Genomic DNA, 892,468 nt, shown 5'->3' with positions numbered 1-892,468 from the left:
GTTGTCGCCCGGCATCACCATCTCCACGCCTTCCGGCAGGGTCACGGCGCCCGTGATGTCGGTGGTGCGGAAGTAGAACTGCGGACGGTAACCCTTGAAGAACGGGGTGTGGCGGCCGCCTTCGTCCTTGCTCAGCACGTAGACTTCGGCTTCGAACTCGGTGTGCGGGGTGATCGAACCCGGCTTGGCCAGCACCTGGCCACGCTCCACGTCGTCACGCTTGGTGCCGCGCAGCAGCAGACCGGCGTTGTCGCCCGCCTGGCCCTGGTCCAGCAGCTTGCGGAACATTTCCACGCCCGTGACCGTGGTCTTCTGGGTCGGRCGGATACCGACGATCTCGATTTCCTCGCCCACCTTGATCACGCCGCGCTCGATACGGCCGGTCACCACGGTGCCGCGRCCCGAGATCGAGAACACGTCTTCCACCGGCATCAGGAACGGCTTGTCGACGTCGCGCTCCGGGGTCGGGATCCAACTGTCCAGCGCATCAACCAGCTTCAGGATCGCCGGCACGCCGATCTCGCTCTGGTCGCCTTCCAGCGCCAGGCGGGCCGAACCCGAAATGATAGGGGTGTCGTCGCCCGGGAACTCGTACTTGCTCAGCAGCTCACGGACTTCCATCTCGACCAGCTCGAGCAGCTCGGCGTCGTCGACCATGTCGGCCTTGTTCAGGAACACCACGATGTACGGCACGCCGACCTGGCGCGAGAGCAGGATGTGCTCGCGGGTCTGCGGCATCGGGCCGTCGGCGGCCGAGCACACCAGGATCGCGCCGTCCATCTGGGCCGCACCGGTGATCATGTTCTTCACGTAGTCGGCGTGGCCCGGGCAATCCACGTGCGCGTAGTGGCGCGAGGCGGATTCGTATTCCACGTGCGCCGTCGAGATCGTGATGCCGCGCGCCTTCTCTTCCGGCGCCGCGTCGATCGCGTCATAGGCCTTGAACTCGCCACCGAAACGCTCCGCGCCGATCTTCGTCAGCGCCGCCGTCAGCGTCGTCTTGCCGTGGTCAACGTGACCAATCGTGCCCACGTTCACGTGGGGCTTGGTGCGTTCGAACTTACCCTTTGCCATGGCTGCTGGTTCTCGAGTGGATCAATGGATGGAAGTGGTGCTCACGAAAGGAATCGAACCTTCGACCTCCTCCTTACCAAGGAGGTGCTCTACCGACTGAGCTACGTGAGCGTGAAACCGGTGTGTTGCCTGGATTGCCGCAGATCGTCCTGCGCGGGTGTTCAGTGGAGCGGGAGACGGGAATCGAACCCGCACTAGTAGCTTGGAAGGCTACAGTTCTACCATTGAACTACTCCCGCACCGGGAGACCACTACAACGCGAAACAACAACGAAAACTGGTGGAGGGAGGTGGATTCGAACCACCGAAGGCGTAAGCCAGCAGATTTACAGTCTGCCCCCGTTGGCCGCTTGGGTATCCCTCCGGGATCACCGGAGTGATTGGGCCGGAGGGCCAAATCAAACCAGGGTGAAACAGCCCGAGATTTTGGCGTGTGCCGGCACGTCTGTCAACGCGTCCGGGACACTTTTTTCTCAGACGTTGAACCTGAAATGCAGGACGTCGCCTTCCTGCACGCGATATTCCTTGCCTTCCAGGCGCAGGCGCCCGGCATCGCGGGCCCCGGCCTCGCCCTTGTACTTGAGGTAGTCGTCGAAGGCGATGGTCTCGGCGCGGATGAAGCCCTTCTCGAAGTCGGTATGGATCACGGCCGCCGCCTGCGGGGCGGTGGAGCCGGCCTTCACCGTCCAGGCCCGCACTTCCTTCACGCCAGCGGTGAAGTAGGTCTGCAGGCCGAGCAGCGTGTAGGCCGCCCGGATCACCCGGTTCAGGCCCGGCTCGTCCAGGCCCAGATCGGTCAGGAACGCATCGCGGTCGGCGTCGTCCAGCTGGGACAGCTCTTCCTCGATGGCGGCCGACACCGGCACGACCTGCGCGCCCTCGGTGGCGGCGCGGGCACGGACGGCCTCCAGGTGCGGGTTGTTCTCGAACCCGTCCTCCAGCACGTTGGCCACGTACATCACCGGCTTCAGCGTGAGCAGGAACAGGTCGCGGACCAGCGCCTTCTCCTCGTCGTCCAGACCCAGCGCGCGGCCCGGCTTGCCGTCGTTGAGGCCGGCCTGCAGCTTCTGCAGCACGGGCTTGCGCGCGATGGCGTCCTTCTCGCCCGCCTTGGCGGAGCGCTCGGCGCGGTTGAGCGCCTTCTCGACGCTCTCCAGGTCGGCCAGCGCCAGCTCGGTATCGATGGTGTCGATGTCAGAGAGCGGATCGATGCGGTTGTTGACGTGGATGACGTCGTCGTTCTCGAAGCAGCGCACCACGTGGGTGATCGCATCCACTTCGCGGATGTGCGCCAGGAACTTGTTGCCGAGGCCTTCGCCGCTGGCGGCGCCCGCCACCAGGCCGGCGATGTCGACGAACTCGACGGCCGTCGGAATGACCTTCTGCGGCTTGACGATCTCGGCCAGCTGGTTGAGGCGCAGGTCCGGCACGGGCACCACGCCCACGTTCGGCTCGATGGTGCAGAACGGGAAGTTGGCCGCGGCGATGCCCGCCTTGGTCAGCGCATTGAACAGGGTGGACTTGCCGACGTTCGGCAGACCCACGATGCCGCATTTGATGCCCATGTGTACGTCCCGGATTCGTGATTCTTCACTCGTGATTGGCGATTCGCAGCACCCGTGGCCGCAAATCGCCAATCACCAGTGAGCCATCACGCCTTCTGCGTATGCAGTCGCGTCATCGCATCCATGAAGTTGCCCGCTACCGCCAGCGGCAACACATCCATCGCATCATCGATCGCCCGGGCGATCAGGACTTCGTCGTCCTTGCCCGGCTTGCCCAGCACCCAACCCGTCACCCGGTCCTTGTGGCCAGGATGGCCGATACCGATGCGCAGCCGGTGGAACTTGCCATGCCCGAGATGCTGCATGGTGTCGCGCAGGCCGTTCTGTCCGCCGTGCCCGCCATCGAACTTCAGGCGCGCGGCACCCGGCGGGAGATCGAGCTCGTCGTGCGCCAGCAAGGCCTCTTCCGGCGCGATCTTCCAGAAGCGCAGCGCGGCCGCGACCGACTTGCCGCTGAGGTTCATGTAGGTGGCCGGCTTCAACAGCCAGACCGGCTGGCCGGCGATCACGACCTTGGCGGTTTCGCCGAACAGCTTGCTGTCCAGTCCGAACCGCTCACCCTGCCGTTCCGCCAGGGCGTCGACAAAATGGAACCCGGCGTTGTGCCGGGTTCGGGCATGTTCGGCACCGGGATTGCCCAGTCCGACGATGAGGCGCAGGCCTGCCATGGGAACGCATCGCACACCTTCGCCCGCCGGAGCGGACGAAGGCTCATGCGATTACTTGTCGTCCTTCTTGGCGACCTTCGAAGCCGGCACCTCGGCCGACTCGGCCGGGGCTTCTTCGGCCTCTTCCTTGCCGTGCTTGGCGATCACGACGGCGACGTCGTGTTCCTTGCCCAGCTTCAGCTCGGGGATGACGACGCCGGCCGGCAGCTTGACGTCGGACAGGTGGATCACCGCGCCGATGGCCAGGTCGGCCAGGTCGATCTCGATGAATTCCGGCAGGTCCTTCGGCAGGCACTCGACGACGACTTCGTTCAGCTCGTGGGTGACCACGACTTCGGCGGACTTGCCGGCCGGCGACTTGTCTTCGTTGAGGAAGTGCAGCGGCACGGCGGTGCGCAGGGACTCGTTCTCGTTCACGCGCTGGAAGTCCAGGTGCATGATCTGCTGCTTGAACGGATGACGCTGCATGTCACGCAGCAGCACCTTCTGGATGTCGCCGTTGAGGCTCAGGTCCAGGATCGACGAGTAGAACCAGTCGTGCTGGGAGGCCAGCCAGACCTCGTTGTGGTTCAGCTGGATGCTGACCGGCTTCAGTTCGCCACCGTAAACGATGGCAGGCACGGTGCCCGCGTGACGGAGGCGGCGGCTCGCACCCTTACCCTCGTCTTCGCGGCGCTCGACCTTGATTTCATGCGTCTTAGCCATTTTCTTCACTACCTAATTGTTGGACCGCCCTGCGGCGATCTGATGAAAGGTTCACCCGCGACCAGATGAACCCGGAAAGCCGCCCGCCGATGTCCTGGCGAGCAGCGGAGACTCAATCCACGTACAGCGAACTGACCGACTCGCCGAAGGCGATGCGGCGGATCGTTTCCGCCAGCAGTTCCGCCACCGACAGCTGGCGGATCTTGCTGCAGCCCTGCGCCTGCGGCGAGAGCGGGATGGTGTCGGTGACGACGAGTTCGTCGAGCACCGAATTGTTCAGGTTGTCCACCGCCGGGCCCGAGAGCACGGGATGCGTGCAGTACGCCGCCACCTTGTTGGCACCGTGCTGCTTCAGCGCCGCGGCCGCGGCGCAGAGCGTACCGGCGGTGTCGACGATGTCGTCCACCAGCACGCAGTCCTTGCCCTCCACGTCGCCGATGATGTTCATCACCGTGGCGACGTTGGCGCGCGGACGGCGCTTGTCGATGATCGCCAGGTCGGCGTCGTCGAGGCGCTTGGCGACCGCACGGGCGCGGACCACGCCACCCACGTCAGGCGACACCACCAGCAGGTTCTCCGTGCCATAGGCGCGCCAGATGTCGGCGAGCAGCAGCGGCGACGCATACACGTTGTCCACCGGGATATCGAAGAAACCCTGGATCTGGTCGGCGTGCAGATCCACGGTCAACACACGATCCGCACTGACGGCACCGAACATCTTTGCCGCCACCTTCGCCGTGATCGGCACGCGCGAGGAGCGCATGCGGCGATCCTGGCGGGCGTAGCCGAAGTACGGCACCACCGCGGTGACGCTGCTGGCCGATGCGCGCTTCAGCGCGTCGATCAGCACCAGCAGCTCCACCAGGTTCTCGGCGCTCGGCGCGCAGGTCGGCTGCACGACGAACACTTCCTGCCGGCGCACGTTTTCCTGGATCTCGACCTGGACTTCGCCGTCGGAGAACCGGGACACCAGCGCCTTGCCCGGGCGCACGCCCAGCTCGCGGCAGATGCTGTTCGCCAACGGCTTGTTGGCGTTGCCGGAGAACACGAGCAGGTTACGTTCGTCTTGCATGGTGTCGTCTCGGCGGATGCGGCTGGACTGGATTGGCAGGGGCGGAAGGATTCGAACCTACGAATGCCGGGATCAAAACCCGGTGCCTTAACCACTTGGCGACGCCCCTAGGCGTTTTTCTCCGTCCCGCGAACCTGCGCCAGCGCATCCAGCAGCGGCGAGCGCGCCGCGCCCTCCACCACCCAGGCATGAAGCCCGGCAGGCAGTGACGCCAGCGCGACCTCGGCAGAGGTCCGATCGGCGAACTGCACGAAGCAGCCGCCGCCGGAACCCGTCAAACGTGGCGTACCGATCTGCGACAGGGCCTGGAAGACCGCCTCGATGGCAGGCTCCCGGCGACGCACGACCGGCTCGAACGCGTTGCCGAGCAGTGATCCCGAAACGAAGTCCGATATTTTCGCGGGTGCAGCATCACGCGTCAAATCCGGGGATGCGAACAGCGCCGCCGTGGGCACATGAACACCGGGATCGACCAGCACGTACCAGGCGGCCGGCAGGTCCAGCGGCGTCAGGACCTCGCCCACTCCTTCCGCCCAGGCATTCTCACCACGGACGAAGACGGGCACATCCGCGCCCACCTGCAGCCCCAGCGATGCCAGCCGGTCCGCTGCCAGGCCGCAGCCCCAGAGGTGGTCCAGGGCGACCAGCACAGTCGCGGCGTCCGACGAGCCGCCACCGAAACCGCCGCCGGCCGGAACGCGCTTTTCGACGCCAATATCGACACCTTGGACGATATTGGCCTCTTTTTTCAGGAGTTTGGCGGCACGGATGACCAGGTCATCGGTCTCAGAGACTCCCGGCACGGACTCACCCGCCCGTCGGATCTCGCCATCCGCCCGAGGCCGGAGGTGGATCGTGTCTCCCCATTCCAGCAGCCGGAACACGGTCTGCAGGAGGTGGTAGCCATCCGCCCGACGACCGACGATCTGCAGGGTCAGGTTGAGCTTGGCCGGCGCCGGCCAGGCCGACCAGCCGTCCGCAACCGGAAACAGGCTCATCGGGGCGCGAGCTGCCACTGGTCGACGGCGACCTTCACCGTCGCGCCCTGGCGGCGCGCCTCCATGCGGCGCGGCATGACCGGATGCTCACCCTCGGCAGGAAACCAGTCCAGGTAGTCCACGCGCCATCCCTGCTGGGTCAGGCTCCGCAGCCGGCCATCGGCGGCATAGTCCACGCCGTCCGCTGCGACCGAAGGATCGGCCACGCCACGCGCCCAGTGCGCCATCGAGGCCACCGGAATGTCCCAGCCGGTCGCCTCACGCAGCAGGCGATCCGCATCGTCGCCCTGCCGTGGCCCACCCTCCAGTCCATCGAGTCGCGCGGCGCGGGTCTGCAGGTCGCCGCCGAGGCGCCAGCTCTGCCGGGTGACCGGCGCGCTCAGCGCGACCTGATAGCCGGTGCCCGTCTGCTGCCAGTCGATGCGGCCACTGCCGCCCTTCCCGTTCGCGTTGACCGCCACCCGGCCGGCGAACGACCAGTCCGGCTGCGAGGCCAGCCACGCGGTGCGTGTCGCCTGCGCGGCCTGCGCCGCCGCCAGCGCCTCGGGGTCGCGCAGCGTCGGCGAATCCAGGGCAGGGCCGCGCGTGGCGCAGCCCGCCATCGACAGGGCCGCGAGCCCCGCCAGCAGCCATCCTGAAACCTTCATGCGCCTGTCTTCTCCAGCGCCCGCAGCAGCGAGCGGTTGTCGGGATCGAGCTTGCGCGCCTCATCGAAGTAGCGGCGCGCCTCGTCCTTCTGCCCCATCACCCACAGCACTTCGGCCACATGGGCCGCGATCTCGGGGTCCTTCTGCAGCGTGAAGGCGCGCCGCAGTTCGACCAGCGCCTCCGCATTGCGGCCGAGCCGGTACAGCACCCAGCCATAGCTGTCGATGATGGCCGCATCGTCCGGCACCGCGGTACGCGCGCGATCGATCAGCTCCAGCGCCTCCTGGTAGCGCGTGGTGCGGTCGGCAAGCGTGTAACCCAGCGCATTGAGCGCCGCCACATTGTCGGGCTCAATGACCAGGATGCGGCGGAAATCGGCCTCCGCATGGTCGATGCGGTCGCGCCGCTCCCAGGCCAGACCGCGCGAGTACAGCAGTGCCAGATCGTCCGGATAAGCAGCCAGCCCGCGCGCGAACACTTCGAGTTCGCCCGCGTCCTGTTCGTCCTGCTGGCGCAGCTCGGCCTCCATCAGATAGGCGTCGCGGCGCGTGCCGTCCTCGACGCTGGCGTCGCCCTGCAGCGTGCGCGCCTCGGCGAAGGCCTCGTCCTTGCGCCCCAGGTCGAACAGCGTCTTGAGCGCGCGCAGGCGAGCGTCGGCGCGCTGGTCGCCGGCGGGCACGCTGCGGTACCAGGTCAGGGCTTCGTCCCGACGCTCCAGGAACTCGGCCATCTGGCCGAGCAACAGGCGGCGGTCCGGGCTGTACTGGGTGGGCTGGTCCGCACCGGCCTGCTTCAGCTCCTCGTACAGCGCATTCAGCGCGGTCTTGTCGTCGGCCTTGGCCAGCAACTGCGCGCGAAGTCCGTAGGTCAGCGTGTCCTGCGGCCCCTGCCCCATCGCCCGCGACGCCGCCGCCGGGTCGCCAAGGCGGTCGTACTCCTCGGCCAGCTTGAGCCGCAGGGCGCCATCGGTCGCTGCCCTTGGCAGCAAGCCATCCAACACGGCGCGCGCCTCCTGCTTGCGGTCCGCCTGCAACAGCTGGCTCGCCTGCAGCAGCTCCACCAGCGGCTCGCCGGCAAAGCGTTTCACAACATCGCCGACCATGCGCTCGGCCAGCGCCGGCTGCTCGAGCTGCTGAGCCAACCCGGTGAAGGCCAGCCACGGCGGCAGCTTGTTCGGAATGGCGCCATCGTCCACCAGTTCGCGCAGCAGCCGCGGCGCCAGCGCCGGATCCTTGCCGCCGCTGCCCAGTGCCGTCAGTGCATACCGCCATCCGAGGTTGTCCGGGTCCTTCAGTAGCGCGGCGAGCTCCCGGCGCGCCACACGCGCCTGCCCCTGGCGCAGCGCCAACGTGGCTTCCGCACCGCGCAGCGCCAATGTCCTCGGGGACCGCGCCCGCCACAGCTTGATCGCCTCGGCGGCACGGGCATCGTCCTTGGCCAGCAGGGCGATGCGGGTAGCGCGCTCGGCCAGCCCGGCATCGTCGCCCCGCTTCGCCGCGTCCAGGTACCAGCGCGCGGCGTCCGGCAACTGGCCGGCCTGCAGGGCGAATTCGCCCGCCATGACTGTGGTCAGCGCGTCGTCCCGTGCAGTGGCCGGCGATGCGGCAGGTGCCGCGACCGCGGAAGGCATGGCGACCGCGAGAACCAGCGCCGCGGCCCAAGTACGAATCATTTCGGGCATGAACGTCACGTCGGCCGTAAAATGGCGGCCCTGATATGAGCCAGCAGCTTACTGCAAGCGCCTGAACGATGACGTTGTGGGTCCTCGGATTGAACCACCAGACCGCGCCGGTCGACCTGCGCGAACGGGTGGCATTCGACGCCGGCACGGTGCCGCACGCGTTGTCGTCGCTGCGGGCGCTGCCCGACGTGGTCGAGGCCGCCCTGTTGTCGACCTGCAACCGCACCGAGCTGTACGCAGTGGCCGAGGACGGCGACGTGCTGGCGAGCTGGCTGGCCACGCATGCCGATGGCCTCGAGGGCTATCTCTACCGCCATCGCGACGCCGACGCCGTGCGCCACCTGTTCCGGGTCGCGACCGGACTGGACTCGATGGTGCTGGGCGAACCGCAGATCCTCGGCCAGGTGAAGGACGCCTGGGCGACGGCGCGCGAACATGGCGCGCTGGGCAACCGCCTGGACCGCCTGTTCCAACAGACCTTCGCCGTCGCCAAGCGTGCGCGTACCGACACCCGCGTCGGCGCGAACCCGGTCTCGGTCGCCTCCACCGCGGTGCGCCTGGCGCAGAACTCCTTCGCCCGCCTCAGCGAGTCCACCGTGCTGCTGGTCGGCGCCGGCGAGACCATCGAGCTCGCGGCCAAGCACCTGAGCGAGGGCAAGGTGCGCCGGCTGCTGATCGCCAACCGCACGCTGTCGCACGCGCAGGAGCTGGCCAGCCGCCATGGCGGCTACGCGCTGCCGCTGGCCGAACTGGAACGCCACCTGGCCGAAGCCGACGTGGTGTTCTCCGCCACCGCCGCGCGCGAGCCGGTGGTGCTGCAGGCACAAGTGGCCGCCGCACTGGCCAAGCGCAAGCACAAGCCGATGCTGCTGTTCGACCTGGCCGTGCCCCGCGACATAGAAGCCTCCGTAGCCGAGCTGCGCGACGCCTACCTCTACACCGTCGACGACCTGGAGCGCGCGGTCGAAGACAACCGCCGCGGCCGGCGCGAAGCCGCCGATGCCGCGGAAGCCATCATCGACGTGCAGGTCGGCCGCTTCATGGAGAACCTGCACGCCGGATCCCGCCAGGAACCGCTCAAGCGCCTGCGCGCCCTGGGCGAATCCACCCGCGAGGACGTGCTGGCGAAGGCCCGCCAGCAACTCGCCAACGGCCGCGAACCGGAGCAGGTGCTGGAGTTCCTCGCCCACACGCTGACCAACCGCCTGCTGCATCCGCCGACCGCGGCGCTGCGCGAGGCTGCGGTAAGCGGCGACGCGGAACTGGCGCGCGCCGCCGACCGCCTGTTCCCCGCGCAGCCGCCCTATTCCCACCTGAAGAAAGACGATGACGCCGACGCTGCGCCGTAAGCTCGAAGCGTTGGCCGAACGCCGGGAAGAACTGGAACGCCTGCTCGCCGATCCCGGCGTGATCGGCGACAGCGACCGCTTCCGCAATTTCTCGCGCGAGTTCTCCCAGCTGGAGCCCGTCGCCACCGCGATGGCGGAGGAAAAGCGCGCGCAGGCCGACCTGGCCGCCGCGCAGGCGATGCGCGACGATCCGGAACTGGCCGAACTGGCCGACGAAGAGATCGCCGCTGCCCAGCTGCGCCTGGCGCAGCTCGACGACGAGCTGATGCTGTTGCTGCTGCCGAAGGACAACCGCGACGAAGGCAACCTGTTCCTCGAGGTCCGCGCCGGTACCGGCGGCGACGAGGCGGCGATCTTCGCGGGCGACCTGTTCCGCATGTATGCACGCTACGCCGAGCGCCAGGGCTGGAAGGTCGAGATCGAATCCGACAGCCCCGGCGAGCACGGCGGCTACAAGGAAGTGGTGGCGCGCGTGGTTGGTCGCGGCGCCTATTCGAAGCTCAAGTTCGAATCCGGCACCCATCGCGTGCAGCGCGTGCCCGAGACCGAATCGCAGGGCCGCATCCACACCTCGGCAGCGACGGTGGCGATCATTCCCGACGTGGACGAAGTCGATGACATCGTCATCAATCCGGCCGACCTGAAGGTCGACACGTTCCGTTCCTCCGGCGCGGGCGGGCAGCACGTCAACAAGACTGAGTCGGCGATCCGCATCACCCACGTGCCGAGCGGCGTGGTGGTGGAATGCCAGACCGAGCGCAGCCAGCACGCCAACCGCGACAAGGCGATGAAGCGGCTGAAGGCGCAACTGCTCGATGCCGAGCGCAGCAAGCAGCAGGCCGCGCAGGCGGAGACGCGCAAGCTGCAGGTCGGCAGCGGCGACCGCAGCCAGCGCATCCGCACCTACAACTTTCCGCAGGGCCGCATCACCGACCACCGCGTGGAAGGCCTCACGCTGTACGACCTGCCCAACATCATCCAGGGCGACCTGGACGAACTGATCGACCGCCTCGGCCGCGAACACCTGGCCGACGAACTCGCCCGGCTGACGGAGGCCGCATGACCGCCACGATCAGGCAGGCGACGCCGGACGATCTCGACACGGTCGCGCGCCTGTTCGACCTGTACCGCGTGTTCTACGGCAAGCCCTCGGATCCCGCGTTGGCGCGCGACTTCATCCAGGCCCGCATGACCCGCGGCGAATCGGTGATCCTGCTGGCGGAGATCGACGGTGATGCCGCCGGCTTCACCCAGCTCTATCCGGCCTTTTCCTCGGTCAGCGCCACCCGTACCTGGATCCTCAACGACCTGCTGGTACTGCCGGAGGCTCGCCGCCAGGGCGTCGCCCGTGCACTGCTGGCCGCGGCCGCAGATTTCGCCCGCGCCGACGGCGCATTGCGGCTGGAACTGGAAACCGACCACGACAACGCCACCGCACAGGCGCTGTACCGCGCGATGGGCTGGACGCCGTACGACGGCACCCTGCGCTTCCGCCTGCCGCTCTAGCCGCCGCGAGGACGCTGGCGTCCTCGCTTTGGGAGCGACGTCAGTCGCGAACCAGGCATCACCGTCGCGACTGACGCCGCTCCCACACCTGCTTCGTGTGGATCGTGCTTGTCTCGCACAGCCGGCAGTCGCTAGGCTCCCCCTATGATCATCACTCACGCCTCCGCCACCACGCGCACCTTCAAGCCAGGCGGTCGCGGTGACCATTGACGATCCACGCAGCGAGCGCACGCGACTGCGGTTGCACGTGCAGCAGCAGCCACAGGACTTCATCGCCTGGGTAATGCTGTCGGATGCCGAACTCGACCACGGCGATGCCGACGCCGGACGGCGTGCCGCCGAGCGCGCATTGAATCTCCGCCCGCGTCATCCCGAAGCCCTCGCCCGCCTCGGTCGCAGCCACTGGCTGTCGGGCCGCCATGTGCAGGCCGCACAGGCGCTGAGCGAGGCCGCGGCGCAAGCGCCGCAGCATCCCGGCATCGCGCTGTGGCTGGGCCATGCGCTGGAAGACGCCGGCGAAGCCGAGGCGGCGGCGCAGGCCTACGAACACGCGTACCGGCTGGTGCCGGGCGAACCGATGTTCGCCGCCCATCTGTTGAACTGGCGCCGCAGACTCTGCGACTGGCGCGACCTCGACGCGCTGTCGGCCCAGGTGCGCCGCGCGGTGCGCGACGGCACTGGCGTGGTCGAGCCGTTCGCCTTCCTCAGCGAGGACGCCACCGCCGACGAACAACTGGCCTGCGCACGCCAGCGCGCGCAAGCGCTCGCCGCCGTGATCCGGCCACTGCCGCCCGCACCACCGGCGCAGGACGATGCGCCGCTGCGGCTGGGCTTCCTGTCCAACGGCTTCGGCGCACATCCGACCGGCCTGCTCACGGTGGCGTTCTTCGAAGCGTTGCAGGCGAGCGGAACGGCGAACGCACACCTATTCGCGCTCACGCCCGGCGACGGCAGTCCGATCCGGCAACGGCTGGCGGCCGCGACACAGTTGCATGACGTGTCCGGGCAGTCGCATGCACGCATCGCCCAGGCCATCCGCGACCAGCGCATCGACGTGCTGTACGACCTGCGCGGCTGGGGCGGCGGCGGCACGCCGGAAGTGCTGGCGATGCGACCGGCACCGGTGCAGGTGAACTGGCTGGCCTATCCCGGCACCTCCGGCGCGCCGTGGATCGACTACGTGCTGGCCGATCGCTTCGCCCTCCCAGAAGCGATCGCGCCGTCCTACAGCGAAGCCGTCGCCTGGCTGCCGGGCGCGTTCCAGCCGTCGGACACGCGTCGCGCGGTCGACACGCCGCCGTCGCGCGCCGCATGCGGGCTTCCCGACACCGGCATGGTCTACGCCTGCTTCAACAACAGCTACAAATTGAATCCGCGCAGCATGGCGCGGATGTTCGGCGTGCTCCTCCAGGTCGACGGCAGCGTGCTGTGGCTGCTGTCGGGACCGGGTCGCGCCGACGATCGCCTGCGCGCCGCGGCGCAGGCGCGTGGCGTGGATCCCGCGCGCCTGGTGTTCATGCGCAAGCTGCCGCATGCGGAGTACCTGGCGCGCTACCGGCATGTCGACCTGTTCCTCGACACGCATCCCTACAACGCGCATACCACCGCCTCCGACGCGCTGTGGGCGGGCACGCCCGTGCTGACCTGCCCGGGCATGACGTTCGCCGCGCGGGTCGCCGGCAGCCTCAACCACCATCTCGGCCTGGACGACATGAACTTGGCCGACGACGCGGCGTTCGTCGCGACGGCGATCCGCCTGGGACGCGACACCGCAACGCGCGCGGAGCTGCGCGCGCGCCTGCAGGTGGCGATCGCGCAGGCGCCGCTGTTCGACATGCCGCGGTTCGCGGACGGGTTTGTCGACGTGGCCCGGCGCATGGCTGACCGGCACCGCAAGGGCCTGCCGCCTGCGCCGCTCGACTGACCCGCGAGTGCGCTACCCTTCGGGCATGAGCCATGCCGACGCCTTGATTCCCCTTCACCTGTGCGTGCTGACCGTCTCCGACAGCCGCACGCTCGCCGAGGACCGTTCCGGCGACTACCTCGCCGAGGCGCTCGCACAGGAAGGCCACCAGCTGCACGATCGCGCGCTGTTGCCCGACGACCGTTACCGCCTGCGCGCGCAGGTCTCGCAGTGGATCGCCGATCCTGCCGTCGACGGCATCCTGGTGACGGGCGGCACCGGCTTCACCGGTCGCGATTCCACGCCGGAAGCGTTGCTGCCGTTGCTGGACAAGGAAATGCCCGGCTTCGGCGAACTGTTCCGCCACATCAGCGTGGACGAGATCGGCACCTCGTCGCTGCAGTCGCGCGCGTTCGCCGGCCTGGCCAACCAGACCTTCATCTTCTGCCTGCCGGGCTCCACCTCGGCCTGCCGCACGGCATGGGAGAAGATCATCCGCGCCCAACTCGATGCCCGCACGCGCCCCTGCAACCTGGCGACGTTGCGTCCCCGCCTGAAGGAATGAGCAAGGAGAGCCTGCGATGTCGCTCGATGCCACCCTGCGTCTGCTGACCAAGGCCAGCGGCCTGACCGCCGCCGACCTCGCCGCCGCCATCCCGCGCGCCGGCGTCGCCACGGTGAAATCCTGGCTGGCCGGCGAGAAGATGCCCGGCGGCGACCAGCTCGCCGCACTCGCGCGCGCCTTCGGCGTACCGGCCGGCGCGCTGCTGTCGGAACTGGCGACGACGCTGGACCCGGCCCGCACGCAGGGCGAACACGACCTGCTCGCCGCCTACCGCGCACTCACCACGCGCCAGCAGGGCGCGCTGCTGGAAGTCGCCCGCGGCATGGCCGGGCACAAGGCACGCCGCAAACGCTGATTCCCCCGCCACACAGGAGGTCGTGATGAAACCGCTCAAGCGCAAGGATTACGAAGCACGCCTCAAGCCACTGCAGCTGGAACTGGCCGCGATGGCGCGCTGGGCCTCCCACTGCGGCGCCCGCATCGTGGTGGTGATGGAAGGCCGCGATACCGCCGGCAAGGGCGGCGCGATCGGCGCGATCACCGAACACCTCAATCCTCGCCAGTGCCGCGTGGTGGCGCTGCCCAAGCCCAGCGAGCGCGAAGCCTCGCAGTGGTACTTCCAGCGCTACATCTCGCACCTGCCGGCGGCCGGCGAGATCGTCCTGTTCGACCGCAGCTGGTACAACCGCGCCGGCGTCGAGAAGGTCATGGGCTATTGCAGCGACGAGCAGCACGCGCGCTTCCTGCAGCAGGCGCCGGTGTTCGAGCGCGGCATCACCGACGACGGCATCCTGCTGTTCAAGTACTGGCTGTGCGTGGACCAGGCGCAGCAGGAAGAACGCTTCGCCGAGCGCGCGGAAGAGCCATTGAAGAGCTGGAAGCTGTCGCCGATCGACCTGAAGGCGCGCGAGAAGTACGCCGACTACACCGCCGCCCGCGAGACCATGCTCAAGGCCACGCACACCAAGCATGCGCCGTGGACGCTGGTCGACTTCAACGACCAGCGCACCGGGCGGCTGACCTTGATCCGCGACCTGCTCGATCGCCTGCCCGACACGCAGGTGCCACTGGAACCGCTGGGCCTGCCGCCGCTGAAGGGCAAGCTGCACAAGGAACGCTACGGCATCCTCAAGCCGATCAAGCCGCAGCGCGGCGACTGATCGATGCGCATGACCTGGATGGCCACGCTGTGGCTGGCCGCTGCGCCTGCGTTGGCGCAGGACGCCACGGCGCCCGAGGATCCGTCCGCGACGACGCTGGAGACGCTGACCGTCCGTCCGGACCCGGGGGAAGTGGTGGACCTCTACCGCTTCCGCAATCCCATCGACGTCGACTCCGGCGCGCTCGGTGGCAGTTGGAAGGAACCCACCAGCCTGGAGCAGCTCGGCAAGAACGGCGGCATCGTGCCCGTACTCGTCGGACTGGCGGCGCAGCAGGTGCAAAAGGGTGCGCGAAAGATTCCCGGCTGGAAGGAACCCGTACAGGCCGCCGTCGCGCGGCCGCCGCCGCTGGACGACGAGCAGCAAGCCCGCGCCCTGCGCCTGTACGACGCCGGCGAGCCTTCACGGTGAAACCCGAGCAAGCAGAGCGACAGGTATCGCCTCTGTGTAACGTGCGCCATGCGCACGGAGTCAGCACATGATCGTGCGGTCGCGTGGTCGTGCGCGTGGCGCACGCTACGTAGACAGGCCCGTCAGCCGGTGACGAAGCCTTCGTTCACCGGCGCGGTCCACACCTCGCGTACCACCGCATCGACACGGGCCGCGGGCGGCCCCTCGTGGAGCCACGCTTCCAGCGCGTCCAGTGCGGCGGCATCGCCTTCGGCGACCACGTCCACGCGACCGTCCGGCAGGTTGGTCGCGCGACCGGACAGGCCGAGATCGAGCGCGCGCTCGCGCGTCGACGCGCGGAAGAACACGCCCTGCACCTTGCCACTGACCAAAAAGCGCGCGGCCATCATGCCTTCGCGGCGGGACCGCCGGCCGCGGCGATGGCGGCCTCGATGTCCTTGCCGGTCACCGGGCCGAGGAACTGCTTGGCGACCTTGCCGTCCGGCGCGATCACGTAGGTCAGCGGCAGGCCGCGCGGCGTGGCGAAATCGGCCGGCGGGTTGTAGACGTCGAGGATGGCGATCGGGTACACCACCGGCCGTTCGGCCAGGAACGCCTTCAGCTCGTCCGCTTCGATCTCCTCGTACGCCAGCCCGATCACCTCGATGTGCTCGTTGTCCTTGTCCAGCGCGGACAGGTCGGGCATTTCCTTCAGGCACGGCGCACACCAGGTGGCCCAGAAATTCACCACCACCCACTTGCCGCGGTGCGCGGCCAGCATGTAATCGGCGCCGTCCAGCGTCTTCACCTGCAGCGTCGGCACCTCGGCCGTGCGATCGGCAGCCTTCTGGCTCGCAGGTTCCACCGCCTGCACGTGCGCTTCGATCGCGGGCGAGGCCGCTTCCGACGGCGACGAACCGGCACTGCACGCCGCCAGCAACAGCACCGTGGCCAGCGACAGGGAGGAAAGGGACTTCATGCAGGCTCCTGGTTGGATTCGACGTACAGGTCGCTGACGCGCTTCTTCAGCAGTTCGCGCAAGGGCATGCGCAGGTCGTCCAGCGCGACGCGCGCGGCGCGGCCCAGCGCATCGTCGTGGAACGGCAGGTGGGCCTCGGCGACGGGAATGCGCAGCTGGCAGGCTTCGTACAGGTCGCACAGCGTCAGGTCGTCCAGGTCGCGCGACAGCAGCCACTCGCCCTCTTCGTCCCTGCGCAGCAGGTTGATGCCGGCCAGCTGGCCCAGCATCTGCTGGATCAGCGAATCGGTCAGCATCGGCTCCATCGCCAGGATCTGGTCGCTGTGCAGGCCGCGTCCCTGCGCGCGCGCCTGCGAGAAGCGACCGAGCATGCGCAGCAGGCCGTACAGTTCGTAGCCCAGCGGGAGCCGCAGCGCGACCGGCTGGTAACGGAACGCCGCCATGCCGGAGGCGAGCGACGCACCGAGCAGCACGGCGACCCAGCACAGGAAGATCCACAGCAGCAGGATGGGCGCGGCCGCCACCGCGCCGTAGATCTTCTGGTAGGAGTTGAAGCTGCCCAGGTACAGGCCCAGCCCCCACTTCGCCAGTTCCAGCAGCACGGTCGCCAGCAGTGCGCCCGCCACCGCATAGCGCCACTTGATGGTCCGGTGCGGCACCACGCGGTAGATCACCACGATGGCCGCCAGTTCGATCAGCACCGGCGCGACGCTCAACGACAGCGCCTGCAGCCACTTGCCGCCGCTGGTCGCGAACACCGGCAGCGCATAGAAGCGCGCGGACAGTGCCAACGATGCCGCCGCCATCAGCGCGCCCAGCGTCAGCACCGTCCAGTAGACCAGGAAGCGCGACAGCTTCGGCCTTGCACTGTGCACGCGCCAGATATTGTTGAAGGTGGTCTCGATGCTGTTGAGCGTGATCAGCAGCGACGCCACCAGCGCGATCACGCCGACCGCGGTCAGCTTGCCGGTGTTGGAGAGGAAGCCGTCCAGCTTCTCCTTCAGGCTGACCGCCGCGCCGGGCAGGAAGTTGGCGAAGATGTAGTCGCGCAGCTGCGCGCTCCATTCCTGGAACACCGGGAACGCCGACAGCACGCCGAACACCACCATCGCCAGCGGCACCAGCGCGAACAGGGTGGTATAGGCCAGCGAGCCGGCGGCCTGGAACAGGCGGTCGTCGAGGAAGCGCTTGGCCAGAAAACGGAAGAAGGTCCCCATGCGTGCGCGGTCGCGCAGGCGATCGGTCCAACGGTTCAACGAGTCCAGTGGCTCCATGGGCGGAAGGGTAACCGATGCGTCACGGGACCGACATCGCCGATACTAGGCGCCTTCCATGCAACGAAGATGGCCCGATGCCCGAGATCCTGGTGCTCTACTACAGCCGCGGTGGGTCCGTGGCGCGGCTGGCGCGGCAGATCGCACGCGGCGTGGGCGAAGTGGACGGCATGTCGGCGCGCCTGCGCACCGTGCCGCCGGTCGCCGCCGTAACCCAGCAGGCCGCGCCGCCGGTGCCCGAGGACGGCGCGCCCTACGTGGACCGGCAGGACCTGGCCGAGTGCAGTGGCCTGATCCTCGGCAGCCCCACCCGCTTCGGCAACATGGCCGCGCCGGTCAAGCACTTCATCGATGGCCTGGGCGCGGAATGGGCCAGCGGCACGCTGGTCGGCAAGCCGGCGGCGGTGTTCACCTCCACGGCCACCCAGCACGGCGGGCAGGAATCCACCCTGCTGTCGATGCAGGTGCCGCTGCTGCACCACGGCTGCGTGATCGTCGGCATTCCCTTCACCGAGCCGCAGCTCAGCAGCACGCGCACCGGCGGCACGCCTTACGGCGCCAGCCATGTGGCCGGCGGCGAGGACGACCCGCACCCCAGCGACGAGGAAGCCGCGCTCGCGCGCGCACTCGGCCGCCGCGTGGCCGATATCGCCCGCCGGCTGGAGACGCGCTGATGGACCGTTCGCGCCTGGTCCTCGCCGCGTTGCTGCAACTGCTGGCCATCCTGTACGCGTTGTGGTTCTACGGCGACCGCCAGTACACGCTGGCGCTGCTGGTCTTCAGCCTGCCGCCCATCGTGCTGATGATCGGCGTGATGGCGCGGCGGCGCACCGCGGCCTTCTGGGCCGGCGTGCTGGCGCTGTTCTGGTTCTCGCACGCGGTGATGGTGGCGTGGGCCGATCCGGTGAAGGCGAAGTTCGCCTGGGTCGGCATCGTGCTGTCCATCGGCATCGTGCTGGCGACCAGCTGGCCGGCGTTTGCCAAGCGGTTCGGCAGGAAGGGATGAGGCGTTTCGTCGCGGCACTGTTCCTGGGTCTGATCGCGCCATCCGCATGGGCACAGGATGCGGTGTGCGAACCGGTGGAGCCGGCGCGCGTGGAAAACCGCGACGGCAGCGTGCTGACCGTACGGACCGAATGCCCTTCGCCCGCACTGCGTCGCCACATCGTCGAGCTCGCGTGCGATGCCGCGCGTACCTGCGACCGCCTGGAGATCGACCAGGAGACGGCCTACACCCCCATGGGCAATGCCAGCCCGGTAGATCTGGACGGGGACGGCCTGCACGAGATCGAGATCCTTGGCGCGTGCGGCGCCGGGCCGAACTGCGAGGGCGATGTCTACCGGATCGACCCGGCCACGCGGACGCTGCAGCACTTCTTCAGCGGTGGCTATTACGAACTGCAATTCATCGACGGGTGGCTGGTGCAGGCCGGGCGCAGCAGCTGCTGCAGCTGGAACTACCTGATGTGGAAGCTGGATGCGGTGCGTTCGCTGCCGCTCGGTGACGGCAACCAGGACCTGCGGGCGCAGGTGGACGGCAGCGGCGCCACGTACGACGAAGACGGTCGCGGGGATGCGCAGTGCACGTTCCTGCGGGAAAGCGGCGATAATCGCCTGGTGGTCGCACCGCCTTCGCCGGGGCTGGAAGACATGATCTGCCGGCACTATGGCGAGGCGTACCGCCTGACACCCCCGGATACAACGCCAGGCGCGCCGTGAGCGCCGGCAGGAGCCTTGAGATGGATGAGCTGCTGATCGTCACCACCGGTGGCACGATCGACAAGATCTACTTCGACGACAAGTCCGATTACCAGATCGGCGATCCGCAGATCGGCATGATCCTGCGGGAGCTGGGGGTGACGTTCCGCTTCACGGTCATTCCGATCCTGCGCAAGGATTCGCTGCACATCACCGACGAGGACCGCGAGCTGGTCCGCGCGACCATCGCCGCGCAGTCGACGAAACATGTGCTGGTGACGCACGGCACGGACAGCATGGTGCAGACGGGCCATGTGCTGGCGTCCATCGCGGACAAGACCATCGTGATGACGGGCGCGCTCAGCCCGGCCCGCTTCCGCGGTTCGGACGCGGAGTTCAACATCGGCTGCGCCATCGGCGCGGTGCAGTCGCTGCCGACAGGCGTGTATATCGCCATGAACGGGCGGATCTGGGATCCGGCGAAGGTCAGGAAGAACGTGGCGGCGAACCGGTTCGAGGCGGTGTGACGCGCACGCTTTCTCGCTGCAATAACGACAAGGCCCGCTGATGCGGGCCTCTTCGTTACGGGCGAGGAAAATCTACTCTGGCCACATTCCTGTCTGTCTGCTCCAGCCAGGAGGGGCTCGCGGGTTCGTGCCCCACCTCGTGATCTGGCATACCTAGAATGCAGATCACATCGCGCAATCTGCACCCACACCTGACAACTGATTGGAGTCAGTTGTACGGCTTTGTCGGATTCGGATTGCCCGTCCTCGGCACCCAAACCCACGCGCATCCAGAGGACACGCACACCCACGTGAAGCATCCAGTCTCAGTGCAGACCGCACCCTCACCGGCCTTTGCCGGCGCCGGAGCGGTTGCACCGATGCTGCCAACCATCAACGTCACCGCCAACGTAAGAGCAAACTTTGCTTTCATAAGATCGTCCTTGTCTCGTGTTCGCACTCGTAGATAAGTGCGAAGGCAGTAGATATCTCAAAGTTCTACCTGTCAACACAGCTTCGCTGGTACATCAATGTACAAGCGAAGACCATAGGCTGGAGTGGCGCAGCGATACCCGACAACCCAAGCCCTCGCATTCACGGGAGGAATTGGCGTCAGCCCCTCATTCTTTTGCGGGATCGTGGTGACGTTCCGTTTCGCTGTCATCCATATCCTGCGCAAGGATTCGCTGCACATCAGCGACGAGAACCGCGAGCTGGTCGGCGCGATCATCGCGGCGCAGCACGCCTCCTCGCTGTAATAACGACAAGGCCCGCTGATGCGGGCCTTGTGCTTTACGGAAGCCTACGGCGGCGAGATGACATAGGCGCAGAGGTGTTCCGACGTCGGGACGGCCTTCGCACCCATGGCCTCGTAGAGCGAGATGGCCCGGTGATTGCTGGAACGCACATTGTTGACCACCAGCTCCAGGCACCCCTTGTCACGTGCCTTCTTCCGCAACCGCTCGATCACCATGCTGCCGTAGCCACGTGAGCGCTGCCTGGAATCGATCTCGATCTTCTCCAGCACAAAGCTCGCGCCGGGTTCGAACCAGCCATGGGCACGGCCTACCCGGCGACCATCCAGCCATGGCTCGACGACATAGTGCCGCCGCTGCTCGCTTTCTTCGAAGCGCCAGTCTGCTTTCAATTGGAGAGGGTTCGGTTTCAAAGATGGCCTACTTGGCTACTGTGGCCGCACGCCTGAGTCAGGCCGGACCGCTTGGCGGGCACGGCACAGGGAAACAGGGGTTGTAAAACGGGCGGGCAGAGTACCTTGTCCAAGCTGATCCGCGCGTGTATCGCCGCGCAGCCGAGGCATGCACTGGTCACGCAGGGTATGGACAGCATGGTGCAGACGGGCCACGTGCTGGCGTCCGTCGCGGACAACACCATCGTGATGGCCGGCGCCCTCAGCCCGGCCCGCTTCTGCGGCTCGGACGCGGCGTTCACCATCGGCTGCGCCATCGGCGCGGTTCATTCGCTGCCGTCGGGCGCGTACACCGGCATGAACGGACGGATCCGGGATCCGGCGAAGGCCAGGAAGATCGTGGCGGCGAATCGGCTCAAGGCGGCGTGAGGCCAAGCCGCTACCATCATCAGTAATGACAAGGGCCGCAGATGCGGGGCATTTTTTTGGAATTGTTCCCCACTCCTGGTGGAGAGCCATTTCGCTGGAGCTAGTGAGAACCCTCCCGCATCTTTCACCCGCATTCTCCAACACGCGCGACTATTCCGGAGCGCGCAACGAATGTGACTCAAGCATTTTTCGTTGACCCTTAACTGTGACACGAAAGAAAACGGGCGATCCGCACCGTGTCATTCCTCCCGCCTGGCTCGCGCAGGTTGTGGTCGGGATTCATGTCCGGGCCGGGTATCACAAAGGCCACCTTTGTCACCGACTCGCTGAGCAGGTGACAGCGGCACTCAAGCGGAGGATGATCCGGAGCCGCGCCAGTCTGGCGCCATGTGCGACGAAATCGTGACCACATGAAGCGGCCCATTACGCGGTCGGCGCACGAGCCTTGCGTGCCGATGCCCGTATCGAGACGTCCGCATCGATGCGGTTATGCAGCGAGAAGGCGGAACGAGTTTGGATGGACGGGTTGCCCGGCATGCGATGCCCTGCGGGTTTCATCTGTCGGTCCTTTCCAGGAACCGTTGAGATGACCACACGACGTGCCGTGCATCTTGCATTTGCGGTCGGACTGCTCGGCTACTGGACGGGCCTGACGGTGGGCGTCGACACGCGCTGGTTTACGCACGGAATCTACGTGGCGCTGATGGTGGCTGCCGTCGCGATGCTCCACCTGCGCGCGATCCTCAGACGGGAGGAGCGCGCGGCGTGGGCGCTGCTCGCATTGGGTTTCACGCCTTGGACGCTGGGCTGGGCACTGCATCTGGGCGGCGAAGTACTGGGAAATCCGTGGACCTCGCCGGGTCCCATCGACCTGTTCTGGATGTCACTGTACCCATTCGCGATGGCGGCACTGTTCCAGCTCGGTCGCCGGCTGAGCGGACTGGGGACCGCGCTGCTCACCGACATTCTGACGATCACGCTGGTGACCGCCGGCCTGGTCACCGCAGTGGCGCTTCCGCCCTTGCTGGCGACCGGAAGCCTGGGTGAACTGGGCCGTATCATCGTGGTGGCCTATCAGGTTGGCGACAGCATCCTGGCCGCGATCGCCGTCGTCGCCTTCGCGCTTGCCGGCAGGCAGGTTGGCGCCGCCTGGATGCTGCTGGCTGCCGCCATCCTTACGCTCGGCGTTGCCGATACCGCCTGGACGCTGGAAGCCGCCGCCACCGGGCCCGTGTCGGGCATGATCGGTTCCAACGCTCTCTATCCGCTGGCGCCGGCGTTGGCCGCAGCGGCGGCATGGCAACCATCCCACGATCGCGGCGCCAGTTTCATGGGCGCCGAGATGCGCATCCATGCGGCAGTCTTGATCGGGGTGCTGCTGGGCCTTGCGCTGCTTGCTGCGAATGGGTTCCGATTCCGGCGGTGTCGGTCGTGCTGGTGGCACTGGGCCTGGCGGCGGCGATGCACCGGATCTGGCATGCGCTGTTGAGGATCCTGCGCACCACGCGTTCGGCCGCACGCGAGCGTGAACTCGTCAGCGATGTGCGCCGCGCGCTCGCCGAAGGCGACCTCGACCTGCACTATCAGCCCTTGGTCGACCTGCGGACCGGCGCGGTACATGGCGTCGAAGCACTGCTTCGGTGGGGTGCGCGACGTCCGGATGAGTTCCTGCCGGCGGTGGAGCGCACCGATCTGATTCGCGCGATCACGGATTTCGTGCTGGATTGCGCACTCGACGACCTGGCGCGCTGGCGTGCCGCAGGCCACGAGATCGGCGTCTCCATCAACCTGGCCGCAGCGAATCTGGAGGAGATGGACCTGCCGGAACGCGTCGCTCACGCGTTGCTCCGCCACAGACTGCCAGGCCACCTGCTGACCCTGGAGATCACCGAAGGGGCCGCTCTGAGCACAGGCGCCACTCCCGACCGCGTGGTCGCCGCTCTGGATGCCGCGGGCGTGGCCTTCTCGATCGACGACTTCGGCACGGGACATTCCTCGCTGGTGCGCATCGCCCGCTTTCCGATCAAGGAGATCAAGATCGACCGCTCGTTCGTTGGCGACATGCAGCACGCCAAGCTGCCGATCGTCGCCACCAGCATCACGCTGGCCCGCAGCCTCGGGCTGCGCGTGGTCGCGGAGGGCGTCGAGGATGCCGGGACCATGGATCAGCTACGCAGCCTGGGATGTGACATCGGGCAAGGCTATTACTTCTCCAGACCCCTCACGCGGGACCAGTTGGAACGCTGGATGGAGGAGCCTGCAGGAGTTCGCGCCGGTACGGACAGAGTCTCGGATACGCGCCAGGCGCGTTAGCCCGGAGTACCTTTTACGATTGGCTCGGGCCGCCTGAAACTCCGGCCGGGCTACCTGCCAGCAAAAGCAAGGCCCGCTGATGCGGGCCTTGTGCTTCATGAAGCAGGTAATTGGTCTCTGACCCCTATTCTCTCGCGTTCAACATCGGCTGCGCCATCCGCGCGGTGCAGTCGCTGCTATCGGGCGCGTACATCGCCATGAACGGACAGATCTGGGATCCGAAGGTCAGGAATAACGTGGGGGCGAACCGGTTCGAGGCGGTTTGGCGCGCACGCTTTCTCGTGCCAGTAACGACAAGGCCCGCTGATGCGGGCCCTGTGCTTTACGAAGAAGGGAATTGGTCTCTGACCCCTATTCTGTCGACCCCTATTCTTGGGCATCAAGTTGCAGGTTCCGCTTCAGATAGAGATCCGTCCCCGTGGCGTGCTCGAGCGTCCACCCCAACAGCTCGCGGCCTGGGCCCAGGTAGAACGCGAATCGCCCATGCTTCTGCACCGAGTCGATCACGGAAACACGGACGGGCCCATGCGGGGAGGACATCGAACACGAGCGCGCCAGCGCGTAGTCGATACCTTGTCCGGACCAGTGCTCGGGCAGCGCTTCGTCCAGCCAAAGCACGAAGTAATCGGAGCTGATGCAATCTTTCGAGGGAGCGTCTCCGTGGCACTCGCGCAGCCTGAAGCCATCGCCTGCCACGCGCATGACGCGAGCGGCCAGATCGATCGATGCACTCATGCCGTCCTGACGGTCGATTCCGTCGAGAAAGTACAACCCGCCGGCGTCGCCCTCGGCCGCTACCGAATGGCCAGCTCCCAGCGCCGCAAGAAACACCAGCAACCGCGCCAGTCGTTGCGTTCGCATGCCATTCCCCTAGGTCATCGAGCGCACCATACCAAAAGTCCGGCATCCCGCCCGCCTGTGCCTCCTTGCCTCGCATGAAGGGAATCGCGAGCTCATCCCAATTCGCTCGCTATGCATCATCGTCGGCGTAGATCAGCGTCAGGTAGGTGCCGCACGACAGATGCCGCGCGCCATCCCAGGACATGCGCGAGCGCGTGTCGAATGAGCGCCTGCAATGGGGGCAGCGCGCCATTCCAGTCGACCGCAGCGCGGCTTCGAGTGTCCCGCGCTGCCGGGCCTCTGTTTCTCTTTTTTTCGCGCGCGACGTCTTCTCGTAGCTGCCGCTCGGCCAACCGGGTCGCGGCTTCCGCAAGCCTCCATTCGGAGCTGCAATGGTTGCAGTGCCAGGCCGGCGAAGACGCTTCGACCATGCGACCCGCCAGCCTGGTCCGGCCCGAGGCCAGTTCCTCACTGATCTTGCTTGGATCGATCAGCCCGTAGACCAGGCGGGCAACGTCCGCCGACCCGCAGGCCGGACAAACGGGTCGCTCCGCGGTGGCCGGTGCGGGAAGCTGGATTGCGCCAGGCGCGTTAGCCCGGAGTACCTTTTACGATTGACTCGCGCCGCCTGAAACTCCGGCCGGGCTACCCGTCAGCAAAGGCAAGGCCCGCTGATGCGGGCCTTGTGCTTCATGAAGCAGGTAATTGGTCTCTGACCCCTATTCTCAGATTCAGGACCATAGGCTGGGGTGAGCGAAGCGATGCCCAACAGCCTCACCCCTCCCCTGCACGGGACATCTCCTCCGGCGACACCGCCTAATCCCCCGATATGTCACCACGCCTAATGCACCGGTGGATCGAACTGTACGGCCAATCCGAGGCCCGCACCGTGTAGCCGTGCTTCACCGGATTTATATGCACATAGTCGATATGCCCACGAAGATCATCTTCGTCGGTGACGAGGTGTTCCCAGAAACGACGCTGCCAGATGCCGCGCTCGCCCTTCCTGAGCCGCGTAGTACGCACCCGCTTGGCCTTGGGAACTGCACGCGAAAAGCCAGCCTTGATCAGCATCCAGCGAGTGGCGCAATCGCCATCTCCGCAGGGAAGTGTCCAGACGGCATGTAGATGATCAGGCAAAACGACCCACGCGACGATATCGAACGGGTGCCGCTGCTTGACGATACGCACCGCACGACGAAGATCATCAATACGATCCACCAACACGGTACTCGAGCGATCGGCCAGATTGACCGTGAAGAAGTAGGTGCCGCCTTCCTGGCGGGTACGCCGATAGTCCATGGCCGCCTCGATTGTCGCGTGTGTTGGGCTTCGCTTCGCTCACCCCAACCTATGCATGTACAAGCACCCGCCACGTGCAGTCACACTTGCAGGGGACGTCGGCGTACACGCTGATCGATACCCAAGCAGCAGCAACCCTGACATTCCGAGCATGAGCTTCTCCGATCGAATCTTGAAGTAGTGCCACCATCTTGAGGGGCAAGCCAATAGCGGAATCTAGTTCTTATCGCTCCTACCTCTTTCGTGCCGCGCGATACTGCCCCTTGTCGCCGGCACGCGCCCCCCGCGGGTCCGCATTCGTGCAGATGAGGCCTCCACAGACAATGGCGTCGGAGGCGTAGAACGCCTGCACGACCGGCACGGCGTCCTCGTAGCGCTGGAGTTCTTCTTTCGTGGCGGCCAGCTCGCGGCCGTAGTAACCCACAACCATCCAACCGGCAACGAGCACCAGTACGAGGATTCCAGCGGCGGCGCCCAGCCACATCCACACCACTTTACCCGCAGTTCGCAACTGGGTGGACGCACCGGATACAGCGCGACCGTACTCCATCGCCACCGGCGATACAGCCTCCCGGGCGTCCTCCGCAATCCGGGTACCGGCCCCGTCGATGATGGCCGCAACGTCGCGACGGAACTGACCCACTTCCTGGCGCAACGCCTGCACCTGTTCACCTATGGCCATACTCATGCGCGCTTCGCGCTGGACCATCTCCGCGCGCAGCAGCATAAGCGCCTTGATGGCGTCCGCTGACGTTGCGGAGGGTGCCGTGTTGATGTCCTCCATGACAACTCCCTGCTCTGCATCCATGTGAGTGAGATCACCAAGCGCTTGCTAGCGTGCCATCTGCCGTTCCTGCGACTGGGTCTGCTCGGTGGCCTGCTGCTGTGAAAGCCACTGCTCGCCCTGCGCATTCGTGCGTCGACCCTCTTCCGATCGCGAAAACTCTAGCGCCGCTCGGTCGGCCGATCCGCTATCACCCGACATCACGGCAGCAAGATAACGATCTAACGAGGAATCACCGGAAGCCGCATCCAGCGGTTGCCGTTCGTATTGATCTTCAACCGGCACATTGCGCCCGTGATCGGGTACAGCCTGTCGAGGCACCATCCCCTGCTGATCGCCACGATTGACATCGTGAAACAGGCCACCTTCTGTCGACGTGAGAACGTACTGCCAGCGATCCTGATGGGGATTGGCTCGCGCAGCATTGTTGAAAGCGAGATAGTCCTCGGGATGAATCGTCTGGCAACCTGCGGAATCAGTGTTGCCGCGCGAGCCACTGTGAATCTTGAAGCTTGGATTCAGATCCTGTACTCCATTGACATCATTCTCGGTGAACCAGCCGTCGCCATTGCTGTCTCGCTGAACTCGGCGCGCGTCTCGCGGGGCTCTGCTTTGCTCTTCCGAAGGCCTGAATGCGTCTGTTGTGCGGGCTAACCGGGGATTGGCATGGTCAGCCGTCATCATCTCAATGGTGCCCTCGGCCAATCTACCCAAGTCATCTATGCCATCTCGATTGACGTCCTCGCCCTCCCCCCGACGCCACGCAACATCGGCGTACCGCGTGGCCTCACGCCCCGGGCGAGGCTGTGCATGCTCGTCATACTGAGCAGTCGGCTCAGTACTTGCGCGATCCGCTATGAATAGATGGCGCTCGCCACTCGCCTGCTTCCTTAGCACCAGGATCTGGTCGTCATAGATTCCAGTACCACGAGCTCCACTTTCACCCATCGAGGCTACTGTGGATGTCTCCTTACGCAACCCCAGCAGTACGCTCTCCTCGTTCTGCAAGGCGTCGATTGCCGCTTGACTTCCTCGCGTCTCCACCATGCTGGCGTAGACGTCAAATTTCTGCACACTGGTCAGGCCAACCAGTTCGTTGGGTTCGTCAATATCCCGCCCGTTGTAGTCCGGGATTCTGGGTGGTTGGCCAGCCTGCCCAAGGCGCTCTAGTACGGGAGCAAGGTCCGGCGCTTGCAACGCGCCGGAATGGCGGGCTTCGTCGATATCGCGTCGCGCACCTGCATACACGTAGCGATCCAGTGCTTCTTGTACAACCGGCCGCTCGCCCTCTCTCTCGCTCTCGAGTAGGCGCAATGCTTGAACATGCTGCCCTTGCCGCACCTGCTCGATCACTCGATCTGCGATAGCGCGGATATCAATATCCGTAGTATCAGTACGATGGGGGTTGGTCATCACTTACTCCTTTGATATGGCCGGACGCCTTCCTCATCGACGAACGGATCCTCATCGCCACCTCGCATTCGGCCACCTTCGCCACAGCCGCTGTCGGGCCGAAGCAGATTGCATCGCGGCAATGGCCACAGCGTTCTGGGTACACGCTGTCGAACCTCAAAGTTCTCACCGGTCCAGACAACGAACCCTAGATGCAGCGCACTTCCCAGCCGCCGCGTATCGGGCACCCAATCGGGCATGTCCACAGGATCATAATCGTGATCGTCTACCCCCCCGGGAAACGAAACATCCCTGAGAGATATGGTCCATCGCATGACCGGAACATAGTCCAGCTCACGGATATCCAGATAGGGTTTGAACGGCGCGGTCAGTGCCTGCTCGGCCGGCGTCATCGCAGGTGCCACGAGATACTCATTGGTGACCTCGTGCAGAGTGTCGAGGGTCGACCACTTGTAGAGACGCGTCTCGGCATGTGCTGCCTGACACGCCTTTGCTTCGACCAGATACTCGCCCTCCCTAGCCACAAGTGGATCGTCATCGATGCACTTGAAGGGACCTACCACCAGATAAACGGTATCCGCCGGAGTGGTCCCTTCGAACGAGCGCAGCAGGATGCCTTCCAGAATATCCACGCTCGCCATGAAATCCGGCCGTTGTCCACGCCCAGGCAGTGCAAGGTAAGGCTGGGGTCGACGAACCTGATCACTTCGAACCTCTGCAGGAAGAAAAATGTCCTCTTCTGGAATGGCGACCATCACTTCAGCAAGGTGCTTGGGAAGCAAGCCTAGGCATGCCCTGTTCAGTCCGCCGTATCGCGTCTCGCCGCTGTCATCATCCGGGTCTTCCGGACACCATTCCGCTCCCATTCCCTTCTCGATCGCATAGGGAATCCACGGGTGCGGAACCGTGCGCGGCGCGCCGGGAAGCATCGCGAGGTTCGACTCGATTCCTGAAGAATATGCGCCCCTTTCACTGGCTACTGTTTGGACGCCAGCCGCACAAGCGCTAAGAACGCCGATCATGGCGATACCGGCAAGAAGCTTTCCGTGCATGCCCAACCTCCTGTCGATCAATGCCTTCGCCCATCATGCAGGTCTTAGAACCCATGGGAGCAGGCGAGAAGCCAAACTTGCCACCCTGTCTACATGAGTCGCAGCGGGAATGCATTTACCTCAGCCGAGTCGGCACCACACATCGGCGCGATATCGCGGAATCCATGGAAATACTGATCACTGCTCGAATTGAGGTGCGTCAGACAAAAGTGACAAACAAGAAACCCCGGTCAAGGCCGGGGTTTCTTGTCACACATCCTGTGCGTTACCTCAGAGGGCAATCCTCAGAACGTGAGACCCCAGCTATTGATATAGCCGGTATCCGCCGCCGCACGGTCACGCACGCGCAGGCCCCACGAACCGTTGAGCGCTTCGCTCGACAGGTTCACCGTGAAAGTCTGGTTGATGTTGTCCGCGCTGCCGCCACTGCGGTTGTGCAGGTTGTAGACCGACCCGTCCGGTGCCACCAGGTCCACGATCAGGTCGCCCTTGTACGTGTGCACGATGTTCACCGCCACCTGCGCATTGCTCGGCGCATTACCCGTGCGGCCCGACACCGCGATCGTGCTGGTCACACCCGTCGTGTTGTTGTCCGGGATGTTGACGTCCGTCCCGTTGGTGTACGTCTGCGTACCGCCACCCGGCGGCGTACCGCCCTGCGCCGCCACGACCGCACCGTCGGCATTGGCGATGCCCGCACCGCAGCCACCCGAACACGTCCCCGGCAACGGCCGCGCCGTGTTCTTGATGATGGTCTCCACCTGCGCCGGCGTCAGCGGCGACGGCGCCGCCGCCTGCATCAGCGCGACCACGCCCGCCACGTGCGGCGCCGCCATGGACGTACCGTTGTATGACGCATAGCTGGCGCTGCCCGGCGTGGTGGTGCCGGTGTTGAGCGTGGACAGGATGCTCGCACCCGGCGCCGAGATGTCGATGCCCGTGCCGTAGTTGGAGAAGCTGGCACGCGAACCCGCCGACGTCGTCGCCGCCACCGCGATCACGTTGGGGCAGTTCGCCGGCACCGCCGTCGACACGTTGGCGTTGCTGTTGCCCGCCGCCACCACCACCGTGGTGCCGCGGCCGACCGCGCCGTTGATCGCGTTCTGGTACGTGGCCGAGCACGAACCGCCACCGCCCAGCGACATGTTGATCACTTCGGCCGGATTGGCATTGGCGGGAACGCCGCTGACCGTGCCGCCCGAGGCCCAGGTGATCGCATCGGCGATGTCGGAGGTCAGGCCGCCGCAACGGCCCAGCACGCGCACCGGCACCACCTTGGCGCCGAACGCGGTACCGGCCACGCCGGTGCTGTTGTTGGTGACCGCCGCGACCGTACCGGCCACGTGCGTGCCGTGCCAGCTGGAATTGCTCACCGGCGAACCGGCGTAGCACTCGCCCGCGACCGGGTTCCAGTCACCTTCGTCGTTCGGGTTGGAATCGCGGCCGTTGCCGTCGCGCGACACGAAGGTGTCGCTGATGAAGTCGTAGCCGGGCAGGATGTTCGCGTTGAGGTCGGCATGGTTGGTGATGCCGGTGTCGATCACCGCGACCACCACGCCTGCGCCGGTGGACTTGTCCCACGCCGGACGCACGTTGATGCCGGACGCGGTGGTGCCGAAGCCCCACTGCTCGGACAGGCGCGGGTCGTTCGGGGTCAGCACGGGATACATGCGCTGGTCGACTTCGACGTACTCCACGTTGGGATCGGCGGCGAGCTGGCGCATCAGCGACTCGGCTTCCACCCGGTCCAGCTTGCGGTCGGCGCGCACCACCTCCGCGCCACCGGCGGCGAGGCGACGCAGCTTCTGCAGGCCCAGCGCGCGCCCGCCGCGCTTGGCGACGCCGGTGCTGGCGGCGGTGCTCAGCGAGCGCTGCAGCTGCGTCGCATCGGAACTCTCCGTACTGCCGTCGCGGTACTTCACGATGAAGCGGTCGTAGCCACCGGGTTCTTCCACCTGCAAGCCGCTCATGTCGACGCGACCGGCCATCGCCGGCAGCGCATACAGCGATGCCAGCACGGCGGAGGACAGGCACAGCAGGCGTACACGCGAACCACGCTTTGCAATTCCAGACATCAGACTCTCCCTCAAGATGAAAAGAAAAGCCGCCAAAGCGGCAATAGCCCGGTCGGGGCGCATGGCAGATACGGGAGGGGGTAGGACGGGCTGTTGCGTTCGACCGGGTGCACGGCGTGCGATGCACGTCGCGTCTACGAAGCTAGCGGAGTGCGCGATGATGAATCAGCGATGAAGGACACACTTCATCGCATCATGTTTCAAACGTAATCATCGGAATACACGCATGAAGCGCTGGTCACCGGTAGACATCGCCGCGTAGATTCATTTACGTGGTGCGTGCGTGATGAGCGCGAATTTTTTATTCGCGCACGAGTGCATCGACGACGCAACCACGTGCGCGCTCCGTAGAAGGTGTGGCGACCAACAACCTCATCTGCCATGCGGCTCTTGCTATACGTCTCTGTGACTCGCCATGACGTTACTGAGCATGTATTGATGGCGCGACGGTGACGACATCGATAGATGAGGAGGCGAGATGAAGGGATTCAAGCTGGCGTGTGTGTTGGCCGCGACCCTCGCATGCATGGGATGTCGCGCGTCGACGCCGTCCAAGACGCCAGGGGGCGCCAAAGCAGGAAAGCACGTGGAGGCCGTTCCTCTGAACCAGTTACCGGGCGTTGTTACCGGCGTCTGGTATCCAGACGACGCGGATGGCGTCGCGAAGTGCGAAAGATATCGCGTGTTGTCGCCAGTCAGAAGCGGGCATGACCACGTCGATGTCGTGCCGGTAGGTAGCCTGGTGATAACCCCAAACCTGATCCACGCGGTCACCGAGTACGGCGAAGGGAACTTTTATGCGGTCGACCGTATCGACGCGGAGGATGCAGGGGTTTGGCGGGTCACCACACGACTGGGCATCGATTCGATGCCGGATGAGCCGTCAAGCGAAGATTCCGCCGTATCCCGACTCTCGCTGCGCGGGGGCAAGCTCCGGTGGCATCCGGCGGGGCAGCTCGAGACTTATTCACCGACGTACGCCAGATGCAATACGGCGAGCGATACCGGCGGGCAGTCCCCTTGACGTCCCGCAACATCAAGAGGGCTATTGCCGTTCGCCAACGCATGCGACCGCCAGGCGCGATACGGGCCGCCTTCGGCCCGTATCCACTGAAACCGCATCAGTCGCGCAGTTTCACCAGCCAGCCATGACGGTCCGGCAGGCGGCCGTACTGGATGTCGGTGAGTTCCTTGCGGATGCCCATCGTCACCTCACCGGCCGGCGCGCTCAGATCTCCCACTTCGAAGCCCTTGCCCTTGAGCTGGCCGATCGGCGTGATGACGGCGGCGGTACCGCAGGCGAACACTTCGACGATGTCGCCCGAAGCGACGCCCTGCTTCCATTCGTCGATGGCGATCCTGCGCTCCTCGACCGTGTGGCCGCGGTCGCGCGCGATCTGAAGGATGCTGTCGCGGGTGATGCCTTCCAGGATGCTGCCCGACAGTTCCGGGGTGACGATGCGGCCGTCCTTGTAGACCAGGAACACGTTCATGCCGCCCAGCTCTTCCAGGTACTTGCCTTCCACCGGATCGAGGAACAGCACCTGCGAGCAGCCCTGCGCCTGCGCTTCCTGCTGCGGCAGCAGCGAAGCCGCGTAGTTGCCGCCGCACTTGGCCGCGCCGGTGCCACCCTTGGCCGCGCGCGCATAGTCTTCGGACAGCCAGATCGCCACCGGCGACACACCCTTGGCGAAGTACGCCCCGGCCGGGCTGGCGATGACGTAGTAGCCGGCCTGCTGCGCGGCGCGCACGCCGAGGAAGGCCTCGGTGGCGATCATGAAGGGACGGAAGTACAGGCTGGTCTCCGGCGCCGACGGCACCCAGTCGCCATCGATGGCGACCAGCTGGCGCAGCGACTCGACGAACTCGTTGACCGGCAGCTGCGGCAGCGCCAGGCGCGCGGCGGAGCGCTGCAGGCGCGCGCCGTTGGACTCGGGACGGAAGGTCCAGATGGAGCCGTCGGCGTGGCGGTAGGCCTTGATGCCTTCGAAGATCTCCTGGCCGTAGTGCAGCACCGACGCGGCCGGGTCGAGCGAGAGCGGACCGTAGGCACGCACTTCGGCGTCGTGCCAGCCCTGCGCCTTGTCCCAGGTGATGGCGACCATGTGGTCGGTGAAGTGCAGGCCGAACCCGGGGCTGGCGAGGATGGCGTCGCGCTCGGCCGTGGTGCGGGCCTTGTCGGAGCGGTTCACGCGGTAGGTCAACGGGGCGGCGTTCATCACGTTCATCTCTTCCTTCCTGACGGGTTCTGCAAGGGGCGAGCCGGGGGCTCAGAGCATGCCGGTTTCCAGCTTGGCGGCTTCGGACATCATGTGGCGGCCCCACGGCGGGTCGAACACCAGGTCGACGTCGGCCTCGGCGATGGTGGGGATCATCTCCAGCTTGCTGCGCACGTCGTCGACCAGGATCTCGCCCATGCCGCAGCCGGGCGCGGTCAGCGTCATCTTGACCTCGACGCCGCGCTGGCCGTCGTCGCGCGTGCTGAGGTTGGCTTCGTACACCAGGCCCAGGTCGACGATGTTGAAGGGGATCTCGGGATCGAAGCAGGTGCGCAGCTGGTTCCACACCATCGCCTCGACTTCTTCGTCGCTGGCGTTGTCGGGCAGCGACAGCGGCTCGGTCGGCTCCTTGCCGATGGCATCGGCGTCCTTGCCGGCGATGCGCATCAGGTTGCCTTCCACGAAGACGGTGTAGCTGCCGCCCAGCGCCTGGGTGATGTAGCCGTAACTGCCGGCCGGCAAGGTGACGAGTTCGCCCTGCGGCACCAGCACGGCGGCGCAATCGCGGGAGAATTGGACGGGTTCGCTGCTGCGGGAGTACATGCCGGATCAGATGGGGACGCGCGTGGGGCGCTGCAAGACGGCCTATTGTAGCCCTCGCACCCCGGCGACCGCGTTCAGGCCGTATCCTTGACGGCCCTGCCGGAGTCTCCATGCCCCCCGCCCCGCGTCGCATCCCCCGTTGGCTGCTCCCCGTAATGCTCGTGCTGGCCAGCGCCTGCGTGCTGGTGATCTGGGTGGCGCTGTCGGTCTACCTGCAACGCCAGGCCGGCTGGATGGCGCTGCTGGCGGCGGCGGACGTGGTACTGGTGCTGCGGCTGGCTGGCATGCCGGCCGGCCCCCGCCGGGCGTGGCTCGGCGCAGGCACGACGCTGCTCATCTGCCTGCTGGCGCTGTGGGGCATCGCCGCGACCCAGGTCGGCTTCTCGATGGGCCTGGCGCCGTGGGACTCGATGACGAAGCTGGGCGCGGACTACGCGTGGACGCTGGTGACGCTGACCACCACGCCGCTGGACTGGGCCGCGCTGGCCATCGCACCGGTGCTGGCCGGCTGGGCGACGCGCTGACGCGGATCAGGCGAGGCCCTGCCCGCGCATGCACGCGGCGAACACCTGCACCGCCTGCTCGATCTCCGCCACCGACATGCTCGCGAAGCCCATCAGCAGGCCGGCCTGCGCGGGCACGCGCTGGTAGTACGGCGCGATCGGATAGAGATCCAGTCCCTTTTCGCGCGCCGCCAGGATCAGCGCACGGCCCTGCGCCTGGTCGGCCTTCCGCAGCCACGCGACCAAGTGCATGCCGGCGCGCGAGTCGGCGATGTGCAGCGCGTCGCCGAGTTCGCGCGCGAGCCCGTCCATCAGTGCGCTGCGCCGCTCGGCCAGTGCGCGCGCGGTGCGGCGCAGGTGGCGCTCGAAGCCGCCATCGCCCATGAAGTTGGCCAGCGCGGCCTGTTCGATCGCGGAACTGCCGAAATCGTCCTGCCACTTGGCGTTGAGGTAGTCGCGCTGCAGCCCCGGCGGCATCACCAGATAGCCCAGCCGCAGCGAGGGGAACAGCACCTTGGAAAAGGTGCCCACGTAGACGACGCGACCGTCGCGGTCGAGCGAGCGCAGCGCGGCCAGTGGTTGCGCGTCGTAGCGGAATTCGCCGTCGTAATCGTCCTCGAAGATCCAGCAGTCGTGGCGGCGCGCGTAGTCGAGCAGGGCAAGCCGCCGTTCCAGCGACATCACCACGCCCGACGGGAACTGGTGCGACGGCGTCACGCAGACCAGCTTGGGGGCCGGTAACGGCAGATGGTCCAGCCGCAGGCCTTGCGCATCCACGTCCACCGCGTCGACCTGCGCCCCGTGCATCTGCAGCACCTCGCGCATGGCGGTGTAGTGCGGCTCTTCCACCACCGCGCTCTCGCCGACGTCGAGCAGCACGCGCGCGCTCAGCGCCATCGCCTGCTGCGTGCCGGCGACGATCAGCACGTCCTCCGGTGCCGCCTGCACGCCGCGCCGCCGCGCGAGGTAATCGCAGACGGCGTCGCGCAGCGCGGGCAGTCCCTGCGTCATCGGATAGTTGGGCGCGGTGTAGGCGGCCGCGCGGGCCAGCTCGCGTGCCCAGGCGCTGGTCAGCGCCGGGTTGGTGTACGGCACGCCGTACGAGAATGCGTAGCGCATGCCCGGCGTGGGCCGGCCGGCCATGGTGGCGTGGTCGTGGTAGCGGCGGCCGCGGCGGGCGAACGCGGACTGCGGCGGACGCTCCGCCTGCGGGGAGGTGGCGGGGACTTCCGGGCGGACCGGCGGGGTGATGAAGCTGCCCGAGCCGACCCGGCCACGGACGAAGCCTTCCGCCCGCAGCTGTTCGTAAGCCGCCAGCACGGTGTTGCGCGACAGGCCCAGATCGCGCGCCAGTTGCCGGGTGGCCGGCAGGCGGCCGGCCCCGCCCAGGCGGCCGGCGAACAGGGCGACCTTCAGCGCCCGCGTCAGCTGGGCATGCAGCGGCCCCTGGCCGTCCATGTTCACGTGCACCCGGAGCTCCTCGCGTGGATTGGCCCTATTCCAGCCGACGGAATTGGACCTTGATAGTGCCACTTTTCCACGCCCTGATAGGGCCAATTCCGTCACCATGCGAGCCCTCTCCCATGACCGCTCCGTCGCTGGCCGCTGCCCGGGCATCCGGTGCCCCGACGCTCCCGTGGTGCCTGCTGGCCGGCGTCGTCGCCGGTCTGGCCGATCTCGGCGCCGCGATCCTGTACTGGTGGCTGGTCGATGGCGTGCCGGCGCTGCGCATTCCGCAGTCGATCGCGGCATGGGTGCTCGGCCGCGAGGCGTTCGCAGGCGGGATGACGACCGCCGTCGCCGGCACCGTGCTGTTCGTCGTGCTGACCTGGGGGCTGGTGCACCTGTACGCATCGCTGGCGACGGCATGGACACCGCTGCGACGCCATCCCGTCCGCGGTGGCCTGATGTATGGCGCGCTGGCGTACGTGGTGGTCTTCCATATCGCGGTGCCGCTGTTCGCCGTGGACGGCGTGGCGCCGACACGCCCGGACGGCATCGCCTTCGGCGTGTTCGCCTGCGCGGTGCTGGTCGGCCTGCCTTGTGCGTGGGCCGCGCGTCGCCTGCGCACGTGAGGCGATCGCGCGCGATGGCTCCCGATCGCACGACGCAGAATGGACCTGTGCAGGCACTCGACCACCGGTTCCAATGACGCCGCTTCCTCCGCCGACGATCGCACCGCCATGAACGCACGCGCGCCCTCCCCCATGTTTCTCCGCGCCGTGCTGCTGGGCGGTGCGGTCGCCGGCACGCTGGATATCCTGTACGCCTTCGCTTTCTGGGGCGTGCAGGGCATCGCGCCGGTGAAGATCCTGCAGTCGGTGGCCGCAGGGTGGCTGGGGCGCGAGGCCTTCACCGGCGGCGCGGCCTCGGCGCTGCTCGGCGCGGTCTCGCACTACGGCATCGCGCTGGTCATGGCGTGGACGTTCTACCAGGCCGCGCGCCGCGTGCCGGTGCTCGCACGCCATCCGTTCCGTTACGGCGCGCTCTATGGCGTGCTGCTGTACGCGGTGATGACCTACGTGGTGGTGCCGCTGTCGGCCGCCGGCAAGGGTGGATGGCCGGCGTGGCAGTGGCAGCAGCTCGCGCACGTCGTCGCGCATGCGGTCCTGGTCGGCATCCCCTGCGCGCTTGCCGCGCGTCGGGCGCTCGCGCGCCACGACTGAGTCGTCCGGTGCCGCGCACGCCTGCACGGCGTGCGTCGACATCACGGATCCACCTCGACCATCGCGCTGCCGCATCGCACTGCTCCGCGTCGTCCCCGACCTCACGCTAGGCGCGCGCCGACGGCGCCTGCGTGCCGGGATTGCGTATCCGATGGCCGCGTTGCGCGCATTGCCCGACGCACGTCGCACGCGGCGAGGAAGGCGAATTCCTGCACACGACAAGCGCGATGGCCGCGCACGGCGTGGGGTTAAGGATTCGTGATTCTTGCGCTCACCCTGCCCGCCCGCGGCAGGCACCAAGAACCGGAGACCGCATGAAACCTGCCATCCATCCCCTGAGCCTGGCGATCGTCGGCGCGATCGCGACCGGCGCGCTGGTCCGGCCTGCGTCCGCGCAGGAATCGGCCCCCGCCACCACCACGCTCGACCGCATCGAGGTGACCGGCTCGCGCATCAAGCGCAGCGACCTGGAAACCGCCAGCCCGGTGTTCGTCATCGACCGTCAGGCGATCAGCAACTCCGGCGCCGCCACCGTCGGCGAATTCCTGCAGCGCACGCCGTCGATCTCGGGCGCCGGCATGAACCCGCAGGTGAACAACGGCGGCGGCGCGGGCGCGGCCACGGTCGACCTGCGCGGCCTCGGCCAGACCCGTTCGCTGGTGCTGGTGAACGGCCGCCGCTGGATCGCCTCCGTGGCGAATGCGGCGGGCGCCGTCGACGTCAACACCATCCCGATGGGCATGATCGAACGCGTCGAGGTGCTGAAGGACGGCGCCTCGGCGATCTACGGTTCCGACGCCATCGGCGGCGTGGTGAACTTCATCATGCGCCGCGATTTCGAGGGACTGGAAGCCAGCGCCTTCTATGGCGTGTCGTCGCGCGGCGACGCGGATACGCAACGCTACGACGCGATGTTCGGCGCCAGCAGCGAACGCAGCCACCTCATCGTCGGCGCCGGCTACGACAAGGAAGATCCGGTGTTCGCCAAGGACCGCGCGTACTCCAGCCAGCCCTACCAGCTGTATGCCGGCGAGCACGGCATCGGCGGCACCAGCCGCATCCTCACCGGCCGCTATGTGGTGCCGCGCTCGGCCGCGTCCGCCGCGGGCGTCAACCTCGCCGATCCCAACTGCGGCGCGCAGGCCAACGTGGTGCTGACGCGCATCGACGGCACGCCGGGCAGCAGCGGCGCCAACTTCCGCTGCTTCGACAACGCCAACGACGTCTACAACTTCCAGGCCGACGGCAATCTCAACCTGACCCCGCAGGAACGCACCAACCTGTTCCTCAGCGGCAGCTACCAGCTGACCGACAGCACCGAGGCTTTCCTGCTGGGTGCCTGGAACCGCACCGAATCCTCGTTCAAGATCGCGCCGCTGCCGTTCGACGGACGCCCAGCGGTGGACGATGTGCCGATCAGCGCGGACAGCCTGTACAACCCATTCGGCGTCGACATCAGCGATGCGCGCCTGCGCCTGCGCGACTTCATCCCCACGCGCAGCACCGCGTTCGAAACGCAGACCTACCAGATCGTCGCCGGCCTGCGCGGCATGTTCGGCGACAGCAGCTGGAGCTGGGACGCGGCGTACTCGTACGGCCGCACGCCGCAGACCCAAGTGGTGCGCGGCTACCTGTACAGCCCGGCGCTGCGCGATTCGCTGGGTCCGTCGATGATCGACCCGGCCAGCGGCAACGCGATCTGCGTGCGCAACCCGGGCGATCCGTCCAGCGTCATCGCCGGTTGCCTGCCGGTGAATTTCTTCGGTCCGCCGCCGGATCCGTCGACGCCGGCCGGCCAGGCGCAGCTGGCGGCGCTGGCGACGATCAACCCCACCATCGTCAACACCAACCAGAACGATCTGAAGGTGTTCACCGCCAACGCGACGGGCGACCTGTTCGAGCTGCCGGCCGGCAAGGCGTCGCTGGCGGTGGGCGTTGAATACCGCGAGGAAACGGCCAGTTCCGACGTGGATTTCCTCACCATCATCCCGGCCGGCGAAACGGTGTGCCTGATCACCCAGGAAGCCTGCACCTACGGCAACATCGCCGGCGGCTTCGACGTGAAGGAGCTGTATGCCGAGGCGCTGCTGCCGCTGCTGGCCGACGTGCCGTTCGCCGAACGGCTGAGCATCTCGCTGGGCACGCGCTATTCGGACTACTCCAACTTCGGCAATACCACCAACTCGAAGGTGGGCATCGAGTGGAAGCCGATCAGCGACCTGCTGGTGCGCGCCACCTATGCGCAGGTGTTCCGCGCACCGACGATCGCCAACCTGTTCGGCCCGACCACGCCCAGCGCCAACACCTACATCGATCCCTGCAACGGCTACAGCGGCGGCACGGTCGGCGATCCGCTCGCCTGCGCCAACGTGCCCGTCGACGGCTCGTTCCAGCAGAGCAACAACCAGGTGACCTCGTTCCAGGTGTCCAACCCGGACCTGCAACCCGAGGAGGGCGACGTGCTGACCGTCGGCTTCGTCTACAGCCCGTCGTGGGCGGACGGGTTCAGCACCACCGTGGATTTCTGGCGGGTGGAGCTGGACGACTTCATCACCACGCTGCCGGAGACGGTGATCCTCAACCAGTGCTACCAGTTCGGCCGCTACTGCGACAGCTTCATCCGCGACGCCGCCGGCGACGTGGCGCAGATGACGAATGTGGTGGGCAACTTCGGCGCGCTGAAGACCAGCGGTGTGGACATCGGCTTCCGTTACCTGTTCGGCGAGACGCCGTGGGGCCGGTTCTCCTGGAACCTGGATACCAGCTACCTGGCCGAGTACGAAGTGCGGCTGCTGGCCGGCGATCCGAGCAGCGACGTGGGTGCGTTCCCGGGCATCCCGGGCAGCAGCGGGCTGGCGGGCACCTTCGTGGACAGTGCGAGTTCCGGTTTCGGCAACCTGGCGCGCTGGCGCGCCCTGAACGACCTGCGCTGGAACCTGGGCAACTGGAGCGCCAGCCTCAGCACGCGCTACATCCACCACGTGTACGAAGCGCCGGACGTGGCCGACGTAAGCGAACCGGGCTACGTGGCGAAGCGGCGCATCCCGTCGTTCACCCAGACCGACCTGCAGGTGGGCTACCGCGTGCCGGAACTGGCGAACAGCGAGATCCAGCTGGGCGTGCGCAACCTGACCGACCGGCAGGCCCCGCTGGTCTACTCCGGCTTCAACGCTTCCACCGACCTGCGGACCTACGATGGCATCGGACGTTTCTACTGGATGCGCTGGACCGTCAAGTTCTGACGCGGGCACGGACGGCGCGGTCGCACCTCCGGGTGCGGCCGCGTGGCCCTTCTGCGATCTGCGCCACTTCGTGCGCGTCTACGACGACGACCTGCCGCCGGCGTTTTGCGCACGCATGATCGACTCGTTCCACGCGTTGGCGGGCCGCCAGCGACGCAATGGGCGCGGCATACGCGCGGGGCTGGACGACAGTGCGTGGAGCGAACTCGACGTCGGCCGCCACGCGGACGACGGCTTCCTGCACTTCTTCAGGGCGCGCATCGACACCGCGCTGGCGCGCTACAACCGGGACACCGGATTGCCCATCGCAGTACCCGACAGTCCATTGCTTGCGCCGCTGGTGATGAAGCGCTACGCCGCCGGCGACAGTGAGAAATTCCAGCTTCATTTCGATGCGGTCAACGAGGTCTGCGACCGCTACCTGGTGTTCCTGTGGTACCTCAACGACATCGACGACGGTGGTGAAACGCGCTTTCCGTCGCTGGACCTGCATGTCATCCCGCGTGTTGGCCGGCTGCTGGTGTTTCCGCCCTACTGGATGTTCCCGCACCAGGGATGCCCGTCGCCGACGCGCGACAAGTACATCGTCTCGACCTACCTGCGCTTTCCGCGGACTCAGTCCTGATAGCCGTAGCGTTCGATCCACGGTGCGAGCCGCGCCATCGGTTCGCCGGCGAAGTGGCGCCGGTAGCGTCGCCACCGGCACAAGGCATCCGTGTTGAGCGGTCGCGCCACCTGCGCGTAGCTGGGCGTGCGGATGCGCGTTTCGCGTCCGTGCGCCTGCCGGTGGAAGTCTTCGATCCCGTCCTCGTGCCAGGGAATCCCGAGGAACGCGTGGATCTCGCGCAGCGTGGGCCCAGGTGCGGTCACCAGGTCTTCGTAGCGCAGCACGTGGACGGCGCAGCCGGCCAGCACGCGCTGCTCTTCCCAGTACGCCATCACCCGCGCGTAGGCCTCCACCGTGGAGGCCAGCGACGAGAACGCCAGCGCACCGCCGTTCAATCCGAAGGCCTGCAAGTGGCAGCTGAGCACCACGTCGCAGGGATGGCGCAGCAGGCACAGCGTGTGGGCGCGCGGGAACAGGCGGGCGATATGGCCGATGCGCGTGAGCGACAGCGGGTACTTGTCCACCAGCCTGCGGCCGGGATCCGGCGCATGCGCCGCCATCGCCTGCCAGTAGCGGCCACGCAAGACGGAACGCTGCGCCTGCACGAGCGCCTCCAGCGTCGCGCCGAGATCGCCATCGCTTGCGTCTCCGGGCAGGGCGGCGATGACGTCCTCCAGCACCGGCACTTCTTCCGCCACCTGCAGTGACGGATGCATCCGCAGCAGTTGCTGCAGCAGGGTGGTGCCGGAGCGCGGGAAGCCGACGAGGAAGACGGGATCCGGCGGATGGCCGTCCTCGATCGGCGCGTGCCAGTGCGCAGGAACGGGGACGGCCAGGCGCTGCGCCAGCCAGGCCAGCGGATCGGCTCGCTCCGCTTCGGGATGCCGGGTGAGGAAGGCCTGTTTCGCCGCGGCATGCGCCTGCTGCAGCGCCGACATCGCGGCGCCCTCGTCGTGGTCGAGATCGTGCAGCCGCGCAGCTTCGAAGTGCAGCTGGGCCGCCATCTCGTCGCCGCCCGCCTGCTCCAGTGCCGGCAGCACCTGGGCAAGCGCGCCGCGCGTATCGCCGCGCCGCCGCAGCCAGCGTCCGAGGCACAACGCATACAGCGCGGGTTGCGCCCGCGGATGGCGCACTGCGGCGAGCTGTTCGCCCGCTTCGTCCACCCGGTTCAGCCGCTCCAGCAACAGCGCGTACTGGAGGCGCGCGGTGTCATCGCCGGGATCGTCGGCGAGACAGGCAGCGAACAGCTGCAGGGCAAGATGCTCGTCGCCCGCCTGCGCGTGCAGCCACGCGAGACCGCGACGCTGCATCGGCGACATCGCGGCGATGTCCATGCGGGCGAGGCAGCGGCGCGCGTCGTCGAAACGCTCCATCTCCACCAGGTAGTGAGCCCACGCCAACGCGACATCGGATGTCCCAGGCTCCGCGCGGTAGGCGCGACCCAGGCAACGCCCCGCTTCCTGGAATCGCCGCGCCGCCAGCCACGCCAGTCCCTGTCCCAGCCACAGCGCAACGCCGTCGCCGCCGAGGCGTTCCGCGGCATCGAACGCCTGAAGCGCCCCACCGACCTCCGCGCACGCGAGCCGCGCATTGCCCAGGTTCAGCGCATGCGCGGGCTCGTGGGGCTGCTGCCTGTGCAGGCGTTCGAACAACGCCGCGGCGTCGGCATGGCGCTCCGCCATCGCATGGTCCAGCGCCTGTCGGGCGAGCGCATTGAGGTGCGGCGCTTCGGCCTGGTGTTCGGCGGCGGCAAGGAAGGCACGCTGCATGGCGGAGGTCACCCGGAAAGACAACGCACGATGGCATGCCGCACCGGCGCGTGCGCGCGGATTGGTACCCGCCGGCGATGGCGGATTGGTTCCTGCTGGTGCCGCGTCCGCGATTCCGCATTCCCTGCGCATCGACGCCGCGACAGCGGGCTACGCGGATCGCACCGACGGCACGCCGTCGCCCGCGCGCGGACGCGACGCTGGGCAGGTCAACGCCGCCGCGCTCTCTCCGGCACGGACCCGGTGCCCGAGTTCCCTCCAGAGGAACACCATGCACCCTCGGCTACGGACATGCCCGGCATCGCCGGGCACATTTTTCTGCGCGACAGCACCGTCTCGCGCGCATGCGTATGAACGAGTGGCTCCCCGCCAACGCCGTGAATTGGCACTCAAAGCGCAGCATCGTGGTGGCTAGAGTGGCCTCAACGCAACGCAGGACGCCGCCGCGTCCAGAGGGCCACTTCGATGCGCATCCTCCACCACAGCCTGCGGTTCGGCGAGACGCTGGAACTGTGCCGCCTCAGCCACGAAGGATTCCATTTGCTGCACGCACGCGGACGCGGCACCCAAGCCGAGGTACCCGCGGGGTGGCTGTCGATCTGGTGGCCGCTGCACGGCCAGCTGGCGCTGTCGGCCGGCGGCGGCGACTGGACCCTGCCCTCGCGCCAGATGCAGGTGTGGCGCGACGGCACGCTGCGCTGCCGCGCGCTCGGGCCGCAGGCCTGGCTGGCGCTGTGCGGCCCGGTCGGCCTCTGGGACGCACTGGCACGCCACGGCGGCGACGCATGGCCGCCGCTGCTGCCGTGGCGCGGACGCGTGCAACGCGAAGTGGTCGGCCTGTTCGCACGGCTCGCGCGCGACAGCCACCCGACGAGCGCGCGCCCGAGCGGCGATCCGCCGGCCTTGCTGGATGCGTTGTGCGCGGCACTGGTCGAACACCAGCACGAGGTGCAGGCGCATCTCGGCCGCTGCAACGGCCGCACGCTGGTGCGGCGGCAGCAGACGCTGCTGCGCCTGCTGCGCGTGCGCCACGCCATCGAATGCAACCCCGACACGCGCCTGGACCTCGACGCGCTGGCGGGCATGGCGAACTACTCGCCCTGCCACCTCATCCGCATCTACCGCAGCGTGTTCGGCGAAACGCCCAACGAATACGCGGTGCGGCTGCGCGAGCGCCAGGCCTGGGAGATGGTCAGCCGCACCGGGCTGCCGATCTGCGAGATCACCGAGATGCTGGGCTTCGAAAGCCAGAGCGCGTTCTGCCGCGCCTTCAAGAACGCCTTCGGCCGGACCACGTCGGAAGTGCGCCGCCTGCAGTCGCCGTGCGATGAAGCGCACCGCGAGGCATGCGCGGCCTGAGCCGCGCGACGCGTTCGTATCGACCGGTATGCAGCGACGACGGGCTCAGTGCCCGCCGTCGAGCGCCTTCAGTTCGCTGACCAGTGCATTCGCCATCTCGGACCCGTCGCCGTACAGCATGCGGGTGTTGTCCGCGTAGAACAGCGCGTTCTCGATGCCGGCGAAGCCGGTGCCCTTGCCGCGCTTGATGACGATGGTGTTCTTCGAATTCACCACATCGAGGATCGGCATGCCGTAGATCGGCGAGGCCGGATCGGTCTTCGCCACCGGGTTGACCACGTCGTTGGCGCCGATCACCAGCGACACGTCGGTGTTGGCGAACTCGGGGTTGATGTCGTCCATGTCGGCGATCAGGTCGTACGGCACGCCGGCTTCGGCGAGCAGCACGTTCATGTGGCCGGGCATCCGGCCCGCCACCGGGTGGATGGCGAACTTCACCTTGACCCCGCGATCCATCAGCTTCTGCGACAGCTCCCAGATCTTGTGCTGCGCCTGCGCCACCGCCAGGCCATAGCCCGGCACGATGACCACGCGTTCGGCGTAGGCCATCATCGCGGCCACGTCGGCGGCTTCGATGGGCTTCATCGAACCACCGATCTCCTGCATCGCGGCGCTGCCGCCGCCGAAGTTGGAGAACAGCACGTTGCTGATCTTGCGGTTCATCGCCTTGGCCATCAGCCGCGTCAGCAGCATGCCGGCCGCGCCGACCATGGTGCCGGCGATGATCAGCGCTTCGTTGCCCAGCACATAGCCTTCGAACGCGACGGCGAGACCGGTGAACGCGTTGTACAGCGAGATCACCACCGGCATGTCGGCACCACCGATGGGCAGCGTCATCAGCACGCCGAGCGCCAGCGACAACACGAAGAAGGCGATGATCCACGGCATCGCCAGCGTGGTCAGCGCCATCACCCCGCAGACCACCGACGCCAGCGCGACCAGCGCGTTGAACCACTGCTGGCCGGGGAAGGTGTAGCGCTTGTCCATGCGCCCGTCGAGCTTGGCCCAGGCGATGACCGAACCGGTCAACGACACCGCGCCGATCAGCGCACCGATCACCGCGAGCGACAGCGTGAAGGTCGACGGAGCGGGTTCGCCCGAGGAATAGCGCACCAGTTCCACCGCACCGATGGCGGCCGCCGACCCGCCGCCCATGCCGTTGAACAGCGCCACCATCTGCGGCATGTCGGTGATCGCCACCTTCTTGCCCCAGATCCAGTTCAGGCCCACGCCGATCACGATGGCCGCGATCATCAGGCCGATGTTGTGCAGGCCGGGCAGGAAGAAGGTGGCGACGGTGGCGATCAGCATGCCGACGCCGGCCCACTGGATGCCGCTGCGCGCGGTCTTCGGGCTGGCCATGCGCTGCAGTCCGAGGAGGAACAGCGTCGCCGCGACGAAATAGCTCAACTTCACCAGCGTCAACGCACTCATGCCCGGCTCCCTTCCGACGACGACGCGGATTGCTTGTCCAACCGATGGTGTTCGCGCATTTCGATGGCGGTCTTGAGCAGGCCGACCATGCCCAGGCCAAAGGCCACCAGGCCGAGCGACAGCTGATTCACGACGGTGGAGTCGGCCAGGTACGCGCCGGCCAGGCCGCCGACCATCGCGCCCAGCGCATAGAACGCGAGCAGCGCCAGCATCCAGCGCCCCTTGCGCGGGTCCTGCCAGACGCGCCGCGACACCTCGTTCTGCGTCCGCGCCGGATCCTGCAGCGAGGACAGGCCGATGCCGACGCCGGCATACAGCAATACGTAGTTGGCGTCATCGAAGACCGGCGACCAGCCGTCGGCCGCAGCCGTGGAGATCGACCATGCCGCTTTCATCGCATACCCCACCGCGACCAGCAGTGCGGGGTATTGCAGGTAGCTGACCCACTGGAAGACCTCACGGATCGACAGTGGCTGGCGTGCAGGCATCACCGGCACGCTGCTCACTTGCCACCCGCGGGCTTGCTGCTCTTGAACATCTCCAGCATGCGCTCGGTGACCACGTAGCCGCCGGCGGCGTTGCCCGCGCCCAGCAGCACGGCGATGAAGCCGATGGCCTTCTCCAGCGTCGTGTCGGCGTGGCCCAGCACGACCATGGCGCCGATCAGCACGATGCCGTGGATGAAGTTGGAACCGGACATCAGCGGCGTATGCAGGATTACCGGCACCCGCGAAATGATCACGTGGCCGGCGATACCCGCCAGCATGAAGATGTACAGCGCCACGAACCCGTCGCTCATCCGCTCCCCCATACCGTCCACGTTGTATTGGTTGCCGTGCGGCGCTGCCGCGGCGGCCCTGCATCATAACCATACCTGAACCCACCCGGGACCCGATGACATGGCGTCAACCGATGCCGGTGCGGGGCGTTTCCATGCCTGCATCCCACCCCCCGAGGACCCGATCATGAAGCGCCTGTCTCTGCTGGGTTTGTCCGTCCTGCTGCTGTCCGCCACCGGTGGCGCCTTCGCCGGCGACCTGGGCGACCGCATCGACCACCGCCTCGACCGTCGCGGCGACCGCGTCGAACATCGCCTGGACGTGCGTGGCGACCGCATCGAACGCCAGTTCGACCGCCGTGCGGACCTGGCCGCACAGCACGGTCGTCCGCACAAGGCGAACCAGTTGGCACGGCGCGGCGATCGCAGCGATGCACGCTTTGATCGCAAGGGCGAACACGCGGAAGCGCGCTGGGACCGCCGGGGCGATCGCATCGATCGTCGCCTGGATCGTCGCGGCTGATTCACGGCACCGGCGGCTAAGCTATGTTGGTGAGTACTGCATCAGGCCCGCTGTCCGACGCGTCGTCGCCCAGTCCGCTGGCGGCGACGCTGGACCTGTTCCTGGCCGACATCGGGCCGCGCGCGTTCCGCTTCGCCGAAGCCGGCCTGCGCCACCGCGACGATGCGCTGGACGCCGTGCAGGACGCGATGATGAAGATGCTGGCCTACCGCGAGCATCCGGCCGCGGAATGGTCGCCGCTGTTCTGGAGCATCCTGCGCCGGCGCATCATCGACATGCAGCGCCGCGCCGGTTTCCGCCTGCGCTGGCTGCTGCCGAGCGGCGATCGTGGCGAGGAAGGCCCGGTGGACTGGGCGCCCGACCACGGCGCCGGCCCCGCGCAGACGCATGACCAGCGCGAAGCCTATGCCAGGCTGGTGCAGGCCCTGCGCGCCCTGCCCAACCGGCAACGCGAGGCCTTTACCCTGCGCGTACTCGAAGAACTGGACGTGGCCGACACCGCGCGCGCGATGGGCTGCTCCGAAGGCTCGGTGAAGACCCACCTGTCCCGCGCGCGCGACGCACTGCAGAAGCACCTGGAGGAATTCCGATGAACCCCGCCCACGACGACGGCCATGGCATGGACCCGCAGGCGCGTCGCCTGCACCAGGCCGCGCTGGCCCAGGTGTCGCCACAGACGCTGATGCGACTGCGCACTGCCCGCCACGAGGCGCAGCGGCAGGCGCCGTCGGCCAGCGGCCGGCACACCTGGCGCTGGCTGACGGCGACGACGTTCTCGGCGGTACTCGCCGTGGGCATCGGCCTGCAATGGCTGCCCCGCACGCCGGACGCCGGTATCCCGTCGACGACGGTGGCCGTTGCCGCGACCGACAACGACCTGTCGACGGATGCACTGGGCGTGCCCAACGCGTTCGATGAAGATCCCGATCTCTACCTCTGGCTGGCGTCCGCCGATGCCCAGCCGCTCGCCATGGAGTCGACCCCATGAAGGTTCACGTCCTTCGCATTCTCGGCCTCGGTCTGTTGATCGCCAGCGGACACGTGCTGGCGCAGGCCGCGCCCACGCCATTGCCGACCTGGGACAAGCTGACGCCGCAGCAGCGCGAGGCGCTGATCGCGCCTGTGCGCGACCGCTGGAATCGCGAACCGGAAGAGCGCGACCGCATGCTGGCGCGCGCGCAGCGCTGGCAGGCGATGACGCCGGAGCAACGCGCGCAGGCGCGTCATGGCATGAAGCGCTTCGAGGACATGAGCCCCGGCCAGCGCCGCGAGGCACGCGCCCTGTACGGCCACATGAAGACGCTCACGCCGGAACAGCGCGAAGCTCTGCGCGAACAGTGGAAGAAGATGTCGCCCGAGCAGCGCGACGCCTGGATGCGCGAAAACGCACGGCCGCCGCGCGATCGCGACCGTCGACCCGAGCGTTGAAGCCAGTCTTCAGGCCGCGGCAGGCGTCGCGGCCGGCCGATCCGGCCACACGGTCTTCGCCAGCAGTTCGTCGTCCCAGTCGAACTGCAACGCGCCATCCTTGACGAACAGCGCGACGAAATTCAGCACGTTGCGGGCGTACATCTCGCTGGCGTGCACGGCGCCGAGGCTGGCGAGGTTCAGGGGACCGGCGACGGTCACGCCGTTATGCGCGTAGGTCTCGCCGGGGCGAGTGAGTTCGCAGTTGCCGCCGGTCTCCGCGGCGAGATCGACGATCACGCTGCCCGGCTTCATGCCGTCGACCATCGCCGTGGTGATGATCTTCGGCGCCGGTCGGCCCGGCACCGCGGCGGTGCAGACCACCACGTCGATGCCTTTCAGGTGATCGGCCAGGCGCTGCTGCTGCAGCGCGCGTTCTTCCTCGGTCAGCTGGCGGGCGTAGCCGCCCTCTCCCGCCGCACTGACGCCGAGGTCGAGGAACTTGCCGCCGAGCGATTCGATCTGCTCGCGCGTCTCCGGACGCACGTCGAAACCTTCGACCTGCGCACCCAACCGCTTGGCGGTGGCCACGCCCTGCAGGCCGGCGACACCGGCACCGACGATCAGCACCTTCGACGGACGGATCGTGCCGGCCGCCGTGGTCAGCATCGGGAAGAAACGCGGCGCCAGCTGCGCCGCGATCAGCACCGCCTTGTAACCGGCCATGCCGGCCTGCGAGCTGAGGACGTCCATCGCCTGTGCGCGCGTGGTGCGCGGCAGCCGTTCGAGCGGGAACGCCTGGATGCCGTTCGCCTGCAGCGCATCCGCGCGGGCCGCGTCCGCCGAGGGCTGCAGCACGCCGACCAGCGTGGCGCCGGTCTTGAAACCACCAATGGCCTCGGGCGACGGCGGCTGCACGCACAGCAGCAGGTCGGCGCTGGCGCGATCCCGGTCGTCGCCGAGTTCGGCGCCCGCGGCGGTGTAGGCGTCGTCGACGAAGCCCGCGCCGTCGCCGGCGCCGCGCTCCACGATGACGCGCGCACCGGCGGCGATCAGCTTCTTGACGGTTTCCGGTGTCGCGGCCACGCGGCGCTCGCCGGCCGCGGCCTCCTTCAGTACCCGAACTTCGACCGCCATTGCGCCCCTCGTCGTTAGGTCACCCGAGCGGCGATGCTAACAGAGCGCGGCAGGGCCGCGCGGCGCGGCGGGGTCAGGCGGGCGCGGCAGCCGAAGGCGCGGGCTCGAGGCGCTCGATCACGCCCTGCATCGCGCTGTCGAAGGCGTCCTCGCTCTGGTGCGTGCGCAAGCGCCCCATACGCACCATCACCGCCAACTCTTCCGGCGATGCGACGCAGAAGCGCACGCCGCGGCGGTTGACGAACAGCAGGCGCGAGGAGATCGGGCTGACCCACGACAGCTTGCCCGCCTGCACCTTGTTGTCCTTGTCGATGAAGTCCAGCCAGGTGCCGATCGGCAGGCCGCGGAAATGGTCCGCGTCGCTGTGGTCGAAATCGAGCGTATCGGCCCCCGCCACCAGGTGGATCGGCGCGGCTTCCTCGTCGACGACGGGCTTGGGCAACACCACCTGCGGCAGTTCGGGCAGCGCCTTCTCCAGGTCCGGACGCGCGGCGGCCACCGCCTGCAGCGTGTCGTGCAATGCGTCGACCGCACCGGCCGCCGCGTCCTGGTTCATGCCGACGCTGGCGAACACTTTCAGCATGTCGCTCCGCCACGCCTGCAGCCACGGCTTGCCGACCACATGGCGCTGCGCTTCGGTCAGCTCTTCGAGCAGGCCGTCGGCGAGCGCGAGCGATTCGCGCAGGCCGGCGCCCTCCTCGCCCTCGCGCAACACCGTCATGGTGACGTGATGTGCCCAGGGCTGGCGCAGAAAATCCTCGATCGCCTGCGGCACGCGCCGGTCCGCCAGACGCTCGTCCAGCTCCGACGTCATGCGCGCACGCGCGGCTTCCAGGCGTTCCTGGCCGCGCTGGATCTCGGCGGCGCGGCGCTCGGCGATCTCCACGCGGCGGCGGTGCTGTTCGAGGTAGGCGCGGAATTCTTCCTCCAGGGTGAGGAAGATCGCGAGGTTCTCGTTGAACTCGGCGACCAGCCGGTCGACCACTTCCTCGACCTTGGTCAGCAGCGTGCGCTCGGCCGCGCTTTCGCCATTGTTGCCCTCGCAGGCCTCCGCCAGCACGTTGAGCAGGCGGCGCGCGGGATGGGTCTTCTGCACGAACATGCGGCGGTCGAGCAGCGCCACCTTCACGAACGGCACCACCAGCCGGCCGATCAGTTCGCGCGGCCGGCCTTCCAGGTCGCGCTCGTCGAGCATGACGTCGAACAGCATGCCGACCAGGTCGATGGCATCCTCATCGACCGGCGCCAACCGCGCCTGCGACGGATCCACGCCCAGTTGGGTGGCGCTGCTGAGCACTTCGTTCTTCAGCCGCTGCGACAGCGACTCGCCGGTGTCGCCGATCGCCGCGCGCAGCGTGGCGCTGGGCGATGCCTGCAGCAGCGACAGGACCGACAGCATCTCGCGCTGCGACAGGTCGCGCCGGCTGGGATCGGCGGGGCGCGCTTCCGGCGCCTCGCCCGCATCGCGGCCACGGCGGGACTCTTGCAACAGATGGTGCAGGGCCTCCAGCAACACGCCCTGCGCGCCAGGACCGGCGGCGTAACCGGGCGGCATCTCACCGAAACCGGGGGCGACCGCAGCCGCCTGGCTCGCCTGCAATCCCCGGCTGACGCCGGCCATGCGATTCAGGAAGCGCGCCGCCCAGGCGGGCGCGCCCGGGTCTTCGTCACCGCCTGCCGCCAGGTCCTGTGCCGCCTCCGCGGCATGCACGGCCGTGGCCGCCGCGGGTGCACGACGGGCCACCGGCAGCTCAGGCATCACGCCGACCTGCATCAGGCGCTGGTCCAGCGCGGCATAGATCCTGGCAATGGCGGGCACGAAGTCGCGCTCGCACAGCTTGATCACCACCAGGCGGACATCCGGCGCCAGGTCGCAGCCGGAAAACGCCTGGTGCACGGCCACGCCGATATGTTCGGGACCGATCGGATTGAGGTCGGCATCCAGCGCGACGTCGCCGGCGATCCATCCCAGCCGGCGATCCAGCCGCGCCAGCACGGGCTTGCAGTCGCGCAGGATGACGCTGGCGAAGTTGCGGACGGCCAGGCGCGACTCGAGCTCCTGCTCCGACACCAGGCTGAGGGTTTCTTCCGCCGACTCCAGGAATACCTGTTCGATCGGCAGCGGCTGCCCGGCTTCCAGCGCTTTCCACGAGCGCTGCAACTGGCCGCGGAAGCGGCCGATGATGTCCTCGCGGCGACGGCGCAGTTCGCGCATCGCGTCCAGGAAGGCCATCTGGGAAGGGCCTGCGCGCTCGGCGCGGTCGAACAGGGCATCGTCGAAGCGCCCCAGCGCCACCGCGAAGGCATCGACCAGCGGCGGGATCGCGGCGTCGCGCGCCTGCTCCAGCAGGCGCATGTCGCGCCCCGGGCGGTCGGCGATGTTGAGGACGTTCGACATGCGCAGGGTTCCCCGCCCGGCTGGGCGAAAGAAAGGTGGGGGATGCGGACGGGGATCCGCAGCGACATCGTAGGAAATCCGCCCGACGGACGACCGTGATGGCTTCGGCAGTTTGGTGCCGCGCAATACGATACCGCACCGAAAACCGTTACGGCACGCGGCTTGCATGCCGGCGCGAACGCACGCTTCAGGGCTGCGAGGGCACCACCAACCGGTCCACCACGCCCTGCATGGCGCTGTAGAACGCGTCCTCGTCGCGGTGCATGCGCACGCGACCGAGCTGCGCCATCACCACCAATTCCTGCACCGACGCCACGCAGATGCGTCCACCGGCACGGTTGACGAACATCAGCCGCCGCGACACCGGACTGATCCAGCTCAACCGCCCGGCCTGCACGCGGTTGTCCTTGTCGACGAAGTCGAGCCAGCTGCCCACGCGCAGCTGCTGGAAGTAGTCGGTCATCACCGGATCGAGATGCTCAAGGCCCTCCACCCACTCATCCGCTTCCAGCAGGCCCGGCAACACGGGCGCGGTGGCGGCGGGTGCCGCAGGCGCGGCGGCGGGCGCCGGGGTTGCCATCGCCGCTGCCGGCGCGGTCGGCAGGACCAGCGAGGCGAACAACTGCTCCCGGCGCGCGGCGATCGCCGTCCGCGACTGGCCGGACGCCATCCACATCGGCTGCAACCAGTCCATCGCGGCATGCCAGGCGCGTACGTCGCCCCGGATATGGGCGTCGTCGACCGCCTGCAGCAGGCCGTCCAGCATCATCGACGCCGCCTGCGGCTTGTTGAGCGCCTGCATGCGGGCCGCGTACGCAGACCACCCCTCGCGCAACGTGTGCTGCATCGCGGATGGAACATCGTGCCCCTGCAGTCGTGTCTCGAGTTCGGAAAGGAAACCCGCGACGATCGCCGCTTCCGCATCCCTCGCCTGCTGCTCGGCCGCGAGCGCCTGCTCGACTTTCTCCGCCTCGCCGCGGTAACGCCCGTAGAAATCGTTGAAATCCGTCCGTGCCGCGCGGAACACCGATTGGCTTTCGTCGAAGTCGGCGACCAGGCGCTGCACGGTATCCCTGACCTTCTCCAGCAGCAGGCGCTGGGCTTCGTTCTCGCCGGGATTGCCGTCGCAGGCTTCGACCAGCAGGTTGAGCAGGCGGCGGGCGGAATGGGTGGCCTGCAGGAACAGCCTGCGGTCCTGCAGGGCGACCTTGGTCATCGGCGCCATCAGCCGGCCAAGTACATGGACCTGCTCGTCTCCGAGATGGCTTTCGCGGAAGATCACCTCGAACAGCATGCCGACGAGATCGACCACGTTTTCGTCGGCCTCCGAGATCGCCACCGCCTCCGGCGCAACCCCGAGCTGGGCCGCATGCAGGAATATCTGCTGCTTGAAGGCCGCCTGCAGCTTCTTGGGATCGGCAAGGACTTCGGCATGTACCTCGGGCGATGCGATCTGCAGCAAGGTCAGTGCCACCACCAGTTCGCGCTGCGACAGCGATGTCCTTGCACCGGACGCAGGCGCAGCGCCCTGGGCGCGCGCGCGCTGCAGCCGGGAGTCCTCGAGCAGTTGATGCAGCGCCGGCGGCAGCGTCCCGGCCTCGGACGACGCAGTACCGGCGCCTCCCTCGTCCTGGTCCCACGACACGAAGAAGCGTGTCATCCAGTCGGGTTCGCTGGCCGTTTCGTCGCCAGCGCTGGGAATCGTCTGCGCACGCCGCATGCGCGGCCCCGTGCTGTCCTGGGGACCGAGCCGGCGCACCAGCCGGGCATGCATCGATTCGTAGATCGGCCCGAGCAGTTCCACGAATTCGCGTCCGCAGCACTGGACCGCCAGGGCGCGCACATTGCCCGGCAGCGCAGCGCCTGCGAAACCGCGATACACGGCCATCGCAATGCGCGCGGGCGAGTACGGCGCACTGTCCGGCTCCAGGCGTACGCCCATGTCCAGCCAGGTCAGGTAGCCGTTGAGGCGCAGCAATTCGGACTGCCACTCGCGTGAAATGACATCCGCCAGCTGTTCGGTCGCCAGGCGTACATCCAGCTCGTCTTCCTCCACGAGGCCAAGGTCCGGACCGGCGTGCTCCTGGCCGAAGCGGGCCGTCGGAGCTTCGCCTTCTGCGGCCGCCCGCCAGGCAGCCGCCATGTCCTCGCGGAATCCTCGCAGGATGATCTCCCTGCGGTCCTTCAACGCCAGCAGGCCGTCGAGATACGGTGCGCGATCCAGCTCCATGCGCTCAAGCCGGTCCAGCATCGGCTGGCGCAGCCCATCCACCACGTCGCTGAACGCAGCTTCGAGCGCCGGTTGCATCGCGTCGCGCAACAGCTCGACGAGCTGGTTGCCGGAGGTCGGAGGGGGCGGCGGCGTGGCGGGCATTACGTCGATCGGTCGGCCAGGTTGTCCGCTGCGACCCGTCCTGCATTCCGGATCCGCGCGTGGCGCGGACCGTGAGGCATCCGCAACGATTAAACTCATGCACACATACGTGCACTGCATCCCACTATAAGGCGACTCGATGCTCACTGAAAGTCTGTTGCAGGCCCTGGATGCGCGACGCTCCGTGCCGTCGAAGCAATTGGGCGAACCGGGACCGGACCCGGCGACGCTCAAGCGCATGCTGGCGTCGGCGGTGCGCGTGCCCGACCACGGCAAGCTGGTGCCGTTCCGCTTCATCCACATCCGCGGCGACGCACGCCACGCGCTGGGCGACCGGCTGGCCGCCCGCACCCGTTCGCTCGACCCCGATGCCGCCGACGCCGCGGTGGCGAAGGATCGCGGCCGTTTTTCCAGCGCGCCGGACATCATCACCGTGGTCGCGCGCCTGACGCCAGGCCACAAGGTACCTGAGCAGGAACAGCTGCTCACCGCCGGCAGTGTGTGCTTCGCCCTGTTGCAGGCCGCGCAGGCGTTCGGCTTCGGTGCGCAATGGCTGACCGGCTGGATGGCGTACGACGAACACGTCTCACAATTGTTGGGCCTCACCGATGACGAGAAGGTCGTGGGCTTCATCCACATCGGCACGGCGCGGCTGGAGGCGCCCGAACGCGAACGTCCCGACCCCGCTGCGCTGCTGACCGAATGGACGCCCGATGCCTGAACCGCTGCACCCGCGCCCGCTTTACCTGGTCGATGCCAGCCTGTACGTGTTCCGTGCGTGGCATTCGATGCCGGACGAGTTCCAGGACGCCGACGGCTGGCCCACCAACGCGGTGCACGGCTTCGCGCGCTTCCTGCTGGAATTACTGGAGAAGGAACGTCCGGCAAACATCGCCATCGCCTTCGACGAGGCGCTGGACAGCTGTTTCCGCAACCGGTTGTACCCGGCCTACAAGGCCAACCGTGACCCGGCGCCGGACGAACTCCGCCGCCAGTTCACCCACTGCCAGGCGCTGTGCGCCGCGCTCGGCCTGAGCGTGCTGGCGCATGGCGAGTACGAGGCGGACGACCTGATCGGCAGCGCCCTGCACGCGGCGCGGCCGCAGGGCTTCCGTGGCGTGATCGTGTCGGCCGACAAGGACCTGTCGCAGTTGCTGCAGGAACACGACGAGCAGTGGGACTTCGCGCGCGGCCAGCGCTGGGGCATGGCCGGCGTGAAGGCCCGCCATGGCGTGGAGGCACGACAGATCGCCGACTACCTGGCACTGACCGGCGACGCGGTGGACAACATCCCGGGCGTGACCGGTATCGGCGCGAAATCGGCGGCGATACTGCTGGCGCATTTCGGCGACCTCGACACGCTGCTCGCGCGCATGGACGAAGTCGCCTTCCTGCGCCTGCGCGGCGCCGCCACGATGGCCGTCCGCCTGCGCGAACAGCGCGAGCACGCGCTGCTGTGGCGTCAACTCACGACCATCGCACTCGACGCACCGCTCGGCGACATCGCCTCGGGCCATGTCCGCGGCCAGGCCGACCCCGGCATGCTGGCGGGACTCTCGGACGCCCTGCGGTTCGGCCCGATGACGCGGCGCCGGCTGCGCACTGCGGCCGGATTGGAAGACCCCGCCTACTGATCGTCTGTAAAACGTCACCCGCACCCGCTAGCATCCCGGCATGGACGAACGCGACGACGACAAGCGCAAAGTACCCGCCGAGGTGGTCTGGCAGGGCAAGTACCAGCGGATGATGGTGCGCGGTACCTGGGAGTACGTGGAGCGCGCACACGCCGGCGGACTGGCGGCGATCATCATCGCGGTGACGCCGGACGACGACGTGCTGTTCGTCGAGCAGTTCCGCGTGCCGCTGCAGGCCCGCACGATCGAGATGCCGGCAGGCCTGGTGGGCGATATCCATGCCGGCGAGTCGATCGAGGTCTCTGCGATCCGCGAACTGGAGGAAGAGACCGGCTGGACCGCCGACCACGCCGACGTCCTGATGATCGGCCCGACCTCATCCGGCAGCAGCAGCGAACGGATCGCCTTCGTGCGCGCCACCAGCTTGCGCAAGGTCGGCGAAGGCGGCGGCGACGGGGACGAGGACATCACCGTCCATGCCATCCCCCGCCCGCGTGCCGCCGCCTGGCTGGCGCAGAAGATGGACGAAGGCTATGAGCTGGATGCCAAACTCTGGGCAGGACTGTGGATGATCGACCACACCCTCGACGGCACACCGCGCAACTGACGCGTCAGGCTGCCTTGACGCCGTAGCCGGCCAGGCGCCAGACGTCCTGTTCTTCCTGTCGCAGCGTCACCACCTCACGGTGCGGCGCCTCCGCCGCGCCGAATGCGACCGAAAACTCCAACCGCGCATAGGTCCCCGGCAACCACGAGGCCTGCCCGGCGGGCCGGTCGACCCGGATCGCCGTCCAGCGCCGACCGGTGCCGCACCCGAGCACGCCGTGGCGATGGGTCAGCGAACCGATGAAGGCCTCGCGCGGCATGGACTGCCGGATCGCCTTCGACGCGGCACTCCACAGCACGTCATGCTGCCCCTGCTCGATGGCCTTGATGAAGCGCATCGCCGCCATGCCCAACCGCGTGATGTCGACGTCTTCCAATCCGATCCTGCCCGCACCCGCCTGCCCTGCATCCACCGTCATCGCCACGCACATCCCGTCGTCTGATCGTCGCCACGCACCGATGCGTGGCATTCACCCGACTCGTTCGTACGCGTGCATAGCGACCGGACAACGGATTGCCCACGCGTGCGCCACGCCGTGACGCGCCGCTAGTTTTCGTTCAGATGCTCACGGAAAAACGCCAGTGTGCGTTGCCACGACAGCTCGGCCGCCGCCTGGTCGTAACGCGGCGTGGTGTCGTTGTGGAAGCCGTGGTTCACGCCCGGATAGACGTGTGCGATGTACGCGACGCCGGCCGTCTTCAACTGCTGCTCGTACGCCGGCCAGCCGGCGTTGACGCGGGTATCCAGTTCGGCGAACTGCAGCAGCAGCGGCGCCTTGATGCGCACCGCTTCCTCGGCGGATGGCTGGCCACCGTAGTACGGCACGCCGGCATCGACGAGATCCGGCAACCGTGAGGCGAGGAGACTGGTGACCAGTCCGCCGAAGCAGAAACCGACCACGCCCAGCTTGCCGTTGTTGCGCGGCAGTGCGTGGGCGAAGCGCGTGGCAGCTTCGAGATCCGCAAGGACTTTGGCGCGATCCAGCTTGGCCTGCATCTCGCGACCGCTGTCGTCGTTGCCCGGATATCCACCGAGCGGGTACAGCGCATCCGGCGCGAACGCGATGAACCCCGCAACCGCCAGCCTGCGCGCGACGTCCTCGATGTAGGGATTCAGACCACGGTTCTCGTGCACCACCAGCACGACGGGGTATCGTCCCTCCGGGCGCGGCATCGCCAGCAGGCCGCGCCCCTCCCCATGTCCTTGCGGCGCTGGAAACGTTCGGTAGACCGTACTGATGCGCGGATCGTCCGCCGCCACCTGCGCGGCGAACGCATACTGCGGCACCAGCGCTGCGAGCATCGCCGCCGCCGTGGTACCGCCTACCGCGAACTGCGCCGCACCCGCGAGGAAACCGCGCCGGTCGACGCGACCGTGCACATAGTCGTCGTACAGATCCAGTACGCGCTGGTCGAATGCGGAAGCCTGCTCGCGGTGTGCGTCCATCGTCTGCTCCGGAACGTGGTCGTGGAAGTGGCGGCTCGCGTCAGGCGAAACTGTCGGTCGCGCGTACCAGCGCATCGACGTTCTCGGCCTCGAACGCGGAATGGCCCGATGCCGGCGTGATCTCGAGTTTCGCCTTCGGCCATGCCTTGTGCAGCTCCCATGCGTTGGCGATCGGGCAGACCACGTCGTAGCGGCCGTGCACGATGACGCCGGGGATGTCGGCGATACGCGAGGCGTCGCGCAGCAGCTGGTCTTCGACCTCGAAGAAGCCGCCGTTGACGAAGTAGTGGTTCTCGATGCGCGCGAACGCGAGCGCGAACTCCGGTTCCTCGTGGCCGCTGACGAAATCGGCGTCCACATGCAGGAAGCTGGTCGCGCCTTCCCACACGCTCCACGCCTTCGCCGCGGCCAGGCGCGTGGCCTTGTCGTCGGAGGTGAGGCGGCGATGGAAGGCCGAGATGAGGTCGTGGCGTTCGACCGACGGGATTGCGGTGACGTAGTGCTCCCACGCATCCGGGAACAGGCGGCTGGCGCCCTCCTGGTAGAACCATTCCAGTTCCCAGCGGCGCAGCATGAAGATGCCGCGCAGTACCAGCTCGGTGACGCGCTGCGGGTGCGTTTCGGCGTAGGCCAGCGCCAGCGTCGAGCCCCAGCTGCCGCCGAACACCTGCCAGCGGTCGATGTCGAGCGTCTCGCGCAGCGTCTCGATGTCGGCGACCAGATCCCAGGTGGTGTTGTCCACCAGGTCCGCGTGCGGCGTGGAGCGGCCGGAACCGCGCTGGTCGAACAGCACGATGCGGTACTTGGCGGGGTCGTGGAAGCGGCGCATCTTCGGGCTGCAGCCGGCACCGGGGCCGCCATGCAGCAGCACGACCGGCTTGCCCTGCGGATTGCCGCACTGTTCGTAGTACAGCGTGTGGCGGTCGTCGACCTTCAGCGTGCCGGTGTCGAAGGGCTCGAGATCGGGGTACAGCGTGCGCATGGGCGGCAGTCCTGGACGAAAGCGGACAGTCTAGCGGCTGCGGTCTTGCCCTTCCGTTACGCGCCCGAGCGTCACCCGGTCGCGCTGCTCGAGATCCGTCTCCGTCGCAACGTCGACGAAGCCCGCTGCGATCAACAGCGCGCGGATCGCCTCGCCCTGGTCCCAGCCATGCTCCAGCAGCAACCAGCCGCCAGGCAGCAGGTGCGCAGGCGCGGTCGCCACGATCTCGCGGATGGCGTCCAGGCCATCGGCACCGGACGACAGCGCAGCGGGTGGCTCGAAACGCAGGTCGCCCTGACCCAGGTGCGGATCGCCGTCGGCGATATAGGGGGGATTGCTGGCGATCAGGTCGAAGCGCTCGGCCGCCAGCGGTGCCAGCCAGCTTCCACGACGGAACGCGACATTGGCGACACGGTTCACCTCCGCGTTCGCCTGCGCGACGTGCAATGCCTCGTCGCTGACATCGGTCGCGACCACCTGCGCACGTGGACGCTCGCTTGCCAGCGCCAGCGCGATGGCACCGCTGCCGGTGCCGAGGTCGGCGATGCGCAGCGGGCGATCGTCGGGCAGCCGCTCCAGCGCGAGTTCGACGAGCCGCTCGGTCTCCGGACGCGGGATCAGGGTGGCCGGCGAGACCTGCAGGTCCAGGGTCCAGAAGCCGCGCCGGCCCAGCAGGTAGGCCAGCGGCTCACCGGCAGCGCGTCGGGTCAGCAGTGCATCGAAGGCTGCCGCCTCGGGCTCCGGCAGCGGATCGTCGCCATGCGCGAACAGCCAGGCCCGGTCGCGCCCCAGCACATGCAGCAGCAGCTGCTCGGCCTCATGGCGGGCATCCGGCCCTGGAAGGCGGGCGGCGGCGGCGCGCAGGGCCAGGTCGAGGCGGGCGGTGGGCAGGTCGGCAGGCATCGCCGCGCATGGTACCGGGCCGCGCCGGCCCGGACGCAGCCGCCTCGCCGCGACGCACCATCATGGTGCCCTATGGCGTATGGACATCGCGCCCGCTGCCATGTGCTGCCCAAAGGCGGCGTGGAACCGCGTCGTTCACGGCAGTGGCACGGACTCCCAGAGCGGGCCAATCGTCAGCGTCCGCATCGAGAAATCCACAAGTCATTGAAAAATAATGATTTCACCACCAAGTAGCCGCTAATCCGCTTGTACGCGTTCAACGTGGGACGCCTTATCGATAGTCAAAAGCTATCTATTCAATTCCATTAATCGATTTGAGATATCAATAGTCCCTGCCTACCATGGCGCCATCGCTTCACCACACCCACTCCACTCACGAGGATCTTCCATGTCCCTGATCAACACCGCGGTCCAGCCGTTCAAGACCACCGCCTTCCACAACGGCGAATTCGTCGAAGTCACCGACGGCACCCTGAAGGGCAAGTGGTCGGTCCTGATCTTCATGCCGGCCGCCTTCACCTTCAATTGCCCGACCGAAGTGGAAGACGCCGCCGCCAACTACGCCGAGTTCCAGAAGGCCGGCGCCGAGGTCTACATCGTCACCACCGACACCCACTTCTCGCACAAGGTGTGGCACGAAACCTCCCCGGCGGTGGGCAAGGCCCAGTTCCCGCTGGTCGGCGACCCGACCCATCAGCTGACCCGTGCCTTCGGCGTGCACATCGAAGAAGAAGGCCTGGCCTTGCGCGGCACCTTCGTCATCAACCCGGAAGGCGTCATCAAGACCGCCGAGATCCACAGCAACGAGATCGCCCGTGACGTGTCGGAGACCCTGCGCAAGCTGAAGGCCGCCCAGTTCACCGCCGCCAACCCCGGCCAGGTCTGCCCGGCCAAGTGGAAGGAAGGCGCGCAGACGATCGCCCCCTCGCTGGACCTGGTCGGCAAGATCTAAACCGCCTCGCGGCACCGGCGCATCCGCCACCCGGATGCGCCCGCTCCACACGCGCCACCCGCATCACGTCACCTCCGGGCCGCTGGCCCGGAGGCTGATCCGGACGTTTGCAGCAGCGGCATGCGCCGCTCGCCGGCTCCCCCTCCCTGGCCGGCGTCTCTCTCCCCCCGGCGCATGCCGCTCCTGCAAACGCCTGACCTCCCCTTCCCACGATTTCCTCCACGGAGACGTTCGCCATGCTGGACGCCAATCTGAAGACGCAGCTCACGGCCTACATGGAAAAGGCCCTGCGCCCGATCCACATCACCGCCCATCTGGACGACAGCGCCGGTTCCGTCGAACTGCAGGCATTGCTGCGCGACCTGCAGGATGTGTCGGACAAGATCAGCGTCACCGAACAGCGCGGCGGCGAGCGCACGCCGTCGTTCGCGCTGACCTCGCCGGGCCACGACATCCACCTGAGCTTCGCCGGTCTGCCGATGGGCCATGAGTTCACCTCGCTGGTGCTGGCCCTGCTGCAGGTCGGCGGTCATCCGTCGAAGTTGGCGCAGGACGTGATCGAGCAGATCCGCACGCTGGACGGCGAGTACCGCTTCGAAACCTATTTCTCGCTGTCGTGCCAGAACTGCCCGGACGTGGTGCAGGCGCTGAACCTGATGGCGGTGCTGAATCCGAACATCCAGCACGTCGCCATCGACGGCGCGCTGTTCCAGGACGAAGTCGAGCAGCGCCAGGTGATGTCGGTGCCGACGATCTTCCTCAACGGCGAGATCTTCGGCGCCGGCCGCATGGGCGTGGAGGAGATTGTCGCCAAGCTGGACACCAATGCCGGCAAGCGCGACGCCGAGAAGATCAAGGCCAGGGCGCCGTACGACGTGCTCGTCGTCGGTGGTGGCCCGGCCGGCGCGGCCGCGGCGATCTACGCCGCCCGCAAGGGCATCCGCACCGGCGTGGCGGCCGAGCGCTTCGGTGGCCAGGTGCTGGACACGATGGCGATCGAGAATTTCATCTCCGTGCCGTACACCGAAGGCCCGAAGCTGGCTTCGGCGCTGGAACAGCACGTCAAGGACTACCAGGTCGACGTGATGAACCTGCAGCGCGCGGAAAAGCTGGTGCCGGCCGATAACGACGGGCTGGTCGAAGTGCAACTCGCCAACGGCGCCTCGCTGCGCTCCAAGACGGTGATCCTGTCCACCGGCGCACGCTGGCGGCAGATGAATGTGCCCGGCGAGAACGAGTACCGCAACAAGGGCGTGGCCTACTGCCCGCATTGCGACGGCCCGCTGTTCAAGGGCAAGCGCGTGGCGGTGATCGGCGGCGGCAATTCCGGCGTGGAAGCGGCGATCGATCTGGCCGGCATCGTGGCGCAGGTGACGCTGATCGAGTTCGACAGCCAGCTGCGCGCAGACGACGTGCTGCAGCGCAAGCTGCGCAGCCTGCCCAACGTGCGCATCGTCACCAGTGCGCAGACCACGGAAGTGCTGGGTGACGGCAACAAGGTCAACGGGCTGGTCTACAAGGACCGCACGGGCGGCGACACGCACCGCGTGGAACTGGAAGGCATCTTCGTGCAGATCGGCCTGCTGCCGAACACCGAATGGCTCAAGGGCGTGGTCGACCTGAGTCCGCGCGGCGAGATCATCGTTGACGACCGCGGCCAGACCAGCGTGCCGGGCGTGTTCGCGGCCGGCGACGCCACCACGGTGCCGTACAAGCAGATCGTCATCGCCATGGGCGAAGGTTCGAAGGCGGCGCTGAGCGCGTTCGACCACCTGATCCGCACGTCGGCACCGGTGGAAACCCCGGACGCGGTCGCGGCATGATGCACCGGCGTGGGCCGCGACTCGGTCCGCGCCGCTCGCACGCAAGGCGGTTCCCTGAGGGAGGAGTCCGATGAACCTGCGCGACCTGAAGTACCTGGTGGCCCTGGCCGACCACAAGCATTTCGGGCGAGCCGCCGCCGCGTGCTACGTCAGTCAGCCGACGCTGTCGACGCAGATCAAGAAGCTGGAAGACGAACTCGGCGTGCCGCTGGTCGAGCGCGCGCCGCGCAAGGTCATGCTGACGCCCGCCGGCCGCGATGCCGCCGACCGCGCGCGCCGCATCGTCGCCGAAGTCGAACAGATGAAGGAGGCCGCGCGTCGCAGCCAGGATCCCGAAGCCGGCACGGTACGCCTCGGCATCTTCCCCACGCTCGGGCCCTATCTGCTGCCGCACGTGGTGCCGCGCCTCCGCGCGCGCTTCCCGCAGCTGGAACTGTTGCTGGTCGAGGAAAAGAGCGACGTGCTGCTGTCGCGCCTTCGCGAGGGCAAGCTGGATGCGGGTCTGCTGGCGCTGCCGGTGACGGACGACCAGCTGCATACCGAATTCCTGTTCGAAGAGCCGTTCGTGCTCGCCGTACCCGAGTCGCATCCGCTGGCGAAGCGCGAATCGCTGACCCTGGCCGAACTGTCGCAGCAGCAACTGCTGTTGCTGGAGGACGGGCACTGCCTGCGCGAGCAGGCGCTGGATGTGTGCCGCCTCGCCGGTGCCAACGAGAAGTCGGAGTTCCGCGCCACCAGCCTGGAAACGCTGCGGCAGATGGTGGCGGCCGACGTCGGCATCACCCTGCTGCCGACGCTCGCGGTGAAGCCGCCGGTCGCGCGCTCGGAGAACATCCACCTGCTCGGCTTCAGCGATTCGCACCCGAGCCGGCAGATCGCCATGGTGTGGCGCAAGAGTTCGGCGATGAGCGAGTTCCTGCAGCAACTGGCGCAGGTGTTCCGCGAGCTGCCGCCAAGCCTGTTCGAACCGGACGCACCCGCGCACGGCGCGCATGCGGTCAAGGCACGCGCACCTGAACCGTCGCGCACCCACCCGGCTTGAAGCCACCGCGCTTCCGGGCTACGGTAAGCACGCAAACAGGAATTCCATGGGCGACGCCGCAATGCGTCGCCCGTTTCTTTTTGCGCATCCCGAAACCAAGGAGCATTCCGATGAACCACACCCGCACCAGCGGCCTGCCGCCGTCCCTGCCCGCCCTGGTCGTGTCCAGCCGCGACCTGTCGCGCCTCGACGCCCTGCTCGACACGCCCGTGCTGCGCCGGCACCCGGCCGCGCTCGCGCTGATGGAAGAACTCAACCGCGCCGACGTGCGCGCGCCGGACGACATGCCGGACAACGTGGTGACCATGCACTCGCGCGTCGCGTGCGAGGACGAACTCACCGGCGAGCATCACCGCCTCACCCTGGTGTACCCGCACGAAGCCAACGTCGAGGCCGGTCGCGTCTCCGTGCTGGCCCCGGTCGGGAGCGCGCTGCTTGGCCTGGCGGTCGGCCAGGTCATCGACTGGCATGCGCCCGGCAACCGGCCGCTGCGCCTGCGCGTCACCGCGATCGACTACCAGCCGGAAGCCGACGGCGACCTGCATCGCTGAGCGCCACCGGCGCTATCGCCACAATCCACGAAAACCATCGTCCCGTACCGGGTCCGGCCGCGCGGGACAGGGCATACTTGTCGCCCGATTCCCCCGCATCGATCCCCATGACCGACACCTCCAAGCTGCAGCAGCTCCGCGAACTCTCCGTGGTCGTCGCCGACACCGGCGACTACGAGGCCATCAAGCGCCTCAAGCCGGTGGACTGCACCACCAACCCGACGCTGGTGAAGAAGGCGCTGGACCTGCCGGTGTATGCCGACCTGATCGAAGAACAGCTGGCGTGGGCGCGCGCGCAGGGCGGCGGCGAAGGGCTCGTCGATGAGGTCGTGGACCGCCTGACCGTCGGCGTCGGCGCCAAGCTGGCCGGCCTGATTCCCGGCCGCGTCTCGACCGAGGTCGATGCCGACCAGGCCTACGACACCGCCGCCACCGTCGCCAAGGCGCGCAAGTTCGTGCAGATGTACGCCGACCAGGGCATCGGCCGCGACCGCATCCTGATCAAGGTCGCCTCCACCTGGGAAGGCGTGGAGGCGGCACGCCAGCTGCAGGCCGAAGGCATCGACTGCAACCTGACGCTGATCTTCAATCCGACCCAGGCCATCGCCTGCGCCGAAGCCGGCGCCTTCCTGATCTCGCCGTTCGTGGGCCGCATCCTCGACTGGTACGTCGCCAACGGACAGGCGCCGGCGACCATCGACGAAGACCCAGGCGTGGTGTTCGTGCGCGGCGTCTACGCCGAGTTCAAGCGCCGCGGCTCGCCGACCGTGGTGATGGGCGCGTCGTTCCGCTCCACTGCTCAGATCGAAGCACTGGCCGGCTGCGACCGCCTGACCATTTCGCCCGACCTGCTGGAAAAGCTGGACCAGGAAACCGGCGACCTGCCGCGCAAGCTGTCGCCCGGCGCCGCCGAGGCGGTGACCGCCGCGCCGGTGACCGCGGAGAGCTTCGCTGCCGCGATCGAGGCCGATCCGATGGCGAAGGAAAAGCTGTCGGCCGGCATCGATGCGTTCGCCAAGGATCTGGTGGCGCTGCGCACGACCATCCGCGAGAAGCTGACCGCCTGATGCCGCGCTCGCGCATTCAAGGATGAGCCTGCGCACGGTATTGGTGATCGCGCTGCTGGCCGGCATCGTCGGCTGGTGGTTTTCCGATCACCGTCGCGGCCCGCGTGCCCCTGATGCAGCGTCAGACGCACCCCCTGCCTGCCCGTTGCCGCCACGCGTGACGGCGGGCGAGCCGCCGCTGCAGACCGACGTCCCCGACAACGTGGCGCCGTTCGCGCTGCAGGCCGCGACGCTGACGCCGCTGGCCGGCTTCAGCCTCGAGGCACGGGTACTATCGCGGGAGGACTACCGCAGGGGGCGCGAAGCGGCGCTGTCACCGGTCGATTTCGCGCTCGGCTGGCAACGCATGGAAGAGGACGCCGTGATCGACGCCCTGGAGATCCGCCAGTCCTCGCGCTGGTACCACTACCGCTGGCGCGACCGGCCGCCGCTGCCGCAGGACGAGATGGCCCGCAGCAGCGCGAACATGCACATGATCCCCGGCAACGACGCCATCGCGCAGGCGCTCGCCGGCGTGCGCAAGGACGAGCGCAAGGACGAGCGCGTACGGATCGAGGGATGGCTGGTGGAGGCGCAGGCCGAAGATGGCTGGCGCTGGCGCAGCTCCACCCGCCGCACCGATACCGGCGGTGGCGCCTGCGAAGTCGTCTACGTCTGCGGCGTCACCCGTCTGTAGGAGGGGCTTCAGCCCCGACCGGAACCGGCGGTCTGCGCATGGCGCCTGATTGACCGTCATACACCCGAACCTGTGCTGTCGGGGCTGAAGCCCCTCCTACAGGAGTACGGGTATCAGGCGTCCAGCCCGATCGGGCAGCTCACGCCCGTGCCGCCGAGACCGCAGTAACCGTTCGGATTCTTCGCCAGGTACTGCTGGTGGTAGTCCTCGGCGTAGTAGAACGGCGGCGCCGGGTACACGATCTCGGTGGTGATGTCGCCGTAGCCGGCCGCCTTCAGCCGCTGCTGGTAAGCCTGCAGGCTCACTTCCGCGGCCGCCTGCTGTTCCGGCGTATGGCTGTGGATGCCGGAGCGGTACTGCGTGCCGACATCGTTGCCCTGGCGCATGCCCTGGGTGGGGTCGTGGCTTTCCCAGAACACCTGCAGCAGGCGTTCGAACGAGACCTGCGCCGGGTCGTACACCACGCGCACGACCTCGTTGTGGCCGGTCTGGCCGGAGCAGACTTCCTCGTAGGTCGCATTCGGCGTGCCGCCGCCGGCATAGCCGACCGAGGTGCTGTACACGCCCGGCACGTTCCAGAACTTGCGCTCCGCGCCCCAGAAACAGCCCAGGCCGAATTCGACCTGCTGCAGGCCGTCGAACGCGTCCCGCAGCGGATGGCCGTTGACGAAATGCGTGTTGTGCAGCGGCAGCGGCGTGCTGCGACCGGGCAGCATGTCTTCTTCGCGCGGCATGCGCTGCTTGTAGGCTCCGATACCCAGCATGGTGAACCTCGTGGTCGTGGGGCGACGGATCAGGCGGGCAGGATGCCGAGTCCTTCGTCGTCGCCTTCCGAGATGGGGCCGTCATCACGCGATTCCAGCCCCAGCGCCTTCACGACACCCTCAGCCTCGGGGAACGCAGTGTCCGGCACGCAGACGCGCAGCACACCGAACAGCGGCAGTTCGCCCATGCCGCCCAGCAGCGACTCGCCGAACACAAACGCCGGGATCGCGGCCTCCTCCAGCGCGTGCTTGACCAGGTGGGCGTCGAACAGGTTGTCGGCCAGGTAGACCACGCGCATGGATATGTCCTCCGCCGCCAGCCTACACCGGCCGATCGGGATACGGCATGCGCAGCGCCTCGGTGACCGCGACCGATTCAGTCTCCGCAGCAGCGGCCTGCCGCCATTCCTGCAGCGCCGGCAGCGCGAACAGCGCCTGCATGTAGCGGTGCGCGGTGTCGTCGACCGCCACGCCATAGCCGTCGAAGCGGACCGCCACAGGTGCATACATCGCGTCGACGATGCCGAATTCGCCGCACAGGAATTCCCCGTGCTCGCCATGTGCCGCGCGCAACTGGCGCCACAGGGCCTGCACGCGGTCGATGTCGGCCTGCGCGGCCGCATCCCACCGGTAGGCATCCGGCGTGCGCCGGCTGTTCATCGGCAACTGCGTGCGCAGCGCGACGAAGCCCGCATGCATTTCCGCAGCGGCGGCGCGAGCCAGCGCGCGTGCTGCGCGGTCCGCCGGCCAGCCGCGTCCGTCGAGCCAGCGCTCGTTGGCGTACTCGCAGATCGCCAGCGAATCCCAGACGTGTACGTCGCCATCGCGCAGCGCGGGCACCTTGCCGGTCGGGGAATGGCGCGCGACATTCTCCGCGAACCGCGGACTGTCCAGCGGCAGCCGGACCTCGTCGAACGCCACGCCGTAATGCCGGAGCAGCAACCATGGCCGCAGCGACCAGGACGAGTAGTTCTTGTTGCCGATGACCAGCGTCGGGAGGCTCATGCGGGAGAACCGGTGCGCGGGGGCTGTTCAGGATAGACCAGCCAAGGCACCGGACCGGCTAAACTTGCGGTTTCCCACGTACCCGCGCCCTTCCGATGTCCGACGCTCCCACCGCCCCCGCCCCCCTCGCCGACGATGCCGCCCCGGAAAAACGGGACTTCATCCGCCAGATCGTGCGCGAGGACCTGGCCAGCGGTCGCCATACGGCGGTGAAGACGCGCTTCCCGCCCGAGCCCAACGGTTACCTGCACATCGGCCATGCCAAGGCGATCTGCCTGGATTTCGGCATCGCGGGCGAGTTCGGCGGCGTCTGCAACCTGCGCCTGGACGACACCAACCCGGCCAAGGAAGACCCCGAGTACGTCCGCGCCATCCAGGACGACGTGCGCTGGCTGGGCTTCGACTGGCACGACCTGCGCCATGCCTCGGACTACTTCGAGGTGCTGTACCTGGCCGGCGAGAAGCTGATCCGCCAGGGCGACGCCTTCGTCTGCGACCTGAGCGCCGAGGAAGTGCGCGAGTACCGTGGCACGCTGACCGAACCCGGCCGCCCGTCGCCCTACCGCGACCGCGGCGTCGAGGAGAACCTGGACCTGTTCCGCCGCATGCGCGCGGGCGAGTTCCCGGACGGCGCGCGCACGCTGCGCGCGAAGATCGACATGGCCAGCGGCAACATCAACCTGCGCGATCCGGCGCTGTACCGCATCAAGCACGTCGAGCACCAGAACACCGGCAACGACTGGCCGATCTACCCGATGTACGACTACGCGCACTCGCTGAGCGATGCGGTGGAAGGCATCACCCACTCGCTGTGCACGCTGGAGTTCGAGGACCACCGCCCGCTGTACGACTGGTGCGTCGACAAAGTGGACCTGGCCGGTTCGCCCGACCTGATCGCGCCGCTGCTGGCCAAGGGCCTGCCGAAGGAAGCCAGCAAGCCGCGCCAGATCGAATTCTCGCGCCTGAACTTCAACTACCTGGTGATGAGCAAGCGCAAGCTGCTGGCGATGGTCAACGACCAGCTCGTCGACGGCTGGGACGACCCGCGCATGCCGACGCTGCAGGGCATCCGCCGCCGCGGTTACACGCCGTCCGCGCTGCGCCTGATGGTGGACCGCGTGGGCATCAGCAAGCAGAACTCGCTGCTGGACATCTCGATCCTGGAAGGCGCGCTGCGCGAGGACCTGGACACCGCCGCGCCGCGCCGCATGGGCGTCATCGATCCGGTGAAGCTGGTGCTGGCCAACCTGCCGGAAGGCCACGAGGAATCGCTGACGTTCTCCAACCACCCCAAGGACGAAACCTTCGGCCAGCGCAGCGTGCCGTTCTCGCGCGAGCTGTGGATCGAGCGTGAGGACTTCGAGGAAGTGCCGCCCAAGGGCTTCAAGCGCCTGACCACCGGCGGCGAAGTGCGCCTGCGCGGCGCCGGCATCGTGCGTTGCGACGAGGTGATCAAGAACGACGCCGGCGAGATCGTCGAGCTGCGCGGCTGGCTGGATCCCGAATCGCGCCCCGGCATGGCCGGTGCCGAGCGCAAGATCAAGGGCACCATCCACTGGGTCAGCGCGCAGCACGCGGTGGCCGCGGAGATCCGCCTGTACGACCGCCTGTTCACCGTGCCGAACCCGGACGATGAGTCGGAAGGCAAGACCTACCGCGACTACATGAACCCGGAATCGCGCCGTACGGTCACCGGCTATGTCGAGCCGGCGGCGGCCAGCGCGGCGCCCGAGCAGTCGTTCCAGTTCGAACGTACCGGCTATTTCGTCGCCGACCGCTACGACCATGCGCCGGAGCGCCCCGTGTTCAACCGCAGCGTGACCCTGCGCGACACGTGGGCGACGAAGGCCTGATGCCGGCCGCTTTCACCGCCTGTTGAGGCGGTGGCCGGCAGGCTGGCGCGCATCATCACCGAGGAAGGAGTCCGCCATGTCCCGCATCGCGCTGCGCCTGCTGCCTGCCCTGCTGTCCTGCCTGTGCCTGTTCGCGCTGGCGGGGTGTGCCGCACCCGCTTCCTCCGAGGGCGCGACCGCCGAGCCGCCGCCCACCACGGCACCAGCACCCAAGCCGACCGGCGGGAACCAGCCCGCGCGCGAGGCCGGCGCCGTCACCGTCGACTACGGCTGCAAGACCAGCGCCGACTGCGCGGTGAAGAACGTGGGCAACTGCTGCGGCGCGATGCCGGCCTGCGTCAACAAGAACAGCCCCACCGATCCGCAGGGTGTGCAGGCGCAATGCGCCGCCAGCGGCCGCATGGGCGTCTGTGGCTTTACCGACGTGACCGCCTGCCAGTGCGTCAGCGGCCGCTGCGAATCCGATTCCTCCGTTGCCGAATTGCCTGCCAAGTAATGCTCTATCAGCAAATCCACCTGACCCTGCCCGCCTGGACCCACGACCTGGTCGATCCCGCCGCGACGTACGCGAGCGACGAAGACAAGGTCGCGCTGGCCATCGACCTGTCGCGCCGCAACGTGGACGCCAACAGCGGCGGACCGTTCGGCGCGGTCGTGTTCGGCCCCGACCACCGCGTGATCGCGCTCGGCGTGAACCGCGTGATGCCGCACACCTGCTCGCTGGCGCATGCGGAAACCATGGCCTACATGCTGGCGCAGCAGCGCCTGCAGACGCCGCGCCTCAACGACGTGCTGGCGCCGGTCGTGCTGGCGACGTCGTCGCAGCCTTGCTGCCAGTGCTACGGCGCCACCATCTGGGCCGGCATCGACCGCCTGCTGATCGGCGCGCGCGCCGAGGACGTGATGGAACTGACCGAGTTCGATGAGGGCCCGCTGCCAGCGGACTGGATCGGCGAACTGGGCAAGCGCGGCATCGAGGTCGTGCGCGATCTTCGTCGCGACGAGGCGCGCGCGGTGCTCAAGCAGTACGGCGAGTCGGGCGGCGACCGATACTGAGCGACGCACCGGGAAGCCATCGCCCCCGGCTTCTCCTGTACCCTGTCTGTGCGGCAGGAGCCGCAGCCATCCGCTTCACGCGACCGCGCCATGTCATCGACGACCGGCCTGCTGGCTTATTGCCGCCAGGGATTCGAACCCGAACTTGCCGCCGAACTGACCGAGCGCGCTGCGCTGGCCGGATTCGCCGGTTATGCCCGCGCGCAGCGCAACGATGGCCATGTCGTGTTCGTATGCGAGCAGGCCGAGGCGCTGGACCGTGCGCTGCCGTGGCGCGACCTGATCTTCGCCCGGCAGAAGCTGCGCCTGCTCGCCGAACTGCGCGGCATCGATCCGAAGGACCGCATCACGCCGATCCTCGCCGCACTGTCCGGTGCCGGGCGCTACGGCGACCTGTGGGTCGAGCATCCGGATTCGGACAGCGCCAAGCCGCTGGCCGGGCTGGCACGCAGTTTCGGCAACGCGCTGCGTCCGGCGCTGCGCAAGGCGGGCTTCCTCAGCGAGAAGGACGACGCGCGCCTGCCGCGCCTGCACGTGGTCTTCGTGCAGGGCGATCACCTGTTCCTCTGCGTCGCCGATGCGCGCGACAGCGCGCCGTGGCCGCTCGGCATCCCGCGCCTGAAGCTGCTGCCCGACGCGCCGTCGCGCTCGGCGCTGAAGCTGGAAGAAGCCTTCCTCTCGCTGCTGGACGAACGCCAGCGCGAGGCCCTGTTGAAGCCGGGCATGACCGCCGCCGATCTCGGCGCGGCCCCGGGCGGCTGGACGTGGGTGCTGACGCGCCATCACCTGCGCGTGACCAGTGTCGACAACGGTCCGCTGCGCGAGCACGTGCTGGCGACCGGACTGGTCGAGCACCTGCGTGCCGACGGGTTCCACTGGAAGCCCACGCAATCGCTGGACTGGATGGTCTGCGACATGGTCGAACAGCCGCGTCGCGTGGCCGAGCGCATGGCGCAGTGGTTCCGCGAAGGCTGGTGCCGGCACGCGGTGTTCAACCTCAAGCTGCCGATGAAGAAGCGCTGGGACGAGACCAAGCTGTGCCTCGAACTGTTCGAGGAGCAGGCAGGCCGACCGCTCGAGGTGCGTGCGCGCCAGCTCTACCATGACCGCGAAGAGATCACGGTGTTCGCCACGCCCGGCTGACACGTTCCCGGCAACACCCGCGCCACCCGAGGGGAAACGGATGACGTTCCAAGGCATCAAGACGATGACGACCGCCCTGCTGCTGGCCGGGCTTGCCGGCTGCGCGCATACCGGCGACAGCGCACGCACGCATACGGATGCGCTGTACGTCGCCCGCGACGTCATCGGCGACGGGGTGTTCAGCGCAGGCATCGAAGGTCCGGCCTTCGGGCCTGACGGCGCCCTGTATGCGGTCAGTTTCGGGCGCGATGGCACCATCGGCCGCGTGACGTTCGAGGCGGACGGCAAGGCGACGGCGACCCTGTTCACCACGTTGCCGGCAGGCAGCACCGGCAACGGCATTCGTTTCGACGTGGACGGCAGCATGTACATCGCCGACTACAGCGGCCACCACGTGCTGCGCATCGCGCCCGGCGAACGCGACGCGAAGGTGTTCGCGCGCATGCCGCAGGCCAACCAGCCCAACGACATCGCGATCTCCCCCGACGGCACGCTGTACGCCAGCGACCCCAAGTGGGCAGACGGCACCGGCCAGCTGTGGCGTATCGACCGCAGCGGCACGCCGCACTTGCTCGAAAGCGGCATGGGCACGACCAACGGGGTGGACGTCAGCCCCGACTGGAAGCGGCTCTACGTCAACGAGAGCGTGCAGCGGAAGGTCTGGGTGTACGACATCCGCGCCGATGGCAGCGTCAGGAACAAGCGCCTGCTGATCGCCTTCGACGACCACGGCCTGGACGGCATGCGGACCGACGTGAAGGGCAACCTGTACATCGCGCGCTACGCCGCCGGCGTGGTCGCCGTGGTATCGCCCGACGGTACCCTGCTGCGCGAAGTGAAGCTCAAGGGACAGAAGCCCACGAACGTCGCGTTCGGTGGGACGGATGGCCGCACGGTCTTCGTCACCCTGCAGGACCGGGGTGCGATCGAGGCCTTCCGCGCTGAACACCCGGGCCGCGAAACCGGCCTGTGACGCGGTGCCGCCGACGTCTCAGGTGCTGACACCCCGTCGTGGCAAGATGCCTCCCTGATACGGAGACCGACGATGCTGCCCATCGAACTCAAGGACCCCGCCGGCTTCGGCACCGAGTTCCTGCGCCTGACCCTGCTGCAGGGCTTCCAGTCGCTGACCAAACGCGACCTGGAACTGCTGATCTTCGTGCTGCTGGAACGCGACGGCGCCATCGGCCGCGACGAATCCAACTTCACCGTCGCCGGCAAGCTGCGGGTGACGCCGGCCAAGATCAAGGCGCTGCGCCGTGACGGCTACGCGCGCTGGCGTGCCCTGGTGCCGGAAGAGCGCGACGCCGCCCTGCAGCGCATCGTCGCCAGCGCGCTGACCGAGGCGAACCTGAAGTCCGGCGCCAAGCACGTCAGCGAGCGCAGCAGGAAGGACGGCTTCCTCGCCATCCGCGTCGAGCATCCGGACGACCACCAGCAGTTCGAGCAGGCCATCCTCGATGTCGGCGCGCTCCCGGTCTACGAGCGCAACCGCGAGGTCGTGGCGGTGCGCTTCGACACGCTGCTGGCGATCGCCGAACGCTGGGCCTACCTGCAGCCCGATCCGGCCGCGGTCACCGCAGCGCTGAAGCAGCTGACGCCTACCTCCGAAGAGGTCGCCGACCTGCTGAAAAAGGACGTCACCAAGCTGCGCTGGCAGGACGCGCGCAACGCGCTCAACAGCCTCGGCGCCAAGGCGGTGGCCAGCACCGCCGAGGGCGGCCTGAAGGGGCTGCTGAAGATCGTGTTCCCCTTCATCCCTGGCTGAGCGACTCAGCCGGCGGCGATCTCCACGCGTTTCCCGTCCGCACGCGCGGACGCGAAGATGGCGTCCACGGCCCGCATGTCGCGCCACCCTTCCTCGCCGGGCACGCGCGGTGCACGCCGTTCCACGATCGCCAGCGCATCGGCATCCATCTGCCGGGCCTGCTGGGCCGGCGTGGCACCGATCACCGCATCGAAACGGCGTCCATCGCTGGCCTCGCCACGCACGCCTTCATAGGCCTGGAACGGCGACAGTTCGTACCACCCCGTCTCGCAATCGGCGCGCAGCAGGTTCATGTTGCGGCCGAAGCTGGTCTCGCCGTCAGCGATGACGCCGTCGGGAAACTCGAGGCGAAAGCGCATCGTCTCGTCGACGCCACGGAAGATGTCGGGCCGCTGGACGGTCTGGGTTGCGGTCACCGCGATGGGCTCGGCACCGGCGGTGTAGCGCGCCGCGTTCAAGGCGTACACGCCCATGTCGTACATGGCGCCGCCGCCGCGGGCGGGGTCCAGCCGCCAGTTGTCGCCGCCGGCGCCGTCGAACCCGTGGAAGCCGGCTTCGGCACGGATGCGCTGCAGGCGCCCGAACGGCCGCGATCCGGCCAGCGCCATCATCGCCTGGGTATTGGGCTCGTGCTGCATGCGGTAGCCGATCGCGAGCTGCACGCGGTGCTTGTGGCAGGCATCGATCATCGTGCGCGCTTCCGCCGCATCCATCGCCATCGGCTTCTCGCACCACACGTGCTTGCCGGCGGCCGCCGCGCGCAGGGTGAACAGCTTGTGCAGGTGATTGGGCAGCACGACATAGACCACGTCGATGTCGAGGTTGTCGGCGATGCGGTCGAAACCGTCGTAGTCGTAGACATTGCGGTCGGGAATCCCGTGGAGGCGCTGCCACGCCTCCGCCTTGGCCGGGGTGCCGGTGACGATGCCGGCCAGGCGGCAATGTCGCGTCATCCGCAGGGCAGGCGCCAGCAGGTCGCGGCTGTAGTAGCCCAGTCCCACCAGCGCGACGCCGAGCGGGCGCGATGCCCTGGCGCGCGCGGTGGGCAGCATGCCGGCGATACCGACGGCACCGAGCGCACCGAGCAGCCGCCGGCGCGAAGGATCAGCAGAGGAATGCTCGGCGCTCATCGCGGACAGCCTCGGGTGGGGAACCGCGAGACTACCGCATGCACCGCATCGGCACGTCAGCGCGCGCGCTGCCCGGCCGCGTGCCGCCAGAAGAAATCCACCAGCGGCGGCAGCTTGCCGGCCAGACCCAGCAGCGGGCCACGCAGCAGGGTCAGGTGCATCTCGTCGGTGGAGAACAGCCGGTTGATGCCGTCGAAGGCGTAGGCGGCGGTCGCATTCTCGCTGCGCCGCTGGCGTGCCCAGCGTTCGAGGCGATGCGGGGCCGCCCAGTCGACGCGCTTGCCCTGCGCGGTGCGGATGCCGTCGCGCAAAGCGGCGACATCGCGCAGGCCGAGATTGACGCCCTGACCCGCCAGCGGATGCACGACATGCGCCGCATCGCCGGCGACGACGACGCGGCCGGCGACGTAGTCCTTGGCCAGTTGCCGCTTCAGCGGGAACGCCGCACGCGGCGACACCGGCTCGACCGTGCCGAGTTGCCCGCCCATCGCCAGCGTCAGCTCGCGACCGAATGCGGCATCGTCCAATGCCAGCACGCGCTGCGCGTCGTCGTCGGGCAGGGTCCAGACGATGGAGCTGAGCCCGTCCGCGAACGGCAGGAAGGCCAGCGGGCCGGTCGGCAGGAAACGCTGCCAGGCCGTGTCGTCGTGGGGCATGCCGGTCCGCACGAAAGCCACCACGCCGCGCTGCGCATAGCCATGCGACGCGACATCGAGACCGGCCAGGCCACGCAGGGTGGACTCGGCGCCATCGGCGGCCACCGCCAGCCGCGCATCGACGCGCGTACCGTCGTCCAGCCGCAGCGTCACGCCGGTGTCGTCCTGCTCCATCGCGTCGACACGCGCCGGGCAGCGCACCTGCACGCCCGCTGCCGGCAGCGCGGCCCAGAGCCGGTCGACCAGCAACGCGTTCTCGACGATCCAGCCCAGTTGCGTGCGGCCCAGCGTGTCGGCATCGAAGCGCAGCTCGTCGCCGCCTGCGGCATCCCAGACGCGCATGCCGCGATAGGGCTGCGCGCGTGCATCGCGAACCGCGCTCCAAACGCCAGCTTCCTGGAGCAGCGCCGCGTTGTCCGGCGCGAACGCGTAGACGCGCAGGTCCGGCTGCGCCAGCGACCAGCGCGGTGGCTCGCGACCTTCCACGAGTGCCACCTCCAGCCCTTCGCCCGCCAGCACCAGCGCGCAGGCCGCACCCACCACGCCGCCGCCGACGACGGCGACATCGATCTGTCCGCGCCGCTTCATGCGGCTTCTCCGCGGCACAGCGCCGGCACGTCGCCACGGAAGCCCATCGCGCCGCCCACCAGGAACGATTGCAACGAGGGCTGTGCATCCACCGCCACCAGGCCCAGGCTGCGCAGCGGCTTCAGCAACGGCGACGGATTGCTGGTCAGCCGTGCCAGGCCATCGGAAAACGCCAGCGTGCGCTCGCGGTCTTCCTGCCGGCGCGCGGCGTAGGCCGCCAGACTGTGGGGATCGCCGGGATCGGCGCGGCGCGCGATCTCCTCGGCCAGCGTCAGCGCATCACGCAAACCCAGGTTGAACCCTTGTGCGCCGATCGGATGGATGGTCTGCGCGGCATTGCCCAGCACGACCGCGCGGTCGGCGACCAGCCGCTGCGCGACGACACGGATGATCGGATACGCGCTGCGCTCGCCGCTGCCGGTCAGCCGGCCGACGCGCCAGCCGATGGCGTGCTGCAGGCGTGCCAGCCAGGCCGCCTCGTCCAGGGCCGCGACGTCATCGGCCTCGTCTCGGGCCACGCCGTGCACGACGCCCCAGTGGCGATCGCCGCGCGGCAGCAGCGCGGTCGGGCCGGCATCGCCGAGGCGCTCGTAGGCCGTGCCATCCGGCGCCTGCGTAGTGCGCACGCGGGCCACGAACAGGGTCTGGCCGTAGTCGTGCTCGTCGACGCCGATGCCCAGCGCCTCGCGGACAGTGCTGCGGGTGCCGTCGGCAGCCACTACCAGTTGGGCACGCACGGCACGCTCACCATCGGCATCCGCGATCCGGAGAGCGCGGTGTCCCTCGTCGTCCGGCGCGAAACCGACGAAGCGTGCCGGCCGATACCGGGTCAGCCGAGGCAGTTGGTCCAGCCGCGCTTCCAGCGCCTCGCCGAAGTCCCGCGCCACCACGACCTGGCCGAACGCCTCGCGGCCGTAGTCGCCGGCATCGAGCCTCACCCGTCCGAAGTCGCCCTGGCGACTGATGTGGATGCGCCGGATTGGCCCGGTGGGCGCCCGCAACTGCTGCATCACGCCCAGCGCCGTCAGCGCGTTGACCGTCGCGGCGGCGAAGCTGAGGTTGCGCTGGTCGAACACCGCGGGCATCTGTCCCGGCGGGGTGGCTTCCACCAGCCCCACGTCCAGTCCCTGGCGGTCCAGGGCGATGGCCAGGCTGGCACCGACCAGTCCCCCACCCACGATCACCACGTCATGCCGTTCTTTCATGCGCCCATGATAGCGCCCCGCCTCCGGCGTCCCGTCCGTCGGCATGCCGCGCGCAAGCTCCGGTAGAATGCGGGGCTGAGTCTCCGGAACCGTGCCGATGAACACCACTTTCCAACGCGCCCTCGTGCTGACGCTGGTCGCCGCCCTGCTGGTCCTCACCCGCCTGCACCTGCCCACCGCGTTCGGCCACATCGGTCCGTTGCCCGACGCCAGCTGGGCCGCGTTCTTCATCGGCGGCTACTACCTGCGCAGCTGGTCGCGCTGGGCGTTCCCGCTGTTCATGGCCGCCGCCGTCGTGGTGGACTATCTCGTCATCAGCGGCCAGGGCATCAACTTCTGGACGCACTACTGCGTGTCGCCGGCGTACTGGTTCCTGCTGCCGGCCTACGGCGCAATGTGGGCCGGCGGCGCGCTGCTGCGCCGCTACCAGACCGCGAACCACGGCCGCACGCTGGCGTTGCTGGTCGGCAGCCTGCTGGCCTCGGTCACCGTCTGCCACCTGCTGAGCCAGGGCAGCTTCTACTGGCTGAGCCCGGTGGTCAGCGAGCCGACGTTCGCCGGCTGGTGGAAGAACTTCAGCGACTGGTATGTACCGTACCTGCGCGTGGCCGCGATCTACGTGGGCCTGACGGTGATCGTGCATGTGCTGGTCGAGCAGGTCGTGCGCCTGGCCAAGCCGCACGGCCGTACCGCCGACTGACCGCGACGTCCGCACGATGGGCAACCGCCTCTCGAAGATCTACACCCGCACCGGCGACGACGGCAGCACCGGGCTGGGCGACGGCACACGCGTGGGCAAGGACTCGGCGCGGGTCACCGCCTACGGCACGGTGGACGAAGCCAACTCGTCCATCGGCGTACTGCTTGCCGTGGCGAGCGTGCCGGACGACATCCGCGCGCTGCTGACCACCGTGCAGCACCAGTTGTTCGACCTGGGCGGCGAGCTGTGCATCCCGGGCCATGCGGCCATCACCGGCGACGATGTCGACGCGCTGGAACGGCAGCTGGACCATTACAACGACGACCTGCCGCCGCTGAAGGACTTCATCCTGCCGGCCGGCGGCGAAGCGGCTTCGCGCTGCCACCTGGCCCGCACCATCGTGCGCCGCGCCGAACGCGAGACCGTCACCCTGGCCCGCCACGATGCCGTGCGCCCGGAGGCGATCCGCTACCTCAACCGCCTCTCCGATCTGCTGTTCGTGCTCGCCCGCGTGCTGGCCCGCGCCGACGGCCAGGGCGAGGTGCTGTGGAAGCACGAGCGGCGGCATTCGTAGGACCGGGCACTTCATCCAAGGTCGAGTGACGGCCTGACCGGGGTCGCGCATAGAATGGACCCGGACATCCACCGGGAGAGGCGGTTCCCGCCCCGCCGAGGGCAACGCCGGCACCTTGATCATCTATACCCACCCCGCCTGTCTGCTGCACGACCCCGGACCCGAGCACCCGGAGCGCCCGGCGCGGCTGGAAGTCGTGCTCGAGGCCCTGCGCCACCACCACGCCGACGCCGACTGGCGTGAAGCGCCGATCGTGAAGCTGGGCGACCTGCGCCGTGTGCACGACGAGGCCCTGGTGCGTGAGGTCCTGGACACCGAGGTATCCGGCTACCGCATGCTCGACCCCGACACGGTAATGAGCCCGGCCTCGCGCGCGGCGGTGCTGCGGGCGGCCGGCGCCGGCGTGGCCGCGGTGGACGCGGTGATGAACGGCGAGGACCGCACCGTGTTCTGCGCCGTTCGCCCGCCCGGCCACCACGCGACCAGTGCGGCGGCGATGGGCTTCTGCCTGTTCAACAACATCGCCGTCGCCGCGGCGCACGCCTGCGACAAGCACGGGCTGGAGCGGGTGGCGGTGATCGACTTCGACGTCCACCACGGCAATGGCACCCAGGCCATCTTCTACGACGACCCGCGCGTGGCCTATTTCAGCACGCACGAATCCGGCATCTACCCGCACAGCGGTGCGCCCTACGAGCGCGGCGTCGGCAACGTGTTCAACGCCCTGCTGCCGCCGGGCAGCGGCGGCTTCCGCTTCCAGAACACCTGGGCCGACGAACTGCTGCCGGCGCTGGAGGACTTCAAACCGCAGCTGGTGCTGGTCTCGGCGGGGTTCGATGCGCACATGCGCGACCCCCTGGCCGACCTGATGCTGGAGACCGAGGACTTCGGCTGGATCACCCGCCAGTTGCGCGATGTCGCCAACCGGCATGCCGGCGGGCGCCTGGTCTCGATGCTCGAGGGCGGCTACGACCTCGAGGCCCTGCGCGACTGCGCCAAGGTGCACGTGGACGCGCTTCGCTGAGGCCATCGGACCAGCGGCACCGCCGCTGCTGAACCCTGCCCGACATCGGCCGGAAGCCTTCATTGCCCGCATGCATGGGATGCGGCAAGCTAACGACCGTTTTTCGTCCGACAGCGAGCCCAGCACCGCGTGCGCCCTGCCCTTCGCCTGCTCCCGTTGCCCTTCAGCATCGCCCTGTGCCTGCCGGCACTGGCCGACGATGAGAAGCCCGACAGCTGGGCGCTCTGCCCGATCCAGGACGTGATTCCGGCCTTCGGCGGCGCTCCGCAACCGTCGCCGGCCGGCACGCCCCAGGCCACGCGCGAGCAGCGCGCCGACCAGCCGACCTCGATCGAAGGCGACGCATTGGGCGGCACCGAAACGAACCTCGAGTACCAGGGCAATGTGGCGCTGAGCCGGGGCGACCAGTTCCTCGGTGCCGACAACCTGAAGTACGACCAGGAAAAGGACACCTACGTCGCCGACGGCCATGTCCGCTACCAGGACACCGGCATCCGCCTGGTGGCCGACACCGCCCGCGGCGACCAGGGCGCCGACACCCACCAGATCGACAACGTGCGCTACCAGTTGGTATCGCGACGCGGCAACGGCGGCGCCGACCGCATCGACATGAAGGGACCCGAGGGCAGCCTGCTGCACTCGACCTATTCCACCTGCGATCCCGAAGACCGCCGCTGGGACCTGCGCGCCCGCCGCATCGACATCAATACCGACGATGGCTGGGGCGTGGCGCGCGGCGCCACGATCCGCCTCGGCAAGGTGCCGGTGCTGTACGTGCCCTACCTGAAATTCCCGATCGACGACCAGCGCCACACCGGCCTGCTGTATCCGTCGATCGGCCTGTCGGGTCGCAACGGCTTCGACTGGAAGCAGCCGATCTACCTCAACCTGGCGCCGAACTACGATGCGACGCTGGAACCGCGCTACATGAGCGAGCGCGGTTTCCAGATGGGGGCGGAGTTCCGCTACTTGTACGAAAACGGGTCCGGCGAAATCCAGGGGGCCTGGATGACCAAGGACGACCTGGTCAGCGACCGCATGAACGAGTCGGACTACGATCCGCTCAACCCGAACAACCCGGATCCTGACGATGGCCGTGGCTTCCTTTCGTACGAAGGCTCTCACCGCTTCAGCCGGAACTGGCAGGCGCGCGCGAACCTGATCTGGCTGAGCGATGCGCGCTACCAGGAGGATTTCGGCAACTCGCTCTACGGCCAGGCGTACTCGTCCGTTACCAGTACGGCCGGCGTCTATGGCGCAGGCGAGTACTGGAGCGCCGGGGCGATGGCGGACCACTGGCAGCTCTCCGACTACCTGAGCCGCGAGGAAACGCTGCCGTACAACCGGCTGCCGCGCACCTATCTCAACTGGAGCCAGCCGCTCAGCCGTTGGATCAACATCGGTGGCCATGCGGAGGCAGTACGCTTCGCCCACGATGTACATCCGGGCGGCAGCCGCCTCGACCTCAAGCCGACGATCTCTTTCCCGATCCAGGGTGCCGCGTGGTACGTCACGCCGACGCTGGCCTACCGGCACACCGAGTATCGGCTGGACGGCGATCTGGCACAGCAGGTGGCCGATACGCGAGCGCGTGAGGCCCATGGCCTGGGTCCGCTCGATCCAGTCCCTGCAGAACTCTCCGCTCCGTTCTACGATCGTGCGCCGAGCCGCAGCATGCCGATCGCATCGCTCGACGCGGGCGTGTATTTCGACCGTGAGACCGAGATCAAGGGCGACCGCTTCCTGCAGACGCTGGAGCCGCGCCTGTTCTACTTGAAGGCACCGTACCGCGAGCAGGATGGCATTCCGATTTTCGACACGCGTCCGTTCAACTTCAGCTACGGCCAGCTGTTCCGCGACAACCGGTACACCGGCGCGGACCGCCAGACCGACGCCAACCAGCTGACGCTGGCCCTGAGCACACGCCTGTTGCGGCAGAAGGACGGTTTCGAACGGCTGTCCGCCAGCATCGGCCAGATCCGCTACTTCGACGACATCCGGGTCACGGCACCCAATGAAGTGCCGCTGGAGAAGGGCAAGTCCGCCTGGGTGGTGGATGCGAACTACGCGCCGACCGACCGCTGGACCATCGGCGCGTCGTACCAGTGGGATCCGAAATTCCGCCGCGAAGACCTCGCCAGCGTGCGCGCGCGCTACCTGCTGCCGGACGACGGCGTGGTCAACATCACCTACCGCCGCCGTCGCGACCTGTTGGAACAGGCCGACTTCTCGTTCCTGTACCCGGTGACCCCGGCCTGGAGTGTGGTCGGCCGGTATTACCACTCGTTCTACCGCGATGCGGCCACCAACCAGGAGCCCGGTCTGCTGGAAGGCGTCGCCGGCGTGCAGTGGGACAGCTGCTGCCTGGCGGTCCGCGCGCTGGTGCGCCGTTATGTGCGCAATCGCGAGGGCGACATGAACACGGGCTTCCAGCTCGAGTTCGTGCTGAAGGGTCTCGGCTCGGCCGGCCAGGACACGGACCGCACCCTCCGCCGTGCTATTCTCGGTTACTACCGAGACGACCTCTATCTCGTCCCGCCGAGCAATATCGCGCAGCGACCGGACGATACCTCTTACGCTCCGGATCCGATGCCATGACCAAGCCGTTTTCCCGCCTCCTGATCGCCGGCCTGCTAGCCCTGTCGACGTCCGCCGCGCCCGTGTTGGCGCAGACGCTGCAGCCGCTGGACCGCATCGCCGCCGTGGTCAACGAGGACGTCGTGCTGCAGAGCGAGCTCGATCGCGCGGTGCAGAACGTGCTCGCCCAGTACGCCAACCAGCCCGGCCAGCTGCCGCCGCGCGCCGTGCTCGAGCGGCAGGTGCTCGAGCGCCTGGTCCTGGTCAAGCTGCAGGTCGCGCGTGCCGCCGAAACCGGCGTCCGCGTCAGCGATGCCGACCTCAACAATGCGGTCAACGCGGTGGCCCAGCAGAACGGCACCACCCCGGACGGCCTGCGCCAGCGGCTGGAGGCCGACGGCATGTCGTACCCCGAGTTCCGCAACTCGCTGCGCGACGAAATCACCATCCAGCGCCTGAAGCAGGGTTTCGCCCAGACCCGCATCAATGTCAGCGAGGGCGAAGTCGACGCGGCCCTGGCCGCCCAGGCCGCCAGCGGCACGCAGTACCGCCTGGCGCACATCCTGGTCGGCCTGCCCGACGGCGCCAGCGCCGAGCAGATCAGCACCGGCCAGGGCAAGATCGATGGCGTCAAGGCATTGGTCGACAAGGGCGAACTGGATTTCGCCGCGGCGGCCGTGCGCTATTCCGACAGTCCCAACGCGCTCGAAGGCGGCGACCTCGGCTGGCGCAGTGTCGACGAAATCCCGACCGCCTTCGTGCAGATGCTCAAGGACATGAAGCCCGGCCAGGTGGTCGGCCCGCTGCGTGGCCCGAGCGGCTTCCAGTTGCTGAAGCTGGTCGAGGTGCGCGATGCGGCGCAGGCCGACAAGCGGACCGTCGAGGAATACAACGCGCGCCACATCTTGGTGCGCATCACCGAGACCCAGGACGCGGCGGCCGCCAAGGCCAAGATAGATACCCTGCGTGCCCGCATCGCCGGTGGCGCCGATTTCGTCGCCGTGGCGAAGGAATCGACGGAAGACGCCAACAGCCGCGCCGACGGCGGCGACCTGGGCTGGTTCCCGGCCGATGCATTCGGCCCCGCGTTCGGCAAGGAAGTCACCGGCCTGCAGGATGGCCAGGTCAGCGCACCGTTCCGCACCGATGCCGGCTGGCACATCGTCCAGCGCGTCGGCGCCCGCCAGACCGACGTGACCGACCAGAACCGACGCGCGCAGGCCCGCGACACCATCGGCCGCCGCAAGGCGGAAGAAGAGTACAACCGCTACCTGCAGGAGCTGCGTGGCGAAGCCTACGTGAGCTTCCGCACCGGCGACCGCGCCGAGACCACGCCGGGCGGCTGACATGACGCCCCGGCTGGCGCTGGTCCCGGGCGAGCCTGGCGGCATCGGACCGGAACTGTGCGTGCGGCTGGCGCAGCAGTGCCGCCGGGACTGCACTCTGCTCGCCTTCGGTGACGCGGACACCCTCGGTGCCGCCGCCTCCGCGCTCGGCCTGCCCCTGCGATTGCTCGACGAGCACGAGGTCGCCACCCAGCCTGGCGACCTCCGTCTGCGGCCTGTGCCCAATGCGGCACCCAACGCCTTCGGCACGACCGAGCCACGCAACGCGCGCGCGGTCATCGATGCACTGACGCTGGCGGCCGATGCCTGTCTGCGCGGCGAGCTCGATGGCCTGGTCACGGGCCCCGTGCACAAGGCCGCGATCAACGCCGGCGGCATCGCCTACAGCGGCACCACCGAACTGCTGGCCGAGCAGGCACGCCGGCCGGTGGTGATGATGCTCGCCAACGAGATCGTGCGGGTCGCGCTGGCGACCACCCACCTGCCGCTGCGCGACGTGCCTGACGCGATCACCTCCGAGGCGCTGGCCCAAGTCCTGCGCATCACGCATGCCGCGCTGCGCAGCGACTTCGGCATCGCCGAGCCGGTCATCGCAGTGCTCGGACTCAATCCGCATGCGGGCGAAGCCGGGCATCTCGGGCGCGAGGAGATCGACGTGATCGAACCGCTGCTGCGCGCAATGCGCGCGGACGGCATGCGCCTGGAAGGCCCGCTACCCGCCGATACCGCCTTCCTGCCGCAGAAGCTGCGCGGCTTCGATGCGGTGGTCGCGATGTACCACGACCAGGGCCTGCCGGTGCTCAAGTACAGCGGCTTCGAGCAGGCGGTGAACCTGACACTGGGGCTGCCGTATCCGCGCGTCGCGGTCGACCACGGCACCGCGCTCGACCTCGCCGGGCGCGGCATCGCCGATCCGTCCAGCCTGTTCGCCGCCGTCGCCACCTGCGCGCGCATGGCGGCCCAGCGCAAGGCGTGACACCCCACTGCCGACGGGAGACGCGGCATTCCCGCATAATTCCCGCATGTCGCATTTCAAGGCTCCCCCCAAGAAGTCCCTCGGCCAGCACTTCCTGACCGACCGCAGCTATATCGACAAGATCGTGATGGCGGTGAATCCACAGCCCGGCGACCGGCTCGTGGAAATCGGTCCGGGCCAGGGCGCGATCACCTTTCCGTTGCTGCGGAAGCATGGCGAGCTGACCGCGATCGAGTTCGACCGCGACCTGATCACGCCGCTGATGGAAGCCTCGGACGGCGTCGGCCGGTTGACCATCATCCACAAGAACGTGCTGGACGTGGACTTCGGCAAGCTCGCTGGCGACGACAAGCTGCGCCTGGTCGGCAACCTGCCCTACAACCTGTCCTCGCCCATCCTCTTCCATGCGATCGAACACGCGGCCTCGATCCGCGACATGGTCTTCATGCTGCAGAAGGAAGTCGTCGACCGCATGGCCGCCGAGCCGGGTAGCAAGGTCTACGGGCGGCTCAGCGTGATGCTGCAGGCCTACTGCCGCGTGGACTCGCTGTTCGTCGTGCCGCCGGGCGCATTCCGGCCGCCGCCGAAGGTGGACTCGGCGGTCGCGCGACTGGTGCCGCACGATGTGGCCGCCATCGGCATCGCCGACCATCGACGCTTCGCGGAGGTCGTGCGCGCCGCCTTCGGCCAGCGTCGCAAGACCCTGCGCAACGCGCTGGGCGGCACCTGTTCGACCGACCAGATCGAGGCCGCCGGCCTGCGCCCCGATGCGCGTGCCGAGCAGGTCGAGGTGGAAGGCTTCGTCCGCCTCGCCAACCTGCCCGCGGAAGACTGACACGCGCACCATCGCGGCGTTGTTTCCGCTTTTACACGCCTTTGCATACACTTCCCGCATGGATTCCCCCGACTACGCCATCGACGTCGATGTCGCCACGCGCTTCCTGGACGACCAGTCCACGCCCGAGGACGGGCGCTACGTGTTCGCGTACACCATCCGCATCCGCAATCGCGGCCGCGTACCCGCGCAGCTGCTGCGCCGCCACTGGGTCATCACGGATGCGAACGGCAAGGTGGAAACGGTCGAGGGCGAAGGCGTGGTCGGCGAACAGCCCTGGCTGAGGCCGGGCGAGGATTTCCGCTACACGTCCGGGGCCATCCTCGAGACCTCGCTGGGCACCATGCAGGGAAGCTACGACATGCTCGCCGACGACGGCACCCGTTTCGACGCTCCCATCGCGCAGTTCACCCTGTCCGTCCCGCGGACGCTGCACTGAGTCCGCCGCGATGACGGTCTGGGCCATCGGCGACCTGCAGGGCTGCTACGACGCCACGCAGCGGCTGCTCGAGAAGATCCGCTTCGATCCCGCGCAGGACCGCCTGTGGTTCTGCGGCGACCTGGTCAACCGCGGCGGGCAGTCGCTGGAGACGTTGCGGCTGGTGTACTCGCTGCGCGACCACAGCGCGACGGTGCTGGGCAACCACGACCTGTCGCTGCTGGCGATCGGCGAGCGCTCGCCGGACGAACAGCGCAAGGTCAATCCCGACCTGCAGCGCGTGGTGCTGGCCGACGACGCCCGCGTGCTGCTGGACTGGCTGCGCATGCAGAAGCTGGTGCACGTGGACCGCGACCTCGGCTGGATGATGGTGCATGCCGGCCTCGCGCCGAAGTGGACCACCGCATTGGCCGAGAAGCATGCGCGCGAGGTCGAACAGCAGCTGCACGGCAACGCCTACCGCAAGCTGTTCCGCAACATGTACGGCGACAAGCCGAACTGGGCACCGCACCTGTCGGGCCACGACCGGTCGCGCGCCATCATCAACGTGCTCACGCGCATGCGCTACTGCACGCCGCGCGGTCGCATGGCGATCGAGGAGAAAGGCGCGCCGGGCCGCCAGGCGCAGGGGCTGTACCCGTGGTACGAAGTCCCGGGCCGTGCCGAACGCGACCTCAAGATCGTCTGCGGCCACTGGTCCACGCTCGGCCTGATGATCGGCCACGGCGTGCACGCGATCGATACCGGCGCGGTATGGGGCGGCAAGCTCACCGCGCTGCAGCTGGATACCGACGAGGTCCGGCTGGTGCAGGTGCCCGGCCGCGACGTGCCGCCACCGCCCAAGGGCGAACTGCCGAAGGACTGAGCATGCGGCAGGTGCGGCTATCGACGCTGTGCCTGATGCTGTTGATGCTCGCGGCCTGCCGCGACGAAACGCCGGTCGCCGCCGAATCCAGGCCTTCAGCAGACGCGCGTCCGGATGCGCCTGCCGCCGTCTCTCCCCCGCTGGTCGCTGCGGCGCGTGCGCAGGTCGGCGTGGTGCGCCGGTACGATCCAGCCTACTTCAGCCTGGCGTATCCCGGTGGCGACGTGCCCGCCGATCGCGGCGTCTGCACGGACGTGGTGATCCGCGCGCTGCGCACGCAGGGGCTGGACCTGCAGCAGGCGATCCACGAGGACATGCGTGCGCACTTCGACCAGTATCCGCGGCAATGGGGCCTGAGCCGGCCCGACCGCAACATCGACCACCGCCGCGTGCCCAACCAGATGCGCTGGTTCGAGCGGCAGGGATGGCAGCAGGCCGCCGGTGCGGCGTCGGACGATTTCTCGCCGGGCGACATCGTGGCGTGGAAGCTCAGCGGCAGCGGCCTGCTGCATATCGGCATCGTGTCCGACCGCCGCAGCCACGACGGCACGCCGCTGATCCTGCACAACATCAACGCCGGCACCCAGGAAGACGACCTGCTGTTCCGGCACGCGATCATCGGCCACTACCGGATGCCGGCAGCGCCATAGTCGGGCGTAGTGTGCGCCACGCGCACGATCGCATGGACCGATACCGCACTCGTGCGCACGGCGCACGCTACGCTTGATCAGGCACGCCGATATTCGACGAAATCGAACCCGAAGGCGTGTCGGGCATCGGCGGGATGCGACTCGCGCGCGACCTGCCGCCAGCGGCTGCCGTCGAAAGCCGGAAAGAACGCGTGAGCGCCATCCACCACGGTGTCGACCTCGGTGAGATGCAGCACGTCGGCACGGTCCAGCGTCAACGCGTAGACCTCGCCGCCGCCGATCACGCAGAGTTCGTCGGCACCCTGTTCCACCGCGATCCGGATCGCCTCGTCGACCGACGTCACCGGCTGCATGCCGTCGAACGGCACGCGACCGCTGCGCGTCAGCACCAGGTTCAACCGGCCGGGCAATGCACGGCCAAGCGATTCGGCGGTCTTACGCCCCATCAGCACCGACTTGCCCAGCGTCAGCGCCTTGAAGCGCTTCAGGTCATCGGGCAGACGCCACGGCAGATCGTTGTCGCGGCCGATGGCGTGGTGGCGGTCCAGCGCGGCAATAAGCACCAGTCGCATGCGCGGGTTCACGACGAAGCGCTCCCTTTGCATCGCTCCACAATGGGTGCCACCCGCCGCGCGCCGGCGATGATCCGCTCGCGTGCCTGGGTATTCGTATTCATGTTGAGCGGCGAATTCTTGATCGCTTCGCCCATCCCGGCCAGGAACTCCGGCTCGGCGACCAACATCAGCCTAACGGTTTCCGTCTTTCCTGACGGCACTTGTCGAAGGTAGCCCTGCAGCCGTTCGGCTGGCACGGAATCCCGGACCGCTGCGACGAATGCGGTGCGAGTGCGCGCGTCCGTGTAAGCGTCTTCGAGCGCGGCCCCCATGTCTTCGGCCACGAGCCGTGCGATCGCCGGCTTCAACCCACTGCACGCATCGACCTGCGCCTGGCTTCCCAGTGCCGTCACGGCCTGCTTTTCCATGTCCTGCCGGAGGCTGCGCAGGACGTCGACGACGAACTCATCGTGCACGAAACCAGCGAGCGCCTGATCGTAGAACTGTTCGGCCGCCGTCTGCGATGGTGTACCGATGGGGGCCGACATCGACAAGCAGGGCCAGCCCAGCATGGCCAACAGCACCCACCTGCGCATCACACCGCCACCGGCGCTTTGATCGCCGGATGCGGGTCGTAGCCATGGATTTCGATGTCGTCGAAGGTGAAGCCGAACAGGTCGGTGACATCGGGATTGAGGTGCAGCTTCGGCAACGCGCGCGGTTCGCGCGCCAGTTGTTCGCGGGCCTGGTCATAATGGTTCGAATACAGGTGCGCGTCGCCCAGCGTGTGCACGAAATCGCCGACGCCGAGACCCGTCGCCTGCGCCACCATGTGCGTCAGCAGCGCGTAGCTGGCGATGTTGAACGGCACGCCGAGGAAGATGTCGCCGCTGCGCTGGTAGAGCTGGCAGCTGAGCTTGCCGTCGACCACGTAGAACTGGAACAGCGAATGGCACGGCATCAGCGCCATCTTCGGCAGCTCGGCCACGTTCCAGGCGCTGATCACCAGCCGGCGCGAGTCCGGGTTGCGCTTGATCTCGTCCACCAGCCACTGCATCTGGTCGATGGTCTGGCCGTTGGCACCTTCCCAGCTGCGCCACTGCTTGCCGTAGACGGGACCCAGCTCGCCGTTCTCGTCGGCCCACTCGTCCCAGATGCTGACCTTGTTGTCCTTGAGGTAGGCGATGTTCGTCTCGCCTTTCAGGAACCACAGCAGCTCATGGATGATCGAGCGCAGGTGCAGCTTCTTGGTGGTGACCAGCGGAAAGCCTTCGTTGAGGTCGAAGCGCATCTGCCAGCCGAATACGCTGCGCGTGCCGGTGCCGGTGCGATCGGATTTCTCGGCGCCCTGTTCCAGCACATGGCGCAACAGCTCGAGGTATTGCTTCATGCTTCGCCTCCGGCAAACGGCCTCATGCGGTCTTCTCCTTCCCGTCGTTGGCTACAGGCACGACGGGCTGCAGCGTCGGCGCGCGACGCGACAGCCACAGCAGGTACAGGCCCAGCAGCACCAGCGGTACGCTCAGGATCTGGCCCTTGGTGAGCCAGCCGAACGCAACGTAGACGCCCTCGTCCGGCACGCGCACGAACTCGACGATAAAACGGAACACGCCGTACATCAGCGCGAACAGGCCGGAGACCAGGTAGCGCGGACGCGGCTTGCGCGACACCAGCCACAGCACCACGAACATCACCAGCCCCTCGAGGAAGGCCTGGTAAAGCTGCGAAGGGTGACGAGCGAACGGGTCCAGCGCACCGGCGGCGTACTGCGCCTGCAGCTGCGCGGCATCCAGGCTGCGCAAGGCGGGATCGGTCGGGAAGATCACGCCCCATCCCGCCTCCGTCGGCTTGCCCCACAACTCGGCGCCGATGAAGTTGCCGAGCCGGCCGAAGCCGAGGCCTGGCGGCACAAGCGGCGCCACGAAATCCATCGTGTCGAAGAAGTGCAGCCGGTGCTTGCGCGACCACCACAGCGCCGCGGCCATCACGCCGAGCAGGCCGCCGTGGAAGCTCATGCCGCCTTCCCACACCTTGAAGATCGACAGCGGATTGGCGAGGAAGGTGTCGAAGCCGTAGAACAGCACGTAGCCGAAGCGTCCGCCCAGCACCACGCCGAGCATGGCGTAGAACATCAGGTCGGAGAACGCGTCGGCGTTGACGCCCGGCAGGCGCCCCTGCGTGGCGCGCATCCGCCCCAGCCACCAGGCGACGACGAACGCGAGCAGGTACATCAGGCCGTACCAGTGCAGCTTGACCGGACCCAGCGAAAAGATGATCGGATCGATCTGGTGGAGGTAGATCATGCGCCTCGGCGTGGCCGGTGGGGATGGGCTATTTTGCCCCAGCCGGTCGACGCGTGGATGACCACGGGCCGCACCGGTGACGGCTCAGTCCAGCAGGTGCGGACGATTCGGCAGTTCGTCTTCGTCCGGATGACCGTCGGCCTGCGGGAAATGCAGCGCCAGGTGATCGGACACCGCACGGATGCCATCCAGGATGGCCTGTTCCGGGTGGCCGGCGCGCATCGCCGTCTCGATCAGGCGGCAGACCTGCGCCCAGGCCTCGTCGCTCACCCGCCCGGCCAGGCCACGGTCGGCGACGATCTCGATGCGGTGGTCGGCCAGCAGCAGATAGATCAGCACGCCGTTGTTGGCGTCCGTATCCCAGGTGCGTAGCCGGACGAACACCTCGTGCGCGCGCTCCCGCGCCTGCACGCCGGCCAGCAGCGCGCCCAGCGGAAGGTTCGACTCCACCGCGAACATGACCTCGCCGCGATGCCGGCGCTCGCCGTCCGCGATCGCCTCGGTGATGCGTTGCAGGCTGTCCTCGGGAAACAGCCGGCGTGAGGAACGGGCGAACAGATGCCGCAGCAGACGCATCACCAGCTCCCCGAGGCGCCACCGCCTCCCGACATGCCGCCACCGCCGCTCCAGCCGCCGCCTCCGCCGCCGCCAAAGCCACCTCCGCCACCCCCAAATCCACCTCCGCCCCAGCCGCCACCGAATCCACCCCAGCCTCCGTGCCGCGCATATCGCCCGGACGAGATGGAGATCAGGCCGTAGAACAGCCCCAGGATGCCCGCGAAGGCCGCCAGCGGAAGGATCGACGACAGCAGCAGCGCCACGCCGCCGGCCGCGCCGCCGGTGAACACGCTGCGCAACAGGCGGGGCGCCTTGCCGAACACGCCACGGACCAGCGAGGCCACGACGAACGCCGCGAACAGGGCGAACAAGCCATCGCTGCTCACCGGTTCCTCGTGATCGCGGTTTCCGCTCACCGGCGCGGGCAAGGCTTCGCCTTCGATCAGCCGTGCCAGTTGTGCCGTGCCATCGACGATGCCACCCCCGAAATCGCCGGTACGGAACTTGGGCGCGAGGTATTCCTGGATGATGCGGTTGGCGATCGCGTCGGGGATCGCGCCTTCCAGTCCGTAGCCGGGCTGGATGCGCACGCGGCGATCGTCCTTGGCGACCAGCAGCAGCACACCGTCGTCGACGCCCTGCCGGCCCAGCTTCCACTGGTCGAACACGCGCTGCGCATATTGCTCGATCGTTTCGGGCTGCGTGGTCGACACCATCAGCACCTGCAGCTGGCTGCCCTTGCGCTGTTGAAGCGCCAGTGCCTGCTGTTCCAGTTGCTGCTTCTGCGCGGCATCCAGCGTGCCGGTGGTATCGACCACCGGCGAATCGAGTGCCGGAATGGCCGCCAGCGATTGCGCCCAGGCCGGCGCAACCGTCAGCAGCAGGCAGAACGCCAAGGCACGCAGCATGGGGGCGACGCGACCCTGCTCAGTTGCCGGGCGACGGCGGCGGAGGCGGCGTCGGGGCCTGCGGTGCCGCCGGTGGCGGCGTACCGAAGTCGACCGCCGGCGCTTCCGAGATCGCGGCCTCGTTCTCGACGGTGAAGTTCGGCTTTTCCTTCGCGCCGGTGATCTTCGCGGTGATCAGCTGCGGGAACTGGCGAATGTAGGTGTTGTAGTCCTGCACGGTCTGGATGTAACGACCGCGCGCGACGGTGATGCGGTTCTCGGTGCCTTCCAGCTGCGCCTGCAGGTCGCGGAACGACTGGTCGGATTTCAGATTTGGATAGTTCTCGGTGACCACCAGCAGGCGCGACAGCGCGCTGGACAGTTCGCCCTGCGCCTGCTGGAACTGCTGCAGCGAGGCGGCGTCGTCGGCGTTGACCTGGATCTGGCCCACGCGGGCGCGCGCGTTGGTCACGTCGGTCAGCACCTGGCGCTCCTGCTGGGCGTAGCCCTGCACGGTCTTCACCAGGTTGGGGATCAGGTCGGCGCGCCGCTTGTACTGGTTCAGCACCTCGGACCAGCCGGCCTTCACCGCTTCGTCCTTCTGCTGGATGGCGTTGTAGCCACAGCCGGACAGCAGCGCGACGAACACGACGAGCAACCACAGACGCGACACCTGGCGCATGGCACGGCACTCCGTTGAAGGACGCGCCGATTGCAGCACCTTGCCCAGGACCACGCAAGCGCGGTGCGCATGGTGGTCGTTGGCGAGCGGACTTGTTATCGGGTCGTGAACGAAGAAGGGCTCCCGCCGGGAGCCCTTCGTGGATCGACCCGCGATGCGTGCTTACTCGCGCAGCATGCGCTGGGTGGCGCGCTTCTTCGCCCACAGGTTGAGGCACTCGACCAGCGCGGAGAAGCCCATCGCGCCGTACAGGTAGCCCTTCGGGATATGCATCTCGAAACCATCCAGCAGCAGGTACGCGCCGACGGCCACGATGAAGGCCAGCGCCAGCATCTTGATGGTGGGGTTGTTGTCGATGAACTGCCCCAGCGGCTTGGCCGCCAGCAGCATCACGGCGACGGCGAGCAGGATGGCCGCCACCATCACCGGCGTGTGGTTGGCCATGCCGACCGCGGCGATCACCGAGTCCAGCGAGAACACGATGTCGATCACCGCGATCTGCGCGATCACGCCGGCGAACGACACGGCCGGGCGCGTGTGCACGTCTTCCGCGTCCGGCTCGCCCTTCACCAGCTCCAGGATTTCCTTGGTGCCCTTCACCAGCAGGAACACGCCACCCAGGATCAGCACCAGGTCGCGCACCGAGATGCCCTGGCCGAACAGCGTGAACAGGTCGGCGGTCAGGCCGGCCAGCCAGGCCAGCGTCAGCAGCAGCAGGATGCGGGTGATGCACGCCACCGCGATGCCGAACTTGCGCGCGACTTCGCGCTGGTGCGCCGGCAGCTTGCTGACCGCGATGGAGATGAAGACCAGGTTGTCGATGCCCAGCACGATCTCGATCGCGCTCAGCGTGACCAGCGTGATCCACACCTGCGGATCGGTAAGCAGTTCCATCATCGGGGAGTACCTTGGTTCAGATCAGGAGTTCAGAGATAGCGGGGCACGAGGATCAGGCCCCAGCACAGCAATACGTTCATCATCAGCACGAAGACGGCGGCGGAGCCCATGTCCTTCGCGCGGCCGGCGAGTTCGTGGTGTTCGGGGCCGTAGCGCTCGATCACCGCCTCCACCGCGGAGTTGAGCAGCTCGGCCGCCAGCACCAGCAGACAGCTGCCGATCATCAATGCGCGCTCCAGCCCGCTGTCGCCCAGCCACAGCGCCAGCGGCGCCAGCACGACCAGCAGGTAGACCTCCAGCCGGAACGAGGATTCGTGCACCCACGCCGCACGCAGACCCTGCAGGGACCAGACCGCGGCCTTGAGGATGCGGCCCGGGCCGCGGGGAAGATGTCCGATTTCGTCAGCCATGGGCAGGTCGATGCGAAGAAGGCCCGCATCGTCCCCGGCCCGTCAGGCAGGGCCTGGACCAGCGGTGGGGTCGGATCGGGTGGAACCGGCGCAGTGGACGCGCCAAGGGGGCGATTTTGCCACAAGGCGGCCCCGCACCGGTTTGCATCGTCCGTCCCCGGCTGGTCCACTAGGGCCTGCCTTCCCCCAAGGAGCCCTGCCCCCGTGATCCTGCCGACCCCGCTTCGCCTGCCCCTGTCCGCCCTCGCCCTGGTCGCCGTGCTGGCCGCCTGCGCAGGCAGCCCGCCCGCGAGCGCCGACGCGCCCGCCGCCGCCACGTCGAAGACCGCCCCCCGCATCCCGGACCAAGTCTCCAACGCGGCCTGGGAGACCGACATGCAGCGTTTCGCGGCCGAGGACGCGCAGTCGCCGCCGCCGCGCGGTGGCGTGGTGTTCACCGGCAGTTCGTCGATCCGCCTGTGGGACACGCTGGCGCAGGACTTTCCCGGCGTACCGGTGATCAACCGCGGCTTCGGCGGTTCCGAACTGCGCGACAGCACCTGGTACGCGGACCGCACCATCGTGCCGTACGCCCCGCGGCAGATCCTGATCTACGCCGGCGACAACGACCTGAACTCGGGCCGCTCGCCGCAGCAGCTGCAGGCCGACTTCATCGCGTTCGTCGAACGCGTGCGCCGCGACCTGCCGAAGGCGAAGATCGCCTACATCAGCACCAAGCCCAGCCCGTCGCGCGCGCAGCTCCTGCCCGCCCAGCGCGAGGCGAACGCGCTGGTGCAAGCGGAAGCCAAGCGGCTGGGCGTGGACTACATTGACATCTTCACGCCCATGCTGGATGCCGGCGGCCAGCCGGACGAAACCCTGTTCGTCGAAGACCGCCTGCACATGAACGCCGCCGGCTACGACATCTGGCAGCGCGTCATCGCGCCGTACGTGAAGTGATCCCGTCGCCGCGCCGGTGCCTCAGCGCCGGCGCGGCGCACCCTCGTTCTGGTGCAGGCTCAGCACGTTGCCGTCCGGGTCGAGGAAGTCCAGCGACAGCCCGCCATCGGGCGATTCGCTGACCGGCACCACGATCTCCACGCCCTTCGCGGCCAGCGCCTCGGCCCGGTCGTCGATGCCGCCGTCGAGGCTGAAGACGACGACCGGCGATTCGCCCGCGCGCGCCGGGCGCGGGATGAACACCAGTGCGAGTTCGCCGACCTCGCCCATGGCGAACGGACCGTCGTGCCCGTCCATCGTGTCGATCGGCAAGCCGAGGGTGTCGCGGTAGAACGCCACCGACCGGCCGAGGTCGGAGACGAAGAACACAATGGCGCCTACCTTGCAGTGCGTGAGCATGGGATGTCCTCCTGTGTGATTCCCGTCTGTCGGTTGCCGCGGGAAGGCGATGTGTGAGCACCGGCGTCGATCAGGATCAGGTGCCCGTCCGGATCGTGCGTCCCCAGTCCCTCGCCCGCCTGCATCGCGGCCTTCAGCGCGCGCCGGGCCAGTCCGAACGCGAGGTCGGTACTGCGTGCGGGATCGCGCAGGTACGCCAGCGCGATGCTGTCCGCGCGCATGGCCGGCGACTGTGCGGCGAGCGTCCTGCGGATGCGGGTCAGGCGCTGGCGGAACGCGGTCGGTTCGATGCGCAGGATCCAGCGGATCTCGTCCGCCGACAGTCCGTGCAGCGCCAGCACGGCCAGCCGGCGGGCAGAAGGCGGCAGCGTCGCGAGCCAGGGCAGCTGCGTCGCGCGACATCCGGACTCCCGCAGCGCTGCGGGATCGGCGGCATCCTCCGCATCGAGGTGCGCCTGGGCTTCGCGCCGGCGCCGTCTGACCGCCGTGCGTGCGGCCATCGCCGCCTGCCGACGGAGTACGCCGGACAGCCAGGGCAGATCGTGGCGTCCGGCGACCACGCCGGCGAGCAATGTGTCCTGCACCAGGTCTTCCACCTCGTCCGCACGCCGGCACAGCCGCAACGCCTGCGCACGAAGGGCGCGATAGACCGCGAGCGTCAGTGCGTCTCCGCCGCCTTCCGCCGCTGCAGGCATCAGGCGTCCTGGTAGATGGCGGTGCCGCGCGTACCGTCCGGCCGCACCCAGCCGCGGTACATGCCACGCGTATTGAGGACCAGCGCGAGGTTGCCGTCGCGGTCCACCGCGATCGCGCCGCCGTCGCCACCATGTTGCGGCACTTCGCCGAGGATGACGTCTTCCACCGCATCGCGCAGGCGGTCGCCGCGATACGCGACGCGCGCGGCGATGTCGTGGGCCGCCGCGTTGCGGATATAGAACTCGCCCCAGCCGCTGCATGACACCGCGCAGCGCGCATCGGCCCAGGTGCCGGCACCGATCACCGGCGAGTCGCCGACGCGTCCCCAGCGCTTGTTGGTCATGCCACCCGTGGAGGTCGCGGCCGCCAGGTGGCCGCGGCTGTCCAGCGCCACCGCGCCGACGGTGCCGAAGTACTTGCCGCGCAGATCGTCGTTGCTGTCCCAGGCCTGCTGCTCGCGCTGCTGCGCATCGCGCAACTGCGCGCGCCGCGCCTCGGTCGAGAACCAGCCGTTCGGCACGCGCTCGATGCCCGGCTGCGTGTCGGCGAACTGCTCGGCGCCGTCGCCGATGAGAAAGACATGCGGCGAATCCTCCAGCACCCGCCGCGCCAGCCGCACGGGGTGGCGCACCGTCATGAGGCCCGCGACCGAACCGGCACGGCGATGGCGTCCGTCCATGATCGAGGCGTCGAGTTCGTGCCGGCCTTCGGCGGTGAACACCGAGCCGCGCCCGGCGTTGAAATGCGGGGAATCCTCCAGCACGGTCACCGCCGCTTCCACCGCATCCAATGCGGTGCCGCCGGTGGCGAGGATGGCGTGGCCGACGTCGAGCGCGCGTGCGAGTTCGGCATGGATCGCGGTTTCCAGCTCGGCGCCCAGGCTGCCCGGCTCGATCACGCCGGCACCTCCATGGATGGCGAGTGCAAGCGGCCGGCGGGACGAATGCGGACTCATGGCGCAGGCACCAGCGGAAGGCGCGACGGGCCTCCAGCATACTCCCGCCGACGCACCGCACCAGCCCCGCCGGAGGGCCTATTGCGAGCGCAGTGCTTCGATGGGATCGAGCTGCGACGCTTTGCGTGCCGGGTAGTAGCCGAAGAACAGGCCGGTGGCGATCGAGAAGCCCGCGGCCAGCCCGATCACCTGCCCGTTCAACGCGACCGGCAGTTCGCTGAACTTGCCCACCAGCAGCGCACCGACCACCCCGATCACGATGCCTAGCACGCCGCCGCCGAGCGACAGCAGCATCGCCTCGGCAAGGAACTGCCGGCGCACGTCGCCGGGTCCCGCGCCCACCGCCATGCGCAGGCCGATCTCGCGGATGCGCTCGGTCACCGACACCAGCATGATGTTCATGATGCCGATGCCGCCGACGATCAGCGAGATCGTGGCCACCGCGCCCAGCAGCAGCGACATCAGCTTGGTGGTGGCGGTGCGGGTGGCGACGATCTCCGAGATGTTGCGGACGTTGAAGTCGTCCTCCTCGCCGGGACCGATCTTGTGCCGCTGACGGAGCAGCGCCTCGACCTCGCCCTGCACATAGCTCAGATCCTTGGCGTCGGCCACGGTCAGCGCCACCTGCTGCACGGCACCCGGCGGCAGACCCATCGAACCCATCAGGCGGCGCCGCGCGGTTTCCAGCGGCACCATCATCACGTCGTCCTGGTCCTGGCCGAAGCCGCCCTGGCCCTTCGGCGCCAGCGTGCCGACCACGGTGAACGGCACGCGTCCCAGGCGCACGGTCTGGCCGACGCCGCTGTCCTCGCCGAACAGCGTGCGCCGCACGGTCTCGCCGAGGATCACCACCTTGTCGGCGCTGGAATAGTCCTGCGCATCGAAGCCCTCGCCGTTGGCGATGACCCAGCTGTTGATGTCGAAGAAATCGGCCTGCACGCCCTGCCAGCTGGTCGATGCATTGTTCTCGGCGAACACGATCTGCGTGTTTCCGCGCAACGCGCCGGCCACGTACTGCACCTCCGGGATCTCGTTACGGATCGCGTCGACGTCGCCTTCCTTGAGCGTGTAGAAGCTGCTGGAACTCATGCGCACGCCACCACCGCCGGGACCGCGGCCGGCACCCGGGCTGATGTCCAGGCGCTGCGAACCCAGGCCGGACACCAGCTTGTCGATCTCGGCCTGGGTGCCCTGGCCCACCGACACCATGACGATGACCGCGGCGATGCCGATGATCACGCCCAGCGACGTCAGCGCGCTGCGCATCCAGTTGCCGCGCAGTGCGTGCAGCGCGGTGCGCAGGATGTCGGAGAACTTCATGGCCGGCCTCCCGCGTGGTCGGTGTCTTCATGCAACTCGCCGTCGCGCATCACCAGGATGCGGTCGGCATGCGCGGCGACTTCGGCGTCATGGGTGATCAGGATGACGGTGTGGCCGTCGTCGCGCAGGCGCTTGAACAACGCCAGGATCTCCTCGCCGGTCTTGCTGTCCAGCGCACCGGTGGGTTCGTCGGCCAGCAGGATCGGGGGCTGGTTGATCAGCGCGCGCGCGATCGCCACGCGCTGCTGCTGGCCGCCGGACAGTTCGTTGGGACGGTGGCCGGCGCGCTCGGCCAGGCCGACCGCGGCCAGCGCCTCGCGTGCACGGTCGGCGCGCTCGCCCGGCGGCACCTGCGCATAGCCCAGCGGCATCGCCACGTTCTCCAGCGCGGTCATGCGCGGCAACAGGTGGAAGCCCTGGAACACGAAGCCGATCTTCTCGCGGCGCAGGATCGCCAGCTGCTCGGCGTCCAGCGTGGCCACATCGATGCCGTCGCACAGGTAGCTGCCATCGGTGGGCGTGTCCAGGCAGCCGATCAGGTTCATCAGCGTCGACTTGCCCGAGCCGGACGGCCCCATGATGGCGACGAAATCGCCGCGGTCCACGCGCATGTCCACGCCGCGCAGCGCGACCACTTCCGCCTCGGTCCCGGCGGAGTAGACCTTGCCCAGCGAATGCGTCTGGATGACCGGTACGCGCTCGCCGGCGTTCGCGGACGGCGTGCTCATTCCTTCGCGCGCTCGCCCACGACCACCACGTCGCCTTCCTTCACCGCGCCGGACACCTCGGTGCTGGTGCCGTCGCTGGCACCCACGCGCACCTGCACCATCTCCGGCTTGCCGTCGGTGAGCTTGTATATCGGCGCGCGCTTGGCGCCGAGCAGCGTGCGCAGTTCGCCATCCCAGCGCTGCTTCTGCTGGTCGTCCAGGGTGGCGCGGAACGGCGCGAAATCCTGCTGCATGCGTTCGGCCATGCGCTGGCGGATCTGCGCCTGCATCGCGCCGCCGCCCGCGGCGTTGCCGCCCGAACGCGGACCGCCGCCCGGACCACCGAACATGCTGGCACCGCCGCTGCGCTGTTGCGCCTGCGCCGCGCGGGCGGCCTGGCGTTCGCGCAACGCCGCCAGCGCGGCGTCGAACGCGGCCTGCTGTTCCGGCTTCAGCTGCAGCGTCCCGGCCACGCGCACCAGGTCGTCGCTGACGCCGCTGCCACGGTTCTGCCCGCCGCCCTGCGGTGCCTGCGCGCCGGTCGCGGTATTGGCATTCGCCTCCTCGCCGGTCGGCTTGTAGCGCAGCGCGGCGTTGGAGATCTTCAGGATGTTGTCGCGCTTGCTGACCTCGATCTCGGCATTGACGGTCAATCCGGGCAGCAGCGTGCCGTCGCTGTTGTCCACGCTGACCACCACCGGGTAGGTCACCACGTTACTGGTGGTGGTGGCCGACAGGCGCACCTGCTGCACTTCACCACGGAACTGGCGGTCGGCGAACGCATCGACGGTGAAGGATACCGACTGGCCGACCTTGACCTGGCCGATGTCGGCTTCGTCGACGGCCAGTTCGATCTTCATCTTCGACAGGTCTTCGGCGATGGTGAACAGCTCCGGCGCCTGCAGGCTGGCCGCCACGGTCTGGCCGGGCTCGATGGTGCGGGTCAGCACCACGCCGTCCACCGGCGAGCGGATGACGGTGCGGTCCAGGTTGACGCGGGTGGTCTGGGTGGACGCGGTCTGCTGGCGGATCGACGCCTGTGCGGCGTTGACCTGCGCGCGCGCCTGGTCGCGCGCGGCGCGGGCCAGGTCGACGTCGCTCTGCGCGACCAGCTTCTGCGTGCCCAGATCGGCCTTGCGGGTGTAGTCCAGTTCGGCATTGGCCAGCGTGGCCTGCGCCTGCTTCAGGCTGGCCTGCGCGTTGGCGATCTGCGCATTGCCCTGTTCGATCTGGGCCTCGTAGGTGCTCGGGTCGATGCGCGCCAGCACCTCGCCCTTCTTCACTTCGCTGTTGTAGTCGACCAGCACATCGGTGACCTGGCCGGAGATCTGGCTGCCGACGGTGACCGTGGAAATGGCGCTGAGCGTGCCGGTGGCCGAAATGGCTACGCGGATGTCGCCGCGCTCGACCGTGGCGGTGCGGTAGGCGCTCTCGGCGCCGTCGGCCTTGCGCGAGGTCCAGTACAAAGCACCCGCGCCGAGGAGGGCGACGATGGCCACCCCGAACACGATCTTGGGCAGAGGGGATTTCTTGCGGGGGGCGGTGCGTGCTGGCTGGCTCATGCAGTGAGTCGGCTCGGAGAATGGGGGTCGGGAACGGGAACGCGCCGGAGGCCGCGGCGTTGACAGCCCGCGGCGCCGGTCAGTTCCCGTTATAGATTACGGAACGAAGCGGATCGTCGCCGTGGTGCCGCGTCCCAGCTCGCTGTCGAGCTCGATCTTCCAGCCGAATCGGTCGCACAGGCGGCTGACGATGGACAAGCCCAGGCCGCTGCCGTGCGGCCGGGTGGGATCGGCGCGGTAGAACGGTTCGAACACCCGGGTCATCGACTCCGCCGACATGCCGATGCCGGTGTCGCGCACGATCACGCGGTCGGGCTCCAGCAGCACGTCGATGCGGCCGCGGTCGGTGTAGGCGCAGGCGTTGCGCAGCAGGTTGCTGACCACTACCTGGAACACGCGCGGCGGCGCATGCAGGCGCGGGCGCGCATGCAGCGTGACCTCCAGGTCGACCGGCTTGTTGAGCAGCAGCGTGCGCGCGTTCTCGGCCTCGTCCATGACGATGTCGGCGACGTCGAAGTCCTCGCTCTGCGGTTCCACCTCGGCCTCGCGGGCGAGGATCAGGAAGGCGTCGATCACCGCCTCCATGTCGCGGCCGGCCCGCTGGATGCGCTGCAGCGCGCGCGCCACCCGCGGCGGTGCGTCCTCGGCCATGCCCATGTCGGTGGCCACGCGGATCACGGTCAGCGGCGTGCGCAGCTCATGGCTGGCGTCGCGGGTGAAGTCGCGTTCGCGCGCCACGTGCGCACTGACGCGCTGGGCCAGCCCATGCAGCGCGGAGGCCAGCTGCCGCGCTTCGCCCTGCACGTCGTTCGGCAGCTTGTCGGCGGCCAGCGCACTGACGTCGGGCCGGCGCGGATCCCATTCCGAGACCTGCCGCGCCAGCCAGCTGACCGGCGATACCAGCCGCTTGGACGCACGATAGGTCAGCCACGACACCAGGTAGATCGCGACCAGCGTCATGATGATCGGCACGGTGCCGAAGTAGAACGCCAGGCGTTCGGCCTGCGAACGCAGGAACACCAGGTACAGGCGCCCTTGCGGCTGCTCGTCGACCAGCACCAGCAGGTCGTCGCTCCGCAGTTCGTGGAAGCCGGGGGCGAGGTCGCGCAGGTTCTCCGGCAGCACCAGGTTCGAGTGCCCCTTCACCACCAGGTAGCCGCGCAGGTTGAAGGTGTTCGGCGGCGGCTGCGCGGTGCTGGCGCTGTAGAGCTCCCAGAAATGCGCGGCTTCTTCCTGCAGCGCGGTGTTCATCAGGCTGTGCTTGATGACGGCGGAGATCAGGTAGACGCCCAGCACGATGGCCAGGCTGACCATCACGGCCTGCAGGATGAAGGCGATCCTGAGTTTGCGGGGCAGGCCTTGGCGCATGGGAGGTCGTCGGGCGAAGGCCGGAGTATGCCGCGCGCCGACGGGCGGGTCAGCCGATGTCGGCGATGCGGTAGCCCGCGCTCTGCACGGTGTGCAGCAGCGGCTTGTCGAACGGCTTGTCGATCACCTTGCGCAGGTTGTACAGGTGGCTGCGCAGCGTGTCCGAATCCGGCAGCCCGTTGCCCCAGATCTCGCGTTCGATTTCCTGGCGGGTCACCACGCGCGGCGATTCGCGCATCAGGATGGTCAGCAGGCGCAGGCCGATGGGCGACAGCATCAGTTCGGTGCCGCCGCGGGTGGCGCGCATGCTGACCGGGTCGAGGACCAGGTCGGCGACCTTCAGCACCTCGGCACCGACCTGGCGGCGCTCGCGGCGGATCAGGGCGCGCAGGCGGGCTTCCAGTTCCTGGATCGCGAACGGCTTGGTGAGGTAATCGTCGGCACCGGAGCTCAGGCCGGTCAGCTTGTCGTCGAGGGTATCGCGCGCGGTCAGCATCAGCACCGGGGTGGACTTGCGCGCTTCGGTGCGCAGCCGCTTGCAGACTTCCATGCCGTCCAGGCGCGGCAGCATCAGGTCGAGCACCAGCACGTCGTAACTGTTCTCCACGGCCAGCCGGTAACCGTCCAGGCCGTCGGTGGCGTAGTCGACTTCAAAACCGCGACCTTCGAGGTATTCCCCGATCATCTCGGAGATATTGCGGTTGTCTTCCACCACCAGCACCAGACCCGCAGTTTCCTGACTGTGTCGCATGACGACTCCTTGAGAGGCTTCAGGTTTGTGAAACTACCGGTCGACCGGTAGACACCGCGTGAAGACGATCTTTCCATTCAGTCGGCAGTTGGGATTACGCTTCGCCCTCTTTCCCCACTGGCCCCGCCATGATCGACCGCGTCCTGCCCCTCTTCCTGCTGCTGGCCTCCAACGTCTTCATGACCTTCGCCTGGTACGGGCACCTGAAGTACAAGTCCGCGCCGCTGTTCATGGTGATCCTGGCCAGCTGGGGCATCGCCTTCTTCGAGTACATGCTGATGGTGCCGGCCAATCGCATGGGCAGCGCGGTGTACTCGGTGGTGCAGCTGAAGACCATCCAGGAAATCCTGACCCTGCTGGTTTTCGCCGGCTTCAGCACCTGGTACCTGGGCCAGCCGCTGAAGTGGAACCACTACGCGGCCTTCGCGCTCATCGTCGGCGCGGCGTTCCTGATGTTCTACGAGCCGTAGCGTGCGCCGTGCGCACGGAGATCTCGGGGTCGTGCGCACGGCGCACGCTACCTAGAACCGGATCTTGCCGGTCAGGATGTCCTTGAACATCACCCAGTCGCCGGCGAAGGAATAGAACGGGTGCTTGAAGGTGGCAGGGCGGTTCTTCTCGAAGAAGAAGTGGCCTACCCAGGCGAAGCCGTAGCCGCAGAACAGCGCGGCGAGCAGCCACCAGGCGTTGCGTTCGACGATGGCCAGCACCAGCAGCGCGAGCACGCCGCAGCTGCCGATGAAGTGCAGGCGGCGTGAGGTGCGGTTGCTGTGCTCGTCGAGGTAGAACGGGTAGAACTCGCGGAAGCTGGCGAAGCGGCTCATGTCCCCTCCCACAGGGTCAGGCGGCGCGTGGCGCGAACATGATCACCGCCATGCCGGCCAGGCACAAGCCGGCGCCCAGCAGGTCCCAGCGCGTCGGCTTCACCGCATCCACCGCCCACAACCAGCCGATCGCCATGGTGACGTAGACGCCGCCATACGCGGCATAGACACGGCCCGACGCTGTGGGGTGCAGGGTCAGCAGCCAGGCGAACAACGCCAGGCTGGCGGCCGCCGGCACCAGCAGCCAGGCGCTACCTCCCTTGCGCAACCACAGGTAGGGCAGGTAGCAGCCGACGATTTCGGCCAGCGCGGTGGCGAGGAACAGCAGCAAGGTTTTCATGGGACCCCTGTAGGAGGGGCTTCAGCCCCGATGCTTTGTGCGGTCGGGGCTGAAGCCCCTCCTACAAGCCCTGTCGCTTCACCTTCGCCCACAGCGCTTCCTGTTCTTCCAGGCTGAGCGCGGACATGGTGGTGCCGTCTTCGGCGGCGAACGCCTCCATCGCACGGAAGCGGCGTTCGAACTTGAGGTTGGCGCGACGCAGCGCGCCGCCCACGTCCACCTTGGCGTGGCGCGCGAGGTTGGCGGCGACGAACAGCAGGTCACCGATCTCGTCTTCGAGTCGCTCATCGCGTTCGGGCGACGGTGCGGCGGCGAGTTCGACGCGCACTTCGTCGATCTCCTCGTGCAGCTTGTCGATCACCGGCGCGGTATCGGGCCAGTCGAAACCCACGCGCGCCGCGCGCGACTGCAGCTTGATCGCGCGCTGCCATTCGGGCAGGCCGCGCGAGACGCCGGCCAGCGCGGACGTGTCTTCTTCGCCTGCGGCCTTGCGTTCGGCCGCCTTGATCGCTTCCCAGTTGACGGTCTGCGCTTCCGCATCGGCGAACGAGGCGTCGCCGAAGACATGCGGATGGCGCCGCACCATCTTGTCGCAGATTGCGTCGACGACATCGCCGAAGGCGAAGGCGCCCTGCTCCTGCGCCATCTGCGCGTGGAAGACGACCTGCAGCAGCAGGTCGCCCAGTTCGTCCTTCAGCGCCGGCAGGTCGTGGCGGTCGATCGCGTCGGCGACTTCGTAGGCCTCTTCCACCGTGTACGGGGCGATGGTCGAGAAATCCTGCTCCAGGTCCCAGGGGCACCCGCCGTCGGGATCGCGCAGGCGGGCCATGATGGCCAGCAGTCGCGCGATGTCGCCGTCAGGCGCTGCGGGCATGTCCATTCGCGTCGTCCTGCGCGCGCGCCAGCCAGGTACGCCACGGCAGCGTCATGTCGCCGAGCGCCACGAAATCGCCGTTGAGCAGCGTTTCGCGACGGTTGTAGCGGAACGCGCGCCCATCCGGCGCCAGCAGCGCGCCGCCGGCGGCTTCCAGCACGCATTGCGCGGCGGCGGTGTCCCACTCGCTGGTGGGGCCGAAGCGCGGGTAGACGTCCAGCGTGCCCTCGGCGATGCGGCAGAACTTCAGCGACGAGCCGAGCGATATCTCCTCGATTCCGCCCATGCCGTCGAGGAAGGCCTGCGTGCGCGCGTCGCGGTGCGAGCGGCTGGCCGCGACCGTCAGCGTGCCGGTGGCCGGGGCGCGCGTGCGGATCTGCGCATCCACGTCGCCGACGCGGCGGTAGGCGTTGCGGCCCTGCCGTGCATGCCAGGTCTCGCCGGTCACCGGCGCGTGGACCACGCCGAAGATGGGTTCGTTCTGCTCGATCAGGGCGATGTTGACGGTGAACTCGCCGTTGCGCTTGATGAACTCGCGCGTGCCATCCAGCGGGTCCACCAGCCAGTAGGTCGGCCACTGGCTGCGTTCGGACCACGGGATGTCAGCAGCTTCTTCCGACAGCACCGGCCACTGCGGGGTCAGCCGGCGCAGGCCGTCGGTGATCACCTGGTGGGCCGCCATGTCGGCGGCGGTCAGCGGGCTGTCGTCACTCTTGCGCTGCACGTCGAAGGCGTTCTCGTACACCGCCATGATGGCGAGGCCCGCTTCGCGGGCGATGACGATGACGGCTTCGTGCAGGTCTGCGGTCATTCGACTCATGTCCGCGCGTTCAACCATTCGCGGGCGATGAACAGCGCCGCCAGCGAACGGCCTTCCGAAAAATCCTCGCGCAGCATCAACTGGTCGAGGTCTTGCAACTTCCAGGGCACTACTTCCAACTCCTCGGGTTCATCCCCCGGCAGGCGCTCGGGGTACAGGTCTCTTGCCACCACCAGCCAGGACTGGTGGCTCATGTAGGTGGGCGCCAGGGTCAGGGCGCGCAGCACGTCGAGGCGGCGCGCGCCGAAGCCGGCTTCTTCCTTCAGTTCGCGGTCGGCCGCCTGTTCGGGCGTTTCGCCGGCATCGATGCGGCCCTTCACCAGGCCCAGCTCGTAGCGGTGCATGCCGGCGGCGTACTCGCGCACCAGCAGCACCGTTTCGTCGTCCTGCATCGGCACCACGACCACCGCGCCATGGCCCTGAGAGCGCAGGCGGTGGTAACGGCGGCGTTCGCCGTTGCTGAATTCCAGGTCCAGCTCTTCGACATGCCGGTCCGGCCCGTCGGCGCGCTGGGTGATCCCGTGGATGGTGGGCAGGCGGCTCATGCGACGGGGCGGAATCCGCCCGCGCCACGCGATGCGCGGCGACGGCAGGGGGCGGTGCCCGATATCATGGGGGGATGCGACAACAGGATCATCAGACGGGAATGCTAGCAGAGGCGGACGACTGGCGTGCCCGTGATCTGTCGGTGCTGTGGCATCCCTGCACGCAGATGCGTGAACACCCGCACACCTTGCCACTGGTGCCGATCGCCCGCGGCGAAGGCGCATGGCTGGTCGGCCACGACGGCACGCGTTACCTGGATGCGGTGAGCAGCTGGTGGACCAACCTGTTCGGCCATGCGGAACCGCGCATCGGCGCCGCCATCGCCGCACAGGCGCAGTCGCTGGAGCAGGTGATGCTGGCCGGCTTCACCCATGCGCCGGCGGTGGAACTGGCCGAACGCTTGCTGGCGGTGGCGCCGCGGCAGCCGGGTCGGGCGCCGCTGGCGAAGGTGTTCTACGCCGACAACGGCTCGGCCGGCGTGGAAGTGGCGCTGAAGATGGCGTTCCACTGGTTCCACAACCGTGGCGAGCACCGGCGCACGAAGTTCATTGCGCTGGAGAACGGCTACCACGGCGAAACGCTGGGTGCGCTCGCGGTGGGCGACATCCCGCTGTACCGGCGGGTCTATGCGCCGCTGCTGACCGAGGCCTTGTTCGCGCCCTCGCCCGATGCCTACCTGGCGCAGCCCGGCGAATCGCCGGCCGACTGCGCGCAGCGCGCCGCCGATGCGCTGGCGGCACTGCTGGACGATCATGCAGGCGAAGTCTGCGCGGTCATCGTCGAGCCGCGCGTGCAGTGCGCCGGCGGCATGCGCATGCACCATCCCGACTACCTGGCCCGCGTGCGTCGGCTCTGCGATGCGAGCGGCGCGTTCCTGATCGCCGACGAGATCGCGGTCGGCTTCGGCCGCACCGGCACGTTGTTCGCCAGCGAGCAGAGCGGCGTGATGCCGGACCTGCTGTGCCTGTCGAAGGGCCTGACCGGCGGCTTCCTGCCACTGGCCGCGGTGCTGGCCACGCAGGCGATCTACAATGGCTTCCTCGACGATTCGCGCGAACGCGCCTTCCTGCATTCGCACAGCTACACCGGCAATCCGCTCGCATGCGCGGCCGCGCTGGCGTCGCTGGACATCTTCCGCGCCGACGACGTGCTGGCACGCAATCGCGCCACCGCGCGCACGATGGCGGCGCTCGCCGAACCGCTGGCGGCGCACCGGCACGTCGCCGACGTGCGCCAGGCCGGCATGATGCTGGCCTTCGAACTGACCCAGGACGGCGACAAGGCCACGCCCTTCCCCGCCGCGGCGCGCATCGGCCTGAAGGCGTACCGCGCGGCGCTCGCGCGCGGCGTGGTGCTGCGGCCGCTGGGCGACGTGCTGTACTGGATGCCCCCTTATTGCGTGGACGGGGACGCGCTGCAACTGCTGGCCGACGTCACCCGGACGGCGATCGACGAGGCGACGGCGTGACGCCCCGTTCCGTCCCGCTCGCTGCCGCAAGTCCTTGCGGCCCGGTCCATTCCATCCGATCCGCGGTCGGGGCTGAAGCCCCTCCTACAGGAATGTCCGATGCGCCTGACCCGTTGCTTCGTTGAACTGCCATTGCAGGCTGGCGCGCAGTTCGCCCTGCCCGATACCGCCGCCAACCACCTCGCCCGCGTGCTGCGGCTGCGCGAAGGCGACGGCTGCGTGCTGTTCAACGGCGACGGCCATGACTACGACGCGCGCATCACCGCGATCAGCAAGCGCGGCGTGCTGGCGGACATCGTCGGCGCACGCGCCGTCGACAACGAGTCGCCGCTGCACGTCACCCTGCTGCAGGGCATCGCGCGCGGCGAGAAGATGGACCTGATCCTGCAGAAGGCGACCGAACTCGGCGTGGCCGCGATCGTGCCGGTGATGGCGGAGCGCACCGAGGTGAAGCTGGACGCCGAACGCACCGAGAAACGCGTGGCGCATTGGCGCAGCGTCATCGCCTCGGCCTGCGAGCAGAGCGGGCGCGCACGCCTGCCGACGCTCGCGTCGCCAGCCGCGCTGGCCGACGCGGCACGCTCGGTCGATGCCGGGGCGACGAAACTGACGCTGGATCCGGTCGGCGAGGTATCGCTGGCCACAGTGAACGTCGCCGCGGCCAAGGTGGTGGTGGCGATCGGACCCGAAGGCGGCTGGTCGCCGCGCGACCGCGACACCCTGGCGGCGGCGGGATTCATCGGCCTGCGCCTCGGCCCGCGCATCCTGCGCACCGAAACTGCAGGCCTCGCGGCCATCGCCGCGCTGCAGTCGAGATTCGGCGACCTGTAAGACGGGCTCACGTCTGTCATCGCAAGGCATCAGACGTACCCCGACCGCATGTCGAACAACGTCGGTCGCAGATCGCGAATAGGTGGGCCAAGGCCCACTCTACGAAAGGTCATGCCGCGCCGGCCATCCTCGTCTCGTCGCGTGCCAGACCGTAGGGCGGGCTCAAGCCCGCCATCGCACGGCACCGGTCTGCGGCGCCGCAGACCGAAGCATCTGCATGATGTACGGAGGTGGGCCCGGCCCACCCCATGAAGCGTCAGGCCGCGCTGGCCAGCGCGTCGTCGATCATCGTCTCGACGAGTTCCAGGTCCGGCAGCACGGCGGCTTCGTCGCCGAGCAGCACGCGCACCTTCACGCCGACCGGCAGGTCTTCCTCGGTCGCGTCGGCGAGCAGGCCGTCGCGCGGCACCGACACCAGGCGCGGGAACGACGGCGTCAGCAGCGCGAAGTACGGGCGGTCCTTGTCGCCGCTCAAGGCCTTCAGCACGACGATCTTGCTGTTCAACGCCACCGGGTCGTTGGCGTTGCCGGTCAGGCGGCCGAACGCGACCAGCGGCACCGGCCAGCCATGCCAGTCGATGCGACCCGGCAGCCAGTCGGGCATGTCGGCCACCGGCTCGACCGGTGCGCGCGTCAGCACTTCGGCGACGGTGGCGTTGGGCAGCAGCAGGCGGTACTCGCCCGCCTGGATCAGGACGCCGCGGATTTCGTCGTTGGAATGGGCCATCGTGTGTTCCTCAGAACCAGCGGTCGGTCAGGCGTTGCGCGATCAGCGCGGGCGAACCCAGGTCGGCGCCGCGCGCAGCGAGCGCCTTGGGCGCGGCGGGGTCGTAGCAGCCGTCCTGCGACTGGCCCATGACCAGCGCGCCTGCCTTACCCAGCGCTGCGGTCGCGTCGACCAGCGCTGTATCGCTGCCGCTCAACAGCAGCACCGCGCTGTCGGCCGGCGGCAGCTGCGGGATCATCGTGTGGATCACCTCGCCGGGGCGGAAACTCACCGCGCCATCGTCGACGAACGGCACCACGTCGCCGGGCAGCACATAGATGTGTCCGGCTTCGGCGGCCTTGCCAGCCTCGGCCAGCAGCACCGGCATATGCGCCACGCGCTCCATCTGCCGGACCAGGTTGTCGTAGCGGCCGCCGTCGAGGCGCAGGTGCACCATCACCGGCTTCGGGAATCCGGTCGGCAGGTCGGCGAGCAGCTTGCGCACGGCATCGGGACCGCCGATGCCGGCGAACACCAGCACCGCGCCCTGCGCACGCGCCGACGGCGCGACGCCACCGCCATCCAGCGGTTCCAGTTCCAGCGTCGACAGGTCGAAGCCGGAGGAGGCCTTCGCGGCCGGCGCGTCGGGCAACGGCGGCGGTCCGGCCGACGGAAGTTCGGGCAGCGGCGGGGGTGAGGACGGCGCCTCCGCCGGGGTGGAGGCCGAACGCAACCAGGCATCCGCGTCGATGACCTGCTCGTCCGTCTGGCGTGCGTGGAAGCTGCCGGTATAGGCGTAATCGTCGCTGGGCAGTTCCAGCGCCATCCCGGCGACCGACGCCAGGTAATCGGACACGTTGTCGCCTTCGTGCAATTGCGCAGGCGTGACGGGCAGCCCGGGTTCCAGCTGCAGGCCTACGTCCTCCTCGCGGCCGGGCGGCAGCACGTCGCGATGGCCGTGCAGCTTGGCGGCGAGGTGGCGTGCCCAGCGCTGGGCGTCCCAGCCCTGGCGGCGCGCGGCCAGCTCGGCCTCGTCGAAGATCACCGCGACCGCGGGATCGTGCAGCACGCTGTCGAAGCGCTCCAGGCTGTCCTCGATGGCCGGCTCCAGCGCCACCAGCACCACCTGCGGCGCACTGTTGCCCAGCGCCTCGGCATCGAGTGCGTTGGGGTCGTCTTCCAGCACGATTTCGGCGCCGGCCTCGTGCAGCGCCACGCGCAGGCGCTCGCGCGCCTCGCCCGGGCGCGCCAGCAGGGCGACGCGTTTGGCTTCACTCACGGACACGGGCGATTCCCAGCAGGTCGTACACGTTGCGCATCAGGTCGAGCTCCTGGTACGGCTTGCCCAGGTAGCGCTGCACGCCGATGTCGAAGGCGCGCTGGCGGTGCTTGTCGCCGGTACGCGAGGTGATCATCACGATCGGCACGTCCTTGAAGCGCGGATCGGCCTTCATCGCCGTGGCCAGCTCGTAACCGTCCATGCGCGGCATCTCGATGTCGAGCAGCATCAGGTCGGGCACGCGCTCTTCCAGCTTCTCCAGCGCTTCGACGCCGTCGCGCGCGGCGCCGACCTCGAAGTTGTGGCGTTCCAGCACGCGGCTGGTCACCTTGCGCATGGTCAGCGAGTCGTCGACCACCATCACCAGCGGCACACGGCGCTGTTCGACCGTCGGCGCCTGCGCCGCGGGCTCCTGCGGCTGCGCGAGGTGGCGACGCACCAGCGGCGCGGCGTCCAGGATCACCACCACGCTGCCGTCGCCGGTGATCGTGGCACCGTAGATGCCGGGGATCGAGGCGATCTGCGGACCGACCGGCTTGACCACGATTTCGCGGTTGCCGAGCACTTGGTCCACCGCCACGGCGGCGCGCAGGTCGCCCGAACGCACCAACAGCAGCGGCACCTGCGGCTGGCCTTCGGCCTTGGCCGCGCCCTGCCCGACCAGGTGGCCGAGGTTGTACAGCGGATAGTCTTCGCCGGCGTAGTGGTAGCTGCCCGCACCGGCGCTGAAGCGGGCGTGGCTGATGCGGCCGATACCGCTGACCGCCGCCACCGGCACCGCGAACTGCGTCTCGCCGATCTGCACGAACACCGCCTGGCTGACCGCCAGCGTCTGCGGCAGGCGCAGGGTAAACGTCGCGCCCTTGCCCGGCACCGAGCTGATTTCCAGCGAACCCCCGAGCTGGCGCACCTCGTTGTAGACCACGTCCATGCCCACGCCGCGCCCAGCCAGCTGGCTGACCTTGTCGGCGGTGCTGAAGCCGGGCTCCAGGATCAGGCGGTCCAGCGCGCTGTCGGGCAACACCGCGCCCGGCTGCAGCAGGCCGCGCTGTTCGGCGCGCTTGCGGATCGCGTCGCGGTTCAGGCCGGCGCCGTCGTCGGTCACCTCCAGCACCATTTCCGAGCCTTCGCGACGCAGCGCGACGTGCACGGTGCCCTCTTCCGCCTTGCCGGCCTTGCGGCGTTCCTTCGGCGTTTCCAGACCGTGCGCGACGGAGTTGCGCAGCAGGTGCTCCAGCGGCGCGGTCATGCGGTCCAGCACGTTGCGGTCCATTTCGCCATGCGTACCGGAGAACTGCAGGCTGACCTGCTTGTGCGTTTCCGTCGCGGCCTGGCGCAGCACGCGGCGCAGGCGCGGCACGATGCCTTCGAACGGCAGCATGCGCGCACGCATCAGGCCGTCCTGCAGCTCGGAGCTGACGCGCGACTGCTGCTGCAGCAGGCTGTCGTACTGGCGCGCGAGGTCGTCCAGCACGCCCTGCAGGCCGCTGATGTCGGCGGCCGATTCGGCGAGCGCGCGGCTGAGCTGCTGCAGCGTGGAGAAGCGGTCCAGTTCCAGCGGATCGAAGGTCGGATCCTGCTTGTCGTGCTCGCGCTGGTAACGGGCGACGATCTGCGCCTCCGTTTCCAGGTCGAGGCGGCGCAGCTGGTCGTGCATACGGATGTTGGTGCGGTCCAGTTCCGCCATCGCACCGCGGAACGCGCCCAGCTGCTGCTCCAGGCGCGCGCGGTAGATCGCGACTTCGCCCGCATTGTTGACCAGGCGGTCGAGCAGGTCGGCGCGGACGCGTACCTGCTCCTGCTGGCCGACGGGGAAGAATTCTTCCTCGGCGGGCGCGGTCGCCGCATCGGTGTCGATCGGCGCCGACAGCGGCGCCAGTTCGACCGGCGCGGCGGGCGCATCGGCGGCAGCCGGTGCGTCGGGCAGCTCGATGCCGCGGGCACGCGCATTGAACTCCGCGATCATGCCGTCCGGGATCGAGACGGCGCGGCGCGCGGTGACGCGGGCGAGCTGCGCGTGCAGCGTGTCGAACCCGCGTTCCAGCAGCTGGATGGCGCGGCGGTCGAGCTCGGTCCGCTGGCCGGCGATCGATTCCAGCATCGATTCGATCGCGTGGCCCAGGTCGCCGACGGCGTGGATGCCGGCCATGCGCGCGCCGCCCTTCAGCGTGTGCAGGTCGCGCTGCAGGCTGGTGATCAGCGCGCGGTCTTCCGGCGTTTCGCGCAGCTTGGCGATCAGGTCGTCGGAGTGGTCGAGCAGGTCGTTGCCTTCCTCGATGAAGATCTCGACCAGGTCCAGGTCGAGCCCGGTCAGGTCGAGGGCCTCTTCCGGCTCCGGCATGTCGGCGGGTGCGGTCACGGCAGGCTCCTCGACTTCGACGGAGGCAACGGCTTCGACGTCCATCGGTGCGGTTTCTTCCGCAGAAGCCTCCACCGCCTCCACGATGTCCGTGGTTTCGACGACGTCGTCGACCGTGGACACGTCCGGAGAGGCGTCTTCGGCAGCGGTATCGTCGAGGGCCAGCGCAACGTCGGCCTCATCGGCGGCGACCACGTCGACGTCGGACGCGTCGTCCGCGGCGACGGCGGACAGTGCTTCCGTCGTGACAACGTCTTCTTCGACCGTGGCCACAGGCGCATCAAGGGTCTCGACGGCGTCGGCCTCGACGGTGATCGCTTCGATCCCTTCGGCTTCGGCGACGTCCGCGGTCTCGGCCGCATCCACCTCCGCGACTGCTTCGGCGGCGGACAGCTCAACGGGCGCCACTTCGTCTTGTCCGGCGACGTCGTCGGCCGCGACGGACAGCGCTTCTTCGGCCACGGCCTCGCCATCGCCGGCATCCGCCGACGCTGCAGTCTCTTCCTCGGCGAGGAATGCGGGCAGGTCGCCATCGACCGCCAGCGTGTCGTCCTCGGCAGCAGGCGCCGCTTCATCGGACGCCAGGACCGGCTCTTCGACCAACGGCGCGGCGTCCTCGGCCGCCTCGACGAGGTCCGCATCCATCTCGGCGACGACGATCTCTTCGACCTCGGCCGTTGCCTCGGCTTCCTGCGCTTCTTCGCCAACAGGTGCCGCGGGTTCGGGTTCCGGTGCATGCGCGCGCGGCAGGATGCGGTAATCGAGGTCGTAGAAGGTGACGCTCTGGTCCACCGGTGCCGGCGTTTCCGGCACGGCGGGCGCGTCGACCGACGACACCGTTTCCGCGCTGTCGCTGGCGATCTCCTCGACCGGCAGTGTCGCGACCTCGTCGGGCGTGGCGCCATCGGCCGGTACGGCGATGTCGAATCCACCGGCACCGTTGGCCGCCTCGGCATCGAGGTAGGCCGACAGGTCCATCGCCAGCAGCTCGACATCGGACGGACCGACCGGCGGGGCGATCGGCGTCTGGCCGACATACGTGCCCTGGTGGGTGTCGTCGACGATCTGCGCGCCGTGGCGCACATCGGGCAAGCCGTCGCTGAGGGCACGCAGCTGGCCCGCCAGCGCGGCGAACACCGGGATGCGCGGCGACGGCGCCTGCAGCGCCGCGACGCTGCGGCGGATCGCCTGCGCAGTGTCGGCGAACGCGGCGACGCCTTCCGGCGACGGCGTTTCGCCGGCCGCCAGCAAGCGCTTGGTGTACTGCTCGGCCGCGGAGGTGACCTGGGTGATCTCGGGCACATCGGCCATCGCCAGCGCACCGTTCATCGTATGGATCGCGCGCAGCAGCTCTTCGCTGACCGGCGTGGCGTCCACCTGCGCCTTCTGCAGCCAGTGGTCGACCGTATCGAGATGGTTGTCGACTTCGGCTTCCAGGATTTCGCGCAGCACCGCATCGACCGACGCTGGCGTGCCTTCGGCTTCCGGTTCGAACGCGACCGGCGCGTCCTCGACGATCGGGGTGGGCGCGACGTGCGTCGGTTCGACGGCGTCGGCCGTCTCGTCCTGCGCCACCCCCGGTTCCACGCTGTAGTACGCGTCCTCACCGGCCGCCAGGCGGTCGGCGACGGCCTGCAGGCCCGTCAGGTCGGCGGTGACGCTGCCCTGGCCACGCAGTGCGGCGTTGAGTTGGGGCAACGTGTCGCAGGCCTGCTCCAGCAGGACTTCGACCGCATGGCTCGGTGCGCGCGTGCGGTCGAGCACGCGGTTGAGCATGTTCTCGACCTTCCAGCTGAACTCGCCGAGGGTCTTGGCGCCGACCAGGCGGCCGCTGCCCTTCAGCGTATGGAACACGCGGCGGATCGGCCGCAGGCGCTCCAGGTCTTCGGTGTTGCTGCGCCAGGCCGGCAGCAGCTGCCGCAGGTTGACGATCTCCTCGTCGAACTCCTCGAGGAACACCTCGCGGATGTCGTCGTCGATGTCGGTGCTGTCGCCATCGAAGCCGCCCACGACCGCGGACGGCACGGCCGCCGCAGCGGCGGCGATCTCGTGGCGCAGGTCGGGCAGTTCGTCGGAGTCGACCACCGGCGCGGACGCGTCCGCCGCGTCGGAGGCTTCGACCGGCATGTCGATCGCGGTGCTGTCGTCCGCATCGGCGGCCACATCGATCGGCGGCGTTTCGGCCTCGATCGTCAGCGGCGGCGCGATGGCGTCTTCTTCGAAGCCGACCGGATCGAATGGATTCGCGCCGGCATTTGCAGACGGTGCAGGCGCGGCATCCAGCGGCTCGAGCGAGAGCGCGCCGAACGAAACGGGTGCAGGCGCGTCGGCCACGGCAGCGGCTTGCGCGGCGGCAGGCGCCTCGACGACCGGCGTCGGCGCTTCGGCCACGGACGCTTCGACGGGTGCCACGGCGTCCGCCGGCAGCGGCCAGTAACGCAGCGCTTCCAGGCTGCCGCGAGTGATCTCGAGGATGTCCTCGCGGTTGGGGCGCCGCTCGCGCAGCGCTTCCAGGTAGTACTCCAGGCTGGCCATCGCATCGGCCAGCGTGTCCAGTTGCTGGCCGCCGGGCACGCGCTTCTTGCCGATCAGCTCGCCGCTGACGTAGCGCTTGACGCCGACCACGTAGTCGCCGGCCTGGCCGAGTTCGAGCATGCGCAAGGCGCCGGCCACCTCGTCCAGCAGGCGCGGCACCTCCGCCAGTTCGGCGTGGTCCCAGTTGGTTTCGATGAAGGCGACGAAGCGCTCGCGCGCACCGGCGAAATTGATGATCGCCTCCTGCGCCAGCACTTCGACCGTGCGCTGCGACTCGGCCGCGCTCGGGTCCTGCTCGGCATCGCCGCTGCCCAGGCGGGCGACCTGGTCGTCCAGCGAGGCGTCGACGTACAGCAGCGCGCCGGCGACGTCGAGCAGCGTGCCCTCGTCGGCCGGACGCGACCCGGAGGCCACGTCGCGCAACGTGTCGCGCTGCTGCAGCACGACGTCGCGGGCCACGCCCAGGCCCATCATGCCGAGCGTATCGGCGACGTTGCCCAGTTCGGTGACCTGCGCGTCGAGCTCGTTCGCGTCGCTGCCCGTGCGCAGGTGCAGGTCCAGCGCGTCCTTCACGCGCAGCAGTTCTTCCTTGACCGCGTTGCCGACGGTGTCCAGCAGCTCGCGGTTGCGGCCGCTGAGGCTGCTGCGCGCATGGTCGATCTCGGCTTCGCTCGGGGCCGCTTCGTCGCGGGCACCGGCCGGGAACAGCATGCTTTCGTTGAGTCCCGGCGCACCGCGCGAGGCGCGGATCTCGTTGAGCAGCGGCAGCAGCACGATCGGGATGTCGCGATGGCCGTCCTGCAGGCGTTCCAGGTAGTCCGGCAGCAGCACCGCGCCGCGCATCAGCGTGGCACAGGCCTCGTCGCGATCGGCCACGGCACCGTCCTGCAGTGTCTTGGCGAGCAGTTCGAGTTCTTCGGCGACCATCGCCGGCGCATACAGCTCGACCATGCGCAGGGTGCCCTGCACCTGGTGCAGGTAGCCGGCGCAGAAGCGCATCCGGCTGCTGTCGGCAGGCGTCTCGACGAACGCCTCGATCTCCTGGCGGACCAGCCGCAGGGTTTCGTCCAGCTCGGGCTTCACCCAGCCGAGGACGGCGTGGCTCATGGCTTCGCGCAGCGCACTCATCGGCGTGCTCCCGCGGCGACGGCGGAGCCATCAGCCTCGCGCTGCTGGCAGGCGGGAAGGCGTAGGAAGTTCATGCAGTGCGTCCCGTCCTCAGCCCGGCAGCTTGAAGTCGGCGACCGAACGGCGCAGGTCCGCGGCCAACTGCGCCAGGTGTCCGATGGACTCGGCCGTCTGCCCGGCGCCCAGCGAGGTCTGCGAGGTGATCTGGCGGATCACGCCCATCGTCTGGGTGATGTCCAGTGCGGCGGAAGACTGTTGCTGCGCGGCGCTGGAGATGCCCTTGATGAGGTTGTTCAGGTCGTTCGACACGCGCTCGATCTCGCCCAGCGCGGTACCCGCGTCCTCGGCCAGTCGTGCACCGGACACCACTTCGGCGGTGGTCTGCTCCATCGAGCTGACCGCTTCGTTGGTATCGGCCTGGATCGTCTGCACCAGCGATTCGATGCGGCGCGTGGCGCCCGAGGTGCGTTCGGCGAGGCGCTGCACTTCGTCGGCCACGACCGCGAAACCGCGGCCTGCTTCACCGGCCGAAGCCGCCTGCACGGCCGCGTTGAGCGCCAGGATGTTGGTCTGCTCGGAAATGTCGTTGATCAGTTCCACCACCGAGCCGATTTCCTGCGAGGACTCGCCCAGGCGCTTGATGCGCTTGGAGGTTTCCTGGATCTGGTCGCGGATCTGGTCCATGCCGCGGATCGTCTCGCGCACCACGCCGGCGCCCTCGGTCGCGATCTGCACCGAGCGCTGCGCCACTTCGGCGGACTCGGTGGAGTTCTTCGACACCTGGTCGATGCTGGTCGCGATCTCGCTGATGCGGTCGGAGGCGGTGGTGATCTGGTCGGCCTGGTGGCCGGCGGCTTCCGCCAGCTGCAGCGCGGTGGCCTGGGTCTCCTGGGTCGATGCCGCCACCTGCACCGAGGTGTCGTTGATCGTGGTCACCAGGTTGCGCAGTTCGTCCACGGCGTAGTTGATGGCGTCCGCGATGGCGCCGGTCATGTCCTCGGTCACGGAGGCCTTCACCGTCAGGTCGCCTTCACCCAGCGACGAGATTTCGTCCAGCAGCCGCATGATCGCCTGCTGGTTGCGGCTGTTGTATTCCACCTGCGTCTGGTAGCGCATTTCCTGCTCGCGCTGGCGGGTGCGGTACAGCGAGTACAGCAGGCCGATGATGGAGATCAGCGCCGCGATACCGGAGGCGATGCCGAGCCAGAAGTTGGGGAACAGGCGCGTGTCGCGCACCGATCCGAAGGCCGAGAACGCCTGGAACAGGTTCGTGCTGTCCTGGAGCATCTGGCCGGAGCCGTTGGTCAGCGCGGCGGCGGCCGACTGCGCGGCGAACAGGTTGCGCGAGCTGGCCAGGATCGCGTCCAGGTCCTTCTTCATCGCGGTCCACAGGGTCTGCGAGTTCTGCAGCGCGGCCAGGGCGGCGGCGTTGCGGACCGGCGCGATGCCCAGGTCCGGGTTACCGTCGCGCAGGCCGTCCAGCACCTGGCCGAACAGCACGGCGTCGCGGCCCAGCGCGTCGCCGGCGGTGGCGGCACCGGCGCCACCGGCCCGGATTTCGGTCACGCGGCGGGCCATGGTGCCGGCCAGCACGACCTGCTGCAGCGCGCTGTAGATCTGCGAGGACGGTGCACCGCCGGCGGACATGGCGCGCACCACTTCGTTGAGCTGCGCCTGCAGGCTGGGCACCTGGTTGGCGAAGCGGTCGGCGTTGCCGGCCAGTGCCAGCACGGCGGCTTCGGAGGCGACGATCTGATCGGCGTTCTTGCCCAGCGGCGCCCAGGTGGCGCTCAGCTTGGCCAGCGGCCCGGAGATGGCGCCTTCGTTGCCGAAGCGGGTCTGCAGGTCGGACACCGTGGACTCGACCGACTGCTTGGTCTCCTTGAACGCCTTGAACGCCTCGGCGTTGCCGGCCACGGCTTCCCGGCCCTGGTTGGTCAGCTGCTGCGACAGCACGCGCATGTCCGATGCGCCGGTGCTGGCGCCGGACAGGCGGCTGCCCTGGTACGTGGCCACACCGGTGTTGGCACCGAAGACCAGCACCGACAGCGCCAGCAGCAACAGCCAGAAATTGTTGCCGAAACTGCCGACCTTGCCGGCGCTAGGAGAATCCGTCGCAGTGCTCATCGTTCAACCCCTGATTGTTCTTGTCGTCCGCGCTCAGAGCGCGGTCTGGCGGAATTCGGGCGTGCGCGCAAGCAACCCCAGCGCAAAGACGCCCCACCGCTGATCGTCGCTGGCGAAAGCGCGATCGATGAAATGCCCGTAGCGGCCGTCCGCCAGATCCCCCGGCTCGACCTGCTGCGATTCGTGGAAGCTGCGCTGGCCGTACAGCTCGTCGATGGTCAGCGCGACGTCGCCGCCGGCCTGGCGCATGACCAGCACGCGCTGGCCCTCGTGCAGGACGGTGCGTTCGCCTTCGAGGAACTGCTTCAGGTCCACGACCGGAAACAGGTTGCCGCGCAGGTTGCCGATCCCCAGCAACCACGGGTGCGCGCCCGGGACCGGCGTGACCGGCGGCATCGGCACGATTTCCACCACTTCCCCGAAGTTGGAAATCAGCCGGCGCTTGCCCACGCGGTAACCGACGCCGCGGTACTGGTCCTGCGCGATCTCGCGCGCCGGCTGCACCACGGCGTGCGCCAGGCTGCGGCGCTCGTATTCGGCCAGCGTATCGAATGGTGTGCGGATCATCGCCCGCCCCCTGTGCACTCAGTGCGAATGATGACCACGGCGCCAGCCCCTCAGGTGCTGACGTGGGCGCGGATGGCGTCGAGGAGTTCCTCGCGCGTGAACGGCTTGGTCAGGTACTGCTCCGAGCCGACGATGCGCCCGCGCGCCTTGTCGAACAGGCTGTCCTTGGACGACAGCATGATGACCGGCGTGGACTTGAACACCTGGTTGTTCTTGATCAGCGCGCAGGTCTGGTACCCATCCAGGCGCGGCATCATGATGTCCACGAAGATGATCTGCGGCTGCTGGTCGGCGATCTTGGCCAGGGCCTCGAAGCCGTCCGTCGCGGTCACGACTTCGCACCCCTCGCGTTTCAGCAGGGTCTCTGCGGTGCGGCGGATGGTTTTCGAGTCATCGATCACCATGACCCTTAGGCCGTGGAGTCCACCGGCCTGGCCTTCGTTCTGCGTCATTACCTGATTTCCCCATGCGCGCGTGGCTTCATTGACGAACCGGCCACGCTGCGTTGCTGCCTATATCCCCTATCCCGGCGCGCACTGTCAAGCCGCAGCGCCGACCGCCGTTCCGATGAACGGGATCATGCGAACTCCGTCGCAGTTTGCGACGACGGCGGCGACAGGGCGTTCCACCGGCGCCGGGGCGGCGACCGCATGCGCCCTGATACCATCGCGTCGTCTCCCGCAGAACCCCCGCCATGCCGCTGGACGTCATCGTCGTCATGGACCCCATCGGGTCCATCAAGATCGCCAAGGACACCACCTTCGCCATGCTGCTGGAAGCCCAGCGGCGCGGCCACCGCCTGCACTACGTCACCCCCGGCCGGCTGTCGCTGCGCGACGGCGTGGCGCACGCCCAGGTGGCGCCGTTGACGGTCCGCGACGACAAGGCCGGCTGGTTCACACTGGGCGAGGCGCGCGAACTCGCCTTCGGCCCCGGCCAGGTCGTACTGATGCGCAAGGACCCGCCGGTCGACGACCAGTACCTGTACGACACCCAGGTGCTGAGCATCGCGCAGCAGGCCGGTGCGCTGATCGTCAACGACCCGCAGGGCCTGCGCGACTTCAACGAGAAGCTGGCGGCGCTGCTGTTCCCGCAGTGCTGCCCGCCGACCCTGGTCAGTCGCGACCCGGCCGCGCTGAAGGCCTTCGTGGCCGAGCACGGCGAGGCGGTGCTGAAGCCGCTGGACGGCATGGGCGGCCGCTCGATCTTCCGCGTGAAGGCCGGCGACCCCAACACCAACGTCATCCTGGAAACCCTGGTCGGCCCCGGCCATCTCACCCTGGCCCAGCGCTTCATCCCCGGCATCAAGGACGGCGACAAACGCGTGCTGCTGGTCGACGGCGAGCCGGTCGACTACGCGCTGGCGCGCATCCCGCAGGGCGACGAGTTCCGCGGCAACCTGGCCGCCGGCGGGCGCGGCGAAGGCCGCCCGCTGAGCGAGCGCGACCACTGGATCGCCGCCCAGGTCGGTCCGGAGATGAAGCGCCGCGGCATGCTGTTCGTCGGCCTGGACGTGATCGGCGACTACCTGACCGAGGTCAACGTCACCAGCCCCACCTGCGTGCGCGAGCTGGACGCGCAGTTCGGCCTGAACATCGCCGGCCAGCTGTTCGACGTCATCGAGAAGAAGCTGGCGGTCTGATGATGTCGGCGGTTCCGATCCACCCGCCGAAGATCGGCGCGAACGAGCGCCTCGGCGCCACGCTGGCGCTGTCGCTGATCGTGCACGGCCTGCTGGTGCTCGGCGTGGGCTTCGCCCTGGACGACGCGGCGCCGGTGATGCCGACGCTGGACGTGATCCTCAGCCAGACCAGCACGCCGCTGACACCGAAGGAAGCCGACTTCCTGGCCGCGGCCAACCAGGAAGGCGGCGGCGAGAGCGAGCAGGCGAAGCGGCCGCGCGACAGCCAGGCCGGCTGGATCCCCCAACCCGATACCGGCCTGGCACCGCAGCCGTTGCGCGCGCAGACCACCGCGCCGGTGCCGCCGCCGGAACGCCGCGTGGTGACCACGCGCGACAGCGACACCCGCGCGCCGGCGCCCGAAGCGCGCCCGCAACCGGACCAGCCCGAGCTGCCGCAGGGCGAACAGAAGGTGCAGCGCGATGCCGAGATGGCGCGGCTGGCGGCCGAGTACCACCTGCGCTCGGAGCTGTACGCCAAGCGGCCGAAGCGCAAGTTCGTCTCGGCCAGCACCAAGGAATACGTCTACGCCAACTACCTGCGCGCATGGGTGGACCGCGCCGAGCGCGTCGGCAACCTCAACTATCCCGACGAAGCGCGCCGCCGGCGCCTGGCCGGCACGCTGGTGATCAGCGTGGCGGTGCGCCGCGACGGCAGCGTCGAGCAGACGCGCATCATCCAGTCCAGCGGCGTGCCGCTGCTGGATTCCACCGCGCAGCGCATCGTGCAGCTGTCCTCGCCGTTCCCGCCGCTGCCGGAAACGGCCGAGAACGTCGACATCCTTCACGTCACCCGCACCTGGCGCTTCCTGCCGGGCGGCGAAGTGCGCGACGAGTAGCGCGCGACACTGTCAGGCGCGGGAGGCGCGCAGGGCTTTCTGTTCTTCAAGGGTCAGGGCGACGTTGTTGCGCAGGTAGGCCGGCTCGACGTGCTCGGGTGCGACCGTTTCGCCGCGCGCGAAAGCAACCGCCGCCAGCCGCGCGAGATCCGCGGCATGCGGCAGCGCCTGTGCATCGATGCGGGCGAAACGGGGCTGCAGGCGCGTCGCGAGCACGCTCTCGCCGGCGGCGAAGCCGGTCCCCACGCCGATCCAGCCGCTGTCGTCGCCGACGAGGGCATAGTCGGCGGGCGCGATGACGGCTTCGCCCGACGTCGCCTCGAGGCGGTCGCCGCGATGCACGAACGTGCCGGTGTAGATCTCGCCCATGCGCGCATCGATCGCCGCGAGGATGGGGTGCGCGATGCCGACATCGCAGCCGCCCTCGCCCGCGGTCACCCGCGGCGGCGGCACCTGCGCGGCCAGCACGGCGAGCGTGGACACCGGCACCAGCGGGCGGTCCAGCGCCAGTGCGATGCCCTGCGCCAGCGCGATCGCCAGGCGCACGCCGGTGAAGGCGCCGGGGCCGCGGCTCAGCGCGATCGCATCGAGCTGGCTGCGCGCGAGGCCTGCGTCGGCGAGCAACTGCTCCGCCCACGGCAGCGCGAGTTCGGCATGACGCCGCGGCGCGACCTCGAAGCGCTCGCGCACCTCGCCATCGACGTAGACGGCGATGGAACAGGCTTCGGTGGCGGTTTCGAAGGCGAGCAGCTTCATGGGCAGCGGGAAGGTCGTGAGGCGCCTAGCTTAAACGGTGGGCACCAAGGCGGCGGTCAGAAGCGCGCATCGGCGAACCAGTCGTCGCCGCCCTGCCCGGCCACCACGACCGGGTCCGGCGTGGGCTCCACGCCGAAGAAATGCTGCACGTCCTGCACGCGCTGGGTGCGGCGGAACGGCGGCAGCGAATCGAGGAACACGCGCCCGTACGGCTTGCCGGTCAGGCGCGGATCGCACAGCACCAGCACGCCGCGGTCGGTCTCGCTGCGTATCAGGCGGCCGACCGCCTGCTTCAGCGCGATCACTGCCTGCGGCAGCTGCTCGTCGCGGAACGGATTGCCGCCGGAGCGGCGCACCGCTTCCAGCCGCGCTTCGAACACCGGGTCGTCCGGCGCGGCGAACGGCAGCTTGTCCACCACCACCACGCTCAAGGCGTCGCCGACCACGTCGACGCCCTCGCGGAAACTGGCCGCGCCGAGCAGCACGCCGTTGCCGGATTCGCGGAACCGCTGCAGCAGCGTGCCGCGCGGCGCTTCGCCCTGCACGAACAGCGGCCACGGTCCGCCACGCAATGCGTCCGCTGCTTCGCGCAAGGCGCGGTGCGAGGCGAACAGCAGGAAGGCCCTGCCCTGCGAGGCCTCCAGCACCGGGCGCAGCGTCGCGATCAGCGACTTGCCATAGCCGGGCGCATTCGGATCGGGCAGGCCGGCAGGCAGGTAGCAGAGCGCCTGCTGCGGCCAGTCGAACGGGCTCGGCTGCAGCAGCGTCGGCGGATCGTCCAGGCCCAGGCGCACGGCGAGATGGTCGAAGCGTCCGCCCACCGCCAGCGTCGCCGAGGTGAACACCCAGGCTGCGCGCGATTGCTCACGGTGCTGGCGCAACGGTCCGGACACATCGAGCGGCGTGCGCTGGCAGCGGAACGCGCGCGGCGTGAGTTCGTACCAGAGCACGTCGCTGGCATCATCGGCCGGCGCGGCGTCATTGTCGAAAGCACCCGCGGCCGGCGTCGCATACCAGCGCGTCAGCCGGGTGGCGAACTCCTTCGCGCGCGCCGTGCACGCCTCCAGCCCCAGCGAAGCCTCCGCCAGCGGCGCGAGCGCAGCGGCCAGATCCTCCAGCGCGGCGGCCAACGCATCGAAACCGGCGCCGACGCCGGGCTTGGCGAGCAGGCGCTCGCGCGTGCCACGCGTCGGCACGCCTTCCATCGCCGCGCGCAGTTCACGCAGTGCCTGCTCCAGCGCGCGCACCGGCGGCTGCAATGCCGACAGCGCACCGGCCGCGTCCTTCGACTCGGCCAGGCAGTCGCGCGCCAGTTCCTGCAACGGACGCATGCCGAAGCCTTCGCCAAAGAAGTTGGCGGCCAGTTCGGGCAGCTGGTGCGCTTCGTCGATCACGAACGCCTGCGCGCCCGGCAGGATCTCGCCGAAGCCTTCCTGCTTCAGCGCCAGGTCGGCGAGCAGCAGGTGGTGGTTGACCACCACGATGTCCGCCGACTGCGCGCGCTGGCGTGCCTGCACCACGAAGCAGTCTTCCCAGAACGGGCATTCGCTGCCCAGGCAGTTGTCGATCGTCGAGGTGACCAGCGGCAGCAGCGGCGAGTCGTCCGGCAACGCGGCCAGCTCCGCCATGTCGCCGAACTTGGTGCGTCCGCCCCAGGCGACGATGCGCTGGAACTGGTCCACCTGCTCGCGGCTGGTGAAGGTGGTGCGCAGCGCCTGCGGATCGCCCTTGGCCTGGTTCAGGCGGTAGCGGCACAGGTAATTGCTGCGTCCCTTCAGCAGCGCGGACTTCAGCCCGGCCACGCCCAGCGCATCGCGCACGCGCGGCAGGTCGCGGTGGTAGAGCTGGTCCTGCAGCGCGCGCGTGCCGGTGGACACGATCGTCTTCAATCCCGACAGCAGCGCGGGCACCAGGTAGGCGAAGGTCTTGCCGGTGCCCGTGCCGGCCTCGGCCAGCAGCACGTCGCGCGCATCGAAGGCGTCGGCGATCGCCGCCGTCAGGCGCTGCTGGGCATCGCGGGGAGCGAAGGCATCGAGTCGTTCCGCCAGCGCGCCCCCTTCGCTGAGGGCGTCGCGGCTGGCCTGGGCTAGCTGGGACATCGGGGAAACGGTAAGCGGCGTGCAGCGACAAGGGTACCGCGTCATGCCGGACGCGGTGTGTCCCTCACATGCGCTGGATCACCGGCACGGTGCAGGCATCGCGCTTGGCTTCGGTCTCGGCGATGGCGGCCTGCAGGGTCGCGGCGCGCGCGGCGTGCTGCGCGGCGTCCTCCGGCGTGTGCCGCGCCGGCAGCGGCTGATGTACGGCGAGTTCGTGCTGGCGCACCTGGCGCACGGTCTCCCAGTGCTGGCGGCACAGCGGCCCCACCTGCGAGCCCAGCTGGAACGCGCGCTGCGCCAGCGTGTCCGCGCGTGCGTAGTCGCCCTGCAGCAGCGCGACTTCGGCCCGCTCCTGCAGCACGGCGGGATCTTCCGGCACCAGCAGCAAGGCCTGGTTCAGCGCGTCCGCCGCCTTGGCGAAATCGCGCGACGAGCGCGCCTGCTGCGCCGTCTCGCGCAGGTCGTCGACCTGCGGATCGCGCAATGGCTGCACGGCAAGCTCGCGGTCGTCGTCGCCGGCGGCGGCATCGATCGCCGCGACACGCTGGTCCGGCGTCACCGGATCGCGCGCGACCGGTGCCTCGGGCACCGGCGCGGAGACGCAACCGGCGAGCAGGATCAGCGAAAGGGGGAATGCGTATTTCATCGTCATGGCTGTTGCGGGGGCGTGTCCTGCGGCGGCGCTGCGGGTTCTTCCTTGCGGTCCAGGCCGAACCAGCTGCGCCAGCCACCGCCTTCGGATGCTTCGCCTTCGGCCGGCACTTCCTCGATCACGCAGGGCGCGTAGGCCGGCGCGAAGCCGGACACGAACGGCAACTGGCGCGCTTCGGGACAGCTGGCGTCGGTGGTGTTGCCGCCGACCACCCATTGCCAGTCGAGGCCCTTGCTTGACACCTTCAGCGGCGCGCTCGGTAGCCGCGCGAACAGGCCCGACCACACGCGCATCGCACCGGTACCACCGTACAGGCCGGTCTGCTCGTTCTGGTCGTTGCCCATCCACACCACCGCCAGGTGATCGCCGGTGTAGCCGGCGTACCAGCTGTCGCGGCTGTCGTTGCTGGTGCCGGTCTTGCCCGCGGACTGCAGGCGGCCCAGGCCATCGCCGATCAGCTGGCGGCCGGTGCCGTTCGACACCACCTGCTGCAACGCCACGGTAATGAGGTTGGCGGCGATGGAATCGCCTTCCTGCGCCGGCGCCGGCGTCTTGTCGTAGCGCTTGAGCAGCTTGCCCTCGGGATCGAGCACGCCGCGCACTGCATGCAGCGGCTGGATCTCGCCGCCAGAGGCGAGGAACTGGTACAGCTGCGCCATCGCGTACGGACTCTGGTCCGTGGAGCCCAGGATCAGGGCCGGGTTGGGTTCGGCCTGGATGCCGGCCAGCACGCGGATCAGCTGCGCCAGGCGGTCCGGTTCGACCTTCATGCCCACGCGTACGGTGGCCTGGTTGTACGACCGCGCCAGCGCGTCGACCAGCCGCACGGTGCCGTGGCTGCGGCGGTCGGCGTTGGCCGGCGTCCAGCGGCGGTTCTTGCCCAGCTGCACGGTGACCGGCGAATCGTCGACCCAAGTGGCGAGCGAATACTGGTCCGGCTGCGCCAGTGCGAGCAGGTAGACGAAGGGCTTGAGCAGCGAACCGACCGGCCGCTGCGCTTCCACCGCGCGGTTGAAGCCGACCTCGGACACGTTGCGGCTGCCGACCACGGCCAGCACGTCGCCGTCGTGCACGTCGGTCACCACCATGCCAGCCTGCAGCGGCGGACGGCGCTTGTTCTCCAGCGCCTTGATCGTGCGCGTCACCGACGCTTCCGCATAGGCCTGCGCCGAGGGCGACATGCCGGTCAGCACGCTCAGGCCCGCGCCCTGCAGCGCGCTCTCGGGATAGTCGCGCGCCAGCTGGCGGCGGACCAGGTCCACGTAGGCAGGGAAGCGGTTGGCGGCCGCCATGCCCGGCGTCTTGGTCACGCCCAGCGGCGCGGCGCGCGCGCGCTTGTATTCGGCATCGTCGATCAGGCCGGTTTCGTGCAGCTTGGAGAGCACGTAGTCGCGCCGCTCGGTGGCGCGCTCCGGATTCCGACGCGGGTTGTACCAGGACGGACCCTTGACCAGTCCGATCAGCAGCGCGACCTGCTCGGTGGTCAGGCTGTCGAGATCGCGGCCGAACCAGAATTCCGCACCCGCGGCGACGCCATGGATCGCCTGGCTGCCACGCTGGCCCAGGTCGACCTGGTTGAAATACGCTTCCAGGATGGTGCGCTTGTCGTAGCGCGCCTCCAGGATCAGCGCATAGAGGATCTCGTTGAACTTGCGCGTCGGCGTCTGTTCCTTGCCGATGCCGAGCAGGCCGCTGCGCGCGAGCTGCTGGGTCAGCGTGCTCGCGCCCTGCTTCGTATCGCCACCCGAGCGCACCAGCAGCCATGCCGCGCGCACCATGCCCGACAGATCGATGCCGTGGTGGTCCTTGAAGTCGCGGTCCTCGACCGCCTGCAGGCCGGTCACCAGCAGTTCCGGCACTTCCTCCAGCCGTACCAGCCGGCGCTCTTCCTGCTTCTGCCCGTACAGCGTGGCGATGCGCGCCGGATCCAGCCGCGCCGCCTTGAGGTTCTGCTTGCGGGCGAGATCACGCACCACCGCGATGCGGCCGTCGGACAGGCTGACCTGCAACCTGCGCGGCGCCACGCGGCCATCGACGTCGATGAAGCCGCGGCTGGAAATGGTGAAGCGGCCACCCTGGCGTGCGTACGTGCCGGGGCTCTCGCCGGCGCCATCGTCGCGGTACGACGCCGCATCGAGTTCGGTCTTCAGCGTCTGCGCATCCATCGCCAGTCCGGGCGCGACCTGCAGCGGCCGTGCATAGACGCGGGTGGGGATCTGCCAGCGCAACTCTCCAAAACGCTCGGTGACCTGGTGGTTCAGGTACAGCGTGTACGGGATCAGGAATCCCAGGCCCAGGCCCACCGCGGCCAGGCCCCAGGTCAGCAGGCGTTGCCGCCAGCCCGGACCGTCGTCGATGTCGTCTTCGTCCAGTGCTTCGTCGTCGTAGTCGTTGCGGGCCACAGGGGATGCGACAATGGGAATTCGGGCGAGTCTAGCGCAGCCGCCAAGGGTGCGCCCGGCCCGTTTCCCCCTTGCTCAGCTGGAGTTGCAACGGAATGTCGATGTCGTGGGCCGACGTGCGCTTCATGCTGGAACGCGCGCGCGGCCTGGTCCGGCGCGGGGTGGCCAGCCTGCGCACGCGCGGTGTCGGCCCCACCTGGGCGCGCGTGCAACGCCAGTTCGCACGCCGCGCACCGCCGTTGTCGGTACCGCTGTATTTCCCTGTGCAAGGCCCGTTCGCGCCGTTCGCGGTGCCTTCCACCGCTGCGCCGCGCGCCAGCATCGTGATTCCGGTCTACAACCAGGCCGCCCATACGCTCGCCTGCCTGCGCGCGCTGGCGGAGCATCCGCCGACCGCGACCTGCGAAATCCTCGTGATCGACGACGGCTCCCGCGACGAGACCGGCGACTGGATGCCGCAGATCGCCGGACTGCGCTACCACCGCCGTCCCGCCAACGGCGGCTTCATCGCCGCCTGCAACGACGGCGCGGCACTGGCGACGGGTGACTGCCTCGTCTTCCTCAACAACGACACCGTGCCGCAACCCGGCTGGCTCGATGCGCTGCTCGCCACGTTCGATGCGCATCCAAACACCGGCCTGGTCGGCGCGCAGCTGATCTATCCGGATGGACGCCTGCAAGAGGCCGGCGGCGTGGTCTTCGACGACGGATCGGCCTGGAACTACGGCCGCTTCGATTCGCCCGACGATCCGCGTTACGCCAGCCTGCGCGATGCGGACTACTGCTCCGGCGCGGCGATCGCGATTCCCGCGCCGCTGTTCCGCGCGCTGGGCGGCTTCGACACGCGCTACGCGCCGGCCTACTACGAGGACACCGACCTGGCCTTCGCCGTGCGCGCGCACGGCTTGCGCACGCGCTACCAGCCCGCCTCGCGCGTCGTGCACCTGGAAGGCATCACCTCCGGCACCGATACCGGCAGCGGCACTAAGGCCTACCAGGTCCGCAACCGCGGCGTGTTCGCGGCGAAGTGGCAGGACGCGCTTGCGCAGCAACCGCGCGCGGGCAGCGTGCCGACCGCCGGCTCGGTCGTGCAGCCGCGCCGGCAGATCCTGGTCATCGACGCGGAAACACCGCGCCCCGATCACGATTCCGCCTCGCTGCGCCTGCTCAACCTGATGCGCTTGCTGGTCGACGACGGCGCGCACGTGGTGTTCCTGCCCGCCGACCTGCGCCACGTGGAGGGCGGCACTGAGCGCCTGCAGCGCCTCGGCATCGAAACCTGGCATGCGCCGTTCGCGACGCGCCCGGCGACGTGGCTGCGCGAACACGGCGCCCGCTTCGACGTGGTGATGCTGTCGCGCCATTACGTCGCCGCCGAATTCCTGCCGCTGGTGCGCCGTTTCGCGCCGCAGGCGCGGGTGGTGTTCGATACGGTCGACCTGCATTTCCTGCGCGAACTGCGCGGCGCCGACCTGGCCGGCGACGCCGGCCTGCAGCGCGCCGCCGAGCGCACGCGTGACCGCGAGCTCGCACTGATGCGGCAGGCGGACGCGACGCTGGTGGTCAGCCCGGTGGAACGCGAGCTGCTGTCGACGCTGCTGCCCTATGCGCGCGTGGACGTGGTGGCGAACCTGCACGAACTGGCGACCACGGGACTACCTTTCGAACGGCGGCACGACCTGGTGTTCGTCGGCGGCTTCCGGCATCCACCGAATGTCGATGCGGTGCGCTGGTTCGGCAGCGAGGTCTTCCCGTTGATCCACGCGCGGCACCCGGAGATCCGCTTCCATTGCATCGGCATGGCGCCGCCGCCGGAGGTGCTGGCCCTGCAGGCGCAGCCGGGCATCGTCGTGCACGGGCACGTGGCGGAGCTGGGGCCGTACATGGATGGCGCCCGTATCGCGCTGGCGCCGCTGCGCTTCGGCGCGGGCGTCAAGGGCAAGGTCAACCTCAGCATGGCGCATGGCCAGCCGGTGGTGGCCACGTCGTGCGCGATCGAAGGCATGCACCTGAGCGACGGACACGACGTGCTGGTCGCCGACGATGCGGCCGGCTTCGCCGAGGCGGTGCTGCGCCTGTACGGCGATGCGGCGCTGTGGCAGCGGCTTTCCGAGCACGGCCGCGACAACATCGCGCGGCACTTCTCGCTGGACGCCGCACGCGACACGGTCCGCCGCGTCTTCCTGCGCTAGGGCGCGGTGGCCGCCTGGGCCACGCGGACGCGCGAGGCGAAATCGTCCAGCCCGGTGACGGCCGCGTCCAGCCGCTGCGCTTCCTGCAGGGCCTGCGCAGCGAACGCCAGATCGCCTGCGCCCAGCCGTTCCGTGCCCACCGCGATCCATTTTTCCGCCAGCCGTCGCCGTGCGTCCTGCATCGCGGGATCGCGCGGCTGCAGGGTCTGCCAGGCCTGCTGGCAGGCCTGCGCACGACGGATGCGATTGGCGCGCAGTTCGTCTTCGTAGCAGCTGCGGACGGCGGGCAGCAGGCGGGTCGCGGCCTGCTTCACCGCCGGGCTATCGGGCGAGAGCGCCTGCGCCGCGCGCAAGGTGTCGTAGGCGCTCTCGCCGGGCGGGGTCAGCCACTGGCCCTGCGCCTCGGCCTGCGCCATCCGCGCGAGCAGCGCGGCGACGCGGCGTTCGCGCTCGCGCGTACCGAGGGACGCGGTCGCGCCCTGGCGTTGCTGCACCTCGCGTGCCCGCGCGACGGCCTGCTCCGCCTGCACCAACCGGCCCGACTGCGGCGCCAGTTCGCGGGCGAGGTCCAGTTCGTGTTGTGCCTGCACGAAATCGAAATCGCCCGCCTCGCGTTCCGCCTGCCGCGCATGGGCGATGCCGATCTGCTCGAGGCCCTGCCGCGCGGCGCCGTCGTCGGGCACGGCGGCTACCACCGCGTCGTAGGCCGCACGCGCCGATGCCAGCCGGCCACGGGCCAGATCGCGCGCACCTGTACGGCGTCGCGCGTCGACGGCCGCGGCCAGCGCCGCTTCCGCCTGCGGAAGATCCACATGGCCGGCATCGAACGTGCGCGCCGCGGCGATCCTCGCGGCGGCCTCGCCCAACTCGCCGCGAGCGAGCTGCGATCCGGCCTCCTGCAGCAGGTCGGACAGCGCGTCTTCCCTGCCCTCCAGCGCCTCGATGCGCGTCGGCTGCAGCGCCAGCACGCGCTGGTACAGCGGCAGGGCAGTGTCGTCGCCGCCCCACAGGCGCTCGTCGGCCTGTGCGCGCGCCGCCGCCGCGAGCAGGCCGTCGACACCGGCATGTTCGGCTTCGCGCGTGCGCAAGCGCAGGGCCAGCGCGTCCGCCTGCGGCCGCGGCACCTGCAGGTCGCGGGCGAGCGCGAGCCGCGTGCGCGCCTCGTCGAAGCGGCCCTGTCCTAGCGCGACGTCCGCCGCGCGCAACGCGGCCTGCGCGACACGACCGAGACCGTCGGCGGCCTCGGTGCGGTCGTTGTCCAGCGCCTGCGCGGCTTCGTAGAGCTGGCGCGCGCCGCTGCCATCGGTCGCATCCAGATGGCCGGCGCGCAGCGCTTGGTCCGCCTGGTCAAGCAGCGACTGGATGCGGGTCTGCGGCCACAGCACGTCCGCCAGCGGCTGGCGGAATGCGATGACGAGCACGATGAAGAGGAGGGCGAGACCGGCGACCCAGCGCCAATGCCGGCGATCGCGCCAGGCAGGGACCGCCGCCACGCGGGGTGCCGCGGGATCGCTCGCCGCGCCGCGCGTCCAGTCGATGCGCGGTTCGATGCGTCGGCCCCGTCCGGCGCCATGGTGGTCTTGGCGGGTCACGCCCGCAGCATAACCACTCAGCCTGAACGTCGCGCGTCTTCGACCCCGGGCAATGCATCGAGCTTGCCCAGCAGCGTGGAGAGCTGGCCGAAGTCGGCCACCTTCAGCCGCAGGCGCAGGTGCACGCGGCCGCTGGTGCGGTTGCTCTGGCTGTTGATGTCCAGCACGTTGGCCTCTTCCTGCGCGATCAGGGTGGTGATGTCCTTGAGCAGCCATTTGCGGTCGAGCGCGGTGACCTGCACGTCCACCTCGTACCCGCCGCCGGCCTGGCCCCATTCCACCGGCAGCACGCGCTGCGGGCTGGTCGCGGCCAGGCGCGCGAACGCCACGCAGTCCGCGCGATGCACGGTCACGCCGCGCACCCGCGTCAGGTAGCCGGCGATGGGTTCGCCGGGCACCGGCTGGCAGCACTTGGCCAGCTGCACCAGCAGGTTTCCCACACCCTGCACGGTGAACTTGGACGTGCCCGGCTTGGCGAGCCTGCGCGGCGGCCGCAGCACCGGCAGCGACACCGCATCCGGCTCGGCCGCGGCGCGCTGCTCTTCGTGCAGCGCACGCCCGACCTGGTGCGGGCCGACGTCGCCCAGCGCGACCTGGATGTAGAGCTCCTCGACGCTGTCGGCATGGAACTTCTTCGCCGCACCCGTCAGGTCGACGTGGTGCAGCCCGAGCCGCTTCAGTTCCTTGTCCAGCAGCTCGCGCCCGGCCTGCAGGTTGCGCGCGCGGTCGAGCTTGTGGAACCACGCCCGCACCTTGTCGCGCGAGCGTCCGCTGGCGAGGAAGCCGTTGGCCTGCAGCAACCAGTCGCGGCGCGGCTCGGGCTCCTTCGAGGTCATGATCTCGACGCGGTCGCCGCTGCGCAGCACATGGTTGAGCGGCACGATGCGGCCGTTGACCTTGGCGCCGCGCGTGCGGTGCCCGACCATCGTGTGCACGTGGTAGGCGAAGTCGAGCACCGTGCCGCCCTGCGGCAGGTCGACCACTTCGCCCTTCGGCGTCAGCGCGTAGACGCGATCCTCGACCAGCTCGGCATCCAGCTCGCCGGCAAGCGCCCCGTCGCCGCCCGCGCCCTCGGCCGCGCCGTCCAGCAGGCGGCGCATCCATGCGATCTTGCGGTCGAAGGCATCGCCGCCGCTCTTGCCTTCCTTGTACTTCCAGTGCGCGGCCACGCCCAGCTCGGCCTGCGCGTGCATCTCGTGCGTGCGGATCTGCACTTCCAGCGTGCGGCCTTCCGGCCCGACCACGGCGGTGTGCAGCGAGCGGTAGTCGTTGGCCTTGGGCCGCGCGATGTAGTCGTCGAACTCGCTGGGGATCGGCACCCACAGCGCGTGCACGATGCCCAGCGCGGCGTAGCAGGCGGCGACGTCGTCCACCGCGATGCGCACCGCGCGCAGGTCGTACAGCTCGTCGAAGCCGACCTGCTTGCGCTGCATCTTCCGCCAGATGCTGTAGATGTGCTTCGGGCGTCCGCTGACCTCCGCCCCGATGCCGTGCTCGGCCAGCGCCGCGCGCAGCGCATCGGTGACCGCGCCGATGTAGCGCTCGCGGCCGAGCCGCTTCTCGTCCAGCTGGGTGGCGATCTGCTTGTAGACCTGCGGCTGCAGGTAGCGGAACGCCAGGTCCTCCAGCTCCCACTTCAGCTGCCAGATGCCCAGCCGGTTCGCCAGCGGCGCATGGATGTCGCGGGTGAGCCGCGCCAGCGCCTGCCGCTCGGACTCCGGCAAGGCGCCGGCGGCGCGCATGCGCGCGAGCTGGCGCGCGAGCAGGATGGTGACCACGCGCAGGTCGCGCACGATCGCCAGCAGCAAGCGGCGGAGGCCCTCGGTGTTGACGCCGCGCGTCTGCTCCGCGTGCAGCGCCCAGACCTGGGCGGCGGCCCCCTGCCCTTCCAGCAGGTCGGCCAGGCCAGGCACTTGTTTGCCGGCCACCGCTGCGACGGCGGGTTGCAGCGCGGGCAGTCCGTGCAGCACGGCGGCGAGCACGACGTCGCCGTCCGCGCCGAGCGTCGCCAGCGTATCCAGCGTGTCGGCCAGCACGTCGACGGGATCGGGCATGCCGTCCTGCGCACCGGCGGCCGAGGTGGCATCGGTCAGTACCTGGCGCAGCGGTGCCGGCAGCGCCTGCAGGGCGGGCCGTTGCAGCAGCGTGGCGATGTCGTGGACGGGGGGAACCATGGCCGCGGGGATGGGCGACCAAGCGTCGCCGGAATGACTACACTACCGGCCAGTCGACCGCAGGAACAACCATGAAGATGAGCCGCTTGTTTCTATCCATCGCCTTGTCGGCCGCATCCGCGTGCGCCTTCGCCCAGGAAACCGCGATCGAGCCGCTGCGCGATGCGATGAGCGACAGCGAGTTCAAGGCCGCCGGCCTGGACAAGCTGAGCCCGTCCGAACTCGCCGCGCTGGATGCGTGGCTGCAGCAGCGCGTCGGCCAGAAGACCGCGCAGGCGGTGGAACAGGCCAAGCAGGAAGGCCGCAAGGAAGTCGAGCAGGAAACCCGCGGGTTCTTCGACTTCGGCACGTCCGAACCCATCGCCAGCACCATCGTCGGTGCATTCAACGGCTTCGCCGACGGACGCCAGTACACGCTGGCCAACGGCCAGGTGTGGGAACAGGTGGAGCCCGCCTCGCTCGCCGGCGTGCGCCGCACGGATCCGGCGGTGAAGATCACGCCGTCCCGCTTCGGCAACACCTGGTTCATGAAGATCGACGGTTACAACACCGCCGCGCCCGTCCGCCGCATCAAGTAATGCCATCCCCGAGGATCACCATGCGCCTGTACCGCCTCCTGCCGCTCGCCCTGCTCTGCGTCGCCGCGCTGCCCCTGCACGCGCGCGAGTATGTCGACATCCAGAAACGCCTCACCCCCGAGCAGATGCAGGCGACCGGCCTGGACAAGCTGAGCGGCGAACAGCTGCAACTGCTCAACAGCCTGCTCGACGAGGACCGCAAGGCCGTCGTCGAGGAAGTGCGCAAGGAAGAGCGCGCCGAGGGCGCGCGCGTGACCGGCACCCTGTTCGGCGGCAACGGCCTGGACCCGGTCACCAGCACGCTGACCGGCGACCTGCGCGGCTGGTCGCGCGGCACCGTGTTCACGCTGGACAACGGCCAGCGCTGGCGCGTCATCGACGGCGAGTACTACGCCGGCAAGCCGCTGGGCAACGCCAAGGTGGTGGTGTCGCCGGGCAAGATCAGCGGCTGGTACCTGCAGGTCGAAGGCCACAATCCGCGGCCGAAGGTGCAGCGCGTCGACTGACGCGCGCACGATGCAGCATTACCCGCGCAGCGCCTGCAGGCGCTGCGCGAGCTTCTTCGGCGAGACGCCGCTCTTCGCGCCCAGTTCCTGCGCGAACACCGATACCCGCAGCTCCTCCAGGTCCCAGCGCAGCGCCTGCCAGTCCGCCGCCTGCGCGACACCGTCCTCGTTCGCCTGCGCCAGCGCATCCGCGAACGGCTTGAGTTCCAGCATGCGCGCCTGGTCCTTCGCCGGATCGCGCTTGGCGCGTTCGGCGCGCAGCGTCATCGCCTTCAGGTAGCGCGGCAGCTGCGCCAGCGCGTCGGCGGGCGTGTCGCGCAGGAAGCCGGGATGCACCAGCGCCGCCAGTTGCGCGCGCAGGTCGTCGAGGTTGCCGCGCGCCCAGCCCATCAGCGGTGCCTCGAGTTGCGGCTTCAGCTCCGCCACCGCGGACAGGATCGCCTCGGCGAGTTTCAGCCGCTCCATCGCTTCGCCGAACAGGCGCCTGCCGGCGTCGTCGCGCCGCTGCTCGAATGCGGCGCGGTCGCGGATCGCATCGAGCCCGCCCGCGAGCACGGCATTCATCGCCGCATCGACGATGTCGCCGCGCAGGCGCTCCTGCGATTCGATCGCCGCGTACAGCAAGCCCGTCTTCGGCGACACCGGCAGCTGCTTGCGCGCCTGTTTCACCTTGTCGGCCAGCGCGATCTCCAGCAGGCGACGCACGCCGCGCGGGTGCGCGGCATCGGCTTCGGCACGGTCGGCGAACACCTGCAGCGCCACCGTCTCGCCCTCGTCGCGCAGGGCCGGATAGGCCGGCACGCCGGCCTCGCCGGGCACCTCGCGCGGGATCGGCTGCGCGGGGAACTCGCGCAGGCCGCTGGCCGCCATCTCGCGACCGGCGCGCGCCGCGAACGCCTGCCCCGCCTTCGCGCCGAAGCGCGCACGCAGTGCTTCGAGATCGCGCGACTCGGCCAGCACGCGACCTTCGCCACCGCGCGGATCCTCGCGCAGCCTCAGGTTCATGCGCAGGTGCGGCTCCAGCGCCGCGTCGTCGAAGTCGAGCGCGCTGACCGCTACGCCGGTCGCGCGCGAGAGGAACCGCGCCAGTTCGCCGCGGATATCGTCGGCGGTAGGCTTGGCAAACGCTTCGAAGAATGCGCGGGCGAAGTCCGGCGCCGGCACGTAGTTGCGCCGCATCGCCTTGGGCAGGCTGCGGATCAGCCCGGCCGCCTTGTCGGCGACGAAGCCCGGTGCCAGCCACGACAGCCGCGTGGGATCGAGCGCGTTGAGCAGGTGCAGCGGCACCTCCAGCGTCACGCCGTCGTCGACCGCGCCCGGTTCGAACCGGTAATGCAGCGGCAGCCGCGCGTCGCCCAGCGCGAAGTACTTCGGATAGCGGTCTTCCTCGCTGCCTTCTCCCGGCAACAGATCGACCAGCGACCAGTGCAGCGCGCGGCGCTTGTCGGGCGGCAGCGCCTTCCACCACGCGTCCAGGCCGGCGGCGGAATGGATCTCGGACGGAATGCGGTCCAGGTACCAGCGCGCCTGCCAGTCCTCGTCGGCGACCAGGCCGGCGCGGCGCAGCTTGGCTTCTTCTTCGCGCGCCTGCTCCAGCGTCTTCAGGTTGTCGGCGACGAAGGACGCACGCGTGGTGATCTCGCCGGTCACCAGGCCCTGGCGCACGAACAGGTCGTGCGCTTCCGCCGGGGCGATTCGGCCGTAGTGCACCGGCTTCTTCGGCGCCAGCACCAGGCCAAACAGGCTGATCTGCTCCGACGCCAGCACCTGGCCCTGCGCGCGCGACCAGTGCGGATCGAAATGCTTGCGCAGCAGCAGGTGCGGCAGTTCGGCGATCACCCAGTCGGGTTCGATCGATGCCAGGGTCATGCCCCACACCTTCTGCGTGTCCAGCAGGTTGGCCGCCAGCAGCCACGGCGGCGGCCGCTTGGACAGCGGCGAGCCCGGGAACGGCAGGAAACGGCGCTGGCGCGGCGCCTGGTAGTCGCCCTTGTCGGTGCGATGGCCGATCTGCGTGGGCAGGCCGGCCACCAGCGCGCGATGCAGCGTCTGGTAGGCGCTGGCGCGCACGCGCTCGCTGAAGCCGCCACCGGCCGGCGCCTGGTCCTGTTGTGCGCGCACCGCCACCGGTGCGGGCGCGGGCTCGGCCTTGGCCTCGCGCGCCAGGCGTGCGGCGCGATGCAACTGGCCACGCGTGGCCTTCACCGCCGCGGCGCTGTCGTCGCGCGCGGCGGGCGGCGCGCTGCTGCCGGCGAGCAGCGGCGCCAGCGACGCCTCGGTGTCTTCTTCCTTCCAGCCCAGTTCCTCGCACAGCAGGCGCAGCTGGCGATGCAGCTCGCGCCATTCGCGCATGCGCAGGAAGCCGAGGAAATGGCGGCCGCACCAGTCGCGCAGCTTCGACTGGGTCAGGTCCTCGTGCGCCTGGCGGTAGGCATCCCACAGCCGCAGCACGCCGACGAACTCGGAGCGGCCGTCGGCGAACTGCGCATGCGCGGTGTCCGCCGCGCCGCGCGCGTCGGCCGGGCGTTCGCGCGGATCCTGGATGCCGAGGAACGAGGCGATCACCAGCATCGGCCGCAGGCAGCCCGCGGCCTGCGCCGCCACCAGCATGCGCGCCAGCTTCACGTCCACCGGCAGGCGTGCCATCTGCCGGCCGATCGCGGTCATGCGGCGCTCGCCGTCGATCGCGCCAAGTTCGGTCAGCTGCTGCCATCCGTCGGCGACGGCACGCTCCTCCGGCGCTTCCAGGAACGGGAAGTCCTCGATCCGGCCCAGGCCCAGCTGCAGCATGCGCAGGATCACGCCGGCCAGGCTGGAACGGCGGATCTCGGGATCGGTGAATTCCGCACGTGCCTGGAAATCCGCTTCCGAGTACAGCCGGTAGCAGATGCCCTCGGCGATGCGCCCGCAGCGGCCCTTGCGCTGGTTGGCGCTGGCCTGCGACACCGGTTCGATATGCAGGCGGTCGAGCTTGCTGCGCGGGCTGTAGCGCTTGACGCGCGCGAACCCGGGATCGACCACGTAGCGGATGCGCGGCACCGTCAGCGAGGTCTCGGCCACGTTGGTGGCCAGCACGATGCGCCGGTTCGGGCCGGGGTTGAACACCCGGTCCTGGTCCTGGTTGGACAGCCGCGCATACAGCGGCAACACCTCGGTGTTGCGGTACTTGCGGCGCTCCAGCGACTGGTGCGCGTCGCGGATCTCGCGCTCGCCGGGCAGGAAGACCAGCACGTCGCCGCGCGCGTCCAGCCGGGTGATCTCGTCCACCGCCGCCACGATGGCATCGTTGACGGTGCGGTCGCCTTCCTGCTCGCCCTCGCCGTCTCTCTCGCTTTCGGGCGCGCGGTAGCGCACCTCGACCGGATAGGTGCGGCCTTCCACGCTGATCACCGGCGCGTCGTCGAAGTGTTTGGCGAAGCGCGCGGTGTCGATGGTGGCCGAGGTGACGATGACCTTCAGGTCGCGGCGCTTGCGCAGCAGCTGCTTCAGGTAGCCGAGCAGGAAGTCGATGTTGAGGCTGCGTTCGTGCGCCTCGTCGACGATGATGGTGTCGTAGGCCGACAGCCAGCGGTCGCTGGCGATCTCCGCCAGCAGGATGCCGTCGGTCATGAACTTGATGTGGGTGTCTTCGCCGACCTGGTCGTTGAAGCGCACCTGGAAGCCGACGCCGCGGCCGAGTTCGGTCTTCAGTTCGTCGGCCACGCGGCGCGCGACGGCGCGCGCGGCGATGCGCCGCGGCTGCGTGCAGCCGATCATGCCGGCCACGCCGCGGCCGGCGGCCAGGCACAGCTTGGGCAGCTGGGTGGTCTTGCCGGAGCCGGTCTCGCCGGCGATGACGACCACCTGGTGGTTCCGGATCAGCTCGACGATGCGCTCGCCCTCGCGGGCGATCGGCAGCGCGTCGTCCAGCGTCACCGCGGGCACGGTCGCCAGGCGCCGTTCGCGGGTGGCGATCGACGCGGTCACGGCCTGTTCGAAGGCCTGGCGCGCACCGGCATCGGCCGGCTTGCCCTGCCAGCGCGACCACAGCCCGTGCAAGCGGCCGCGGTCGCGGCTCAGCGCACGGTCGAGCGACTGCCGGCCCTGGTCGAGGGCGGCGCGGTCGGGACGGGAGGGGGACGGGTTGCGGGGAGTACTCATCTTCAGCACGTGCTTGAAACTTTTTGCTCACGCCACATGTTCTAGTCTGTCCATTGTGCCGCCTCAACCCACCTACAGGAGCATCCGCATGGCCAAGCCGAAGACCAAGCCCGCCAAGACCAAGGCCCCCTCCGTGGCCGCGCCGCTCGCGGCGGCCCCGTCGGCACCCAACATCGATATCGGGATCAGCGGCGGCGAACGCAAGAAGATCGCCGATGGCCTGTCGCGCTTCCTGGCCGACAGCTACACGCTCTATCTGAAGACCCACAACTTCCATTGGAACATCACCGGCGCGATGTTCAATTCGCTGCACACGATGTTCGAGACGCAGTACACGGAGCAGTGGACGGCGCTGGACGAGATCGCCGAGCGCATCCGCGCGCTGGGCTTCAATGCGCCGGGTTCGTACCGGGAGTTCGTCAGCCTGACCTCGATCCCGGAGGAGCCGGGCCTGAGCGACAGTGCTGACTGGCGGGAGATGGTGCGCCAGTTGGTGATCGGCAACGAGGCGGTCTGCCGGACGGCGCGCAAGGTGCTGGACATCGCGGACGATGCGGACGATGCGCCGACGGAGGATCTGCTGACGCAGCGTCTGCAGACGCACGAGAAGTACGCGTGGATGCTGCGCTCGCTGTTGCAGTAATCGCGGCGATTGCGGTTACTTCGAAACGCCCGGCTGGTCCGGGCGTTTTCGTTTTTGGACGTGCGGATGGATCGCCTGCATGGAGGCATGGTGCCGCTCACCGCGGCACCCTACTTTTCTTTGCTTGTGCAGAAAGAGTGGGCGTTCTTCTTTGCAAAAGTGTGGATGGATCGCATGTACGCAGGCATGGTGCCGCTCGCCGCGGGGGCCTTACTTTCTTTGCTTGCGCAAAGAAAGTAAGCAAAGAAACACACCCCAGGCGGCACGCCCTGCGCTGCGCGCAGGGTCCGCGAGCGTTCCGGGAATTTCCGTAAGGCACATCCATGTGCCATACGGAAACGCCGTTATCCATGACGGCGCCCTTCGGGTTGTACCCGGCCCACTCGCCGTGCCTCATGGGGACCCGAAGCGCGAGCAACAGCAAAAGCTGCGGAGATCTGGCAGATGCCGCTCCCGGGGCCCCTGAGGTCCGGCAGTCACGGCGGGTAAAACCCGCAGGGCGGCGCACAGGACGTGCGCCGTTTTCGGCCAGGGCAGGATGCCCTGTCCGAAAATTCCCGCCGGGACTGCGCACCCGCCGCGCAGCGGCGGGCGGACCGCCGGGGTGTGTTTCTTTTGCCTACTTTTCTTTGCACGAGCAAAGAAAAGTAGGGCCCCCGCGGCCAGCGGCGCCATGCACGACAACCGCGCAAACCCACCGCCAGCCCACGAACCCGTATCACCAACGCCCCCAACCCAACCTCCCGCGCAAAATCGCGATCCCCCGCCCCCTCATCGCGACGCACGACGCAACCACCGTCACTCACCGGGCTCCCCACCGCACCTGCCGCATACAACACCCGGCGAGCCGCCCAACAAACCCCGCCCTCCACGTTCCCGACCCCGCACGCCAGGTAACCACACCCCGCGTCCCGCGTTCCGGACCCTGCCTTCCGCGTCCAGAACGCGGCACACCGGGCGTTCTGCCCCGCGCACCGAGCACAACACGCCGCGCACCGCGTTCCCCCACCCCGTCGACCGCGCACCAGACCCGGACCTCCGCGTCCCGAGCCCCGCGCACCGCGCGAACAACCCCGCGTTCCGCGTTCTGAACCCCGCACGCCGAGTTCCGAACCCGGTACACCGCGTACAGAACCCGGACCGTGGCCCGGCGGACCCGCACTGACGACCACGCTGTCCAGCCACTACCACGTGCGTCTGACCCTCCGGACCCCATGATCGACACACCCGACCCGCCGGCCGTCCCGCGCGGGCGCGGTATCCTGTGCGCATGTCGTCCCCCGCACTTGAAACACTGCAGCGCGTCTTCGGTTACAGCGCTTTCCGTGGCCACCAGCAGGCCATCGTCGAACACCTCGCCGCCGGCCACGATGCCCTGGTCCTCATGCCGACCGGCGCCGGCAAGTCCCTCTGCTACCAGGTGCCCGCCCTGCTCCGCGACGGCACCGGCATCGTCGTCTCCCCGCTGATCGCGCTGATGCAGGACCAGGTGGACGCCCTGCGCCAGCTCGGCGTGCGCGCCGCCTTCCTGAATTCCTCGCTGGCCGCCGACGAGGCCCAGCAGGTCGAACAGGCCCTGCTGCGCGGCGAGCTCGACCTGCTGTACGTCGCGCCGGAGCGGCTGCTGACCGGGCGCTTCCTGTCGCTGCTGGACCGCAGCCGCATCGCCCTGTTCGCCATCGACGAAGCGCACTGCGTGTCGGCGTGGGGCCACGACTTCCGCCGCGAATACCTGGAACTGACCCTGCTGCACGAGCGCTGGCCCGACGTGCCGCGCATCGCGCTGACCGCCACTGCCGACCCGCCGACCCAGCGCGAGATCGCCGAGCGGCTGAACCTGGTCGAAGCCGAGAAGTTCGTCAGTTCGTTCGACCGCCCCAACATCCGCTACACCGTGGTGCAGAAGGACAACGCGCGCCACCAGCTGCGCGACATGCTGCACAAGCACCAGGGCGAGGCCGGCATCGTCTACTGCCTGTCGCGCAAGCGGGTGGAACAGTTCGCCGACTACCTCGCCGAGCAGGGCTTCAACGCCCTGCCCTACCACGCCGGTCTCGACGCCAGCGTGCGCGCGCACAACCAGCGCCGCTTCCTGCGCGAGGACGGCATCGTCATGGTGGCGACCATCGCGTTCGGCATGGGCATCGACAAGCCCGATGTGCGCTTCGTGGCGCACGTGGACCTGCCCAAGTCGATGGAAGGCTATTACCAGGAGACCGGCCGCGCCGGCCGCGACGGCGAGGCCGCCGAGGCCTGGCTGTGCTACGGCCTGGGCGACGTGGTGCTGCTGAAGCAGATGATCGAACAGGGCGAGGCCGGCGAAGAGCGCAAGCGCCTTGAGCGCCGCAAGCTGGACCAGCTGCTCGGCTACTGCGAATCCACCCAGTGCCGGCGGCAGGTGCTGCTGGCCGGCTTCGGCGAGACCTACCCGCACGAGTGCGGCAACTGCGACAACTGCCTGAGCCCGGCCGCGACCTGGGATGCGACGGAGGCCGCGCAGAAGGCCTTGAGCTGCGTGTACCGCAGCGGCCAGCGCTTCGGCGTGAACCACGTGATCGACGTGCTGCGCGGCAGCGAGAGCGAACGCATCCGCCAGTGCGGCCACGACCACCTGACCACTTACGGCATCGGCAAGGACCTGGACGCCACCGCGTGGCGCAGCGTGTTCCGCCAGCTGGTCGCCTGCGGGCTGCTGGAAGTGGAGGCCGAGTTCGGCAGCCTGCGCCTGACCGAGGGCAGCCGCACGGTGCTGCGCGGCGAGCGCCGCCTGCAGCTGCGCAAGGAACAGCGCGAGAAGCGCGAACGCGACCGTGGCGCGCGCAGCGGGGTGCCGGTGCAGGCGGCCGATCTGCCGCGCTTCCAGGTGCTGCGCGACCTGCGCGCACAACTGGCGCGCGAACAGAACGTGCCCGCCTACGTCATCTTCCACGACAGCACGCTGCGCAACATCGCCGAGCAGCAGCCCGCCACGCTGGCCGAACTGGCGCGGGTCGGCGGCATCGGCGGCGCCAAGCTGGAGCGCTACGGCCAGCGGGTGCTCGACGTACTGGGCGCGGCGGGATGAGTTCCCCATCGCGGGCGCCGATCTCAGCCGACGTTCAATCCGGGACTGTTAGGTTGCCTTGCAGGCCCCTCACTCGAGGGGCCGCCGTTCCGGGATTCCCCATGAAGACCCTGCCTGTCGCCTTGCTGGCCCTGATGACCGCCGTGCCCGCGTTTGCGCAGTCGACCGCGGAATCGCTGGACCTCAGCCTGCCGCAGTCCGCGGCCTACGCCAAGGATCCGCCCGGTACCTGGTACGGCGACACGCAGCCGGCGCGCCCGAAGAAGAGCGCCGCGCCCGCGGCCCCGGTCGATCCCTGCGTCTACTACGGCGACGACGACGGCGATGGCGTGTCGGGCAGCGTCACCACCGGCATCGGCTACAGCAAGGGCCATGGCCGCAGCACCTACAACGCGGCCAACCTCAACCTCTGCAAGACCACGTACGACGACGAAGGCAAGCCGCGTACGTTCAACCTCAACATCAACGTCGACCGCTACGACGGCCCCGGCGGCTATTACGGCGGCCCGTACGGCGGCTACCCTGGCGGCCCGATGATGCGTGGCGCACCGCGCCCGTAAGTAGCTCAGTCGCGCGTGGCGACGCGCGCGACCGACGCCACCGCGACCAGCAGCACGACCAGCAGGCCCAGCGCCGCCGCCAGCGAGGTGAGCTTGGCGATGAAGCCCAATGCGGCCGGGCCCAGCAGCACGCCCGCATAGCCCATCGTGGTGACCGCGGCCACCGCCAGGTGCGTGGGCATGCTGCGCTGGCGTCCGGCGGCGGAGAACATCACCGGCACCACGTTCGCCGCACCCGCACCGACCAGCGCGAAGCCCGCCAGCCCGGCCAGCGGCGATGGCACCAGGATCGCCAGCGTGAAGCCCGCCGCCGCGACCAGCGCACCGCACAGCACCACACGGAACGCGCCCAGCGCCTGCACGATGCGATCGCCGGTCAGGCGACCGATCGTCATCATCACCGCGAAGGCAACGTAGCCGAAGCCGGCGGTCGCCGGATCGGCGTTGCGAACGGAGGTGAGGAAGACCGCGCTCCAGTCCAGCACCGCGCCTTCGGACAGGAACATCGCGAAGCACACCGCGCCAACCAGCAGCACGCGCCCGCGCGGCAGCACGAACGCGGGATGGTCGCCGTCGCCACCGTCGACGAGCAGGCCACGCCGCGCACCGGCCAGCAACACCGCGGCGATCACCGCCATGCCGCCGATCGCCATCAGCGGCGACGCGCCCAGTGCCAGCGCACCGGCCACGCCACCCGCGCCGGCGATGCCGCCGACGCTGTACATGCCATGGAAGCCAGACATCATCGCGCGCCCGCTGGCGCGTTCGACGATCACCGCCTGCACGTTCATCACCACGTCGAGCACGCCCATGCTGGCGCCGAACACGGCCAGCACCAGCGCGAGCACGGGAATGCTGGGCGCCAGCATCAGCGCCGGCATGCACAGGCAGATCATCGCGCCCGCGGCGAGGATCGAGCGGCGGCAGCCGAAGCGCGCGGCCAGCCCCCCGGCCAGCGGCATCATCAGCACCGAGCCCACGCCCAGGCACAGCAGCATCAGGCCGAGCTGGCCGTCGTCCAGCGCGAGCTTGTGCTTGGCGAACGGGATCAGCGGCGCCCACGCCGAGATGGCGAAGCCGCCGATGAAGAAGGCGATGCGGGTGGCGATGCGTTCGCGCGCACCGGGAATGGCGTCGTCGTTCACGGCACCGGCGGACGGTGCGGTGTCGTCATGCGCCGACATCGGCACTCAGGGCGCGAGCAGTTCGAACGGCACGGCGTCGCCGACCGCACTGGACGGCGACACCCACAGGTCGAACAGGCCCGGTTCGGCGACCGGTCGGTTGTCGACGCCGTGAAATTCGACGTCGGCGCGCGTGAGCGTGAACTCGACCTCCTGCGATTCGCCCGCGGCCAGCGCGATCTTGCGGAAGCGCTTCAGCTCGCGCACCGGGCGCACGCGGCTGGCGGTGCGGTCGCGCAGGTACAGCTGCACCACTTCTTCGCCATCGCGGTCGCCGCGATTGGTGATGCGCGTGCGGATGGTCAGCGTGTCGTCCCAGCCCAGCGTCTGCGTGTCGAGCTGCGGCACGCCGTACTCGAAACGGGTGTACGACAGGCCGTGGCCGAACGGATACAGCGCCGCGTGCGACACCTCGCGCCAGCGCGTCTGGAAGAAACGCGGCGTGCCCGGCACGTTGGGCCGGCCGGTGGCGGGATGGTTGTAGAAGTACGGCTGCTGGCCGGCGTCCTGCGGAAAGCTCACCGGCAGGCGCGCGGACGGGTTGTAGTCGCCGAACACCACGTCGGCGATGGCCGGACCGGTCTGCGTGCCGAGGAACCAGCCGACCAGGATCGCCTGCGCATCGCGCACCGCGCCGTCCAGCGCCAGTGCGCGGCCGTTGCGCAGCAGCACGACGACCGGCGTGCCGGTGGCGGCGACCGCCTCGGCCAGCGCCTGCTGTGCGGCGGGCAGCACGATCTGCGTGCGCGACTGCGCTTCGCCAGAGAACTCGTGCGGCTCGCCCACGGCCAGCAGCACGACGTCGGCATCGCGCGCGGCGGCGACCGCGGCGTCGATGCCACCGTCGAGCGCCTCTTCGATGCCGCTGCCCGGCACCACGACCAGCGCGGACGGATCGTCCAGCGCGGCGCGCAGGCCGGTTTCCACGTCCACCATGCGCGAGGCGTCGCCGAAGATGTTCCAGCAGCCGCCGAGGTTGGCGGTGTCCTGCGCGAACGGCCCGATCAGCGCGATGCGCTGGCCGGCCTTCTTCAGCGGCAGCAGGTCGCCGTCGTTCTTCAGCAGCACGATGGAGCGGCGCGCGCAGTCGCGCGCCAGCGCATCGTGTGCCGGGATATGCGACTGGTCGGCTTCGCGTTCGACGTCGAGGCAGCGGTAGGGATCGTCGAACAGGCCGATGGCGGCCTTCACGTGCAGCACGCGGCGCACGGCCTCGTCGACCTCGTCCATGCCCAGCCGGCCTTCGGCGACCAGGGTGGCGACGTGGCCGGCGTAGATGCCGCTCTGCAGGCTCATGTCCAGGCCGGCCGACAGCGCCTTCTGCGCCGCGTCGGCTTCATCGCTGGCGTAGCCGTGCGCGATCAGTTCCAGGTCGGAGGTGTAGTCGGAGACGACGAAGCCTTCGAACTTCCACTCGCCGCGCAGGATGTCGGTCAGCAGTTCGCGATTGGCCGAGGCCGGCACGCCGTTGATGTCGTTGAACGAACTCATCAGCGTCAGCGCACCGGCGTCGATCGCCGCCTTGAACGGCGGCAGGTGCACGTCGCGCAGCGTCTGCGGCGCCATGTCGACGAAGTTGTAGTCCAGGCCCGCGGAGATCGCGCCATAGGCGGCGAAGTGCTTGGGCGTGGTCAGCAGCGAATCGGCGGCGGTCAGGTCCTTGCCCTGGAAGCCGCGCACGCGGGCGGCGGCGAGTTCGCAGGAGAGGTAGACGTCCTCGCCGGAGGTTTCGGCCACGCGGCCCCAGCGCTGGTCGCGCGCGATGTCGACCATCGGCGCGAACGTCCAGTGGATGCCGGTGGCGGTGGCTTCCTTCGCGGTGGCGCGCGCGGTGCGCTCGGCGAGGTCGGGTTCGAAGCTGGCCGCTTCGCCCAGCGGGATCGGGAACACCGTGCGCATGCCGTGGATGACATCGGCGCCCAGCAGCAGCGGAATGCCGAGACGGCTGTCCTCCACCGCGATGCGCTGCGCCTCGCGGCCTTCCGCCACGCCCACGCCGTTGAACAGCGCACCGACACGCCCGCTGCGGATCTGCTCGCGAACCTGCTCAGCATCGCGCGCGAAGGTCTCCGGATTGAACTCGAAGGCGAACGGACGCAGCGCATCGGCGAAGGCGCCGAGCTGACCGATCTTCTCCTCCAGCGTCATCTCGGCGATCAGGCCTTCGATCCTTCGCTGATGCGGCATGTAAGCGGTCCTCCCGGGAACGCCGGTGTAACGGGGGAGCCATTATGAAAACGTTTACAAGCGGGGTCAAACCCGCTGGAAACGGGTTCCGCCCAGCCCTCCGGGATCCGCCGCGACGCTCAGCCGGCCATGCCGGAATGCCGCAGCAGCGCGTCGATCCTGGGCGCCCGGCCACGGAAGGCGCGGAAATTTTCGGCGGCGGACCGGCTGCCGCCACGCGCCAGCACCTCGCGGCGGAAGCGCGTGCCGGTGTCGGCGACCTGCGCGGGCGCTTCCTCGAAGGCGGCGTAGGCATCGGCGCTGAGCACTTCGGCCCACTTGTAGCTGTAGTACCCCGCCCCGTAGCCACCGGCGAAGATGTGGCTGAACTGGTGCGGGAAGCGGTTGAACGCAGGCGGCAGGTTCACCGCCACCTCGTCGCGCACCCGGTCCAGCAGCGCCAGCACGCTGTCTTCGGCCGCATCGAAACCGCTGTGCAGCTGCATGTCGAACAGGCCGAACTCGAGCTGGCGCACGGTGGCCATGCCGCTCTGGTAGTTCTTGGCCGCGACCATCTTGTCGAACAGCGCGCGCGGCAGCGGTTCGCCGGTGTCCACGTGCGCCGTCATCGCCTGCACGCGTTCCCATTCCCAGCAGAAGTTCTCCATGAACTGGCTGGGCAGCTCCACCGCGTCCCACTCGACGCCATTGATGCCGGCCACGCCGAGTTCGCCGACCTGGGTCAGCAGCTGGTGCAGGCCGTGGCCCATCTCATGGAACAGCGTGGTCACGTCGTTGTGGCTGAAGGTGGCCGGCGTGCCGTCCATGCCCTTGCCGAAGTTGCACACCAGATACACCAGGGGCGTCTGCGCGCCGCGCGCGGTGTCGCGGCGGTTGCGGCATTCGTCCATCCAGGCGCCGCCACGCTTGCCCTCGCGTGCATACAGGTCGAGGTAGAACTGGCCCACCAGTGCACCGTCGCCATCCACCAGGCGGTAGAAGCGCACATCGGGATGCCAGGTCGGCGCGGTGTCCTGCTCCACGCGCAGGCCGTAGAGATCGCCGATCACGCCGAACAGGCCAGCCAGCACCGCCGGCTCGGTGAAGTACTGCTTCACTTCCTGCGCGGAAAAGCTGTAGCGCGCCTGCTTGAGCTTCTCGCTGGCATAGGCCAGGTCCCAGGCTTCGAGCGTCTCCAGGCCGAGCTGCTCGCGGGCGAAGGTTTCCAGTTCCTCGCGGTCGCGCTGCGCATGCGGCCTGGCGCGCGCGGCGAGATCGCGCAGGAACGCCAGCACGTCGTCCGGCGTGTCGGCCATCTTGGTCGCCAGCGAATACTCGGCGTAGCTGGCGAAGCCGAGCAGCGCGGCGAGTTCGGTCCGCAGCGCGAGGATGCGGTCGATCAGCGCGGAGTTGTCCAGCGCCTCGTTGTCGGCGAGTTCGGACGCGCGCACCGCATTCGCGTGGTACAGCGTCTCGCGCAGCGCGCGATCGTCCGCATACGTCTGCACCGGCAGGTAGCACGGCATCTGCAGGGTGAATTTCCAGCCCGGCTCGTCGTCGGCCTTGGCCGCGGCGCGCGCCGCCGACACCACGTCGGCCGGCAGGCCACCGAGGTGCTGCTTGTCCTTGATCCAGAACTCGTACTCGTCGGTCGCATCGAGCACGTTCTGCGAGAACTTCGCCGAGAGCCCGGCAAGCTCCTCCTTCACCGCGGCGAAGCGCGCCTTCTGTTCGTCCGGCAATTCGGCACCGCCGAGGCGGAAATCGCGCAGCGCATTGTCCAGCACCTTGCGGCGCGCGTCGTCGTACTGCGCCGCGTCGGGCGCATCGGCCAGCGCGCGGTACTGGCGATACAACGCGAGGTTCTGCCCCAGCGCGCTCCAGAAGCGCGTCACCTTCGGCAGCTGCGCGTTATAGGCGGCGCGCAGCGCCGGCGTGTTCACCACGGCTTCCAAGTGGGTGACCTGGTTCCAGCCGCGCGCCAGGCGCTCCGTAGCGTCGTCCAGCGGTACGACGAACGCGTCCCAGGTCACCGGGGCGACGGCTTCCGCCGCTTTCACCGCCGCCTCGGCCTCGGCCAGCAACCGGTCGATGGCCGGTGCGATGTGCTCGGGACGGATCGCGTCGAAATGCGGCAGGCCGGAGAAATCGAGCAGCGGATTGGTCATGGGGATGCCTCGTTCAACAAAGGGGGGTCAGTCCGGCCAGTCGGCCTGCGCAAGCACAGGCAGCCCGCGTCCGGCCACGGCGGCGGCGATCGCGTCGTCGCTGTCCACGATGGGGATGCCGCGCTCGAGATACCAGTCCCGGTTGTAGTAGCTATGCGCGTAGCGCTCGCCGCTATCACACAGGATGCTGACGATGGCGCCCGCTTCGCCCGCCTCCCGCATGCGCGCCGCGGCCACCAGGATGCCGACGAAATTGGTGCCGGTCGACCCGCCGACACGCCGCCCCAGTACCGCGCTGACGTGACGCATGGCCGCCAGGCTGAAGGCATCCGGTACCTTCACCATGGCGTCGATGCAGGCCGGGATGAAACTGGGCTCGCAGTGCGGGCGTCCGATGCCTTCGATGCCGGAGCCGCGTGCGCAGGTCAGCGACGTATCCTCATGGCCGTCGCACGCACTCCGGTACTGGTCGAAGAACACCGAATGCTCCGGGTCCGCGCACAGTACGCGCGTCGGATGCCGCCGATAGCGCACGTAGCGCCCCAGCGTAGCGCTGGTGCCGCCGGTTCCCGGACTGCAGACGATCCACGCCGGTACCGGATGCGGCTCGGCCTCCATCTGCTTGAAGATGGACTCGGCGATGTTGTTGTTCGCCCGCCAGTCGGTAGCGCGCTCGGCGTAAGTGAACTGGTCCATGAAATGGCCCCCGCTCTCCTGCGCCAGTCGCCGGGAAACTTCGTTGATCTCCGCCGCCTGCTCGACCAAGTGGCAGCGCCCACCCTGGAACTGGATGGCCGCGATCTTGTCGGGCGAGGTGGACGACGGCATCACGGCGATGAAGGGCAGACCGAGCAGGCGCGCGAAGTACGCCTCGGACACCGCCGTCGAACCGCTGGACGCCTCGATGACCGGCGCGCCCTCGCGCAGCCAGCCGTTCGCCAGCGCATACAGGAAGAGCGAGCGCGCGAGCCGGTGCTTCAGGCTGCCGGTCGGGTGGCTGGATTCGTCCTTGAGATAGACGTCTATGCCGGGAAAGCCGGGCAGCGGCAGCGGGATCAGGTGGGTATCGGCTGACCGATTGTAGTCCGCTTCGATGCGCTGGATCGCCTGCGCCGTCCAGTCACGCGCTGCCGTGGTCACGGGGATTCCTGCCGGGCGCCGACGCGAACGCGGCGCAGTGATGGCGCGTTGGCGGGATGTGCGTGGTGGGCCGTGAAGGATTCGAACCTTCGACCAAAAGATTAAAAGTCTTCTGCTCTACCGACTGAGCTAACGGCCCGGAAACGCATCCCGGCCTTGCACCGGGACGCGCATTCTACCCCAAGGTCCACGATGGGGCGAAACCCGCGCGATCAGACGTAATGCGTCGGGTCCGCCACGCCGGCGTCGGCGAAGCCGGCGGCGCGCAGGCGGCAGGCATCGCAGTGCCCGCAGGCGCGGCCCTGCGCGTCGGCCTGGTAGCAGGACACGGTCTGCGCGAAATCGACGCCGAGCCGCACGCCTTCGCGCACGATGTCGGCCTTGCTCATGCGCAGCAGCGGCGCCTGGATGCGCAGGCCCGCGCCTTCCACGCCTGCCTTGGTCGCCACGTTGGCCAGCGTCTCGAACGCCTCGATGAATTCGGGCCGGCAATCCGGATAACCCGAATAGTCCACTGCGTTGACGCCGCAGAAGATGTCGTTGGCGCCCAGCACCTCGGCCCAACCCAGCGCCACCGACAGCATGATGGTGTTGCGCGCCGGCACGTAGGTCACCGGGATGCCCGGCCCGCCGGCTTCCGGCACGTCGATGTCGTCGGTCAGCGCGGAGCCGCCGATGCTGCGCAGGTCCACGTGCACGGTCTTGTGCGCGGCGGCACCCAGCGTGGCGGCGACGCGCGCGGCGGCATCGAGCTCGGAGGTGTGCCGCTGGCCGTAGCGCACGCTGAGCGCGTGCACCGCGAAGCCTTGCTCGCGGGCGATGGCGACGACGACGGCGGAGTCCATGCCTCCGGACAGGAGGACGACGGCATTTTTCATGGGATTCGTGATTCGTGATGAGTGGTAAGGCGTGGGGACGTCAGGCCCGTCATCCCAGCGCATGCTGGGATCCATGGTGCCGTTGCGTCTGATTTTTGTCCAAGCGGAAGGCAAGTGGATCCCAGCGTGCGCTGGGATGACGGCAACAACCGCCCCACTCAGTGCCGTCCGCTCACCTGCCCGGCTCGTCGTTCCACAACAGCTTGTGCAGCTGCATCTGGAAGCGCACCGGCAGGCGATCCTCGACGATCCAGTCCGCCAGGTCGCGCGGCGACAGCTCGGACTTACTGGGCGAGAACAGCACGTCGCAGCGCTCGGCCAGGCGGTGTTCGGCGAGCATGTCGCGGGCCCATTCGTAGTCGGCGCGACCGCACAGCACGAACTTCACCTGGTCGCGCGCGGTGAGCAGCGGCAGGTTCTGCAGCCGGTTACGCGCCATCTCGTGGGAGCCGGGCGTCTTCAGGTCGACCACGCGCGACACGCGCGGATCGACGTCGGCGATGTCGAGCGCGCCCGAGGTTTCCAGCGACACATCGAAACCGGCGTCGCAGAGCTTCCGCAGCAGCAGCAGGCAGCGCTTCTGCGACAGCGGCTCGCCGCCGGTCACGCAGACGTGGCGGACGCCATGGCCGGCGACCTCGGCGACGATGTCGTCGATCTCGCGCCACTCGCCGCCGTGGAAGGCGTAAGCGGTGTCGCAGTACTGGCAGCGCAGCGGGCAGCCGGTCAGGCGGACGAAGACCGTGGGCCAGCCGACCGCGTTCGCCTCGCCCTGCAGGGACAGGAAGATCTCGGTGATCTTGAGGCGTTCCAGCGGGGACTGGACGATCTCGCTGGGGCGGGCGGCATCATTCATGGGGTGCGCATGATACGCCCTGCGGCCCTTCATCCGGCCTGGCAGGCCGGACGCGGCAACTCAGCGCAGGCGGCCGAGCTGGATGGCGCGAAGGCGGTCGTCGGCGGTGCGGGCGACGTCGGTGCCGGGGTACTTGGCGATGACCTCGCCCAGGGTGCGTTCGGCTTCGGGCAGCTTGCCCAGCCCGTAATCGCACAGGCCGATCTTCAACAGGGCGCCAGGCGCCTTGTCGTGGGTCGGGTACTGCGCCAGCAGTGCGCGGAACTGCTCCGCGGCCAGCGCGTAATTCTGGGTGACGTAGTAACTCTCGCCCAGCCAGTACAGCGCGTTCGGCGCGTACACGCCGCCCGGGTAGAGCTGCAGGAAGCTGGTGAACAGCTGCGCCGCATCGGCGTAATCGCCAGCCTTGAGTTTGTCGAAGGCGACGTTGTAGGCGGTGCGCTCGTCGCCGGCGGCGGACAGGGCGCCCATGTCGCCATGGACGGCAGGCGGACGTTCTTCCGCTGCGGCCGCCACGACGGGCGCCGGCACGGTGGCCGGCGCGGCGACGGGGGCATTGCCCAGCGGCGGTGCAGCGGCCGGAGCCGGGGCCGTGCCGCCTTCCAGACGGTTGAGGCGACCATCCAGGTCGAGGTACTGGTCGCGGGCGCGCTGCTTGAGCTGCTCGTTCTCGTTCTGCAGCTGCTCCAGCTGGGCACGCAGCTCACGCAGTTCCGCTTCCTGCTGGGTGACCTTGTTGAGCAGGTCCAGGTTCTGCTGCGGATTGTTGGCCTTCGCCTCCAGCGCGGCCACGCGATCGGCCAGGCTGACGCGTTGCGCGTGCGCGGGAGCGGCGGCCACGAGGGCCGCCGCCATGACCAGCAGGTAGATCTTCTTTGCGATCATCGTGACGATGACGGCTTACTTCGCCGTGTAGACGATCTCGACGCGACGGTTCTGCGACCAGCAGGACTCGCTGGAATCGGTGCAGACCGGGCGCTCTTCGCCGTAGCTGACCACGGTCAGCTGGCTGGCCGAACCGCCGTTCGCCTGCAGGGCCGAATTCACGGCATTGCCGCGGCGCTCGCCCAGGCCCAGGTTGTACTCGCGGCTGCCGCGCTCGTCGGCGTGGCCTTCCAGCGAGATGCGCGAGGACGGACGGTCACGCAGGTACTTGGCGTGGCAACCCATGATGGCCTGGAACTCCGGCTTCAGGGCGTCCTGGTCCAGGTCGAAGTACACCACGCGCTGGCGCAGGCAGCTGTCGCGGTCCAGATCGTCCGGTCCGAACGCACCCGAGGTGGTCGGGGTCGTCGGCGTGGTGGGGGTGGTCGTGGTGGTGTCGGTCGGGGCTTCCGGCTTGACGGCCTTCTTGCAGCCGGCCAGCACGGCGACAGACATCATGGAGAGCAGCAGCACACGGGTGGTGGTGTTCATGGACATTCCTTGCGTCGTTGGAACGGGGGGTCAGGGATTCAATATTGTAGACAAAAATTTAACGGGCGGTCCGATAGGGCGACCAGGCAGGTTCGCGCACATCGGCGTTCGCCACGACCAGACGCTGGCGTACGCGCGCATCGGCCGAGACCGCGTAGAGCACGCCCCGCCCGCCTTCGCGCGCAGCGTAGAGCACCATGCTGGCGTTGGGCGCGAAGCTGGGGGATTCGTCCAGCGAGCCCGGCGACAGCGACGTCCAGCGGGCGCCGCCCAGACTGCTGTCCATCAGCGCGATGCGGTAGTTGTTGCCGCTGCCCTGCACCACCGCGATTTTCTTGCCGTCGAAGGCGATGCTGGCGGTGGCGTTGTAGTTGCCTTCGAACGTCACCCGGCTGGCGCTGCCGCCGCTGGCCGGCACGCGGTAGATCTGCGGGCGACCGCCGCGGTCGGACGTGAAGTAGAGGCTGCTGCCATCCGGGCTCCACACCGGCTCGGTGTCGATCGCCGAGGTGGTGGTGATCTGGCGCAGCGAGCGGCTGCCCAGGTCCATCACGTAGATCTCGGGATTGCCGCTGCGCGACAGCGTCAGCGCCAGCTGGCGGCCGTCCGGCGAGAACGAGGGCGCACCGTTGATGCCGCGGAAGCTGGCGACCTTCTCGCGCGCACCGGTGGAGATGTCCTGGATGTAGATCGCCGAGTTGCCGCTCTCGAAGCTGACGTAGGCCAGCTTGCGGCCATCCGGGCTCCACGACGGCGACAGCAGCGGCTCGGCCGAGCGCACCACGGTCTGCGGATTGAAGCCATCCGAGTCAGCCACCATCAGCGCGTAGCGCGTCGCCTTGCCGGTGCCGGCGGCGGTGATGTACGCGATGCGGGTCCAGAAGGCGCCACGCACGCCGAGGATCTTTTCGTAGATCGCGTCGGCCATCTGGTGGGCGACGTCGCGAAGGGCATTGGCGCGCGCGGTCTTGACCTCACCCAGCAGGCGCTCCTGCTTGGCGACGTCGAACAGTTCGTACTCGACGCGGTAGCTGCCGTCGCCGGCATCGGCGACGCGGCCGACCACGATGTAGTCCTGCCGCAGCGTGCGCCAGGTCGGGTACAGGATCTCGCTGCCGCGCGTCGGGCGCTCGGTGATGCGGGCTTCGGGGAGGGTACGGAAGGCACCCGAGCGCTCCAGATCGGCGCGCACCACGGCCGACACGTCGGTCGGCGGGGCGCCCGCGCTGCCCTGGTAGGGCATCGGCACCACCGTGATGGGCAGGGCCGACGCGTTGCCGCCGATGATGTCGATCTCCAGCCCTTGCTGCTGGGCGGAGGCCAGCGCCGGGACGAGAGAGAGCAGGAACAGGGCAAACCAGCGCAGCGGTTTCTTCATGGGCAACGGCTCTGGGGTTGAACGGGGGCGGCAAAGGGATACCAGCCCGCGCGTGAACGTTTTAACAATTGTGAACGGAGGGCAGCGAAACGCGGCGTGAAGTCAGCGGTCCCGGGCTTCGAAATTCAGGGTCAGGGTCCTGGCGAACACCGATTCGTAGCCCCGGTACGGCAGTGGCTGGGCCTTCAAGACGGCGCGCTCGACCGAATCCTGGCCGGCCGCGTCCATCGCGCAGCCCGGCTGGACTTCCGCGCTGACCACCTCGCCGCCCGGCAACTGCCGGATCACGACCTTGCAGCGCGTCCCCACGGGAATGGATTCGGGGCGGGTCCACTGTCGCAGGACCGCCTCCTGGATGGCGGCGGCGTAGCGCCCGCGCAGATCCTCGTCGGTACCGCCATTGCCGACCGGCCCGGCGGTCGGTGCCGCCGAGGACGCTGCGGCGCTGGCGGCCTGCCGTGCACGTGCATCGGCCATCTGCCGCAGCTTCTGCTCGGCCAGCTGCGCCTCGCGCGCCGCCTGGGCGCGCTGGCGGCGGATTTCCTCCAACCGCTTCTTGTCAGCCTCGGCCTTCTGCGCTGCCTCGGTGGCGACCCGTTTCTGCCGGTCCTCTTCCTGCTGGGCGGCCAACCGGCGTTGCTGCTCGGCCTGCTCCTGGCGCTTGCGCTCGGTCAGGTCGATCTGTTCCTGGCGGCGCTTGGCCTCCTGCTCCTGGCGTGCGGTCTCCTGCGAGATCGCATCGCGGCGCGCTTCATCCTGGTCCACGTCGTCGGGCACCGGGATGCGCTCCTGCGCATTGGCCTGGCGCTCGACCGGCGCGTCCTGCGGCGCCGGCTCGGGGATCGGCTGCGGCGGCGGGATGGTGTCTTCGGGAGCCGGCTCCTGCACGGGCTCGGGCATCGGCGCCGGCTGGAAGTCGAGCGCGCGCGCGACTGCCTGCTGGTCGGCGGCCGAGACATCGAGCGTGGCTTCCATCGACTGCGAGCCCGCCGCATTCAGGCGGTCGCGATCCCACTGGAAGTACGGCGACAGCAGCAACACGGCGAGCAGCAGCAGGTGCAGGCCGATGGCCCACGCCACCGCCCGACCCAGCCCCTCGTCCTCCGGGGGGCGCTGGCGCTGGATCACCTCAGCGTGCATTGCCACCCGCGTTGGTCATCAGGCTGACGTTGCCGACCTTCGCCCGCCGCAGCACGTCCATCGCGTCCAGCACCTTCTGGTACGGCGCCGATCCCTCGGCGGCCACCATGATGCGCAGCTCGTCGCCCTGCTCGGCGCGAATCGCCGCGACCCGAGACTCCAGCGTCGCCGCGTCCAGCACCTCGGGCTGCTTGGCCTCCGGCAGCTTCAGGCCGAAGCGGCCGTCCGGATACGCGACCACGATGACCGGTTCGTTGCGCGTCTCCACCGCTTTGGCGTTGGACGACGGCAGCTTCACGTCCACGCTCAGCGTGAGCAGCGGCGCGGTCACCATGAAGATGATCAGCAGCACCAGCATCACGTCGATGTAGGGCACGACGTTGATCTCGGATTTCAGCTTGCGCCGCTTGCGATGGAAGATGCTTCCGGCCATGGCGTGCCCCGCTTACTCGCCCGAACTCTGGCGCTGGAGGATCGAGCTGAATTCCTCGGCGAAGCTCTCGTAGCGCACGGCCAGCCGCTCCACGCGGGTGGTGAAGCGGTTGTAGGCCCACACAGCCGGGATCGCCACGAACAGGCCGATGGCGGTGGCGAACAGGGCTTCCGAAATCCCCGGCGCGACGGCGGCGATACCCGCCTGCTCACCGCTGTTGAGCATGTCGTGCATGGTCACCATGATGCCGAACACGGTACCGACCAAGCCCACATAAGGCGCAGTGGAGCCGATGTTGGCCAGCAGCTCCAGGTTGCGCTCCAGCTGGTCGACTTCGCGCGTATAGGTCACGCGCATGGCGCGCTGCGCGCCTTCGAGCTGGGCGCGACCGTCGAGGCCGCGCTTGTCGCGCAGGCGGGTGAATTCGCGGAAGCCTGCTTCGAAGATCGCCTCCAGACCGGTGACCACGCGGTTGCGGTCGGCGGCGCCGGCATACAGTTTGTGCAGTTCGGCGCCGGACCAGAAGCGGCCCTCGAACTCGTCGGCGTCGCGGTTCGCGGTCTTGAACACGCGTCCCTTGCGGAAAATGATCACCCAGCTGATCACCGACCCGACCAGCAGCAACAGCACGATCAGCTGCACCGGCAGGCTCGCCTTGAGCATCAGGTCGATGTAGTTGATCCCGCTGTGCGTGGTGGCAGCGGCGGCTTCGGCCGCGGCGGTCGTCGCCTCGGGCGGCAGCGCCTCCGTCACGACTTCCTGGAAGGCCAGCAGCGTTGCGATCATCCGTCGTTCCTCGTATATCGGTTCGTGGTGCGTATCGGGTTACAGCGGCTGGCCCGGGATCTCGAGCCGGCGGAATTCGTCATACAACGCCTCGGGCAGGGCAACGGGTCTGAAACCCGACGCACTCAGCGCGGCCACTTTCACCTCGGCGGTCAGCAGAACCTCGCCGTCCCGTTCGATGGACTGGGCGAAGACCACGCTGGCCCGCCTGCACTGGTGGATGCGCGCACTGACCTGAAGCAGATCGTCCAACCGGGCGGGGCGCAGGAAATCCAGACGCATCGCACGGACGGCGAACACCAGGCCGTGGGTCTGGCGCAGTCGTTCCTGAGCGTAGCCACGGGCCCGCAACCATTCGGTACGGGTCCGCTCCAGGAAAGCGACGTATTGCGCGTGGTACACCACGCCACCGGCGTCGGTATCTTCCCAATAGACGCGTGTCGGAAAGATGAACGGAGCCGTATCCACGGCGATCCTCGTCGAATCAGTCGTCAAAGCATGTGCTCCCGCACGGCGTGGTGCATACCAACCTGAAGCCAGTGGGGCTCAGAACAACTCGCCCGACACGTCGCCGGATTCCGGCACCCTGCCCTTCGGCGTCAGCCCCAGGTGGAGGTACGCCTTGCGGGTCGCCATGCGGCCGCGCGCGGTGCGTATCAGGAAGCCCTGCTGGATGAGGTAGGGCTCGATCACGTCCTCCAGCGTGCCGCGCTCTTCGCTGAGCGCTGCGGCCAGCGACTCCACGCCGACTGGGCCACCGTCGAAGCTGTCGATGATGGTGCGCAGCATGCGGCGGTCCAGTTCGTCGAAACCCTCCGGGTCCACCTTGAGCATCTGCATGGCAGCGCGCGCCACGTCGACGTCGATGTGGCCATTCGCCTTGACCTGGGCGTAGTCGCGCACGCGCCGCAGCAGGCGGTTGGCGATGCGCGGCGTGCCGCGCGCGCGGCGCGCGACCTCGGCGGCGCCTTCCGGCACGCAGTCCATGCCCAGGATGCGGGCCGAGCGCTGCACGATGCGGGTCAGTTCCTCCGGCGAGTAGAACTCCAGCCGCTGCACGATGCCGAAGCGGTCGCGCAGCGGCGCGGTCAGCAGGCCGGCGCGCGTGGTGGCGCCGATCAGGGTGAACGGCGGCAGGTCGAGCTTGATCGAGCGCGCGGCCGGGCCTTCGCCGATCATGATGTCGATCTGGAAATCTTCCATCGCCGGATACAGCACTTCCTCGACGACCGGCGACAGGCGATGGATCTCGTCGACGAACAGCACGTCGTGGGGCTGCAGGTTGGTCAGCAGCGCGGCGAGATCGCCGGCCTTCTCGATCACCGGGCCGGAGGTCACCCGCAGGTTCACGCCCAGCTCGTTGGCGATCACGTGGCTCAGCGTGGTCTTGCCGAGACCGGGCGGTCCGAAGATCAGCACATGGTCGAGCGCCTCGCCGCGCCCCTTCGCCGCCTGAATGTAGATGTCCAGTTGCTCGCGGACCGGCTTCTGGCCAAGGTATTCGTCCAGCCGCTTGGGACGGATGCTGGCCTCGATGGCGTCGTCTTCGCGGGTGGCGGAGGAGTCGATGATGCGGTCGGCGGTCATGACGGGATTATGGCCGAAATGCCGGCCCGTTCCCCGTCAGATCTCGACCTGCGCACCCAGTTCGACCAGCCGGTTGCCGGGAATGCGGAAGAAGCCGGTCGCCGGCGCGGCATTACGGTGCATCGCCGCGAACAGCTTGTCGCGCCAGATCGGCATGCCGCCATGGCGTGCGGCCACGATGGTTTCGCGGCTCGCGAAGTACGTGGTCTCCATCGGATCGAAGTACACGCCGCCCTGGTCGCACGAGCTCATCAGCGCCTGCGGCACGTCCGGCGTTTCGGCGAAGCCGTAGCTGATCACCACCCGGTAGAAATCATCGCCGATGGGTTCGATCTTTAGCCGCTTCTTCTTCGGCGCGTACGGCACCGTCAGGGTCTCGACGGTGAGGAACACGTTGCGCTCGTGCAGCACCTTGTTGTGCTTGAGGTTGTGCAGCATCGCGTGCGGCACCACACCCTTGTCGGCGGTCAGGAAGATCGCCGTGCCCGGCACGCGCACCGGCGGCGCCAGCATCAGCCCGGGCAGGAACGTATCCAGGCGGATGCCTTCCTTCTGCACTTCGCCATGCAGCAGTTCGCGGCCACGGCGCCAGGTGCGCATCATGGTGAAGGCGGAGATGCCGATGAACAGCGGCACCCAGGCGCCGATGCCGGTGACCAGCTTGGCGCCGTTGGCGAACAGGAAGGCCAGGTCGATGACCAGGAAGATGCCGCACAGCGGCAGCACCCACTTGCGCGAATCCGGCCAGCGCGTGTACGCGACGATCGCCAGCAGCAGCGTGTCGATCAGCATCGTGCCGGTCACCGACAGGCCGTATGCGGTGGCCAGTGCGCCGGAACTCTGGAAGCTCAGCACCAGCACGATCACTGCGAGGTACAGCATCCAGTTGATCGACGGCACATAGATCTGGCCGATGGTGTCCTTGGAGGTGTACTTGATGTGCAGGCGCGGCAGATAACCCAGCTGTATGGCCTGGCGCGTCACCGAGAACGCGCCGGTGATGACGGCCTGCGAGGCGACCGCGGCCGCGGTCGTCGCCAGCACCAGCATCGGGATCTGCGCCCAGCCCGGAATCGACATGTAGAACGGATTCGCTACCGCCTCGGGATGGCGCAGCAGCACGGCGCCCTGTCCGTAGTAGTTCAGCACCAGCGCCGGCAGCACGAAGCCGAACCAGCCCCAGCGGATCGGCCGCTTGCCGAAGTGGCCCATGTCGGCATACAGCGCCTCGCCACCGGTCACCGTCAGCACCACCGCGCCGAGGATCAGCACCGCATGCCAGTCGTGGGTCGTGAAGAAATGCCAGGCCCAGTACGGATTCAGCGCCGCCAGCACCGACGGGTTATGCGCGATGTTGTAGATGCCGAAGCCGGCCAGCACGATGAACCAGGTGATCATCACCGGACCGAACGCCTTGCCGACCTTCGCCGTGCCGAAGCGCTGCGCCGCGAACAGGCCGGTCAGGATGACCAGGCTGATCGGCACCACCCATTGCTTGAACACCGGCGAGACCACTTCCAGGCCTTCCACCGCGCCCAGCACCGTGATCGGCGGCGTGATCATGCCGTCGCCGAAGAACAGCGCTGCACCGAAGATGCCGAGGATGCCGACCGTGTAGCTCATCCGCGAGCCCTTGGCCAGGCTGCGTTGCGCCAGGGCGGTCAGCGCCATGATGCCGCCCTCGCCGTCGTTGTCGGCGCGCATGATGACGATCACGTACTTCAGCGTCACCACCAGCAGCAGCGACCAGAAGCCGAGAGAGAGCAGTCCGCGCACGGTGTTCGGGTCCGGGGTCAGCCCGAAGTGCGGGTGGAACATCTCCTTGATCGTGTACAGCGGGCTGGTGCCGATGTCGCCGAACACCACACCGACCGCGCCGGCGACCAGGGCGACCATGCCCGCCTGCGAATGACCGTGCGGCCCGCTGTTGCCGGCATCGGCGTGGGAAGAAGATGGGGAGGACATGGCGGCCGGAAGGGTAGCGCTGTGGAAGTGAAGGTGTGCTCTAGGACGGCGGTCAGCGCAGCGCGGCCTGCAGGGCCTTGCGAATGATCGTCGCGGCATCGTCGCCGGGCGCGGTGGCGTCGCGCGCCATCCGCGTGGCCTCGGCCGGCTTGTAGCCCAGCTGCTGCAGGGCGATGGTGGCCTCGGACTGCGGATCGGCCGGCAGCGCGGTGATGCCGCCCACGCCCGTCCCCATCAGGTCCGCGGCGCGGTCGCGCAGTTCTACCACCATGCGCTCTGCCGTCTTCTTGCCGATGCCGGGGATACGCGTCAGCGCGGTGATGTCGCCGGCCTGCACCATGCGCGCGAACTCGTCCACGCTGGCGCCGGACAGCACCGCCAGCGCGATCTTTGCGCCGATGCCCGTGACTTTCTGCACGTCGCGGAACAACCGGCGCTCGCCTTCGCGCAGGAAACCGTACAGCGACACGCTGTCTTCCTTCTGCGCGTAGTGGGTGAACAGCAGCACCTCGCGCCCCACGTCAGGCAGGTCGTAGAAGGTGCTCATTGGCGCTTCCAGCTCGTAGCCCACGCCACCGACGTCGATCACCAGCCAGGGCGGCGACTTGTACGCCAGGATGCCGCGAAGACGTCCGATCATGGAAAAGCTCCTGCATTTCCCTTCTCCCACCGGGAGAAGGTGGCGCAACGCGCCGGATGAGGGCCGAACCGAGTTCGCAGCGGCGAACCGCGGAATGCGGCCAACGACACGGATCGGGTGCCATCCAGACTCCGGCTGCCCTCTCCCCAACCCCTCTCCCGCCGGGAGAGGGGCTCGCTCAGCGGCCGCCGCCCTATCATTTCCTGCTCCAGGCCAGTTGCGACCCCACACCCAGTCGTTTGGCGGTGGCGCGTACATGCGCGTGGGTGATGGCCACGGCCAATGCGTCGGCGGCATCGGCCTGCAGTTTGCCCTGCAGGCTGAGCAGCAGGCCGACCATGTGCTGGATCTGCGACTTCTCGGCGCTGCCGCGGCCGACCACGGCCAACTTGACCTGGGTGGCCGCGTATTCGTGCACCGGCAGGTCGCGCAGCACCACCGCGCTGATGGCGGCGCCCCGCGCCTGCCCCAGCTTCAGTGCCGAATCCGGATTGCGGGCCATGAACACTTTCTCGATCGCCACTTCGTCCGGTGCCCACGTGGCGATGATCTCACCCAGCCCGTCCAGCAAACGACGCAACCGCAACGGAAAGTCGCCCTCGCCCAGCAGCACCAGCGGTGCGTGGTAGACATGCGTGGTCTTGCCCGCCGCATCGACATCGATGATGCCGATGCCGGTGCGCTGCGAACCGGGGTCGATGCCGAGGATGCGGGTCATGGGAGCCGGGATTGGGGATTCGAGATTCGGGATTCGAAACCGGCGGACGCAGGACTCGACACCAGGGCCAGGGGAGAACGCTGTTGCGAATCTCCAATCCCGAGTCCCCAATCCCATCCGTCAGGCATACGCATCCGCGCCCAGCTCGGCGTTGGAATAGACGTCCTGCACGTCGTCCAGGTCTTCCAGCATGTCGAGCAGCTTCTTCACCTGCACCGCCGTCTCGCCTTCCACGCGGATGTCGTTGTCGGCGCGGTAGGTGATCTCGGCATGGTCCGGCACCAGGCCGGCGGCGGTCATCGCGTCCTTCACCGCCTGGAAGGCGTCGGGCGCGGTGACCACGTCGATGGAGCCGTCGTCCGGGTAGACCACGATGTCGTCGGCACCGGCGTCGATGGCGGCTTCGGTGATGTTCTCTTCATCCGCGCCGGGCGCGTAGCTCAGCACGCCGAGGCGCTTGAACATGAAGGCCACCGAGCCTTCGGTGCCCATGTTGCCGCCGTGCTTGCCGAAGGCGTGGCGCACTTCGGCCACGGTGCGGACGCGGTTGTCGGTCAGGCAGTCGACGATCACCGCGACGCCGCCGGGCGCATAGCCTTCGTAGCGGATCTCTTCGAAGACCACGCCTTCCAACTCACCGGTCGCCTTCTTGATGGCGCGCTCGATGACGTCCTTGGACATGTTGGCCGACAGGCCCTTGTCCACCGCCGCGCGCAGGCGCGGGTTGTTGGCGGGATCGCCGCCGCCGGCGCGGGCCGCCACGCCGATCTCGCGGATGATCTTGGTGAAGATCTTGCCCCGCTTGGCATCGGTGGCATTCTTGCGGGCTTCGATCGACGGGCCTCTGCCCATGGGAACTTCCGGAGTGCACTGACAAGGGCGCGGATTATACGCGCCCCCGTGCAGCCGTCAGTCCTGGCCGTCGAACCGCCCTTCGCGCAGGAAACGGGCGGCCTGGCGCGCGGCAGCGGCGGAAAACACCAGCCCGGTGTGGCTGGCCGGCACGATGCAGTGCGCGGCCAATCCCGGCAGACGGGTTTCGGCCAGTCCCACGGTGCCGTCGGATTCGCCATCGAAGCGCGCAAACAGCCGGCCCAGCCCGCGCGCCACGTTGCCGGCCACCATGCCCACCGGCACCGCGCCCGTCCACGGCGGACAGCCCGCCTGCAGCAGCGCGCCGCTGCGGCCCAGCACCGGCGCCGTCCACCGTCGACCGCCCAGGCTGCGGGCGGCATGGCTGCCGCACAGCGGCGAGCCCAGGCAAACCATGCGCTGCACGGGCAGGCCGGGCGCGCGACGCAGCGCTTCGATGCCGATCAGTCCGCCCAGGCTGTGTCCGACCAGGTGGACTGGCGGGCCGTCCTTGAGCTTTTCGATGAGTGCGGCGATGGCCGGCTCCGGGCCGCCCAGGATGCTGGGGTAGCCGAACACGTCCACCTCGAATCCTTCCGCGCGCAACCGGCGTGCGAGCGGCGCGAGCCAGGATTTCGCGTTCCAAATGCCATGTACCAGCACGACACGCGTCGTGGACGCCGAAGAGTCTTCCATGCCGCCAGTGTCGGCCAAGTCGTACGGACTTGACCAGCGACCTCCCCGGAACGGAAACGGCGCCGGGTTTCCCCGGCGCCGCATGGGTGCGTCCCCCGTGCGCCGGGATCAGCGGAACGTGTACTCGAACTGCACCGCGACTTCACGCCCGATCGGATTGTAGACGTCGTAGAAGTACGGGAAGCTGCTGTTGGTCTCGTCCTGCGGGTGCAGGTTGTTGAACACGTTGTTGACGTAGAACTTCACCTGCGCCTTGTCGGTGATCCGCTTGCCGACGTTCGCGTTCCACAGGTAGTGAACGCCGGTACGCCCTTCGCCGCCGAACTTCGGCAACGTGCCATAGCGCGTGGTGAACAGGCTGGCCGTCCAGTCGCCGCCCTTCCAGTCCACGCCGGCGGTGGCGCGGCTGCGGAAGTCGAGGTTCTCCGCGTCGTCGCGCCAGTCGCTGTCGACCGGGTCGGTGGCGGTGATCTGCCGCTCGGACCTCAGCGTATGCGACCAGTTGAGGCGGACGTTGTAGCGGCCGAAGCGCTCGGTATTCCAGCGCCAGGTGAGCCCGGCATCGATGCCGGCCACGCGGCGGAACGCCTGGTTGATGGGCAGCGAACGCACCTCGGCCACCCGTCCGATGGTCTGCCCGTCCTCCGGGCGCCGCGTCACCAGGCCGGTCACCAGGCCGCAGTACGCCGAATCGGCCGCGAACCCGAACGGCTGGCCGTTGAGGCTGCGGCCGGTGCGGCAGCCCGCTTCGTCGGCCAGGATGTCGGCGGTCGCCAGGCGCTCCAGCGCGCCGTTCAACTCGATGTCCCAGTAGTCGGCATTGATCGACAGGCCATCGACGATGTCCCACACGACGCCCGCACTCCACGATTTGCCGGTTTCCTCTTCCAGATTCGGATCGCCGCGGGTGACCGAGAACATCGAATAGCTGTAGCCCGAGCAGCCCGGATTGGCGCCGGCGGCGATGCAGCGCCACGTATCGGTGACGGTGCCGAAGCTGCCGCTGCCCTCGCTGAATACCCAGTGCAGGTCGGGCGCCTTGAAACTGGTCGCATAACTGCCGCGGACCAGCAGCGACTCCAGCGGCCGCCACTCCAGACCGGCATTCCAGGTCTTGGCATCGTCGACGGCAGTGATGTCGTCGTACTTGTCGAAGCGGCCGGCCAGGCTGGCCTTCAGCGTGTCGGTGATCGGAACGCTGAACTCGATGCCTGCCGCGTAGCGATCGCGCTCGCCGCCGCCATTCGTGCCGGTGAGGTTGTACAGCTGCACCACGCCGGGCTGCACGCGCGGATCGCTGTCCAGCTGGTAGCCCTGCTGGCTGGCCTCCAGCACCACCGCCATGCCCACCGGACCGGCGGGCAGATCGAACAGGTCGCCGGTCACCACGAAGCTGCCCGTCGTCACCCACGACTCCGCCTCATAGCGGGCGACGGTCGAAATGGACGCGTACTCCGCCGGCGTCAGCGGGCGCAGCCAGCGATCCAGGTTCATGCGGTAGATCGGCACCCCATTGGGACGCGTGCCCTGCTGCGGACCGAAGAAGAACTCGTTGACCAGGTTGCCCACCATGCGGCGGCGCGTGCGCTGGAAGTCGTACTCCGCGCGGCTCAGTGTGGCGTCCCAGTCGAAGCGGTCGCCGAGTCTTCCGCGCAGGCCCACGGCGAGGTCGAACGAGCGCTCTTCGTAGTACTGGTTCATGTTCTCCACGCCGCCGAGATCCACCGGCGTGAGCAGCCGCGTCGGACCGATGACGGCGCCGAACTGCGGATCGTAGAAGTCGCCGCGACGACCCACGCCATCGGTGTGGGGACCGGTGATGCTTTCGAAGCCGCCCAGCGACTCGGCCTTGGAATCCCAGATCTGCGCGGAGGCCCAGCCTTCCAGCGTGTCGCTGAAGTTGTAGGTGCCGAAGAGGTAGGCCGCGGCTTCGTTCTTGCCCTTGCTCAAGTGTACGTAGCGCTCGTCGTTCCAGCTGCCGCACGCATTGCCCAGCGTCTGCACATTGCCGCCGCTGATGCGGCGGTAGGTCCAGTCGACCAGTTCGTCGCCCCAGCGCTGGCAGGTGCCGGCCGGCAACGCGATCAGCGGATTGCTGCTGCTGGTGCCGCCACGACGGATGCGTAGGGCCGCCGTCGGATCGATGCCGAGACGCGGATCGGCCGCCGGGTTCTGCCGCAGGTCCCAGTCGTCGCGCTGGAAGCCGTACAGCATCTCCTGGTAGTAGTACTGGAACGCGTAGGTGACGCTCCAGTCCTCACCCGCCCTGCCGCCCGTCCATTGCGCGTCGATGCGGTCTCGCCCACCCATCGTGCTGGTGCCGCCGCGCAACTTGAAGACGTCGCCCTCGTAACCGCGCTTCATCACCACGTTGACCACGCCGGACACGGCATCGGCGCCATAGATCGCCGACGCGCCACCGGCCAGAATCTCGATCCGTTCGACGGCGCCGGACGGAATGTTGCCGAAGTTCTGGAAATTGCTGCGCCCCTCGTAGGGGAACGGATAGTCCGCCGCGCGACGACCATCGATCAGCAGCAGCGAACGGCCGGGGCCCAGGCCACGCAGGTTCAGCGGATGCGCATTGGCCGAAAAACCGCCCGACAATTCGGTTTCCACGGCACCGCCGGCCATCACCAGCGTTTCGAGTGCCTCGAAGACGGTGGCGTGCCCCTCGTTTTCCATCTGCTGCGCGGTGATCACGGTCACCGGCGAGGGGCCTTCGATCTCCGCGCGCTTGATGCGCGAGCCGGTGACCTGCACAGCCGCGAGATCCTGCGTCGCGGACGGATTCTCTGAGGCAGCCGGAGCAGGCCTGGGTGCCGGCGGCGGCGCTTTTGCCGGCGCCTGGGTCTCCTGCGCGCGGGCCACGGTGATCACGCCACCGCGCGTGCTGCGATGGGTCAACCCGCTGCCGTCCAATACCTTGTCGAGCGCCTGGTTGACGGTGTACTGCCCCGTCAGCGTCGGCGCGGTGCGGCCGCGCACCAGGTCCGGCGGCACCATGATCTGCACGCCCGCCGTCTGCGCCACGCGGTTGAGCGCATCGCCAAGCGGCTGGCTGCCGACCGCGAACTGGTGCGTCGACGACGCCTGCGCGGCGGACACCGGCGCCATGGCGATCAGCGATGCGCCGAGGGCAGCGGCGAGCGCAAGTGAGATGACGGTGCGGCGATGCGGCGTGGCGCGGTGCGTGGTGGCTTTCATCAAGGCGTCCCCCTAGGACGTGCTGGGAAATGTGAGATATCGGATGGCGATCCCCTTCAAGGCAGACGCACCGCATCGGCGATCCCTCAGCGTGTTGTGAACGGTTGCGTCGGACGATGCCTCCGCTTAATTTCTCCGGGCACAGCTGCCTCCGGACACTCGCCGCGTGAACCCCATTCCAGAACGCCACGCCGGTGACGACGAGCCTGCGGAAACCAGCCAGGGCCCTGCAGCGTCCGACGCACAACGCTTCCGTCCGATGCTGCTGCGGTATTTCCGCCGCCACCTGCATCACGAAGCAGATGCCGAAGACCTGGCCCAGGAAGCATTGATGCGCCTGGTGCGTTCACCTACCCGGGTGGAGCACGCCGAGTCCTATGTCCTGCGGATCGCGGCCAACCTGCTGCGCGATCGTTTCCGCCGCGACCGCAGCCACCACGCGGGCCAGCACGGCCCGATCGACGACACGCTGCATGAGCTGCCGAGTGAGGAACCCGGCACGGACGACGTCTACGAAAGCAGGGAGCGGCTGGAACGGCTGCTGTCGGCGCTGGACGAACTGTCGCCGCGCTGCCGGCAGGTGTTCCTGCTGCAACGCTACGAAGGCATGACCTACACCGCGATCGCGCGGCAACTTCAGGTCAGCGTGAGTGCTGTGGAAAAACACATGATGCGCGCCCTGCTCCACCTGCAGACGCGCCTGGCGGAGCCATGAACAGACCGGACCTCACCCTCATCGATGGCGGCGACGGCATCGACCAGCAGGCGACACGCTGGTTCGTGCGACTGCGTGCCGACGATGTCAGCGAAGGCGAGCGCCAGGCGTGGCAGCGGTGGATGCAGGCCAGCCAGGCCCATCGCGACGCCTATGCGCGGATGGAAGTGCTCTGGTCCTCGTTCGGCGATTTCGCGGCATCGCCCGAGATCGGCCAGCGCATCGCCGACGCTGCCCGTCCGGCCACGGCGGCAGCGTCGTCACGCGCAGGCAGGACACGGCGACGCTGGCCCGCCGCGCTGGCCGCCACGGTCGCACTGCTGGCCATCGGCACGTTCACCGCGCTGCACCTGACTGCGCCGACCGAAGCCGCGTACCGGACGGCGGTCGGCGAGCGTCGCTCGGTACAGTTGGAGGATGGCACCCGCGTCGACCTGGACGCAGGCACGCAACTCAGCGTGCGCTACGACCGTGGCAGCCGCCATGTCGTGCTCGGACAGGGACGCGCCTTCTTCCACGTAGCCAAGGACACGGCGCGCCCGTTCGACGTCATGACCGACGCCGGCAGCGTCCGCGCCCTGGGCACGCAATTCGAAGTCTCGCAGGTAGCGGGTGCCGCCGACGTCGCGCTGTACGAAGGCAGCGTGGAACTGCGCGACAGCGCAGGCGCGCAGGCGCCGGCGCGCCGCCTGGGCGTGCTGGTGCCGGGCCAGCAGGCGCGTTTGTCCGCGGGGCGCATGCAGATGCGCGCCACGACGGTCACCGCCGGCACGCAGCCGGCGTGGCTCAGCGGGCGCCTGGTCTTCAGCGACACGCCGCTGGCCGAGGCCGTGGCCGAGTTCAACCGCTACAGCACGAACCGCGTGGAGCTGGCGGATCCGGCGCTGGGTGCGCAGCGCGTCAGCGGCGTGTTCCGCGGCGACGACGTCGACGGCTTCATCGGCGCACTCGGCGAGGTCTACGGCATTCCGGAACACCATACCGCCAACGGCACGCACGTCCTGGGGAAATCGCCTTGATCGGAAAGCACCTCGCGGCGTGGCTGGTCCTTGCCTGCGCATCGCCCGCCGTCGCGCAGGTGCCCGCCGGCACGGCCGCCACCCTCGATGATGGCCCGTATGTCGTCCAGCTCACTCCGCGCCGCTACGAAGCCCTGTGGGTCTGCGATGGCAAGGTCGAACGCGAGGCGCAACGGAAGCGGCGCCGGGACATCACCATCGCGCCGCGTTGCGGGTACGAACGTCCGGCGGTGATCCCCGCGCAGCTGGCCGACGCCGAATCGGTGCCCTACGACGGTGGCCGCATCGTCGCGCTGTCCGATATCCACGGGCAGTACGACTTGATGGTGAGGCTGCTGCGCGCGCACCACGTGGTCGACGGCAACGACGACTGGGCGCTGGGCCGCGACCATCTGGTCATCACCGGCGACGTGTTCGACCGCGGCGACAAGGTCAACGAGGTGTTCTGGCTGCTGTTCCAGTTGCAGCGGCAGGCGCATGCCGCCGGCGGCGCGGTGCACTTCCTGCTCGGCAACCACGAAACCATGGTGCTGTACGACGACCTGCGCTACGTCAATCCGAAGTACGGGGAGGTCGCGCGCCTGCTCGGCCGCCCCTACGCCGCGCTGTACGGCGCCGACACGGTGATCGGCGGCTGGCTGCGCACGCGGCCGGTGATGCTGAAGCTGGGCGACACGCTGTTCCTGCACGGCGGCGTCGCACCGGAGAACCTGGACCTGGTCGCCGGCATCGAGGCCACCAACACCGCGTATCGCGGTTCCTTGGGCATCGCCAAGGACACCGTGAAGGCAGACCCGGCGACGTCGCGTCTCTACGACGGCAAGCGCAGCCCGATCTGGTACCGCGGCTATTTCAATGGCGAGCTGGCGACACCGCAGGTGCAGGCGCTGGTCGACCAGCTGGGCCTGGCGCGCATCGTCGTCGGGCATACGACCATGGACGAAGTGGTGAGCTTCCACGGCGGCCGCGTGATCGCCATCGACAGCGGCATCAAACGCGGCGAATCCGGGCAGCTGCTCTTCATCGAGCACGGCCGGCTGACGCGCGGCCTGCTGGATGGTTCGCGCGAAGCGTTGCCCGAACGCCAGGTGGCGCCGGCCGACAAGGACTGACGGCTACGCGGCCACCTGCTGGCGTTTCCACTCGCGCGGCGACACGCCGCTGTGCGCCTTGAAGGCGCGCGACAACGCCGCCTCGCTGCCGTAGCCGACATCCGACGCCACGACCTTCAGCGGCTTGCCGCGGCGTAGCGCCTGCTGCGCCAGGCCCACGCGCCAGCCCTGCAGGTACTGCCCGGGCGTCAATCCGAGCGCGTCGCGGAAGGTATTGGCGAAGACCGTGCGCGACAGCCCGGCCACGCGCGCCAGGTCCTCCAGCGTCCAGTCCTTCGCCGGTGCTTCGTGCATGGCGACGATCGCGTTGCGCAGGCGCGGGTGCGACAGCCCGGCCAGCATGCCGCCCTTCACCTCGCCGGTCTCCATCAACTGGCGCAGCACCTGGATCATCACCACCTCGAACAGGCGGTTGACCAGCGCGGTGCGCCCGCAACGCTGGGTGAAGGCCTCTTCGAACAGCAGCGCCAGTACGTCCTCCGCACCGTGGAGGCTGGTCAGCGGCACGCAGACCACGTCCGGCAGCGCCGCGCTGATCGGGTTCTGCACACCACCCTCGAAGCGCAGGCTGGCGCAGGCCATGTCGGCCCCCCGTTCCGCATCGCTGACGAAGCGGTGCGTCATCGCACGCGGGTAGAGCAGCAGGCTGGGCGTATCGATGCGCAGCGACGTCGTGCCATGGAACACCTCCAGCGGTCCGCGCTGGATCAGGTGCAGTTGGCCGATGCCGGGCTCGGCCTCCAGCGTGTTGACGCCGCACAGGGCGCCGGCATGGAACACCTCTGCGCTCACGGAGAAGCGCTCCAGCAGGACGGCGAGTCGATCGACCATGACGGAACTCCTGATCAAGTTTTCAGGATTCTATATCACCTAACGTACGTCGTGGCGGCGCACAGTACGCCTCACCGGACGGCCACCCGCCGGACCACCCCGAACCCACCAAGGAAACCGCCATGTCCATCGAAAAGATCCTCTACACCGCCACCGCCACCGCCTCGGGCGGCCGCGAAGGCCAGGCCACCTCGTCCGACGGCGTGCTCGACGTCAAGCTGACCACCCCGCGCGAGCTGGGCGGCGCCGGCGGCGACGGCACCAACCCGGAACAGCTGTTCGCGGCCGGCTACTCGGCCTGCTTCCTGGGCGCGCTGAAGTTCGTCGCCGGCAAGCAGAAGGTCGCCCTGCCCACCTCCACCACCGTCACCGGCAAGGTCGGCATCGGCCAGATCCCCACCGGCTTCGGCATCCAGGCCGAACTGACCATCGCCGCCCCGGGCGTGGACCGCGAGCAGCTGCAGGCCCTCGTCGACGCCGCCCACATCGTCTGCCCGTACTCCAACGCCACGCGCGGCAACATCGACGTGACGCTGGTGCTCGCCGACTGAACTCCTTCCTGACCCACCACCTTTCGCAGGAACCGAACCCATGAACGCTTTCACCCGCACCCTCGCCGCCACGCTGCTGGCCGTCGCCACCCAGGCCAGCTTTGCCGCGCAGCCCACCACCGCACCGGTCGCCGTCGAGCGCAGTGCCAGCACCCTGACCACCGCCGACGGCGTGCAGCTCTATTACAAGGACTGGGGCCCGAAGAACGGCCCGGTCGTGACCTTCAGCCATGGCTGGCCGCTGTCGTCGGACAGCTGGGAATCGCAGATGATCTTCCTGGCTTCCAAGGGCTACCGCGTGGTCGCGCATGACCGCCGTGGCCACGGCCGCTCCAGCCAGCCCTGGGACGGCAACGACATGGACCACTACGCCGACGACCTGGTCACCGTGATCAATACGCTGGACCTGGAGGACGTGACCCTGGTCGGCTTCTCCACCGGCGGCGGCGAAGTGGCGCGATACATCGGCCGCCATGGCACCGGCCGCGTCAAGAAGGCCGTGCTGATCAGCGCCGTGCCGCCGCTGATGCTGAAGACCGCAGACAACCCGGGCGGCCTGCCGATCGACGTCTTCGACGGCCTCCGCAAGGGCTCGCTGGACAACCGCGCGCAGCTCTACAAGGACATCGCCTCGGGTCCGTTCTACGGCTTCAACCGTCCCGGTGCGAAGGTCTCGCAGGGCCTGATCGACAGCTGGTGGGCGCAGGGCATGCAGGCCGGCCACAAGAACACGTACGACTCGATCGCCGCGTTCTCGGCCACCGACTTCCGCGCCGACCTCAAGAAGTTCGACGTGCCCACCCTGGTGATCCATGGCGACGACGACCAGATCGTCCCCATCGACGCCTCCGGCAAGGCCTCCGCCGCACTGATCAAGAACGCCAAGCTGATCGTCTACGCCGGCGCCCCCCACGGCTTGACCGACACGCACAAGGACCGCGTCAACCAGGACCTGCTCGACTTCCTGCAGAAGTAATCGCAACACCGCAAACAGCAACGGCCGCGAACGCGGCCGTTGGCTTTTGATCTTCCCCTTCCCAATGCGCCAGCGAGCACATCAGACCCGGAGGGCGGCGGACAAGGATGTACGCCCTTTTCCGCCTCGCCAGGATGGCGAGTCGGAAAATCCCGGTAGCAACGGACTGATGGGATTGCTTCGTCGGGGAATGGCCTTTCTTTTGGTGACTTTTCTTTGGCCAGTCAAAGAAAAGTTACCCGCTGGCCCGCAGGGCAAGCGGAACGCTCTTATCGGTCAGGCAGCGGCGGAAGCCGCACGCCTCAGGATGAACTCATCATCCAGCGTCTTCCCCACCGCGAACTTGTACCCGCCGACCCGCGAGAACCCCTGCCGCTCGTAGAACCGCTGCGCGCCGAAATTCTCCGACCACACCCCGATCCACACCGTCCGCGGCCCGTCCTTCAACAACCACCGCTCGGCTTCCGCGAACAGCCTCCCGCCCCAGCCTCCGTTCTGGTGCGACGCCAGCACATACAGCCGCTTCAGCTCGCCGTCGCCCTTCGCCACGTCCGCATGCGGCAACCCGCAAGGGCCCGCCGCGGCATGACCGACCGCGACACCCTCGTCTTCCAGCAGCCACACCGCGTAATCCGGGTGGGCCAGGATGACGCGCTGCTTCTCGACCGCATAGGCGTCGGCAAGAAAGGCCGACAGATCCTCGGCCGGATACAGGTGCCCGAAGGTTTCGGTGAAGGTACGCGACGCCAGGTCCGACAGGACCATGGCGTCATCGACGGTGGCGCGACGGATCCGCACGCTTACGCGTCCTCTTCTTCCTCGTCGTCTTCTTCGTCCGCCTCGTCTTCCTCGTCGGCGTCCTCGTCTTCTTCCTCTTCGTACTCTTCTTCGTCTTCTTCGTAATCGTCTTCGCCGAAGTCCTCGCCGTCCCAGCGGCCCTGGCCGTCCGGCACGAAGGTCACCGCCATCGCTGCCGGCGACGTACCCACGCGTACCAGCCAGCCGCCGAACACGCGCGCGCGTTCCGTCACCAGGCCCGCATCGGCGCCTTCATTGCCCAGGCGTTCCCACTCCAGCGAAAAAGCGTATTCCGTCATCGCGTGTTTCTCTCTCAGTCTTTCTTCGGACGAACCTGGATATGCACTTCCGCCAGCTGCTCGTCCGGGATCGGCGACGGCGCGCCGGTCATCAGGCACTGGGCGCTGGTGGTCTTGGGGAACGGGATGACGTCACGGATCGACTCGGTGCCCGCCATCAGCGCGGCGATGCGGTCGATGCCGAACGCGATGCCGCCGTGCGGCGGCGCGCCGAAGCGCAGCGCGTCCAGCAGGAAGCCGAATTTGGCTTCCGCCTCTTCCGCGCCGATGCCGAGCAGCTCGAACACCGCGCTCTGCATGTCAGGGCGGTGGATGCGGATCGAGCCGCCGCCGATCTCGTTGCCGTTCAACACCATGTCGTAGCCGCGCGACACCGCCGTCTTCGCGTTGGCGCGCAGGTCGTCGATGTCGTCGACCGCCGGCGCGGTGAAGGGATGGTGGAGCGCGACGTAGCGCTGCGCTTCGTCGTCATACTCGAACATCGGGAAATCGGTGACCCACAGCGGCGTCCAGCCGTCCTGCACCAGGCCGAAGTCCTTGCCGGCCTTCAGGCGCAGCGCGCCCATGAAGTCGGAGACCTTGTTGTAGCCGCCGGCACCGAAGAACACGATGTCGCCGTTGCCAGCGCCGACGTGCTTCACCAGCGCGGCGAACGCGTCTTCGGCGAAGAACTTCTGGATCGGCGAGCTGATCGCGCCGGCTTCGTCGATCTTGATGTAGGCCAGGCCCTTGGCACCGTACTTCGCGGCGTGCGCGGCGTACTCGTCGATCTGCTTGCGGCTCAGCGACGCACCGCCCGGAATGCGCAGCGCGGCGACGCGGCCGTCCGGATCGTTGGCCGCCCCGGTGAACACGGCGAACTCGCTGGCCTTCACCAGCTCCGCCACGTCGACCAGTTCCAGCGCGATGCGCAGGTCCGGCTTGTCCGAGCCGTAGCGACGCATCGCCTCGGCCCAGGTCATGCGCGGGAACGGGTTGGCCAGCTCGATGTCCATCACGTCCTTGAAGATGTCGCGGATCATGCCTTCGACGGCGTCCTGCACGTCGCGCTCGCGCACGAAGGCGAACTCCATGTCGAGCTGGGTGAACTCCAGCTGGCGGTCGGCGCGCAGCGCTTCGTCGCGGAAGCAGCGCGCGATCTGGTAGTAGCGGTCGAAGCCGGCGACCATCAGGATCTGCTTGAACAGCTGCGGCGACTGCGGCAGCGCGTAGAACTCGCCCGGGTGCATGCGCGCCGGCACCAGGAAGTCGCGCGCGCCTTCCGGCGTGGCCTTGGTCAGGATCGGCGTCTCGATGTCCTGGAAGCCGCGCGCGTCCAGCCAGCGGCGCAGCGCCTGCACCAGCCGGATGCGGGTGCGCTGCTTGCGCTGCATGTCGGCACTGCGCAGGTCGAGGTAGCGGTACTTCAGGCGGATGTCTTCGCCCGGGTTCTCGTGGTGGTGGAACGGCAGCGGCTCGGCCTTGTTGAGCACGGTGATCTTCGTGGCGATCACTTCCACCTGGCCGGTGCGGATCTTGGCGTTGACGGCTTCGCGCGCGCGCACGACACCCTCGACCTGCAGCACGTCCTCGTAGCCCAGCGATGCGGCGACCTGGAACACCTCGGCGCTGGACGGGTCCACCGTCACCTGCACGATGCCCTCGTGGTCGCGCAGGTCGATGAAGCAGACGCCGCCGAGGTTGCGGGCGACGTCGGTCCAGCCGCAGAGGGTCACAGTCTGGCCGATCATGGCCTCGTCGACGAGGCCGCAGAAATGGGTACGCATGGGGAACTCCAGGGGGTCATCCGGCCACGGCCGGAAGGGGTGCGACGGCCGTCGGCCGTCCTAGCCGGCTAGTTTACCCGCTCCCCCGGCCGGCCTCTGCCCCGGATTAACATTCCCGGCGTATGCTGGCGCCTCCCCAGGAGGGTGCCGCCATGAACAAGCCGTTGTTGCAGTCCGTTTTCGTACTGTTGCTGGCCCTGGTGGCCGGCAGCGCCTTCGCCCAGATCGCGCCCAAGGCCTACGCCCCGGAGAATCTGCGCACGCTGTCCGTGCAGGACCAGACCCGGGTGATCAGCCTGGAGTACTCCGAGCAGTCCCGCGGCCGCCGCATCCCGGACGACCAGCTGCGGTTCTACCTGGACCAGGTCAACCGCTCGAACTGGACCTTCAGCCGGATCAAGCAGGACATCGCCCAGTCGCTGGCCGGCAACAACGGTGGCTGGAATCCCAACCCGCCGCCGTCGGGCGGCCAGGTCACCTGCGAGAGCAAGGACAACCGCCGCCGTGAGTGCCAGACCGGCTTCCGCCGCGGCGCCACGCTGGTGCAGAACCTGTCCGGCACGCGCTGCGTCGAGGGCCAGAACTGGGGCAGCGGCAACGGCATGGTCTGGGTGGACCGCGGCTGCCGCGGCCGGTTCGCCGAAGGCACCTCCGGCGGTGGCTGGGGCGGCGGTAGCGTGGTGACCTGCGAGAGCGCGAATGGCGCCTATCGCGAATGCCGCACCAACTTCCGCGGCCGTGCCACCGTGCAGCGCAACCTGTCGTCCACCCGCTGCACCGAGAACCAGAACTGGGGCCAGCGCCAGGGCATGATCTGGGTGCGCAGCGGCTGCCGCGCCGAGTTCCGCGACTCGGGCACCGGCTGGGGCGGCGGCAACAGCGACTACAGCGTCACCTGCAGCAGCGACGACAACCGCCGCAGGACCTGCGCGTACGACGCCCGCCAGGGCCGGCCGATCCTGTTGCAGCAACTGTCCAACACCAGCTGCCGCGAAGGCTACAGCTGGGGCTACGCCGGCAACCAGGTGTGGGTGGACCGCGGCTGCCGCGGTCGCTTCGGACCGCGCTGATCCGGTTACTCCGAGCTGGATTCCGGCCCCAGCCGGTCAGTGCAGGCCGGGATCCAGCGATCTGCCTCGACGGTTCCATGACGGAGCGTCTGCGCATGGCGCACGCTACGCAACTGATACGCGTCATCCCGGCGAAGGCCGGGATCCAGCGCCTTTGCTTCGATGCAATCCCGTGACCCGGCGTCGTGCGCGCGGCGCACGCTACGGCGTGGCGCCCCAGGGCGCCGGCGGCAACGCGACCGGCGCGGTGAGATCGAACTCCACCCGGAACAGCCGCCCGTTCGGCCGGCTCAGTTCGTAGACGAAGGTCTTCGCCGGCACCAGTTCCATCGCCCAGGTGTTGGTGACCGACGCGGCAAGCCCTTCGCGCTCGAACATCGCCACCGATTCCGCATCCACCGGAAACGCCTGGCGCTGCGTCGTGCCACGGTCGGCGGTATCGCCGCCGTACATGGTCACCGGATCGGAACTCCCATCCTCATGGCGATGATCGTGTTTGAGCCGGAGGCCGGTCGCCGTGCGCGTAAGCACCCACGTACGCGAATGGTCATCGCCGACATGGAACGGCACGCGGATCTCCTGCATGGGCGCATCGCATCCCCGCACGTGCATGACCAGGGGCTTGCCTTCGAACGGATCTGGCGTGGTCGACGCGGGCTGGTTGGCGGTGATGCGGCCGGCGTAGGCCTTGCCGCAATGCTGCGCCAACGATGCGAGGAACGTGTCGGCAGGTGCGGAGGACGTCGCGCCGGCGGGCAGCGCAGCGCCACTGGCGACGAACAGCGCAGCGAGCGCGATGAGGCTCTTCTTCATGGCATCCCTTCGTTGCAGGAAGGGATGCACCTTACACGGTCGCGGTCAGGACGAGGACGTCGACGACGGCGCCGCCGGCTTGGATTCGGTCTTAGCGGGCGCGCTGTCGGTCTTGGCCGACGACGATTCCGCCGGCTTGGACTCGCTGGATGGCTTGGCGCCTTCGCCACCGTCGGCGAGGTTGCGCCTCTTGTCGCCGTCCTTCTTGAAGTCGGTCTCGTACCAGCCACTGCCCGCCAGACGGAACGACGGCGCGGTGATCTGCCGCTTCACCGCATGCGCACTGCATGACGGGCAGGTATCGGGGTCCGGATCGGACAGTTTCTGCAGGCGGTCGAAACGGTGACCGCACTGGGTGCATTCGAAGGCGTAGATGGGCATGAGGTGGGGGATGCGGACAGGGACGGAGCGTATTGTGGGGCTGCGGCGCGCAGTTTCAACGTTGGGGTTGTGCGGCGGCAGGGTCTGGGCCAGCGGCGGCGTCGCTCCCGCGATGGGTGGCGCGCTGGCGGCATCCATGAAACGCGGTACGCACGCACCGCCTTTGCACGCCATGTATGCGGGACCGGATGTCAGCCGTTCCAGCGGTCCCGTCGTGGTTGTGGAACCGTCGTAGATGAACGGCGTGAAGTAGGTCTCGCTGATCCCGTAATAGCGCCCCTGAGCCCCCGCTGTCGCCAGGACCGGGCGGAAGTAGTTGAAATGGATCCCACACAATTGCGCGCCAGCCGCCATCGCTTCGGTGCAGCTGCGGAAGTACCGCGTGCTCCGGTCCGGCATGCGTGCGCTCGCCCGCCAGTCGAAGATGGCGTTGCCTGCCACATCCCAGTAGGTCGCACTGCTGTTGATGAGCGTATCGCCCTCCAGCACCTGGCTGAGACTGACGCCATCATCGGTATTCACGGTCTGATAGATCAGGGAGGTTCCCGTGTAGCGGGGCGACCAGTCGCCGGTCCACGGTTCCCATCCCCACGTACCGAGCGCATCGGACGGCGAGAGCGCTTCCACCGTTCTTACCGCCGTCATGTTGATGCCGACGCGCACCTGACCTGTCGTCACACCAGTGAGGCTGCGCGCGATGTAGGCAATGTTGCCAACAGAACGGAATGGTCCTTGCAGGCGCCAGAAATCGGTACTGGTCTGGCCCGAGGTGATGCGCATTACGCCACGGCCATCCAGTTCCCAGGAGAAACTCTGCTGGCCGGCAGAGGGCGCGATCTGGTGGCTGTACGGATCCACATGCCACCCATGATCCAGCGTCCATCCCTGGCCTTGTCCGCCGTAACCAGGATGGTGGAGCACGTACTCGCAGGCCTCCAGCTGCCGGTATGTGGTCTCTCGTCGGCCCTCGCAGAACCAGGGCAGCATGCGTGCCATCGATTGCGCACCGAACCATCCATCCTGGCGCGACCAGGCATCCAGTGAAGCCGCAGCGAATATCTCGTACTCCACGCTGGTCCCGGATACGCCAGGACCCCATTGCTGCCAGCGCTCCTCCCGGACCCACACGTCGACACCATGGCCGGCGGATAGCCTTCGCAATGCATGGACCTCCGCAGCACCATCGACGACGCCGGTCCCGTTGAACCATAACGACCTGCGGATTTCGCTGTTGGGGTACAGCTCGATGTATCCGTGGTCGTAAAGTCTCAGACGGTAGTTGGGTTGCTTGAGCGGATAGTCTTCGTAGAGATCGAAGCTGCCATCGGACTGTCGTGCCAGCAAGGCAACCGCATTGGCTTTCTGTCCGACATGGTTCGGATCGATGGCGGGAGACCCGCCATAGGGCAGTCCCGACACCATCAGCATCCGGTCCGGAAGCTCGCCGAGGCTGGCGACCGGCGCATTGTCCGGCGCCGCCCAGAGCGCACCCTTGGATTGGCTCGTCACCCAGTGCTGCTGTGACAGCTCTGTGTAGGCGGTACGATCCTCGACCAGCGCCAGCCCACTTTCAACGCCGACAGGAAGGATGTCGGGCTCGCGCGCGAATCGCGCGAGCACGTACGTCATCGACTCAAGCTCTGCGGTGACCGCCGCGCGCAAGGCTTCGGTGACTTCGGTATCGTTCGCCGGCAGACGTCCGCCCAGCACGAAACGCGTCCTGACATACAGCGCAGACCGGAAAGGCGACGGCGACAGCGCGGAAACGTCGCGATCGTCGGCGACCGCATCGGTACCGGCGTGTTGCCTGAGATAAGCCACGCTGCCGACCACCGTCTTGAAGTGCGCGGTGCCTGCACGCGCTTCCACCACGACCATCGCAGCGGGATCCGGCACGCCGATGTCGGCCACGTAGGCTTTGTCCTGCACCTGAGCCGTATGCGTGTGCTCACCGACACGCACGGTCACCTGCAACCCTGCCTGCGCATCCGGCAGGCCGAGCACGCGCCCCATGAGGACGAGATTGCGCGCGCGCACCAAGGGTTGGGATCCGTTCTCGAGGATCGAGCCCGGCGGAACCGTCGCCTGTGCTGCGCCCGCAGCGGCGACACTCCCGGATGGCGACGTACCCGACACCGCCCACCAGGTGGATGCAGCCGCGATGAACACCACGAACGCGACGGCCCACGCGGCCATCCCTGCCTGCTTACGCTCCATGTCGCCCCCATCGCACGGGTGTCGCGTGCCCGGCACCCCTGCCGTGCATCGCCCCGTCGTGAGCCTAGCCTAGCCCATTGCGGCGCCTGGCGGCGGCTGGCGAAGGATCAAGCCTCGTCGTACAGCGCCGACCAGGCCTCCTCGGCCTTGGCGAGCTGCTGCTGCAGCGCTTCGCGGTCGCGGCCCAGGCGCGCGGCGAGGTCGGCGTCGGCGTAGCTCTTCGGATCCGCCAGTTGGGCGTCCACGTCGGCCAGCTTGGCCTCGAACTCGGCGACCTTGGCTTCGGCGGCGGCCAGCTTGACCGGATTGACCTTGCGCGCGGGCGCCGGCGCGGTCTTCGGTGCGGGCGCGGGTTCGGCACGCAGCGGCTTGCTGCCCTGCGCGGAGGCGCGCGTGCGCAGCCACGCGGCGTATTCGTCGAGGTCGCCGGCGAACGGTTCGACCACGCCATCGGCGACGCGCCAGAACGTGTCGCAGACCAGGCCGATCAAATGGCGGTCGTGCGACACCATGACGATGGCACCGTCGAAATCGCTGAGCGCTTCGGCCAGCGCTTCGCGCATCTCGAGGTCGAGGTGGTTGGTCGGTTCGTCGAGCAGCAACACGTTCGGCTGCTGCCAGGCGATCAGCGCCAGCGCCAGGCGCGCGCGCTCGCCGCCGGAGAAGCCGTCGACGGGCTCGAACGCGCGGTCGCCCGGGAAGTTCCACTTGCCCAGGAAGTCGCGGAACGACTGGTTGCTGCCATCCGGCGACAGCTCGCGGAAATGGTCCATCGGCGACTGGCCTTCGTGCAGCGATTCCACCGTGTGCTGCGCGAAGTAGCCGATGCGCAGGTCCGGGTGCGCCATGCGATCGCCGGCCATCGGCGGCAGCTCGCCCACCAGGGTCTTCACCAGCGTGGTCTTGCCGGCGCCGTTCGGGCCCAGCAGGCCGATGCGCTGCCCGGCTTCCAGGCCGAAGCCGACGTCGTGCAGGATCACCGCGCCGGGACCGTAGCCGGCTTCGACGTGATTCAGGCGGATCAACGAGAACGGCAGCTTGGCCGGCTCGGCGAACTCGATGCGGAACTCGCGTTCGGCGCGTACCGCCTCGGTGCCGGCGAGCTTGGCCAGGCGCTTCATGCGGCTCTGCGCCTGCGCCGCCTTCGAGGCCTTGGCCTTGAAGCGGTCGATGAAGCTCTGCAGGTGCGCGCGTTCGGCCTGTTCCTTCTCGTGGGCGATCTGCTGCTGGCGCAGCTGTTCGGCGCGCTGGCGCTCGAAGTCGGTGTAGCCGCCGGTGTACAGCTTGGCGCCGCCGCCATGCAGGTGCAGGGTGTGGGTGGCGACGTTGTCGAGGAACTCGCGGTCGTGCGAGATCAGCAGCAGCGTGCCGGGATACTTCAGCAGCCACTGCTCCAGCCAGAGCACCGCGTCCATGTCGAGGTGGTTGGTGGGTTCGTCGAGCAGCAGCAGGTCGCTGGGCATCATCAGCGCGCGCGCCAGGTTCAGGCGCACGCGCCAGCCGCCGGAGAACGACGACACCGCGCGGTGGTGCGTGTCGGCCGGGAAGCCGAGGCCGTGCAGCAGCTTGCCCGCGCGCGCTTCGGCGTCGTAGGCGCCGAGCTCGGCCATCTTCTGGTGCGCATTGGCCACCGCTTCCCAGTCTTCGCGCGCGCTGGCGTCGGCTTCGGCCTGCAGCACCGCGGCGACTTCGGTATCGCCGCCGAGCACGAACATCAGCGCCGGATCGGGCAGCGACGGGGTTTCCTGCGCCACGCTGGCGATGCGCACCTTGCCGGGGAGGTCGAGGTCGCCCTTGTCGGCCTCCAGTTCGCCCTGCACGGCGGCGAACAGGCTGGATTTGCCGGCGCCGTTGCGGCCGACCACGCCCACGCGGTAGCCCGCGTGCAGGGTCAGGTCGACGTTGGACAGCAGCAGGCGCTCACCGCGGCGGAGCGCGAAATTACGAAGGGCGATCAAGAAACAACCTACGGGGATTTGGGGGAAGCGGCCGCGTAGTTTATCGATAGCGCACCCGCCCACACTTGTTAAGAAAGCATTGACACCCTCGCCACACCCCTGTAACCAGACTATGTAACGCCTAAGTCCATGGTTTCAAAGGAAACTTTGCAAGCCCTGATCCACTTGAAGCCGTACTTCGCCGTCTTTCCCGGAGCTCCCCCATGACCCGCACGCTGTCGCCCCTGACCCTCGCCATCAGCCTGGCCCTGGTCGCCCCCGCCGCCTTCGCGCAGGACCCGGCCCCCGCCGACGCCCGCACGCTGGACACCCTGATCGTCACCGGCACCCGCGTGTCCGATCGCACGGTCGCCGAATCGCAGTCCCCGATCGACATCATCACGCCCGAGGCCCTGCAGGCCACCGGCACCACCGAGCTGGCCACCGCGCTCGCGCGCGCCCTGCCCTCGCTGAACTTCCCGCGCCCGGCGGTCACCGACGGCACCAGCGGCGTGCGCCCGGCGCAGCTGCGCGGCCTGTCGCCCGACCAGGTGCTGATCCTCGTCAACGGCAAGCGCCGCCACATCTCGGCGCTGGTCAACGTCAACGGCAGCATCGGCCGGGGCTCGTCGGCGGTGGATCTCAACGCGATCCCGGTATCGGCGATCGAGCGCGTGGAGGTGCTGCGCGACGGCGCCTCCGCGCAATACGGCTCCGACGCCATTGCGGGCGTGGTCAACATCGTGCTGAAGGGCTCGGGCAAGGGCGGCAGCCTGGTCGTCGATGTCGGCGGCTATTCCGCCGGCGACGGCCGCAGTACCCAGCTGTCGGGCGACACCGGCGTGGGTTTCGGCGATGGCCGCGGCTTCGTGCATGTCGGCGGCCAGCTGACCCAGCAGGACGAGACCGACCGCGCCGGGCCGTACCAGGGCACCGCGCCGAACACCGGCAACAACCCGGCCATCGGCAGCGTAGCATTCGTCTACGGCGATCCGAAGGTGGATGCCGGCGCGGTGTCGGCGAATGCCGGCTTCGACTTCAGCGACAACGTCAGCGCCTACGCCACCGCCATCGCCAGCAACCGCGACATCGTGTCGTTCGCCTTCTACCGGTCGCCCAACCACAGCAGTCAGGGCGCGCTGTTGGCCCAGGTCTACCCTGATGGGTACGTGCCGGAGATCAACCAGCTGTCGCAGGACCGCTCGCTGGTCGCGGGCGTGAGGGGCGACACCGAGAGCGGCTGGAAGTGGGACGTCAGCTACAACTACGGTTACAACCACCTGAAGTTCCATACCCAGAACAGCATCAACTACAGCCTGGGCATCACCAGTCCGCGTCGCTTCTACGATGGCGCGCTGGAGTACACCCAGAACGTGCTGAACGCCGACGTCAGCAAGCCGCTGGAGATCGGCCTGGCCTATCCGGCCACGCTGTCGTTCGGCGCGGAATACCGGCGGGAGAAGTGGAACCAGTCGCCGGGCGAACCGAACTCGTACACCGGCAGCGGCGCGCAGGGCTTCGCCGGCTTCACCCCGGCCAACGCCGTGCACTCGGACCGCGACAGCTATGCGGCCTACCTCGGACTCGAAGCCGACGTCACCGAGAAGTTCTCCGCCGGCATCGCCGGCCGCTACGAGGACTATTCCGACTTCGGCAGCGAGGTGTCGGGCAAGCTGTCCGCGCGCTATGCCTTCACCGATGCGGTGGCGCTGCGCGCGACGGTGGCCAGCGGCTTCCGCGCACCGGCGCTCGCGCAGCAGTACTACCAGGTGGTGACCTCGCAGTACAACGCCACGCTGGACCGCTTCTTCGAATCCGGCACCTTCCCCGCCACCGGCCCGGTCGCGCAGGCGCTCGGTGCGGAAGCGCTGACCGCCGAGACCTCGCTGTCCTACGGCCTGGGCCTGGTGCTGCAGCCGGTGGACCGCCTGTACGTCACCGTCGATGCCTACCAGATCGACATCGACGACCGCATCGTGCTGTCTTCCAACCTGCTGCTGGGCGGCAACGCGGCCGCGCAGGCATTGCTGGCCAGCCTGGGCGTCAACGGCGTCACCAGCGCGCGCTATTTCACCAACGCCGCCGACACGCGCACGCGCGGCGTCGACGTGATCGCGCAGTACACCGTGCCGTTCGAGAACAGCAGCCTCGCCCTGACCGCCGGCTACAACTACAACAAGACCGAGATCCAGCGCATCGCGCCGAATCCGCCGGAGCTGACCGCGCTGGGCGCCAATCTCTTCCGCGTCGGCCGCGACGAGCAGGGCCGCATCGAGGAAGGCTATCCGCGCGACAAGACCACGCTCACGGCCGCCTGGAACCTGGCCCGCTGGGATTTCACCTTCGGCGCCACCCGCTATGGCGAATTCACCACGCGCGTCAGCGAGACCGGCAATCCGGCCAACGACCAGACCTATGGCGCGAAGTGGATCCTGGATGCGTCGACCAGCTATCGCCCGAGCGAGAACTGGACGCTGACGCTGGGCGCGGACAACCTGCTGGACGAGTATCCGGACCGCACCATCTTCGCGAATGCAAACAGCGGCCAGTTCCCCTACAGCAGCCAGTCGCCGGGCGGCTTCAACGGCGCGTACGTGTACGGTCGCGTCGCATACACGTGGTGAGCAGCATCCGCCACTGATGACACCGGAGCGCCCCGCCTTGTGCGGGGCGCTTCCGTTGTGGCGGTGCCTGAAAAACAGGGCCAAGGCGACGCCATCGCGTGCGCTGCGTTTGCCGCCGGCCATCCGCATGGGCGACACTCGACCCCCATGCAGAGAAAAAACACCCGTCGATGCATCATGACACCGACCTGATCAACATCATCGCGGTGGGCCTGGCCCTGGCCTTCGTGCTGGGTGCGATCGCCCACAAGCTGCGGTTCTCGCCGCTGGTCGGTTATCTGGTTGCAGGCATCTTCGTCGGCCCGTTCACGCCCGGATTCGTCGCCGACCAGGAACTCGCCACCCAGCTGTCCGAACTCGGCGTGATGCTGCTGATGTTCGGCGTGGGCCTGCACTTTTCGCTGGAAGACCTGCTGGAAGTGAAGGCGATCGCCATCCCCGGCGCGATCGCACAGATCGTCGTCGCCACCGGCCTGGGCTGGGCGCTGGCCTGGGGCATGGGCTGGACGCCGCTCAACGGGTTCGTGTTCGGTCTGGCGCTGTCGGTGGCGAGCACCGTGGTGCTGCTGCGGGCGATGGAAGAACGCCGCCTGCTGGAGACCACGCGCGGCCGCATCGCGGTGGGCTGGCTGATCGTCGAAGACCTGGTGATGGTACTGGCGCTGGTGATGCTGCCGGTGCTGGCATCCACCTTCGGGCCGGAGAACGGCGGCGAACCGGCGACCTTCGGCCGCTTCGCGGTGGAAATCGCCTGGACCTTCATCAAGCTGGGCGCGTTCGTCGCCTTCATGCTGCTGGTCGGCCGTCGCGCCATTCCGTGGACGCTGGAGAAGATCGCGGCCACCGGCTCGCGCGAGCTGTTCACCCTGTCGGTGCTGGCCATCGCGCTGGGCGTGGCGTTCGGCTCGGCGATGATGTTCGGCGTGTCGTTCGCGCTGGGCGCGTTCTTCGCCGGCATGCTGCTCAACGAATCCGAGCTGAGCCACAAGGCCGCCAACGATTCGCTGCCGCTGCGCGACGCCTTCGCGGTGCTGTTCTTCGTCTCGGTGGGCATGCTGTTCAACCCGGCGATCGTGGTGGCGCATCCTTGGCAGGTGCTGGCCACGTTCGGCATCATCGTGCTGGGCAAGTCGATCGCGGCGTATTACATCGTCAAGGCGTTCAAGCACCCCACCGGCACGGCGCTGACCATCTCGGTGAGCCTGGCGCAGATCGGCGAGTTCTCCTTCATCCTCGCCGCGCTGGGCGTGGCGCTGAAGATCCTGCCGCCGGAAGGCCGCGACCTGATCCTGGCCGGCTCGCTGCTGTCGATCATCGCCAATCCGTTCCTGTTCACCTGGCTGGACCGCTGGCAGAAGAAGCAGGAAGCGCTGGCGCCGGTGCCGGCCGAGCCCGAAGTGCCGCCCGGCCCGTCGCTGGACGTCACCGGCCACGCCATCATCATCGGCTACGGCCGCGTCGGCAGCGAACTGGCGCGCGTGCTGCGCGACCGCGGCGTGCCGCTGATCGTCATCGACGACAACGGCGACCATGTCGCCCGTGCGCACGATGCCGGCATTCCGGCGATCCGCGGCAGCGCCGCCGCCGACCTGGTGCTCGCGGAGGCGCATCCGGAGCGCGCGAAGATCGCGGTGCTGGCGATCCCGCAGCCGCTGGAAGCCGGCGAGGCGCTGGCCAAGCTGCGCGCGATCAATCCCGGCCTGACCCTGCTGGCGCGGGCGCACAGCGAGGGCGAAGTGAAGCATCTGCTGAGCCACGGCGCCGATGGCGCGGTACTGGCCGAACGCGAACTGGCGTTCTCGCTGGCCGAAATGGTGATGTCGACGCCGCCGTACCGCCCGCAGCGCACGACGGGCTGATTCCACGCGTCAGTCGCGCGCCGCCGGCGCTTCGACGGCCACTTCCGCCAGCACCTCGGCCAGCGGCCGCGGCGCGCCGTAGAGATAGCCCTGCACGCGGTGCACGCCCAGCCGGCGCAGGCAGAACTCGGTGTCCTCGTCCTCGACGAATTCGGCCACGGTGGTCGCGCCGAACGCCTTGGCCACCGCAACCGACGCCTGCACCACCGCGTAGTCCTTGCCGAGCTGCGCGACGTTGCGCACGAACGAACCGTCGATCTTGATGACATCGACCGGCAGTTCGCGCAGGCGCGCGAAGCTCTGCATGCCGGTGCCGAAATCGTCGATGGCGATGTGGCAGCCCAGCGCGCGCAGATCGGTGAGCAGGTGGCTGGCGGCGGCCGTGTTGGAGATGGCGGCGGTTTCGGTCACCTCGAAGCACAGTGCGCTCATCGGCAGCGGCGAGCCGGCCAGCAGCGTGCGCAGTTCCACCTGGAAACTCATCGACGCCAGGCTCTGGCCGGTGAGATTGATGGCGATCTCGCGGCAATACGGCAACGCGCCGGGCGACTTGCGAAGCAGGCGGAACAGCGCGCGCACGACCGCCAGGTCGAGCTCCGCGCCGCGGCCGGCGGCTTCGAGCGGCGCCATGAACCGCGCCGGCGACATGATGTCGCCCTTGTCGTCCAGCAGGCGGCACAGCACCTCGCCGGCCAGCGTGCGCGGCTCGGCCTGCATGTCGGGCACCAGGTCGCGGATCGGCTGGAAGTACAGTGCGACGCGTTCGCTGCGCAGGCTGGCCAGCGCTTCGGTGGCATCGTGCAGCTGGCGGCGGTGCGTGCGGCGCACCTGGGTGTCGCCGATGTCGCTGTAGCGCGGCCGCAGTTCGCCATGCTGGCGGGCTTCGAAAGCCAGGTGCGACGCCGCCAGCACCGCGCCGTCGATCACGCTCGCGTGCGCGCCGTTGAAGGCAGCGACGCCCAGGTAGGGCAGCAGGCGGATCGGCTCGCCGCCGACATCGATTTCCGCGTGTTCGATGCGCGCCATCACGCGCTCCCACAGATCGGCATCGCGGCCGGGGCGCGGCAGCAGCGCGAACTGGCCGGTGCCGACGTAGTACGCCTCCACCAGATCCTCCAGACGGCGCGCGGTGGCGTGCATCGCCTGCGCCTGCGTGTCCAGGCCGAAACCGGCGACCAGCGTGTCGGTCTGGTCGAGCAGCAGGTAACCCAGTTCGGTACGCGACAGCGGCCGTTCCATGCGCCCGCGCAACGCCTTGAGGTTGGGCAATCCCGTCACCTGGTCGCGCAGGGTCTCCTCGGACAGCTGTTCGGCCAGCGCTGACCGGTCGCGGTTGGTCAGCCACAGGTACAGCATCGCGAGCAGCAGGATGTTCATCTCCGCCGCGATGTGCAGCAGGTTGAAGAAGCCCACCGTGGTGTTGGCGTATTCGGCCGTGCCGGCCACCATGCCGACCAGCAGCAGCAGCGTGAGCGACAGCGACAGCATGGCCCAGCGGGGCCTGAGGCGCAGCATGCACCAGGCGAGCACGACCAGCAGGGCGAACCGGTAGTCCATCAGGACCGGCCCCGTCAGCAGCACCGACAGGCCGTTGAACGCCTGCCGCACCTGCACCGCCGCCCACAGGCTGACCGCCAGGCCCAGGCCCAATGCGACCGGCCACAGCCAGTGCCTGGCGGTATCGGTGCCCGGCGCGGGGGCCGCGCGCTCCTGCCACCCGATCACCAGCGGCAACGTCACCACGGCGACGCCGAACTGCTTGGCGAAGAACATCTGGAACGCCGCGCTCAGCGCCTCGCCGGGCGAGGACACCAGCAGGTTGCTGAGTCCGAGCACGGCGTTGACCAGCGGATACAGCAGCAGGCCGATCGCGGCGAACCGCATCAGGTCGCTGCGCTGCACCCGTGCGATGTTCCTGCGCGGCCAACCCATCCAGTGCACGCAGAGCACGGTCCAGGCGTACTGCAGCAGATAGCTCGCGGCGCCCCAGGCGAGTGTCCGGGTCGGCTTTCCGCCGTCGAACAGGTAGACCTGCCGGAGCGTCCAGCCGACGAACGCCACCAGGAAGCACCCGGCCACCACGCGACGGTCGCGCACCAGCATCGCGACGGCCAGCAACAGACCGGTGTGCAGGTGGATCAGCGAGGCATCGGCGATGTCGCCGAAGAAATCGATGCGGTAGCGGACCGCGACCTGCTGCAGCAGCAGGCACATGCCTCCCAGCAGGAGCACCTGCATGCTCCCGCCCAGGCCACGCACCGGCTGCCCTGCATCATCGGCCATCGGTCCGTCCTTGCCCCTTGCGACCTCCGCCCATGCGGAGACGATACGACGCGACCCGTCCTACGACAGACCGCCCCATAACGTACTACCACGCGATGGCGGGCGGAAGCAGGACAGGCCCGCCGCTACCGCCCGTCAACGTGTGACGTCGAACACCAGTTGCCCACCCTCCGCCCGCACGCGCACCGTATCGCCGGCACCGAAGGCGCCGGACAGGATCTTCTGCGCCAACGGATTCTCCAGTTGCGCCTGGATCGCCCGCTTCAGCGGACGCGCGCCGTACACCGGGTCGAAGCCGGTATTGCCCAACAACATCAGCGCCGAATCGTCGAGCTCCAGCGCGATCTGCCGCTCGGCCAGGCGCTTGGCCAGGTAACGCGTCTGGATGCGCGCGATCTCGCGGATCTGCGCCTTGTCCAGCGGATGGAACACGACGATGTCGTCCAGCCGGTTGATGAACTCCGGGCGGAAATGCGCCTGCACCACCGCCATCACGCCGGCCTTCATCTGCGTGTAGCGCTCCGGGCTGTCGGCCGAACCGTCGCTCTCGGACATCTCCTGGATCAGGCTGGAGCCGAGGTTGGAGGTCATCACGATGACGGTGTTGCGGAAGTCCACCGTGCGGCCCTGGCCGTCGGTCAGGCGACCGTCGTCCAGTACCTGCAGCAGGATGTTGAACACGTCCGGATGGGCCTTCTCCACTTCGTCCAGCAGGATCACGCTGTACGGACGACGGCGCACCGCCTCGGTCAGGTAGCCGCCTTCCTCGTAGCCGACATAGCCCGGAGGCGCGCCGACCAGCCGGCTGACCGCGTGCTTCTCCATGAACTCGCTCATGTCGATGCGGACCATGGCGTCGCTGCTGTCGAACAGGAATTCCGCCAGCGCCTTGCACAGCTCGGTCTTGCCGACACCGGTCGGACCGAGGAACAGGAACGAACCACTGGGGCGGTCGGGATCGGAAATGCCGGCGCGCGAACGGCGCACCGCATCGGACACGACCTTGATCGCCTCTTCCTGGCCGATCACGCGGCCGCGCAACGACTGCTCCATCTGCAGCAGCTTCTCGCGCTCACCCTCCAGCATCTTGCTGACCGGGATGCCGGTCCAGCGCGACACCACCTCGGCGATCTCCTCGTCGGTGACCTTGTCCTGCAGCAGCTTGAACCCCTTCTGTTCGGCTTCCTGCGCGGCGGACAGCTGCTTCTCCAGTTCCGGCAGCTGGCCGTACTGCAGCTCGCTCATGCGCGCGTAGTCCTGCTTGCGCTGCGCAGCTTCGAGCTCCAGCTTCGCCCGCTCGATCTGCTCCTTGATCTTGGTCGCGCCGGTCAGCGTGGCCTTCTCGGCCTTCCAGATCTCTTCCAGATCGTTGAACTCGCGCTGCAGCGCTTCGATCTCGGTCTCGAGATCGGCCAGGCGCTGCTTCGACTGCGCATCCTTCTCCTTCTTCAGCGCCTCGCGCTGGATCTTCAGCTGGATCAGCCGGCGCTCCATGCGGTCCATCTCTTCCGGCTTGGAGTCGATCTCCATGCGGATGCGGCTGGCGGCCTCGTCCATCAGGTCGATGGCCTTGTCCGGCAGCTGGCGGTCGGCGATGTAGCGGTGGCTAAGTTGGGCGGCGGCGACGATGGCGGGATCGGTGATCTCGACGCCATGGTGCACCGCGTACTTCTCCTTCAGCCCGCGCAGGATGGCGATGGTGTCCTCGACGCTGGGCTCGCCGACGAACACCTTCTGGAAGCGGCGCTCCAGCGCCGCGTCCTTCTCGACGTACTTGCGGTACTCGTCCAGCGTGGTCGCGCCGATGCAATGCAGCTCGCCGCGTGCCAGCGCCGGCTTCAGCATGTTGCCGGCGTCCATCGAGCCTTCGGCCTTGCCGGCGCCGACCATGGTGTGCAGTTCGTCGATGAACAGGATGATCTGGCCTTCGTTCTTGGCCAGGTCGTTGAGCACGCTCTTCAGGCGCTCCTCGAACTCGCCACGGAACTTGGCGCCGGCGATCAGCGCGCCCATGTCCAGCGACAGCACGCGCTTGCCGCGCAGGCCTTCCGGCACTTCGCCGTTGACGATGCGCTGCGCCAGCCCCTCGACGATGGCGGTCTTGCCGACGCCGGGCTCGCCGATCAGCACCGGGTTGTTCTTGGTGCGGCGTTGCAGGACCTGGATGGTGCGACGGATTTCCTCGTCGCGGCCGATCACCGGATCCAGCTTGCCGATCTCGGCGCGCTCGGTCAGGTCGATGGTGTACTTCTCCAGCGCCTGGCGCTGGTCCTCGGCGTTCTCGGACTGCACCTTCTCGCCGCCGCGCAGGCGCTCGATGGCCGTGCGCAGCTTCTGCTTGTCGGCGCCACTCGCCTTCAGTTCCTGGCCGGCGACGCCGCTGTCGTCCAGCGCGGCCAGCAGGAACCACTCGCTGGCGATGTAGGTGTCGCCCGCGTCCTGCGCCAGCTTGTCGGTGACGTTGAGCAGGCGCGACAGGTCGTTGCCGATCGACAGGCTGCCGGCCTGCCCGGTAACCTTCGGCAGCTTGTCCAGCGCTTCGGTCAGCCGCTCGCGCAGCACGGGCACGTTGGTGCCGGCCTGCGCCAGCAACGGCCGCGTGCTGCCGCCCTGCTGTTCCAGCAACGCGGTCAGCACGTGCACCGGTTCGATCATGGTGTGGTCGCGGCCCACGGCCAGCGACTGTGCGTCGGCCAGCGCCTGCTGGAAACGCGAGGTCAGTTTGTCCATCCGCATCGGAGGAGCCTCTCGGGAAGTCGGGGCCGGCGAACGCCAGCCGATGCTACCCAGATGCGGTTAAGCGCCGGTGTTTCAAGACCGGCTGAGACCCTGATTCACGTAGGGTGGGCCTTGGCCCACCGCCTGCGAACGAACCGGAAACGGCGGGCCTAGGCCCGCCCTACGGCTTCTTCTGCAGGGACAGCCCCGCCAGCAGTACCGCCAGCGCGGCATAGGCCCCGGCGAACTGCCACAGGATGGTCGCACGCAGCCCTTCCACATTCCACGGCAGGTAGACGCCGCCGCGCGGATCGACCGAGTGGATGATGCCGAACAGCGTCAGCACCGCACCGACCAGCAGCGCGATGACCGCGCGTCCGTTGCAGCCGTCGATCATCGCCACCAGCGCGGTGGTCCAGATCATCGCGGTGATGATGAAGCCGTTGCCCAGGGTGACGATGGTGGCCAGATCCGGCAGGCCGTGGCCGTCGACGCCTTCGTACAGGCCGGCGAAACGGTCGGGCGCGATCCACGCCGGATTGCCGAACTTGATCGTCAACAGGTACGCCACCGACGGCAGGAAGCCCAGCGCCACCGCGACCGCGTGCTTGCGCGGCGTTTCGGTGAACGCCTGCACGGTGATGTCCAGGCCGACGTAGACGATGATCGGCGCCAGCACCGCGACCGGCAGCCACTGCACCAGGCCCGACACGTAGCCGAGCACGCCGCCGAGCCCGATGAAGAGGCCGGTCAGCAGCGTGTAGCCCTTGCGCGCGCCCATGTGCTTGTAGGCGGGCTGGCCGATGTAGGGCGTGGTCTGCGCGACGCCACCGCAGAAGCCGGCGACCAGCGTGGACACCGCTTCGGCCAGCAGCACGTCGCGCGTGCGGTAGTCGTCGCCGGCCGCACGTGCGCTCTCGCTGACGTTGATGCCACCGACCACCATCAGCAGGCCGAACGGCAGCAGCAGCGGCAGGTAGGGCACGGTGTAGGCCAGGCCGTCCAGCCAGCCCAGCGTGGGCAGCGGCAGCGTCACCGCCAGCGGTACGGCATCCGGCACCTTGAAGCCGGGCGCGCCAAGGCCCGACAGGCCGAGCGCGTAGTACAGCGCGGTGCCGACGATGAAGGCCAGCAGCACGCCGGGCAGCTTCACCGGCAACTTGCCCTTCGCGACCAGCACGTACAGCAGCAGGCCGAAGGTCACGAAGCCGACGATGGGCTGGCGCAGCGTTTCGATCAGCGGCAGGAAGCCGAGCAGCGTCAGCGCCGCGCCGCCGATGGAACCGAGCAGGCCGGCGCGCGGCACCGCGCGCGTGACCGCATCGCCGAAGAACGACAGCACCAGCTTCAGCACGCCCATGACCACCAGCGAGGCCATGCCGAGCTGCCAGGTCGCGGTAGCCGCGGCCTGTTCGTCCATGCCCGCCTGCTTGAAGCCGACGAACGCCGGGCCCAACACCAGCAGCGCCATGCCGATGCTGGTCGGCGCATCCAAGCCCAGCGGCATCGCGGTGACGTCGTCGCGGCCGGTCTTCGCCGCCAGCCGGTGCGCCATCCAGGTGTAGATCAGGTTGCCGACCAGCACGCCCAGCGCGGTACCGGGGAACATGCGGGTGAACACGACCTCGGCCGGGAACTGGAAGATGCCGATCAGCGCGGCGGCGATGAAACCGAGGATGGACAGGTTGTCCACCACCAGGCCGAAGAAACCGTTGAGGTCGCCGGGAACGAACCAGCGGCGCACAGAAGGAACCGTTGCGGTCATGAGGGGCCGGGGAAGGATAAGGAAAAGAGAGGAACCGAAGAACGCAGGATAAGCCCCCTCCCCCGTTTACGGGGGAGGACTGGGGTGGGGGCGACGGAGCCGGTCACGCTGTCCGCAGCCGACACCCTCACGTGTTGCGCTTCATGCGTCAGGCACTGCGGATCTGCACCGCTCATCCACGCGCATGCGCTCTCCCCCATCCCAACCTTCCCCCGCAAGCGGGGGAAGGAGCGGATCGCGTCAGAACGATACGTCCACCGCATGCCGCGACCACAGCACGGACTGGTGGCCGGTGGCCTGCTTCCACGCGAGGCGGATGGCTTCGATGTCGGCACGGCGCTGCGGGGTGTCCTCGTGCAGCACCACCAGCACCTTGGTCTTCAGGCGGTTCGGCTCCTTCGCGCCGCGGAACAGCCATTGGCCGTAGGCGTCGAAGACGGTCAGGCCATCCGGGAAGCGCGAGGTCACTTCCTTGTCGAGGAAGGCGCGCCAGGTCGCTTCCGTGATGGTCTGCGCCTGCGAACGATCGGCCGGGCCCGTCTCTTCGCCCACGCCGAAGTAGAGCTCGCTGCGGACCCAGCCGCTGGCGCTGGCCGGGCGCAGTGCATCGCCTTCCAGCGCTGCGGTGGTCGCCGGAGGCGTGGCCTGCGGTGGGGTGGAGGCACACCCGGCAAGGGCGAGAAAGACGAGCAGCCAGACAGCACGATGGGACATGGAGACACCTCACGGGGGACAGGCAGGATGCGGCATCGCACCTGCCATTGCTTCATGACCTGAAGGCATAAGCAGATGGGAAGCGGCGATGACAGGCATCCTGTCGGGGCGATTAATATATCGCTTCATCGCTATAAAGCGATAGACTGAATCCGTTCTCCCTCCCCGCGAGCCTTCCATGTCCCACGCTGTCCTTGCCCCCCTGGCCGCCGCCATCACCCTGGCGCTTGCCGTTCCCACCTTCGCCCAGACCGCGCCCGCCGGCGCGACCGACCTGGATGCCGTGATCGTCACCGGCACCCGCGCCAGTGACCGCACCGCGCTGGAATCCACCTCCCCGATCGACGTCCTGACCGCCGAAGACATCCGCAAGGCGGGCGTGCTCAACGGCGAACTGGGCAGCGCGCTGCAGGCGCTGCTGCCCTCGCTGAACTTTCCGCGCCAGTCCAATTCCGGCGGCGCCGACCACATCCGCGCCGCCCAGCTGCGCGGTCTCAGCCCCAACCAGGTGCTGGTCCTGGTCAACGGCAAGCGCCGCCACAGCAGCGCGCTGGTCAATACCGACAGCAAGATCGGCAAGGGGAACACGCCGGTCGATTTCAACGCCATTCCGGTCAGCGCGATCAAGCGCATCGAAGTGCTGCGCGACGGCGCCGGCGCCCAGTACGGCTCCGATGCGGTGGCCGGCGTGATCAACGTGATCCTCAACGATGCCCCGGAAGGCGGCGCCTTCGAAGCCAGCTACGGCGCGCACCACACGAAGGTGGAGCCGATCGACCAGACCGTCACCGACGGCCAGAGCGGCTTCTTCAGCGCGCAGGTCGGCGACCGCATCGGCGACGGCGGCTTCTTCCGCGTTGGCCTGGAGTACAAGCAGCGCGAGGGCACCAATCGCGCCGGCTTCGACCAGATCCCGTTCTTCGAGGAACAGACCCCCGACAACCTGGCCCTGGCCGGCCGGCGCAACTACGTGCTGGGCGATGGCAGTTCGCGCGACCTCAACGCCTGGCTCAACGCCGCCGTGCCACTCGGCGAATCCGCAGAGTTCTACGCGTTCGGCACCTACCACCAGAGCGATACCGAAGGCGCCAACTACTTCCGCTACCCCGATGGCGTGGCGAACTGGAAGCAGGTCTACCCGAATGGTTACCGCCCGATTTCCGAGGGCGAGAACCTGGATGTGGCCGGCGTGGCCGGCGTGCGTGGCCAGTGGGGCGAATGGGACTACGACGCCAGCCTCAACCATGGCCGCAATGAATTCACCTACCGCCTGCGCAACTCGCTCAACGCCTCGCTCGGCCCGGCCAGTCCGACGCGCTTCAAGACCGGCGATTACCAGGGTGCGCAGACGCTGGCCAACCTGGACCTGAGCCGCGTGTTCGGCGCACACACGTTCGCCACGGGCGTGGAGTTCCGCCATGAAACCTTCGAGACCGGCGCCGGCGATCCGGCTTCCTACGCGGCCGGTCCGTTCACCGACCGCCCGACCGGCTCGCAGGCCGGCGGCGGGCTGACGCCGCAGGACACCGCCGACCTCGACCGCGACGTGTCCAGCGTCTACGCCAGCCTCAGCAGCCAGTGGGGCGAGAAGTTCACCACCGACCTCGCCGCACGCTACGAGCACTACGACGACTTCGGTGGCGAACTGACCGGCAAGGCCGCGGCGCGTTATGAATTCGCACCGGCCTTCGCGCTGCGCGGCTCGGTGTCGAACAACTTCCGCGCGCCGTCGCTGAGCCAGATCGGCTTCGAATCGACCTCCACCGGCTACGACGCCTCCGGCCAGCTCACTCAGGGCCGCCTGCTGTCGGTCAACAATCCCATCGCGCGCGCACTGGGCGCGCAGGATCTGGACCCGGAAAAGGCGCTGAACCTCAGCCTGGGCTTCACCAGCCGCATCGGCGAGCATTTCGACGTGTCGCTGGATGTGTTCCGCATCGACATCGACGACCGCGTGGCGATCACCGAGCGCATCACCGGCGACGCGCTGACCGATTTCGTGCTGGACAACTTCGGCGTGCCGGGCGTGCAGAGCGCCAACTTCTTCATCAACGCCGCCGACACCCGCACCGAGGGCGCCGAGCTGGTCGCCAATTGGCGCCAGCCGCTCGGCGACGGCAACCTGCTGCTGACCGGCGCCTACAGCTACGCGAAGACCGAACTGAAGAACATCGCCGCCACACCGGCCGAGCTGCTCGCCATCGATCCGGACTACGTGCTGTTCGGCGTCGAGGAAAGCAACACGCTGACCGATGCGGCGCCGCGCACGCGCGGCATCTTCACCGCCAGCTGGGACAGCACGGCGTGGTCGCTGCTGGGACGCGTCACCCGCCACGGCAGCGCCAAGCGCGTGTTCAACTTCGGCGGCGGCTTCGAGCCGGAGCAGACCTATGGCGCCGAGTGGCAGCTGGATGCCGAGGTGGAGTACCGCGTCTCGCCGAAGTGGAGCGTGGCGCTGGGCGGCCTGAACCTGACCGACGAGTACCCGGACCTGTCGAGCGCGGACATCTCGTACTTCGGCAACCTTCCCTACGACGTACTGTCGCCGATCGGCAGCAACGGCGCGTACTACTACACCCGCGTGCGCTATACGTTCTGACGGATCCAGCCGTCATCCCGGCCCGCGCCGGGATGACGGCGTAGCGTGCGCCGTGCGCACGACCGCTTACGCTTCTCGTTCGTGGGCACACGGGGCCATCGTGGAAACTCGCCGGGCCTGGACCGCGCCGGGATGACCATCACGTAGCGTGCGCCATGCGCACGATCACAGGATCCATACATCGCGCGTCGTGCGCACGCTACAGGAAGCGCGCGCGTTGCTCTTCCGTTGGCACATGGCAGGCCGTGGTGCCGAACAGGCGATAGCGGTTGCGCGCGATCCAGCGATAGAACGGATCGCGCAGGAAGCGTGGCACCCATGCGATCACGCCGGCAAGCCGCCACATGCCACCCAGCCCGGTCAGCACGCGACCGATCGCATCGCTATCGGTCCATGCGTCGTCGCCATCGACGAGCAGGAACGAGGCCGGATCGTCCGGATCCAGCCCGTGCCCCGCCAGCAGCGCGCGCCCTGCATCCGACTGCATCGCGGCGAAGCGATAGCGTCCGGCGCGATCGTGCTTCAGCAGGAAACGCACCCAGCCGTTGCACAGCACGCAGACGCCGTCGAAGACGATGACCGGTCCGCCGGCCTGCGTGGACTCAGCCGACATCCAATCCTCCCCGGTAGTGCACCAGCAGACCGGCGAGCGGCAACGACGCCCATACGTCGAAGCGGTAGCGATCGCCGTCGGCGGATTCCCGCGCACCGACGCCGGTGAACCAGCGTGCCGGCAGCGACAGGCCAAACACACCGACGCTGACGACACGCCACACGATGGCCTGGTCTTCGACCTGCAAACGAAAGCCGAACGTCGCCAGTCCCAGGCGTTCGCGCAACAGGTCGCCCTCGCACCACAGCCGCGACGGCATCGCGCGACCACCCATGAAACGCGTCCACTGCTCGGCGTCCGGCGCGGCATCGATCTCCACGCACAGCGGACCGACACCGGCAGGCGGCAGGTGCGTGGCTGCCGCGACGATCCGCGACAGCAGGCCGCCGCCGCGCCCCACCTCGACATGACCGTGATACCGATGCCGCCCCTGCGCCGTGTGCAGCGCGCGCAGCGGCGCCGGCAGCGTTTCGAACGCCGGCCCCAGCACCTGCGCGAACAACGACCTTACGGCTGCATCCATGCGAGCGTGGCGATGCGTCCGCTGCGGCCATCGCGGCGATGCGAGAAAAAGCGCGCGGGCTCGCCCATCGTGCACAGATCGCCACCGTGGATATCGGCCGGCGACATCCCGCGCACGACCAGGCGGCGGCGCGCGAGCGCGGGCAGGTCCGCCAGCCAATGGCCTTCGCGCGTGGGAACGAAACACGCGGCGGCGCCGGCGTCGTGGGCGACGAACACATCGAACACCTCTTTCCCGACTTCGTAGCGCGCGGGACCGGCCGCCGGGCCGATCCAGGCGACGACGTCCGCGGCCGGCGTCGCCATCGCCGCCAGCGTCGCTTCCAGCATGCCCTTCGACAGACCGGGCCAGCCGGCATGCGCCGCCGCGATCTCGCTGCCGTCCTTGGCGGCGAACACCACCGGCAGGCAGTCGGCAGTGAGGATGGCGAGCACCACGCCCGGCGTCGAGGTCACCAGCGCATCGGCGACGGGCTCGGCGGCATCGGGATGAGCCGGCGCGTCCACGCGCACCACATCGATGCCGTGCACCTGCTTCAGCCAGTGCGGCGTCGACGGCAGGCCGGCGAGGTCGACCAGCAGCGCGCGGTTGCGCGCCACCGTGGCCGGATCATCCCCGTCGGCGGCGTAACGGTTGCCCAGGTTGAGGGTGTCGAACGGCGCCGTGGAAAACCCTGCGCCGTGGCGCAGGGTGGTGAATGCATGCACACCGGCGGGCGCCGGCCAGTCGGCGGCCACCGCCGGCGCACGGTTCATCCGCGCTTGGCCTGGCTGTCGGCGCGCAGCGCGGCCAGCAGCGCCACCATGTCGGCGGGGACCGGCGCGGTGACGCGGACGGGCTCGCCGCTGACCGGATGGGCGAACTCCAGCGTTTCGGCATGCAGCGCCTGCCGACGGAAGCTGCGCAGCACCGCGATCAGCTCGTCGCTGGCGCCCTTCGGCAGCCGCAGCGGACCGCCGTACAGCGGGTCGCCGATGATCGGGTACTTGATATGCGCCATGTGCACGCGGATCTGATGCGTGCGCCCCGTTTCCAGCCGGCATTCCAGCGCGGTGTGCGCACGGAAGCGTTCGCGCAGGCGGTAATGGGTCACGGCGTCGCGGCCGTCCTCGCGCACCGCCATCTTCAGGCGGTCGCGCGGATGACGGTCGATCGGCGCGTTGGCGGTACCGCCGGACACCATCGCCCCGACCACCACCGCCAGGTACTGGCGATGCACGTCGCGCGAGGCCAACTGCTGCACCAGTGAGGTGTGCGCCGGCAACGTGCGCGCCACCACCATGACGCCGGAGGTGTCCTTGTCGAGGCGGTGCACGATGCCCGCGCGCGGCAGCGCCGACAGCGACGGGTCGCGGAACAGCAAGGCATTGACCAGCGTGCCGGTCGGATTGCCGGCACCGGGATGCACGACCAGGCCCGCCGGCTTGTCCAGCACGAAGACATACTCGTCCTCGTACAGGATGTCGAGCGGGATGTCTTCCGGCTCGGCGTGGGTCTGGGTATCCAGCACCACGTCCAGGCTGGCGGTCTCGCCACCGCGCACGGGATCGCGCGGGCGCACCACCTGGCCGTCCAGCAGGGCATTGCCGGACTTGATCCACTCGGTCAGGCGCGAGCGGGAGAATTCGGGGAAGAGTTCGGCCAGGGCGGCGTCGAAGCGGCGGCCACCGGCGCTGGCGGGCACGATCGCCGTGCGGAGGGTGTCGGGGGAATCGGGTTCGGTCATGCGGAAATGCGTCCAGGGAGGCCAGGATCCGGTCCGTATTGGCCGAATGTTCATGGCGAAGGCGGCGCCTAGGCTATCATCGACGGCCTGTTTCCCTGCCGCGGCCTGCCGCCAGCCCATGACCCAGCGTGCCTTCCCCCGCTTCTCCCGCGCCCCCGCAGCCTCCCGTTTCGTCCTGCTGGCCCTGGTCGTCGCCTTCGCCGGCACCGGTTGCGGCAATATCTTCAAGAAGAAGGACGTCGAGAACCAGCCCGTCGAGGTCATGTACGAGGAAGCCCACAAGGCGATGGCCAGCAACAACTGGGACCGCGGCCTGCAGAACTTCCGCCGCCTGATCGCCCAGTACCCGTACGGCCCGTACACCGAGCAGGCGCTGATGGAAACCGCCTACGCCGAGTACAAGTCCGGCAAGCTGGACGATGCGGTCACCACGATCGACCGCTTCATCCGTACCTATCCGACCCACCGCAACATCCCCTACATGTACTACCTGCGCGGGCTGGCCAACTCCAACCGCGACACGGTGTTCCTGCAGAAGGTATGGCGCCTGGACGCCAGCCGCCGCGACCTGGCCACGCCGATGCAGGGCTACAACGACTTCGCCCGCGTCGCCGAGAACTACCCGAACAGCCGCTATGCCGCCGACGCCCGCCAGCGCATGATCCTGCTGCGCGACCAGTTCGCGCTGCACGAGCTCGACACCGCGATCTATTACCTGCGCCGCGACGCTTGGGTGTCGGCCGCCAGCCGTGCCCGCTACCTGCTGGAAACCTACCCGCAGAGCAGCTACCAGTACGACGCCGTCGCCGTGCTGGCCGAGGCCTATACCAAGCTCGGCAACAAGACGCTGGCCGACGACGCCAAGCGCGTGCTGGAACTCAACGATCCGCAGCACCCGTGGCTGGCGGGCAAGTTCCCGAACTACCCGTGGATGGTCCGTCGCCTGAACCCGTTCGCCGGCGAGAAGTCCAGCAACACCGTGGACCAGCGCAAGGACGACTGATCGTCCAGGCGCTTCCAGCAACGGAAACGGAAAAGGGCCTCGCGGCCCTTTTTCTTTGCCTGCCGTTCGCCCCGGCCACGCTCAGTCGGCCGGCCTGCCCTGTTCCCAGTCGAAACGGGTCAGCACCGCCAGCTGCTGCGGCTCCATGACGCCGTTGTGCTCGATGCCGTCGATGACCCAGGTCGGGAATACCGTCACGCCGGCCGCCGCGCAGGCGGACACCATCGGCGTGTTGCGGCCACCCGGCGAGCACTCGACGTAGGGCAGCTGTTCTGCCGCATGGCCGAAGTGGCGCTTCTGCCGGCTGCATTCCACGCACCACGAGGCGCCGTAGAAGGTGGCGCCGTAGTCGGTCAGGTGCTGCGCCAGCGCGGCGGCGCGGCGGCTCTCCGGCCGCTGGTGCAGCAGCCCGCTCTGGTGCACGTGCAGCAGGGCCACGACCAGCAGCACCGGCACGGCCTGCCTGCCCCACCAGCGTCCCCACGGCTGGCCCGGCGCGGCGGCCGGACGACGCCACTGCAGCCACCCGAACATCGCCACCAGCACGGCCAGCGACGCCAGGCAGCCGATGCAGAACGCATCGAGCACCAGCTTGCCCACGGCCGTCAGGTACAGGCTGATCGCCAGGCCGAGCAGCACCAGCCGCCATTGCCGCTGCCAGCGCAGCAGCGGCGGGGCCTTGCGCGACAGCGACGCCAGCGCGACCACCGCATACAGGCCGAACCCCCACAGCGCCATCGGCAGGCCGAGCAGCGTGGACCAGCCGCTGCGCTGGATCGCGTCGCAGCCGCCATCGCCGGTGCAGAAGGCAGGCGCCGAGCCGCTGCCCGCCGTCCACGCCAGATAACCGGTGATCAGCAGGCCCAGCACCGATAACGCCAGCATCGCCCGGTCCGGCGGGGTCGCCGGGCGCGGCACGGCGGCGGCCGGACGGTCGCGGTGCGGCGTGCGCTTCTTCTTCCTTGTCATGCGGATCTCCGGATCGGTCGTGCGCCGCGCGGCGACGGGCTCACAGCGCGTACTTGTTGGTGATGGGGTAGCGGCGCTCGCGGCCGAAGGCGCGGCGCGAGACCTTGGGACCGGGCGCGGCCTGGTGGCGCTTCCATTCGTTGATGCGCACCAGCCGCAGCATGCGGTCGACGATGGCGGCATCGAAGCCGGCCGCAACGATCTCGTCGCGCGACTGTTCCAGGTCGACGTAGCGGAACAGGATGGCGTCCAGCACGTCGTATGGCGGCAGCGAATCCTGGTCCTTCTGGTTCTCGCGCAGTTCCGCCGACGGCGGACGGTCGATGACGGCCGGCGGGATCACCGGCGCGCCGCCCACGGTGTTGCGCCAGCGCGCGAGCGCGAACACTTCGGTCTTGTACAGGTCCTTGATCGGCGCATACCCGCCGCACATGTCGCCGTAGATCGTCGCGTAGCCGACCGCGTATTCGCTCTTGTTGCCGGTGGTCAGCAGCAGGCCGCCGAACTTGTTGCTCAGCGCCATCAGGATCACGCCACGGCTGCGCGACTGCAGGTTCTCTTCGGTGGTATCGGCGGGCGTGTCGCCGAACAGCGGACCCAGCGCTTCGAGGAAGCCCTTGAACGGCGCCTCGATCGACACCCCCTCCAGCTTCACCCCCATCGCCGCGCATTGTTCGGCGGCCAGGTCGTTGGACAGGCCGGCGGTGTAACGCGAGGGCAGCCGCACCGCGGTGACGTTCTCTGCGCCCAGCGCATCGACGGCGAGCGCCAGCACGATCGCCGAGTCGATGCCGCCCGACAGACCCAGCCACACCTTGGAAAAACCGTTCTTGCCGCAGTAATCGCGGATGCCGCGCACGATCGCACGCCAGGCCAGCGCATCGCGGCTCTCGTCGCCGTCGTCGATCCAGACCACCGGGCTGAACTTCCGCGTCGCCACGTCGAAGTCGACCACCAGCCACTGGTCGGTGAAGGCCGCCGCTGCCGGATGCACGGTGCCGTCGCCGTCGGCGACGACGGACGCGCCATCGAACACCACCGCGTCCTGCCCGCCCACCACGTTGAGGTAGGCCAGCGCCATGCCGGTCTCGCGCGTGCGCTCGGCGATCAGCGCATCGCGCTGCGCATGCTTGTCGCGGTCGAACGGCGAGGCGTTCGGCACCAGCGTCAGCACCGCCCCCGCCTCGGCGGTGTCCGCCAGCGGCTCAGGAAACCACAGGTCCTCGCAGATGACGAGGCCCAGCGGCACGCCCTTCACCTCGAACGTGCAGGCGCCGCCATCCGGATCCACGTCGAAGTAGCGGCGCTCGTCGAACACCGCGTAGTTGGGCAGCTCGCGCTTGCGGTAGGTCGCCTCGACCACGCCGTCGCGCAGCACGCTGGCCGCGTTGTAGACCACGCTGCCGGCGCTCTGCGGCCAGCCGACGACCGCGACGATGCCGTGCGTGGCGGCCGCGATCTCCGCCAGCGCCGCCTCGCAGTCGGCCAGGAAGCGCGGCCGCAGCAGCAGGTCTTCCGGCGGATACCCGCTGACCGCCAGTTCCGGGAACAGCACCACGTCCGCCCCGTACTCGTCGCGCGCCTCGGCGATCATGCGCCGGATGCTGGCGCTGTTCTGCGTCACGCCGCCGACCGGGAAGTCGAACTGCGCCATGGCGATGCGGAGGGTCTGGGTCATGTCGGCCTTCTGGATCTGCCCCTTCCCACGCGTGCGAGGGAAGGCTGGGAGGGGGGCGGGTGTCCGAGCCAGCGGAGCATCAGCGCGCGGACACCGTCGAGGTTCGCCATGACCTCATTATTCCAGAAGCGCAGTACGTGGAACCCTTCCCGATGCAGGAATGCATCGCGGACGCGATCGGACGCAGCATCCATGTGCTGGCCGCCGTCCACTTCGATGACCCGTCCTGCTTCCAGGCAGACGAAATCCACGATGTACGGCCCGATGGGGTGCTGACGCCGGAAACGGAAGCCGCCCAACTGGCGATCCTTGAGCACACGCCAGAGTGTCCGCTCCGCCAGCGTCATGCCGCGGCGCAACTCGCGTGCGCGGTCGCGTTTCTGTCCTTGTCGCATGGGCACGTGCTGTGCGGTGGCTGCGGATGCATTCTGCCCCCATCCCAGCCTTCCCCCGCAAGCGGGGGAAGGGGCTGATCGCGCCCGCATCAGCATCAGCATCAGCATCAGCATCAGCATCAGCATCAGCATCAGCATCAGCATCAGCATCAGCATCAGGATCAGGAGCAGGAGCAGGAGCAGGAGCAGGAGCAGGATCGGGTTCGGGAGCAGGAGCAGGAGCAGGAGCAGGATCGGGTTCGGGAGCAGGACTTGAATCCGGGGAACCTTGAGGCCCTCTGGACAAGCCCCCTCCTCCGCTTGCGGGGGAGGGTTGGGGTGGGGGCAGACGGAGCCGATCTTCCTGGCGGCCTCGGGACGGATCGAACGCCCTCCTGTCAGTCGCCTCCACCAGAAAGCAGAAAGCCGCCCGAAGGCGGCTTTCTGCGGCACATCAAGTACGGCGAAACTTACTTCTTCAAGCGCGCCGCGATGGCCGCACCCAGGTCGCCCGGCGAGCGCACCGTGGTGACGCCCGCGGCTTCCATCGCCGCGAACTTGCCTTCGGCCGTGCCCTTGCCGCCCGAGGCGATCGCGCCCGCGTGGCCCATGCGCTTGCCGGCCGGGGCCGACGCACCGGCGATGAAGCCGACGACCGGCTTCTTCACGTGGTGCTTGATGTACTCGGCGCCGGCTTCCTCGGCGTCGCCGCCGATCTCGCCGACCATGATGATGCCTTCGGTCTGCGGATCTTCGTTGAACAGCTTGAGGCAGTCGACGAAGTTCAGGCCGTTGATCGGGTCGCCGCCGATGCCGATGCAGGTCGACTGGCCCAGGCCCACTTCGGTGGTCTGCTTGACCGCTTCATAGGTCAGCGTACCCGAGCGCGACACGATGCCGATCTTGCCCGGCATGTGGATGTGGCCCGGCATGATGCCGATCTTGCACTCGCCCGGGGTGATGACGCCGGGGCAGTTCGGGCCGACCAGCACGGTGTCCGGATGGGCACGGGTCAGCACGTTCTTGACGCGCAGCATGTCCAGCACCGGGATGCCTTCGGTGATGCAGACGATGACCTTGATGCCGGCAGCGGCCGCTTCGAGGATCGCATCGGCCGCGAACGGCGGCGGCACGTAGATGACGGACGCATCGGCGCCGGTGCTCTTGACCGCATCGGCGACGGTGTCGAACACCGGCAGGTCGATGTGGGTGGTGCCGCCCTTGCCGGGCGTGACGCCGCCGACGACCTGGGTGCCGTACTCGATCATCTGGGTGGCGTGGAAGGTGCCCTGCTGGCCGGTGAAGCCCTGCACGATCACCTTGGTGTTCTTGTTGATCAAAACGCTCATGGGATGTCCTTCGGTGTCGTGGATTAGGCGGCGGCCTTGACCGCTTCAACGACCTTCTTGGCGCCGTCGTTGATATTGTCGGCCGGGATGATGGCCATGCCGCTGTCGCGCAGCAGCTGCTTGCCTTCTTCCACGTTGGTGCCTTCCAGGCGGACGACCACGGGCACCTTGACGCCCACTTCCTTCACCGCGGCGATGATGCCCTCGGCGATCATGTCGCAGCGGACGATGCCGCCGAAGATGTTGACGAAGATGCCTTCGACCTTGTCGGACGACAGGATCAGCTTGAAGGCCTCGATCACGCGCTGCTTGTTGGCGCCGCCGCCCACGTCGAGGAAGTTCGCCGGCTCGCCGCCGTTGAGCTTGATGACGTCCATGGTGGCCATGGCCAGGCCCGCGCCGTTGACCATGCAGCCGATGTTGCCGTCCATGGTCACGTAGTTGATGTCCATCTCCGAGGCCAGCACTTCGGTCTCGTCTTCCTGGCTCTTGTCGCGCATCGCGACCAGGTCCTTGTGGCGGAAGCTGGCGTTGTCGTCGCTGTTGAACTTGCCGTCCAGCGCGTACAGGTTGCCGTCGTCCAGGATGGCGAGCGGATTGATCTCGACCAGCGCCAGGTCCTTCTCGTTGAAGATGCGGTACAGGTTCACCATGATGCTGGCGAACTGGCCGGCCTGCTTGGCCGTCAGGCCCATCTTGAAGCCGAACTCGCGGCCCTGGTAGGCCTGCACGCCTTCGACGAAGTCGACGTTGAGCGTGTGGATCTTGTCCGGCGTTTCGGCCGCGACCTGCTCGATCTCCATGCCGCCTTCGGACGAGGCGATGTAGGTGATCGTGCGGGTGCCGCGGTCCACCAGGACCGACAGGTACAGTTCCTTGACGATCTCGCCGGCGGTGGTCACCAGCACCAGGTTGACCGGCAGCTCGACGCCGGCGGTCTGGTAGGTCGCCATCTTGGTGCCGAGCATCTTGCCGGCGGCCGCCTTCACGTCATCGACGGTCTTGCAGAACTTGACGCCGCCGGCCTTGCCGCGACCGCCCGCGTGGATCTGGGCCTTGACCATCCAGGGGCCGTTGCCGAGGGATTGCGCGACCGCGACCGCTTCGTCCGCCGTGGAGGCGACTTTGCCGGCCGGGACCGGGATGCCGTACTCGGCCAGCAACTGCTTGGCCTGATATTCGTGGAAATTCATGCGTCACCGTGGGTAGGGAACAGAAGACACTGCCTGGGGCCAAGGAAAGCGGCGGCCGGGCAAGCCCCCTATTGTCGCCGACGCGGCCGGGGGGCGCAAAACCCGGGACCTAAGCCTTTGGTGGCAAAGGGGTCGCCGAGCGCCCGGCGGGCCCGCATGCCTATACTGTCCCCCTCGCTACAGGGGAAGTACGCGTTTGCGCCAGGCCCAGTCGCTCCTGTCCCGCATCGAATCGGTACCGCGCCGCGAACTGTATTTCTTCGCGCTGTACCGTCTGCTCGAAGCCGGGATCCTGGCCGCGCTGATGTTCAGCCCGCTGGGCGAGGTGCTCGGCGTGCCACGCCACCCGGACCTCGGCATGGGCGTGGCCGTCGGCTACCTGGCCCTGTCGCTGGTGCTGTTCTTCGTCGGCCGCAGCGTGGCCTGGCTGGTCTGGATCGTCTTCCTCAGCGTCTGCCTGGACATCCTGGTCGCCGCGCTGATCACCCATGCCCTGCCCGGCGCCACCGCCGGCGTGGCGATGATGCTGCTGTTCAACGTCTCGGCCGCGGCGCTGCTGCTGCCGCGCACCCGGATGGCGCTGGCCGTGGCCGTGCTCGCCATCGGCGCACTGTTCGGGGAATACCTGTTCACCCAGTTCCATGACGGCGGCACGACGCGCTCGGCGGCCGAGGTCATCATGTTCGCGGCCAGCTACCTGGCGCTGGCCTACCTGGCCCACCAGGCCGGACAGAAGGCGCGGACCAGCCAGGCGCTGGCGGACAAGCGCGGCGAGGAAGTCGCCAACCTGTTCGAGGTCAACGAACTGATCATCCGCCGCATGCGTACCGGCGTGCTGGTGGTGGACGCGGACAACCACATCAAGCTGGCCAACGAGGCCGCCAGCCTGCTGCTCGGCGACGGCGGCGACGGCCAGGGCGCGGACGGCAAGGGCGTGTCCCTGCTGCACGCGGCGCCGGAACTGGCCCGCCGCCTGCAGCGCTGGCGCAACGGTTGGCAGACCGACGAGACGCCGATGCAGTTCTCGCCCGACCAGCCGGAAGTCCAGCCGCGCTTCGCCCGCCTGCTGGCCGACAGCGAGACCTCGCTGATCTTCCTGGACGACGCCACGGTGGTCTCGCGACGAGCCGAATCGCTGACCCTCGCGGCCCTGGGCCGCTTCTCGGCCAGCCTGGCGCACGAGATCCGCAACCCGCTGGCCGCGATCAACTACGCCGTGCAGCTGCTGGAGGAGTCCCAGCAGGTCAACGACGGCGACCGGCGCCTGCTGCAGATCATCCACCAGCAGTGCCAGCGCACCAACGGCATCGTCGAGAGCGTGCTCGGCCTGGCCCGGCGCGAGCGCGCCACGCCCGAACACGTGGACCTCAACACCTTCGTCCGCCGCTTCGTCGACGACTACCAGCAGACGCTGTCCATCGAGACCGACACGCTGGAGACCATCGTCGGCGCCAAGCCGGTACCGGCGCTGGTCGATCCGCGCCACCTGCAGCAGGTGGTGACGGTGCTGGTGCAGAACGCACTGAACTACGGTCGCCTGCCGGGCGAATCGGCCCGCATCCGCGTCCGCGTTTTCAACGCCGAAGGCCGCCCGACCGTCGACGTGATGGACCGTGGCCCGGGCATCCCCGAGGCGGTGGCGGCGCAGCTGTTCCGCCCGTTCTTCACCACCTCCGAGCATGGCACCGGGCTTGGCCTGTATATCGCCCGCGAGCTGTGCCGGGCCAACCAGGCCACGCTGGAATACGTCCCCGTCCCCGGCGGCGGCGCGTGCTTCCGCGTCACCCTGCCCGGTCCGCATGCGCTGTTGCCTGCCTAGCCGCAGGGAAACGGCTTTGTAGGAGCGGGCCATGCCCGCGATGCTTTTCAGGGACGGCACAAAGAGCATCGCGGGCATGGCCCGCTCCTACAGGTATCCCGGGAACATCATGGATGCCGGCCCTCGCCTACCATGTTTAACATTCACTCGGTACACTGCCGGCACAGGGGCATGAGGGGAGATGCATGAATCAAAGCCGTAGCGCCCTGATCGTCGACGACGAACGCGATATCCGTGAACTGCTGACGCTGACGCTGGGCCGCATGGGCCTGCGCATCGACACCGCCGCCAATCTCGGCGAGGCCCGCGAGCTGCTGGGCCGCAACACCTACGACCTGTGCTTCACCGACATGCGCCTGCCCGACGGCAACGGCATCGACCTGGTCGGCGAGATTTCTCGCAACTATCCCAGCACCCCCGTGGCGATGATCACCGCGTTCGGCAACATCGAACTGGCGGTGGAAGCGCTGAAGGCCGGCGCGTTCGACTTCGTCAGCAAGCCGGTGGACCTCACCGTCCTGCGCGGGCTGGTGAAGCACGCGCTGGAATTGAACAACAGCGAGCGCGCCCCGCCGCCCCCGCCGCCGCCGGAACAGGCCAGCCGCCTGCTCGGCGCGTCGGCCGCGATGGACGGGCTGCGCGAGACGATCGGCAAGGTCGCCCGCAGCCAGGCGCCGGTCTACATCATGGGCGAGTCCGGTACCGGCAAGGAGCTGGTCGCCCGCACCATCCATGAGCAGGGCGCCCGCGCGGCCGGCCCGTTCATTCCTGTCAACTGCGGCGCCATCCCCGCCGAGCTGATGGAAAGCGAGTTCTTCGGCCACAAGAAGGGCAGCTTCACCGGTGCGCACGCCGACAAGCAGGGCCTGTTCCAGGCGGCCAACGGCGGCACGCTGTTCCTCGACGAGGTGGCCGAGCTGCCGCTGCCGATGCAGGTCAAGCTGCTGCGCGCCATCCAGGAGAAGGCGGTGCGCCCGGTCGGCGCCTCCGGGGAGGTGCTGGTGGACGTGCGCATCCTGTCGGCCACCCACAAGGACCTGGGCGAACTGGCTGCGGATGGCCGCTTCCGCCACGACCTGTACTACCGCATCAACGTCATCGAGCTGCGCGTGCCGCCGCTGCGCGAGCGCACCGGCGACCTGGCCCAGCTGACCACCGCCATCCTGGATCGCCTGGCCGCCCAGCATGGGCGGATGGCGCCGTCGGTGTCGCCGGAGGCGATGGAGGCGCTGGGGCGCTATCCGTTCCCGGGCAACGTGCGCGAGCTGGAGAACATCCTGGAGCGCGCGCTGGCCATGTCCGAGGGCCACAGCATCGAGATCGATGATCTCTACCTGCCGCAGGCGCCGGCCGGCAAGAAGTTCGGCGGCGACTTCAGTCCGGGCGAGGTGGTCCGCGATGCGCCCGGCGCGGTGGACGTGGATCCGGCGGCCGGTGGTGCCCTGCCCGACTACATCGAGCAGCTGGAGCGGGCGGCCATCCAGAAGGCACTGGAAGAGAACCGCTGGAACAAGACCAAGGCGGCCGCCCAGTTGGGCATCACCTTCCGGGCGCTGCGTTACAAGCTGAAGAAGCTGGGGATGGAGTAGGCCGGTCAAGGCCTTACGCCACACCTATATAGAGGTCTCGGCGCAAGCGTGCGCGCCATCCCACAGTGACCCGGGTGACACGTCGCGTCACATTCTGACGCAGGCGGTCACCTCACCAATGGCGCGTCAGAAACCCGGCAAACAGGGCCTCGGAGCGCCCGACGCTCAATCTGTGACACGAGCCGGCATTGGCTGCACATCCCGATACACAATGCAAAAGAATGATGCGATAGTCCCGCCCGACTTCGGTGTCAGGGGTTTCCTCCGGGGAAGTGTGGGGGAATCGCTGGGGGTATCAGAAGTTGGCACGCATCCTGCTCTACATCCCTGCACGCGTCGTACGTTGTACGCGGCGCCCACGGTCCATGTAGGGACACGGGGCTTGTGTCCCTAACCATCAAGCCAATCCTGAAAGGGGAAATACCATGAAGAAGAACGCCCAGGGCTTCACCCTGATCGAACTGATGATCGTCGTCGCCATCATCGCCATCCTGGCCGCCATCGCGCTGCCGGCGTACAACCAGTACCGCGTCCGTTCGGCCGAAGGCGCCTGCCAGGCTGAAGCCAAGGCCTTTGTGAACTCGTACGTGTCCGCCGTGCACTCCAACATGACCCCGCTGCCGACGCACGCTGGCCCCGCTTGCACCGCGACTGCGGTGGATCCGGCCAACGTTACTGCCGGAACGGCGGTCACCTTCAACGCTGCTGATCCGGGCGTCCGTGACACCATCTGCAACATGGGTAGCGCCACCTGCACCCTGCAGGCTGCCGCCCCGTAATTGCAGTGCTGTTGGGAGCAACCGCTCCGGTAGAACAGGCCCCGCTTTTGCGGGGCTTGTTTTTTGGGCGCCATATGCCCCCCCACCAAAGATCAATTCGCCCATACAGGCCCTTGTCACCGATAACGGCGTCACAAATTGGCAGGGGAAGGGTTGCAACTAGAGGCCGTGATGGAAACTTGGCTCATTCTTTGCATTGAAATCAGCGGGGAATCAAATTAAGGACACTCCATGTATCGCGGGGCGCGTGGTTTTACATTGATCGAACTGATGATTGTTGTCGCGATCATCGCCATCCTTGCGGCAATTGCGCTGCCCGCCTACAACGCCTATCGGGTACGCGCCGCCGAGGGCGCATGTCAGGCCGAAATGAAGAGCTATGCAAATTTTTCTCTGGCAACGCTGCACAACCGAGACACACCCGATGCCGCACCTAGGAACGCATGCCGCCTAGCCGACGATGCCACCGCAATCGGGGTCAACATCACTGGCACTCCCATGGAACCTGGAGTCCGCCTGACGACATGCAACATGACTACGGGTAATTGCACTTTGTGAGCTGCCACGCGGCACGGATGTAGAGCCACAATGCTAACGGGGCGCACTGCAATCACCTCCACGTCCTCACACGAACGTATGGCGACTAGGGGCAGCCTTCGATAGAGTTAAGAGCTAAGAAGGAGGCTACAACATGAGCGCAGTTCCCAACGCCAACCTCGTAGGTATCACCGGGCTTGCTCGCAGGCTGGTGCAGGACGGAGCGCTGGAGGAGTCAGCTGCGCGCAATGCTATGGCGAGCGCCGCCGAAGCCAAGGTGCCGCTGCCGCAATGGATTGCTGAAAAGCGCTTGGTGACAGCGCCACAGCTGGCCGCTGCCAATGCCATGGAATTTGGCATGCCGTTGCTGGACACCCAGGCCTTCGATCCTTCTCACAGCGCCATCAAGCTGGTCAGCGAGGAGCTGCTGCAGAAACACCAGGTGCTGCCGCTATTCAAGCGCGGCAACAAGCTGTTTGTCGGCGTGGCCGACCCGACCCGCAGCCATGGCGCGCTGGACGAGATCAAGTTCCACACGAATCTGATCATCGAGCCCGTACTGGTCGACGAAGACCAACTGCGCCGCACGCTGGACCAATGGCAGAACGCTGCCAATGCGCTGTCCAGCAACTTCGGCGACGACGACGACGGGCTGGAAAGCCTGGACGTGGACGCCGGGGATGACGAAGGCGGCAGCGAAAGCGCGGTCGATGCCAAGGGCGACGACACCCCGGTGGTGAAGTTCGTCAACAAGGTGTTGGTGGATGCCATCAAACGCGGCGCCTCCGACATCCATTTCGAGCCTTACGAAACCGACTACCGCGTGCGCCTGCGCGTCGACGGTATCCTCAAGCAGGTCGCCAAGGCGCCGACCAAGCTGAAGGACCGCATCGCCGCCCGCATCAAGGTGATGGCGCAGCTCGACATCGCCGAAAAGCGCGTGCCGCAGGACGGCCGCATCAAGCTGAACCTGTCCAAGAGCAAGCAGATGGACTTTCGCGTCAGCACGCTGCCGACGCTGTTCGGCGAAAAGGTCGTGCTGCGCATCCTGGACGGCAGTGCCGCCAAGCTCGGCATCGACAAGCTGGGCTACGAGCCGGACCAGCAGAAGCTGTTCGAGGAGGCCATCCAGAAGCCGTACGGCATGGTGCTGGTCACTGGCCCCACCGGCTCGGGCAAGACGGTCAGCCTGTACACCGCGCTCGGCATCCTCAACGACGAGACCCGCAACATCTCCACCGCGGAAGACCCGGTGGAAATCCGCCTGCCGGGCGTCAACCAGGTGCAGCAGAACAACAAGCGCGGCATGACCTTCGCCGCTGCGCTGCGCAGCTTCCTGCGCCAGGATCCGGACATCATCATGGTCGGCGAAATCCGCGACCTGGAGACCGCCGAGATCGCCATCAAGGCCGCGCAGACCGGCCACATGGTGCTGTCCACGCTGCACACCAACGATGCCCCGCAGACCATCGCCCGCCTGATGAACATGGGCATCGCGCCGTACAACATCACCAGTTCGGTCACGCTGATCATCGCCCAGCGCCTGGCCCGCCGGCTGTGCTCCAAGTGCAAGCGTCCCGCCCAGTTGCCTCCGCAGGCCCTGCTGGCCGAAGGCTTCACCGAGGCGGAGATCGCGGCCGGATTCACCGTGTATGAGGCGGTGGGTTGCGACGAATGCACCAGCGGCTACAAGGGTCGCACCGGCATCTACCAGGTGATGCCGATGAACGAGGCCATCCAGGAAATCGTGCTGGAGGGCGGCAACGCCCTGCAGATCGCCGAGGCGGCGCAGAAGGTGGGCATCCGTGATCTGCGCCAGTCCGCGCTACTGAAAGCCCGGAACGGCATTACCAGCCTGGCCGAGATCAACCGCGTCACCAAGGACTGATAGCGCGCCCCCCTCCCGAAGCGACTGTAGGAGCGGGCCATGCCCGCGATGCCTTTGGATCAACGACGGTAGTGCATCGCGCCCATGGGGCGCTCCTACGACCGCCGCGGCGCTGGATTTACGGCGCGCTCTCCTCACGGGCCTGGCACAGATAGCGCCCACTCCCGGAACACGGCAAGGGCAAGGCCCTGCATCCCCATATCACCGAAACCCGGCGGCCGTCACAGGCGGGGCGCTTCCATTGGGTCGATTACCGGCTACCATGCGGCATTGACGTCCGGGTGGGGAAATCCGGACAGGGGACTACCGATGGCCGTGACCCGTTCCGCTGCGAAGAAGACCGTGACCGCGCCCGTGCGCGAGAACCCGCTGAACCTGTTCGTCTGGGAAGGCACCGACAAGCGCGGCGTCAAGATGAAGGGCGAGCAGCAGTCGAAGAACGCCAACTTCCTGCGTGCCGAATTGCGCAAGCAGGGCATCACGCCCAGCGTGGTCAAGGTGAAGCCCAAACCGCTGTTCGGCTCCGCTGGCAAGCCAGTAGGCGCGAAGGATATCGCCTTCTTCAGCCGCCAGATGGCGACGATGATGAAGTCCGGCGTGCCGATGGTGTCCAGCTTGGAGATCATCGAGAGCGGACAGAAGAACATCCGCATGAAGAAGATGGTCGAGCAGATCCGCTTCGACATCGAAGGTGGCTCTTCACTCTACGAGGCCATCAGCAAGCATCCGGTACAGTTCGACGAGCTATACCGCAACCTTGTGCGGGCCGGCGAAGGCGCGGGCGTATTGGAAACGGTGCTGGAGACCGTCGCCAACTACAAGGAGAATCTTGAGGCACTGAAAGGCAAGATCAAGAAGGCGCTGTTCTACCCGGCAGCAGTCGTCGCCGTCGCCATTCTGGTCACGGCCGTCATCCTGATGTTCGTGATCCCGGAGTTCGAGAAGACGTTCGCCAGTTTCAACACCGAACTGCCTGCCTTCACCCAGATGATCATGGGGGCATCGCGCTTCATGGTCAGCTACTGGTGGCTGCTGCTCATTGTTGTCATTGGTAGCGCACTGGGTTTCAGTTTCCTTTACAAGCGATCACCTGCCATGCAGCACTCCATGGATCGGTTGATCCTGAAGGTGCCAGTTATTGGCCAGATCATGCACAACTCCTCGGTCGCCCGCTTCGCGCGCACCACGGCGGTGACGTTCAAGGCCGGCGTGCCCTTGGTCGAGGCACTGGACACCGTGGCGGGCGCCACCGGCAACATGGTGTACGAGAAGGCCGTGTTCCGCATCCGCGACGATGTGGCGGTGGGTTATCCCCTGAACATGGCGATGAAACAGACCCAGCTGTTCCCGCACATGGTGGTGCAGATGACCGCCATCGGCGAAGAGGCCGGCGCGCTGGACACCATGCTGTTCAAAGTGGCCGAGTACTTCGAGCAGGAGGTCAACAACGCGGTCGACGCGCTGTCGAGCCTGCTGGAACCTTTCATCATGGTGATCATCGGCACCCTGGTCGGCGGCCTGGTCATCGGCATGTACCTGCCGATCTTCAAGATCGCATCTGCGGTGGTCGGCTGATACGTGGCGTTCCTCGATCAGCACCCCGAACTGGGATATCCGGTAGTCGCAGGTCTCGGCCTGCTGGTGGGCAGCTTCCTCAACGTGGTCATCCTGCGGCTGCCGCGGCGGCTGGAGTGGGAGTGGAAGCGCGACGCGCGTGAAGTGCTGGAGGAGCCGGAGCTGTACGATCCGCCGCCGCCCGGCATCGTGGTCGAACGCTCGCACTGCCCGCACTGCAAGACCGCGCTGTCCTGGTACGAGAACATCCCGCTGTTCAGCTGGCTGGTGCTGCGCGGCAAGTGCCGGCACTGCAAGGCCCCCATCTCGCCGCAGTACCCGCTGGTCGAACTGCTGACCGCCGTGCTGGCGGTGGCCTCGGTGTGGCGCTTCGGCTTCGGCTGGCAGGGCTTCGGCGCGGCCTTGCTGAGCTGCTACCTGGTGGCACTGAGCGGCATCGACCTGCGCACGCGACTGTTGCCGGACCAGTTGACCCTGCCCCTGATGTGGCTGGGGCTGATCGGCAGCCTGGACAATCTCTACATGTCGGCCAAGCCTGCCGTGCTGGGCGCGATCGCGGGCTTCACCAGCCTGTGGCTGGTCAATGCCACCTTCAAGCAGTACCAGGTGGTCATCAAGCGCGTGAAGGATCCCGAGGAAGGCATGGGTCGCGGCGACTTCAAGCTGCTGGCCGCGCTGGGCGCCTGGGTGGGATTGAACGGCGTGCTGCCCGTCATCATGATCTCGTCGGTGGTGGGCGCGGTCATCGGTTCCCTCTGGCTGCTGATCATGGGTCGCGATCGCGGCACGCGGATCCCGTTCGGGCCGTATCTCGCCATCGCCGGCTGGATCGTCTTCATGTGGGGACCGAACCAGATCATCGACACCTACATGCGACTCGTCGGCCTGGCGTAAGCGACCGGCCGACGCGGCGATCTCCTGCCCGGCAGGCCCATAATCCGCCCATGAGCGACTACTTCATCGGACTGACCGGCGGCATCGCCTCGGGCAAGAGCGCGCTGGAGAAGGCGTTCGCCGCGCACGGCATCGTCGTGGCGGATGCCGACCTGCTGGCGCGCGAGGTGGTGCGGCCGGGCGCGCCTGCGCTGGCCGCCGTGGTCGAGCATTTCGGACCCGGCGTGTTGCAGGCGGATGGCCAGCTCGATCGCGCGGCGCTGCGCGTGCGCGTGTTCGGCAACGATGCGGAGCGCCGCGCGCTGGAAGCGATCCTGCACCCGGCCATCCGCGTGCGGCTGGAAGAAATCTGCCGGGCGGCCGCCAGCCCGTACGCGATCGCGATGATCCCGCTGCTGGCCGAAGGCGGCGGCCGGGCGAACTATCCCTGGCTGCACCGCATCCTGGTAGTCGACACGCCACCCGCCGTGCAGAAGGCACGGCTGATGCAGCGTGACGGCATCGATGCCGCGCTGGCAGAGCAGATGATGGCCGCGCAGGCCTCGCGTGCGGACCGACTGGCGCTGGCCGACGACATCGTCGTCAACGACGGCGACATCGCGCATCTGCGAAACGCCGCCGACACACTGCATCGGCGCTATATCGCCTTGGCCACCGGCACTCGCCCAGACCCCGATCCCGCAGCCTTGTAGGAGCGTGCCGCGCCGCGCCGCCTTGTAGGAGCGGGCCATGCCCGCAATGCGCTTTCCCATACGGACCTGAAAGCATCGCGCCCGAGGGCGCTCCTACAGATCACGCCGCGCCGCTTTGTAGGAGCGGGCCATGCCCGCGATACTCTTCCAGCACGGACCGGAAAGCATCGCGCCCCAGGGCGCTCCTACAGATCACGCCGCGCCGCTTTGCAGGAGCGGGCCATGCCCGCGATGCCCCTCCAGCACGGACCTGAAAGCATCGCGCCCCAGGGCGCTCCTACAGATCACGCCGCGCCGCGCAGCCTTGTAGGAGCGGGCCATGCCCGCGATGCTCTTCCAGCACGGCCGAGGAAGCATCGCCTCTGAGGGTCCTCTTACAGCCCTATCGGCACGCGATCTCCAATCCACATCGCGTCCCAGAACGGGTAGTCGCCCACGCGCTGCACCAGCCCTGCCCTGACGGGATTGGCGACCAGATAACGCGCCGCACCCTTTACATCATCGTCCCCACGCAACAAACGTTCGTGATACGCGCGCGCCCAGACCGCACCGGTACGCAGAGCCTGCTGGTTGTAGGCACGCGCGGTGGCGGACTTGATCCGGTTCATGATCAACGCGAGGTGATCGCCGTTGCCGACCTGGATCAGCCAATGCCCGTGGTCGGGCATCAGCACCCACGCCAGCAGGCGCGACTCGCGGCTGACGTCCGTGTCGAGATGGCGACGCGCGGCCGCACAGGTCGGCAAGAAGTCACTGAACAAGGGTTGGCGCGCCGGCGTGGTCGCGGTCGCCAGGTACACATGACCTGGCAGATGCAGACGATGGCGCCGGAGCGCCGCATGACCGGCGTGCGGGAAGGCGGAAAGAGGCATGCGATCCACCTTCCCGGCTGGCGTTCGGCATGAACATCAGACATCACCGCGCTGAACCGTCAGATGAAAGAGCGAGCGATGCCCGTGACGCGCCTCGAACGCTGACCGGAGAGCATCGCGCCCGAGGGCGCTCCTACAGAGCCTACCGCGCCGCCTTGTAGGAGCGGGCCATGCCCGCGATGCTCTTGCCCACACGGACCTGAAAGCGTCGCCCGAGGGCGCTCCTACAGAGCGTGCCGCGCCGCCTTGTAGGAGCGGGCCATGGCCGCGATGCTCTTGCCCACACGGACCTGAAAGCATCGCGCCCGAGGGCGCTCCTGCAAAACCGGATCCCACACATCGCTTTGTAGGAGCGGGCCATGCCCGCGATGCTCTTCCAGCACGGACCTGAAAGCATCGCGCCCGAGGGCGCTCCTGCAGAGCATGTCGCATTGGGGGGCTGACCATGCATGCGATCGAGGAGGTTCCACGCCGCGTTATGTCGCCGACCACAACCCGCGGATCGCCGCGATCCCTTGCGCGCCATGCCGCCGCGCCTCATCGATGTCCGTGGGCGTCATGCCGCCGATGGCGTAGATCGGCAGCGACACGCCTTCGCGCAGGTGGACAAAGCCGGGCCACCCCAGCGCTTGACCGCCCGGATGGCTGGGGGTGGGGAGGACGCTGCCCACCACGGCGAAGTCGCACCCCAGTGCCTGTGCCTGCTGCAGCTCCGCCGGGGTGTGGCAGGACGCCGCCACCGGCAGGCCGTGTGGCAACGGCCGCGCGTCCAGGGACGCGAGTTGCGAGGCACGCAGCTGCACGCCGACCTGAAGCTCGCGCGCCAGCTCGATGTCGCCATTGAGCAGCACCTCGGCGCCCGCGTCGCGGCAGCGTGCGACGGCCTGCCGTGCCAGCGCCTGCCACGCGTCGCCGGACAGGTGACGCGCACGCAGCTGCACACGGCGGATGCCCTGCGACAATGCCCGCTCCAGGCCGGCCAGCCAGCGAGCCGGATCTTCCGGCTCCGGCGTGACCAGATAGCGGTCCGGCTGCAGCAGCGCCGCCACCACCGGCCGGTCGGCCGGCGGCATGTCGTAGCGCATCAGCTTGTCGGGCGCGACCCAGGCCAGCGCCTGGCCTTCGTGGCCGCGCGGCGTGCCGGTCCAACCGGTCAGGTGGCGCACTTCCAGGCACAGGCGCTTGTCGGGGTATTGCTGCGGCACGCTGATGACGTGGTCGCCCACGCGAGCCTCGATACCCAGTTCCTCGCGCAGTTCGCGCACCAGCGCGTCCTCGGCGCTTTCGCCCGGCTCCAGCTTGCCGCCGGGAAATTCCCACCGCCCGGCCAGGTCGCGCCCCTCCGTACGGCGGGCGAGCAGGATGCGGCCGCGCGCGTCGCTGATGACGGCGGCCATGACGTGGATCGAGCGCAACGGGGTCGGCATGGAGGAAGCTTGCCGGGAACCAGCCGGTAGACGCAAATCGTCCTTGCCCGGCGTGGCGCCAAAGAAAAGGCCGCGCAATGCGCGGCCTTTCCGTCGAACGTGCGGCGATGCCTCAGGCCAGCTGGCCGTGGCAGTGCTTGAACTTCTTGCCACTGCCGCAGGGGCACGGGTCGTTGCGGCCGACCTTGGGCGCATCGCGGTCTGCCGGCATCGGACCGGACTGCACATAGCCGCCCTGGGCCGCGGCCAGGCGCTGCGCTTCCTCGGCTTCCTCGTCGGCGCCGTAGCCACCCGCATCCTGGTGCTGGTACTGCATCTGCCGGGCCTGCGCCTCGGCCATGGCGCGCTCCTGTGCTTCCAGCGCCGCGACCTCCTCCTCGCTGCGGATGCGCACGCGCGACAGCAGCGTGACCACTTCGCTCTTCACCCGTTCCAGCATGCTGGAGAACAGCTCGAAGGCTTCCTTCTTGTACTCCTGCTTCGGCTGCTTCTGCGCGTAACCGCGCAGGTGGATGCCCTGGCGCAGGTAATCCATGCGCGCCAGGTGCTCCTTCCAGTTCTTGTCGAGCACGGTCAGCATGATGTGCTTTTCCAGCGCGCGCATGGTCTCGCCGCCGATCGCCGCTTCCTTGTCGGCGAAGTGCCGGTCCATCGCGTCCTGCACGCGGCGCTCGATCGTCTCGGCGTCGAGATCGTCGGTCTCTTCGCGCCAGCGGGTCACGGGGATCTCCGCACCCATTTCCTCGCCCAGTTCGCTTTCCAGGCCGCGCAGGTCCCACTGCTCGTCCACCGAGTTCAGCGGCACGAAGCGGGACACCGTTTCGGCGACCACGTCGCCGCGGATGCCGTCGATGTTGTCCTTCACCGACTCCGCGTCGAGCAGTTCGTCGCGCTGGGCGTAGATCACCTTGCGCTGGTCGTTGTTGACGTCGTCGAAGTCCAGCAGGTTCTTGCGGATGTCGAAGTTGTGCGCTTCCACCTTGCGCTGCGCCTTCTCGATCTGCCGGCTGACCAGCTTGTCCTCGATGACGTCGTCTTCCTTCATGCCGATCAGCTTCATCGCCTTCTGGACCCAGTCCGAGGCGAAGATGCGCATCAGGTTGTCTTCCAGCGACAGGTAGAAGCGGGACGAGCCCGGGTCGCCCTGGCGTCCCGAACGGCCGCGCAGCTGGTTGTCGATGCGGCGCGACTCGTGGCGTTCGGTGCCGACGATGTGCAGGCCGCCGGCGGCCTTCACCGCGTCGTGGCGCTGCTGCCAGTCGGCCTTCACCGCGGCGCGCGCGGCGTCATCGGCGTCTTCGCCCAGCGTTTCGTACTCGGCTTCCAGCGAACCGCCCAGCACGATGTCGGTACCGCGGCCCGCCATGTTGGTGGCGATGGTGATCGCGCCCGGACGACCCGCCTGCGCCACGATGTGCGCTTCGCGCTCGTGCTGCTTGGCGTTGAGCACTTCGTGCGGCACGCCCGCCTTGTTGAGGAAGTCGGACAGCATCTCCGACGTCTCGATCGACGTCGTGCCCACCAGCACCGGCTGCCCGCGCTGGTAGCAGTCCTGGATGTCGGCCAGCACCGCCTTGAACTTGCCCTGGCGGTTGAGGAACACCTGGTCCGGCGAATCCTTGCGCACGGTCGGGCGGTTGGTCGGGATGACGATCACTTCCAGGCCGTAGATGCTCTGGAACTCGAAGGCTTCGGTATCGGCCGTGCCGGTCATGCCGGACAGCTTGTTGTACATGCGGAACAGGTTCTGGAACGTCACGCTCGCCAGCGTCTGGTTCTCGCGCTGGACCGGCACGCCTTCCTTCGCCTCGACCGCCTGGTGCAGGCCGTCGGACCAGCGGCGGCCCGCCAGCGTACGGCCGGTGAACTCGTCGACGATGACCACTTCGCCATCGCGCACGATGTAGTCGACGTCGCGCTGGTAGATGGCGTGCGCGCGCAGCGCGGCATTGAGGTGGTGCACGACCGACAGGTTGTTGGCGCCGTACAGCGGTTCTTCCTCGCTGATGATGCCGGCCTGCAGCAGCAGTTCCTCGGCGTGCTCCATGCCCGCTTCGGACAGGTGCACCTGCTTGCCTTTCTCGTCGACCCAGTAGTCGCCCTCGCCTTCCTCTTCCGTCTGCTTGATCAGCTGGGGCACGATGCGGTTGACGCGGATGTACAGCTCCGGCGATTCGTCGGCCGGGCCGGAGATGATCAGCGGGGTGCGCGCTTCGTCGATCAGGATGGAGTCGACTTCGTCGACGATGGCGTAGTGCAGGCCGCGCTGGAAGCGGTCGGCGCGCGACATCGCCATGTTGTCGCGCAGGTAGTCGAAGCCGAATTCGTTGTTGGTACCGTAGGTGATGTCGGCGGCGTAGGCGCCCTGCTTGTCGCCGTGCGGCATGCCCGGATAGACCACGCCGACGCTCAGGCCCAGCCAGTTGTACAGGCGGCCCATCCAGGCCGAGTCGCGGCGGGCCAGGTAGTCGTTCACGGTGACGACGTGCACGCCCTTGCCTTCCAGCGCATTGAGGTAGGTCGGCAGCGTGGCGACCAGCGTCTTGCCTTCGCCGGTGCGCATTTCCGCGATCTTGCCCAGGTGCAGCACCATGCCGCCGATCAGCTGCACGTCGTAGTGGCGCATGCCCAGCACTCGGCGGCTGGCCTCGCGGCAGACCGCGAAGGCTTCGGGGAGGATCTTGTCGAGCGATTCCCCGCCCGCGATGCGCTGCTGGAACTCCGGCGTCTTGGCCTTCAGCTGCTCGTCGGTGAGCTTCTGCAGCTCCGCTTCCAGCGCGTTGATCTTGTCGACGGTGCGGTGCAGCTGCTTGAGCAGGCGCTCGTTGCGGCTGCCGAAGACACGGGTGAGCAGGTTGTTGATCATGTAGGGAACCGGAAAGGAAGGGAACGCCGGGGCGGCGCAGCGTGTGCGCCCCCAAAACGAAACAGGGCGCAAGGCGCCCTGTCTGGCAACACCGTATTGTAGCTTGGGGCGCCGCCCGGGGAATCAAGGCGGGCCGTCAGACCGCCCCATCCCCGATTGGTTCCGCGCGATTCAGCCGCGCGTGATCTGCCCTACCGGCGTCGGGCCTTCGCCCAGGAACTTGCGCGGATTGACCACGCGCCCGTTCTCCCACACCTCGAAATGCACGTGCGCACCGGTCGAACGGCCGGTCGAGCCCGCCTTGGCGACTTCCTGACCCACGCGGACCAGATCGCCCGCACGCACGCTGAGGCGCGAGTTGTGCGCATAGCGGGTGACGTAGCCGTTGCCGTGGTCGACGTCGATGACGTTGCCGTAACCGCCCTTCACGCCGGCGAAGCTGACCACGCCGTCGGCCACCGACAGCACGGGGTCGCCCACGCGCGCCTTGAAGTCGATGCCCTTGTGGTTCTGGCCACCGCCGCCGAACGGATCGGCGCGGCCGCCGAAGCCGGAGGTGATGTAGCTGTTGGCGATCGGCATGCGGCCCGGCGTCGCGTTCTTGTCCAGTTCGCGGTTGAACAGCAGCGCTTCCAGGACCGACAGCTGGCGGCCGGAGGCGGCGAACTGCTGCTCCAGCTTGTCCACGCCTTCCTTCAGGTCGGCCGGCTTCATGTCGTAGGAGACGTCGTTGCCGCCGACGCCGACCGGCTCGTTGAAGTCGAACTCGCCGTCCTGCAGCTGGCCCACGCGGGTCAGGCGTTCGCCGAGGGCATTCAGGCGGTTGGCCTGCGCCTGCAGCTCGCCGAGGCGTGCCGACATGGCGTTGATTTCCTGCTGCGCGCCACGGCGCACCTGGTCCAGCTCGGCGTCGCGCTGGTCGGCCTTGGCCTGCAGCATCGAGACCTGACCCATGCCGGCGGCGCTGCGCCCGGCCGCACCGAGCAGCAGGCCGGCGGCGACCAGCACCGCGGCACTGGCCAGCGGACGCGCATGGAACGCGAGGCGGAGGCGGTAGGCACCATGGGCGGACGCATGGGCCCACCAGGTACGCGAATTGTTTACGATGGTCTTAAAGCTCATAGATACCGATGTCTGATTCGAAGTCCAAGCCGCGCCGTACCGGCACCGCGCAACCTGCTCTGCAGGCTGCCTTGACGGATGCCGCCACCGACCCGGTACGTCGTGCCATGTGGCTCGACGCCTTGGAACAGCAGCTTCGCCCCTGCCTTCCGCCTGCCCTGGCGCCGCATTGCCGGTTGGCGAACGTGGCGGGCAAACGGCTCGTTTTTATCGTCGACTCCCCCGTGTGGAACGCCCGGCTTCGCCTGGCGGCACCCGAATTGATCAACGTGGCCCAATCCATCGGACTGGCGGTCACCGAAGTCACCGCCAAGACGAGCCTCGCGCCGCCGATGAAGCCTGCGCAGGACCCGGTCGTACCCGTATCGGAGGCGTCCCGCAAAGGGCTGCAAGCGGCCCTCGACCTCCTGTCGGCCCCGGACTCCGCCGGTGCCCCCACCCCGCAGGGCGGTCATCGTGGGCGGCGAAAAATTTGACCCGGCCATCACGAAGGACGGGGCATGGTACCGGCCACCGCCGGTCGGGGCGTTAGCCAGAAGTTAACGATCCGTTAGGATCCGGCCCGGAATCCGACACACATCACACTTTCGCACAAGCGTAACCAATCCCATGCCAGCACGTGACGGGATGGGGAAACCGGGCGACAGCGGGGTCACCGTTCCGACGGAACGGGGGTCTCAGATGGCCAGGGCAGGCGTCGCATACGTGAGCGGGGACGGCGTGGCGCGGTCCTCGAAGGTCACTTCTTCCCAGGCCGAGGTCTCCGCCAGCAACGCGCGGACCAGCTTGTTGTTGAGCGCATGGCCCGACTTGAAGCCCTCGTACGCGCCCAAGATCGGCCGGCCGGCGAGGTAGAGGTCGCCGATGGCGTCGAGGATCTTGTGGCGGACGAACTCGTCCGTGTAGCGCAGGCCGTCCTCGTTCAGCACGCGGAACTCGTCCAGCACGATGGCGTTGTCCATCGAACCACCGAGGCCGAGGTTGCGCTCGCGCATGTACTCCAGGTCGCGCATGAAGCCGAAGGTGCGCGCGCGCGCGACTTCCTTCACGTAGGCGCCGGTGGAGAAGTCCACCTCCGCCCGCGACTGCGAGGCCGGGATCATCGGGTGGTCGAACTTGACGGTGAAGCCCAGCTTGAAACCGTCGTACGGCTCGAAGCGCGCCACCTTGTCGCCCTCGTTGACTTCGACCGGGCGGACGATGCGGATGAAACGCTTGGGGGCGTCCTGCTCGGCGATGCCGGCGGACTGGATCAGGAACACGAACGGACCCGCGGAGCCGTCCATGATCGGCAGCTCGGCCGAGGACAGTTCCACATACGCGTTGTCGACGCCCAGGCCGGCCATCGCCGACATCAGGTGCTCGACGGTCTGCACCTTGGCGCCTTCGCAGGTCAGGCCGGTGCACAGCGTGGTCTCGGTGACCAGCTCCGCACTCGCGGGAATCTCCACCACCGGCGACAGATCGATGCGCCGGAACACGATGCCGGTATCCACGGGGGCCGGGCGCAGGGTCATGTAGACCTTTTCGCCACTGTGCAGCCCCACGCCCGTCGCGCGGATCACGTTCTTGAGGGTGCGTTGCTGGGCCATGAGGAGGAATCGCAGGTGGGGGGAACCTGAGCGGGCAGCGAGAATATCACGCAGACCACTGAATCTTAACGGAAGAACCGATCTGTCCCACCCCTGCAACAACGGTCTGCTAGGGCCGTCGGGAAAGGGCTGCCGGACCGGCGAAGGTCCGGCAGCGAAGGGACATGGCGATGGAACGGCACATCATCTGCGCCCCCCCCCGAGGAGAGGGTTGGGGTGGGCGCGCAGCGGAGACTGAGCCTCGACCTGTCGTTGCTTTGTCGAACCCGGGCAGCGTTGCGCGACACCGATCCCCTCCTTCCCTCGCCTGCGAGGGAAGGGGTACGTCACATCAGTCCGCCTGGCGGCGCAGGAACGCCGGGATATCCAGGTAGTCCGACGGCAGCTCGGCCGATACCGGCGTGGACGCCGGGGCAGACGGCGCGGGCGAAGCCGAGCCGCGACGCAGGCCCAGGCCGCTGGTGGCGGCGCCGATCGGGTCCATCGAGAAACCATCGTCGATCGGCATACCGGTGGTCGCGTCGCGAACCAGCTTGATCGGCGCGCGCATCGGCTCGCGCAGGTCGCCGCCACGGCCGACCGGCTGGCGGGCGGCGTTGCGGTTCAGGCCGGTGGCGACCACGGTCACGCGCACTTCGTCCTGCATGTCCGGGTCCAGCACGGTGCCGACGACCACGGTCGCGTCTTCCGAGGCGAAGCCTTCGATGGTGCGGCCCACTTCGTCGAACTCGGCCATGGTGAAGTCCGGACCGGCGGTGATGTTGACCAGGATGCCGTTGGCGCCGTTGAGGTTGACGTCGTCCAGCAGCGGGTTCTGGATCGCGGCCTCGGCGGCGGCCTGCGCGCGGTCGTCGCCGCGGGCGGAGCCGGTGCCCATCATGGCCAGGCCCATCTCGCTCATCACGGTGCGCACGTCAGCGAAGTCGACGTTGATCAGGCCCGGGCGCACGATCAGGTCGGCGATGCCCTGCACGGCGCCGAGCAGCACGTCGTTGGCGGCGCGGAAGGCCTGGATCATCGTGGCGTTGCGGCCCAGCACGGTGATCAGCTTCTCGTTCGGGATGGTGATCAGCGAGTCGCAGTGGTGGCTCAGTTCCTCGATGCCCTTCAGCGCGACCTGCATGCGGCGGCGGCCTTCGAACGGGAACGGCTTGGTGACCACGGCGACGGTCAGGATGCCCATCTCCTTGGCGAGCTGCGCCACGACCGGCGCGGCGCCGGTGCCGGTGCCGCCGCCCATGCCGGCGGTGATGAACACCATGTCGGCGCCGTCGAGGGCGTCGATGATGCGCTCGCGGTCTTCCAGGGCAGCCTGGCGGCCGACTTCCGGATTCGCGCCGGCACCCAGGCCCTTGGTGACGTTGCTGCCCAACTGCAGCTGCAGCTTGGCGCCGCAGTTCTTGATCGCCTGCGAATCGGTGTTGGCGGTGATGAATTCCACGCCATCCACGCTGCCGTTGACCATGTGCGCCACGGCGTTGCCGCCGCCGCCGCCCACGCCCACGACCTTGATCACCGCATTCGGGGCCATCTTCTCAACCAGTTCGAAATGTGCCATGTCCTTGTCCTCGTTTATTTAGTTATGTGGTGCTGGGTGGAACGAACGTCGTGATGCCTTCAACGTCGCGGTAGGTGTCGCCTCACTCAGAACTCGCCGCGATACCAGTTCTGCAGTTTCTTGAACCAGCTGCCCGCCTTGCCCGTGGGCAACGACGGACGCCGGGGATGTTCTATCTGGCTGCCCATCAGCAGCAGGCCGACGCCGGTGGCGTGCACCGGATTGCCGACCACTTCGCCCAGGCCGGTGACGTGCTGCGGGATGCCGACGCGCACGGGCATCTGCAGCATCTCTTCGGCCAGCTCGACCACGCCCTCCATCTTCGCGGCGCCGCCCGTCAACACCATGCCGGCGCGCACGCGCTCTTCGAACCCGGAGCGGCGCAATTCCGCCTGCACCATCTCGAAGATTTCCTCGTAGCGCTGCTGCACGGCCTGCGCCAGCGCATGGCGCGGCAGGCGGCGCGGCGGACGGTCGCCGACGCTCGGCACCTGGATGCTTTCTTCCGCCGTGGCCAGCTGCGCCAGCGCGCAGGCGTAGCGCACCTTGATCTGTTCGGCTTCCGGTGTCGGCGTGCGCAGCATGTGCGCGATGTCGTTGGTCACCTGGTCGCCAGCGATCGGCAGCGACGCCGTGTGGCAGATCGCGCCCTGCACGAACACCGCCAGGTCGGTGGTGCCCGCGCCCATGTCGACCAGCACCACGCCGAGCTCGCGCTCGTCGCTGGTCAGCACGGCGACGCTGGAGGCCAGCGACGAGAAGATCAGGTCGTCGATCTGCAGGCCGCAGCGCTGCACGCACTTGCTGATGTTGGCAGCGGCCGACTGCGCGCAGAACACCAGGTGCGCGTCGACCTCCAGGCGCACGCCGGTCATGCCGACCGGGTTGCGGATGCCTTCCTGCGAGTTGTCCAGCTTGTACTCGCGCGGGATGGCGTGGAGGATCTTCTGGTCGGCCGGGATCGCGACGGCCTTCGCCGCTTCCAGCACGCGATCCAGGTCGCCCCAGGTCACTTCGCCGTCGCGGATCGGCACGATGCCGGGCGAGTTGCGGCACTGCACGTGGTTGCCGGAGATCGAGGCGTATACCGAGCGGATCTCGCAGCCGGCCATCAGCTCGGCTTCCTCGATCGCGCGCTGGATCGACTGCACGGTGGACTCGATGTCCACCACGACGCCGCGCTTGAGCCCGCGCGATTCGTGCGAGCCGATGCCGATCACTTCGATCGGATTGCCCGGTGCGTATTCGCCGACCAGCGCCGTCACCTTGGAGGTGCCGATGTCCAGCCCGACGATCAGCGATTTGTCACCCTTGCGATTCATGTAGTGCCCTGCAGAAGACGACCTGCGACCGCGATCGGCGCAGGCAATGGAGTCGGTGTGGCGGCCGGCGGCGGCGCTTTCGGCGTATCGCCCCAGCTGAGCGCGAATCCGTTGGTGTAGCGCAGGTCCGCGCGCACCAGCGGCTGCGCCTGCGCGGCCAGCAGTTGCGGCAGCATCCGCGCGAAGCGACCCAGGCGCGGGCGCGCGTCGGTGCGGCCCACCACGACCTGCGTGCCGTTGCCCAGTAGCAGCGACCAGCTGCCGCGCGCATCCATCACCAGCGTGGTGACGTCCAGCCCCATCGGGGCGAACAGCTGGCGCGATTCGTTGTAGAGCGCGGTCACTTCCTGCACCTGCGAGTCCGGGCCGCCCAGCTGCGGCAGGTCCAGTCCGGTGAGCTCCTTCGGCATCGGGAACAGGCGACCGTGCTCGGACAGCAGCTTGTCGTTGCCCCAGCGCGCGAACGGCTTGTGTTCGGTGATGCGCACTTCCAGCACGTCGGGCCAGCGCTTGCGCACGTCGGCACGTTCCACCCACGGCAACTTCTCGACGGCGTGCTTGGCGTCGTCCAGCCGCACCGCGAAGAAGCCGCGGCGCGCATACGGCAGCACCGTCGCCTGCAGCTGGGCGGGATCCACGCGCGCCAGTTCGCCCTGCACGCGCAGGCGCGACAGCGGCCAGCGGTCCGCGCCGATCCAGCCGTTGACCACGGCCACGACCGGCAGCGCCACCAGCGCCAGCGCGATCAGCCAGGTCACGATGCGCAGGGCGGCGTTCATCAGCCCGCCACCTCCGGCAGGGTCTGTTCGAGGATGCGCCAGCACAGTTCTTCGAAGCCGATGCCGACCTGCGCCGCTTCCTTCGGCACCAGCGAATGGCTGGTCATGCCCGGCGCGGTATTCACTTCCATCAGCAGGAAACGGCCGTCGGCATGGCGCATCACATCGACGCGGCCCCAGCCGCTGCAGCCGGCGGCACGGAAGCCATCCAGCGCCAGTGCGCGCATCCGCGCTTCGTCGCCGGCATCGTCCAGGCCCGGGCACAGGTACTGCGTGTCCTCGGCGATGTACTTGGCGTGGTAGTCGTACCAGCCCTTCGCCGGCACGATGCGCACCGACGGCAGTGCCAGCTCGCCGAGGATGGCGACGGTGAATTCGCCACCAGTCAGCATCTGCTCGGCCAGCAGTTCGCCGGGATACGACGAGGCGAACGCGACGGCCGGCGCCAGGTCCTCTTCGCCCTGGATCTGGAACACGCCGACGCTGGAGCCTTCCGCCGACGGCTTCACGAACACGGGGAAGCCAAGCGAGCGCACCGCGGCCGCCAGATCATCTCCCGGCGCGATGCGCACGAAGCTCGCGGTGGGCAGGCCGGCGGCCTGCCACACCTGCTTGGTGCGGATCTTGTCCATCGTCAGCGCGGAGCCCAGCACGCCGGGGCCGGTGTACGGCACGCCGAGCGACTGCAGCAGGCCTTGCAGCACGCCGTTCTCGCCATCGCCGCCGTGCATAATGTTGAAGACGCGATCGACCTTGCCCGCACGGATCGCTTCGACCAGCGCCGGCACGCCGTCCACGGCAGAGGCCTGCACGCCACGCGCGAGCAGCGCGTCGAGCACGTTCTGCCCGGAGTTCAGCGACACCTCACGCTCGCTGGACACGCCGCCCAGCAGCACGGCGACGCGGCCGAAGCGCGAGGCGTCGGTCACGCGCAGCGGCGGCACGGTCATGGCGCTCATGCCGGATCCTTCGCGGCGAAGCCATGCGCGGCGATGTGCTGCGACATGTGGCCGATGTCGCCGGCGCCCATCAGCAGCAGCAGGTCGCCGTCCTGCAGGACGTCGCGCAGCACGTCGACCAGGTCGCTGACCTGGCTGACCACGACGGGTTCGTTGCGGCCACGCGCACGGATGGCGCGCGCCAGCGACTTGGAGTCGGCACCGGCGATCGGCTGTTCGCCGGCCGGATACACCTCGCTCAGTACCAGCGCATCGGCCTCGGACAGCACGGCGGCGAAGGCATCGAACTGGTCGCGCGTACGGCTGTAGCGGTGCGGCTGGAACGCGACCACGAGGCGCTTGTGCGGCCAGCCGCCGCGTGCGGCGGCGAACACCGCGGCCAGTTCCTTCGGATGGTGGCCATAGTCGTCGACCAGCTGCACGCGTGCGCCTTGCGGCGTCGCGATCTCGCCGAGGTCGTTGAAGCGGCGGCCGATGCCGGCGAACTTCTCCAGCGCGGCGGCGATGTTCTCCGGCGACACGCCGAGCTGCCAGCCCACGGCGGCCGCGGCCAGCGCGTTCAACACGTTGTGGCGACCCGGCAGCGCCAGGCTCACGCGGATGCTGGCGTCCTCCGGCAGGCGCAGGGTGAAGTGCATGCGCCCGCCTTCCTGCTCGACATCCTCGGCGCGCACGTCGGCGTTCTCGGCGAAGCCGTAGCTCATCACGTGGCGCGGCGTGTCCCCCGCGATCGCGGCGACTTCCGGATCGTCGATGCACAGCACCGCCAGTCCGTAGAACGGCAGGCGCTGCAGGAACTCGGCGAAGGCCGCCTTCACGCGCTCGAAGTCGTTGCCGTAGTTCTCCAGGTGATCGGCATCGATGTTGGTCACGATGGAGATCAGCGGATTCAGGCGCAGGAAGCTGCCGTCGCTCTCGTCGGCCTCGGCCACCAGCCACTGGCCGTCGCCGAGCTTGGCGTTGGCGCCGGCGGCGAGCAGCTGGCCGCCGATGACGAAGGTCGGATCCAGGCCGCCTTCGCTCAGCACGGCGGCGGCGAGGCTGGTGGTGGTGGTCTTGCCGTGCGTGCCGGCGACGGCGATGCCGCGGCGGAAGCGCATCAGCTCGGCCAGCATCGCGGCGCGCGGCACGATCGGAATGCGCTGGCTGCGCGCTTCCATCAGTTCCGGGTTGTCGTGCTTGATCGCGCTGGACACCACCACGCAGTCGGTGCCGAGCACGTTGGACGCGTTGTGGCCGCGCATCACGCGCGCGCCGAGCGAGGCGAGGCGGCGGGTCGAGGCGTTGTCGGCATTATCCGAGCCCGACACTTCGTAGCCCAGCGTGCACAGCACCTCGGCGATGCCGCTCATGCCGGAACCGCCGATGCCGACGAAGTGCACCCGGCGGAATGCTTGAGCCAGGTTGCCGGTGTGCTGCAGGCGGCGCTCGCGTGCGGCGGCCATCATCATGCCTGCGTCCTCATGTCGATTGCTTCCTCAAGAATGATGTCGGCGATGCGGTCGGCAGCATCGGGTTTCGCCAGCGCGCGCGCAGCCTGCGCCATCGCGAGGCGCCTGGCACCGTCGTCGATGAGCGGACGCAGCGTGGCGGCCAGCGTGTCGGCGAGTGCGTCGTCCTGCTCCAGCAGCACGGCGGCGTTGCGCTCGACCAGGTATTCGGCATTGCGGGTCTGGTGATCGTCGACGGCCTGCGCGAACGGCACCAGCACGCTGCCCACACCGACCGCGCACAGTTCGGCCAGCGTCGAGGCGCCGGAACGGCAGACCACGAGGTCCGCCCACGCGTAGGCGGCGGCCATGTCGGTGATGAAGGCCTCGACGCTGGCGGCCACGCCGGCATCGGCATAGGCCTTGGCGGCTTCTTCGCGCAGCTTCTCGCCGCACTGGTGGCGCAGGTCGATGCTGCCGGCGGGCAAGGTCGCGATGGCCTTCGGCACCGCCAGATTCAGTGCCCGCGCGCCCTGGCTGCCGCCGAGGACAAGCACGCGCAGCGGACCGCTGCGACCGGCGAACCGTTCGGTCGGCGGCGGCAGCGCGGCGATCTCGTCGCGCACCGGATTTCCGACGACCTCTTCCCGCGACGGGAAGGCCCCCGGGAATCCGGTCATCACGCGACGCGCCACCTTGACCAGCACGCGGTTGGTGAAGCCGGCCGCGCGGTTCTGTTCGTGAACCAGCAGCGGTAGGCCCATCAGCTTCGCCGCCACGCCACCCGGGCCCGACGCGAAGCCACCGAAGCTGACTACCGCACGCGGTGCGCGGCGACGCACCGCGAAGCCGGCGGCGCGGATCGCACGCAGCACGCGCACGGGGGCGCCCAGCAGCGCCAGCGTGCCCTTGCCGCGCAGGCCGGTGATGGCCAGCGTGTCCAGCGGGATGTCGTGCTGCGGCACCAGCCGCGTTTCCATCGCGCCGTCCGCGCCCAGCCACACCACCGGCACGCCGCGCGCGCGCAGCACCTTGGCCACGGCCAGTGCGGGGAAGATGTGGCCGCCGGTACCGCCGGCCATGATCATCACGGGCGCCGTCATCACCGCGCTCATGCCAACCTCTCGAACGTCGGCTCGACGCGCGGCTGCAGGCGGTTGGTGCCGCGCAGCGTCTGCGAGAGCGACATCGCGGGCGCCGCTGGCGCAGGTGCGGGCGACCCCGGACGCGGATCCGCCGACGCGCGCGGTGGCTCGTTGTTGCCCTGGATGGCCTCGCCGCGCAGCGCGACCTGGCGCTGCGTGCGCTCCAGTTCGTACGAAACGCGCAGCAGCAGACCCATGGCCACGCAGGTCATCAGGATGCTGGAGCCGCCCGACGAGATCAGCGGCAGCGTCAGGCCCTTGGTCGGCAGCAGGCCGAGGTTCACGCCCATCGACACGAAGCTCTGCATGCCGATCCACAGCGCCACGCCGAACGCGACGTAGCCGGCGAAGTGGCGGCGCATCTCGACGCAGCGTAGGCCAATGACGAAGGCGCGGCCGACCAGCAGCGCGTACAGCGCCACCACCAGGCAGACGCCGACGAAGCCGAGTTCCTCGCCAATCACCGAAAAGATGAAATCGGTATGCACTTCCGGCAGGTAGTTGAGTTTCAGCACCGAGCCACCGAGGCCGATGCCGCTCCACTCGCCGCGGCCGATCGCCATCAGCGCATTGGTCAGCTGATAACCGCTGCCGAACGGATCGGCCCACGGATCCGAGAACGAGGTGATGCGGCGCCAGCGGTACGGCTCGGCGATCGCGATCACCGCCATGATCGGCAGGCCGACCAGTACCGGGCCGAACATGCGCGGCATGTTCACGCCACCCAGCACCAGCATGCCGGCGGTGATCGCCAGCAACAGCGACGACGAACCGAAGTCCGGCTGCATCAGCAGCAGCACGACCAACAGCACCACCACGCCCAGCGGCTTCAGCATCGCCGCCCAGGTGGCGTTGACCTCGTCGCGGAAACGCACCAGGTAACTGGCCAGCCAGACGATGAAGAACACCTTCACCACTTCCACGACCTGGAAGTTGGACACGCCCAGGTTGATCCAGCGGTGCGCGCCCTTGACGCTCACGCCCAGGCCGGGCACGAACACCATCAGCAGCAGCACCACGCAGCCCAGCAGCAGCAGGTGGTTGCGCGCTTCGATGCTCTTCAGTTCGGTGCGCGTGACCCACCACGCCAGGCCGGCCCCGGCCACCAGGAACATGCCGTGGCGGACCAGGTAGTAGAACGGGTTGCCGTGCTGGTAGATCGATGCCGATGCCACCATCACCACGCCCAGCGATGCCAGCGCGAGCATGGCACCGAGCAACCAGGGATCGAAGCGGCCCCCGATGGCTTCCAGTCGTGTGGCCTGGCGCGGCGTGTCGTTCATCAGCGCACCTTCAACGTGGCCAGGCCGACCAGGACCAGCACGACGGAGATGATCCAGAAGCGCACGATCACGCGCGGCTCCGGCCAGCCCTTCAGTTCGAAGTGGTGATGGATCGGTGCCATCCGGAACACGCGCTTGCCGGTCAGCTTGAACGACGCCACCTGGATCATCACCGACAGTGTCTCGATGACGAAGATGCCGCCCATGATCACCAGCACCAGTTCCTGGCGCACGATCACCGCGATGGTGCCGAGCACGGCGCCCAGTGCCAGCGCGCCGATGTCGCCCATGAACACCATCGCCGGATAGGTGTTGAACCACAGGAAGCCCAGGCCCGCACCGGCGATCGCCGCGCAGATGATGGTCAGCTCGCCCGCCCCCGGCACCGGCGGAATCTGCAGGTAGTTGGAGAACACCGCATTGCCCGACGCGTAGGCGAACACGCCCAGCGCGCAGGCGACCAGCACGGTCGGCATGATCGCCAGGCCGTCCAGGCCATCGGTCAGGTTGACCGCGTTGGAGAAGCCGACGATCCAGAAATAGGCGATGGCGACGAAACCGAAGCCCGCCAGCGGCAGCGCGATCGACTTGAAGAACGGCACGTAGAAGGTCGTCGCCGCCGGCACGTCGGCGTACAGGTACAGGTAGAGGCCGGCCGCTAGGCCGAAGATCGACTGCAGCAGGTACTTCCAGCGCGACTTCAGGCCATTGGGATCGCGCTTCACGATCTTGATCCAGTCGTCGTACCAGCCGATGGCACCGAAGGTCAGCATCACCAGCAGCACCACCCACACGTACTTGTTGCGCAGGTCGCCCCACAGCAGCACCGACAGCAGCACCGTCATCAGGATCAGCGCACCGCCCATCGTCGGCGTGCCCGCTTTGGAGAAGTGCGACTGCGGACCGTCCTTGCGGATCGGCTGGCCGCCTTTCAGCTGGCCGAGCTTGCGGATCACCGCCGGGCCCAGCCACAGCGACAGCGCCAGCGACGTCAGCGCGGCCAGGATGCCGCGGAACGTCAGGTAGCCGAACAGGCCGAAGAAGTTTTCCAGGCTCTGCAGCCAGCGAGCCAGTTCAAGCAGCATGCGATGTGTCCTCCCCGGTGGACAGCAGGGCGGCGACGATCCGGTCCATCGCGCTACCGCGCGACCCCTTGACCAGACAGCGCACGCCGGCCCGCAGCTCGGCGCGCAGGGCGTCGGCCAGCGAGGCGTGGTCTTGGAACGGATGCGCACCTTCGCCGAAGGCAGCGGCGGCGGCGGCGCTGAGCGGGCCCAGCGTGTAAAGGCGGCGCAGGCCGGCGTTCTTCGCGCGCACGCCCATGTCGGCGTGCAGCGCTTCTTCGTCGGCGCCCAGCTCGCGCATGTCGCCCAGGACCAGCCAGCCCTCGCCGCCCGCCTGTTTGCTGGCGGCCGCGAGCGTCTCGATGGCCGCGACCAGCGAACCGGGATTGGCGTTGTAGCTGTCGTCGATCACCACCGCACCGTTCGGCAGCGTGTGCGCGACCTGGCGTCCGGCGACCGGCTGCGCGGCCGACAGGCCGTCGGCGATGATCGCCAGCGACACGCCGCAGGCCATCGCGACACCGGCCGCGGCCAGCGCGTTGAGTACGTTGTGGCGGCCCGGCAGGTGCAGTTCGACCGCGACCTCGCCATGCGGCGCGACCAGTACGAAGTCCGAGCCGTCCGCGGTCGCGCGGATGTCGCGCGCGGTCAGGTCGGCGGTCGCGTCCAGGCCGAAACGCAGGATGCGGCGGTCGGGCACGCGGCTGGCGAAGTATTCGGCGAAGGCATCGTCGGCGTTGATCACTGCCGTGCCGTCGGCCGGCAGCGCGTCGTAGATCGCGCCCTTGGTCTCGGCCACGCCCATCAGCGAGCCCATGCGCTCCAGGTGCGCGGCGGCGATGTTGTTCACCAGCGCGACTTCCGGGGTGACGATGTCGGTCAGGTAGGCGATGTCGCCCGGCTTGCCCGCACCCATCTCGTAGACCGAGAAGTCGGCGTCGTCCGGCCCGTCGATGACGGCCATCGGCAGGCCGATCTCGTTGTTGCGGTTGCCGGGATTGAAGTAGGTGACGCCGGCGCGCTGCAGGATGGACACCACCAGCGTCTTCACCGAGGTCTTGCCGTTGCTGCCGGTGATGGCGACCGCCTTCTCCACGCGGTCGCGCTGCAGGCCGGCGGCGATGCGCGCCAGCGCCAGCAACGTATCCGGCACCACCACCTGCGGCACGTCGACCTTCACTTCATGATCGACCAGCACCGCGGCGGCGCCGCGCATCGAGGCGTCATAGGCGAAGTCGTGGCCGTCGAAACGCTCGCCACGCAGCGCCACGTACAGGCTGCCCGGCACCAGCGCGCGGGTGTCGTGCGTCAGCGAGCCGATCACCAGGTCGTCGCCCCGCAGTTCGCCGCCCGCCCAGTGCGCCAGCAGGGAAAGGGGAAGCCGCTTCATCGACGCTCCTCCAATGCCTGGCGGGCGACCGCGGTGTCGTCGAACGGATGCTTCACGCCATGGATTTCCTGGTAGGGCTCGTGGCCCTTGCCCGCCACCAGCACGATGTCGTCGGGGCCGGCCTGCGCCACCGCCTGCGCGATCGCCTGCGCGCGGTCGCGCTGCACGAGCACCGCGTCGGGCTTTGTGAAGCCGGCCATGATGTCGGCGACGATGCGGTCGCCGTCCTCGGTGCGCGGGTTGTCGTCGGTGACCAGCACCACGTCCGCCAGGCGCTCGGCGATGGCGGCCATCTGCGGACGCTTGCCGGTGTCGCGGTCCCCGCCGCAGCCGAACACGCAGAACAGCCGTCCCTGCACGTGGTCGCGCAGGCTGGCCAGTGCCTGTTCCAGCGCATCCGGCGTATGCGCATAGTCGATGACGACCAGCGGACGGCGGTTGCCGGCGGCATCGCTGTCGCCGCCGAGCCGGTTCATGCGGCCATGGATCGGCGCCAGCCGCGACAGCGTGCGCGCGATGTCGGCCGTCGTGTCGCCCAGCGCATGCAGCACGCCGGCGACCGCCAGCAGGTTGTCCACGTTGAAACGGCCCAGCAGGCGCGACTGCACCGGCTGCGTGTCCTCGCCGATGACCAGGTCGAACGCGATGCCGCTGCCGTCCAGGCGCAACGCGTCCGCGCGCACGACGGCGTCGCCCTGCCCGCGCGAACTCACGCCGATGCGCTGCAGTCCGTGCGGCAGCCGCCCGAACAGGGCTTGCCCATAGGCATCGTCGAGATTGATGACGCCCGCCTTCAGGCCCTCGCGCGCGAACAGCAGCGACTTGGCGGCGCCATAGCGCTCCATGTCACCGTGGTAGTCCAGGTGGTCGCGGGTGAGGTTGGTGAATACGCCGACGTCGAAGTGCACCGCGTCCACGCGACCCTGGTCGAGCGCGTGCGAACTGACTTCCATGGCGACGGCCTTGGCCCCGGCGTCGCGGAACTGCGCCAGCAGCGCATGCATCTGCAGCACCAGCGGCGTGGTGAAGCCGGTCGGCACCACTTCGCCGTACATGCCGGCGCCGAGCGTGCCGACGGTCGCGCAGCGCACGCCGCGCAAGTGCCAAGCCTGCGCCAGCAACTGCACGGTCGAGGTCTTGCCGTTGGTGCCGGTGACGCCGACCATCTTCATGTCGTGCGACGGCGCCGCATGGAAACGGTCCGCCATCGCGCCCATGCGCGCGCGCAGGCCGGGCACGGCGATCGCATCGCGCGGCGCCTCCAGTCCGTCCGGCACCGGCGCTTCAAACAGGATCGCGCTGGCGCCGTTCTCCTTCGCCTGTGCGGCGAAGTTCAGGCCGTGCGCGCCGAAGCCGGCGATGGCCACGAAGGCATCGCCCGATTGCACGCTGCGGCTGTCCAGCGTCAGGCCACGCACGACGATGTCGCGCGGCACGTCCACGTCGGGCAGCAGTTCGGCGAGGGCCATCATCCGCCTCATCGCGTGGCCCCCGTCGCCGGCAACGCAGCATGCGGCGCGTCGAACGCGGACGGATCGGCCGTGTCGATCGCATCGTCGGCGACGGGCGCAGGCACAGGCGCGTGGGCGCCCGGCTTCTGCGAACCCTTCGCCTGCGCCGCCAGCCACGACTCGATGTCGTCAGGCGGCACATCCATCAGACGCAGCGCACCGTCCATCACATCATGGAACACGGGAGCCGCCACCAGCCCACCGTAATAACCGCCTTCCTGCGAATCGTTGATCATCACGACCGCGGCGAATCGCGGGTTGCTGGCCGGCACCAGGCCGGCAAAGAACGACGCATAGCGCCCCTTGGCATAGCCGCCGCCCGACGCGATGCGCGCCGTGCCGGTCTTGCCGGCCACGCGGTAACCAAGCACGCCGGCGCGCTTGGCGCCGCCCTGCGTCACCACGGTTTCCATCATGCCGACCACTTCGTGCGCGATCGCCGGATCCAGGATCTGGGGCGCCTCCCCACGCTGGCCCTTCACGAAGGTCGGCGTCACCAGCTTGCCGCCATTGCCCAACGCCGAATAGGCACGCGCGATCTGCAGCGGCGTCACCGCCAGGCCGTAGCCGTACGACATCGTCGCCTTCTGCAGGCCGTTCCAGCGGTCCGGCGGCGCGAGCGTGCCGGCGGATTCGCCCGGGAAACCGCTGCCCGGCTTCTGGCCGTAGCCGAAGCTGTGGATGCTTTCGTAGAAATAGGCGTTCGGCAGCTTCTCGGCGATCTTGATCGAACCGATGTTCGAACTCTTGGTGATGACGCCGGTGACGGTCAGCACGCCGTTGTTCCGCGGCACGTCGCGGATGGTGTAGCGGCTGTTCAACGCCAGGTAGCCCGGGTTGGTGTTGATCAGCGTCGACGGCGTGACCACGCCGGCCTTCAGCGCCGTCGACACGGTCAGCGGCTTCATCGTCGAACCCGGCTCGATCATGTCGGTCAGCGCGCGGTTGCGGCGCGCATCCGGCTTCACCCGATCGATCGCGTTGGGGTTGTAGGTCGGCAGGTTGACCATGGCCAGCACTTCGCCGGTGGTCACGTCCATGATCACGATGGAGCCGCTGCTGGCCTGGTGCTCGAGCAGCGCATTGCGCAGCTCGCGGTGCGCCAGGTACTGGATGCGACGATCGATGCTGAGCGTCAGGTCCTTGCCCGGCTGCGCGGAGCGGATCAGATCGACGTTCTCGACGATGCGGCCGCGGTTGTCGCGGATCACCTTCTGCGCACCCGGCGTACCGCTGAGCCACTCGTCGAAGGCCAGCTCCAGCCCTTCCTGGCCCCGGTCGTCGATGTTGGTGAAGCCCAGCACGTGGGCCATCGCCGGCCCCTGTGGATAGAAGCGACGGAACTCTCGCTGCGAGAACACGCCGGGAATCTTGTGCGCGAGGATCTTCTGCGCTTCGTCAGGATTGATCCGGCGCTTGAGATAAAGGAATTCCTTGTCGGCCTTCTGCGACAGGCGCTGGGCCAGGTGCTCGGCAGGCACGCCGAGCGCAGCGGCGAGTTCGGGCAGACGGTCCGGCGCCTTCAGCAGTTCCTGGGGGTTGCCCCACACCGATTCCACCGGCGACGACACCGCCACCGGCTCGCCGTTGCGGTCGGTGATCATGCCGCGCGAGGTGGGAATCGGGATTTCGCGCAGGAAGCGCGCATCGCCCTGGCGCTGGTAGAAATCGTGGTTGATCAGCTGCACGTAGGCCGCGCGGCCGACCAGGCTGACCGAGCACAGGCCCATCGCGCCGAGCACCAGCGCGAGGCGGCCGCGCAGGTTGAAGCGCGCGCGGTTGCGGTTCTTGGCGGGCGCGGCGGTCATGGGCGGATCACCACCACGTCGGTCGCTTCCGGAAACTTCATGCCCAGGCGCACGCGGGCGACCTGGTCGATGCGCGTGGCTTCGGCGACCGTGGCTTGCTCCAGCTGCAGGCGGCCGAACTCGACGTTCAGCTCGTCGCGGTCCCGCTCGAGCCGGGTCACTTCGTCGAACAGCACGCGATGGCGGTGGCGCGCATAGACCACGCCGATCGCCGAGGCGATGTTGGCCAGCACCAGCACGATGATCAGGAAGCGGTTCATGCGGCCACCTCCAGCTTTTCCGCCACGCGCAGCACCGCGCTGCGGGCGCGCGGATTGGAGGACACTTCGTCGGCCTCGCCCTTCTGCCCGCTGCCGATGGCGCGCAGGGTCGGAGTGAAGTCGATTGCCACCGGGAGGCGGCGGTTGGCCGACGGCGCCTTGGCGTGCCGGTTGATGAACTGCTTGACGATGCGGTCTTCCAGCGAATGGAAGCTGATCACCGCCAGCCGGCCGCCGACCTTGAGTCGCGCCAGCGCCGCCTCCAGACCGGCTTCCAGGTCCGACAGCTCGCGGTTGATGTGGATGCGGATGGCCTGGAAGCTGCGGGTGGCCGGATGGATTTTCTCGCCGCGCGGCATCACCGCCGCGATCGCCGCCGCCAGGTCGGCGGTGCGGGTGAACGGCTGGGTGGCGCGACGGGCCACGATGGCGCGCGCGATGCGGCGGCTCTGCTTTTCCTCACCGTAGGTCCACAGCACGTCGGCGATGTCGCGCTCGTCGGCGCGCGCGATCCAGTCGGCCGCGCTCTCGCCGGACTCCGGGTCCATGCGCATGTCGAGCGGGCCGTCCTTGCCGAAGCTGAAACCGCGCTCGGCCACGTCCAGCTGCGGCGACGACACGCCCAGGTCCAGCAGCACGCCGTCGAGGCCGGCGGCGGTTTCGTCCCACTGCGCCAGCGAGGCGAAGCTGCCGCGGAAGATCGACACGCGCGCATCGCCCGCGAACGTCTGTTCGGCATGCGCGATCGCGTCGGGATCCTTGTCCATCAACAGCAGCCGGCCTCCCGGGCCGAGTTGTTGCAGCACGCCGCGCGCGTGGCCACCGCGCCCGAAGGTGCCGTCCAGGTACGTTCCGTCCTCTTTCACCTGCAGCCCTTCCATGACCTGCGTGTACAACACCGGCAAGTGCAGCGCTGGGAGGTGACCGGCCGGCGCGGACTGCCGCTTGCCGTCACCCCGGCTCACAAGCGCAGCTCGAGCATGTGTGCGCTCAGATCGTCGTCAGTGAGGGTCTGACGGATCTGCGCGTGGTGCGCCTGTTCGCTCCAGAGTTCGAACTTCTCGCCCATGCCGAGCAGCACGGCCTTCTTCTCGATACCGACCGCGCTGCGATGGCTGGCCGGGATGCTGATGCGGCCGTTGCCGTCGAGTTCGACCGGCGAGGCGGCACCGATCAGCTTCAGCTGCAGGCTGCGGTGCGCCTTCTGGGTGCTCGGCAGCTTGCTGACGTCGTCGCGGACGCGCTGCCAGACCTTCTCGGGGTACAGGTACAGGCTGCCGCCTTCGAACGGGTTGTAGGTGATCACCAGACGGTTGCCGCACTCGCGCGCGACGAGGTCGCGGTACGCGGTGGGCACCGCGAGCCGCCCCTTGTCGTCCACTGTGATGGCGGTCTCACCTTGAAACACGACCCCTGCCTTCCCGACCCGCTAAAGAGCGATCAATTGAACCACGAAAAACCACGTAAAACCCGGTTTTACCTCTGTTGCCCACCTTAGCACCGCGCACAAGGTTGTCAACAGGAACAACGACCGGAAATCACTTGGCGGATCAATGGCTTGCAGCAAACTTCAGAGACTTGTTCAAGCCTTATCCACAAGTTGCTGTTTCGTCTCAAATTTTGAGATTGAGGAATGATTCAGTGAGGTGACCGTCGTTTCACATGAAGGCCACAGCGCGCATAGCGGCGGGAGTAGAACTGCGCAAACCGGGAGGCCAGAATCGACCCATGTGCCTCGTTGCCCTCGCCTGGAACGTCCATCCGCGCTGGCGCCTGCTGCTGGCCGGCAACCGCGACGAGTTCCACGCCCGCCCCACCGCACCCCTGGCCCGGTGGGCGGCGTCACCAACGCTGATGGCCGGCCAGGACCTTCAGTCGGGCGGCACCTGGGCCGGCGTGGACGCGACCGGACGAGTGGCAGTGGTCACCAACGTCCGAGACCCGGCCATCCAGGTGCCCGGCGCGCCCTCCCGCGGCCAGCTGGCGGCCGGCTTCCTGCAATCGCCGGACAGCGCCGAGCACCGTGCAACGGGCCTGCTGGTGGCGGCAGAAGTCTTCGCCCCCTTCAACCTGCTGCTGGCCGATGCGAACGACTGCGAGTACGTCAGCAACTACCCCATTCCCCGCCGGACCACGCTCGCCCCGGGCGTGCACGGCCTCTCGAATGGCGACCTCGACGAGCCGTGGCCGAAGACGATGGCACTGAAAGAGCGACTGGCCGCCTGGGCGGCGGCAGGCGACGACAACGTCGGCCCGCTGTGGGCCGCGCTGGCCGACCAGACCCCGGCTCCGGATGCCGATCTGCCCGATACCGGCGTAGGCATCGAACTCGAACGCCTGCTCTCCCCCGCCTTCCTGCGCGGCGACCGCTACGGCACCCGCGCCAGCACCCTGATCGCGGTCGACCACGCCGGCCATGGCTGGATCAGCGAGCGGAGGTTCGGGCCGGAGGGGGTGTTCGAGGGCGAGACGACGTTGAGGATCGGGCCTGGTGCGTAGCCGTCACCACGCCTGATAGCATGCGGTCGCGACTTACGTCGCTCCTGCAACAGCAAACAGAGAAAGCTGGCTTCACCAGCCCCCCACTGAGTCAGGGGGCGATCCGCATCGCAGGTGCGGATGGGGGTCTGGCAGCAAGGCTCGGGGCCCAAAGTTTGCGCCCGCAAACTTTGGGAGCTTTCCTGCGCTTGCGCAGGGAAAGCTAGCGGCGGAGCCGGCCGGTAAGCCGGGTTCTGTCGTGGACAGTCATTCCTCTAGGCGCAACGTCACCGTTACGCTCAAGCAACCTACCCGGAGACACTGCGGGCCGCAGCATAGCCTCCCTATTTGGTCTTGCTCCCGGTGGGGTTTGCCGTGCCGGTCCGTTACCGGACTCGCGGTGCGCTCTTACCGCACCATTTCACCCTTACCCGCATCCCGAAGGACCGCTGGCGGTATCTTTCTGTTGCACTTTCCGTCGGCTCGCGCCGCCCAGGCGTTACCTGGCACCGTGCCCTGTGGAGCCCGGACTTTCCTCGGCATTGTTTCCAATGACGCGACTGTCTGGCCGGCTCCGCCGCGCGCATTGTCGCACAGCCGCCGAGCACGGTCGGCCGCGTCGTCAGGCGAGTGCATGCAACGCCATGCCCGCGAGCGGCATCGCCACGATCATCACGCCCACCGGCACCCGCGCCCACGCCAAGGCGGCGACCCCCCCAGCACCACCATCACGTCGGCGACGCCCGTCCCCGCGCTGGACCATAGCGGGCCGCACAGGGCCGCCAGCAGCAGGCCGACCACGGCGGCATTGATGCCCGCCAGCGCACTCCGCATGCGCGGTACGGCGACGATCCGTTGCCAGAAGGGCAACGCGCCGATCACCAGCAGCCCTGCCGGCAGGAAGATCGCGATGATCGCCAGCGCGCCGCCGACCCAGCCGCCAGGACCCGCCGCCATCGCCGCGCCGAGATAACCGGCAAAGGTGAACATCGGGCCCGGCACGGCCTGCGCAGCGCCGTACCCGGCGAGGAAGGCGTCCTGCGATAGCCAACCCGGCGCCACCACGCCCGACTGCAGCAGCGGCATCACCACGTGCCCGCCGCCGAACACTAGCGCACCGGCGCGATAGAACGTCCCGAACACCGACGACGCCGGGCCCGACCCTGCCCACGAGGCCAGCAGCAATCCGGCGAACGCCATCAGCGCCAGCACGCCCACCCGCCGCGACGGCGTGCCCGGCATCCACGCCGACGTCGACGCGGCTCGGGCAGGCCGCAGTCCCAGCCCTATCAGCGCACCGGCGACGATCACGGCGACCTGCATGCCGGCTACCGGCCAGACCAGAAGCGCCGCCGCGCACGCCAGCATCAGCAGCCAGGTGATCGCATCGCGACAGAACGCCCGCGCCATGCCCCAGACCGCGTGCGCCACGACGACGACCGCGAGCAGTTTGAGACCGTGGATGAGCCCTTCCGGCACCACGTCGCGCCACTGCGACAGGCTGGCGCCCAGCGCCACCATCAGCAGCGCCGAAGGAAGCGTGAAGCCGCACCACGCGGCCAGCGCACCGGGCAGCCCTGGACGTCGTATACCCAGCACCATGCCGACCTGACTGCTGGCCGGTCCCGGCAGCAGTTGGCACAACGCCACGATATCGGCGTACTCGGCGTCGCCCAACCACCGGCGCCTGACGACGAACGCGTCGCGGAAGTACCCCAGGTGCACGATCGGACCGCCGAACGAAGTCAGCCCCAGCCGCAGGAACACCAGGAAGACACGCCAGGCCTCCATCACGTCAGCCGTGAGAGCTGCTGACCGTCATTACGCGTCCGCCTTCATGCCGTACAACGCCTTGCGCGGCGCGCCGGTAATCTCGGCCGCCAGCTTGGCGGCGGCCGACGGCGGCAGGTGGTCGTTGAGCAACGCGTAGACGCGGCGCCCTTCCACCAACCGTGCCTCCATGTCGTCGCCCGCGCCCTGCACCATGACCACGAACTCGCCCTTGCGCTGGTTGTCGTCGGCTTCGACCTGCGCGTGCAGGTCGGCCAACGTGCCATCGAGGACGGTCTCGAACAGCTTGGTCAGTTCGCGCGCCAGCACCGCCGGACGGTCGTCACCGAACGCCATGCGCATGTCGGCCAGCGACTCGGCGATACGGTGCGAGGATTCGTAGAACACCAGCGTGCGCGTCTCGCCGGCCAGGCGCTGCAGCTGATCGCGTCGCGCGGAGGCCTTGGCAGGCAGGAAACCTTCAAAGGTGAAGCGGTCGCTCGGCAGCCCGGCCACGCTCAGCGCGGCGATGGCCGCGCAGGCGCCCGGCAGCGGACTGACCTTGATGCCCGCCGCGCGCGCGGCGCGGACAAGGCGGAAGCCGGGATCGCTGACCAGCGGCGTACCGGCGTCACTGACCAGGGCCAGCGAATCGCCGGCCAGCAGACGGTCGACCACGCGCTGGGCCAGGGCGTCCTCGTTGTGTTCGTGCAGGGCCAGCAGCGGCGTGGACACCCCGAAGTGCGACATCAGCTGGCCACTGCGGCGCGTGTCTTCTGCGCAGATCGCCGCCACGCCACGCAGGGTCTCCAGCGCGCGTGGCGTCAGATCGCCCAGGTTGCCGATCGGGGTAGCGACGATGAACAGGGTTCCGGCAGACATTCCAGTGGGGCTCGGTGGCTGGGGGTAGAATCGTAGCCGGTTCCCCTGCCTGAACACCGACGATGCCCTTGGACCTGCCTGTCGCACGCACGCTTTCTGCCCGCATCCGTCCCGCGCGGACCCTGATGGCACTGCTGTTGGTCGCCTTGCTGGCCAGCTGCGCAACCACGCCGGGCGCAGGTCCCGTCACCTCCACGGCACGGTTCGCGCCGGCGTTCACCGATGCCGCTGCCCTGGCCCGCCAGGATGCGGTCCTCAGCGGCCAGGCACGCAGCGACAACGCGCGCGAGATCGACCGCCTGCTGGCCACGCTGGACGATGCCACCCTGGCCCGCGATGCCGCCACGCTGCCGTCCGGCGATCCGCTGTACAACTTCGCCGGCCGCGCCCTGCAACGCCGTGGCCTGCCGATGCCGCGCCCGTTCGACCGCGGCACGCAATGGCGCTTCGACACGGGTAACCGTCCGCCCGCCGAATCCGATGGCTACCGGCCGCCGATGAAGCTGGCCGTGCTGCTGCCGCTGTCGGGCAACCTCGCCACCGCCGCCGCCCCCGTGCGCGACGGCCTGCTGGCGGGCTACTACGGCGAGCGCCGCCGTCGTCCGGACATCCAGTTCTACGACACCACCGGCACCGCCGCCGGCGCGACGGCCGCCTATGCGCGCGCCACCGCCGAAGGCGCCGATTTCGTGGTCGGTCCGCTCGGTCGCGACGAAGTGAGCGCGCTGTTCCAGCAGCCGCAGCTCGGTACCCCGGTGCTGGTGCTCAACCGCGGCACGGTGCGGGTGCCGGAAGGCAACGCCGGCTTCTCGCTGGCACCGGAAGACGATGGCCTGGCGGCCGCCGAATACCTGTTCGCACGCGAGCGCCGCACCGCGCTGGTCATCGAAGGCAGTGACGACAACGGCCGCCGCGCTTCGCAGGCGTTCGCCGGACGCTTCGCCGAACGCGGCGGCAAGGTCACGCGGGTAATCAAGGTGTCGGATGCGCCCGGCGACCTGTCTGCGGCGCTCACCACGGCCGCGCAGGAAGGCCCCGATGCGGTGTTCCTGGCCGTGCGTGGCGGCACCGCGCGCGCGCTGACGCCGCAGCTGGCGCTGGCCGGTCTGGGCGGCAAGACCCGCGTGGGCACCTCGCAGCTGACCTCGGGCACCGGCAAGCCGGAAGAAGACATGGCGCTCGACGGCATCGCCTTCCCGACCGAGGCATGGACCTCGCGCGGCCTGCCCGCCCTGCCCGCCGCCAGCGTCACCGGCGAACGCGTGCCGACCGCGCGCGGCCCGGCGGCGCGCCTGTTCGCCTTCGGCTACGACGCATGGCTGCTGACCGCCTACCTGGAGAAGCTGGCGCTCGGCGCCAACACCGAGTTGCGCGGCGCCACCGGCCGGCTGCAGCTCGACGGTTTCGGCAACGTCGTGCGCACGCCGTCGTGGTCGACGTTCGCCGGTGGCCGTCCCGCACCGATCGCGGATGGCGGTTGACCGGCGCGCCCGCGGGCATGCCGTCGAAGTCGCCGCGCGCGAGCTGCTGCGGCGCGCAGGACTGACCGAGCTCGCCACCAACGCCCTCTACCGCGGCGGCGAGCTCGACCTGGTGATGCAGGACGCCGCCCGGCCCGGTGCGCCGACGGTGGTGTTCGTCGAAGTGCGTTACCGCCGCTCGCAGGTGTTCGGCGGCGGCACGGCCTCGATCGATGCCGGCAAGCGCCGCCGGCTGGTGCATGCGGCGCAGCGCTTCTTGCAGGACCATCCCGCACTCGCCGACGCGCCGTGCCGCTTCGACGTGGTCGACGCGCAGGGCGATCCCGATGCGCCACAGCTCGACTGGATCCGCGACGCCTTCCGCGCGGACGAGGTCTGACCGCTACAGCCCGGCCGACAGCAGCCGTTCGCGCGCCAGCCCGTGCCGGCGCACCGACGGCGACGTTTGCTTACGCAGCGTGGTCGCCAGCGCGGCGGCGGCTGTGCGCAGTTCGGGCACCGCCGTGATTTCCCACAGGTGCCCACGCAGCAGCGGCCCGAGGCAGTACAGCCCGCGCACCGGCGCGCCCTGGCGGTCGAGCACCTGCAGGTCGTCGCCGACCTCCGCGCCCAGGCCGTGCGGATCGGGCACCAGCAGTCCCGCGTCGACCAGGTGCGACACCAGCGGATGCGTGGTGCGCACGATGTCGGTATCCAGCCCGGTGGCACGGATCACGTAGTCGTACTGCGCCACGTCGGCCTGCTCCTCGCCACGTCCGCGCAGCAGCACTTCCGCGCCTTGCGCGCGCAGGCCGGCGCGCAGCAGGCGCGCGGCGCGCACCTGCAGCTGACCGCTCGCCTGCAGGCCTTCCAGTACCTCGGCGACGCGCGGCGCGATGCGATGCCGCGCGACTTCCCAGTGCGAGCGCAGGTGGCGCAGGAAACGCGCACGCTGCGGATCCGGCAAGCTGCGCCAGAACGCCTGCGTGTGCGGACGCAGGCCGTCCACAACGCTGCGCCAGTCCGGCGCCACGTGCACCAGCGAGCGCACCGCGGCGAGCAGCGCGCGCAGGTCGCGTCCGCCCAGCGCCTGGCGAACGCTCGGCGGCAGTTCGATCGCGGGCCCTGGCACCGCGGTGTGCGCACGTGGCAGCAGTCCGTGACGCGAGATCGCCGTCAGTGCGCCGCTATGCCCGCGGGCAGCCAAGGTCGCCGCTACATCCGCCATAGTCAGTCCGGTGCCAACGATCAGCACGCGCGCATCCGCCTCGATGCGCTCCAACGCGTCGTCCTGCCACGGCCAGCCGACATAGCGCGGACTCTGCGCGAGCCGCGGCCCGATGCCCGCCAGCCGCTGCGGCGGCAACGCACCCAACGCCAGCACCACGCGATCGCTTGCGAAGTAGCCGCCATCGTCCAGATGCACGCGATAACCCTCGCCGACGCGACTGATCGCGATCGCCTCCTGCCGCACCAGCGACAGGTTGCCGGCGGCTTCGTGCGCCTCGCGCAGGCGTTCGGCCAGGTAGTCGCCATACGCGACGCGCGGCAGGAACTCGTCGCGACCGCGCGGTCCCAGGCTCAGCCATGTCGCGAAATCGTCGGGCGCCTCGGGACGCGCGCCCAGCTGGCCGGCGCGCACGTTGAGCAGGTGCTCCGGTCGCGCCTGACCGTAGGCCACGCCGCGCGCGAACGTATCGCCCACGCCGACCAGCCAGATCTCCGGCGCGCCTTCTTCTGTCGAGGCCAGTTGCGTCGCCAGCACGCTGCCGCTGAAGCCCGCTCCCACGATGGTGATGCGCATGTGTGTCCTCCGGTCGGTTGGGCCGGGCGATCTCTAGCAGCCGCGTTTCATGCGGATGTAAGGAATCGGTTAGCGCGGTGCGCGCATTCGCGTTCGAACCATCGCGCTACGGGCGAAGACGTTGATTTGCGGGCGCTGACACGGCATCGCGAGCCGACATGGCGATCGGACATCAGCACATGCCGGCGCAGTATCAGGACAGGACAGCCGGCGGCCGATCCGTACAATGCCCGCATGGATGGAACACTGCCCCCTGCACTGCACGATGCGATGTCGACTCATCTCGGCGACGGCTGGCTGACCGGCGACGCCTGCCGTCCGTTCGGCGGCGACGATTCGCGGCGCTGGGCGATGCCGATGGCGGTCGCGTTGCCGCAGACGCAGGACGATGTCGTCGCACTCGTGCGCGCCTGCCGCGCGCATCGCGTGCCGATCGTCGCGCGCGGCGCGGGCACCGGCACGACCGGTGCCGCCGTGCCGACGCAGGGTGGCGTGGTGGTGTCGTTCGCGCGCATGAACCGCATCGTCGACATCCGCGCTGCGGACCGTTGCGTGGTGGTGCAGCCGGGCGTGCTGAACGGCGAGCTTCAGCATGCGCTCGCGCCGCACGGCCTGTTTTGGCCGCCGGATCCGTCGAGTGCGGATGCCTGCAGCGTCGGCGGCAATCTCGCCACCAACGCAGGCGGCCCGCGCGCGGTGAAGTACGGCACCGCGCGCGACAACGTGCTCGGCCTGGTCGCGGTGACCGGTGCGGGCGACCTGATCCGCTGCGGCGGCGCGTACACCAAGGATGCGACCGGCTACGACCTCACCCACCTGATCGTCGGCAGCGAAGGCACGCTGGCGCTGGTGGTCGAAGCGACACTGAAGCTCGCACCACGTCCGCGTGCGCAGGCCGGCCTGCGCGTGCTCTACCACGATGCCGCGAGCGCCGCGGCAGCGGTGTCGCGCATCATGGCGCGGCCGGCGACGCCGACGATGCTGGAGTTCATGGACCGCAGCGCGATCGCGCTGATCCGCCGCAACGGCAGTGACGTACCCGAGGCCGGCGCGATGCTGCTGGTCGACGCCGACGGCGATGACGACACCCTGCCGTACGCGCTGCAGGCACTGGCCGATGCGGCGGAAGGCGACGGCATGATCGCGCTGGACGTGGCCGCCGACGGCAGCGCGCGCGACCGGCTGTGGGCGGCGCGGCGCGCGCTGTCGCCGGCGTTGCGCACGATCAGGTCCGGCAAGATCAACGAAGACGTGGTGGTCCCGGTCTCGCGCATTCCGGACCTCGTGGCGGCAATGGAAGCGCTGTCCGTCGATGCCGCGCTGCCGATCGTCGTGTTCGGCCACGCCGGCAACGGCAACCTGCACGTCAACATCATGTACGACGACGCCGATGCCGCCGAAACGTCACGCGCGCACGCTGCGCTGCCGACGGTGTTCGCGCAGGCGCTCGCGCTCGGCGGCACGCTGTCGGGCGAGCACGGCATCGGCCTGAGCAAGCGCGACTACATGGCGGACGCATTCACCGCAGCAACGCTGGACGCGATGCGCGCGGTCAAGGCGGCCCTCGATCCGGACGGCATCCTCAATCCAGGCAAGGTACTGCCGCCCGCGTCATCCGCGTAGGAGCCACGTCAGTCGCGACCGCACACCCACCGGCCACGCGGAAAGCCGGTGATTCTCGTCCCGGGCGCGCTGCGGCGCGTTCCTGTTCTGCAGGGGGCGCTGCCATCGAGGCGCGGTCGCGACTGACGTGGCTCCTACAACGGCATCAGGACGTTGCAAAGTGGTCGTAGCCGCGTCGCGGTGGCGACCAGGGCTGGCCATCGGTATTCACGAGATGAACGCCCTCGCCAGTCATGATGCGGCCGATGCGCGTGATCCGGAGCCCGAGTTGCGATGACACGGCATCGATGCCGGCCTGCGCATCGGCAGGCGCCGTGAAACAGAGTTCGTAGTCGTCGCCGCCAGCGGCCTGCAGTGCGGCGCGTGTCGCGTCATCGAACGCCGACAGCAAGGCCTCCGACACCGGCAGTGCGCCAACGTCAACCTGTGCTGCCACGCCGCTGCGCGACGCGATGTGGCCCAGGTCGGCCAGCAGGCCATCGGACACGTCGACGCAGGCATTCGCCATGGCGACCAGCGCACGTCCCGCCGCCACTCGTGGCGTGGGCCGGTCCAGGCGCGCGCGCAATGCGTGGGCCGGATCGCGTTCCAGCAACGCCAGCGCGCCTGCCGCATCGCCCAGCGTGCCGGTCACCCAGACATCGTCGCCCACCTGCGCGCCATCACGACGCAGCGCGCTGCCGGCATCGACGAAGCCGATGGCGGTCACCGACAGCGACAAGGGACCGCGTGTCGTATCTCCGCCCACCAGTGCGATGCCATGCTCGCCGGCCAAGGCGAGGAAGCCATCGAGGAAGCCATCGATCCACGCGGCATCGGCGCGCGGCAACGACAGCGACAGCGTGCACCACGCGGGTTCGGCGCCCATCGCGGCGAGGTCGGACAGGTTCACCGCCAGCGCCTTCCAGCCGATGTCGGCAGGCGGTGTGCCGCGCGGGAAGTGGATGCCGTCGTTCAGCGTGTCGGCGGTGACGACGAGGTGCCGGCCGGGCGGTGGCGCCAGCAGCGCGGCGTCGTCGCCGATCCCGAGCACGATGTCGTCGCGCGTGCCCGCGCGTGCGCGGATGCGGGCGATCAGGTCGAATTCGCCGGCACCCATGGCGGCGTCAGGTGCGCGACCGCGCGAAGTCGACGGCGGACTGGATCGCCACGCGCGCCTGCGGGCTGTTCTTCCAGCAGGTGGACCCGGTGAGGCCGGCCGCGCTGGCGACGATCTCGGACGGTTCGGCCGCCGCCAGTTGCCGCAGCGAGGCGATGCCCATCTGCTCCAACCGCTGCACGACCGTGGGGCCGACGCCCTTCAGCGCGAGCAGCGCGTCGCGTTCGTCGCTGGAAAAGCGCGCGTCGGCGGCCGACACGTCAGCGGCGCGCCTGCGCCTCGGCGGGGCGCCATTCGACGGCGGCATGGTCGAGCACGCCGTTGATGTAGGTATGCCCGTGCTCGGAGCCGAACCGCTTGGCGGTCTCGATGGCCTCGTTCAGCACCACGCGGTACGGCACGTCGAGGCGATGGATCAGTTCGTAGGCGGCGATACGCAGCACGGCGCGCTCGATCGGATCGACTTCTTCCACCGTGCGGTCGAGGAACGGCAGCAGCGCCTCGTCCAGCGACGCGCGATGGCGGACCACGCCGCGCACCAGGTCTTCGAAGTATTCGAGGTCGGCGATCTCGTGCGCCTGCTCGTGCGCGAACTGCGCGATGACCTGGCCGACTTCGCCCCCCGACATCTGCCACGCGTACACGGCCTGCAGCGCACGGCGGCGCGCACGCGCACGCGTGACCGGATCGACGCCGTCCTTGCGGTGGGGATGTTGATGTCGGCTCACGTCGGCTCCTGTACTGCGGGGTATTCGGGTTGTCGGGTCGGGATCAGGAGAACTGCGCCACCAGGTGCGCCATCTCTATGGCGGCCAGCGCGGCCTCTTCGCCCTTGTTGCCATGGCTGCCGCCGGCGCGCGCCTCGGCGTCCTCAATGCGCTCCACCGCCAGCACGCCGTTGAGCACCGGCACGCCGGTGTCCAGCTGTGCGCGCATCAGGCCCTCGGCGCAGCGGTCGGCGACATGTTCGTAGTGGCGGGTGTCGCCACGGATGACGCAGCCCAGCGCGATGATGGCGGCATGGTCGCCACCGGCGGCCAGGCGCGCGGCCACCAGCGGGATTTCCCACGCACCCGGCACGCGCACCACGTCGACCGCGTCCTCGCCCACGCCGTTGCCGGCCAGGCTTTCGCGCGCGCCGGCCACCAGCACATCCGTGATGCGTGGGTTCCAGCGGCTGGCGATGATCGCGAAGCGGGCGCCTGCGGGCGCACTCAGGTCGCCTTCGAAATGGGACATGGCGGGTTCCTTGGGGGTGGGCAAGTCTACCAGCCGGGGCGGCGGCAGGGTCCGCGCCGACCCGGATCAGGGCTGGACGTACTCCACCACGTCCAGTCCGAAGCCGGCCAGGCCGACCTGCCGGCGTGGCGTGCCCAGCACCCGCAGCTTGCCCAGGCCGAGGTCGGCGAGGATCTGCGCGCCGGCGCCGTTGCGGCGCCACTGGCCGACGTCCTTGGCGTTGGCCTGTACCTCGGGCTGCTTGCGCAGGCGCGCCAGCAGCGCGTCGGCGCTGCGCGGCTCGGACAGCACCACCATCACGCCCTGCCCTTCGGCGGCGATCGCGCGCAACGCGTCGGTCGCATGCACGCCGAAATCGTCGCGGCGCCAATGCAGCAGGTCGCTCAGCGGGTTCTCCACCTGCACGCGTACCAGTGTCGGCGTGGCCCTGTCGGGCGTGCCGCGCACCAGCGCGAAGTGCAGGTCGTGGGCGATGCGGTCGCGGTAGGTGACCAGTCGGAAAGGACCGAATTCGGTCTCGATGTCGCGCGCATCGATGCGCTCGACGGTGTGCTCGGTCGCCAGCCGGTAGGCGATCAGGTCGGCGATGGAGCCCATCTTCAACCCGTGCTCGCGCGCGAAGACTTCCAGCTGCGGGCGACGCGCCATGCTGCCGTCGGGATTCAGCACTTCCACCAGCACGCCCGCCGGCTCCAACCCGGCCAGCAGCGGCAGGTCGCTGGCGGCTTCGGTATGCCCGGCGCGCGTCAGCACGCCGCCGGGCTGGGCGATCAGCGGGAAGATGTGGCCGGGCTGGCTGAGGTCGGTCGGCTTCGCATCCGGCTGCACTGCGGTGCGCACCGTGTGTGCGCGGTCGTAGGCGGAAATACCCGTGGTGACGCCCTCGGCCGCTTCGATGCTGACGGTGAAGTTGGTATGGAACTGTGCGGTATTGGTCTGCACCATCGGCGCCAGGCCCAGTTGCGCGCAGCGCTCGCGCGTCAGCGACAGGCAGACCAGGCCGCGTGCATGGGTGACCATGAAGTTGATGTCCGACGGCTTGACCAGCTCGGCGGCCATGATCAGGTCGCCTTCGTTCTCGCGGTCCTCGTCGTCGACGATGACGACCATGCGGCCGTTGCGGATCTCTTCCAGCAGTTCGGGGATCGGGGCGAAGTTCATGCGCCACTCCTCTCGCCCAGCAGGCGCTCGACATAGCGCGCCACCAGGTCGATCTCCAGGTTCACCGCGTCGCCGGCGACGGTCTCCGCGAATGCGGTGTGCGAGACGGTGTGCGGGATCAGCGCGACCTCGAAGCCTTCGCCGTCCACCTCGTTGACGGTCAGGCTGACGCCGTCCACGCAGATCGAGCCCTTCTTGGCGATGTACTTCAGCAGCGCTGCCGGCGCGGCGAAGCGCCAACGCTGGGCGCGCGCATCGTCGTGCACGGACAGCACGCGGCCGACGCCGTCGACGTGACCGCTGACCAGATGCCCGCCAAGGCGATCGGTCGGACGCATCGCGCGCTCCAGGTTCACGACCGCGCCTTCCTTCAGACCACCCAGCGTGGTCAGCGACAGCGTCTCGGTGGACGCGTCGGCCTGGAAGCTGGACGCATCGAACGCGATCACGGTCAGGCACACGCCGTTCACCGCAATGCTTTCGCCCAGCTGCACGGCGTCGAACGGCAGCGAGCCCACGGCCACGCTCAGGCGGACGTCACCGCCCACGGATTCCAGCGCAGCGATGCGGCCGACGCCCTCGATGATGCCGGTGAACATCAGCACGCCTCCGAAAGGAGGATGGGAACAACGCGGGAACTCGTGGAAGGCATGGAACGTCTCTCGCAGGAACGGGCGGAGACGCCTCCGGGCGCGAAGGCAGGCGCACGACGCCACGCTCGCGCGTGGTTCGGCGGTGCCGTCTTCTTTCATCCGGACTATGACCGTCGGCTCCGGCATCGGACCGGATCTGCTGACCCTTCGGCGACATTGGAAAGTCCGCACAAGCATGTGCGGGCTCTGCGAGGGACTCGCATGTCACCGAGGCGCTCGCGGGCTCGTCGCTGGGCGACCTACCGCCGGTGGGGAATCGCACCCCGCCCTGAAGACGTCGTTGGTGGTGTGCCGGCGGACCGGCCCGCGCAGTTTACACGCCGGGTCCGGCGATGGCTCTGAACGGAGCGTTCCGCGCCCCTGTAGGAGGGGCTTCAGCCCCGGCCATCAGTGCTTTGTCGGCGTCGCGCCAGAAGCGTCGGGGCTGAAGCCCCTCCTACAGGACCTTGCGGCGCAAATGCAGGATCAGCGGCCAGCGCATGGTGCGCACCCGCTGCGGATCGCCCCAGATCTCGGCCAGGGCCGGCGTATGCGCGTAGACCGGGTCCTCGCCGGTGGCGGCGCGGTAGCTGCCGGTGGCCGAGAGGCTGCCGAAATAGCCCAGCAGCGTGGGCAGGTTCCATTCGGCCGTCAGCCACAGGCGCGGCGTGGGGATCGTCTCGAACGGCCACACGTAGTCGCCGTAGCCCATGTCCACGTCGGCCCGCTCGGGCGGCCAGTACGGATCGATATCGTCGCGGACCTTCTCGGCCACCTCGGCCAGGTCGTCCTCGAAGATGATGTCCTGGTAGGTCCATGCCGCCAGCACGCCGCCCGGGCGCAGCACGCGCTCGCAGGTGGCGAAGAAGCGGTACCGGTCGAACCAGTGCAGCGCCTGCGCCACCGCGACCAGGTCCACGCTGCCGTCGGCGAGTGCAGTGGTTTCGGCCGCCTCGACCGCCAGGCTGACGTTGGCGTCCGGCTGCCCGTTCGCCCAGTGGCGCTCGATCTGCGCGGCACTGGGATCGGTGGCATGCACGTGGGCGAAGCGCGCGGCCAGTCCGCGCGTGGCCTGGCCGCTGCCGCAGCCGGGCTCCCAGACCTTCGCGCTGGCCGGCACCGCCGACGCGATCACGTCGTACAGCGCCTCCGGATAGGTCGGGCGCGAGGCGAGATAGACGTCGGCGACGCCGGAGAAATGATCCTTGAAGGCCACCATGGCGTGCGTTCTAGCGGGCAGGTTGCAGCAGGAGGCGGTGATCTTCGCCAATCGCGCGGCTGTCGACAATCTCCAGCTTCAGCCGGTCGGCCATCGCCTGGATGCCGAGGCCGCCGAACAGCGGTCGCGCCTGGTCGCCCAGCAGCATCGGCGCCATGTACAGCAGCACCTCGTCGGCCAGTCCCGCCGCCAGGAATGCACCCGCCAGCGTGGAGCCGGCCTCGGCGTGCACTTCGTTGATGCCGCGCGCCGCCAGCAGCTCCAGCATTGCCTTCAGGTCGACGTTGCTGCCGGTCGCCGGCGCCACCACCCGCTGCACCTCGACATCGCGCGGCGGTTTCGCCTCGGCGGTATGCACGTAGAGCGTGGGCGCATCGCCCTGGCGCACGTTGCCGCGGGCCACGGTGGCCAGGCCGGGATCGAGCACCACGCGGAGCGGCGGTTCGAAGGCGATGTCGTCGCCGAACCGCACCGTCAGCGACGGATCGTCGGCCAGCACGGTGCCGGCGCCGGTGAGGATGGCACCGGCACGCGCGCGCCAGCGCATCACGTCGCGGCGCGAGGCCTCGCCGCTGATCCATTTGGAGTCGCCGTTCGCCATCGCCGTGCGGCCGTCGAGGCTGGTGGCCAGCTTCACCCGCATCCACGGCCGACCGCGCTCGACACGCGACAGGAAGCCGCGGTTCAACCGCCGCGCCTGCGCTTCCATCAGTCCGGACTGCACGGCGATACCGGCCGCGCGCAGCCGGTCGAAGCCGGCACCGTCGACTTGAGGAAACGGATCGCGCATCGCCGCGACCACGCGACTGACGCCGGCGGCAACCAGCGCGTCCGCGCACGGCCCGGTGCGGCCGGTGTGCGCGCACGGCTCCAGCGTGACGTAGGCGGTCGCGCCCATCGCTTGCTCGCCCGCGGCCTGCAGCGCGAACACCTCCGCATGCGGACCACCGGCTTTCTGGTGCCAGCCTTCGCCGACGATCCGGTCGCCCTGCACGATCACGCAGCCGACCATCGGATTCGGCCGCGTCGTGTACGCGCCCCGCTCGGCCAGCCGCAGCGCGCGCGCCATGCACTGGTGATCGAACGCAGAAAACTCAGTCACGGGAATAACGCCCTTGTTCGCGGCCGTCTGGCCAGGTGGGAATAAGTTGGCCAGCATCTACGCGCAGCTGCATCCGCTCGAAGACGGGTCCGGTCAGCGCCTGTGTCTGCAGGTCGACCTGCAACACGGCACGCGCGTCCTTCGGGATCTCAAGACGCAGCATCGCCGTGCCGGCATCCATCCCGCGGGGATCGCCGAGCAGGATCGCGGTCGGCCGGGCGTCCGCGCGTGTGGCGAAGGCATAGCCGCCGGCTCGCGTAGCGACGGTCTCCTCGCGCCCGTCGGCGTAGACCAGCGTCACTGGAATGCCGTTGAAGTAGGCGTCCTGCTCGTCGTCATGCACGAACACGGCAGCGCGGGGTTGCCAGTCTGCAGGATCGGTGTCCCGCACCGGTTCCGCCGGCGCCGTGCACGCGGCGGGCAAAGCAAGCACCGCATAGGCCGGCTTCACGCCTGGCAGCTGCCAGTAGAGGTCCTTCAGCGCGTACTGCTCGCGCCAATAGTCGGCCATCGCACGCGTGGCCCGCTCCATCGCGGCCGGTCGCGTGGCTGCATTCGCGGCCATGGCCGCGGCTGCCGCGTCTTCCGCCTGCCGCACGAAGGTGGCCAGTCGTCCCTCCTGCGTGGCGATGGCGTGGCGCAGGGCTTGTTCATCGGGCACGTCGGCCATCGCTTCCGCGGCAGACGTCGCCGATGCCGGCGCCGCGTGCAGGAACGGACAGCGGGCCTCGATCCCGGCCAATGCGGTCTGGTGAACCTGACGCCGCCACGAATACTCCGCCGCTCCGTCCCAGTCGCGACTGTCCTTCAAACGGGCCCAGCCCTCGTCCTCGCCCGGTGGATCGGCCTGCAGGACGACCTGCTCTCCCTCCCGTGTCCACGCACCTTCCGCCTGCTGGTCCATCGCACCGTAGCTCAGATACCACTGGAAGCGTCCGTCCGGCATGAGCCGCAACTCCGAGCCCACTTCCCTCACGCCACCGAGGTAGTAGTGGCCGGCAAGGTCGTCTTCCGCCCGCGCAAGCCCGGCGGACGTTGCCAGCAACAGGGCGATCAACGCCGCCGTTCTCATCGCGGGGTCCGTGCGGTAGTCATGCGGCATCTTCTGGAACGGGTAAGGCAGTATGCGCCACCCGCTGCGCGGGCCGGATCGACATGATCACCACCGGCGTGCCGTGCAGCGTGGTGCGCTCCTCCACCTGCCACCCGAGCGATGCGTAGAAGTCCTCGTGCCACAGGGTGAACAGACGCAACAGCGCCACGCCCTCGCCCGCCGCGTGCGCGACCGCCGCCTCGACGAGAACGCGTCCGCCGCCCCGACCGCGCGCTTCCGGCAGCACGAACAGGCTGCCCAGCCACGGACTGCCGCGATCCTGCAGCGCCGGGGCGTCTTCGACCAGCAGGCTGACCGAGCCCAGCAGGTCCTCGCCATCCATCAACAGCAGCGTGGTCGGCAGCGAGGTGCGCGTGGCGTGGTCCACCAGCTCGGCGGTGGCGGCGTCCAGTGTCCAGTCGTCGTAGAGCGCACCCCATTCCTGGTGGTGCCAGCGCGCAAGCGGCTCGATGCACGCCGGGTGCCGTCCGATCGCCTCGATGCGCACGGCTCAGCGCTTCTTGTTCTTGTCCGCGTGCTTGTCGAACGGCACCACGTCGCCGCTCAGCAGCGACAGCTGACCGGCGGCGGGCAGGTCGCGCTCCAGCTTCTCGATCTCGTCGCGGAAGTCGGCCACGTCCTCGAAGCTGCGGTAGACCGACGCGAAGCGCACGTAGCCCACGTGGTCCAGCTTGCGCAGCTCGCTCATCACAAGCTCGCCGATCTTGCGCGATGCGATCTCGCGCTCGCCGCTCATGCGAATGGCATGGATGACCGCGCGCACCGCGGCCTCGATCTGCTCTTCCGACACCGGCCGCTTCTGCAGCGCGCGGTCGAACCCGGCGCGCAGCTTGCGCGCATCGAAGGTATCGCGGCGGCCATCGCCCTTGATGACCGCCGGCAGCTTGATCTCGATGTTCTCCAGGGTAGAGAACCGCTCCCCGCACGCCTCGCACTCGCGGCGGCGACGGATCGTCGCGCCGTCTTCGGACACGCGCGAGTCGATCACGCGGGTGTCGGTGTGCTGGCAGAAGGGGCAGTGCATCGGATCAGGTGTGAGCGGGGAGAAGTGAGGAGTGAGCAGAGGCGATGCCGTCCCGCCATCGATGTGCGATTGCTGTCACTCGTTCCTCACTCCTCATCACTCACTCCTCGCTTTTCAGCCGTAAACCGGATACTTCCGGCACTGCGCAGTCACCGCATCGCGCACCTTCGCCAGCACGGCCTCGTCGCCCGGGGCATCCAGCACGTCGCAGATCCAGTTGGCCAGGTCGATGCAGTCCTGCTCGCCATAGCCGCGCGTGGTGACGGCCGGCGTGCCGATGCGCAGGCCCGAGGTCACGAACGGCTTGCGCGGGTCGTTGGGCACCGAGTTCTTGTTGACGGTGATGTGCGCCTTGCCCAGCGCCTCTTCCGCGTCCTTGCCGCTGACGTCCTTGCCGATCATGTCGACCAGCATCAGGTGGTTCTGGGTGCCGCCGGACACGATCTTGTAGCCGCGCGCGATGATCGTCTTCGCCATCGCCTGCGCGTTCTTCACCACCTGCGTCTGGTAGGTCTTGAATTCCGGCTCCAGCGCTTCCTTGAAGGCCACGGCCTTGGCCGCGATGACGTGCATCAGCGGACCTCCCTGGATGCCCGGGAAGACGATGCTCTGCAGCTTCTTCTCGATCTCCTCGCCCGCGCCCTTGGCGACGATGATGCCGCCGCGCGGACCGCGCAGCGTCTTGTGGGTGGTCGAGGTGACCACGTGCGCATGCGGCAACGGGTTCGGGTAGACACCGGCGGCGACCAGGCCGGCCACGTGCGCCATGTCCACGAACAGGTAGGCGCCGACCTTGTCGGCGATGGCGCGGAAGCGCGCCCAGTCGACGACCTGCGAGTAGGCGGAGAAACCGGCCACGACCATCTTCGGCTTGTGCTCCAGCGCCAGCTTCTCGACTTCGTCGTAGTCGATCAGGCCCTGGTCGTTCACGCCGTACTGGATCGCATTGAAGATCTTGCCAGAGGCATTGACCTTGGCGCCGTGGGTCAGGTGGCCGCCGTGGGCCAGCGACATGCCGAGGATGGTGTCGCCCGGCTGCAGCAGGGCGAAATACACCGCCTGGTTGGCCTGCGAGCCGGAATGCGGCTGCACGTTGGCGTAGTCGGCACCGAAGAGCTGCTTCACCCGGTCGATGGCCAGCTGCTCCGCCACGTCGACGTATTCGCAACCGCCGTAATAGCGCTTGTGCGGGTAGCCCTCGGCGTACTTGTTGGTCAGCACGCTGCCCTGGGCTTCCAGGACGCGGGGGCTGGCGTAGTTCTCGCTGGCGATCAGCTCGACGTGATCCTCCTGCCGGCGCGCCTCGTTGGCGATGGCCTGGGCCAGTTCGGGATCGTAGGTTTCGATGCGGGCGTCGCGCGGGAACATCGGGTCTCCGGGGCAAGGGCGGGCAGGAGGTCCGATTGTAGCCCGGCCGGCCCCCGGCCACCCGGCCCGCGAAAAGGAAAAGCGCGCCGGAGCGCGCTTTTCGGGGCATCGGACCGCCTGGCTCAGTGATGCAGCAGCAGGTCGGCGATGATGCCGGTGGCGATGGCGACCATCAGCAGGTTGCCGCGGTCGTCGCGGATCCAGCGGTAGCCATGGGGCGGGCGACGCAGGTGGTAGTAGTTGTAGTCGTTCACCACGTAGACCGGACCACGGTAGTAGTCGTGGTAACGCTGGCCCCTCGCCCACCGGTGGTAGCTGGGGGCCGGGCGATAGACCACGCGCGGCGGGGGCGCGTAGTAGCGGCGGTCGTCGTAACGACGGTCATGGTGACGATCGTCCCGACGGCCATCGTGGTAGCCGTGGCGGTAGGCCTGGCGCTGGTCGCGGTGGTCGCGACGATCGTCCCGACGGTCCTCACGCCAGTCGCGGCGGTCGTCCCGTCGATCATCGCGACGGTCGTAGTGGTGCGAACGGCCGCGGTTGCCGCGGTCGTCGTCGCGCGCCAGCACGGGAGCGGTGACGGCGAAGGCGAGGACGGCGCAGGCCATACCCTGGAAAAGACGCTTGGTGTTCATGGAAAGCCCTCTGTGTGGCACGTGAGCCCATCATGCCGATCCCGTCTGAACCGATTCCGGCTGGAAAACGGTTACGGCCGCGTCAAATCCATGTCGATGGAATGTATTCAGCCGGCGGTCGGCCGCGCCCGAGCGGCTATAATCGCCGCCTTCCCTTCTGCCTCCCCGCCCGCCGCTGCCCGGCCGGGCGCCGGGGCCTGCGTACCGGAGCCTGCATGTCCTCGCAATACATCTACACCATGAACCGGGTCAGCAAGGTGGTCCCGCCCAAGCGGCAGATCATCAAGGACATCTCGCTGTCGTTTTTCCCGGGCGCGAAGATCGGCCTGCTGGGCCTGAACGGCGCCGGCAAGTCCACGGTGCTGAAGATCATGGCCGGCGTGGACACGGATTTCGAAGGCGAGGCCCGTCCGCAGCCCGGCATCAAGGTCGGCTACCTGGCGCAGGAGCCGGAACTCAACCCGGAGCACACCGTCCGCCAGGCCGTAGAGGAAGGCGTGGGCGATGTGTTGCAGGCCCAGGCTGCGCTGGAAGCGGTGTATGCCGCCTACGCCGAGGAAGGTGCCGACTTCGATGCGCTGGCCAAGGAGCAGGAACGCTTGGAAGCGATCCTCGCCGCCGGTGACGCGCACACGCTGGAAAACCAGCTGGACGTGGCCGCCGACGCGCTGCGCCTGCCGCCGTGGGACGCGATCGTCGGCAAGCTGTCCGGCGGCGAGAAGCGCCGCGTGGCGCTGTGCCGCCTGTTGCTGCAGAAGCCGGACATGCTGCTGCTCGACGAACCGACCAACCACTTGGACGCCGAGTCCGTCGAGTGGCTGGAACAGTTCCTCGCCCGCTATACCGGCACCGTGGTGGCCGTGACCCACGATCGCTACTTCCTCGACAACGCCGCCGAGTGGATCCTCGAGCTCGACCGCGGCCGCGGCATCCCGTGGAAGGGCAACTACACCGACTGGCTGGTGCAGAAGGACGAGCGCCTGAAGCAGGAAGACAACCAGGAAAAGGCCCGTCAGAAGGCCATCCAGAAGGAACTGGAGTGGTCGCGCCAGAACGCCAAGGGTGGCCGCTCGAAGGGCAAGGCGCGCCTGGCCCGCCTGGAAGAGCTGCAGTCGGTCGACTACCAGCGCCGCAACGAGACCAACGAGATCTTCATCCCGCCGGGCGAGCGCCTGGGCAATTCGGTGATCGAGTTCAAGAACGTCTCGAAGAAATTCGGCGACCGCCTGCTGATCGACAACCTGAGCTTCCTCGTCCCCGGCGGCGCCATCGTCGGCATCATCGGTCCGAACGGCGCCGGCAAGTCGACGCTGTTCAAGATGATCACCGGGCAGGAAAAGCCGGACGCCGGCGAGATCGTCAAGGGCCCGACCGTGCAGCTGGCCTACGTGGACCAGAGCCGCGACAAGCTGGAAGGCAACCACAACGTCTTCCAGGAAATCTCGGGCGGCCTGGACATCCTCAACATCAATGGCGTGGAGATCCAGTCGCGCGCGTACATCGGCCGCTTCAACTTCAAGGGCCAGGACCAGCAGAAGATGGTCGGCTCGCTGTCCGGCGGTGAACGTGGTCGCCTGCACATGGCCAAGACGCTGTTACAGGGTGGCAACGTGCTGCTGCTCGACGAACCGTCGAACGACCTGGACATCGAAACGCTGCGCGCGCTGGAAGACGCGCTGCTGGAGTTCCCCGGCAATACCTTCGTCATTTCGCATGATCGCTGGTTCCTGGACCGCATCGCCACACACATCCTCGCCTTCGAAGGCGATTCGCACGTGGAGTTCTTCCAGGGCAACTACCGCGAGTACGAGGAAGACAAGAAGCGTCGCCTGGGTGAAGAAGGCGCGCGCCCGCACCGCCTGCGGTTCAAGGCGCTGAAGTAAGGCAAACGCCTGCGGCGCGGGCGACCCGGATCGCTTCGATGGAAACGCCGGCCTCGTGCCGGCGTTTTCTTTGGACTACGCGGTGGGGATCCAGGCCCAGCCATTCCGGCGCGTCCGAACGCATGGGTCGTGCTATCCCCGCAACGAGGTCGCCACTACCGCGAGGGCAAGGAGCCCCATTGCAACCTGGGTGAACGCGAAAAAGATTCCGTATCCCAGGATGCCGCGCAGCAACGACTTCCAGCGCGGATACGGCTGGAACAATTGCATCAGGGAAAACACGCCATAGGCGGTGGACACCAGTACCGACCAAGCAGGCGCGCCCGGTATCCAGCGCTGCAGCAGCAACGCGATCGACCAGAACACGAATGTCTGTACGGTCAGGAACGCGGTGATCACCAACCATTCCGGATAGTTCAGCGAGCCGGTGCGACGGAACGCCAGCCGGAACGCCGCAGCCTCGAACGGCAGAAGCAGCAGGGTCGCGGCCGCGAAATAGGCATTCATCCACTCGCTGATCGACCTGGAAATCACTGCCAACGGCCCGGGCAGGTCGGCGGCCTGATTCGCCGCGGCTGCCATTCCGGCCATCACGTCACCCCCGGCCAAATACTTGCTCAGCAGCACCACGACGGCCGCACTCATCATGATTAGCAACAGCGGCTTGACCTGCTTCGCACGCTGACCGTCGAGGTAGGCCCGCATCAAGTGCCCTGGCCGCAGCATCAGTTCCTTCAGCGAGTAAAGGATGCCCCGGTCCATGTGCAGCACGCTGTGCTCCAGCTCATGGCCCAGGAAGTGCCAGTCGATGCGATGCATCGGCGTGGGCTGGCCGCATGCCGGACAGAATTTCTGCTCGGAACCATCGACTACCCGTGCGCAGTTGGCGCACGTCCCCGTATCCGACATCGCCATCCCCATGGCTGCAAAGCGTCGCATTCTAGAGCGTAGCCCGCGCGTTTGGGAAAGTGGCGTCCGCCTCACTCCGTCGGCAGTCCGAACACCTTGCGCAGGTAGGCCACGAAATCGGGATCGTCGCTCATGCCCTTGCCGGGCGTGTCGCTGACCTTGGCCACCGGCTGACCCTGGCAACGCACCATCTTCAGTACCAGCTGCAGCGGCTTGGGACCGACATCGTTGGTCAGGTTGGTACCGATGCCGAAGCCGACCTTGCAACGCCCGCGGAAATGCGCGTGGATGCGCAGCACCGCTTCGATGTCCAGGCCATCGCTGAAGACCAGCGTCTTGCCCTGCGGATCGATCCGCTGCGACTCCAGGTGCGCGATGACGCGGTCGCCCCATGTGAGCGGATCGCCGGAGTCGTGGCGCATGCCATCGAACAGCTTGCTGAAGTACAGGTCGAAGTCGCGCAGGAAGGCATCCAGTCCTACCACGTCCGACAGCGCGATGCCGAGGTCGCCCCGGTATTCCTGCGCCCACGCCTCGAACGCGGCGCGCTGAGAGTCGCGAAGACGCGGCCCCAGCTGCTGGAACGCCTGCAGCCACTCGTGCGCCATCGTGCCGTGCGGCGTCATCCCGTACCGGCGCGCGAAATGGATATTGCTGGTGCCGACGAATTGCCCGCCCAACACCTGCTGGCAGATCGGCAACAGCCGGGCGTGCCAATCGTGCGAATAGCGTCGCCGCGTACCGAAGTCGGTGATCGTGCAGTCCGGCGCTGCATCGCGCAGGCGCTCCAGCTTGGCATGCAGGCGATGCTCGCCCTCCTGCAGGTCGCCATCGGGCTGCGCGCGCATCCAGGTCTCGCTGATGATCGCCAGCACCGGTACTTCGAACAGGATCGTCTGCAGCCACGGGCCGTCGATGGTCAGGTCGAGTTCGCCCGGCACCTGCGTGGAAGGCGCGATGTGCACATGGCGCCGGCGCAGCTGGAACTGCTCCAGGAAATCGACGAAGTCCGGCTTGATGTAGCGCAGCGTGGACAGGAAGCGCAGTTCGTCGTCGCTGAAGCGCAGCGTGCAGAGCCGGTCGATCTCCGCCGAGATAGCGTCCAGGTGCTGCACCAGATCCACGCCCGGCGTGCGGCACTTGAAGCGGTACAGCACCTGCGCGCCGGGATGCTGGTGCAGCACCGCCTGCATCATCGTGAGCTTGTAGAGATCGGTGTCGAGCAGCGAGGGAATCATCATGCCGGTCACTCGGGGCGCCGTCGGGGGACGCGCCATGGTCGCACGGTGGGCGGACGCCATCGCACAGGGAGGCACGGCAGCGCCCCATCGCGGGGCAAACGCGCACCGCGACGGTGCCGATTAAAGCGCTCCACGGACGCGCCGATAGCGCCTCAACCAAGGGAACAGCGACGCCAGGCGGGATCGGGCGCCTCCCTTCCCGCCCTCGCAAGGAGATCCATGAACGTATGCACTGTCGCACCCGTGTCCGACGCCGGTATCGATGACCATATCCAGTCGGTGTCCGGCCTGTCGGATTCGCTACTGAAGCAGTTGCGCCAGTCGCTGCAGAAGATCGACGAGATCAACCGCGTCACCCGCATCATCTCGATGAACGCCCGCATCGAGGCGGTCCGCATCGGCGCCGCGGGGCGCAGCTTCGGGGTGATCGCCGAAGAGATGGATACGCTGTCGCGGCGGGTGAGCGATACGGCGCAGGAGATCGATCGCATGGCCGGCCATACGAGTACCGATCTGCGGGGACGATTGGACCAGTTACAGACGAATGTGCGCCGTACCCGGTTGACCGACCTGGCGCTGGCCAATATCGACCTGATCGACCGCAACCTCTACGAGCGCAGCTGCGACGTGCGCTGGTGGGCCACCGACGCCGCCATGGTGGCCGCCCTGCAGGACGCGCAGCCCGCCACCCTTGCTCATGCCAGCCAACGGCTCGGCCAGATCCTGGATTCGTACACCGTCTATTTCGATCTGGTGCTGGCCGACCTGCAGGGCAACATCATCGCCAACGGACGACCGCGCCAATACCGCTCCGCAGGGCAGTCGGTGGCCCAGCAGGCGTGGTTCCAGTCGACGATGACCACCGCCAGCGGCGAGGAATTCGGCTTCCAGTCGATGCACCGCAGCCCGCTGGCTGGCGGCGAACGCGTGCTGGTCTACGCGTGCACCGTGCGCGAAGGCGGCCGCGTGACCGGTCGCCCGCTCGGCGTCCTCGGCATCGTGTTCCGCTGGGACGCGCTGGCGCAGACGATCGTGGAGCACACGCCACTGTCGGCAGCCGAATGGCGCCGCAGCCGGGTGTGCATCGTCGACGGCCACGGGCAGGTGCTGGCCGATACCGTGCGCGGCGAGGCGACGGCGACGCGCCTGGACTTTCCGGGGCGCGGCGCGCTGTTCGCCCAGCCGCGTGCCGCGGTGGACCTCGTCATCGATGGCCGTGCCCAATGCATCGCGCACGCGGCCTCACCGGGCTACGAGACCTACCGCACCGGCTGGCATTGCGTGATCGTGCAAGGCGTCGACTGACGCCTGCCGGTCAGGCCAGCCATACCCCGTCGTCGCGCACCTGCACGGCGACGGCACGCAGCGAATCTCCGCGGCAGGGCCCGGCGACGCAGTCGCCATGCACCAGTTCGAACGAGGCGCCATGGGCGGCGCACACCAGATGGCCGTCCTTGCTCTTGAGGAACTGGCCCGGCGCCCAGTCGAGGCGGCGGCCCGCATGCGGACAGACATTCAGCCAGGCACGGACGTCGTTGCCTTCACGGAAGAGAATCAATGATTCGGCATCGTCGCCGATCTTGGCCTCAACCTCGGCAAAACCGCCGTCGACGATGTCATTCAGTGCACTCAGTCGCATGGCGTTTAACGAAGTCCTCACACGGTCACATAACGGTCATCCGATACTGCGGCACCGGCCCCCGCCGCATTCTGTCACGACGCAACGCCATGTACGCACGCCACTTCCAGTTCAACGCTTTCCGCAATGTGTTCGCTCCGCGCAAGCCGCGCCATCCGCTGCTGCGGGTCGGCCTGGGCCTGCTGGGCGTTGCGCTGCTGGGCGTGCTGGTGTTCTTCAGCGTATTCGTGGGCGCAGCGATGATCGCCGGCGGCCTGGTCTACAAGCTGGTCCGCCAGCGCGGCAAACCGCAGGCCCGCGATGTGCGCGTGGTCGACGCCGAGTACCACGTGGTGCGCAAGCCGGTGCTGCCGCTGCCGCGCTGACGACGCCCGCGGGAACCCGGTTCCCGCCTACACTCTGCGGCCGCTTCCTTTCCGCCTGGCCGCCATGACCGACCTCATTCCCGCCCCGCCCATCCCGCGCGTTCCCGTGCGAGGCGGCGCCACGTTCCCGGTCCGGCGGATCTTCTGCGTGGGACGCAATTTCGCCGACCACGCACGCGAGATGGGCGCCCCGGCGCCGGCCTCGAAGGCGGATCGCGGAACCCCCGTGTTCTTCCACAAGCCCGCCGACGCCCTCGTCACCAGCGGCGCGGATGTGCCCTACCCGCCCGGCACGCAGGACCTCCACCATGAAGTGGAACTGGTCGTCGCCCTCGGTACCAACGCACCCGCCGGTCCGCTCGCACGCGAAGCCGCGCAGGCCCTGGTGATCGCCTACGGCGTCGGCCTGGACCTCACGCGCCGCGATCTGCAGGGCGCTGCCAAGGCCAAGGGCCTGCCCTGGGATACCGGTAAGGGATTCGACCACTCGGCGCCGATCAGCGAGCTCGTGCCTGCCGCCGATGTTGGCGTGCTGGAAGACCGGACGCTGACCCTGCAGGTGAACGGCGACACCCGCCAGCATGGCGCGCTGCATGATCTGATCTGGGACGTGCCTGACATCCTGCACGAGCTGTCGCTGCTCTACGCGCTGAAGGCGGGCGACCTGGTGTTCATGGGCACGCCGGCGGGCGTGGCCGCGCTCGTGCCGGGCGACCGGTTCGTCGCCTCGCTGGACGACGTGGTGACGCTGCAGGGCCGCATCACCGCCTGAGCGGTGCAACGGCGGGCGTCATGCACGCTATAGTCCCCGCCGATGGCGCGACGACGCCGACAGACAGGACAGCAGCATGGGCATGGTCAGCGAGTTCAAGGAATTCATCGCGCGCGGCAACGTGGTCGACCTGGCGGTCGGCGTGGTCATCGGTGCCGCGTTCGGCAAGATCGTCACCACGCTCGTCGACAAGATCATCATGCCGCCGATCGGGCTGCTGGTCGGTGGTGTCGACTTCTCTAAGTGGGCGTGGACCTTGAAGGAAGCCACGGTGGACGCGGCCGGCAAGGAAGTCCCCGCCGTCGTGATCGGCATCGGCGAGTTCCTCAACACGGTGATCCAGTTCGTCATCGTAGCGTTCGCGATCTTCCTGCTGGTCAAGGCCGTCAACCGCCTGCACCGCAAGCCCGATGCCGCACCGGCCGCGACGCCGGAAGACATCCTGCTGCTGCGCGAGATCCGCGATTCGCTGAAGAAGTAAGCGGACGCTGCATTCCGAACCGGCAACACCGGCAAAGGAACCGCGAGGCCACGGGCTGCTAAGCTCGTGGCCTTCGTTTTTCCGGGATACGCCATGCGCCTTGCTCCGCTGCTGCTTGCCCTGACCTTCGCGGTACCTGCCCTCGCCGCCCAGCGCGAGACCCGCATCCCCGACGCCTCGCTCGCCACCGCGGCGCAATTGCGCGAGCAGGCGCTGGCCGACGACACCGGCTGGAAGGTCGTCGAATCGCTGACCACCGAGATCGGCCCGCGCCTGGCCGGCAGCGAGGCCGATGCGAAGGCCGTGGCGTGGGCACAGGCGAAGTTCAAGGCGCTGGGATTCGACAAGGTATGGCTCGAGCCGGTGACCTTCCCGAAGTGGGTTCGCCGCAGCGAACACGCCGCCATCCTGGGCGCACATGCGCAGCCGATCACCGTCACCGCGCTGGGCGGCAGCCCCGCCGGCAAGATCGAGGCGGAGATCGTCCGCTTCGCCGACCTCGCCGCGCTGGAAGCGGCGCCCGACGGCTCGCTGGCCGGCAAGATCGCCTTCGTCGACTACCAGATGAAGGCCGCACGCGACGGCAGCGACTACCGCAACGGCGGTGCGATCCGCTCGAAGGGTCCGTCGGCCGCGATCCGCAAGGGCGCGGTCGCGTTCCTGATGCGCTCGGCCGGCACCGACAACCACCGTGTCGCCCACACCGGCATCACCCGCTTCGACGACGGCCTGACGCCGGTGCCGTCCGCATCGCTGACCATTCCCGACGCCGACCAGTTGGCGCGTCTGCTGCAGCGCGGCCCGGTGCGCGTGTCGCTGGCGCTGGACTGCGGATGGAACGGCGAATACACCTCGCACAACGTCATCGGCGAGATCACCGGGCGCAGCCTGCCGAAGGAGGTGGTGGTGATCGGCGGACATCTGGATTCGTGGGACCTGGGCACGGGCGCGATCGACGATGGTGCCGGTATTGGCATCACCATGGCCGCCGGCCATCTGATCGGCCAGCTCAAGCAGGCGCCGAAGCGCACGATCCGCGTGATCGCCTTCGCCAACGAGGAACAGGGTCTCTACGGCGGCAAGGCGTATGCCGAGAAGCACCTGGCCGACATCACCCGCCACCAGCTCGCCGCCGAGAGCGATTTCGGCGCGGGCCGCATCTACGCGTTCAACACCGGCGCGCCGGCGCATGCGCGCAAGGCGACCGAGCAGATCGCGCAGGCGCTGGCACCGTTGGGCATCGAGTACACGCCCGGCAAGGGCAGCGCCGGCCCGGACATCAGCCCCTTCGCCGCCAGGGGCATGGCGTGGGCGTGGCTGGCGCAGGACGGCAGCGACTACTTCGACCTGCACCACAACGCCGACGACACGCTGGACAAGATCGACCCGGCCGCGCTGGCGCAGAACGTCGCGGCGTACACCGTGTTCGCGTATCTCGCGGCGGAAGCCGACGGCGACTTCGGCAGCCAGTTGAAGGAGTAGACATCGCCATCGTGCCGTGGCTGCTCCCTGCTTTGTAGGAGCGGGCCATGCCCGCGATGCTCTTCAGGTGATTGACCTAAAAGCATCGCGCCCAAGGGGCGCTCCTACAGGGACCGCAGGATTCCCTGAGCGGAAAGGGAAGCAGCGGAGCAAGCTCCGCTCTACAGGCGCTGCTTCCACTGCGCGAGGAACACGGCGGTCGCCGCGGCGACATTGAGGCTTTCGACGGCGCCGCTGCCGGGAATCGACAGGCGCGTATCGCAGGCCGCAGCGAGTTGCGCATCCATGCCCTCGCCTTCCGCGCCCATCACGTAGACCAGGCGCTGCGCCAGCTTCGTCGCGAACAGGTCGTCCCCGCCGCGCACGACGGTGGCGGCCAGCGAGAAGCCGGCGTTGCGCAACTGGGCCGCCGCATTTTCAGTCTGGCCCATGCGCACCAGCGGCACCTGTTCGGCGCCGCCCTCGGCCACGCGAGCGGCGGCGCCGGACAGCGCCAGCGTCGAATCACGAGGCAGCAGGATGCCTGACACGCCGAAGTGCGCGGCCGACCGCAGGATCGCGCCGAAGTTGTGCGGGTTGCCCACGCCATCCAGCCATAGCGCCGCCAAGGGCCTGTCTTCCGGCAGCGCACGCAGCCAGTCACCCATCGGCAGCGGCACCACTTTCAGTACGTCGGCGACCACACCTTCGTGGTGCGTACTGGCGGCGAGGCGATCGAGATCGCCCTCTTCCACCACGCGGTAGCCCACGCGCTGCTTCACGCACCACGCCAGCAACGGTTTCAGTGCCGGGATGCGCGACTCGATCAGGTAGATCTTGCGGATGGCCTCCGGCCGGCGCGCGAAGACCGCGTGCACGGCATTGAGGCCGTACAGCCGCAGCTCGCTGCGCGATGCGCCCGCACCGCGCTCGTCGCGCGGCGCCGTCGCGTGCGCAGGACGGTCTTCCTGCGCACGTGGCGGACGGCGTCGCTCCGGCGGGTTGCCGGGCGGACGCGGCGGACGGCTGTTCCAGGGATTGCTCACGTCAGGCCTTCGTCTTCCAGAAATCGGCGTTGCGGATGCCCAGCGCATCAGGGTCGAACACCGGATCCAGGCCCAGCTTCTTCTGCCGTTCGTAGTCGCGCAGCGCTGTCAGCGCCGGCTTCTGCAGGATCAGGATGGCGACGACGTTCAACCAGGCCATCAGACCCACACCGATATCGCCCAGCGTCCAGGCCATCGCCGCGTTGTGGTACGCACCGAACACCACCATGCCGACGATGCCTACGCGCAGCAGCAGCGTCGCCAGTGGGTGGGTCTTCTTGGTACCGGCCAGATAGGTCAGGTTGGTTTCGGCCATGTAGTAGTAGGCCATGATCGTGGTGAAGGCGAAGAAGAACAGCGCCAGCGCCACGAAGCCCGCGCCCCAGCCCGGCAGCACCGACTCCACCGCGGCCTGGGTGAACTGCGCGCCTTCCGACGGCTGCAGGCCAGGCACGCCGGAGAAGATCTCGACCAGCGTGTCCTTGCCGTTCTCGGTGACGGTCTTGAAGGTGTTGTACATGCCGGTGGACAGCAGCAGGAACGCCGTGGAAGTGCACACCAGCATGGTGTCGAAGTAGATGGCGAACGCCTGCACGTAACCCTGCTTGGCCGGGTGCGAGACCTCGGCGGCCGCGGCGGCGTGAGGGCCGGTGCCCTGGCCGGCCTCGTTGGCGTAGATGCCGCGCTTAACGCCCCAGGCGATGGCCTGGCCGATGATCGCGCCGAACGCGGCATGCGCGCCGAACGCGCTGGAGAAGATGTCGGCGAACATCGCCGGCACCTTGCCGGCGTTGGCGATCATCACGATCACCGCCATCAGGATGAAGGCCAGCGCCATGAACGGCACCACGACCTCGGCGAAGGTGGCGATGCGCTTGATGCCGCCGAAGATGATCAGCGCCAGCACCGCCGCCACGCCCAGGCCCAACCACAGCTTCAATGCGCCCGCACCGCCGACCGCCTCGCAGGCGCCCGCGCTGCACAGCACGTTGCTGGCGCTGTCGGCGATGGCGTTGGCCTGCACGCCCGGCAGCAACAGGCCGGTGGCGATGACCGTGGCCACGGCGAAGGTCACCGCGTACCACTTCAGGCCCATCGCCTTCTCGATGTAGTAGGCCGGACCACCGCGGTAACGGCCTTCGCCGTCCTTTTCCTTGTAGATCTGCGCCAGCGTGCACTCGATATACGACGTGGATGCGCCCAGGAAACCCATGACCCACATCCAGAACACCGCGCCGGGGCCACCGTAGGCGATCGCCGTGGCTACGCCGGCGATGTTGCCGATGCCCATGCGGCCGGCCATCGAGATCGCCAGCGCCTGGAACGAGGACACGCCGGCCTCGGACTTCTGCCCGGTCACGGTCAGGCGGCACATCTCGGCGAAGCCGCGCACCTGCATGACCCGGGTGCGGAGGGTGAACCACAGGCCGGCGCCCAGGCACAGCGCGATCAGCGCGTTGCTCCAGATGATGCCGTTCAACCAGTTGAAAAAGGCTTCCACGGGGATGCGTCTCCGTTCGTTCGTGCGTGCGCTGGGATACGGGAAGGCGGCGCACCGCGCCGCCAGGTCCCTGCAAGATACCCGCAACGCGCGCCGCTGCGCAGTCCCCGCGCGCGTTTCAGCCCGGCCAGACGCGCCCGAACAGCCTCAGGTCGTGCAGGCCGTCGGGCTTGCGGATCGCGCTGCGCCGGCAGCCTTCCTCGACGAAGCCGTTCTTTTCCAGCACCCGCGCGGAACCGGGATTGGTGTCCAGCACGTTCGCCTCGATCCGGCGCAGCGCCAGCGTGGGCACGACCCAGCCCAGGTAGGCGGCGACGACGCGGGTCATGTGGCCCCGGCCCCACTGCCCGCGTCCGAGCCAATAGCCCAGCTCGGCGCTGTGCGCCTTCTCGCCCGCATGGGGTCGCACTGCGATGCCGCCGCAGGCCTCGCCATCGATCTCGATGGCGAACACCGGGTGCGCGAAGTCCACCACGCGACCGGCGAGGAAGGCCTCCCCGTCGGCGCGCGTATAGGGGTGCGGGAAGCGGTCGCTCAGGCCGCGCGGCACCCGCGGATCGTCCGCATGGCGCAGCAAGGCCTCCAGATCGTCCTGCCGCCACGCACGCAGCAGGAACCCGTCGCCTTCGATGCGCACGCCCGCATGCGGACGCACGCGATCCTCAGCCATGGCCGCCGACGGAGGGCGTTTCCGCCTCCAGCTTGCTTAGCTCGTGCGCCACCGCTTCGGGCGAACGCGTGAACGGCGCGAGCAGTGCGTAGAACGCCGGCACCACGTACAGCGACAGCAGCGTGGAGAAGGTCACGCCGAAGATCACCACGATGCCGATCGTCGCGCGACTGGCCGAGCCGGGACCGCCGGCCACGACCAGCGGGATGGCGCCGACCACGGTGGCGACCGACGTCATCAGGATCGGGCGCAGGCGTACGCGCGCGGATTCGGCGATGGCCTGCGCGACGCTGGATCCGTCGTCGCGCAGCTGGTTGGCGAACTCGACGATCAGGATGCCGTTCTTCGCCGCCAGGCCAATCAGCATGACGATGCCGATCTGGCTGAAGAGGTTCAGCGTGCCGCCGGTGACCCACAGGCCGATCAGCGCGCCCAGCACCGCCAGCGGCACCGTCAGCATGATGATCAGCGGGTGGATGAAGCTTTCGAACTGCGCCGCCAGCACCAGGTAGACGATCAGCAGCGCCAGGGTGAAGGTCAGCAGGATCGCACCGCCCGCTTCCTGGTACTCGCGCGACTCGCCCTTCCAGTCGATCTGCGCGTAGTCCGGCAACTCGTCCGCGACGGTCTGACGCGTCCACTCCAGCGCTTCGCCCATCGTGTAGCCCGGCGCGAGGCCTGCGCTGATGGTGATGGCACGCAGGCGGTTGAAGCGGTTGAAGGTGCCGGGCTCGGCGATCTCGCTGAGCGTCACCAGGTTGGACAGCGGGATCAGCGCACCGTCGCTTCCGCGGACGTAGGTATTCGCCAGGTCCTCCGTGTTGGCGCGCTTGTCGCGGCCCGCCTGCAGCATGACGTCGTACTCCTCGCCGTTGTCCACGTAGGTGGTCACCTGGCGCGAGCCCATCATCGTTTCCAGCGTGCGCCCGATCTCCTGCACCGGCACGCCGAGATCGGCCGCGCGGTCGCGGTCGATGTTCACGCGCATCTGCGGGCGTGTCTCCTTGTAGTCGGAATCCGGATCCTGGATGCCGGGGTTGCCTTCCATCCGCTGCAGGATACGGTCGCGCCACTGTGCGAGTTCGGCGTAGTCGGGCCCGCCCAGCACCAGCTGGTAGCGCTGGCCGCGGCTGCCGACCAGGCCGCCGGCCACGTTGGCGCGCGCCTGTACGCCGGGCAGCTTGGACAGTTCCGCGCGCAGTCCGTTGACGACGTCGTCGGTGGTGGCCTCGCGCTCGTGCCAGTCCTGCAGGAACACGATCACCTGGCCGGTGTGCATGTCTTCGCTGCCGCCGAAGCCGCGCGGCACGCGCGAATTGGCGCGCTCGATCGGCTTGTCGCCGCCGACCTGGCCCATGACGATGCGCTCGACCTGCTGCATCTGGTTGACCATGTAATCGAAGCCGGCGCCTTCTGGCCCGTCGACCATGACGAAGAAGCGACCGCGGTCTTCGGCGGGCGCCAGTTCGCTGGGCACGCGCAGGCCGAGTACGACGATCGCAAGGCCGCACAGCGCCATCGCCGCCAGCACCAGGCCGAGGATGCGTTTGCCGGTCTGACCGACCAGGCGCTCGACGTGACGACCGTAACCGTCACTGACCCGCGTGAGCGTGCGATTGGTCCACGCGTTGAGCCCGCGCGGTTCGGTATGCGGTCGCACCAGCTTCGACGACATCATCGGCGTCAGCGTCAGCGCGACGAAGGCGGAAATCGCCACCGCCGCCGCCAGCGCCACCGACAGTTCGCGGAACAGACGACCGGTGTTGCCTTCCATGAAGCCGACCGGCAGGAATACCGCCACCAGCACCGCCGTGGTCGCGATCACCGCGAACGCCACCTGTGTGGTGCCTCGGCGCGCCGCGACCAGGGCGGGTTCGCCGAGGTCGGCGCGGCGCTGGACGTTCTCCAGCACCACGATGGCATCGTCCACCACCAGGCCGATGCAGAGCACCAGGGCGAGCAGGGTCAGCAGGTTGATCGAAAAGCCGAAGGCGTACAGCGCGATGAAGGCGGAAATCAGGCACACCGGCACCGTCACCGCCGGGATCAGCGCGGCGCGCAGGCTGCCGAGGAACAGCCAGATCACCAGGAACACCAGCACCATCGCCTCGGCCAGCGTCCAGTACACGCGCTCGATGGAGGCTTCGATGAAGGTGGTGCTGTCGAACGCGACGAAGATGTCGGTGCCTTCCGGCAGCGTCTGCTGGATGACCTCGGCCTCGGCACGCGCGGCGCGCGCCACGTCCAGCGCGTTGGCGGTCGAGGTACGCACGATGCCCAGGCCGACGTTCGGCACCGCGTTGCTGCGCAGGTAGGAGCGGCGCTCTTCCGCGCCCAGCTCGACCTGCGCCACATCGCCCAGCCGCACGACGTAGCCGTCGGTGCCCTTGCGCAGCGGCAACTGCGCGAACTGCTCGGGCCGCTGGTAGCCGCGCTCGACGCGCAGGGTGAAGTCGCGCGTCTGCGATTCGATGCGGCCGGCCGGCAGTTCGACGTTCTGCGCGCGCAGCGCGGTCTCGACATCGTTGGTGGTCACGCCGCGCGCGGCCATCGCCTCGCGGTCCAGCCAGATGCGCATCGCGTAGCGCTGGCCGCCGCCCAACTGCACGCGGGCCACGCCGTCCAGGGCGGACAGGCGGTCGAGCACGTAACGGTCGGCGTAGTCGGTCAGCTCCATCGTGTCCATCACGGTGGAGCGCATGTTCAACCAGATGATGACGTCGGCATCGGCCTCGACCTTGGAGATCTGCGGCGGGTCGGCTTCGTCCGGCAGGCGGTTCATCACACGGCTGACGCGGTCGCGCACGTCGTTGGCCGCGGCCTCGATGTCGCGGCTGAGGTTGAACTCGATGGTGACGTCGGCGCGGCCGTTGCGGCTGCTCGACTGGATGGTCTTGATGCCCTCGATGCCGGACAGGCCGTCCTCGAGGATCGGGGTGATGCGCGTCTCGACCACCGCCGCCGACGCGCCCGGGTAGTTCACTTCCACCGACACGATGGGCGGGTCGATGTTGGGCAGTTCGCGCAGGGTCAGGCGCAGGAACGACATCACGCCCAGCACGACCAACAGCAGGCTGACCACCACCGCGAAAACGGGGCGCTTGATCGACAGATCGGAGAGGATCATCGGATCAGCCCTGGCCGTCGGCGGCCGGTGCATCCTGCTTGGCGGGCGCCGCCTGCGGGGCCGCGTCGGCGACCTTCACGCCGGGGCGCAGCTTGCCGGTGCCGTCGATGACGATGCGTTCGCCCGCGGCCAGGCCCTTGAGGATCTCGACACGGCCATCGCGGCGCACGCCGGCGGTGATCGGCGCCTGCTCGACGCTGCCGTCGGCCTTGACGCGGTAGACGAAGGAATCGCGCCCCACCTGCACGACGGCGATCTCCGGGATCACCAGCGCCTGCCGTTCGGGGCGGAACAGGCGCACGTCCAGCAGCATGCCGGGGCGCAGCTTGCGGTCGGGGTTCGGGAACACCGCACGCACCGTCACCGCGCGCGTGGTGGGATCGATGCGCGCATCGACGGTCTCGACGGCGCCTTCGAAGGTCTCGCCCGGGTACGCCGTCGCGCCGGCGGTGACCGCGTTGCCGGCGGCGACCGACGCCAGCGCCGCTTCCGGCACCTGGAAGTCCACGTACATGCGCGACAGGTCGTCGAGCGTGGCGATGGTGCTGTTGGCGGTGATCAGCGAACCGGGGCTGACCTGGCGGATGCCCAGCACGCCGGCGAACGGCGCGCGCACGCTGCGGTCGCCGATGTCCGCGCGGGCCTGGCGCACGCGCGCGGCGGCGGCATCGCGCAGGGCCAGCTGGGTATCCAGCTGCGAGCGCGCGATCAGCTGCTGGTCCGCCAGTTCCTTCTGCCGGCGGTAGAGGCGTTCGGCTTCGGCGTAGGTGGCCTCGGCTTGGACCAGTGCGGCCTGCGCGGCGTCGCCCTTCAGCGTGACCAGCGTCTGCCCGGCCGCGACCTGCTGGCCGCTTTCGAAGTGCACGTCCTGCACGATCTCGCTGACCTTGGCGGTCAGGGTGACAGACTCGCGCGCCTTCGCCGTGCCCAGCGCCTGCAGCGTGTCGTTCCACGCGCCAGCCTGGACGACCCGGGTAGTGACGGGGATCGGACGCTCACCCGCATTGCCGTTGGCCTTCGCCTGGGCACCCTTGTCGCCGCCACAGGCAGCGAGCAGCAGCAGGGGCAGCGCGACCAGCAGGGCGCGGGGAGCGGATCGGTTGAGCATGGAGCGTCCCGTAATCTTCGTTATTCACGCAGTTTACCGGCGGTACGTGAAACACGCTGCAGCGGATGCGCCGGTTCGTGCGGGAAACGCGCCAAAGAGCATGTGGTGTACATGCCCGACCATGACCAATGACCCTTGCCGGCCGCGAAGGGCTGACCCGCCGACTATTCCAGTCCCAGCTTCGCGAGCACCTGCAGTGCAAGCGCTTCGGGCTCGTGCTCGCCCGCGCGCAAGTGCACGTCGGGATGTTCCGGGACCTCGTAGGGGGAGTCGATGCCGGTGAAGTTGGGGATCAGGCCCGCACGCGCCTTTCTGTAGAGGCCCTTCACGTCGCGCGCCTCGGCCAGCGCCAGCGGCACGTCGACGAAGACCTCGATGAACTCGCAGTCGGCGAAACGCTCCCGCGCCATCCGCCGCTCGGCGCGGAACGGCGAGATGAAGCTGACCAGCACGATCAGGCCGGCGTCGGCCATCAGCTTCGCCACCTCGGCGACGCGGCGGATGTTCTCCACGCGGTCCTCGTCGGTGAAGCCGAGATCGCGGTTGAGGCCGTGGCGCACGTTGTCGCCGTCGAGCAGGAAGCTGTGGTAGCCCAGTGCATGCAGGCGCTTGTCCACCAGGTTGGCGATGGTCGACTTGCCCGCGCCGGACAGGCCGGTGAACCACAGCACCTTCGGCGCCTGGCCCTTCTGGCGCGCGCGCGCGGCCCGGTCGACGTCGACATGCTGCCAGTGCACGTTGCCGGCGCGGCGCAGGGCGAAGTCCAGCGTGCCGGCACCCGCCGTGGTGTTGTCGTAGCGGTCGATCAGGATGAAGCCGCCCAGCGCGCGGTTGCGCGCATACGCCTCGAACGCGACCGGCTCGTCCAGGCTGAGGTTGCAGTAGCCGACCTCGTTGAGCTCCAGCCGCCGCGCGGCCAGGTGCTCCTGCGTGTTCACGTCGATGCGGTGCTTGATGTCGGTGACCGTGGCGGCGACCGTGCGCGCGCCGATCTTCAGCCAGTACGGGCGACCGGGCAGCAGCGGTGAATCCGACATCCACAGCACGTGCGCGGCGAACTGGTCGGCCACCTCCGGCGGATCGCCACCGGCGGCGATCACGTCGCCGCGGCTGATGTCGATCTCGTCGGCCAGGGTCAGCGTCACCGCCTGTCCCGCGGAGGCCGATGCCACCTCGCCATCGGCACCGAGCACCTGCGCCACGCGCGAGCGGCGCGCCGACGGCAGCACGATGACGTCGTCGCCGGGCTTCACCTCGCCCGCCGCGATGGTGCCGGCGTAACCGCGGAAATTCTGGTGCGGACGGTTCACCCATTGCACGGGCAGGCGCAGGCCACTGCCTTCATCCTGCGTTTCGACCTGCACCTGCTCCAGGTGTTCCAGCAGCGCGGGACCCGCGTACCACGGCGTGCGCGCCGAACGCGACGACAGGTTGTCGCCCTCCAGCGCCGACAGCGGGATGCAGGTGACCTCGGCGATGCCCAGCCGCTGCGCCAGCGCGCGGTAGTCGGCGGCGATGCGTTCGAACACAGCCTCGTCGAAATCGACCAGGTCCATCTTGTTCACCGCCAGCACCACGTGGCGGATGCCGAGCAGCGAGACGATGTAGCTGTGCCGGTGCGTCTGCGTCAGCAGGCCCTTGCGCGCGTCGACCAGCACCACGGCCAGGGCCGCCGTCGACGCGCCGGTCGCCATGTTGCGCGTGTACTGCTCGTGGCCCGGGCAGTCGGCGACGATGAACTTGCGCTGGTCGGTATCGAAGTAGCGGTAGGCCACATCGATGGTGATGCCCTGCTCGCGCTCGGCGGCCAGGCCATCCAGCAGCAGGGCGTAGTCGATGCGCTCGCCTTGGGTGCCGTGCTTGCGGCTGTCCTTCTCCAGCGCCGCCAGCTGGTCGTCGAACAGGCGCTTGCTGTCGTACAGCAGGCGGCCGATCAGGGTGCTCTTGCCGTCGTCCACGCTGCCGCAGGTGATGAAGCGCAGCAGCGGCTTGGCTTCGTGCTGCTTGAGGTAATCCGAGATGTCAGACATGGTGGAGCTCCTGCAGGAGCGCCCCATGGGCGCGATGCTCTTCTCCACGCCACGCAAACGCATCGCGGGCATGGCCCGCTCCTACAACGGCGATCACCGGGAACATCAGAAATAGCCCTCCAGCTTCTTCTTCTCCATCGACGCGCCGGGGTCGTGGTCGATCACGCGCCCCTGCCGCTCGGAACTGGTGGTGACCAGCATCTCGGCGATGATCTTCTCCAGCGAGTCGGCCTCCGACTCGATCGCACCGGTCAGCGGATAGCAGCCCAGCGTGCGGAAGCGCACGCGGCGCTGCTGCGGCACTTCGCCCTCGCGCAGCGGCAGGCGTTCGTCGTCGACCATCAGCAGCGCGCCATCGCGCTCGACCACGGGACGTTCCGCCGCGAAGTACAGCGGCACGACCGGGATGTTCTCCCGGTAGATGTAGAGCCAGATGTCCAGCTCGGTCCAGTTCGACAGCGGGAACACGCGCACGCTTTCGCCGGTGTTGATGCGCGCGTTGTAGAGGTTCCACAGCTCGGGGCGCTGGTTCTTGGGATCCCAACGGTGCTTGTCGTTGCGGAAGGAGAACACGCGCTCCTTGGCGCGCGACTTCTCCTCGTCGCGGCGCGCGCCGCCGATGGCGGCGTCGAAGCGGTAGTGGTCCAGCGCCTGCTTCAGGCCCTGGGTCTTCATCACGTCGGTGTGGACCGTGGCGCCGTGGCTGATCGGGCCGATGCCGCGGGCGATGCCGTCCGGGTTGATGTGCACGCGCAGGTCCACGCCGGTCTCGGCGGCACGCTGGTCGCGGAAGGCGATCATCTCGCGGAACTTCCAGCGGGTGTCCACGTGCAGCAGCGGGATCGGCGGGCGCGCCGGAGCGAAGGCCTTCAGCAGCAGGTGCAGCAGCACCGAGCTGTCCTTGCCCACCGAATACAGCAGCACGGGATTGCGGAACTCCGCGGCGACCTCCCGCAGGATGTGGATGCTTTCCGCTTCCAGGCGGTCGAGGTGGAACAGGCGGGGTACGGCGGTCATCGAGGCGGGCAACGGGGACGGTGGACCGGACGGGCTAGCCTAGCAGGCGTCGCGACGGGGTCCGGGAGGCAGGCCAGTATTCGGCCGGGCGCTCATGCGGACGAAATAAGCGGGCGACATAAGCCCATAACCATGCGTCCTTTCAGCCTGGCGCAACGCCTTCCTAACATCGGTCGTCCCAATCGCGCCCACGGGCCACGCCGATGTCCGTCACCCAGCCTGTCTTCGCCCCCATCCCCCTCGCGGAGGAACGGCGGGCGCTGCTGGCCCAGGCGGTGGCCGGCCTGGACGGCGCCAGCCTCTGGTGGGTCTCCGGCTACGCCGCCGGCCTGGCCCAGGCCCAGCTCGCGCCGCAGGCCGCATCGACGGCCGCGCCGCCCAAGGCGATCCCGCCGGCCGCCGGTGCCCAGGCCGCGCAGCGTCTGACCATCGTCTACGGCAGCCAGACCGGCAACGCCCGCCGGGCCGCCGAGGCCCTGGCCCAGCAGGCCGAAGCGGCCGGCCTGTCGGTCCGCCTGCTGCGCGCCGACGCCTACCCCCAGCGCGAGCTCGCCAGCGAGCGCCTCCTCTATATCGTCATCAGCACCCAGGGCGAAGGCGACCCGCCGGACGACAGCATCGGCCTGGTCGAGTTCATCGCCGGCAAGCGCGCGCCCAAGCTGCCGGAGCTCAAGTACGCCGTACTCGGACTGGGCGATTCGAGCTATGCGGATTTCTGCGGCATTTCCCAGCGCCTGGATGCCCGCCTGGCCGATCTGGGTGCGACCCGCCTGTTCCCTGCCGGCGCGGCGGACCTCGACATCGACACCGTCGCCACGCCGTGGCGCGAGCAGGCGCTGGCGCACGCCCGCGAACTGTTGAAAGCGCCGGCGGCAGCCACCGCCCTGGCGACCGTCACGCCGTTGCGTCCCGGCCAGGCCGCCGTGTGGTCGCACGAACACCCCTTCCCCGCCGAGCTGCTGCTCAACCAGCGCATCAGCGGCCGCGACTTCAAGGGTCCGCGTTTCGGCCAGCATGGCGTGGCCGACAAGGACGTGCGCCACATCGAGCTGTCGCTGGATGGCAGCGGCCTGCACTACGAACCGGGCGACGCGCTGGGGATCCGCCACCGCAACCCGGCCGCGCTGGTCGATGCCGTGCTTGAGGCAGTGCGCCTGGACGGCGACGCCACCATCAGCGAAGGCAGCGATACGCTGCCGCTGCGCGAGTGGCTGTCCGCGCGCCGCGAGCTGACCCGCCTGTCGCGCCCGTTCCTCGCCACGCATGCCGCCCACGCGCAGGCCGACGACCTCAATGCCCTGCTCGCCCCGGCGCAGAACGCCACCCTGGCGCAGCTGTTCAACACGTACCAGCTGGTCGACGTGCTGCGTCGCTGGCCGGCCGGCTGGAGCGCGCAGGAACTGGTCGCCGCGCTGCGGCCGCTGGCGCCTCGCCTGTATTCCATCGCCTCCAGCCGCAAGCGCGTCGGCGAAGAAGCGCACCTCACCGTCGACGTGCTCGGCTACGAGGCCTTCGGCCATGCGCACGGCGGCGCGGCCAGCGGTTTCCTCGCCGCGCGCGAGGAAGGCGACCAGGTCCCGGTCTACATCGAAACCAACGAGCGTTTCCGCGTACCCGCCGACGGCAACCGCGACATCCTGATGATCGGCCCGGGTACCGGCGTCGCGCCGTTCCGCGGCTTCGTGCAGGAGCGTGCGGAAACCGGTGCGCGCGGCCGCAACTGGCTGCTGTTCGGCGCCCAGCACTTCAACCACGGCTTCTTCTACCAGAGCGAATGGCAGGACGCGCTGCGCAGCGGCGAACTGCATCGGCTGGACCTGGCCTTCTCGCGGGACCAGGCCCGCAAGATCTACGTGCAGGACCGCCTGCGCGAGCGCGGCCGCGACGTCTACGACTGGCTGCAGAACGGCGCCCACCTGTACGTCTGCGGCGCCATCGCGATGGGCAAGGACGTGCATGCCGCGCTGCAGGCCATCGTGGTCGAGCACGGCGGGCTGGATGAAGACGCCGCCCGCGAGTACCTGGTGAACCTGCAGACGGAGGGGCGCTACGGCCGCGACGTGTACTGACGACCCCTCCTCATCCCTTCCCTCGCGTGCGGGGGAAGGTGCCCGAAGGGCGGATGGGGGCAACGCAGAAGCCGAACGAAGACACAGACCCTCGGCCTCGCCCCCACCCCAGCCCTCCCCCGCAAGCGGAGGAGGGAGCACACCCCGAAGCCATCACACCACCATGTCCAACCATTCCGTCGAAGACATCAAATCCGAGAGCAACCGTCTGCGCGGCAGCCTGCTCGACAGCCTGGCCGACCCGGTCACCGGTGCGCTGCGCGAGTCGGACCAGACGCTGATCAAGTACCACGGCAGCTACCAGCAGGACGACCGCGACCTGCGCGACGAGCGCCGCCGGCAGAAGCTGGAGCCGGCCTACCAGTTCATGATCCGCACGCGCACGCCGGGCGGCGTGGTCACGCCGGAGCAGTGGCTGAAGCTCGACGCCATCGCCACGCAATATGCCAACCACTCGCTGCGCATCACCACGCGGCAAGCCTTCCAGTTCCACGGCGTGATCAAGCGCGAACTGAAGCCCACGATGCAGGCCATCAACGCCGCGCTGATCGACACGCTGGCCGCCTGCGGCGACGTCAACCGCAACGTGCTGGTCGCGGCCAATCCGCTGGAATCGCGCGCGCATGCCGAGGTGCAGGCCTGGGCGGCGAAGCTGTCCGAGCACCTGCTGCCCAACACCCGCGCCTACTACGAGATCTGGCTGGACGAGGAGCGCGTGGCCGGCAGCGGCGAGGAAGAGGAGCCGATCTACGGTGCCACCTACCTGCCGCGCAAGTTCAAGGTCGGCTTCGCCGTGCCGCCGGTCAACGACGTGGACGTGTTCGCCAACGACCTCGGCTTCATCGCCGTGCTGGAGGACGGTGCGCTGGCCGGCTTCAACCTGGTCATCGGCGGCGGCATGGGCGCCACGCATGGTGATGCCGAAACCTATCCGCGCATCGGCAACGTGGTCGGCTTCCTCACGCCGGACCAGCTACTGGACGTCGGAACGGCCGTGGTCACCACCCAGCGCGACCTCGGCAACCGCGTGCTGCGCAAGCGTGCGCGCTTCAAGTACACCATCGACGACCACGGCCTGGACACCGTCGTCGCCGAGATCGAACGCCGCAGCGGCATCACCCTGCAGCCGGTGCGGCCGTTCCGCTTCGAGCACAACGGCGACCGCTATGGCTGGGTGGAAGGCGAGGATGGCCGCTGGCACCTGACCCTGCACCTGTACGCCGGCCGCATCGCCGACACCGCGCACGCGACCCACCTGACCGGCCTGCGCGAGATCGCCAACGTGCACCGCGGCGAGTTCCGCATGACGGCCAACCAGAACCTGGTGATCGCCGGCGTGCCCGCGGGCGAGCGCGAACGCATCGACGCGCTGGCGAAGACGCACGGCCTGGATGCCGGCCAGCGCCTGGGCACGGCCCTGCAGCGCGCGGCGGTGGCCTGCGTGTCGCTGCCCACCTGCGGGCTGGCGATGGCCGAGGCCGAACGCTACCTCCCCGATTTCACCGCCAAATTGCAGCCGCTGCTGGAGCAGCACGGCCTGCGCGATGCCCCGATCGTGCTGCGCATCTCCGGCTGCCCGAACGGCTGCTCGCGACCCTATCTCGCCGAGATCGCCCTGGTCGGCAAGGCCCCCGGCCGCTACAACCTGATGCTCGGCGGCGACGCGCGCGGCCAGCGCCTCAACACGCTGTACCGCGAGAACATCGACGAGGCTTCCATCCTCGAGACCCTCGACGGCCTGTTCGCGCGCTACGCCAGCGAGCGCAGCGACGACGAAGGCTTCGGCGACTTCCTGCACCGCAGCGGCGTGGTCGCCCTGCCCGCCTATCCCACCCACCGACAGATCGCACTGGACCTTTACGCATGAGCGCCCTCGCCCACTCCCTGGACACCGACCGGATCGCGGAGCACAACGCGTGGCTGGAAACCCAGACCGCCGAGCAACGCGTCGCCTGGGCGCTCAAGCACGGGCCGGCGGAAGCGGCGATGTCGTCCAGCTTCGGCGCGCAGGCCGCGGTGCTGCTGCACATGGTCACGCAGCAGAAGCCCGACGTGCCGGTGGTGCTGATCGACACGGGCTACCTGTTCCCCGAGACCTACCGCTTCGCCGACGAACTGGTCGAACGGCTGAGCCTCAACCTGCAGGTGTTCCGCCCGCTGGTCAGCCGGGCCTGGATGGAGGCGCGCCACGGTCGCCTGTGGGAGCAGGGCCTGGTCGGCATCGAACAGTACAACAGCCTGCGAAAGGTCGAACCGATGAAGCGCGCGCTCAAGGAACTGGGCGTGGGCACGTGGTTCACCGGCCTGCGCCGCGTGCAGGCCACCAGCCGCGCCAACGCGCCGGTGCTGCAGCAGCGCGAGGAGCGCTGGAAGATCAACCCGATCGTCGACTGGACCGACCGCGACGTGTGGCAGTACATGAAGCAGCACGACCTGCCCTACCACCCGCTGTGGGAACAGGGCTACGTGTCGATCGGCGACTTCCACACCACGCGCCGCTGGGAACCCGGCATGCGCGAAGAGGACACCCGCTTCAACGGCCTCAAGCGCGAGTGCGGCATCCACATCGACGTCTGAGCCGCGCCGGGCAGCCACCGGGCTGATCCGTTCGCACCCGGGCATCCCGGTTTCGTCGCCGCACCGCCGGCTCCGTCGCGCTCCCCCTTCCCTCGACGGAGCGGCGGGCTATCCTCCACGGCACTCCCAACGCCGTGGTGCCCGACGTGTTCCCCAGCCTGCTCCTGATCATCCGCATCCTCGCCGCCTGGTTCGGCGCGGTGCTCATCGCCGGGCTGGTGTGGAACGGCCTCTTCGAGCGGACGATCGTTGCCGGCGGCGCCAGCTGGCTGTTCAACCTGGCGATGACGCTGGTGATGGCCTCGGTGCTGATCGGCACGATCAGCCACCTGCGCCGCATCTGGCTGATCACCGGCCGCCTGGACAGCGCCGCGCTGTCGAGCCGCCAGCGCCGGCAGATCGAAGTCCCGCTGGACACGGCGGCCGCGTTCGCCCTGATCGAAGGCGCGTTGCGCGAACTGCCCCGCGCCGAGGACGCCGAAAGCGCGCCCGACAGCCTGCAGGTGCGGGTCAAGGTGCGTCGCATCGACAGTTTCGACGGACCCAGCCAGCCTTCGCGCTTCAACATCATGGCGCGCTTCGCGGTGAAGCGTGACCTGGTGCAGGCCACGGTTACGCCCGGCAACGGCACCAGCAGCATCACCCTGATGGTCGGCCCCGACGCGAGCGCGTGGCTGGACCTGTTCGTGCTCGACGACGGCGTCAACGTGGAAAATGCCGAAGCCGTCACCCGTGCGATCACCCGCCGCGTCGCCGACCAGCGCCGGCAGGAACAGGCCGACGTCGTGCAGACCGTCAACGAGAAGGAACTGACGGTGGCGCGCCTGAACCTGCTCAATGCGCAGGTGGAGCCGCACTTCCTCTACAACACGCTGGCCAGCGCGCAGGTGCTGACGCGCACCGATCCGCCGCGCGCCGACGTGATGCTCGGCCACCTGATCCAGTACCTGCGCAGCTCGCTGCCGCGTACCGACGACGCCCTGTCGACGCTGGGCGAGGAACTGGAACGCACGCTGGCCTACCTCGAGATCCTGAAAATCCGCATGGGTAGCCGCCTGTCGCTGCAGATCGAGGTGCCCGACGCGCTGAAGTCGGTGCCGATGCCATCGATGATGCTGCAGACGCTGGTCGAGAATGCGATCAAGCATGGCCTCGAACCCAAGACCGGCGGCGGCACCATCTGGATCCTGGCGCGCCAGCACGACGACCACGCCACGCTCACCGTGGCAGACGACGGCCAGGGCTTCGGCGGCCAGAGCACCGGCACCGGCATCGGCCTGAAGAACCTGCGCGAACGCCTGCGCCTGACCTTCGGCGGCGCGGCCTCGTTCGCGATCGTGTCCAACTTCCCTAGTGGCGTCGCCGCCACGCTGACGCTGCCGCTGGCCGGCAAGACGGGTGCCGCATGAACTTCCGGGGCGTGATCGCCGAAGACGAGGAGCTGCTGCGGACCGCGCTGTCCTCGCTGCTGAAAGAGACCTGGCCGCAGCTGGACATCGTGGCCGAGTGCGAGGACGGCGCCAGTGCGCTGGAATCGATCGCCGAGCTGCAGCCGGACGTCGCCTTCCTCGACATCCGCATGCCGGGTCTGACCGGCATCGAAGTCGCACGCGGCCTGGCCGAGGCCAGCCCGCGCACGCAGGTGGTGTTCGTCACCGCCTACGACCAGTACGCGATCGACGCCTTCGAACAGGGCGCCATCGACTACCTGCTCAAGCCGATCACGCGCGAACGGCTGCTGGCCACCGTACAGCGCATCCAGGCGCGCGCCGCGGCCGGGCATCCGGACGGCGCCACGCTCGACGCGCTGCTGCGGCACCTGTCGGCGCGGCAGAGCGCCTCCAGCAAACCGCCGCTGGTCTGGATCACCGCCAGCGCCGGCAAGGACACGAAGCTGATCATGGTGGACGACGTGGCCTACTTCCAGGCCGACAACAAGTACACCACCGTGATAACGGCCGACGGCGAATCGCTGCTGCGCACGCCGCTGCGCGAACTCATCGATTCGCTCGACACCACCACGTTCAAGCAGATCCACCGCTCCACCATCGTCAACATGAAGCAGGTCGCCTCGGTCAGCCGCGACGAGGCCGGCCGCGGACGGCTCAAGCTGAAGACGCGGCCGGAAGTGCTGACCGTCAGCCAGCCCTTCATGACGCTGTTCCGCACCATGTAGCGCCGCTTTAAACCCCGCCGCCGTACGCGGCATCCAACGTGGCATCGCCGGCACGACGCCCCCGCGTCGTGGAGGGCATGCCTTTGCCCAACGGAACTCCCAAGGAACACGCCATGCGCATCATCACGTCCCTGATGTCCTGCCTGCTGGCCCTGGCAGGATGCGACGACAAGCCCAGCGTCACCACCATCCACCACAGCACCGCGAACGGCGTCGATACGCTCTTCAGCAAGAGCACGCTGAAGGAAGGCGTGGCGACGTTCGAATGCTTCGCCAGCGAAAGCGGCCAGTGCCACTACCGCGTCTATACGGAGACGTGTCCGACGCCTGCGCCGGGCGAAAACCCCGACGCCTGCGAACGCACCACGCTGGAGGACTTCGTGCTGGCGCCGGGCAAGGTGCATGAGATCCACGGCCTGCCCCAGGATTTCAAGCAGTGCGTCTCGAAGAACGCCGATACCGATCAGGCATGCAGAGGCTGACGCCGCTCAGCGTCCCTTCGCAGGCTTGCGCGGCTGCAACATGCCAGGGCGCAGCAGGCGCTCGCTGCGCATGACGTGGAGGATCAGCACGCGCCCGGGCTCGTGGCGGTACAGCACGCGACAGGGCGGCTCGACCACCTGCCGGTAGCGTCCGCGCCTGAGTTCGGCGGGCCGGCTGCCGCTGTCCGGATGCGCGGCGAGATGCTCGACATGCGCGAACACACGGCGCACCAACTCGGCGGCTGCGTTCGGATTGTCCAGCGCAATGTAGTCGGCAATAGCATCCAGATCGGCCAGCGCCGGCTCGGACCAGACTATCTCAACCATCTGGCAAGCCGATCCTTGGCTTGATCGTGGGTGACCGTGCGGCCTTCGGCAACGGCCTGCTCGCCGCGCGCAATGCCTTCCAGCATCGCCATGCGCGACAGCAGCGTCTCATAGGTTTCCACATCGACGAGATACGCGCTGGGCAACCCATGCTGGGTGATAAGGATGGGCTGCCGATCGCGCTCGATATCGGCCAACAGATCCGTGGCCTGCCGCTTGAGGGTGGTGACGAGCTCGGTGCGCATGAAATGACACTACAGTATCACTCACGGGTTCTGCAAGCAGTGACACCGGATGCGGACCCGACGTCTTTCGTGATGCGGTTGACGAGCGGGACCGCCGCTGCATCCGCCCCATCAACGTGCGGGGTTGGCCATGGAACGACGTTCCATCACACAGGCCAGCCCGAAGCCGATCACGTAGGCGACCACGTCCAGCCAGTCCGGCGTGCTGCCGAGCACGATGCGCAACACCGGCGACGTCACCTGCCAGCCCGTCTGCTGGCTGATGTACTGCGCCGCTTCGACGGCCAGCCCTACGGACAGCGCGATCAGCGGCCGCGCCGGTGGACGCAGCCACACGACACTGGCCAGCAGGCAATAGACCCAGACGACAGCGATCACGTCGCCGGCGAAACTGCGCAGCCAGCCCAGTCCGGCGCCGGCCGTCGCCAGCAGCACGAGCAACACGAACAGACCGAGCGCGCACCCCGCCACGGCAGGGTCGAACCGCCACCTCAGGCGCTGCCGCAATGCGAACCCTCGAGGCTCTTGCTGCCGCAGGCCAGGCACTTGCGGTACTTCTGCCGCTGCCGGTTGTAGCGCACGCGCGACATCATGCCGCCGCAGGCGCAGCGCAATTCGCGCCCGCGCGCCCAGCGATAGAGCCGCCAGCTGGAATGCAGCGCCCACGCCATACCCAGCAGGATCGCCAGCAGGAACGACAGCGAGGCCAGGCGCTGCGGGGTGATCTCGCCGAACGCGCGCTCGGTGCGTGTCACCACTTCCGCCGTAGCGAAGCCGCCGACCGCGATCACCACGGCTGGGGCGTACATGCGGGCGACCATCCGGGAGATGCGATTCATCGGGAATGGGGTGGGGACAATGGCATGCAGACTCGCGCGCGCAGGCCTGCCGCGTCAATCACGCGATCGGGGAAGCCGTCAGCTGGTGATCGTCTGGGTCAGCGACTGCCAAGTCGGCGGCTCCGGCCAGTCCGGATCCTGGTTGCCGTCGATCACCCGGCGCAGGTCGCGGCGGTCGATCTGCGGCGCCAGCGCGCGCACCAGGTCCAGCGCGTAGTCGCGCAGCACGCGCTCGCGAGGCAGCACCGCCCAGGCGATGCACTCCTTCACTTCCGGCGGCGCCGGCCAGGCGCGCAGGTCGGTGTCCGTGGCATTCACCGCCATCTCGGCGAGCAGGCCCACGCCGAGGCCGGCGCGCACGTAGGTCTTGATCAGGTCGGCATCGAGCGCGGTCAATGCGATGTTCGGTTCCAGCCCCACCTTGGCGAAGGCGCGCTGCAGGGACGAACCCGGCCGCGTCGACGATTCGTAGCTGATCAGCGGCTGGTCGGCCAGGTCGGCCATGCCGGGCACGCGGCCCAGCTGTTCCAGCGCATGGCCGCGCGGCACCAGCACCAGACGACGCCAGCGGTACAGCGGCACGGCGATGCCGGCCTGCGGCTGGTCGCCGGCGGTGCTGACCACGGCCATGTCGGCGTCGCCCTGGGTCAGCAAGTCCAGCGCCTGGCTTTCCGGTGCCTGCTGCAGGTGCACGCTGACCTGCGGGAAGTCCCGCTTGATCTGCGCAATGGCCGGCGGCAGTACGAACCGCGCCTGCGTATGCGTGGTGACCAGGACCAGCTGGCCCTGGCTCTCGCGGCGCTGGTTGGCGGCATAGGTGCGGATGTTGTTGGCCTCGGCCAGCACCAGCCGCGCGCGGTCGATCACTTCCTGCCCGGCCGGGGTCACGCTCTCCAGGCTGCGGCCCTTGCGCACGAACAGCAGGAAGCCGAGTTCGTCTTCCAGCTGCTTGAGCTGCTTGGACAGGCCCGGCTGGGTGGCGTGCACGCGCGCCGCCGCCAGCGTGATGTTCAGGTCGGCATCGGCGATCGCCACCAGGTAGCGGAGTTGGGTCAGCGTCATCGGCGTGGGAAGGCCCGAGGGCCCACCGGGAGGGGCCTTGGACTGTAGAGGATTTGCCCGGACCGTAGCCGGCACCGCTTATAACTGCAAGGCATATGGTGTTGGTGGGATGTCATTTCCGACCGCCATGAGCCGGCAGTACGGTCAACAGCCCAGCCGACCTGTGCCAACGCCCGTGAGCGCTCCGTTGTTTCCCTTGTTCGCCGACCTGCGGGGCCGCCGGGTGCTGATCGTGGGTGGTGGCGCGGTCGCGGAGCGCAAGACCGAGGCTCTGCTGCGCACCGGCGCCTTGCCCCGCGTCGGCGCTCCGGATCTGACCCCGCGCCTGCAGGCCTGGCGGGACGAGGGCCGCATCGACTGGATTCCCGGCCGCTTCGACGCTCACTGGCTGGCGGGCGTGTGGCTGGTGGTCGCCGCCACCGACGACGCCGAGGTGAACCGTGCGGTCGCGGCCGCCGCAGAAGCACGGCACGTGCTGGCGAACGTCGTGGACGATGCCCACCTGTCCACCTTCCAGGTGCCCGCCATCGTCGAGCGCGGCCCGCTGCAGGTGGCCATCTCCAGCGGCGGCGGTGCGCCGATGCTGGCGCGCCATCTGCGCCGCCAGCTGGAGACCCTGCTGGACGATTCCTGGACCTCGCTGGCCGAGCTGTTCACCCGCCAGCGCCAGCGCATCCGCCAACGCTTTCCGCAGCCAGCCGAACGGCGCCGCTTTTTCGAGAAGTTGCTGGCCGGCCCGCTGCCGCGCCTGTTCCGGCAGCAGTTGCATGCGCAGGCCGAACAGCATTTCCAGGCGATGCTGGACGAACACGCGACCACGGCACGCGGCTCGGTCGCCGTGGTCGGCGCCGGCCCCGGCGATGCCGGCCTGCTCACGCTCAATGCATTGCGCGCGATGAACGAGGCCGACGTGGTGCTGCACGACCGCCTGGTCAGCGATGACGTCGTGCGCCTCGGTCGCCGCGACGCGACCTACATCGAAGTCGGCAAGTCGGCGACCGGCCACAGCACGCGGCAGGACGACATCCATACGTTGATGCTGGAGCACGCGCGCGCGGGCAAGCGCGTGGTGCGGCTGAAGGGCGGCGACCCCTTCGTGTTCGGACGCGGAGGCGAGGAACTCGAGTTCCTGCGCGCCCACGGCGTGCCCTACGAGGTCGTGCCCGGCATCACCGCGGCGGTCGCGTGCGCCGCCTACGCCGGCATCCCGCTGACCCATCGCGAGCATGCGCAGTCGGTGAAGCTGGTGACGGCGCACTGCAAGGACTCGTTCGACACCCTCGACTGGCAGGCGCTGGCGCAGGAGCGGCAGACGCTCGCCGTCTACATGGGCGTGGCTGGGCTCGAGGGCCTGCGCGACCGGCTCGTCGCGCACGGGCGCGCACCGTCCACGCCGTTCGCCTTGATCGAGAACGGCTCGCGCCGCGACCAACGGGTGCTGAACGGCACCCTGGCCGATCTGCCGGAAACCGCGCGTTTCCACCACGTGCGCTCACCGGCCCTGCTGATCCTCGGCGAGGTCGCCGCGCTCGCCGACACGCTGCACTGGTTCGGCGCGCCGCCGGTCGGCGTTCCCGCCCCCACACATTCCCGCAACCTTCCGGCGCCCACACTGCAGGCCGCCTGAGCCCACGCCCCCACGGAGATCCCATGGCCGTTTACGACAGCATCCTGGACACCATCGGCCGCACCCCGGTCGTCAAACTGCACCGCATCGCGCCCGAGCACGTCACCCTCTACGCCAAGGTCGAGTCGTTCAACCCGGGCGGCTCGGTGAAGGATCGCCTGGCGCTGGCGATCATCCTCGACGCCGAAGCCAAGGGCCTGCTGAAGCCGGGCGACACCATCGTCGAAGCGACCTCCGGCAACACCGGCGTGGCGCTGGCGATGGTCGCCGCCGCACGCGGCTACAAGTTCGTCGCCACGATGGTGGAAACCTTCTCGATCGAACGCCGCAAGCTGATGCGCGCGTATGGCGCGAAGGTGATCCTGACGCCGGCCGCCGAGCGCGGCAGCGGCATGGTGCGGCGCGCCGAGGAACTGGCGAAGCAGCACGGCTGGTTCCTCGCCCGCCAGTTCGCGAACCCCGCGAATCCCGCTTTCCACCGGCAGACCACGGCGGCGGAAATCCTGCGCGATTTCGCCGGCCAGCGCCTCGACCACTTCGTCACCGGCTGGGGCACCGGCGGCACGCTGACCGGCGTGGGCGAAGTACTGAAGGTCGCGCGCCCGGAAGTCCGCATCACCGCATCGGAACCCGCCGGCGCCTCGCTGCTGCAGGGCAAGGAATGGCAGCCGCACAAGATCCAGGGCTGGACCCCGGACTTCGTGCCGGACGTGCTCAATCGCGAAGTGGCCGACGAGATCCTGCCGGTCACCGACGTCGACGCCATCGCCACGTCGCGCCGCCTGGCGGCGGAGGAAGGCATCTTCGTCGGCATCTCCGCCGGTGCCACCGTCGCAGCGGCGCTGCAGGTCGCGCAGAAGGCCAAGCCCGGCGACGTGATCCTGGCGATGCTGCCGGACACCGGCGAGCGCTACTTCTCGACGCCGCTGTTCGAGGGCGTCAACGAAGGTTCGGACGACGAGTGGCTGGCCTCGCTGGGCGACGCCGCGCTGCCGTAACGAACCTCAGGGTGATGGCGGCGCGACGCAATCGCGCCGCCACGTCCACTCCATCGCCTGGCCGTCGTCGCGTCCGTCGTCGACGCGTGCTTTCAACGTGCCTGCTTCCGGCGCGGAATAGATTACGCGCTTCGGAAAGTCGTGCGCGGGGTTGGCGAACACGACACGATCCTTTTCCACTCGTTCCGCCGGAAATGCAGTGACGGCCTTCCCGCCGGGCTGCGCGAAGAACACCCATCGCCCGTCCTGCTGCGCGATGCGCATGAATTCGAAGCCCGTCGCCTTGCCGTCGCGCGTATCGCGATGCCTGCCGACCAGCAGCCCGCCGCGCGGCGCCATCCAGGTTTCTTCGCTGAAGGTCTTGCCGCTGACACCACACCAGTGGCCGGCGAGCCAGTCCAGTTCCTGTGCGCCGACTCGAATCGACGTCACGACGAGCAACACCGCCATCAGCATTGGTACAGACCGCATGGCGTCCTCCACTGAGTGAACGGGCCACACGTTAACAGTCCTCGCTGGCGCTGACGAGCTCCCACCTTCTGTAGGAGCGACGTCAGTCGCGACCGTAGATCGCGCGCGTCTTGGGGCACACAGCAAGCCGGCCATCTGTCCGTGCCAGAGGTGGACCATTGCCGCCGATGGCGTGCGGTCGCGACTGACGTCGCTCCTACAGAGAAGCGGAGGCCGCTAGGCTTCGTACAGCTCCAGCGGCAGATCGTCCGGATCGGCGAAGAAGGTAAAGCGACGCCCCGTGTACTCGTCGATGCGGACAGGTTCGGTGCTCACACCGTGCGTGCTCAGGTGCGCGACGGCGGCATCGAGGTCAGCGACACGCAGCGCGAGATGACGCAGGCCGCAGGCCTCAGGTCGCGACACGCGGGGCGGTGGCGAGGGGAACGAGAACAGCTCGACCTGTGTACCGTCGGGCAACGCCAGGTCGAGCTTCCACGAGTCGCGCTCGGCGCGATAGTGCTCGGCGATCACACGCAGACCGAGCACCTCGGTATAGAAGTGCTTCGACCATGCGTAGTCCGAGGCGATGATCGCGACGTGGTGCAGGCCATCGATGCGCATGTCAGTGCGCCGCGGCGGCGTCTGCACCCGCATTGCCGCCCGACGGCGCCTTGCCGCCGCGCATCAGCAGCACCAGCGGCATCGACACCAGCGTGAGCAGCATCATCAGCTTGAAGTCGTTGAGGTAACCGATCGCCGCTGCCTGCCGGTTCACTTCGGCATTGAGCAGCGCCAGGCCGGTCGCGGTGGACGGGTCCATCGCGGCGGGCAGCAGCGTCGTCTCCGCGCCGAAGGCCGGGATGCGCGCACCGATCTCGGCATGGTTCACCTGCATGGCGCGCGACAGCATCGTCATCACCACCGAGATGCCGACCGACGAACCGATGTTGCGCACCAGGCTGAAGAGGCCGGCGGCTTCGGTGCGCTGGTGCGGTTCCAGCGTGGCGTAGGCGACGGTGGAGATGGGTACGAACACCAGACCCAGGCCCATGCCCTGCACCACGCCCAGCCAGACGATGGCGTGCATCGACGCATTGGGACCGAACTGGGTCATGCCGTGCAGCGAGAAGACCATCAGCGCCATGCCCACCAGGATCGGCCAGCGTGCGTCGATGCGGCCCAGCAGGCGGCCGACGACCATCATGCTGAACATCGTGCCGACACCGCGCGGTGCGAGCACCAGACCGATGGTCAGCACCGGGTAGTTCATCAGCGTGCTGAGGTAGGGCGGCAGCAGCGCCAGCGTGGCGAACAGCACGATGCCGACGACGAAGATCAGCGCGCAGCCGACCGCGAAGTTGGCGTTCTTCAGCAGGCCCAGGTCGAGCAGCGCGTGGTCGCGCCGGCGCCACCACCACAGGCCGTACATGTACAGCGCGAGGAAGGCGAGCGCGGCTTCGATCTGGATCTCGACACTGCCGAACCAGTCCTCGCTCTGCCCGCGGTCGAGGAACAGCTGCAACGCGCCGATACCGAGCGCCAGCAACGCCAGGCCGACGCCGTCGAGCGGACGCTCGTGCGGCACGTCCTTCTTGACGCTGGCCATGATGCCCATCAGCGCCAGGATGCCGATCGGCAGGTTGATCAGGAACACCCAGTGCCAGCTGTAGTTCTGGGTCAGGAAGCCGCCCAGCGGCGGACCGAGGATCGGCCCGACCATGATGCCCATGCCCCACATCGCCATCGCGGCGCCATGCTTCTCCTTGGGGAAAGCATCGAGCAGCAGCGACTGCGAGATCGGCACCAGCGACGCGCCGAACACGCCCTGCAGGATGCGGAACGCCACCATCTCGCCGATGCCGGTGGCGATGCCGCACAGCAGCGAGGCGACGGTGAAGCCGCTGACCGCGATGATCAGCAGGCGGCGGCGCCCGAGGCGGCCGGCCAGCCAGCCGGTGACCGGCGTCAGAATCGCGGCGGCGACGATGTAGCTGGTCAGCACCCACGACACCTGGTCCTGGGTGGCCGACAGCGAGCCCTGCATGTCGGGCAGCGCGACGTTGGCGATGGTGGTGTCCAGCGCCTGCATCAGCGTGGCCAGCATCACCGAGCCGACCAGCAGCGTGCGCTTGCCGGTGTCTTCCTGCGCGGGGGCGGCAGTAGCGGTGGAAGTGCTCATGGAGAAATCCGGATGGGACCGGCGCACATGACGTGCGGCGATCCAGAGGTCACCCGGGGCGCGGCGTCAGCGGGGCCGGGCCCCACCACAGTGCCCTCGCCCGCGTCCGCGCACGCCCGGGATGACATGGAAAGAAACTCAGCGCGCGGCGGTGGCGCGGCTGGAGGCGGTGCCGCCATCGCGCAGCTCGACGTGCACGTCGGCGCTCATGCCGGCGCGCAGCTGCGGCGCATCGGCGTCGGCATGGTCGATCTCGAGGCGCACGGGAATGCGCTGCACGATCTTCACCCAGTTGCCGGTGGCGTTCTGCGGCGGCAGCACGCTGAACTCGGCGCCCGAGGCGGGTGCGATGGACGCGACGTGCGCCTTCCATTTCACGCCGGGATAGCTGTCCACTTCGACGGTGGCGGCCTGGCCGACCTGCATCTTGGTCAGCTCGGTCTCCTTGAAGTTGGCTTCCACCCAGATCGGCGACGTGGCGACCAGCGGCATCGCGGTCTGGCCGACGTTGATGTACTCGCCCACCTGCAGGTCGTGCAGGCCGACGATGCCGTCCACCGGCGCGCGCACCTCAGAATGCGCCAGGTCGAGCCTGGCCTTCGCGAGCATCGCCATCGCGGCGCGGTATTCCGGCAGATCCTGCGTCGGCGTGCCCGGGCTGCCGCTCAGCGAGGCGGTGGCTTCGGACTGCGTGGCGATGGCATCGGCCAGATCGGTGCGCGCCTCAGCGACAGCGTGGCGCGCGTCGTCCAGCATCTTGCGCGAGACCAGCTGCTGGCCGGCGAGCTGCTGCATGCGCTGGAAATCGCGCTGCGCCCACGCCAGCGTCTCGCGCGCGGCCTGGATGGAGGTACCGGTGCCGACGACCTTCGCGCGACTGGCGCTGGCGCTGTTCGCCATGCGCGCGACCAGGGCTTCGTTCTGTGCGACGGCGATCGTCAGCGGATCGGCGTCGATGCGGAACAGCAGGTCGCCCTTCTTCACCGGCTGGTTCTGCTGCACGGCGACCTCGACCACGCGCCCCCCGACCTGCGGCGCGATCAGGATGCGCTCGGCCTTGACGTAGGCGTTGTCGGTGCTGACTTCGCGCTGCGAGGCGACGTATTCCCAGCCGAAGAAGCCGGCGACGGCGAGCGGGCCGGCGATCCACAGCCACACGGGCACGCGGCGGCGCTTGGGAGCGGGAGTCTTGGCCGCGTTCTCGGCGGCCTCGTTGATCTTGCTGGTCATGGTGGGGATTCAGCTCTTGCGGAGGGAGGACTCGCCGCGGCTGGCGCGATCGAGCAGGGAGAGGTTTTCGCGGATCTGGCCGAGCACCTTCAGCGCGGTGACCAGTTCGGCCGCATCGATGCCGGCCAGGCAGTCCTCGCGGACCGAGGTGGCCACGGCCTCGATGTCGTGCATCACCGCGTCGGATTGCGGCAGCAGGTGCAGGCGCCACACGCGGCGGTCGTCCGGGTCGCTGCGACGCTCGACGAAGCCGGCCTTCTGCAGGCGGTCGATCACGCGGCCGACGGCGATCGGTTCCATGTCGAGCAGGTCGGCCAGTTCGGACTGAGTGATGCCCTCGCTGGTGTGAATGCGCTTGAGCGCGCGCCACTGCACGCGGGTCAGGCCCAGGTGGGCGGCGCGGCGGTCGAAGACCCGGCCGAACAGCCGGCTCAGGTCTGCGATCAGGTAACCGATGGTGCTTTGGCCGGCAGGTGTCTTCATGGGTGCCTATGATATAGATGCTTAGGCAATTATATTCACAGCGAAGAAAATGTGTTCAGCCGCGCTTTCGCTACGGGTCAGGGTCTTCAGGGATGGGAGCCCGTCCTGTAGGCAGTCGCCGAGCCCTTCTTCAGGCTCGCAGCAGCGGTGCCGCATCGGGCGAAGGAAGGAGGTCCGTCATCCCCGCGCAGGCGGGGACCCAGCGACTTTCCCGCTGTGAAGCCGAAGGCGCTGGGTTCCCGTCTTCGCGGGAACGACGGTGTAATGGGCCGGATTCCCCGCTGGCATGGAGTTTGGAGCCCCGCAGAGGACGGTCGCCGCGGCCCTATTCGAGGGAACGGGTTCCCGCACTGAGCGGACGGAAGGAGAGGTTCGTCATCCCCGCGCAGGCGGGGACCCAGCGACTTTCCCGCCGCGAAGCAGAAGGCGCTGGGTTCCCGCCTGCGCGGGAATGACGCATCGGCGACGCGGAGGACACGCCTGAGTTTCGGCTATCGACCCCGGAAACGACGACGCCGGCACAAGGCCGGCGTCGGAATCACGTCAGGTGGCGCAGGCGATCAGCCTTCCCACTTGCCCAGCGCGGCCAAGCCGTTTTCCTTGGCGCGCTCGTACACCACGGCCTGGGCCTTGGCGAAATTGCCGGTCAGGTCCTGCGACCACAGCTTCAGCGCAGCCGACTGCATGGCACGACCATAGGAGAAGCTCAGCGGCCACGGCAGGTTGCCCAGCTGGTTCATGGCGTTGAGGTGGGCGGTGGACTGCTCGTCGGTCTGGCCGCCGGACAGGAATACCACGCCCGGCAGGATCGCCGGCACGGTGCTCTTCAGGCACATCACGGTGGATTCGGCCACTTCGTCGACGTCGGCCTGCTCTTCGCAGTCCTTGCCGGCGATAACCATCGAGGCCTTCAGGATGGTGCCTTCCAGCAGCACGTTCTGCTCGTACAGCGCGCCGAACAGCGAGCGCAGCACGGCTTCAGTCACTTCGTAGCAGACCTCGATGTTGTGGTCGCCGTCCATCAGCACTTCCGGCTCCACCATCGGCACCAGGCCGCATTCCTGGCACAGCGCGGCGTAGCGCGCCAGCGCATGCGCATTGGCTTCGATGCAGGTGCCGGACGGGATGTCATCGCCGATGGTGATGACCGCACGCCACTTGGCGAAGCGCGCGCCCAGCTTGTAGTACTCCTTCAGGCGGTCGCGCAGGCCGTCGAGGCCTTCCGTGACCACTTCACCCGGACAGCCAGCCAGGGCGTGCGTGCCCTTGTCGACCTTGATGCCGGGGATGATGCCGTGTTCGGCCATGTACTTGGCGAACGGCACGCCGTCCTTGGTGGACTGGCGCAGGGTCTCGTCGAACAGGATGGCGCCGGAGATGTAGTCGGACAGCTTCGGCGTGGTGAGCAGCAGCTCGCGGTAGGCGCGACGGTTCTCTTCCGTGTTCTCGATGCCCACGCCCTGGAACCGCTTGGCGATGGTGGTGGTGGACTCGTCGATCGCGATGATGCCCTTGCCCGCGGCCACCATGGCCTGGGCGGTTTCGGCAAGCTGTTCGATGCTCATGGGGTTCCTGGGGAAGCGGCGGGAAAGATACCAATTGTAGCCCGCGCCGCGACCGGAACGGTCGCCTGCGGGTGAAGAGCGCGGTCAGCGCACGCGTGCAGCAGGAAGACTCGACATCTGGAACCGGTTCCAGACGCCGTCCGCCTCACGCGGGATCCAATGGCTCTGGCTTGAGGTCGCCATAGCGCCAGCGGTGGATCGCGTAGGACATGCCGCGGCCGCGCAGCAGGAACACGGTCGCGAGCACGGCCTCGAACACCGTGGCGATGGCATCCGGCAGCAGCTGGTGCAGGCCGTTGTCCAGAGACAGGGTGCCGGGCGTGGCGCGCGACAGGATCATCCACTGCAGCAGCAGGTATGCCGCGTCCTTCAGTGCGACGAACAGGAACCAGGCGCCGATGACGGAAATGGCGAGCCCGAGCCATTCGCGCGGCTCCAGGTCGCTCTCGAACACCTGGTCCTTCGGACTGGACAGCGCCAATCTCGCCAGCTTGTCGGCGAAGAGCCACGCCAGTACCAGCAGTCCGAGCCCGGTCGCCATGATCGCCAGCGACGTTCCCTCGGTGCCCAGCGGCATCTCGCCACGCCGGATCGCGATAAGCAGTGCGGGAACGCCGACGAAGGCATTCGCCGCGACCCACACGATGACGGCACGGATGGCGACGCACAGCAGCGTGTATGCATTCGTCCTTGTCACGCGACGACCTCCCGGTGTTTACAGCTCGCCGAGTCCCTCGGCCTTGCCGCGTTCGCCCATCTGCAGCAGGCGCAGCGTGTTGGTGGCGCCATGGCGCTCCATGTGGTCGCCGCTGGTGAAGATGACGCGGTCGCCCTCGGCCAGCAGCTCGCGGTCGTGCAGCACGCGCATCGCATCGCGCGCGGCCTCGCGCGGGGCCAGGCCGCGGCTGTCGAAGGCGATCGGGAACACGTCGCGGATCATCGCCATCTTGCGGCGCGCGCCGTCGTGGCGCGAGAACGCGTAGATCGGTGCGCTGGAGCGGAAGCGCGACAGGAAGCGCGCGGTGCCGCCGGACTCGGTCATCGCGACGATCGCGCGCACGCCGATGTGCTCGGACAGGAACATCGTCGCCATCGCGATGGCCTGGTCGGCGCGCTCCAGGTTGCGCGGCGCCTTCTCGAAGTCGGTATCCATCTCGAACTGCTTCTCGGCGCCCAGGCAGATGCGCGCCATCGCTTCGACCGCGCGCACCGGATAGCTGCCCGCCGCGGTTTCGGCCGACAGCATCACCGCATCGGTGCCGTCGATGACGGCATTGGCCACGTCCAGCACCTCGGCACGCGTGGGAATCGGGCTGTCCACCATCGACTGCAGCATCTGGGTGGCGGTGATCACCACCTTGTTGCGCGCCAGCGACTCCTTGATGATCTTCTTCTGCAGGCCAGGCAGTTCGGCATCGCCGATCTCCACGCCCAGGTCGCCGCGCGCCACCATCACCACGTCGCTGGCATCGACGATCTCGGCCAGATTCTCGATGGCTTCGGTGCGCTCGATCTTGGACACCAGCGCCGCGTCACAGCCGTGCTCGCGTGCGATGCGGCGCGCTTCGTTCATGTCGTCGGCATTGCGGCAGAACGACACGGCGATGAAATCCACGCCGATGTTCTCCGCCACATAGGCGATCAGCTCACGGTCGCGCTCGGTCAGCGCGCCCAGCGACAGGCCGCCGCCTTGCTTGTTCAGGCCCTTGCGGTCGGACAGCACGCCGTCGTTGAGCACGGCGCAGACGATGCGTTCGCCTTCCACCGACACCACCTTCAGCTGCATCAGGCCGTCGTCGAGCAGCAACACGTCGCCCGCTTGCACGTCGCCGGGCAGGCCGAGGTAGCTCACGCCCACCTGCGAGGCATCGCCGGGCGGCGCGCTGACGTTGGCCACCAGGTCGAAGCGGTCGCCGGTCTTCAGCACCACCTTGCCTTCGGCGAACCGCTCGACGCGGATTTTCGGGCCCGGCAGGTCGGCGAGGATGCCGACCTCGGCGCCGACGCGCTGCGCCGCGAGGCGCACGGCAGCGGCACGCTTGGCCTGTCCGGACGGATCGCCATGCGAGAAGTTCAGCCGCACCACGTTGACGCCGGCGCGGAACAGCTCTTCCAGCACGCCCGGCGGGTCCGTCGCCGGTCCGAGGGTGGCGAGGATCTTGGTGCGGCGCTGGCGTTCGGTCATGGTGCGGGTTCCGTGTGATCGCGCAAACGCTACCACAGCGAAACGGAGCCGTTGCGACCGGGATTCACCACGTCGGCATGCTGTCCCGGGACAGCATCGCGCATGCATCGGGCGATTCGATGAAAGCGCTGTTTTCAAGCCCTTTTTCGACGATTCCCGGCGTCGGGCGACTGGTATTTTTTTGGTCTCTGCATACGCGCCGGATGCTGCGCACGCACACCCGACTGCGCGAAAACGACGGCGATGAAACGCGCGTTTGATCGCGCGTGTCAGCGCTCAGGCGAACAGCGGCCGCAATTGGTCCGGTGCGCCCGCGAGCCGGGTCGCACCGGCGTCGCGCAGCTCTTCCTCGTCGCCGAATCCCCACAGCACGCCGACGCTGCGCATGCCATGGTGGCGCGCGCCATCGATGTCCATGTGGCGGTCGCCGATCATCCAGCAGGCATCCGGTGTGAGCGCCAGGCGACGCAGCGCTTCGCCGATCAGGTCCTTCTTGTGGCTCAGGCGACCGTCTGCGGTGGCGCCGATGATGTCCTCGAAGCAGTGCCCGAACGGCAGGTGCGCGAGGATCTTGCGCGCATGCGGCTCGTTCTTCGCGGTGACCACGGCGAGCCGGTGACCATCGGCGTGCAGCGCTTCGATGGCCTCGTCGATGCCGGCGTAGACCTGGTGCTCCAGCCAGCCATGCGACTCGAAGCGCTCCAGGTAGTGTTCCACCGCCGCCTCGACCTTCGCGGGATCGCCCAGCAGCGGCAGGAAGCTGGTCCGCAGCGACGGCCCGATCCAGCCGCGCAGCTCTTCATCCGTGGGTACCGGATGTTCCAGTTGCGTCAGCGCGTAGGTGATGCAACGGGTGATGCCGACGGCCGAATCGATCAGCGTGCCGTCGAGATCGAAGAACAGCGTGGCGCGACTCACGGCGCGCGCGCTTCCAGCGCGGCGACGGCCGGCAGCGTCTTGCCTTCAAGGAATTCCAGGAACGCACCGCCGCCGGTGGAGATGTAACTGACCTCGCCCGCGATGCCGTACTTGTCCACCGCCGCCAGCGTGTCGCCGCCGCCGGCGATCGAGAATGCCTTGGACTGCGCGATCGCGCGGGCCAGCGTTTCCGTGCCCTTGCCGAAGGCGTCGAATTCGAACACGCCCACCGGCCCGTTCCACACCACCGTACCGGCCGACTGGATCAGCTCGGCGTAGCGCTGCGCGGTCTGCGGACCGATATCGAGGATCAGGTCGTCGGCCGCGACCGCGTCGACGGCCTTCACCGTCGCCGGCGCATCGGCGGCGAACGCGGTGGCGACCACCACATCAGTCGGCAGCGGGATCTCGGCGCCGCGCGCCTTCGCGTCCGCGTCGATCTTCTTCGCGGTGTCGATCAGGTCGGCTTCGTACAGCGACTTGCCCACCGCATGGCCCTCCGCCGCGATGAAGGTGTTGGCGATGCCGCCACCGACGATCAGCTGGTCGACCTTGCCGACCAGGCTGGTCAGCAGTTCCAGCTTGGTGGAGACCTTGCTGCCGGCGACGATGGCGAGCAGCGGGCGGGCCGGGTTGGCCAGCGCCTTGTCGAGCGCATCCAGTTCGGCCATCAGCAGCGGACCGCCGGCCGCGATCGGCGCAAAGCGGATCACGCCGTGGGTCGAGGCCTGTGCGCGGTGCGCGGTACCGAAGGCGTCCATGACGAACACGTCGCACAGCGCGGCGTACTGCTTCGACAGCGCCTCGTCGTCCTTGCCCTCACCGACGTTCATGCGGCAGTTCTCGAGCAGGACGATCTGCCCCGGCGCCACGTCGACGCCGTCCACCCAGTCCTTCACCAGCGGCACGTCGACGCCGAGCAGTTCCGACAGGCGCGCGGCGACCGGCGCCAGCGAATCGGCCTCGCTCCACACGCCTTCCTTGGGTCGCCCGAGGTGCGAGGTGACCATGACCGCCGCGCCCTTCTGCAGCGCCAGCTTCAGCGTCGGCAGCGACGCGGTGATGCGCTGCTCGGAGGTGATGCGGCCAGCGTCGATCGGCACGTTCAGATCCTGGCGGATCAGCACGCGCTTGCCGGCGAGGTCGAGGTCGGTCATGCGGACGATGGGCATGTGGGGTCCTGGGCAGCGAGAAAGACCACCATTGTCCCGCCTGCCCCCGCAGGCCGCAAACGACGCGCGGACTACGCCGGCGGACGGCTGCGCAGCAGGCTGAAGGCGAACGCCGCCACCAGCACCGCGCCCAGCACCAGCAAACCCCACAGCAGCCAGGTCTTCCAGTCACGCGGCGTGGGCGGCGCCACCAGGGCAGCGTCGCCTGCCAGCGTGGCGGATGGGGACAGGTACGCGGGCGCAGGCTGCCAGTCTTCGCCACGATCGCGACGCAACGCGTCGACGAGGCTCGGCATCGGCACGCTGGCGCGCCGCGCCGACGCGCTGCCGGCCACCAGCGCATACGGTGGCGTGCCCTGTGCGAGGAACACCATCACTTCGGGACGATAGCCCAGCCTCAGCGTAGGCACCTGATCGGGCAAGGCGCTCTGGTTGCGCAGGCGCCAGTAGCGGTCGCGTGCCGGCTCGCTCGCCAGCGGCTGCGCAGGCGACGCACTCGGCCGCTCGCCGCCGACCCGGTAGGCCACCCACGGCCCGGCGCGCAGCCGCCAGGGCGCATCGGTCGCGTCGCGGCTTTCCAGCGTCCACTCGCCCACCGCGTAGTCGTCCATCGCCAGGTCGGCAAGCGCGATCGGATGGCGTCCGGTGTTCTCGTAGGTGAGCGCATCGACGCCTTGCTCGGACACGCGCGTCCCCTGCAGTTCCGACCATTGCACGGCCTGTTGCAGGTGTTCGGCATCGAGCCGCACGCGGACTTCGCGGATCGGCAGCGCGGGCGACGCATCCAGCGGCACGAAGCGCACGTAGCGCAGGCCGCTCTGGATCGGCACCTCGTCGCGCAACAGGCGTTGCGCACCCCGCTGCAGTTCCACCAGCGTCACCCGGTCCTGTACCACGTCCCAGGCCTGCAGGTCGTGGCTGCCGTCCACGCGATACCTCGCCTCGCGCGGCGTGCCGGTGTCCCAGGTGAATTCCAGCGCTTCGGCACGGTCGCGGATGCCACTGAGGTCGACCAGGAAGGCACGCGCCGGATCGGCCGCCGTCGCCGTGCCGGTGTCGGCCTCGATACGGACGATGCGCCCGTTCTCGCCGAACTGGGCCGACACGCGCGACGATGTGCCCGCGTCCTGCATCGACGCCGGCAGCGGGAACCACGGCACGACGATGCGGCGCGCCGGCAGCGCCGTGGGTTGCTCGGGACCGAACAGCGCTGCGGCGACCGGCTTGCCGTGCGCATCCAGCACATCCACGTCGCGCAGGTCGGGCCATGCGGTCGTGGCGTAGACCTCAGGATCCAGCACGACGCGGTAGGCGCCGGCCTGCTCGCCGGACAGCACCAGCGGCCAGCGCTTCACGTACGGCGCGGGCGCCTGGGCCGATGCGAGCACGGGCACCAGCAGCAGGGCCATCAGGAACGTCTTCATGCCGCAGCCTCCTCGTTCTCAACGCGGCGCGGCGGCGCCGGCGCCAGGTAACCCACCACCGTGCACAGCAGGCCGTACGCGATGAAAGAACCGATGCCGAGCAGGTTGCCCAGGTGCTGGCGGTCGACGACCATCAGCTTCGCCAGCACCACGCCCATCAGCACCGCACCGCCCAGCCACAGCATGCGCTGGCCGCGGCGCGAGCCGGTCACCCAGCCCAGCACGCCCAGTACGCTCCACGTCACCGTCAGGCTGGTCTGCGCCAGGCTGCCGGAGACCAGGCTGTCGTTCCATGGCACGCCGCCCCAGTGATGGACGGCATGCAGCACCACCGAGGTGATCCACACGAAGGCCAGCGACGACAGGAAGACGATCCGTCGCGGCGCCAGCGAGCCGGTCTGCGGCATCCACCAGCGCAGCAGCAGCACCAGCACGGCGAGCTGTGCCAGCTCCATCGGATTCAGCACCGGCATCCACGGCAGCGGATGCACGCTGCCCGCCATGAACAGCGAAACCAGCCACCACAGCCCGAGCACCGCGAACAGCACGCCCAGCAAGGGCATGCGCCAGCCGGCGAAACGCTCGCCGAGCGGCGCCGCCAGCCAGTCCCAGCGGAACAGTGCCAATGCCACGACGACCAGCCAGGGCAACGCGACGAGGCCCGCCTGCCAGCCGCCACCCATGCCCTGCACGTGGCCCGGCAACCAGGCCAGCAGCAGACTGGCCACCAGCGGCCACACCAGCCACCACACGAACTGCGCCGCACCAGCCAGGCGATGGTCGCTGTCGCGCAGGCACATCAGGCTGCGCACGCCCAGCACCGCATAGGCGAGCCACGCCCACACGCCGTTGCCGGCGAACGGCTGCTGGTGCACCTCCGATTGCCACAGCGCGAACGGAACCGCGGACGCCAGTGCCGCCAACGTCGTCCACGCCAACGCGGCGGACGGACGACGACGATGCACTTCGGCCGCCAGCCAGCCGGTCAGCGCGGCGAACGCCAGCAGTGCGTCGGGTTCGTCGCGATAGGTCATATGCGCATCGACCTCGACCATGCCATTGCCCAACCACCAGGCCAGCGCCCACAGGTAGTAGACCAGCGCCACGCCATGGCCACGCGCGCGGTACGCCCACGCACTGGCGAAACCGGCCACCGTGATCAACAGCGCACTCATGAACGACGCATTGGCGAACATCGTCGCGTTCACCGCGGTCTCGTGCCACGAGGCCACGTCGACCTGCGCGATGAAGAACGCCGCCGCGGCCGCCAGTTGCAGACCGGCGCCGGTCAACTGCGGCAGCAGGCGCGACTGGCGCAGACCCAGCCACGCCAGCGCCGCGCCTTCCAGCGCGAACACGCACGCGGTGGCCTGCGCCGACAGCGCCAGCGGGACCGACAGGGTGGCGAAGCCGACCGCCAGCAGCGCGTACGACTGCGCGAGCACGTCGTAGTTCGCGCGCCGGCGCAGCGTCCACGACAACCCCGCATACAGCACGCCGAGGCCCAGCGCGCAGAACGCCAGCGGCAGGCGGCTGTCCTCGAAACTGCCGCCCTGCATCAGGCCGGCCTGCAGCGAGAACGCCACCAGCGGCATGCCGAACACCAGGCATCCATCGATCAGGTCGCGGCGGCTGGCCGGCTGGCGGCGCGCGAACAGCAGCGGGATCAGCAGGTAGAAGACGAAGAACAGAGCGAGGAACGGCTGCGTACTGGCGTATTTCTGCGGCGCGTAGTCGAACAGGCCCCATGCCGTGCCGATGCCGAAGGTGAACACGAAGCCGAGCAGGTTGAGCACCCGCCAGGACTTGTACCAGGCGATGCCGACGATCGCCGCGTTCAACACGGCGTAGTACGAGAACAGCGCGACATGGTTGCCGCTGCCGGTGGACAGCCAGATCGGCGCAAGGAAGCCCGCGAGCAGCGCGAACACCGCCAGCGACTTCGCGTCCTGCAGCACGGCCAGCATGCCGGCGCCGGCGATCAGGACGATGCTCAGCGCGAAGGCCGCGCCGGCGGGTATCACGCCGAAGATCTTGAACGCGGCGAACACTACCAGCAGCAGGACACCAATGGCGCCGCCCTGCAGGCTGAGCGCGAACGTGCGGTTGCTGTCGCGCTTGCGCCAGGCGAATACCAGCGCGCCCAGTGCAGCGGCCGCGATACCCGCCAGGCGCAGCTCAGGCGGCAGCGAGAACCAGCCCTGGTCGGCGCCGTACTTCAACAGCGCAGCCACCCCGGCGAACAGCACCAGCACGCCGATCTTCACGGGCACGTTGCCTTCGGTGAACCAGCGGCGCACGGCGCGCAGCGCAACGGTGACCACGTCGGGCTTCGCCGGGACCGACGGCGCTTCCGCGCGCGGCGGACGCGGCGGCAGCGCGGGCGTGGGCTGCGCGGGGAGGTCCGGCGGCGGCACGGGCGACCGCGGCGGAATCGGTGGCGGTGCGGTCGCCTGCACAGGCGGCGGCGCTTCGGCACGCGACGGCGTCGTCCGTACCCGTTCCGCGAGCGTGGGTTCCGCGTCGACGGGCGAAAGCGTTGTTGCTTCTGTCAGGGCCGCGGCCGCCTGCGGTGCGCGCAGCTGGCCTACCTGCCGTTCCAGATCGGCGACGCGCCGCTTCAGTCCGCTGATCGAGACCAGCGCCACGATCAGCAATACCGGCACCGCCAGCACGGCCAGGCCCAGCAACACCAGGATTCCCGCCAGATCGTCCATCGCCTATCCCGCCTTTGCGTGTTCGGTACAGGAACGGGTACCCGCTCCCCGGCCGTCCATTCAGCCTCGCCGCAGCCTCGGGCAAGCCGGCGGGATTTGCAAGAATCCGATGCGCCGGTGGCATCATCCCGCCCGGCTCGTATCACATGGCGATACCCGGAAACGGCAAGGGCGCCCCGAGGGCGCCCTTGCGGGATACGGCGGCGGTGGCGCGACTTACTTGCCGGCGACCACGCGGACCATTTCCAGGCACTTGTTGGAGTAGCCCCACTCGTTGTCGTACCAGCTGACGATCTTCACGAACGTCGGGTCCAGCGCGATGCCGGCCTCGGCGTCGAAGATCGAGGTGCGGGTATCGCCGCGGAAGTCGGTGGCGACCACCTTGTCCTCGGTGTAGCCGAGGATGCCCTTCAGCGCGCCCTGGCTCTGCGCCTTCATCTCGGCCTTGATCTCGTCGTACGTGGCCGGGTTCTCGAGCTCGGCGGTCAGGTCGACCACCGACACGTCGCTGGTCGGCACGCGGAACGACATGCCGGTCAGCTTCTTGTTGAGCGACGGGATCACCACGCCCACGGCCTTGGCCGCGCCGGTCGACGACGGGATGATGTTCTCGAGGATGCCGCGGCCGCCGCGCCAGTCTTTGTTGCTGGGGCCGTCGACGGTCTTCTGCGTGGCGGTGGCCGCGTGCACGGTAGTCATCAGGCCGCGCTTGATGCCCCACTTGTCGTGCAGCACCTTGGCGATCGGCGCCAGGCAGTTGGTCGTGCACGAGGCGTTGGAGATGATCGCCTCGCCGTTGTAGGTCTCGTGGTTCACGCCGTAGACGAACATCGGCGTGTCGTCCTTCGACGGTGCCGACAGCACGACCTTCTTCGCGCCCGCATCGAGGTGCTTCTGCGCGGTGGCCTTGTCGAGGAACAGGCCGGTGGATTCGATGACGATGTCGGCGCCGACTTCATCCCACTTCAGGTTGGCGGGGTCGCGTTCCTGGGTCAGGCGGATCTTCCTGCCGTTGACGAACAGCGCACCGTCTTCGATCTTCACGTCGCCGTCGAAGCGGCCGTGCACGGAGTCGTACTGCAGCATGTAGGCCAGGTAGTCCGGCTCCAGCAGATCGTTGATGGCGACGATCTCGATGTCGTTGCCGAAGTTCTGCACGGCGGAACGCAGCACGTTGCGTCCGATGCGGCCGAAGCCGTTGATACCCACCTTGATCGACATTGCTCAGGACTCCTGCGGCCGCGCGCAGCGCGGCGGGGTTGACGGGGGCCGTCATTCTAACAGGCCGCCCCCGCCGCGAAGTCCCGCGGGCATTGATCAGGATCAAGGCAGCACCGCAAACCGGGGCAGAGACTGGCGCCACATTCCAACGAGCGCCAGCACCATGAAGAAGACCCTGATCCCGATGGCCATCGCCCTCGCCCTGGGCGCCGCCGCGCCCGCCTTCGCCCAGTCCAAGGGCGACTGGACGCTGGGCGTGGGCGTGCACCAGGTCAATCCCACGTCGGACAACGGCACCCTCGCGGCCGGCACGCTGCCGCTGGACATCGACAGCGACGTCAAGCCGACCGTGACCTTCGAATACTTCCTGCGCGACAACCTCGGCCTGGAAGTGCTGGCCGCGCTGCCGTTCAAGCACGACATCGCGGTGAAGGGCGTGGGCAAGGTGGGCGAAACCAAGCATCTGCCGCCGACCGTATCGCTGCAGTACCACTTCAACCGCGCGGGCAAGGTGTCACCGCTGCTCGGCGTGGGCCTGAACTACACCACCTTCTTCAGCGAAGACACCACCGGCGCGCTCGAAGGCACGAAGCTGACGCTGGACGATTCCTGGGGACTGGCCGCGCATGCCGGCCTGGACGTCAAGGTCAGCGAGCGCAGCGCGGTGCGCGTGGACGTGCGCTGGGCGGACATCGACACCAAGGTCGAGGTGGACGGCGCGAAGCTCGGCACGGCCAACATCGACCCACTGGTGTATGGCGTGGCTTATGTCCTGAAGTTCTGAGCCGCGGATAACGGCCGCAACGCGCAATGGGGACGGCCCGTGTCGGGTAAAGTACCGGCATGGTCCGTCCCTTCGTTTTCGCCTTCGCCCTCGTCGCCTCCCTCTCGCTCGCGCTGCTGCCCATGCCCGCACAGGCATGGGGCCTGCTCGGTCATCGCCTGGTCGCGTTACTGGCGTGGGACGACCTGACGCCGGATACACGCCGCCAGATAGACGCGCTGCTGCAGGACGAGCCGGATCCCACGCTGGCCGGGATCGCCGGCTGGGCCGACGACCTGCGCAAGAACGATGCCGGGCTCGGTCGCCAGACCGCAAACTGGCATTTCGTCAACATCGGCGAACACGATTGCGCCTACCAGCGGCGTCGCGACTGCCCCGGTGGCGACTGTGTCGTGGAGGCGATCCGGACACAGGCCGCGATCCTTGCCGATGCACGACGCCCGCGCGCCGAGCGCCTGCAGGCACTGAAGTTCGTGGTGCATTTCGTCGGTGATGCGCATCAACCGTTGCATGCGGGCTACGGACGCGACAAGGGCGGCAACGACGCGCAGATCAACTGGAACGGACGCGGCACCAACATGCATACGCTGTGGGACAGCCGCATGCTGGTATCCACCGGCCGCAGCGAGCAGGCCTATCTGGCGCATCTGCGTACGTTGCCACGCCCTGCCATCGCCCCCATGACCCTGCCGCCGCCTGCAGCGGCCTGGGCCGAACAGTCGTGCCGCGTGGTGACCCAGCCGGATTTCTATCCCCGCCGTGCGAAACTCGAGCAGGCCTACGTGGACAAGCACCTGCCCATCGCCGAGCGCCAGCTTCGCGCCGGGGGCGTGGCCTTAGCGGCCGTGTTGAACAAGGCACTGCATCGACGCTGACCGTGGCGCAGTGCGCTGCCGGCCGGCACGCTCATCCATCTTCACAGGAGTCGTTCGCATGAACCTGCCCGCGCTGCTCCGGTCCGTCGCCACCGCCGCCGTCTTGCTTGCCGCCACGCTCGCGCCCTCCGCCGTGCGTGCGCAGGACGATGCAGGCCTCACCGTATTCGCCGCCGCCAGCCTGAAGGAGTCGCTCGACGAGGCCGCCGCGGCCTACCAGAAGCAGACCGGGGTTCCGGTCCGCGTGTCCTACGCCGCCAGCTCCGCGCTCGCAAGGCAGATCGAGCAAGGCGCGCCGGCCGACGTGTTCTTCTCCGCCGACCTGGAGTGGATGGACTACCTGCAGGAACGCAACAAGCTGGACGTCGCCACGCGACGCAGCCTGCTGGGCAACCGGCTGGTGCTGGTCGCGCCGAAAGCGAGCAAGGCCCGCGTCGACCTGAAGCGGCCCGCCACGTTCCTCGCCGCGCTCGGGGACGGGCGTCTGGCGGTAGGCCAGACGCAGACGGTACCGGCCGGCAAGTACGCCAAGGCCTCGCTGGAATCGCTGTCGCTGTGGAACGGCGTCAAGGCGCGGCTGGCCGAATCCGAGAGCGTGCGCGCGGCGCTGATGCTGGTGGCGCGCGGCGAGACACCGCTGGGCATCGTGTACGCCTCCGATGCGAAAGCCGAGCCGAACGTGCGCGTGCTGGCCACCTTCCCCGAGGATTCGCATCCGCCGATCGTCTACCCGGTCGCCGCGCTGCGCGGTGCGCGCTCCGCGCAGGCGACGCAGTTCGTGCAGTGGCTGGCCTCGCCCGCCGCCGATGCGATCTTCCAGCGCCGCGGTTTTGCCGTGAAGGACTGATCGCCGCGTGTTCGACGCGTTCTCGCCGGAGGAACTCACCGCCATCCACCTCAGCCTGAAGGTGGCGCTGGTGGCGGCGCTGGCCAGCCTACCTTTCGGTGTGCTGGTGGGCTGGCTGCTGGCACGCACGCGGTTCCCGGGCAAGGCGCTGCTCGATGCGGTCGTGCACTTGCCGCTGGTGCTGCCGCCGGTGGTGATGGGCTATGCGCTGCTGGTGACGCTGGGCACGCAGGGCACCATCGGCGCGTTCCTGCAGGCGCACTTCGGCATTGTGTTCGCGTTCCGCTGGACCGGTGCCGCACTGGCCTGTGCGGTGATGGGGTTTCCTCTGATGGTGCGCTCCATCCGCCTGTCGCTGGAGGCCACGGACCGGCGGCTGGAACAGGCGGCGTCCACGCTCGGTGCAGGACCGTGGCGCGTGTTCTTCACCATTACCCTGCCGCTGGCATGGCCCGGGCTGATCGCCGGCAGCGTGCTGGCCTTCGCCAAGGCGCTGGGCGAGTTCGGCGCCACCATCACCTTCGTCTCCAACATACCGGGTGAAACGCAGACCCTGTCCTCCGCGATCTACGGACTGATGCAGGTGCCCGGTGGCGAAGCCGGCATCTGGCGGCTGGCCGCAGTGGCGATGGCGATCTCGCTGGCGGCGCTGCTGTTGTCGGAATGGCTGGTACGCCGCCACCATGCGCGCGAGGAGGACGCCTGATGCTGCGCGTGGATATCGAGCTCAGGCGCGGGCACTTCCATCGCCATGTGCGCATCGACGACGACGCGCGCGTGATCGCGCTGGTCGGCCCGTCTGGTGCGGGCAAGACCTCTGTGCTCAACGCCATCGCAGGGCTGGTGACGCCGGTGGCGGGCCGCATCGAGGTCGATGGGCACTGCCTGTTCGACAGCGCGCACCGCATCGACGAACCCGTGCATCGCCGGCGCGTCGGTTACGTGTTCCAGGACGCGCGCCTGTTCCCGCATCTCGATGTGCGCCGCAACCTGCAGTACGGACGCCATGGCGGCCGTGGCACGCCGCGCTTCGGGTTCGATGCGGTGGTCGACCTGCTCGGCATCGCGCCGCTGCTGGCGCGGCGTACGCGCAACCTGTCCGGCGGCGAAGCGCAGCGCGTGGCGATCGGCCGCGCCCTGCTGTCGCAACCGTCGCTGCTGCTGTTCGACGAACCGCTGTCGGCGCTGGACCAGGCCCGCCGCGAGGAACTGATCCCCTACCTGCAGCGCGTACGCGACGAGATCCGCCTGCCCATCGTCTACGTCAGCCACCATCCGGACGAAGTGCGGCGCGTCGCCGATTCCATACACGCTCTCGACTGAGCCGGGCGTAGGCTGCCGTGACTTCCCGGAGCCGCCCATGAGCACCAAGAAGCGTTGGAAAATCCTTCCCGTCGAGCAGTCGCGGCGTTACCTGGAGCCCGGCCCCGTCGTGCTGCTCAGCACAGCGCACAAGGGCGAGCGCGCGATCATGACGATGGGCTGGCACATGATGCTGGGCTACGACCTGCTCGGCACCTACCTCTGGCAGGCGAACCGCAGCCACGCCCTGGCCCGTGCCAGCCGCGCATGCGTGATCAACCTGCCGACCGAAGACCTGCTCGACACGGTAGTGCGGATCGGCAACTGCAGCAGTACCGAGCAGGACAAGTTCGACCGCTTCGGCCTGACCGCATTGCCGTCGCGCGAGGTAGACGCGCCCGGCATCGGCGAATGCCACGCGCGCTTCGAATGCCGCCTGCACGAGACCCGCATCAGCGCCGACTATCCGCTGTTCGTCTGGCGTATCGTCCACGCCCGCATCGCCGCCACACCAGCCCTTCCACGCACCATTCACTACCGCGGAGACGGCCGCTTCATGGTGTCCGGCGGCGAAGTCTCGCGGCGCCGGCTGTTCAGTCCGGACATGCTGGAGCAGTGAGCAGCCACCCCATGGCCGGTTAACACCCGGCTTAGTACGCTGGCGCCATGGCCAAGCACCTCACCGACCTCGACGACGCCGTCGACCTGATCCTGTCCCACATCGACGGACCGCTGCGCATGGGCGCGCCGCTCGGCATCGGCAAGCCGCATCGCCTGTTGAATGCGCTGTACACGCGCATCGCGACGGAGCCTTCACGCGCCTGGACGCTGTACACCGCGCTGTCGCTGGATCCACCGGCTGGTGGCAAAGGCCTGGAAGGCCGCTTCGTGAAGCCGTTCGCGCCGCGCCACTTCGGCGAGGACTTTCCACGGCTCGCCTACGTGGAGGCGGTCAAGCGCGATGCACTGCCGCCGAACATCGAAGTGGAGGAGTTCTACATGCAGGGCGGCGCGCTGCTGCGCTCGACCACGGCACAGCGGCACTACGCCAGCCTGAACTACACGCACGTTGCGCGTGCGCTGGCGGACCGCGAACTCAACGTCATCGTGCAGAAGGTCGCGCGCGAGGCGGGTGGCACGCGCCTGTCGTTCTCCTGCAACAACGACCTGACGCAGGATGCCGTGGACGCCATCGTCGCGCGCGGCCTGCCACGCCCGCTGCTGGTAGCCGAAGTGGATCCCGAGTTGCCTTGGATCGGCGGCACCGCAGCGGTGGACGAGGACTACTTCGACCTGGTCGTCTCGCCGCCCGGCCCCTACCCTGCGCTGTTCGGCCTGCCGCGCCAGCCCGTGTCGGACGTCGACTACGCCATCGGCTTGTACGCCAGCACGCTGGTGCGCGATGGCGGCACGCTGCAGATCGGCATCGGCGCGCTGGCCGATGCGTTGTGCCATGCGCTGGTACTGCGCCACACCGATAACACGACCTACCGGCGCGTGCTGGCCGCGCTGGATCCGGACCTGGAACGCCACCCCGCCGTGATCGCCAGCGGCGGCCTCGATCCGTTCGCCATCGGCCTGTACGGCTGCAGTGAAATGATCAACGAGGGTTTCAAGCGACTGGTCGAAACCGGCGTGATCCGCCGCAAAGTGGCGGACGACGAGGCACTGATGCAGCGGCTCGCCGACGGCACCGCCAACCTCGGCGACCAGGCACGACTGGAGCGCGATGGCGAATACCTGCACGGCGCCTTCTACCTCGGCTCGCCGGCGTTCTACGAGTGGCTAAGCACGTTGCCGGAGGACCAGCGTCGCGCCATCGGCATGCGCCGCATCAGCCTGATCAACGAGCTGGAACGCGGACGCGAATCGCTGGCCCGCCTGCAGCGGCCCGCCGCGCGCTTCTTCAACTCCTGCATGATGGCGAGCGCACTGGGCGCCGCCGTCTCCGACGGACTGGAGGACGGCCGCGTGGTGTCCGGCGTGGGTGGCCAGTACAACTTCGTCGACATGTCGAACGCGCTGGACGGCGCGCGCAGCGTACTGATGTTCCGCGCAGTACGCGAAGACGCCGGTGCCGCCGAATCGAACGTGCGCTGGAACTACGGACACACGACGATCCCGCGCCACCTGCGCGACGTTTACGTCAACGAGTACGGCATCGCCGATGTGCGCGGCAGGAACGACGAGGACTGCATCATCGCGATGGGCGGCATCACCGACGCCCGCTTCCAGGCCGCACTGATGGAACAGGCGCAGCAGGCCGGCAAGCTGCGTGCCGCCTTCCACCCGCCAAGCCACTGGATCGACAACACGCCGGTGCACCTGTCCGCGCGGTTGCGCGCGTTCCGCCACGACGGCACGCTGCCCGACTACCCGCTGGGCAGCGATTTCACCGAGATCGAACAACGCGTCGTCAAGGCGCTGGGCTGGTTGAAGACGAATACCGCGACGCCATGGAAGAAGATCGGCACCGTGTTGCGCGCGCTCGGTGCGAAATCCGATGACCGCGAGGCGATGGCGCGGATGGAACTCGTTGCGCCCGCCGGCCTCGGCGAACGTATCGAAGCGAAGCTGCTGGCGCTGGGATTGCGTGAGACAAGATAAAAGATGAAAAGCGTCGGGGCTGAAGCCCCTCCTACAGTCGATCACTGTGTAGGAGGGGCTTCAGCCCCGACAGCTCAGTGATGCATCACCTGAGCCAAACCGCGTCCCAGTAGGAGTAGTCGTGGACACGGCTCACCAAGCCAGCCCTGACGGGGTTGGTGATGATGTAGCGAGCTGCGATGAGCACGTCGTCCTCTAGTCGCAATGCGCGGTCGTGAAAGCCGTCCGCCCAGACCCGCTTTCCGTCCACAAGGTCGCGTATTGCATGCGCTGATCGTCCTTTTGCCGCGCCCACCACATCCGATAGCCGATCTGTACCGCTCAGTCTCACCAATCCATGCCAGTGATCCGGAATCAGCACCCAACACAAGAGTTCCGCATGTGGAGACCACGTACTACCGCGCGTGATGACGGCCGACATCCTGCTGGCCACTTCCCATCGGCTGAAATGAGGATCGCGTCGATGGGTGGCGGTGGTCACCAGATAGATGCGTCCAGGCTCAGACCAGCGACCTCGTCGCAACGCTGCGTGACCCGATCGCGGACATGAAAAAGCCATGGCGCAGATTCATGCGCCATGGCTTGGATCGCTATCGGTGGATTCCCTTCTGCGGACGAAGGGAAATCCGGGGCGGTCGGGGCTGAAGCCCCTCCTACAGGAGGACGGACCGCCTCAGAGCGACTTCGCCGCCTCGACCACCGCCTCGGCGGTGATGCCGAAGTGCTTGTATAGCGCGTCGGCCGGCGCGGACGCACCGAACGTGGTCATGCCGATCACCGCGCCGTCCAGGCCGACGTACTTGCCCCAGAAGTCGCTGATCGCGGCTTCGACGGCGACGCGTTTGCGCACGGCCTTCGGCAGTACGGCTTCGCGGTAGGCCGCGTCCTGGCGGTCGAACACGTCGGTCGACGGCATCGACACCACGCGCGTCTTGATGCCCTGCGCGTCCAGCGTCGCCTTGGCCTGCGTGGCCAGGCCGACTTCCGAACCGGTGGCGATCAGGATCACGTCCGGCGTGCCGTCGGCATCGGCCAGCACGTAGCCGCCGCGTGCGATCTCGCCGACCTGCGCGTCGGTACGCGGCTGGTGCGGCAGGTTCTGGCGCGAGAACACCAGGCAGCTCGGGCCGTCCTGGCGGACGATGGCCTGCTTCCACGCCACCGCCGACTCGACCGCGTCGCACGGACGCCACACGTCGTTGTTCGGGATGTAGCGCAGCGAGGCGAGGTGCTCGACCGGCTGGTGGGTGGGACCGTCTTCGCCCAGGCCGATGGAGTCGTGCGTGTACACGTGGATGGCGTGCGCCGGGATCAGCGCGCTCATGCGCACGCCGTTGCGGGCGTAGTCGCTGAACACCAGGAAGGTCGCATCGAACGGCACGAAGCCGCCATGCAGCGCCAGGCCGTTCGCGATCGCGGTCATGCCGAACTCGCGCACGCCGTAGTACACGTAGTTGGCGTTCGGGTCGGTGGTGGAGACCGACTTGCTGGCCTTCCACAGGGTCAGATTGGAGTGCGCCAGGTCGGCCGAACCGCCGACCAGTTCCGGCAGCAGCGGCGCGAAGGCTTCGATGGCGTTCTGCGAGGCCTTGCGCGAGGCGATGACCGGGCCTTCGGCCTGCACCTTGGCGATATAGGCATCGGCCTGCGCGACGAAGTCGGCCGGCAGCTCGCCGGACGCGCGACGCGTCAGTTCGGCGGCCTGCTCCGGGAACTGCGCAGTGTAGGCGTCGAGCAGCGCGTTCCAGTCGGCTTCCAGCGCCTTGCCGGCGTCGACCTTGTTCCAGCCGGCATAGATGTCGGCGGGTACCTCGAAAGGAGCGTACGGCCATTCCAGCGCCGCGCGCGTGGCGTCCAGTTCGTCCTTGCCCAGCGGCGCGCCGTGGCTGGACTCCTTGCCGGCCTTGTTCGGCGAACCGAAGCCGATCGTGGTGCGGCAGCAGATCAGCGTCGGCTTGTCGCTGGCCTTCAGCGCGGTGTCGATGGCGGTCTTGATCTCGACCGGATCGTGGCCGTTGACGTTGCGCACCACCTGCCAGCCGTAGGCCTCGAAGCGGGCCGGCGTGTCGTCGGTGAACCAGCCGTCGGTGTTGCCGTCGATGGAGATCTTGTTGTCGTCCCAGAAGCAGACCAGCTTGCCCAGGCCCCAGGTACCGGCGAGCGAGGCGGCCTCGTGCGAGATGCCTTCCATCAGGCAGCCATCGCCCATGAACACGAAGGTGCGGTGGTCGACGAGATCGTGGCCTTCGCGGTTGAAGCGCTGTGCCAGCAGCTTCTCTGCGAGCGCGAAGCCGACCGCGTTGGCGAAGCCCTGGCCGAGCGGACCGGTGGTCGTCTCGACGCCGGGCGTCTCGTGGCGCTCCGGATGGCCGGCGGTCTTGCTGTGCAGCTGGCGGAAGTTCTTGAGTTCCTGCAGCGGCAGGTCGTAGCCGGACAGGTGCAGCAGCGCGTAGTGCAGCATCGAACCATGGCCGTTGGACAGCACGAAACGATCGCGGTTGAACCAGTGCGGGTTCGACGGGCTGTGGCGGTAGTAATCGTTCCACAGCACTTCGGCGATGTCGGCCATGCCCATGGGCATGCCGGGATGGCCGGAATTGGCGGCCTGCACCGCGTCGGCGGCGAGGAAACGGATGGCGTTGGCGAGCTGGCGGCGGCCAGGCTGGTTGGAAGCGGGCGTCGTCATGGGGATCGGGACAAAGGGGCGGCGCCCGGCGGGCTGCGGGCCGCCCATTGTCCCACCCCCTGCCCCCGCTGTCGCGGTTGCGGGTCCCGGCCCGGGGTGTTACCCCGGCTGGCCGGGCAGCTTCACGTCGCCCCGTTCGCCTTTTGCCACCAGCGATGCCAGCGTCAGGTCGCCGGTGACGTTGAGCGTGGTGCGGCACATGTCGAGGAAGTGGTTCACGCCCAGGATCAGGCCGATGCCGATCGGGTTCACGCCCACCATCGCGCAGATCAGCGCCACCACCGGCAGCGAGCCCGACGGCACGCCGGCTGTGCCAATGCCGCCGAGGATGCACACCAGCATCACCATGAACTGCTGGCCCAGCGACAGGTCCACGCCGAAGAACTGGGCCAGGAAGATCACCGTGACGCCCTCGAACAGCGCGGTGCCGTTCTGGTTGGCCGTCGCGCCCACGGTCAGTACGAAGCGCGACACCGTGCGCGGCAGGCCAAGCCTCTCGTCGGCCACGCGCAGCGCGGTCGGCAGGGTGGCGTTGCTGGAGGCGGTGGAGAAGGCCATCACCATCGCTTCCTGCGCACCGCGGAAGAACTTCAGCGGCGAGTAGCCCGCCAGCTTCAGCGCGATCGAGTAACTGACGAACTGGTGCAGCGCCAGCGCCAGCACCACCACGAACACGTACTGGCCCAGCCGCACCAGCAGGTCGAAACCGAAGATCGCGGCCAGGTTGAACATGAAGCAAGCCACGGCGTACGGCGCCAGGCGGATGACCAGGCCGATCAGCGTCATCGAGATCTCGAACACGCCCTCGATGCCGCGCTTGAGGATGCCGGTGTTCTCGGACGGCGTCAGCACCAGGCCGATGCCGAACATCACCGCGAAGAACATCAGCGACAGGATGGCGGCGTTGCTCGATGCGGCGCCGATGACGTTGTCAGGCACGATCGACAGCAACATGTCCATGCCGGTCGGCTGCGTGCCGACGGTGGCGACGATTTCCTTGGTGCGCTCCGCATTCTCGGCGATGAGCTGTTGAGCGAGCGCCGGATCGACACCCACGCCGGGCTTGAACAGGTTGACCAGCACCAGGCCGAGCAGCACGGCGACGGCCGACAGCACGATGGTGTAGGCCAAGGTCTTCCAGCCGATCCGCCCGAGTGCGCGGATATCGCCCATCTCGGCGATGCCGCAGACCAGCGCCGAGAACAGCAGCGGCACGATCAGCATGAAGATCAGGTTGAGGAAGATCTTGCTGAAGGGCGTGGTGACGTACTTCGTCACCTGGTCCACCCACGCCGCATCGCCCTGGCCCGTGGCATGCACGATGAGACCCACCAGCAGGCCGATGCCGAAACCGATGGCCATCTTCCAGTGCAACGGCAGCTTGGTGCGGGTGGCGGGCGTGGCGTCGGTCATCGGCGGGTCCTGCGGAGACAAGTTCGGGAGCTTAGCAAACCCGGCATGACGGCCCGTCCCCGCAGCAGGGGCACGCCATCACCGGCCAACGTAAAGACGAACGCCGGCCCCGTTTCCCTTATCGCGGATACAGCGGCGGCAAGGGTTCGTCCACCTCGACCTTGCCAGACGCACGCCAGTGCGGCCCGCCGCGGAAGGCCTCGCGCAGGGCGAGACGCGCCTGCGCAGGATCGCCGCCGGCCCAGCGGGCACGCCTCAGCAAGTCGACGGCCGTGCGTTGCGCAGGTGCGGCGAGGCGACGCTGCAGATCGTCCAGGTCGATCGCCACCGGGCGTGCCAAGCCGCAGAGGACCGCCTCGATATCGTCGAGGTCGCCGCGGTCGAGCACGCGCTTCAGGTCGGACGCCGTGTGCGTCGCGACCGATGCCGGGATCGTGCCGGCATCCGGCGGGGCCGTCCGGTGACGGGCCATCGCCGCACTGGCCTGCCGCCGCGACAGTCCCCAGACCAGCGTCGCCAGCCAGAGCAGCGCGAAGCCAGCCGCCAGCCAGGGCCACAGCTGGGCAGGCAGGCGGCGCTCGCCCACCGACGTGATTGCACCGTCACCAGTCGCGTCCGGCCCTGTGGGCGCGGCCTGCTCGGGTGCGGTCGGACGCGAGGCCTGCCCGCTGCCCACCACGACCGGCAGGGTCAGATCCTGCAGGGTCGCGCGCTTCGGTGCACCAGCGCGCACATCCCACCATGTCATCGCCACGCCGGGCACCGTCATCGTGCCCGGCTGCGACGGCACGATGGAGTAGCGCCGCGTCAGCTTCACCTGCGGCGTGCCGCCGACGAAGGTCTCGTCGTATTGCGGGGGTTCGGCGAACACCTGCGCACCGGGCACGGCCGGCGCCGGCAGCTCGGGCAGCTGCGCCTGCGTCGCGCCGACGACCGTGGTTTCGATGACGAGGGTCGCCGCTTCGCCGGTGCGCATCTGCTCCGGCACGGTCGTGTAGCGCAGGCGCAGATCGCGCACGGGCAGCCAGGGCTGCGGGGCGTTCCCCGGTTGCGGGTGGACCTGCAGCGTCCTGGGCTCGCCGGTGATGTTGAACTCGCGAGCGCCGCCGCCACCGAACAGGTCGTCCATCCAGCCGCCCGCCGCCTGCCCGCGGAACCGCGCACCGGGCAAGGTCAACGGTCCGCTGCGCTCGGGCACCAGCAGGAACCGGCGCTCGGCGGTCGTGTAGTGCCTGCCGTCGATCTCGCGGCTGGATTGCACGATGTCGCCGACCCGCTGCAGCAGCGCGCCGTCCGGAGGATCCATGTCCAGTTCGCCGGTCAACGGCGTGGCATAGAACAGGCGCACGGTGACGCCGACCGACTGCTGCACATACGGGCTGGCGTCATCGACCTCGGTTTCGACGAACACCAGGCCGTTGGACGCGGCACTCGCCGTCGCGGTCGCGCCGACGTCCAGTACCAGCGGCAGCGTGCGTTCGCCGGCGACCTGCAGGGCCGGAATCGCGAGCGTGCCGGCGCGCCGTGGACGCAGCGTCAGCGAGATCGTCGTGCTGCTGCTCATGCGTCCGTTCACCAGCCGCACGCTGCGGCTCTCGGACTGCCCCTCCACCTCGAAGTCGCGCATCAGCGGCGTCAGGTCGGGCCGGGCGGACGCCGCATCGGTTTCCACGTTGAGCGTCACCGCCTGGCCGAGCGTCACCTGCGTCTGCTCCAGCCATGCGCGCGTCGCGGCCAGCGACGACAGCGGCCACGCCAGCAGCAGGCACACCAGCAGCCATACCCGATGTTTCATCGACCTTCCCTCTGCCGGCGTTCCTGTTCGAGCCGGAACTTCGCTTTCAGCAGCGAACCGGGCTCGTCCGGCACGCGTTTCAGCCATGCATCCACCGCTTGCCGGCGCTCGCGCTGCTCGGCGGATTCGGCCTGCACGGCGGGCTTGCCCTGCGCCGCCTGCCCGGCGCGCTGCTCGGCGCCCTGCGCCATCGCCTGGCGCATGCGTTCGCGTTGCGCGGCATCGGCAGCCGATTGCGCCGCGGCATCCGGAGGCAACGAGGGTGGCGTGGCGGCGGACGACGGCGGCGAGGCCGGGGGTGTCTCTCCGGCATTCCGCGATGCCGTGTCGTTCGATGGCGAAGGCGACGGGTTCTGCCGATCGCGTTCGCCAGGCTTCGCACTACCCTGCGATCCCTTGGCGTCCTGCCTGCCATCGCCCTGCTGCCCACCCTTGCCCTGTCCTTCCCCCGACGAAGGCGGTCGCTTGCGGGCGGCGTCGACCGCGGCGCGGTTCGCCACCGCATCGGGCATGCCAGGTTGCGCGCGCAGGGCGCGATCGTACGCAGCGATCGCATCGTCGTAGCGCTGCTGCTTTGCCAGCGCATTGCCCAGGTTGTACCAGCCCTCGGCGGTGTCGATGCCGGTGAAGGCCTGTTGCGCGGCGGCATAGTCGCCACGACGGTAGGCGTCGGCGCCTTGTACGACACGCGCATGCTCCGCCTGGTCGGCGCGCTGCCACCAGTCGATGCCGGCGGCCGATGCGGAAGGCGCCACCGGCAGCCACATCGCACCGACCAGCACGAACGCCGCACCGCGCCGGAACCCCAGCAACGCAAGCGCCATCAGCGGGATCAACAGCCAGTAGCCTTCGTCGCGCCATGCCTTGCCGCCGCCGTTAGACGCGGTAGCGGCCGCCATCTGCGCCGGCGACGTCACGCCCAGCGACACCAGGTCGCCATCGTCGGCGGTCAACGCGTGATAACGCCCACCGCCTGCGGTCGCAAGCGCACGCAGCGATGCGGCATCGAGCGCGGCGCGCCGGATCACCCCGTCGCCGCCGCGGTAGGCGGCACCGGTGCTGGTACCCAGTCCGAGTACGGAGACCGCATAACCCTGCGTACGCGCCGACGTCGCGGCCGCCCTCGCCGCCCCGTCCGCATGATCGGTAAGTACCAGGATGTCGCCGCCCGGCGCCTCCGCCTGCCCCAGCAACTGCACCGCCCAGGCGATGCCACGGTCCGCGCGCTGGCCGTCTATCGGCATGATGTCCGGCGACAGGTCATCGAGGAACAGACGGATGTTGGCGGTGTCGTCGGTGAGCGGCGTCACCGTGAAGGCGTCCTCGGCATAGGCCACCAGTGCGATCGGACTGCCCGCGCGCGACGCCAGCACCTGCGCCAGCTTCGCCCGCGACTGAAGCAATCGCGATGGCGGCAGGTCGGATGCGGTCATACGACTGGAAAGATCGAGCACGACGACGAGCGGGCGCTGCACCTGCCACAGCGGCTGGTCGGCCTGGCGCCAGCTGGGACCGGCCAGTGCCAGCACCGCGAGTCCGTACGCCAGCGCAGCCGCGACGACACCAGCGCGCGCGCCTGCACCACCATGCACGAGAAGATGCGGAAGCAAATGCGCATCGACATGCCCGCGCCACGCACTGCGGCGCTGCCGCTGCGCGCGCCACACCCACGCCAGCACCGGCAGGGCCGCCAGCGCCCACAGCCAATGCGGACGCAGGAAATGCAGGGCGGACCAGTCGACACTCATGCCCGCCTCCGTGGCAGCAGGAACGCGAGCAGCGCGACCGCCAGCGCGGCAGCGAGCGGCCATGCATAGCGTTCGATGCGCGGACGCACCGCCTTGCCCGGCTGCTCCACCGGCTCCAGCCGGTCCAGCTCGGCATAGATGCCGGCCAGCTCGCGGGTATCGCGCGCGCGGTAGAAACGTCCGCCGGTCTGCTTCGCCACCTCGCGCAGGGTGGCTTCGTCGATGGCTTCGGCCGCACTGGCCGGCATCGGCAACGGGATGCCGAACAGGCTTGGCCCGCCATCGCTGCCGAAGGCGATGGTGTGGATGCGGATGCGTTCCTCACGCGCCAGTTCGGCCGCCTTCTGCGGCGTCAGCACGCCCGCGGAGTTGACGCCATCGGTCAGCAGGATCAGTACGCGCTGGCCCTCCTGCTGCATACGCAGGCGGCGCACGGCAAGCGCGATGGCGTCGCCGATGGCGGTCTCGCGCCCGGCCAGGCCGGCCACGGCATCGCGCAGCTGTTCGCGCACGGTCTTCAGGTCGCGCGTCAGCGGCGTCATCGCGTAAGCGCGCTGGCCGAACACCAGCAGGCCGACGCGATCGCCATCGCGACGATCCAGGAAATCCGCCAGCACCGCCTTGGCAGCGGTCAGCCGGTCGACGACGGCGCCACCCAGCTCCATGTCGGGCTCGGTCATGCTGCCGGACAGGTCCACCGCCAGCATCAGGTCGCGTCCGCTCACCGGCGGCGTCACCGCGTCGCCGAACTGCTGCGGACGCGCGGCGGACGTGCACAACAGGAACCAGGCCAGCCAGGCCAGCGCCGCGGCGCGGCGCGGCAGCCCGCGTCCACCTTGCCGCGCGATCGCCTGCATCGACGTGCCATACGGCACCTTGAGCGCGTCGTCCTGCGTCTTCCGCGCCGGCAGCAGCCACTGGATCAGCCACGGCAGCGGAAACGCCAGCCAGCACCAGGGCCACGCGAACCCTGCGTAGCCGTCCTGCAACCAGTGCAGTGCGGGCAATGACACGCTCACCGCACACCCGCCATCAGCTCGAGGAAGCGTGCCCGTGCCACCGCAGTCGCCGCCGCCAGATCGGCAGGCGCTACATCGCGTCGATAGCCACCGTCGAGCAGCAAGCGTCCGGGTCCTTGCGAGAACGCGTGGCCGCCACGCTTGCCGTCAAGGAATTGCAGCCAGGCGTCACCCTGCAGTCGATCCGCCGACGGATCCAGGCGGCGCGCGGCGCGACGCAGTCGCTCCGACATCGCAGCGACCTGTCCGGCGGCGGAATGCGCCTCGCCCGCGGTGTCGAACCAGCGCTGCCACCTGCGCTGCCTGCGTCGTGCGGCGAGTCGCCACGCGACGATGCCGGCGACGATCAGGCAGACCACGGCCAGCACCAGCCACCAGCCCGGCGCCAGTGGCCACCACGAGGGCGACGCCGGCACGTGGACGTCGCGCAGCACCAAGGTGGCCGTATCCGTGCTCATGCCACCTGCGGTTGCGCACGTCCGAGCGAAACGAGCCACGCATCGCTGGAGGCATCGGTCGACAGTGTGCGTACCTGCACGCCCCGCGCAGGCAATCGATCCAATGCGCGTTCGAGCGGCTGCTGGAACTCGGCACGCCAGGCTTCGCGCTGCGCATCGCTGGCGAGGTCGAGTTCGACGCGCTGGCTGCCCACGACGAACGGCAATCGCTGCGATGGCGGCGCAGTCTCCAGGGGGTCGGTCAGCAGCAGGACGACCACGTCGTGGTGCGCCGCCAGCGCCGGCCAGCGCGACTCCGGGATGGAGGCCAGGCTGTGCGGATCGGCCAGTACCAGCAGGCGCGATCCGGGTCGCAGCAGGCGGGCGGCGTGGTCGAGCGCGAACGCCAGGCCGAGATCATCCGGCGGCGGTCGGTCGTACCAGCGGACCAACGCATCCAGGACACGCAGCGCACCGCGGGTGCCCGAGGCAGGAGGAACGGGGGCTTCGGTCATGCTGCCGCGCAGGATCGCCAGGCGATCACCTTCGCGCACGGCCTGCCACGCGGCGACGGCACCCGCGCGGGCGGCCTGGACCGACTTGAAACGCGTGCGGGTACCGAAATACAGCAGCGGCGACGTATCGGCCACGATCAGCGTCAACCGTTCGCGCTCGGCCTGGAACAGCTTGGTATGGGTGCGCCCGCTGCGCGCGGTCAGGCGCCAGTCGATATGGCGGACATCGTCGCCCGCGACGTATTCACGGGATTCCGCGTACTCCATGCCGCGGCCGCGCAAGGGCGATGCGGAGGGACCGGTGACCGAGTGCCGGCCGCGCCGCGCGGGCGGTCGTCGCTGCGCGCTGGCGCGCAATGCGATCAACTCGCTCAGCGTGGGCGTGACGCCTTCGTTCATGGGCCGGCGCGATCCGGATTCAGGGCAACGGGACCGCGTCGAGCAGCGCCTTCACCAGGCGGTCGCCATCCCACCCTTCCGCCGTGGACTCGTAGCTGGGCAGGACGCGATGGCGCAGTACGTCGGGCGCAATGGCACGGACGTCATCGGGCGTCACGTAGTCGCGGCCCGCCAGCCAGGCGCGCGCACGCGCGCAGCGCTCCAGCGCGATGGAGCCACGCGGACTCGCGCCCCACGCGATGCGCCGCGCCAGCGTGGCGTCGTAACGCGAGGCATCGCGCGAAGCGAGCACCAGTTCGATCAGGTAACGCTCCAGCGCCGGCGCCAGGTGCAGGTCCAGCACCTGCCTGCGCGCCTCGAAGACATCCTCCAGCGGCATCTGTCCGATCGCCGCGGGAACCGACTGCATCTGCTCGCGCGCGCGATCGCGCGCCAGGCGCAGGATGTCGGCCTCGGCGGCGGCTTCGGGATAGCCGATCTTCACGTGCATCAGGAACCGGTCGAGCTGCGCTTCCGGCAACGGGAACGTGCCTTCCTGCTCGATCGGATTTTGCGTGGCCATCACCAGAAACAGCGCCGGCAGCGGATACGTGTGCCGGCCCACCGTTACCTGCCGCTCGCCCATCGCCTCCAGCAGGGCCGATTGCACCTTGGCCGGCGCCCGGTTGATCTCGTCGGCCAGCAACAGCGGATGGAAGATCGGACCGGCCTGGAATTCGAAGCGACCGTCCTGCGGCCGCCATACCTCCGTGCCGGTTAGGTCGGCCGGCAACAGGTCGGGGGTGAACTGCACCCGCGCGAATTCAGCCTGCAGCCGCGACGCCAGCGCGCGGATCGCCGTGGTCTTCGCCAACCCGGGCGCGCCTTCGACGAGCAGGTGGCCATCGGCCAGCAATGCAATCAGCAGGCGCTCGACCAGCGCGGCCTGGCCGACGATGGTCTGCGACAGGTCCTCCCGCAGGGCAGCGAAGCGGTCGAACAGGCGGGCATCGGGCGGCGTGCTATCCATGGGGATCCGGACGGAACGGGGTGCGCTTGGGACCCCAGTGTGCCACGCAGGTTCCCGTGGTCCCCGTGAGAAAGGGCATGGGTTCAGCCGGAGTTCGCGTCGGCCGGCCCGCAAAAAAGAAACGGGCCGCAGGAGCGGCCCGTTCTTCGCGCACGAATCGAAGCGATCAGCGCTTGTTGACCGACAGCACCTTGGGGGTGATGAAGATCAGCAGTTCGGCCTTCTGCTTGCTGCGACCCTTCTTCTTGAACAGGTTGCCCAGGAACGGGATGTCGCCGAGGAACGGCACCTTGGACACGCTGCTGCGGTCGGTGAACTCGTACACACCACCGATGACCACCGTCTGGCCATCCTCCACCAGCACGGCCGTATTGATCTCGCGCTTGTCCAGCTCCGGCACGCTGCCATAGCCTTCCAGCGTGATGTAGCGGTTCACTTCGTCCTTCTTGACGTTGAGGTTCAGGAACACGCGGTTGTCGTTGGTGATGGTCGGCATGACCTTCATCTCCAGCAACGCTTCCTTGAACTGCACGTTCGGCGTGGCGACGCCGCCCTGGCCCGCGGTGATGGTGACGTAGCCGACTTCCTTGCCCTGGCGGATCACGCCCTCACGCTGGTTGGCGGTCACGAGGCGCGGGTTCGAGATGACTTCGCCACGGCCTTCTTCCTGCATGGCCGACAGTTCGATATCCAGGTCGAAGTTGCGACCCAGCAAGGTGTAGGCGATCGCACCCGCTGCGGACTGCGTGAAGCCGCCCGCCGGCAGGTTCACGTTCAGATCGCGCGGCAGGACGCGATCGTCGCCGTTGCCGGTATTGACATTGTCGGTGATGTTGCCGCCGATGATCTGCGTGCGATCGCCGGTGCGACGGGCATTGATGCCGAAACGGGCGCCCAGATCGCGAGCGAACGTATCGGTGGCGATGACGATGCGGCCTTCGATCAGCACCTGGTCGACCGGGCGATCGATCTTCGCGATCAGTTCGCGCATCTGCGCGACCTTCTTCGGGATGTCGCTGATCATCAGCATGTTGGTGCGCTCGTCGGCGACGATGCGGCCACGCTGCGAGAGGAACCCGTTCTCCTGGTCGCGTCCGCCACCACCGCCGCCACCGCCACTGCTGTTGCCCTGGTTGCCGATGCCCTTGGCCTCGGTCAGCGCTTTGAAGATCGCGGCGGCATTGTGGTAGTTGATCTGGACGTAATCGGTGACCATGTCCTCGCGATTCTCGATCGCGATGCGGGCGTCTTCCTTGTCCTGCTCGAACTTGGCCAGCTCGGGCTGCGGCGCGACCCAGATGACGGCGCCGTCACGGCGCTTGTCCAGGCCCTTGGCGCGCAGCACGATGTCCAGCGCCTGGTCCCACGGCACGTTGACGAGGCGCAGCGTGACATTGCCCTGCACGGTGTCGGAGGCGACGATGTTGAGGTTCGACTCTTCTGCGATCAGCTGCAGGACCGTGCGCACGGGCACGTCCTGGAAGTTGAACGTCACCGGGCGCCCGCTGTAGCGACGGGCTTCCGAGGCAACCCGCTGGGCCGCCGCGACCACCGCCGAAGCGCTGGTACCGGCCGTGGCCGCCGAGCCACCCATGGCTTTCTGGCCCGCGCGCGGCACGATCTCGACGACATATTCGTTGCCCGACTGGTAGGCGAGCGATTCGAAGTCACCGCGCGTGCTCAGTACCAGCTCGGTGCCGCCGCCCTTGCTCTGCGCGTCGACGCGCTGCACCGGGGTGGCGAAGTCGACGACATTGAGCGGACGCTGCAACGCGGCCGGCAACGTGGCATTGCCGACATTCACCACGACGCTGTCGCCCTGGTTGCGCAGGTCGGGCGCAGCGCCCTGGCCGTCGAACTTGATGACGAGGCGACCGGCGCCGTCTTCCCCACGGCGGAAGTCGATGTTCGATACCGACACGGCCGAAACGGACTGTGCGGTGGCGGAGGAGTTTGCGGACGCCGTCGGCGAGACGGCACCCGCGGCGCTGGCCGCAGCAAGCAGGCCGATGGCCAGCCCCAGGGAGCAGAGCCGGAAAGTGGCCAGGCGCCGGGACGGCCGCAGGCGGTAGGCATTCGTAGCGGTCATCGTGTATCCCCCAATCATTGATCTTCAAGCGAGAGCGACGCCGGCCGTTCCAGCCAGCCGCCCGCGCCATCCGGCACTAGTTCGACAAGTTCCACGCCATCTTCGCGGACCGAGGTGACCCGGCCATCGCTCTGGCCCAGGTAGTTCCCCGGACGTACCCGGTAGGTGACCTTGTCGGGCCCCATCACCAGTGCCACCAGACCTGCCCCCTTGCCGATCGTACCGACCATGTCCAGGCTGTCCAGCGGGTACTGCTCCAGTGTTTCCTTGCGCCGGTTCGGGTCAGGCCGCAACCCACCTGCATCGGCGTTGCTCCACGCATTGCTGAAAGGGTCCCTCAGGGTCTGCGCGGCGTACTCGAACGTCTCGAACTGCTGCATGACGGGCAGCGGCTCAAGCGGCGGCGCGGGACGCGCACGCACGTCTTCCACCCACTTCTCGAGGTTCGGTGCATCGCCCGGCGTGCTGGTGATACCGCGCGCGCAGCCCGACGTCACGACGACGACCAGGATCATCCAATGCCACTTGCTGCGCATCATGGGGCTCCTCCCGATGCGGGCGCTTTCTTCTTGCCGTCGGCCTTCGCCGCTTCGGCGGCGGCGGCTTCCTGTTCAGCCACCTCGGTTTCATCGAGATAGCGGTAGGTCTTGACCGTGCCGGACAACTCGAGTGCGCCACGGCTGACGCCGTCCTTGCCTTCCTTCGGCTGCAGGGAGATGTCGTGCATGGTCAGGATGACCACGCGCGGCAGCGATGCCACGCCACTGACGAAGGCACCGAACTGGTGGTAGTTGCCCACCATGCGCAGCTGGATCGGCTTCTCGGCGTAGAACTCCTTCAGCGTCTCCGGCTCGGGCTGGAACAGCTCGTTGGTCAGGCCGCTGGACAACGCCGTCTGCGAGATGTCGATGATCAGGTCCGGCATCTCGGTCTTGCTGGGCAACTGGCGCAGCATCTGCTGGAGCACCTGCTCCATCTGCGCGAGCTGCTGCTTCAGCGGTTCGAGATTGGCGGCCTTGGCCTGCTCCTTCTCGAAGTCCTGGCGCAGGCGCACTTCTTCCTGTTCCAGCGACTCGAGCGTCTGCGCCTTGCCCCTCACGAAGAGGAAGTAGGACATGGCCAGGATGAAGACCGCCAGCACCGCGCAAAAGCCGATCTTGGCGTTCTTCGGCCACGCACCGATGTTGTTGATGTCCAGGTTCTTGAGCGACGTCTTCTGGCTCATGAGTTGCTCCCGGAAGCCGGGGGAGTGGCGCCTGCCGGAGCGGCCGGTGCGGGGGCGGCGGGTGCCGGCGTGGCAGGTTGGCCTTCCAGCGGAGCCGGCGCGGGGGCGGGCGTCGCGGCGGGCGCATTCGGATCGGCCGGCGTCGCGCCGGCGGCGGCGGTTTCCGCCTCCTGCTCGGCAGTCGGGTTGGCCAGCCTGACCTGCAACGTGAACACGTAGGGCAGCGCGCTGCCGGCACCGGTGTTGGTCAGCGTTTTGACCTCCTCCGGCTTGGCTTCGATGATCGACAGCTCGGGCTTGGTCATCCAGCCGGAGGTCTCGAGATTGCGCATGTAGGCGCTGACGCGGGCGTTGGATTGCGCACGCCCCTGCAGCGTCAGAACTTCGCCTTCCTGCTTGATGTTCGCCAGCATCACGCCATCGGGGATGGTACGTACCAGCGAGTCGAAGAGGTGGACCATCTGCGAACGGTTGGCCTGCAGTTTCTCGATGACATCCTTGCGGGCCAGCAGGCGACGCTTCTGCTCGTCGAGCTTCTCGATTTCCTTGTTCTGCGCCTGGACCTTGGTGATCTCGTCCTTCAGGAAATCATTGCGCTCGGTCTGCCCGGCGACCTGGCGGTCGTAGTGGAACCACAGCAGGAACGACAGCAGCAGACCAGCTACCGCGGCGGCACCCAGCATGACGTAGAACTCGCGCTGGCGCTGCACACGGCGTTCCGCACGCCATGGGAGTAGGTTGATTCTTGCCATCAGTCGAAGCTCCTCAAAGCCAGGCCGGTGGCGATCATCAGCGCGGGCGCGTCCTGCGCCAGCGCATGCGCCTGCACGCGCGGGCCCAAGGTCATCTGCGCCAGCGGGTTGGCGACCACGGTCGGCACGCCGAGCTGCTCTTCCACCATTTCCGGCAGGCCGGGCAGCGCGGCGCAACCGCCGGCCAAGACGATCTGGTCGACGCGGTTGAACTCGCTGCCGGCGTAGAAGAACTGCAGCAGACGGCTGATCTGCTGGACGGTGGCTTCCTTGAACGGCTCCAGCACTTCGACTTCGTAGCTTTCCGGCAGGCCACCCTGACGCTTGGCAAGGCCGGCTTCTTCATAGGTCAGCCCGTAGCGGCGCATCACCTCGTCGGTGAGCTGTTTGCCGCCGAACACCTGCTCGCGGCTGTAGAGGCTGCGGCCACGACGCAGGACGTTCAGCGTGGTCATCGTGGCGCCGATGTCGACCAGCGCCACCACGCCGTCCTGTGGGATCGGCAGGTCGGTGGCCATCAGGGCGAAGGCGTTCTCGACCGCGAAGGCTTCGACGTCCATGACGCGGGCGGTCAGGCCGCCGAGCTCCAGCGCGGACTGGCGCAGTTCCACGTTCTCCGACCGAGAGGCGGCGAGGAGCACCTGCACCATCTCCGGGTTGTTGGGCATGGGGCCCAGCACCTCGAAGTCGATGTTCACTTCCTCGATGGGATACGGGATGTAGTTGACGGCCTCGAGTTCGACCTGGGCCTCCAGGTCGCTCTCGTCCAGGTCCGCGGGCATCGGGATGATCTTGGTGATCACCGCCGAGCCGGCGACGGCGGCAGCGGCGTACTTCGCCTTGCTGCCCGCGCGGTTGACCGCGCGCCGGATGGCTTCGCCGACGGCCTCGACCTCGACGATGTTCTTTTCCACCACGGCATTCGGCGGCAGCGGCTCGACGGCGTAGTGTTCAACCCGGTAACGGTTGCCCACGCGCGACAGCTGCAGCAGCTTTACCGCAGTCGAACTGATGTCGACGCCGATGAGCGGCGACTGGCTTTTTGGGATTAGCCCCACGGTCTTTCCCCTTCCGACGGGCACTGGGCGCACGACTCGCGCCGCCATTAATAACCAACTTTTTACGCTTGGCAACCGCCGATGACGTGGCTGTGCGGCTTGTCACGTTTCACGAGGGTTGTTCCCCAAGTCCCTGTTCCCCTTGGAATCGCCTGTGGCGATCCCGGCGGTCATCTATACTCTGCCGCTACGAATTCTGCAATCGGAAAGCACTGGATGTCCCGGTTCCGTCGTCTTCTCCGTTGGACCCTCATCACGTTCCTGATACTTGCCCTGGCCGGCGCCGTCGGCCTGGGGGTGCTGTACTACACGGTCTCGTCCAAGGTCCCGGACGTCCAGTCCCTGCGGAACGTCGAACTCCAGGAACCCCTCTACATCTATGCCAGCGACGGCCGGCTGATGGGCCTGTACGGCGAGATCCGCCGCTATCCGGTGCAGATCGACAAGGTCCCGGCCCGGGTCAAGCAGGCCTTCGTGGCGGCGGAGGACAGCAAGTTCTACGAGCACAACGGCATCGACCCGACGGGCATCGCACGCGCCGTCTGGCAGATCGTCAGCCGCAAGGAAGGACGCGTGGCCGGCGGCAGCACGATCACCCAGCAGGTCGCCCGGCAGTGGTTCCTCAGCTCGGAGTACAGCTACACCCGCAAGCTGGTGGAAATGATGCTGGCGATGCGCATCGAGAACATGCTGACCAAGGACGAGATCCTGGAGCTGTACCTCAACAAGAGCTTCTTCGGCAACCGCTCCTACGGTGTCGCCGCCGCGGCCGAGTACTACTACGGCAAGACGCTGGACCAGCTGACCCTGGCCGAGACGGCCACGCTCGTCAGCGCATTGAAGTTCCCCTCCAGTGGCAACCCGATCAGCAATCCCGGCCGTAACCAGCAGCGCAGCGCCTACGTCGTCGAGCGCATGCGCGAGGACGGCTACGTCACCGCCGCCGACGCCGCGCAGGCCAAGGCCGAACCCATGCACGCCAAGCCGCACGAGCGCCCGATCGAGGTCTACGCCCCGTACGTCGCCGAAATGGTGCGCCAGGAAATGATCGCGCGCTTCGGGCCGGAAGCGCTGACCAAGGGCTACCACGTCACCACCACGCTGGACGCCACCTTGCAGGGGGCCGCCAACGATGCGGTTCGCGATGGGCTGGGCCTGTACGACCACCGCCATGGCTGGAATGGCGTCGAGCGGCATATCGATGTGGCGGCCGATGCGGATGCGACGGCATTGGCGGTCCATCTGCGGGGGATCCCTGCACAGAACGGCCTGCTGCCTGTCATCGTCGCGCGTGTCGCCGACGACGGCAGCGCGACCGTGGTGATGGCCGATGGCAAGGAGGTCCTCCTGCCCGTGGCGGCCAGCAAGTGGACCGGGCGTTCGCCGGCCAAGCTGTTCAAACGCGGCGACCTGACCCGCATCAAGGCGGGCAAGGAAGAAGGTAGCTACATCGTCGACCAGGTCCCGCGCGCGCAAGCCGCACTGGTCTCGCTCGATGCCAACACGGGTGCGGTACGCGCGCTGGTCGGCGGCTACAGCTTCGCCGGCAACAAGTTCAACCGCGCTACGCAGGCGCGCCGCCAGCCCGGCTCCAGCTTCAAGCCGTTCCTCTACGCTGCCTCGTTCGAGAAGGGCTTCAACCCGGCTTCGATCGTGCTGGATGCGCCGGTCGTGTTCCGCGACCGCCGTGGCCACATGTGGCGTCCGCAGAACGACGGCGGCGGCTTCCGCGGCCCGATGCGGTTGCGCGAGGCGCTGGTGCAGTCGCGCAACCTGGTATCGGTGCGGCTGCTCGACGGCATCGGCGTCCCGTTCGCGCGCACCTACATCAGCCAGTTCGGTTTCGACGAGGCCGAACTGCCGCCCAACCTGTCGATGTCGCTGGGCACGGCCTCGCTGACCCCGCTGTCGGTGGCCCGTGGCTACGCCGTGTTCGCCAACGGCGGTTCGCGCGTGACGCCGTGGTTCATCGACCAGGTGAAGGACCGCGAGGGCAACGTGGTGTTCAAGGAGAACCCCGCCATCGCCTGTCGCGGCTGCGGCGCCGGCCAGCATGGCACCACCGCGCCGGCCTCGCAGGTCGTGGACGGCTTCAACTTCGGCCCTGCCGACGCGCCCACGCCGACGACGGCTTCTGCGCCGAAGCCCAAGGCCGAGGAAAAGCCCGCCGACCCGAACGCGGTGACGGCACCGCGCGCGATCGACGAGCGCACCGCCTACCAGATGGTGTCGATGATGCGCGACGTGGTCCAGCGCGGCACCGGCACCGCCGCCAAGGTGCTAGGCCGTGCGGACGTGGGTGGCAAGACCGGCTCGACCAACGATCACCGCGACGCCTGGTTCGGCGGCTTCGGCGGCACGTATGCCACCGTTGTCTGGGTGGGCCGCGACAACTTCCAGTCGCTGGGCTACCGCGAGTACGGCGGCAAGGCGGCCCTGCCGATCTGGATCGACTACATGCGCGCCGCACTGAAGGACACGCCGGTCGCGCAGAACGATCCGCCCGAGGGCATGGTGCAGGCCACGCTCAACGGCGTGACCGAATGGGTCAAGGTCGAGGACATGGAGCGGATCCAGGACTACGACCTGTACGGTCCGGAAGACGCCGTACCCGACGAAGAAGCCTTCGACATCTTCTGACCGCGACCTTCCCATGAAGCTCCCATGACGGCGCCAAGGCGCCGTCATGGACACGTCAATGACATGGTGTACATTCGCGGTCAGTTTCGACGCGGAGGCCTGCCATGCACCACGCCCGTCAGCACGCCGAAACCCGCACCCGCGAGCGCCGCCAGCGACTGGCCCACGAAGCCGCCCGGCTGATGGCCGAGGGCGGCATCCGCGACTTCCACCAGGCCAAGCTCAAGGCCGCCAGCCGGCTGGGCATCCACGACGATGCGTCCTTGCCCCGCAACCGCGAGATCGAGGACGCGCTGCGCGAATACCAGCGCCTGTTCGTCGGCGAGGCGCATGCCGCAGGCTTGAGGCAACGGCGCGAGGCCGCGCTGCGCGCGCTGGAGTTCCTGTCGGGCTTCTCGCCCCGCCTGGTCGGTCCGGTGCTCGAGGGCACGGCGGACGCCAACACGCCCGTCCACCTGCACGTCCACAGCGACGATCCGGATGCGGTCACCCGCTTCCTGGAAGAACATCGCATCCCCGCCGAATCGCGTGAGCGTCGGCTGCGCATGGACCGCGAACGAGTGGCCGACCTGCCGGTCTGGGTGTTCAGCGCCGAAGAGCTGAGTTTCGACCTGACCGTGCTGCCGCATGACGCCCTGCGCCAGGCACCGCTTTCCAGCGTCGACGAGAAGCCGATGAAGCGCGCATCCGCCACCCAGCTGCGGCAGTTGCTCACCGAAGAGGACATCGCCAGCTACGAACTGGATGCCGTGCGCCGCTGAGGCGGCTGTACGGCAACGCAAAGAAAAAGGCCCCGACAGGGGCCTTTTCTTCGTGTCGCCGAGCGCTGTCAGCGCTTGTCGGTCGGCACGTAGTCGCGCGGCGCGTAGCCGGTATAGATCTGGCGCGGACGGCCGATCTTGGCTTCCGGATCGACCTGCTGCTCCAGCCAGTGCGACACCCAGCCGGCGGTGCGGCCGATGGCGAACATGACGGTGAACATCTCGGTCGGGATTTTCAGCGCCTTGTAGATGATGCCGCTGTAGAAATCGACGTTCGGGTAGAGCTTGCGCTGGATGAAGTACTCGTCCTTCAGCGCGGCCTCTTCCAGCTTCATCGCGACTTCCAGCAGCGGATCGTCGACGCCCAGCTCGCCCAGCACCTTGTGGGTCATCTCGCGGATGATCTTGGCGCGCGGATCGAAGTTCTTGTAGACGCGGTGGCCGAAGCCCATCAGGCGGAAGCCCGACTCCTTGTCCTTCGCCTTGGCGATCGCGGTCTCGACCTTGTCCGGCGTGCCGATCTCTTCCAGCATCTTCAGCACGGCCTCGTTGGCACCGCCATGGGCGGGACCCCACAGGGCCGTGATGCCGGCAGCGACCGAGGCGTACGGATTGGCACCGGTCGAACCGACCAGACGTACGGTCGACGTCGACGCGTTCTGCTCGTGGTCGGCGTGCAGGATGAACAGCAGGTCCAGCGCCTTGGCGACGACCGGGTTCACTTCCAGCGGCTCGCTCGGCACTTCGAACATCATGTGCAGGAAGCGGTCGACGTACTCGAGGTTGTTGCGCGGATAGCGGATCGGCCAGCCGATCGAATAGCGGTAAGCCGCGGCGGCGAGGGTCGGCATCTTCGCCAGCAGGCGGATGGCGGCCAGGCGGCGCTGCTCGGGATCTTCCAGGTCCAGCGTGTCGTGGTAGAACGCCGACAGCGAGGCGACCGTGCCGGCCAGCATGGCCATCGGGTGCGCGTCGTAGTGGAAGCCGTGCAGGAAGTTCTTCAGCGACTCATGCATCATCGTGTGATGCGTGACCTCGTGCTCGAACTTGGCGAATTCGGCCGGGGTGGGCAGTTCGCCGTTCATCAGCAGGTACGACACTTCCAGGAAGCTGGAGTGCTTGGCCAACTGCTCGATGGGGTAGCCTCGATACAGCAGGACGCCGTTGTCGCCATCGATGTAGGTGATGGCCGACTTGCAGCTGGCCGTGGCGGTGAAACCGGAGTCGTAGGTGAAGAGACCCGTTTCCTTGGTCAGCTTGGAAATGTCGACGCAGTCGTTGCCCAGCGTGGGCTTCAGGACTGGCAGGACGACGGATTTGTCGCCGGCATTCAGCGTGACCTGGTCAAGTTCGGACACAGTGTGCGCTCCTTCGTGGGGTAACGCCGGCCAGAGGTCCGGTCGGCGCGTGACGGGAGTCCAGGGAGTGAACCTTGGATGACCCGAATTATCGCATAGCGGGTCTGGAGCCGTCGCTCGATACCGCACCAACGTAAGACCAAAGAACGAGGCCGCAGGCGCAACCGTCCGTTCCGGCGAAGCGCACTATCCGGCGCGCAGAAACGCGAACGGCCGCGCACGAGGCGCGGCCGGACGGGCACTGCGGACGACGTTCTATCAGCGCGCGTAGCGCTTCTGGAACTTGTCGATGCGGCCGCTGGTGTCGATGACCTTGTGCTTGCCCGTGTAGAACGGGTGCGAGGCCGAGGAGATTTCGACCTTGATCAGCGGGTACTCGTTGCCGTCTTCCCACTTCGTCGTTTCCTTGCTGCCCAGCGTGGAGCGCGTCAGGAACTTGAAATCGGAGGTCACGTCGTGGAAGACGACTTCGCGGTAATTCGGGTGGATGTCGGCCTTCATGGCGGTAACACCGTGTAGCGGGAATGGAAGAGCGGCATTGTAGACCGCCCTGCCCGCCCCGCGCAACCCGGCCGTCAGCCGGCGGCCAGCGCCGCCTCGATCAGCCCCTCGAACCGGGCCTGGTCGTAGCGCAGCAGGATGTTGGCGGCCGCAGGGCGGCCGCTTTCCTGCCGCCAGTCCACGATGGACGCTCCGCGCGCGTGGCCGCCCTGAAGCTCGACGGCCAGCGGCCGCTCGGCCAGTTCAAGCGCCCCCTCCGGCGCCAGCGCGAACGCCATTGCGACGGCGTCGGCGGCATACCAGTGGTCGCCACGCCGGTCGGCGGACCACAGCCGGGTCTTCTCCGAGATCCGGGCGTAGAACCGGGCACGCGGGGAATCGGCGGCCAACCAGGCATCCACGCGGTCGTGGTGCAGGCCATGGGCGATGGTGGCCTCCCAGTCGGCCAGGTCGTAACGCGCGAAGGCCTCGAGCACCAGGTGCGCCGCCTCCGGGTCGAAGTAGAAATTGAACTCCGCCGCCGGCGTGATGTTGCCGTGGCAGGTCACCGCGCCGCCCATCACCACCAGGCGCGCGATGCGCTGCGGCAGCGTCGGGTCCAGCTTGAGCGCCAGCGCGACATTGGTCAGCGGCCCCAGCGCGACGAGCACCAGCCGGCCCGCATGCTGGTGCGACAGCCGCAGGATCGCCAGCGCCGCATGTTCATCCTCTGCCTGCCCCGTGGCAGGCTCGAAACCGACATCACCGAAACCGTCCTGGCCGTGCACGTAGCCCGCGTCCGGCGACGGATGCAGCAACGGCGCGGGCGCGCCGGCGAACACCGGGATGTCGCCTCGGCCCGCGACTTCGCACAGCTTCAGCGCATTGCGCACGGTGTGCCGCAGGCCGACGTTGCCGGCCGCAATGGTCAGGCCAACGATGTCGTGGCGCGCATCGTTGAATGCCATCAGCAGCGCCAGCGCGTCGTCGACGCCGGGATCGGTATCGATCAGCAGGGGAATCCTGTCCGTCATCTTCTTCTCTTCGTCTTCTCGGTCGGCGAGTCTCGCACCGGTGGCGGCTGCATGGAAGCGCAAAGGACCTGTAGGAGGGGCGTCAGCCCCGATGCCTTTCGATCGGGTCGCAGATGGCTGACCGAAGAGCGTCGGGGCTGAGGCCCCTCCTACAAACGGGTCACGCCGACGCGTATCTCGCTGCGCCGCCTACCCAGCGATGGATCACGCGGTCCGCCACGGCGGGGTCGTCGGCAAGCAGCCGTTCTGCCAGCGCATGCACCTGCGGCAGCAGGCCCGCGTCGCGCGCAAGATCAGCGACGCGGAACGCGGCCAGGCCGGTCTGCCGCGTGCCCAGCAACTCGCCCGGACCGCGCAGTTCCAGATCCTTCTCCGCGATGACGAAGCCGTCGTTGGTTTCCCGCATCGTCGCCAGCCGGTGCTTGGCCATCATCGACAGCGGCGGCTGGTACATCAGCACGCAGGTCGAGGCGGTCGCGCCACGGCCGACGCGGCCGCGCAGCTGGTGCAGCTGGGCGAGGCCCAGTCGCTCCGCGTTCTCGATGATCATCAGCGACGCATTGGGAACATCCACGCCGACTTCGATCACCGTCGTCGCCACCAGCAGGTCCACGTGTCCTTCCTTGAAGCGCCGCATGGTGGCCTGCTTGTCGGCCGCCTTCATGCGCCCGTGCACCAGCGCGACGCGGGCATCGGGCAGCGACGCCGACAAGGCTTCGTACGTGGTCTGCGCGGCCTGCGCGACGACCTCGTCGCTGTCGTCGATCAGCGTGCAGACCCAGTACGCCTGCCGCCCTTCCGCGCAGGCGGTGCGGATGCGCTCCACCAGTTCGGGTCGACGCTCCGCACTCAGCGCGACGGTCTGCACGGGGGTGCGCCCCGGCGGCAGCTCGTCGATGGCGGAGACATCCAGGTCCGCATACGCCGCCATCGCCAGCGTGCGTGGGATCGGCGTCGCCGTCATCACCAGCTGGTGCGGGACGCGGTTCCTGCCGGCGCCCTTGTCGCGCAGCGCCAGGCGCTGGTGCACGCCGAACCGGTGCTGCTCGTCGACGATGGCCAGGCCGAGGTCGTGGAAGACCACCGTGTCCTGCATCAGCGCATGGGTACCCACCACCACCTGCGCCTCGCCCGAGGCCACCTGCGCAAGCACGGTGGCGCGCGCCTTGCCGGTGACCTTGCCGGCCAGCCAGGCCACGCGCACGCCCAGCGGTTCCAGCCAGGCGCGCAGGTTGGCCAGATGCTGCTCCGCGAGCAATTCGGTCGGCGCCGCCAGCGCCACCTGCTTGCCGGCTTCCACCGCCAGCATGCCCGCCAGTGCGGCGACGACGGTCTTGCCGCTGCCGACGTCGCCCTGCACCAGCCGCAGCATCGGCGACGGCTTGCCGATGTCCTCGCGGATCTGTGCGAACACGCGCTGCTGCGCGCCCGTCAACGTGAACGGCAGCGCCTTGACCAGCGCCTTCACCAGCACGCCCTTGCCCTTCAGCACCGGCGCGCCGTGTTGCTGCAGCGCCAACCGCTGGCGTCGCAGGCTCAGGTGATGGGCCAACAGCTCCTCGATCGCCAGCCTGCGCTGTGCGGGATGGGTGCCCAGCGAGAGCGCCGCGACGTCCGCATCGCGCGGCGGACGGTGCATCGTCAGCAGCGCCTGTCGCAGCGAGGGCAACTGCAGTCCGTGCAGCAGGGCCGCGGGTAGCAACTCCAGGCTGTCGTTGTCGGGAAGCCGTTCCAGCGACTGGCCGACCAATTTGCGGATGCTCGCCGGCCCCAACCCCTCGATGGCCGGGTAGACCGGATCCAGCGCCTCGCCCAGCGCCACGTCATCTTCGTCGCCCAGGATGCGATAGCTGGGATGGACGATCTCCAGCCCGTTCTGCCCGGGCTTGGGCGTGCCGTAGCAGCGGATGCGCGTGCCAACGGCGAACTGCGCGACCTGCGCGGCGCGGAAATGGAAGAACCGCAGCACCAGCGTGCCGCGGGATTCGTCGCCGACCGCGACCCGCAGCACCGGGCGGTAGCGGAAGCCGCGCTCGACCGCTTCCACGCGCCCTTCCACCTGTGCGGGCACGCCCGGCTGCAGCAGGCGGATCGGCGTGATCGCCGTGCGGTCTTCGTAACGCAGCGGCAGGTGCAACCACAGGTCCTGCATCGTCAGCAGGCCACGTGCCGCCAGCTTCTCTGCCACGCGCGGACCCACACCGGGCAGACGACTCAGGGGTTCGGCGGAAAGATCGATGGACGGCGTGTCGCGACGTGCTGGCATGCCACAAGGATGCCGGGAACGACGCGAAACAAAAACCCCGGCATCCTGCGATGCCGGGGTCCGTGTCCGACGCGTCGCGCGCGGCTCAGAACTTCACGGCGACTTCCATGCCGTACGTGCGCGGCTCGGTGATGGTGGCGCCCACGAGGCCAAGCGGGCCACGGCCATAGGTGTTCAGGCCTTTCACGTACTGATTGTCGAACACGTTGTTACCGTAGACGGCCCAGCTCCAGTGGCCCTGGGGCGCGGTCCAACCGATGCGGACATCGGTGCGGTCGCGCGCTTCGCCGATGTCGAGCAGCGCATTCACGCCGCAATCGCCCTGCAGGTCGGAACCCTCGTTGCAGCGGCTGCGGCCGCGGTAGGCATGCCGTGCCGAGAAGCGCAGCTCGCCATGGCCGGCCAGGTCGACCTGGTAGGCCGCGCCCATCGAGGCGGTGAAGCGCGGCTCGCCGGTGGGCTCGCCATCCAGGTCCACGCCCTCGGGCGTCACGTAGTCCTTGTACTTGGAATCGATCCACTCGGCCTGCGCATCCAGCGTCAGGCCGTCGATGACCTTCCAGCGCAGGTCGACGTCGATACCGGTGGCCTCCAGGTCGCCGGTGTCGAACACGAAGCGCGGGATGTCGACCGGGTTGTTCGGGTCGGGATCGATCAGCCGCACCGACTGGCGGTTGTCGTAACGGTAGTGGAACAGCGAGGCATTCCAGGCGAAGCGTCCCAGCGACTGCTTGATACCGGCTTCCAGGTTCCACACGTCCTCGTTCTCGAACGCCGGGCCGATCTGCAGGGCGTTGAAACCACCGGCCTTGTAGCCCTTGGCCAGCGAACCGAACACCATCGTCCTGTCGTCCAGGTGGTAGTCGACGACGAAACGCGGACTGACGTCGCTCCAGCTGCGCTTGTCGCGCACCAGCACGCCCTTGTTGACCATCGCCGGCGGATCGATGAAGGCCATGTCGAACGTCAGCGTCTCGCGGCTGATCGGAATGCCCATCTGTCCCAGCGCGGCGAAGAAGCCCAGCGATTCCAGCAACGCCAGCTTGGCTTCCAGCTCCGGCGCATTTCGTGGCGTGTTGAGCCAGGTGAAGTCCTTCTCGTCGCGGGTATAGCGCAGTCCGAAGGTCAGGTTGAGCCTGTCGGTCGCGCGCCAGATCACATCGCCGAACGCCGCGTAAGCGGTGGTCGACAGCGTATTGTTGAAGCGCTCGTTCCAGCGGTCACCCACCAGCGACACCGGGATGCCGTTCATCTGCGCCAGCAACGAGGTGAAACCGAACAGGCTGCCGTCCGGCGTCGGCGCGATGCCGAGGTTGCGCACGATGTTGTCCACCGCCTCGGTGTTCGTGTTCACCTCGCTGGTCTGGCGGGCGTCTTCCTTGAAGAAACTCGCGCCTGCCACCCAGTCCAGACGTGCGTTGCTGCCGGCGAACTTGAACTCCTGGTAGAAGGTCTCGTTGCTCTCGGTGTTGACCGAATCGATGTACAGGTCGGCGCGGTTGGTGCCGTCCTCCTCAGTCTGGTTCAGCGAATCGTATTCGCGCCAGGAGGACGTCGACGTCAGGTTGCCCCAGGTGAAGCCGTGGTCGACGATCAGGGTGACGCCGTCGAACGTGCGCCACTCGGCGTTCTCCGCGTCGCTGTAGGTCGGCACCTTGCGCGGATCCAGGTAGTCGTCGGTGTCCACCGGCACCGGCGGCCGCTGCGGATAGGGTGGCAACGGCACGATGCCGGTGGTGACGCGGCCGTTCTGGTCCAGGCTTTCATGGTCCCAGCTCAGCAGCGCGGTGGTGTTGTCGCCGATGCGCAGCTGCCAGGCGGCGCGCGCGGCCCACACGTTCTCGCCGCCCAGGTCCTTGCCGGTGGCGCCATCCTGGAACCAGCCATCGCTGTGGTTGAACAGCGCGTTGATCCGGAATGCCGAGACGTCGCTGACCGGGATGTTCCACATCGCGTCGACGTACTGCTTGCCGTAGTTGCCGAGCCGCAGGCGCAGGCGCGCCTCGGTCTCGTCCTGTGGCCGTCGCGTCACCAGCGAGATCGCGCCGGCGGTGGTGTTGCGGCCGAACAGCGTGCCCTGCGGCCCCTTCAGCACTTCGATGCGTTCCACGTCGAGGAACGGCAGCAGCACGCCGCCACCGCGACCGCCGTACACGCCGTCGACGAAGATGCCCACCGCCGGATCGGTGCCGATGCCGAAGTCGTTGGTCTCCACGCCGCGCAGGCGGAACGACGGCTGGGTCGGCTGGACGGCATCCACCACCAGGCCCGGCACGAAGGCGTCGATGTCGCCGAGGTTCTCCGCCGCGACGTCGTCGAGCAGCTGCTGGTCGACGACCTGCAGCGCGATCGGGACGTCCTGCAGCTCCTGCTGGCGGCTCTGCGCGGTGACGGTGATGGTATCCAGGTTGGTGGCCTGCTGTTCGCCTTCGGGCGTAGCCTGCGCCCAGGCCGTGCCGCTCGCGCCCAACACCACGCAACCGCCGAACAGCGCGCGCCGAAGCCCCACGACCAGATTCCGTTGCATCACTCTCATCACGCCCTCCCGGAAGCGTTGTGCGGAAACCGGCCTCAGGTGGCCGGCGGTGGTTCACTGCCTGTGCCTGCCGTGTCGCAACTGCCCGACTGCGCGTCGATCCACGCGCGGATCAGCGCCACCCCTTCGCGATGGACGACCGAGCGCCCCAGCTCCGGCATCATGATCGCGGGGTCGTCGCTGTCCAACCGGTAATCGAAGATGGAATCGGCCGCGTGTCCCGGCACGATGTCGTAGCGCCGGTTGCCCGTGCCCTTGCCCGCCGCGATCGGCTGCTTGCAGAAGCCCAGCTTCAGGCGGTCCTGCGTGTGCGCGTCCAGCCACAGGCCGGAGGTGATCGCTGGGCCGGTGGCGCTGTGGCAGTGCCCGCAGTTGACGTCCAAGTAGGCCCGCGCGCGCGCATCCAGGGGTGCTTTCGCATCCATCGCATCGGCCAGCCGCGGCGGCGATGCAGGCACGCCAGCCAGATAGCCGACCCGCACCAGGTGCGCCAGCTGGTTTTCCCTGCCGCCGGTGTAGTCGAAGTCGCGGTTCAGATGCCGCGCCTTCAGGCCGATCGGCAGCAGCTTGCGCGACCTGTTGTCGGTGATGTGGCAGCCGCCGCACTGGTTCTGGTCCGGCACCTGGTAGTCGGCCGTCTCGCGTCCACCCTGCGCATCCACCAGGTCGAGCGTGAGCAGTTCACCGGTGCGCTTCAGCGTGGCCGCCGTCTGCGCATCGTTCCACACGTACGGCAGCGCCACCCAGCCTTCGGCCCGATGCACGAGCAGGCGCGTCTCGATCAGGCGCACCTTGGCGAGGTCCAGCGTCTCGCCATCCAGCGACGACTGCGATGGCGGCGTGCGCGCGACCGAGGTTCCGTCCCGGACCTGCCCTGCCGGCAACGGGTAGTAGAACGTCTTGCTGAGGATGGTACCGACGGGAAAGTCGAAGCTCTGCTCGGCCTGGTACGTCGCCGGCGTGCCCGCCGGCATCCACACGGTGCGCAGCTTGTGCGCGTAGTCGCTGAACAGCGGCGTGTTGAGGTCGTAGGGCACCACGCCTTCGCTGAGGCGCAGGCGGCCGTCCTCGATCTTCAGCACGCCCCATTCGTCCAGCGTCGCCGGCTGGCCTTCGGCGAAGAAGTGCACCTGCGCCGCCGGCCGGCAGGCAGGCAGCGCCGCACACGCGGCAAGCGCGACCAGCCACAGCGCCAGGCGATACGGCATGCGCAACGGCCTCAACCGTGTTTCAGGTCGACCGCCGGCAGGCGCGGCAGTTCGCAGTCGTGGACCTTCGCGTCCTTGTTCGGATTCTTGTAGCCGCCGGGACCGTCCGCGTTGACCACACCGTTGACATCGCGCAGGCAGATCTGCGGCCCGACCTTCTTTCCGTCGACCATGCGCTCCTTGTTGAAGTAGCCGTCCCACAGCACGTCGGGGAAGTTGCCGCGCAGGCCGTAGGTGGCCACCTTCAGCGCCTTCAGGTCGAAACCGTCCGGCGAGTCGCCGCCGCCCGACAAGGTGTTGCCATGGATATGGATGCGCTCCGGATACGGGTCGAAGTTCGGCGACGCGCTGCTGTCCTTGTAGCCGGTGGAATAGACGCTGGAGACGATGATGTTGGCGGTCGCGTTGTCGCGGATCTCGTTGCCGAACACTTCGATGTCGTCGTTGGAATTGATCACGATCCCCGACCCCGCCGGCACGCTGGCCACGGGCGTGCCCTTGGCGCCGAAGTTCTCGTGGTTGTTGGCGATCACCTTGTTGGCGTAGACGCGGATGTTGCCGCCCTGCTGCGACAGCCCCGGCATGTTGAAGACGAGGATGCCGCCGGTGTTACCGGTCGCTACGTTCTCGTAGACGTCGGCGTTGATGGTGTTCTCGATCTCGATGCCGGCGACGTTCTGTTCAGCGCGACTGCGGCGCACGATGACGCCGTCGGACTGGCCGACGTAGATACCGGCATCGGACGCGCCGATGGATACGGTGTCCTCGATCAGCACGTTCTTGGTCAGCACCGGGTAGATGCCGTAGGCGCCGTTCTTCGTGCTCGGGCCACCGGTCCATTGCACTTTGACGCCGCGGATGGTGATGTTCGACGACTCGCTGATCTTCAGCCCGTCGCCCCTGGAATCCTCGATGGTGAGGTTCTCGATGGTGAAATCGTCGCCGTTGACCAGCAGGCCCTCGGCGCCGGCCTTCTGCCCCTTGAAGCTCAGCACGCTCTTGTCCATGCCGGCGCCACGGATCGTCACCCCGTTCGCGCGCAGGGTCAGGCTGCGGTCGAAGGCATGCCGGCCGGCCGGGATCTCGATGACATCGCCCGGCCTGGCATCCAGCAGGCGCTCCTGCAGGGCGGTGGCGAAGCCGGCGTCGGCCGCTGGGGCAGCGGTGTCAGGCGCCTTGGGCTGGCAGGCGGCCGCCATGAGCGCCAGGGCGCCGGCCACTGCCACGGAAATGGTGCGCTGCATGAGTCTCCCCTCCCATACGCTTGCGTAGTGCCCGCAGTCTGGTGCGGCCACCCATGTGACACGGAGGGCGGGAGCGGCATACTACGGGGGGCAAAGCGGACAAGCTGGAGGGGCTCCGATGCGCTGGAAAACCGGACTGGGCAATCGCCTGTCGATCGCCAACCTGCCCACCAACATGCTGTGCGGCCTGGTGCTGCTGGCCGGCGAGTTCGGCGTGAACGCCGAAAGCTGGTTCGCCGGCATGCGGATGAATGTGCAGGAGATCCACGACCCGCTCGCGCGCGTCTCCTACCGCCAGGCCAGCGAGATCATCCGTCGCGCCCTGCCGACCCTGCCGATCGACGGCGTCGGCCTGTCCATGGGCGAGAAGCAGAACGGCGGCAACTTCGGCCTGCTGGGCCTGGCGATGAAGACCGCGCCCACGTTCGGCGATGCCGTGCAGATCGGCCTGGAATACCAGCGCAATCTCGGGCCGCTGATGGACCTGGACATGCAGGACCGCGACGACGGCAGCCTGGCCGTGGTCGCAACCGCACCGGAGGAAGCTGCCGACCTGCTGCCGTTCCTCTGCGAGGAAATGTTCGCCAGCACGCTGATGCTGGCGCGCGAACTGGTCGGGCCGGAGTTCCGTCCGGTACGTCTGGAGCTGGGCTATCCGGCGCCGCGCTATGCGGCGCGCTACGGGGACCTGTTCGGTTGCGAGGTGCGCTTCGACCAGCCGCAGCACGCGATGGTGGTGGACCGGCGCTGGCTGGAGCTGCCGTTCGCCAGTTACAACCCGGTGACCTCGGGGCAGGCCCTGGCCCTGTGCCGCGCGCAGCTCACCGCGATGTCGCTGCGCGGCGAGACCACCGCGGCGGTCGAGCGGCAGCTGCGGCCGCGCCTGCGCGACAACCCGCAGATGACGGACGTCGCGATGGCGCTGCACCTGAGCGAACGCACGCTGCGTCGCCAGCTCGCCGAGGAAGGCACCAGCTTCAGCGCGGTGCACGACCGCGTGCGCACGGAACGTGCGCTGGAGCTGCTGCAGGATGCGGAAACGACCATCGCCAGCGTCGGCAGCCAGATCGGCTTCAACGACGTGCGCGAGTTTCGCCGCGCGTTCAAGCGCTGGACCGGGCATACGCCGAGTGAGACACGACGTAGCCCAGCCTGACGTTTACCGGATCAGTCGAGCACCATCACCGCATCGACTTCGAACGCAGCGCCCTTCGGCAGGCCGGAGACTTCGATGGTCGAGCGCGCGGGATACGGCGCGACGAAGTAGTCCTGCATCACCGCATTCACCGCCGCGAACTGCGACAGGTCGGTCAGGTACAGGCCGAGCCGCACGATGCGGTCGAGCGAGCCACCCGCCGCTTCCGCCACCGCCTTGAGGTTGTCGAACGCGCGGCGCGCCTGCGCGGCGATGTCGCCGTCGACCAGGTTGCCGGTGGACGGATCGAGCGGAATCTGCCCGGAGAAATACACCGTGTTGCCGGCACGGACGGCCTGCGAATAGGGACCGATGGCGGCGGGCGCCTGCTCGGTGTGGATGATCTGCCTGGTCATGCGCAACTCCTGTGTGGACAGCGGATTCTACGTAGGGCGGGCCCCGGCCCGCCATCACGGTCTATCCGATCGCGATGGCGTCGACTGGAAAAAGCGACGCACGCAAATCACCTCGTCGCAAGCACAGGTATCAAGACGGCGGGCCTGGACCCGCCCGACGTCACTGCCGGCGGACGCCGTGCACGACGTTCAAGCGTCGCAACCGGCGCATCACTTCCGCCAGATGGTTGCGGTCGCGGACCTGGATCGAGAAGCGCAGCACGGCGACGTTGATGTCGCGTTCGAGATATTCCACGCGCTCGATGTTCGACTGGCTCTTGGCGACCGCGGCGGCGACCTGCGCCAGCACGCCGGGGCGGTTCTCCACATCGATCAGCAGCGCGGCGTCGTAGTCGCCGGTGACCTTCGCGTCCCACGCGATCGGCACCCAGCGCTCCGGCGACTTGCGGAACTCGGTGACGTTGGGGCAATCCAGCCGATGCACCACGATGCCCTTGCCGGCCGTGTGGTACCCCATGATCTCGTCGCCGGGAATCGGCTGGCAACACTGCGCGAAGCTGACCACGCCGCGCTCGCCGCCGGTGATCAGGATCTTCTCCTGCGAATGCTTCGAGTGCCCGCCGGCGCGCAGTTCGGCGAACGCGGTCAACGCCTGCGCGGCCTGCGCCGGCATCCAGTTGCCCAGCGCCACGTCGGCCAGGAAGGCTTCCAGGCGCGGGTACTTGTGTTCGGTGAGGAAGGCCTCCAGACGCTGCTGCGGCAGGCGCTCCAGCGAGCTGTCCAAGTCCTCCAGCGCGCGGTCGAGCATGCGGTGGCCGAGCTGCACGGCGTCCTCATGTTCCAGCTGCTTCAGCTGGTGGCGGATGGCGGTGCGCGCCTTGCTGGTGACCACGAACTCCAGCCACTGCGGCTTGGGCGCCGCCGACTTGGCGGTGATGATCTCCACGCTCTGTCCGCTCACCAGCTTGGTGCGCAGCGGCACCAGCTTCTTGTCCACGCGCGAGGCCACCGCCTGGTTGCCGACGTCGGTATGCACGGCGTACGCGAAATCCAGTGCGGTGGCGTTGCGCGGCAACGACAGGATCTTGCCCTTCGGCGTGAACAGGTAGACCTCGTCCGGGAACAGGTCGACCTTGACGTTGTCCAGGAACTCCAGCGACGAACCGGCGGCGCGCTGGTTGTCGATCAGCTCGACGATCCAGGCATGCGCGCGGTTCTGCGCGCTGTTCGGCGAATCGGTGCCGAACTTGTAGGTCCAGTGCGCCGCGATGCCGCGCTCGGCGACCAGGTCCATCTCGGTGGTGCGGATCTGCACTTCGATCGGCGATCCGTAGGGACCGAACAGCACGGTGTGCAGCGACTGGTAACCGTTGGCCTTGGGGATGGCGATGAAATCGCGGAACCGTCCGTCGAGCGGCTTGTACTGCGCATGCACCGCACCGAGCGCGTGGTAGCAGTCCGGCACCGAGTCGACGACGACGCGGAAGCCGAACACGTCCATCACCCGGTCGAAGCTTTTGCCCTCGCCCTGCATCTTGTTGTAGATGCTCCAGGGCGTCTTCACCCGGCTGACCAGGCGATGTTCGATGCCTTCCTTCGCCAGCCGCTGCGACAGGTGCGCCTCGATCTGCGCCATCGATTCGCGGCGCATCACCGGCTGGCTGCGGATGTGCTTGTCGACCACCGCATGGCGCCACGGATGCAGCGCGCGGAAGCCGAGATCCTGCAGCTCCGACTTGACCAGGTTCATGCCCAGCCGCTGCGCGATGGGCGCGTAGATCTCCAGCGTCTCGCGGGCGATGCGCCCGCGCGCTTCCGCGCTCTGCGCGCCGAGCGTGCGCATGTTGTGCAGGCGGTCGGCCAGCTTGATCATGATCACGCGCAGGTCGCGCGACATGGCCAGCAGCATCTTGCGGAAGCTCTCGGCGGCCGCTTCCTGGCGGTCGCGAAACTTCAGCTTGTCCAGCTTGGTGACGCCTTCCACCAGCTCCGCGACCGATTCGCCGAACTCGGCGGCGATGTCGGCCCCGGTCAGCGGCGTGTCCTCGATGGTGTCGTGCAGGATCGCCGCGATCAGCGTCTCCGCGTCCATGCCCAGTTCGGCCAGCACGCCGGCCACCGCCACCGGATGGGTGATGTAGGGCTCGCCGGACTTGCGGGTCTGGCCCGCATGCGCGGCCGCACCGACTTCCCAGGCGCGCCGCAGCAGCGGCAGCTGCTCCTTGGGCAGGTACGTCACCAGCCGCTCGAACTGGACGACGTACTCCGGCACCCCCTCGTCACGGGACGAAGCGGGGCTGCGGAGCGCCTTGGCGGTACGGCCTGAATTCATGCCGCCAGACTATGCCAGTCACGTCGCCACGGCAACGCGGATCGCGGGCCCTGAAACGCGAAAAGCCCGCTTGCGCGGGCCTTCCGTCGATCGTCCGTTCCGCCGGGAACGTCAGATGAAAGCGATCAGTCGTCGCCCTTCGACAGGTCGTCGTCGGCGACCACTTCCGCGGCGGCCCACTCCAGCGCTTCGCGCTCGGCGCGCTCGCGCTCGGCCTTCTCGACGCGGTCGATCAGCTCGTTGTCGATCTTGCGCGCGGCGATCTCGCGCAGCGCCAGCACGGTGGGCTTGTCCTGCGCTTCGTTGTTGTCGATCTGCGGCTCCACGCCGTTCGCGAGCTGGCGGGCGCGCTTGGCGGCCATCGTGACCAGATCGAAACGGTTATCTACGACTTCCAGGCAATCTTCGACGGTGATGCGGGCCATGCGGGCTCCCGGCGACCGGCTGGTCGCCCAATGAATACGGAAAGGGGCCGGGATTGTAGGCAGCCGGGCAGGGTATTGCAAGCCTTTCCTTCAAAATCAAATGGTTAGCCGAGCACTCACCCCCTGCAGGGGGACTTCGGCCCCGACCACGGGGCCTCCTACACGTTCAGTCCGCCAGCAGGGCCGCGATCAGGCCGGCGTGGCGCACGTCCTGCGCTTCCCGGCGCAGGCGGCTGGCGGTGAAGATGGTGTGCATCTGCGCCACCGCCTCGTCGAACACGTCGTTGACGATGACGTAGTCGAACTCGTCGTAGTGGGACATCTCCTCGCGGGCGGCGGCCAGGCGGCGCTGGATCACCTCCTCGCTGTCCTGCCCGCGGTTGCGCATGCGTTGCTCGAGCGCGGCGCGCGAGGGCGGCAGGATGAACACGCTGACCGCATCCGGCACCTTCTCGCGCACCTGGCGCGCGCCCTGCCAGTCGATCTCCAGCAGCACGTCCTTGCCCGCGTCGAGCTGCGGCTCGACCGACTGGCGGGCCGTGCCCTTCCAGTCGCCGTGCACCTCGGCGTATTCGAAGAAGTCGCCGGCGCGGATCATCGCCTTGAACTCGTCGGCGCTGATGAAGTGGTAATGCTGCGCATGCCGTTCGCCCGGACGCGCCGCGCGCGAGGTGAACGAAATGGACAGCGCGATATCGGTATCCCGCGCCAGCACGGCGTTGACGATGCTGCTCTTGCCCGCGCCGGAGGGTGCCGCGACGATGTAGAGGGTTCCGCGCTTCATTCGATGTTCTGCGCCTGTTCGCGGATCTGGTCGATCAGCACTTTGAACTCCACCGCGATGTTGGTGGTGCGGATGTCGACGGACTTGGAGCCCAGCGTATTGGCCTCGCGGTTGAACTCCTGCAGCAGGAAGTCCAGCCGGCGGCCCTGCGGCTCCTTCTGGGTGAAGACGCGGCGGATCTCCTTGACGTGGCTGTCCAGGCGGTCGAGTTCCTCGTCCACGTCGAGCTTCTGCAGCCACAGCACCAGTTCCTGCTCCAGCCGGCCCTGTTCCATGTTCTGGGCCACGTCGGCCAGGCGCGCTTCCAGCTTCTGCCGCTGCCCGGCACGGATCTGCGGGATCAGCGTGCGCACCTCGGCCGCCAGCGCGGCGATGCCGTCCACGCGCTCCAGGATCGCCGCCACCAGCTTGCCGCCCTCGCGTTCGCGCGCGGCGACGAACTGGTCGAGTACGGTATCCAGCAGCGCCAGCGCCTCGGCATGCAGCGCCTCCATGTCCACACCCTTGGTCTGCAGCACGCCAGGGAACTGCAGCAGGTCGGTCAGTTCGGTGCGCAGGTTGGGGACGCGCAAGGCCAGGTCCGCCGCCAGCTCCGACAACTGCGCCACGACGCGCGGATTGAGTTGCAGTGCGCCGCCGCCTTCGGGCGCGCGCAGACGCAGCGTCAGGTCCAACTTGCCGCGCGACACGCGCGAGGCGACGCGCTCGCGCAGCGCCGGTTCCAGCACGCGCAGTTCGTCCGGCAGGCGGACCCCCAGTTCCAGGAAGCGGTGGTTGACCGCGCGCAGTTCGGCCCCCAGCGTGCCGCCGTCGGTGGCGCGTTCGGCGGCAGCGAACGCCGTCATGCTGCGGATCATGCAGGTGCCCATCGGACCAGTGAGCGGCGCATCTTAGCAGCCAACGCGGCGCCGGCCGGGCCCGGCGGGATGGACTGGTAGACTTCGCCCCCCCCTCATCGCGGATGCCCCCATGTCCTTCTCCCGCCCCAGCGGCCGCCAGCCCGACCAGATGCGCGACGTCAGCATCCTGCGCAACTACACCCGCCACGCGGAGGGCTCGGTGCTGGTCAGCTTCGGCCACACCCGCGTGCTGTGCACGGCGACGGTGGAGAACAAGGTGCCGGGCTTCCTGCGCGGCAAGGGCGAAGGCTGGGTGACCGCCGAGTACGGCATGCTGCCGCGCTCCACCCACACCCGCAGCGACCGCGAGGCGTCGCGCGGCAAGCAGGGCGGACGCACGCTGGAGATCCAGCGGCTGATCGGCCGCACGCTGCGCGCCTGCGTGGACCGCGGCGCGCTGGGCGAACGCACCATCACCCTGGACTGCGACGTGCTGCAGGCCGACGGCGGCACGCGTACCGCCGCCATCACCGGCGCCTACGTGGCGCTGGTGGACGCGGTGAACTGGCTGAAAGGCCGCAACGAGATCAAGCGCGACGTGGTGCATGGCGCCGTCGCGGCGGTGTCGGTCGGCATCTACCGCGGCGTGCCGGTGCTGGACCTGGATTACCCCGAGGACAGCGACTGCGACACCGACATGAATCTGGTGATGAACGACGGCGGCGGCTTCATCGAACTGCAGGGCACGGCCGAAGGGCACGCCTTCCGTCGCGATGAGCTGGACGCGCTGCTCGCGCTCGGCGAGAAGGGCATCGGCGAACTGTTCGCCGCGCAGCGCGCCGCGCTGGCCGGCTGATCCCGCACCCCTTGTAGGAGCGCCCCATGGGCGCGATGCTCTTCGATCGGATCATGCAGAAAAGCATCGCGCCCATGGGGCGCTCCTACAGAGATAAGGATTTCGTCATGCAGACCCTCAGCCTGGTCACCTTGCTCGTCGACGACTACGACCGCGCCATCGCGCACTACCGCGACGCGCTCGGCTTCGACCTGCGCGAGGACACCGACCTCGGCGGCGGCAAGCGCTGGGTGCGCGTGGCGCCGACGGGCGACGGCAGCACCGATCTGCTGCTGGCCGTCGCGACGACGGACGAACAGCGCGCGCGCATCGGCGACCAGGCCGGCGGGCGCGTGGGCTTCTTCCTGCAGACGGACGACTTCTGGCGCGACCATGCGCGCATGAGCGCCGCCGGCATCGAGTTCCTCGAAACACCACGGGAAGAAAGCTACGCCACCGTCGCCGTATTCCGCGATGCCTACGGCAACCGCTGGGACCTGCTGCAACCCAAGGGCTGATTGACCATGAAACTCGTGCTCGCCTCCTCCAACCAGGGCAAGCTGGAAGAACTCCGCGGACTGCTGGCCGACACCGGCATCGAACTGGTCGCGCAGTCCGACCTGGGCGTGGAGGACGCCGACGAGACCGGCACCACCTTCGTCGAGAACGCGCTGATCAAGGCGCGCCATGCCAGCCTGCAGACCGGCCTGCCCGCGCTGGCCGACGATTCCGGCATCTGCGTGGACGCGTTGAACGGCGCACCCGGCCTGTATTCGGCGCGCTACGCCGGCGAACACGGCAACGCGGACCGCAACATCGACAAGCTGCTGGATGCACTCAAGGACGTCGCCGGCGAACAACGCGGCGCGCACTTCTACTGCGTGCTGGTGCTGCTGCGCCACGCGCACGATCCGCAGCCGCTGATCGTCGAAGGCGAATGGCGTGGCCGCATCCTGCACGAGCGTCGCGGCAGCGGCGGGCACGGCTACGACCCGGTGTTCTTCGACCCGCAGCGCGGCCAAAGCGCGGCGGAGATGCCGCTGGCGGACAAGAACCGCATCAGCCATCGCGGCAAGGCGCTGGCAGGACTCAAGCAGCGGCTGCTCGACCTGCCCTGATCCGATGCTGATCCCGCCGCCCCTGTCGCTCTACGTGCACCTGCCGTGGTGCGTGCGCAAATGCCCGTACTGCGACTTCAACTCGCACCAGGGCAACGGCGCGCTGCCGTTCGACGATTACGTCGATGCGCTGCTGCGCGACCTCGACCACGACCTGCCGCTGGTGTGGGGCCGCACCGTGCACAGCGTGTTCTTCGGCGGTGGCACGCCCAGCCTGTTCCCGCCGGAGGCGATCGACCGCTTCCTGCAGGGCGCCAGCAGCCGCCTGCGCTTCGCGCCGGGCCTGGAGATCACGCTCGAGACCAACCCCGGCACCGCCGAACACGGCCGCTTCGACCGCTATCTCGCGGCCGGCGTGAACCGCATCAGCTTCGGCATCCAGAGCTTCGACGACGAGAGCCTGAAGAAGCTCGGCCGCATCCACGACAGCCACGAGGCCGAGCACGCGGTGAAGCTGGCGCAGGACGCCGGCTTCGACAACTTCAACCTCGACCTGATGTACGCCCTGCCCGGCCAGACGCTGGCCATGGCCGAACACGACCTGCAGCGCGCCTTCGCCCTGCAGCCGGCGCACATCTCCCACTACCAGCTGACGCTGGAGCCGAACACGGTGTTCTTCGCGCGCCCGCCGCAGGGCATCCCCGACGACGACCACGCCTGGGACATGCAGGAGCACTGCCAGGCCCTGCTCGCCGACGCCGGCTACGGGCACTACGAAGTCAGCGCCTACGCGCGCCCGGGACGACGCTGCGCCCACAATCTCAACTACTGGCGTTACGGCGATTACATCGGTATCGGCGCCGGCGCGCACGGCAAGATCACCGTGGGTGCAACGCAGCAGATCCTGCGGCGCTGGAAGGTCAAGCATCCGACGAGCTACCTGACCACCGCCGGCACGCAACAGGCGGTCGGCGGCGACGACGACATCACGCCGCAGCGCCGCCCCTTCGAGTTCATGCTCAATGCGTTGCGGTTGCAGGACGGCTTCGCGCTGGCCGACTTCACCGCCACCACCGGCCTGCCGCTGGACAGCATCGCGCCGGCGCTGGAACAGGCCTTGCAGGCCGGATGGCTGGAGGTCTCCGACACCCACGTGCGCCCGACCGCACTGGGCCGCCGGTTCACCAACGACGTGATCGAACTTTTCCTGGGCGACTGACGCCGGGCGCCCGCCGGCGCGGCGACGGATGGATGCGCAGGCAAGGCGGGGTGTGATAATGATGGCGCAAGAGGGGAGCCTGCCGTACCAATGACCGCGACACGACCGCCAACGTCCTCTGCCGCGCCGACCACGATCGCATCGTCGGCGCTGCCGCCGCGCGTGCGGCGCGTGCTGCAGAGCCTGCTCGACCACATCGCCACGGATTTCGTCTCCGCCCTGAACGGCATGCTGGTGGAGTTCGAACAGCAGCTGTTCAAGCAGGCCGAGCAGGCCCGCAGCAACCACGCGCAGACGCAGATCTTCGTCGACCTGCGGTCGCTGCAGAAGAACCGCGTCGAGCTGGTGCCGCACTACATGTTCGCGCTGGAGGCGGAACTGGCCGCGATCCGCAGCACTCAACCCAGAGGGGAACAGGCGCAGCTGCGCCTGGACTACCAGACACTGACCCTGGTCGAGGACGCCGCGATGGACCAGGAAATCGTGCTGCGCGAAGTCGCGCGCCGGCACGAGCAGCGCGGCAATGCGCAGATCCTGATGCTGGGCCAGCGGATGGGCGTGCTCGCCTGTCGTCCCGCTTACGAGGCCGAGACGCTGCCCTTGGGCCCGAACCGCCTGTGCCACTTGCTGAAGGACGCGGCCGCCTGCCTCGATCTGTCCATCGACGCACAGCTGGTGCTGTACCGCAGCTTCGACCACAAGGTGATGCTGAACTACACCGAGTGGGCGAACACGGTGAACCAGTTCCTCGCCCGCGAAGGCATCCTGCCGGGCCTGTCCTACATGCCCCGGCGCGCGCGCAGTTTCGAAGTCGTGCGGCCGCCGAGCGACGAAGCCCGCAGCGGCGCGCGCCCGATGACCGCCTGGCAGAGCCAGACCGGCGCATCGCACTGGGCGACGCTGACGCCCGAGCAGCTGCAGGCGGTCGCGGGCGCACTGACCGGCAGCGCTGCGGGCGGTGGTCCGGCGACGCCGTCATCGGCACCCGCAGCGACCGAAGCCGCATCCAGTGGCACGGCCGCGGACAGCCAGCCGCCGCAGGACATGGCGGGCTCGTTCGAAGTCCTGCAGAAACTGCTGTCGATCCGGCGAGGCGGCCTGCAGGCCGACGCACTCGCCCGTGCGGGCGAGCTCGACGCGATTGCCGAGGATGCCGGAGGCGGTCATGGCGGTGGCGGTGGCGGTGGTAGTGGTGGCGGCGCTGCGGGGGGTGCAGGTGCAAGTGTGAGCGCGGGTGGGGATACCTCCGGCCATCCGACCACTGGCGGCGGTACACCGGCACGCCCGGGTGGCAGCACCGCCCGTCGCCTGTTGCCCACCCCCGATGTGCTCCACACGCTGCAGGCACTGCAGACGGCACCCCTGCCCGCGCGCACGCCGGACCAGCCGCGCCGCACCGTGGCGGACCTGCAGCAGATGATGCTGGCCGAGGTGCGCGCCAAGCATGGCCCCGGCGCGGCGCTGGCCAGCGCGGATTCCGACACGTTCGAACTGCTCGACCTGCTGTACAACGAGATCGAACGCGAGGTGCAGCACGACGCGCCGGCCGCCGACATGCTGGTGCGGCTGCAGGTGCCCGTCGTGCAGGCCGCGCTGCGCGACCGCAATTTCTTCCTGCGCGCACAGCATCCCGCGCGCGACCTGCTCAACACGGTCGCCGAATCCGGCGCGACCTGGCTGGGCGACGACGACGTCGATCCGCACCTCGTGCAGCGGCTGCACAAGGCGGTCGAGACCGTCGTCGAGACCTACGAAGGCGACGAGACGGTCTTCGAGGATGCCAACCGCGACGTGCAGCAGCACCTGCAGGCGGCGGCCCGCAAGGCCGAACTGGCCGAGCGCCGGCAGATCGAAGCCGCGCGCGGCAAGGACCGGCTCGAGATCGCCAAGCAGAAGGCGGCCGATACCATCGAGTCGGCGATGGCCGAGGCCAAGCCGCAGAAATTCGTGCAGGCGCTGCTCAGCCAGGCCTGGGCGGACGTACTGACGCTGACCCAGTTGCGCAACGGCGAGTCGTCCAGCGAATGGGCCGACCAGCTGCAGACCACGCTGGAAATCATCGCCGCCACGACGTCCTCGCAAGCGGCCAACCCCGAGCTGGCCGGCAAGATCGAGAAGTCGCTGGTGCAGGTGGGCTACCACGAGGACGAAGCCGCGGCGATCTCGCGCCGGCTGTCCAGCGCCGAGGAAGACGAGACCACCTCGCGCACCGAACTGACCGCCCGCCTGAAGGCGCGTGCGCGCCTCGGCGGCCAGGGCGAGGCCAAGAAGAAGCCGACGCAGCCGCGCACGCCGCAGGAACAGGAGTGCTACGACTACCTGCGCTCGCTGCCGTTCGGTACGTGGTTCGAGTTCACCCGCAACCAGCAGGGCGACGTGCAGCGCCAGCGCCTGTCGTGGTTCAGCCCGGTCACCGGCAATGCGCTGTTCGTCAACCAGCGCGGCCAGCGCGTGGGCGAGCATTCGCTGGACACGCTGGCGCACCTGATGGCGAAGAGCCAGGCGCAGGTGGTCACCGAGGACCGCGGCCGCCTGATCGACCGCGCCTGGAACGCCACCCTCAACGCGCTGCGCAGCCTCACCGGACGCAGCGGCGAACCCGCAGGAGACGCCGCATGATGCGCGAGTTCCGCCGCGCCCGCCGGCGCGCCGTGCCGAAGCCGGTCCCGGTGTTCGACCTGATGACCGAGCAGGTCATCGGCCGGCTGGGCAACCTGTCCGAATCCGGCATGCTGCTGATCGCCACCGAACCGGTGGTCGACGACGCGCTGTACCAGCTGCGCTTCCACCTGCAGGACGAACGCGGCCAGGACCTGCCGATCGACGTTGGCGCGCATCTCATCTGGTCCGCGCCCGCGAACACGCCCGGCCAAGCCTTCGCCGGCCTCCGCTTCCTCACCATCGACCGTGAGCCGCTGGAGCGGCTGCGGCAATGGGTGAACGCCGGCCCCGAGGCGGAATAGCGCGCGAGGCGCCCCGCTGCGCAACGCCCGGCCGGGACGATTGCGGCAAAATGGCGGTTCATTCGCACGAGCCGCCGCCATGAACGCACCCGCCTCCTTCGACACCGACCTCGTTCCGCTGTACGCCGACCACCTGGCGACGATGAAGCAGCGCGCGGACGAAGCGCTGGCGCGTGGCGGCTTCGACCACCTGGTCGTGCCCAGCGGCACGCAGCACTGGCAGGTCTTCGACGACCGCGACTATCCTTACGCGGTGAACCCGCAGTTCAAGGCCTGGCTGCCGCTCACGCGCCTGCCGTACAGCTGGCTGGTGTACACGCCCGGCCAGCGGCCGAAAGTGATCTTCTACCAGCCGTTCGATTACTGGCATGTCGTGCCGGACGCACCGAGCGGCTGGTGGGTGGACCATGTGGATGTCCACATCATCCGCAAGCCCGACGAAGCCGCCGCGCTGCTGCCGCCCGCTGCGCGCAGTGCGATCCTCGGCGAGCCGCAGAGCGCGCTCGGCGACTACGTACCGAACAACCCCGAGCCGGTCATCCAGTACCTGGAATACCACCGCTCGTACAAAACGCCTTACGAGATCGCGCTGATGCGGCAGGCGCAGCGCCTGGCCGTGCGCGGCCACCGCGCAGCGGAAGCGGCGTTCCGCGCCGGCGAGAGCGAGTTCGGCATCCACATGGCCTACTGCACCAAGGTGGGCCAGGACGCCAACGAGCTGCCCTACGGCAACATCATCGGCCTCAACGAGCACGCGGCGATCCTGCACTACATGGAACTGCAGCGCGTCGCGCCGGATCCCCTGCGCAGCTTCCTGATCGACGCCGGCGCCAGCTTCCACGGCTACGCCAGCGACATCACCCGCACCTATGCGTACGACACCGGCAGCGAGTTCCAGGCATTGATCGATGCGGTCGACACCGCGCAACAGACGATGTGCGCCGGCGTGCGCGCGAACGTGGACTACAAGCAGCTGCACGTCGATGCGCACCACACCCTGATGGGCATCCTGAAGGACTTCGGCGTGATCACGGTGTCGCCGGAGGCGGCGGTCGCCACCGGCGTCAGCGCGGCGTTCTTCCCGCACGGCCTGGGCCATCCGATCGGCCTGCAGGTGCACGACGTGGCCGGCTTCGCCGCCAGCGACCGCGGCGGCCGCATCGAGCGCCCCGCCGGCCATCCCTACCTGCGCATGACGCGTGTGCTGGAGCCGGGCATGGTGGTGACCATCGAGCCCGGCCTGTACTTCATCGACCTGCTGCTGGACGAGGTGAAGAAGAACGGCCACGCCGCCAGCGTCGACTGGGCGCGCGTCGACGCATTCCGCCCGTACGGCGGCATCCGCATCGAGGACGAAGTGCTGTGCACCGACGGCGATGCCGACAACCTGACGCGGCCGGCGTTCGTGGAAATCAACTGACCGTCGGCGTAGCCCGGGTAAGGCCTTAGGCCGCACCCGGGGATCGGACTGTTTCCGTACTAAGCGCCCCGGGTGCGCTTCGCTTACCCGCGCTACGCTGGGCATGCGCTATCAGAGGGAGCCAAGGTGCACAGAATGACAGCTACGAAGGCGGCACTCGCATTCCTCGTTGCTCTCGGATCGCTGTCTGGATGCGACGCTGGGCGTGTGGAAGACAAAAGAGGCAGATTGGCAGCGCTTTGTGGGGGCAGGGGCAACTCATCAGGCGATCCATGCCCTATTTCCTTCCTTACGCTGGCCGCCAACCCGGATCTCTTCAATGAAAGGCACATCCGTGTCGCAGGCCACTACTCATCCGGACTGGAGCCGCTCCTATTTATTGATCGGGAATCCGCAGAGGGCGGGCTCACTGCTAACGCCGCGCTTCTATCAATGAGCAGCGAGAGCGAGTTAGAAAGTCTTAAGTCTGAGCATCTGGTCCTGATCGAAGGCAAGTTTCTCCATACGCCACCTCAACGAGGGGAATTCAACAGACCAACAGCGGCGGGGCTGGTAGGTGAACTGGCGGATGCGAAGCAAATTCGTGGAAGCGCTATCGGTATCCCTTACAGATGTTGGGCAGCGCCGCCAGATAGGCCGGAGAACGACGAGCGGAAGGATTCCAAATGTCCCGAACCAACTATCAGACCGTAGCCCGGGTAAGGCCAACGGCCGCACCCGGGGACTGGAACGGTGCCGCGCGACGCGCCCCGGGTGCGCTTCGCTTACCCGGGCTACGCTCGCTCGCGCGCAGGACCGCCATGGTTTGACGGCATTCCGGTGCAGCCACAGAATCCCATCCATCCATACGTCATCGACATGCACGCAAGGGGACGGCACGCATGATGTTCATGATCGGCCAGGGCGAACGCGTGGTGCCGGTGGGTGAGCCGGAGCCGCAGCACTGTCCGCGCTGCGATGAGGAGCGCGACTTCCAGCCGCAGCTCGCCTACAAGTACGGCGAGTTCGACCTGCTGTTCGGCTTCGTCTACGGCAGGCGCTACCAACTCGCCTGCCCGGAGTGCAATCACGGCTGGCAACTGGACCGGAGGCTGGCCGAGCAGCGTTACGGCAAGCCGGCGATCCCGTTCCGCCTGCGCTACGGCTTCTTCATCCTGCTCGGCCTGTTCGCCGCCCTCGGTGCGGCCTACGTGGCGAACCCGCCACTGCCATGACACCTGCCAGCGCAATGTTGGATACGGCCCTGCTGCTGCCGATGACGGCGCACGTCGCGCTTGCGGCAACACTCTACGTCCTGCTGACCATCGCGCGGGCGCCGGCGATCTGGGGCATCGGCCGGCGTGCGGACGGCAGCAATCCGTTGGCGAAGCTCGAACCGCGCCTCAGCGCCAACCTGTCCAACCAGTTCGAATGGCCCCTGTTCTTCCACATCGCCTGCATCATGCGGATGCTGCTCGGCACCCGCCCCGCGCCCTCGCACTGGCCTGGCTCTTCATTGCCGGCCGCGTGCTGCACAGCGCGGTGCAGGTGCTGACCGCGAACGTGCGCCTGCGTGGCCTGGTGTTCACCCTGAATTTCCTCGCCGTGCTCGGCCTGTGGGGCCTGCTGCTGTGGATGGCACTGGAGCGGGTCTCATGGTGACTATTCGGCAGCACGGAGATAACCAGCTGCTCTTCGACATGGCCAGTTTCCTTGTGGAGATCGATAGATTCGTTCGCCTCGACACGTGGGAGATAAAAGTCCTCTGGTGTGTTGGCGAAGGTGCGCTCGAGATCGAGGAGCGCTCAGCGTCCGGCATGGTGTTGCCCGACCACACCTTCCGCAATCTGAGTCGTGGCATCCATCAGACCATCGATGGCGACTTCGTAGGCATGTCTGACGGAAGAAGGGTGATTGAACTCCGCGCCTTCGATTCGACATTCTGGGAAGTGTCCGGTCCAGCCGATTTCGAGGCGCACATGCTGTCCACGTACGGCACCTGGCAGCCCGACCGACCGAGATGACCTGGGCGCTGTAGCGCCTCTGCCCCTCTATTCTGGAGACTTCTCACGATGACAACCTCCGACTACCTCCTCATCTCCCGCGGCCAGTGGGACGAAAGCGCGTCGAAGGAAGACGTGCAGGACGCCATCGACCGCTTCTATGTCTGGTACGAGCAGGGTCTGGCGGACGGCGTCCTGAAGCCCGGCAGCCGGCTGGAGAACCGTGGCAGGCTGGTGTCGCGCAGCGGCATCACCGACGGCCCGTTCGCCGAATCAAAGGAGCTGGTGGGCGGCTACTGGTTCATCGTGGCCGGGTCGCTGGACGATGCCGCACGGATCGCGGCGCAGAATCCCTGCCTCGCCTTCGGGCTGACGATGGAGATCCGTCCGCTGGACGCCGCACGGGCACGCGCGAAAGACACGACAAACGAAACGCCGGTGGCGTGGCGGCAGCCGGAAGGCTGAGTTGCCGGTGACGACACCGTTCTCCACGCTCGAAGGCGGATGTCATTGCGGGGCGATCACGCTCGCCCTCTCCACGGCGCTGGTGCCGGCCACCACCGCACCGCGCGCCTGCGATTGCAGCTTCTGCCGCGCGCATGGCGCGGCGTGGATCTCCGATCCGGATGCCGGTCTTGTCATCCACACCCATCGCCCGGACCGCCTGCGTCGCTACCGCCAGGGATCGCAGGCGGCGCAGTTCCTGCTGTGCGGTGACTGCGGCGTGCTGGTGGCCGTGCTACTGGACGACCCCGAACGCACGTACGCCGCGCTCAATGTCGGCAGCCTGAGGGCGCGCGATGCGTTCGCGCCCGCTGTTCCCGCCTCACCGCAGGCGCTGGCATCCGACGAAAAGCTCGCGCGCTGGCGACGCCTGTGGGTTCGCGACGTGCGGATGGAGGGCTGAGGCAAGCGGCGGTGCGGGACGGTCGGCGGCATCCTCACCTTCGTGACACCCCCTGCGAAGGTCTGACGCGGCCTTGTAGCCGTTTACTGTGAGAAATCGCCCCATCAAGGGGCGTATGCACTGCCTCGCGCTGCGATCACGGGGCTTTTTTCTTCGACCGCAAGGCAGATTGCCTCGTCGTCACGCCTATTGGCTTCGGCCGCGAAGCTCTATGGTTCGACGCCAAGGCAGAAAGTTTCGGCATCGCGATGATTCGAGTGAGATTGCGAGGCTTTTTGCCTTGCGGTCGACCCGTCGCGCTCCGGGCGCAAGGCGTTTTGCCTTGGCGTCGAACCACATTGGTGCGGCGTCGAGGCTCGGAGGCTCGATGGCGAAGAAAATACCCTTGCCTACCCGGTGCGCCTCACCCCGCCATCGCCGCTTCGATCTCGTCGGCGCTGCGTGCCAGTGCATCGGTGAGCACGCGCGGCTCGCCGTCGGTGACCAGCACGTCGTCCTCGGTGCGGATGCCGATGCCGCGCCACTTGGCGTCGACGGTCTCGTCGTCGTGGCCGACGTACAGGCCCGGCTCGATGGTGAACACCATGCCGGCTTCCAGCAGGCGCGATTCGCCGTCGATGCGGTAGTCGCCCACGTCGTGCACGTCCAGGCCCAGCCAGTGGCCGGTCTTGTGGCGGTAGAAGCGGCGGTAGGTCCCTTCGGCGAGGTGCTTTTCCAGCGTGCCCTTCAGCAGGCCCAGCCTGAGCAGGCCTTCGGTCAGCGTCTCGACGGCGGCCACGTGGCCGGCTTCATACGGCACGCCGACGCGGGCGCAGTCCAGCGCGGCACGCTGTGCCTCGCCGACCAGGTCGTGCAGCGCGCGCTGCGCCGGCGTGAAGCGGCCGTTGACCGGGAACGTGCGGGTGATGTCGGCGGCGTAGCCGCGGTATTCGGCGCCGGCATCGATCAGCACCAGCTCGCCGTCGCGCGCCTGCGCGGTGTTGGCGCGGTAATGCAGCACGCAGGCGTTGCGGCCGGCACCGACGATGCTGTTGTAGGCCGGCCAGGCGTCGTTGGCGCGGAACACGCGCTCCAGGTCGGCCTGCAGTTCGTACTCGCGGATACCGGGACGCGCCACGCGCATCGCCGCGCGGTGCGCCTCGACGCTGATGTCGGCGGCACGCTGCATCAGCCTGATCTCGTCCTTCGACTTGAACAGGCGCAGGTCGTGCAGCAGGTGACCGAGTTCGAGGAACTCGTGCGGCGGCTGCGCGCCCTGCTTCACGTGCGCGCGCACATGGCGCACCCAGCCGATCAGCTTGAGGTCGAAGTCGGCGTCGCGGCCGAAGTGGTAGTAGACGCGCGAACGGCCTTCCAGCAGGCCCGGCAGGATCTCGTCGAGGTCGTCGATCGGGTAGGCATCGTCCATGCCGTAGTCGCTGACCGCGCCGTCCTGGCCCGCGCGCGGACCATCCCAGCCCTCGCGCTCGGGATCGCGCTCGCGGCAGAACAGGATGGTCTCGCCATGCTTGCGGCCCGGCACCAGCACCAGCACCGCGTCCGGCTCGGGAAAGCCGCTGAGGTACCAGAAGTCCGAATCCTGCCGGTACGGATAGTGGGTGTCGTGGCTGCGCACGCGCTCGGCGGCGGCGGGCAGTACCAGGATCGCGTCGTTGCCGGCCAGCCGCATCAGCTGCTTGCGACGGCGGGCGAACTCCGCCGCGCCGATGCCGGCGACGGCCTTCATCAGTTCAGGCTCCGGCGATGCCGGGGCCCGAGCACACAATCGCCATGCAGCAGCAGGACCGCGACGCGGACGAACTCTTCCAGTTCGGCCAGGGCGTCCTCGTCCTCCTCGTCGTCGCTGCTCTCGGCCGAGGCCTGGGCCAGCCGCGCCAGGTCCTGCAGCGCCTCCTGCCCTTCCTCGGACAGCGGCGGCGAGGCGCCGGCGGCCAGCCCGAACGCGCCGAGGAAGCCTTGGCACCAGGAGAACAGCGCTTCGGCGCGCTCGTCCAGCGGACGGTCCGCGGCGGGCAGCAGCAGGTCGAAGGCGAAACTGCGGTCTTCCAGTTGCGCGACGGCCGTCTGCCGCAGCTGGTCCAGTGCGCTGCCGGCCGCAGGGGCGGGCAGCTGGTCGTCGGCCAGCGCGCGGGCGAGCCAGGTATCGTCGGTGGTGCCGCCGCCGGCCAGCCAGCCGCACAGCGCGCCGTGCAGTTCCGGGGCGTCCATGGCCAGGCCGAGCTGGCGGGACGCGGCCGCCACGTCGGCGATATCGGGAAGGTCGGGCATAGAAGAACGCAATCCGTCAGGGGTTTCGGACAACCCTGCCAGTGTACCAACGAAAACCCGCCGCCCTCCTTGTTGTAGTTGTGTACGCATGCCTACACTCGCGCATTGCCTAGGCTCCGGGCGCCCGTCCTTCCTCCATGCACGCCTCTTCTGTCGCTGCACTCTTGGCAACGGCGTCCCCGCTGTCGTCCCGGCTGGCCATGGGATTGGCGGGCGTGGTGCTGGTGGGCGTGATCCTGATCGGTACGCGCCGCTGGTGGCAGGCCTGGCTGGCGACCCGCCAGATGCCGCAGGAACCGATGCGCAGCGAATCGCTGCGCAACCGCGACGAGCGCCTGAAGCTGGCCCTGTGGGCCTCGGGCGAACAGTTCTGGGATTACGACCTCGTGCAGCGTCGCCTCTACCGGATGCGCGCGGACGAAACCGCCGTGCAGACCGCCGACATCACCGTGCTCACCCGCCAGGGCGAAGTGCCGACCATCCATGAGGAAGACCTGCCGCTGGTGCAGGAGCGCCTGCGCCTGCACCTGCAGGGCAAGGCGCCGCTCTTCATGTCGGAACACCGCATGGACATGGCCGGCAACGGCACCTGGGTATGGGTGCGCGCGCGCGGCCGCGTGGTCGAGCGCGATGCCGAGGGCCAGCCGATCCGCATCGCCGGCACCGCGCGCGACATCACCGCCAGCCGCAACGCGGAGTACGAACACCGCATCGCCGGCGAGGTGATGCGCAGCATGAACGAGGCCGTGGCCGTGCTGGACTGGGCGCACCAGTTCATCACCATCAACCCCGCCTTCACCCGCATCACCGGCTACGCGGAAGACGAGATCATCGGCCAGCCGATGACCATGCTGGACAGCGACCAGCACGAGGACGCCTTCTTCGAACGGATGAACCGCGAGCTGCGCCTGTCCGGACGCTGGTCCGGCGAGATCTGGAAGGTGCGCAAGGACGGCGAGGAAATCCTCTGCCGCATCGAGACCAACGTGGTGCCGGACGCCAGCGGCGAACGCCCGCTGTACGTGCAGGTGCTCACCGACATCACCGAGCAGAAGCGCGCCGAACAGGAACTGCGCTACCTGGCCAACTACGACACCCTGACCAGCCTGCCCAACCGCTCGCTGCTGTCCGAGCGGCTGTCGCGCGCGATCGTGCGGGCGCGCCGCGAGCACGGCCATGTCGCGGTGCTGTTCATCGACCTGGACCGCTTCAAGGACATCAACGATTCGCTCGGCCACGCCACCGGCGACCGCATCCTGCGCTCGGCCGCGGCACGCGTGCAGCAGACGGTGGGCACGCAACACACGGTGGCGCGCCTCAGCGGCGACGAGTTCACTGTGGTGCTGGAGGACATCAACGGCATGCCCGATGCCGAAGAGGTGGCCCAGCGCATCATCCAGGCCTTCCGCGCCCCGCTGAACTTCGGCGAGCGGCTGGAACTGGCGGTGTCGCCGTCGATCGGCATCAGCCTCTACCCCGAGCACGCGCAGGTGCCGACCGAGCTGCTGAAGCACGCCGACACCGCGATGTACCAGGCCAAGGCGATGGGCCGGCACACGTACCAGGTGTATTCGGAATCGATGGACGAGAAGAACCGCCATCGCGCCATCCTCGCCAGCGCGCTGCGCCGGGCGATCGACCGCAACGAGCTGTCGCTGGTGTTCCAGCCGCGCCTGTCGATCTCGCGCCAGCGGATCACCGGCGTCGAGGCACTGCTGCGCTGGGACAGCAAGGAATTCGGCGCGGTGTCGCCGGCGCAGTTCATCCCGCTGGCCGAAGAATCGGGGATGATCCTCGAACTCGGCGCGTGGGCGCTGCGCAATGCCTGCATGACGTTGCGCGAGTGGCACGACGCCGGCCTGGAAGAGCTGAGCGTGGCGGTGAACGTCTCGGCCACCCAGCTGCAGCGCGGCGACCTGCCTACCGTGGTGGCGCGCGCGCTGGAGGAGACCGGGGTACCTGCCAACCGGCTGGAGCTGGAACTGACCGAGAGCGTGGTCATGGCCAGTCCGGAGCAGAATGCCGACACCTTGCGCGCCTGCCGCCGCCTGGGCCTTTCGCTGGCGATCGACGACTTCGGCACCGGCTACTCGTCGCTGGCGTACCTGAAGCGGCTGCCGCTGACCACGCTGAAGATCGACCGCGAATTCATCAGCGACCTGACCCACGACACCGACGACGAGGCGATCACCAGCACCATCATCACGATGGGCCAGTCGCTGGCGCTGAAGGTGGTGGCCGAGGGCGTGGAGACCTGGGACCAGTACGAGTTCCTGCGCAACCACGGCTGCGACGAGGTACAGGGCCACTGGGTCTCGCAGGCGCTGGGCGCCGACCAGTGCCTGCGCTTCATCCGTGACTACTACCCCGGTTCGGGCATGCGCGTCGCTTCCTGACCGTTTTGTGGAAGCCACGCCGCTCGCCCGAGGGGCCCCCGATCGCGACTGACGTCGCTCCCACAGCCGGACTGCCCTTGACCCGCCCTCGGGCGCATGCCTATCGTGGCCGCCATGGACACCGCCGACCTCCTCGACCAGCTCCGCGCGCTCAGTACGCGCATCCAGGACCTGGCCGACCGCTGCCAGCGACTGACGGACGAGAACCGCAGCCTGCGCCAGCAGCAGGAGCATCTGATCGGCGAGCGCTCGCAGTTGCTGGCCAAGAACGAACAGGCGCGTTCGCGCGTGGAAGCGATGATCAGCCGCCTCAAGTCCCTGGAGCAACACACGTGAGCGCCACCGAACCGGTCAGCGTCCATATCCTGGACCGCGAATACACCGTCGGCGTCGCAGCGGACGAGCGTTCCAGCCTGATGGCGGCCGCCAAGCTGCTCGACAGCCGCATGCGCGAAGTGCGTGGCAGCAACCGCATGGCCGCCGTCGATCGCGTCGCCGTGCTGGCCGCGCTCAATCTGGCACACGAATTGCAGCAGCTGCGCGACGAACAGCACGCGCGCAACCGCGACGTCGAACGCACGCTGCAGGATCTGCACCGCAAGCTCGACAGCGCACTCGGCGCGCCATAACTTTCTGCGCACGTCGCCGACTGCGCACTGAATCCGCCGACGAACGGGCTAGGCAAAAAATCCTCACTCGCTATACTGGCCCTGCGTCCTCTGCTGTACTCGACAGTGAGCGCAAACATTCGCCTTGTCCCTTAATGACGACCACGGGATGGTGACGGTACCGGGAGTGCAGGTCTGCCTCGCAGCGGAAAGCCCGATGGTCCCCCAACCTTCCCACTTGAACCCCGGGTTCAAGGTCGTTTCGCGAACATCGTGCATGGCGGAGGACGTATTTTTCCCGCGGCAGCGGCATCAGCCGCGACCCGGCCGGTCCTGTTGCACCCGCCCTTGAGCGGGATGACTTCGAAACGAAGCCGACTGCACTAGGGACCCGATGCGCAGGGCCGTGACTGACGCCGCTCCCGCGGTCCCACCGGCAACGCCGGTGCGCATGCCGTAAAATTCGTGCATGCCTTGCCTTTCCCCTTCTTCGCCATGACCGCCGAGCGCGATGCGCTGCGGCGCGAACTGCGCGCGCGTCGTCGCGCCCTGCCCGCCGCCGAGCGGATCGCCGGTGCCGACGCACTGGCCGCGCGGCTGTTGGCCCTGCCGTTCTTCCCCGCCACCGGCTATGTCGCCGGCTACTGGGCGATGGATGGCGAGATCGGCCTGCACAGCTGGCAGCTGCGACTGCCGCCGGGCTTGATCTACTGCCTGCCGGTGCTGTCGGACGACGGTACGCTGCGCTTCGCGCCGTGGCGGCCGGGCGACGGGCTGGTCACCAACCGCTATGGCATCCCGGAGCCGGACGTGGATCCGCGCTCGGGCCTGCCTGCCTCCGACCTGACCCTGATCGCGGTGCCGCTGGTGGGCTTCGATGCCGCCGGGTACCGCCTTGGCATGGGTGGCGGCTGGTACGACCGCACGCTGGCACCGCGCCTGCAGCGCCCTGCCCCGCCGTGGCTGGTCGGCGTAGGCTTCGAGGCTCAGCGCATCGATGCCATCGCGGCGCAGCCCTGGGACGTTCCGCTGGACGCCGTCTGCACCGAGCGCGACACGCTGCTTCCGTCTTCCACCCCGCTGGACGCCCCACGATGACCGCCCGCAAGCACTACTGGCTGATGAAGTCCGAACCGGACGCCTTCTCGATCGACAACCTGAAGAAGGTCGGCACCGAGCCTTGGAACGGCGTGCGCAACTACCAGGCGCGCAACTTCATGCGCGCCATGCAGGTCGGCGACGGCGTGCTGTTCTACCACTCCAACTGCAAGGAACCGGGCATCGTCGGCACCGCCACGGTGTCCGCGACGGCGTACCCGGACGACACCCAGTTCAATCCCAAATCGGACTATTACGACCCCAAGAGCACGCGCGAGGAACCGCGCTGGTCGCTGGTGGACGTGAAGTTCGAGCGCAAGTTGAAGCGCACCATCACGCTGGACGAGATCAAGCAGCATGCCGACGAGCTCGGCGAAGGCTTCGCGCTGACCCAGCGCGGCAACCGCCTGTCCGTGCTGCCGGTCACCGCCGCGCAATGGAAGTTCCTGCTGGCGCTGGAATAGCCGCCGTTCCCGCAGGAGCGACGTCATTCGCGACCGCCTGCCGTCGGAGGCAGGAACGCGGCAGGAGACGGAATCCCCGTCCGTGCCGTTCCATGCCTCTGACGCTTCATCGTCCCGGTCGCGACTGACGTTGCGCCTGCAAGGTCCCTCCTCCTTTACACGAGTGTTCAACCCATGAGCGAAGCAAAGCGCCTGGCCGGCGAGAAGGCCATCGAGTTCGTCGAGGACGGCATGATCGTCGGCGTCGGCACCGGTTCCACCGTGGCCTACTTCATCGATGCGCTGGGCGGCATCAAGGACCGCATCAAGGGCGCGGTGTCCAGCTCCGAACAGAGCACGGCGCGCCTGAAGCAGCACGGCATCGAGGTGCTCGACCTCAACCACACCGGCACGCTGTCGCTGTACGTCGACGGCGCCGACGAATGCGACCCGCACAAGCGCCTGATCAAGGGCGGCGGCGCCGCGTTGACGCGCGAGAAGATCATCGCCGAAGCCAGCAAGCAGTTCGTCTGCATCGTCGACCCGAGCAAGCAGGTGCCGTTGCTCGGCAAGTTCCCGTTGCCCGTCGAAGTCATCCCGATGGCGCGCAGCCTGGTCGCGCGCGAGATCCTCGCGATGACCGGCGGCCAGCCGGTGTGGCGCGATGGCGTGACCACCGACAACGGCAACGTGGTGCTGGACATCCACAACCTGTCGATCACCGACCCGGTGGCGATGGAACGCGAGCTCAACCAGATCCCCGGCGTGGTCTCCGTGGGCCTGTTCGCGCGTCGGCCGGCCGATATCGTCATTATCGGCGGCGAACCACCGGTCGTGCTTCGCTGACCGGCTCTCGCCGATGATCGCCGTCCGCGCCCTGCTTGCCATCATCGTGCTGGTGACGGCCGGCACGGCGGCGGCCAGCGACGATCCGGTGCTCGCCCCGCCGGAGGGAGCGCTCCCGCCTCCGTTGCAGGCCGCGCGGGCCGACCTGCAGCGCATCGTGTCGGTGCGCGACCTCGCCGGGTTGCGTGCACACATCCGCGAGGACACTACCCTGAGCTTCGGTGGCGACACGGGACCGCAGGGCTTCGACACGCTGTGGGCGAACGATCCCGCCACGACGCAGGCCCTGTGGCGCGAACTCGATGCCATCCTCGCGCTCCCCGGCGTCGCCTCGCGCGAGGCGGGGCGCGATCTCTGGTGCGCGCCCTACGTGTTCTGCCTGCCGTCTCCGGCCGACATCGACGTGTTCGATGCCCAGGTGGTGCTGGGCCGCGATGTCGCGCTGCATGCGCAGCCTGACGAACGTTCCCGCGTCCTGGCGCGCCTCGACCATGCGGTGGTGACGCGGGTCGACGACGGAGCGGTGGAGGCCACGTCGTGGATACGCGTCAGGCTGGCATCGGGGAAGCTGGGCTTCATCGCGGCGCGCCTGCTGCGCAGCCCCATCGGCTATCGCTTCTCCATCGTCGACGAGGGGAAAGGGAGTTGGAGCTTCCAGTACTTCTTGGCCGGCGACTGATGGCGCCGCACGGTCAACTGTCCGACAAGGCCTTGACCAGCTCGCCGACCAGCTCGCGCTTCTTCGCCGGCAGTTGCAGGTAGCTATCGATCACCTGGCGCTCGCGGCTGCCGACGCCGGCAGGCCAAGGCTGGCGTGTTTCCGCGACCCGCGATCGCGCCGAGGCCCCGAACCGCAGTGCGTGCGGTTCCACACCCAGCACATCCGCGATGACCTGCAGCTTGTCCTGCGCCGGGATCGCGCCCGCCGCCAGCCAGCGCGACGTCGTCTGGAAGCTGACAGAGCGGCCGCGGTAGTGACTGTTGAACAGATTGAACAGGACCTTCGGGCGAGGCTCGTAGCCGGCCTGCTGCATGGCGTTCGCCAGCCGTTGCGAGAATTTTTCGCGCTCGTTGCCCATGCACGCCACGTTAGCGGCGTGAACTCACACATATTCACTACCTAAGTTAATTGACGCGCACTTTTTGAGTTCATAGAGTGCGCCGCATCGTGCGGGAGGACGGGCTGGAATTCACCTCGTGCGATGCCACCTCCGGATACAGGATGACTCCGATGACATCGAAGGATTGCGAGACTCACGACACACCCGGCACACAGGCTTCAGCGAGCACGCCGCGCAATCCGTTGCCGGCACCACTCGACGATGCGCTGCATCTCCTGCAGGCCGATCCCGGCCACAGCCTGGCGGATCCCGGCCTCGCGCGGTTGACACCCGCCGGCCTGGACCGCCTGTTCCTCGCCGCACGCCATCAAGCCGAGCACCACCACGACGGCATCCTGCTGCTGCTCGACCTGCTGCAACTCGCGCAGAACGCGGAAGGCGTCAGCCCTCGCCCCCTGATGTTCGGCGTCGTCCGCCAGTTGCGCCATCACGTGGAAGACCAGCATCGCTGGCAAGCGTTGGCGGACAACGCGGCGTACTACCGCGACAACCGCCAAGTTGCCGAGCGCGTGGCGGCGCGGTTGCGGCCTGATTGACCAGGGTCCGATGCCGAGAGCGGCGTTACACTGCTCGCTCTCTCTACGCGGATGCCGACATGCGCCTTTCCCAGTGGTCCGTCCTTGCTGTCACCGTCCTGCTCAGCGCCTGCGCCAACGGCGGCCCGTGGGTCGAAGTGGGCGGCGAGCGATTCACGGTCGAGATTGCGGACGACGATGCCGAACGCGCGCGCGGGCTGATGTTCCGCGACGAACTGGCGGCCGGCACGGGCATGCTCTTCATCCACGACGCGGAGGAACCGCAGGCATACTGGATGAAGAACACCCGCATCCCGCTGGACATCCTGTATTTCGACAACGCCCGCAAGCTGGTGACCCAGCAGCGCAACGTGCCGCCCTGTTCCGGCGGCAACAGTTGCCCGTCCTACCCCAGCGACCAACCCGCCCGCTACGTGCTGGAACTCAATGCCGGCGAGGCAGAGCGGCTCAAGCTGCAGGACGGTGCGGAGCTGGGCTTCGGCAAGGGCATTCCGCCCGTCCGCTGAGGCTTGATTGTGCGGCCGATTGGCCGCAGTCTGTGGCGATGGGGGATCGACTGACATTGCCGGAATGGAATGCGTTGGCCGGCCAGGCGGACGACACCGTGCCGCTGCTGGAAACCGCGCTGCTGATCGCGCGCGACGAATACCCCGATCTCGACGCCGACCTCTACGACACGCTGGTCCAGAGCCACGCCGAACACCTGCGCCACGAGATCGGCACGATCGAACCGTGGCCGCTGAAGATGGCGGCGATCAACCGCTACCTGTTCGACGAGCTGGGCTATACCGGAAACCACGATGAGTATTACGACCCGCGCAACAGCTACCTCAACCAGGTATTCGAGCGCCGGCTGGGCAATCCGGTGTCGTTGGCGATGGTGCAGATCGAGGTCGCGCGCCGGCTCGGGGTGCCGCTGGATGGCGTCTCGTTCCCTGGCCATTTCCTGGTGCGCCTGCCAGTGGACGATGGACTGCTGGTGATGGACCCGTTCAACGGCGGTCGGCCGCTCGGCGTGGACGAATTGCGCGAACGCGCCAAGCCCCATCTTGGCGGCGACGTGCCGGACGATGCGGCGCTGCTGCACATCCTCAATCCCGCCTCGCCGCGCGCGATCCTGGTACGCACGCTGCGCAACCTGCATGGCCTCTATGCCGAACGCGAGGAGTGGGACCGCGCCGCGCGCAGCGCCGACCGTGTGTTGAAGCTGACGCCCGACCAGCCCGACGCCCTGCGTGACCGCGGACTTGCGTACCTGAAAATGGACTACAAGGCCGGCGCGCAACGCGACCTGGCGCGCTACCTGCACTTGTCGCCGGAAGCCAAGGATGCGGCCGAACTCCGCGAGCAACTGGTAGAGCTCAGCGCAAATCGCACGTCACGGATGCATTGACCGGCACGTCGAGCGTCGACGCGGCATGGTCGACGCCGGCAGACAGGTAGTTGCGTTACCCCGTCACAGCCCCTAGCGTCGATCACATCGTCCGATACAGGAGGCTTGGATGCGCCCACTCGCTACGTTCGCCGGCGCACTCGCCTGCACCGCGGGCCTATGGCTTTTTGTCGCCACGGTCAGGGCCGAGCATCCCGACATGGTCTTCCAGAAGGGCCTGTATCGCATGGAAGGAAGCTGCGGCGACCTCCGGAAACACGGAAGCGGGACATCCGTGGCCTGCCAGTCGTACGTCGGCGTGCTGGTGAAGGAGTACGACAAGCCGGCTTTCATGTTCTTCGACGAGACCGGCGGCATGCTGGCGTTCCGCTCACCAGGAAGCCCCACCTACACCGACGACAACAATCGGGCGACCTACCCGATCGAGGATGTGCTCAACGGTGTCGACAACCTCGTCTACAACTGCAGCGGCGAGTGCACGGTCACCTCCGTGCCCGCCCAGGGCGTCCATGTCGCCTGTACCACGTGGACACCCAAGGACCGCGACAAGGTGTGTTTCAGTGCCCGCGTGGAGGGCAACGGTATCTGGGGTTATCAGCCCTGACGCCACTGCTGCGGGACCGCCGCATCAGTCCAGCTCCACCATTTCAAAATCGTCCTTGCCCACGCCGCAGTCGGGGCACGTCCAGTCGTCCGGGACGTCCGCCCAGCGCGTGCCGGGGGCGATGCCCTCTTCCGGCAGCCCGTCGGCCTCGTCGTAGATGAAGCCGCAGACCACGCACATCCAGGTGCGGAACATGGTGTCGGTGGCGTCGGTCATCGGATAATGCCGGCTGGAAGGAGCGGCCATTGTCCCATCGCCGCCCGCGCACCGGAAGTTCATCGATGACCTCGCTGCCGCCATCCGTCCGCCCTGTCCGCGGGCTGTACCTGATCACGCCGGAGGAACCGGACACCGCGCGCCTGCTGGCGCGCGTGGCGGCCGTGCTGCCGCACGCCACCTGGCTGCAGTACCGGCAGAAGGGTGCGGATGCCGGCCTTCGCCATGCGCAGGCCACGGCCTTGCAGGCGCTGTGCGCACAGGCAGGCGTGCCACTGATCATCAACGACGATGCCGCACTCGCCACCGACGTGGGCGCCGCCGGCGTCCACCTGGGTGAAGACGACGGCGATATCGCGGCCGCGCGCGCCCTGCTGGGACCGCAGGCCATCGTCGGCGCATCCTGCTACGACGGCATCGCGCTGGCCGAACGCGCGGTGGCGGCAGGCGCCAGCTACGTGGCGTTCGGCGCCTTCTTCCCCACCACCAGCAAGATCACTACGCGGCGCGCCACGCCGGCCTTGCTGGCCGCTGCTGCCGCGCTGGCTGTCCCGCGGGTGGCGATAGGCGGCATAACCCCGGACAATATGGGCCCGCTGGTGGCCGCCGGCGCCGACCTGGTCGCCGTGATCGGCGGCGTGTTCGAGGCGCCTGACCCGGTTGCCGCTGCGCAGGCCTACCGAACAGGGTTTGGCAGCGCCTGATGCCCACGTGGGAGCGACGTCAGTCCCGATGAACCACGTTCGGCCCATCTTCGCGACTGACGTCGCTCCCACAGCGAACATTCCTCCTGAATCCGGAATTCCGATGAACCACGACCAGTCCCACGCCCTCTTCGCTCGCGCCCAGCAACTGCTGCCCGGCGGCGTCAATTCGCCGGTGCGCGCGTTCAAGTCGGTGGGCGGCGAACCGTTCTTCGTGCAGCGCGCCGACGGCGCGTATCTGCACGACGTCGACGGCAACCGCTACATCGACTACGTGGGCTCGTGGGGCCCGATGATCGTCGGCCACAACCATCCGGCGGTACGCGACGCCTTGCAGGCCGCTATCCAGAACGGCCTGTCGTACGGCGCGCCCTGCCCGGCCGAAGTGACGATGGCGGAGACCATCACCCGGCTGGTGCCGTCCTGCGAGATGGTGCGCATGGTCAACTCCGGCACGGAAGCCACGCTGTCGGCGATCCGCCTGGCGCGCGGCGCGACCGGCCGCAACCGCATCGTGAAGTTCGAAGGCTGCTACCACGGCCACGGCGATTCGTTCCTGGTGAAGGCCGGCAGCGGCATGCTGACGCTGGGCGTACCGACCTCGCCCGGCGTGCCGGCAGGCCTCAGCGAACTGACGCTGACGCTGAGCTACAACGATGTCGATGGCGCCACCGCGCTGTTCGAGCAGTACGGCAGCGAGATCGCCTGCCTGATCATCGAACCGGTGGTCGGCAACGCCAACTGCTTGCCGCCGCGCGAGGGCTACCTGCAGCACCTGCGCGCACTGTGCACGCAGTATGGCGCGCTGCTGATCTTCGACGAAGTGATGACCGGCTTCCGCGTCGCGCTCGGCGGCGCACAGGCGTATTACGGCATCACCCCGGACCTCACCACCTTCGGCAAGATCATCGGCGGCGGCATGCCGGTGGGTGCCTATGGTGGTCGCCGCGAGTTGATGCAGCAGATCGCACCGGCCGGCCCGATCTACCAGGCCGGCACGCTGAGCGGCAATCCGGTGGCGATGGCCGCCGGCCTGGCGATGCTGGATCTCATCCAGGCGCCCGGCTTCCACGACGGCCTCGCCGCCGCCACCGCGACGCTGTGCGAAGGCATGGAAGCGGCCGCGCGCGAGGCCGGTGTGCCGCTGACCACCACGCGCGTCGGCGCGATGTTCGGCCTGTTCTTCACCGACCAGCAGGTGGATACCTATGCACAGGCCGTCGCCTGCGACACCGCGGCGTTCAACCGCTTCTTCCACGCCATGCTGGAGCGCGGCGTGTACTTGGCGCCGTCGGCATTCGAAGCCGGATTCATGTCCAGCGCGCACACGCCGGACGTGATCGACGCGACGTTGGCCGCTGCACGCGAGGCCTTCAAGGTGGTCGCGGCGGGATGAAGCCGCGGATCCACCAGGTGCTGTTCGATTTCGACGGCGTCCTGGCGCACTACCGCCACGAGGTGCGCATCGCGCATCTTGCCGTGCATGCACAGTGCGAACACGAGCACGTTCGCAGCGCGCTGTTTGCCTCTGGTCTGGAAGCCGAATACGACACCGGCGCCATCGATACGGCGACCTATCTGCGCCGATTGGGCGACGGCATCGGCGCGACGGTCGACGAAGACACCTGGATCGCGTCGCGGATGGCCGGCAGCACCGCCATCAATGACGTACTTGCCAGGATCGCCACGCTGCACGCGGACGTGGCGATGGGCGTACTGACCAACAACGGCGCGCTGATGACGCAGGCCATTCCGCGCATCGTCGCGCCGCTGGCATCGAAGATCGAAGGCCGCGTGCTGACCAGCGGCGGCCTGCGGCAGCGCAAGCCGGCGCCGACGACGTTCACGCATGCGCTCGACCTGCTCGGCTGGGACGCGGCGAGCACGCTGTTCCTCGACGACCTGTTCACCAACGTGCAGGGCGCGCGCGACGCGGGTCTGCACGCGGAGACGGTCACCGACGCCCGCAGCCTCGGCAAGGCGTTGAAGCGCTACGTGTTCGGGCCGCAGACCGGCTGGTAGCGACCGCCTTTGAAACTTGATTGATGCCGCGACGGGACACTGGTGGCCACCCACCGGAGACCTGTCGCCATGTACTTCTTCGCCCGCCTCCTGTTCGCTAGCCTGCTGCTCCTGGCCATCGCACCGCTTCACGCCGGCGATGCCGGCCGCATCCTCATCGTCGTCAGCGGCGAAGGCCGCGACCAGGGCAAGACCCGGCCCGGTTATGAATTCGACGAACTCTCGCAAGCCTGGCTGATCTTCAAGGCCAACGGCTTCGCTGTCGATGTCGCCAGCCCGCAGGGGGGCGCCGTCGAGGCCGACAAGTACAACGCGCAGGAACCTTTCAACGCTGCGTTGCTCGCCGATGCGGACGCCATGCGCGCGCTGGCCGATACGCGCGCGACCCGCGACGTGAAGGCGGCGGACTATGCCGCCGTCTACGTGGTCGGTGGCAAGGGCGCGATGTTCGACCTGCCGCGCGACGCGGTGCTGACCACGCTGCTGGCCGATGCCTATGAGCGCGGTGCGGTGATCGGCGCGGTCTGCCACGGCCCGGCCGCACTGGCCGACGTGCGCCTGCGCAACGGCACGCCGCTGGTGCAGGGCAAGGCGATGACCGGCTTCACCAACGAGGAAGAAGCCCTGTTCGGCAAGCGCTGGGCGAAAGAGTTTCCGTGGTTGCTTGAGGACCTGTTGCGCGAACGCGGCGCCCGGTGGCAGGAAGCACCGCTGATGATGGTCAAGGTGGTCGTCGACGGACGCCTGGTCACCGGCCAGAATCCCTACTCCACCGCCGGCGTGGCCGAGGCCATCGTGCGCGCCACCGGCCGCACGCCCGTCGCACGCACGCCATGGCGCGACGAACTGACGATGGCACTGGCCGCGCAGGCGCGCGGCGGCGACATCGCGGGCGCACGCGATGCCCTGGCGACCGACATCGCGCGCTACCACGTCGACCTGCTCGGCCTGCTGGGTTACTACCAGGCACAGGCGGCGACGCGTGACGACGACGTGCGTCCTGCGCTGCAGCTGATGCAACTGGCGATGCCCTACATGGCGCAACCCGAGTTGAAGCTGGGCGCGGCCGAGGCGCATCTCCGGCTCGGCGAACGCAATGCAGCGAAGGCGCTGGTGCAGCGCGTGCTGGCCGCGACGCCCGACATGAAGGAAGCTAAGGCCCTCCTGCAACGCATCGACGGCTGAACGATGAGGGCTTCCCCGCTGCGTCTCCTGGTGGTCGAGGACAATCCCCTGCTGCGCGCGCAGCTCGATGGCCTGTTGTCGGCCGAGGGCATCGACGTCGAGTTCGCCGGCGACGGTCTCAGCGGACTGCAGATGGCGCTGGCCTCACCACCCGATGTACTGGTGCTGGACCTGGGCCTGCCGGGCCTGGACGGCCTGCGCCTGTGCGAACGGCTGCGTGCGGAAGCCGACCGGCATGTGCCGGTGCTGATGCTGACCGCACGCGATGCGCTGGAGGACAAGTTGCAGGGCTTCCGCGCCGGTGCCGACGACTACCTGGTCAAACCGTTCGCCGGCGCGGAGCTGCTGGCGCGCTGTATCGCGCTGTCGCAGCGTCACCGTGCGGGTCAGACGCATGTGCTGCGGATCGGCACATTGCAGGTAGACAGGCGCAACGGACGTGCGCAGCGGGACGGTCGCGACCTGGACCTGCACGCCACCAGCTACCAGATCCTGCTGGCGCTGGCCGAAGCATGGCCGCGCACGCTGACACGCAGTGAGCTGATCCAGCGGCTGTGGGACGATGCGCCGCCCGAGTCCGACCCCCTGCGCACGCATCTCTACCTGCTGCGGCAGTCACTGGACAAACCCTTCACCGTGCCGATGCTGAAGACCGTGCACGGTGTCGGTTTCCGGCTGGAGGCCGATGCATGACCCCTTCCCCCATCGCGCCGCGCCGACGCCTGCGCAACCGCCTGATGCTGGCGTTCGCCGGCTTCACCGTGCTGGTCGCCGCGCTGTTCGCGCTGTACGTGGTGCTGTTCGTCTACACGGTGGAAGACCAGCTGTTCGAGACGATGCTGGACCGCGAGGTCGCGGCGCAGCAGGCCCACCACGACGCACACGGACGCTGGACGACGCCACGCGATGGCTTCATGTCCATCGTGCCGACGACATCCGCGCTACCGGACGGCATCGCCGACGTGCTGCGCGAGGAACCACGACGGCGCGAATTCGCCGGCAACGACGGTCGCCACTACCACCTGCGCCCGCTGCAACCTACCAAGGCGGATGACTCCTCTGCATGGCTGGTGGCCGAAGTCAGCACCCTGCTCGTCGTCCGTCCGATGCGGACGCAGATGTTCCAGCTGCTCGCATGGACCGGGATCGTCATGGTCGCGCTCGCGCTGCTGTTGGGCAGCTGGCTGGCACGCCGCACCACCGCACCGCTGTCGCGGCTGGCGGATGCGGTCGGGGACGCGACGCCGGAGCGCCTGCCGCCCGGTTTCGCCGCCGGCTTCGCGGACGATGAAGTGGGCGTGGTCGCGCGCCGGCTCGACGACCTGATCGCGCGCGTCGGGGCGTTCGTCGAACGCGAACGCGAGTTCACGCGCGACGCCAGTCACGAACTGCGCACACCGCTGACGGTGATCCGCGCCGCGACCGAGCGGCTGGGCATGGAGGCCGGCCTGTCGGACACCGCACGGCGCCATCTCGACCACATCGCGCAATCGGCGCGCCAGCTGGAACAGACGGTGGTCCTGCTGCTCTCGCTGGCGCGCGAGCAGACCTCGACCGAAGCAGCACTGTCGATCCCGATACTGCCGGTGCTGGAGCGCGTCGTCGTCGAGCAGTCGCCGCTGCTCGAGCGCAAGCTGGTCGAGGTGCAGGTCGATGTCGGCGGCGACGTCTTCGCCGCGCTGCCCGCGGCGGTGCTGAACATCCTGCTGTCGAACCTGGTCGGCAACGCCTTCGCGCATACCCGCGAGGGCCGCATCGTCATCGACATGGAGGACCGCACGCTGCGCGTCAGCAATCCAGGCGGCGCCGTGCAGGAGCGCGACTTCGCCCCGTTCGCGAAAGGCGGCGACAGCACCGGCTTCGGCCTGGGCCTGGCCATCGTGCGCCGGCTCTGCGAGCGCCATGGCATCGCGCTGCGCATCGACGCCGTGTCCGACCAGACGATCGCGCGGCTCAGCCTGCCGGCCGCATGACCCTGCCTGCGATCAGCCGGCGAATGCCCGCAGCGCTGGGTGCAGGCGCTTCAGGCCTTCGGCCACTTCCGCATCGGTGATGTTGAGCGACGGCACGAAGCGCAGCACGTCCGGACCGGCCTGCAGCATCAACAGGCCCTGGGCGGCGGCGAGATCGAGCACCTCGCCGGCGCGGCCGGCGTACTTCGTGTTGAGCACCGCACCCAGCATCAGGCCGCGGCCACGCACCTGCGAGAACAGGCGCAGCTCCGCATTGATCGCATCCAGCCCCTTGCGTAGCGCCGCCGACTGGCGCGCCACGTTGTTGGCGATCTGCGGCGACGCCAGCTTGCGCAGCGCCACGCGGGCGACGGCGGCCGCCAGCGGATTTCCGCCGAACGTCGTGCCGTGCGCACCGAACTGCATCACCTCGGCCACCTTGGGACCGGCCAGCATCGCGCCGATCGGGAAGCCACCGCCCAGCGCCTTGGCCAGCGTCACGATGTCCGGCACCACGCCGTCCTGCCAGTGCGCGAACAGCGTGCCGGTGCGGCCCATGCCCGCCTGGATCTCGTCCAGCACCAGCAGCGCGCCGTGGTGGTCGCACAGCTCGCGCACGCTGCGCAGGAAGCCGGACGCAGCCGGCATCACGCCACCCTCACCCTGCACAGGCTCCAGCATCACCGCGGCCACGTCGCCGCAGGACATCGCGATCTCGAGCTGGGTCAGGTCGTTGAAGTCGACATAGCGGAAGCCGCCGGGCAACGGCTCGTAACCTTCTTGGTACTTGGGCTGCGCGGTGGCGGTGACCGCCGCCAGCGTGCGGCCGTGGAAGCTGCCGCGGAAGGTCACGATGACGCGCTGGTCGGGCGCGCGGCCTTGCGAGCTGGCCCACTTGCGCACCAGCTTGATCGCCGCCTCGTTGGCTTCGGCGCCCGAGTTGCACAGGAAGACGCGCTCGGCAAAGCGCGATGCGGTGACCAGCTCCTCGGCCAGGCGCAACGGCGGCTCGCTGTAGAAGACATTGCTGGTGTGCCACAGCTTGCCCGCCTGCTCGGTGAGCGCGGCGACCAGGTCCGGATCGTTGTGGCCCAGGCCGCATACCGCGATGCCGGCCGACAGGTCCAGGTACTCGCGGCCCTCGCTGTCCCAGACGCGCGCGCCCTGGCCGCGTTCCAGGATCACCTCGCGCGGACGGTAGACCGGCAGGTAGTAGCGCTGTCCGTTCGACAGCAGGTCGGGGGTCGTGGCGCTCATGAGCAGGCGGGCAGCAGACGGGAGACGTATTGTGACGCATGCGGGCAGGCACCGCAGGTGGGGCCCGAGGCAGGCGGCGACGTGTTGGTGCATCATGGCGCCTCATGAAATTCCAGCCGCGCCTGTTCTCGGACCCCCAGCTCAATCCCGCTACCGAGGACGGCTGGCGACGGCGCTGGTTCGACATCATCTACCGGCACGACACGCCGCCATCGCGCAATTTCGATCTGGTGCTGGTGCTGGCCATCCTCGCCAGCGTCATCGTCATCATGCTGGACAGCGTGCAGTCCTTCCACGCGCGCCACGCCAGCGTGCTTTACGCGCTGGAATGGGCGTTCACGCTGCTGTTCACCGCCGAGTACGCGCTGCGCCTGGCGACCGTGCGGCGACCGCTGCGTTACGCGGTCAGCATCTGGGGCATCATCGACCTGCTCTCCATCCTGCCCACGTACCTGTCGGTGCTTGTGCCCGGGGCGCAGAGCCTGCTGGTGGTACGCATCCTGCGCATCCTGCGACTGTTCCGCATCCTGAAGCTGACGCAGTACGTCGAAGAGAGCGGGCAGCTGGTGGGCGCGCTGTGGCGCAGCCGGCGCAAGATCTTCGTCTTCGTCTGCGCGGTGCTGACGCTGGTCGTCATCTTCGGCGCCCTCATGTACGTGGTCGAAGGCCCCGAGCACGGCTTCACCAGCATTCCCACCAGTATGTACTGGGCCATCGTGACCATGGCGACGGTCGGCTTCGGCGACATCGCGCCACAGACCACCGCCGGCCGCGCGATCACGTCGGTGCTGATCCTGATCGGTTACAGCATCATCGCCGTGCCCACCGGCATCTACACGGCGGAACTGGCCAGCAGCCTGCGCGAAGCTTCGCACGAGCGCGGCCACCTGGACCGCCGCGGTTGCCCGGAATGCGGGCTTGAGGGCCACGACCCCGACGCCCTGCACTGCCGCAACTGCGGTTCGCGGCTGCACGCCCCGATGGGCTGACGCCGCCGCTCAGCCGGCGAAGGCGATCTCCGCCGCCGGCAGCGCGCGGATGCCCACGCCGAAGCTGCGGATCGCCGGCAGTGTGGCGTTGTGGTGCGCGCGGATCTGGGCGGCGTCGGCGTGCGCCTTGTCGTGTGTGGTGTGCGCGTCGGCCGCCAGCACCACGTGGTAACCGTGCGCGGCGGCGCTGCGCGTGGTGGTGTCCACGCAGAACTCGGTCGCGTAGCCGCACAGCACCACGCCTTCCACGCCGCAGAACGACAGCACTTCGTCCAGCCCGGTACGCAGGAACGAATCCGGCGTGGTCTTGCGGATGCGGTGATCGCCCTCGACCACCTGCAGGGCCGGATGCAGCGCCCAGGCGTCGGAGTGCGCCTCCAGGTCGCCGGCGCGCTCGTGCTGCACGAAGATCACCGGCGCCGCGGCCGCGCGCGCCTTCTCCGCCAGCGCATTGATGCGCGCGATCACGGATTCGGCCTCGGGCGGCGGCGGTTCGAACAGGCCACGCTGCACGTCGATCACGACCAGGGCGAGATTCATCTGCCGGACTCCTCGTTCGTCTGCGTTACCAGCTTCCCGTATTCGGCATCGAAAGCCAAGGCTCCTGCGGCGGCAGCGCCGCGCCCTTCTGCAGCAGCTCGATCGAGATCAGGTCCGGCGTACGCACGAACGCCATACGGCCATCGCGCGGGGGGCGATTGATGGTGATGCCCTGAGACTGCAGGTGCGCGCAGAGCGCGTAAATGTCGTCGACCTCGAAGGCGAGGTGGCCGAAGTTGCGCGCACTGCCGTAGTCCTCGGGCGGCGTGCCGTCTTCCGGCGGCCAATTGTAGGTCAGTTCGACCTCGGCTTCGGGATTGGCCGGCGCGCCGAAGTACACCAGCGTGAAGCGGCCCTGCGGGCTTTCCATGCGGCGCGTCTCGGTCAGGCCGAGGCCCTCGGTGAGGAAGAGGCCGGTGGCATCCAGGTCGTGGACGCGGATCATCGCGTGCAGGTATTTCATGGCGTTGGCTCGGTGGGGTCAGTCCAGGAACAGGTCAGGCAACAACGTCTGCGACGCATCGACCGCGTACCCGGAGAAATCGGTGACGCCGGCCTCGCGCAGTACGTCCTCGTCGATCAGGAACCGGCCGTGGAAACCGCGCGCCTCGCGCACCAGCACCGCGTGCGCGGCATCGGCGACGATCTCCGGCGTGCGGCAGCGCGGGATCTCCACGCCGGGGATCATGTTCAGCGCATCGGTGGCAACGATGGTGCGCGGCCACAGCGCATTGACGGCGATGCCCTGCGGCCCGAATTCTCCGGCCAGGCCCAGCGTCACGAAGCTCATGCCCATCTTCGCCAGCGTGTAGCCGGTGTGCGGCGCCCACCATTTCGGATCCAGCGACGGCGGCGGCGCCAGCGTCAGGATGTGCGGGTTTGCCGCCTGCTTGAGGTAAGGAAGCGCGGCCTGCGCGCACAGGAAACTACCGCGCGCGTTGACCTGCTGCATCAGGTCGAAGCGCTTCATCGGCGTGTCCAGCGCACCGGCCAGCCAGATGGCGCTGGCGTTGTTGACCAGGATGTCGATGCCGCCGAAGGCATCAGCAGTGGCCGCCGTCGCGGCTTTCACCTCGTCCTCTTCGCGGATGTCGCACTTCAACGCCAGGCCACGGCCGCCGGCATCGTTGACCGCCTGCGCGGCGGTGTGGATGGTGCCGGGCAGTTTCGGATTGGGCACCGAGGACTTGGCGGCGATCGCCACGTTGGCGCCGTCGCGCGCCGCGCGCAGGGCGATGGCCAAGCCGATGCCGCGCGAGGCGCCGGTGATGAACAGGGTCTTGCCGGCCAGCGAGGTCATGCGGTGCTCCGGAGGAAACGTGGAATGGAGATGGACATGTTCACGGCTTCGGCCCTTGGCCTTCGTTGTCTTCCCACTTCAGCAGGCGACGGGTGACGAAGCGGTACACCGGCTTGCCGGTGCGGAACCACAGGTCGCGCAGCCACGAGGTGCGCTTCAGCACGCGCCGCTCGACCGGCGTGATGGACGCGGCGCAGTACATGCGCTTGTGCTTGAGCAGGTGGCGCAGATCCTGGCGTGCCAGCAGGCGCATCCAGCGCGAGCGCGGATCGCCGCGGGTGGCGAGCTGGAAATCGATGATGGCCGGTCGCCCGTCCGACAAGACCAGCCAGTTCGCTTCCTTGGCAAGGTCGTTGTGCGCGATGCCGCGGCGATGCAGCTGCTTCAGCAGCCGGTGCGCGGCGCGGAAATAGGCGAGGTCGCCGCGCGGTGGGCGCTGGTACATCGCCGCGCCTTCCATGTAGCTGCGGTCTAGCCGGCGACCGGTCCAGTCCAGCAACTGCGGCACGTCGGCCATGCCGGCGACCTGGCGCAGCGCCAGCGCCTCGCGACGCGCCAGCCACCAGGCTGGCAGCCGCAGCCAGAGTGGAACGTGCGCGAGGTCACGCCGCACGAAGGGACCCTCCGCCCCCTGCATCAGCGAGATGCGGCCAAAGCTGTCGGCCTTGAGTGCGGCGATTTCGGAAGGCGAGCGCAAGTCCACGTCGTCATTCTACCGTCCATAGATCGCAGGCGCCGGTCATCTGCCGCCGCCTATAATCCGGCGATGGACTCTTCCTGGTTCGACAACCTGCTGGCCTGGATCAGCGCGCATCCCATCGCCGCAGGCCTGGTGATCTTCGCCATCGCGTTCTGCGACGCCGTGATCATCCTGGGGGCCATCGTGCCGGCGCTGCCGCTGCTGTTCGCGGTCGGCGTACTGATCGGACTGGGCGAAATCTCCGGTCCCTATGCGGTGATCTGCGCCACGCTGGGCGCGCTGGTCGGCGACGCCACCAGTTACTGGGTCGGCCACCGCTGGGGCCAGCAACTGCGCACGGTGTGGCCGTTCCGCAAGTATCCGCAGCTGCTGGATCGCGGCGAACTGCTGTTCCGCCGCAACGCGTGGAAGAGCATCTTCATCGCTCGCTTCGTCGGCCCCATCCGCCCGTTCGTGCCCGCGGTCGCCGGCATCTCGCGCATGCCCATGCGCCGTTACCTCATGGCGAGCGGTGCGGCCTGCATCGCCTGGTCGGCCGCTTTCCTGCTGCCCGGCTGGGTGCTGGGACATGCCTACGATGCGGTCGCGGCCGTCGCGGGCCGGCTGGCGCTGGTGCTCGGCCTGATGGTCGTGGTGCTGGCCCTGGCGTGGGCCCTGGTGCTGTACACCTACCGCTGGTTCGCTGCGCATGCCGACGCGCTGCTGGCACGCACGCTGGCGTGGTCGCATGCGCATCCGGTGCTGGGCCGCTATACGGCGGCGGTCTTCGATCCCGCGCGGCGCGAATCGGTACCGCTGGCCCTGCTCGCCATCCTCTTGCTTGCGATCGTCTGGGTCTGGTTCGCCTTCCTGGTCATCGTGATCGGCCACGGCGAACCGCTGGCGGTCGACCTGTGGGTCTACGAACTGATGCGCGCCCTGCGCAATCCACTGGCCGACTACCCGCTCGCGGCACTGGCCTCGCTCGGCGATGAGCAGGTGCTGGCGCCGGCCTCGCTGCTGGTGCTGGGCTACCTGTGCTGGCGCAAACGCTGGATGGCGGCCGGGCACTGGCTGGCGGCGCTGGCGTTCGGCCTGGCGCTGACGGCGTGGCTCGGCGCCTCGGTCGACATCCCCAAGCCACCGAGCGTCAGCAGCGGCTTTGGCTTCCCGTCGATCGCGGTGACGATGTCGACGATCACCTTCGGCTTCTTCGCGGTGCTGATCGCACGCGAGCTGCCGGGCCGCACGCGCGTCTGGCCTTACCTGGTGTCGGGCCTGGTAGTGGCGGTGATCGGCTTCGCGCGCATCTACCTGGGCGCGCACTGGCTCAGCGACATCATCGGCGGCATGTTGTTCGGCCTGGTGTGGCTGCTGGTGCTGGGCATCGCCTACCGCCGGCGCATGGTGCGTTCGTTCTGGATCAAGCCGATCGCGTGGCTGTTCTACGGCGCCTTCGCGCTGGCGGGCCTGTGGCATGCGCCGCGCAACGTCGAGCACATGCTGGCGCAATTCCAGGCCCCGGTGATCGAAGGCTCCGTCGCCCTGCAGGACTGGTGGAGCGCGGGTTGGCAGTCGCTGCCGGCGCGCCGCAACGAATTCGACGACGAACAGCGCTGGCCACTGGATGTGCAGGTCGCCGGCCCACTGGCGCCGCTGAAGGCGACACTGGCGGCGGCCGGCTGGCGCGAGCAACCGCAGGCGGGCTGGCAAGACGCGCTGAACATGCTGGACAGCGACATGGCCGACGACGAACAGCCGGTACTGCCGGCCACGCTGGATACGCGCGCCGAGAGCCTCCTGATGCTGCGCGATGGCGACCAGCCCGGCGAGATCTATGTGCTGCGCCTGTGGCCGGCCGACACCCGCCTGCAGCCCGGCAACGTGCCGCTGTGGATCGGCAGCGCGCAGGTGCTCGAGCAGCAGCGCGCGTTCAACCTGGTCCGCCTGTGGCGGCCGCTGCGCGAGGCGCGCACCGCGCTGGACGCGGTGACGAAGGCCACCTCCGGCCTCGACCACGCGATCGCGCCGCATCCGGATTCCGGATTGCCGGTGCTGCGCGTGCGTACCGGCGACGCATCGACGGGGCCACAAGCGCGTCGATGACGCGGTTGTAGGAGGGGCTTTAGCCCCGACGCATTTCGTGCAGACATCGCTTATCTGAGCGCCCCAAGGGTCGGGGCTAAAGCCCCTCCTACCAGGCCAACGTCAGTCGATCCACTCCAGCAGGCGCTGCAGGCGGGCGTGCACGTCGTCCTCCTGCAGGATCGACACGCGCTGCTCGGGCGTGATGGGCAGTATCTGCGCCAGACGCCAGCCAACCCAGCCAGCCTGCTCGAAGATGCGAGCCGGCAGCCCGTTCAGATCGGTGCCGGTCTTCTCCATCATGGTCTGCAGCAAGGTGCCAAGCAGCGCGTGCTCCGGACGCAGCGCGTCTTCCCCGTCCGTGCGCAGCCACTCCACGTCCGCCATGATCAGGCCGTTGTCGCGCACCCGGGTACGCACTGCATGGAAGCGGCGATGGCCGCGCACGCGCAGCGTCAACAGGCCATCGTTGCCCGTGTCGAAGTCCTCGATCCGCGCCTCGGTGCCGTAGGCTGCCGGCGTCGCGGGTGCGCCGGCCTCGTTGCCTTCCAGGATCAGGCAGATGCCGAACCCGCCGCCGGACCGTCCGCAATCGCGGACCAGGTCCAGATAGCGACGCTCGAACACGCGCAGATCCATCGCGGCACCCGGCAACAGGACCTGATGCAGCGGAAACAACGGCAGCGATTCGTGCGCCATGCCGGCCCTCAGCCCTGCAGCGCCGCCAGGAAGCGGCGCGGTGCGCCGTCGAAACCACCGTTCGACATGAACACCACGTGGTCGCCGGGGCGCGCCTGCGCCTTCAGCGCGGCGATCAGCGCGTCGGCATCGGGCACGGTGCGTGCGTCCCCACGGATCGCGCCGACGACCTTGCCGGCGTCCCATGCCAGTTCCGGACGATGCAGGAAGACGACGGCATCGGCGATGTCGAGCGACGGCGCCAGCGCCTCCGCATGCGCGCCGGAGCGCATCGAATTGCTGCGCGGCTCCATCGCCACCACGATGCGCGCCGCGCCGACGCGCGCACGCAGGCCTTCCAGCGTGGTGTGAATGGCGGTGGGATGGTGGGCGAAGTCGTCATAGATGGTGATGCCGTCGTGCTGGCCGATCACTTCCAGCCGCCGCTTCACGCTGCGGAAGGCGGCCAGCGAAGGCAGCACGGTGGCGACATCGACGCCGACCGCATGGCAGGCGGCCAGCGCGGCAAGGCCGTTCAGCACGTTGTGACGGCCGAGCATCGGCCAGTGCACCTCACCGATCTCGGTGCCGTGATGGCGCACGGCGAAGGCGCTGCCATCGTCGCGGATCAGCCGCGCGCTCCATTCCAGCGATGCGTCGAAGCCGAAGCGCTCGACCGGCGTCCAGCAGCCCATCGCCAACACTTCGGCGAGGCGCGCATCCTCGCCGTTGACGATCAGTCGGCCGCGGCGCGGCACGGTGCGGACCAGGTGGTGGAACTGACGCTGGATGGCGGCCACGTCCGGGAAGATGTCGGCGTGGTCGTATTCCAGGTTGTTGAGGATGGCGACCAGCGGGCGGTAGTGGACGAACTTGCTGCGCTTGTCGAAGAACGCGGTGTCGTACTCGTCCGCCTCGACGACGAACTCGCGTCCGCCGCCGATGCGCGCGGACGCGCCGAAATCCTCGGCCACGCCGCCGATGAGGAAACCGGGCGAGCGGCCTGCCGCGTCCAGCAGGTAGGTCAGGATGGTCGTGGTGGTGGTCTTTCCGTGGGTGCCGGCGACGGCCAGCGTGTCGCGGCCGGGCAGCACGCGTTCGGACAGCCACTGCGCACCGGAGATGTAGCGGCGGCCCTGGTCGAGCACCGCTTCCACCGCGGGGTTGCCGCGCGACAGTGCGTTGCCGATGACGATCTCGTCGCAGTCCGGCGCGATGTTCTGCGGCTGGTAGCCCTGCGCCAGCGCGATGCCGAGGGTCTCGAGCTGGGTCGACATGGGCGGATAGATGGCCTGGTCGCTGCCTTCGACCGTATGGCCGAGTTCGCGCGCCAGCGCGGCGACGCCGCCCATGAACGTACCGGCGATGCCGAGGATGTGGATCTTCAAGACGGGACTTCCGTGGAAACTGCGCAGACTTTAGCCGAGCGCGCCGGGTCAGCGCGAGAAGCGCAACGTCTGCAGATCGACGGTGCCGCCCTCGCCCTTCACCACCAGCGTGTTGCGGCCAGGCGCCAGCATCAGCCCACGGAACCCGCGTACCCGATCCACGGCCTTCACCGGTACGCCGTTGAGCACCAGCGAAACGCGTCCCTTGCCCTGCCCGTCCAGCGCCAGCCGGTAGGACCCGCCCGCACCCGCGTCGAAGGTGTACTTCAGCCATTCACCGCGCTGAAGGCCGGCAACCTGCAGGCGGCCATCCGCGTCCTTGCCCAGGTCGACGCCGTCGTTGCGGTAGGTCATCGCCGGGTTCCACACCACGCGTTCGCCGCCATCGGAGATGTGGTGGTTGGCCGGCGTCAGGTCGTGGTAGGCCACGCCGTTGCGGCCCATGTCGAAGTCCACCGCCGCGATCGTGCCCCCTTGCGCGTCGATCCTGTGCGCCTTGAACGGCACCGACTGGTCCGAATGCGGCGCGCGGAACAGTGCGTCGATCACGTCGGGATGCTGCACGTTGTTCGCGTAGCGCACGTCCTCGGTGGCGAAGCGCATCAGCGCGGCTTCGGCGGCCTCCGCGGACGGCTTCGGTCCTTCGCCCTTCCAGTACGCCAGCACCTGTCGATAGCCCTCGTTCGGCACCACCTGCAGCGGACTGTTGTAGCGGATCTTCTTCAAGGGCCACCACGCCCAGCCGATGCCCTCGCCTTCGACCAGCGCGACGGTGCGCGCAAACCAGTCGTTGGAATTCTCGCCGGTTTCGCCCAGCCACAAGGGCATGCGGTGCTTGTCGCGCAGCGCCAGCGCGTCGGCGATGCTCTCGCGGGTGGTGACGTTCCAGTACTTGTGGAAGCTGATCACCAGGTTGTCGTCCCACGGCCCGTCGTCGAGCACGCCGCGGTAGTTGTTGCCCCAGCAGTTGCCCTCGATGACGATGATGTGCCGTTTGTCGACCTCGCGGATCGCGCGCGTCGTGCGCACCAGCAGGTCCTTCAGCGGGGCGTTGCCGTCTTCCTTGCAGCCGTTGGTGTCCGTCTTGTCGGCGAAGCCCCAGTTCGGCTCGTTGATGATGTCGTACGCGGCGATGTAGGGCTCGTCCTTGTAGCGCTGCGCCAGCTTCTTCCACAGCGCGACCATCTTGTCCTGATGGCGCCGGTCGTCCCACAGCGAGGGCTGCGTGGGATCGCGGTCGGCGATGTTGTTGTCGTTGCCCTGTCCGCCCGGCGCCGCATGCAGGTCGAGGATCAGGTAGAGGTCGTTGGCCTTGGCCCAGGCCAGCAGCTCGTCGGTGCGGCGGAAGCCTTCCTCGACCCAGGTCTGCCGGCCAGCCACCGGCTCCTGTTCCACCGGCAGCGTGTACAGCGCGTAGTGCATCGGCAGGCGCACGGAGTTGAAACCCCAGCGCGCCATCGCATCGATGTCGGCCTTGGTGGTGTGGTTGTCGCGCCACGCCTGGTAGAAGGCATCGGCCTTCTCCTGGCCGATCAGCTCGGCGATGCGCGCATGGATGCTGCGCTGCGTGCCCACGCCGTCGATATCGAGCATGTAGCCTTCCTGCAGCATCCAGCCGCCCAGGCCCATGCCGCGCAGGATCACTGGCTTGCCGCTGGCATCGACGATCTGCGTGCCCTGCGTGCGCAGGAAATCCTTGGCCTGCACGACCGGTGCAACCAACAGGCAGGCAAGCAGCAGGCAGGCGATGCGCATCATCGACGACTCCGGACGGTCCCTCGGGACCCGGACCATAGCAGCCGCCTCCCCGCATCGCGACGCACGCGGTCACAGCCCCGCAAAAAGCAGAAGCCCCGCACAGGCGGGGCTTCCGGAGGCCAGGCCGTGGACGGCGCGGGCGTCAGCCCACTTCCTTCGCCGGCGCCAGCGCCTCGGTGATGCGGGTGAACACCTCGTCCAGCGAGCCGACGCCGTCGACGACGGTCAGTTCGCCCTGTTGGCGGTAGAAGTCGATGACCGGCGCGGTCTGGTCGGTGTAGACCTGCAGGCGCTTGCGCACGGATTCCGGATTGTCGTCGGCGCGGCCCTCGGCCTTGGCGCGGCCGGCGATGCGCTCGACCAGCAGCTCGGTCGCCACGTCCAGCTGCACGGCGAAGTCGAACTTCTGCCCCAGCTTGGCCAGCAGCTGGCCCAGCGCCGCGGCCTGCACCAGGTTGCGCGGGTAGCCGTCGAGGATGAAACCGGCCTTGGTGTCGTCACGGGAGAAGCGGTCTTCCAGCATGCCGAGCAGGATGTCGTCGCTGACCAGTTCGCCACGCGCCATCACTTCCTTGGCCTGCAGGCCCAGCGGGCTGCCGGCGGCGACTTCGGCGCGCAGCAGGTCGCCGGTGGAGATGTGCGGTACCTGCAGGTAGTCCTTCAGGCGCGCTGCCTGAGTGCCCTTGCCCGACCCGGGTGGGCCCAGTAGAACCAATCGCATGCTGTAACTCTCCCGAACTGGAATCCTGCGGGCGGTGGATCGCGCCTGGCGCCAGGCGCCGCGCTGCACCGCGTCATCTGTGTGAAGCTTACCGCATCCCGGCAACCCGGAACGAACCCCACATGGCCTCTGGCACCCTACTTTATGCGCAGTCCGGCGGCGTCACCGCCGTCATCAACGCCTCCGCGTCGGCCGTCATCACCGAAGCGCGGGCCCGGAAAATCAAGGTCTTGGCCGCGCGCAACGGCATCCTCGGCGCGCTGCGCGAGGAGCTGATCGACACCAGCAAGGAGTCGGCCGCGGCCATCCGCGCCCTCGCCCACACACCCGGAGGCGCCTTCGGCAGCTGCCGGGTCAAGCTGAAGTCGCTGGAGGCCGACCGCGCCAAGTACGAGCGGCTGCTGGCCGTGCTGAAGGCGCACGACGTGCGCTACTTCCTCTACAACGGCGGCAACGATTCGGCCGACACGGCGTGGAAGGTCTCGCAGCTGGCGCAGGCCTTCGACTACCCGCTGACCTGCATCGGCGTGCCGAAGACGGTCGACAACGACCTCGCCGTCACCGACACCTGCCCCGGCTTCGGTTCGGCCGCCAAGTACACGGCCGTGTCCGTGCGCGAGGCCGCGCTGGACGTGGCGGCGATGGCGGAGACCTCGACCAAGGTCTTCGTCTACGAGGCCATGGGCCGGCATGCCGGCTGGCTGGCCGCGGCCGCCGGCCTGGCCGGGCAGACCCGCGACGAGGCGCCGCACCTGATCCTGTTCCCGGAGCGTCCGTACGACGAGGCCGACTTCCTCACCCAGGTGAAGAAGACGGTCGACCGCGTCGGCTGGTGCGTGGTGGTGGCCAGCGAAGGCATCCAGTACGCCGACGGCCGCTTCGTCGCCGATGCCGGCGGCGGCAAGGATTCGTTCGGCCATACCCAGCTCGGCGGCGTCGCGTCGTACCTCGCCGGCCGGGTGAAGGATCAGCTGGGCATGAAGGTGCACTGGACCCTGCCCGACTACCTGCAGCGTTCGGCGCGCCACATCGCGTCGAAGACCGACTGGGAGCAGGCGCAGGCGGTCGGCAAGGCCGCGGTGCAGTACGCGCTGAAAGGCCAGAACGCGGTGATACCGGTGATCGTGCGCACGTCCGACGCGCCGTTCCGCTGGAAGATCGAGGCTGCCCCGCTGTCCAAGGTCGCCAACCACGAGAAAAAGTTTCCGCCCGCCTTCATCCGCAAGGATGGCTACGGCATCACCGACAAGGCGCGCGCCTACCTGCAACCACTGATCCGCGGCGAAGCCTATCCGCCCTACGGCACCGACGGCCTGCCCAAGTACGTGGCGCTGAAGAACGTGGCGGTGAAGAAGAAGCTGCCTGCGTGGGAAGGGTGATCGGCCGGTGAGTCTCCGTATCGTCCGGCTCGGCAGTCCACGCGCGAAGGAGGAAGGACTGCGCATCGGCACGGTGCGCAGGCCGCCGCGAGGCGTGCCGAAAACCGAGTTCGCTTCGCAGGACTGGTACGACGTCTGGTACCCCAACCTCGCACCGAGCGCGGTACTGGTGAAGGAAGCCCAGGATGTGGACACGCCCAGGGCTTGGGCCGCGTTCGCGAAGAAGTACCGGGCCGAGATGGCTACGCCGGACAACGCACGCACCCTGGACCTGCTGGCCGCGCTGTCGCACGGCGCCGACTTCTCGGTCGGCTGCTATTGCGAAGACGAAGCGCATTGCCATCGCTCGGTACTGCGCGAGCTGCTCGCCGAACGCGGCGCAGCCCTCACGGCAGGGTGACTTCAGGCACCGTCGCGTCGGTCGCGGCGGTGCTAGCGTGAATCTGTCGCCACGCCACCGGAGTCCACCATGTTCCGCAAGATTCTCGTCGGCATGCTCGCCGTCGTCATCGGTCTTGCCATCGCCGGCGCCGGCTACCGCTTCGGCCAATACCTGGCGCACAGGGACACGACGGACAAGCCGGCAGTCCGCGCCAACGCGTGAATCCGCCGCAGGGCGCACGAGCTAAGCTTGCGCGATGGATGCGCTGCTCGCCGAACTGACGGCCCTCGAAACCGAACTCCATCACCCCGGCGTGCCGTGCACGCGCGAACGCCTGGAGCGCCTGCTGCATCCTGACTTCCACGAGGTCGGCCGATCGGGTGCGCGCTATACGCGGCAGGTTGTCATCGATTTCCTCGTCACGCGCCGGCAGATGCCTCGCGTGGTCGCCGACGAACATCGTGTCGAGTCGCTCGCCTCCGACATCGCGCTGCTGCACTTCCGCTCGCACGAGGTGGCAGCGGACGGTACACCCTTCAACGCCGCGCTCCGTATGTCGGTGTGGCGCCGGACCGGATTCGGCTGGCAGCTCTCGTACCACCAGGGAACGCCCGCCGCGCCGTAAGCCTCAGCGGCAGGCCTTGCCCTCGACATCCAACTTCGCGGCGAACAGCGTCAGCGAAGGCGCCTGCGCTGCAGCACCCGCCTGCTGCTTCGCTTCCTGCAAATAGATGCGCGACTGCCCCTGCCCATCCAGCGGCGGCGGTGCGGCGGTGCCGGGCTTTCGCCAGACGCGCACCACCGCCTGCTGCGACGGACAGGCCGCGTCCGGTACGCGGATCACGTCGTTGAGCTTCCAGCCTGCCGCGACCGAGGGCTTCGCCTTGTCGAAGTCCATGAAGCGCGCGCGTGGCTGGCATTGCGGACTGGTGCGCACCGGTGCGTAGCGGTAGGGCTGCGCGGCATCGCCAGTGAACACGCCTTCCAGGCGGGCGCAGGCCTCGGGAATCTGCCGCAGGGTATGCACGGCGCCGACGGCCTGCGGCGTGCCCGCGGGACGCTGGATCTCCGGCGCGGGATCGGCCGCACGCACTGGCGACGACGCCAGCAGGCACGCGACAAGCAGGGGAAGTGCGACGGTTTGGCGCATGGCAACTCCTTGAAACGGATACGGAAACACGGGCAGGGTCGCAAGGCTGGCACGGAAAGCCTGAACCAGCCCGTCACCGCTGGCGGCACGCGGCGCATCCGGTCATACTCGGGCCAGCTCCAGGGATGTCTGAACAAGGGTTTCGTGCTGCAGTCCATCGCAGCGGTCGAGTGCGCTCAATCGTTCAACAGGCTCCACCGGGATTGGGTTGCGTGTTCATGCTTTCTGCTGGACGACATCCATCAACCTTGGGAGGGGTCATGCTGGAACAACACGGTTTGACGCTGGCGCTGATCTGCGCCGGCGTGGCGATCATCTACGGCGTGGTGGCTGCGCGCTGGATCCTGAAACAACCCGCGGGCAACGCCCGCATGCAGGAAATCGCGGCGGCCGTGCAGGAAGGCGCCAGCGCCTACCTCAACCGCCAGTACACCACCATCGGCGTCGCGGGCGCGGTCCTGCTCGTGCTGATCGGCTTTTTTGTCTCCTGGGCCAGCGCCATCGGCTTCCTGATCGGTGCGGTGCTGTCGGGCGCCGCCGGCTACATCGGCATGAACGTCTCGGTCCGCGCCAACGTACGCACCGCCGAGGCGGCCACCAAGGGCATGAGCGCGGCGATGGACGTGGCCTTCAAGGGCGGCGCCATCACCGGCATGCTGGTCGTCGGCTTGGGCCTGCTGGGCGTGGTCGGCTACTACGCCGTACTGCACCTCCACATGGGCTACACCGAAGCCGACGCGCTGCACGCGCTGGTCGGCCTGGCGTTCGGCTCATCGCTGATCTCGATCTTCGCGCGCCTCGGCGGCGGCATCTTCACCAAGGGCGCCGACGTCGGCGCGGACCTGGTGGGCAAGGTCGAAGCCGGCATTCCCGAAGACGACCCGCGCAACCCGGCGGTGATCGCCGACAACGTGGGCGACAACGTCGGCGACTGCGCCGGCATGGCGGCCGACCTGTTCGAGACCTACGCGGTCACCATCATCGCCACCATGCTGCTGGGCAGCCTGATGGCCGCGCAGGCCGGCCAGCACGCGGTGCTCTATCCGCTGGTGCTGGGCGGCGTGTCGATCATCGCCTCGATCATCGGCGCGATGTTCGTCAAGGTGAAGGCTGGCGGTTCGATCATGGGCGCGCTGTACAAGGGCGTCATCGTGTCAGGCGTGCTGGCCGCCATCGCGTTCTATCCGATCACCACGCAGCTGATGGCGGATTCGGCCTACGGCGCGATGAACCTGTACTTCTGCGCGCTGGTCGGCCTGGTGCTGACCGGCGTGATCGTGTGGATCACCGAGTACTACACGGGCACGCAGTACGCGCCGGTCAAGCACGTCGCCGCGGCATCGACCACCGGCCACGGCACCAACATCATCGCCGGCCTCGGCGTGTCGATGCGGTCGACGGCCTGGCCCGTCGTGGCGGTGTGCATCGCGATCCTTGGCGCCTACGCGCTGGGCGGCCTGTACGGCATCGCCATCGCCGCGACGGCGATGCTGTCGATGGCGGGCATGATCGTGGCGCTGGATGCGTACGGCCCGATCACCGACAACGCCGGCGGCATCGCGGAAATGGCGGAACTGCCGCCGGAAATCCGCAACATCACCGACCCGCTGGATGCGGTCGGAAACACCACCAAGGCGGTGACCAAGGGGTATGCGATCGGCTCGGCGGCGCTTGCCGCGCTGGTGCTGTTCGCCGACTACACGCACAACCTGCAGACCGCGCACCCCGGCAAGATCTTCACCTTCGACCTGTCGAACCATCTGGTGATCGTCGGCCTGCTGATCGGCGGCCTGATCCCGTACCTGTTCGGCGCGATGGCGATGGAAGCCGTCGGCCGTGCCGCCGGCAGCGTGGTGGAGGAAGTACGCCGCCAGTTCCGCGAGATCCCGGGGATCATGGCGGGCACCGCCAAGCCGGACTACAGCCGCGCGGTCGACATGCTGACCAGGTCGGCGATCAAGGAAATGATCGTGCCGTCGCTGCTGCCGGTGATCGTGCCGATCGTCGTCGGCCTGCTGCTGGGTCCGCAGGCGCTGGGCGGCCTGCTGATCGGCACCATCGTGACCGGCCTGTTCGTCGCCATCTCGATGACCACCGGCGGCGGCGCGTGGGACAACGCCAAGAAGTACATCGAGGACGGCCACCACGGCGGCAAGGGCAGCGAAGCGCACAAGGCCGCGGTCACCGGCGACACCGTCGGCGATCCCTACAAGGACACGGCCGGCCCGGCGATCAACCCGCTGATCAAGATCATCAACATCGTCGCGCTGCTGCTGGTGCCGGTGCTGCCGGTCAACGGCTGGCTAGGCAGCGCCACGTCGTCGGAGGTGGCCGCGCATGCGGCGCCCATGACGCCGGGCGAAGTGGTGGAAGGACGCAGCGCGCGCATCCTGTTCGACAGCGGCTCCGCCGTGGTGCCGGCGGATACGAGCGCGCGCCTGGCGGGTGTGCTGGGCACGCTGGGTGCGGATCCGGCCGCACGTGTGCGCGTCTCCGGCTTCCATGATGCCAGCGGCGATGCGGCCGCGAACGAAGCCCTGGCCAAGCAGCGCGCCGAGGCCATCCAGCAGTGGCTGGTGGTCAACGGGGTGTCCGCCGAGCGCATCACCCTGGACAAGCCGGCGCAGACCACCGGCAGCGGCGACGCCGACGAAGCGCGCCGCGTGGATGTGCTGGTGGAGTAGTCGCAGCGGCATGACGTACAAGAAAGGGCGGCCATTGGCCGCCCTTTTTTATTCGCTGCGGGAGCGGCGCAATCGTTCGCTGTGGGAGCGACGTAAGTCGCGAACGGATGCCATCCGTGCACGCGAGATGGATTTCCAGATATGCAAGGCGAAGGACATGATCCGATCTGTCCCCGCCGGCGCAACCCTTCGAGCGTGCCGGCCGTGCGTTCGCGACTTACGTCGCTCCCACAACAGCGGCCTCCAGCAACAGGAGCACCACCAGATCAGGACGTCGGCTGCAGCGCCACCACGCGCACGTCGACGTCCTTGCAGGCATCGTCCTTGCAGATGCCGTTCACCCAGGCCTCGCCGTTGCCGAACATCACGCCCTTGTAGTTGACCATCAGCTGCGAATACTTCTGCCGCTTGATCGCCTCGGCGATGGCCGGCGTCATGATCCGGTCGTACTCGCGCACGAAGGCATCGGCATCGGCCACCTTCAGCGGCTGGCCGTCGCGCACGGTGGAGAACGGGTAGTCGACCAGCGCGGCGACGGCGGCTTCGTCGTTCGCCGTCACCGCCTGCTGCAGTTCGCGGATGACCTTCTCGTAACGCTCGTGCTCACCCAGCACCTCGTCGATGGCCTGGTTGACCGCCGCCGGATCGTCGACGACGTCGGCCACGGGAAGTGCAGCGGCGGGCGTTGCCGGCGTGGCTTCCCTCGCCGGGGCCGCCGGTTTCGCGTCCGTGGCAGCCGTGGCGGGGTCATGGGTAGCGGGCGTGCAGGCTGCCAGCCACAGCGCCGCGAACGCGGCGATCGGTGTCTTCATCGTGCGGATTCCTGGTCAGGTGGAGATGCGGTACGACAGGCCATCCGTGGCGACTGCCCAACTCCGGGCGATGCGACCCCATCCTAGCCAGCCACGCACCGGATTGCGTTCGGGAATCGTTAGGGCGTAGCGTCATCCCGACACCGGCCTACGATGCTGTCCGCGCCGACCCCGTCGTTCCAGCGAACGCTGGGACCCATCTTGCACTACCGTGGCTGTTCGCCATTGAAGACCGAAAAGCCAATGGATCCCAGCGTTCGCTGGGATGACGACGGATAGTGCGCGCTTCCATCAACTCAACACGTCGGCCAGCACCTTGCGTCCGACCGCGGCCGCGGCCTCCACTTCCGGCACGGCTTCCGCCGCCGCCCGCGCGTTCGCCTGCTGCTGCAGGTACACCGGGCAGTGCTGCATCATGTAATCGACGTCGAACTTCATCCGTTCGACCAGGAAGTCGACGAACGCGCGCACCTTGGGCGACTGCACGTGGCCGCGCGGGAAGACGGCATTGAATTCGTACTCGGGCCCGGTCCAGCCGGCCAGCACGCGCTGCAGGTGGCCCTGCTCCAGGTAAGGCTTCACCATCACGTCGGCACCCAGCATCAGTCCCTCACCGCAGAGCAGCGCACCCTTCAGTGCCGCCGGATCGTTCGCCACAAGGATGGGATTGATCGGATAGTCCTGCTCGCCGTTGGCATCACGAAGCTCCATGACCCATGCGTTTCCGCGGCGGTTCTTCGGCATCGCCAGCACGCGGTGGTGCTGCAGATCGTCCGGGTGCAACGGCTCGCCGTAGCGCGCCAGGTACTTCGGGCTGGCGTACACCTGCGTGCGCAGCGTGCTCAGGCGACGCGCGACCAGGTTGGAATCCGGCAGGTTGCCGATGCGCAGCGCCACGTCGATCTCGCCGGAGATCAGGTCGAGCGTGTCGTTGGCGAGCAGCATCTCGACGCGGATCTCGGGGTATTGCGCGTGGAACTCGCCGAGCAGCGGCGCGATCTTGTCGATGCCGATCGAATACGGCGCGGTGAAGCGCAGCCAGCCGCGCGGGCCGGCGTGCAACTGGCTGACCGCGCTGGCCGCTTCGTTCAGTTCACGCGCGATGCGCTGGCAGTGTTCGTAGTAGACGTTGCCGGCTTCGGTCAGTCCCAGCTTGCGCGTGGTCCGGTGCAGCAGTTGCGCGCCCAGGCGCGTCTCCAGTTCCTGCACCTTGCGGCTGACGGTAGTTTTCGGCAGGCGCAGCACGTTGGCGGCGGCGATGAAGCTGCCCTGCTCCACCACCTTGACGAAGATCAGGGTGTCGTTGAGATCGTGGCTCATCGTGGGACTCCGGTAGGCGAAGGGCACATTGGCCCGCTGACGGGATGATTATTCCCCTAAATCAGGACTAATCAAGTCCTCATTGGGGGCGTACCTTGGCACCCATCGTCCTCCACCGGGTACCGCCCCCATGCTGTTCGCCCGTCTCTTCCAGTCGCTGGAACACCCCGAAGAAACCCGGGAAGCCCTGTACGAACAGGCTTTCCGTCGCAGCAAAAGCCTGCTGTTACATGATATTTCCGGTCATGTCGCCGCGCCGCGCTCGCAGCGGGGCGGTGTCTTGGGGGGCGGCCGTCGTATCGGCAAGCTGATGTCGTCCTCTGGGATTATCCCTGTCACGGGAGGATTCATCCCATGAGCGGGACACTCGCCCGTCGCGTTCCGACGAACGGCATCGCGCCCAGGACGGCATGTGGCCATGCCCGCCGACTGCGCCTTGGCCAGTGCCGGACCTTCGTCGCCCCGGCGATCGACAGCGCGCAGGATCAGGCAAGCGCGCAGCAGGATCCGGATATCGCGGTGACCGCCCCGGTCGCCAGACTGGCCGCCATGCCCGCTTCCCTTCCGACTGCCGCCTTGCGCTGGCTGCGTGCCGTTGCACGCACGCTGGTCGAACGCTTCCGCAGGCCGGCCGACCCGTCGTCATCCTCCCCCGCGACGGGTCGGTCCGCCATGCGCCTGCCGTTCGTACGCAAGGCCACCGGCTTCCGCGAATTCACCCTGCCGCGCCACCTGGCCGACGGCGGCGCGCTGCGCCTGCGGGTGAAATCGGCCGGCGTGAGCACGCGCATCGCGCCGGTCGCCCGGCGGAGGCTGCCGTGAACACGACGAAGGACGCACTGACGCCCGGCGCGCTGGTGCTGGGCGCGAGCGGCAACGTCGGTTTCGGCGTCGTCGGCGCGCTGCTGGAAGCCGGCTGCCCGGTACTCGCCGTCGGCCGCGAAGGGCCGCGCATGAGCGCGCTGGCCGAACACTTCGAGGACGAACCCGGCTTGGCGCTGCTGCACTCGCCCTGCATCCACGACGACCGCGGCGCCGCGCGCCTGGCCGACGAAGTGCGCGAGCGCGGCCGTCCGCTGCGCGCGGTGTTCGCCAGCATGGGCACGCCGCTGCAGGCAGGCCGCCTGCTGGACCGTCCCGCCTCGTTCCTGCTGGAAAAGCTCGAGGCGGACCTGGTCCCGCATCTCGCCGCCGCGCGCCATCTGTTGCCGTTGCTGTCGGAAAGCCAGACCGCCGCCAACTACGTGCTGATCGGTGGCCCGTATGCGGAACGCGGCTGGTCGGGCTATGGCCACGCGTCGGTGACCGGCGCGGCGATGCGCATGCTGACCCAGGTGCTGCACGAGGAAGCGCAGACGATGGGCGTCCGCGTGCAGCTGCTGTCGGTCGACAAGCCGGTGTGCACACCGGAGAACGCGGTCAATGCCTGCGCCGAGTGGCCGAACGCGCTCGCCGTCGGCCGCGGCGCGGTGTCGCTGCTGTCGCGCAATACCCGCGCGTCGCAGTCGATCGTCACCTGGTCGGCGCATGACGCGAAGCCGCCGGAGCAGACCCTCGCGCGCGATTTCGAAGACGCGCTGTGGGCAGTGGCCGGCGCAAAGCGCAATGGCCGCGCCTCGGCCTGACTGTCACGCCGCCGTATTCCCCATCGTCCTTGTCCCGATGCCGACCTGCTGCTTGACCTCAACCTGACTTCAGGTCGCACCCTTCCCACCCGTTTCCTCCTCTCCCCCAAAGAGACCACCACCCATGAACACGCACTCCACTTCTTCTCCGCGTACGCAGCGCCTGCTGGCGCTCGCCGCGTTCAGTGCCCTCGCCATCGCCGTACTGGCCGGCTGCAGCGGCCAGGCCGCCGAGAACGGCGCGCCCCCGCCGCCGGAGGTCAGCGTCGCCGCCGTGCCGGTCAAGTCGATCAGCCAGTGGGATGAATTCAGCGGCCGCGTCGAGGCCATCGAACACGTCGACCTGCGCCCGCGCGTGTCCGGCTACATCGACCGCGTCGTCTACACCGAAGGCCAGGAAGTGAAGAAGGGCGACGTGCTCTTCACCATCGACGCCCGCAGCTACCGTGCCGAACTGGCGCGTGCGCAGGCCGAACTGGCACGTGCCCGCACCCAGGCCGAACTCGGCCGCAGCGAGGCCTCGCGCGCCAAGCGCCTGGCCGACCTGCAGGCGCTGTCGACCGAAGAGTACGAACAGCGCCGCGCCAACGCCGACCAGGCGCAGGCGAACGTCGCCGCCGCACAGGCCGCGGTGGAAACCGCCCGCCTCAACCTGGAATGGACGCAGGTGCGCGCACCCATCGACGGCCGCGCCGGCCGCGCGCTGGTCACCGCCGGCAACTTGGTCAGCGCCGGCGATGCCGCCAGCGTGCTGACCACGGTGGTGTCGCTGGACAAGGTGCACGTGCACTTCGACGCCGACGAGCGCGCCTTCCTGCGCTACGCCGAGATGGCGCGCAAGGGCGAGCGCCCGAGCGAACGCGACGGCAAGGTCCCGGTGCAGGTGGCGCTGGCTGATGAAACCGACTTCCCGCACGCGGGCACGGTCGACTTCCTCGACAACCAGGTCGACCGCAGCACCGGCACCATCCGCGCGCGCGCCGTGCTCGACAACGCCGACCGCGCGTTCACGCCGGGCCTGTACGCCCGCGTGCGCCTGCTCGGCAGCGGCGAGTTCAAGGCCGCGCTGGTCGACGACAAGGCCGTGCTGACCGACCAGGACCGCAAGTACGTCTACGTGGTCGACAAGGAAGGCAAGGCGCAACGCCGCGACGTGAAGATCGGCCGCATGGCCGACGGCCTGCGCATCGTCGAACAGGGCCTCACCGCCGGCGACAAGGTCATCGTCACCGGCGTGCAGAAGGTGTTCTTCCCCGGCATGCCGGTGCAGGCCAAGGCGGTGGCGATGGGCGCGGCGGAAGCGCCGGCCGCCGCGGTCGCCATGAAGTAAGCACGGCACCGTCCCCGCGCAGGCGGGGACGGCATCCAACGCAATCCACGATCCAACCACGGCCCGCACGGGCCGTGGCGAGCCCTCTGCATCTCCACTCCAGGAAATCCACCCATGGACTTCTCCCGTTTCTTCATCGACCGGCCGATCTTCGCCGCGGTGCTGTCGATCGTGATCTTCGCCGCCGGCCTGATCTCGATCCCGCTGCTGCCGATCGGCGAATACCCCGAAGTGGTGCCACCCTCGGTGGTCGTGCGCACCGTGTACCCGGGCGCCAACCCCAAGGTCATCGCCGAAACCGTCGCCACGCCACTGGAAGAAGCCATCAACGGCGTCGAGGACATGATGTACATCAAGTCCGTCGCCGGCTCCGATGGCGTGCTCTCGCTGACCGTGACCTTCAAGCCGGGCACCGATCCGGACGAGGCCGCGGTGCGCGTGCAGAACCGCGTGGCGCAGGCGCAGGCGCGCCTGCCCGAGGACGTGCGCCGCCAGGGCGTGACCACGCAGAAGCAGTCGCCGGTCTTCCTGATGGTGGTCCACCTGACCTCCAGCGACGGCAAGTACGACTCGCTCTACCTGCGCAACTACATGCGCCTGCACGTGAAGGACGAACTGGCGCGCATCCCCGGCGTCGGCGACGCGCAGCAGTTCGGCGGCGGCGACTACGCCATGCGCCTGTGGCTGGACCCGGACAAGGTGGCCGCGCGCGGCATGACCGCCGGTGACGTGCTGCGCGCCGTGCGCGAGCAGAACGTGCAGGTCTCGGCCGGCCAGCTCGGCGCCGAACCGATGCCGAACGGCAGCGACTTCCTGCTGCCGATCAACGCCAAGGGTCGTCTTGAGAGCGTCGAGGAATTCAGCAACATCGTGCTGAAGAGCGGCAGCGACGGCGAGATCGTGCGCCTGGCCGACGTGGCACGCATCGAACTGGCCGCCGGCGACTACACTCTGCGCGCGCGACTGGATGGCAAGAACGCGTCCGCCATCGGCATCTTCCAGGCCCCCGGCGCCAACGCGCTGGAGATCCGCGATGCCGTCGTGGCCAAGATGGACGAGCTGCGCCCGACCCTGCCGCCGGGCGTCGAGATCCAGTCGATCTACGACACCACGGTGTTCGTGCGCGACTCGATCAAGTCGGTGATCACCACGCTGCTGGAAGCCACGCTGCTGGTGGTGCTGGTGGTGATCCTGTTCCTGCAGACCTGGCGCGCCTCGATCATCCCGCTGCTGGCGGTGCCGGTGTCGGTGGTCGGTACGTTCGCCGTGCTGCACCTGCTGGGCTACTCGATCAACACGCTGACGCTGTTCGGCCTGGTGCTGGCGATCGGCATCGTGGTGGACGACGCCATCGTGGTGGTGGAGAACGTCGAGCGCCACATCGAGCATGGCGCGACCCCGCTGGAAGCCGCGCACCTGGCGATGAAGGAAGTCTCCGGCCCGATCATCGCGATCGCGCTGGTGCTGTGCGCGGTGTTCGTGCCGATGGCGTTCCTGACTGGCGTCACCGGCCAGTTCTACAAGCAGTTCGCGGTCACCATCGCCATCTCCACGGTGATCTCGGCGATCAACTCGCTGACCCTGTCGCCGGCGCTGGCCGCCAAGCTGCTGAAGCCGCACGACGCGCCGAAGGATCGCCTTTCGCGCGTGATCGATGGCCTGTTCGGCTGGCTGTTCCGTCCGTTCAACCGCTTCTTCAAGCGCAACTCCGAGCGCTATGAAGGCGCGGTGGGCCGCACGCTGGGCCGTCGCGGCGCGGTGTTCCTGGTGTACGCGGTGCTGCTGGTCGGCGCGGGCCTGATGTTCCGCGCGGTGCCGGCCGGCTTCATCCCGGTGCAGGACAAGCAGTACCTGATCGCCGGCGTGAAGATGCCGGAAGGCGCCTCGATCGAACGCACCGACGCCACCCTGAAGAAGATGGCCGCCATCGCGATGAAGGTCGAAGGCGTGGAGCACGAGGTCGCCTTCCCCGGCCTGAACCCGCTGCAGTTCACCAACACGCCCAACAACGGCGTGGTGTTCTTCACCCTGAAGCCGTTCAACGAACGCTCGCGCAGCGCCGAAGAGATCACCGCCGAACTGAACCAGAAGTTCGGCAGCATCCAGGAAGGCTTCACCTTCGCCTTCATGCCGCCGCCGATCCAGGGCCTGGGCAACGGCTCAGGCTGGTCGCTGTTCGTCGAGGACCGCACGCGGCTGGGCTACGGTGAACTGCAGAATGCCGTGCAGGCGTTCCAGGGCGCCGCGTCGCAGACGCCGGGCCTGGGCTTCCCGATCAGCAGCTACCAGGCCAACGTGCCGCAGCTGGATGCCGAGGTCGACCGCGTGAAGGCCAAGGCCCAGGGCGTGCCGCTGACGGAACTGTTCGACACGCTGCAGACCTACCTGGGTTCGGCCTACGTCAACGACTTCAACATGTTCGGCCGCACCTGGCAGGTGATCGCCCAGGCCGACGGTCCGTTCCGCGACAACGTCGAGGACATCGCCAACCTGCGCACCCGCAACGCCAACGGCGAGATGGTGCCGGTCGGCAGCATGGTGAACATCAAGCAGACCTACGGCCCCGATCCGGTGATCCGCTTCAACGGCTATCCGGCCGCCGACCTGCTGGGCGACGCCGACCCGCGCGTGCTGTCCTCCGGCGAGGCGATGGCAAAGGTCACCGAGCTGGCACAGCAGGTGCTGCCGACCGGCATGGGCATCGGCTGGAGCGACCTGAGCTACCAGCAGGCCACCCAGGGCAAGGCCGCGCTGGTGGTGTTCCCGCTGGCCGTGCTGCTGGCCTTCCTGGTGCTGGCCGCGCTGTACGAAAGCTGGACCCTGCCGCTGGCGGTGATCCTGATCGTGCCGATGACGCTGCTGTCGGCGCTGGCCGGCGTGTGGCTGGTCGGTGGCGACAACAACGTGTTCGTGCAGGTCGGCCTGGTGGTGCTGATGGGCCTGGCGTGCAAGAACGCCATCCTGATCGTCGAGTTCGCCCGCGAACTGGAACTGCAGGGCAAGGGCATCATCGAATCAGCACTGGAATCCTGTCGCCTGCGCCTGCGTCCGATCATCATGACGTCGGTGGCGTTCATCGCCGGCACCGTGCCGCTGGTGCTGTCCAGCGGTGCCGGCGCCGAGGTCCGCTCAGTCACCGGCATCACGGTGTTCGCCGGCATGCTGGGCGTCACCCTGTTCGGCCTGTTCCTGACGCCGGTGTTCTACGTGGCCTTGCGCAAGCTGGCCAACAAGCCGCTGGTCTCCCACGCTCCCGCCGCCGACACGGCGACGACACACGCCTGATTCAATTCCTTTACTCCAACGAGGTCATGCCATGAACGTTTCTTCCAAGATCGCCCTCGTCACCGGTGCCACCCGCGGCATCGGCCGCGAGACCGTGCGCCAGCTGGCCGAGGCCGGCGTGCACACCCTGCTGGCCGGCCGCAACCGCGACAAGGCCGTCGAAGCCGTGCTGGACCTGCAGTCGCAGGGCCTGCCCGTCGAAGCCATCGCGCTCGACGTCACCGATCCGGCCAGCATCGCCGCCGCCGTCAGGGAGGTCGAGCAGCGCCACGGCCGTCTCGACATCCTGGTCAACAATGCCGGCATCCTGGTCGACGATGCGACCAAGGGCGTGTCCGGCCAGTCGCTCGACACGTGGCGCACCACGTTCGACACCAACCTGTTCGGCCTGATCGAAACCACCCAGGCCTTCCTGCCGCTGCTGCGCAAGTCGAACGCGGGCCGCATCGTCAACGTGTCCAGCCTGCTGGGCTCGCTGTCCGAGCACCAGAACCCGGAGTCCTTCATCTACGGATTCAAGGGCGTGCCGGCGTACAACGTGTCCAAGAGCGCGGTCAACGCGTGGACCATCCACCTGGCGCACGAGCTCAAGGACACCGGCATCAAGGTCAACACCATCCACCCGGGCTACGTGCAGACCGACATGAACAAGTCGGGCGACCAGCAGAACGGCGAGCTGTCCGTGCCGGAAGGCGCGCGCACCAGCGTGCAGCTGGCGCTGATCGACAACGACGGCCCGACCGGTGGCTACTACTACTTCGACCAGGTGCTGCCATGGTGATCCGTCCGCTCGTCCTCGGCGTCGCCGCCGTGCTGCTGGCGGGCTGCGTGACCGTGGGGCCGGATTACGCGGCCCCGCAGACGGCACCGGCCACGTTGCAGCAGGCCGGTGCCGTCGACTACGTGGCCGACCATCCGGTCGCCGCGTGGTGGAGCCAGTTCGACGATCCCGTGCTCGACCAGCTGGTGCGCGAAGCGCTGCTGGCCAACCTCGACGTGCGCATCGCGGTGTCGCGCGTCAACGAGGCCCGCGCGGTGTTCTCCGAACGCCGGCTGGACCTGGCGCCGCACGTCACGATGGGCGTCGAAGGCACCCGCACCAAGCAGCCGGTCGACGGCCAGGGCCGCGTGGAAACGGACAGCTATTCCGCCGGCTTCGACGCCGCCTGGGAGCTGGACCTGTTCGGCCGCGTGCGCCGCAGCGCCGAGGCCGCACATGCGGACCTGCAAGCGCAGCGCAACGACCTGCAGGCCATGCAGGTGACGGTGGCCGCGGAAGTGGCGCGCAACTACTTCGAGCTGCGCGGCACGCAGAAGCGGCTCGACGTGGCGCGGCGCATCCTGCAGACGCTGGGCGAGACCCAGCGCCTGACCGAATCGCGCTTCGACCTCGGCGCCGGCAGCCAGCTGGAAGTGCAGAGCAGCCTGGCCCGGGTGCGCGCGGTCGAGGCCGACGTGCCGATGCTGGAAGCGGCCGAAGGCCAGTCGCGCCACCGGTTGGCCGTGCTGGTCGGCCAGCGACCAGGCGAACTGGACACGCTGCTCGTCCCGCGCGAGGCACCGGCCTTCGCCAAGGCCCTGCCGATCGGCGACACCACCGAACTGCTGCGCCAGCGGCCGGACGTGCGTGCGGCCGAGCGTCGCCTGGCGGCCGCCACCGCCCGCGTCGGCGTGGCGACGGCGGACCTGTTCCCGCGGGTCAGCCTGCGCGGCTTCATCGGTTTCCTCTCCGGCGGCTGGGGCAACCTGGTCAACGGCGACAACCGCGCCTGGCAGGTGACGCCGTCGATCAGCTGGGCCGCGTTCGACATGGGCAGCGTCCGCGCGCGGCTGCGTGCGAGCGAGGCGCAGGCCGACGGCGTGGCCGCGCAGTACGAGAAGGCCGTGCTGGGCGCGCTGGAGGAAACGGAGAACGCACTGCTGTCCTATGCCAAGCAGCAGGCCCAGCTGAAACTCAGGCTGGAACAATCCGTTGCCGCCCGCCGCGCAGCAGAGCTGGCCGAAGTCCGGTATCGTGCCGGCTCGTCGGACTTCCTCACCCTGCTGGACGCACAACGCACGCAACTCGCGGCGGACGATGCGCTGGCGCAGGCCGAGGCTGGCGTCAACGTCGGTGTGGTGACGATCTACAAGTCGCTGGGCGGCTGGGGCGAACAGGACGTGGCCCCCGCGCTGGCGGCGCTGCCCTGATCCGACGCCGTCACGCCGTCTTTCCGTTGTTGCATTGCATGCTGCGCCCACGGGCGCAGCCCATCCCTGATCGAGTGTCGTCCGTGCCCGTTGTACATCTTCTTTCGCCCCTCGCTGTTTCCCACCCCCCCTCCCCACTCTCCCGCGTCGCGTCCCGGCTGGCGCTGGGCATGCTGCTGGCCGTGGCCGGCACGCAGGCGATGGCGACCGAACCGCGCACCGCCTGGTACGTGCAGGGCGGCGTGGCCGAGGACGCCCAGTCGCTGACCGTCGGCGCCAGCCGCGACTGGCGCTGGGAGAAGCAGTACCGCTACGGCCACGTCAGCGGCCAGTGGCAGGGCGAGGTCGCCCGCTGGCACAGCGAGAGCGAGAACAGCACCCAGGTCGGCTTTACCCCGGCGCTGCGCTGGCGCCCGAACGGCTGGCGCGAGGGCTGGTTCGTCGAAGGCGGTATCGGCGTGAACGTGATCTTCCCCAAGTACAACACGCGCTCGAAGGAATTCAGCACCACCTTCAACTTCGGCGACCACATCGCCATCGGCAAGCAGTTCGGCGCCGACCGGCAGCACGAATGGTCGCTGCGCTTCCAGCACTTCTCCAACGCGCGCATCGAGAACCCGAACCCGGGCGAGAACTTCCTGCAGTTCCGGTATACGCGCAGGCTGTAACCGGGGCATTGCCGCTTTCTGTAGGAGCGACGTAAGTCGCGACCGGAAGAACAAGCACACCGGCACCTGTCCGTATGCGACTTCCGACAACACGTCGGCACTCACGCCGTGCGGTCGCGACTCACGTCGCTCCTACAACAGCGGAACATGCTGCCTACCGCAATGGCGCCGCCATGATCAGCGGCTTCATGTCGTATCCCATCGCCTCGGCCTTCGCCTTCAGCCGGTCGAACTGCGCGCGGTCCATGGTCGGCTCGCGCGACAGGATCCACAGGTACTCGCGATCCGGCTCGCCGACCATCGCCCACTGGTAGTCCGGGTCCAGCGCGATCACCCAGTAATCGGCCCACACCATCGGCACCCACGACAGCCAGCCGGGTGCGAACCGCACTTCCAGCCGGCCAGGGTGGCCTTCCACCGGACGCGCGACACCTTGCGACTGGTCCATGCTGCCGTCTTTGGTCCTGCATGCATTGAGCACACCGATCTTGCCCGCCGCATCCAGCGAATACCGCGCGGTGATGTCGCCCACGCACTGCCGCTGGAAGAACATCGGCAGGTGCGCGATCTCATGCCATTGGCCGGCATCGCGGGAGATGTCCAGCTGCGGCACCGACGTGACGGGTTCGGCCGCGTGTGCGGACAGCGCCGCGCAGGCCAGCAGCGCGGCAGCGGACAAACGGGTCAGGTATCGGCGGCGCATCGACATACTCCTTGGCCATGGAATTCGCGAACCGCATACGCGCCAGACAGAGGAGCGGATGCACCCTGCGTTGGGATGCACCCGCTCCGTGCCACAACCTGCGTTTGCGAGTTACTTGGCGGCGAGGGTCAGGCCACTGGCCTCGACCGACTTCACGCCCTTGATCTGCTTGGCGACGGCGATCGCCTTGTCTTTCTGTGCCTTGTTGCCAACGGCACCGGACAGCGTCACCACGCCATCGACGGTCTCGACCTTGATGTCGAGGCCGGACACGTTCTCGGTGGCCAGCAGATCGGCTTTCACCTTGGTGGTGATCCAGGTGTCGGTCACCGGCTGGTTGGAATCGTTCTGCGCATTCTCTTCCGGCTCGTTCGGCGGATTGTCCGCCGCCATGGCGTGCGACGCAGAGAACAGCAGGGCCGCCGACAGCGAGGCGGCGAGCAACGAACGGGTATGCAGATGCTTCATGATCTTTCTCCTAGTCGTGTTGCGGAACGAGTGTCGGCGCCATTGCGTACAACACGCGTGAAAAATGCGACTCCGTTCATGCCCGTGTTGCACGCGATTCATGCACGTGCACACCGGATCAACGCGGCGCGTGCAGTACCATGGCGTCCTGCCCACGGACACGCTGCGCATGGATACTCCGCTCAAGGTCGCACTGGTCGGCTATGGCTTCGTCGGCAAGGTGTTCCACGCACCGCTGATCCAGGCCACCGCCGGCCTGGTATTGCATACGGTGGTGTCGCGCGATGCCGCCAAGGTGCGCGCCGACTGGCCCGATGTCGCGGTGACGCCGGATGCGGACGCCGTCTTCGCCGATCCCGCCGTGGACCTGGTGGTGATCGCCTCGCCGAACGGCACGCACGCGCCACTCGCGATCGCGGCCCTGGCCCAAGGCAAGCATGTTGTCGTCGACAAGCCGTTCACCGTCACCCTGCAGGAAGCGCATGAGGTCATCGCCGCGGCGGATGCGTCCAACCGCCTGGTCAGCGTGTTCCAGAACCGACGCTGGGACGCGGACTTCCTGACCGTACAGCGGCTGATCGCCGATGGCGAACTCGGTCGCGTGGCGGAATTCCATTCGCACTTCGACCGCTTCCGTCCGGTGGTGCAGGATCGCTGGCGCGAACGCGACGAACCGGGTGGCGGACTCTGGTACGACCTCGGCCCGCACCTGCTCGACCAGACCGTCCACCTGTTCGGGCTGCCGCTGGCGATCACCGCCGACATCGCGTGCCTGCGCGATGGCGCACAGGCCGCGGACTATGTCGACGTCACCCTGCGCTATCCCCACCACCGCGCGATCCTGCATGCCTCGACGCTCGTCGCCGGCAACGGCCTGCGCTTCGCGGTGCACGGCACGCGTGGCAGCTATCTCAAGCACGGGCTGGACGTGCAGGAAGACCAGCTGCGGGCCGGCGTAACGCCGGGGGCGCCCGGCTGGGGCATGGATACGCGCGCCGGCGAGCGGGTGCGGGAACGCGATGGCCGACTCGTCGCCGAGGTCGCCCATGCCGAGACCGGCGACTACCGTCGCTACTACGCAGGCATGCGCGACGCGATCCTGCTCGGGCATCCCGTCCCCGTGACGCCGCAGCAGGCGCTCGATGTCATGCGGCTCATCGAGCTGGGCGTACAGAGCAGTGAGGAGCGGCGTGAGATCCCGTGGGAATGAGCCACGCCAGCAGCAACCGGAAAGAAATGTGGGAGCGACGTCAGTCGCGATAGCGCGACGAATCCGAACCATCAGGGCAAAGCATCGCGACTGACGTCGCTCCCACCCCCTTTCCTACAACTACGTCACCGCCTGCCCGCGGTACGTCCGGTGATGCGCCATCGCCAGCATCGCCTCGTCCTCATGCGTATCGCCGTAGGCATGGATGGCGGTATAGGCCTGCGGATCGCACAGCGCCAGCACGCGACGCACCTTTTCCTCGCCGACGCATTGCGGCCCGGCGTAGCCTGTGATGCGTCCACCACGTTCGGCCAACACGGAGCAGGCGAGTTCGACGCCCTGCGTCGCGCACCACGGCGCCAGGTAGACATCCAGCCCGCCGGATACCACCACGATGCGGTCGCCCCGCTCACGGTGCCACTGCAACCGCGCCATCGCGTCGGGCCGCAGCACGCCGGGCAGCACATCGCGTGCGAAGGCCTCGCCCTGCGTGCGCAGGCGCGCTGCGTCCACGCCCCGCAAGCCCACCTGCACGATGCTGGCCCGCGTCGGATTGCCCGCCACCCAGCCGCGCCGGTAGCCGAATACCACTGGCGCCAGCAGCACGCCACCGGCCAGCAACCGGGGACGCGCCACGGCGTAGCGCATGAAATCGGGGAACGTCTCGCGGGTGGTCAGCGTGCCGTCGAAATCGAACAGGGCGAGATCCATGGGCGTCGAAGCTCAGTGCCGTTCGACGCGCGTCCTGCCGTGCGGGGCGGGTGTAGTTTCCTCGATGAGCTTGCGAATGGCGGGCTCGAGTGTCTTCATGCGTAACTGCATGGCTTCCATCGAATGCTGCATCACCATCGGCTGCTTCCTGATCAGCGAACGGCCGGTCGGCGTGCGATAGAACGCCAGCATGTCCCGTACTTCCTGCTCGGTGTAGACCTTCCGGTAGACCTCGATCAATGCGGGCGCCATGGCATCCCAGCCCATCTCGGACCTGAGAAAAGCCGACAGTCGGGCGTGGCGATGCCGCGCCTGCACGTCATCCGCTGTGGGCGCGCCACCTTCGGCGCCCGGCTCCTGGTCGTACAGCGACATCATCTGCGTGTACACCTGGTCCAGCAGCTTGTCCGCTTCGGTCGCCAGGAGCAGTTCGCGGATCGAGGCTTCGCTGGCGGGCTGCGGGTCCGATGCGACCGCCATCCCGGGAAAACTCACCAAAGCGAGCAGCATCCACTTCTTCATGTCGATCTCCTTGACGTGTCGTGGGAACAGCGACGGACCATTCAGATGCCGCGCAGGATCTCCGCGCGCTGCCGCTCATGCTCGACGGGCGTGATGACGCCCTTGGCGAACAGGTCGTCCAGGTGCCGCAAGCGCGCCTCCGGCGTGAGTGCCAGCGAAGGTGCAGCCCGCGCACGACGGATGAGGAACCAGGCCAGGCCGCCGATGGCGCACACCGGCAGGACGAAGAACAGGAACAGGATGATCCAATGCCAGATGCTGATGCCGCCCATGCACACGCTCCCTATGGTGCCGACCCCCTGCCGGTCGTTGCGATTCTAGCCACGATGGACCACGCCCGCGACCGCTCAGTCCACCGGTTCCAGCAGGCGCGCGCCCGGTCCCTCCTCGCCCAGTTCGTCCCACGGATTGCGCAGTGGGCAGACCTTCAGCGACAGGCAGCCACACCCGATGCAGCCATCCATCTGGTCGCGCAGCCGCGTGAGGCTGGCGATGCGCGCGTCCAGCGCCTCGCGCCAGCGCGCAGACAGCTTCTTCCAGTCGGCGGCGGTGGGCGTGCGGTTCTCGGGTAACGCGGACAATGCGGCCTGGATCTCCGCCAGCGGAATGCCGGTGCGTTGCGCCACCTTGATCACCGCCACGCGCCGCAGCACCTCGCGCGGATAGCGGCGCTGGTTGCCCGTGTTGCGCCAGCTGTGGATCAGGCCCTTGGCTTCGTAGAAGTGCAGCGTGGACACCGCGACGCCCGCGCGTGCGGCGACCTGGCCGACGGTGAGCTCCGTTTCGATGGGAGGATGCTGTTTTCCCGGCATGGCGCATTGACCTCAAGAATGGTTGAGGTTCTACCCTGCCCTCCCCGTTCCTGCAAGCCGCCTCCCCGATGTCCGATCCGCTGCACCTGGCCCTGCTGTACGGCAGCACGCGCGAAGGCCGATTCTGCGACACCGTGGCCGCGTGGCTGCGGGCACAGCTGGACCGGCGCAACGACTATGCGGTCGATGCCATCGACCCCGCCCTGCTCGACCTGCCCCATCGCCATGGTGGTGTTCCGAGCACGGACCTGGTGAATTTGCAACAACGCATCTGGCGCGCCGACGCGTTCGTGGTGGTGGTGCCGGAGTACAATCACGGTTACCCCGCCGCGCTCAAGCACATGATCGACCTGGTGGCCTCGCATTGGCAGGCTAAACCGGTCGGCTTCGTCGCGTATGGCGGGCTCAGCGGCGGTACGCGCGCCGTCGAGCAGTTGCGGCAGGTGTTCAGTGGCCTGCATGCCACGCCGGTGCGCGATGGCGTGTACTTCCCGCAGGCCTGGGACCGGTTCGCAGGCACGGGACTGTCCCGCGACGCCGATGCCAGTGAACGCGCCGCACGCCGCATGCTGGACCAGCTCGCCTGGTACGGCCATGCGCTACGCCAGGCCCGGGCGGCCTGGCCCTATCCCGCCGGCTGAGCCGGTACGTTTTCCCCGGCGCGCCCGCTGCGCGCCCACGATGGACCGACCGATGTTCCGATTCTTCGAAACCCGCATCAATCCGTATCCGAAGGGCGAGCCGACCACGCCGCCGCGGAAGCTGCTGCCATTCCTGCTGCACTACTCACGGCCGCTGCTGCCGTGGCTGCTGGCCATGTCGATCCTGACCGGCGTGATCTCCGCGCTGGAGATCACCTTCTTCGACTACATGGGCCAGCTGGTCGACTGGATGGGCAGCACCGGCCGCGACAGCTTCCTGCAGGTGCACGGGCAGAAGCTGCTGTGGATGGGTGTGCTGGTGGTCGTGGCCTATCCGCTGCTGATCCTGGTGCAGTCGCTGATCATCCACCAGACCATCTTCGGCAACTACCCGATGATCGCCCGCTGGCTGTCGCACCGCTACCTGCTGCGGCAGAGCGTGGGCTTCTTCCAGGACGAGTTCGCCGGCCGCATCTCGCAGAAGGTCATGCAGACCGCGCTGTCGATCCGCGAGACGGTGATGAAGCTGATGGACGTGTTCGTCTACGTCGTCGTCTACTTCGTCGGCACCGTGGTGCTGGTGGCGCAGGCCGACGTGTGGCTGGTGCTGCCGCTGGTCGTCTGGCTGGTCAGCTACCTGGTGCTGGTGTTCCACTTCGTGCCGCTCCTGCAGAAGGTGTCGATGGCGCAGTCCGACGCACGCGCGCAGATGACCGGCCGCATCGTCGACAGCTACACCAACATCCAGACCATCAAGCTGTTCGCCCACACCATGCGCGAGCAGGACTACGCGCGCGGCGCCATGGACGAGTTCATGGTCACCGTGCACGCGCAGATGCGCCTGGTCACCCAGCTGACCGTCGCGCTGCACACGCTCAACGCCTTCCTGCTGGCCAGCGTGGCCGGCGTGGCGATCTGGGCCTGGCTGCAGTCGTCGATCTCGATGGGCGCGATCGCGGTCGCCATCGCGCTGGTGATGCGCATCCGCTCGATGTCGGACTGGATCCTGTGGGAAGTGGCCGGCCTGTTCGAGAACATCGGCACGGTCGAGGACGGCATGGGCACGCTGGCGCAACCGCTGGCCATCGCCGATGCGAAGGACGCCAAGGACCTGGCCGTCACCCAGGGCGAGATCCGCTTCGACCACGTCAAGTTCCACTACGGCCGCGAGGCGAAGGTCATCGACGACCTGTCGCTGGTCATCAAGCCGGGCGAGAAGGTGGGCATCGTCGGCCGATCCGGTGCGGGCAAGTCGACGCTGGTCAACCTGTTGCTGCGCTTCTACGACGTGGAAGGCGGCCGCATCCTGATCGACGGCCAGGAGGTCTCGCACGTCACCCAGGAGTCGCTGCGCCGGAACATCGGCATGGTCACCCAGGACACCTCGCTGCTGCACCGCTCGATCCGCGACAACATCCGCTACGGCCGTCCCGACGCGACCGAGGAGGAACTGCTGGAAGCCTCGCAGCGCGCGCATGCGGATGAGTTCATCCAAGGCCTGACAGACGCCAAGGGCCGCAGCGGTTACGACACCCAGGTGGGCGAGCGCGGCGTGAAGCTGTCCGGCGGCCAGCGCCAGCGCGTGGCGATCGCCCGCGTGCTGCTGAAGGACGCGCCGATCCTGGTGCTGGACGAGGCGACGTCCGCGCTGGATTCGGAAGTCGAGGCCGCCATCCAGGAGCAGCTGTACGCCCTGATGGAAGGCAAGACCGTCATCGCCATCGCCCACCGCCTGTCCACCATTGCGGTGCTCGACCGGCTGATCGTGATGGACGGCGGCCGCGTGATCGAAAGCGGCAGCCACGAGGAACTGCTGCAACAGGACGGCCTGTACGCCGCGCTATGGCGCCGGCAGTCCGGTGGCTTCATCGGCGTGGATCTGGAAGACGCGGAAGCGTGAGCTCCCTTCTCCCCGCGCGGGGAGAGATCGCATTCCCTCTCCCCGTGCAACGGGGAGAGGGTGCCGAAGGCGGGTGAGGGGCGACGAAGCCGGCGTCATCGATACGGCATCGAACCCTCCGACGTCGCGACTTCACAGCACAGCCTCCTCAAGCCAGCATCGCGCTCGCCCCTCATCCGGCCTCCGGCCACGTTCTCCCCGCCGCGCGGGGAGAAGGGAACAAAAAAGCCGCCGGGGAAACCGGCGGCTTTTTCTCTACTGGACGAAGCTCACGACAACCAGCCGCGCGCCTTCGCCTTGTTGGCGTACCACAGCAGGAACAGCGCGATCGCGACCAGTACTGCCGGCATGACCAGACCCGTGGGGCCGTAGGCCGCCCAGGCAGGCGTCGCCACGAACGCGCCGATCATCTGAATCAACAGCGCGATCAGCGACAACAGGAACATTGTGCTTGCCCAGCGCTTCTTCAGCAGCAATCCCAATCCACCCAGCACGCCGGCGAATACCGCCACCGCGAAGGCCACGTTGAGCCAAGCCGGCGTGCCTTCATACACCTGCCGCTGCGGCTCGGCCATCATCGCCAGCTGCTCGCTGGACATGTTCACCTGCATGTACCACATCGCCACGCCGATCAGGTTCCAGACCAGCGCGAATACCGCGACGATCCAGTAACCCACCGAACGCTTCGTACCTGTCGTGGTCGTCATCTCTCCCCTCCCCAGGGTCATTGTGGGACCGGGACGGAGCATAGCGCCGCGGATCGCGATACCGCCGTTACGGTCCGCCCGCCGGCGCCACCCGCCACACCACGTTGCCCACGTCGTCCGCCAACAGGACCGCATTGCGGGCATCGACCGCCACGCCGACCGGACGGCCGCGGGCGTTACCGTCGCCGTCGAGGAAACCGGTCAGCACGTCCACCGGCGCGCCCTGCGGACGCCCGTCGGCGAAGCGCACGAACACCAGCCTGTAGCCGGACAGTTCGCGCCGGTTCCAGGAGCCGTGCTCACCGATGAAAGCGCCGCCTTGCAGCGCCGCCGGCCAGCCCGCGCCGTCATGGAAGGCCAGGCCCAGTGCGGCGACATGCGCGCCCAGCGCGTAATCAGGTGCGATGGCGCTCGCCACCAGGTCCGGCCGCGGCGGTTCGACGCGCGTGTCCACGTGCTGGCCGTAATAGCTGTACGGCCACCCGTAGAACGCGCCCTCGCGCACCGAGGTCAGGTAATCGGGCACCAGCGCATCGCCGAGCTCGTCGCGCTCGTTGACCACGGTCCACAACGCGCCGGTCTTCGGTTCCCATGCCAGCCCGACCGGATTGCGCAGGCCACCGGCGAAGACGCGGCGCTTGCCCGTGGCGATCTCGACCTGCAGCACCGCCGCGCGGTCGGCCTCGATGTCCATGCCGTTCTCGCCGACGTTGCTGTTGGAACCCACGCCGACGTAGAGGTACTTGCCGTCGGTGCTGGCGAGCAGGCTCTTGGTCCAGTGATGGTTGAGCGGACCACCCGGCAGCTCGACCAGGGTCTGTGGCCGGTCGTTGCTGTGCGTCTGGCCCTCGACGTAGGGCACGCTTACGATGGCGTCGGCGTTGGCGATATACAGCCGACCGTCCACCAGTGCCATGCCGAACGGCGACATCAGGCCAGCCAGGAACACCTCGCGCACCTCCGCCACGCCGTCCTTGTCGGCGTCCCGCAGCAGGGTGATGCGGTTCGCGCTTGGCGTGGCGGCGCCGGCCTTCTTCATCGTGCGCTTCATGAACCACGTACGCAGGCCGCCCTTCTCCGCCGGCTTCGGCGGTGCATTGGTTTCGGCGACGAGGACGTCGCCGTTTGGCAGCACGTGCAGCCAGCGTGGATGATCCAGCCCGTGGGCGAATGCCGTCACCGATAGCCCCGCCGCAGCGGTCGGCGCGGTGCCGTCGGGCCAGCCGACGGCAGGCGCGACATTGACGGTGGGAATCCAGCGTTTCTCCGGCGCCGGCAGCGTCGTCTGCGGTCCCGTTTCCGCCGGCGACTGCGCGTGGCCGGAACACGACAGGCATCCCAGCAGGAGCAACGGCATCAGGCAGCGGATCGGCGTCATTGCTCGCACTCCGGACGGGATGCGGCGAGCCTAGGCACGCCGATGCGAACGCTGCGTCAAGCAGCGGCGACGATCAGGCTTCGTCCTGGCCCCACGCTGCCACGTCGACCATGCCGTCTTCGTCGACACTGACCCTGACCTCGATCGGCTTGCAGCACACGTGGCAATCCTCCACATACTGCTGGTCTCCCGCGGAATCATCGACCACCAGGGTGATGGTCTCGCCGCAGTACGGGCAGTCGATGTCAACGGTCGGCAGGTGCGGCATCAGGCCGTGCCCAGCGCGGTCACCGCAGCGATGCGGTCCAGCCACAGGTAGTGGGTCACGTCCGGGCGCGTATGGTCGTCAATGCGCACGACCGCGTTGAATCCCTCGCGACCGTCCGCATCACGGAACACCTGCACGGTGGGGCGTGCAGGGACGATGCCGGTGATCGCACCGCCATCGGTCAACCGGATCTCCACCCTCGCTTCGTCGGGCAGTTGCCTGATCAGGGCTTCCATGCGGGCGATGTCGGCCTGCTGCGTGTAAAGGTGCTCCGGCCCGTCCGTCATGTCCTGCTCCCCTCTTTCGGTGACGCACCCTAGCCTGCCGGGGGTAAGGTGCCGTGAATGTGGTCAGCGCAGCAGACGAAGCACTTCCTCGGCGGCCGCTTCCGAGGACGCGGGATTCTGTCCCGTCACCAGCCGGCCATCGGTCACGACGTGCACCTGCCATGCCGCACCACGCTCGTAACGCGCGCCGTTCTGCTTCAGCACGTCTTCCAGCAAGAACGGCACGATGTCGGTCAGGCCTACGGCGGCCTCTTCTTCGTTGGAGAATGCAGTGACCCGCTTGCCCTTCACCAGCGGCTCGCCGAGCGCACCGTGCGTATGGCGGAACACCGCCGGACCGTGACAGACCGCCGCCACCGGCCTGCCGGCCGAGAACGTCTGTTCGATCAGCCGGATCGAATCGGCATCCTCGGCCAGATCCCACATCGGTCCATGCCCGCCGGGGTAGAAGACCGCATCGAACGGATCGTCCAGCACGTCCTTCAGCCGATGCGTCGCGGCCAGCGCGGCCGACGCCTCGGCATCCGCGTTGAAACGCACGGTGGCGGCCGTCTGCGCATCGGGCGCATCGCTTTTCGGGTCCAGCGGCGGCTGGCCACCTTTGGGCGAAGCGAGCACGACCTCGGCGCCCGCATCCTTGAAGACGTAGTAGGGCGCGGCGAATTCCTCCAGCCAGAAGCCGGTCTTGTGCCCGGTCTCGCCCAGGCGGTCGTGCGAGGTCAGCACCATCAGGATCTTCATCGGCGGCTCCTACGATCAGAGCCGCCACCCTAACGGTACGGGCGATAAGACCGGGTGATCAGTCCTGCATCTTGACCGCGTGCCCGCCGAACTCGTTGCGCATCGCCGCCAGCAGCTTGTCGGCATAGGAGTCATGCTCGCGCGAGCGCAGGCGCTCCAGCAGCGACATCGTGATGACGGGCGCCGACACGTCCAGGTCGATCGCCTCGGCCACGGTCCAGCGGCCCTCGCCCGAATCCGACACGAACGGCGCGATGCCGGCCATGTCCGGGTTCTTCTGCAGCGCATTCGCGGTCAGGTCCAGCAGCCACGAGCGCACCACGCTGCCGTGACGCCAGATTTCCGCCAGCGCGCCCAGGTCGAAGTCCATTGCCTCCTTCTTCTTCAGGATGGCGAAGCCTTCAGCGAAGGCCTGCATCATTCCGTACTCGATGCCGTTGTGGATCATCTTGGCGAAGTGGCCCGCGCCGCTCGGACCCACATGGCCCCAGCCGGTCGCCGGCGTCGGCGCCAGCGCGGCGAATAGCGGGTGCAGCGTGGCCACGGCATCGGCATCACCGCCGATCATCAGGCTGTAGCCCTCGGCCAGGCCCCACACGCCGCCGCTGGTGCCGCAATCGATATAGCGGATGCCCGCGTCTGCCAGCTCGCCCGCGCGCTGCTGGCTGTCCTTGTAATTGGAATTCCCACCGTCGATGACGATGTCGCCGGCCGACAGCAGCGGGCGCAGCTGCGAGCGTGTCGTCGACCACCTGCCCTGCCGGCACCATCAGCCACACCACGCGCGGCGACGGCAGCGCCGACACGGCGTTCTGCAGGTTCGCGTGCGGCACGATCCCGCGCGCTTCGGCCTGCTGGCGGGCCGCGTCGCCCGGATCGTAGCCGCGCACCGTGTGGCCGCCGCGCACCAACCGTTCGGCCATGTTGGCGCCCATGCGCCCCAGTCCGATCATCGCCAGTTCCATGTGTACTCCCGGGGTTTCAACTGAAAAGAAGGTCGCCATTGTCCGCGCTTGCGCGCGGGCCTGCATGCAGCCGCGTGCGCGGAGCGCGCCTCATGCCGCCGTCAGCCAGTCGCGCAGCACCGCCGCGGTCTCCTGCGGCACCTCCATCGGCGGCAGGTGGCCGCAGCGCGCGAACACGTGCAGCCGCGCGCCGGGGATGCGCGCATGCATGCGCTGCGTCTCCTCCGGCAGTGTCATGCGGTCGTCCTCGCCCACGCCCAGCAGCGTCGGCACGGCGATGGCCGGCAGCAGCGGCTCCGAATCGGGACGATCGATGATGGCGCGCTGCTGGCGCAGGAAGGCGTCGAGGCCGACACGCTGCGCCATCGCCATCACCTCCTCGCCCACGGCGCTGTCGACGCGGCTCTCGTGGACGAGTTGCGGCAGCAGTTTGCGGGTGACGCCGGCGAAGCGGCCGGCTTCCGCCAGCGCCAGGCCGGCCCGGCGCACCGCCAGCCGCTTGGGCGGATCGAGCCGCGCACTGGTGTCCAGCAGGGCCAGCTTCGCCACGCGTTGCGGCGCCTGGCGCAGGATCTCGAACGCGACGTAGCCGCCCATCGACAACGCCGCCAGCGCGAACACCGGCGGTGCCGCGGCCAGCGCGCGCGCCGCCATGCCGGCGACGCTGTCGTCGCGGGTGAGGTCCGCGTGGTGGATGTCCGTCACATCCGCCAATGCATCGGCGGGATCGCGCCACAGGCGCTCATCGCACAGCAGGCCGGGCAGCAGGAGCAGGGGAAGTGAGGCCATGCGGTTAGTGTAGTGGCCGCAACGGCGGCTGACCGGCGGTCGGCACCGACGGTCCGTTCCACATCCGCAACATGCGGCCCGACGTAAGCTCCCCTGTTCCCCCACACACAACCACCTGCTCATGCATGTTCTTCTCACTGGCGGCACCGGTTTCATCGGCCATGCGCTCTGCACGCATCTCTTGCAGGCTGGTCACGCCCTGAGCGTGCTGACGCGCGACCCCATCCGTGCGCGCGCGCGCGTGCCGGCGGCCGCGCGCGTGCTGGCGACCCTGGACGAGGCGCGCGACGTGGAAGCGGTGGTGAACCTGGCCGGCGAGCCGCTGATGGCCGGGCGCTGGAATGCGGAGCGCAAGGCCGAGTTCCGCCGCTCGCGCCTCGGCACCACCCAGGCACTGATCGCCTGGATGGCGCGGCAATCGGCGCGTCCGCGCGTGCTGGTGTCGGGGTCGGCCATCGGCTACTACGGCCCGCGCGACGACGAGGCGCTGGACGAATCCGCCACGCCCGGCGACGACTTCGCCGCGCAGCTGTGCCGCGACTGGGAAACCGAGGCGATGCAGGCCGAAGGCCTGGACGTGCGCACCTGCCGCGTGCGCACCGGCATCGTGCTGGCCGCCGATGGCGGCGCATTGGCGAAGATGCTGCCGCCATTCCGCCTGGGCGCGGGCGGCCCGATGGGCGACGGCCGGCAGTGGATGAGCTGGATCCACCGCGACGACCTGGTGCGGATGATCGCCTGGCTGCTGGACAGCGACCGGGCCGGCGGCGCCTACAACGGCACCGCGCCGGCACCCGTGACCAACCGCGACTTCACCCGCACGCTCGGCAAGGCCCTGCGTCGCCCCGCGGTGCTGCCGACCCCGGCCTTCGTGCTGAAAGCCGGCTTCGGCGAAATGGCGCAGCTGCTGCTGACCGGCCAGCGCGTGCTGCCGGCGCATGCGCTGGCGGAGGGTTTCGTTTTCCGGTTCCCCACACTGACAGACGCACTGGACGATCTGCTGCGCGACTGACGGCCGCCAACGCCTGGCGTATCCTCTGCGCCCGTTCCGCCCTCCGTTCGCCATGATTTCCCTGCGCCTCTATCGCCACGAAGACGCCGGAATACTGACCGAGCTGCACGCCCGCTCCGTGCGGCACTACGGACCGCGTGCCTACACCCCGGCACAGGTCGCCGTGTGGGCGGCGACGGCGGATGTCCCACGGACGGCGGCGCGCTGCAGCGATGGGCGCCAGGTGTGGGTGGCGCTGGATGATGCAGGCGGCGTGCTGGGCTTCAGCGACCTGGAAGCCGATGGCCATCTGGACATGTTGTACGTCGCACCTGAAGCCGAAGGCCTGCACGTCGGCTCGCTGCTGTACGTCGCGATCGAGATGCACGCCCGCAGACAGGGCATGGCAAGGATCTTCGTCGAAGCCAGCGAACTTGCCCGCCCCCTGTTCGAACGCCGCGGCTTCACCCTGCTCGGTCGCAACGACCTGGTGCTGGACGGCGTGGCGATCCACAACTACCGGATGGAAAAAGCGCTGTAGGCGTGTCTACGACCTCGCCTTCGCTTCTCGCGCGTTCCTCGCGTCCCTCGCCTGCCTCGCCATGCCCTCGTAGCGGGCGCGCAGCGCGTCGAGTTCCTCTTCTTCCAGTTCTTCCAGATCCAGCAACGCATCGTCTGCACGGCGCGAGACGCGAATCAGCTCGTCCAGCTTGATCTGCATGGCCTCGGTGTCGCGGTTCTGGGTGTTCTGGATCAGGAACACCATCAGGAAGGTCACGATGGTGGTGCCGGTATTGATCACCAGCTGCCAGGTATCGCTGAACCCGAACAGCGGACCGGTGATCGCCCATACCACAATGGTACCCAGTGCAAGCGCGAAGCAGGCGGGGCGGCCGGTGAAGGTGGAGGCTTTCTTGGCGAGGCGGGTGAAGGCGGACGGGTTGGCCATGACGCACTCCGTGATGGGTTCCGTGCAGTGTCTCCCATCCGCCCCGGACGGGGTGGCGACCCTCTTCCGCCGGCCCCGGTCGCGGCCGATCAGCGAGGCGAGAGCACGTCGAGCAGCAGCGGCAGGCTGAAGGGCTTGGTCATCAGCATGGTGCCTGTGGGCAGATCGCTCATATGCTCGCGTGCATGGCCCGACACGACGCAGACGGTGGCGGCGGGATGCAGCCGTCGAGCTTCCGCCGCCACCGCGGCTCCCGTGATGCCGGGCATGTCGTAGTCGGTTACCACGCAATCGTAGCGTTGCTGCTGCAACAACGCCTGCGCCGTGGTGCCGCTGGACGCTTGGGTGACGCGATGGCCGGCCAGTTCGAGGGCTTCGGCCACCATGGCGCGGTGCTTGTCGTCGTCGTCGACATAGAGGATGGTGAGCTCGGTCATGGAACGACTTTGCGGCATTACCGCGCGAACCCGGCGTGAAAGCGCCTCCGCACGACGACGGGGCGCGCGATGCGACCCGAGGGCAGTGGCTGTCCGCAACGACGCGCCGCTGACATCCGCGCAACACCGCGCGGCGCTAGCATGCACACATGGATGTCGCCGCCCTCAAACGCCATTGCCGTTCGCTGCCGGGCAGCGTTGAACAGGTGTATGCCGATCCCGCGAACATCCTGACGTATGCGGTCGGCGGCAAGCGCTTCGCCTACTTCAAGACCAGCGAGCCGGAGCGCTGGCGCTTCAGCTTCAAGGTGGCGCCGGAGCGCTTCCTGGAACTGACCGACCAGCCCGGCATCAAGCCGGCGCGCTGGCTGGGCATCCACCGCTGGATCACCGTGGTGGACGTCGCGTCGGTGCCTACGGCCGAGCTGAAAGCGCTGGTGGGCTGGTCCTACGGCTACGCCTGGGACCGGCTGACCCAGCGCCAGCGCGCCGCGATCCTGGACGCCGACGACCCGACCGGCTGAGGGTCGGTTCCGCGAATGAATTCCCGCCTGCCGACGTGTCGATTCCGGAGTCACCGGATCGTCGTGTGCAGGAAGGCCATCCCGGCGCCGCGTCCCGACGCCTTCTCATCCACACCCCAAGGAGCATGCGATGAACGTCAATCCCTACCTGATCCTCAACGGCGACTGCGAGGCCGCCTTCACCTTCTATGCCCAGGCCACCGGCGGCGAACTCGGGCCGCTGATGCGCTTCGACGGTGCCGAGGGCTGCGAGGATTTCCCGCCGGAGCACAAGCAGAAGATCATGCATACGCACGTGATGTTCGGGCAGACCGTGCTGATGGGCTCGGACAACCATCCGGCGCACCCCTACGAGGGCGTGAAGGGCTGCTCGGTGTCGTTGTCGGTCGACAGCATCGCCGATGCGGAACGCATCTTCGGCGCGCTGTCGGCCGGCGGCCAGGTGACGATGCCGCTGACGCAGACGTTCTGGGCGGTGCGCTTCGGCATGCTGGTCGACAAGTTCGGCGTGCCGTGGATGATCAACTGCGAAAAGGATGCGTGATGCCTGCGCGGGGATGTCGTGCACGCGCTGACGCCCCTGCCCGCTGCACTGCGGCTTTCACCGGCCGCAGTGCCGTGGTCTGATACCCGGCATGTCGACCTCTCCTACCCATCGCGCGATCGACGCCGTCTGGCGCATCGAATCGGCACGCGTCATCGCCGGCCTGGCGCGCATGCTGCGCGACCTGGACCTGGCCGAGGAACTTGCGCAGGACGCGTTGGTCGCCGCACTGGAGACCTGGCCCCGTGACGGCGTGCCCGACAACCCGGGGGCGTGGCTGATGACCACCGCCAAGCGCCGCGCGATCGACCGCCTGCGCCGGCTGCAGCTGCTGGACCGCAAGCACGGGGAACTGGCGCGCGAACTGGATGACGCGCACGAGGAACGGCGCGAGCGCGACGAGGATGCGCTGGACCACGACATCGACGACGACCTGCTGCGGCTGGTGTTCGTGTCGTGCCACCCGGTGCTGTCGATGGATGCGCGCGTGGCGCTGACGCTGCGCCTGCTGTGCGGCCTGACCACGGACGAGATCGCGCGCGCGTTCCTGACCTCCGAGCCGACGGTCGCGCAGCGCATCGTGCGCGCCAAGCGCACGCTGGCGGATGCCGACGTGGCCTTCGAGGTGCCGCGCGGCGACGAACTGGAGGAGCGGCTGGCGTCCGTGCTGGGCGTGGTCTACCTGGTATTCAACGAAGGCTATTCGGCCACCAGCGGCGACGGCTGGATGCGTCCCGCGCTGTGTGAGGAAGCGCTGCGGCTGGGTCGCACGCTGGCCGCGTTGGCGCCGCGCGAACCGGAGGTGCACGGGCTGATCGCGCTGATGGAGATCCAGGCCTCGCGGTTGCATGCGCGCCTCGGCAAGGACGGCGCACCGGTGCTGCTGCTGGACCAGGACCGGAGTCGCTGGGATCGCCTGCTGATCCAGCGCGGCCTGGAGGCGCTGGCGCGTGCCGAGCGCCTGGGCGGTGCCATCGGACCCTATGCGTTGCAGGCCGCCATCGCGGCCTGCCATGCCCGTGCGCACACCGCCGATGCGACGGACTGGACGCGCATCGCGACGCTGTACGCCGCGCTCGCGCAGGTGAATCCATCCCCGGTGGTGGAACTCAACCGCGCCGTCGCAGTGTCGATGGCGACTGGACCCGCCAATGCCCTGCCGCTGGTGGACCGGCTGCTCGACGAGCCGGCGATGAAGCAGTACCACCTGCTGCCCAGCGTACGCGGCGACCTGCTGTTCAAGCTGGATCGCCGCGACGAGGCGCGTGCCGAATTCGAACGCGCCGCAGGCATGACACGCAACGAACGCGAGCAGGCGCTGCTGCTGGCGCGCGCACGCGAATGCCTCGCCAACTAAGAACCCGCGCCATGGACGGTCAGGCAGGACCGAGGTAATCCAGCTTGCCCAGCGGCACGCCGTTGTGCCGCAGGATGGCGTAGGCGGTGGTGACGTGGAAGAACAGGTTCGGCAATGCGAAACCGAACAGGTAGCCGCGGCCATCGAAATGCAGGTCGCCGCGCGTGCGCGTGGACAGCGTGACCGCACGCGTCTCGCTGCCCTGCAGCGCCGCCTCGTCGAAGGTGCGCAGGTAGTCGGCGACCGCGTCCAGGCGCGCATACAATTCGTCGAACGTGGTTTCCACATCCTCGAAGCGAGGCGATTCCACGCCGGCCAGCCGCGCCGGGCAGAACTTCGCGGTGTCGGTCGCGATCTGCACCTGCCGTACCAGCGGCAGCATGTCCTCGTACAAGCGCGCCTGCAGCAGGATGGCCGGATCGTCTCCGCGTTCGCGCGCATGCGCTTCGCCCTTCTCCAGTATGTGGCGCAGGTTCTGTAGTGCGCGCAGGAAGACGGGGATGGAGGCCTGGTACATCGACAGGGTCGTGCTCATGAGAAAGTCCGTGAGTAGGTGGCGCGAGGATAGTCGCCGCCGATGACGATGATTAGAGGGTCATCCCGGGAGAGTGCATCCCATGGCCACATGGCACGTCGTCGGCGACGACGCGGGGGCAGGTCTGGGGTAGGATCGGCGCCCCTCATCGCCGAACCTGCCCATGCCCGCCTGGACCGATCTGCTGCGCGATATCGCCGACTTCCCCAAGCCCGGCATCCTGTTCAAGGACATCACGCCGGTACTGGCGGATGCGAGCGGCTTTGCGGACGCGGTTGCGGCGATTGCCGCGCCATGGCGCGACGTGGCGCTCGATGCGGTGGTGGGCGTCGAAGCGCGCGGATTCATTCTTGGCGCTGCCGTGGCACGTGAACTCGGCGTCGGCTTCGTGCCCGTGCGCAAGCCGGGCAAGTTGCCGGGGCATACGCTGTCGCTCGATTACGGCCTGGAGTACGGACGCGACCGCCTGGAGATCCACGCCGATGCGATGCCTGCCGGCGCACGCGTCATCGTGATCGACGACGTGCTGGCCACCGGCGGCACGCTGAAGGCGGCGGTGCAGCTGGTCGAACAGCAGGGCGCAGCCGTCGTCGGCACCGGCGTGCTGGTGGAACTCGGCTTCCTCGCCGCGCGCGCCACGTGGGACCACGCCGCCCCACTGCACGCCGCAGCGGTCTACTGACGCTGCGAACGACCGCCCGTCGACCGATCAGTCGGCGACGCGGGTAACGTAGGCACCGGTGCCGATGATCTGGAAGGTGTCGTTGTCGATACGGCGCACATGGCTGCCGTCTTCCAGTACATAAGCAGGCGCGTGAGCCGCGCCATCGCGTGCGGCATCGGCGTCATCGGTCCGGTTCACCTGGATGCGGCAGCGGCGGCCGGAGGCATCCTGCGCGGTGAAGACATGCGTGGTCATGGGTACTCCTGCATGCAATGACAGGGTCCAAGGATAGGTGGGCGGGCGTTAAGCGGATCGAAGCGGAATATCGCGCCTTCATCGCGTCCTGCCAACAAAAAACGAGGGGGAGGCGTTGCACCTCCCTCTCTGGCGCCTAGGCGCTATGCCGCCCATGTGTCGGGCATGGACGGCCATGGTTCGCTCCATGGGGACGGAGCGGCCCATCTAGCCGCCGACGGGGGAACGCCGGCGGTTAGTGGTCTGCGGGACGCGCGACGGCATCGTGGGCGCACCGTCGTGGTCCTCGCGTGTTCTATGGAAACATCCCATCCCTTTCGCACTGCGATACCTGCGACAGGACACGATCACGACGCACGCATCGCCCGACTGAGATGCTTGGTGTTGTTGCGATGCAGGTAGCGCTCGATCAGTGCATGGAGATCGAGCGCACGCTGGTCCTGCGCATCGAAGTGCGCGAGCACCTGGGACCAATTGCCGTCCTGCGCCCAGCGGATGAAGCGCACGTAGGTGCCATGCCATGAGCCGAAGTCGCGCGGCAGGTCGGACCAGTAGGCGCCGGTCTGGGCGATCCAAAGCACCGCCTCGATGAAGCGCCGCGCGTTGCCGCCGTGGCGCGCCCGCGCACCGACACGGCCCGGCAAGGCATGCATCAGAGACTTCCATTCATCGGCCGTCAGCCGTTGCATGATCGGCCACTGGCTGATCGCGCGCGGGCCGATGCCCTGTGGCATCGTTATCTTGGCGGGCGGCGCCAACATGCCGGCATGCTCGACCGGCGTGCCGTCCCGCTCCCCCTCGGTACCCGCGGCGGTGTCATGCACCATGTGCTGCCCCCCTCTTCGCGGCAACGGCGCTCCCGCCCGCATTCATCTTCCCCACCAGCGCACACCCGACCTTCTTCAAGCTCCGCATGACATCCTCTTGTGGATCCCGCTTCCCGATACACCCGCCGTCCATTCCCTGCGCCCGCCTGCCGCCCTGCGTTCAGGCGGCCCGCGAAGCCAGCGTTACGGCTTGCAAGGCGGACGCTGGACGGGTCATATATGTAAGGGACGAGATCGTGATGGCAGGCACATTCCGGACATGACCGGCAGGCGAGACATGGATGAACCACAGCCCGGGGCCACCGGCCTGCCGGGCTCGCTGGACGTGGATGCGATCGCACCGCCGGACCCGGATTCCGTCACCCAGTTGCTGGGGGAAGTCGAGAAAGGGCAGACCGGCGCCTGGAACCGGATCTACGCCCTGCTGTACCGCGATCTCCACCAGATCGCGCGGTCACAGATCCGCCAGCAGCGACGAGGCCATGTCCGTTCGCCGACGTCCCTGATCAGCGAGACCTGGCTGAAACTGGCCAGTGCCGATTTCAGCGTGGAGAACCGTGCGCACCTGGTCGCCCTGGTGGCCCGTGCGATGCGCTTCGTGCTGCTGGATGAAGTGCGGCGCGCGCTTGCGGAGAAGCGCGGCGAAGGCATGGACCTGCTGCCGCTGGACGAGACCACCGAGCCCGGGCAGAGCTCGCGCCTGGAGCAGTTGCTGATCCTCGACCAGGCCTTGAACGACCTGGCCAACCTCGACCCGCGACTGGCGCAGGTCGTGGAGATGCGCTACTTCGGCGGACTCAGCGAACTCGAGATCGCCGGGGTACTGAAGGTCACCGAGCGCACCGTGCGCCGCGACTGGCGGAAAGCGCGTGCCTTCCTCTTCAGTCACCTCGGCGACGGCGAACTGCCCGACCCCATGTAAGCCGGCTGGCGCGAGCCGGCGCCCAGGCCGTCCGGAAATGCCATCGGGATCCGAAGCCTCCTGATGTGCGCCGTTACCCGCTCTGTCTTCCGCTCCCTCGCTCGACCTGTGGCGCCTCGTGCCCGTGGGCAGGGTCGGACGCTCCGCCGGCCGGAGGACGGCGTGAATGAAGCAGGCCCGTGCGCTCGCGATGGCCTTGTTCGACACTTACTCCGAGATGGAAGACGAGGACCAGGCCGAGGCCCTGGCCAACCTGAAGATCGTCGACCCCGCTGTCCATGACGCACTCGTCCATATGCTGGTCACCGACGCCCTATCGCACGCCCTGGATATACCGCCCTGGCTGGGTTCGGCAACGCCGACGCTGTCGGCCGAAGGCGACATGCACGACGAAGCTGCGGCTCCCCCGGACACGGCGCGCCGTTGAGCCGCGACCAGACGTCGCAGGCCACTCCGACATACGGCTCATTGGAATGGGGACCCGCCGGATGACCCATGCCCTGGCCGCACTCCCCTGCCATCGCGCCCGTCGCGGCGCTGTGGCGGCAGTCGCATTCCCCGTCACATTCAGCAAGGCAATCCATCACTGTCCGGTCTCCGATGTGAGACCGGCGCTCGGAAGTGCGACGGCGTTAGCAGCCGGCCCACCCGGCGGTCTCGCTAGCATGGTGGCCTCTCTCCCACCCCGGTTCTCCCCGCACAAGGAGTGCAGATGACGATCCACGCCACCGCCGCGTTCGCCGGCACCTGGGACCTGTTGCCCGAGCAGTGCGATTACCAGCTGGGGCGCGCGCCCCGCAGCGGGCACTACCGGTTCGCCTGTGCGGATGACGGCGCACTGTCGATCGCATCCGAATGGTTCGGCCGGAACGGGAAGCGCCATCACGCCGCGTTCGATGGCCGTGCCGATGGCACGCCGTACCCCTATCACGGTACGCCGCACGCCGACGCGCTCAGTTTCGAATCGGTGTCGCCCACGCAGCTGCACTCGACCACCTGGCACGATGGCAGAGAAGTGCAATGGTCCGAGCGTGAACTGATCGATGCGGACACGCTGGTGATCCGCATGCGCGGCCACCTGAGCGATGGCCGCAGCTATACGAATGTCGGTGTGTTCCGTCGCCAGGACAGCTGACTGGCAGCGCGCGAAGTACGCGGAAAAAGGGCGCCCACCGGCGCCCTTTCCATTCCACTGTCGCGACGTCGCCCGTGAACGTCGTGTCAGCGCGTCTGCACGCAGTTCTGCAACCACAGCACCCGCTTGGAATCGTCGTAGCGCAGGAACTGTCCCTTGAACACCACCCGGTCGCCCTTGCGGAACGTCAGCACGTTGGCCAGCTGGTTCGGCTTGAACAGGCAGGCCACGCCCACGCGCGGCTCGTTGTCGCCGGGCACCTGCAGCAGGCCCGACCCCGGCTGCGGGATCTCGAACGAAACGTTGTAGTCCTCGCCGTCCTCCTGCACATAGTCCACGCGCCCGCGCAGCGCGTAGTTGCGGCCCTTGTGGCGGGCGGTCACCGCGACCGCATTGCCCTTGGCTTCGCGGGCGATCTCGCGGGAGAACACGTAGACATCCTTCACGGTGACGTCGGCGTTGTTCTGGGTCTTCGCGCCCTGCGCCGCCGCCGTGCGGCCTTCCTTGCCGCCCTTCAGCTTGGCCAGGATCTCGCACATGTAGGGCCGCATCGCATCCTGCTTGGCTATCTGGCCCTTCTCGGTCTTGACCGTCATCTGCACGAGCGCCGCGCCGCCCTCGTCGCTGACGTTGATCAGCGTGGGGATCGCGCGCGTGGTGCCGGTGGAGCGCTGCTCGACCAGCATCGCGCCCGTCTCCACGTCCTCGGTGATCACATCCATCTTCTCGCCGATCATGATGCCGCGCATCTGCGCCATCGCGTCCTTGACCGACTGGTCGGGCACGGTGACGCGGCTGGAGAAGTCGGTGCCCGAGAAAATGCTGCCGGACTTGCTGAAGTTGTCCTCGCATTCACCCGCGACGGCGGCGGGCGCCACGCTCGCCAGAGCGAGCGCGATGGCGGCAAGTAGCTTGTTGGTCATGTGGTCCTCACAGAGTGGAAGTAGCGGGCATCCCGGATGCCACGCGCCATGCTTCCGACCGCGAGGGATCCGTCCCCGGGACATTCTGGCAAGGTCGGGCGATGCACCACAAGCGTCTCGCACCCTAGAATCACGCGTCTCAATCAAACAGACGTCAAATCCACGATCATGCAAAGCATTCCCGCCCCGCATCGAGCATTGCTCCGTGTCGTCATCGCCGTGGCGATGCTGTCGTTCGCGGTCGTCGCGCACGCCGGTGATGCCGCACCGCCGCGAACCATGCCGGCGGACGTGCAGGCCAATATCGATGCGATCGCGGAGCACCTGACGCAGGTGAACGACGCCGGGCCGGTGCTCGCATGCGGCAAGGCAACGGACAATGCGCGCTACGGTGTGGAAACGATGCTGGAGGTCGGCGAGAAGAACCTTCGCGCCGGCTACATGACCCAGGCGGCCTACGATGCGATGGCGCCCGACCTGCGGTCGCTGCTCGGCGCACTCAGCATGCAGGACTGCGAATCCGCCAGCGGCACGCGACGCGATTTCTATCGATGCATGTCGAGCGACTACAACCACGTGCTCGCCTGCGGGAAGGCGCACCCGTTCGAACCCTGAGGTTGACCGTGGGCGTCCGCGACGTCACCCTTCCTGCATGATCCTGTATTCCCCTTCTGCCATGCGGGGTGCGTCTCCCGTTCACTGCGGGACCCGCTGATGTCGTGGCCCGAGTTCAACGGCTGGCTGCAGGAAGGCGCCCGCGTCGTCATTCCGATCGCCCAGGCGCTCGCGATCCTGTTGGGCGCATGGCTGCTGCTGCGATTGCTGCGCATCATCGTGCGCCGCGTCTGCGACAGCTACCATCTGCCGGCCCAGGTGGCGGTCAGTGCACGCCGGCTGCTGGGCGTGCTGGTCTACCTGTCCGCCGGCATGCTGGCGCTGGGTCGGCTCGGCGTCTCCGGCAGCGTGTTGTGGACGGCGCTGACGGGCTTCACCGCCGTGGCCGCCGTGGCGTTCTTCGCGGCATGGAGCGTGCTGTCGAACATCTTCTGCAGCGTACTGATCCTGACCACGCGGCCGTTCCGCGTACACGACCACATCGAAGTGCTGGAGAACGGCGACAAGCCGGGCCTGCGCGGCCGCGTCATCGACATCAACCTGCTCTACACCACGCTGCTGGAAGAAGACGCGCTGCGCGGCGACACCGTGCTGCAGATTCCCAACAGCCAGTTCTTCCAGCGGACGACGCGACGCTGGCGCTCCGGTTCGCCGCCGGCGGCCTCGGCCCCGGAGTAGTCCTGCAGCGAGCGTTTCATGTGCGATGCGACGAGTCCATGGCACCTGTCCCGTCCCCGCCTTAGCCGCGTAATTACGCGGTCGTCCTCGCCAGCGGCCACCTTCCATCGGTTCCAGCACACTTCATGCCGCTGATCCGCACATCGGATCAGCGGTGTCCTTCATGCGCGCAACGCGGCGTTGACGGGGGAACAGGGATCCGTTCAACCGAAGGAAGCGACGCATGGACATCACGAAGGAGCTGATCGACCGCAGCCTGCTCGAATCAGCACAGAAACTGGATTTTTTCCGGCTCGGCCTCTACATCGCCGGCATCGAAGTCACCCAGGCCATCCAGCACTACGATGCCGATGGCCATCTCACCGACAGCAACGACCGCGGCGCCGACAACTCCATCGCCCTGGTCGCCAACAAGCCGGCATGGGTGCGCGTCTATCTGGGCAGCCTGTTCGGTGCCAGCGGCATCAGCGGCACGCTCGAAGTCCAGCGGCGCCGCCACGGCTTCCTCTGGAGCACGATCGCCACGCTCAACCCCACACCGCCCGTGCCCGCGAGCGTGCCCGGCCTGACCCTCGGCCAGAACTACGACGACACGCGTGGCGTGTTGGCGACCACGCTGAACTTCATCATTCCCGCCGCCGAGATGATCGGCACGTTGCGGCTGATCGCACGCGCCAGCAGCGGCGCACGGACGGCGGAGCGGCGCCTGACCGTGCCGGTCACGCTGCGGCAGACACTGCGCCTCGCCGGCGTGATGATTTCCTACAACGGGCCGGCCAGCAATGCGCCGAACGCGCCGAACCTCACCCTGGCCGCACCGACGCTCGCCGACCTGCAGGCCATGTCCGGACGGGCACTGACGCTGTTCCCGGTGCAATCCACCGCGCAGTTCCGCACGGCCGGCTCGCTCGCGTTGACCAACCACTTGCAGGACACCAGCTTCCCCACCAGCGGATGCGGCGCCGGCTGGGATGCGCTGCACGCCCGCGTGGCCAACGCACGCACGGCCGACGGCAACCAGCCGGGCTGGATCTACTATGGCCTGCTGCCCGCCGGCACGCCGATGGGCCCCGTGGGCGGCTGCGGCGGTGGCGGCGTCGCGGTAGGCCCGATCAACCAGGCCGGCACGCTGGCGCACGAGGCGGGCCACGCCTGTGGACTGCCGCACGCGCCGGCGGGAGGCGCGCCGAACGCCGACCCCAACTATCCGGCGTACGAGCCGTACGACACGCCGGCCGCGCGGCGGGCCTCCATCGGCGAGTTCGGGCTGGACATCAACAACGGCAACCTCGCCTCGCCGCAGACGTTCCGCGACTTCATGGCGTACGGAGGTCCGTCGTGGATCTCCGTGCACCACTACCAGCGCCTGCTGCAGAACGATCGCCTCAATCCGGTGACGGTGGGCATGGATTTCCCCTGGTGGAAGGATTTCGTCTGGGAAGAGATGCGCCGCTGGCCGTGGTTTCCGATTCCGGACCCGCCGCCGTTCGACTTCGATCTGGAGCTGCCCGTGTTTCCGCCGCCATTCGAGCCACAGCACATGATCTCGCTGATCGTGCATATCGTCGACGGACGCGTGGCCGAGGTGATGCATGTCGCCCGCACGCGCATGCATGCCACCCTGGAGCGGACGACCGCCACGCCGTTCACGGCCCGCTTGCGGGATGGCGACAAGGTGCTGGCCGACGCCCCGTTGCGCCGGTTGCACACCGCTGCGTGCGGCTGCGGATGCGGTGATGGCGGCGCCGATGACGGCACGCCGCCGCGCGAATACCTTGCGCAGGCCTTGGTCGCCGACGTGGCGCCGGGCAGCGCGCTCGAGATCCTCGCCGATGGCGAGGTGCAATGGACACGTGCCTCCCCCGGCAAGCCACCGAAGGTCGAGGGCCTGGAGGCGAAGCTCGACCGCAAGGGCCAGCTGCACGTCGAATGGACTGCCACGCGCGGCGCGACCGAGTACTGGCTGCGCTGGTCGCGCGATGGCGAACAGTGGCAGTCGCTCGCGACCGGCATCGTGGAGCCCGCGGCGCGACTGGCAGGCGTGCAACTGCCGGCCGGCAAGGTCCTGCTGCAGGTGGTCGCCCACGACGGCTTCCATTCCACCGCATCCAAGCCGCTGTCGATCACGCTGCCTGCGCGCCCACCACAGGTCGCCATCCTGCATCCACAGGATGGCCATACCTACCAGGAGGGACAGCCCCTGCGGTTGTGGGGCAGCGCGACGAACGGCGAACAGGACCGCGGAGATGACGCGCGTGCGACCTGGCTGGTGGGCCGGAAGCCGATCGACGAGGGACTGGATGCCTGGACGTCGCTGCCCGCAGGCGAGCACGCCCTGACCTTGCGGGTGGAAGACGCGGGTGGCAGCACGGATACGACCGTCAAGATCACCGTGCGCGCCCTCGACCGCTGACAGCAAGGGAACGCGCAGGCGCAGGGACGCGCCGCGCGTCACCAGGTCATCGTGGCCTCGCTGCTCAGCGCGACGATTCGCAGGCAGCGCCGGCGATGCCGGCTTGCGCCTGCAACGTCTGTCGCGCCCACAGGTAGAGCAGCAGTCCCGCCACCGCCATCGCCGCACCGACATACCCTGTCGACGTCCAGCCATAGCCGGCGGTGATGGCCATGCCGCCGAGCCACGGCCCGAGCGCGTTGGCGGTATTGAAGGCGGCATGGTGGGAGGCGGCCGCGAGCGTCTGCGCATCGCCGGCCACGTCCATCAGGTGCGACTGCAGGATAGGGCCCAGCGCGCCCATCAGGCCGATGGTCACCGTGGCCAGCAGGATCGTCGGCAATCCCTTCGCCAACAACGGGAACAGCAACAAGGCCACCATCGCCCAGGCCAGCACCATCCACGCACCGCGCAGCTGGAACCGGTCCGACAGCCAGCCGCCGACGAAATTGCCGATCACGCCGCCCACGCCGAACCCGGCCAGGCCCAGCGGAATCCACGCCGGCGACACGTGCGTCACTTCCAGCATGGTCGGCGCCAGATAGCTGAAGACCGAGAACATGCCGGCGAAGCCGATCGCGCCGATGGCCAATGCCTGCCACACCGGAAGTCGATTGAAGGCACGCAGTTCATCCAGCGGATGTGCCTTCGCGCCGTCGATGCCGGCGGGCAGCCAGATCGCCAGCAGCACGGCGGTACTCAGCGCGACCAGCGCGACCACCGCGAATACCCAGCGCCAGTCGATGACCTGGCCCAGCCAGGTCGCCAGCGGATTGCCGATCAGGATGGCCAGCGTCAGGCCCAGCATGACCAGGCTGATCGCACGGCCGCGCTTGTTCGGTGGACTGATCGCCACCGCGGTCAGCGCGGCGACGCCGAAGTACGCACCATGCGGCAGGCCCGCGATGAAACGGAACACGAGCAGGCTTTCGTAGGTAGGTCCGAGTGCGCTGGCCAGGTTGCCGAGTGCGTAGAAACCCATCAGCGCCAGCAGCAGGGTCTTGCGCTTCCAGCCAGCACCGAGGATCGCCAGCAGCGGCGCACCGACCACCACGCCCAACGCGTAGGCGCTGATCAAGTGCCCGACCTGGGGCTCGGTCACGCCGAGCGAGGCCACCATGTTGGGCATCAGCCCCATGCTGGCGAACTCACTGGTGCCGATGGCGAAGCCACCGAGCGTCAACGCGAACAGGATCAGGCCGACCTGGCGCGGGGTCATGCCGGCGGCGGGAAGCGAGGGAGCGGGGGGAGGGGCGACGTCCATGGCGTATTGTGCTGCACCGCAGCAACATGGGTCGACCCCGCCGGCGGAACGCTGAGGACGCCCTGGCGTCCACCTGGCGGGCGCGGAGCCGGGGAGCACCGGATCCGCGCCGCGCACCGGCTTACTTGGCGACGAACTTCAGCGGCCCGTTGTAGGCCGGCCACGCGATCGACGTGCCGATGCGGGTGTTCAGCGCGACCTCCGGGGTCGCCTCCGCGTCGCCCTGAACGGTGGCCATCAGAGTCGGCATGTAAAACGCACTGCCGAAGATGGCGTCCTTGCGGATCACCGGATTGATCGACAGCGTGGTCGTCTTGCCGGGTTCGATCCGGAACACCACCGCATCCTGGTTCACGAACGCGCCGCGCTCCAGCGCCTTCTTGACGCTGAAGCTGGTGTGCATCTCCAGGCCGATCCCGGTCACCCTGTACTCGCCCGCCGGCAGCGACAGCGATTCCTGCTGGCCGTAGCGGGTCATGTGGTTGATCGGGAAATCGATGAACTGCTTGCTGACCATCGTGAACACGATCTGTCCATCGCGCACGCCCCATTCCAGCGCACCGCTCTTGAGCTGTTCGTTGACTTTCTTCGGCAACTCCTGCTCGCTGGTGAAGGGCTTGATGTCCACCACCAGTGTTCCCGTCTGCACCGCCGCAGCGGCCTGCCCCGGCGACGCCACCTCCTGCGCCGACGCACCCGCCATCACACCGGCCTGCAGCAGCAGGCCCGCTATCCAGTAACGCATGGTTTCTCCCTCGATGGATGCGCCCCCCGGCGCACGTCGCATTGTTGCCGGCCAGGGATCGTCGCGCAATGCGTGGAGGGCGTCAGCGCGCGGCGACCCGGAACGGCAGGTTGGCGTAGGCCGCATGGCCCTTGCCGTCGTGGACCTCCACGAACAACCGGTAGGCGCCCGGCGCGTCCGGCGCGGTGAAGGTCACGCCGCCTTTGCCATCCTCCTGCATCACCAACGCGACGTCAGGCGGCACGTCCTCGCGATCGCCGCCGATGCTGGTGGCGGTGCTTTCGTGCAGGACGGTCCAGCGGTAGCGGAGTGGATCGCCATCGGGATCCTTCGCTACCACGCTCGCCGTGTACGGCTCGCCTGCCGTCAGCGTGACGCTGTCGATCGCACCGCGGCCGTCCAGCCGCAGCGGCTGGATCGACGGCGCACGGTTCGCGGGCCAGGCGCCGGTCCAGACGTACTGCATCGCATCCACCGCCGGCGTGCTTTCGCCGCTGGGCAGGAACAGGCCATACCAGGTCGGCGTGCGCTCCTGCTTGTTGCCCCACAGGAATACGTACGACCCCAGCCCCTGTTTCGTGTCCGCCGCGATGACCTGCTCATAGCGTTGCTGCAGCAGCGTCGCCTTGCGCGAGGCATCGTCCTCGATCGGCGCCTTCCAGGTGGTCAGCGGACTTTCCCAGTGTCCGGTCGGGCCCCATTCGGTGACCACGTAAGGCCCGGTCCACCCGCTGCTCGCCAGCTTCTCCGGCAGCGCGCCGATGTCGCCATAGAGCTGGATGCCGATCAGGTCCAGCGAGGGCGCGCGTGCCTTGAGCAGGTCGATGAGCTTGCGGTCGAAGCCCGCCAGCGTGGTCATCACGGGATGGGCCGGATCTTCGGTGTGGATCATGTCGGTGATTCCGCCCACGGCATCCCACACCTTCGGGTTGCTGTAGTGCAGGTTCAGTTCGTTGCCCACCACCCACATCAGCACGGCGGGGTGATCCTTGTAGAGGCTCACCTCGCGGCGGATGCGCTCGAGCTGCCGCTTCACCGCCGCGCGATCGTCGTAATCGAAGCCGTGGCGCTCATTGCCCACCTCGATGCCCATCGCCACCTTCAACCCGTTGCGCTGCGCACGATCCAGCATCGCGCGGACCTTGGCCTGGTCCATCCCGGTGCTCCATGTGCGGAACGAGTTGCCCCCGCGAGACGCCAGCGCGTCCTGGCCCTCGCCGCCCATGCCGGCCCCCTTCACGCGGAAGGGCTGTCCGTCCACCCGCATCGTGTAGACACCGTCCTCCTGCACGATGCGAACCTGCGAGGGCGCCGCGATGGCAGCCATGGGGAGTGCCAGGGCGAGGATCGAGACGAACAGGCGCTGCAGCATGCGGACGTTCTCCGGCCAACGGGGACGGAGCATCATGCCATGCACGCCGCCCCGGACCGTGGCGGCGCTAGAATGCCCGCATGAACACCATCCTGATCCCCGTTTCCATCGGCGAGCTGGCCGACAAGCTGACCATCCTCGAGATCAAGGCCGAACGCATCGACGACGCCGGCAAGCGCGCGCACGTGCAGGTCGAGCTGGACGGACTGCGCGCCCTGTGGGAACCGCTGGCGGCCGCGCAGCAGGACCTGGTCGCGATGAAGCACGAGCTGCGTGCGATCAACGAGCGCATGTGGGACGTGCAGGATGCGCTTCGTGCCAGGGAGGCTGCGCAGACGTTCGACGACGAGTTCGTCACCCTCGCCCGCGCCGTCGCACAGCGCAACGGCGAGCGCATCACCGTCAAGAACGCGATCAACCGCCTGGCCGGCTCGCGTTTCATCGAAGAGAAGCAATACCAGGCTTGACCCGCGACTGGATGGACGCTCGGCCACCGACGGTCGCTCGTCCAGGTGTCGCCTGCGTAGCGGGCATCCAACGCATGCCCGGAGCAGCCGATGCGGCGTCCTGTCTTGCCGGGCGGCTGCGATGTAAAGCACTTCAATCGCAGCCTGCAGCAGGCCTTGATGGCCGCATTGCCGAGTCCCCATGAACCCCGCCGCCCTTCGTGCCCTTGACCTGTTCGACCAGATCGTCGTGCTGTCAGGCGCGGCGCGGCGACGAGCGCTCGCCGACCTCGCCGTACGCGATCCGGATGCCCACGAGGTCCTCGCACGCCTGCTCACGTCCGATTCCAGACTGACAGACGACGCAGCGATGTCCGACATCTTCCACGCGATTCCGGAAGGCACGCTGTTCCAGGAGGGCGACGACAACGAGGTGGCCGATGCCCGTCTGGGACAGCGGCTGGGACCCTGGCGCATCACCGGCATTCTGGGTACCGGCGGCATGGGGACGGTCTACGAGGCCGAGCGGGATGATGGCCAGTACCATCAACGCGTCGCCCTGAAGTGCATCCGGGGTGACCTGTCGGAGCCTCGCGTGATCGAGAGCTTCCGCCGTGAACGCGCCATCCTGGCGGAGCTGGACCACCCCGGCATCGTCCCCGTGATGGACGGCGGCATCGACGGGTCGGGACAGCCGTGGTTCGCCATGCGTTACGTGGAGGGCGCGCCGATCGACGTCTGGTGCGACCACCGCTTCGCCAGCGTGCGCGAACGCGTCGCCCTGCTGCTGCAGGTCTGCGAAGCGCTCGACTACGCGCACGCCAGCGGCGTCCTGCATCAGGACATCAAACCCTCCAATCTCCTGGTCACCGATGCCGGCCAGGTGCAATTGCTGGACTTTGGCCTGAGCGTCTCGCTCACCGGGTCACCCGGCGCGCAACGCTTGGCGCTGTCCCATGCCTATACCGCACCCGAGGCGTTGAGCGTGGCGGCACCCGCCATCAGCGGCGATATCTGGTCGCTGGGCATGGTCATGTACAGGCTGCTGACGGGCGAACTGCCACACGTCCGCTCGCACATGGCGAGTCTGGTGGGCGGCACGCCCGGCGCCGACGCGCCGGTCCTGATGTCCCGGCTCGCCGCCCACGCATCGGAGGACGACGCACGCCGGCGGGGATGCCGGAATACTGCGGTGCTGGCGCAGCGGTTGTCGCACGACCTCGATGCCATCGCCCTGCGCTGCATCGCCGCCCGGCCGGAGGAACGATACGACAGTGTGCGTCGCCTGCATGCCGACCTGCGCGCATGGCTGGAGGTCCGTCCGGTCGAAGCGCGGGCAGGTGGCGTTCGATACCGCACCGCGCGCTTCCTGGCCCGCCATCGCCTGTCGGCCGGTCTGGCCGCTCTGCTTGTCCTGTCGACGGCGATCGGTCTCGGCGCGATCGCCTGGAAGCAGCGCAACGACACGCGGTCGGCGCAGGCCATGCAAAGCGTCGCGGCGGTGCTGGAACAGACGCTGGGTGTCGCCACGCTGTCGGGCCTGGGCGAAACCCCTATGTCGTCCCACGCGCTGTTGCAGGAAAGCGAGCGCCGCATGCGCGCCCTGACGCTGGACCAGCAGCCTGAGGCGATGGCACAGGGCTTGGCGATGCTGGCGCGCAATTACGCCGTCCTTGGCGACTATCCCCGTGCAACGGCCCTCGCACGCGAAGCGACAGCCCTGCAGGGCAAGGGAGCGCACGCCACCCGCAGTCAAGCGACGCTGGCGGCCCTGCTCAATCTGCAGGGCAAGCCTGCCGAGGCGGCCTCGCTCGCGCTGACCGCGCTCGAGACGCTCGACAGCGACGACACCTCGTTGCGGCCTCTCCTGCTGACCGAACTCGCGCGGGCCCACTGGCATCTGGCCGATCACCGACAGGCACGTCAGCGGCTGGATGAAGCGCTGGACATCGCGCGCCGCGCCGGCGATGCGGCGGCAGAGGCCGAACTGCTCACCCAGCGGGCACAGTGGAACATCCGGCTGCTGCGCTTCGCCGAAGCGGCATCGGACACGCAGGCCGCCATCGCGCTTCCCAATCCGTCGTCTCCGCTGCTGGCGTACGAGGCCCAGCGAATCAGCGCGCACAATCTGGTGATGCAGGAGCGTCTGCCCGAGGCGCGACGCGTCGTGGAAACGCTGCTGAAGGACTACCGGGCGCTGTTGGGCGACGATCACCCGCTGGTAGGCCGCACCTGGCGTGTATACGGCGGCCAGTTGTGCAGCAGTGGCGAGTTGGAGGCCTGCGCGGACGCCCTTGACCGCGCGGAACGCATCATCCTCCGGTACTACGGCGCCGACCATCCCGAATACGCGGAACTGCTGCAGGTCCGCGCCCTGATGCTCGGGCTCGATGGCAAAAGGAAGGAGAGCGTCGCCCTGTTGCGACGCTCCGAGTCGCTGCTGGAGGCCGCGTATCCGCCCGACCACAACGCGGTGCAGCACGTACGCTTCATGGTGGCCCGTCGCCTCCTTTACTGGCCGGACGTGTCGGATGCACACCGTGCCGCCCAGCTCGACGAAGTGGTCCGGCGGCTCGACGCGGTGCAGGCCAGCTTCGCCCGCGGCGGACTGCCACTGCGGCCACTGGACCGGATCACGCTGGCCGATGCGCTGGAAGCGCGGAAGGGCCCCGGCGACCTCGCCCGCGCGCGTCGCGCCCTGGACGATAACGTGGCCACGCTGCGCGCGTATCCACCGACCTACAGCGTCTACTATCGCAACGACTACGACCGCGCGCGGCTGGCCTACCTGGCCGATGATCTTGCGATGGCAGGCCGTGTGCTGGCGCCGCTGACGCACGCGTTGGAACGCGATCTCGCACAGCCCGGGGCCACAGCGACCGGCAGCGCGCTGTCCAGCGACAACAACCGGCGCACGCTGTCGCTGGTGCGTGCCCTGCGGGCGGCGCTGCTCGCGCGTCAGGGCGCGAACGCCGAAGCGCGCACGCTCCTGCAACAGTCCATCGAGGACCTGCGCCCGATCCAGCGCCTGCGCGACAGCTATATCGCGGATGCCGAAGCCCGCCTGGCCACGTTCGATCGCACCGGTGCGGTGACTGTCGACTGACAGTGGTGGAAGCGAGCGTCCTGACTGCGCGTCCGGTCACGAAAAGACATCCGATCCCATTGCAGGAACATGATCCGATGTGTGGCCATTGCACCGAGCGCGCCGCGCTCGCCGAGCGCGCGCTCTCGCTGGAGACGCGCAACGTCCACGCCGGATCCACTACTGTCGACGGTCCACCTGCAGGAACTGCGAGACTGGAGGCAGCCTGCATGGCTGGAAAACGCACAGGACGACCCGACGGCCGTCATCGTGGTGATTTGCCGCGCATGGACGGACCGCGTCGCGGGCATCCCCGGCGCACCGCTACGCGACGTCCTTCCAGGCGCACTGCATGCGCGTCTCGACGCATGGCGCCGCACACTCGACCTGCCGTCCACCTGGGCATGGCTGGGCGACGATGCGGCGGCGACGCCGGACCCGCTGCCGCTGCAGGACGCACGCGACGAACTGGACGACTACCTTGCCGGTTGGCTACACCTGAGCGACGGCGTGTCGCCTCCGTGGAATGAGGCGACGCTGCACGAGCGCCTGCCGCGTGTCTCGGTATCCCTGGACATCATCGCGCGTGAGTCACCGGACGATGCGCGCATCTCCGCACTCGCGTTGTCGTCGCCCGGCGCGGCGTCGCCCTTCAGCGCCATTGACCTGTGGCTGCAACGGCGCGCACTGCAGGCGCTCGTCGCGCACCATGGCATCGGCTTTGTCACCCGGCTGCTGGGCCACCTGCGCAGCGGCACGGTCCTTGCCCTGGTCCTGCGCGGCGACCTGGACCACCGGGAACTCGTCGAGCTGCAGGGCGCCTTGCAGGATCGTCCCGACAACGGGACCGAGGGCACCAGTGATCTGCGCGGTGCGCTGACCATCCTGCTCGGCGAGAGCCCGGGAATCGCACGACGCCCCTACAGCGACAGGTAGCACACGTCTTCCTGCAGGTCCGCAGGCGCCACCCTGGCCTTCAGGTCCACGAACACGCCACCGGGCCGCAGCGACTGGTCGATCTGCTCGTGGATCCTCGTCAGGAACTCTCTGTGCGGTACCGCCAGCACCAGGACATCCAGGTCGCGCCAGTCTGTTTCGTCTTCCAGCTCCATGCCGTACTCGCTGCGGCTCTCGTACAGATCGGCACGGGGATCGGCGATGTGCGCCTTGATGCCATAGACCCCCAGTGCCTCGACCAGCTCCACCGTCTTCGAGTCGCGCAGGTCCGGCACGTCCTCCTTGAAGGTGATGCCGAGGATCCCGACCCGTGCGCCGCGTATGCGCTGTTCGCGCTCGGCCATCTTCAGCACGATCCGGCTGGCGACATAGGACGGCATGCTGTCGTTGATCCGGCGCGCAGCCAGAATCACTTCCGGGTGGTAACCGAGCCGCTGTGCCTTGTCGGCGAGATAGCGGGCATCGGTGCCGATGCAATGCCCACCCGCCAGCCCAGGCGCGAACGGTAGAAAATTCCACTTGCTGCCCGCCGCGCGCAATACGTCGTGCGTGCGGATGCCGAGCAGTCCGCAGATCTTCGCCATTTCGTTGACCAGGGCGATGTTGACGTCGCGCTGCGTGCTTTCCAGGACCTTTGCCGCCTCGGCCACCCTGATCGAGCTCGCGCGGTAGACACCAGCGTCGATCACCGTGGCGTATACCGCAGCGACCCGATCGAGCGTCTTCGCGTCCTGCGCCGAGACCAGTTTGACGACCGACGCGAAACCGTGATCCGTGTCCCCCGGATTGAGCCGCTCCGGACTGTAGGCGAGATGGAAGTCCACGCCGCACTGCAGGCCGCTGGCACGCTCGAGCGCCGTACCGCAGATCTCTTCCGTGGCACCGGGATACACCGTCGACTCGAATACCACCGTCGATCCGGGCGGCATCACGCCACCGACCATCGAGCACGCGCGCTCGAGCAGGCAGACATCGGGCTTGCCGCCGGGCGTCAACGGCGTGGGCACGGCCACGATGAAGAAGTTGCTGTCCGCCATCGCCGCCGGATCGCCATGCAGCTTCAGATGGCTGCGGGCGATTGCATCCGGCGCGATCTCGCCGCTGCAGTCGATGCCGTTGCGCAGTGTCGCAAGGCGGGTCTCGTCGACTTCGAAGCCGACGGTGGGGAATCTGGTCGACATCGCCATGGCGACCTGGAGGCCGACGTGCCCCAGGCCCACCACGGCGACCGCGATGTTCGCGAGCAGATCCCGCGACGCCTCGTCGACCACAGTCGGCCGGATGGCTTCAGGGTGCGGCGTGTCGACGCTGGTCTCCATCGCGACCAGCGCGCCTCCATCCATGCCCGCGTCCTCGCGCGAAACGGTGGCGCGATCGTGCTTCGAGCGGCAAGACGGGGAATCGTCGCGTTCCATGGTGTCCTCCTGGTCTGTGGCGTGGTGTGGAGTGGATCACGGTCAAATCTGCGACCGCGTTGGCGGAGAAACCCCATCCGGATGGACGGATCGCACGCACGCACACGCCCGTCCTGTCACATACATAGCATCGGATCACATAAGACGAGCGGTAGACGCACGAGGCGTACCATGCCTCAGTCGGCGAACGCGTCGCGTCGCCGTACAGGTCCCGACGGCCAGCGCATCGCCGCATCGCGGCAGCCGTGTGGAGGCGACGACAGGGACGCCGGCGACCGCGTGCAGGTCGCGAAGGGGAGACCATGCCATCCACCGCATCGCACATCCTGTCCACCAAATTCCGTCCGCCGACGCGACTCGCGGAGGCCATCGAGCGTCCGCGACTCATCGCGCGCCTGGTCGAGCGCCTTCCCAAGGTCGTGCTGGTGATCGCCGCCGCAGGGTTCGGCAAGACCACGCTCATCGCCCAGTGCCACGCGAGAACCGGCTCGCAGGGCGTCTGGCTGTCGCTCGACCGCAACGACCGGCAACCGGTCAGCTTCGTCCGTCACCTGATCGCAGGCCTGAACCAGGAGCAGCGCGTCGTTTCAGCGGCGACCGAGAGCTTCGTCGAAGGACGCATTACGGCCTTCGACGTGGACGAGGTGACCATCAGGATGGTCAACGACCTCGAAAGATCCGCCGAGCCACGTATTGTCTTCCTCGACGACTACTACCTTGCGGAAACACCCGGCATCAACGACCTGGTCCGCCAACTGATCGAGCGCTCGCCGGCGCACCTGCACATCGTCATCGCAAGTCGCGTGCCGCCCGATCTGCCCATCGCTCGATACAAGGCCGACAAGACGCTGGTTGAAGTTGGCGCGCGCGACCTGCAGTTCAATCAGCATGAAGCCGAGGCCTTCCTGAATCGCGCACACGGACTGACGCTGCGCCCTCGCGACCTGGAGCGCCTGGTACGGCACACCGAGGGCTGGGGTTCCGGCCTGCAATTGGCCAGCCTGCTCCTGAAGGACAGCCACGACCCTGCCGATGCCATCCATGCCCTGACCGGCGATACGCGCGACATTGCGGACTACATGGCGACGGAAGTGCTGCGGCGCCTGCCTCCCGAGATCCAGCATTTTCTGATGCATACATCGATCCTCGAACGGCTCAACGCGGACATCTGCAACGCCATGCTCGGTCGCCACGACACGCAGGTGGTGATCGAACGGGTCGAAGCTCTCGGCCTGTTCCTGTTTCCGCTCGATCTCCGCAGACGCTGGTATCGCTACCATCATCTGTTTCGCGACTTCCTGCGCGCGCAGCTCAGGTCCCGGCAACCCGAAGCGGTGGCGGACCTGTACCGTGCCGCGAGCACGTGGTTCGAACGGGCGGGGCTGTACGAAGAAGCCGTGAACATGGCCTTGGATGCGGATGACTTCGATCACGCGGCCAGACTCGTCGAGCAGTCCGCCATCACCATGATCAAGCAGGGCCACGTGCCCCAGGTCGCGCGATGGATACAGCGTTTTCCGATGCAGGTACTCGATCAGAATCCGCGCTTGCCGCTGTACCAGTGCTGGGCGCTGGCGCATATGGCGCAGGTGCACCAGGCGGAGTTCCTGTTGAAACGCGTGGAGTCCGCAACGGATACGCTGTGCGGGTCCTCGGATGCGGCGCGCGACCTGCTGCAGGCGGAAATCCATACGCTCCGCACGATCGTCGCCCTGATGGCGGACGACATCGACCGTTGCCATGCGATGCTGGCGGTCGTGTTTCCGGACCTCCCCGAATACCACTTCTTCTCCGGCTGCATGAACAACGTTGCGGGACTCGTCGCGCTGGCGCGCGGCGAATTCGCCGCAGCGATCGACGCCACCGTCTTGTCAGCGCGCTTCCACGCGACCAGCGGCTGCGCCTACGGTGTCTGCTACAGCCACTGCATCACTGGCCTCACCCACTGGGCACAGGGCAGGCTGTCCAATGCCCGTATCTGCCTTGGCAACGCGATCCAGGTGGCGGTACGCGCGAGCGGCGAGCGTTCGTTCAACGCGGCGATGCCACGCGTGCTCATGGCGTTGATCCACTACGAAATGAACGAACTGGACGAAGCGGACGCCATTCTGGAGGACCATCTGCCCTTCGTCGACGAATGCGCGTATGTCGATATCCGGACCGGCGGCTTCCTCGCCATGGCCGGCGTGCTTGGCGCGCGCGGCCAGATCCAGGCGGCGCTGGCCTATCTCGACCAGGCGATCACCATCAATGTCGAAGCGGCGTTCGAGCGGACCTGCGCGCTGGCCAACAGCGAAAGCATCCGGTTGCGCGTGATGGGCGGCGACGTGGTCGGGGCGCGCCGGTTCGCACGGCATTCCGGCATCGGCGACGACATCGCGCTGCCGACGGCGTGGTCGCGCGTGCCGGCACTGCGCACCCTCAGCCAGTGCCGTCTGCTCGTCGCGGAAGGCCGCGCGCATGCCGCCATCGAGCCACTGCAGACGCTGGCCCATCTCGCCAAGGTAGCCGAACGGCGTGCCCGCAAGATCCAGGTCCTCTCGCTGCTGATGGTGGCGCAGGCTCAGGACCATCAGCCGGACGCGGCGCTCGCCACGGCCGGCCGCATTCTGACGCTTGGCGCGGAAGAAGGCTTCATCCGCAGCATCCTCGACCAGGGCAGGAGCGCAGGGGAGACTTTCATGGTTTTCGCGAGGGATCGGGCGAGGGTCGCTCGGCTACCGCCGCCGGAAGCGGACTATCTCGCGCGGGTATGCTCGGCCGCCGCGTTGCAGTACCCGGTCGACGGCGGGCTCTCGATCGCGGGCCATGCCGCCACCCCCTTCGTCGTCAACGGTGTACAGGAATCGCTGACCGACCGCGAACTCAAGGTGCTGCGCCTGCTCGCAAAGGGCGCGCCGAACACGCAGATCGGCACGACGCTCTTCATCTCGGTCAACACCGTGCGCTGGCACGTGGCCAACATCCTCAGCAAGCTGCAGGTGGAGAACCGCACGCAGGCCGCCTCGATGGCGAGATCGCTGGGGCTCGCTCCCTAGTACGCGGACCGCATCATTGGCACCGTATCGGTGCCACCGCGCGCTCCAGGGGCGCCTCGTCGGCGCCACCCAGGTCGGGCAGGAAGTCGAAGCCGGTGGCGTCCTCGACGGCGTCGATGCTGGTGGCGAAATCATCGAGCTGGGAGTTCTCCGGCAGCACCTGATTGGGCATGACCGCCGCCCATGCGCGCAGCTCGTCGGCCGGCGTGCGGTAGACCAGGATCTTCCACGTGTGGGTGGGAATCACCACGCCGTCGCCGATCGTGTCCACGGTGACGAACTGCACGTCGCGCTCGCTGTAGACCATCGGACCGCTGATCACCCATTTCGTTCCGCGCACCGGTCCGGTGGTACGGGCGCAGGCTTCCAGCCGCGCCCATTGCCCGCGGTTCATCGCGCGGTGCTGCGGCACCGCGTTGGACAGGAAGAACGTGTCCGCCATGCGCTGCTCGCTGCTGGAATGCGCCTCCGCCGGCGCCATGTGGCCGATGTCGACGGGGAACAGGCCAGCACGCGTGTGGTGCTGCGAAGAGCCGTTGTAGTCGCGCGGCACGGCACGTGCGAGTCGCAGGACGGGATCGGTCTTGAAGGACTGCGAGCCGCGCTCGACGTTGTTGCGCAGCGACGACGTGGTATAGGCCTCGCATACCCAGTACGGCGTCTTCAGGTCGGCACTGTGCAGCAGCGCGTAGCCCGCACGCACCACGCGCTCGGTCGGCCCGAAGTCCAGTCCGCGACGAGGTACCGGTTCACCGAACGGGCAGTGCGGATTCGCCACCCTTGCGCTGGCCGAGACCACGGCTGAACGCGCCATCGGTGCATGCACCGGTGGAGGCGGCGGTGCGGCGCCAGTCGCCAGTGATTCCTCGCGTGCATCTCCCGCCATCGCCGGCATGCTTTCGTCGCTGAAGCGCGGACGCGTGGCACCGTCACCGGTCGCCCGACTCTGTACGCGCTTCACCTCCGCGCCGGCATGCACCGGTCCACGCGTCGTGCAGCCCGCCACCGCGATGCCGAGCACCAGCAGCGCGCACGCACGCACCAGCGGACCCGAGTGCTTCGTGAGGATCATCGGCGACATCCGGTTTCCTTCTGGCGGAAAGCGTTCCTGCAACGGACCTCGCCACGAAATTCGAGGACCGGCCTTCCTGACACGTGCACCTGCGTGGGTGCCGGCCATTTGCCGGCGCGCTTCAGCCCGTTGCAGACGCCTGCACGGGTATCCCGGCGCCCCACGGGCACCGGACTCGGCGCCAGCTCATTGCTTCGCGGGCGGCATCATGCCCGCCATGCGGCGTCATGCCGCGCCGTGGCGCTCCCGGATCACCTGCAGGCGTTCGCGGTAGTACAGCGCATCGGCGGCCTTTTCCGGCGGGTGGTCCGCCAGCCAGTCCAGCGCCTGCTGCAGGATGGAAGACTTGTCGGCGTCAGGTGCTTCCAGCGCGGTGTCCACACGATCGAGCTGCAGGATCACGTCGTCACGGGTCGACTGGGTCATGGTCATCTCCTTGAGGAATGACCCAGCCTAGATTGGCGGATGTATGCGGCGCGTCATCGCCGCAGCGGACCGCATCAACGATTGCCGGACATGTCTTCCAGCAGTTCGCAGACCAGACGCTGGCTGTGCTTGGTCAGGCGCCGCAGGCTGTCCAGGCAGTGCGCCTCGAACTCATCCATCGCATACGCGATGGCGACGGCCGGCACCTCCAGCGCGTGCGCGGGATTCGTCCCGCGGCCGGTCGCCAGCCATTCGAAGGCGACCTTGGTGGCGACGGCGATGTTGGCGAGGTTCGCCACGCTCGGCGTGGTGCCGCCTTCCATCCGTTCCCACTGCGCCACGGCGCTGCGGTTGACGCCCGCGTGGCGGGCGAGGTCCGACTGCGTCATCGAAGCACCCAACCGGGCGCGACGGATCCTGATGGCCATCGAAGCCCACATGTCGTGTCCTCTTGTTGCGACTACGCGGATCACCCTCGCGCGCCCGCGGTGAGCACGATGTGAGATGCCGTCCACATTGATCAACTCCGCAGAAAAATCCGTCCGTCTCGCCGATCAACGGTCTGCATCGACACGTGTCCGAAGACATTCCGGCACGCAGTCCGACGGCGGCGTCGCCTGTGTGAGCACGGCTTATCACGACAGCCGCGCTAACCAGGCGAGTTGCACCCGCAGTCTTGCTGACTAGAATCGACCGCCGGGAGCACACTTGGGAACCTGATGAGCGTAAGGACCATCATCGAGGACGGACACCAGATCACCGTCCAGGTCCTGCAGAAGACCGACGTGTTGGGGGCGACCTACTGGCAGGGTCGTGCCATGTTCCAGATCGCCGACGGCCGCGCCCGCGGGGACGTGGTCACCAGCCGGCGCCATGCGACGCCCGAGGCCGCGGAAGACGCCGCCATTGCCCGCGCCCGCGCCAGTGGCTGGGGGGCACCGTAGCCCCGGGAGGCCACGTACGCGGCCTCCCGGAACCCCGCCTGCGATTGCTTGGCAGGCGGGCGCACAGGCGTGCTAGTGTCCGCGCCTCCGCTGCAGCCCGCAGCGTCTCCGCGGCCTCAACCGCAAAGGCCGACACCTTGAGACTCCATCTTTATCGCGTGGACAGCGGGTATTTGGTGTGTCCTGCGGATGCGCTGGTTCCCGCCTCGCACGCCTTCGAACTGCGCGACCGCCGACCCAGCATGATCTTCCTGTCGCGCGACACCGCGGGCCGCACGTTCATCGAAGACCACATGCGCACGAACGGCGCCGTGCTGATGGACGAACGCGTGGCGGACATCATGCTCGCCGGATATCCGGACTGGGTGAACCGCTCGTTCTGACCCCGGACGGCGGGCGGCGACCAGCCGCTTGCGTACCGGCGTGACGCCGGGCTCGCGCCCTCCCTTCTTTCGAAACGCCCGAAAAGCACCAGCGACCGCCCGCCAGACGCAGGCCGCGTCCTGTCCGCCGGCAACGCCGCGATCCCCTCCCATGACGCCGCCTGTTCCCGGGACGGCCACGGGAGGCGCGCCATGAAGATTCCAGGTCCCTGCACCGCGCACGCGCCGGGCAATCTGCGGCCCGCGGGACCATGAGCACGCCCGCGGTCCGCGCGCTGGCGCTGTTCGACGACTACCTCACGCTGCCTCCTGCGCAGCGCGCGGACGCGCTGACCGCACTGGCGAAGGAAGATCCCGATACCCATCGTGTGCTGCACCGGCTGCTGCGGTCGGACGCGGCGCTGGACGCGGAGACGCAGTCGGACCTGTTGGACCGCATCCCGGAGGCCCTGCTGGCGGCCGATGCGACCCACGCGCCCCCGCATGATCCCTGGCTGGGACGGCGCGTCGGACCCTGGCGCGTCGAGCGCATCATCGGCATCGGTGGCATGGGCACCGTGTATGAGGCGCAACGCGCCGATGGCCACTACCGCCAGCGCGTGGCACTGAAATGCATCCGCCGCGAACTGTCGTCGCCAACGCTGGTGGCCAGCTTCCTGCGCGAGCGCGCGACACTGGCGCGACTTGACCACCCGGGCATCGCCACGCTGATCGATGGGGGCGTGGACGACGTCGGCAACCCATGGTTCGCCATGCGTTACGTGCAGGGCGAACAGATCGATCTCTGGTGCGACCGCCGCCGCGCCGACATCCGCCAGCGCGTGACCCTGCTGGTGCAGGCCTGCGATGCGCTGGCTTATGCGCACGGACAGCATGTGCTGCACCAGGACATCAAGCCGTCCAACCTCCTGGTCACCCATGACGGCCAGGTGCAATTGCTGGACTTCGGCCTGACGGCGTCGCTGACCGCGACCGGCAGCCTCCCGCGCGTAGCGATGTCGCAGGGCTACACCGCACCGGAAGCACTGTCATCCCCCGCTCCGCAGGTGACCGCCGATGTATGGTCGCTGGGGCGACTGATGTACGCGCTGCTCGGCGGGACGCTGCCGCGAACCAGATCGCCACTGCAACTGGTGCCCGACGCAAGCGGCGATCAGGACAACCCACCCGTCCCGATGTCAGCACTGGCCGCCGGCCTCTCCTTCGACGCTGCGCGCGCGCGCGGAGCCCGCTCGGCGACTGCGCTGTCGCGGCAGCTGGCTGGCGACCTGGATGCCATTGCCTTGCGCGCCGTCGCGACGCAGCCGGCAGCCCGCTATACGTCGGTCGCCGCACTGCGTGCCGACCTGCAGGCATGGCTGAAGATGAGGCCCGTACAGGCGCGTGCAGGCGGTCGCGGCTATCGCCTGGGCCGCGCGATGAAACGCCACCGCACAGCGATGATCATCGCGTTCGCGTGCATCGCGACGCTGGCCACCGGCGGCGGCATCGCAGTGTGGCGCAGCCAGCGCCTCGCGCACGAGGCCGCCGAGGCGCAGACGTTGTCGCACGTCTTCGAACAGACGTTGGGCACGGCCACGCTGTCCGGCCTGGGCGACACCCCGATGTCGTCGCAGCAACTGCTGGCGGATGCCGAACGGCGCATGCGCGCGCTCGACCTGCACGACCATCCGGACGTACGCGCGCGCGGCCTGGCCATGCTCGCCCGCAGCCACATGGCCATCGGCGACTACGCGCGCGCCACCGCACTGGCGCGCGAAGCGGCCGCATTGCGACGCGACGACCCCGCCAGTACGGCCGCCCTGCTGGCGGCCCTGCTCAACCTGCAGGGCAAGCCCGACGATGCCGGCCGCGTCGCCGCACAGGCGCTGGCCGCCGGCGACGACGACACCCCGGCAGCCGTCCGCCTGCAACTGCTGACCGAGCAGGCACGCAGCCAGTGGCACCGCGTGCAGCACGCCGCGGCCTACCGCACTCTCGGCGAGGCTCTCGCGCTGGCGGAACGGGGCGGCGATGCGCCAGCGCAGGCCGAACTGCGCACGCTGCGCGGCGAATGGGCGCTGCGCCAGGCGCGCTTCGCCGATGCCGATGCGGACCTGCAGGCCGCCATCGGCCTGGCGAGCGAGCGCGCCCCGCTGGTCGCGCAAGGCGCGCGCTATCTCGCCGCGCAGAACCTGATGACGCAGGGCCGCATGGAAGAGGGGCATTCCGCCATCGCGCAGGTGCTCGCCGAGGACCGCCGGATGCTCGGCGAGCAACATCCGCGGGTAGGCCGCAGCTGGCGCATGCTCGCGCACGCCGATTGCGCGCTGGGCCGCTTCGACGACTGCCGGCATGCGCTCGACCGCTCGGAGGCGATCGTTCGCCGCGACTACGGCGAACAGCATCCGGAGTACGCGGAAGTGCTGCGCGTGCGCGCACTCCCTGCCTTCTTCGATCCGGCCAGCCGCGAGGACGGCATCGCCCTGCTGCGGCGTGCGGACACGCTGCTGCGTGCATCGTATCCAGCGGATCATCCCGACGTGCAGCGGGTGCAGTCGATGCTGGCGATCCGTCTGCTGGACCTGCCCGCGTCCTCGCCGACGGCGCGCGCACAGCAGCTGGAAGAAGTCATCGGGCGCCTGCAGGCCTCGCTCGCGCAAAGCCGGCGCAATCGGCTACCCCTGCCGACGATGCACCGGACCAGCCTGGTGCGGGCATTGATGGAGCGCGACGCGCCCGGTGATCTCGACCATGCCCGCCGGCTGCTCGACGAGAACAGCGTGCTGCTGCGCGCCTACTCCCCCGCGTTCGTCTGGCGCTTCCTCAACCAGTCGCTCGACGCGAAGCTGGCGCTGCGCACCGGCGACGTGGATCGTGCCGAGGCGCAGCTGACCAAGGTCCTGGCGACACTGCCGCAGCATCTGACCAACAGCGCATCGCGCAGGCTGCTGGCGCAGGCCATGATGCTGCGTGCCGATGTCGCCCTGCGACGCGGCGACCGCGCGCAAGCACGTGCCTGGCTTGAACAGGCCCTGGCGCACACGCAGGCCACGTTCGGTCCCGACAGTGCAGACAGCACGCGCATGCGCGCGGCATTGGCGACGTTCGACAGGACGGGCAGGATCGACGCGGACAACTAGCGTCGTCGATACGGGACAGACGCCGGCATGTTCTGTGCAATGGCGCGCGTGTGTGCGCTAAGTCGGCCTCACATCGCGGCGCACCTCGACACGCGTGCGCCATCCCTCGTGCGAGAGCTGCTGGTGCACGGCCACGATGGACAAGTCGCCGTCGAAGGCGTCACCCGTGCCGTGCCGTGCAGCGCCAGCCTCAGACCCGGCTGCGCGGCTGTCGTGCCGATCAGCGTGACCCGAGCCTGCACCTGGATGCCACTTGCCGTCACGCTGCGTTCGCCCTCGAACGCCAGCAGCATGGCGCCGTACTGCACGCTCAATGCGATGGCGTCCTGAGCCTCCACCGGTGCCGAGGACGCAGCCGCCTCCAGCACCGTCTCCGGCGCTCCGCCGCTGGCCAGCTGCAGGCGATGCGCGTGCACCGTACCGGTGAACACCGTAGACAGGGGCTCGTGATCACCCAATGCGATCTCCAGTGCCGCGCCCAGCGGCGCGGCCAGGAAGGCGCTGTCCATGGCAGCGGCGGGCGACACGGCCAAACGCAGGACAGCGTTGGCGCCACCTGCCACGTCGCGCCGAACGTCGAGCGCGACGAGACTGGCCGCGATGGGCAATGGCATGCCGTTGCCCGTTATTCGGAACATCGGGGTCTGCCGCGACACATCGCGGGGGAAGGCAGGCATGGCGGCACCGTTGCGAATCAGTCGGCGAACGCTATCACGCGCTCGCCGGACGACCGCGCTTGGCGTAGCGCGCGGCTTCCGGTACAAGCATGACTGGCGTCCAGAAATGCTTCTCCACCGTGATCGACCACGATGCAGTTCACCGTGATGGCTACGTGCTGCTGCGCGGCGCCATCCCCGCGGATTGGCTGGACGGCCTGCGCACCGCCTTCGACGGCGGCGTGCAGCCATCGCATGCCTGGCCGGTGCCTCGCGGGGTGGGGTGGCGACATGCGATGGTCGACCTGGATCCGCGCATGCAGGCGGTCTGCCGTCTGCCAGCGGTGCTGGCTGCGGCCGGCACGCTGATCGGCGAGCGCTTCTTCCTGGCGCAGATCGAAGGCCGCGAGCCACTGCATGGCTATGGTCACCAGGGCCTGCACCGCGACCTCTCGGCGCAGCGTCCCGGCGATACGGTCAACGCGCTGGCATTCTTCGACGACTTCGGCCCGCACAATGGCGCTACCCGCCTGGTGCCCGGCAGCCACCGGCCCGCGCCCGGCGACACGCCGGCCGATGCGGCCGATGAAGCACGCGCACTGCAGCTCAGCGGCGACGCCGGCGACATCGTGGTGTTCGACGCCGACCTGCTGCATGGCGCCAGCCTCAATCCCTCCGGCGCGCGCCGTCGCTCGATCCTGTTCGGCTACTTCGCCGAATCCCGCTACGACGCACACCTGGCGACCGCGCACCTGCGCAACGTGCGCATGGACACCCGCGAACGCTTCGATCCCTGAGTCGCGCTCAGCGCACGGGTTCCGCCGGCACGGGTTCTTCCGGCGCGCGGGTGGCGTTCCAGTTGAACAGGAAGCGGCGGTGCTCGGCCCAGGTCTGGCCGCTGGCGGTGTTGCCGGTCACGCACACGGCGGTGTGGTACGGGCCCACGCCATCGCTCGTGCGGAAGCTGGCGCACAGTCGGCCGCGGCTTTCTTTCCAGCGGCCTGCCTCGATGGTGCTCCGGTAGAAGCTGCCGGTGACCGTGCCGTCGGCATTGAGCGTCAGCTGCATGGGCTGGGTGTACGGGGTGCCGGGATCGGTGGACAGGTCCACCATCCAGGCGCCGTCCAGTGGCGTGGCGTGCGCGTCGGCGGCGAATGCCAGCGCGGCGGCGAGCATCAGGGAGAAGCGCATCGGGCGTCCTTCCGGCAGGGAGTCGCCTGCATTACGCGCGACACGGGACGAACGGATGCGGTCACCGTTCGACCGGCTACTCGTCGAAACGCACCACGCTGTTGCCCACCGGCAGTTCCCGTGTGCGTGCCGCTTCGCCATCCTGCCGCAGCGTCCATGGCTGGCGACCGACGTCCTCGATCCGCGCCTGGCGACCGAGCGAGCGGAAACGGTCGATCGCGAACGGCAGGCCTTCGCTGCCGAGCGCGCTGGCGCCATCGGCGAGGTTGAAGTGCAGCTGCGGATCGGACGCACTGCCGGTGAAGCCGACTTCGGCGATCGTCTGCCCCTTGCGTACGCGCTGTCCGGGCGCGACGCGTGCACTGCCCGGCCGCAGGTGGCCGTAGAAGGCGAAGTGGCCATCGCCCAGGTCGAGCACCAGCGTATTGCCGCTACCGGTCTCGAGGGCATGATCCGACGGCTCGTCCAGACGGCGCCGTTCCGGCAGGTCCTCGCGCACGCTCACCACCGTGCCGTCGGCGACGGCGAGCACTGCTTCGCCGTGGCTGTACGCATCGGCCACCTGCCCGCTCGCACTCGCCGACTTGCGACCCTGCGCATCCAGCTTCACCCAGTCGACCGCGAAACGTCCGGGCGTGACCGCCTTGCCGTCGATGGCGTAGACGACGCGCCGATGCCCGCGTTCCCACGACGGATCGTGGACCGCGATCCACGGCCCGCCGCGCAGGGGCGGGCCGATCGTCATCGCCGGTGCAGGCGCGACCGGCACGGCGGCGCCCTCCACCTGCGACAGCGCATCTTTATCACCACCGCGGTACGCCACGCGATGTTTAAGCGCGACGGGTGTTTGTGTGCCTGCCGGCAACGCCAGTTCGAAGAACACGATCCCGCGGCGTCCCGGCTCGATCGGCGCTCCAGCCGTCGCCTTCCACTGCAGGCCCGAGCGATCCAGCTGGCGCTCGAGCATGTCGCCTTCGAACGTCGCCAGCACCGCGCCGGACCTGGCGTCGAGCACCTCGACACGCAGCGGATCGAGCGCGCGCCGCGAGAAGTTCGCCAGATGAAGTTCGTAGAAGAGCCGTGCCTGCCCTTCGATCACGACCGGTGTCGGCGGCATCGGCACGCTCAGGTCGAACGATTCCTGGATCGCCGAGCCCGCGTTCGCGGACACCAACGCCAGGCCGCTCATGCAGGCGCCCAGGATCCAACGGCGGAGACGTGGCTTCACGGGACTTCCTGATCGGGACGGGACGTCGCCATTCTGGACGCACCATGCCGGGACGCCGGATCTGTCCGGCGCGGGTTTGCAACGGCATGGCGCGTCGAGGTCTTCGGCCCACGTCGACGATGCCGGAACGAGCACGATGGCGGGCTTGAGCCCGCCCTACGGGTTCGGGCTGGCGTGCAGGGCCACGTTCAAGCGGTCCACCACCATCGCCCAGTCGGCGTCGTCGAGGCGTTCCTCGCGCAGCAGCTGCGCCTGCGCGGGCGACCAGAAGGGGGCTTCTTCCAGGCGCATGCCGTCGGGCAGCGGGGAATGGGTGGCGATGAACTGTTGGATGCTGGCGCTGTCGTCGGGCAGGCCAAGCTGGGCGAACAGTTCGGAGAAAGGGTGGACGGTCGGTTCCATGGCGTCGCCTCGTGTGGAAGGAGATCAGCCTATCCGGGAATGCGTGAAGCCGACGGTGCGGCCGTGGCCAAGGGCAGGCCGAAGGCCACAGCCGGGGATCTTGTCGATGCCGAAGGCGCGATCCATGATGCGCTGCGCGTGCCAGGGCTATTCTGCAAGCACCAGCGTGATGTTCGTATGCGCAGCGATGATCTCCATCACGATGTCGAAGTAGGTCTGCCCGGTGCCGGCGTCCAGCGCGTCGAGGGCGCGTTGGGCGTGCGACGGATTGAAGCGTTCGGGGTGGGCGAGTTTGGCGAGCAGGTACTGCCGCGTTGCGTCCACGCCCAGGGTGTCGCGGCTGGCGGCGACATGCGTCCAGACCAGGATCACCGGCGCATCGCCGTCCAGCGCGCCGTAGCCGCCATGGAGCAGGTCATCGAGGGCATCCAGGCTGGGCCCGAGCGTCCAGTCGACGCCGGTCATGAAGACGCGGTTGATCTCATCGTAGAACGACGGGATGTCGTGGATGCGGCTGCCGTCGATCGTGAGGGTTCGGGTCATCGGAGGAAACCGGGCCGTGATGCGACCGTCATCGTAGCGGTGCAGGCGTGAGGCCGATGGAAGGTCCCCGGCGGTGGCGTGAACGGGCCAGGGAAGTGGTAGCGTTGCGCCAGTATCGCAGGCGGCCATCCGGGGGGATGCCACGATGAAACTGGTCTTGCTGGGTCCGATGCCGCTGCTGCTCTCGCTGCTGATCGGCCTGCTGTTCCTGCGCTCGGACGCCACGTGGACGGCGCGCATGGCCGTGCCACTCGCAGTACGGGTGACCACGCCGCCGGTCGCGGATGCCACCACCCCTGCCCCGCCGCACGTGCCGACAGACGCTGCGATCACGCCGTCCGTGGCGTCGGCACTGCCGGCGCAGACCGATCCGTACGCGCCGGTCTACCTCGTCACCTCACAGGCCACCTACCAGGGCATCCGCGGGCAGGTGCGCGAGGCGGTGGTGCGGCAGGACAGCGTGGGCATGCCGCTGGTGATCGCCGAATCGCGCGCGGACAGGCTCGGCGAGATCAGCCACTACGTGCACGTCAACGAGAAGCGTTGCGGTGGCTACTTCGCGTTCCCCAGTCGTGCGGAGGCGGAAGCTTTCGTGCGGGCGGACCGTGCCAAGCAGGCGATGACCAAGACGCTGCTCGCCGCGTACACGCTCGACAACCAGGCCACCGTCGAGCGCTGGCTGCCGCAGGTGCAGGAACAGCGGCTCTACGACACCATCAACCACCTCTCCAGCTACCGCAACCGCTACTTCGCCAGCAGCCACGGCAAGACCTCGGCGGAATGGATCCGCACGCACTGGCAGTCGCTGGCCGCCGGCCGCAGCGACATCACCACCGAGCTGTTCACCGCCTGCGCCAACTGCAGCACGCAGCCCTCGGTGATCCTCACCATCCCGGGCTGGGACCTGCCCAACGAGGTCGTGGTGCTGGGCGCGCACCTGGATTCGATCAACGCCAGCACTTACAACGATCCCAACCAGCACGCGCCGGGCGCCGACGACGACGCCTCCGGCATCGCCACGCTCACCGAAACGCTGCGCATCGCGCTGGCCGACGGCTGGCAGCCGCGCCGCACGGTGAAGTTCATGGGCTATGCCGCGGAGGAAGTCGGCCTGCGCGGTTCGAATGCCATCGCGCAGTCGTTCCGCGCCAGCGGCGTCAACGTGGTCAGCGTGCTGCAGGTGGACATGACCAACTACAAGGCGGGCGCGACCACCGACATGAAGCTGATCAGCGACTACTCCAACACCGAGCTGAAGAATTTCTTCATGACCCTGTTCGACACCTACCTGGCGCCAATGGGCCTGACCCGCAGCAGCACGGCGTGCGGCTATGCGTGCTCGGATCATGCGTCGTGGACGAATGCAGGTTATCCGGCGGCGATGATGTTCGAGGCCGGCAGCCCGAGCGGCAGCTTCCCCTACATCCACACGCCCTACGACACGCTGGCGACGATGGGCGAATCCGCGCAGCACAGCGTCAAGTTCACCCAGTTCGCGCTGGCCTACCTCGGCGAGACCGCGAAGACCCGCGGCAAGGCCACCGGCGGGCCGGCGCAGGTGCGGGTGGTGCCGTAGCGGCGTCGATGCAGGGAAAGAACGGCGGTGGTGCCGTTGACCACCGCGTCGATGCGCTTCGTCACCCCCTGCTTGAGATGGCGCGACGCCGGCTCCGATGATGGCCACGCGCCTTGCTGACGTCGTGGCAGGGCGCACCGCACGCACCCACCCATCAAAGGAACCCGGATGACTCCCCAGCATTTACTCGTCAGCGCGCTGCTCGTCGCCTCGCTCGCCGGCTGCTCCGCCGTGGCCACCAAGACCAATACCCTGTCCGACGAACGCATCCTTTCCGAAACCGGCGGCGTCTTGGGCCTGTCGCCCTCGGAACTGACCCTGGTCGAGCGCCGTACGGAAGGCGTCAACACCTACGTGACCCTGAGGGCCAGCAACGGCAAGACCTACGCCTGCACCGTCAATGGCGGCAATCTGTTCTCGTTCGGCATGACCAACCCGCCGGTCTGCAACGCGCGCTGAGCCACGGCGCGGTGGGTTCAACGGCACCGTCATCGGCGCCGATGCGCGCACCGACCGCGTCCCGCACAATGTAGTCGGCCTGTTGGAAGGCCGGGGACCGATGCACGCCATGCACCAGCACGCAGACACTGCCCTGCCACGCGCACGCGCGACGCCACGCCGCCCGCGCGTGCGTTTCGCCGTGCTGGTGGCGGCGGTCACCGGCTGGTGGACGCTGTACGGCCTGATGCTGGCCCGGCAGCTGGTCGACATGCGCGCTGCCGATGGCCAGATGTACGGCTGGACGGGCGCGATGACCTACGCGGTGGGCAGCACGTGGGCCTGGGTGCCGATGACCGTGGCGGCCTATGTGGTGGTGTCGCGCTTTCCGCTGGGCGGCGGGCGCCTCGGAAAGCACCTCGCGATCAATGCCGGCCTGGTGATCGGTTTCATCGTGGCGAAAGCGGTGTACGCCTGGCTGTCCAATCCGCTGTTCGACTGGTATCCCACGCGACCGTCGTTGCTCGACGTGCTGGTCACCAGCGTGACCAACAACCTGATCCTCGGCATCATGGTGGTGGCGATGGTCCACGGCATCGTCTACTTCGAACACAGCGAAGACCGCGAGCACCGGGTGACGGCGCTGGAGAAAAGCCTGGCGCTGGCGAGGCTGGAGGCGGTACGCGCGCAGCTCAACCCGCACTTCCTCTTCAACGCGCTGAACTCGGTGGCCGAGCTGATGCAGACCGACGTGGACCAGGCCGACCGCATGCTGGTCGCCATCTGCGACATGCTGCGCGATGGCCTGCGTGCCGATCCGTTGCAGGAGCGGCCGCTGCGAGACGAGCTGAAGCACGTCACCAACTACCTGATGATCGAAGAGATCCGGCTGGGTCAACGCATGAACGCCCGGCTGCGCGTGGACGACACGTGCCTGGACATCCGCGTTCCAACGCTGTCCCTGCAGCCACTGGTGGAGAATGCGATCGTCCATGCCATCGCACGTTCACGCACGCCGGGCTGGGTGGAGGTGGCCGGCTGGCAGGAGGAATCGACGCTGCACCTGTCGGTGGAGAACTCGCGCGCCGTCGAGGGCGCCCGCACGGATGGCAACGGCATGGGGCAGCGCGCGGTGGAAGAACGGCTGCGCCTGCTGTACGGCGAGCGTGGCCGACTGCACCGGGACGACCGCGATCCGGCCGTCTACCGCATCGCGCTGCAGGTACCGGTGCCAGAGGCCCGTTCCATCACCCCCATGTGTGCCGACGGGGAGGCACCATGCTGACGGCGGTCATCGTCGACGACGAGTCCCTCGCGCGGCAGCGTTTGCGGCGATTGCTGGGCAAGGTCGCCGGCACGGTCATCCAGGTGGTAGCCGAATGCACCGACGTGGATGAGCTGATGCGCCTGGCCCAGCGCACGCAGGTGGACGTGCTTTTCCTCGATATCGAGCTGCCGGGCGGCAACGGCTTCACTGCCCTGCGGCGATGGAATGGACGGCCGCCCCGGGTGGTGTTCGTCAGTGCCTACGACCAGCACGGCGTCCGCGCTTTCGAGGACAGGGCGGTGGACTACCTGCTCAAGCCAGTCTCGGCGGAGCGGCTGCGCGACACCGTTTCGCGCCTGGTGGTGCTGTCCGACACCTCGCCGCGCACAGCGCAGGCCGGCGGTCGCCCGCTGTCGCTGCAGCTGGGCCGCCGCACCGTGCGCGTGGACGAGGCCGACATCCAGGTCGTGCGTGCCCAAGGCAACTACCTGGACATCGAAACCAAGCTGGGCACGTTCACCTACCGGCGCCCACTGGGCGAATTCGCCCAGGCGCTGGATGCGCGCGCGTTCCTGCGCGTGCACCGGTCCTCGGTGGTGCGCATCGCCGCGGTCGCGGAAATCCTGACCCTGGGCTCCGGCCGCTACCGCCTGACGCTGGACTGCGGGCGGGTGATCGTGACCGGACGCGGCTACCGCGACGAGGTGCAGCAGCGGCTGGCGTGTGCACCGCGCGACGGCGCCTCGGTCTGAGGCCGCCACGCTGTCGTCAGTCCTCCGGCGTGTTCAGCAGCGACCGGCACATGCCGCCCGCCGGCCCTTCGGAACGGATGCGGATGTCCGCCACGCGCCATGCCTCTGTCTTGTCGGGCGCGGTGACGAAGCTGACATCGCACGAGGTGTAGGCGCCGGCTTGCGACAGCACGCGGCCTGACGCCGCACTCACCACCGCCGAGCGGGTGTCGGCCTGGTCGCTGTAGCTGATGAAGCGCATGCCGGAGGCTTCCGTTACCTGCGGATTCGCGCCCAGCCGGGCGAGCGCCAGTGCCTCTGGCTTGCCCAGCCACACCATCAGCATCGCCCCTTCCAGTTCAGTGACCTTCCTGCCCGCCTGGACCTTCTTCGCAATCGCAAGGAATTCCTGCTCGGCCCGGTCGGCGTCGATGATCGGCTGCGCGAACGCCTGCGCCTGCGTATCCAGCGCGTCCATCTTCGCGGCCACCGCCGCCAGTTCGCGCCGGTTGCTGGCGATCTCCGCGTCGGACAAACGTCGGTCCCGCGCGCCGGCCGGCTTCTGCGCCTTCCAGATATCGCGCCAAACGAAGCTGCCCACATTGACGATGCTGCTGGCCTGCGCGACCGAGATCACTTCGCCGATCCCGAGCGGCGCCAGACCCGCATTGAGCCTGGTCGGGTCCATCGCCTGCCATCCACCGGCCGCCTGCAGCGCGGACTGCACCTGCAATTCATTGCAGGCCAGCATGCCGGCCTTGCGGTAGGCGGGATGGGAGAGCGGTTGCCACGCGGTGGCCGGCAGCGGCACGTTGTCCGCGTCGCGCGTGAACTGGTAGCTGCGCTCGGCCAAGCGCCAACGCAACGGCGCAGGCAGCGCTGGCACTGCAGTGCGTGAGCGCTTCGACGTAGACGGCACGGGATCGACCGGGCATTCGAACTGCAGCTTCAGCACGCTCCAGTCGGGCTTTGCCGCGTTCTCGTACAGACCGAAGACTTCGATCTCGCGGATCGAGGTCGGTCCCAGCATCGCCTCCATCGGCGTGCGGTCGGCCATCATGAGCTTGGTGAAGTAGAGCTCGCGGTTGCCGGGGTGACCCTGCGCATGCAGCATCAGCATGTTGGCCGATGCCATGTTCGGGAGCGAGACGCACGCCATCGCGACCAGCGCACGCAGCGTGCGGTGAATGCCTGCCTTCATCGTTGATCCTTCCACACCCTGTCTCCGTCCCGTATCGATCCGAATGCGTCATGGCGGGACGCGATGAACGCAGGCATCCCATACCTTCGCGCTCGCTCGCCACCACGTTGTGGGGTTCTTGCCCATCGCACACGTGATCAAGCGTTGCATGTCCCCGGATGGAAATGCCAGCCGGCCACCCCTTCCCGGATGTCGTTGATCCCAGGCGCTACGTGAGGGACGCATGGCATCGCGACTTGCGTCATGGGTGGGCCTTGGCCCGCCGCCCGATGCGTGCGGAAAGGCTGCTGTCGCGATCGATGTCGCCCGGGCAATGCTAACGACCGCACCTTGGATCGCAATCTGTCCGCAAAGCGCCGCAGGGCGGGCCCGGGCCCGCCGCTGCAGGCGTCCTGATGGCGTGCGATGGCGTGCCAAGGCCCGCCCTACGTGGCGGATGATGTGCGAAGGTGGGCGCGGGCCCATCCGGCCCGCCGCGCGGGGAGACCGCCATGCGACACGCGTTCGCGACCATCGCCTTCACCCCTGCGGTCCGCGAGGTGCAGGCGCGCGACGGCAGCCGCGCGCAGTACGCGCGCGCCTTCGAGTCCGGCGACGAGGTGCGCAATGCCGAACTCGGGGCCGACGAAGCCGCCTTCATCCACGCGCAGCGCAGTTTCTACATGGCCACCGTGTCGGAAACCGGCTGGCCCTACGTGCAGCACCGCGGCGGCGCGCCGGGCTTCCTGCGCGTGGTCGATGCGAAGACGCTGACGTTCACCGACCTGCCCGGCAACCGCCAGTTCATCAGCGTGGGCAACCTCGCGAACGACGACCGCGTGGCGATGATCCTGATGGACTATGCGCACCGTCAGCGGTTGAAGCTGCTGGGCCGGTTGAGCGTGCAGGAGTCCGAGGGCGCGACGCGGACCGAGCGCACGATGACGATCCACGTGGAGGCCTTCGACTGGAACTGCCCGAAGTACATCCCCGTGCGCTTCGAAGCCGACGACGTGCAGCGTGCCCTGGACGCGCGCGATGCGCGCATCGCGGAACTCGAGGCACAGCTGGCCGAGGTGCGCCACAGGCCGTAGGGCGGGCCTTGGCTCGCCATCCGGATGGGGAGCGTGTGATGGCGGGTTTGAGCGAGCCACGTAGCCCGGGTAAGGCCAAGGGCCGCACCCGGGGACTCGTACTCGCTCCACGCAAGGTGGCCCGGTGCGCTGCGCGTACCGGGGAAGCGCACATCGCTACCGTTCGCCCAACGGCCCCTCCACCTTATTCCCTGCCGCCCACTCACGCGACAGCCATCCTCGCGACACGTAACGATGGAAGCTGGAATGCGGCCAGGCCGCTACTGTCTCGACCAATCCATGCTTGAGAGGATTGATATGCACGTAGTCAACCAGCATCTGCAGTTCGTTCTCGTCGCGAACGGTCCGCTCCCAGTAGCGCGACTGCCAAGGGGACGGCGCCCCGACCGGAACGACCCGCCGCGTGAACCCCTTCTTGATGTCCTGCCACAGCCGCGGATAGTTGGCGGTCGCGTCCGTCATGCGGATCACGGCATGCAGGTGATCCGGCAGGACGACGGCAGCGATCACTGCGTGGGGTATGCGTTTCGCGGCAACACGCCACGCGGCGCGCAACGAATCGATCTCGCGAACGAGCAGATCACTCCTGCGGTCGCGCAACGTGACGGTGAAGAAGTACGTTGCGCCTGCAATCCGATTGCGGCGATACCTGACCATGCCCCGACCATAACGGAGCCACGTAGCCCGGGTAAGGCCGAGGGCCGCACCCGGGAAACGGAATGGTGACGTGTAGTGCACCCCGGGTGCGCTGCGCTTACCCGGGCTACGCAACTCGATGCAGGCGGATGGAGTGCGATGGCGGGCCCGAGTCCGCCCTATGGGATCTCGGCAGTGGCGCTGTTTTGCGCTTCGTCGCTGACGTCGTCTAACGTGAACTCGAAAGGCATCTCCATGCGGCAGGGCGTCGTCCGGGTGGGATAGCGGAATTGCGCGACGGTGGCGAGGGCGGCCTCGCGATAGCCGCTCACTTCTTCCCGCTGACGGCCGTTTGGCCGCAACGCGTCGGACACGACGATGGGCGCATGCACCCTGCCTGCCCGATCGATGACGAAGCGCAGCTGCACCTTGCCGGTGTAGTGCAGGCTTTCGCCGATGGGCAGTTTCGGCACGGGCAGCGGCGGGAGCGGCTGCAGGCCCGCGGGGCAGGCGGCGAGCAGCGGCGCCGTCCGCTCGGGACACGAGGAAAGCATAAGCAGCGACACCATGCCCCACAGGTACATTCCGACACCCAGGGTTGGGGTTCGCACGTTCACCCCGACCTATGGCCACGGCGGCAGCGAGACGCCGCGCGCCTTCATGACACCGCGCCGGACGATGCCGTAGGTCTCCTTCAGCGGGACGCCCTTGAGGCAATGCACCTGCCCGTCCTTGATGCGGTACAGATCGCGCCGCTCCTCCCACACCGGCAGCATGCGCTCCCAGGCCTCCTCCGGCACGGATGCCTGCACGGCGATCGGCTCGGCGAAGCCCAGCGATCTGGCGCGCAGGGGCGGCACGCGCCGATCGACCTCGCCACACGCCGCCCAGTGGTCGTCCGTGGTGCGGTACATGGGAATGCCCTGGTACTTGTGCAGCCAGTTGCCGTCATCGGTGATGGCGACGAACAGCAGCGCGTGCCGCGCAGTGGCGAACGGAGGGAAGCCATAGTGGTCGGCCACCTGGAACGTCACCTCGGTGTCCTGCGTCGTGCCGATCACCGGCTGCACGACGCGATAGCGTGCGCGGTAGAGCGCATCCAGGAAGATGCACCCCAGTTTTCCCGTCCGCTTCCGCGCTTCATCGCAGGGGTTGGGCAAGGACTCGATGGAGACCAGCTCACCCACGAAAACCAGGGTTTCATCGGCGCGTTCGCCGGCAGCTTCGGCGGCGGCGGGAAGACTCGTGCAGGAGACCGCCAGCACGCCCATGAGCAGGCCTGCACGGCGCGCGGTATGCGCGGCGAATGTCAGGGCCTGGTGCAGCGATCCCGCGATCCTGCGCTTCATGGCATCCCTCCCCTGTGCCGTTGTCATGATTGGCGGATGGTGGGCGTAAGCCCGCCCTACGGCGCGATGCCGTAGCCGGCGTAGCGCTCGGCGACGCCGGGCTCCAGGCCCTGGCCCGCGTCGATATCGGCCTGGGCGGTCGGGTCGCCGGTCAGCGCTTTCGCGCGACCGCGCATGTAGTACGACGAGGCGCCGGTCGAGTCGATCGACAGCGCGGTGGTGTACGCGGCGATCGCCCCGGGGTAGTCGCCGCTACGGAAGCGGACGAAGGCGAGGCTGTTGTGGCTGTTGCCGTCGTCGGGCTCCATGCGGACGGCGGCTTCGCAATCTTCGCGGGCGAGGTCCAGTTCCTGGCCCAGCACGGCACGCGCCCAGCAGCGGCCGTTGCGGGTGGCGGCTTCGTCGTTGCCCAGCTCGATGGCGCGGGTGAAGTCCTGGATGGCGCGTTGCTGCTTGCCGACATCCGAATGCGCCTTGCCGCGATTCTGGAAGGTCACCGCGTCCTTCGGGTCCAGTTCGAGGGCGCGGGAGAAGTCGGTGATCGCCGATTCCATGTCGCCCATCGTGCCGTGCACGATGCCGCGCGTCGCGAAACTGACCGCCTGCGAGCCGTCCAGGCGGATCGATTCGTCCAGATCAGCCAGGGCCGCGGGCAGATCCTTCTTTTCCATGGCGGCACGGCCACGCGAGTAGTAGACGTACACGCGCGCCTCTTGGCGCAGCGTCTGGTGGTCGAGCAAGCGGTTGCAGGCCGCGATGGCGGCATCGGGTTGCGTGAACTTGCCGCAGGTGTCCATCTGCACCTCCATGTCGGCGCTGTCCGCGTTGCACGCGGCGAGCAGCAGGAGGGAACCCATCAGAAGGTGTCGCATACGCTCCCCAGCGTGATGATGTGCGTGGCGCGCCTGACGGCATCGTGCCGATGGCGGCGCGCCGGTCCGTTCGCGCATCCTACGGGGTGACGGCGTGTTGCAACAGCGTGGGGCGGGCATGGGCCCGCCGTTCGAGGGGTGCGGATGGCGTGCGATGGCGGGCTTCAGCCCGCCCTGCGTGCGTGAGCCGCCCAAGCAAGGCCAAATAGCGCATCCAAGGATCGGAACCATTCCGTGGGGAGCGCCCGCGTGCGGGGCGCCTCCTCGGGCCACCTAGCCTTGGACACTGGTTGTAGCAGGCGCTTCGCCGACCCCATCCGCGGGCGCCGCCCCCTGCAGCGACTGCTGGATGTCGGGGATCATGACGTCCAGCGCCTCCCGCACGAGGTACATCTTTCCTTGCCACACGCTGGTGTTGAGCTTCTGCCAGCGAGTGAGGCGCGCGTGGGAGTTGAGGGTGTAGTCCTTCTTGATGGGCGAACCATGCGGATCCGTCCATGTCATCGTGACATCGAGTGTGTAGGTGTTGTCGGCGTGCCGGTACGTGCCCTTCCTGAAGACCAGCGTGATCGGCATGACTGCCTGATCGGTGGCATCCGTCGATGCGAAGATGCCGACCCGCTCCAGCTCCATCGCCAGGATCGTGGCCAACGCGTCCTGATCCGGGGGATTGAACAAAAACTCCGTCTTGGTCTTTCCGAAAACCGGGATGTACAGACCGCCCACCATCGTCATGTCCGACCACGTCTGCTCGTCCGGCGTGAACGTAGTCGCGTGGACGATAACGGATAAAGGCGAACTTGCCGTCACCGTGCCCGAATAACGGGCATCGGACAGCGGTATGCGCTTCGCCGCCATGGCCGGTGCGGCGACGGCCATGGCGCAGAGCAGCCACAGGATCATGCGAACACCGCGCTTCATGGTGTAACCCCTTGCGTGTCCGCGAACGCAACGTCGGTTCGCGCAGGGCGGGCCCGGGCCCGCCATTCGATGGGTGCAAACACCGTGCGAAGGGGCCTTGAGCGCACCCCACGCAGCGTGTCTCAGGTGCCCAGCAGTTCGACGTCGAACTTCAGGGTGGCGTTGGGCGGGATGACGCCGCCGGCGCCGCGTGCGCCGTAGCCGAGGGTAGCGGGGATGATGAGGGTGCGCTGGCCGCCCACCTTCATGCCCTGCACGCCTTCGTCCCAGCCCTTGATGACCATGCCGCCGCCGAGGGGAAAGATGAAGGGTTCGTCGCGGTCCTTGCTGGAATCGAACTTGGCGCCCTGCGCGCCGTTCTCGTACAGCCAGCCGGTGTAGTGCACGGTGACGTTGCTTCCAGGCTTGGCCTCGACGCCGCTGCCGACGACGGTGTCTTCGAACTGCAGGCCTGAGGCGGTGGTGGTGAATGCCATGGATATTCCTCTCGGGATCGGGGATCGGGCCGCACAGTTTATCGCGGGCCTCGCGCGGGTCCGTTCCGCGAGTGGGACAACGCGGAGGGGTTCGACAAGGCAGGCGCAACCCACGGCGGCGACCCCCAGGCGCGCTGGCGTAGTCCCGACGCAGACCGGGACGACGGGGAGCCGTCGTGTGTGCGGTTCCCCGGCGGCCGCCGGACACCGGGGCGTCGACATCAATCCAATATTCCGCAATATTGGATTCATGAAGACCGGCACCGCCCTTGCTGCCCTCAACGCCCTCAGCCACGAGACGCGTCTGGCCGCCTTCCGCGCCCTGGTCCAGGCGGGGTCCGAGGGCATGGCCGTCGGGGCCCTGCGTGAGCGACTGGCGTTGCCGGCCGCCACCTTGACCGCCCATCTCAACGTGCTGCGTGCGGCGGCGCTGGTGCATGACGAACGCGAAGGACGGGTGATCCGCGTCCGCGCCCACTATCCCCAGATGAATGCCCTGATCGCCTACCTGACCGAGAACTGCTGCGCCGGCGTGGCGGCATGCGGTCCGGCCGTGGCGTGCACCCCCAGGAAGACCGGAGCCCGCGCATGAACCGCTTCCACGCGCACCTCGACGTCCACGGCCTGGACACCAGCGTCCGCTTCCATCACGCGCTGTTCGCCGCGCAGCCCGCAGTACTCAAGCCGGACTACGCCAAGTGGAAGCTCGACGAACCGCGGGCGAACGTCGCCATTTCGGCCACCGGCCGCACCGCCGGCATCGATCACCCCGGATTCCAGGCGGGCGGCGGCAGCCTCGTGCCCGAGGACGCCACGATCTGCTGCTACGCGCAGTCCGACGAACTGTGGACCGAAGACCACCAGGGCGCGCGCCGGGAAATCGTCCACACCACCGGCGACGCCACCACCTGCTCCGCGGGCGCCACCGATGGCGCGGCGTGCAGCCCCGACTCGGCGTCGGTGGTACTGCGCCCGGCGGCGGTCGCTTCGTGCTGCGACCGCGCGTCCGGCGGCTGCTGAGGCATGGACCTGCGCGCCGCCACCCGCGACGACCGCCCGGCGATCAGGGGCCTGCTGCAGGACAGTGGCCTGCCCGTCGGAGATCTCGACACGGCGGTCATCGAGTTTCTGATGGTGGTCGACGCCGCGACGGTGGTGGGCGTGGTGGGCGTCGAGCGCTACGACGACACCGGCCTGCTGCGCTCGCTGGCGGTCCGCAGCGAGCGTCGCGCCCACGGTATCGGCGCGCGCCTGGTCGACGCCCTGGAGACGCATGCGGCGTCGAATGGCATGCGCCACCTCGTGCTGCTGACCGAGACCGCCGCGCCGTTCTTCGCACCGCGCGGCTATGTCGTGATCCAACGCCAACACGCGCCGGTGGCGGTACACGCCAGCGCCGAGTTCCGTTTGCTCTGCCCGGCGTCCGCCACCTGCATGATCAAAGCCCTGGCAACCGTCCCATGGAGCGCGTCCTGTTCGCCCGTGTCTGGAACGCCAACCGCAGCCGGATGACCGGGGCCTCCGCGCACCTCCACCGTGGCGACCGGTTCGAAGCGCCGAGGGCCGCTCGCGGCCCGCTGGACCGATCAATCCGACGGCGGTCCGCGCCATGGCCGAGCTGGGCTGAGAAACACCGACAGAGCGATGTCGACCACAGGTTGCGCCAATCGGTGGAATCCAAGGTCAGAAGCGGACGCTAAAGCGACCTCAGCCACAGAACCGATCGGTTCAAGGCAAGACGACCCGCCGCCGCATCAAGGTCGAACTGGTATTCGTGCCCCAATGGTGGCTGATGATCGGCGTCGAAGAAGAGCTCCGTGACCTCGACATCCCGTCTCGCCAACTCGCCCGCAAGCGCGACGGATTGGGGTCCGAGCGGATCCGCATTGCCCGCGCTGATGAACACGCTCGGAAATGCCGAGGTCAGATACGGCGAAATCGTCATCGATTCGAACCCGTCGGCATTCCGCCAATCGCGCTCGCCGCTGTAGGCCCACGTCGTCGACTTCACGAACCAGCCCAGTACGCCACCACCGTTGCCCATCCGGGTGACGTCATAGGCGCCACAGTACAACAAGGCGCCCGCGAGCCGATCCTCACGCACGCCGGGGGCGATGCCCAGCACGCGCGCATAGTCCGCGTTGGAGATCATTGCTGCGGTCTGCGCGGCGATCTGCGAGCCGGCGCTATCGCCAGCGAGCACGAGCTTGTCGGCATCGAGCCCCAGTGACTTCGCGTTGGCGGCGATATGGGCGAGCGCCTTGTTGGCCTGCCGTATCGGCGTCGGATACGTCGCTTCCGGTGCGATGGTGTAGTCCACATTGACCACCGTGAACCCTTCGCCGGCGAGGATCTTGAGGTAGTTGGCGACGTCCTGCCTGCGGCCCGACACGAAGCCTCCGCCGTGAAACCAAACGATCGTGGGCCCATCCGCCGCAGCGCCGGCGCCGCGGTAGATATCGAACACGGCATCCGGGTCTGTGGGATCGTAAGACAGCCCCGACCGCACTTCGACGTCCGTCGGCACCTTCGGCGCAAGCGCCGTTGACGCTTTCTCCGCCCCCTTGTCGAATACATGGCGAATGACAAGAACGCTCGGCCACGGCGTGACGTAGTTGACGACGATCAGGACCAAGACGACTAGCAGCGTACCCACGAGCAGCAGCTTCTTCAGCATGATGGCGCCCCGCCAAAGGCAACAGAACCTGACCACGGCGCACCGGTGGATGCACTGCCCACCGGGACGGCTCGACCCCTGACGTCTTGAGCTTGACGAACAAGGCGACGCTGGCCGAACCCGTCAGATGAACCGGAGAATGACCGCATCCGGCACTGGATTCAACCGATCGACGCGACAGGGTGTCGATACCGCTCTGCCGGCGTTTCGTCGCCCGGCCTCTTGCGTGGCCGCTCGTCGAGCGGATGCGCCACGGCGTCCAGCCTGGCCTGCGAGACCTCGGCCAGGGTGATCCCTTCGTTCTGGTCGCCACCCCGTTGCCAGGGATGATGCGCATCGCAGAAGCGGACCCGGAGAGCGGTGGCCAAGGTGAAGCGGCGGTGCGTCGCCATCGCCTTGCCCCGATCCCAGGTCGGAGATCCGTACCGCAGTTTCGTCGGACGGCCTGCGTTCCTGGACGGTGCAGAGATCCGGGGCACGGTGTCCTTGCCTGCCATCTTCACCCGCATCAGGGAGCGGGTCTGTCGCTCCACCCGCGTCGCGATCTGGCTGTCCCGGTCACCGAACGGCACATCGCCCTCCCGATGCCCTGACACGATCCGGTCTTCGGCACTGGCCGGCCGATCGAGACGGTGTGGGCAATCCGGCGGTGGCTCTCAGTCGTCAGGCTGTGGTGTGGTGAGCGACGCACCGCATGCGTGCGACGCAAGTTCGGACATCGCGCACGGCCCACCCGCGCTTCGCTGGTGCTCCCCTGCTGATCCGCCCCCACCGACCACCCGCATCTTCGCCGGGCAGGGGGATGCAGTAACGTTACAGTATTACATTTCGGGTATGATGGCCCGACGATGCGGCCGTGGACGAGTCACGGGCTGCGCGCGTACCCCCTATCGAGAATGTAATCCGTGAGAACTGCACCCGTGGTGTCGGTCGTCCTGGCCGGCCTCTGGACGTCTGTTGCCTGCGCTCAGACCTCCGCTTCCAGCGACTCGGCCATCACCCTGGGCAAGGTCGACGCACGACACGCCGCCAAAGGCCCTCTTGCCGCGAACAGCGTCCTGACCTCGGTCGATGTGATGGGACGCGATAAGGTCGAAGACAAGAATGTCCTCAATAGCTGGGAGCTGCTCGGGCAGATGCCCGGCGTGCAACTGACTGAAACCCGTCAGGGTGCCGAATCCGGCAAGGCAACCTTCCGTGCGTTCAATGGCGAGGGTTACATCAACGGCATCAAGACGCTCATCGACGGCATCCCCAGCAACGTCAACAGCGGCAACCAGCGCTTCATCGACATGGTCTTCCCGCTGGAGATCGACTACATCGAAGTGGTCCGTGGCACCAACGATCCACGCTATGGCCTGCACAACATCGGCGGCAACCTGAACTTCGCGACGCGCCAAGGCGGCGACTATCTGGATGCGCGCCTGACCTACGGCAGCTTCGATACCCGCGAGGCCCAGCTGGCGCTGGGCAAGGAAGCCGGCCGACTGGCACAGAACTACTTCCTGGGCGTACAGGCCTCCGATGGCCACCGCGACCACGACACATCGCACAAGTACACGCTGTCGGGAAAGTGGTTCTACACCCGTGACGATGAAACACTTCGGGCGGGCCTGACGGCACGTGCCTACCACCACGAAGCACAGGAGTCCGGCTTCCTCACCGCGGCGGAACTGGCGCAGGATCGCTTCCAGTCGCCCGACAAGAATGCGCACGACAAGAGCGATCGCTACCTGCGGCAGGTCGGCGCCCATCTGGACATCGAGCTGGCCGACGGTCTCAGCGTCAGCGGCAAACTCTATGCGAATGACTACCGGGACGACCGGCGGGTCACCTTCACCGACTACCCCGTCGGCAATGCGCCCCGGCAGCGCCGGCAGTGGGATGAACACCAGGTCGGCCTGCTCAGCTCGATCACCTGGATTGCGAACGACCGGATCACCGTCGAGGCAGGCGCCAATGTCGAGCAGCAGGACAACGCCTATCGGCGCCTGAGGTTCGCATTCGCCCTCCCGACCGATTTCGACAGCGCCCCCGCGCGGGTCCAGAACGATGATCGCTACACGCTCGACAACGTCGGCGTGTACGTCCAGGCCATCTTCAAGCCGTTCGCGTCGCTGAAGGTCATCCCGGCCTACCGCGTCGACCGCTTCACGGGGGATACCCACCTCCCCGGTGGCGTTGCAGCGCCATTGCAGCGCTACGGCGCGATCGAACAACCCAAGCTCAGTGTGGTGTACGCCATCACGCCCGGCGCCAACCTCTACGCGAACTGGGGACGGACGTTCCAGGTGCTGACCGGGTCGACGGCACCGGCTTACCTGACCGCCGGACAGCGGACCTTCCGACCGTCCATCAATACGGGCACCGAGCTGGGCATCAAGCTGCGTCCGTTCGCCGGAACGGAAGCGCGTCTCGCCGCATGGCGACAGGACGCCACCGATGAAGTGGCGAACATGCCCGCCACGGGCACCTCCGTCGGCTTGGGACAGACGCGACGGCAGGGGCTCGACCTTCAAGTCTCCTCGCAGATCAGCGACACGTGGTCGGTGTGGGCCTCCCACGCCATCCAGGAGGCGAAGGTCGTCAGCGCCTACACCGCAACCGGCGTTTCCCTTGCCGGCAACGAGGTCATGTCCACGCCGCGCTACATCAGCAACCTGGGGCTGGACTATCGGTGGAGCGATCGCCTGAGGCTGGGCCTGCAGGGCCGCATGCAGGGCGACTACTACATCGAGGAGATGAACGCGCAAGGGAAGTACGGCGGCTTCAGGGTGATGGACCTCAGCGCCGGCTACGCGGTATCCGAGCGACTGAGCGTGGACCTGCAGATCAGGAACCTGACGGACCGGCAGTACGAGTACGTCTGGTACGACAACTTCTTCTGGGGCGGCAACGACCAGGCCATGTTCTCGGCAGCGGCGGGACGCTCGGCCTACCTGTCGCTGAACTTCCGGCTGTGACCGCCCCCATGCCCACCCTCCGCACGCCCGCGCAGCGCTTGCCTGCCATCGATATCCTGCGTGGCGTGGTGATGTTGCTGATGCTGCTGGACCACGTGCGCGAGACCTTCTTCCTGCACCTGCAGGTCAGCGACCCCATGGTCGTCGATGACGTGAATCCGGCGTTGTTCGCTGCCCGGATGCTGGCGCACCTGTGCGCGCCGGTGTTCGTGTTCCTCACCGGCATGTCGGCCCACCTGTACGGACGAAGGCAACCGGACCCGCGCCGGGCCGCCAGCGCATTCCTGCTCAAGCGCGGCGCGTTCCTGATCGTGCTGGAACTGACCTTCGTCCACGTCGCATGGAACGCGCAGTTCCCGCCCACCGTCATGTACCTGCAGGTCATCTGGGCCATCGGCATCAGCATGGTGGCGTTGGCCGGCCTGCTGTGGCTGCCGCGCTGGCTGCTCGTTTCCATCGGCCTGGCCCTGGTGGCGGGTCACAACCTGCTTGATGGCGTCGAGGCGCAGGGATCGGGCATCGCACGCACGCTGTGGCTGATCCTGCACGAACGCGGCTGGTTCGAGGTGGCCGGCATCCGGGTCAGAACCTCGTATCCCGTCCTGCCGTGGGTGGGCGTCATTGCGCTGGGCTACGCCGCAGGCAGCTGGTACGCGGACGCCGGGGAGCGCACCAGGCGCACGGGACTGCTGCTCGCGGGGGCGGCGTTGCTTGCCGGCTTCATCGTCCTCAGGGCGGCGAACGGGTACGGCGATACGCCGTGGCAGAACAGTGGCCAGTTCCTCACCACGGCGATGGCGTTCCTCAACGTCACCAAGTACCCGCCGTCCCTGTTGTTCCTCTTGCTGACGCTGGGCGTGGGCGCGCTGTTGCTGGCGGCGTTCGAATCGACGCGCATCGCCGGCAAGCTGGCTCCGCTGGCGACGTTCGGGGCTGCGCCGATGTTCTTCTATCTGCTGCACCTGTACGTCCTGAAGCTGCTCTACCTGCTGGCACAAGGCCAGTGGGGCAACACGCAGGGGACCGTCTTCGGTTTCGGCAGCCTCGGCATGCTGTGGCTCATCACCGTGGTCATGGCGCTGGCGCTGTGGCGGCCTACCCAGGCGTTCGCGTGCCTGAAGGCGCGGAAACGCGACTGGACGTGGCTGCGCTATCTCTGACCGACGTCGCCCGCGGGGTGCCGACGGGCCGGTGGGCGGATGCCGTGCGGCGGCGGGTCAGAGCCCGCTCCACGACGCATGCGACGCGCGGGGCATGAACAAAGCGAGCCGGAGCTCGCCTTGTTCTCGATGCCACCGGCCTCCGGTTACCGCCCGTCGCTCCCCTTCAATTCGCGGGAGGCCGCCTCTTCGCTCGCCCACCTGTCCTCGATGGACGTGAGATGGGCAAGGCCGGCGGCGATGCGCGGCGCCACGCGCGGCTGCTGCATGGCGTCATGACTGACGCCGACCCGCGCCAGCTTGGCCTTCCACCCGTCCACCTTGCCGGACTCGGCCGCCAAGTTCATCGGCAAGAGCTTGATGTGCGCCTGGTTCCATCCCATGCCCACGTCGAATTCCACGGCGTATTCCTTGCCTGCTTCCACGGTGGCATTCAGCACGGACAGGCGCTCGGAAAACGCGACGAAGGTGTGCTTGCCCGGCGCCACGCGCAGCTGCATGTACTGGCCGCCACGCAGGCTGCCGGCGTAGCCGTCGCGGCTCCACAGCGAGAACGGCACCTCGGCGATCAGTTTCGCCGGGCGGTAGACATTGATGACCGCGCTCTGTGCGTCGGGCGCCATCGGCTCGGCGTCGGACGCGATCAGTCCCAGTCCCAACAGCTCCGGATTGACCAGCAGGTTGTCGTAGCCGTCGTTGGGACGCGTCTCGGCGAGCACCTGCTGCGGCTTGGTGTCCTTGACCAGCGCGAGGCCCTGCTCGGCGGACACCTCGATGATCTTGCCGCCCAGGTACTCCATCAGCAGGTAGACCGTCTCACCGGGCCGGTCGTCGACGGTCGTGTAGGCGAAGCCCGCCTTGGCCTGGACACCGTTCAACGTGTTGAGCCCGGGCGTGAGCTTCAACACGACGTGGCCACCGTTATCCATGGCGGCCACGACCTTGTCGTTCAGCGCCACCCAGACATCGCGACCGCCGCCGACGAACTTCTTTTCCCGGATCAGGTAGACCGTCGTTTCCTGGTCCTGAGCCGGCGCCGCGACGGGCGTCTCCGCGACGGACTCCGCCTGTGCCACCACCTGGAACGACACCAGGCTCACTGCCATCGCCAGCACCACACCCGCGTGTTTGAACGCACAACGCATACCGTCTCCCCCAAGGAAGTTTGCGAAAAATGAAATCCCCCGGCAGGTCCACGCTGCGAAGACGGGCGAGCAACGTCCACCCGTTTCCCCTTCGCGGAGGCGTACTGCCTTGGTGGGCATTGTCGTATAAACCGGTCGCCGTCGAACACCCGGGCACGCGCCCCGGCACGTCATCGACGCTCCACAAAAAAAAGGCGAGCCGAAGCTCGCCTTTCTTCTGCATGACGCTGGCGATCACACCGCCGGTTCGGGTTCCTGCCGGCGCTTGCGGTCGAAGCGGGCGCCGAGGGCGTCCTTCAGCGTATCCAGGCCGTCGCCGCGGCCGGCGACCTTGAGGTGGGCGTAGCCTTCCAGCGAGGCGACCATCAGGTCGCTGCCGAGCGCCATCTCGCTGTCGACCATGCGGTCGTACAGGCGCTGCAGGCGGTTGAGCAGCGGGCGCAGGGTGTCGAGGGCGACCAGGTCGGCCTCATAGCCGTCCAGGCTGAAGCCGCGCGGCAGTACGTCCGAATGGTTGCGCAAGGTGGTGACGGCGGCGCGGCAGAAGGCTTCGGACTTGTCGCCCATCTTGGTCAGCTCGCGGCGTTCTTCGGGCTGGAGGCCGATCAGTCCGGCGAGGTGCTGTTCCATGGTGGCGATGGCGGCCTCGATGTCGGACACGGCATTCGCGGCGAGGGTCAGGGAAATGCGGTTCTGGGGCATGGTCACTCCGTTGATCACGTTGATGGGACGTCGGCGTTCATCGCCGACGTCCGCAGGCTAGCGCCGTTGCACGCGCTTTACCTCTCACAAATGCAGACGCGCGAGACGGCAGATCGAGCACGGAATGCCAACGGTCGAGCACGGAACGCGATCGATGGCTTTCGGACGGTGAGACGCGAAGCGAAAAGTGCCATCGATGGCTCCCGGAAGGCGATGGCATGGCCTTCGGAATGCCATCGCTGGGTCGTTGAAAGCCATCGATGGCTTTCAATGTGAGAGCGATGGCTCGACACGTGCCATCGATGGGTTCCGGAAAGCGATCGATGGCGTTCGCAAAGCCATCGACGGAGCACATGTGCCCGGCGCTTGGGATTCCTTGCTCCATCCACGGAGCAGAACGCGCGATCGATGGCACGCGGAGCCCCATCGATGGGGCTCAATGTGAGACGGATCGAGCCCGGAATGCGATCTCACGCGGGACGGATCCGGTCCGCCAGCCATGCAGCGGATTCGCACCCTCCTTCCGCCGTTTCGTCGTCGCCCGTGGCGCTTCGTCCGTCCGCCCGGCCGTCGGTCCCCGCGCACGCCGATACTGGCGGCGCGCCCGGGGGTCGGGTGCGCCATCCGGGGACTCCATGTCGTCTGCCCAACTTGCGAATATCGCCCTCCATGTCGGCGCGGGCTCGCTCGCCTTGCTGATCGGGTTCGTCCTGCTGGCGCGCCGCAAGGGCGACGCGACGCATCGGCGGTGGGGCAAGGTGTTCTGCGCTCTCACCCTGGTGGTGGCGCTGTCGGCCGCCGTCGGCACGCTGTGCTTCCGCTTCATCCCGGTGTTCGCCGTGCTGACGGTGCTGGTGCCCTACCAGCTGGTCAGCGGCTGGCGGGCGATCTACACGCGGGCCCAGGGCCCGTCGGCGATCGATGCGCTGTGGACGCTGGTGGTGCTCGCGTTCGCGGTGGCGCTCACGCCGACGCTGATCTCGTCTTCGGGGCGGCCGGACGTGGTGGCGTATGCGTCGCTGGGTGCGCTGTTCACGCTGTTGGCGTACGACACGGTGCGCTGGCTGTTTCCGCGCCGCTGGTTCGCCACGCTGTGGCAGTACGAGCATGCGTACAAGCTGATCGCGTCGCTGTTCGGGATGCTGTCGGCGCTGGTCGGCAACGTGGTGCGAGCGGGCCAGCCGTGGTCGCAGATCGCGCCCTCGGTGATCGGCCTGCTGACGATCGCGTACTTCTTCGCGCAGTTGCGTCGGCGGGATGCGAGGGCGGCATCGGCCGAACCGGGGCAGGCGCGCGTCGCGTCATCGTAGGACGCGGATGGTGTGCGACGGCGGGCCTGGGCCCGCCCTACGTGTCGCTCCCGCCCGGAGCGATATCGGCACCCGATGCAGCGAGCAGGGCCCGATCCAGCGCGAACCGTACATGGGCCTGCAGCGCCGGTGCCTGCTCGCAATGCGACGCGATCCGGTCCAGCAGGTGCGCCATGGCGTCAGCACCGGGCGTGGCGTGAGCGCCCCAGACGCGGTGCTGGATCTCGTTGAGCCACTTCAGCGCGTTGAGCTGGGTTGCTGCATCCAGCGTGTCGTCGGACCAGATGCCGCGTCCGGCGATGGTCAGTTCGAACCAGAGGCGAATGCAGAATTCCCTGGCTTTCGGTTCGTCGAGTCCGATGACGTGTTGTCTCATGGTCACTCCTGTTGATGTCCGGTGTCGCGCGCGATTGGGACGATAGGATGAGCCCCACCACGGGGCGACCACGCGCCGCCTGGGCAAGGCCGAAGGTAATCGCCTCGGGCGTGCTGCGCTTACCCGTGCTACGGCCACACAGCCGTACCTTCATCGTAGTTGCATGTAGTCGGCGGACTGGCCAGATTCGTTTCGCCGAATCCTCGGCGCAATCGCGAGATGGATCTTATGAAGCTGATGCATGTGCTTGCGGGTGTCGTCATTGCGGTGGGTGGTGTGGCCGGGATCCAGCCGGTGCACGCGACGCCAGGTCAGACCGTCACGCCGATCAGTTGTACGGAGACCACCTGCATTGCGTATATCTGCACGACCGTCCCCGGCCAGCCGACGCACTGCACGATAGGAACGGTTCCTCGCCGGCCCGGCTGGGGTCCGGGCTATCCGTCGGAGCCCTGATGCGCAGAAGCCCTCGGACATCCCGGGGGCTTTTCTTTGTCGGAGTCTCTTGCCGTTATGGGTCGTACCGCAATCGCGCGACGGCGGGTTTACGCTCGGCGTCGGGGGACATGGGAGGGGCGCGCACATGCATTGGCATATCTACCTGGTACTCGCCGTGGGGATGGCGGTCGTGGTGATCGTCGATCTGGCGACAGGACGCTGGCCGCGGGCCGGTCTGTCGCTCTTGGGGCTGGTGTGCATCGGCCTGATCGCTTGGAACGGTCGCCAGGACGAGCGGAAGACGCGCGCCTCGGCTCCGGATGCACACGACGGGGACGCGCGACGCGAGTGATGGGGCGTGGCGCGGGCCTTGGCCCGCCGTTCCTATGCGGATGCAATGCGTTGGCGGGGTTGAGTCCGCCCTACGCAGTTGCTCTGCCCCGCGCTGGACGTCAGTGGAGCGTGTTCCAGATTGCCCAGGTAATGGTCGCGGCGATCACCACCAGCGAGGTGCACAGCCACCACACGATGAACAGGCGCGGGGAGCCGACGGCGAGGCCGAACGGGTTCTGCTTGATGGCTGCGGCGGCGGTGGCCGCATCACCATTGAATTGCTTGCGCAGCGCGCGCCAGCGCAGGGCGACGTAGCCCACGGCGGACGCGGACACGAACATCAGGACGGCGATCTGGGCGGGATCGCTTTCGCGGGCCAGCACGAAGACCACGAATCCCAGCGGCAGGAAGAAGAGCGCCATTGCGCTCGCGAACCGCCACCAGCTGAGGCTCGGCGTGCGCTTGAACAGCATGGTGGCCCCCTGTGTGTGGTGAAGCCGGATGGTAGCCCGGGGATGGTGCCCCGGTGCGCTGCGCTGACCCAGACTATGCGCCGTGCGGGTCGCCGGTGCGCTCGTAGTTGGCGATGTAGTCGGCCGTCGGGTAGGCGGTGCCGGTCGCCAGCACGCGGCCGGTCGCGCGTTCGACCAGGTAGGGGGCGTTGCCGGCCAGGGCGTGGATGATGTCACCGGTCTCGATGAATCGCTGCGTGTTGTAGAAGAACACCCAGCCCCAGGGTTTCTCGATGGTGGCGTCGTTGCGGACGAGCAGCGTGTGTTCGGTCATGCCGTCGTGGGACGCCGCGAGTTCCTGCTCCACGCGGGCCTTGGCTTCTTCTCTGGTGATCATGCGCTTTCCTTGGCGGTGCGGTGGCGCCGCTTGGTGGCCGTGGGTGAGGCAGCGCGACCTGGGGTGTCGGGGCCACCCCGTCGCATGGCCCTAGTTGCCCAGTGCCTTGAACAGCAGCAGCCAGACGAACCAGCCGATCATCATCAGGAACAGGGCTTCGCCGGCGGCTTTCTTGCGGTCGGCCATCAGGTAGCCGGCGGCCAGGAAGATGACGATACCGGGCAGCAGGACACACAGCACCTTGAGCACCAGCGGCAAGGTGTCGACGGGCTTGGCGCCGGGGATGGGCGGGGGTGAGCGTCCCGGCGGGGTGTCGAAGCGCGCGTCCAGGATGCCGCGCCCGATGAGTTCCTGTCGCGCCAGGCCGATCGCTGCTTCGCCGTATTCATCCGTCGTCGCCAGCGCGATGCGCATCAAACGGTCGGATTCGTACTCGCGGTATTGCTGCCTGGCGGCGTCGGCATCGAAGTAGGTGGACATGCTCGCTCCGTGATCGTTGTCCTGCGGTGGGATCGCTTCTACGGCATGGCATTGGGGTTCGCAAGCTCACCCCAACCTATGGCGCTGCGTCCAAACCAGTCGGGCCAGCAACATGAGTGACCCGCAGCTCAAAAGTAACGGTACGTGCCGGACCAGAACCTGGAAGCAACGGCTCCGGCAGATGAACTCGATAGACACTTGCTCTCGGGCCCAAATCGGCGACCAGCTTTTCAATCGACTGCGCACCATGCCCGTGCATGAATCCTACTATCACGCGGAACTTGCGATACCGCGCCAAGAACTGCGCGATAACGGATACACAACGTTCGCACGGAATGCGTTCGCTGAAAATATAGATGGCGCCGGCACGTCGAAATGTGTTCTTTCCGGCCCCAACCAAGCAGTACTTCAGGTACGCGTCCAAAGCATTGACGAGAAGATGCTCCGAGTCACTGAACATCTCTTTTCTATTCAATGATTCAGGCCAATACTTGGCGCGGAATTCCGCATCAGTAGTGTCGTAGTTCCACGATGCGGACGTGATCTCAAAACGCCCTGGTCGGTTCAAAGCCCTGACAAAATAGGGAGTCGTGCCGTCGTAGTTGAGGTTGGCCGACGCAGCGCTGACCCCTTTGTAACTTGCCGCGACGAAGTATGGCGTTGCAGGAATTATCTGTTTCAGCCTCGAAAACTCCAGCGTTGCGGCTGCAATCGCGATGTTCCCTGGAAGTACGCCAGGGTCAACTTTCTGGTTCTCCTTTGGTGCGGTCACCGCCGACGAGATTGCTTCGAAATATCCCCTGTAGTTCAGGGATTGCTCGAAGCACTGGCTAATCATCGACTCATCACTTCCGTTCCAACGGGGGGCTGGACGCTTACTTAGACGCACTATTTCTCTCCTTGATAGGCCCGGGTGCCCTCCGTCGCTGACCCGCATTCTGAGGACCAGCGACAAGAGAGGGTACGTCAAAGCTCGCGGTGGTGACGGGGTCGGATCAGGCGGTGACGGCAGCGACGATGTGGTCGGCGGTGTCGGCGAGGTAGGTGAAGCAGTGGGCCAGGCCGTTGCGGGTGAGGATGAGGTCGTCGGCGTTCTGGGCTTCGGAGGTGCTGTGAAAACGTACTCTGACCCCTGTTTTGTCTCAAGATGGTACAGCCGTAGCGCCTATCCCAATTACCTACTCACCGCTGCCTGTTCTGACTCCAGTTCCCTTCATCATCGTAGTTCAATGACTTTTGCATCCCACCGGCATTCCACACCAAATCGAACGCAGGCCTGAGAAACTTCGACGGATCTAAGGTTTCGTCTTGCACTTCGATCATTGGGAAAAGCATATGCTGACGATCGAACGGCCTCAGATCGCGATCGTTCGTGAAAGCAACCATCCGACCAACTCCGAGTCGGTAGCCTTTAGCATTAATCAGCGAGAATCCTATGTACATCGGCGCTCCGATATCGAACTCGCTAAGCCGCCGAACGGCGGAATTAACTGACTCGATACATAGCTCTTCGTAGTAGGTACTTGGTAGATAACCGCTTCCGTCACCTGCACGCTGCGCGAAAGCTTCAACAAACTCCGCACGACCTTCTCGGAAGAACAGGCTGTAAGCACTACTAGGCTCGTCGCGACTCACTTCATGTACAGTCACACCCTCCAGCCCAAGCTGCCAGCTCATTGAGCCAACACGATGCGGCGCCATGCTGTGAGGCCGGACCGAGAAGAGCTCTGCCGGGACCGTTCTCCCAGATGTAAAGCTAGCCAAAGGGAGAACATGAACAACAATCTTCAAGCCCTGCTTAAGCTCCACAGGCGTATCACCGGCAACAATCTTTGCAACACGATCCGCACGAAATCCTTCGATTTCCTTCTGCACGCCGTCTGAAAGTAGGAAAGCTTGTCGAAGCTGCGGTACATCAAGCTCGAAAGACCCAGCTGCACCACGCGCATAAAACATCCGATTGTTCTTGACCCGATGCGGGGCCACCCAGCTCTTCGCCACGCGAACGACGACTATCAGACGCCCGCTGCTTGTCGCTACCGCTCTGATCCGGACACTCCCAACTATCGGCTCGATACTCGATCGCAATGCTTGATCCAAGCGAAGCATTGCACCATCGATGCTGTCCGCATCAATATCTACACCAACAAGCTCTGCGGGGCGGCCTTGATCTGTTCGCATGCCAATAACTAGATCACCACCCTCACTGTTAGCAAATGAACAGACGGGCTTTAGCAGCCATGGAACCTTCTCGCTGTCAGCGTTACCCGGAAGGCGCTCCTTGTACTCGATGGTGTGATCTTCACTCCGCTGCTGATCAATCAAACTTTGCAATGCGGCATGATCAATTTGGTCGAACGATGCTGGAATCATTTAGCCACCTTTGCGCAAGGTATTCGCACAGAACGCGAGAACCGAGGGCAAGAGCAAATTTCACCGCAGCATTAGCCACTTGAAATTCACTCTGACCATCATTTCAAAATTAATGACTAAAGAGGTTGTGCGCGGACTGCCTCGCCTTGGTTGCCGAGGCTACAGCCTTCTCCATTAGTCCATCGACCTCAATGAGAAGCCCCCTCTCATCCTCTCGCTTCACCGCCCCCTTGGATCGGCCACTAGCGAGCTGCCTAGCAGCAGCCAGGTAGTAAAAGAACTTCTGCGCATCCGGAGCAACAGGCCCCATAAGATGCGTTTTCGGAGCTAACAACATCCCCTGCTCGCCCAGCCTCAATGCTTCCTGGATCGAACTCCAATCGATCCCTCCAGGAAAGTAGGCATCTAGATGGCTCCTGACCAAACGCCTATAGCTTGCAATGTTGTCTATCCATGTTGTCAGGTTTGGGATCAGCATGATCGCCAGAGACTTAGCCTCTAACATTTCTTGCTCCCTTCTTTCGTTTCGGTCGCGCAGATGCTGAAAGCCAGGAATGGCAATCGCCACTCCAATTGCCAGCACCGACAATATTGCTTGCGCCCAAGCTGCTTGCGCTTCTGCGGGAAGCGACCACCAATCCGCCATAAGCTCACCCACAAGACCCCCTCCCCCGACTCAAATTATCAACTTATTCCCACGAGGCCTCTGCGATTGCGCGCAAGTCTCCCAGGCCCTCTCCTTCCAGAATGTCGAGTTCGCCCCCCGTCGCGAACCTAAGAACATCTCTGGCTCGGCGCAGACGACTAACAGCAGGCGGGATCTGGCTGGAGCATAGATCGACATACCGCCTTAGATCTTCCAGCTTGTCAGGGATCTTGTACCCCTTCTGAGAGCTTGCAATGAGCAAGCCATAATCCCGTAGCGGCCCCACCACTTTGTTTCGAAGCGCTTGGGCGTCCATCTCTATTTCATACTCGTTATGTAGCTTTCTTAGAATCTCTTCTGCGTGCATGAACTCAGAGTTGGAGAAATTTGCATTCGATATCAGCCAATCGATGAACATACACCTCAGAGAGATATCGGCATCATTTTCTTGCGCATAAGCGTCTAAGTACGCGCTCGCTCGATTAAAAGATTCGCGCCTTACCACCTCATCAAATCGAGCCGACTCTACGTCCGGGAGCAGCCCTTCCGTGCGGAGTGTTGGCCACTCCATGACCGAAGTTTTACCCCTAAGGAGCTGATCGATACCAAGCGCCGATGATTCGGCTCGATGTGCGTGCCATTTCGCGATTGACCCGGCGACAAAGTCGGCAACTTGAACCGGCACATGATCATCACTTTTCAAGTGGTCGAACTTCATCACACGGAAGAGATCTTGACTTTGGAAGGCTCGTTCCAGGTATGCCATGAACTCTCGCTTGAATTTCACCCTTCCTTTCTCGTCGAAGCTCACGCAGACCTCGTCAGCTAAGGGAAGGTGGCTACAGAGTCTCTTGGCCACATGCTTCAGGAATGTTTGCGCGAAACGAAGGCCTGAATCTGGAGAGATCCTTTCCTTGGCAACCACAAATGAAAGTGACCAGAACTTAAGCGCACACAGCTTCTCCAAGATCAGCTTGCGCCGCGCAGCTTGCGCACCAACCTTGGAAGACTTAATTTCCCCAGTCTGAAAATAGAAACGGCGAACCTTGTTCGCCGTTTCTATGAACTCAGCCAGATCCTTGTCTTGAACTAGGATTGCAGTCAGAACGTATTTCGGAGACGCGCCCCTATCGACATGCAGGTGCTCATCCCCGGACTCGTCTACAAGTACGTGTATACGTTGCATGCAATCCCCGCACGCGTGAATTCACCAAACTACCAAGTTGCACTTGAGCACACGGAATTAGAAAGATCGCGTGACGACGACCTTCTAGTAGAACCCAGATTCCAAATCATCAAGTATCGAATCGATAGCTACGTCAACACCCATAGCTTTGCGGCGGGCCGCCTCATAAAGATCCTTCATGATTGAGAACGCCCATTCCACACCAAGAGTCTCATCACTGATCTCTTCAACTTCAGCGCCTAGAGAGTTCAGTATTGCCACGACGTATTCGACGTCGCCTCGATGCGCCCTGCTCTCTCTCGTAAAAATTCGTACAGTGGAGTTAGAGAATGGAAGCTGAAATACGCCACTTCTTTCGGATTCATCCCAGGCCAGTTCTCCTAGCCTAGTTTTTTCCGCTAGCGTCCTGACCAACTTCTCAAGTTTTGGATTGTTCATAGCTTTGCAGCCTCTTCATGAGCAACGGCAACCATCAGGGCCTGCATCTCATCCATCGACTTGGTTATAAGCGCGTTCAATCGAGGAACTTGAATCTTGAATTCGTCAAGGGTAACGCCCTGATCCAAGATTTTTTCTACGCCTGCCAGCTTCGATACTAGACTCTGCATCGTTTTCTGGATCTTTGGATCATCGAAGGCTTTGCGTTGCCTCAAGGCAGCGATGGAGTGGCGAAGCGCCTCATATCTAGGGGGGAGAACATCGATCGCAGCAGCCCGATGCAAGCTCTTTATCTCACCCAACGCCTTGATGGTGCTGCTTAGATCGATTACTGCTGCAGATCTCAGGCTGGCGTCCCGAGCAGCTTGCGCAGCCTCTTGAGCATTTAATGATGCCTTCCTTGCACGCCGCGCCTCATAGATAGCGAGCAATAGTCCTGCCAATGTAAGCACGGCGCTCACCAGACTGATGACATCCATTGTCGTCAATGAGGCGCCCTCCATGTTACGGCTGCCTCACCCGCACTTCGAATAACCACAGTTCAAGCACGTCGCGCACCCGTCCATGATGACGAGGGCCTTGGTGCTGCACTTGTGGCACAGGGTCGCGGAAGGCGGGAAGCTGGCGCCATCGCCGGTCACGGCGATGTCCTCGGCGGCGCCCTGCGCGGGCACGGCCGGTGCAACGGTCACACTTTCTACGACGTCAGAGTTTTTTTTTGCGCGGTCTTCGTACTGCTTGCGCTTCTCGGCCAGGATGGCGCGCTGGTGCGCACTCATTTCCGGATCGTGGATCAGGCCGATCGACTTCATGTGCTCTTCCACGATGGCACCCAACTCCGCCACCAGCGACGGCATGTACACGCCACCGGCCTTGAAGTAACCACCGCGCGGATCGAACACCGCCTTCATCTCGTCCACCAGGAACGTCACGTCGCCGCCCTTGCGGAACACCGCCGACATGATGCGCGTCAGCGCCACGATCCACTGGAAATGCTCCATGGACTTGCTGTTGACGAAGATCTCGAACGGACGGCGCAGCTCGTGCTCCGTGCCCGCGTTCAACACAATGTCGTTGATGGTCACGTACATGGCGTGCTCCACCAGCGGCGACTTGATCTTGTAGGTACTGCCGATCAGGACTTCCGGGCGCTCGATGCGCTCGTGCATCTGGATGATGTTGTCCTGCGGCGTTTCCTTTTCCACCGTCTCGCGCGGCACCGATGCCACCGGAACCGCGGCCGCGGCTTCGCGCGCCTTGTCTTCCGGGGTGAGCACGCTGTAGCCCTTGATTTTCTTGTCGATCTTGACGGCCATGACGGTGGAATCCTGTTCGTATTCTTGTTGTAGGTAACGGGACGGAAGCGCTACGGGCGGCCCCCTCCCCTAACCCCTCCCCCGCGAACGGGGGAGGGGGCGGAGCACTTACTTACGGGCCGCTTTTTTCGCGGCTTTCTTCGGGGCCTTGCGGACGGCTTTCTTGGCCGCCTTCTTGGGAGCGGCCTTCTTCGCCGCCTTCTTCACGGGCGCCTTGCGGGCGACCTTCTTCACTGCCTTCTTGGCCGCCTTCTTCACTGCCACCTTCTTGGTGGCGGCCTTCTTGGCGACCTTCTTCACCGCCTTCTTGGCGGCCGTCTTCTTGCTGGCTGCCTTCTTGGTGGTCTTCTTCGCTGCCTTCTTCGCCGTCTTCTTGGCGGGCTTCTTGCCGGCGACCTTCTTCTGCAGGCTGGCGGCTTCGGCCTTGGCGGCGCTGCTGGCGGCGGCCAGCTTCTTCTTGGCCTTGGCGACGGTCTTCTTCACCGCCTTGGTGGCCTTGTCGGTGCGCTTGGCCACGGCCTTCTTCGCCTTGGCGATGTCGGCGGTCACCGTCTTGCGCGCCTTCTTGGCGGCCTTCTTGGCCTTGGCGACCGTTTCGCTGGCGGTGGACGCCACCGCCTCGCCGATCCCCGCCACTGTTTCCTTCACGCTTTCGGCTGCGCCGGAAAGCGTCGCCGTGACACCATTACCGTTGCTCATGTTGCCCTCCTTGTGGGCGAGGTTGGTTGACGCTGCCGATGCTATACCCGATGGCGCGGGGTGGAACGGTGAAGCGGATGAATCGGTGGTTCAACTTCCTGGAGCAGCCCCTTCCCCCGCGTGCGGGGAAGGTTGGGATGGGGGCGCTGTTTGCTGGGAGTCAAAAGCAACTCGCTGCGCTCGCTCCCCCTCACCTGCCCTTCGGGCATCCTCTCCCCCGCTTTGCAGGGGAGAGGGGTACCGCTTTTTCTTTCCCTTCTCCCCGCATGCGGGGAGAAGGTGGCCGGAGGCCGGATGAGGGGCCGCTGTTCGCGAGGAGCAAAAGCAACTCGCTGCGCTCGCTCCCCTCACCTGCCCCCGTATCCAAGTACGGGGCAGGCTCTTCGGGCATCCTCCCCCGCAGGCGGGGGATGAGAACCATCAGAACTTGCCGTAGTAGCCTTCCTTCAACGCATCGAACAGGTTGGCGGCGGTGTGCATCTCGCCGTCGTACTCGATCTGCTCGTTGCCCTTCACCTCGATGACGTTGCCGTCTTCCAGCTCGAAGCGGTAGGTGGTGTTCTCCAGGTCGGCTTCCTTCACCAGCACGCCCTGGAAGGCGGCGGGGTTGAAGCGGAACGTGGTGCAGCCCTTCAGGCCCTGCTGGTGGGCGTAGCGGTAGATGTCCTTGAACTGCTCGTACGGGTAGTCCGTCGGCACGTTGGCGGTCTTGGAGATGGAGCTGTCCACCCACTTCTGCGCGGCGGCCTGCACGTCGACGTGCTCCTTGGGGGAAATGTCGTCGGCGGCGATGAAGTACTCCGGCAGCTTGGCGTCGGCGTCGTCCGAGAACGGCATGGCCTTGCCGTTGACCAGCTCGCGGTAGGCCAGCAGCTCGTAGGAATAGACGTCGACCTTTTCCTTGGTCTTCTTGCCTTCGCGGATCACGTTGCGGCTGTAGTGGTGCGCGAACGAGGGCTCGATGCCGTTGGAGGCGTTGTTGGCCAGCGACAGGCTGATGGTGCCGGTCGGGGCGATGGAGCTGTGGTGGGTGAAGCGGCTGCCGACTTCGGCCAGCTCGTCGACCAGCTCCGGCGCCACCGTGGCCACGCGCTGCATGTAGCGGCTGTACTTGGCGTGCAGCACCTTGCCGGGGATTTCCTGGCCGACCTTCCAGCCGTCCTTCGCCATTTCCGGGCGCTGGCGCAGCATGGCGGCGGTGACGGTGAAGCGCTCTTCCATGATCGGGGCAGCGCCCTTCTCCTTGGCCAGCGCCAGGCCCATTTCCCAGCCGGCCACGGCCATCTCGCGGGCGATCGCCTCGGTGAACTCGCAGGACTCGGCACTGCCGTACTTGTGCTTGAGCATGGTCAGCGTGCTGCCCAGGCCCAGGAAGCCCATGCCGTGGCGACGCTTGCGCAGGATCTCCTGGCGCTGCTGTTCCAGCGGCAGGCCGTTCACTTCGACCACGTTGTCGAGCATGCGGGTGAACACGCGCACGACTTCCTTGTATTCCTCCCAGTCGAACCGGGCCTGGTCAGTGAACGGGTCGCGCACGAAGGTGGTCAGGTTGACCGAGCCCAGCAGGCAGGCGCCGTACGGCGGCAGCGGCTGCTCGCCGCAGGGGTTGGTCGCGCGGATCGTCTCGCACCACCAGTTGTTGTTCATCTCGTTGACGCGATCGATCAGGATGAAGCCCGGCTCGGCGTAGTCGTACGTCGAGACCATGATCATGTCCCACAGGTGGCGGGCACGGATGTGGCCGTAGATCTTGCACGCCACCAGGCCGTCGTCACGGACGATGTAGTTCTTGTGGGTGGGCCACTCGCGCCAGACCACCTGGGCGGCGTCTTCCACGTTGATGTCGCCCTGCTCCTTGATGTTCACCGGGAACACCAGCGGCCAGTCGGCGTCGGTGTCCACGGCGTCCATGAAGCCGTCGGTGATCAGCAGCGACAGGTTGAACTGGCGCAGGCGGCCGTCTTCGCGCTTGGCGCGGATGAAGTCCTTGACGTCCGGGTGGGAGATTTCGAACGTGCCCATCTGCGCGCCGCGGCGGCCGCCGGCGGAGGACACGGTGAAGCACATCTTGTCGTAGATATCCATGAAGGACATCGGGCCGGAGGTGTACGCGCCGGCGCCGGCGACGAAGGCACCCTTCGGGCGCAGCGTGCTGAACTCGTAGCCGATGCCGCAGCCGGCCTTCAGGGTCAGGCCCGCTTCGTGGACCTTGTCCAGGATGCCGTCCATCGAGTCCTCGATGGTGCCGGAGACGGTGCAGTTGATGGTGCTGGTGGCCGGCTTGTGCTGCTGGGCGCCGGCGTTGGAGGTGATGCGGCCGGCCGGGATGGCGCCACGGCGCAGCGCCCACACGAAGCGCTCGTACCAGTAGGCGCGCTTCTCGGGGCTGGCTTCCGCGTCGGCCAGGGCGCGGGCCACGCGCTGGTAGGTGCCGTCGATGTCGGCGTCGAGGGCTTCGCCCTGCTTGGTCTTCAGGCGGTACTTCTTGTCCCAGATGTCCTGGGACGCCGGCTGCATGGGGACCAGGGTGGGCTGTTCCGTCTTGACCGCCTCGAGGCGCACCGTACTCATGGTTGTGTTGTTCTCCTGAAAACGACTGGAACTACTGAATGTCTGTGGTGGCGGGCGGGCCGTGGCCCACCCCGGTGATTCATCGCGGCCCCGGAGGACAGGGACGGCAGCGCGGGCGGCCGCACTTCATGCGCCGCGCCGGTTGCCGGATTGTGGAGGTGGGCCCTGCGAATACGGTGGTGCCCACTGCTTCCCTCGACCTCATGCGCCAATCCCCGAAGGCGCCCGAATTCCCAAGGCGTGTTGCCTGAAAAAACACCAGCACTTGGGTCCGCTTCGTGCTGGACCGCAACATCTTGTGTCAGCACGAAGTGGCAAAACTACGCCGGGGGGTCCCCCCTGTCAACCGGATTGACATGACAATTGCATGGCATCCACCCCACCGTCCGTCATCACGCGCGGGACTGCGGCGACCGGCCGCAGGCGCTGAACTTCATTGCAGGTTTAGGGGTCCGTCAGCAGACTCATTCAGGTTCGCGGGCGGCGTCGCCGGCCCGCTCTCTCCTTCGCAACGAGCTGCCGACCGACCATGAAGAAAGCGCTGCGTCCGTTCCCCACCCTGATCGCCCTGTCCGCCGCCGCCGCGTTCGGCGGCTTCGCCGCCACCGGCCTCAACGACCTGTTCCAGAACCCCGCCCTGGCCGCACCCAGCGCCGCGGCCGCAGTCCCGGCCGCCGCCGCGTTGCCGACCGCCGTCGACGGCCAGGTGCTGCCGTCGCTGGCGCCGATGCTCAAGCGGGTCACCCCGGCGGTGGTCAGCGTGTACAGCCGGCAGACCGTGCGCGTGGCGAGCCCGCTGGGGCCGTTCGGCGACGATCCGGTGTTCCGCCGCATCCTTGGCATCCCCGACATGCCGCGTGAACGTGTGGAGCGCGCGCTGGGCTCGGGCGTGATCGTCGATGCGACGCGCGGCTACGTGCTGACCAACCATCACGTGGTGGAAAACGCCGAAGGCGTGTCGGTCACGCTCAACGACGGCCGCCAGGTGGAGGCCGAGTTCATCGGCTCCGACCCCGACACCGACATCGCGCTGATCCGCATCCCCACCCAGGGCCTGACCGCGGTGCCGATGGCCAACAGCGACCAGCTGGAGGTCGGCGATTTCGTCGTCGCGATGGGCAACCCCTACGGCCTGGGCCAGACGGTGACCTCGGGCATCGTGTCCGCGGTGGGCCGCAGCGGCATCCCGGTGGCCGGCTACCAGAACTTCATCCAGACCGACGCCTCGATCAATCCCGGCAATTCCGGCGGTGCGCTGGTCGACCTGCAGGGCCGGCTGGTCGGCATCAACACCGCCAGCTTCAACCCGCGCGGCAGCATGGCCGGCAACATCGGCCTGGGCTTCGCGATCCCGGTCAACATGGCGCGCGGGATCATGGACCAGCTGATCGCCAACAACGGCGTGGTCCGCCGCGGCACGTTCGGGGTGGAATCGCAGGATGTGGACGAGCGCACCGCGCGCGGGCTGGGCCTGGACGTCGCGCGCGGCGCCTTGATCACCCGCGTGTACCCGGGCTCGGCCGCGGCCACCGCCGGCCTGCAGCCGGGCGACGTGGTGCTGTCGGCGAACGGCCAGCGCGTCGACAACCGCGCCGCCCTGCACAACTTCGAAGGCCTGCAGCCGGTGGGCACGCAGGTGACGCTGGACGTGCGCCGCGACGGCAAGCCGGTGCAGGTGGACGTGGCGCTGAAGGAAGGTGTGCGCAACGCCGACGGTGCGACGATCGATGCGCGCCTGACCGGCGCCACCCTGAAGGAGCTGGACGAGTCGGCCCGGCAGCAGCTGCGCAGCATGATCCGCGGCGCGCAGGGCGGCGTGCAGGTCGGCAACGTGGCGCGCGACAGCCGTGCCTGGAACAACGGCCTGCGCCCGGGCGACATCATCGTGGGCAGCAGCAGCGGCGAGTTCGGCGACCTGCCGGGCTTCCGCGCCAGCTTCGAGCGCAAGCCGGCGCAGCTGGTGCTCAACGTCATGCGCGGCCGGAGCATCGCCCGCGCGCTGATGCAGTGACGCGCCCGCGGTGGACGGCATAACGGCCCGTTCACCGCCGTGCATTAGAGTGACTCCATCCCCCCGCCTGCAGCAGGAGCCGACCATGACCATGCCCACCCACACCGATGCGCTGAAGTCCAACCTCGGCGAAGCCGGTTCGCACCTCGCCTCGGCGGCCGCCGCCGCCGGCGAAGCCATCAAGGGCGCCGCCAGCGCCGCCGGCGACGAACTGCGCCTGGGCAAGGCGAACATCAAGTCCGAGCTGGCCGACAGCGCGCTGTCCGGCCTGGCCGCGGCCGAAGCCGGCGGCGGTGCCGCCAGCGAGCAGGTCGACGCGCTGATGGACAAGGGCCGCGACCTGATCGACAGCGCCGCCGACCTGATCCGCGAGCGCCCGCTCGCCTCGTTCGGCGTGGCCTTCGCCGCCGGCTGGATCATCGCCAAGCTGGCGCGCAGCGGCGGCAACAAGTAAGCCGACCGCGTGAGCGACGCGCCCCGCGACACCGACACGCCCCCGCCGCCCGATCTCATCGACAGCCTGAAGGAGGTCGGTGAGGCCGGGCGCGCCGCGTTCGGCTCGGCCAAGGACACCGGCCGCGCGATGCGCGCGCTGGTGTCGGCCGACTTCGCACTGGCGCGCAGCGCCTTCGGCCGTGCGCTGGCCTGGGCCGGCGTGGCGATCGTGTTCGGCGCCTCGGCCTGGCTGCTGGTCACCGGCGCGCTGATCGCGCTGATGCAGCGCTTCGGTCTGTCCTGGTTCCAGTCCTTGTCGATCGCCGCGCTGCTCAGCCTCGGCGTCACCGCGCTGGCGATCTGGAAGGTGGGGCGCTACTTCGATTACACCGGCATGCACGCCACGCGTCGGCAGTTGTCGAAGCTGGGCCTGTTCGACGAGGACGGCGGCGCCAGCCACGACGAGGCGCCCGCCCCGGCCGACGGCAAGGAAGGCGCCTGATGCGCTTCGAACAACTGCAGCAGCACGTGGAGCGCGCGGAGAAGCGGGTGGAGCTGCGCGGCGCGCAGACCTCGCTGTACTGGAGCATCCTCAAGCAGACATGGAAGGACGGCTGGACGCCGGGCCGCATCGTCATCGCCGGCGTGGTCAGCGGCTTCCTGGCCGGACGCAGCGACCCGCTGCGCGCGATGACCGGTGCGCGCTGGATGCAGATGTTCACCGCGGTCTCCAGCTTCGTCGCCACGGCGCAGGCGGCCGCCGCCGCCGAGCAGGCCGAAGACGCCGCCGACACCGCGCAGGACGTAGCCGAACAGGCCGAGGGCATGGCCGACGAGGAACCGATGGTGGACGCGGCCTTCGACGAGGACGACATCGTCGTGACCGCTCCCCGCCCCGCCGAGGCGGCGACGGAGCTGTCGGAGCGCTGAGGTCCAGTGCTGGTGTAGGAGCGACGTCAGTCGCGACCGCACGCCGGCCAGTCGTGCGAAAGGCCGGCCGTTCTTTTTCGTAGGCGCGCTGCGGCGCGTTCACCCTACTGCATACTGCGCCGCTACCGGGGCGCGGTCGCGACTCACGTCGCTCCCACAGGATTGCCGCCACAATCGCGCCTCCAGTCCGGTCGCGACCCGCCCATGAGCACACCTGCTCCCTCCGACACACCGCCCGCCCCGGCCACCCCGCCACCCGCGCGCCCGCGCGGCTCCACTCCGCTGCTGGTGCTGGCGACACTGGCCGTCGGCTACACGCTGTGGGCGGCGCAGGAAGTGCTGCTGCCGGTGCTGCTGGCGATGTTCTTCGCGCTGGTCGGCAACCCGATCATCCGCGTGCTGCGGAAGCTCTACATCCCCCGCTTCCTCGGCGCGCTGATCGTGCTGCTCGGCGGCATGGCCGTCACCGGCCTGCTGGCGCAGAAGATGCTGCCGTCGGCGATGGAGTGGGCGCAGCAGGCGCCGCGCGAGATGCGCCAGCTGGCGCCCAAGCTGCGCGAGCTGACCAAGCCGGTGCAGGACGCCAACAAGGCCGCCGAGAACTTCGCCCGCGCCGCCGCCGGCAGCCAGACTTCCAGCCGGCAGCCGCAGATCGTGCAGGCTACGGCCGACGATCCCTACCGCAAGCTGCTGGCGACGCCGCGCGTGGTCGCCTCGCTGCTGGCGGTGGTGCTGCTGACGTTCTTCTTCATGGTCTACGGCGAGAACCTGCAGCGCAACGCGATCGCGCTGCTGCCCGGGCGGCAGCAGAAGAAGTTCACCGTGGAGATCCTGCATTCTATCGAGCGCGAGGTATCGCGCTACGTGCTGACGATCAGCATCATCAACACGGTGGTGGGTTTCGTGTTCGCCGGCGTGCTGTACCTGCTGGGCCTGCCGCTGGCCGAGGCGCTGTTGTGGGGCACGATGGCGGCGCTGTTGAACTTCGCGCCCTACGTGGGGCCGTTGATCGGGATGGTGGCGATGCTGCTGGTGGGCTTCGTCAGTTTCGAGCAGCCGTTCCAGTCGATGCTGCCGGCGATCGCCTACCTGGTGCTGCACACGATCGAGGGGCAGATCGTCACGCCGATCATCCTGGGCAGGCGGATGGCGTTGTCGCCGCTGATCCTGATCCTGGCGCTGATGTTGTTCGGGTGGTTGTGGGGGATCATCGGGTTGCTGCTGGCGGTGCCGTTGCTGGTGTGCGTGAAGCTGGTGCTGGCGCGCGTCGAGGGGATGGAAGGGTGGGCGCGGTTGTTGGAGTGAGTAGGCCCCTCTCCCGCCGCTGGAAGCCCCTCTCCCTGCGGGAGAGGGGTTGGGGTGAGGGACGACGGAGACTGCCTCTTCGATCTGCCCGGGTGGCACAACATCCACGAGGCCGCTTTGATTCCATGGCGCCTTGCGGGGCGCATCTTCTTTTTCCATACATGGTGCCGCTCGCCGCGGGGGCCCTACTTTTCTTTGCTTGTGCAAAGAAAAGTAGGCAAAAGAAACACCCCCCCGGGGGTCCGCCCGCCGCTGCGCGGCGGGTTCGCAGTCCCGGCGGGAATTTTCGGACAGGGCATCCTGCCCTGGCCGAAAACGGCGCACATCCATGTGCGCCGCCCCTGCGGGGTTTTACCCGCCGTGACTGCCGGACCTAAGGGGCCCCAAGAGCTGCCTTCGCCGTTGCTCACGCTTTACGGGCCCCATGAGGCACGGCGAGTGGGCCGGGTAAAACCCGAAGGGCGCCGTCATGGATGACGGCGTTTTCGTATGGCACATGGATGTGCCTTACGAAAATTCCCGGACCGCTCGCGGACCCGGAGCGAAGCGCAGGGCGTGCCGCCTGGGGCGTGTTTCTTTGGTTCCTTTCTTTGCACGAGCAAAGAAAGGGACGCCCCCGCGGCCAGCGGCGCCATGCTTGCAAGCAAGGAACCACCCCGTCAGGCCAAGAAGCGACAGCTTGCCTCTGGAGATGTCCAATGCACGCACGGGCAACGGACTTCGTTGGCCCTCTCCCCAACCCCTCTCCCGGAGGGAGAGGGGCTCGACCGCGGCCCGGTGAAAGGGCCCCTGCTCGGCCGGGTGTAAAATCGCCCCGATGAGCTTCCCTGTCCGCGCCATCACCCTCGACCTCGACGACACCCTCTGGCCGTTCGCCCCCATCGGTGCACGCATCGAGCGCGTCCTCGACGACTGGCTGCGCCAGCACAGCCCCGCCACCGCCGCCATGTTCCCCGTCGAACGCATGCGCGCCGTGCGCGAAGACATCTTCGCCGCCCATCCGCACTACCTCCACGACCTCAGCCGCCTGCGCCGCCTGACCCTGGAACACGCCCTGCGCGAGAGCGGCGCCGACATGGCCCTGCTGGAACCGGCCTACGAGACCTTCTACGCCGCCCGCAACCAGGTGGAGTACTACCCGGATGCGCTGGAGGCCCTGCAGCGCATCGCTGCGCGCCTGCCGGTGGCCGCGGTGACCAACGGCAATGCCGACCTGCAGCGGATCGGGCTGGGCCATCTGTTCGTACACCAGGTGCATTCGCGCGAGCACGGCGCGGCCAAGCCCGATGCCAGCATCTTCCATGCCGCCTGCGGCCTGCTCGGCGTGCCGCCGGGCGAGGTCCTGCACGTCGGCGACCACATCGAGATGGATGCCGTCGGCGCGTTGAAGGCCGGCCTGCGCAGCTGCTGGATCAATCGCCCGGAAGACCATGGCGGGCAGCCGCGCGCGTGGCCGCACGACGCGCTGCGCCCCGACCTCGAGTTCAACACCCTGACCGCGCTGGCCGACTGGCTGGACGCCCATCCCGACTTCGCCACGGAACACGCTGCCGCATGAGCGCTGCCCTCGCCTACACCGACGCTTCCACCACCGCGCGCCCGCTGCACGTGCTCGAGCGCACCCACCTGACCGCCTGGCGCGCGACGCAGTCGCCGGCGGTGAATGCGTGGATCGACGCGCAGGGCTTCAGCGCCGCGCCCGGCTCGCTGCTGCTGTTGCCGGGCGAGGCCGGCCTGGCCGGCGCGGTGATCGGCATCGGCGACGCGCTCGACCCGTACGCGTATGCGCATGCGCCGTTCGGATTGCCGACGGGCGACTGGCAGGTCGCCAGCGATCTGTCCGCCGAGGCGAGCGTCGCGCTGCAGCTCGGCTGGGGCCTGGGCAGCTACAAGTTCGACCGTTACAAGCAGCCCGCGCGCAAGCCCGCGCGGCTGGTGCTGCCGCAGGCCGATGCCGAAGCGCTCGACCTGCTCGATGCCAGCCTGCAGGTACGCGACCTGGTCAACACGCCGACCGAACACATGGGTCCGGATGACCTGGAAGCCGCCGTGCGCGCGCTCGCGGACACGCATGGCGCCGAGGTGGAGGTCATCGCCGGCGATGCGCTGCTGGCGCAGAACTTCCCCGCCATCCACGCCGTCGGCCGCGCCTCGCATCGCGCGCCGCGGCTGATCGCATTGCGCTGGGGCGATGCCTCGCGGCCGCACGTGGCGGTGGTCGGCAAAGGCGTGTGCTTCGATACCGGCGGCCTGGACATCAAGCCGGCCGACGGCATGCGCCACATGAAGAAGGACATGGGCGGCGCCGCGCACGCGATCGCGCTGGCGCGGCTGGTGATGGCGCGCGCGCTGCCGGTGCGGTTGACGCTGCTGGTGCCGGCGGTGGAGAACAGCATCGGCCCGAACGCGTTCCGTCCCGGCGAAGTGATCGCCACCCGCAAGGGCGTCAGCGTCGAGATCGACAACACCGACGCCGAAGGCCGCGTGATCCTGTGCGACGCGCTGACCTACGCCGGCGAACAGGCGCCCGAGCTGCTGCTGGATTTCGCCACGCTGACCGGCGCGGCGCGCATCGCGCTGGGCCCCGACCTGCCGGCGCTGTTCGCCAACGACGATGCGGTGGCCAACGACTGGATAGCCGCCGGCGAGCGCATGCGCGACCCAGTGTGGCGCATGCCGCTGTGGCGTCCGTACCTGCGCTACCTGACCAGCGGCATCGCCGACCTCGCCAACGCCGGCTCGCGCATGGCCGGTGCGGTCACCGCCGCGCTGTACCTGGAGCGCTTCGTGCCGGACGGGATGAAGTGGGCGCATCTGGACGTCTACGCGTGGAACGACAGCGATCGCGCCGGACGTCCTGCCGGTGGCGAAGCGCTGGCGCTGCGCAGCGCCTACGCGATGCTGAAGGCGCGCTACGGCGGGTGAGGCTGGCCCCCTGTAGGAGCGACGTCAGTCGCGACCGCACGCTGTCGTTACCCTTATCGCGGTTGATGGCGCAATCGGCACGCAACGCTTCGTGTCTAGGGGCCGGTCGCCGCGGTTTCGGGTCTGCGGTCACGACTGACGTCGCTCCTACAGAGAAGTCGGGTAGCGCTACAACCACCCCCGCTGCCGCGCCATCCGGTACGCCTCGATGCGGTTGGCCACGCCCAGCTTGCCGATCGCCTCGGACAGGTAGTTGCGCACCGTGCCCTGCGAGAGGTTCAGCTGCTTCGCGATGTCGCCGGCCGACTGGCCTTCGCCGGCCAGCCGCAGCACCTGTCGCTCGCGGTCGTTGAGCGGATCGGCATCGGACCACGCCTCCAGCGCGAGCTGGGGATCGATGGCGCGGCCGCCGCGTTGCACCTTGCGCAGCGCCTCGGCCAGGTCTTCGGCCGGCGCATCCTTCAGCAGGTAGCCGGACACGCCGGCATCGAGCGCGCGCCGCAGGAAGCCGCCGCGCGCGAAGGTAGTGACGATGACGACCTTGCACGGCAGTTCGTGCCGCTGGATGCGCTGCGCCAGCTCCAGCCCGCTGAGGCCGGGCATCTCGATGTCGGTGACCAGCAGGTCGGGCTTCAGCCGCTGCAGCTCGCGCCACGCGGCCTCGCCATCGGGCGCACTGCCCACCACCTCGATGTCGCTCTCCATGCCCAGCAATGCAGTGAGTGCGCCACGCACCATGGCCTGGTCTTCGGCGAGCAGTACACGGATCATCGGAGCGTCAGGGCGGCAAGGTTGGATGACACGCTAGCAAATTGCATCAGCAAAGTGGGCGCGGCGTTCTCCCTGTAGGAGCGACGTGAGTCGCGACCGCAAGGCATGAGCTCTCTGGTGTTCGGTCGGAAAGAGGGTGTGTTCGCGTGCATCCGGTGGCACCGCTTCGCTCGCCTTCGTCGGAACCGAAACCGTGCGGTCGCGACTTACGTCGCTCCTACAGTGCCTTCGTCGTGCGTCGCGGCGCGTGACGGCTCATTATCCCGCGACGGCAGCGGCAGCACGATCTCCACGCAGGTGCCCTGCCGCAGCGTGGAATCGATGCGCAGGCGGCCCCCACGCGACTCGACGCGCTCGCGCATGCCGGCCAGCCCGTTGCCGGGTACGGCGGCGCTGCCGACGCCGTTGTCGCGGATGCGCAGCCGCACGTGCTCCTCCGTCGACGTGAGCACCACCTCCGCGAGGGTGGCGCGCGCATGGCGCTGGATGTTGGTGACCGCTTCGCGCAGGGCCAGCGCCAGCACGGTTTCCAGATCGGGCGGCACGACCACTTCCTGCGCCTCGTAGCGCAGCGTGATGCCGTCGGACTCCAGCAGCAGCTTGGCCGATGCCAGTTCCGCGGCCAGCCCGGCGGCGCGGATACCGGTCACCGCGCGGCGCACCTGCGCCAGCGCATCGCGGGCGATACGGCTGACTTCGTTGATCTCATTGCGCGCCGCCTGCGGGTCGCGCTCGATCAGGCGACCGGCGAGATCGGACTTCAATGCCACCAGCGACAGCGTGTGGCCGAGCAGGTCGTGCAGGTCGCGGCCGATGCGTTCGCGTTCGGCCAGCGCGGCAAGGCGACGGACTTCATCGTGCGACAGCTTCAGTTCGGCACGCTTGCGTACCGTCTCGGCCTGGAAGTAGTTGCCGGTGAAGACCGCCACCGACACGATCGCGGTGACCGCCGGCACGAAGACCGGGAAGGCGAGCCATGCGGCCATGCCGCAGTAGGCAACCAGCAGCGACGCCAGGACACCGAGGCGCGTCCATACGGACCCCGGCAGCAGCGCGGCGAAGGCGGCCGCGTAGATGACGTAGGTGTTGGAGAACGCGTTGAACCGCATCAGTCCGTAGCCCAGCGCGGCGATCCCGATCGTGCACAGCACGCGCGCCATCGCGCTGCCGCGATACGCGACGAAATACATCGGCAGGAACACCGCGATCGACAGCAGCGTCGGCCACAGGTACCAGCGCACGTTCTGGCCCCAGTCCGCGTTGGACGGCACCAGCACCGGCACGAACAGGAACACCAGGTAGCCCAGCAGCAGGATCGGCATCCAGCCGAGGCCGAGCGCTTCGGGAACGAGGCGGTCACGCAGTTGCGTGAGCGAGCGCATCAGGGGAGAAGCAGGCAGGTTCATCGACGACTCCTTGCGCCGGCAGCGCCGGTCACTGCACCAGCCGGCGGCGCGCCAGCAGGAAGAACGCGGACGTGATCGCCACCAGCACGGCGACATGCAGCAGCAGCGGACGACCCGCATCCACGCCGACCACCTTCTGTGCGATCTGCGCCAGATGATACGCGGGCCATGCCGGTGCCACCGACTGCAGGAACGAGGGCAGCATGCCCAGCGGCACCCACAGGCCTGACAGGAACGCCATCGGGAGGTAGACCAGGTTGATCAGCGCCGGCGCGCCGCGCCCGCCCACCAGGGTCCCCAGCCACAGGCCGAACGCGCTGAAGGGCAGCACGCCGACCAGGCAGGTCGCCGACAGCGCCAGCCATTGCAGCGCCGACAGGCGCACGCCGGCCACGCCGACCGCCAGCACGGCGAGCAGCGCCAGGATGATCGCGGCGAACAGCGCCGCCATCGCCATCTTGGCGACGAGGTAGGCGCCCGGCGGCATCGGCTGCGCGCGCTTCAGGGTCAGCAGGCCCTGCTCGCGATCCATCGCGACGGTCACGCCGAAGCCGAACAGCGCCACGCCCATCACGCCGAACACGCTGTAGCCGGCGAGCATGTACGAAGCGGCGGCAGGCCCGCCCTTGCCGCCCAGCAGCACGCCGAACAGCAGGTAGAACACCGGCGGGAACAGCAGGCATGGCAGCGAGAACGAGGGCGTGCGCAGCAGGCGCAGGAATTCGTAGCGCGCTTCCAGCAGGTAGGCGCGACGGGAAGAGAACGGAACGGCAGCGATCGTGTCCATCAGGCGGCTTCCTGGTCGGCGGCGTCACGGGTGAGGGCGAGGAAGGCGTCGGCCAGGCCGGCGCGCTGCACCTCCAGGTCGGTCAGCGCGGCGTCCTCGGCCAGCAGGCGACGCACGATGGCTTCGGCGGCGTCGGCGACGATCTCCAGGCGCGCGCCATCGCGCTGCACCCACTGCACGCCCGGCCATCCCTGCACGCGCTCCACCGGCAGCGCGCTGATGCAGCGGATGCGCCGCTGCGCCACGTGCGCACGGATCTGCGCGACGGTCCCTTCCGCCACCACCCGTCCGTGGTTTACCACCACCACGCGGTCGGCCAGCGCCTCGGCCTCCTCCAGGTAGTGCGTGGTCAGCAGTACCGCGCAGCCCTGCCCGCGCAGTTCGCGGATCGCCTTCCACAGGGTCTGCCGTGCGTCGATGTCGAGGCCGGTGGTGGGCTCGTCGAGGAACAGCAGGTCGGGCCGGCCGCAGACCGCCAGTGCGAACTGCACGCGCCGCTGCTGGCCGCCGGACAGCTGGCCGTAACGGCGCGCCATCAGGCCATCGAGCCCGGCCAGCGCGACCAGGTCCGCCACGCTGCGCGGCTGCGGGTAGTAGGCGCGGGTCAGGTCGATCAGCTCGCCCACCTTCAGCGTGTCCGGCACCGCGGCCGCCTGCAGCATCACCCCGGCGCGGCGACGCGCCTCCAGCGACTGCGGCGGCAGGCCGAACAGCTCGGCCGTGCCGGCGTCGGCGCGCTGCAGGCCCAGCAGCAGGCTGATCGCGGTGCTCTTGCCGGCGCCGTTGGGACCCAGCAGGGCCAGCACCTGCCCGGCCGGCAACGCCAGGTCCAGGCCGTCCAGCGCCAGGGTCTTGCCGTAGTGGTGGCGCACGCCGCGCAGGCGGGCCAGCGGTGCGGAGGTGAGGCTTGCCACGTTCATGCGACGGTCTCGTCGGAGGGTGCGGCCATCCTGCGCGCCCGCGGAGCGTGTGATGAGTGCGGGCCCTCAGGCGAATCAGGTGACAGGTGTCACTGGGATGCGGACAGCCGCTGGCCCAGGATGCGCCCCGTGGAAGGCGTCGGCCGACCACGCCGGCAGGAAGTGACTTCCGGCAACTAGGCTTCCGTTACCCTTGCTGGTCACACTTTCCCGCATTCACCGTCTGGATACGCATGAATACGTCTGCCGACCTGCTGAAGGAACTCCGTATCGACCGCAAGGCGCCGCCGCCGGCTCCGCCGTCGCGCCGCGGCCTGTGGATCACGCTGGGCGTCGTGGTCGCGCTACTGGCGCTGGCCGTCGCCGGCTGGGCCGTGCTCGGTCGCGAGAAGCCGCTGGAAGTCCGCACCGCGCCGACGGTCGCGCTGGGCGGTGGCGGTGCCGCCGCCTCGGTGCTGGATGCGTCCGGCTATGTCGTCGCCCGCCGCATGGCGACGGTGTCGGCCAAGGTCACCGGCAAGGTGCAGGAAGTGCTGATCGAGGAAGGCATGCGGGTCGAGGCCGGTCAGGTGCTGGCACGGCTGGAGCCGATCGACGCCGACGCCGACCGCGCCCTGTCGCAGAGCCAACTGCAGGCCGCGCGCAGCCAGACGGCCGGTGTGCAGGCGCAGCTGGTGGAAGCCGAGGCGAACGCGCGCCGGCTGTCGTCGCTGGTCGCGCAGCAACTGGTGTCGAAGGCGCAGTACGACCAGGCGGTCGCCCAGCGCGACCTGCTGCGTGCGCAGCTGCAGACCTCCCAGCGTAACGAGCGCACCGCCGCCGATCGCCTGAAGATCGCCGACATCGGCCTGGACAACACCATCGTGCGCGCGCCGTTCGCCGGCGTGGTGATCGCCAAGGCCGCGCAGCCGGGCGAGATCGTCTCGCCGCTGTCGGCCGGCGGCGGCTTTACCCGCACCGGTATCGGCACCATCGTCGACATGGAGTCGCTGGAAGTGGAAGTGGAGGTCAATGAATCCTTCATCGGCCGCGTGCAGCCGAAGATGCCGATCCAGGCCACGCTCAACGCCTATCCCGACTGGCAGATCCCGGGCGAGGTCATCGCCATCATTCCCACCGCCGACCGCAGCAAGGCCACCGTCAAGGTGCGCGTGGCGCTGAGCGTGAAGGATCCGCGCATCGTGCCGGACATGGGCGTACGCGTAAGCTTCCTGGAAGCCGCCAAGCCGCAGCAGGCCGAACAGCCCAAGGGCGTGCGCGTGCCCGGCGCCGGCGTGGTCGAGCGCGACGGCGCGCAGATGGCCTTCGTGGTCGGCGACGACGACACCGTGCAGCAGCGCGGCCTGAAGGTCGCCGGCAAGCTAGGCGACGACGTCCACGTCACCGACGGGCTGCAAGCCGGCGAGACGGTGGTGCTCGATCCACCGGCCGAACTGAAGGACGGCGCCAAGGTCGTGCTGGCCGAAGACGCCGAGTAACCGATCCATCGCGTGAGGATCTTCCTCGCGCGGCGAATCACCGGAATATCCGCGCCGCCCCACCGGCGCGTGTCGATCCCGGACGACGCCATCCGTCGTCCTGACGGACGGACCGTGTCCATCGAGGACAGCTTCCGCCCTGTTCGAACCGCAGCATCGCCGTTCGCCTTTCCGCCTCCAACAAGGACCTTGCCGATGTCTTCCCTGGTTTCCATCCGCAACCTCACCAAGACCTACCAGCGCGGCCCCGAGAAGGTGCAGGTGCTGCACGGCATCGACCTGGACATCCCGCACGGCGACTTCGTCGCGCTGATGGGCCCGTCCGGCTCCGGCAAGACCACGCTGCTCAACCTGATCGGCGGCCTGGACACGCCCAGCGGCGGCGAGATCGAGATCGAGGGCCAGCGCATCGACCAGATGAACGACGGCCAGCTCGCGCACTGGCGCAGCTCGCATGTCGGCTTCGTATTCCAGTTCTACAACCTGATGCCCACGCTCACCGCGCAGCGCAATGTCGAACTGCCGCTGTTGCTGACCAAGCTCGGCAGCGCGCAACGCAAGCGCAACGCAGAAATCGCGCTGCAGCTGGTCGGCCTGGCCGACCGCAAGTCGCATCGTCCGAACGAACTCTCCGGTGGCCAGCAGCAGCGCGTGGCCATCGCGCGCGCCATCGTGTCCGATCCGACCTTCCTGATCTGCGACGAACCGACCGGCGACCTCGACCGCCAGTCCGCCGAGGACATCCTCAACCTGCTGCAGATGCTCAACAAGGAACACGGCAAGACCATCATCATGGTCACGCACGATCCGAAGGCGGCCGACTACGCCACCCACACCATCCACCTGGACAAGGGCGAACTGGCCGATGCTCCGGCCGGCGCGCACTGACCGGAGGCGGCCATGAAATATTTCTCGCTGATATGGTCGGCGCTGTTCCGCAGCAAGACGCGGACGCTGCTGACCCTGCTCTCGGTGGTGGCGGCCTTCCTGCTGTTCGGCCTGCTGGACTCGGTGCGCGTGGCGTTCAACTCCGGCGGCAGCGTGGCCGGCGCGGACCGCCTGGTCGTGGCCTCGCGGCTGTCGATCACGCAGATGCTGCCGTACAGCCTGTCGGCCCGCATCGACGCGACGCCGGGCGTGAAGAAGAGCGCCTACGCCGCGTGGTTCGGCGGCATCTACAAGGACCCGAAGAACTTCTTCCCCAACTTCTCGGTCGGCCCCGGCTACATGGAGATGTACCCGGAATACATCATCGATCCCGCGCAACTGAAGGCCTGGGAAGCCGACCGCACCGGCGCCATCGTCGGCGAGAACCTGGCCAAGCGTTTCGGCTGGAAGGTCGGCGACACCATCCCGTTGCAGGCGACGATCTTCCCGCAGAAGGACGGCAGCAACGCCTGGCCGCTGACGCTGCGCGGCACGTTCAAGCTCGCCGACAGCAAGCGCAAGGGCGAGGAGAACCAGCTGCTGTTCCACTGGAAGTACTTCGACGAGGCCAACCAGTACGTCAACGGCCAGATCGGCTGGTACATGGTGAAGCTGGACAACGTGAACCACGCCACCCGCGTGGCCAACGCCATCGACGCGATCTCGGCCAATTCTTCGCACGAGACCAAGACCCAGACCGAGCAGGCGTTCAACCAGTCCTTCGCCAAGCAGTTCGCCGACATCGGCCTGATCGTCACCGCGATCATGGCAGCGGTGTTCTTCACCCTGCTGCTGCTGACCGGCAACACCATGGCGCAGGCGGTGCGCGAGCGCGTCCCCGAGCTCGCCGTGCTGAAGACGCTGGGCTTCACCAACGGCACGGTGCTGGTGTTGGTGCTGGTGGAGTCGGTGCTGCTGATCGTGCTGGGCGGCGTGCTGGGCATGGCGATCGCCTCGGCGCTCATCCCCGTGGTCAGCGGCGCCAGCAACGGCATGATCGCGTTGCCGACCATCCCGGCGCAGACATGGGCCGTGGGCCTGGGACTGATGGTCGCGATCGGATTGATCGTCGGCGCATTGCCTGCCACGCGCGCGATGCGGTTGAAGATCGTCGATGCACTGGCCGGCCGCTGACAGGAGACATGACATGAAGAAGCAATGGTTGGGCAATCTCATCTCCATCGTGCTGCTGGTCGTCGGCCTGGGCGTGTGGATCGTGCTGCCGTGGTTCGCGGTGCTCGGCATCGCCGTGGCGCTGGTGCTGTGGCTGTTCCTCACCCGCAGCGGGCGGCTGTCGCTGGAAGCGGCGAAGATCGGCATCGCCAGCCTGCCGCAGCGCTGGGGCGCGTCGTCGGTGATCGTGGTCGGCATCGCCGGCGTGGTCGGCGTGCTGGTGGCGATGCTGGCGATGGGCGAAGGCTTTTCGGCCACGCTCAAGCAGACCGGCAGCGAGGACACCGCCATCGTGCTGCGCGGCGGTTCGCAGGCGGAAACCAACTCGGTCATCAGCCGCGACCAGGTGCCGCTGATCTCCACGCTGGCCGGCGTCGCCAAGGGCAAGGACGGCCGCGCGCTGCTGTCGCCGGAGCTGTCGCAGATCGTCAACCTGCCGACCGCCAGCACCGGCGAGGACGCCAACGCGCAGTTCCGCGGCGTGAGCGAAGCCGCGTGGGCGATCCGTCCGCAGGTGAAGCTGACCGAGGGCCGCAAGTTCAACGTCGGTGTGCGCGAGATCGTCGTCGGCCAGGGTGCGAAGGGCCAGTACCGTGGGCTCGACGTCGGCAAGACGCTGAAGCTGGGCAACCAGGAGTGGACGGTGGTCGGCGTGTTCGCCTCCGGCGATGCGCACGACTCGGAGCTGTGGACCGACATCGATACGCTGTCGTCCGCCTACGACCGCCGCGCCTACCAGTCGGTCACCGTGCGCACCGAAGGCAAGGCGGGCTTCGACCAGTTCAAACAGGCGATGGAGAACGATCCGCGCCTGAAGCTGGACGTGCTGACCACGCGCGACTACTACACCAAGCAGTCGACCGGCTTGAACACGCTCATCAAGGTGCTCGGCACGGTGATCGGCACCATCATGGCGATCGGCGCGGTGTTCGGCGCGCTCAACACCATGTATGCGGCCGTCGCCGGCCGTGCGCGCGAGATCGCCACCATGCGGGCGATCGGCTTCCGTGGCCTGCCGGTGGTGATGGCGGTTATGCTGGAGACGATGCTGCTGGCGCTGCTCGGCGGCGTGCTCGGCGGCCTGATCGCCTGGGCGGTGTTCAACGGTTACAGCGTGGCGACGCTGGGCAGCAATTTCAGCCAGGTGGTGTTCCAGTTCAAGGTCACGCCGGAACTGCTGTGGAGCGGGCTGAAGTGGGCGCTGGGCATCGGCTTGGTCGGCGGCCTGTTCCCGGCACTGCGTGCCGCGCGCTTGCCGATCACGCAGGCCTTGCGCGCGATCTGAGCGATGGCAAAGGGTGCCGGCGCATGCCGGCACCCTCGTCGCCTCAGGGTGTTGGCGGGTCCAGCCATCCCTTTGCGATGGCCGCACCGATGTCATCCGGCGTATCGATGTCGACACCGAGATCCGGCGCATCGCAGGCGATGACGCCGGCATCCGCGGCATTCAGCACATCACGCAATCCCCGATCTCCCTGCACGGCCAGTGCAGCACGCAACATCGTCGCTGCGACGACGGCGGGAATGCCGACGCGATTGCCAAAACGCGTCGCCGCGGAACCCGATGGCGCTCGGCGGGACGCATCCAGCAGCGCCAGGAGCTGGGCGACCTCCAGGGCGGGTTGATCACAGGTGAGGAACAGCGTCGCATCCGCATGCGTGGCGAGTGCCTCCGCGGCGACGCGCACGCTCCCTGCCAGACCCGTGCGCCATTGCGAATTGACCAGGCACGTCACGGGCAGGTCGCGCACGGCTGCCACGACGTCATCCGCATGCGCACCCACGATGACCAGCACGCGCGACGCACCGGAGGCCAGCGCGAGCCGCGCGGCGCGATGGACCAGCGTTTCACCATCACGCGTCAACAACTGTTTCGGCCTCCCCAACCGCGTACTGCCGCCGGCTGCCAGCACCACCGCCGCGTGCGTTGCGATCATGCCGCCTCGCCGTGATGCCAGGCCTGCAGTTGCGCGGCGATGCTCAGCGCAATCGCTTCCGCCCCCTGCCCACCCAGCTTCAAGCCGATGGGCGAGCGCAGACGCGACAGCAACGCTGCATGCAGCGAAGCCGGAATCACCCGCAGCAGATCCTCGCGCCGCCGTACCGGACCCAGCAGGCCGATGAAGGGGATCGTCGTTGCCGCCAGGACTTCCAGCGCTTCGCGGTCGTGTTCGAAATGGTGGTGCATCACCAGCGCGGCATCGGGCGAAGGATGCAACACCTGCAGCGCTTCCTCCGGGGACAGTATCTGCCAGTCATCCGCCAGTTCATCGTCCGGAATCCAGCGCGCGCGCCGCTCCACCACGGTGACGTGCCAGCCGAGCTGGCGCAGCCACACCACCACCATCCGGGTTTCGGGGCCCGCGCCGAAGATCGCCACGCGCGGCGGCGGCGACACCGTCGCTTCGCCAGCGATGTCTGCCGTCGCGGATGCCGACACGGGCAGCGACCATGCCCGCTCGATATCGCCAGCGCGCGCGGACACCGCACCGTCGGCGGTCAGCCGCAGCGACAGCGGACCCGCGCCCTGCCACCATGCCTTCACTACCTGCGACCAGCCGGGGAGGCGATCGAGTGGCAGCAACGCGAGGTGCAGCCGTCCGCGACACCCCACCGCGGAACCGGCAAGCAGATCCTCGTCGTCGCGCGTGTCGATCTCCATCGCGTCGAGATACCCGGCGGCCACTGCGTGTCGTGCGCGCCGCGCGATCTCGGGTTCCAGGCAACCGCCGCTCAGCCAGCCGGTCTGCGTATCGTCCGCCGCGAACACCGCCATCGCGCCCTGCCGCACGTAGGTCGATCCTTCCGTGGCGACGACCACGACCAGCGCGCTGCCGTCGCCGGCCTGGCTGGCGCGCGCGGACACTTCCAGCGGGTGGCGATGGACCGACATGCGCACCAAGATGGCGCAAGCGCAGGGCCGAAGGCAACGCCCCCGATGCCGCCCGGGGCATCGGGCAAGGTTTCCGCAGGATCGTGCAAGCAGCGGCGCGCGTTTTCACTGGCAGCCCACGCGGGCACGGAGTATCGTCGACCGGTCCCACGCCGCCGCCAGGGAGACACCATGAAGTTGAACGTCAATGGATCGGAGCGCGACGTCGACGCGACCGACGACATGCCGCTGCTCTGGGTCCTGCGTGACCTGATGGGCCTCACCGGAACCAAGTTCGGCTGCGGCATCGCGCAATGCGGCGCCTGCACCGTGCACGTCGATGGCTCGCCATTGCGTGCCTGCGTCACGCCGGCCTCCGCGGTCGCCGGCAAGAAGATCACCACCATCGAAGGCCTGTCCGCCGACGGTTCGCATCCCGTGCAGAAGGCATGGGCGGAACTGGACGTCGTGCAGTGCGGGTACTGCCAGTCCGGCCAGATCATGTCGGCGGCCGCGCTGCTGGCGGTGGTGCCGGCACCGACCGACAGCGACATCGACCATGCGCTGTCCGGCAACCTCTGCCGCTGCGGCACCTACCAGCGCATCCGCGCCGCCGTGCACCGCGCGGCCGAGCTGGGCAAAGCCTGAATCCCACACCGCCGCGGCATGCACTGCCGTGGCTCCGATCCGATGGTCGACGGAGGTCGTGTCCGTGAACCTTCAACTGAAATCCTCGCGCCGCGGTTTCCTGCGCTCCACCGCGCTGGTCGGTGGCGGCCTCGTCGTCGCCATCGCCGTGCCCGGTGCGCGCCGCTTCGCCTGGGCGCAGGAAGCGCAGGCCGCCGCGGCGCCCGCGTTCGTGCCCAACGCCTTCCTGCGTATCGCCGCCGACGACTCGATCACCGTGCTGCTCGCGCATGCCGAGATGGGCCAGGGCATCTGGACCACGCTGCCGATGCTGATCGCCGAAGAACTCGACGCCGACTGGTCGAAGATCCGCGTCGAGCACGGCCCGGCGGACAAGGCCTACACCAGTCCGGTATTCGGGATGCAGGGCACCGGCGGCTCGACGACCACGTGGTCCGAGTTCGACCGCTACCGGCAGGCTGGCGCGACCGCCCGCGCGATGCTGCTCCAGGCCGCCGCCGCGCGACTCGACGTGCCCGTCGACCAGCTGCGTACCGAGAACGGCGCCGTCGTATCGGGCAGCACACGACTGCGCTATGGCGAACTGGCCGACGACGCCGGCAAGCAGACGCCGCCCGCGCTGGAGTCGCTGACGCTGCGCGACCCCAAGGACTGGAAGCTGATCGGCAAGGCGACCAAGCGCCTGGACACGCCGGAGAAGATCACCGGCAAGGCCAAGTTCGGCATGGACGTCCAGTTCGATGGCCTGTTGACCGCGGTGGTGCTGCGCTCGCCGGTGTTCGGCGGCAAGGTGAAGTCGTTCGACGCCACGGCGGCACGCGCCGTCGCCGGCGTGCGCGATGTGGTGCAGGTCCCCAGCGGCGTCGCCGTGGTGGCGGATCACTTCTGGGCGGCGAAACTCGGTCGCGACGCGCTGCAGGTCGTGTGGGAAGCCGGCGACGGCGCCAAGCTCGACAGCGTGGCGTTGCGGCAGCAGTTCTCGCAGCTGGCGACGGAGGACGGTCCGACCGCCGCACGCGCGGGCGACGTCATCGCCGCCTTGAGCAAGGCCGCGAAGACCGTCGATGCCGAGTACGCCGTGCCCTATCTCGCCCATGCCGCGATGGAACCGCTGAACTGCACCGTCAAGATCGAGAATGGCGAGTGCGACATCTGGTGCGGCACGCAATTCCCGACGCTGGACCAGAACAGCGCCGCGAAGATCCTCGGCATCCCGCCGGAGAAGGTGCGCATCCACACGCCATTCCTCGGCGGCGGCTTCGGTCGTCGCGCCACGCCCACCTCGGACGTGGTGTCCGAGGCGGTGGAAGTGGCCAGGGCGGCGAAGGCGCCGGTCAAGACGGTGTGGACGCGCGAGGACGATACGCGCGGCGGTTACTACCGCTCGGCCTTCGTCGAGAGGGTCAAGGTCGGCCTGGGCGAGGACGGCCTGCCGGTCGCATGGCATCAGGTGATGGTGGGCCAGTCGATCATGGCCGGCACCTTCATGGAAGCGATGATGGTGAAGAACGGCATCGACGCCACTTCGACTGAAGGCGTCGCCGATTCGCCCTACGTGCTCGGCACGCCCGCGCATCGCGTCGACCTGCATTCGCCCAGGACCGGCATCCCGGTGCTGTGGTGGCGCTCGGTGGGCCACAGCGTCAACGGCTTCGTCATGGAAAGCCTGGTGGACGAACTGGCGCATGCCGCCGGCAAGGATCCGGTGGAGTACCGCCGCACCCTGCTGAAGGATCATCCGCGCCACCTAGCGGCATTGAACCTCGTCGCGGAAAAATCAGGCTGGACCACGCCCGCACCGCAGGGTCGCGCGCGCGGTGTCGCCGTGCACGAATCGTTCGGCAGCTATGTCGCACAGGTGGCCGAGGTCTCGGTAGAGGACGGCCAGATCCGCGTGCATCGCGTGGTCTGCGCGATCGACTGCGGCGTGGCGGTGAATCCGGGCGCCGTCGAGGCGCAGATGGAATCCGGCATCGTGTTCGGCCTCGGCGCGGCGCTGCACGGCGCGCTGACGCTGAAGGAAGGCCAGGTGCAGGAGTCGAACTACCACGACTACCGCGTCCTGCGCCTGCACGAGATGCCGAAGGTCGAGGTCCACATCGTGCCGAGCACCGAGAAGATGGGCGGCGTCGGTGAGCCCGGCACACCGCCGATCGCGCCAGCGGTGGCGAATGCGGTGTTCAAGCTGACCGGACAACGGTTGCGCGAACTGCCGCTGCGCCTGCCGACAGCCGCGTCCTCCACTCCTGCTTCCACCGAACCCGTCGCCTGAGGCCCGCCATGCGCATCCTGATGATGTCGTTGACCGTCCTCCTGCTGGTGGCCTGCAAGCCCCGCATCAGCGAGGAACAGAGGGCGCAGGCGCTGACCGCGTTCGCGACGGTGGAGCAGGTGTTCCAGCATCCACGCTGCAGCAACTGCCATATCCCAGGCGACGCGCCGCTGCAGTTCGATACGCAGACGCCGCATGCGATGAACGTCGCGCGCGGACCGGAGGGCAAGGGCGCGCCCGGCCTGCCCTGTTCCACCTGCCATGCGGAACAGAACGCGCCGGCGAGCTACGGCCCGCACGCGCCACCCGGCGCGCCGCACTGGCAGCTGCCACCACCGGACCACAAGATGGCGTGGATCGGGCTGCCCGCCGACCAGCTGTGCGAGATGATCCAGGACAAGCAGCGCAACGGCGGCCGCGATTTCGACGCACTGCTCAAGCACGTGGCCGAGGACAAGCTGGTGCTGTGGGGCTGGAACCCTGGTGGCGAACGCGCACCGGTGCCGGTGCCGCACGACCAGTTCGTCGCCGCCTTCAAGACGTGGAAGGACGCTGGCGGCCCCTGCCCCGCACCGGCGGCGAAAACGTCCGGCTGACTCAGCGTCCGGGCGCGGTCGCCGCGACCGCATCGCGGCGACGCGCGCGCCACATGCCATCGCTGGCGAAGATCAGCAGGCCGGTCCAGATGGCGGCGAAGCCGATCGCGCGCTCGATGCCGAACGCTTCCTTGAACACCAGCACGCCGATCAGCAGTTGGATGCTCGGCGCGATGTATTGCAGCAGGCCGACCACCGACAACGGAATGCGGCGCACGCCGTAGGCGAAGCCGATCAGCGGCACTGCTGTGACCACGCCGCCGAACACCAGCAGCAGGTCGTTCTTCCAGCCGAAGCCGCTGACGAAGCCGCCGCCGTGGCCGAACTCGCCCCAGACCACATAGGCCAGCGCGGGGAGGAACAGATACAGGCTTTCGACGCCGAGGCCGGCCACCGGATCCACCGCGACCAGCTTGCGCACCAGGCCGTACAGCGCGAACGAGAACGCCAGGCCCAGCGCGATCCACGGCGGCGAGCCCGCCTGCAACGTCAGCCACGCCACGCCGGCCAGCGCGAAGCCCACCGCGACCCACTGCGCGGGCGTCAGGCGCTCGCGCAGCACCAGCACGCCCAGCACCACGTTGATCAGCGGATTGATGAAATAGCCCAGGCTGGTTTCCACCACGTGCCCGGCGTTCACCGCCCAGATGTACAGGCCCCAGTTGAACGCGATCAGCAGGCTGCTGACGCCCAGCCACGGCAACGCGCGCGGTTGCGCACGCACCTGCCGCCACCAGTTGCCTCCGTTCTTGATCAACAGCCAGCCGATGACCAGCACCGCGCTCCAGACGATGCGGTGCGCGATGATGTGGAACGAGGGCACGGCCTTCAGCAGGTGCCAGTACAACGGCACCACGCCCCAGATCAGGAAGGTGCCGGCGGTGATCGCCAGCCCCTTGCGGTCGATCGGCGATGCGCTCATTTCGATTGCCGCGCACGCGCCAGCGTGATGACCACGACGCCAGCCAGGATCACCGCCATCGCACCGAGGTCATGCGGGGTGAAGGTTTCGCCGGCGATGAAGGCGCCCAGCGCCACCGCGATGACCGGATTGACGTAGGCGTAGCTGCCGACCAGCACCGGGCGCGCATGGTGCAGCAGCCACACGTAGGCGGTGAACGCGATGATCGAACCGAACACCGCCAGGTAGGCCACCGCCAGCGCGCCGTTGAGCGTCCAGTCCGCCGTGTTGAAGCGATCGCCATGCAGCAGGCCGGCGATCACCAGCATCACGCCCGCGGCCAGCATCTGCGCCGCCGCCGTCATGAACGGCGACGGCAGGTCGCGCCCGCGCGACCACACCGAGCCGTAGGCCCACGCGATCGGTGCGATCAGCAACAGCACCAGGCCGACCGGCGAACCGGTGAGCGAGCTGCCCGCGTTGAGCCATACCACGCCCGCGAAACCGACGATGATGCCGAGCCATTCGCCGCGCGTCGGATGCTGCCCGCGCATCGCGCCGAACAGGCCCATCCACAACGGCATCGACGCCACCGCCACCGCGGCCAGGCCGGACGACACCGTCTGTTCGGCCAGCACCACCATGCCGTTGCCCATCAGCAACAGCAGCGCGCCCATCACCAGCAGGTTCTTCCACTGCGCCCGCGTCGGCGGCGCCACGCCGCGCCACAGCAGGAACAGGAACATCACCAGCCCGGCCACCACGAAGCGGCTGCCCGATACCATCAGCAACGGCGGAAACCCGCCTTCGAGCGCGAAGCGGATCCCGAGGTAGGTCGAACCCCAGACCACGTAGACGATGGCGAGGGCGGCAGCGACGGCAAGGCCGCCACGCGCGGGCGCGGCGGCGGAAACGGGCGAAGTCATGGGGGCTCGCGGGGGAAGCAGACGGCGTGCGTGCATTCTAGGCCAGCGGCCCGCATGCGGGATGGCGGGGCAGCTGTGCGGCGCTTGAAACCTTTCCGGCCCGCCTTGAATCCCGTTCAAGTCGGACGCGGGCAGACTCAGGCCTGTTCGCGTGCCAGCAGTTGTTGCTTGCGCGGCAGTCCCCAGCGATAGCCGCCAAGCGAACCGTCGCCGCGGATCACGCGATGGCAGGGCACGACCACCGCGATGCGGTTGTGCGCGCAGGCGCTGGCCACGGCCCGTGCCGCGCGCGGAGCGCCCAGCGATTGCGCCAGACCGGCATAGCTGACCGTCTCACCGGCCGGGATCTTCATCAGCGCATCCCAGACGCGCTGCTGGAAGCCGGTGCCGAGCAGGTCCACCGGCACCTCGGCCTCGCCACCGGCCAAGCGCTCCGCCACCGCACGCAGGCGTGGCGCGAGGAAGTCGTCGCGTCCGGCTTCGACACGCTCGAGCTGTGCCAGCGGAAATTCTTCGCGCAGCCGCTGCTCCAGCACCGCGTCGTCGTCACCCAGTTCGACTGCGCAGATGCCGCGCTCGGTGGCGGCCACCAGCGTACGGCCGAGCACGGTGTCGACCAGCGTCCAGCGGATCGCCACGCCGCGGCCGCCGGCGCGATAGATGGCGGGCGTCATGCCGAGCTTGGCGGCGCCCTGCTCGTACAGGCGCGACGGCGAGCCATAGCCGGCGTCGTACAGCGCGGTGGTGACGTCGCGCCCTTCGCGCAGCGCACTCTTCAACGTGCCCAGCTTCTTGCGGGCCAGGTATTCGGCCGGACTCAGGCCGAAGCGGGCGCGGAAGCGGCGCTGCAGATGCGAGGCGCTGAGGCCGGTGCGCGAGGCCAGCTCCGACAGCGAGGGTTCGCCCTGGTCGAGCAGGCGGCGTGCCAGCTCCAGCGGATCGGTGGAGATGGCGGAAGACGTGGAGAGCGGTCGGCGCGGCATGGTGTCCATGCGCCCAGACTAGGGCGCGCGCAGCGGTCGGGCTATCCGGATCTTGCGCTCAATTTCTGTAGGAGGGGCTTCAGCCCCGACCGCACCTTCAAGACCATGAGACTCTGGTCGAAGAGCATCGGGGCTAAAGCCCCTCCTACAGGAGCAATCACTGGGCCCAGCGGCCCGGACCCGGCGAATCGGGCAGCACCTGCGCCGACAGCTTGCGGTCCTGGCCGAGGATGCCGATGGCGTCGGACAGGATGGCCGCGGACTCGCGCAGCAGCGGATCCGGACGCTTGTCGGCGAGCTTCTCGCGCTGCGCGTCCTTCACGATGTCGCGCTCGGACGCGCCCAGGCCGTCGTCGGCCAGATCTTCGGCCAGCGGGTCCAGAGCCAGTCCCAGCGCCTTGCGCTCGGCCTGACGCTGCTTGCGCTGCGTGTCCTGACGGTCACGCTCGGCGCGGCGCTCGACTTCGTTGAGCGAGACGTACTTCTTGGCGGCCTCGGCACGGAACTGCGCCACGTCTTCGGACCACCACTGGAATTCCTTGTCCTGGGACGAGCGCGCCGCATGCAGCGCTTCCAGCTTCGGCAGCAGCGGCGCGAAGTTGCCGTATTGCGTATGCGGCACGGCGGCGATGCGCGTCCACGGCAGCGCGTTGTCGTAGGTGCTCTCGCCGTACTCGGTGGCGTCGACGCTGACCGGGAACGCGATGTCCGGCACCACGCCCTTGTGCTGGGTGCTGCCGCCGGCCACGCGGAAGAACTGCGCGATGGTCAGCTTCACCGAGCCGAAGCGCGGGGCTTCGTTGGCCGGCCAGCGGTCGAGGTCCGCCATGTTCTGCACGGTGCCCTTGCCGAAGCTGGTCTCGCCGATCACAAGGCCGCGGCCGTAATCCTGGATGGCGCCTGCGAAGATTTCCGAGGCCGACGCCGAGGCGCGGTTGATCAGCACCGCCAGCGGACCGTCCCACGCCACGCCGGCGACGGTGTCGCTATACACCTGCACGCGGCCACCGGACTCGCGCTGCTGCACGACGGGGCCCTTGTCGATGAACAGGCCGGTCAGCTGCACGGCCTCGTCCAGCGAACCGCCGCCGTTGTTGCGCAGGTCCATCACCACGCCGTCCACGTTCTGCGTCTTGAACTGGGCGAGCAGCTTGGCGATGTCGCGGGTGGCGGAATTGAAGTCGTTCGGGTTGCGACGACGGCCTTCGAAGTCCTGGTAGAACGCGGGCAGCTTGATCACGCCGATGCGGCGCGCCGGTTCGCCGGCATTGGCGGGCAGCGAGATGATCTCGGACTTGGCGGCTTGCTCTTCCAGCTTGATCTTCTGGCGGACGATGGTGATCTGCGCATGCTTGCCGTCGATGCCGGCCTCGACCGGGATGTACTCGATGCGGACCTGGGTGTCCTTCTTGCCGCGTATCTGCGCGACCACGTCGTCGATGCGCCAGCCGATCACATCGGTCATCGGCCCGGACTTGCCCTGGCCGACCGCGACGATGCGGTCGCCGACCTTCAGCTTGCCGCTCAGGTCGGCCGGGCCGCCCGGCACGATCTCGCGGATCGCTACCAGGTCGTCCTGGCGCTGCAGCACGGCGCCGATGCCTTCCAGCGACAGCGACATCGACTGGTTGAAGTTCTCGGCGGTGCGCGGCGTGAAGTAATCGGTGTGCGGATCGATCGCGCTGGTGTAGGCATTGAGGAAGGTCTGGAAGACATCCTCGGTCTTCAGCTCGTTGATGCTGCGCTGCAGGTTGGCGTAGCGCTTGTCCAGCGTCTTGCGGATGTCGTCGGGCTTCTTGCCGGCCAGCTTCAGGCGCAGCCAGTCGTTCATCACCGACTTCTTCCAGATCGCGTCCAGCGCCTTGCCGTCGGCGGCCCACGGCGCGTCTTCGCGGTCGTATTCCCAGCGCTCATCGCCGGCGAAATCGAAGTCCTGCTTCAGCAGCGCGCGCGCATACGCCACGCGCTGGCCGACGCGCTGCTTGTAGACGGTGAAGATCTCGTACGCCGGGGCGAGGTCGCCCGAGCGGATCGCATCGTCCAGCTTGGTCTTGTACGGGGAAAAGCGTTCCACGTCCGCCGCGGTGAAGAACTGCTTGCCGCCGTCGAGCGCTTCGAAATAGCGCTTGAAGATCTGCTGCGAGAGCGCGTCGTCCAGCGGGCGCGGGCGGTACGCGTATCGGCTGTCCGACAGCAGACCGTAGACCAGCTTGGACGTGTTGGCCTGGTCGGCGGTAGGCGCCACCGCGATCGCCTCGCCGTCGCCGCGCGCGAGCAGCGCCAGCGGGGTCGACAGGGCCAGGGCCAACAGCAGGAGGGGGGCTTTCTTCAGTGTCATTGCGTACTCATGGCCCCGAGGGCCCGTCAGGCTGGAACGGATTGCGGATTCGACAGAAGGACAGTGCACAAAGTTGCGCGCCTTGTCATCTGTCTATCGGCAGCCTAAGGGCCACGGTGTAGGGAAAGGTGAACCGTGGCCGTGCCGCAGCCGGGAGACGGACACCGCGACCCCGCCGGCGTCGGCCGGCGCGAACGCTCGACGATGCGGTTCAGCCCGCGTGGCGGGCCGTGAATGCCGCCTGCGCGGCCTGCTGGTCGGCGTGGTACGAGGAACGCACCAGCGGGCCGGAGGCGACGTGGCTGAAGCCCAGCGCCATGCCGTATTCCTCCAGCGCCTTGAACTCGTCCGGCGTCCAGTAGCGCAGCACCGGGTGGTGGTGCGGGGTGGGCTGCAGGTACTGGCCGATGGTGACCATGTCGACGTCGTGCGCGCGCAGGTCGCGCAGCGTGCCCTGCACCTGCTCCATGGTCTCGCCCAGGCCCAGCATGATCCCGGACTTGGTGGGCAGGTGCGGATGCTGTTGCTTGAAGCGCTGCAGCAGGGTCAGTGACCACTGGTAATCGGCGCCGGGGCGGACGTTGGTGTACAGCTCCGGCACGGTCTCGATGTTGTGGTTGAACACGTCCGGCGGGTTGATCGCCAGGATCTCCAGCGCGCGGTCCATGCGGCCCTTGCCGCGGAAATCGGGCGTCAGGATCTCGATGCGCGTGGCCGGCGAATGCTCGCGGATGGCGGCGATGCAGTCGACGAAATGCTGCGCACCGCCGTCGCGCAGGTCGTCGCGGTCGACGCTGGTCACCACGACGTACTTCAGGCCCATGTCGGCCACGGTGTTCGCCAGGCTCAGCGGTTCGGAAGCATCCGGCGGCTTGGGCCGGCCGTGGGCGACGTCGCAGAACGAGCAGCGCCGCGTACAGACCTCGCCGAGGATCATGAAGGTGGCGGTGCCGTGGCCGAAACACTCGTGGATGTTCGGGCAGCTGGCCTCTTCGCACACCGTGACCAGGCGGTTCTCGCGCAGCTTGGCCTTGAGCTTGGCGACCGAGCCGTCGGAGGGGATGCGCACGCGGATCCACGACGGCTTGCGCAGCACCGGGGCATCGGCGAACTGCACGGGCGAGCGCCCGATCTTGTCGCCACCGAGCTGCTTGGCGCCCGTTTCGAGCGGGACGGGCCCGGAACTGACGACCTGAAGGGGAATCACGCGTGCGGGAGTATCGGCCATGCCGCAATTCTAGCCGCTTTCGCTTGGTTGCCCTCGGCTGCCCGGGCCCCGGCTGGTGCGCAGCCCCCTGAGTCAGGGGGAGCGGCGAAGCCGCGGGGTGTGGCGGCGCTGCTCGGGGCCCGAGGTTCGCGCAGCGGACCTTGGGTTTTTATTCCTGCGGCGCAGGAATAAAAAAGCCCGCAACAGCTAGGCTATTGCGGGCTTGCTCCCTCCCCCACGTCGGGATGCGGGGCCATCGTGAAGGGTGGGTTACAGGTGTTGCACGCTGCACTGCAAAACAGAACCGGACGGTTCAGCGGTCGTCGATGTGATGTCACGAATATGAATGCGAGCAAAACCCGCACCATTGCTGCTTGTTACCGATATCAGACCAATTTCCGTGCCGCTCGTCAGAATCGAAATTACGTTCTTCATTCTGTTTACCTGAACAGGGCCGCCGCACCGTTCTGGCGCAAATGTGCTCGCCATGCCGCTATTTGAGGTAGTGGGGCCGCCCGTCATACCAGGCCTTGGCGCGGACCAGGTGCAGTTTGCGCTGGCTTCCCTGGACCTCCATGCCGACGCTCAATGCGCGCCAGCGGGCGTAGAGATCGCCCTGCCGCTGGGCACCCTGCAGTCGCAGCCGCGCCATCATGTCGTAGCGGTCGTTGTGCGCCTGCATCCGGTCGAGCACGAGCACGTCGTCCCGCCACTGCACGCGGCCCCGCACCTGCGCCTGGCCGGCATCGACCAGCCGGTAGACCCAGGCGGGGTACTCCTTCTGGCGGGAGAACAGCGCCAGCAGGAAGCCGACGTCCTTCATCGTCACGTCCGCCCCGCCACCGGCGCTGATCGGACGATCGACGTCCAGCCGCGCCCGATCCAGCGTCACCCGCGCCCACCAGCCGCGACGCGACTCGCCGCCGGGTTCGCTGAAGCCGACATTGCGCACCTGCACCGTGCTGCCGTCGGCGACGAACAGGCGCCGCTTCAGGTCGGCGCGGCGCAGCTTCAAGTCGAGGTCGATATCCCCGCGCAGCTGCACGCCGGCCAGATGCATGCGGGTGCCACGGCCGGCGATGCGGACGGTCCCGCGTCCCACCTCGCCCGCCGCATCCAGCGACAGGTCGCCGCTGAGCACGCCGGCACCGCCGTCGAAGCGCATGTGCCGGCGCGGCAGGAATGGGTTGTAGACGCGCAGGTCGGGGACGCGGGCGTCCTTGAACACCACCCTCGCCTGCAGCGCATCGCGCAGCTGCACCAGCGGGCCATCGGCGTTGATCGACAGCGCCAGGTGACGTCCCTGCACATACGGCGTGCCGGGCGTCTTCAGCGACGCCACGTCGAAACGGTCCATCGTCGCCTGCAGCCGCGGCACCAGCGCCCCGTCCTTGCCCGCATCCAGCCGGATGTCGGCGCGCGCGCGGCCGCGGATGCGGTTGCCCATCATCTCGGCCACCGCATCGACTTCCGGCACCGCGATGCGACTGCCGGCCGCCAACTGGCCGTCCACCACCTGCACATCGGCATTGACCGAGCCGGCGCCATCGAGTTTCAGCCACGGCGCCTGCGGGAACAGATCCGACAGCCAGCGCAGCGAATCGAAGTGCCAGACGCCGACGACATGGCCGGACGCGCGCGGCAGCAGGCTGGCGACGTCGCGCAGCGGCAGCTGCCGGCCACGCAGGCGCAGGTCGGCGTCGACCGCCAGCCGGCCATCGGCCTGCGGCGGCACGGTCGCCTTCAGTGCGATGTCCTCGTCCACCGCCACATCGATGCCGAGGATGTCGTGGCGCACCGCACCGGCGATGTCGTTGCCGCCCACCGCCATTGTCCATTTCATGCGGCCGCCGGGCGTGAGCACGCCACGTTCGAACCCCAGGTCGATGTCGGCACGGCCCTCGCCGGGCATCAGCGTCACTGCCACATCGCCACGCGGACCCACAGCCACGTTCAGGCCGGCGGTGCGGCCGCCCAGCGCCAGATGCAGCGTGGTTTTCAGGAGTTTGTCGAGGCCGGCGGCGTCCTCGCGGCGATGCCGGTCGATCGCGAAGCGGGCGTCCAGCGTGGCGTCGCGCAGCACTTCCTGGCCGTCGCGAAGCAGCCGCGCGCCCGTGAACCCGGCGGTGGAGGGCATCAGTTCCATCGGCCCGCCGCGCAGTTGCTTGTAGAAGCCGACGTCGCCGCGGCCCGTGCCGACCAGTTCGAGCCCATCGAAGTAACCGCGCCGGATCGAGTCGCTGGCGATGCGGTCGAACTGCAGTTCCCAGCCGCCGTCCTGCGCTGGCGGCGCCGGCAGCTCCTTGTCCACGCGGCGGACGCCGCCGCGCACCTCGTGCGCCCGCACCTCGGGCACGTGCAGTCGCCGCGACAACAGCGGCCATAGCGCGAAGCGCCCTTCGACCTGTTGGGCCTGCGCCTCCCAGCCGATGCGCCGCGACTGCCCGCGCATCGTCACCTCGTGCAGGCTGACGCGTCCCGGCCACCAGGTATGGCCGGACGCCCAGTGCATCTGGAAGCGGTCCGGCTTGCGGTTCACCGCCTGCTCGCCGAGCGCCGTGTTGAGGAACACGTTGCCCGCGAGCAGGTACAGCGCATACATCGCCGCCAGGGCGATCAGGCCCCGCGTCAGCCAGCGCAGGGCATTCGTGCGAAAGGAGGTCCGTTCCATCCGCACAGGATGCCGCATCCGGCGCCGGCCGAGGGCATCAGCGCGCAGCAAAATGCCCGTGGAAGCCGAGCGGCACCGTATACGGCAGCCACGCCTGCGCCAGCGGACCCGCATCCACGCGCGGCGCATCCAGCACCGCGATGCCGCTGCGACCCTTCGCTGCATCCAGCAGCGTGCCGACCAGCCAGCCATCGTCGGGACGCGTGCTGCCCGGACGCGGCACGAACAGGTGTTCCTCGACCAGCACGTCGCGTCCGTAGTCGTGCACCTGGTGGCGGCCGCGCGCGAGGTCGAATGCACCGATGCGGCTGAAGTAAGGCGCGGTCGACCCATCGGCATGGATCGGCGCATACAGGCGCGCCGCGTCGCGTGACGGCGTGCGCGCGTCGAACACGGGGAACTCGATGCCGGCGACGCCGGTGTCTTCCCAATGCGCCCGACCCCTGCGCAGGTCCAGCACCAGCTCGCGCAACGGACCCTTGCCGCCGTGCGCGTCACCGTGGCCATCACCGCTCATGGCCGCCTTCATCGGCGAGCGCGCCTCTTCCAGGTCAAGATGCTGCACGGCACGCACGGTGATGCGCCCATCGCGCTCGGACGCATCGCCGAAGTGGTAGATCGCCGCGAAGTCCGTCTCGAACCACTGCGCCTTCGACGGTGAGGCCTTGTCGACCACGGCCACGCGCAGCGGCTGATCCTGCTGGAACCGCAGGCGTTCGAAGAACGCACCCTTGCCTTCGATGTAGCGGAACGGGATCAGCGCGAAGACCAGGTATCGGTCGGTCATCGCGAAACTGTGCAGGTAGCCCGGCACAGGCGTCTCCAGCACGTCCGCCGACGCCAGCGTGCCGTCGCGGCCGATATGCCACACCACCAGGCCGTTGCCGCCCATCATCGAGATGGAGCCGAAGTTCCACGACGAGCCGTCGCGATCCACCAGCGGATGCGCGGAGAACGGGATCGCCGCCAGATCGGGACGCCAGGTCGCCGGACCGAGCGTGGTCAACGCATCCGGATCCAGTTCGAACGCGGACCCTGCCTCGGACAGCGCGAACAGCCGGCCGTTGATCATCGTGACCGAGGTGTTGGCCGTGTTCGCATCGTCGTTGTTGCGGATCGGCTGCATGTCGGGAATGGACGTGCCCGCCGTCGGATACAGGAAGCGCCCGGCCTTCTGCTCACGGGTGAACTTGGGCGTGGCGACCATGCGCGCGTGGTGGCTCAGCGTGCCGTCGCCGTTGAAGCGCCAGCCGTGCACCATGCCGTCGCCGTCGAACCAGTGCTCGTAGCGGAAGCCGTCGCGCTCCGTCCATGCGGGACCATTGCGGTACAGCGTGCCGGCGAAGCCTGCCGGCAGCCGCCCTTCCAGTTGCACCGTGGCCGGCCCCAGCGTTTCCGACTGCACGGATTTCCAACCGGCAAGCCATGGCTGTTCGCGCAGGCCTGCGGCGAAGCGCGCGGGGTCGCCGGCGAACGCGTGTTCGCTACGCAGCAAGGCGGGCGCGACGGCCAGCGCGGTGGCGCCGGACAACAGGGTGCGCAGGAAGCGGCGGCGGTCCATGGCGACGCCCTCAGCGAAGGGTGATGTCGATGGCGGCATCCTGCGCACCGATGTCGAACCGGGCCTCGTCCCAGGTCGGCTTGCGCATGACGTTGGGATTGTTGCTGAAGCCGTAGGCCTCGATCGGCATGCCGATCATGTTGCTGTCGAGCGTGCCGTTGCCGTTCTCGTCGTGGGTGACCAGCACGGCGTAGGCGCCCGGCGCCAGGCCCTTGAACACGAACGTCGCGGCGTCGCCCCGCGGCGCGGCGCCATCGGCGCTCACCGGCTTCGCCTGTCCGTCCCAGCCAGCCTGCGAATCGACAATGGCCAGCTTCAGCAGGCCGGTCTGCGCGCGCACATCGTGCAGGGTGACGGTGAGATCGGCGGCCTGCGCATGGAAGGCGCCGAAACAGGCCAGCACAAGGGCGAGCGGCAACGCGTAGTGTTTGGGACGGGACATGGCGGACTCCGGTGGCGGGTGTGCGGCCAGTGTCGTCCGCCGTCCCGAGCCGGGTCAGTTGCCAGCCGTCATCTCTTCGACCTGCCGGAAGTCACTTCCTGCTCAGGCCGCCTGCACCACCACGTCGCCACGCTTCCGGCGCGCGCGTACGGCCGAGGCAAGACGCTCCAGCACCTGCACCGAGGCCTCCCAGCCCAGGCAGCCGTCGGTGATGCTCTGCCCGTAGGCGAGCGGCTGGCCGTCCACCAGCTCCTGTCGCCCGCCGACCAGATGGCTTTCCACCATCACGCCGACGATGCGTCGCTCGCCCGCTTCCAGCTGCGTGGCGATGTCGTCGATCACGGCAGGCTGGTTGTCCGGATTCTTGCCGCTGTTGGCGTGGCTGGCATCGACCATCAGGCGCGCCGGCAGTCCCGACTTCACCAGCACCTGGCTGGCGGCGTCGATGCTGGCGGCATCGTAGTTGGGCGTCTTGCCGCCGCGCAGGATCACGTGGCAATCGGGATTGCCGGCGGTCGCCGCGATGGCGGAACGGCCCTCCTTCGTCACCGCCAGGAAATGATGCGGGTGCGAGGCCGCGCCGACCGCATCCACCGCGATCTTGACGTTGCCGTCGGTGCCGTTCTTGAAGCCGACCGGGCACGACAGGCCGCTGGCCATTTCGCGGTGCACCTGGCTCTCGGTGGTACGCGCGCCGATCGCGCCCCACGCCACCAGGTCGCTGATGTACTGCGGCGAGATCGTATCGAGGTATTCGCAGCCTGCCGGCAGGCCGAGCGCATTGATGTCGCGCAGCAGTCCGCGCGCCAGCCGCAATCCGCGGTTGATGTCGAAACTGCCGTCCAGCGCCGGATCGTTGATCAGCCCCTTCCAGCCGACCGTCGTCCGCGGCTTCTCGAAGTACACGCGCATGACGATCTCCAGCTCGCCGGCCAGCGCATCGCGCAGCGGCTTCAGGCGGCGCGCGTACTCCATCGCCGACGCGGGATCGTGGATCGAGCACGGCCCGATCACCACGACCAGGCGGTCGTCGCGGCCGTGCAGGATGTCGTGCAGCGCACCGCGCGCCTCGGACACGGTCTGCGACACTACGTCGTCGCAAGGCAACTCGCCGATCACGGCAGCGGGCGTGACCAGCTCATCGAGTTTGCGGATGCGCAGGTCGTCGGTATGGGGGGCCATCGGGGTTCTCCGGGTCAACAAAAAAGCCGCCAGGTTCGCTGGCGGCTTCAAGGGGATTCTTCTGGGGTCTTACCTAGAATGAACGCGTCCTCGCTTCCGCCGTCGGCATCGGAAAGCCTTCGTACCAAAACCAATAGCGGGTGCGGAGCGGATTCATGCGAGGCATTGGGCCACGCCTGCCGGTGCTTGTCGAATGTTTCATCGGCAACGGAAACCCACGCATCAGGCGGCGGTGAAGAACATCAGGTAGACCAGCCGCCCGTCTTCCATCGTGCTGCCGAACGCGGGACCGGCGGTATGCCACAGCCAGGGGCGCAGCAGCACCAGCCGGTTGAAGCGCATCGGCACCTGCATGGTGGGTTCCCACATGCTGTCGTCGTTGCTGTGCTTCTCGATGATCTCCTGGTGCATCTGCGCGTGCGAGGAGAATCCCATCTCCGCGAGCTCCGCGTCGTTGAGCGGCGCGCGGTCGCGGTTCGACGGACGATGACGGAAGAACTCCGTGCCGCCGCGGCAATCCTCCGGCCGGCTGAGATAGAGGATGCCCGACCAGTAGGCCTGGTCGATGTGCACCTTCGCGCTGCCGACGTCCGACGCCAGCGTGATGCGGAACTTGCCATGCGACTGCAGCGGATTGATCGGCTTGAGGCGTTCGCCGGTGAGGTGCGAGGCGATCTCCGGCAGGCCTTCCATGTCGATGCGTTCCAGCGAGTTGCGGCCGGGGAACGCGCCCTTCAGGTCGGGATAGGTCAGCTTCAACGCGGCCTCGCGCAGCGACCACGCGTCCTGCTGGCCGAGGAAATCGTCGACGATGATGAGCGAGGTATGCATGGCGTGCAGGCTAGCGGCCCGCCGGTAGGCCTACAAGACGTTGCAGCCGTGGAAACCACTGCTACCGCTGCCCTCGGCCTGTCCCTGAACGCCTTGCGACAAGCGCTGACCCGTCCCCGGGCGTTTGCGCGTTGGTCTGCCATGCACCCCGCGCAAAACGGCGTGCCCTCCCCCACGACCGGTCCGTCCATGCCCACGCACGACGCCACGCCACGCCCCCTGGATCATCTGTTCGGCGAGGTCTACCAGGAGCTGCGTCGGCTGGCGCACAGGCAACGCCTGCCGCGCGATGGCGCCACGCTGGATACCACCGCGCTGGTGCATGAGCTGTACCTGCGGATGAGCCACCAGCAGCCCGAGTTCGGGCACGTGCGCCAGTTCTACGCCTACGCCGCGCGCGCCATGCGGCACATGCTGGTGGACCGCGCACGCGAACGCGTCCGCGTGAAGCACGGCGGCGACCTGCGGCGCACCGACCTGCGCGACACGCTGGCCGGGCAGGCCACCATCGATCCGTTGCATGCGCTGGAACTTGACCAGGCGCTGCAGCGACTGGCGCAGGACGATGCGCGTGCCGCGGAGGTGGTCGAGCTCCATTATTTCGCCGGCCTGCCGCTGGAACACATCGCCGAGCTGTGCGACCTCAGCGTCCGCACCGTCTATCGGGACTGGCAGTACGCCCGCGCCTTCCTCGGCGCGCAACTGGCGGCCTAGGCGCAACGGCATGTCAGGGTTCGCCGCCATAACGCGCTGGATGGGCTGATCCGCCTCCGCGAGCCTTGCCATGTCCTCTCTCCGCCACTGGTTCGACGCCGTCGTGGACCTTCCCGGGCCCGCGCAGCGCGAGTGGATCGACCGGCATTGTGTCGATCCGGCGCAGCGTCGGGACCTGGAAGCCCTGCTCGCCGCGCATGTGCGCACCGAACCGATGGTCTTCGACACCCCGGTCGCGGCCCTGATCGACGCCTGGCAGGGCGAAGATCCCGTGCCCGTGCAGGCATGGATCGGCCGACGCGTGGGCGCGTTCCGGCTGATCGAACCGCTGGGACAGGGCGGCATGGCCAACGTCTTCCTGGCCGAGCGGGAGGATGTCGATTTCCACCAGCGCGTCGCGGTCAAGCTGCTGCGCCGCGGCCTTTACTCCGACCTGCAGCAGCAACTGTTCCGGCGCGAGCGGCAGACCCTGGCGGCGCTCGCGCACCCGGCCATCGCCCGGCTGATCGACGGCGGCGTGACCGAGCAGGGCGTGCCCTACCTGGTCATGGATCATGTCGACGGCCTGCCGATCACGCGCTACGCGCTGGAGCACGCGCTCACGGTCGAAGCCAGGCTGCGGCTGCTGTGCGCCGTGTGCCGCGCGGTCGACGCGGCGCATCGCCAACTGATCGTGCACTGCGACCTCAAGCCTTCCAACATCCTGGTGACGGCGGACGGCACGCCGCGCCTGCTCGACTTCGGTATCGCGCGCCTGCTGGATGCCGCCGGCGCCGACGAGGGAGGCATCACGTCGCCGGGCCTCACGCCCGGCTACGCAGCGCCCGAGCAGTACACGGCCGGTGCCGTGACCACGGCAACCGACGTGCATGCCCTGGGCGTGCTGATGCAGGAGCTGCTGCTCGGGGAACGGCCGAATGAAGTCCCGCCGCGCATGTCCGACGCGCTGAAAGGCGACCTCGCCACCATCGCCGCCAAGGCGACGGCGATCGATCCTGCCGACCGCTACGCATCGGCGGGCGACCTGGCCGACGACCTCGAACGGTACCTACGCCATGCGCCGATCCAGGCGCGCGCGCAGACGCCGCTGTATCGCGCAAGCCGGTTCGCGCGGCGCCACCGGGGCGGCGTCGCGGTGGCGGCGGTCCTGGTCGTGGCGGTGCTGGCCAGCCTGTCTGCCGCGCTGTGGCAGGCCCACACCGCGCGGCGCGCCGCCGCCCAGGCCCTGACACAGGCGCAGCTTGCGCACAACGAGGCGCAGCGCGCGAATGCCGTCCGCGACCTGCTGGTGCAACTGTTCGAGAACGAAGTCCCGAGTGGACCGCGCGCGGCGCTACCCGACACCGCGACCCTGCTGCAACGGGGTGCGGAACGCGTGCAGACCGACCTCGCCACGACGCCGGCGCTGCAGGTGGAGATGCTGGTCGTGATCGCGCGCATCTACGACCAGATGTCGCGCTACGACGACGCCCGACTGTTGCTGGACCGTGCCGTCGCCATCGCCCGCGGCCTCCCGCCCGACGATGGCGCCGCGCTCGGCATGGCATTGAGCCAGCAGGGGCAGCTGGCGGCCAGCGAGCAGCACTATCCGGTAGCGCTGGCGCGACTCAACGAAGCGCTGGCGGTGCAACGACGCATCGATCCCGACGGACTGGGCACCGCACTGACGCTGTACCGCCGCGCGATCGTGCACAGCGAAACAGACCAGCACGAGGCGGCGATCGCGGACCATCACGCCGCCATCGCCCTGCAGCAGGCGCGATTGACCGTGCAGGATCCGCGCCTGATCAAGAGCTACGGCGCGCTGGGCACGGCGTACACCCGCGCCCACCAGCCGGAGCCGGCGATCCGCTGGCAACGCCATGCGCTGGCCCTGACCCGGAAGATCTACGGCAACGCGCATCCGGAGACCTCGCGCCGCCTGAGCAACCTCGGCATCGCGCTGATGGCGGGCGGCCACCTCGCCGAGGCCGAAGCGCCGCTCGCCGAGTCGCTCGCCATCGCCAGGACGATCTACGACAAGCCGAATGCCGACCTGGCGCCACGGGTGCACAACCTGGGCGGTGCCTACCTCGCCCTCGGCCAACTGGACAAGGCCGAATCGCTGCTGCGCGAGGCGCTCGCCGTCGAGCACGCGATCGGTCGCACGCGTGCACCGGGCATCGGTTTCTCGCTCGCCAAGCTCTCGCGTATCCAGGAACTGCGAGGGGACCTGCCCGGCGCGCTCGCGCTGGCCGAGGACGCGTTCGCGCAGTTGTCCGCCGTGCTGTCTCCGCGCCACGAGCAACGGCTCGACGCCGAACTGCGCCGGATGCGGCTGAGATTGGTGTCCGGTACCACGCACGACCTGCGCAGCGACGCAATCGACCTGCAGCGACGCGCGGACGCAGTGGGCGAGTCCCAGCTGAGCGCGAGCGCGCTGTATGTCCTTGGACTGGCGCGCGCGCAACAGGGCGAGGACGACGACGCCATCCGCCTGATCGACCGGGCCGTGCATGTCGAGACACGGTCGCGCTCGTTTCCGCACGACCGGCTGGCCTGGTATGCCAGCCTCATCCAGCTGCATGCGCGTCACGGCGACCTCGCTGCCGCCGCGCGCGCCCGGCGCGATGGACTGGCCTATGCGGCACGCATGCGCATCCCGTCCACCCATCCCGCGCGCGACGCATTGCGTTCGGCTGAAACCGTCACGACGTCCAACGCGCGCTGAATCGACGGGTCCTGCGTACGGCCTCCGTGTCAGTCGCCGACGCCGCAACACGCTCTTGTCCTTGCACCCACCCCGCAGAGACAGGATTCCCATGCTGCTTTCCCGCTCCGTCGTTTCCGCCGAACAAGAACACGCCCCCGCGAACCCGCGAGACCACGACCTGCATCCGGACGATGCCGTCCCGCAGCCGCCGCCCACCATCACCCCGCGCTGGCGTCGCGCCGTCGATCGTCTGGCCGGGCTGCTGGCACCGCAGCACGTGGCGCGCCGGGGTCTGGCGCGACTGGACGCGGAGACCGCCTTCGCCCGCTGCCCGGGCCCTGTCGACGGACTCACCGCCCGCAGGGAAACGCTGTCGCTGCGCGGACGACGCCTGCAGCTGGCGTTCTGGGGCGATCCGCAGCGCCAGCCCTATGTGCTGATCCCGCCTCAGGACGCGGTCGGACGCGAGGCGATGGCCGCCTGGATCCGTGCATTACGCGGCGCGGGCTACGCCGTCGTCGCGTTCGCACGCGAACAACGCGGCACACCACGCACATCGACGGTGCTGGAGCTCACCAACGACATGCTGGAAGTGGCGCGCCGCTGCGGCGAAGCGGACGCCGTGATCGGGCATTCGCTCGGTGCGATGTCGGTCGCCCTGGCGCTGCACCAGGGCCTGCGCGCGAAGCGCGCGATCCTGATCTCCGCGCAGGCGGACCCGCGCGCGGCGCTGCAGCGGTTCGTGGACCGCGCCGGCATCGGGTCGCGCGCCGGCGCGCGCATGCTGGACCTGATCGAAGCGCGGATCGGCCAGGGCCTGGATGCCTTGCAGGCGCACCGCATCGCACCGGCCATCGGCGTCCCGGTGCTGGTCGTGCACGACCTGCTGGATGACGAAGTGCCGTGGCACGAAGGCGAGCGCTTCGCCCGCCACCTGTCCGCCGCGCGCCTGCTGACCACGCTCGACCTGGGCCACCACGGCGTCCTGGCCGATGCCGCGGTGCTGCGCGACTGCCTGCGCTTCCTCGATGGCGCGACCGTCGGCGACAAGGTCGTGTCCTCGCAGAACCTTCCCTACGGCGTCGCCTGAAAAGAAAAGCCCCGCATCGCTGCGGGGCTTTCGTGGAACGGTGACGCGGGAAGCGGGACTTAGAAGTCCATGCCACCCATGCCGCCCATGCCACCGCCGGCCGGCATCGCCGGCTCGTCCTTCTTCGGCGCCTCGGCCACCATCGCTTCGGTGGTGATCATCAGGCCCGCGATCGAGGCGGCGTTCTGCAGCGCGGAGCGCGTGACCTTGGTCGGGTCCAGGATGCCGAACTCGATCATGTCGCCGAACTCGCCGTTGGCGGCGTTGTAACCGAAGTTGCCCGAACCGTCCTTGACGCGGTTGACGATCACCGACGGCTCTTCACCGGCGTTGGTGACGATCTCGCGCAGCGGGGCTTCCATCGCGCGCAGGGCGATCTGGATGCCGTGGTTCTGGTCTTCGTTGGCGCCCTTCAGGGTGCCGATGGTCTGCAGCGCACGGATCAGCGCCACGCCACCGCCCGGGACCACGCCTTCTTCCACCGCCGCACGCGTGGCGTGCAGGGCGTCTTCGACGCGGGCCTTCTTTTCCTTCATTTCGATTTCGGTCGAGGCACCGACCTTGATCACGGCCACGCCGCCGGCCAGCTTGGCCACGCGTTCCTGCAGCTTCTCGCGGTCGTAGTCGGAAGAGGTCTCTTCGATCTGCGCCTTGATCTGCTTGATGCGCGACTGGATGCGCTCGGCATCGCCGGCGCCGTCGATGATGGTGGTGTTCTCCTTGGAGATCACGACCTTCTTCGCACGACCCAGGTCGTTGATGGTGGCCTTCTCGAGCTGCAGCCCGACTTCCTCGGAGATCACCGTGCCGTTGGTCAGCGTGGCGATGTCTTCCAGGATGGCCTTGCGGCGGTCACCGAAGCCCGGCGCCTTGACGGCGGCGACCTTGACGATGCCGCGGATGGTGTTGACCACCAGCGTGGCGAGCGCTTCGCCTTCCACTTCCTCGGCCACGATCAGCAGCGGCTTGCCGGCCTTGGCGACGCCTTCCAGCACCGGCAGCAGTTCGCGGACGTTGGAGACCTTCTTGTCGTGGATCAGGATGAAGGGGTCGTCGAATTCGACCTGCTGCGACTGCTGGTTGTTGATGAAGTACGGCGACAGGTAGCCGCGGTCGAACTGCATGCCCTCGACGACGTCGAGTTCGTTCTCCAGGCCCGAGCCTTCTTCAACGGTGATCACGCCTTCCTTGCCGACCTTCTTCATGGCCTCGGCGATGATGTCGCCGATGTTGCTGTCGGAGTTGGCGGAGATCGTGCCGACCTGGGCGATCGCCTTGTCGTCGGCGGTCGGCTTGGAGAGCTTTTTGAGCTCTTCGACGGCGGCCTTCACGGCCTGGTCGATGCCGCGCTTCAGGTCCATCGGGTTCATGCCGGCGGCGACGGCCTTGGAGCCTTCGCGGATGAACGCCTGCGCCAGCACGGTGGCGGTGGTGGTGCCGTCACCGGCGTTGTCGGAGGTCTTGGACGCGACTTCCTTCACCATCTGCGCGCCCATGTTCTCGAACTTGTCGGCCAGTTCGATTTCCTTGGCGACGGAGACGCCGTCCTTGGTGATCGTCGGGGCGCCGAAGCTCTTCTCGAGCACGACGTTGCGGCCCTTCGGGCCGAGGGTGGCCTTGACGGCATTGGCGAGGATGTTCACGCCGCGCACCATGCGCGTACGGGCGTCTTCACCGAAACGGATATCTTTGGCTGCCATTGGAAAAACTCCGTGATTCGTAATTCGTGATGAGTGATTCGGGAAACGTCGGGCGGCGGGAAAACGGATGGAGCGGGATCGTCAACGCGGTTGCGCTACTGCGAATCCCCAATCCCCCATCACCAATCCCGCCTCGGCTCAGCCGAGGATCGCGAGAACGTCGTCTTCCTTGATGATCTTGTACTCGACGCCTTCGGACTTGTACGCCGAACCGGAGTACTGGCCGTAGATCACCTTGTCGCCGACCTTGACCTTCGGGGCGCGCACGGCACCGGTGGCCTCGATGAACTTGCCTTCGCCGACGGCGACGACTTCGCCCTTGGTGGGCTTTTCCTTCGCGGCGTCGGGAATGATGATGCCGCCGAGCGAGGTTTCTTCGGCTTCGATCGGCTTGACCACCAGGCGGTCGTACAGCGGCTTGATATTGCTCATGTCAATCCTCTTAAGTGATTGATTGGACTGGGAAAGGGGCAGCGATGTTAGCACTCGCCTCAGGGGACTGCCAACGCCGCAGGTACAAAAACCCGGCCAGGCCGGGATGCAGGGGATATTGGGTGCACTGGACGGCTTTCAAGGGCGGCCGCCTATCTTTGTCGCCGGGGCCGGCCGGGCGGGTCTGCAATAATCGCCGGCCATGCCCGTCTTCCTGATCCTGTCCACCTGCCCGGACGCCGACACCGCCCAGCGGCTGGCGCGGACGCTGGTGGAAGAACGGCTGGCGGCCTGCGTGAACCTGCTGCCCGGGGTGGTCTCGACCTACCGCTGGCAGGGCCAGGTGGAGCAGGCGACCGAGGTCCAGCTGCTGGCCAAGACGACCGGCGAACGCCGGGAGGCGCTGATCGCCCGGCTGGCCGGACTCCACCCGTACGAACTGCCGGAGATCCTGGCGGTCGAAACCGCCGCCGGCCTGCCCGCCTACCTGGACTGGGTGGCCGCCGACACCCGGGCCGACGCCCGCGCCCCCGAGTGACCCGATGACGCTGATCCGCCCCCTGCTCGCCTGCCTGCTGCTGTCCTTCGCCTCGCTGATGTCGCCGACCGCCTCGGCCTCGATCACCCAGGACGACCTGCTGCCGGTGGACGAGGCCTTCGTGCTGACCGCCACCGCGCCGGCGCGCGATCGCATCGAGATCCACTGGAAGATCACCGACGGCTACTACCTCTACCGCCATCGCACCGGCGTGGAGGCCGATGCCGGCTTCGCCGCCCAGCCGTTGCAACTGCCCAAGGGCAAGGCGTACCGCGACGAGTTTTTCGGCGACGTCGAGACCTACCGCGGCGAACTGCTCGCCACCCTGCCCGGCCAGCCCGGCGCGTCCACCGACAGCGTCACCCTGAAGATCAAGTACCAGGGCTGCGCCGATGCCGGCATCTGCTACCCGCCGCAGACGCGCACGCTGAAGGTGGCGTTGCCGCCGGCCGAGGACGGCGGCGCCTTCGTACCGCTGGGATCCGGCGCGCTCACCGGCAGCCTGCTGGGCCAGAAACCGCAGGCCGGCATGGACGCGCTGCCGTTGCCAGCGGAACAGGCGTTCGCGTTCGAGGCGATCGCCTTCAACGGCAACGAACTGCTGCTGCGCTTCACGCCGGCACGTGGCTATTACGTCTACCGCGACCGCACCTCGATGGCGCTGGAAGGCGCCAAGGGCGTCGCGCTGCAGGCGCCGCGCTGGCCGAAGGGCAAGGCGCACCGTGACGAGCATTTCGGCGAGGTCACGGTCTATTTCGATCAGGCCGAAGTGCCGGTGCCGCTGCGGCGCGACCGCGCGGATGCCACCCAGGCCACGCTGCGCGTCACCTTCCAGGGCTGCCAGACCGACGGCATCTGCTATCCGCCGATGACGCGGCGGGTGAAGCTGTCCATTCCCGCCGGCACGGTGACGCCGGCCAGCACGCCCGACGTACCCGCACCCGCTGCCGTCGCGCCGCCGCCGACAGACGCGAGGACACCCGCCGGCACGCCGGTCGCGGCGCCGGACGCGGACGCGCCGACGACACCTGCTGCTGCCGAGATCGAACGCACGCGTCCTCCGGAAGACGTGCTGGCGCGCAACCAGCGCGGCGCCACCTCGCTGCTCGTCGCACTCGCGCTGGCACTGGCCGGCGGCCTGATCCTCAACCTGATGCCGTGTGTGCTGCCCATCCTGTCGCTGAAGGCGCTGTCGCTGGCCGAGAGCGGGCAGCACGAAGGCGATGCGCGCCGGCGTGCGCTCTGGTACACCGCCGGCGTGCTGGTCAGCTTCGTCGCGGTCGGCGCGCTCGCCATCGCGCTGCGCGCCGCGGGCCAGGCGCTGGGTTGGGGCTTCCAGCTGCAGCAGCCGTGGATGGTCGGCCTGCTGGCCTATGTGATGTTCGCGGTGGGCCTGAGCCTGTCGGGCGTGTTCGCGGTCGGCCATCGACTGGCCGGCGCCGGGCATGGCCTGGCATCGCGACGCGGCCCCGTGGGCGACTTCTTCACCGGCGTGCTCGCGGTGGTCGTGGCCAGCCCGTGCACGGCGCCGTTCATGGGCGTAGCGCTGGCGTATGCGTTCACCGCGCCCACGCCGCTGGCGCTGCTGGTGTTCGCGGTGCTCGGCCTGGGCCTGGCGTTGCCGTTCCTGCTGATCGGCTTCGTCCCCGCGCTGGCGAACCGCCTGCCGCGCCCAGGCGCATGGATGGACACGCTGAAGCAGGTGCTCGCCTTCCCGATGTACCTGACCGCCGTGTGGCTGCTGTGGGTGCTGGGCAAGCAGCGCGGCATCGACGCGGTCGGCCTGGCGCTGGTCGGGCTGGTGCTACTGGCGCTGGGGCTGTGGTGGTTCCAGCGCGTGCGCTTCGCCGCGTCGCCGCTGCCGCGCGTGCTGGCGCTGGCGCTCGCCGCCACCGCGCTGGTGCCCTTGCTGATGGTGCACCGCTTGCCGGTGGCATCCGCTGCTGCACCGGCGGCGGAGGGCCACGTGGCGTATTCCGCGGAGCGCCTCGCTGCGTTGCGTGCCGAGGGCCGCATCGTCTTCGTCGACATGACCGCCGACTGGTGCGTCACCTGCAAGGCCAACGAAAAGGCCGTGCTGAACACCGCCGCGTTCCGCGACCTGCTCGCCACGCACGACGCGGTGATGATGACGGGCGACTGGACCAACGTGGATCCGGCCATCACCGCCTTCCTCGAACAGCACAAGGCCGTCGGTGTTCCGCTGTACGTGATGTATCCGCGCAACGGCGGCGAAGGCGAGGTGCTGCCCACCGTGCTGACCCACGACACCATGCGCCAGGCGTTCGAACGGGCAGCGCGATGACGATCACCACCCCGCGCATCGTCGCCGTCGCGATCCTCGCCGGCGGCCTTGGCCTGGCGGCGAGTGTCTGGTTCAACGGCAATCCGTTCTGGCGCACGCAGGTGGGCGAACGCGCCCTGCATGCGGCCACGAACGCGACCGCGCCCACGCCGCCCGCCGGCGTCACGCCCGCCGGCATCGGCGATCCGATGCCGCCGATCGCGCTGCCCGGACTGGACGGCGACATCGTCGACCTGCGCACGCGTTACGCCGGCAAACGGTTGCTGATCAATGTGTGGGCGAGCTGGTGCGGCCCCTGCATCGAGGAAATGCCCGAACTGGACCGTTTCGCCGCCTCGCAGGGCGCGGACGGCGTGCAGGTGGTCGGGCTCGCGCTGGATACGCCGGAAGGCGTGCGCGACTTCACCGCGAAGATCCCGGTGCGCTATCCGATCGTGCTGGATACGCCGGGTCCCGCCGACGCCAGCGTCTGGCTGGGCAACGCCAAGGGCGTATTGCCCTACACCGTGTTGGTGGATGCCGACGGCCGCATCGCGCGGCAGAAGATCGGTCCGTTCACGCACGGCGAGATCAGCGGCTGGGCTCGATAAGCCGCAACGTCGGCGAACTAAACGTCAACGCGAGAAAGGTGGCCGCTCTTGCTGTACCCGTCATCGCGCAACGCACCCACGGCGTCGCGATTCCGGCGACACACCCGCCGAAAATCAAACATTCGTTTAAATCATGGCGAACTTCGGCGAACTGGACAGCATCGCCCGCTTCGCGCAGACTGCCGCCCTTCCGCTGGAGAGCCGAATGGCGAAGCTGCTGGTCCTGCATGGCCCCAACCTCAATCTGCTCGGCACCCGCGAGCCGGAGGTCTATGGGCATGCGACGCTGGCGGACATCGACCTGGCGCTGGCTGCGCAGGCGCAGGCCGCCGGCCACCAGTTGGACGCCTTCCAGTCCAATGCCGAGCACGCGCTGGTCGACCGCATCCAGGCCGCCCGCACCGACGGCACCACCTTCATCCTGATCAACCCGGCCGCCTTCACCCACACCTCCGTCGCGATCCGCGACGCGCTGGCGGCGGTGGCCCTGCCCTTCATCGAAATCCACTTGTCCAACCCGCACAGCCGCGAGCCCTTCCGCCACACCAGCTACCTCAGCGACAAGGCGGTGGGCGTGGTCTGCGGCTTCGGCGCCGACAGCTACCGCTACGCGCTGGACGCCGCCCTGCAGCGGCTGCCGGCCTGACTTTCCTCTGTTCCCCCGGAACAACGTTCAACCACGAGGCTCCCATGGATCTCCGCAAAATCAAGAAACTGATCGACCTGCTGGAAGAGTCGAACCTGGCCGAAATCGAGATCAAGGAAGGCGAAGAATCCGTGCGCCTGGCGCGCACCCCGAAGGGCGGCTACGCCGTGCCCGCCGCGCCGGCACCGGTCGCGTATGCGGAGCCGCGCCCGGCCGCACCGATGCCGATGAGCTCGCCGACCGAGGCCTCGACCGGCGGCGCCGCCAAGGCCGGCAACGCCCTGCCCGACGGCCACGTGGTGCGCGCGCCGATGGTCGGCACGTTCTACGCCTCGCCGTCGCCGGACAAGCCGTCGTTCGTCAGCGTCGGCCAGTCGGTGAAGGCCGGCGAGACGCTGGCGATCATCGAAGCGATGAAGATGTTCAACCCCATCGAAGCCGACGTGTCCGGCACCGTGCTGTCGATCCTGGCCGAGAGCGGCCAGCCGATCGAATTCGACCAGCCGCTGTTCGTGATCGGCTGAGGTCCGCGCCATGCTGGACAAAGTCGTCATCGCCAACCGGGGTGAGATCGCGCTGCGCATCCTGCGCGCCTGCCACACCCTCGGCATCCGCACGGTCGCGGTGCATTCCACCGTCGACCGCAACCTCAAGCACGTGGCCATGGCGGACGAATCCGTCTGCATCGGCCCGGCCGCCTCGAAGGACAGCTACCTCAACATCCCGGCGATCATCGCCGCGGCCGAGGTGACCGACGCGCAGGCCATCCATCCCGGCTACGGCTTCCTGTCGGAGAACGCCGACTTCGCCGAGCGCGTGGAACAGTCCGGCTTCATCTTCATCGGCCCGAAGGCGGACACCATCCGCATGATGGGCGACAAGGTGGAAGCGATCCGCGCCATGCAGGCCGCCGGCGTGCCGTGCGTGCCCGGCAGCGGCGGTCCGCTGGGCGACGACATCGTCGCCAACACCAAGATCGCGCGCGAGATCGGCTACCCGGTGATCATCAAGGCCGCGGGCGGCGGCGGCGGCCGCGGCATGCGCGTGGTGCATGTCGAAGGCGCACTGAAGGCCGCCATCGAAATGACCAAGTCGGAAGCCAAGGCCGCGTTCGGCAATGGCGAGGTCTACATGGAGAAGTTCCTGGAGAATCCGCGCCACGTGGAGATCCAGGTACTCGCCGACGGCCAGGGTGGCGCGATCCACCTGGGCGAGCGCGACTGCTCGATGCAGCGCCGCCACCAGAAGGTGGTCGAGGAAGCGCCGGCCCCGGGCATCACCGAGGAACTGCGCAACGAAATCGGCAAGGTCTGCGTGGAAGCCTGCATCCGCATCGGCTACCGCGGCGCGGGCACGTTCGAATTCCTGTTCGAGGACGGCCGCTTCTATTTCATCGAGATGAACACCCGCATCCAGGTGGAGCACCCGGTGACCGAGCGCATCACCGGCATCGACCTGGTCTGCGAGCAGTTGCGCATCGCGGGCGGCCAGAAGCTCAGCATCAAGCAGAGCGACGTCGTACTGCGTGGGCATGCCATCGAGTGCCGCATCAATGCGGAAGACCCGGACACCTTCATGCCGCATCCCGGCCTGATCCAGCACTTCCATCCGCCGGGTGGACCCGGCGTGCGCGTCGACACGCATATCTACGAAGGCTACCGCGTGCCGCCGAACTACGACTCGATGATCGCCAAGCTCATCGTGCACGGTCCGGACCGCGACACCGCGATCGCCCGCATGCGCGTGGCGCTGAGCGAGATGGTCATCGACGGCATCAAGACCAACATCCCGCTGCAGCAGCGCATCATGCGCGACCAGGGCTTCCAGGCCGGCGGCCAGAACATCCACTACCTGGAAAAGCGCCTCGCCGAACGCAAGAACAAGGCGATCTCGCTGGTCTGAGCCAGGCGCGACATCCGGAAAGACGAAGGGCCGGGATGGCGACATCCCGGCCCTTCTGCTTTTTCATCGCGCGACGCGATCGCGAAGCGCGTTACCTGTCCGGCGCCTGCTGCGTGCCCAGGACCGGCGTGGCGCCCAGCGGCGAGGAGGGATCGGTGACCCGTACCACTTCCGACGACCCGTCGGACCACACGATCCTGATCGTGCTGCCGGGCGACAGCGTCGAGAACGGCGTGCCGCTGCGTGCGCGGTAGAGCGCCGCCACCTGTGCGGCACCCAGGCGGCGCGCATCGTCGGGGGCGTGGATGGTCATGTGCCCGACCCGCGAGAGGTCGCGGAAGCCCGGGGCGCGCGTTTCGATGATGATCGTGGCGGCCGCGGCGGCATATGCCACCACCACCAGTCCCCACACCAGGAGGTTCGCTCCCGGCCGTGCGTGCTTGTACTTCATCCGTCCACTCCCGTGTGGGACAGCAAGGTGCCCACCATCTCGTCCACGTTGTCCGCACCCTGGCGTGGGTAACCCGCATCCCGCGCAAAGGTGGTGAAATCCTGCGATTCGTCCTGCGTGCAGATGCCGCCGTTCACGCAGTAATTGGTCATCAGCGTGCCATCGGCACTGCAGTCCATGCCGAGCCGGCACGAGGCGATGCGCCACGCGATCTCACTCAGGTCGCTGCCCGATACCTCGCCCAGCGTCTCTCGCCGCCCGCTGCCCACCGTGCCCATCGCCGGCGCGATGGCGAGGTAGGCGAAGGGATCGCCCGAGTCCAGCACGCGCAGCACCAGGTCGCGACGGTAGTCGTCGCCTTCCTGCAGCGGCTGGTCCATCGCCAGCAGCGAGGCTTCCGCCGCCAGGCTGCCGGCGCGCGCGGCCAGGGTGCGCTGATTGATGAGGGTCGGCAGCGAGAAACCGTCCTGCGGCACGAAGCGCGCACAGCGCTGCTGGATGCGCTGGCGCGCGGACAGCATGGCGTTGCCGTTGGACAGGCCGAGGCCCGCGATGACGCGGGTATCCTGCGCATAGCCGATGGGATCGGCCGCGAACCCGGCGCACTGGTCCTGCACCAGGCTCAGCAGCCACATCGCGTCTGCATCGCCGGCTGCCGCCAGCGCCAGCAATTCGCGCGAGTAGGCGAACAGGTCGGTGCTGTCCTCGAAGCCGCGTCGCAGCGGCGAGAGCGCGGGTACCGTGCGCGCCACCATCGGGCGCAGCGCGGGCTGGGCCGGGGAGGCAGCGAACGATGCGGTTTCAGGCCCGGCAGGCTCGTCGGTGGCCGTCTGCGACGCATGCGGCAGCCAACCCGCCTGGCGCAGCGGTATCCACGCCAGCGCCCCCAGCAGGCCCACCAGCATCATCGGCATCAGCAGCTTCCGGGGCACGCGATCATTATCCCGGCGCCCTCCCCGCCTTTCAACGCAAGACGTGCGCGTTTACGCCCCCGGCCACGTCCTTTCGTCGCCGTCCCGCGGCGGCGGACCGCAGCGCGCGTGAGACAATCCCGGCCCGTTCATTTTCACAACCCCGGCCATGCCTTATCTGGAACTCTCCCTGCGCTGCACCGAAGCCGAGCAGCCGCGCTACGAGAACGCGCTGGAGGACGTGGGCGCACTGTCGGTCACCCTGCTGGACGCCGATGCCGACACCGGCAACGAGCGCGCCATCCTGGAGCCCGGCGTCGGCGAGACGCCGCTGTGGAAAGCACTGGTGCTGACCGCGCTGTTCGACGTGGACGCCGACGCGCTGACGTTGCTGGCGGCGCTGGAGGCCTTCGACCCCGGACTGGACTGGAGCCAGGTCGGCTTCCGCAAGGTCGAGGACGAGGACTGGGAACGCGCGTGGCTGGACCAGTTCAAGCCGATGCGCTTCGGCGCGCGCACCTTCATCGTGCCGTGGAACCACGCGGTACCCGACGAGGCCGGCGATAACGCCGCGATCGTGCGGCTCGATCCTGGTCTGGCCTTCGGCTCCGGCACGCACCCCACCACGGCCCTGTGCCTGCGCTGGCTCGATGCGCTCGCCGGCGAAGGCCAGCTGCAGGGCCAGCGCGTGCTCGATTTCGGTTGTGGTTCCGGCATCCTCGCGCTCGCCGCGCTGAAGCTCGGCGCCGCGCAGGCGGTCGGCGTCGACAACGATCCGCAGGCCTTGCTCGCCAGCGCCGACAATGCGCAGCGCAATGACGTGGGCGCGGACTTCAGCGTGTACCTGCCGGACGACGAGCCGGTGGCGACGTATCCGGTGGTGGTGGCGAACATCCTCGCCTCCGCGCTGGATGCCTTGGCCGAGATCCTCGCCGCACGCGTGGCGCAAGGTGGACGCATCGCGCTGTCCGGCATCCTCAAGGGTCAGGAAGACGATCTGCTCGCCCGCTACGCGACCTGGTTCGACGACCTGTCGGCCACGCAGGACGGCGACTGGATGCGCATCGACGGCATCCGCCGCTGACGGCGCGCGGCGAATTCCGGTCACAACACGCGCGCGGGCGAGCATGGTTGAATAGCCGCCATGGTCATCGCCTGCCCGCATTGCCAGCTCGTCGTCTCCCCTGATCCGCAGGCGGGCACATCGCCCGCCGACTGCCCGCGTTGCGGCAAGCCACTGGTGGTCTCGGACGAAGCGAAGACACCGGCCCCCAGCCTGGCCACCCTGCTGCATGCCGCACCGTCTCCGACGGAACCGGCGCATGTCGAAACGCGGGTCGCCGATGCGGAGACGACCTACATCCCGCCAACCGTGCCGGCGGAGACCGCGATCGCAGCGCAGGCCGACCTCGCAGACGAACCGGCCGCGCCACGCGATGACGCAACGCACGACGAGACCATCGCGGCGACCGACGCGCCATCGCTCGATGCCGCGCCAGCGGTCGCCATCGATGCCGCCCCACCTGCACCACCCCCTGGCCGCAAGGCGAACGGACCCCGCTTCCTCCATCGCACACGCACCACACCGGTGCAGACGCGCCGCGCGCGCCTGCAGTGGGCGACCGTCGTCGCGCTGTCGCTGCTGCTGTGCATCCAGGTCGTGATCGCCGATCGTGCGCGACTCGCGACACAGGCGGGCTGGCGCCCGGTCGTCGCGGGCCTGTGCGGCATCGCCGGCTGCGACGTGCCCACCTGGCGCGAGCCTGCGGCCTTCACCATGCTCAGCCGCGATGTGCGTCCCCTCATCGGACGGCCGGGCACGCTGCAGGCGCAGGCCACGTTCCGCAATGAAGCGCGCTGGGCGCAGGCGTGGCCGGTGATCCTGCTGACATTGAAGGATGCCGATGGCCGCACGCTCGGCGCACGTGCGCTGCAACCCGGCGACTACCTGCCGGAAGGCGAGGCCGCCGAGGCCATCGGGCCGGGCCAGAGCGCGCAGATGGCCGTGCGCATCCGCGAGCCGAGCGCCAGCGTCGTCGCATTTTCCTTCGACTTCCGTTAAGTGCGCCGGTTCATCAAAAAAGCGGATGCGCGCGCCGCGATCAGGCGCTAGACTCGTCCCCCCGCCGAATACCCACAAGCACAAGGCGGGCATCTGCATCCGTAGCGCCCAGGGGATACGATTGAACGCCGCCTCCACCCGCCAGGACACGCCACGCGCCACGTCGCGACCGCCGCTGCGCGAGCATGTCGCGCACTCCGTGCGCCGCTACCTGCGCGACCTGGATGGCTGCGATGCGGACGATGTGTACGAGATCGTCCTGCGTGAAATGGAAATCCCGCTGTTCGTGGAAGTGCTGAACCACTGCGAAGGCAACCAGAGCCGCGCGGCCGCCCTGCTCGGCATCCATCGCGCCACGCTGCGCAAGAAGCTCAAGGACTACGGACTGGCGTAAGCCGCCGGGGGCCGTTGTTGCGGCGCGTTATAATTCGCGCCCCGCTCCGTCCCGCCGTCCCCATGACCCTCGATCTCCAGCCCGTCCGTCGGGCGCTGCTGTCCGTTTCCGACAAGACCGGCCTGCTCGACCTGGCCCGCGCCCTCGCCGCCCGCGATGTCGAACTGCTGTCCACCGGCGGCACCGCGAAGACATTGCGTGACGCCGGCCTGGCCGTGCGCGACGTCGCCGACGTCACCGGCTTCCCGGAAATGATGGACGGTCGCGTCAAGACGCTGCACCCGACGGTGCACGGCGGCCTGCTGGGTCGCGCCGGCACCGACGACGCGGTGATGGCCGAGCACGGCATCGGCGCGATCGACCTGCTGGTGCTGAACCTGTATCCGTTCGAGGCCGTGACGGCCCAGGCCGACTGCACGCTGGCCGACGCGGTGGAGAACATCGACATCGGCGGCCCGGCGATGCTGCGTTCGGCGGCGAAGAACTTCGCCCGCGTCGCGGTCGCCACCGATCCGTCGCAGTACGCCGGCCTCGTCGCCGAGCTCGATGCGAACGACGGCGCGCTGTCGGCGAAGACGCGCTTCGCGCTGTCGGTCGCCGCCTTCAATCGCGTGGCGCAGTACGACGCCGCGATCAGCAACTACCTGTCCGCCGTCACCGACACCTCGTCCGACGTGCCGGTGCGCAGCGCGTTCTCGGCGCAGGCCAACGGCAGCTTCGTCAAGGTCATGGACCTGCGCTACGGCGAGAACCCACACCAGCAGGCCGCGTTCTACCGCGACCTGTATCCCGCGCCCGGCTCGCTGGCCACGTTCCGGCAACTGCAGGGCAAGGAGCTGAGCTACAACAACATCGCCGACAGCGACGCGGCCTGGGAATGCGTGCGCCAGTTCGACGCGCCGGCCTGCGTGATCGTCAAGCACGCCAATCCCTGCGGCGTGGCCGTCGGCGTGGCCTGCGGCGATGCCTACGAGCTCGCCTACGCCACCGACCCGACCAGTGCGTTCGGCGGCATCATCGCGTTCAACCGCACGCTGGATGCAGCGACGGCGAAGGTCATCCTGGACCGCCAGTTCGTCGAGGTGCTGATCGCACCCGACTACGAGCCCGCCGCGCTCGACTACGCGACGAAGAAGGCCAACGTGCGCATCCTGCAGATCCCGATGGCGCCCGCGTCGCCGGGCTTCATCGACACCAAGCGCATCGGCTCGGGCCTGCTGCTGCAGACCGCGGACGACCGCGTGGTCACGCGCGACGAGCTGAAGGTGGTGACGAAACTCGCCCCGACCGACGCGCAGTTCACCGACCTGCTGTTCGCGTGGAAGGTGGCGAAGTTCGTCAAGTCCAACGCCATCGTCTATGCGAAGGACCACCGCACCATCGGCGTCGGCGCCGGCCAGATGAGCCGCGTGTATTCGGCGCGCATCGCCGGCATCAAGGCCGCCGATGCGGACCTGGTCGTCGACGGTTCGGTGATGGCCAGCGACGCCTTCTTCCCGTTCCGCGACGGCATCGACGCCGCGGCGGCGGCCGGCATCAAGGCGGTGATCCAGCCGGGCGGCTCGATGCGCGACAGCGAAGTGATCGCGGCCGCGGACGAGCATGGCATCGCGATGGTGTTCACCGGCGTGCGGCACTTCCGCCACTGAGGCATCCGTCAACGGCTTTCACTACGGACATCGATGACCATGACGTACGTACGCCATTTTTCGTTGACCACGGTGATGCTCGCGGGCGCGCTGGTGCTCGCCGGCTGCCGCAATACCCCTGAGGGTCTGCAGCAGGCGCGCGACGCGATGGCCACCGGGCTTCCCGCGCCGTACTTCGAAGACCTGACCACCGAATCGGCGACGATCGATGGCGATCGCCTGGTGCTGCTGGTCCGCAGTCCGGAGGGCGACGCCGGTAAGACACGGACATCGCCCGACTTCGCTTCGCTGCAATCCAGCGAAGCGCGCGAGCTGCGCGAGCTGTGCACCCATGACGCGATCAAGCCCCTGGTCAAGACGGATGCCGTGCTGGTACGTCGTTTCGTCGACCGCAACGACACGCTTTTCTTCGAAGTCGAACTGCCGGCACGCGAGTGCCTGAACCTGCCGGACGATGCCCCGGCCACACCATGAGGAACGCCCCTTGAAAGTCCTGGTCATCGGTTCCGGCGGTCGCGAGCACGCGCTGGCGTGGAAGCTGGCGCAGTCGCCGCGCGTGGACGAAGTGATCGTGGCGCCCGGCAACGCCGGCACCGCGACGGAAGCCGGTTGCCGCAATGTCGCGGTCAAGGTCACCGACATCGAGGGCCTGCTCGCGCTGGTACAAGCCGAAGGCATCGGCCTGACCGTGGTCGGCCCCGAGGTTCCGCTGGTGGCGGGCGTGGTGGATCGTTTCCGCCTCGCCGGCCATCGCATCTTCGGACCTACCGCCGCCGCCGCCCAGCTCGAAGGCAGCAAGGCCTTCGCGAAGGATTTTCTCGCCCGCCACGGCATTCCGACCGCGTTCTACGCCGTGCACACCGACCTGGACGCCGCGCTGACGTACCTCCGCGAGAAGGGCGCGCCGATCGTCGTCAAGGCCGATGGCCTGGCAGCAGGCAAGGGCGTGATCGTGGCGATGACCTTGCAGGAAGCGGAAGACGCCGTGCGCGACATGCTGTCGGGCAATGCGTTCGGCGATGCCGGCGCGCGCGTGGTGATCGAGGAGTTCCTGGAAGGCGAGGAAGCCAGCTTCATCTCGATGGTGGATGGCACCACCGCGCTGCCGATGGCGACCAGCCAGGACCACAAGCGCGTCGGCGACGGCGACACCGGTCCCAACACCGGCGGCATGGGCGCGTATTCGCCGGCACCGGTGGTGACGCCCGACGTGCATGCCCGCGTGATGCGCGAGGTGGTGAACCCGACCGTGCAGGGCATGATCGCCGACGGCGTGCCGTTCACCGGCTTTCTCTATGCCGGCCTGATGATCGATGCCGACGGCGCGCCGAGGGTCATCGAATTCAACGTGCGCTTTGGCGATCCGGAGACGCAACCGGTGATGCTGCGCCTGCAGTCCGACCTGGTCGACCTGGTCGAAGCCGCCATCGACGGACGCCTCGCCACCACCGAGGCAGCCTGGGATCCGCGCCCCTCGCTGGGCGTGGTGATGGCCGCCGCACCGTACCCGGAAACGCCGGTCACAGGCGACGCCATCGTTGGGCTGGACGACGTGCCCGCGACGGCCAAGGTTTTCCATGCCGGTACGGCGCTGGACGCGAATGGCCAGGTGATCAGCGCGGGCGGCCGCGTGCTGTGCGTGGCCGCGCTCGGCGAGACCGTATCGGACGCGCAGCGCCACGCCTACGCCGGCGTGGACAAGGTGCGCTGGACCCACGAGTTCCACCGCACCGATATCGGCTGGCGCGCGATCGCGCGCGAGCGCGCGGACGCCTGATCGGCTACGACGCCTGCCTGAAGCTCGCCGCGTGTTCGCGCGGCGCGCTGCGCAGGTACTGCGGCGCGATGCCGACCTGCGCCCCGAGTGTGGTGGCGGCATGCCATGGCCAGCGCGGGTCGTAGAGAATTCCACGCGCCAGCGCGACCGCATCCGCCTGCCCGCCCTGCAGGATGTCCTCGGCCTGCTGCGGCTCGGTGATCAGGCCCACCGCGATCACCGGCATCGCCACCTCGCGCTTGATGGCGTCTGCGAACGGCACCTGGTATCCGGGCGCGAGCGCGATCGTCTGCGCCGGGTGCAGGCCGCCGCTCGACACATCGATGAAATGGCAGCCGCGCGCATCGAGCGCCTTCGCCAGCGCGATGCTCTGCCCAAGATCCCACCCGCCCTCGACCCAGTCGGTGGCGGAAATGCGGATGCCGACCGCCATCGAGTCCGGCACGACGGCCTTCACCGCATCGAACACCTGCAGCACCAGCCGCATGCGGTTCTCCAGCGTTCCACCATAGGCATCGTCGCGCTGGTTGCTCAGCGGCGACAGGAACTGGTGCAGCAGGTAACCGTGCGCGGCGTGGATCTCGATCAGGTCCAAGCCCAGTCGCACGGCACGGCGAGCACTGTCGGCGAACGCGGCGATCACCGCGTCGATGCCGGCCTGGTCCAGCGCCAGCGGCGCATGCTGGTCGTCGCTGTACGGCAATGACGACGCCGACACCGTCTGCCAGCCATGCACGGCGTCCGGCGCGATCTGCGCGCCGTGGCCGTCCCAGGGGCGGTGCGTGGACGCCTTGCGTCCGGCGTGCGCGAGCTGCACGCCGATCGGCATGGAAGAGTAGCGCCGGGTGGCCGCCAGCGCGCTCGCGAAGGCCGCCTCGGTCGTGTCGTCCCACAGGCCGAGATCGGCCCAGCTGATGCGACCGCGCGGTTCCACCGCGGTCGCTTCGATGATCGCCAGTCCGGCGCCGGACTGCGCGAGATTCGGCCAATGGAAGGCATGCCAGTCGGTCGCGCTGCCTTCTTCGGACGAGTACTGGCACATCGGTGCGATGACGATGCGGTTGGACAGCGACAACGGCCCCACTGCGAGGGGCGAGAACAGACGACTCATGGAGAAGGAAAGACCATACGACGTGGGGAGCGCCACTATCCCCCTGCCCCGGCCCTCCATCAACGCCGCCTGCGGAACACTGTCGGGCATGCCTGCTGGCATCGCCATCGCGATTTGCTAGGCTGCGCGCAACCCACGGAGGGCGCATGTCCAGCCACAGCCAGTTCTCGCTGCTGACACAACGGCGGTTCCTGCCGTACTTCACCGTCCAGGCGCTCGGCGCCTTCAACGACAACGTCTATCGGCAGGCCATCATCGGTCTGCTGATCTTCCTCGGCGCCAGCACCGACGAGCGGGCGCTGTACGCCATCATCGCGCCGGCCATCTTCATCCTGCCGTACTTCCTCTTCTCGGCCATCGCCGGACAGATCGCGGAGAAGCTGGAGAAGCAGCGGTTGATCGTGATCACCACGACGATGGAAATCGTGATCATGTCGCTGGCGGCGGTCGGCTTCCTGCTGCAGAACATGCCCGTGCTGCTGGTCGCGCTGTTCTGCACCGGCGTGCAGTCGACGCTGTTCGGACCGGTCAAGTATTCGGTGCTGCCGTCGATACTCAAGCCCGAGGAGCTGACCGGTGGCAACGGCCTGGTCGAGATGGGCACGTCGATCTCGATCCTGTGCGGCATGATCGCCGGCGGCATGATCTTCCAGGTGGCCGGCGCGCATGGCCCGCAGGCCGCCGCGATCGCCATCGTGCTGCTCGCCGTGCTGGGCAACGTGCTGTCGCGGCTGATCCCGCGCATGGATGCCGGCGCACCCGACCTGAAGATCAACTGGAATCCGATCCCCGAGTCGCTGGTGGTACTGCACATGGCCAAACAGCAACTGGCCGTGCGCAACGCCATTCTCGGCGTGTCCTGGTTCTGGTTCTTCGGCACGCTGCTGACCTCGCAGTTGCCCACGTATGCCGAGTTGCATCTCGGCGCACCAGGCGATTCGGCGACGCTGTACGTGGCGGCGCTCGCGTTGTTCTCCATCGGCACCGGCGTCGGCTCGCTGCTGTGCGAGAAGCTGTCCGGTCGCACCGTCGAGATCGGCCTGGTGCCGGTCGGCGCGTTCGGCATGACCGCGTTCCTGCTGGACCTCTACTTCGCCCGCCCCGGCCTCGCGCCGACGGTGGGGCTGGACCTGGTGCAGTTCGTGCAACAGCCAGGCAGCGTGCGCATCATCATCGACCTGGTCGGCATCGGCCTGTTCACCGGCATCTTCGTGGTGCCGCTGTTTGCGCTGATCCAGAGCCGCACGCGTACGTCCGAGATGGCGCGTGTGTTTGCCGCGCTGAACATCCAGAACTCCGGCTTCATCGTGCTGGCGGCGATCGCCGGCCTCGTCCTGCAGCGCTTCCTCGGATGGAGCAGCCCGCAGATGTTCCTGGCGCTGGCCATCGCCAATGCCGTGGTCGCGATCTGGATCTTCACGATCGTGCCCGAGTTCCTGATGCGCTTCCTGAGCTGGCTGCTGGTGCGCGGCCTGTACCGGCTGCGGCTGCACGGCATCGAGAAGCACGTGCCCGACGAAGGGCCGGCGCTGATCGTCTGCAACCATGTCAGCTACATGGATGCGCTGATCCTGTCGGCGACGATCCCGCGCCCGGTGCGCTTCGTCATGTACTACAAGATCTTCAACATCCCGGTGATGAGCTGGATCTTCCGCACCGCCAAGGCCATCCCGATCGCCGGCGCCAAGGAGGATCCCGCGTTGATGCAGCGTGCGTTCGAGGAAATCGACGCGGCGCTGGCGGCGGGCGAGATCGTCGGCATCTTCCCGGAAGGCGCGCTGACGAAGGACGGCGAGATCGCCGCCTTCAAGTCCGGTGTAGAGAAGATCCTGGAAACGCGACCTGTTCCCGTAGTACCGATGGCGTTGAAGGGCATGTGGGCCAGCATGTGGAGCCGGCGCGACACACGCCTGGGCCGCATGCGGGTCCCGCGTCGCTTCCGTGCGCACATCGACGTCGTTGCGGGCGAACCGATGGACGGCGCCGCGGTGGATGCGGAGCAATTGGAAGCACGCGTGAGGGCATTGCGTGGCGACAGCGCGTGAGGCCAGGCGACAGCGACCGGCTCGGCTGACGCGTGTTTTTTTTGCACGGGGCTCTGGCACTATGGGGCCCCTTGACCGGCGTGCGCGCCGATTCGAACGACCACCCCGAGGAGTAGAGACCGCATGAGCGCCGTACCCCCTGTGACACCGCCACCCGTCGCACCCGCGTCTCCGATCCCGAGCTACCTGCCCTGGTCGATCACGGCCACCGTGCTGAGCTTCCTGTCGTGCTGCATCGTCTGCTACACGTTCCCCGGCATCATCACCGGCGTCGTGGCCATCGTCTTCTCGACGAAGGTCAACACGCTGCTGCGGCAGGGCGATATCAACGGTGCGCTGCAGGCCTCCAGGAACGCCAAGATCTGGACCTGGGTGACCGCCGGCATCTTCGTCGCGGCCATCCTCGTGTTCTTCATCTCGCTGGCCATGATGGGCGGCATCGAGGGCTACATGGAGCGCATCCACGAGGTCCAGCGGCAGTTCGAAGCCGCGCAGTGACACTCGCCGGGCGCTCCTTGCTCTGGCTGGGTTCTGTCGCGGCCATCCTGGTGGTCGCGGCAGGCGTCTGGGCGCTCCGCACGTTCGATCCCAATGCGGCGGGAAATCCCTTCCCGCCCTGCATGTTCCACCTGTTGACCGGCTACTTCTGCGCGGGGTGCGGCATCACCCGCGCACTGCACGCATTGGTCCACGGCGACCTGATGGCCGCGCTTCGCTTCAACGTGCTCGCGGTGGGCTTGCTCGCGCTGTCGCCATTCGCCGTGCTGTGGCACACCGGCTGGCGCCCCCGCATCCTCGAGCCGGTCGCACGATCCATGGGGCATCCTGCGCCCTGGCTGGTACTGCTCTCCGCCTACTGGATCCTGCGCAACCTGCCGTGGCCGCCTTTCAGCTGGCTCGCGCCGGGCTGACGCTGCGCCGGCTCAGCTGACCCAGCCGCCGATCACGAACACGGCGAGCAATGCCAGCCACAGCAACAGGATGCGCCAGACCAGGCTCATCGCGTCGCGCAACTCGGGCAGGTCGCGCATGGCCTGCACCATTCCTTCCTCCGCGTACTCCTCGGCTTCTTCCGCCAGCTCGCCGCGCACGCTGGCACGCGCGGCATGCGCGAGGAAGCCGGTGTCGAGGCGGAAGCGCGCACCGCCGGCATCGCGCCACGCGGTGAAGACGGTATCGAAGTTGCCGACGAGCGCCATCGCCAGCGTCATCAGCTGGGCGACCGGCCACTCCAGCGCAGCCCTCAGCGCCCGCGCACCGGCGCGGTTCTGCTCGGGCAGGTCCGGCGTCGTGCTGCCCTGCATGGACAGCCGGTACAGGATCGCGCCGACGGGACCGAGCAGCAGGAACCAGAACAGCACACCGAACCAGCGACGCAAGGCGTTGGTGAACACGGCCTCGACCAGCGCAGGACCATCCAGCGCCGCCGTCTCGCCGGCGAGCCCGAGCCGCGCGATCGCCGCGCGACGGGACGGCGTGTCGTGCGCGTCGACGACGGCTTCGACATCCACGTCGAGGTCGCGGGGACCCCACGCGTACACGAGTACGGCGATATCGAACAGCAGGCCCACCAGCCCGTAGACCGGCCCGTCGAGCAGCCACTGCAGCAACGCAACGACCACCAGCACGGGCGCCAGCGCCAACGCGATGGCGAAGCGTCCGCGCCCGGCCTCGCCCGTGACCTCGCCCAGCCAGTGCAGCCACGCCGTGTACCAGCCGTACTGTCGGAACGACGCGACCAGCGCGGGCGCGACGTGGCCGAGCACCAGTGCAAGGACGACGGCAACGAGCGTGATCGACATGCGGCTCCTCCGGCCCGGATTCTAGCGCGGGGCCGTTAAAGCCCGGTCTCGGCGGGCATCGCCGCCGGACGCGCACGCATGCCGGCATGCCAGTGTTCGATCAGGGCGCGTGCGATGGAAATGGAAGGCGACAGCAGCAGACCCTCGCGGTCATCGTCGCCCTCGCGCGCAAGCGCCGCATCGATCTCGTCGAACGAGAACCAGCGCGCGTCCTCCAGTTCGCCGTCGACCTGCGGCACGTCGGGTTCGGCCTCGGCGCAGAATCCCAGCATCAAGGCGCCGGGGAACGGCCACGGCTGCGCACCGAGGTAGCGGCATCCACGCACGCGCACCTGCGTTTCCTCCAGCACTTCACGCGCGACGGTCTGCTCGAGCGTCTCGCCTGGCTCCACGAATCCGGCGACCACGGAGTAACGGCGCGGCGGCCATGAGGCCTGGCGGCCCAGCAGCAGCCGTTCGCCATCGCTGACGGCGACGATCACCGCGGGATCGACACGCGGATAGTGGTCCTTGCCGCACTGAGTGCAATGCGCGGTGTAGCCGGCGCGGCGGAACGTGATGTCGCCGCCACAGGCGCTGCAGAAGCGCGTGGACGATTGCCAGTGCAACAGCGCGCGCGCCATCGCGAACACGCCGGACTCGAACGCGGGCCAGGTCGCGGCGGCACGACGCAGGTCCCGCCATGCCGTCGCCTGCACGGCATGGTGGCGCGCATGTGCGGCAAACCAGGCCGCGCCCTCCCGCACGCCGAGGAACAGGCTGGCGCCGGGGCCGCCGCCCAGCGATGCGCCTTCAGTGGTCAGCAGTGCGCCATCGGCCTGCGCGAGCGCACGGCCTTCGTCATCGAGGATCAGCACGCGCGCGGACGGCCACAATCGCGCGAGCGCGTCGGCGTCGTCGCGCAGCGCATCGGCACGGTCCAGCGTGTCGCCCGCGAAGGCGAAGCCGGAAAGCGGCGCCGAAAGGGAAACGGGACCTGTCACGGAACGCGGCAGGCCGGAGGTCACATGCTGAAACTGCTGCCGCAGCCGCAGGTGGTCTTGGCGTTCGGGTTGCGGATGACGAACTGTGCGCCCTGTAGGCTCTCGCTGTAGTCGACTTCCGCGCCCATCAGGTACTGCAGGCTCAACGGATCGACCAGCAACGACACGCCATCGGTATCGACGGCCACGTCGTCTTCGGCCCGGTTCTCGTCGAACTCGAAGCCGTACTGGAACCCGGAGCATCCGCCGCCCTGGATGTAGACGCGCAGCGCCAGCGAGTCGCTGCCTTCTTCCTGGATCAGTTCACGCACCTTCGCGGCCGCGGCGACCGTAAAGTTCAGTGGCCGGTCGATGGACTGGTAGTCCGGCGCGGCGGGCGCGGTGGGCAGGGAAACGACGGTGGTCATGGCGAAAGGATGGGGGTTGGTGGAGGGCAGTTCAAGTTCAGCGCGTGCCGGCGCCCTCGCCGGCCCCTTCCTTCGCGGTGGCCTGCGTCCACGGGAACGACTGTTCCACGGCGGCTCCGTTCTGCGGCACGACGCGGGCGATGACGCGGACCGGCTTGAAGCCCGGGGGCAGCAGCAGATCGCCCTCGACCTGCTGGAAATACTTGAACGAGTACGGCACGCCCGGCGCATTGGGCTGCTGGCGCAGGTCGGCCCAGCCCAGCCGCCGCAGCTTGCCGGCCTCGGTGCCTTCCACCGACACCAGCAGGCGGCCGGCATTCACCGCGCCGCGATTGAGGTTCTGGGTAAGCGTGGCGGTGAAATGCCAGGCCTGTTCATCCTGCGGCTGCAGGGTCAGCTCGTGCACCGACAGGCCGCGGCGCTGCGCGGTGGCGCCGACGAAGCGCTCGTAGAAGGCGACATCGGCGCGCAGGCCGGCGATTTCCTCGTCGCGCTCGGACAGGGTCGCCTGCAGGTCGCGGTTGGCGTCGCGGCTGATCTGGTCGGAGCGGGACAGCGTGGCCACCTGCTGTTCCAGCGATTCGACGCGCTGCTGCTGGCCACGCAGCTGGGCGGGCGTGGGACCGTCGCCCGGGCTTGCCGCCGTCGCACGCCACAACGCCCAGCCCCCGGCAACCAGGAGGACGACCAGCGCGACGACGGCGATGACGGGCCCCTTGCGGAAACGGGGCGGCGGTACCGTCGGCGGGAGGGGTCTGGCGTTCATGGCCGCAGGATAGCGCGGTCGTTCCCAGCGGGCTCTGAATGGCGCCGTCAGGCGTCGGCGGTGGCCCAGGCGTCCGCGTGGGCTGCGGTCTCGTGCGCGTCAGCGCCTACCGGGACGGCGTCGGCGTGCACCAGCCGACCGGTCAGCTGCGCACCCGCGCTCATCTCGACAACCTTGTAGTGCAGGTTGCCCTGCACGCGGGCCTTGGCCGCCAGTTCGATGCGCTCGAGGGCATGCACGTCGCCGGTCATGCGACCGTTGATCACCACCACCGGCACCTGCACCTCGCCTTCGATGCTGCCCTGCTCCGCCAAGGTCAGCACGGCGCGCTCACCCGCCTCGGCGATCACCTTGCCCTGGATGTGGCCTTCCACGTACAGGCCGCCACTGAAGACGACATCGCCACGGATGGTGACCTGCGGGCCGATCAGGGTGTCGATGGCGCCCACGTCGGGACGGATGGGCTTGTTCTTGAACATGTCACTTGCCTCCTGCGGCTGTGGCGGTCTTCCAGTCGAGGGCCTGCTCCACCGCGGCGTCCTCGCCGTGCAGCGATACCTTGACCCGCTGTGGCGTGAAGCCGGGCGGCAGCATCACGTTGCCATCCAACTGTTGGAAATAACGGAAGGAATACGCCTGCGCCGGCGCGCTGCGCTGCTGGTGCAGTTCGTCCCACGGTATGGCGGCCAGCTTGCCCTCGCGCACGCCTTCCACCGTGAAGCGCATTTGGCCTTCGCTGATCGCGCCCCGGTTCATCGTCTGCGTCAGCATGATCTGGTAGCGCCAGGTGCCGCCGGCTTCGGGCGCGAACTCGGCCACGTGCACGGTCAGGCCCTTGCGCTGGCTGGTCGAGCCCACCAGGCGCTCGTAGAAGGCGATGTCGGCGCGCAGCGCGGCGATCTCTTCGTCGCGCTCGGCAAGCCCTTCCTGCACTTCGGCATTGGCGGCGCGGCTGATCTGGTCCGAGCGCGCCAGGGTCGACTCGCGCTGGCGCAGGGCGCTCAGCTCGGACTGCGCCGCCTTTGCTTCACGTTCGGCCTTCGCGCGCGCCGCATCGGCCTGCGCCAGGCGCGGCGCGGCGGTGTGGCTGGCTGCCCACCAAACGCCGCCAACACTGACGATCCAGGCCAGCGCCAGCAGCAATGAGGTGCTGCGGCGGCGTACGGCGGCATCGCGCGGCACGATCCGGAAGCGGGAAGTAACAGGCGCGGACATGACGGACAAGCGGCAGGCGGCGCTCAGCCGGCAGCCAGACGGGACCCCTATACTCGCCGCAGTGGCGCGAGCCCACGAGTCTAACGGGAGTGGCGGGGATGTCCGAAGCGCATCTTTTCGTAATTGGGATCCTGTTGGCATGGATGGCCGGGATCCGGGTCTACCTCACGGTCTTCGGCGTGGGCCTGGCCGGCGCGCTCGGCTGGCTCGACCTCCCCCCGGCCCTGCAGGCCACCGAGTCGTGGTGGGTGCTGGGCACCTCCGGTGCGCTGGCGCTGACCGAATTCTTCGCCGACAAGATTCCCGGCGTGGATTCCGGCTGGGACCTGCTGCAGACCTTGGCGCGCGTGCCGGCAGGCGCGTTCCTCGCGGCGGCCACGCTGTCGCCGGACGGGCAGCTCAGTGGCGGCGTGCTGGCGGCAGGTGCCGGCGTCGCGCTCACCAGCCATGTACTGAAGAGCGGTTCGCGCGCCCTGATGAACACGTCCCCGGAGCCCATCAGCAACTGGGCCGCGTCGATCACCGAGGACGCGGTGGTGGTCGGCGGCCTGGCGCTGGCCTTTGCACACCCCTGGATTGCGTTGTTCCTGGTGATCGGTGCATCGCTGCTGATCGCCGTCGCCGTGTGGTGGGTCTGGCGCAAGGTGTCGCGCGGCCTGAGGCGGCTGTTGCAGTCGACGGCGCCCGCGCCCATGCCACCCCCGACGTCCGGCCCGTGACAGGCGACGATGCATCGGGGATCATGGGTTCTGCCTCGGTCGTGAACTTCATCGCATAATGGGGCTCAGCTTGGGGAAGCCTGATGTCCACGCTCGATCCCACATCCCGCCCGCAGGATGAGCCCTCACGCTCACGCCTGCGTGCCGAAACACCGCCGGCGCACTTTTGGCGCCGCTGGGTGGACGATGCCGCTCCCGAGGATGCAGCGGACGCCCCCGGAGCCGGAGAGCCCGTTGAGATGACCCCACCGCCTCCCACGCCTTCCACGCCCTCGCCTGCCGCGTCGTCCGGTCCGATCCAGGCCGCCCCGGCACCGGCAGCGCCGCCGGAGCCGGTCGATCCGGAATCGCCCTATCGCGTGCTGATCGTCGAAGACGATCGCGGCCAGGCACTGTTCGCCCAGAGCGTGCTGCATGGCGCCGGCATGCAGGCCGAGGTGCAGATGCAGTCCGACGGGCTGCTCGACACGATGACGCGCTTCCGTCCCGACCTGGTCCTGATGGATCTGCACATGCCGGGCAAGGACGGCATGTCGCTGACCATGCTGCTGCGCCAGCAACCGGAGTACCTGCATCTGCCGATCGTGTTCCTGACCGGCGATCCGGACCCGGAACGGCAGTTCGAGGTGCTGGAGAGCGGCGCCGACGACTTCCTCAACAAGCCGATCCGGCCGCGCCACCTGATCGCCGCGGTTTCCAACCGCATCCAGCGCGCGCGCCAGCGCAACCAGGCGCTGCAGGCACCGCGACCGTCGGTGAATACGGACACCGGCTTGCCGACCCGCACGTTCGTGCTGCAGCAGCTGGCCGATTCGCTGCAGCGGCAATCCAGCGGCGGCGTGTTCTTCGTCGAGGTCAACAGCGCGCTGAGCCTGCGCGAACGCTATGGCTACGCCGTCTTCGAACACCTGATGAGCCAGGCCGGCCGCCAACTGGCCGCCGCCGCGTCGCCACACCCGGTCGCCCGCCTGAACGACAACAGCTTCCTGATGCTGGCCGACAGCGTCGACGAGACCACGCTGGCCGCGCTGGCGCAGCAACTGCGCGACGGACTGGCCGGCCACGATTTCCAGACCCGGCCCAACGAGATTCTCAAGCTGCGCGGCTCGGTCGGCTACACCGCGCTGTCGCTCGGCTTCGCCGACTCCGGCAGCGCGCTGGAGGCCATCGAACGCGCCGTGCTGCAGGCCCGCCTGAAGCCAGACAGCCTGGCCGAGTACGTGCCAGCCGAAGTCGACGATGACGCGCCGCGCATCTCGCTGGAAGACGGCCAGTTCGAACTCGCGTACCAGCCGATCGTGGCGGTCGCCGGCAGCGACCAGGCGCAGTACCAAGTGTTGCTGCGGATGCGCCAGCCCGACGGCTCGCTGCTGCCCGCATCGCAGGTCATTCCGGCAGCCGAACTGGCGGGCGGCATCGCCCAGATCGACCATTGGGTGCTGGAACATGCCTTGTACGTCCTGGCCGAACGCCAGGCCGCGGGGCCGTCGCTGCGCCTGTTCGTCTCGCAGTCGCCGCGCTCGCTGGCGCGCGAATCGCATGCACAGTGGCTGCTCGATGCACTGCGCGCGCGCGGTATCGAAGGCACGTCGCTGGTCATCGACCTGCGCCTGGCCGATGCGCTGATCCACACCGTCACGCTGCGGCAGTTCTGCCAGCAGCTGATGCCGGCCGGTGTGCAGTTCTGCTTGAGCCAGTTCGAACCGGGCGCCGAAGCCGATGCCCTGCTCACCCAGCTGCCGCTGGGCTTCGTGCGCGTCTCCAGCAAGTACGCCAGCGCCCACGCGGACCCGGTCCTGCGCGACCAGCTGCGCGGCATCATCGACAACGCGCATCGTCAGGGCCTGCAGGTGATCGGCCAGCAGATCGAAGATCCGCAGGCCGCGGCCGCGATGTGGATGGGCGGCGTCGACTTCATCCAGGGCAACCTGGTGCAGGCAGTCGGCAGCGAACTCGGCTTCGACTTCCATAACGCGGTGCTGTAACGATGCCCACGGCCGGTCGCACGCCGGTGATGCCCTGGGTGACGGTGGCATGTACGGCCGCATCGGTCGCATCGTTGGGCTTGCACTGGGTGGGCATCTCCGGCCCGTGGATCCCGCTGGCCGCAGGCAGCGGCGGCGCAGGCCTGCTGGCCGCACTTTCCTCTGCCTGGCATTCGCGCTCGGAAGCGCGCCACCACACCGGCGTACAGGCACGGGCCGCGATGGCCGAGTCCGAGCGCGACGGGCTGCAGCGCGACCTGCAGCGCCACGACCGTCTCGAACAGGAACTGCTGCGCGCAAAACAGGCCGCCGAATCCGCCGCGATGGCGAAGGGCGAGTTTCTGGCCACGATGAGCCACGAGATCCGCACGCCGCTCAACGGCATCGTGCCGATGCTGGAGATGCTGTCGCGCGCGCCGCTGGCGCCCGACCAGCGTGAGATGCTGACGACTGCGACGGCGTCGTCGCACCAGCTGCTGCGGATCGTCGACGACATCCTCGATTACTCCAAGCTCGAGGCCAACAAGCTCGATCTGGAGATCACCGGCTTCAACCTGCGCGAGCTGCTCGATGGTGTGCTGCAGCTGATGTACCGCCCTGCGGAGAACAAGGGCCTGCGCCTGAGCCTGCAGCTCGACCCGGCGGTCCGCCTGCCGGTGCGCGGCGACCCGGTCCGCCTGCGGCAGGTGCTTACCAACCTGGTCGGCAACGCGATCAAATTCACCGAGCGCGGCTCGATCACGCTGGTGGTGCGCAGGCTTGGCGAAACCGCCGCCCAACACCTGCTGCGGTTCGAAGTGCGCGATACCGGCATCGGCATCGAAGAGGACGCGCGCCACCGCCTGTTCCACTCCTTCAGCCAGGCCGATGCCTCCACGACCCGCCTGTACGGCGGCACCGGCCTGGGCCTGGCGATCTGCCGGCGCATCGTCGACCTGATGGGCGGTCGCATCGACGTGGTCTCCGAAGTCGGGCGCGGCTCCACGTTCTGGTTCGAAGTGCCGCTGATGAAGGTCATCGGCGACCTGCGCCAGCGCGACAGCGGCGCCCTGGATCATGGCCGCGTGCTGGTGGTATCGCCGGACGCTCGACTGCGCCAGCGCCTGACGCTGCTGGCGACCAACTGGGGCATGCAGCCGGTCGCCGTCGAAACGACGCAGGAAGCCTTGGACCGCCTGCGCCTGGTCGGCGAACAGGGACAGCAGGACTACCTGGCGGTGCTGGCCGATATCGGCGGCATCCGCAGCACGGCTCTCGCGCTGCACCGGGCGATCACCCGTCGCCCGCTGCCCGACGCATTGCGGCTGGTATGGCTGTACGGCGACGACACCGTGCCCGCCGACCTGCATCCGCGCAGCACCCTGCTGTCGCGGCAATCGCCGGATGCGGATCTGCGCGCAGCCCTGACCGGTGCTGCGCCGGAACAGGATCCCTCCGCCATCGCAGTGACGATGGAAGAGATTTTCCCGGCGTCGGCGAACATCGCGGCATCCATCGACGAAGACGTCTCGTCCGTCAGGCCCGACGTTGTGATTGCCGCCCCCGCGCCAGCCGAGGACATCATCGCGACGGAACCGGAATCGGCCGTGGTCAGCGCCATGCGGACCGAGCCCCGCCTGCTGCTGGTGGAAGACAATCCGGTCAATCTGCTGGTGGCACAGAAGCTGCTGTCTGCGCTCGGCTTCAACTGCGAGACGGCGGCCAACGGCGACATCGCGCTCAAGCGCATGCAGCTCGAGCATTTCGACCTGATCCTGATGGACTGCCAGATGCCGGTGCTGGACGGCTACGCGGCGACGCGGCGCTGGCGCGAGCTGGAAGCACAGCGCGCCGATGGCGGGCGCCTGCCCATTGTGGCGATGACCGCCAACGCCATGGCCGGCGATCGCCAGCGCTGCCTCGATGCCGGCATGGACGACTACTTGGCCAAGCCCGTATCGCGCGAACAACTGGAAAGCTGCCTGCACCGCTGGCTGCCGGACCGCATGAACTTCGTGCTGCGCAATGCGGCGCTCGTCGCGCCGGCGGAGCCCGCACCGCCCGCACCTGCCGTCGCTACCGCCCGCGCACCTGCGCCGAGCTTCCCGGTGCTGGACCAGACCATGCTGGAGGAACTGCGCGAGATCGCGGGCGACGAGACCACCCGCATCATCACCATCTTCCTGGAAGACGCACCGCGCCTGATCGGCACGCTGGAGAAAGCCGCAGCCGTACCGGATCTCGACGCCATGCGCGATGCAGCGCATACGCTCAAGTCGTCGAGCGCGAACGTGGGCGCCATGGCCCTGTCGGCCGCCGCCAAACGGGTGGAACTGGGCGCCCGTGCCCGCAAGCTGGAGCGTCCGGCCGTGGCCGTGGCGCTGGTGATCGCCGAATACGCGCGGGCGCGCATGGCACTGCAGGGCTATGCCGCACAGCAGCTGGGTCGGCCGCTGCTTCCGCCGCAGCCGACCGTGACGACTCAGTCTTCGAGCTTGGTCAGCAGGTAGTTCGGTTCGCCGATACGATCGATCACCGACAATTGCGTTTCGAGCCAGTCGATGTGTTCTTCCTCGGAATCGAGAATGGTGGCGAACAACTGGCGGCTGACGTAATCGGCCACCGATTCGCAGTACGCGATCGCGTCGCGCAGCACCGGCAGGGCTTCCTGCTCCAGGACGAGATCGCACTCGAGGATCTCACGCGGGGTTTCGCCGATGCGCAGTTTTCCCAGCGCCTGGAAGTTCGGCAGCCCATCGAGGAACAGGATGCGCTCCGACAGCTTGTCGGCGTGCTTCATCTCGTCGATGGATTCCTTGTACTCGTGCTCGGCGAGCTCCTTGAACCCCCAGTTCTTCAGCATCTTCGCGTGCAGGAAATACTGGTTGATCGCGGTCAGCTCGTTGTAGAGCGCCTTGTTGAGATATTCGATGACCTTGGCGTCGCCTTTCATGGCCATGCTCCGTGGGCGGAAGGACGGCAGAGGTTAGCCCGTGTCCGCGCCCGTTGCAGGAACGCGAATCGTGATCATTTTGCGGGACACATCACCGCCGCCAGGCAGCGATTGCGATCAGGCGGCGTGCGACAGCGTGAGGATCGGGAACAGCGGCTCGCGCGACGCAGGTTGGGCCGTCTGGAGTATGTCCAATGCCATGTCCAGGCAGCTGCCGCAGTTGGCACCGGCCCCCGTCCGCATGGTCAGCTCGGCCACCGTCGTACAGCCGGAAGCGGCCGCCTCGCGGATCTGGTGGTCGGTGATGCCGTTGCAGATGCAGACGTACACGGTGGCGTTGGAGACCCGGCAGGCACGGAACGGCCCGACGCCATTTCACCCAAAATGAGAATGATTGTCAATTCTTGGCGGGTTCGCCGGTACCGCCGCGTTTGCGTGTCGGCCGTTCGCGGCTGCGCCGACGTCCCACGTCGGCCACTCGCGGGGCCGGCAGCTGCGGGGGAATCGCCTGCGGGCCAGCCACCGTCCGCGCGAACGCGGCCAGATGCCCCAGGGCACTGGCATACACCCGCCGTTTGAAGATCACCACGTGTTCCAGCGGATACCAGAAGTCCACCCAGCGCCAGTGGTCGAACTCGGGGCTTTCGGTCAGATCGAGCCGCAGATGCGCTTCGTCGCCGACCAGGCGCAGCAGGAACCAGACCTGCTTCTGGCCTATGCACACCTGGCGTTCGTTTCGGCGGATCGCGCGCGGCGGCAGGCGATAGCGCAACCAGCCTGGGGTAACGCCCAGAACCTCGACATGTTCGGGCAATAGGCCGGTTTCTTCGCGCAATTCGCGGTACATGGCCTCGACCGGCGTCTCATCCGTGTTCATGCCGCCTTGCGGAAACTGCCAGCCATCCCGGCGCACCCGTCGCGCCCAGAACACCCGGCCATCCGGCCGCATCAACACGATGCCGACGTTGGGTCGGTAGCCGTCCGGATCGATCACGATGCGGACTCCTGAAAATCTACTGTCCCCGACTCTGCCACGGCCCGCCGCAGGCGACAAGCGCGTCGCGCCGGCTTGACAGGCAGGGGGTCGAAATGAAGAATACGCGGTTCACGCGGCTATGTAGCTCAGCCGGTTAGAGCACAGCACTCATAATGCTGGGGTCGGTGGTTCGAGTCCACCCATAGCCACCAGATTCCCGAGCGGAATCAACGCGTTGAAGGGAACCCGCCGCAAGGCGGGTTTTTTGTTGCCTGCGGCGCAAGCTCGCCCTGCCCGTCCAGCAGTGCGGCCTTTTCCGTCAGGCGTCTTGCCACCTGGCGATCGGTCTCGGGCCCACCGACGATGACACCCATGCGCTCCCACCAGGGTCCCCGCACCTGGCGGCGGGCGCACGCAGTCCGCACCGCGCCCGCGAGCTGACTATGGCCGCTGCCTGGCGAAGAGACGTCTCAACCAGCGGGCGGCCGGCGGATCGTCGCGATAGACCATGGCGCCGGGCACACGCAGGACGACATCAGTCCCGGAACTGGCGCTGGAATGCAGTTCGAGGACCGCGCCCACCCGCTGCGCGCGCTCGCGCATCCCGGACAGGCCCCAGTGACCGCTGCGGCCGCCTGCCTCGAGCACATCCCGCGGCAGGCCCACACCGTCGTCCCGTATCCGGACGATCAGCACCTCCGGCTGATAGGCCAACTCGATCACCACGTGGTCGGCACGCGCATGCTGGAAGGCGTTGAGCACGGCTTCGCGCGCGATGCGATACACCTCGTCGCATACGAACGGATCGAGTGCACGCACGCTGCCATCCACGACCATGCGGAGGTCCACGGCATAGTCGGGCACCAGTTCTTCGCCCAGTTCCGCCAGCATCTCGGGCAGATCGCCGGGCAGCGGCGCACGCAAGTCGAGCACGCGGTCGCGCGCCTCTCCCATCACGTCGTCCGCCCGCTGCAGCACGCGCTCCATCGCCGCGTGCGAAGGCGCCTCCCTGCCCAGCGACTCGGCGACGGCGTGGAAGCGCAGGATCAGCCCTTGCACGCTCTGGATCAGGGTGTCGTGCAGTTCGCGTGCGATCCGCTCGCGCTCGCGGTGGCGTTCCTGCAGTCGCTCACGGATCTGCGCGGACAGGTGGCGCAGGCGCAGCAGGTAGGCGATCCACAGCAGGGACACGCCCAGCACGACGCACAGCACCCGGAACCAGGAGGTCTGGTAGTAGCGAGGTGCGATGACGAGGGGAAGCGACGCGCCCGTCTCGTTCCAGACGCCGTCGTCATTGGCGGCGATCACGCGGAAGACATAGGTGCCGGGACCGGGATCGTTGTAGAACGCGGTGCGGCGCGTTCCGGCGTCCTGCCAGTCTTCGTCGTAGCCTTCCAGCTTGTAGCGGAAGCGCACGCGCTCCGGGATCGCCAGGCTCAGCGCGGTGTAGGCGATCTGCAGGTTGCGCGTCCCCGGCGGCAGCTGCAGCATACCGATGTGCAGCGGGTGCGGATGTTCATCCGCCACCAGCGACAGCACCGTCACCGGCGGCGGAATGGGATTGCGGCGGATCGCGGCGGGATCGATCGCGACCACGCCGCTGGTCGTCGCGAACCACACGCGCCCGTCGCGCCCCTCGGCTGCCGTCGGGATGGGGCGGAACTGCGCTGGCACGCCGGGCATGCCATCGAGGAAATCGAACAGCTCGTAGGGCGGTGTGCTGGCCTCGAACAGATGCGGCACGTCCGCGGCCTTGACGTGCAGCACGCCACGCGCGCCGTTCAACCACAGGTCGCCGCCGCGCGCCTGGACGATGCCGGTGATGCCGCGGAACGGAGTGTCGGCCGGTGTGCGCAGCATGCGCACCTTGCCTTGCGCGTACCGTGCAAGCCCGCGCTCGCCACCGATCCAGATGACGTCGCCCTGCCCTTCCACCAGCGCGGTGACGTTGCCGACCGCCAGCCCGTCCGCGCGGCCGATGGCCTGTACGCTGTCGCCGCGCATCACCGCGATCTGGTCGCGCGCGTATCCCATCCACAGCGCGCCATCGGCGGCAGACAGCAGCACGAGCGGCGATGAACCTGGCGGCAAGCCCTTGCGTCCGCGCAGCTGGTGCCAGCCCCCGTTTTCCAGGCGATGGATGCCGGGCGTGTTCAACGACACCCACAGCACACCGGCGCCGTCGTGCGCGATGGCCTGCACGCCGGAATAGCCGGTCACCGGCAACGGCGTCACCGACGCCAGCCTGCCCGCGCGCCATGTCCACAATCCTCCCGGTCCACCCAGCCACACGGTGCCGCTGCGATCGCGATGCGCGGCGGTGAGCGGTGGCGGCAGGTCCAGGTAGCGCAGCTGCGCGCCATCCAGTTCCATCAGCGGACGATTGCGGCTGCCGGCGAGCAGGGTGCCGTCGGGTTCGGCCACGATGGCGAAGTCCTGCGCACCGTCCGGCAGCATCGCGGGAATGACGTTGGTATGGCGGAAGCGATCCAGCCCGCGGGCGCTGCCCACCCAGATCGAACCCTCGCGGTCTTCCAGCACCGGCACCAGGTAATCGGCACTGAGGCCGTCGTCCTGCCTGAAGGATTCGAATGCGGCGTCGCCCACGGTCGCGGCCTGCGAAGACGGTTGCGCCAGCCGGCGCACGCCTTCGCCCATCGTGGTGGCCCACAGCGTGCCGTCGCGATCGAACAGCAGGCCGGCCGACGGTGCGGACAGGGCAGGTGTCGCGATCGCGCCATCGATCGGCAGCTGGCGCACGCCCCCTTCGTTCTCCGCGATCCACAGCCCGCCGTCCGGCGCCTGCGCGAACTGGCTGATGCGGCCCACGGCGAGATCCAGCGTTTCGAACACCTGTGCGCCCTTGCGCAGGCGTGCGAGGCCGGCGTCGGTGGCCAGCCACAGCGTGCCGTCGCGATCGGTGAACAGCGTGCGCGCCTGCGCGCCGGGCACGCGCCAGTCGTTTTCGACCCGATACCAGCGCCCTTCGTGCAGGTACACCAGACCACTGAACGTCGCCGCCCACAGGCGACCGTCGGGCCCCCGCGCGAAACGGAACACGGTGCTGGTGGGCAGCCCCTGCGCTTCGCCGTAGTGGACCAGGTGCCCGTCGCGCAGGAACGACACCGCGCCGTAGCGGAAGCCGATCCACAGCCCGCCGTCGTCGGTGGCATGGAGGGTGGAGATACTGGTGGCCGGGAACGCCTGCGTGCCGGGCGGATCGTAGCGTTCGAAGCGCACGCCATCGAAGCGGAACAATCCCACCTGTGTCGCCAGCCATAGATAGCCGTCGCGGGTCTGCGCCAGGGCGGTGACCTGCCCCGGGGCCCCCTCCTTCACCGTCCACGCCGTGTGGTGGAACTGGGCGATCTGCCGCTGCGGGTCGAGCGCGTGCGCGAGCTGTGCCGACAGCAGCAGGCACAGGCCGGCCAGCCAGGCGCGGAGTCCGCACCGGCTGGCGGCACGCCGGGTCTTCCTGCTGCACGCGCTGGCCACTCTGCCCCCTGGGTGAACTGCGGACCCACCCGCACCGGCCCGCCCCCCACCGGTGCGCGCTGCGTCATCTCACTTTACCCGAGGCAGTGCAGCGCACGCGCGCACGCCCCGCGGCCCGGGGGGTCGCGAGGCATGCGGATGCTTCTGGACAGTGGCGGGTATCCGCGTGGCCGTCCCTGGCCAGCGCGGCGGTCAGGCCGAGGCGAACGCCAGCAGGTCGGTGTTGAGCTGGTCGCGGCTGGTATCGCCCAGCGAGTGCGAGCCGCCCGGATAGATCTTCAGTTCCGCCCCCGGCACCAGCTTCACCGACCGCTTCGCCGAGGCGTCGATCGGCACGATCTGGTCGTCCGCGCCGTGGATGATCAGCGTGGGCACGTCGAACTTCTTCAGGTCCTCGGTGAAGTCGGTCTCCGAGAACGCCTTGATGCAGTCGTACGCATTCTTGAAACCGGACTGCATGCCCTGCGTCCACCACGCGCGGATGTTGCCTTCCGACACTTTCGCGCCGGGCCGGTTGTAGCCGAAGAACGGACCGCTGGCGACATCGAGGAAGAACTGCGCGCGATCGGCGAGATAGGCCTGGCGGAAACCGTCGAACACCGACATCGGCAGGCCGCCGGGATTGGCGTCGGTCTTCAGCATGATCGGCGGCACCGCGCCCATCAGCACCGCCTTCTTCACCCGCTTCGTGCCGTGGCGGCCGATGTAGCGCGCGACTTCGCCGCCGCCGGTCGAGTGACCGATCATCACCACGTCCTTGACGCCCAGGTGCTCGAACAGCTGTTCGAGGTCGTCAGCGTAGGTGTCCATGTCGTTGCCGTTCCACGGTTGGCTGGACCGGCCGTGCCCGCGGCGGTCGTGGGCGATGCAGCGGAAGCCGTTGCTGGCCAGGTGGAAGATCTGCGGATCCCAGGCGTCGGCGCTCAGCGGCCAGCCGTGGCTGAAGGAGACCACGGGCCCCTTGCCCCAATCCTTGTACCAGATGCTCGTGCCGTCTTTGGTGGTGAACGTGGCCATGCGTCGTTCCTCGTGAGGGAGGGTGGAAGAAGAGGTAGCCGCCGCCAAGGGCAAAGTCGGGAGCGCAGCGAAGGCGGTCGCCGCCGCGCCGGCGATGAGCACCCGGCGTCGTTGCGGATCGGCAAGCGTGGGATCGTGGGGCGTGTGCATCGCGACAGTGCGCCTGTGGGCGTGGAGACCGCGTCAGCGTGCGCCCGTACCGGCGGATCGGGATTGCACATCCGTGCGCGACGCGGCGCGGCGGTCAGAGCTGGATGATGCCGCGCTTGATCGCGATGGTGACCGCATGGGTGCGGTCGTTGGCGCCGAGCTTGGACAGGATGCTCTTCATGTGCGCCTTGACCGTCTCTTCCGAAATGCCGAGGTTGCGTGCGACGCGCTTGTTGGCATTGCCTTCGGCCACCTGCCGCAGCACGTCGACCTCGCGGCCGCTCAAGCCGTCGTCGCCGACGTGGGCGGCCAGGCTGTCCGCGATCTCAGGCGGCACGCGACGGCCGCCGGCGTGCACGGCGCGGATGGTATCCACCAGTTCCCGGCGCAGCATGCTCTTCAACAGATAGCCGTGCGCGCCGGCACGCAGCGCACGCAGGGCCTGCACATCGCCCTGGTACGTGGTCAGCACCACGATCCTCGCCATCGGGTCCTGCTCGCGGATCGCCCGGATCGCGGTGATGCCGTCCATGCCCGGCATCTGCAGGTCCATCAGCACGACGTCCGGCCGCAGCTTCGCGTAGAGCGCGACCGCTTCCGCGCCTTCGGTGGCCTCCGCCAGCACGCACATGTCCGGCTGCGTACCTAGCACGGCGGCGATGCCTTCGCGCAGCAGCGGATGATCGTCCACGACGAGCACCCGGATCGTGCCGTCGGACGCAGACACGCTGACGAAAGCGGAAGAGGACACGGGCGCGGGACCGGACGGAGTGCGCGCCACGATAGCGCGCGTGCGTGCCAGGCGCGAGGCCCCAATACGGGGGACTCGCACCGGGAGACGGCATGTTCCACCGCGTCCGCTGTACGAGCGGATGGACGGCGTGGCGGCCTCCCCCGATCGGGTGAGGCGATGGCTACGCCGATTGGGGTATCGATGTCGGGCCGGCACGCGCATCGTGGAAGAAAGGGGACCACGCGGCGCACACGCGCACGCCATTGACCGGACGAGACGCCACCATGCATGCCTTCCAGGAGTTCCACTACTCCGACCCGCGCCCTGCCCCGGGTCTCAACGAGCGCGCCTTCCAGCGCGCGGACGCCTTCATCCTGCGCAACCTCGGCAAGAACGTCACCCTCGCCGAGATCGCATCGGCCGCCTGCATCAGCCGCTTCCACTTCGCCCGCCAGTTCCGGCAGCGCATGGGCTGCAGTCCGATGGCCTACGTGATGCGGCTGCGCCTGGAGCGCGCGAAGGAGATGCTGGCGCGCGGTGACCAGCGCATCGCCGACACCGCGGCCGCGCTCGGCTTCTACGACCAGAGCCATTTCACCCGCACCTTCCGCCGTGCGACCGGCGTGTCGCCGCGCGCGTTCTCGCACCAGTGCCGTCACACAGGCACAACGGTCGCAGCGCGCACACTGCGCCTGACCGAACCCGCGCACGCGCACTCCTGAGGAGCGACCCCGATGGCCAGGATCCTGGTGCTGTACTACTCCGCCTACGGGCACATCGAAACCATGGCGCAGGCCGTCGCCGAGGGCGCGACCGGCGCCGGCGCGCAGGTCGACATCAAGCGTGTGCCGGAACTGGTACCGGACGAAGTCGCGCGCGCGTCGCACTACAAGCTCGACCAGCCCGCACCGGTCGCGACGATCGCGGAACTGGCTGACTACGACGCGATCATCGTCGGCACCGGCACGCGCTTCGGCCGCATGAGTTCGCAGATGGCCAACTTCCTCGACCAGGCCGGCGGCCTGTGGTCGCGCGGCGCGCTGCACGGCAAGGTCGGCGCCGCCTTCACCTCCACCGCCACCCAGCACGGCGGCCAGGAGACCACGCTGTTCTCGATCATCACCAACCTGCTGCATTTCGGCATGGTGATCGTCGGACTGGATTACGGCCACGCCGGACAGATGACGCTGGACGAAATCACCGGCGGCTCGCCGTATGGCGCCAGCACGATCGCCGGCGGCGACGGCTCGCGGCAGCCGTCGGAGAACGAACTGAAAGGTGCGCGCTACCAGGGCCGCGTGGTGGCGGAGACCGCGATCAAGCTGCACGGCTGATCCGGCCGAGGCCGCTCAGCGCATCGCCCCGAGCGCGCCCCAGTCGTCCGGCGTATTGCAGTTCCGCAGCTGGTGTCGCCATGGCGATGCCGGCAGTTGCGTCGCATGCAGGCGCTGCTGCAGCGCGCGCAACGAGCGTTCGCGTCCGTCGCGATTGCCGATGTCATCCATCGCGGTGCGCACGTCGGCATCGATCCGCAGCACCATCGGCAACGGATGGTCCTCCACGCAGGCGCAGTCCGATGCCGTTGCCAGCAGCGCGTGGATCAGCTCCACCGACAGCAAGGGCATGTCCACCGGCACCACCAGCCAGGCGCCGTCCCGCATCTGCGGCGCGAGTTGCGCGAGCGCGCCCATCGGGCCGGTGCCGGGTCGCACGTCCGGCACGCCCCGGAGATCGGGACGGTCGCCACTGACGACCACCTCGTCGGCCCCCGCGGCGTGCAACAGCGCGTGCATGTGCGCGAGCAGCGTGCCGTCGCCCCAGGGCAGCAAGGCCTTGTCGGTGCCCATGCGCGATGAACGTCCGCCCGCGAGCAGTACCGCGCGCAATGTGACTGTCATGCCGGGCTCCACGACGGTAACCGCAGATGGCCGTGCCCATGCACTTGCACGCGCGTGCCCATGGCGACGCGGTCCGTGTCTGCCGGCAGCGTGATCCACACCGACGACTGCGAGAACGGCAGCACGCGGAACGAGGCCTGGGCGTCGGCGACGCAGGCTTGCAGGCGACCGTCGCCCGCGTCGCGCAGCGCGCCGTGGAAGACGGCGTGCAACCCCGCGCGCTTGGCGAAGTCGGCGGCCAGCGGCAGCCAGCGTTCCGGTTCGGGCGCCATGCCCAGCCAGGCGCGCAGCAGCGGTTCGACGAGGAAGCGGAAGCCCACCGCGGCCGACAACGGGTTACCCGGCAGGCCGACGAACATCGCGCCTTCGTGCAGGCGCGCCGCCAGCATCGGTTTGCCGGGCCGCATCGCCACGCCATGGAATAGCGGTTCGGCAGCGCTCGCATCGAGCGCAGACGGAACGAAGTCGTAACAGCCCTTCGATACCGCTCCAGTGCTGAGCACCAGATCGACACCATCGGCGAGCGCGTCCTCCAGCTCGGCGTGGAACTTCGCGACGTCGTCGCCGACACGCACGATGCGGACCAGGTCGGCGCCCGCCGCCGCCGCGACCGCCTGCAGGTACGGCGAGGTTGCATCGTGGATACCGCCCGCCGGCAGCGCGTCGCCCGCCGCGACGATCTCGCGGCCCGTCGCCAGCAGGGCCACGCGCGGACGTCGTGCGACCTCGATGGCGTCGATTCCGACACCGGCCAGCAACATCAGCTGCGCCGTGTCGATCAGCGCACCGCCACGCAGCAGCGGCTGATCCTGCTGCACGTCCTCGCCGCAACGGCGGATGTTCGCGCCGACCCGCGCGTCCTCACGCAGGCGGATGCGCGACGGCAGGCGCTCGATATCTTCGACCGGGACGACCGTATCGGCGCGCGCGGGCAAGGCGGCACCGGTCATGATCTCCCAGGCGTTGCCATCGTCTTCCGGCGCGGCTTCGCCGGCGCCGATGCGCGCGGTTATCTCCCACTCGCTGCCCGCCGCCGGCGTTCGCCCGGCCGACGCCAGCGCGACGCCGTCCATCGCGGCGTTGTCGAACGGCGGCAGCGCCAGCGGACTGGCGACGTCACGGGCGAGCACGCGGCCGACGGCATCGCGCAGCGCCACGCGCTCCGTGCCGAGCAGGCCCGCGCCTTCACGCAGCCGTGCCACCGCCTCGTGGTAACCGATCACGCCGTTTCCTGATCCGTCCGAACGGGGCGACCAGCCTAGTGCTGCCCTGTGCGAATTGCCATGGGCGCAGGCGAGGCGGCGGGGCCCGGGCATCGGGCCGCAGAGGCGCCTGCCATTGATGGGATCCGTAGTGGGGTCAGCAAAGCAAGAACGCCAGGCGGGCAACGCGGCTGCCCTATCATGCTGGCTGCAGACTGGTTCGGGGAGGAACCATGGCAGACGTCCGTCAACGATCCACCTTCGTCACCGTGGTGGCATGGACCTTCATCGCACTGTCGGGATTCGGCGCGTTCTTCGGGATCCTGCAGAACATCCTCATACGTACCATGTTGCGCAGCGGAGAGTTCGGGCCGCTGCTGCAGGCTGCGCCATCGGAGCCAGGGTTTCCTCCCATGGCACTCTTCGTGTTCGAACACATGCAGTGGATCTTCCTCGGCGCGCTGCTGGCCAACCTCGTCACGCTCGTCGTGTCGATCGGCCTGCTGAAGCGCCTCAACTGGGCGCGGCTGGGCTTCGTCGCGCTGATGGTGCTCACCGTCCTCTGGCAGGTCGTGGGACTGGGAATCCAGGCCAGCATCTTCTCGTCCATCCATGCGCAGTTCTCCGCCACCAGCCAGCACGGCATGCCGGAGATGGGGTTCTTCTTCGTCGTGACCGGCGTCGTCAGCGCGCTCTTCGCCCTCGTGTTCGGCGCGCTGTTCGGATGGATTGCGTGGAAGCTGATGTCGAAGCCGATCGCAGCGGAATTCCAGCGCTAGCGTGCGGGGATGCGCGTCGCCGATGGCCGGAGCGTAGGCGCATACGTCACGGGCGACCTTGATTCTGATCAAGGCCGCGCATGGAGTGCCGTGATGACATGGCCGCCGAGCCCTTCCCCATCGACGCCTATCCCAGGAGTTCCGCCATGACGCTTTCCCGAACCTTCGCCACCATCGCCCTGCTCAGCGCCGCCAGCATGGCACAGGCCGCCGGCAACTGCACCGTCAGCCTCAAGGGCGACGACGCCATGAAGTTCGACCTGAAGGAGGCCACCGTCTCCGCCAGCTGCCCGACCATCACCATCGAACTGACCCACAGCGGCAAGCTGCCGGTCACCGCCATGGGCCACAACGTCGTCGTCTCGAAGACCGCCGACCTCGCCGGCATCGCCCGTGACGGCATGAAGGCCGGCGCGGCCGGCGCCTACGTGCAGGCCAACGACGCGCGCGTGGTCGCGCACACCTCGCTGGTCGGCGGCGGCCAGAAGACCAAGGTCACCTTCCCCGGCAAGAAGCTCACCGCCGGCGGCGACTACAGCTTCTTCTGCAGCTTCCCCGGCCACTCCACCCTGATGAAGGGCAAGCTGGTCGTCACCAAGTAAACGCGACAACCGCCGTGTACCGCCGCGAGGCGGCGCGCGGCGGCGCGCGGCGATCCGGCGTCGCTCACCAGTTGTCGCTGCGGAACGGCGAGGCGGGCAACTGGTCGGTGTTGATCAGGTCGGCATCGGCCGGATTGTCGGACCAGCCGTAGCGCACCGCCGCCGGACGCGGCACCGCCTTGCTGCGTACGACCACGCGCCCCTCCTGTACGGTCGCTTCCGCCGGATGGAATACCTGGTCGACGCCGGCCAGCGCGAAGCCGTGCACGCGCATTCCGCCGCCGCGAACCGCCAGCGTTCCGCCCGAGGTACCGAACTCCACGTGCGCCGCACCGCCTTCGAAGCGGGTGTACTGCGGCACTGGGCCGTGGAACGCGACCGCTTCGCCGTACGCCACGTTGCGCGCCGCCAGCGCCAGGCGCCGGCCGACCTCCTGCTTGTTGCGCGGATGGATGTCGGCCGGATCGCCGATGTCGATCGCGACCGCCTGCGCGGCGCCCGGCATCCACAGCGTCATCGACTGCGCCTCGCGCAACGTCGCCCACGGACTCGCGTCGCCCTGGTCCTTGCCGGACGAGAAGTTGGCGAGCTGGACCCACAGGAACGGCAGGCTCGGCGCATCCCATTGCGTACGCCATTGCGCCCGCCACTGTTCGATCAGCGCCGGGAACTGCAGACGGTAGCGCAGCGCGTCGGCGACCGTGTCCGCGTTCGATTCGCCCTGGTACCAGATCACGCCGCGCAGCGCGTAGGGCTGCAACGGGTGGATCATCGCGTTGTACAGCAGCGTGGGATGTTGGTTCTTGCCATCATCGAGGGCGACGCTGACCTTGCTTGGCCGGAACACCCAGTCCGCCAGCGCACGCGTGGCGCCGCCCTGCGGCTGCACGAAGACCTCGGCGGCCTCGCCATGGATGCCGCCGCCACCGCCGGTATCCGTCACCCGCACGGCGACATGGTTGATGCCCTTGCGCAGGGCCGAGGCGGGCACCGTGTAGCGACGCGGCTGGTCGTGCTGCATGCGGGTTTCGCCGACCTGCGTGCCGTTGACCCAGGTGGTATCGGAATCGTCGATGCGGCCTACGCCCAGGGTGACGCCTGCAGCCGCTTCGGCCGCGGTCAGGGTGAACGTGGTGCGGTACCACGCCACGCCGTCCATGCCGTTCCAGCCCACGGCTTCCCACCGCGACGGGACCGCAATCGGCACCCACGTGGAGGTCTTGAGTTTCGGCGCCTGCCAGTCCGCGTCATCGGCCGGCAGGCTCCAGCGTGCGAGATGCTGCCGCGTTTGCACCAGCGCGCGCTCGTCCTCCGACTGCAGGTTCGCGATCCGCTCCGCCAGCGCCTGTTCGTCCAGTCGCTGCGACGGCGCATCCATCCAGGCTTCGATACGGCTGCCGCCCCAAGTGCTGTCGATGATGCCGATCGGCACGCCGGTGACCTTGCGCAGCTCGCGCGCGAAGAAGTGCGCGACCGCGGAGAAGCTGCCCGCGGCCTGCGGCGACGAAGCCACCCACTCGCCACCGGGCAGCTGGTCCTGCGGCGTGCCCGCCCACGCCCTCGGGATCTTGAAATGGCGGATCTGCGGATCGGTGGCGCGCGCGATCTCGGCCTGGGCATCGGCCGACTGCGCGATCGTCCATTCCATGTTCGACTGCCCGCTGGCCAGCCACACGTCGCCGACCAGCACATCCTGCAGCACGCGCGGCTGCGTGCCGTCGTCGATGCGCATCACGTGCGGTCCACCGGCGGTCTGCGCCGGCAGCTCCAGCGACCAGCGTCCGTCCTCGTCGGCCTGGGTGGCGACGGCCCCGGCGCCGGCGAACGTCACCGCGACGCGGGCACCCGGCGTGGCATGGCCCCATACCTGCACCGGCTGGTCGCGCTGCACGACCATGCCGTCGGAAAACAGACGAGGAAGTTCCACGGCCTGCGCCGAGGGAATGGCCAGCAGAACAGACAGGACGGTCGTGATTCGATTCACTGCGGATCTCCATGCCGGGATGGCGCGCAGGCGGCGGCGCCTGCCACGGCCGATGATGCCGTCAAACCGCGCGCGGCAGTAGTGACGTTCGGTACCCCCGCCCGACCCGTCACCCCGGCATTGGCGCGTCGTGATGGAAGTGACGCTTGAACGACACGTCGCCGTCGCGCGGGGCATCGAGCTCCTGCGCATAGCGATGACCGGCATAGACCGCATGTGCGATCAGGCCCGGCGCCAGCGCATCACCGATGCAGGACACGCTGCGGATGCCGGCATCGGCCCACTCGGGCTCGCGCACCTTCAGCGCCTGGTACAGCGAATCGTCGGGCAGGCGTGAGGTGACCACCACCAACGCATCACAGTCGATCGTGGATGTCGCGCCACTCCAGACCTGCTCCAGCGTCAGCGTGGTACCGACGTAACCGCCGACCATGTGCGACACGCACTGCGATACGCCGAGTTCGGCCATGCGCCACCGGATATGGCGGTAGTCCAGCGTGTTCGCGCTCCACGAGGCGATGGTGTCGTCCGGGGTCAGGTACGTCACCTCGGTGCCGCGAACGCGCAACGCCTCGGCGACGACACTGGCGGTGTAGAAGTAGTCGTCGTCGTAGACCACCACGCGGCCCTCGGGCCAGCGCCCGTCCATCAGGTCGTCCGGAGTGAACACGCGCGGGTTGTCGATGAAGTCGGCGATGCCCAGCCCGTGGCTGCGGCCGAAGCCGTCGCGCCGCCAGTGGCAGCCGGTGGCGATGACGACATGGTCCGCGCCGAAGTCGAGCACGTCCTGAGCGGTAAGCGCGGAGTCGAGGTAGGTACTGATGTTCGCCCGCTTGCCGATCTGCCCGAGCCGCCAGTCGCGCACGCGCGCCCACTCCGCCAGGCCCGGCAGGCGCGTTTCGCGGGTCACGCGCCCGCCGAGTTCGTGCCGCGCCTCCGCCAGATGGACCTCGTAGCCGCGCTGGCCCAGCGCACGCGCTGCTTCCAGTCCGGCCGGTCCGCCCCCGACGACCAGCACGCGCGACTCGCTCGCCTTCGCGGCGATCCGCTCCGGATGCCAGCCCTTGCGCCACTCCTCGCCCATGCTCGGGTTCTGCGTGCAGCGGATCGGCGAGATGGTCATGTCGCCGGACACGCAGATGTTGCAGCCGATGCATTCGCGGATGTCGTCGACGCGACCTTCCTCGATCTTGCGCGGCAGGTAGGGATCGGCGATCGACGGCCGTGCCGCGCCGATCAGGTCGATCACCCCGCGGCGGATCTGCGACACCATCGTGTCGGGCGAGGTGAAACGGCCCACGCCGACGACGGGCTTGCTGGTCGTCTTGCGGACGAAGTCGATGAAGGGTTCCTGCGCGCCTTCGCGGGCGAAGCGCGACGGCACCGAGTCGTTGTACCAGGCGGCGAGGTTGACGTCCCACAGGTCGGGCAGCTCGGCCAGGATGCCGACGATGTCCTGCGCTTCCGCCAGCTCCACCCCGCCCGGCCCCAGCAGTTCCTCGGTGGCGAAGCGCAACGCGACGGCGCAGCGATGGCCGACCGCCTCGCGCGTGTCCTGCAGCACCTCGCGCAGCAGGCGCACGCGGTTCTCGAGCGAGCCGCCGTAGGCGTCGCTGCGCTGGTTGCGGCGGCGCTGCAGGAAGTGCATCGGCAGCGACAGGTCGTGCGCGGCGTAGACGTAGACGATGTCCATGCCCGCCTTCATGCCGCGCACCGCGGCCTCACGGTGCCAGCGGCGGTACTCGGCGATGTCGTGCAGGTCCATCGCGCGCGCCTGCGCGGGATAGCCGTACTTTGACGGCTGGTGCGACGGTGCCAGCAGCACTTCGCGCGAGTAGAGGTTGGAGGCGGTCGGCCCGTTGTGCGACAGCTCCAGCGCGGCGAGCGCGCCGTGCGCGTGCACCCTGTCGCACATCAGCGCGAGCGCGGGGATGTCGCGGTCGTCCCACAGCCGCGCCTCGACGTACGGGGTCAGGTCGCTGCTGGGGTGGATCTCGCACTCTTCCGTCGACACCACGCCCCAGCCACCCTCCGCCTTCACCTCGCGCATGGCCGCGTGCGCCAGCGGCATCGCATGGCCCATGCCGTTGCAGTGCGGCACCTGGAAGAAGCGGTTCTTCGTCGTCACCGGTCCGATGCGGACCGGCTCGAACAGGATGTCGTAGCGCGGATCACGCATCCTGCACCGCACTGCCGCGGCGACGGCGCAGGAAGACGTACAGCGGCAGGCCCGCCGCCATCAGTGCCAGTGCCAGCCAGAACGGCTGCGCGCCCATGCCGATGAAGGCGAACACCGTATAGGCCACGCCCGCGACGGCGGCGCCAATCAGGTCGCGTCCGGCATCGCGATGGCCGCGCCACCACAGCACGCCGAGGGCGAGCGAGCAGCCCAGGTACAGCGGCAGGTTGGCGGCGGTGACCACGGTACTGAGGAAGGTGAAGCCGGCCACCGCGGATTCGCTGTAGTTCATCAGCACCATGGCGCTGGCCAGCGATGCCGTCAGCACCAGGGCGCCGGTGGGCGCGCCGAAACGGTTGCTCCACGCCAGCGCCTTCGGCATCGTGCCGTTCTCCGCCATCGTGCGCATCATCTCGCCGCTCAGCAGCGTCCAGCCGTTCAAGGCCCCCAGGCCGCTGATCACGACGAACAGGGCGATCCAGCGACCCGTGCCTTCACCGGCGAAGCGCTCCATCACCAGCGCGAACGGCGCGCTGGACTGGGCAAGTTCGGCATGCGGCAGCAACAGCAGCGGCACGGCGGACACCACCAGGTAGATGCCGGCGGTGAGACCGGTGCCCACCAGGGTCGCGCGCGGGATGGTGCGCCCCGGATCGGCGACCTTCGATGCGGGGACCGTCGCCGACTCGAGGCCGAGCATGGCGAACAGTGCCAGCGTCGACGCAGCCATCGCATCGCCGAGGCTGATCGGTTTCGCCGGCGGATGCGCGGCGAACGATCCCGGCGACTGCAGCAGCATCCACGCCCCGAGTCCTGCCACGGCCAGCATCGGCAGCAGCTTCATCACCGTGGTCACCACCTGCACGCGGCCACCGCTGCGCACGCCGAGGAGGTTGATGCAGACGAACAGCCACAGCACGCCCAGGCACAGCAGGGCCGGCGGCACGCGCGCCAGCGCGGGGAAGATCGCCGCGGCGTAACCGACCACGCCGGTGGCGAGCGCGGCGAGCGTGATCCAGTTCGACACCCAGTACGACCACAGCACCGCGTAGGCCGGCAGCCCGCCCAGCGTGTGCCGCACGTAACCGTAGGGACCATCCGCGCCGGGCAGCAGGCGCGCCAGCTGCGCCAGCACACGGGCCAACGCTAGGCAGCCGAGCACGGTGATGCCCCAGCCCAGCAGCGCGTTGTAGCCCAGCGGCGCCATCGAGGCGGGCAGCACGAAGATGCCCATGCCGATGGTGTTGCCCACCACCAGCGCGGTGCAGGTCCAGAAGCCGATCTTCCGGCCGTCGCGCGGAGGCGCGGCGGGATTCAATACACGCCCCTCAGCAGGTTGTGGAAATGCCACACGCCGCTTTCGCGCTTCGGGCACAGCCGGCCCGCCTCGTAGAAACCCGACGCGAGGCCCCGTTGCACCGCTTCGCAGATGCGGATGTCTTCGTCCTGCACCTCGTCGCTGAAGGCCTGGTCGTTGGCGATGCGCGCCTGCGCCGCATCGTCCTGCGCGTAGTAGGAGTCGAACTCCACCCTGCAGCGGTCCGGCCCCAGCGGCAGGATGCGGTTGGTCTGCAGGCGCCCCGGCATGATGTTGAGCATCACGTTGGGATAGACGAAGTAGTAGAACGCATCGCCATCGCCGTAGAGATCGCCGCTGTCGCGCAGCGGCGAATGCTGCAGCGAATGCCACGGGAACAGTTCGGTGTCGTAGGCGCGGTAGTCCAGCACCTTCGACAGGCCGGGATGCACGTGCGGCAGGTGGTAGCCCTCGAGGAAGTTGTCCACGTAGACCTTCCAGTTACAGGCGATGTCGTAGCTGTCACGGCGGTGGAAGCGCATCGCGGCCAGGTCGATCGGCGCGATGCGTTCGGCGATGCCGCCGTAGACGTCGTCGAATCCCGGCGCATCCTCGTGCACGGCGACGAACACCAGTCCCTGCCAGGCGTGCACGCGCAGCGGTGGCAGATGGATGTCCCTGACGTCGAAATCGGCGGCGCCCTGCATTTCCGGCGCGCTTCGCAGCTGGCCGTCCAGCGCATAGCTCCAGCCGTGGTACTTGCAGTGCAAGGCGCGTGAGCCCTTGCCGTTGCACAGCGCCAGCGGACCCCCGCGGTGCCGGCACACGTTGGGGAAGGCGCGCAGCACGCCGTCCTGCCCGCGCACCACCAGCACCGGCACGCCGCCGACCTGTTCGACGATGTGGTCGCCGGGATCCGCCAGTTGCCCTTGGTGGGCGACCAGCTGCCAGCTGCGCTGGAACACCGCCGCCCGCTCCAGCGCCAGCGTCGCCTCGCCGCTGTAGTAGCGGGCGGGCAGCGCACGTGCGCGTTCCAGGGGAAGGAGGCTGGCGGTGTCCGGCATGGCGTTCCCGTCGATGGTCGCGCCGTGTGGACGGCGCCAGCCAAGCCTACGCGCAGGACGTCGCGCGGCACAGTGCCCCGCCTTCCCGCCAATCAGCGAGAGCCCCGACGTGAACCGGGGCCTCCGTTGCCGCGAGCCTCAGCGCGGGCAGTCGACCGTGACGTCCGCCTGGTCCAGCGCGCCGAGCGCCACGCGCGAGACGGCGACCGTCATCGCGCCGCCCGTGGCGATCGACCACGGGCGGTCGAGCTTGGTGATATCGGCACCGGCCTTCGTCAGGCACTTCAGCGGCACGCCGACGCGCGTCCACTGGCCGAGCGGCAGTTTCGCCAGCGTCGGCGACAGCGCCACGCGCGCCGTGCAGCCGGTGCCGCAGCCGACCGACAGCCAGGCGTCGCCTGCCGGCGCCGCGTCCACGCGCAGCGTGGTGAGCAGCATCACGTCGCCGTTGCTTTCGCGCTGCAGGTCGAGCGCGGTGTGGGACTGCAGCGCCACGATCGCCTCGCCCTTGCCGGACCACGCGAGGCGGCGAGCGTCCTCCTGCGCCTGGTGGTCCACGCCGGTGACGCGCAGCAGGTCGCCGTCCAGCGCTTCGGGGACCTTGGTGACCGTCACGCCCTGGCCATCGGCGGACTCCATCCGCAACGCGATGCCCGCACCGGCATCGCCACGTGCGAAGAACACGCCGCTCGCGCCTTCGTCGCCGGTCACGCCTGAGTCTTCCGGCAGCGCAGCGAGATCGCCCTTGTCGGCGTAGGTCAGGCCGAAGCCGAACGCGAACAGCGGGTCGTAGCCTTCCTGCCCCACGTTGTTGGCGTACTGCGTGGCGGTGCGCGGCCAGCTGAAACTCAGCTTGCCCTTGAAGTCGTGCTGCACGCTGCCGTCGGCCTTGCGCAACAGCACGTCGGCGATGCCCGCGCCTTCCGAGCCCGGCAGCCACGCCGCGACGAACGCATCGGCCGCGTTGATCTCGCGGTTCATCCACAGCGGACGCCCGCTCAGGAACACCGCCACCACCGGGATGCCTTCGGCTTTCAGACGCTTGAGCAATTGCAGGTCGGTGTCGTAGCCCGGCTTGTAAAGCAGCGTCTGCAGGTCGCCCTGGAATTCCGCGTACGGATCCTCGCCGAACACCACCACCGCCACGTCCGGCTTCTGCGTATACGCGCCATCCACCGACAGGACGGCGTCGCCGCCGCCAGCCTTGGCCTGCTGCGCGATGCCTTCGTAGATCGTCTCGGCGTTCGGGAAGTCCTTGCGCGTGGTGCCGGTGCCCTGCCAGTTGAGCGTCCAGCCGCCGGCCTGCTTGCCCACGTCGTCGGCACCGTCGCCGGCGACGAGGATGCGCTGCTTCGGCGACAACGGCAGCACGCCGCCGGCGTTCTTCAGCAGCACCAGCGACTCGCGCACGGCCTGGCGTGCGACCGCGCGATGCTCGGGCGACCCCAGCAGCGCGAACTGCCCGCCGACCGCGCGCGACGATGGCTTGCCGGCGTCGAACAGGCCCAGGCGGAACTTCACCCGCAGGATGCGGCGCACCGCGTCGTCCAGGCGCTCCTGGCTGATCGTGCCCGCCTTCACCGCCGCCAGCGTGGTCTCGTAGAAGCCCTTCCAGCTGTCCGAGGCCATCGCCATGTCGAGGCCGGCATTGATCGTGGCCGGGCAGTCCGTGGTGGTGCAGCCCTTGACGTGCCCGTGGCCGTTCCAGTCGCCGACGACGAAGCCGCCGAAGTTCATCCTGCCTTTCAGCGCGTCGGTGAGGTAAGGCTTGTGGCCGTGCATCTTCTCGCCGTTGACGCTGTTGAACGAGGCCATCGCTGTTTGCGCGCCGGCCGCGATCGCCGGCGGATAACCCGCCGCATGGATGCGCACGAGGTCGGCTTCGCTGATCTTGGTGTCGCCCTGGTCCTTGCCGTTCGTGGTGCCGCCATCTCCGAGGAAATGCTTGACCGACGCGATCACGTGGCGACCGTCGAGGAAGGCGGGCGTGCCTACCTTGCCCTGCAGTCCTTCCACCACGGCGACGGAATAGCTGGCCACGATGTCCGGCGATTCGGAATAGCCTTCGTACGTGCGCCCCCAGCGGTCGTCCTGCGGGACCGCCACGGTCGGCGCGAACGTCCACTCCATGCCGGTGGTACGCGTCTCCAGCGCGGTGATCTCGCCGATGCGGCGGATCAGCTCGGGATTGCGCGCCGCGCCCAGACCGATGTTGTGCGGGAACAGCGTGGCGCCGACGATATTGCTCTGCCCGTGCACGGCGTCGATGCCGAAGATGACCGGGATCGCCTTGCCGCCCTGCGAGGTGTCCATCGACGCTTCGTAGAACGCATCGGCCAGCGCCAGCCACTCGGCCGGCGATGCGTCGTAGCGTCCACCGGGATCGGAGTTGCCGCCGGCGAGGATCGAACCGAGCCGGTACTTGCGGATGTCGTCCGGCGTGATGCTGGCGATGTCGCCCTGCACCAGCTGGCCGACTTTTTCCTCCACCGTCATCGTCGCCATCAGGTCGGTGATGCGCTGCTCGAGCGCGGCATCCTCGGCGAACGGCCAGGCGACCTGCGGCCACGGGTTGGCATCGGTCGGCGGGGCCGCGGTGGTCTTGTCGTCGCCCTTGCAGGCGCCCAGGGCCAGCACGAGTGCGGCCATCAGCACGCCACGCCGCGCACGCAATGCATTGCGGTTCGTCATCGCCTTCATCCTTCCCTCTGCTCCGAGTCAGCCCATGGTCTCGTGCATCCGTCGCCCCGTGCAAGGTCGGCGCTTCGTCACCCTGGCATGAAAAGCCCCGGGTCGAACCGGGGCCGGGTTCACACGATGACGCGACGGGACGCCGTCAGGGATCACGATCGGCCGCTTCGCGGTCGTTCTCACGCATCTCGTACCACATGCCGTTGAGGATGGCGAAGCTCGCCGCGAGTCCGGCGCCCAGGATCCAGCTGAAGTACCACATGGGTGTGCTCCTCAGTACGCGTTGGGGTTGCGCCCCATGCCGTCCTGGTCGACCTTGCCGCGCAGCACGCGGAAGACCCAGGCGGTGTAGAGCAGGACGATGGGCAGGAAGACCACCGTCGCCAGCAGCATGATGAAGAGCGTCATGTGGCTGGACGATGCGTCCCACAGCGTCAGGCTGGACACGGGCTGCGTGGACGACGGCAGCAGGAACGGAAAGGTCGCCACGCCTTCGGTCAGGATGATGGCGGCGATGGCGATGGCGGACGAGACGAACGCCAGTCCGGCGCGTCCGGCACGCAACAACACCGCGCTCATCAGCGCCCCCGCCACGCCCAGCACCGGAAGCAGCCACGCCAGCGGCCAGCGCGCGTAGTTCTCCATCCAGGCGCCGGGCTGCGCCACGGCCACCTTGGCCAGCGGATTGGATGCACCCGCCGGATCCATCGCCACCTGCAGCGCATACCCGTCGATGCGCGCGACCCAGAGACCGCCGATCACGAACAGCACCGCCGTACCCAGCGCTGCGATGCTGCCGTAACGGCGCGCGCGCGCGGCGATCTCGCCGGAGGTCTTCATCGCCAGCATGCCGGCGCCGTGCATCACCAGCATCGACACGCTGACCAGGCCGCACAGCAGCGCGAAGGGCGTCAGCAGGCCGAACAGCCCGCCCTCGTAGAAGATCCGCAGCGTGTCGTCGAAATGGAACGGCACGCCGAGCAGCACATTGCCCATCGCCACGCCGAACACCAGCGCCGGCACCAGCCCGCTGACGAACAGCGCCCAGTCCCACGCGGCGCGCCAGCGCGGATCCGGCACCTTGCTGCGGAACTTGAAGCCGACCGGGCGCAGGATCAGCGCGAACAGGATCAGAAACATCGCGAGGTAGAAGCCGGAGAAGCTGACCGCGTACAGCGGGGGGAACGCCGCGAAGATCGCGCCGCCACCGAGGATCAGCCAGACCTGGTTGCCTTCCCACACCGGGCCGATGACGTTCAGCACGATGCGGCGTTCTTCGTCGGTGCGCGCCACCGCGGGCAGCAGCGTCGCGATGCCCAGGTCGAAGCCGTCCATCACCGCGAAGCCGATCAGCAGGATGCCCAGCAGCAGCCACCAGACCAGGCGCAGCGTGGCGTAGTCGAGGGGAATGGTGTCCATGCGTCGTCTCCCGTCAGCCCGCAGGGGCCGGTTGCGGCACGCCGTCCGCGTCCGGCGCGGGTTCGGACAGATGCTCGGGGCCTTTGAGGATCAGCTTGCGCATCAGCCAGACCTCGATGATGGCCAGCACCGTGTAGACCAGTACGAAGCCGGTGAGCGTGATGATGACCTGGTGCAGCTTCAGTCCCGATGCCGCGAGGAAGGTCGGCAGCACGCCATCGATGATCCACGGCTGCCGCCCGTACTCGGCGATCAGCCAGCCGGCCTCGATCGCCACCCACGGCAGCGGCAGGCTCCAGAACGCCAGCTTCAGGAACCAGCGGTAGCGCTCCAGCCGCTGCCGGCTGGCGAGGTAGAACGCGACGGCGAAGAAGGCGATGAAGTAGAAGCCCAGGCCCACCATCAGGCGGAAACTCCAGAACAGCGGCGCCACGTGCGGCACGGTGTCCTGCGCGGCCCTGGCGATCTCCTCCTCGGTGGCGTTGCCGATGTCCTCGCGGTAGCGCTTCAGCAGCAGGGCGTGACCGATGTCGCGCCAGTGCGCCTCGAACACGTAGCGCGCCGTACCGTCGTGGCGGTTCGCCCTCAGCTTCTGCAGTGCTTCGTAGCCCATCAGCCCGTTGCGGATGCGGCCCTCGGCGCGCTCGACCAGGTCGAGGATGCCCGGCATCTCGGTATTGAACGAGCGCGTGCCGATCAACCCCATCACGTAGGGGAGGTGCAGCGCGTAGTGGTTGGTCTGGGTCTTCTGGTCGGGGATGGCGAAGGCGTTGAAACCGGCCGGTGCGGGCTCGGTCTCCCACATCGCCTCGATCGCGGCCAGCTTCATTTTCTGGTGTTCGCTGGTGGCATAGCCGCTCTCGTCGCCCAGCACCACCACCGACAGCGCCGACGCCAGGCCGAAACTCGCCGCCACGGCCATCGAGCGCTTCGCGAAGTCGGCATTGCGGCCGCGCAGCAGGTAGAAAGCGCTGATCGCCATGACGAACATCGCGCCGGTCACGTAGCCGGCCGATACCGTGTGCACGAACTTCGCCTGCGCCACCGGGTTGAAGATCACCGCCATGAAGTCGGTGATCTCCATGCGCATGGTCTCGGGATTGAACACGGCCCCGACCGGGTTCTGCATCCAGCCGTTGGCGACCAGGATCCACAGCGCCGAGAAGTTCGACCCCAGCGCGACCAGCCAGGTGACCATCAGGTGCTGGACCTTGCTCAGCCTGTCCCAGCCGAAGAAGAACAGACCGATGAAGGTGGCCTCGAGGAAGAACGCCATCAGGCCCTCGATGGCCAGCGGCGCGCCGAAGATGTCGCCGACGTAATGGCTGTAGTAGGACCAGTTCATGCCGAACTGGAACTCCATGACGATGCCGGTGGCCACGCCCATGGCGAAGTTGATGCCGAACAGCGTGCCCCAGAACAGCGTCATCCGCCGCCAGATGTCGCGCCCGGTCATCACGTAGACGCTCTCCATGATGGCGATCAGGAAGGACAGTCCCAGTGTCAGCGGGACGAACAGGAAGTGGTACATCGCCGTCAGCGCGAACTGCAGGCGGGAAAGCTCGACGACGGTCATGTCCGGCATGGCGATGCGGCTCCCGGGTGTCGGAGGCGAATTCTAGACGCCACCCACTCCATGAGGGGGGCGACCCTTTGTCGCATCCCGTCCCGTGCAGCGCCGCGGCATGCTGCGCGCCCCGTGGCCTACCGGCCGTCGGCGCGGCGACGGGAGGGGTTGATCCTGATCAATGCGCCCCGGCTGAATGGGGCCGAGAATCCACCGTACCAGAATAGGAGAGGCCGCATGCAAGGCGTCCAGGGGACTTACAACGACAAGGTGGTACGCCAGTTCACGGTGATGACCGTGGTCTGGGGCATCGTGGGGATGCTGGTGGGCGTGCTGATCGCCGCCCAGCTGTACTGGCCGGCCCTGAATTTCGATCTGCCCTGGCTGAGCTACGGCCGGCTGCGGCCGCTGCACACCAACGCAGTGATCTTCGCGTTCGGCGGCTGCGCGCTGTTCGCCACCAGCCTGCACGTGGTGCAGCGGACCAGCCATGTGCGGCTGATCTCCGACAGGCTGGCCGCCTTCGTGTTCTGGGGCTGGCAGCTGGTCATCGTGTCCGCCGCCGTCTCGCTGCCGCTGGGCCTGACCCAGGGCAAGGAATACGCCGAGCTGATCTGGCCGATCGACGTGCTGATCGCGGTGGTCTGGGTGTCCTACGCCGTGCTGTTCTTCGGCACCATCGCCAGGCGCGCGGTGAAGCACATCTACGTGGCCAACTGGTTCTTCGGCGCCTACATCATCGCCGTGGCACTGCTGCACATCGTCAACAGCCTGGCGCTGCCGAGCGGCCTGCTGCACTCCTATCCGATCTACAGCGGCGCCGTCGACGCGATGGTGCAATGGTGGTACGGCCACAACGCGGTGGGCTTCTTCCTGACCGCCGGCTTCCTCGGGATGATGTACTACTTCGTGCCGAAGCAGGCCGGCCGCCCGGTCTACTCGTACCGCCTGTCGATCGTGCACTTCTGGGCGCTGATCGCCATCTACATGTGGGCCGGCCCGCACCACCTGCACTACACCGCGCTGCCGGACTGGGCGCAGAGCCTGGGCATGGTGTTCTCGCTGATCCTGCTGGCGCCCAGTTGGGGCGGCGCCATCAACGGCGTGATGACGCTCTCCGGCGTGTGGCACAAGCTGCGCACCGACCCGATCCTGAAGTTCCTGATCGTCTCGCTGTCGTTCTACATGATGTCGACCTTCGAAGGTCCCATGATGTCGATCAAGACGGTCAACTCGCTGAGCCACTACACCGACTGGACGATCGGGCACGTGCATGCCGGCGCACTCGGCTGGGTCGCGATGATCACCATCGGCTCGGTCTACGCGATGCTGCCGAAGCTGCTGGGCCGCGAGCAGATGCATTCGGTCAAGGCCATCGACACCCACTTCTGGCTGCACACCCTCGGCGTGGTGTTCTACATCGCCTCGATGTGGATCGCCGGCGTGATGCAGGGCCTGATGTGGCGCGCCACCAACGCCGACGGCACGCTGACCTACAGCTTCGTCGAAGCCTTGAACGCCACCTACCCCTATTACCTGGTCCGCCTGGGCGGCGGCCTGCTGGTGTTCACCGGCATGCTGCTGATGGCCTGGAACACCTGGAAGACCTTCCAGGCCGCCAAGTCCACTGCGCCGCAGCCGATCCTGCAGCCCGATGCCAGCCAGGCGCGCGCCTGAGGAGCCGACGACATGAGCAACGGAAATTCACACGAGAAAATCGAGAAGAACGTCGGCCTGATGGCCGTGCTGATCGCGGTGGCGGTGTCGTTCGGCGGCCTGGCCGAGATCGTCCCGCTGATGTTCCAGGCCGAGGCAATCAAACCGCTGGAAGGCGTCAAGCCCTACCCCGCGCTGCAGCTCGCCGGCCGCGACATCTACATCCGCGAGGGCTGCTACAACTGCCATTCGCAGATGGTCCGCACCCTGCGCTTCGAGTCCGAGCGCTACGGCCACTACTCGCTGGCCGGCGAGTCGGTCTACGACCGCCCGTTCCAGTGGGGCAGCAAGCGTACTGGACCGGACCTGGCCCGCGTCGGCGGGCGCTATTCCGACGACTGGCACCGCGTGCACCTGCTGAATCCGCGCGACGTGGTACCGGAGTCCAACATGCCGTCCTTCCCCTGGCTGGAAAACGCCAAGGTCGACGGCGCCGACGTGGCCCAGCGCATGAAGACGCTGCAGCGCCTCGGCGACCCGTACACGGACGAAGAGATCGACAACGCCGCCTCCGATGTTGAAGGCCGCACAGAACTGGACGCCGTGGTCGCCTACCTGCAAGGGCTGGGCAAGGCCGCGCCGAGGGGAGGCTGAGCCATGGTATCGGGGATCGTGACCGGGGCACTGATCGTGCTCTTCATCGCCGGCTGGGCGTGGGCGTGGAGCCCGCGCCGCAAGGCGGATTTCGACAATGCGGCGCGCATGCCGCTGGGTGAGGAAGGGGAGAACAACCCATGAGCGCAGGCTGGATCGGATTCATCGTCGCGCTGGTCGTACTGAACATCCTGGGTTGCGTGTGGCTGCTGTGGTGGACCGGCCGCCGCCGCCCGGGCGACCCGGCACCGGAAGACACCTCGCACGTGTGGGATGGCGACCTCACCGAGTACAACAAGCCGCTGCCGAGGTGGTGGATCAACCTCTTCTACATCACCATCGTCTTCAGCATCGGCTACATCGCCTGGTACGGCGGCCTCGGCGTGGTGCCCGGCTATGCGAAGTGGTCGTCCACCGGCGAGCACGACGACATGAAGGCGGTGCAGGACAAGAAACTGGAAGCCACGTTCGCACCGTTCGCCAACCAGTCGATCGACCAGCTGGCAAAGGATCCGAAGGCGCTGGCGCTGGGCCGCTCGATCTTCAACAACACCTGCGCCACCTGTCATGGCTCGTCGGGCCAGGGCGCGACCGGCTACCCCAACCTGACCGACGGCATCTGGCATTGGGGCGGCACGCCGGACCTCGTGCTGCAGACGGTGCTGGACGGCCGCGAAGGCGTGATGCCCGAATGGGGCACCGCGCTGACCAACATGGGCGGCGAGAACGCGGTCGACTACGTCGTCGCCTACGTCAACGTGTTGGGCGACCCGCAGAAGGGCATGAGCAACAACTTCATGGCCGCCCAGGGCAAGCCGCTGTACGATGGCCTCTGCGTGGCCTGCCACGGCGTGGACGGCAAGGGCAACCAGGAACTGGGCGCCCCCGACCTGACCGACGACTACTGGCTGTACGGCAACAGCAAGGAAAGCATGCGCACGACGATCACCAGGGGACGTCATGGTGTGATGCCTGCCCACCGCGAACTGCTGGGCGAGACGCGTGCGCGCCTCGTGGCCTCGTACGTCTGGTCGCTGTCGCACAAGGAGGGTCAGGCGACCGCCGGCGCGAAATGACCGATTTCACCGAGCCCCGCCTCGACCACCCGCCCCGGCCGCTCGCACAGCGCGTCGGGGCCGTGCTCTGGCCCAGTTTCTTCGCCGCCGGCGTGGCGACGATGGTGTTCTTCGCCTTCGTCGATCCCCTGACGCTGCGCGACATGACCTTCCCCGACCTGGCGATCAGCCGCGAACTCGGCTACACGCTGGGTTTCTTCATGTTCTGGCTGGCGACCGCGTCCAGCAGCCTGTTCACCTGGATCCTGCTTCGCCCCGCCAGCCGTTTCAACCGCGCGCTGCCGCCGGACTGAGCGCGCCTGCGCGCGCCAGGCAGGCCGCCTGCGCGCGGCGATGGCGCGACCTGCGACAAACCGTCGCTCCCCGCTGTGCGCCTGCGGCGCGAGCATGACGCCAGCCAAGACAGACACCGCCATGTCCACGCCAGCCCCGCCCTCCCCCGCTCCCGACAGCAAGCGCCGCATCCCGCTGGATGTGGTGGACGCGCAGGGCAATTCGTTCTACGTGAGCGAACGCAAGGTGTATCCGCGCGACGTGGCGGGCCGGCTCAACCGCCTGCGCGTGGCCGCGGTGTGGTGGCTGCTGGGCATGTACTACCTGTTTCCGTGGCTGCAATGGGACGACCGCCAGGCCGTGCTGTTCGACCTGCCGGCGCGCAAGTTCTACGTGTTCGGCCTGGTGTTCTGGCCCCAGGATTTCCTGTTCCTCGCCATGCTGCTGATCATCGCGGCGATGGCGCTGTTCTTCTTCACCGCGCTGGCCGGCCGCCTGTGGTGCGGCTATGCGTGCCCGCAGACGGTGTGGACGGAAGTGTTCCTGTGGATGGAGCGCTGGACCGAAGGCGACCGCAGCGCGCGCATGAAGCTGGATGCGGCGCCATGGAGCGCCAACAAGCTGCTGCGCAAGGGCGGCAAGCACGTGCTGTGGGCCGTGTTCGCGCTGTGGACGGGCTTCACCTTCGTCGGATTCTTCACGCCCATCACCGACCTGGGGGCGCGCCTGTGGCCGTTCGCCTGGGGCGGCTGGGAGACGTTCTGGGTGTTCTTCTACGCGCTGGCCACGTGGGGTTTCGCCGGCGTCCTGCGCGAGCAGGTCTGCAAGTACATGTGCCCCTACGCACGCTTCCAGAGCGCGATGTTCGACCGCAACACGCTGATCATCGCCTACGACCCGATGCGCGGGGAACCGCGCGGCCCGCGCAAGCGCGGCCTCGGCAGCGTGCTGGAACGCGTGCGCGGCCTGCTCGACCAGGCCACCGCCTACGACTACGTGATGCGCGCGAACGCGCATCCCAGCGCCGCCGACCAGCGCCTCGGCGCGCACGGCACCATCACCTTCGCCGGGGCCGGCGTGGTGGTCGAACCGCTGCCGAAGTTCGTGCCGGAACAGTTGGGCGACTGCATCGACTGCACGATCTGCGTACAGGTCTGTCCCACCGGCATCGACATCCGCAACGGCCTGCAGTACGAATGCATCGCTTGCGGCGCCTGCATCGACGCCTGCGACGACGTGATGGACAAGATGGGGTATCCGAAAGGATTGATCCGCTATACCACCCAGAACGCCATCGACGGCAAGCCGTCGAAGGTGCTGCGGCCGCGCATCGTCGTCTACGGCGCCCTCCTGCTGGCGCTGGTGGCGGCGTGGGGCTGGGGCGTGTTCCACCGCGACGTGCTGATCGCCGAGGTCCTGCGCGACCGCAATGCGCTGTACCGCGAGGTCGCGGGCGGGCAGGTCGAAAACAGCTACACGCTCAAACTGGTCAACAAGGACCAGCAGCCGCACCGTTATGCGGTGACGCTGGCCTCTGCATCGCCCGGCATCCGCCTGCGCGACGGCGAGCTGACGGCGCGCGCCGAACCCGAGGAAGTCCTGTCGCTGGCCGTCACCGCCACCGCTCCCGCCACCCTGCGCGGCCGCCATGCCGTGACGTTCACCGTCCGCGACGTCGACACCGGGACCGAGAAGACCGTGGACAGCAGTTACTTCGGACCCATCCAATGACCATGAAACCCGCTGCTCTCGCCGGCGATGCTCCCGCCGCCAACACCCGCCCGTTCTGGAAGGAGCCGATGGTGTGGCTGGTATGGGGCCTGCCGCTGGCCTCGGTCGTCGCCGGCGTCTGGCTGGTGGTGACCGCCGTGCGTGCCGGCGGCGCCGATCCCGTCATCGACGACGTGCAGCGCGTGTCGCAGATCCAGACCACCGACCTGGGACCGGACGAACGCGCCGCGCAGCGCCAGCTCAGCGCCATCGTGCAGGTCCGTCCCGACCACGTGGAACTGACTGCGGTGACCGGCGAGTTCGATCGCGAGACCGCGCTCGTCCTGGTGCTGACGCACCCCACCGAAGCCGCGCAGGACCTGCGCCTGCCGCTGGCGCGCACGACCACGGGCTGGAGCGCGCCCGCCGAGATCGACACGCGCCACGACTGGAACCTGCAGCTCACCCCCGACAACCACCACTGGCGCATCCGCGGCCGCCTGCAGAAAGATACGCAGGCCTCGCGCCTGGCGCCCTCCCTTGGGGGCGGCTGAGTCACGCGATGGACGCGCCCGTGGTGCCCTGCCATCACTGCGGCGAACCGGTCGCCAGCGGGCGCCCGGTCACGGCGGGCGACCCTGTCTTCTGCTGCGAGGGCTGCGCCGCCGCCGCGGCGTGGATCGAGGACGCGGACCTGGGCAGCTACTACCGCCTGCGCAGCGCGAACGCCAACCGCGTGCAGGCGGACCGGCTGGACCTCGAAAGCTGGGACCGCACCGAACTGCTGGACGAGCACAGCCGCGCCGTCGAGGGCGGCCGCGAGATCGTGCTGCTCACCGACGGCATGCGCTGCGCCGCCTGCGCCTGGCTGATCGACCGTGCGCTCGCCCGTGAAGCCGGCGTGCTCGACACCACCGCCAACGCCGTCACCGGCCGCATCCGCATCGCCTGGGATCCGGCGCACACGAAACTCTCCGCGCTGCTGCAGCGCCTGGCGATGCTCGGCTACCGGCCCTATCTCGCCACCGGCGACGCACGCGAGCAGGCCCGCCTGTCCGAACGCCGGCGCTGGCTGCTGCGGCTGGGCGTGGCCGGCCTCGGATCGCTGCAGGCGATGATGCTGGCCGAAGCGTTGTACCTCGACGTCAACGCGACGATGCCGTTGCCGACCCGCGACCTGTTCCGCTGGCTGACGTTCCTGGTCAGCACGCCGGTGGTGTTCTACAGCGGCTGGCCGTTCCTGGCCGGCATGGCGCGCGAACTGCGCGCGCGCCACGTCGGCATGGACACGCTGATCGCCAGTTCCACGCTGCTGGCGTATTTCGCCAGCCTGGTCGAGACGATCTGCGGCGGCACGCACGTGTGGTACGACGCGGCGGTGATGTTCGTGTTCCTGCTGCTGGCCGCGCGCATGCTGGAGCAGCGCGCGCGCAACGTGGCCACCGCGCAGGTGGACGCGCTGGCGCGGGCGCGGCCGGTGCTCGCGATCCGCGAGCGCGACGACGGCACGCGCGAATCGGTGCCGCCGTCCGCGCTGCGGAGGGACGACGTGGTCTGCGTGCCGGCCGGCGAAGGCGTGCCCGCCGACGGCGTACTGCTGGATGGCGCAGCGGATTTCGAGGAAGCGTTGCTGACCGGCGAGTCGCGTCCGGTACGCCGTCGCGCCGGCGAGACCGTCTACGCCGGCACCACCTGCCGCGAGCGGCCGGCACGCCTGCGCGTCACGGCCACCGGTACCGCGACGCGCCTGTCGCAGCTGGCCGAACTGGTGGATCGCGCGCAGGGCCATCGCCCGCCGCTGGCACGGCTCGCCGACCGCGTCGGCCGCCATTTCGTCATCTCGCTGCTGCTGCTCGCGGTGTGCGTTTACGTCGGCTGGCGGATGTACCAGCCCGAACGCGCCTTCGAGGTGACGCTCGCCCTGCTGGTGGTCAGCTGCCCATGCGCGCTCTCGCTGTCGGTGCCGGCGGTGCTGGCCGCCGCGCACGGCGCGCTGGCGCGCTGCGGCGTGCTGGCGACGCGGCCGGAAGCACTGGACACGCTGGCGCGCGCGACCGACGTGGTCTTCGACAAGACCGGCACGCTCAGCGACGGTCGTCCCGCCCGAGTTGCGGTGGACGTGCTCGATACACTCCGTGCGGACGCGGCCACGCGCGTGGTCGCGGCGCTGGAGAAGGACAGCGGCCATCCGATCGCTACCGCTTTCGCGGATGTCGACGCGCGTGATGCCGCCACATCCGTCGTCGCCCGCGCCGGCCTGGGCGTCGAAGGCGATGTCGACGGCTGCCACTGGCGCTTCGGCCGCGCCGACTGGGCCGCGGGCCGCGACGACGACGGCGCGCTGTGGCTGGGTGATGGCGAACGCGGCGTGGCCCGTTTCACCCTGGACGAGAAGCCGCGCGCCGATGCCGCGGCGGCCATTGCGGCGCTGCGCGCGCAGGGCATGCGCATCCATCTTGCCAGCGGCGACGGCACCACGGCGGTACGGCGGCTGGCGCAGGCGCTCGGCATCGATTCGACGCTCGCCCGACAGTCGCCGGAAGACAAACTGGCGCGTGTGCGGCAGCTGCAGTCCGAAGGCCGCATCGTCGCGATGGTCGGCGACGGCCTGAACGACGCGCCGGTGCTCGCCGGCGCCGATGTCTCCATCGCGATGGGCGAAGGCGCGCCGCTGGCACAGCAGGCGGCGGACCTCGTGGCCACCGGACCGTCGCTGCTGCGCATCGCCGATGCCGTGCGCGTGGCACGGCTGTCGCGCCGGCTGGTGAAACAGAACCTGGCCTGGTCCGCCGGCTACAACCTGCTCGCCGTGCCGTTGGCCGCCGCCGGCATGGTCACGCCCTGGATCGCGGCACTGGGCATGGCGGTATCCTCGCTGCTGGTGACCCTCAACGCGCTGCGGCTGGCGCGCACCTCGACGGAGATGGCGGCATGAACATCCTGCTGATGCTGTTGCCGATCAGCCTGGTCCTGCTGGGACTGGCCATCGCCGCGTTCGCGTGGGCGGTGCGCAAGGGCCAGTTCGATGATCTCGACACGCCGGCGCTGGACATCCTCGACGACGCGCCCGCGAAGCCGCGTGCGCCGGCCGCGCCGCCCGTGCGCGAAGGCGACGATGGCGCCTGACGTTCCCGTGCTGCTCGCCGCGCTGCTGGCGGGCCTGGTGGGCAGCACGCACTGCGCGGTGATGTGCGGCGGCATCGCCACCGGCTTCTCCGCGGCGTCGTCCCGCCAGGGCTGGGGCAGCGCGCTGCAGCTCAATCTCGGGCGCGTCGCCGGCTACACGCTGGCAGGTGCGCTGGTCGGTGCGTTCGGTGGCGGCCTGCTGTCGCTGGCCCGGCACGAGACCGCCGTGCTCGCCATGCGCGTCGGCGTGGGACTGGCGCTGGTGGTGCTGGCGCTGCGCCTGCTCGACCAGCGTGGCCGGCTCGATGTCCTCGCACGGCCCGGCGCGAAGGTGTGGCAGGCGCTGCGTCCGCTGCATGCGCGCGTGCTGCCGGCCGACACGCTGCCGCGCCGATTGGCGGCGGGCGCGCTGTGGGGCTGGCTGCCCTGCGGCCTGAGCCTCAGCCTGCTGACGGTGGCCTGGCTGCAGGCCAACGTGCGCGACGCCGCACTGACGATGGCGATGTTCGGTCTGGGCACGCTGCCGATGATGGTGACGCTGACCTGGTCCGGCGCGCGTCTCGGTCGCCACTGGCAGCGCACGTCGGTGCGTCGCGCCGCGGCCGGCTTCGTGCTCGCCGCCGGTGTGCTGACCATTGCCTCGCCGTGGCTGATGCAGCAACCGGCATTGCATGGCGTGCTCGCCGCGCTCGGCTGCCGGCCCTTGCCGACGTGAGCGGCGAGGCGGAGGGCGCCCCGACGGAGAAGACGGCCACGGCGACGGCGCGCCTGCATGCGCTGGGCGATGTCGCACGCACGCCGCTGCGTGCCGCCTCGGCCTGCGGCGTGATCGCCGGCGTGCTGGTCCTCCCGCAGGCCGCGCTGATCGCGCTGTGCCTGCAGCGCGCGCTTGTCGACCGCGACGCGCCTTCGACCTTGCTGCCGCTGCTCGCCGCCCTGCTGGCGACGCTGCTGCTGCGCGCCGGACTGGACTGGACCAGCCGGCGGTTCGCGGACCGAGCCGTCGAAGACATCCGCATCGACCTGCGCGCGCGCATCGCGCGCGGCCTGGTCGCACGCGGCCCTGTCTGGGTGCGTTCGCAGCAGAGCGGTGCCCTAACCGAACGCATGGGCGCGCATGTGGACGCACTGGAAGGCTACTTCGCCGGCTTCGTTCCCTTGCGGGCGGAAGTGGTGGGCGTGCCGCTGGCGATCCTGCTCGCCGTGTTCTTCGTCGACCGCACCGTCGGCCTGGTGCTGCTGCTGACGATGCCACTGGCACCTGTCTTCATGATGCTGGTCGGCTGGGGCGCCCAGGCAGCCAGCCAGCGGCAGCTGCAGGCACTGACCCGGATGGGCGGGCACTTCGCGGACCGGCTGCGCGGTCTTGGGTTGATCCGGCTGTACGGACGCGGTACGTCGGAACTGTCCGGCATCCGCGCCGCCGCCGAGGAACTGCGCGTGCGCAGCCTGCGCGTGCTCCGCATCGCCTTCCTGTCCTCGGCGGTGCTGGAGTTCTTCGCCTCCCTCAGCGTGGCGATGATCGCGCTGTACCTGGGCCTGAGCTACCTGGGCATGCTCGACCTTCGCGCGGAGCCGCTGACGCTGGGCGTGGGCGTGTTCTGCCTGCTGCTGGCGCCGGAGTTCTACGCGCCGTTGCGACGGCTCGCCACGCATTACCACGACCGCGCGGCGGCGATGGCGGCGATGGACGAGATCGCGGTCGTGATCGACGTCGACACGCCTGCGTCGGCGATCGGCGACGAAACGAATGCATCGGAGACCTCGCTCGTCAGCGCGCAGGGGGTCGCGCTGCGCCATCCCGCTGCCGCGCGCGATGTGCTGCGCGACATCACGCTGCAGCTGCAGCGCGGCCAGCAGGTCGCGCTGGTCGGCGGCAGTGGCGAAGGCAAGAGCACGCTGCTGGAGGCGCTGGCGGGTTGGCTGCCCGTCCGCGAGGGCAAGCTGCAGCGCGCGCCCGGCCTACGTGTCGGCTATGCGCCGCAGCGCCCGTTCCTGTTCGCCGGCACGTTGCGCGACAACCTGCGCATGGCCAGGCCCGAGGCCAGCGATGCGGAACTGGACCAGGCCGCCGAGGCGGCGCAGGTCATGCGTTTCGCGGCACGACTGCCGGAGGGACTGGACACGGTGATCGGCGAGCGCGGCTTCGGCCTGTCCGGTGGTGAGGCGCGGCGGGTGGCGCTGGCGCGCGTGTTCCTGCGCGACCCGGACCTGCTGCTGCTCGACGAGCCCACCGCCTTCCTCGATGAGGACACCGAAGCCGCCGTGCTGCAGGCGATCCTGCGGTTCGCGCATGGCCGCGGCCTGCTCGTCGCCACGCACAGCGCGGCCATGCGGGCGGCGATGGACGGGACCTGGCAGGTATGCGACGGGCGCCTCCATGTCGAAAGGGTATCGCCGTGAACATGCATCGCGACGACGACACGACCTCGCTGCGCGACGTGCTGGCGCGGCATCGCCCACGCATCGCGCTCGCCATCGGCCTGCTGTTGCTGACGCTGCTGGCCGGCACCGGACTGCTCGGGCTCTCCGGGCACTTCCTTACCGCCGCGGCGCTGGCCGGCAGCGCCGCGATCGGCTTCAACTTCTTCGGTCCGTCTGCCGGCATCCGCGCGTTGACGTTCGCGCGCATCCTGTCGCGCTACGGCGAGAAGCTGCTCGGCCACGACGTGACGTTGCGCATCGCGCGCGACCTGCGCGCGTGGTTCTTCGCCCGCGCGCTGCCACTGGCGCCGTTGGGGCTCGGCCGTTTCCGGATCGGCGAACTGATGGCACGGCTGGTGGCGGACATCGACGCGGTCGACGGCCTGCTGGTCCGCGCGATCGGTCCGTTGCTCGCGGTGCTGTCGCTGTGCCTGCTGGGGACGCTGGTGGCGCTGGCCGTATTGCCGACCGCCGGCCTCGTGCTGCTGGCGGCGCTGGCATTGCTCGCTGTGCTGGCGCCGTGGCTGGCCGTCCGCAGTGTGGCGGCGCTGGAAAGCGAACGCGCGACGGCCCGCATGCGTCTGCGTGCCGCCGTGCAGGAAGGCATCGAGGGCCAGCAGGACCTCGTGGCGATGGATGCCACCACAGCGTGGCTGGCGGCCCTGGATGCGCGGAGCCGCGAGGTCGCGCGCTGGGAAGACCGGCGCAAGCAGCGACTCGCACTGGCGACGCTGGCACATGCGCTCGTCACCGCGGCCGCCTTGCCGACCATGCTGTGGGTGCTGCTGTCGGCCGTGCACGATGCGCGTATCGGCGCCGCGTCTGCGGGCGGACTGTTCTTCATGACGATCGCCGTGCTGGAGGCGTGCACGGCGATCGCACCCGCGTGGCAGGCATGGCGTGCGGCCACGGTGGCCGGACAGCGACTGGAAGCGGTGGTCGATGCACCGTCCACGATGGGCGACGTGCCCGACGGCACGCGATCACCGGCACTACGTGGCGCGCTGGATATGGAAGATGTCGTGTTCGCTTGGCCGGACACGACGCGGCGGGTGCTGGACGGCGCCAGCCTTCATATCGCGACCGGCGAGCGCGTCCTGGTCACGGGCGACAGCGGCGAAGGCAAGTCCTCGCTGCTGGCGCTCGTGCTGGGATTGCACGCACCGCAGACCGGACACCTGTCGTTCGCCGGCGACGATCTGCGGATGCTGGATCCGTCCCAGTGGCATGCGCGCATCGCCTGGCTGCCGCAGGACGCCCCGGTGTTCTCAGGCAGCGTGCGCGAGAACCTGCGGCTCGGCGATCCGGCGGCCGACGATGCACGGCTGTGGGGTGCGCTGGCGCAGGTGAAGCTGGACGAGCGCTTCCGCGACACCGGACTCGACACATGGGTGGGCGAGAACGGCGCAACGCTGTCCACCGGCCAGTCGCGCCGCCTCGCGCTGGCACGGGCCCTGCTGAGGAACGCGCCGCTGCTGTTGCTGGACGAGCCGACCGAAGGTCTCGACCAGGACACCGCCGACACGCTGATGCGCGATCTCGCGGCGGCCAGCGCAGGGCGCAGCGTGCTGATCATCAGCCATGCGGCCCTGCCGGATGGCGTGGTGGATGCGCGCTACCGGTTGCGGGATGGAAAACTGACGCGGGAAGCCGCATCCGGCTCGTTGTAGGAACGACGTCAGTCGCGACCGAAGAGATGGAACAACGATGATCTGCGGTCGCGACTGACGTCGCTCCTACAGAAAACCCACATCCTCAGGCCCGCGCTTCCGACAACGCATCCAGCCGCGTGCGGTCGAGCAGCCGCACATGGTGCGGGTTCTCGGTGGCGATGCTGCCTTCCTGCCGCAGGCGGGTGAAGCTGCGGCTGACGGTTTCGACGGTCAGGCCCAGGTAGTCGGCGATGTCGGTGCGCGTCATCGGCAGGATCACTTCGCTGTCGTCCTGGCCCTGCCGGCGGCGGCGCTGCGCCATGTCGACCAGAAAGCCGGCTAGCCGCTCCATCGGATTGAGCCGGGCCAGCGACATGAGGTTGCCGCGGGTCGCGTCCAGTTCCACGCAGGCGCGCTCCAGCAGTTCGCGCTCCAGTTCCGGATGGTCGTGGCACAGGCTGCGCATGTCGGCCATCGAGAACTCGCACAGCGTGCTGTCGGTGATCGCTTCGATCGTATGCCGGTAATGCGAGGTGCCGGAGAAGCCGATGAAGTCGCCCGGCATCAGGAAGCCGGCCACCAACCGGCGTCCGTCCGGCAGCAGCCGGATCCGGCGCAGTGCGCCCTTGGTCACCGTAAAGACCCCGCGGCGCGGTTCGCCCTCGCGGACCAGCGCCTCGCCCGCGTTCAGCCGGGCGTCGTCGGCCAGCGCCTCCATCGCATGGGCCTTGGCCACCGGCAGGGCGGCACAGACGGCCAAGTGCCGCACCAGGCAGCCGCTGCATCCGCCGGAGGTCTGGCACACCACGCCTCCGGCGGGTGCCGGGCGCACCGGAGCGTCGTTCTGGCGGAGGATGCGAAGGCTCATGGCGGTCGGCTACGTAGGTCTTCGAAATGGATCATACGCCGCGCAAAACCGCTAATCCGCGGCTGCGACAATCGGTCGCAGACCCGGCTTTCAGCGCCGGTTCCCCCATTCAGGCGCGGATTCGGTTACAGTGCGCGCCGCTTGCCTGCGGCCGTTCGTTTCCCCGATGGTCCGCCGGCGCAGGGAACCCCCCGCGGATTCCCGCGCCCGCCCCGCTCCGACTTCTTTCGTTGCGCAAGCCCGGATCCGCCGTTTTGGCGCGTCCGCACCCCTTCTCGCAGCGCGGTTTCAGGGAACGCTTCGAGTCACGGTCTTGCCGCATTCCGCGCGTTCCATGCCGCCGCACGTCTCCGTGCCGGCGTTGCGCGTGCGTCCGGCCGACCGGCTTTGGAGCTTCGACAATGACGTTTGAAACCTTGGGCCTGGCGCCCGCCCTGCTGCGCGCGCTCGACGAACAGGGCTACACCCAGCCCACTCCCATCCAGGAACAGGCCGTCCCGCTGGCCCTGGCCGGCCATGACCTGCTGGCCGGCGCCCAGACCGGTACCGGCAAGACCGCCGCGTTCGGCCTGCCGCTGATCCAGTACCTGGCCACCACGCCGCAGGAAGTGCAGCGCGGCGGCCCGCGCAAGCCGCGCGCCCTGGTGCTGACTCCCACCCGCGAGCTGGCCGTGCAGGTGCACGACAGCCTGCGTGGTTACGGCAAATACCTGCGCATCCCCAGCACCACCATCTACGGCGGCGTCGGCATGGGCAACCAGCTGGACGCGCTGCGCCGGGGCGTGGACCTGGTCATCGCCTGCCCGGGACGCCTGATCGACCACCTCGAACGCCGCAGCGTGGACCTCTCGGGCATCGAGATCCTGGTACTGGACGAGGCCGACCGCATGCTCGACATGGGCTTCCTGCCGTCGATCAAGCGCATCCTGGCCAAGCTGCCGCGCCAGAACCGCCAGACCATGCTGTTCTCCGCCACCTTCGCCGACCCGATCCGCGAGCTGGCGCTGGAGTTCATGCACGATCCGAAGCAGATCCAGGTGACCCCGCGCAACACGGTGGCGGAAACGATCACCCACCGCGTGCACCCGGTCGACGGCAGCCGCAAGCGCGACCTGCTGCTGCACCTGCTGGCGCAGGACAGCCGCCTGCAGACGCTCGTGTTCGCCCGCACCAAGCACGGCAGCGACAAGCTGGCGACGTTCCTGGAGAAGAGCGGCATCAAGACCGCGGCGATCCACGGCAACAAGTCGCAGGGTGCGCGCCAGCGCGCGCTCAGCGACTTCAAGGCCGGCCGCATCAACGTGCTGGTGGCCACCGACATCGCCGCGCGCGGCATCGACATCGACCAGTTGCCGCAGGTGATCAACTTCGACCTGCCCATGGTGGCCGAGGACTACGTGCACCGCATCGGCCGTACCGGCCGCAATGGCTCGACCGGCCAGGCGATCTCGCTGGTGGCGCAGGACGAAGCCAAGTACCTGCGCGCGATCGTGCGCCTGCTGAACCGCGACATGGACATCCGCGACGTGCCCGGCTTCGAGCTGCAGACCCCGATCCGCTGGGGCAACAGCGCGCCGGGCAAGGCCGAACAGCCTGCCGGCGAGCGCACTCCGCGCCGCAACGGCCCGCAGAAGCATGCGCGCCGCCCGCACAGCGAAGCGCCGCGCCACGCCCATGCCGGCCCGAAGAAGCACGGCAGCGGCCCGCGTCGTGACGGTGGCCGCTCCGGCGGCGCCCGCCAGGGCCAGTCGCGTCCCGCGCGCTAAGCCGCTCCATCCGCGCGGCACCCTCGCCGGTGCCGCGCGCTCCACCGCTTCCGGAACCGTCGCATGGACATCTTCAAGGTCTTCACCATCGAAGCCGCGCACCGCCTGCCGCACGTGCCGGAAGGCCACAAGTGCGCGCGCCTGCACGGGCATTCGTTCCGCATCGAACTGCACCTGTCCGGCCCGGTCGATCCGCAGGCGGGCTGGGTGATGGACTTCGCCGACGTGAAGGCGGCCTTCAAGCCGATCTACGAGCGTTTGGATCACCACTACCTCAACGACATCCCCGGCCTGGAGAACCCCACCAGCGAACGGCTGGCGGCGTGGATCTGGGACCAGGCCAAGCCGGTCCTGCCGCTGCTGAGCGCCGTGGTGGTGCACGAGACCTGCACATCCGGCAGCCGCTACAACGGTGCCTGAAGGCATGGAACCGGTTTCATACCAGTTCCTACAAGCGTTTGATTTTTAACGGCTCCTGACCGTTCGTCGGATTTCCATACGCCGGTTATTGCACTGCAACATGGACGGGTCTATGCTGCGTCGCAACAGACAGGAAATCCCCTTTCAGGAGTCCGCCATGACCACGCAATTCAACGAAAGCTTCAGCCAGTTCACGCAGCAGTTCGCCGCCGCCGCTTCGCGCGCCAACCGCCTGGCCCTGGAAAGCGCCGAGACCGTGTTCGGCGTGCAGCTGAAGACCTTCGAGAAGAACATCGACGCCACCAGCGCCTTCTTCGGCGAACTGGCCGAAACCCGCGACCTCGACGGTTACAAGACCCTGTGGCCGAAGGGCCTGCAGGTCGCCAAGGACAATGCCGAGCGCGTCGTCGCCGCCAGCCAGGAAGTGTTCGGCCTGAGCCTGAAGACCGGTGAAGCCTTCGGCCAGCTGGTGAAGACGCAGTTCGAGACCGCGACCGACAACGTCCAGGCCTCCGTGGCCAAGGCGACCAAGGCCGCCAAGGGCAAGTAAGACGCGCCCGCAAGACAAGACGTACATCGTTTATTGCGCGGCTCCCCCTCCCTCCGCGCAGGCCGACCCGGCAGCCCCCACGCTGCCGGGTTTTTTATGCGTGAGACCCGCGTCAGGGCACCGACAGATGGGCTGCCAGCACACGCGCATCGGTGTCCGGCGCATACGGCAGCCGGCCCCAGCAAGGCACCGGCATGCGCACCGACAACAGGGCGAAGTTCTCGTCCCGGCGCTCCATGTCGGGATCAACTTCGTTCGCGATCCATCCCACCAGTCGCGCACCGTCGTCCTGGATCGCCCGCGCGCTCAGCCGCGCATGGTTGATGCAGCCCAGCCGCATGCCCACGACGAGCACCACCGGCAGGCGCAGCTCCTGTACCAGGTGCCGCTGGTCCAGCGTGGCGGTCAGCGGTGCGGCCCAGCCGCCGACGCCTTCCACCAGGACGAGGTCGGCCCGCGGATGCAGGCGCTCGAACGCGGACACCAGCACGCCGAGCTGCACGTCCACGCCGGCGTCGCGTGCGGCGATCTCCGGCGCCAGCGGCGCGGGCAGCGCGTAGGGATTGAGATCGCCGTAGGGCGGCACCGGATCGCTGGCACCCTGCAATGCGAGCGCGTCGTCGTTGCGCCAGCCGTCGGCCGTCGGCACGCAGCCACTGGCCACCGGCTTCATGCCGACGGCACGCAGGCCACGCGCACGGAACGCATGCAGCAGCGCGGTGCTGGCGACGGTCTTGCCGACGCCGGTATCGGTGCCGCTGACGAACAGCCGGTCCATCGGCCTATCCATCCGCGCGCTCCGGCCAGCGCTGGGCACTCCAGCGCTGGCCACGCACGTGCACCAGGCCGGCGAACGACAGTAGGAAGTACACGCAGCCCGGCAGTGCGACCTGCCACGACCGCGACTGCTCGGTCAGCAGCAGCGCGATCACCACCGACACCAGGCTGACGAGGACGAAGTAGGCGTGCGAGGCGACTTCTCCGGCGGCGTTGGATGCCGCCTCGGCATCCAACGCCAACCGGCGACGCGCTCGCCAGGCCAGCACGTACAGACCGCCGATGCAGGCGGACATCGACGCGAACGCCAGGCCATAGAAGACGAACATGAAGGCCAGCGGCCGTGGCCCGTTCGCGTCGGATAGCGGCATCGGCAGCCAGCCGCCGGTGATCCAGCCGAAGAAGGTGCCCAACAGCAGCCGCAGCGGATAGACGTAGACCAGCACCAGGAACACCAGCAGCAGGCTGAGCAGCGTGGCCGGCACGCTACCCAGCCGGTAACGGCGGCTCCAGCGCACGTGCGCGTACCAGAACATCGCCACCATCGCGAAGCTGGCAGCGAAGGCCGGTACGTTCTTCAGCGCCTGCAGCAGGCCCGCCATGCTGTCGGGAATGCGCTCGACCGAGATGACCAGCAGGGTGACCGCGAACGCGAAGGCCGCGTCGACGAAGGCCTCCAGTCGCGTCACTCCATGGCCGCGCCACCCTGCTTCGTCCTCGTCGCCGCGCATGCCCATGGTCCCCTGTTGCCCGTTCGGGCCTTGCATATGTGACTCATCATATCGGGCCCTCCCGCGGATGCGCGGAGTAGAATCGGCCGCATGTCATTCGCCTCGCAAACGCTCACCGGCAGCAAGCCGGAACAATACGCCCAGCTGGCCGAGCAGGCCCGTGCCCTGCTGGCCGGCGAACCGGACCGGATCGCCAATGCCGCCAACCTGGCCGCGCTGCTGTACCACGCACTGCCGGACTTCAACTGGGCGGGCTTCTATTTCTTCGATGGCCGGGAATTGGTCGTCGGTCCGTTCCAAGGCTTACCAGCCTGCGTGCGGATCCCGTTGGACAAGGGGGTCTGCGGAGCCGCCGCACGCACCCGCCAGACCCAGCGCGTGGACGACGTGGACGCCTTTCCTGGCCACATCGCCTGCGATTCGGCTTCCCGCTCGGAACTGGTGGTACCGCTGGTGAAAGGGGACGAACTGGTCGGTGTGCTCGACCTGGACAGCCCACGCCTGGCGCGCTTCGATGCCGACGACCAGGCGGGCATGGAACGCATCGCCGCCATCTTCGTGGATTCGCTGACATGACAGGCACCAAGCTGCGCAACATCGGCCCCAAGTCCGCCGCCTGGCTGCGCCAGGTCGGCCTGCGCACGCAGGAGGACCTGGAGTCGGTGGGCGCGGTGGAAGCCTTCATCCGGGTCAAGCGCGCGGGCTTCCGCCCCAGCCTCAACCTGCTGTACGCGCTGGAAGGCGCGCTGCTGGACTGCCACTGGCAGCAGTTGCCCGAAGACCGCCGCAGCGAGCTGCTGGTGGCCTACGACGCCGCTGCCGCCCTGCTGCCACCGCCGCGCGGCCGTCCTGCCGCCGGGCCCGTGACCACAACGCACACCGAGCGCGAGGAAGACACCGGGCCGTCGCTGAACCTGTTCGACTCGCGCGGCGACGACTGACGCCAGCAAGCATCGCGGGCATGGCCAGCTCCTACATGAGCAAGCCTTCCGAGTGACGCGCAAGACACGCCTGTAGGAGCGCCCCATGGGCGCGATGCCTTTCGCGCAGCACCCGGCGCAGAAACATCGCGAGCCGGCCTGCTTCCGCACCGGGACATTCCGGACAAAAGCGTCGCGGGCATGGCCCGCTTCTACAGGGCATTGCCCGGATGGGGCCGCCCCGTGGGCGCGAAGCGCGTCGTCCCGCGTATACTGCGCGCGCTTTCAGGTGACCTGCGGTGTTTCCGCCAAGGGTTGAAACGGGAAGCCGGTGACCCGCTCAGGCGGCATTCCGGCGCTGCCCCCGCAACGGTAGGCGAAGACAACCGCGGCATCGGCCACTGTGCGACTACGCATGGGAAGGCGCCCCGGCAGCGTGTACGGCACGCCTTCGCAAGCCCGGAGACCGGCCTGGGAGTCCACTGGTTGCGATGCGGAGGGCGTCGCGGCGTGCCGCGCCGCCGTTCGCCTGCTGCGCTGTCCGCAACGTTCCCTCTCCGTCGTCGCAACTCCACGCCGAACAATGCGCGCGGGGCGCGCGATGGAGTTGAATCCGATGCACAGCCGTCATTCCCTTTCCCTTCTGGCCGCCGCGGTCGCGCTGGCGCTGCCGTTCGCCGCGCAGGCGCAGGACGCCACCGACCTGGACGAAGTCGTTGTCACCGGCACGCGCACCGACGTCGCGCTGCAGGACAGCCTGGCGCCGACCCAGCTCATCACTCGCGAGGAGATCGAGCGCAGCCAGTCGCGCTCGCTCGTCGATCTGCTGAAGGGCCGCGCCGGCATCGGCTTCACCAACCAGGGCGGCCTGGGCAAGCTGAGCACGATCAACATCCGCGGCACCGAGTCCGACCATGTGCTGGTGCTGGTCGACGGCATCCGCATCGGCTCGGCGACCGCCGGCCTGGCGTCGTTCCAGGACCTGCCGGTCGACCAGATCGAACGCATCGAGATCGTGCGCGGTCCGCGCTCCAGCCTGTACGGCTCGGAAGCGATCGGTGGCGTCATCCAGATCTTCACCCGCCGCGGCACCCAGGGCCTGTCGCGCGAACTGCGCATCGGTGGCGGCAGCAACAACCTGCGCGAAGCCAGCGGTGGCTTCGCCTACGGCGGCGAGCGTGGCTGGATCGGCGCCAATGCGGCGTACCAGGAAACCGACGGCATCAACGCCTGCCGCGGGTCGGGCACGCTGTTCCAGGGTTGCTTCACCGACGAGCCCGATGACGACGGCTACCGCAACGTCTCCCTTAATGTCCGCGCCGGCTACAAGCTGACCGATGCGTTGACCCTGGAAGGCCACGCACTGAACGCCGACGCCTTCAACGAGTTCGACGGCAGCATCTACGGCGGCAACGAAGCCGACAACGTGCAGCAGGTGCTGGGCAGCAAGCTGACCTGGAAGCCGTCCGCCGCCACCACGCTGACCGCGCAGGTCGGTCGCGCGTCGGACAAGTCGCACAACTACTTCAACGACGGCACGGGCGCCGCCCGCGAGGACGTCAGCACGTTCGACACCCGCCGCGATACGGCGTCGCTGCAGGGTGACTTCGCGTTTGGCGAGCAGCACTTGCTGAGCGCCGGCGCCGACTGGCAGCGCGACGAGGTCACCAGCAGCGTCGACTTCGTCAACGACACCATCGGCGTGCCCGTGGACAGCCGCGACAACACCGGCGTGTTCATCGAGTACCAGGGCCGCTTCGGCGCGCAGCAGGTGCAGGCCAGCCTGCGCAACGACGACAACGACCAGTTCGGCGACCACGTCACCGGCAACCTGGGCTGGGGCCTCGGCTTCGGCGGCGGCTTCAAGCTGACGGTCAATGCCGGCACCGGCTTCAAGGCGCCGACCTTCAACGACCTGTACTACCCGTTCTCCGGCAATGCGCTGCTGGAACCCGAGCGCTCCAAGACCCTCGACATCGGGCTGTCGCAGTACGGCGATGCGTGGAACTGGGGCGTCAACGTCTACGAGACGCGCATCGAGGACCTGATCGCGCTGGACAGCAACTGGTTGCCGGCGAACACCGACGAAGCGCGCATCCGCGGCCTCGAACTGACCGGCGCGGTGACGCTGGCCGGCTTCGACATCGCCGCGCAGATCAGCCACACCGACCCGCGAAACCACACCGCCGGCGCGAACTACGACAACCTGCTGGCACGCCGCGCACGCAACACGGCGCGCCTCGACGTGGACCGCGCGTTCGGCGACTTCCGCATCGGCGTGACCGGCTACGGCGCCAGCCACCGCTACGACAACGCCGCCAACAGCGTCCGCCTGGCCGGTTACGGCACGCTGGACCTGCGCCTGGAGTACGCGATTACCGACGAATGGTCGCTGCAGGCGCGCGCCAGCAACGTGTTCGACCGCGAGTACGAAACGATCGCCTGGTACAACCAGCCCGGCCGCGAGTACGGCCTGAGCCTGCGCTACAGCGCGCGCGACTGAGCCGCGCGTTGAACCGGAGGCCGGCAATGGACTGTTCCGTTGCCGGCCTTGTCGACCTGCATGCCCGGACGTAAACAGGAGCACTCCCCCTGTTGCGATCCGTCGATGACTCCCACGTCCTCCGTCACCGTCCTCCCGTCCGATCCCGCCAGACTGCTGCGCACGCTGTGCAACCAGTGGCGGCACACGTTCGAGATCGACCGGCCCGACGACCACCACGCCCGCATTCCGTTCGGCGATCTCGGCCCCGCCGACTTCGCCGTGGACGGCGATGCGCTCGTCATCACGCTGCACCAGCCGGACGTTGAGCCACGCGAGCGCCTGCAGGGCGTGATCGCCTCGCACCTGCGCCGCTTCGAGCGCAACGAAGACCTCGCCTTCGATTGGCGCGCCGCCTGAGCAGCGCCTAGGCCTCTTGCGGGTCGAACAGGCCCGCCTGCACGACGCTGTCTTCGCGATCGCGGAACCCCGAAAGCCCCACGCCGACCAGGCGATATCGCGTCATAGCCGGCAGATCCACACGCTCGCGCAGGGCCAGCGCGATATCGATGAACTCCTGCGCGGAGGCCGGCGGCGATTCCGGCGTGAAGCTGCGCGTCAGGATGCGGAACTGCGCGGTCTTCAGTTTCAGCACCACGGTGCGGCCGACGCGTTCGGTCTTGCGGCTGGCGGTCCACGCCTTTTCGGCGATGCGCAGGATGTGCGGTTCGAGCTCGGACAACAGCAGGTCGGTGGCGAACGTGTCCTCGGACGAGATCGACTGCACCGGCTGGTCCGGTTCCACCGGCCGCTCGTCGATGCCGCGCGCACGCCGGTACAGCCCGCCGCCGAAGCTGCCGTAGCGCGTCTCCAGCTCATGCTGCGAGTACGCGCGTAGATCACCCACCGTGCGGATGCCGTCGGCATTGAGCCTGCCCTGCATCACCTTGCCGACGCCGGGAATGCGCTCGACCGGCAGCGGCGTCAGGAACGCCTCGACCTGGTGCGGACGCAGTACGAACTGTCCGTCCGGCTTGCGCCAGTCGGACGCGATCTTGGCGAGGAACTTGTTGGGCGCCACGCCCGCCGATGCCGTGAGCTGCGTCTCTTCGCGTATCTGCGCGCGTATCGTCTCGGCCACGGCGGTGGCCGTCGGCAGGTCGGATTTTGGCGCGGTGACATCGAGATAGGCCTCGTCCAGCGACAGCGGCTCGACCAGGTCGGTATGCCGCAGGAAGATCTCGCGCACCTGCCGCGACACCGCCTTGTAGCGCGTGAAGTCCGGCGGCACGAACACCGCCTGCGGGCACAGCCGCTCCGCGCGCACCGCCGGCATCGCCGAGCGCACGCCGAAGACGCGCGCCTCGTACGACGCCGCGCATACCACCGAGCGCTCGCCGCGCCACGCCACCACCACCGGCCGTCCGCGCAGCGACGGATCGTCGCGCTGCTCCACCGACGCGTAGAAGGCGTCCATGTCGATGTGGATGATCTTGCGCATCACGCGATGATATCGGCCGCCGTACGCGATCGCATGGATGCGGATGCGAACGATACGGCTGCGTGTGGAGTCGCGGACAGGACGCGCGAAACCCTTGCCGCAATTGCGTCGCGCCGATGGTACGCAGGCGTATGGAAAAACCGGGTTGATTTGCGTCAAGACAAGCGTATGCACATGTGTGCATTATTTGCGCCTCGCAAAACGGACCTCGCAATGAACACCCCTGCTTCCTTCACGCGCGAACAGCTGCTGGCCAGCGCACGCGGCGAACTGTTCGGCCCCGACAGCGGCCGCCTGCCCAACGACCCGATGCTGATGTTCGACCGCATCACCGAGATCCGCGAGGACGGCGGCGCGCACGGCAAGGGCATGGTGCGTGCCGAACTCGATATCCATCCGGACCTGTGGTTCTTCCAGTGCCACTTCCTCGGCGATCCGGTGATGCCGGGCTGCCTGGGCCTGGATGCGATGTGGCAGTTGACCGGCTTCTTTCTGACCTGGATCGGCGCGCCCGGTCGCGGCCGAGCGCTCGGGTCGGGCGAGGTGAAGTTCACCGGCCAGGTGTTGCCAACGGCGAAGCGCGTCAGCTACGAGATCGACATCAGCCGCGTGATCAACCGCAAGCTGGTGCTGGCGGTGGCCGACGGCCGCATGCTGGTCGACGGCCGCGAGATATACACCGCGCGCGACCTGCGCGTGGGCTTGTTCACCTCGACGGAGAACTTCTGATGCGTCGCGTCGTCATCACCGGCCTCGGCATCACCACGTGCTTGGGCAACGACGCGGACACCGTGTCGGCCGCGCTGCGCGAAGGCCGCTCGGGCATCCGCCACATTCCGCAGTACGCCGAACTCGGCTTCCGCAGCCACGTGGGCGGTGAGCCGGAGATCGACCTCGACGCGCAGATCGACCGCAAGCAGAAGCGCTTCATGGGCGACGCCGCCGCGTTCGCGCACATCGCGCTGCGCGATGCCATCGCCGATGCCGGCCTCGACGAAGCGCTGGTCAGCCAGCCGCGCACGGGACTGATCGCCGGTTCCGGTGGCGGCTCGGCGGAATGGCAGATCGAAGCCGCCGACCTGCTGCGTGCACGCGGCATCCGCAAGGTCGGCCCGTACATGGTGCCGCGCACGATGTGCTCGACGGTGTCGGCCACGCTCGCGACCGCGTTCAAGATCAAGGGCGTCAGCTACTCCATCTCGGCGGCCTGCGCGACGTCGGCGCACTGCATCGGCGCCGCGGCGGACCTGATCCGTGCCGGCCGCCAGGACATCGTGTTCGCCGGCGGTGGTGAAGAGCTGCACTGGGCGCTGACGATGATGTTCGACGCCATGGGCGCACTGTCGAGCAAGCGCAACGACGACCCGACGCACGCGTCGCGTCCTTACGATGCCGACCGCGATGGCTTCGTCATCGCCGGCGGTGGCGGCATGCTGGTGCTGGAGGACTACGACCACGCGGTGAAGCGCGGCGCACGCATCCATGCCGAGCTGCTGGGCTACGGCGTGACCTCCGACGGCGCCGACATGGTCGCGCCGTCCGGCGAAGGCGCGGTGCGCTGCATGCAGATGGCGCTGGAAGGCGTCACCCGGCCGCTCGACTACCTCAACACGCATGGCACCTCGACGCCGCTGGGCGACGTGATCGAGCTCGATGCGATCCGCAATGCACTGGGCGAAAATTTGCCGCCGATCTCGTCCACCAAGGCGCTGTCGGGCCACTCGCTGGGCGCCGCCAGCGTGCACGAGGCGATCTACTGCCTGCTGATGATGCGCGACGGCTTCATCGCCGGCTCCGCCAACATCGAGACGCTGGACGAAGGCGCGGCGGCCTTCCCCATCGTGCAGGCGAGCCGCGATGCGACGCTCGACACGGTGATGTCGAACAGCTTCGGTTTCGGCGGCACCAACGCCAGCCTGGTGTTCGGCCGGGCGTAAGCGACTCAGCGGGCGTCGACCGCGCGACGCCCCAGCGCCGGATCGTCGGTGAAGAAGCCGCCGATCTCCAACGCGAGATAGGTGCGGATCTCGGCGACCGATCCGGCGTCGCTGCGCGTGCGCGGATCGTCGCCTTCCCGCAGCGCCTTCGGCAGGAAATGGTTCTCCGGCCGGAAGGTGTACGGCCACACCTGCAGGCCTGCCGCGCGTGCATCCTTCGCCAGTGAGGTCGCTGCGCCCAAGCTGCCGCCCGCCTCGACGGGGATCAGCAGGCGCGTCCACGGCCCGATGATCGCGGCGTAGCCCGCGATGTCCTGCAGTCCCGCAGGCGTCATCAGGTCGGCATAGCGCGTCGGCTGCCCCGCAGCCAGCGCGTCGCCCGGCTGCGCGTCCGGCGGGCCCAGCAACTGCAACAGGCGGATGTTCGGATGTGCTGCACCGAGGCGTTCGCGCAGCACGCGCAGGTTGGCCTGCTCGAACGACTGGATCACCACCGGCGCTTCGCGCGTGTAGGCATGCGCCGCCAGCGTTTCCAGCAGGCGCTCTTCCATCGGCAGGCCGATGCGCTGGAAGTGGCTGGGATGCTTGATCTCCGGAATCAGGCCGATGGTGCGGCCGGTGCGTGTCGCCTGCTCCGAGGCCAGCGCGATGATCTCGTCGAGCGTCGCGATCCCGTACCGGCCATCGTGCGCGCTCCCACGCAGTTCCGGCAGACGCTCGCGGGCGCGCAGCGTTTTCAGTTCGGCCAGGGTAAAGTCTTCGGTGAACCAGCCTTCGAAGGTTTCGCCATCGATCACTTGCGTGCGCTTGCGCGCGGCGAACTCGGGCCGCTGCGCGACGTCGGTCGTACCGCCGATCTCGTTCTCGTGGCGCGCCACCAGCACGCCGTCGCGCGTGGCGACCAAGTCCGGCTCGATGTAGTCCGCGCCGTCGGCGATCGCACGCGCGTACGCGGCCAGCGTGTGCTCCGGCAGGAGCGCGCTGGCGCCGCGATGGGCGATGACCAGCGGCGTGGCCGGCGTTTCGCCCGCCATGGCGGGCGGCAGCGGCGCGACGGCCATCAGCAGCGGGAGCAGGTAGTGGAGCGGCATGTCGGCATCCTCATGTCGACCAGCATGCCACGGACATCGCGTGGCCCGGACAGCACGAAGCCCGGCTTTCACCGGGCTCCGGTGCAACGCGGGAGGAGAGAGGTGCCTCGTTGCAGGACGCATTCTGCCCAAGGCCTGTTACAGGCCGGCGACAGCCGTCACCCGTCGGTCATGCCGTGCGGCAGCGCCGCTTGACAACATTACATGTAATCACTACGTTCGCTTTCATGACAGCCCCCCGTCCCGCGCTCAAGGCCTCTACGCTGCACGTTCGCAACTACCGCGAGCGGATGCGCGAGCAGGGCCTGGTCAAGAAGGACGTCTGGATCCGGCCCGAGTACGCCGAGGAGCTGGCCGCCATCGAGAAGTCGATGCGGGAATCCGAACGCGAGGCCGGCATCCCCTACCTGCCGACGCAGGCCACCGAAGCCGGCTGGACCGTCGCGGCCATCCGCCACGCCCTGCAGCAGGCCAGCACCGTGCGCGACGGCCTGATCAGCCTGGAAACCATCGAGGGCGCGGAGCCCAGCCTGCATCTGGTGATGCACGAGTACGGCGACCTGTCGGTGTTCCTCGCCGTGGGGGGCGAACAGATCCTGGTCGAGGCCTACCTGTGGCCGGTGGAAGACGTGACCGACGCGGCCGCGTTCAACGCGCACGTGCTCAGCACGCACGTGCTGCTGCCGCTGTCGACCATCGGCATGCAGCGCATCGGCGGGGTCGCCGGCTACACCATGTTCGGCGCGCTCGACACGCATTCCAGCCTGGCCAACGTCATGTTCGAGATCGAGACGCTGGCGGAGAACGTCATCAGCGCCACCGAGGCCTACCGCCCGTTCCTGCGGACGGCGACGCGGAGGAAGGCCTGATGCCCGACTCGCTGAAGACGCTGTTCAAGCGGATCCAGGAAGGCATGGAAGGACTGGCCGGCGCCGTGATGGGCGACCGCGCCGAGCGCCTGCTCGACGAGGAGATCCGTGCCATCGACGACGCCCTGCACGGCGCGCGCGGCGAACATGCGGCGGCGAAGGCGCGCCGCGTCGCCAACGACCAGCACCAGGCCGCGCTGACCGCCCGCATCGGCGAGATCGAGGCCAAGGTCGAAGCCGCACTGCGGCAGGGCCGCGCGACGCAGGCGCGTGCGGCCGCGGACGACGTGGTGCGCCAGCAGGCCGAGCGCAGCCGGCGGATGGAGGAAGGCCAGGATCTCGCGACCCAGGAGCGCCAGTTCGCGCACGTGGTCGAGCAACTCGAAGGCCGCCTGCGCCGGCTCAAGCACCAGCTGGACATCCTGCGTGCGTCCACCAGCCTGCAGCGCGCCCAGGCGACGGTGGCACGGCGCCAGCCCGGCGACGCGCTGTATCCGGAACCGGCGTTCGCGTCCGCCGCACGCATGAAGCAAGGTCGCGCGCCGGCACAGGGGAGCAGCGCCGCAAGCCAGGGCACGAACAGGAAAGCCGAGGCCGATCCCGCACAGGCCGTGCTGGACCGCGCCCGCAAGCGCATCACGTCGTCCGCGCGCAAGCGCTAATCAAGGGGGTCGCTTGAACGAGTTCCTCACCATCATCCTGACGTTTCCGACCGTCGCTTATGGTGTCCTGCTCACCGTCTGCGTCATCTACTGGATGCTCGCCGCCACCGGCCTGTTCGACCTCGACACGGTGGATGGCTGGCTGGGCAGCGATGGCGACAGCATCGAGCCTTCCTTCGTGGCCGGCATGCTCGCGAAGATCGGCCTGTCCGGCATCCCGTTGACGCTGGTGCTGACGATACTCGCCCTGTTCGGGTGGATCATCTGCTTCCTGGCGCAGCGCTATCTGCTGCCCCTCGTGCCGGATGCGCTGAGGAGCCTCGCCGGCGTCGGCGTTGCCGTCGCCGCCCTGATTCCGGGCGTGCTGGCGACATCGATAACGCTGCGACCGTTGGCGAAGCTGATCGCGCGCCTGCGTCCGCCGATTCCGCCTTCCGTCCTCGGACGCACCGGCCGGGTCATTTCGCCGATCGTCGACGAAAGGAACGGCCGCGCCCATTTCGATGACGGCGGCGCCGGACTGATCCTCCAGGTTCGTGCCCTGCCCGACCAGAATTTCCAGCGCGGCGACCAGGTCGTCCTGATCGAGCACCTGGACGCCGCCAACGCATTCCGCATCATCTCGAAAACCGAATTCGACCAGCAGTAAGCATCCGCCACATCCTCAAGGAGTTTCGCCATGGATACCACCAACCTGATTTTCGTCCTCACCATTGTCGTGGTTGCGGTGGTGCTGCTGTTCGGCTTCATCGGCATCTTCAAGGCCTTCTACAAGAAGGTCGAACAGGGCACGGCCCTCATCGTCAACGACATGAGTTCGAGCCCCAAGGTGCATTTCACTGGCGCGCTGATCATCCCGGTGCTGTACAAGGCCGAGCTGATGAAGATCAGCCTGATCACCCTCCAGGTGGACCGCCGCGGCAAGGAAGGCCTGGTCTGCAAGGACAACATGCGCGCCGACATCGCGGTGGCGTTCTACCTGCGCGTCAACGAGACGCCGGCCGACGTGCTGCGCGTGGCCAAGGCGATCGGCGCCGACCGCGCGTCCGACAAGCACGCTGTGGACGAGCTGTTCAACGCCAAGTTCTCCGAGGCGCTGAAGACTGTCGGCAAGAAGTTCGACTTCACCGAGCTGTTCGACAAGCGCCAGGAATTCCGCGACGAGATCGTCGCCGTCATCGGCCAGGACCTCAACGGCTACGTGCTGGAAGACGTCGCCATCGACTACCTGGAGCAGACGCCCAAGCACCTGCTCGACCCCAGCAACATCCTGGACGCCGAAGGCATCCGCAAGATCACCGAGCTGACCGCGCGCCAGAACGTGCAGACCAACGAGCTTGAGCAGAACGAGAAGCTGGCGATCACCAAGAAGAACACCGAAGCCCGCGAAGCCCTGCTCGCGCTGGAACGCCAGCAGGCCGAGGCGGAAGCGCGCCAGCATCGCGAGGTCGAGACCGTGCGTGCACGCGAAGCCGCCGAGACTGCCAAGGTGATCGAGGAGCAGCGCCAGGTGTCCGAGCGCGCGCGCCTGGAAACCGAGGAGCAGATCAAGATCCGCGAGCAGGAACAGCTGCGCCAGGTCGAAGTGGCCGAGCAGAACCGCCGTCGCGCCGTCGCCATCGAACTCGAGCGCGTGGCCCGCGCCGAACAGCTGGAGCGCGTGAACACCGACAAGGAAGTGCAGATGCAGCAGGTCGACCGCGACAAGGTCGTCGAGCAGGGCCGCATGGAAGTGGCGAACGTCGTGCGCGAGCGCACCCAGATCGAACAGACGGTCGCGGTAGCCGAAGAGAAGATCAAGGAAACCCGCGAGGTCGCCGAAGCCGACCGCGCCAAGCAGGTGACCATCCTGGCCGCCGAAGCCGCCGCGCAGGAAACCCTGGTCAAGGACGTCAAGGCCGCCGAAGCCGCCGAGCAGGCCGCACGTCACCGCGCGATCGAGCTGACCGTGCTGGCCGACGCCGAACTGCAGGCCGCCGGCAAGCAGGCCGAAGCCAAGCGCGTGATGGCCGACGGCGTGCGCGCCGAGAGCGCCGCGCCCGGCCTGGCCGAGGCGCAGGTGCAGGAAGCCAACGCCGTGGCGATGGAGAAGACCGGCCTGGCCGAGGCCCGCGTGCTGGAAGCCAAGGCCGATGCGACCTACAAGCAGGGCAACGCCGATGCGCGCGTGCTGACGGAACGCCTGAGCGCCGAAGCCGAGGGCGCGCAGAAGCTGGGTGCGGCCAACGCCAGCGCCAGCCAGGCGATGGGTGATGCCGAGGCCAGCAACATCGCCAAGAAGATGTCCGCCGAGGCCGAAGGCCTGACCTCGAAGTTCGACGCGATGGGCAAGATGAGCCCGGATGCGCGCAGCCACGAGGAGTTCCGCATGCTGCTGGAAACCCAGCTGCGTCAGCTGCTGGCGTCGATCGACGCGGGCAAGGCGATCTCGCGCGAGAACGCCGAAGTGCTGGCCAGCGCGCTGAAGAACGCCAACATCGAGCTGATCGGCGGCGACGGCGGCGTATTCAATGCGCTGACCAAGGGCGTGTCGCTGGGCAAGGCGCTGGAAGGCATCGTCGGCGAGAGCCCGATCGCGGCGCAGCTGCTCGGCCGCCTGGCGGGCTCCGGCCTGCCGGTGGCCGGCCGCCAGGCCGAAGCGACCGACGCCTGAGCCAGCGTGCCTAGCCGGGCCGGCGGCACGTGCCGCCGGCCCCGATTTCCGCATCGACCGCCCAGGATGGGCGAGGATGAGGTCCGATGTCCGATACACCGAACACCGACGTCCCTTCCACCGACACGCAGGTCGACCAGGCCGTCGCCCAGGGCGGCGCCTACGACGTGCTGCGCCGCCGCCTCGACGAACAGGGCGCACGGTTGCGCACCGTCGTGGAAGCGCTCAACGCGCGCCGCCTGCAGGAATTCGGCGACAGCCGGATGGAAGCCATCGGCCGCCTGCGCATCCGCACCGAGCACAACTCGGTCGGGCGCGACATCGTGCAGGTCGGCGACCTGCTGCTGTTCGGCTTCAACGTCTACATGGGCCTGAAGGCGACCACCTCGGTCGCCGACGTGTTCGGCATCTACCGCCTGGTGGAGGCCGGCGAAGGCTACGACGTGGCGCCTGTCGACATCGCCGCGAGCTTCCTCGGGGACGGGGCGTTCCAGCGCGACTTCAGCGAGCTGTACAGCTACTACAAGGACGCGCGGCTGCTGCAGCTGATCGTCCGCGACGGCCGCCTGCTGATGGCGTTCCAGATCGGCCTGAAGAACACCGACGTGCGCGTGTTCCGCTGGACGCTAACCTCCGAGGGCGAGGTCAACTACCTCGACGCCCGCGGCGAGCGCGACATCGTGCTGCCGCCGCCGTTCGACTTCGAATGGACGCGCGCGACCAAGGACATGGAAGTCAGCGGCCGCCATCCGCACCTGAACATCCTCGACACGCTGTTCGTCGAGACCATCGGCGGCGACCTGACGCTGAAGGTGGAGAACAACACCGAGACCGGCGCCGGCGTCTACAGCGAGCCGGTCGAGGACCGCACGCAGTCGCTGGACGATGCGCAGATCGAGTTCGCACGCGTCGGCTCGCTGATCCTGCTGAAGGTACTGCCGTACCGCGAGAGCGCGTGGCGCGGCCTGGTCTACAACACCCAGACCGGCAAGGTGACGCGCCTCGACGCCATCGTGCAGGCCTGCATCCAGCTGCCCGAAGACCACGGCATCATCTTCCCCGGCGGCTACTACCTGCAGAACGGCGAACACAAGGCCTTCGATGCCGCCGTGCAGGACATGCAGTACAAGCGCACGATCCGCTCGCCGAACGGCGAAGACGTGATGTACGTGTTCTACGAGCGCGAGACTGGCCAGGCCGCGCTACTGGTCTACAACTTGGTGCAACGCCGCCTGCAGCCGCCCGTGCTCGCGCACGGGTATGCGCGCCTGCACGACGGCCGCATGGTGCTGTTCCGCGCCGAGAACGACGATCCCACCCGCGTGCATCCGATGCAGGTGTGGCAGACGCCCTTCAGTTCCGACGAGTTCGCCGCGGCGCGACCGGCCGGCACTTCGTTCATGGCCAAGCTCGGCAATGCCGAACTGGTGCGCGCCGTGTCGAACCTGTTCGACCTGGCCCGCGAGATCGAGCGCGGCGATGTGTCGGCGCAGCGCTACCAGCTGCTGACGCACGGCACGCGCCGGCTGTTCGACCTGCACCACTGGATCGACGACGCGCAGTGCGAAGGCCTGGCCACGCTGCTGCACGAGATCGCCGGCACCGGCGAGTCGGTGCTGGACGAGTACGAGAAGGTGCAGGAGATCCGGCGCCAGTCCGAGACCTCGATGGCGCAGGCACAGCGCGACCATCGCGCGCTGCTCGGCCGCCTGCAGCCGGAGGGATGGAACGGCATCGGCGAGTTCGTCGAGGCGCTGGGCGCGGTCTCGCGCCTGCGCGGCCATCTGCTGACCATCCGCGACTACCGCTACATCGACACCGCCGCCATCGATGCGATGACGGCGGCGCTGCAGGACGCGCATGAGCGCGTCGGCACCGCGACCGGGCAGTTCCTGGCCGGCGAGAAGGCATTGGCGCCGTTCCAGCAGCGCTTGGTCGAGCTGGATGCGCGCGCACAGAAGGCCGCCAGCGCGCGCGAACTGGCCGAGGCCATCGAGGCCATGCAGGGCATGGCGGGCGAGCTTGACATGCTGTCCGAGCTGATGGCGACGCTGAAGGTCGACGACGCCACCCAGCGCACCCGCGTGGTCGATGCGCTGTCGGCGATCTATTCGAAGCTCAACCAGATCCGCGCGCGCGCCACCCAGCGCCGTCGCGAGCTGGGCTCGGCCGAAGCGGTGGCGCAGTTCGGCGCGCAGTTCACCCTGTTCGGCCAGGCGGTCAGCAACGCGCTGGCGATGGCGACCACGCCGGAGCGCGCCGACGAGCAGCTGTCGCGCCTGATGGTGCAGCTGGAGGAACTGGAAAGCCAGTTCGGCGAACACGAGCAGTTCCTCGGCGACATCCTCTCCAAGCGCGAAGAGATGCTGGAGGCGTTCGAGGCGCACAAGCAGGCGTTGCTGGACGACCGCCAGCGCAAAGCGCAGTCGGTACAGGAAGCCGCCAACCGCATCCTGGAAGGGCTCGGTCGGCGCACCGAGCGCTTCACCACGCCGGACGAACTCAACGCCTTCTTCGCCGGCGATGCGCTGGTATTGAAGCTGCGCGAGCTGGCGGGCCGCCTGCGCGAGCTGAAGGACTCGGTGAAGGCCGACGATATCGAGGCGCGCATCAAGGGCGCCCGCGACCAGGCCGTGCGCGGATTGCGCGACCGCAGCGACCTGTTCGAGGACGCCGGCAACGTCATCAAGCTGGGGCCGCGCCACCGTTTCAGCGTCAACACGCAGCCGCTGGACCTGACCCTGATCCCGCGCGGCGACACGCTGGCCGTGCACCTGACCGGCACCGATTACCTGGAGCCGCTGCAGGAACCGGCGCTGGACGCGCTGCGCGCCTACTGGGACGTCACCCTCGAATCCGAGTCGCCCACGCTGTACCGCGGCGAGTACCTCGCCTGCCGGCTGCTTCAGGATGCGCTGGCGAGCGAAGGCGGCCTGACGGCGCACCAGCTCGACCATGCGCTCGCCGATCCGGAAGCGCTGGACCGCATCGTGCGCGACTACGCCGCGCCGCGTTATCGCGAGGGTTACGAAAAGGGCATCCACGACCACGACGCCGTCGCGATCCTGCGCGCCTTCCTGCCGCTGCGGCAGGCCGCCGGCACACTGCAGTACGCGCCCGACGCGCGTGCGCTGGCGGTGGCCTGGTGGTGCCGCGGCGACGCGGTGCCGCAGGAGACGATCGACCGGATCCGGGCAGCCCGCGCGATCGATGCGATGTCGCCCGCAGGCCGCGCGCTGCAGACGCTGCGCGATGAACTGGCGACGGCGATCATCGATTGGGTGCAACGCGATGCACTGCCCTTCGCCACCACGGACGCATCGGCCGCCGCGGCGTTCCTGGCGGACACCGTCACCAGCGCGACGCCCACGTTCCGCTTCACCCACTACGCCGACTCGCTGGTGGCCGCGTTCCGGGCGCGCCTTTCCGACAAGGCTGGCGGCAGCGTGCTGGCCAGCGCGCTGCAACGGCTGGACGGACGTCCGGCGGCGGCCTGGTCGCTGCTGCGGCAGGCGCTGGACGCGCTGACCGCACTGCCCGACCAGGCCCACCTGGCCGCGTACGTGCCGGAAGCGATCACGCTGTTCCGCCACGGCGCGCAGCTGACGCACGTCATCGAACACGTGACGCTGATGACGACCGTCGAAGGATTGCTCGGCGAGCACGCACGCATCCGCGAGGGACGGCTCCCGTTGGCCGTCGACGACCTGCCGGCGCGCTTCACCGCGCATCGCGAGCACTTCGTGCCGGCATGGCAGCGCTACCAGGCGCTGCGCGGCGAGGTCGCGCAGCGGGAGCGCGCGGCGATGCGCCTGTCGGAGTTCAAGGCGCGGCCGCTGAGCTCGTTCGTGCGCAACAAGCTGATCAACGACGTCTACCTGCCCGTCATCGGCGACAACCTCGCCAAGCAGATGGGCACCGTCGGCGAGAACAAGCGCAGCGACCTGATGGGCCTGCTGATGATGATTTCGCCGCCCGGCTACGGCAAGACCACGCTGATGGAATACGTGGGGCATCGGCTCGGCCTGGTCTTCATGAAGATCAACGGTCCTGCGCTTGGCCACGAGGTGCGCTCGCTGGATCCCGCGCAGGCGCCGGACGCGACGTCGCGGCAGGAACTGGAGAAGCTCAACCTGGCGCTGGAGATGGGCAACAACGTGATGCTGTACCTGGACGACATCCAGCACACGCATCCCGAGTTCCTGCAGAAGTTCATCTCGCTGTGCGACGGCACGCGCCGCATCGAGGGCGTCTGGCGCGGCAAGACCAAGACCTACGACATGCGCGGGCGCAAGTTCGCGGTGGTGATGGCGGGCAACCCGTACACGGAATCCGGCGAGGTCTTCAAGATCCCGGACATGCTGGCCAACCGCGCCGACATCTACAACCTGGGCGACGTGCTGGGCGGCATGGAGGACGCGTTCCTGCTGAGCTACGTGGAGAACTGCCTGACCTCGAATCCGGTGCTGGCGCCGCTCGCGACCCGCGACATGCCCGACCTGTACCTGCTGGTCGACAAGGCACGCGGCAAGGACGTCAGCACCAACCAGCTGTCGCACGCCTACAGCGGTGCGGAGATCGGCGAGATCGTCGCCGTGCTGCAGCGCCTGCTGACCGTGCGCGACGTGGTCTACCGCGTCAACCAGCAGTACATCGCCAGCGCCGCGCAAGCCGACAAGTACCGGGTGGAGCCGCCGTTCCGCCTGCAGGGCAGCTACCGCAACATGAACAAGCTGGCGGAGAAGATCTCGCCGGTGATGAACGCCGCCGAGCTGCAGCAACTCATATCCGACCACTACCTGGGCGAGGCGCAGCTGCTGACCACCGGTGCGGAAGAGAACCTGCTGAAACTGGGCGAACTGCGCGGCACGCTGGCCGGCGACGAACTGGCGCGCTGGCAGCAGATCAAGGCCGACTTCCTGCGCAACAAGGCGATGGGCGCGGAGGACGCCGATGTCGGCGGCCGGGTCGTCGCGCAGCTGGCCGACATCGCGGTCGGCCTGCAGCGCCTGGGCGAACCGGCGCCGGTCGAAGCGCCGCCGCCTGCGCCATGGGAAGCACTGCTGTCCGCCTTGCAGTCGCTGCGCGCGCCGGAACCGGTCGCTGCGCCTGCGCCCACGCCCGCACCGGCGATCGATACCGCGCCGGTGCTGGACGCCCTGCAGCAGACGATGGCGCGCCAGGACCAGCTCAACGCGGCGCTCGTCGCGCTGGCGCAGGCGATGCGCAGCAATGCGACGGCGCCCGCGTCCGCGGGCACGCGCAAGGCCAAGCCGCGTTCCCCGCGCGAGGCGGAGTTCGACCAGGTGATCGCGAGCCTTGCATTCAAGGAAGAGCGGCCGACGCCGACGCTGGACGTGTCGCCGTCGACGCAGGACGACGGCGAGGGAGACCTGCCGAGGTGAACCTGCCTCCCGAGGACGCCGACACACCAGGCCTGGCCGACCATGCCGCAGCCATCCGTGCGTTGACGCAAACCGGTGCGTGCGACCTGCAGGCGACGCTGCACGACCTACGCACCGTGCTGCTCTCGGCCGACCCGCGCGCACTGCGTCGCAGCGTCGGCTTCTGGGGTCGCCTGATCGGCCGCGACATCCGCCTCGCCGCGGAAGCGCGCTCGCTGCGCGAACGCAGCGGCATCCTGTTGCGGCAGGCCGGCTTCGAGGCAGAGCGACTGCATCGCCAGCACGCGACACTCTCCGGGCATGCGCAACGGCTGCGCGACGCCTGTGCGCGGCTACAGCAGGAGATCGATGGCCTCGCGCGCCGGCAGGCTGCCACAGACGAAGGCACGTCTGCCGGAACGTCGCGCCTCGCGCACCTCGTCACGCTGCGAAGTGCCTACGAGATCACCGCCAGCCAGCTGGATCTCGTGGCCGCCAACGCGCTCGCCATCGCCGAGCGGCACGCGCAGCAGCTGCCGCGATTGTCCGTGCTGCTGGACCAGCAGCACGGTGTCGCCGCCGGTAAGGGGCATGGAATGCAGCTATCCTCCGCCATGCGGACGATAGATGAGCTGGAAGCCCACATCGAACACCTGCCCGTACCGTCCGCCTCACAGGCGACGCCCGCGCAGCGAACCCAACCCCAGGAGGCCCCATGACGACGACGAATCCCGAACAGACGCTGGTCCCCGCCGCGCTGTCGCCGCAGCTGCTGACCGACCTGGGGCTGGAGAGCGCTGACATCCCGCGCATCCAGGAGGCGACCAAGGCACTGCAGGACATCGCCCCCGGCAACCTGCACACCTATGGCCGCGAGGCCACCACCAAGACCAGCGCCTTCAGCACCCAGCTGCTGGACAAGGTGCGCAACGCCGACCTCGACAGCAGCGGCGACAAGCTGGGCGACGTCGTGCGCATCGCGCGCTCACTGAACCTGGAGTCCTTCCACGGCCGCTCCAAGCTGCCGATCCTCGGCCCGCTGATCGACAAGCTGCGCGCCACCAAGGATGACCTGGTGCAGCGCTACAGCTCGACCAACCGCCAGATCGACCAGCTGATGGCCGATGTCGGCAAGACCCAACAGATCCAGCAGCAGCGCGTGCGCGAGTACGACCAGATGCACGACATCGTGCTGGACGAGCGCCGCGAACTGGGCGTGCACGTGGCCGCCGGCCGCGTCCGCATCGCCGAGCTGGAAGCGGAACTGGCCTCGCTGTCCGGCCGGGAGGATCCCGAATCGCGGACACGCCGCGTCGCGCTCGACACCGCGCTGCGCCTGATCGACAAGCGCGTGTCGGACCTGCAGGTGCTGCAGCACGCGGCGGACCAGACGCTGCCGATGATCCGGCTGATCCAGGCCAACGCGATCCAGCTGATCGAGAAGTTCAGCGCGGTGCGCGACATCACGATCCCGATGTGGCGCAACCAGTTCGCCATCCAGCTGTCGCTGGCCGACCAGCGCAACGCGGTCGAACTGGCGAATGCCATCGACGACGCCAGCAACGAACTGATGCGCAAGAACGCCGAGCTGGTGCATTCCACCGCCGTGGGCACCGCGCGCGCCAACCAGCGCTCGGTGATCGACATCGAGACGCTCCGCACCGTCAACGAGACCCTGATCCGCACGGTCGAGGAAGTCCGCGAGATCCACCGCGAAGGCATGGCCAAGCGCAGGCAACTCTCCACCGAGCTGGTCGACATGCGGGAAGACCTCGAGAAGCGGCTGGCGCTGCCGACGGCGGGCAACGCCACGGCGTAGCGCGGCGGCGACGCGCGGAAGGCGAAGATCGACCGCGCGTGTCTTCCAGTGGTCGATGCCGGCATCGGTGGATGCGGCATCCTGCGCCTGTCGACGCTATTGCGCAGCGGCACGCCACTTCATCTCACATGACGTTGCCGCCGATCCCTTCGACCCGGATGCGGGTGTGCTATCCGTTCCGCGCTGCCAACGTGCTCACGCCCGGTTAGACTGGCCAGCCGCGCGGACGACCGCGTCGGAATTGCAGCGGATCGAAGAGAGATGAGCGACAACGCCAACGGGACGGTCGACAGGTGATGACGACCACGCTGATCCGCAACGCGGATGTGTACGCGCCAGAATCCCTGGGACGCCGCGACCTGCTGCTCGGCGGCGGCAAGGTGCTGTGGATCGGCACCGATGCGCCCGACCTGCCCGCCGCCTTCGGTGCCGAGGTGCTGGACTTGGGTGGCCGCCTGCTGCTGCCGGGCCTGGTCGACGGCCACGTGCACGTTACCGGCGGCGGTGGCGAGGCCGGCTTCGCCAGCCGCGTGCCGGCGCCGGCGCTGTCGCGCTATACCCGCAGCGGCGTGACCTCGGTGGTCGGCCTGCTGGGCACCGACGATGTCGCCCGCGGCACGCGCGAACTGGTGGCGCAGGTCAACGCGCTGCGCGAGGAAGGGCTGTCGGCGTGGGGATACGCCGGCGGTTACCACCTGCCGCCCGCCACGCTGACCGGCAGCGTGCGCACGGACCTGGTCTTCATCGACTGCCTGGTCGGGGTGGGCGAGCTGGCGATCAGCGACCACCGCTCCAGCCAGCCGACGCTGGACGAATTGCTGCGGATCGCCTCCGAAGCGCACGTGGCCGGGCTGATGACCGGCAAGGCCGGCATCGTCCATCTGCATCTGGGCGACGGCCCGCGCGGCCTGGACCTGGTGCGGCGCGCGCTCGACCAGAGCGAGCTGCCGCCGCGGGTGTTCAACCCGACCCACGTCAACCGGCGCAAGGCGCTGTTCGACGAAGCCATCGAGCTGGCCCGGCGCGGCTGCAGCATCGACATCACCGCCTTCCCGGTGGACGAGGGCGAGGACGCGTGGAGCGCGGCCGATGCGCTGGTCCGCTACCTCGACAGCGGCGCCCCGCGCGACCGCGTCACCATCAGCTCCGATGCCGGCGGCTGCCTGCCCTGCTTCGATGCGCAGGGCCGCGTGTGCAGCATGGACGTCGGCCACTCCGGCGCGCTGCTCGACACCCTGCACGAACTGCTGGCCCGCGGCATCGCCCTGCAGGACGCGCTGCCGGCCTTCACGTCCAACGTCGCCGAACTGCTGCGCTTGCCTGGCAAGGGGCGCATTGCGGCGGGCGCCGACGCCGACCTGGTGGCGCTGGACGCCGCCGGTGGGGTGACCGACGTGTTCGCCGGCGGCCACCCGCACCTGCGCGATGGCGCGGTGCTGCGGCGTGGTACGTTCGAATCGCAAGACACCTGAAATACCGGAGCACTCGATGCCAAGCAAGCCCGTCAACGGGGAACACCGCGGCTGGATCATCCCGATCGGCGGCGCAGAGGACAAGGAAACCAACCCGCGCATCCTGGCGCGGTTCGTCGAACTGAGCGGTGGCGCGGACGCCGACATCGTCGTCATCCCGACCGCGAGCCGCCTGAAGGAATCCGGTACCCGCTACGAGGGATTGTTCCGCGGCATGGGCGCGGCGCGGGTCGACGTGCTGGACTTCGACACCCGCCGCGATTGCCAGGAAGAAGGCCGGCTGGCGCGGCTGGCGGAGGCCAGCGGCATCTTCTTCACCGGCGGCAACCAGTTGCGCCTGTCCACCATCCTCGGCGGCACCCAGGTGGCGCGCTGCATCCGCCTGCGCAATGCGCAGGGCGTGACCGTGGCCGGCACCAGCGCCGGCGCCGGATTCCTGAGCGAGCACATGATCGCCTTCGGTGCCGAGGGTTCGTCGCCGCGCGCCAGCAGCGTGCACCTGGCGCCCGGACTGGGCCTGACCAACCGCTTCGTGATCGACCAGCATTTCCGCCAGCGCGACCGCCTCGGTCGCCTGACCGCGGCGCTGGGCTACAACCCGTTCGCGATCGGCATCGGCCTGGACGAAGACACCGCCGCCTTCATCTCCCCCGACGACACGCTGGAGGTCGAAGGCAGCGGCGCGGTCACCGTGGTCGATGCCCACGACCTGCAGTTCTCCTCGATGGCACAGGCCGGCGAGGACGACCCCGTCTGCCTGCTGGGCCTGGGCGTGCATATCCTGATCGCCGGCGCCACCTTCAACCTGCATACGCGTCGGGCCTCGGCCGGCCGACTGGCGACCCGCAAGACCTGATCCGACAAGGGAACCTCCTGCATGCGCATCCTCGAACGCACCGTCTATGTTGGCCCGTCGCAGCATGCGCACTTCCCGGTGATCCGGCTGCTGCTGGATCTCGGCGAACTGGAGCAGTGGCCCACCGCACGCCTGGGCTCCGGCTTCATCGACGGCCTGGCAACCGCCGTGCCCGGTCTGGCCGAGCACGGCTGCTCCTACCGCGAGCCCGGCGGCTTCCTGCGCCGCATGCGCGAAGGCGAAGGCACCTGGTTGGGCCACGTGCTGGAACACGTGGCGATCGAACTGCAGAACATCGCCGGCGAAGACGTCACCTTCGGCAAGACGCGCAGCGTCGACGGCCGCCCGGGTGTCTACACCGTGGTCTACGAATACGCCCAGCGCGAGGAAGGCATCGCCGCGGGCGAGCTGGCGCTGAAACTGCTGTGTTCGCTGATGCCCGAAGGCATACGCCCGGCCGGCAGCGTGCCTGCGGATTGGGCCTGGGAAGAGGCGCGCGACGACTTCATCCGTTACGCGCAGAAGCGCGCGCTCGGCCCGTCCACGGCGTCGCTGGTGCGCGCGGCCGAGGCGCGCGGCATCCCGTGGCTGCGGCTCAATAACCAGTCGCTGATCCAGTTCGGCCACGGCAAGTACCAGCAGCGCATCCAGGCCACCGTCACCGGCAAAACGCCCCACATCTCGGTCGAACTGGCCAGCGACAAGGAGGAGACCAACAAGATCCTCGGCTCGCTCGGCCTGCCGGTGCCGCGCCAGCACCTGGTCACCAGCCAGACCGAAGCGATCAAGGCCGCGCAGCGGCTCGGCGGGCCGGTGGTGCTCAAACCCTACAACGGCAATCACGGCCGCGGCATCACCATCGACATCAGCGGCGACGACGAGATCCGCGCCGCCTTCGATGCCGCGCGCGAACACTCGCGCTCGGTGATCGTCGAAACCTTCCAGGAGGGCGCGGACCACCGCCTGCTGGTGGTCAATGGCGAACTGATCGCGGCGACGCGACGCACGCCCGGCCACGTGGTCGGCGATGGCCGCAGGACCATCGCCGAACTCGTCGAGATCGTGAACCAGGACCCGCGACGCGGCGTCGGCCACGAGAAGGTGCTGACGCGCCTGGAGCTCGACCGCGAGGCGAATCTGATGATGGAGCGCGTCGGCTACACCGCCGACGCGGTGCCGAAGGAAGGCGAGGTGGTGTTCCTGCGCTCCACCGCCAACCTGTCCACCGGCGGCACCGCGACCGACGTCACCGACATCATCCACCCCGACAACCGCGACATGGCGGTGCGTGCAGTGCGCGCGATCGGCCTGGACGTGGGCGGCGTGGATTTCATCAGCCCCAACATCGCCGAGAGCTACAAGACCATCGGCGGCGCGATCTGCGAAGTGAACGCCGCGCCCGGCTTCCGCATGCACGTGGCGCCGAGCGAAGGCACGCCGCGCGACGCCGCCGGCCCGGTGATCGACATGCTGTTCCCGCCGGGCACGCCGTCGCGGGTGCCGATCGCCGCGGTCACCGGCACCAATGGCAAGACCACCACCGCGCGCATGCTGGCGCATATCACCAAGATGGCCGGCTACACGCCGGGCCTGACCACCACCGACGGCGTGTACATCGACGGCCAGCGCACGGTGGAAGGCGACATGACCGGGCCGGTGTCGGCGCGGATGGTGCTGTCCGATCCGCACATCGACCTGGCGGTGCTGGAAACCGCGCGCGGCGGCCTGCTGCGCGCCGGCATGGGCGTGCCGGAGGTGGACGTGGGCGCGGTGCTCAACATCGCCGCCGACCACCTGGGACTCAAGGGCATCGATACGCTGGAACAGCTGGCGGAGATCAAGCGCATCGTGGTCGAAGTGGCCAAGGACTGCGCGGTGCTGAACGCCGACGACGTCAACGTGTTGAAGATGTCGGGCTACACCGACGCGAAGACGATCTGCTACGTCACCATGAATCCGTCGCACGCGCTGGTGCGCGAGCACATCCGCGCCGGCGGCCGCGCCTGCGCGCTGGAGGCCGGCGTCAACGGCCACATGGTCACGCTGTACGACAAGGGCAGCCACATCCCGCTGATGTGGACCCACCTGATCCCCGCCACGATGGAGGGCCGCGCGCTGCACAACGTGCAGAACGCGATGTTCGCCGCCGCGATGGCGTTCTCGCTGGGGATCAAGCTCGACGCGATCCGCCATGGCCTGCGCACCTTCGACACCACCTTCTTCCAGGCGCCGGGCCGGATGAATGTGTACGACGAGCATCCGTTCAAGGTGGTGATGGATTACGCGCACAACGCACATGCGGTCGGCATGATGGCCGACCTGGCCCAGCGCCTGGAGGTGACCGGACGCCGGATCGTGGTGGTGGCCGCCCCCGGCGACCGCCGCGACGAGGATATCCAGGACATCGCCCGTGCCGTGGCGGGTCGCTTCGACCACTACGTGGTCAAGCGCGACGACAGCCTGCGCGGCCGCGACGGCGACGAAGTGCCGCGGATCATCGCCCGCGCACTGCAGGCGGCGGGCGTGGCGGAGACGGCGATCGAACAGATCCCCGACGAGCAGCAGGCCATCGACGCCGCGCTGCGCATGGGCAGGCCCGGCGACCTGGTGCTGGTGTTCGCCGATGCCCTGGCCCGCTCGTGGAAGCAGATCACCAAGTTCACGCCCGAAGGCGCCGAGCCGCGCAGCACCCGCCAGGCAGCGTTGCCGTCGCTGCCGCCGGCGCCCAGCGCCGACGAAGCGGCGGTGGCGGCGATGCAAGGCGTGATCCGCGAGGAGCGCGGGCTGGTGTTCGCGCGCCATGACGAGGACAGCGATTGAGCGATGGCGATCCGCAACCGCCTGATCGCGCTTTCCACCCACGACCTGCCGCATGAGTGAATCCGTCCCCTTGCCGTTCGACGACCTGCGCCGCCTGACCGGGCCCAACCTGTACTTCGCCGGACCGGGCGCGGTGCTGGAAACGATGGTCGGAGCGCCGGTGCCCGCGGCGCTGATCGAAGACTGGAAGCGGCGCATCGCGCGCGCGCGCGCCGCGCTTTGCTGGCCCGATGGCCCGGTGATGGTCCGCGAGCACGCCAGCGGCGCCAGCCTCGCCTTCGCCGCACCCGGCGACATGCTCTACGCCGCCGCCGACGTGGACGAATGGGCGTGGCTGTCCGCCCTGGCCGCAGCCGGGAGATCCGTCGGAGAACCCGCGCTGCAGCCGGGATATGCCTCGTTCGTCGACGAAGACGCGGACCTGCGCCTGCTGCGCGCCGTCGCCGCGGCCGAAGGCCTGCCGCGACTGCCCGCGCTGCGCGAGGCCGCGCATGCGCACGGCCTGCCGCTGCTGCTCGACGACGAACGACTGTCCATCGGCCTGGGCAGCGGCAGCCGCACCTGGGACAACGCCGCGCTGCCGACGCCCGATGACGTGCCGTGGCAGGAGTTGCACGCGATCCCGTTGGCCCTGGTCACCGGTTCCAACGGCAAGACCACCACCGTGCGCCTGCTCACCGCGATCGCCATCGCACACGGCTGGCACACCGCCAACAGCTGCACCGACGGCATCTACCTGGACGGCACGCTGATCGAAGGTGGCGACTACTCCGGCCCCGGTGGCGCACGCAGCCTGCTGCGCGATCGCCGCACCCAGGCCGCGATCCTGGAGACCGCGCGCGGCGGCATGCTGCGCCGCGGCCTGGCGGTCGAACGCGCCGACGTGGCCGTGGTCACCAACGTCAGCCCCGACCACTTCGGCGAGTACGGCATCCACGACCTCGATGGCCTGGCCGAGGTGAAGCTGACCGTCGCCCGCGCGATCGACGCCGACGGCATGCTCGTGCTCAACGCCGACAACGCATTGCTGCGCCGGCATGCCGCCCGTGTCGATGCGCCGCTGGCCTGGTTCTCCACCTGCGATGACCATCCGCTGCTGCGCCAGGCGCGCGCCGAAGGCCGTCGCAGCTGCGGCGTGCGCGAGGGCCACCTGTGGCTGTTCGACGGCACGCATGCCCACGATCTGGGCGCGATCGCCGGCATGCCGCTGACGCTCGGCGGCCTGGCCGCGCACAACGTGCAGAACTGCGCCGCCGCCGCGCTCGCCGCCAGCGGGCTGGGCATCGCCCCGGCGACGATCGCCGCCGTGCTCGCCCGCTTCGGCCGCGACAACCGCGACAACCCCGGCCGCCTTCAGCGCTGGGTCCTCGGCGGCGGCGTGCAGGTGTACGTCGACTACGCGCACAACCCCGATGGGCTGGCGCAGTTTCTCGATCTGGTCCGCCAGGCGCACCGCGATGGCGGACGCCTGCACCTGCTGCTCGGCCAGGCCGGCGACCGCAGCGACGAGGCCATCGCCGACCTCGCCGCCACCGCCGCGTCATTTCGCCCCGACCACGTGGTGCTCAAGGACATGGAAGGCTATATGCGCGGACGCGAAAGCGGCGAGGTGGGCCGGGTGCTGCGCGCCGCGCTGGTGCGCCACGGCGTGGCCGACGCCGCCATCGACGAATGCCGTGACGAAACCGAGGCCGTGCGCGCGATCCTGTCCGCCGCCCGCCCCGGCGACAGCCTCGCCCTGCCGGTGCACGGCGTCGCCGCGCGCGAACGCGTCAACGCCCTGCTCGACCGGCTGCAGGCGCAGGCATGGTCGGCCGGCGACCCCGTCGCCGGCGACTGATTACTCCACCGTCACCGACTTGGCGAGGTTGCGCGGCTTGTCCACGTCGGTGCCGCGCGCCAGCGCGGTGTGGTACGCCAACGGCTTTACCGGGATGGTTTGCAAGAATGGGGTCGCCATACATTTCTATTTGCGATTGTTAACGGAAATTTACGCTGGTCCTGGTTTGCCAGGAGCGCGCATCCGTCAGCAGGGCTGAATCAGCCTAAGAGGGTGCGCATCATCATGGCGTTCGGGTACCTTCTTGCTGGCCACGTCCGAGATCGAACGCCATGTCACTACCCTGGGCCTCCGTCCTCCTCGTCTCTTTGGCAATGGGCGCCCATCAACCGATACCTGACGTCCAGAGTGAGCAGAGCGGTAGGTCGGGCCCGCAACGCGCCGCTGAACAGGGAAGTACAAGAGGATGCACCGATCCCATCTACGAAGCGGCGCTCAACGCGGATGCCCAGCGTCTTCGGGAGTCGGATTCGATATGCGAAGGACCAAACGCCCGTTCACGCGCCTGCACCGATGCAACGCTTGAAGCGGCTGCCTTAGCTGTAGATAAGCTCGACTACGAAGATCAGGTGCAATCCTGTATTGCACGAGCAATGGTCTCATCCGAGGATGCGCCCATGCTTTGGAGGGGTGCCCGAGTCGGAATGAGTCTGGAGCAAACGCAACGGCACGTTCAGGAACTCGGAATTCCCTTGGAGACGCTGCCTCCATTTCTCCAGGAAAGAGTTGTGTCGACGAAGCCTTTCAGCCTCGATGGGATGGAGTTCAACGCCACGTTCAACCTCGAGAACGATCAGCTGATCTCGGTCGCCCTATCCTCATCAGAAGCGCTGTCAGAACGACAGTGTGGCTCGGGGTTCGAAGCGTTTACAACGACACTGGCTCGGGAAACCGGGGTGGCGTGGGTGAACAATCCCTCCGGGACGGAGTTCAGTGAAATACGTTCGTGGACGAGCGACAAGCACAATGTCACTTTGGTGATCGAACATGAGGCCGCAACACTGGGAGCCTGCAGGCTGACTCTCGTATACAACGAGCCGCCCAGATAGAAAATGCCATGCGTTCGCGATCATCGAGGGGCTGCGGAGGACATTCCTGATCGCAGGCAGCCGCTTCACCGCTCCCGCGTGGAGGAGCCGAGTCCTGCGCAGGCTGACGGCTAGGGCAAGGCGCATCGTCGACAACCCCGAGAGCTCGGAATGAAGTCGGGCTTCCGATAACACGAAGTGCCCATGCGTACTCAGTGCGTGGGCATAGCCTTGGTCTATGGGTGGAGCTCTCGAGCGAGGCCGGCTTTCCCGGCCTCGCGGAAGCGACCTACTCCACCGTCACCGACTTGGCGAGGTTGCGTGGCTTGTCCACGTCGGTGCCGCGTGCGAGCGCGGTGTGGTACGCCAGCAGCTGCACGGGAATGGTGTGCACGATGGGGCTGAGCACGCCAACGTGACGCGGGGTGCGGATGACGTGCACGCCTTCGGATTCGCTGAAATGGCTGTCCTGGTCGGTGAACACGAACAGCTCGCCGCCGCGCGCGCGCACTTCCTGCATGTTGGACTTCACCTTCTCCAGCAGCACGTCGTTGGGTGCGATCACCACCACCGGCATGTCGGCATCGACCAGCGCCAGCGGGCCGTGCTTCAGTTCGCCGGCCGGATAGGCCTCGGCGTGGATGTAGGAGATTTCCTTCAGCTTGAGCGCGCCTTCCAGCGCGATCGGGTAGTGCAGGCCGCGGCCGAGGAACAGCGCATCCGACTTCGGCGCGAAGCGTTCCGCCCACGCCGCGATCTGCGGCTCCAGGTTCAGCGCGTGCTGCACGCTGCCCGGCAGGTGGCGCAGCTGCTCCAGGTAGTCGGCTTCCTGCTCCGGCGTGACCTTGCCGCGCAGCTTGCCGAGCACCACGGTGAGCTGGAACAGCGCCGCCAGCTGGGTGGTGAAGGCCTTGGTCGACGCCACGCCGATCTCGGCACCGGCACGCGTGTAGCAGACCAGCTCGCTGGCGCGCGGGATGGCGCTTTCCGGCACGTTGCAGATCGACAGCGTGTGCTGGTGGCCGAGCGACTTCGCGTATTTCAGCGCCTCCATCGTGTCCAGCGTTTCGCCGGACTGCGAGATGGTGACGATCAGGTGCTTCGGGTTCGCGTACGCGGCCCGGTAGCGGTATTCGCTGGCGATCTCGACATTGCACGGCAGCCCCGAGATGGCTTCCAGCCAGTAGCGCGCGGTCATGCCGGCGTAGTAACTGGTACCGCAGGCGAGGATCTGCACGCCTTCGATGTCCTTCAGCGCCGCCTCCGCGTTGGCGCCGAAGAGCGCGGGCGAGAAGCCGCCGTCGACCACCGCCTCGATGGTGTCGGCAATCGCGCGCGGCTGCTCGTGGATCTCCTTCTGCATGAAGTGGCGGTACGGGCCCAGCTCCAGCGAGGCCAGCGACACGTCGGACACGTGCACGTCGCGCTGGATCGGTTCGTTCTTGCCGTCGAACACCTTGACGCCTTCGCGCGTCACTTCGGCGGTGTCGCCCTCTTCCAGGAAGATCACGCGGCGCGTGGCCTGCAGGATCGCGGAGACATCCGAGGCGATGAAGTTCTCGCCCTCGCCCAGGCCGATCAGCAGCGGGCAGCCCATGCGGGCGCAGACCATGCGGTCCGGTTCCTGACGGCTGACCACGGCCAGCGCATACGCACCGGTGAGTTCCTTCACCGTGTGCTGCAGTGCCGTCAGCAGGTCGTCACCGCCCTTCAGGTGGTGGTGCATCAGGTGGGCAATGACTTCCGTGTCGGTCTGCGACTCGAACACGTAGCCAAGCGCACGGAGCTTTTCGCGCTGCTCTTCGTGGTTCTCGATGATGCCGTTGTGCACCAGCGCCACGCCGTGGCTGATGTGCGGATGGGCGTTGGCTTCGGTGACGCCGCCATGGGTGGCCCAGCGCGTATGGCCGATGCCCAGGCTGGCGTTGAAGCCCTCGGCGGCGGCGGCGCCTTCCATTTCGGCCACGCGGCCGGTGCGGCGCACGCGGCGCACGTCCTGCTGGTCGACCACCGCGATACCCGCGGAATCGTAGCCCCGGTATTCCAGCCGCTTCAGTCCTTCGATCAGTACCGGCACCACGTCGCGATCGGCGATCGCGCCCACAATTCCGCACATAAGCGTCTGTCTTCCATCTGAGTGAAACGAGCGGACATTCTACGTGTCCGGTACTGGACAGGCCCTGTCCGCTCGGTGTCCGCGGACACCCGGACAGTCGTCCACGCCGGACAAGCCCCTTTGAAATCAAACACTTGCGTTTGGCACGCATCCTGCTGAGACAGGCAGGTCATTCCAAAGAACGCATGCCGCCGATGATTCGGGACACCTCCGCGCAAGACCGAGTGCTCAGCTCCTCGCAGACCCGTCCGGCCTGGCGCCGCTGGGTGTGGCCCGCCGCCGGCGGCGCCCTGCTGCTGGTCGGCATCGTCTTCGCAGCGCGCGGCTGGCTGGCGGGCACCGCATCGGTGGATGGCGCACGCCTGCGCATCGCCGAGGTGACCCGCGGCGACCTGGTCCGCGACATCGCCGCCGACGGCCGCGTCATCGCCGCCAACAGTCCCACGCTGTATGCGGTGGCCGGCGGCGTGGTCACGCTGAAGGTGGTGGCTGGCGACAAGGTCACCCAGGGCCAGCCGCTGGCCGAGATCGACAGTCCCGAGCTGCGCAGCAAGCTGGCGCAGGAGCAGACCACGCTGGCCGGCCTGGAGGCCGAATCCAGCCGCGCCACCCTCGACGCCAGCGTCACCCGCGCCAACGCGCAGAAGGCGCTGGACCAGGCCGAGATCGAGCGCCAGGCCGCCGAGCGCACGCTGCAGCGCTACCAGCGTGGCTTCGAAGGCGGCGCGGTGCCGCAGGTCGACGTGCTGGAAGCGCAGGACAACCTGCGCAAGGCCGAGATTGCGCTGGCCCATGCCCGCAAGGACGCCGGCCTGCAGGGCCAGGGCGCCGGCCTCGACGCGCGCAACAAGCAGCTGCTGGCCGACCGCCAGCGCGCCGTGGTCGCCGAAGTGCAGCGCCAGGTCGATGCGCTGACGCTGCGCGCGCCGTTCGACGGCCAGGTCGGCCAGGTGCAGGCCGTGCAGCGTTCGAACGTGGCGATCAATGCGCCGGTGCTGAGCGTCGTCGACCTGTCCGTGTTCGAAGTCGAGATCAAGGTGCCGGAGAGCTTCGCGCGCGACCTCGCCATCGGCATGCCGGCCACCCTGACCAGCGCCGGCCAGCCGTACGCGGGTGAGATCTCCGCGGTGTCGCCGGAAGTGGTGAGCGGCGAAGTCGTCACCCGCCTGCGCTTCTCCGACAAGCAGCCGCCCGGCCTGCGCCAGAACCAGCGCTTGTCCGCACGCATCCTGATGGAGACGCGCCGCAACGTGCTGATGGTCGAACGCGGTCCGTTCCTCGAGCAGAGCGGCGGCCGCTACGCCTACGTCATGGACGGCAGCTCCGCCGTGCGTCGCCCGGTGCAGCTGGGCGTCAGCAGCCTGAGCAGCATCGAAGTACTGGGCGGCCTGCAGCCCGGCGACAAGGTCGTCGTCTCCGGCAGCGACCTGTTCGGCGACGCCGAGCGCGTCTCGGTCAACTGATCCCGCGTCCTGCCCCGCTCTCCTCACCCACGCTTTTCTCCTCCGCACCAGAACCCGAAGAAGGAACCCGCCATGCTTGAGATGCGCCAAGTCGCCAAGGTCTACCGCACCGAACAGGTGGAAACGCATGCGCTGCGTTCGCTCGACCTGCATGTCCGCGAGGGCGAGTTCGTCGCGGTCACCGGTCCGTCGGGTTCCGGCAAGACCACCTTCCTCAACATCGCCGGCCTGCTGGAGACCTTCACCGGCGGCCAGTTCCTGCTGGACGGCCAGGACGTCAGCCATCTCGGCGACGACGCACGCTCGCGCCTGCGCAACCAGAAGATCGGCTTCATCTTCCAGGGCTTCAACCTGATCCCGGACCTCAACCTGTTCGACAACGTCGACGTGCCGCTGCGCTACCGCGGTATGCCCGCGGCCGAGCGCAAGCAGCGCATCGAGGATGCGCTGGCGCGCGTGGGCCTGGGCTCGCGCATGAAGCACTTCCCGGCCGAACTGTCGGGCGGCCAGCAGCAACGCACCGCGATCGCACGTGCGCTCGCCGGCAGCCCGCGCCTGTTGCTGGCGGACGAACCGACCGGCAACCTGGACTCGCAGATGGCGCGCGGCGTGATGGAGCTGATGGAGGAGATCAACCGCCAGGGCACGACCATCATCATGGTCACGCACGACCCCGAACTGGCGGCGCGCGCGCAGCGCAACGTGCACATCGTGGATGGCATGGCCACCGACCTGTCGGTGGAGCCCGCGCTGATGCGCGCGGCGCACGCCGCCGAAGCCAACGCCTCCGCGTAAGGAGCCTGCCATGTTCGGCTACTACTTCTCCCTCGCGCTGCGCAGCTTCAAGCGCAACAAGGCGCTGACCTTCCTGATGGTGCTGGCCATCGCACTGGGCATCGGCGCCAGCATGACCACGCTGACGGTGTTCTACGTGCTGTCCGGCGATCCGATCCCACAGAAGAGTGACAAGCTGTTCTATCCGCGCATCGAGCCGCGATCGGCGAACGGCTTCACGCCCGGCGACGAGCCGGAAGACCAGTTCACCCGATACGACGCGGAGCGTCTGCTGAAGGACAGGAAGGCCGACCGTCAGGCATTGATGACCGGTGGCGCGTCGTCGGTGGAATCGGAAGACGGCAAGATCGAGCCGTTCCGCGTCGACGCGCGCTACACCACGGCGGACTTCTTCCCGATGTTCGACGTGCCGTTCCGTTACGGCAACGGCTGGGCGGCGGCGGACGACGAATCGCGCGCACGCGTGGTCGTGATCTCCAAAGCCCTCAATGACAAGCTGTTCGGCGGCGCCAACAGCGTGGGCCGCGAACTCAACGCCTCCGGCACTACGTTCCGCATCACCGGTGTGCTGGACGAATGGCGGCCCGCACCGAAGTTCTACGACATGACCCAGGACCGCTTCACCGAAGTGGAGCAGATGTTCGTACCCTTCTGGACGGCCCTCAGCATGAAGATGGGCACGCAGGGCAACATGAACTGCTGGGGCGACTCCAGTGGGGATGAAGAAGGCTCGCGCGGCCCCAATGCGCCGTGTTCGTGGCTGCAGTACTGGGTGGAACTGGACACGCCGGCGAAGGTCGAGGCATACAAGCAGTACCTGGCCAACTACTCCGACCAGCAGCGCGCGGTGGGCCGTTTCGAACGTCCGACCAACGTGGACCTGCACAACGTGATGCAGTGGCTGGACAAGCAGGGCGCGGTGCCCGGCGACGTACGCCTGCAGGTGTGGCTGGCGTTCGGCTTCCTCGTGGTCTGCCTGCTCAACACGGTGGGCCTGCTGCTGGCGAAGTTCCTCGGCCGTTCCTCGCAGATCGGCGTGCGCCGCGCGCTCGGCGCGACGCGCAAGGCGATCTTCGCGCAGTGCCTGGTCGAAGCCGGCACGGTGGGCCTGGTCGGCGGCGTGCTGGGCCTGCTGCTGGCCTGGCTCGGTCTGCTGGCGGTGCGCCAGCAGCCGGCGGGCTATGCCGACCTGGCCCACATGGACCTGAAGATGCTGCTGGCCACCTTCGCGCTGGCGATCGTCGCCAGCCTGCTCGCCGGGATGCTGCCCGCCTGGCGTGCGATGCAGGTGACGCCCGCGATTCAGCTGAAATCGCAATGATCCGCTCCCTCCCCCGCCTGCGGGGGAGGGTTGGGGTGGGACTCGTTGCGAAACGACGACGCCTCCACCTCGCCCCGCACGACGAAGCGCCCCCATCCCGACCTTCCCCCGCGCGCGGGGGAAGGGGCTGAAACCCCAGAGGCCCACCATGGACATCCGCCCCATTCTTTCCACCCTGGCCCGCCACAAGACGGCCGCCGCACTGATCGTGCTGGAAGTGGCGCTGTCGTGCGCCATCATCTGCAACGCGGTCTTCCTGATCACCCAGCGGCTCGAGCGCATCGATCGTCCCACCGGCATGGCCAACGAAGAACTCGTGCGCATCAGCATGGGCAACATCGGCGACAATCCCGAGGCCGACGCGCTGGTGAAGCAGGACGTCGCCAGCCTGCGCGCGCTGCCCGGCGTGAAGGCCGCCAGCAGCATCAACCACGTGCCGTTCGACAACTCCTCGTGGAACAGTTCCATCCAGCTGGCGCCGGAGCAGGAGCGTCCCAGTGCGCAGGCCAACGTCTACCTTGGCGAGAACGTCATCGACACGCTGGGGCTGAGACTGGCCGAAGGCCGCGATTTCAATGCGGACGAGTATTCCAACTGGACCGAGATGAACAAGCAGAACGCCAAGGTCGTCATGCCGGCGGTGATCCTGAGCCGCGAGCTGGCGAACAAGCTGTTCCCCGGTGAAAGCGCGATCGGCAAGAACATCTACGCATGGAATGCCGACAACGTGCCGCACCGCGTGGTCGGCGTGGTCGAGCGCCTGATCCGCACCAACGACAACGGCGGCCCGGCGGAAGCCGGTTACACGATGATCTTCCCGGCGAAGGACATGACGCTGGGCACGTTCGTGCTGCGCACCGACCCCGCGCGCCGCGCCGAGGTGCAGAAGGCCGCGGTGGCCGCACTGGAGAAGAACAGCGCGCGCCGGTTGATCCTGCGCGAAGGCACGTTCACCGAGATCATCGACAACTACTACCGCGGCGACCGCGCGATGGCCTGGCTGTTGCTGACGGTGATCGTCTCGCTGCTCGTCGTCACCGCGCTGGGCATCGTCGGCCTGGCCAGCTTCTGGGTGCAGCAGCGCACCAAGCAGATCGGCATCCGTCGTGCACTCGGCGCAACGAAGGGACAGATCCTGCGCTATTTCCAGACCGAGAACTTCCTGCTGGCCAGCATCGGCATCGTTATCGGCATGATCCTGGCCTACGGCATCAACCAGCTGCTGATGGGCAAGTACGAACTGCCGCGCCTGCCGCTGCTGTACCTGCCGGTCGGCGCCGTGCTGCTGTGGCTGCTCGGCCAGGTCGCCGTGTACGGACCGGCGCGCAAGGCCGCGTCGGTGCCGCCGGCCGTGGCGACGCGTACCGCCTAAGCTCAGGGACGCTCAGCCTGACATGGTCCGCTCACGTCTTCTGATGCTGGGCAGGCATCCCTGGGTGAGCGCCCTGCTGGTCTCGGAGGTCGTGGCTCTGGTCGTGCTGGGAGCTTTGGCATGGTCCGCATGGCGGACCATGCCTGTGATGCCACCCGTGCTGCCGGAAGAAGAGATCACCGTGTTCCCTCGTCTGGACACGGTCGACAACGTGCCACTCCGATCGGCAGACCTACTCCGGCTGGTCAACGCTGTTCCAGGCGTTCGTCACGCCGCGGTCGCCAACCAGTCGCCGTACTCGCCGAACGTATCGTGGGCGGCCCGCGCATGGAGGGACGACGCCCTCGATGATGGCGCGATAGTCGCTACCTACTTCGGCTCGGAGGAGATGCTGCGAACGCTGGGACTGCGCCTGACCGCGGGACGCAACTTCGAACCTTCCGAGTTCCGCCCGTATGCCGGCGACCAGACCCGCATGCATGCACGTGGTTCCCCTGCCATCATCAGCGCGAGCTTGGCCGAGCGCTTGTTCTCGAGAACACCGGCCATCGGCCAACGCCTGCACATCTACGACGACGCTCCGCTGACCGTCGTAGGTGTCGTCTCTGAGCTGCCCTCCGCAACGAACGGATTCACTCAGAACCCCGACGGCTTCTCCGTCCTGATGCCTACGTGGCCCACCGATGCGCGACTGGGACCCTTGCTGGTACGCAGTAGGGCGGATGATCGCAACGGCGTTGCGATGGCCGTCGAGCGAGTACTGAAGGGCGCATATCCGCGCGGACTTGTCATGTCGCCGCGATCGCTTGCCACCGATCGCATCGCCTCATTGGATGCCCTGCGTCCCGAGCGACGACACGCGCTTTCGATCGGCGCCGGCCTGTGCGCCCTGGCCCAGCTGGTGACCGTGCTATTCACCATCGGCTGGATGGCACGGCACCACCGGATGGAGCTGAGTCTGCGAAGGGCGTTCGGTGCCCGTTGTACGCAACTCGCGCGCGAGTGGGTCCTCGAGCTGGCTGCATTGAGCGGGCTCGGCGCGACCGTCGGCTGGTTGTTGCTGTGTTCGCCTCCCGTCCTGCGTCATTTCGGCGACCTGTCTGTCCTCCATCCACTGGAAACCGCATCGCTTTCCTTGACTTGCGCAGTCTTACTTCCGGCGCTGGCGACATGGTCTGCCGCGCGCGCATTCAGCGTGTCCCCGCACCTCGTCAGCCGCAGTCCTTCGGTTAGGCTATAGCGCATGCCCACCATCCTCGTCATCGACGACAACCTGGCCGTCAGCACGGCCCTGAACGTCCTGTTCTCGCTGCACGATATCGATACGCTGCATGCCGAGTCGCCCGAGGCCGGCCTGGCACTGCTGCGCGAGCAACCGGTCGACCTGGTCATCCAGGACATGAACTTCACGCAGGACACCACGTCGGGCTCGGAGGGCGAACAGTTGTTCACCGATATCCGTGCGCACTGGCCGGACATGCCGGTGATCCTGCTGACCGCCTGGACGCACCTCGAAGCCGCGGTGAACCTGGTCAAGGCCGGTGCGGCCGACTACGTCGCCAAACCCTGGGACGATCGCAAGCTGCTGGCCACGGTCAACACGCTGCTGGAACTGGCCGAGGCGCGCAGCGAACTGGAACGCCGCCGCAGCCGCGAGCGTCGCGGCCGTGACCAGTTGTCGAGCAAGTACGATCTGCGCAACCTGGTGTTCGAGGATCCCGCCAGCGAACGCGTGGTCGCGCTCGCCTGCCAGGTCGCACGCTCCGACCTGCCGGTGCTGATCACCGGTCCGAACGGGGCGGGCAAGGAGAAGATCGCCGAGATCATCCAGGCCAATTCCAGCGTCAGGTCCGGCGCCTTCGTCACGCTCAACTGCGGCGCACTGCCGTCGGAACTGATCGAAGCGGAACTGTTCGGCGCCGACGCCGGCGCGTATACCGGCGCCAACAAGGCGCGCGAGGGCAAGTTCGAGGCCGCCGATGGCGGAACGCTGTTCCTCGACGAGATCGGCAACCTGCCGCTGACCGGCCAGATGAAGCTGCTGCGCGTGCTGGAAACCGGCCGCTTCGAGCGCCTCGGCTCCAACCGCGAGCGCCACGTGACCGTGCGCGTGATCAGCGCCACCAACGCCGACCTGCCCGCGATGATCCGCGACGGCAGCTTCCGCGAAGACCTCTACTACCGCCTCAACGCGATCGAGCTCGCGCTGCCGCCGCTGGCGGAGCGTCCTGGCGACATCCTGCCGCTGGCAGAACGCTTCCGCCCTGCCGACAAGCCGCTGGGCGAAAGCGCGCGCGCCGCGCTGCTGCGCCACGCCTGGCCCGGCAACGTGCGCGAGCTGCGCAATGTCATCCAGCGCGCCGGCCTGCTGGCGACGGGCGAGCGCATCGAAGCGACCGACCTCAATCTGCCGCGCCAGGCGCCGGTGCGCAATGCCGTCGTCGCCGAGCCGGAACGCGCCGACATCGAGTCGGCCATCGCGCGCGCCGGCGGCGTCATCGCGCAGGCCGCCGCCGAGCTGGGCATGAGCCGCCAAGCACTGTACCGGCGCATGGAACGCTTCGGCATCAAGGCGCCATGATCCGCCGCTCGCTCGCCGGCCGCGTGCTGTCCTGGCTGTTGCCGCTGCTGGCGCTGGCCGTGGTGCTGCCGATCCTGCTGTCGCACTGGATCGGCGACGACGTGGTCGCGGCCCTGGTCTCCGCCATCGTGGTGCTGCCGCTGGCGATGTGGGCGATCCGCCGCGGCCTGCGCAGCACGTACTCGCTGTTCCGCGCACTGGCTGGCAGCGTCAACAGCTACCGCGACGGCGAGTACAACTTCGGCATCCATTGGCGCGGCAACGACGAACTGGCAGAACTGGTGCAATCGCATTCCGCGCTGGGCGACGTGCTGCGCGAGCAGCGCCTGAGCCTGGTGGAGCGCGAACTGCTGCTGGACACGATGGTGCAGAACACGCCGGTCGCCATGCTGCTGGTCGCCCCCGGCGGCGACGGCATCCGCCGCGTGGTCTTCGCCAACGTCGCCGCACGCAAGCTGCTGCACAGCGGCTGGAAGCTCGAAGGCCAGGATTACGACACGCTGATCGGCGCGGCGCCGGTCGAGATGCGCGAAGCGCTGGCGCGCGGCGGCGACAGCCTGTTCGCGATCGGCAGCGAGGAGGAAGACGGCGAAGAACAGGTGTACCACCTCGCCCGGCGCAGCTTCCGCCTCAATGGGCGGCCGCACGAACTGCTGTTGTTGCGCCTGCTGACCAGCGAACTGCGCCGGCAGGAGGTGATGACGTGGAAGAAGGTCATCCGCGTGATCAGCCACGAACTCAACAACTCGCTGGCACCGGTGGCGTCGCTCGCGCATTCGGGCGCTGAACTCGTGCGCCGCGGACGGCATGAACGTCTGGAGGAGGTCTTCGGCACCATCGAGGACCGTGCACGCCATCTTGAAGGTTTCATCCGCGGTTACGCCCGATTCGCCAAGCTGCCGTCGCCGCAGCTGCAGACGGTGCACTGGCGCGCCTTCTTCGAAGGCCTGCAGCGGCAGATCGGGTTCGAGCTGGTGATGGCGGAAACCGAGATCGACGGCCGCATCGATGTCGCGCAGTTGGAACAGGCGCTGCTCAACCTGCTGAAGAATGCGCACGAATCCGGCACGACGCCTGACGGCGTGTCGGTGCGGCTGACCCGCTTGCCCGGCTGGTTGCGCATCGAGGTGATGGACCGCGGCACCGGCATGAACGAAGCGGTGCTGCAGAATGCACTGGTGCCGTTCTATTCCACCAAGCGCAATGGCACCGGCCTGGGGCTGGCGCTGACCCGCGAGATCATCGAGGCCCATGGTGGACGGTTGTCGCTGCACAACCGCGAAGGCGGCGGGCTGTGCGTGTCGATCCAGTTGCCCGAAAACTGACCTGTCCAAAGCCCCGATACCATATTCACCTGTTGGCACCCGGAGCCGGACCCGCATGGCACCGACTCCCCCTCTCCCTCCGGGAGAGGGCAAGGGGCGAGGGCTGGCCGCCGCGACACCGCTCTTCAGGTGCCGTGCGAACCGATCGTCATCGTGCCATCCAGGCTTGCATCAAGCGTGTGGTCAGTAGGGTGCATGGAGCAACGATCGATCAGGTCGTGCGCATGGCGCACGCGACGTGGCGCGCGGCGCCCTTGGCGCTACGCCGCGCGCAAGCTCCAGTTGCCCGAGACCGCGTAGGGCGGGCCTTGGCACGCCGCCCGTGGGATCCGGCGAACGTGGCGGGCCAAGGCCCGCCCTGCCTCACTTCGGCTTCTTCACAGGCCGCTGCCAGCCTTCGATGGTGACCTGGCGCGCACGCGCGACGGTGAGCTGTTCGGCGGGCGCATGCTTCGAGATCACCGAGCCTGCGCCGATCGTCGCGCCATCGGCCAGCGTCACCGGCGCGACCAGCGAGGAATTGGAGCCGACGAATACGCGGTCGCCGATCGTCGTGGTCGACTTGTTCACGCCATCGTAGTTGCAGGTGATGGTGCCGGCTCCGATGTTGGTGCCGCTGCCGATCACGGTGTCGCCGAGATAGGTCAGGTGGTTGGCCTTGCTGCCGACGCCGATGCGCGCGTTCTTGGTCTCGACAAAGTTGCCGACGTGCACGCCGTCGGCCAGCTGCGTGCCTGGACGCAGGCGCGCATACGGACCGATCAACGCGGCACCCTCGCTAACGACGCCTTCGAGATCGCAGTGCGCACGCACCTGCGTGCCGGCGCCCAGCGTCACGTCCTTGAGGCGGCAGAACGGCCCGACGATGACGCCATCGCCCAGTTCGACCTCGCCTTCCAGCACCACGTCGACGTCGATCTGCACATCGCGGCCTACCTTCACGCTGCCGCGCTGGTCGAAACGCGCGGGATCGATCAGGCGCGCGCCCTGCGTGCACAGCGCACGCGCCGCGCGCAGCTGGTAAGCACGTTCGAGCTGCGACAACTGCCAAGGATCGTTGGCGCCCTCGGCCTCGATGGGCTCGCCGACCAGCACCATCTCCGCCGGCGTGAATTCTTCGGCCGCCATCGCGAACACGTCGGTCAGGTAGTACTCGCCCTGCGCGTTCTCGTTGGACAGGCGCGCCAGCCAGCCCTTCAGCGCACTGCCATCGGCGGCGATGATGCCGGTGTTGATGGTGCGGATGCGGCGCTGCTCATCGTCCGCATCCTTGTGTTCGACGATCGCCGCCACGCGCCCTGCTTCATCGCGCACGATGCGCCCGTAACCGGTGGGATCGGTCGGCTCGGCGACCAGCACCGCCAGCCGCCCTGGGGCATCCAGCAGGCGCTGCAGCGTCTCGCTGCGGGTCAGCGGCACGTCGCCGTACAGCACCAGCACACGCGCACCGTCGGGAACCTCAGGCATCGCCTGCGCCACCGCATGGCCGGTACCCAGTTGCTGCGCCTGGTGCGCCCAGTGCAGATCGCCCTGGTCGGCGAAGGCCGCCTGCACCTGCTCGCCGCCGTGCCCATAGACCACATGCACGCCCGCCGGCTGCAGCGCGCGCGCCGCGTCGATCACGTGCCCCAGCATCGGCCGCCCCGCGATCGGCTGCAGCACCTTGGGCAGCGCGGATTTCATGCGCTTGCCTTCGCCGGCGGCGAGGATGACGACGTGGAGTGGTTTCATGTGGGCTTCCCGGATAAGGACGGTGGTGCGAAGACGTCGCATGGTAGCAATTCCCCTGTGGAACGCAGGTCGTGCGCGCTGGGTGCCATCGACCGTGCGAGCGCAGGTAACATGCGGTGATGACGCCTTCTTCACCACGCCAGACGCTGGTCCGCCAGGGCGGCAGCTTCATCGTCGTCGGCCTGCTGCAACTGCTGCTGGACTGGCTGGTGTTCGTCGGAGTGACGGCGCTCGGCATGCCTGCAGGCCCGGGCAACATCGTCGGCCGCGTGGCGGGCGCGCTGCTCGGTTTCTGGCTCAACGGACGGGTGACGTTCGCACACGACGGACAGGCCCGGCTGGGCTTGCGCCGGCTCGGCCGCTTCCTGGCGGTCTGGGTGCCGCTGACCGCGCTGAGCACGCTGGCCGTGAGCGGGGTCAGCAGCGCCATGGGGTTGCACCTGGCCTGGCTGGCCAAGCCACTGGTGGAAGGTGCGCTCGCGGTGGTCGCGTTCTTCCTGTGGCGGCACGTGGTGTACCGCTGATCCCTGAAACGAAAACGCCGGCGCGAGGCCGGCGTTTTCGATGATGCGGTAGCGGTTGACCTCAGTGCTTGAGGTTCTTGCGCAGGCGCTCCAGCGCGCTGAGCTGGGCGATGCTCATGGCCAGCTGGGCCTGGGCTTCTTCCACGCTCATCTTCGGATCCTGCTTGGACAGGATGCGCTCGGCTTCTTCCTTGGCCTTGCGGACCGAGGCTTCGTCGATGTCCTGCGCACGGATCGCGGTGTCGGCCAGCACGGTGACGACCTGCGGCTGCACTTCCAGGATGCCTCCGGAGATGGCGAAGTCCAGCTGCTCGCCACTGGCCAGCGTCACCACCACCTTACCTGGCTTCAGGCGGGTGATCAGCGGCGCATGCTTCGGCGCGATGCCGAGTTCGCCCAGCTCGCCGGTGGCGACGACCAGGGTGGCTTCACCGTGGAAGATTTCCTGCTCGGCGCTGACGATGTCGCAACGGATGGTGCTCATGGATCTGTCTCGCTTTGTTCGGACCGTGCGGCGGGAGGAGTGAGCGGGGAGGAGTAAGAAGTGAGCGGAGTGCTTTTACTCACGCCTCACTTCTCTACCCTCTTTGCTCGCTCTTACGCCTTCTCGGCGAGCTTCTTGGCCTTCTCGACCGCTTCGTCGATGCCGCCGACCATGTAGAACGCCTGTTCCGGCAGGTGGTCGTACTCGCCGTCGCAGATCGCCTTGAAGCCGCGGATCGTGTCCTTCAGCGAGACGTACTTGCCCGGCGAGCCGGTGAACACTTCCGCCACGTGGAACGGCTGGCTGAAGAAGCGCTCGATCTTGCGGGCGCGCGACACGGCCTGCTTGTCTTCTTCGGACAGTTCGTCCATGCCGAGGATGGCGATGATGTCCTTCAGTTCCTTGTACTTCTGCAGCGTCGACTGCACGCGGCGCGCGGTGTCGTAGTGCTCGTGGCCGATGACGTTCGGGTCCAGCTGGCGGCTGGTCGAGTCGAGCGGATCCACCGCCGGGTAGATACCCAGCGAGGCGATGTTACGCGACAGCACGACGGTGGCGTCCAGGTGGGCGAACGTGGTGGCCGGCGACGGGTCGGTCAGGTCGTCCGCGGGGACGTAGACGGCCTGGATCGAGGTGATCGAACCGGTCTTGGTCGAGGTGATGCGCTCCTGCAGCACGCCCATTTCCTCGGCCAGCGTCGGCTGGTAACCCACGGCCGACGGCATGCGGCCGAGCAGCGCCGACACTTCGGTACCGGCCAGCGTGTAGCGGTAGATGTTGTCGACGAACAGCAGCACGTCCTTGCCCTTGCCGGACGCGTCCTTCTCGTCGCGGAAGTACTCCGCCATGGTCAGGCCGGTCAGCGCGACGCGCAGGCGGTTGCCCGGCGGCTCGTTCATCTGGCCGTACACCATCGCGACCTTGTCGAGGACGTTGGAGTCCTTCATCTCGTGGTAGAAGTCGTTGCCCTCGCGGGTACGCTCGCCCACGCCGGCGAACACGGACAGACCCGAGTGCGCCTTGGCGATGTTGTTGATCAGTTCCATCATGTTGACGGTCTTGCCGACGCCGGCGCCGCCGAACAGACCGACCTTGCCGCCCTTGGCGAACGGGCACATCAGGTCGATGACCTTGATGCCGGTTTCCAGCAGGTCGTTGGCCGAGGACTGGTCCTCGTACGACGGGGCCGAACGGTGGATTTCCCAGTGGTCGGCGGCCTGCACGGGGCCGGCTTCGTCGATCGGGTTGCCCAGCACGTCCATGATGCGGCCCAGCGTACCCGCGCCGACCGGCACCGAGATGGCCTTGTCGGTGTTCACGGCGATCAGGTTGCGCTTCAGGCCGTCGGTGGAACCGAGGGCGATGGTGCGCACGACGCCGTCGCCGAGCTGCTGCTGCACTTCGAGCGTGATGGCGGTGTTCTCCACCTTCAGCGCGTCGTACACCTTCGGCACTTCGTTGCGCGCGAATTCGACGTCAACCACCGCGCCGATGATCTGAACGATCTTGCCCTGACTCATTGCTGCATTCCTCTAGATGAATTCTTGTGACGAAGCGCGTCAGACTGCCGCCGCGCCGCCGACGATTTCGGAGATTTCCTGGGTGATCGCCGCCTGGCGGGCCTTGTTGTAGACCAGCTGCAGGGTACCGATGAGCTTGTTGGCGTTGTCGCTGGCGGCCTTCATGGCCACCATGCGCGCCGCGTGTTCGGACGCGATGTTCTCCAGCACGGCCTGGTACACCAGCGACTCGATGTAGCGCGTGATCACGTGGTCGAGCACGGTCTCGGCATCGGGTTCGTAGATGTAGTCCCAGTCGTGGTGCGCGACCTGCGTCTCCGACGCGGGCAGCGGCAGCAGCTGGTCGAACGCGGCGCGCTGCGTCATCGTGTTGACGAAGTCGTTGTAGACGACGAACACGCGGTCCAGCTTGCCTTCGGTGTAGGCGTCCAGCATCACCTTGATCACGCCGATCAGCTGGTCCAGCTTGGGCGCATCGCCCAGGTGCGAGACGCTGGCCAGCATGTTGACCTTGACCCGGCGGAAGTACACCGAGGCCTTCTGGCCGATGGTGACCACGTCGACCTCGACGCCCTTCTCGTTCCACTGGCGGATCTCGCCGAGCATCTTGCGGAACAGGTTGTTGTTCAGGCCGCCGGCCAGGCCGCGGTCGGACGACACGATGATGAAGCCGACGCGCTTGACGTCCTGGCGCTCCACCATGAAGGGATGCTGGTAGTCGGTGTTGGCCTGGGCCAGATGGCCGATCACCTGCTTCATCGCGCGCGCGTACGGGCGCGAGGTCTTCATGCGGTCCTGGGCCTTGCGGATCTTGGAGGCCGAGACCATCTCGAGCGCGCGCGTCACCTTGCGGGTGTTCTGCACGCTCTTGATCTTGGTTTTGATTTCGCGTCCGCCTGCCATGTCTACTCGCTTCGCTCGCGGTGATTCGTGATTCGTGATGGGTGATTCGTGGGTCCCGCGATCCGCCGTTGCTCCTGCGAATCACGAATCACTTATCACGGCTTCATTACCAGGTGCCGGTCTGCTTGAACTCGGCGATGCCCTTCTTGAAGGCGCCTTCGATCTCGTCGTTCCAGTTGCCCGTGCTGTTGATCGTGTCGACCAGCGCGCCCTGGGTGTTGGTGAAGTGCGCGTGCAGCGCGTCTTCGAACGCCAGGATCTTGCCGACCGGCACGTCGTCCAGGTAGCCCTCGTTGACGGCGTAGATCGACAGCGCCTGCAGGGCGATGGACATCGGCGCGTACTGCTTCTGCTTCATCAGCTCGGTGACGCGCTGGCCGCGCTCCAGCTGCTTGCGGGTGGCTTCGTCCAGGTCCGAGGCGAACTGCGCGAACGCGGCCAGCTCACGGTACTGGGCGAGCGAGATGCGGATGCCGCCCGACAGCTTCTTGATGATCTTGGTCTGGGCGGCGCCACCGACGCGCGACACCGAGATACCGGCGTTCACGGCCGGGCGGATGCCGGCGTTGAACAGGTCGGTTTCCAGGAAGATCTGGCCGTCGGTGATCGAGATCACGTTGGTCGGCACGAACGCGGACACGTCGCCGGCCTGCGTTTCGATGATCGGCAGCGCGGTCAGCGAACCGGTCTTGCCGGTGACCTTGCCTTCGGTGAACTTCTCGACGTACTCCTCGGACACGCGCGCGGCGCGCTCGAGCAGGCGGGAGTGCAGGTAGAACACGTCGCCCGGGTAGGCTTCGCGGCCCGGCGGACGCTTCAGCAGCAGCGAGATCTGGCGGTAGGCCACGGCCTGCTTGGACAGGTCGTCGTACACGATCAGGGCGTCTTGGCCGCGGTCCATGAAGTACTCGCCCATGGTGCAGCCGGAGTAGGCGCTGATGTACTGCATCGCGGCCGACTCGGAGGCGGTGGCGGCGACGACCACGGTGTGGGCCAGCGCGCCGTTCTCTTCCAGCTTGCGCACGATGTTGGCCACGGTCGAGGCCTTCTGGCCGATCGCGACGTACACGCACTTGATGCCGGTGCCCTTCTGGTTGATCACGGCGTCGATCGCCATCGCGGTCTTGCCGGTCTGGCGGTCGCCGATGATCAGCTCGCGCTGGCCGCGGCCGATCGGGATCATGGCGTCGACCGACTTGTAACCGGTCTGCACCGGCTGGTCGACCGACTTGCGCCAGATGACGCCCGGGGCCACGCGCTCCACCGGCGCGGTCAGCGAGGTGCCCAGCGGGCCCTTGCCGTCGATCGGCTCGCCCAGCGCGTTGACGACGCGGCCGAGCATTTCCGGACCGACCGGCACTTCCAGGATGCGGCCGGTGGTCTTGGCCACGTCGCCTTCGCGCAGGTGCTCGTAGTCGCCCAGGACCACCGCACCCACCGAGTCGCGCTCGAGGTTCAGCGCCAGCGCGAACGTGTTGTTCGGCAGCTCGATCATTTCGCCCTGCATGACGTCGGCCAGGCCGAAGATGCGCACGATGCCGTCGGACACGCTGGTGACGGTGCCTTCGTTGCGCGACTCCGCGGCCAGCTTGACCTTCTCGATGCGGGTCTTGATCAGGTCGCTGATTTCAGAGGGGTTGAGCGTGGTAGCCATGGGTAAGTCCTGTGTGCCGGCTTGCGCGCGGCGGTTCAATGGGAATTCAGTGCGTCAGCGCGGACTGCAGGCGCGCCAGCTTGCCTTTCAGCGAGCCGTCGATCACCACGCTGCCGGCATCGATCACGGCGCCGCCGATCAGCGACGCGTCGACCGCCGTCTCGACCTCGATCTCGCGGCCGAAGCGCTTCTTCAGCGCGGCCTTGATCTGGTCCAGCTCGGCGGACGGCAGCGCCGCCGCCGAGGTGACCTTGGCCTTCACGATGTGCTCGGCCTCGGCCCGCAGCTCCTCGAACAGGCCGGCGATCTCCGGCAGCTGCGCCAGGCGGCGCGCGTCGGCGAGCACGGCGAGGAAACGCGAGAACGACTCGATGGCGCCCTCCGGCGCCAGCAATGCCACCGCATCGGCGGGCAGCAGGCGCGGGTTGGGCAGCAGCGCGGCCGCGCGCGGGTCGGCCGCGGCGTGCGCGGCGAAACCCAGCGCCTGCGACCAGGCGGCGAGGGTGCCTTCGCCCTGCGCGGTCGCGAAAGCGGCGCGGGCGTAGGGACGGGCGACGGTAAGGGCCTGGCTCATCGATCAGATCGTCCGGATCAGATTTCGGCGGCGAGTTCGTCGAGCAGCGCCTTGTGGGCGTTGGCGTCGATCTCGCGCTTCAGCAGCTTCTCGGCGCCACTGACGGCCAGCGCGGACACCTGCTTGCGCAGGTCTTCGCGGGCACGCGTGGCGGCGGCGTCGATCTCGGCTTCGGCCAGCGCCTTCTGGCGGTTGGCTTCGGCGATCGCTTCGTTCTTGGCCACGTCGACGATCTGGTTGGCGCGCGCGTGGGCCTGGTCGATGATCTCGTTGGCCTTGACGCGGGCTTCCTTCAGCGCCTCGTTGACCTTTTCCTGGGCCTGCGCCAGATCCTTCTGGCTGCGGTCGGCCGCGGCGAGACCTTCAGCGATCTTCTGCTGGCGTTCTTCGATGGCAGCCAGCAGCGGCGGCCAGATTTTGGTCGCAATGATCCAGATCAGGCCAGCGAAGGCCAGCGCCTGGGCGAACAGAGTGAGATTGATATTCATCGTAAACCTGCCGGTGATGAAGGGCCCGCGCACATCGCGCCGGCCCAGCTACGCCTGGTGACTGACCGCGGGCCGAAACCCGTGGTCAGGCGTGCACGCGACGGATCAGCCCGCCAGCTTGGCCAGCTGCTCGGTGAAGATCGTGATGAACGGGCTGGCGAAGGCGAACAGCAGGCCGACGGCGACCGAGATGATGAACGCGGCGTCGATCAGGCCGGCGGTGATGAACATGCGCACCTGCAGGACCGGGATCAGTTCCGGCTGGCGGGCAGCCGATTCCAGGAACTTGCCGGCCATGATGGCCAGACCCAGACCCGCGCCCAGCGCGGCCAGGCCGATCATGATGCCGATGGCGAGGGCGGTCGAAGCCTGGACCTGGGCGAGGTTGGTGAGGATGCTTTCCATGGTGATCTCCGGAACTTAAGTGCTTGAAAGGTGGATGGTACGAAGCGAAACGGTGAAGCGGAAACGTTAGTGGCTGTCTTCCGACAGGCTCAGGTAGACGATCGACAGCATCATGAAGATGAAGGCCTGCAGCGGGATGACCAGCAGGTGGAACAACATCCAGCCGAGGCCGAACGCCGCGCCGCCGAGCATGCCGACGATGCCCGCGCCGCCCAACACCCAGATCAGCAGGAAGACGATCTCGCCGCCGAACATGTTGCCGAACAGTCGCATCGCCAGCGAGATGGGCTTGCTGACCCATTCGACGATGTTGAGGATCAGGTTGAACGGCATCATCCACTTGCCGAACGGCGCCGTCAGGAATTCGTGCGCGAAGCCGCCCAGGCCCTTCGAGCGGAAGGCGAAGACCAGCATCAGGAAGAACACGCTGATCGACATGCCGAGGGTGGCGTTGACGTCGGCGGTCGGGACCGGCTTCCAGTAGTGCACGCCCATCAGTTCGAGCGGCTTGGCGATGAAGTCTGCCGGGATCATCTTCAGCAGGTTCATCATCAGGATCCAGAAGAAGATGGTGATCGCGATGGGCGTCACCAGCTTGCTGGTCCCGTGGTAGGTGTCGCGGGCCTGCTTGTCGACGAACTCGAGCATGATCTCGACGAAGGCCTGCCACTTGCCCGGCACGCCGGCCGTGGCCTTGCGGGTCGCCAGCCAGAAGGCGAACACGATGAGCAGGCCCATCAGCACGGCGGTCACGAAGGTGTCGACGTTGATCGTCCAGAACGGACCGTCACCGCCCACCTGGGCCGTGAGGTTCTTCAGGTGGTGCTGGATGTAGCTGGTGGGAGTAAGAGCTTCGCCCGCCATGTGTCGGAAACCTTTCTAGTTGGGTTATCGCTGCTTGCCGGTCGCGACCAGCACCTGTGCCACCAATCCGGTGATCACGCCTGCCAGCAGTGGCAGCGGGGGCAACTTGTACAGCCCCGCGCCTATCACCAGCACACCGATCACCACGACCCACTTCACCACCATCCCCGCGACCAGCCTCAGCACCGCCGAGACGGCCCCGAGTACGCCGCCGCCGAAGGCCATCCAGGCCGCCAGCAGCGCGCCCGCCACGATCGCCAGCCCGCCGAGCGCCGCCGCGACCGCCTGGGGCACGCCCCGGAGCAGGAACAGCAGCGCGACCAGCAGTACCGCCCCCGTCTGCCAGACAGCGGCGCGCAACACCAGCCGCCGACCCGCAGCGACGGAATTCAGCACACGAAAGCCCTACGGAATTGGCGGGGTACGAGGCGGCAATGCGCCTCGCCGAGCCGCAAAAGTATAGCAGCGGGACAATTTCCGGGACAACCGCCAAAGGTCGAAAGGCGGCGCGCGGGCACGATCCGCCCGCAGCCCTTGTGCCCTCTGCGTGTAACCGTTTCCCTATTCAGAATTTTCCCGGAAATTTTCCGGAACTTTGCCGGAAACCGCCTGTCAGTCCCTGCAAGGCCTGCTGCTCAACTTCCTCGTCCGATGCTCCGCCACAGGCCTTCCACGAAGCCCCGGCTGCCCCCGGGGCTTCACTTTTCGGGGCATCGGGAAGGTGCGCGCCATGCATCTGCGCCACCGTCGTTCATCCAATTCACCGTATGACGACCGCCGGGCCGCGAGGGTGGAGCCCCCCCCCCTCGACGCATGGAACGCCCATGAACCGGCCTGCTTCCCGCCGCCTGCCCCGCCTTGCCGCCACCCTCGTCTGCCTGCCGCTGCCCTTCTTCACGGCCGCCGCCGCCGCGCAGGACGTCGCCGACGACGCCCGTTTCGAGATCCGCCTGTCCGCCTTCAACCCCGAAGCCAACATCCGCCTGGAAGGTACCGGCGTCGCCACCGACGGCGAGCAGTCCGAGGACCTCGCGGCGGCCGGTGGCATCGACTCCGACGGCCGCTGGCGCCCGCGCGGCGAGTTCGCCTTCAACATGACCCCGCGTCAGTCGCTGCGCCTGAACTACTACGACTACCGGCGCAACCAGTCCTGGAACTTCGACGGCGACTGGATCGACCCGGGCAATATCTTCGACGAGGTCGAGATTCCCGGCGAGCCGGTGGAAGTGCCGGCCGTGGACATCAACGGCCGCCTCAGTTTCGAGCTGGCCAGCCTCAATTACGAGTACGCGGTCGTCGACACGCCGCGGTTCCAGTGGGGCCTCGGCGCCGGCGTCACCCACGCCGTGCTGGAGGCCCGCGGCACCGGCACGAGTACGGGTACCGGCCAGGTCGACCCGCAGTGGGAGTCGTTCCGCTGGAAGAAGGACGGCACCTCACCGAACCTGCATACGCGGATCGGCTGGGCGCCGACCGAGCGACTGCGCGTGGAGGCCCAGGCCCAATACCTGGATACCCGCTGGGGCGACTTCGTCGACGAGCGCGGCCATTTCGAGCGCGGCGGTCTGATCGTCGAGTATCTGGTCACCGAACGTCTCGGCATTCACGTGGGCTATGACTGGTTCCGGTTGAAGCTCAGCAATGACTACACGGGATCGTTCGAAGCACCGGCCGAGTCGGGCGTCGGCACGGTCGAAGTGGCCGGCAAACTCACTGGCCAGTTCAAGGTTCATGGCCCGATGGCGGGCGTGACGTTCCGCTTCTGATCGGCCGACTCGATAGGCAAAGCTTATCGATCCAAGCGAAACGTTTCATTGGACGGCATGCAGGGGACGCCCATACTTGAGACCAGTTCTCATCTGGAGCCCGCCGTGAACAAGACCCTCAGCTTCGCCATCCTGCACTTCGCGGTGGCCTTCACCCTGGGCTACCTGTTCACCGGCAGCCTGCTGGTCGGCGGCATGCTCGCGCTGATCGAGCCGGCGACCAATACGGTCGTCTTCCACTTCCATGAAAAGGTGTGGAAGCGGATCGAGGCGCGCCGGGCCGCGAAGGCGATGCCGCTGCCCGCCTGACTCGGATCGCGTCCACGAAAAAGGCCACGCCGATGCGTGGCCTTTCCGTTTCCGCCGTCCCGCCGGCGCTTACTTCTTCTTCGGGATGTACAGGTCGGTGATCGTGCCTTCGTAGACCTCGGCCGCCATCGCCACCGATTCGCTGAGCGTCGGGTGCGGGTGGATGGTCGCGCCGATGTCGCCGGCCTCCGCGCCCATCTCGATCGCCAGCGCGAGTTCGCTAATCAGGTCGCCGGCGTGCACGCCGACGATGCCGGCGCCGATGATGCGGTGGGTGTGCTCGTCGAAGATCAGCTTGGTCGAACCTTCGCCACGGCCGATGCCGACCGCGCGCGCGGACGCGACCCACGGGAACTTGCCCACGCCGATCTTCAGGCCCTTGGCCTTGGCTTCGGTCTCGGTCACGCCGACCCAGGCGATCTCCGGATCGGTGTAGGCCACCGACGGGATCACGCGCGCGACCCACTCCTTCTTTTCGCCGGCCGCGACTTCAGCGGCCAGCTTGCCCTCGTGCGTGGCCTTGTGCGCCAGCATCGGCTGGCCGACCAGGTCGCCGATGGCGAAGATGTGCGGCACGTTGGTGCGCATCTGCGCGTCGACCGGAATGAAGCCGCGGTCGGTGACGGTCACGCCGGCCTTGTCGGCATCCAGCTTGCCGCCATTGGGCGAACGGCCCACGGCGACCAGCACGCGGTCGAACGTGCCCGATTCCAGCTCCGGCGTCTGGCCTTCGGTCGCGCTCTCGAAACCGACGGTGATGCCCTTTTTCGAGGCCTCGACCTTGGCGGCCTTGGTCTTCAGGTGAACGGCCACGCCCTGCTTCTTCAGGCGATCGGCCAGCGGCTTCACCAGGTCCTTGTCGGCGCCCGGCATCAGTTGGTCCATGAACTCGACCACGGTGACCTCCGCGCCCAGCGCGCGGTACACGGTCGCCATTTCCAGGCCGATGATGCCGCCACCGACCACGAGCAGCTTCTTCGGCACCTCGGCCAGCTGCAGCGCATCGGTGGAATCCATCACGCGCGGGTCGTCCCACGGGAAGTTGTGCAGCTTCACCGCCTGCGAACCGGCGGCGATGATGCACTGCTCGAAGCGCAGCAGCTGCGTCTTGCCGTCGCTGCCGACGATTTCCAGTTCGTTCGGCGAGACGAACTTCGCCACACCGGTCACCGTGCGCACCTTGCGCTGCTTGGCCATGCCGGCCAGGCCCTTGGTGAACTGGCCGACCACCTTGTCCTGCTTGAAGCCCCGCAGCTTGTCGAGGTCGATCTTCGGCTTGCCGAAGCTGATGCCGATGTCGTCGGAATGCGAGGCTTCCTCGATCAGCGCGGCCGCGTGCAGCAGCGCCTTCGACGGGATGCAGCCGACGTTGAGGCAGACGCCGCCGAGGGTTTCGTAGCGCTCGACCAGCACGGTGTCGAGGCCGAGGTCGGCGGCGCGGAACGCGGCGGTGTAGCCACCCGGACCCGAACCGATCACGACGATGCGGCACTCGATGTCGGCGGCCTTGCCGGTGCCCAGTGCCGGCTTCGGCGCGGAGGTCGTCGGCGCAGCGGGCGCGGCCGGTGACGGCGCCACCGGCGCGGCCTTGGCGGGCGCCGCGGCGGCGCCCTCGCCTTCCAGGATCGCGACCAAGCTGCCTTCGGCGAGCGAGTCGCCGAGCTTGACCTTGATCTCCTTCACCACGCCGGCGGCAGGCGACGGCACTTCCATCGTCGCCTTGTCCGATTCCAGCGTGACCAGTCCCTGGTCCTTCTTCACCGTGTCGCCGACGGCGACCAGGATCTCGATGACCGGCACGCCGTCGTAATCGCCGATATCGGGCACCTTGGCCTCGATCAGGCCACCACCGCCGGACGGCGCGGGCGCAGCGGCCGGCGCTGCGGGAGCCGGCGCGGCAGCGGCAGGTGCAGCCGCAGGCGTTGCGGGCGCCGAAGCGGCGGGTGCTGCCGGTGCGGGCGCAGCGGCCGCAGCGCCTTCCACTTCCAGCACGGCGACCACGCTGCCTTCCGACAGCGAATCGCCCAGCTTGACCTTGAGTTCCTTCACCACGCCGGCGGCCGACGAGGGTACTTCCAGCGTGGCCTTGTCCGATTCCAGCGTGACCAGGCCCTGGTCCTTCTTCACCGTGTCGCCGACGGCGACGAGGATCTCGATGACCGGCACATCGCTGTAATCGCCGATATCGGGGACTTTGACTTCGATCGTGTTCGCCATACCACTCTCTTTCGTAGGGTGGGCCTTGGCCCACCGTGGTGTGTTCGGATCGGCGGGCCAGCGCCCACCCGACAGACTTACAGCAGAACGCGGCGCATGTCGCCGAGCAGCTGGGCGAGATAGGCGGTGAAGCGCGCGGCGGCGGCGCCGTCGATCACGCGGTGGTCGTAGCTCAGCGACAGCGGCAGCATCAGGCGCGGCTGGAACTGCTTGCCGTCCCACACCGGTTGGATTGACGATTTGGACACGCCGAGGATCGCCACTTCCGGCGCATTGACAATCGGCGTGAACGCCACGCCGCCGATGCCGCCCAGCGAAGAGATCGAGAAGCAGCCGCCCGACATCTCGGCCGGACCCAGCTTGCCGTCGCGCGCCTTCTTCGCCAGCTCGCCGCTTTCCTGCGCGATTTCATTGACGCCTTTCTTGTCGACGTCGCGGATCACCGGCACGACCAGGCCGTTCGGCGTGTCCGCGGCGAAGCCGACGTGGAAATACTTCTTCAGCGTGAGGTTCTCGCCGCTGGCGTCGAGCGACGCATTGAAGTCGGGGAACTTCTTCAGCGCCGAGACGCTGGCCTTCATCAGGAAGGCGAGCATGGTCAGCTTGATGCCGGCCTTTTCGTTTTCCTTGTTCAGCGCCACGCGCAGCGCTTCCAGATCGGTGATGTCGGCGTGGTCGTGCTGGGTGACGTGCGGGATCATCGCCCAGTTGCGCGCCAGGTTGGCGCCGGAAATCTTCTTGATGCGCGACAGCGCGACGACCTCGGTCTCGCCGAACTTGCTGAAGTCGACCTTCGGCCACGGCAGCAGATTGAGTCCGCCACCGGCGGCGACCGGCGCACCTGCGGCGGCAGGCGCGGCCACACCACCGGCAAGCACGCCCTTGACGTACTTCTGCACGTCTTCCTTGCTGATGCGGCCAGCGCGCTCACTGCCGGTGACCTGGTTCAGGTCGACGCCCAGTTCGCGCGCGAACAGGCGCACGGCCGGACTGGCGTAGGCGACCTTCTCCGGCAGCACGCGGTCGGCATTGAATTCGACCGGCGGCGTGCGCGGGGGCGAGGCTTCCGGATCGATGCCCGGCTTGTCGTCCAGCACGCGCGAGGCGGCGGGGGCCGCGGCCGGCGCGGCGCGTTCCTGCGCGATCTCGCGCTGGGCGATCTTGTCCGGCGTCGGCGCCACGGCGACCGGCTCGACCTTGGCGCCGGTCTCGGCGGTAGCGGTCGGCGCGGGCGCGGGCGCGGCGGCGGGCTTGGCCTCGGCGGCGCCTTCGCTGCTCTCGATCAGCGCGACGACGGCGCCCTCGGCGATCTCGTCGCCCAGCTTGACCTTGATCTCCTTCACTACGCCGGCGAACGGCGAAGGCACTTCCATCGTCGCCTTGTCCGACTCGAGCGTGACCAGGCCCTGGTCCTTCTTCACCGTATCGCCCACCGCGACAAGGATCTCGATCACCGGTACGCCATCGTAGTCACCGATATCGGGGACTTTGGCTTCCTTGATGTCGGACATGGCATTACTCCGGTGGGGGCGTGAAGAGGGGAACCCCTATTGTGTCCGCAGCGGCGCGATGCGCCAACCATTCCTTAGGGTTAATTGATGTCCCCGACGGGACAATGCATGCCGATGCGGTCCGATCGACACGTTCCCGCCGCACCGCACGCGCAGTGGTATCCCTTTGGTCGGCGGACACGCCTCATGAAACACATCGACGATACGGCGCCGCATTGTCAGCGCGGCGACAGGAACGGCGCGATCACCGACCACGCCTCTCGTAGGGCAGCAACGTTCATCGCCGCATGCGCCGGGCTGGTGGACGGCAGCGCGAACAGCTCCAACGCGCGCGCCGGCGGCAAGTTCGGCTGCACGTGGCGGCGGAACGCATCGGCCGCCTTGCCGCCATTGAGGGCGATCGCCACGATGCTGCGGTGCGCCAGCAGCAGGTCGCCGACGGCATTGGCGACCTCGCTGCTCCGCACGATGGCAGTGTCGAGACTGCCGCGGCGCTCGCACTGGCCGATCACATCCCACAGGCCGACGCCGGCCTCGTGCAGGGCACGCAGCCGGTCTTCGTACGCGAGGTCGGCCGCGAACCCGCACAGCGATGCCATCACCGGCCAGAAGCGATTGCGCGGATGCGCGTAGTAGTGCGCGGCCTGCAACGAGGCATCGCCGGGCATCGAGCCCAGCACCAGCACGCGGCAATCCGCGCCCACGCTGGGCGGCAGTCCCGTCAGCAACACGCCCATGGATCAGGCGCCCGCAGACTGCCAGGGCTTCACCACCAGCAGCGCGCCCGCCACCACCATCAACAGGCCGACCACGCGCAGCGCGTCGACCGGCTGCCGCGCATGCAGCACGCCGAAGTGGTCCAGCACCACCGAACCCACCAGTTGCCCCGCCACCACCAGGCAGATCAGCGAGGCGGCGCCCAACCGCGGCACCAGCACGGTGGCCGAGGCGACGAACACCGCCCCGATCACGCCACCGGTCCACGCCCACCACGGCACTTTCGCCAGGGCGGCGGGCACGAACACCGGGCGCGTCAGCAGCCACCACGCCAGCAGTACCAGCGTGCCGACGGTGAACGACGCCAGCGACGCGAACACCGGGCCGAAGGTCTGCCGCCCCAGCGATGCGTTGATCAACGCCTGCAGCGGCAGCAGCATGCCGATGAAGAGGGCCAGGGCCACGCCGGTCGCATTCATGGGTCGCTCCTTGAAAGGAGCGCCACGATACGCCACCGCGCGTGATCAGCGTGGCGCGCGGCCCAGGTGGCGGTCGAAGAAGCGCGCGACCAGCGCATACGCCTCCTTCGATTCCGGCAGGTCCGGGAACACCAGGAACGCATGCCACAGACCATCGAACACGACGAGGTCGGCGTCGACGCCCGCGACCAGCAGGCGACGGTGCATGGTGGTCAGCGAACTGACCGAGAAGTCGCGGCTGCCCGCCATCAGCAGCGTGGGCGGGAAGCGCGCCAGCAAGGCGGCATCGTGGCCGGGAAAGGCGACCGGATCGTCCAGCCGCGCCGTGCGCAGGTAGGGCAACCGCTGCAGGTCGCCCTGCTTCATCGGCGCGGCACCGGTGGCGATCTGGCCCAGCGTCAACCCATCGCCGGAGAACGGCAGGCCGGTACCGCACAGCGTGGCGACCGCACCCGGTGCAGGCAGGCCCCGGGTGAGGATGCGCGCGACCGCCTGCGCCGCCAGCATGCCGCCGGCGGAACATCCGTACAGGCCGATGTCCTCGGCGCGGTGATCCTCCAGCAATGCGCGGTAGACGGCTTCGACATCGTCGACCGCCGCGGGATAGGGATGCTCCGGCGCCAGCCGGTAGTCGACGGTGACGACGGGCGTTCCCGACACCACCGCCACCGGCATCGCCTCGACCAGCGCACCGCTGCCGGCGCCCCACATGAAGCCGCCACCATGCAGGTTGACCAGGACGCGCCCGCCTTTCGTATCGCGATGGCCGGGCGGTGTCACCACCTGCACCGGCACGCCCCCCATCGTGGTGTCGCGCACGTCCGCAGCATAGGCGCGACGCACCTCGGCGAGGCGCGCATCGTTGTAGCGCTGGTAGAAGCGACGCTGCGCGGCGAGATCGCCCGGATCCGGCAGGTCGCCGGCACGCGCCTCCGTCTGCAGGGCGATGAAGCGTTCGCGCGCCGGCGCGCTGGCGAACTCGCTGAAGGGCAGCGGCGTGGCGGGCAACGCGAGCGTGGCCGCATCCGACGTGGACGCTTCGTCGCCGGCGCACGCGGGCGACGCCATCGCGACGATCAGCCACAGCCACCCTGCATGCACACCGCTTCGCCGCGTCATCGTCATGCCCTCGCTCACTCCGTGTCGGTCGGTGGCGCCAGCGCCAGGAACACCGTGCTCCACAGCTGCGCGGCGTTGGATTCGTCCTCGTGCGCGCCCTGCGCGCCGAACGGCTCGACGTGGTAGCGGCCATCGCGATACGCCCACGTCCACAGCTCGGACGTACGTACCGCATCGGCGCCGCGGATCGCGCGCCACAACGTGCGTTGCGCGTCGACGAGCCGCGTACGCGTGGCCGCGGGCAGGTCGGTGCGCGCGAGCTGCCGCTGCAGACCTGCCGCCAGCACCGCCTGCTGCCATGCCCACACGACGGTGCCGTGGTAAGCGCTGCTGCCCAGCCGCGGCCATACGTCACGATCCGCATAGGCCGGATTGGCCACCAGCAGACCGACGTCCGTCATCAGCCCGGCCGGGAACGGCCGCATCAGCGCCGCCACGTCGCGATCCAGCGACGCGGCATCCGGCATGCCGAACAGCAGGCGGAAGCCTTCGTCGGAATGCAGTACCGGAATCGGCGTACCCTGCGCATCCAATGCGATGGCCGGGAACGCAACGCCCTCGCTGCCCAGCGCGGCGATCGCGCCAGCATCGGGTACCTTCACCTCTGCCGCATAGGCGCGCACCTGCGAGGCCGCCTGCGCCTTCGGCAGACGTACGGTAAACAGCTTGCCAGCCTCGGTCTCCCAACGTGACGCCTGTGCCGACGCCGCGCGCAACTGTTCGCGCTCGGCCGGCGTGGTGTACGGATCCAACAGACCGCTATCCAGGAAGCCGCCGATCGCGCGCAGGGACGCCGGCATCCACACCGCATTGACGTCGTAGGGATAGCGTCCGCGCCCGATACCCTCGTTGCTGTCGCGCCACTGGCCGACCGGCTTGCCGGCCTTGAGCGCGACCAAGTGTTCGTAGGCGGGCGTCTTCGCGAAGGCGGCGCTCTGGCTGGCGACGAACAACAGGTTGCGCGCCAGCGCCGCGCCCTGGGCTTCGCCACCCTGCTTTGCCTGCAGGAAGGCCTCCGCCCGCGCACGTCCGCGCGCGTCGTCGAGCAGCCACGCGGCGGCGACCGGCGGCAGCATGTAGTCGTCGTCGATCATCACGTAATCGAAGATCGGCGTTGCGTCGGGCTTGCCCTGCTCCTTGCGGTGGCGCAGCACGGCGAACTCGCCGATGTCTTCCTCGTGCGCCACCTCGCCGCCCGGCGACAACCGCGCCAGCACCGCGCCCAGTCCCGCTTCCACCGCCGCCGGTTGCAGCACCGGCATCAGCAGGCGCACCGACATCAGGGTGTCGCGACCGAAGTAGGTATCGAAGCGCCACGAACCGGCCAGGAACTTCTCCTGGTAGCTCAGGAACTGCAGCGCCTGCCGGCTGCGTGCGTCCGCCGCGGCCTGGTCGTTGAGCAGCGCTTCGCCCGCGAACGGGGTCAGCGGCGTCTCGCCGGTGGCAGCGCGCACCTGCAGCTTCAACGGAACACCGGCGGCATCGGCGCGCAGCACCAGCTTCTCGCCTTCGCGGACGAAGCGGCCGTTCCCGGCGGCCAGCACGATGCGGTAACCGGGTGCGCCATCCAGCCGCGCGCGCTCCCACGTCACCTCGCGCGGCGTCACCACGGGCGTCGCCCGCGTCTCGGGCGGATAGCCCTGCCCCAGCTGGTAGTCGCGCAGCACGCGCACGCTGCCCAGCACCGCGTCGGTGATCACCAGGCGTTCCGCGTCCACCGTGGCCTGCGCGCGGATGCCATGCCACGCGCCCGACGGGGTCGACGCATCGGCGTCCACCCCGCTCAAGGTCCACTGCACCGGCCTGGCCATTTCCTCGAACCACACGCCGACGCCGCTGTTGCCCGCCGGAAACGCCACCAGCACGCGTGGCTTGGTGCCCGAGCTGAGCAGCAGGTGGGCCGCGACGGGACCCTGCTGGTAGAAGGCGTTCTCGATGTGTCCTTCGGTGATGCGGAATGCCAGCGGCTCCGCCTCGTTCGCCAGGGCCGGCATCAGCGGCGACGCCAGCAGCAACAACAGCGCGCAGCGCTGCAGGAGAGTCGAACGACGCGTCATCAAGATCCTCCCGCCGGCACGGCCGCGGTTTCGGTGGTACGGCGGCTGCGGTCGAGCAGCGCCAGGGAAAGCAGCAACAGCGCCATCGGCACCAGCAGCAGGTAGAACGCGCGCGTGCCGTCGAAATGCGCGAACAGCTGGCCGGTGATGAACGAGCCGGTGGTGCCGCCGAGGGCGGAGAACACCACGATCAGGCCGGTCATCGCCGCATGCCGCGCCTTCGGCAGCGCGCTCAGCACGACCGAATTGATGGTCGGATAGATCGGCGCCATCAGCAGGCCGATCAGGGGGAAGACATACGCCGCCGCCGGCGCGTTCCACCAGCTGTGCTCGGCCTGCGGCTGCACGTTGGCGGCCAGCGGCAACGCCAGCAGCACCAGCACCGCCATCGCGACAACGCAGCTGCCCAGCACCGGGAACCAGGGCAGGCGGCGCAGCAGGACGCCGCCACCGAGCCGACCCAGCGCCAGCGAACCGGCGAAGATGCCGGCCGCCTGCACGCTGAGCGCGGTGGGCAGGTGCAGGATTTCGCGGTTGAACGTCGGCAGCCAGGTGTTGATGGCCTGTTCCATCAGCACGTACAGGAACGCCGAGACCAGGAACACGACCACCAGCGGCCGGCTGAGCAGGCGCAGCATGTCGGCGAACGACTCGCCGACCGCATGGCCGTCGCGCGCGGCGGTCTCGTCCATCTCGGCCGTGGCCAGCAAGGCGATGACCGCCAGGCACAGGCCGGCGATCACCCAGTACACGTTGAGCCAGACCGGATCGCCCGGCGCATCCGGATTGATGAAGGCGGCGAACAGCCAGGCGCTGCCGAGGATGCCCACCATGAACCAGCCTTCGACCGTGCTGGTCAGGCCGGCATGCGCCTTGGCGTCGTCGGTCAGCAGGCCGATGCTGGAATACACCGACACCTTCACCAGCGCGAAGCACACGCCCACGGTGGCGAACAGCAGCTTGGTCGCCCAGAACGCCTTCAGCAGCGGCATGCCGGCGCAGGCGACCGCGACCAGCAGCAGGCCCAGCATCATCGCGCGCCGGTAGCCAAGGCGCGGCAGCGTGGACGCCACCAGGAACGACGCGACCGCGATGGGCAGGTCCTTGAACGCTTCCAGGGTCGAGGCCGCCGTCTTGCTGACTCCGAAGCCCTGCATCGCCTGCAGGATCACCGCCCCCACCGAGTTCAGCAGCATCGCGAAGATCATGTAGGTCAGGATCAACGCCAGCACCATGCGGCTTCGCTTCATCTATCGCCTCCGGCGCATCCACGGGACGCGCGCATCACTGTGTCACCGCGGGCGCGGCAACGGAACCTCCACGGCGGACCACGCCGCCGATGCGGCGTGGCCACCCCTGGGACGCCTCCCGGGAGAGGAGGGAGGCGTCCCCCTGCCGCACTTACCAGCTGTACTTGGCCTGCAGGTTGACCTCGCGGCCTTCCAGCGGACGCGCCAGCAGCACGCCGCCGGCGGTGGTCGCCGCACCGAAGATGCGCGAATTGCTCTCGGTCAGGCCCAGCTCGTTGGTCATGTTGGTGCCGCGCAGGTTGAACTGCCAGTTCTCGCCCACGTTCGCCGTCACGCCGAAGTCCAGCGTCTGGTACGAGCCCAGCTGCTGCAGGCCCGACTGGTCCTGGGTGTGGTCGCCGACATAGGTGTAGGTGATGTACGGCGTTACGTCGCCCCAGCTGGCGTCGAAACGGTAGCTCGGCGTGAACATCGCGCGGAACTTCGGCTGGCGCTGCAGCTGCTGGCCTTCGATGCGCGCGCAATCTTCTTCACCACCGATCGTGATGTAGGGCACGCAAGCGTTGAAGTCGGTGTACTCGCCGTCCAGGTAGTTGGCCACCAGTTGCAAGCGCAGATGGTCGGTCGGCGTCAGCGCACCGATGAAGTTTACGCCCACCGATTCAGAGCCATAGACGAACGGCGGCAGCTGGTTGCCGTTTTCGTCTTCCAACGGGGTACCCGCGCCATCGGTCGCGGTGTACTGCAAGCCGCTGAACACGCGACGATACGCGCTGATGTCCGCGTACAGCAGTGGCGACTGGTACTTGAAGCCCACTTCGTAGTTGCGGATCTTCTGCATCGGCGGGTAATTGTCGTTGGTCGTCCCGCGGATGCCGTTGTCGAAGTCGAGGAAGTGGCCGCCGGTGTTGACGCGACCGTAGGCCGACATGTGTTCGGTGAACGAATAGTTGGCGCCGGCGGTGAACGCGGGATGGCTCTTCTTGTACGTATTGCGTGCGAACGTGCCGTTGCAGACTTCCACGTTGTTGTCGTACAGCGTGTTCGGATTGCCATCCAGGCCGCCAGGGCCGGACGAGGAGCGGTTGCAGACATTGCTGGTCGCGTCCTGGTTCTCCAGGCGACCGGACAGGTCGAACAACCACTGGCCGATGCGCCACGAATCCGAGAGGTACAGCGCCAGGTTGGTGGCGCTGCCGTTCTGCGCGATGTGGTAGCCGCCGAAGTCGGCGAAGCCCTGGCTGTCGGTACGCTGGTAGGTCTGTCCGCCATTGACGTAGCTGACGGTGATCGGCGTGGCGTTGGGCTCGTTGGTCATCAGCATCTGGTTGCCGAGGGACCACTTGTCGCTCATCGAGTAATGGTTGACGTACAGGCCGACGGTCAGGGTATTGCCTTCGAACAGGTCCTTGCTCAGGCGGAAGTCGTTGTTGAACGCCTTCAGTTCCTTGTGGATATGCCACCAGCCCTGCTGGATCACGCTCTGCGTCAGCGGCACCGCGCCGCCACCGACGTAGTTCGCCGTCGCCGAGCCCACCGGGATACGGTCCGCGATGTTGTCGCGGTTCGAGAAGCCACCGGGCGTGGCCGGGTTGTAGAGCATGTCCTGCAGCGTCGCCGGATTGTTGCCCGAGAACAGCGCGTTGGTGTCCATGTCGCCCTGGGTGAACAGGAACTTGTTGCTGATCGACCAGCCGCCATCGAAGGACATGTCGAAATTGCCGCCCGCGAACAGAACATCCGCACCACGGCCATCGGCCAGGTCCGCATTGACCGGGCCGCCCGGATAGTTGGGCAGGCGCACGTGCCGGATGGCCTGGCTGTAGTACGTGTCCTTCAGCGGATCGAAGCCCGGATACGCGCTGAAGTCGTCCTTGCCGCGCTGGATCAGCGGGACCGGCGTGATGAACTGGTTCTTGTCGTTGAGGTAGCGCGCGTACAGCGTCAGTCGGCCGTTGTCGAAATCGCGCGACAGCGTACCGGTCAGCTGGCCGCCCTTGTCGGCCTTGAAGCCCGGATCGCGCACGCCGTCGGACTCGCGCCAGAAGCCGCCGATGCTGCCGTACCAGTTCTCGGAGACCTTGAAGCCGGAGAAGCCGTCTACACGCCACAGGCCTTCGCTGCCGTAGGTCAGGCCGACGCTGCCGGAGGGCTCGTCGGTGCCGGTCTTGAGGAAGAAGTTGGCGCTGGCGCCCATCTGGCCGTCGGCGAACACCACCGAGGGACCGCCCTGCAGGATTTCGACGGATTCGATCGTGTCGTCCAGGCGGAACATGGACGTGGTCTCGAAGAACGACAGCGTGGGCATGCCGTAGATCGGCGAGCCCATCAGCAGCGTGGAGAAGTACGGCGCATCGCCGCCGCCGGGGAAGCCGGCGATCTCGATGTTGGCGCCGGTCTGGCCGCCGGTGGATTCCGGCCACATGCCGGGCGAGATCTTCAGCAGGTCGGCGGTGCTCTTCGGGTTCGCCTGTTTGATCTGCTCGGCGTTGGCAGTGACGATGTTGAAGCTGGCCTCCAGCTTGCGCACGCCGCCGGAGGCGGAGCCGGACACCACGACGGCGTCCAGTGTGGTGGCGTCGCTCGATGTCGCGGCGGGCGCTGCGTCCTGCGCCAGGACGGCGGCAGGTGTCAGCGCTGCGGCGATGGCGGCGGACAGGGCATAACGGATCAGGTGCGGCTTGCGGTACTGCATGGTCTCTCCCTCCAGGTACAGCGTGTGGTGATGGTGGCGCCCGCCGCCGCGGCTTCTGTGGCCGCGTGCAGTCAAGGTGAAACGAACGTCCTCAGGTCGAACTCGGCGATACGGGGAATCACGGCGTCGGCATGGCGCAGCGCGCGCGCGTCGCCGATGCCCACGGCGGCCATGCCGGCGGCATGGATGGCTTCGATGCCGGCGGCGGCGTCTTCCACGCCGATGCAGCGGTGCGCGGGCACGCCGAGCGCGGCGGCGACATCCAGGAAAATGGCCGGGTCGGGTTTCGCGCGGACGATGCGGCCCGCGTCCGCGATGTAGTCGAATCGGTCGGCGATGCCGAGCTTGTCGAGCAGCGCCGGCGCGTTGCGGCTGGCCGAGGCCAGGCCCAGCTTCAGGCCGGCGGCGCGCGCGGCGTCGAGCACGTCGCGCACGCCGTCGAACAGGTCCTGCGGCCCGACGTTGGCGATCTCCTGCACGTAGTAGCCGTTCTTGGTGTCGGCCAGCGCGCGCTTCTCGTCCGGCGAATACGTGCGCGGGGCGCGCTCCAGGATGATCTCGAGCGACGCCATCCGGTCCACGCCCTTCAGCCGCTCGTTGACCTGCAGGTCGAACGGCACGCCGATTTCGTCGGCCAGGCGCTTCCACGCGCGGTAGTGCGTGTGCGCGGTATCGGTCAGCACACCGTCCAGGTCGAAGACCAGCGCATCGCAGGCACGCGGGAACGTCGCCTTCGGCGGCGCCGGCACGGCCAGCGGCAACACCGCCTCGCGCCCCGGCGTCAGCGCCACCTCGCTGCCGGCATGGCGGAAGGCGAGCGCGTCGCCCTCGTCCAGCCGGTAGCGCACGCCACGCGTGTCCACGTCCACCCGCAGCGCGCAGCCGCGCCAGCGCAGGTTGAAGCCATAGCCCGTCCACGCCGCCGGCAGTGTGGGCGCGAACTGCAGCCGCCCCGCGACCACGCGCAGGCCGCCGAAGCCCTGCACCAGGCCCAGCCAGCTGCCTGCCATCGCGGCCATGTGCACGCCGTGGTCGGTATTGCCGTGCAGGTCGTCGAGGTCCACGCGCAGGCTGGCGTCGAAGTAGCGCCATGCCTTCTCGTCCTGGCCCACCTCGCTCGCGAGGATGCCGAACACCGGCGCCGACAGCGTGGAATCGTGGGTGGTGACCGCTTCGTAGTAGTCGAAATCGCGCCGCTTGCTGCCCGCATCGATGCCGTCGCCCGCCAGCACCAGCGCCATCACCACGTCGGCCTGCTTGCAGACCTGGTGGCGGTACAGCGTGAGCGGGTGGTAGTCGAGCAGCAGCGGACGGTGCGGCCCTTCGCGTTTCGGGAACGGCCAACGCGGCTTGGCGAGGAAGTCGTCGTCCTGCGGATGGATGCCCAGCGCCTCGTCGACCGGCAGGTGCATGGCATCGGCGGCGCGCTGCCACAGTGCGACTTCGTCCGCATCCAGCCCGATGCGCGACGCGAGCGCGGCCAGCGCCTGCGGACGCTCCGCCGACAACCGCGACCAGGCCTCCACCGCGCGGCGCAGATGCTGTTGCGCCATGCGGTTGGTGTACCAGTTGTTGTTGACCAGCGCGGTGTATTCGTCCGGACCGGTCACTTCATGAATGCAGAACGCACCGCCGAGCCGCGGATTGAAATGGCCGGCCTGCGGCCAAATGCGCGCGGTCTCGAAAAGAATCTCGGCGCCAGCCTCGCTGAGGAAGTCGAGATCATCGCTGGCGTCGAGATAAAGCCCGATCCCGTACGCGATGGCGGCGTTGATGTGGTACGCCGCCGAGCCGCTGGGGTAGTGCGCGGAACATTCGCGGCCCGCGATCGTGCGCCACGGGTAGAGCGCGCCGCGGGGATGGTTCATCGCGCGCGCGGTGTCGCGCGCGCCGTCCAGCGTGCGATAGCGGTACATCAGCATCGCGCGCGCCACGTCCGGCGCGGTGAACGCCATCACCGGCAGCACGAACGCCTCGGTGTCCCAGAAGCAATGGCCTTCGTAGCCCTCGCCGGTGATGCCCTTGGCGGCCGTGCCGGTGATGCCGTCGCGACCGGCCGACTGCAGCAGGTGGAACAGGTTGAAGCGCAGCGCGAGTTCCGCCGCCGGATCGCCGTGCACCGACAGTCCGGCGCGCTGCCAGAACGCGTGCATGGCGTCGGCCTGTGCCGCCGCGATGCCGCCGAAGCCCGCCGACTGCGCGCGCGCGAGCACCGCGTCCACGCCATCGGCCGCGGCACCGTTGCCATCGTCGTAGGCGACGAACTTCTCGATCGCCACCGACGCGCCCGGCGTCAGCGTCGCCACGAAGCGTTGCTCGACGCGACCCGTGCCGGCCTCCGCGCTATCGAAGATGAGGCCGGGCGACAGGCGATGCTGCTGCGCGCAGACCAGGGCCGCCCCGCTGTGGTACGTGCGCTGGGTGAGCCGCGCCTCGCCGGCATCGGCATGCTCGTCCGAGACCTGCAGGTCCTTGCCGCCGTGCACGCCGATCCGCGGATCGTCGCCCTGCTCGATCGCCTGGCGTCCCGTCTCGATGGACGAAACCAGCGTCAGCGGCCCGGCGTAATCGACGGAGGCCACCTCGAACCGGATCGCCAGCAGCGCGCGCTCGGCCAGCGGCACCACGCGTCGCGCCGTGATTTCCAGCGTGTGCCCTTGCGGCGTCTTGAGGCGCAGGCGGCGATCCAGTGCGCCGGCCGCGAAATCCAGCGTGCGTTCGAAATCGAGCCACTCCGCCTCGGCGACCTGCAGGGGCACATCGCCGAGGCGCAGGCGGATGTGCTTGCCTTCGGCCACCGGCACGCGGGTATCGGTGCTGCGGGTGAAGCCCGGGAAACGCTCGTGGTAGTGGATCGGGTTCTGCTCGAACACGCTGGACAGGAAGCTGCCGTCGGTGGCGCTGTCGGCTTCCTCCAATGCACCGCGCACGCCCAGGGTTCCGTTGGCCAGCGCGAACAGGGTTTCGTCGCGCGCCGCCCGCGTGGCGTCGAAGCCGCGCTGCGTGAGCCGCCACGGATCGGCACGGCCTTCACTGGCCCCGCGTTCCGTCATCTCCGCCGCCTGACGTGCTTCCACCGACATCCCCGCTCCCGTTGTCCTGTCTGCCATGACAGCGCCATGGCGGGGCGACGCTAGGAGTCGTTGTTATCGATGTCAAGTTATCGATATCAATGCGTCGAAAGTGTGAATCGAGGCGCATCGAAAGCGAGGCACCGCAGGCACTCAACGCTTTTTTAATCAATCAGTTGCGCGCGCCCGACCCGGCAAGCGGCGGGGCGGATGTCCACCGGGTAGACGCTGCAATGCAACAGCGCCCAGCGCTCAGGTGGCGCGGACCACCAGGTGGGTCGGCAGGGTCTCGGAACCGGCGGCCTCGCCCTCGATCAGGGCGCGGACCTTGCGCGCCAGCAGCACGCCGGCGTCCATGAAGTTCTGGTGGACCGAGGTCAGCGGCGGCACGTAGGTGGCGCCCAGCGGCGTGTCGTCGTAGCCGATCACCGACACGTCCTCGGGCACGCGGCGGCCGCGCTCGATCAGGGCACGGATCGCGCCGATGGCCAGCAGGTCGCTGGCCGCGAACAGGGCGTCGACCTGCGGATGGGCCTCCAGCAGCGCATGCACGGCTTCGGCGCCCGCGCCCACGGTGAAGCTGGCCACGGTCGGCGTCAGCGGCGTGATGCCGTGCCGCGCCAATGCGGCGGCGAAGCCCTCCAGGCGCTCGGCAAATTCGCCATGCGCCGGATCGCCGAGGAACGCGGGGCGCCGCCGGCCGAGCGCGATGAAGCGCTCCGCCGCCAGCGAACCGCCGCGCTGGTTGTCGCTGCCGACGACCACCTGCGATTCGTGCCGGCTGACCGCGCCCCAGACCACCATCGGTCGCCCCCAGCGCTGCACTTCGTGCATGGCGTCCTCGTGCGCGCCCTGGCCCAGCAGGATCACGCCGTCGGCCGCCTGCACGTTCGGCAGCGAACCGCCCTGCAGCGAGGTCAGCAGCACGCTGTAGCCGGTGGACGTGAGTTCCTGGGTGATGCCGCCCAACAGGTCGAGCGGATACGGCCCGGACATCTGCCGTTCCACGGTGGGCTTCATCTCCACCACCACCGCCACCGTCATGCTGCGGCGGAGCTTGAGGTTGCGGGCGCTGACGTTGAACGAATAGCCGTACTGCTGCGCCACCTGCCGCACCCGCTCGCGCGTTTCGGCGTTGACCAGCGGGCTGTCGCGCAGCGCGCGCGACACGGTGATCGCGGAGACGCCGGCCACCTTCGCCAGGTCGGCCATCGTCAGGTGGCCGCCGGGCGAGGGCAGGTCCGTCGCGGCGCGTCCGGTGCGTGGCTTGCGTTTGGCGGGGGGCATGCGGGTCAGGTCCGTGCGCGGCTGGCTTCGTACTGTGCGATATGCGCATCGACCGGCGTCGACGCGATCACGCCACCGATCACCTCCGGCAGCAGATCATCGAGCGCCTTGAAGCGCAGGCAGCTCTTGCCCATGTCCAGCTTCCTGCCGGCGTCCGCGTAGGCGTTGCGCAGCACCACGTCCTGGGCGGAGTTCGCGTAGCAGGTGGTCAGGTACAGCGCGTAGTAATGCTTCTGCGCGGCCAGCGCGACGTACGACAGCGGCTGCTTGTTGTAGGTGGTGGGGTAGCGCGAGAGCGGGATCTCCCAGCTGATCATGCCCCAGCTCATCGTTTCGACATAGCCGTCGGGCAGGTGCCGGTTGACCAGGTCGCGGACGGTCGACACGACCGCGCGCCGCTCTTCCGGCAGCTCCGCCAGGTAGTCGTCGACCGTCTTCGCCTTGCTGCTCGCCATGCGGGGCACCTCTTGTTGCGCGCACAGTAGCGCAGCCGCGGAGCCGCGTCATGCATCGCGACATCCCGACCGCGCCGCAGCCCGCATCGGCGCGCCGCTGAACGAACGCGACCTGCTCGCTCAGCGAGATGCAAGCATCGTGAAATTTCCTGTGAAAGAGCGTTGCGTTGCAGATCGGTTCACCTCGCGACGCAGGAGGCATTCATCCGCGTCTGGTTACGGTGCGCTCTCCCTGACGGCGATGACGTTCCATGATTCGCATCGCTCGACAGGGACATAAGAAAACAGAACAGGAGATTCCTGCATGACGTCCATTCGAACCCTCACGATTGCCCTCGCTTCCCTCATCGCCGTACCCGCCCTTGCGCAGGACGCGACGACCGACACTACCTCCGATGCCTACAACAAGCGCTTCGCCGTCGTCGGCGGTGCCGCCATTCTCAAGCCCGATCGCGATCCGGCGCCCGGCCTGAAGATTGATGGCGATGTCGCGCCTGTCATCAGCGCCAGCTGGTACGCCACGCCCAACATCGCCGTGGAGCTGTGGGGCGCGGCCGACAAGTTCAACCATCGCGTGAAGGCCGATGGCCCGGGCAAGATCGGCACCGTCGACCAGCAGCCGATCGCGTTGAGCGGCCAGTACCACTTCGGTGCGCCTGACAAGGTGATGCGCCCGTTCGTGGGCCTGGGCTATTACGAATCCAACTTCAGCAACGAGACCATCGGCGGCGATGGTGCCCATGTGGGCCTGGAGACCGCCAAGGGCGCCATGGCCACCGCCGGCATGGACTTCAACATCAACGAGACCTGGTTCGCCCGCGCCGATGCGCGCTACATGAAGGGCGACGCCGGCGTGCGCGTGGCCGGCCAGGGCACCGGCGAGGAACTGACGATCGACCCGTGGGTCGTGGGTGTGGGTATCGGCGCGCGCTTCTGATCCATCGCGTCAGCGCGTCGATACGGCGGCGGGCCTTCGGGTCCGCCGCCTCTTTGTGTGCCGCGGACGATCAGCGGGTTCCGTAGCCGCGCAGCCGCTCGAGACGGGCGACGCGCCATTTCACGCACCACGCGTAGACCAGGTAATAGCCCAGCAACAGGCCGCCCACCGCCAGCAGGCTGCCATGCCCGCTCAGCAGCGCATGCGTCGCCGGCACGCTGTCCGAACGCCAGTACTGCACCATCTGCACCGTCCCCCACACGATGCGGCCGGCGACGATGGCCACCAACAGCAGTGCCAGCCAGGCATTGGGCTGGTAGAACACGCCTTGCGGTGCCACCTCCCAGCGCGTCAGCCACAGGCCGAACAGGCCGAGCACGCTGCCCGCCAGCAATCCGATGCCCGCGCCGACCAGGCTGTCCGGCCACCAGAACAGGCCGAAGGCGCTGATCGCGACGAACAGCGCCACCGACACCAGCAGGCTCCACGCGTTGAGCGTCAACAGCCAGCGACGCGCCAGGCGGCGCGCACGGCCGTAGCGGTAGCGCTGCCACAGCGACAGCGGCAGCAACACCACCCACAGCGCGAGCAGCAGGAAGACGAACAGCAGGACGAGGACGATCGGCATGCGCGCATCATGCCGCAAAAGCGGATGAGGTCAGGGATGTTCCGCTTCCACGTGGGCCTTTTCGCGCCGCAACAGGTATAGCCCGCTCGCCACGATGATGCCGGCGCCGATCCAGGTGACGCCGTCCGGCAGCACCGACCACAGCGCGACGTCCAGCAGCACGCCCCATACGAGCGCGGTGTATTCCAGCGGCGCGATCAGCGACGCCTCGCCACGCCGAAAGGCTTCGGTCAGCGCCACCTGCGCGAGCGAACCGGAAACGCCGACAGCGGCGATGATCCACAGGTGCGACGACTGCAGCGGCTTCCACGCCGGCAACGCCAGCAGCCACGCGCCCAGCGACAGCAGCACGACGAACCAGAACACCATCGCCTGCGTGCTGTCGCGCTGCGCCAGCATGCGCACGGTGATCGCGCCCAGCGCATAGCAGATCGCCGCAACCAGGATCGCCAGCCCGCCACCGGTCAGCATGCCCTCGCCGGTGGGCCGCAGGACCACCAGCACGCCGACCAAGCCGATACCGATCGCCGTCCAGCGCGCCGCGCCCACCCGCTCCTTCAGGAACGGCCCGGCCATCGCCGTGACCAGCAGCGGCGCGACGAAGGTGATCGCGTACGCGGTGGACAGCGGCATCGTGCGCAAGCCGTAGACGAAGCCGGCCATCATCGCGACGCCCAACGCACCACGCAGCAGGTGCAGCGGCCAGTGCACGCGCAGGAGCGAACGCGCCGGCACCGTCGCCAGCACCCACACCGTCACCAGCGGCAGCGACGACAGGCCGCGCAGGGCCGCCACCTGCAGCGGCGGATAGTGCGCGGACAGCAGCTTCAGGCCCGCATCCATCAGCGCGAACATGAGCACGGCCGCCAGCATCAGCAGGACGGCGGAGGTGAGCGAGGGACGAGGCGCGGACATGCGCCATTATCGCCCCGGCCGGCCGCGTTCCGGCGACGTGCGCTACCCTGCGCGCACCCACCCGTGCAGGCAGGCCGATGACAGGGACCGCTCCGCGTACCGACGCCTCGCCGCGCTCCCGTCTCGTCCTGCGCCTGGCCTGGGCCGGCCTGTGGCTGCTGCTCGTGATCGCCAGCGTCGAATTCCTGATCGCCGCCTACGGCAAGTACCGGCATCTCGATTCGGCCGCCTATGGCATGTTCATGACGCGACGGGGCTGGCTGTGGATGCACCTCGCCGGTGGTCTCACCACCGTCCTGCTCGGACCGGTGCAGTTCCTGACCCAGTGGCGACTGCGCAATGCACGTCTGCATCGCTTGACCGGCCGTATCTATCTGGTGGGCATGCTGGTGGCCGCGACTGGCGCCGCCGGACTGATCGCCACCTCGCCCGCCCCGTTCGCCATTCGCGCCGCGTTCTCCGCGACCGCCCTGGCCTGGCTCACCACCGCGTTGACCGGCCTGGCCGCGATCCGCCGCGGCGCGGTGGACCGGCACCGTCGCTGGATGGTCCGTAACTACGCGGTGACGCTGGCGCCGATCCTCTTCCGCCTGTCCCTGCCCCTCGCCATTGCGGGCGGGCTGGCACCGTCGCCGACGCTGATCGCGACCCTGCTCTGGTGCAGCTGGATCGTCCCCTTGCTGGCGTGCGAAGCCGTTCGCCGCCTGGCCGGCGTATGGCGACGTACACACACGTCCACACCGGCAGAGGCGGTGCCGCTTCCCGGCGCGCGGTAGAATTCCGCGCCCCGCTACAGGATTTCCTTCATGCCTTCCTTCGACGTCGTCTCCGAGGTCAACGTCCACGAGCTGACCAACGCCGTGGACCAGGCCAACCGCGAACTCTCCACCCGCTTCGACTTCAAGGGCGTGGACGCCAAGTTCGTGCTGGAAGAAAAGCTGATCACCCAGTCCGCGCCCAGCGATTTCCAGCTCAAGCAGATGACCGACATCCTGCGCGCGCGCCTGATCGCCCGTCAGATCGATGCGCGCTGCCTGGACTTCGGCGAAGTGGAAACCAATCTGGCCGGTGCGCGCCAGAAGATCACCGTCCAGCAGGGCATCGAGCAGAAGCTGGCCAAGAAGATCGTCTCCACGATCAAGGACGCCAAGCTCAAGGTCGAGGCGCAGATCAATGGCGACAAGCTGCGCGTCACCGGCAAGAAGCGCGACGACCTGCAGGATGTCATCGCCCTGCTGAAGAAGACCGAGTTCGAACTGCCGCTGCAGTTCGACAACTTCCGTGACTGACGCCCCCGTCGTTCCCGGCGACACGCCCGACCCGCTCGACGCCACCCGCCGCTGGGTGGAACGCGCGGTGATCGGGCTGAACCTGTGCCCGTTCGCCAAGGCGGTGTACGTGAAGCAGCAGGTGCGCTTCGTGCTGAGCGACGCCAGCACGCCGGAAGCGCTGCTCGAAGAGCTGGCGGAAGAACTGGTGCTGCTGCGCGATACCGATCCCGAGCAGGTCGATACCACGCTGATCGTGCATCCGGACGTGCTGACCGACTTCCTGGACTACAACGATTTCCTCGACAACGCGGATGCGGCGGTCGAGGCGCTAGACCTGCAGGGCGAGATCCAGGTCGCCAGCTTCCATCCGGACTACCAGTTCGCCGGCACAGCGCCCGACGACATCAGCAACTACACCAACCGCTCGCCCTCCCCCACCCTGCACCTGCTGCGCGAAGCCAGCATCGATCGCGCGGTGGACGCATTCCCGGATCCCGACGTGATCGTCGAACGCAACGTGAAGACGCTGGATGCGCTCGGGCATGCGGGCTGGGCGAAGCTGTTCGTGGAGTAGCAGAGCGACGCGCTTTTCTGTAGGAGCGACGCAAGTCGCGACCGCACGCCTTCCGCGCTGAGGCGGCTTACCCAAGGCATGCATCCCCCAACCACACCGCATCCCAGTACGGATACTTCCCGATCGCGTCGACCAATCCTGCCCGTAACGGATTCGCGACCACATAACGCGCCGCGACCCTGAGATCTTCGCAAGACCGCATCGCACGGTCATGGAAACCGGAAGCCCATAATCCGCCGTGTCGCCGCTCGGATCGCAGAGCGCGGGACGTGTTGGCTTTCAACCGTTGCACGCAGACGGAAAGGGTTTCGAGAGCGCCCAGCTCGATCAGGCCATGCCAATGGTCCGGCATCAGTACCCAGGCCAGCAGCTGCGATCGATACCACAGGCGCCTGTCCGCGATCGCTCGCGCCGTCTCGTGAGCCATGACGGGGTCAAGAAACAATGGCCTGCGATCGCGCGTAGCGAAAGTAACCAGATACACCTGCCCCTCGACCGAGGTGCGCCCGCGCCGGAGCGCCACATGCCCTGAAGTCTTCTTGCCCGACGAATGTCCCATCCCTCGCAGCTTGTGGAGGGGATGGACATGGATACATCAGTACAAGACTGATATCCATGTGGGTTTTCGCCGTGCGGTCGCGACTTACGTCGCTCCTACAGGGATACATCGGCCGCCAACCGCCGCTCCAGCAACCGCCGCGCATCGTCCAGCGACGGCAGGATGGTGTGGCCCAGCGCGCGCACGGCGTCATCGGGTTCGAGCAGATCGGGAATCTGGATCGGGTACATGCCCGCGGCCAGCGCGGCGCGCACGCCGGTCGGCGAATCTTCCAGCACCAGGCAGTGCGCAGGATCGACGCCGAGCGATGTCGCGGCCAGCAGGTAGATGTCCGGTGCCGGCTTGGGGTGTTCGACATCGCTGCTGGTGCAAATCGCATCGAACCTCGGCAGCAGGCCTGCGGCTTCCAGCTTGCGCAGCGCCAGCGGTCGGCGCGTGGAGGTGGCGACGGCGCGGGGAATGCTGTGGGCGTCGAGGAAATCCAGCATCGCGATGATGCCGGGACGGTGCGGCACGCCCGCCGCGACGACGGCGTCGTACAGCACGTGCGAGCGTTGCAGGATCTGTTCGCGCTCCACTTCGCCGACCGCTTCGTCCAGCAAGTGGCGGCAGACGGCTTCGCTATGCCCGACCATCGACAGCCACAGCACCTCGGGCAGGTCGTGGCCGGCTTCGCGCGCCGCCTCGGCCAGGCAACCGATGATGGCGCGCTCGCTGTCCAGCATCAGCCCATCCATGTCGAAGATCACCGCCGCAGGCGTGAACGGCAGGATCGTCGCGCTCACGCCGCTCCTTCGAACAGCGTGCGCAGGTCGGCGTCGCCGAGGAGACGCCATTGGCCTTCGGGCAGTCCATCCAGCGTCAGGCCGCCCACACGGCTGCGATGCAGCGCTTCCACATGGTTGCCGACTGCAGCGAACATGCGGCGCACCTGGTGGTAACGCCCTTCCGTCAGCGTGAGCTGCGCATGGCGCGGGCCGATGACATGCAGGCCCGCCGGCGCCAGTGGCGTCTGTTCGGACTCCAGCATCAGCGTGCCGCTGGCAAAGATCGGACCTTCGTCGCCGCGCAGGTCCTGCGCCAGCGTGGCGTCGTAGACCTTGGGCAGGTTGGCCTTCGGCGAAATGATCCGGTGCAGCAGCCCGCCATCGTCGGTGAGCAGCAGCAGGCCGCTGGTCTCGCGATCGAGGCGGCCGACCGTGGACAGCACCGGCGAGCGCTCGCGGAAGCGCGAGGGGAACAGGTCGTAGACGATGCGGCCGGTGTCCTTGGTCGAACAGGTGTAACCGACCGGCTTGTGCAGCAGGATCGCCACGCCGGGCGCGGGATCGAGCGGTTCGCCATCCACGCGGATGGCATCGTGGTCGACCGGATCATCGGCGTACAGCACCTCGCCGTCGGCATCGGTGATGCGCCCTTCGCGGAACATCCACTGCACCTGCTTGCGGCTGCCGTAGCCGAGATTGGCGATGTGCTTGACGATCTTCATGCGCTCACCGCCTTGCCTTCGTTGCAGCGATCACCTTGAAACCGTCGCGCTCGCCGGCCACGCGTATCTCGCCGAAGCTTTCGTTCAAGGTCTGCTCGTACGGGAGATGGCGGTTGGCCACCAGCCACAAGCGCCCGCCCGGCTTCAGTGCGGCGGCCGCAGCGGTAATGAAGCGCTGGCCGATGTCCGGACGGTCCGCGCGACTCTGCGTATGGAACGGCGGATTGCTGACGATGAAGTCGTAGCGTTCCGGCAGGCCATCCGTGACGTCGTGCCAGCGGAAATCAAGGCGCGCAGACGATGTGGCGTCGCCCAGATTTTCCTTCGCCAACGCAAGCGCGCGTGCCTCGGCCTCGTAGATATCCAGTGCTGCGATACCCGGGCAACGCTCGAGCAGCGACAGCGACAGGAAGCCCCATCCGGCACCGAGGTCGGCGCCGTGACCGGCGATATCGTTCGGCAGGCAGTCGACCAGCAAGGCGGACGCCGGATCGATGCGGTTCCAGGCGAACACGCCCGGACGGCTGAGGAAGCGTCCGCCTTCGATGCGGCGCGGCGCATCGAGGGCCGTCCATTGCGTCAGCAGCGTCTCGTCCGTGCGCTCGGCCACGGGACGCGTCCAGAACGTACGGCAGTGGAACTTGGTCAGCGTGCCGGCCAAGCCGGCGAGCTGCTTCAGGTCGGCCTCGCCCGACTTCGCGCCTTCGTTGTTGGTCATCGCCGCGACGACGATGCCGCCGGGTGCGACCAGCTGCACCGCGCGTGCCAGCAACGCGCGCGCTTCTTCGCGCTGGCGTGGCGGCAACACCAGTACCAGCGGATAGCGCGCGCCGTCATCGGCCGCGTCGGCCACTACGCGCAGTCCCGCACGCTCGAGCAACTCGGCGTCTGGCCGGAAACTCTGCTCGCAGACGAGATCTGCAAGCGGGAACTGCCGCAGCGCAGCGCCGTCGCGCGCACGCAGGAACAGCACCGGCCCATCAGGCCAGGCGAGTTGGCCCTGCGCGAAGGGCAGCATCAGCGCGTCGAGCGCGGGATCGGAAAATTTTGAGGCCACGGTGTGAGGCGCGAGGGGATGGGGTGCGTCATTCTAGCGGCAGCCACGGGTGCTTCCTTCCGATGCCGCCGGTCGACCATCGAAAATAAAATTAAAAAAGTGTTGCGCTTCGCAAACAAGCGGCGTATTGTCCGCGCCCGTCGGCCTCATGGCCGTTTTTTCACCAGACGAATTTTTCTCATGAAGCCCGCCTATTCCTTCGACAGCAAGCCCGCCCTGCAGCCATCGCGCTGCGGCCTGGTGCTGCACGCGAATGACGGCTATCTGCGCGATAGCGAACGCGCGCGGTGCCTGCGCTTCTGACATCCGACTGACTCCCTGGGAGATCGGTCACCCCGATCTCCCGAGGAACGCGAACGCCCTCGGGTCGCAAGTCCCGGGGGCGTTTTGTTTCCAGCGTTCGCGGAGGATGCGCATGCATCGACCAGGTTCTTTCCATTCCACCACGGAAGTTTCTTTCCGCCCTGGAGCATCCGGGTAGCGCGTCCGCGCGCCCCGAGGCAGGGGCGGGGCTGCGACCGGCGCATGTGCGCCGCGTTGTGATGCTTCGACGCGAGCGGCGCGGGGAATGGACACCACAAGGGCGCATCGCGCCCGAACGGATTGCCGGTTGGCGACAGCCGGCAATGCGGAGCATCGATCGAACACGCTACAGCGGTACGGGTTCCTGTCCCGTCCGGTGCGCACGGTGCTGCCGTGGCGTATGCCGAAGCGTGGGAGAAGGTGTTCCTCGAACGGACGAAAGCTCAGAGGCAGAGCAGCGGCGCAAGCCGTTGGCCACCGGTTCGAATCCGGTTCGTCCACCACTGGATAGCTCAGATGGGTAGAGCATCGGACGGTAAATCCGAGTGTCGCGGGTTCGATTCCCGCTCCAACGCCTGCAAGGGCACATGGCCTGTCACGCCATGACACCGGGACGAAAGTCCCTCCCAGGAAACGCCCCGTGCGGCGCCTCGTCTTTCCGCGATGGAATGCAGGAAGGCAGCGCACCGCAGCGGCGACGGTGCCGGCACCGCGCCCTCGACGCGGAGGCACGCTGCGCTCGACGCGATCTCCGGATGGCGTCGTCGCGACGACGCCTCCGCCGACAGCGCCGGCTGTCCGCACCACCTCCGTCAAGGGGCGTTTCCACCTTCTTCCGTCAACCGCAGGTCGCGGCTGGCATCCCATCGTCACGGGACTCGATCCACCGCGGCGATGTCGGCCCACCGGATCGAACCACCAGAGCCAACAAGGAGAACAACGCCATGTTCTGGACCAAGAGGGTCGTGATCGGTGACGGCGAGCGCGGCCTGGTGTATCGCAACCGTCGGTTCGAGCGCGTGCTCGCACCCGGCGTGTACCGCTGGTTCGACCCGATGGGTCGGACCGAGGTGCGCACCTTCAACATCGCCGTGCCGGAATACGCCGGCCACGACGTCGACGCGCTGATCGTCGGCCTGGGCAACCGCTTGGGCGAGACCTTCATGCACGCCGACATCGGGGTGGACCAGGTCGGCCTGGTGCTGAAGAACGGCAAGCTGGAAGACGTGCTGCCGCCCGGCACGCGGCGCCTGTACTGGATCGGCCTGGTGAAGGTCGAGGTGCAGGCGGTGACGCTGGCCTCGCTGGAGGTGGATGCCGCCGTCGCGCGGCGCCTGCGCCAGCTGGGCACGCTGTCGAAGCTGGCCGTCGTGGCCGACGTGCCGGCGGAGTCCGCCGGCCTGGTGTTCGTCGACGGCAAGCTCGAGCGCACGCTCGCGCCCGGCGCCTACGCTTTCTGGAATTTCCAGAAGAACGTGGCGGTGGATGTGGTCGACCTGCGCGTGCAGACGATCGAAGTATCGGGTCAGGAGCTGTTGACCCGCGACAAGGTCAGCCTGCGCGTGAACCTGGCCGCCAGCACCCGCGTCACCGATGTGGTGGCGGCGCGTACCAGGGTTGCCAAGGTCGGCGACGTCGTCTACCGCGAACTGCAGTACGGCCTGCGCAAGGCGGTCTCCGCCAAGACGCTGGACGACCTGCTCGGCGACAAGGTGTCGCTGGACGCCGACATTTTCGCGCACGTGCGTGGCCAGTTGACCGGCCTCGGTGTGGAGGTGCTGGGCGTGGGCGTGAAGGACGTGATCCTGCCGGGCGAGATGAAGGAGATCCTCAACGCGGTGGTGCAGGCGGAGAAGCAGGCGCAAGCCAACGTGATCCGCCGTCGCGAGGAGGCGAACGCCACGCGTTCCCTGCTCAACACCGCGAAGCTGATCGACGAATCCCCGGTGCTGATGCGCCTGAAGGAGCTCGAGGCGCTGGAGAAGGTCACCGAGAAGATCGACAAGCTCACCGTGTTCGGCGGCCTGGATGGCGTGCTGAAGCAGCTGGTGACGTTGAAGTAGCAAGGCCTGTGCGGTGGACGGATCCGCCGCGACAGGCTTTCTGTAGGAGCGCCCCAGGGGCGCGATGCTTTTCAGGGAAGAAGCGAAAGCAGGAGCATCGCGCCCCTGGGGCGCTCCTACAAAGATTAAGGACAAGGACATCACATGAACACACAAACACACTTCGAACTGCTGCACGCCGAAGGCAGCACCACGCCGATCAAGGGCTGGGTGCGCGGGGTGCCGCTGGACCACGGCGCTCACGAACAGCTCCGCAACATCGCGTCGGTCCCGTTCGTCGGGCCGTGGGTCGCGGTGATGCCCGACGTGCACCTGGGCAAGGGCGCGACGGTGGGCTCGGTCATTCCGACCCGCGGCGCCATCATCCCGGCCGCGGTCGGCGTGGACATCGGCTGCGGCATGGCCGCGGTGCGCACCACGCTGCGCGCGAAGGACCTGCCCGACAGCCTGGCGCAACTGCGCTCGAGCATCGAGCGCAGCGTGCCGGTCGGCAACGGCCGCGGCGGCGAGCACCGGAAGCTGCCCGACAGCATCGGTACGCGCATCGCGCAATCAGGACTGGTCGAACGCCTCGACGTGATCAAGCAGAAGCACCGCAAGGTACGCACCGACAAGCTGGACTGCCAGATCGGCACGCTGGGCGGCGGCAACCACTTCATCGAGCTCTGCCTCGACGAAAGCGATGCCGTCTGGGTGATGCTGCACAGCGGCTCGCGTGGCACCGGCAACCTGATCGGCACCTACTTCATCGAGCGCGCGCGCGAGCAGTTGGCGCACCGCGTGCTGGGGTTCCACCTGCCGGACAAGGACCTGGCCTTCTTCATGGAGGGCGAGCCGCTGTTCGACGACTATGTGGAGGCCGTCTCCTGGGCGCAGGACTACGCCCGCGAGAACCGCGAGGCGATGATGTCGCGCGTGCTGGCCGAGATGCGACATCGCCTGCCGAAGTTCCAGCTGGAGAAGATGGCGGTCAACTGCCACCACAACTACGTGCAGAAGGAAACGCACGGTGGCGAGGACCTGCTGGTCACCCGTAAGGGCGCGGTGAGCGCGCGTGCCGGCGAGCTGGGCATCATTCCCGGCAGCATGGGCGCGAAGAGCTTCATCGTGCGCGGCAAGGGCAACGCGGACAGCTTCCACAGCTGCAGCCACGGCGCCGGTCGCGTGCTGAGCCGTACCGCCGCGCGCCAGCAGATCACGCTGTCGCAGCACCGCGAGGCCACGGCACACGTCGAATGCCGCAAGGACGCCGGCGTGATCGACGAATCGCCGGCGGCGTACAAGGACATCGAGGCCGTGATGTCCGCGCAGAGCGACCTGGTGGAAGTGGTGCACACGTTGCGCCAGGTGGTCTGCATCAAGGGGTGAGCTTCGGCTCGCCCCTTTTTTTTGGCTCACCCATTCTCCTAGTCGGCTGACCCATTCTCTTATATAGATAGGTAGGAGCGCCCTCGGGCGCGAGGCTCTTGCTTTTGCGGCAAAAGGAAGCAAAAGCATCGCGCCCGAGGGCGCTCCTACAACAGCAGTAAAGCCTCAGCCTTGCAGTTCCCGCAATGTCACCGACGGTGGCGCATCCAGCACCTTGCGCGTGGCGAACAGGCCCGCCCCAAGGGCGGCCAGCATGCCGAGGCCTCCGCCGATGGCGGCGAGCTGCCAGTTCGCCTTCCACGGCAGCTCGAACACCTGCGTCGCCACCACACCGGACAGCACGGACGCGGCGATCGCCGCGACCAACCCGGCGAGCAAGCCGATGGCGGCGAACTCCGATGCCTGCGCCAAGCGCAACTGGCGACGGCTGCCGCCGAGCACGCGCATCACGCCGCCTTCCAGCAGGCGCTCGTCCTGGCTGGCGCTCACCGCCGCCATCAGCACCAGCAGGCCTGCCGCCAGCGAGAACCAGAACACCACCTGCACCACCTGCGACACTTGCTCGGCCGTGCTGCGCACCTGCTTCAGCACCGCCTCGACATCGATCACCGACAGATTGGGGAACTGGTTGACCAGTTCGCGGGTGAAAGCGATGTCACCTGCCGGTACGCTGACTGCGGTGATGTAGCTGGCCGAATACCCATCGAGTGCGCCCGGTGACGCGACGACGAAGAAGTTCGGCCGGAAGCTTTCCCAGTCCACGCTGCGCAGACTGGTGACGCGGCCCTCGAAGCGCTGGCCAGCGATGTCAAAGGCGACCTGGTCGCCGAGCTTCCATCCCAGACCTTCGGCGAAATCCTCTTCCACCGACAGCTCCGGCGATGCCGGCGTGCGCCCGGTCCAGAATTCGCCGGCCGTGACCTTGTTGTCGTCGCGCAGCGTGGCCGCCATCGACAGGTTGAACTCGCGGTCGGCGCGGCGCTGGGTACGCTCGTCGGCATCCTCATAGTCGGCACCACTGGTGGGCTTGCCGTTGAGCTCGACCAGGCGGCCGCGGATCATCGGGTAGAGATCGACCGCTGACAGGCCGCGACCCTGCATGAAGGTCTTCACCGGATCCACCTGGTCCGGCTGCACGTTGATGATGAAGCGGTTCGGCGCATTCGCCGACAGCGCGAGCTGCCAGCGGTCGAGCAGGTCGGTGCGCACGAAGGTCAGCAGCAACAAGGCCATCAGGCCCAGGCCGAGCGCGGACACCTGCGCGATCGACGTGCCCGCGCGGCGACTGACGTTGGCGAGCCCGTAGCGCAGGCTGCCGCGCAGGCGCGAGCGAACGCGCCGCACCAGCAGGATCAGCGCCCACGCCAGCAGCGCGAGGACCGCAAGCGTGCCGGCGATGCCGACCAGCATCGCCGTGCCCAGTGTCGGCGAGCCCGCCTTCCACCACAGCAACGCGCCCAGGCCGACGAAACCGGTCAGCGCGACCAGCCACGCGCTCGGTTCGGTGCGGTCGAGATCGCGGCGCAGCACGCGCAGCGCGGGCACGCGACGCAGCGCCAGCACCGGCGGCGCGCCGAAGGCGAGCAGCACGATCATGCCCACACCGTAGCCCTGCAGTGCCGGCATCAGGCCTGCGGGCGGAATATCGATCTCCAGCGACTGCTGCAGCCAGCTGCCAATGCCCCATTGCAGGCCGAATGCGATGAGGACGCCGACCGTGCAGGCCGCCAATCCCAGCAGCACCAGTTCACCGACATGGATGCCGACCAGCGTGCGCTGCTGCGCGCCCAGGCAGCGCATCACCGCCGTGCCCGACAGATGCCGCTCGCTGTGCCGGCGCGCCGCCATCGCCACCGCGACCGCCGCCAGCACGACGGACACCAGCGCGGCGAGGCCGAGGAAGCGACTGGCGCGATCCAGCGCGGAACGCACTTCAGGCCGTGCGTCCTGGATCGTTTCCATGCGCTGGCCGCGCGCGAGCTGCGGTTTTACCGCCGCCGTGAACGTCTCGACCGCCGCCGCGTCGCCGGCGACGACCAGGCGGTAGCGCAGGCGACTGCCTTCCTGCACCAGGCCGGTGGACGGCAGGTCGGCGAGATTGAGAAATACCTTGGGCGCCACATTGAAGTAGTCGAGCGCCGCATCCGGCTCCTGCGTCACCAGCGCCGCCAGCTTCAGTTCGCGCGTGCCGATGCCGATCGTGTCGCCGGGTTTCGTACCCAGCGTCTCGGCGCCGGCCTGGCTGATCCACAGCGTGCCCGGCGCGGGAATGCCGCCGGCATCGCGCTCGGCGCCGCCGGTGCGGTCGACCACGCGGAAGCTGCCGCGCAGCGGGAAGCCATCGCCCAGCGCACGCAGGTCGCCCAGCGACAGTGATTCGCCGGCGCGGATCATGCTCTGCAGTTCCTGCGTTTCGGTTGCGCGCAAGCCCGGCGCAGTGGCCAGCGCACGCAATGCGTCGGTCGGTGGTGCATCGCCGCGCACCACCACGTCGCCGCCGAGCAGGCGGTTCGCCTCGATCGCCAGCGCACGCTCGGCGCGATCGGTCACGAAGCCCACCGAGGTGACGGCGACGACGGCCAGCACCAGCGCCGCGAACAGGATGCGCACGTCGCCCGCGGCGAGATCGCGCCGCAGCTGGCGCCACGCCAGCGCCAGCGTCCTCATGCGGTGGCGCCCCGAAGGCGACCGGCATCGAGCCGCAGCAGGCGCTGGCAGCGTGCCGCCAGATGGTCGTCGTGGGTGACCAGCACCAGCGTGGTGCCGGCGTCGGCATTCAGCGCGAACAGCAATTCGATGATCGCCTGGCCGGTATGCGTATCGAGGTTGCCGGTGGGCTCGTCCGCGAACAGCAGCGACGGCCGGGTAACGAACGCACGCGCCAGCGCGACACGCTGCTGCTCGCCGCCCGACAGTTGGCGCGGGTAATGACCCAGGCGCTGGCCCAGGCCGACCTTCTCCAGGATCTGTCTGGCCGGGCCTTCCACGTCGCTATCGCCGCGCAGCTCCAGCGGCAGCATGACGTTCTCCAGCGCGGTCAGCGATGGCAGCAGCTGGAAGCTCTGGAACACGAAGCCAACCTTGTCGCCGCGCACGCGCGCCCGGCCGTCTTCATCCAGGTCGGACAGGCGCTCGCCGTCCAGCGTCACCGCGCCCGTGCTGGGCACGTCGAGGCCGGCCAGCAGCGACAGCAGCGTGCTCTTGCCCGAGCCCGAGGCGCCGACGATGGCGACCGTGTCGCCGTGTTCGATGCGGAAGCCGATGTCGTCGAGTATCGTCAGGTCGCCGTCGGGCAGCGGGACATGCTTGCCGAGCCCCTGCACGTCCAGGACGGCGTGGCGGGTGGCGGCTTCAGTGTGGAGTCTGCTGGCGTCGGCCATGATCGTCTCGTCGGTCATTTCGTGAATCATCGGGAGCACGGATTAAATGTTTCTTAATTTGAACAGGTATGGGGCCCGTCGCGCACGCATGCAATGGGTGGCGAGCCTGTCGCTGCTGCTGCTCGTCGCATTGTTCGCACGCCCCGTCGCAGCGCAGAGCGCGGCCGCCGCACCGGCGAAGGGCGCGCGCACCATCCTGGTGATGGGCGATTCGCTGTCCGCCGCCTACGGTCTCGCGCCGAACCAGGGCTGGGTCTCGCTCACCGCGGACCGCATCGGCAAGACCACGCCGGGTTGGCGCGTGGTCAATGCGAGCATCAGCGGCGAGACCACCGCCGGTGGCGCCGCACGTATCGCGGCGGAACTGCAACGGCACAAGCCTGCAGTCGTCGTCATCGCGCTGGGGGCCAACGACGGCCTGCGCGGACTGCCCCTCGCGCAGACGCGCGCCAACCTCGAGAAGATGATCAAGGCAGCACAGGCCGGCAAGGCGAAGGTGCTGCTGGTCGGCATGCGCATGCCGCCGAATTACGGCCCGGACTACACGCGCGGCTTTGAGCAGAACTTCAGTGCGCTGTCCACGCAGTACAAGACGGCACTGCTGCCGTTCCTGCTGGAGCCCATCGCGCTCGACCGCAGCGCCTACCAGGCCGACAACCTGCATCCGGTCGCCAGCGCGCAACCCAAGCTGCGCGACCACGTATGGAAGGCGCTGGCGCCGCTGTTACGCTGAGTCCGGGCAGACCGCCTACAGTCGGGTAGGACTTTTCCTACGCACATCCGGGGCGTCCGCCGAATGTGATAACTGACACATTCGAGCACAGTGATCACGCCGGTTCCCTGCCCGGCGTGTTGACTGGAGTCCGTCATGCCCCGCCTGCTGTTCACCATCGCCGCCAACGACAAAGGCTGGCAACTCTACGAAGGCCAGTACGGCCGCAACTGGTTCGACAACCTGGGCGATGCGCGCGAAAGCGCCAAGCTGCTCGCCGCCACCCTGCACCAGCACCACGGCATCCCGACCGCCGTGGTCGTCGAGATGCCCAGCAACGAAGCCATCCTGCTGGCCCGCCACGGCTGAGCCACCCGGTTTCCGGACGCGGACACGCCTCGACCTGCGTGTCCGTGAACGGATGGCATGATGCCCGCTCCGCAAAGGACGGATGAGCGCCATGGGCAAACAGGCATTCGAAGCATCGCTCGCGAACGGCCGGCACCGGCAACTCGCGCAGATGGTGGGCGACTGGGAAGGGACATTCCGGTTGTGGTTCACCCCGGACGAGCTTGCCTGCGAGGCGCCGCAGCGCGGGCGCATCCGCAGCGTGCTGGGCGGACGCTTCCTGATCCACGAATACGAAAGCCGCTACAACGACGAAGCCATCGAAGGCGTCGTGATTTACGGCTATCACCTGGACGACGGGAACTGGGAAGCCGCCTGGGTGGAGAGTTTCGGCACCGGCACCAGCATCATGTTCTCGAGCGGCGCCGGCAACGCCGCTTCGCCCGATGTCCTCGGCAGCTACGGGGACGGACAGGGCGGCCCGCGCTGGGACTGGCGCACGACGCTGGAGCAGCCGGACCCGGACACGCTGCTCATCACCATGTTCAACATCACCCCGCAGGGCGAGGAACTGCGCGCGGTGGAGACGCGCTACACCCGCGTCAGCCGCTGATCCCGGCCAGTTGCCGCAGCGCCTGCGCGAACACTTCGGGCGGCTGGCCGCCCTGCACCAGGTGGCGATCGTTGAAGATCACCGAGGGCACCGCGCGGATACCGTGCTGCTGGTAGACGTGTTCGCGCTCACGGACCTGCGCGGCGTAGGTGTCCGTCTCCAGGATGCGCCGCGCTTCGCCGGCATCCAGGCCGACCGCCGCCGCGATGTCCACCAGCGTGTCGCGATCCGATACGTTGCGCCCTTCGCCGTGGTAGGCCTGAAGCAGCGCGCGCTTCAGCGCATGCTGCTGCGCCGCGCCGAGCTCACCCGCCCAGTGCAGCAGGCGGTGCGCGTCGAAGGTGTTGTAGATGCGGTCGCGCTTCTGCAGGTCGATGCGCACGCCGAGCGCTTCGCCACGCTGGCGCAATGCTTCACCGTTCTGCGCCAGTTGCTCCGCGCTCAGGCCGTACTTGCGGCCCAGGTGATCGGCGATGGGCTCGCCTTCCGCCCCCATGTCCGGATTCAACTCGAACGGCTGGAAGTGCAGCTCGACCTGCAGGTCGCCGCCGACCTCCGCCATGGCGCGCTCCAGCGCGGCCAGGCCGATCGCGCACCAGGGGCAGGCGACGTCGGAGACGAAATCGATCTTCACGGGCTTGGACATACGGTGCGCCTCATTCCTTCGCGGTGTTCTTGTAGACGCGGCCCTGCTTCATCACGAAGCCGACGTTCTCCAGCACGGCGACGTCCTGCAGCGGATCGCCGTCGACGGCGATCAGGTCGGCGGAGTAGCCCGGCTTCAGCTCGCCCACATCCTTGTCGATGCCGAACAGGCGCGCGTTGACGAGCGTGGCCGAGCGGATCGCCTGCAGCGGGGTCATGCCGAACTGCACCATGCGCGAGAACTGGCGCGCATTGAGGCCGTGCGGATAGACGCCGCCGTCGGTGCCGAAGCCCATGATGGCGCCGGCCTGGTGCGCCTTGCGGAAATTCTCGCGCTGGGTGGCGCCGACACGGCGCTCCTTCTCCAGCGATTCCGGCAGGAAGCCGGCCTTCTCGCCCTCGCCGAGGATGTATTCGGTGTTGTAGATGTCCATCACCAGCACGGTGCCGTTCTTCTTCGCCAGCGCGATGCCGTCGTCGTCGATGAAGCTGGCGTGCTCGATGGAATCCACGCCGGCCAGCAGCGCATTGCGGATGCCGGTAGCGCCGTGCGCGTGCGAGGCGACCTTGCGACCCAGCGCATGCGCCTCGTCGACCAGCGCCTTCAGTTCTTCCAGCGAATACTGCGGGGCGCCGACCTCGGTGCCCTTGGACAGCACGCCGCCGGTGGAGCAGGTCTTGATGAAGTCGGCGCCGAACTTCACGTCCTGCCGCACCTTCTGCCGCACGGCCCATGGACCATCGGCGACGCCCTCGCCGACGGCCTTGTATTCGGCCGGCAGCAGGTTGTTGTCGCTGCAGTGGCCGCCGGTGATGCCGATCGCCACGCCACCCGCGAGGATGCGCGGGCCGTCGACTTCACCGTTCGCGATCGCATCGCGCAGCGCCACGTCCGCATAGCCCGGCGAGCCCGGCACGCGCACCGTGGTAAAGCCGGCGAGCAGCGTGGTGCGTGCGTTCTTCGCGCCCTTGATGGCGGCGGCCGGCAGCGAGATCGCCAGGCGGCGATAGCCCTGCAGGTCCGCATCGCCGTGCAGATGCACGTGTGCGTCCATGAGGCCGGGCAGCACGGTCTTCGTCGACAGGTCGTGCACGGTCGCGCCGGCGGGCACCGGCGTGCTCGCGGCGGGACCGACAGCGGTGATGCGCGTGTCCTCGATGACGATGGCCTGGTCGGTCAGCACGCGGCCCGATTCGACATCCAGCAGGCGGCCCGCCTTGACGTAGGTCGTCGCGGCGAACGCGGGCGCGCAAGCGATGGACAGGACAATGGCGAGGACGGACAGGCGCATCGGAACTCCGTGACGGACAATGAGGCGTGACTCTAGCAAGTCCTTCCGCCCGGGAGGGCCCGCGCTGACCCCTGCTTTTGCAGGAGTGTCGTCGGGCGTGATGCTGTTCCAGCGATTGCTCTTGTAGGAGCGCCCTCGGGCGCGATGCTTTCTCGCGATTTCACCAGAAGCATCGCGCCCAAGGGCGCTCCTACAGGATCACGGGACCACAGGACCCACGAGATCGCCTGGTCGCGGCATCCGCAGGATGTCGCGGTCAGACCGGTGTGGGATTGCGGTAGGCGAAGCCGGCCTGGTGCCAGTACGGATACGGCTTCGGACGCTGGCTGGCGGCATCGAGCTTCGCGATCTGGCCTGCGCTCAGGCTCCAGCCGACCGCGCCGAGGTTCTGCTTCAGCTGTTCCTCGTTGCGCGCGCCGATCACCACGGTGCTGACGGTGGGCCGCTGCAGCAGCCAGTTCAGCGCGACCTGCGGGATCGACTTGCCGGTCTCCTGCGCGATCTCGTCGAGCGCATCGACCACGTCGTACAGGTAGTCGATATCGACCTGCGGACCGGCGTCCTGCGCCGTCTGCGACTGCAGGCGGCTGTTCTCCGGCAGCGGCTGGCCGCGACGGATCTTGCCGGTCAGGCGACCCCAGCCCAACGGACTCCACACCACCGCGCCGACGCCCTGGTCGGCGGCCAGCGGCATGAGTTCCCACTCGTAATCGCGGCCGACCAGCGAGTAGTAGGCCTGGTGCGCGACGTAGCGCGTCCAGCCATGGCGGTCGGCGGCCGCGAGCGACTTCATCAGGTGCCAGCCGGAAAAATTCGACACGCCGAGATAGCGGATCTTGCCGGCCTTCACCAGCGTGTCCAGCGTGGACAGCACTTCTTCCACCGGCGGACGCGCGTCGAAGCCGTGCAGCTGGAACAGGTCGATGTAGTCGGTACCGAGCCGCTTCAGCGCGGCATCGACGGCATTGATCAGGTGATGGCGCGAGGAACCGACCTGGTTCTCGCCGTCGCCGAAGCGGAAGGTCGCCTTGGTGGAAATGATCAGCGCGTCGCGCGGCTTGCCCTTGATGGCTTCGCCGAGGATTTCCTCGGCCGCGCCCTTCGAATAGACATCGGCGCTGTCGAACATGTTCAGTCCGGCATCGAGGCAGACATCGACCAGTCGGCGCGCTTCGGCCACGTCGGTGCTGCCCCAGGCGCTGAACAACGCGCCCTGGCCGCCGAAGGTCCCGGTGCCGAAGGAGAGGACGGGCACGCGGAAGCCGGATGCGCCGAGATAGCGGTATTCCATGGGAGGGATCCTGAAACGGGGGAGTGCGCCATTGCACTCCCCTGCCGTGGCGACGGCAACCCCTCGCGGTGGAACGCTTAGTTCGCGCTCGCCGCCGGTCGTACGATGACTTCGCTGACATCGACGTCATCGGGCTGCTCCACCGCGTAGGCGATGGCGCGCGCGATGGCCTCGGCGGGAATCGCGACCTGGCGGAAGTCCTCGAGCCATGCCTTGATGTCGGCATCGCTGGTGGTTCCGGCGAGTTCGCTGGTGGTGACGCCCGGCGACACCACGGTGACGCGCAGGTTGTCGTGCTCCTGCCGCAGGCCCTCGGAGATGGCCAGCACAGCGTGCTTGGTCGCGCAGTACACCGACGCGCTGGGCCATACGCGGTGGCCCGCGGTGGAAGCGACATTGATGACCTGGCCACCGCCCTGCGCCTGCATCACCGGCAACGCGGCGGCGATACCATGCAGCACGCCGCGGAGGTTGACGTCGATCATCGCGTTCCATTCGTCGATCTTCAGCGCGGCCAGCGGCGACAGCGGCATCACGCCGGCGTTGTTGACGATCACGTCGAGCCGGCCGAACTCGTTGCGGGTGAAGTCGACGAACGCCTGCACGTCATCGAGGCGGGTGACGTCGAGCGCGCGCTGGCGGGCGGTGCCGCCGGCGGCTTCGATCTGGGCGACCAGCTGTTCGAGCCGGTCGGTGCGGCGTGCGCCGAGCACCACCTTCGCGCCGCGGCGGGCGAGTTCGCGGGCGGCGGCTTCGCCGATGCCGCTGCTGGCGCCGGTGATGGCGATGACTTTTCCTTCGATTCCGGACATGGGACACCTCGTTGGGGGACGCTCGGCACGGGCTGTGCCGGGACGGGGCGCAGTCTGGGCGTCGGCACGCCGGCGTCGATATCCGGTTCCTCGTCGATCCTTGCCTGATCCTGCGAAGGTCTGTCCCATGCCGTTCCATCCGCGCGCCCGCTGCGTAGACTCGTTTCCACTCTCTTCGCCCGTTCCACAGGCAGGCCCCATGCCCGACACTCCCACCCCACTCGACGACCGCGTCCACGAACTGGCCGGTCTGATTGAACGATCCACCGGCACGGACGGTTTCCACACCACGGCGATTCCGGCGCTGAACTTCTCGCGGCTCAGCGCGCCGATGCAGCTGCCGATGCGCGGCGTGCAGGAGGCCGCGCTGTGCCTGATCGTGCAGGGCGCCAAGCGCGCGATCCTCGCCGACGAGGTCTACGACTACGACGCCAGCCGTTTCGTGGTCGCCTCCGTGGACCTGCCGGTGACCGGCCAGGTGACCGAGGCGTCGGCCGACGCGCCCTATCTGTGCCTGATCCTGAAGCTCTCGGCCGCGACCATCGCCGAGATGGTCACCGAGGCCGAATCGGCGAAGGCGCCGCTGCCACCGCCGTCGCGCGGCCTGTTCCTGCAGCCGAGCAGCGTGGAAATGCTGGATGCCGCGATCCGGCTGGTGAAGCTGCTCGATACGCCGCGCGATATCCCGTTGCTGGCACCGCTGGTCGAACGCGAAATCCTCTACCGCGTCCTGTGCAGCCCGCAGGGCGCGATGCTGCGCCACATCGGCATCGCCGACAGCCAGGGCCAGCGCGTGGCGAAGGCGATCCACTGGCTGCGCGAGCACTACGCCAAGCCGCTGCGCATCGACCACATCGCCCGCGAGGTGCATATGAGCGCCTCGGCGCTGCACCACCATTTCAAGGCCGTCACGGCGATGAGCCCGCTGCAGTACCAGAAGCAGCTGCGCCTGCAGGAGGCGCGCAGGTTGATGCTCAGCGAAGTGGTGGACGCCGCCAGCGCCGGCCATCGCGTGGGCTACGAGAGCCCCTCGCAATTCAGCCGCGAATACAGCCGCATGTTCGGCGCGCCGCCGGTGCGCGACGTGGAGCGCCTGCGCAACCTCTGAACGGCCTGGAAACAGGGACTGAACGCCGCACGACAAGGGGCGGCCGGCCGGTTGTCCGGCCCCGGTCGCGGGCGCACACTTCATGTGACATCCACGGAGGACCCGTCATGAAGGCGCCTGCCCTGTTGCTTACCGCCCTGGTCGCGCTCGCCGCTGCCGCGCCCGCCATGGCGGCCCCCAAGACCGTCACCGATCCGAGCCTGCCGCGCAGCGTCCCCGCCGATGGCGGCGCGGTCAGCGTCAGCTGGACCGATCCCGCGCAATTCAGCGAGATCAAGTACAGCGGCAATCGCTGGGAAGCCGAGCGCGGCAGCTGGGTCACCCAGCTGGCCACCTACCTGCGCGACGAGGCCGGCCAGCGCCTGGCCCGCGGCCAGACCCTGGAGGTCACGATCTCCGACATCGACCGTGCCGGCCGTTACGAGCCGGCGGTGCGCGCCGGCATGAACGACATCCGCATCGTCAAGGATCTCTATCCGCCGCGCATGACGCTCAACTTCACGCTGAAGGGCGCGGATGGCCAGATCGTGGCCGAGGGCGAACGCAAGCTGGTCGACCACGCGTTCCTGATGGGCACGCAGATCAACAACAACGACAGCCTGCGCTACGAGAAGCGCCTGATCGACGACTGGCTGCGCAAGGAGTTCCGCAGCGGCGCGGCGCTGACCTCGACGCCCTGATCTCCGCCGCCGTTACGCGACCTACAGGCCCCGCTTACCGCGGGGCCTGTCCGTTTCCGGCGTCGGATTCGTGCGGATAGACCGCCGACACGGTGCACTGCACTTGAATCCCGCGGCGCGACCAGCGTCGCTCGTCGCCGGGGATGATCGCGTCCGCGTCGCCCGCGTTGAACAGGCTGCCGCCGTCACCGGTCTGCGCGACCACGCGGTCCCCGGGATTGCCGCAGATCAGTCCGATGCCCACGCCGGACCGGAAGGTGATGGCGGGCGCGGAATCCAGGTCGGGGCAGCTCTGCGCAAGCTCGACCCGGTAGTAGCGATGCCCGCCCGAGCGGCGAGGCGACAGCTCCACCAGCATGCCCTTGCTGTCTTCCGACCATGCACGCAGGTAGCGCGGGTTGAAGCAGAAGCTGGCCGAGCCGGCGAAACCGCGCCGTTGCGGCGCGCGCACTTCCACCGTCTCCAGCGTGGTCACGCCATCGTCCGCCTGCATCGTCGCGGCGCGTGCCATCGCGGCGTACTCGCGGGCATCGACGGCGGCAATGCCGGCCACGGCACAGGTGGCATCGCCGATGCGCACGTACTCCTTGCCCGTGCCGCACACCCAGCCTTCGCGCGCCAGCAGCACGGCGTCCGCGTGCCCGGCACCGGGACAGCCCTCGGACAGCGTGATGCGGAAGCGCTGGCCGTCGCGACCCTGCACGGCGAGTTCGGTGGACGAGGCCTGCCGCACTTCGGCCATCTGCCGCGCATCGAGGCAGCCGGGCGCGGGCGGAACGCGTGGCGGCGCATCCGGTGCTTGCGCGCGCGCCGCCTGCGGTAGCGCCAGGGTCGTCAACAAGGCCAATGCCAATCGCATCCGTGCAATCTCGGGTGGGAACGCCGCGATGGTAAACCAGGGTTGTGGGACGCAGAAGGCGGCACCATATCGACACCGTCCCTCTACGGAACATCCCCATGACCGCCTTCGACCTGACCCCGCCCACCGACGCACAGCGCGACACTCTGGTCGCGGGACTGAGCGACGAGGAGCGCCGCGTGCTGCTGCACCACGGCACCGAGGCCCCGTTCTGCGGCGTGTTCCTGGACAACAAGCAGGACGGCGTCTACACCTGCCGCCTGTGCGGGCTGCCGCTGTTCCGCTCCAGCGCCAAGTTCGATTCGGGCACCGGCTGGCCGAGCTTCTTCCAGCCGGTCGACGAAGCGCATGTTGGCCGCGTCCGCGACAGCAGCTACGGCATGGTCCGTACCGAAATCGTCTGCGCGCGCTGCCAGTCGCACCTGGGCCATGTGTTCCCCGATGGCCCGCCGCCGACCGGCGAGCGCCACTGCCTAAACTCGGTATCGCTGGCCTTCACGCCCAACGGCGCCGCCTTGCCCGACCCGCTGCACCGCAGCGGTGCTGAAGCGCAACCGGCGGGCTGACGGGTCGGTCGGGTTGTCACAAGACCGGCACATGACGACGGTAGCCTGACCGTCACCCTACCGTCTTCCGGTTGCCGCACGGCTGCAACATGTCCCCGCCTGTCGATCACGAAGCGCCCGCCTCGCCGTTCGCCGGCCTGCCCGGCGCGCTCTGGCTGTACCGGTTCGATGCGGCGGGCCGTGCGCAGGCCATGGACGCCTCGCAATGCGGCATCGAGGCGATCCATGGCGTCGGCGGGCATTGGCACTGGCTGCACCTGGACCTGAGCGATGTCCGCAGCGCGCAGGTGGTGGCGAAGCTGCCGCTGCCCGATGACGCGCACGCCACGCTGCTGTCGCCGGATTCGCACGTGAACCTGCAGTTCGAAGACGACGCGGCGCATGGCGTATTCGTCGACTGGGCGCACCAGCGCGGTGTCGACCTGGCCGCCGAAGGCCAGTTGCGCGGCGACGACGGCATCGGCTGGCTGCACTTCGCGTTGACGCCCGCGCTGCTGGTGACGGCCCGCCGGCAGGCATTGCGCTCGGTGGAGACGGCGCGGCGTGCGGTCGGCGGCGGCCTCGGCGCGGATTCGCCCGTACGCATGCTGGAAATCATCGCCGGCCGCTTCGCCGACACCGTTGAGCGCAGCAGCGATGGACTGTCGGTGCGGCTGGACCGTATCGAGGACCGCGTGCTGGCCGACAGCATCGGCGAGGAGCGGCGCGACCTCGCCCAGCTCCGCCACCAGACCGTGCGCCTGCACCGTCCGCTCACCGCCATGCGGCGCGTGCTGAAGCAGTTCGAACAACGTCATCCGGCCGACACCGAACACGAACTGCTGCCTGCGGTCTCGCGCCTCAACCAGCGTCTCGACGATCTCGATGGCGATGTCGCCACGCTGCAGGAACGCGCGCGCCTGCTACAGGACGAGGTCGCGGCGAAGCTGGCCGAACGCACCAACCGGCACCTGTACGTACTGTCGATGGTCACCGCCCTGCTGCTGCCGCCCAGCCTGGTGGCCGGCCTGTTTGGCATGAACCTGCCGGGTTTGCCGTTCGCGCACAGCCCGCACGGCCTGGCCTTCGCCCTGCTGCTCGGCGTGGCCTCGAGCGTGGTGGTCTACCTGGCGCTGCGGCGGATGGGCGTATCGCGCTCTACGTAACCGAGGGAGGGGCTTCAGCCCCGACTGCCATCGTCGGCGACAAGCCACCGACCCTCGGGCACCTGGTCTGCCGAGCGCATGTTCGATCGCTCCGCCGCTGTACGGTCGGGGCTGAAGCCCCTCCTGCAACGGGCGCGGTATCCTGATCGTCTTATGACGCTTCCTCTCCGTATCGCCACCCGTTACGTCACCCCGCTGCGCGAAGGCGGCTCGATGCCTGCCGTGGTCGAAGCCGACGACGACGGCCTGTACGTCCTCAAGTTCCGCGGTGCCGGCCAGGGGCCGAAGGCGCTGGTCGCCGAGCTGATCTGTGGCGGACTCGCGAAGGCATTGGACCTGCCGATGCCCAACCTGGCGCTGATGGAACTGGACGCCGACCTGGCGCGAACCGAAGGCGATCCCGAGATCCAGGACCTGATCAAGGCCAGCGCCGGGCTCAACCTGGCGATGGATTACCTGCCCGGCGCGGTGAACTTCGATCCCGTCGCGGAGCAGCCGGACGCCGATCTCGCTTCGCGCATCGTTTGGTTCGACGCCTTCATCAGCAATGTCGACCGCACGGCGCGCAATACCAACCTGCTGATATGGCATCGCCGCCTGTACCTGATCGACCACGGCGCGGCGCTGTACTTCCACCACGGCTGGGATGGCGATGTCTCCGGTGCGGGCAAGCCGTTTCCGCTGATCCGCGACCACGTGCTGCTGCGCTGGGCGTCGCGCCTGGCCGAAGTCGATGCGGATCTGGCGTCGCGCCTGTCCTACGACGTCATCGCCGACATCGTCGCCGACGTGCCGGATGCATGGCTGCAGGGACCGGACGGCTTCGGCGATCCGGCCACGCAGCGTGCCGCCTACGTGGCCTACCTCACGCGCCGCGTGGCGCAGCGCGAGGCGTTCGTGCAGGAGGCGATCCGTGCGCGCGCCTGATACCTACGATTACGCGGTGATCCGCGTGGTCCCGCGCGTGGAACGCGAGGAATTCGCCAACGTCGGCATCATCCTGTCGTGCGAACGCGCCGGCTTCCTGGAAGCGCGCATCGAACTGGACGAGGCGCGCCTGCGTGCGCTCGATCCCACGCTGGACCTCGACTCGCTGCGCCGCCACCTGGACACGATTCCGGCGATCTGCCGCGGCGGCGAAGCCGCCGCGCCGATCGGCCTGCTGCCGACCCGCGCGCGCTTCCATTGGCTGACCGCCAAGCGCAGTTCCATCATCCAGACCTCGCCGGTGCACATGGGCCGCTGCGGCGACCTGCCGGCGACGCTGGAGCACCTGATGGACCGCATGGTGCGGCCACCGAAGGCCACGACGCCGCGATGAGCGTCTACGTGGACGACGCGTTCACCCTGTGGCGCGGCCGTCGCTGGGCGCACCTGATGGCCGACACGCTGGACGAACTGCATGCGATGGCGGAACGGCTCGGCCTGCCGCGGCGCGCTTTTCAGGACAAGCGCAGCGGCGCGCATTACGACCTGACCGAGGAACTGCGCGAAGACGCGCTGCGGTTCGGCGCCATCGCCATCTCCCGGCACCGCGACCGCGAGCAGGTCCGCGCGATCATCCGGATCGCGCGGTCGCAGTGGAGCGGCCTGGACGTCGACGCGTCCTGATCGCTGCGCCACCGACGCGAGCGTCCGCGGCGATCCCATTTCTCAGAGTTGCTGCGCCTTGCCGCTGCGGATGGCCTCGCCGAGCAGGCGGTCGACATCGCGCTGCATCTTGTCGCTCGCCGCCACCTGCTTGCGGGCCAGCGCTTCCTGCTGCCGCGCGAGGGGTTCCTGCTGGCGCGCCAGTGCTTCCTGCTGGCGGGCCAACGCTTCCTGTTCGTCCGCGAACGCCTTCATGCGACGGTCGTGGGCGGCATCGCGGGTGTCCTCGCCGCGCAGCGCGGCGGCGGCCTGGCCGGTCGCGATCTCCGACATCCTCACGCCCAGTTCGCCCTGCTTCGCGCCCAGTTCGCCTTGGCGTTCGCCGAGCGCGCCCTGCTGTTCGCCGAGCTTGCCCTGTTGCTCGCCCAGCGCCTGGACAGGCGCATGCGCCGCCTTCATCTGCTGCACCGTGGCGGCATCGCGCACCACGTACTGCTTGCCGTTCTTCCGCACCCACAGCACCGGGGCATTGCCCTGCTGCAGACGCTGGGCGGTGCGGATGTCTTCGCTGTGGCCCGCCATCGACACGTCGTCGCCGTCGATCAGCACGTAGGCATCGCCACCACGCGAATCGCCGATGCTCCAGATGCCGGAGACCTGCTTCGGTGGCGCCGGTGGCGCGGGCGGCGGGGGCGGCGGCGGCGCGGCCACCTTCGGGCGGGCTGGCGGCGGTGGCGGAGCCGGCGGCGTAGGCGGCGCCGGCATGTCGCGCGCATCGGCGACGACGATCGGGCGCGGGGCCGCAGCGGCAGACGCCGCCGTGGCGGGCGTTGCCGCGCTGGCAGGCGTGGCGACGGTCGCCGGGGCAGGCGTCGCGGCCGTCGCCACCACCGGCACGGCGACGGGCGAGGTGCGCGCGGTGACGCGGTAGGGCACGGCGGCCAGCGCCACGATGCCCAGGGTCAGCGCGAGCGCGCCGGCACGCAGGGGGGAAGCGGTCTGCTGCAACATCAACAGTCTCCTCTTGAGGATGCGGAACGTGGGGGACGCGCCGGCCAGCGCCGGCGCCGGGGAAGTGGAGACGCCCAGCTTCACCAGCAGGCGTCCGTAGTCGTGGGCGGCGTGCTGCTCGTCCTCGAGCACGGCGGCGTCGCAGGCGACCTCGCGGGCGAAGGCGTATTCGCGCGCGGCCAGGTGGGCGACGGGATGGAAGAAGAACAGGTGCTGCGCCAGCGCGGGCATCCAGGCCCACCACAGATCGCGTCGCTGCAGGTGGGCAAGTTCGTGGTGCAGCGCCATGTGCAGGTCGTCGTCGCCCATCGCCGCGAGGCTGGCGGCAGGCAGCATCAGCACGGGCCGCCAGGGACGCGCCAGCATCGGCGAGTCGATCTCGTCGCTGACCAGCAGCGCGGGAGCCTCCGCGATGCCGAGCCGGTGCACGAGGGCGTCGTAGACCGCCCGCACGCGGCGGTCCCGGCACGGACGGGCGCGCTGAATCTGCTGACGCAGGCGCCAGGCATGGCGCAGCGTGTTCGCCAGCATCACCGCGATGCCGGCGAGCCAGGCGGCGAGCAGCAGCACGCCGGTGTCGATACGCGACGCCTGCGTCGCCGGCGCCGGCATGACCGCCATCGCGGGTGCGACGGACGTCGACGCGTCTGCCGCCATCGCCACGACAACGGGCGCGGCGGCGGCGGCGGCGGGCTCCGCGGGCAGCAGCGGCAGCGCGACCGGCGCAAGCCAGACCAGGCCGACCACCATCTGGGTGGCGACCAGCCACCACAGCCAGGCGCGGGTGCGCGCATCCAGGCGTGGCAGGTAACGGCACAGCGCCCAGACCAGGGCGGCGAGGACCAGCGACTGCAGGCCGACCGCGAGCACGCGGTCGATCATGGCGTCGGCGAAGGCGATGACGTCCATCTCAGCCCTCCTTCCGCTTCGACTGCAGGTTGGCGACCAGCGCCTCCAGTTCGGCCAGTTCGTCGTCGCTGACCTCGGTGCGCTGCGACATCCACGCCACGAACGGCGACAGCGAACCCTGCAGCGTCTTCTCCACGAAGCTGCCCACCGCACTGCGCATCACGTCGTCGTGCTGGGCGACCGGGGCATAGCGGTACACGCCGTCGACCTGACGGCGGCGCAGGAAAGCCTTGGCACGCAGCCGCTCCATCATGGTCAGGACGGTGGAGCGGGCCAGCCCGCGCGCCTCGCCGAAGGCGGCGGCGACCTCGCCGACGCTGGCCTCGCCGTGTTCGGACAGATGCTGGAGCAGCGCCAGTTCCTGGTCGCCGATGGACTTCTGGACCTTGCCGGGCATGGGTTCGCCTGATGACTACAGTTGTCGTCAACATGCCCGTGACGACAAGTGTAGTCAACCCTGCCGAAGGTCACTCCCGGCGACCCGCCGACGGACGGTCGCGGCTCAAGAAACGCCCGGACGGGCCGATCCTTGGGTGACCCCACCCTGCGCCCGCGTCGCCATGCTCATCATCGTCGGCTTCATCATCGTCACCCTGAGCGTGATCGGCGGCTATCTCGGCTCGCACGGCAAGCTGGGCGCCCTGTGGCAGCCGTTCGAACTGGTGATCATCGGCGGCGCCGCGCTGGGCGCGTTCATGGCCAGCAACCCGACCAAGGTGGTGAAGGGCACGATCTCGGCGACGCTGTCGGTGTTCAAGGGCGCGAAATACAAGTCGTCCGACTATCTGGACGTACTGACGCTGATCCACGAGATGCTCAACAAGGCGCGCCGCGACGGCTTCATGTCGCTGGAAGAGCACATCGAGAACCCGGCCAACAGCCCGCTGTTCCAGAAGTACCCCAAGATCCTCGCCGACCACCACCTGCTCGACTTCCTGACCGAATGCCTGCGCCTGATGGTGGGCAGCAACATCGAGCCGCACGAATTGGAACCGCTGCTCGAGCTGGAACTGGAGAAGCACCACCACGAAGCGATGGCGCCCGCGCACGCGCTGCAGAAGGTCTCGGACGGCCTGCCCGGCTTCGGCATCGTCGCGGCGGTGCTCGGCATCATCGTGACGATGGGCTCGATCGGCGGCGACATCGCGGCGGTCGGCGCGCACGTCGCCGCCGCGCTGGTCGGCACCTTCCTCGGCATCCTGCTGGCCTACGGCTTCGTCTCGCCGCTGGCCGCCGCCATCGAGGCGCAGGTCGAGCAGGACAGCCGCATGTACGAATCGGTGAAGACCGCCCTGCTCGCCTGCCTGCGCGGCTACAACCCGGCCGTCGCGCTGGAGTTCGCCCGCAAGACGCTGCCCTCGGACGTGCGCCCGCCGTTCGCCGAGTTCGAAGCCCACCTCAAGGCCAACAAGTAAGCCACGGCGATGAGCGAGCAGCGTCCCACCATCATCGTCCGCCGCGTCAAGAAGGTCGCCGGCGGCGGCCATCACGGCGGTTCGTGGAAGGTCGCCTATGCGGACTTCGTGACCGCGATGATGGCGTTCTTCCTGGTCATGTGGCTGATGGGCGCGACGACCAACAAGGACCGCGCAGCGATCTCGGAATACTTCCGTAATCCCAGCCCGTTGAGCGGCAAGAGCTTCTCGCCGGCGCCCGGCCCGAACGGACCCGGCGGCGCCAGCACGTCGATGATCAAGCTCGGCGGCACGATGGACCTGCCGAAGGGCGAGAGCGACAACCCGTTCGACAAGCCGCCGGGCGAGGCGGACCAGGTCTCCGAAGAACAGCAGAAAGCGCAGGAGAAGCAGCGCCTGGAAACGCTGATGCAGGCGCTGCAGGAAGCGATCGGCAAGAGCCAGGCGCTGGAACCGTTCAAGGACCAGCTGCTGCTCGACCTGACGCCGGAAGGCCTGCGCATCCAGATCGTCGACCAGCAGAACCGGCCGATGTTCGATCTCGGCGGCACGGTGCTGAAGCCTTACACGCAGGCGATCCTGGCCGAGCTGGCCGGCTTCGTGAACCAGGTGCCGAACCACATCAGCATCACCGGCCACACCGACACCACGCAGTACACCTCCAGCCGCGGCTATACCAACTGGGAACTCAGTGCCGAGCGCGCCAATGCCGCGCGCCGCGCGCTGGTGGCCGGCGGCATGCAGGAAGACAAGGTGTCGCGCGTGGTGGGCCTGTCGTCGGCCGTGCTGTTCGACAAGCAGAATCCGCAGAACCCGATCAACCGCCGCATCAGCATCGTGGTGATGACCAAGGCGGCGGAAGACGCGCTGCAGGGCGAGGGCAAGCTGCTCGCACCCGGTGCACCGCTGCCGGACGCGGATACGGCGATGCCGGACGCGCCGGTCGAGGCCATCGCAGCGCCATCGGCACCCGTCGAGCCGCGCGCCACCGCGGCACCCTGACGCGTCATGCGCCGACGGCGGAACCCTTGAGCTCGATGGTATTGCCGTCCGGGTCGCGGAAGTAGAGCGACAGGCCGTCGCCTTCCGCGCCGAAGTTCACGTCTGCAGGACCATCCGGCATGATGCCGAAATCGGCGAGATGCGCGACCAGGGCGGCTTCGTCGAACGGTTCGATCCGCAGGCACAGATGGTCGACATTACGCCCCTCGTGTCCCGCCGCCGCGCCACCGCGTGCGCCGAGCGTCCCGTCGACGCTGACCAGATCGATCATCGAGGCGCCTGCCCGCAGGTGCACCAGTCCCAGGTGGTCACGCGTGCGCACGACGTGGCACCCCAGCACCTCGCCGTAGAACGCGATGCTGCGGGCGAGATCACGCACGCGGAGGACGATGTGGTCGATCCGCTCCACCGTGAAAGCCTGTGCCATGGTCTGCTCCGTTCCGGGGACTGTCCTCTCTTCGACGAACAGGCATGGCGCGGATCGACACCGCGACGCGACGCGCGCCACGGATCAAGGCCGTGGCTCGCGTCGCGTGTCGGCCGCCTCAGCGGGCGACGTGCAGTCGGACTTCGACGCGGCGGTTCGGGATCAGGCACTCGCGCAGCGCCGCCTGCGGTGTCACGCCGGCGCACGGCTGCACCTGCTCGGTGTCGCCCTTGAAGCCGTACGTCACCTTGGCGGCGTCGATGCCGCGTTCGACCAGCAGCGCCCGCACGGTCTGGGCGCGGCGCTCGGACAGCGCCTGGTTGTAGTCGTGTCCGCTGCCCTGCAGGCGGTCGGCATGGCCGACCAGTTCCACGCCGGTCAGCGTCAGGCCTTCCTCGCGCAGGCGGCCGAGTTCACGGTCCAGGCTCTGCAGCGAGTAGGCACGGATGTCGGTGCGGCCCGATCGGTCGAACTCGAACAGCACGTTCGCGGTCAGCACCGTGTCCGCCGGCAATGCGGCGGGTATGTTGGGCACGGCACCGCACTGGCGCGACAGCGCTTCGGCATCGCTCACCCAGTCTTCGGCGATCTGGATGTACGGCTTGGCGTGACGCCACTGCTGCTGGTTGAACTCGTTGCCGGCGTGCACCAGTTCCACTTCGCCGCAGGCGACGGCCTGCTGCGCGCAGGCGAAGCCCGGCGTGCCATGGATCGCGCCGAGACGCTTCCACAGGTCCTCGCGCACGCGCGCGGCGTTGTTCACCAGCGGCGTGTCGGTCGGCAGCGGCGTGACGCCCTGCTCCATGCCCACGATCAGCTTCTCCGACTCGGTCAGCGCTTCCTGCGGGAAGGCGCTGCGGTCGTTGCGCGAATACTCGTGGAAGGACACGTCCAGCCAGCACTGTGCCTTCGACAGGTGGTAGTCGCGCACCGGACGGCCGCCGTCGTTCAAGGCCTGGATGCGGCCCTGGGTGTGCTCGTAGCCCGTCAGGTCGGCGTGGATCGCCTCGTCGGTGATCCGGTCGCGCGCCGGCGTCAGCTGCGTCTGCTGCGCACCGGCGGTGAAGGCGAGGCCGGCCAGCACGGCGGCGCACAGGAGGGAGGTCTTGGTATGGGTCATGTCGGTAATCCTCAGCGCACCGGATCGCGGTAGCGGGCGTCTTCACTGCGGAAGAGGTCTTCGTCGAACTTGAAGCGCAGGCGGATGAACGCGCCCTGCTGCGTGTACTCGTAACCGGTCAGGTCGTCGTCGCCGCGGAAGCCGGTGCCGTTGTAGCCCACCGACAGCCACAGGTTCTGCCGCAGCAGGCGACCGACTTCCACGCCGAACGCGTACTGGTTGGCGCCGTCCTGGCCGCGGAAGGTCGAGCCCAGCACGCCGATGTCCCAGTTCTCGGTGATGTCGTAGACGATGCGGCCGGACAGCAGCACGGCATTGAAATCGTCGTCGACGCGACCGGTGTCGGCGTAGAAGAAGCTGTCCTGCTGCCACTTCGCCGCCACGCGGCCGGTCAGCCACCACGGCCGCGACGGATGCCAATCGGCGTGCGCCGAGACGATGTGCGCGCTGCTGCGGATGTCCTGCCCGGTATCCGAGCCGAAGCCGGTGCCGTCCATGCCGCTTTCGTCCTTCTCCAGCTTGTACTCGTAGCGGGCCAGCGCGTTGACGCGGTTGGTGTCGGTGTCGCGGTAGGCCGCACCGATCTGGAAGCGGTCCTGCAGCACGTCGCCACGCGCGTCGTACTCGGTGCGCAACAGGTAGTTGCGCGCCAGCAGCGTCCAGTCGCGGCTCAGCTTGCGCGCGGCCAGGAACTGCAGCAGCGTGGTGTTGTAGCCCTCGTTGGTCGGCGTGCCGGCGACGTCGTCGGAGATCCGGTGTTCGAGCCGCACGTTGCCGCGCCACAGCGGATTGGCGCTGTAGTCCAGCGCGAATCCGATGCCGGTGGAATCGCCGATGGTGCCGGAGATGACGTTGGTGTGTTCCAGCGTCGTGTCCAGGCGCAGGCCCTCGCGCAGGTCCCAGCGGTTGCGCATGCCCGACGCCGCCTGGATGTCGCGGCCGGCGATGGCATCGCGCAGGCGGTATTCGGAGAACAGCTGCGTGTCCTTGATGAAGCTGGTGTCCACGCCCAGCGCCACCGTATCCGCCTCGCGTCCGTCCTGGGTCAGGCCGTTTACGCCGCTGATGCCGGTCTGCTTCTCGTAGCGGCCGTAGATCCGGCTGCGCTCGCGCAGCTGGTAATCCATGCCCAGCGCCACGCGGTTGCGGTCTTCGCCGTGGATGTCCTGCTCGACTTCGCCACCGATGCTGAAACGGTCGCTGGCGCGGTAGCCGGCGCCGATGCGCAGCATGTCCGACGACAGCTCGGTGCCCACCGGCAGGCCGCTGCCCACGTCGTTGGGATTGCCGCTGCTGATGATCGGCAGGCCGGTCAGCGGGTCCAGCGGTTGCTGGCCGTAGCCGAGCGCACCGCCGCCGGAACCGGTGGCGTAACCGCCCGACAGCCCGCCGATGTTGCCGTAGCCGCTGCTGGTCGCCCACGTGTAGTAGGCACCGACGGTTTCGCGGATGGCGCGGTAGCCGACGTCCAGCGTCAGCTTGTCGGTGACCTTTACCCGCGTGCCCGCGCTGGCGGCTTCGCGCTCGCCCCCATCGGGATTGCGGTCCTCGCTGCGCAGGCCTTCCGCGTACAGCTCGAAGCGGTCGGTCAGGCGCCAGCGCGTGGTCACGCTGTACTCGCCACGCCCGCCGTACAGCGGCGACGCCGGATTGTTGAACGCAGGATCGGACTGGCCGGCGAACAGCTTCAGGTCCAGCGCCTTGCCGGCGTGGCCCAGCTCGACGCGCCAGGCATCGCCTTCCACCAGTCCGCTCAGGCCCTGCAGGCCCGGCGTGCCGTACTGGTTGACGCTGTTGGTGTTGACCTCGCTGCGCGTACGCGCGGCTTCGGCGACCAGCCAGGTGTTGGCACCGAACCTGTAGCCGACGTTGGCGCTGCCCATCTCGAACGCGGCGAAGGGATTGCGGTCGTCGACGTAGGAACCGCCGATCTCGCCGTTCGCGCCCACGCGCAACTGCGCGTCCGCGCCCACCACCAGGAACTTCTCGGTGCCCTGGTCCAGTTCGTAGGTGATGCGCAGCGACACCGGGTTGAGGTCGCTGTCGAACGAAGGCAGGAAGCTGTTGAGCAGGATGCGGCCGGAGAAGGGCTCGAAGCTGTAGTCGACCAGGCGGCCCAGCGGGCGCACCGAGACGATGCGCGACGGCTGGTTGCGGTCGCGCACGACCACCTCCACGCGCTCGCTGCCTTCCAGCACGGCGTTGTTGCGCAGGCCGTACGGACCGCTGCCGGCGGCCGGCAGCTCCTCGATCACCTGGCGCAGCGAGTCCTCGATGGCGAAGACGTTGCCGCGCACGCGCGCGTTCTCGAAATGCCAGCCCAGGCCGGTCGCGGTGCGGTTGTAGGTGCCCAGCACGCGCTGGCCGGCCTGCGCACCGAAATCCACGCCGGTCTGCGTGGCGATGTTGTCGCCGGTCTGGAAATCGCCGTACAGCAGGTAGCTGCGGTCCTTGTCCACGCGCACGTACAGGCGCTCGGCCGAGCGCGCATCGAAGCCGCGCAGGGACGCATCGCCGTACACCGGGTAGAACTCTTCCGGCTGGATGTCGCGCAGCAGGCGCGCCCGCACGTCCTTGTCGGAGTCGTAGGCGGCGGTCAGCAGGTACTCGCCCTTGATCGTGCCCTTGACGAAGAACGCCGCGCGCGCGGCACCGTTCGCCTTGCCGCTGTTGAACTGCTTCTCCCAGCGGCGGATCTCGCGCTCGAAGCCATCGCCGCGTTGCGTGCCGTTGACCAGGTTGTCGCCCTTGCGGCGGAAGTTGATGACGCCTTCGATCAGGCCGGTGGCGATCAGCTCGCGCATCTCCGGCACGAAACCGACGACGCCTTCGGCGCTGTGGCTGCCCGAGGTCACCCGCAGCAGCACGTCCTGCGGATCGTGCGGCGCCAGCAGTTCGAACTCGGCGCGGCCATCGCGCACGGCCAGCTGGATGCCGGGCGTGACTTCATCGGCATCGAGGCGGCCCGGACCGAATTCGTCCGTGCGGCCGTCGGCCAGCTTGATACGGCCACCGCTGTGCTCGATGGTCGCGAAGGACTCGCCCGCCATCGGCTTGCCGTCGGCACCGTACAACTGCACGACCACCTTGACCGGCGACTGGCCATCGGCCGGTACGCCGTCGCGGTCGACCTCGACCACGACGCGGTCCACGCCGACGTTGACGCTGTAGTCGACGTTGCCGGGCTGCGCATACAACGGTTGCGGCGCGGTGCGCTGCGATTCCGGCGATTGTGGGTACAGCGGCGTGGCCTGGCCGATCGCCGGCGTGAAACGCTGGTCGCCGGAGACGGCCTGCGCCTGCACCAGCACCGGCGTCACCGCCAGGGCCAGCGCGAGCGCGAGGGGATGGAACGAAGGACGCGAAGCACGCATGGCACGGGATTCCAGGGACGTCGACGGACGCGGGGCGAAGCGACTCATGGCTGCACCTCCCCGTTGCGGACTTCATCCGGCGCCGTCGGCCTCGGTTCGACGATCGGCCGCTGGTTGGCCGAATCGGTACCCTGCTGCGGCGCGCGCGCCGGCTTGCTCTCGAAGCGCAGCGGTTGCTGGTTGCGCTCGATTTCCGGCGCGCGGATCTCGCCCTGCGTGCGGCGTGCCTTCACCTGTTCGATCACCGGGTTGGAGCAGCTGCCCTCGATGAAGTCTGCGCGGTGCAGCTCGCCGTTCTTGAGGTCGATGAACAGGCTGTCCGCATCGCCCAGGTTGCGGTTGCTGCTGGTGGTCAGGCGCGAACCCGCGGGCAGGGTCGACGGATCGACCTTCAGCGTGTGGCTCTTCGGCGGCAGGCCGCAGTAGCTGTACTTGCCCTCCGAGTCGCTGACCATCCAGGTGCCGTCCTCGAAGTACATGCGCACGCCGGGGATGCCCAGCTCTTCCTTGTCCTGCACGTGGTTGACGTTGCAGTCCACGAAGATCTTGCCCAACACGCAGCCTTCGTCGGCGAACACGCCGCCGCTGACGATCACGCGGTACTCCGCAGGGTTGGACGGCACCACGCCGCCGTTCGGATACGGCGTCAGCGTGGTCGGATCCACGCAGCCGCCATCGATCGAACAGCCCCAGGCACGCGCTCGGTTGATGCCGTCGCCCTGCTGGCTGCCGACGCCCACGCGGACGCGGTACGTCAGCACCTTCTGCTGGCCGACCGCGAGCGGGCCGACGTCGAACACCAGCGTCGGGCCGGGCTTGCCCAGCGGATTGGCGATGCCGGCGCTGTCGACGCGCGCGGTGCCGTCGATGAAGGTGAAGCCGTGCGGCAGGCGGTCGATCACGTTGACCGTGCCCATCGACGCACCCGCGGTCTGGCGGATGGTGATGGTATAGACCAGGCTGTCGCCCACCTCCACCGTCTTGCGGTCGCCGGTCTTGGTGATGACCAGGCCCGGCGCGATCTGCGGATCCAGCGGGATGTGGTTGTGCACCGGCACGGCCACGCCCGAGCCCAGCGTCAGCTCCAGGTAGTACGTCGTCGACGTGCCCACCGGACCGGTCGGTGCCGTGGCGTTCGTCTGCACCGGATAGCCTTCGCCCGGCGTGGACGGCGGCGACAGAGGCGCGGTTTCCGCCGGGATCATGCCGGACTGGAACGTGTAGCCGGCCGGTGGCGTCACCGCCAGTTGGAAGCGGCACGAGGCCGGCGCATTCGGACCCAGCAGGAACTGGTAGAAGCCGTCCGCGCCCACCGTCATCGACACCGACGTGCCCTGCACGGTGTAACCGCCGAGCGTGGCGTTGAGCACGTGCTGCTCGGGCGCATAACCCGCACAGGTGCCGATCGGCGTGAGCGTGACGCGCGAACCGGGGACCGGCGTGCGCGTGGTCGCGTCATAGACCACGCCGCCCGGATTCAGCGGCAGGCTCTGCTGCGGCAGGTTCGCACCCGGCGCCAGCACCACGGCCAGGTGCGTACTGCCACCGTCATTGCTGCGGCAGGAGCTGGCCGTGCCATTGGCGGCGGCATTGGTGGCATCGCAGGGCACCGGCGGACCGGCGACGGTGTCACCGCTCACGGGCAGGCCCCACACCACGTCCGTCGCCGGATCGCGGAAGCGGATGTTCAGCGGAATCCCCGGCACCTGGTCGGCGATGGAGTACGTGCCGTCGACCGCGGTGGTCGTCGTGCCGACGATCTGGCCGCTGCCGTTGACCACTTCCACCACCCAGCCGGACAGGCGGCGGTCGCCGCTGTCGATGCGGCCGAAGTCGCCGCCCTGATCGAACCACACCGTGCCCGAGACGGACGCCGACAACTGCACCGGCGTCGGCAGGCGGCACGCGTTCTGCGTGATCGCCGGGTCGCACACCGGCAGGTCGCCCGGGTTGCCTTCGAAGTCGGCGCGTTCGTCCGGCGTCGGCGTGCGGAACTCGTTCTCGCCACCGCCCTCGACGATCACCGCGTTGTTCACCGGCGAACCGGTGGCGGCCGTCGCGGCGACGCGCACCGAGGCGACGATGGTGTCGGTCGAGGTGGCGCCGGCGGCGATCACCGTGCTGCTCGCGCAGCGGAAGCGGTTGTCGCCCGGCGCGCCGGTGCAGGTCCAGCCCGTGCCCACCGGCGTGGCCGCCAGCGTCAGGCCGGCCGGCAGGCGGTCTTCCACCACGTACTCGCCGGCGCTGGGCTGCTGCCCGATGTTGCGCACGCGCAGCGTGTAGGTCGCGGTGTTGTTGACGGTGAAGATCGCCGGCGTGGCGGTCTTGCTGACCACCAGGTCGGGCGAATCACCGATCTCGCCGAAGTTGTTGTCGATCGACTCGCCACCCGGCGGCAGCACGATGCCGCTGATCGCAGACGGCGTGGTCGTCACCGGCGTCGCAGTACCGACGGCCATGCCGTCGATGGTGCCGGCGCTGGTGATGCCGTTGAGCGTTTCCGGCGGCTGCGTCGGTTCGGTCACCGTGTAGGTGCCCGGACGCAGGTCGTCGAAGCGGTAGCGGCCGTCGGCATCGGTGGTCACGGTGACGTTGACCGCCTGGCCCAGGTCGTCGGTGCCGGTCAGCACCACCTGCACGTTCGCGTAGCCACCCTCGCCCGTGTCGATGACGCCGTTGTTGTTGCCGTCGTTGTAGACGCGGCCGCTGATCGCACCCGCCGGCACTTCACCGAAGTCGTTGCCGGTGACGTCCTGGCCCACGCCCAGCGTGATGCCGCTGATGACGGAGGGGGCGGAGGTCGGCGGCGTGGCGGTACCGCCACCGGTGCCGGCGTTGGTGATGCCATTGAGCGTGCCCGCCGGCTGCTCGGGTTCGGTGATGGTGTACGTGCCCGGCGGCAACTCGGTGAAGGCGTACGTGCCGTCCGGCTGCGTGGTCACTTCGCGGGTGATGGTGTTGCCTGCCAGGTCGGTGCCGGTGAGGCGCACGACGACGTTGCCGATGCCGTCTTCCGACGGATCGATGACGCCATCGTTGTCGCTGTCGCGCCACACGCGCCCACCGATGGAGCTGTTGAGCGGGATCTCGCCGAAGTTGTTGCCGACCGAGCTCGCGCCCGGCGTGGTCAGGTCGATCGCGCTGATCGCGCTGGGCACGGTGGTGATCGGCGTGGCGGTGCCCGACGGCGTGCCGCCGACGGTGCCGGCCACGGTCTGGCCGTTGCTGGTGCCGGTCGGCTGGGTCGGTTCGGTCACCGTGTAGGTGCCCGGACGCAGGCCTTCGAACGCGTAGTCGCCGTTGGCGTCGGTGGTGGTGCTCAGCGACACGGCTGCGCCGGTGTCGTCGGTACCGGTCAGCGTGATGGTCACGCCGTCGATGCCGGTCTCGGCCGCGCCGGACTGCACGCCGTCGTTGTCGGCGTCGAAGAACACGCGACCCGACAGCGCCACGCCGAGCGTCTCGCCGAAGTGGTTGTCGATCGACGCGCCGCCCGCGGGCAGCACGATGCCGGCGACCGCGCTGGGCACGGTCGCGGCTGGCGTGGCGGTACCGCTGGCGCTGCCGCCGATCGTGCCGGCCACGGTGGTGCCGTTGATCGTGGTGACGCCACCGACCACCGGCTGCGCGAGCTGCTCGCTGACGGTATACGTACCGGCCAGCAGGTCGTCGAAGCGGTAGTTGCCGTTGGGGTCGGTGACGACCGCGGCCACGGCATTGCCCAGCGCATCCACGGTGCCCGCGGGCAGCGAGACGCTGACGCCGGCGATGCCGTTCTCGCCCGCATCACGCACGCCGTCGTTGTCGGCGTCCAGCCACACGCTGCCGCTCAGCGACGCGGCGCGTTCGCCGAAGTCGTTGCCGCTGGAGCCGCTCGCCGGCAGGTTGGTGACGGTGATGGTGTTGGTCGGGTTTTCCTGGCCGTTCGCCAGCCCGGTGGGCTGCGTCTCGACGATGCGGTAGTTCTGGCCGGTGATCGCACCGCCATAGCGGTAGCCGCCGTTGGCGTCGGTGGTCAGGGTGACCGGCGGCAGGTCGTCCGGCGTGCCGAACACGCCATCCGGACCCGCGCCCTCGATCACCACGGTGACGCCGGGAATGCCCGGCTCACCCGCGTCCTGGCCGCCGTCGTCGTCGCGATCCAGGTAGACCGTGCCGCTGATGATGGCGTTGGCGAGTTCGCCGAACAGGTAACCGGTCGCCGCCTGGCCTTCGCTGATCGCGATGCCGTCGATGACGTTTGGCGTGGTCGCCGTACCCGGCGTCGCCGCATTGCCCGGCGTGTGCCGGCCGTCGATGTAGCCGGTCGGCTGCGTCTCGGTGATCGTGTACGTGGTGCCGGCCTGCGGCGGCAGCAGGTCGCGGAACACGTACGCACCCGTCGCATTGGTCTGTACGGTGACGTTGACCGGAGTGCCGGACAGGTCGGTGCCGGCCAGCGTCAGCGTGGCGTTGGCGATCGGATTCTCGCCGCCGTCGAAGCTGCCGTTGTTGTTGTTGGCCGGCGTGCCCGAGAAGTCCTCGAACACGACGCCCGCCAGCGAGCCCAGCGTTTCGCCGAAGTCGCGACCGGTCACGCCGGCCAGCGGCAGCGCGTTGACGTCGATGACGTTGGTCGGGTGTTCGGTGCCGTTGCCGTAGCCGGCCGGCTGCGTTTCGGTAACGCGGTAGTTCTGGCCGACCACCAGGCCGGTGAACTGGTAAGCGCCGTTGGCGTCGGTCTGCAGCGTCAGCGGTGCCGGATCGTCGCCGTTGCCGAAGATGCCGTCCGCACCGGCGCCGGTCAGCGTGACCGTCACGCCCTGCAGGCCGCCATTCGGGCGCGAGTTGACCGTGCCCGCATCGGCGGCATCGAAGTCGCCGTTGCCGTTGCGGTCGACATAGACGCTGCCGCCGATGGCGGCCACGGCGTCTTCGCCGAAGTTGAACGCGGTGCCGTCGGTGCCCGCGCCCAGGTCGATATTGCTGATGCGGTCGGTGGTGGCGGCATCGCCATTCACCGCCGTGCCCGGCGTGCAGCCGGTGACGCAGGCCGCACCGCCGATCAGGCCCGGATTCACCGCGGTCGGACGGTTCTGGTAGTTGCCGGCCGGCAGCGCTTCGCGCAGCGTGTAGACGATCAGCGGATCGAGGTTGGTGAAGCTGTAGGCACCGCTGGCGTTCGTCGTCGCCGTGGTGATGACCGTGCCGGTGGCGGCGTTCAGCAGTTCGACCGTCGCGCCGGCGATGACGCCGTCGCTGCCCTCGCGGACGTTGCTGAAGTTGCGGTCGATGTAGACCAGGCCCGACAGCGACGGACGACGCACTTCGGGGAAGTGGTAGCGCACGCCGGTGTCGTTGGCGCCGACCGGGATCGCGGCGATCACCGAGTTCGGCGAACCCGCGCTGTACGTACCGCCCAGCGACGGCTCGCTGCCACCGGTGGTCGGCAGCATCGACGGGCTGTTGACGTATGCCGCTGGCTGGGTCTGCGTCAGCGTATAGCCGGCCGCATTGGCCGGCGACAGATTGGCGAAGCTGTAGGCGCCGCTGGCATTCGTCGTGGTGGTGCGGCTGACGGCGTTGCCGTAGGCATCGGTGCCGGTCAGCGTGATGGTGACGGCGTTGATGCCCGGTTCGGTGCCCAAGCCCTGGTGCGTGCCGCCGTTGGCGCCCGCGCGGTCGCGGTCCTCGAACACCACGCCGGCCAGCGACGAGCGCGTGACCGCCAGCGGGATGGTGACCGTGTTGTTGCCCGGGATCGGATCGACCTGCTGGGTGGCGATGGTCGCGCTGTTGTTGACCGAACCGCCGCTCGGGTAGCTGTCCCAGCGCGAGGGCACGATGATGCGTACGCGGCCGGTGGAGGTGACGTCGCCCAGGTTGCAGGTGACCGTGCTGCCCGCCTGCGTACAGGTACCGGTGCCGTTGGGCACTTCGCCGCCGCCCGGATTCGGTCCCGCCTTGCGCCAGGTGATCGCGCCGGTGACCACCAGGCCCGCCGGCAGCGTGTCGGTGACCACGGTGCCGGTGCCGTTGAGCGGACTGCTGCCGGTACGGTCCAGCGACAGGCTGGCGCCCGGGCCGTTGTTGACGCCTTCCACCACGTAGAAGAACGGCTGGCGCAGTGCCACGCTGGTCACGGTCGGCGGCAGCGCGACGACAGGATCGCTGTCGGGCGACGCCACGACGGTCGTCTTGCTCACGCCCACGTCGGCACGTGCGCGGATCGTCGTGTCCTGGTCGGCGCTGTTGTTGGCCGGGTTGGTGTCGGTTTCTTCCGACGTCGCGGCCACGGTGTTCAGCAGTGTGTCGCCAGCGGCACCGGGCGCGGTTTCGTACTGGAAGCGCACGTACAGCGTGCTGGTCTGTCCGCTGGCGACCACGCCGGGCTGGTTGGGCGAGAAGCCCTCGCCCGGCATCTGGCAATCCAGCGTCATCGGCGCGCCGATGGTGGGGTTGGCGCCGGCGGTCACGCTGCATGCGCCCACCACGTAGGGACCGCCCGTCGTCGACGAGGCGCCGACATAACGCACGGTGCGGCCTGCCTGCGGCGTGATGGTGTCGGTCACGCGTACGTTGGTCGCCAGCGACGGACCGTTGTTGCGGACCGTCAGGCGGTAGGTGATCAGGTTCTGGCTGACGTCGTTGGCGTTGTAGCCCAGCGGATCCACGCCACCGGCGAAGCCCACGTCCACCTTGTTGGTGATCAGGTCGACCGCACCGCTGTTGAACGGCAGCGTGGCCGAACGCTGGTCGTCGGCGGTGTTGAGGTTGTAGTCGAAGCTGCCGTTGGCATCGGTGCCGCTGGAAGGATCCGGCGTGCCGTTGTTGTCGCGGTCGAAATAGAAGTCCGCCACGTTGGTGAACGTGCGGCCCGTATTGCCGACGTTGACGCTCGGCCGGATCACGACCGTCATGCTTTCGGTCTGTCCGTTGTTCATCGACAGCGGTTGGCAGGTCAGCGTGACCGTCGCCGTGCCGCCGGTGGGATTGGCATACGACGTACCGCCGCTGGCCGGTGTCGTCGTGACGCCCGCGCCTGCCGCCGCAGTACACGTGGCGGAGCCGCCACCGGTACGCGTGGCCGACACCAGCACGAAGCCGGCATCGTTCGCCGGCAGCGTGAACACGTCGCGGAACACCACGCCCGGCACGGTCGACGGGCCCTGGTTTTCGTACGACATCACATAGGTGGTGTTCACGCCGGCCTGGCCGGTGGCACCCGAGGTGATGTTCTTCGCCGTCGTGCGTACGTTGGCGACGCGGTCGACCTGCAGCCAGTCCGACGCGCTGTTGTTGGCGGTGTTGATTTCGCCCACCGAACCCGCCACGTTCGCGTCGATGCCGACGCCGGCGGTGTTGCAGAAGGCATTGTTGATCGGCACGCCGCCACAGGTGCTGGCGCCGCTGCCCGCGCTGTCGAACAGCGCGCGCTGCACGGTCAGCACGATGGTCGCACTGGCGCCGTTGGCCAACGGCGTGGTGCCGGAACGGCAGATCACCGAGGCGCCGGTCGCGCAGGTCCAGCCGGGCGGAACGGTGCTGGCGGTGACGGTGGTGCGGCCGGTGACGAAGCCCGGGATCGCATCGTTGACGACGATGCCGGTGGTGCTGTCGGGGCCGTCGTTGGTGACCGTCAGCGTGTAGGTCACCGTGGTCTGGCTGGCGCTCAGCACGTTGTCCGCCGTGCCCGGGCCGTTGGTCTGCTTGGCGATGCGCAGGTCGGCGCGCTCGTTGGTGGTGCGGGTGCCGGCGCCGTTGCAGTCGTTGCCGGTTTCGGGATCGGTGTTGACGCCGTTGCCGGTCAGCGGCTCCAGCGAGCCGTTCGAACCACCCGTACACGCGGTGTTGTTCAGCGAACCCGCCGCACGTGCACGGCTGACGATCTGCAGCTGCGGCGCGTTGGCGTTCACCGCCAGCGGCAACGAGCCCGCGTTGAGGTCGCAGGTGACACGCTGGCGTGCCGGCGGCACCGCATAGGGATTGTCGACGCTGCAGGTCCAGGGCCCGGCGAAGGAAAGGAATTCCTCGCCCGCTGCCAGCTCATCCACCACCTGCACCTGGCCGGTGGCCGCGCGCGGACCGAGGTTGCGCACGACGACGGTCGAGGTCATGCGGCTGTCGGCATCGCTGCCGATGCCGTCCCACACCGTGATCAGCTCAGGCGTCTTGGCCTTCGTCAGCGACAGGTCGGCACCGTCGGCGAGCACCGTGAACGTGGTCGTTCCGCTGTTGTTGTTCGTGCCGTTGCCGGGGCTGTTCGGGTCCGGCGTGGCCGAGGTGATGGTGGCGGTGTTGGTGACGTCGCCGCTGCTGTTGGGCCCCGTCGACGGCACGGTCGCCACGATGGTGATCGTCGCCACTTCGCCGACCGGCATGTCGCCGCCCGTACGATTGCAGGTACGCACGCTGTTGGCCGCGTCGCTGCTGCAGGTCCACGCCGCGGGTGCGGTGCCGCCGGTGATGACGAAGCCGGCCGGCAGCGCATCGGTGACGCTCGCGCTCTGCGCGACGCTGGGGCCCAGGTTGCGCGCGGTCAGCGTGAAGGTGATGGACTGGCCCGCGATGGCCGGCGCGGGCGCCGCCGACTTGGTGACTGCCAGGTCAGCACCCGGCGTGATGGCCGTGGTGACTTCCGCATCGTTGTTGTCCGGCTCGGGGTCCGGCGTGCCGATGGCCTCGACCACCGCCGCGTTGGTGATGTTGCCGCTGCCGGCGGTCACGCGCGCGCGGAAGCTGAACGTCGAGCTGGCGCCCACCGCCAGCGTACCGGCGTGGGTGGCGGTCATGGAGCCCTGCGCGAACGTCCATCCCGCGCCATTGAAGCTGCCGGCGACGAAGGTCGTCGCGGCGGGCAGCGTGTCGACCACGCGGAAGTTGGTCGACGGACTGGGACCATCGTTGGTGACCGTCAGGGTATAGGTCACGACGCCGCCGCCAACGACCGGGTCGGGCGTGGCGCTCTTCTGCAGGCGCAGGTCGCCCGCCACGGTCAGCGTGGTGGCCTGGCTGCGGAGATTGTTGGCGGTGTTGGTGTCGCCGGCGAAGAACAGATCGGCGACGGTGAGGCTGGAGATCGGCGTGGTCGCCGGCGGCGTGTTCGCGCTGAAGCCCACCGCCCCGCGCATGGTGACGGTGCCCGGCGCCTGCCCGCCGGTGTCGACACCGATCTGGAAGCTGATCGGCGAGCCGCCGGCCAGCGTGCCCTGCAGCGGACCGTGGTTGCAGACGATGCGCGTCGGCGTGCCGACGGCGGCAGCGCAGAACGCCGGCAGGCTGCTCGCGGTCGTGCCCGCGGGAAGGTCGAAGATGCTGCTGGTCGCGGCCGAGGTGTCGCCGGCGCCGTTCTCCAGCGTGATCGCATAGACGATGTCGCTGCCCGCAGGCACGGGGTCGTACCCGCTGTCGGACAGATCCGTCAGCTGCAGGTCCGCCGCCATGGCCGGCAACGCCAGCAGGCCGCCGGCGATGAACAGTGCCCGGGCAAGGCCGCGCGCGAACGTGCGCGCGGAGCGAGAAGAATACGAGGTCACGGGCACGAAGCCGCACACAACCGTCCGATGGTCATCGGCATACGCCGACCCGGCTTCCTGAATCACTGGCAATCCCCTGTAACAACGCTGTCGCCCGAAGGCGTCCCCGCAACGCGCCGGATCCCCCGACTGCCGTCCCCCGACGGGCTGGCAGTCACGATCCATGCGCGCTGTTCGCGTCACATCCGGACGCCGCCCGACACGACGGGCGTCACAAATGTGATTCTGTAATTCGAATTATGCCCCAGTTCGGCGGCGGGGTAACCCCATGCAAGGCCCGTGCCCTACGGTGCCGGAGGGGGCCGGCACCCGCGGAACAGCTCAGGGCGCGCCGGAAGGACGGGAGAAAAGCACCGTGCCAAGGCCTGCGTCGTCAGCGTGGCGTATCGTCCGGATCGCGCGCGGGAGCCAGCGAGGCCAGCACGTGCTCGGAGATCGTACGCACGTGTATGTCCTGCTGTGGATACGGAATCTCGATGCCTGCCGCGTCCAGCGCGGTGTACAGCCGGCCCATCAGGTCGCTGCGGATCGTCGACCAGTCGTCGTAGCGGCGCGTCCACGCACGGATGGCGAAATCCAGCGAACTGGCGCCGAAGCCCGTGAACAGCACGGCGGGCGCAGGATCGTCGGCGATGCCGGGCGTGGCACGGGCGGTTTCCTGCAGCAGCTGCATCACCCGCGTCACATCACTGCCGTAGGCCACGCCCAGGTCGACGTCCACGCGGCGACTCTGGTCGACCAGCGTCCAGTTGGTCACCTTGTCCGACAGCAGCATGCCATTCGGCACCACCACGTCGGCGCCCTCGAAGGTGCGCACCGTGGTGGCGCGCATGCCGATGGCGCGCACGCGGCCGGCAGTGCCGCTGATGTCGACGGCATCGCCGGGTTTGACCGGCCGCTCGAACATCAGGATCAGGCCGGAGACGAAGTTCTTCACCACGTCCTGCAGGCCCAGGCCGATGCCGACGCCGAGCGCGCCGAACATGAAGGCCAGCTGCCCGATCTTGAAGCCCGCCGCCGACAGCGCCGCCAGCAGGCCCAGCAGCAACAGCACGTAGTAACTCAGCGAGGCGATGCTGTTGTCCACGCCGCGCGGCAGCGACATGCGCGGCAGCACTTCCTCGCGCAACAGCGCGCGCAATGTCCGCGCGACCCAGACGGCGAGCACCACGCCGATGCAGAACACCAGCACGTGCCCCAGGCTGATCGACAGCTCGCCGTACTCGAACCGGTGCGTGACGATCGCCCTGGCCGTGTCGTAGACCGGCCGGAAGATGCGGAAGCGCGTCATCGTGTAGGCGATCCAGCCGATCACCGCCGCCACGCGCGCCCAGCGTGCGAGGGTGTCCAGCAGGTTGCCGCCGTGCCGACGCATCAGCCACAGCCGACGCACCTCGGGGCGCGCGCCGAGCCGGCGCAACAGCGCTTCCAGCACCGTCGCCGCCGCATACAGCACCAGCGCGAAGTAGCCACTCTCGATGATGCCGGCCGTCAGCATTTCCGCCAGCGATACATTGCCCAGCACATTCGCGACGCTCGCCGCCGTCAGCACGGCGACGCCACCCCAGGCCAGGCCGTGCACGAGTTGCCCGGCTCGGCCGGCCACGCCGGCGTAGCGCTCGCCACGCGAGCGCCACAGCAGCCAGCCGGTCGCGGCCAGTGCCAGCAGGGATAGCGCCAGGTAATAAAGCCGGTAGAGATAGTCGCTGGCCATCAGCAGCACGGCCAGATGCTGCAGCAGGTAGAACGCGGTCGCCAGATAGGGCCACGGCCCCAGCAGGCGACGGCCCTGCTGCGGCATCAGCCGCAACACGGGCACCAGGGCGACCAGCATCGCCAACTGGTGCAGGAACAGCGGCGCGTTCGGCTCGAACACCAGCACGCCGATCATGGACAACAGCAGCCAGGTGGAGAACGGACGTCCGACCACGCGCGACTCGGCGTCCGTCGCCACTACCGCGGCCGGATCGAGACGGCGGCGCCGGTGTCGCCACGCAATCCACAGCAATACCGGCAGCAACGACAGCTGCAGCACGTGCAGTAGCCGCTGGTTCCCGACATCCGCCGCCGCGTACTGGGCGACGAAGCTGTTCTCCTGCTGGACCTCGCGCTTCAGGCTTTCCGCCACGTCCTGGCGCAGGACCGTGCGGTCGTGCACGCGCCACAAGGGCGGCGCATCCAAGCGGAACAGGCGCCGGTCGGAATAGGCGATGGCGTCATCCACCGCCTGCTGGCCAGCCTGGATGCGCGCGGCCAGCAGGTTGGCGCGCTGCCCCAGGCGGATCTGCCCGGCCAGCGGCGTGGACAGCGCCTGCTCGGCCGACTGCAGCCGCGCGGATACGCTCTCCACGCGCAAGCGCAGCGCATCCGGCGTGCCGTCCCCTGCCATGCCCCGCCGGGTGAGCTCCCAGTCGGCGCGCCGCAGCGCCAGCTCGGCCGCATCCTGCGCATACGGCGCCACCGACGCCTGCATGTCGCCGCGCCAGCGCGCGTACTGGCGCGCGTCGAATTTCCAGTGCCGCTCCATGCTCTCCAGCCGCAGCACGGGCAGGGTGCGCAGCTCCCCGTAGGCGAACAGGCCGTTCTTCTCCGCCACCGATGCCTCGATGGTAGCCAGCCGCGGCACCAGTCGGCCGAGCGGATCGGCGCGCGCTGCACGCAGCGACACCTCCTCCGCATAGCGCTCGTCGGCATCGGCGCGACCCGGTATGTCGGCCAGCGTGATGGCCTCCGGCACCTTCGGTTTGGACGGCGACAGCAGCGTCGTGACGTCCTGCGCATGCACCGCGCACGATGCGAACAGTATCAGGCAGGCAAGACAGGCCAGCAGCACACGCATGACGGTCGATCTCGACACCGGCGACCCGGCGAGTCTAGCGCGCGTCGTCGCCGGGAAGCGATCAGAACGCGTCGCTGCCCGGCCGGATCTCCACGCCCATCACCGCAGCCAGTTGCTGCATGCCCTCGTCGTCGCGGCGCAGTGCCATCCAGCCGGCGTACGCATCGCCGCCGGTGTTCCAGTTCCACAGCGTATAGCCATGTTCGCGCAGGCGATCGTAGGCAACGGCCATCAGCGCGGGCACGTCGGTACCGTCGAGGAAATCCTCGTCGCTCGCGTCGCCGCCCCAGTCGATCTCGATGGCGTAGCGCGCGGCCAGCTGGTTGGTGCAGTCGATGAACGATTCGGTGTCCTTCCAGTCCACGTAGAAGCCGGACGTCCAGTCGATGGCGTCCTTCAGCGTCCACAGCACCTGGTCCGGCTCGGTACCGTCGCCACCACCGGCATCACGGTAGGCGGCGAACTGGCGCAGTGCGGTTTCCTCGTCGCCGGGGTTGATCAGCACCAGCAGGTTCCAGACCAACGCTTCGGTGTCGTCCAGGTCCATGTCGTCTTCGTCGTCGAAGGCATGGCGGAAGTTGTCGTCGGGATCGAATTCGTCGTCGGGCAAGGTCATGGATATGGTCGCGTGCGGTGCGGGGTCGGCGGTTGCCGATGTCAAAGTTTGCTGAATATTAAGGCCACGTGATGCATCCGCGTGTGAGGTGGCGGCGTAGATGTTCCCGCAAGCGCAACAACGACATCCATACCCACCCAGGAGATCACCCATGAATCGCAACGTCCTTTCCGTCGCCCTGCTCGCCGTCGTCGCTGCGGCCGCCTGCTCGCCCAAGACCGCCGAAGCCGATGCCGGCGCCGCACCGGCGCCCGTCGCCGAAGCCAGCGACCCGGTGCCGGCCGAGAGCGCCGCGCCGGCCGTCGAACAGAAAGACGTGGTGGACACCGCGATCGGTTCGCCCGACCACACCACGCTGGTCAGCGCCGTGCAGGCCGCAGGCCTGGTGGACACACTGAAGGGTGCCGGCCCGTTCACCGTGTTCGCGCCGACCAACGCGGCGTTCGACGCCCTGCCCGCCGGCGCCGTCGACACGTTGCTGAAGCCCGAGAGCAAGGCCGACCTGACGTCCGTGCTGACGTACCACGTGGTCCCGGGCGCGGTGGATGCCGCCACGCTCACCCAGCAGATCCAGGCCAGCGGCGGCACCGCGACGCTGAAGACCGTGCAGGGCGGCGAACTGAAGGCGCAGGTGGTCGATGGCGGCGTGACGCTGACCGACGCCAAGGGCAACGTCGCCAAGGTCACCACCGCCGACCTGAAGGCGAGCAATGGTGTGATCCATGTGGTCGACAAGGTGCTGATGCCGTAATTCCTCGACGGCAGCACACGCCGGGGCGGTCGTGGTGGGCCGCCCCGGCGTTCTTTTTGTCAGCGCGGCGCGCAAGGTCTATCGTGGGCCGCGCCGGCGGGCCGGCCTGCCGGGGAGGCCGCGCCATGTTCAACCCCCGCCCCGTGGTCCAGCAACTGCCCATCGGCCATGGCCACGTCTGCATCGTCATCGACGATGCGCTGCTGGCGCCGGAACGGCTGCCCGCCTTTGCGGAGGCCTACCGCGAGGATTTTCAGGCGGTGCCTCCCGCGGTGTTTCCCGGTGTGCACCTGCGCATGCCGGAGGAATTCACCGCCCTGCTGCACGATGTGCTGCGCGAGCACGCGCGCCACGCGCTGGGCGCCCGACGCGTATTGCGCAGCGCGAGCCGGCTGTCGCTGGTGACCACGCCTGCGGCGCAGCTGGCGCCGACGCACTGGCACCCCCGCCGCCTGCGTCCGTTCGCGGCGGACCAGTGCATCGTGGCGGCCGAACTGTTCCTGTTCCACGACCCCGTGCTCGGTGGCACGCACTTCTTCCTGCCACGCGTCTCGCCCCAGCAGGTCGAACAGCTGGAGCACGATGCCGATGCGCTGTCGCCGGAGGAATTCTCCCTGCGCCATGCATGCGCCGCCAGCTATCCGCAGGCATCGAACGCCAGCTTCACCCACGCGCTGACGGTGCCGGCGCGCTGGAACCGCCTGCTGCTGCACGACGGCGGCGCCTTCCGCGCGCCCGCGATCGCCGCCCCCGACCGTCTCAGCGCCGATCCGCGCCTTGGCCGGCTGACGCTGCAGGCCACGCTCGCCTGCAGCCGCAACCGCGTGGCGTGGTGACCGCGGCGCTTCGGTTATCCTTGCACCCCGTTCTCCGCTCGATGCCTTCCCATGTCCGACACGCCTCCCGACCGCCTGGCCTCCGACCCGCGCAGCCCGTTCCACGATGCCGTGGCGATGGACCGCGGCGTGGGCATCCGTTTCAACGGCGTGGAGCGCGACAACGTGGAGGAGTACTGCGTCAGCGAAGGCTGGGTGCGCGTGCCGGTGGGCAAGTCGAAGGACCGTCGCGGCAACCCGATGACGATGAAGATCAAGGGTACCGTCGAGACCTGGTACCGCTCGCCCGCCGCCGAGTGAGCGCAGCGCGGCCACGACACGTGGCCTGAACACCGGCGTGGCACAATCCCGGCCTGCACTGCACGCCGGGAGGGCGCATGAAGTTCCTGCTGATGGTCTACACGGACGATTCCCTGCTCGAGGCGCTGCCCGAGGGCGCGTTCGACCGGATGATGCACGGCTGCATCACCCACGCCGACGAACTGAAGGCGCAGGGTACGCTGATCGAATCGCAGCAACTGGAACACGGCAGCACCGCGCGCACCGTGCGCGTGCGCGACGGCAGGACCAGCGTCGTCGATGGCCCGTTCGCCGAAACGAAGGAAATCCTCGGCGGCTACAACCTGATCGAGGCCGACAGCCTCGACGAAGCCGTGAAGATCGCGCAGGAATTCCCGTGGGTCGGCACCGGCAGCATCGAGGTGCGGCCGGTGCGCGATTTCGACGAAGTCCGCCGGCGCGTCGGGGCCTGAGCTACTTCGCCTTCGCGCCGCCCAGATGGCGCGACAGGAAGTCCAGCAACCGCGTGTAGTAGGTGCGCTGATTGGCCTCGGTGTAGAAGCCATGGCCCTCGGTGCGCACGTACAGCGTCTCCACCGGCACGCCCGCGGCCTTCAACGCCTTTTCCATGCGCTCGCTATGCGCCTGCGGTGCGATCTCGTCCTTGCCGCCCGCGGCCAGGAACACCGGCACGCGGATGCGCTGCGCCAGCAGGTTCGGGGAGACCTCCGCCAGGTCGGCACGGTCGTCGCTGATCCAGTCTTCGGCCCAGGTACGGCTCGACCTGCTCTCGCGCGAATCCTGCTTGTGCATCAGCGCCAGGTCGTAGACACCGACGTAACCCGCGGCGCAGCGGTACAGGTCGGGCTCCTTGGCCACGCCCATCAGCGAGGCGTAGGCGCCGTAGCTGGCGCCGTACAGGCAGATGCGCTGCGGATCGGCGATCTTCTGCTCGATCGCCCAGCGGGTGGCGTCGGTGAGGTCGTCCTGCATCTTCCTGCCCCACTGCCGCGCACCGGCGTGGCGGAAGGCGCGGCCGTAGTTGCCCGAACCGCGGTAGTTCAGGCGCAGCACCGCATAGCCGGCGCGGACCAGCATCTCCGCTTCGTCGTTGACCTCCCAGCCATCGAAGATGCCGAACGGGCCGCCATGCGGCATCACCACCATCGGCATCGGCGCATCGCGCCCGGCACGCGGCCGGGTCAGGTAGCCGTGCAGCGCCATGCCGTCGCGGGCGCGCAGCGTGACCGGCTCGCTCGGCGCCAGCGTCGCCGGATCCAGCCAGCTGCGCCGGCTGAAGATCAGGTCAGCCGCATTGCTGGTGGTGTCGAACAGGAAAAAGTCGCCCGGACTGGTGTCGCTCCAGGCATGCACGACCTTCAGCCGTCCGTCGCGCGTGCCCGAGGTGATCGCGATCGACGAACCGGGAAACGAACGCTCGAGCTTGCGGTACAGGCGCGCCGTCGGCGACTTCTCGTCGAAGAACGCCGTGCGCAGCTTACCGTGCATGAAGAAGCTGCCGACCGGGGTACGGCCGTCGTCCGCGTAGATGATGTCGTAGGGATCGACGACCGGATCGCGCAGCATCGGCGTGCGCGCGCCGGTCACCGTATCCAGGGCGACGATGGCGTCCGGTCCGTCCCGCTGCTGCACCTGAAGGTAGGCGGTCAGCCCATCGGCGGACAGGCCCAGCGGCCACTCCACGAAGCCGCTCTTGCCCTCGTCGTTGACCAGCGTCCATGGCGCCCGGTCGTCGGCGCGGTGGTAGAGCTTGTTGATGTTGTCGTCGCCCGCCCCCTGCGCGAAGCGCACGCGCCGCGCGCCATCGACGGTGAAGCTGGCGCGGCGCACCGGTGCCGTGGCCACGGTGTTCATGGAGCCGTTGAAGACATCGAGCCGCTCCACCCGCGTGTTCGGCGTCGAGGTGTCCAGCGCGTACATGCCGACCAGCACCTTGCGGGGGTCCTCGGGCAGCGTGTCGATCAGGTAGGCGGCACGCGGCTGCACCTGCGTGGCGTCGAGCCCGTAGCGCGCGAAGATCTGCCGCCGCTGGGTGCCGTCGGCGTTGGTGGCGTACAGCTCGCCGGTCGGATACGGCTGGTCGCGCGAGCCGAACTTCTTCGCCACCGACACCACCACGCGCTCGTCGCTGACCCACCACACGCCGCTGATGACGCTGTCGCTGCCGGCGCTGACCTTGGCGGTGATCTGCTTGTCGGCGCGCCGGACCACGGCCAGGACGGTCTGGTCCTCCAGCGGCACCGTCATCGCGTAGTACTCGCCGGTGGGCGAGATCTTCAGGGTCTGCAGTTCGTCTTTCTTCAGCAGCGGATCCAGGTCCACCTGCGCATGCGCCAGCGGCGCCAGCAGGCACCCCAGCAGGATGCCCGCACTCCGTGTTCCCCACCCCATGGACGCCTCCCGTGGCATCGCGTGTCCCCGCGCGGATTAAAGCGCAGGGGCATTCGACGGACAAGCGCAGGCGGTCACGCCACCGCCTTCTCGTCAGCGTGCCAGCGCGGCCGGTTCCTGCTGGCGTTCGATCGGCGGCGCCTGCAGGGCCCGCTCGGCTTCCAGCCGTTGGCGGCCGGCCTGCAGCCACGCCTGGCCGCTGTCGCCCTGCAACTGGTCGCGCGAGATGCGCTCGATCGCGCCGCTGTCGCCCCGCTTCGCTGCGTCGAGCAGGCGCTCGACCATCCCGCCATCACGAGGCGGCTCAGTGGAAACAGCCGATGCCGTCGGTGCCGGGCGGATATCGACCGGCCGCCACGTCAATGCAGACGCCATCGCCTCGTTGCGCGGCTGCGCGTCCAGGCAGTCGATCCTGCACAGGTTCGAAGGCGCCAGTTCTTCGATGACGCCGCGCGTGCCGGCCTTGTCGTAGACCGAGGTGCGGTAGAAGAACTGGTGCTCCTCGGAGCGATGGATCATGTTGCGCGCCGGATCAGTCGGCTCCGCGCGCTTATCCAGAAAGGGGCGGTCGCTCAGCCCGTTGAGGTAGTCGATCATCACGTTGCCGCTGCGGATCCCGATGCCGTCCTGCGTGTAACCGCCGCCGATGTCGCTGTGTGCGCCAGCCACGGTGACGTTCAGGAAGCGCCCGCCATCGGTCACGCCGGGATCCATCACGCGGGTGGACTGGAACAGGTTGCGCCGCTCGTCGTCGGCGGTGATCTGGAAACCCGACACCACCGACGGCGGCAATCGGCGGTCGTGATCGCGCGGCTCGCCCGTGCCGACCGGGTCGAACAGGCCGACGGCCTGGATGACGGTGCCGGGTTCGCGCAGCGGCGCACCGATGTAGTCGACGTGCAGGACCCGACCATCGCCGTCGCGCGTGACCTGCGCGCCTTCCGGATTCCTGATGCCGCGCTCCTCGACCATCCGCGTGAAGCCGGCCGCCTGTTCCGCGCCGCGGCTGAAGCCGATGGCGGCGATGCGGATGTCCGCATCCGGGTTCTCCTTCAACCAGGCGGCGGATTGCTTCACGAACTGCAGGTACATGTCTTCCATGCGTGCTTCGTACGTATACCCCTTGGCGAGGTCGTACGCGCCGCTCAGGCCGCCCTGTGTTCCCGGCCCTTCCACGTAGCCCTGCGCGATGGCGGGATCTTTCAGCGACTCGACCTGCTTGGCGATCCGGGCGACGTTGGTATGGTTCTCCGGCGCGTCCGTCATCATGCTGTTGCCGGTACCATCGAACGCAGCGACGAAAAGACGATCGTTCGGCCTGTCGCTGGCGAGGAGAACAGGCGCGGAGAACGCCGCGAGCTGTCCGCTGGCCCGTGGAAAGCTCGCCAAGTCCGATACCGTTGCGGGTATCGTGCTGACACCGTCGGGATGTCGTTCTCCGCCCATGTCCTGCTCCTTGGACTATTGCGTCAGTAGGTCCTGCTCCACACGCGCACCAGATCATTGCGATGACCGCTATAGGGATTGCCCGCTATCTGCAGCGCCTTGGTCGGAATGAACGCACGCATGTAAACCGTGATCGTCCGGTCCTCGACTTCGAGCACGATGTCGGGATCGGTGATCGACACGCCCTCGCGAATCTCCTCCCGCGGTACCTGATGGACGATCTTCCGGTCGCGGAAGATCCCGGCGATATCGACGTCCGCTTCGTGCGCCGCTCCATCCTTCGAGCGCCAGGTCACGTGGGCGGGCGGAGGAAAGTTCCGCCGTGCGATGTGTCCCGCACTCAGGATCTGTTCGCGTGTCCCCCGGTAAGACGCCAGAGGCGGACTGACCTCGTCGTCACCGTCGACCCCGTGGGTGAAGCCCGAGTATGTGATCTTGCAGCCGATGGTGTCGAAGCAGTGCGCGCCGAAGTTGTGCTGCACGAACGTCAACGGCCAGTCGGCGACCGTATTGTCGATCTTGCTGGCCTTTCCGTTGCCCGATTCCTGCGTCATCGCCATGCCCTGGCATCCTGCGGTTGAGACGATCATCGCCGCGACCCACGCCAGCGATCGCGTGCGCGCTGCGCGGCATCGCGCGTCGGCTGGCGTCCTGCCCTGCATCGATGGCCTCCGGCGTCCCGCGTGCGTGGCCTCATCTGTACGACAGATGGACCACACCTGCAAGCCTTCTCAGGCAAATCGCAGGCGATGCGCCGCCTACATTCATGTACGTCAATCCGACGGCGTCGCGCCTTCGTCCATGTGCACGACTTCCCACTGATGACCATCGAGGTCCTGGAAGCTGCGCTGGTACATGAAGCCGTAGTCCTTGGCCTCGAGCGTCTCGCGGCCGCCCGCGGCGAGCGCCTTGTCCGCCAGTGCATCCACGGCGGCACGCGATTCCGCCGACAGGCAGATGATCGCTTCGGTGTGCGTGCGCGCGTCGCAGATCGTCTTGCGGGTGAAGCCCTGGAAGAACGGCTCGACCAGCAGCATCACGTAGATGGTGTCGCTGATGACGATGCAGGCGGCGTTCTCGTCGGTGAACTGCGGGTTGTTCGCATAGCCGAGCGCCCTGAAGAACGACGTGGATTGCTCCAGGTCGCGGACCGGCAGGTTGACGAAGATCTGGGTGGTCATGGCGATGGCCTCAACGTTGGGTCTGCGACTGGATCTGTTCGGCGAGGCGCGCTTCCTGCTCGCGCAGTTCGGGCGTCAGTTCGTCGCCGAAGTCGTCGGCCTCGAACACCGGGCGTAGTTCGATCTCCTCGCCGCCGTCGAACGGCGCGCGCTTGATCCACTCGATCGCCTCGTCGAGGTTGCGCACCTGCCACAGCCAGAAGCCGGCGATCAGCTCCTTCGTTTCACCGAAAGGACCGTCGATGACCGTGCGCTGCTTGCCATCAAAACGCACGCGCGCGCCGCGCGCGGTGGGATGCAGGCCCTCGCCGGCCAGCATGATGCCGGCCTTGACCAGCGCTTCGTTGAACTTGCCCATCTCTTCCAACTGTCCGGTGCTCGGCATCTTCCCGGCTTCCGAATCGGCACTGGCCTTCACGATGACCATGACGCGCATTGCAGTCTCCTGTCGTGCGGACCGGTCGCTCCGGCCGCTTTCAGGAGTGCGACGAACCGGGGGAACGCGGATCGACATCATCCCGCACGCAGTTCGGCGTTGAGCTGGCCCGCCCTACTGCAGGCGCAGCTTCAGGTCGCGACGGCCCTGCGCTTCGTTGCCGTGGTAATCGCGGGCAGTGATCCGAAGGGTGTAGTCGCCGGGCGGCAGTGCACCCGCCTGCCACGTCCCCTCGCTCCACATGCCGTCGCGGACGGTATTGGTCACGCTGTACTTGAACCGCGTGACCGCGCTGCCGTGCACGGTGATGCCGCTGCCCGGCGCATACGCGACCTGCACCGCCTCGTCGGAAGGCAGGCGATGGAAGTCGAGCGTCATGCGCGGCGCCTCGAAGCCCGCGACCGGCGTGCCATCGTCGTGCAGCAGCTGGTAGCCCAGCATGTACAGGCCGAGCCGTCGGCGCGGCAGGTTGCGGTCCACCTGGTCCCAGGCATCCACGACGATGCGCACGCCCTGCAGGTCGCGCGGCACCAGCACGCGGCCGTCCTGGCGCTGGTCGATGGGCTGGTCCAGCGTGTCGTACAGCGCGACCTTGTCGATGCGCGGCGGATACGCGTCGGTGAACCCGGTGAAGCCGAGCGCGATCGCGTTGCGTTCGTAGCCCGAGGGCCCGATCGACAGATGCACGTGCGCCATGCGGTTGATCGTGCCCAGCGCGTCGCCCGCGGCGAAGCGCGTGCCGCGGCGCACGCGGATGCGGCTGGGGTCGCCGCTGAGGTCGCGCAGCAGCTGGAAACGGGCGGGATCGAGCAGATCGCCGCGCGGTGTGCGGCCGACCCGCAGGTGGATGTAGTCCAGCGGCCCAACGCCCAGCCCTTCGCTCAGGCCATCGAAGTTCCACGCGGCGGACGGACTGCTGACCTTGCCATCGGCGATGGCGAGCACCGTCGCGCCGACGTCGCCGCGGATATCGAGTCCGCCGTGCAGGTGGTGGCGGCTCTCGCCCTGGTAGTCGCCGCGCACTTCGCCCAGCGTGCCCACCACTTCGTGCCAGCCGTCCTGCGGCTGCAACGGCCAGCGGCCGGCGGTGGCGGGCAGCGGATCGTCCTTCGACGGGCCGACGGTCGCCACGACCGGTGCGGCGCCGGCGGCCAGCGCTGCGATCCGGTGCACGCGGTGGCTGCCCGCATCGGTGAAATGCACGCGTCCCGCGGCATCGACCGTCAGTCCCGCCGCCCGCGACAGGCGCTGCCCGGGCAGGTGGCCTGCCAATGCATGCCAGCGGCCATCCCGCATCACCTGCATCACGCGGCCGCTGAACAGCTCGCCGACATACAGATGGCCGTCGTGGGTCAGTGCCAGCGACAGCGGGCGGCGCGGACCTGCCAGCGTCGGCAGGTCCGGCTGCATCGGCAGCGTGCTGACGCCGCCCTGCGGTGCGATGCGGCGGAGCGCGTCGTTGCGCAGGTCGGCGACCCAGACCACGCCGGCGGCATCCACCGCGACCCCGGTAGGCGTGTCGAAGCGCGCCTCGCCGCCGGTGCCATCGACGAACCCCGGCGCGTCGCCGCCGGCCAGCGTGCTGACCTGGCCGTCGCTATCGATCAGGCGGATGCGGTCGTTGTAGGTATCAGCCACGTAGACGCGCCCGCGGCCGTCGACGGCCACACCGATCGGACCGTTGAACTGCGCCTGCGCAGCAAGCCCGTCGCGGAAACCGGCCTCGCCCGTGCCGGCGACCGTGGTCACGACACCCTGCGGCGTGACCTTGCGGATCGCATGGTTGCCGGTATCGGCGACGTAGAGGTTGCCTGCCGCATCGCGCGCCAGCGCGGACGGGGTGTGGAACGCCGCTGTCGCCCCGGTTCCATCGGCGAAACCTTCGCGCCCGCCCGCCAGGGTCGTGACCATGCCGTCGCGCGCGATGCGGCGGATGCGGTTGTTGTCGCCGGCGTCGGTGACGTAGCGCGTGCCGTCCTCCATCACGACGATGCCCCAGGGATCGTCGAAGCAGGCCTGCGCGCCGGCACCGTCCTGTGCGCCACGCACGCCGTCGCCGGCCGTCAGCGACAGCTGTCCTGGCCAGCCGAATGGCGTGACCGGCGGGCCTGCATCGGGAACGGGGACGGGGAAGCGCGGCGTGACCAGGAAGGTCGCGGCCAGGGCAAGCGTGGTGAGGATCACCACCGCCCACAGCCAGGCGGTACGGCTCATTGCGTCACGGCGGCGAAAAACGGAACCGCATCATGGAGACTCGCCGCGCGCTTGGGAAGCGCGCGGTCAGAGCCCGCTGGCCGTTACCTGACAGGGCACGGTGAACGTGACCACGCCGCCGGAAGGCAGGGTGGGCACGGCCACGCCGCCGGTGACGAGGGTCGGCAATGCGCCCGTCGCCGGGCAGACGCCGCCCCCCGTGGCGGAGCAGGTGATCGGATTGCCGGCCGCCGGGCAGCTCAGCCCGGCGCCGGGCGTATCGCTGACCACGACGCCATCGGCGGCGGTGGGGCCCGCATTCGACACGACCACGGTGAAGTTCCTCACCTGCCCGCTCACGGCGGTGCCGGCGGCGGTCGACTTCACCACCGACACATCGACCACCCGCGCACTGTTGGTGATCGTGCAGACGATGGCCTGGCCCGCATGCGCGCTGGTCAGCGTCAGCGTGTTGCCGCTCAGGCTGCCGCCACTGCACGTCCATGCGCTGGCCGTGTAGGTCCGCGCATTGCCCGCACCCAGCGTCTCCGCCAGCGTGATGACGTTGCCCGGCACGACCTGCACGGCGGTGCCGGTGTCGGTCTCGGACGCGCTGTTGGCGACGGACGCCAGGCTGGCGGTGTTCGCGCCGCCGCTCGCCGACAGTGCGGCCGTGTCGTTGACGGCCGCGTTCACCCAGGTCTTCGCCAGCGCCAGCGACGCCGTCGCAGCGTTGCTCAGCGTGCAGGTGATGGTCTGGTTGGCGCGATAAGCGCCGGCGGCGATGGTGACCTGGCGGGTCGTGGTGTTGACCGTCGCGGCGACGCTGGCGTTGTTCTGGTCGGCACAGGTCGCGCCGGTCAGCACGTATCCCGACGGCACCGTCTCCACCACGGTGATCGCGGCAGCGTGGTTCGTCAGCGGATAGGTGGCGGACGCCACGGGCGTGTCCTGCGCGGTGGTGGTCAGGTTGAACGCCTGCGACAGCGCATTGCTGGCGGTGAAACCGAACGTGCCGGTGCCGCCTGCGGACTGCTTGCGCACGATCAGGTTCGAACCCGCGAAGCTCCAGCGCAATTCGAGCTCGTCGCCGCCGGCCGGGCCGGACTGCGTCACGCTGAAGGTCAGGCTGGTGATGCCGGTGCCGTTGAAGCGGATCGAGCCGCAGGCCGTGCCGCGCGCCACCGATGCCGCAGTGCCCGTCCGGCACTCGCCGTCCGCTTCGCCGGAAAAGGACGCACTGGTCTGGCGGAAGAAGCTGCTGCCACTCAACACGAACTGCGGGTTGCCGCTCAGTTCGGTCATCGTCACCGCGCCGCCGGTCGCGCTGGTGGCACCGAGCGTCCAGCGCGAGCTGTTGGGGTCGCTGCCGATGGCGCCGCCCAGGCGGTCGATGTGCAGCACCGGGTTGTCGACCGGTTTGCTGAAGGTCACCGTGTAGTTGCGCGTGCCGCTGTCGTGCAGCATCACCAGCGAGGTGCCGCCGGGAACCGTGCCGCCATAGGGATCGGTCCACCAGCCACCGGTGGTCGTGGTGTTGAACGCGCCGTTGGCGTAGTTCTGGTCGGCCGCGCCGGTCCAGGTGACCGTGACGCCGCTGACATTGGTGTTGGCCGACGCGGACCCGTTGGTCGTCCAGGTGCCGGTGATCAGTGCCAGCGCCGAGCCGGCGGCCAGCAGGCCGGCCAGCACCATGGCGACCTGGCCGGAGCGGCGTGCCCAGACCCGGCGCGGCGAAGCAGCGGAAAGGGAGAAGGAGGACGAACAAAGGGCGCCCCGGCGGCGCAGGCCATCAACTGCTCGGTACGACATCGACGAACGGATCCCCTGACGCGGCTAGGTGAAGGGGCGCTCTGCAGGCGTGTCCGACCGCCGGCCTGGTTCTTGTCCCCTGTGGCGGGCCGGCCCAAGGCGCCGTCCAAGGCAGAGAGGGGCCCGCTTTCGTGACATGTATCTTAACTTACACGTCACATAATGCGCACCAAGTCACATTTCCCCTCGTCGCGGGGAACGCGCCGCCCGTCAGCGGCGCTTACCTGTCAGCGGGGCGAACAACCCGCCGGGATCACCCGGTCGTGACCGGCCTGAAGGGAGAGTCCAGCACGACCGGCGTCATCGCGTCCTCCGGTTCGCCGGCCGCGGCCACGCACTCGGGGCTGCGTGCCGCCGCCGCCCGGCGTTCCTGCCGCCGGGAGCGCTCCTCGAAAGAGAAGGAGACCGGTATCCGCACCTGCGTCGCAATGCGCCGGCCATCCACCTCTTCCGGCACGTAACGCATCACGCCCACCCACGCCTCCAGGACCTCCTTGAACGCCTTCGCGGACCCTCGCGTTGCCTTCATCGACTGCAGCGTGACCAGGCCATCCTCGCCGACGAGCACGTTGAGGTCGATGTCGGCCTGCGCGCCCGACTGCATCGCCGCCGGCGGATAGGGAAGTTTGGGCAACCGCAGGGCATCGTTGGCGTAACCGGGGCCGTTGCCCTGGTAATCCATGCCGACCCGCAGGCTGCCATCCGGCTGCGGGATGGCGCAGGCCTGCAAGCGGACGTGGGTGACCCCCGGCCTGGCCACGCCATCCACGAGCGCCGGCTCGAAACGCCACCGCTTCACGCGCGCCTCGATCGCCTCGCGCACCGGCAAGGGCAGCCGGGAGCTGGCCTGCACGGCTTGCGGAACACCCTCGGCGTCCAGCGCGATCCTGGCCGTCGCGGGAAACAGCACGGGATCTCCCTTGCCTTCCGCCCACGCCTGTCCGGCCAACAACAACAGTCCCAACGCAGTCCATGACGTCATTGCTATTCCCCTGATATGTCGACGGCGTGCCATCAGCCCGTCGTGACCGGTTTGAAGGGCGAGTCCAGCACGACCGGGCGGCGAGGATCGGTTCCTTCTCCCGCCGCCATCCGGCATTCGGCCGATTGCGCATCCTGTTCGCGCCTTTCGCGCGCGGCCTGTTTCAGGCTCCCTGTTCCAAGCTCGAAATCCACCAGCATCGACATCTGGGTGCTGATCGGCGCGGTGTCCACCTCTTCCGGCACATAGCGCATCGCGGCGACCCACTCGCGCAGCGCCTTGTCGAACGGTTTGGCAGTACCGGCGACCGTTTCGATGCGCTCCACCGATGCGCGACCGTCCGCACCGATCCGCATGACGACGTTGAAGCTGCCCTCGCGGTTCGAGCGCGCCGCCTCCACGGGATACCTCGGCGGAGCCACCAGCACGGCGCCGCCTGCCAGGCCGGGACCGTTTGAGCGGTAGTCCATCGCCATGCGCATGGTGCCGTCCGCCGCCGGAACGGCACAGGCATCGAGAAACACATGGGTCACGCCCGCCTTGGCCACGCCATCGATCCGTGCGGGCTCGAAGCGCCACTGCATCACCCGCTGCTCGATGGCGCTGCGGACCGCAGGCGGCAACCGTTCGTTGGCCTGCACCTGCTGCGGCACGCCCTGCGCGTCCAGGACCACGCGCGCATTGGCGTAGAACCTGACCGCCTCGCTCTTTTCATCCCCCGCCGATGCTGCCGACGCGAACGCCAGCAGGCCGATCCCCAGCATCCCCTTCATGCCCGACCCTCCCTGATTGGTGGGCCGAGCATAGCCGCTGCTGCGCCTCAGCGCGCGGGCAGCGGGTCTTCCTTGTAGATCGCCACGTGCGGCATGCCGTCGGCGCCGATCCAGCCGCGGTACATGCCTTCAGTATTGAACGGGAACGCCATGCTGCCGTCGGCGCCCAGTGCAATGGCGCCGCCGTCGCCGCCGGCCTTGGGGATGTCGCGGTTGATCACGCCCTCGGACGCACGCGCGATGCTGTGCCCGGCCAGGCGCACGCGGGCGCAGACCTCGTGCGCGGCGGCGGCACGGATGTAGTACTCGCCCCAGCCGGTGCCGGAGAACGCACAGCGATCGTCCGCCCAGGTGCCGGCACCGATGATCGGCGAGTCGCCGACGCGGCCGTAGCGCTTGTTGGTCATGCCGCCGGTCGACGTGCCCGCCGCCAGCTGGCCCTTCGCGTCCAGCGCCAGCGCGCCGACCGTGCCGAAGTAGGCCTTGCCCGGCAGTTCCAGCGGCGTGTTGCCCGCCTGTGCCTGGGTCTCTTCCTTCAGCGCGTTCTGCAGCTGCTGCCAGCGCTTCTCGGTGCGGAAGTACGACGGGTTGACCAGGATCACGCCCTGTTCCTTGGCGAAGGCTTCGGCACCGCCACCGACCATCATCACGTGGCGCGACTTCTCCATCACCGCACGCGCCAGCGTGATCGGGTTCTTGACCCGGTGCACGCCGGCGACCGCACCGGCCTTGCCGGTGGCACCATCCATGATCGAGGCGTCGAGTTCGTTCTTGCCGTCATGGGTGAACACCGCGCCGCGACCGGCATTGAACTGCGGCGCATCCTCCAGCACGGTGATCGCGGCCGTCACCGCGTCGAGCGCAGGCTTGCCGGCGCTGAGTTGTGCATGGCCCGCGCGCAGCGCCGCCTCCAGCGCCTTGCGGGCGGCATCCTCGTCGGCCGGCGTCATGCCGGCGCGTTCGACGCCGGCGCCGCCGTGGATCACCAGCAGCGGCGAGTCCAATGCGACCAGCACGCCGTTGCGTACGGCGTAGTGGCGTTCGGCGGCCGGCTTCTCGACGCGGCCACTCGGCAGGTGCAGCACGGAATCGACGCCGGCAATGACGGTGTCCACGCGGTCGAGGTTCATCGCTTCGTCTTCGACCTGCTTCTGCACGAAGCCGCCCTTCACCACCGTGGCGCCGGCGCCCGGCGCGGTCGCGTAGACGCGCGCGCGGCCATCGCCTTCGACCGCGACCGCGGCATCCTCATCCACGCCCAACCCCAGGATCGGGCGGCCGGCCATCGATTCGGCCTTGGCGACGAAGGCGATCAGGCGGCCCAGGCGATTGCGTTCGCTGAAGTGCGTATCGGTCAGCACGCCCTTCAGCAGCGCCAGCTTCAGGAAATCCGTTTCGATGGTGTTGTCGGCGCCGAGCGGATCGGCCAGCGCACGCGGGCTGATCTGGCTGCCGCCGTCCATCGCGCCGTACAGGTACTCGCCCTGCATCGCCAGGCCTGCGCTGGTGCCGCCGAGCGGCTTGCCCGCGGCGACATGCGCATCCAGCGCGGCGCCGACCGGCGTGCCGCGCCAGTAGCGCACGTAGCGCGACTGGTCGCCGCCGGCGAGGAAGATGCCGTCCGCGCGCTTCAGGCTGCGCAGCACGGCGGGATCGCTCGCGCTTTCGCGGTCGCTGAACACCCAGGTTTCAACGGAGGCGATGCCGCCGACCTCGTTGAAGAACTCCTCGCCGATCTCGCCCGCCTGCGACGCGCGCAGCACGACGATGTGGCCGTTGCCGGCCTTCTTCATGAACCAGTGCATCGCATCGAAGTTGCGGTCGCCGCCGCCCATCAGCAGCAGGCCCGGCTGCACCTGTCCCGGCGTCTTCGCGTTGATGTCGCCGAGCACGTAGTGCGCCGGCTTGGCCGCCCACGCCGGCAAGGACAAGGCGAGCGCCACCACGCAGATCGCGCCGCGCTGCAACATGCCGAAGACAGAGACCATGCCGTACTCCCAGTTTCGAAGGTCGCGGCAGGATGCCACGCACCGATGACGGAGTGAGACGAACCGGCGGCCGTGTTCCCCCATGCGGAAGCGCGCGCGCTTGGGCTAGAGTGCGGCCATGCCCACCGAATTCGACGACTGGTTCGTCCGCGAGGTCCTCGTCCACGAACGCGCGCTCGCGCTGTTCCTGCAGCGCGCGTGGCCGCACCGCGACGAGTGGCACGACCTGCGCCAGGAGGTCTATGCGCGCGTGTACGAAGCGGCGGCGCGCGCGCGGCCGGACACGCCGAAGGCCTTCCTGTTCGCCACCGCGCGCCACCTGATGACCGACCGCCTGCGCCGCAGCCGGGTGGTGTCGATCGAGCCAGTGGGTGATTTCGAGTCCTCGAACGTCTACCTGATCGACGAGGTGTCGCCCGAGCGGTGGACCGGGACCCGCCAGGCGCTCAAGCGCGTGGTCGAGGCCCTGGACCGGCTCCCCGACCGTTGCCGCGAAGTGGTGTGGCTGCGGCGCGTGGAGGAGCTGCCGCAGAAGGACGTCGCCCGCCGACTGGGCATCAGCGAGAAGACCGTGGAAAAGCATTTGGCCAAAGGGATGCGCCTGATCGCCGACCACCTGTACGGCGGCGACGCCGTGCCTGCGCTGGACGGGCGACGTGCCCGGCCCGTCATGGACGAGGACGATGGGCATGGCCGACAGCAGACAGATTGAAGCGCTCGCGGCCGACTGGCTGGCCCGCCGCGATGCGGAAGGCTGGACGGCGGACGAGCAGCAGGGCCTGGACACGTGGCTGGCCGCGTCCGCGCGGCACAAGGTCGCGTTCCTGCGCCTGCAGTCCGCCTGGATCGAAGCCGGCCGCCTGCAGGCGCTGGCGGCGGGCCTGCCCGCGGGCACGCTGCCGCCGCGCAACGGTGCGGCAGCCGATGAAGACGGGCCGAAGGCGGATGCGCGTCCGGACCTGCGCGGCCTGACCTTCGCTCCACGCAATCGCGTCGACCACCGCCGTCGCGGCTGGCAGCACGGCCTCGCCGCGACGCTGGCGCTGGTCGCGCTCGGCTCGGTCGCCTGGGGCAGCTGGCAGCTGAGCGGTCGCGAGCAGGCGAGCTACGCCAGCGCCGTCGGCCAGATCCAGACCATCACGCTGCCGGACGGCTCCACCGCCACGCTGAGCAGCGACAGCCAGTTGGACGTGCGCCTCAGCCGTGGCGAACGGCATGTGGCGCTGGCGAAAGGCGAAGCCTTCTTCGATGTCGCGCACGACACGCGGCGCCCGTTCGTGGTCGAGACCGACGGCCGTCGCGTGGCCGCCGTGGGCACGCGCTTCTCGGTGCGGCGCGATCCGGACGAGATCCGCGTGGTGGTGACCGAAGGCAAGGTGCGGCTGGAGAGCCGCGCCGGCCCCGACGGCGCGGCGCAACCGGTCTCGCTGCTGCCCGCCGGCAGCGTCGCGACCGCCGGCCGCAGCGGCGTGCTGGTGCGTTCGCTGCCGGTGGCGGAGGCGGAACGGTATCTGGAATGGCGCGACGGCTTCCTGACCTTCGACGACACCTCGCTGGCGGACGCCGCGGCCGAGTTCAACCGCTTCAACACCCGCAAGCTGGAACTGGGCGACGCCGCCGTCGCCGACCTGCGCGTGGGCGGCAACTTCCGCTGGTCCAATGCCGAGGGCTTCGCGCACCTGCTGGAACAGGGGTTTCCCGTGCGCGCCGAGCGGCATGCGGACCGCATCGTCCTGCACACACGCTAGGCCGCGCACGCCACGACGAAGGTCACGGGGGGATTTGCGCGGTTCGTTCGTCCTGATAGCCAACAGGCGCCATTCCGAGCGCCCCCGGGGAGAGAGTCCATGCGGTATCCAGTGCGCGTCCTGTTGTTGAGTGCGGCCTGTAGCGTGGCGCTTGCCGCGCAGGCCCAGGCGGCCCCGGGCCGCATCGACCTGCCTGCGGGCGAACTGACGGCGGCGCTCAACACGCTGGCCAAGCAGTCCGGCACGCAGCTGGTCTACCGCGCCGACCAGTTGAAGGGCCGGCGCACCAGCGGGGTGCAGGGCGCCACGTCCACCGACCAGGCGCTCGACCGCCTGCTGCAGGGCAGCGGATTCCAGGCCAAGCGCGACGCCTCCGGCGCCGTGCTCATCGTGCAGGCCGACACCACGCCCCGTCGCGCACCGGCGCCGCGTCCCGCGCCTCAGGAGGCGCCTCCCGGCGGTGGCGCCCAGGCCGAAGAACCCGTAACCCAGCTGGAAACCCTGCAGGTCACCGGTTCGCGCATTCCGCGCGCGCAGATCGAAGGACCGGCACCGATCACGGTGGTGACGGCCGAGCAGATCCAGGCGGCCGGCTTCACCTCGGTGCCTGAAGTGCTGCGTTCGCTCAGCCAGAACAGCGGCAGCGTCCAGGGCCAGCAGAACACCACCAGCGCGCAGTCGACGCCCGGCGCACAGGCGGCCGACCTGCGCGGCCTCGGCCCCAACCACACGCTGGTGCTGATCAACGGCCGCCGCATCGCCGACTTCCCGCTGCCGCTCAACGGCCGCAGCAACTTCACCGACATCGGCAACATCCCGCTCGGCATGATCGATCGCATCGAAGTGCTGACCGGCAGCGCATCCGCCGTGTACGGCTCGGACGCGATGGCGGGCGTGATCAACTTCATCCTGAAGAAGTCCACCGACGGCACCACCTTCGACTACCGCTACGGCAACACCGAGCGCGGTGGCGGCGAATCCCACCGGCTGACGCTGACCACCGGCTTCGAGCGGGAGAACTTCAGCGGCATCGTCGGCGTGGAGCTGCTGGACAAGCGCCCGTTGTGGGGCTACGAGCGCGAGAACCAGGATTCGACGCTCGACGCGCCGACCTCGCGCCGCCGCCTGCCGCGCCTCACCGCGCAGCGCTACGACTGGGACGACGACGTCAACATCGCGCCGGCCGACGACTGCCGCGCCATGTCCGGCCTCAACGACGGCACGACGGTGCTGGCCGAGGACCGCTTCGGCGAACCTTACTGCGGCAGCGAGCGCGCCATCGCGTATCGCACGATCCAGAACGAGCGCAAGGGCTACACCGCGTACGGCTCGTTCGAATACCGCTTCTCGGACAGCCTGTCCTGGTTCGCCGACGTGCAGCTCGGCCGCCAGGAAGTCCGCCTGCTGACCGGCACCAACGGCAACGACGTGGTCAGCGACGTCATGGGCTGGGAGTTCCACGATCCCAACTCGACCGACAACAATGACAAGATCTTCTACAACGCCGTCACCGGCCACTACGAGATCTGGTCGCGCCAGTTCACGCCCGAGGAAATCGGCGGCCTCGGCAACCGCATGAACGTCACCACCCAGAAGACGTTCGCGGTGACGACGGGCCTGCAGGGCGCGTTCGGCGACAACTGGAACTGGGAAGCCGCGTACAACCACTCGCAGTACAAGGCCGACGTCGGCATGCCGCGCATCCGCGCCGCTGCCGCCAACCGGCTGTTCCTGGGCGAACAGCAGGGCTACGACGCGGATGGCTATGCGATCTTCAGCCCGGATCCGACCCGCCTGTTCACGCCGCTGACGCCGGCCGAGTTCGCATCGATCGGGGCCATGTCGACCTTCCGCCCGAAGGCGGACAACGACAACCTCAGTTTCACCGTCGACACGCCGGCGCTGTTCTCGATGCCGGCCGGCGACGTCGGCTTCGCCGGCGCCATCGAATACGGCACGCAGTCCTACGACATCAATCCCGATCCGCTGGCGCTGACGGCCGATGCCTACTACGGCCCGCGCTACGGCGACGGCAGCGGCGACCGTGACCGCTGGAGCGTGGCCGGCGAAGTGCGCCTGCCGCTGCTGTCCTCGTTGCAGGCCAGCCTGGCCGGCCGCTACGACCGCTACGAATACGGCAACAAGAACCCCAGCAAGTTCACCTACAGCGCCGGCCTGGAATGGCGTCCGATCGACACGCTGCTGGTGCGCGGCTCCTATGGCACCGGCTTCCGCGCGCCGGACATGCACTACCTGTTCGCGGGCGACGACTACTACCGCACGCTGTCGACCGACTACTACCAGTGCCGTACCGACGAGCCGGGTTTCAGCGACGCCGACTGTTACGACGACGGCACCTGGGACATCAACACGTTCGACGTCTACACCGGCAACATCGACCTGGATGTCGAGACCAGCAAGTCGTTCTCCGCCGGCATCGTCTGGTCGCCCTTCGCCAACTTCGACCTGGCGGTGGACTACTACAAGATCCGCGTGTCCAACCAGGTGCAGACCCAGAGCCGCGAACAGCTGCGCATCGACGAGGCCAACTGCCGCCTCGGCACCACCGAAAGCGGCACTCCCGTCGACATCAGCTCCCCGACCTGCGTGGATGCGCTCGCCCGGGTGATCCGCGACGCGGACGGCGACATCACCAGCGTCCGCTTCGCGCCGATCAACATCGCCAACGAGGAAACCACCGGCGTCGACCTGACCGCCAACTATCGCCTCACCACGGACAACGCCGGCGAGTTCCGCTTCACCGGTTCCTACACCTGGACCGACACCCACACCCGCCAGCAGTACCCGGGCGATCCCGAAGAAGACATGCTGGACCTGAGCTTCAGCGCGACCACCCTGCCGCGCAACAAGGGCAACCTCGGCATCAGCTGGGATCGCGACAAGGTGGGGCTGAGCTTCTTCGGCAACTACCTGGGCCAGGTGGCGAACTACAACAACGACGCGTGGACCGGGTCGACCTGGCGCTTCAACGGCGGCGCCCGCTTCGACATCACCGACCACCTGCGCCTGTCGCTGTCGGTCACCAACCTGATGGACAAGATGCCGCCGCGCGACGCGACGTGGGCGAACTACCCGTACTACGACACGTCCTGGTTCGACTCGATGGGCCGCAGCTACTTCGTGCAGCTCACCTGGAAGCTGGGCGGCGAGAAGCTGTAACCCCATCCATCGCGCTGAAGAGAAGGCCCGCCGACAGGCGGGCCTTCTTGTTCATGGCACCTCGTGAAGAGATGCGGGATCGACTTCGGCTTCCGAGCGGTAGATCCATCGGTCACCGCTGCGCTGATACAACGCCTCGAACTGGCGCATTGCGCCGCCCGCACACTGCATCTCCAGGATCATGTAGACGTTGTCGTCGTCACCTTCACCGGGCTCAGCGTCGATCAGCACGCAATCCGCATGCCTTGCCCGCGCTTCGCGCTCGATCTGCTCCGCATCCGGATCATGGAATGCGCAAGCCGCCACGCGAGGCAGCACGCACGGCAGGATCCAGCGGACGTTGCGCACTCACACCGTCCCGCGGTTCTTCCCCTGCCACGGCCGGTACCACTCGCGGATCGCGGCCATGTCGGTCTCCATGTCGCCGGTCGGGTAGTACACGTCGCCGATGCCGACGATCTTGTCCGGGTAGTGGAAGTACGCCATCAGGATCGGCACCTGCGCCTGATGGGCGATCTTGAGGAAGCCACCCTTCCACTTGTCCACGCGCTTGCGCGTGCCCTCGGGCGTCAGCGCGAACCACATCTTGTCGGACGTGCGGATCATCCGCACGGCCTGCTCGACCGTGCCCTGCGGCGAAGCGCGGTCCACCGGCACCACGCCCAGCTTGCGCAGCAGCGGCGACAGCGGCCACCAGAACAGCTGCGCCTTGCCCAGCACGCGCACCTGGAAGCCCATCGCGATCTTCGCCGCCATGCCCCAGATGCCGTCCCAGTTGGACGAGTGCGGCGCGACGATCATCACCAGCTTGGGGAGGTCCGGCAGCGTGCCCTCGATCCGCCAGCCGAACATCCGCAGGAAGGTGCGCCCCATCCAGCGGGTGAAGCGGTTGGGCGGCACCTGCGGCATGCTGGGCGGGATGCGCGGAACGATGTCGTGGCTCAAACAATTACTCCCATTGGCTCTTCTGCGAGCGGCCGCGCTTGACCTGGCTGCGCTCGCGCTTGGCGTCCAGACGCCGCGCCTTGGCGGCACGCGAGGGCTTGGTGGCGACGCGCTTCTTCGGCACGACCAGCGCGGCGGCGATGATGCCTGCCAGGCGTTCGCGTGCGTCCTGCCGGTTGCGGTCCTGGGTGCGGAAGCGCTGCGCGTCGATCACCAGCACGCCCTCGTCGGTCAGTCGCCGATCACGCTTGGCGAGCAAGCGCTCGCGCAGCGGCTCCGGCAGCGACGGCGAACCGGCCACGTCGAAGCGCAGCTCCACCGCCGTCGCCACCTTGTTGACGTTCTGGCCGCCGGCGCCGCTCGCGCGCACGAAGCGCTCGACCAGTTCGTCGTCCGGAATCGCCAGCGTGGGCGTGATCTCGAGTGCGGTGCTCCCCATGCGGCGGATTGTAGTCAGGATAGGCGTCGGTTCGTAGCGGACCCCCGCAGGATCGGCGCCAGTTAACACCAGATTTACTCCTCGGCAGGCACCCTGTGCCCCCGTTCCACGCCACCCGCACTGCATGATCGCTGCCTCGCTGACCGCGGCCCGCCGGCTTTCCCGCCTCCTCCTCGTCATGGTCGCGCTGGCCTGCGCCGGCACCGCCTTCGCGGCGGAACCTTCCGATGCCGACATCGACCGCCTGCTGAAGGCCTCGCGCGCCGAAAGCCTGCTGGCCGGCGTGGTCCCGCAGATGGAGGCCGTGCAGCAGCAGGAGTTCGACAAGCATTTCGCCGGCAAGGAAATGACCGACGAGCAGAAGGCCGAGGTCGCCCGCATCCAGAGCAAGACCCAGGAGATCGTGCGCAAGGCGCTGTCGTGGGAAGAGATGCGCCCGGTCTACCTGGACGTCTACAAGAAGACCTACACGCGCGAGGACGTGCGCGCGATCACCAAGTTCTACGAGAGCGCGGCCGGCCAGCGCATGCTCGACAAGAACCCGGCCCTGATGCAGAACATCATGAGTGCCGTGCAGCTGAAGATGGTGCCGATGCTGGAAGAGCTGCAGAGTGAAATCAGGAACATCCCGGTCACGCCGCCCCCACCGGTATCGCCGCCGCAGAAGCGCAGGCGCACGCGCTGATCTCCCGGAAGAACGACTGCCCGCTGATCTCCCGGGAAAACGACTGTCGGAGCGGGCCATGCCCGCGATGCACTTCGGTCGGATCGCACAAAAGGCATCGCGGGCATGGCCCGCTCCTACACGTCCGACCCCAAGTGCGCGTCACAGCACCAACTGGTCACGCGGCGGCAACCGCCAGTCGATGGGCGCCTGACCCTTCTGCGCGAGGTACTGGTTGGTCGCGCTGAAATGCCCGCACCCCAGGAAGCCGCGATGCGCCGACAGCGGCGACGGATGCGGTGCGCGCAGCACGCGGTGGCGGCGCGTGTCGATCACCTTGCCCTTGGCCTGCGCGTAGCTGCCCCACAGCAGGAAGACCAGGCCCTCGCGTTCGCGCGCCAGCGTCTCGATGGCGTGGTCGGTGAAGCCTTCCCAGCCCTTGCCCTGGTGTGCGCCCGCACGGCCATCCTCGACCGTCAGCACGGCATTGAGCAGCAGTACGCCCTGACGCGCCCACGGCAACAGGCAGCCATGGTCGGGCGGCGCGATACCGAGATCGGCGTTGATTTCCTTGTAGATGTTCACCAGCGACGGCGGCACCGGCACGCCCGGCAGCACCGAAAAACACAGGCCGTGCGCCTGCCCCGGCCCGTGGTACGGATCCTGCCCCAGGATCACCACCTTCACGTCGTCGAACGGCGTGGCGTCGAACGCGGCGAAGATCTGCGGCCCCGGCGGATAGATACGCGCCCCGGCGGCCTTGCGCTGGCGCAGGAAAGCCGACAGCTCCTGCATCTCCGGGCGCGACAGCCAGTCGCCGATGCGCGCCTTCCACGAGGGTTCCAGCCTGACGCGGTCGTCGTCCGTCATGCGCTCAGACCAGGCTGCGCGTTTCGTCCATGCGCGCCAGGCGCAACTGGAACAGCACCTTGGTGACCAGCAGGCGCTCGGCGATCGGCTTCAGCACCAGGTCGTTGGCACCGGCCTGCAACAGCTCGGCCTGGTTGTCGCGGTTGCTGTCGCCGGTCATCACCAGGATCGGCAGGCGCCGCTTGCCGTAGGCGAAATCCACGCGGATGCGCTGCACGATGTCGCGCCCGCTCAGCTCGCCTTTCAGGATGACGTCGGTCAGCACCAGGTCGAACTTGTGCGTGGACAGGCCCAGCGATTCGGCGGTGAGCAGCGCGAAGGCATCCTCCGCCTTCATCACGTGCACCACGTTGAGCGCCTGCCGCTCCAGCATGCGCTTGGTGGTCTCGGCGACGACACGGCTGTCCTCGATGTAGAGGATGGTGGCGCCGACCACCGGCTCGGGCTGCACGTAGCCACGGATGAAGGTCGCTAGGGCTTCATGGCCCAGCGCCTTGTCGAAATAGTCGGTGACGAACTCGGTGAAGCGGCGCTCTTCCAGATGCTGCTGCGCATCGCCGGACACGACGATGACCGGCACGTACGCCTGACCCGCCGCTTCGCGCACGCTGCGCGCGATCTCCATGCCATCGCCGTCCGGCAGCGCCAGCGCGGTGGTCACCAGGTGCACTTCGCCGGCCGCCAGCGCCTCGCGCGCCTCGGCGATGCTGGCGCAACCGATCACCTGCACGCCCGGCAGTTCGCGCTGCAGCACATCGGCAATCAGCTTGCGGACCAGCTTCGACCCGTCCACCACCATCACGCGGGGCGTGTCGCTGATCAGATGCCGGAGCTCTTGGGCCATGAAGGTGCGGGAAGGTCAGGTGGCAGTCGGACGAGTCTGACGCAAGAAGTGGCCGGTCACCAGCCATGCGCCCAACCAGCCGATCGCCGTGGCCGCCACGACGACGGCCGTCGCGCCGACCGGATCCAGTCCGACGAGCGCAAACGGGCTGCCATAGCTGCGCGCCAGCGACGCCAGCGGCGCACGCAGCGCCAGCGCCGCCAGTGTCAGCAGGCCGAGCGCCAGCGCACCTGCCGCGAGCCCGTACCACGCACCGATATAGACGAACGGCCGGCGGATGAAGCCGTCGCTCGCGCCCAGCAACTGCAGCACGCCGATCTCCTCGCGCCGCGACTGGATGTCCAGGCGCACGGTGTTGCCGACCACCAGCAGCGCGCCCAGGCCGAACAATGCCGCCAGCACCCAGACCAGTCGCTGGCCGAAGCCCATCCAGCCGGCGAGGCGCTCGCGCCAGGCGGCATCGTGCTGCAGCAGGTCGGTTTCGGGCAGCGCCTCGAGCGCGGCGACTAGGCGTACCTCATCGCCTTCGGGCACCACCACCAGCAGGCTGGGCAACGGATTGCCGTCCAGCAGGTCCAGGGAACCCGCCAGGCCACTGCGCTCGCGGAATTCCGCCAGGCCCTGCGCCGGCGTACGCAGTTCGACGCGGGCGACATCGTCGCGGCTACGCAACGCTTCCGCCAACGCCTGCGCGCGGGCGACCGGCGTGTCCGGGGTCAGGAACAGGTCGATCTCGCGCGACTGCTGCACGTCGCCCGCGAAATGGCCGACGTTCTGCAGCGCCAGCCACAGTCCGAGCGGCAGCACGAACGCCACCGCCATCACCCCGATCGTCAGCAGCGTGGCCCACGGACGGCGCACGGTGCGGCCCAGGCTGGAGACGAAACTGTAGAGATGCTGGTCGAGCCAGATGCCGAACCCGGAGCGCGCCTGCGCGCGGCTGTTCTTCGCGTCGATCATTCGGCCAGGTCCGCCGGGGAAATGTCGTCGACCAGCTTGCCGTGGTCGAGGATCAGCACGCGCTTCTTCATGCGCTTCAGCAGCGACAGGTCGTGGCTGACCACCAGCACGCTGGTGCCGCGCTCGGGCATGGAGGCGAACAGCGACATGATCTCCGCCGCGAGCGTCGGATCGAGATTGCCGGTCGGCTCGTCCGCCACCAGCAGACGCGGCTCGGCGACGATGGCGCGCGCGATGCCGACGCGCTGCTGTTCGCCCGCGGACAGCTGAGTGGGCAGCGCGTTCTCGCGATGGCCCAGGCCCAGCCGCGCCAGCACTTCGCGCACGCGCTTGCCGATGTCGCCACGGCGGTCGCCGCGCAGGATCAGCGGCAGCGAGACGTTCTCCATCACCGTGCGGTCGGTCAGGAGGCGATGGTCCTGGTAGACCGCGCCGACCTCGCGACGATGCAGCGGGATGCGCCCGCCGCGCACCTTCAGCAGGTTCCTGCCACCGAACACGACGGCACCGCGACTGGGCCGCTCGCTCAGGTGGATCAGCTTCAGGAGCGTGCTCTTGCCGGCACCGGAATGGCCGGTGACGAACAGCATCTCGCCCTCGGCCACCTCGAAGCTGACGTCCTCCAGCGCCGCGTGGCCACCGGGGTATTGCTTGCTGACGTTTTCGAATCGGAGGACGCTCATGTCCGTCGATTATGCCGGACCCGTCGAGACGCTGGCGATGCCGACACGCAAAGAAAAAGCCGGGACATGCCCGGCTTCTCCTCGACGCGCGCGATGACGGGGCTCAGCCGCCGGACACCAGCGAGCGGATCTTGCGGCCCAGCTTCGTCAGGAAACCCGCATTGTCGTCGGCCGGCTTGGGCGCGGCCGCCGGCTTCGCGGCGACCGGCGCGGCATTCGCCACGGCGCCTTCGGCACCCTCGAGCGGACGGCCATGGCGACGACGACGGCGCTTGCGCGGCTTGCGCTCGCCTTCCGGCAGCGCAGCGGCATCGGAACGGACGTCCTCGTTCGCCGGACGCGGCGCCTGCGGCTTCGCCGCTTCGCCTTCCGGACGCGGTGCGCGCGGCGGACGCGGCTTGCCGTCGGCCGAACGCGGCCCTTCGCGGCGGCCGCCCTCGCGGCGGCCTCCGTCGCGACGACCGGCGCCACCGGATCCACCCGGCTTGCGGCCACCGCCACGACGTTCCTCATCGGCGGCTTTCTGCTCACGTGCCTCGCGGAAGATCTGGCTGACGCTTTCTTCTTCCTCGTCACCCTCGCCGGCGACCGGCTTCGGACGTTCCGGACGCGGCAGCGCGGTCAGCAGTTCGGCCGTGACCGGCTCGGACGGGATCTTCTGCTCGATGTAGGCCTCGATGTCGGGCAGCGACATCGCATAGCGTTCGCAGGCGAAGCTGATCGCGTCGCCCTCGGCGCCGAGGCGCGCGGTGCGGCCGATGCGGTGCACGTAGTCCTCGGCGTCGAACGGCAGGTCGTAATTGAACACGTGCGACACGCCGTCGATGTGCAGGCCGCGCGCGGCCACGTCGGTGGCCACCAGCAGTTCCAGCTGGCCGGCCTGGAAGCGCTTCAGCAGCGACTCGCGCTTCTTCTGCGGCACGTCGCCGGACAGCACGCCGACGCGGTAGCCGGCACGCTCCAGCGCGCGCGCCACGCGCTCGACGAAGGCCTTGGTGTTGACGAACACCATCGTGCGCGCGCCTTCGCTGCGCGACAGCAGGCCGATCAGCAGCGGGATCTTCTCTTCGTCGGCCGGGTAGTACAGCTTCTGCCGCACCTTCGCCGCAGTGATGAACTCGGTCTCGACGACGAGCTTCTCCGGCTCGTTCATGTGCTCGTACGCCAGTTCCAGCACGCGATGCGACAGCGTGGCCGAGAACAGCAGCGTCTGCCGCGTGGTGCGCTCGGGCATGCGGCGCAGCAGGAAGCGGATGTCCTTGATGAAGCCGAGGTCGAACATGCGGTCGGCTTCGTCCAGCACGCACATCTCGCACGCGTGCAGGCTGACCACCTTGTGCTGCTTGACGTAATCGATCAGGCGACCCGGCGTGGCGATGATGACGTCGACGCCCTGCTGCAGCAGTTCACGCTGCTTGTCGTAGTCCACGCCGCCGTAGACCAGCGCGAAGCGCAGGCCGAGGTCGGCGCCGAACTTCACCGCATCCTTGTGGATCTGGATGGCCAGCTCGCGGGTCGGCGCCAGGATCAGCGCGCGCGGATCTTCCGGCTTGCGCTCGGCCAGCGCAGGGCGGGTCAGCAGGCGATTCATCACCGCGACCAGGAAGGCCAGCGTCTTGCCGGTGCCGGTCTGCGCCTGGCCGGCGACATCGCCGCCCTTCAAGGCGACCGGCAGCGTCATCGCCTGGATCGGCGTGCAACGGGAGAAACCTGCGCCTTCCAACCCCGCGAGGAGCGCCGGATGCAGGTCGAACGAGGAGAACGTGATGTCGGTTAACGGTTTGTCGCTCATGCCTTCTTCTTTGCGTCGCTGTGTTCCGCGCGCGTCTCGTATGAATGCGGTGGGTGTGCTTGCAACGGCCTGACCGGCGTCGCACACTGCGCCCCCTGTGCCGGGTTGCGCGACCACCTGGGAACCCTTGATAAAGGTCGCGGAACGCCCCAGTTTACCCCAATCGTGGTGGCCGTCCCGGCCCGAACCCGTCCGCGCCCGCCCGCGGACCCCGCAGGAGATCCCCGTGAGCAACAAAGTGACCCACGTCGGCGATGCCGATTTCGATGCTGCCGTACTGCAGTCCGGTGAGCCGGTCCTGGTGGACTTCTGGGCCGAATGGTGCGGCCCGTGCAAGATGATTTCCCCGGTCCTCGACGAGCTGGCCGAGACCTACGGCGGCAAGCTGAAGGTCGCCAAGGTGAACGTGGACGAGAACCGCGCCACCGCCATCAAGTACCACGTCCGCTCCATCCCGATGCTGCTGCTGTTCAAGGGCGGCCAGATCCAGGCCACCCAGATCGGCGCCGTCGGCAAGGGCCAGCTGACCCAGATGATCGACAAGGCCCTGGGCTCCCAGGCTGCCTGACCCTCGCCCGCCCCCGCCAAGGCGGGGGCCCGCAGGCTGAATCCGCTTGAACCCGTCGCCCCTGCGCGGCTTGCCGGCACTCCGGGCCGGTGGTAGTGTCGGACCCGAATTCCGGCGCAGGGGATGCGCCGCACCCATCTGAACACCCACTCTTCACTTCACCCCGCCGCCGCAACGCCGGCGCTCGCCACCTAGCGAGGATTCGCAACTTGTCCGACAGCAGCAACGAAACCGGCGCTCCCGCCGAGAAGCGCGTGCGCAAAGCCCGCGTTCCGAAAACCCCGACCACCGACACCGCCGCCGCGCCCACCGAGCGCGCGTCCGATCCGGCGCCCCAGCTTCCGCTTCCGCCCGTCGTGGCCGAACGCGCACCGGCTCCGCCCGCAGCACCCGCCGCGCCTGCCCCGTCCCAGGACGGTGGTGGCGACGCCGCGCCGCAGGCCCAGAGTGGCGGCGGCCAGCACGAAGGCGGCGACCAGCGCGACGGCAACCGCTTCAATAACAACAATCGCCGCGACCGCTTCCGCAACCGACGCGAACGCAACCGCGACCGGCAGGGCCACGACGGCATGCCGCAGGACGGCAACGGCGGTGGCCAGGAGGCCTTCGTGCCGCGGCAGCCGCCGAACGTGCCGGAGGGCTTCCCGCAGTATTCGCTGGGCGACCTCAAGCGCATGCCCGCGCCCAAGCTGCTGGACATCGCCGAGCAACTGAACATCCAGGAAGGTGTCGCACGCGCCCGCAAGCAGGACGTGATCTTCGCGCTGCTGAAGGTGCTGACCCGCCACGGTGAAGGCGTCGCCGCCGACGGTGTGCTGGAAATCCTGCCGGACGGCTTCGGCTTCCTGCGCGCCGCCGAGGCCAGCTACCTGGCCGGCCCGGACGACGTGTACATCAGCCCCAGCCAGATCCGCCGCTTCAACCTGCGTACCGGCGACCACCTGGCCGGCCGCATCCGCTGGCCGAAGGACGGCGAGCGCTACTTCGCGCTGTCAACCATCGACACGATCAACGGCGAGCCGCTGGAAGCGTCGAAGAACAAAGTGCTGTTCGAGAACCTGACGCCGCTGTTCCCGCGCCGCCGCTTCACCCTGGAGCGCGGCAACGGTTCGTCGGAAGACATCGCCGGCCGCATCCTCGACCTGATGGCGCCGCAGGGCAAGGGTCAGCGCGCGCTGATCGTGTCGCCGCCGAAGGCCGGCAAGACGATCATGATGCAGCAGATCGCCACCGCCATCACGACCAACCACCCGGACGTGCACCTGATCGTGCTGCTGGTGGACGAGCGTCCGGAAGAAGTGACCGAAATGCAGCGCACCGTGCGCGGCGAAGTGGTCAGCTCCACGTTCGACGAACCCGCCGCGCGCCACGTGCAGGTCGCCGAAATGGTGATCGAGCGCGCCAAGCGCCTGGTCGAGCACAAGAAGGACGTGGTGATCATGCTGGACTCGATCACCCGCCTGGCCCGCGCCTACAACAACGTCGTGCCCAGTTCCGGCAAGGTGCTGACCGGCGGCGTGGACGCCAACGCCCTGCACCGCCCGAAGCGCTTCTTCGGCGCCGCGCGCAACGTCGAGGAAGGCGGTTCGCTGACCATCATCGCCACCGCGCTGGTCGAGACCGGCAGCAAGATGGACGAGGTGATCTACGAAGAGTTCAAGGGCACCGGCAACAGCGAAGTGCACCTCAACCGCCGCATCACCGAGAAGCGCGTCTACCCGGCCATCGACATCAACCGCTCCGGCACCCGCCGCGAGGATTTGCTGATCGAGCCGGAGCTGCTGCAGAAGATCTGGATCCTGCGCAAGCTGCTGCACCCGATGGACGAGATCGCGGCGATGGAGTTCCTGCTGGACAAGATGAAGAACACCAAGTCCAACGACGAGTTCTTCAGTTCGATGAAGCGCTGATCGGTCTCGCTGCAGGAAACAAAAAACGCCCCGCATTGCGGGGCGTTTTCGTTGGTGGATCAACCTCGCGGCGACAGCGGCGTCAGCAGGCGCAACCCTTCTTTCCCCAACTGGCGCGGCTGGCCGGCCGCCATGGCCTCGGGCGAGCTGTCGGCGAGATCGGAGTCCACCCAGGGAGCCTTCTGGCGTGGACCCGGGATATAGCCGATCCAGCGGCCATAACGCGGGCTGGACGTTCCCATGTTGAAGTCCACCGGCACGCGAACCGACCAGTACTCGGCGTCCACATCGTCGCCTCGCGCGGGAGGCGTGAACTCCCATTTCCGGGCGGCGCTGATCGAGGCGTCCGCGAACATGTCGCGGAGCTTGCCCATCATGTTCTCCGTGGTGACGACGCGCAGGTTTACCTGCTCGGCCACGACATCCTGCACACGCCCATCGCGCCCGACCTTGACGATCAGGTACACCGTGCCCTGCGCGCCGCCCTTCGCGGCCGGGCGTGGATAGCGCGGCGGCTCCATCTTCCGGCTGGCGATCTCGTAGCCTTCTTCCGTGGACTGCGGGTAGAAGCTGGTCGCCTGAACGCGCATGAGGAAATTGTCGTCATCCACCTTCTTCGCCACGAGCATGAGCGTCATGTTGTTTCGCAGCCTGACCGGCCTCCCTTCCACCGTCGGCGGCTCGAAAGTCCATTGGGCCAGGTTGTTGCGGATGAAGGTTTCGACGCCCGGTGGGAGCTTGTCCGGATCCTTGAGCGAGTACTCCGCGACAGCGCCCTTTTCATCCACCGTGATTTCGCCGTCCACCATCAGGCTGGCCTCCAGTTGCTTGCGGACCGCGCCAGCACCTTGCGCGTGCGCCCACGCCGAAAACAGCAGCAATCCCATTGCCATCCACTTGCGCATCTTGTTATCTCCTTGTTTAAACGCGTTGTGCCACTACGGAACCACGTTCACGCTCGGCCTGCCTGCATCAGCGGCGAGGCTCCAGCATTTCCAAGCGCGGCTCCACGCCGACCAGTTGGGGCACGCCCGCTTCGCCGACACCGATCGCCGCCAAGCCCTCCTGCTCGATCCAGGGTGCGGCGCGTTGCGGGCCGGGAATGTAGTACTCCCATTCACCGTAACCCAGTGCCGGCTTCACGGTGTAGTGCACGGAGACGCGGGTCACCACATAAGGTGCATCAGCGAACGGTCCCGCGACCGGCATCCGGAAACTCCACTGGCGCAACGCGGCGGCGGTCTGGGCGGCAAAGTCCGCGCGGGCCTGCACGACTTCGGAAGGCGTTCCGACGAAGTCGAGATTGACCTGTTCGGTCGCCAGGTCCTGCACCTTGCCGTCACGCCCGACCTTCAACGCCACGTGCACGGTGCCCCCGACGCCCACCTCGCGGTACGCGCGCGGGTATTGCACGCGTCGCGGACGGCTCACGACGGCGATATCTTCCTCCGCCTTCCCCTTCCGGGTGATCGAGGCCCCGACCAGCGACAACGCATGGTCGCCGTTGCCTTGGGGAGTCGCCATCACGCGTACGCTGAAACGTTTTTCACCGGCGTGATCTTCTGTCCTGATCACGCGCCAGTGCGATACGTGGCGCGCCACGTGCTGCAACACCGGCGGCGGGATCTTTTCCGGCCGGTCGATCGCATAGGCCGTGATCGCACCATCCGCCGCAACCACCAGCGTCCCCGACAGCCGCATGCTGCCAACGACCTGACCACGCATCCGCTCCGCGTGCTCGATAGCCGCCACTTCGCTGCCGTTGCCCGGCGCCTGCGCCGCTACCGCCGTGGCCGTCGCCAACAGCGACATCAAAAGGCATTGCGTGATCCTCACTCGTACTCCCCATACCGTCCCGTCTACCCGGTGCCCATGCTCACCGGCGAACAGGATGCGTCCGCCGGTGTCGCGCGCCGCTTCCGATCATGCGCCGTCGAGAGATGTCAGCAGCTTCGGTCCACGATTGCCGCCCGCCAAATGAATGCCTCCCTCAGCCAGCGCATCCGGCGAGAAGCCCGGGGCGTCCTCCTGCGGCGCCCAGCCAGGACGCGTGCGGGGGCCGGGGACATACACCTGCCATTTGCCATAAGGCAGCGGGCCGGTGAAGGTGAAATCGACCGGTACGCGGACGATCCAGTGCGGCTGCGCGGCCTGCTCACCCTCGGTCGGCGGCGTGAACGTCCAGTCGCGGGCCGCGGCCATGGCGACACGTGCAAAACGGTCGCGATGCCGGTTCATCTGAGGCTCGCTGGCCACGAAACGCAGATTGACCTGCTCGGTCGAGACGTCGCCCACAGTGCCGTCGCGCTCAACCTTGACCAGCAGATACACCGTTCCCTGCACACCCTCCTCGGCGGCGGACATCGGGAATCCCGGTGGCCGCAGCTTGCGCCCGGCGATCTGTTGCGTCGCCGGCGCTACCCGGTCGTCGCTGAAATCGGCGCCCCGGATGGACACGGACATCTGGCCGCCGCCGATCGTCTTGCCGACCAGCAACGCGCTGACTTTGGTCAACGCGCGCCGCGGCACGCCGTCCACGAGCACCGGCTCGAAGCGCCAGGCCGCCATGTTGCTTTCGACGAAGTCCGCGATCCCTTTCGGCAACTTGTCCGGCGTATCCAGTTGGACGCGCTCGACGCTGCCATCAGTCGCGATATGGATCGCCCCGGTGACCCGCATACTCGCTTCGACCTGCTTGCGCACACCGGCAGGCCCTTGCGCCCAGGCCACCGGCACGCAGGCGAGCATCGCCGCGACCAGCACGCCCCACAGCATCCACGCATTCCGCTGCTTCATCACACCCTCCCTCTTCCCTGGAAGCGGCCCGCTCCGGGCCCGGTCGCCCGCATACTATCCCCGCGAGGTGAACCATGCACGGTAGTGGTCTGGAGTTGGCGCTGGTGTTCCTGCTGGCCGCGGTGATCGCGGTACCGGTGTTCAAGCGCTTCGGCCTGGGGGCGGTACTGGCCTACCTGGTGGCGGGCGTGGTGCTGGGCCCGGACGGGCTGGCGCTGGTGCGGGATGCGGACCGCATCCTCAATGCGGCGGAAATCGGCGTGGTGATGATGCTGTTCGTCATCGGCCTGGAACTGTCGCCCTCGCGCCTGCGGGTGATGCGCAAGCCGGTGTTCGGCGCCGGCGGGCTGCAGGTGCTGCTGAGCGCATTGGTACTTGGCGGCATCGCACTGGCATTCGAGCATCACTGGAAGACGGCCCTGGTGATCGGCCTGGGCCTGGCGCTGTCCTCCACCGCCGTCAGCTTGCAGCTGCTGTCCGAGCACAAGGAACTGACCAGCGAGCACGGCCGGCTCGGTTTCGCGATCCTGCTGTTCCAGGACTTGGTGGCGATTCCGCTGCTCGCCGCCATCCCGCTGCTCGGCGGCGCCAAGAACGAGACGCTGACCTGGACGATGGTGTTCCATGCGATCGGCGCCATCGCGATCGTGATCCTCGGCGGCCGGCTGATCTTGCGGCAGCTGTTCCGCATCGTCGCGCGCACGCGCATGCCGGAAGTGTTCACTGCCACGGCGCTGCTGGTCGTACTGGGCATCGCCTGGTTCATGCAGCTGGCCGGGCTGAGCGCCGGCCTCGGTGCGTTCCTCGCCGGCGTGCTGCTGTCGGATTCGGAGTTCCGCCACGAACTGGAATCGCAGATCGATCCGTTCAAGGGCCTGCTGCTGGGCCTGTTCTTCATCGCGGTCGGCATGGACATCGACCTCGACGCCGTGGTGAAGGAACCCGAACTGGTCACGACGGGCGTGGCGGTCCTGCTGGCAGTGAAGTTCGGCCTGTTGTTCGGCATCGGCCGCTGGCCGGGACGGCTGGATCCGCGAGGCGCGCTGATGCTGGCCGGCACCTTGTGGCTGGGTGGCGAATTCGCCTTCGTGGTCTTCAGCGAAGCCGCGCGCGTGAAGCTGCTGGATACCGAACTGCGCAACCAGCTGACCGCCATCGTCGGCGTGTCGATGGCGCTGACGCCGCTGCTGCTGCTCGGCCTGCACCGCCTGCTGCCCGTCACCGTGCGGTCGCGGCCGACGGCGCGCACGTTCGACGAGATCCCGGACGAACAGCCGCAGGTGCTGATCGCGGGCATGGGCCGGTTCGGCCAGATCGTCGCGCGCCTGCTGACCGCGCAGCGCATTCCCTTCGTGGCGCTGGAACACAGTCCCGACACGGTCGACACGCTGCGGCGCTTCGGGAATATCCGGCTGTACTACGGCGACCCCACGCGGCCCGACCTGCTGAGGTCGGCCGGCGCGCAGCACGTGAAAGTGTTCGTGATCGCGATGGACGACCCTGATACCAACATCAAGGCGACCCGCCTGATCCGCCGCATGTATCCCGAGGCACGCGTGCTGGCGCGCGCGCGTAACCGCCAGCACGCGTGGCGACTGATGGACCTGAGCGCGGAGGCGTACCGCGAGACGCTGGGCTCCAGCCTGGAGATGGCCCAGCAGGTACTGGTGGAACTGGGCCTGCCGCCGGAGACCGCCGCCGAACATGCGCGCCGCTTCCGCCAGCACGACGAGAAGCTGCTGCGTGCGCAGTACCTGGTCTACGACGACGATGGCGCGGTGATCCAGACCGCACGCGATGCGATCAGCGACCTGGAGAAACTGTTCGAAGCCGATGCGACCGGCGAGGACGTGCCGGCGAAGTGAAGCGTTGCGTCAGCCGCGGTCGCGCAGGAAGCGCGCCATCGAGGCGCCCGCGCCCGGCGTGGCGGGCACGAACTCGGCGGCGACGTCGATGAAACCGCGCATCACCGCGATCTCGCGCGGCGTGCGGTTCAAGGTGTCGCGCAGGTCCGGATCGGCGCCCGCGCGCAGCAACCGGCTGACCACGCGCAGCAGCCCGTGCAGCGATGCCAGATGCAGCGGACCGAAGCCGCGCGGGTCCTGCACGTCCAGCGACACGCCTTCGTCGAGCAGGCGCTCCAGGCCGGCCAGCACCACTTCCTCGTCGCAGGCGGTACCGGGTTCGGCCCGTGCGCCGAGCAGCAGCAGGAGCGGTGTCACCGCACCGGCCGCGACCTGTTCGGATTCCGCACCGGACAGCAGCAGCGTGTCGAGCAGCGCCAGCAGCCGGGGTTTCTCGCGGGCGGTGAACCCGTAGAGGGCGGCGCAATGCAGCGGCGACAGGCCCTGTGCGTCGCCGGCATGCACGTTGGCACCGGCGGTGATCAGGCGGGCGGCGATTTCCGGCAGGCCCAGCGCCGCGGCCAGCATCAGCACGGTCACGCCGCCGGGCAGCCGGTGCTCGATGTCCGCACCCGCCGCCAGCAAGGCACCGACGATCTCGACCTGGCGCATGCTGACCGCCGCGGACAGCGGCGTGGCGCCGGTATTGGCGGCGCGCTGCGCATCGGCACCACGCGCCAACAGCAGCTCGACCGCGGACGCGAAGCCACCACCCGATGCGCGCAGCAACGCCGTGCAGCCCTGGGCGTCGGGCGAATCGACATCGAAGCCGAGGTCCAGCAAACGGCGCACGGCATCGCGATCGCCCGCCATCGCCGCCGCCGGCAGGTCGGCGGGACGCAGCGCGCGCCGCGGCAACGACCAGATGCGCCAGTCGAGCCAGTCGGCCAGATCGCGGCGACCGCAGGCCAGCGCCACGCCCAGCGGCGTCTGGCCGTCGGCGGCGCGCGCGTCGGGCGACGCGCCCTTGGCGATGAGCTGCTTCAGTGCGGTCTCGCGCCCCAGCACCGCCGCCAGGTGCAGTGCGGTCATGCCATGGCTGTCGCGCGCTTCGCGATCCACGCCGATGTCGAGCAGGCGGTCGAGCACGCGTTGCCACCCCAGCCGCACGGCGAGGGACAGCGCCGGGTCGCCCTGCGACGAGGATGCGAACGGATCGGCGCCGCGCTCCAGCAGGTCCAGCGCGCACGATTCCAGCGCGCGCGCCGCCTGATCGTCCGCCGCGCATGCCGCCATGAAACGCGCCAGTCCGCCTGCGCCGGCCGGCGAGACGCCGCGCGCCAGCAACGTCGCCAGGGCCGGCTGCCCGGCAGGGCCTTGTGCCAGCAGCGCGAACAGCAGGGTGTCGCCGGCCGCATTGCGGCTGTCGGCGTCGGCGCCGTGGCGCAACAGCCACGATAGCCGGGCCGGCCGCTGCATGTCGGCGTCGTGCAGTAGGGCGCCGAGTTCCTCGCGCGAGCTCAGGCGCGCGAGCGCGTCGAGTCCGTCGAACTGCCCGCTGGCCAGCCCTTCGCGCAGCAGCGCGGCAGGCGCGCGGTCGGGCGGCGTTTCGTCGTCTGCCGCGGCGACGGCCGTGGGCAGTGCATAGCCGGGATCCAGCGCGGAGACCAGCGCCCAGCGGCCGGCTTCGGCGGCGACATCGACCGCACGACGGTCCTGCGCGTCGGCCAGGGCGGGGTCCACGCCCCATTCCAGCAGGCGGCGCACCAGCACGGGCGACGCCTGCTCGGCCGTGCAGGCCAGCATCAATGCGCTGCGGCGCTCGGCATCCACCGCGTGGCAGTCGGCGCCGGCTTCCGCCAGTTTCTCCAGCACCGATAGGTGCGCGCCGCGCGCTGCGTCCAGCCACGGCGTGCGCTGCTGCGCGTCGCGCGCATGCACGTCGGCACCGGCAGCGAGCAGGGTGGTGGCGATCTCCGCATGGCCGGCGAACGCGGCCTCGTGCAGCGCGCTGCGACGCTGCGCATCGCGCGCATCGACCTTGGCCTTGTGCTTGAGCAGCAACTGGACGCCGGCAGGATCGTCTTCTTCCGTCGAGGCGGCGGCCAGCAGCACCGGTTGTCCGCCCTGCGGATCGGGCCGTGCGCCGCGCTCGAGCAGGAACTTCGCCAGCCGCCAATTGCCGGCCACGCAGGCCACGCCCAGCGGCGTGAGGCCATCGCGGTTCAGCGCGTCCAGTTCCGCGGCGGCATCGCGCAGCAACGCGACCACGCCGGGATCGGAACTGCGGGCGGCATGGTGAAGCGGCGTGTTGCCGTCGGCGTCGGCGATGCGCGGATCGGCGCCGTTGGCGAGCAGCGTGGTAACGGCATCGGGCCGGCCGTGCCAGCTGTCTCGCGTCGCGGCGAGCAGCGGCGTGACGCCGGCGTGCGCGTGATTGAGGTCGACGCCATGCGCGATCAGCGTGCGCAGCAGGCGCAGGTCGGGCAGCACGGCCGCCAGCGCACCGAGGCTGCGCTGGTCGCGCGCGCCTTCGGGTGGCAGCGCATGCGGATCGGCGCCGGCTTCGACGAGCTCCAGCGCGCGGTCCACGCGGCCGCCGCGGGCGGCCTCGAACAGCGCCTGCTCCAGATCCAGGACTTGCCCCGCACTGTGCTCGGCCTGCGCGGCCGGGACGGCATCGTCCTCGCTGTCCGGCATCTCGACCACCGGCAGTACGCCCGCGCCGTCCTGCCGCTGGACGCCCCAGTGCAGCACCGGCAGCAGCAGCGCGTACGCCACCGCGGCACCGCCCCGGAACGCGTCCGGCACCAGTCCGCTCCACGCGAGGCAGAGGCCGCCGCCGATGGCGAGCGCCAGCAGCGTCGCCACCGCCAGGCCGCGCCAGGCATGGAAATCGCGTTCGACCAGGCCGCGCCAGTGCGCGGCGAGCGAACCGCCATCGCGCTCCAGCCCATGCCACAGGGGCCACGTCCGCCACAGGCCCACGATCACCGCGCCCACCACCGCGCTGACGCCCAGCGCGGCAGGCAGGCTGCCACTGTCGTGCAACGAGGCCAGCGGCCAGGCGAGCAGCGCCGCGCTGCCGCCGAAGGCGACCGCCCAGGCCAGCAGCAACGCAGGCAGGTCCTCGCGCCACGCATGGGCCGGCGCCAGGACCCGCGTCCCTCGCAGCCACGACACCCCGAGCGCGAGCGCAGGCTGCGCCAGGCATGCGGCAACCGCCGCGACCACGCCGCCCACCCACCCGCCGAGACCGGCCAGCAGCAGGCCCGCCAGCAGGGCGGCAACGGCGACGGGTCGGGTCTGCAGGCGCGACTCAGGCATCGGCACGGACGCGCGGATCGGGCTGCGGCGGGAACTGGATGTGGAAACCGCGCGCCGACAGGTTCTCGCGCACGACGGCCGCGTCTTCGCGCGCCAGCTTCCGGTCCGGGGTCAGCGCCACTTCCAGCACGAACGACAGCTCACCCAGCTGCGTGCGCAGCGGTTCCGGCACGAGGGAGAAATCGTCGCGTTTCGACAGGTAGACGAACGTGTCGGCCTTGCGCTGGCTCTTGTAGACGTAGGCTTGCATCCGCGCGTATCGCGCCCCCGCGTGTAGATAGGCGGGGATTGTGCGGGAAATGCCGTATGCGCGAAACCCGCACGCGTTCACGCCCGGGCATGACCATCGGCGGCCGGAACCGCATGGCCGGACTGGTACTCTTGACCTCTTCACCTCGCACTAACGGAAGCCCGATGCGCCCTGCCCTGCTCGCCTTGCTGCTGCCGCTCGCCCTCGCTCCCTCGGCGCACGCACAGACCTCCGCTCCCCTCACGATCGAACAGGCGATGGCGGAACCGGACTGGATCGGCCCGCCGGTCGAACGCGCCTGGTGGACCTGGGACGGCAAGCAGGTGCAGTACGAACTCAAGCGCGACGCCAGCGTCGTGCGCGACACCTTCGAACAGGGCCTGGATGGCAGCGCCGCACGCCAGATCGGCGACGACCAGCGCGCGGGACTGGATGCGGCGACCCCCGTGTACGACGTCAGCCGCCAGCGCATGCTGCTGTCGCGCAACGGCGACCTGTTCGTGCGCGACCTGCGTAGCGGCGCACTGACCCAGGTCACCCGCAGCAACGACGCGGAGCAACAGGCGCGCTTCGCCCACGACGGCGCCGTGATCTGGCGCACCGGCGCCGCCTGGTACCGCTGGACCGCGGGCACCGGCACCTCGACGGTCGCCGAACTCAAGGCCGAGCGCGACCCGCTGGCGCCGCCGAAGGCCGATACCCTGCGCGACCAGCAGCTGCGCACGATCCGCACGCTGGCCGACGACCGCGCCCAGCGCGAGGCCGCGCAGAAGCAGGCCGAGGCGTGGCGCAAGGCCGACCCCACCCGCGCGCCGGCGCCGATCTACCTGGGCACCGAGGTGGAGATCGAATCCAGTTCGCTGTCCCCGAACGGCCGCTGGCTGCTGGTGGTGACGCGCAAGAAGGGTGCCGATGCCGGACAGGGCGGCAAGATGCCCAAGTACGTCACCGAATCCGGTTACGAGGAATTCCAGGACGTGCGCACGCGCGTCGGCCGCAATGCGCCGCTGCCGCATGCGCTGTGGCGCGTGGACCTGGCCGACGGCAGCGTGAAGCCGCTCGCCTTCGATCCGCTGCCCGGCATCGACAAGGATCCGCTGGCGTCGCTGAGGAAGTCCGCCGACAAGGAGCCGTTGAAGGGCAATCGCGATGTGCGGGTGGAAGGCGGTCGCGACGGCGACGCCGTGGCTTGGACGAACGATGGCACCCAGGCCGCCGTGCAGGTCCATGCGGTGGACAACAAGGACCGCTGGATCGCCACGGTCGACCTGCCGGGCGCGCGCCTCGTGCCGCGCCACCGCCTGACGGACGCCGCATGGATCAACTGGGGTTTCAACGACTTCGGCTGGCTGCCGGACAACCGCACCCTGTGGCTGCTGTCGGAAGAATCCGGTTACTCGCATCTCTACACCGCCGCCGGCACGGAGAAGTTCCGCGCGCGCACGACGGGCAAGTGGGAAGTCTCCGAGCCGGAGATCGCCCCGGACGGCAACGGCTTCCTGTTCCTGTGCAACCGCGACTGGCCGGGCGATTACGAGGTCTGCAAGCTCGACCTGGCCAGCGGCGCGCTGCGCGAAGTGACCGCTCTGGACGGCGTCGAGAGCTTCAGCGCCTCGCCCGACGGACGCCAGCTGCTGGTCCGCCACTCGCGCAGCTACACGCCCGCGCAGGTGGCGGTGGTGGGCATCGAGGGCGGTAGCGCGAAGCCGCTGACCGACACCCGCACGGCCGCCTTCAAGGCGCGCGAATGGATCGAGCCGCAGTACGTGCAGGTGCCGTCGAAGCACGGCGCCGGTGTGGTCTGGGGCAAGTACTACGGCCCGAAGACGATGGAACCGGGCAAGCGCTACCCGATCGTGATGTTCGTGCACGGCGCGGGCTACCTGCAGAACGTCACCGCGCGCTATCCCAACTACTTCCGCGAGCAGATGTTCCACCACCTGCTGGTGGAGCGCGGCTACATCGTGCTCGACCTGGACTACCGCGCCAGCGAAGGCTATGGCCGCGACTGGCGCACGGCGATCTACCGCAACATGGGCCATCCTGAACTCGAGGACTACCTGGACGGGCTGGACTGGCTGGTCGAACAGAAGCAGGGCGACCGCGACCGCGCCGGCATCTACGGCGGCAGCTACGGTGGCTTCATGACGTTCATGGCGCTGTTCCGCGAGCCCGGCACGTTCAAGGCCGGCGCCGCGCTGCGTCCGGTGGTGGACTGGACGCAGTACAACCACGAGTACACCAGCAACATCCTCAACACGCCCGAACTGGATCCGGAGGCCTACCGCGCCTCGTCGCCGATCGAGTACGCCGCCGGCCTGCAGGACCACCTGCTGATCGCGCACGGCATGATCGACGACAACGTGTTCTTCAAGGACTCGGTGGTGCTCACGCAGAAGCTGATCGAACTGCGCAAGGACAACTGGGAGCTGGCCGCGTATCCGCTGGAACGCCATGGCTTCACGCGGTCGGACTCGTGGCTGGACGAGTACAAGCGCGTGCTCAAGCTGTTCGAGCAGAATCTGAAGTAAGGCGATGGCGTCCGCCGTGACCCACGCGCCCGGCTCGGCCTTCGTCACCGTCACGGCGAAGGTGTCGATCGCGATCGGCATCGCCGCCGTGCTGTACGCCGTGCTGCAGGTCGTCGCGGCGGTCGTCGTGCTGGGCCAGGTGGACACCGGCGCGCTGCCAGGCTTCCTGGCGGCGCATTCGGTCCCCGCGGCCGTGACGTGGGTGCTCACCCATCTGACCACGATCGCCCTCGCCTTCCTGGCGGTCAGCGCCGCGTTCCTAGCGGCGTCGTTCGGCCTGCTGCGCCGGCGCGCGTGGGGCTGGTGGGGCTTCGTGCTTTTCATGGTGCTGGGCGCGGCGGCCAACTTCGCCGGCATCGCGGTGACCGACGCCACGTTCTCCTGGGTGCAGGCGTTGCCCGCGCAGCCAGCACTCGACCAGATGCAGCGGGAGCTCGCGGCGCTGCGCATGCTGACACTGGCGACGCTGTGGGTGAGCGCACTGGTATTCGCCGTGCTGCACGGCCTGGTCGTGTGGCAACTGTGCAAGCCTGCCGTGCGGGCCGAGTTCGGGATGCTCCGCGCGCCCCGCTAGAATGTCGGCATGAACGACATCTCGCCCGTCCGCGATTACCTGACCGACCTGCAGGACCGCATCTGCGCGGCTATCGAAGCCGCCGATGGCAGCGCGCGCTTCCGCGAGGATGCGTGGGCGCGGCCCCCGGGCGACGCATCGCCGATCCGTGGCGGCGGGCGCACGCGCGTACTGCGTGATGGCGCCGTGTTCGAACAGGCCGGTATCGGCTTCTCGGACGTGTCGGGCGACCGGTTGCCGCCGTCCGCCTCCGCGCACCGTCCGGAGCTGGCGGGCGCATCGTGGCGCGCCGTCGGCGTGTCGCTGGTCTTCCACCCGCGCAATCCCCACCTGCCGACGACGCACGCCAACGTCCGCCATTTTCGCGCCGAGCGCGATGGCGAAACCGTGGCATGGTGGTTCGGTGGCGGCTTCGACCTGACGCCGTTCTATCCGGTCGACGAAGACGTCCGCCACTGGCACCAGACGGCGCGCGACCTGTGCGAGCCGTTCGGCGGCCAGGCGCGTTACGACGCGCACAAGCGCTGGTGCGACGAATACTTCTTCCTCAAGCACCGCCACGAGACCCGCGGGGTCGGCGGCCTGTTCTTCGACGACCTGAGCGAGGACTTCGACCGCGACTTCGGCTACCTGCGCGCCGTCGGCGACGGCTTCCTCGACGGCTACCTTCCCATCGTCGAGCGCCGCAAGGATGCGCCTTATGGCGAACGCGAGCGCGCGTTCCAGTTGTATCGCCGCGGTCGCTATGTCGAGTTCAACCTGGTCTACGACCGCGGCACGCTGTTCGGCCTGCAGAGCGGCGGGCGCGCCGAATCCATCCTGATGAGCCTTCCGCCCCTGGTGCGCTGGGAGTACGGTTATGCGCCGGAGGACGGCAGCGACGAACAGCGGCTGGCGGACTACCTGCATCCGCGCGACTGGCTCACCGAACTCGGCTGAGCCGCGTCCTGCAGAAACGACGTCAGTCGCGACCGTGGAAACGGACCTGCTGGATCGATACGGTTGCCGAACCGTACCCCGCATGTGCGAGCGCCCTGCGCGTTCCGAAGAATCAGGAACTAACGACGTCGCGGACAGCGTGCGGTCGCGACTGACGTCGCCCCTACAGAAGCCCTCAGGCTTGCCGCGCCACCACCGTGATGTGTCCGTTGTTCTCCAGGACGGCCAAGCGGATGTCGGCCACGTCCAGGCATCCGGCCTCGCGCATGGCCTTGTCGAAATCCTCCCGGCTGATCAGCTCACGTCGCAGCACGTTCCGATAGACCTGCCCGTCCCGCGCCAGCAGGACCGGTGAGCCTTCCACCCAGCGCTCCACCTTCGAGCGCGCCGACACCAGGCCGACGATCCAGTTCAGTGCGATGAGCGTCGCCGCGAGCAGCAGGCCGCCGCCCACCGAGGTGTCCTGGCCCAGCAGTGCGTTCTGCACGGCATTGCCCAACAGCACGACCAGCAGCATGTCGAACGGCGTGAACTGCCCCATCGTGCGCTTGCCGGTCATGCGGATCATGGCCAGCAGGATGAAGTACACCACACAGGCCCGCAACACGAACGCCCACCAGGGCATGGCCAGATCGAACATCTCGGAGAACGTCGCGCTCATGCATCACCCCGCTGCCGATGGACTGCGCGCACGGTAGCGCATGGGACTCGGCAAACGACAGGCAATAAAAAGCCCCGCAGACCAGGGGGAGATCGGCGGGGCCAGGGGAGCGGGACCTGGGGAGGGGTCGTCGCTCCGGGGGAGATCGCTCCAGGGGATGGGAGAGATCAGCGACAGACGTTGCATCTGTCGCGAGCTATATGACCACTCCGCACATGGATGGTTCGTGAAGATTCCGGTTAAAAAACCGTAAGATTCAGGAGGAATTCATTTTATTGAACTCGTCGGTATACAAATATACCTGACGGGGTTTCCCCGAACGTTTCGCAAGTCCATGTTCCGGAAGGGAAACCGTTTTCGGGCCCGTCTAATGGGCCTCTTCCCAGTTGTCGCCGACGCCGCTGTCGACCACCAGCGGAACGCTCAGTTGCGCCGCGCCGGCCATGCGGGCTGTCGCCTCTTTCAGCAACGTCGGCACGAAATCGGCCTCGGCCTCGAACACCAGTTCGTCGTGCACCTGCAGGATCATCAGGGCCTGGTCGCGATGGTCCGCCAGCCACGCATCCACGCCGATCATCGCGCGCTTGATGATGTCCGCCGCCGTGCCCTGCATCGGGGCGTTGATCGCCGCGCGCTCCGCGCCGGCGCGCTGTCCCTGCGTGCCCTTGTTGATGTACTCCAGGTACAGGCGGCGGCCGAACACGGTCTCGACGTAGCCGTGCTCGCGCGCCTGCTGGCGGGTGCCCTCCATGTAGTCGCGCACGCCCGGATACCGGCTGAAGTACAACGCGATGTAGTCCTGCGCCTCGCCGCGCGCGATACCCAGCTGGCGCGACAGGCCGAAGGCGCTCATGCCGTACATCAGGCCGAAGTTGATCGCCTTGGCCGCACGACGCTCGTTGCCGGTGACCTCCTCCAGCTTCCTGCCGAAGACTTCCGCCGCCGTCGCTTTGTGGATGTCGGCACCGGATTCGAACGCGCGCACGAGGCCGGGATCCTGCGACAGGTGCGCCATGATGCGCAGCTCGATCTGCGAGTAGTCGCAGGCCACCAGCTTGCGGCCCGCCGGCGCGACGAAGGCCTTGCGGATGCGGCGGCCGTCGTCGGTGCGGATCGGGATGTTCTGCAGGTTGGGATCGGTGGACGACAGTCGCCCGGTCGCAGCGCCGGCCTGGTGGTAGCTGGTGTGCACGCGGCCGGTGTCGGGATTGACCATTTCCGGCAACTTGTCGGTGTAGGTGCTGCGCAACTTCGCCAGACCCCGGTATTCCAGGATCACGCGCGGCAATTCGTGCTGGTCGGCGATCGCTTCCAGCGCTTCTTCGTTGGTACTGGGCTGGCCGGTCGGCGTCTTCACCAGTACCGGCAGCTTCAGTTCGTCGAACAGCAGCGCCTGCAGTTGCTTCGGCGAATCCAGGTTGAAGGTGCGGCCCGCCAGTTCGGTGGCCTTCTGCTGCGCGGCCAACATGCGCTTGGACAGGTCGGCGCTCTGGCGGCGCAGCTCGTCGCCGTCGATCTTCACGCCGTTGGCCTCGATGCGCGCCAGCACCGGCACCAGCGGCATCTCGATGGTGCGGTACACGTTCTCCAGGCCTGGCTCGGCGGCGAGCTTTGCCGCGATCACGCGATGCAGGCGCAGCGTGATGTCGGCATCCTCGGCGGCATAACGCGTGGCGTCGTCGACGGCCACCTGCGAGAACAGGATCTGCTTCGCGCCCTTGCCCGCGACTTCTTCGTACTTGATCGTGTCGTAGCCGAGGAAGCGCTTGGCCAGGCTGTCCATGTCGTGGCGGTTGCTGCCCGAGTTCAGCACGAAACTCTCGAGCATCGTGTCGTCGGCATAACCCTGCACGTCCACCCCATGGCGGCGCAGCACGTGCAGGTCGTATTTGCCGTGCTGGCCGAGCTTGCGCTTGCCCGCGTCCGCCAGTACCGGCCTGAGCGCGGCAAGTACGGATGCCCGGTCGAGTTGCGGCGGTGCGCCGGGATAGTCGTGCCCGACCGGCACGTACACGGCGTGGCCGGGTTCAGTGGAGAAACTCAGGCCGACCAGGTTGGCCTGCATCGGATCCAGGCTGTCGGTCTCGGTATCGAAGGCGAACTCGTCGGCCTGCTGCAGGCGCGCGATCAGTGCGCCGAGCTGTGCCGGCTCCGTGACCGCGGCGTATTCGCCTGCCACGCCCAGTGCCGGATCGACCGCGCCCTCGTCCTCGGTGGTCGACGACACCCGGCCGGTACCCCGCGCGCGACCTGGCTCCTTTTCTGTGACGGACGCGGCGTCGACGATCGCACTGCCGTCGAGTTCCTTCAGGGCCTGATTGAACCCATAGCGCGCATACAGTTCCCGCAGTTCATCGACATGGCGATCACGCAACGGCAGCGTGTCGGGGCCGCCCTCCAGCGGGACGTCGGTCTTGATGGTCACCAGTTCCCGGTTCAACGGCAGACGCGGCAGCGCCGCGCGCAGGTTGTCGCCGATCTTGCCCTTGATCTCGCCCGCCTTCTCCAGGATCGCATCGAGCGTGCCGTACTCGCCCAGCCACTTGGCGGCGGTCTTCGGTCCGCACTTCTCCACGCCGGGCACGTTGTCGATGGTGTCGCCCATCAGGGCGAGGAAATCGACGATCTGGTCCGGGCGCACGCCGAACTTCTCCATCACCGCCTCGGTGGAATCCAGGCGGCTGCCGCTCATCGTATTGACGAGCGCCACACCAGGACGCACCAGCTGGGCGAAATCCTTGTCGCTGGTGGAGATGGTGACGTCCATGCCCTGCGCCGCGCCCTGCAGCGCGAGCGTGCCGATCACGTCATCGGCCTCCACACCGTCCACGCACAGCAGAGGAAAGCCCAGTGCTTCCACGATGCGGCGCATCGGTTCGACCTGCGTGCGCAGATCCTCGGGCATCGGCGGCCGGTTGGCCTTGTAGTCGGGATAGAGCTCATCGCGGAAGGTAGGCCCGCTCGCGTCGAGCACGAAGGCGACGTAGTCGGGTCGCTCCTTCAGGGTGGCGCGCAGCATGTTGACCACGCCGAACAGGGCCCCCGTGGGCTCGCCCTGTGCGTTGGTCAGCGGCGGCAGCGCGTGGAACGCGCGAAACAGATAGCTGGAGCCGTCGATCAGTACGAGTCGTGTCATGCCGGCATTCTACGCCGCGCTCCCGGGTGCGGCGTCACGCGCGCACGACGCGTTCGGCGCATAATCGGGCCGTCATTCCCCCGACCGGACGCCACGATGAACCGCATGACGACCCTTGCCCTGCCGTTGTCCTGCCTGTTGGCCATGGCCGGTTGCGCCTCGATCGGCGGCAGCAACCCCGCCGACGTCGACCTGGCCAATGCCCAGGTGGCGGTGCGCACGGAAAAGAACGGCGACACGATCGAGGAATACCGCGTGTCAGGCAATCTCCGCATGGTCAAGGTCACGCCCTCGCGTGGCGCGCCTTACTACCTGTACGACTCCGACGGCGACGGCCGCCTGGACAAGAGCAAGGACAACAGCGACATCTCGCCGGTGTACTGGAAACTCTACGGCTGGTGAGGCCCCGCGCTCAGCGGATCACCAGCACCGGCACACCGCAGCGCGCCAGGACTTCACTGGTCTGGCTGCCCAGCAACAACCGGCCCAATGCCCGCCGTCCATGCGAAGCCATGACGATCAAGTCGCAGCCCTGCTGCTCGGCGGTATCGACGATCGCGTCGGCCGCGTAACGATCCGCCACATGCAGCAGCTGCGGCGTGACGCCTGCCTGCCCGGCCTGCGCCGTGGCGGCGTCGAGCACCTTGCGCGCGGCTTCTTCCCTTGCGTTCTGGAAGTCGGGCAGCGACGTCGCCACTGCGCTCCAGCCCAGCGCATCGTCGAAGCCGGTGTTGATGGGCTCGCTGACGGTCAGCACGGTCGCCTTCGCCTGCAGCTCACGCGCGAGCGCGAACCCCTGCTCCACACCCTTGGCGGCGCGCTCGGAACCATCGGTGGCAATCAGGATATGCCGGTACATGCCGCACCTCAGGATGATGGGATGCGGCCATTACACGCGCTGCCGGCGTAGGGCGCCGTGATCTGGATCAATCGCGACGACTACACCGCCTGAAGGTTCGCGTACGCCAGCACCAGCCACTTGCTGCCTTCGCCGTCGAAATTGACCTGCACGCGTGCGTGCGCGCCGCTGCCCTCGTAGTCGGTCACGACGCCATGACCGAACTTCGCATGGGTGACGGTCTGGCCCAGCTTCAGGCCGGGCGTCTCCAGGCTGGGGTGCCCGGGCGTCACGCGCGTGGCGAAGCCGGACGCAGGACGGCTGACCTGCACCCGCGGTCGCACTTCATTGAGCAGGTTCGCCGGAATCTCGCGCAGGAAACGCGACGGGATGCCGTACATGTCCTGGCCGTGGAGGCGGCGCGCCTCGGCATAGCTCAGCACCAGCTTCTGGCGCGCGCGGGTGATGCCGACGTAGGCGAGACGGCGCTCCTCTTCCAGCCGCCCACTCTCGTCCAGCGAGCGGTTGCTGGGGAACAACCCCTCCTCCAGGCCGGCCAGGAACACCAGCGGAAACTCCAGGCCCTTGGCCGAATGCAGCGTCATCAGCTGCACGCCGTCCTCGCCGGCCTCGACCTGCCCTTCGCCCGCCTCCAGCGCAGCGTAGGACAGGAACGCGACCAGTTCGCTCATGCCTTCCTGGCCATCTTCCTCGGCCGCGATGTCTTCGCGGCGCACGAAGCGCGACGCGACCGACACCAGTTCGTCGAGGTTCTCGGTACGCGATTCCGAATCCAGCCCGCCGCGGCTCTCGCGTGCCCAGTGCTCGCGCAGCCCCGAACGTGCGAGCACGTGGTCGACGCGCTCGGCCAGCGTCATCTCCGCGGTTTCCTCGGCCAGTTGGTCGACCAGCGCGGCGAATCCCGCCAGCGCATTGCGCGCACGCCCGGCCAGGTCGCTGCCCTGCGCCGCCAGCGTCGCGGCGCCCCATAGCGACACGCGGGCGCCGCGCGCCAGCCGACGGACTTCGTCCAGCGTGCGCTCGCCGATACCGCGCGTCGGCGTGTTGACCACGCGCTCGAACGCGGCGTCGTCGGCACGGTTCGCCATCAGCCGCAAGTAGGACAGCGCGTCCTTGATTTCGGCACGCTCGAAGAAGCGCATGCCGCCATAGACGCGGTATGGCAACTGCTCGGACAGCAGCGCTTCTTCAAAGGCGCGCGACTGCGCGTTGCTGCGGTAGAGGATGGCGGCATCGCCCAGGCTGCCGCCATCGCGCACCCACTGGCGGATGCGCTCGACGACGAATCGCGCTTCGTCCATTTCGTTGTAAGCGGCATACAGGTCGATCGGCTCGCCGTCGCCGGTATCGGTCCACAGCTGCTTGCCGATGCGTGCGGGGTTGTGCGCGATCACCGCGTTGGCGGCACCCAGGATGTTGGCGCTGGAGCGGTAGTTCTGCTCGAGACGGATGGTCCGCGCCGACGGGTAGTCGCGCAGGAACTGCTGCATGTTCTCGACCTTCGCCCCGCGCCAGCCGTAGATGCTCTGGTCGTCGTCGCCCACCACGAAGACGTGCCCGGTGTCGCCCGCCATCACGCGGATGAAGGCGTACTGGATGGCATTGGTATCCTGGAACTCGTCCACCAGGATCTGCCGGAAGCGCGTGCGGTAGTGCGCCAGCAGCGCCGGGGTATCGCGCAGCAGCTCATGCGCGCGCAGCAGCAGTTCGGCGAAATCGACCAGTCCGGCGCGGTCGCAGCGCTCCTGGTAGCCGGCGTAGACCTGCCGGCGCACGTCCAGCCAATCGTCGTTCGGCGCCGGCTGGATATGCTCGGGCCTGCGCCCTTCGTCCTTCTGCTCGTTGATCCACCAGGTGAGCTGCTTGGGCGGGTACTTGCCTTCGTCCAGCTCCATCGCCTGTACCACGCGCTTGACCAGCCGCTGCTGGTCGTCGCTGTCCAGTACCTGGAAGGTCTCCGGCAGCTTCGCTTCCTGCCAGTGCAGGCGCAGCAGGCGGTGCGCCAGGCCGTGGAAGGTGCCGATCCACATGCCGCGGCTGCCGTTGCGCAGTTGGGTATCGGCGCGCGCGCGCATTTCGCCGGCGGCCTTGTTGGTGAAGGTCACCGCGAGGATGCCGTGGGTCGGCACGCCATGGACTTCGTTGAGCCAGGCGATGCGGTGGGTCAGCACGCGGGTCTTGCCGGAGCCGGCGCCGGCCAGGACCAGGTAATGCCCGGGTTCGGCAGAGACGGCGTCGCGCTGGGCGGGATTCAGATCATCGAGCAGGTGGGAGACATCCATCCGCCCATTTTACGGCCTGCGGCGGCCCACGCCCTGAGACGCGGGCCGTTCAGGCAAGCTCGGCGACCTGCATCGAGACCTGCTTGCGGCCATCGTCCAGCCACTGCCTGCCTGCCTCGACGAAACCGTGCCGCGCATGGAACAGGCGCGAGGGCTCGTTCGGCGGGACCACGTTGAACTCGCAGGTGATGCGCGGGATGCCGCGTTCCCGGGCGAAGGCGAACAGGTCGGCGTACAGCCGCGAGCCCAGCCGGTGCCCCTGGACCGCCGCGTCCACGACGATGCGGTCCACGTAGAGGAAATCGGGATGGCGCTCGGCGAACCAGGCGAAGTTGTCGTTGCGGTAATCCGCACCCGCGCGCATCACCAGCAGGAAGGCGACCACGCGCCCCTCCAGCACCGCGACGCGATGGTAGGCGGACAGGGACGCCAACTGGCGCAGCCTGTCCGCATCCATCGGGCTGGTGTGGCGGACCTCGGCCGTGTTCAAGGCGACGATGGCGTCGATATCGCCATCGACCGCATCGCGGATCAGCGGTTCGGCCGCCACGGGTTAGTGGACGGCGTGCTTGGACGTCGCGCCATTGCTCATCAGCTTGTCCGTGTAGGCGATACCCATGGCCGACAGGATGAAGATGGCGTGGATGATGGTTTGCCACATCACCCCGGTCGGCGTGAAGTCGCTGCAGGTTTTCGCCACCCATCCGGCCACCTTGGCCGCCTCTGCCGCCGCGAACGCTGCCGGCGTGCCGCACAGCGGCAGACCGCCGAGCGCACTGGCGCCGATGAACGTTTTCAGCAGGTGGATGGACGAGATGCCGATGATCGCCATCGCCAGCTTGACCTTCAGGACCGATGCGTTGACGTGGCTTAGCCATTCCGGCTGATCGGGGTGCTTTTCCAGCCCCATGCGCGAGACGAACGTCTCGTAGCCGCCGACGATCACCATCATCAGCAGGTTGGAGATCATCACCACATCGATCAGCCCCAGCACCAACAGCATGATGTCCTGCTCACTCAGGCTGGTCGCGCCGTGGACCAGATGCCACAGCTCTTTCAGGAACAGGACCACATAAACGCCCTGCGCCACGATCAGACCCAGGTACAGCGGCAGCTGCAGCCAGCGCGAACTGAAGATCAGGGCTGGCAACGGACCCAGGCGTGTGGATTTCGGTTCGGTCATGTCGGGAACGATCTTTTCCAAGGATGGCGCAGGGTACTGGCCGGATCTGACGCTGCCAAGTCGGTCCGGGGCGCTAGACTCCGGCGCATCCCCCTCTCGCGGACCCCGTCATGATCGATCTGTATTACTGGCCCACCCCGAACGGCCACAAGATCACGCTGTTGCTGGAAGAGCTCGCCGAGGCCGGCGCCAAGCTCGATTACCGCATCGTGCCGGTGAACATCGGCAAGGGCGACCAGTTCAAGCCCGACTACCTCGCGTTCTCGCCCAACAACAAGATGCCGGCGATCATCGACCACGCGCCTGCCGACGGCGGCGAACCGCTCAGCGTGTTCGAATCCGGCGCCATCCTGCTGTACCTGGCCAACAAGGCCGGCCGCTTCTTCGGTAATGACGTCCGCCAGAAAGTGGCAGTGAACGAGTGGCTGATGTGGCAGATGGCCGGCCTGGGGCCGATGACCGGACAGTACGGTCATTTCACGGTCTACGCGCCGGAAAGGATCCCCTACGCCATCGACCGCTACACCCGCGAAGTGCAGCGCCTGCTCGGCGTGCTGGACACGCAACTGGCGAAGCACGCCTGTGTGGCGGGTGACGACTACAGCATCGCCGACATGGCGATCCACCCGTGGATTAATGCCTACGACAAGGCGCCGCTGGACCTCTCGCCGTATCCGCACCTGCTGCGCTGGCAGGCCGACATCGCTGCGCGGCCTGCCGTGCAGCGCGCCTACGCGCTGAAGACACAGGTGAATCCCGATGCCGGCAAGCCGTTGACCGACGAGGAGCGCAAGCACCTGTTCGGCCAGGGCGCGCCCAAGGCCTGAGGCACCGGCGCCGGGGGTTCGCGGCATAATCCTGGGCCTGACCGGCCCCGCCGCCCGAGAAATCCGATGCGCCTTGCCCTGTTCGCCCTGATGACCCTCGCCACCACCCTGCCCGCCCACGCCGAAAAACTCACGCTGGAAGCCATCACCGGCAGTGCGCCGCTGACCGGCGCCACGCTGACCAGGCCGCAGGTCGCGCCGGACGGCTCGCGGGTGACCTTCCTGCGCGGCAAGGACAGCGACCGCAACCGGCTGGACCTGTGGGAGTACGACATCGCCAGCGGGCAGACACGCCTGCTGGTGGATTCGTCGGTGGTGCTGCCGGGCGAGGAAGTGCTGAGCGACGAAGAAAAAGCGCGCCGCGAGCGCCAGCGCATCGCCGCGCTGTCCGGCATCGTCGACTACCAGTGGTCGCCGGACGGCAAGGCGCTGCTGTTTCCCCTCGGCGGCGAGCTGTACTTCTACGACCTGTCCAGGTCGGGCAAGGACGCGGTACGCAAGCTGACGAGCGGTGGCGGCTTCGCCACCGACCCGAAGATCTCGCCGAAGGGCGGCTTCGTCAGCTTCATCCGCGACCGCAACCTGTGGGTCGTCGATCTGTCCAAGGGCGAGGAAGTACAACTGACCCGGGATGGCAGCGACACGATCGGCAACGGCGTGGCCGAGTTCGTCGCCGACGAGGAAATGGATCGCCACACCGGCTACTGGTGGGCGCCGGACGATTCGGCCGTCGCCTTCGCGCGCATCGACGAAACGCCGGTACCGGTGCAGAAGCGCTACGAGGTCTATCCCGACCGCACCGAGGTGATCGAGCAGCGCTATCCGGCAGCCGGCGACCGCAACGTGCTGGTGCGGCTGGGCGTGATCGCGCCGAAGGCGGCCGCGAAGCCGCAGTGGATCGACCCGGGTGCCGAGCAGGACATCTACCTGGCCCGCGTGGACTGGCGCGACTCGCAGCGCCTGACCTTCCAGCGCCAGTCGCGCGACCAGAAAAAGCTCGAACTGATCGAGACCACGCTGGCGACCGGCAAGCAGCGCACGCTGGTGACCGAGACGTCGAAGACATGGGTACCGCTGCACAACGACCTGCGCTTCCTGAAGAACGGACGCTTCCTGTGGTCGTCCGAACGCCATGGGTTCGAGCATCTCTACCTCGCGTCCGAGGAAGGGGCGGCGCTGTCGCAGCTGACCCACGGTGATTGGGTCGTCGACAGCCTGTTGGCGGTGGACGAAGACCAGGGCCTGGCCTACGTCAGCGGCACGCGCGACGGCGCGACCGAGACGCACGTCTATGCCGTCCCGCTGGCCGGCGGCGAGCCGCGCCGTCTCACGCAGGCGCCGGGCGTGCATGCCGCCAGCTTCGCGCGCAACGCCAGCGTCTTCGTCGACAGCTGGTCCAGCGACACCGTGCTACCGCAGATCGAACTGTTCAAGGCCGATGGCACCAAGCTGGCGACGCTGCTGCGGAACGAAGCCACAGACGCGGACCATCCTTATGCGAAGTACCTCGCCGCGCATCAGCCGACCAGGTTCGGCACGCTGACGGCGGCGGACGGCAAGACGCCGCTGCACTACAGCCTGATCAAGCCCGCCAACTTCGACCCGAAGAAGAAGTACCCCGTCGTCGTGTTCGTCTATGGCGGCCCCGCCGCACAGACCGTCACCCGCGCCTGGCCGGGCCGCAGCGACGCGTTCTTCAACCAGTACCTGGCCCAGCAGGGCTATGTGGTGTTCTCGCTGGACAACCGCGGCACGCCGCGCCGTGGCGCGGCCTTCGGTGGCGCGCTGTACGGCAAGCAGGGCACGGTGGAAGTGGACGACCAGCTGCGCGGCATCGAATGGCTGAAGGCGCAGCCCTTCGTCGACCCGGCGCGCATCGGCGTGCACGGCTGGTCGAACGGCGGCTACATGACGCTGATGCTGCTCGCAAAGCACAGCGAGGCCTACGCCTGCGGCGTGTCGGGCGCACCGGTCACCGACTGGGCGCTGTACGACACCCACTACACCGAACGCTACATGGACCTGCCGAAGGCGAACGAGGCCGGCTACCGCGAAGCCAGCGTGTTCACCCACCTGGACGGTCTGCGTTCCAAGCTGCTGCTGATCCACGGCATGGCCGACGACAACGTCCTCTTCAGCAATTCGACCAAGCTGATGAGCGACCTGCAGAAGCGCGGCACGCCGTTCGAGCTGATGACCTATCCGGGCGCCAAGCACGGCCTGCGCGGCAGCGACCTGCTGCACCGCTACCGGTTGACCGAGGATTTCTTCGCCCGCTGCCTGAAGCCCTGATTCCACACAACCCAGGAGCACCGCGATGTCGACGCACATCCCCGCCCAACCCAACTGGTGGCAACGCAACTGGAAGTGGTTCGTGCCGGTGCTGGCGGCGGTGCTGCTGACGCTGTTCGCCGCGCTCGCCCTCGGCGGCGTAGCGCTGCTGCTGGGGGCGATCAAGTCCTCGGTCGCCTATCAGCAAGCCCTCACGCGTGCGCAGTCCGACCCTGCCGTCATCGCCGCGCTCGGCGAACCGATCCGTGCGGGCTGGTTCGTACAGGGAAACATCAGCACCAGCGGAGCCAGCGGCGAAGCCGACCTAGCGATTCCCCTCGACGGCCCGCGCGCCGACGGCACGCTCTACGTCGTGGCCGAGAAGCGCGCCGGCGAATGGCGCTACGAGACGCTGGCGATGAACGTGGATGGCGGCGAGCGGATCGTACTGGAAGGGCTTGCAGCGTCGGCGTCTCCCTGATTCCTCAACGACGAAGGCGGCCCTCGGCCGCCTTCGCGTTTGCCGCTCTGCGGGACAGCCTCAGGGCTTCGCGGCGGGATCCGGCACCACCAGCCCCGGCTCCACCACCGTCCCCGGCGGCACATAGATCGCCACGCCCGCGGCCTGCTTCTGCGTGGTCGGGATGCCCATGCTGAGGCCACCGCCGGAGTGGCGGCCGTAGCTGCCCGCACCGACCGACATGCCGACCGGCGAGCCGCTGGAGCCCACGCCCAGCAGCACGATGCCGTTCGCACCCAGCGCGGCGGCTTCACGCTTCAGGCGGGCCACGGCCGCGTCGGTCTGGCCCTGCGTACCGAAACCGACCGCGCTCTTGGATTCAAGCTGCGCGATTTCGAGCGAGCCCGCGGGCGGGACGCGATAGACCTGCACCTGGGCAGGATCGACGGGCGCGCGTGCCTGGCCCAGCATGACCTTGGAGCTGCTGGCACACCCGCTGGCCAGCAGGGCGGCGAACACGACGGTAGCGATGCGAAACGACATGGCGGCTTCTCCCGTGGGCCTGCGGCGATCTTCCGCCGCTGCGGCTGAATACTGGCACAGCCCGGAGGCTCGGGGCGTGACGGGATGGGCGGGTTATCATTTCGCCCTGACCATGCCCCCGTTTCCCGCACGATGAGCTCCGCCCCCGACCATCCATCCGCGCCCCAGCGGCTGGCCGTCGACTACATCCATGCCCCCTCGCCGCAGGCGCTGCTGGGCCTGCCGGAGATCCTGGCGGTGTTCGGCTTCGGCGCACTGGCGCCGGCCACCTCGGCCATCGACGATCCCCGCTACCTGCGCGTGCCGTTGTCGCCGCTGCGTGAAGCGGCCGCGCCGTACGAGGTCTGGCGCGCCTCCGGTCCGGTCACGACGGGTCGCGACGGCGCCGTGCGCTACAGCCACGACGGCAGCCTGATGTTCGGCGTGGTGGAGTGGGAAGAACCCGAAGGCGGCATCCTGCATGCCAGCGCATACGCCTATGCGGCGATGTCAGCGTTCTGGCGCGACAGCGGCTACCCGCACCTGCTGCGGATCTGGAACTACTTCGACGCGATCACCGACGGCAACGGCGATGCCGAGCGCTACCGGCAGTTCTGCGTCGGCCGCGTGCAGGGGCTGGGCGATGTCGACACGCGCGTGCTGCCGGCCGCGACCGCGATCGGCAGCCGGGATGGGCGCCGCGTGCTGCAGGTGTACTGGCTGGCCGCGCGCGAGCCCGGCCTGCCGCTGGAGAATCCGCGCCAAGTCAGCGCCTACCGTTATCCACGCGAATACGGCCCGCAGTCGCCCAGCTTCGCGCGCGCCTTGCTGCCGCCCTCGCCGAGCATGCCGCTGCTGCTCTCGGGCACGGCCAGCATCGTCGGCCACGCATCGCAGCATGCGGACTCGCTGCGCGCGCAGCTCGACGAAACCCTGACCAACCTCGACAGCCTGCTCGGTGCGGCGCGCGAGCACGCGCCCTCGCTGTCGCCGCACCTCGATCCCAGCTCGCGCCTCAAGGTCTATGTCAGCGATGCGGCCGACGCCGATGCCGTCGCCGCGCAACTCGAAGCGCGCCTCGGCACCCGGGTGCCCTGGCTGATGCTGCACGCCGACGTCTGCCGCCGCGAACTGCTGGTCGAGATCGAGGGCATGCACGGCGTGGGCGCTTGAAGCGCCTGTCGCGCATCCGCATAGTGGGGCCATGAGGCGCCGCACCGCGCGCCACACTCTGGAGACCGTTCGATGGGACTGATCAGCCTGCTGTGGGGCATCGTGGCGATGCTGTGGATGGTGCTGGCGCTGATTCCGGTGATCGGGATCACCAACTGGCTGCTGATCCCGTTCGCGGCGGTCGGCGCGATCATCGCCGCCATCGGCATCCTGTTCACCCGCACCCAGCACCGCGGCCGCGCCAAGACCGGACTGGTGTTGAACAGCATCGTCATCGTCGTGGCCATCTTCCGGCTGTCGCTGGGCGGCGGCTTCCTCTGATGCTTTCGCGGACGCAGCGTTCCGCGCTGCGACCGCCTGTCGCAGGCTCGCCCGGGAGCCACCGGCGTATCATTCGCCGCTCTGCCAGGAGCCCGTGATGGCCTACCCCCATATCCGCCCCCGCCGCATGCGCCGCGACGACTTTTCGCGTCGCCTGATGCGCGAGCACGTGCTGACCACCAACGACCTGATCTATCCCGTGTTCGTGCATGAGGAAAAAGGTCGCTCGCCGGTCGCGTCGATGCCGGGCGTCGAGCGCCTGTCGATCGACGAGCTGCTGCGCGTGGGCGAACAGGCGCTGGAGCTGGGCGTGCCGGTGCTGGATCTGTTCGGCGTGCCGGATCCGTCAGCGAAGACCGCCGACGGCCGCATCGCCTGGGCCGAGGACGGCATCATTCCGCGTGCGATCCGTGCGCTGAAGTCGCGCTTCCCCGAACTCGGGGTGATGAGCGACCAGGCGCTGGATCCGTACACCACGCACGGCCAGGACGGCCTGATCGACGACACCGGCTACATCCTCAACGACGAGACGATCGAAGCACTGGTGAAGCAATCGCTGGCGCATGCCGCCGCGGGCGTCGACATCCTGTCGCCCAGCGACATGATGGACGGCCGCATCGGTGCGATCCGCGCGGCGCTCGAGAACGCCGGCTACATCAACACCCGCATCATGTCGTACGCCGCCAAGTACGCCAGCGCGTTCTACGGCCCGTTCCGCAGCGCGGTGGGCAGCGCCGGCAACCTCGGCAAGGGCAACAAGTTCACCTACCAGATGGATCCGGCCAACTCCAACGAAGCGCTGCACGAGATCGCGCTGGACCTGGAGGAAGGCGCCGACATGGTGATGGTCAAGCCGGGCCTGCCTTACCTGGACGTGATCCGACGGGTGAAGGACGAGTTCGGCGTGCCGACGTTCGCCTACCAGGTCAGCGGCGAGTACGCGATGATCAAGGCGGCGGCCGCCAATGGCTGGCTGGACGAGAAGGCCTGCGCGCTGGAGGCACTGACGGCGTTCAAGCGCGCCGGCGCCGACGGCGTGCTGACCTACTTCGCGCTGGATGCGGCGCGCTGGTTGCGGGACGGCTGACATGACCTCCGTCGTCATCCGCGATGCGCGGCATGACGATGCGGGCGAACTGGCGCGCCTGTGCACGCTGCTCGCCTACCCGGTCGACGGTGACAGGATGGCGGTGCGTTTGGCCCACCTGCTCGCATCGCCGGCGCACGCGGTGAGGGTCGCGGCCTCATCGGACGACGACGGCGACCTGCTGGGCATGGTGGCCGCGGAGTGGCGGCTGATGATCGAGTTCGGGGACCGCGCCGAGATCACGGCGCTGATCGTCGATCCGCGTGCGCGACGCCTCGGCCTGGGCCAACGGCTGGTGGGCGCGGCCTGCGACTGGATCCGCGACCGGGGCGGCCACGACGTCTTCGTGCGTTCCAACATCCTGCGACCGGAATCGCATGCGTTCTATCCGTCCGCCGGCTTTGGATTGGCCAAGACCCAGCACGTCTACGTGCGACGACTGACGCGGCCGGCGGACGCCTGAGCAGGCCATCCATCGGCACAAGTAAAACGGGAGCCTCGCGGCTCCCGTTTCGTCTCTGCCATCAGAAGCGGGCTTCGACGCCCAGCATCACCATGTCGGCACGGTTGAAATCGCAGTCATAGCCGTAGTCATCGTCGTCGCAGTCCTCGTCCGCGTAGTCGTCGGCGTAGACGAAGGCGGTGTAGCCCAGACTGATGTTGACATGGCGGTTGATGTCCACACCGATGGCGAAGCCCGCGTAGCCGCCATCCGTGGAGAATGTGCTGTCGGAGTACTCCTGCTCGGCATCGAAGTAGCCGCCGCGCACGGTCGCGAACCACGGGCTGTCGCCGAAGTTCATGCGGGCATTGGCACCGATCGCCTTGTAGTCCGCCTTTGACACCTCGTAACCGCGGTAGTCGGTGCTGTCCAGGCGACCACCCGACAGTTCGACGCCGACCTGCGTCCACGGACCGGCCTGCCAGCGGTAGCCGGCACTCACGGCCACGGCGTCCTGCTCGACGTCTTCGTAGATCCAGCCCTGACCGGCCTGCAGGCCGACGAAGAAGCCGCCGTTCTCCTCAGCCTCGGGGGCCGTCGCGGGCGCGACGTAAGGCGCGGGTGCGGCATACGCAGGCGCCGGCGGTGCGGGCGTCGATGCGGCCGGCTGCGCGGTCGGCGCCGCAGGCTGGGCCGGCGCGGGCTGCGTGGTTTCCTTCTTGCGGAACGCTTCGTATGCCGGCGAGACGGACTGCGCCTGGGCGTGCAGGGCGAAGGCCGCGAGTGCGAGCGGCAGGTAGCGGAACATCGGCTTCATGGTGTTCTCCCTTTCGGTAGTGATGGATTCCCCGCGTCCTTGCGGTACCGGCGGGGCGGATCGGTGGTGTGCGGACGACCATGCCGACGGGGCGCATGCATGGGCGCGCCGTCGCTCCGTTCCCGGTCGACGCACGTCGTCGCAGTGGCAGAGTTCGATGGAAGGCGGCCGGACTCCCCAGTCCGCCTGCCTGTCGCCTTGCTCCCTGGCACACCCCCTTCGGCGGCGGCACAGTGCAGCGCAGGGCGCAGCCTGTCAAGCGGGCGGCGACGCGGGGTAGACTGCGGCGAACGCCAGCAGACGGGGTACCGTGCCATGTCGAGCCAACGCTACGCCGTCTTCGGCCATCCCGTCGCCCATTCGCTGTCGCCGCGCATCCATGCCGCGTTCGCGCAGCAGGTCGGGATCGCGCTGGAATACACCGCCATCGACACCCCGGCGCACGACTTCGTCGCCACCCTCGACCGTTTCGCCGGCGAGAGTGGTGCAGGCGCGAACGTCACCCTGCCGTTGAAGGAAGCGGCCTTCGCGATCTGTGCGCGGGCCAGCGACCGCGCCCGCCGCGCCGGCGCGGTCAACACGCTGACCCGCAACGACGGCCAGTGGCATGGCGACAACACCGACGGCGCCGGCCTGGTCCGCGACCTCACGGAGCGCCACGGCCTGGACCTGCGCGCACGTCGCGCGCTGCTGCTCGGTGCCGGCGGCGCGGCACGCGGCGTGGCACCCGCCTTGCTGGATGCCGGCATCAGCGAACTGATCATCGTCAACCGCACGGCGGACCGCGCGGACGCGCTGGCCGATGCGCTGGGCGAACCGGACCGCGCGCACTCGCGCTATTGGGACGACCTGCGCGACCTCGGCGACTTCTCGCTGATCGTCAATGCGACGTCCGCCGCGCGCCAGGACCAGGGCGCGTTCACCCTGCCCTTCCCCCTGGCCACGCCGCGCACGCTGGCGGTCGATCTCAACTACGGCGAAGCGGCGATCCCGTTCCTCGCCTGGGCGCGCGCCGCCGGTTGCCACGATGCGGTAGACGGGCTGGGCATGCTGGTGGAGCAGGCGGCCGAAGCCTTCGAGCAATGGCATGGCGTGCGGCCCGAGACGGATGCCGTCTACGCCGCGCTGCGCGGCAAGGACAAGGTGCTGGTGACGGCGGATTGAGGGGCGTGACCCTTCCAATTGCCATTGCGAGGGTGGTATCTGTGGCGCTGAGCCTGGCATCGGTACCTGCGGCTGGCGAGTCGCTGGGCCCCGCGCCATTCGCCGCACGTGATGGACGCGATGGTACGGCGGAGCTCGAGAAGCGTCCCGGCTGCGAAGGCATCGATTATCGACTGCACGGCAGAGTCGCCGATCCGGAAGGGTCGCCTATCCCGCACGCTTTCGTGCAGGCTTACTGGAATGAGGGTAGTGCGCGCGCGGGACCCGCCGTGACGCGTTCCGACGACAGCGGCAATTACGTGCTTGCAGTGCCTTACTCGACGTTGCACATGTTGTCGGGAGTGTTGGGCATGTGCGGGACCGTTGGGCCCACCTATATCGAGGTCGATGCCTACAACGAGCATGGGCACTCGGCCTCATCGCGCTTGGAGGTGGCGAAGCATCTCTGGCTGCCGGCACTGGATCTCGTCATCGAATAATTGCCTGCATCGTGCGAAAGCGCGATCAAGAAGCTAGGCTTGTGCTTTCCCATAACGGAGCGACTGCATGGACGGATTCCTCACCCAGATGCTGACGATGCTCGGCTACCAGCTTCCCGACCTGCTGGCCTGCGTGGCCGGTGCCGCGATGCTGGCGATGTGGGCGCCACCGGCGCCGGGCCGAAAGCTGGCGCTGGCCGGCATTTCGCTGATGCTGCTGACCACCGCGCTGCGCGGCGCGATGAGCGTGTGGCAGGCGTGGGTGATCAACAACGCCACCGACGGCTACGCATCGGTGAGCGGCATGATGGGGCTGTTCAGCGCGTTCGGCATGCTGATCGGCATCGTCTCCGCGGCCGGCCTGGTCATGCTGGCCTGGGGCGCCTGCAAGGCCATGCAGGCCACGCGCACGGCCTAGGCGATATCCGCATAGGCGCCGTTGAAAACGGAATAGCGTGGCGGCGCCCGGCGACACACGAGCCCGCTAGCATCGCGGGATGAAACGCCGCCTGCTGCTGACCCTGCTCTGCCTCGCCTCGTTGGCGACCTCCGCGTTGGCGCAGGGCCAGTTCAAGGTGCTGGTGGTGGCCATCCCCAACCGCTACCACCACGACTACGCGGTGGTCGCCAAGCCGCAGTTCGAACGCATGGCGCAGGTGCATGGCTTCGACCTGACCTGGTCGTGGAACGGCACGCCGTTCGATGGCGACCTGACGCCTTACGCCGCCATCGTGCTGCTCAACACGCCCGGCGACGAACTGAAGGGCGAGCAGCGCACGAAACTGGAAACCTATGTGCGCGCCGGCGGTGGCGTGATGGCCGTGCACCGCGCACTGATCTTCAATCCGCCCGGCGACTGGCCCTGGTTCGAGCGGCTGATAGGACGGACCTTCCGCACCCACCCGATGGTGCAGACCGCGACCGTGCGCGTGGAGGACCCTGCATTCCCCGCCGCCTTCGGGCTGCCCGCGCGCTGGATCTGGACGGACGAATGGTACGAGTTCAACGCCCCCGTCACGGGCGGCCTGCGCACGGTACTGAGCGTGGACGAATCCACCTACGATCCCACGCGTATCTGGCCCGGACAGACCGCGCGCGGCATGGGCAAGGACCATCCGGTCGCCTGGTACCACGCCTATGCCGGTGGCCGCGTCTTCGTCACCGCACTGGGGCACACGCCGGCGTTGTACGACGACCCGTCTTACCTGGCACATCTCTATGGCGGCCTGTGGTGGACCGCGACCGGCAGAGGCGTCGACGCATCGCGCTGATGCGCGGCGATCAGTCGGTCGCGACGCAGAGCGTCAGACGTTCGCACAGGAATGCGAGCTCCGCCTCCTGCGTCCCGGGTCCATCATAGGCCAGCACCGTCCAGCGCTCCTGCGCATGCATCGCCTCGCCGGCGGCGAGGGTGCGGAAAGGCGCGTGCACTTCCATTTCCAGCAGGCCGGCCTGGACGTCGCCGGCATGGTCCAGATACAGCTCGACCTGGCCGTGCTCGGGATGGATGGCGGCGCGCGGCTGGTGGTCGAAGCGGATCACGAACGCTTGCCCGTGCGCAAAGCCCGCCATCCAGCCTGCGGACGGCTGCAGGAACACCTTGCCGCGGCGCATCGGCACGTCCGGCGGTGCGTGCTGGAACGCGAACACACCCTGCTCGATCCGCCACGCCGGCAAGGCAGCCTCCTCGCCTTCGACGCGCACGTCGTGCGCATCGGCCACCGGCACGTAGACGCGCGTCGCCGCCGACGTGCGCGTGTTGAACCACAGGTCGCGTGCGACGGGACGTCCGCGGATGTTGCGTGCGGTCGCCGTCACCACGACGGTGGACTGATCCACCGGGTCGAACGCGAACGACTTCAGCAGCCGCACGCCGGTGACCGGGCTGTCGATGCCCTCCAGCACCAGCCGCTCGGGCGAACGCGCGACCACCCGCGTTTCCGCGGACGCCAGGTACGGGTCCGGCGGCCACACCGCCTTCGCCGCGCGGCGCGACGGATTCGCCTCCTGGTCGGACCACCAGCTGCTCTGCGGCCCCAACCATACGTCGTGGCCCAGATAGCCGATGTCGCCCGCGTCCGCGGAGACCGGCGGCGCGGGCTGCGACGCTACCGGCCCGCCGACCTTGATCAGATTGGGATGGCCGATGCGCCCGACGTGCAGCACGCGGCCGCCCAGTGCCGGCGTGATCTTGACGACGATATCCGGGGACTGCAGGCGGATGCGCTCGATCTCTGCGGCACCCGTGGACGTAGCCTGGACGCACAGCGCGAACAGGAAGATGGGCGTCGCGAGCGTGCGCATGGCCGCCACTAAAGCACGCCGTCGCGTTTCACCGCCAGGTAGCGCTCCACCAGCGCGGCCGGCAGTTCGTCGCTGGTGACGTCCAGCACCATCACGCGATGGCTGCGCAGCGCGTCGTGCGCCGCCGTGCGCTGTTCCATGTAGCGGGCGACGGCACCGGCGTGGATCGCGCCCTGCAGGTCGTGCACCTCGTCGTCGAGCGCATCGTCCAGCGAGGTCTCGCGCAGGCTGGCCACGCAGACCAGGTGCCGCTTCTGCAGCAGGCGCACGGCCGCGAGCAGATCGTCGATGTCCTCGTCGCGGACGTTGGTGACCAGCATCACCAGCGCGCGGCGGCGCTGGCGCAGGCTGAGTTCGGTGGCGGCGGCCAGGTAATCGGTGGCGACCGCGCGCGGCTGCAGGTCGTAGCTGGCGCGCAGCAGGGTATCGATGGCGGCCATGCCGCGCTGTGGTGCGACCCAGCGGCTGTCGCCACCGGCGGCGAACAGGCCCACGCCGTCGCCCTGCCGCAGCGCCAGGTACGACACCACCAGCGACGCATTCAGCACATGGTCGAAGTGGCCGAGTTCGTCCTCGCGCGCCATCATCCGGCGGCCGGTGTCGATCAGCATCACCAGCTGCTGGTTCTTCTCGTCCTGGTACTCGCGCGAGATCAGCTTGCGCGAGCGCGCGGTGGCCTTCCAGTCGACCTGCCGCAGGCTGTCGCCGACGCGGTACTCGCGCATCTGGTGGAAGTCGGTGCCTTCGCCGCGCCGTCGCTTGAGGTGCGCACCCACCAGGCGCGAGGCCTGTTCGGCACTGAACAGCGCGAAGCGCGTCAGCGGCGCGAAGTTCGGGTACACGCGCACCCGCTGTGGCGTGCCGGCCACGCGCGACTGCCGCCACAGCGCCAGCGACGAGCGCAGGCGCAGCTGCACGCCGTCGAAGTGCGCATCGCCGCGCGCCGCGGGCCGCAGGCGGTAGGTGATGCGGGTCGCCGACATCGGCGCCAGCGTCAGCCGGCGCGGCAGGCCGGTCGACGCCCAGCCGCCCGGGTGCAGGTCGAACACGTCCAGCCGCTGCCGCACCCGCGACTCGAAGCACAACGCGACGTCGCGCTCGATGCCCAGCGGCAGCGCCTCGGGCAGTTCGCGCACGGTCTCCGGGGTCGGCTGGCGCCGCAGCCACCAGGCATCCAGCACGGCGAGCACCAGCAACACCGCGCCCGCCAGCTGCCACTGCCACAGCGGCCAGCCCAGGAACGGCACGGCCAGGCCAGCCAGTCCCCAGGCGGCGAGCAGGGCGATGAGCAGCGGGGCAGGCCTCATGGACATGCCCCTTCCCCCGCCTGCGGGGGAAGGCTGGGATGGGGGCAATCGGAGAACGGATGCGTATGCACACCATCACGTTGGTCGCGCGCCCCCACCCCAGCCCTCCCCCGCAGGCGGAGGAGGGGGCAGATCAGGGGGACGGTCGCAACCGCTAGGACGATCATTTCCGCGGCGCGTCCACTTTCGCCAGCAGCGCGCGCAGCGCGTCGTCGGGCGACTGCCCTTCGATCTGCAGTTCGGGGGCAAGCGTGATGCGGTGGCGCAGCGCCGGTCGCGCGATGTCGCGCACGTCGTCGGGCGTGACGAAATCGCGCCCCTGCAACACGGCATTCGCGCGCGCGGCGCGCACCAGCGCGATGCTGCCGCGCGGACCGGCACCCAGCGATATACCGGGCCACTTGCGGGTGGCGGCGACGATGCGCACCGCGTAGTCGATGACCTCCGGGTCGACACGCACGGCGGCGGTCTCGCGCTGCATCGCCGCGATCTCGGCGGCGCCGACCACGCGCTTCACCTGCGAGAGATCGAAGTCGGCGGCGGTACGTCCGGTGGTGACCGCATCGACCATGCGCTTCTCGTCGTCCAGTGCCGGATAGTCGATCAACACCTTCAGCAGGAAACGGTCCAGCTGCGCTTCCGGCAGCGGGTAGGTGCCTTCCTGCTCGACCGGGTTCTGCGTGGCGAGCGCGATGAAGGGCGGCGACAGTTCGAACGACTTGCCCTCGATCGTCACCTGGCCTTCCTGCATCACTTCCAGCAGGGCGGACTGGGTCTTGGCCGGCGCGCGGTTGATCTCGTCGGCCAGCAGGATGCTGGTGAACACCGGGCCGCGGCGGATCTGGAAGGCCTCGGTCTTCGGGTCGTAGACGGCGTGTCCGCTGACGTCGCTGGGCATCAGGTCGGGCGTGAACTGCACGCGCGCGTAGGTCAGCTCCAGCGCCTGCGCCAGCGCGCGCACCAGCAGGGTCTTGCCCAGCCCCGGCACGCCCTCGATCAGCACATGGCCGCCGGCGAGCAGCGCGATCAGGATCTGGTCCAGCACGTCGGGCTGGCCGATGAAGGCGCGCGACACTTCCTCGCGCACGGCCTCGACGCGCTCGGACAAGGCGTTGCGCGGCATCGGCGGGAGCGCGGGCGGCGCGGCGGCGGTCTCGTCGTTCATAGGCGGTTTCTCAGTTGGATCAACAGGGCGATACGGTCGCGGAAAGCCTGCCGGTCGTGCGAGGCAGGGACATTGAGGGCGGTGCGGATGCGGTCGGCGGGGTGGCCGGTGCGCTCGGCGATGGCGGCGACCTGCGGCTCGCCCGTGAGCGCGGCGGCGACCGGATCGCGCCGGCGCAGGCGCGCGAGGAAGGCCTGCCTGACCGCCGCATACAGCATCACGCCGCGACCGTAGCGATACAGGTGTTCGCCGCTGGCGCGCACGTGCTCGAGCAGCGAGCGGCGCTCGCCGGCCGGCGCCGGCACCTGCGGACCGAACCGCTGCATGCGCATCCACAGCCAGGCCACCAGCGCGAGCAGCAGCGGCGCCCACACCATCCAGCCATGCAGGTACAGCGTGCGCCACAGCGACGGCATCTCGGCCGCGTAGACCAGGTGCATGGTGCCCTGGCGGTAGTTCGGCGCCAGCACCTGCCGCGCCAGCGCACGGTGCGGACCGTCGCGCAGGCCGCCGTCCGGCGGCGCGTCGAGCGCTTCCTGGGCGAAGCCGCGCGTGGCGGTATTGGTCAGGAAATCGAAGTCGGCCAGGATGTCGGCGTGGCCCTTGCCGACCGCCACGCGCGCATAGACATAGCCGCCCTGCAGGTCGCCCCATGCCAGTTCGGGCACCACCTCGTCGAAGGCGAAACGGCGGCCGCGGCAGAACTCGACATGGTGGCCTTCGCCTTCGACCTGGAAGTCTTCGCAGGACGGCGTCTCGTCCACCAGCCAGGCCGACAGCAGCTCCAGCATCTCTGCCTGAGGCGCGTTTGACTCCGACAGATCTTCGCCCGGCGAGTATTGCGGCGTGCGGATCAGCAGGTGGCCGCCCTCCTCCACCCAGGCGAGCAGGCGCTCGGCCTCGGGCGGCGACAGCGCGCGTGGATCGTTGAACAGCAGCAACGTGTCGCCGCGTGCCAGCGCGTTGTCGTTCAGCATCAGGCGCTGGCGCGCATTGACCTTCACGCCATCGGCTTCCAGCGTCTTCGCCAGCGCATACAGCGGGTTGTAGGCGGCCTCGCCCGTCGGCGGCAGGTACAGGGTCTTCTCGACGCGATGGTAGGTATGCCGGAACCACGCGAACAGCAGCGCCAGCACCACCAGCAGGACCAGCACGCCCGCGCCCACCAGGCGGCCGTTGCGGCGCGCGGCCGTCATGCCGTCCACCCGTAGCGCTGCTGCAGCTCGCCGACCAGCGCATCGAACTCGTCCTCGCCGGGCAGGCGTTCCGCGTAGGCGGCGTACTGCCAGGCGCGCACGATACGCGCGAACACGTTCCGGTCCTCCGCCTGCGGCATGCGACGCGACGCACGCAGGCATTCGGCTTCGGTCGCGCCGGGCGGCAGCACGATATCGGCGCGCCGGCTCATGCTGTCCACGCTGGCCCGGTAAAGCAGCGCCAGCGCATGGCGCGGACGGCCGTCGCGCCACAGTGCGCGCGCGGCGGTCGCGATGTCGTCGGGCAACACCTCCGGCAACACCAGCGCGTCGGTCTGCGGCGCGTCGGGCTCCTTCGGTGCGCTCCGCGCGATGCCGCGCATCCACGGCCACCAGTGGCGCACGGTCAACAGCAGCGCCAGCACGAGCACGCCGGCCACCAGCCACAGCCCCCATTCGCCGATGAACGCCAGCACGGCGCCGATGCCGGACAGCCAGGCGTTGTCGCGATCGGATGGGTCGTCGGGCTTCTTCTGCTCCGGATTGCGACGCTCCCAGCTCGACTGCACGTGCGTGCGGTCGAGCAGCGGATCGCGATAGGCCTTGTCGGCCGCCTTGCGGAAACCGCGGTCGTCGACGCGCTGCTCGCCGAACACGATGGGCAGGGTCGGCGGCGTCGGTTTCTCTTCGTCCTGCGCCGTCGCCGCCGGCGGCGCGGGCCGGGCCGGCGGCGCGCCGTGGCGCTCCTGCGCGTCAACGACACCGGACATGCCGGCGAACATCACCATGGCGAGCACCAGCGGCGTCGCGGCAGCCAGGCGCGCGCGCAGCTTGCGGAACACGATCTCCAGGTCCCAGGCCTCGATCTGCGTGCGCCGGTTGAGGTACAGGCCGAAGCCGGCACCGACGTAGAACGGTTCGATCACGCTGACCGCGGCCCAGATCAGCGCGTTCCAGGCCACCTGGAACCAGGTGGGCCACTCGATGGCGACCACGCGGAACGCGGCCTGCATGCTGTCCGGCAGCAGGTCCTGCGGCAGGTACATCACCACGGCGACGCTGCCGCCCAGCACCAGCACCAGCTGGAACAGCAGGCAGATCCAGGTCAGCAGGACAGCGGTGCCGTAGGCCATTCCCCCCAGCACCCGGCGGCGCTGGCGCAGGCGCTCGCCCTGCACGCCCTCGAGCAGGTCGATCGGCATGTACAGCGAGCGCACCGGGCTGAAACGGCGCCACGTCAGCAGGTGCGGAAGCACGCGCATGCCCCAGCCCAGCTGCGCGCGCAGCGTCTCGCGCGTCCCCGGCACGCTGCCGAACACCGCGCGCGAGATGACGTACAGCGGGATGCGGTCGAACGCCGGCTTCAGCCACCACATCAGCAGCGCGGCCAGCCACAGCTTGTCGATCCACCATGCACCGGCGTTGAGCAGCGCGAACATGCCGAGCGACAGCCACAGCCACGGCCTCCAGATCGCACCCGCATGCCGGCGCACCAGCGCCATGCCCAGCTCGACGGCTTCCCAGTCCGAACGCGCGCGCAGGCGGACCGTCAGCTGCTCAATCCTCATCGGCCACCCCGCGTCCGCCGACGCCGAGCCACAGCGCCACGACCGTCCACAGCACGCCGGACACGCTGTACTTCACCGCGGCGGGAATGGACTGGGTCGACGACCAGAAGGCTTCGATGAACGCCGCCACCAGCAGCATGAAGGCCACGCCCAGGCACAGCTTCGCGCCCTTCGCACCGGCGCTGGCCAGCGCGTCGAGGCGGCGCTGCCGCCCGGGCGCCACCAGGCTGAGGCCGAGCCGCAGGCCGGCGCCGCCCGCCAGCACGATGGCGGTCAGTTCGAACGGCGCATGCCCGCAGACGAAGCGCCACAGCGGATCGCCGTAGCCGATCTGCTGGAGGTGACCGAAGATGGTGCCGAACAGCAGGCCGTTGCCGAACAGCACGAACAGCGCGCCCACGCCGGCCAGCAGTCCGCCGGCGAACGTGCGCAGGCCGATGCTGATGTTGTTCCAGATGTAGTGGCCGAACATCTGCCAGTCGGTGCCGCTCTCGCGGCCCAGCGAATGGCTGGGATCGCTGGGGTCGTACATGCGCTCGAACATCGCCACCTGTTCGGGCGAGACGATGCTGTACACCAGCTCGGGACGGAACTGCAGCAGCACGAACATCAGCGCCATCGGCAGCACGAACACCGCGGCCGCCACCCACATGCAGCCGGCTTCGCTGCGCACCAGCCGCGGGAACTCCGCCAGCAGGAAACGCACCGCGCGCTGCCAGCGCGGCGGCGGCGTGCGGTACAGCACGCCATGGCCTTCCTGCATCAAGGCCTGCAGGCGATCCACCACCACCGGGCTGTAGCCGCGCCGGCGCGCCAGCGCCAGGTGCTGGCAGATGCGGCGGTAGCGCGCCGGGACCTCCTCGTCGGTCAGCTCGCCGGTGTTGCGCTCGCGGCGTGCGCGCCGGGCGCTCTCGCCACGCGCATGCAGCCACGATTCGAAGGCGAGCCATTCCGGCTGGTGGCGGGCGACGAACTGTTCCTGTCTCATCGCCGCCCCAGCAACCAGTTGGCCATGCCGTACAGGCGCTGCACGCCGGCCTGCCCGTGTGCGGCGGTGATGGGCTGGGCGAGATTGGCCAGTTCCTCCTGGCGCGAGGCCGAGAGCTGCGACGCGCGTTCGCCGAACGCGACGATCGCGCCCTGCTCCTCCGGCAGCAGCTGCGCCGGCGGTACGAACACCGTGTTGGCCGGCGCCTGCACATGGCTGCGCTCGCGCCCGGCATGGACCACCAGCGTGCCCGCGACCATGTCGCCGAGCCGGCGCGCATGCGGGTCGGCCAGGCAGGCGATCAGCCCGGTCGCGTAACCGAACGGCAGCATGTCGACGGTCCGCAGCAGGTTGCGCGTGATCGCCGCCAGCCAGCCCACCGGTGCGCCATCGGCCGACACCACGCGCAGCCCCAGCGCCTTCTTGCCGGGCGTCTGCCCGCGCCAGACCGATTCCAGCACGATCGGGTACGCCCAGAACACCAGGAACACCACGATCAGGTGCAGGCCTTCGCCGACCTTGCCCAGCAGGGCGAGCAGCATCGCCATGACCATCACGATGCCGAGCCGGATCGCCAGGTCGATGCCCCACGCCAGCGCACGCGGCACCGGGCCCGCCGCCGGCAGGTGCAGGCCCACGCCCTCGGGGGTGACCACCTCGCGGTAGGTGTCCAGCATCACGCGTTCACCACGGGCGGCGTCCCGCCTGCAGCGCGGTGGCCGCGACCGGATCGATGTGGTGGAACCTGCGAGTCCCGCTGTCCATGCGCCTTCCCCATGCGTGACGACTTTAGCCGCGAACGCCATCCTTGCCCAGCGACATTACACTGCGCGACATCATGGATTCCGTCGTCCATTGCCGGTCGGGCTGCGCCGCGTGCTGCACGGCGCCCTCGATCACCTCGCCGATCCCCGGCATGCCACAGGGCAAGCCGGCCGGCATCCCGTGCGTGCAATTGGACGAGGCATTGCGCTGCCGGTTGTTCGGCAGGCCCGAGCGGCCTGCGTTCTGCGGCACTCTGAAGCCCGGTGCCGACATGTGCGGGGCCAGTCGCGCCGAGGCGATGGCCCTGCTGTCGGCGCTCGAACGCGCGACCGCACCGATCCCGATTTCCCTTCGCTAGGAGACGTCGCATGCAACGCTTCTGGAACCTCGTCCTCGCCCTGGTGGTGACCGCGACGGTGGTCGCACAGCTGTTCCTGCTGGTGAGCGGCGGACCGGACGTGAACACCACCGCGGCAGCCGCGCCGGTCCCGCTGGCGACGAAGCTGCTGCGGTTCTTCAGCTACTTCACCGTGCAGAGCAACCTGCTGGTGCTCGCGGCGGCGATCAGCTTGGTGATCCGGCCCGGCCGCGACGGCGCGCTGTGGCGCGTGCTACGCCTCGATGCGCTGCTCGGCATCGCGGTGACCGGCGTGGTGTTCGCCACGCTGCTGGCCGGACTCGTGCATCCCAGCGGCATCGGCATCTGGATCAATGCCGGCTTCCACCAGTTCTCGCCGGTGTGGACGCTGCTCGGCTGGCTGGCGCTGGGGCCGCGGCCACGGATCGACGCGCGCACGATCCGCTGGGCGTTCGCCTGGCCCGTCGCCTGGCTGGCCTACACCATGGTGCACGGCGCGATCACCGGCTGGTATCCGTATCCGTTCCTCAATGCCGACAAACTCGGCTACGGGCAGGTGGGCCTTACCATCGCGATCATCCTGGTGGCGGCGTTGGCAACCGCGTTCGCGTTCCAGGCGATCGACCGCCGGCTGCCGCCGACACGCTGACCGCGCAGGCTCACTCGACCTGCGTGGAGATCCACCAGGTCGTGCCGCCGGCATCGCGGAAGCCGCCACGGCGGTCGCCGTCGCCCTTCTCTTCCGGCGCCTGCACCGCCTCGGCGCCCGCGGCGAGCGCGCGCGTCCAGGTCGCATCGACATCCGGCACGTAGAGATGCACGTGGCTGGCGATGGGCGGCCAGCCGTCCATGCCGTCGGCCAGCATCAGCACGGTGTCGTCGATGCGAACCTCGCCGTGGCCCAGGCGATCGCCCATCGGATGCATGCGCAGCGGCTCGGCGCCGAACACCGTGACGAGGAAGTCGATCGTGCGTTGCGCACCATCGACGACGAGATACGGAGCCACCGACGTGTAGCCGTGCGGTTTCCATGCCATGCGAACCTCCCATGCGGCGCGGAGCGCGCCGCCGTCATCATGCCGCGGGCGGTGTTGGCTGCAGGTAACGGTCCTTCAGCTTCACATAGTGCCCGGCCGAGTAATGCAGGCTTTCGATTTCCCTGTCGGTCAGCGCGCGCGCGAAGCGGGCGGGATTGCCCAGCCACAGCTCGGCCTCGCCGACCACCTTGCCCGGGCCCAGCACCGCGCCGGCGCCGAGGAAGCCGTACTTCTTCACCGTCGCGCCATCGAGGATGCAGGCGCCCATGCCGATCAGGCACAGGTCCTCGATCGTGCACGCATGGATGATGGTGCCGTGGCCGATGGTGACGTCGGCGCCGATCAGGGTCGGATAGCCGGCCTTGTTGTAGGGGCTGTGGTGGCTGACATGGACGATGGTGCCGTCCTGCACGTTGGTCCGCGCACCGACGCGGATGAAGTTGACGTCGCCACGCAGGATGGTGCCCGGCCAGACGGAGACGTCCTCGGCCAGTTCGACATCGCCGATGACGGTGGCGGCGGGATCGACGTAGACGCGCGGCCCGAGGACGGGAAAGCGGTCAAGGTAGGGGCGCAGGGCGGTCAGATTCGGGTCCATGCCCGGATTGTAGTGCGCCCGCTCCGGAACGAAGGCATACACTCCGGCCATGACGACCTTCCCGCATGCCGCCACGACCGCCGCGAACGCGGCCATCACCGCCGCCAACGCCGCGATCACGGCGGCCTCGGCGGAGACCGCCACCGGCGCCGGACACACCGCGCCCGCGCCGGACGGAGACACGCCGGTCGCCGATCTCGCGCCGACCCTGCAGCGGCTGCGCCAGGCCTGGCAGGCGCGCAAGCCGGACCATGCACAACGCCGCGACGACCTGCAGCGGCTGCGCGATGCGCTGAAGCGCCGGCTGCCGGAGATGGCCGACACCATCGCCGCCGATTTCGGCCACCGCTCGCGGCATGAAACCCTGATCGCCGACGGCATGACGGTGCTCAACGAGATCGACCACCTCGCCTCGCACCTGCGCCGCTGGATGAAGCCCAAGCGCGTCGGCGTGGGCTGGCGCTTCTGGCCGGCCCGCGCGGAGATCCGGCAGGCGCCGGTGGGCGTGGTCGGCGTCATCGCGCCTTGGAACTACCCGGTCAACCTGGCCCTGATTCCGCTGGCGACCGCCATCGCCGCCGGCAACCATGTCTACCTGAAGCCGTCGGAGCACACCCCGCGCACGACCGCGTTCCTGCGTTCGCTGCTGTCGGAAGTATTCCCGCCGGAACGTGTCAGCGTCGCCGCCGGCGGTGCCGAGGTGGCGGGCGCGTTCGCCGCACTGCCGTTCGACCATCTGGTGTTCACCGGCTCCACGTCCGTTGGCCGCAAGGTGATGGCCGCCGCAGCGCCGAACCTGACGCCGCTGACGCTGGAACTGGGCGGCAAGTCGCCGGCCATCGTCTGCGACGATTTCCCCGTGGACCAGGCCGCCGCGCGGCTGGCGACGGGCAAGTGGTTCAACGGCGGGCAGACCTGCATCGCGCCGGACTACGTGCTGCTGGTCGGCCGCCAGCGCCGCGATGCGCTGGTGCAGGCGCTGCGGGAAGAAGTCGCAGCGCGCTACGGCGACCTGTCCGAGGCTGGTGATTTCACCCGCATCATCAACGACGGCCAGTTCGCGCGGCTTGACGGCTACCTCCACGATGCCCGCCAGCGAGGCCACGAGGTCATCCCGCTGGCAGCGAAACACGACCGCACGCAGCGTCTGTTCGCGCCCACTGTCGTCATCGAGCCCGGCGACGACGCGAAGGTCATGCAGGACGAGATCTTCGGCCCCATCCTGCCGATCCGCACCGTCGACTCGCTGGACGAGGCCATCGCCTACGTCAACGCGCACGATCGGCCGCTGGCGCTGTATCCCTTCAGCCATGATCGCGGACGCGTGGAGACGATCCTGCGCAATACGCTGGCCGGCGGCGTCACCGTCAACGACACCGTGCTGCATTTCGGCATCAACGCGCTGCCGTTCGGCGGCATCGGCCCCAGCGGCATGGGCGCCTACCACGGCCGCGCGGGCTTCGATGCGATGAGCAAGGCGCTGCCCGTGCTGTGGCAACCGCGCCGCGCCGGCAGCGATCTGTTGAAGCCGCCGTACTCGAAGGTCGCGCGGTTCATCGATTTCATCATCCGCTAGGACCGATGCGCAAACTCGTCCGCAGCAGCAGCACCCGCACCGACCTGCGCGTCTACATGCTGCTGGTCGGCGGCATGTTCGTGTACGCCGGCCTGACCGTGGATCCGGCCAGCAACTGCGATCCCAGTGGACGCGAGTGCGCGCCATGGCTGGTACCGGTGGTCTTCGTCATGGGTTTCGTGTTTGCAGGCACCGCGCTGGTGATGCTGGTGCATGTGCGTCGCTGGGGCAGTCGGCTGGACCTGGAGGCGCGCACGCTGTGGTGGTGGGACGACGAGATCGCCCCCGGCGAACATGCGATCGCACTGGACCGGATCGCGCGGATCCGCGTGCGGCGCGCGGACGAGAGCGACGACCGGATTCTCCTGTACGACCACGATGACGCGCCACTGCGCTTCCCGTCCGAACGCGGCGTACCCTACGACGCCATCGAGTGGGCGCGGGACCTGGCGGGACATTGCCCGCACATCCGGGTGGACGTGGAAGGCGGCTGAGGCAAGTCGGTACGCTTCGTCGAAACGCGCCCCACCCGTTCGTCGAACGGAATGACACCTCACTGACGGACCGCCATGTCGACCACGCCCGTACCCGCCAAAGCCACCCGCCGCGAATGGATCGGGTTGGCCACCATCGCCCTGCCCTGCATGGTCTATGCGATGGACCTGACCGTGCTGAACCTGGCGCTGCCGGCGATCAGCGCCGAGCTCGACCCCAGCGCCAGCCAGCTGCTGTGGATCGTCGACGTGTACGGCTTCCTGGTGGCGGGCTTCCTGATCACCATGGGCACACTGGGCGACCGCATCGGCCGGCGCAAGCTGCTGCTGATCGGCGCGGCGGCGTTCGCGCTGGCGTCGATACTGGCGGCGTTCTCGCGCAGCGCGGACATGCTGATCGCGATGCGTGCCCTGCTCGGCATCGCCGGCGCCACGCTCGCACCGTCGACGATGTCGCTGATCCGCAACATGTTCCATGACGAGCACGAACGCCAGTTCGCCATCGGCGTGTGGATCGCCGCGTTCTCGGTCGGCGGCGCCATCGGCCCGCTGGTCGGCGGCCTGCTGCTGCAATGGTGGTGGTGGGGCGCGGCCTTCCTGGCCGCGGTGCCAGTGATGGTGCTGCTGCTGGTGCTGGGACCGACGCTGCTGCCCGAGTACCGCGATCCCGATGCCGGCAAGCTCGATCCGCTCAGCATGGTGCAATCGCTGTTCGCGGTGCTGGCGGTGGTCTACGGCCTGAAGCGCATCGCCGAGTACGGCGTCGATCCGCGCGGCATCGCGGTGCTGCTGGTGGGCGTGGCGCTGGGCGTGCTGTTCGTGCGCCGGCAGAAGCACCTGGCCTATCCCTTCCTCGACGTCACGCTGTTCCAGCGGCCGGCGTTCTCCGCCGCGATCGTCGCCTACGCGCTGGCCGGCCTGTCGATGATGGGCGTGTACATCTTCATGACGCAGTACCTGCAGCTGGTGCTGGGCCTGACGCCGCTGCAGGCCGGCATCGCGACCGTGCCGTGGTCAGTGTGCTTCACTGTCGGCTCGCTGCTGGCGCCGCGACTGGCTCGCCATTGGGGCGCGCGCCGGGTGATGGTGCGCGGCCTGCTGTTCGCCGCGCTCGGCTTCGGCATCACCGCACTGGTGGTGCCGCCGTACGGGCTATGGGTCCTGATCGCCGGCATGCTGGCGATGAGCCTGGGCATGGCGCCGGTGTTTACCGTCGGCAACGAACTGATCATCACCACGGCGCCACCGGAGCGCGCAGGTGCCGCGTCCGCCCTGGCGGAGACAAGCGCCGAACTCAGCGGTGCGCTGGGCATCGCGATCCTGGGCAGTCTCGGCATGCTGGCCTACCGGCTGTGGCTGGAACCCGCCTTGCCTGCGGCGCTGCCTGATGCGGACGCGACCCGCGCGCTGTCGACGCTGGGCGGCGCGGTCACGGTGGCCGGCGAACTCGGAGGCGCGGCTGGAACGCTAGTCGCCGATACTGCACGCACCGCCTTCACCGGCGCGATGCGCGCCATCGCCGTGTTCGGCATGGTGATGATGCTGATTGCCGCGTGGATGGCCGCGCGACTGATGCGCGAGGGCGACGCTCACGGCGTGGGTCCGATCCACGATGGCGTGAGCGACATGTAGAGCCATGACGGCGCCGGGATCCGATCCGCCGGGCGGCTGTGCGACAAACGCGCAGGCGGTTCCGGTTACGATGCCGGTCCGCAAGCACAAAGGACGCCGGGATGCGTGCCGCCACAGGTCTGCTGTTGATGCCGTTGCTGGCACTTGCTCCGACCGCGCTCGCCCACGATTTGCCGGAAGCACTGGTGGATTTCGTCGACCTTTGCGTTCTGCCCAGGCTGGAAAGCAGACCGATGGATACGGCGCTGCTGGAGCGCCGATTCGTTTCGCGGCCGCCGGAAACGCCCCGGGAGGAGGAAATCGCTGCACGGGATCACGCCACCTTCTATCGCGCAAGACAGCACGATGCCGAATACGTGTTGAGGATCAGCAAGAAAGGAACGTGCTGGATCCGGTATCCGGTGCCTGTGTCGACGCCCTATGGAACGGAGTTCTGGCCCGCGCTGCGGCGACTCAAGGTGCGGTACTACCGTGGACAGATAGGACCACCTGCAGAACCGGGAAAGGGACTGACGGCCATCATGATGAGAAATCAGGACGCAGGATTCGATGTGGTCTATACCTTCAAGGAGGACAATGGAATCCGGCATGTCGACGTCTACACGAACGGCGCCCCCTGAAGCACGTTCGAACGCAGGCGTTGGTGACATCAACGACACACGGCTCCCATTCCCCAGGACTCCGACCATGAAGATCGCCAGCTGGAACGTCAATTCGCTCAACGTGCGCCTGCCGCACCTCACGCAGTGGCTGGGCGCGTTCGCGCCGGACATCGTCGGCCTGCAGGAAACCAAGCTGGAAGACCACAAGTTTCCCGACACCGCATTGGCGGAGGCGGGTTACCGCAGCGTGTTCGCCGGGCAGAAGACCTACAACGGCGTGGCGCTGCTGTCGCGCGAGCCGATCGGCGATGTGCAGGTGGGCATTCCCGGCTTCGAGGACGAGCAGAAACGAGTGATCGCAGCGACGGTCGGCGAAGTCCGCGTCATCAATCTCTACGTGGTCAACGGCCAGGACGTCGGCACCGACAAGTACGCCTACAAGCTGCGCTGGCTGGACGCGGTGCACGACTGGATCGCCAGCGAGCTGCAGGCGCATCCGAAGCTGGTGGTGATGGGCGATTTCAATATCGCGCCGGACGACCGCGACGTGTTCGATCCGAAGGTCTGGAACGACGACCACATCCTGACCTCCGCCGCCGAGCGCGCGGCGCTGCAGCGGCTGTACGCGCTGGGCCTGCACGACGCGTTCCGCCTGCACAGCGACGAAGCCAACGTCTACAGCTGGTGGGATTACCGGATGGGCGGCCTGCGCCGCAACCTGGGCCTGCGCATCGACCTGACGCTGGTGTCCGATGCGCTGCGTGCGCATGCGGTGGAATCCGGCATCGACCGCGAACCGCGTACCTGGGAGCGTCCCAGCGACCACGCGCCGGCGTGGGTGCGGCTGGGCGGCTGATCCCCGCGTGCCGACAGCCGTTCCAGAATGAGCAAAGGCCCGGCGATAGCCGGGCCTTTGCGTTGCCACGGACCCTGGGTGCGTCTCGAACGCGCACGCGGCCGCAGCGGAACCGTTACCTCGCGCGGCCGCGGGTGAACAGGTTGACGATCAACAACAGGACGACGGCACCGATGAAGGCGGTCAGCAGGAAGCCGACCCAGCCGCCACCGAGTCCGAGCCCCAGCGTCGGCAGCAACCAACCGCCCAGGAAACCGCCGATGATGCCGACCACGACGTTCAGGATGATGCCTTGCGAGCCGTCGCGCTTCATCACGATGCTGGCCAGCCAGCCGGCGATGCCACCCACGATCAGATAGATGAGAAAATTCATTTCGTCGCTTCTCCCTTGATGGACAGGACCCCATGGCGCGGGGCACGCTTGCATCTTCGACCTACGACGTGAATCCGTCGTGATTCCACATGGGGGAAGCGTCCGTGCCCGCGTTTCATAGCGCCATCCTTGCGTGCATGCACGCTGTGCCGCACCACGCCGTGGCCATGGCCGGATGAACTGGCGCGACGCGCCGGCGGACTGGCGGCTGGACGGCATCGCACTGTGGCTGTTGCCGCACGCCCCGCGGCAACGTGGCGAACCCGCGGCACGCGAGCAGCTCGCCCGCGTGCTGGACATCGCGCCGCATGCGCTGCCGATCACCCGTGACGCACAGGGACGCCCGCATTTCATCGCGCCCCTGCATGCACTGGAGACCGGCTGGAGCCACAGCGGCGAGGCGCTGCTGCTGGCGCTGGGCGAAGACATCGAACTGGGGGTGGACGTGGAACGGCTGCGTCCCCGACCGCGCGCGATGGAGCTGGCGCAGCGTTTCTATCACCCCGACGAGACCGCCTGGCTGCTGTCGCTCGACGACGACACTCGCACGCTGGCCTTCCTGCGCCTGTGGTGCGCCAAGGAAGCCGTACTGAAGGCGCACGGCCAGGGCATCTCCTTTGGCCTGCACCGCTTCCATATCCGGCTCGACGGCGACGGCGCGCGCCTGTCCGCCTGCGATCCCGCACTGGGGCGTGCCGACGACTGGCATCTGCACGAATGGGCGCCGGCGCCCGGTTACCGCGCGGCCCTGGCCTGGCATCCGCGCGGCGCCGCGTGGCGGCCTGCGATAATGCCGGGATGAACGACACCGCCTTCCCCGCCGACCTGCGCGACGACCTCTACCGCGGCCTCGGCACGCTGGGGCTCGACGCCGATGCGCTGGCACCGCGCCTGCTGGCCTACCTGGCCCTGCTCGACCGCTGGAACAAGACCTATAACCTCACCGCCATCCGCGACCCGCGCGAGATGGTCACGCGCCATCTGCTGGATTCGCTGGCGATGCATCCCTTCGTCGACGGACTCGCGGCGCGCGGCGGTGCGCTGGCGGACCTCGGTACCGGTCCCGGCCTGCCCGGCATTCCGCTGGCGATCGCCAAGCCCGGCCTGCGCGTGACGCTGGTGGAAAGCAACGGCAAGAAGGCGCGCTTCCTGCGCGAGGCCGTGCGCACGCTGAAGCTGGACAACGCGCGCGTCGCCGAATCGCGCGCCGAAGCGCTGGACGAACCGCAGGCCTACGACGCGCTGACCGCGCGCGCGCTCGATGTGCTGGCCGGCATCATCGACGTGGGCGGCCACCTGCTGAAACCCGGCGGCACGCTGCTGGCGATGAAGGGCGTGCGACCGGACGACGAGATCGCGGCGCTGCCCGCCGGCTGGTCGGTGGCCACGATCGAGCCACTGGCCGTACCCGGCCTGGTCGGCGAGCGTCACATGGTGGTCGTCCGTCGCGACTGACCCGTGCGCCGCGCCGGTGTGCACGATGTAACTCCTTGATCTGACTGAGCGCATGCGGGCGCCATCCTGCGGAAACGTGGCTTGATGCCCTGACGCCGCCCGTGCGTCCGTTGGGATGATTTCGCACGCCCGCTCCCGACCCCGCATAATCCCCCCTCACCCCGGATTCGATAAGGCGCCCTCGCATGGCCCGCATCATCGCCGTCGCCAACCAGAAAGGCGGAGTCGGCAAGACCACCACCGCCGTGAACCTGGCCGCCGCGCTGGCGCGCGCGCCGCAGCGGGTGCTGCTGGTCGACCTGGATGCGCAGGGCAACGCCACGATGGGCAGCGGCGTGGACAAGCGCGAGGTCGAAGCCTCGACCTGCGACGTCCTGCTGGGCGAGGTGGATGCGAAGGCCGCGGTGGTGACCACGGCCGAAGGCTTCGACCTGATGCCGGGCAACATCGACCTGACCGCGGCGGAGATCCAGCTGATGGAATCCGACGGCCGCGAGCAGCGCCTGAAGAGCGCGCTGCAGCCGATCCGAGGCGACTACGACTTCATCATCATCGACTGCCCGCCGGCGCTGTCGCTGCTGACGCTCAACGCGCTGACCGCCGCCGATTCGGTGCTGGTGCCGATGCAGTGCGAGTACTACGCGCTGGAAGGGCTGTCGGCGCTGATGGAAACCATCGACGCGCTGCGCGCGCGCCTGAATCCCGGCCTGGAGATCGAAGGCGTGCTGCGCACGATGTTCGACATCCGCAACAACCTGGCCAATGCCGTCTCCGGCGAGCTGACCACGCATTTCGGGGACAAGGTGTTCCGCACCATCGTGCCGCGCAACGTCCGCGTGGCCGAAGCGCCCAGCCACGGCCAGAGCATCGTGGGCTACGACCGCGCCTCGCGCGGCGGCGTGGCCTACCTGGGCCTGGCCGGCGAGATCCTGCGCCGCGCGGCCGACCGCAAGAAGCAACAGCAGCACATGGAGCACGCGTGATGAGCGCCCCGAAGAAGCGCGGCCTGGGTCGCGGACTGGAAGCCCTGCTCGGCCCGAAGGCCGCCGAGACGCCGCCGCCGGAGGCCCAGCCGGGCGAGGCGCTGCGCACGCTGCCGGTCGCGCACCTGCAGCCGGGCAAGTACCAGCCGCGCATGGCGATGGATCCCTCCAAGCTCAGCGAGCTGGCGGAATCGATCAAGGCGCAGGGCGTGATCCAGCCGATCGTCGTGCGCGAGCTGTCGCCGGGCAAGTTCGAGATCGTCGCCGGCGAGCGCCGCTGGCGCGCCTCGCAGGAAGCGGGGCTGGCCGAAGTGCCGGTGGTGGTGCGCGAGCTGGACGACCGCACCGTCATCGCGATGGCGCTGATCGAGAACATCCAGCGCGAAGACCTCAATCCGCTGGAAGAAGCGCAGTCGCTCCAGCGCCTGATCAACGAATTCTCGCTGACCCACGCCGAAGCGGCGGAAGCCGTCGGCCGCTCGCGCGCCGCGGTGTCCAACCTGCTGCGCCTGCTGGAACTGCCACCGGCGATCCGCGCGCTGCTGGAAGCGCGACGCTTGGAAATGGGCCATGCCCGCGCGCTGCTGACGCTGTCGCCGGACCTGGCCAGCAAGCTCGCTTCCGAAGCCGCCGAACAGGGCTGGTCGGTGCGCGAAGTCGAACACCGCGCGCAGCAGTTCGCCGCCGGCAAGGTGCCGGTCACCGGCAAGAAGGCCAAGCCGATGAAGGCCGCGCCGCAGCCCGACATCGCCTCGCTCGAAACCGAGCTGTCCGAAAGCCTCGGCACCCGCGTCACCATCGCCCACGGCCGCGGCGGCAAGGGCAAGCTGATCATCCAGTACACCGACCTGGACACGCTCGACGGCGTGCTCGAGCGCCTGCGCCCGAAAGGCTGAGGCTCCGGCTTCCTGTAGGAGCGACGTAAGTCGCGACCGCAACGCATGAGCGCCGTTGATGGCGCTATCCATCGCGATGACCCCGATGGCGTGCCGCTGTCTTGTCGCCTTCGCTACCTGTGTCCGTCCAGGCGATCTGATGACGGAAGACGTGCGGTCGCGACTCACGTCGCTCCTACAGCACGCGCAACGCCTTTCCCCCCGTCCGGCACAGTCGCGCCAGCGATCCCTGCATTACCATCCGGTTTCCGCTTCCACCGGATGCCCGCCTTGAACCTCCGCACCGCCGCCCTGCTGCTTGCCTGCGCACCGCTGCACGCGCTCGCCTTCGCCCCCTCCGACGCCGACAAGCGCTTCCAGGCGCTGTACGAGAAAGAGTGGAAGTGGCGGCAGGAGCAGACCGGCCAGGCGGACGAGGACGCCGACACCAGCGGCGACAAGCGCCGCCTGCCGGACGTCGGCGCCGAGGCGCAGCAGGCGCGCCTGAAGGTATGGGAGCAGGTGCTGAAGGACCTCGACGGCATCGACGTGAAGGCGCTGTCGCCGGACAACCGCATCAACCTGGCGATCTACCGCCCGCAGGTGGAGAACCTGGCCGACGAAGTGCGCCTGGGCGCCTACGAGATGCCGTTCAATTCCGACTCCTCGTTCTGGTCGAACCTGTCGTTCATGGCGCGCCGGCCGATGAAGACGGCGAACGACTACCGCGCGTATGCCGCACGCCTGCGCGACGTGCCGCGCTATTTCGACCAGCACATCGCCAACATGCGCAGCGGCCTGAAGCGCGGCTTCACCGTGCCGCGCGCGGTGCTGGACGGACGCGACGTGTCGATCGCCGCGGTGGCGGAGCTGACGGATCCCGAGCAGTCCACATTCTATGCGCCGTACAAGAAGATGCCGGCGGGCATCCCGGCGGCCGAGCAGGAGGCGTTACGCAAGGAAATCCGCGAAGCGATCAGCCAGCAGGTGGTGCCGGCGTTCGGCACGCTGCTGACGTTCTTCCGCAGCGAGTACGTACCGCAGGCGCGCACGACACTCGCCGCGGAAGCCATGCCCGGCGGCAAGGCGTTCTACGCCCAGCAGATCCGCGAATACACCACGCTCGACCTCAGCGCCGAGCAGATCCACCAGATCGGCCTGAAGGAAGTGGCGCGCATCCAGGCCGAGATGCGGGACGTGATCAAGCAGACCGGCTTCAAGGGAACGTTCGCCGAGTTCCTGACTTTCCTGCGCACCGACCCGCAGTTCTACGCCAAGACGCCGCAGCAACTGCTCGACCGCGCCGCGTGGATCTCCAAGCGCGTGGACGGCGAGGTCGGCAAGGTCATCGGCACGCTGCCGCGCGGGCGCTTCACCATCGTCGAGGTGCCGGCCGACATCGCGCCGTTCTGGACCGCCGGCCGCGGCGGCCTGGGCACCTACTGGCTGAACACCTACGACCTGCCGTCGCGCCCGCTGTACAACCTGCCGGCGCTGACCCTGCACGAATCCTCGCCGGGCCATTCGCTGCAGGCCGCGCTGGCGCAGGAACAGGGCGAACAGCCCGCCTTCCGCCGCGACAACTACATCTCCGCCTACGGCGAGGGCTGGGCGCTGTACACCGAGAAGCTGGGCAAGGAGATGGGCATCTACGAGACGCCGTACGAGGACTTCGGCCGGCTGACCTACGAGATGTGGCGCGCCGCCCGCCTGGTCATCGACACCGGCGTGCACCACAAGGGCTGGACCCGCGACCAGGCCCTGGCCTACCTGCGCGACCACACCGCCCTGTCCGAGCACGAGGTGACCACCGAGGTGGACCGCTACATCTCCTGGCCCGCCCAGGCCCTGAGCTACAAGCTGGGCGAGATCGCCATCGTCCGCCTGCGCGGCGAGGCCGAGCAGGCGCTGGGCCCGAAGTTCGACGTGAAGGCCTTCCACGACGCCGTGCTGAAGCAGGGCTCGGTGACCCTGCCGGTGCTGGAAAGCCAGATCCGCGCCTTCATCGCCGAGAGCAAGGCCGGCCCGGCCAAGCCGGCCGCCGCCGCACCCTGACCGCGGGGCTGGGCCTTGGCCTGCCCCGTGCCGCCGGCCTCCTGTAGGAGGGGCTTCAGCCCCGACCGGGGCGGTCTGGACCCAGAGGTTGGCGCGGGGAACACCGCGCGTCGGGGCCGAAGCCCGTCCTGCAGGGCGGGCCCGCGCCTAAGTGCTTGCAGGACAAGGGAAACCCCGGCATAATCGCCGGCTCTCTGCGTCCGGCATGGCCGGATCTGCGGCCGGAAGCGCGATTCCGGCTTGTGTCAGCAGCGGTTTTCCTGCCGTATCGCGTGGTGTCCGACCTGTCCGCAGGCCGTCCGCCGGGCCGCCGTTTCCCGGGCTACGGGCGACACAATCTATCTATCGAGGTGCGTATGTCCCGCGTATGCCAAGTGACCGGCAAGCGTGTGATGACGGGTAACAACGTCAGCCACGCCAACAACAAGACCCGTCGTCGTTTCCTGCCCAACCTGCACGAGCGCCGCTTCTGGGTCGCCAGCGAAAACCGCTGGATCAAGCTGAAAGTTTCCGCGCACGCGCTGCGCACCATCGACAAGAACGGCATCGACTCCGTCCTGGCCGAGCTGCGTGCGCGCGGCGAGAAGATCTGAGGAGTAACCGACCATGGCATCCAAGCGCGACAAGATCCGTCTGATCTCCTCGGCCAACACCGGCCACTTCTACACGACGGACAAGAACAAGAAGAACACCCCGGGCAAGATGGAAATCAAGAAGTACGACCCGGTCGTGCGCAAGCACGTGATCTACAAGGAAGGCAAGATCAAGTGACGCCATGACGCGAACGCGCTCGCGCGTTCGCCGGTGTCATGGCGTCATCCCCGCGAAAGCGGGGATCCAGTGCCTTACAGGAAACCCCGCCTCGGCGGGGTTTCCTGCTTTTCGGCTTCGGCAAGTCAAAAGCTGCCCCTCATCCGCCCTTCCGGGCACCTTCTCCCCGCACGCGGGGAGAAGGAAAAAGACCGGGCTTTCTGCCGGCAGGAGAAAGCGGGTTTTCTTTTACACCCTTCCGCCAGCAGAATCGATCCATCCCCTCCGACGGATGCGACGCATGGACTGGTCCTATGGCACCGCGCTGCTGATCGTCGACTGGCTGATCCGCCTGGCGGCGCTGTGGTGGATTCCCAGCCGCACCACGCCGGCGGCCGCGCGCAGCTGGTTGCTGCTGGTCGGTTTCGTGCCGCTGCTGGGTCTGCCGCTGTACCTGCTGCTCGGGCATCCGTGGCTGTCGCGCGAGCGGATCGAGCGGCAGGCGCGCGCGTCCGACCTGATCCGCGAGGAACAGCGTCCGCTCAGCGCCTTGCGCTGGACGCCGCACGACGGCGCGGCCGCCGAAATGGCGCCGCTGATCGAACGCCAGGGCGCCTTCATGCCCACGCACGGCAATGCCGTGGCGCTGCTCGACGATTACGACGCCTCGCTGCGCGCCCTGCTCGACGACATCGACGGCGCGACGCAGCAGGTGCACCTGCTGTACTACCTGATGTTCGACGACGCCGTGGGCGAGGCCGTCACCGCCGCGCTCTGCCGCGCCGTCGCGCGCGGCGTCACCTGCCGGGTGCTGCTGGATGCCGTCGGCGCCAAGCGTGGCCTGCGCGCGTATGCGCCGCGCCTGCGTGCGGCAGGCGTGCAGGTGCACGCCATGCTGCCCGGTGGCCTGCAATGGCGCCGCAGCGGGCGCATGGACCTGCGCAACCACCGCAAGATCGCGGTGATCGACAACGGCATCGGCTACGTCGGCTCGCAGAACCTGGCCGATGCCACGTTCGTGCCCGGCCATCCGAACCGGGAACTGGTCGCGCGCGTACAGGGACCCGTGGTCGCGCACCTGGAAGGCGTGTTCGCCAGCGACTGGTACATCGAGACGGGCGAGCGGCTGGCCGTGCAGCCGGACCTGTCGGTGCAACCGCAGGACGTATCCGCCCAGTTGCTGCCGAGCGGCCCGGCCTATCCGTTCGAAAACGCACGCGACACCGTCAATGCGCTGATCCATCTGGCGAGTCGCAAAGTCGTGCTGACCACGCCGTATTTCGTCCCGGACGACGCCACCCTCAGTGCGCTGCGCATCGCCGCCCTGTCCGGCGTGGACGTGCAACTGGTGCTGTCGGCCACCAACAACCAGCCGCTGACCGCATGGGCGCAGCAGTCGTACTACGAGGAGCTGCTCGCTTGCGGGGTGAAGATCGCGCTGTACCGGCCGCACTTCCTGCACGCCAAGCATCTGACGGTGGACGACGACATCGCCCTGGTCGGCTCGATCAACCTGGACATCCGCTCGTTCGCGCTGAATGCGGAGATCGGGCTGGTCTGCTACGACGCCGATGTCGTGGCGCGTATCCGCGCGATCGAGGCCGACTACCTGGCGCATGCCGACCACGTCGATCACCAGGAATGGCGCCGGCGTCCCGGCTGGCGGCGCAGTCGCGAGGGCGTCGCACGACTGGCGGACTCGGTGATGTAGCGGCATCGCAAAGGCTCGCCTGTCCGTTCGCCTACAATGGCCGCATGACTGCCGTGACGAACTCGCCCCTGCCGCCCTGCGACCTCGCGATCATCGGCGGTGGCGCCGGCGGCGTCCTCGCGGCGATGCAGGCGCTGCGCCTGGCCACCACCCCGTTGCGCATCGTGATGATCGAGCCGCGCGACCTGCTGGCGCAGGGCGTGGCGTATGCGACGACCTACGGCGAACACGTCCTCAACGTGCCCGCCGCGCGCATGAGCGCGTTCGACGACCGCCCTGCCGATTTCCTCGACTACGTGGTCGCCACCACGCCGCCCGGCGGCCCGGACCGCGAGACGCTGGCGCACGCCTTCATCGCGCGCCGCCGCTATGGCGACTACCTGCGCACGCGCCTGCAGGACACCATCGCCGCCAGCCCCGCCTCGCTGCAGATCGTGCAGGACAGCGTGTCCGAACTCGATGCGCGCGACGACGGTGCGACGCTGCACCTGGCCTCGCATGGGCCGCTCGAGGCGAAGGGCGTGGTGCTCGCGGTCGGCAACACGCCGAAGCCGTTGCCGGCGCGCGGTGCGCCGCAGCTGCCCGAAGGCCGCTCGCTGGCGGCCTGGGATTTCGACGCGGTGAAAGCGATCCCCGCCGACGCCGAACTCTGCATCGTCGGATCCGGCCTGAGCATGGTGGACACCGTGCTGAGCCTGGCCGACAACGGCCACACCGGCGCCATCCACGTGCTGTCGCGCCACGCCCTGTTGCCGTTGCCGCACTGCCATGGCGGCGCAGCGACCTTCGACCCCGCCCCGCTGCAAACGATGGACCTGCGCGCACGCATGCGCTTCCTGCGCGCCGCGGCGAAACAGGCCGTGGCCGACGGCCTGCCGTGGCAGGCGGCGATGGAACGGATACGCCCGCACGGGCAGGCGCTGTGGCAGTCGCTGTCGATCCCCGACCAGCGTCGCTTCCTGCGCCACGTCGTGCGGCAGTGGGACGTGCACCGCCATCGCATCGCGCCGGAGGTACACGCGACGCTGCAGGCACTGCTCGACCGTGGCCAGCTGCGCCTGCATCGCGGCCGCCTGGACACGGTGATGAACGAGGGCCGCCGCCTGCGGGTGACCACGCATACGCGCGACGGCCGCACCGACGAGTTCGACGTCGACTACGTGGTCAATGCCACTGGCGTGGAGATGCGCGCGCAGACCATGCGCAACCCGCTGCTGCACGACGTGCTGGGCAAGGGCCACGCACAGCCGGGACCGCATGGCATCGGTCTGAAGGCGGCGCGCGACGGCCGCATGGTCGATGCCGACGGCAACGCGCAGCCGCGCGTGTTCATCCTCGGCAGCCTGCGCATCGGCTGCGTGTGGGAAAGCATCGCCATCCCCGAACTGCGCGGCCAGGCCGAGACCGCCGTGCGCGAGCTGCTGGCGATTCCCGCGCCCTGACCCGCCGCCGCGACGCACGGCAGCCGGTACACTCGTCCACTAGTCGAGCGCCGGGGAGAAGGCGTTGGTTTCCAGCTGGATCCTGCTGTTGGTGTCGGTCGGCTACGCCGCGCTGCTGTTCGGCGTGGCCTGGTGGGGCGACCGGCGCCCGATGTACCCCGACCGCCCCTGGCTGCGGCCCGTCGTCTACAGCCTGGCACTGGCGGTGTACTGCTCGTCGTGGACGTTCTACGGCGCGGTCGGCAGCGCGGTCCGCAACGGCCTGGGCTACCTGCCGATCTACCTGGGACCGGTGCTGTTGCTGCTGTTCGGCTGGCGCATCATCGAGCGGCTGGCGCTGATCGCGCGCAGCGAAAACACCGTCTCCATCGCCGACTTCATTTCCTCGCGCTACGGCCGCTCGCGCCGGCTCGCCGCGCTGGTCACGGTGATCGCACTGATCGGCGTGGTGCCGTACCTGGCGCTGCAGTACAAGGCCGTGGCGATGAGCCTGAGCGTGCTCAGCGGCGACGGTGGCGACAGCACGCACGGCTTCTTCACCGACCCGGCGCTGTACGTCGCCCTGCTGATGGCGCTGTTCGCCGCGCTGTTCGGCACCCGCCAGGTCGATGCGACCGAACACCACCACGGCATGATGCTGGCGATCTCGCTGGAATCGGTGGTCAAGCTGGTGGCGATGATCGCGGTCGGCGTGTTCGCCTACGTGTGGCTGGACGACAACGCCTTCCGCGTCACCGACTCGGCACGCACGCTGTTCGAGAACGCGCCACCGGTCGGCTTCATCGCACAGACGTTGCTCGGCTTCCTCGCCATCGTCTGCCTGCCGCGCCAGTTCCACGTGGCGGTGGTGGAATGCAGCGATGTCGGCGACATCCGCAAGGCGCGCTGGCTGTTCGGCGGCTACCTGGCGCTGTTCTCGCTGATGGTGGTGCCGGTCGCGGCGGCGGGCGCGTCGCTGTTCGGCGGCACCAGCGTGGCCGACGACAGCTACGTGCTGGCGCTGCCGCTGGCGGAAGGCCGCACCGCGCTGGCGATCATCGCCTACGTCGGTGGCTTTTCGGCCGCCACCGGCATGGTGATCGTGGCGAGCATCGCGCTGGCGACGATGGTCAGCAACGACCTCATCATGCCGCTGCTGCTGCGACGCGGCTGGGCCAAGCATCATGCCGAAGCGGACGTCGCCTCGCGGGTGCTGTGGATCCGCCGCGTGGCGATCCTGCTGCTCGCGCTCACCGCGTATTCCTATTACCGCAGCAGCAGCAACGACAGCACGCTGGCCTCGTACGGCGTGATGGCGTTCGCCGCCGTCGCGCAGTTCGCGCCCGGCCTGATCGGCGGCCTGTACTGGCGTGGCGCCAGCCGCCGCGGCGTGGAGGTCGGCATGGTGCTGGGCTTCGTCACGTGGATCTACACGCTGCTGCTGCCGACGATGACGCAGGCCGGCTGGTTCGACCTGCTCTGGCTGCACGACGGTCCGTTCGGCATCCGCTGGCTGCGCCCGCAGGCGCTGTTCGGCCTGAGCGGCTGGGACACGCTGACGCACGGCACGTTCTGGTCGCTGCTGGTCAACACCGGCGCGATGATGATCGTCTCCGCGCGCTCGCGTCCCGGCGTGGACGAACGCCTGCGCGCCGCGCCGTTCCTCGACCCTTATGCGCAGCGCCCCGCACTGGTCGCCGGCGAATGGCCCGGCAGCGTGCGCGTCGGCGACCTGCGTACGCTGGCCGAGCGCGTGGTCGGCGAGCGCCATGCACGCCGTGCGTTCGCCGAACAGGCGCAGGTGCTGGAGCGCGAACTTCAGCCCAATGCGCCAGCCGATCGTGCGTGGGTGCAGTTCACCGAGCGCCTGCTCGCCGCCGCGATCGGTGCCGCGTCGGCGCGCATCGTGCTGACCAGCGTACTGCGCGGCTCGGGCATGGAGCTGGGCGAAGTGGTGGCGGTGCTCGACCAGGCGGGCCAGGAACTGCGCTTCAACCGCGAGATCCTGTCCACCACGCTGGAAAACATCAGCGCCGGCGTCAGCGTGGTCGATCCGGACATGCGCCTGGTCGCGTGGAACCGGCGCTACCAACAGATGTTCGGCTATCCCGACGGCATGCTCTACGTGGGACGGCCGGTCGCCGACCTGATCCGCTACAACGCCGAACGCGGCGAGCTGGGCGATGGCGACATCGACGCGCAGATCAACAAGCGCATCCGCTACATGCGGGCCGGCTCCCCGCACATCTTCGAGCGCGTGCGCGCCGACGGCCAGGTGATCGAGATGCGCGGCCAGCCGCTGCCGGGCGGCGGTTATGTCACCAGCTACAACGACATCACCGACTTCAAGCACGCCGAAGCGCTGCTGCTGGAGACCAACGAGACGCTGGAGCAGCGCGTCGCCGAACGCAGCGAGGCGGCGGAGCATGCGCAGCAGTCGCGCACGCGCTTCCTGGCCGCGATCAGCCACGATGTGCTGCAGCCGCTCAACGCGGCGCGCCTGTTCGTCAGCGCATTGCGCGAAAGCGAACAGGGTGCCGACGACCAGGCGCAGGAGCGTAAACATCTGGCCGAGCGCGTGGATGCGTCGCTGCGTGCCGCCGAAGAACTGCTGGATGGCCTGCTGGATGTGTCGCGCCTGGACGCGGGCGGCCTGCACACGCAGATCACCGACTTCGACGCCGGCGAACTGTTGCGCGAACTGGCCTCGCAGTACGCACCGGTAGCCTCGGGCCGGGGCCTGAAGCTGCACGTGCATGCGCGCGCGATCCCGGTGCGCAGCGACCGTCGCCTGCTGCGCCGCGTGCTGCAGAACTTCCTCGCGAACGCGCTGCGCTACACGCGCGAGGGCCGTATCGTGATCGGCATGCGCGTGCGCGGCGAACGGATCGCACTGCAGGTCTGGGATACCGGTCCGGGCATTCCCGAGAACCATATGCGGCAGATCTACGACGAGTTCCACCGCTACCAGCAGCCGTTCGACTGGGGCGAGCGCGGCCTGGGCCTCGGCCTGTCGATCTGCCAGCGCATCTCGCGCCTGCTGCAGCACGAGCTGGATGCGCGCAGCACGGTGGACCGCGGCAGCATGTTCTCCATCGTCGTGCCGCGCGGCGCCCCGCTCAGCGAGCGGCGCACGTCGTCGCGGCGTGCGCTGTCCAGCGATTCGCTGGCCGGCCTGCGCGTGCTGTGCGTGGACAACGACCGCGAGATCATCGATGGCATGCAGGCGCTACTCGGCCGCTGGCAGGTGGAGGTCATCACGGCGACCACGGTCGACGAGGCGCTGGAGAAGATCGCCGAAGGCCCGGCGGTGATGCTGGTGGACTACCACCTGCACGACCGCCTCGACGGCCTGGCCACCCTCGACGCGCTGCGCGCCGCCAGCCCCGGCCCGATCGCCGGCGCCCTGCTCACTGCGGATGGTCGCGACGAGCTGAAGCGCGAAGCGCGTGAACGCGGGTATCGCCTGCTGACCAAGCCGGTGAAGCCTGCGTCGCTGCGTGCGTTCCTGGCCGCCCACCACGTTCCCGCCCAACTTCCCTCGCCTGAATAGGCCTCCGTTATCACGGCGGATTCGCCGGCGTAACGGAATAGACCGCAGACATGCCTGATAACGCGCCGCTCAGAGCCCAGCGGCGGCCGCCCGACGAAGGCCAACCCCTTTGTACGACAAGGCTTTCGACAATTGACGGTGGGCAGAGACGGATATCAGAATCCCGCTACGCCCCACTTTGGGGTCTAATCGTAGTTAGGTTGCGCGATGGGACCATTTCGAGACGGATGGACAGAGCAAGACGTTGAGGCTGTGCTCGCTCGTGGCATTCCGGAAGAGTTGCTGTATGTGCCAATCGTAATAACCATGGACCCGCCTGACTGTGCATGGTCCGAGGCCATTTGTCTCTCGTTAGCCGTGCATCCGCATTTCAATGTTCGCGGCAATGCGATTCTAGGCTTCGGTCACCTCGCACGGACCTGCCGACGCCTCGACCTTGCAGCGGTTTCTCCAGTTGTTGCCGCGGCGCTTAAGGATGAGCATGAGTATGTCCGAGGACATGCGGAGGATGCAGCCGGCGATATCCTGCACTACCTCAAAGTGCACATTCCTGGTTACGCCTCGTGGGGCGCAACCTAACAATTCATTCAAGCCGAACCCGCTTCGCGGGTCGGCTTAATTCAGGTGTTAGGGGGCTGTGTGAGTTGGTGGCGCGGTCAAAATCTTGAAGGCCCGTTGCACGGCCCTGATGGCCGTTCTTGGCACTTCCTTGTCTGGCACGGCTCACTGGACAATCTTTACTCGCAGCGCATCTTTTTCTGGGATGAGGCAAGATCCGAAACTGGCTTCATAGAGCTGAAGGATGGTGACACTTTGCACATCGCTAAAATCCGCGATCGCCAACGCAAAGTCGTGCGAGATGCAGCATACCGCGCAAGGTGCTTTCAGCCATTGGAGTTCCCAATTGAGCGTCACTGGCCAGCCCCCTAACAATACATTCAAGCCGAACCCGCTTCGCGGGTCGGCTTAATTCCGGTGTAAGGCGTTGGGCCTCAGATGCGAGAGTTCGAGGAAATCTTGCAACTAGACGATTGGTACGACGGCCCTCGGGCTGGTATCGCCCTCTACCGTGGGGTCCCGCATGCATTTCGCTCTCGGATGCTTGATATCACGGAGTACCGGGACGACTTTGAGTCTGCGGATATTTTTGAGCTTAGTCGGCTTGGAGATGCAGAATCGTCTCCCAAGATCTTGGCTTCGGCAGAGTTCCGTCAGCGACAGGACAGTCCTGATGCCGGCCTAGAGGTGCGCTGGAGGAGCATTGAGCTACCATTGGCCTAACAATTCATGTATAGACTCCCCCGTCAAGCAGTCGTTGCCTTAGGTGATCGCTGATCGTCGGGAAGCGGTGCGGTTGCAGTCGTGTATCCGGCCTTGGGGTGGGCGTTGATGCCCGGGCCATCATGGAATCCGCAGAGCGGGTGCCTATCGTTCAAGCGGCCTGCCAGGCCAGCATTGTTATCGGCGTTGTCCGCTCCGGGACCGAACCCTTCGCCATGATCAAGATCGTGTCAGGCAACGCCCGAAGTTGGCGTAGCGAGCGCGTGGTGCGTCCCGCTTTCATGGACGGTTAGGGGCTTTTTTTTGAGTTAGCCGCCTCAGCATCATCGGCAGCAATACCCGGGCCTGCAGCGGGAACCGGCAGGCACTGCACGGCCGTTTCCAAACCGGCATCGTCACCCCGTGATCCAACACACCGTCCCGGCCGTATGACCAGCACGACCACGAACAGGGAGGCGCCCGGATGACCCGAGCGGAGCAGCTGGAACTGGCGCTGGTACCGCTGCTGGGCGTCGCGGCGGGCTTGCTGGGCAATCGGCTATCGGCCTCTGTCAGCGTGGGAGCATTATTGCTCGCCGCATCCTGCTTGCTCTTGCTGCAGGGACTGGTGCGCGACCTGTGGCGCCTGTCCCAGCGCCGCCGGGAAGTGACGAGCGGACCGGTGCGGACGGCGTTGTGCCTGTGCGCCGAATCGACGGTAGGCGTGGCGGGCGTGGTGGCGGGCTTGGCGTTGCTGGGCAGTCCGATCGGCGCGGCGGTGCCGCTGAATCCGATGATTGCGGGCGGACTGACCGCCGGCGTGCTGGCGTTCGGCTTCGCGATCCGCGACCTCGTGGTGGAAGCGCGGCCGTTCCGCATCCGGCGGGAACGCGATCACCTGAACCTCGTGGTTGGCTGGAGGCGCGCGGAACGTCGCTGATGCGCGTGCGGTTCGTCGGTTACTCGGCTTCTTCCGGCGGCAAGACGATCCCATCCGGATCCACGGCCAGGCGGCCCGCCGCGAGCACGGCCTGCGTGCGGTTGGTGACGTGCAGCTTGCGCAGGATGGCGGTGACGTGGGCCTTGATGGTGGCCTCGGACACGCCCAGGTCGTAGGCGATCTGCTTGTTGAGACGGCCTGCACCGAGCATCTGCAGCACCTTGAACTGCTGCGGCGTCAGGTCGCGCAGGCGCTGCGCCGTCTCCTGCTCGTCGCGGCTGGTGGCCGGCGCGTTGTGCGCTTCGTCCGGCACCCAGCGCTCGCCATCCAGCACCGCACCGATGGCCTGGCCGATGGTGTCCGAATCGGCGGACTTGGGAATGAAGCCGAGTGCACCGTGGTCCAGCGCGCGGCGCATCACCGCCGGCTCTTCGCGCGCCGACACGATGACCACCGGCAGCTGCGGATGCAGCGCACGCAGGTGCACCAGCGCATTGAAGCCGTGCGCGCCGGGCATGTTGAGGTCCATCAGCAGCAGGTCGGCGTCGGGATGCGCGTCGACCAGCACGTACAGCGCGTCGACGCTGTCGGCTTCGTGCAGCTTCACGCCGGGCATCACGCGCTGCACGGCACCGCGCAGCGCCTCGCGGAACAGCGGGTGGTCATCGGCGATCAGCAGGGTGGGCATGGGTCGAGGAGTGAGTGGGGAGGAGAGAGGAGTGAGCGGCGCAAAGTCAGGATAGTCGAGTAAGAGACTGTTCGCCTTTACTCACTCCTCTTCGCTCACTCCTGCCTTTACTTGACTTTGCGCTCGGCGACCAGCGATTCCACGACCGACGGATCGGCCAGCGTGGAGGTGTCGCCGAGCTGCTCCGGTGCGTTCTCGGCGATCTTGCGCAGGATGCGGCGCATGATCTTGCCCGAGCGCGTCTTCGGCAGGCCGGGCGCCCATTGCAGGTGGTCGGGCGTGGCGATCGGGCCGATCTCCTTGCGCACCCAGGCGACCAGTTCCTTCAGCAGCTCGTCGCTCTGCGCTTCGCCGGCCTTGAGGGTGACGTAGGCGTAGATGCCCTGCCCCTTGATGTCGTGCGGGAAGCCGACCACGGCCGCTTCGGCCACCTTGGGATGCGCGACCAGCGCGCTTTCCACTTCGGCGGTACCGATGCGGTGCCCGGAGACGTTGATGACGTCGTCGACGCGGCCGGTGATCCAGTAGTACCCGTCGGCGTCACGGCGGCAACCGTCGCCGGTGAAGTAGGTGCCCGGATACGTGCGGAAGTAGGTATCGATGAACCGCTGATGGTCGCCGTACACGGTGCGCATCTGGCCCGGCCAGGAATCCAGCAGCACCAGGTTGCCTTCGGTGGCGCCGTCCAGCTGCTCGCCGTTGGCATCGACGAGCGCGGGCTTCACGCCAAAGAACGGCAGCGTGGCCGACCCCGGCTTGAGGTCGATGGCGCCGGCCAGCGGGGTGATGAGGATGCCGCCGGTCTCGGTCTGCCACCAGGTGTCGACGATGGGGCAGCGGCCGTCGCCGACCACGTCGTAGTACCAGCGCCAGGCTTCCGGATTGATCGGCTCGCCCACGCTGCCGAGCAGGCGCAGCGAGGCGCGCGAGGTCTTCTTCACCGGCGCCTCGCCCTCGCGCATCAGCGCGCGGATGGCGGTGGGCGCGGTGTAGAAGATGGTGACGTTGTGCTTGTCGATCACCTCCCAGAAGCGCGACACGCTGGGGTAGTTGGGCACGCCCTCGAACATCACCGCGGTGGCGCCGTTGGCCAGCGGGCCGTAGACGATGTAGCTGTGGCCGGTGACCCAGCCCACGTCGGCGGTGCACCAGTAGATGTCGTCCTCGCGCAGGTCGAACACCGCCTCGTGCGTGTAGCTGGCGTACAGCAGGTAGCCGCCGGTGGTGTGCAGCACGCCCTTCGGCTTGCCGGTGGAACCGGAGGTGTAGAGGATGAAGAGCGGGTCTTCGGCGTTCATGCGCTCGGGCTCGCACTCGGCCGGCTGCGCATCGACCACCGCGTCGAACCAGCGGTCGCGCGGCATCTGCATGTCCACCGCGCCGCCGGTGTGGCGCACGACCAGGACGGTCTCGACCGAGTTGGTGCCGGGCAGCTTGAGCGCGGCGTCGACATTCGCCTTCAGCGGGACCTTCTTGCCGCCGCGCAGGCCTTCGTCGGCGGTGATGATGAGCTTGCTGGCGCAGTCGGACACGCGGTCGGCGATGGAGTTGGGCGCGAAGCCGCCGAACACCACCGAGTGGATCGCGCCGATGCGCGCGCAGGCCAGCATGGCCACGGCGGCGTCCGGGATCATCGGCAGGTAGATGGTGACGCGGTCGCCTTTCTGCACGCCCAGCGCGCGCAGTGCATTGGCCAGCTTGCAGGTGCGCTCGTACAGCTCGCGGTAGGTGACGCCGTAGGACGGCGTGTCCGGACTGTCGGCTTCGAACAGCAGGGCAACCTTGTCGCCACGCTCGGCCAGCTGGCGGTCCAGGCAGTTGACGCTGGCATTGAGCTCGCCGTCGGCGAACCAGCGGATGCGGAAGTCGTCGAGCGCGTAGTTGACGTCCTTGATCTGCGTGGGCTTCTTGAACCAGTCGAGGCGTTCGGCCGCCTTGCCCCAGAACGCCTCGGGATTGTCGATCGACGCCTGGTAGTCGCGCGTGTACTGCTCGCGCGTGATGCGGGTCTTGGCGGCGAATTCCGGCTTGACCGGATACAGGTCAGTCATGAGGTCCTCCCGGGACGTTCAAGTAATGCGGCGATTCTGAGGCAAGAAGGGCGGAAGGCGCGTGTCCGGCGGGACGACGTCGGCGCATCCGGGGCATCGAGTTTGACGCATAGCGGCGTGCGGCATCGCAGCATCCGGCTTAGACCATGGTCTTAAATCCTGCGTGCCCGCCGCTGCGACAGAACGCCGCACCCCCTGTTTTTCAGCGGGTTTGCATTTGCTGCACCGCCGTTACGACTAATGGCGAATAGGCGTTGCCGGTGTGCAGGCGCAAGTCTCCACTTCAGCCGCGCAACGCGGCCATCAACCTTTCGGGAGGGGTTATGACCCAACGTTCCGCATTCGCGCGACGGCCGCTCGCTGCCGCGATGTTCGTCGCCTTGATCGCGCCGGGGATGGCGTTCGCGCAGACCGCCAAGGAGAAGGCGCTGGAGGCCCGCGTGGCCGATCTGGAGCGGCAGGTGCAACTGCTGCTGTCCGCACAGCAGCAACAGCAGGCCCAGATCACCACCACGCAGGAGCAGGTGACCCAGGTGCAGGCCAAGCAGGCCGCCGCACCCGCCGCCGTGCCCGCGGGCAAGCAGCCGATCCAGAACACCACCATCCTGACTGCGGCCAACCCGGGGGGCACCTTCTCCTACGGCGGCTTCATCAAGATGGACGCGATGGTCACCGACACCAGCGACGGCCGCATCGCGGACGGCAACTCCGGCCGCCTGTTCTACGTGCCCAGCACGATCCCGGTGGGCGGACCGACCGCCGATGGCGGCGATGCCTACACCGACTTCCACGCGCAGTTCTCGCGCTTCTGGCTGAGCGCGGACCATGTCACCGAGAGCGGCGACAAGTTCAAGGGCTTCGTGGAGATGGACTTCTTCGGCGGCGGCAGCAATGCGCTGGCCGGCAACGAGACCGCGACCAACACCTACGCCGTCAGCCTGCGCCACGCCTACGTGAGCTGGAACAACTGGCTGGCCGGCCAGACGTGGTCCAACTTCATGGACGTGGCGGCACTGCCTGACGCCGTCGACTTCGTCGGCCCCACCGACGGCACGGTCTTCGTGCGCCAGGCGCAGGTGCGCTACACCAAGGGCCCGTGGTCGTTCTCGGTGGAGAACCCGCAGACCACGGTCACGCCGTACCTCGCCGGCACCCGCTTCAACAGCGGCGACAACGCGATGCCCGACGTCACCGCGCGCTGGCTGACCAAGGGCGACTGGGGCCACTTCACCGTCGCCGGCATGGTGCGCCAGTTCAAGCTGCTGGAGGAAACCGATACCGGCGCCTCCGTCAGCGTCTCGGGCAAGTTCAACCTGGGCAAGAGCGACGACATCCGCTATGCGGTGAACGCCGGCCAGGGCATCGGCCGCTACCTCGCCTTCGGCGTTGGCAGCGACGTGGTGACCGAAGCCAATGGCGACATCGCCGCGCTCGACGGTTATGGCGGCTTCGTTGCCTGGCGCCATGTGTTCAGTCCGAAAGTACGCACCAACCTGATGTATGCGGCCTCGCATTTCGACAACGACGCCGCGCTGACGGGCTTCGGCGTCACCGAGCGCACGCAGTCGATGCACGCCAACCTGATCTACTCGCCGTTCCCGAAACTGGATATCGGCGCGGAGCTCATCTACGGGCAGCGTTCGCTCGAGGACGACCGCGAGGGCGACCTGAAGCGTCTGCACACCACCGTCAAATACACATTCTGAGGGGAATCCACATGAGTTCCACGTCTGTGCAGCATTCGTCGAAGGGCGAGCTGACGAAGGGCCACAAGAAGGTCATCTTCGCCTCGAGCCTCGGCACCGTGTTCGAGTGGTACGACTTCTATCTCTACGGCTCGCTCGCGGCGATCATCGCCAAGCAGTTCTTCAGCGGCGTCAATCCGACCACCGGCATGATCTTCGCGCTGCTGGCGTTCGCGGCGGGCTTCTTCGTCCGTCCGTTCGGCGCGGCGTTCTTCGGCAGCCTGGGCGACCGCATCGGCCGCAAGTACACGTTCCTGGTCACCATCCTGATCATGGGCATCTCGACCTTCCTGGTCGGCGTGCTGCCCAACTATGCGTCGATCGGCATGGCGGCGCCCGTCATCCTGATCGTGCTGCGCCTGGCGCAGGGCCTGGCGATGGGCGGCGAGTACGGCGGCGCGGCGACCTACGTGGCCGAGCATGCGCCTGACGGCAAGCGCGGCCTGTACACGGCCTTCATCCAGACCACCGCGACGCTGGGCCTGTTCCTCTCGCTGCTGGTGATCCTGGCCTGCCGCCTGTCGCTGGGCACCGAGGCGTTCGAAGCCTGGGGTTGGCGCATTCCGTTCCTGGCGTCGATCATCCTGCTCGGCATCTCGGTGTGGATCCGCCTGCAGTTGAGCGAATCCCCGCTGTTCCAGCAGATGAAGGCCGAAGGCAAGGGGTCGAAGACGCCGTTCCGCGATTCGCTGAAGGGCGGCAACCTGAAGCTGATGCTGCTGGTGCTGTTCGGCGCGACCGCCGGCCAGGCCGTGGTGTGGTACGCCGGCCAGTTCTACGCGCTGTTCTACCTGCAGAGCATCCTGAAGGTCGACTCGACCGTCGCCTACCTGCTGATCGCCGCCGCGCTGTTCCTGGCCACGCCGTTCTTCCTGTTCTTCGGCTGGCTGTCGGATCGCATCGGCCGCAAGAAGATCATCATGGCGGGCTGCCTGCTGGCCGCAGTGACCTACTTCCCGATCTTCAAGGGCATCACCCACTTCGCCAACCCGGGCGTGGAAGAAGCCAGCCGCAACGCGCCGGCCGTGGTGGTCGCGGACAAGGACACCTGCTCGTTCCAGTTCGACCCGATCCCGGGCACGCGCAAGTTCACCAGCTCGTGCGACCAGGCCACCGCCGCCCTCGCCCGTGCCGGTGTGCCGTACAGCGTGGAATCGGCCGCCCCGGGCACGCTGGCGCAGGTGCGCGTCGGCGACGCCTCGGTCCCGTCGTTCGAAGCCGCCGGCCTGTCCGGCGACGATGTGAAGGCCAAGACCGCTGCGTTCGGTGGCGAACTGAAGACGGCGCTGGGTGCGGCCGGCTACACCGAGAAGGCGCCGACGGATCGCATCAACGTGCCGATGACGATCTTCCTGCTGTGGATCCTGGTGATCTACGTGACCATGGTGTACGGCCCGATCGCCGCCTACCTGGTCGAACTGTTCCCGACGCAGATCCGCTACACCTCGATGTCGCTGCCGTACCACATCGGTAACGGCTGGTTCGGCGGCTTCCTGCCGGCCATCTCGTTCGCCCTGGTCGCGGCCACCGGCAACCTGTACTACGGCCTGTGGTATCCGATCGGCATCGCGGTGATGACGCTGATCATCGGCACGCTGTTCCTGCGTGAAACGAAGGACGTCGACATCACGAAGTAAACGGTCCTCCCCCGCCGGCCCCTCCCCGGGGCCGGCAACCCCGACGCCGGCCCTCGTGGCCGGCGTTTTCTTTTGCGCGACGCGCTAGGCTGATCGCCCTGTTGCGCGAGGCCTTCCCTATGCCGCTGATCACCCTGACCGTCCGTGCGCCGAAGGACGAGGCCTTCAAGTCGTCGATCTTCGACGCCGTACATGCCGCGCTGGTCGTTTCCGGCGTGCCAGCGACCGACCGCTTCCAGCGCGTGCTGGAACTGCCAGCGGAAGATTTCCGTTACGACCCCGGCTATCCGGACGTGGCCGGCGCGCGCGACGAGGACTTCGCGCTGATCGAGATCCTGTGGTCCGTCGGCCGCAGCGTGAAGGTGAAGAAGGCGCTGCTGGCCGACCTGATGCAGCGACTGGCCGCCGCCGGCAGGAACCCGGAAAACGTCATGGTCTGCTTCAAGGAAACGACGTGGGAGAACTGGGCGTTCGCGGGCGGACGGCTGGTCCACGCGCCATGACGCTCAGCGCGGCGGCGCGGCCAGTTCCTTCTCGCTGAGGAAGCCGTCGCCGTCCACGTCCTGCCGCTTGAAGCGCGCGGCGAGCTGGGCGAGATGCGCCTCGCGGGTGATCGGCTTGCCACGTCCGCCGGGCAGCTCGTCGACGGACAGCATGCCGTCGCGGTTGCGGTCCATTCCGTCGAAGGCATAGCTCATCCAGGCCTGGTACTCGGCCAGGCTGACGCGACCGTCGCGGTCGGTGTCCATGCGCGCGAGGTACTCGCCGGTGGCGTTGACCTGCGCGAACGACGCGAACGGCGCGCAGGCAAGGACGAGCGTGGTCAGGAGGCGGCGCATGCCGGCATTGTAGGGGGCGGGCCGCGCGATGCGGTCGATTCCGTCGCGGCGCGTCCCTCGGCCCGCCGGTGGATTCGGGTACGCTGGCGGCGCACCGATCCTCCCCCGCCCCGATGAACCTGCCTGCCTCCCCTGCCGCGACCGCGTCCGCCGCGCCGCTGTTCGAACTGGACCGCGCCACCGTCGTGCGCGGGGCCACCCGCGTGCTGCACAACCTCTCGCTGTCCATTCCGCTGGGCCAGCACACGGCGATCCTCGGGCCGAACGGCGGCGGCAAGTCGACCTTCATCAAGCTGATCAACCGCGAGCTGTATCCGCTGGCGCGCGAAGGTGATGCGCCGGTGAAGGTGTTCGGCCTGCGCCACTGGAACGTCAACGAGCTGCGCAACCGCCTGGGCGTGGTGACCAGCGACCTGACCCGCGACCTGCAGCAGATGCCGTACCTGCGCGTGGAGGATGCGGTCGTCACCGGTTTCTTTTCCAGCTTCGTGGTGCCGCCGCACCGGCAGATCGACGCCGACATGCGTGACCGCGCGCGGCGCGCGCTGGAGGCGGTGCGCGCGATCGCCCTCGCCGACCGCCACGTGGCCGAGCTTTCCACCGGCGAGATGCGGCGCGTGCTGATCGCGCGCGCGCTGGTGCACGAACCGCAGGCGTTGCTGCTGGACGAACCCACGGCCGGCCTCGACCTGGTGGCGCGCCAGCATTTCCTGGGGCTGATGCGCCTGCTGGCGCAGCGCGGGATCACCCTGGTGCTGGTGACGCACCACATCGAGGAGATCATTCCCGAGATCGATCGCGTGCTGCTGTTGCGCGACGGTGCGGTCTATGCCGACGGCGACCGCGCGGCGACGCTGACCGATGCGCACCTGGGCCATGCCTTCGGCGGACCGGTGCGCGTGCGCTGCGAGCACGGCTTCTACCGCGCGGTGCCCGGCCATGCCTGAGCTGCCCGAGGTCGAGACCACCCGCCGCGGCCTGGCGCCGCATATCGAAGGCCGGCGCATCCAGGCGGTCACGCTGCGCCGGCCCGACCTGCGCTGGCCGATCCCCCCTGAGGTCGTGCAGGACCTGCCCGGCCAGCGCATCGACGCCGTGCGCCGGCGCGCCAAGTACCTGCTGGTGGACACGGCCGCGGGCAGCGCGCTGCTGCACCTGGGCATGTCCGGCAGTCTGCGCGTGCTGCCCGCCGACACGCCGGTGACGGCGCACGACCACGTCGACATTGCGCTGCAGGGCAAGGAGCACCGCGTGCTGCGCTTCAACGATCCGCGCCGCTTCGGCTGCCTGCTGTGGCAGCCGCCCGGCGAGACCCACCCGCTGCTGCAGGGACTGGGACCGGAGCCGCTGTCGGAGGACTTCGACGGCGACTACCTGTTCGACCTGAGCCGTGGACGCAAGGCGCCGGTGAAGACCTTCCTGATGGACCAGGCCGTGGTGGTGGGCGTGGGCAACATCTACGCCGCCGAGAGCCTGTTCCGTGCGGGCATCTCGCCGCTGCGTGCCGCCGGCAAGGTCTCGCGGGACCGCTACGTGGCGCTGGCCGACGCGGTGAAGGCCATCCTGGCCTACGCCATCACCCGCGGCGGCACCACGCTGCGGGACTTCCTCAGCCCGGACGGGGCGCCGGGCTACTTCGAGCAGGAACTGTCGGCCTACGGGCGCGGGGGCGAGCCCTGCCCGCGCTGCGGCCGGCCGATGAAGCAGGCCAGCATCGGCCAGCGCGCCACCGTCTGGTGCGGCCACTGCCAGCGCTGACCCCCTGAGGGATCCCGTTTCAATCACGTCGTGTGAGGTAAATGACGTTATATTCCCGCCCTTGGCACGTGGGGAAGACGGATGGCCGACGCACCTGACATCACACTCTGGCTCGACTCGGCCCGTGGCGGCGACCGCGCCGCGCTGGACCGCGTGCTGGCCACGCTGTACCAGGAACTGCACACGATGGCGCGCCGCCAGCTGTCGGGCCAGCACGGTTACACGCTGGATGCCACCGCGCTGGTGCACGAGTCCTACCTGAAGCTGCTCGGCTCCACCGGCACGGCCAAGTTCGAGGACCGCGCGCACTTCTTCGCCTACGCCGCCTCGTCGATGCGAAGCGTGGTGGTGGACTACGCGCGCAGCCGGCTGGCGCGCAAGCGCGGCGGCGACCTCAAGCGCGTGGCCGACATTCCGGAAGAGGTGGAAGGCAACCTGCGCCTGGACGAGGACATGCTGGCGCTGAACGATGCGCTGGAGAAACTGGCCGCCGCCGACGAGCGACTGGCCCAGGTGGTGGAGATGCGCTACTTCGCCGGCCTGTCCGAGCTGGAGATCGCCGAGCTGCTGCAGCGCTCCGAGCGCAGCATCCGCCGCGACTGGCAGAAGGCGCGGCTGTTCCTGCTGTCGGCGATGGCGGACAGCTGAGCCCGGCCCAGCCACGCCGCACCGATGGACGTCGAACGCTGGAAACGCCTGTCGCCGTTGCTGGACGTCCTGCTGGAGCTGGAGCCGGAGGCGCGCGCCGAACAACTCGAGATCCTGCGCGCCGACGATCCTGACACGGCGCGCGAAGTCGAGGCGCTGCTCGCGCTGGAAGAGGAAGGCGACGGCTTCATCGACCAGCCGCTGGTCGACAAGCCCGGCCAGCTGAAGCCCGGCATGCGCATCGGCCCGTACCAGCTCGAGTCGCTGCTGGGCGAAGGCGGCATGGGCATGGTGTGGCTGGCCTCGCGCGCGGACGGCCTGTACAAGCGCCGCGTCGCATTGAAGCTGTTGCGCCCGGGCCTGGCCGATCCCAACCTGCGACTGCGCTTCACCCGCGAACGCGAGATCCTCGCGCGCCTTGAACATCCCAACATCGCGCGCCTGCTGGATGCCGGCATCGGCAGCGAGGGTCAGCCTTACCTGGCGCTGGAGTACGTGGAAGGCGTGTCGATCACCGACTACTGCCAGGCCAACAACGTCGGCCTGGAGGCGCGGCTGGCGCTGTTCCTGCAGGTCTGCGAAGCGGTCAGCCACGCGCACGCCAACCTGATCGTCCACCGCGACCTCAAGCCATCTAACATCCTGGTCACGCCGGCGGGCGACGTGCGCCTGCTGGACTTCGGCATCGCCAAGCTGCTCGACGATCCCGAGCCGGTGCCGGTGAATCCGCGCACCGAGGTGCGCGCCTTCACCCTGCACTACGCCGCGCCGGAACAGGTGCGTGGCGAGCTCGTCACCACCATGACCGACGTGTATTCGCTGGGGGTGGTGCTGTACGAACTGATCGCCGGCACCAAGCCCTACCGCCTGCGCCGGCAGACCGACGCCGAATGGGAGCAGGCCATCCTGGCGGTGGAACCGCTCAAGCCCTCGGTCGCCACCCTGCGCACCACCGATGGCAGCCGCAGCCAGTGCCCGGACGCGCGCCGCACCGCGCGCAAGCTGGCCGGCGACCTGGACAACATCACGCTCAAGGCCCTGCAGAAGGCGCCGGAACAGCGCTACCCATCGGTCGAGGCGCTGTCGCTGGACCTGCAGCGGCATATCGAAGGACGTCCCGTCCACGCGCGTCCGCAGAGCGTGGGCTATCGCGTGCACAAGTACCTGGTGCGCCACCGCTGGGCACTGGCCACCGGTGGCCTGGCCACCGCCGTCCTGGTCGCCGCGCTGGCGGCCAGCGTGTGGCAGGGGCGCCAGGCGATGCGCGAGACCGCGCGCGCGCAGGCGATGCAGGATTTCGTGATCGGGCTGTTCGACAACGCCAGCGCCTCGCAGCAGGGCAGCACCTTCGATGCCCGCGAACTGCTGGCGGCCGGCGAGCGACGTGGCGACCGCGAGCTGGCCAACCAGCCGCGCGCGCAGGCCGAACTGCTGGGCGTGATCGCCCGCCTGCGCCTGGGCCTGGGCGACTACCACGAGTCGCTCGCGCTGCTGGAGAAGCAGGCGCGCGTGCTGGCGGTGACCGACGACGCGCCCGACAGCCTGCGCCTGCAGGCGGCCACCCAGCACGGCCGCGTACTGCGCCTGCTGGGGCGTTCGCGCCAGTGCGTGCAGGCGATGGCGCCGGTGGAGGCGCGCCTGGGCACGCTGGAGTCGCGCATGCCGCTGCGGGTGGCGGAGTTCCAGTCGCAGAACGGGCGTTGCCGTGCGGACGCCGGCGAGAAGCAGCTGGCCCGGCAGATGTTCGACCGCTCGCTGGACATCCGCCGCGGCTTGAAGGACGAGGCCGGCGTCGCCGAGAACATGCGCGACCTGGCGCAGCTGGACGTCGAGCTGGGCAACGCCGATGCCGGCGCGCGCGGCTACCGCGCGGCGCTCGTGCATCTGCAGGCCCACGGACATGCGCGGCATCCGCTGGTGATCGAGATCCAGCGCAGCCTGGCGCTGCTGTACCGCAACCGCGGCGAGACCGACGCCGCACTGGCCGCGTTCCAGCGCGCGCGCGCGCTGTCGGAAGACATCCACGGACCGCGCCATCCGCTGACCCAGGCGCTGCGGCGGCATATCGCCGCCCTGCAGGTCGACAAGGGCGAACTGCGCGAAGCGGACGAGGAGCTGCGGGTCCTGCATGCGATGACGCTGGAGTCGCTGGGGCCGCGCCATCGCGACACCGCGTCGAGCTGGAATTCGATGGGCATCATTGCGTGGGAACGCGGCGACAACGCCACCGCCGTACGCGACGTCGCACAGGCCGTGGCGATCTGGCGCGAGAACGAAAGCCTGCAGATCCTGCCCGGCGGCCTGTTCAACTACGGCATGGTGCTGTACAGCGCCGGCCGCTACGACGAGGCCCTGGCGGCGCTGGAGGAATCGCGGCAGATGCGCGTGGGCACGATCGGCGCCAGCCATGCGCTGATCGGCGAGACCGACCGCATGATCGGCGAAGTGCTGGCGGCCAAGGGCGACCTGCAGGGCGCGACGGAGCGGTTCGACCGCGCCGTGCGACTGACGCGCGTGGGCTTCGGCCCTGACCATCCGCGCACCTGGTTCGCCGAACTGTCGATGGCCCGCCACCTGACGCGGCTGCGGCGGCCGCAGGACGCGATCGCCCCGCTGCAGGTGCTGGCGACGCATGAAGGAGGCGGCAGCGAAGCCCCGAAGCTGCGCTGGTTCGCGCGCGCCTACCTGGCGGAAGCGCGCTGCCGCCTCGGCGAGAAGGAACGCGCCCGTCGTGACCTGGATGCCCTGGCCGGCGAGCTGCGGGTCGCGTTGCCGGATGGCGGCATCATCCCGCGCGAAGTCGCCGACCTGCGCGCCGCCTGCCGCTGACGCGGCTCACTCCAGCGGCAGCGCCGGCTGCAGCGGCTCGATGCGACCTTCGCCGCGCGCGATCTTCTTGAACTCGGCGCGGCTGACCGACACGTAGCGCTCGTTGCCGCCGATCTCCACCTGCGGCCCGTCCTGCACGGCCAGGCCCTGCTCGTTGACGCGCACGGTCATGATGGCCTTCTTGCCGGTGTGGCAGATCGTCTTGATCTCGCTCATCTCGTCGGCCCAGGCCAGCAGGTACTGGCTGCCTTCGAAGAGTTCGCCACGGAAGTCCGTGCGCAACCCGTAGCACAGCACCGGGATGCGCAAGGCGTCGACGACCTCGCTGAGCTGCCAGACCTGCGCCCGGGTGAGGAACTGCGCTTCGTCCACCAGCACGCAGTCGAGCTTGCCGTGCACGGCGATGTCGTCGCGTATCCAGCGCTCGAGGTCGTCGCCGCGTTCGAACGCCACCGCCTCCGCGCGCAGCCCGATGCGCGACGCCACCACGCCGGTCCCGGCACGGTCGTCCAGCCGCGGCGTCAGGATCGCCACCCGCATGCCGCGCTCGCGGTAGTTGTGCGCGGACTGCAGCAGCGTGGTGGTCTTCCCGGCGTTCATCGCCGAGTAGTAGAAGTAGAGCTTGGCCATGCGGGGATTCTACCGCTGCCACCGCCAGCCCGGCCCTGGAGACAACGCCCGGCCCGGCCGCGAACCGCCCTCACGGCCGCGTCGTTGCAGGCGCCACGCGCCGCTCCACATTGCCCGCCGCGCCCAGCGCTTCGTCCTGGGCAAGCCAGTAAGCACGCGGCTGCCAGTGCCGGTCGGCGTAGTACTGATGGCCCTGCGCCCAATCGAGGCACGCGCCGCTCGCATCCGTGTCGATGCAGACCTCCAGCGTTCCCGCCTGGCCCGTCCTGCTGCCCGTCGCCTGCGCCAGGCCACGGCGCAGTTCGGCTTCCAGGCGGGGCTTGGCGGCCGGATCTCCGTAGAGCGCGAACTGGGCAGGCCCCTCGCGCTGCACGCGATCGCGTTCGGCCGTCTCCAGTTGCGCCCAGTAGTACTCCCGCTTGGCGAGCAGGTGGGGCGTGCCCCGTTCGGCCGCGAGATCCATCCAGATGTATCCCATCGCCCGGTCGCGCGGGCCGCCACGCCCCTCCCACCACAGTTCCGCCAGGGCGGCCTGCGAGAGCTTGTCGGCGTAGCGGGCGGCGCGCTGGAAGTAGGTGCGGGCCGCTTCGTCACGGCCTGCCGCCAGGGCCTGTACACCGAGGTGCCGGTTGTGCTGGTCGGGATGGAAAGCGAGGTAGTCCACCCGGCTCATGATCCTGGCATCCAGCGGGGAGAGCGTGTCTCCCACCCAGGATGTCCCGCCCTGAATACGGATCGGGGTTGCGCGTGTCAAGCGCCGGGTGCGCGCGTGCCCCCGCTACAATGACGCCCCCACCGAAGTACGTCCCATGCACGGTCTCAACCCCCCCCAACGCGCCGCCGTCCTGCACAGCAAGGGCCCCTTGCTGGTGCTCGCGGGCGCCGGCAGCGGCAAGACGCGCGTTATCGTGGAGAAGATCGCGCACCTGATCGCGGGCAACCACTTCCCGGCGCGCCGGATCGCGGCGATCACCTTCACCAACAAGTCCGCAAAGGAAATGCGCGAGCGCGTGTCCAAGCGGATCAAGGGCGACGCCGCGGAAGGGCTGACCATCTGCACCTTCCATGCGCTGGGACTGAAGTTCCTGCAGATCGAACACGCCGCGGTGGGCCTGAAGCGCGGCTTCTCGATCTTCGATGCCGACGATGCGACGGCACAGGTCAAGGACCTGATGTACGGCGCCAAGCCCGACGACATCGAAGCCGCCAAGAACCTGATCTCGCGCGCGAAGAACGCCGGCCTGTCGCCCGAAGAAGCGCTGGCCGAAGCGCGCACCAACCGCGAGAAGGACGCCGCGCTGCTGTACCAGCGCTACCAGGATCGCCTGACCACGTTCAACGCCGTCGACTTCGACGACCTGATCCGCCTGCCGGTGCAGATCCTGGAGAACAGCCCCGAGATCACTGCGGCGTGGCGCGAGCGCATCGGCTACCTGCTGGTCGACGAGTGCCAGGACACCAACGACGCGCAGTACCGGCTGCTGAAGGCGATTGCCGGCGAGCGCGGCGACTTCACCTGCGTGGGCGACGACGACCAGAGCATCTATGCCTGGCGCGGCGCGAATCCCGACAACCTGCTGCAGATGGCGAAGGATTACCCTGCCCTGCAGATCATCAAGCTGGAACAGAACTACCGCTGCAGCAACCGTGTGCTGCGCGCCGCCAATACCCTGATCGCCAACAACCCGCACGAGCATCCGAAGGCGCTGTGGAGCGACCAGGCCGACGGCGAACGCATTCGCGTGTGGGAATGCCGCGACAATGAGCACGAGGCGGAAAAGGTCGCCGCCGAGATCGCTTTCGTGCAGGTATCGAAGAGTGCGGCGTGGAGCGACTTCTGCATCCTGTTCCGCGGCAACCACCAGTCGCGCGCGCTGGAGAAGGCGCTGCAGCTGCTGCGCATTCCCTACCACCTGACCGGCGGCACTGCGTTCCTGGAACGGCAGGAAGTGAAGGACGCGCTGTCGTGGCTGCGCCTGCTGGTGAATCCGGACGACGATGCGGCGTTCCTGCGCGCCGTGCAGTCGCCCAAGCGCGAAGTCGGCGCCACGTCGCTGGCCAAGCTGGCCGAGATGGCGCAGCACGCGCACCTGCCGCTGTCGCGCGCCGCTGAATCGATGGGCGCGCTGAAGGCGCTGCCGCCGCGTGCGGCCAATGGCCTCAGCGCCTTCGTCGACATCGTGCGCGACCTTCGCCGGCACGCCGAGGAACTGCCGCCGGCCGACCTGGTCCGCCGCCTGAGCGAACGCTCCGGCCTGTTGGCCGATCTGCGCTCGCAGTGCAAGGACGAAGCCTCCTTCCAGCGCCGCCGCGCGAACCTGGACGAACTGGCCGACTGGTTCGAGGGCGGACCGCGCGGCAGTTCGGCCGGCGACCTCGCCGCGCAGCTCGCGCTGCTGTCGCGCAACGACAAGGACGATGGTGGCAACCAGGTGCGGCTGATGAGCCTGCACGCGGCGAAGGGCCTGGAATTCCGCTACGTCTTCATCGTCGGCTGCGAGGACGGCACGCTGCCGCACGAGACCAGCGTCGAGGAAGGCAATCTGCAGGAAGAGCGGCGCCTGATGTACGTGGGCATCACCCGTGCGAAGGAACAGCTGTGGCTCAGCCACAACCGCGAGACGCGCCGCTTCGGCGAGCGCCTGCGCCTGCAGCCGAGCCGCTTCATCGACGAACTGCCTGCCGACGAACTGCAGCGCGACGGCGCCGACCCGGTCGCCGATGCCGAACGGAAGAAGGAACGCGCCAGCGCCGGCCTGGCGGCGATCCAGGCGATGTTCGACTGACCCGCGACGACGGCGGTTGCGCTACGCTGGGTGACATCGCACTCCGGTGGACCTGGGCATGACGCGCGACAGCAAGGCTTGGCGGTGGATCGGCTTCCTGATCGCCCTCGTCGGCGTCGGCTTCCCGTACTGGCAATTGCAGCCGGAACTGGCCGGCCTGCCGCGCGCGCTGTACGGTCCCGGCCTGGTCGCCGTCGGTGTGATCGCAATGCTGCTCCGGGCCTTCGGCACCGGCCGCTTCGTCACGCTGTGGCTGCTGATTGCATTCACGGTGCCGGCGGCGGTGCTCGTGCGGATTGCATGGAATGCGATGCATCATTTGCCACCGGCCGGCACGCCCGTGGCGGACGTCGTGGTCGCCAGCGTGCTCGGACTCGGCGCATCCCTGCTCGGCATGCTCATCGGCAGCCTGTTCCTGCTGCGCAGCAGCCGGCGACCGAAGTGAGCGCACTAAACGTTGCGATGAATCCGACGTCATGGCCGGCCCCGCTTCTGCTCCTCGCGGCACTGATGCCGCAAGCGGTACGTGCGGCGACCTCGGACGACATCCAGACCGTCGTGCTTGAACATGCGCTGCCGAAAGAACAGGGTCATTTCGTTTACTGCCTCGGCGTCGACGGCCGGGACGTATCTTCCGCCGTTTTCGATCGCCTGCGGCGCACGACGGGATTGCGGCTGTCCAACGCCTCCGAATGCACGTCGGTGGCGAATCCGCGCGAGGGCAGCATCCACGCAGCGAGCGGACAGCCAGCCATCTTCTACTACGTCCTCGAATTCAGGATGGATGGACCCGCCTCGGCCACCGTCATGCTGGAAACCTATCACCACGGACTATGGGCCTCGGGTAACAGGCTCCGCCTCGAACGCGAAGATGGAATGTGGCATGTCGTCGAGACCCTGCCTGGCTGGGTGTCCTAGGCCGGCGCAGGTCGGCGCCCTCGCCTGCCCCCCCCTATCTCTGGACTGGATGCAACCATGACCGCACGCCTCTCGCACATCCACCAGATCGCGATCACCGTCAGCGACGTCGACGCCGCGCTGGCGTTCTACCGGGACGCACTGGGACTGACGTTCCTGTTCCAGCCCGCGCCGACGCTCGCGTTCCTGCAGGCCGGCGACGTGCGCCTGATGCTGACCACGCCGCAGGGCGCCGGCGCCGTCGGTGCGAACTCGATCCTCTACTTCAGCGTGGACGACATCGTCGCCACGCAGTCCGCGCTGGTCGCGCGCGGCGCGACGGAGGAGCGTCCGCCGCAGCTGGCCGCGCGCATGCCCGATCACGAACTGTGGACCGGCTTCCTGCGCGACCCGGATGGCAATCTGGTGGGGTTGATGGAAGAGAAGCGGTAGCGTGCCCGTGCCCGCTCAGCGCACCGGCGCGGGGGACTCGCGCGCGGGCTCGGCAGGTGACACATGCGGCGTCGCCATGTGCAACGGCTGCCCTTCGCGTGCCCCCAACGCGCGCTCGACATCGGCCTGGAACTGACGCGCGCACGGACCGCTCAGATACTCCGAGACGACGGCAGACATCGGATCGCCTCCTTTCGCCGCCGCCGTGCGCGATGCCTGCTCCACCATATCGTTGAGCCCGGGCCAGATGGAGCGGTCTCCCGCATCGGGCAGCACCGCCTTGTCCGGCGCCGGCGGCGATATCCCGGTGCGGCGTTCGAATTGCGCGTCGAGCGCTTCGTCGATCGGTTCCTTGCGATTGCAGTCGTCGACCACGGCCTGTCGGCAAAGCCGCTCCGGCGCCAGCGTTTCAACATGGTCGCGAACGCCGTCGCGGTCGTAGCCACGCGTGCCGTACAGGCCAGCCATGTGCTGGTCGGAACGGTGGATCACATACTGGTCGGGATCGGTTGGAAGCTGACGCTTCTCGAGATACGGCGTTTCGCTGAGCCGGTTGAGGAATTCGACGCCAAGGTTGTGGCTGCGCGTACCAAGGCCGTTGCGCACGTACGTGTCGCCGATGTTGCCGTGGACGCCAGCGACCCACGCATTGTAGTTGCGGTAGTCCTCGCTGAAGCCGGGAGCGACGTGCTGACTCGAAGGGAACATATCGCGACGTTCATGCTGTGCCGTGATCTGGAACGTGGAGAGCGTGGACGGTGGCAGGCGGCGATCGTGCTCCTCGACGCCCGTCGACACGGGATCGAAAAGCAGCGCAACTTGCGGCGTCCTGCCCGGTTCCACGAGGAGGGGACGGTCCGCGTACTGGATGCTCACGACGAGATTCTCTGCATCCCGCTCCACCTTGGCGCCCAGCGGATCGCGGATGCCGCGCTCGTGCACCATGCGCTGCAGCGCCGCAATGCCCTCGCCGCCGCGGCTGAATCCCACGCCCGCTATCCGGATCTGCGACTGGGGATCTTCATCGAGCCACTTTTTGGCCTGCTCGCAGAACTGCAGATAGGCCGTCTCGACCCGCTCATCGAAGGTATGACCGAAGCGGCCGTCCCACAGCTTTTCAGGCTTATTCAGCAGACCATTCTGGGTATAGGTGCCTTCCACATAACCTGTCGCGATGTTGTTGACGCCTTCGTCCTGGAGTCCCCTGACTTGCTGATGGATCTTCGCTACGACGCTCCACCCTTCCGGGCTGTCGTCGAACATGCTGTTGCCTGTGCCATCCATTGCCGCCACATACAGCTTTTCATTCGGCATGCCTGCATGAAGGAAGACCGGAATGCGAAGCTGCGACAGATCTTCTTCTGCCCGATGGAAGCTTTCCCTACCGGGGTCACCCGCCAGTTCGACGTCAACCCTGCCATCACGATGCTTCGACTGTTGCCCTGAACCCATGGCGAGCACTCCCTGCTCAGTAAGTCCGGCTGAATACCTTGATCAGATCATTGCGAAAGTCACTGTGCGGACGATCCGGAAACTGCGGCTTCCTCAGCGCAATCATGTCGCGCATGTACACATTGATGGTCCGGTCGTTGATCTCAAGGATGATCCCGGGTGTACCACTCGACGCAGGGTCAAGTGCATCCTCACGTGCCACATGGTGGCGGATCAGTTGATCCTTGAAGATCTCACCGATATCGATTTCCGCCTGGAGTGCGGTGCCATCCCTGGAGCGCCAAGTGACTTTGGCCGGCGGGGGAAAGTTACCGATAGGGCCCGCACCTGCCGTCATGTTGTCGGGATAGCGAGATCCCAGCGCTTCCGATGATGACTGCAGCCGGTCCGCTGGCTCATCGGCGCGCACTCGACCCGCGTATTCCACGCGACATCCATAGGCGCTGTACGTCGATACACCAAAGTAATGCGCCTTGAACTTCAACGGCCATTCGGCACCGACGTTGGTGTAGTGGCCTTCCGGCAGCGCGGAAGAAGGGCCGGGTGAGCTCGATTGGACCATGGTGGCGTGGCATCCTGTCGTGGCAACGGAGATCATCGCGGTGGTGGCGATGCTCCGGATGAGGCGTCGTTCCATGAAGACGTTCCGTGCCGGGGCGAGGCGAACGTAGCGCGAGGGATCACCTCGTGCAACGTCCCTCCGCGCGTAAGCGCATGTAGTGCCGTTTTCGTGCCGGCGAATGGCCCGCGACCCCATCCATCATCAATGTGAACCAACGCCGGAAGCGCGCAGGAACATGACAGGCGATACCCGATTCACGCTGCTCGCGTCGTACAACCAGTGGATGAACCGGCGCCTGTACGACACAGCGGCGACGTTGCCGCATGAAGCCCTGGTGGCGGATCGCGGCGCGTTCTTCGGCTCCATCCTCGGCACGCTGAACCATCTGGTCGTGACCGATACGATCTGGCTGAAGCGCTTCGCCTCCGCGCCGTATGCGCCCGGCGTACTCGCAGCGCTCGACGACACACCGATGCCGACGGCACTGGATGCAATCCTGTATCCCACGCTGCCGCTGCTGCGCGAACGCCGGGACTGGATGGACGCGCTGATCCTGCAATGGGCGGCGACGCTCACGGCCGAACGGCTGGACGCGTCGCTGACCTATGCGAACACGAAGGGCACGACCTTCACCCGCAGTGTGCTGGGCCTGGCGACGCACCTGTTCAACCACCAGACCCACCATCGCGGACAGGTCACCACGCTGCTGTCGCAGGCGGGCGTCGACATGGGCGTGACCGACGTGCTGGCACTGCTGCCCGACGAGGGCTGACGCTCAGTCTTCCCGCGCGGCGAGCAGGGCGTCCAGTTGCGCGCGGAGCGCGGCGACGTCCGCTTCCAGCGCCGCGACACGGGCTTCGAGTTCCGGCGACGCGGATTCTCCTGAAGATGCCGATGGCGCACGCGCCGCGATCGCGGCCACGTCCACCGGACCGCTCAGCAGGTGCGCATAGCGGTCCTCGCGCTGTCCCGGACCGCGCGGGATCTGCACGACGAGCGCGGCATCGCGCTGGATCAGGCGGTCCAGATGGTGGCGCACGTCGTCCGCGTCGTTGAACTTGAACAACCGCTCACTGCGCGCGAGCAGTTCGTGCATCGTCTGCGCGCCGCGCAGCATCAGCAGGCCCAGCAGCACGGCCTGCTGCTGCGGAATCCCGAAGAACGCCGCGGTGCGATGTTCGTAGCGCTCGGCGCGCGAGGAAAACACCTGCTTCGCCAGGCCCTTCTGTTCCAGCTGGCGCAGCGCGTGGTGGACCGCGCCCGGATCCAGCGCCATGACCGGCTCGCGCGCGGTTTTCTGGTTGGCGGCGGCCTGCGCGGCGTTGACCGTCAGCGGATAGGTCTCCGGCGTGGTCGCTTCCTTCTCGATCAGGCAGCCCAGCAGGCGGGCCTCGGCGGCATTCAGGACGGGCGCGGTGTCTTCCATGGTGGGACCGGGAACAGGAACGGGCCGGCAGGATAACCCGCGTACCTCAATACCCGACGACGCGTGTGACCGGTCGGCTAGAATTCGCGCACATTCGAAATGGGATCTTCCATGCGCGTTTCCCTGCTTGCCGCCGGCCTGGCGGTTTCCCTGCTGACCCTGGCCGCCTGCAAACGCACCGAACCCGCGGCCGCGCCGGCCGATGCCGCTGCTCCCGTCGCGCCTGCCACAGAGACGGCGTCTGCGAAGCCCACCGGCACGCACGACAACCTCAACGCGGTGGCGTGGGTGCAGACCTCGGTCGAGTACCGCGCGATCACCACCCAGACCTTCCGCGCCGCCGCCGATCACCTGGACGTCGCGCTGAAGGAAAAGCACTGGGACGCGCTGGTGCCCAGCGAACGCGGCAACGCCGCCGCCGGCCTGAAGCCGGCCGTGGTGATGGACGTGGACGAGACCGTGCTGGACAACTCGCCGTACCAGGCGCGCCTGATCCGCGACGGCAAGGAATACGACGAGATCAGCTGGGACCAGTGGGTGGCCGAGAAGAAAGCCAAGCCGCTGCCGGGCGTGGTCGATTTCGCCAAGGCCGCCGCCGCCAAGGGCGTGACCATCCTGTACATCTCCAACCGCGCCGTGCACCTGAAGGAAGCGACGCTGGCCAACCTGCGCGAGGCCGGCCTGCCGGTCGCCGACGACAGCGTGTTCCTCGGCCTGGGCACGGTACTGGAAGGCTGCGAGCAGAACGGCAGCGAGAAGAACTGCCGCCGCCGCCTGGCCGGCCAGCAATACCGCGTGCTGATGCAGTTCGGCGACCAGATCGGCGATTTCGTGCAGGTGGAAGCCAACACCCGCGACGGTCGCCAGGCGCTGTTCGACGAGTACGACGACTGGTTCGGCGAGCGCTGGTGGATGCTGCCCAACCCGACCTATGGCTCGTGGGAGCCTGCGCTGTTCAACAACGCTTGGGACCAGCCGCCCGCTGCCCGCACGCAGGCCAAGCGCGACGCGCTGGACTACGCACCGTGAGCGCACGCGGCCCCGTCGCGCTCAGCGCGCGCGAGCGCCTGATCTTCGCGCTGGACGCACCGTCCGGCGCCGAGGCGCTGGCGTGGGTCGACCGGCTGGGCGATGCGGTGCAGTTCTACAAGATCGGCATGGAGCTGCTGGCCAGCGGCGACTACTTCACCGTGCTGGACGAACTCGCCCGCCGCGACAAGCGCGTGTTCGTCGACCTGAAGTTCTTCGACATCCCCGCCACGGTGGCCGGCGTCATCCGCGGCCTGTCCCGCTGGCCGGTGACCTACGCCACCATCCACGGCTGGCATGCCGGGATGATGGAAGCCGCCGCCGAGGCGCGCAGCGGCGAGCTGCGACTGCTGGCGGTGACTGTGCTGACGTCCATGGACGGCAGCGATCTGCGCGCCATGGGCATCAATGGCGGGGAACCGGCTGACATCGTCGTGCAACGTGCACTGGCGGCGCAGGCGGCCGGCATCGACGGTGTGATCTGCTCGGGCCAGGAAGCCGGCATGATCCGCGCCGCGACCGGACCCGGCTTCTCCATCGTCTGCCCCGGCATCCGCCCCGGCGGCCCGGTCGGCGACGACCAGAAGCGCATCGTGGGCGTGGCCGAGGCGTTCGCGCTGGGCGCCGATGCCATCGTGGTGGGCCGGCCGATCAGCAAGGCGCAGGATCCGCGCGCGGCGGCGGAAGCGATCCAGCTGGAAATCGCGGACGTCCTCAAGTAATTCAGTGACTTACACCAAGTTATTTCAGGTATTGCCTTAGCATTCGGGCGCAGGTAGTCTGTGCGCATCCGGCCTCTGGGCCGGAGATGTGCCACAACACTTCGTCCTCCGGTTTCGACCGGATTTCAGGAGGTCGCGACGTCGCAAGACGCCCGGCCTCCTTTTTTATTGACCGGCGGCCGGCAACTTGCGACGGCCGTGCTTGCCCGCCCCCGCGTCGGCCGCGAAGATGCGGGGCGACTGGGGAGTCACACCGCATGAAGCCGAAGCCGTCCGCGTCCGTCCTGCGCGTGCTGGCAGCCCTCGGGCTGTCGCTGGCGCTGCTGGCCGCCTGCAAGAAGCGCGAACCCGTCGAGCTCGCCGGCGCCGCCAGTGAGCCGGCCGCTGCCGTGCGCCAGCTGGCGACCCACCTGCAGCGCAACGACCTGGTCGGTTTCGCCCGCGATGCCGTCCCGCCGGACCTGCACGGGCGCTTGGACACCGCCTGGCGTGCCGGCCAGAGCCGCTGGCCGCTGACCGAGCTGCCGCTGGACGACAAGCTGGTGCCGATGCTGGCCGCGCTGTCGGCCAGAGACGCGGAGAAGACCCTGCAGCGCAGCTTCGACCGCCAGTTCGCGCGCCAGGACCGCGACCTGAAGGAAGCGGCGCGCACGCTGGGCCTGTTCGGCGTGCAATACGTGAAGAACGAGGGCGACTACACCCAGGAAGAACGCGACCACTACGCGCAGGTGATCACCGCGCTCGGCGACTGGGCACAGCAGGCGCCGCTCGGCGATCCCGCGCTCGCGCGCGCCACCCTGGCGCGGCTCGCGCCGGCCGCACGCCGCAGCGGCCTGACCAGCGAACAGGCGCTCAACGACGCCGGCATGGTCGCCAGCCTGCAGCGGCTGACACCGTTCTTCATCGAGGCCAAGGCCAGCTTCACGCGTTACGGTTTGCCGCTGGATACGACCTTCAACGACCTGCGCACCGGCCTGGTCGAGGAAAAGGGCGACACCGCCACCGTGCGCATCCACTACCCGCTGGGCGAGCGCGAGATCGACACCGTGGTCAGCCTGACCCGGCGCGATGGCCAGTGGTATCTCACCGATTACCTCAAGCATGCCGAGGACGTGCTGGCGGCCGCCGCGCCCGCACTGGCGCCCCCGGCCCCGCCGGTCGTGCCGCCGGGAGACGAGATCGATCCGCCGAGCGCCGCCCCGGAACGCTGAAGCCTGCCGGGGACGATTCCTTGTGATTCAGCCAATTACGCGAGGCAGGAAGGCGACGTCCACCGTCCGTCCCGGCATGCGCGACCCGTGCCGCTGGCGGTAACCGCTTTCCAGACCGCCACAGGCGTGGGCCATAATGCGGCCGATGCCTGAACAGAATTCCCTGCCGTTCCCGGACGGCCAGACTCCGACGCCGCCCGACAAGAAACCCGCGGCGCCGGACGTGCCTGCGTCCGACGCAGTGCGCGATCCGGCGGGCAGCGACGACGCGCCGGTGACGGCGGGCGTGCCGATGGCGCCCCCGGGCGCCGCGCGACAGGCCAAGCGCCCGCTGTGGGCGCGCCTGCTGGGCCGCCTGGCCGATCCGTGGCTGGCGTTGAACATCGAGCCCGGCGTGCCGGCCGACCTGCTGGACGGCCGCCCGGTCTGCTACGTGCTGGAAGACTATGGCCTGTCGAACGCACTGATCCTCGACCGCGCCTGCCGCGATGCCGGCCTGCCTTCGCCGCTGGTGCCGCTGCCGGTCGGCGGCAATCCGCTCGGCCGCAAGCGCGCCTACGTGGCACTGTCACGCCGCAACGCCAGCACGCTGATCCCCGACCAGATCAGCGCCAAGACCCACTCGGGCTCGCTGGCCAAACTGCTGGACGCGCATCGCACCAACCCGGCACTGGACGTGCAGCTGGTGCCGGTGTCGATCTTCGTCGGCCGCGCGCCCGACAAGCAGAGCGGCTGGTTCTCGGTGCTGTTCTCCGAAAACTGGGCCATCGTCGGCCGCTTCCGCCGCCTGCTCGCCATCTTGCTCAATGGTCGCGGCACCATCGTGCGCTTCGCGCCGCCGGTCTCGCTGCGGGGCACCGTCGACGAAGGCCTCGAGCCCGAACGTACCGTTCGCAAGCTGTCGCGCGTCCTGCGTACGCACTTCCACCGCATCCGCGAAGCCGTCATCGGCCCCGACCTGTCGACGCGCCGCCTGCTGGTCGACCAGGTGCTGGCCGCCGATCCGGTGAAGGAAGCCATCGCCGAGCAGGCGCGGCGCGACAAGTCGAAGCCCGAGGACGCCTGGAAGAAGGCGCACGCCTATGCGTGGGAAATCGCCGCCGACTATTCCAACCCGGTGGTGCGCTCGGCCAGCTTCCTGCTGAGCCATGTGTGGAACCAGATCTACGACGGCGTGCTGGTCCATCACCTCGACAAGTTCAAGGAAGCCGCGCCCGGCCACGAAGTCGTCTACGTGCCCTGCCACCGCAGCCACATGGACTACCTGCTGCTGTCGTACCTGCTGTACGAACGCGGCATCGTGCCGCCGCACATCGCGGCCGGCATCAACCTCAACCTGCCGGTGGTGGGCACGCTGCTGCGCAAGGGCGGCGCGTTCTTCATGCGCCGCAGCTTCCGCGGCAACCCGCTGTACTCGGCGGTGTTCACCGAGTACGTGGCGCAGCTGGTCTCCGGTGGCTACTCGCTGGAGTACTTCATCGAAGGCGGGCGCTCGCGCACCGGCCGGCTGCTGCCGCCGAAGGGCGGCATGATCTCGATGACGCTGCGCGCCTTCCTGCGCCAGCCGCGCAAGCCCGTGCTGTTCCAGCCGGTCTACATCGGCTACGAAAAGCTGCTGGAAGGCACCAGCTACCTGGACGAACTCAGCGGCCGGCCGAAGGAGAAGGAATCCATCTGGGCGGTGCTGTGGGGCATTCCCAAGGTGCTGCGGCAGAACTACGGCCAGGTGGTGGTGAACTTCGGCGAGCCGATCCCGTTGAACGACGCGCTGACCAAGTTCGCGCCGGAGTGGGACGGCACGCCGGTCGGGGAAGAGGAAAAGCCGGCCTGGCTGTCGGACATCGTCGATGCGCTGGCGCAGCAGATCCAGGTCAACATCAACCGCGCCGCCGACGTGAACCCGATCAACCTGCTGGCGCTGGCGCTGCTGTCCACCCCCAAGCACGCGATGGGCGAAGCCGACCTGATCGCGCAGATCGAACTGTCGAAGACGCTGCTGGCCGAACTGCCGTATTCCGACCGCGTCACCGTCACCCCGCACTCGCCGGACCGCATCATCTCCCACGCCGAGGAGATCAACATGCTGCAGCGGATCAAGCATCCGCTGGGCGACGTGCTGAGCGTGGACGACGACACCGCGGTGCTGTTGAGCTACTACCGCAACAACGTGCTGCACCTGTTCACGGCGTCGTCGTGGATCGCCTGCTGCTTCCAGAACAACCGCCGCATGAGCCGCGCCGGCGTGTTGCGGCTGGGCCGCACGCTGTACCCGTTCCTGCAGGCCGAACTGTTCCTGCCGTGGAGCGAGGACGAGTTCGCCGAGCGCATGGAACGCACGATCGAGGTGTTCGTCCGCGAAGGCCTGCTGCAGCAGGTCAACGACGACGACGGCGGCATCCTGGCGCGCAGCGCCGGCCAGACCGACGAGGTGTTCCGCCTGCGCGCGATCGGCCATTCGCTGCAGCAGGCGTTCGAGCGCTACTACATCGCCATTTCGGTGCTGGTGAAGAACGGCCCGGGCACGCTGGGCGCAGCCGAGCTGGAAAGCCTGTGCCAGCAGGCGGCGCAGCGCCTCAGCCTGCTGTACGCGCCGGCGGCGCCGGAGTTCTTCGACAAGACGCTGTTCCGCGGCTTCATCCAGAAGCTGCGCGAACTGAAGCTGGTCTGGCCCGACGAGAACAGCAAGCTGCTGTTCGACGACCGCCTGGACGCGTGGGCGCGCGACGCCAAGGCCATCCTCGGCCGCGAACTGCGCCACACCATCGAGAAGGTCAGTCCGGAAGCGGTGAAGGCCGCCGCGCCCACCGAGCCTGTGGCGGCGCCGGAGTAACACGTATCAGCCGCCGCCGCTGCGGCAGCCACGGCGACGGCGACCGGGATCAGGACAGCGCGTGGAACTGGCGCTGCAGCCACGCCTTCGCCGGCAGCGCGCGCGCGGGTTCGCGTACCAGCCGGTGCAATGGCGAGCCGCACTCTGACAGGTACGGCTCGTCCTCCATCACCAGCACCATGCGCAGCAGGTCCACGCCGCCCGGCAGGATCGCCGGCGGCAGGTACTCGCGGAAGCCGTAGTGTTCGAACACGCCGTGCAGGAACGGCTCGCAGGCCAGCAGGCAGAACTGGATGCGCGCTTCCTGCGCCCAGCGGTAGGCCTCTTCCATCAGGCGGTCCACCACCGGCTTGTTGCGCTGGTCGGCCTGCACCGCGAAGCGCGTGCCTACCGCCACCTGCGACAACGGCCAGGTGCGCGCGAACTCGTCGATCCGGAACAGGTTGCCGTACTCCACCTGCACCGCTAGCGGCGAGAAGTCGTGCAGGCGCAGCGTGGCGATCGCCTGCTGGTTCTTCTCCACCGCCAGCGTGGTGCCGCAGTCGTCCAGTCCGTCGGTGACGCGCTTGCTGCGGTCGCCGAACTGGCCCTGCTCGTGGAAGTACACCTCGCGGCGCAGGCGTGGCACGTCGCCCAGCGATTCGCCGGGCAGGATACGCGACATCCGCAATCCGATACCCGCGAGCGCCGCCTCGGCCGAGGCCGACGCGATGCGCGCCTCGCGGGCGGACAACGGCACCCTCGGGTTGAACGGTTTGTCCTGCACCATGCCACTCCCTCGCCACGGCGCAGCAGCGCACGGGCCTGGTCATCGGGAACCGCGGTGCCGGCAGGACGGCGGACGGTCGGTCGGTCGGGGAAATCCCCACGTCTGGCTATCAAGCAAACATCGGGCCAACTGGCATCGACGCAGAGAACGGGCGCCGGAGTACCGGCATGCAGGGGCCCGACGCCGAACCCTAGGCCGGCGGGCGGGCGGCAGGCGCCCGGCGAGAGGTGACGCCCAGCGTCAGATTCGAACTTCGTGGGCAGGTCGGAAGCTGCCGCCGGGTCAGGCCGGCTCGTCCGGGATCTGCGCGCTTTCCAGCCGCGCGATGCAGTCCTTCAGCCACAGCTTGCGCTTCTTCAGGCGCTTGACCGCGACCTCGTCGGCATCCCCGTCGTCGACCAGGCGCACGATGGCCTCGTCAAGGTCGCGGTGCTCCAGTCGGAGCGCGGCGATCTTCTCGGCGATGTCGGAGGGGTTGTCGATATCCACGTTGCGAGCGTACACCGCCGACGGCGAGGGCGTCATCGCGCCCCGGTACAATGGCCCCATGAGCACCGTCCTGCCCCTGCCCGACCCCGTCCAGCGCCGCCCGGCCGTCGATCCGCGCCGCGTCGCGCACGAGCAGGGCAAGCTGGCCAGGCGCCTGCGCCGCCAGGTCGGCCAGGCGATCGCCGATTTCGGCATGATCGAGGACGGCGACAAGGTGATGGTGTGCCTGTCCGGCGGCAAGGACAGCTACACGATGCTGGACATCCTGCTGCAGCTGCGGAAGAAGGCGCCGGTGCGCTTCGAGCTGGTGGCGGTGAACCTGGACCAGAAGCAGCCCGGCTTCCCCGAACACGTGCTGCCCGACTACCTGGAACGCGTCGGCGTGCCCTTCCACATCATCGAGCAGGACACCTACTCGGTGGTCAGCCGGGTGATCCCGGAAGGCAAGACGATGTGTTCGCTGTGCTCGCGCCTGCGCCGCGGATCGCTGTACAGCTACGCTGAGGAGAACGGCTTCACCAAGATCGCGCTGGGCCACCACCGCGACGACCTGGTGGCGACGTTCTTCCTCAACCTGTTCTTCCACGCCAAACTGTCGGGCATGCCACCCAAGCTGCTGTCCGACAACGGCAAGCACGTGGTAATCCGCCCGCTCGCCTACGTGCGCGAGGACGACATCGCCGAATACGCCGGGGCCAGGGGCTTCCCCATCATTCCCTGCAATCTGTGCGGCAGCCAGGAAAACCTGCAGCGCAAGCAGGTCAAGAAGATGATGGACGCGTGGGAACGCGAGACGCCCGGCCGCATCGAGACCATCGCGCGCGCGCTGGGCGACATCCGACCGTCGCAGCTCTCCGATCCCAAGCTGTTCGATTTCCTCTCGATCGGCCATCGCGATGGCGCCGCGCTGCCGGATGCGCAGGCGTGGCTGGCGGGCGAACCGCACCCCGCCCTGACGAACGAGGACACCTAACCTCGCCACGCCCTCGCCGTCATCCCGGCGAAAGCCGGGATCCATCTTGCTCTTGCGCTTCAGCGCGCTGGCGGACAGCAGAAGCAGAATGGATCCCGGCTTTCGCCGGGATGACGGGCCAAACAAGCATACGCATTCCCCTCATTTACCGGACTCTGATTCTCCGATGTTCTTCCGCAACCTGACCCTGTTCCGCTTCCCCACCACCCTCGATTTTTCCCAACTCGATGATCTGCTGCCCGAAGCCGCGCTCAAGCCGGTCGGTCCGCTGGAGCTGTCCTCGCGCGGTTTCATCTCGCCGTTCGGCCGCGGCGAGGACGCGTTGTCCCACCGCATCAACGACGCCATCTGGCTGAGCGTGGGCGGCGAGGACAAGATCCTGCCCGGCGCCGTGGTCAACGACCTCCTGCAGAAGAAGCTGCTGGAGATCGAGGCGAAGGAAGGTCGCAAGCCCGGCGGCAAGACCCGCAAGCGGCTGAAGGACGACCTGCTGCACGAGCTGCTGCCGCGTGCGTTCGTGAAGCCCTCGCGCACCGATGCGCTGATCGACCTGGAGCTCGGTTTCATCGCCGTCGACGCGTCCTCGCGCAAGACCGGCGAGAACGTGGTGTCGGAAGTGCGCCGCGCACTCGGCAGCTTCCCGGCGTTGCCGCTCAACGCGGAAGTGGCGCCGCGCAACGTGCTGACCGGCTGGATCGCCGGCGAGCCGCTGCCGGAAGGCCTGTCGCTGGGCGAAGAGTGCGAGCTGAAGGATGCGATGGAAGGCGGCGCGGTGGTGAAGTGCCAGAACCAGGAACTGCAGAGCGACGAGATCGCCAAGCACCTGGAAGCCGGCAAGCAGGTCACCAAGCTGGCGCTGGTGCTGGACGACCACGTGTCGTTCGTCCTCGGCGAAGACCTGATCGTGCGCAAGTTGAAGTTCCTCGACGGCGCGGTCGACCAGCTGGAAAACACCGAGCACGACGACCTGCGCGCCGAGCTGGATGCGCGCTTCGCGCTGATGGCCGGCGAACTGAAGCGGTTGTTCCTGGTGCTGGAACACGCACTGAAGCTCAGCAGGGCCGAATGACCTGCCGCATCGCCCGCCCGCGGGCGATATGATCGCCGCATGACGTCCCTGCTCCACCGCCTGATCGCCCGCACGCCCCGCAGCGTGGAACGCGATACGGTCGAGCTGGCGATGGAGGACGGCCGTACGCTGACGGTGCAACGGGTCCGCGACCCGCGCGCCAAACGGCTGAAGCTGAGCGTGGACGAGCGCGGCGCGCGCCTGACGCTGCCGGTGCGCGCCAGCCTGGTGTCAGGCGACCGCTTCCTGCAGCAGCATCGCGACTGGCTGGCCGACCAGCTCGCGCGCCACGCGCCCGCCGAAGACGCCACCGCCTTCGTTCCCGGCACCAGCGCGCATCTTCCGCTCAGGGGCGAGGACGTGCCGCTGCACTGGCACGAGGGGCGCTACGCCCGCATCGAGCGTCGCGACGACGGCATCCACGCCGCCCTGCCCGCGCGCGCCAGCGATGCCACCCTGCGCCGGACCCTGCGTGCGTTCTACGAAGCCGAAGCGCGTGCCGACGTCGGCCGCTGGCTGCCCGCCTATCTCGCCGGCCTGCCGCGCGCCCCGCGCCAGATCCGGCTGAAGGTGATGTCGTCCCAGTGGGGGTCGCTGGCGCCCGATGGCACGCTGACCCTGGACCTGGCGCTGGTACTGGGCCGGCCGTCGGCATTCGAGTACGTGCTGGTCCATGAGCTCTGCCATCTGCTGCAGGCCAACCATTCGCCCGCCTTCTGGCGCGAAGTCGAAGCGCGCTTCCCCACCTGGCGGGACGAGCGTGCCTGGTTCCATGTCGAAGGGCGTCGCCTCAAGGCCAGCCTGCACCGGCTGTTGGCAGCGGACTGACGTCCGACGGCAGGAGGCGATGTCGTCGCCCTGTCCGGAATGAGACCTGCATCACGAATTTTGGGGGCAAGCCGGAGCCGGCGGGCCAGTGAAGAACTGTCCGGCCGCCTTCGGTCATCCCTTCCTTCCGATGTGGCCCATGGACCGTCACCCCACGCTTCCCCCGTCGCCCGCGCCTTCGCCCGTGCCTGACCGTGATCGCGAAACGGCACCTGCAGGGTCGATGCACCGGTTCGCGCTGTACGCGATGCCACCGTTCGAAACCGCCGCCAGCCTCGCGGCGCGGCGCGCCCTGATGAGCCGCAAGAGCCTGTCGGTGGAAGAGGCCGGCGCCCGCGCCCGGGAACGGCGACGTGCCGCCGGGAAGATCCAGCGCTTCGACCGCCCCGCTCGACTGCTGCTGTTCGTGCTGGTCGCGGCTGGCGGGATCGCCTGGCTCGGCAGCGAGCGGGAATCGATCCCCGTGCTGCTGGCCGGCTACATCCTGCTTGGACTGGCAACCGCCGCATTGATCGCGCGCCTGACCCGGACACCCCAGGCGTCGCGCCTGCCGCTCGAACGCTACTACCTGCCCGACGAGCAACTGGCCAGTGCCGAGGACATCACCCTGCTGCGGCGCTTGGCGCAGGAAGACAGCGAGCTGGAAGCCGCCACGGCAGCCTGGTGGCGCAGCAGCGCGCCAATCCGCAAGGGAGACGTGCGCCTGGCCGTCGACTTCGCGCACGCCAGGCGCGCGACGTCAGGCATCGCGCAGGAAGACTGAGATGCACGCCGCCACGGCGGCCGGATCTTCCATGTGCAGGTGGTGCGTGCCGGCCATGACGTGCAGCCGGCCATCGGGAAGCAGCGCCGCACGCTGCGAGCGCAGCGGCTCGGGAAAATAGGGCTGCGGCGGATCCGCGTAGACCACCGTGGTCGGACAGTCGATGCCGGCCACCAGCGCCGCGAGCTGGGCTTCGTCCAGCCGCTGCGGGGTAGGCAAGGTCAGGCGCGGATCGCTGCTCCACACGAAACCACCCTCCACCGGCCGCACGCCACGCTCGACCAGCAGACGCGCCGCCGACTCGCTCAACTGATTCGCCAGCATGCGCGCCCGCACCGGCGCCGCGAGATCGGCGAACACGCGCAAGTGCTTGCCCGGCAGCGCGCGCGCGGCCGCAATCGCCTCGCGCCAGCGGTCGGCGGTGCGCTCGACCGTTTCGGCCAGGCCGCCGAGTGCCTCGATCACCACCAGCCGCTGCACGCGCTGCGGCACCGCCGCCGCCATCAGGCTGGCGATGCCGGCGCCCATCGAATGGCCCAGCAGCGAGAACGTCTCCCAGCCCAGCGCGTCGGCGATGTCGAGCACCGCATTCACCGCCACGCCGCTGGTGTATTCCCCACCGGGTGCGAGATGCGCGCTGCGGCCATGGCCGGGCAGATCGGGCGCGACCAGTTGCACGCCCGGCAGGTGGTCGGCCAGGGGCACGAAGCTGGCCGCGTTGTCGAGCCAGCCGTGCAGCGCCAGTACCCGCGGGCCGTCGTTGCCGGCGCGCAGGCCGGCGATGCGCCCGAGCGGGATGTCGACCGCGAATTCGCGCAGCCTCATGCGTCCGCGTCGCCCGCCCGGCTGGCCAACATGGCCAGCGCTTCCACATGGCGCGCATCGTCGTTGAGGCACGGGATGTAGCGCAGCGCGCCACCGGCGTGGGCGAACTCCTCGGCGAAGCCGATGCCCACTTCCTCCAGCGTTTCCAGGCAGTCCACCGCGAACCCCGGACAGACCACGTCCACCTTGCGCACGCCGCGCGCGGCGAGGGCCTGCAGGGTGGTGTCGGTGGCCGGCTCCAACCAGCGCTCCTTGCCGAAGCGGGACTGGTAGGTCAGCGTCCATTCGTCGTCGCGCAGGCCCAGCGCCTGCACGATGGCGCGCGTGCTCGCCTCGCACCGCTGCGGGTACGGATCGCCGTTGCGTGCCAGCCGCTGCGGCAGGCCGTGGTAGGAAAACAGCAGGTGCTCGCCCGCGCCGTGGCGCTCCCGCCACTGCCCGACGGACGCCACCACGGCGGCCACCCAGCCCGGATCCACCGAGTAGTCGTCGATGAAGCGCACCTCGAGCCCTGCTGCCTCGCGCACGACGACATCGCGCACCGACTCGGTGGTCGTCGTGGAGTACTGCGGATACAGCGGCAGCACCACCACGCGGCGGATGCCGTCGGCGCGCAGTGTCTGCAACTGCTTCGCCAGCGAGGGCTTGCCGTAGCGCATCGCATCCAGCACGCGCCAGTCCGGCCGTCGCGCCTGCAGGGCGACGCCGAGACGGCGGGTGTACACCGCCAACGGCGAGCCCTCCGGCAGCCAGATACTGGCGTACTTCGCCGCCGCCTTCGGTCCGCGCAACGGCAGGATGATGAAGTGCAGCAGCGGGCACCACAGCCAGCGCGTCAGCTGCACCACGCGATGGTCGTGCAGGAATTCGGCCAGGTAACGTCGGACGGCACGTGGTGTAGGCGCCTCGGGGGTGCCGAGATTGACGACGAGCAGGGCGGTGGCGGGCGTATCGGACATCCGCGTATTGTGGCAGAGCCAGCGCTTCTCGCTGCCGCTGTCAGCACCGATTCATCCGGCCCCGCCTACTTTCCTGAAAGTTGCAGCATCCTGCTGCGAAACCCCCGTATGGAGCCCGCCATGAACCGCACCTCCCGCCGCCTGCTGCCGCCCACCGCGCTCGCGATGGCTGCCGCCCTGTTCGCCGGCCAGGCCATCGCGGGTCCCAAGGAAGACGAGCGCGCCACCAATGCGGTGCGCGTGCTCGCCGAGATCCAGCGCATCCCCGAGAACGGCATTCCCGACAAGCTGCTCGACGAAGGCCGGGCGATCATCGTCATCCCCGACACGCTGAAGGCGGGCCTGGTGATCGGCGGCCGTCGCGGCCACGGCCTGATGTCGGTGAAGAATCCCGACGGTAGCTGGTCGCAGCCGGTCTTCATCAAGCTCACCGGCGGCAGCATCGGGTTCCAGGCCGGCGTGCAGTCGTCGGACGTTGTGCTGGTATTCCGCAACGACCGCTCGCTCGATTCCATCGTCAACGGCAAGTTCACCCTCGGCGCCGATGCCGGCGTCGCCGCCGGCCCGGTCGGCCGCAACGCCAGCGCCGCCACCGATGGCCAGCTGAAGGCCGAGATCTGGTCGTGGTCGCGTGCACGCGGCCTGTTCGCCGGCGTGGCGCTCGACGGCGCCGTGCTGCAGATCGACGACGAAGCCAACACGTCGGTCTACGGCAGCGCCGCCACGCCGCGCGCGATCTTCGAGAGCCGCGCGGGCCAGCCGTCGGACGCGGTGGTCGGCTTCCGCGACGAACTGGAAGAGGTCACCGAACTCGCCCGCGGCAACCGCGGCACCGGTGGCGCCACGGCGCAGACCACCGCTCGCGCGCCCGCACCGGCGGTCGCGCCGGTCGTGGTCGAGGCCCCGGCGCAGACGCAGGGCTTCGAACCCGTGCAGGACGGTGAAGTGCGCACCGAGCCGCTGGACGGCACCCCGTAACGGAAGTAATGGGCGGTGGATCGCCATCCCGGCGGTCCGCCTGCGCTATCCTGAGCGCCCCAACTTTCCTGCGAGCACACCATGGGCGGTTTGAGCATCTGGCATTGGATCATCGTGCTGGTGGTCGTATTGCTCGTCTTCGGCACCAAGCGCCTGCGCAACGCGGGCCAGGACCTGGGCGAAGCGGTCAAGGGCTTCAAGAAGGGCATGAAGGACGACGACAAGCCGGCCGGTCAGCTGAACGACCAGTCGCGCACCGACGAATCCAGCGCCGCCAAAGAGCGCGACCGCGACGCCTCCTGATCGCGCGGCAGCACGTCCGCGTCCATGTTCGACATCGGTTTCAGTGAACTGCTGGTCATCGCGGTCGTCGCGCTGATCGTATTGGGTCCCGAACGCCTGCCCAAGGCGGCGCGCTTCGCCGGCCTGTGGGTACGCCGTGCGCGTGCCCAGTGGTATTCGGTGAAGGACGAGCTCGAACGCGAACTCGCCTCCGAGGAGCTCAAGCGCAACCTCAAGGACGCCCAGGACGCCTTGCGCGATACCGAACAGCGCATCCGCGACAGCACGCGCGAGACCGAACGCCAGTTCGAGGAAATACGGCAGGCCGCGCGTGACGATGCGAAGGCACTGCGCGACGATGTCGAATCCGCCATCACGCCACCCGCACTGGCGAAACCGCCGGCCGCTCCCGCTGCCACGGATCCCGAGCCAGCGCTGGAACCGGTGATGGAAGAGGAAGGCCGTCTCGCCTCGACGACCGACGCGTACGACGAGGCTCCGCAAGACGCGACGCATGAGCCCGAGGCCGGCACGACCGCCGACCTGTTCCCGCCGAAGGAGACGCGATGAACCGCGAATCCCTGGGACAGGAAGCCGAAAGCAGCCTGATGGAACACCTGCTGGAACTGCGCACGCGGCTGATGCGCGGGCTGGCGGGTACCGGCGTCATCCTGCTGGCGCTGCTGCCGTTCGTGCGCCAGCTCTACGACCGCCTCGCGCAGCCGCTGATTTCCCAGCTGCCCGCCGGCCAGGCCACGCAGATGATCGCCAGCGACCCGACGTCCGGGTTCTTCGCGCCGATCAAGCTGGCGTTCTTCCTCGCGTTGTTCCTGTCATCGCCGTGGCTGCTGTTCCAGGCGTGGAGCTTCGTCGCACCCGGCCTGTACAAGCACGAGAAGCGATTGGCGATGCCCTTGCTGGTCTCGGCCATCCTGCTGTTCTACGCGGGGTGCGCGTTCGCGTACTTCCTGGTGCTGCCCAGCGTGTTCCATGCGCTGACGGTGTTCACCCCGGACATCGTGACGCTGGCGCCGGACCCGGCGAAGTACCTCGACTTCGTGATGGTGATCTTCCTGGCCTTCGGCGTGAGCTTCGAGCTGCCGGTGGCACTGGTCATCATGGTGCTGCTGGGCTGGGTGACGCCGCAGCAGCTGCGCGAGGGCCGCGGTTACGCCATCGTCGGCGTGTTCGTCATCGCCGCGCTGATCACCCCGCCCGACGTGGTGTCGCAGCTGATGCTCGCCATCCCGATGTGCCTGCTGTACGAACTGGGCATCATCGCGGCGGGCTGGTTGAAACCGCGCCCGCGCCCCGATAGCGCCTGAGCAACCATGGCGCCGAACGCGCCGCAGCGCGCCCGGGTGCTGAACCATCGCGCTTTCGTATCGATGCCGTCCCGACTTGCGACTGACGCAGCTCAGACTTCGATATGGCTGGGCGCTGGCGACGATGCAGCCGTAACCGCGTCACCCAGCATCTGCCGCCACGCCGCGTAGGCCGCGCCCGCCAGCACCGGCATCACGACGGCCATCAGGGTGAACTGCCAGAGCCCCATCGCGATGGTGCCGCCCACGGCCAACGCCAGGATCGATGCCACCAGCAGCGAGCCCATGCCCACGGCGAAGATGGCGATGCCGGCCAGCAGGTAGAACACCAGCATCGCGGTCCAGTTGTGCAGGCAGGCGCGCAGGCTGTTGCGCATGGCGTCGATGACGTGGGTGCGGGAGAACAGGATCTGCGGCGACGCGACGAACGTCATCCACTTCACGGCCACGAAGACGACGGCCACCAGCAACAGCCACAGCAGCAGCCGACCGGCAGGCAGGCCCTCCACCAGCGAAGGATCGGGCTGGCCACCCGCAGCGGCGATCGTCTGCATCTTCTGGTAGACATCGGCCAGGTGCTGCAGCTGCTCGGTACCTACCATCACGAACAGCAGCGCACCCATGACCAGCGCGGCCAGCAGCTGCGGCAGCAGCGTGGCCAGCAGGGCGGGCGCGTGGCCGTCGCGGACGGGCTGCAGCAGGTTCGACGGCTGCGCTGCGCGCCCCTGGTCCACTTCGCGCACCGCCCACAGCATGCCCGCGAAGAACAGCGGACCCGCCAGCACCAGCAGGAACTGCATCGCCAGCGTCATCGCCGGCAGCGTCACCGCCACCAGCGCCACGACCATCGACAGCAGCCCCCACAGCACGGCCAGCGTCGCCAGCGGCACCGGCGCGCGCTTCAGCAGGGCGATGCCCGCCAGCAGCCATTCTGCGCCGGCACTGGCCGGCACCTTGTTGATCGTCGACATCGGGGTTCTCTGGGAGAAGTACAGCAGGAAGGCTCAGCGCGCGTGCAGGCCACGCGCATGGCGGACGAACCGCCGCAATAGTTTGCGGGCTTGCGGCGCCGCCGTCACGCTGCGGGCGATGGTGCCCGGGCAGCGGCCCTCGCTGCGCAGGTGGTCGGCACGCGCATGCACGTAGCCGCGCATGTGGTGGGTGGCGAATTCGGGGTGGAACTGCACGCCCCAGGCGCGGTCGCGCCAGCGGAACGCATGGCAGTCGTCCTGCTCGGAACGCGCCAGCACGGTGGCGCCCTCGGGCGGCCGCGCCACGGTCTGCACGTGCGTCGCGTGCGCAGTGAACTTCAGCGGCAGCGCCGAGAACAGCGGATCGTCCTGCGCATGCGGGTGCAGGTCGATGTGGACGGTGCCGGATTCGCGCCCGGCCGGGTTGTAGGCGACCTCACCGCCCAGCGCATGCGCCAGCAGCTGGTGCCCGTAACAGATGCCCAGCAGCGGCAGGCCTTCGTGGGCGGCGTCGCGCAACCAGTCGGCGCTGCGCTCGCTCCAGTCCGCGCGATCGGTGACCATCGCGGCCGAGCCGCTGACGATGACGCCGGCGAAACCCTCGCGCGGAGGAAGCGCATCGCCGCGCTCGACGTTCGCCACCACGGTCTCGTCCGCTTCCAGTCCGGCGGCCACGCGGATCCAGTGCGGGAAGCCGCCATAACGCCGCATCGACTGCACCGGCTGTCCGGTTTCGACGATGAGGAAGGGGGCTTTCACGGGCATATCCACGACGGCGGCGAACGGGCGAAAAGCAGCGGAAGGACAAGGGCTTGCCCGTATACTAGCCCGCTTTTCCGCAGTGCACGATAACGCGATGGCCGGACAAACCATTTCACCGGTAACCACCTTCCAGGGCCTCAGCTTCCAGGCCCTGATCCAGACCCTGAACCAGTACTGGGCCGAGCAGGGCTGCGTGCTGATCCAGCCGCTGGACCTGGAGGTCGGCGCCGGCACGTTCCATCCCGCGACCTTCCTGCGCGCGCTGGGACCGGAGCCGTGGAATGCCGCCTACGTGCAGCCCAGCCGCCGCCCCACCGACGGCCGCTACGGCGAGAACCCCAACCGCCTGCAGCGGTACTACCAGTACCAGGTGGTGATGAAGCCCAACCCCGACAACATCCAGGAGCTGTACCTGGGGTCGTTGAAGGCGCTAGGCATCGACCCGCGCGTGCACGACCTGCGCTTCGTCGAGGACAACTGGGAATCGCCGACGCTCGGTGCCTGGGGCCTGGGCTGGGAAGTCTGGTTGAACGGCATGGAAGTCACCCAGTTCACCTACTTCCAGCAGGCCGGCGGCCTGGAATGCCGGCCGGTGCTGGGCGAGATCACCTACGGCCTCGAGCGCCTCTGCATGTACCTGCAGAACGTCGACAACGTCTACGACCTGGTGTGGACGGTCGGTCCGCAGGGCGTGGTGAAGTACGGCGACGTCTACCACCAGAACGAGGTGGAACAGAGCACGTACAACTTCGAGCACGCCGACGTGGAAGAGCTGTTCCACCGCTTCGACGCCTGCGAGAAGGAAGCGCTGAAGCTGGTCGACGTGGGCCTGCCGCTGCCCGCCTACGAGCAGGTCTGCAAGGCCAGCCACAGCTTCAACCTGCTGGACGCGCGCCGCGCGATCTCCGTCACCGAGCGCCAGCGCTACATCCTGCGCGTGCGCAAGCTGGCGCAGGCAGTGGCCGAGGCGTACTACGCGCAGCGCGAGAAGCTGGGCTTCCCCGGCCTGAAGCGGGAACCCGCCGCGTGATCCTGATCGGCATGTTCGATTCGCCGTTCGTGCGCCGTGTCGCCGTGGCGATGGAGCTGCATGGCGTGCCGTTCGAACATCGCGACTGGTCGGTCGGCCGCGACTTCGACCGCATCCGCGAGTACAGCCCGCTCGGCCGCGTGCCGGTGCTGGTGCTCGACGACGGCGAAGCGCTGACCGAATCGGCGGTGATCCTCGACTGGCTGGATGGCCAGGCGACTGCGGACACATCGTTGCTGCCGTCCCATGGCGCGCAGCGCCGGCAGGCGCTGAAGCTGGTCGGCTACGCGACCGGCGCCGTGGAGAAGGCGCTGCTGCAGGTGATGGAGCGCGTGTTCCGTCCCGCCGAGAAAAGCCATCAGCCGTGGCTGGACCGCTGCCATGCGCAGATGCGCGGTGCCCTGCAAGTGCTCGAAGCGGCCTGCGTGGACGCCGGCAATGCCGAGTGGCTGGTCGGCGAGCGCATCGGCCTGGCCGACGTCACCCTCGCCTGCTTCTGCACCTACGTGCGCGATGCGGTGCCGTTCGACCTGGATGCATTCCCGGCCCTGGCCGCGCGCGTGGCGCGCTACGAAGCCCTGCCGGCGTTGAAGAAATACTACGTGCCGTTCGATGCGCCGGTTCCCGGTGCCGCGGCCCCCGCGAAGGATTGAAGATGAGCCAGACCTCCTCCCTGCTGATCGAACTGGGCACCGAAGAGCTGCCGGTCAAGGCGCTGCCGGGCCTGGCGCAGGCCTTCTTCGATGGCGTGATCGCCGCGCTGGAGAAGCGCGGCATCGATTTCACGCGTGGTGACGCCAAGCCGCTGTATACGCCGCGTCGCCTGGCGGTGCTGCTGCCGGCGGTGGCCGTGGAACAGCCGGAACAGAAATCCGAAGTGCTCGGTCCGTACCTCAACATCGCGCTGGACGCGAACGGGGCGCCGACCAAGGCGCTGGAAGGCTTCGCCGCGAAGGCCGGCATCGACTGGACGCAGCTCGAACGCACCACCGACGGCAAGGGCGAGCGTTTCGTCCACCGTGCGGTGAAGCCCGGCGCGAAGACCGTCGACCTGCTGGCCGACATCGTGCGCGACGCGCTGGCCGGCATGCCGATTCCCAAGCCGATGCGCTGGGGCGACCACGACTACGCGTTCGCGCGGCCGGTGCACTGGCTGGTGCTGCTGCTGGGCAGCGACGTGGTGGCCGCCGAGGTGCTGGGCGTGAAGTCCAACCGCATGAGCCGCGGGCACCGCTTCGAACACGACAAGGCGGTATGGATCAACAATCCCGACGACTACGTCATCGCCCTGGAAGGCGCGAAGGTGCTGGTCGATCCCGACGCGCGCCGCGCACGGATAGCGGCGGAAGTGCACAAGGCCGCCGAGCAGGCGGGTGGCAGCGCACGCATCACCGATGACAACCTGGAACAGGTGGTCTGCCTGACCGAATGGCCGGCGGCGGTGCTGTGCAGTTTCGAATCCGCGTTCCTGGCCGTGCCGCAGGAAGCGCTGATCGAGACGATGGAGATCAACCAGAAGTTCTTCCCGGTGCTCAGCGACGGCGGCAAGCTGACCGAGCATTTCATCGGCATCGCCAACATCGAGTCGCAGAACGTCGACGAAGTGCGCAAGGGCTACGAGCGCGTGATCCGTCCACGCTTCAGCGATGCGAAGTTCTTCTTCGACGAGGACCTGAAGCAGGGCGTGACGTCGATGGGCGATGGCCTGAAGACCGTCACCTACCAAGCCAAGCTGGGCAGCGTGGCCGACAAGGTCGCGCGCGTGGCCGCGCTGGCGGAGACGATCGCCGCGCAGGTCGGTGCCGATCCCGCGCAGGCGCGCCGCGCCGCCGAACTGGCGAAGAACGACCTGCAGTCGCGCATGGTCAACGAGTTCCCGGAACTGCAGGGCATCGCGGGCCGTCACTACGCGCTCGCCGCCGGCGAGCCGAAAGAGATCGCGCTGGCCATCGACGAGGCCTACCAGCCGCGTTTCGCCGGCGACGACATCGCGCTGTCGCCGCTGGGCAAGGTGCTGGCGATCGCCGAGCGCCTGGACACGCTGGCCGGCGGCTTCGCCGCGGGCCTGAAACCGACCGGCAACAAGGATCCGTTCGCGCTGCGGCGCAATGCGCTGGGCCTGGCCCGGACGGTGATCGAGAGCGGGTTCAACGTCTCGATCAAGGACCTGATCGCCAAGGCGATCGACGCCATCGGTCCGTTGCCGACCGGCAAGGACAACGCCACGGCACTCGCCGACGGCAACGAGATCTACGACTTCATCCTCGACCGCCTGCGCAGCTACTACGCCGACAAGGGCGTACCCGCCGCGCATTTCACCGCCGTCGCGGAACTGAAGCCGGTGTCGCTGTACGACTTCGACACACGCCTGGATGCCATCGGCACCTTCGCCACGCTGCCGGAGGCCGAGGCGCTGGCCGCCGCCAACAAGCGCATCGGCAACATCCTGAAGAAGGCCGACATCGCCATCCCGCATGCGATCGACCGCGCGCTGCTGACCGATCCGGCCGAGAGCGCACTGGCCGAAGCGGTGGAAGCGGTGCTCGGCGAGACCGACGAAGCGCTGCACCACCACGACTACGTCACCGTGCTGAACCACCTCGCCCGCCTGCGCCCGCAGGTCGATGCGTTCTTCGACAGCGTGATGGTCAACGCCGAGGACCCCGCCGTGCGTGCCAACCGGCTTGCGCTGCTCAAGCGCCTGGCCGACCGTTTCCGCGCCGTGGCGGCGATCGAGCATCTGTCGGGCTGAGGAGCTCGCCATGCGCCCCCTCCCCTGCTTGCGGGGGAGGGCTGGGGTGGGGGCGAGCGCGCTGCATGCACCGTTCGCATCACCACCGTCCGCGTCATGTCACTTCGCCCCCATCCCCACCTTCCCCCGCATGCGGGGGAAGGAGCAGATCGCGGCGTTGAAATGTTTGCGTGAACGATGTGCCCCTTGATGGTGGCGATCCTTCACCCCGCTTAACCCTCCCCGGGTATCCTCTCCGCATGCGTCGATTCCCCCGCCTCGCCACCTTCGTCGTCCTGTTCGCTGCCACGGCGCCGGCCTGGGCCGCGGCCATCGTCGACAAGGTGCAGGTCGAAGGGCTGGATGACGAGTTGATGGTCGAGAACATCAACGCCGCGCTGTCGCTGAACGACTCGCTGGGCAAGCGGCTGGGCGAGTCACGGCTGGAATACCTGCTCGGCGAAGCGGAGGCGGAAACGCGCGAGGCGCTGGAGCCGTTCGGCTACTACTCGCCCACCGTGACCATCGACGCCCCACGCAGCGAAGGCGCCGAGGAAGAGCGGCTGACCGTGGTGGTGCGGGTGCAACTGGGCGAACCGGTGCGCGTGCGCAAGCGCGACCTGTCCATCGACGGCGAGGGCGGCGACGACCGCTACCTGAAGGAAGACCTGGAGGCGTTCGCGCCGAACGTCGGCGACGTCTTCGACCACACCACCTACGAAGCCAGCAAACTGGCCATCGTGCGGCGCCTCGCCGACCGCGGCTACTTCGATGCCGACTTCACCCATCGCCGCGTCGAGGTCACGCGCGCCGACCATGCCGCCGACATCGCGCTGGGCTGGGTCAGCGGCATCCGCTACGACATGGGCGCCACCACCTTCCACCAGGACAAGTTCGAGCCGGGCCTGCTGGAGAAGCTGGTGTACTGGGAGGAAGGCAGCTACTTCCACCAGGGCAAGCTGGACCGCCTGCGCGAATCGCTGGTGGGCCTGGACTATTTTTCCAGCATCGATATCCAGGCCAACCCCGACAAGGCGGTCGAAGGCCGCGTGCCGGTAGACGTGAACCTGGAGCTCGCCAAGCGCGACATCTACACGGCCGGCCTCAGCTACGGCACCGAGAGCGGCCCCGGTATCCGGCTGGGGCTGGACCGTCGCTACGTCAATTCGCGCGGACACAAGCTGTCCACCCACCTGGACTACGCCCAGAAGCGCAAGACGCTGCTGACGCAGTACCGCATTCCCGCGTTCAAGTGGCTGGACGGCTGGTACACCGTCGGCCTGCAGGCCAGCGACGAACAGACCGACTACATCGACCTGCGCCATGTCGAGTTCACCGGCAGCCGCAGCGGCCAGGTCAGCGAAGACTGGACCGCGGTGGCATCGATCCACGCGCTGCGCGAGCGCTGGCGCTACGTCGAGAACGATCCGCTGACGGGCCTGCCGGACACCACGGTGCAGTACGCGACGTTCACCTATCCGTCGCTGCGCGCGGACTACACCAACTCGCCGGTCGGTTCGAACCGTCCCGACCAGCTGGCCGGCTCCATCCTGCTGCGCGGCGGCGTGGACGGTGCGGGGTCGGACGCCAATTTCCTGCAGTTCCACATGCGCGCGCGCTGGTCGCAGCGTTACAAGGCCAACAGCACGCTGATCGTGCGCGGCGAGTACGGCCACACCTTCACCAGCTCCCTGGTGGCGATGCCACCGTCGCTGCGCTTCTTCGCCGGCGGCGACCGCAGCATCCGCGGCTATGCCTGGCGTGAAGTCGGCCCGCGCCGCGGCGACTACGCACTGGGTGCGAAGAACGTGCTGACCAGCAGCGTCGAGTACGAGTTCTATCCGAAGGGCGGCCCGTACGGCGGCGCGGTGTTCGTCGACACCGGCAGCGCGTTCGACGGCAGGACGCCCGACCTGAGCACGGGCATCGGCGTCGGCCTGCGCTGGCGCTCGCCGGTCGGACCGGTGCGGCTGGACGTGGCGCACGGCCTCAACGATCCGGATTCCAGCTTCCAGATCTACCTCAACATCGGGACGGATCTGTGAGGAAGTACAAGCTCCCCGACGACCTGACGCCGGAAGAGCGCGAGGCGCGCATCGCCGAACTGCGCGCGCGCCGCAAGGCACGCATGCGCACGCTGGCGATCCGCAGCGCCATCGGCACCGGCGTGCTCACGGTGCTGCTGTGCATCGGCCTGTACTGGCTGCTGCAGACCGTCGCCGGTCGCGACGTACTGCTCGCGCAGATCAAGGCACGACTGCCGGCCGACGCGTCGTTGAACTATCGCGAAGCGGAAGGCCCGATCGCCGGTCCGTTGACGCTGCGTGGCGTGGACTTCCGCTGGGACACGATCCGCTTCACCGCCGACGAGGTCTACCTGGAGCCGGACCTGCGTCCGCTGCTGGGCAAACGCCTGCGCCTGGACGTGCTGAAGCTGCGCGGCGCGATGCTCGACGTGCCCAAGAGCGACGAACCGTTCGAGTTGCCGCGCTGGCCCGACCTGTTGCCGCAGATCGAGATGCCGCTGGCGATCCAGGCGGATGAACTGGAGATCGACCGCTTCCTGATTCGCCAGGGTGGCCAGCCCGTCATCGACATCACCCATGCCAGCGGCGGCATCGACATCGGCAACGGCTACGTGATCGCCGAGAAGCTGGCCATCGCCAGCGACCGCGGCGCATTCGGCGTGCACGGCAGCTATGCGCCGCGCGACGGCTATGCCACCGACCTCACCGCGACGGGCGTGTTTCCCGCGTCGATCGGCCACACGCCCGCGCGCATCGGCCTGGTGGCGCGCGGCAACCGCGCGCGCATGAATGTCGGCGTGTCCGGCGCCGTACCGGCGCCACTGCGCGCCACGCTCACGCTGCGCGGCGAGACCAAGCCGACCTGGAATTTCGCGGCGAAGACGGAAGCGCTGGACCTCTCGCTGCTGGGGGTGATGGACGACAGCACGCCGGTCTCGTTCGACCTGGTCGCCAAGGGCGCCGGTGGCGCGGCCGACCTGCAGGGCAAGGTGCAGCAGGGCGATATCGCGGTGGTGATCGAGCCCTCGCATGCGCGCATCGATGGCGAAGTGCTGACGGTGGAACCGCTGGCGATCCGCGCGTTCGACGGCTACGCCTCGCTGCGCGGGCGCGCCGATTTCACGGTGCCGGAGAATCCCGAGTTCCGCTTCGCGGTGAATGCGCGCAACCTGCGTTGGGGCACGGAAGCCGACAGCATGATCGGCGCCGAAGGCGACTTCGGTCTCGCCGGCAAGCTCGAAGCCTGGGCCGCCATCGGCAAGGCGACGCTGACGCGCGGCGACGACAGCGCGTTGCTGGAATTCGATGGCCGCGGCAACGCCGAGCGCGCGCAGCTGCAGACACTGCGCGCCAGCATGCCGACCGGCACGCTCGACGCGACCGGCACGGTCGGCTGGTCGCCCGTGCTGGACTGGGATGTCACCGCGACGCTGGCCGGCTTCGACCCCGGTTATTTCGCCGCGGGATGGAAGGGCACCCTGTCCGGCAACCTCGCCTCGAAGGGACAGCAGCGCGAGGACGGGTTGTTCAAGGGCACGCTGGACGTGCCGAAGCTCAGCGGCCGCCTGCGCGATCGTCCGCTGGACGCGCGCGGCACGTTCGCGCTCGATGGCAACAACGGCGAAGGCGATCTCGCGCTGTCGCTCGGCGGCAGCCGCGTGACCGCCAAGGGCAAGGTCGGCGACACGCTGGACATCGACGCCGCCTTCCGGCCGTTCAACCTGGCCGACCTGCTGCCGGACGCCAGCGGCACGCTGGCCGGCACCGTCGCCCTCACCGGCGCGCGCAACGCGCCCAACATCGACGCCGATCTCGGTGGCGAGAACCTGCGCTGGAACGACTGGAGCGCCGGCTCGCTCAGCCTGCGCGGCCGCCTGCCCTGGCGCAGCGGCAACGGCGACCTCGCATTGCAGGGCAGCGCGGTGAACGTCGGCACTGTGCTGGACACCGTCAGCCTCAACGCGCGCGGCGCGGTGGAAGACCTGCGCATCGACGGCGATGCCCGCAATGCGATGGGCGCCGTCGCGCTGTCCGGCACCGCGCAGAAGCGCGGCGCCAACTGGCAGGGCACGCTGGACGCGCTGCGCATCGCGCCGTCCAAGGGCAATCCGTGGACGCTGCGGCAACCCGCGCGCTTCGCGCAGAACGGCGCCAACTGGACGCTGTCGGAAAGCTGCCTCGGCTCGGACATCGGCGGCGCGCTATGCGCCAGCGCCAATTGGCCGCGACAGGGACTGGACGTGCGCGGCGAGGCGCTGTCGCTGGCCCTGCTGCAGCCATGGCTGCCACCGGCCGATGGCCGTCCGCTGACGCCACGCGGCGAGTTCACCCTCGATGCGACGCTGCGGCCCGCCGGCAACGCGTGGCAGGGCGAGGTGCACCTGGCCTCGCTGGACGGCGGCCTGAAGATGGGCACGACCGCGCGGGGCGAGATCATCCGCTACGACAATTTCACCCTCGATGTGGACTTCACCCCGCAGCGCATCCAGGGTCGCCTCGGCACCGGCTTCAAGGGCGACGGTTACGTCGATGCCACGTTCAACACCGGCTGGGATGCGTTCGCGCCGCTGAAGGGCGATCTGTATTTCCACAATTCGCGCCTGTTCTGGATGGAGCTGTTCTCGCCCGACCTGGTGCGCCCGCAGGGCAAGCTCGCCGGCCACATCGGTGTCGCCGGCACGCGCGGTCGTCCGCTGCTCAGCGGCGAAGCGACGCTGACCGAGTTCACCGGCGAACTGCCGGCGCTCGGCGTGTCGCTCACCGAGGGCGGCGCCGAACTGGTCGCCCTGTCCGACGGCAGCGCGCGCATCGACGGCAGCATGAAGACGGTGTCGTCCACCGGCGGCACCGGCACCGGCGGCGTGCTCAACGTGGCCGGCACGCTGGGCTGGAACAACGACACCACGCCGCTGCAGTTCCAGGTGCGCGGCGACAACGTGCTGGTGTCGGACACCACCGACCTGCGCGCGGTCGCATCGCCCAACATCCAGGTGGGCTTCGCCGACAACACCATCCAGGTGCGCGGCGAGGTCGGCATCCCGTCGGCGACGATCGACGTGGAGAAACTCGACGACGGCGTGTCTGCGTCGGAAGACGTGGTGATCCTCGATCCCGTCGATCCCGAGCGCGCGCCGAGTTCGCGGCTGGACCTGGACCTGGCGCTCAAGGTCGGCGACCAGGTGCAACTGAAAGGCTACGGGCTTGAAGGCACGCTGGCCGGCACGCTGCACGTGCGCTCGCAGCCGGGCCGGGAAATGCTGGGCACGGGTCGCCTGGACGTCGACGGCCGCTATGAGGCCTACGGACAGAAGCTGCGCATCACCCGCGGCGAACTGACCTGGAGCAACAACGCCGTCTCCGATCCGCGCATCAACATCCGCGCCGAGCGCGAGGTCGTCAGCGCCAGCGTCACCGCCGGCATCGACGTTACGGGTCGCGCCAGCCAGCCGCGCGCGCGCGTCTGGTCGAATCCGTCGATGTCCGAGTCCGAAGCCCTCGCCTACCTCGTGCTGGGCCGTTCGCTCAACACCGCCAGCAGCGACGAAAGCCAGCGCATCAACGCGGCCTCGTCCGCGCTGGGTGCCGGCGCCGGCCTGCTGGCCTCGCAGCTCGGCGCGAAGATCGGCCTGGACGATGCCGGCGTACTGGAATCGCGCACGCTGGGCGGTTCCGTGTTCGGCGTGGGCAAGTACCTGTCGCCGAAGCTGTACGTCAGCTACGGCGTGTCGATGGTCGGCTCCGGCTCGGCAGTGACGCTGAAATACCTGCTACGCAAGGGCTTCGACATCGAGGTCGAATCGAGCACCATCGAGACACGCGGCTCGATCAACTGGCGCAAGGAGAAGTAGGCGTGCCGCCGTCGCTGATGGCGCGGCGCCTGCAGGCCCAGGGCATCGGCACGCCGGTCGCGGCTTCACCCGCCGACGCCGTACGGCACATGGCGGCGATGCAGGCGCAGGACTACCACGCCGCCCTGTGGGCGGTCGGTCTTCGCACGCAGGACGCCACGCTGGCGCAGGTCGAAGACGCGATCGCGTGCGGCGCGATCGTGCGCACCTGGCCGATGCGCGGCACCCTGCACCTGCTGGCACGTGACGACGTGCGCTGGATGGTCGCGCTGCTCGCCCCGCGCGTGCAGGCGGCGAACGCCGGCCGCATCGCCCGCGAGCTGGGGCTGGACGCGACGACGCTGGCGCGTGGCCAGCGTGTGGTGGAACGCGCCCTGTCGGCCGGCACGCCGGTCGCGCGCACCGACCTGTACGCCTGCATGGATGCCGCCGGCATCGCCAGCAGCAACCAGCGTGGTCTTCACCTGTTGAACTGGCTGGCGCACGAAAGCGTGATCTGCCACGGACCCCGCCACGGCAAGCAACCGACGTTCGTGCTGATGGACGCGTGGGTGCCGCCAAGCGCAGCGCTCGACCGCGACGAAGCGCTGCAGCGCCTCGCATTGCGCTATCTGCAAGGCCATGGACCCGCGACCGCTGCCGATCTCGCGTGGTGGTCGGGACTGACGCAGAAGGATGCCCGGCACGCGCTGGCGCTCGCTTCGTCCCGGCTCGAGCAGGAGACGCATGACGGCACGACCTGGTGGTGGCGATCCGACGCGCCTGCGCCGTCGCGATCCCGTGCCGTGGATCTGTTGCCCGCGTTCGACGAATACCTGATCGGCTACCGCGACCGCACCCCGGTGCTGGACGCCGCGCAGACGCGGCGCGTGTTCAGCGTCAACGGTCTGGTGGCCGCCACCGCGATCGTCGACGGTCGCGTGGCGGCGACCTGGAAGCGCGCTGCCGCCGACGGCGACGTGGTATTCGATCCGCTGCGCCCGCTGGAAGATGCCGAACGCGCCGCCCTCCTTCGCGCCGCGCAACGCTGGCGCCGCTTTCTCGGCGGCGCGCCGTGATGGACGACGCGACACAGACCGTCATTGCCGCAACGGGATGCGCCCGATATCGTCCCCTCTTCTCCGCCGGATCCTGACCATGCGCCGTCGATTCCCGATCTCCACCCTGGCCCTGGGCGTCGCCCTGTCCCTGCCCGCCCATGCCGACGAAGGCATGTGGATGCCGTCGCAACTGCCGCAACTGGGCAAGACACTGCGCGAGGCAGGCTTCAAGGGCGACCCGAAGACCCTGGCCGACGTCACCGCTGCCCCGCTGAGCGCGGTGGTGCGCGCCGGCGGCGGCACCGGCGCGTTCGTCTCGCAGGACGGCCTGATCCTGACCAACCACCACGTCGCCTATGGCGTGATCCAGTACAACAGCAAGCCCGGGCACAACCTGATCGACGACGGCTTCATCGCGGCCGACCGTGCGGGCGAGCTGCCGGCCAATCCGGACTTCCGCGTGCTGGTCACGGTCGGCTACGACAAGGTGACCGACACGGTGTTGAAGGAGACCGCCGGCAAGACAGGACGCGCCTACTTCGATGCGGTCGACCGCGCCAGCAAGGCCATCGTCGCCGAGTGCGAGGCCAAGGGCGGCGTGCGCTGCAGCGTCGCCAACATGTACTACGGCACCGACTTCTACCGCATCACCCAGCTGGAGCTGCGCGACATCCGCCTGGCCTACGCGCCGCCACGCGCGATCGGCAACTACGGCGACGAGATCGACAACTTCATGTGGCCGCGCCACACCGGCGACTTCACCCTGCTGCGTGCTTACGTCGGCAAGGACGGCAAGCCCGCGGCCTACAGCCCCGACAACGTGCCCTACCGCGCGCCGGCGCACCTGGCGCTGGCGAAGGACGGCCCGAAGGCCGGCGACTACGCGATGCTGGCCGGCTACCCCGGCATCACCTACCGCCACCGCACGGCGGCCGAGTTCGAAGAACAGATCACCTGGACGCTGCCGACGCGCGTGGCGGTGTTCGACCAACTGATCGCGGTGGTCGAAGACGCGGGTGCGAAGGATGCCGATGCGAAAACCCGCTATGCCGCCCAGCTGCAGTCGCTGAAGAACCAGCGCAAGCGCGCCGCCGGCGAACTGGAGGGCCTGCGCCGCAGCGACGCCGTGCGCGTCCGCGCGGAGGACGAGCGCGGCATGCTCGCCACCGAGGCCGCGACCAAGGAGCACACCGACATCGATGCACTCGCCGCGTCGATCGCCGGCGGTTCGGCGATGCGCGAACGCGAACTGCTGCTCAACCTGTTCGGCGCGCAGTCCCAGCTGATGCGCACGGCCATCACACTGGAACGCCTGCGCGTGGAATCGGCCAAGCCCGATGCCGAACGCGTGAGCGGCTTCCAGGCGCGCGACCACGCCATGATCGAAGGCGTCCTGAAGCAGGTGCAGCGCCGCTATTCGCCCGAGGTGGAGAAGGCCCTGCTCGCCGTCCTGCTGACGCGTTACCAGCAGCTGCCGGACGCACAGCGCCTGCCCGCCTTCGATACCGCCTTCGGACGCACGCCTGCCGTACTCAAGCAGGCCCTCGACACGCTGTACGCCGGCACGAAGCTCGGCGACGAAGCCGAGCGCCTGTCGCGCTTCGCGGCCGCTCGCGAAGGCAAGCCGCTGGCTGCCGATCCGCTGATCGACCTGGCGGCGACGCTGGTGCCCGTGCAACTGACGCTGGAGAACGAACGCAAGACGCGCGAGGGCGAGCAACTGCGCCTGCGCCCCGCCTACATGCGCACGCTGTTCGCCTGGCGCCAGCAGCAGGGTCGCGCGCTGTACCCAGACGCCAACGGCACGCTGCGCGTGAGCTTCGGCAAGGTCGACGGCTTCTCGCCGCGCGACGGCGTGCAGTACACCCCGGTGACGACCGTGGCCGGCATCGTCGAGAAGAACACCGGCACGGTGCCGTTCGATGCGCCCAGGCCACTGCTGGACGCCATCGCCAAGGGCGACTTCACCGGCACGGAAGATCCTGCGCTGAAGACGCAGACGGTCAACTTCCTCACCAACCTCGACACCACCGGCGGCAACTCCGGCTCGCCCGTGCTCAACGCGCGCGGCGAACTGATCGGCCTGAACTTCGACAGCAACTGGGAATCCGTCAGCGCCAGCTGGATGTTCGACCCGCGCTACAAGCGCGCCGTGCACGTCGACATGCGCTACCTGCGCTGGCTGATGGGCAAGGTCTACCCGGCGCCGCACCTGTTGAAGGAAATGGGCGCGCAGTGACGCCCGACAACGATCCACGCCCCCTCGAACCCGAGCCGCCGCTGCCCAGCGACTGCTGCAACAGCGGCTGCCCGATCTGCGTGCACGACCTGTACGCGGAGCAGCTGCGGCACTACCGCGAGCAGCTGGCGGCGTGGACGGCGCGGCATCCGGATGCCGCTCACGGCCTACTGTAGGAGCGACATCAGTCGCGACCGCACGCCTTCCGACCTACGGAACTGAGTCCATCGGCCGTCGACGGTTCGCTGCCGCCGGGAATTTGCGGTCGCGACTGACGTCGCTCTTACAAAGGCGTCAACGGTCGCTTACGCCACGCGCGTACGCCGCGCGCGCTCCAGATGCACCAGCAGCAGCGAGATGGCGGCGGGGGTCATGCCGGGGATGCGCTGGGCCTGGCCGATGGTTTCGGGCTGCACGCGTTCGAGCTTCTGCTGCACTTCGGCCGACAGGCCACGCACGCCGGCGAAATCGAAGCCGGCGGGGATCGGTGTGGATTCGTTGCGCTGCTGGCGTTCGATTTCGTCGCGCTGGCGATCGAGATAGCCGGCGTACTTCACGCCGATCTCCACCTGCTCGGCGACCTGCGCATTGGTCACCGCAGGACCGATGGAGGGCACCGACATCAGCTTGGCGTAGTCCAGTTCCGGGCGTTTGATCAGGTCGAGCACGTTGGTTTCACGGCTGACCTGCACCCCGAGCGTATCGGCGACCTCACGGCCCAGCGCGTTGGCAGGTGTCGCCCACAGCGCGCGCAGTCGGCCGGTCTCGCGCGCGATCGCTTCACGCTTTTCTTCGAAGCGCTGCCAGCGCGCATCGTCGACCAGCCCAAGCGTGCGGCCGGTTTCGGTGAGGCGCAGATCGGCGTTGTCCTCGCGCAGCTGCAGCCGATACTCGGCGCGGCTGGTGAACATGCGATACGGCTCTTTGGTGCCGTGCGTGATCAGGTCGTCGACCAGCACGCCCAGGTAGGCCTCGTCGCGGCGCGGCGACCAGGCCTCTTTCTGCTGCACGAAGCGCGCCGCATTGAGGCCAGCGAGCAGGCCCTGCGCGGCGGCTTCCTCGTAACCCGTCGTGCCATTGATCTGGCCCGCGAAGAACAAGCCGGCGACCGCCTTGGTTTCCAGCGACGCCTTCAGGCCGCGCGGATCGAAGAAGTCGTATTCGATGGCATAACCTGGGCGCGTGATGTGCGCGTGCTCCATGCCGCGGATGCTGCGCACCAGCGCCAGCTGCACGTCGAACGGCAGCGAGGTGGAAATGCCGTTCGGATAGATTTCGGCGACGTCGAGGCCTTCCGGCTCGACGAAGATCTGGTGGCTGGCCTTCTCGGCGAAGCGCACCACCTTGTCCTCGATGGACGGACAGTAGCGCGGACCGATGCCTTCGATCTGGCCGGAATACATCGGCGAGCGATGCAGCGCGCCGCGGATGATCTCGTGCGTCTGCTCGCTGGTGTGCGTGATCCAGCACGACACCTGGCGCGGATGATCGGCGACGTCGCCCATGAACGACATCACCGGCAGCGGATCGTCGCCGGGCTGCTCTTCCATCACCGAATAGTCGAGCGAACGGCCATCGATGCGCGGCGGCGTACCGGTCTTCAGGCGATCGACGACGAAGGCGCCCTCGCGCAGCCGCTGCGCCAGCGCGGTGGCCGGCGGATCGCCGGCGCGGCCGGCGGCGTACTGGGTCTCGCCGACATGGATCTTGCCGGCGAGGAAGGTGCCCGCCGTCAGCACCACGGCAGGCGCATGGAAGGTCAGCCCGGTCTGGGTGACCGCGCCGCGGACGGTGTTGTTCTCGATGACCAGGTCATCGACGGCGGCCTGGAACAGCGTCAGGTTCGGCTGCGCTTCCACCGCCCGGCGGATGGCGCTGCGGTACAGCGCACGGTCGGCCTGGCAGCGCGTCGCACGCACCGCCGGACCCTTCGACGCGTTGAGCGTGCGCCACTGGATACCGGCGCGATCGGCGGCCCAGGCCATCACGCCACCCAGCGCATCGATTTCCTTCACCAGATGGCCCTTGCCGATGCCGCCGATGGCCGGGTTGCAGCTCATCGCGCCCACGGTTTCCACGTTGTGCGTCAGCAGCAGCGTGCGCGCACCGGCGCGCGCAGACGCCAGCGCGGCCTCGGTGCCGGCATGGCCGCCGCCGATGATGATGACGTCGTAGTGGTGGAAGCTGGAGCTCATGGCAAAGAGTCGATGACGAAGGCCGGTGGACGGGGCCGGTACGGAAGACGGGATCCGGCATGGCGACCGGGCAAAGTTGGCACGCTTCCTGCTGTACTCCCATGCACCCGTCGTGGCAAGCGACCAGGGGCGCCGGGTTGGTAATTGGAACAGGGGCCAGCCATGCGCACGCCGGGGATGCCGGGGGCCGGTAGTCGGGGGACTACCGGCCCCTTTTTTATGCGCGCAGGATACCAGAGCAAGAAAAAAGCCCGGCGAAGCCGGGCTTTTTGTTAGGCGCCGACGCCCGATGGGGCCGGAACAGGGGGGATCCAGATTTCCCCACCGGACGTCGACATTGAACCTTTAATTGCCGCTTACGTCAGAAAGCGACGCAACCGGTCAACCGAGGTCCGTATCCGCGTCAGCGGCAGAGGATGGGCGACGGACGGCAGGGGAAGGGTCAGCGAATCCGGATCACCGTTCGAGCTGGCGGGAGCCGCCATCGTCGCGCGGCATGGGCCGGGAAGGCGCCGCCGGACGCTCCATGCGGGCCGGCGGGGCCTGCCGTTCCATGCGCGGGGGCGGCGCGGCCCGCTCCATGCGCTGTGGACGCTCTGCCGACCGCGGCATGGACGGCGACGGGGTCACGCGTGGCGGACGGTAGCTGCCCTCGCCAACACGCGGCTGGCTCGGGGACGGCGCCACCTGGGCAGGACGGCCCGGAACCATGGGCTGGGACCCACCCTCGCGCCAGCGGCCGGTCGGGTCGCGCCACGGCGGCGGACGGTTGCCGCCCCCGCTGGTCGGCGGCGGACGGGGCGGGGGGTTGTTGTCGTCCGGACGCGGGCGCGGCGGACGCGGCGGATAGTACGGATAGTGGGAACCGTAATAGCCGTAGTAGGGGTAGCTGGAATAGCCGCCATAGCGGTAGGGACCGCCGTAGCCGTAACCACCGTAGACGCTGCCGCCGTAGTAGCCGCCGTACGGGTCGTAGTACTGCGTGCTCGGCCGGCCGTGGTAGTAGCCGCCGGGCGCGGTATCGCCGACGTAGTCGTACGTTGCGCAGCCCCCCAGCGCGAGGCTGGCGAAGGCGATGGTCAAAAGAGATGAACGCTTCATGGCGGAACCCCCGTTACTCTGCAAAGGCAGGATCGGCCCGGGGCATTGAATCCGTGCTTAACCCTGCCGGTCCCGGTGTCCGCATCGGGCGGAGGTTCAGCGCAGGGCGATGCGCTAACCTTTCCCCATGCCGATGCTCCTGCCTACCTTCGACGACGTCCTCGCCGCCGCCGCCCGTATCGCTCCCCACGCCCATGCCACGCCCGTCCTGCGCTCCAGCGCCCTGGACGCGCTCGCGGGCTGCCAGCTTCATTTCAAGGCGGAACCGCTGCAGCGGAGCGGCGCCTTCAAGTTCCGCGGCGCCTGCAACGCGGTCTGGGCGCTGGACGACGCCACCGCCGCACGCGGCGTGGTGACGCATTCGTCGGGCAACCACGGCGCCGCGCTGGCGCTGGCGGCACGCACCCGCGGCATCGCCTGCCACGTGGTGGTGCCGGAGGGCGCGAACGCTGCCAAGCTGGCGAACATCGCCCGCTACGGCGCGACGCTGCACACCTGCGCGGCGACCATCGACGCGCGCGAAGCCGCCGCCGCCCGCGTGCAGGCCGACACCGGCGCCACCCTGATCCACCCCTACACCCATCCGCACGTCATCGCGGGCCAGGGCACGGCCGCGCTGGAACTGATCAATGCACATGGCCCCCTGGATGCGCTGGTCGCACCGGTGGGCGGCGGCGGGTTGCTGTCGGGCACTGCGATCGCCGCGGCGGCCACCGCGCCTGGTTGCCGCATCGTCGGCGCGGAACCGGAAGGCGCAGCCGATACTGCCGCCTCCCTGGCCGCGGGCGAGCGCCGCATCGATTTCGTGCCCGATACCGTCTGCGACGGCCTGCGGGGCACGCTGGGCGAACCGAACTTCGACCTGCTGCGCGCGCACCGGGTGGACGTCGTCACCGTGCCCGATGCCGACACGCTCGCCGCCATGCGTCTGCTGTGGCAGTGCCTGAAGCTGCTGGTCGAGCCTTCCTCGGCCATCGCGCTGGCGGCGATCCTGCGGCAGCCGGAACGCTTCGCCGGACAACGGATCGGCGTACTGCTGTCGGGCGGCAATGTCGACCTGGACGCCCTGCCTTGGGAGCGCGCGGCATGAGCGCTCGCCGGCGCACCTCAAGACGCGGCATCGCCGGGTGGGCCTGGCGCCTGCTGCTGCTCGCGCTGCTGTGGCTGGTCGGCGTGGCCGCCTACATCATCTGGGTGGGCCAGCGCGACGACGCCGCGCCGGCCGACGCCATCATCGTGCTCGGTGCCGCCGCTTACGACGCCAAACCGTCGCCGGTGTTCGAGGAGCGCATCCGCCACGGCATCGATCTGTACAAGCGCGGCCTGGCGCCGACGATGATCTTCACCGGTGGCTACGGCGGCACCGGCGCGCGCTTTTCGGAATCACAGGTCGCGCGCCGCTACGCACTGCGCCAGGGCGTGCCCGACAAGGCGATCCTGATCGAATCGCTGTCGCGCAACACGCACGACAACCTGCGCCAGGCGCGCACGCTGATGCAGCAGCACCAGGTGCACAGTGTCATCATCGTCAGCGATCCGCTGCACATGGCGCGCGCGCTGCGGATCAGCCGCGACCTCGGCATCCGCTCGGTCGGCTCGCCCACGCCGACCAGTCGCTTCCGCAGCTTCGCCACGCGCTGGCGCTTCCTGCTGCAGGAAGTGTACTTCTTCCATCGCGACCGGCTGCCGCGCTGATCGCGTGGCGTATGATCGACGCGTCGCCCACCCCACGGGAACCCGCATGAAGATCGACGGCACGCGCCGGCAGGACCGCGCCACCGAACTCGTCCTCACTTACTACGCCGCCTTCAACCGCGGTGACTGGGACGGCATGCTGGCCATGCTGACCGACGACGTGGTGCACGACCTCAACCAGGGTGTGCGCGAGACCGGGCGCGAGGCGTTCGCCGCCTTCCTCGGCCGCATGAATGCGAGTTACCGCGAGCAATTGCGCGACATCGTGGTGCTGGTCACCCAGGACGGCCAGCACGCAGCCGCCGAGTACGTCGTGCATGGCGAGTACCTGCACACCGACGAAGGCCTGCCGCCGGCGAACGGCCAGACCTACGTGTTGCCGGGCGGCGCCTTCTTCGACATCCGCGACGACCGCATCGCGCGCGTCACCAACTACTACAACCTGCAGGATTGGATCCGGCAAGTCGGCGGCTGACGCCGCCGAACGGACGCATCATTCGCCGCGTCGCCGGATCGGAATCCTCGACAGCGGCACCGCCGCGATGTCCTCGCCCTGCCCGCGGATCGGCGCGCCCGGCGGCGGTGCCCACGCATGCGCATAGATGACGTCCCAGGTGCTCGGCAGCTTGCCGTCCTCGCGCCGCAACGGCTCGTACGCGGTCGCCGCTGCGGCGAAACGCGCACGCCCGGTGAGCGTATGCCGGCGATGCTGCAGCGCGTTGGTCGCGCCCATGGCGCGCAGTTCGCGCATCAATGCGGGCAGATCGTCGTAGGTCAGCGTGAAGCGATCTCGGTCGAGCACCGGATCGCGAAAGCCGGCCAGCATCATCGCGTCGCCGAACTGCGCGATCGGCGGGAACGGACTGACATGCGGCGTGTCATCGGCCTGTGCGAACGCATCGCGCAATTCCTGCAACGTTTCCGGACCGAAGGTCGAGCACACCAACAGGCCGCCCGGTTTCAATACGCGGCGGAAACCGGTGAACGTCGCGGGCAGATCGTCCACCCACTGCAGGCTGAGGTTGCAGAACAGCACGTCGACGCTGCCATCGCGCACCGGCAGGGCACGCTGGTCGGCACAGACGCGCTGGAACGGTTTCCACCACCCCGCCTGCTTCTTCGCCTCGCGCAGCATCGGCAAGGCCATGTCCAGCGCGACGACCTGTGCCTTCGGCCAGCGCTTGCGCATGGCGGCCGCGGCATGCGCGGGCCCGCACCCCACGTCCAGCACCACGCCCGGATCGGGCGCATCCTGCCCCTGGCGCAGCGTCAGGTAGTCCAGCGACTCCATCAGCCGCTTCTCGACCTCGTGCTGCAGCGCCGCCGCCGCGTCGTAGCCGGCAGCGGAGCGCGAGAACGCGCGGCGGATATGGCGTTGATCGAAGGTCATGCCGGCACGTCCTGCGACAGCGATTGCAGGAAGCGCTCCACTTCGGTCGCCACGAGGTCGGCGTGACCGAGGAAAGGCGCGTGGCCGCCACCGGCGATCTCGACGAACGTGGCGCGCGGCGACATCGCGGCCGCCGCCTGCATCGCCTTCGACGGCACCAGCAGGTCGCGGCGGCCACCCAGCCACAGGCTGGGTACCGGCAACGTCGGTAGCGTCGCACGCAGGTCGGACTTTTCGAGCAGCTGCAGGCCGGCCTGCAGCGCCGTCGGCGCGGGTTCGCCGCGCGCATACAGGTCCTGCTTCAGGGTGCGCAGCTCGCTGCGGGCGTGTTCGGAACCCATCGTGTCCAGTGCGAGAAAACGTTCCAGCGTGCCTGCGTAGTCGTTGCGGAGGTCGTCGCCGAACTGCGCGAACACGCTGGCGTCCACGGCGTGCGGCCATGCGTCGCCGCGCACGAAGCGCGGTGTCGCGGCGATCATCGCCAGTCCACGCACCTGCGGCGACGAGGCTGCGGCCTGCAGCGCGAACAGGCCGCCCAGCGACCACGCCAGCCAGGCCGCGGGCGGCGTCTGCGCAACGATGGCGTCGACGGTCGCCTCCAGCGTCAGCGCGACCTCGCTGTCGCGGCTATGGCCGTGGCCCGGGAGGTCGACGAGATGCAGCGTGTAACGGTCGGACAGCCGCTGCACCAGTGGCGCGAACACGCCGCCGTGCAGGGCCCAGCCGTGCAGCAGCACCACGGACGGGCCGCTACCAAGGGTTTCGATATGCATGCCGCGTATTGTCGCCGATCCCGCCGGATCAGCGGTTGCGTCGCGCTGCGCTTGCGTCAGGCGACGGCGCCGTGCACGCGCTGCACGGCGTCCCAGGAGCGCGCCAGCGTCGTCACCAGGCCATCCACGTCCTGTAGCGAGTGCAGCGCCGACAGCGTGATCCGCAGGCGCGCCTTGCCGTCGGGCACCGTGGGCGGGCGGATCGCCGGCACCAGGTAACCGGCGCTGTCGAGCGCGGCCGACAAGGCCAGTGCCGTCGCGTCGCTGCCGCACAGCACCGGCTGGATCGGCGAGTCAGAGGCCATCAGCTGCAAGCCCGCACGCTGCGCGCCGCTGCGGAAGCGGTCCACCAGCGACTGCAGCTTCTCGCGGCGCCACTGGTCGCGGCGCGCGTGCTTCACCGCGACGCGCGTCGCCGCCGCCAGCGCGGGCGGCATGGCGGTGGTGTAGATGTAGGGCCGCGCGGTTTCGGCCAGGTGCTGGATCAAGGTGTCTTCGCCGACCACGACCGCGCCGTAGCCGCCCAGCGCCTTGCCCAGCGTGACGAGCTGCAGCGGCACGTCGGCCACGCCCATGCGCGCTTCCGCCACGCTGCCGCGGCCCTCGGGCCCGCGCACGCCGACGCCGTGCGCGTCGTCGACGAAGAACAGCGCCTGCTGCATGCGGGCGACCAGGCTGAGCGACCGCAGCGGCGCGGCATCGCCGTCCATGCTGAAGATGCCGTCGGTGACCAACATCGCGGCACCATCCGCATGCAACTTAAGCTGGCGCAGCGCGCCTTCCGGATCGAGGTGCGGATAGCGCCGCAGCTTGGCGCCGGCGAGACGGGTCGCATCGATCAGGCTGGCGTGGTTGAGCCGGTCCTGCACGCAGACGTCGCCGTCTTCCAGCAACGCCTGCTGCACGGCGAGGTTGGCGAGGAACCCGCTGCCGAACAGCAGTGCCCGCGGATAGCCGAGCCAGTCGGCGACGTCGCGCTCCAGCGCCTCGTGCGACGCATGATGGCCACTGACCAGGTGCGAGGCGCCCGCACCGGCGCCCTCGCGCGCGGCGGCATCCTGCAGCGCGTTGGTGACTTCGAACTGCTGTGCCAGGCCCAGATAGTCGTTGCTGCTGAACTCGGTCAGCCAGCGGCCGTTGACCTCGACGCGGACGCCATCGCGGCGCGTCACGGTGCGGCGCGTGCGCTGCCGGCCCAGCGCGATGCGCTGCTGGCGCTGGGCGAGGATGCGGTCGTGCAGGTCGGTGCGGGTCATGTCGGCGTGGCCTGGCGATGAAGGCGCCGGGGTGCAGCGGGAGACCGTCGACGACGACGCGCCGGCCGCGTTCCCGCGCCAGCGTGCGTCGTCCGATGCTGCCCCTGTTGCCCCGACTTATGCCGCCCGGCCGCAAGACGGCTCGGAACGGGTGATGTCGGCATGCACCGTACCGCTGCCGGCGACGTCGGTTCTGTGATGGTGGTGGCTGTTTTCCACCTGCACCTCCATCGGCCGCAGGCCGAGGCGGGCGAACAGGGCCTGGTCGCGTTCGGTGTCCGGGTTGCCGGTGGTCAATAGCTTCTCGCCGTAGAAGATCGAGTTGGCACCGGCCAGGAAACACAGCGCCTGCAGTTCGTCGCTCATCGCCTCGCGGCCGGCCGACAGGCGCACCATCGACGCCGGCATGACGAGGCGGGCGACGGCGATCGTGCGGACGAACTCGAACGGATCCAGCTCCGTCGTGCCGTGCAGCGGCGTGCCCGCCACCTGCACCAGCCGGTTGATCGGCACCGAGTCCGGATGCGACGGCAGGTTGGCCAACGCCTGCAGCAAGCCGGCGCGCTGGTCGCGCGACTCGCCCATGCCGACGATGCCCCCGCAGCAGGTCTTCATGCCCGCATCGCGGACATGTTCCAGCGTGTCCAGGCGATCCTGGTACTGGCGCGTGTGGATGATGTCGCCGTAGAAGTCCGGCGCCGTGTCGAGGTTGTGGTTGTAGTAGTCCAGACCCGCCGCCTTCAGCGCCTGCGCCTGGTCGCCGCTCAGCATGCCCAGCGTGGCGCAGGTCTCCAGCCCCAGCGCCTTCACGCCGCGGATCATCTCGGCGACCTTGGGAATGTCGCGGTCCTTCGGCGAACGCCAGGCCGCGCCCATGCAGAAGCGCGACGCCCCCGCGGCCTTGGCCTGCGCGGCCTTGGCCAGCACCTGTTCGGCGTCCATCAGCTTCTGTGCGGACACGCCGGTGTCGTAACGCTGGGCCTGCGGACAGTACGCGCAGTCCTCCGGGCAGCCACCGGTCTTCACCGACAGCAGCGTCGAGACCTGGACTTCCGCCGGGTCGAAATGGACACGATGCACGGCCGAGGCGCGGTGCAGCAGCTCGGGGAACGGCAGGTCGAACAGGGCCAGCAGCTCGTCGCGCTGCCAGTCATGGCGCACGACCGGCGCGTCGGTGGAAATGTGTGCGGACATCGCGGCCTCGGCGGAATACAGTCGCGGAAGTCTGGAAACCGGGCACGGCCCTGTCAACCGCATGGATGCGCTGAAAGTTGACGGCGGGTGGCGGCGTGCTACCCGCCTGCTGTTCCCGGCCCGCTGCCTGATCTGCCGCGAACGTGGTCGCAATGGCATCGATCTATGCGCCCAGTGCGTCGAAACGCTGCCCTGGAATGCCATCGCCTGCTCCCGGTGTGGTCTGCCGATGCCGGCGGCCGGCGAGTGCGGCGACTGTCTGCAGCATCCGCCAGTGCTCGCGCATACGCGGGCTGTCTTCGTCTACGGGTTTCCGCTGGACCGGCTGGTACCGCGCTTCAAGTTCCACCGCGACCTGGCGGCCGGGCGTCTGATGTCGGAATTGATGGCGGGCGCACTTGCGTCGGCCCCGCGCCCCGATGTGGTCGTCCCGATCCCCCTGCACGTGCGACGCCTGCGCCAGCGCGGTTACGACCAGGCACTGGAACTCGCCCGCCCGCTGGCCGATGCCCTGTCCCTGCCGCTGCGGACGGATCTGCTGCTGCGTTCGCGCTCCACGGCGCCGCAATCCGAACTGCATGCCGACGAGCGGCAGCGCAATGTGGCGAAGGCGTTCGCCGTTCCGCCCGGCGTCACGCGCCCGGCGCATGTCTGCCTGGTCGACGACGTGATGACCACCGGCGCCACCCTGCAAGCCGCGGCCAGGGTCTTGCGAGCCGCCGGTGTGGCGCGGGTAGATGCCTGGGTCTGCGCGCGCGCCCCGTGAGCGTGTATCGGGTCAGGGAGCGAAGCCGGTCGCGATGACCCGGCACTGCAGCGTCAGTACGATCTGGCCGCCCGCCGGGAACGTTGGAATGGTCACGCCGGCAGCGCTTGTCAGGTTGGCCACCGGCACCGTGGCGCCCGGGCAACTGGCTCCACCCGAAGCAACGCATGCCGCTGTGGTCGCCGGGTCGCTGCAGTTCAGGCCGGTGCCAGGGGTGTCGCGCAGGACCGTGCCGTCGGCCGCGCTCGGGCCGGGATTGTTGACGCTCAGCGTATAGGTCACCACGCCGCCGGAGACCACCGTGGCAGGGCTGGCCGCCTTGGTGATCGCCAGGTTGGTACGCGGAATGCGGACATTGCGGAAAACACAGTTCAGCTGATCGCCGGCCACCGGCGAGAAGATGAACGTCGCGGCGCTCCCGCTCGGGGCCGCGCCTCCGCTGCGCGCGTTGGTGCAGCTGTAGGTCGTGGTGTAGTCGGCCAACGTGGCACCGCCCGCCCCGGTTTCGGAAAAGGTGTAGCCGGCACCCGCCGTCGCCGGACTGACGACGGCGACCTGCGTCGGCGTCGTGGTCGCGCCGGTGGTCGTGACGGCTGCACCGGCACCGGCGCCCGTCCCGGCGATGGCCAGTGCGAACTGGTCAGACGCCTGCAGGCGGCCGTCGGGCAGCTCCTTGCTCAGACGCAGGATAGGGCGCGCGGTATTGGTGATGGTGCAGACGATCTGGTTGTTGGCCGCCGGCACCACGCTCCAGGTGGGCGAGGCACCGCTCGGCGTGAAGGCCACACCATTGCGCGTGCAACTGATCGAAGCGGTATACGCGCCCGCCAGCGTCGACGCGCTGCTGGCCGCCATGGTGTCGCGCAGGTAGTAGGTCGTGCCGGTCGTCACTGCCAGCGCGCCGGTGCTGGCCTGCTGACCGACGCCGGCACCGGACGTGATCGCCTCGCGCACCGTGCCGGCCGTCGACGTGGTGCCGATCTGCACGGTGAACTGGTCGGCGGGATCGGCGCGCGGCGCACCCAGCACCTTGTTGAGGGTGATGGTGGTGCCGTTGCCGGTGATGGAGCCGTTGCAGCCGTTCGCACTGGCGGCGTCGGCCGGATCGCGGAACGCCGTCGCCGGGATGATCACCGGCGTGCCGCTGCCGGGCAGCGTCCAGCGCAGGCGCGCGAAATTGATGCCGCCGTGATTGAGCCAGTACACGCGCACCAGCGCGCAGCTGTTGGCATTGGCGGCGGTGAAGCTGCCGAGGCTCACGTAGGTGTCTTCGTTCGTCGTCCAGTCGTTCACGGTCCCGACGGGCACGTCGTACGAGGCGGTGCGGTAGGCGGTATTGGCGTAGTCGCTGGAAAAGCCCAGTTCCACATTGTCGTCGTGCGCGATGCTGACGTTGTATGTGCCCGCCTGCGGGAACTGGATCAACGCATGGGACACGCGGCCCATTGCCTGAAACCCGCAGGACGTGGCGCTGTTGTTGCCGGTCGCATCGACATTGCAGAGGTGGTTCGTGGCCTGCCGGTAGTTGATGTTGGTGGCCGTGCCGGTCCGCACCGCGTTGGCTGGATTGGCGGCGATGGCGCGCAGGGCATTCAGGCGATCGGCGCCGCTGCCGGTGTTGTTGGCGAAGGTCGGTGCGCCAGCCGGACCGGTGTAGACCGTGCCGACGCGACTATTACCCCGGTAATCCTCCCAGCGGACGGTCTGCGCGGTCGCGCTGCCGAGACATGCCATCAAGAGGGCACCCAGCATCCAGCGCCCGCACCTCACATGAAGGAGTTCTGCGACTCCTGTGCCTCTGTCGTGTTTTGCCATGTCGTGCGTTACGTGCTGTCACATCAATAAAGCGTGAACCGTATCACGCTATCGCCGTTTCGCCGCGCATTCACAACGCCGTTCAGCGCGCCAGATCCAACGCCAGTCCGATGAAGAGGGCCGCACCCACCCAATTGTTGTGCAGGAAGGCACGGAAGCACGCGTCGCGCTGACGATGACGCGCCATCCAGAACTGTGAGACGACAAGCAGCATCGCCACGCCGATGCTCGCCCAGTAGTACACGCCCGACCCTGCCTGTCGTCCCACCAGATACAGGGCGACGAACATCAACGCATACAGCACACCCTGGATGACCAGGTCGAGATCGCCGAACAGGATGGCGGTGGACTTCGATCCCGCACGCAGGTCGTCCTCGCGGTCCACCATCGCATACCACGTGTCGTAGGCGGTCGCCCACAGGATGTTGGCGCCATAGAGCACCCACGCCACCGTCGGCACCTCGCCCTGCACCGCTGCGAACGCCATCGGGATGCCCCAGCCGAACGCCAATCCCAGGTAGACCTGCGGCAGGTAGGTGTAGCGCTTGAGATAGGGATAGCTGGCCGCCAGGAACAGGCCGACGACGCTCAACCAGACGGTCAGGCGGTTCATCGTCAGCACCAGCACGAAGGCGGCCAGCATCAGCACCGCGAACACCAGGAGCGCCTCGCGCCCGGAGACGGCACCGGTCGCCAGCGGTCGGCCGCGCGTGCGTTCGACCTGCGGATCCAGCCATCGGTCCGCGTAGTCGTTGATCACGCAGCCGGCGGAACGGGTCAGCCACACGCCGGCGGTGAACACGACCAGCGTCCACCACGGCGGCCGGCCACCCGCCGCCAGCCACAGCGCCCACCACGTCGGCCACAGCAGCAGCAGCACACCGATCGGACGATCGCCGCGCACCAGTTTCCAGTACTGGCCGAGCCGTTCGCGCCAGCGCGGCCTCTCGGCTTCATCGAAACGCTCGTATCCCATGCAGGAAAGGGTAGCAGGCCCGTCCACCGGTCCGCGTGACCCGGCATGGCGCCGAACTGGGCCATCGCGCCGGTTTGCGGCTAGAATGCCCGTCCCGTGCGCCCGTAGCTCAGCCGGATAGAGTAGTGGCTTCCGAAGCCATTGGTCGGGGGTTCGAATCCCTCCGGGCGCGCCAATCAAATCAATGACTTCTCGCAAGACGACTGATCAAATCTGATCCAGCGACGGCCATGTGCCCATCCTGTGCCCACTCTGTGCCCCACCCCTTGGTGGGGATGAAAGGTTTTGAGCAATAGCCTCGACTCCTTGGCTGCGCACCATGGTCAGCACTCCATCCAGGCATAGGCAAGTTGGCATGGAAACCGCAGTGCTGGTGCTTCGGTCGCCGCACTCATAATGCTGGGGTCGGTGGTTCGAGTCCACCCATAGCCACCAGAATTTCTTTGAAATTCAATGCGTTACAAATAACCCGCCTCACAGCGGGTTTTTTGTTGGGCGTGATCTGAGCTGCGGGACGGTGCGTGCCGGCTTAGAGGTGGCTTAGGGGTCGACCTCAAAGGCTTTGGCCTCCAATACCGGTGGGAGCCTGCTCTCTTTGACAGGCTGGAATTCGCGGCATTAATGTGAATGAAGATCACGTTAAAGGCGCAATGGAATGTCCCAACCCAAGTCGCCTCGAGACCTACTTCTCGAGCAGATCGCCAGCGAAGGCTATAACGTCGGTTACAGCGCGAGCCTCCACTTCGCGACCCTCGACATCGCCTCAAAAGTACCAACGATGGTGACCGTCACCTCGTTCGCAGTCGGAATCTTGGGCCTGGTTTATCCGCAGCTAGCCGAGAAGTTGCCGTCGGCGATCTTGCTGATCATCGGCATCTGCATGCTCTATGTGCGCGACTACGAATCCCGGCTGAGCGAGTACGAGCAAACCGGTATCAAGCTCAACAACCTCTACAAGCAACTGCATGACCTAGTCGTGGATGTGAGAAGCGTAACCGCCCCATCGGCCGCGCAACTGGACGCGTTTCGCCAGCGCCTGATAGAAGTTCGCACGGCAGCTTCTGGCTTGAACGTATCCCCGCAGATTTTCGGAGCGAGCTGGAAGGCGCATCACCGATTTTTCTGGGTAATCGACTCATCATGGGTGGGAGAACACCGCAATCGGAAGTTCTCGTTGCGCGACAAGGCGCCATTGTCTGCATTCGTACTCCTGAGCCTTATTGTCCTGGGTCTACTGGCCACCGCACTCCACCTTGCTCGTAGCGGCATTTGCCAGTAGCGGCTGATCTGTATGAGCGCAACCGCCTTTAGCAGGTTCATATCGAACCTCGCCGTTTCAAATCGACAGGACATCTCCAACAGCTACGGGGGCATAACGACGCGCCTAAACGCTGACTTCTGGGAGGTTGATTCAAACACAGCGCACAGCTTGCAGGTCGGCTCATTCGGTCGCCGGACCGCCATCCATGGGATCAGCGACCTCGACATGATCTTCGAGCTTCCGGCAGAGGACCTTGCACGCTACCAGGCGCGCGCAGGGAACGGCCCATCACAACTACTCGCAGAAGTTAGGCAGTCACTACTGACAAGGTACCCAAGAACTACCATCCGTGGAGACGGCCCCGTTGTAGTTGTTGCGTTTGAGAAGTATGTCGTCGAGGTGCTGCCGGCGTTTCGTCAAGCTGACGCGTCGTACATCTATGGCTCAACTCGAAATGGGGGGTCTTGGGAGACAACCAATCCTAGAGTCGAGATGGACGCGTTCGATACATACGACAGAGCGTGGAACGGCAATGCTCGGTTGTTGGCCAAGATGCTTCGAGCTTGGAAAAACAATATGGGCGCCCCGATCGGTGGCTACCTGATAGACACTCTCGTTGTTCAGTTCTTCCTGAGCTATCCCAGGTGGCAAGGGGCTGCGCTGGCAGACTATCCACTGCTCCTGGTCGCGCTCTTCACCTGGATTAGCGGACTAGACGACAACGGCTCCTGGCCCGCACCTGGTAGCGGCGATCTCGTCGAGGCAAAGGGTAGGTTCACCGGCCGTGCTCAGAAAGCGCTGCGGCGTTGCCAGCAAGCCAACGAAGCAGAGGACCTGGTTGAGAAAACCAAGAGATGGCGTTCCATCTTCGGCCGTTCGTTCCCCGTCATGACCAGGGGGGTCCTGCAAGACATTGCGCTTGCTGACATGACGACGCAAGGGGAAGAGTTCATCGAGGAAAAATTTCCGGTTGATATTCGCTTCAGGGCGAAGCTCGACTATGAAGTGATGCGAGATTCAGTGATCCAATGGGGTTTCAAGGTCATCGCCCGTCGCGATAGACGCCTGCCCTATGGATTCCGCCTCCGCTTCTTCTTGAGTGAATGCAATGTACCTGAGCCCTACCATGTGCGGTGGAAGGTTAAGAATCGCGGCGCATCTGCGCGAGGACGTGAGCGAGGCTCGATAGAGGTAGATGGCGGAACCCGCGAGAAGTACGAACACACAAATTTCGAAGGCAAGCACTATGTCGAGGTCTACGTACTCAAGGACGGCGTCTGCGTAGCGAGGGACCGTGCCGATGTGCCCATCGTTCCACCGTAGCTTGCGGACGATCAGCGTCCAATCATGGACCGCCGATCCCTCGTTTCACTGGCTTACACCAAACATAGAAGCACCTCGGATATCAGTCACCCTCCTCACCAACCATCTCGTCGCGACTGGGCTGTCAGCAAACTAAAAAGGGCAGGCAACTACATCAACTGCGGAGAGCGCATTCCCGGATGCACTGGATATGCCTTTGTCGAACCAGTGTCGTCTGGGTCGAACACTGCTGGATGGCGCGCCTCCAGACTAAGGCTTTGGTCTGACCTGGTGAGCCTCATCACTAAGGTGACCGTTTAGCGCGAAATCACCACCTCCGTGCTGCGACCGCTAAGGCACTGAAGCGGGCAGTGCTCGGGCAGAACCCAACGGCACCTACAGTCCGCTAGCATGCAACATCGCTTCACACGTTCCATGACATAGCACTCGGCCCACTAACCCTCAACTTGGCTCATGATCCTAACCAGCATAGACCCGCGTCGCTCGGTCAACCCGGCATATCAGAAGATCAAGCCGACTAGGACCGAGATTGATGCCTTCAAAACGCGCTTGATTGAGCTGCTCGATGCTTGTGTGCGAACCGAATCTGAGGAGTTCCACAAGAACTTGGTAGCCGACTTCCTGCGTCGCGTGCACTACCAGCCGAAGCACTTCATAAATACCAAGGAGCGTGCCGATCTCGTCGTGCACCATGGGGAGGGCCCACAGTCGCCGGTTGCCGTCATCATTGAAGCCAAGCGACCAGCAAACATAACACAAATGGTAAGCCTTCAGAACGTAAACACGAAGGCATTCCAAGAGCTGCTTCTCTATTATCTACGTGAGCGCCTACGCGAGGGAGCCCCGAATCATGACCTTCGGCACCTTATTGTCACCAATGCGTACGAATGGTTCATATTTGACGCTGCGTTCTTCGAGAAAGAATTCGCACAGAACCAGTCGCTGGTCGCAAAATTTCGAGATTTTGAAGCAGGCCGACTAGCGGGTAAGACAACTGATTTTTTCTATCGAGAGATCGCAACACCAGCAATCGCTGGCGCGAAGAGCGAGCTTCGCTTCACACATTTTGATCTTCGCAACTATGAAAGCGCCATACGCAACGAAAACCCCGCTGATGACGTGCAGTTGGTTGCGCTCTATAAACTTCTTTCCCCGCAGCACTTACTTAAGCAACCATTTCAGAATGACAGCAACACGCTGCATGTTGGGTTCTACACCGAACTACTGCACATAATTGGGCTGTCGGAGACAAAAGACCGCAAAGGACGAGTGATTGGCCGCCTTGACGCATCAGCACGACAGCCAGCCTCGCTCCTAGAGAATGCCATTCGCCAACTCGATTCGCTCGATAAACTATCGCGAATTTCGAATGTTTCACGTTTTGGATCAACGCGTGATGAGCGATTGTTCAATGTTGCCCTAGAGCTCGTTCTGACCTGGGTCAATCGCATCCTCTTCTTGAAACTGCTCGAAGCACAGCTCATTGGCTACCATAAAGGCGACAAACGTCAAGCCTTCCTGGGAAGCGCGGCAGTAACAACATTTGATCGTCTTGACAGCCTCTTCTTTCAGGTCTTGGCGCGCCAGGGAAGCGAGCGCGGCGAAGACCTGTCCGACTTTGCGCATGTGCCGTATCTTAATAGCTCGCTGTTTGAGCTAACTGAGCTTGAACACGAAACGATTACGATTGGGAACTTGAAAGACGACCTGACCATGTCGGTTGTGCCGTCAACCGTGCTACGCGAGGCTGATGGACGCCGCACCACCCAGGCTGCGCGAACCCTGGACTATCTTCTGCGCTTCCTCGATGCATACGACTTCGGCAGCGAAGGTCAAGATGCGATCCAAGAAGAGAATAAGTCTCTAATTAGCGCGTCAGTGCTAGGCCTAATCTTCGAGAAGATTAACGGCTATCGCGATGGCTCATTCTTCACACCTGGCTACGTCACAATGAGGATGTGCCGCGATACAGTTCGCGAGGCGGTGCTGCGCAAATTCAACAGCGTCAAGGGGTGGGCTTGTTCCGACTTAATGCAACTGCAGGAGAAAATTACAGACCCGACTGAAGCAAATGCCATCTTCAATTCGGTGCGCATCTGTGACCCCGCCGTTGGCTCTGGCCACTTCCTCGTTTCCGCGCTTAACGAACTACTCGCGCTCAAGGCAGAACTTAACCTGCTTTATGACCGCACGGGGCGTCGGCTCAAGTGGTACACCGTCTCGGTGGCAAATGACGAACTGGTGCTGACAGATGAGGACGGCGAGTTCTTCCGTTACCACCCAGCGAATGCAGAGAGTCAGCGCATCCAAGAGACAATCTTTCATGAGAAGCAACTTCTCATAGAGAACTGCTTGTTCGGCGTGGATTTAAACCCAAACTCGGTAAATATCTGCAGACTGCGACTGTGGATTGAGCTACTGAAGAGCGCCTACTATCGCACTGATCGCGAACTTGAGACTCTCCCTAACATCGACATCAACATTAAATGCGGAAATGCATTGGTGTCGCAGTTCGGCCTAGCGACCGACATAAGCTCAATACTGAAAACGAAAGGACTGAGAATAGCTGACTATCGAGCCGCTGTCCGTAGCTACCAGAACGCCCGCAGCAAAGGCGAAAAGCGCGAGATGCAGACATTGATCGAGCGGATCAAAGGCGATCTTCGCACTGAGATCTTTGGCAGCGACCCGAAGGTGCGTCGTCTACGCTCTGTGCAGGCCGAGCTCGATACGCTCCGGAACCAGCAACTTCTGTTCGAAGAATCGACAAAAGACAAGAAGGCTAAGGCAGTAAGAATTGGAAAACTCAGGGCTGAAGCCAGTAGTTTGGAATCTCACGTATCCGCGATCAGAAACAACCGTGTACTCATTAGCTCGTTCGAATGGCGACTCGAGTTTCCAGAAGTCCTACGCGACGACGGATCTTATGAAGGGTTCGATGCGGTGATCGGAAACCCTCCTTATGGGGTTTCGGTCACAGGCCTTGATCGCGACTACCTGGTCAAGACATTGGGAAAGGTCCCAGATTTCGAGATCTTCTATTGGTTTATCAATCGAGCGAAGCAGATATTGCGTCCTGGAGGACTACTTTCCTTTATCGTACCAAACGGGTTGCTGTTCAATGTTTACGCGTCCACCTATCGCACCAAGATCCTTGAAGACTGGTCGATAGTTGAGCTTCTGGACTGTAGCGCGTTCGAGATTTTCCCGGACGCGACAGTTCGAAACTGCATCATCTTTTTCGGAAACGACCGCCCCGTAGAGGAGTTTGGATTTAAGAGCACTGCTGACGCCGGCTCTTTCCTTGAACTTACAGCCCGTCCGCGCGAACTAGCCGCCACAAAAGTACTTAACGAGTGGAATCAAAATTGGGCGCTGCCGTTACGCCTGTCTCCTTCAGTGCTCATGCTGATCTCCGCCTTGCGCGGGCATCCAGTGCTGGAAGAACAGTTCGCAGTTTCCCAGGGCTATATTCCCTACCGTTTATCCGATTTGGTGAAAGTCTACGGCGAGTTGGAAGGCAAGGCGATCAAGGAAGAGCAGAAGTGGCACGCCGACCACCCGGTCGACGCGAGCTACATTGAGGAGTTGAAGGGCCGCTCAATTCATCGCTATGGCCACGAACGAACCGGTCGCTACGTTAAATATGGCCCGCACGTTGCCAGCTATGTGGATCCTCGGTTCTTCTCCCAACGGAGGCTCCTCATCCGCGAGATCACAACGCCACGTATATTGGCCGCGATTGTGGCTGAAACGTTTGTTAACGATCCTCAGATCATCTCTGTTATCCCCGAGCGTGGAGCGATGTCGCTGGAGACACTCTGGGCAATCATCAACTCTAAGCTCGCCACCTTCTTCCACTTCAACGCGTCGCCTAAGGCCACAAAGGGAGAGTTCCCTAAGATTCTTGTGCAGGACGTTCGCAGATTTCCTCTGCCCCGCCAGCTTGGGGAGGCTCTTATTCCTCTGGAGCAGGCTGCGCGCCAGGCGCTTGCCAAGCGTGCGGAAGAGCCACAATGTGACATGAGTGCGCAGGAATCGATCATAGACGCATTGGTTTACGAGGCCTACGGCCTGGACCCCTCACAGATCATGCTGGTTGAAAGCTCCTTGTAGCTCTGCCACTTGGTATCACTCGTGCACCGAGGATCGGAGTAGGTCCGATTTCCTTAGCACGATTGGAGCGCCTTGCTCCAGCGATCGCGCAAAGGCTCAACGTCTCTGCACGTAGCCGGTGATACGCCGCTCGATGACGGAGCTCGCATCTTCTGATTCAGAATAGTACGAAGACGCGGACGATCCGCATCCAATCATGAACCTCCGGCCCTTCCTATCGTTGGCTTACACCAACCACGGAAGCAGCCCGGATGTCAGTCACCACCCTTACCAAGCGCCTCGTCGCGACTACACAGCCCAAGGATCGCGCGTACGAGCTCAGGGACACACAGGTACGCGGTCTCCTGCTTCGGGTGCAACCCAGCGGGCATAAAGCCTGGGTCGTCACCTGGGAGCACGGGAAGCGTCGCACGCTAGGGTCTGCTGGACACCTGACGCTCGACGAGGCTCGGGAGATCGCACGCAAGATCATCGCGGAGTACATCCAGACCGGGCTACCCAGCATCGCCAAGCCCGCCGCCCCGAGGATCACCCTCGCTGAGTTCCTGCGCGACCACTACCGCCCCTGGGCCCACAGCGAACTGAAAGGGGCGGACAAGTACATCAGTCGCCTGGAGCGAGTCTTCCCGGCCGCACTCGACATGCCGATGTCCGACATCAACTCCGCCTGGATCGAGCGCTGGTGGATGGAGCGTCTGCAGACCAAGGCCCGCCCTGACCGGGAGGGTTTCATCACCAAGGCGACCGCCTGGCGCGACCTCGCCAGCTTCCGGGCCGTGATCGCTAAGGCAGTGAAGTGGGGAATGTTGGAGCAGAACCCCATCCAGCAGCTACGTATGAAGGCGGCCAAGCCTCGGAGCGTGGTGCGGTTCCTGAGCCCCGCCGAAGAACAGCGCCTCCGGGAAACCCTTACAGCGCGCGACCTGGAACACGCTGCCGCGCGCAGGTCAGCCAATGAATGGCGAGCAGCCCGGAAGCGTCCGCTGTTCCCCGAAGTACCCGCAGGGGCCTATGCCGATCACCTGACGCCTGTCGTGCTGCTGGCAATGAACACCGGCCTGCGTAGGGGCGAACTGCTGGCCCTGGACTGGTCGGACATCAACCTGCAGGCCCGGATGCTGACCGTTCGCCGGGAGAACGCCAAGTCCGGCAAGCAGCGCCATGTACCCCTGAACGTCGAGGCCATGGCCGTGCTCCGTCAGTGGGCATCGCAAGGCAGCGGGTCGGGCAGCGTGTTCGGCATATCCGGCATCAAGTCGTCCTGGGACACCCTGCTGACCACTGCGCGGGTCGAAGGCTTCCGCTTTCACGACCTGCGCCACCACTTCGCGAGCCGCCTGGTTATGGCCGGCGTCGATCTCAACACGGTCCGTGAGCTGCTCGGTCACGCCGACCTGACGATGACCCTCCGCTATGCCCACCTCGCGCCGGAACACTTGGCAGCAGCCGTCGAGAAGCTCGCTGCCTGAGCAGCGCGTTTCGCAAACCCTTCATTGCCCACCAGTGAGAACCAACCCAATGCGAATCATCACCCTGTCCGTTCTCTTCATCATTGCTCTGACTGCCTGCAAGAACCAGGAAGAACGTCAGCTCCAAGCCGCTCAGGCTCTGGTCAAGACCCAGCTCCGCGACCCGGACAGCGCCCAGTTCGACTGCTCTTGGCGAAGCGACCAAACCCCAAGCCAGGCAGAACGCTACGCATCAAAGGAGCCGATCCTCGAATGCGACGTCCGCGCCAAAAACGGGTTCGGTGGGTATGGCCGACCCCTGTCTTTCGACTTCCAGTTCTACGCCGACGCGCGTAAGGCCGACCAGGTCCGCCGTGCGTGGCATATGGACCGCAGCATTGGTATCTACGGCGGCGAGTGGGTCAGGATCAAGTAGCCGAACTATGGAGATTGGCCAGGGCTGTGCGGATTTCGGCTGACGCACTACCACACATCCGGGGCCGCTCTAGGACTTCGCTCTTCACTGGCGGAGTCCTGACTCACATCTTTTTTCGCGATGCGGCACCTCCCAACGGCTCTTCCGGGCTTATACATCACCACAAGTCCTTGATCGCTATGGCCCTGGTCCACGCTGGCCCGGCGCTGATCGCGAATTCTTATTGACGATACCGTGAGGTTTCATTGCATCAAGGCCGTGAGCGAACAGTCACGGCTACGTAACGACGGGCTTTCCGACCGTCGAAGAACAGGCGTCTGATGCAGGTAGTACCTGGGCACGTCATGTCCACATCACTTGCGTGTCGGGTTCGGTGAACCGTCGGATGCAATCACACTGCTCGCTAACGCACTCCCCTTCAACCTGCCGATTGACTGCAACGTCCCGCGACCGCAAGCGCCACTCCAACAGCCGGACTGCATACCTAGCCAAAGCATGCGAGACCAACGGCGCTCTTCATCCCGGAACTGATGACACTCCAGAACCTCGCAGGCGCTGCGCCCTGGGCCACTCCATCCGCCCAGGTAGACCCGGAGCCCTGAGCTCCTCCAGAGACCTCCAGCGAGCTCTCCGGCGCCCCGCATTCGCGGATCATCTAAGACATCCGGAAGCTGGCGGCGACCCGTCCAGTCTTGCCAGCAATCCATCCATACCGGCTGCAAACTCATCCCGGGATGGATGTGAAAGCTCATCGACGCAGCGCGCTTGCCCGGCGAAGCCGGGCCGCGCTTGCGACGGCCCGCGCGGCAGCGCTGGGGGAGCTGGCAAAGCCAGCGGGGGCGAAGCCCCGGAGCCCGAAGGGCGACCCTTGGACGTACCCCGCGGGCCATCCTTCACCACAGAAGATGTTTGATTCTGTTCTAGAGCTCTTGCTGTGTTCTATAGGCTCTCTTCTACTAAGGTGTCCGTTCTACCGGGGGTGAACATCTCTCAGTTTCGGGGGCATGACCATTGCTGGCGCCACCCGATCCAGCGACCGGAACAGGAGTGTTGTTTGCGCGCGTCGCGAGTACCAACAAGCCGCTGAATGCGCAAGCAATTTATTTTCCCGCCAGTTGCGCGCGGTGAGGCGTCAATGTTCATCCGGCGTCTATAATCTCGACACTGATCGAGCAGATCGGCAGTGGTGACGCGAGGTATCAGCTCATCCCGGCAGCCTTATGCTGACCGTGTACGACCCGCAGCACGGATGCTGCCGGCGCGCGATACCCGCGTCCACGATGAAACGCACACACACTGACGCACTGGATAGGGCCGCGCCCTATCGCCCCACTCCGCAGGTCTTGCCCTGCATCCAGGCCCAACGGCGCCTGTCGGCGGCACCCACTTAGAACGTTAGAACATGCTGGGCACGAGCTCAGCGTGCGGTTGTTTCATCTCATAGCAGGAGCAGTTTGTGACAAAGATTTCATCAAGCAACATCGCTACAAAAACCCTACACCTGGTCCGCGGGACGATCTGCGCGACACTCCTGGCCGCCCACCTGGCCATGACCCTTATCTCTGGCATCGCCATCGGCTTCACCTTCCGGCTGCTCGGCATGCCTGCGACGGGGATGGATCTGACAAGCGCCCGGGGATGCCTCGACAAAGCCCTTGGACAAATCCTGCAGGTATCCGGCCTGACGAACTATGGAGGCCGAGCATGAGCGCTTCATCATTCCAGCCCAGCACTTCAATCCACGGCGGCGGCGCCCCGAGGTGGGGCTGCACCTACATCGGGATCCCGAAGGAGGTGTTGCGACACGAGAATTTCTCGGAGCTGTCGCCCAAGGCGCTCAAGCTGCTGCTTTCGATCGGCGCCGGATTCCTGGGCAACAACAACGGTCACCTGATCGCCACCGCCCCGATCATGCGCACCTTCGGCATCAACAGTAAGGATTCACTGTCCGCAGGCATCAAGGAGTTGCTTACCCACGGGCTTCTGATTCGCACCCGCTCACAGCAGAAGCGAGATGCGGCGCAATACGCGTTGTCGTGGCTCCCGATCCAGCCTGCGAAACCCGGAAAGCCATATGACCCCGGGATCGTCTCGTCGGATGTGTCGTGCGACGCCTGGCGCAGCGTTCCGCACCACAAGGTGGTGCACTGATGGAGCCCATGACATTTCAGAACGGGTTCTCGTTGTCGGCGTCCACATGCCTGGCAGACGAATCGCAGGAGGATTTGGTGCGCTTCCATGTTTCTACAGCAGACGGTTTGAGCGCAGCGTCGGCTTCATGTCGCGTCGCAACTACACGCCATCCAGGATCAACGAGCATCACCGTAGGGATCGAGCATGTCCACATCGACAAGCGCTATCGTTGGGCAGAGCTTGAGGAGGCCCTCGTCAGCGCCATAGTCGGCCACGTCATTCAGCGAGCTTCCTGCCATCGATCAGGAGTCGTCCGCCTCAGCGTCGACAGCTGGCCAGAGCCAGGTGTAGCCCAAACGGTGCAGCGCTATGTAGAGAGCGATCTGTTCGACTGGAAGAAGCGTCGAGCCGGGGTGCAGTTGCGGGGACGACTTTTTTAGCAGAGGACTCCAGCAACTCTGGCCCGCGAGGGGATCTCACGCTCAGTGGCGGCATGGAGTCTCCGGCCGCCAACGTCCACCTGATAACCAACAGATCTGTCGATGAATATCAACCAATCAGACGCGGTTAACCGATTCCTGGAATATGCCGTCAACGTCGACGACTGGGGCTGCGCCCTACCAAAAGGGCATCACCTCGAGAAGACCATCTACGGACACGGAATAGACAGCTTCACTCGAATCAACAAAGTGCTCGCCCTTTTTTCAGACTCCGACAATGCATCAGGTCCAACGACTATTGATCGCATGCGAGTCCTGGGGGACGCCTGGACGAGTTGCGACAATCTGGGCCTGCATCGCGATGATATCGCAAAGATTCTGCGTGGTGCCGGCGCCACCGCCCGGCGAGAAATGATGACGCAGAAGGAGCGCGCTGCCTGGAAAGTTCTGCCAGTTGAGTTCACTATCTGGCGCGGCTGTCACAGCTTCAACGCAAACGGATTGTCGTGGTCGCTGGATGAATCAGTGGCCCGGCGCTTTCCCCTCCTACATCGCTATCGCGCGTCCGGCCGCCCAATCTTGCTACAAGCGATAGTCAAGAGGAACGATGTCGTTCTGAAGATGGGGAGGGGCGAAGCGGAGATCATTGCCATGCCGCGACGCAATGATGTGATCCGAACGCCTCTTACCGACCGATAGCTCGCAGCCGGTGATGGCAAGCGCTACACAGGCAAGGGCATCGTAGGCGATGCCGTTGGCGGATGAAGCAGGGGCGGCCATGTACGCTCGGGGTGCAGTCCTGCGACTCCCGAGCGTTCGGCCGTCGGCATCGCCCAGGCAGCGTCCCAGCCAGCCTGGCGTTTCACATCCGTCCGGCTTACAGGCCACTTACCGCACGACAGCGCATCGGAGTCTCGCGTGGAACTCCTTGTTCGGCCAGGAGTTCCGGTCAACCCAGCGTCGGCGGCCCTGGCATCAGAAGTGCAAGGGTCGGCAATTCAGAGCAGATGCGGATGATCCTCGGCCTGCCGCGCCCGGAGCGGGGCTACCACAGTCTCGCGAAGATCAGCCCGTGCGTACGCGCCTATCGGCCGGAAACGCGAGGTCACGCACATATACGGACTGTCGACTGCAGATCACGCTCCCCGTAGTTCGAGTGAAATGCGCGGGTAACACCACCCCCGTAGAAATTGCGCCTCCGCTCATCAGGCAGTGAACTTATGTCGAAGCGCACTCAACCGATATCGAACGACATCATCGACGCCCTGCTCGCTGACCGGCCACGAGAGGACATCCTCGCCAACGACGGCCTGATACAACAACTGGCCCAGCAGCTGATAGCACGCTCTCTGAACTTGCAGGCCAGCCCGGCGGCCAGGCTTCCGTCAGCCCATGAAGTCGCGCTGGACACAGGTGACACCAGGGCGGCTGACGGCAAGAACCCATCCCATAGCAGGGCCCCCAGGGGGCACGCCATGCCACAGGGGTTGGATACCAAGATCATGGCGATGTACTCAAAGGGCCTGACACCTCGCGAGATCCAGGAGCAGGTGATGGACTTCTACGGCATAGAGCTGACGCCGGCCGCGATATCGAAGGTTACCGACACCGCAGCTGACGAGATCAAGGCTTGGCAGTCGAGGCCCCTTGATGCCGTGTATCCAGTGATCTATCTGGACTGCATCCATGTCCGCGTCCGTGACGGCGCATCACGAGCCAAAGCTGTGTACGTGGTGATTGGTATATCTGTGACCGGCCAGAAGGAGGCAATAGGGCTCTGGATATCACCGCACGAGGGTGCGAAGTTCTGGCTCCAGGTGCTCACCGAGATCAAGAATCGCGGAGTCCAGGACATACACATCGCCTGCGTGGACGGCCTCAAAGGCTTCCCGGAAGCCATAGCTGCTGTTTTCCCGAAGACCATCGTGCAGCTGTGCGTGGTGCATATGGTCAGGAACAGCCTTGATTTCGTCTCCTGGAAGTCCCGCAAGGACGTGGCGCTCGATCTACGCCCGATTTACACAGCCACGACGGTTGAAGCCGCGACACAGGCACTTGCCGATTTCGAGACGAAGTGGGGTGACGATTATCCGACGATTGGTCAGGCCTGGCGCCGGAACTGGGCCCAGCTGACACCCTTCTTCGACTTCCCGAAGGAGATCCGGAAGATCATCTACACGACCAACACCATCGAGTCGGTCAACATGAGCCTGCGGCGAGTGATGCGCTATAGAGGCTCGTTCCAGAACGATGAGTCATTGGTGAAGCTGCTCTACTTGGCGTTGCGGAACATCAGCCGCCGATGGTCGCTCCCGGTCCACGACTGGAAGGCCGCGCTGAACCGCTTCGCGATCCAGTTCGGCCCTGATGAGTAGCCGTCCGATGCAGACCGACGCTGACCCTTCGCATATTGGCTAGCACGTCACCCAGCTTCAGTCCGGCTTAGCGTCAAGGCGCACAAACTTTCCTCCACGGAACTCAATCCACTGTGGAGCGTCTTCTTCATACCACTCCCGCTTCACCAGACCCATGTCAGCGCTGCTAGCGAATAGCACAATGTTCCAGGCCGGAGGATGCACGACACTCCCATATGCAATCCCATCTAGTTTCATTTCATCAAACTTATAGTCGCGTAGAAACTCCGTGACCACTTGCGAAGGGAGGTAATCAATGTGTGCGCGGTCGTCCCTCGCTACAGGCCTCATGATGGACTGCGCGAACTCCGTCAAGAAGCGCGCACCTAGACGCTCAAACCTTGTGGCGTCAGAGAAGATTCCCGGAACAGCTGGCAGCTTACGCAGATCAAGCACATTCAAGGGACGCAACGTTGACCACCGGCCTACTCGGCCGCTCATAGCCTTCACTTCATGGATCGCCCCGATGGCGGTTGATGCGAGATACAGCATAGGCACGCCGGGAGGATTCATCCGGTTACTTTGCAAGGACTTTTCTGGAGGAGGTGGACCAAAGTCGGATGCGTGGTACTTCGATCTCGGCGACAGGTCGGTTCTCGCCCGCCATGCAGTCAGGCCTATCGGGAGGGCGCGAATTAGCCCCATATCTAGGCAGAGGCTGGCAATGGAATTGAGCACATCCTGGGGCGAGTAAGAATCGTCATCCTCCACAATGCGGTTGAAGAAGAACCGCCGCTCGTGTTTAACAATGCTGCAGAATCTCTCCCAGCCCAGCTTCAGCGACTCATCCTCATCCAGCCTGAGCCAGTCATAGTCACACCATGTTTCACTTGGAAGCTCAGCGATAAGAGCGCGAAGCAAGCGATCTTTATGGTCGCGCGGAAGGCTAATTCCAATTTCATCCAGTAGTAAGTCGTAGGTATCCCAAGTAGGCGCCCCCTGATAGCCGCCCTCCCTGGTCTCATAGGGCAACTGATCAACTGCGAAGCCCCAGTATTTTCGCAAGCAACTGGTGATGTAACCGCACAAGCCTTCAAGGTCACAGGTGGGCGAATCATATCTGTCGCAGAAGTCACACCCCCTGCCACCCCCTTGCTCACGGATCCACGACCGAATATCTGGATCGTCAAAACACGACGAGCAAACTAACGCCATACGCCCTCAAGCCAGCAGTTTTGGTAGTCGCCAGGATAGGGCAACGCTTTGCTCTTCTGGCGGACCAGCCAGCTGTCAACGAATCGCTCGGACCCGTAGTAGCAATCCGACACCGCGCCGAAGCGCACCGGCTTCAGGCCGGCTTATCGGCACGTAAGTCGGCACTCCCACTTAGGAAAACACTGATATTTCTCAGTATTTTCATGGACTTGGCCGCATCGAGCGGTCACTCATAATGCTGGGGTCGGTGGTTCAAGTCCACCCATAGCCACCAGAATTTCTTTGAAATTCAACGCGTTACAAAGAACCCGCCTCACGGCGGGTTTTTTGTTGGGTGCGATTTGGGGTGGCGGGAGGGGTGGAGGCGGCTTACTCGGCACTTCTGGGACCCAGCACCACATCGGTCAACGGCCGCATTCTTTCTAACAGCCTTCGCGCCTCCTTGAGCTCAACCTCTGCGGCATCCCTCGCTTCGCTTGGGTCACAAAGCGCAAGCAGGCTCTGCAGGGCAACGCACGACACGACCAAGGGATTGTTCATCGAGGCCCCGACCTCTTCGGGCGTCGCCTTGTTCGCACCCACTCCATCGCCATGCGTGTAGATGTCCACAATCACCTTGCCACCATGAACCAAACCGTTCATGTCTACTTTCGTCCCCTCTAGCACCTTAGAGGGAACGCCCCCGCCTCCCCAATGGTTCGAAGTTTCCACAGTGATCCGCGCCAGGGTGATCGGCGCGAGCTTGCCGCGGGCGCCCTTACGCTTGGGCATGCGATCTTCGCTGACAAACGCCTGCGCCTCTTCAATTGTGGCTGGCCCTGCAAAGAAGCAACCACGCATGCACTGTTCAAACTGTGGCCGCTGCAAAAGATGAGCAGCCACCCAGGAGTGCAGCGGGTCGCATTTGCAGAGTCGCCCCATTGCTGCACCGAGATCCAGGGCAGAGGTAAGGAGCGCAGTCCCGGCCTGCCGTTTTGCACCTCGCACATCTGACTGAGCCAGCGAGAGCCCTCCCGCAGCCTCTCTAAGGCGAATAAGTTGATTCGCCACCCCGGCAATCGTTACGTCTGTTCCGCTAAGCACTGCGTTGATGTCCAAGTCACCCTCTCTTTGCCGGAATCGCACGGTGCCTTAGAAGAGATCAGCCACCGTACAAAACACTGCCCCGCGTTCCGCAGCGTGGCGAACTTTTCTATCGAGGACTTCCGTTAACGGTATCCGCCGTTCGAGCATCGTCCAGAGGTCTAAACCATCCATACAGATGATGCTTTTGGCGCGCCCGAACGCCAGAAGACCCTCTCCAGTGAATCCACTGTTGCTGATGAACAACCCGCGAGCCCAGGACGCCTTCTCTTGCACTTTCCCATGGAAGTTGCGCAAGTCAGCAGCCGGTGTTCGCGGCCCGTGCCATTTGGCCTCTAGTAGATAAAACTCACCGTCAAACTTAAAACTCCCATCTATCTGCTCACCTACCAGCCTAAAGGGACTGTTCGGCTGCAGCCCATATGCTCGGAACAATTCTGTAAGGAATGTCTCAAAGGCATATCCACGCGGCTGTGGCGCCAAGTCATGCAACGCAATAAGCGCTGACTTCAGTGCCTCTATGGGCACCGGCACTGATGCAGGAGATGGCACCCGATTCGTATCATCGCCAGCAGTTTTTCCTTCGAGCCTCGCGATTACCTCCAGTAACATTCCATCAGCATTCGGAAGATCGTCTTTCTGACGGGATAGTTGGTACATGCTGGCGCGATACTTCAGAAGTTCTCGAAGAGTGCGTGCGGCAGTTCCTTTATCTACGGTTTGCAGGAAAGTGCGCAGACGCTTCGCCTTGGATGTTCCGTTTTCAGCGAAGCGCGAATCGGTAAAGTCGATGTTTAGCTCATCCAAGAAGAATTCAGCGATCGTCCTGTCAGAGAAGTTCAGAACATAGCCCGACTCCATGCCCAGAACACGATCAATAACGCGCATGTCTGATGCCTTGATGTTCGACATGAAACCCCCTGACCTAGACATCATCATGATGTCGGCTTGCGGCGATTGGCACCAGCGGCCTTTGACGTGATGTCTTGCTTAGGGGAGCAAAGTAGTCCGCTCTTTGGGCTCAGCCAAATCCGCGCGGGACGCCCCCAACGCCCAAGTTTCATCTCAACTTTTTCAGGCCCCGGATTATCTCCTTCGTCGTGAAACCCGCTGAAAATCTATATCCACTGTTCCACACAACATTTAGTGTTGACCTTCCCCAAAACCCCCACTATCTTCGCCTCGTCGGTTCCGGGGATCGCTAGTCTCCGGATGAAAAGGGAAGCCGGTGACGCGTTCGCGCCACTCCGGCACTGCCCCGCAGCGGTAATTGGGAACGACCCCGCCACACAGCACTGAGGCCCATGCCTCGGGAAGCGGCGGATTAGGAGGAAGGCCAGCCTTCCACGCCCATGAGTCCGAAGACCTGCCGACGACCCCATTTCAGTGCACGCGATGGGGTGGTCGACTGGCGTTGCGTCAGTCGCGGGGCTTCTATTGTGGTTCTCGTCCCGCGACTGCACCCAGATCACCCACTGCCCGGGCTGGTGGAAGTGCGCTTAGCGGACATGGACCGATGAAGAACGAAGCCAATAGGAACAAGCTTCAGATCTGGAGTGCTATGAGCACTCGTGGGGCTGAGGTCGCCGGAAGGATCTTGGCTAACGCTGCCCTGGTGCTGGCGTCAGCAGTAGGAGCCGCGACATTTGTCCGGGCTGTTCGGTGGTGGAGATGCAAGCAGCCTTACGCCGACGAGCCCTATGGCATGTCGCATGCAACACAGAGACTCATTCACAAACTTACCCACATGTTACCCACAGAACCCAAGATGTAGGGCACGAAGATAGAGTGACGCTACTACAAGTAGTGTAGGCATCTATCCCAATCTCCTAGATTCATGGGTATACTTCGTTCAGCAAACGCTGAAAACCAAACGCCCCACATTGCGAGTGCGGGGCGTCTGGGTGAAGCAACAGCAGCAATAGGAGGTGAAGCCAACTGAACTATCGGGAGCGTATTGCCCCGCCAGATCCAAGTAGACAGCCCTCGAGCTGCTGGTCGTCGAAGACACGGAATTATAGGCCCTTGCCTGTAATCCGCCAAGCAACCACGAGCGCCTGCCCACTTGGACCTCCCAGCCGATCCCTGCACCCCGCGTGGGATGGATCTGTCGGGGTTGATCTAACCATCAACCTTTGAGGTCTACAGCAATGACCGCACTACCCAAACTCAGTCCCGTAGTCATCAGGCCCCGCCTCTCGGACCGTGCAGCGGCGAAGTTCCTCCGCCTGCCCGCAGTCGAACAGATGCGGATCCTGCGCGAACAGAAGTACCCCAAGAACGCGCCACAGGTCTTCAAGTCGCCGTACTACCAGTACGGGCGCTCTGCGATCCGCGAACTCATCGAACGTGGTGAAGCTGGCCTGGTCAACGCGCGCGCTATCGTACAGTCCATCGGCAACCCGTCGCGCCGGATGCATAGCATGCGGGTCTTGGAGCAGTTCTGGGCCTCGGAGCATGCATCCCGTGGTCTGAAGCTGATCACGTGGAAGCGCTACCTCCTCGAACTCGGTGACGTCGAACTGCGCACGTCGCCGGATCTGCTCGCGCTGCAGGGTGACGACCTGCGCTTCATCTACTTCAACTTGAACGCTGAAGAGCAGGATCCTGAAGTGGCACGCATGACACTGGAGCTTGCGCACTGGATCATGAAGGAGAACGGCGTAGACGTCCGTCCGGAGCAGTTGGAGTTCATCGACCTGTTCACCGGCATGCTCTACCGCGGCAGGAAGCCGCGCCAGCGCACGATCAAGCTGATGCAGGAAAACGCAAAGCTGATCGAGAGCTTCTGGCCCTCCATCGATCCCTAAGCTCGGCGAGCATTTGTTTGTAGGCAGGCCCTCATGGCCTGCCTACTCGTCTAACGGTTGCGGACGATCCGCATCCAATCATGAACCTTCGGCCCTTCCTATCGTTGGCTTACGCCAACCACGGAAGCAGCCCGGATGTCAGTCACCGCCCTTACCAAGCGCCTCGTTGCCACTGCCCAGCCCAAGGAACGGGCGTACGAGCTCAGGGACACGCAGATACGCGGCCTCCTGCTCCGGGTGCAACCCAGTGGGCATAAAGCCTGGGTCGTCACCTGGGAGCACGGCAAGCGTCGTACGCTGGGGTCGGCTGGGCACCTGACCCAGACCTGATGGTTTCGTTCCAGACCGCCCCTGCCGATCGGTTGGAGATTGAGGTAGCTAGCGGAACGAGTGACCAGAAATTAGCACCACCTGTGGCGACGTGATCTGGAAGCCGACGGCAAGAAGGCATTCCCCGGCAATGGCGTGGCTCGTGATCAGGAGTTGCTCGCGCTCAAGCTCGAACTGGCGCGGGTGAAGAAGGAGCGGGATTTTTTGCGCGATGCGGCGGCGTTCTTCGCCAAGGAATCGTCTTGAGGTACGAGGCGATCCGACGCCACCGCGACCAGTACCCGATCCGCCATATGTGTCGTTGCCTGAAGGTCTCGCCCAGCGGATTCCACGGTTGGGCGTCGCGTTCACCCAGTGCCCGCGATCAGGACAATGCCCGGTTGCTTGTGAAGATCCGCGAGCATCATGCGGCCAGCGACGGCGTGATGGGCGCACCGCGCATGCACGAAGTGCTGGGCTACGAGGGCGAGACGGCCAGCCTCAACCGGATCGCCAGGCTGATGGCCGGTGCCGACCTGTCGGGCGTGCCGCAGAAGCGGCGCTGGCGGCACAAGCGCTCGGGCGTGCGCCCGACCTTCGTGCGTAACCATCTGGCCCGCGACTTCACCGCCAACGAGCCCAACACCAAATGGGTCGTGGACATCACCTACATCCGAACAGGGGAAGGTTGGCTGTATCTGTGCGCCGTGCTGGATCTGTACTCCGGCAAGGTCGTCGGCTGGTCGATGGCACCGGTGCAGGATCGGCACCTGGTGCTCAAGGCGGTGATGATGGCGAGCTGGCAGCGATCGGATCGCAACTCGGTGATCCTGCACTCCGACCGCGGTACGCAGTTCACCAGTGCCGAGTACCAGCAGTTCCTGAAGGACCACCACATCATCAGCAGCATGAGCGAGGTGGGTCACTGCGGGGACAACGCGGCGGCTGAAGGCTTCTTCGGCAAGCTCAAGCGCGAACGGGTTCACCGCCGGCGCTACCTGACCTTGGCAGAGGCCAGGAGCGATGTGTTCGACTACATCGAGCGGTTCCACAATCCGCTCATCCAGCGAAGGCTCGATGCCAAGGATCAGGCCTTTAGACTCTTAACCCAACAGTCCGTGGAAACGGGGTAGAACCCCAGAGCAACGACTACGCGCCGCAATCCGCAGCAATAGGGAACTCCCGACAGCCGTCCTGCTCGCGCTGTCCATCTGGGACCGGAACATCTGGCGGCAGCCATTGAGAAGCTAGCGGCCTACTTCCCTAGGTATACGTGGGGGTTCTCAACTACTCAACACGTGGCAGCACATCCTCGTCCACGTAAACGAGTAGTTGTCCCGGTTGGCAGCCGAAGTACCGACACAGTCGGTCGATGATCTCAGTGCCCACATTAGCGCCAGGCTGGTTTGCGACTTTGGACAGTGTCGCCCGATGGATGCCTGTGGCCTCTGCCACCTCCGTAAGCGATACGACTCGCCGCTCTCGGAACGCTTTGTCGGCTATCAGCTCGGTGAGGCGGAATCGAATCATATGAATGAATGCTTAATGACGTCGATTAAACGCGACGTTTGTCGTTGACAGACGCCATGTGTCGTCTATTATGAACAACAAGCGTCGCTTATACGCGACAGCCGTTGACGATGAACGACAAGGAGCGCGCCGTGCAAACTTACCTCACCACCGAAGAACTGGCTAGCCGGATCCATTACGACGTCCGCACGATCAGGAATCGCCTCAAGGACAGCGTCCTGCTGGAAGGCACCCATTACATCCGTCCCTTTGGAGGTCGGAAACTCCTGTTCCTGTGGGAGGCGATCGAGAGGGATATCGGTATCGCGTCCGCCAGCAGGGCGCCCCTGATCCCGATGGCCAACGGAGGCCGGGCACATGGCTAACGTCCGCCGCCGCCCCGAGACGGGCTGCCTGTTTCTTGATTTCCGGTACCGCGGCGTTCGATGCCGAGAGCAAACGACCCTGCAGGACACGGTGGCCAACCGCCGGACTCTGGAGGCCTTTGCCAACCGCATCAAACGCGAGATGGCCAAGGGATCGTTCGACTACAGGACGTTCTTCCCCGACAGTCCTCGTGCCGCTCAGTTTGACGGCGACATGGGGGCCGCTCCGATGGTGGTGGCGACAAGCAGCCACGCCTCGCCGGATAGGGGTCCCTCCACACCGACGCTGGGGCAGTTCGCAGGGACTTGGTACCAAGAGAACCTGCCCCGCTGGCGCCAGACTCATGCCGACACCGTGCAAGGGACCCTGCAGCAACACATTCTTCCCAAGCTGGGTGAGAAGCCGCTGGCTGAAATCACCCGAGCAGACCTGCTGGCCTTCCGCGCCGAACTGGGCAAGCAAACTGGCAAAGGCGGCGGCGCCCTGTCTCCCTCCAGGATCAATCACATCATGACGCCCTTGCGTATGCTGATGGCCGAGGCCTCCGAGCGCTATGAGTTCCTCACCCCGTTCCGAAACATCAAGCCGCTGCGCCTACCCAAGCTAGACATCCAGCCGCTTTCGCTGGATGAGGTCCACCGTGCGCTCGGCACCGTCCGCAAAGACTGGCATCCGTATCTGGCGACCCGCTTCTTCACGGGGATGCGGACAGGCGAGATCAATGCGCTGGAGTGGAAGCACATCGACTTTGAGCAGGATCTGATCCTAGTCCGCCAGTCGATCGTCAAAGGGAAGTTGGAGAACACCAAGACCGATGGCTCGATGAGGGATATCCCCATGGTTCCCTTGGTGCGCACGGCCCTGCTTGAACAGCGGAAACTGGTTTCTGAGGATTGCCGCTGGGTCTTTGCACAGCGCAACGGTGATCCGATCAACCTGGTCAACTTCACCAACCGGGTCTGGCACCCCCTACTCCGCCATCTGGGCTTGGCGCCCCGAAGGCCCTACCAGACCCGCCATACGGCAGCCACGCTGATGCTGGCCTCAGGCGAGAATCCGGAGTGGGTGGCCCGGACCTTGGGGCATGCCAATACGGAAATGTTGTTCCGGGTCTACTCGCGATACGTGCCGAACCTGACCCGCAACGACGGCAAGGCCTTCACGGGGCTGGTCACCGCCTCCTCCATGCCGACCAGTAGCACTGCCCGGACGAAGGATGCCCCGCAGGGCACGACCACTCCCTTGTCCGTGCTGACGCGCAAACAGCTCGAAGCCTTGGTCGCTCAACTTCAGCAGCAGTAGCGGCTCCGCCGAGCCCCCCCAACCGCCGAACAAGCCCCGCTTGACGCACTTGCGACGAGCCGAGCCCTCCTGTGTCTCAAAACCCACTCCACAGCAACTCATCCAAGGAAGACCCATGAACAAGCACCCCCTCATCACCCAGCCCGTCACCTTCGATGCCGTTCTCGAACCTGGCCTGATCAGTGGCGATGGCCTCCAGTCGGTACGCGTGCTCCATCCAGACGGCGAGCTCGCCGCGTGGACCTGGCATCACTTCGATGCAGCCAACACCGACTCCGTACTGACTGCCACCGTGAGCATCCACCCCCTTGGCTATCCCGTGGGACTGACCTCGGTCATCGACCGCATCCAGTGGCAGCCGGCCTTGCAGGTCATCGACCTCATCCCCGAGGCCACAGGCACCGCGAAACTGGTCGCTCGCTTTCGCGCGTTGGTGGATCAGATCCGCCACCCGGGTATGCAGCAGCTGCTTCAGGACGTCTTCGCCCTGCGCCCGCTGTTCTACAACTACTGGAACGCGACCATCGAGGTCGACGGCAAGGCCTGCTCCCTGGCGCAGAAGGCCATCACAAATGCCGAGCTGGTGCAGTGGGGAGTTGGATTGTCGTCTTTCCAGCGCGCGGTGGGCATGACGTTCGCACTGCTCCGAAACGCAGGACAGGCTTGGCCACGGGAGCAGTGGTCAGATGGCGAACATGCCTTGCACCTGCTTCGGCAGATCGATGGATCCATGTCGCATTTTGCCCAAGGGTACCCGGAGGATGCGGACGTGCTGAGGGAACTGATGGAGCACGAGTACCGCCTCTCCCTCAGCCCGCTGGCATTGTCCACCCTGGAGCATGTCAATCATCTGGCTGACACGAGCTGGCTCGATACCCACTGGGATGGACCGGACGGAGAACAGGCCGGCACACGGAGCAATCTGGTTTCCCTGGACGCCTTCCGGCGTCGGCGGGCTTCGTGGTCTAGCTGACACCCTCATGCTGTCCAATATGGACGCAGCCGACGACCTGGCTGTAAGGCTGCTTCACAGGCTCAACCATTCTGTCCGCTTGCGATGGATTGAAGGTATCGCAGAACCTTATCCGTTTCGCCGGCGCCGATGACCAGCAGCATCGTCCTGCCATTGAACACCCTCACGGGTGCGCTTCCCATCAGCAACAGCGCATCATGCGAGGCACGCTTCATCTCCAAGACTACGGCCGAGATGTGTTCGACATCCGCCAGCTTCCTCTGCAAAGCAGAAGTCCGCCAGATCTCTGGCTGCGTCTCCTCTTGGCATTCCAAGGCCGCCGCTAGCTCCGGAAGCGTCAAGCCGAGGCGGGCAGCGACTTGCGCCGGGTCAATAGAGGATTGCCCAGTTGGACGCTCCCCGGTACCCGCTCCAATCCTGCTCATTACCCAATCTCCCGGACGTCATGGATCGACATGTTCGCGATCAAGCGTCTCACTCGCTGATATCTGCGGAAGCCATGCTCTCACCCAACTACCCCGAGGCCATCACATGACCATGCCAGATGAACGAACACGCGCGCTATTGTGGGCAGGGAGTTTCCTTGTCGACATTGCGCGTGACGATGTACTTCCTATGCCTCTCAGGCGAAAGGCCGCAACAATCGCGAGACACTTCCCCACTGTGGAAGACGTCGCCTGGCTGGCGGAGTCCATTCGCGACTCTGTTCTCAGCATTCAGTTGGCCTCACCGGAACAAGCACTTCCAGAACAGAGTGATTGGGACTTCGAGCCGTTGAGACACTCCACGAGGCTTAGCTGGCCCGAAGGCCCATAATTTCAAGAGCTGGCAGCCATCCAGTGGCGCGGTAACCGAACGGACCCTACGACCCGACATATCGAACACTCCTGCAATTCGAGCAGCAGCACCGGATTGTTCCATCAAGAGCATACGCGTCATGACATTCGCTCAACAGAAGCCATCAAGTAGCTTCCTACAGGGACTACGTGAGAACGGAACCATTTCCCCGAGGCTGTTCGCCGAGCAGTTCCGCGTTGACTTGGCGACGCTGGCTGATCTGGCACACATCCCGCCAGATGCCATCTCGCATGTTCCCGAGTCGGAGCTATTGCAGGACTACATGCACAACGCTGCTAGCGTGATATCCGCACTCCTCGAGTCCAGTGACTTGGACATCGAGCGTGCCATCACTTGGTTTCGCCATGCTCCATTGATCGAGCTGGGAGGCGATACCGCCGAGCGGTACGTGTCTCAAGGGAGGACCGCCGCGGTTCACGCCTACGCTCTAAACCTCACAGCAGGAGCTACCGGTTAACTGAGGATCGCCGGTTCGGGCACCCTAGCAATACATTTAGGCCGACGAGGTTTCGCGGGTCGGCTTGAACGAATTGTTAGGCCTCAGCCGGGACGCCAAGTAACCGGCACAGACGGCAGCCCACGAAACAAGAAGAGCAAACGGGAGCCACGATCCGCTGCCAGAGCCGTAGAGCCTGACAAGGCTGACGAACTCCCATGCCTCAATCACGCTCAGTGCTATGAGCGCCGAGACGAGCACGTGACCAAACAGCCGTCCGCGGGTGATGCATAGCACTGCGATCCCTATTAGCAGTCCAAGAACGGCCACAACCGTTGAAGTTACTACTACACGAACGGGCCACTCATACGATGCGCCCGTAAGAACCTCAACTCGAAAGCCCCCAAGTACCCACGCAGCAGCCAGTAGGTACCAACCCGCCACACCAAGATTAACCATTGAAAACAGCAGGCGCGACAGGATTTTCATGAGGTTAAACTGCCTAATAGCCGGATCCCTGAGTCTGGTTATACGACTTGCCCGCAGCGCGGGCTACGGCGGGCTATCCCCCTTGATACGGCTCGATCTTAGGGCGGCGGGGTCCGGCTAACACGCCGATGCATATTCGGACCCAGCGAGCTGAGCAGGCCGCACTTCCAAGGGCCGTAACGAAGCGCTGATGGACGACCGGTTTGGGTCGAAAGCTGCCGCGCCCTACCCGGATAAGCATTCAAGATGCTATCTCGCCAAAAGCAGCTATTGACTGGAAGCTGACATCGAACGCTTTGGTCCGACCGCGCTTGCAATATACCAATCCGAAAACGTGCCTCAGGTGAGAAAGCACCTCGGACCCGAGTGATGTTCGAATACTGCTTTAGATGTCTAGCTTTTGTTCGGAGCTGGTCGCGTATCAGCTGACCAGCGAAGCGAGTCCAGGAACAACGAAACCATGCGCTGCGCGTATTCCAGTCTCGTGTCGTGGGCGGCCAGACAAAGGCTCGAAACGGCATCCATGAACTCGTCGGGATCCACGTCGCTTCTAACTTTGCCAGTCTGGACGGCCGCAGAGAACAAACTTCGAAACGCCGGGCGCAGCAGGCTGTCGCGTCGCTCTGGTAGAGAAGCAAACGCCGGATCGGAAATAACTTTGGCCAGTCCACGCTTACTGCAGGCGAGTACCGTGAACTCCAGCGTCCAAGCCGCCAACGCTTCGAAAGGCGGGAGCTTTGCGGCCAAATCGGGCGCCTTGGATGCGCACGCTTCCAGTTCGCTGGCGAAGACCGCGGCCAGCAGATCCTCGCGTCGCGGGAAGTGGCGGTAGAGCGTGGCTACGCCGACGTCGGCACGGGCCGCGATGTCCCGGATCGGCGCGTCCGTACCCTTCTCTTCGAAGACAACCTGCGCCGCCGCCAAGAGCTTTTCCAGATTGCGCTGGGCGTCTGCTCGAGCCTGCCGGGGCGGGGACTTTGCTTTCCCCTCTGAACGCTTGGTCACGGATTCCACCTACCCTCTTGCAAAACGGAACATGTTCCGTTTATTATAACTCCTGCTCGCGCATGCATCCAAACCGACCGGACCCGTCAGGCCCATGCCCTGATGGTTAGCCCCGTTCGGCCCGGATTTCCCTTCAACGCTGGAGAGAAACCTTGAAATCGCTCGTCGCTACCGCGCTGATCCTGGCCACTGCCCCCGTCGCGCCGAGTCTGGCGCAGTCCGGCACCCCGTCTGCCACATATTCGACCCCATCCGCCCTTACCTCCCAAGGAACTCATGCCATGAACGAAGCCACTGTCAAACCCGATCGCGCTCCGCTCCCCGCCGCGACTCCGATCCTGTCCTTCAGCCCGGTCACTCTCAACATGCCCGGTCGTACCGACCCGAACCTGCAGATGCGGGTGGTCATGCCCGCCACGGGCACCAATCTACCGGTCATCCTGCTGTCGCATGGCCACGGTGGTTCGAACTTCATCGCCTCCATGCGCGGCTACGGCCCGCTTGCGGACTTCTACGCCGCGCATGGTTTCGTCGTGATCCTGCCCACGCATCAGAATTCCCGGACCCTAGGCCTGGATCCCAACGGGCCGGAGGGCGTGCTGCACTGGCGCTCCCGTCCGCAGGACATGCGTTTCATCCTCGACCACCTCGATGAAATCGAGAAGGCGGTCCCCGGCCTTGAGGGGCGTATCGATCACAACCGCGTCGGCTTTGTGGGCCATTCCCTTGGCGGGCACACGGGCGCGATCCTGGCCGGCGCCCGGGTCACCGATCCGGTGAAGGGCGACGTTGTCGACCTGAAGGAATCACGCATCAAGGCTTTTGTACTGTTCTCGCCCACCGGCGATGGCAAGGATGCCGCAGAGTTCGCGAAGACCAACTATCCGGCGCTGACAAACACCGACTTCAGTACTCTGACCGCACCGTCGCTGGTGTTGACCGGCGACCAGGACTTCAACGAGCGGTTCTCCGATCGCAAGACATGGCGTGGCGACGCGTTCCGGTTCAGCCCCAAGGACAATGGCGCCATGCTGGTCACCTTCAACAACTGCGCCCACATCTTCGGCGGCATTTCCGGCTACGACGCCAAGGAGGCCAATGACGAAAATCCCCAACTGGTCTCGGATGCGCAGTGGGTGACATGGTCCTACGTGATGTCGCAGCTGTATCCGGAGAACAAGGCGTGGTCGATGGTCGCAGCCGAGCTGGAGCGTCCGGACAACAGCATTGGCACGCTCGAGACCAAGTAGTTTCCCGAGCACGACGTGCGGCGAAGGGGTCGATCTCCAGGCCCCTGCGCCGCGACAAGATGTGTTTTGAGACGTCGAGGTACTGGATTGAGTCTGGGCGCGCCATCCGGCCAGGCCGTTCGCATCGAGCGCAGTCGACTTAAGAGTCGAGACTGGAGTTCCGCTTCCGGCCAGAAGCTGACGTCGTCCCTAGCCTGACCAGCAAGAGATGTCCCGCAAGCCACTACTGGAGCCGACTTATCGGGTGAAGGACATCGCTGTTCTCTAGATTCGCGTGCGGCTTTCTATGTCGCGTTCGCCATGCCGATAATTAGATGGCGGTAGGCTGGCGTGGGCGCCGCGCAACGAATGTCGAGTTGGCTTACGGCGACTCGAGCGGTGTGTCGCTGTTGCTGTAACGCACCGAACGGAACACCTGTCCAGTCGCCTTGCAATCGCCCGGCTCCCAAGCACGCTCGGGCGCCAAGCCGTAGTTGGATTGGCAGCTCCAGCCGGCATCTGTCATGAAGCACATGCGCACGTCCACATGGGCGGTGCAACTGTTGACGATGCGTCCAATCAATCCGCTGCTGCTGGGGCACACGTGTGTCTTCGTGACCGGTTGGCCAACGCACGTGTCGGCGCGATCTTGGGTCGATGCGCTGCCTACACCAGCCGCCCTGACACTGGAAGTATCCGGCGCGGCGTTGAGCGCCGCAGCAGCGGCACGGCGGTCAGCATATTCCGCCGCGATCGCCTCCTGACGCTCCGTAGCGGCGCGCGCGTTCGCAAGCTCGCGCGCGTACTGGTCCGATCCGGCCGCACTGCCTTGACGTTCGGACGCGGCCTGACGTGCCGCCTGGTCGAGAGTGGCGTCTAGACGCGCGCGCGATTGGGCTTCGCTTTCAACCGCAGCTGCGGTTGCCTGCACGAGGCTGTTGTACGCTGCCGAGGCCAAGCGCTGCTGCTGCTCGGCGCGGTCCCGTTCCTCCTCGCGACGCTCCTCGGCCTGGCGTTGCTGCTCAGCCGCTGCGTACGCCCGCACGTTGTCGACCGCGTCTTGGGTTGCGGGGGAGAACCAAGCGGTCCCCACGTAGTCGAGATCGCCGATGGCCCGTCTGATGCCAAAGCTGCGCTTGCCTCCATTCTGATGGTACGTCAGGCCTCCGGTCGTGTTGTTGGGATGGAACACGAGCACCACGTAACCGCCCCGGATGTCGTAACCGATGACCAAGTCGCCCGGTTCGCGCGGGTCGGCATAGTAGCCATCCAAAGGATCGGTGGCAGGTGCACCGGGAGTGCCAGCAATATAGGCCAGGCTGTTCGCAGTGGCGGCGCCATGCCAGTTCTCCAGCAGTTCGAACCGCCCCGGCGTGGCGGTCGGGCGAATCAACATGCGGCCGGTGCGTGCACCGCCGAGGGTGCCATGGTGCAGCGCCAAGGACGCGCCGTCGCGGTAGACATCGAGCGTGTACGTGGCGCCCCACGGATTGGTGCCGACGAACGACCGGCCGATGCGTGCATCCAGCCAACCGAAGCTCGTGTTCGTGGGGGTTTGTGCAGGCGCAGCGACGACAGGCGCTGCGGGCCCTTCGTTGGCGGGCGCAGTGCGGGTGACAGGCTTAGTGGTCGCGACGATCACATCCTCAGCAGGGGCCAGCGACCCTACCTGTGGTGAATAGGTCCAGGTCCTGTTCACCTTGGCGACTTGGTTGTCGCTACCCAGCTTGACCGACTCGGCCACCAGCCGTCCGTCGACCAGCGACATGCGGTAGGGCAGCTTGATGATGCCGCGGCGTATCCACAAGATGGAACCGTCCGCGCCGATACTTCCATCGTAAACGTGCGAGCGGCTGTGTTCCTGCACTAGCGTGCCGGGCACCGCGCCGGGACGGATCGTCGCCGATTGTTGGGTGATACCGGTTTCAACGAGCGTGTCGTTTGGCCCCCACGCCCACGTCATGCTGCCGTTCTCGCCTTGCCACGTCCTGCCGGCAAGCTGTGCGTATACGCCCCAGTGGTTTGCGTCGCGCGGCGCAACGCTGGGCCCGTCCGTGGGGGCCGCAGCGCGGACGTTGCCGGCCGCGCACACGAGCAGCACGAACAACAACTGTCGGAGATGATGAAGCATGGCTTGGTCTCCCCCTTGAGTAAGGATGCATTCTAATCAACAGCAGGCCACCTGGATGACAAGCTGTCGACACGCGATTCATGCATGCGACGTAAAAACTCTATGCCTTCTGGACGACAGGCTCGAGGTGGCATTCCGCCTTCTCCAGCCGCTCAGCCAGGCCCAGCCGCGTAGGACCCTAGCCACCGGGCATCCGATCAGGCTTGCTGGTACGACGAACGCGCCTGCGGTCAGGACTCTCGCTGATCCACCCATCCCCCTTGACCACCACAGTCAGGTAAGCCAAGGGATGGCGTCTGGATCGGCCTACTCCCGGTGCTTGCCCAGCTCTCAATTATTGACCGTAGCCAGAGCGGCCAAATTTTCTTCGACGGAAGCCTATCCATCACTCGAATCTGACCCGAAGCGATGTCCGCTTCGGGTCGGAAGCGGACATTACGCAAACCGTAAATTGAGTCGACGCGCGAAGCAGGCTTGGTCTGAATGGCGGACGTTAGACTGGCCTGCTCTGGAGCATGCGGTGGAGCAGCTCTTGAAGAAGCCGCTGATCCGACACGCCGAGTTGGCCGATCACCGGCGCCAAGGCCTTTTGCCCTTGCGCACGCAGTCGCTTGATCAGTTTGGCGCCCTCGGCGGTGATCAGCACATCGGTGGCGCGACCATCGGCTTCATTGGGCGCACGCGCCACCAGGCCACGTTTTTCCGCCCGGGCAATCAGCCCGGACATCGTGTGCTTCTCTAGGCCCAGGTATTCGGCCAGCTCATTCATGCGTGGGCGTCGGTCGGCCAGGATGCCCAGCACCCGAACCAGGGAGAGCGAGAGATCGTGTTCGGCGCCGATCTTGTTGATGACGGCCATGGTGACAAAGGCGCTAGTCACCAATGCATCGGCCAACCCTTCTTCGGGAGCGGAGGGCTGTTTCAAGCTGCGGGTCGGGCTCATGAGCACAGCTTGACATAGTTCGTATAGCGAACCAATATTAGGTCGTATTACGAACTATGGCGCCAGCGGTGCCGAAGGAACTTGTTTGAAAGCGGCCCTCATCACCTCGTATGACGCCCCACCCGAGTACTGCGATGTCGCCGATCCTCCTGCCGTGGAGTCCGGTCAGATGCTCGTGGACGTGCTGGCGGCCGGTTTGCATCACATCACCCGCGGTCGCGCCTCGGGCCAGCACTACTCCATCAACGGCACCTTGCCCGTCATTGCCGGCGTCGATGGCGTCGGTCGCGGCACCGATGGCCGGTTGCGCTACTTCGTCCAGGAGCCCGGCTTGCCCGGCTCGATGGCCCAGCGCACGGTCATCGCACTGGATCACAGCATCGAGCTCCCCCATGGCGTCGACCCGGTCCTGTTGGCCGGCGCCATGAACCCAGCGATGGCCTCCTGGCTGGCGTTACGTTGCCGAGTGCCGGGATTTGGCCGGCGTTTGCCGTTTCAACAGCGCAAGCGGGTGCTGGTGCTGGGCGCCACTGGCAGCTCGGGACGCTTGGCCGTCCAGATCGCCCGACATTTGGGCGCCGGCGAGGTCATCGCCGCCGGCCGCGATCCGGGCCGGTTGGCGCAATTGCCGGCGCTAGGGGCGACCGACACCGTGACCATGGGCGATCCCCGGTTAGGCGTACTGGCGAGTGAGGTGGATGTGGTCCTGGATTTTGTGTGGGGCCAAAGCGCGGTGATCTCCATGGAAGCGGTGCTTCGGCATCGCCAGCGACGCGATCGGCCGCTGGATTGGGTCCATCTGGGGTCTATGGCCGGCGAGAGCGCACCGCTTCCCGGGGCTTTTCTGCGCTCGACCAAACTCCAGATCCTGGGCTGCGGGCACGGCGCCCTGTCAGGTCGCCAGATGCTGATCGAACTGCCCGCGCTGGCCGAAGCGCTGGGCCGCGGCGCTTTCCAAACGCAGGTACGGACGCTGCCGCTGAGCGAGGTGACGCGGGCGTGGCAGGCGCCGGATGACGGGGCTCGCCTGGTCTTCACGCCATGGCGGGTGTGATGGCCGCCCATGGCCATGACCGAGCTGGATTGCCAACGCTCCCTTACATCGTTAGAGTGATCGAACTAACAGTGTTAGGGCGTCTATGCGCAGCCCCCTGAAACAAGAGCACATCATCGAGGCGGCTTTCCGGTTACTTGATGAGACCGGCATCGAAGGCGTGAGCCTGCGCAAGCTGGCCTGCAGCTTGGGCATCCGGGCGCCCTCGTTGTATTGGCACTTCAAGAGCAAGCAGGCGCTGATCGATGCAATGGCCGACGCGATGATCACCGAGGTCGCGCGCGACATTCCCGCCGGTCAGCACTGGCGCAGCACGATGCATCAGATCGCCAATGAATTT

Annotated in this window: 820 protein-coding genes, 9 tRNA genes, 2 other RNA genes, 14 pseudogenes and 3 riboswitches (1 of these 848 only partly in view); of the genes and pseudogenes, 400 read left to right on the top strand and 445 right to left on the bottom strand. The window is 68.0% G+C overall.

The genetic code is table 11. From position 1 onward, the window contains the following. The 12 genes from tuf to AC04MD_RS09120 form a co-directional block, all read right to left on the bottom strand. The coding region (gene tuf / locus AC04MD_RS09175) for an elongation factor Tu (RefSeq protein WP_475496951.1) at window positions 1-1,074 on the bottom strand (1,074 nt) is incomplete at its 3' end. 35 nt (window positions 1,075-1,109) lie between these two features. Further along, window positions 1,110-1,185: transfer RNA gene (locus AC04MD_RS09170), tRNA-Thr, on the bottom strand. A gap of 54 nt (window positions 1,186-1,239) precedes the next feature. Next, window positions 1,240-1,313, bottom strand: a tRNA-Gly gene (locus tag AC04MD_RS09165). Between the two features lie 38 nt (window positions 1,314-1,351). Further along, window positions 1,352-1,437: transfer RNA gene (locus AC04MD_RS09160), tRNA-Tyr, on the bottom strand. 109 nt (window positions 1,438-1,546) lie between these two features. Next, window positions 1,547-2,638 carry a redox-regulated ATPase YchF gene (ychF, locus tag AC04MD_RS09155; protein ID WP_475496950.1) on the bottom strand — a complete coding sequence of 364 codons (1,092 nt, stop codon included), beginning with the start codon at window positions 2,636-2,638 and terminating at the stop codon, window positions 1,547-1,549. Window positions 2,639-2,724: 86 nt separating this feature from the next. Further along, the gene (gene pth / locus AC04MD_RS09150; RefSeq protein WP_475496949.1) at window positions 2,725-3,306 is read right to left on the bottom strand and encodes an aminoacyl-tRNA hydrolase; all 582 of its coding nucleotides are present in this window, start codon (window positions 3,304-3,306) and stop codon (window positions 2,725-2,727) included. Between the two features lie 51 nt (window positions 3,307-3,357). After that, window positions 3,358-4,011 (bottom strand): 50S ribosomal protein L25/general stress protein Ctc, encoded by a 654-nt coding sequence (locus tag AC04MD_RS09145; protein ID WP_475496948.1) that lies wholly within the window; start codon window positions 4,009-4,011, stop codon window positions 3,358-3,360. 112 nt (window positions 4,012-4,123) lie between these two features. Then, window positions 4,124-5,083: a ribose-phosphate diphosphokinase gene (locus AC04MD_RS09140; protein ID WP_055940747.1), complete on the bottom strand. Its 960-nt coding sequence runs from the start codon at window positions 5,081-5,083 to the stop codon at window positions 4,124-4,126. Between the two features lie 33 nt (window positions 5,084-5,116). After that, window positions 5,117-5,192: transfer RNA gene (locus AC04MD_RS09135), tRNA-Gln, on the bottom strand. Further along, entirely contained in the window at window positions 5,191-6,081 is an 891-nt protein-coding gene (gene ispE / locus AC04MD_RS09130; RefSeq protein ID WP_475496947.1) for a 4-(cytidine 5'-diphospho)-2-C-methyl-D-erythritol kinase, read from the bottom strand. The genes AC04MD_RS09135 and ispE overlap by 2 nt, the downstream gene beginning before the upstream one ends. Continuing rightward, on the bottom strand, window positions 6,078-6,728 hold the full coding sequence (gene lolB / locus AC04MD_RS09125) for a lipoprotein insertase outer membrane protein LolB (protein WP_475496946.1): 651 nt from the start codon (window positions 6,726-6,728) through the stop codon (window positions 6,078-6,080). The genes ispE and lolB overlap by 4 nt, the downstream gene beginning before the upstream one ends. Next, window positions 6,725-8,410, bottom strand: a complete 1,686-nt coding sequence (locus AC04MD_RS09120; protein WP_475496945.1) for a tetratricopeptide repeat protein — start codon at window positions 8,408-8,410, stop codon at window positions 6,725-6,727. Before AC04MD_RS09120 ends, lolB begins: the two co-directional genes overlap by 4 nt. 68 nt (window positions 8,411-8,478) lie before the next feature. Here AC04MD_RS09120 and hemA point away from each other — a divergent pair, with 68 nt between their 5' ends. The 8 genes from hemA to AC04MD_RS09080 all read left to right on the top strand — a co-directional run bounded on the left by hemA (window position 8,479) and on the right by AC04MD_RS09080 (window position 15,304). Continuing rightward, complete coding sequence (gene hemA / locus AC04MD_RS09115) at window positions 8,479-9,759, top strand: glutamyl-tRNA reductase (protein WP_475496944.1); 1,281 nt, start codon at window positions 8,479-8,481, stop codon at window positions 9,757-9,759. Beyond that, window positions 9,737-10,822, top strand: coding sequence for a peptide chain release factor 1 (gene prfA, locus AC04MD_RS09110; RefSeq protein ID WP_475496943.1), 1,086 nt, complete (start codon window positions 9,737-9,739; stop codon window positions 10,820-10,822). Before hemA ends, prfA begins: the two co-directional genes overlap by 23 nt. Next, window positions 10,819-11,265, top strand: a complete 447-nt coding sequence (locus tag AC04MD_RS09105; RefSeq protein WP_475496942.1) for an N-acetyltransferase family protein — start codon at window positions 10,819-10,821, stop codon at window positions 11,263-11,265. The genes prfA and AC04MD_RS09105 overlap by 4 nt, the downstream gene beginning before the upstream one ends. A 199-nt stretch (window positions 11,266-11,464) precedes the next feature. Further along, window positions 11,465-13,189 carry an O-linked N-acetylglucosamine transferase, SPINDLY family protein gene (locus AC04MD_RS09100; protein WP_475496941.1) on the top strand — a complete coding sequence of 575 codons (1,725 nt, stop codon included), beginning with the start codon at window positions 11,465-11,467 and terminating at the stop codon, window positions 13,187-13,189. A gap of 25 nt (window positions 13,190-13,214) precedes the next feature. Continuing rightward, entirely contained in the window at window positions 13,215-13,733 is a 519-nt protein-coding gene (moaB, locus tag AC04MD_RS09095; protein ID WP_475496940.1) for a molybdenum cofactor biosynthesis protein B, read from the top strand. 16 nt (window positions 13,734-13,749) lie between these two features. After that, on the top strand, window positions 13,750-14,088 hold the full coding sequence (locus AC04MD_RS09090; protein WP_162338509.1) for a helix-turn-helix domain-containing protein: 339 nt from the start codon (window positions 13,750-13,752) through the stop codon (window positions 14,086-14,088). A gap of 25 nt (window positions 14,089-14,113) precedes the next feature. Continuing rightward, window positions 14,114-14,893 carry a polyphosphate kinase 2 gene (ppk2, locus tag AC04MD_RS09085; RefSeq protein ID WP_475496939.1) on the top strand — a complete coding sequence of 260 codons (780 nt, stop codon included), beginning with the start codon at window positions 14,114-14,116 and terminating at the stop codon, window positions 14,891-14,893. Window positions 14,894-14,896: 3 nt separating this feature from the next. After that, window positions 14,897-15,304 (top strand): hypothetical protein, encoded by a 408-nt coding sequence (locus AC04MD_RS09080; protein ID WP_475496938.1) that lies wholly within the window; start codon window positions 14,897-14,899, stop codon window positions 15,302-15,304. Between the two features lie 122 nt (window positions 15,305-15,426). Here the strand turns inward: AC04MD_RS09080 and AC04MD_RS09075 are convergent, their stop codons facing one another. Genes AC04MD_RS09075 through AC04MD_RS09065 form a run of 3 tightly spaced genes read right to left on the bottom strand, consistent with a single transcriptional unit; the run spans window position 15,427 to window position 17,536 of the window. Beyond that, window positions 15,427-15,693: an acylphosphatase gene (locus AC04MD_RS09075; protein WP_475496937.1), complete on the bottom strand. Its 267-nt coding sequence runs from the start codon at window positions 15,691-15,693 to the stop codon at window positions 15,427-15,429. Continuing rightward, window positions 15,690-16,262: a TlpA family protein disulfide reductase gene (locus AC04MD_RS09070; protein WP_475496936.1), complete on the bottom strand. Its 573-nt coding sequence runs from the start codon at window positions 16,260-16,262 to the stop codon at window positions 15,690-15,692. Before AC04MD_RS09070 ends, AC04MD_RS09075 begins: the two co-directional genes overlap by 4 nt. Beyond that, window positions 16,259-17,536 carry a YihY family inner membrane protein gene (locus AC04MD_RS09065; protein ID WP_475496935.1) on the bottom strand — a complete coding sequence of 426 codons (1,278 nt, stop codon included), beginning with the start codon at window positions 17,534-17,536 and terminating at the stop codon, window positions 16,259-16,261. Before AC04MD_RS09065 ends, AC04MD_RS09070 begins: the two co-directional genes overlap by 4 nt. A gap of 77 nt (window positions 17,537-17,613) precedes the next feature. On the opposite strand from AC04MD_RS09065, the gene wrbA (AC04MD_RS09060) reads away from it, so the two are divergent. The 5 genes and pseudogenes from wrbA (AC04MD_RS09060) to AC04MD_RS09040 form a co-directional block, all read left to right on the top strand. Beyond that, the gene (gene wrbA, locus AC04MD_RS09060) at window positions 17,614-18,210 is read left to right on the top strand and encodes an NAD(P)H:quinone oxidoreductase (protein ID WP_475496934.1); all 597 of its coding nucleotides are present in this window, start codon (window positions 17,614-17,616) and stop codon (window positions 18,208-18,210) included. Then, window positions 18,210-18,542 (top strand): DUF2069 domain-containing protein, encoded by a 333-nt coding sequence (locus AC04MD_RS09055; protein WP_475496933.1) that lies wholly within the window; start codon window positions 18,210-18,212, stop codon window positions 18,540-18,542. The genes wrbA (AC04MD_RS09060) and AC04MD_RS09055 overlap by 1 nt, the downstream gene beginning before the upstream one ends. Continuing rightward, window positions 18,539-19,255, top strand: a complete 717-nt coding sequence (locus AC04MD_RS09050; protein WP_475496932.1) for a hypothetical protein — start codon at window positions 18,539-18,541, stop codon at window positions 19,253-19,255. Before AC04MD_RS09055 ends, AC04MD_RS09050 begins: the two co-directional genes overlap by 4 nt. 20 nt (window positions 19,256-19,275) lie before the next feature. Next, window positions 19,276-19,761 carry an asparaginase domain-containing protein gene (locus AC04MD_RS09045; protein ID WP_475496931.1) on the top strand — a complete coding sequence of 162 codons (486 nt, stop codon included), beginning with the start codon at window positions 19,276-19,278 and terminating at the stop codon, window positions 19,759-19,761. A 620-nt stretch (window positions 19,762-20,381) separates the two neighbouring features. After that, window positions 20,382-20,480: pseudogene (locus AC04MD_RS09040) on the top strand (asparaginase domain-containing protein); the annotation flags it as partial. 62 nt (window positions 20,481-20,542) lie between these two features. Here AC04MD_RS09040 and AC04MD_RS09035 read toward each other — a convergent pair. Next, window positions 20,543-20,887: a GNAT family N-acetyltransferase gene (locus tag AC04MD_RS09035; RefSeq protein WP_475496929.1), complete on the bottom strand. Its 345-nt coding sequence runs from the start codon at window positions 20,885-20,887 to the stop codon at window positions 20,543-20,545. A gap of 132 nt (window positions 20,888-21,019) precedes the next feature. Here AC04MD_RS09035 and AC04MD_RS09030 point away from each other — a divergent pair. The 4 genes and pseudogenes from AC04MD_RS09030 to AC04MD_RS09015 form a co-directional block, all read left to right on the top strand. Continuing rightward, window positions 21,020-21,316 (top strand): annotated as a pseudogene (locus AC04MD_RS09030) (asparaginase domain-containing protein); the annotation flags it as partial. Between the two features lie 586 nt (window positions 21,317-21,902). Next, window positions 21,903-22,805: a hypothetical protein gene (locus AC04MD_RS09025; RefSeq protein WP_475496928.1), complete on the top strand. Its 903-nt coding sequence runs from the start codon at window positions 21,903-21,905 to the stop codon at window positions 22,803-22,805. After that, a complete protein-coding gene (locus AC04MD_RS09020; protein WP_475496927.1) occupies window positions 22,739-23,629 on the top strand; it encodes an EAL domain-containing protein in 891 nt (296 codons plus the stop codon). The genes AC04MD_RS09025 and AC04MD_RS09020 overlap by 67 nt, the downstream gene beginning before the upstream one ends. A gap of 137 nt (window positions 23,630-23,766) precedes the next feature. Next, window positions 23,767-23,892 (top strand): annotated as a pseudogene (locus tag AC04MD_RS09015) (asparaginase domain-containing protein); the annotation flags it as partial. 103 nt (window positions 23,893-23,995) lie between these two features. On the opposite strand, the gene AC04MD_RS09010 reads toward AC04MD_RS09015, so the two are convergent. The 6 genes from AC04MD_RS09010 to AC04MD_RS08985 form a co-directional block, all read right to left on the bottom strand. After that, on the bottom strand, window positions 23,996-24,490 hold the full coding sequence (locus AC04MD_RS09010; RefSeq protein ID WP_475496987.1) for a hypothetical protein: 495 nt from the start codon (window positions 24,488-24,490) through the stop codon (window positions 23,996-23,998). A gap of 795 nt (window positions 24,491-25,285) precedes the next feature. Further along, window positions 25,286-25,771, bottom strand: coding sequence for an REP-associated tyrosine transposase (locus AC04MD_RS09005; protein WP_475496926.1), 486 nt, complete (start codon window positions 25,769-25,771; stop codon window positions 25,286-25,288). A gap of 232 nt (window positions 25,772-26,003) precedes the next feature. Then, window positions 26,004-26,555, bottom strand: a complete 552-nt coding sequence (locus AC04MD_RS09000; protein ID WP_475496925.1) for a hypothetical protein — start codon at window positions 26,553-26,555, stop codon at window positions 26,004-26,006. A 48-nt stretch (window positions 26,556-26,603) separates the two neighbouring features. Further along, on the bottom strand, window positions 26,604-27,968 hold the full coding sequence (locus AC04MD_RS08995; RefSeq protein WP_475496924.1) for a hypothetical protein: 1,365 nt from the start codon (window positions 27,966-27,968) through the stop codon (window positions 26,604-26,606). Beyond that, window positions 27,968-29,020 (bottom strand): hypothetical protein, encoded by a 1,053-nt coding sequence (locus AC04MD_RS08990; protein ID WP_475496923.1) that lies wholly within the window; start codon window positions 29,018-29,020, stop codon window positions 27,968-27,970. The genes AC04MD_RS08995 and AC04MD_RS08990 overlap by 1 nt, the downstream gene beginning before the upstream one ends. 284 nt (window positions 29,021-29,304) lie before the next feature. Continuing rightward, window positions 29,305-31,095, bottom strand: coding sequence for a S8 family peptidase (locus AC04MD_RS08985; RefSeq protein WP_475496922.1), 1,791 nt, complete (start codon window positions 31,093-31,095; stop codon window positions 29,305-29,307). A gap of 478 nt (window positions 31,096-31,573) precedes the next feature. Here AC04MD_RS08985 and AC04MD_RS08980 point away from each other — a divergent pair, with 478 nt between their 5' ends. Further along, window positions 31,574-32,119, top strand: coding sequence for a hypothetical protein (locus AC04MD_RS08980; RefSeq protein WP_475496921.1), 546 nt, complete (start codon window positions 31,574-31,576; stop codon window positions 32,117-32,119). Window positions 32,120-32,216: 97 nt separating this feature from the next. Here the strand turns inward: AC04MD_RS08980 and AC04MD_RS08975 are convergent, their stop codons facing one another. Together AC04MD_RS08975 and sufT are read right to left on the bottom strand one after the other, a co-directional pair. Then, window positions 32,217-33,314, bottom strand: coding sequence for a branched-chain amino acid aminotransferase (locus AC04MD_RS08975; protein WP_475496986.1), 1,098 nt, complete (start codon window positions 33,312-33,314; stop codon window positions 32,217-32,219). Between the two features lie 51 nt (window positions 33,315-33,365). After that, window positions 33,366-33,917, bottom strand: a complete 552-nt coding sequence (gene sufT / locus AC04MD_RS08970; protein WP_475496920.1) for a putative Fe-S cluster assembly protein SufT — start codon at window positions 33,915-33,917, stop codon at window positions 33,366-33,368. 110 nt (window positions 33,918-34,027) lie between these two features. On the opposite strand from sufT, the gene AC04MD_RS08965 reads away from it, so the two are divergent. After that, complete coding sequence (locus tag AC04MD_RS08965; protein WP_475496919.1) at window positions 34,028-34,441, top strand: hypothetical protein; 414 nt, start codon at window positions 34,028-34,030, stop codon at window positions 34,439-34,441. A gap of 6 nt (window positions 34,442-34,447) precedes the next feature. Here the strand turns inward: AC04MD_RS08965 and pdxR are convergent, their stop codons facing one another. After that, window positions 34,448-35,890, bottom strand: a complete 1,443-nt coding sequence (pdxR, locus tag AC04MD_RS08960; RefSeq protein WP_475496918.1) for a MocR-like pyridoxine biosynthesis transcription factor PdxR — start codon at window positions 35,888-35,890, stop codon at window positions 34,448-34,450. Between the two features lie 113 nt (window positions 35,891-36,003). Between pdxR and AC04MD_RS08955 the strand changes: the two genes are divergently transcribed. The 4 genes from AC04MD_RS08955 to AC04MD_RS08940 all read left to right on the top strand — a co-directional run bounded on the left by AC04MD_RS08955 (window position 36,004) and on the right by AC04MD_RS08940 (window position 40,953). Beyond that, window positions 36,004-36,495, top strand: a complete 492-nt coding sequence (locus AC04MD_RS08955; RefSeq protein WP_475496917.1) for a hypothetical protein — start codon at window positions 36,004-36,006, stop codon at window positions 36,493-36,495. Window positions 36,496-36,603: 108 nt separating this feature from the next. After that, entirely contained in the window at window positions 36,604-37,086 is a 483-nt protein-coding gene (locus AC04MD_RS08950; RefSeq protein WP_475496916.1) for a hypothetical protein, read from the top strand. A 314-nt stretch (window positions 37,087-37,400) separates the two neighbouring features. Next, window positions 37,401-40,328 (top strand): TonB-dependent receptor plug domain-containing protein, encoded by a 2,928-nt coding sequence (locus tag AC04MD_RS08945; protein ID WP_475496915.1) that lies wholly within the window; start codon window positions 37,401-37,403, stop codon window positions 40,326-40,328. Between the two features lie 70 nt (window positions 40,329-40,398). After that, window positions 40,399-40,953, top strand: a complete 555-nt coding sequence (locus AC04MD_RS08940; protein ID WP_475496914.1) for a 2OG-Fe(II) oxygenase family protein — start codon at window positions 40,399-40,401, stop codon at window positions 40,951-40,953. Here AC04MD_RS08940 and AC04MD_RS08935 read toward each other — a convergent pair. Next, window positions 40,944-42,704, bottom strand: coding sequence for a tetratricopeptide repeat-containing sulfotransferase family protein (locus AC04MD_RS08935; protein ID WP_475496913.1), 1,761 nt, complete (start codon window positions 42,702-42,704; stop codon window positions 40,944-40,946). The two genes, AC04MD_RS08940 and AC04MD_RS08935, sit on opposite strands and share 10 nt — an antisense overlap. Before the next feature lie 465 nt (window positions 42,705-43,169). On the opposite strand from AC04MD_RS08935, the gene AC04MD_RS08930 reads away from it, so the two are divergent. Further along, window positions 43,170-44,063 carry a helix-turn-helix transcriptional regulator gene (locus AC04MD_RS08930; RefSeq protein ID WP_475496912.1) on the top strand — a complete coding sequence of 298 codons (894 nt, stop codon included), beginning with the start codon at window positions 43,170-43,172 and terminating at the stop codon, window positions 44,061-44,063. Window positions 44,064-44,108: 45 nt separating this feature from the next. Here AC04MD_RS08930 and AC04MD_RS08925 read toward each other — a convergent pair whose 3' ends face one another. The 3 genes from AC04MD_RS08925 to AC04MD_RS08915 are packed head-to-tail and all read right to left on the bottom strand — an operon-like array spanning window position 44,109 to window position 46,296. Beyond that, entirely contained in the window at window positions 44,109-45,497 is a 1,389-nt protein-coding gene (locus AC04MD_RS08925) for an NAD(P)(+) transhydrogenase (Re/Si-specific) subunit beta (RefSeq protein WP_475496911.1), read from the bottom strand. Next, the gene (locus AC04MD_RS08920) at window positions 45,494-45,985 is read right to left on the bottom strand and encodes a hypothetical protein (protein ID WP_475496910.1); all 492 of its coding nucleotides are present in this window, start codon (window positions 45,983-45,985) and stop codon (window positions 45,494-45,496) included. Before AC04MD_RS08920 ends, AC04MD_RS08925 begins: the two co-directional genes overlap by 4 nt. Window positions 45,986-45,999: 14 nt before the next feature. Further along, the gene (locus tag AC04MD_RS08915; RefSeq protein WP_475496909.1) at window positions 46,000-46,296 is read right to left on the bottom strand and encodes an NAD(P) transhydrogenase subunit alpha part 2; all 297 of its coding nucleotides are present in this window, start codon (window positions 46,294-46,296) and stop codon (window positions 46,000-46,002) included. A gap of 166 nt (window positions 46,297-46,462) precedes the next feature. Between AC04MD_RS08915 and AC04MD_RS08910 the strand changes: the two genes are divergently transcribed. From AC04MD_RS08910 to AC04MD_RS08895, 4 genes are read left to right on the top strand one after another with little or no spacing between them, the layout of a single operon-like run. Continuing rightward, on the top strand, window positions 46,463-46,798 hold the full coding sequence (locus tag AC04MD_RS08910; protein WP_475496908.1) for a hypothetical protein: 336 nt from the start codon (window positions 46,463-46,465) through the stop codon (window positions 46,796-46,798). A gap of 23 nt (window positions 46,799-46,821) precedes the next feature. Next, window positions 46,822-47,391 (top strand): RNA polymerase sigma factor, encoded by a 570-nt coding sequence (locus tag AC04MD_RS08905; RefSeq protein ID WP_475496907.1) that lies wholly within the window; start codon window positions 46,822-46,824, stop codon window positions 47,389-47,391. After that, window positions 47,388-47,786 (top strand): hypothetical protein, encoded by a 399-nt coding sequence (locus AC04MD_RS08900; protein WP_475496906.1) that lies wholly within the window; start codon window positions 47,388-47,390, stop codon window positions 47,784-47,786. The genes AC04MD_RS08905 and AC04MD_RS08900 overlap by 4 nt, the downstream gene beginning before the upstream one ends. After that, the gene (locus tag AC04MD_RS08895; RefSeq protein WP_475496905.1) at window positions 47,783-48,226 is read left to right on the top strand and encodes a DUF3106 domain-containing protein; all 444 of its coding nucleotides are present in this window, start codon (window positions 47,783-47,785) and stop codon (window positions 48,224-48,226) included. The genes AC04MD_RS08900 and AC04MD_RS08895 overlap by 4 nt, the downstream gene beginning before the upstream one ends. Before the next feature lie 9 nt (window positions 48,227-48,235). On the opposite strand, the gene AC04MD_RS08890 is transcribed toward AC04MD_RS08895, so the two are convergent. The 3 genes from AC04MD_RS08890 to AC04MD_RS08880 form a co-directional block, all read right to left on the bottom strand. Next, window positions 48,236-49,342, bottom strand: coding sequence for an NAD(P) transhydrogenase subunit alpha (locus tag AC04MD_RS08890; RefSeq protein ID WP_475496904.1), 1,107 nt, complete (start codon window positions 49,340-49,342; stop codon window positions 48,236-48,238). 73 nt (window positions 49,343-49,415) lie between these two features. After that, a complete protein-coding gene (locus AC04MD_RS08885) occupies window positions 49,416-51,740 on the bottom strand; it encodes a DUF1631 domain-containing protein (RefSeq protein WP_475496903.1) in 2,325 nt (774 codons plus the stop codon). 187 nt (window positions 51,741-51,927) lie between these two features. Continuing rightward, window positions 51,928-54,114 carry a DUF1631 family protein gene (locus tag AC04MD_RS08880; protein WP_475496902.1) on the bottom strand — a complete coding sequence of 729 codons (2,187 nt, stop codon included), beginning with the start codon at window positions 54,112-54,114 and terminating at the stop codon, window positions 51,928-51,930. A gap of 139 nt (window positions 54,115-54,253) precedes the next feature. Here AC04MD_RS08880 and AC04MD_RS08875 point away from each other — a divergent pair, with 139 nt between their 5' ends. Genes AC04MD_RS08875 through AC04MD_RS08865 form a run of 3 tightly spaced genes read left to right on the top strand, consistent with a single transcriptional unit; the run spans window position 54,254 to window position 56,355 of the window. Next, window positions 54,254-54,835 (top strand): nitroreductase family protein, encoded by a 582-nt coding sequence (locus AC04MD_RS08875; protein WP_475496901.1) that lies wholly within the window; start codon window positions 54,254-54,256, stop codon window positions 54,833-54,835. Beyond that, entirely contained in the window at window positions 54,828-55,748 is a 921-nt protein-coding gene (locus AC04MD_RS08870; protein ID WP_475496900.1) for a 5'-3' exonuclease, read from the top strand. Before AC04MD_RS08875 ends, AC04MD_RS08870 begins: the two co-directional genes overlap by 8 nt. A 40-nt stretch (window positions 55,749-55,788) precedes the next feature. Beyond that, complete coding sequence (locus AC04MD_RS08865) at window positions 55,789-56,355, top strand: NUDIX hydrolase (RefSeq protein WP_475496899.1); 567 nt, start codon at window positions 55,789-55,791, stop codon at window positions 56,353-56,355. A gap of 4 nt (window positions 56,356-56,359) precedes the next feature. On the opposite strand, the gene AC04MD_RS08860 is transcribed toward AC04MD_RS08865, so the two are convergent. The 4 genes from AC04MD_RS08860 to prmC all read right to left on the bottom strand — a co-directional run bounded on the left by AC04MD_RS08860 (window position 56,360) and on the right by prmC (window position 59,686). Next, window positions 56,360-56,824, bottom strand: a complete 465-nt coding sequence (locus tag AC04MD_RS08860; protein ID WP_475496898.1) for a DUF4019 domain-containing protein — start codon at window positions 56,822-56,824, stop codon at window positions 56,360-56,362. 77 nt (window positions 56,825-56,901) lie between these two features. Continuing rightward, window positions 56,902-57,801: a dienelactone hydrolase family protein gene (locus AC04MD_RS08855; protein ID WP_475496897.1), complete on the bottom strand. Its 900-nt coding sequence runs from the start codon at window positions 57,799-57,801 to the stop codon at window positions 56,902-56,904. A 40-nt stretch (window positions 57,802-57,841) separates the two neighbouring features. Next, window positions 57,842-58,783: a prolyl aminopeptidase gene (gene pip / locus AC04MD_RS08850; protein WP_475496896.1), complete on the bottom strand. Its 942-nt coding sequence runs from the start codon at window positions 58,781-58,783 to the stop codon at window positions 57,842-57,844. 30 nt (window positions 58,784-58,813) lie between these two features. Next, complete coding sequence (gene prmC / locus AC04MD_RS08845; RefSeq protein WP_475496895.1) at window positions 58,814-59,686, bottom strand: peptide chain release factor N(5)-glutamine methyltransferase; 873 nt, start codon at window positions 59,684-59,686, stop codon at window positions 58,814-58,816. Between the two features lie 388 nt (window positions 59,687-60,074). Here prmC and ahpC point away from each other — a divergent pair, with 388 nt between their 5' ends. The 6 genes from ahpC (at window position 60,075) to AC04MD_RS08815 (ending at window position 65,797) form a co-directional block, all read left to right on the top strand. After that, on the top strand, window positions 60,075-60,638 hold the full coding sequence (gene ahpC / locus AC04MD_RS08840) for an alkyl hydroperoxide reductase subunit C (protein WP_142125842.1): 564 nt from the start codon (window positions 60,075-60,077) through the stop codon (window positions 60,636-60,638). Window positions 60,639-60,874: 236 nt separating this feature from the next. Further along, on the top strand, window positions 60,875-62,461 hold the full coding sequence (gene ahpF / locus AC04MD_RS08835) for an alkyl hydroperoxide reductase subunit F (RefSeq protein WP_475496894.1): 1,587 nt from the start codon (window positions 60,875-60,877) through the stop codon (window positions 62,459-62,461). A gap of 70 nt (window positions 62,462-62,531) precedes the next feature. Next, a complete protein-coding gene (gene oxyR, locus AC04MD_RS08830; RefSeq protein ID WP_475496893.1) occupies window positions 62,532-63,503 on the top strand; it encodes a DNA-binding transcriptional regulator OxyR in 972 nt (323 codons plus the stop codon). 110 nt (window positions 63,504-63,613) lie between these two features. Further along, complete coding sequence (gene rnk, locus AC04MD_RS08825) at window positions 63,614-64,054, top strand: nucleoside diphosphate kinase regulator (protein WP_475496892.1); 441 nt, start codon at window positions 63,614-63,616, stop codon at window positions 64,052-64,054. A 107-nt stretch (window positions 64,055-64,161) separates the two neighbouring features. Next, window positions 64,162-65,121: a transaldolase gene (locus tag AC04MD_RS08820; RefSeq protein ID WP_475496891.1), complete on the top strand. Its 960-nt coding sequence runs from the start codon at window positions 64,162-64,164 to the stop codon at window positions 65,119-65,121. Window positions 65,122-65,143: 22 nt separating this feature from the next. After that, window positions 65,144-65,797, top strand: coding sequence for a hypothetical protein (locus AC04MD_RS08815; RefSeq protein ID WP_475496890.1), 654 nt, complete (start codon window positions 65,144-65,146; stop codon window positions 65,795-65,797). 113 nt (window positions 65,798-65,910) lie between these two features. Here AC04MD_RS08815 and msrA read toward each other — a convergent pair whose 3' ends face one another. From msrA to AC04MD_RS08800, 3 genes are read right to left on the bottom strand one after another with little or no spacing between them, the layout of a single operon-like run. Continuing rightward, window positions 65,911-66,561, bottom strand: coding sequence for a peptide-methionine (S)-S-oxide reductase MsrA (msrA, locus tag AC04MD_RS08810; protein WP_475496889.1), 651 nt, complete (start codon window positions 66,559-66,561; stop codon window positions 65,911-65,913). A 29-nt stretch (window positions 66,562-66,590) separates the two neighbouring features. Continuing rightward, window positions 66,591-66,860: a putative signal transducing protein gene (locus AC04MD_RS08805; protein WP_475496888.1), complete on the bottom strand. Its 270-nt coding sequence runs from the start codon at window positions 66,858-66,860 to the stop codon at window positions 66,591-66,593. A 22-nt stretch (window positions 66,861-66,882) separates the two neighbouring features. After that, a complete protein-coding gene (locus tag AC04MD_RS08800) occupies window positions 66,883-67,566 on the bottom strand; it encodes a glutathione S-transferase family protein (protein WP_475496887.1) in 684 nt (227 codons plus the stop codon). Between the two features lie 95 nt (window positions 67,567-67,661). On the opposite strand from AC04MD_RS08800, the gene AC04MD_RS08795 reads away from it, so the two are divergent. From AC04MD_RS08795 to AC04MD_RS08770, 6 genes are all read left to right on the top strand, one after another. Beyond that, complete coding sequence (locus AC04MD_RS08795; RefSeq protein WP_475496886.1) at window positions 67,662-69,419, top strand: glutamine--tRNA ligase/YqeY domain fusion protein; 1,758 nt, start codon at window positions 67,662-67,664, stop codon at window positions 69,417-69,419. Between the two features lie 76 nt (window positions 69,420-69,495). Continuing rightward, window positions 69,496-69,915: a hypothetical protein gene (locus AC04MD_RS08790; protein ID WP_475496885.1), complete on the top strand. Its 420-nt coding sequence runs from the start codon at window positions 69,496-69,498 to the stop codon at window positions 69,913-69,915. Continuing rightward, window positions 69,915-70,475 carry a nucleoside deaminase gene (locus tag AC04MD_RS08785; protein WP_475496884.1) on the top strand — a complete coding sequence of 187 codons (561 nt, stop codon included), beginning with the start codon at window positions 69,915-69,917 and terminating at the stop codon, window positions 70,473-70,475. Before AC04MD_RS08790 ends, AC04MD_RS08785 begins: the two co-directional genes overlap by 1 nt. Window positions 70,476-70,565: 90 nt before the next feature. Continuing rightward, window positions 70,566-71,618, top strand: coding sequence for a 23S rRNA (cytidine(2498)-2'-O)-methyltransferase RlmM (gene rlmM / locus AC04MD_RS08780; RefSeq protein WP_475496883.1), 1,053 nt, complete (start codon window positions 70,566-70,568; stop codon window positions 71,616-71,618). A gap of 64 nt (window positions 71,619-71,682) precedes the next feature. Next, entirely contained in the window at window positions 71,683-72,591 is a 909-nt protein-coding gene (locus tag AC04MD_RS08775; RefSeq protein WP_475496985.1) for an SMP-30/gluconolactonase/LRE family protein, read from the top strand. 72 nt (window positions 72,592-72,663) lie between these two features. Further along, window positions 72,664-73,386, top strand: a complete 723-nt coding sequence (locus AC04MD_RS08770; RefSeq protein WP_475496882.1) for a hypothetical protein — start codon at window positions 72,664-72,666, stop codon at window positions 73,384-73,386. 5 nt (window positions 73,387-73,391) lie between these two features. Here the strand turns inward: AC04MD_RS08770 and AC04MD_RS08765 are convergent, their stop codons facing one another. Genes AC04MD_RS08765 through ubiH form a run of 3 tightly spaced genes read right to left on the bottom strand, consistent with a single transcriptional unit; the run spans window position 73,392 to window position 76,965 of the window. Next, window positions 73,392-74,516, bottom strand: a complete 1,125-nt coding sequence (locus tag AC04MD_RS08765) for a Gfo/Idh/MocA family protein (protein WP_475496881.1) — start codon at window positions 74,514-74,516, stop codon at window positions 73,392-73,394. A gap of 56 nt (window positions 74,517-74,572) precedes the next feature. Then, window positions 74,573-75,760: a UbiH/UbiF family hydroxylase gene (locus AC04MD_RS08760; protein ID WP_475496880.1), complete on the bottom strand. Its 1,188-nt coding sequence runs from the start codon at window positions 75,758-75,760 to the stop codon at window positions 74,573-74,575. Next, on the bottom strand, window positions 75,757-76,965 hold the full coding sequence (gene ubiH / locus AC04MD_RS08755) for a 2-octaprenyl-6-methoxyphenyl hydroxylase (RefSeq protein WP_475496879.1): 1,209 nt from the start codon (window positions 76,963-76,965) through the stop codon (window positions 75,757-75,759). Before ubiH ends, AC04MD_RS08760 begins: the two co-directional genes overlap by 4 nt. A 97-nt stretch (window positions 76,966-77,062) precedes the next feature. Between ubiH and AC04MD_RS08750 the strand changes: the two genes are divergently transcribed. The 10 genes and pseudogenes from AC04MD_RS08750 (at window position 77,063) to AC04MD_RS08705 (ending at window position 86,951) form a co-directional block, all read left to right on the top strand. After that, on the top strand, window positions 77,063-77,665 hold the full coding sequence (locus tag AC04MD_RS08750; protein ID WP_475496878.1) for a hypothetical protein: 603 nt from the start codon (window positions 77,063-77,065) through the stop codon (window positions 77,663-77,665). Between the two features lie 16 nt (window positions 77,666-77,681). Further along, window positions 77,682-78,239, top strand: a complete 558-nt coding sequence (locus AC04MD_RS08745) for a cob(I)yrinic acid a,c-diamide adenosyltransferase (protein WP_475496877.1) — start codon at window positions 77,682-77,684, stop codon at window positions 78,237-78,239. A gap of 115 nt (window positions 78,240-78,354) precedes the next feature. After that, the gene (locus tag AC04MD_RS08740; protein WP_475496876.1) at window positions 78,355-79,263 is read left to right on the top strand and encodes a histone deacetylase family protein; all 909 of its coding nucleotides are present in this window, start codon (window positions 78,355-78,357) and stop codon (window positions 79,261-79,263) included. 129 nt (window positions 79,264-79,392) lie between these two features. Next, a complete protein-coding gene (gene lptD, locus AC04MD_RS08735; protein ID WP_475496875.1) occupies window positions 79,393-81,861 on the top strand; it encodes an LPS assembly protein LptD in 2,469 nt (822 codons plus the stop codon). Next, a complete protein-coding gene (locus AC04MD_RS08730) occupies window positions 81,858-83,186 on the top strand; it encodes a peptidylprolyl isomerase (RefSeq protein ID WP_475496874.1) in 1,329 nt (442 codons plus the stop codon). Before lptD ends, AC04MD_RS08730 begins: the two co-directional genes overlap by 4 nt. Before the next feature lies 1 nt (window position 83,187). Next, complete coding sequence (gene pdxA / locus AC04MD_RS08725; protein WP_475496873.1) at window positions 83,188-84,162, top strand: 4-hydroxythreonine-4-phosphate dehydrogenase PdxA; 975 nt, start codon at window positions 83,188-83,190, stop codon at window positions 84,160-84,162. 46 nt (window positions 84,163-84,208) lie between these two features. Then, window positions 84,209-84,997, top strand: a complete 789-nt coding sequence (rsmA, locus tag AC04MD_RS08720) for a 16S rRNA (adenine(1518)-N(6)/adenine(1519)-N(6))-dimethyltransferase RsmA (RefSeq protein ID WP_475496872.1) — start codon at window positions 84,209-84,211, stop codon at window positions 84,995-84,997. 58 nt (window positions 84,998-85,055) lie between these two features. After that, on the top strand, window positions 85,056-85,436 hold the full coding sequence (apaG, locus tag AC04MD_RS08715; protein ID WP_464747747.1) for a Co2+/Mg2+ efflux protein ApaG: 381 nt from the start codon (window positions 85,056-85,058) through the stop codon (window positions 85,434-85,436). 10 nt (window positions 85,437-85,446) lie between these two features. Beyond that, window positions 85,447-86,277 (top strand): annotated as a pseudogene (locus tag AC04MD_RS08710) (symmetrical bis(5'-nucleosyl)-tetraphosphatase); the annotation flags it as partial. A 26-nt stretch (window positions 86,278-86,303) separates the two neighbouring features. Continuing rightward, window positions 86,304-86,951 (top strand): DUF1287 domain-containing protein, encoded by a 648-nt coding sequence (locus tag AC04MD_RS08705; RefSeq protein ID WP_475496871.1) that lies wholly within the window; start codon window positions 86,304-86,306, stop codon window positions 86,949-86,951. A 77-nt stretch (window positions 86,952-87,028) separates the two neighbouring features. On the opposite strand, the gene AC04MD_RS08700 is transcribed toward AC04MD_RS08705, so the two are convergent. The 9 genes from AC04MD_RS08700 to AC04MD_RS08660 form a co-directional block, all read right to left on the bottom strand. Continuing rightward, the gene (locus AC04MD_RS08700; protein WP_475496870.1) at window positions 87,029-87,523 is read right to left on the bottom strand and encodes a dihydrofolate reductase; all 495 of its coding nucleotides are present in this window, start codon (window positions 87,521-87,523) and stop codon (window positions 87,029-87,031) included. 8 nt (window positions 87,524-87,531) lie between these two features. Beyond that, complete coding sequence (locus AC04MD_RS08695; protein ID WP_475496869.1) at window positions 87,532-88,083, bottom strand: hypothetical protein; 552 nt, start codon at window positions 88,081-88,083, stop codon at window positions 87,532-87,534. A gap of 17 nt (window positions 88,084-88,100) precedes the next feature. Beyond that, window positions 88,101-88,895 carry a thymidylate synthase gene (locus tag AC04MD_RS08690; RefSeq protein WP_475496868.1) on the bottom strand — a complete coding sequence of 265 codons (795 nt, stop codon included), beginning with the start codon at window positions 88,893-88,895 and terminating at the stop codon, window positions 88,101-88,103. 22 nt (window positions 88,896-88,917) lie between these two features. Then, complete coding sequence (lgt, locus tag AC04MD_RS08685) at window positions 88,918-89,808, bottom strand: prolipoprotein diacylglyceryl transferase (RefSeq protein ID WP_475496867.1); 891 nt, start codon at window positions 89,806-89,808, stop codon at window positions 88,918-88,920. Between the two features lie 84 nt (window positions 89,809-89,892). Next, window positions 89,893-90,384 carry a TPM domain-containing protein gene (locus tag AC04MD_RS08680; protein WP_475496866.1) on the bottom strand — a complete coding sequence of 164 codons (492 nt, stop codon included), beginning with the start codon at window positions 90,382-90,384 and terminating at the stop codon, window positions 89,893-89,895. Continuing rightward, window positions 90,384-91,274, bottom strand: coding sequence for a TPM domain-containing protein (locus AC04MD_RS08675; protein WP_475496865.1), 891 nt, complete (start codon window positions 91,272-91,274; stop codon window positions 90,384-90,386). The genes AC04MD_RS08680 and AC04MD_RS08675 overlap by 1 nt, the downstream gene beginning before the upstream one ends. A 19-nt stretch (window positions 91,275-91,293) precedes the next feature. Next, window positions 91,294-91,935, bottom strand: coding sequence for a LemA family protein (locus AC04MD_RS08670; protein ID WP_475496864.1), 642 nt, complete (start codon window positions 91,933-91,935; stop codon window positions 91,294-91,296). A gap of 162 nt (window positions 91,936-92,097) precedes the next feature. Beyond that, window positions 92,098-92,832 (bottom strand): TerC family protein, encoded by a 735-nt coding sequence (locus AC04MD_RS08665; protein ID WP_475496863.1) that lies wholly within the window; start codon window positions 92,830-92,832, stop codon window positions 92,098-92,100. A 29-nt stretch (window positions 92,833-92,861) separates the two neighbouring features. After that, window positions 92,862-93,242: a diacylglycerol kinase gene (locus AC04MD_RS08660; protein ID WP_475496862.1), complete on the bottom strand. Its 381-nt coding sequence runs from the start codon at window positions 93,240-93,242 to the stop codon at window positions 92,862-92,864. Window positions 93,243-93,491: 249 nt separating this feature from the next. Between AC04MD_RS08660 and AC04MD_RS08655 the strand changes: the two genes are divergently transcribed. After that, window positions 93,492-94,181, top strand: coding sequence for an SGNH/GDSL hydrolase family protein (locus AC04MD_RS08655; protein ID WP_475496984.1), 690 nt, complete (start codon window positions 93,492-93,494; stop codon window positions 94,179-94,181). Between the two features lie 21 nt (window positions 94,182-94,202). Here AC04MD_RS08655 and AC04MD_RS08650 read toward each other — a convergent pair whose 3' ends face one another. The 8 genes from AC04MD_RS08650 to AC04MD_RS08615 form a co-directional block, all read right to left on the bottom strand. Continuing rightward, window positions 94,203-94,580 (bottom strand): VOC family protein, encoded by a 378-nt coding sequence (locus AC04MD_RS08650; protein WP_475496861.1) that lies wholly within the window; start codon window positions 94,578-94,580, stop codon window positions 94,203-94,205. Then, window positions 94,559-95,275 (bottom strand): RNA polymerase sigma factor, encoded by a 717-nt coding sequence (locus AC04MD_RS08645; protein WP_475496860.1) that lies wholly within the window; start codon window positions 95,273-95,275, stop codon window positions 94,559-94,561. Before AC04MD_RS08645 ends, AC04MD_RS08650 begins: the two co-directional genes overlap by 22 nt. Continuing rightward, window positions 95,275-96,231 (bottom strand): isoaspartyl peptidase/L-asparaginase family protein, encoded by a 957-nt coding sequence (locus AC04MD_RS08640; protein ID WP_475496859.1) that lies wholly within the window; start codon window positions 96,229-96,231, stop codon window positions 95,275-95,277. Before AC04MD_RS08640 ends, AC04MD_RS08645 begins: the two co-directional genes overlap by 1 nt. A 78-nt stretch (window positions 96,232-96,309) precedes the next feature. Next, window positions 96,310-97,551, bottom strand: coding sequence for an ABC transporter permease (locus AC04MD_RS08635; RefSeq protein WP_475496858.1), 1,242 nt, complete (start codon window positions 97,549-97,551; stop codon window positions 96,310-96,312). Continuing rightward, window positions 97,548-98,279: an ABC transporter ATP-binding protein gene (locus tag AC04MD_RS08630; RefSeq protein ID WP_475496857.1), complete on the bottom strand. Its 732-nt coding sequence runs from the start codon at window positions 98,277-98,279 to the stop codon at window positions 97,548-97,550. The genes AC04MD_RS08635 and AC04MD_RS08630 overlap by 4 nt, the downstream gene beginning before the upstream one ends. After that, a complete protein-coding gene (locus AC04MD_RS08625) occupies window positions 98,276-99,820 on the bottom strand; it encodes an efflux RND transporter periplasmic adaptor subunit (protein WP_475496856.1) in 1,545 nt (514 codons plus the stop codon). Before AC04MD_RS08625 ends, AC04MD_RS08630 begins: the two co-directional genes overlap by 4 nt. A gap of 96 nt (window positions 99,821-99,916) precedes the next feature. Beyond that, on the bottom strand, window positions 99,917-101,188 hold the full coding sequence (locus AC04MD_RS08620) for a sensor histidine kinase (protein WP_475496855.1): 1,272 nt from the start codon (window positions 101,186-101,188) through the stop codon (window positions 99,917-99,919). A 49-nt stretch (window positions 101,189-101,237) separates the two neighbouring features. After that, window positions 101,238-101,939 carry a response regulator transcription factor gene (locus AC04MD_RS08615; RefSeq protein WP_055940490.1) on the bottom strand — a complete coding sequence of 234 codons (702 nt, stop codon included), beginning with the start codon at window positions 101,937-101,939 and terminating at the stop codon, window positions 101,238-101,240. A 128-nt stretch (window positions 101,940-102,067) separates the two neighbouring features. On the opposite strand from AC04MD_RS08615, the gene AC04MD_RS08610 reads away from it, so the two are divergent. Beyond that, the gene (locus tag AC04MD_RS08610; protein ID WP_241046992.1) at window positions 102,068-102,409 is read left to right on the top strand and encodes a DMT family protein; all 342 of its coding nucleotides are present in this window, start codon (window positions 102,068-102,070) and stop codon (window positions 102,407-102,409) included. 51 nt (window positions 102,410-102,460) lie between these two features. On the opposite strand, the gene AC04MD_RS08605 is transcribed toward AC04MD_RS08610, so the two are convergent. From AC04MD_RS08605 to nudE, 5 genes are all read right to left on the bottom strand, one after another. Continuing rightward, window positions 102,461-102,763 carry an Mpo1-like protein gene (locus AC04MD_RS08605; RefSeq protein WP_162337794.1) on the bottom strand — a complete coding sequence of 101 codons (303 nt, stop codon included), beginning with the start codon at window positions 102,761-102,763 and terminating at the stop codon, window positions 102,461-102,463. 16 nt (window positions 102,764-102,779) lie between these two features. Further along, window positions 102,780-103,103, bottom strand: a complete 324-nt coding sequence (locus AC04MD_RS08600) for a YnfA family protein (protein ID WP_475496854.1) — start codon at window positions 103,101-103,103, stop codon at window positions 102,780-102,782. 61 nt (window positions 103,104-103,164) lie between these two features. Then, entirely contained in the window at window positions 103,165-103,977 is an 813-nt protein-coding gene (gene mazG / locus AC04MD_RS08595) for a nucleoside triphosphate pyrophosphohydrolase (protein WP_475496853.1), read from the bottom strand. Further along, window positions 103,961-104,797: a 3'(2'),5'-bisphosphate nucleotidase CysQ gene (gene cysQ, locus AC04MD_RS08590; protein WP_475496852.1), complete on the bottom strand. Its 837-nt coding sequence runs from the start codon at window positions 104,795-104,797 to the stop codon at window positions 103,961-103,963. The genes mazG and cysQ overlap by 17 nt, the downstream gene beginning before the upstream one ends. Next, window positions 104,794-105,342, bottom strand: coding sequence for an ADP compounds hydrolase NudE (nudE, locus tag AC04MD_RS08585; protein ID WP_298130000.1), 549 nt, complete (start codon window positions 105,340-105,342; stop codon window positions 104,794-104,796). Before nudE ends, cysQ begins: the two co-directional genes overlap by 4 nt. Before the next feature lie 101 nt (window positions 105,343-105,443). On the opposite strand from nudE, the gene bioA reads away from it, so the two are divergent. Then, window positions 105,444-106,811: an adenosylmethionine--8-amino-7-oxononanoate transaminase gene (bioA, locus tag AC04MD_RS08580; RefSeq protein WP_475496851.1), complete on the top strand. Its 1,368-nt coding sequence runs from the start codon at window positions 105,444-105,446 to the stop codon at window positions 106,809-106,811. A 99-nt stretch (window positions 106,812-106,910) separates the two neighbouring features. After that, on the top strand, window positions 106,911-107,642 hold the full coding sequence (locus AC04MD_RS08575) for a 16S rRNA (uracil(1498)-N(3))-methyltransferase (protein ID WP_475496850.1): 732 nt from the start codon (window positions 106,911-106,913) through the stop codon (window positions 107,640-107,642). 256 nt (window positions 107,643-107,898) lie between these two features. Here AC04MD_RS08575 and AC04MD_RS08570 read toward each other — a convergent pair whose 3' ends face one another. The 7 genes and pseudogenes from AC04MD_RS08570 to AC04MD_RS08540 all read right to left on the bottom strand — a co-directional run bounded on the left by AC04MD_RS08570 (window position 107,899) and on the right by AC04MD_RS08540 (window position 118,795). Next, complete coding sequence (locus AC04MD_RS08570; RefSeq protein WP_475496849.1) at window positions 107,899-108,369, bottom strand: chemotaxis protein CheW; 471 nt, start codon at window positions 108,367-108,369, stop codon at window positions 107,899-107,901. 10 nt (window positions 108,370-108,379) lie between these two features. Continuing rightward, the gene (locus AC04MD_RS08565; protein WP_475496848.1) at window positions 108,380-109,627 is read right to left on the bottom strand and encodes a chemotaxis protein CheB; all 1,248 of its coding nucleotides are present in this window, start codon (window positions 109,625-109,627) and stop codon (window positions 108,380-108,382) included. Beyond that, window positions 109,620-111,413, bottom strand: a pseudogene (locus AC04MD_RS08560) (response regulator); the annotation flags it as partial. The pseudogene AC04MD_RS08560 and the gene AC04MD_RS08565, both read right to left, overlap by 8 nt. A gap of 194 nt (window positions 111,414-111,607) precedes the next feature. Further along, a pseudogene (locus AC04MD_RS08555) lies at window positions 111,608-115,649 on the bottom strand (Hpt domain-containing protein); the annotation flags it as partial. 90 nt (window positions 115,650-115,739) lie between these two features. Beyond that, complete coding sequence (locus tag AC04MD_RS08550) at window positions 115,740-117,776, bottom strand: methyl-accepting chemotaxis protein (RefSeq protein ID WP_475496847.1); 2,037 nt, start codon at window positions 117,774-117,776, stop codon at window positions 115,740-115,742. A gap of 33 nt (window positions 117,777-117,809) precedes the next feature. Next, window positions 117,810-118,340 carry a chemotaxis protein CheW gene (locus AC04MD_RS08545; protein ID WP_192310860.1) on the bottom strand — a complete coding sequence of 177 codons (531 nt, stop codon included), beginning with the start codon at window positions 118,338-118,340 and terminating at the stop codon, window positions 117,810-117,812. Between the two features lie 53 nt (window positions 118,341-118,393). Further along, on the bottom strand, window positions 118,394-118,795 hold the full coding sequence (locus AC04MD_RS08540) for a response regulator (RefSeq protein ID WP_055940451.1): 402 nt from the start codon (window positions 118,793-118,795) through the stop codon (window positions 118,394-118,396). Window positions 118,796-119,037: 242 nt separating this feature from the next. Between AC04MD_RS08540 and gshB the strand changes: the two genes are divergently transcribed. Both gshB and AC04MD_RS08530 read left to right on the top strand, forming a co-directional pair. Further along, window positions 119,038-119,985, top strand: a complete 948-nt coding sequence (gshB, locus tag AC04MD_RS08535; RefSeq protein ID WP_475496846.1) for a glutathione synthase — start codon at window positions 119,038-119,040, stop codon at window positions 119,983-119,985. 2 nt (window positions 119,986-119,987) lie between these two features. Continuing rightward, window positions 119,988-120,863 (top strand): TonB family protein, encoded by an 876-nt coding sequence (locus AC04MD_RS08530; protein ID WP_475496983.1) that lies wholly within the window; start codon window positions 119,988-119,990, stop codon window positions 120,861-120,863. A gap of 12 nt (window positions 120,864-120,875) precedes the next feature. Here AC04MD_RS08530 and tsaB read toward each other — a convergent pair whose 3' ends face one another. The 4 genes from tsaB to mrcB form a co-directional block, all read right to left on the bottom strand. Then, entirely contained in the window at window positions 120,876-121,619 is a 744-nt protein-coding gene (tsaB, locus tag AC04MD_RS08525) for a tRNA (adenosine(37)-N6)-threonylcarbamoyltransferase complex dimerization subunit type 1 TsaB (protein WP_475496845.1), read from the bottom strand. 56 nt (window positions 121,620-121,675) lie between these two features. Then, a complete protein-coding gene (locus AC04MD_RS08520) occupies window positions 121,676-123,718 on the bottom strand; it encodes an ATP-dependent DNA helicase (protein ID WP_475496844.1) in 2,043 nt (680 codons plus the stop codon). Between the two features lie 64 nt (window positions 123,719-123,782). Further along, window positions 123,783-124,370: a tetratricopeptide repeat protein gene (locus tag AC04MD_RS08515; RefSeq protein ID WP_475496843.1), complete on the bottom strand. Its 588-nt coding sequence runs from the start codon at window positions 124,368-124,370 to the stop codon at window positions 123,783-123,785. Continuing rightward, complete coding sequence (gene mrcB / locus AC04MD_RS08510) at window positions 124,367-126,772, bottom strand: penicillin-binding protein 1B (RefSeq protein WP_475496842.1); 2,406 nt, start codon at window positions 126,770-126,772, stop codon at window positions 124,367-124,369. Before mrcB ends, AC04MD_RS08515 begins: the two co-directional genes overlap by 4 nt. 95 nt (window positions 126,773-126,867) lie before the next feature. Between mrcB and AC04MD_RS08505 the strand changes: the two genes are divergently transcribed. Beyond that, window positions 126,868-128,964, top strand: a complete 2,097-nt coding sequence (locus AC04MD_RS08505; RefSeq protein WP_475496841.1) for a glycosyltransferase — start codon at window positions 126,868-126,870, stop codon at window positions 128,962-128,964. Here the strand turns inward: AC04MD_RS08505 and AC04MD_RS08500 are convergent. Beyond that, a complete protein-coding gene (locus tag AC04MD_RS08500; protein WP_475496982.1) occupies window positions 128,961-130,457 on the bottom strand; it encodes a hypothetical protein in 1,497 nt (498 codons plus the stop codon). The two genes, AC04MD_RS08505 and AC04MD_RS08500, sit on opposite strands and share 4 nt — an antisense overlap. A gap of 116 nt (window positions 130,458-130,573) precedes the next feature. Next, window positions 130,574-132,730, bottom strand: a complete 2,157-nt coding sequence (locus tag AC04MD_RS08495) for a RelA/SpoT family protein (protein WP_475496840.1) — start codon at window positions 132,728-132,730, stop codon at window positions 130,574-130,576. A 71-nt stretch (window positions 132,731-132,801) separates the two neighbouring features. Between AC04MD_RS08495 and AC04MD_RS08490 the strand changes: the two genes are divergently transcribed. Further along, on the top strand, window positions 132,802-133,308 hold the full coding sequence (locus AC04MD_RS08490) for a hypothetical protein (protein ID WP_475496839.1): 507 nt from the start codon (window positions 132,802-132,804) through the stop codon (window positions 133,306-133,308). 20 nt (window positions 133,309-133,328) lie between these two features. Continuing rightward, window positions 133,329-133,814 carry a hypothetical protein gene (locus tag AC04MD_RS08485; RefSeq protein WP_475496838.1) on the top strand — a complete coding sequence of 162 codons (486 nt, stop codon included), beginning with the start codon at window positions 133,329-133,331 and terminating at the stop codon, window positions 133,812-133,814. 18 nt (window positions 133,815-133,832) lie between these two features. Here the strand turns inward: AC04MD_RS08485 and hrpA are convergent, their stop codons facing one another. Then, window positions 133,833-137,954: an ATP-dependent RNA helicase HrpA gene (hrpA, locus tag AC04MD_RS08480; RefSeq protein ID WP_475496837.1), complete on the bottom strand. Its 4,122-nt coding sequence runs from the start codon at window positions 137,952-137,954 to the stop codon at window positions 133,833-133,835. Window positions 137,955-138,042: 88 nt separating this feature from the next. On the opposite strand from hrpA, the gene AC04MD_RS08475 reads away from it, so the two are divergent. From AC04MD_RS08475 to AC04MD_RS08460, 4 genes are all read left to right on the top strand, one after another. Then, a complete protein-coding gene (locus tag AC04MD_RS08475) occupies window positions 138,043-138,597 on the top strand; it encodes a Dps family protein (protein ID WP_310164563.1) in 555 nt (184 codons plus the stop codon). A gap of 66 nt (window positions 138,598-138,663) precedes the next feature. After that, on the top strand, window positions 138,664-138,837 hold the full coding sequence (locus tag AC04MD_RS08470; RefSeq protein ID WP_475496836.1) for a hypothetical protein: 174 nt from the start codon (window positions 138,664-138,666) through the stop codon (window positions 138,835-138,837). 1,030 nt (window positions 138,838-139,867) lie between these two features. Continuing rightward, a complete protein-coding gene (recQ, locus tag AC04MD_RS08465) occupies window positions 139,868-141,661 on the top strand; it encodes a DNA helicase RecQ (RefSeq protein WP_475496835.1) in 1,794 nt (597 codons plus the stop codon). Window positions 141,662-141,762: 101 nt separating this feature from the next. Further along, entirely contained in the window at window positions 141,763-142,221 is a 459-nt protein-coding gene (locus tag AC04MD_RS08460; protein WP_475496834.1) for a hypothetical protein, read from the top strand. Between the two features lie 5 nt (window positions 142,222-142,226). Here AC04MD_RS08460 and AC04MD_RS08455 read toward each other — a convergent pair whose 3' ends face one another. The 21 genes from AC04MD_RS08455 to AC04MD_RS08355 form a co-directional block, all read right to left on the bottom strand. After that, window positions 142,227-143,405: an MFS transporter gene (locus tag AC04MD_RS08455; RefSeq protein WP_475496833.1), complete on the bottom strand. Its 1,179-nt coding sequence runs from the start codon at window positions 143,403-143,405 to the stop codon at window positions 142,227-142,229. Window positions 143,406-143,411: 6 nt separating this feature from the next. Continuing rightward, window positions 143,412-145,592, bottom strand: a complete 2,181-nt coding sequence (bglX, locus tag AC04MD_RS08450) for a beta-glucosidase BglX (RefSeq protein WP_475496832.1) — start codon at window positions 145,590-145,592, stop codon at window positions 143,412-143,414. Between the two features lie 119 nt (window positions 145,593-145,711). Continuing rightward, the gene (locus tag AC04MD_RS08445) at window positions 145,712-147,739 is read right to left on the bottom strand and encodes a M3 family metallopeptidase (RefSeq protein ID WP_475496831.1); all 2,028 of its coding nucleotides are present in this window, start codon (window positions 147,737-147,739) and stop codon (window positions 145,712-145,714) included. A 27-nt stretch (window positions 147,740-147,766) separates the two neighbouring features. Beyond that, complete coding sequence (locus AC04MD_RS08440) at window positions 147,767-148,879, bottom strand: PLP-dependent cysteine synthase family protein (RefSeq protein WP_475496830.1); 1,113 nt, start codon at window positions 148,877-148,879, stop codon at window positions 147,767-147,769. A gap of 63 nt (window positions 148,880-148,942) precedes the next feature. Then, window positions 148,943-149,018 (bottom strand) — tRNA-Lys (locus AC04MD_RS08435). A 73-nt stretch (window positions 149,019-149,091) separates the two neighbouring features. Next, complete coding sequence (gene queC / locus AC04MD_RS08430; RefSeq protein WP_475496829.1) at window positions 149,092-149,757, bottom strand: 7-cyano-7-deazaguanine synthase QueC; 666 nt, start codon at window positions 149,755-149,757, stop codon at window positions 149,092-149,094. A 172-nt stretch (window positions 149,758-149,929) separates the two neighbouring features. After that, window positions 149,930-150,613, bottom strand: a complete 684-nt coding sequence (queE, locus tag AC04MD_RS08425; protein WP_475496828.1) for a 7-carboxy-7-deazaguanine synthase QueE — start codon at window positions 150,611-150,613, stop codon at window positions 149,930-149,932. A gap of 60 nt (window positions 150,614-150,673) precedes the next feature. Then, a complete protein-coding gene (gene ybgF / locus AC04MD_RS08420; protein ID WP_475496827.1) occupies window positions 150,674-151,498 on the bottom strand; it encodes a tol-pal system protein YbgF in 825 nt (274 codons plus the stop codon). Between the two features lie 15 nt (window positions 151,499-151,513). Continuing rightward, complete coding sequence (gene pal, locus AC04MD_RS08415; protein WP_475496826.1) at window positions 151,514-152,029, bottom strand: peptidoglycan-associated lipoprotein Pal; 516 nt, start codon at window positions 152,027-152,029, stop codon at window positions 151,514-151,516. A 58-nt stretch (window positions 152,030-152,087) separates the two neighbouring features. Next, window positions 152,088-153,407: a Tol-Pal system beta propeller repeat protein TolB gene (tolB, locus tag AC04MD_RS08410; RefSeq protein ID WP_475496825.1), complete on the bottom strand. Its 1,320-nt coding sequence runs from the start codon at window positions 153,405-153,407 to the stop codon at window positions 152,088-152,090. Window positions 153,408-153,509: 102 nt separating this feature from the next. After that, window positions 153,510-154,547: a cell envelope integrity protein TolA gene (gene tolA / locus AC04MD_RS08405; RefSeq protein ID WP_475496824.1), complete on the bottom strand. Its 1,038-nt coding sequence runs from the start codon at window positions 154,545-154,547 to the stop codon at window positions 153,510-153,512. Further along, complete coding sequence (locus AC04MD_RS08400) at window positions 154,537-154,980, bottom strand: ExbD/TolR family protein (protein WP_162337761.1); 444 nt, start codon at window positions 154,978-154,980, stop codon at window positions 154,537-154,539. The genes tolA and AC04MD_RS08400 overlap by 11 nt, the downstream gene beginning before the upstream one ends. 12 nt (window positions 154,981-154,992) lie before the next feature. Further along, complete coding sequence (tolQ, locus tag AC04MD_RS08395; RefSeq protein WP_475496823.1) at window positions 154,993-155,766, bottom strand: protein TolQ; 774 nt, start codon at window positions 155,764-155,766, stop codon at window positions 154,993-154,995. Between the two features lie 39 nt (window positions 155,767-155,805). Next, window positions 155,806-156,261, bottom strand: a complete 456-nt coding sequence (gene ybgC / locus AC04MD_RS08390; RefSeq protein WP_475496822.1) for a tol-pal system-associated acyl-CoA thioesterase — start codon at window positions 156,259-156,261, stop codon at window positions 155,806-155,808. Window positions 156,262-156,312: 51 nt separating this feature from the next. Next, complete coding sequence (gene ruvB / locus AC04MD_RS08385) at window positions 156,313-157,353, bottom strand: Holliday junction branch migration DNA helicase RuvB (protein WP_475496821.1); 1,041 nt, start codon at window positions 157,351-157,353, stop codon at window positions 156,313-156,315. A gap of 36 nt (window positions 157,354-157,389) precedes the next feature. Next, entirely contained in the window at window positions 157,390-159,318 is a 1,929-nt protein-coding gene (locus AC04MD_RS08380) for a potassium transporter Kup (RefSeq protein ID WP_475496820.1), read from the bottom strand. Window positions 159,319-159,370: 52 nt separating this feature from the next. Further along, window positions 159,371-159,958, bottom strand: coding sequence for a Holliday junction branch migration protein RuvA (gene ruvA / locus AC04MD_RS08375; RefSeq protein WP_327481723.1), 588 nt, complete (start codon window positions 159,956-159,958; stop codon window positions 159,371-159,373). A 196-nt stretch (window positions 159,959-160,154) separates the two neighbouring features. Next, the gene (gene ruvC / locus AC04MD_RS08370) at window positions 160,155-160,676 is read right to left on the bottom strand and encodes a crossover junction endodeoxyribonuclease RuvC (RefSeq protein WP_475496819.1); all 522 of its coding nucleotides are present in this window, start codon (window positions 160,674-160,676) and stop codon (window positions 160,155-160,157) included. 120 nt (window positions 160,677-160,796) lie between these two features. Further along, window positions 160,797-161,528, bottom strand: a complete 732-nt coding sequence (locus AC04MD_RS08365) for a YebC/PmpR family DNA-binding transcriptional regulator (RefSeq protein WP_475496818.1) — start codon at window positions 161,526-161,528, stop codon at window positions 160,797-160,799. Between the two features lie 57 nt (window positions 161,529-161,585). Continuing rightward, on the bottom strand, window positions 161,586-162,224 hold the full coding sequence (locus AC04MD_RS08360) for a lipase family alpha/beta hydrolase (protein WP_475496817.1): 639 nt from the start codon (window positions 162,222-162,224) through the stop codon (window positions 161,586-161,588). 108 nt (window positions 162,225-162,332) lie between these two features. Beyond that, window positions 162,333-165,431 (bottom strand): TonB-dependent receptor domain-containing protein, encoded by a 3,099-nt coding sequence (locus AC04MD_RS08355; RefSeq protein WP_475496816.1) that lies wholly within the window; start codon window positions 165,429-165,431, stop codon window positions 162,333-162,335. 166 nt (window positions 165,432-165,597) lie between these two features. Between AC04MD_RS08355 and AC04MD_RS08350 the strand changes: the two genes are divergently transcribed. Genes AC04MD_RS08350 through AC04MD_RS08340 form a run of 3 tightly spaced genes read left to right on the top strand, consistent with a single transcriptional unit; the run spans window position 165,598 to window position 168,277 of the window. Beyond that, window positions 165,598-166,146 (top strand): RNA polymerase sigma factor, encoded by a 549-nt coding sequence (locus AC04MD_RS08350; protein ID WP_475496815.1) that lies wholly within the window; start codon window positions 165,598-165,600, stop codon window positions 166,144-166,146. Further along, window positions 166,143-167,165, top strand: coding sequence for a FecR family protein (locus AC04MD_RS08345; protein ID WP_475496814.1), 1,023 nt, complete (start codon window positions 166,143-166,145; stop codon window positions 167,163-167,165). Before AC04MD_RS08350 ends, AC04MD_RS08345 begins: the two co-directional genes overlap by 4 nt. Then, entirely contained in the window at window positions 167,156-168,277 is a 1,122-nt protein-coding gene (locus AC04MD_RS08340; RefSeq protein WP_475496981.1) for a metallophosphoesterase, read from the top strand. The genes AC04MD_RS08345 and AC04MD_RS08340 overlap by 10 nt, the downstream gene beginning before the upstream one ends. Before the next feature lie 3 nt (window positions 168,278-168,280). Here the strand turns inward: AC04MD_RS08340 and AC04MD_RS08335 are convergent, their stop codons facing one another. Next, on the bottom strand, window positions 168,281-169,108 hold the full coding sequence (locus AC04MD_RS08335; protein WP_475496813.1) for a cupin domain-containing protein: 828 nt from the start codon (window positions 169,106-169,108) through the stop codon (window positions 168,281-168,283). A 122-nt stretch (window positions 169,109-169,230) separates the two neighbouring features. On the opposite strand from AC04MD_RS08335, the gene AC04MD_RS08330 reads away from it, so the two are divergent. Next, window positions 169,231-169,659 carry an organic hydroperoxide resistance protein gene (locus AC04MD_RS08330; RefSeq protein ID WP_475496812.1) on the top strand — a complete coding sequence of 143 codons (429 nt, stop codon included), beginning with the start codon at window positions 169,231-169,233 and terminating at the stop codon, window positions 169,657-169,659. Window positions 169,660-169,699: 40 nt separating this feature from the next. Continuing rightward, window positions 169,700-170,635, top strand: coding sequence for an alpha/beta fold hydrolase (locus tag AC04MD_RS08325; RefSeq protein WP_475496811.1), 936 nt, complete (start codon window positions 169,700-169,702; stop codon window positions 170,633-170,635). Window positions 170,636-170,911: 276 nt separating this feature from the next. On the opposite strand, the gene AC04MD_RS08320 is transcribed toward AC04MD_RS08325, so the two are convergent. From AC04MD_RS08320 to aspS, 3 genes are read right to left on the bottom strand one after another with little or no spacing between them, the layout of a single operon-like run. Beyond that, window positions 170,912-171,400: a GNAT family N-acetyltransferase gene (locus tag AC04MD_RS08320; RefSeq protein WP_475496980.1), complete on the bottom strand. Its 489-nt coding sequence runs from the start codon at window positions 171,398-171,400 to the stop codon at window positions 170,912-170,914. Window positions 171,401-171,435: 35 nt separating this feature from the next. Next, complete coding sequence (locus AC04MD_RS08315) at window positions 171,436-171,732, bottom strand: DNA primase (RefSeq protein ID WP_475496810.1); 297 nt, start codon at window positions 171,730-171,732, stop codon at window positions 171,436-171,438. A 14-nt stretch (window positions 171,733-171,746) separates the two neighbouring features. Continuing rightward, the gene (gene aspS, locus AC04MD_RS08310; RefSeq protein ID WP_475496809.1) at window positions 171,747-173,498 is read right to left on the bottom strand and encodes an aspartate--tRNA ligase; all 1,752 of its coding nucleotides are present in this window, start codon (window positions 173,496-173,498) and stop codon (window positions 171,747-171,749) included. A gap of 152 nt (window positions 173,499-173,650) precedes the next feature. On the opposite strand from aspS, the gene AC04MD_RS08305 reads away from it, so the two are divergent. Then, the gene (locus AC04MD_RS08305) at window positions 173,651-174,568 is read left to right on the top strand and encodes a DUF3011 domain-containing protein (RefSeq protein ID WP_475496808.1); all 918 of its coding nucleotides are present in this window, start codon (window positions 173,651-173,653) and stop codon (window positions 174,566-174,568) included. A 201-nt stretch (window positions 174,569-174,769) separates the two neighbouring features. On the opposite strand, the gene AC04MD_RS08300 is transcribed toward AC04MD_RS08305, so the two are convergent. From AC04MD_RS08300 to AC04MD_RS08290, 3 genes are all read right to left on the bottom strand, one after another. Continuing rightward, complete coding sequence (locus AC04MD_RS08300) at window positions 174,770-175,381, bottom strand: hypothetical protein (RefSeq protein WP_475496807.1); 612 nt, start codon at window positions 175,379-175,381, stop codon at window positions 174,770-174,772. Between the two features lie 45 nt (window positions 175,382-175,426). Continuing rightward, a complete protein-coding gene (locus AC04MD_RS08295; RefSeq protein ID WP_475496806.1) occupies window positions 175,427-177,979 on the bottom strand; it encodes an FmdB family zinc ribbon protein in 2,553 nt (850 codons plus the stop codon). Between the two features lie 107 nt (window positions 177,980-178,086). Next, on the bottom strand, window positions 178,087-179,937 hold the full coding sequence (locus tag AC04MD_RS08290) for an ABC-F family ATP-binding cassette domain-containing protein (RefSeq protein WP_475496805.1): 1,851 nt from the start codon (window positions 179,935-179,937) through the stop codon (window positions 178,087-178,089). A 203-nt stretch (window positions 179,938-180,140) separates the two neighbouring features. Between AC04MD_RS08290 and AC04MD_RS08285 the strand changes: the two genes are divergently transcribed. Both AC04MD_RS08285 and AC04MD_RS08280 read left to right on the top strand, forming a co-directional pair. After that, entirely contained in the window at window positions 180,141-182,540 is a 2,400-nt protein-coding gene (locus AC04MD_RS08285; RefSeq protein ID WP_475496804.1) for a TonB-dependent receptor plug domain-containing protein, read from the top strand. A 170-nt stretch (window positions 182,541-182,710) separates the two neighbouring features. Beyond that, a complete protein-coding gene (locus AC04MD_RS08280; RefSeq protein ID WP_475496803.1) occupies window positions 182,711-184,399 on the top strand; it encodes a cation:proton antiporter domain-containing protein in 1,689 nt (562 codons plus the stop codon). Window positions 184,400-184,408: 9 nt separating this feature from the next. Here the strand turns inward: AC04MD_RS08280 and AC04MD_RS08275 are convergent, their stop codons facing one another. From AC04MD_RS08275 to AC04MD_RS08260, 4 genes are all read right to left on the bottom strand, one after another. Continuing rightward, the gene (locus AC04MD_RS08275) at window positions 184,409-186,682 is read right to left on the bottom strand and encodes an EAL domain-containing protein (protein WP_475496802.1); all 2,274 of its coding nucleotides are present in this window, start codon (window positions 186,680-186,682) and stop codon (window positions 184,409-184,411) included. Window positions 186,683-186,817: 135 nt separating this feature from the next. After that, window positions 186,818-189,418: an ATP-dependent chaperone ClpB gene (clpB, locus tag AC04MD_RS08270; protein ID WP_475496801.1), complete on the bottom strand. Its 2,601-nt coding sequence runs from the start codon at window positions 189,416-189,418 to the stop codon at window positions 186,818-186,820. Window positions 189,419-189,581: 163 nt separating this feature from the next. Continuing rightward, the gene (locus AC04MD_RS08265) at window positions 189,582-191,165 is read right to left on the bottom strand and encodes a SulP family inorganic anion transporter (protein WP_475496800.1); all 1,584 of its coding nucleotides are present in this window, start codon (window positions 191,163-191,165) and stop codon (window positions 189,582-189,584) included. Window positions 191,166-191,405: 240 nt separating this feature from the next. Beyond that, a complete protein-coding gene (locus tag AC04MD_RS08260) occupies window positions 191,406-191,879 on the bottom strand; it encodes a DUF3574 domain-containing protein (protein ID WP_475496799.1) in 474 nt (157 codons plus the stop codon). A gap of 178 nt (window positions 191,880-192,057) precedes the next feature. On the opposite strand from AC04MD_RS08260, the gene AC04MD_RS08255 reads away from it, so the two are divergent. Next, window positions 192,058-194,478: a TonB-dependent receptor plug domain-containing protein gene (locus AC04MD_RS08255; protein WP_475496798.1), complete on the top strand. Its 2,421-nt coding sequence runs from the start codon at window positions 192,058-192,060 to the stop codon at window positions 194,476-194,478. Window positions 194,479-194,677: 199 nt separating this feature from the next. Here the strand turns inward: AC04MD_RS08255 and AC04MD_RS08250 are convergent, their stop codons facing one another. The 4 genes from AC04MD_RS08250 to rluD are packed head-to-tail and all read right to left on the bottom strand — an operon-like array spanning window position 194,678 to window position 197,340. Next, window positions 194,678-195,091: a thiol-disulfide oxidoreductase DCC family protein gene (locus AC04MD_RS08250; protein ID WP_475496797.1), complete on the bottom strand. Its 414-nt coding sequence runs from the start codon at window positions 195,089-195,091 to the stop codon at window positions 194,678-194,680. Then, a complete protein-coding gene (locus AC04MD_RS08245; RefSeq protein ID WP_475496796.1) occupies window positions 195,081-195,614 on the bottom strand; it encodes a DUF4166 domain-containing protein in 534 nt (177 codons plus the stop codon). Before AC04MD_RS08245 ends, AC04MD_RS08250 begins: the two co-directional genes overlap by 11 nt. Then, entirely contained in the window at window positions 195,599-196,369 is a 771-nt protein-coding gene (pgeF, locus tag AC04MD_RS08240; RefSeq protein WP_475496795.1) for a peptidoglycan editing factor PgeF, read from the bottom strand. The genes AC04MD_RS08245 and pgeF overlap by 16 nt, the downstream gene beginning before the upstream one ends. Beyond that, window positions 196,366-197,340, bottom strand: a complete 975-nt coding sequence (gene rluD, locus AC04MD_RS08235) for a 23S rRNA pseudouridine(1911/1915/1917) synthase RluD (protein ID WP_475496794.1) — start codon at window positions 197,338-197,340, stop codon at window positions 196,366-196,368. Before rluD ends, pgeF begins: the two co-directional genes overlap by 4 nt. A gap of 118 nt (window positions 197,341-197,458) precedes the next feature. On the opposite strand from rluD, the gene AC04MD_RS08230 reads away from it, so the two are divergent. Beyond that, the gene (locus tag AC04MD_RS08230; protein WP_475496793.1) at window positions 197,459-198,343 is read left to right on the top strand and encodes an outer membrane protein assembly factor BamD; all 885 of its coding nucleotides are present in this window, start codon (window positions 197,459-197,461) and stop codon (window positions 198,341-198,343) included. A gap of 81 nt (window positions 198,344-198,424) precedes the next feature. Here AC04MD_RS08230 and AC04MD_RS08225 read toward each other — a convergent pair whose 3' ends face one another. From AC04MD_RS08225 to sucC, 5 genes are read right to left on the bottom strand one after another with little or no spacing between them, the layout of a single operon-like run. Next, window positions 198,425-199,312, bottom strand: coding sequence for a vitamin K epoxide reductase family protein (locus AC04MD_RS08225; protein ID WP_475496792.1), 888 nt, complete (start codon window positions 199,310-199,312; stop codon window positions 198,425-198,427). A 40-nt stretch (window positions 199,313-199,352) separates the two neighbouring features. After that, window positions 199,353-200,990, bottom strand: a complete 1,638-nt coding sequence (locus tag AC04MD_RS08220) for an NAD+ synthase (RefSeq protein ID WP_475496791.1) — start codon at window positions 200,988-200,990, stop codon at window positions 199,353-199,355. Next, on the bottom strand, window positions 200,987-201,817 hold the full coding sequence (locus AC04MD_RS08215) for an endonuclease domain-containing protein (RefSeq protein WP_475496790.1): 831 nt from the start codon (window positions 201,815-201,817) through the stop codon (window positions 200,987-200,989). The genes AC04MD_RS08220 and AC04MD_RS08215 overlap by 4 nt, the downstream gene beginning before the upstream one ends. 17 nt (window positions 201,818-201,834) lie before the next feature. After that, a complete protein-coding gene (sucD, locus tag AC04MD_RS08210) occupies window positions 201,835-202,713 on the bottom strand; it encodes a succinate--CoA ligase subunit alpha (protein ID WP_475496789.1) in 879 nt (292 codons plus the stop codon). A 23-nt stretch (window positions 202,714-202,736) separates the two neighbouring features. Continuing rightward, entirely contained in the window at window positions 202,737-203,906 is a 1,170-nt protein-coding gene (gene sucC, locus AC04MD_RS08205; protein ID WP_475496788.1) for an ADP-forming succinate--CoA ligase subunit beta, read from the bottom strand. A gap of 196 nt (window positions 203,907-204,102) precedes the next feature. Here sucC and AC04MD_RS08200 point away from each other — a divergent pair, with 196 nt between their 5' ends. From AC04MD_RS08200 to coaE, 8 genes and pseudogenes are all read left to right on the top strand, one after another. Then, entirely contained in the window at window positions 204,103-205,725 is a 1,623-nt protein-coding gene (locus tag AC04MD_RS08200; RefSeq protein WP_475496787.1) for a sensor histidine kinase, read from the top strand. Between the two features lie 185 nt (window positions 205,726-205,910). After that, window positions 205,911-207,314, top strand: coding sequence for a sigma-54-dependent transcriptional regulator (locus AC04MD_RS08195; RefSeq protein ID WP_475496786.1), 1,404 nt, complete (start codon window positions 205,911-205,913; stop codon window positions 207,312-207,314). 425 nt (window positions 207,315-207,739) lie between these two features. Then, window positions 207,740-208,093: a prepilin-type N-terminal cleavage/methylation domain-containing protein gene (locus AC04MD_RS08190; protein WP_475496785.1), complete on the top strand. Its 354-nt coding sequence runs from the start codon at window positions 207,740-207,742 to the stop codon at window positions 208,091-208,093. Window positions 208,094-208,324: 231 nt separating this feature from the next. Next, window positions 208,325-208,427: pseudogene (locus AC04MD_RS08185) on the top strand (prepilin-type N-terminal cleavage/methylation domain-containing protein); the annotation flags it as partial. 357 nt (window positions 208,428-208,784) lie between these two features. Beyond that, window positions 208,785-210,518, top strand: a complete 1,734-nt coding sequence (gene pilB, locus AC04MD_RS08180; RefSeq protein WP_475496784.1) for a type IV-A pilus assembly ATPase PilB — start codon at window positions 208,785-208,787, stop codon at window positions 210,516-210,518. Between the two features lie 309 nt (window positions 210,519-210,827). Then, the gene (locus tag AC04MD_RS08175; protein ID WP_475496783.1) at window positions 210,828-212,093 is read left to right on the top strand and encodes a type II secretion system F family protein; all 1,266 of its coding nucleotides are present in this window, start codon (window positions 210,828-210,830) and stop codon (window positions 212,091-212,093) included. 3 nt (window positions 212,094-212,096) lie between these two features. Continuing rightward, on the top strand, window positions 212,097-212,987 hold the full coding sequence (locus AC04MD_RS08170; protein ID WP_475496782.1) for a prepilin peptidase: 891 nt from the start codon (window positions 212,097-212,099) through the stop codon (window positions 212,985-212,987). A 50-nt stretch (window positions 212,988-213,037) separates the two neighbouring features. Further along, the gene (gene coaE / locus AC04MD_RS08165) at window positions 213,038-213,679 is read left to right on the top strand and encodes a dephospho-CoA kinase (RefSeq protein ID WP_475496781.1); all 642 of its coding nucleotides are present in this window, start codon (window positions 213,038-213,040) and stop codon (window positions 213,677-213,679) included. A gap of 374 nt (window positions 213,680-214,053) precedes the next feature. On the opposite strand, the gene AC04MD_RS08160 is transcribed toward coaE, so the two are convergent. The 4 genes from AC04MD_RS08160 to AC04MD_RS08145 all read right to left on the bottom strand — a co-directional run bounded on the left by AC04MD_RS08160 (window position 214,054) and on the right by AC04MD_RS08145 (window position 219,966). Beyond that, window positions 214,054-214,551, bottom strand: coding sequence for an REP-associated tyrosine transposase (locus AC04MD_RS08160; protein WP_475496780.1), 498 nt, complete (start codon window positions 214,549-214,551; stop codon window positions 214,054-214,056). 476 nt (window positions 214,552-215,027) lie between these two features. Beyond that, entirely contained in the window at window positions 215,028-215,978 is a 951-nt protein-coding gene (locus AC04MD_RS08155) for a Nudix family hydrolase (RefSeq protein ID WP_475496779.1), read from the bottom strand. A 112-nt stretch (window positions 215,979-216,090) separates the two neighbouring features. Continuing rightward, window positions 216,091-218,844 (bottom strand): preprotein translocase subunit SecA, encoded by a 2,754-nt coding sequence (gene secA, locus AC04MD_RS08150; RefSeq protein ID WP_475496778.1) that lies wholly within the window; start codon window positions 218,842-218,844, stop codon window positions 216,091-216,093. A 171-nt stretch (window positions 218,845-219,015) separates the two neighbouring features. Continuing rightward, window positions 219,016-219,966: a peptidoglycan DD-metalloendopeptidase family protein gene (locus tag AC04MD_RS08145; RefSeq protein ID WP_475496777.1), complete on the bottom strand. Its 951-nt coding sequence runs from the start codon at window positions 219,964-219,966 to the stop codon at window positions 219,016-219,018. A gap of 8 nt (window positions 219,967-219,974) precedes the next feature. Between AC04MD_RS08145 and AC04MD_RS08140 the strand changes: the two genes are divergently transcribed. Then, complete coding sequence (locus tag AC04MD_RS08140) at window positions 219,975-220,442, top strand: DciA family protein (RefSeq protein WP_475496776.1); 468 nt, start codon at window positions 219,975-219,977, stop codon at window positions 220,440-220,442. A 201-nt stretch (window positions 220,443-220,643) separates the two neighbouring features. Here the strand turns inward: AC04MD_RS08140 and lpxC are convergent, their stop codons facing one another. From lpxC to mraZ, 15 genes are all read right to left on the bottom strand, one after another. Next, on the bottom strand, window positions 220,644-221,558 hold the full coding sequence (gene lpxC, locus AC04MD_RS08135) for a UDP-3-O-acyl-N-acetylglucosamine deacetylase (protein ID WP_475496775.1): 915 nt from the start codon (window positions 221,556-221,558) through the stop codon (window positions 220,644-220,646). Between the two features lie 331 nt (window positions 221,559-221,889). Further along, window positions 221,890-223,116 carry a cell division protein FtsZ gene (gene ftsZ / locus AC04MD_RS08130; protein ID WP_475496774.1) on the bottom strand — a complete coding sequence of 409 codons (1,227 nt, stop codon included), beginning with the start codon at window positions 223,114-223,116 and terminating at the stop codon, window positions 221,890-221,892. Between the two features lie 86 nt (window positions 223,117-223,202). Then, entirely contained in the window at window positions 223,203-224,438 is a 1,236-nt protein-coding gene (gene ftsA / locus AC04MD_RS08125) for a cell division protein FtsA (RefSeq protein ID WP_055940270.1), read from the bottom strand. After that, a complete protein-coding gene (locus AC04MD_RS08120; protein WP_475496773.1) occupies window positions 224,435-225,217 on the bottom strand; it encodes a cell division protein FtsQ/DivIB in 783 nt (260 codons plus the stop codon). Before AC04MD_RS08120 ends, ftsA begins: the two co-directional genes overlap by 4 nt. Then, window positions 225,217-226,176 (bottom strand): D-alanine--D-alanine ligase, encoded by a 960-nt coding sequence (locus tag AC04MD_RS08115; protein WP_475496772.1) that lies wholly within the window; start codon window positions 226,174-226,176, stop codon window positions 225,217-225,219. The genes AC04MD_RS08120 and AC04MD_RS08115 overlap by 1 nt, the downstream gene beginning before the upstream one ends. Then, window positions 226,173-227,624, bottom strand: a complete 1,452-nt coding sequence (gene murC, locus AC04MD_RS08110; protein ID WP_475496979.1) for a UDP-N-acetylmuramate--L-alanine ligase — start codon at window positions 227,622-227,624, stop codon at window positions 226,173-226,175. Before murC ends, AC04MD_RS08115 begins: the two co-directional genes overlap by 4 nt. Further along, window positions 227,624-228,709: an undecaprenyldiphospho-muramoylpentapeptide beta-N-acetylglucosaminyltransferase gene (gene murG / locus AC04MD_RS08105; RefSeq protein ID WP_475496771.1), complete on the bottom strand. Its 1,086-nt coding sequence runs from the start codon at window positions 228,707-228,709 to the stop codon at window positions 227,624-227,626. The genes murC and murG overlap by 1 nt, the downstream gene beginning before the upstream one ends. A gap of 8 nt (window positions 228,710-228,717) precedes the next feature. Next, complete coding sequence (gene ftsW / locus AC04MD_RS08100) at window positions 228,718-230,034, bottom strand: putative lipid II flippase FtsW (protein WP_475496770.1); 1,317 nt, start codon at window positions 230,032-230,034, stop codon at window positions 228,718-228,720. Then, window positions 230,034-231,119 (bottom strand): phospho-N-acetylmuramoyl-pentapeptide-transferase, encoded by a 1,086-nt coding sequence (mraY, locus tag AC04MD_RS08095; protein ID WP_062357742.1) that lies wholly within the window; start codon window positions 231,117-231,119, stop codon window positions 230,034-230,036. The genes ftsW and mraY overlap by 1 nt, the downstream gene beginning before the upstream one ends. After that, on the bottom strand, window positions 231,109-232,488 hold the full coding sequence (locus AC04MD_RS08090) for a UDP-N-acetylmuramoyl-tripeptide--D-alanyl-D-alanine ligase (RefSeq protein WP_475496769.1): 1,380 nt from the start codon (window positions 232,486-232,488) through the stop codon (window positions 231,109-231,111). Before AC04MD_RS08090 ends, mraY begins: the two co-directional genes overlap by 11 nt. After that, window positions 232,485-233,969, bottom strand: a complete 1,485-nt coding sequence (locus tag AC04MD_RS08085) for a UDP-N-acetylmuramoyl-L-alanyl-D-glutamate--2,6-diaminopimelate ligase (protein ID WP_475496768.1) — start codon at window positions 233,967-233,969, stop codon at window positions 232,485-232,487. The genes AC04MD_RS08090 and AC04MD_RS08085 overlap by 4 nt, the downstream gene beginning before the upstream one ends. After that, window positions 233,966-235,807, bottom strand: coding sequence for a peptidoglycan D,D-transpeptidase FtsI family protein (locus AC04MD_RS08080; protein ID WP_475496767.1), 1,842 nt, complete (start codon window positions 235,805-235,807; stop codon window positions 233,966-233,968). The genes AC04MD_RS08085 and AC04MD_RS08080 overlap by 4 nt, the downstream gene beginning before the upstream one ends. Then, the gene (ftsL, locus tag AC04MD_RS08075) at window positions 235,804-236,067 is read right to left on the bottom strand and encodes a cell division protein FtsL (protein ID WP_475496766.1); all 264 of its coding nucleotides are present in this window, start codon (window positions 236,065-236,067) and stop codon (window positions 235,804-235,806) included. Before ftsL ends, AC04MD_RS08080 begins: the two co-directional genes overlap by 4 nt. Beyond that, window positions 236,064-237,032 carry a 16S rRNA (cytosine(1402)-N(4))-methyltransferase RsmH gene (gene rsmH / locus AC04MD_RS08070; RefSeq protein ID WP_475496765.1) on the bottom strand — a complete coding sequence of 323 codons (969 nt, stop codon included), beginning with the start codon at window positions 237,030-237,032 and terminating at the stop codon, window positions 236,064-236,066. The genes ftsL and rsmH overlap by 4 nt, the downstream gene beginning before the upstream one ends. Further along, window positions 237,029-237,475: a division/cell wall cluster transcriptional repressor MraZ gene (gene mraZ / locus AC04MD_RS08065; protein ID WP_162336843.1), complete on the bottom strand. Its 447-nt coding sequence runs from the start codon at window positions 237,473-237,475 to the stop codon at window positions 237,029-237,031. Before mraZ ends, rsmH begins: the two co-directional genes overlap by 4 nt. 320 nt (window positions 237,476-237,795) lie before the next feature. On the opposite strand from mraZ, the gene AC04MD_RS08060 reads away from it, so the two are divergent. Then, the gene (locus AC04MD_RS08060; RefSeq protein WP_475496764.1) at window positions 237,796-238,566 is read left to right on the top strand and encodes an NRDE family protein; all 771 of its coding nucleotides are present in this window, start codon (window positions 237,796-237,798) and stop codon (window positions 238,564-238,566) included. Between the two features lie 206 nt (window positions 238,567-238,772). Here AC04MD_RS08060 and rnpB read toward each other — a convergent pair. The 3 genes from rnpB to rsmI all read right to left on the bottom strand — a co-directional run bounded on the left by rnpB (window position 238,773) and on the right by rsmI (window position 241,197). Further along, window positions 238,773-239,121: RNase P RNA component class A (gene rnpB / locus AC04MD_RS08055), an RNA gene on the bottom strand. Window positions 239,122-239,217: 96 nt separating this feature from the next. Continuing rightward, window positions 239,218-240,336: a chromate efflux transporter gene (chrA, locus tag AC04MD_RS08050; protein ID WP_475496763.1), complete on the bottom strand. Its 1,119-nt coding sequence runs from the start codon at window positions 240,334-240,336 to the stop codon at window positions 239,218-239,220. 30 nt (window positions 240,337-240,366) lie between these two features. Further along, window positions 240,367-241,197, bottom strand: a complete 831-nt coding sequence (gene rsmI / locus AC04MD_RS08045; RefSeq protein ID WP_475496762.1) for a 16S rRNA (cytidine(1402)-2'-O)-methyltransferase — start codon at window positions 241,195-241,197, stop codon at window positions 240,367-240,369. A gap of 215 nt (window positions 241,198-241,412) precedes the next feature. On the opposite strand from rsmI, the pseudogene AC04MD_RS08040 reads away from it, so the two are divergent. After that, window positions 241,413-242,678, top strand: a pseudogene (locus tag AC04MD_RS08040) (penicillin-binding protein activator); the annotation flags it as partial. Continuing rightward, window positions 242,668-243,057: a YraN family protein gene (locus tag AC04MD_RS08035; protein ID WP_475496761.1), complete on the top strand. Its 390-nt coding sequence runs from the start codon at window positions 242,668-242,670 to the stop codon at window positions 243,055-243,057. The pseudogene AC04MD_RS08040 and the gene AC04MD_RS08035, both read left to right, overlap by 11 nt. Before the next feature lie 3 nt (window positions 243,058-243,060). Here AC04MD_RS08035 and AC04MD_RS08030 read toward each other — a convergent pair whose 3' ends face one another. Then, window positions 243,061-244,461, bottom strand: coding sequence for an FAD/NAD(P)-binding protein (locus AC04MD_RS08030; RefSeq protein ID WP_475496760.1), 1,401 nt, complete (start codon window positions 244,459-244,461; stop codon window positions 243,061-243,063). A gap of 234 nt (window positions 244,462-244,695) precedes the next feature. Between AC04MD_RS08030 and AC04MD_RS08025 the strand changes: the two genes are divergently transcribed. Then, window positions 244,696-246,084 (top strand): FAD-binding oxidoreductase, encoded by a 1,389-nt coding sequence (locus tag AC04MD_RS08025; protein WP_475496759.1) that lies wholly within the window; start codon window positions 244,696-244,698, stop codon window positions 246,082-246,084. 145 nt (window positions 246,085-246,229) lie between these two features. On the opposite strand, the gene thiL is transcribed toward AC04MD_RS08025, so the two are convergent. The 13 genes from thiL to AC04MD_RS07960 form a co-directional block, all read right to left on the bottom strand. Continuing rightward, window positions 246,230-247,183: a thiamine-phosphate kinase gene (gene thiL / locus AC04MD_RS08020; RefSeq protein WP_475496758.1), complete on the bottom strand. Its 954-nt coding sequence runs from the start codon at window positions 247,181-247,183 to the stop codon at window positions 246,230-246,232. Window positions 247,184-247,190: 7 nt separating this feature from the next. Continuing rightward, a complete protein-coding gene (locus tag AC04MD_RS08015) occupies window positions 247,191-247,442 on the bottom strand; it encodes a helix-hairpin-helix domain-containing protein (RefSeq protein ID WP_475496757.1) in 252 nt (83 codons plus the stop codon). A 1-nt stretch (window position 247,443) separates the two neighbouring features. Next, window positions 247,444-247,911 (bottom strand): transcription antitermination factor NusB, encoded by a 468-nt coding sequence (nusB, locus tag AC04MD_RS08010; RefSeq protein ID WP_475496756.1) that lies wholly within the window; start codon window positions 247,909-247,911, stop codon window positions 247,444-247,446. Between the two features lie 43 nt (window positions 247,912-247,954). Then, window positions 247,955-248,422: a 6,7-dimethyl-8-ribityllumazine synthase gene (gene ribH / locus AC04MD_RS08005; protein ID WP_475496755.1), complete on the bottom strand. Its 468-nt coding sequence runs from the start codon at window positions 248,420-248,422 to the stop codon at window positions 247,955-247,957. 66 nt (window positions 248,423-248,488) lie between these two features. Beyond that, the gene (ribB, locus tag AC04MD_RS08000; protein ID WP_475496754.1) at window positions 248,489-249,583 is read right to left on the bottom strand and encodes a 3,4-dihydroxy-2-butanone-4-phosphate synthase; all 1,095 of its coding nucleotides are present in this window, start codon (window positions 249,581-249,583) and stop codon (window positions 248,489-248,491) included. Beyond that, window positions 249,580-250,182, bottom strand: a complete 603-nt coding sequence (locus tag AC04MD_RS07995; protein WP_475496753.1) for a riboflavin synthase — start codon at window positions 250,180-250,182, stop codon at window positions 249,580-249,582. The genes ribB and AC04MD_RS07995 overlap by 4 nt, the downstream gene beginning before the upstream one ends. A 137-nt stretch (window positions 250,183-250,319) precedes the next feature. Next, a riboswitch (FMN riboswitch) is annotated at window positions 250,320-250,516 on the bottom strand. Window positions 250,517-250,672: 156 nt separating this feature from the next. Next, the gene (locus tag AC04MD_RS07990) at window positions 250,673-251,434 is read right to left on the bottom strand and encodes a class I SAM-dependent methyltransferase (RefSeq protein ID WP_475496752.1); all 762 of its coding nucleotides are present in this window, start codon (window positions 251,432-251,434) and stop codon (window positions 250,673-250,675) included. Window positions 251,435-251,444: 10 nt separating this feature from the next. Beyond that, on the bottom strand, window positions 251,445-252,503 hold the full coding sequence (gene ribD, locus AC04MD_RS07985; RefSeq protein WP_475496978.1) for a bifunctional diaminohydroxyphosphoribosylaminopyrimidine deaminase/5-amino-6-(5-phosphoribosylamino)uracil reductase RibD: 1,059 nt from the start codon (window positions 252,501-252,503) through the stop codon (window positions 251,445-251,447). A gap of 25 nt (window positions 252,504-252,528) precedes the next feature. Further along, window positions 252,529-253,593 carry a hypothetical protein gene (locus AC04MD_RS07980; protein WP_475496751.1) on the bottom strand — a complete coding sequence of 355 codons (1,065 nt, stop codon included), beginning with the start codon at window positions 253,591-253,593 and terminating at the stop codon, window positions 252,529-252,531. A 34-nt stretch (window positions 253,594-253,627) separates the two neighbouring features. Continuing rightward, entirely contained in the window at window positions 253,628-254,137 is a 510-nt protein-coding gene (locus AC04MD_RS07975) for a GNAT family N-acetyltransferase (protein WP_475496750.1), read from the bottom strand. Window positions 254,138-254,140: 3 nt separating this feature from the next. Continuing rightward, on the bottom strand, window positions 254,141-254,674 hold the full coding sequence (nrdR, locus tag AC04MD_RS07970) for a transcriptional regulator NrdR (protein WP_475496749.1): 534 nt from the start codon (window positions 254,672-254,674) through the stop codon (window positions 254,141-254,143). Window positions 254,675-254,788: 114 nt separating this feature from the next. Further along, entirely contained in the window at window positions 254,789-256,042 is a 1,254-nt protein-coding gene (glyA, locus tag AC04MD_RS07965; protein WP_475496748.1) for a serine hydroxymethyltransferase, read from the bottom strand. Between the two features lie 122 nt (window positions 256,043-256,164). Continuing rightward, window positions 256,165-256,677 carry an RcnB family protein gene (locus AC04MD_RS07960; RefSeq protein WP_475496747.1) on the bottom strand — a complete coding sequence of 171 codons (513 nt, stop codon included), beginning with the start codon at window positions 256,675-256,677 and terminating at the stop codon, window positions 256,165-256,167. Window positions 256,678-256,892: 215 nt separating this feature from the next. Here AC04MD_RS07960 and ettA point away from each other — a divergent pair, with 215 nt between their 5' ends. Continuing rightward, entirely contained in the window at window positions 256,893-258,560 is a 1,668-nt protein-coding gene (ettA, locus tag AC04MD_RS07955) for an energy-dependent translational throttle protein EttA (RefSeq protein ID WP_464747568.1), read from the top strand. A 132-nt stretch (window positions 258,561-258,692) separates the two neighbouring features. Here the strand turns inward: ettA and AC04MD_RS07950 are convergent, their stop codons facing one another. Both AC04MD_RS07950 and pncB read right to left on the bottom strand, forming a co-directional pair. After that, window positions 258,693-259,499 carry a DUF3667 domain-containing protein gene (locus AC04MD_RS07950; RefSeq protein WP_475496746.1) on the bottom strand — a complete coding sequence of 269 codons (807 nt, stop codon included), beginning with the start codon at window positions 259,497-259,499 and terminating at the stop codon, window positions 258,693-258,695. A gap of 41 nt (window positions 259,500-259,540) precedes the next feature. After that, window positions 259,541-260,710, bottom strand: a complete 1,170-nt coding sequence (gene pncB / locus AC04MD_RS07945; protein ID WP_475496745.1) for a nicotinate phosphoribosyltransferase — start codon at window positions 260,708-260,710, stop codon at window positions 259,541-259,543. A 219-nt stretch (window positions 260,711-260,929) separates the two neighbouring features. Between pncB and AC04MD_RS07940 the strand changes: the two genes are divergently transcribed. After that, window positions 260,930-262,015 (top strand): methyl-accepting chemotaxis protein, encoded by a 1,086-nt coding sequence (locus AC04MD_RS07940; protein WP_475496744.1) that lies wholly within the window; start codon window positions 260,930-260,932, stop codon window positions 262,013-262,015. 10 nt (window positions 262,016-262,025) lie between these two features. On the opposite strand, the gene AC04MD_RS07935 is transcribed toward AC04MD_RS07940, so the two are convergent. Beyond that, window positions 262,026-262,349 (bottom strand): Rieske (2Fe-2S) protein, encoded by a 324-nt coding sequence (locus AC04MD_RS07935; protein ID WP_475496743.1) that lies wholly within the window; start codon window positions 262,347-262,349, stop codon window positions 262,026-262,028. 89 nt (window positions 262,350-262,438) lie between these two features. On the opposite strand from AC04MD_RS07935, the gene AC04MD_RS07930 reads away from it, so the two are divergent. The 4 genes from AC04MD_RS07930 (at window position 262,439) to AC04MD_RS07915 (ending at window position 265,449) form a co-directional block, all read left to right on the top strand. Then, a complete protein-coding gene (locus AC04MD_RS07930) occupies window positions 262,439-262,714 on the top strand; it encodes a hypothetical protein (RefSeq protein ID WP_394695553.1) in 276 nt (91 codons plus the stop codon). A 64-nt stretch (window positions 262,715-262,778) separates the two neighbouring features. Further along, window positions 262,779-263,486, top strand: a complete 708-nt coding sequence (locus AC04MD_RS07925; protein WP_475496742.1) for a fumarylacetoacetate hydrolase family protein — start codon at window positions 262,779-262,781, stop codon at window positions 263,484-263,486. A gap of 76 nt (window positions 263,487-263,562) precedes the next feature. Further along, window positions 263,563-263,967, top strand: coding sequence for a large-conductance mechanosensitive channel protein MscL (gene mscL, locus AC04MD_RS07920; RefSeq protein WP_475496741.1), 405 nt, complete (start codon window positions 263,563-263,565; stop codon window positions 263,965-263,967). A 93-nt stretch (window positions 263,968-264,060) separates the two neighbouring features. Continuing rightward, a complete protein-coding gene (locus AC04MD_RS07915) occupies window positions 264,061-265,449 on the top strand; it encodes a M28 family peptidase (RefSeq protein WP_475496740.1) in 1,389 nt (462 codons plus the stop codon). 161 nt (window positions 265,450-265,610) lie between these two features. Here AC04MD_RS07915 and AC04MD_RS07910 read toward each other — a convergent pair whose 3' ends face one another. From AC04MD_RS07910 to cysD, 7 genes are all read right to left on the bottom strand, one after another. Next, a complete protein-coding gene (locus AC04MD_RS07910; RefSeq protein ID WP_475496739.1) occupies window positions 265,611-266,474 on the bottom strand; it encodes a TrmH family RNA methyltransferase in 864 nt (287 codons plus the stop codon). A gap of 1 nt (window position 266,475) precedes the next feature. Continuing rightward, window positions 266,476-267,975, bottom strand: a complete 1,500-nt coding sequence (locus tag AC04MD_RS07905; protein WP_475496738.1) for an alanine/glycine:cation symporter family protein — start codon at window positions 267,973-267,975, stop codon at window positions 266,476-266,478. A gap of 118 nt (window positions 267,976-268,093) precedes the next feature. Then, on the bottom strand, window positions 268,094-268,645 hold the full coding sequence (locus AC04MD_RS07900) for a GNAT family N-acetyltransferase (RefSeq protein WP_475496737.1): 552 nt from the start codon (window positions 268,643-268,645) through the stop codon (window positions 268,094-268,096). Then, window positions 268,638-271,772: an efflux RND transporter permease subunit gene (locus tag AC04MD_RS07895; protein WP_475496736.1), complete on the bottom strand. Its 3,135-nt coding sequence runs from the start codon at window positions 271,770-271,772 to the stop codon at window positions 268,638-268,640. The genes AC04MD_RS07900 and AC04MD_RS07895 overlap by 8 nt, the downstream gene beginning before the upstream one ends. Before the next feature lie 4 nt (window positions 271,773-271,776). Continuing rightward, the gene (locus AC04MD_RS07890; RefSeq protein ID WP_475496735.1) at window positions 271,777-272,880 is read right to left on the bottom strand and encodes an efflux RND transporter periplasmic adaptor subunit; all 1,104 of its coding nucleotides are present in this window, start codon (window positions 272,878-272,880) and stop codon (window positions 271,777-271,779) included. Between the two features lie 164 nt (window positions 272,881-273,044). Beyond that, the gene (cysN, locus tag AC04MD_RS07885; protein WP_475496734.1) at window positions 273,045-274,910 is read right to left on the bottom strand and encodes a sulfate adenylyltransferase subunit CysN; all 1,866 of its coding nucleotides are present in this window, start codon (window positions 274,908-274,910) and stop codon (window positions 273,045-273,047) included. Between the two features lie 105 nt (window positions 274,911-275,015). Beyond that, window positions 275,016-275,927 carry a sulfate adenylyltransferase subunit CysD gene (gene cysD / locus AC04MD_RS07880; RefSeq protein ID WP_475496733.1) on the bottom strand — a complete coding sequence of 304 codons (912 nt, stop codon included), beginning with the start codon at window positions 275,925-275,927 and terminating at the stop codon, window positions 275,016-275,018. A gap of 203 nt (window positions 275,928-276,130) precedes the next feature. Here cysD and AC04MD_RS07875 point away from each other — a divergent pair, with 203 nt between their 5' ends. The 6 genes from AC04MD_RS07875 to AC04MD_RS07850 all read left to right on the top strand — a co-directional run bounded on the left by AC04MD_RS07875 (window position 276,131) and on the right by AC04MD_RS07850 (window position 283,231). After that, entirely contained in the window at window positions 276,131-277,996 is a 1,866-nt protein-coding gene (locus AC04MD_RS07875) for an assimilatory sulfite reductase (NADPH) flavoprotein subunit (RefSeq protein ID WP_475496732.1), read from the top strand. Window positions 277,997-278,159: 163 nt separating this feature from the next. After that, window positions 278,160-279,863 (top strand): assimilatory sulfite reductase (NADPH) hemoprotein subunit, encoded by a 1,704-nt coding sequence (cysI, locus tag AC04MD_RS07870; RefSeq protein WP_475496731.1) that lies wholly within the window; start codon window positions 278,160-278,162, stop codon window positions 279,861-279,863. Then, on the top strand, window positions 279,860-280,573 hold the full coding sequence (locus AC04MD_RS07865; RefSeq protein ID WP_475496730.1) for a phosphoadenylyl-sulfate reductase: 714 nt from the start codon (window positions 279,860-279,862) through the stop codon (window positions 280,571-280,573). Before cysI ends, AC04MD_RS07865 begins: the two co-directional genes overlap by 4 nt. 146 nt (window positions 280,574-280,719) lie before the next feature. Beyond that, window positions 280,720-281,982, top strand: a complete 1,263-nt coding sequence (locus AC04MD_RS07860) for a sensor histidine kinase (protein ID WP_475496977.1) — start codon at window positions 280,720-280,722, stop codon at window positions 281,980-281,982. Continuing rightward, on the top strand, window positions 281,979-282,749 hold the full coding sequence (locus AC04MD_RS07855; protein WP_475496729.1) for a LytR/AlgR family response regulator transcription factor: 771 nt from the start codon (window positions 281,979-281,981) through the stop codon (window positions 282,747-282,749). Before AC04MD_RS07860 ends, AC04MD_RS07855 begins: the two co-directional genes overlap by 4 nt. A gap of 113 nt (window positions 282,750-282,862) precedes the next feature. Next, on the top strand, window positions 282,863-283,231 hold the full coding sequence (locus AC04MD_RS07850) for a hypothetical protein (protein ID WP_475496728.1): 369 nt from the start codon (window positions 282,863-282,865) through the stop codon (window positions 283,229-283,231). Between the two features lie 6 nt (window positions 283,232-283,237). Here the strand turns inward: AC04MD_RS07850 and AC04MD_RS07845 are convergent, their stop codons facing one another. From AC04MD_RS07845 to AC04MD_RS07825, 5 genes are all read right to left on the bottom strand, one after another. Continuing rightward, the gene (locus tag AC04MD_RS07845; RefSeq protein ID WP_334177416.1) at window positions 283,238-283,558 is read right to left on the bottom strand and encodes a type II toxin-antitoxin system RelE/ParE family toxin; all 321 of its coding nucleotides are present in this window, start codon (window positions 283,556-283,558) and stop codon (window positions 283,238-283,240) included. Beyond that, complete coding sequence (locus AC04MD_RS07840; protein WP_162336801.1) at window positions 283,546-283,803, bottom strand: type II toxin-antitoxin system Phd/YefM family antitoxin; 258 nt, start codon at window positions 283,801-283,803, stop codon at window positions 283,546-283,548. Before AC04MD_RS07840 ends, AC04MD_RS07845 begins: the two co-directional genes overlap by 13 nt. Before the next feature lie 111 nt (window positions 283,804-283,914). Continuing rightward, window positions 283,915-284,310, bottom strand: coding sequence for a ribosomal maturation YjgA family protein (locus AC04MD_RS07835; RefSeq protein ID WP_475496727.1), 396 nt, complete (start codon window positions 284,308-284,310; stop codon window positions 283,915-283,917). Continuing rightward, on the bottom strand, window positions 284,295-284,612 hold the full coding sequence (locus AC04MD_RS07830) for a hypothetical protein (protein ID WP_475496726.1): 318 nt from the start codon (window positions 284,610-284,612) through the stop codon (window positions 284,295-284,297). The genes AC04MD_RS07835 and AC04MD_RS07830 overlap by 16 nt, the downstream gene beginning before the upstream one ends. Before the next feature lie 108 nt (window positions 284,613-284,720). Beyond that, window positions 284,721-285,704, bottom strand: a complete 984-nt coding sequence (locus AC04MD_RS07825; protein WP_162336798.1) for a LysR family transcriptional regulator — start codon at window positions 285,702-285,704, stop codon at window positions 284,721-284,723. A 175-nt stretch (window positions 285,705-285,879) separates the two neighbouring features. Between AC04MD_RS07825 and cysG the strand changes: the two genes are divergently transcribed. Together cysG and cysK are read left to right on the top strand one after the other, a co-directional pair. Further along, window positions 285,880-287,331 (top strand): siroheme synthase CysG, encoded by a 1,452-nt coding sequence (gene cysG, locus AC04MD_RS07820; RefSeq protein ID WP_475496725.1) that lies wholly within the window; start codon window positions 285,880-285,882, stop codon window positions 287,329-287,331. Between the two features lie 23 nt (window positions 287,332-287,354). Continuing rightward, window positions 287,355-288,329, top strand: coding sequence for a cysteine synthase A (gene cysK, locus AC04MD_RS07815; protein WP_475496724.1), 975 nt, complete (start codon window positions 287,355-287,357; stop codon window positions 288,327-288,329). Window positions 288,330-288,335: 6 nt separating this feature from the next. Here the strand turns inward: cysK and AC04MD_RS07810 are convergent, their stop codons facing one another. From AC04MD_RS07810 to pyk, 8 genes are all read right to left on the bottom strand, one after another. Beyond that, window positions 288,336-288,785 (bottom strand): DUF6265 family protein, encoded by a 450-nt coding sequence (locus tag AC04MD_RS07810; RefSeq protein ID WP_475496723.1) that lies wholly within the window; start codon window positions 288,783-288,785, stop codon window positions 288,336-288,338. A gap of 231 nt (window positions 288,786-289,016) precedes the next feature. Next, window positions 289,017-289,403, bottom strand: coding sequence for an SMU1112c/YaeR family gloxylase I-like metalloprotein (gloA2, locus tag AC04MD_RS07805; RefSeq protein WP_475496722.1), 387 nt, complete (start codon window positions 289,401-289,403; stop codon window positions 289,017-289,019). A 1-nt stretch (window position 289,404) separates the two neighbouring features. Next, window positions 289,405-290,961 carry an MDR family MFS transporter gene (locus AC04MD_RS07800; protein WP_475496721.1) on the bottom strand — a complete coding sequence of 519 codons (1,557 nt, stop codon included), beginning with the start codon at window positions 290,959-290,961 and terminating at the stop codon, window positions 289,405-289,407. A 138-nt stretch (window positions 290,962-291,099) separates the two neighbouring features. Beyond that, a complete protein-coding gene (locus tag AC04MD_RS07795) occupies window positions 291,100-292,191 on the bottom strand; it encodes an HlyD family secretion protein (protein WP_475496720.1) in 1,092 nt (363 codons plus the stop codon). A 9-nt stretch (window positions 292,192-292,200) separates the two neighbouring features. Continuing rightward, window positions 292,201-292,674, bottom strand: a complete 474-nt coding sequence (locus AC04MD_RS07790; RefSeq protein WP_475496719.1) for a MarR family winged helix-turn-helix transcriptional regulator — start codon at window positions 292,672-292,674, stop codon at window positions 292,201-292,203. A gap of 560 nt (window positions 292,675-293,234) precedes the next feature. Continuing rightward, window positions 293,235-294,239 (bottom strand): class I fructose-bisphosphate aldolase, encoded by a 1,005-nt coding sequence (locus tag AC04MD_RS07785; protein WP_475496718.1) that lies wholly within the window; start codon window positions 294,237-294,239, stop codon window positions 293,235-293,237. A gap of 145 nt (window positions 294,240-294,384) precedes the next feature. Next, window positions 294,385-294,936: a hypothetical protein gene (locus AC04MD_RS07780; RefSeq protein WP_475496717.1), complete on the bottom strand. Its 552-nt coding sequence runs from the start codon at window positions 294,934-294,936 to the stop codon at window positions 294,385-294,387. Window positions 294,937-294,954: 18 nt separating this feature from the next. Continuing rightward, window positions 294,955-296,424, bottom strand: coding sequence for a pyruvate kinase (gene pyk / locus AC04MD_RS07775; protein ID WP_475496716.1), 1,470 nt, complete (start codon window positions 296,422-296,424; stop codon window positions 294,955-294,957). Between the two features lie 77 nt (window positions 296,425-296,501). Here pyk and AC04MD_RS07770 point away from each other — a divergent pair, with 77 nt between their 5' ends. Beyond that, a complete protein-coding gene (locus tag AC04MD_RS07770) occupies window positions 296,502-296,684 on the top strand; it encodes a hypothetical protein (protein ID WP_475496715.1) in 183 nt (60 codons plus the stop codon). A 16-nt stretch (window positions 296,685-296,700) separates the two neighbouring features. Here the strand turns inward: AC04MD_RS07770 and AC04MD_RS07765 are convergent, their stop codons facing one another. The 5 genes from AC04MD_RS07765 to gap form a co-directional block, all read right to left on the bottom strand. Next, window positions 296,701-297,342, bottom strand: coding sequence for an HAD hydrolase-like protein (locus tag AC04MD_RS07765; RefSeq protein ID WP_475496714.1), 642 nt, complete (start codon window positions 297,340-297,342; stop codon window positions 296,701-296,703). Beyond that, window positions 297,339-298,514 carry a phosphoglycerate kinase gene (locus tag AC04MD_RS07760; protein WP_475496713.1) on the bottom strand — a complete coding sequence of 392 codons (1,176 nt, stop codon included), beginning with the start codon at window positions 298,512-298,514 and terminating at the stop codon, window positions 297,339-297,341. The genes AC04MD_RS07765 and AC04MD_RS07760 overlap by 4 nt, the downstream gene beginning before the upstream one ends. A gap of 71 nt (window positions 298,515-298,585) precedes the next feature. Then, window positions 298,586-299,938: a DUF3999 family protein gene (locus tag AC04MD_RS07755; RefSeq protein ID WP_475496712.1), complete on the bottom strand. Its 1,353-nt coding sequence runs from the start codon at window positions 299,936-299,938 to the stop codon at window positions 298,586-298,588. Further along, window positions 299,935-302,646, bottom strand: coding sequence for a DUF2339 domain-containing protein (locus AC04MD_RS07750; RefSeq protein WP_475496976.1), 2,712 nt, complete (start codon window positions 302,644-302,646; stop codon window positions 299,935-299,937). The genes AC04MD_RS07755 and AC04MD_RS07750 overlap by 4 nt, the downstream gene beginning before the upstream one ends. A 225-nt stretch (window positions 302,647-302,871) precedes the next feature. Beyond that, on the bottom strand, window positions 302,872-303,876 hold the full coding sequence (gene gap, locus AC04MD_RS07745; RefSeq protein WP_475496711.1) for a type I glyceraldehyde-3-phosphate dehydrogenase: 1,005 nt from the start codon (window positions 303,874-303,876) through the stop codon (window positions 302,872-302,874). Window positions 303,877-304,039: 163 nt separating this feature from the next. Here gap and AC04MD_RS07740 point away from each other — a divergent pair, with 163 nt between their 5' ends. From AC04MD_RS07740 to AC04MD_RS07710, 7 genes are read left to right on the top strand one after another with little or no spacing between them, the layout of a single operon-like run. Then, complete coding sequence (locus AC04MD_RS07740; protein WP_475496710.1) at window positions 304,040-304,660, top strand: OmpW/AlkL family protein; 621 nt, start codon at window positions 304,040-304,042, stop codon at window positions 304,658-304,660. Window positions 304,661-304,719: 59 nt separating this feature from the next. Then, window positions 304,720-305,535, top strand: a complete 816-nt coding sequence (locus AC04MD_RS07735; protein ID WP_475496709.1) for a S1/P1 nuclease — start codon at window positions 304,720-304,722, stop codon at window positions 305,533-305,535. Between the two features lie 58 nt (window positions 305,536-305,593). Continuing rightward, the gene (gene modA, locus AC04MD_RS07730) at window positions 305,594-306,382 is read left to right on the top strand and encodes a molybdate ABC transporter substrate-binding protein (protein ID WP_475496708.1); all 789 of its coding nucleotides are present in this window, start codon (window positions 305,594-305,596) and stop codon (window positions 306,380-306,382) included. 7 nt (window positions 306,383-306,389) lie between these two features. After that, window positions 306,390-307,088 (top strand): molybdate ABC transporter permease subunit, encoded by a 699-nt coding sequence (modB, locus tag AC04MD_RS07725; RefSeq protein WP_475496707.1) that lies wholly within the window; start codon window positions 306,390-306,392, stop codon window positions 307,086-307,088. Then, complete coding sequence (gene modC, locus AC04MD_RS07720) at window positions 307,088-307,705, top strand: molybdenum ABC transporter ATP-binding protein (protein ID WP_475496706.1); 618 nt, start codon at window positions 307,088-307,090, stop codon at window positions 307,703-307,705. The genes modB and modC overlap by 1 nt, the downstream gene beginning before the upstream one ends. A gap of 37 nt (window positions 307,706-307,742) precedes the next feature. Continuing rightward, the gene (locus AC04MD_RS07715) at window positions 307,743-308,303 is read left to right on the top strand and encodes a flavin reductase family protein (RefSeq protein WP_475496705.1); all 561 of its coding nucleotides are present in this window, start codon (window positions 307,743-307,745) and stop codon (window positions 308,301-308,303) included. 47 nt (window positions 308,304-308,350) lie between these two features. Beyond that, window positions 308,351-310,291 carry an acetyl-CoA hydrolase/transferase C-terminal domain-containing protein gene (locus AC04MD_RS07710; protein ID WP_475496704.1) on the top strand — a complete coding sequence of 647 codons (1,941 nt, stop codon included), beginning with the start codon at window positions 308,351-308,353 and terminating at the stop codon, window positions 310,289-310,291. Window positions 310,292-310,376: 85 nt separating this feature from the next. Here the strand turns inward: AC04MD_RS07710 and AC04MD_RS07705 are convergent, their stop codons facing one another. The 14 genes from AC04MD_RS07705 to AC04MD_RS07640 form a co-directional block, all read right to left on the bottom strand. After that, entirely contained in the window at window positions 310,377-310,850 is a 474-nt protein-coding gene (locus tag AC04MD_RS07705) for an REP-associated tyrosine transposase (RefSeq protein ID WP_475496703.1), read from the bottom strand. A 114-nt stretch (window positions 310,851-310,964) separates the two neighbouring features. After that, window positions 310,965-312,977 (bottom strand): transketolase, encoded by a 2,013-nt coding sequence (tkt, locus tag AC04MD_RS07700; protein ID WP_475496702.1) that lies wholly within the window; start codon window positions 312,975-312,977, stop codon window positions 310,965-310,967. A 99-nt stretch (window positions 312,978-313,076) separates the two neighbouring features. Further along, window positions 313,077-314,390 (bottom strand): dicarboxylate/amino acid:cation symporter, encoded by a 1,314-nt coding sequence (locus AC04MD_RS07695; RefSeq protein ID WP_475496701.1) that lies wholly within the window; start codon window positions 314,388-314,390, stop codon window positions 313,077-313,079. A 118-nt stretch (window positions 314,391-314,508) separates the two neighbouring features. Continuing rightward, window positions 314,509-316,185, bottom strand: coding sequence for a BatD family protein (locus tag AC04MD_RS07690; protein WP_475496700.1), 1,677 nt, complete (start codon window positions 316,183-316,185; stop codon window positions 314,509-314,511). Beyond that, window positions 316,182-317,933 (bottom strand): VWA domain-containing protein, encoded by a 1,752-nt coding sequence (locus AC04MD_RS07685; RefSeq protein ID WP_475496699.1) that lies wholly within the window; start codon window positions 317,931-317,933, stop codon window positions 316,182-316,184. The genes AC04MD_RS07690 and AC04MD_RS07685 overlap by 4 nt, the downstream gene beginning before the upstream one ends. After that, on the bottom strand, window positions 317,930-318,931 hold the full coding sequence (locus AC04MD_RS07680) for a vWA domain-containing protein (protein ID WP_475496975.1): 1,002 nt from the start codon (window positions 318,929-318,931) through the stop codon (window positions 317,930-317,932). Before AC04MD_RS07680 ends, AC04MD_RS07685 begins: the two co-directional genes overlap by 4 nt. A gap of 17 nt (window positions 318,932-318,948) precedes the next feature. Further along, window positions 318,949-319,410: a DUF4381 domain-containing protein gene (locus tag AC04MD_RS07675; protein WP_475496698.1), complete on the bottom strand. Its 462-nt coding sequence runs from the start codon at window positions 319,408-319,410 to the stop codon at window positions 318,949-318,951. Then, on the bottom strand, window positions 319,407-320,303 hold the full coding sequence (locus tag AC04MD_RS07670; protein ID WP_475496697.1) for a DUF58 domain-containing protein: 897 nt from the start codon (window positions 320,301-320,303) through the stop codon (window positions 319,407-319,409). Before AC04MD_RS07670 ends, AC04MD_RS07675 begins: the two co-directional genes overlap by 4 nt. A 19-nt stretch (window positions 320,304-320,322) precedes the next feature. Further along, window positions 320,323-321,312: an AAA family ATPase gene (locus AC04MD_RS07665; RefSeq protein WP_475496696.1), complete on the bottom strand. Its 990-nt coding sequence runs from the start codon at window positions 321,310-321,312 to the stop codon at window positions 320,323-320,325. A 166-nt stretch (window positions 321,313-321,478) separates the two neighbouring features. Then, window positions 321,479-323,401 carry a type IV pilus secretin PilQ gene (locus AC04MD_RS07660; RefSeq protein ID WP_475496695.1) on the bottom strand — a complete coding sequence of 641 codons (1,923 nt, stop codon included), beginning with the start codon at window positions 323,399-323,401 and terminating at the stop codon, window positions 321,479-321,481. 14 nt (window positions 323,402-323,415) lie between these two features. Then, window positions 323,416-323,940 (bottom strand): pilus assembly protein PilP, encoded by a 525-nt coding sequence (locus AC04MD_RS07655; protein WP_475496694.1) that lies wholly within the window; start codon window positions 323,938-323,940, stop codon window positions 323,416-323,418. Then, window positions 323,937-324,626, bottom strand: a complete 690-nt coding sequence (locus AC04MD_RS07650) for a type IV pilus inner membrane component PilO (protein WP_475496693.1) — start codon at window positions 324,624-324,626, stop codon at window positions 323,937-323,939. Before AC04MD_RS07650 ends, AC04MD_RS07655 begins: the two co-directional genes overlap by 4 nt. Then, window positions 324,623-325,378, bottom strand: a complete 756-nt coding sequence (locus AC04MD_RS07645; RefSeq protein WP_475496692.1) for a PilN domain-containing protein — start codon at window positions 325,376-325,378, stop codon at window positions 324,623-324,625. Before AC04MD_RS07645 ends, AC04MD_RS07650 begins: the two co-directional genes overlap by 4 nt. Further along, a complete protein-coding gene (locus AC04MD_RS07640; RefSeq protein WP_475496691.1) occupies window positions 325,378-326,436 on the bottom strand; it encodes a pilus assembly protein PilM in 1,059 nt (352 codons plus the stop codon). Before AC04MD_RS07640 ends, AC04MD_RS07645 begins: the two co-directional genes overlap by 1 nt. Window positions 326,437-326,652: 216 nt before the next feature. Between AC04MD_RS07640 and AC04MD_RS07635 the strand changes: the two genes are divergently transcribed. Both AC04MD_RS07635 and AC04MD_RS07630 read left to right on the top strand, forming a co-directional pair. Then, window positions 326,653-329,076 (top strand): penicillin-binding protein 1A, encoded by a 2,424-nt coding sequence (locus AC04MD_RS07635; protein WP_475496690.1) that lies wholly within the window; start codon window positions 326,653-326,655, stop codon window positions 329,074-329,076. Between the two features lie 104 nt (window positions 329,077-329,180). Then, window positions 329,181-329,837: a hypothetical protein gene (locus AC04MD_RS07630; RefSeq protein WP_475496689.1), complete on the top strand. Its 657-nt coding sequence runs from the start codon at window positions 329,181-329,183 to the stop codon at window positions 329,835-329,837. 68 nt (window positions 329,838-329,905) lie between these two features. Here AC04MD_RS07630 and AC04MD_RS07625 read toward each other — a convergent pair whose 3' ends face one another. From AC04MD_RS07625 to AC04MD_RS07590, 8 genes and pseudogenes are all read right to left on the bottom strand, one after another. Then, window positions 329,906-331,195, bottom strand: coding sequence for a citrate synthase (locus tag AC04MD_RS07625; RefSeq protein WP_475496688.1), 1,290 nt, complete (start codon window positions 331,193-331,195; stop codon window positions 329,906-329,908). A 258-nt stretch (window positions 331,196-331,453) separates the two neighbouring features. Beyond that, window positions 331,454-331,696, bottom strand: a complete 243-nt coding sequence (locus AC04MD_RS07620) for a type B 50S ribosomal protein L31 (protein ID WP_162336762.1) — start codon at window positions 331,694-331,696, stop codon at window positions 331,454-331,456. A 74-nt stretch (window positions 331,697-331,770) separates the two neighbouring features. Further along, a complete protein-coding gene (locus AC04MD_RS07615; protein WP_475496687.1) occupies window positions 331,771-332,709 on the bottom strand; it encodes a nucleoside hydrolase in 939 nt (312 codons plus the stop codon). Window positions 332,710-332,784: 75 nt separating this feature from the next. Then, window positions 332,785-332,850, bottom strand: a pseudogene (locus AC04MD_RS07610) (hypothetical protein); the annotation flags it as partial. A 19-nt stretch (window positions 332,851-332,869) separates the two neighbouring features. Next, window positions 332,870-334,975, bottom strand: a complete 2,106-nt coding sequence (gene recG, locus AC04MD_RS07605; RefSeq protein WP_475496686.1) for an ATP-dependent DNA helicase RecG — start codon at window positions 334,973-334,975, stop codon at window positions 332,870-332,872. Window positions 334,976-335,060: 85 nt separating this feature from the next. Beyond that, window positions 335,061-337,502 carry a TonB-dependent receptor gene (locus AC04MD_RS07600; protein WP_475496685.1) on the bottom strand — a complete coding sequence of 814 codons (2,442 nt, stop codon included), beginning with the start codon at window positions 337,500-337,502 and terminating at the stop codon, window positions 335,061-335,063. 44 nt (window positions 337,503-337,546) lie between these two features. After that, on the bottom strand, window positions 337,547-338,719 hold the full coding sequence (locus AC04MD_RS07595; protein WP_475496684.1) for an SO2930 family diheme c-type cytochrome: 1,173 nt from the start codon (window positions 338,717-338,719) through the stop codon (window positions 337,547-337,549). An 11-nt stretch (window positions 338,720-338,730) separates the two neighbouring features. Then, window positions 338,731-339,963 carry a parallel beta-helix domain-containing protein gene (locus tag AC04MD_RS07590; protein WP_475496683.1) on the bottom strand — a complete coding sequence of 411 codons (1,233 nt, stop codon included), beginning with the start codon at window positions 339,961-339,963 and terminating at the stop codon, window positions 338,731-338,733. Window positions 339,964-340,081: 118 nt separating this feature from the next. On the opposite strand from AC04MD_RS07590, the gene AC04MD_RS07585 reads away from it, so the two are divergent. Beyond that, on the top strand, window positions 340,082-341,119 hold the full coding sequence (locus AC04MD_RS07585; RefSeq protein ID WP_475496682.1) for an AraC family transcriptional regulator: 1,038 nt from the start codon (window positions 340,082-340,084) through the stop codon (window positions 341,117-341,119). Window positions 341,120-341,130: 11 nt separating this feature from the next. Here the strand turns inward: AC04MD_RS07585 and AC04MD_RS07580 are convergent, their stop codons facing one another. The 5 genes from AC04MD_RS07580 to AC04MD_RS07560 all read right to left on the bottom strand — a co-directional run bounded on the left by AC04MD_RS07580 (window position 341,131) and on the right by AC04MD_RS07560 (window position 345,912). Then, window positions 341,131-341,514 (bottom strand): RidA family protein, encoded by a 384-nt coding sequence (locus AC04MD_RS07580; protein WP_475496681.1) that lies wholly within the window; start codon window positions 341,512-341,514, stop codon window positions 341,131-341,133. Window positions 341,515-341,674: 160 nt separating this feature from the next. Continuing rightward, window positions 341,675-343,846: a RelA/SpoT family protein gene (locus tag AC04MD_RS07575; RefSeq protein WP_475496680.1), complete on the bottom strand. Its 2,172-nt coding sequence runs from the start codon at window positions 343,844-343,846 to the stop codon at window positions 341,675-341,677. Between the two features lie 125 nt (window positions 343,847-343,971). After that, window positions 343,972-344,271, bottom strand: a complete 300-nt coding sequence (rpoZ, locus tag AC04MD_RS07570; RefSeq protein WP_296278197.1) for a DNA-directed RNA polymerase subunit omega — start codon at window positions 344,269-344,271, stop codon at window positions 343,972-343,974. Window positions 344,272-344,437: 166 nt separating this feature from the next. After that, entirely contained in the window at window positions 344,438-345,055 is a 618-nt protein-coding gene (gmk, locus tag AC04MD_RS07565) for a guanylate kinase (RefSeq protein WP_475496679.1), read from the bottom strand. Beyond that, window positions 345,052-345,912 carry a YicC/YloC family endoribonuclease gene (locus AC04MD_RS07560; protein ID WP_475496678.1) on the bottom strand — a complete coding sequence of 287 codons (861 nt, stop codon included), beginning with the start codon at window positions 345,910-345,912 and terminating at the stop codon, window positions 345,052-345,054. Before AC04MD_RS07560 ends, gmk begins: the two co-directional genes overlap by 4 nt. 112 nt (window positions 345,913-346,024) lie before the next feature. Between AC04MD_RS07560 and rph the strand changes: the two genes are divergently transcribed. The 13 genes from rph (at window position 346,025) to AC04MD_RS07495 (ending at window position 356,278) form a co-directional block, all read left to right on the top strand. Then, window positions 346,025-346,750, top strand: coding sequence for a ribonuclease PH (gene rph / locus AC04MD_RS07555; protein ID WP_475496677.1), 726 nt, complete (start codon window positions 346,025-346,027; stop codon window positions 346,748-346,750). Between the two features lie 107 nt (window positions 346,751-346,857). Beyond that, window positions 346,858-347,247: a VOC family protein gene (locus AC04MD_RS07550; RefSeq protein ID WP_475496676.1), complete on the top strand. Its 390-nt coding sequence runs from the start codon at window positions 346,858-346,860 to the stop codon at window positions 347,245-347,247. Between the two features lie 6 nt (window positions 347,248-347,253). Then, window positions 347,254-347,847 (top strand): RdgB/HAM1 family non-canonical purine NTP pyrophosphatase, encoded by a 594-nt coding sequence (rdgB, locus tag AC04MD_RS07545; protein ID WP_475496675.1) that lies wholly within the window; start codon window positions 347,254-347,256, stop codon window positions 347,845-347,847. A 4-nt stretch (window positions 347,848-347,851) separates the two neighbouring features. Beyond that, window positions 347,852-349,006 (top strand): radical SAM family heme chaperone HemW, encoded by a 1,155-nt coding sequence (gene hemW, locus AC04MD_RS07540; RefSeq protein ID WP_475496674.1) that lies wholly within the window; start codon window positions 347,852-347,854, stop codon window positions 349,004-349,006. Window positions 349,007-349,096: 90 nt separating this feature from the next. Then, window positions 349,097-351,625 carry a DUF1631 domain-containing protein gene (locus AC04MD_RS07535; protein WP_475496673.1) on the top strand — a complete coding sequence of 843 codons (2,529 nt, stop codon included), beginning with the start codon at window positions 349,097-349,099 and terminating at the stop codon, window positions 351,623-351,625. Next, entirely contained in the window at window positions 351,622-351,969 is a 348-nt protein-coding gene (locus AC04MD_RS07530; protein ID WP_475496672.1) for a PilZ domain-containing protein, read from the top strand. Before AC04MD_RS07535 ends, AC04MD_RS07530 begins: the two co-directional genes overlap by 4 nt. A 79-nt stretch (window positions 351,970-352,048) precedes the next feature. Beyond that, window positions 352,049-353,389: a Xaa-Pro dipeptidase gene (gene pepQ / locus AC04MD_RS07525; RefSeq protein WP_475496671.1), complete on the top strand. Its 1,341-nt coding sequence runs from the start codon at window positions 352,049-352,051 to the stop codon at window positions 353,387-353,389. Between the two features lie 881 nt (window positions 353,390-354,270). Further along, window positions 354,271-354,603, top strand: coding sequence for a hypothetical protein (locus AC04MD_RS07520; protein ID WP_475496670.1), 333 nt, complete (start codon window positions 354,271-354,273; stop codon window positions 354,601-354,603). Further along, entirely contained in the window at window positions 354,600-354,923 is a 324-nt protein-coding gene (locus tag AC04MD_RS07515) for an MAPEG family protein (RefSeq protein ID WP_475496669.1), read from the top strand. The genes AC04MD_RS07520 and AC04MD_RS07515 overlap by 4 nt, the downstream gene beginning before the upstream one ends. Then, complete coding sequence (locus tag AC04MD_RS07510; RefSeq protein WP_475496668.1) at window positions 354,896-355,030, top strand: hypothetical protein; 135 nt, start codon at window positions 354,896-354,898, stop codon at window positions 355,028-355,030. The genes AC04MD_RS07515 and AC04MD_RS07510 overlap by 28 nt, the downstream gene beginning before the upstream one ends. Then, complete coding sequence (locus AC04MD_RS07505; protein ID WP_475496667.1) at window positions 355,024-355,392, top strand: hypothetical protein; 369 nt, start codon at window positions 355,024-355,026, stop codon at window positions 355,390-355,392. Before AC04MD_RS07510 ends, AC04MD_RS07505 begins: the two co-directional genes overlap by 7 nt. 48 nt (window positions 355,393-355,440) lie before the next feature. After that, window positions 355,441-355,836: a YciI family protein gene (locus tag AC04MD_RS07500; protein ID WP_475496666.1), complete on the top strand. Its 396-nt coding sequence runs from the start codon at window positions 355,441-355,443 to the stop codon at window positions 355,834-355,836. A gap of 7 nt (window positions 355,837-355,843) precedes the next feature. Beyond that, a complete protein-coding gene (locus AC04MD_RS07495; protein ID WP_475496665.1) occupies window positions 355,844-356,278 on the top strand; it encodes a GFA family protein in 435 nt (144 codons plus the stop codon). 403 nt (window positions 356,279-356,681) lie between these two features. On the opposite strand, the gene AC04MD_RS07490 is transcribed toward AC04MD_RS07495, so the two are convergent. Further along, entirely contained in the window at window positions 356,682-358,004 is a 1,323-nt protein-coding gene (locus tag AC04MD_RS07490; RefSeq protein ID WP_475496664.1) for an aminopeptidase P N-terminal domain-containing protein, read from the bottom strand. Beyond that, entirely contained in the window at window positions 358,004-358,546 is a 543-nt protein-coding gene (locus tag AC04MD_RS07485) for a UPF0149 family protein (RefSeq protein WP_475496663.1), read from the bottom strand. The genes AC04MD_RS07490 and AC04MD_RS07485 overlap by 1 nt, the downstream gene beginning before the upstream one ends. A gap of 164 nt (window positions 358,547-358,710) precedes the next feature. Here AC04MD_RS07485 and AC04MD_RS07480 point away from each other — a divergent pair, with 164 nt between their 5' ends. From AC04MD_RS07480 to AC04MD_RS07445, 8 genes are all read left to right on the top strand, one after another. Next, window positions 358,711-360,942, top strand: a complete 2,232-nt coding sequence (locus AC04MD_RS07480) for a putative bifunctional diguanylate cyclase/phosphodiesterase (RefSeq protein ID WP_475496662.1) — start codon at window positions 358,711-358,713, stop codon at window positions 360,940-360,942. Between the two features lie 114 nt (window positions 360,943-361,056). Further along, a complete protein-coding gene (locus AC04MD_RS07475; protein WP_475496661.1) occupies window positions 361,057-361,278 on the top strand; it encodes a TIGR02449 family protein in 222 nt (73 codons plus the stop codon). Next, window positions 361,275-361,571: a cell division protein ZapA gene (locus AC04MD_RS07470; protein ID WP_475496660.1), complete on the top strand. Its 297-nt coding sequence runs from the start codon at window positions 361,275-361,277 to the stop codon at window positions 361,569-361,571. The genes AC04MD_RS07475 and AC04MD_RS07470 overlap by 4 nt, the downstream gene beginning before the upstream one ends. Before the next feature lie 84 nt (window positions 361,572-361,655). Next, a non-coding RNA gene (gene ssrS, locus AC04MD_RS07465) (6S RNA) lies at window positions 361,656-361,841 on the top strand. A gap of 204 nt (window positions 361,842-362,045) precedes the next feature. After that, entirely contained in the window at window positions 362,046-362,648 is a 603-nt protein-coding gene (locus AC04MD_RS07460) for a 5-formyltetrahydrofolate cyclo-ligase (RefSeq protein ID WP_475496974.1), read from the top strand. Next, a complete protein-coding gene (locus tag AC04MD_RS07455) occupies window positions 362,645-363,112 on the top strand; it encodes an EVE domain-containing protein (protein ID WP_475496659.1) in 468 nt (155 codons plus the stop codon). The genes AC04MD_RS07460 and AC04MD_RS07455 overlap by 4 nt, the downstream gene beginning before the upstream one ends. 174 nt (window positions 363,113-363,286) lie before the next feature. Then, entirely contained in the window at window positions 363,287-363,937 is a 651-nt protein-coding gene (gene rpiA / locus AC04MD_RS07450; RefSeq protein WP_475496658.1) for a ribose-5-phosphate isomerase RpiA, read from the top strand. A 13-nt stretch (window positions 363,938-363,950) separates the two neighbouring features. Next, window positions 363,951-364,616 (top strand): SH3 domain-containing protein, encoded by a 666-nt coding sequence (locus AC04MD_RS07445; protein ID WP_475496657.1) that lies wholly within the window; start codon window positions 363,951-363,953, stop codon window positions 364,614-364,616. A gap of 13 nt (window positions 364,617-364,629) precedes the next feature. Here the strand turns inward: AC04MD_RS07445 and AC04MD_RS07440 are convergent, their stop codons facing one another. Beyond that, the gene (locus tag AC04MD_RS07440) at window positions 364,630-365,016 is read right to left on the bottom strand and encodes a hypothetical protein (RefSeq protein ID WP_475496656.1); all 387 of its coding nucleotides are present in this window, start codon (window positions 365,014-365,016) and stop codon (window positions 364,630-364,632) included. Between the two features lie 152 nt (window positions 365,017-365,168). Here AC04MD_RS07440 and AC04MD_RS07435 point away from each other — a divergent pair, with 152 nt between their 5' ends. The 4 genes from AC04MD_RS07435 to AC04MD_RS07420 all read left to right on the top strand — a co-directional run bounded on the left by AC04MD_RS07435 (window position 365,169) and on the right by AC04MD_RS07420 (window position 367,591). Further along, complete coding sequence (locus tag AC04MD_RS07435) at window positions 365,169-365,594, top strand: hypothetical protein (RefSeq protein WP_475496655.1); 426 nt, start codon at window positions 365,169-365,171, stop codon at window positions 365,592-365,594. Between the two features lie 59 nt (window positions 365,595-365,653). Then, window positions 365,654-366,100, top strand: a complete 447-nt coding sequence (locus AC04MD_RS07430; RefSeq protein ID WP_475496654.1) for a DUF192 domain-containing protein — start codon at window positions 365,654-365,656, stop codon at window positions 366,098-366,100. Between the two features lie 38 nt (window positions 366,101-366,138). Next, window positions 366,139-366,987, top strand: coding sequence for a SirB1 family protein (locus tag AC04MD_RS07425; protein ID WP_475496653.1), 849 nt, complete (start codon window positions 366,139-366,141; stop codon window positions 366,985-366,987). 109 nt (window positions 366,988-367,096) lie between these two features. Further along, window positions 367,097-367,591 (top strand): hypothetical protein, encoded by a 495-nt coding sequence (locus tag AC04MD_RS07420; RefSeq protein WP_475496652.1) that lies wholly within the window; start codon window positions 367,097-367,099, stop codon window positions 367,589-367,591. 24 nt (window positions 367,592-367,615) lie between these two features. Here AC04MD_RS07420 and AC04MD_RS07415 read toward each other — a convergent pair whose 3' ends face one another. After that, window positions 367,616-367,837: a rubredoxin gene (locus AC04MD_RS07415; RefSeq protein ID WP_475496651.1), complete on the bottom strand. Its 222-nt coding sequence runs from the start codon at window positions 367,835-367,837 to the stop codon at window positions 367,616-367,618. 35 nt (window positions 367,838-367,872) lie between these two features. On the opposite strand from AC04MD_RS07415, the gene thiE reads away from it, so the two are divergent. From thiE to AC04MD_RS07385, 6 genes are all read left to right on the top strand, one after another. Beyond that, window positions 367,873-368,511 (top strand): thiamine phosphate synthase, encoded by a 639-nt coding sequence (gene thiE / locus AC04MD_RS07410; protein ID WP_475496650.1) that lies wholly within the window; start codon window positions 367,873-367,875, stop codon window positions 368,509-368,511. Between the two features lie 103 nt (window positions 368,512-368,614). Further along, window positions 368,615-369,907 carry a glutamate-1-semialdehyde 2,1-aminomutase gene (hemL, locus tag AC04MD_RS07405; RefSeq protein WP_475496649.1) on the top strand — a complete coding sequence of 431 codons (1,293 nt, stop codon included), beginning with the start codon at window positions 368,615-368,617 and terminating at the stop codon, window positions 369,905-369,907. After that, window positions 369,904-370,533 carry an HAD-IA family hydrolase gene (locus AC04MD_RS07400; RefSeq protein ID WP_475496648.1) on the top strand — a complete coding sequence of 210 codons (630 nt, stop codon included), beginning with the start codon at window positions 369,904-369,906 and terminating at the stop codon, window positions 370,531-370,533. The genes hemL and AC04MD_RS07400 overlap by 4 nt, the downstream gene beginning before the upstream one ends. Before the next feature lie 69 nt (window positions 370,534-370,602). Next, window positions 370,603-371,718 (top strand): type 1 glutamine amidotransferase domain-containing protein, encoded by a 1,116-nt coding sequence (locus AC04MD_RS07395; RefSeq protein WP_475496647.1) that lies wholly within the window; start codon window positions 370,603-370,605, stop codon window positions 371,716-371,718. A 3-nt stretch (window positions 371,719-371,721) separates the two neighbouring features. After that, complete coding sequence (locus AC04MD_RS07390; protein WP_475496646.1) at window positions 371,722-372,411, top strand: response regulator transcription factor; 690 nt, start codon at window positions 371,722-371,724, stop codon at window positions 372,409-372,411. Then, complete coding sequence (locus AC04MD_RS07385) at window positions 372,408-373,691, top strand: sensor histidine kinase (protein ID WP_475496645.1); 1,284 nt, start codon at window positions 372,408-372,410, stop codon at window positions 373,689-373,691. The genes AC04MD_RS07390 and AC04MD_RS07385 overlap by 4 nt, the downstream gene beginning before the upstream one ends. A gap of 12 nt (window positions 373,692-373,703) precedes the next feature. Here the strand turns inward: AC04MD_RS07385 and AC04MD_RS07380 are convergent, their stop codons facing one another. Continuing rightward, on the bottom strand, window positions 373,704-374,927 hold the full coding sequence (locus tag AC04MD_RS07380) for an acetylornithine transaminase (RefSeq protein ID WP_475496644.1): 1,224 nt from the start codon (window positions 374,925-374,927) through the stop codon (window positions 373,704-373,706). Between the two features lie 104 nt (window positions 374,928-375,031). Between AC04MD_RS07380 and AC04MD_RS07375 the strand changes: the two genes are divergently transcribed. After that, window positions 375,032-375,916, top strand: coding sequence for an ion transporter (locus AC04MD_RS07375; RefSeq protein WP_475496643.1), 885 nt, complete (start codon window positions 375,032-375,034; stop codon window positions 375,914-375,916). Between the two features lie 9 nt (window positions 375,917-375,925). On the opposite strand, the gene AC04MD_RS07370 is transcribed toward AC04MD_RS07375, so the two are convergent. Genes AC04MD_RS07370 through AC04MD_RS07355 form a run of 4 tightly spaced genes read right to left on the bottom strand, consistent with a single transcriptional unit; the run spans window position 375,926 to window position 378,393 of the window. Continuing rightward, window positions 375,926-376,456, bottom strand: a complete 531-nt coding sequence (locus AC04MD_RS07370) for an isochorismatase family protein (protein ID WP_475496642.1) — start codon at window positions 376,454-376,456, stop codon at window positions 375,926-375,928. 25 nt (window positions 376,457-376,481) lie between these two features. Next, on the bottom strand, window positions 376,482-376,919 hold the full coding sequence (locus AC04MD_RS07365) for a VOC family protein (protein ID WP_475496641.1): 438 nt from the start codon (window positions 376,917-376,919) through the stop codon (window positions 376,482-376,484). An 18-nt stretch (window positions 376,920-376,937) separates the two neighbouring features. After that, window positions 376,938-377,756, bottom strand: a complete 819-nt coding sequence (locus AC04MD_RS07360; RefSeq protein ID WP_475496640.1) for an SDR family oxidoreductase — start codon at window positions 377,754-377,756, stop codon at window positions 376,938-376,940. A gap of 40 nt (window positions 377,757-377,796) precedes the next feature. Beyond that, a complete protein-coding gene (locus tag AC04MD_RS07355) occupies window positions 377,797-378,393 on the bottom strand; it encodes a phosphotransferase (RefSeq protein ID WP_475496973.1) in 597 nt (198 codons plus the stop codon). Between the two features lie 129 nt (window positions 378,394-378,522). On the opposite strand from AC04MD_RS07355, the gene AC04MD_RS07350 reads away from it, so the two are divergent. Beyond that, the gene (locus AC04MD_RS07350; protein ID WP_475496639.1) at window positions 378,523-380,541 is read left to right on the top strand and encodes a bifunctional DedA family/phosphatase PAP2 family protein; all 2,019 of its coding nucleotides are present in this window, start codon (window positions 378,523-378,525) and stop codon (window positions 380,539-380,541) included. 102 nt (window positions 380,542-380,643) lie between these two features. Here the strand turns inward: AC04MD_RS07350 and AC04MD_RS07345 are convergent, their stop codons facing one another. From AC04MD_RS07345 to AC04MD_RS07330, 4 genes are all read right to left on the bottom strand, one after another. Further along, window positions 380,644-381,219: an LON peptidase substrate-binding domain-containing protein gene (locus tag AC04MD_RS07345; protein ID WP_475496638.1), complete on the bottom strand. Its 576-nt coding sequence runs from the start codon at window positions 381,217-381,219 to the stop codon at window positions 380,644-380,646. A gap of 8 nt (window positions 381,220-381,227) precedes the next feature. After that, window positions 381,228-382,550: a UDP-N-acetylmuramate:L-alanyl-gamma-D-glutamyl-meso-diaminopimelate ligase gene (gene mpl / locus AC04MD_RS07340; protein ID WP_475496972.1), complete on the bottom strand. Its 1,323-nt coding sequence runs from the start codon at window positions 382,548-382,550 to the stop codon at window positions 381,228-381,230. An 84-nt stretch (window positions 382,551-382,634) separates the two neighbouring features. Further along, window positions 382,635-384,344, bottom strand: a complete 1,710-nt coding sequence (locus AC04MD_RS07335) for a cellulase family glycosylhydrolase (RefSeq protein WP_475496637.1) — start codon at window positions 384,342-384,344, stop codon at window positions 382,635-382,637. 142 nt (window positions 384,345-384,486) lie between these two features. Further along, window positions 384,487-385,065 carry an adenylate kinase gene (locus AC04MD_RS07330; RefSeq protein ID WP_475496636.1) on the bottom strand — a complete coding sequence of 193 codons (579 nt, stop codon included), beginning with the start codon at window positions 385,063-385,065 and terminating at the stop codon, window positions 384,487-384,489. Between the two features lie 122 nt (window positions 385,066-385,187). Here AC04MD_RS07330 and AC04MD_RS07325 point away from each other — a divergent pair, with 122 nt between their 5' ends. From AC04MD_RS07325 to AC04MD_RS07310, 4 genes are all read left to right on the top strand, one after another. Next, window positions 385,188-386,444, top strand: a complete 1,257-nt coding sequence (locus AC04MD_RS07325; RefSeq protein ID WP_475496635.1) for a 6-phosphofructokinase — start codon at window positions 385,188-385,190, stop codon at window positions 386,442-386,444. A gap of 7 nt (window positions 386,445-386,451) precedes the next feature. After that, window positions 386,452-386,844, top strand: coding sequence for a DUF488 domain-containing protein (locus AC04MD_RS07320; RefSeq protein WP_475496634.1), 393 nt, complete (start codon window positions 386,452-386,454; stop codon window positions 386,842-386,844). A 69-nt stretch (window positions 386,845-386,913) separates the two neighbouring features. Continuing rightward, complete coding sequence (locus tag AC04MD_RS07315; protein ID WP_475496633.1) at window positions 386,914-387,048, top strand: hypothetical protein; 135 nt, start codon at window positions 386,914-386,916, stop codon at window positions 387,046-387,048. A gap of 34 nt (window positions 387,049-387,082) precedes the next feature. Beyond that, window positions 387,083-387,451: a nuclear transport factor 2 family protein gene (locus AC04MD_RS07310; RefSeq protein ID WP_475496632.1), complete on the top strand. Its 369-nt coding sequence runs from the start codon at window positions 387,083-387,085 to the stop codon at window positions 387,449-387,451. Between the two features lie 3 nt (window positions 387,452-387,454). Here AC04MD_RS07310 and AC04MD_RS07305 read toward each other — a convergent pair whose 3' ends face one another. Further along, on the bottom strand, window positions 387,455-387,976 hold the full coding sequence (locus AC04MD_RS07305; protein WP_475496631.1) for a hypothetical protein: 522 nt from the start codon (window positions 387,974-387,976) through the stop codon (window positions 387,455-387,457). A gap of 260 nt (window positions 387,977-388,236) precedes the next feature. Between AC04MD_RS07305 and AC04MD_RS07300 the strand changes: the two are divergent. Next, window positions 388,237-390,264 (top strand): annotated as a pseudogene (locus AC04MD_RS07300) (sodium-translocating pyrophosphatase); the annotation flags it as partial. Between the two features lie 60 nt (window positions 390,265-390,324). Beyond that, the gene (locus AC04MD_RS07295; protein WP_475496971.1) at window positions 390,325-390,660 is read left to right on the top strand and encodes an OmpA family protein; all 336 of its coding nucleotides are present in this window, start codon (window positions 390,325-390,327) and stop codon (window positions 390,658-390,660) included. Window positions 390,661-390,926: 266 nt separating this feature from the next. On the opposite strand, the gene AC04MD_RS07290 is transcribed toward AC04MD_RS07295, so the two are convergent. Both AC04MD_RS07290 and AC04MD_RS07285 read right to left on the bottom strand, forming a co-directional pair. Further along, window positions 390,927-391,472, bottom strand: coding sequence for a hypothetical protein (locus AC04MD_RS07290; protein ID WP_475496630.1), 546 nt, complete (start codon window positions 391,470-391,472; stop codon window positions 390,927-390,929). 291 nt (window positions 391,473-391,763) lie between these two features. Then, window positions 391,764-392,792 carry a LysR family transcriptional regulator gene (locus AC04MD_RS07285; RefSeq protein WP_475496629.1) on the bottom strand — a complete coding sequence of 343 codons (1,029 nt, stop codon included), beginning with the start codon at window positions 392,790-392,792 and terminating at the stop codon, window positions 391,764-391,766. Between the two features lie 130 nt (window positions 392,793-392,922). Here AC04MD_RS07285 and AC04MD_RS07280 point away from each other — a divergent pair, with 130 nt between their 5' ends. The 8 genes from AC04MD_RS07280 (at window position 392,923) to AC04MD_RS07245 (ending at window position 401,890) form a co-directional block, all read left to right on the top strand. Further along, window positions 392,923-393,150, top strand: a complete 228-nt coding sequence (locus AC04MD_RS07280; RefSeq protein WP_475496628.1) for a hypothetical protein — start codon at window positions 392,923-392,925, stop codon at window positions 393,148-393,150. Beyond that, window positions 393,147-393,614 carry a hypothetical protein gene (locus tag AC04MD_RS07275; protein ID WP_475496627.1) on the top strand — a complete coding sequence of 156 codons (468 nt, stop codon included), beginning with the start codon at window positions 393,147-393,149 and terminating at the stop codon, window positions 393,612-393,614. Before AC04MD_RS07280 ends, AC04MD_RS07275 begins: the two co-directional genes overlap by 4 nt. Next, window positions 393,611-394,417, top strand: a complete 807-nt coding sequence (locus AC04MD_RS07270; RefSeq protein WP_475496626.1) for an SDR family NAD(P)-dependent oxidoreductase — start codon at window positions 393,611-393,613, stop codon at window positions 394,415-394,417. The genes AC04MD_RS07275 and AC04MD_RS07270 overlap by 4 nt, the downstream gene beginning before the upstream one ends. A 124-nt stretch (window positions 394,418-394,541) precedes the next feature. Continuing rightward, complete coding sequence (locus tag AC04MD_RS07265) at window positions 394,542-395,747, top strand: efflux RND transporter periplasmic adaptor subunit (RefSeq protein WP_475496625.1); 1,206 nt, start codon at window positions 394,542-394,544, stop codon at window positions 395,745-395,747. 114 nt (window positions 395,748-395,861) lie between these two features. Beyond that, complete coding sequence (locus AC04MD_RS07260; RefSeq protein WP_475496624.1) at window positions 395,862-399,032, top strand: efflux RND transporter permease subunit; 3,171 nt, start codon at window positions 395,862-395,864, stop codon at window positions 399,030-399,032. A 31-nt stretch (window positions 399,033-399,063) separates the two neighbouring features. After that, window positions 399,064-399,813: an SDR family oxidoreductase gene (locus tag AC04MD_RS07255; RefSeq protein ID WP_475496623.1), complete on the top strand. Its 750-nt coding sequence runs from the start codon at window positions 399,064-399,066 to the stop codon at window positions 399,811-399,813. Then, the gene (locus AC04MD_RS07250) at window positions 399,807-401,222 is read left to right on the top strand and encodes an efflux transporter outer membrane subunit (protein ID WP_475496622.1); all 1,416 of its coding nucleotides are present in this window, start codon (window positions 399,807-399,809) and stop codon (window positions 401,220-401,222) included. The genes AC04MD_RS07255 and AC04MD_RS07250 overlap by 7 nt, the downstream gene beginning before the upstream one ends. Window positions 401,223-401,392: 170 nt before the next feature. Then, window positions 401,393-401,890: an acyloxyacyl hydrolase gene (locus tag AC04MD_RS07245; protein WP_475496621.1), complete on the top strand. Its 498-nt coding sequence runs from the start codon at window positions 401,393-401,395 to the stop codon at window positions 401,888-401,890. 154 nt (window positions 401,891-402,044) lie between these two features. Here the strand turns inward: AC04MD_RS07245 and AC04MD_RS07240 are convergent, their stop codons facing one another. Continuing rightward, complete coding sequence (locus tag AC04MD_RS07240; RefSeq protein ID WP_475496620.1) at window positions 402,045-402,593, bottom strand: lipocalin family protein; 549 nt, start codon at window positions 402,591-402,593, stop codon at window positions 402,045-402,047. A gap of 111 nt (window positions 402,594-402,704) precedes the next feature. After that, the gene (locus AC04MD_RS07235; protein ID WP_475496619.1) at window positions 402,705-403,061 is read right to left on the bottom strand and encodes a BON domain-containing protein; all 357 of its coding nucleotides are present in this window, start codon (window positions 403,059-403,061) and stop codon (window positions 402,705-402,707) included. A gap of 169 nt (window positions 403,062-403,230) precedes the next feature. Here AC04MD_RS07235 and AC04MD_RS07230 point away from each other — a divergent pair, with 169 nt between their 5' ends. Next, a complete protein-coding gene (locus AC04MD_RS07230) occupies window positions 403,231-404,271 on the top strand; it encodes an oxidoreductase (RefSeq protein ID WP_475496618.1) in 1,041 nt (346 codons plus the stop codon). 120 nt (window positions 404,272-404,391) lie between these two features. Here the strand turns inward: AC04MD_RS07230 and AC04MD_RS07225 are convergent, their stop codons facing one another. The 4 genes from AC04MD_RS07225 to soxR form a co-directional block, all read right to left on the bottom strand. Further along, window positions 404,392-404,982: an HAD-IB family hydrolase gene (locus AC04MD_RS07225; RefSeq protein WP_475496617.1), complete on the bottom strand. Its 591-nt coding sequence runs from the start codon at window positions 404,980-404,982 to the stop codon at window positions 404,392-404,394. A 12-nt stretch (window positions 404,983-404,994) separates the two neighbouring features. Beyond that, window positions 404,995-405,504 carry a DUF2059 domain-containing protein gene (locus AC04MD_RS07220; RefSeq protein ID WP_475496616.1) on the bottom strand — a complete coding sequence of 170 codons (510 nt, stop codon included), beginning with the start codon at window positions 405,502-405,504 and terminating at the stop codon, window positions 404,995-404,997. 41 nt (window positions 405,505-405,545) lie between these two features. Then, window positions 405,546-405,776, bottom strand: a complete 231-nt coding sequence (locus tag AC04MD_RS07215; protein WP_475496615.1) for an SHOCT domain-containing protein — start codon at window positions 405,774-405,776, stop codon at window positions 405,546-405,548. 75 nt (window positions 405,777-405,851) lie between these two features. Further along, window positions 405,852-406,316 carry a redox-sensitive transcriptional activator SoxR gene (gene soxR, locus AC04MD_RS07210; RefSeq protein ID WP_475496614.1) on the bottom strand — a complete coding sequence of 155 codons (465 nt, stop codon included), beginning with the start codon at window positions 406,314-406,316 and terminating at the stop codon, window positions 405,852-405,854. 68 nt (window positions 406,317-406,384) lie between these two features. Between soxR and AC04MD_RS07205 the strand changes: the two genes are divergently transcribed. Together AC04MD_RS07205 and AC04MD_RS07200 are read left to right on the top strand one after the other, a co-directional pair. After that, window positions 406,385-406,957, top strand: coding sequence for an NADPH-dependent FMN reductase (locus AC04MD_RS07205; RefSeq protein ID WP_475496613.1), 573 nt, complete (start codon window positions 406,385-406,387; stop codon window positions 406,955-406,957). A gap of 52 nt (window positions 406,958-407,009) precedes the next feature. After that, entirely contained in the window at window positions 407,010-408,857 is a 1,848-nt protein-coding gene (locus tag AC04MD_RS07200; protein ID WP_475496612.1) for an ABC transporter ATP-binding protein, read from the top strand. A 269-nt stretch (window positions 408,858-409,126) separates the two neighbouring features. Here AC04MD_RS07200 and AC04MD_RS07195 read toward each other — a convergent pair whose 3' ends face one another. The 7 genes and pseudogenes from AC04MD_RS07195 to AC04MD_RS07165 all read right to left on the bottom strand — a co-directional run bounded on the left by AC04MD_RS07195 (window position 409,127) and on the right by AC04MD_RS07165 (window position 413,992). After that, the gene (locus AC04MD_RS07195; RefSeq protein ID WP_475496611.1) at window positions 409,127-409,564 is read right to left on the bottom strand and encodes a hypothetical protein; all 438 of its coding nucleotides are present in this window, start codon (window positions 409,562-409,564) and stop codon (window positions 409,127-409,129) included. Window positions 409,565-409,631: 67 nt separating this feature from the next. Continuing rightward, window positions 409,632-410,942, bottom strand: coding sequence for a PQQ-dependent sugar dehydrogenase (locus AC04MD_RS07190; protein WP_475496610.1), 1,311 nt, complete (start codon window positions 410,940-410,942; stop codon window positions 409,632-409,634). Between the two features lie 73 nt (window positions 410,943-411,015). Further along, on the bottom strand, window positions 411,016-411,210 hold the full coding sequence (locus tag AC04MD_RS07185) for a CPXCG motif-containing cysteine-rich protein (protein ID WP_475496609.1): 195 nt from the start codon (window positions 411,208-411,210) through the stop codon (window positions 411,016-411,018). Next, on the bottom strand, window positions 411,210-411,497 hold the full coding sequence (locus AC04MD_RS07180) for a DUF3247 family protein (RefSeq protein WP_475496608.1): 288 nt from the start codon (window positions 411,495-411,497) through the stop codon (window positions 411,210-411,212). Before AC04MD_RS07180 ends, AC04MD_RS07185 begins: the two co-directional genes overlap by 1 nt. 63 nt (window positions 411,498-411,560) lie before the next feature. Next, a complete protein-coding gene (locus tag AC04MD_RS07175) occupies window positions 411,561-412,238 on the bottom strand; it encodes a type 1 glutamine amidotransferase domain-containing protein (RefSeq protein WP_475496607.1) in 678 nt (225 codons plus the stop codon). A gap of 58 nt (window positions 412,239-412,296) precedes the next feature. Beyond that, a pseudogene (gnd, locus tag AC04MD_RS07170) lies at window positions 412,297-413,203 on the bottom strand (phosphogluconate dehydrogenase (NAD(+)-dependent, decarboxylating)). 90 nt (window positions 413,204-413,293) lie between these two features. Continuing rightward, the gene (locus tag AC04MD_RS07165) at window positions 413,294-413,992 is read right to left on the bottom strand and encodes an alpha/beta fold hydrolase (RefSeq protein ID WP_475496606.1); all 699 of its coding nucleotides are present in this window, start codon (window positions 413,990-413,992) and stop codon (window positions 413,294-413,296) included. 121 nt (window positions 413,993-414,113) lie between these two features. On the opposite strand from AC04MD_RS07165, the gene AC04MD_RS07160 reads away from it, so the two are divergent. Then, entirely contained in the window at window positions 414,114-415,004 is an 891-nt protein-coding gene (locus AC04MD_RS07160) for a TIGR01777 family oxidoreductase (RefSeq protein WP_475496605.1), read from the top strand. Between the two features lie 52 nt (window positions 415,005-415,056). Continuing rightward, window positions 415,057-415,524 (top strand): GNAT family N-acetyltransferase, encoded by a 468-nt coding sequence (locus tag AC04MD_RS07155; protein WP_475496604.1) that lies wholly within the window; start codon window positions 415,057-415,059, stop codon window positions 415,522-415,524. Between the two features lie 6 nt (window positions 415,525-415,530). Here AC04MD_RS07155 and AC04MD_RS07150 read toward each other — a convergent pair whose 3' ends face one another. Together AC04MD_RS07150 and AC04MD_RS07145 are read right to left on the bottom strand one after the other, a co-directional pair. Beyond that, window positions 415,531-415,932 (bottom strand): low affinity iron permease family protein, encoded by a 402-nt coding sequence (locus tag AC04MD_RS07150; protein ID WP_475496603.1) that lies wholly within the window; start codon window positions 415,930-415,932, stop codon window positions 415,531-415,533. A gap of 89 nt (window positions 415,933-416,021) precedes the next feature. Beyond that, window positions 416,022-416,369 carry a response regulator gene (locus AC04MD_RS07145; RefSeq protein WP_475496602.1) on the bottom strand — a complete coding sequence of 116 codons (348 nt, stop codon included), beginning with the start codon at window positions 416,367-416,369 and terminating at the stop codon, window positions 416,022-416,024. 149 nt (window positions 416,370-416,518) lie between these two features. On the opposite strand from AC04MD_RS07145, the gene AC04MD_RS07140 reads away from it, so the two are divergent. The 3 genes from AC04MD_RS07140 to AC04MD_RS07130 all read left to right on the top strand — a co-directional run bounded on the left by AC04MD_RS07140 (window position 416,519) and on the right by AC04MD_RS07130 (window position 418,794). Then, window positions 416,519-416,893 (top strand): MmcQ/YjbR family DNA-binding protein, encoded by a 375-nt coding sequence (locus AC04MD_RS07140; RefSeq protein WP_475496601.1) that lies wholly within the window; start codon window positions 416,519-416,521, stop codon window positions 416,891-416,893. Window positions 416,894-417,023: 130 nt separating this feature from the next. Next, window positions 417,024-417,437 (top strand): VOC family protein, encoded by a 414-nt coding sequence (locus tag AC04MD_RS07135; protein ID WP_475496600.1) that lies wholly within the window; start codon window positions 417,024-417,026, stop codon window positions 417,435-417,437. 91 nt (window positions 417,438-417,528) lie between these two features. Further along, a complete protein-coding gene (locus AC04MD_RS07130; RefSeq protein ID WP_475496599.1) occupies window positions 417,529-418,794 on the top strand; it encodes an RNA polymerase sigma factor in 1,266 nt (421 codons plus the stop codon). Window positions 418,795-418,813: 19 nt separating this feature from the next. Here the strand turns inward: AC04MD_RS07130 and AC04MD_RS07125 are convergent, their stop codons facing one another. Continuing rightward, complete coding sequence (locus AC04MD_RS07125) at window positions 418,814-419,329, bottom strand: DUF1993 domain-containing protein (protein WP_475496598.1); 516 nt, start codon at window positions 419,327-419,329, stop codon at window positions 418,814-418,816. Window positions 419,330-419,492: 163 nt separating this feature from the next. Between AC04MD_RS07125 and AC04MD_RS07120 the strand changes: the two genes are divergently transcribed. Next, window positions 419,493-420,011 (top strand): adenine phosphoribosyltransferase, encoded by a 519-nt coding sequence (locus tag AC04MD_RS07120; RefSeq protein WP_475496597.1) that lies wholly within the window; start codon window positions 419,493-419,495, stop codon window positions 420,009-420,011. 27 nt (window positions 420,012-420,038) lie between these two features. On the opposite strand, the gene AC04MD_RS07115 is transcribed toward AC04MD_RS07120, so the two are convergent. Together AC04MD_RS07115 and AC04MD_RS07110 are read right to left on the bottom strand one after the other, a co-directional pair. Continuing rightward, entirely contained in the window at window positions 420,039-420,248 is a 210-nt protein-coding gene (locus tag AC04MD_RS07115) for a hypothetical protein (RefSeq protein WP_475496596.1), read from the bottom strand. 347 nt (window positions 420,249-420,595) lie between these two features. Continuing rightward, on the bottom strand, window positions 420,596-421,075 hold the full coding sequence (locus tag AC04MD_RS07110; protein ID WP_475496595.1) for a transposase: 480 nt from the start codon (window positions 421,073-421,075) through the stop codon (window positions 420,596-420,598). Between the two features lie 277 nt (window positions 421,076-421,352). On the opposite strand from AC04MD_RS07110, the gene AC04MD_RS07105 reads away from it, so the two are divergent. From AC04MD_RS07105 to AC04MD_RS07095, 3 genes are all read left to right on the top strand, one after another. Further along, the gene (locus tag AC04MD_RS07105) at window positions 421,353-421,997 is read left to right on the top strand and encodes an ECF-type sigma factor (protein WP_475496594.1); all 645 of its coding nucleotides are present in this window, start codon (window positions 421,353-421,355) and stop codon (window positions 421,995-421,997) included. Window positions 421,998-422,163: 166 nt separating this feature from the next. Beyond that, window positions 422,164-422,424: a hypothetical protein gene (locus AC04MD_RS07100; RefSeq protein WP_475496593.1), complete on the top strand. Its 261-nt coding sequence runs from the start codon at window positions 422,164-422,166 to the stop codon at window positions 422,422-422,424. A 285-nt stretch (window positions 422,425-422,709) separates the two neighbouring features. Further along, window positions 422,710-423,132, top strand: coding sequence for a hypothetical protein (locus AC04MD_RS07095; protein ID WP_475496592.1), 423 nt, complete (start codon window positions 422,710-422,712; stop codon window positions 423,130-423,132). A gap of 86 nt (window positions 423,133-423,218) precedes the next feature. Here AC04MD_RS07095 and AC04MD_RS07090 read toward each other — a convergent pair whose 3' ends face one another. Beyond that, complete coding sequence (locus tag AC04MD_RS07090) at window positions 423,219-424,055, bottom strand: hypothetical protein (protein WP_475496591.1); 837 nt, start codon at window positions 424,053-424,055, stop codon at window positions 423,219-423,221. 48 nt (window positions 424,056-424,103) lie between these two features. Here AC04MD_RS07090 and AC04MD_RS07085 point away from each other — a divergent pair, with 48 nt between their 5' ends. The 3 genes from AC04MD_RS07085 (at window position 424,104) to AC04MD_RS07075 (ending at window position 427,761) form a co-directional block, all read left to right on the top strand. Further along, complete coding sequence (locus AC04MD_RS07085) at window positions 424,104-424,670, top strand: hypothetical protein (RefSeq protein ID WP_475496590.1); 567 nt, start codon at window positions 424,104-424,106, stop codon at window positions 424,668-424,670. A 99-nt stretch (window positions 424,671-424,769) separates the two neighbouring features. Continuing rightward, a complete protein-coding gene (locus AC04MD_RS07080; RefSeq protein WP_475496589.1) occupies window positions 424,770-425,348 on the top strand; it encodes a mechanosensitive ion channel domain-containing protein in 579 nt (192 codons plus the stop codon). Window positions 425,349-425,571: 223 nt separating this feature from the next. After that, window positions 425,572-427,761: a M66 family metalloprotease gene (locus AC04MD_RS07075; RefSeq protein ID WP_475496588.1), complete on the top strand. Its 2,190-nt coding sequence runs from the start codon at window positions 425,572-425,574 to the stop codon at window positions 427,759-427,761. 64 nt (window positions 427,762-427,825) lie between these two features. On the opposite strand, the gene AC04MD_RS07070 is transcribed toward AC04MD_RS07075, so the two are convergent. From AC04MD_RS07070 to AC04MD_RS07060, 3 genes are all read right to left on the bottom strand, one after another. Continuing rightward, complete coding sequence (locus tag AC04MD_RS07070) at window positions 427,826-429,064, bottom strand: MFS transporter (protein ID WP_475496587.1); 1,239 nt, start codon at window positions 429,062-429,064, stop codon at window positions 427,826-427,828. Window positions 429,065-429,185: 121 nt separating this feature from the next. Then, window positions 429,186-429,809 (bottom strand): hypothetical protein, encoded by a 624-nt coding sequence (locus tag AC04MD_RS07065; RefSeq protein ID WP_475496586.1) that lies wholly within the window; start codon window positions 429,807-429,809, stop codon window positions 429,186-429,188. 82 nt (window positions 429,810-429,891) lie between these two features. Beyond that, window positions 429,892-431,181: a glycoside hydrolase family 2 TIM barrel-domain containing protein gene (locus AC04MD_RS07060; protein ID WP_475496970.1), complete on the bottom strand. Its 1,290-nt coding sequence runs from the start codon at window positions 431,179-431,181 to the stop codon at window positions 429,892-429,894. Window positions 431,182-431,261: 80 nt separating this feature from the next. Here AC04MD_RS07060 and AC04MD_RS07055 point away from each other — a divergent pair, with 80 nt between their 5' ends. The 3 genes from AC04MD_RS07055 to AC04MD_RS07045 all read left to right on the top strand — a co-directional run bounded on the left by AC04MD_RS07055 (window position 431,262) and on the right by AC04MD_RS07045 (window position 435,648). Further along, a complete protein-coding gene (locus AC04MD_RS07055; RefSeq protein ID WP_475496585.1) occupies window positions 431,262-431,648 on the top strand; it encodes a DUF6165 family protein in 387 nt (128 codons plus the stop codon). Between the two features lie 181 nt (window positions 431,649-431,829). Continuing rightward, on the top strand, window positions 431,830-434,733 hold the full coding sequence (locus AC04MD_RS07050) for a protein kinase domain-containing protein (protein WP_475496584.1): 2,904 nt from the start codon (window positions 431,830-431,832) through the stop codon (window positions 434,731-434,733). Window positions 434,734-434,814: 81 nt separating this feature from the next. Beyond that, window positions 434,815-435,648 (top strand): hypothetical protein, encoded by an 834-nt coding sequence (locus AC04MD_RS07045; RefSeq protein WP_475496583.1) that lies wholly within the window; start codon window positions 434,815-434,817, stop codon window positions 435,646-435,648. Here AC04MD_RS07045 and AC04MD_RS07040 read toward each other — a convergent pair. Then, window positions 435,633-437,084, bottom strand: a complete 1,452-nt coding sequence (locus tag AC04MD_RS07040) for a nucleotide sugar dehydrogenase (protein WP_475496582.1) — start codon at window positions 437,082-437,084, stop codon at window positions 435,633-435,635. The two genes, AC04MD_RS07045 and AC04MD_RS07040, sit on opposite strands and share 16 nt — an antisense overlap. A gap of 419 nt (window positions 437,085-437,503) precedes the next feature. Here AC04MD_RS07040 and AC04MD_RS07035 point away from each other — a divergent pair, with 419 nt between their 5' ends. Continuing rightward, window positions 437,504-440,122: a winged helix-turn-helix domain-containing protein gene (locus AC04MD_RS07035; protein WP_475496581.1), complete on the top strand. Its 2,619-nt coding sequence runs from the start codon at window positions 437,504-437,506 to the stop codon at window positions 440,120-440,122. Between the two features lie 13 nt (window positions 440,123-440,135). Here the strand turns inward: AC04MD_RS07035 and AC04MD_RS07030 are convergent, their stop codons facing one another. From AC04MD_RS07030 to AC04MD_RS07020, 3 genes are all read right to left on the bottom strand, one after another. Beyond that, entirely contained in the window at window positions 440,136-441,194 is a 1,059-nt protein-coding gene (locus AC04MD_RS07030) for a DNA/RNA non-specific endonuclease (protein ID WP_475496580.1), read from the bottom strand. 225 nt (window positions 441,195-441,419) lie between these two features. After that, the gene (locus AC04MD_RS07025) at window positions 441,420-441,620 is read right to left on the bottom strand and encodes a hypothetical protein (protein WP_475496579.1); all 201 of its coding nucleotides are present in this window, start codon (window positions 441,618-441,620) and stop codon (window positions 441,420-441,422) included. Between the two features lie 74 nt (window positions 441,621-441,694). Further along, window positions 441,695-442,048, bottom strand: coding sequence for a helix-turn-helix transcriptional regulator (locus AC04MD_RS07020; RefSeq protein WP_475496578.1), 354 nt, complete (start codon window positions 442,046-442,048; stop codon window positions 441,695-441,697). A 291-nt stretch (window positions 442,049-442,339) separates the two neighbouring features. Here AC04MD_RS07020 and AC04MD_RS07015 point away from each other — a divergent pair, with 291 nt between their 5' ends. From AC04MD_RS07015 to AC04MD_RS07005, 3 genes are all read left to right on the top strand, one after another. Continuing rightward, entirely contained in the window at window positions 442,340-442,564 is a 225-nt protein-coding gene (locus tag AC04MD_RS07015) for a hypothetical protein (RefSeq protein ID WP_475496577.1), read from the top strand. Between the two features lie 137 nt (window positions 442,565-442,701). After that, window positions 442,702-442,947 (top strand): hypothetical protein, encoded by a 246-nt coding sequence (locus tag AC04MD_RS07010; protein ID WP_475496576.1) that lies wholly within the window; start codon window positions 442,702-442,704, stop codon window positions 442,945-442,947. 251 nt (window positions 442,948-443,198) lie between these two features. Further along, on the top strand, window positions 443,199-446,069 hold the full coding sequence (locus AC04MD_RS07005) for a serine/threonine-protein kinase (RefSeq protein ID WP_475496575.1): 2,871 nt from the start codon (window positions 443,199-443,201) through the stop codon (window positions 446,067-446,069). A gap of 68 nt (window positions 446,070-446,137) precedes the next feature. On the opposite strand, the gene AC04MD_RS07000 is transcribed toward AC04MD_RS07005, so the two are convergent. Next, window positions 446,138-446,746, bottom strand: coding sequence for a hypothetical protein (locus AC04MD_RS07000; protein ID WP_475496574.1), 609 nt, complete (start codon window positions 446,744-446,746; stop codon window positions 446,138-446,140). Between the two features lie 89 nt (window positions 446,747-446,835). Between AC04MD_RS07000 and AC04MD_RS06995 the strand changes: the two genes are divergently transcribed. Beyond that, window positions 446,836-447,522, top strand: a complete 687-nt coding sequence (locus AC04MD_RS06995) for a phytanoyl-CoA dioxygenase family protein (protein ID WP_475496573.1) — start codon at window positions 446,836-446,838, stop codon at window positions 447,520-447,522. A gap of 7 nt (window positions 447,523-447,529) precedes the next feature. Here the strand turns inward: AC04MD_RS06995 and AC04MD_RS06990 are convergent, their stop codons facing one another. From AC04MD_RS06990 to AC04MD_RS06975, 4 genes are all read right to left on the bottom strand, one after another. Continuing rightward, on the bottom strand, window positions 447,530-447,916 hold the full coding sequence (locus AC04MD_RS06990) for a hypothetical protein (RefSeq protein ID WP_475496572.1): 387 nt from the start codon (window positions 447,914-447,916) through the stop codon (window positions 447,530-447,532). Between the two features lie 76 nt (window positions 447,917-447,992). After that, on the bottom strand, window positions 447,993-449,144 hold the full coding sequence (locus AC04MD_RS06985; RefSeq protein WP_475496571.1) for a M23 family metallopeptidase: 1,152 nt from the start codon (window positions 449,142-449,144) through the stop codon (window positions 447,993-447,995). A gap of 156 nt (window positions 449,145-449,300) precedes the next feature. Beyond that, entirely contained in the window at window positions 449,301-449,546 is a 246-nt protein-coding gene (locus AC04MD_RS06980; RefSeq protein ID WP_475496570.1) for a DUF2789 domain-containing protein, read from the bottom strand. 147 nt (window positions 449,547-449,693) lie between these two features. Next, window positions 449,694-450,089, bottom strand: a complete 396-nt coding sequence (locus tag AC04MD_RS06975; RefSeq protein ID WP_475496569.1) for a barstar family protein — start codon at window positions 450,087-450,089, stop codon at window positions 449,694-449,696. A 145-nt stretch (window positions 450,090-450,234) separates the two neighbouring features. Here AC04MD_RS06975 and AC04MD_RS06970 point away from each other — a divergent pair, with 145 nt between their 5' ends. From AC04MD_RS06970 to AC04MD_RS06955, 4 genes are all read left to right on the top strand, one after another. Beyond that, the gene (locus AC04MD_RS06970) at window positions 450,235-451,665 is read left to right on the top strand and encodes a M20/M25/M40 family metallo-hydrolase (protein ID WP_475496568.1); all 1,431 of its coding nucleotides are present in this window, start codon (window positions 450,235-450,237) and stop codon (window positions 451,663-451,665) included. A 168-nt stretch (window positions 451,666-451,833) separates the two neighbouring features. Beyond that, window positions 451,834-452,124 carry a hypothetical protein gene (locus AC04MD_RS06965; protein WP_475496567.1) on the top strand — a complete coding sequence of 97 codons (291 nt, stop codon included), beginning with the start codon at window positions 451,834-451,836 and terminating at the stop codon, window positions 452,122-452,124. A gap of 109 nt (window positions 452,125-452,233) precedes the next feature. After that, the gene (locus tag AC04MD_RS06960; RefSeq protein ID WP_475496566.1) at window positions 452,234-453,388 is read left to right on the top strand and encodes a sensor histidine kinase; all 1,155 of its coding nucleotides are present in this window, start codon (window positions 452,234-452,236) and stop codon (window positions 453,386-453,388) included. Further along, window positions 453,382-454,122: a LytR/AlgR family response regulator transcription factor gene (locus AC04MD_RS06955; protein WP_475496565.1), complete on the top strand. Its 741-nt coding sequence runs from the start codon at window positions 453,382-453,384 to the stop codon at window positions 454,120-454,122. Before AC04MD_RS06960 ends, AC04MD_RS06955 begins: the two co-directional genes overlap by 7 nt. A gap of 16 nt (window positions 454,123-454,138) precedes the next feature. Here the strand turns inward: AC04MD_RS06955 and AC04MD_RS06950 are convergent, their stop codons facing one another. Then, window positions 454,139-455,302, bottom strand: coding sequence for a hypothetical protein (locus AC04MD_RS06950; protein ID WP_475496564.1), 1,164 nt, complete (start codon window positions 455,300-455,302; stop codon window positions 454,139-454,141). 491 nt (window positions 455,303-455,793) lie between these two features. On the opposite strand from AC04MD_RS06950, the gene AC04MD_RS06945 reads away from it, so the two are divergent. Further along, on the top strand, window positions 455,794-456,375 hold the full coding sequence (locus AC04MD_RS06945; protein WP_475496563.1) for a pyridoxamine 5'-phosphate oxidase family protein: 582 nt from the start codon (window positions 455,794-455,796) through the stop codon (window positions 456,373-456,375). A 156-nt stretch (window positions 456,376-456,531) separates the two neighbouring features. Here the strand turns inward: AC04MD_RS06945 and AC04MD_RS06940 are convergent, their stop codons facing one another. The 6 genes from AC04MD_RS06940 to AC04MD_RS06915 form a co-directional block, all read right to left on the bottom strand. Then, on the bottom strand, window positions 456,532-457,032 hold the full coding sequence (locus AC04MD_RS06940) for an REP-associated tyrosine transposase (protein WP_475496562.1): 501 nt from the start codon (window positions 457,030-457,032) through the stop codon (window positions 456,532-456,534). Between the two features lie 158 nt (window positions 457,033-457,190). Next, window positions 457,191-457,595, bottom strand: coding sequence for an energy transducer TonB (locus AC04MD_RS06935; protein WP_475496561.1), 405 nt, complete (start codon window positions 457,593-457,595; stop codon window positions 457,191-457,193). 39 nt (window positions 457,596-457,634) lie between these two features. Beyond that, complete coding sequence (locus tag AC04MD_RS06930; protein WP_475496560.1) at window positions 457,635-458,360, bottom strand: hypothetical protein; 726 nt, start codon at window positions 458,358-458,360, stop codon at window positions 457,635-457,637. Between the two features lie 56 nt (window positions 458,361-458,416). Beyond that, entirely contained in the window at window positions 458,417-459,217 is an 801-nt protein-coding gene (locus AC04MD_RS06925; RefSeq protein ID WP_475496559.1) for a tetratricopeptide repeat protein, read from the bottom strand. A gap of 288 nt (window positions 459,218-459,505) precedes the next feature. Further along, the gene (locus AC04MD_RS06920) at window positions 459,506-460,135 is read right to left on the bottom strand and encodes a hypothetical protein (protein WP_475496558.1); all 630 of its coding nucleotides are present in this window, start codon (window positions 460,133-460,135) and stop codon (window positions 459,506-459,508) included. 140 nt (window positions 460,136-460,275) lie between these two features. Beyond that, window positions 460,276-460,629 carry an FKBP-type peptidyl-prolyl cis-trans isomerase gene (locus AC04MD_RS06915; protein WP_475496557.1) on the bottom strand — a complete coding sequence of 118 codons (354 nt, stop codon included), beginning with the start codon at window positions 460,627-460,629 and terminating at the stop codon, window positions 460,276-460,278. A gap of 250 nt (window positions 460,630-460,879) precedes the next feature. On the opposite strand from AC04MD_RS06915, the gene AC04MD_RS06910 reads away from it, so the two are divergent. The 3 genes from AC04MD_RS06910 to arsN2 are packed head-to-tail and all read left to right on the top strand — an operon-like array spanning window position 460,880 to window position 462,141. Then, window positions 460,880-461,221 carry an ArsR/SmtB family transcription factor gene (locus tag AC04MD_RS06910; RefSeq protein ID WP_475496556.1) on the top strand — a complete coding sequence of 114 codons (342 nt, stop codon included), beginning with the start codon at window positions 460,880-460,882 and terminating at the stop codon, window positions 461,219-461,221. Further along, the gene (locus AC04MD_RS06905; protein WP_475496555.1) at window positions 461,218-461,649 is read left to right on the top strand and encodes a VOC family protein; all 432 of its coding nucleotides are present in this window, start codon (window positions 461,218-461,220) and stop codon (window positions 461,647-461,649) included. Before AC04MD_RS06910 ends, AC04MD_RS06905 begins: the two co-directional genes overlap by 4 nt. Window positions 461,650-461,652: 3 nt before the next feature. Beyond that, on the top strand, window positions 461,653-462,141 hold the full coding sequence (arsN2, locus tag AC04MD_RS06900; protein ID WP_475496554.1) for an arsenic resistance N-acetyltransferase ArsN2: 489 nt from the start codon (window positions 461,653-461,655) through the stop codon (window positions 462,139-462,141). Between the two features lie 184 nt (window positions 462,142-462,325). Here the strand turns inward: arsN2 and AC04MD_RS06895 are convergent, their stop codons facing one another. Next, the gene (locus AC04MD_RS06895; RefSeq protein ID WP_475496553.1) at window positions 462,326-463,306 is read right to left on the bottom strand and encodes an alpha/beta hydrolase; all 981 of its coding nucleotides are present in this window, start codon (window positions 463,304-463,306) and stop codon (window positions 462,326-462,328) included. 161 nt (window positions 463,307-463,467) lie between these two features. Then, entirely contained in the window at window positions 463,468-463,878 is a 411-nt protein-coding gene (locus AC04MD_RS06890) for a transposase (RefSeq protein ID WP_475496552.1), read from the bottom strand. Between the two features lie 333 nt (window positions 463,879-464,211). Between AC04MD_RS06890 and AC04MD_RS06885 the strand changes: the two genes are divergently transcribed. Beyond that, window positions 464,212-466,269, top strand: coding sequence for a TonB-dependent receptor (locus AC04MD_RS06885; protein ID WP_475496551.1), 2,058 nt, complete (start codon window positions 464,212-464,214; stop codon window positions 466,267-466,269). A gap of 8 nt (window positions 466,270-466,277) precedes the next feature. Then, window positions 466,278-467,429 carry an acetyltransferase domain-containing protein gene (locus AC04MD_RS06880; protein WP_475496550.1) on the top strand — a complete coding sequence of 384 codons (1,152 nt, stop codon included), beginning with the start codon at window positions 466,278-466,280 and terminating at the stop codon, window positions 467,427-467,429. Window positions 467,430-467,575: 146 nt separating this feature from the next. Here AC04MD_RS06880 and AC04MD_RS06875 read toward each other — a convergent pair whose 3' ends face one another. Together AC04MD_RS06875 and AC04MD_RS06870 are read right to left on the bottom strand one after the other, a co-directional pair. Continuing rightward, on the bottom strand, window positions 467,576-468,574 hold the full coding sequence (locus AC04MD_RS06875) for a hypothetical protein (RefSeq protein WP_475496549.1): 999 nt from the start codon (window positions 468,572-468,574) through the stop codon (window positions 467,576-467,578). A 234-nt stretch (window positions 468,575-468,808) separates the two neighbouring features. Further along, window positions 468,809-469,276 (bottom strand): hypothetical protein, encoded by a 468-nt coding sequence (locus AC04MD_RS06870; protein ID WP_475496548.1) that lies wholly within the window; start codon window positions 469,274-469,276, stop codon window positions 468,809-468,811. Between the two features lie 635 nt (window positions 469,277-469,911). Between AC04MD_RS06870 and AC04MD_RS06865 the strand changes: the two genes are divergently transcribed. Next, complete coding sequence (locus AC04MD_RS06865; RefSeq protein ID WP_475496547.1) at window positions 469,912-470,586, top strand: DUF2306 domain-containing protein; 675 nt, start codon at window positions 469,912-469,914, stop codon at window positions 470,584-470,586. Window positions 470,587-470,623: 37 nt separating this feature from the next. Here AC04MD_RS06865 and AC04MD_RS06860 read toward each other — a convergent pair whose 3' ends face one another. Continuing rightward, a complete protein-coding gene (locus tag AC04MD_RS06860) occupies window positions 470,624-470,962 on the bottom strand; it encodes a hypothetical protein (protein WP_475496546.1) in 339 nt (112 codons plus the stop codon). Window positions 470,963-471,545: 583 nt separating this feature from the next. On the opposite strand from AC04MD_RS06860, the gene AC04MD_RS06855 reads away from it, so the two are divergent. Beyond that, window positions 471,546-471,752 (top strand): hypothetical protein, encoded by a 207-nt coding sequence (locus AC04MD_RS06855; protein WP_475496545.1) that lies wholly within the window; start codon window positions 471,546-471,548, stop codon window positions 471,750-471,752. A gap of 100 nt (window positions 471,753-471,852) precedes the next feature. Here the strand turns inward: AC04MD_RS06855 and AC04MD_RS06850 are convergent, their stop codons facing one another. The 12 genes from AC04MD_RS06850 to AC04MD_RS06795 all read right to left on the bottom strand — a co-directional run bounded on the left by AC04MD_RS06850 (window position 471,853) and on the right by AC04MD_RS06795 (window position 482,291). Further along, the gene (locus tag AC04MD_RS06850; protein WP_475496544.1) at window positions 471,853-472,206 is read right to left on the bottom strand and encodes a hypothetical protein; all 354 of its coding nucleotides are present in this window, start codon (window positions 472,204-472,206) and stop codon (window positions 471,853-471,855) included. A gap of 73 nt (window positions 472,207-472,279) precedes the next feature. After that, on the bottom strand, window positions 472,280-472,582 hold the full coding sequence (locus tag AC04MD_RS06845; RefSeq protein ID WP_475496543.1) for a YrhB domain-containing protein: 303 nt from the start codon (window positions 472,580-472,582) through the stop codon (window positions 472,280-472,282). 90 nt (window positions 472,583-472,672) lie between these two features. Beyond that, window positions 472,673-473,062 carry a hypothetical protein gene (locus AC04MD_RS06840; RefSeq protein WP_475496542.1) on the bottom strand — a complete coding sequence of 130 codons (390 nt, stop codon included), beginning with the start codon at window positions 473,060-473,062 and terminating at the stop codon, window positions 472,673-472,675. Between the two features lie 76 nt (window positions 473,063-473,138). Continuing rightward, window positions 473,139-473,951 carry a hypothetical protein gene (locus tag AC04MD_RS06835; RefSeq protein ID WP_475496541.1) on the bottom strand — a complete coding sequence of 271 codons (813 nt, stop codon included), beginning with the start codon at window positions 473,949-473,951 and terminating at the stop codon, window positions 473,139-473,141. 293 nt (window positions 473,952-474,244) lie between these two features. Further along, window positions 474,245-475,435, bottom strand: coding sequence for an AlbA family DNA-binding domain-containing protein (locus tag AC04MD_RS06830; protein WP_475496540.1), 1,191 nt, complete (start codon window positions 475,433-475,435; stop codon window positions 474,245-474,247). Window positions 475,436-475,544: 109 nt separating this feature from the next. Further along, a complete protein-coding gene (locus AC04MD_RS06825; protein WP_475496539.1) occupies window positions 475,545-476,093 on the bottom strand; it encodes a hypothetical protein in 549 nt (182 codons plus the stop codon). 31 nt (window positions 476,094-476,124) lie between these two features. After that, on the bottom strand, window positions 476,125-477,267 hold the full coding sequence (locus AC04MD_RS06820) for a DUF3800 domain-containing protein (RefSeq protein ID WP_475496538.1): 1,143 nt from the start codon (window positions 477,265-477,267) through the stop codon (window positions 476,125-476,127). An 84-nt stretch (window positions 477,268-477,351) separates the two neighbouring features. Beyond that, entirely contained in the window at window positions 477,352-477,705 is a 354-nt protein-coding gene (locus AC04MD_RS06815; RefSeq protein ID WP_475496537.1) for a hypothetical protein, read from the bottom strand. Beyond that, window positions 477,702-478,208, bottom strand: a complete 507-nt coding sequence (locus AC04MD_RS06810) for a hypothetical protein (protein WP_475496536.1) — start codon at window positions 478,206-478,208, stop codon at window positions 477,702-477,704. Before AC04MD_RS06810 ends, AC04MD_RS06815 begins: the two co-directional genes overlap by 4 nt. Window positions 478,209-478,220: 12 nt before the next feature. Next, window positions 478,221-479,021, bottom strand: a complete 801-nt coding sequence (locus AC04MD_RS06805; RefSeq protein ID WP_475496535.1) for a TSCPD domain-containing protein — start codon at window positions 479,019-479,021, stop codon at window positions 478,221-478,223. Window positions 479,022-479,129: 108 nt separating this feature from the next. After that, window positions 479,130-479,720 (bottom strand): hypothetical protein, encoded by a 591-nt coding sequence (locus tag AC04MD_RS06800; protein ID WP_475496534.1) that lies wholly within the window; start codon window positions 479,718-479,720, stop codon window positions 479,130-479,132. Window positions 479,721-480,140: 420 nt separating this feature from the next. Next, window positions 480,141-482,291, bottom strand: a complete 2,151-nt coding sequence (locus tag AC04MD_RS06795; protein WP_475496533.1) for an adenosylcobalamin-dependent ribonucleoside-diphosphate reductase — start codon at window positions 482,289-482,291, stop codon at window positions 480,141-480,143. A 541-nt stretch (window positions 482,292-482,832) separates the two neighbouring features. On the opposite strand from AC04MD_RS06795, the gene AC04MD_RS06790 reads away from it, so the two are divergent. The 7 genes from AC04MD_RS06790 (at window position 482,833) to AC04MD_RS06760 (ending at window position 489,897) form a co-directional block, all read left to right on the top strand. Continuing rightward, window positions 482,833-484,302: a Do family serine endopeptidase gene (locus tag AC04MD_RS06790; protein WP_475496969.1), complete on the top strand. Its 1,470-nt coding sequence runs from the start codon at window positions 482,833-482,835 to the stop codon at window positions 484,300-484,302. Between the two features lie 85 nt (window positions 484,303-484,387). Continuing rightward, window positions 484,388-484,756: a hypothetical protein gene (locus tag AC04MD_RS06785; protein WP_475496532.1), complete on the top strand. Its 369-nt coding sequence runs from the start codon at window positions 484,388-484,390 to the stop codon at window positions 484,754-484,756. A 9-nt stretch (window positions 484,757-484,765) separates the two neighbouring features. Continuing rightward, window positions 484,766-485,239 carry a phage holin family protein gene (locus tag AC04MD_RS06780; protein ID WP_475496531.1) on the top strand — a complete coding sequence of 158 codons (474 nt, stop codon included), beginning with the start codon at window positions 484,766-484,768 and terminating at the stop codon, window positions 485,237-485,239. Further along, window positions 485,239-485,667 carry a protein sip-5 gene (locus AC04MD_RS06775; RefSeq protein ID WP_475496530.1) on the top strand — a complete coding sequence of 143 codons (429 nt, stop codon included), beginning with the start codon at window positions 485,239-485,241 and terminating at the stop codon, window positions 485,665-485,667. The genes AC04MD_RS06780 and AC04MD_RS06775 overlap by 1 nt, the downstream gene beginning before the upstream one ends. A 204-nt stretch (window positions 485,668-485,871) precedes the next feature. Beyond that, the gene (locus AC04MD_RS06770; protein ID WP_475496529.1) at window positions 485,872-486,972 is read left to right on the top strand and encodes an AI-2E family transporter; all 1,101 of its coding nucleotides are present in this window, start codon (window positions 485,872-485,874) and stop codon (window positions 486,970-486,972) included. 817 nt (window positions 486,973-487,789) lie between these two features. Beyond that, window positions 487,790-488,530, top strand: a complete 741-nt coding sequence (locus AC04MD_RS06765; protein WP_475496528.1) for an HAD family hydrolase — start codon at window positions 487,790-487,792, stop codon at window positions 488,528-488,530. Beyond that, window positions 488,527-489,897 carry a leucyl aminopeptidase family protein gene (locus tag AC04MD_RS06760; RefSeq protein ID WP_475496527.1) on the top strand — a complete coding sequence of 457 codons (1,371 nt, stop codon included), beginning with the start codon at window positions 488,527-488,529 and terminating at the stop codon, window positions 489,895-489,897. The genes AC04MD_RS06765 and AC04MD_RS06760 overlap by 4 nt, the downstream gene beginning before the upstream one ends. Before the next feature lie 168 nt (window positions 489,898-490,065). Here the strand turns inward: AC04MD_RS06760 and AC04MD_RS06755 are convergent, their stop codons facing one another. The 4 genes from AC04MD_RS06755 to AC04MD_RS06740 form a co-directional block, all read right to left on the bottom strand. Beyond that, window positions 490,066-490,668 (bottom strand): response regulator transcription factor, encoded by a 603-nt coding sequence (locus tag AC04MD_RS06755; protein WP_475496526.1) that lies wholly within the window; start codon window positions 490,666-490,668, stop codon window positions 490,066-490,068. A gap of 206 nt (window positions 490,669-490,874) precedes the next feature. Next, a complete protein-coding gene (locus AC04MD_RS06750; protein WP_475496525.1) occupies window positions 490,875-492,074 on the bottom strand; it encodes a sensor histidine kinase in 1,200 nt (399 codons plus the stop codon). A 28-nt stretch (window positions 492,075-492,102) separates the two neighbouring features. Next, window positions 492,103-492,861, bottom strand: coding sequence for an ABC transporter permease (locus tag AC04MD_RS06745; protein WP_475496524.1), 759 nt, complete (start codon window positions 492,859-492,861; stop codon window positions 492,103-492,105). Then, window positions 492,861-493,781, bottom strand: coding sequence for an ABC transporter ATP-binding protein (locus AC04MD_RS06740; protein ID WP_475496523.1), 921 nt, complete (start codon window positions 493,779-493,781; stop codon window positions 492,861-492,863). The genes AC04MD_RS06745 and AC04MD_RS06740 overlap by 1 nt, the downstream gene beginning before the upstream one ends. A 233-nt stretch (window positions 493,782-494,014) precedes the next feature. On the opposite strand from AC04MD_RS06740, the gene AC04MD_RS06735 reads away from it, so the two are divergent. The 4 genes from AC04MD_RS06735 to AC04MD_RS06720 all read left to right on the top strand — a co-directional run bounded on the left by AC04MD_RS06735 (window position 494,015) and on the right by AC04MD_RS06720 (window position 498,644). Further along, window positions 494,015-495,259 carry an efflux RND transporter periplasmic adaptor subunit gene (locus AC04MD_RS06735; RefSeq protein ID WP_475496522.1) on the top strand — a complete coding sequence of 415 codons (1,245 nt, stop codon included), beginning with the start codon at window positions 494,015-494,017 and terminating at the stop codon, window positions 495,257-495,259. A gap of 195 nt (window positions 495,260-495,454) precedes the next feature. Further along, window positions 495,455-496,147, top strand: coding sequence for an ABC transporter ATP-binding protein (locus AC04MD_RS06730; RefSeq protein WP_475496521.1), 693 nt, complete (start codon window positions 495,455-495,457; stop codon window positions 496,145-496,147). Between the two features lie 12 nt (window positions 496,148-496,159). Further along, entirely contained in the window at window positions 496,160-497,320 is a 1,161-nt protein-coding gene (locus tag AC04MD_RS06725) for an ABC transporter permease (RefSeq protein ID WP_475496520.1), read from the top strand. A 13-nt stretch (window positions 497,321-497,333) separates the two neighbouring features. Next, the gene (locus AC04MD_RS06720; protein ID WP_475496519.1) at window positions 497,334-498,644 is read left to right on the top strand and encodes an ABC transporter permease; all 1,311 of its coding nucleotides are present in this window, start codon (window positions 497,334-497,336) and stop codon (window positions 498,642-498,644) included. Window positions 498,645-498,687: 43 nt separating this feature from the next. On the opposite strand, the gene AC04MD_RS06715 is transcribed toward AC04MD_RS06720, so the two are convergent. Both AC04MD_RS06715 and AC04MD_RS06710 read right to left on the bottom strand, forming a co-directional pair. Beyond that, complete coding sequence (locus AC04MD_RS06715) at window positions 498,688-499,272, bottom strand: nucleotidyltransferase family protein (RefSeq protein WP_475496518.1); 585 nt, start codon at window positions 499,270-499,272, stop codon at window positions 498,688-498,690. Between the two features lie 20 nt (window positions 499,273-499,292). After that, window positions 499,293-500,252 carry an XdhC family protein gene (locus AC04MD_RS06710; protein WP_475496517.1) on the bottom strand — a complete coding sequence of 320 codons (960 nt, stop codon included), beginning with the start codon at window positions 500,250-500,252 and terminating at the stop codon, window positions 499,293-499,295. A gap of 171 nt (window positions 500,253-500,423) precedes the next feature. Here AC04MD_RS06710 and AC04MD_RS06705 point away from each other — a divergent pair, with 171 nt between their 5' ends. From AC04MD_RS06705 to AC04MD_RS06695, 3 genes are all read left to right on the top strand, one after another. Then, window positions 500,424-500,879 (top strand): (2Fe-2S)-binding protein, encoded by a 456-nt coding sequence (locus AC04MD_RS06705; RefSeq protein WP_475496516.1) that lies wholly within the window; start codon window positions 500,424-500,426, stop codon window positions 500,877-500,879. Between the two features lie 64 nt (window positions 500,880-500,943). After that, window positions 500,944-503,151 (top strand): xanthine dehydrogenase family protein molybdopterin-binding subunit, encoded by a 2,208-nt coding sequence (locus AC04MD_RS06700; RefSeq protein ID WP_475496515.1) that lies wholly within the window; start codon window positions 500,944-500,946, stop codon window positions 503,149-503,151. An 8-nt stretch (window positions 503,152-503,159) separates the two neighbouring features. Further along, the gene (locus tag AC04MD_RS06695) at window positions 503,160-503,747 is read left to right on the top strand and encodes a hypothetical protein (RefSeq protein WP_475496514.1); all 588 of its coding nucleotides are present in this window, start codon (window positions 503,160-503,162) and stop codon (window positions 503,745-503,747) included. Between the two features lies 1 nt (window position 503,748). Here the strand turns inward: AC04MD_RS06695 and rarD are convergent, their stop codons facing one another. From rarD to AC04MD_RS06645, 10 genes are all read right to left on the bottom strand, one after another. After that, window positions 503,749-504,669: an EamA family transporter RarD gene (rarD, locus tag AC04MD_RS06690; protein ID WP_475496513.1), complete on the bottom strand. Its 921-nt coding sequence runs from the start codon at window positions 504,667-504,669 to the stop codon at window positions 503,749-503,751. Further along, window positions 504,666-505,574, bottom strand: coding sequence for a drug/metabolite exporter YedA (yedA, locus tag AC04MD_RS06685; RefSeq protein WP_475496512.1), 909 nt, complete (start codon window positions 505,572-505,574; stop codon window positions 504,666-504,668). The genes rarD and yedA overlap by 4 nt, the downstream gene beginning before the upstream one ends. 137 nt (window positions 505,575-505,711) lie before the next feature. Beyond that, window positions 505,712-506,557 (bottom strand): methylated-DNA--[protein]-cysteine S-methyltransferase, encoded by an 846-nt coding sequence (locus AC04MD_RS06680; RefSeq protein ID WP_475496511.1) that lies wholly within the window; start codon window positions 506,555-506,557, stop codon window positions 505,712-505,714. A gap of 157 nt (window positions 506,558-506,714) precedes the next feature. After that, window positions 506,715-508,895 carry a carboxy terminal-processing peptidase gene (locus tag AC04MD_RS06675; protein ID WP_475496510.1) on the bottom strand — a complete coding sequence of 727 codons (2,181 nt, stop codon included), beginning with the start codon at window positions 508,893-508,895 and terminating at the stop codon, window positions 506,715-506,717. A 211-nt stretch (window positions 508,896-509,106) separates the two neighbouring features. Beyond that, window positions 509,107-510,123, bottom strand: coding sequence for a lipoyl synthase (lipA, locus tag AC04MD_RS06670; RefSeq protein WP_475496509.1), 1,017 nt, complete (start codon window positions 510,121-510,123; stop codon window positions 509,107-509,109). A 472-nt stretch (window positions 510,124-510,595) separates the two neighbouring features. Continuing rightward, complete coding sequence (locus tag AC04MD_RS06665; RefSeq protein ID WP_475496508.1) at window positions 510,596-512,773, bottom strand: AsmA family protein; 2,178 nt, start codon at window positions 512,771-512,773, stop codon at window positions 510,596-510,598. Window positions 512,774-512,810: 37 nt separating this feature from the next. Then, on the bottom strand, window positions 512,811-514,334 hold the full coding sequence (locus tag AC04MD_RS06660; protein WP_475496507.1) for a carotenoid oxygenase family protein: 1,524 nt from the start codon (window positions 514,332-514,334) through the stop codon (window positions 512,811-512,813). A 10-nt stretch (window positions 514,335-514,344) separates the two neighbouring features. Beyond that, the gene (locus tag AC04MD_RS06655) at window positions 514,345-514,776 is read right to left on the bottom strand and encodes a DUF2141 domain-containing protein (protein WP_475496506.1); all 432 of its coding nucleotides are present in this window, start codon (window positions 514,774-514,776) and stop codon (window positions 514,345-514,347) included. A gap of 102 nt (window positions 514,777-514,878) precedes the next feature. Then, complete coding sequence (locus AC04MD_RS06650) at window positions 514,879-515,958, bottom strand: 3-deoxy-7-phosphoheptulonate synthase (RefSeq protein WP_475496505.1); 1,080 nt, start codon at window positions 515,956-515,958, stop codon at window positions 514,879-514,881. A gap of 222 nt (window positions 515,959-516,180) precedes the next feature. Continuing rightward, window positions 516,181-516,789, bottom strand: coding sequence for a DUF6445 family protein (locus tag AC04MD_RS06645; protein WP_475496504.1), 609 nt, complete (start codon window positions 516,787-516,789; stop codon window positions 516,181-516,183). Window positions 516,790-516,978: 189 nt separating this feature from the next. On the opposite strand from AC04MD_RS06645, the gene AC04MD_RS06640 reads away from it, so the two are divergent. The 3 genes from AC04MD_RS06640 to AC04MD_RS06630 all read left to right on the top strand — a co-directional run bounded on the left by AC04MD_RS06640 (window position 516,979) and on the right by AC04MD_RS06630 (window position 521,285). Beyond that, window positions 516,979-517,503 carry an ECF-type sigma factor gene (locus AC04MD_RS06640; RefSeq protein WP_475496503.1) on the top strand — a complete coding sequence of 175 codons (525 nt, stop codon included), beginning with the start codon at window positions 516,979-516,981 and terminating at the stop codon, window positions 517,501-517,503. Between the two features lie 70 nt (window positions 517,504-517,573). Further along, window positions 517,574-520,213: a protein kinase domain-containing protein gene (locus AC04MD_RS06635; protein WP_475496502.1), complete on the top strand. Its 2,640-nt coding sequence runs from the start codon at window positions 517,574-517,576 to the stop codon at window positions 520,211-520,213. Window positions 520,214-520,304: 91 nt separating this feature from the next. Beyond that, window positions 520,305-521,285 carry an alpha/beta hydrolase gene (locus AC04MD_RS06630; protein ID WP_475496501.1) on the top strand — a complete coding sequence of 327 codons (981 nt, stop codon included), beginning with the start codon at window positions 520,305-520,307 and terminating at the stop codon, window positions 521,283-521,285. A 59-nt stretch (window positions 521,286-521,344) separates the two neighbouring features. On the opposite strand, the gene groL is transcribed toward AC04MD_RS06630, so the two are convergent. Together groL and AC04MD_RS06620 are read right to left on the bottom strand one after the other, a co-directional pair. Then, window positions 521,345-522,985, bottom strand: coding sequence for a chaperonin GroEL (groL, locus tag AC04MD_RS06625; protein WP_055939743.1), 1,641 nt, complete (start codon window positions 522,983-522,985; stop codon window positions 521,345-521,347). 138 nt (window positions 522,986-523,123) lie between these two features. Continuing rightward, a complete protein-coding gene (locus tag AC04MD_RS06620; protein WP_093489951.1) occupies window positions 523,124-523,417 on the bottom strand; it encodes a co-chaperone GroES in 294 nt (97 codons plus the stop codon). A 202-nt stretch (window positions 523,418-523,619) separates the two neighbouring features. On the opposite strand from AC04MD_RS06620, the gene cutA reads away from it, so the two are divergent. From cutA to accC, 6 genes are all read left to right on the top strand, one after another. After that, window positions 523,620-523,955, top strand: a complete 336-nt coding sequence (gene cutA, locus AC04MD_RS06615; protein ID WP_475496500.1) for a divalent-cation tolerance protein CutA — start codon at window positions 523,620-523,622, stop codon at window positions 523,953-523,955. 4 nt (window positions 523,956-523,959) lie between these two features. Further along, complete coding sequence (locus tag AC04MD_RS06610; RefSeq protein ID WP_475496499.1) at window positions 523,960-526,260, top strand: protein-disulfide reductase DsbD family protein; 2,301 nt, start codon at window positions 523,960-523,962, stop codon at window positions 526,258-526,260. Next, a complete protein-coding gene (locus AC04MD_RS06605) occupies window positions 526,257-526,850 on the top strand; it encodes a TlpA family protein disulfide reductase (protein ID WP_475496498.1) in 594 nt (197 codons plus the stop codon). Before AC04MD_RS06610 ends, AC04MD_RS06605 begins: the two co-directional genes overlap by 4 nt. A 205-nt stretch (window positions 526,851-527,055) precedes the next feature. Beyond that, on the top strand, window positions 527,056-527,496 hold the full coding sequence (gene aroQ / locus AC04MD_RS06600) for a type II 3-dehydroquinate dehydratase (RefSeq protein WP_475496968.1): 441 nt from the start codon (window positions 527,056-527,058) through the stop codon (window positions 527,494-527,496). A gap of 44 nt (window positions 527,497-527,540) precedes the next feature. Then, a complete protein-coding gene (gene accB / locus AC04MD_RS06595; protein WP_475496497.1) occupies window positions 527,541-528,020 on the top strand; it encodes an acetyl-CoA carboxylase biotin carboxyl carrier protein in 480 nt (159 codons plus the stop codon). A 10-nt stretch (window positions 528,021-528,030) separates the two neighbouring features. Next, complete coding sequence (gene accC, locus AC04MD_RS06590; protein ID WP_475496496.1) at window positions 528,031-529,398, top strand: acetyl-CoA carboxylase biotin carboxylase subunit; 1,368 nt, start codon at window positions 528,031-528,033, stop codon at window positions 529,396-529,398. A 91-nt stretch (window positions 529,399-529,489) separates the two neighbouring features. On the opposite strand, the gene AC04MD_RS06585 is transcribed toward accC, so the two are convergent. Continuing rightward, complete coding sequence (locus tag AC04MD_RS06585) at window positions 529,490-529,849, bottom strand: hypothetical protein (RefSeq protein WP_475496495.1); 360 nt, start codon at window positions 529,847-529,849, stop codon at window positions 529,490-529,492. Further along, window positions 529,846-530,781, bottom strand: a complete 936-nt coding sequence (locus AC04MD_RS06580; protein WP_475496494.1) for a hypothetical protein — start codon at window positions 530,779-530,781, stop codon at window positions 529,846-529,848. The genes AC04MD_RS06585 and AC04MD_RS06580 overlap by 4 nt, the downstream gene beginning before the upstream one ends. Before the next feature lie 148 nt (window positions 530,782-530,929). Between AC04MD_RS06580 and prmA the strand changes: the two genes are divergently transcribed. From prmA to purD, 6 genes are all read left to right on the top strand, one after another. Continuing rightward, the gene (gene prmA, locus AC04MD_RS06575) at window positions 530,930-531,844 is read left to right on the top strand and encodes a 50S ribosomal protein L11 methyltransferase (RefSeq protein ID WP_475496493.1); all 915 of its coding nucleotides are present in this window, start codon (window positions 530,930-530,932) and stop codon (window positions 531,842-531,844) included. A gap of 60 nt (window positions 531,845-531,904) precedes the next feature. After that, window positions 531,905-532,822: a DUF3426 domain-containing protein gene (locus AC04MD_RS06570; protein WP_475496492.1), complete on the top strand. Its 918-nt coding sequence runs from the start codon at window positions 531,905-531,907 to the stop codon at window positions 532,820-532,822. Between the two features lie 121 nt (window positions 532,823-532,943). After that, the gene (fis, locus tag AC04MD_RS06565) at window positions 532,944-533,216 is read left to right on the top strand and encodes a DNA-binding transcriptional regulator Fis (RefSeq protein WP_475496491.1); all 273 of its coding nucleotides are present in this window, start codon (window positions 532,944-532,946) and stop codon (window positions 533,214-533,216) included. A gap of 62 nt (window positions 533,217-533,278) precedes the next feature. Beyond that, window positions 533,279-534,865: a bifunctional phosphoribosylaminoimidazolecarboxamide formyltransferase/IMP cyclohydrolase gene (purH, locus tag AC04MD_RS06560; RefSeq protein ID WP_475496490.1), complete on the top strand. Its 1,587-nt coding sequence runs from the start codon at window positions 533,279-533,281 to the stop codon at window positions 534,863-534,865. A 39-nt stretch (window positions 534,866-534,904) separates the two neighbouring features. Next, on the top strand, window positions 534,905-535,339 hold the full coding sequence (locus AC04MD_RS06555) for a hypothetical protein (protein ID WP_475496489.1): 435 nt from the start codon (window positions 534,905-534,907) through the stop codon (window positions 535,337-535,339). A 10-nt stretch (window positions 535,340-535,349) separates the two neighbouring features. Beyond that, the gene (gene purD / locus AC04MD_RS06550) at window positions 535,350-536,642 is read left to right on the top strand and encodes a phosphoribosylamine--glycine ligase (RefSeq protein WP_475496488.1); all 1,293 of its coding nucleotides are present in this window, start codon (window positions 535,350-535,352) and stop codon (window positions 536,640-536,642) included. A gap of 4 nt (window positions 536,643-536,646) precedes the next feature. Here purD and AC04MD_RS06545 read toward each other — a convergent pair whose 3' ends face one another. Then, window positions 536,647-537,753 (bottom strand): NADH:flavin oxidoreductase/NADH oxidase, encoded by a 1,107-nt coding sequence (locus AC04MD_RS06545; RefSeq protein ID WP_475496487.1) that lies wholly within the window; start codon window positions 537,751-537,753, stop codon window positions 536,647-536,649. Window positions 537,754-537,899: 146 nt separating this feature from the next. Between AC04MD_RS06545 and AC04MD_RS06540 the strand changes: the two genes are divergently transcribed. The 3 genes from AC04MD_RS06540 (at window position 537,900) to AC04MD_RS06530 (ending at window position 540,709) form a co-directional block, all read left to right on the top strand. Beyond that, entirely contained in the window at window positions 537,900-539,798 is a 1,899-nt protein-coding gene (locus tag AC04MD_RS06540) for an MFS transporter (RefSeq protein WP_475496486.1), read from the top strand. A gap of 123 nt (window positions 539,799-539,921) precedes the next feature. Then, entirely contained in the window at window positions 539,922-540,296 is a 375-nt protein-coding gene (locus tag AC04MD_RS06535) for a CD225/dispanin family protein (protein WP_475496485.1), read from the top strand. Next, a complete protein-coding gene (locus tag AC04MD_RS06530; protein WP_475496484.1) occupies window positions 540,293-540,709 on the top strand; it encodes a DUF2752 domain-containing protein in 417 nt (138 codons plus the stop codon). The genes AC04MD_RS06535 and AC04MD_RS06530 overlap by 4 nt, the downstream gene beginning before the upstream one ends. Window positions 540,710-540,721: 12 nt before the next feature. On the opposite strand, the gene AC04MD_RS06525 is transcribed toward AC04MD_RS06530, so the two are convergent. Genes AC04MD_RS06525 through AC04MD_RS06500 form a run of 6 tightly spaced genes read right to left on the bottom strand, consistent with a single transcriptional unit; the run spans window position 540,722 to window position 544,971 of the window. After that, a complete protein-coding gene (locus tag AC04MD_RS06525) occupies window positions 540,722-541,600 on the bottom strand; it encodes a hypothetical protein (RefSeq protein WP_475496483.1) in 879 nt (292 codons plus the stop codon). Between the two features lie 35 nt (window positions 541,601-541,635). Beyond that, on the bottom strand, window positions 541,636-542,583 hold the full coding sequence (nudC, locus tag AC04MD_RS06520) for an NAD(+) diphosphatase (RefSeq protein WP_475496482.1): 948 nt from the start codon (window positions 542,581-542,583) through the stop codon (window positions 541,636-541,638). 20 nt (window positions 542,584-542,603) lie between these two features. Next, on the bottom strand, window positions 542,604-542,990 hold the full coding sequence (erpA, locus tag AC04MD_RS06515; RefSeq protein WP_475496481.1) for an iron-sulfur cluster insertion protein ErpA: 387 nt from the start codon (window positions 542,988-542,990) through the stop codon (window positions 542,604-542,606). Window positions 542,991-543,027: 37 nt separating this feature from the next. Then, window positions 543,028-543,756 (bottom strand): DUF6776 family protein, encoded by a 729-nt coding sequence (locus AC04MD_RS06510; RefSeq protein ID WP_475496480.1) that lies wholly within the window; start codon window positions 543,754-543,756, stop codon window positions 543,028-543,030. Window positions 543,757-543,803: 47 nt separating this feature from the next. Further along, entirely contained in the window at window positions 543,804-544,235 is a 432-nt protein-coding gene (locus AC04MD_RS06505) for a bactofilin family protein (protein ID WP_475496479.1), read from the bottom strand. A 1-nt stretch (window position 544,236) separates the two neighbouring features. After that, window positions 544,237-544,971 carry a DUF6776 family protein gene (locus tag AC04MD_RS06500; RefSeq protein ID WP_475496478.1) on the bottom strand — a complete coding sequence of 245 codons (735 nt, stop codon included), beginning with the start codon at window positions 544,969-544,971 and terminating at the stop codon, window positions 544,237-544,239. A 98-nt stretch (window positions 544,972-545,069) separates the two neighbouring features. Between AC04MD_RS06500 and AC04MD_RS06495 the strand changes: the two genes are divergently transcribed. The 3 genes from AC04MD_RS06495 to AC04MD_RS06485 all read left to right on the top strand — a co-directional run bounded on the left by AC04MD_RS06495 (window position 545,070) and on the right by AC04MD_RS06485 (window position 550,164). Continuing rightward, complete coding sequence (locus AC04MD_RS06495) at window positions 545,070-545,690, top strand: DUF4126 domain-containing protein (protein WP_475496477.1); 621 nt, start codon at window positions 545,070-545,072, stop codon at window positions 545,688-545,690. An 83-nt stretch (window positions 545,691-545,773) separates the two neighbouring features. Further along, complete coding sequence (locus AC04MD_RS06490; RefSeq protein WP_475496476.1) at window positions 545,774-547,675, top strand: EAL domain-containing protein; 1,902 nt, start codon at window positions 545,774-545,776, stop codon at window positions 547,673-547,675. A gap of 38 nt (window positions 547,676-547,713) precedes the next feature. Beyond that, on the top strand, window positions 547,714-550,164 hold the full coding sequence (locus AC04MD_RS06485) for a hybrid sensor histidine kinase/response regulator (protein ID WP_475496967.1): 2,451 nt from the start codon (window positions 547,714-547,716) through the stop codon (window positions 550,162-550,164). On the opposite strand, the gene bfr is transcribed toward AC04MD_RS06485, so the two are convergent. The 3 genes from bfr to AC04MD_RS06470 form a co-directional block, all read right to left on the bottom strand. Then, window positions 550,137-550,607, bottom strand: coding sequence for a bacterioferritin (gene bfr, locus AC04MD_RS06480; protein WP_162338169.1), 471 nt, complete (start codon window positions 550,605-550,607; stop codon window positions 550,137-550,139). The two genes, AC04MD_RS06485 and bfr, sit on opposite strands and share 28 nt — an antisense overlap. 117 nt (window positions 550,608-550,724) lie before the next feature. After that, the gene (locus AC04MD_RS06475) at window positions 550,725-550,937 is read right to left on the bottom strand and encodes a bacterioferritin-associated ferredoxin (protein WP_475496475.1); all 213 of its coding nucleotides are present in this window, start codon (window positions 550,935-550,937) and stop codon (window positions 550,725-550,727) included. A gap of 67 nt (window positions 550,938-551,004) precedes the next feature. Further along, on the bottom strand, window positions 551,005-551,601 hold the full coding sequence (locus AC04MD_RS06470) for an RNA pyrophosphohydrolase (protein ID WP_475496474.1): 597 nt from the start codon (window positions 551,599-551,601) through the stop codon (window positions 551,005-551,007). 117 nt (window positions 551,602-551,718) lie between these two features. Here AC04MD_RS06470 and AC04MD_RS06465 point away from each other — a divergent pair. After that, window positions 551,719-551,795: transfer RNA gene (locus tag AC04MD_RS06465), tRNA-Met, on the top strand. Between the two features lie 229 nt (window positions 551,796-552,024). On the opposite strand, the gene AC04MD_RS06460 is transcribed toward AC04MD_RS06465, so the two are convergent. The 3 genes from AC04MD_RS06460 to AC04MD_RS06450 all read right to left on the bottom strand — a co-directional run bounded on the left by AC04MD_RS06460 (window position 552,025) and on the right by AC04MD_RS06450 (window position 556,945). Further along, window positions 552,025-555,078 carry a sensor histidine kinase gene (locus tag AC04MD_RS06460; protein ID WP_475496473.1) on the bottom strand — a complete coding sequence of 1,018 codons (3,054 nt, stop codon included), beginning with the start codon at window positions 555,076-555,078 and terminating at the stop codon, window positions 552,025-552,027. A gap of 192 nt (window positions 555,079-555,270) precedes the next feature. Then, window positions 555,271-556,095 (bottom strand): alpha/beta fold hydrolase, encoded by an 825-nt coding sequence (locus AC04MD_RS06455; RefSeq protein ID WP_475496472.1) that lies wholly within the window; start codon window positions 556,093-556,095, stop codon window positions 555,271-555,273. 244 nt (window positions 556,096-556,339) lie between these two features. After that, window positions 556,340-556,945: a response regulator gene (locus AC04MD_RS06450; RefSeq protein ID WP_475496966.1), complete on the bottom strand. Its 606-nt coding sequence runs from the start codon at window positions 556,943-556,945 to the stop codon at window positions 556,340-556,342. Window positions 556,946-557,262: 317 nt separating this feature from the next. Here AC04MD_RS06450 and AC04MD_RS06445 point away from each other — a divergent pair, with 317 nt between their 5' ends. Then, on the top strand, window positions 557,263-557,700 hold the full coding sequence (locus AC04MD_RS06445) for a helix-turn-helix transcriptional regulator (protein WP_475496471.1): 438 nt from the start codon (window positions 557,263-557,265) through the stop codon (window positions 557,698-557,700). Window positions 557,701-557,712: 12 nt separating this feature from the next. After that, the gene (gene wrbA / locus AC04MD_RS06440; RefSeq protein WP_475496470.1) at window positions 557,713-558,312 is read left to right on the top strand and encodes an NAD(P)H:quinone oxidoreductase; all 600 of its coding nucleotides are present in this window, start codon (window positions 557,713-557,715) and stop codon (window positions 558,310-558,312) included. Window positions 558,313-558,327: 15 nt separating this feature from the next. Here the strand turns inward: wrbA (AC04MD_RS06440) and mobA are convergent, their stop codons facing one another. Both mobA and AC04MD_RS06430 read right to left on the bottom strand, forming a co-directional pair. Further along, window positions 558,328-558,876 carry a molybdenum cofactor guanylyltransferase gene (gene mobA, locus AC04MD_RS06435; RefSeq protein WP_475496469.1) on the bottom strand — a complete coding sequence of 183 codons (549 nt, stop codon included), beginning with the start codon at window positions 558,874-558,876 and terminating at the stop codon, window positions 558,328-558,330. Beyond that, window positions 558,873-560,099, bottom strand: a complete 1,227-nt coding sequence (locus AC04MD_RS06430) for a molybdopterin molybdotransferase MoeA (protein ID WP_475496468.1) — start codon at window positions 560,097-560,099, stop codon at window positions 558,873-558,875. Before AC04MD_RS06430 ends, mobA begins: the two co-directional genes overlap by 4 nt. Window positions 560,100-560,311: 212 nt before the next feature. On the opposite strand from AC04MD_RS06430, the gene AC04MD_RS06425 reads away from it, so the two are divergent. Continuing rightward, a complete protein-coding gene (locus AC04MD_RS06425) occupies window positions 560,312-560,857 on the top strand; it encodes a hypothetical protein (RefSeq protein ID WP_475496467.1) in 546 nt (181 codons plus the stop codon). 146 nt (window positions 560,858-561,003) lie between these two features. Next, the gene (azu, locus tag AC04MD_RS06420; protein ID WP_475496466.1) at window positions 561,004-561,459 is read left to right on the top strand and encodes an azurin; all 456 of its coding nucleotides are present in this window, start codon (window positions 561,004-561,006) and stop codon (window positions 561,457-561,459) included. 64 nt (window positions 561,460-561,523) lie between these two features. Here azu and AC04MD_RS06415 read toward each other — a convergent pair whose 3' ends face one another. From AC04MD_RS06415 to AC04MD_RS06380, 8 genes are all read right to left on the bottom strand, one after another. Further along, entirely contained in the window at window positions 561,524-563,356 is a 1,833-nt protein-coding gene (locus AC04MD_RS06415) for a sialate O-acetylesterase (protein ID WP_475496965.1), read from the bottom strand. Window positions 563,357-563,552: 196 nt separating this feature from the next. Beyond that, window positions 563,553-565,622, bottom strand: coding sequence for an oxidoreductase (locus AC04MD_RS06410; RefSeq protein ID WP_475496465.1), 2,070 nt, complete (start codon window positions 565,620-565,622; stop codon window positions 563,553-563,555). Further along, the gene (locus tag AC04MD_RS06405; protein WP_475496464.1) at window positions 565,615-566,940 is read right to left on the bottom strand and encodes an APC family permease; all 1,326 of its coding nucleotides are present in this window, start codon (window positions 566,938-566,940) and stop codon (window positions 565,615-565,617) included. The genes AC04MD_RS06410 and AC04MD_RS06405 overlap by 8 nt, the downstream gene beginning before the upstream one ends. Then, window positions 566,937-567,983, bottom strand: coding sequence for an aromatic ring-hydroxylating oxygenase subunit alpha (locus AC04MD_RS06400; RefSeq protein ID WP_475496463.1), 1,047 nt, complete (start codon window positions 567,981-567,983; stop codon window positions 566,937-566,939). The genes AC04MD_RS06405 and AC04MD_RS06400 overlap by 4 nt, the downstream gene beginning before the upstream one ends. Window positions 567,984-568,121: 138 nt before the next feature. After that, window positions 568,122-570,674 (bottom strand): glycoside hydrolase family 3 protein, encoded by a 2,553-nt coding sequence (locus tag AC04MD_RS06395; protein ID WP_475496462.1) that lies wholly within the window; start codon window positions 570,672-570,674, stop codon window positions 568,122-568,124. A 145-nt stretch (window positions 570,675-570,819) separates the two neighbouring features. Continuing rightward, a complete protein-coding gene (gene cydX / locus AC04MD_RS06390; protein ID WP_475496461.1) occupies window positions 570,820-570,936 on the bottom strand; it encodes a cytochrome bd-I oxidase subunit CydX in 117 nt (38 codons plus the stop codon). 11 nt (window positions 570,937-570,947) lie between these two features. Continuing rightward, window positions 570,948-572,093: a cytochrome d ubiquinol oxidase subunit II gene (gene cydB, locus AC04MD_RS06385; RefSeq protein ID WP_475496460.1), complete on the bottom strand. Its 1,146-nt coding sequence runs from the start codon at window positions 572,091-572,093 to the stop codon at window positions 570,948-570,950. Window positions 572,094-572,106: 13 nt separating this feature from the next. Continuing rightward, window positions 572,107-573,678, bottom strand: a complete 1,572-nt coding sequence (locus tag AC04MD_RS06380) for a cytochrome ubiquinol oxidase subunit I (protein ID WP_475496459.1) — start codon at window positions 573,676-573,678, stop codon at window positions 572,107-572,109. A gap of 219 nt (window positions 573,679-573,897) precedes the next feature. On the opposite strand from AC04MD_RS06380, the gene ccoN reads away from it, so the two are divergent. From ccoN to cydC, 12 genes are all read left to right on the top strand, one after another. Further along, complete coding sequence (ccoN, locus tag AC04MD_RS06375) at window positions 573,898-575,337, top strand: cytochrome-c oxidase, cbb3-type subunit I (RefSeq protein ID WP_475496458.1); 1,440 nt, start codon at window positions 573,898-573,900, stop codon at window positions 575,335-575,337. Window positions 575,338-575,349: 12 nt separating this feature from the next. Next, window positions 575,350-575,970 carry a cytochrome-c oxidase, cbb3-type subunit II gene (gene ccoO, locus AC04MD_RS06370; protein WP_475496457.1) on the top strand — a complete coding sequence of 207 codons (621 nt, stop codon included), beginning with the start codon at window positions 575,350-575,352 and terminating at the stop codon, window positions 575,968-575,970. A 3-nt stretch (window positions 575,971-575,973) separates the two neighbouring features. After that, complete coding sequence (locus AC04MD_RS06365) at window positions 575,974-576,114, top strand: cbb3-type cytochrome oxidase subunit 3 (protein WP_213605011.1); 141 nt, start codon at window positions 575,974-575,976, stop codon at window positions 576,112-576,114. Continuing rightward, window positions 576,111-577,046: a cytochrome-c oxidase, cbb3-type subunit III gene (ccoP, locus tag AC04MD_RS06360; RefSeq protein WP_475496456.1), complete on the top strand. Its 936-nt coding sequence runs from the start codon at window positions 576,111-576,113 to the stop codon at window positions 577,044-577,046. The genes AC04MD_RS06365 and ccoP overlap by 4 nt, the downstream gene beginning before the upstream one ends. Beyond that, on the top strand, window positions 577,043-577,339 hold the full coding sequence (locus AC04MD_RS06355; protein ID WP_475496455.1) for a hypothetical protein: 297 nt from the start codon (window positions 577,043-577,045) through the stop codon (window positions 577,337-577,339). The genes ccoP and AC04MD_RS06355 overlap by 4 nt, the downstream gene beginning before the upstream one ends. Before the next feature lie 121 nt (window positions 577,340-577,460). Then, complete coding sequence (locus AC04MD_RS06350) at window positions 577,461-579,050, top strand: 4Fe-4S dicluster domain-containing protein (protein WP_475496454.1); 1,590 nt, start codon at window positions 577,461-577,463, stop codon at window positions 579,048-579,050. Then, window positions 579,047-579,583, top strand: coding sequence for a FixH family protein (locus AC04MD_RS06345; RefSeq protein ID WP_475496453.1), 537 nt, complete (start codon window positions 579,047-579,049; stop codon window positions 579,581-579,583). Before AC04MD_RS06350 ends, AC04MD_RS06345 begins: the two co-directional genes overlap by 4 nt. An 8-nt stretch (window positions 579,584-579,591) precedes the next feature. Beyond that, a complete protein-coding gene (locus tag AC04MD_RS06340) occupies window positions 579,592-581,964 on the top strand; it encodes a heavy metal translocating P-type ATPase (RefSeq protein ID WP_475496452.1) in 2,373 nt (790 codons plus the stop codon). Beyond that, complete coding sequence (ccoS, locus tag AC04MD_RS06335) at window positions 581,961-582,155, top strand: cbb3-type cytochrome oxidase assembly protein CcoS (RefSeq protein WP_062351317.1); 195 nt, start codon at window positions 581,961-581,963, stop codon at window positions 582,153-582,155. The genes AC04MD_RS06340 and ccoS overlap by 4 nt, the downstream gene beginning before the upstream one ends. Continuing rightward, window positions 582,145-582,870, top strand: coding sequence for a sulfite exporter TauE/SafE family protein (locus tag AC04MD_RS06330; RefSeq protein ID WP_475496451.1), 726 nt, complete (start codon window positions 582,145-582,147; stop codon window positions 582,868-582,870). The genes ccoS and AC04MD_RS06330 overlap by 11 nt, the downstream gene beginning before the upstream one ends. Continuing rightward, window positions 582,867-584,558: a thiol reductant ABC exporter subunit CydD gene (gene cydD, locus AC04MD_RS06325; protein ID WP_475496450.1), complete on the top strand. Its 1,692-nt coding sequence runs from the start codon at window positions 582,867-582,869 to the stop codon at window positions 584,556-584,558. Before AC04MD_RS06330 ends, cydD begins: the two co-directional genes overlap by 4 nt. Before the next feature lie 2 nt (window positions 584,559-584,560). Then, window positions 584,561-586,249, top strand: a complete 1,689-nt coding sequence (gene cydC, locus AC04MD_RS06320) for a thiol reductant ABC exporter subunit CydC (protein ID WP_475496964.1) — start codon at window positions 584,561-584,563, stop codon at window positions 586,247-586,249. A gap of 85 nt (window positions 586,250-586,334) precedes the next feature. Here cydC and AC04MD_RS06315 read toward each other — a convergent pair whose 3' ends face one another. Beyond that, the gene (locus AC04MD_RS06315; RefSeq protein ID WP_475496449.1) at window positions 586,335-587,099 is read right to left on the bottom strand and encodes a Crp/Fnr family transcriptional regulator; all 765 of its coding nucleotides are present in this window, start codon (window positions 587,097-587,099) and stop codon (window positions 586,335-586,337) included. Between the two features lie 401 nt (window positions 587,100-587,500). On the opposite strand from AC04MD_RS06315, the gene AC04MD_RS06310 reads away from it, so the two are divergent. The 3 genes from AC04MD_RS06310 to AC04MD_RS06300 all read left to right on the top strand — a co-directional run bounded on the left by AC04MD_RS06310 (window position 587,501) and on the right by AC04MD_RS06300 (window position 589,835). Further along, complete coding sequence (locus AC04MD_RS06310; RefSeq protein WP_475496448.1) at window positions 587,501-588,865, top strand: DEAD/DEAH box helicase; 1,365 nt, start codon at window positions 587,501-587,503, stop codon at window positions 588,863-588,865. 63 nt (window positions 588,866-588,928) lie between these two features. Continuing rightward, complete coding sequence (queD, locus tag AC04MD_RS06305) at window positions 588,929-589,285, top strand: 6-carboxytetrahydropterin synthase QueD (protein ID WP_475496447.1); 357 nt, start codon at window positions 588,929-588,931, stop codon at window positions 589,283-589,285. A 157-nt stretch (window positions 589,286-589,442) separates the two neighbouring features. Continuing rightward, window positions 589,443-589,835, top strand: coding sequence for a phasin family protein (locus AC04MD_RS06300; protein ID WP_475496446.1), 393 nt, complete (start codon window positions 589,443-589,445; stop codon window positions 589,833-589,835). 112 nt (window positions 589,836-589,947) lie between these two features. Here the strand turns inward: AC04MD_RS06300 and bioD are convergent, their stop codons facing one another. Further along, the gene (gene bioD, locus AC04MD_RS06295; protein ID WP_475496445.1) at window positions 589,948-590,613 is read right to left on the bottom strand and encodes a dethiobiotin synthase; all 666 of its coding nucleotides are present in this window, start codon (window positions 590,611-590,613) and stop codon (window positions 589,948-589,950) included. 4 nt (window positions 590,614-590,617) lie between these two features. Next, window positions 590,618-591,379, bottom strand: a complete 762-nt coding sequence (locus AC04MD_RS06290; RefSeq protein WP_475496444.1) for a TMEM175 family protein — start codon at window positions 591,377-591,379, stop codon at window positions 590,618-590,620. Window positions 591,380-591,433: 54 nt separating this feature from the next. On the opposite strand from AC04MD_RS06290, the gene AC04MD_RS06285 reads away from it, so the two are divergent. The 4 genes from AC04MD_RS06285 (at window position 591,434) to AC04MD_RS06270 (ending at window position 595,165) form a co-directional block, all read left to right on the top strand. Continuing rightward, window positions 591,434-591,919, top strand: coding sequence for a GAF domain-containing protein (locus tag AC04MD_RS06285; protein WP_475496443.1), 486 nt, complete (start codon window positions 591,434-591,436; stop codon window positions 591,917-591,919). Next, window positions 591,916-592,284 carry a TfoX/Sxy family protein gene (locus AC04MD_RS06280; protein ID WP_142126073.1) on the top strand — a complete coding sequence of 123 codons (369 nt, stop codon included), beginning with the start codon at window positions 591,916-591,918 and terminating at the stop codon, window positions 592,282-592,284. The genes AC04MD_RS06285 and AC04MD_RS06280 overlap by 4 nt, the downstream gene beginning before the upstream one ends. Before the next feature lie 249 nt (window positions 592,285-592,533). Then, a riboswitch (cobalamin riboswitch) is annotated at window positions 592,534-592,752 on the top strand. Between the two features lie 127 nt (window positions 592,753-592,879). Then, window positions 592,880-594,766 (top strand): TonB-dependent vitamin B12 receptor, encoded by a 1,887-nt coding sequence (btuB, locus tag AC04MD_RS06275; protein WP_475496442.1) that lies wholly within the window; start codon window positions 592,880-592,882, stop codon window positions 594,764-594,766. Window positions 594,767-594,871: 105 nt separating this feature from the next. Continuing rightward, on the top strand, window positions 594,872-595,165 hold the full coding sequence (locus tag AC04MD_RS06270) for a DUF2218 domain-containing protein (RefSeq protein ID WP_475496441.1): 294 nt from the start codon (window positions 594,872-594,874) through the stop codon (window positions 595,163-595,165). A gap of 7 nt (window positions 595,166-595,172) precedes the next feature. Here the strand turns inward: AC04MD_RS06270 and dinB are convergent, their stop codons facing one another. Further along, window positions 595,173-596,246, bottom strand: coding sequence for a DNA polymerase IV (gene dinB / locus AC04MD_RS06265; protein WP_475496963.1), 1,074 nt, complete (start codon window positions 596,244-596,246; stop codon window positions 595,173-595,175). Between the two features lie 213 nt (window positions 596,247-596,459). On the opposite strand from dinB, the gene fabA reads away from it, so the two are divergent. Further along, a complete protein-coding gene (fabA, locus tag AC04MD_RS06260; RefSeq protein WP_475496440.1) occupies window positions 596,460-596,975 on the top strand; it encodes a 3-hydroxyacyl-[acyl-carrier-protein] dehydratase FabA in 516 nt (171 codons plus the stop codon). After that, a complete protein-coding gene (fabB, locus tag AC04MD_RS06255; protein WP_475496439.1) occupies window positions 596,975-598,183 on the top strand; it encodes a beta-ketoacyl-ACP synthase I in 1,209 nt (402 codons plus the stop codon). Before fabA ends, fabB begins: the two co-directional genes overlap by 1 nt. 5 nt (window positions 598,184-598,188) lie before the next feature. Here fabB and AC04MD_RS06250 read toward each other — a convergent pair whose 3' ends face one another. After that, on the bottom strand, window positions 598,189-599,274 hold the full coding sequence (locus AC04MD_RS06250; protein ID WP_475496438.1) for a glycerophosphodiester phosphodiesterase: 1,086 nt from the start codon (window positions 599,272-599,274) through the stop codon (window positions 598,189-598,191). 227 nt (window positions 599,275-599,501) lie between these two features. Between AC04MD_RS06250 and AC04MD_RS06245 the strand changes: the two genes are divergently transcribed. The 12 genes from AC04MD_RS06245 (at window position 599,502) to AC04MD_RS06190 (ending at window position 618,698) form a co-directional block, all read left to right on the top strand. After that, complete coding sequence (locus AC04MD_RS06245) at window positions 599,502-600,143, top strand: YjfI family protein (RefSeq protein WP_475496437.1); 642 nt, start codon at window positions 599,502-599,504, stop codon at window positions 600,141-600,143. Further along, window positions 600,143-600,805, top strand: a complete 663-nt coding sequence (locus tag AC04MD_RS06240) for a PspA/IM30 family protein (protein ID WP_475496436.1) — start codon at window positions 600,143-600,145, stop codon at window positions 600,803-600,805. The genes AC04MD_RS06245 and AC04MD_RS06240 overlap by 1 nt, the downstream gene beginning before the upstream one ends. 13 nt (window positions 600,806-600,818) lie before the next feature. Next, window positions 600,819-601,454 (top strand): hypothetical protein, encoded by a 636-nt coding sequence (locus AC04MD_RS06235; RefSeq protein ID WP_475496435.1) that lies wholly within the window; start codon window positions 600,819-600,821, stop codon window positions 601,452-601,454. A gap of 30 nt (window positions 601,455-601,484) precedes the next feature. Then, complete coding sequence (locus AC04MD_RS06230; protein WP_475496434.1) at window positions 601,485-603,458, top strand: hypothetical protein; 1,974 nt, start codon at window positions 601,485-601,487, stop codon at window positions 603,456-603,458. Between the two features lie 86 nt (window positions 603,459-603,544). Then, window positions 603,545-608,863 (top strand): DNA repair ATPase, encoded by a 5,319-nt coding sequence (locus AC04MD_RS06225; RefSeq protein WP_475496433.1) that lies wholly within the window; start codon window positions 603,545-603,547, stop codon window positions 608,861-608,863. Further along, the gene (locus tag AC04MD_RS06220; protein ID WP_475496432.1) at window positions 608,860-609,561 is read left to right on the top strand and encodes a hypothetical protein; all 702 of its coding nucleotides are present in this window, start codon (window positions 608,860-608,862) and stop codon (window positions 609,559-609,561) included. Before AC04MD_RS06225 ends, AC04MD_RS06220 begins: the two co-directional genes overlap by 4 nt. Beyond that, window positions 609,558-610,661 carry a toxic anion resistance protein gene (locus AC04MD_RS06215; RefSeq protein ID WP_475496431.1) on the top strand — a complete coding sequence of 368 codons (1,104 nt, stop codon included), beginning with the start codon at window positions 609,558-609,560 and terminating at the stop codon, window positions 610,659-610,661. Before AC04MD_RS06220 ends, AC04MD_RS06215 begins: the two co-directional genes overlap by 4 nt. 296 nt (window positions 610,662-610,957) lie before the next feature. Continuing rightward, the gene (gene iadA / locus AC04MD_RS06210) at window positions 610,958-612,133 is read left to right on the top strand and encodes a beta-aspartyl-peptidase (protein ID WP_475496430.1); all 1,176 of its coding nucleotides are present in this window, start codon (window positions 610,958-610,960) and stop codon (window positions 612,131-612,133) included. A 16-nt stretch (window positions 612,134-612,149) separates the two neighbouring features. Beyond that, complete coding sequence (locus AC04MD_RS06205) at window positions 612,150-612,989, top strand: cyanophycinase (protein ID WP_475496429.1); 840 nt, start codon at window positions 612,150-612,152, stop codon at window positions 612,987-612,989. A gap of 21 nt (window positions 612,990-613,010) precedes the next feature. Further along, the gene (gene cphA, locus AC04MD_RS06200; protein ID WP_475496428.1) at window positions 613,011-615,809 is read left to right on the top strand and encodes a cyanophycin synthetase; all 2,799 of its coding nucleotides are present in this window, start codon (window positions 613,011-613,013) and stop codon (window positions 615,807-615,809) included. A gap of 52 nt (window positions 615,810-615,861) precedes the next feature. Next, entirely contained in the window at window positions 615,862-617,649 is a 1,788-nt protein-coding gene (locus AC04MD_RS06195; RefSeq protein WP_475496427.1) for a Mur ligase family protein, read from the top strand. 644 nt (window positions 617,650-618,293) lie between these two features. Continuing rightward, entirely contained in the window at window positions 618,294-618,698 is a 405-nt protein-coding gene (locus tag AC04MD_RS06190) for a hypothetical protein (protein ID WP_475496426.1), read from the top strand. A gap of 268 nt (window positions 618,699-618,966) precedes the next feature. On the opposite strand, the gene glmS is transcribed toward AC04MD_RS06190, so the two are convergent. Then, window positions 618,967-620,793 carry a glutamine--fructose-6-phosphate transaminase (isomerizing) gene (gene glmS, locus AC04MD_RS06185; RefSeq protein ID WP_475496425.1) on the bottom strand — a complete coding sequence of 609 codons (1,827 nt, stop codon included), beginning with the start codon at window positions 620,791-620,793 and terminating at the stop codon, window positions 618,967-618,969. 194 nt (window positions 620,794-620,987) lie between these two features. Here glmS and AC04MD_RS06180 point away from each other — a divergent pair, with 194 nt between their 5' ends. The 7 genes from AC04MD_RS06180 (at window position 620,988) to AC04MD_RS06150 (ending at window position 629,650) form a co-directional block, all read left to right on the top strand. Next, window positions 620,988-622,256 carry an efflux RND transporter periplasmic adaptor subunit gene (locus AC04MD_RS06180; protein WP_475496962.1) on the top strand — a complete coding sequence of 423 codons (1,269 nt, stop codon included), beginning with the start codon at window positions 620,988-620,990 and terminating at the stop codon, window positions 622,254-622,256. Between the two features lie 72 nt (window positions 622,257-622,328). Continuing rightward, complete coding sequence (locus tag AC04MD_RS06175; RefSeq protein ID WP_475496424.1) at window positions 622,329-623,051, top strand: ABC transporter ATP-binding protein; 723 nt, start codon at window positions 622,329-622,331, stop codon at window positions 623,049-623,051. A gap of 10 nt (window positions 623,052-623,061) precedes the next feature. After that, on the top strand, window positions 623,062-624,372 hold the full coding sequence (locus tag AC04MD_RS06170) for an ABC transporter permease (protein ID WP_475496423.1): 1,311 nt from the start codon (window positions 623,062-623,064) through the stop codon (window positions 624,370-624,372). A gap of 148 nt (window positions 624,373-624,520) precedes the next feature. Then, window positions 624,521-625,744 carry an ABC transporter permease gene (locus AC04MD_RS06165; RefSeq protein ID WP_475496422.1) on the top strand — a complete coding sequence of 408 codons (1,224 nt, stop codon included), beginning with the start codon at window positions 624,521-624,523 and terminating at the stop codon, window positions 625,742-625,744. A 64-nt stretch (window positions 625,745-625,808) separates the two neighbouring features. After that, window positions 625,809-626,984, top strand: coding sequence for an ABC transporter permease (locus AC04MD_RS06160; RefSeq protein WP_475496421.1), 1,176 nt, complete (start codon window positions 625,809-625,811; stop codon window positions 626,982-626,984). Window positions 626,985-626,987: 3 nt separating this feature from the next. Then, a complete protein-coding gene (locus tag AC04MD_RS06155; RefSeq protein WP_475496420.1) occupies window positions 626,988-628,325 on the top strand; it encodes a sigma-54-dependent transcriptional regulator in 1,338 nt (445 codons plus the stop codon). Further along, on the top strand, window positions 628,322-629,650 hold the full coding sequence (locus tag AC04MD_RS06150; protein ID WP_475496419.1) for a sensor histidine kinase: 1,329 nt from the start codon (window positions 628,322-628,324) through the stop codon (window positions 629,648-629,650). The genes AC04MD_RS06155 and AC04MD_RS06150 overlap by 4 nt, the downstream gene beginning before the upstream one ends. Window positions 629,651-630,013: 363 nt before the next feature. Here AC04MD_RS06150 and glmU read toward each other — a convergent pair whose 3' ends face one another. Continuing rightward, window positions 630,014-631,381 (bottom strand): bifunctional UDP-N-acetylglucosamine diphosphorylase/glucosamine-1-phosphate N-acetyltransferase GlmU, encoded by a 1,368-nt coding sequence (glmU, locus tag AC04MD_RS06145; protein WP_475496418.1) that lies wholly within the window; start codon window positions 631,379-631,381, stop codon window positions 630,014-630,016. 119 nt (window positions 631,382-631,500) lie between these two features. On the opposite strand from glmU, the gene AC04MD_RS06140 reads away from it, so the two are divergent. Beyond that, window positions 631,501-631,905, top strand: a complete 405-nt coding sequence (locus tag AC04MD_RS06140) for a GtrA family protein (protein WP_475496417.1) — start codon at window positions 631,501-631,503, stop codon at window positions 631,903-631,905. Between the two features lie 61 nt (window positions 631,906-631,966). Here the strand turns inward: AC04MD_RS06140 and AC04MD_RS06135 are convergent, their stop codons facing one another. From AC04MD_RS06135 to AC04MD_RS06095, 9 genes are all read right to left on the bottom strand, one after another. Continuing rightward, the gene (locus AC04MD_RS06135; protein WP_062357065.1) at window positions 631,967-632,389 is read right to left on the bottom strand and encodes a F0F1 ATP synthase subunit epsilon; all 423 of its coding nucleotides are present in this window, start codon (window positions 632,387-632,389) and stop codon (window positions 631,967-631,969) included. Between the two features lie 113 nt (window positions 632,390-632,502). Next, on the bottom strand, window positions 632,503-633,909 hold the full coding sequence (gene atpD / locus AC04MD_RS06130; protein WP_475496416.1) for a F0F1 ATP synthase subunit beta: 1,407 nt from the start codon (window positions 633,907-633,909) through the stop codon (window positions 632,503-632,505). Between the two features lie 39 nt (window positions 633,910-633,948). Beyond that, on the bottom strand, window positions 633,949-634,812 hold the full coding sequence (gene atpG, locus AC04MD_RS06125; protein WP_162338072.1) for a F0F1 ATP synthase subunit gamma: 864 nt from the start codon (window positions 634,810-634,812) through the stop codon (window positions 633,949-633,951). Window positions 634,813-634,918: 106 nt separating this feature from the next. After that, window positions 634,919-636,466: a F0F1 ATP synthase subunit alpha gene (gene atpA, locus AC04MD_RS06120; RefSeq protein WP_475496415.1), complete on the bottom strand. Its 1,548-nt coding sequence runs from the start codon at window positions 636,464-636,466 to the stop codon at window positions 634,919-634,921. 46 nt (window positions 636,467-636,512) lie between these two features. After that, window positions 636,513-637,040, bottom strand: a complete 528-nt coding sequence (locus tag AC04MD_RS06115) for a F0F1 ATP synthase subunit delta (protein ID WP_475496414.1) — start codon at window positions 637,038-637,040, stop codon at window positions 636,513-636,515. Between the two features lie 17 nt (window positions 637,041-637,057). Continuing rightward, window positions 637,058-637,528 (bottom strand): F0F1 ATP synthase subunit B, encoded by a 471-nt coding sequence (locus tag AC04MD_RS06110; protein WP_475496413.1) that lies wholly within the window; start codon window positions 637,526-637,528, stop codon window positions 637,058-637,060. A gap of 105 nt (window positions 637,529-637,633) precedes the next feature. Beyond that, the gene (gene atpE, locus AC04MD_RS06105; RefSeq protein WP_055939490.1) at window positions 637,634-637,933 is read right to left on the bottom strand and encodes a F0F1 ATP synthase subunit C; all 300 of its coding nucleotides are present in this window, start codon (window positions 637,931-637,933) and stop codon (window positions 637,634-637,636) included. A gap of 66 nt (window positions 637,934-637,999) precedes the next feature. Continuing rightward, complete coding sequence (atpB, locus tag AC04MD_RS06100) at window positions 638,000-638,797, bottom strand: F0F1 ATP synthase subunit A (protein ID WP_475496412.1); 798 nt, start codon at window positions 638,795-638,797, stop codon at window positions 638,000-638,002. A gap of 24 nt (window positions 638,798-638,821) precedes the next feature. Beyond that, window positions 638,822-639,193, bottom strand: a complete 372-nt coding sequence (locus AC04MD_RS06095) for a hypothetical protein (RefSeq protein WP_475496411.1) — start codon at window positions 639,191-639,193, stop codon at window positions 638,822-638,824. Between the two features lie 428 nt (window positions 639,194-639,621). Here AC04MD_RS06095 and AC04MD_RS06090 point away from each other — a divergent pair, with 428 nt between their 5' ends. Next, window positions 639,622-640,563, top strand: a complete 942-nt coding sequence (locus tag AC04MD_RS06090; RefSeq protein WP_475496410.1) for a hypothetical protein — start codon at window positions 639,622-639,624, stop codon at window positions 640,561-640,563. A 105-nt stretch (window positions 640,564-640,668) separates the two neighbouring features. Then, a complete protein-coding gene (locus tag AC04MD_RS06085; protein ID WP_436044867.1) occupies window positions 640,669-640,872 on the top strand; it encodes a DUF2061 domain-containing protein in 204 nt (67 codons plus the stop codon). A 69-nt stretch (window positions 640,873-640,941) separates the two neighbouring features. On the opposite strand, the gene lpdA is transcribed toward AC04MD_RS06085, so the two are convergent. The 11 genes from lpdA to AC04MD_RS06030 all read right to left on the bottom strand — a co-directional run bounded on the left by lpdA (window position 640,942) and on the right by AC04MD_RS06030 (window position 657,730). Next, entirely contained in the window at window positions 640,942-643,089 is a 2,148-nt protein-coding gene (gene lpdA, locus AC04MD_RS06080) for a dihydrolipoyl dehydrogenase (protein ID WP_475496409.1), read from the bottom strand. Window positions 643,090-643,166: 77 nt separating this feature from the next. Continuing rightward, a complete protein-coding gene (locus AC04MD_RS06075; RefSeq protein ID WP_475496408.1) occupies window positions 643,167-644,600 on the bottom strand; it encodes a dihydrolipoyllysine-residue acetyltransferase in 1,434 nt (477 codons plus the stop codon). A gap of 218 nt (window positions 644,601-644,818) precedes the next feature. Then, complete coding sequence (locus AC04MD_RS06070; RefSeq protein ID WP_475496407.1) at window positions 644,819-645,337, bottom strand: DNA-deoxyinosine glycosylase; 519 nt, start codon at window positions 645,335-645,337, stop codon at window positions 644,819-644,821. Between the two features lie 3 nt (window positions 645,338-645,340). Further along, a complete protein-coding gene (locus AC04MD_RS06065) occupies window positions 645,341-645,796 on the bottom strand; it encodes a DMT family transporter (RefSeq protein ID WP_475496406.1) in 456 nt (151 codons plus the stop codon). Between the two features lie 45 nt (window positions 645,797-645,841). Continuing rightward, window positions 645,842-646,915 (bottom strand): alpha/beta hydrolase, encoded by a 1,074-nt coding sequence (locus AC04MD_RS06060; protein WP_475496405.1) that lies wholly within the window; start codon window positions 646,913-646,915, stop codon window positions 645,842-645,844. A 14-nt stretch (window positions 646,916-646,929) separates the two neighbouring features. Next, window positions 646,930-648,972 carry a hypothetical protein gene (locus tag AC04MD_RS06055; RefSeq protein WP_475496404.1) on the bottom strand — a complete coding sequence of 681 codons (2,043 nt, stop codon included), beginning with the start codon at window positions 648,970-648,972 and terminating at the stop codon, window positions 646,930-646,932. After that, on the bottom strand, window positions 648,972-650,222 hold the full coding sequence (locus tag AC04MD_RS06050; RefSeq protein ID WP_475496403.1) for an MFS transporter: 1,251 nt from the start codon (window positions 650,220-650,222) through the stop codon (window positions 648,972-648,974). Before AC04MD_RS06050 ends, AC04MD_RS06055 begins: the two co-directional genes overlap by 1 nt. 151 nt (window positions 650,223-650,373) lie before the next feature. Beyond that, entirely contained in the window at window positions 650,374-652,917 is a 2,544-nt protein-coding gene (locus tag AC04MD_RS06045; RefSeq protein WP_475496402.1) for a TonB-dependent receptor, read from the bottom strand. Between the two features lie 71 nt (window positions 652,918-652,988). Next, window positions 652,989-655,970: a beta-phosphoglucomutase gene (gene pgmB, locus AC04MD_RS06040; protein ID WP_475496401.1), complete on the bottom strand. Its 2,982-nt coding sequence runs from the start codon at window positions 655,968-655,970 to the stop codon at window positions 652,989-652,991. Between the two features lie 270 nt (window positions 655,971-656,240). Continuing rightward, complete coding sequence (locus AC04MD_RS06035) at window positions 656,241-657,275, bottom strand: LacI family DNA-binding transcriptional regulator (RefSeq protein WP_475496400.1); 1,035 nt, start codon at window positions 657,273-657,275, stop codon at window positions 656,241-656,243. A 5-nt stretch (window positions 657,276-657,280) separates the two neighbouring features. Then, the gene (locus AC04MD_RS06030) at window positions 657,281-657,730 is read right to left on the bottom strand and encodes an iron chaperone (protein WP_475496399.1); all 450 of its coding nucleotides are present in this window, start codon (window positions 657,728-657,730) and stop codon (window positions 657,281-657,283) included. Window positions 657,731-658,034: 304 nt separating this feature from the next. On the opposite strand from AC04MD_RS06030, the gene AC04MD_RS06025 reads away from it, so the two are divergent. After that, entirely contained in the window at window positions 658,035-658,667 is a 633-nt protein-coding gene (locus AC04MD_RS06025; protein ID WP_475496398.1) for an OmpW/AlkL family protein, read from the top strand. Window positions 658,668-658,737: 70 nt separating this feature from the next. Here AC04MD_RS06025 and AC04MD_RS06020 read toward each other — a convergent pair whose 3' ends face one another. Both AC04MD_RS06020 and AC04MD_RS06015 read right to left on the bottom strand, forming a co-directional pair. Then, on the bottom strand, window positions 658,738-659,295 hold the full coding sequence (locus AC04MD_RS06020) for a DUF1453 domain-containing protein (protein ID WP_475496397.1): 558 nt from the start codon (window positions 659,293-659,295) through the stop codon (window positions 658,738-658,740). A gap of 30 nt (window positions 659,296-659,325) precedes the next feature. Then, complete coding sequence (locus AC04MD_RS06015; protein WP_475496396.1) at window positions 659,326-660,210, bottom strand: DMT family transporter; 885 nt, start codon at window positions 660,208-660,210, stop codon at window positions 659,326-659,328. Window positions 660,211-660,287: 77 nt separating this feature from the next. Between AC04MD_RS06015 and AC04MD_RS06010 the strand changes: the two genes are divergently transcribed. From AC04MD_RS06010 to AC04MD_RS06000, 3 genes are read left to right on the top strand one after another with little or no spacing between them, the layout of a single operon-like run. After that, the gene (locus AC04MD_RS06010) at window positions 660,288-660,986 is read left to right on the top strand and encodes a DUF2306 domain-containing protein (RefSeq protein ID WP_475496395.1); all 699 of its coding nucleotides are present in this window, start codon (window positions 660,288-660,290) and stop codon (window positions 660,984-660,986) included. 30 nt (window positions 660,987-661,016) lie between these two features. After that, on the top strand, window positions 661,017-661,499 hold the full coding sequence (locus AC04MD_RS06005; RefSeq protein ID WP_475496394.1) for a YajQ family cyclic di-GMP-binding protein: 483 nt from the start codon (window positions 661,017-661,019) through the stop codon (window positions 661,497-661,499). Then, complete coding sequence (locus tag AC04MD_RS06000) at window positions 661,492-662,055, top strand: DUF1415 domain-containing protein (protein ID WP_475496393.1); 564 nt, start codon at window positions 661,492-661,494, stop codon at window positions 662,053-662,055. Before AC04MD_RS06005 ends, AC04MD_RS06000 begins: the two co-directional genes overlap by 8 nt. Window positions 662,056-662,122: 67 nt before the next feature. Here the strand turns inward: AC04MD_RS06000 and AC04MD_RS05995 are convergent, their stop codons facing one another. The 4 genes from AC04MD_RS05995 to AC04MD_RS05980 form a co-directional block, all read right to left on the bottom strand. Beyond that, the gene (locus AC04MD_RS05995; protein WP_475496392.1) at window positions 662,123-662,614 is read right to left on the bottom strand and encodes an REP-associated tyrosine transposase; all 492 of its coding nucleotides are present in this window, start codon (window positions 662,612-662,614) and stop codon (window positions 662,123-662,125) included. A 95-nt stretch (window positions 662,615-662,709) separates the two neighbouring features. After that, the gene (locus tag AC04MD_RS05990) at window positions 662,710-663,450 is read right to left on the bottom strand and encodes an HAD family hydrolase (RefSeq protein ID WP_475496391.1); all 741 of its coding nucleotides are present in this window, start codon (window positions 663,448-663,450) and stop codon (window positions 662,710-662,712) included. Then, complete coding sequence (locus AC04MD_RS05985; RefSeq protein WP_475496390.1) at window positions 663,396-664,103, bottom strand: pseudouridine synthase; 708 nt, start codon at window positions 664,101-664,103, stop codon at window positions 663,396-663,398. The genes AC04MD_RS05990 and AC04MD_RS05985 overlap by 55 nt, the downstream gene beginning before the upstream one ends. Window positions 664,104-664,107: 4 nt before the next feature. Further along, on the bottom strand, window positions 664,108-665,121 hold the full coding sequence (locus AC04MD_RS05980; RefSeq protein WP_475496961.1) for a class I SAM-dependent methyltransferase: 1,014 nt from the start codon (window positions 665,119-665,121) through the stop codon (window positions 664,108-664,110). Window positions 665,122-665,340: 219 nt separating this feature from the next. Between AC04MD_RS05980 and AC04MD_RS05975 the strand changes: the two genes are divergently transcribed. The 5 genes from AC04MD_RS05975 (at window position 665,341) to AC04MD_RS05955 (ending at window position 668,894) form a co-directional block, all read left to right on the top strand. Continuing rightward, window positions 665,341-665,463: a hypothetical protein gene (locus AC04MD_RS05975; protein WP_475496389.1), complete on the top strand. Its 123-nt coding sequence runs from the start codon at window positions 665,341-665,343 to the stop codon at window positions 665,461-665,463. 433 nt (window positions 665,464-665,896) lie between these two features. After that, a tRNA-OTHER gene (locus AC04MD_RS05970) sits at window positions 665,897-665,966 on the top strand. A 2-nt stretch (window positions 665,967-665,968) separates the two neighbouring features. Then, window positions 665,969-666,034: transfer RNA gene (locus tag AC04MD_RS05965), tRNA-Tyr, on the top strand. Between the two features lie 373 nt (window positions 666,035-666,407). Continuing rightward, a complete protein-coding gene (locus AC04MD_RS05960; protein ID WP_475496388.1) occupies window positions 666,408-667,526 on the top strand; it encodes a slipin family protein in 1,119 nt (372 codons plus the stop codon). A 144-nt stretch (window positions 667,527-667,670) separates the two neighbouring features. After that, on the top strand, window positions 667,671-668,894 hold the full coding sequence (locus tag AC04MD_RS05955; protein ID WP_475496387.1) for an RtcB family protein: 1,224 nt from the start codon (window positions 667,671-667,673) through the stop codon (window positions 668,892-668,894). Between the two features lie 165 nt (window positions 668,895-669,059). On the opposite strand, the gene AC04MD_RS05950 is transcribed toward AC04MD_RS05955, so the two are convergent. Together AC04MD_RS05950 and AC04MD_RS05945 are read right to left on the bottom strand one after the other, a co-directional pair. Continuing rightward, window positions 669,060-671,561, bottom strand: coding sequence for an ABC transporter permease (locus AC04MD_RS05950; RefSeq protein WP_475496386.1), 2,502 nt, complete (start codon window positions 671,559-671,561; stop codon window positions 669,060-669,062). Beyond that, complete coding sequence (locus AC04MD_RS05945) at window positions 671,558-672,274, bottom strand: ABC transporter ATP-binding protein (RefSeq protein WP_475496960.1); 717 nt, start codon at window positions 672,272-672,274, stop codon at window positions 671,558-671,560. Before AC04MD_RS05945 ends, AC04MD_RS05950 begins: the two co-directional genes overlap by 4 nt. 88 nt (window positions 672,275-672,362) lie before the next feature. Here AC04MD_RS05945 and AC04MD_RS05940 point away from each other — a divergent pair, with 88 nt between their 5' ends. The 3 genes from AC04MD_RS05940 to AC04MD_RS05930 all read left to right on the top strand — a co-directional run bounded on the left by AC04MD_RS05940 (window position 672,363) and on the right by AC04MD_RS05930 (window position 673,947). Then, window positions 672,363-673,007, top strand: coding sequence for an arylesterase (locus tag AC04MD_RS05940; RefSeq protein WP_475496385.1), 645 nt, complete (start codon window positions 672,363-672,365; stop codon window positions 673,005-673,007). A gap of 135 nt (window positions 673,008-673,142) precedes the next feature. Beyond that, complete coding sequence (locus tag AC04MD_RS05935) at window positions 673,143-673,355, top strand: hypothetical protein (protein WP_192313484.1); 213 nt, start codon at window positions 673,143-673,145, stop codon at window positions 673,353-673,355. Window positions 673,356-673,446: 91 nt separating this feature from the next. Next, window positions 673,447-673,947 carry a DUF1579 domain-containing protein gene (locus tag AC04MD_RS05930; RefSeq protein WP_475496384.1) on the top strand — a complete coding sequence of 167 codons (501 nt, stop codon included), beginning with the start codon at window positions 673,447-673,449 and terminating at the stop codon, window positions 673,945-673,947. Here AC04MD_RS05930 and AC04MD_RS05925 read toward each other — a convergent pair. From AC04MD_RS05925 to AC04MD_RS05910, 4 genes are all read right to left on the bottom strand, one after another. Further along, window positions 673,937-674,593, bottom strand: a complete 657-nt coding sequence (locus AC04MD_RS05925) for a DsbA family oxidoreductase (RefSeq protein WP_475496383.1) — start codon at window positions 674,591-674,593, stop codon at window positions 673,937-673,939. The genes AC04MD_RS05930 and AC04MD_RS05925 overlap by 11 nt on opposite strands. Before the next feature lie 10 nt (window positions 674,594-674,603). Next, complete coding sequence (locus AC04MD_RS05920; RefSeq protein ID WP_475496382.1) at window positions 674,604-675,884, bottom strand: Xaa-Pro dipeptidase; 1,281 nt, start codon at window positions 675,882-675,884, stop codon at window positions 674,604-674,606. Between the two features lie 256 nt (window positions 675,885-676,140). Beyond that, the gene (locus tag AC04MD_RS05915) at window positions 676,141-677,175 is read right to left on the bottom strand and encodes an aldo/keto reductase (protein WP_475496381.1); all 1,035 of its coding nucleotides are present in this window, start codon (window positions 677,173-677,175) and stop codon (window positions 676,141-676,143) included. 77 nt (window positions 677,176-677,252) lie between these two features. After that, on the bottom strand, window positions 677,253-677,987 hold the full coding sequence (locus AC04MD_RS05910) for an SDR family oxidoreductase (protein ID WP_475496380.1): 735 nt from the start codon (window positions 677,985-677,987) through the stop codon (window positions 677,253-677,255). A 199-nt stretch (window positions 677,988-678,186) separates the two neighbouring features. Here AC04MD_RS05910 and AC04MD_RS05905 point away from each other — a divergent pair, with 199 nt between their 5' ends. After that, window positions 678,187-679,095 carry an AraC family transcriptional regulator gene (locus AC04MD_RS05905; protein ID WP_475496379.1) on the top strand — a complete coding sequence of 303 codons (909 nt, stop codon included), beginning with the start codon at window positions 678,187-678,189 and terminating at the stop codon, window positions 679,093-679,095. A 107-nt stretch (window positions 679,096-679,202) separates the two neighbouring features. After that, the gene (locus AC04MD_RS05900; RefSeq protein ID WP_475496378.1) at window positions 679,203-679,775 is read left to right on the top strand and encodes a DUF3016 domain-containing protein; all 573 of its coding nucleotides are present in this window, start codon (window positions 679,203-679,205) and stop codon (window positions 679,773-679,775) included. A gap of 34 nt (window positions 679,776-679,809) precedes the next feature. Here the strand turns inward: AC04MD_RS05900 and AC04MD_RS05895 are convergent, their stop codons facing one another. Then, the gene (locus tag AC04MD_RS05895; protein WP_475496377.1) at window positions 679,810-680,634 is read right to left on the bottom strand and encodes a hypothetical protein; all 825 of its coding nucleotides are present in this window, start codon (window positions 680,632-680,634) and stop codon (window positions 679,810-679,812) included. 98 nt (window positions 680,635-680,732) lie between these two features. On the opposite strand from AC04MD_RS05895, the gene msrB reads away from it, so the two are divergent. From msrB to AC04MD_RS05870, 5 genes are all read left to right on the top strand, one after another. Then, window positions 680,733-681,200, top strand: coding sequence for a peptide-methionine (R)-S-oxide reductase MsrB (gene msrB / locus AC04MD_RS05890; protein ID WP_475496376.1), 468 nt, complete (start codon window positions 680,733-680,735; stop codon window positions 681,198-681,200). Between the two features lie 89 nt (window positions 681,201-681,289). After that, complete coding sequence (locus AC04MD_RS05885; protein ID WP_475496375.1) at window positions 681,290-682,345, top strand: CorA family divalent cation transporter; 1,056 nt, start codon at window positions 681,290-681,292, stop codon at window positions 682,343-682,345. Between the two features lie 153 nt (window positions 682,346-682,498). Further along, window positions 682,499-683,272: a HipA family kinase gene (locus tag AC04MD_RS05880; protein WP_475496374.1), complete on the top strand. Its 774-nt coding sequence runs from the start codon at window positions 682,499-682,501 to the stop codon at window positions 683,270-683,272. Next, a complete protein-coding gene (locus AC04MD_RS05875; protein WP_475496373.1) occupies window positions 683,259-683,666 on the top strand; it encodes a DUF3037 domain-containing protein in 408 nt (135 codons plus the stop codon). The genes AC04MD_RS05880 and AC04MD_RS05875 overlap by 14 nt, the downstream gene beginning before the upstream one ends. Further along, window positions 683,663-683,956 (top strand): DUF4031 domain-containing protein, encoded by a 294-nt coding sequence (locus AC04MD_RS05870; RefSeq protein ID WP_475496372.1) that lies wholly within the window; start codon window positions 683,663-683,665, stop codon window positions 683,954-683,956. Before AC04MD_RS05875 ends, AC04MD_RS05870 begins: the two co-directional genes overlap by 4 nt. Window positions 683,957-683,998: 42 nt before the next feature. On the opposite strand, the gene AC04MD_RS05865 is transcribed toward AC04MD_RS05870, so the two are convergent. Next, complete coding sequence (locus tag AC04MD_RS05865) at window positions 683,999-685,855, bottom strand: M56 family metallopeptidase (RefSeq protein ID WP_475496371.1); 1,857 nt, start codon at window positions 685,853-685,855, stop codon at window positions 683,999-684,001. A 1-nt stretch (window position 685,856) separates the two neighbouring features. Next, the gene (locus AC04MD_RS05860) at window positions 685,857-686,252 is read right to left on the bottom strand and encodes a BlaI/MecI/CopY family transcriptional regulator (RefSeq protein WP_475496370.1); all 396 of its coding nucleotides are present in this window, start codon (window positions 686,250-686,252) and stop codon (window positions 685,857-685,859) included. A gap of 163 nt (window positions 686,253-686,415) precedes the next feature. Here AC04MD_RS05860 and motA point away from each other — a divergent pair, with 163 nt between their 5' ends. Both motA and motB read left to right on the top strand, forming a co-directional pair. Then, on the top strand, window positions 686,416-687,270 hold the full coding sequence (gene motA / locus AC04MD_RS05855; RefSeq protein ID WP_296279001.1) for a flagellar motor stator protein MotA: 855 nt from the start codon (window positions 686,416-686,418) through the stop codon (window positions 687,268-687,270). 9 nt (window positions 687,271-687,279) lie between these two features. Beyond that, window positions 687,280-688,269 (top strand): annotated as a pseudogene (gene motB / locus AC04MD_RS05850) (flagellar motor protein MotB); the annotation flags it as partial. 7 nt (window positions 688,270-688,276) lie between these two features. Here motB and AC04MD_RS05845 read toward each other — a convergent pair. The 6 genes from AC04MD_RS05845 to AC04MD_RS05820 form a co-directional block, all read right to left on the bottom strand. Further along, a complete protein-coding gene (locus AC04MD_RS05845) occupies window positions 688,277-688,699 on the bottom strand; it encodes a VOC family protein (RefSeq protein ID WP_475496369.1) in 423 nt (140 codons plus the stop codon). A 118-nt stretch (window positions 688,700-688,817) separates the two neighbouring features. Next, on the bottom strand, window positions 688,818-689,819 hold the full coding sequence (locus tag AC04MD_RS05840) for an OmpA family protein (protein ID WP_475496368.1): 1,002 nt from the start codon (window positions 689,817-689,819) through the stop codon (window positions 688,818-688,820). 11 nt (window positions 689,820-689,830) lie between these two features. Continuing rightward, window positions 689,831-693,193 carry a TonB-dependent receptor gene (locus AC04MD_RS05835; RefSeq protein WP_475496367.1) on the bottom strand — a complete coding sequence of 1,121 codons (3,363 nt, stop codon included), beginning with the start codon at window positions 693,191-693,193 and terminating at the stop codon, window positions 689,831-689,833. A 44-nt stretch (window positions 693,194-693,237) separates the two neighbouring features. Continuing rightward, window positions 693,238-702,708, bottom strand: coding sequence for an SdrD B-like domain-containing protein (locus AC04MD_RS05830; RefSeq protein WP_475496366.1), 9,471 nt, complete (start codon window positions 702,706-702,708; stop codon window positions 693,238-693,240). 373 nt (window positions 702,709-703,081) lie between these two features. Continuing rightward, complete coding sequence (locus AC04MD_RS05825; RefSeq protein ID WP_475496365.1) at window positions 703,082-705,547, bottom strand: mechanosensitive ion channel family protein; 2,466 nt, start codon at window positions 705,545-705,547, stop codon at window positions 703,082-703,084. A gap of 61 nt (window positions 705,548-705,608) precedes the next feature. Continuing rightward, window positions 705,609-706,157 (bottom strand): DUF6630 family protein, encoded by a 549-nt coding sequence (locus AC04MD_RS05820; RefSeq protein WP_475496959.1) that lies wholly within the window; start codon window positions 706,155-706,157, stop codon window positions 705,609-705,611. Between the two features lie 157 nt (window positions 706,158-706,314). Here AC04MD_RS05820 and AC04MD_RS05815 point away from each other — a divergent pair, with 157 nt between their 5' ends. The 4 genes from AC04MD_RS05815 (at window position 706,315) to AC04MD_RS05800 (ending at window position 708,502) form a co-directional block, all read left to right on the top strand. Next, window positions 706,315-706,914, top strand: a complete 600-nt coding sequence (locus tag AC04MD_RS05815) for a fasciclin domain-containing protein (RefSeq protein ID WP_475496364.1) — start codon at window positions 706,315-706,317, stop codon at window positions 706,912-706,914. A 125-nt stretch (window positions 706,915-707,039) separates the two neighbouring features. Further along, on the top strand, window positions 707,040-707,750 hold the full coding sequence (locus AC04MD_RS05810) for a DUF6445 family protein (RefSeq protein WP_475496363.1): 711 nt from the start codon (window positions 707,040-707,042) through the stop codon (window positions 707,748-707,750). A 51-nt stretch (window positions 707,751-707,801) separates the two neighbouring features. Next, window positions 707,802-708,050 carry a DUF3297 family protein gene (locus AC04MD_RS05805; RefSeq protein ID WP_475496362.1) on the top strand — a complete coding sequence of 83 codons (249 nt, stop codon included), beginning with the start codon at window positions 707,802-707,804 and terminating at the stop codon, window positions 708,048-708,050. A 77-nt stretch (window positions 708,051-708,127) separates the two neighbouring features. Further along, window positions 708,128-708,502, top strand: coding sequence for a YciI family protein (locus AC04MD_RS05800; protein WP_475496361.1), 375 nt, complete (start codon window positions 708,128-708,130; stop codon window positions 708,500-708,502). A gap of 1 nt (window position 708,503) precedes the next feature. Here AC04MD_RS05800 and AC04MD_RS05795 read toward each other — a convergent pair whose 3' ends face one another. From AC04MD_RS05795 to AC04MD_RS05745, 11 genes and pseudogenes are all read right to left on the bottom strand, one after another. After that, window positions 708,504-710,441, bottom strand: a complete 1,938-nt coding sequence (locus tag AC04MD_RS05795; RefSeq protein ID WP_475496360.1) for an alpha/beta hydrolase family protein — start codon at window positions 710,439-710,441, stop codon at window positions 708,504-708,506. Window positions 710,442-710,534: 93 nt separating this feature from the next. Beyond that, complete coding sequence (locus tag AC04MD_RS05790) at window positions 710,535-711,887, bottom strand: phospholipase effector Tle1 domain-containing protein (RefSeq protein ID WP_475496359.1); 1,353 nt, start codon at window positions 711,885-711,887, stop codon at window positions 710,535-710,537. 23 nt (window positions 711,888-711,910) lie between these two features. Then, window positions 711,911-712,447 (bottom strand): hypothetical protein, encoded by a 537-nt coding sequence (locus tag AC04MD_RS05785; RefSeq protein ID WP_475496358.1) that lies wholly within the window; start codon window positions 712,445-712,447, stop codon window positions 711,911-711,913. 213 nt (window positions 712,448-712,660) lie between these two features. Further along, complete coding sequence (locus AC04MD_RS05780) at window positions 712,661-713,068, bottom strand: VOC family protein (RefSeq protein ID WP_475496357.1); 408 nt, start codon at window positions 713,066-713,068, stop codon at window positions 712,661-712,663. Window positions 713,069-713,078: 10 nt separating this feature from the next. Next, the gene (locus AC04MD_RS05775) at window positions 713,079-713,504 is read right to left on the bottom strand and encodes a YciI family protein (RefSeq protein ID WP_475496356.1); all 426 of its coding nucleotides are present in this window, start codon (window positions 713,502-713,504) and stop codon (window positions 713,079-713,081) included. 114 nt (window positions 713,505-713,618) lie between these two features. Further along, complete coding sequence (locus AC04MD_RS05770; RefSeq protein ID WP_475496355.1) at window positions 713,619-715,718, bottom strand: SMP-30/gluconolactonase/LRE family protein; 2,100 nt, start codon at window positions 715,716-715,718, stop codon at window positions 713,619-713,621. 66 nt (window positions 715,719-715,784) lie between these two features. Continuing rightward, window positions 715,785-717,392, bottom strand: a complete 1,608-nt coding sequence (locus AC04MD_RS05765) for a prealbumin-like fold domain-containing protein (protein WP_475496354.1) — start codon at window positions 717,390-717,392, stop codon at window positions 715,785-715,787. Between the two features lie 370 nt (window positions 717,393-717,762). Beyond that, complete coding sequence (locus AC04MD_RS05760; RefSeq protein ID WP_475496353.1) at window positions 717,763-718,419, bottom strand: energy transducer TonB; 657 nt, start codon at window positions 718,417-718,419, stop codon at window positions 717,763-717,765. A gap of 104 nt (window positions 718,420-718,523) precedes the next feature. Then, complete coding sequence (locus AC04MD_RS05755; protein WP_475496352.1) at window positions 718,524-719,264, bottom strand: energy transducer TonB; 741 nt, start codon at window positions 719,262-719,264, stop codon at window positions 718,524-718,526. 47 nt (window positions 719,265-719,311) lie between these two features. Further along, the gene (locus AC04MD_RS05750) at window positions 719,312-720,280 is read right to left on the bottom strand and encodes an isoaspartyl peptidase/L-asparaginase family protein (protein ID WP_475496958.1); all 969 of its coding nucleotides are present in this window, start codon (window positions 720,278-720,280) and stop codon (window positions 719,312-719,314) included. Window positions 720,281-720,493: 213 nt separating this feature from the next. Continuing rightward, window positions 720,494-721,057, bottom strand: a pseudogene (locus AC04MD_RS05745) (cyanophycinase); the annotation flags it as partial. A gap of 313 nt (window positions 721,058-721,370) precedes the next feature. On the opposite strand from AC04MD_RS05745, the gene AC04MD_RS05740 reads away from it, so the two are divergent. The 3 genes from AC04MD_RS05740 to AC04MD_RS05730 all read left to right on the top strand — a co-directional run bounded on the left by AC04MD_RS05740 (window position 721,371) and on the right by AC04MD_RS05730 (window position 726,180). Further along, window positions 721,371-721,964, top strand: a complete 594-nt coding sequence (locus AC04MD_RS05740; RefSeq protein WP_475496351.1) for an RNA polymerase sigma factor — start codon at window positions 721,371-721,373, stop codon at window positions 721,962-721,964. Then, on the top strand, window positions 721,942-723,000 hold the full coding sequence (locus tag AC04MD_RS05735; RefSeq protein ID WP_475496350.1) for a FecR family protein: 1,059 nt from the start codon (window positions 721,942-721,944) through the stop codon (window positions 722,998-723,000). Before AC04MD_RS05740 ends, AC04MD_RS05735 begins: the two co-directional genes overlap by 23 nt. Window positions 723,001-723,099: 99 nt before the next feature. Then, window positions 723,100-726,180 carry a TonB-dependent receptor domain-containing protein gene (locus AC04MD_RS05730; RefSeq protein WP_475496349.1) on the top strand — a complete coding sequence of 1,027 codons (3,081 nt, stop codon included), beginning with the start codon at window positions 723,100-723,102 and terminating at the stop codon, window positions 726,178-726,180. A gap of 51 nt (window positions 726,181-726,231) precedes the next feature. Here AC04MD_RS05730 and AC04MD_RS05725 read toward each other — a convergent pair whose 3' ends face one another. The 3 genes from AC04MD_RS05725 to arfB are packed head-to-tail and all read right to left on the bottom strand — an operon-like array spanning window position 726,232 to window position 727,564. Continuing rightward, window positions 726,232-726,528 (bottom strand): hypothetical protein, encoded by a 297-nt coding sequence (locus AC04MD_RS05725; protein WP_475496348.1) that lies wholly within the window; start codon window positions 726,526-726,528, stop codon window positions 726,232-726,234. Beyond that, window positions 726,529-727,089, bottom strand: coding sequence for a lysophospholipid acyltransferase family protein (locus tag AC04MD_RS05720; RefSeq protein WP_475496957.1), 561 nt, complete (start codon window positions 727,087-727,089; stop codon window positions 726,529-726,531). A gap of 40 nt (window positions 727,090-727,129) precedes the next feature. After that, the gene (gene arfB, locus AC04MD_RS05715; protein ID WP_475496347.1) at window positions 727,130-727,564 is read right to left on the bottom strand and encodes an alternative ribosome rescue aminoacyl-tRNA hydrolase ArfB; all 435 of its coding nucleotides are present in this window, start codon (window positions 727,562-727,564) and stop codon (window positions 727,130-727,132) included. Between the two features lie 124 nt (window positions 727,565-727,688). Between arfB and AC04MD_RS05710 the strand changes: the two genes are divergently transcribed. After that, a complete protein-coding gene (locus AC04MD_RS05710; protein ID WP_475496346.1) occupies window positions 727,689-728,249 on the top strand; it encodes a DUF2059 domain-containing protein in 561 nt (186 codons plus the stop codon). A gap of 141 nt (window positions 728,250-728,390) precedes the next feature. Here the strand turns inward: AC04MD_RS05710 and ung are convergent, their stop codons facing one another. The 5 genes from ung to rhlB form a co-directional block, all read right to left on the bottom strand. Beyond that, complete coding sequence (gene ung / locus AC04MD_RS05705) at window positions 728,391-729,098, bottom strand: uracil-DNA glycosylase (protein ID WP_475496345.1); 708 nt, start codon at window positions 729,096-729,098, stop codon at window positions 728,391-728,393. A gap of 4 nt (window positions 729,099-729,102) precedes the next feature. After that, a complete protein-coding gene (locus tag AC04MD_RS05700) occupies window positions 729,103-729,942 on the bottom strand; it encodes a response regulator (RefSeq protein WP_475496344.1) in 840 nt (279 codons plus the stop codon). A 15-nt stretch (window positions 729,943-729,957) separates the two neighbouring features. Further along, a complete protein-coding gene (gene ftsX / locus AC04MD_RS05695) occupies window positions 729,958-730,902 on the bottom strand; it encodes a permease-like cell division protein FtsX (RefSeq protein ID WP_475496343.1) in 945 nt (314 codons plus the stop codon). Then, window positions 730,899-731,585 (bottom strand): cell division ATP-binding protein FtsE, encoded by a 687-nt coding sequence (gene ftsE, locus AC04MD_RS05690; protein ID WP_162111233.1) that lies wholly within the window; start codon window positions 731,583-731,585, stop codon window positions 730,899-730,901. The genes ftsX and ftsE overlap by 4 nt, the downstream gene beginning before the upstream one ends. A 103-nt stretch (window positions 731,586-731,688) precedes the next feature. Beyond that, window positions 731,689-733,377 carry an ATP-dependent RNA helicase RhlB gene (gene rhlB, locus AC04MD_RS05685; RefSeq protein ID WP_475496342.1) on the bottom strand — a complete coding sequence of 563 codons (1,689 nt, stop codon included), beginning with the start codon at window positions 733,375-733,377 and terminating at the stop codon, window positions 731,689-731,691. Window positions 733,378-733,603: 226 nt separating this feature from the next. Here rhlB and trxA point away from each other — a divergent pair, with 226 nt between their 5' ends. Beyond that, window positions 733,604-733,945 carry a thioredoxin TrxA gene (trxA, locus tag AC04MD_RS05680; protein WP_475496341.1) on the top strand — a complete coding sequence of 114 codons (342 nt, stop codon included), beginning with the start codon at window positions 733,604-733,606 and terminating at the stop codon, window positions 733,943-733,945. A 209-nt stretch (window positions 733,946-734,154) separates the two neighbouring features. Beyond that, window positions 734,155-735,855, top strand: a complete 1,701-nt coding sequence (gene rho, locus AC04MD_RS05675; RefSeq protein ID WP_475496340.1) for a transcription termination factor Rho — start codon at window positions 734,155-734,157, stop codon at window positions 735,853-735,855. Window positions 735,856-735,914: 59 nt separating this feature from the next. Here rho and AC04MD_RS05670 read toward each other — a convergent pair whose 3' ends face one another. The 3 genes from AC04MD_RS05670 to AC04MD_RS05660 all read right to left on the bottom strand — a co-directional run bounded on the left by AC04MD_RS05670 (window position 735,915) and on the right by AC04MD_RS05660 (window position 738,651). Beyond that, window positions 735,915-736,760, bottom strand: coding sequence for an energy transducer TonB (locus AC04MD_RS05670; protein ID WP_475496339.1), 846 nt, complete (start codon window positions 736,758-736,760; stop codon window positions 735,915-735,917). 67 nt (window positions 736,761-736,827) lie between these two features. After that, on the bottom strand, window positions 736,828-737,691 hold the full coding sequence (locus tag AC04MD_RS05665; RefSeq protein WP_475496338.1) for a hypothetical protein: 864 nt from the start codon (window positions 737,689-737,691) through the stop codon (window positions 736,828-736,830). 87 nt (window positions 737,692-737,778) lie between these two features. After that, window positions 737,779-738,651, bottom strand: coding sequence for an energy transducer TonB (locus AC04MD_RS05660; RefSeq protein ID WP_475496337.1), 873 nt, complete (start codon window positions 738,649-738,651; stop codon window positions 737,779-737,781). A gap of 74 nt (window positions 738,652-738,725) precedes the next feature. On the opposite strand from AC04MD_RS05660, the gene AC04MD_RS05655 reads away from it, so the two are divergent. Next, window positions 738,726-740,516: a monovalent cation:proton antiporter-2 (CPA2) family protein gene (locus AC04MD_RS05655; RefSeq protein WP_475496336.1), complete on the top strand. Its 1,791-nt coding sequence runs from the start codon at window positions 738,726-738,728 to the stop codon at window positions 740,514-740,516. A gap of 9 nt (window positions 740,517-740,525) precedes the next feature. Here AC04MD_RS05655 and AC04MD_RS05650 read toward each other — a convergent pair whose 3' ends face one another. Continuing rightward, window positions 740,526-743,822 (bottom strand): ankyrin repeat domain-containing protein, encoded by a 3,297-nt coding sequence (locus AC04MD_RS05650; RefSeq protein WP_475496956.1) that lies wholly within the window; start codon window positions 743,820-743,822, stop codon window positions 740,526-740,528. Next, the gene (locus AC04MD_RS05645) at window positions 743,815-744,072 is read right to left on the bottom strand and encodes a YcgL domain-containing protein (protein WP_475496335.1); all 258 of its coding nucleotides are present in this window, start codon (window positions 744,070-744,072) and stop codon (window positions 743,815-743,817) included. The genes AC04MD_RS05650 and AC04MD_RS05645 overlap by 8 nt, the downstream gene beginning before the upstream one ends. 188 nt (window positions 744,073-744,260) lie before the next feature. Here AC04MD_RS05645 and AC04MD_RS05640 point away from each other — a divergent pair, with 188 nt between their 5' ends. The 3 genes from AC04MD_RS05640 to hemF are packed head-to-tail and all read left to right on the top strand — an operon-like array spanning window position 744,261 to window position 748,116. Further along, a complete protein-coding gene (locus AC04MD_RS05640) occupies window positions 744,261-746,603 on the top strand; it encodes a S9 family peptidase (protein WP_475496955.1) in 2,343 nt (780 codons plus the stop codon). Window positions 746,604-746,607: 4 nt separating this feature from the next. After that, entirely contained in the window at window positions 746,608-747,177 is a 570-nt protein-coding gene (locus AC04MD_RS05635; RefSeq protein ID WP_475496334.1) for a hypothetical protein, read from the top strand. 9 nt (window positions 747,178-747,186) lie between these two features. Further along, on the top strand, window positions 747,187-748,116 hold the full coding sequence (hemF, locus tag AC04MD_RS05630; protein ID WP_475496333.1) for an oxygen-dependent coproporphyrinogen oxidase: 930 nt from the start codon (window positions 747,187-747,189) through the stop codon (window positions 748,114-748,116). Window positions 748,117-748,291: 175 nt separating this feature from the next. Here hemF and AC04MD_RS05625 read toward each other — a convergent pair whose 3' ends face one another. Both AC04MD_RS05625 and polA read right to left on the bottom strand, forming a co-directional pair. Further along, window positions 748,292-748,777, bottom strand: coding sequence for a DUF421 domain-containing protein (locus tag AC04MD_RS05625; RefSeq protein ID WP_475496332.1), 486 nt, complete (start codon window positions 748,775-748,777; stop codon window positions 748,292-748,294). 367 nt (window positions 748,778-749,144) lie between these two features. Then, on the bottom strand, window positions 749,145-751,913 hold the full coding sequence (gene polA / locus AC04MD_RS05620; RefSeq protein ID WP_475496331.1) for a DNA polymerase I: 2,769 nt from the start codon (window positions 751,911-751,913) through the stop codon (window positions 749,145-749,147). Window positions 751,914-752,018: 105 nt separating this feature from the next. On the opposite strand from polA, the gene AC04MD_RS05615 reads away from it, so the two are divergent. After that, on the top strand, window positions 752,019-752,315 hold the full coding sequence (locus AC04MD_RS05615) for a DUF2782 domain-containing protein (protein ID WP_475496330.1): 297 nt from the start codon (window positions 752,019-752,021) through the stop codon (window positions 752,313-752,315). 10 nt (window positions 752,316-752,325) lie between these two features. On the opposite strand, the gene AC04MD_RS05610 is transcribed toward AC04MD_RS05615, so the two are convergent. From AC04MD_RS05610 to AC04MD_RS05595, 4 genes are all read right to left on the bottom strand, one after another. Beyond that, window positions 752,326-752,772, bottom strand: a complete 447-nt coding sequence (locus AC04MD_RS05610) for a universal stress protein (protein WP_475496329.1) — start codon at window positions 752,770-752,772, stop codon at window positions 752,326-752,328. An 80-nt stretch (window positions 752,773-752,852) separates the two neighbouring features. Further along, entirely contained in the window at window positions 752,853-755,054 is a 2,202-nt protein-coding gene (gene uvrD / locus AC04MD_RS05605; protein ID WP_475496328.1) for a DNA helicase II, read from the bottom strand. A 49-nt stretch (window positions 755,055-755,103) separates the two neighbouring features. Then, complete coding sequence (locus AC04MD_RS05600; RefSeq protein WP_475496327.1) at window positions 755,104-755,604, bottom strand: GNAT family N-acetyltransferase; 501 nt, start codon at window positions 755,602-755,604, stop codon at window positions 755,104-755,106. Between the two features lie 3 nt (window positions 755,605-755,607). Next, the gene (locus AC04MD_RS05595; protein WP_475496326.1) at window positions 755,608-756,237 is read right to left on the bottom strand and encodes a TIGR00645 family protein; all 630 of its coding nucleotides are present in this window, start codon (window positions 756,235-756,237) and stop codon (window positions 755,608-755,610) included. Window positions 756,238-756,347: 110 nt separating this feature from the next. Between AC04MD_RS05595 and AC04MD_RS05590 the strand changes: the two genes are divergently transcribed. The 3 genes from AC04MD_RS05590 (at window position 756,348) to AC04MD_RS05580 (ending at window position 759,816) form a co-directional block, all read left to right on the top strand. Further along, window positions 756,348-757,064, top strand: coding sequence for a glutathione binding-like protein (locus AC04MD_RS05590; RefSeq protein WP_475496325.1), 717 nt, complete (start codon window positions 756,348-756,350; stop codon window positions 757,062-757,064). Window positions 757,065-757,130: 66 nt separating this feature from the next. Then, window positions 757,131-759,356, top strand: coding sequence for a S9 family peptidase (locus tag AC04MD_RS05585; RefSeq protein ID WP_475496324.1), 2,226 nt, complete (start codon window positions 757,131-757,133; stop codon window positions 759,354-759,356). A gap of 25 nt (window positions 759,357-759,381) precedes the next feature. Beyond that, window positions 759,382-759,816, top strand: coding sequence for a cytochrome c oxidase assembly factor Coa1 family protein (locus tag AC04MD_RS05580; RefSeq protein WP_475496323.1), 435 nt, complete (start codon window positions 759,382-759,384; stop codon window positions 759,814-759,816). A 60-nt stretch (window positions 759,817-759,876) separates the two neighbouring features. On the opposite strand, the gene AC04MD_RS05575 is transcribed toward AC04MD_RS05580, so the two are convergent. Beyond that, the gene (locus AC04MD_RS05575) at window positions 759,877-760,338 is read right to left on the bottom strand and encodes a hypothetical protein (RefSeq protein WP_475496322.1); all 462 of its coding nucleotides are present in this window, start codon (window positions 760,336-760,338) and stop codon (window positions 759,877-759,879) included. Between the two features lie 132 nt (window positions 760,339-760,470). Between AC04MD_RS05575 and AC04MD_RS05570 the strand changes: the two genes are divergently transcribed. The 4 genes from AC04MD_RS05570 to AC04MD_RS05555 all read left to right on the top strand — a co-directional run bounded on the left by AC04MD_RS05570 (window position 760,471) and on the right by AC04MD_RS05555 (window position 763,361). Continuing rightward, on the top strand, window positions 760,471-761,490 hold the full coding sequence (locus tag AC04MD_RS05570) for a chorismate transformation FkbO/Hyg5 family protein (RefSeq protein ID WP_475496321.1): 1,020 nt from the start codon (window positions 760,471-760,473) through the stop codon (window positions 761,488-761,490). Between the two features lie 72 nt (window positions 761,491-761,562). Next, entirely contained in the window at window positions 761,563-761,811 is a 249-nt protein-coding gene (locus AC04MD_RS05565) for a hypothetical protein (RefSeq protein WP_475496320.1), read from the top strand. Window positions 761,812-761,908: 97 nt separating this feature from the next. Next, window positions 761,909-762,898 carry a porphobilinogen synthase gene (gene hemB / locus AC04MD_RS05560; protein WP_475496319.1) on the top strand — a complete coding sequence of 330 codons (990 nt, stop codon included), beginning with the start codon at window positions 761,909-761,911 and terminating at the stop codon, window positions 762,896-762,898. A 1-nt stretch (window position 762,899) separates the two neighbouring features. Further along, the gene (locus AC04MD_RS05555) at window positions 762,900-763,361 is read left to right on the top strand and encodes a GNAT family N-acetyltransferase (RefSeq protein ID WP_475496318.1); all 462 of its coding nucleotides are present in this window, start codon (window positions 762,900-762,902) and stop codon (window positions 763,359-763,361) included. Between the two features lie 61 nt (window positions 763,362-763,422). On the opposite strand, the gene AC04MD_RS05550 is transcribed toward AC04MD_RS05555, so the two are convergent. After that, window positions 763,423-764,157 (bottom strand): outer membrane beta-barrel protein, encoded by a 735-nt coding sequence (locus AC04MD_RS05550; RefSeq protein ID WP_475496317.1) that lies wholly within the window; start codon window positions 764,155-764,157, stop codon window positions 763,423-763,425. Between the two features lie 315 nt (window positions 764,158-764,472). Here AC04MD_RS05550 and aroE point away from each other — a divergent pair, with 315 nt between their 5' ends. From aroE to AC04MD_RS05530, 4 genes are all read left to right on the top strand, one after another. Further along, window positions 764,473-765,321 carry a shikimate dehydrogenase gene (aroE, locus tag AC04MD_RS05545; RefSeq protein ID WP_475496316.1) on the top strand — a complete coding sequence of 283 codons (849 nt, stop codon included), beginning with the start codon at window positions 764,473-764,475 and terminating at the stop codon, window positions 765,319-765,321. A gap of 5 nt (window positions 765,322-765,326) precedes the next feature. Beyond that, complete coding sequence (locus tag AC04MD_RS05540; protein ID WP_475496315.1) at window positions 765,327-765,800, top strand: carboxypeptidase-like regulatory domain-containing protein; 474 nt, start codon at window positions 765,327-765,329, stop codon at window positions 765,798-765,800. Window positions 765,801-765,867: 67 nt separating this feature from the next. Then, window positions 765,868-766,218: a hypothetical protein gene (locus tag AC04MD_RS05535; RefSeq protein WP_475496314.1), complete on the top strand. Its 351-nt coding sequence runs from the start codon at window positions 765,868-765,870 to the stop codon at window positions 766,216-766,218. Between the two features lie 79 nt (window positions 766,219-766,297). Next, window positions 766,298-767,071 (top strand): ThuA domain-containing protein, encoded by a 774-nt coding sequence (locus tag AC04MD_RS05530; protein WP_475496313.1) that lies wholly within the window; start codon window positions 766,298-766,300, stop codon window positions 767,069-767,071. A gap of 10 nt (window positions 767,072-767,081) precedes the next feature. On the opposite strand, the gene AC04MD_RS05525 is transcribed toward AC04MD_RS05530, so the two are convergent. The 7 genes from AC04MD_RS05525 to AC04MD_RS05495 all read right to left on the bottom strand — a co-directional run bounded on the left by AC04MD_RS05525 (window position 767,082) and on the right by AC04MD_RS05495 (window position 775,005). After that, window positions 767,082-768,104 carry a DUF4380 domain-containing protein gene (locus AC04MD_RS05525; protein WP_475496312.1) on the bottom strand — a complete coding sequence of 341 codons (1,023 nt, stop codon included), beginning with the start codon at window positions 768,102-768,104 and terminating at the stop codon, window positions 767,082-767,084. A gap of 8 nt (window positions 768,105-768,112) precedes the next feature. Further along, window positions 768,113-769,411, bottom strand: coding sequence for a DUF58 domain-containing protein (locus AC04MD_RS05520; RefSeq protein ID WP_475496311.1), 1,299 nt, complete (start codon window positions 769,409-769,411; stop codon window positions 768,113-768,115). Between the two features lie 163 nt (window positions 769,412-769,574). Then, window positions 769,575-770,576 carry an AAA family ATPase gene (locus AC04MD_RS05515; RefSeq protein ID WP_475496310.1) on the bottom strand — a complete coding sequence of 334 codons (1,002 nt, stop codon included), beginning with the start codon at window positions 770,574-770,576 and terminating at the stop codon, window positions 769,575-769,577. Beyond that, window positions 770,573-771,772: a DUF4350 domain-containing protein gene (locus tag AC04MD_RS05510; RefSeq protein WP_475496309.1), complete on the bottom strand. Its 1,200-nt coding sequence runs from the start codon at window positions 771,770-771,772 to the stop codon at window positions 770,573-770,575. Before AC04MD_RS05510 ends, AC04MD_RS05515 begins: the two co-directional genes overlap by 4 nt. Then, the gene (locus AC04MD_RS05505; protein ID WP_475496308.1) at window positions 771,769-773,340 is read right to left on the bottom strand and encodes a DUF4129 domain-containing protein; all 1,572 of its coding nucleotides are present in this window, start codon (window positions 773,338-773,340) and stop codon (window positions 771,769-771,771) included. The genes AC04MD_RS05510 and AC04MD_RS05505 overlap by 4 nt, the downstream gene beginning before the upstream one ends. Continuing rightward, a complete protein-coding gene (locus AC04MD_RS05500) occupies window positions 773,330-774,328 on the bottom strand; it encodes a stage II sporulation protein M (protein WP_475496307.1) in 999 nt (332 codons plus the stop codon). Before AC04MD_RS05500 ends, AC04MD_RS05505 begins: the two co-directional genes overlap by 11 nt. Next, a complete protein-coding gene (locus AC04MD_RS05495; RefSeq protein WP_475496306.1) occupies window positions 774,325-775,005 on the bottom strand; it encodes an RDD family protein in 681 nt (226 codons plus the stop codon). Before AC04MD_RS05495 ends, AC04MD_RS05500 begins: the two co-directional genes overlap by 4 nt. 161 nt (window positions 775,006-775,166) lie before the next feature. On the opposite strand from AC04MD_RS05495, the gene AC04MD_RS05490 reads away from it, so the two are divergent. Together AC04MD_RS05490 and AC04MD_RS05485 are read left to right on the top strand one after the other, a co-directional pair. Then, complete coding sequence (locus AC04MD_RS05490) at window positions 775,167-775,451, top strand: YkgJ family cysteine cluster protein (RefSeq protein WP_475496305.1); 285 nt, start codon at window positions 775,167-775,169, stop codon at window positions 775,449-775,451. 10 nt (window positions 775,452-775,461) lie between these two features. Next, on the top strand, window positions 775,462-776,100 hold the full coding sequence (locus tag AC04MD_RS05485) for a Pr6Pr family membrane protein (RefSeq protein ID WP_475496304.1): 639 nt from the start codon (window positions 775,462-775,464) through the stop codon (window positions 776,098-776,100). 10 nt (window positions 776,101-776,110) lie between these two features. Here AC04MD_RS05485 and AC04MD_RS05480 read toward each other — a convergent pair whose 3' ends face one another. Together AC04MD_RS05480 and AC04MD_RS05475 are read right to left on the bottom strand one after the other, a co-directional pair. After that, window positions 776,111-776,488, bottom strand: coding sequence for a VOC family protein (locus AC04MD_RS05480; RefSeq protein WP_475496303.1), 378 nt, complete (start codon window positions 776,486-776,488; stop codon window positions 776,111-776,113). A gap of 37 nt (window positions 776,489-776,525) precedes the next feature. After that, window positions 776,526-777,086: a gamma carbonic anhydrase family protein gene (locus tag AC04MD_RS05475; RefSeq protein ID WP_475496302.1), complete on the bottom strand. Its 561-nt coding sequence runs from the start codon at window positions 777,084-777,086 to the stop codon at window positions 776,526-776,528. A gap of 49 nt (window positions 777,087-777,135) precedes the next feature. On the opposite strand from AC04MD_RS05475, the gene AC04MD_RS05470 reads away from it, so the two are divergent. From AC04MD_RS05470 to xth, 5 genes are all read left to right on the top strand, one after another. After that, the gene (locus AC04MD_RS05470) at window positions 777,136-778,662 is read left to right on the top strand and encodes a coniferyl aldehyde dehydrogenase (protein ID WP_475496301.1); all 1,527 of its coding nucleotides are present in this window, start codon (window positions 777,136-777,138) and stop codon (window positions 778,660-778,662) included. Window positions 778,663-778,667: 5 nt separating this feature from the next. Further along, window positions 778,668-779,156: a hypothetical protein gene (locus tag AC04MD_RS05465; protein ID WP_475496300.1), complete on the top strand. Its 489-nt coding sequence runs from the start codon at window positions 778,668-778,670 to the stop codon at window positions 779,154-779,156. Window positions 779,157-779,231: 75 nt separating this feature from the next. Then, a complete protein-coding gene (locus tag AC04MD_RS05460; RefSeq protein WP_475496299.1) occupies window positions 779,232-780,788 on the top strand; it encodes an MFS transporter in 1,557 nt (518 codons plus the stop codon). A gap of 101 nt (window positions 780,789-780,889) precedes the next feature. Continuing rightward, window positions 780,890-781,408, top strand: a complete 519-nt coding sequence (locus tag AC04MD_RS05455; protein WP_475496298.1) for a hypothetical protein — start codon at window positions 780,890-780,892, stop codon at window positions 781,406-781,408. A gap of 67 nt (window positions 781,409-781,475) precedes the next feature. Then, a complete protein-coding gene (xth, locus tag AC04MD_RS05450) occupies window positions 781,476-782,246 on the top strand; it encodes an exodeoxyribonuclease III (RefSeq protein ID WP_475496297.1) in 771 nt (256 codons plus the stop codon). A gap of 115 nt (window positions 782,247-782,361) precedes the next feature. Here the strand turns inward: xth and AC04MD_RS05445 are convergent, their stop codons facing one another. Next, on the bottom strand, window positions 782,362-782,619 hold the full coding sequence (locus AC04MD_RS05445) for a GlsB/YeaQ/YmgE family stress response membrane protein (protein ID WP_055939203.1): 258 nt from the start codon (window positions 782,617-782,619) through the stop codon (window positions 782,362-782,364). Between the two features lie 175 nt (window positions 782,620-782,794). Between AC04MD_RS05445 and AC04MD_RS05440 the strand changes: the two genes are divergently transcribed. From AC04MD_RS05440 to AC04MD_RS05390, 11 genes are all read left to right on the top strand, one after another. After that, a complete protein-coding gene (locus AC04MD_RS05440; RefSeq protein WP_475496296.1) occupies window positions 782,795-783,421 on the top strand; it encodes a 4'-phosphopantetheinyl transferase family protein in 627 nt (208 codons plus the stop codon). Then, on the top strand, window positions 783,418-784,074 hold the full coding sequence (rsmG, locus tag AC04MD_RS05435) for a 16S rRNA (guanine(527)-N(7))-methyltransferase RsmG (protein ID WP_475496295.1): 657 nt from the start codon (window positions 783,418-783,420) through the stop codon (window positions 784,072-784,074). The genes AC04MD_RS05440 and rsmG overlap by 4 nt, the downstream gene beginning before the upstream one ends. Window positions 784,075-784,259: 185 nt before the next feature. Further along, window positions 784,260-785,057, top strand: a complete 798-nt coding sequence (locus AC04MD_RS05430; protein WP_162338963.1) for a ParA family protein — start codon at window positions 784,260-784,262, stop codon at window positions 785,055-785,057. Further along, window positions 785,057-785,953 carry a ParB/RepB/Spo0J family partition protein gene (locus tag AC04MD_RS05425; RefSeq protein ID WP_475496294.1) on the top strand — a complete coding sequence of 299 codons (897 nt, stop codon included), beginning with the start codon at window positions 785,057-785,059 and terminating at the stop codon, window positions 785,951-785,953. Before AC04MD_RS05430 ends, AC04MD_RS05425 begins: the two co-directional genes overlap by 1 nt. A gap of 261 nt (window positions 785,954-786,214) precedes the next feature. Then, on the top strand, window positions 786,215-787,987 hold the full coding sequence (locus AC04MD_RS05420) for a DUF885 domain-containing protein (protein ID WP_475496293.1): 1,773 nt from the start codon (window positions 786,215-786,217) through the stop codon (window positions 787,985-787,987). A 356-nt stretch (window positions 787,988-788,343) separates the two neighbouring features. Further along, the gene (gene rpmB / locus AC04MD_RS05415; RefSeq protein ID WP_062351567.1) at window positions 788,344-788,580 is read left to right on the top strand and encodes a 50S ribosomal protein L28; all 237 of its coding nucleotides are present in this window, start codon (window positions 788,344-788,346) and stop codon (window positions 788,578-788,580) included. A gap of 13 nt (window positions 788,581-788,593) precedes the next feature. Beyond that, a complete protein-coding gene (rpmG, locus tag AC04MD_RS05410) occupies window positions 788,594-788,758 on the top strand; it encodes a 50S ribosomal protein L33 (protein ID WP_027070918.1) in 165 nt (54 codons plus the stop codon). 280 nt (window positions 788,759-789,038) lie between these two features. Next, entirely contained in the window at window positions 789,039-790,448 is a 1,410-nt protein-coding gene (cls, locus tag AC04MD_RS05405) for a cardiolipin synthase (RefSeq protein ID WP_475496292.1), read from the top strand. A gap of 44 nt (window positions 790,449-790,492) precedes the next feature. Then, complete coding sequence (locus AC04MD_RS05400; protein ID WP_475496291.1) at window positions 790,493-791,890, top strand: FAD/NAD(P)-binding protein; 1,398 nt, start codon at window positions 790,493-790,495, stop codon at window positions 791,888-791,890. Window positions 791,891-791,954: 64 nt separating this feature from the next. Then, window positions 791,955-795,422: a hybrid sensor histidine kinase/response regulator gene (locus AC04MD_RS05395; RefSeq protein ID WP_475496290.1), complete on the top strand. Its 3,468-nt coding sequence runs from the start codon at window positions 791,955-791,957 to the stop codon at window positions 795,420-795,422. 1,744 nt (window positions 795,423-797,166) lie between these two features. Next, window positions 797,167-797,622, top strand: coding sequence for a hypothetical protein (locus tag AC04MD_RS05390; RefSeq protein ID WP_475496289.1), 456 nt, complete (start codon window positions 797,167-797,169; stop codon window positions 797,620-797,622). A 19-nt stretch (window positions 797,623-797,641) separates the two neighbouring features. Here AC04MD_RS05390 and AC04MD_RS05385 read toward each other — a convergent pair whose 3' ends face one another. Together AC04MD_RS05385 and acs are read right to left on the bottom strand one after the other, a co-directional pair. Continuing rightward, window positions 797,642-798,310, bottom strand: coding sequence for a response regulator transcription factor (locus AC04MD_RS05385; RefSeq protein WP_192203304.1), 669 nt, complete (start codon window positions 798,308-798,310; stop codon window positions 797,642-797,644). A gap of 107 nt (window positions 798,311-798,417) precedes the next feature. Then, window positions 798,418-800,361, bottom strand: coding sequence for an acetate--CoA ligase (acs, locus tag AC04MD_RS05380; protein ID WP_475496288.1), 1,944 nt, complete (start codon window positions 800,359-800,361; stop codon window positions 798,418-798,420). 323 nt (window positions 800,362-800,684) lie between these two features. Here acs and AC04MD_RS05375 point away from each other — a divergent pair, with 323 nt between their 5' ends. The 3 genes from AC04MD_RS05375 (at window position 800,685) to AC04MD_RS05365 (ending at window position 804,246) form a co-directional block, all read left to right on the top strand. Next, window positions 800,685-802,067 (top strand): DcaP family trimeric outer membrane transporter, encoded by a 1,383-nt coding sequence (locus tag AC04MD_RS05375; protein WP_475496287.1) that lies wholly within the window; start codon window positions 800,685-800,687, stop codon window positions 802,065-802,067. 11 nt (window positions 802,068-802,078) lie between these two features. Then, window positions 802,079-803,743 (top strand): MFS transporter, encoded by a 1,665-nt coding sequence (locus AC04MD_RS05370; RefSeq protein ID WP_475496286.1) that lies wholly within the window; start codon window positions 802,079-802,081, stop codon window positions 803,741-803,743. Between the two features lie 119 nt (window positions 803,744-803,862). Further along, on the top strand, window positions 803,863-804,246 hold the full coding sequence (locus AC04MD_RS05365; RefSeq protein ID WP_475496285.1) for a tautomerase family protein: 384 nt from the start codon (window positions 803,863-803,865) through the stop codon (window positions 804,244-804,246). A gap of 3 nt (window positions 804,247-804,249) precedes the next feature. On the opposite strand, the gene AC04MD_RS05360 is transcribed toward AC04MD_RS05365, so the two are convergent. Then, entirely contained in the window at window positions 804,250-804,582 is a 333-nt protein-coding gene (locus AC04MD_RS05360; protein WP_475496284.1) for an EF-hand domain-containing protein, read from the bottom strand. 113 nt (window positions 804,583-804,695) lie between these two features. Between AC04MD_RS05360 and AC04MD_RS05355 the strand changes: the two genes are divergently transcribed. The 4 genes from AC04MD_RS05355 (at window position 804,696) to AC04MD_RS05340 (ending at window position 809,817) form a co-directional block, all read left to right on the top strand. Continuing rightward, the gene (locus AC04MD_RS05355) at window positions 804,696-805,529 is read left to right on the top strand and encodes an ABC transporter ATP-binding protein (RefSeq protein WP_475496283.1); all 834 of its coding nucleotides are present in this window, start codon (window positions 804,696-804,698) and stop codon (window positions 805,527-805,529) included. Further along, on the top strand, window positions 805,522-806,340 hold the full coding sequence (gene mutM, locus AC04MD_RS05350; RefSeq protein WP_475496282.1) for a bifunctional DNA-formamidopyrimidine glycosylase/DNA-(apurinic or apyrimidinic site) lyase: 819 nt from the start codon (window positions 805,522-805,524) through the stop codon (window positions 806,338-806,340). Before AC04MD_RS05355 ends, mutM begins: the two co-directional genes overlap by 8 nt. An 81-nt stretch (window positions 806,341-806,421) precedes the next feature. Further along, window positions 806,422-806,988: an ECF-type sigma factor gene (locus AC04MD_RS05345; protein WP_162338950.1), complete on the top strand. Its 567-nt coding sequence runs from the start codon at window positions 806,422-806,424 to the stop codon at window positions 806,986-806,988. Between the two features lie 24 nt (window positions 806,989-807,012). Beyond that, window positions 807,013-809,817 carry a protein kinase domain-containing protein gene (locus AC04MD_RS05340; protein ID WP_475496281.1) on the top strand — a complete coding sequence of 935 codons (2,805 nt, stop codon included), beginning with the start codon at window positions 807,013-807,015 and terminating at the stop codon, window positions 809,815-809,817. A 6-nt stretch (window positions 809,818-809,823) separates the two neighbouring features. Here AC04MD_RS05340 and AC04MD_RS05335 read toward each other — a convergent pair whose 3' ends face one another. Further along, the gene (locus AC04MD_RS05335) at window positions 809,824-810,447 is read right to left on the bottom strand and encodes a thymidine kinase (protein WP_475496280.1); all 624 of its coding nucleotides are present in this window, start codon (window positions 810,445-810,447) and stop codon (window positions 809,824-809,826) included. Between the two features lie 70 nt (window positions 810,448-810,517). Continuing rightward, on the bottom strand, window positions 810,518-811,120 hold the full coding sequence (locus AC04MD_RS05330; protein WP_475496279.1) for an SEL1-like repeat protein: 603 nt from the start codon (window positions 811,118-811,120) through the stop codon (window positions 810,518-810,520). 136 nt (window positions 811,121-811,256) lie between these two features. Between AC04MD_RS05330 and AC04MD_RS05325 the strand changes: the two genes are divergently transcribed. The 4 genes from AC04MD_RS05325 to AC04MD_RS05310 are packed head-to-tail and all read left to right on the top strand — an operon-like array spanning window position 811,257 to window position 814,583. Further along, on the top strand, window positions 811,257-813,233 hold the full coding sequence (locus AC04MD_RS05325) for a UvrD-helicase domain-containing protein (RefSeq protein ID WP_475496278.1): 1,977 nt from the start codon (window positions 811,257-811,259) through the stop codon (window positions 813,231-813,233). A 58-nt stretch (window positions 813,234-813,291) separates the two neighbouring features. Then, on the top strand, window positions 813,292-813,678 hold the full coding sequence (locus AC04MD_RS05320; protein ID WP_475496277.1) for a hypothetical protein: 387 nt from the start codon (window positions 813,292-813,294) through the stop codon (window positions 813,676-813,678). A gap of 17 nt (window positions 813,679-813,695) precedes the next feature. Then, window positions 813,696-814,151 carry a hypothetical protein gene (locus AC04MD_RS05315; RefSeq protein WP_475496276.1) on the top strand — a complete coding sequence of 152 codons (456 nt, stop codon included), beginning with the start codon at window positions 813,696-813,698 and terminating at the stop codon, window positions 814,149-814,151. Window positions 814,152-814,208: 57 nt separating this feature from the next. Next, a complete protein-coding gene (locus AC04MD_RS05310; protein ID WP_475496275.1) occupies window positions 814,209-814,583 on the top strand; it encodes a VOC family protein in 375 nt (124 codons plus the stop codon). A 15-nt stretch (window positions 814,584-814,598) separates the two neighbouring features. Here AC04MD_RS05310 and AC04MD_RS05305 read toward each other — a convergent pair whose 3' ends face one another. Further along, window positions 814,599-816,035, bottom strand: coding sequence for a phospholipase effector Tle1 domain-containing protein (locus AC04MD_RS05305; protein WP_475496274.1), 1,437 nt, complete (start codon window positions 816,033-816,035; stop codon window positions 814,599-814,601). Between the two features lie 16 nt (window positions 816,036-816,051). Then, entirely contained in the window at window positions 816,052-816,672 is a 621-nt protein-coding gene (locus AC04MD_RS05300) for a hypothetical protein (protein ID WP_475496273.1), read from the bottom strand. A 160-nt stretch (window positions 816,673-816,832) separates the two neighbouring features. Here AC04MD_RS05300 and AC04MD_RS05295 point away from each other — a divergent pair, with 160 nt between their 5' ends. Beyond that, window positions 816,833-817,369, top strand: coding sequence for a DinB family protein (locus tag AC04MD_RS05295; protein ID WP_475496272.1), 537 nt, complete (start codon window positions 816,833-816,835; stop codon window positions 817,367-817,369). A 3-nt stretch (window positions 817,370-817,372) separates the two neighbouring features. Here the strand turns inward: AC04MD_RS05295 and AC04MD_RS05290 are convergent, their stop codons facing one another. Next, window positions 817,373-818,023: a YceH family protein gene (locus AC04MD_RS05290; protein WP_475496271.1), complete on the bottom strand. Its 651-nt coding sequence runs from the start codon at window positions 818,021-818,023 to the stop codon at window positions 817,373-817,375. Window positions 818,024-818,134: 111 nt separating this feature from the next. Here AC04MD_RS05290 and AC04MD_RS05285 point away from each other — a divergent pair, with 111 nt between their 5' ends. The 4 genes from AC04MD_RS05285 (at window position 818,135) to plsB (ending at window position 823,815) form a co-directional block, all read left to right on the top strand. Continuing rightward, complete coding sequence (locus tag AC04MD_RS05285; RefSeq protein ID WP_475496270.1) at window positions 818,135-819,052, top strand: 5'-nucleotidase, lipoprotein e(P4) family; 918 nt, start codon at window positions 818,135-818,137, stop codon at window positions 819,050-819,052. Beyond that, window positions 819,049-819,774: an orotidine-5'-phosphate decarboxylase gene (gene pyrF / locus AC04MD_RS05280; protein ID WP_475496269.1), complete on the top strand. Its 726-nt coding sequence runs from the start codon at window positions 819,049-819,051 to the stop codon at window positions 819,772-819,774. Before AC04MD_RS05285 ends, pyrF begins: the two co-directional genes overlap by 4 nt. 257 nt (window positions 819,775-820,031) lie before the next feature. Next, entirely contained in the window at window positions 820,032-820,985 is a 954-nt protein-coding gene (locus AC04MD_RS05275; RefSeq protein WP_475496268.1) for a hypothetical protein, read from the top strand. Window positions 820,986-821,121: 136 nt separating this feature from the next. After that, on the top strand, window positions 821,122-823,815 hold the full coding sequence (gene plsB / locus AC04MD_RS05270; RefSeq protein ID WP_475496267.1) for a glycerol-3-phosphate 1-O-acyltransferase PlsB: 2,694 nt from the start codon (window positions 821,122-821,124) through the stop codon (window positions 823,813-823,815). Window positions 823,816-823,864: 49 nt separating this feature from the next. Here the strand turns inward: plsB and AC04MD_RS05265 are convergent, their stop codons facing one another. Together AC04MD_RS05265 and AC04MD_RS05260 are read right to left on the bottom strand one after the other, a co-directional pair. Next, complete coding sequence (locus tag AC04MD_RS05265) at window positions 823,865-824,584, bottom strand: N-acyl amino acid synthase FeeM domain-containing protein (RefSeq protein ID WP_475496266.1); 720 nt, start codon at window positions 824,582-824,584, stop codon at window positions 823,865-823,867. Window positions 824,585-824,866: 282 nt separating this feature from the next. Next, window positions 824,867-825,133, bottom strand: a complete 267-nt coding sequence (locus AC04MD_RS05260) for a YdcH family protein (RefSeq protein WP_475496265.1) — start codon at window positions 825,131-825,133, stop codon at window positions 824,867-824,869. On the opposite strand from AC04MD_RS05260, the gene ttcA reads away from it, so the two are divergent. From ttcA to AC04MD_RS05240, 4 genes are all read left to right on the top strand, one after another. Then, entirely contained in the window at window positions 825,132-826,046 is a 915-nt protein-coding gene (ttcA, locus tag AC04MD_RS05255) for a tRNA 2-thiocytidine(32) synthetase TtcA (RefSeq protein WP_475496264.1), read from the top strand. The two genes, AC04MD_RS05260 and ttcA, sit on opposite strands and share 2 nt — an antisense overlap. 166 nt (window positions 826,047-826,212) lie before the next feature. Next, on the top strand, window positions 826,213-827,115 hold the full coding sequence (locus AC04MD_RS05250) for a recombination-associated protein RdgC (protein WP_475496263.1): 903 nt from the start codon (window positions 826,213-826,215) through the stop codon (window positions 827,113-827,115). Between the two features lie 39 nt (window positions 827,116-827,154). Next, window positions 827,155-827,943 carry a YgjP family zinc-dependent metalloprotease gene (locus tag AC04MD_RS05245; RefSeq protein ID WP_475496262.1) on the top strand — a complete coding sequence of 263 codons (789 nt, stop codon included), beginning with the start codon at window positions 827,155-827,157 and terminating at the stop codon, window positions 827,941-827,943. A 223-nt stretch (window positions 827,944-828,166) separates the two neighbouring features. Beyond that, complete coding sequence (locus AC04MD_RS05240; protein ID WP_475496261.1) at window positions 828,167-828,706, top strand: hypothetical protein; 540 nt, start codon at window positions 828,167-828,169, stop codon at window positions 828,704-828,706. Here AC04MD_RS05240 and AC04MD_RS05235 read toward each other — a convergent pair. Next, on the bottom strand, window positions 828,683-829,531 hold the full coding sequence (locus tag AC04MD_RS05235; protein WP_475496260.1) for an alpha/beta fold hydrolase: 849 nt from the start codon (window positions 829,529-829,531) through the stop codon (window positions 828,683-828,685). The two genes, AC04MD_RS05240 and AC04MD_RS05235, sit on opposite strands and share 24 nt — an antisense overlap. Next, window positions 829,528-830,490 carry a ferrochelatase gene (hemH, locus tag AC04MD_RS05230; protein ID WP_475496259.1) on the bottom strand — a complete coding sequence of 321 codons (963 nt, stop codon included), beginning with the start codon at window positions 830,488-830,490 and terminating at the stop codon, window positions 829,528-829,530. The genes AC04MD_RS05235 and hemH overlap by 4 nt, the downstream gene beginning before the upstream one ends. Window positions 830,491-830,610: 120 nt before the next feature. Between hemH and AC04MD_RS05225 the strand changes: the two genes are divergently transcribed. The 4 genes from AC04MD_RS05225 (at window position 830,611) to tatC (ending at window position 833,075) form a co-directional block, all read left to right on the top strand. Beyond that, the gene (locus AC04MD_RS05225) at window positions 830,611-831,468 is read left to right on the top strand and encodes a lipid-binding SYLF domain-containing protein (protein ID WP_475496258.1); all 858 of its coding nucleotides are present in this window, start codon (window positions 830,611-830,613) and stop codon (window positions 831,466-831,468) included. A gap of 81 nt (window positions 831,469-831,549) precedes the next feature. Further along, complete coding sequence (tatA, locus tag AC04MD_RS05220; RefSeq protein ID WP_241045208.1) at window positions 831,550-831,771, top strand: Sec-independent protein translocase subunit TatA; 222 nt, start codon at window positions 831,550-831,552, stop codon at window positions 831,769-831,771. A 24-nt stretch (window positions 831,772-831,795) separates the two neighbouring features. Then, window positions 831,796-832,320 carry a Sec-independent protein translocase protein TatB gene (gene tatB / locus AC04MD_RS05215; protein ID WP_475496257.1) on the top strand — a complete coding sequence of 175 codons (525 nt, stop codon included), beginning with the start codon at window positions 831,796-831,798 and terminating at the stop codon, window positions 832,318-832,320. Then, a complete protein-coding gene (tatC, locus tag AC04MD_RS05210) occupies window positions 832,317-833,075 on the top strand; it encodes a twin-arginine translocase subunit TatC (RefSeq protein WP_475496256.1) in 759 nt (252 codons plus the stop codon). Before tatB ends, tatC begins: the two co-directional genes overlap by 4 nt. Before the next feature lie 92 nt (window positions 833,076-833,167). Here tatC and AC04MD_RS05205 read toward each other — a convergent pair whose 3' ends face one another. Further along, entirely contained in the window at window positions 833,168-834,046 is an 879-nt protein-coding gene (locus tag AC04MD_RS05205) for a BPSS1780 family membrane protein (protein WP_475496255.1), read from the bottom strand. Between the two features lie 33 nt (window positions 834,047-834,079). Further along, window positions 834,080-834,811, bottom strand: coding sequence for a glutamine amidotransferase (locus AC04MD_RS05200; protein WP_475496254.1), 732 nt, complete (start codon window positions 834,809-834,811; stop codon window positions 834,080-834,082). Window positions 834,812-834,902: 91 nt separating this feature from the next. On the opposite strand from AC04MD_RS05200, the gene glyQ reads away from it, so the two are divergent. The 8 genes from glyQ to AC04MD_RS05160 all read left to right on the top strand — a co-directional run bounded on the left by glyQ (window position 834,903) and on the right by AC04MD_RS05160 (window position 847,899). Continuing rightward, a complete protein-coding gene (gene glyQ, locus AC04MD_RS05195; protein ID WP_475496253.1) occupies window positions 834,903-835,838 on the top strand; it encodes a glycine--tRNA ligase subunit alpha in 936 nt (311 codons plus the stop codon). Beyond that, window positions 835,835-836,491 carry a glutathione S-transferase family protein gene (locus AC04MD_RS05190; protein ID WP_475496252.1) on the top strand — a complete coding sequence of 219 codons (657 nt, stop codon included), beginning with the start codon at window positions 835,835-835,837 and terminating at the stop codon, window positions 836,489-836,491. Before glyQ ends, AC04MD_RS05190 begins: the two co-directional genes overlap by 4 nt. Window positions 836,492-836,493: 2 nt before the next feature. Continuing rightward, complete coding sequence (glyS, locus tag AC04MD_RS05185) at window positions 836,494-838,590, top strand: glycine--tRNA ligase subunit beta (RefSeq protein ID WP_475496251.1); 2,097 nt, start codon at window positions 836,494-836,496, stop codon at window positions 838,588-838,590. A 239-nt stretch (window positions 838,591-838,829) separates the two neighbouring features. After that, entirely contained in the window at window positions 838,830-840,614 is a 1,785-nt protein-coding gene (locus AC04MD_RS05180; protein ID WP_475496250.1) for an autotransporter assembly complex protein TamA, read from the top strand. Window positions 840,615-840,697: 83 nt separating this feature from the next. Further along, complete coding sequence (locus AC04MD_RS05175; RefSeq protein ID WP_475496954.1) at window positions 840,698-844,444, top strand: translocation/assembly module TamB domain-containing protein; 3,747 nt, start codon at window positions 840,698-840,700, stop codon at window positions 844,442-844,444. A 2-nt stretch (window positions 844,445-844,446) separates the two neighbouring features. Continuing rightward, a complete protein-coding gene (locus AC04MD_RS05170) occupies window positions 844,447-845,502 on the top strand; it encodes a winged helix DNA-binding domain-containing protein (RefSeq protein WP_475496249.1) in 1,056 nt (351 codons plus the stop codon). 79 nt (window positions 845,503-845,581) lie between these two features. Beyond that, entirely contained in the window at window positions 845,582-847,723 is a 2,142-nt protein-coding gene (locus AC04MD_RS05165) for a S46 family peptidase (RefSeq protein WP_475496248.1), read from the top strand. Next, window positions 847,720-847,899, top strand: coding sequence for an oxidoreductase-like domain-containing protein (locus AC04MD_RS05160; RefSeq protein ID WP_475496247.1), 180 nt, complete (start codon window positions 847,720-847,722; stop codon window positions 847,897-847,899). Before AC04MD_RS05165 ends, AC04MD_RS05160 begins: the two co-directional genes overlap by 4 nt. Before the next feature lie 129 nt (window positions 847,900-848,028). Here the strand turns inward: AC04MD_RS05160 and mnmG are convergent, their stop codons facing one another. Further along, window positions 848,029-849,918 (bottom strand): tRNA uridine-5-carboxymethylaminomethyl(34) synthesis enzyme MnmG, encoded by a 1,890-nt coding sequence (gene mnmG / locus AC04MD_RS05155; protein ID WP_475496246.1) that lies wholly within the window; start codon window positions 849,916-849,918, stop codon window positions 848,029-848,031. A 456-nt stretch (window positions 849,919-850,374) separates the two neighbouring features. Beyond that, entirely contained in the window at window positions 850,375-851,019 is a 645-nt protein-coding gene (locus tag AC04MD_RS05150) for a hypothetical protein (RefSeq protein ID WP_475496245.1), read from the bottom strand. A 127-nt stretch (window positions 851,020-851,146) separates the two neighbouring features. Between AC04MD_RS05150 and AC04MD_RS05145 the strand changes: the two genes are divergently transcribed. The 3 genes from AC04MD_RS05145 to AC04MD_RS05135 are packed head-to-tail and all read left to right on the top strand — an operon-like array spanning window position 851,147 to window position 853,189. Further along, entirely contained in the window at window positions 851,147-852,109 is a 963-nt protein-coding gene (locus tag AC04MD_RS05145; protein ID WP_475496244.1) for a pyridoxal-phosphate dependent enzyme, read from the top strand. Then, window positions 852,106-852,714 carry a YdcF family protein gene (locus AC04MD_RS05140; RefSeq protein ID WP_475496243.1) on the top strand — a complete coding sequence of 203 codons (609 nt, stop codon included), beginning with the start codon at window positions 852,106-852,108 and terminating at the stop codon, window positions 852,712-852,714. The genes AC04MD_RS05145 and AC04MD_RS05140 overlap by 4 nt, the downstream gene beginning before the upstream one ends. A gap of 46 nt (window positions 852,715-852,760) precedes the next feature. Beyond that, window positions 852,761-853,189 (top strand): ketosteroid isomerase-related protein, encoded by a 429-nt coding sequence (locus AC04MD_RS05135; protein ID WP_475496242.1) that lies wholly within the window; start codon window positions 852,761-852,763, stop codon window positions 853,187-853,189. 18 nt (window positions 853,190-853,207) lie between these two features. On the opposite strand, the gene bioC is transcribed toward AC04MD_RS05135, so the two are convergent. From bioC to bioB, 4 genes are all read right to left on the bottom strand, one after another. Then, window positions 853,208-854,104, bottom strand: coding sequence for a malonyl-ACP O-methyltransferase BioC (gene bioC / locus AC04MD_RS05130; protein WP_475496241.1), 897 nt, complete (start codon window positions 854,102-854,104; stop codon window positions 853,208-853,210). Beyond that, entirely contained in the window at window positions 854,101-854,877 is a 777-nt protein-coding gene (gene bioH, locus AC04MD_RS05125) for a pimeloyl-ACP methyl ester esterase BioH (protein WP_475496240.1), read from the bottom strand. The genes bioC and bioH overlap by 4 nt, the downstream gene beginning before the upstream one ends. Window positions 854,878-854,933: 56 nt before the next feature. Beyond that, a complete protein-coding gene (bioF, locus tag AC04MD_RS05120; RefSeq protein ID WP_475496239.1) occupies window positions 854,934-856,133 on the bottom strand; it encodes an 8-amino-7-oxononanoate synthase in 1,200 nt (399 codons plus the stop codon). Between the two features lie 117 nt (window positions 856,134-856,250). Next, window positions 856,251-857,327 carry a biotin synthase BioB gene (gene bioB / locus AC04MD_RS05115; protein WP_475496238.1) on the bottom strand — a complete coding sequence of 359 codons (1,077 nt, stop codon included), beginning with the start codon at window positions 857,325-857,327 and terminating at the stop codon, window positions 856,251-856,253. A 61-nt stretch (window positions 857,328-857,388) separates the two neighbouring features. Here bioB and AC04MD_RS05110 point away from each other — a divergent pair, with 61 nt between their 5' ends. Next, entirely contained in the window at window positions 857,389-858,093 is a 705-nt protein-coding gene (locus AC04MD_RS05110) for a ComF family protein (RefSeq protein WP_475496237.1), read from the top strand. A gap of 12 nt (window positions 858,094-858,105) precedes the next feature. Here the strand turns inward: AC04MD_RS05110 and AC04MD_RS05105 are convergent, their stop codons facing one another. Both AC04MD_RS05105 and ubiA read right to left on the bottom strand, forming a co-directional pair. Beyond that, complete coding sequence (locus tag AC04MD_RS05105) at window positions 858,106-859,845, bottom strand: hypothetical protein (protein WP_475496236.1); 1,740 nt, start codon at window positions 859,843-859,845, stop codon at window positions 858,106-858,108. 145 nt (window positions 859,846-859,990) lie between these two features. Continuing rightward, window positions 859,991-860,884: a 4-hydroxybenzoate octaprenyltransferase gene (gene ubiA / locus AC04MD_RS05100; protein ID WP_475496235.1), complete on the bottom strand. Its 894-nt coding sequence runs from the start codon at window positions 860,882-860,884 to the stop codon at window positions 859,991-859,993. A 98-nt stretch (window positions 860,885-860,982) separates the two neighbouring features. On the opposite strand from ubiA, the gene AC04MD_RS05095 reads away from it, so the two are divergent. The 10 genes from AC04MD_RS05095 to AC04MD_RS05050 all read left to right on the top strand — a co-directional run bounded on the left by AC04MD_RS05095 (window position 860,983) and on the right by AC04MD_RS05050 (window position 874,416). After that, window positions 860,983-861,059: transfer RNA gene (locus tag AC04MD_RS05095), tRNA-Arg, on the top strand. Window positions 861,060-861,539: 480 nt separating this feature from the next. Next, window positions 861,540-862,163: an SLATT domain-containing protein gene (locus AC04MD_RS05090; RefSeq protein WP_475496234.1), complete on the top strand. Its 624-nt coding sequence runs from the start codon at window positions 861,540-861,542 to the stop codon at window positions 862,161-862,163. 12 nt (window positions 862,164-862,175) lie between these two features. Then, complete coding sequence (locus tag AC04MD_RS05085; protein ID WP_475496233.1) at window positions 862,176-863,468, top strand: SMODS domain-containing nucleotidyltransferase; 1,293 nt, start codon at window positions 862,176-862,178, stop codon at window positions 863,466-863,468. 453 nt (window positions 863,469-863,921) lie between these two features. Beyond that, the gene (locus tag AC04MD_RS05080; protein ID WP_475496232.1) at window positions 863,922-867,584 is read left to right on the top strand and encodes a DUF7149 domain-containing protein; all 3,663 of its coding nucleotides are present in this window, start codon (window positions 863,922-863,924) and stop codon (window positions 867,582-867,584) included. Between the two features lie 251 nt (window positions 867,585-867,835). Further along, on the top strand, window positions 867,836-869,053 hold the full coding sequence (locus AC04MD_RS05075) for a tyrosine-type recombinase/integrase (RefSeq protein WP_475496231.1): 1,218 nt from the start codon (window positions 867,836-867,838) through the stop codon (window positions 869,051-869,053). Window positions 869,054-869,102: 49 nt separating this feature from the next. Then, the gene (locus tag AC04MD_RS05070) at window positions 869,103-869,468 is read left to right on the top strand and encodes a hypothetical protein (protein ID WP_475496230.1); all 366 of its coding nucleotides are present in this window, start codon (window positions 869,103-869,105) and stop codon (window positions 869,466-869,468) included. A 1,456-nt stretch (window positions 869,469-870,924) separates the two neighbouring features. Then, entirely contained in the window at window positions 870,925-871,176 is a 252-nt protein-coding gene (locus AC04MD_RS05065) for a hypothetical protein (protein ID WP_475496229.1), read from the top strand. Continuing rightward, window positions 871,173-871,619: a hypothetical protein gene (locus AC04MD_RS05060; protein WP_475496228.1), complete on the top strand. Its 447-nt coding sequence runs from the start codon at window positions 871,173-871,175 to the stop codon at window positions 871,617-871,619. The genes AC04MD_RS05065 and AC04MD_RS05060 overlap by 4 nt, the downstream gene beginning before the upstream one ends. Before the next feature lie 524 nt (window positions 871,620-872,143). Further along, window positions 872,144-872,740, top strand: a complete 597-nt coding sequence (locus tag AC04MD_RS05055) for a hypothetical protein (protein WP_475496227.1) — start codon at window positions 872,144-872,146, stop codon at window positions 872,738-872,740. Window positions 872,741-873,261: 521 nt separating this feature from the next. After that, window positions 873,262-874,416: an IS256 family transposase gene (locus tag AC04MD_RS05050; RefSeq protein WP_475496226.1), complete on the top strand. Its 1,155-nt coding sequence runs from the start codon at window positions 873,262-873,264 to the stop codon at window positions 874,414-874,416. 57 nt (window positions 874,417-874,473) lie between these two features. Here the strand turns inward: AC04MD_RS05050 and AC04MD_RS05045 are convergent, their stop codons facing one another. The 3 genes from AC04MD_RS05045 to AC04MD_RS05035 form a co-directional block, all read right to left on the bottom strand. Further along, a complete protein-coding gene (locus tag AC04MD_RS05045) occupies window positions 874,474-875,610 on the bottom strand; it encodes a HEPN-associated N-terminal domain-containing protein (RefSeq protein WP_475496225.1) in 1,137 nt (378 codons plus the stop codon). A gap of 369 nt (window positions 875,611-875,979) precedes the next feature. After that, the gene (locus AC04MD_RS05040) at window positions 875,980-876,708 is read right to left on the bottom strand and encodes a hypothetical protein (RefSeq protein WP_475496224.1); all 729 of its coding nucleotides are present in this window, start codon (window positions 876,706-876,708) and stop codon (window positions 875,980-875,982) included. Window positions 876,709-876,741: 33 nt separating this feature from the next. Beyond that, window positions 876,742-877,605, bottom strand: coding sequence for a restriction endonuclease (locus AC04MD_RS05035; protein ID WP_475496223.1), 864 nt, complete (start codon window positions 877,603-877,605; stop codon window positions 876,742-876,744). A gap of 257 nt (window positions 877,606-877,862) precedes the next feature. Next, a riboswitch (cobalamin riboswitch) is annotated at window positions 877,863-878,081 on the top strand. Window positions 878,082-878,843: 762 nt separating this feature from the next. On the opposite strand from AC04MD_RS05035, the gene AC04MD_RS05030 reads away from it, so the two are divergent. From AC04MD_RS05030 to AC04MD_RS05020, 3 genes and pseudogenes are all read left to right on the top strand, one after another. Further along, entirely contained in the window at window positions 878,844-879,503 is a 660-nt protein-coding gene (locus tag AC04MD_RS05030) for a hypothetical protein (protein WP_475496222.1), read from the top strand. 135 nt (window positions 879,504-879,638) lie between these two features. Continuing rightward, window positions 879,639-879,833 (top strand): Arm DNA-binding domain-containing protein, encoded by a 195-nt coding sequence (locus AC04MD_RS05025; protein ID WP_475496221.1) that lies wholly within the window; start codon window positions 879,639-879,641, stop codon window positions 879,831-879,833. A gap of 84 nt (window positions 879,834-879,917) precedes the next feature. Continuing rightward, a pseudogene (locus tag AC04MD_RS05020) lies at window positions 879,918-880,945 on the top strand (IS3 family transposase); the annotation flags it as partial. A gap of 154 nt (window positions 880,946-881,099) precedes the next feature. On the opposite strand, the gene AC04MD_RS05015 reads toward AC04MD_RS05020, so the two are convergent. Then, window positions 881,100-881,342 (bottom strand): helix-turn-helix domain-containing protein, encoded by a 243-nt coding sequence (locus AC04MD_RS05015; RefSeq protein WP_475496220.1) that lies wholly within the window; start codon window positions 881,340-881,342, stop codon window positions 881,100-881,102. A 110-nt stretch (window positions 881,343-881,452) separates the two neighbouring features. Between AC04MD_RS05015 and AC04MD_RS05010 the strand changes: the two genes are divergently transcribed. From AC04MD_RS05010 to AC04MD_RS05000, 3 genes are all read left to right on the top strand, one after another. After that, on the top strand, window positions 881,453-881,707 hold the full coding sequence (locus AC04MD_RS05010) for a hypothetical protein (RefSeq protein WP_447584633.1): 255 nt from the start codon (window positions 881,453-881,455) through the stop codon (window positions 881,705-881,707). Further along, window positions 881,700-883,010, top strand: coding sequence for an Arm DNA-binding domain-containing protein (locus AC04MD_RS05005; RefSeq protein WP_475496219.1), 1,311 nt, complete (start codon window positions 881,700-881,702; stop codon window positions 883,008-883,010). The genes AC04MD_RS05010 and AC04MD_RS05005 overlap by 8 nt, the downstream gene beginning before the upstream one ends. A 115-nt stretch (window positions 883,011-883,125) precedes the next feature. Beyond that, window positions 883,126-883,983, top strand: coding sequence for a hypothetical protein (locus tag AC04MD_RS05000; protein ID WP_475496218.1), 858 nt, complete (start codon window positions 883,126-883,128; stop codon window positions 883,981-883,983). Between the two features lie 62 nt (window positions 883,984-884,045). On the opposite strand, the gene AC04MD_RS04995 is transcribed toward AC04MD_RS05000, so the two are convergent. Continuing rightward, window positions 884,046-884,408, bottom strand: coding sequence for a hypothetical protein (locus AC04MD_RS04995; RefSeq protein ID WP_475496217.1), 363 nt, complete (start codon window positions 884,406-884,408; stop codon window positions 884,046-884,048). A 106-nt stretch (window positions 884,409-884,514) separates the two neighbouring features. Here AC04MD_RS04995 and AC04MD_RS04990 point away from each other — a divergent pair, with 106 nt between their 5' ends. Next, window positions 884,515-884,799, top strand: coding sequence for a BPSL0761 family protein (locus AC04MD_RS04990; RefSeq protein ID WP_083537768.1), 285 nt, complete (start codon window positions 884,515-884,517; stop codon window positions 884,797-884,799). Window positions 884,800-885,334: 535 nt separating this feature from the next. Here AC04MD_RS04990 and AC04MD_RS04985 read toward each other — a convergent pair. Both AC04MD_RS04985 and AC04MD_RS04980 read right to left on the bottom strand, forming a co-directional pair. Further along, window positions 885,335-885,766, bottom strand: a complete 432-nt coding sequence (locus AC04MD_RS04985; protein WP_475496216.1) for a hypothetical protein — start codon at window positions 885,764-885,766, stop codon at window positions 885,335-885,337. A 393-nt stretch (window positions 885,767-886,159) separates the two neighbouring features. Continuing rightward, the gene (locus AC04MD_RS04980; RefSeq protein WP_475496215.1) at window positions 886,160-886,771 is read right to left on the bottom strand and encodes a TetR/AcrR family transcriptional regulator; all 612 of its coding nucleotides are present in this window, start codon (window positions 886,769-886,771) and stop codon (window positions 886,160-886,162) included. A 281-nt stretch (window positions 886,772-887,052) separates the two neighbouring features. On the opposite strand from AC04MD_RS04980, the gene AC04MD_RS04975 reads away from it, so the two are divergent. Beyond that, window positions 887,053-888,021 carry an alpha/beta hydrolase family protein gene (locus AC04MD_RS04975; RefSeq protein ID WP_475496214.1) on the top strand — a complete coding sequence of 323 codons (969 nt, stop codon included), beginning with the start codon at window positions 887,053-887,055 and terminating at the stop codon, window positions 888,019-888,021. Between the two features lie 361 nt (window positions 888,022-888,382). Here the strand turns inward: AC04MD_RS04975 and AC04MD_RS04970 are convergent, their stop codons facing one another. Then, on the bottom strand, window positions 888,383-890,131 hold the full coding sequence (locus tag AC04MD_RS04970; RefSeq protein WP_475496213.1) for a hypothetical protein: 1,749 nt from the start codon (window positions 890,129-890,131) through the stop codon (window positions 888,383-888,385). A 493-nt stretch (window positions 890,132-890,624) separates the two neighbouring features. Continuing rightward, entirely contained in the window at window positions 890,625-891,074 is a 450-nt protein-coding gene (locus AC04MD_RS04965) for a MarR family winged helix-turn-helix transcriptional regulator (protein ID WP_447939885.1), read from the bottom strand. An 85-nt stretch (window positions 891,075-891,159) separates the two neighbouring features. Between AC04MD_RS04965 and AC04MD_RS04960 the strand changes: the two genes are divergently transcribed. After that, complete coding sequence (locus AC04MD_RS04960) at window positions 891,160-892,128, top strand: hypothetical protein (RefSeq protein WP_447939886.1); 969 nt, start codon at window positions 891,160-891,162, stop codon at window positions 892,126-892,128. An 85-nt stretch (window positions 892,129-892,213) separates the two neighbouring features. Next, on the top strand, window positions 892,214-892,468 hold the 5' end (the start) of the coding sequence (locus tag AC04MD_RS04955; protein ID WP_447939887.1) for a TetR/AcrR family transcriptional regulator C-terminal domain-containing protein. Its footprint extends 381 nt past the window's final position; the window shows 255 of its 636 coding nt (coding positions 1-255); it begins with the start codon at window positions 892,214-892,216; its stop codon lies off the right edge, out of view.

It is taken from the genome of Pseudoxanthomonas sp. LjRoot206 (genome assembly GCF_056175725.1).
The sequence above is the reverse complement of the archived record's forward strand: the minus strand, read 5'-3'. Positions and strand labels throughout refer to the sequence as shown.

Coding starts and splice junctions, on each gene's coding strand:
- ychF (WP_475496950.1), bottom strand. CDS start 2,638: ATGGGCATCAAATGCGGCATCGTGGGTCTGCCGAACGTCGGCAAGTCC.
- pth (WP_475496949.1), bottom strand. CDS start 3,306: ATGGCAGGCCTGCGCCTCATCGTCGGACTGGGCAATCCCGGTGCCGAA.
- AC04MD_RS09145 (WP_475496948.1), bottom strand. CDS start 4,011: ATGGCTAAGACGCATGAAATCAAGGTCGAGCGCCGCGAAGACGAGGGT.
- AC04MD_RS09140 (WP_055940747.1), bottom strand. CDS start 5,083: ATGCAAGACGAACGTAACCTGCTCGTGTTCTCCGGCAACGCCAACAAG.
- ispE (WP_475496947.1), bottom strand. CDS start 6,081: ATGAGCCTGTTTCCGGTTGCGGACGGCTGGTCGGCCTGGCCGGCGCCG.
- lolB (WP_475496946.1), bottom strand. CDS start 6,728: ATGAAGGTTTCAGGATGGCTGCTGGCGGGGCTCGCGGCCCTGTCGATG.
- AC04MD_RS09120 (WP_475496945.1), bottom strand. CDS start 8,410: ATGCCCGAAATGATTCGTACTTGGGCCGCGGCGCTGGTTCTCGCGGTC.
- hemA (WP_475496944.1), top strand. CDS start 8,479: ATGACGTTGTGGGTCCTCGGATTGAACCACCAGACCGCGCCGGTCGAC.
- prfA (WP_475496943.1), top strand. CDS start 9,737: ATGACGCCGACGCTGCGCCGTAAGCTCGAAGCGTTGGCCGAACGCCGG.
- AC04MD_RS09105 (WP_475496942.1), top strand. CDS start 10,819: ATGACCGCCACGATCAGGCAGGCGACGCCGGACGATCTCGACACGGTC.
- moaB (WP_475496940.1), top strand. CDS start 13,215: ATGAGCCATGCCGACGCCTTGATTCCCCTTCACCTGTGCGTGCTGACC.
- AC04MD_RS09090 (WP_162338509.1), top strand. CDS start 13,750: ATGTCGCTCGATGCCACCCTGCGTCTGCTGACCAAGGCCAGCGGCCTG.
- ppk2 (WP_475496939.1), top strand. CDS start 14,114: ATGAAACCGCTCAAGCGCAAGGATTACGAAGCACGCCTCAAGCCACTG.
- AC04MD_RS09080 (WP_475496938.1), top strand. CDS start 14,897: ATGCGCATGACCTGGATGGCCACGCTGTGGCTGGCCGCTGCGCCTGCG.
- AC04MD_RS09075 (WP_475496937.1), bottom strand. CDS start 15,693: ATGATGGCCGCGCGCTTTTTGGTCAGTGGCAAGGTGCAGGGCGTGTTC.
- AC04MD_RS09070 (WP_475496936.1), bottom strand. CDS start 16,262: ATGAAGTCCCTTTCCTCCCTGTCGCTGGCCACGGTGCTGTTGCTGGCG.
- AC04MD_RS09065 (WP_475496935.1), bottom strand. CDS start 17,536: ATGGAGCCACTGGACTCGTTGAACCGTTGGACCGATCGCCTGCGCGAC.
- wrbA (WP_475496934.1), top strand. CDS start 17,614: ATGCCCGAGATCCTGGTGCTCTACTACAGCCGCGGTGGGTCCGTGGCG.
- AC04MD_RS09055 (WP_475496933.1), top strand. CDS start 18,210: ATGGACCGTTCGCGCCTGGTCCTCGCCGCGTTGCTGCAACTGCTGGCC.
- AC04MD_RS09050 (WP_475496932.1), top strand. CDS start 18,539: ATGAGGCGTTTCGTCGCGGCACTGTTCCTGGGTCTGATCGCGCCATCC.
- AC04MD_RS09045 (WP_475496931.1), top strand. CDS start 19,276: ATGGATGAGCTGCTGATCGTCACCACCGGTGGCACGATCGACAAGATC.
- AC04MD_RS09025 (WP_475496928.1), top strand. CDS start 21,903: ATGACCACACGACGTGCCGTGCATCTTGCATTTGCGGTCGGACTGCTC.
- AC04MD_RS09010 (WP_475496987.1), bottom strand. CDS start 24,490: ATGCGAACGCAACGACTGGCGCGGTTGCTGGTGTTTCTTGCGGCGCTG.
- AC04MD_RS09005 (WP_475496926.1), bottom strand. CDS start 25,771: ATGGACTATCGGCGTACCCGCCAGGAAGGCGGCACCTACTTCTTCACG.
- AC04MD_RS09000 (WP_475496925.1), bottom strand. CDS start 26,555: ATGGAGGACATCAACACGGCACCCTCCGCAACGTCAGCGGACGCCATC.
- AC04MD_RS08995 (WP_475496924.1), bottom strand. CDS start 27,968: ATGACCAACCCCCATCGTACTGATACTACGGATATTGATATCCGCGCT.
- AC04MD_RS08990 (WP_475496923.1), bottom strand. CDS start 29,020: ATGCACGGAAAGCTTCTTGCCGGTATCGCCATGATCGGCGTTCTTAGC.
- AC04MD_RS08985 (WP_475496922.1), bottom strand. CDS start 31,095: ATGTCTGGAATTGCAAAGCGTGGTTCGCGTGTACGCCTGCTGTGCCTG.
- AC04MD_RS08980 (WP_475496921.1), top strand. CDS start 31,574: ATGAAGGGATTCAAGCTGGCGTGTGTGTTGGCCGCGACCCTCGCATGC.
- AC04MD_RS08975 (WP_475496986.1), bottom strand. CDS start 33,314: ATGAACGCCGCCCCGTTGACCTACCGCGTGAACCGCTCCGACAAGGCC.
- sufT (WP_475496920.1), bottom strand. CDS start 33,917: ATGTACTCCCGCAGCAGCGAACCCGTCCAATTCTCCCGCGATTGCGCC.
- AC04MD_RS08965 (WP_475496919.1), top strand. CDS start 34,028: ATGCCCCCCGCCCCGCGTCGCATCCCCCGTTGGCTGCTCCCCGTAATG.
- AC04MD_RS08955 (WP_475496917.1), top strand. CDS start 36,004: ATGACCGCTCCGTCGCTGGCCGCTGCCCGGGCATCCGGTGCCCCGACG.
- AC04MD_RS08950 (WP_475496916.1), top strand. CDS start 36,604: ATGAACGCACGCGCGCCCTCCCCCATGTTTCTCCGCGCCGTGCTGCTG.
- AC04MD_RS08945 (WP_475496915.1), top strand. CDS start 37,401: ATGAAACCTGCCATCCATCCCCTGAGCCTGGCGATCGTCGGCGCGATC.
- AC04MD_RS08935 (WP_475496913.1), bottom strand. CDS start 42,704: ATGCAGCGTGCCTTCCTTGCCGCCGCCGAACACCAGGCCGAAGCGCCG.
- AC04MD_RS08930 (WP_475496912.1), top strand. CDS start 43,170: ATGCGCATCCTCCACCACAGCCTGCGGTTCGGCGAGACGCTGGAACTG.
- AC04MD_RS08925 (WP_475496911.1), bottom strand. CDS start 45,497: ATGAGTGCGTTGACGCTGGTGAAGTTGAGCTATTTCGTCGCGGCGACG.
- AC04MD_RS08920 (WP_475496910.1), bottom strand. CDS start 45,985: ATGCCTGCACGCCAGCCACTGTCGATCCGTGAGGTCTTCCAGTGGGTC.
- AC04MD_RS08915 (WP_475496909.1), bottom strand. CDS start 46,296: ATGAGCGACGGGTTCGTGGCGCTGTACATCTTCATGCTGGCGGGTATC.
- AC04MD_RS08910 (WP_475496908.1), top strand. CDS start 46,463: ATGAAGCGCCTGTCTCTGCTGGGTTTGTCCGTCCTGCTGCTGTCCGCC.
- AC04MD_RS08905 (WP_475496907.1), top strand. CDS start 46,822: ATGTTGGTGAGTACTGCATCAGGCCCGCTGTCCGACGCGTCGTCGCCC.
- AC04MD_RS08900 (WP_475496906.1), top strand. CDS start 47,388: ATGAACCCCGCCCACGACGACGGCCATGGCATGGACCCGCAGGCGCGT.
- AC04MD_RS08895 (WP_475496905.1), top strand. CDS start 47,783: ATGAAGGTTCACGTCCTTCGCATTCTCGGCCTCGGTCTGTTGATCGCC.
- AC04MD_RS08890 (WP_475496904.1), bottom strand. CDS start 49,342: ATGGCGGTCGAAGTTCGGGTACTGAAGGAGGCCGCGGCCGGCGAGCGC.
- AC04MD_RS08885 (WP_475496903.1), bottom strand. CDS start 51,740: ATGTCGAACGTCCTCAACATCGCCGACCGCCCGGGGCGCGACATGCGC.
- AC04MD_RS08880 (WP_475496902.1), bottom strand. CDS start 54,114: ATGCCCGCCACGCCGCCGCCCCCTCCGACCTCCGGCAACCAGCTCGTC.
- AC04MD_RS08875 (WP_475496901.1), top strand. CDS start 54,254: ATGCTCACTGAAAGTCTGTTGCAGGCCCTGGATGCGCGACGCTCCGTG.
- AC04MD_RS08870 (WP_475496900.1), top strand. CDS start 54,828: ATGCCTGAACCGCTGCACCCGCGCCCGCTTTACCTGGTCGATGCCAGC.
- AC04MD_RS08865 (WP_475496899.1), top strand. CDS start 55,789: ATGGACGAACGCGACGACGACAAGCGCAAAGTACCCGCCGAGGTGGTC.
- AC04MD_RS08860 (WP_475496898.1), bottom strand. CDS start 56,824: ATGCCACGCATCGGTGCGTGGCGACGATCAGACGACGGGATGTGCGTG.
- AC04MD_RS08855 (WP_475496897.1), bottom strand. CDS start 57,801: ATGGACGCACACCGCGAGCAGGCTTCCGCATTCGACCAGCGCGTACTG.
- pip (WP_475496896.1), bottom strand. CDS start 58,783: ATGCGCACGCTGTACCCCGATCTCGAGCCCTTCGACACCGGCACGCTG.
- prmC (WP_475496895.1), bottom strand. CDS start 59,686: ATGCCTGCCGACCTGCCCACCGCCCGCCTCGACCTGGCCCTGCGCGCC.
- ahpC (WP_142125842.1), top strand. CDS start 60,075: ATGTCCCTGATCAACACCGCGGTCCAGCCGTTCAAGACCACCGCCTTC.
- ahpF (WP_475496894.1), top strand. CDS start 60,875: ATGCTGGACGCCAATCTGAAGACGCAGCTCACGGCCTACATGGAAAAG.
- oxyR (WP_475496893.1), top strand. CDS start 62,532: ATGAACCTGCGCGACCTGAAGTACCTGGTGGCCCTGGCCGACCACAAG.
- rnk (WP_475496892.1), top strand. CDS start 63,614: ATGAACCACACCCGCACCAGCGGCCTGCCGCCGTCCCTGCCCGCCCTG.
- AC04MD_RS08820 (WP_475496891.1), top strand. CDS start 64,162: ATGACCGACACCTCCAAGCTGCAGCAGCTCCGCGAACTCTCCGTGGTC.
- AC04MD_RS08815 (WP_475496890.1), top strand. CDS start 65,144: ATGAGCCTGCGCACGGTATTGGTGATCGCGCTGCTGGCCGGCATCGTC.
- msrA (WP_475496889.1), bottom strand. CDS start 66,561: ATGCTGGGTATCGGAGCCTACAAGCAGCGCATGCCGCGCGAAGAAGAC.
- AC04MD_RS08805 (WP_475496888.1), bottom strand. CDS start 66,860: ATGCGCGTGGTCTACCTGGCCGACAACCTGTTCGACGCCCACCTGGTC.
- AC04MD_RS08800 (WP_475496887.1), bottom strand. CDS start 67,566: ATGAGCCTCCCGACGCTGGTCATCGGCAACAAGAACTACTCGTCCTGG.
- AC04MD_RS08795 (WP_475496886.1), top strand. CDS start 67,662: ATGTCCGACGCTCCCACCGCCCCCGCCCCCCTCGCCGACGATGCCGCC.
- AC04MD_RS08790 (WP_475496885.1), top strand. CDS start 69,496: ATGTCCCGCATCGCGCTGCGCCTGCTGCCTGCCCTGCTGTCCTGCCTG.
- AC04MD_RS08785 (WP_475496884.1), top strand. CDS start 69,915: ATGCTCTATCAGCAAATCCACCTGACCCTGCCCGCCTGGACCCACGAC.
- rlmM (WP_475496883.1), top strand. CDS start 70,566: ATGTCATCGACGACCGGCCTGCTGGCTTATTGCCGCCAGGGATTCGAA.
- AC04MD_RS08775 (WP_475496985.1), top strand. CDS start 71,683: ATGACGACCGCCCTGCTGCTGGCCGGGCTTGCCGGCTGCGCGCATACC.
- AC04MD_RS08770 (WP_475496882.1), top strand. CDS start 72,664: ATGCTGCCCATCGAACTCAAGGACCCCGCCGGCTTCGGCACCGAGTTC.
- AC04MD_RS08765 (WP_475496881.1), bottom strand. CDS start 74,516: ATGAGCGCCGAGCATTCCTCTGCTGATCCTTCGCGCCGGCGGCTGCTC.
- AC04MD_RS08760 (WP_475496880.1), bottom strand. CDS start 75,760: ATGAAGCGGCGCGGACAGATCGATGTCGCCGTCGTCGGCGGCGGCGTG.
- ubiH (WP_475496879.1), bottom strand. CDS start 76,965: ATGAAAGAACGGCATGACGTGGTGATCGTGGGTGGGGGACTGGTCGGT.
- AC04MD_RS08750 (WP_475496878.1), top strand. CDS start 77,063: ATGAACACCACTTTCCAACGCGCCCTCGTGCTGACGCTGGTCGCCGCC.
- AC04MD_RS08745 (WP_475496877.1), top strand. CDS start 77,682: ATGGGCAACCGCCTCTCGAAGATCTACACCCGCACCGGCGACGACGGC.
- AC04MD_RS08730 (WP_475496874.1), top strand. CDS start 81,858: ATGACCAAGCCGTTTTCCCGCCTCCTGATCGCCGGCCTGCTAGCCCTG.
- pdxA (WP_475496873.1), top strand. CDS start 83,188: ATGACGCCCCGGCTGGCGCTGGTCCCGGGCGAGCCTGGCGGCATCGGA.
- rsmA (WP_475496872.1), top strand. CDS start 84,209: ATGTCGCATTTCAAGGCTCCCCCCAAGAAGTCCCTCGGCCAGCACTTC.
- apaG (WP_464747747.1), top strand. CDS start 85,056: ATGGATTCCCCCGACTACGCCATCGACGTCGATGTCGCCACGCGCTTC.
- AC04MD_RS08705 (WP_475496871.1), top strand. CDS start 86,304: ATGCGGCAGGTGCGGCTATCGACGCTGTGCCTGATGCTGTTGATGCTC.
- AC04MD_RS08700 (WP_475496870.1), bottom strand. CDS start 87,523: ATGCGACTGGTGCTTATTGCCGCGCTGGACCGCCACCACGCCATCGGC.
- AC04MD_RS08690 (WP_475496868.1), bottom strand. CDS start 88,895: ATGAAGCAATACCTCGAGCTGTTGCGCCATGTGCTGGAACAGGGCGCC.
- lgt (WP_475496867.1), bottom strand. CDS start 89,808: ATGATCTACCTCCACCAGATCGATCCGATCATCTTTTCGCTGGGTCCG.
- AC04MD_RS08680 (WP_475496866.1), bottom strand. CDS start 90,384: ATGCGTCTGCTGCGGCATCTGTTCGCCCGTTCCTCACGCCGGCTGTTT.
- AC04MD_RS08675 (WP_475496865.1), bottom strand. CDS start 91,274: ATGCTGCGTGCCTTGGCGTTCTGCCTGCTGCTGACGGTTGCGCCGGCC.
- AC04MD_RS08670 (WP_475496864.1), bottom strand. CDS start 91,935: ATGCGCCAGGTGTCGCGTCTGTGGTTGCTCGTCGTGTTCGTCGCGCTG.
- AC04MD_RS08665 (WP_475496863.1), bottom strand. CDS start 92,832: ATGATGGAACTGCTTACCGATCCGCAGGTGTGGATCACGCTGGTCACG.
- AC04MD_RS08660 (WP_475496862.1), bottom strand. CDS start 93,242: ATGGCTGACGAAATCGGACATCTTCCCCGCGGCCCGGGCCGCATCCTC.
- AC04MD_RS08650 (WP_475496861.1), bottom strand. CDS start 94,580: ATGCTCACGCACTGCAAGGTAGGCGCCATTGTGTTCTTCGTCTCCGAC.
- AC04MD_RS08645 (WP_475496860.1), bottom strand. CDS start 95,275: ATGCCTGCAGCGGCGGAAGGCGGCGGAGACGCACTGACGCTCGCGGTC.
- AC04MD_RS08640 (WP_475496859.1), bottom strand. CDS start 96,231: ATGAGTCCGCATTCGTCCCGCCGGCCGCTTGCACTCGCCATCCATGGA.
- AC04MD_RS08635 (WP_475496858.1), bottom strand. CDS start 97,551: ATGAAGTTCTCCGACATCCTGCGCACCGCGCTGCACGCACTGCGCGGC.
- AC04MD_RS08630 (WP_475496857.1), bottom strand. CDS start 98,279: ATGAGCACGCCGTCCGCGAACGCCGGCGAGCGCGTACCGGTCATCCAG.
- AC04MD_RS08625 (WP_475496856.1), bottom strand. CDS start 99,820: ATGAGCCAGCCAGCACGCACCGCCCCCCGCAAGAAATCCCCTCTGCCC.
- AC04MD_RS08620 (WP_475496855.1), bottom strand. CDS start 101,188: ATGCGCCAAGGCCTGCCCCGCAAACTCAGGATCGCCTTCATCCTGCAG.
- AC04MD_RS08615 (WP_055940490.1), bottom strand. CDS start 101,939: ATGCGACACAGTCAGGAAACTGCGGGTCTGGTGCTGGTGGTGGAAGAC.
- AC04MD_RS08610 (WP_241046992.1), top strand. CDS start 102,068: ATGATCGACCGCGTCCTGCCCCTCTTCCTGCTGCTGGCCTCCAACGTC.
- AC04MD_RS08605 (WP_162337794.1), bottom strand. CDS start 102,763: ATGAGCCGCTTCGCCAGCTTCCGCGAGTTCTACCCGTTCTACCTCGAC.
- AC04MD_RS08600 (WP_475496854.1), bottom strand. CDS start 103,103: ATGAAAACCTTGCTGCTGTTCCTCGCCACCGCGCTGGCCGAAATCGTC.
- mazG (WP_475496853.1), bottom strand. CDS start 103,977: ATGCCCGCAGCGCCTGACGGCGACATCGCGCGACTGCTGGCCATCATG.
- cysQ (WP_475496852.1), bottom strand. CDS start 104,797: ATGAGTCGAATGACCGCAGACCTGCACGAAGCCGTCATCGTCATCGCC.
- nudE (WP_298130000.1), bottom strand. CDS start 105,342: ATGAGCCGCCTGCCCACCATCCACGGGATCACCCAGCGCGCCGACGGG.
- bioA (WP_475496851.1), top strand. CDS start 105,444: ATGCTAGCAGAGGCGGACGACTGGCGTGCCCGTGATCTGTCGGTGCTG.
- AC04MD_RS08575 (WP_475496850.1), top strand. CDS start 106,911: ATGCGCCTGACCCGTTGCTTCGTTGAACTGCCATTGCAGGCTGGCGCG.
- AC04MD_RS08570 (WP_475496849.1), bottom strand. CDS start 108,369: ATGGCCCATTCCAACGACGAAATCCGCGGCGTCCTGATCCAGGCGGGC.
- AC04MD_RS08550 (WP_475496847.1), bottom strand. CDS start 117,776: ATGAGCACTGCGACGGATTCTCCTAGCGCCGGCAAGGTCGGCAGTTTC.
- AC04MD_RS08540 (WP_055940451.1), bottom strand. CDS start 118,795: ATGACGCAGAACGAAGGCCAGGCCGGTGGACTCCACGGCCTAAGGGTC.
- gshB (WP_475496846.1), top strand. CDS start 119,038: ATGCCGCTGGACGTCATCGTCGTCATGGACCCCATCGGGTCCATCAAG.
- AC04MD_RS08530 (WP_475496983.1), top strand. CDS start 119,988: ATGTCGGCGGTTCCGATCCACCCGCCGAAGATCGGCGCGAACGAGCGC.
- tsaB (WP_475496845.1), bottom strand. CDS start 121,619: ATGAAGCTGCTCGCCTTCGAAACCGCCACCGAAGCCTGTTCCATCGCC.
- AC04MD_RS08520 (WP_475496844.1), bottom strand. CDS start 123,718: ATGTCCCAGCTAGCCCAGGCCAGCCGCGACGCCCTCAGCGAAGGGGGC.
- AC04MD_RS08515 (WP_475496843.1), bottom strand. CDS start 124,370: ATGACGATGAAATACGCATTCCCCCTTTCGCTGATCCTGCTCGCCGGT.
- AC04MD_RS08505 (WP_475496841.1), top strand. CDS start 126,868: ATGTCGATGTCGTGGGCCGACGTGCGCTTCATGCTGGAACGCGCGCGC.
- AC04MD_RS08495 (WP_475496840.1), bottom strand. CDS start 132,730: ATGGTTCCCCCCGTCCACGACATCGCCACGCTGCTGCAACGGCCCGCC.
- AC04MD_RS08490 (WP_475496839.1), top strand. CDS start 132,802: ATGAAGATGAGCCGCTTGTTTCTATCCATCGCCTTGTCGGCCGCATCC.
- AC04MD_RS08485 (WP_475496838.1), top strand. CDS start 133,329: ATGCGCCTGTACCGCCTCCTGCCGCTCGCCCTGCTCTGCGTCGCCGCG.
- hrpA (WP_475496837.1), bottom strand. CDS start 137,954: ATGAGTACTCCCCGCAACCCGTCCCCCTCCCGTCCCGACCGCGCCGCC.
- AC04MD_RS08475 (WP_310164563.1), top strand. CDS start 138,043: ATGGCCAAGCCGAAGACCAAGCCCGCCAAGACCAAGGCCCCCTCCGTG.
- AC04MD_RS08470 (WP_475496836.1), top strand. CDS start 138,664: ATGGATCGCCTGCATGGAGGCATGGTGCCGCTCACCGCGGCACCCTAC.
- recQ (WP_475496835.1), top strand. CDS start 139,868: ATGTCGTCCCCCGCACTTGAAACACTGCAGCGCGTCTTCGGTTACAGC.
- AC04MD_RS08460 (WP_475496834.1), top strand. CDS start 141,763: ATGAAGACCCTGCCTGTCGCCTTGCTGGCCCTGATGACCGCCGTGCCC.
- AC04MD_RS08455 (WP_475496833.1), bottom strand. CDS start 143,405: ATGTCGGCGCATGACGACACCGCACCGTCCGCCGGTGCCGTGAACGAC.
- bglX (WP_475496832.1), bottom strand. CDS start 145,592: ATGCCGCATCAGCGAAGGATCGAAGGCCTGATCGCCGAGATGACGCTG.
- AC04MD_RS08445 (WP_475496831.1), bottom strand. CDS start 147,739: ATGACCAATCCGCTGCTCGATTTCTCCGGCCTGCCGCATTTCGACGCG.
- queC (WP_475496829.1), bottom strand. CDS start 149,757: ATGAAAAATGCCGTCGTCCTCCTGTCCGGAGGCATGGACTCCGCCGTC.
- queE (WP_475496828.1), bottom strand. CDS start 150,613: ATGAATGATGCCGCCCGCCCCAGCGAGATCGTCCAGTCCCCGCTGGAA.
- ybgF (WP_475496827.1), bottom strand. CDS start 151,498: ATGATCGCAAAGAAGATCTACCTGCTGGTCATGGCGGCGGCCCTCGTG.
- pal (WP_475496826.1), bottom strand. CDS start 152,029: ATGAACACCACCACCCGTGTGCTGCTGCTCTCCATGATGTCTGTCGCC.
- tolB (WP_475496825.1), bottom strand. CDS start 153,407: ATGAAGAAACCGCTGCGCTGGTTTGCCCTGTTCCTGCTCTCTCTCGTC.
- tolA (WP_475496824.1), bottom strand. CDS start 154,547: ATGCACGCTGAGGTGATCCAGCGCCAGCGCCCCCCGGAGGACGAGGGG.
- AC04MD_RS08400 (WP_162337761.1), bottom strand. CDS start 154,980: ATGGCCGGAAGCATCTTCCATCGCAAGCGGCGCAAGCTGAAATCCGAG.
- tolQ (WP_475496823.1), bottom strand. CDS start 155,766: ATGATCGCAACGCTGCTGGCCTTCCAGGAAGTCGTGACGGAGGCGCTG.
- ruvB (WP_475496821.1), bottom strand. CDS start 157,353: ATGACCGCCGACCGCATCATCGACTCCTCCGCCACCCGCGAAGACGAC.
- AC04MD_RS08380 (WP_475496820.1), bottom strand. CDS start 159,318: ATGTCCTCCCCATCTTCTTCCCACGCCGATGCCGGCAACAGCGGGCCG.
- ruvA (WP_327481723.1), bottom strand. CDS start 159,958: ATGATCGGACGTCTTCGCGGCATCCTGGCGTACAAGTCGCCGCCCTGG.
- ruvC (WP_475496819.1), bottom strand. CDS start 160,676: ATGACCCGCATCCTCGGCATCGACCCCGGTTCGCAGCGCACCGGCATC.
- AC04MD_RS08365 (WP_475496818.1), bottom strand. CDS start 161,528: ATGGGCAGAGGCCCGTCGATCGAAGCCCGCAAGAATGCCACCGATGCC.
- AC04MD_RS08360 (WP_475496817.1), bottom strand. CDS start 162,224: ATGGAAGACTCTTCGGCGTCCACGACGCGTGTCGTGCTGGTACATGGC.
- AC04MD_RS08355 (WP_475496816.1), bottom strand. CDS start 165,431: ATGAAAGCCACCACGCACCGCGCCACGCCGCATCGCCGCACCGTCATC.
- AC04MD_RS08345 (WP_475496814.1), top strand. CDS start 166,143: ATGAACAGACCGGACCTCACCCTCATCGATGGCGGCGACGGCATCGAC.
- AC04MD_RS08335 (WP_475496813.1), bottom strand. CDS start 169,108: ATGGTCGATCGACTCGCCGTCCTGCTGGAGCGCTTCTCCGTGAGCGCA.
- AC04MD_RS08330 (WP_475496812.1), top strand. CDS start 169,231: ATGTCCATCGAAAAGATCCTCTACACCGCCACCGCCACCGCCTCGGGC.
- AC04MD_RS08325 (WP_475496811.1), top strand. CDS start 169,700: ATGAACGCTTTCACCCGCACCCTCGCCGCCACGCTGCTGGCCGTCGCC.
- AC04MD_RS08320 (WP_475496980.1), bottom strand. CDS start 171,400: ATGGTCCTGTCGGACCTGGCGTCGCGTACCTTCACCGAAACCTTCGGG.
- AC04MD_RS08315 (WP_475496810.1), bottom strand. CDS start 171,732: ATGACGGAATACGCTTTTTCGCTGGAGTGGGAACGCCTGGGCAATGAA.
- aspS (WP_475496809.1), bottom strand. CDS start 173,498: ATGCGTACCCATTTCTGCGGCCTCGTCGACGAGGCCATGATCGGCCAG.
- AC04MD_RS08305 (WP_475496808.1), top strand. CDS start 173,651: ATGAACAAGCCGTTGTTGCAGTCCGTTTTCGTACTGTTGCTGGCCCTG.
- AC04MD_RS08300 (WP_475496807.1), bottom strand. CDS start 175,381: ATGAAGAAGAGCCTCATCGCGCTCGCTGCGCTGTTCGTCGCCAGTGGC.
- AC04MD_RS08295 (WP_475496806.1), bottom strand. CDS start 177,979: ATGGAGCGTAAGCAGGCAGGGATGGCCGCGTGGGCCGTCGCGTTCGTG.
- AC04MD_RS08285 (WP_475496804.1), top strand. CDS start 180,141: ATGACCCGCACGCTGTCGCCCCTGACCCTCGCCATCAGCCTGGCCCTG.
- AC04MD_RS08280 (WP_475496803.1), top strand. CDS start 182,711: ATGCATCATGACACCGACCTGATCAACATCATCGCGGTGGGCCTGGCC.
- AC04MD_RS08275 (WP_475496802.1), bottom strand. CDS start 186,682: ATGGCCGATGATGCAGGGCAGCCGGTGCGTGGCCTGGGCGGGAGCATG.
- clpB (WP_475496801.1), bottom strand. CDS start 189,418: ATGCGGATGGACAAACTGACCTCGCGTTTCCAGCAGGCGCTGGCCGAC.
- AC04MD_RS08265 (WP_475496800.1), bottom strand. CDS start 191,165: ATGACCGCAACGGTTCCTTCTGTGCGCCGCTGGTTCGTTCCCGGCGAC.
- AC04MD_RS08260 (WP_475496799.1), bottom strand. CDS start 191,879: ATGTCCCATCGTGCTGTCTGGCTGCTCGTCTTTCTCGCCCTTGCCGGG.
- AC04MD_RS08255 (WP_475496798.1), top strand. CDS start 192,058: ATGTCCCACGCTGTCCTTGCCCCCCTGGCCGCCGCCATCACCCTGGCG.
- AC04MD_RS08250 (WP_475496797.1), bottom strand. CDS start 195,091: ATGTCGGCTGAGTCCACGCAGGCCGGCGGACCGGTCATCGTCTTCGAC.
- AC04MD_RS08245 (WP_475496796.1), bottom strand. CDS start 195,614: ATGGATGCAGCCGTAAGGTCGTTGTTCGCGCAGGTGCTGGGGCCGGCG.
- pgeF (WP_475496795.1), bottom strand. CDS start 196,369: ATGAACCGTGCGCCGGCGGTGGCCGCCGACTGGCCGGCGCCCGCCGGT.
- rluD (WP_475496794.1), bottom strand. CDS start 197,340: ATGACCGAACCCGATTCCCCCGACACCCTCCGCACGGCGATCGTGCCC.
- AC04MD_RS08230 (WP_475496793.1), top strand. CDS start 197,459: ATGACCCAGCGTGCCTTCCCCCGCTTCTCCCGCGCCCCCGCAGCCTCC.
- AC04MD_RS08225 (WP_475496792.1), bottom strand. CDS start 199,312: ATGACAAGGAAGAAGAAGCGCACGCCGCACCGCGACCGTCCGGCCGCC.
- AC04MD_RS08220 (WP_475496791.1), bottom strand. CDS start 200,990: ATGACCCAGACCCTCCGCATCGCCATGGCGCAGTTCGACTTCCCGGTC.
- sucD (WP_475496789.1), bottom strand. CDS start 202,713: ATGAGCGTTTTGATCAACAAGAACACCAAGGTGATCGTGCAGGGCTTC.
- sucC (WP_475496788.1), bottom strand. CDS start 203,906: ATGAATTTCCACGAATATCAGGCCAAGCAGTTGCTGGCCGAGTACGGC.
- AC04MD_RS08195 (WP_475496786.1), top strand. CDS start 205,911: ATGAATCAAAGCCGTAGCGCCCTGATCGTCGACGACGAACGCGATATC.
- AC04MD_RS08190 (WP_475496785.1), top strand. CDS start 207,740: ATGAAGAAGAACGCCCAGGGCTTCACCCTGATCGAACTGATGATCGTC.
- pilB (WP_475496784.1), top strand. CDS start 208,785: ATGAGCGCAGTTCCCAACGCCAACCTCGTAGGTATCACCGGGCTTGCT.
- AC04MD_RS08175 (WP_475496783.1), top strand. CDS start 210,828: ATGGCCGTGACCCGTTCCGCTGCGAAGAAGACCGTGACCGCGCCCGTG.
- coaE (WP_475496781.1), top strand. CDS start 213,038: ATGAGCGACTACTTCATCGGACTGACCGGCGGCATCGCCTCGGGCAAG.
- AC04MD_RS08160 (WP_475496780.1), bottom strand. CDS start 214,551: ATGCCTCTTTCCGCCTTCCCGCACGCCGGTCATGCGGCGCTCCGGCGC.
- AC04MD_RS08155 (WP_475496779.1), bottom strand. CDS start 215,978: ATGCCGACCCCGTTGCGCTCGATCCACGTCATGGCCGCCGTCATCAGC.
- secA (WP_475496778.1), bottom strand. CDS start 218,844: ATGATCAACAACCTGCTCACCCGTGTCTTCGGCAGCCGCAACGAGCGC.
- AC04MD_RS08145 (WP_475496777.1), bottom strand. CDS start 219,966: ATGAGCTTTAAGACCATCGTAAACAATTCGCGTACCTGGTGGGCCCAT.
- AC04MD_RS08140 (WP_475496776.1), top strand. CDS start 219,975: ATGTCTGATTCGAAGTCCAAGCCGCGCCGTACCGGCACCGCGCAACCT.
- lpxC (WP_475496775.1), bottom strand. CDS start 221,558: ATGGCCCAGCAACGCACCCTCAAGAACGTGATCCGCGCGACGGGCGTG.
- ftsZ (WP_475496774.1), bottom strand. CDS start 223,116: ATGGCACATTTCGAACTGGTTGAGAAGATGGCCCCGAATGCGGTGATC.
- ftsA (WP_055940270.1), bottom strand. CDS start 224,438: ATGAATCGCAAGGGTGACAAATCGCTGATCGTCGGGCTGGACATCGGC.
- AC04MD_RS08120 (WP_475496773.1), bottom strand. CDS start 225,217: ATGAACGCCGCCCTGCGCATCGTGACCTGGCTGATCGCGCTGGCGCTG.
- AC04MD_RS08115 (WP_475496772.1), bottom strand. CDS start 226,176: ATGAGCGCCATGACCGTGCCGCCGCTGCGCGTGACCGACGCCTCGCGC.
- murC (WP_475496979.1), bottom strand. CDS start 227,624: ATGATGGCCGCCGCACGCGAGCGCCGCCTGCAGCACACCGGCAACCTG.
- murG (WP_475496771.1), bottom strand. CDS start 228,709: ATGACGGCGCCCGTGATGATCATGGCCGGCGGTACCGGCGGCCACATC.
- ftsW (WP_475496770.1), bottom strand. CDS start 230,034: ATGAACGACACGCCGCGCCAGGCCACACGACTGGAAGCCATCGGGGGC.
- mraY (WP_062357742.1), bottom strand. CDS start 231,119: ATGCTGCTTGAACTGGCTCGCTGGCTGCAGAGCCTGGAAAACTTCTTC.
- AC04MD_RS08090 (WP_475496769.1), bottom strand. CDS start 232,488: ATGAAGCGGCTTCCCCTTTCCCTGCTGGCGCACTGGGCGGGCGGCGAA.
- AC04MD_RS08085 (WP_475496768.1), bottom strand. CDS start 233,969: ATGAGGCGGATGATGGCCCTCGCCGAACTGCTGCCCGACGTGGACGTG.
- AC04MD_RS08080 (WP_475496767.1), bottom strand. CDS start 235,807: ATGACCGCCGCGCCCGCCAAGAACCGCAACCGCGCGCGCTTCAACCTG.
- ftsL (WP_475496766.1), bottom strand. CDS start 236,067: ATGAACCGCTTCCTGATCATCGTGCTGGTGCTGGCCAACATCGCCTCG.
- AC04MD_RS08060 (WP_475496764.1), top strand. CDS start 237,796: ATGTGCCTCGTTGCCCTCGCCTGGAACGTCCATCCGCGCTGGCGCCTG.
- chrA (WP_475496763.1), bottom strand. CDS start 240,336: ATGGAGGCCTGGCGTGTCTTCCTGGTGTTCCTGCGGCTGGGGCTGACT.
- rsmI (WP_475496762.1), bottom strand. CDS start 241,197: ATGTCTGCCGGAACCCTGTTCATCGTCGCTACCCCGATCGGCAACCTG.
- AC04MD_RS08035 (WP_475496761.1), top strand. CDS start 242,668: ATGGCGGTTGACCGGCGCGCCCGCGGGCATGCCGTCGAAGTCGCCGCG.
- AC04MD_RS08030 (WP_475496760.1), bottom strand. CDS start 244,461: ATGCGCATCACCATCGTGGGAGCGGGCTTCAGCGGCAGCGTGCTGGCG.
- AC04MD_RS08025 (WP_475496759.1), top strand. CDS start 244,696: ATGGATGGAACACTGCCCCCTGCACTGCACGATGCGATGTCGACTCAT.
- thiL (WP_475496758.1), bottom strand. CDS start 247,183: ATGGGTGCCGGCGAATTCGACCTGATCGCCCGCATCCGCGCACGCGCG.
- ribH (WP_475496755.1), bottom strand. CDS start 248,422: ATGTCCCATTTCGAAGGCGACCTGAGTGCGCCCGCAGGCGCCCGCTTC.
- ribB (WP_475496754.1), bottom strand. CDS start 249,583: ATGAACTTCGCCCCGATCCCCGAACTGCTGGAAGAGATCCGCAACGGC.
- AC04MD_RS07995 (WP_475496753.1), bottom strand. CDS start 250,182: ATGTTCACCGGCATCATCGAGGGCGTCGGCCGCATCGCTGCGCTGGAA.
- AC04MD_RS07990 (WP_475496752.1), bottom strand. CDS start 251,434: ATGGTGGCCTTCAAGGATCATTTCTCCGGCGTCGCCGACGTCTATCTC.
- ribD (WP_475496978.1), bottom strand. CDS start 252,503: ATGGCGCGCGCGCTGCGGCTGGCCGAGCGGGGCGCGTACACGACGCGG.
- nrdR (WP_475496749.1), bottom strand. CDS start 254,674: ATGCACTGCCCCTTCTGCCAGCACACCGACACCCGCGTGATCGACTCG.
- glyA (WP_475496748.1), bottom strand. CDS start 256,042: ATGTTCCCGCGCGACGCCCGCATCGAAACCTACGATCCCGAACTGGCC.
- AC04MD_RS07960 (WP_475496747.1), bottom strand. CDS start 256,677: ATGAACACCAAGCGTCTTTTCCAGGGTATGGCCTGCGCCGTCCTCGCC.
- ettA (WP_464747568.1), top strand. CDS start 256,893: ATGTCCTCGCAATACATCTACACCATGAACCGGGTCAGCAAGGTGGTC.
- AC04MD_RS07950 (WP_475496746.1), bottom strand. CDS start 259,499: ATGCGACGCTTTGCAGCCATGGGGATGGCGATGTCGGATACGGGGACG.
- pncB (WP_475496745.1), bottom strand. CDS start 260,710: ATGATGATTCCCTCGCTGCTCGACACCGATCTCTACAAGCTCACGATG.
- AC04MD_RS07940 (WP_475496744.1), top strand. CDS start 260,930: ATGAACGTATGCACTGTCGCACCCGTGTCCGACGCCGGTATCGATGAC.
- AC04MD_RS07935 (WP_475496743.1), bottom strand. CDS start 262,349: ATGCGACTGAGTGCACTGAATGACATCGTCGACGGCGGTTTTGCCGAG.
- AC04MD_RS07930 (WP_394695553.1), top strand. CDS start 262,439: ATGTACGCACGCCACTTCCAGTTCAACGCTTTCCGCAATGTGTTCGCT.
- AC04MD_RS07925 (WP_475496742.1), top strand. CDS start 262,779: ATGACCGACCTCATTCCCGCCCCGCCCATCCCGCGCGTTCCCGTGCGA.
- mscL (WP_475496741.1), top strand. CDS start 263,563: ATGGGCATGGTCAGCGAGTTCAAGGAATTCATCGCGCGCGGCAACGTG.
- AC04MD_RS07915 (WP_475496740.1), top strand. CDS start 264,061: ATGCGCCTTGCTCCGCTGCTGCTTGCCCTGACCTTCGCGGTACCTGCC.
- AC04MD_RS07900 (WP_475496737.1), bottom strand. CDS start 268,645: ATGGCTGAGGATCGCGTGCGTCCGCATGCGGGCGTGCGCATCGAAGGC.
- AC04MD_RS07895 (WP_475496736.1), bottom strand. CDS start 271,772: ATGATCCTCTCCGATCTGTCGATCAAGCGCCCCGTTTTCGCGGTGGTG.
- AC04MD_RS07890 (WP_475496735.1), bottom strand. CDS start 272,880: ATGCTCAACCGATCCGCTCCCCGCGCCCTGCTGGTCGCGCTGCCCCTG.
- cysN (WP_475496734.1), bottom strand. CDS start 274,910: ATGTCTGACATCTCGGATTACCTCAAGCAGCACGAAGCCAAGCCGCTG.
- cysD (WP_475496733.1), bottom strand. CDS start 275,927: ATGACCGCCGTACCCCGCCTGTTCCACCTCGACCGCCTGGAAGCGGAA.
- AC04MD_RS07875 (WP_475496732.1), top strand. CDS start 276,131: ATGTCCGTCACCCAGCCTGTCTTCGCCCCCATCCCCCTCGCGGAGGAA.
- cysI (WP_475496731.1), top strand. CDS start 278,160: ATGTCCAACCATTCCGTCGAAGACATCAAATCCGAGAGCAACCGTCTG.
- AC04MD_RS07865 (WP_475496730.1), top strand. CDS start 279,860: ATGAGCGCCCTCGCCCACTCCCTGGACACCGACCGGATCGCGGAGCAC.
- AC04MD_RS07855 (WP_475496729.1), top strand. CDS start 281,979: ATGAACTTCCGGGGCGTGATCGCCGAAGACGAGGAGCTGCTGCGGACC.
- AC04MD_RS07850 (WP_475496728.1), top strand. CDS start 282,863: ATGCGCATCATCACGTCCCTGATGTCCTGCCTGCTGGCCCTGGCAGGA.
- AC04MD_RS07845 (WP_334177416.1), bottom strand. CDS start 283,558: ATGGTTGAGATAGTCTGGTCCGAGCCGGCGCTGGCCGATCTGGATGCT.
- AC04MD_RS07840 (WP_162336801.1), bottom strand. CDS start 283,803: ATGCGCACCGAGCTCGTCACCACCCTCAAGCGGCAGGCCACGGATCTG.
- AC04MD_RS07830 (WP_475496726.1), bottom strand. CDS start 284,612: ATGTACGCCCCAGCCGTGGTGATCGCGGTCGGCGGCTTCGCTACGGCG.
- AC04MD_RS07825 (WP_162336798.1), bottom strand. CDS start 285,704: ATGACGCTGACCCAACTCCGCTACCTGGTGGCGATCGCCGATGCCGAC.
- cysK (WP_475496724.1), top strand. CDS start 287,355: ATGGCCGTTTACGACAGCATCCTGGACACCATCGGCCGCACCCCGGTC.
- AC04MD_RS07810 (WP_475496723.1), bottom strand. CDS start 288,785: ATGCTGATGGCGGTGTTGCTCGTCGTGACGTCGATTCGAGTCGGCGCA.
- gloA2 (WP_475496722.1), bottom strand. CDS start 289,403: ATGCGCATCGATGGCCTGCACCACGTCGCGATCATCGCCTCGGACTAC.
- AC04MD_RS07800 (WP_475496721.1), bottom strand. CDS start 290,961: ATGAGCACTTCCACCGCTACTGCCGCCCCCGCGCAGGAAGACACCGGC.
- AC04MD_RS07795 (WP_475496720.1), bottom strand. CDS start 292,191: ATGACCAGCAAGATCAACGAGGCCGCCGAGAACGCGGCCAAGACTCCC.
- AC04MD_RS07790 (WP_475496719.1), bottom strand. CDS start 292,674: ATGAAGACACCTGCCGGCCAAAGCACCATCGGTTACCTGATCGCAGAC.
- AC04MD_RS07785 (WP_475496718.1), bottom strand. CDS start 294,239: ATGAGCATCGAACAGCTTGCCGAAACCGCCCAGGCCATGGTGGCCGCG.
- pyk (WP_475496716.1), bottom strand. CDS start 296,424: ATGACCGAACGCCAGCGCCGCACCAAGATCCTCGCCACCCTCGGACCG.
- AC04MD_RS07770 (WP_475496715.1), top strand. CDS start 296,502: ATGCTGTCCCGGGACAGCATCGCGCATGCATCGGGCGATTCGATGAAA.
- AC04MD_RS07760 (WP_475496713.1), bottom strand. CDS start 298,514: ATGCCCATCGTCCGCATGACCGACCTCGACCTCGCCGGCAAGCGCGTG.
- AC04MD_RS07755 (WP_475496712.1), bottom strand. CDS start 299,938: ATGAAGACGTTCCTGATGGCCCTGCTGCTGGTGCCCGTGCTCGCATCG.
- gap (WP_475496711.1), bottom strand. CDS start 303,876: ATGTCGATCAAGGTGGGTATCAACGGCTTCGGCCGCATCGGACGCAAC.
- AC04MD_RS07740 (WP_475496710.1), top strand. CDS start 304,040: ATGAAGAAGACCCTGATCCCGATGGCCATCGCCCTCGCCCTGGGCGCC.
- AC04MD_RS07735 (WP_475496709.1), top strand. CDS start 304,720: ATGGTCCGTCCCTTCGTTTTCGCCTTCGCCCTCGTCGCCTCCCTCTCG.
- modA (WP_475496708.1), top strand. CDS start 305,594: ATGAACCTGCCCGCGCTGCTCCGGTCCGTCGCCACCGCCGCCGTCTTG.
- modC (WP_475496706.1), top strand. CDS start 307,088: ATGCTGCGCGTGGATATCGAGCTCAGGCGCGGGCACTTCCATCGCCAT.
- AC04MD_RS07715 (WP_475496705.1), top strand. CDS start 307,743: ATGAGCACCAAGAAGCGTTGGAAAATCCTTCCCGTCGAGCAGTCGCGG.
- AC04MD_RS07710 (WP_475496704.1), top strand. CDS start 308,351: ATGGCCAAGCACCTCACCGACCTCGACGACGCCGTCGACCTGATCCTG.
- AC04MD_RS07705 (WP_475496703.1), bottom strand. CDS start 310,850: ATGGCTTTTTCATGTCCGCGATCGGGTCACGCAGCGTTGCGACGAGGT.
- tkt (WP_475496702.1), bottom strand. CDS start 312,977: ATGACGACGCCCGCTTCCAACCAGCCTGGCCGCCGCCAGCTCGCCAAC.
- AC04MD_RS07695 (WP_475496701.1), bottom strand. CDS start 314,390: ATGACCGACGCCACGCCCGCCACCCGCACCAAGCTGCCGTTGCACTGG.
- AC04MD_RS07690 (WP_475496700.1), bottom strand. CDS start 316,185: ATGAAACATCGGGTATGGCTGCTGGTGTGCCTGCTGCTGGCGTGGCCG.
- AC04MD_RS07685 (WP_475496699.1), bottom strand. CDS start 317,933: ATGAGTGTCGACTGGTCCGCCCTGCATTTCCTGCGTCCGCATTGGCTG.
- AC04MD_RS07675 (WP_475496698.1), bottom strand. CDS start 319,410: ATGAGCACGGATACGGCCACCTTGGTGCTGCGCGACGTCCACGTGCCG.
- AC04MD_RS07670 (WP_475496697.1), bottom strand. CDS start 320,303: ATGAACGAAGGCGTCACGCCCACGCTGAGCGAGTTGATCGCATTGCGC.
- AC04MD_RS07665 (WP_475496696.1), bottom strand. CDS start 321,312: ATGGATAGCACGCCGCCCGATGCCCGCCTGTTCGACCGCTTCGCTGCC.
- AC04MD_RS07660 (WP_475496695.1), bottom strand. CDS start 323,401: ATGACCGCTACGAATGCCTACCGCCTGCGGCCGTCCCGGCGCCTGGCC.
- AC04MD_RS07655 (WP_475496694.1), bottom strand. CDS start 323,940: ATGATGCGCAGCAAGTGGCATTGGATGATCCTGGTCGTCGTCGTGACG.
- AC04MD_RS07650 (WP_475496693.1), bottom strand. CDS start 324,626: ATGAGCCAGAAGACGTCGCTCAAGAACCTGGACATCAACAACATCGGT.
- AC04MD_RS07645 (WP_475496692.1), bottom strand. CDS start 325,378: ATGGCAAGAATCAACCTACTCCCATGGCGTGCGGAACGCCGTGTGCAG.
- AC04MD_RS07635 (WP_475496690.1), top strand. CDS start 326,653: ATGTCCCGGTTCCGTCGTCTTCTCCGTTGGACCCTCATCACGTTCCTG.
- AC04MD_RS07630 (WP_475496689.1), top strand. CDS start 329,181: ATGCACCACGCCCGTCAGCACGCCGAAACCCGCACCCGCGAGCGCCGC.
- AC04MD_RS07620 (WP_162336762.1), bottom strand. CDS start 331,696: ATGAAGGCCGACATCCACCCGAATTACCGCGAAGTCGTCTTCCACGAC.
- AC04MD_RS07615 (WP_475496687.1), bottom strand. CDS start 332,709: ATGACGGACAGGATTCCCCTGCTGATCGATACCGATCCCGGCGTCGAC.
- recG (WP_475496686.1), bottom strand. CDS start 334,975: ATGCCAGCACGTCGCGACACGCCGTCCATCGATCTTTCCGCCGAACCC.
- AC04MD_RS07600 (WP_475496685.1), bottom strand. CDS start 337,502: ATGCAACGGAATCTGGTCGTGGGGCTTCGGCGCGCGCTGTTCGGCGGT.
- AC04MD_RS07595 (WP_475496684.1), bottom strand. CDS start 338,719: ATGCCGTATCGCCTGGCGCTGTGGCTGGTCGCGCTTGCCGCGTGTGCG.
- AC04MD_RS07590 (WP_475496683.1), bottom strand. CDS start 339,963: ATGCAGCGCACCATTTCCGTGGCAGTGGCCGGCGCCCTGGCGCTCATG.
- AC04MD_RS07585 (WP_475496682.1), top strand. CDS start 340,082: ATGCGCTGGAAAACCGGACTGGGCAATCGCCTGTCGATCGCCAACCTG.
- AC04MD_RS07580 (WP_475496681.1), bottom strand. CDS start 341,514: ATGACCAGGCAGATCATCCACACCGAGCAGGCGCCCGCCGCCATCGGT.
- AC04MD_RS07575 (WP_475496680.1), bottom strand. CDS start 343,846: ATGAATTCAGGCCGTACCGCCAAGGCGCTCCGCAGCCCCGCTTCGTCC.
- rpoZ (WP_296278197.1), bottom strand. CDS start 344,271: ATGGCCCGCATCACCGTCGAAGATTGCCTGGAAGTCGTAGATAACCGT.
- gmk (WP_475496679.1), bottom strand. CDS start 345,055: ATGAAGCGCGGAACCCTCTACATCGTCGCGGCACCCTCCGGCGCGGGC.
- AC04MD_RS07560 (WP_475496678.1), bottom strand. CDS start 345,912: ATGATCCGCAGCATGACGGCGTTCGCTGCCGCCGAACGCGCCACCGAC.
- rph (WP_475496677.1), top strand. CDS start 346,025: ATGTCCTTCTCCCGCCCCAGCGGCCGCCAGCCCGACCAGATGCGCGAC.
- AC04MD_RS07550 (WP_475496676.1), top strand. CDS start 346,858: ATGCAGACCCTCAGCCTGGTCACCTTGCTCGTCGACGACTACGACCGC.
- rdgB (WP_475496675.1), top strand. CDS start 347,254: ATGAAACTCGTGCTCGCCTCCTCCAACCAGGGCAAGCTGGAAGAACTC.
- hemW (WP_475496674.1), top strand. CDS start 347,852: ATGCTGATCCCGCCGCCCCTGTCGCTCTACGTGCACCTGCCGTGGTGC.
- AC04MD_RS07535 (WP_475496673.1), top strand. CDS start 349,097: ATGACCGCGACACGACCGCCAACGTCCTCTGCCGCGCCGACCACGATC.
- AC04MD_RS07530 (WP_475496672.1), top strand. CDS start 351,622: ATGATGCGCGAGTTCCGCCGCGCCCGCCGGCGCGCCGTGCCGAAGCCG.
- pepQ (WP_475496671.1), top strand. CDS start 352,049: ATGAACGCACCCGCCTCCTTCGACACCGACCTCGTTCCGCTGTACGCC.
- AC04MD_RS07520 (WP_475496670.1), top strand. CDS start 354,271: ATGATGTTCATGATCGGCCAGGGCGAACGCGTGGTGCCGGTGGGTGAG.
- AC04MD_RS07515 (WP_475496669.1), top strand. CDS start 354,600: ATGACACCTGCCAGCGCAATGTTGGATACGGCCCTGCTGCTGCCGATG.
- AC04MD_RS07505 (WP_475496667.1), top strand. CDS start 355,024: ATGGTGACTATTCGGCAGCACGGAGATAACCAGCTGCTCTTCGACATG.
- AC04MD_RS07500 (WP_475496666.1), top strand. CDS start 355,441: ATGACAACCTCCGACTACCTCCTCATCTCCCGCGGCCAGTGGGACGAA.
- AC04MD_RS07490 (WP_475496664.1), bottom strand. CDS start 358,004: ATGAAGGCCGTCGCCGGCATCGGCGCGGCGGAGTTCGCCCGCCGTCGC.
- AC04MD_RS07485 (WP_475496663.1), bottom strand. CDS start 358,546: ATGCCCGACCTTCCCGATATCGCCGACGTGGCGGCCGCGTCCCGCCAG.
- AC04MD_RS07475 (WP_475496661.1), top strand. CDS start 361,057: ATGGACACCGCCGACCTCCTCGACCAGCTCCGCGCGCTCAGTACGCGC.
- AC04MD_RS07460 (WP_475496974.1), top strand. CDS start 362,046: ATGACCGCCGAGCGCGATGCGCTGCGGCGCGAACTGCGCGCGCGTCGT.
- AC04MD_RS07455 (WP_475496659.1), top strand. CDS start 362,645: ATGACCGCCCGCAAGCACTACTGGCTGATGAAGTCCGAACCGGACGCC.
- rpiA (WP_475496658.1), top strand. CDS start 363,287: ATGAGCGAAGCAAAGCGCCTGGCCGGCGAGAAGGCCATCGAGTTCGTC.
- AC04MD_RS07445 (WP_475496657.1), top strand. CDS start 363,951: ATGATCGCCGTCCGCGCCCTGCTTGCCATCATCGTGCTGGTGACGGCC.
- AC04MD_RS07440 (WP_475496656.1), bottom strand. CDS start 365,016: ATGGGCAACGAGCGCGAAAAATTCTCGCAACGGCTGGCGAACGCCATG.
- AC04MD_RS07435 (WP_475496655.1), top strand. CDS start 365,169: ATGACATCGAAGGATTGCGAGACTCACGACACACCCGGCACACAGGCT.
- AC04MD_RS07430 (WP_475496654.1), top strand. CDS start 365,654: ATGCGCCTTTCCCAGTGGTCCGTCCTTGCTGTCACCGTCCTGCTCAGC.
- AC04MD_RS07425 (WP_475496653.1), top strand. CDS start 366,139: ATGGGGGATCGACTGACATTGCCGGAATGGAATGCGTTGGCCGGCCAG.
- AC04MD_RS07420 (WP_475496652.1), top strand. CDS start 367,097: ATGCGCCCACTCGCTACGTTCGCCGGCGCACTCGCCTGCACCGCGGGC.
- AC04MD_RS07415 (WP_475496651.1), bottom strand. CDS start 367,837: ATGGCCGCTCCTTCCAGCCGGCATTATCCGATGACCGACGCCACCGAC.
- thiE (WP_475496650.1), top strand. CDS start 367,873: ATGACCTCGCTGCCGCCATCCGTCCGCCCTGTCCGCGGGCTGTACCTG.
- hemL (WP_475496649.1), top strand. CDS start 368,615: ATGAACCACGACCAGTCCCACGCCCTCTTCGCTCGCGCCCAGCAACTG.
- AC04MD_RS07400 (WP_475496648.1), top strand. CDS start 369,904: ATGAAGCCGCGGATCCACCAGGTGCTGTTCGATTTCGACGGCGTCCTG.
- AC04MD_RS07395 (WP_475496647.1), top strand. CDS start 370,603: ATGTACTTCTTCGCCCGCCTCCTGTTCGCTAGCCTGCTGCTCCTGGCC.
- AC04MD_RS07390 (WP_475496646.1), top strand. CDS start 371,722: ATGAGGGCTTCCCCGCTGCGTCTCCTGGTGGTCGAGGACAATCCCCTG.
- AC04MD_RS07385 (WP_475496645.1), top strand. CDS start 372,408: ATGACCCCTTCCCCCATCGCGCCGCGCCGACGCCTGCGCAACCGCCTG.
- AC04MD_RS07380 (WP_475496644.1), bottom strand. CDS start 374,927: ATGAGCGCCACGACCCCCGACCTGCTGTCGAACGGACAGCGCTACTAC.
- AC04MD_RS07375 (WP_475496643.1), top strand. CDS start 375,032: ATGAAATTCCAGCCGCGCCTGTTCTCGGACCCCCAGCTCAATCCCGCT.
- AC04MD_RS07370 (WP_475496642.1), bottom strand. CDS start 376,456: ATGAATCTCGCCCTGGTCGTGATCGACGTGCAGCGTGGCCTGTTCGAA.
- AC04MD_RS07365 (WP_475496641.1), bottom strand. CDS start 376,919: ATGAAATACCTGCACGCGATGATCCGCGTCCACGACCTGGATGCCACC.
- AC04MD_RS07360 (WP_475496640.1), bottom strand. CDS start 377,756: ATGACCTCGCTGGCCGGCAAGACCCTGTTCATCACCGGCGCCTCGCGC.
- AC04MD_RS07355 (WP_475496973.1), bottom strand. CDS start 378,393: ATGCAGGGGGCGGAGGGTCCCTTCGTGCGGCGTGACCTCGCGCACGTT.
- AC04MD_RS07350 (WP_475496639.1), top strand. CDS start 378,523: ATGGACTCTTCCTGGTTCGACAACCTGCTGGCCTGGATCAGCGCGCAT.
- AC04MD_RS07345 (WP_475496638.1), bottom strand. CDS start 381,219: ATGGCGCACGAATCGCTGCCGTTGTTTCCGCTGCATCAGGTCCTGTTG.
- mpl (WP_475496972.1), bottom strand. CDS start 382,550: ATGGGCGGCGTCGCCGCGCTGGCGCGCGAACTCGGCCATACGGTCGAA.
- AC04MD_RS07335 (WP_475496637.1), bottom strand. CDS start 384,344: ATGATGCGCATCGCCTGCCTGCTGCTTGCCTGCCTGTTGGTTGCACCG.
- AC04MD_RS07330 (WP_475496636.1), bottom strand. CDS start 385,065: ATGCGATTGGTTCTACTGGGCCCACCCGGGTCGGGCAAGGGCACTCAG.
- AC04MD_RS07325 (WP_475496635.1), top strand. CDS start 385,188: ATGGCCTCTGGCACCCTACTTTATGCGCAGTCCGGCGGCGTCACCGCC.
- AC04MD_RS07315 (WP_475496633.1), top strand. CDS start 386,914: ATGTTCCGCAAGATTCTCGTCGGCATGCTCGCCGTCGTCATCGGTCTT.
- AC04MD_RS07310 (WP_475496632.1), top strand. CDS start 387,083: ATGGATGCGCTGCTCGCCGAACTGACGGCCCTCGAAACCGAACTCCAT.
- AC04MD_RS07305 (WP_475496631.1), bottom strand. CDS start 387,976: ATGCGCCAAACCGTCGCACTTCCCCTGCTTGTCGCGTGCCTGCTGGCG.
- AC04MD_RS07295 (WP_475496971.1), top strand. CDS start 390,325: ATGACGCCGGGCGAAGTGGTGGAAGGACGCAGCGCGCGCATCCTGTTC.
- AC04MD_RS07290 (WP_475496630.1), bottom strand. CDS start 391,472: ATGAAGACACCGATCGCCGCGTTCGCGGCGCTGTGGCTGGCAGCCTGC.
- AC04MD_RS07285 (WP_475496629.1), bottom strand. CDS start 392,792: ATGAGCCACGATCTCAACGACACCCTGATCTTCGTCAAGGTGGTGGAG.
- AC04MD_RS07280 (WP_475496628.1), top strand. CDS start 392,923: ATGCTGTTCGCCCGTCTCTTCCAGTCGCTGGAACACCCCGAAGAAACC.
- AC04MD_RS07275 (WP_475496627.1), top strand. CDS start 393,147: ATGAGCGGGACACTCGCCCGTCGCGTTCCGACGAACGGCATCGCGCCC.
- AC04MD_RS07265 (WP_475496625.1), top strand. CDS start 394,542: ATGAACACGCACTCCACTTCTTCTCCGCGTACGCAGCGCCTGCTGGCG.
- AC04MD_RS07260 (WP_475496624.1), top strand. CDS start 395,862: ATGGACTTCTCCCGTTTCTTCATCGACCGGCCGATCTTCGCCGCGGTG.
- AC04MD_RS07255 (WP_475496623.1), top strand. CDS start 399,064: ATGAACGTTTCTTCCAAGATCGCCCTCGTCACCGGTGCCACCCGCGGC.
- AC04MD_RS07250 (WP_475496622.1), top strand. CDS start 399,807: ATGGTGATCCGTCCGCTCGTCCTCGGCGTCGCCGCCGTGCTGCTGGCG.
- AC04MD_RS07245 (WP_475496621.1), top strand. CDS start 401,393: ATGCTGCTGGCCGTGGCCGGCACGCAGGCGATGGCGACCGAACCGCGC.
- AC04MD_RS07240 (WP_475496620.1), bottom strand. CDS start 402,593: ATGCGCCGCCGATACCTGACCCGTTTGTCCGCTGCCGCGCTGCTGGCC.
- AC04MD_RS07235 (WP_475496619.1), bottom strand. CDS start 403,061: ATGAAGCATCTGCATACCCGTTCGTTGCTCGCCGCCTCGCTGTCGGCG.
- AC04MD_RS07230 (WP_475496618.1), top strand. CDS start 403,231: ATGGATACTCCGCTCAAGGTCGCACTGGTCGGCTATGGCTTCGTCGGC.
- AC04MD_RS07225 (WP_475496617.1), bottom strand. CDS start 404,982: ATGGATCTCGCCCTGTTCGATTTCGACGGCACGCTGACCACCCGCGAG.
- AC04MD_RS07220 (WP_475496616.1), bottom strand. CDS start 405,504: ATGAAGAAGTGGATGCTGCTCGCTTTGGTGAGTTTTCCCGGGATGGCG.
- AC04MD_RS07215 (WP_475496615.1), bottom strand. CDS start 405,776: ATGGGCGGCATCAGCATCTGGCATTGGATCATCCTGTTCCTGTTCTTC.
- soxR (WP_475496614.1), bottom strand. CDS start 406,316: ATGCCGGGAAAACAGCATCCTCCCATCGAAACGGAGCTCACCGTCGGC.
- AC04MD_RS07205 (WP_475496613.1), top strand. CDS start 406,385: ATGTCCGATCCGCTGCACCTGGCCCTGCTGTACGGCAGCACGCGCGAA.
- AC04MD_RS07200 (WP_475496612.1), top strand. CDS start 407,010: ATGTTCCGATTCTTCGAAACCCGCATCAATCCGTATCCGAAGGGCGAG.
- AC04MD_RS07195 (WP_475496611.1), bottom strand. CDS start 409,564: ATGACGACCACGACAGGTACGAAGCGTTCGGTGGGTTACTGGATCGTC.
- AC04MD_RS07190 (WP_475496610.1), bottom strand. CDS start 410,942: ATGACGCCGATCCGCTGCCTGATGCCGTTGCTCCTGCTGGGATGCCTG.
- AC04MD_RS07185 (WP_475496609.1), bottom strand. CDS start 411,210: ATGCCGCACCTGCCGACCGTTGACATCGACTGCCCGTACTGCGGCGAG.
- AC04MD_RS07180 (WP_475496608.1), bottom strand. CDS start 411,497: ATGACGGACGGGCCGGAGCACCTTTACACGCAGCAGGCCGACATCGCC.
- AC04MD_RS07175 (WP_475496607.1), bottom strand. CDS start 412,238: ATGAAGATCCTGATGGTGCTGACCTCGCACGACCGCCTGGGCGAGACC.
- AC04MD_RS07165 (WP_475496606.1), bottom strand. CDS start 413,992: ATGGCCTCACTTCCCCTGCTCCTGCTGCCCGGCCTGCTGTGCGATGAG.
- AC04MD_RS07160 (WP_475496605.1), top strand. CDS start 414,114: ATGCATGTTCTTCTCACTGGCGGCACCGGTTTCATCGGCCATGCGCTC.
- AC04MD_RS07155 (WP_475496604.1), top strand. CDS start 415,057: ATGATTTCCCTGCGCCTCTATCGCCACGAAGACGCCGGAATACTGACC.
- AC04MD_RS07150 (WP_475496603.1), bottom strand. CDS start 415,932: ATGGCCAACCCGTCCGCCTTCACCCGCCTCGCCAAGAAAGCCTCCACC.
- AC04MD_RS07145 (WP_475496602.1), bottom strand. CDS start 416,369: ATGACCGAGCTCACCATCCTCTATGTCGACGACGACGACAAGCACCGC.
- AC04MD_RS07140 (WP_475496601.1), top strand. CDS start 416,519: ATGGATGTCGCCGCCCTCAAACGCCATTGCCGTTCGCTGCCGGGCAGC.
- AC04MD_RS07135 (WP_475496600.1), top strand. CDS start 417,024: ATGAACGTCAATCCCTACCTGATCCTCAACGGCGACTGCGAGGCCGCC.
- AC04MD_RS07130 (WP_475496599.1), top strand. CDS start 417,529: ATGTCGACCTCTCCTACCCATCGCGCGATCGACGCCGTCTGGCGCATC.
- AC04MD_RS07125 (WP_475496598.1), bottom strand. CDS start 419,329: ATGAGCACGACCCTGTCGATGTACCAGGCCTCCATCCCCGTCTTCCTG.
- AC04MD_RS07120 (WP_475496597.1), top strand. CDS start 419,493: ATGCCCGCCTGGACCGATCTGCTGCGCGATATCGCCGACTTCCCCAAG.
- AC04MD_RS07115 (WP_475496596.1), bottom strand. CDS start 420,248: ATGACCACGCATGTCTTCACCGCGCAGGATGCCTCCGGCCGCCGCTGC.
- AC04MD_RS07110 (WP_475496595.1), bottom strand. CDS start 421,075: ATGGTGCATGACACCGCCGCGGGTACCGAGGGGGAGCGGGACGGCACG.
- AC04MD_RS07105 (WP_475496594.1), top strand. CDS start 421,353: ATGGATGAACCACAGCCCGGGGCCACCGGCCTGCCGGGCTCGCTGGAC.
- AC04MD_RS07100 (WP_475496593.1), top strand. CDS start 422,164: ATGAAGCAGGCCCGTGCGCTCGCGATGGCCTTGTTCGACACTTACTCC.
- AC04MD_RS07095 (WP_475496592.1), top strand. CDS start 422,710: ATGACGATCCACGCCACCGCCGCGTTCGCCGGCACCTGGGACCTGTTG.
- AC04MD_RS07090 (WP_475496591.1), bottom strand. CDS start 424,055: ATGACCAACAAGCTACTTGCCGCCATCGCGCTCGCTCTGGCGAGCGTG.
- AC04MD_RS07085 (WP_475496590.1), top strand. CDS start 424,104: ATGCTTCCGACCGCGAGGGATCCGTCCCCGGGACATTCTGGCAAGGTC.
- AC04MD_RS07080 (WP_475496589.1), top strand. CDS start 424,770: ATGTCGTGGCCCGAGTTCAACGGCTGGCTGCAGGAAGGCGCCCGCGTC.
- AC04MD_RS07075 (WP_475496588.1), top strand. CDS start 425,572: ATGGACATCACGAAGGAGCTGATCGACCGCAGCCTGCTCGAATCAGCA.
- AC04MD_RS07070 (WP_475496587.1), bottom strand. CDS start 429,064: ATGGACGTCGCCCCTCCCCCCGCTCCCTCGCTTCCCGCCGCCGGCATG.
- AC04MD_RS07065 (WP_475496586.1), bottom strand. CDS start 429,809: ATGCGTTACTGGATAGCGGGCCTGCTGCTGCAGGCCGGTGTGATGGCG.
- AC04MD_RS07060 (WP_475496970.1), bottom strand. CDS start 431,181: ATGCTGCAGCGCCTGTTCGTCTCGATCCTCGCCCTGGCACTCCCCATG.
- AC04MD_RS07055 (WP_475496585.1), top strand. CDS start 431,262: ATGAACACCATCCTGATCCCCGTTTCCATCGGCGAGCTGGCCGACAAG.
- AC04MD_RS07050 (WP_475496584.1), top strand. CDS start 431,830: ATGAACCCCGCCGCCCTTCGTGCCCTTGACCTGTTCGACCAGATCGTC.
- AC04MD_RS07040 (WP_475496582.1), bottom strand. CDS start 437,084: ATGGAACGCGACGATTCCCCGTCTTGCCGCTCGAAGCACGATCGCGCC.
- AC04MD_RS07030 (WP_475496580.1), bottom strand. CDS start 441,194: ATGATCCTCACGAAGCACTCGGGTCCGCTGGTGCGTGCGTGCGCGCTG.
- AC04MD_RS07025 (WP_475496579.1), bottom strand. CDS start 441,620: ATGACCCAGTCGACCCGTGACGACGTGATCCTGCAGCTCGATCGTGTG.
- AC04MD_RS07020 (WP_475496578.1), bottom strand. CDS start 442,048: ATGGCCATCAGGATCCGTCGCGCCCGGTTGGGTGCTTCGATGACGCAG.
- AC04MD_RS07015 (WP_475496577.1), top strand. CDS start 442,340: ATGAGCGTAAGGACCATCATCGAGGACGGACACCAGATCACCGTCCAG.
- AC04MD_RS07005 (WP_475496575.1), top strand. CDS start 443,199: ATGAGCACGCCCGCGGTCCGCGCGCTGGCGCTGTTCGACGACTACCTC.
- AC04MD_RS07000 (WP_475496574.1), bottom strand. CDS start 446,746: ATGCCTGCCTTCCCCCGCGATGTGTCGCGGCAGACCCCGATGTTCCGA.
- AC04MD_RS06995 (WP_475496573.1), top strand. CDS start 446,836: ATGACTGGCGTCCAGAAATGCTTCTCCACCGTGATCGACCACGATGCA.
- AC04MD_RS06990 (WP_475496572.1), bottom strand. CDS start 447,916: ATGCGCTTCTCCCTGATGCTCGCCGCCGCGCTGGCATTCGCCGCCGAC.
- AC04MD_RS06980 (WP_475496570.1), bottom strand. CDS start 449,546: ATGGAACCGACCGTCCACCCTTTCTCCGAACTGTTCGCCCAGCTTGGC.
- AC04MD_RS06975 (WP_475496569.1), bottom strand. CDS start 450,089: ATGACCCGAACCCTCACGATCGACGGCAGCCGCATCCACGACATCCCG.
- AC04MD_RS06970 (WP_475496568.1), top strand. CDS start 450,235: ATGAAACTGGTCTTGCTGGGTCCGATGCCGCTGCTGCTCTCGCTGCTG.
- AC04MD_RS06965 (WP_475496567.1), top strand. CDS start 451,834: ATGACTCCCCAGCATTTACTCGTCAGCGCGCTGCTCGTCGCCTCGCTC.
- AC04MD_RS06960 (WP_475496566.1), top strand. CDS start 452,234: ATGCACCAGCACGCAGACACTGCCCTGCCACGCGCACGCGCGACGCCA.
- AC04MD_RS06955 (WP_475496565.1), top strand. CDS start 453,382: ATGCTGACGGCGGTCATCGTCGACGACGAGTCCCTCGCGCGGCAGCGT.
- AC04MD_RS06950 (WP_475496564.1), bottom strand. CDS start 455,302: ATGAAGGCAGGCATTCACCGCACGCTGCGTGCGCTGGTCGCGATGGCG.
- AC04MD_RS06945 (WP_475496563.1), top strand. CDS start 455,794: ATGCGACACGCGTTCGCGACCATCGCCTTCACCCCTGCGGTCCGCGAG.
- AC04MD_RS06940 (WP_475496562.1), bottom strand. CDS start 457,032: ATGGTCAGGTATCGCCGCAATCGGATTGCAGGCGCAACGTACTTCTTC.
- AC04MD_RS06935 (WP_475496561.1), bottom strand. CDS start 457,595: ATGTACCTGTGGGGCATGGTGTCGCTGCTTATGCTTTCCTCGTGTCCC.
- AC04MD_RS06930 (WP_475496560.1), bottom strand. CDS start 458,360: ATGAAGCGCAGGATCGCGGGATCGCTGCACCAGGCCCTGACATTCGCC.
- AC04MD_RS06925 (WP_475496559.1), bottom strand. CDS start 459,217: ATGGGTTCCCTCCTGCTGCTCGCCGCGTGCAACGCGGACAGCGCCGAC.
- AC04MD_RS06920 (WP_475496558.1), bottom strand. CDS start 460,135: ATGATCCTGTGGCTGCTCTGCGCCATGGCCGTCGCCGCACCGGCCATG.
- AC04MD_RS06915 (WP_475496557.1), bottom strand. CDS start 460,629: ATGGCATTCACCACCACCGCCTCAGGCCTGCAGTTCGAAGACACCGTC.
- AC04MD_RS06910 (WP_475496556.1), top strand. CDS start 460,880: ATGAAGACCGGCACCGCCCTTGCTGCCCTCAACGCCCTCAGCCACGAG.
- AC04MD_RS06905 (WP_475496555.1), top strand. CDS start 461,218: ATGAACCGCTTCCACGCGCACCTCGACGTCCACGGCCTGGACACCAGC.
- arsN2 (WP_475496554.1), top strand. CDS start 461,653: ATGGACCTGCGCGCCGCCACCCGCGACGACCGCCCGGCGATCAGGGGC.
- AC04MD_RS06895 (WP_475496553.1), bottom strand. CDS start 463,306: ATGCTGAAGAAGCTGCTGCTCGTGGGTACGCTGCTAGTCGTCTTGGTC.
- AC04MD_RS06880 (WP_475496550.1), top strand. CDS start 466,278: ATGCCCACCCTCCGCACGCCCGCGCAGCGCTTGCCTGCCATCGATATC.
- AC04MD_RS06875 (WP_475496549.1), bottom strand. CDS start 468,574: ATGCGTTGTGCGTTCAAACACGCGGGTGTGGTGCTGGCGATGGCAGTG.
- AC04MD_RS06870 (WP_475496548.1), bottom strand. CDS start 469,276: ATGCCCCAGAACCGCATTTCCCTGACCCTCGCCGCGAATGCCGTGTCC.
- AC04MD_RS06865 (WP_475496547.1), top strand. CDS start 469,912: ATGTCGTCTGCCCAACTTGCGAATATCGCCCTCCATGTCGGCGCGGGC.
- AC04MD_RS06860 (WP_475496546.1), bottom strand. CDS start 470,962: ATGAGACAACACGTCATCGGACTCGACGAACCGAAAGCCAGGGAATTC.
- AC04MD_RS06855 (WP_475496545.1), top strand. CDS start 471,546: ATGCATTGGCATATCTACCTGGTACTCGCCGTGGGGATGGCGGTCGTG.
- AC04MD_RS06850 (WP_475496544.1), bottom strand. CDS start 472,206: ATGCTGTTCAAGCGCACGCCGAGCCTCAGCTGGTGGCGGTTCGCGAGC.
- AC04MD_RS06845 (WP_475496543.1), bottom strand. CDS start 472,582: ATGATCACCAGAGAAGAAGCCAAGGCCCGCGTGGAGCAGGAACTCGCG.
- AC04MD_RS06840 (WP_475496542.1), bottom strand. CDS start 473,062: ATGTCCACCTACTTCGATGCCGACGCCGCCAGGCAGCAATACCGCGAG.
- AC04MD_RS06830 (WP_475496540.1), bottom strand. CDS start 475,435: ATGATTCCAGCATCGTTCGACCAAATTGATCATGCCGCATTGCAAAGT.
- AC04MD_RS06820 (WP_475496538.1), bottom strand. CDS start 477,267: ATGCAACGTATACACGTACTTGTAGACGAGTCCGGGGATGAGCACCTG.
- AC04MD_RS06815 (WP_475496537.1), bottom strand. CDS start 477,705: ATGAACAATCCAAAACTTGAGAAGTTGGTCAGGACGCTAGCGGAAAAA.
- AC04MD_RS06810 (WP_475496536.1), bottom strand. CDS start 478,208: ATGGAGGGCGCCTCATTGACGACAATGGATGTCATCAGTCTGGTGAGC.
- AC04MD_RS06805 (WP_475496535.1), bottom strand. CDS start 479,021: ATGGCCGTCAAGATCGACAAGAAAATCAAGGGCTACAGCGTGCTCACC.
- AC04MD_RS06800 (WP_475496534.1), bottom strand. CDS start 479,720: ATGAGCAACGGTAATGGTGTCACGGCGACGCTTTCCGGCGCAGCCGAA.
- AC04MD_RS06795 (WP_475496533.1), bottom strand. CDS start 482,291: ATGAGTACGGTGCGCCTCGAGGCGGTCAAGACGGAACAGCCCACCCTG.
- AC04MD_RS06785 (WP_475496532.1), top strand. CDS start 484,388: ATGACCATGCCCACCCACACCGATGCGCTGAAGTCCAACCTCGGCGAA.
- AC04MD_RS06775 (WP_475496530.1), top strand. CDS start 485,239: ATGCGCTTCGAACAACTGCAGCAGCACGTGGAGCGCGCGGAGAAGCGG.
- AC04MD_RS06770 (WP_475496529.1), top strand. CDS start 485,872: ATGAGCACACCTGCTCCCTCCGACACACCGCCCGCCCCGGCCACCCCG.
- AC04MD_RS06765 (WP_475496528.1), top strand. CDS start 487,790: ATGAGCTTCCCTGTCCGCGCCATCACCCTCGACCTCGACGACACCCTC.
- AC04MD_RS06760 (WP_475496527.1), top strand. CDS start 488,527: ATGAGCGCTGCCCTCGCCTACACCGACGCTTCCACCACCGCGCGCCCG.
- AC04MD_RS06755 (WP_475496526.1), bottom strand. CDS start 490,668: ATGATCCGTGTACTGCTCGCCGAAGACCAGGCCATGGTGCGTGGCGCA.
- AC04MD_RS06750 (WP_475496525.1), bottom strand. CDS start 492,074: ATGAACCTGCCTGCTTCTCCCCTGATGCGCTCGCTCACGCAACTGCGT.
- AC04MD_RS06745 (WP_475496524.1), bottom strand. CDS start 492,861: ATGGACACGATCGCTGCCGTTCCGTTCTCTTCCCGTCGCGCCTACCTG.
- AC04MD_RS06740 (WP_475496523.1), bottom strand. CDS start 493,781: ATGAACGTGGCAAGCCTCACCTCCGCACCGCTGGCCCGCCTGCGCGGC.
- AC04MD_RS06735 (WP_475496522.1), top strand. CDS start 494,015: ATGAATACGTCTGCCGACCTGCTGAAGGAACTCCGTATCGACCGCAAG.
- AC04MD_RS06730 (WP_475496521.1), top strand. CDS start 495,455: ATGTCTTCCCTGGTTTCCATCCGCAACCTCACCAAGACCTACCAGCGC.
- AC04MD_RS06725 (WP_475496520.1), top strand. CDS start 496,160: ATGAAATATTTCTCGCTGATATGGTCGGCGCTGTTCCGCAGCAAGACG.
- AC04MD_RS06720 (WP_475496519.1), top strand. CDS start 497,334: ATGAAGAAGCAATGGTTGGGCAATCTCATCTCCATCGTGCTGCTGGTC.
- AC04MD_RS06710 (WP_475496517.1), bottom strand. CDS start 500,252: ATGTCGGTCCATCGCCACCCGCTGGAAGTGTCCGCGCGCGCCAGCCAG.
- AC04MD_RS06705 (WP_475496516.1), top strand. CDS start 500,424: ATGAAGTTGAACGTCAATGGATCGGAGCGCGACGTCGACGCGACCGAC.
- AC04MD_RS06695 (WP_475496514.1), top strand. CDS start 503,160: ATGCGCATCCTGATGATGTCGTTGACCGTCCTCCTGCTGGTGGCCTGC.
- rarD (WP_475496513.1), bottom strand. CDS start 504,669: ATGAGCGCATCGCCGATCGACCGCAAGGGGCTGGCGATCACCGCCGGC.
- yedA (WP_475496512.1), bottom strand. CDS start 505,574: ATGACTTCGCCCGTTTCCGCCGCCGCGCCCGCGCGTGGCGGCCTTGCC.
- AC04MD_RS06680 (WP_475496511.1), bottom strand. CDS start 506,557: ATGCCGCGCCGACCGCTCTCCACGTCTTCCGCCATCTCCACCGATCCG.
- AC04MD_RS06675 (WP_475496510.1), bottom strand. CDS start 508,895: ATGACACTGAAGAAAGCCCCCCTCCTGCTGTTGGCCCTGGCCCTGTCG.
- lipA (WP_475496509.1), bottom strand. CDS start 510,123: ATGGCCGATACTCCCGCACGCGTGATTCCCCTTCAGGTCGTCAGTTCC.
- AC04MD_RS06665 (WP_475496508.1), bottom strand. CDS start 512,773: ATGGAACGGACCTCCTTTCGCACGAATGCCCTGCGCTGGCTGACGCGG.
- AC04MD_RS06660 (WP_475496507.1), bottom strand. CDS start 514,334: ATGGACCGCCGCCGCTTCCTGCGCACCCTGTTGTCCGGCGCCACCGCG.
- AC04MD_RS06655 (WP_475496506.1), bottom strand. CDS start 514,776: ATGTCCCGTCCCAAACACTACGCGTTGCCGCTCGCCCTTGTGCTGGCC.
- AC04MD_RS06650 (WP_475496505.1), bottom strand. CDS start 515,958: ATGGCCCCCCATACCGACGACCTGCGCATCCGCAAACTCGATGAGCTG.
- AC04MD_RS06645 (WP_475496504.1), bottom strand. CDS start 516,789: ATGCATACCTCGCTCATCATCGTCGACGATTTCCTCGGCCAGCAGGAC.
- AC04MD_RS06640 (WP_475496503.1), top strand. CDS start 516,979: ATGCCCACGCACGACGCCACGCCACGCCCCCTGGATCATCTGTTCGGC.
- AC04MD_RS06635 (WP_475496502.1), top strand. CDS start 517,574: ATGTCCTCTCTCCGCCACTGGTTCGACGCCGTCGTGGACCTTCCCGGG.
- AC04MD_RS06630 (WP_475496501.1), top strand. CDS start 520,305: ATGCTGCTTTCCCGCTCCGTCGTTTCCGCCGAACAAGAACACGCCCCC.
- groL (WP_055939743.1), bottom strand. CDS start 522,985: ATGGCAGCCAAAGATATCCGTTTCGGTGAAGACGCCCGTACGCGCATG.
- AC04MD_RS06620 (WP_093489951.1), bottom strand. CDS start 523,417: ATGAGCAATATCAAGCCGCTGTACGACCGCCTGGTGGTCAAGCCGATC.
- cutA (WP_475496500.1), top strand. CDS start 523,620: ATGCCCGTCTTCCTGATCCTGTCCACCTGCCCGGACGCCGACACCGCC.
- AC04MD_RS06610 (WP_475496499.1), top strand. CDS start 523,960: ATGACGCTGATCCGCCCCCTGCTCGCCTGCCTGCTGCTGTCCTTCGCC.
- AC04MD_RS06605 (WP_475496498.1), top strand. CDS start 526,257: ATGACGATCACCACCCCGCGCATCGTCGCCGTCGCGATCCTCGCCGGC.
- aroQ (WP_475496968.1), top strand. CDS start 527,056: ATGGCGAAGCTGCTGGTCCTGCATGGCCCCAACCTCAATCTGCTCGGC.
- accB (WP_475496497.1), top strand. CDS start 527,541: ATGGATCTCCGCAAAATCAAGAAACTGATCGACCTGCTGGAAGAGTCG.
- accC (WP_475496496.1), top strand. CDS start 528,031: ATGCTGGACAAAGTCGTCATCGCCAACCGGGGTGAGATCGCGCTGCGC.
- AC04MD_RS06585 (WP_475496495.1), bottom strand. CDS start 529,849: ATGAAGTACAAGCACGCACGGCCGGGAGCGAACCTCCTGGTGTGGGGA.
- prmA (WP_475496493.1), top strand. CDS start 530,930: ATGCCTTATCTGGAACTCTCCCTGCGCTGCACCGAAGCCGAGCAGCCG.
- AC04MD_RS06570 (WP_475496492.1), top strand. CDS start 531,905: ATGGTCATCGCCTGCCCGCATTGCCAGCTCGTCGTCTCCCCTGATCCG.
- purH (WP_475496490.1), top strand. CDS start 533,279: ATGACCCTCGATCTCCAGCCCGTCCGTCGGGCGCTGCTGTCCGTTTCC.
- AC04MD_RS06555 (WP_475496489.1), top strand. CDS start 534,905: ATGACGTACGTACGCCATTTTTCGTTGACCACGGTGATGCTCGCGGGC.
- AC04MD_RS06545 (WP_475496487.1), bottom strand. CDS start 537,753: ATGAGTCGTCTGTTCTCGCCCCTCGCAGTGGGGCCGTTGTCGCTGTCC.
- AC04MD_RS06540 (WP_475496486.1), top strand. CDS start 537,900: ATGTCCAGCCACAGCCAGTTCTCGCTGCTGACACAACGGCGGTTCCTG.
- AC04MD_RS06535 (WP_475496485.1), top strand. CDS start 539,922: ATGAGCGCCGTACCCCCTGTGACACCGCCACCCGTCGCACCCGCGTCT.
- AC04MD_RS06525 (WP_475496483.1), bottom strand. CDS start 541,600: ATGTCGATCACGCTCGTTGCCGTCGTCCTTGCACTGGTGCTCGGCCAC.
- erpA (WP_475496481.1), bottom strand. CDS start 542,990: ATGACCACCGTCGTTTCCCTGCCCACCGCGCCCGCCGCGCCGGACTAC.
- AC04MD_RS06510 (WP_475496480.1), bottom strand. CDS start 543,756: ATGAACGCCAGACCCCTCCCGCCGACGGTACCGCCGCCCCGTTTCCGC.
- AC04MD_RS06505 (WP_475496479.1), bottom strand. CDS start 544,235: ATGTTCAAGAACAAGCCCATCCGTCCCGACGTGGGCGCCATCGACACC.
- AC04MD_RS06500 (WP_475496478.1), bottom strand. CDS start 544,971: ATGTCCGCGCCTGTTACTTCCCGCTTCCGGATCGTGCCGCGCGATGCC.
- AC04MD_RS06495 (WP_475496477.1), top strand. CDS start 545,070: ATGTCCGAAGCGCATCTTTTCGTAATTGGGATCCTGTTGGCATGGATG.
- AC04MD_RS06490 (WP_475496476.1), top strand. CDS start 545,774: ATGTCCACGCTCGATCCCACATCCCGCCCGCAGGATGAGCCCTCACGC.
- bfr (WP_162338169.1), bottom strand. CDS start 550,607: ATGAAAGGCGACGCCAAGGTCATCGAATATCTCAACAAGGCGCTCTAC.
- AC04MD_RS06455 (WP_475496472.1), bottom strand. CDS start 556,095: ATGGCCACGTTCACCACCAAAGACGGCACGAGCATCTGGTACAAGGAT.
- AC04MD_RS06445 (WP_475496471.1), top strand. CDS start 557,263: ATGCATGCCTTCCAGGAGTTCCACTACTCCGACCCGCGCCCTGCCCCG.
- wrbA (WP_475496470.1), top strand. CDS start 557,713: ATGGCCAGGATCCTGGTGCTGTACTACTCCGCCTACGGGCACATCGAA.
- mobA (WP_475496469.1), bottom strand. CDS start 558,876: ATGACAGTCACATTGCGCGCGGTACTGCTCGCGGGCGGACGTTCATCG.
- AC04MD_RS06425 (WP_475496467.1), top strand. CDS start 560,312: ATGGCAGACGTCCGTCAACGATCCACCTTCGTCACCGTGGTGGCATGG.
- azu (WP_475496466.1), top strand. CDS start 561,004: ATGACGCTTTCCCGAACCTTCGCCACCATCGCCCTGCTCAGCGCCGCC.
- AC04MD_RS06415 (WP_475496965.1), bottom strand. CDS start 563,356: ATGGTCGTGCAGCGCGACCAGCCGGTGCAGGTATGGGGCCATGCCACG.
- AC04MD_RS06410 (WP_475496465.1), bottom strand. CDS start 565,622: ATGCGTGATCCGCGCTACGACATCCTGTTCGAGCCGGTCCGCATCGGA.
- AC04MD_RS06400 (WP_475496463.1), bottom strand. CDS start 567,983: ATGCCGGACACCGCCAGCCTCCTTCCCCTGGAACGCGCACGTGCGCTG.
- AC04MD_RS06395 (WP_475496462.1), bottom strand. CDS start 570,674: ATGACGAACCGCAATGCATTGCGTGCGCGGCGTGGCGTGCTGATGGCC.
- cydX (WP_475496461.1), bottom strand. CDS start 570,936: ATGTGGTACTTCAGCTGGATCCTGGGCGCCGGACTCGCGGCGAGCTTC.
- cydB (WP_475496460.1), bottom strand. CDS start 572,093: ATGGACACCATTCCCCTCGACTACGCCACGCTGCGCCTGGTCTGGTGG.
- AC04MD_RS06380 (WP_475496459.1), bottom strand. CDS start 573,678: ATGCCGGACATGACCGTCGTCGAGCTTTCCCGCCTGCAGTTCGCGCTG.
- ccoN (WP_475496458.1), top strand. CDS start 573,898: ATGCAAGGCGTCCAGGGGACTTACAACGACAAGGTGGTACGCCAGTTC.
- ccoO (WP_475496457.1), top strand. CDS start 575,350: ATGAGCAACGGAAATTCACACGAGAAAATCGAGAAGAACGTCGGCCTG.
- AC04MD_RS06365 (WP_213605011.1), top strand. CDS start 575,974: ATGGTATCGGGGATCGTGACCGGGGCACTGATCGTGCTCTTCATCGCC.
- ccoP (WP_475496456.1), top strand. CDS start 576,111: ATGAGCGCAGGCTGGATCGGATTCATCGTCGCGCTGGTCGTACTGAAC.
- AC04MD_RS06355 (WP_475496455.1), top strand. CDS start 577,043: ATGACCGATTTCACCGAGCCCCGCCTCGACCACCCGCCCCGGCCGCTC.
- AC04MD_RS06350 (WP_475496454.1), top strand. CDS start 577,461: ATGTCCACGCCAGCCCCGCCCTCCCCCGCTCCCGACAGCAAGCGCCGC.
- AC04MD_RS06345 (WP_475496453.1), top strand. CDS start 579,047: ATGACCATGAAACCCGCTGCTCTCGCCGGCGATGCTCCCGCCGCCAAC.
- AC04MD_RS06340 (WP_475496452.1), top strand. CDS start 579,592: ATGGACGCGCCCGTGGTGCCCTGCCATCACTGCGGCGAACCGGTCGCC.
- ccoS (WP_062351317.1), top strand. CDS start 581,961: ATGAACATCCTGCTGATGCTGTTGCCGATCAGCCTGGTCCTGCTGGGA.
- AC04MD_RS06330 (WP_475496451.1), top strand. CDS start 582,145: ATGGCGCCTGACGTTCCCGTGCTGCTCGCCGCGCTGCTGGCGGGCCTG.
- cydC (WP_475496964.1), top strand. CDS start 584,561: ATGCATCGCGACGACGACACGACCTCGCTGCGCGACGTGCTGGCGCGG.
- AC04MD_RS06315 (WP_475496449.1), bottom strand. CDS start 587,099: ATGAGCCTTCGCATCCTCCGCCAGAACGACGCTCCGGTGCGCCCGGCA.
- AC04MD_RS06310 (WP_475496448.1), top strand. CDS start 587,501: ATGACGTTTGAAACCTTGGGCCTGGCGCCCGCCCTGCTGCGCGCGCTC.
- queD (WP_475496447.1), top strand. CDS start 588,929: ATGGACATCTTCAAGGTCTTCACCATCGAAGCCGCGCACCGCCTGCCG.
- AC04MD_RS06300 (WP_475496446.1), top strand. CDS start 589,443: ATGACCACGCAATTCAACGAAAGCTTCAGCCAGTTCACGCAGCAGTTC.
- bioD (WP_475496445.1), bottom strand. CDS start 590,613: ATGGACCGGCTGTTCGTCAGCGGCACCGATACCGGCGTCGGCAAGACC.
- AC04MD_RS06290 (WP_475496444.1), bottom strand. CDS start 591,379: ATGCAAGGCCCGAACGGGCAACAGGGGACCATGGGCATGCGCGGCGAC.
- AC04MD_RS06285 (WP_475496443.1), top strand. CDS start 591,434: ATGTCATTCGCCTCGCAAACGCTCACCGGCAGCAAGCCGGAACAATAC.
- AC04MD_RS06280 (WP_142126073.1), top strand. CDS start 591,916: ATGACAGGCACCAAGCTGCGCAACATCGGCCCCAAGTCCGCCGCCTGG.
- btuB (WP_475496442.1), top strand. CDS start 592,880: ATGCACAGCCGTCATTCCCTTTCCCTTCTGGCCGCCGCGGTCGCGCTG.
- AC04MD_RS06270 (WP_475496441.1), top strand. CDS start 594,872: ATGACTCCCACGTCCTCCGTCACCGTCCTCCCGTCCGATCCCGCCAGA.
- dinB (WP_475496963.1), bottom strand. CDS start 596,246: ATGCGCAAGATCATCCACATCGACATGGACGCCTTCTACGCGTCGGTG.
- fabA (WP_475496440.1), top strand. CDS start 596,460: ATGAACACCCCTGCTTCCTTCACGCGCGAACAGCTGCTGGCCAGCGCA.
- fabB (WP_475496439.1), top strand. CDS start 596,975: ATGCGTCGCGTCGTCATCACCGGCCTCGGCATCACCACGTGCTTGGGC.
- AC04MD_RS06250 (WP_475496438.1), bottom strand. CDS start 599,274: ATGCCGCTCCACTACCTGCTCCCGCTGCTGATGGCCGTCGCGCCGCTG.
- AC04MD_RS06245 (WP_475496437.1), top strand. CDS start 599,502: ATGACAGCCCCCCGTCCCGCGCTCAAGGCCTCTACGCTGCACGTTCGC.
- AC04MD_RS06240 (WP_475496436.1), top strand. CDS start 600,143: ATGCCCGACTCGCTGAAGACGCTGTTCAAGCGGATCCAGGAAGGCATG.
- AC04MD_RS06230 (WP_475496434.1), top strand. CDS start 601,485: ATGGATACCACCAACCTGATTTTCGTCCTCACCATTGTCGTGGTTGCG.
- AC04MD_RS06225 (WP_475496433.1), top strand. CDS start 603,545: ATGTCCGATACACCGAACACCGACGTCCCTTCCACCGACACGCAGGTC.
- AC04MD_RS06215 (WP_475496431.1), top strand. CDS start 609,558: ATGACGACGACGAATCCCGAACAGACGCTGGTCCCCGCCGCGCTGTCG.
- iadA (WP_475496430.1), top strand. CDS start 610,958: ATGACGACCACGCTGATCCGCAACGCGGATGTGTACGCGCCAGAATCC.
- AC04MD_RS06205 (WP_475496429.1), top strand. CDS start 612,150: ATGCCAAGCAAGCCCGTCAACGGGGAACACCGCGGCTGGATCATCCCG.
- cphA (WP_475496428.1), top strand. CDS start 613,011: ATGCGCATCCTCGAACGCACCGTCTATGTTGGCCCGTCGCAGCATGCG.
- AC04MD_RS06195 (WP_475496427.1), top strand. CDS start 615,862: ATGAGTGAATCCGTCCCCTTGCCGTTCGACGACCTGCGCCGCCTGACC.
- AC04MD_RS06190 (WP_475496426.1), top strand. CDS start 618,294: ATGAGTCTGGAGCAAACGCAACGGCACGTTCAGGAACTCGGAATTCCC.
- glmS (WP_475496425.1), bottom strand. CDS start 620,793: ATGTGCGGAATTGTGGGCGCGATCGCCGATCGCGACGTGGTGCCGGTA.
- AC04MD_RS06180 (WP_475496962.1), top strand. CDS start 620,988: ATGATTCGGGACACCTCCGCGCAAGACCGAGTGCTCAGCTCCTCGCAG.
- AC04MD_RS06175 (WP_475496424.1), top strand. CDS start 622,329: ATGCTTGAGATGCGCCAAGTCGCCAAGGTCTACCGCACCGAACAGGTG.
- AC04MD_RS06170 (WP_475496423.1), top strand. CDS start 623,062: ATGTTCGGCTACTACTTCTCCCTCGCGCTGCGCAGCTTCAAGCGCAAC.
- AC04MD_RS06165 (WP_475496422.1), top strand. CDS start 624,521: ATGGACATCCGCCCCATTCTTTCCACCCTGGCCCGCCACAAGACGGCC.
- AC04MD_RS06155 (WP_475496420.1), top strand. CDS start 626,988: ATGCCCACCATCCTCGTCATCGACGACAACCTGGCCGTCAGCACGGCC.
- AC04MD_RS06150 (WP_475496419.1), top strand. CDS start 628,322: ATGATCCGCCGCTCGCTCGCCGGCCGCGTGCTGTCCTGGCTGTTGCCG.
- glmU (WP_475496418.1), bottom strand. CDS start 631,381: ATGAAACCACTCCACGTCGTCATCCTCGCCGCCGGCGAAGGCAAGCGC.
- AC04MD_RS06140 (WP_475496417.1), top strand. CDS start 631,501: ATGACGCCTTCTTCACCACGCCAGACGCTGGTCCGCCAGGGCGGCAGC.
- AC04MD_RS06135 (WP_062357065.1), bottom strand. CDS start 632,389: ATGAGCACCATCCGTTGCGACATCGTCAGCGCCGAGCAGGAAATCTTC.
- atpD (WP_475496416.1), bottom strand. CDS start 633,909: ATGAGTCAGGGCAAGATCGTTCAGATCATCGGCGCGGTGGTTGACGTC.
- atpG (WP_162338072.1), bottom strand. CDS start 634,812: ATGGCAGGCGGACGCGAAATCAAAACCAAGATCAAGAGCGTGCAGAAC.
- atpA (WP_475496415.1), bottom strand. CDS start 636,466: ATGGCTACCACGCTCAACCCCTCTGAAATCAGCGACCTGATCAAGACC.
- AC04MD_RS06115 (WP_475496414.1), bottom strand. CDS start 637,040: ATGAGCCAGGCCCTTACCGTCGCCCGTCCCTACGCCCGCGCCGCTTTC.
- AC04MD_RS06110 (WP_475496413.1), bottom strand. CDS start 637,528: ATGAATATCAATCTCACTCTGTTCGCCCAGGCGCTGGCCTTCGCTGGC.
- atpE (WP_055939490.1), bottom strand. CDS start 637,933: ATGGAAAGCATCCTCACCAACCTCGCCCAGGTCCAGGCTTCGACCGCC.
- atpB (WP_475496412.1), bottom strand. CDS start 638,797: ATGGCGGGCGAAGCTCTTACTCCCACCAGCTACATCCAGCACCACCTG.
- AC04MD_RS06090 (WP_475496410.1), top strand. CDS start 639,622: ATGAACCGGCCTGCTTCCCGCCGCCTGCCCCGCCTTGCCGCCACCCTC.
- lpdA (WP_475496409.1), bottom strand. CDS start 643,089: ATGGCGAACACGATCGAAGTCAAAGTCCCCGATATCGGCGATTACAGC.
- AC04MD_RS06075 (WP_475496408.1), bottom strand. CDS start 644,600: ATGTCCGACATCAAGGAAGCCAAAGTCCCCGATATCGGTGACTACGAT.
- AC04MD_RS06070 (WP_475496407.1), bottom strand. CDS start 645,337: ATGGGCGTGTTGCTGACGGGACTGCCGCCCAGCGTGGGCGCGGATTGC.
- AC04MD_RS06065 (WP_475496406.1), bottom strand. CDS start 645,796: ATGAATGCGACCGGCGTGGCCCTGGCCCTCTTCATCGGCATGCTGCTG.
- AC04MD_RS06060 (WP_475496405.1), bottom strand. CDS start 646,915: ATGACGCGGCGAAGCGGTGTGCATGCAGGGTGGCTGTGGCTGATCGTC.
- AC04MD_RS06055 (WP_475496404.1), bottom strand. CDS start 648,972: ATGACGCGTCGTTCGACTCTCCTGCAGCGCTGCGCGCTGTTGTTGCTG.
- AC04MD_RS06050 (WP_475496403.1), bottom strand. CDS start 650,222: ATGAAGCGAAGCCGCATGGTGCTGGCGTTGATCCTGACCTACATGATC.
- AC04MD_RS06045 (WP_475496402.1), bottom strand. CDS start 652,917: ATGCAGTACCGCAAGCCGCACCTGATCCGTTATGCCCTGTCCGCCGCC.
- pgmB (WP_475496401.1), bottom strand. CDS start 655,970: ATGACGGAACGCGGGGCCAGTGAAGGCCGTGCCGATCCGTGGCGGCTC.
- AC04MD_RS06035 (WP_475496400.1), bottom strand. CDS start 657,275: ATGCCCCCCGCCAAACGCAAGCCACGCACCGGACGCGCCGCGACGGAC.
- AC04MD_RS06030 (WP_475496399.1), bottom strand. CDS start 657,730: ATGGCGAGCAGCAAGGCGAAGACGGTCGACGACTACCTGGCGGAGCTG.
- AC04MD_RS06025 (WP_475496398.1), top strand. CDS start 658,035: ATGACGTCCATTCGAACCCTCACGATTGCCCTCGCTTCCCTCATCGCC.
- AC04MD_RS06020 (WP_475496397.1), bottom strand. CDS start 659,295: ATGCCGATCGTCCTCGTCCTGCTGTTCGTCTTCCTGCTGCTCGCGCTG.
- AC04MD_RS06015 (WP_475496396.1), bottom strand. CDS start 660,210: ATGTCCGCGCCTCGTCCCTCGCTCACCTCCGCCGTCCTGCTGATGCTG.
- AC04MD_RS06010 (WP_475496395.1), top strand. CDS start 660,288: ATGACAGGGACCGCTCCGCGTACCGACGCCTCGCCGCGCTCCCGTCTC.
- AC04MD_RS06005 (WP_475496394.1), top strand. CDS start 661,017: ATGCCTTCCTTCGACGTCGTCTCCGAGGTCAACGTCCACGAGCTGACC.
- AC04MD_RS05995 (WP_475496392.1), bottom strand. CDS start 662,614: ATGGGACATTCGTCGGGCAAGAAGACTTCAGGGCATGTGGCGCTCCGG.
- AC04MD_RS05990 (WP_475496391.1), bottom strand. CDS start 663,450: ATGGCGTCTCCTCGGCGACGCCGACCTGCGCACGCTGTTCGAAGGAGC.
- AC04MD_RS05985 (WP_475496390.1), bottom strand. CDS start 664,103: ATGAAGATCGTCAAGCACATCGCCAATCTCGGCTACGGCAGCCGCAAG.
- AC04MD_RS05980 (WP_475496961.1), bottom strand. CDS start 665,121: ATGCTGCCCTTCGCGCAGGGCCAACTCGCCTGGCCTGATGGGCCGGTG.
- AC04MD_RS05975 (WP_475496389.1), top strand. CDS start 665,341: ATGAAGCCCGCCTATTCCTTCGACAGCAAGCCCGCCCTGCAGCCATCG.
- AC04MD_RS05960 (WP_475496388.1), top strand. CDS start 666,408: ATGTTCTGGACCAAGAGGGTCGTGATCGGTGACGGCGAGCGCGGCCTG.
- AC04MD_RS05955 (WP_475496387.1), top strand. CDS start 667,671: ATGAACACACAAACACACTTCGAACTGCTGCACGCCGAAGGCAGCACC.
- AC04MD_RS05950 (WP_475496386.1), bottom strand. CDS start 671,561: ATGAGGACGCTGGCGCTGGCGTGGCGCCAGCTGCGGCGCGATCTCGCC.
- AC04MD_RS05945 (WP_475496960.1), bottom strand. CDS start 672,274: ATGGCCGACGCCAGCAGACTCCACACTGAAGCCGCCACCCGCCACGCC.
- AC04MD_RS05940 (WP_475496385.1), top strand. CDS start 672,363: ATGCAATGGGTGGCGAGCCTGTCGCTGCTGCTGCTCGTCGCATTGTTC.
- AC04MD_RS05935 (WP_192313484.1), top strand. CDS start 673,143: ATGCCCCGCCTGCTGTTCACCATCGCCGCCAACGACAAAGGCTGGCAA.
- AC04MD_RS05930 (WP_475496384.1), top strand. CDS start 673,447: ATGGGCAAACAGGCATTCGAAGCATCGCTCGCGAACGGCCGGCACCGG.
- AC04MD_RS05925 (WP_475496383.1), bottom strand. CDS start 674,593: ATGTCCAAGCCCGTGAAGATCGATTTCGTCTCCGACGTCGCCTGCCCC.
- AC04MD_RS05920 (WP_475496382.1), bottom strand. CDS start 675,884: ATGCGCCTGTCCGTCCTCGCCATTGTCCTGTCCATCGCTTGCGCGCCC.
- AC04MD_RS05915 (WP_475496381.1), bottom strand. CDS start 677,175: ATGGAATACCGCTATCTCGGCGCATCCGGCTTCCGCGTGCCCGTCCTC.
- AC04MD_RS05910 (WP_475496380.1), bottom strand. CDS start 677,987: ATGTCCGGAATCGAAGGAAAAGTCATCGCCATCACCGGCGCCAGCAGC.
- AC04MD_RS05905 (WP_475496379.1), top strand. CDS start 678,187: ATGCCCGACACTCCCACCCCACTCGACGACCGCGTCCACGAACTGGCC.
- AC04MD_RS05900 (WP_475496378.1), top strand. CDS start 679,203: ATGAAGGCGCCTGCCCTGTTGCTTACCGCCCTGGTCGCGCTCGCCGCT.
- AC04MD_RS05895 (WP_475496377.1), bottom strand. CDS start 680,634: ATGCGATTGGCATTGGCCTTGTTGACGACCCTGGCGCTACCGCAGGCG.
- msrB (WP_475496376.1), top strand. CDS start 680,733: ATGACCGCCTTCGACCTGACCCCGCCCACCGACGCACAGCGCGACACT.
- AC04MD_RS05885 (WP_475496375.1), top strand. CDS start 681,290: ATGTCCCCGCCTGTCGATCACGAAGCGCCCGCCTCGCCGTTCGCCGGC.
- AC04MD_RS05880 (WP_475496374.1), top strand. CDS start 682,499: ATGACGCTTCCTCTCCGTATCGCCACCCGTTACGTCACCCCGCTGCGC.
- AC04MD_RS05870 (WP_475496372.1), top strand. CDS start 683,663: ATGAGCGTCTACGTGGACGACGCGTTCACCCTGTGGCGCGGCCGTCGC.
- AC04MD_RS05865 (WP_475496371.1), bottom strand. CDS start 685,855: ATGGACGTCATCGCCTTCGCCGACGCCATGATCGACCGCGTGCTCGCG.
- AC04MD_RS05860 (WP_475496370.1), bottom strand. CDS start 686,252: ATGCCCGGCAAGGTCCAGAAGTCCATCGGCGACCAGGAACTGGCGCTG.
- motA (WP_296279001.1), top strand. CDS start 686,416: ATGCTCATCATCGTCGGCTTCATCATCGTCACCCTGAGCGTGATCGGC.
- AC04MD_RS05845 (WP_475496369.1), bottom strand. CDS start 688,699: ATGGCACAGGCTTTCACGGTGGAGCGGATCGACCACATCGTCCTCCGC.
- AC04MD_RS05840 (WP_475496368.1), bottom strand. CDS start 689,819: ATGACCCATACCAAGACCTCCCTCCTGTGCGCCGCCGTGCTGGCCGGC.
- AC04MD_RS05835 (WP_475496367.1), bottom strand. CDS start 693,193: ATGCGTGCTTCGCGTCCTTCGTTCCATCCCCTCGCGCTCGCGCTGGCC.
- AC04MD_RS05825 (WP_475496365.1), bottom strand. CDS start 705,547: ATGCGTGTGCTGCTGGCCTGTCTTGCCTGCCTGATACTGTTCGCATCG.
- AC04MD_RS05815 (WP_475496364.1), top strand. CDS start 706,315: ATGAATCGCAACGTCCTTTCCGTCGCCCTGCTCGCCGTCGTCGCTGCG.
- AC04MD_RS05810 (WP_475496363.1), top strand. CDS start 707,040: ATGTTCAACCCCCGCCCCGTGGTCCAGCAACTGCCCATCGGCCATGGC.
- AC04MD_RS05805 (WP_475496362.1), top strand. CDS start 707,802: ATGTCCGACACGCCTCCCGACCGCCTGGCCTCCGACCCGCGCAGCCCG.
- AC04MD_RS05800 (WP_475496361.1), top strand. CDS start 708,128: ATGAAGTTCCTGCTGATGGTCTACACGGACGATTCCCTGCTCGAGGCG.
- AC04MD_RS05795 (WP_475496360.1), bottom strand. CDS start 710,441: ATGGGGTGGGGAACACGGAGTGCGGGCATCCTGCTGGGGTGCCTGCTG.
- AC04MD_RS05790 (WP_475496359.1), bottom strand. CDS start 711,887: ATGGGCGGAGAACGACATCCCGACGGTGTCAGCACGATACCCGCAACG.
- AC04MD_RS05785 (WP_475496358.1), bottom strand. CDS start 712,447: ATGGCGATGACGCAGGAATCGGGCAACGGAAAGGCCAGCAAGATCGAC.
- AC04MD_RS05780 (WP_475496357.1), bottom strand. CDS start 713,068: ATGACCACCCAGATCTTCGTCAACCTGCCGGTCCGCGACCTGGAGCAA.
- AC04MD_RS05775 (WP_475496356.1), bottom strand. CDS start 713,504: ATGCGCGTCATGGTCATCGTGAAGGCCAGTGCCGATTCGGAAGCCGGG.
- AC04MD_RS05770 (WP_475496355.1), bottom strand. CDS start 715,718: ATGAGCCGTACCGCCTGGCTGTGGGCGGTGGTGATCCTCACCACGCTT.
- AC04MD_RS05765 (WP_475496354.1), bottom strand. CDS start 717,392: ATGGTGCTGGCCGGCCTGCTGGCCGCCGGCTCGGCGCTGGCACTGATC.
- AC04MD_RS05755 (WP_475496352.1), bottom strand. CDS start 719,264: ATGAAGGGGATGCTGGGGATCGGCCTGCTGGCGTTCGCGTCGGCAGCA.
- AC04MD_RS05740 (WP_475496351.1), top strand. CDS start 721,371: ATGCCCACCGAATTCGACGACTGGTTCGTCCGCGAGGTCCTCGTCCAC.
- AC04MD_RS05735 (WP_475496350.1), top strand. CDS start 721,942: ATGGCCGACAGCAGACAGATTGAAGCGCTCGCGGCCGACTGGCTGGCC.
- AC04MD_RS05730 (WP_475496349.1), top strand. CDS start 723,100: ATGCGGTATCCAGTGCGCGTCCTGTTGTTGAGTGCGGCCTGTAGCGTG.
- AC04MD_RS05720 (WP_475496957.1), bottom strand. CDS start 727,089: ATGCCGCAGGTGCCGCCCAACCGCTTCACCCGCTGGATGGGGCGCACC.
- arfB (WP_475496347.1), bottom strand. CDS start 727,564: ATGGGGAGCACCGCACTCGAGATCACGCCCACGCTGGCGATTCCGGAC.
- AC04MD_RS05710 (WP_475496346.1), top strand. CDS start 727,689: ATGATCGCTGCCTCGCTGACCGCGGCCCGCCGGCTTTCCCGCCTCCTC.
- ung (WP_475496345.1), bottom strand. CDS start 729,098: ATGACGGACGACGACCGCGTCAGGCTGGAACCCTCGTGGAAGGCGCGC.
- AC04MD_RS05700 (WP_475496344.1), bottom strand. CDS start 729,942: ATGGCCCAAGAGCTCCGGCATCTGATCAGCGACACGCCCCGCGTGATG.
- ftsX (WP_475496343.1), bottom strand. CDS start 730,902: ATGATCGACGCGAAGAACAGCCGCGCGCAGGCGCGCTCCGGGTTCGGC.
- ftsE (WP_162111233.1), bottom strand. CDS start 731,585: ATGAGCGTCCTCCGATTCGAAAACGTCAGCAAGCAATACCCCGGTGGC.
- rhlB (WP_475496342.1), bottom strand. CDS start 733,377: ATGAGCGACAAACCGTTAACCGACATCACGTTCTCCTCGTTCGACCTG.
- AC04MD_RS05670 (WP_475496339.1), bottom strand. CDS start 736,760: ATGCGCAAGTGGATGGCAATGGGATTGCTGCTGTTTTCGGCGTGGGCG.
- AC04MD_RS05660 (WP_475496337.1), bottom strand. CDS start 738,651: ATGAAGCAGCGGAATGCGTGGATGCTGTGGGGCGTGCTGGTCGCGGCG.
- AC04MD_RS05655 (WP_475496336.1), top strand. CDS start 738,726: ATGCACGGTAGTGGTCTGGAGTTGGCGCTGGTGTTCCTGCTGGCCGCG.
- AC04MD_RS05650 (WP_475496956.1), bottom strand. CDS start 743,822: ATGCCTGAGTCGCGCCTGCAGACCCGACCCGTCGCCGTTGCCGCCCTG.
- AC04MD_RS05645 (WP_475496335.1), bottom strand. CDS start 744,072: ATGCAAGCCTACGTCTACAAGAGCCAGCGCAAGGCCGACACGTTCGTC.
- AC04MD_RS05635 (WP_475496334.1), top strand. CDS start 746,608: ATGGCGTCCGCCGTGACCCACGCGCCCGGCTCGGCCTTCGTCACCGTC.
- hemF (WP_475496333.1), top strand. CDS start 747,187: ATGAACGACATCTCGCCCGTCCGCGATTACCTGACCGACCTGCAGGAC.
- AC04MD_RS05625 (WP_475496332.1), bottom strand. CDS start 748,777: ATGAGCGCGACGTTCTCCGAGATGTTCGATCTGGCCATGCCCTGGTGG.
- polA (WP_475496331.1), bottom strand. CDS start 751,913: ATGACACGACTCGTACTGATCGACGGCTCCAGCTATCTGTTTCGCGCG.
- AC04MD_RS05615 (WP_475496330.1), top strand. CDS start 752,019: ATGACGACCCTTGCCCTGCCGTTGTCCTGCCTGTTGGCCATGGCCGGT.
- AC04MD_RS05610 (WP_475496329.1), bottom strand. CDS start 752,772: ATGTACCGGCATATCCTGATTGCCACCGATGGTTCCGAGCGCGCCGCC.
- uvrD (WP_475496328.1), bottom strand. CDS start 755,054: ATGGATGTCTCCCACCTGCTCGATGATCTGAATCCCGCCCAGCGCGAC.
- AC04MD_RS05595 (WP_475496326.1), bottom strand. CDS start 756,237: ATGACCGAACCGAAATCCACACGCCTGGGTCCGTTGCCAGCCCTGATC.
- AC04MD_RS05590 (WP_475496325.1), top strand. CDS start 756,348: ATGATCGATCTGTATTACTGGCCCACCCCGAACGGCCACAAGATCACG.
- AC04MD_RS05585 (WP_475496324.1), top strand. CDS start 757,131: ATGCGCCTTGCCCTGTTCGCCCTGATGACCCTCGCCACCACCCTGCCC.
- AC04MD_RS05580 (WP_475496323.1), top strand. CDS start 759,382: ATGTCGACGCACATCCCCGCCCAACCCAACTGGTGGCAACGCAACTGG.
- AC04MD_RS05575 (WP_475496322.1), bottom strand. CDS start 760,338: ATGTCGTTTCGCATCGCTACCGTCGTGTTCGCCGCCCTGCTGGCCAGC.
- AC04MD_RS05570 (WP_475496321.1), top strand. CDS start 760,471: ATGAGCTCCGCCCCCGACCATCCATCCGCGCCCCAGCGGCTGGCCGTC.
- AC04MD_RS05565 (WP_475496320.1), top strand. CDS start 761,563: ATGGGACTGATCAGCCTGCTGTGGGGCATCGTGGCGATGCTGTGGATG.
- hemB (WP_475496319.1), top strand. CDS start 761,909: ATGGCCTACCCCCATATCCGCCCCCGCCGCATGCGCCGCGACGACTTT.
- AC04MD_RS05555 (WP_475496318.1), top strand. CDS start 762,900: ATGACCTCCGTCGTCATCCGCGATGCGCGGCATGACGATGCGGGCGAA.
- AC04MD_RS05550 (WP_475496317.1), bottom strand. CDS start 764,157: ATGAAGCCGATGTTCCGCTACCTGCCGCTCGCACTCGCGGCCTTCGCC.
- aroE (WP_475496316.1), top strand. CDS start 764,473: ATGTCGAGCCAACGCTACGCCGTCTTCGGCCATCCCGTCGCCCATTCG.
- AC04MD_RS05535 (WP_475496314.1), top strand. CDS start 765,868: ATGGACGGATTCCTCACCCAGATGCTGACGATGCTCGGCTACCAGCTT.
- AC04MD_RS05530 (WP_475496313.1), top strand. CDS start 766,298: ATGAAACGCCGCCTGCTGCTGACCCTGCTCTGCCTCGCCTCGTTGGCG.
- AC04MD_RS05525 (WP_475496312.1), bottom strand. CDS start 768,104: ATGCGCACGCTCGCGACGCCCATCTTCCTGTTCGCGCTGTGCGTCCAG.
- AC04MD_RS05520 (WP_475496311.1), bottom strand. CDS start 769,411: ATGAGGCCTGCCCCGCTGCTCATCGCCCTGCTCGCCGCCTGGGGACTG.
- AC04MD_RS05515 (WP_475496310.1), bottom strand. CDS start 770,576: ATGAACGACGAGACCGCCGCCGCGCCGCCCGCGCTCCCGCCGATGCCG.
- AC04MD_RS05510 (WP_475496309.1), bottom strand. CDS start 771,772: ATGACGGCCGCGCGCCGCAACGGCCGCCTGGTGGGCGCGGGCGTGCTG.
- AC04MD_RS05505 (WP_475496308.1), bottom strand. CDS start 773,340: ATGAGGATTGAGCAGCTGACGGTCCGCCTGCGCGCGCGTTCGGACTGG.
- AC04MD_RS05500 (WP_475496307.1), bottom strand. CDS start 774,328: ATGAGACAGGAACAGTTCGTCGCCCGCCACCAGCCGGAATGGCTCGCC.
- AC04MD_RS05495 (WP_475496306.1), bottom strand. CDS start 775,005: ATGCTGGACACCTACCGCGAGGTGGTCACCCCCGAGGGCGTGGGCCTG.
- AC04MD_RS05490 (WP_475496305.1), top strand. CDS start 775,167: ATGGATTCCGTCGTCCATTGCCGGTCGGGCTGCGCCGCGTGCTGCACG.
- AC04MD_RS05485 (WP_475496304.1), top strand. CDS start 775,462: ATGCAACGCTTCTGGAACCTCGTCCTCGCCCTGGTGGTGACCGCGACG.
- AC04MD_RS05480 (WP_475496303.1), bottom strand. CDS start 776,488: ATGGCATGGAAACCGCACGGCTACACGTCGGTGGCTCCGTATCTCGTC.
- AC04MD_RS05475 (WP_475496302.1), bottom strand. CDS start 777,086: ATGGACCCGAATCTGACCGCCCTGCGCCCCTACCTTGACCGCTTTCCC.
- AC04MD_RS05470 (WP_475496301.1), top strand. CDS start 777,136: ATGACGACCTTCCCGCATGCCGCCACGACCGCCGCGAACGCGGCCATC.
- AC04MD_RS05465 (WP_475496300.1), top strand. CDS start 778,668: ATGCGCAAACTCGTCCGCAGCAGCAGCACCCGCACCGACCTGCGCGTC.
- AC04MD_RS05460 (WP_475496299.1), top strand. CDS start 779,232: ATGTCGACCACGCCCGTACCCGCCAAAGCCACCCGCCGCGAATGGATC.
- AC04MD_RS05455 (WP_475496298.1), top strand. CDS start 780,890: ATGCGTGCCGCCACAGGTCTGCTGTTGATGCCGTTGCTGGCACTTGCT.
- xth (WP_475496297.1), top strand. CDS start 781,476: ATGAAGATCGCCAGCTGGAACGTCAATTCGCTCAACGTGCGCCTGCCG.
- AC04MD_RS05445 (WP_055939203.1), bottom strand. CDS start 782,619: ATGAATTTTCTCATCTATCTGATCGTGGGTGGCATCGCCGGCTGGCTG.
- AC04MD_RS05440 (WP_475496296.1), top strand. CDS start 782,795: ATGAACTGGCGCGACGCGCCGGCGGACTGGCGGCTGGACGGCATCGCA.
- rsmG (WP_475496295.1), top strand. CDS start 783,418: ATGAACGACACCGCCTTCCCCGCCGACCTGCGCGACGACCTCTACCGC.
- AC04MD_RS05430 (WP_162338963.1), top strand. CDS start 784,260: ATGGCCCGCATCATCGCCGTCGCCAACCAGAAAGGCGGAGTCGGCAAG.
- AC04MD_RS05425 (WP_475496294.1), top strand. CDS start 785,057: ATGAGCGCCCCGAAGAAGCGCGGCCTGGGTCGCGGACTGGAAGCCCTG.
- AC04MD_RS05420 (WP_475496293.1), top strand. CDS start 786,215: ATGCCCGCCTTGAACCTCCGCACCGCCGCCCTGCTGCTTGCCTGCGCA.
- rpmB (WP_062351567.1), top strand. CDS start 788,344: ATGTCCCGCGTATGCCAAGTGACCGGCAAGCGTGTGATGACGGGTAAC.
- rpmG (WP_027070918.1), top strand. CDS start 788,594: ATGGCATCCAAGCGCGACAAGATCCGTCTGATCTCCTCGGCCAACACC.
- cls (WP_475496292.1), top strand. CDS start 789,039: ATGGACTGGTCCTATGGCACCGCGCTGCTGATCGTCGACTGGCTGATC.
- AC04MD_RS05400 (WP_475496291.1), top strand. CDS start 790,493: ATGACTGCCGTGACGAACTCGCCCCTGCCGCCCTGCGACCTCGCGATC.
- AC04MD_RS05390 (WP_475496289.1), top strand. CDS start 797,167: ATGACCCGAGCGGAGCAGCTGGAACTGGCGCTGGTACCGCTGCTGGGC.
- AC04MD_RS05385 (WP_192203304.1), bottom strand. CDS start 798,310: ATGCCCACCCTGCTGATCGCCGATGACCACCCGCTGTTCCGCGAGGCG.
- acs (WP_475496288.1), bottom strand. CDS start 800,361: ATGACTGACCTGTATCCGGTCAAGCCGGAATTCGCCGCCAAGACCCGC.
- AC04MD_RS05375 (WP_475496287.1), top strand. CDS start 800,685: ATGACCCAACGTTCCGCATTCGCGCGACGGCCGCTCGCTGCCGCGATG.
- AC04MD_RS05370 (WP_475496286.1), top strand. CDS start 802,079: ATGAGTTCCACGTCTGTGCAGCATTCGTCGAAGGGCGAGCTGACGAAG.
- AC04MD_RS05365 (WP_475496285.1), top strand. CDS start 803,863: ATGCCGCTGATCACCCTGACCGTCCGTGCGCCGAAGGACGAGGCCTTC.
- AC04MD_RS05360 (WP_475496284.1), bottom strand. CDS start 804,582: ATGCGCCGCCTCCTGACCACGCTCGTCCTTGCCTGCGCGCCGTTCGCG.
- AC04MD_RS05355 (WP_475496283.1), top strand. CDS start 804,696: ATGAACCTGCCTGCCTCCCCTGCCGCGACCGCGTCCGCCGCGCCGCTG.
- mutM (WP_475496282.1), top strand. CDS start 805,522: ATGCCTGAGCTGCCCGAGGTCGAGACCACCCGCCGCGGCCTGGCGCCG.
- AC04MD_RS05345 (WP_162338950.1), top strand. CDS start 806,422: ATGGCCGACGCACCTGACATCACACTCTGGCTCGACTCGGCCCGTGGC.
- AC04MD_RS05340 (WP_475496281.1), top strand. CDS start 807,013: ATGGACGTCGAACGCTGGAAACGCCTGTCGCCGTTGCTGGACGTCCTG.
- AC04MD_RS05335 (WP_475496280.1), bottom strand. CDS start 810,447: ATGGCCAAGCTCTACTTCTACTACTCGGCGATGAACGCCGGGAAGACC.
- AC04MD_RS05330 (WP_475496279.1), bottom strand. CDS start 811,120: ATGAGCCGGGTGGACTACCTCGCTTTCCATCCCGACCAGCACAACCGG.
- AC04MD_RS05325 (WP_475496278.1), top strand. CDS start 811,257: ATGCACGGTCTCAACCCCCCCCAACGCGCCGCCGTCCTGCACAGCAAG.
- AC04MD_RS05320 (WP_475496277.1), top strand. CDS start 813,292: ATGACGCGCGACAGCAAGGCTTGGCGGTGGATCGGCTTCCTGATCGCC.
- AC04MD_RS05315 (WP_475496276.1), top strand. CDS start 813,696: ATGAATCCGACGTCATGGCCGGCCCCGCTTCTGCTCCTCGCGGCACTG.
- AC04MD_RS05310 (WP_475496275.1), top strand. CDS start 814,209: ATGACCGCACGCCTCTCGCACATCCACCAGATCGCGATCACCGTCAGC.
- AC04MD_RS05305 (WP_475496274.1), bottom strand. CDS start 816,035: ATGGGTTCAGGGCAACAGTCGAAGCATCGTGATGGCAGGGTTGACGTC.
- AC04MD_RS05300 (WP_475496273.1), bottom strand. CDS start 816,672: ATGGAACGACGCCTCATCCGGAGCATCGCCACCACCGCGATGATCTCC.
- AC04MD_RS05295 (WP_475496272.1), top strand. CDS start 816,833: ATGACAGGCGATACCCGATTCACGCTGCTCGCGTCGTACAACCAGTGG.
- AC04MD_RS05290 (WP_475496271.1), bottom strand. CDS start 818,023: ATGGAAGACACCGCGCCCGTCCTGAATGCCGCCGAGGCCCGCCTGCTG.
- AC04MD_RS05285 (WP_475496270.1), top strand. CDS start 818,135: ATGCGCGTTTCCCTGCTTGCCGCCGGCCTGGCGGTTTCCCTGCTGACC.
- AC04MD_RS05275 (WP_475496268.1), top strand. CDS start 820,032: ATGAAGCCGAAGCCGTCCGCGTCCGTCCTGCGCGTGCTGGCAGCCCTC.
- plsB (WP_475496267.1), top strand. CDS start 821,122: ATGCGGCCGATGCCTGAACAGAATTCCCTGCCGTTCCCGGACGGCCAG.
- AC04MD_RS05265 (WP_475496266.1), bottom strand. CDS start 824,584: ATGGTGCAGGACAAACCGTTCAACCCGAGGGTGCCGTTGTCCGCCCGC.
- ttcA (WP_475496264.1), top strand. CDS start 825,132: ATGAGCACCGTCCTGCCCCTGCCCGACCCCGTCCAGCGCCGCCCGGCC.
- AC04MD_RS05260 (WP_475496265.1), bottom strand. CDS start 825,133: ATGGGGCCATTGTACCGGGGCGCGATGACGCCCTCGCCGTCGGCGGTG.
- AC04MD_RS05250 (WP_475496263.1), top strand. CDS start 826,213: ATGTTCTTCCGCAACCTGACCCTGTTCCGCTTCCCCACCACCCTCGAT.
- AC04MD_RS05245 (WP_475496262.1), top strand. CDS start 827,155: ATGACGTCCCTGCTCCACCGCCTGATCGCCCGCACGCCCCGCAGCGTG.
- AC04MD_RS05240 (WP_475496261.1), top strand. CDS start 828,167: ATGCACCGGTTCGCGCTGTACGCGATGCCACCGTTCGAAACCGCCGCC.
- AC04MD_RS05235 (WP_475496260.1), bottom strand. CDS start 829,531: ATGAGGCTGCGCGAATTCGCGGTCGACATCCCGCTCGGGCGCATCGCC.
- hemH (WP_475496259.1), bottom strand. CDS start 830,490: ATGTCCGATACGCCCGCCACCGCCCTGCTCGTCGTCAATCTCGGCACC.
- AC04MD_RS05225 (WP_475496258.1), top strand. CDS start 830,611: ATGAACCGCACCTCCCGCCGCCTGCTGCCGCCCACCGCGCTCGCGATG.
- tatA (WP_241045208.1), top strand. CDS start 831,550: ATGGGCGGTTTGAGCATCTGGCATTGGATCATCGTGCTGGTGGTCGTA.
- tatB (WP_475496257.1), top strand. CDS start 831,796: ATGTTCGACATCGGTTTCAGTGAACTGCTGGTCATCGCGGTCGTCGCG.
- tatC (WP_475496256.1), top strand. CDS start 832,317: ATGAACCGCGAATCCCTGGGACAGGAAGCCGAAAGCAGCCTGATGGAA.
- AC04MD_RS05205 (WP_475496255.1), bottom strand. CDS start 834,046: ATGTCGACGATCAACAAGGTGCCGGCCAGTGCCGGCGCAGAATGGCTG.
- AC04MD_RS05200 (WP_475496254.1), bottom strand. CDS start 834,811: ATGCCCGTGAAAGCCCCCTTCCTCATCGTCGAAACCGGACAGCCGGTG.
- glyQ (WP_475496253.1), top strand. CDS start 834,903: ATGGCCGGACAAACCATTTCACCGGTAACCACCTTCCAGGGCCTCAGC.
- glyS (WP_475496251.1), top strand. CDS start 836,494: ATGAGCCAGACCTCCTCCCTGCTGATCGAACTGGGCACCGAAGAGCTG.
- AC04MD_RS05180 (WP_475496250.1), top strand. CDS start 838,830: ATGCGTCGATTCCCCCGCCTCGCCACCTTCGTCGTCCTGTTCGCTGCC.
- AC04MD_RS05175 (WP_475496954.1), top strand. CDS start 840,698: ATGCGCACGCTGGCGATCCGCAGCGCCATCGGCACCGGCGTGCTCACG.
- AC04MD_RS05165 (WP_475496248.1), top strand. CDS start 845,582: ATGCGCCGTCGATTCCCGATCTCCACCCTGGCCCTGGGCGTCGCCCTG.
- mnmG (WP_475496246.1), bottom strand. CDS start 849,918: ATGAGCTCCAGCTTCCACCACTACGACGTCATCATCATCGGCGGCGGC.
- AC04MD_RS05150 (WP_475496245.1), bottom strand. CDS start 851,019: ATGAAGCGTTCATCTCTTTTGACCATCGCCTTCGCCAGCCTCGCGCTG.
- AC04MD_RS05145 (WP_475496244.1), top strand. CDS start 851,147: ATGCCGATGCTCCTGCCTACCTTCGACGACGTCCTCGCCGCCGCCGCC.
- AC04MD_RS05140 (WP_475496243.1), top strand. CDS start 852,106: ATGAGCGCTCGCCGGCGCACCTCAAGACGCGGCATCGCCGGGTGGGCC.
- AC04MD_RS05135 (WP_475496242.1), top strand. CDS start 852,761: ATGAAGATCGACGGCACGCGCCGGCAGGACCGCGCCACCGAACTCGTC.
- bioC (WP_475496241.1), bottom strand. CDS start 854,104: ATGACCTTCGATCAACGCCATATCCGCCGCGCGTTCTCGCGCTCCGCT.
- bioH (WP_475496240.1), bottom strand. CDS start 854,877: ATGCATATCGAAACCCTTGGTAGCGGCCCGTCCGTGGTGCTGCTGCAC.
- bioF (WP_475496239.1), bottom strand. CDS start 856,133: ATGACCCGCACCGACCTGCACGACCGCATCCTCGCCCAGCGCCAGCAG.
- bioB (WP_475496238.1), bottom strand. CDS start 857,327: ATGTCCGCACACATTTCCACCGACGCGCCGGTCGTGCGCCATGACTGG.
- AC04MD_RS05110 (WP_475496237.1), top strand. CDS start 857,389: ATGGATGCGCTGAAAGTTGACGGCGGGTGGCGGCGTGCTACCCGCCTG.
- AC04MD_RS05105 (WP_475496236.1), bottom strand. CDS start 859,845: ATGCTGGGTGCCCTCTTGATGGCATGTCTCGGCAGCGCGACCGCGCAG.
- ubiA (WP_475496235.1), bottom strand. CDS start 860,884: ATGGGATACGAGCGTTTCGATGAAGCCGAGAGGCCGCGCTGGCGCGAA.
- AC04MD_RS05090 (WP_475496234.1), top strand. CDS start 861,540: ATGTCCCAACCCAAGTCGCCTCGAGACCTACTTCTCGAGCAGATCGCC.
- AC04MD_RS05085 (WP_475496233.1), top strand. CDS start 862,176: ATGAGCGCAACCGCCTTTAGCAGGTTCATATCGAACCTCGCCGTTTCA.
- AC04MD_RS05080 (WP_475496232.1), top strand. CDS start 863,922: ATGATCCTAACCAGCATAGACCCGCGTCGCTCGGTCAACCCGGCATAT.
- AC04MD_RS05075 (WP_475496231.1), top strand. CDS start 867,836: ATGTCAGTCACCACCCTTACCAAGCGCCTCGTCGCGACTACACAGCCC.
- AC04MD_RS05070 (WP_475496230.1), top strand. CDS start 869,103: ATGCGAATCATCACCCTGTCCGTTCTCTTCATCATTGCTCTGACTGCC.
- AC04MD_RS05060 (WP_475496228.1), top strand. CDS start 871,173: ATGAGCGCTTCATCATTCCAGCCCAGCACTTCAATCCACGGCGGCGGC.
- AC04MD_RS05055 (WP_475496227.1), top strand. CDS start 872,144: ATGAATATCAACCAATCAGACGCGGTTAACCGATTCCTGGAATATGCC.
- AC04MD_RS05050 (WP_475496226.1), top strand. CDS start 873,262: ATGTCGAAGCGCACTCAACCGATATCGAACGACATCATCGACGCCCTG.
- AC04MD_RS05045 (WP_475496225.1), bottom strand. CDS start 875,610: ATGGCGTTAGTTTGCTCGTCGTGTTTTGACGATCCAGATATTCGGTCG.
- AC04MD_RS05035 (WP_475496223.1), bottom strand. CDS start 877,605: ATGTCGAACATCAAGGCATCAGACATGCGCGTTATTGATCGTGTTCTG.
- AC04MD_RS05030 (WP_475496222.1), top strand. CDS start 878,844: ATGACCGCACTACCCAAACTCAGTCCCGTAGTCATCAGGCCCCGCCTC.
- AC04MD_RS05025 (WP_475496221.1), top strand. CDS start 879,639: ATGTCAGTCACCGCCCTTACCAAGCGCCTCGTTGCCACTGCCCAGCCC.
- AC04MD_RS05015 (WP_475496220.1), bottom strand. CDS start 881,342: ATGATTCGATTCCGCCTCACCGAGCTGATAGCCGACAAAGCGTTCCGA.
- AC04MD_RS05010 (WP_447584633.1), top strand. CDS start 881,453: ATGAACGACAAGGAGCGCGCCGTGCAAACTTACCTCACCACCGAAGAA.
- AC04MD_RS05005 (WP_475496219.1), top strand. CDS start 881,700: ATGGCTAACGTCCGCCGCCGCCCCGAGACGGGCTGCCTGTTTCTTGAT.
- AC04MD_RS05000 (WP_475496218.1), top strand. CDS start 883,126: ATGAACAAGCACCCCCTCATCACCCAGCCCGTCACCTTCGATGCCGTT.
- AC04MD_RS04995 (WP_475496217.1), bottom strand. CDS start 884,408: ATGAGCAGGATTGGAGCGGGTACCGGGGAGCGTCCAACTGGGCAATCC.
- AC04MD_RS04990 (WP_083537768.1), top strand. CDS start 884,515: ATGACCATGCCAGATGAACGAACACGCGCGCTATTGTGGGCAGGGAGT.
- AC04MD_RS04985 (WP_475496216.1), bottom strand. CDS start 885,766: ATGAAAATCCTGTCGCGCCTGCTGTTTTCAATGGTTAATCTTGGTGTG.
- AC04MD_RS04975 (WP_475496214.1), top strand. CDS start 887,053: ATGAACGAAGCCACTGTCAAACCCGATCGCGCTCCGCTCCCCGCCGCG.
- AC04MD_RS04970 (WP_475496213.1), bottom strand. CDS start 890,131: ATGCTTCATCATCTCCGACAGTTGTTGTTCGTGCTGCTCGTGTGCGCG.
- AC04MD_RS04965 (WP_447939885.1), bottom strand. CDS start 891,074: ATGAGCCCGACCCGCAGCTTGAAACAGCCCTCCGCTCCCGAAGAAGGG.